We start from the raw sequence: 922,746 nt of genomic DNA on the forward strand, positions 1-922,746 counted from the left end.
TCTCACGCCTATGCTCGGGAACCGGACGCTATCGCGTGCCGGCTGATGAATATTCCGGGCTAGTGCCTTGCGGCTCACTAAGTCAGCAATCTCCGAAGGCGAATCCGGTCAACCCAAAGGCAACGACCGCCGTTTGGTGGTGTCTCCTGCGCCTTCGGCTGCGGGTCAAACAGAAATCTTTTTCTTTTCGGGAAGCATCTCGAGACTCCTGCGTTTTCCTGGCATCGCTGACACACCCGCGTCCACTTTGCCAGGAAAAAATCGCCATGAAACGCCGCCATTTCGCACTGCTTGCCCTGACCCTGTTCGCCCCCCTGACAGCCGCTTCTGTTTCCCATGCGTGTGACGGCGCGGCTCCGGCTGGCAAGTACCAAGCCGCTGCACCGAGTTATCAGCCCAACTATCAGCCCAACTACCGTCCTCGCTACGAGGCACAACACGCACCACGCTGGCAAGCTCCCCAGCCGGCCAGGCAAGCACCGCCTACGATCGACGCAGGTGTCGGTTACCAACTCGGCGGAGGCGGTTTCGGTTTCGAATCTGGTCGCGTCACCATCGACGTGTCAGGGCTGGAACTTGACTGCAACGTCGTGAACTGGAGCAACGATAGCATCGCGTTCGAAGTCCCCTCGATGAAACTTCGTCGTGAAACACATGCCACGTTGGACATCGTCCGCGCCGACGGCAGCATCTATAAATCCATCCCAGTGCAGCTGCGTGGAATCGCCATCGAACCCGAGCCGATTGCGATCCAGCCCACCACATTCGAAACCACGTCGGTTGACACCGGGGCATTGGCCACCGATTCCTTCTTCGCCGAGACCGCTCCCCCGGCCCCTTTGGCCGAGTGAGAATGAACAGTCGCACGTAGGCGATCCACCAGCTAAAATGCGGCCAAATGAGCAAGCAGGATCCTTCACAAACGAGAGAGACATCCGCGTTTCGACGAATGCGCGGATGTCTTTGCTTCATCATTTTCGTTCAATGCATTGGGGTCGGTGGGCGTTATCTGTTTACGAGCCATGAAATCGAAAGCGATGTCTATGGATGGCTCTATTTTGATCATGACTGGCCCGAATCGGTTGCCCAGACAATCGACAACGCTGGTTCCGTCTTGACGTTGACCATGGGATGCTGCCTTTGCATCACTGAAATCCTGCGATGGCGGCGTCCTGACCTAACCAGACGCACACCGCTCCTACGTCTGACTCAGGTTGCCTCACTGTGGATTGCAATCTGGATGCTAGTGACTGCGATGACGCACATGATGCGAGCAGACGTGTACGCGGAACTAACACTCGCCGAACATGCTGTCAGATACACGGCTCCTGTGGCGTTGCTCGTTGGTCTTGAGGGAACGCTTCGATCAAGTCCAACGACAGATCATTGGAAGGCTTCGCGGCTGTGGGGCGACCCGGCATCGATATGGCTTCTAGTGCTCTCCGCCTCGGCAACCTTCGCCGCACATGGCTACAAAGCGATCGAGTGCTACGGTCAATTCACCGACTTGATCCTGCTCTCAGACCTGCAGTGGACGAATTTGGGTTGGGGCCAGAAAACCACCGAACGAATTCTCGTTGCCATTGGTGCCCTCGACATCCTGGTAGCCTTTTTGCTGCTGTCAGTGCGTTCACGATTCGCAGCGTTCTACATGGCTTGCTGGGGACTCGTGACGGCAACCAGCAGAATGACAGCGTTGGGTCTCGACGCTTGGCCGGAAACCCTGATCCGCGCAGCCAATGGAGGCGTACCGGCTGCCATCTTCATCTACTGGGTGACGCTCCGAAAATGCGACGAAACGTATCAAGCGTCCACCTGTCAACCTGAAACCACAGACCCCCTCTCTCAAGGCGCCCCATGAGATCGCTTCAGACCCCAAGGATTCCCTCAGCGACTTTTGCGTTGGGCATGCTATTGCTGTGGGCTTGTGCTGCAAAAGCCGATGCACGATTGGATGGCACGAAGCCTGCTCAATGGCGTGTTACCTGGACAGAAGAGCCGTCCACAAAGGCAACGGTCTCGTGGAGCACAGCGGCGCAAGGCGACTCCCACACACTTCGTTTTCGCGAGAAGGAAGGCGACGACGAATTTTCGGTGCAACTGGCTGAATCGGGACGCTACACCGGAGGAGACTTCGAACTTTATTACCACCATGCGAGATTGACCGATCTGAAACCCGCGACCGCATACGAAATCCAGATGGTCAGCGACACCAATGAGTCACCGATTTTCTATTTCGTGACCGCGCCAGCGACGGACCGCGAATTCAGTATTCTGCACGGTGGAGATTCACGCTCGGATCAAGATGCTCGGCGACGCGTCAACATCATGATTTCAGAAATGGTCGCCCAATCACACGACAACGAAATACTTTCAGATGACATCTTAGCGTTGGCTCACGGTGGAGATTACATCGTTTCGGGCAATCGAATGGATCTCTGGTCCACATGGTTGTCCGATCACGAACTGACCGCAACTCCTGATGGGCGGTTGTTGCCGATCATTCCGGCACGTGGAAACCATGACAAAGGCAAACCTTTCAACGAAGTCTTTGGCTTTCCAGAAGACGACCTGAACTACTACAGCCTTAGCATCGGTTCGCAAGTCAAGTTCATCACCTTGAATTCCGAAACCAGCACGGCGGGCGACCAAGCGAAATGGCTCGCCAACGAATTGTCGCAAACACGAAAAAGTCATCGTTGGCTGTTGGTTCAGTACCATCGCCCTGTCTATCCTGCAGTCAAAACTCCTCACACAGCTCTAAAGAGTTGGGTCCCACTATTCGAAAGGTTCAACGTGGACCTGGTTTGCGAAGCCGACGGGCACGTCATCAAACGCACGCTTCCCATTCGTGACGGCAAACCTGACGAAACGGGAGTCGTGTACATCGGTGAAGGCGGACTCGGAGTTCCCCAGAGATCCCCCAAGACAGATCGCTGGTTTGTGCAGTCCCCAGGCATGGCAGATAAAGGCAACCACGTCTTCGTGCTCACGTTCCGAAAGAACGTTCTTGAGGGAAAATGCGTCTTGGAAGGCGGCAAACTGAGAGACGAGTTTACCCGCAACGCACGCAATGGTCTTTGATCGACTCTCGACAGCCAGTGGTCGAGAAGTCGGATGCTGGAAAGGAAATGCTTTGCCAGCAAAAACAACGTTGACTTTGGTGATCGATTAAGGCTATCGAACAGTCTGATGCTTTCCGCCGCGCCTCCTGTATCGATTCTCACCGCCGCCGATGAACCCCGCCACGGACAATCGCTCGCAAATTCACTGCCTTGCTGTTGGTTGTCTTTGCTGCGTCACGATCGCTTTATCAGGATGCCGAATGGGGGTACCGATTCACGTCTGGCAACCGCCCGCGTTGGAATCGACCGTCGGCAAACGTGTCGTCGTCCCCGAAATCGGCGGTACGGCTCCATCGAGCCGTTCAACCCACGACAGCCAATCGCCTGTCGTTCTCGCCAGTGCTATCGACCCCGCATCCAAACCCAGTCCTGATGTCAGCCAGTCCATCCACGAGCAGTTGCTCGCTCACGCCCCCAAGGACTCCGGTCGGACGACGGAGTTGATTTCAAGCGACGAGCTGCTGGAGATGGGTGCGGAAAATAGCCGGGCATCCGGCAATGTCATCCAGCAAGTTGCCTATGAGCAAATCACGCAACAAGAACATTTGCAAAGTGATCTGACGCTGGCATCGCTGGCCAGACGCCAGGACATCGACTACCTGCTCAGCGGCGAGTTGCTTCCCGACCTACGAGCCCCGTCGATCAAAGAACAAGATCCTCAACTGACGATTTCTTGGCGGTTGATGTCTCTCAATCAGGATGACGACTCTGCCACTGCGGGCCAGGAGTCGCAACCCAATCACGGTGTCCGCGGTCGTCCCGTCCGCGTGGACCTGGAGTCTGCCATCCAGCGATACCCCGACTTGGCCTATGCCAGCGACACAGAGACGGCACTACGCACCGCGTTGGTCCGTGACACGTATCGGCTCATCACGCCTTCGGTCCAACGCCACCGCGTGCAATTGGAGATTCCCTACTTGATGCCCGGCAGCAAATCGACACGCCGTGGAAATGCGTTGGCCTTGGCAGGCCGGTGGCCGGAAGCCAAAGCGATTTGGCAAGAGGTCGCCGATAGCCAACCGCTTGCCGTCGCGGCGTTGCACAATCTGGCCCTTGCTGCGGCCGCCGAACAAGACTTTAGCACCGCAAAACGACTTGCCCGACAAGCGATTCGCCGTCAGCCGACACGGCTGCATCAACAAACGCTTGTCTGGATCGAACAACGACAACGCGACTATCACGCCGCGTTTGATTTGCCCGATCCGCCGGAAGGCTGGTTTGTGACCAGCGACGGTTGAGGCCCCGTCACGTTAGCCCGGATGATTCATCATCCGAGGCGTAAGCGAGGGATACTCGGAAAATCCCTCGCTTACGCGTCGGGTTGTGAAAAACAATCTGCGTTTCCCAACGGTGACACAACTCATTGTCACTGCCGTGCCACCTATCTGCCACTCGATCGTCAAGACTCGACGACTCAGGACTCGATCCCGAGTGACATTCCGTCCAACAGTTTTTCTGCCGCATCACTTTTGTTCAACACGTAGTAGTGAATGCCGGGAACTCCGTTTTCCAACAAGTCGACCGTTTGAGCACGTGCGTGGTCGACACCGATTTGGAACTGGTACTGTTCGTCGTCGCTCTGTTCCATCGCCTGGGCCATCGTGTCAGGAATCCGAGCCTTGCACATCGATGCGATGCGTTGGGCTTGTTTGAAATTCGTCACCGGAAGAATTCCGGGAACGATTGGAATGCTGATCCCGGCCGCGACGCAGTGATCACGAAAGCGATAGAAGTCCGCGTTGTCGTAGAACAACTGCGTCACCACCACATCGGCGCCCGCGTCGACCTTGCGTTTCAGATTGTCCAAATCCGTCTGAGCATCCACCGCTTCCTGGTGAACCTCCGGATACCCGGCGACCAAGATCCCGAACTGTTGCGGGAACGCACTTTGGATCAGCTCGACCAACTCGTTGGCGTAACGCAAACCACCCTCGACGGCTTGAAAGGTATCGGAACCCTTGGGTGGGTCGCCACGCAGGGCAACGATCATGTCGGCGCCCTTTGCCTTTGCTTCGGCGAGGTATTGCTGCAACTGCTCTGTGGTCAGGCCGACACAAGTCAGGTGAGACGCGACGGGCAGCCCGGTCAACTCACGCACCTTGGCCACGACCTCCAACGTTTTGCCTTGTGTCGAGCCGCCCGCGCCGTAGGTGCAGGTGTAGAAAGAGGGCTGAAACTGGTTCAAACGCTGGACGTTTTCCAGCAACCGCTCCATGCCTTCGTCCGTCTTGGGCGGAAACAGCTCGAACGAGATGACGTTCTTGCCGGACTGAAAGAGATCCGAGAGATTCATGAGGACCTTGCGGGTTCACATTGATAGGGGAGATAAATTTCGGTGACGATTTGGATTCGATGATTTTGCCAGCCAATTCGACGTTGCCCCGATAGTTTAGCCACTTCTCAGAATTCTCAATCCGCCTGACGCTCATCTGACCGCTTTTGCACTTGCCCAAACACGCCCATTTTGCGTACTTGCACGTTGCGTGTGCACCGACATTCGACCGTCAAATCAACGGATGCGCCACGAGATTCACGGGGATTTCATTTGAGAACAGACCATCCGGTACGTCCACCGGGTGATGTGACAGGATCGGCAGGGAGGCCGACGTGGGCATTTTTTCCAAGCGACGTCGTCGCAAGCAAAACGATTCCACTCTCGGAAAACTGCCGTTTTTACGCTGGTTGGGCCCCGGCGCGACGTCTGCTGCTGTGATCGCGGTCGCCTACATGGCCGTGACGGGCAAGTGGGATTTTTCGATCCTGGACACCTTTCGTGGCAGCGACGATGTCGTACGCCTGGAGCCGATTTCCCTTGGTAATCGCAGCGAACGCCCCCCCGAATCGATCCGCGTGGCGACTTTCAACATCAAAACCTTTGGCGAATCAAAATCGTCGTCTCAAGAGGTCATGCAGCAGATCGCTCAAATCGTCTATCGATTTGACGTGATTGCCATCCAAGAAGTTCGCAGCAGCGATGGCGAGGGGACCCCGATTCGTCGCCTCGTCGATTTGATCAACGCATCGGGCGGTCAGTACGCGGCCACGCTGAGCGATCCCATCGGGACCGACGGCTACAAGGAATGCTATGCGTTTCTGTGGGATGAGTCCCGGGTACGCATGATCCCCGACAGCGCCTACGTGGTGTTTGATAGCACCAATCGAATCACCCGCGAACCGATGGTCGCGTCGTTCGAAGCTCGCTTGCCACCCGGCGACATGCGGCGACCGTTTCGTTTCACCGCAATCAACGCGCACACGAAACCGGATTTGGTCAATCCGTCCTCGCCCGACGGCGAGATCAATGTGCTGGACGACGTCTTCGTCCGCGTCCGCGACTACGAATCTCAGGTCGCCGGTGAAGACGACATCATTTTGTTGGGCGATCTCAATGTGAACTCCAAGAATCTGGGCGAACTGGCGACCATCCCCAACGTGCATTCGATCGCCGGCGACCTGCCCACCAACACCCGTCGCACCGAAACATACGATCACATTTTGATCGACTACGATGTGACCCGCGAATTCACTCAGGCCTACGGGATCTTGGATCTGCAAAAGGACTTGCAGCTCACGGAGGAACAAGCCCTGTTGATCAGCGACCACATGCCCGTGTTCGCCGATTTCAGCCGCTACGAAGTCCCCCTGACCCGAACCGCCACACGTCCCCTGCCGGTGATTCGCTAGGCCGGATTATTGACGAGCCGCCACGCGATAGCGTCCGGTTCCCGAGTCTAGTGCATCGTCCAGTCTTGATTTTGGGGTTAGCCGTTTTGGCGTTAGCCACGGTTGTGTCATGAAAACCGTGGCTAACGCCAAAACGGCTCATCTACCGAACCCACGTTCTAAGACTGGACGATGCACTAGGTATGGTCTTTTGTCCACGTAGTCGCGTCTCTCCGAGACGCGAAATCCCGAGCCTCGGAGTGGCTCGGCTTCGTGACGGCCGCGAACGTCTCCGCCTCGGAAACAAGCGGGAAGAGCATCGCTGGGTCAATTCGTTTAGACTCTGGAGAACGCCACCGATCGATACATCCGCGGAATGAACCCATGACCGTACCTTCACAATTCTCGAAATGGATTCTGGTCTGTCTCGTGCTGACCGTTTGGCACTCGCCACTCGCTTCAGCCGCGCAGCGCATCGCGTTCATCGTCGGAGTGGAGAATTATCGACCGGACTATTTCCGCAATCTGGACTATGCGGAAGACGACGCGATCGGGTTGGCGGAGCAGCTCAAAGGCTTGGGCTATGACGTCGTCCGCATGACCAGCCGAGAGCAGAATCCGGCACTCAAACCGACGTCGCCGGACAAGATCATCGCTGCCTTCGACGGCGTTCTCAAAGGCTTGCAAGCCGAAGACACCTTGATCGTGGCCTTCACCGGGCACGGCGTGCAGTTCAAAGATGAGCCCGCCCTGAAAACCGGTGGTCGCGAAACCTATTTTGTCCCCGAAGACGGAACGCTGGACGACAAAGCCACGCTGTTACCGATCTTGAAAGAGATCGTTGCCCGCGCCTACCGCTGCCCCGCTCAACGCAAGCTGGTCCTGATCGACGCTTGTCGCAACGAAGTCACCTCCAAAGCCGGCGACAAAGCCCCGCGTCGAATCCTGTTGGGTGACGTTCACGAACACCCGCGGACCCTCCCCAAAGGCATGAGCGTTTTGTTCAGTTGCAGCGATCGAGAAAAGAGCTGGGAGCACGAAGACCTCTCCCACAGTGTCTTCACCTACTACGTCCTGGAATACCTGAGCGGAAAAGCATCCTCAGACTTCTATCCCGATAAGAACGCGGACATCGGTGGCTTGGTTCAATACGTTCGCATCAAGACCAACGCTTTTGTTCGAACCAAGATCAATCCCTCTGGGCAACTGCCTCAACTGGTCGGTGACTACGCTCCCTGGTCGATCGGTCGTGTCGCGATCAATGGCAATCAACCCGTGATTCCTCCAATCCAGAAACCGGTCGTCCCTGAGATGCAACCGGAACCGAAACCAACACGCACGGATCTCGCCAGCGGCGGCCAGGATTGGTCGCAGTGGGGTGGTAGTTCGCTGAGAAACAGTGTGTCACCGTCCAAGGCAACGTTCTTAAAGTGGTCTACAAGCGACAAAACCAACGTGATTTGGTACTCAGCCCTCGGGAAGAACACCTATGCATCTCCGGTGGTTGCCGGCGGACGAGTATTCATCGGCACCGATAATGGAACGGAACTGGTCGCAGGTGGCGACAAGGGGCTGCTGGCCTGCTATTCGGAACAAGACGGACGCCTGCTGTGGACTTACCAAGCCGACAAGCTGCCAACCGGACGGGCCAATGACTGGCCGAACATCGGCATCACGTCAACGCCACTGGTGGAGCAAGACCGCGTATGGTTTGTCAACAATCGCGGTGAACTGGTGTCTTTGGATGCAAACACCGGGAAAGAAGTCTGGTCATTGGACATGATCGATTCGCTGGGTGTCTTTCCGCACAACAAGTCCCATTGCAACGTCACCTCGCTTGGCGAACTGCTATTTGTTTGCACTTCCAACGGCATGGATGAGTCTCAAATCGAAATTCCCTCGCCTCGCGCCCCGTCGTTCTTGGCCGTCGAGAAATCAACGGGCAAGCTGGTTTGGGAAAGTTCGCTACCCTTCGACCAGATCCTCAGCGGCCAATGGGCATCGCCCGCCGCGGCCTACATCGGCGATCAACCGCAAGTCATTTTCCCCGGCGGCGACGGCTGGCTGTATGGTTTCCAAGCGGACAATGGAAACCTGCTGTGGAAATTTGATTGCAACCCCAAGGAAACCAAGTGGGAACTGGACGGACGAGGCACTCGAAACAATATCCTTGCCACACCTGTCATCCATAACGGGCTGGTTTACGTCGCGGTCGGCCAAAATCCTGAGCACGGCGAAGGCCAAGGGCTGCTCTGGTGCATCAATCCGAACCGCCGCGGCGATGTCAGCTCCCAGCTTCCCGGTGGCGGCGTCAATCCCAACTCCGCCGCCGTTTGGTTCTTCGCCCACGCCAATGGAAAGAACGCAGGCAACGCCGAATTCCAAGAGACCATGCACCGCTCTCTATCGAATGTCGTGATCAAAGACGACGTGCTGTATGTCGCTGATTTCTCCGGCATCTTTCATTGCCTCGACGCGAAATCGGGTAAACACCACTGGAGTTATGACCTCTTTGCCGCCTGCTATTCCTCGCCGCTGATCGTGGGAGATCACGTGTACATCGTCGATGGAGACGGGGATGTGACTGTATTTCGTCACTCCGCCAATCCAGGCAAGAATGATGGCGACCCGGTGTCAGAGGAAAATGTCGGTAACACCGTTTACTCCACTCCCCTTGTCGCCAACGACAAGCTCTTCATCGCCACACGCAATCAGTTATTCGCGATTGATCACGACTGATATCGGCAATGTATGCGTCCGGACTGGACTGCTCAAAGATTAGTGTTGACACTGCTATTTTTGTCAATGTTTTTGTTCTACCTGTCTAAATTAAAGTGAGCCTCAGGCGCTAGCCGTGGGCCGGCACCACAATCCGCCTCAGGCCCACGGCTAGCGCCTGAGGCTCACTGGAGTCCACCAGCTTCGTGCGCAAACCCACAGTGACACAACGCCAATTTTGAACAGCCCAGTACTAGCCCGGATTATTCATCAGCCGCTATCGCGTGGCGGCTGATGTGCGCAGACTGTTTTCGTGCCAATCCACGCAAGCCGTTTCACGCAAACGTGTTGCGATGACCGTAGTGAGTCGCGTGAATAATCCCGACTAGCCACAGGCGACTGAGCCGCTAGCACCGCAGGATCAATCGCCGCTGCCCCCCTACGTCTTCGGCTGCGGGTCAAACGCAGTTGGACGTGACAGTGGTCAATCATGGGCACGGGAAAAACGGAATATCGATTCAAGACTGGACGATACACTAGCAACTTTTCTCCGCTTTTGCCCCTTGCCCGCCGCCCACGCCGCGTGAATAGTTACGCAAGACCCACGCACTGCGTAAGCTTTGCGTAAACCAGACACCCACACGATGGAGCACCCATGCCACATTTGATGGTAGATTTAGAAGACCCGATCGATTGCAAGCGGGCGATGCAGATTCTGCGGCGGCGAGTCGAACGCGACGCGGCAGGAGGCGGCGAGGGACGACGTCGGGGACGCGGCGGCCGAGGCGGAACAAGCCGCGAATGTGGTCCGGAGATCGAAACAGAATCAGGCGGCGTACAGTCGCTTTCGTTGCCACAGAAACTGAAGCGTTTGCAGCAACGGGGGATGTGGAAACACTTGGTCAAGATCGCCAAGGAAGCCGAGCAGCCGCTCTCGCTGCCCGAACTGGACACCTTGTTGGAATTACCCAAGAACAAAATGCGATCCCTCAAAGCGATCATGGCCAAACTGGAGAACCGCTTTGACCTGAAATTCCTCAAGGTTGATACCGACGCCGGTGCCGACGAAGCAGGCAATCCACGCTACATCATGCCCCCAAGAATCCGCCGCCAAATCCTCCGCCTCGCCACTGCGTAGCGGATTGCCGGAGAACACGTAGCCGCGTCTCTCCGAACGTGAAAAGAACTGTTGCTGCATGTGACCGTGAAGCGGTCTCAGACGGTAGCCGGCGATAAAGCGCAGCGATCATCGCCGGTTCGTTCTTCACGTTCCCAGCAATCCCCTCAGTCGCGGATGCGACGACAGCATACAGCCTGGGGCGCGAGCCCCAGGTGAACTTATTCCGAGCCCCCGAGAGGCTCGACTACGTGAAAAACCCACCCAAATCCAAACGCATTTTGCTTGACTTTTGGAAATCATTGGAAGGGGAGAAATGCACCGCGTGATTTTGTTCCGTGCTGAATGTCAGGCTGGAAAGCCTGACGTACGCGGTGGGTTCAATTGGTGGGCGTTGCCACGGATGTGCTTGTTTGTGTTTCTTCGACCGCGATTGCCGTTCGTAGCGGCACCAGCAGGTCGCTGCGTTCTTGATGGATCGCACGTTCGGTTTCATTTCTTTGCTGTTGAGCTTGCCGCTCCGCAGCGACCAACGCATCAAACTGCTTGCCGCTGAGGACTCGCTGTGACTCGCTTAACAATTCCGGGTCATAGGTCAGACCCGGATGGTTTTGCGCACTGGCATAGTTTTCGACCGGCACTTTGTCCAACCACAACAACTTCTCCCGCCGCCCGATCTCCTCATCGGCGACCTTGCGTTCGATCCCATCGGGCGATCGTTTTCGGCTGTTTCCGAACGGGTCGTAGTCATCACCAGATCCGGTGATCTTGTCCCACCACGACGGTTCGGTGCCGAACAAGTTCGTGATGATGCGATCCGTCCGCTGGATCATGTGATTACTGACCGCTCGACTGCGTTTGAAGTAGGCGGTGGGAAACACCCCCAAGTCCCACACCGTACGGGACTTGAGCGCCATGTAGCGCAAGTTGGCTACCAATTCGAACAACAGCTTCATGCAGGCTTCATTGTCCAGCATTTGTTGATGCGTCACGCCGTAGTTCAGTGAGCGTTCGGCGAGGTAGTTCAGTTTTGGCATCAGCGCCCTAACGTTCCAACGCCCCCAGATGCGACACTCACGTGCCGTTTTCTGCTCGTTGTACAGATCGTTCAAAATGGTTTCGACCAACTCGCTGCCGATCTGTTGGACTTCCTCGTCCGTCAACGGACGGTCGATGTAGGTTTCGGAAAATCGCGGGAAAGTTCGTTCGCTGACCAAGCGGATGAAGCGATCGACCTTGTCTTGAAATCTCAACGCCAACAGAATGCCGTGTTTGTTCGCCTGGCTGTTGATGAAATCATCATCAATGGCATCAATCTCATCGACTTCGAACAACACGGCCGAACCCTTGCTGGAATCCAGCGTGCGACGTGCCTCCAACGTGCCGACCTGACGGCGACGAAAGAATCCCCAACTGGTATCGGTGTCTCCGGTGTCGTATCGATGGACCACGATCCAACGGTGCAGCGGGTCTTCTTTGGTCAATTTGCGTTGCAGCTTGATCGCTTCCTGTTCCAACCACTTGTGCTTTGGTTGAAACAGCATCGTGCGTTCTTGGATGTCAAACTCGTGGACACTGCCCAAGGAAACATCGGCGATCTCTTGCGCTTTGCCGGTGACACCGCCGACGACTTCTTGAGAGCGGGCGACGTAATCGTTCCATCGGTCGACGGCTCGCAAAAACTCACGACGTGTTTGTTGCGTCTTGGGCGTGTTGTGCTCACCGACCGGGATCAACGAAGCCGCCAAGGCGGCTTCTCCACCGCTGCGAGAATCCCCGACGATGTAGAAATTGATGTCGTGGTCCGCTGCGGCTTTCAAGAACTGAGTCTTTGCCAGTTGCTGCAACGCGAACGTTCGACCGATAGGGGTTTCGTAGTAGTTGTTGGGAATGATGACCGTCATCCCGGCCCACTGTTGCAGCAGCGATTGATCGTTGGCAACTCGGCGCATCAAGTCGAGGAATCCATAGTACGACACGTCCCAAACGTCCAGACTGCTGCCGAAATAGTCTGCCAATTGGGTCCACTTGTCGATGTCGTTCGTCGTTGTCTTTTCGTTGGCGATCAACAGAAACCGCGATTCGACTTGTCGCTGGTACCGTTCCGAGACACGAATCATTTCGCTGCGACAATCCACTCGTCGATACTGATCCGCGGCAGCACTGGACTTGGGACGCTGCAGATCCAAGTCGACACCGAACTCGAATCCTTGATAGGCGATGATGTCGTCGTGATCACGGACTCCGATCCGCGTCTCGATGATCTGCGACTGTCCAGGTCGCAGTTCACCGATGGGCAACCGAAAGTCGGATTGCAACAGATCGTGTTCCTTTTGATTGGTATCAAAAAACACGATGTGAGATCGATCCAGGTCACCGTCCAGCAGCGACAGGTGTGACTGCACGGCGCGGTACAAGTACTTTTGGTCAAACGTTTCTTCGCCGACGTTTTTGACGGACCAGATCACGCGAGTCGTCTCGCCGGGGGCGAGCGAGTTCAAGCACGTCATGGCCTCGATCACGACGGGGAACTGCACCAGCACGCTTTGCGAGTTGGGGAACTGGCGAAAGGGTCGGTTGATGCCACTTTCCAGCCTTGCTTGAGGATTGATGTCGTGGTGCAAGCGGAACCACTGACGACGAGGCCCATCGACCACGTAGTCGGCCAACCGCAAACGAAGTCCATCGTTCTCAAAGATGTAGGATTCGCCGGGCGCGAGCGATTGCTGCAAAAACAGATCGTCGCCTTCACGCAACAGCCAACGGTCGGAATCCAGCAGCACGCGCACGGTGTAGTTGGGCGGCGTTGGCATGCCGCCGCAATTGCGTATCTCGATCCGGTCGATTGACACGAGCGAGTCCGGTTCCAGGATGGAGTACTCGCTCGCGACGTCAAATCCGACCAACTCCAAATCGTAGGGCGAATCGTATTGGGTTTGTCGACCATTGGCCCCGATCACAATGATTCGCAGCGTGCCGATGTTGCCTGGGAAACCGTCTTTGGCGCGATAGAACGACGGTGCCCCGTCGCTGCCGGAACGTCCGTCGCGACCGCCGGGGTTGGAATGAAACACCGTGCGTGTCTGTCGGTTGCCCTGTGAATCGGTGTAGGACTCCGTCTCAGTCCAACTGTAGCTGCTGCCGCCGCGGCCACCGGGACCACCTTGTCCGCCTTGTCCGGGCTCACCGGCAAATCCCACATCGCCAGCGGTAAGGTTGCCCTTGACCAGCATCAGCAAGCCCAGATCCTGGGCTGACAGCGTTAATGCGACATCGCCACCGTCGCCCCCATTTGCTCCATCGGTCGGTTCGCCCGCGTTGCCCCCATGACCCCCGTCACCGCCGTTGGTTCCACTGGAAAATCGCGTGGCGTCGCGACCTCGCTTGCCAACGCTGCCGGGACCGCCATCGCCACCACGTCCCCCATTGCCTCCTTTGCCGCCATGCGCGTCGATGAACAAGTAACCTTGGTCACCGATGCTCGCCGTGTCGCTTAGCGTTTGATGTTGACGACGCGCGGACAACTCGGTCGCAAACACAAATCGCCCGCTTTCGCGATCGTTGTTCGCATATTGCAGCAACACATGGGCCGAGCCCGCAGATTCTCCTGGGACCGCTGGTGTGGCATCCCCTCCCCGGCGACCATCCACTCCGGGGATCGGCGATGGACTGTGAAAACTCTCTCCATCACGACCGTCCGGCCCATCCATCCCGAACAAGTTGATGACGCCCAACAACTCCGTTTCACCAGACGATGCAAAGCAACCTGCATCGCTGATGTCAGGTTCGCCGGTGAGATATCGTCGGTCGGACAAGGAAAAATTCCACGTGGGTCAATGAAGAAACGAACTCATTGCATTTTACGCAAGTTGCCGGCACGACACGGCAACCGATTCGTAATGGGATTCGCCAGAATTCCTCATTGCGCACAGAAACGGGAATTCTGGCGAATACCACCACGATCAGGATGCTTGTTCACACGATGGCGGAGTCGCTTTGTTTTTCGCTGGGGCGATCGATGTTGGCCCAGGCGGCCAGTTGAACGTGGGAACACTGCGTGCAGCGAACACGGCGGCCCAACGTCTCCGGCTGAACACGGATCTTGCGTTGGCACCCACCACAGCAAATCACCAGCCGATGTGTTTCTTTGGCCAAACGATCCAGTTGCCGAGGACTCAGGCCTGGGACGGAAATGTCATCGACGGTCAACGTGGTCAGCAAGTCTTCCGACAGGACCGTGACCGATGCGACACGATCGGCCAGCTTTCGCACCGAGTCCTCAAAGGCATTGCGGACGAGACGGCCGTTGCCGAAATGCCGATCACGTTCGTGGTACAGACGATCCAGTCCCAACAACAATCGATGTCTCGCGTCGGCCGGCAGATCGTATTGATTGGCTTGGCACATCTTTTCAAAAATCAGCCCCATGTCGGAGGGCTGATAGTCGTCGAAATCAATGGTCGTGTTGATCCGCGAAGAAAGCCCCGGATTGCTGCGAATCAAATGATCCATCTCGTCGCAGTATCCGGCCAAAATCACCGCCAAGGAATCTCGATCATCCTCCATCCGCTTGAGCAACGTCTGCACGGCTTCGCGACCGTACGAATCGTCGCCCGACGCGTCGACCAAACTGTAAGCTTCGTCGATGAACAGAACACCGCCGAGCGCTGAGTCGCACAGCTTGTTTGTTTTCGTCGCCGTTTGACCAGCGTATTCGGCGACCAGGCCGCTGCGGTCGGTCTCGACCACGTGGCCGTTTTCCAATGTTCCCATCGCACCGAGGATCTGGCCGACGATGCGTGCGACCGTCGTCTTGCCGGTGCCTGGATTTCCCACGAACGTCATGTGCAGACTGATCGGCATCGTCGCCAATCCTTTGTCACGTCTCGTTTGCTGCAATCGCAAAAAGTTCGCGTAGCTACGGACCCGATCTTTCACGCTTTGCAGCCCGACCAACTCATCCAGTTCCGCCATCGCGGTATCGAGACGTCGCTGGCGTTCTTCCTCGGTCATCGGCGGTTGGTCGTCATCCTCGAACTCCGACTCGTACTGTTGCTGCTGTGCGTTGGCATGACTGCCATAATTGGGTGTCAACAAAGGCGTCTTGGGCGGATGCAACGCCAGGTCGATCTCGCGTTGCAGATTCTGCAACGCGATCGCTTCGTTGGGCATCATCTGCCCGTCGCACTTGGCAACCAAGTTGGCCAGTCGCATGACGATCGTATCCACGTGGGCTTTGTTGTTGGCAAGCGGCTCATAGCGAACAAACGGCGCGACCAACGAGGTCCAGGAAAGCTGATCGGATTGTTGAAACAAACCCGTCGCGGCTTCACGCAGATCGGTCCCATGCAGGTTTTCTCCCCAGAGGTGTTCGATCATCGTGCTGGCAACCCGTTTTTCGGGTCCGGTCCAACGCTCATCGGCTCGAACGATCGTCACGTAGACTTTGATCAACAGTCCACGGTGCAAGTCATCCATCAGTTCCGCGAAACCGTCCACGCCGCCCTCGATCATCGTCGGATAGCGTTTGATCATCGATTTTGCGCTGGACTGATAGAGCCTGCTGCAGTCTCTCAGCACTCGCCTCAGCATTCCATCCAAGCGTGCGTGGTCGTCACTCATCGTTCGGCTTCGCGAGGCTCCGTGTCATGAAAATTGAATGAGGAAGCGATTAAAACCGGCATTTTAACATCCTGCGGCTGATGTGCGGTTCACTGAGTGGCTTATGTTCGCGAGAAGATGGGGTTTGTTGAAAGCCCCCTAATAACCCTACTCCCCAAAATCTATTCGGAGACTCGGCGAATGGTACTGGCACTAAATCTCTTCGGTCGGGGCGCGGGACGCGGCCTTGCTAGGTTTTTTCAGATGGTGATGGATGGAGAACCGATTGCCCTGGCGATCGTAGGGGTGCTCGTCCTTGTGCTGCTGGTTTGGGGGGGCATTACGCTTTATAACCACGCGATCACTCCCGAGTCGAGCATGTCGGACGACGATCTGACCAGTGAGGAAAAGAGGCTACTGGACCGATTCAAGTGATAATGAATCGATTATTCACGCCGATGCCGGGGTTGATTCCAACAGGCTGATGATCAGAGGCAGGAGCTGTTTTTTGCGACTGACGACCTCGTTGAGCTTGTACAACCGGTCTTCCAATTCCGGATAGTTGATGTCCTCCCAGCCGTTGGGCTCGCTGCTCATCAACAACAAACTGCCGTTGCTGGCGATGTCGGTGATCAACAGAGAGGAGAACTCCAAACGATGTTCTTGGGCCAATCGACACAAGGCGTCGGAAAGTTCGTCCTTGCGTTGCCAGAACAGGTCGAATCCGATTTCTTCGATTTGTGAGATCGAGAACCGCCGGCCGCCTTCTTCGAATTCTTTGCAGTCCTCTCGGACGACCTGATCGGGAGTACGTGTTCGCAACGCCGAGCCGACTTCAAAGAATTCGTTGGCAAATTCATCCAGGCGGACCTTGCAATGCGTTTGCAACCACTGCAACAAGTCTCGGTCGGTGTCCGTGGTGGTGGGCGATCGCAGATAGAGTGTATCACTGATCATGCCCGAAGCCATGCACAGTGCGATTTCGGGACCCGGTGCGATGCCCGCTTGTCGAAACATTTTTGCGACCAACGTGCAAGTCGAACCGACGGGCTCCATCGTCAATCGCAGGGGCCGCGACGACCGCAGGGAGCCGCCCAGGCGATGGTGATCCAAGACCTCGACGATGTCCGCTTCGTCCGCTCCGGCGACCGCCTGCCCAATTTCGTTGTGATCAACGAGTACCAGTTCGCGTTGCGGCGGGTTGACCAAATCGCTCTTGCTCAGCACGCCGATCAGCTCGCCGTCTTCGATGACCGGAAAGACGGCTTGGGAGGAGCGAAAGATCGCCTGCCGTGCTTCGGCGACCGGCATCCTGGCCGGCAACGACATGAAATCCGTCGTCACCACACCGGAAATCAATTGTGCCGCCTTCATCCTCATCGTGGTCGTTGCGGTATCGAACGGACTCATGATCACCGAGATCCCGCGTGCTTGAGCGAGCTGGACCAAGCCACTGGACAACTCGTATCCACCGGTGACGACGAGGGCACGGACGCCGAGTTCCAAGGCGGGCAATTGAATGGTCGGACGATCGCCACTGACGACGACCAATTTGTCGGCCGGGAAGCTCTTGATGTGCTCGGTAAATCCACCAGCGCTCATCGCACCCACGCTGAGAATCAAATCATCCACGCGCTCGGGTTCGACCGCGTGTTGAAAACTGCCACCGAGCACCGACACGATCTTGTTCAAGTTCGTCGTCACCAATCGGGCTTGTGTGGGATCGACGCCGCTGTGCAGCACGAGTTCCAACAAGTCCAACAGATTGACCAAACCGATGACGCCTCCATCATCATCCACCACCGGAATACTGCGCAACCCCCGTTCGTCCATTCGACGGTACACGTCAAAGAACACTTCGTCGGACTTGGCCACGGTGACGTCACGCTGACAAACGTCTTCGATCACCGGACGAACATCCATGATGATCCGCGGAGGCGACACGCCGGCTTTCTGCAACGCGAACTCGGTGCGTTCGTTCGGGGCGCCGCAACATGCAGCGACCGCATCGGGCCGCGTCGTACGTCTCAGAAAATCCGCATAGGCGATCGCGCTGCAAATGGCATCGGTGTCGGGATTGCGGTGGCCAAATACCAACAGAGACATCAGGAGGATCCAGTCAAAGGTGTGTGCCGTGTGCAGTTCGTTTGGAACAGTTTTGTGATTGCGTCAAGGATGGTCTCTGGCTCGCTCATCCGCCCGGTTCCCAGAACTCGGCAACTGAGCCACCCCGATTCGGGGCCGACGAAATGGCAACCATCTTCCTGCAAGACTTGGACGTTTCGCTGAACCGCCGGCTTGTTCCACATCGGATCGCTCATTGCCGGTGCCAATAGAACGGGACAGTTGACTTGCAAGTAGAGCGTACTGATCAAATCATCGGCAATCCCGCCGGCAAACTTGGCCAACAGATTCGCGGTGGTGGGAGCGACCACCATCAAGTCGAGATCCTTTGCCAATTCGATATGCGGTCCCAGCGGGTACGCGGGATCAAAACCGCCCATCGCCACTTGTCGGCCGGACAGGGCAGCGAGCGTCGCCGGCCCCAGGAACTCGGTGGCCGATTTGGTCATCGCGGTGCGGACACGATGGCCTTGTTGAACCAGCTTGCTGCACAAGGCGGCGGACTTGAACGCCGCAATGCCGCCGCCAACGGCCAGCAGGATGTTTCGCGAGGGATCTGCTTCGCGCGAGGGGGCGGATTTCGATGGAGCACCGCCGGTTGGCGCATCGGAATCGCCGGCTGGCGGATTGGGTTTCATAACAGTAGTAAATTGGCAGCGGTGGAAATGTGTGTCACGCCGAAGCGATTCTACTCGTCCGGCGGCGAGACGACTAGCGAGCGACTTGTGGGGTCCTAGTGCATCGTCCAGTCTTAGAACGTGGGTTCGGTAGATGAACCGTTTTGGCGTTAGCCATGGTTTTCGTGACACAACCGTGGCTAACGCCAAAACGGCTAACCCCAAAATCAAGACTGGACGATGCACTAGCCTGGATTATTCACAACCCGACGCGTCAGCGAGGGATACTCGGTAAATCCCTCGCTGACGCGTCGGGTTGTGAAAAACAATCTGCATTTCCCAGCGATGCCATCGCTCAATCATCCGCATGAATCATCCGGGCTAGCCCGGATATGCAACGAAAAAACGCCGATGGCTCTCGGGGGCGAGCCATCGGCGTTTTGGGAAGTGTTGCCGGCGTGGAGCGTCAGCAGAAACTGTCTCTGATTGCGGGTGACAATCAGGCGCTCTTCGTGGTGGGCATCTGGAACAGTTTCTGCTTACCTTGGACCACGGTCTCGTCAATGGTGTAAACGCTGCCTTCCTCTTGCTCGGGCAGCTCGTACATGATGTCCAACATCACTTCCTCCAAAATGCCACGCAAACCTCGGGCACCGACGCCTTTTGCGAGGGCTTTGGCGGCAATTTGGCGTAAAGCCCCTTCGGTGAAGTTCAGCTCACACTTTTCCATTTGGAACAGTGCCTGGTACTGCTTCGTCAGAGCGTTCTTTGGCTCTTTCAAAACACGTACCAACGAATCTTCATCCAAGGGCTTGAGGTAGCTGACGACCGGCAGTCGACCGACCAACTCGGGGATCAACCCGAATTGCAGGATGTCTTCGACTTGCACTTCCGTCAGCAGATCAGCGGTTTCCTGTTCGTTCAGCTGACTGGTACCACTGCCAAAGCCGAGGGTCTTTTGCCCCAAGCGATCGCGAATGATGTCTTCGATGCCGACGAACGTTCCGCCGACGATGAACAGGATGTTGCTGGTATCCATTTGGATATACTGTTGCTCGGGATGCTTGCGTCCGCCCTGAGGAGGAACGTTGGCAACGGTGCCTTCGAGCATCTTGAGCAAACTCTGCTGCACGCCTTCACCGGAGACGTCGCGGGTGATCGAAACGTTCCCGCCCGTCTTGCCGATCTTGTCGACTTCGTCGATGTACAAGATCCCACGCTGGGCTGCTTCGACGTCAAAGTCCGCTGCGTGCAACAGCTTGAGCAACAAGTTCTCCACGTCTTCGCCCACATAACCCGCTTCGGTCAACGTGGTCGCATCGCCGATGGCGAAGGGCACGTCCAACATGCGAGCCAGAGAGCGAGCCAGCAAAGTCTTTCCGCTGCCGGTGGGTCCGGCCAACAGAATGTTGCTCTTTTCAATCTCGACGTCTGAATCCGAATCCCACTGACTGGTCAGTCGCTTGTAGTGGTTGTGAACCGCTACGGCCAAAACACGTTTCGCGGCCGATTGACCGATCACGTACTCGTCGAGATGCTCGACAATTTTTCGGGGCGACGGAATGTCGCTGAACAAAGACTTGCTCGGGCCACGACGACGCTGCTCCTGGTCCAAGATCGATTGGCACAGCTCGATGCATTCGCCACAGATGTAGACATCACCAGGTCCTTCAACCAGGGGGCCGACGTCTCGATAGCTCTTGCGACAAAAAGAACAGAAAGCGTTCTTCTTGGTTGACGAGGTGCTTCGACGTGAACTGCTATTTTCCTTCGAGGGCATACAACGACTCCTGTATGTGTCCGGCGGTCGCACGATTCCTATTCGGCCCACGCGATGAAGGAGAGGGAATGAAAGATTTCCAACTCGATCGTCACGCATCCCAGCCGAAAAAAATCGTCCACCCGCCGTCACGCTTCACACGGTTCGGCCCACAGCTGCAGCAAGTCTCGGTGATGGGTTGCTGTGAAGACGATGCGTTGTCGACGAGCGACACGGCATCGGCTTCAGAGCGGGAGGTACCACCAAATCGGTCTTCCGTACCGAATGCTTCAGCCCTGGTAGGGATCAACGGTTTCTATCAAGTTTCCGAAGCCGTAACGCCCTTTGGGAAATTGGGAGGGCTAACTTCGGAAAACGTTTATCGCATCCAGAATCAATGTCGTCCGACAATGAAAAGATCATTCAACAGTCGACTCTCCGTGTTTGGGAGGCGAGTCGACGTCCGAGACGCGGTCTCGAACATGATGCTGGGTTGCTGATTGTATTGTTCGGAATTCTTCTCGCGTGATGTCACCCTGTCGATGCATTTCTTCAAAGTTTGCCAGCATCTCAGAGGGCTCTTCCCGGTCCTGAGTGGTGTAGTCGCGCAACCTTGCCACGAGAAAAAATCCAGCCGCAGCCACGACGCTAATAACAAGTAATCCAGCCCCTGCCCGCACCATCGGATCGCTTAGGAAATCTGTTGCCATCACCCTGATGCATCGCCCTGTTGTATGGGCTGCCGGCTCGTGGAATGCTTGCTCGTGTTCGCTCGACTGACTGCACGTCAATGATAGGGGTGTCGCACAGAGAGGGTCCAGGATTTAAATCTTGATCTGCATCGTTTTTCGTGTTTCACGCATTTTCACGCTTCTCCGTGTTTCACACAAGCTCGATTTCAGGACGCTATTTCTCGCTCGACGGTTCGCCCCGGCTGACCTCGCGAAAGAAAGCCACGATCAGCTCCGGAGCCCGATCGGGATACTTGTGCGTTCCGTCATGCCGCCATACATAGAGTGGTGCCGATCGAGTCGACCGGTAGACCTCGGCGACTCCCTGCCAAGGCTGTGACTGCGAATCACAACCGTTGATCCGGCCGACTTGTGCAATGGTGAGCTGCTGGACCGCGAACAAAACCAAGGGGTCTTTGCGGCCGGCGATATGGAAAACCGGAATCGGTGGCGGCGTGCCCTTTCGCAACGCACCACTACCCGCCGCCGACGGCGCGATCGCTCGTAGCTTTTCACCACGAGCCGTCCATAGCAAATAGCTCATCGCCCCGCCGTTGGAATGACCCGTCGAGAAAACTTGCTCGGGATCGCCACCGTACTGCTTGATCACCGTCGACAACATGGCGTCAAAAAATGCCAGGTCCCGATCGCCCTGGTCTCCCTGCGTTTTCTGCCAACCGGCTCGCACACCCTGGGGATCGGTGATCCCCGGCGTGGGCAATCCGTGTGGATAAACCACGATCGCCTCCGGCCAAACCTGATGCAGATGAAACGAGCGGGCCGCCTGGGCCATCGAGCCGCCGTGACCATGAAATCCAAACACGATCGGTAAACGCCCGGCACCGCCACCGGTTTTCGCCCCTGATTCTGCCTGGGCTCCCGGTTGGGCGGATTTCGGCAGAAAGATCAGGGCCTCTCGTTTGACGCCCGCGATGCTCCATTCCCGGTGAATCGCCCCCTCCGGCACAGGCGTTCCGCTAAGCCCTCCGAGCTTCTCGTTCAAGATCCGCATCTGCTCCGTGCCGAGAATCGACTCCACCTCCTTGCGAAGCTTCTCCAAAGCGGCTTCCCTGGACGGACCGCCCTGCCGCCCTGGCTGCCGACCGTCACGTGCTGCACGCCCAAACTCCAGCAAAGCCTTGCCGATGTCTCGACGCTGTGCCGCGTCCAAATCCAGTTCCGCGATCGCGTCGCGAAAGGATTTGCCCCGAGATGGCTGTCCGGCATTAGCATCCTGCTGCCCCAGCGAGAACTCGCAGTTCCAGCTCGATACAAGCAGCATGATACCCACGAGCAAAAGACGTCCGATGCGAACATAATAAAAACAACGGGGTTCGGTCAGGACTCTCATCGGCGACTCTCCATTGGGCGACTCTCCATTGGGCTTGGGGTGGACTGCTCAAAGTTTGGTGTTGTGTCTTTTTGGGTTTGGGCAAGTCTATGTCCCTACTGCCGGCGCTGCTGGTGGCCCCAGTGAGCCTCAGGCGCTAGCCGTGGGCCTGAGGCGGATTGTGGTGTCGGCCCACGGCTAGCGCCTGAGGCTCACTTTGATTGCGATCATGGGTGGATCAGGGTCAAGTCAAAAATCGGGACAATGTGAAAAGCCCTCCTTTGGTTAAACGTAGCCAGCCAATCGAACGAGACACTTAGCAGCGACGTAAGAGTCTGGTCAGGCCACAGTCTGGTTTCCATTTCCCCTGCTTCCTGTCAAAGCGTCATTGAGCCCCATTTTGTGGTCTCGATACTCCCCGACAGGGAAGCCCGCAGTGAAGATTCGTGGAAGCTTGTGTTTTGCGGTTCGCCGCTCCCGGACACGCGTCCTAAAATCAGCAGGGCTACGGAATCCCGCAGCTCACTCGTTATCCTTTTCAGGCTGTAGACGAATATTCCACTTTCTGGATTCATCCAATCGATTGCCTACAGCTCTCCTGCACCCCCATTCTAGGGAGAAGCATGCTCGTCAAACTATCAACCGAAGAAATCGTTCGCTCGCTTGAGGCTCTCTCGAAAGCATCCGAACCAACTGTCACTCCACCTCGAGACCGCCAAGCGGATTTGAACACGTTGGCCCAAGCCATCCGAGCTGACGCCAGTGAAAATACATTGCACTACCTGCTGCGTAGCAACACGTCCCACGACGGCGAGTGAGTTTTTGAACATAGGAGCGTAGTGGGATTCGCCAGAATTCCTCTCTTGAATCATGTGGGAATTCTGGCGAATACCATTACGAATAGAACGAAGCACCGCGGTCAGATCTCTCTGGTCGCGGTTTTTTCGTGCGCAATCCAGTCAGTCTAGAAAAGCAACTCAGCCCAATAACGCCTCAATCGGTTTGCCGCCGTCGACGATCGGCACGGGGCGGTCGCCGTCAAACAAGTTGATGCTCGGATCGATCCCCATCGCGGCCAAGATCGTTGCGAACATATCGGGCACCGACACCGGATCTTGCTCAGCCGACATGGCCAACTCGTCGGTCACTCCCCAAGCCCCGCAGTGACTCAGACCGCCACCGGCCAGCACCGCCGAAAAACATTTCGAGTGGTGACCGCGTCCGCCACCGGAATCAAACTGCGCTGGCCGCCCAAATTCGCTGTTGATGACGATCAACGTCTTGTCCAACAGCCCCACCGATTGCAAGTCCGTCATCATCGCCGTCAGAGACTGATCGAGCTCCTCGATCAGCAAGTGCTGGTTGAGCTGACCGTCGTTGTGCGTGTCCCAACCGGTGCCGTTGCGAAAATTCATGTTGTGGCTGACTTCCACGAAACGCACACCCGATTGAAACAAGCGTCGAGCCAACAAACAGCGTTGTCCAAAACCGTCGCCATACTCATCACGCAACGTCCCCGGTTCATTCTCCAGCTCAAACGCTTTCATGAAATCCGGTCCGCTCAAACGCAAACTCTCCGAGACGGCTTGATCGTACTGACGATAGACTTCATCGCCACCGAATCGCGTTCGTCCCGTGTCGCGTACAGCAGCCAACAGTTGCTCTCGCCGACTTTGACGTTGCATGTCGATGCCCGCGGGCCGCGCTAAACCTGCCGGTCCGCTTTCCACGTCAGTCAAGTAAACGAATCCTGCCTTCTGACCCAAAAAGCCTGGACCTCGCGTCAGATTCGGGTAACCGATCAGCATGTACGCCGGCACACCCTCGGCGGCCGCGCCACGTTGATCGGCGACGATGGAGCCCAACGACGGATACTGCACGGTGCCCGATGTCGGACGTCCGGTGTGCATGCGGTTGGTCGCCGCGGCGTGTTCGTCCACGACGTCGTGACCAACGGTCCTCAACGCAGTGACGTGTTCCATCATCTTGGCGGTTCGGCTCAAGTGCTGACAGACTTGCACACCCGGCACGGCCGTGTCGATCGCCGGGTAGTAGCTGCCCGCCTTGCGTGCCTTCGCATCGCCGACCTCCTTTGGATCGAACGTATCGATCTGCGCCATCCCGCCGCCCAGCCAAATCATGATGCAATGCTCGGCCTGTCCAAGTTTGGCAGGCGTGGATTGTGCTGCATGCTTAGCGTTACTCTCGGCGGCCAGGACGGAACTGGTCGCCGTCAGGGTCGCCGCGCAAGCCGCAGCGTCTTTCAAAAATCGTCGTCGTTTCATGGCACCATGATGAATTCGGGACTATTGATCAGCGCCCAGACCACGTCTTCGGCTCGCTGTCGCCACTGGCTCTCTAACCGACCGGTCGCAGGCGGACCCTTTCGGACCCGCTCCTGCATCTGAATCTTGATCACGTTGGCTTGAGTGTTCAGGTGGTTGGACCAAGAAACAAAGGGCAGCTGCTCGTCCGCTGCACTTTCCTCTCGTGGCGCCGCAACCACTCTCTCATCAAACCCATCCTGCAACGCCGTCGCAAACTGCTGACGCTCACTCTCGGTCGGCATGCGTGTCAGCAAACGCAAGAACAGTGTGTCGACCAACTGATCCACCGACCCCGCTGAAATCATGTCGTCGGTCAAACCTCTGTCGTCGCTCAATCGAGTCAGCCAGATGCCGACGGCTCCATTGGCCAGAACGCCCGGTTGAATCAAATTGGCGGATTCGTCACGACCACTGATCGGCTCGGGGCGTGAATCACGCCAGCCAAAGGCTTGCAGGACGTCGACGACCGCTGCCGCGGCGGGCAACGCCAAGCTGGGACGGTCTCGCTCATTGGCCAGGGTGGTGAACTCCCACGCGCGTCGAGGGAAGCCAAAATTGAGAAACGTCTCGGGCGGCAAGGTGCCTTCGATGTCCAACGTCAATTGGTCACTCAACAACGGTCGCCCGACCGCGTGAAAGGACGTGTCCACGATCTGTTCGGCCGTCATTCGCCGCCTCGTCGGACCGGCGAAGTACTCTTGCGACGTCGCGTCTGTCGCGGGCTGCCGCTGATACGCATGGCTGCTCATGATCGTCTTGATCAACGCTTTTTGGTCGTATCCGCTGCGGATCAGCTCGTCGGTCAAGTGATCCAGTAACGCAGGGTCGCTGGGCGGGTTGCCTTGCCAATCATCTGGCAATTCCACCAGACCACGCCCCATCAAACGAGTCCAAATGCGATTGGCCATGACAGCGGCGAATCGACGTGTGCCCGTGACGTGTGCCGCCAACGCTTCACGCGAATCAACACTCGCGGAAATCAACTCGTCGGCGATCGATTGTTCGAACTGCGCCAACGGCCACTCGGGTTGAATCTCCGTGCCCGGTTTCAAGGTGACCTTGATCAACGGCTTGCGCTGTTGAGCATCAAAGAAAGCGGCGGGGACACTGCTCGATTCGGGCAATTGAATCGGCTTGCGATCCAACATCGCGGCCATCTGAAACAAATCCGACTGCGTCCACTGGTGATACGGTGCGTCATGACATCGAGCGCACTTCAAATTCACGCCCAGGAACGCGGAACCGATGACGTGGGCCTTGGCAGCCATCGGGACGTCGTTTTGCGATGCGATAGAAAAACCGCCCGCACCGCCGCCCCACTTGCTGCCACGCATCACGATCAATTCGGTCGCGAAACGGTCCAGCGGCTTGTTGTCCCGCAACGCTTCGTGAATCCAAAACCGAAACGGTCCGGTGTTATTGAGCGTGGGTTTGAGCAAGTTGGGATTCTCCGCCAACACGTCTTGCCAATAGCCCACGCCATGATCGGCGAAACGGTCATCGTCCAACAATCGCTCGATCAGTCGCTGACGACGATCGTCCCGGTTGTCTTGCATGAACGTCTGAATCTCGGCAGTCGTGGGTGTCACTCCGACAGTGTCCAAATAGGCTCGACGAAGAAACGCGTAGTCATCCACGAGCGGCTGCACCTGGATGGACTTCTTTGGCAAGGCGGCGGGCATCTCTGCACCCTCTTGGATCCACTGACGTACCACTGCCTGCTCGGCTTGCGTCAATCCAGGACCTTGTGGCGGCATTCGATAGTCATCGGCATCCGCGGACACCAGTTCCATCAATAGGCTGGCATCAGGTTCGCCTGGAACGACCGCAGGGTCACCCGACTCACCGCCTCGCAAAATCGACTCGCGCGAAAGCAAGCTCAATTCGCCTTGCTGTTTGTCGCCATGACAACGCCCGCAATGTGTTTCCAAAATTCCGGCAACCTGATCGGTATAGAGGTGGCCGCCGGAGGCTTGACGCTGTTGGATCTGATCGTTCGTGAAGTCGATTCGTTGTGAGACCAGACTGTCGATGGTCGCGTCGCTTTGTTGACCGTCGATCAAACGCTCACGAGCCAATTGATGACGCGCCCGCCAGGCTTCGCGTTGCCCCGCGTCGGCCGATCGGCGAGCCTGTGTGTCCATGTGATCCAGCATCGCGTTCTCGTGCTTGACAAACCGCTGCCATCCTTCATCGGTCACGGGCACGGGTTGCTCGGACGCAACCAGTTGAAACATCTCGGGCGTTCCATCCGATGCCAACTTAGCCAGGGCAACCATCGTTTCACCAAACTCGACTCGATACTTTGGTCCACCCACCAGAACTTCGTAGGTCACCTGGTGAATGCCGCCGTCGCTGTGAAAGTCTGCGATTTGCTGATGGTCGTTCATGAAGGCCACACGCATTCCCCGCACCGGCACATCCGGCAATGGATCGACCACATGGTGGGCACCGGTTCGATTTCGCATTTTGGCCGTCGATGCAATTTTGACATCATCGACGATCAAGCGTGACAAACCTCGCGAACGAATCATCCACTGATAGTCACCGGCGGGCAGCGTGATATCGGCCATCGCGCGAACCACCATCGTCGGCTTGTCTTTCTCGGTCCAATCCATCCGCACCGCCCAATCGTCGTATCGATGCGGCAGACGTGTGAACGCAAGTTGATCCTGTTGCCACTGCAACTGAACGTCAGGGGCCGTGCGTGGAAACTCGCCATGCGCGGCGACTGGACCGGCTAACTGAACCAACACTTTGCCCGCGGGAACCTCGGGACGTTCAATCGGTTGGGGGACATAGCGGTATCGCTCCCGCAACGTCTCCGCCGGGACGACTTCGCGATACACGGCCAACTCGTCGATTTGTCCGTCGAATGAATTGCCGCGATTTCCGGCCATCGCCGAACCGACCCAAACATCATCCGAATCCACCACCGGTGGCACGGTCGTCTTGCCACCCATGTCCCATTTTCCCATGACCACTTTACCGTCGATCACGGCCTGAATGCTGTCCGGTTTTCCAAAGCAATAGCTAACGGCGACGTGATGCCAACCCGAGTCGGGGTCGAAGCCGTCGTTGCTGGTCCAACGATGCCAGTCGCCTTTGGCATCATCGGTGTCGCGTGAGTGAAACAGAAAGTTCACACAGGCTTGCCCCTTTTGTTTTCGCAGCCGGAACGCCCAGTTTTGGTTTTGGCTTTTGGCACCACTGCTAGCCGTCCGGCCTTTTCCGATGATGTAGGCATTGTCGCCGAGCGTCCGCACGTTCACCCAAGCTTCGACAGTGATCTCGTCGCCGTTGTCAAATCGCAGTTGCTCTTCGAGCGATTCATCGTCCAAACGCAGATAGCTCGGCGCGGCAAATTGGATCGCCGAGTTGGGGCCGCTGAAGACGGGATAGGCCGGCTCGCTCGGACCGTCAGCAGTCGTCTTGACTTCCCCGACCATCGTCGCGGGCAAGTCCGCGTCGTCAAAGGACCACTTCAGGGTCGCTTCGGCAGCGGGCAAGATCATGGCGGCCGCAGCAAGAAAAACACATGCCAAAAAGAGTCGATTCATCATCTACGCACCGGAGCGGGGTCACCGGGAAAGTGAAGGCGGGCCCCCATTGTAGCGTGAACCGTAGGCCCACGTCACGGAAACAATGCCAAAACTTCGGCGGACCATTTTTCCCAATCCTCAGCGGCGGCCTCAAAATCGACCTTCATCCACCGAACCGGATCGCTGGGCAGCACCCTGGGCGTGAATTCGCTTTCCCGACTCAGGGGCAACTGGCTGCTGTCACCCATCGCCAAACGATCTTCCGTTTTGGCTCGGACGAGGTGGTCGGCTAGTAAATTGGCAGCAACGCTGTGGGGAGCATTCTTCAGTACCGCCACGGTGTTGGGGATCCGCAGGGTCCCCGGCTGATCGGGCTGCTGATCAGGAAAAACGATCGCCACCGGACGCCCGAGATCTTTCTCGATGATCGCATCGTCCGTGTCGGTCAAACCCCACGCGACTTGACCGCTGGAGACCGCCAGGGCAACTTGCTTGTTTCCGGACAAGATCAACGCATTGTTTTGGATCTGCTTCAAGAACTCCAGTGTCTCGGAGCGTCCGTCTCTTTCTCTCAAAACGGCAAAGTGCGTTGCGGTGGTGCCGAACAACGGTCTTGCCATCGCACACCGCTCTTTCCAAATCGGATTCACCAAATCCCTGACGCTGGTGGGATAGTCCGTACGTTCGGCGACCAAGTCCGTGTTGATCAACAGCACGCGAGCCCGCGCAGCGAAACCACACCAACTGCCGTCACGAGCGATCATGTCCGTCGGCCATCCCGATTGAACGGCCCACTTTCGTGGCTGCAGAAGTCCGAGTTTTTGCAAACGGATCGTGTGCATGACTTCGTTGTTCCAAAATAGATCACACACCGGCGGGTCTCCTTCGGCGATGATCTGGTTGACCAAGCCGACGGTCTTGGTCGATTCGATGTCGTATTTCGCAATCACGCCCGTTTCCTGATCAGTGGAACGTTCAAACTCGGCCAAGATCGGCGCCGAGAATTCTTCGTCGAGTGCTGCGTAGACCACCACGTCCGATTCCGCCTTCGGTACGCAACCGCCAACGCAAATGCAGACGGCCAAAAGGACAGGAGCGATTATCGTTGTTTTCATGGTCAGGTTCCTGCGGCTACACTATTGGGAATGACGACCCATCGGATTGAAATCGAAACGCGACCACCATTCCAATCACTGTTCCGAGTGTACGTGACGACGTTCGTGTTGTTGGTTGTGTCCAATAACGTAAACGCACAACGCTTGGTTGGCGACGGGTTCGTGACCGCCTCAGGTCAGTATGTGACAATCACGGCTGATTTCGGAACCAAAGACTCGCTCTCAGATCTGGCCGCATCGTTTGATGCCGCAACGGGGCAGTGGCAGGCCTTTTGGCAATTGCCCGCCGGTTCGCTCGACTCTTTCCACGTGACCGCGTACATCATGCGGGACAAAGACGCATTCCGCGCCGCGAGATACTTGCAACCACAGCTACCCGATTTTCCGTTCGGCTATGCGGTCGGAAACACCGTTTGGGTGGTCGAGCAGCCGGGCGAGTACTACACACGGCACTTGCTCTTGCACGAAGGCGTCCACGCTTTGAGCTACGAGATCTTTGGCGGTGTCGGCCCCTCCTGGTTCGCCGAAGGCACCGCGGAACTGTTGTCGGTCCACACGGGAACGGGACCCAAGACCCAAGTCAACCGCGTACCGCTCAATCGCGACACGGTCCCGTATTGGGGACGCTTCAAAAAGATGGCTGAGAGACGCGACGAAAACAAAATCCCGACTCTCAGTACGGTTTTGGATTTCCCTGCGGACCTGAACGCCGATGTGGAAGCCTATTCGTGGAGCTGGGCCGCAGCAATGTTACTGAGCGAGTATCCGCAAACCGCTGACACGCTCCGAGCCGCCGCGTGGCAAGGAAATCAAATTGAGGAAGACTTTCGACACGACCTGATGCGTGAACTGAAACCCATCTGGCCGATCTTGGCAGCGCGATGGAGATTGCTATGCAACACGATTGATTACGGATTCGACTGGCAACGAGAACGCGTGCCATTGTCGATGAAAGATCCACAGTGGAATGGCCAGCCATTGAACGTTCGTGTCGCCGCAGACCAAGGCTGGCAGAGCATCGGCGTGCGATTACCGCCCGGTGCGACTGTGCGTCTGGAACCGACAGGTCAGTGTGAACTGGCACAGCAACCTAAACCATGGATCAGCCAGCCGCCGGGTGTCACCATCCGATACTACCGCGGTCGTCCACTCGGACAATTGTTGGCAACACTGGTACCCAATGTTCCCGAGCAAGGAAAAACGATGGAGCCGTTTGAGGTGATCGCCGTGGAGGAACCCACGACGATCGTTATCAAACGTCACTGCTGGTTGATGCTCCGCATCAACGACGACGTCGGTGAACTGGCGGACAATACCGGTGGGTACGACGTGGTGGTCCGACGAGGCGGTTAGTCGTTGGTTGTTGGTTGTTGGTTGTTGGTTGTTGGTTGTTGGTTGTTGGTTGTTGGTTGTTGGTTGTTGGTTGTTGGTTGTTGGTTGGGGCGGTCGGGGAGTAGATAGGACCAATAGGACAGATGCGACCCATGTGTCCTATCAGTCTCATTGGTCCTATCTCAGGAGTACAGATGGGACCAACAGGACAAATGCGACCCATGTGTCCTATCAGTCTCATTGGTCCTATCTCAGGAGTGCAGATGGGACCAACAGGACAAATGCGACCCATGTGTCCTATTAGTCTCATTGGTCCTATCTCAGGAGTGCAGATGGGACCTATAGGACAGATGCGACCCATGTGTCCTATCAGTCCCATAGGTCCTATCTACCCCACGACGAGCTCAACCGCGCCGGCAAACAACCCCAAACCCAGCCCTATCGGCGATCGCGGCTTTTCAACCTCGCGCGATGCATTCGCTCTCGCATTCCACCCTCGCTCATGAACGCGGTCTCCAATTGTCGGATCTGTTGATCGAGCAAATAGTTCGTCTGGTGCACCAAACAAATCGCGATGTTCGCCACGACCGTGCTTGGCCGTGACTCCACGTATGGCCGATAGGTCGCATATGTCTCCTCGGTCCCATCCGTACGACGTCCCATTCGGCGTACAAACAGTGCCTCCTTGCTATTCTTGTCCCACAGCTCAGCATCTTGCGATCTCAAATGGTCGCGATAATCCTCCAGCAATTCTTCCAAACTTGCGCGGGCGACATTGGTCAGTTTGATTTCCGTTTCTTTGGAGGTTCCCGATGCCATCGACCCCTCGATGATGTTCTGCTTACCACTGCGGGCCGCCTGGATCATCTGATCCACTGTGCGATCGAACTTGCTGAGAAACCGGCGACAGAATTGAACGGTTATGTCGTAGACGATCACCGATTTTTTGTAGGACAGCAAATCCTGATATCCGCCATGCGGTGGAATGAATCCCTCGCTCATGGCACAGCCCCCCAGGCGTCAGAGTAGAAAAGATGAGACCGTGTTTCTAGCACGAGATCGTCCCAGGGGCAAATGGGACCAATGGGACAAATGCGACCCATGGGTCCTATCAGTCCCATTGGTCCCATCTACTCCCCGCCGATCCCCAGTCGCCCCCAAGCGACAGCCCCCAAACAGCTGCCCACCCATCTCAATCCGCGTGCAACGCATTGAACATCCCTACCCGATCCAAATCCTTCAACAACTCTCTCGGTGTTTGATACCGATCATCGGGTCGCTTGGTCAGCAACTGCATCACGATATCTTGGAATCGATCTTCGATCGACAACTGAAACTCCTTCGGAGGCCTCGGTTCTTTGTCACGCACTTGCTGGATCAACACCGGCAGTGATTCGCCCTCAAACGGTGGCCGCCCGGTCAACAAAGCGTACAGAGTCGCGCCCAGTCCATACAAATCGCTTCGATGATCGGCTGACGCACTGTCGCGTGTGCGCTCAGGTGACATGTAGGGAACGTCACCGATCAACTGTCCTGGCTGGGTGACTTGTTTGGCCATCGTTCCTTCCATCGCCTTTGCCAGCACCAGGTCACCCAGCAGACAGACCTTGTCCGATGACCTCTGCAGAATATTTGCGGGGGTCACGTTGCGGTGGACAATATGATTCTCATGAGCTTCGTTCAGGGCGCGGGCGATGTGTACGGCCACTCGCCAAACGGCTCTCCAATCCAGCATGCCTTCGATACCGATTCGGTCGATGACATGGAGCATGCTTTCACCGTCGACATACTCCATCGCCGCCCAACAAAAGGGTCCTTTCTTGCCCGCGTTGTACAAACGCACGATGTTGGGATGTTTGATCGGCAGCATGGTTTTCATGGCCCGAACGAAACGCTCTTTTTGCTCTTCACTGTTGGCAAAATCCGGCGCCAGAACTTTCACGGCGACAGGACGCTCGCGTTTGGTATCGGTTCCCTTGAACACCATGCCGGAGTTCCCCATCGTGATGATGGAATCCAATCGATAGTCTGCAAACGACTCACCGACGAGGTCCTGCAGCCGTTTCGATTTCGGTTGTGGCTTGGGTCTTCCAAAGGCTTGATCCCCAGCAATGGTGGCTTCATCTTGGATACCATCGATCACGAATCGAATCTCAGTCTCGCCCAAACGAAAGACTTCGCCTGATCTCAATTCGTGTTCAGTGATTTGCGTCTGACCGACGTGCGTTCCGCCGGTGCTGCCCGCATCTGTCAAAATGGTCTTGCCGCCGTCCACGGCCACGCGACAGTGCACGCGTGACATCCGTGGGTCGTTGATTTGGGTATTGCTGGCTTGCCCGCGACCGATGGTCAGTGTTTGGCCATCGTCGAGCCGAAAGGTGCGTCCGCTATCGGGACCGCTGAGCACAATCAATTGTCGTTGCATGGTTTTACTCGTTCTCTATTTCTAACAGTTGCAGCCAAGTCTGAAATTCAGCATTTCTTTGATCAAACTCTTCTCTGTGCGCAGACAACAAGCAACCGATGAGGTCGTTTCCACGGGGAATGACCACCCATCGTGCGATCGTTCCTTTTGCCTCGCTGTCGAGCGTTTTGCTCATTGATCTGCCGGTACCGAAACCTTCGACGATCGCATCTGCGGAATCGATTCCCGCGATCTTGGTCAGTCCTTTGCGGTACACACTCACGTTCAAACTTGTCTTCAGCCCGTCAACCAGTCCGTCCGCCATCTTCTCAATGGCCACATCGTTTCCATCTTTGGCAAAGAATACAATGAGGGCAGATCGACGGGTCGGAAACCACCCTCGCAGCGCTTGGCCGGGCACGGCAAAGTCGCGAACGGATGCGTCACGATAAAACGTCGGAGTTTGAACTTTGATTCCATGTCCCAGATCCAATGCTTCGTCAGGCAGATTGTCTTGAACTGCGATTGACCGAAGGTAGGGGGCACTGATCAAGTCCGACTTGATCTGCACTGCTTTTTTCGCGGCACTTTCCATCGTCACTGGGTCACAAATGGAGAACGATTGCAGTGAAAGGTCCGCCCATAGCTCTGGGGCTGCGTTTTCGGCCTGCACCAGTTCCTTTGCCAGATCATAAGCCTCCTGGTGACGCGTGGCATCCACTAGACGCAACATCAACTCCCAGCGGTCATCCTGCTGACGTCCTGCCGCGACCAAACGATCCAACGTTTCCCAATCCGCCGGTTTGGAAACCAATACGTTCCCGTTGGTCTTCAGTCCCGTCAGTCCATTTCGTTCGTGATAGATTTTCCAACTTCCCCCAACACGTCTCAATTTCACCTTGTTTTCAAATCGCCAGGAACCAAACGGGATCGCCCAAACATACTCGCTCGTTTGCACCGCTTCATCTCCATCAATGTCAACATCCGCTCGTCCACGCACAAAGAGTTCTTCGATCGACGGTGCCCCCTGGCTAAAGATTCTCTGAGTCTTCACATAGTCTGCATGTGAAATTTCAATGTCGTATTGGTTGGGAGTCGCTTCGCGACCTTCAACATGCACGGCATCGTCTGTGTAGGTTGCAAAGAAATCGGCTAGATCGAAATGACACCGGGCACGCTGCTGCGGTTCGAATGTCAGCATCTTGATCGCTTCGATATCTTCGGCAAGCGTCTTGTCTTCTGGTTCGGGCAAGCTGATCTCCTGCTCCACCTTGTTTGCCCAGGCAACGGCGTTGGCATCTTTCTGCCAATGTTCACTACGCATCAACTCAGTGAGTCGATCGATAGCCAGTCGTACTCGGGGCTGATCTTCTTTTGCATGGGACACCAGTGCCAGCAACGCCATGTGAATGGGATGCGACATCAACTCCGTCGATTGATGCGCAGCCTCAGCCTGTTTCAGAAAATCCAACGCGGCTGATAAATCACCTGATCGATAGTGCGCTGCCGCCAAGAGTTGTCGGTATTCAAAATCATCGGAATCCTTTAGCTCTTCGTTCAGCAAGTCGATGAACGGTTGATAAGACGTGAGTTCAGATTCTGGATCCAGTAAGAGTTGCTTGACGGCTTTCTTTCGCTCCGCTCCGTCTTCCTTTTGCAAATTGGCGTACTGTAACGCGAGTTTCTTGACCGAATCGGAAACATCCTCACGTTGCTCGATCGATTTGACGACCAGCGACGTCAATTTCAGTTCGTTCCGAAGTTTGAATTCCAGATCCGTCGCAGCGACTTCATCTCGCGTCGACTCGGGCGCCCGAACCACCAGATTGTCGATAAAGAAGACATCGCCGGCTTTTCCAAAGGAGCCCTGTATTTGAATCGACGGCACCCACATCGAGTCCGGGACATCGGCCTGCAACAACGGCTTTCCGTCGACAAACATCTCCCACCTGCCGTGTTGTCGAACGGTCTTGAGTTTGTATTTTCGACCGGGCTCAAACCAGTTTCGGGGACCTGAGCGAGCGGTTTCGGAAAATCCGCCGGCTGCTTGCACGACCACAGAACCACCCTGACGGGTCTGATTAAAATACGGCTGATCCGCTGCGACGAATAGCGAATCCAACGCATTCTCATTCGCAGCGTCTGCGAGCTTGGTTTCGATGACGATGCCACTGGGTGCCCAAGCGTCGAATTCGATTTCGACGACGCTGGGAAACCATGCTTTGGGAATCAGCGTTGTTGCGGAGAAGTTTGGGATGGGAACGGACGGCATGAGCTTCAGCGTTCCTTTGGCCGCGCCGTCGTTGATTTCCCAGTCGCCGTTGACAACGGTCCATCCATCCCCCAGATCGGCTCGATCGAAGTCATCAGAAAAGATCACCGGCCATTGACCGTCGGCCGACTCGTCCGCCAAAAACAGCTCACCGCTACCGAGGTCCCTGACGGTCACGTAGGGAGCTTCGCCGAAGGTCAGGATTGTCTTGCCATTGGGACTGACGGCAACGTCAAACACTTCCATCGAATCGCCTTTGAGTTCGATCAACATGTCGCCCGACTCGGCGTCCCACAAACGAGTCGAACGGTCGACACCAGAGCTGATCACTCGTCGGCCATCGGGTGAGAACGCCACGCCCATCACTGCGCTGGAGTGATCGATTTTTTCCCACAGCCGTTCGCCGCTCTCGACATCCCAAACCCCGACTTCCCAACTGCGTTTTCCAGTTGCCAGTTGTTTGCCATCGGGCGAGAATCCGACCGCGTAAAAGATCTCCTGATCATTGCCGAGCTTTTTGATCAGCTCTCCGGTCGCTGAGTCGATCAAGTGAACCGGATGAATGTAGGACGCGACGGCCAGGACCTTACCGTCTGGGCTGAGTGCCATGTCAGTGACGCCACCGATCTGATCGGACCGGAAAGCGATTTTTTCTTGGCCGAAATCCCAGGCAATCAATTCGCCTCGGTGCGGCACCGCCTGACTGCCTGTCGCCGAGTAGATCAACTTGCTGTCTGGGCTGAAGATCAGCTTGGCGATCGGCCCCTCATGCCCCTGGATCACCTGGCGTTTCTTCATCTGATCGAGATCCCAGATCATCAGCTTGCCGGTGAGACTCTCGTTGACGCCGCCTTCACCCGATGCGAGCCATTTTCCGTCTGGGCTAAACGCCACGGCACCGACATGTTGGTCATGGTCCGTGAATGTGTGAGTGTTTTTTCGAGAGGCCAGATCAAAAAGTCGAACAGTATCGTCCTTGCTAGCGGTAGCGACCCGTTTTCCATCAGGGGAAAACGCGGCGGACTCTACAAAAGAGAGATTTCCCACCAACCAATCCTTTTCCTGACTGGGGTCCGGATAGACGGATGCGGCTTGCACCTGAGCTACGTCGTCCGCATCGGCCAATGCTGCTTCTCGGATGTAACCGTCACCACCATCCGCTGGCCAGATTTTGATCGTCGTGTCGGCACCGCCACTGAGCAACCACTGTCCGTCCGGGGTGTAGGCGACACTCCAAACACCGTAGACGGTTCCTAGCTTGTGACCTCGAAAGCGAAACATTTCGCGTCGCTGGGCGACATCCCAAATGCGGATCGTTCCGTCCAAGCCGGACGAAGCGATCCGCTTGCCGTCGGGACTAAAACACACGCTCAGCACACTATTGCGATGACCATACAACGAAGCAATCTGTTCACTGGAATCGGCATCGTAAAGATGAATCGGGCCGTTGGACGCGACGGCGAGTATCTGGTTGTCTGGTGAGATGGCAACATCAATGGCATCGATTCGGTAGTTCCGATCCTCAATCTCGTCGACTTTCTTTCCGTTGGTTGCATCGTAGATTTGAATCATCCCATCAAAAGTCTTCCAAACCAATCGTTTGCCGTCGGGACTGAAATTGACATCGTGCACCATCCGGCGTGCTTCGTCTGTAATCTCCAAAACCCTCTCGCCGGTCTGCGCGTTCCAGATCCGAATCGATTTGTCAGGCCCCGTGGTGACCAATTGCGTTCCGTCGAAATTGAAATTGGCCCAAGCTGTGCCGCCGTTGTGCGCCGGTATCTGCAACAACTCTTTGCCCGTCGCCACATCCATGATCACCACAGGCCCGTCGCTGACCGTCTCCAAGGCCACCCGTGTCGCATCGGGTGAAATCGCGAACCCTCGGTAGGGATACTTTTGTGTCACCGTTCCCGAAGCGAGGTCCCAGAGATAGACCGCCACATCGATTGAGGGAACACTGTGGACTCGCCCGATCGACACCAGCGTCTTGCCATCGGCAGACATCTGCATTCGGAATGGAATTCCGGCGTGTCCTCGCAGCGTTTGCTTGTCACTATGGCATAGTTTTTTGACATACTCCCATTCCCAATCGCGATACTTGGGTGGCGTGTTGTTCAACAAATCCTCGGAGCGGGTCACGTTGTCATCTTGCCAAGCCTGATAGGCCAAGGAAATGGTCCTCGCGTACAGGGTGCGTTCTGATTTCTCCTTTTCCTGCGTCAATGCGTCATTGGCTCGCTCGGCCACCAATTTCGCAGCCTTCTCTTTTTCCGCAGCTGATTCGGCGGCCAGCTTCGCCTGATTTGCTTGATCCTCGCGGTCTTCCGCCAGCGATCGGAGGCTGGACTGCTGAACGGCAGCCAGTGGTCCACCGATAGAAACCACCACCAACAACATGGCTGCCAGCGCCCCCAACCCCGCGATCAACGGCTTTCGCTTCGCCCAACGCCAGGCTCGTTCGATCGGTGTGATGCTGCGAGCCAGGATGGGTTCTCCGCTGAGAAAACGCTGCAGGTCCTCGGCAAGCTCTCCTGCGGTTTGGTATCGACGGCGAGGGTCTTTCTCCAACGCCTTGAGCGCGATGGTTTCCAGGTCCCGTGGGGTCTTGGGGGCAAGTTGACGCGGGGGCACCGGCTCCTTTTCCAGCACTTGCATCAATGTGTCCAAGTGACTGGCGGCTTGGAACGGCGGTCGGCCCGTGACCAGTGCGTACAGGATGCCGCCGAGAGAGTACACGTCAGCACGATGATCGATCTCATCGATCTTGCCCGCCGCTTGCTCGGGAGGCATGTAGCTGGGCGTTCCGAGAATCTGCCCCGATGCGGTCAGTTGATCGTTGCCTTGAATCTGCTTGGCCAACCCAAAGTCCGTCACACGCGGCGACCACTGCGATAGCGTTGCTTGTGAACCGCTCGTTGTCGACAATGCTGATGAAACACTGGCTCCAGAATGCTCGCCGCGTTTTTGAATCAGCACATTGGCCGGTTTCAAGTCACGGTGAATCACACCTTGCTGGTGCGCATACTGAATCGCTTCGGCAATCTTGAGCGTCAACTGTGCCGCGTCTGCCGGTGCCAACGGATGCTCGGCGATCAACTCCGACAAACTCGATCCGTCGACGTAGCCCATCGAGAAATAGTGTTGGCCGTCGACCTCGCCGACCTCGTAAATGGGAACGATGCCGGGGTGATCCAAGTTCGCTGCGGCTTCTGCTTCGGCGTGAAATCGCTGAACTTCTTGTTCGCCGGCCAACTGTCCGGCGAGAATCATTTTCAATGCGACAATGCGATTCAAGCTGGTCTGTCGCGCCCGATAGACGACGCCCATGCCACCACGAGCGATCTCGCTGACCAGTTCGTAGTCGCCAAAGTAGCGGATCTTGCCACCCACGCGCCAATTGGATTGCGGGCCGGGCAGCGTGCCCAGTTCGTCTTCGCCATCCGAAGATGAGTCCGGCGGCAGCGTCGCTTCGTCAGCGCTCGAACCAAGTGAACTCGCAGGATCGGGGCCATGGGCGGGTAAGGTGAGCTCGTCTGCAGGCCCACTGGTGCTAGGCCCATTGGAGATTGCTCCAGGTGGAATGGTCGGCAGATCCTGATCATCGTTGTCGTTCGTTGAGTCGTTCATCGGAGTGGATTCGCTGCGGAAGAGTCGTTCTCAGAAAAAAGGGGTGCAATGCTGCTCCAGGACTCGCTATGTCCAGGTCGACCAATGACGACGAATCAAGTCGAGTTTTCGCTCGATGGTCCGAACGGCGATGCCCAGGTGGTTGGCGAGTTCCACGTTCGTCGTCCCGTTCATCTTTTCCAACGCAATCGTTCGCAACACGGGGTCCGGCAATCGATTGAGCAGTCGTTGGTACTGTTCCTCCATTTCGAGCAAGATATCCGGGGAGGCGTTGTGACTCAAAAGCGACTCCAAGCGTACACCATCCCTGTCAAAAACCGAGTCGCCGCGAACTTTGCCCGAGCCCCGTTTGATCCGCTGATCTCGGCGTACATGATCAATGATGTCGTGGCGGGTCCAGGCCAGCAACATGTGCCACAAATCGGTGCGATTGTCGATTTCCGGCAGGGTTCCGCGATCCGCACGTGCACACAACGCCGTCATCACGCCCGTCGCAATGTCTTCTTCGTCCGCGACCCGGCGGTTCGCTCCACTCATTTGCTCGCGGGCGAATCGGACCAACGAATCAAAAAAGCGATTCCAAAGTCGCTCGGCGGCGTCGGCGTGACCCTGACGCAGGTTGTCGAACAGGACAGTAATGGATTGAGGTTCTGTCGCCACGGTCATTCAGAACCAAGATCGGCTGGCTGTGTTTCACTTGCTTTCAGCTCTTGCTGAGCTTGTTTCACCGCAACTCCAACGATGATCCAGCAGGTACCCGCAGAGAGAAAATACATTGCAAAGACTTGAAAAATCAATCTCGTGTCGTTGTCATCAAGGTGCGACTGAGGCTGCAACCCTTCTCGAAGCGCACCGGTCAGGGCAAGCCCAAATACAGCCGCGGCCAGCGTCGGAATCCAAAACGTCACTAGCGAAAGGGTGAAGGTCATCGGTCGAGTCAGCTGCTGTTCCGGTGACATTTTCCCCAACAGTTGCTTGGCAAATCCGGGTCCGCCCGTCAGCCCCATCACCACGCCGATCCAGGCGGTGAGGACAATGTAGAACGTCCAAGCTGGCGAGTTCTCGAAAAAGCTCAGAACGGTCGCGAGCACACCCAACCAAAAATTGAGTCCAATTCCGAACGCCATCTTGCGAAGGCTTTCGAGTTTCTTTGCGTCTGGTATGGCTTGATTCATGGATCCAACTTCAGGGTGATTTGCGAACGATTCTATGGTCGCCCAACCACCCCATGGACAAACGGAACTCGGCTGCGACAGTCCGTCACAAAAAGACTGTGAAGGAGTCGGCGCCGACTGCCCCAGTTTAATCGTCTGCTGCCCCCCATACCGGAAGCGGTGCTCCCAGTTCGTCAAAAAGATCCGCGGAAAGCCCCCACTCTGATTTAGCCTGCGTGACCTTCACCACTAGGGTGTGTTGTCCCGGTTCAACCGGGAATCTCACGGTCGTCGTCGAGTTGTAGAGCCCTCGTGCCTGCGGCGACGACAGTAGGGTTCTGCCATCGAGCCAGACCTGCATTCCGTCGTCACTGCAGAGTTTCAAAAGGAGGGTTTGCGCCTCGACGATTTCAAACGTCGTCCAAGCGAGCACTGCGGCATCCTCGCGATCCCAAATAGAGTCTCTTGTGTCCTCAGATTCTGGGCGAAACCAGATCGGAGCGCCGACTTCGACCTCGACCGTTTTGGATGGCACGACGTCACTGGGATTCGACAACAATTCTCTTTGCCCGGGCAACTCGCGCTCCAGAGATTGGATAGACGTGGGATCGGCTAGGTCAAATGGTTCACTGAGTTTCCAAACCTGACTCTGCAGTAACCATTGTCTCAGATTCTGATTCCGAGACAGGATCTCGTCAGCGTCCGACGCCGATTCCGGTTTCGTTGCCGCTGCATCTGTTGCCACCACGACACTGCCGTTGTCAGCCGCTCTCGGCAGAATGCTGTCGACAATGGATTGACGCCACGATCGCATTTCCTGGATCGTCTGACCTCGCTTTCGCCGGACGAATTCCATGGTCCGTTGAATGGCGAGTCCCTTTTGCTGGATGGTTTCTGCGGAATCATCTTTCCCAAACGTCACGGATTTGAGTCGCTGAGTGATTTCGTCATAACGGTTGAGTCTCGCTAGCTGCTCTGCCCGGTATCGAAAAGGAACCGCCTCCACACCTAACCACTGCTCCAATTCGTCGAGCAATTCCAGTCCTTGTTCGTCTTTGCCAGTCAGGAACATGTGGCTGGCTGATGAGAACATCACATCCCTGCGAACGCCCTTGTCTAGATTGGCAACGCTATTGCTATCCATCGCGTCCAATTCTCTAAGATCGCTGAGTGCCTGCGAGCAAACCTCAGCCGATTCCTTTGACCAGCCTACGCTGGCCAAGTAGTTCGCCATCTTCATGCGCTCGTACACGAGCTCTTGCCTGGGTGCGATGTCCTCGGGATTTCGTTGAATTCGTCGCAACTCGTGATTGATTGACGATCGCAATGCCATGATTGCTGGCGGCTGAATGACAAAGAACTGTTGTTGAAAGAACATTACCGTCAAGCACAGGACGCCGATCAATGTGCCACTGAGAATCGCCATGTGCCAGCGACGAATGACCGCCATGATCAGCAACAGCGAGGCGATGAAGCAAACAACGGGTAGCGTCCATCGGATGTAGTAGTGATCACCGGATATCATGAGCGTTGAGACGTCAATCCAAAACAGGATCGACGCGGTCACGAGCGCAAAAGCAAAGCATCCGTAGCTGAAGAGGGCGCGACCAAGCGAGTGGGCTCTCAGCAAAGATCCTGCGACGACGGTTTGGACCACTCCGATGGTTGCGAACATGACCAGCACGATGAAGGTTGCGACCCACATTCCGGTCAGACTTTTGTACTGCAGAGCAATCTTGATCTTTCTCACCAATGCCCACGAGACTTCGTTGCTGGCCAATTTGCTAACCGCCGGATAATCACGAATCAGGCTGCTGCGGCCATCCTTTCCATACGCTGCTAGCGATCCGAGCAGTTCGAGGTCTTCGCCCATCGACTGCGGACCGTTGCCATACATGTACGTCGTTGTGATCACCGGCCCCATCCCGGCGACGAGCCCGATCAAACCCGCCAATAAACCGACCGACAAACCAGAGAGCACGTCGCCGAATCGGCTCTTGGTCTTGACAAATTTTGCCGTCAACAGTCCCGCGACAGATGACGTGGCCATCAGGACACTCATAAAAAAACCGCGGAGTGAACCGAACAGACTGGACATCAATGCCGGAGTGGAATCTGGGTTCAGCGTGTCGATCGCGGAACGATGGTTCTCTGGAGATCCGCCGAATGTACTTGCCCACAACGAGAACCCCACCAGTACCCCCACAGCAGAAGCAATGACGGGAACCCACATGACATTTCCAACATTGTTCTTCATCCATGACTTCGCAACCTCGACAGCAGTGGGAGGACGAACTGACAAGAGTTCCCCCGCGTCGAAAGCCTTCAAGTCGGCGGCAAATGCCGCGGCACTATTGTATCGGTTCGCGGGATCTTTCTCGAGAGATTTGAGAACGATCAATTCCAAGTCCGCCGGAATTTCGGCGTCGCATTGTCTTGGCCGAGTCGGCGGGTCGCTGATGACCGACATCAAGGTGTCCAAAACGGTTTCCGATGCATGCGGTGGTCGGCCACATAGCAACTGATACAGAATTGCACCGAGTGAATAGATGTCGGTGGATGTGGTCACGCCTTTTCCGGACGCTTGCTCGGGAGACATGAAACCAGGTGTCCCCACCACCGCGCCGGTTTGTGTCAGTTGCTCTCCCGACTCCAGCTTTCTCGCCAAACCAAAGTCGGTCACCATCGGCATCCCATCGCCGTCGATCAAGACGTTGCCCGGTTTCAAGTCTCTGTGCAGAATGCCTCGCTGATGCGCGTGATGAATCGCGTCTGCGATTTGCACAACAAGCTGAACGATTTTCCCATGATCCCCGCGTAGTTCGGGCGAAAGCTCCGTCAGTGTCTTTCCCTCAATCAGCTTCATCGAAAAATAGTGCTGACCATTGTGCTCGCCGATGTCGTAGATCGGAACGATCCCAGGATGATCCAAGTTCGCGGCCGATTCGGCCTCCAGTTGAAAACGACGGATTTCGTTTTCGCCGGCGATCTGCCCTGACAGAATCATCTTCAACGCGATCACACGATTGAGACTGATTTGCTTGGCTTTGTAGACCACTCCCATGCCGCCGCGAGCGATCTCACTGAGCAACTCGTAGTCGCCGAAGTAACGGATTCGATCACCCAGGCTCGGTTCGAAGGGGGCCGGACCGTCTGGGGCGATGGTGGCCATCTCAGCGGAATTCGATTCGCGAACCGTTTTGCTCCCTGTTGAAAAGGCCTGTTGGACGGCATCCCGGATCTCCTCCGGCAACTGATATCGGTCGGGTTCGGGCGTCTCACCTCGACTGAGAGAGTAGTCTCGATCCAACGAAATCAACTCCACTGCCAGTCGCCTGCGATCATCCACGGTCGCCGTCAAGCGATCGACGAACTCACCGACCTGAGGTCTTTCATCCGCTTTCAGAGCGGCTTCGAATTCGTCACAGATGGCATCGATCTGTGACGCGATGGAAAGATCGATCGTCGGTTCGTTGTCTGACATTTCTTCGGTCACGCTGATTTCCCTGTGGAGTCCCTCATCAGATAGGGCGCCGACGTGAAATGTAACCCGACACCGATTCTGGGGATTTTAGGACAAATTCTGAACGCGATGCGTGACGATCGGGAGCATCACGATCTCGACGATGCCCTCGATGCGTGATAATCTGTACAGAAATGGTTTTCCCCACGAACTTGATGTGACTGACAACGACGCCACTCCCGATCCAATGGACTTCACGCATCCCGATGCGGCAAAGAAGCTGTGGGAGACGTTTTATCATCGTCTCTGCTTGGCCGTTCGACAGCGGGTTCGGAACATTCGACGACCGGTGGCCAGTGAGAGCGAAGTCGCCTTGAGTGCGATAAACAGTTTCTTCAATCGTGCCCGTGACGGACAGTTCCCCGATCTGGCGGACGAAGAAGAATTATGGCGGTTGCTCAAAACCATTGCGATTCGCAAGACCAACGACCTGCGAAAACATTTGCGGGCGCAGAAACGTGGTGGCAATCACGTCGTCTATAATCAGTCCGATCTAGACGATGAAGACGCACCGCTGGCCGGTGTCGATGCGGCGTCTGGACGAGAAATCACACCTGCTCTGGAAGCAGAACTTTCGGACTTGATGCAAGTCTTGCTGGAAAGACTGCCCGATGATCGACACCGCGACGTCATCTTGCTGAAATTACAGGGTGCTTCCGTCCCTACGATCGCCGAACACCTTTCCACGACCACCCGAACCGTTCAACGGATGATCAAAAAGATCGAAGCGGAATGGCAGTCCGACCTGTTCGACACCCAGTGATGCAGTGACCGACGATAGACAACTCAGCGACGGTGACTTGCTGGACCAACTCGATCAGTCATGGATCGCCGGCGGGCCCGTTGACCTTGCCGAGTTGCTCAGTCGTGTTTCTGCGGACGACTCGACACTCGCTCAAGAACTCTGCGCCGCCGACTTGGAGTGGCGATGGCGGGCCGACTCGCCCAATAAACCGTCGGCGCGAGTGTACGCTTCATTGCTGGGCCGACATTGGGACGATGCGGAGTGCCGGCGAAATCTCATGGAAGCCGAGTGGTGCGTGAGATGCGTTTGGGGTGACGCACCCGATGTCGATGAGTTTGCGAAAGCTCTACCTGAGAGATTGGGTTGGTCATCCGATCTGTCACGGCAATTGCACGCCTTGGTCCCTTGGACGACCACACTTTCTGGCGCGTCCATGAAGCGACCCGTGGTCATCCAAGTCAATCATGATTTTGTGATCGGCAGACAGGGTGCCAAGGAGCCCCAAGCACCGTCGTGGATTGCCTCGAAAAAACGACTGATCGTTGCCAACTCACATTTCCGCATCATGTCACGCGATCAACTGCGTGTGCGTCGCACCAGAACGTCTGAAATTGAAATCACGAACATTTCCAAGACCGCTCCGTTCGACTCCGAACAAGCTCAATTGCAACCCGGTGAATCGATCCGACGGCCCCTGCCAACGGCAATCTCGATCGGTGAAGTCAATCTGGAGATCACTTTGCCAAGCCAAGCAATTGGTAGAAAGAACGGTGCAAATTAAGACTTTTTTGATCACAGTTGTCGCTGATAGCCTTCATTCTCCCATGAGATACCATGGGAACTCGCCGTATCCGTCAGCACCGCTGAGTGCATACCGCCTAGCATTTTCATTCCGGATTCATGCATCGATCAATCAAACCAAGCAAACGTAAACTCTCTATTGAGCGACTGGATGACCGCAGGGTTCTTGCTGCATTGGTCGATGGGATTGGCCCCGGTGATCATTCGACTGCCGCAGGCCCCGGAGCTTCCGATAATTTCGAGTGCGGTTTATTTGGCGCCTTTGGCCTGCAGTGTGAACAGGATCGAACGGAGAATCCGCCCCCAAAGGAAAAGGAATTTGTTGTCTTCGAAGACTTTGACGAAGAAGAAATCGACGAGGAAAAACCCGTTATTAGACCATCGATGGTGACCGGATCCTTCCTGTGGGGCGCCGCAGATGCTCGGGTGTCGAGACAAGCCGCACTGTCATTTGATGACATTCAACAAGGTCGATCGGATACATGCAGCTTTTCGTCGGCTCTTGCCTCGGTCGCCCGGACCAATTTCAACTTGGCCTCAGGGATTCGCCTCGCAGAGATTCTTGGAGACAGCCAATACATTTTTCAGGTTCGGTTGTACCGTGAAGTCAACAATGTCTTTGAGCCGACCTGGATCGACGTTCCGTTTGATGAGACCCTGGAACCGGACGATCTCAAATCAACGGATCGTGGTGAGTTCTGGCCAGCGCTCTACCTGAGAGCGTACTTGACGTTCAGCGACGCCGTCGACGGAAACTATCGATCAATGCACGAATCGATGAGGGCTTTGACGGGACTCGGTCACACTCGCCTGACACCAGATGGTTCCGTCGCGCAGGCTCAACAAATGTTGAACGCGTTGGAAAACGGAAGCCCGATCATGACTGCTACTCGAAACGATTCAGGAGATTTCCTATTAGAGACAACTTACGGACTCGTGAATAACCACGCCTATACCGTCATGGGCGTGGAAATCAATTCGAGTTCTCCGGATGGTATCTTCGTTACCATTCGAAACCCCTGGGCACGCGACACATCGTACTCATTCTATGATGCAGATGGTGACGGAAACGTGAGCTTGGGAGAATCGTACGATGCACAATACGGCATCGATGGACGAAACGACGGTATCATTCGAGTTCCCTGGCCGGTGTTTTCCCAACAGTTCGATGACATCGTCATAAGTGACTTGACCGGCCCGAACATCAACGAAGTGCAAGAGCCAACGCGGCAACTGGTTTTCGATCAGCCGGAGATTGATCCTGTCACCATTGGCACCGGCGAAGAGCTCGCAATATCGTTTCACGCGACGGACCCGCAAGGTGGGTATCCACTCTACGGACTCCATACAGAAAGCCCTGGATACATCCACCCTCAGTCCGGTGAGTTTCGCTGGCGTCCAAAATCGACGGACGCTGGCACTTGGGTGGTCACCGTCGATGCGGAAGTCAATCCCTTCGTTACCGGGGCGGTGACTTTCGTCGTCAACGTGGAATCGCAGACACCCACTGTCGATTCATTGGCCTCGTCGCAGACATCCATCCAGAGCAACGGGCAAGATGAATTGACGCTGACGGCCGCAGGTGTTTCGACGATCGCGGACTTGGCGGTGGACGTCGAGTTCTGGAGAGACGCCGATGGCAACGGGACTTTCAGCAGCCGACACGATGTTTTCTTGGGATCCGATGGTGCGGACGAAGGAAAGTTTGAATGGAACGGCTATGTAAGTGGTTTATCGGCAGGCAATCAAGTCTTCTTTGCCCGACCGAAAGTTTCCACCTTTGACGACACCATCTACGGTGATGGCGTGGCGGTCGATGTGTTGATCACCCAGTCGTTGCAGGAGGATCCGGTAGCCCTTCCGGTCGGCAACCCAATCTTTTATCCAATTCAGCTACCGTCCAACACGGTCAGATATCGCCAACCGCTTCCACAGGGCGGGCAGAGAGCCATTTTTTCTACCAATGATTCTAACGCCGAGTTTGGCTTCTTTGATCTCCAAGGAGCGATCATTCCCGGAACGCAAAAGCGATTGCTTGACCCTGGCGAAGAATTGCTGGATGTCGCGTTTCTCGACGACGGTCAGTTTGCTGTGCTCTACAGCCGTGACAATGGCCCGTATGGTCAGTGGTTCGATGTGCAGGGAAACCCGCTCGGTGACGCAGTGGGCTACGACAACACCTACCACAACCTCAGCACCCCCAGCAACCATAGAAGTAACAGCGACATTGCTGTCGCTTCATTTGACGGCGAGATGCACGCGATTGTCGTTTTTGCGACCGGTGCATTTCTAGAGGAAGACGTTTTCTCCTTCACGTTTTCTCGCGGAGAATCGAACACATCCGATACTCAAATCACGAAGTCATTGTGGCAGGTGAGCGAGGGCACGGCGGCGGGAAATCGACTCCCGAGAGTCACGATGAACGAAGTTGGTTTCGGAGTCGTTGTTTGGCTAGACTCTGCGAGCGGCGATACCTTTGACGCTCGCAGAGCGCGTGGTCTCGAGTTTTCCGACTACGGCAGGCAGTTCATTGACCCCGAATTCGAAATCGGAAACGCAAACAACCCCGAGATCGCTCCGGCCGTTTCGATGAATCGGAATCGAGATTTCGTTGTTTCCTACTCAGAGTTTGAATTTCCCTCTGATGGCACCGGGGACGATGTCCAGGCCCGATTCTTCCGCCATGCTGCTAACCCAGGCGATCGCATCGGTGAAGACGAACCGTTTCAGGTCAATTCTTTCGTGGGGGGCAACCAGTTTTCGGGATCCGTGGCGATGAGCAATTCGGGATGGTCAGCCATCGTGTGGTCCAGTTGGGGACAAGATGCGGGTGACGCAAGCTTTGAAACAGGTGTCTATGCTCAGTTGTACAATCCCCAAGGTCGACCAGCCGGGCCGGAATTCCAAGTTCCCATCGCAACGGAAGGAAACCAACGGCTTGTTTCGGTTGAAATTGATGACGATGCGGATCTTTTCATTTCTTATCACGATTTTGAAACCGAATCGCGTTACTTGCGGCTCTACAGCACGAACGTCGCGCCATCGCTGGACACTCAAAATCCATTCTCCGTTTCAGAAAACAGTCCCGTTGGCACGATGGTGACGACGTTGATGGCCAACGATTTAGATGGTGACAACGTTCGCTTTGCCATCGTCGGCGATAGTCCCTTTGCTGTGGATGAGATAACCGGGGAACTAACAGTCGTCGATCCCACCGCGCTCGATCGAGAGACGAACGCGGAGATTCAAGTGGCCGTTCAACTGACCGATGATGCAGACGACCCAAAATCCGTGGTGGTGACCGCCACGGTCAACGTGACGGAGGTCAACGAAGGGCCCGTTTCCGAAAACGTCACTTTCACGATCAATGAATTGAGTCCGGTCGGTCATGTGGTGGGAACCGTTCCGGCTTTCGATCCCGATGAGCAGGAATCGCTGATCTTTTCCATTCAAGAGGAAACTCCCTTCGGGATCAACGCGCGCAGCGGGCAACTGTTTGTCGTCGATCAAACCGCTCTCGACTTTGAAACGACTCCGTCTTTTCAGTTTGATGTAGTGGTCACCGATGGCAATGACCAGCAAACGACCGCAACTGTCACCGTCGAATTGACCGACGTCGACGAAACCACCATCAATGTTGCACCGAAACTCGTCGAATTGCCCGCGGCCGTTTTCTACATCGATGGTCAAGCTGCATCTCTGGTGTTCCCAAACGTTCTCGTCGAAGATCCCGACGCGAGTGATTACACCGGAGGTCGTTTGCGAGCCGAAAACATCTCATTCCCGTGGGATGATGACCGATTGGTTTTCCAGGAACTCGGCGGTGTGTCGTTGAGCGGTGACAGCGTCCAGGTGGACGGAGTGTTGATCGGCCAAATCACGCGAGATGGATTGGGACGCAATGCCTTGCAAGTTGTCTTCAACAGCGATGCTACTCCCGAGCGGTTGACACGATTGATCCGATCGATCGCCTTCCAGACGCCCAATCAAGATCGACCGTCTGACAGCCGAGTGTTTCGATTGACTTTGGCCGACACAGATGGCAACACGACATCGGTCACGACCTTTGCAGCAGTACGCAACGCGAGCGACCAACCCGGCGGACTCTTTGAGAGCATCGGAACGGACGCAAACGACGTGTTCAACTTGGAATCGTTTGCCGCGGGTCAGAATTCGGTCAACGGAAAATTGGGCGTCGATACATTGCGAATCACCGGCGGTGGACAAAGTCTGGATCTGACATCGATCGCAAACGCCATCTTGACCGATGTGGAAGTGCTGGACATTCGAGGGTCGGGCGGCAATCAACTGACTCTCAATCTGGACGAAGTTCTCAATCTCAGCGCCACCTCCGACACGGTGCAGATTCACCATGATGCCGATGACACCATCACGATTGGTGATGGCTGGAACGTGGAGGCACCGGTTCTGTCCGGCGGAAGCTTCTGGCACGTGCTGACCCAAGACACCGCGACCCTGCGGATCGCAAACGCCAAGCCGTTTTCGAACCCCTTCTTGGCGATGGACGTCAACCATGACGATCGTGTTTCTGCGTTGGACGCTTTGGACATCATCAACCGACTCGCGTTGATCCCACGTGACAGCAGCGAACGACGTGAAAGACTCTCGACGCCGACTGATCAGAGCGAGCTGGCTGGATTTTACTATTTCGATTCCAACGAAGACGATTTCGTCTCGGCGCTGGATGCGTTGTTCGTGATCAACCGATTGGCGGAAACTCGTACCGAAGGCGAGCGTATCGATGTCCCGCTTGGCAACGTTTCTCTACCGATCAGCTCGAAGTCGACGGATCACGCAATTGAGGACAGAAGGGTCACGGAGCAAATGATGCTTGGGGATATCGATCGATTCGCCCCACCGGTGACTCCGGCTGTCCCGTCTTGGCGTACGCAACAAAACCTATCGGCAATCGATCAAATCATGCAGAGTGATGACGACGCAAGCCCAACGGAGGAAGCAATCGCAACGTTGTCCGCCAAACTCGATCCACTCTCGCAGCCCCTCTCGTAATGGGATTCGCCAGAATTCCCCCTCCGCCACATTTCCCCGTACCCTTCGCAAAGGATTGCAGGCGAAATCCCCTATCGATCTCACTCACCCCAACGCGCGGCTGTAGCTGATCATGAACAGCATCAGGTGGATGGCCAAGCAACCGACCGCTCGTAACCGGTAGTGGGAGAACAGGCCAAAGATCGCCAGCACACTGCCAAGTCCAGCGATCAAAGTCCCGCCTCCGGGGAACCACCAGGCTGCGACGCTGGCGAACAGGATCACCATCGCTGAGGCGGCCACCGCGCCCATCGCGGTGTACCGAAGCGGACCGACATCGAAAATCTCTTCCGGTTCAGGTGGCAGCAGCGGCGTCGTGATTTCCGGGTCCACGGCAAAGGGAGATCCGACGCGAATTTCCTCGTTGCCCTCTGGCTGTGGTACCGATGGAGGTGTCCCGCCCGACCCTTGACCCGACCCTTGACCCGACCCTTGGTCCGTCACGCCTCCCGACTGGGCAATCGTCTCATCGATCGATCCCAATGCGGATCGATCCTCATCGGGCGCCGGTTCGGGGGTGTCGGTAAATCCTGAATCTGCCATGAAACCAATCGATTACTTCGTGACGTGAACGTCGTGACGACAATGCGGTCAATCGGGAGACGAAATTTGAATGTACCGTTTTGTGGGCACATTCGGGTCGATCTACCCCAATGGAATGTTGCCCCCGATCGCCCTTGCCAACTATCTTAGCAGTGCGTCGTGACGCATTCTCAGTAGTCTAGCGTGTCTGCCTCAGCGAGTGGTGACTCGTCTCGATCGCCGCCGCAGACTCGCACGCGTTTTCCTGGCCCACTCTCCCGAGCCAGATTCCTCGTGTTTTCGCCGTTTCAGTTACCGCTCACGTTTTCCACCAAGAACCCGATTGATGTCTAAACGTTACGCCTTTTGGCGATTGCTTGCCCCCACCGTCGTGCTCTGCTTGCTGTTATCTCCCCTTGCCTCGAACAGCCGCGGTGCAGACAAGAATGGAACCGCTCCCTTGGAGCCGGAGGTCGCCCAGGCATCGGACGAGCCCGCCGCAGCGATGGCTGCGATCAGCACCGCCGAGGGATGGAAGATCGACTTGTTTGCCGCCGAACCTCTGGTCGCCAACATCGTTACCTTTGATATCGATCATCGGGGCCGATTGTTCGTCTGCGAGTCCTACCGCCAGAACCGGGGCGTGACAGACAATCGTGGTCACGATGAGCAATGGTTGCTGGCCGACCTCGCCGCCCAGACCGTCCAAGACCGAATCGACTACCACAAACGCCTGCTCGGCGAAGCCGCCATCACGTACGCCCAGCACGACGATCGCATCCGCCGCGTATCGGACACCGATGGCGATGGCGTTGCGGATGAAAGCACCGTGTTTGCCAACGGGTTCAATCATTTGGAGGAGGGCACCGGGGCGGGCATCCTGGTTCGCGGCAGTGACGTGCTCTACACGTGCATTCCCAAATTGTGGAAGCTGACCGACGAGAACGATGATGGCGTCAGCGACCAACGCGCCGCCCTCTCGGACGGATACGGCGTCCGCGTCGCGTTCCGCGGACACGACCTTCACGGACTGACGATGGGACCCGATGGGCGAGTCTATTTTTCCATCGGCGACCGTGGGTATCACATCACAACACCCGACGGACGCATCTTGGCGGATCCGGCCAGTGGTGCGGTGTTCCGCTGCGAACTCGACGGCAGCGGCCTGGAAGTTTTCGCCACCGGACTACGCAACCCACAGGAACTCGCGTTCAATGACCTCGGCGATCTCTTCTCCGTCGACAACAACTCCGACAGCGGCGACAAAGCACGTATCGTGCACATCCTGCAAGACGGCGACACGGGCTGGCGAATGTATTACCAGTACCTACCCGACCGCGGACCATTCAACCGCGAACACATTTGGGAACCTCTCAGCGACGAACAACCCGCATACATCGTTCCGCCGATCGAAAACTTTACCGACGGCCCGAGTGGCTTTGCCTATTACCCTGGTACTGGTTTTGGCGATCAACTCAAGAACAAATTCTTGATCTGTGATTTCCGTGGCGGACCGAGCAACAGCGGCATCCGCTCTTTTGAATTGGACCCCAACGGCGCGACCTACAAACTGGGTGCCAATGATCAACCGATCTGGACATGCCTGGCCACCGACCTGGCGTTCGGTCCCGACGGAGCCCTGTACGTCAGCGACTGGGTCGACGGATGGGATGGACTTGGCAAGGGCCGCATTTACCGCGTCACGGATCCCCAACATGCCGACACGGATTTGATCGCGGACGTTCAGTCCAAGCTCGCGTCGGATTGGACACAGCGTGCCATTGCAGACCTGACCTCGGATCTGAAACATGCCGATCGCCGGGTCCGCTCGGAAGCTCAGTGGGAGCTGGCCCGACGGGGTGAACTCGACTCGCTTGCCAAAGTCGCAACCGATACCAAAGCATCATCGACCGCGCGGCTACACGCGACTTGGGGCATCGGGCAAATCGTTCGCACCGATGCAGACAACCTCGCCTCGGCGCTCGACGCCATCCGCCCACTGCTGAAGGACTCCGATTCGAACGTGGCCGCATCGGTCGCGCAGATCGCCGGCGAAGCGGGCGATAAGAAATCGGTAGACTTATTGAAACCGCTGGCCACCGGCAAAGAGACTTCACCACGTCTGCGATATTTTGCCATCCGTGCGTTGGGAAAGCTGGCCGACGCATCGATCTTGGAATCGGTCGTCTCGCTTGCCGCGGCCAACAAGAATGCCGACTACGCGATCCGCCATGCCGCCATCACCTATCTCGCATCGGCAGTCAAAGCCGACCAAATCGCGGCCTTGAGCAAACACTCTGACGCCAACGTTCGTCGCACCGCCGTGGTCGCACTGCGTCGACTACGTAGTCGTCAAATCAGTGCGTTCCTCAACGACACCGATCCGCTCGTGGTGGCCGAAGCCGTCAGGGCGATCCACGACGCATCGATCCAAGGCGCGTTTCCCGAACTGGCCGGGATGATCAAGAAATCCGATTCCCCGGCAATGAAGAATCCCGAGGCGGTTCGTCGAATCCTCAACGCAAACTATCGACTGGGAACCCCATCAGCCGCGGAAGCAATCGCTTCGTTCGCTGCCGGCGGTGACCATGATCCCGCGATGCGTTTGGAAGCCCTGGAGATGCTGAGTTCGTGGGCAACGCCCGATCCTCGCGACCGCGTCCTGGGACGCTACGATCCATTGGATGCGCGTCCCAAAACCGATGCCGCCAAAGCACTTGAGCCTCAAATCGAAGTGCTGATGATCTCCCCCGCAAAGATCCGTGACAAGACAACCGAAGTCGCGGCGGAGCTGGAGATCAAAAAGATCGCCACTGCTCTGGAACAAGAAATCGCATCGGGCAACAAGCCTGTCGAATCCAAAGCCGTCTCACTACGTGCACTGGCTCGTCTGAATCCGGCCGCAGCGGTCAAGTTGGCTCGCAAGATTGAACTTTCGCCGGCAACGCCTCTGTCAACCGCCGCCCTGAGCGTCTTGGCGCAGCATGACAAGGAAGCCTCTTTTGCAAAGATCGCGGAGGCGACCAAGAGCAGCGACACCGCGATCCGCCAACTGGCCTGGGACATCTTGGCCAAGATCAAATCGCCCGAAGCCGACAAGTTGCTCGCCGGCGCCCTCGACGACTACATCACCGCAAAGATGCCCGCTGACACGCGGCTCAATTGGGTGCAAGCAGCCAGCGGGCGATTGGACGCCGAGCTGACCGCAAAGCTTGCCGCCCACCAACAAAACGTCGCGGAGTCCGATCCCTTGGGCAAATGGCTCGACGCATTGGAAGGCGGTGACATCGACAATGGCAATCGACTGTTCTTTGGCAAGACCGAGCTGTCCTGCGTCCGCTGCCACAAAGTCGATCGAGCGGGCGGCGAAGTCGGCCCCAACTTGACCGTCATCGGCAAACAACGCGACCGCCGCTACTTGCTCGAATCCATCTGCCTGCCCAACGCGCAAGTCGCCAAGGGGTTCGAGACCGCGATGGTCGTCGACATCGATGGCAAAGTGACCTCGGGGATCGTCAAGACCGAGACCGACGACTACTTGGAACTGACGCTCGCCGATGGCAGCCAAGTCCGCATCGCGCAGGATGACATCGAAGCTCGCAAAAAAGGCAACTCGTCGATGCCAGCGGACTTGACGAAATACATGACAGAGCGTGAACTGCGCGACATCGTCGCTTACCTCGCCACTCTGAAAGTCGATCCGAGGGCCGCCTCCGACGTCGAATGAGCCTCATGACTCGACCGTTTCCGCCGCCTCCGCTGAAAATCGGTGACCTAGTTATCGATCCACCGATTCTGCAAGCGCCGATGGCAGGATTCACCAATGCCGCGTTCCGGCAAATGGTGCGTGAATTCGGCGGCGCGGGACTGCTGGCCACGGAAATGGTCAACGCCCGCGGATTTGTTTGGTTGGATGAAAACGAAGCCGAACACCCCGATCGGCTCTGGGGCGTCGCCGACGAACCGCGTCCCCTGGCCGTGCAAATCTGGGACAATGACCCCAATACGATGGCCAAAGTCGGCAAGCGTCTGGTGGAGGAATACAGCGTCAGCGTCGTCGACATCAATTTCGGCTGCCCCGTCCGCCAAGTCACCGAAAAAGCGCACAGCGGCAGCTACCTGCTCCGCGAACCCGATCGCATGTTTCGTATCATCGATCAACTGGTCAAAGCCTGTGCGCCGACACCGGTCACCGCCAAGATCCGTCTGGGTTGCTCACGCGAGAGCGTCAACTGCAACGAAGTCGCCCGAGTGGTGGAGGAAGCCGGCGCAGCCGCACTGACCGTCCACGGACGTACCGCCCAAGACATGTTTCGCGGCAACGCAGATTGGGAACGCATCAGCGAAATCAAGTCGCACTTGCGAAACATCCCACTGATCGGCAACGGCGATTTGGACTCGGCGGAAAAAGTCGTCGCGGCGTTTCAAAACTACAACGTCGATGGCGTCATGATTGCGCGAGCCTGCCTCGGTCGGCCTTGGTTGTTCGCCCAAGCCGCAGCGGCATTGCGTGGTGATCCGATCCCGCCCGATCCGACCCTCGACGATCAACGCCAGTGCATGCTGCATCACTACGAACTGGTACGTGATCGATTTGGCGAAGAAAAGGGCACCGTGCTGATGCGCAAATACGCGTGTTGCTACGCCCAAGGCAAGCGAGGCGCGAGGCACTTTCGCACCCACGTCGCCCGTGTCGCGACGGCGGGCGAGTTTTACCAAGTCGTCCAGGAACACTTTCCGACCCAGTGACATCCGCGAGCTACTCGGAGTCAGCGATTGGTTTCCGTTTTGTCGTCTTGCATAACGAAAAAAGCCCATCTGCTATGAAGCAGATGGGCATGAGTCGTTTCGATGTCGCGTTGGCCGTTACAGTGCGGTCGGGACGCCGCCACCGCCACCAGCAGATGCGGGATAGCAAGTCGTCTGAAAGACACTGCCGCAAGGTCGAACCACTTGGAGATGGACGGCAGGACCATTGAAGTTCACCGCAGCCGTCGGCACTCCGCCGCCGCCACCGCCTGCGGTCACGCTGTTCTGCAGAATCGCGACGCCTTGATAGTCGTTGTACGCATTGTGGAACGTCATTCCGTTGGACGACAGGATGACCATTCCGGGCTGTAATCCGGCTTGCTGGGCGGGTGAACCCGGTGCAACCGATCGGATCGAAAGTCCTTTTTGGTTGCCGTTCTGAACCAGCGAGACATTCATTCCGAAGGTCCAAGAGTTGGCAGGATACTGAGCTTCAGCGGTTTGGGTGCTGGTCAACAGGGCGGCGACGGCAACAGCGACGAGGGCGGCGAAACGTTTCATGACTGGGTTTCCTTGTTCTGGGAAGACTTGATTGAGTGGTTTGTTTTTGGCTTCGTTAGCCACCAACACCTGCGTCAAGCCACCCAAAACCCCTTAACCGTTTTCCAAAAAAACATCTCGCGTTCGTTTTCCCCGTAAAACACGGCTTTTCTGTCCCTCAGGAAACTTTCCCAGCCGCTTCACCGCCCTATTGTCGCTCGACGTTCCACGTCGCTAGCGTCTTCCCCAGGCGAAACTTTCCCAGCCGCTTCAACCAACCGGTAAACTGGTCCCCATCGCGGACGGCTGATCGCCGAATTCTCTTCTCCCACCCCTGGATCCCTGACATGAGACACCCCATCGCAACCGCCAGGACGATCAGCTCCTTCATTCTCTTGCCGCTTCTTCTGGCTCTGCCCCACCCGCAACGCGCTGACGCACAGATCATCGACCAACAGCGATCCAAACTGGCCGCACTCGTCCTGGTCCAAGAAGACCTCAAAAACGCGACCAAGACGATGACGATCTTTGACCGCAACGAAGACGGCGTGATCGATGAAACGGAACAGGCCAAGCTCTCCTGGCGAAAGGACATGGCCGACTACGACGTGGACCGTGACGGAAAACTCACCCATCTGGAAGTCGCCCTAGGATTTGCCCAGCGACGCATCAACGCCGGCGTCGAGCAGGAAGACATCAACAATGCCAACATCTATCTACGTCGTCATGACCAGAACAAAAATGGTCAACTGGATCCCGATGAGATCACCGCCAGCGGATGGCCCGACGAACCGCAGGAGTTTGACCAAAATGGTGACGGCATCATCACACTGAGTGAAATGGCCGAACGATTCGCCTTCATGAAGGGACTGCGGCGTGAAATGGGAATCGAGAAAGTCGACCAAGTCACGGCGATCCGAACCGTTCGACAGTTTGATCTAGACGGCGACAAAAAACTCGACGAGACCGAACAAAAAGCCGCCGGACTTCCCAAGCCGGGCGAGCAGTTCGACGAGAATGAAGACGGCAAGTTGGAGATCATTGAGATTGCAACGATGCTGGGCAAACATCGCAAGGAAACCGGCATGAGCAAGTCCGATTTGGCACGCCTGCGATCCCTCTTCGAATCGCTCGACCTCGATAAAGATGGCGTGATCGTGCTGAACCAATTTCCCGACTCGGCACCTTTCGTCACCCAACTCAAAGAGTTCGACGAAAACAAGAACGGTGAAGTCACCCGCGACGAAGTCCAAAACCTGTTGATTCGCCAACGCAAGGAAAAAGGTTACAACGACGACCAGTACGCCGAAGCCAAACGGTTGATGCTCCGTCACGACCAGAATCAAAACACTTGGATCGACGCTTCAGAACTCTTTGCCAAACCCTCCGAAGGACAGCTCGCCGCAGAAACCATGCGTGTCGCCGACACCGACGGCGACAATCGCATCACCCTCGACGAACTGGCCCGCTACTTGGCGACCAAGTCCAAGTGAAACCATCGCGTCCTACACCATTCCTATGAGCCTCAGACGCTAGCCGTGGGTCGACAGCACTCAATTCTTGTGAGCCTCAGGCGCTAGCCGTGGGCAGACAGCACTCCACTGCTGTCACCTCCACCGGCGCAGGAGACTGCTGATTTAGTGAGCCGCAAGGCGCTAGCCGCGGGCCTAATGGTGTTGACGAAACCCTTCGAGGCCCGTGGCTAGCGCCATCGGCTCACAGACACAACGCAACACGACTAAATCAGCAGTCTCCGCAGCTGGGGGAGGTCGGATCGAGCGAAGCAAGATCCGGGAGGGGGCCTACTCGCCGCAAACCGCGTTGGTGAACCGATTCCTTCACCCATGCCCCCTCCCTCGCAATCGCCTGGACGGCTCTGCTCGACCTCCCCCAAGTTCCTTGGTGGAGGTGACATGGGGAATCAAACGATGGCATCCAAACGACGTGTCAGCACCAAACTTTGAGCAGTCCAGCTTCAGCCCCAATGGCTATCCCCGGCCCCAACACTTCTCAAAAGATCTCGCACATCCAAGGCGTCGGCCCCGCAAACATCAGGTCAGCCAGCCGCCCCTGCGCCCCATCCCGAATCTCCAGCAATCCCAACTGCGCCAACTGGGTTGCGGAACGGAACGAACTGAATAACGGTGCCAACGTTTGAACATCCATCTGCAGCGCACCCGTGCCTCCCGGTTCCACACTGGCCACTCCCTGCTCGACCACCAACCGCCATCGTCCCTGATTCGCGGGCAACACCGCATCGAGAATCTCAAAATCCAGCACACCGCTGACACGGGGCGAATAACCACGCCCAGCCAACGCCTTGGCAACATTCACCACCCGCGTCATCCAGTGATACCGATTCAGAACCGATGCGTTCTGTTCCTCGGCGAGGAAAATCATCGGATCATCCGGCCCGCCATGCCATTGCAACATGTTGCACATCGATCGATGATCCCTCGCCAACATCATCAATCGATTCAGAGCGGGCAAAGTGGTCGCGGCCAAATCGGTTGCGATCAACGGTTGCGGCACACCTGCGGATCGGTCTCCGACCTGAAAGATCGCGTAACCCACCGGCTCGGCTTCATCGCCAATCACATACGTCCGCGTGCTCGCTCCGCTATTGGGATGGATCAATCGATCCCACAACCCGGGCGAACGATCCAAGTGCCCGTTGCATTGCTTGGCATTTTCGTTGGCGACTTGAGCAAGCTGATCCTGTGGCGGTGACTCATAACGACGCACCGGCAAGTCTCGTGATGTACTGGCAATGGAAGCCAGCGGCAAAGAATGCAGCACTTGGCTGCCTGCCTGCCGGAAACCGACCTTGCGATAAAGCCGCTGCGTCGATGCATACAGTGACGCCAACGCGGTGCCATCGTGATAAAGCTCCGAGAGCATCTCCCGCAACAGCGTCTCGCAAGTTCCCGAGCCACGATGGGTCGGGCTGATGGCCACTCCCGAAACGGCTGCCGTCGGCAAGACTTTCCCGCCAAACCACTGTCCAATTCGATACATCGTCAAACCACCGACCAACATCGTCCCATCGTAGATGACACGGACATTCTGACGTCCGATCCGGTCCAGATACGTTTCCCACAAATTCAAATCACTGGCAATCAACGACTCTGCGGCCAATGAAACATAAGCGGCTTCGTCGTCGCCAAGTACTCGCACGGTCAGAGAACCAGACATGAAACACGAGACCTGAATCATGAGGGGAAGTTCGTTCACGGCTCAAACAGCCACCCCAGCTCCGGATTTCAACCAATGAAATCAACGTGCCGAGTACCGCTCGGACACCCAAACGGTCGACGGGTTCACAACGCGTCCAAAATTCTAACCCCTGTAGCTCTGAGAGATCGCACCGCACGTTGGTGTACCGGTGTCAGCCGGCCAATCGCACCTTCTGCGATACCCCGCCCCAATTCACCGCCCAGCGTCAATCATCTCGCGAGCAGCCACAGTTTCAAATAGGACCAATGAGACAAAGACGACGAATGCGACCAACAATCTTTCCCCAAGCCTCGCCAACGGAAGGAGCGACGATCCATTACCTGGTAGTGGGATTCGCCAGAATTCCTTCCGAACAGGATTTCTGACAGAATCCACGATGTCGCCTAATGATGAGGCGTCTCTAAAAGCAGTCAAATCCTCCCCGACACTCCATTCTTGATAGAGGTGTCACCTCAAAAAAGCCGGGCAACAACGTGGTTCTCGACAACGCAGACTGATAGCGATGCTGGTTGCCCAACATGGTTTTTCCGCGAGTCCTTCGGCACACCTTACTTGGTTGGTCACGCGGGATGGCCTTGGTACAATTTTCGTAGTTCAGGCATCGTTCGCTTCGTTTAGGGCGGTGTCGCAAAAACCTTCCGTTGCCCGCCGCTGGTTTCCCATGAATGCAACCGCTCGCTTGGTGTTTGACCGCGCGTACTACGAATCACACTACGACGCTTGGCTCCGGCATCGCGCCAAGCTTCGCCCCTACGCGGTTTACCTTTCGTTGGCTTTGCTCGCGTTTGGCGTCATCATGGCTTTTGCGTTTCCCGCAAAATGGGCCTTTGGCGCGTTGTTCGCGTGCTTTGGCGTTTACGAACTTGTCGAGACGCTCACCCATAAATCTCGTTGGGTCAATGCGCGCGTTAATGCAACTCGTGAAAACAAAACCGTCGACATGAAACTCTCCGAATCCGAGCTGACGACAACGTCTTTCGTCGCGCATGGCACGATCCAGATTGTTGCGTTCTCCAAAATCATTCCTGCGACCGATGGCGTCTTCCTGATTCCTGACTCAGGTGTATCCATCTACATTCCCGCTGCAACCGTCGAACCGTCTGGTGCGTTTCGTCCACTTGTGGATGCGTGGATGGCAGCGCGTAGCGGCCGATAACATGGTTTTTACGCTAGGCCGTCGGCACAGCTTTGTCGTTTGTTCAATCCGCCCTCCGTTTGTACAATTTCCGTCGTTCAGGCATCGTTCGCTTCGTTCACGGCGGTGTCGTAAAAACCTTCCGTTTTTGGACACCGGCCGAATGAACACGACGATGAATGCCGACCAAATCGCGCATCTCAAATCATCACTTACGCGCGACGCGTCGCTTCCTTTCAACAACACCGTGACGGCTTCCCAGTTGGATGCACTGGATGAGGCGCGCGAATATGATGCTGCTTCGACCTACAATTTTCTGTTCGCGGAACTCATGATCGTCAAATACGCCGTGGGACGCGGACGATGCATTACTATTGAATCGACGCCATCCGTTACACTGGATTCTGTTGACGACTTCATGGACTGGGCGATCGGTCGCTACCCGGCGTTTGCAGAACCCGCGTATCATGATCTTTACATTGATCCTGTCGCATTGGTCTGGGATGGAGACCGTTAACTCGCTTCAGTGTCCAACAAAATGTTTTTTACGCTGAGGCCTTCCGCCCCCCCCTCCCGCTCGTTTTGCGACGCGGGCTTGCTTTGGTACAGTGACTCGTAATTCATTCGTTGCTCGTCGTGTTCAGCAGCGGTATCGTAAGAACCTTCCGTAGCACAACCTCATCAATTGAATCGCAGTCGCACAATTCTCCTCGTTGCAGCCGTATTGGCACTTGCACTGCTAGGCGGGTTCTTTTTTCGACACCAAATCCGCGTCTCGTACCATTCGTGGCGAATGAACGCTGAATTCAACACGATCTTTGGCAACCCACGGCCCGAATCGCACGGCCTCGCTTCTTACGACGTAACGGGAATCGATGTCGATGCCGTGATGCAGAGGTACGAGTTCCATCGGCAACGACTTGTCGATCTGGAGGTTCTCGCAAAGCTGACCGCAACATTTCCTAGGTTGTCTTTCGACGGTTCCGCTGCGCGTTCTGATGCACGTTTGGATTTCACTCACCGAATGTGGGACGCGTTTCCAGCTCACCGACACTACCATCTTGATTCCGATGGCACCTTCTCGGTATGGGTACCCGTTTCAGATGCGCCGAGCTGGAAGCAATTCCTCGACGCTGAGTTTTCCGTAGCGAAATAAACTGTCCGCGATAGTTTTCACGGTTAGGCATTCGCGCCACCTTGGCTCTGTAGCAACCAGCCTAGGCGTTGGTACAATCGCAAGCAGTTCAGGCATTGCTCGCTACGTTTAGGGCGGTGCCGTAGAAACCTCCCGTTGTAGGTCAACCCCCGCTTTGGTTCCGCTGTACGTTACCCGTGACGAACTCGATAATCGCATCGTTGAAGAACTCCGCGATGTGGCTGGTCCTTTGCGCGAATGGTGGGAATCGAACCGTACCGAGCCATTTATCCTCAGCGACGGAACTGAACCGCGGTTTGTTTTGGCTCGTGACGGTACTGCATGTGTGCACTTCGATGACAATGAGGATGAATTTGCAACCGGCGTAATCCACAACGACCAAATAGCACATGTTGGACTCTGTGGCGAGTTACGGTCGGCCATCTACAACGTGATGCATAACCGCCTGATTTAGGCCGCCGCCCAACATGGCCCCTACGCGAAGGCTTTGGCACACCGCTGTCGTTTGTTCGAGCCGCCCTCTGACGGTAAAATCCATTGTAGCTCAGGCATCACCCGCTTCGTTCGGGGCGGTGTCGTAAGAACCTTCCGTTATGGGACCTCTGTTGATGGCAGTTCCAACCGTAGGTGAATTGACCGATGCGGTTGTCGACGCTGCCGCTCTGGCGTTCCGCGAACTCTTTGCCACCGGCGAAACGTTTTACTATTGCGTGCTTATCACGACCGGTGAAGCTCTTCCTCCTTGCATCGCTGCATGGTCTCACGAATCGCTTGCACGCTCCGACAAACCTGAGCTTGACCGCTGGCACTACGCTGATTCGCCATTTCTTGATTTTGGCGCGCAGCACTTTGCACGCGTTCGCGACTTGTGGCTGGCTCGCCCTGCAATGGGGGAGGACAATTGGACTGCCGAATTCGAATTGCGGCTGTCTGCTCTCGAGTCTGCCATGCGTCGTCTCGACTCGGTGGGTTTCTTCGGTTCCAACGAGCACCGCCGTAACTTGATGATCAACGTCGAGGTTGTGCCACCCGACTACACCAACACAAAGCGTGCAATTCGGCTCAATCCACCCGAATCAATTGCACAATGGATCGCGGACGCGGCCGAACCGTTGGATGATGGCACGGTCGCCTAACATGGTTTTTACGCTGGGCCTTCGGCACATCTCGGCTCTTTGGCAGCGGGGAGTTGGCACTAGTACAATTCCTTGTGATTCAAACTCCACCGCATCGGTAGCGGCGGTGTCTCCAAAACCGCCCGTTAATCGACTCAATCAAATCTGATGGAAGACTTGCTCTCGCAAATCCATGGTGCCATCGACGTTCGCGAAGGTTTACCGCGTCCGAAGTGGGACGTTATCTCCGCATGGGTCGACGCTAACGCTGACACTGCTTCACTCGACGAATCGTGGACGCAGATCGCTCGTGACTGGCTTTCCCGTCTCGCTGATTCCCTGCCGCTCGATTACGTAGTACTGGAGTCACCCGAATTCTTGCTCCTCGCAGCTGACGACGCGCTCGGTCAGAGGATTCTCGCCTCTTCGGAACGTGCTCGAAGAGTCATCCTGAAAACGCTCGACGGTGTTGCCAGTGTGCAAGGCTTTGGCAAACACGTTGTCATGCTGTTTGCTGACATTGACAGCTACTACGATTACGTCAGCGACTTCTACCCTGACGAGGGCGAATTCGCCCGCTCCGGCGGAATGTTTCTCGACGTCGGGTACGGCCACTTTGCAATATGTCCCGCCTATGGTGACAACTACCAGCGCGTTATCGCACACGAGCTCAACCACGCTTTGTTACGCCACTTGCCATTGCCGCTCTGGCTCAACGAGGGTGTTACGCAGTTCATCGAGGATGTTGTGATGGGTTCATCCTACTTCATGGTGAATCATGAAATACTTCGCCGCCATCGCAGCTACTGGAACTCACGGACGATTGACGCGTTCTGGTCGGGAGACTCCTTCTATTCTCCAGACGACGGGCAAGCGCTCAGCTATCACCTCTCTCAGGTTCTGTTCCGCAACTTGATGTCCGACTTCCCCAAGAAGGTCAACGACATACTCAACAATGCAAACTTTATTGACGCTGGCAACTCCGCGTTCCTGAGTTCATGCAACGTATCCCTTGCAGATCGGGCTGCTCAGTTCTTGGGTGACGGCGATTGGGCGCCACGCGATGATTACACTGTCTCTGATGCGTAGGGACGCCTCACATGGTTTTTACGCTGAGACGCTGCGGGCACACCTTCCTGCTTTGTCAACGCGGGCCTGCCTTGATACAAGCTGCGCAGTTCAGACATCGCTCGCTTCGTTCAGGGGCTTGTCGTAAAAACGTTCCGTTGTGTGCCCCTAGATTTTAGGTTCGTCAACATCGCCTCGAATAACTCGGACGATCTCAAGAAATCCTTCGACGCGGCGGAAGAAAATCACGTAGCTGCAGACGTACGTGGATCGAATCCCTTCGCCAAGTTCCGGACGCGTATCGCCGACGTCGGGATGCTTGCCCACCAACCGGCACTTCTCGCGCAGCTTTTGAACTCACTGACGGGCCGCGCCTGGTTTATCGCGGGCAATGAATCGAGCGATCTGTTTGAGGTCTTCTTTCGATTCCGCAGAATACCGGAGTCGCGGCATGTTCATAGCTTCCTTGCTGTTCGGCTTCTAGCTTGTCTATCTCAGCGTTGACCTCGTTGAAAACAGCTTCTTCTTCGTAAAACTCGCCAGCGTCCAATTGCTTTACGCCCTTTTGAATCTCTCCACGTAATTGCTCGCGTCCCATCAAAAGCTTGATGCCTTCAACGATGGCGTCCTCCTCAGAATTGAATCTTCCCTGGGCAACAAGACCTTTCACGAAATCATTGACTTCATTTGGCAGATTCAGATTCATCGTTTCATTCCAATGGGCCGTGGCACATAACATGGTTTTTACGCTAAGGCCCTACGGGCACACCTTCAATGTGGTGCTGGCGTCGACTCCATTATACAATCAAATCCAGTTCAGGACATCTTCGCGTTGGTAGTGGCGGTGTCGTAAAAACCTTCCGTTGAGCGGACGCAGTGGATTCCAACCCCTACACATCCCCTACGTCCAGTGTCGATACCCGTGCGACGACCTCTCCGCCGTCGAATACAATTGCTTGGCTAGGGCGAATTGCTTCCGTCGCGCTGTCTGTCCTAGGCGCTATGCATTTAGCAGTCGTTCTCGTCGCCCCACGCGATTCGATAACACTATCAGGCATGCTCGAAATCACTGACAGCACGACTATCGTTTCGTTCAAGCTCGTCTATACAGGCTTGCTTTTCCTTTCCGTCGTTTCGTACGCCCGAAACTACCGAACTCTTGCTTTCGTTCTGTCCGTATCTCTTGCTTCAGTAACGGCGTGCGCCGTATTGCGTTCGCTTGTTGTTGACTATCGCCCATCATTCTACGAATGGTACGCCGGCGAAACGATCACTGTTATCGCCAGTATATCACTCGCCATTGCAGCGGCTTGGCCTCGATCGCCCAAGATCGCCGCCTAACCTGGTTTTTACGGTAGGCCTGCGGCACATCTTCCTTTGCACTTCAGGCGGGGCTGGCGTATCATTAGCTGTTCGTGATTCAAACTCCACCGCTTCGTTCAGGGCGGTGTGGCAGAAACCTTCCGTTGCACAACACAGACCAAATGGACTGGAATCCAAGAATTGCCTTTTTGATCCGTAGACTCCTGTTTCTTACGGCGATTGTCATAGTACTCGTTTGGGTTGGGTTAGCGTTCTTTCATCGCGAACCCCTTCGTTACCATGACTTGGAATGGTTCACCACAACTTCCGATCTGCGGGGTTGGAACATTGAAGTCGAGCCTGACATTCCCGGTCCCTATCGAACGGTGGGCGATCACTGGTCTGGTGTTGGGGCAACTCAATTCAATCCTGGCCGGCCCGCGACAGGCTGGGTTCAAGCTGGTGGTACCAAACGCTCATTTGATTATCCAGGACGCAGTGGTGTGTCCTATCTTGTGTTCTTCCTCGAAACCAAAGACGACGCTCTTGCCTACCTAATCCTCTCGAAGTTTCACGGCAACGTTCCTTCAAGCGTCCGCTAGAGTGGGTTGTACGCTGGCTCTTGGACACCTCGTGACAACTACACGCAGGCTCGACTCCTTCGCGGCTCACGATTCGAACCACCGTGCTACTTCGGCGAGCCCCGATACAGGATCTCCGATCGGCCAGTATTCCAAGCCGACGAAGCCGTCGTACGATGTCTTTGCGATCGCGTCAAAGATCGCTCGGTAATTCAATTCGCCCACGGTCAGCTCATGCCGTCCCGGATTGCCGGCGGCGTGGAAATGGCCGATCAAGTCGATGTCGCGAGTCAGGTTTGTGATCACGTTTCCTTCGCTGATCTGCTGGTGATAAATGTCGAACACCACCTTGACGCTGGGATGGTCGACCTTGCGAACGATCTCGAACGCTTCGTCGCTGCGAATCAAGTAGTAACCGGCGTGATCCACCAGCTCGTTGAGCGGCTCGATGACCAGCGTGACGCCAGAACCGTCCAACAACGCTGCAGCCTCTTTGAGTCCGTCGACCAGGCACTGGTGCTGCTCCTCTCGGGAGACACCTGGACGTGCGTCGCCGACTTGTGAAATCAGTGTTCGGCACTCCAGTGATTGGGCTGCCGCGATCGACTCGCGGAGGCCGTCGAGGTACTGGGCACGTGTGCTGGGGTCGACCAAGCTGACAAATTTGGTGCAGCACGCAGAGATCTGCATCTGGAAACGGTCGCGAGCAACACGGATTTCTTCCAAATCTTTGTCCCACCAGCCCCAGAATTCAAAGGCACGGATACCGGCGTCAGAGACGAGGTGAACGGCCTCATCAACGGGCAACTCTCCCAGGACAGCGTCGATACACACGGAGGGACGGAAGGAATGAGCCATCTGTTTCTGCTTTCTGTCGCGATCTGATCATCGGAAAACTGGACGCGCCGACCGCGCCCAGCCATCATGGTTATCACGATAGCAACCATTTCCGCATCCATCACCCGTACTGACAACATGAACTGCACTCGAATTCCCCAAATGCTGCTCATCTCTGCGATGCTGATGGCACCCTTTGCCTCCACGGGCTTTGCCCAGGAAAACGAAAAAGACGCCAAGCCAGCCGAGCCAGAGTCGGCCAGCGATATCAAACCCGAAGATGCAAAGCAGGCCGAACCCAAGCTTGTCAAAATCCCCGGTGTGTTTGAAGCGGTCCAGAGTACGGAACTGTCCGTCGACAACGAACACCTCACGACGCTGGAACTGTCCAAGATCGTTCCTCATGGAACGACCGTCAAAAAAGGTCAGCCTGTTGTATGGTTCAAAACAGAGGACCTCGACAAACAACTCGACAAGGCCGAATCGGATCTCAAACTTGCCGAACTGGCAATGCAAAGTGAAGAGTTTTCCTACAAGCAATTCCTCAAAACACAAGAGCTTGACAAACAGGCGGCCAAGCGTGCCCGTGACGAAGCCCGCAATGACTACGATCACTTTGTCAAAACAGAACTTGAACGGGACATCGCTTCGGCGCACCAGAACTTGAAGTCCAATGAGTTCTCCGTCGAAAGCGCCGAAGAAGAGTTGCAGCAACTGCAACAGATGTACGACGAAGATGATTTGACGGAAGAGTCCGAAGAAATCGTCTTGCGACGCGCTAAGTTCACCGCCGAGTCCGCTCTCTTTCGACTCGAGGACGCAAAGATCCGTACACAACGATCGATCGACGTGCTGATCCCAAGAACCGAGATCAGCCGCAAAGACAGCTTGGATCGTGCCATGATGACTTATGATCGTGCGATGCACGATTTGGACAACGCCCGTCGAAAACGCGACATCGAGATCGCCAATAAACGCGATGAGCTTTCCGAACAAAGAAAGAAGTTCACCGAAATGCGAGCTGAACGCGCGGGCGTGGTCATCAAGGCGCCACATGACGGCATCGTGCTACACGGTGAACTCACCCGTGGAGTGTTGCCCGCAAAGCCGGTGTCCTGGGAACCGGATGCCAAAGTCAACGCGGGGCAAACGATCGCAACTCTGGTCACGACCGGAAAACTGGTCATCCGAGTCGATCTGCCCGAGGAACACGTCGCCTTGGTCACGCCGGGGACTCAAGCCAAGGTGGTCGCCAAAGCGTTCCCCGATTGCAAACTCAGCGGCAAAGTCAGGTCGGTCGCTGCGGTCCCCTATGCGCCAGGCAAGTACGATTGCGTGGTCAATGTCAGCGGCAAGCACCTGGACAAGATCGTCCCCACCATGAGCTGCGAGCTGCAGTTCACCGAACCAACGGATGACCAGGGAACGAAAGAATGATCGATTGCAAATTTCCGGCTCGGTACAGAAGCTTCATCCTGTTCGTGGCGTTTTGCTGTCTGACCCTGTGCAGCCTGACAACGGCCAGCTCTCAGGACAAAGAAAACGGAACGCTCGACGCAGCGGCCTTGCCGGAGATCAAGCGTCCCACGGCGGATGAGATCCAAGCCTCGATTCGACGTGGAGTCGATTTCTTGATCGAGGATCAGAATGCCAACGGATCATGGGGCTCAGCGACAAAGACAAAGGACTTGAATATTTACGCCCCCGTGCCGGGCGCCCACCATGCTTTTCGCGCAGGAACCACCTCTTTGTGCCTGAGCGCCCTGTTGGAAGTCGCCGGTGATGATCCTCGTGCGGCCGAAACGATCCAGCGAGCCGAACAATGGCTCTACGACCACATCTCGACGTTGCGGCGTGCCAGCGGCGACGCGATCTACAACGTCTGGGGACATGGCTACTCGATCAGCGCATTGGTTCGATTGCACCGACGGCACGAGGGAGACGCGGGCAAACAAGCGAAAATCGTGGAGCTGCTGCAGGGGCAATTCGACAAGCTACAGCGATATGAATCAGTCGACGGGGGATGGGGGTACTACGATTTTCGTTATCAAAGCAATCAGCCAACCTCCGACTCGATCAGTTTCGTTAACGGTGCGATTTTGGTCGCGTTGTCAGAAGCACGTGACATCGGGGTCGAGCCGCCAAAGAGAATGGTCGATCGTGCCATCGCCGCGTTGCAACGACAGCAGAAACCGGATTTCAGTTATCTCTACGGTGAGTATCTGAAAACGCGGCCCGCTCGGGAAATCAATCGCCCCGGAGGTAGTCTTGGACGCAGCCAATGCTGCAACATTGCCCTTCGCTTGTGGCAAGACCCGTCGATCACGGACGAAGTGCTGCAGACGTGGCTGGTACGCCTGTATTTGCGCAACGGCTGGCTGGACATTGGCCGCAAACGACCCATCCCCCACGAATCCTGGATGCAGGTTGCGGGCTACTTCTACTACTTCGGTCACTTCTATGCCGGTCGCTGTCTTGAACAGTTGCCCGAATCATTGCAAGATGAATACAGTGGGCATTTGGCAAAGTTGATGCTTGATCGCCAAGAGACGAACGGCAGTTGGTGGGACTACCCGCTCTACGACTACCATCGACCCTACGGAACCGCCTTTGCCCTGATGACGCTGCATCGCTGCCAACCATAGCGGGATGTCCGCAAATACGAGCACGAAGCGCAAGCGAGTGAAATCGATCGTATCCCAGCCACTCGCATGCGATTTGTGGTGATACGAGAGCCGACACGATAGAAAAAACTCCAACTCAACAGATCGATAGGCAATTGATGTGAATCAAATGACAAACATCCGGCGAGAGGCCGATGGTTGGGCCGTCCGGATCGTCCGATCAGGCAAAGAGCACTCGAAGTACTTTCGGTTCAGCAATGGCGGGGTTCGCAAGTCACTGGCCATTGCTAAAGAATGGCGAGACGCCAAACTGAGCGAATTAGGACCGCGACGTTGGCGAAGCGGTCCAAAGAAGTCCCGTGCTTCGAACAACTCATCGGGAGTCACTGGAGTTGCCAAAAACAAGTATGGCCGTTGGGTCGCCTTCTGGAACGAAGACGGCAAGCAACGCTTCAAAACATTTCGCACCAAACGCGAAGCCGTCGAGCATCGAAAAAGCATGGCACCAGAGACTTAGCCGTACGGTTGCCGTTCGGCATACTGTCACGTTGAAGCGGACTGACACTCTCACTCGGCGAGCCGACAATGACCGATGCCACTGAGAGTCCCAAATCCTTTCCGATCACCAAGGTCCTGGTCCTGCTGGGCGTTGGCTTGATCGCGACGTACGCCTACCTGCGTTATGGCGATTCACTGACGCTGGAAAACCTCGCCGGTCACGAGACCGCGCTGCGAAACTATCGCATCGACCATCCCATCCTGGTGTACGCAGTCGCCTTTGGCATTTACGTCGGTGTGACCGGACTTTCGCTTCCCGGAGCGGCCGTCTTGACGCTCGTCATGGCCTGGTACTTTGGGTTCGCACGAGCAATGGTCCTGGTCAGCTTTGCTTCCACAACCGGCGCGACCGTCGCATTTCTGCTCAGCCGTTTTCTACTACGCGACACCATCCAATCTCGCTTTGGTGATCGACTTGCGACGTTCAATGAAAATCTGGAGCGTGAAGGCGCGTTTTATCTGTTCACGCTGCGACTGATCCCGGCGGTACCGTTCTTCGTGATCAACGTCGTCATGGGCCTGACTCCGATGAAGACTTGGACGTTTTGGTGGGTCAGCCAACTCGGAATGCTCGCGGGGACCGCAGTCTACGTTTACGCCGGCGCAAGTTTCCCCACGCTCAATGCACTGGCTGAAAATGGTGCGGGAGGCATCCTCTCGTGGAAACTGATCGTCGCCTTTATCGCCTTAGGTTTGTTTCCTCTCGCCGCCAAAAAGATCATTGGATCGGTCAAGCGAAATCGGGGAATCGAAACACGGACGACCGATGACGCGAGAGAGCATGCTGAAAAAGGAATCTCTAGTGAGCAATGAAACCATGTACGCAGCCCATCACGACTCACCCGAGTTGCAGCCTTTTGATCAGTACAACCAAAAACTTGCGGAGAATGTCCATCCGCCTCAGTGGGTCAATCCGACTCCGTCGGGTCGTTACAACCTCGTCGTCATCGGCGCGGGTACCGCCGGACTGGTGACGGCCGCGGGAGCCGCCGGTCTGGGGGCCAAGGTCGCTTTGATCGAACGCAACTTGATGGGAGGCGATTGCTTGAACGTCGGATGCGTCCCCTCCAAAGCCATCATCAGCGCTGCCCGAGTCGCAGCGACCGCGCGCGGCGGAGACGAATTCGGTATCCACGTCGACAATGTGACGGTGGACTTCGGCAAAGTCATGGAACGGATGCGCCGACTTCGCGCCGACATCAGCCCCCACGACTCGGCCGCACGTTTCCGCGATTTGGGCATCGATGTCTTCATCGGTTCGGGCAAGTTCACGTCGTCGGACACGGTTTCCGTCGCAGGACGAGATTTGAAGTTCAAACGAGCCGTGATTGCGACCGGTGCTCGGGCGGCCAAGCTGTCCATACCCGGCTGGGACGAGATCCAACCCCTGACCAACGAAACGATTTTTTCCCTGACCGAGCTGCCGAAACGATTGACCGTGATCGGTGGCGGTCCCATCGGCTGTGAGCTGGCTCAGTCGTTCGCCCGATTCGGCAGCGAAGTCACGCAAATCGAAAAGGCGACGCACATCTTGGCCCGCGAAGATTCAGATGCCGCCGCGATCGTCCAATCATCCATGGCTCGCGACGGAGTGAAATTCGTGCTCAATGCGAACGTCACTGGATTCTTTCAACGTGGTGATGAAAAAGTCACTGTCTATGAGATCGAAGGCATCGAGCACGAAGTCATCAGTGATGAGGTCCTGATCGGTATCGGTCGCACTCCCAACGTCGATGGCATGGGTTTGGAAACCGTGGGCGTGCAATACGACGCTCGCCAAGGCGTGCAAGTCAACGACAGGTTGCAAACCTCCAATCCAAGGATCTGGGCCACCGGTGATGTCGCGTCCCGATTCAAGTTCACCCATGCCGCTGACTTCCTCGCTCGACTGACGATTGGGAACACGCTGTTCATGGGTCGAAGCAAAGCGAGTTCGCTCGTGATCCCCTGGTCGACGTACACCTCACCCGAACTGGCTCACGTCGGATTATTGCCCGATCAAGCGGCACAGCGAGGAATCAAAATCGATACCTACACGCAACCGCTGTCGGGAGTCGACCGAGCCATCTTGGAAGGCAGAACAGAGGGATTCGCACGGGTGCACGTCAAAAAGGGTACCGATAAAATCGTCGGCGCAACCGTCGTGGCCGAAAACGCGGGCGATCTCATCAGCGAGTTCACCATGGCGATGACGCATGGCCTGGGACTGAAAAAAATCGGGTCAACGATCCATCCGTATCCCACGCAAGCCGAATCCATACGAAAGCTGGGTGACCAATACAACAAAACTCGCCTCACCCCGTTTGTCGCTAAACTATTCAACAATTGGCTCCGCTGGACTCGCTAATCCGCCAACTCTCTACATCCCCGTAATGGGATTCGCCAGAATTCCCTCCCCAGACCAACTCACGCACCAACGCTCCCGTCGATCCCCACGAGCAAGGGCACCGCATGATTCGTTTTTCCTGTCCCGCCTGCAAGAAATCCTACAAAGCACCACCCGAGACGGCGGGCAAGCAAACCGTTTGCCAAGGTTGCGGTCAACGATTCCAAATCCCCGCATCACCGCAACCCGTGGAAGAAATTCCTGTGGTTGTTGCGCAGCCGGTCGATGAAATCCCTCAGCAACAGGAGCCGCCCTGGGCACGATGGCTCACCGAGTGTCAGCAGCGGTTCGGCGCTGCGCCACGTGATTTCGATGCCCCGACCAGCGAGTACCTCAAGATGGAGATGAGCTGGGTCTACGGCTGGCTCTTTTTCGTTCCCCTCTGCAAATTGCTCAAGAGCAGTCGCCAACGAAGCATCTTTCGTCAAGGCAGCGTGGTCTGGGCGCACATCATCCAAGCGAACGGTGAACTATGGGGTCCGGCAACGCCCACTCGCGAAGACAACGGTGACGCTCCCGGCGAAATGGTGTTTTCACTGGACACCACCGGCAAGATCACACCTGCCTACCTGGCGTCGGTCGCCGAAAAAATCGCGGCAACGCGTGGCCAACCCAGCAATGACGCCGAGCTAAAACGAATCGGCGATTATCTCGAAGCGGAAACGGTGAGGGCGTTCGGCTGGAACGCTCCCAAGCGTTTCACCCCGAATGTGCCATGTTACATTTCGACCACGATGTTTCTTCGCAAACATCTGCCCGGTGGTTACTTGCACGAAACCTTTCTGCCCGTCGTTGTTTCCCACAAGGCTCCCTATTTCATCATGCCATTGCCCGAGCGATTCTGGTCACCAGAACTGTTGGCCTGGTGGACCAGTCAGTGATTTGCAAGGTGACAAGGAGGGGACTGTTTGTGCAAGTTAATGATCGGGAATGGCAATACGCTTGGCGGGGCACGCTATCGACTGGAAAGTCGAGTGACGATTGTCGTTCGACTTTCCAAGTCGAAAACGAAAACGAACATCCGCCCAAACACAAACCATACGCTGTGTGCCGTGCTGCGCAACTGTGACCTCTCCCGGCGCAGGAGACTGCCGATTGAGTGAGCCGCAAGGCGCTAGCCGCGGGCCCAATGGTGTTGACGAACCCCTTCGAGGCCCGTGGCTAGCCCGGATATTGCATCAGCCGGAGTGCGCTAGCACCCGGTTCTCGCATTTTGCCGTGTGAACCGGACGCTATCGCGTTCCGGCTGATGTATCAAACAGCAACGTCCTACTTTCAACCTAAACCAAGTCTCTACTATCACTTGCGTCGTAGTGACAGACGCCCATGCAATATCCGGGCTAGCGCCATCGGCTCACAGTGATAACGCAACACGATTAAATCAGCAGTCTCGCTCCTTGGGGGAGGTGACAGTGGACAAGAAATGACTCAAAGAATAACGCCGAATGATTGAGTCAAAACCAGCCTCTTGAACAGCCCAGCCTATGCATGGCCAAATGCTGATTCAATCATCCCTACCGCGGCAATACCCCGCTCGCTTGAAACGGCTTGCGACCCAGCGGAGCCGTGCGGCCGTGATCTCTCACCGTCAATTCACTCAGCAACTCTTGCATCTGTCGCCTCTTCTCTGGATCGGTGAAATACAAGTTCTTTGTCTCGCCTGGATCAACCCCGAGATCGTACAACTGGCCGGGAGCATCCGGAGCAGACTCCGGCAATCTGTACTGCTTCAGAAGTCCGTCTTCGTATCCATTGCCACCCGAACCGGAGTGATTGAGGAGTTTCCAGTTGCCCTGACGCAATTGAAATTCTCCGCGAAAACTCTGAGTCAGCATGTGCGGCCGCACCGAAAGCGTTTCATCTTGCATGCCCAACATCACTGGTAACATGTCAAAACTGTCGACCGCGACATCATCCGGCAACGGGTAACCGACCACCGAAGCCAGTGTTGCAAAGATGTCCGTCGTGTTGGTCAATTGCCGGCTGACTTGGCCTGTTGGAATCTTCCCCGGCCAGCGAGCGATGAACGGCACGCGATGTCCGCCTTCCCATCCGTCTCGCTTCATGCCTCGAAAACCGCCCGCTGCGTCATGTTGATGATCCGTTCGCATCCAATGGGTGTGTAACGTCTCAGGACCGTTGTCCGAATGGAACAGGACCAACGTTTCATCGTCGATGCCCAATTTCTGCAGGGAGTCTAACAAACGTCCCGTCAACGCGTCGAGCTCTGCGACAAAATCACCTCGCGCACCGGCTTGGGTCACACCGTTGAACTCATCGGCAGGCAAGACCGGAGCATGGGCGATTTGCGTCGACAGGATGACAAAGAACGGTTGATCCGGCTGCTGGTTTAGGTGTTCGCTGATGAACGCCGTCGTCTTGTCATAGAAAAGCAAGTCCGCATCGACGAAACGATACCCCGGTGACTTCCACCCTTCGTCGTTGTCCCATCGCCATTTCCCGCCCGGATTGGGCAGCGAATCTCGCTTGTGACGCTCACTCGCGGGAACCACGACGTTTCCATTCTCGATGTACAGGTACAGCGGATCCGTGGTCGGGCAATTCGGTGTAACGAATGACTCGTCAAAGCCACGACGGTTGGGACCATCGACCAGTGGCGTGCTCTTTTCGTAATCGATCAACAACGAGTTATCAAAACCGCCGCCGAGTTGTTTGCCGGACTTGTCTAACCACGTGAGCCCCAAATGCCATTTGCCGAACACGCCCGTCCGGTAGCCCTTTTCTTTCAACATCTCTGCGATCGTGAGTTTTCCCGGCGCGAGATAGCTTGGTCCACCAGGCCCTTCGAAGGCGGTCGGGCGCCGACCGGTTCGGCAAACCAGATTCCCCGACAGGAGCCCGTAACGTGACGGAGAGCAGATCGTTGCGGGACTGTGAGCGTCCAAGAATTTAATGCCCTCGGCCGCCATCCGATCCAGGCGAGGCGTTCGGTAGGCCGCCTCTGGGTTGTAGGTCGACAGGTCACCATAGCCCAAATCGTCCGCGTAAATGATGACGATGTTGGGCAGCTGCTCGGACGCAGCTTGGGTTGTAGACACCAGCACTGCGATTGAAACGAACAACAAAACAAGATGTCGAGGCATTGAAAACAACCTAGAAAAATCGAGTTGGCGATGACACAGTGATTAAACGCCTGACGGGCACCTCGAAAGCATCAATGTTGGAGTCCAGGCTTCAGCCGCTCACGCCTGCATCTTACCAGGACTCGATCGCCTAAAGGCTATGCTCCAACGCCGGAGTCCCGGCATTCGCCGCTCACGATGCGTTTTCCTTTCGCGTCGGACTTGCCAGCAGGTAGTAAAACACCGGTGTCAAGAAGATCCCAAAGAATGTGACTCCCAGCATTCCGGAGAAGACCGCGATCCCCAGCGTGGATCGCATCTCTGCCCCGGCACCACTGGCCAACGCCAACGGGACCACGCCCAGAATAAACGCCAGCGATGTCATGATGATCGGCCTCAATCGCAATCGGCATGCTTCGATCGTCGCATCGAATTTGCTCATGCCGCCCTCTTGCTGTTCTTTGGCAAACTCAACGATCAAGATCGCATTCTTGCTGGCCAAACCCACCAGGACCACAAACCCGATTTGAACAAAGATGTTGATATCCATCCCCGCAATCGCGATGCCCACGACGGCACACAGCAGACACATTGGTACCACCAGAACGACCGCCAGCGGTAGCTTCAGACTTTCATACTGAGCCGCCAAAACGAGAAAGACCAACACGACGGCCAATCCGAACACGATCAGTGCCGTGTTGCCTGCTTGGATCTGCAAGAACGTCAACTCCGTCCACTGCGTATCGAATCCAAACGCGAGATTCTCGTCAACTACTCTCTCCACCGTCTCGATGGTATCACCGGAGCTGACACCAGGCATTGCAACGCCATTGATCGCCGCCGCCGTGAATCCGTTGTATCGCATCACCGATGCCGGACCGGTGGTGTCCTCGACACTGGCCAACGCTCCCATTGGAATCATCTTGCCATTCTGATTGCGAACGTACAACGCAGTGACTTGATCGGGGGTCAATCGATAGAGCGGATCGGCCTGCAGATTGACTTGCCATGTTCGCCCAAACGCATTGAAATCGTTGACGTAGTAGCCGCCCAAGTAGGTCTGCAGCGTGGAGAACACTTCACTCAGAGCGACGTTCATGGATTTGCATTTTTCTCGATCAACATCGATAAACATCTGCGGCGTGTTCGCGCGAAAACCACTTTGCATCCCGAGAATCGTCGGTTCGCCGGAGCCTTTGATCGATAACATTTGGCTGGCTTTCTCCAGCTCACTCAAACCAAGTTGCCCGACGTCTCGAACGATGATCTTAAACCCTCCACCGCTGCCCAATCCGTCCACCGGTGGCGGCCCGAAGACTGAAACACGTGCATCGATGATCTCCTTGGCCGCGATCAAACGAATCTTGGTTGCGATCCGCTCCGAGTACAAGGCATCGGAGTCTCGATCGTGAAAAGGATCCAGCAACACAAACAGGGACGCAAAGTTTGACCCCACGGCGTTTTGCACAATCGACTGCCCGACGATCTCAAGGGTGTGATTGATGCCTTCGATTCCCTTCTGCTGATCAGCACCATCGGTCGATTCAACATGTTGATTGCTGTCCTCATGGTGGGCTTGGCTGGCATGCATGTCCGCCTGGACCGCAAGACTCAATTGCTCGCTATCCCCGCTTCGGGAGCCAATCAACAACTCGCTCAGTCGACGAACGACCGCTTCGCTGCGTTCCAGCGAAGCCGAATCGGGGAGCTGGATGTCCACCAACAAATAGCCCTTGTCCTGTGCCGGAACAAAGCCGACCGGAACCGAAGTCATCGTCTTGTAGGTCGCCCACAGCAAGCCCACATACACGACGAGCACCAATACCGATAATCGCACCAGCCAGCCGGCCGACTTTGCGTAGAAGTTCGAGACGAAGCCGAAGAATCGGTTGAACAGTTTAAAGAACCATCCGAACAGGAAGTTGATCAAACGCGACAACGGATCGCGTTGTTCATCCTTGGGACGTAACAGCAATGCGCTCAATGCGGGACTGAGTGTCAACGAGTTCACGGCACTGAAAAAGGTCGACACCGCAATCGTGGCCGCGAACTGTTTGAAGAATTGCCCCGTGATCCCTGAAATGAACAGGCAGGGGATGAACACGCACATCAAAACCAACGAAATGGCAATGATCGGAGTGGTCACCTCACGCATCGCCTGCTCCGACGCCTCAACAGGCGACATGCCGTGTTCCAATTTATGCTCAATCGCCTCGACCACGACGATCGCATCGTCCACGACGATGCCGATCGCCAAGACCAATCCGAACAGGGACAGATTGTTCAAGCTGAAACCGATGGCCGCCATCACGGCAAAGGTACCGATGATTGCCACGGGAACCGCGATCAAAGGAATGATCGCTGCTCGCCACGACTGCAAGAACATCAACACGACAATCGCCACCAAAATGATCGCGTCCCGCAGCGACTTGAACACCTCTGCGATGGACTCCGAAATGAACGGAGTCGTGTCGTAGCTGATCGAATAGGCGACACCCGATGGAAACTTGGCACTGATCTGTTCCATCTTTTCACGAATCGCGTCGGCGGTGTCCAACGCGTTGGACCCTGGTAACTGATAAATCATCAGCCCAGACGCAGGCACTCCGTCCAGTTTGCACATCGTGTCTTCAAAGCCCGCTCCAAAATCGATTCCGCCAAACGATTTGCCGTTCTCGTCGGTGCGTTTCTCTGTAACGACTTCGCTCAGGCGTACCAGTTGCCCTGTTTCGCCGGTCTTGATGACGATCTGGGAAAACTGATCTGGCGAGGAAAGTCGACCGAGCGTTTTCAGTGTGTATTGAAAGTCTTGACCGACAGGCACCGGCTGACGCCCCAACGCCCCGGCGGCAACCTGAACGTTCTGTTCTCGCAGCGCACCGATCACGTCATTTGCGGTCAGGCCCAACGCGGCCATGCGATCGGGATCCAGCCAGACACGCATGCTGTAGTCTCGTTGCCCGATCAACGAGATGTTTCCCACGCCATTGATCCGCGCCAACTCGTCTTTGATTCGGATCGTCGCGTAGTTGCTCAAGTACAACTGGTCACGCGACTGATCGGGCGAAAACAGGCTGACTGCCAGCAGTGCATTGGACGAACTTTTAACGACTGAAACACCGTTGCTCTTGACTTCAGCCGGCAGGATCGGCGTGGCTAGATTCACGCGGTTCTGAACCAAGACCTGAGCCATGTCCAGATTCGTTCCCACCGCGAAGGTAACGGTCAATGAGTAGCCGCCATCGTTGGTGGACTGGCTGGACATGTAGAGCATGTTCTCGACGCCAGTCACCTGCTGCTCGATCGGCGCCGCGACCGTCGCTGCGACGACTTCGCTGCTGGCCCCCGGATACTTCGTCATCACCAGCACAGACGGAGGCGTGATCTCTGGGTACTGGGCGATCGGCAGTGTCCAAACAAAAATGCCGCCGGCCAAGACGATCAATACCGAAATGACGCAGGCAAAGATTGGACGTTTGATGAAGAATTGGGACATCGAGTTTCAGCTTTTCAAAGATGGAGTTCAAAGGATCGCCGCAGGACCGCAGTCACTCTTCCCTCATGACTGGCTCGACCTTCATGCCTGGTTGAATCAACTGCATGCCGGCCACGACCACGGACTCCTCTGCCTGAACACCCGATTTGACAACACGCAGCTTTCCCTTGCGGTCGCCCAATTCCACCGTGCGATGTTCAATTTCGTCTGCACTGTTGATCACATAGACGAACTGGGTGGCTTGATCTGTGCCGATTGCCGTCGCTGGCACCAAGACGGCATCGTAGGCGTCGGATACCGGAACCTTCAAACGCACAAACATCCCGGGCTTTAGCAAACCATCCTTGTTCTCGAACACGCCACGCAATTGTGAGGTGCCGGTTTGCTGATCGACCTTGATTTCCGCGTACTCCAGAATCCCCTCATGGGGAAAGTCCTGTTCGTCTTGCAACTGCAAGTAGCACGGGATCTGTAACTCCACCAGTTTGTCGACCTCCTTGAAATCCTCGCCACCCACCTCCCTTTGTCGACGCATGAATTTTAGTCGGACGTTCTCATCCACGCTGGCTACAGCCTTGATAGGCCGGTCGTTGACCACCGTTGCCAGGAGCGTACCGCCGACCAACCCACCGGTCACGTAGTTGCCGTCGTCCAACAAAGCACGATCAACACGCCCCGAAATGGGTGAGATGATCTTGGTGTAATCAAGATCCAGTTTGACGCGAGCTGCATCCGCCTCGGATGCTTTCAGGTTGGCCTGTGCTTCGGCGACGGCAGCTTGATTCTGCTCAAACTCTTCTCTGGAGACCGCGTTCTTGTCTAGCAATTTCTTGGAACGAGCAAAGGTCTTTTCGGCTAGGTCCAGCTTTGTTTTCGCAACGTCAATCGCTGCGAGAGATTGATTGTAGATCGCTTGATATTCATCCGGTTCGATCGTGAACAGCGGGTCATCCTTGTTCACTTGTTGACCATCAACAAAGTGCGTTGTGAGCAAAAAACCCGAGACACGCGACTGAATGTCGACGGTTTCATTCGCCGCCAGACGTCCCACCAGCTCTACGAAATCAGTCACTTTATCTTGCTTGGCCGGAACGAAAGCGACCTTTTGAATCGGCCGCTCGCGTTGGGACGACGCATCCTTGGCACCACGGCATCCACTCAGGACGAACAACATGCAAATTCCGGGGAGTAGTGTTTGGTAACATTGTTTGATCATGATGAATTTGCCAGAAGGTGTGCCGTCGATGAAATCAGTGCCGGCAGATGGATATCAATCTTGGGGGGGCCTGCAAGTTCTCAAACGCCAAGACTCCCAACAGCGTGCAAAGTCAGGGCGGATTTCATACGGCAGGCATTTTGAAATGTATCCGATCTGCCTCTCTCCGTAACACCGCGTCCCGGCAAATTTCAGTGTTACGCCGCAATGACAGCCCTCGTGTGTGGTCAAATAGCAAAGCCCGACCACGGAGTGATCAAACAGCAGAGCGCGGACCACGGAGCGGTCAAACAGCAAAGCCCGGGGTCGCGTAGCGCACCCCGGGATGGGGCAATCAAGAAACGGGAACCACATCGGGGATCAACAATCCAACCGCGTCGTTCGTGATTGGTTGTGCAACCCCGTTGGGGTTGATGTTGAATTCGCTGTGAGAACCTGGGGTGCGCTTCGCGACCCCAGGCTCTGTTGTTAAACGCCTTCGGCGTGAATCACGTGGCAATTACCCGACCACGAAGTGGTCAAACAGCAAAGCCCGGGTCGCGAAGCGCACCCCGGGATGGGGCAATCCAGAAACGGGAACTCCAACGGGGATCAACAATCCAACCGCGTCGTTCGTGAATGGTTGTGCAACCCCGTTGGGGTTGATGTTGAATTCGCCGTGAGAACCTGGGGTGCGCTTCGCGACCCCAGGCTGTGTTGTTAAACGCCTTCGGCGTGAATCACGTGGCAATTACCCGACCACGAAGTGGTCAAACAGCAAAGCCCGGGGTCGCGAAGCGCACCCCGGGACGGGGCAAGCCAGAAACGGGAACCCCATCGGGGTTCGACAATCCAACCGCGTCGTTCGTGATTGGTTGTGCAACCCTGTTGGGGTTGGTGTTGAATTCGCTGTGAGAACCTGGGGTGCGTTTCGCGACCCCAGGCTGTGTTGTTAAACGCCTTCGGCGTAAATCACGTGGCAATTACCCGACCACGAAGTGGTCAAACAGCAAAGCCCGGGGTCGCGAAGCGCACCCCGGGGATTCGACAAGACGAAAACGGGAACCCCAACGGGGTTCGACATCCCAAATGCATCTAGGGGCACATCCAAGTACAATTCATGGCTCCCACAGACCATTGGATTGGCTGATTGACCCAAAACCGAGAAACCGCATGAGTTGTTTACGCCTCCTCGCCATCGTCACCACAATGCTGGCGACTTTCACTACAAGCAACCTCTGTGCCCAAGGATCCAAACCCAACATCCTGTTCATCATTGCCGACGATCAGTCACCGATGGATTTTGGATTTTACAATCCCGACGCGTCGCTGCAGTCGCCGGTTCTGGATCAACTGGCCAAGGAAGGAATGGTGATCGATGGCGCCTACCACATGGGCTCCTTTTCCGGAGCGGTTTGCACGCCGTCGCGGCACATGGTCATGAGCGGTCGCAGTGTTTGGCACCTGCCGATCGGACCAGGCGCCAAAGAACACTGCCCACCGAAACTCGATGAGAACACAATGGCGGCAGTGTTTAATCGCGCGGGCTACTCAACGATGCGGACTTGCAAGAAAGGCAACAGCTATTCTGCCGCGAACAATCAATTCACCGTCGTGCATGACGCGACCAAACGTGGCGGCACGGACGAGTCTGGCAGCGCATGGCACGCAGAACAGGTCTTGAACTACTTGAGCGATCGAGAATCCACCCAAGACGAAAAACCATTCCTGGTCTACTTCGGATTCTCTCATCCGCACGACACGCGAGACGGAACGCCCGAGTTGCTCGCCAAGTACGGCGCGGTTAATCACCAGGACAAGCAGTCGCTGCCGCCGAGCAATCCAAAGCAGCCCGCATTGCCGCCCAACTATCTGCCCGAGCATCCCTTTCCCCATGGCCATCCTGGACTACGCGATGAAGTCGCCGTCAGTGGTGTCGGGGAAAAACGAGACCCGCAGACCATTCGCAACGAAGTCGGTCGTTACAACGCGTGCAGTGAGAACATCGACATCCAAATCGGACGGGTTTTGCAGAAGCTGGATGCGATGGGGGAACTGGACAACACGTACATCGTTTACACCGCCGATCACGGCATGGCGATCGGTCGACACGGCTTGCAATGTAAACAAAACCTCTACGAACACACTTGGCGGGTTCCCTACGTCGTCAAAGGTCCCGGCATCAAGCCCGGATCACGTTCCCAAGGTAACATCTACTTGATGGACACGCTGGCCACCCTCTGCGATTTGGCCGACATTGATGCACCGGATAGCAATGAAGGAATCAGCTTCAAACCGGTGCTGCAAGGCACTCAATCAACGGTTCGAGACGTTCTCTACGGCGCATACTGCGGCGGCACCAAACCCGGCATGCGTTGCGTGCGAAAGGGCGACTGGAAGCTGATTGTGTACGACGTGTTGGACGGGTCTGTCCGCGAAAAGCAGCTCTTCAATCTTGCCGAGAACCCCAACGAATACCTCACACAACATCATGCCGACGGGGTGACGAAGCTGACCGGAGTCACCCCGAAACCCGGCCAAGTCAATTTGGCGGATGATCCAAAGTACGCGTCGCAGCTCGGTGATATGGAGTCTCTGCTGCTTTCGGAAATGCGTCGCCTGGACGATCCCTACCGACTTTGGTACCAACCCGATGATGGACTCACTCCACCACCGCCGGTTGCGGCTCGACAGAAGGGCAAACGTGCGAAAAAGCAGGCCCAATAGCGTCGGCGATTGTTGACTGTGCACTGCAAACGGTCAGCGGCGAAAATGAATCTCCCTTGCAAACTCCTATCCAAATGTCATCCTCCGACAAGCAAAATCTCAGCCGAGCCACGCAGATGATTCGCCAGGGCTTGCTCGTCGGGTTTCCGACCGAGACCGTGTACGGTTTGGGTGCTAACGCGTTGGATGCCACTGCGGTCGCTGCAGTCTTTGCGCTCAAAGAGCGGCCGAAGTTTGACCCGCTGATCGTTCACATCGCCGACCCCAGCGACTTGAGCGATTTGGTGAAAGATATCCCGGCCGCCGCCAAGACATTGATCGAGCGATTTTGGCCGGGGCCGCTGTCTCTGGTCCTTGTAAAGCAGGACTGTGTTCCGGACATCGTCACCGCCGGCTTACCCAGCGTCGCGGTCCGCTGCCCAGGACATCTCATGGCGAGGACGTTGATCCGCGAGGCGGGAGTCCCCATCGCCGCCCCGAGCGCCAATCGTTTCGGCATGGTCAGCCCGACCACCGCCCAGCACGTGCGGGAACAATTCGGCGACCGACTCTCTATGGTCCTGGACGACGGGCCGTGTCGCGTGGGTGTGGAATCCACCGTGATCTCTTTTGTGGAATCGCCCAATGGAATGGCCACGTTGTTACGCCCGGGTGGTGTGCCACTGGAAGAAATCGAAGCGGTCATCGGCCCCATCGAGAAAAGCACTCATCAACCGTCGCGTCCCAGCTCACCCGGTCAACTAACGAGCCACTACGCGCCTCGAACTCCCTTGGTGATCGCGGATCAAGACACCACGTACAACGATCATCAAAGGCGAGGCTTGCTATGCCTCAAAACGCCGACGAACGCGGCCTCTTTTTCGGCGATTGAAGTCCTCTCGGAATCGGGTTGTCTGCGCACCGCAGCGGTCAACTTGTTCGCAGCGATGCGTCGACTCGATGCGATTGGTCTGGATTGCATCATCGCCGAACCGGTTCCCGAAGTGGACCTTGGCTTGGCGATCATGGATCGGCTACGCCGTGCCGCAGCGAAATAAAGGCCCAGCGAAATAGTGGCCCAGCGAGCAGTCAATCTCTCAACAGCAGTAACGCTGCGAAAACACGGCAAAATCGCTGCCAACGGCGATCGATTCTACTTGACTTTCGTGTTTCGTTGTTTTGAGGCGAGCACTCGTTCAGATGGAACCCGTCTCGCGAATGGGTTAGCGGATAGATGTGAGCTTTGGCTGTTCGGAGGAACTGAGCGCGTCTTGTTTCTTGGGATGAACGGGTGTGAATTCCGTCGGGCCCAAGTTGGAGACCATGCAGTGCAGTGCTCCGCCACGATCGCGTAGTCGCGTGCAATCCACGAATCGAATTTCCCAATCTGGCAACAGCTCTGAGTAAATGGACTTCACCTGTGATTCAACTTCTTGGGGTTGTCCTTGGTAGGACGGGACCAGCAACATTCCATTGGCGAAGACGACATTCGTATAGGTTGGGAATGTATCGTCCTGGCTCTCTGGCATCGGGATTCGCACCACCGTCAACGGTTTCCCGTCGACAATGACTCCTTCGAGTTTCTGTGCGACGCGATCCAAGACGACAGAGTTCGGGTTGTTACGATCTGAGTACTTTCCGACCACCACCGTTGTCGGCGTGACAAAGGTCATGAACATGTCGATGTGTCGGGTCGGCTCTCCCATGAGTGTGTCGATCATGACGAGTTGTTTCGCACCCGTTACCCGTAGGGTTTCCTTGCGAATCACGGCGTCAGAAAAACCGTACAGTTGGTTCAGCGGAATGATGTGGTTTGATGCGACGGTCAAGCCTCGGCCGTTGGAAAGCAGCATGCCGCCCTCCAAATGAACCGGCACATCCGCCACACGAGTCCTCCAGTTTCGACGAAGTGCGTTGGGCAATGCGTCCAGCACGATGCGTCCTTTGCGGTCTTCGCGTGTCAACCGAGAGTCGAACCAAATCGTTTCTCCAGACGACGACACCGACACGATTGGCCCTTGGTCGCGAAACCAAGGCGTCTCACAGTCGATGATCGCAAAGCGAATATTCTCTAGCGGCACTTCGGCAGCCTCCAATGAAGCTTGCGCCTGCTCCATCGACTCTTCGTTGTCCGCAACGACAACCAAGCGGACGCGATCATGTAATTGCCTGGCGATGTCCGTTACCACAGAATTTGTCCAGTCGAACATGCCCCAGGCCAAGGCCAACCCGTTTTGTGGCTCAAACTCAGCCACCATCGTTCCGGACATCGAAAGATGGTTCGATACCAACTCGGTATTCAAATCGACCAGCGGACTCCATTGCCAGCGACTAGCGGTTTTCCCAAGTTCTGACCGGCTCGCCGTCTGCCCAAAATCATTGGCGATCTGCCGGAGCGATTGCAAATTACGTTGGGCGAACATCGTTGCGTTGTTGTAACGATTCAAAGCAATCAAATGCTTGTCCAGGTTCGGCAACTCAGTGTGAACGATCTGCGATGTCAAACTATCGAGCGTTTGTTGCGCGAGAGATGCTGCTTTTTGCAGCTCACCTTGTTCCCAATAAACTTCACAAAGCGTCATGCGAAGATCTTGCAGCATTTCATTCGTCAAACCGTATGTTCGACTGTCAGGGTCTTGCTGCTGAATGAGAATCGCTTTTCGAATCGGCTCTGTAGCGTCCAGACCCAACGCCCGATTCGTCAGCCCGAGGTTGCGCAGTGCAATGGCCAGCACGTTTTGATGGTCGCTACCGTGTTGAGACTGCAGCAGGCGACAGCATTCGTAAAATGATCGCTTGGCTGCGTTGTGATCACCCAGGACTGAGTCCAGGCAACCCAAGGTGTTCAGGGCGTATCCCCAGAGAACCTGATCTTGGTTGGATTTCGACAATTCGATTGACTGATCAATCCAATTTCGGGCCATAGAGTTATTGCCCTGAATACTGCAGATTCGCCCCAAATGCAACTTTGCCAATGCGACCTGATGTGGCAGCCTGCTGTGATGTCGAGGGTCTTCGACAAACTGCTGCAAAGAATGCTTCAACTCCTCGATCAGATAGGTCCACTCCATCCGGGGCTGAGATTGCCTGGCCAGGATCAGCGTCAGGTCATTCCAGCGTGAAAAGACACTGTTGATGCTTGCGAGCGCGAATTGATCCCGGGTGTCCAATGACAGCTCAGCTTCATTGAGCCGCTGTTCCGTTGATATTACCGCGCGAGCACTGGCGACAGCCACAATCAAGCACAGGGCGGCCGCAGAGGCGGAGCCCAAGTAGGCATATTTGGGGGGGATTCTCAAGGGATATCTCTGAATAACGCAAAATCACAACCCTGTGAAACCCTGGTCAGGTGTTCTAGTCTCGTAAGAACGTTGGAAATTGAGGCAAATTGATGTCCGGTAGGCGGCGATCTCAAGCCGTCGATACGGCGACCTGTCCCTTGTCACGCTCATTGGGTTGCGAAAGATTCGCCCACACATTTTTCTCCTGCATCACCGCTGAACCCGTCAGAGTGCAAAAGGCGACGTCCGCTGCGTCCCTGCCAACCCCGATGCGGACCAAACCCAAAGTGGAAGCCAAGCGAGTGGGATCAAAGAGATACCAGTGACCATCCAAGAATGCTTCCATGAACCCGTGGTAGTCCGGCGGTTGCAAATTGGCTGCATACCCAGAGACGTATCGTGCGGGGATGCCAATGCCTCGACAAAGCGTGATCGCCAAGTGAGCGTAGTCGCGGCAAACACCCGTACGCTGCAACAGCACGTCTGATGCAGTTGTCGTCGCATTGGTACTGCCGGAGGTGTAGTCCAAATGTTCGTAGACCCAATTGCAAATGGTCTCCACCCGCTGGAATCCCCCGGGCAGACGTCCGAATTCTTCGAATGCGAATCGGGCCAATAGATCGCTCTCGCAGTATCGACTCGGATTCATGTAGGTCAGCACTTCTGGCGGCATCTGGGACGCTTCGGTCTCAGCGACGTCTTGAGGCTGATCGATCCCAGGCGACAGCTCTGCCGTCGCCTGATAGTTGATGGTCAACTGACATGGTTGCACCATGCATCGCTGCATCCGATTTCCGTCTGGACCAATCTGACACTGTTCCAACTGTACCAGCGGATCGAGCGTAAGATTCTCATCAATGATTGTTTGATGCTCGGTGTAGGCAGCCGCAATCTTTAACAAAAAGACAGTGGGCTGCCGTACGTCATAGCGAAGCGTGCTGCCGATTTGAATTTGTGTCATGACTCAGACCACTGGCCCACGACGTCCCATGACCAGTCCGACGATGAACAGGATCAGGAAGACAACAAACAGAATCTTTGCAATCGATGCAGCGGTACCGGCAACCACGCCGAACCCCAGCACGCCAGCGATCAATGCGACAACAAGAAAGGTTAATGCCCAGCTCAACATGGCTATTCTCCAAAGGTGAAAAGTTATCTCGCGTAGTTGTGAACATCACTTCTGCCGCGTTGGGTTTGGAGTAATGCGATTGTTGTGCCAAAGGATCGCATTGACGAGAATCCTTTGAGTGCAGCGTCGATTAAAACGATTTGGAGTCGCCAACGGACGAAAAAAGACGCCACCGAAGTCGATGGCGTCTTTTTCTGATTGTTCGATTGAGCGTGATTGCCCGTTTAGCGATCAGCTTGTCGGGAAAACGCTCATTTCTCGTCCTGATTCAGCGATTTGACGTGCCAGATCTCGTCGGCGTATTGCTGAATGGTTCGATCGCTGGAGAACCAGCCACTATTGGCGGAATTCAGAATGCTCATCCTCGTCCACGCTTCACGGTCCTGGTAGGTCTGTTCGACCTGACGTTGCGTATCGATAAAACTTCTGAAATCTGCAATCGTCAGCCATTGATCGTGAGGGTTTCTGAGTCCACTGATCAGATGGTGAAAAATTCCTGGCTCGGTGGAGTTGAACAATCCTCCTTCCAGCAGTTCCATGACCCGGGCAATCTCTGGATCCTCACCAATGATGGCGTTGGGGCAGTAGTTCTTCTTCGTTTCCTCGACCTCGGCGGCACTGAGTCCGAACAGAAAGAAGTTTTCCGCACCGGCCTTCTCGCGGATCTCGATGTTTGCACCATCGAGCGTTCCGATCGTCAAGGCACCGTTCATCATGAACTTCATGTTCCCGGTTCCGGAAGCTTCCTTTCCTGCGGTTGAGATTTGCTCTGACAGTTCGGTACCTGGGCAAATCACTTCCATGGAGGAAACGCGATAGTTGGGAAAGAACACCATCTGTAGCAGGCCTTTGCTCCTGGGGTCTGAATTGACCACTTGGGCAACTTCATTGATCAACTTGATGATCAGCTTGGCCATGAAATAGCCCGGGGCTGCTTTTCCACCGATCAACACGCAACGAGGCGTCATGTCGGCGGTATCTCCTTTCATGATTCGGTCATACAAGTGGATCACGTGCAGTACGTTGAGTAGCTGGCGCTTGTACTCGTGAATCCGCTTGACTTGAACATCAAAGATCGCATTGGTATCAAACTCAACGCCCGTATTTTCCAGGACGTACTTGGACAAACGTCGCTTGTTGGTCAGCTTGACCGCATCCCAACGTTCGCGGAAGGAAGCGTCATCGACCAAGGGAGCAAGATCGGAGATCAGGGAGAAATCGCGTTGCCACTGAACTCCGATGGACTCGTTGAGCAACTCCCGCAAGTCGGGATTGCAGTGTGAAAGCCAACGTCGCTGAGTGACGCCATTCGTCTTGTTATTGAACTTGGTCGGCCAGATTTTGCAAAAGTCCGCGAACAAACCGGAACGCAAGAGATCCGTGTGCAACTGGGCAACGCCGTTGACAGAAAAGCTGCCGACGATGCTCAGATAGGCCATGCGGATATGCGGATGGTGGCCGCCCTCGACCAACGAGACTCGATCCCGCAGTCCAGGATCATCCGGAAACTGCGTGGTCACCATCGCCAGGAATCGTTCATTGATCTCATAGATGATTTCCAGAATTCGCGGCAACAGCCGGCTGAACAACTGCACGGACCACCGCTCCAATGCTTCGGGCAACAGCGTGTGATTGGTGTACGCCATGCATCGAGTGACGATCTCCCAGCTTTCATCCCACTCCAACCCGTGTTCATCCATCAACAGACGCATCAACTCGGGGATGGCGCACGCGGGGTGTGTGTCGTTGAGTTGGAAACAATTCTTGCCGCCGAAGTCTTTGAAGTCCTTGCCGTGCTTTTGCACCCACTTGTTCAGCACGTCTTGCAGGCTGGCGGAGACGAGGAAGTACTGCTGCTTGAGTCGAAGCTCTTTGCCGTTCTCACTGGAGTCGTTCGGATAGAGCACCATGGAGATCTGTTCGGCATCATTCTTTTTGGCCACCGACTCCGGGTAACTGCCTGCGTTGAACTCATCGAGATCAAAATCGTCCGTCGTGGTCGATTTCCACAACCGCAGCGTATTGACGATCCCGTTCTTGTAGCCGGGAATCGGCATGTCGAATGGAACCGCCAGTACATCGTGGGTAGCTACCCAACGAATTTTTGGACGTCCGCTCTCGTCCTGATAACGCTCGGTGTGTCCATAAAAGCGGATCGTCTTGGTGTCTTCGGTGCGTTCGATTTCCCACGGGTTACCGTTTCGCAGCCAGCGATCAGGGGCTTCGACCTGATGCCCCCCCTCGATTCGCTGATGAAACATCCCGAACTCGTAGCGGATGCCGTAGCCGGTCACGGGCAAAGCAAGATTGGCACAGCTGTCCAGAAAGCATGCCGCCAGTCGTCCCAGACCACCATTGCCGAGACCGGCGTCGTGCTCTACGTCCGCGACTTCTTCCAGATCAAGTCCGACCCCGTGAAGCGCATTACGCAGGTTCTCGTCAATTCCAATGTTTTGAATGGCGTTGTTGAGCGAACGACCCAACAAGAACTCGAGCGAGAGATAGTGAACACGACGCACATCGCCCTCGGATGCACGGCCTCGCGTCTGACGCCAGTCGCGATGCAGCCGGTCACGAACCGCAATCGCGCAAGCCCGATAGTAGGCGTTGCGGTCCGCGTCTTCTGAATCGAGTGTGAAGTGCAGGTGACGACGGAGTTCCTTTGGCAGCGGCTCCAAAATCGGATCGTGAGCGTGCGAATCAGTGAGGCTTTTCGGTTCGAGCGTGTTTGACATGTTTTCTTGGATCTACCCAATGGTGAACTAAAGCTCCGAAAAGGGAGCAAGGCAAAAGACTGCCGTTGACCGCCTGGGATAAGTGTAAGTGGCAATCATGTGTGTCGAGTGCTAAATCGTTATTCGGCATCTCAGCGGCAATTTCCGCACCACAATTGAGGTGTAGTAACGGCCAGCGGACGCAGGTCGCCGGGGGGAATGCAGCCCGAGGCCAGAAAAATCCTTACATATCACCCGATTTGACTGCAAGACGGGTTTCACCCAGGCATCGCCAATGTGTGGTATATGGACGCTGATTGATGGCAATGCGGCTCCCTGACGCGTCACGTCGCCCCCCCCTCCTATCATTTCCACCAGGACCAGCTCCAGGCGAACAAGAGCAGGCCAATCGCAATGACATCGGCGAGCTGGATTTGTGCGCTGCTCGCTTTTCGACGAAGATGATCCAACAATCGCCCCGTCGGACATCCCAAACGGCAGTACGCCATGGGAACAAACGCGGAAATGACAAGCGTTCCTGCTGCTAGCAACAAGGCCCCCCATGGAGCGATGCGAAACAAGTAGGCGTGAAACGGTTCCCAGGAGGAAACATCCAGCGTCGGATAAAGCACCAGGCCAACGTAAGCAACCACCAGCATCGTTCCCGGCAAAAAACTCAACCAGCGAACCAGACGCCGCGGTGGGCTCCACTTGCGTTTGCTCTTTGCCGAAGGCTTGATCCACTGCTGCAGCGCGCCATGCGGGCAAAGGTGGTTGCAATATGGATTGGACTTGGACAGCGGCGGTGACAGGAATGCCACCAACGCGATCAACGTCAAACCAGGTGCCAAACGCCAAGCCACACCCTCGGCGGACCATCCGGCCACCAAAGACATCGACAACAGGTTGCCCGCCCACAATCCGATCACGATCACAACCGTGGCCAACCAAAATCGTCGCCACCACGGTCGACGAAACCATCCACGCATGCGAAACCAAACGGCGGCGATCAACACGGCAACGGTTGCGATGTCAGGAAGCGACCAACGCGTCGCCGTTACCAAGTCTTGCCACCATGTCGTTGGTTCGGCGATCGGTTGAAATTCCTGCTGTTGATATTTCTTTGCCGAGGCAACCAACGTCTCCGCGACCGCCATGCTGGTCATCGTCGCCCCAGAGACTCCCTCGACCTCGGCGGCAACCAAATCAAACTCGGCCAGTTGCTCCATCGTCTGCTGTTCAAAGATCGGCCAAAATCCGTATTCATCTCGGACATATCCGACATAGGGTTCGTTATCAAATGAGGAGCGGATACGTATCGCTTGGATCGGTCCGTGTGGGTTCTCGCCCAACCGCAACAGCATCTCCGTCGGTCCCTGGTATCCGTCGATCGAGTCCGCCAGTGGGCCGGTGCGAATCACATGACCGATGACTTGCCCCTTGCTGTCGCGGATCACGTGCATCGCAGGCCGACCGCCCATCGCATCCGCTCGCGCGGCGTTCGGAAACCACTGCTGGACTTCGGCAACCGCTACGTTGTCGGGAAACACGAGCGACGGACGATCACCACCGATTCGTTTCAGGACGCCGCCGGCGATCGCCAAGCTCGTCAAGGTTGCTCCGGAAACGGCATCTACCTTTTGACCGGTTGGTGGTCCGCCCCAACTCCAACTGTGGAACTGCTGAAAGAATTGCGAATCGCGTTGAACCGCCTCGACATGCTCACTCGTGTCCGAGCTGTGGATCAAGGCCACCGCGATAACATGCAGTTCGGTGTCCAAGGCGATCAATGATTCACTGGGACCTCGATAGCCGACGATCGACTCGGCGATCGGCAACGTGCGTGTCACCGATCCGATCATGCGTCCCTGTTCGTCGCGGACGCTCCATAATCCGCTGGCATCTGCCTGCGGATCGATTGATTGGGCTGTCGGTATCAAGCCTTGCACCATCGCCAATTCGGGCACCTGCCCGACGTCATCATGGCGTTCTGACGGCGATCGAATCGCCAGCAGCATTCCGATGACGATCAACAGTCGCAAGACGTGAACGACCGAGGCACGATGCTGTTGCACACGTCCGTTTCGCGAATGAGAACGCACTGCAGCACGCACTGCAGAACGCGATGGCTCAGGCAGAGATTCCTGCACCGGCAGTCACACGCCTTTCATTTCGTGGGCATCAACGCGACGGCGTCGGCGTGTACGTTTCCGTCGGCACCGTCCGTGCTGAGTGTGACCACCACGTCACCGGGCTGACCAACGGTCACCGTGCCGACGGGGATCGAAAGCTTACCACTGACCGTACGCTGATCGATTCGATGTGACTGCGTCTCTCCGTTGGCGGCGACCGTGACCAAGGTACGCGTCGAGCGATTTTCATGCGGACCGCTGTAAACGTGCACTTGGTACGTTCCCGGCGTCGTGACCTTGAGCGTGAACTGAGCCGTCGCGTTGGTCTTGGGCCCTGCGTACTGATACGAATAGCCCACGTAATTGGGCAGACCGGTTCCGCTTTGCCAGGGGCCGGACAGTTTCGCATCGACATCATCGACGACGATTCCCTCCAACTTGGCAGGGTCGAGTCCTGTCGGCGGTCCGTTGGGGCCGGCAAGCGGCAATGCATCGGCGGGAATCGAGACCGGCGCGGTCGGCGTACTGCGTCGCGCCTTTCCGGGCAGTTTCAGCATTTCGAGCAAGTCATCGAGATGGCTTTCGTAAACGTCTCGCGGCAGACAGCCTTCTTTGGCGCAAATCGACGCGGCTTTGCCGACGACCTCGCCCATCATGCCGCAGGTTTTCATCACACGAACCGTTCCCAAGGCTTCGTGAGTGACACTGACGCAGCGACCTGCCATGAACAGGTTGTCGACATTGCGACTGTAAAAACATCGATACGGAACAGGGTATCCGTACGATCGATCGACGCCTTTGCCGTGTTCGGCGATGGAGATGAATGGGTTGTCGGGGAATTTTTCCGCGTACTGTTTCTTGGGGTAGTGCAAATCGATGGACCACGTGCTGGGCACACAGCCGTCCGGAAAATCTCTCTTGCTGACGATGTCTTCTTCGGTCAACACCACGTCACCCATCAACCGTCGGCTTTCACGAGGCCCGCCGATGAAGGCGACCCAGGTCAAGAACGCGCCGGCGTGCTTGTCCGCACCGTCCCGGTTCTTCATCGCATTGAACGCGCCGAAAACCGCTCGCAGATTCCAATCTCGGATGGCTTCTGCGTCGCCCAGTGGATCCTTGTCGAAACCGCTCTCCCAAAACCATTGACCGTGGTGGTCACGCGGGTAGGGAAAATCAGCCATGTTCAAGTCCAACGCCCAAGGTGTTTCGGGAAAGTCGACCGACTGGGGTGTTTCGTCCCAGGCCCACATGTTGCTCATGCCCATCCGGCCGGTCGGTGTCTGATCCAAGTCGGCTTTGGCCCATGCGCCGATCCATCCGTGTCCGGTGCAATCAGAGAACAGCTGGCCCAGGATCTCGACTTCGGATCCGGTTCTCGTGTCGAACGCGAGTACAGACTTGATCTTGTTGCCGTCCATTTTGACGGCGTGAGCATGATGGTTCAGCAGCAAGTCGATGTTGTCTTCTGCGCGGACGATTTTTTCTTTGACGTCGTCGCCAAACTCTTCGTACTTGCCGGGCGACTTGGTCGCGTTGTCGGCGAACTCTTCGATGATCTCACCGATGCGTGGAAACTTGCCACGACGGATGTTTCCCATCGCCCACACACGAACTTCGCTGGAACCGTTGCCACCCAGAACACTACGGTCTTGAACCAGTGCAACACGACATCCCATTCGAGCAGCGGAAATCGCTGCCCCCATGCCGGCATACCCGCCGCCGACGACCACCAAGTCATACGGTCCACGAACCTGTGGTTCCTCCGGCAAACCGAGTTGATCGCGCCGCCATGGTCCCAGGACCGAGTCCGCTTGTGGCGGCTGGTTGTCCAGGTCGGTGGTGAAGTAGATACAGTCACAGCGACCGTCGAATCCCGTCAGGTCGTGCAACGCGAGGGCATGTTCGCCGGCGGAGATCTCGACCACACCGCCATCGTGCCATGACCATGTTGCAAACTTTGTCCCAAAAGTTTCCGCGAGCGGTTTTCCATCGATGTGAATTTCAAACTGTCCGGGCGGCGGTGAAGCGTCCCATCGCGCCACCCAGTCTTTTGTACGCACCCACACTCGGTACTTGCCCGCTGTTGCAAATTCAACCTTGGTCGTCGCGTCCTGGACGGGCTTTCCTAAGCCGTGCGCGAGCAAGTATGGCGATCCCATTTCTTGAATGAACTGTGTGTCCAATTTCCAGCCACCGGGATCGGCAAAACTTTCCGATTCGACGAAAACCTCGGCCGCTGAGCCAGAGGTGACCCAGCCGACGATGAGCAGCATCGCCATCATGCTGTTTAGAATCGGGCGGAACAGAATCGGGCGGAACATCGAGCGGTATTTTGATTCAGAGACGTAGGACTTCATCATCGACACGGGTGGGAGGTAGGACCGTTGCGGTAGAAATGGCTGCGAGCCTTTCAGCAGCGACATCTGATGTCACAGCTTGGAAATTCATTGTAGCTGCAATCAGTCGTCCGCGTAGACGCTCATTTTAGCGGAGGACGCCCGTGATGAACGCGAACTCGGTTGACCCACTCGAAAGCGGCAGGGTGCGATTTCAGGAACGAAATGATGCCGCTCGTGCTGATTTTCCAGCGTTTTGCCACCAAGCTGGGCTGACCGCCGGCGGCGTGCAAATCGTTCAGCAGCAACGCCAACACGCCGGGTTTTGCCTCGTTGGTGTCGTTCATCCGCAGGCGTGCTGCGAAATGCCGCTGCCGCACCTGGGCTTCGTCTGGATCGTGAGGCGGATCGATGGCAGATTGTTCGACGGGGCGTTTCCCATCGACGGCATCCAGACTGCTGGGCGTTCGCAGGTCCAACGCAAGGCGAAATCGCAGTCGCTGCAATGCCATGCGATGATTCTCCGCCTGGCTTCTCTTCTCAGTCGCTTCGCCAACAATCCCCGTCGGTAGATGCGTCAAAAACACACCGGTGTCTGTCTTGTTGCGATGCTGTCCTCCTGGGCCGCTGCGACGCTGAGTTCGACGCTGACAATGCTGTACCAGAACATCGGGATCCAAGACCGCCGGGTGCGGGGAGGAAACCATCGTGACAGGCATCCGCTGGGACGCAGGGGCCAAGGAAGCATCCGAGCGCCGGGGATCTTCTGAGCGACTCAATGAATGGATGCCGTTGAACGGGAGGCTATGGAGTGGGAACGCGCCGCATGGTTCCGTTGATAAATCGCATCGGGGTGGGGTCGATCAGTCCCGCTGGTGGTGATGATACCAACTCCGGCAGAGAAAAGATGTGGACATCGTTGTAAAGCGTTACGTCATCACCGATCACCGAGCCGGTGACCCAAATCGGACTGCCGTCGCTGGTGGCATACACGGTGACATCGTCTGAGCTGTAAATCAAACCCCGAAATTGCGTGTCGTACTGATCATCAATTGTCGTGTTGCTGATGCTGCCGCGGAAGGGCGATGACGAGGGGTTAAAGTTCACGCCCAACGTCGACTCGCTGAGCACCGGCTCGATCGCATTGAAATAGATGGGGGCATCAGCGACCAAAATGGCTTCGGGCACCGCAGCGTATTCCCAAACAATGGCTCCGGTCAGTTCAATGGACGACGCATCGTAGATCGCCAAAGTGCAACCGAGCCGTGAGTTCGTGATTCGCACGTGGCTGCCACCCGCATCGATCCAGTACACGCCATTAGCGTCAGTGCTGCCATACGGATTGGTGCCTGCCGTCAGCACGGCGTTGCTGATCGTACGTTTCCCGCTTTGCCAGGGGAGCGAAGAAACAGGGATCTGGGTGCCAGATTGCATGTAGACGTCCACCACGTCGTGGGTCGGCCCGGCGACATTCTCGCCCGCAAACGCGCCGCGTATCGCGGGCATGATCGTACCACTGCACTCCGTGAGCGGGGACACAATGGTGCCACTGGTGGATGTCAGGCAATCATCCGCGACCTGAACGGCGGACTCTGAATTCAATACCGCTCCCCATTCCACACGCAAATCATCCAGCGCGGTCACGCCATAGCCTAGCAGCTCCAGCCCACGGTACGCTGGTTGCAATTGCACCGTGATCGCCGATTGCGAGTCGCCCACTCGCGCGTGTACGGTCAGTTGCACATCGTCGAAATCGTCATCCGACAGATCGCCATCGACGTCACTGAGCTGATAGCGAACCGAGGCTTGATCCGTGCTGGAGACGACCAACCCAGTAGCGTTTAACCAGGACGAGTACGCTCCGTCTGTGTGATTGTTCCGCCAATTCGCGTCTGATGACAATCGCGACGCTTGGCGGTGCATTTCACTCTCGGCAAGCCTCATCGCCGCCATTCGGTTGACACGATCGATCTGAGATCGCAAGCCACTGGTTGATACCGATAGCGAAGCAGCAACGGCCGCCGAAACGATCAACGCCGTGAACAGCACAGCCAAATAGACATATCCGGCGCGACAAAGCCGACCATCGATTGAGTGTTGTCTCATGCGATTCAGTACCCCATCGTCGGATGATTGCGAAGAGGCACGACGACATCCAACACGCGATCGGACGAGAATGTGAATCGGTCGCGGCGAAGTCGTGCGTAGGATGTCGTCTCCGGCAAGTCATCGGGCACATCGGAAACAAGCGTCGATTGAGTTCCCACGTATCCATCGGGTGCCGTGCAGGTCACCGTGATGACACGAAACGGATCCTTTGGATCAGCGGTCAAGGTCACACCGGAGGCGGAATAGACTGCCGGAGTCACAGAGACCGAGACGCTCCAAAGAACGAAACCCACCATCGCAGTTCCGTCGCGATGAGTCGGTGAGGTTGTGGAATAGCCGTGATAGTCGTCCACGTCGTCATAGGCACTGCGCACACCGGCCGTCTCGCCCGTCTCCAAACCAAACGTCCCAGATGATTCCAGATCCTGAAAACTCATTGCGGAGATTTCGTCCAGCCACATGCCGCCGAGTTCTCGCGATTGAACCGCCGTCGATCCGATCGACTGGATACGTAGTAATCGCCCCGATGCTTGGAGGGAGACCAGCAACAGCGATGAAACCAGAATCAACGAGATCACGATCTCCAGCATCGTCAAACCTTGGCGATCTCTGGTGCGACCATCAAGCACTGTGTCACGCATCGGGGCCTCCGATTCTGACGCTCAACATCGCCCAGGGGGCATCCTGCTGAAACCAAACCCTGGGCGCAAAGGTGGTGGAAATCGGGCCATTGCGAGTTGCGGAACCAGAAGAGAATCGTTTGGAGCTATAGGGGGCAACCGTCCGCCGTATCACATCCGTGAACCCAGGCATCCCAAGCGTCGATGATGCGATGGGAGATTCATCTGCGATGATCAATTGCAGATTCAAGTCACCTTCAGCATGCGTGCCGCTTTGTAAAGCCGCTGGATGCGACAGTGAATTGCCCGCATAGGCCTCTCCTGACGAACTCACCGAACCCAAAATCGGTGAGTAAGGATGTGCGTTCTCGATCGCATAAATGCTGATCCCAATTTCTCCGGTATCAAAAAAGAAGAACGCGGTGACGTCCGGTGGCATCGACGAGTTGTAGTAAGTGTATCTCGCATCGATGACCATCCCATCACGATACGCAAAGTTGATGAAGTTCCAGCCGCCGGGTGAAATCAGCACAAAAGGTGCAGATCGATACGTAGTGACCAGCAGTAACAGGTCGCCGTCTTTCACGCCGTTAGGCAACGGACAACTGAGGCTGCCGACGGTGCCGGGACTGGCCACCGAGTTGACCGCACGCACTCGGGGGTAATAAGCTTGCGATGCCGAAGTCGGCGCGCTGTAGCCATCGACATGCGACTGATGCGACGGCGCGGCGATATCCAACGTCACCGAAGCGTCGCCATTGACTCCGCGAGTCAATCCGTCGATATAAGATTCGTAGGAAAGCGATTCGGAGGAACCCGTCGTGACGCTGGCTCGCGTCACATTGAAACCGTAAGACGGAGACGAATCGATCGCCGTCGCGTATCGCAGATCCGATGAGATCCGATCCTCAATGCTCCGGTCACGCGTCTCCTGCTGAGCTGACGTGTTTGGCTGCAACAATGACGTCGCAATCAACACGGTGGCCAACAACGAGACCATCAGCACCGACGCCGCGGCCATCGCGGCGATCAACTCGATGAATGTAAAACCTGCTCGCTCCCGACCCAGTGTTGATCTCATGGAGAGGGACTCCCGCCGCTGGGAGCGGTAAAGGAAACTCCGCCAAGCCCAGGCAGGACATACAACGTCCGAGATTGTGAATCGCTGGTCAGCGTGATCGTTCCCGATTGCATGGCCGTGCTGCCGACGATCGGAGCCCCCTCCAAATCGAACGACAAGGTGTCTTGACCGTCAAAGCTGGCCGTCAATTCGATCGAATCGTCGTACTCGCTCTTAAGATCGATGGAGATCGAACTGCCAGCTTGGGTGACAGCGTCCACATCCGTGCTGGTCACCTTGTCCGTTGAGGCATCGAACACAATGGTTGTCGTACGTCCATCATTGAGCGCGACATGACGCACGTACTCGATGGTCGATGCGATGCGGGATGCCGCAGCGCTCAACTGATTCGCCGTCAGTGTTTGAGTGAATCGGGGCGTAGCGATCGCTGCGAGCAAACCGATCACCAGCAGGCCAATGGTGACCTCCAGCAGAGTCATCCCGCGTCGGGCAGCAGACATGTCGTTGAAATACCTCGGCGTCGCAGTGGTCGGACCGGCTTTCGACTCACCGCTCACACGGAGAGTCGATCACCACAGTCAAACATACGTCGCTCTGTGAGGTCATCACGTCGTCAGAATGGCCAACCTATTGGCATGACCGGCACAACCCAACCGAGATCTGCAACTGAGATCTGGCTGCTCACCATCCCAGAACGTAGGCAAAGATCAGGGGCGCGACGATGGACGCGTCACTCTGAATCATGAACTTGGGTGTTTCCAGTGACAGTTTTTCCCAGGTGATCTTTTCGTTGGGAACGGCTCCGCTGTATCCGCCATAGCTGGTGGTCGCATCGCTGATCTGGCAAAAGTAAGACCACAGCGGAATGTCCTCACGCAAGTCCTGACGCATCAGCGGCACCGCACAAATGGGAAAGTCGCCCGCGATGCCGCCGCCGATTTGAAAGAATCCGATCGGATGATCGGGCGAGGTTGCCTTGTACCACTCAACCAGCCGCTGCATCTGATAGGTTCCGTGAACAATCGCATTGTGATTTGGAACCGTGCCGTCGATCACGCGAGCGGCAAAGATATTGCCCAGCGTGGAGTCTTCGAAACCAGGTGTGAAGACGGGGATGCCGGCGTCCTTGGCTGCGGCCAGCCAACTGTCACTGCGTGGCACCTGATAGTGTTGCGTCAGACTTTCGTCGTCCAAGATCTCGTACATGAAATCGCAAGGCATCTTGGGGGTACCCGATGCTGCCGTCTCCGCCCATCGTCGTGTCAGGTTTCCTTCGATGTGCCGCATCACCGTCTCTGGAATGCACGTGTCGGTCACACGGTTGAAACCTTCGTCCAGCAAAGCCTGTTCATCCGCGGCCGACAAAGCTCGCCAGTCTTCGATGACCCGGTACTCGTTGTGGGCAAACAGATTGAAAATGTCTTCTTCCAGGTTCGCGGCCGTGCATGTGATCGCATGGACCTTGTCCTGACGAATCATTTCCGCCAACGAAAGACCGATTTCACCCGTACTCATGGCACCGGCCAACGTGACCATCATCTTGCCGTTGGACTCGCTCAGCAAAGACCGATAGGCACGAGCCGCTGCCACGGTCTCACGGGCGTTGAAGTGACGATAGTGGTGATCCAAAAAGTCGCTGACGTTCACGGGGAAATCCAAGTGGGTGGGAAAGGGGGCGTTTCAGCTCGGCCACACGCATTTGATAACCATTCTATCGTCCAACGAAAACCTGGCATCGATCGGCGAAGAGGTTTCACCCGCCGCTGGACTCGCCTGCAGGTTGCTCGGTGGATTCACCATCGCCATCGGTTCCTACCTCGGGGCGTGCTTCAGAACTCTGCTCGTCCGAGTCAGGTGTCGCGTCAGGACTTGAGGTAGGCCCCAAGCTATGTCCCGAACTAGGCCCCAAGTCACGTCCCATTGCGGCTGGCCCCTGATTGGAGGATCCGCTGTCGTTGGCCGACGCCGACTGGGCGCCTGCTGTATTGAGTTTATTTTCCCGTGACTGACTGTCTTGCAGGGTTTTCCAAAAGACTCCACCCAGCACGATCGCAGCAATCGCGATCGCACCCACGCCGATGCCGGCGAGTTTCAGCACCGAGCTGCCACCTCCGCCGGACGCCGAAGTAGCCCCCGCAGCCTTGCCATGGGTATCGTTGGTGAGGGAATCTGTGGGGGTGCTAGAATCGTCAGCCATTTGTTCGAGTCCGTCAGTTGGGAGGGGAGAAACGCACATCGTAGCCCATCGACCATGTTGCCGCGCCACCTCGACTCAGAAACCGACGCTGGAAAGTTCACCGGTAGACGTTGTTAGCAACCAACGATGTCAGCGACCAACGAATTGCCGCCAGCCGTTGGCCATTCGCTGCAAGGCGGCATTGTTCGCGGTGGGATCGTAGACCGGCAGCGGCTGACTGCTGCCTCGGTAGAAATATCGCAGTAGGTAATCCGCCATCGCGCGTGACACCACGTCGGGGGCTCGCAAGTCATCCACCAAGCCGCTGATTTGCGCGGCCAACGGGACCTCTCCGTTCTGGGCCATCAATGCAAGCCGTTTCAGGCGATTCAGTCGGGTCGGGTCGTTCACCGACGCACCCACGGTTCGCCAAAGTCCTGCGTAGCGAGGATCTCGTGGAGAGAATGTCAGCACTCTTTCCAATACCATCGCCCGAACCATTGGTACGGGACGATTCAATAGTCGCAATGCGTTGGTGCCCGCCAGCGAAACTTGCCATCTGGCCAGCAACTCCAACGCCGGGACATCCGGGTTGCGTCCATTGGCCAACACCGCAATCTGCTCATTGACGCCACGGGCGACATCTTTGCTTGTCGAGATCTGTCCCAGCACAACCGGTTTGATCGGGATCGAGTGAATCGGTTGGTTCACCCACCTGGGCATTCGCTTGGGTTGGGGCATGTCCTGGATCGTTTGATTGTCAACGACCAGCATCGCTGCGTCGGTTGCTTTGCGATCATTGATCTGCACGGTCCCACCATTCACGGTGATCTCAACGCCGAGGGAGGATTGCTGCAACACCGCCGTTGCTTTGGTCTCAAAGGTCAGACTTGCAACAATTTGATTCGCGTCACGCAAACGAACGACGGTACCGATCGGAATGTCGACCAAAGCCACCGATCCGAATTGCAGCTCCAAATCCGCAGACGCGCCGGACATTCCACCGGCCAATCGCATCGTGGTATCACCATCCATCACCAATTGGCCTCCAGAGTCCAGCTCGGCTTCGGCGCGACACAGGGGCAACGTTTGCAGCGTCTCAGGTCCCGAACGATCGGGAACGATACCGGCCGGCTCGTTTTCCGAATGCAAGGGCAGCGTTGTCGTCGACCCTTCGCTCACTCCGCTCCATGACAGTCCACGTTGGGACGCACTCTCCGCCGGCGACGGGGGGCTCTGCTGTGCCAACAATCCCGTCACGCGTGTCCAACGCAACTCACCGATTGCGGCCAATGCGGGCGGCGCCAACACGTTCTCTGGCGCCATGGGGACGACGCGAAGGGGCGGCTGGGAATCGGCAGGATCGACCACGATCGAAGTACTGGGCACGTCCGCGCCAGGCACGTCCAGGCCACGCACGTCCAGGCTGGGATTCCGCTGCGCTGCATTGCGTGGTCCCACCATAGGATCGTTCTGCTCGGGAGCGAACGGCGGTGTGGTAGACCCATCGTCGGCCAAACGCGTGCTCGGCGAATCGTCGGGAACAACTTCACGATGATCTTGGGGGCTGGGCAGCGCATCCGTGTCGGTCTCGGGCGGAATGATTTCGGGCGAACTACCGGTTCGCGTCAACTCGCTTTCATTGGGCAGCCGAGCGCCGTCACGCTGCCGCCAGACGAAGAACACTGCGACGGCTGCTGCCACTGCCAACAGTGCGACCGCGATCTTTCGCGTCGAGTGGGATGCACGGCGTCGTCGAGCCGGCGATGCTTTCTCCGGAGCTACAGAAATGAACTCAGTTTTCGGTAACGACTCAGGCAACGCGACGCGGTCTTGCCCGGGCGTATCGATCAAGTTTGACTCCGATGCGTTCCCGGCCAACACACTGCACATCGTCATCAGCTGCGCCGACAGCGAATCGCTCAATGAGGGCATCGCATCAACGGACTCTTCAGCGCAGCGAGTGGCCGCAATGATTTCCGACAACACGCGACGATCCGACATCGCCGCCCGATACAATTCTTCGGACTCTCCGAGCGAAAGCTTGCCATCGACAAACGCAGCGACTCTCTCCAATGGCACAATCAGAGATGTAGATTGCCCTGAATGAGCAATACTGGGATCATCCAGCACCCGTTGCACGATCTCTCCCAACGGGCGCACTTCTCCCGTCTCCGCGAGGCTTTCTCGCAGGTGGCGGTTGATGGCGGCTAGGAGTGTTCGTCGATTCACGTATGGTTTTCTGTTGTTGATATTCGGAAAGGGAATTTTGGGCTTGCCACTGTCTTACAGGTTTTCCTCTTCCATCCATTGCCTTAACTTCGCTTCGGCGCGACGCAACGTGGGTCCGATCGATCCGATCGGTATCTGCAGCGATTGGCTGATTTCGGTGTAGCTGGCCGCGTGCAAATGAAACCTCTCCACGATCTCCCGCTGCTTCTCCGGCAATCGTTCCAGGAGCACATGCAGCCGATGATTCTGTTCACGACGGATTGCTCGCTGAGACGGATCGGTGACACCCTGATCGACCGCGAGATCCAAATCCAGCAGTTGACCGGGCGAGCCCACAGCGATCCTTCGTCGCGAAAATCCCCGCGTCGCACTTCGCGTTGCGATCACCGCCACATAGGTTCCCAACGAAGATCGTCCTTGGAATGCCCGCAGCACCGCAGCGTTGTTGCCCAGCAGAGCCGCGAACACCTCCGCTGTCGCATCATCGATCGCGGAATCGTCACCGGCTCGACCGAACGAGTGGGCGACATCGGCCACCCGTGAGCGAACCAAACGGCCGTAGCGATCGACAAAGGTCTGCCAAGCGCCGGCGTCTCCGCGCAATAGATCCTCCACCAGCAGTCGATCTGCGGCGTGGGGCGGTGTCGCGACGGTGGAGGTGACGTCGGTTTCAGGCAAAATCCAGTTCAGTTCCCTTGGTCGGTCGAAACAGTCGACAGATCCATCAGTGGCAGCCCGACGGCAATTTCTTACATCAATCTGAAAAGATTTTCCCAGTTTACCCCGGCAGCACTCCTCTGGGGTCTCCCTGAATTGTCAGCGTCGCTCGTCTGGGCAATGATGTTGCCTGCTCCGAACTGCCTCCTCTCCGCAACGGCCAAGCTCCCATGTCCTCACCCTCGAAACGCATCGAAGAACTTCGCCGGGAAATCCGCAGGCTGGATCACCTGTACTACGTCGAGGCAACGCCCGCGGTCAGCGATCTGCAGTACGATCGGATGCTGGAGGAACTGAAGCGTCTGGAGGAGCAGCATCCCGAGTTGCGATCCGAGGACTCGCCCACCCAACGCGTCGGTGATGCGCCGGTCGAACATCTCAATCAAGTCGAGCATCGTGTCCCGATGTTGTCGATCGACAACACGTACAGCCGAGAGGAGCTGGCGGCCTACTTCACGCGGACGGAAAAACTGCTCGAGGGTGAATCGATCGCTTGGGTGATGGAGTACAAGATCGACGGGGTCGCCGCATCGGTCCGCTACGAAAACGGTGTGATGACCCAGGGCGTCACTCGCGGCAACGGCAGCGTCGGCGATGACATCACGCACAACGTACGCACCATCCGCGACCTGCCGCTCAGAACCACCGGCGAGTCCGCCCCCCCGGTCCTGGAGGTGCGTGGCGAAGTCTACATGACCAACGAAGACCTGGCGGATTTGAACGAGCGTCAAGTCGCGGCGGGACAACCGCCCTACAAGAACACTCGCAACGTCACCGCCGGCACCATTCGTTTGCTCGACCCGGCCATCGCCGCTCAACGTAACTTGAGGTTCTTTTGCCACGGCGTGGGCGAAATCGACGGGCTTCAGTCCAGCGACCACATGTCATTCTTAAACGAAGTCGGTGAGCTGGGCATCCCGCCCACACCCAACGTGCAACTGCTGGCAGATTCCAAGGCGGCACTGGACGCAGTGGCAAAGCTTGAGCTGGAAATGCCCGACCTGCCCTTTGAAGTCGACGGGATCGTATTCAAGGTCAATGACTTTGCTCAACGAGAACGACTGGGCATGCGAAGCAAGAGTCCCCGCTGGTTGATCGCCTACAAATTCGAACGCTACGAAGCCACAACGACCCTGGAACACATCAGCGTCCAAGTCGGCAAGACGGGCACGGTCACTCCCGTCGCGCACCTGACTCCCGTCGACATTGCCGAAACGACTGTCTCTCGCGCATCGCTGCACAACGCCGATGAAATTCAGCGTCTGGACGTCCGTGTCGGAGATGTGGTCGTGGTGGAAAAAGCGGGCAAGATCATCCCCAAAGTCGTGCGTGTCGAAAAGCACCTTCGCAAAACCGAACTGGAGCCCTTTCGCTTCCCCACTCATTGTCCCGAATGCGACACGCCGCTGTCGCGTGACGAAGGAGGCGTTTACATCCGTTGCTCCAACCCAAGTTGCCCGGCGCAATTGCGTCAGCGGTTGATCTATTTCGGCAGTCGACCCGGAATGGATGTCGATGGTCTTGGCGAAGAGTTCGTGGACTTGCTGATCCAGCGAGATTTGGTCAGCAACTATGCCGACCTGTATCGCTTAAGCGTCGATCAAGTCGCCCAGTTGGACTGGCTGAAGCAACGCAAGGGCAAGGACGGTGCAATGGTCGACGTGAAGGTCGGCGAAAAGAATGCAGCCAACTTGATCAACGGGATCGAGGCCAGTCGAAAACGCGGCCTCGCACGTGTGCTTTCATCCATTTCCATCCGCCACGTCGGTCCGCGTGTCGCCCGGATCATCACGGGCAAGTACGAGACGCTGGAAAAGCTTCGCGGTGCATCAGTGGAGGACTTGGCCGGCATCCATGAGATCGGCGATGCGATCGCGAAAAGCCTGCATGAGTTTCTGCACAGCGATTACGGGCGAGAAACGCTCGACCAATTGGCCGAGGTCGGAGTCGAACTGTTTGATCCGGAAACACCTCAAGACGCGACCGGTGGTCCCCTGTCGGGCAAGTCCGTGGTCGTTACCGGAACACTGCAGCACTACAAACGCGACGAGATCAAAGCCCTGATCGAAAAACTCGGCGGACGCGCCTCCGGCAGCATCAGTAAGAATACGGACTTCCTCGTCGCCGGAGAAAAAGCAGGCAGCAAACTGGACAAAGCCAACCAGTTGGGCGTCCAAGTTCTCACTGAAACTGAGTTTCAGCAATTGGTCGACGAAAGTACGTCGGACTTGCAAGGTTAATATGTTGCGGGCGAGTCAGGCTAGAAAGCCTGACGTACGGATCGCATAGGGTTGTTTTTTGCGTAACGCAAGATCGAATGAACTTGGAGCCCGAATGCCGCAGGTCTCGGTAATTGTGGTACCGTTGGTGCTCATCCGTTCGGGTCACCCACGTGGGGCGATGGGCACAATAACATATTCTGAAAATCGTCTCGGCGTTCATCACCAACTCAGCCGCTCCTGACTCATGGCTTCATCGCTCACCAAACCGCTCCTCTTCTTCGCACGTGAATGAATCATGTCTGTACCCATCGTCGCCCTAATTGTCGGCATCGATCATTGGCTCAAAGAAGACCTGCACAAACTCAAAGGCGCCGTCAATGACGCCCGGTTGATGCAGCGTGTCCTGCAAGATCGCTTCGGGGCGACCGATGAAAACGTCCGCATGTTGCTCAATGAAGAGGCAACGCGAGAGGGAATCACGAAAGCCTTTCAAGAACACTTGATCGATCGAGCCAAATCTTGGAGGGACGCCAATTCTGGGGAACCGTCACCCGCGTTCGTTTTCTTTTACGCCGGTCACGGTAGCCGAGCGACCGACCCGACGGGGACGCAACCCGATGGCAAAGACGAAACCATCGTTCCCTACGATAGCCGTGTCGGCGAGGTCTTTGACGTCAAGGACTGGGAGATCGGTGGATGGCTCGATCAACTGACTCAGTACACCGACAACGTCACCGTGATCATGGACTGCTGCAACTCCGGCAGCGGGACTCGTGACATCGATGAACCGGGCACGGCACGGGTTTGCGAAGCCGACGAGCGTCCTCAGCCGACCGGCCGACCGATCAGCGACCAGCCCAAAACCGAATCGGTCTCTGTCGACGTGGATAACGACAACGAAATAGACGACGAGCACGCAACGACTCGTGGTTCATCAGATGATCAGCCCGCCACAGGCAGTGGATCAGGTTCGATCGATCGATACGTCGCCTTTGCCGCCTGCCGCAGCTATGAAGCGGCCAAGGAGTACACGGTCAAGAAAGAGGAGAGCAAATTCGAAGACAAACGTCGCTACAAGCAGGGCGCGTTCACTTGGCTGTTGGCCAAAGAGATGATGAAGCTGCCACCGGACGAAAAGATCACCTATCAAGAACTGTTCGAACGGGTTCGATACCAAGTCCATCGCATGTATCGATCTCAGATGCCGCAGTGCGAAGGCGACCGCAATCGGCTGCTCTTCGGCGGCGTCCGCGTCACCCGTGACCCCATGGTGACCGTCATCGAATCGGGCAAGAACGGTATTTGGATCGACGTGGGTGCCGCCCACGGTTATAGCGTGGGTGCAAAGTTCAACGTCTACCCAGAGAACACGCGAACGGTTGACGCAAATACTCTTCCGATCGCGACCATGACGGTGGCGGCGACCCAAGCCGTTCGCAGTCTGTGCACCAGCGACGATGACCGCCAGATTCCGGAACTCTCTCGCGCAGTCATCATCGGATCGCCATCGTCGCTGTCCCCCAGCAACGTGTTCATCGAGGCCGACGATGAATTCGTGCAATCGGAGATCACCGATCGCTTGGCTCAGCAGGACATCGCGGGTTACATCACGATCACTGACGACAAAGACAACTCGGACTTTCGCATCGGTGTGTCCAAAGACGGCGACAACGTCACCCTGCGTGATCGAGCCGGCAAGCTCTTGGTCACGCCGACCAGTGTCGACGAACTGGATCTGTTGGCCGCTGATCTGTCAGGTCTGTGCCGCTATCACAATGTGTTGCAACTGGAGAACCGTTCCACCGAGACCCATTTGCAAGGCAAGGTCACCGTCGAGATCCATGCGATCGACGACGACCCCACTGCGATCGTGCCCAATGCGACCATGGGCGCGGAGGACGACAAGAACAACGGACGTCGCGTGCTGGGCATCAAGCCCATCGAAAAGACCGTCGACGGGATACCCATCGTTCCGATCGATGCCCCCATCGCGATCGGCATCACCAATCACTCCGATGAACCGCTGTACTGTGAAGTCATCAGTTTTGGCTACGACTATGCCATCGTTCCGTTGATCAGTTTGACCAGCGGCGGATCACTCAAGCGTGTCATGCCCGGCGGAACCATCTGGCTGGGGCGAGACGAAAATGGACTGAAACTCAAGTTCCGCTGGCCCAAGGACCCTGACGCCAAGAAATACTTTGTCGAGGGTCGCGAGTTTCTCAAGGTCATCGCGACCAAGGATGAACCCAACTACCTGATGCTGCAACAAAACGGACTCAGAGTTCCCTACCAGAAGGAAGAAGGCACACGAGCCAGCGGCGGTTCTGATCTTGATCAACTGTTCAATCAAGCCATGGCGGGTTCTCGGGCGCTCGGCCTGGAAGCGGAAAAGACGATCAAGCACGACTGGACCACGAGCGACCTGGAGTATTTGATCGTTCGACCGGATGACCAACGCAGTCAATCCATCCCGGCAGGCAAGAGTACGGACCTGGATCAGTTTGACATCACCGTCACAACACCCAAGAGCCTGTCCTGTGAAATCAAAGTCCTGACCGAGCAGGAGACCACACGATCGACGCAAGCGGAATCGATTAGTCGCCCGACCGCAATGGTGTGGAACACCGACACCCTCATGCCGGTCACCGTGACCACCCGCAGCAGCACCGCTCCCGAGGGCGTCGCCATCGAGATCAACGCGGACGCGTCGGACTTGGACTCGCTGTCACCCGATTCGCCGCTGACGTTGGAACTCAACGGAGAGGAAGACACAGAGGGCACACTGATGGCCGTCGCATGGGATGGCCAAACAGCCATCCCCGTTGCGGTTTCGAAAGATAATCGACTGGAGATCTCGTGGTTGCCACATACCGCGGTGCCCGCGGCAGGCTCTGCCGATCAAGATGAGTCCCAGGAAACCACTCGCAGTTTGCTGCGGACGATCAAATTGTATTTGTTCCGGAGTGTCAAAATCCCGTCGCCTGAACTAGGACTCCATCATGTTCGATTCGTCCCGACCGAGCGAGTTGCAACGGAGCCCTTGAGGACTCAAGAACGCACCGAGTCGATCTCCTCAGGGGAGGTTCGCTATCGCCCCGTCACTGCCCAGCAGCCACAGTCGGGGCAACGCGTTGCTGTTCTGGTTCACGGTTTTGCATCTGACAGCAAGACAATCCTGACAGAGCTATCTATTCTGATTGGTCCCCAGTTGTCTCGGTACGATCACGTGTTGGCATTCGATTACGAAAGCTACAACACGCCAATTTCCGAAAACGGAAAGACGCTGGCGGAGCAATTGACCGAAGCGGGGATGAACGCCGATGACGGGATCGAACTCGATGTCTTTGCGACTTCCATGGGTGCCTTGGTCGCCAGATCGATGGTCGAGCAACATGGCGGTGGTGCCTTTGTCGATCGCTGTTTCTTGGCGGGGCCGCCCTCTGCTGGCAGTCCTGCGATCCGCGCCAAGATGGCGGTGCCGCTGTTGGCCGCCACGATTGTCAACTTGGCCTGCCCTGCGATCGTCAACAGCTTTCTCAACGCAGGCATTCGCAAAATCGAGCGAGACGCGGTCGGGCTGAACGACATGTCACCCGGGTCCGATTTCCTCAAGGCACTGCACAAGGCTGGCAAACCGGATTCCACTCGTTACTGCATTCTGGCCGGCAATTTTGACCCGTCGCGGATGGCCAACCCCTGGACTCGGTTGCTGGCGACCACGGCCGACGTGGCTCTGAACCTATTTTTTGCCGACAATCACGACCTGATGGCGAGCACCAGCAGCATCACGACCGTCAACGGCAAGAATATCGAGATCGCGACGGTGCCCTGTCATCATTTTCAGTATTTTCAGACTCCAGAGTGCGGCAGTAAGCTGGAATCCTGGCTCGGAATGTGAGACACTCTGGGCGATTCGATGCCGGTGGCCAGAAGTCTTCGTACCCTTGCCCGTTGTGATCACTGAAATGTTACGCATCCAGATCCCACTCGCTGTCTTGGTTTTGACCTTGGTATCAGCGATCTCCCCGCCGGCGTACGGCGGAATCGTGCTGGACTACAGCAACGACCAAGCCAATGGGGACTTCTTTGGCAACAACCCAACCGCCAAGAATGCGTTGGAAGCCGCCGTGGCGGACATCAACGCTGTCCTGAATCTCAACCTCGGCGCGATCACCAATGACGTGGCCACTGGCACCAGCGGCGGTGGGTCGACGGAACTCAACTTTGATTTCAGGTATTCGTACACCAACCCGTCCACCGGAGCATCGGTAAACATCGCGGATACCACGTTGCCCGCCAACGAGATTCGCATCTTTGTTGGTGCTCGTAACCTGGGAGGGACGACGTTGGGTCAAGGTGGGCCGACGGGTTCGGGTATCAACATCTCGGGATTTGTTGGTGGCGGCGACGCCGCCGATGCGGTGGCTGACGCGATGACAAACTACCACCACCGAAGAGGCGACGGTCCGGTCATCTCGAATTTCAGTGGTTCGGTTGCCGGTGCCGCCTACTCATTCGACATGGGGCCCACGATCGGAAACCTGTGGTTCGACCAAGACACAGACAACGATGGCAACGCGGATGACTCCGCGTTGCTCAATGCCAACTGGCATTTCGATCACACCACCAGTGTCGCTACCGGCAAGAGCGACTTTTACTCCGTCGCGTTGCACGAGACGATGCACGCAATCGGTGTGGGGGTCTCAGACAGTTGGGATTCGCTCGTTTCGGGAACCGATTGGACGGGTGCCGAAGTCATCGCCCTCAACGGCACAGGCACCGGAATCATCGACGGCGGAGGAGGACACTTTGCCGAAAATCTGATGAGCATTTCCGTCGTGGACGGTTCGGCACAAGAAGTAGCGATGGATCCCAACATCACCGACGGTACCCGCAAGTATCTCACGCTGCTGGACATCGCCGTGCTCCGCGATATCGGCTATTCCAACGCTTCGGCCGTGCCCGAGCCATCAAGTCTTGCCGCGATTTGCCTGCTGGCCGGTTCCCTGTCGTTGCGACGAAGGCGGCGAGCGACCGCCTGATTGGATCGGGTTTTCGACGCGGCAGGCGGGTTCTCTTTCATCGGTCGGTGAAGCCGTGTTCGGCCCAAACTGTCCAATTCCGGCATCGCCGGGTGGAAATATTCCGCTCTTGATCCATTGCGGGGGTCTAATGGTGGCTTGATTGCCTTCGGGCTAGAACGTGTTTTCCACACAGCCGATCTGACTGTCATAATCTGCGTTGACCGTTCGTTCGCTCAGGCTTGCGAGCGTTTTGCTTGACGAAACGGGTCGGCCCCTCGCTAATGGTAATTACGATGACGGGCTCGATTCACCCCGCTCCCCCTTCATCCGAGACAACGTCTTGATCACTCAGGCGGACCGCATGGCACCGACAAACAGCCAAAACCCAAACAACAATCCGCGCCGACGCTCCGCCAAAACGACGTCCGAAAACGCGGACTCACTGGACGTCTTGGAAACCATCACCAGGCAACGATGGCTGCTCGCGTTCTTTGCCATGCTGGGCTTGGTCGTCGGCGTTGCCTACTCGCTCAATGCACAGATTTGGTACAAGTCCAACGCAAAGGTCTTGATCGCGGAGAAGACCGCCGGACTGGGTGAAGGCAGCGCCACCGGTCAAGGCATGGTGGAAGAGGACACGCTGGCCAACCACATGGAACTGATCGCCAGTCGGATGATCGTCGGCGATGCGTTGCAAGAGACTCAAGTTCCTGGCCAAGACTACTCGCTGATGGAACTGCCGTCGATCAAGGCTCAGCTGAGCGACACCGAAGACGCAATCGATTACGTCATCGATCACTTGGAGTTGGTCAAGGGCGGTGAAGGTTCTGCGAAGACCGCACGCAGTCTCAACGTCAGCTTCAAACATACCGAGCCGGATGATGCTCAGTTGGTTCTGACGGCCGTGATGAAACGCTATGAGCAATTCATCATCGACCAAGTCGAGCAGGTGATGGGCCGCGCCAACGAGTTGGTACAGACAGCAAAGTCAGAGGTCGAAGCCGAGCTCAATGCCGCAGAACAGGAACACTTGGCCTCTCGCAAAGCCGCCCCGCTGTTCTTTCAAGGCACCGGCAGCAGCAACGTCTATCAAGATCGTTACCGTCGACTGCAAGAAGAACTGCTGGATCTGGACATCAAGGAGTCAACACTGCGTACCCGCATGGAGCGAGTGCAGGCGACCCTGGAGGATATGGACACCTCCACCGATCCCGTCGATCACTTGGACAAACTCGCGTTGATCGACAGCGAAAGCCTGGAACGGCTGGGATTGTTTGCCGGACTACAAATGAATTCCTCCAACACGGCTGAATTCAAGGCTGCGATGCCGGCCAAGATGGAGGAAGCCCGTACACAGATCACAGGCCTGTTGCGACTGAACAGCGAAAAACAACGCTTGACCGCTGTCTTCGGTCCCGGACACCCAAAAGTCCAAGAGCTCGAAAATGAGATCCAACTCGTCAAACAGTTCTTGCAAGACAACGAAGAACTCACCAACGTCTCGACCGGATTCTCTGACACCATGCTGACTCCGGAAAGCCTGTTGAAGGCTTACATCGGGTTCGTCAATCATGATATCGCAGCTCTGGGTGAACGCCGCAAGGAACTGATCTTCCTCAGCGAAGACGCGGAAACGAAGGCGAAGGAATTGATCGACTATGAACTGCAGGACATGGTGATGCTGAAGAAGATCGATCGCCAAGAAGCTCTTTTCGAAGGCGTCGTGAGCCAACTGCGCGACCTCGATACCGCCAGCGGATTGAGCGGCTATCTGTACGAGTTTTTGGAATTGCCACGTATCGGCCGCAAGGTCTGGCCGAGCCTGCCGATCTGTGGCCTGGGCGGCTTGATGCTCGGGCTGGCCACCGGCGTCTTCCTTGCGTTTGCCAACGAGATTCGCGACGGACGATTCCGGACGGCTGCCGAGTTGGACGAAGCGATCGGACTGCCCAGCTTGGGGCGAGTCGGAAAACTCAACTCGATCGACATGGGAATCCGTGGTCTTGTTTCCGCCGAACTGTCGCCCGATGCGGAAGCGTTCCGGTTGGGGCGTACCGTTCTGTTGCCCGAGATTCGTTCCGGAAAGCTGCAAACGATCGGTTTCACCAGCCCGATGCAGGGAGACGGAAAATCGACCGTCACATCGAACTTTGCCGTGTCATTTGCCCAACTCGGTTTGAAAACCGTCGTGGTCGACGCCGACTTGCGACGCCCCAGCATTCACCGCTACTTCAGCGTCTCCAAGACCGGCGGCCTGTGCGATGTGCTGGAGGGCCGACTGCAACTCGCCGATGTCATCAAAGATACCGATGCGGAAAAAGTGTCGGTTATCACCGCCGGCTCGTCGTCCAAGATGCCCGCAGAACTTCTGCAAATGGAGAAACTGGACGAACTGCTGGAAGAATTGAAGCAACAATTCGATGTCGTCCTGGTCGACTTGCCACCCGTGCTGGCCGTCTCCGATCCGGTGGTCGTCATGCCACGACTCGATGGCGGCGTCTTGGTCATTCGCGTCGCTCGTGTTCGTCGCGATGAGGTCATCAACACCATGCGACGCATCCGCAGCTCCGGTGGCAACTTCGTCGGCTGCATGCTCAATGCTCTGGGTGCCGGTGCCAACTTCGACGGCGCCGGAGGCTACTACGGTTACTACCGCAGCGACTACACCCGCAAAAAGAAAAACGGCCGGGCAGAAGCCGCCCGGCCGATCGGTTCGCTGCCAGCCGCAGCGAAGACGGAGAATGAATCGGACGCGTGAAGCACGCGTCCGTGGTGAAAACCAGCCGACAGATCAGTCGGCCGCGTTGACCAAGAACGCGTTGGGGATCCATTGGCCGCCGATCCAGTTCATCGTGACGTTCAAGAATGAACCGGACGGCTTTTGGTAGACCATGACGACGTCATCGGGCAAGATGCGGATTCGCTCCTTGGGGTCTTTCATGGCACGATCAAGGTCGACGCGGATGGGCAACTGGCGTCCGTCGCAAAGCGTCCGCAGGATCATCACCCGAGTGGCTTCTTTGATGTACCCGGGGTTGCCGTTGGCCAGCACGGCTCCGGAAAGTCCCAATGGGCCGCCTGGTGAACCACTCGACATCGCGATCGCTTCGATCACGTCAATGTCTTCGTCGCGTGGCAGTGCGATGCGAGCACCCGGCAGCAGTCCCCCGGTGACGAAGTACTCGTTGCGACGAGGGACGAACAACACGTCGCCTTGATTGAGCACGATGTCCGCCGGTGTGAAGGTCAACGGATCACAGGCTCGTGCGGCCAATGGAATACGGATGACGTGTGGATTGGCCGACTGGCAACCCTGAGCACATGCCTTGTTCAGTTCTTTGACGTTAAAGGCTTGCGGGCTCATCGACGCTTCACGGCGGATCACGTAAATCTCACGAGCCGCGTCCGTACCCGGCAAGCCGCCGGTGGCTGCCAAAGCGTGCAACACGTCGTTTTCGTACACGGGCAAGTCGATGACTTCACCCGATCCACGATGGATCTCGTCATTGGTTTCTGGAAAGACCAACGAGACGTTTGTCGCGGGCGTGTCCTCACGTAGAACCACCACGCGTTTGACTCGTGGGGTCAGCAGTCCGACGGTGACTCGCTCGGAACCTTCCTTGAGAACCTCTTCCTCACGATAGACCTCGGTGATCTTGTCGACGGCTTGAGGAATCGTCAATCCAGCGATGTTCAACCGACCGATCAATGGCAGGTCGATTGTTCCGTCGGTGTGAACGCGGACGGGTAAACCTGTTGACGGTCCGACCACGGCACCGTGCGGCGGATAATAACGCTGGTTGATCGCCTGGGCCCGTTGCTGAACCGGCGTCGCGTCTTGGTCCGGCGGGAAAACGCCGTAGACGTAGATCGACAGCGTGTCGTCGCCACCGATGACGTGTTCATCCGGCGGTTGCTGGCCCAGTGCGGCGAACGGAATCGGTGACAGGTCCTCTCGCGGACAATCGAACAGCGACGGATCCAGGCGATGAGCCGGAATCGCGTGGTTGGCCGATGAGACCATGTGACAGCCGGTCGAACATGCCAGCAATCCGATCATCATCGTCGCGATGACTGGAGTGGTGACTCTGTTCGCTTGAGCGGCCGTGCTCGTTGACGTTTCGTATTTACGAATCATCGCTGAATCCCTTCGCAATGTTCTGGTTTTAGTTGATGGTGTGAGAGCTTGCAGCCATTTGTGAGCTGCTTTGTCGGATCAATCCCTGATCCGACGTGTTGGATTATTCGGCGAGCCGCCTGCTCCGCCCAATCCGGCGTCAATCTTCTTCCGTTTCGATCAGTCCGAAACCGCCCAAGTCTTCATCGCCAAAGGTGAAGTCAAAATCGGCGACCGTGCCGGTGACCACTCCGCTGCGTGCGTCCGATGGTGACCCCGCTTCACCCTCTCCGGTGAAATCGATCACGATCCCACCGTCATCGCCGAAGTTGTATTGTGCGGCCGACTCGTCGTTGGACGGTTTGGGCAACGTGTCCTTCTCCGCCTTCGGTACGGGCAAGTCCTCGGTCGGCTTCTTCTTGTTGACCTTGGGGGCCGGCATGGGGGCCGAATCTTCCGCGTCGACCTTGGCCTTGGCGGCGGACGTCTTTGCAGGCTTGTCCACAGGCGACTTCTCAACCACAGGTGCGGGCGGCATCGGCATGGATTCCATTTGCATGTCCACTGGCATGTCAACGATGGGCATCTCGGTTTCAACGAAACCCTCGTCCATCATCAGACCGCCCGGAACACAACCGCATGTTCCACCCAAGCAACTTTCCTCGCAACGAGGAAACGGGCACTCGCATGTTTCATAGATTCGCAAGTAATGCGTATCGGGAAACTGACTGGCGCGAGAGGCACCGTCTTGCCAACCGCTGTAATAAGCGTGGCGACGATTGTCGCAGTCGTCCAAGATTTGATCGGGATCCCAATAGCAAGCAGGTGCAATGGCAGGTGGGCATGATGAATCACCCGTCGCCACGGCATAGAATCCATCCTTCCATCCACGCTTGTAGTCGTGTGGATAGTTCGAACAATTCGCTTTGCCGCACTCGCGGAACTGGGCGGACGCACGCATCCGCTGTTTCTGCTCGTAGCTGTAGTCTTGCAGAGATGCACATCCGCTCAGTATGGGCATACCGAGCAGTGTGGTCAGGATGATGGATTGTAGGTTGATACGCACGCTAAGCACTCCGTTGCTATAGATGGTGGCTACCGCTTGAATCGACCAGCCCGCTGTGACCAGCGAAGTTTTGTGAGCAAAAACCATGCACACCAAAAAACAGCTTCGTTAGGATTCGAATCGCTACTACATCCGGCAGAAACCAACCAATTGACACCACCCGAACGAGGGGTGCTCTGATTGGTGCGTTTTGCACCGTTTACCGGGGTGGAATGGTGCGGGATACAGCCTCTGGGCAAAATTGCGCGACGTTGTCTTTTTCCTGAATTGTCGTCGACTAGGATGACGTCCTAAGGAGACTGGGGCCACGAGGGACATCCCTACTGTGTCACCAGCACAAGGAAAATAGGCCTGGGTGATGGAGTTTTTATCCATTCCTCACCAGGGCATCAGTGAGATCAAGGGCATTCGTCCCAACGATGGGATGGTGTGATCACACCAGGGTCAGCGAGCACGGATCGGGAAAGCTCAACACAACGGCAGTACCTGTTCAGCCAGTCGGAAAAGCTCTCCATGTCAATTCATTTCGAAAACCTCAACTTGCCCGTCGGCGTCGTATCTGCCGATGCGATTGAGCAGTTGGATCCGTTCATCCCCAATTCGGCGGTTGAGGATCATCGGGCCAACTCGAACTCCGAAGCAGGACCGGGCCGGCAAGCCACACTGCCCCGCAGCTATTGGCAAGTTATCTTCACCGCAGTGCCTCTGATCGTCGCCGACTTCGCGGTCTTGCTGATTTCGACAGTCGCCATGGCGGCGGTGTTCTGTCTCTGGATGGGAACCAGCCTGCCGCCAACCCTACCCACTCAACTTAGTTGCATCCTGAGCGGCTACTTTCTGTTCGGCGCCATGTTGGGGTTGTTCCCCGCCACTGGCATCAGCCCCGTCATCGAGCTGCGTCAGTGTGTTCGAGCTGTCGCTGCGTCCTCCGTCCTGATGCTGGTCCTCAACGAAATTTTTGCAAACGTGACGGCTCCGGAAATCTTTGTGGGTGTTGTCGGCGGCTTGGTGGCCATGGTGGCCGTACCGCTGAACCGCTTGTTTGTTCGCAAGTACCTTGCCAAGGCGGCTTGGTGGGGTGAACGAGCAGTGATCATCGGAGGAGGCGCCCAGGGTCGCGCGTTGTACCGTTTCTACAATCGTGCCACCGAACGCGGACTACGTCCGATCGGTCTGGTCGACGTGGATTCACGCAGCGACTATGAGGAACGATACGAGGACTTGTCGCACCAGCCCTACCTGGGATCGATCCTGAACCTCAACCGCATCCAAAGAAGACATCGTTTGCGATGGGCCATTGTCGCCCCCGGCGGATGCGAAGCGTTGGACATGAACCAAGTCATGTCACACGCGAGCAATCTGCCCAACCTACTGATCCTGCCCTCGCAGTTTCTGCTGCCCAGCTTGTGGGCCAGTACCCGTGAATGCGGCGGCGTCATGGGCGTCCACTTGCGAGACCATCTGCGCAGCCCGATCGCACGCAGCGTCAAACGTATGATCGATATCGTGATCACGCTGGTCGCCCTGATTTGTTTGCTGCCCGTGTTGCTGGTCATCGTGGCGTGGGTCAAGCTGAAATCACCCGGACCGGTTTTCTACGGTCATCAGCGTATCGGAAAACGCGGCGCGTCGTTTAAGGCATGGAAATTCCGCACCATGGTCCAAAATGCAGACGAGGTGCTCGAAGAGTACTTGGAGAACGACCCTGAGGCTCGACAGCAATGGATCGAAGACCAGAAGCTCAAGGACGACCCTCGCATCATCTCCGGAATCGGACACTTCCTGCGTAAAACCAGCTTGGATGAATTGCCCCAACTGTGGAACGTTCTCAAAGGCGAAATGAGCCTGGTCGGACCACGGCCGATCGTGAAATCCGAAGTCGACCGCTATCGCGAGATGTATCCGCTGTATTTGCGAGTCCCGCCAGGGATCACGGGTCTGTGGCAAGTTTCTGGTCGCAACGATACCAGCTACGAACAACGCGTCCGTTTGGATAGTTACTACGTTTGCAACTGGTCGATTTGGTTGGACCTGTACATCGTCCTTCGCACCGTGCGTACGATCCTGATGCGAGAAGGCGCCTACTAGGCAATGACCACTAGGCAATGACTTTTCTTTCCTTTTCTGTGTGATGATCCGCGTGACTGATCCTGCCATTCCGCAAACCAAGTGCATGATCCTGACCAGTCAACGGTCGGGATCCGTGTTCTTGCAAAAGTACTTGCATTCGCATCCAGAGATCTGTTGTCACGGTGAAGTCCTGTTGGGGCTCGGCGGACCCTGCGGCTGCGAGCCGCCGGCCTTCCTGAATCGGCATCGTCGCGCACGATTGGCATGGGCCTGGGTGTTCAGCGGCGCTGCGATCTCGCCCAATCGCGTCATCGACCGTACGCTAGATTCCGCACCCGACGCCCGTGCCGTCGCGTTCCGTGGCATGTACAACCAGCTGCAGCGGCAAAGCATTGTCGAGCACCTACTGAAAATCCCAAACCTCAAGATCATCCACTTGATGCGTGACGACTTGCTGCGCCAGTATGTTTCTCGCAAACAAATGCATCATCGATACAACTTGCACGGCAAGGGATCAGCCCACACCAGCAAACCGCTGAAACTCAATGCGATCTCAATCTCACCAGCGGCTGCCATCGCCGAGATGACGACGATGGCCCGCAGCCGTGAAACCCTACATAAAGCGTTCGAGAACAACGGCAACGAAATCCTGACGTTGCACTACGAACGTTTGCTGCAGTCGGGCAGCGTGGAGGATTCGGATCGATCACAGCTCTGCGATTTTCTCGGTGTCAGTGACCAAGAGATGACATCTGATTTGGTCAAAATGAGCAAGGCGCCATTGGAGGACTTGGTCGACAACTATGACGAACTCAAATCCGTGCTGCAGGATACTGAGTTCGCCGACTTGCTCGACGCCGAGCAGCCCGTGTTGGCATGATGCACAAGGTACGTCAGCCTTTCCAGACTGACATGCTCCTCACTACGCCGCGTCATTCCCAACCAGCGCAGCAACTCACTTTTTCGCGTCCTTTACTGGCGCATCCAACGGGATCAACGGAAAATCATCCGATGGTGTACGAACCTCGGACATCATCTTGGTCATCTTGGCCACCAAATCCGGATGCTCGCTCGCGACATCCTTGGACTCCGAGATGTCTTCGGCGATGTTGTAGAGTTCCACGGTCAGATTGCCCCGTGTCATGTTTTGACGAACCGCTTTCCAGTCGCCCATTCGCAGCGACTGCTGACCGCCGTAACCGGAAAACTCCCGGTACAAATAAGGTCGCTCCGGCTGTTGTTGTCCCAGCAAGGTCGGCAGCAATGAAATCCCGTCGATTCCCTCAGGCAAGTCGGCCTTCGGATCAACGACCTCCATCAGCGTCGGCATCCAGTCCTCGAATCCACTGACACGATCGCTTGCACTACCAGCGGCGATGCGACCGGGCCACTTGGCCAGCGTGGGGACACGAACGCCGCCCTCGTACAGTGAGCCCTTCAAACCGCGTAGTTCTCCAACGCTCTTAAAGAACAAGTAGTCGACCTCTTTGTCCAAGTGTGTTGTTCCGTTGTCGCTGCTGAACACGACCAAGGTGTTTTCGGTCAGTCCTTGCTTGTCGAGTTCATTCAAAACATTTCCCACATAGCGATCCAAACGCGTGATCATCGCCGCGTAAGCCGCACGCGGCGTGAAGTGCGGTGTGTAGCCGTAACCATCGTCGCGAGTGAAGGGCGGATCGTTCCAACCCAAATCCCGATAGGGCTGCAACTCTTCGTCCGGAACGTGCAAAGCGACGTGTGGAATCACCGTCGGATAGTACAGAAAAAACGGTTCGCTTTTGTGATCACGAATGAACTGCAGCACTTGTGCGTTGATTCGATCCGGCGCGTAATCGGTTCCCTTGAATTCATCATAACTTCGGGGGTCATTCGGGTCGGCGTCTTTGGCCAATGATCCGTGACCGGGGATTTCCGGGTCATTGCTCAATGCGATGCGTTGCTCATTGTCCCAAAGGTACGACGGATAGTAGCTATGAGCGTGACGCTGGCAGTTGTAGCCAAAGAATCGATCGACGCCTTGGTTGAGCGGTCGGCCATCGGTCGCCGGCCCGCCCAAACCCCACTTACCAAAAGCGCCGGTGGCGTAGCCCGCCCGCTTCATCAACTCGGCAAGCGTGATTTCCGAGTCGGGAATGGGATGCTGTCCCTCGGGTTTTGATTCACGATTGTTTCGTACAAATGCGTGCCCAGGATGTTTGCCTGTCATCAGCACACAACGCGACGGAGCGCACACCGCGTTGCCGCTGTAGTGCTGAGTCAACCGCATTCCTTCGGCTGCCAATCGATCCAAGTTCGGCGTCTTGATCAATTCCTGTCCAAACGCCCCCATTTCCCGATACCCCAAATCATCCGCCAGGATAAACACAACATTGGGACGAGCCGCTGATTGGGCATGGAGCGGTTTGGGAGCAGAACCGAGTAATAGGACCGATAGGACCAAGGCGACGTAGAAGCACCTCGTGGAAAATCTCATCGAGCGTCCGCACTCGCGAGCAGATGGGTTCGGAGAAGAAAGGGACGTTGGCAACATGATGTCTCTCTATCGTTAGAAGCAGTGGTTTTCCGGGCTGCGGCGGTATCGCAAAGCTGCTTCCACACGCTTCCCGCCTTAGTTTCCTCGCTTCAGCCATCGGAGTCAAATCCAGAGCAAGCGAGTCAGATGTAGCTGCCCGCTTTGACATCGGGGGTGCCGATTGAGATAGAATCCTTTTGAGAGCGATCGAACGCTCCCATCCAAGTCCTTTGGGCCGCAAACGTCGGACAATGTTCACGATTCTACTGGTCGCTGCGGTTTCCTACACCACATTCTTTGGTCTCGTCGCCGTACCGATCGCGCTGAGCAACCGTCATTGGCTACAGCGACTGGGCCTTTTTGTCGTGGTGTCTATCGTCTTTGCCCTCGTTCCCCCGGTGCTTGCGGTGAGAAGCGAGGCGGCAATCGGGTTGGCCATTTCGATGCTGTTGCTGTGTCTGGCATTTGTTGTCGAATCAATGCCTGCAAGAATTACTGCCATCGCGATTGCGACTGCCGTAGCATTTCTTTCGTTTGGGATGGTCCCTTGGAATCGCTTTGAGTCCACGGACTGTGTTCGGAACCTCACTGCGGTCGGACTTCTCGCACTCCTTTTTGGTACGTTTCGCGTTGTCGGATTTCGTCTCGTTCAGATGACAAAAGTCCGTTGGGAAACGGAGTTTGAGATTGCGACGGGGCGAGAGATGGATGCTTGGTGCGTTTGGTTTCGAACAAATGATTTCCACAACCTACGTCGGAGTTCACAGATTGCCCTTTTGCGACAGCAGGGGATTGACTGCACTTGGGACCAGCAACTGATAGACTTGTGTAACCTTTACTGCGGGCTCACACCGATCGAGCGTTTCAAAGAGAATTCAAAGAAGCTCTTCGCGAAACAGTATCATGAATCTTGGCAAAGATCATTTCGAGAGACGCTGAAAGCGACGCAGTTCAGCATCTTTCAAATGCTGAGTTGGACAACTGTTTTGGGTGCATGGTTTGCATTGCTCGCCTCTCACCTTGGTGCAGACGGCTTTCTAACGGCTGACGACATTCTTTTTGGTCTCGTTTCTCTGCTGATCGTTTTTCCAGTGGTGTCTGGAATGATGTTGGTGGAGTTGTTCGTTCCAACGAAAACCGTCGTTTCTCTGCTTGCCTGGGGAATCCCGATTTTTTGTGCAATTGTAACTTTGTTAGCGACTTGGTCGTGGCTGGGAAGTTTTGAATCGGTGATCGCCGTCACCATTTCAATCGTGATTTGTTGGGTGATTGCGTTTGCGGGGAGTTCCCTGGCAAAGGCGAGAAACTGGCGGATTCTGATGTGCGTCAAGAAAGGGGGGGACGAAACCGCAAACCCGAAGATCGCGAACGGACAGTGACGTGGTGTCAGAGAAAGAGATCGCGACTGAGGGTTGAATCGGAATGCAGTGACTGACGCGGCTAATGACTGAGAGTACAGTATGAGGCTTCGGCTCGTGTTTTCACTGACTCTCATACTGATTTTTCGCGTGGTCCCCATGTCTGTTCGCAGCTTGCTCGCCGGCTTTTGTTGTTTGATCATTTCCTCCGTTGTGTCGGCGCAGACGAGCGACGCTGTCTCGGACCCTGATCTGGTAGCACCTTATCGTGCGGCGGCAGTGGAGCGTTGGGAAGACGATATCCAAGCGTTGGAGGCGTTGGACGCGGAGTTGGAACCCAATCCGGATGCCGTTCTCGTGATCGGCAGTAGTTCTGTTCGCCGCTGGTCCACGATCCAGCGTGATCTGGCTCCCTATCGGCCAATCCGTCGTGGTTACGGGGGTGCCAAGTTCACCGACATGGCCGTCTTTGCGGAGCGTTTGATTTCGCCACACCAGTTTCGCGCGATGCTGATGTTCGTGGGCAACGGCATCACTGGGGCGGACGACGATCATACACCCGAACAGATCGATAGCCTGGCGCGATCCATCGTTGCCGTCGCCCATCGGCATCAGCCTGACGCGGCGGTGTTTCTGATCGAGATCACGCCTTGCGAAAAACGCTTCGCTGCGTGGTCAAAGATCCGTGATGTCAATGCGGTGCTGCGGGAGATCGCGTTGACGACTCCGAACACCTACTTCATCCCGACCGCGGGGCTGTATTTGGACTCCCAAGGAAATCCCCGTGCGGAGCTTTTCGTGGAAGACAAGCTCCACTTGAACGATGCCGGTTACCGTCAATGGGGACGCTTGATCCGCAGCCGTTTGGATGAGACACTGCGGATGATTGCCGAGGAATCACAGCATCTTGCGCGATAGTGGCGTTCCATCCCAAACAGCTCAACCTATCGAAGCGGATGACGCAATCAAACGCCGTGAGCCGCGACGCGTGAGCGGCCGGTTAATGCACCTAGTAAGCATCCATTTCAGTGCGTAACACCCGTGGCCTAACGGGCAGCGGCTCAGGGCGTATGTCACCAAAGAACGTTTAATAGCACAAGCAGGCTAAGCGTGGACTGCTCAACGTTTGGTGTTGACCTTGTTTTTTCAGTCGATGTTTTCGTTCCATGCATCGCAATCAAAGTGAGCCTCAGGCGCTAGCCGTGGGCCGGCACCACAATCCGCCTCGGGCCCACGGCTAGTGGCCTGTTGATTTAATCGAAATTGGGAACGCAAGGGTGAGCCGTGGGCCGTAAGGCACCGGGCAATGCGGTAGGCCCGGCCGCTTACGCGTCGCGGCTCACTAAATCAACAGCCCGCTAGCCGTGGGCCGGCACCACAATCCGCCTCGGGCCCACGGCTAGCGCCTGAGGCTCACAGGGGCCACCAGCTGCGCCGGCAGTAGAGACACAGACTTGCGCGAACCCAAAAAGACACAACCCCATCGTTTTGACAGCCAAGTGTGTTGCGTTGACTATCGTGAGGCGCGTCAATAATCCGGGCTAGGTGGCCACGGGCGTCGAATCGGGGTGCGATTCACCTTTGCGATTTTCTCTCGTGGTTGCGCGGCGGAACAAGTTGATGATTTCGCCCGTCAAGCTGCTTGCGGTCGTCTTGTGATACGGTGACTCCGGCGGCAGACCAGCGGCCAGTCGACGGTGGGCTTCCGGCATGCTGTGGTAAGGAAGCCTGGGGAACAAATGGTGCAGGGCGTGGTAACGCGTGCCGATCGGCCCCCAAAGTTCGGTGATCCAAGCGTGGTTGGGGTAGTTGACCGAGTCGAGCAACTGTTCTTCGAATGACATCTCGCCGCCTTGATTCATCCAGCGGTGGGCACCGAGTGTGCGGATTTCATTCAACGTCAAAATCCCCACTCCTAACGCGTACGCGACGATCCAAAAAGGATTGAAGAAAACGCCTTTCATGATCAGGTGCCCGAAAATCAGCCCCATGCCGACCACGAAGCAACCGATTTCTTGTAGCACGACGATCCGCATCAGCTTGGGCGATCCGTCGGTGCGTTCATAAAAGGGATCCACGACCATGGTTGACGCATGCCGGTGCACGTATTGGCGGGCACCCGGGATCAACCAGCAGATGGGGCTGAGAACGACGAATCGAAAGATGCCGAGAAAGGGAATCACCAAGGCTTGCAGGATAAAACCGACGATGAGCCAAGGGCTGCGATGGCTCAGTTCCAAGTACTCGCCATCGTGATCGGTCCCGTAATGTTTTCGCCGATGATGGTCGACGTGTGGGTAGTAGAGAAATGACGGGATAAAGAACGGGATGCCGCAAAGCAGGTTCCATGCGATGCGGAAACCTTTGAAACCGTCTCGTGGTAAATGAACCAGCTCGTGAATGAACATCACTGCACGCATGCAAGCGATGACCGCCAAGATGTAGGCAACCGGCAACGCGATCCACACCCAGGACTCGCCCCAGCGTTCGTCGACCATTGCTCTCATTGCGAACAGCATGGCGTGGGCGACGACGATCGTGACCAGAAAGTCGGTCCAGTAAATGAGCGGGTTCGGCTTGCTCAGGTCGCCGATCAACGTTCGGGCTTGGGCAAACGAAAATTCAGTGCGCGCGGAGACCTTGGGCGGATGCGGCTGATCGCTGGTTTCGTCGTTCTGCGGTAAATCCGGTGTGGGTGCCTGTGACATGGTTGCAATAACGATGTGGTAAACCGGGAGCTGGTGAACTGAGACCGCTCATTGCCGAGATCGGATGGCTCGAACTCAGATGACCCGACATCAGTTCGTTCGTCATCTGCTGGATTTATCGGCTATCCAATGCAATCGGATGATCATTCATCTCGATCTTGGTCACTTGGTGGTTCATCCACAACCCGAAAAACGAAAATGAACAAGTCTCCTGGATTGTCATACCTTACCAGGGCAGCCCGTAGTGACAAACAAAACTCGGAGTTGTCATAATGTCGCATTCTGGTCGATCTCCGCCCGCTTTTTTCCCATCACCTCCTCTCACGGACCCCCGCCATCGACTCATTGCCCATCCACATCGTGGTGATAGGAGCTGGGGCCGCCGGAATGGTCGCCGCTGCGCAGGCCGCCAAAAACGGAGCGAAGGTGACCTTGCTGGAGAAAAACTCCAAGACCGGGGTCAAGATCCTGATGTCCGGCGGGACACGCTGCAATTTGACCCACCAAACCGACGCCAAAGGGATCGCCGCCGGATTTGGGGCAAATGGGCGTTTCTTGCAGCGCAGCGTGGGAGCATTTGGGCCTCGCGATGTCGTGCAGATGTTCAACGATCTGGGCGTCGCGACCAAGGTGGAGTCCACCGGCAAGATCTTTCCCTCCAGCGACCGGGCGTTGGACGTCCGAAACGCACTGCAGCATGACGTGCTGCGATCGGGAGTGGAGCTACGACTCAACTCGGGGGTCGAGCGAGTACAGCGGGACGGCGACGGTTGGTCGGTGATGACGGGCAGTGAAACCGTGTTCGCCGATCGACTGATCGTGACTGCGGGCGGCCGCAGTTGGCCGAAATGCGGCACCAGCGGCGACGCCTATCAGTGGCTCTCGGATCTGGGACACACCATCGTCCCCACCCGCCCGGCCCTGGTGCCGTTGGTCGGTGGCCTGGCGTGGACCCATGACTTGTCAGGACTGACGCTGGAGGACTGTGAAGCCTTTGTTTATCGCTTGGACAAGCCGGGCGGATCGGCAGTCGGCAAACCGCTTGCCCGTCGTCGCAGCTCTTGGCTGTTCACCCACTTTGGTTTTTCCGGGCCTGTTCCGATGGATGTCAGTGGAACGCTCACCGCTGCTGACTCGTTGGCAGATGTCGGACTGCGCGTGGACTTGTTGCCCGATGTGACGGCAGACGAATTGACGCGGCAATTGAGCGATCGCTCGGGTGGCCGCGGTCGACGCACGGCCTCGTCGATTCTGAGGGAGTGGTTGCCGCAACGATTGGCCGACGCGATCGCCACCCAGGTCGGTTACGACGGCATGCTGTCCGAGCTACCCAAACGCCACATGCAGCAGCTCGTCACCCACATCAAACAACTGCCGTTGCCCGTCAACGGAACACGCGGGTTTGCGAAAGCGGAGGTTACCGCGGGAGGTGTCTCGCTGGGCGAAGTCGATCCCAAGACCATGGCCAGTCGAATCGTTCCGGGACTCTATATCGCCGGCGAAGTCCTGGATCTGGATGGCTGGATCGGCGGATACAATTTCCAAGCCGCTTTCAGCACCGGACGCGCCGCAGGCATTGCGGCAAGCCTGCGGGATGCCAGTTGACACAGCGTTCGCGCGCCACAAACCTTTCGATTCATTCCCCGCTTGTCGACACCGTTGAGACCGATGCGAAAACAACAGCGAGCCGACATCGTTCGAGATCGACTCGGCGAGCTTTATCCCGATCCTCCAATTCCGCTCGACCACGTCGACGATTTCACGTTGCTGGTCGCGGTCCTGCTGAGCGCTCAATGTACTGACAAAAAGGTCAACGAAGTCACACCGGAATTGTTTCGTGTCGCGGGTGACCCGAAACGAATGTACGAACTGGGTGAAGCACAGATCCTGGAGATCATTCGACCGCTGGGGTTGTCCAAGCAAAAGGCAAAGAACTTGGAGGGGTTGTCCAAACGGTTGCTCGATGACTTTGGTGGCCAAGTCCCCCGATCGTTTGAAGAGCTGGAGTCATTGCCCGGTGTCGGCCACAAGACAGCCAGCGTCGTGATGGCCCAAGCCTTTGGAGTGCCCGCGTTTCCCGTCGACACACACATTCATCGATTGGCACAGCGTTGGGGACTGACCAGCGGCAAAAGCGTGACGCAGACCGAAGCCGATTTGAAACGATTGTTTCCCGAGTCGAGCTGGAACGACTTGCATCTGCAGATCATCTACTACGGACGCGAACACTGTACCGCACGAGGATGTGACGGCACGAAATGTGGCATCTGTCGCGAGCTGTACCCCAATCGTCGCAAGCCGCCGACCACTAAGAAAGCGTGAGCGGCGTCTGTTGTTGTGGGGCAAGCGAACGCCTCACCCCGTTTTGACCCGTAGCCGACAGGCGCAGGCGGAAGCGGCTCAGACTCCGCGGTGCAAGCCGTCTGGTAGCGGCTCCTACGCCTTCGGCTACTGCTGACTTTGTCGTGTTGCGTTATCTCTGTGAGCCGATGGCGCTAGCCGCGGGCCTCGAAGGGTTTGGTCAACACCATGAGGCCCGCGGCTAGCGCCTTGCGGCTCACAAAGTTCGCAGTCTCCGATAGGCGAAGCCGGCGTTGGACTCGGCTGCGGCTCAGACGTTCTTCCAGGCTCGTTCGTCGGCGCTGGCCAGGACCGCGTCGCAGACGCGTTGGGTTTCCAATGCGCTTCGGAAACTCGGTTCAATCGGATCGCCGGTCTCCAGCGACTTCAGGAAGTCCGCGACTTGGTGGATGAAGGTGTGTTCGTAGCCGATGTTCAGACCGGGAACCCACCAGTTGCCCATGTAGGGCATGTCGCCATCACTGATGTGAACGCTTCTCCAACCACGGACGATCGAGTCGTCGCTGTAGTCGAAATATTCCAAGCGGTGCAGATCGTGCAGGTCCCAGCGGATGGATGCGTTTTCGCCGTTGATCTCAAATGTGTACAACGCCTTATGTCCACGTGCGTAACGAGTGGACTCGAACAGACCCAACGAGCCGTTGTCGAAGTGGCAGTGGAACAAACAGGCGTCATCGATCTTGACGGGTTTCTTCTCGCCGGTCTCTGCGTGCGTGCGTTCTTTGACGAACGTCTCAGTCATCGCTGAGACATCGGAGATGCTGCCGTTGAGCCAAATGGCGGTGTCGATGCAGTGCGCCAGCAAGTCGCCGGTGACGCCGCTACCGGCTGCCTCAGCATCCAGACGCCACGTCGCCGCACCGCCTTGGGGAACGTCGGCGTTGATCGTCCAGTCTTGCAAGAAGTTCGCGCGGTAGTGAAAGATCCGCCCCAAGCGTCCTTCGTCGATCAACTGCTTGGCCAACGTGACCGCAGGGACTCGGCGATAGTTGTACCAGACCATGTTGGCCACGCCGGCCTTTTCGACCGCTTGGCACATTTCCTCGCCGTCGGCAGTGTTCATCGCCAGCGGTTTTTCGCACAGCACCATCTTGCCTGCTTCGGCAGCCGCGATGGAGATTTCCTTATGCAGGTTGTTTGGTGTGCAGACGTCGATGGCATCGATATCGTCTCGTTTGATCAACTCGCGCCAGTCGGTTTCAACGCTTTCGTAACCCCATTGGTCGGCAAACGATTGAGCCTTGTCCTTGTTTCGCGCGCAAACGGCTTTCAGGACGGGCTTGTACTCCAGGTCAAAGAAATGGTTGGCTTGGCAGTAACCATTGCTGTGGGTACGGCCCATGAATCCGTAGCCGACCATGCCGATGTTGAGAGGTTTCACGAGTGCTTCTGGGGTTGGAGGGAAAGGTATTTGGAAGGTGCGATTGGCCCGGCCGCTGACGCGTCGCTGCTGACAAGTTGAATCGACGGACTAAACGTTTGGATCAAATCGAGTTGTCGCGGACTTTGATCATGGTGTCCAGGATCGTGTTCCACGTGCTTGGGTCCTCGAGTGTTTCGTTGGCAAACATACAGCCGTCCCAGCAGATGTGTTTGATTCCGCGTTCTTGGTAATCCTTGAGCCAATAACTGGCGCAACGAACGATGTCGAGTTTGCCGTTGGGGTCATCCGCTTGGCAGTGCTTGCCCGTCTTGTCGTGATCACCTGCGCCTTTGACATCGCCGTCGTTTTGGGCGACGTGAAAGTCGATCGTCCAGGGACGCAGTTTGTCGGTCATGACTTCGTAGGCCGCATAGAACTCTTCTTCCGTGTAGCCTTCTTTCAACAAGGCGTGTTCGGGAGCGTTGTAGCCCATCAGGTAGAGGTAGGTGTGGGCAAGGTCGGCTTGAAAACCGAGCGACTGTGGCATGCCGACTTCCTCAAGCAAATCCAGCATGTCTTTCCAACTGTGCATCCCGGCCCAGCAGATTTCACCTTCGGCAGCCAAACGTTCGCCGTGATCGGCAGCGATCTTGGCTGCTTCGCGAAACGTGTTGGCGATCTTGGTCGTGTTGCCCTTGGCATCCTCACGCCATTTGTCCAAGCCGAACTCGGCGCTGTCGATGCGGATGCATCCGTATTCGCGGACGCCGTGATCGTTAAAGATTCCTGCGATACGGCAGGCCATCTTGACGGCCGAGAGGAATTTATCGACTTGTTCTTTGTCGCCCATGGCGGAGTCACCGATGGTGCCTGGCCAAACTGGTGCCACCAACGAGCCGACTTTGAATCCTTTTGATTGGATCATGTCGGCGATCTTGCGAAGATCCTCATCGCTGGCTTCCGGGTCGGTGTGCGGCAGGAACAGGAAGTAGTCGATGCCGTCGAACTTCTGCCCGTTGACTTCCGCCGCAGCAGTCAAATCCAGCATCTGTTCCAGCCCGATCGGTGGCTCCTGGTCCGGTCCGTCGCCTTTACCAACCAGGCCGGGCCACATTGCGTTATGAATTTTCATGGGGAGAGTTTCGTCGTTGGGGTGAGGATGATGGGAGGAGATGAACCGGAGCGTCGCCGACACGACGACAGATCGGGCGTTGTCGCCCGATCGTCAATGGGTTACCCGATGGGCGTTTCAGCCAAGATCAGCTGCCGGCGGTCGGCAGGTCACTGTGAACGTTGGGGCCAAAGTATCGCAAGCCGACCAAGGGCTCCGTGCCCAGGTTTTCGATCTCGACACCGCCGGTCGCCGCTACGTGTGAAATGAACACTTCGTCGGTCGTGTTTTCGCCGAAGCGAATCATGGCCGGCGTTTGCAAATCCAGTTTGCCCATTCGCCCGCGTCCTTGGACCGTGATCCAACTACTGGCACCGGGATCTTTCAGCGTGCACTTGGCACCTGGATCGATGGTCAACTCTTTGGCACTGAATAACTGTTCGCCATCGACAGTTCCATAGACGATCCAGCGATCGGTGTATCCGTCGCCGCTGCGGTTTTCGTCGACGACGGGCTCCAGATAGTTGCTTTGTTTGAAGTGCGTATCGACGTTCTTGTCCCAGTCCAATTGTCCGACGATGAAATCGAGATCCTGGTGTTTGTCTTCCGGCATGTCTTTGACCAGCAGTGACCAAGGCACGTAGCGGCCTTCAACGATCGACTGGTACATGCCGAACACGTCGCTGCCCCACTGGGGCTCGTAAGTGCACAGCGATCCGGGGGCGTGCAGCACGCCGGGCGGAATCAGCCAGCCGGTCCCACGTTTGAGGCGGTAAGCACGGCTGAGATCCAGCATGCCGTTGTCACCTTTGTTCCAATCTTCTAGACAGCGTCGGACGTCTTCTTTGGTCGTTCCCGGCTCCAACCCCATGAACGTGTAGGCAAAGTTGTTGTCGACGTTGTTCAGTTGCGGAGGAAAGTAGTAGCTTTCCGGCTTGCCTTCTTGGCCCACCAACGCGGCGTCTTCAAAGGACTGGTGCATGTGGTGTGGGATCGGTCCCATGTTGTCAAAGAATTTGCTGTACACAGGCCATCGATCGTACTTGCTGAAGATCGCTTCGCCGACCAAGTCCTTTCCGCGTTCGGCGACGGCATCGCGGAGCAAGAATTTCTGGCCTTCGAACAGGCAGAACGAGAGCCCCTCGTGCCACACACGGCCTTCGTTGGCTGCTTCGGTCGTGCTGCCGAACCAGCGTTCGTCGATGCCACCTCGGTCGGCACCAAAACGATAGTAGTCGTTGGGGTGCAACTTGATGCGTCGTCCCGGGTGCAGGAAGGAGCGTGGCACCCAGGTGGGAGTCAGCCGCAGCAAACCGTCGCCCGCGTTCATTGCCGATTCCAAGATTCCGGCGACACTATCGCCTTGCACCAATCCGTCGTCCAAGTTCACGTCAGTCATGGTTTGCAAATATTCTGCATCAAATGGGTATTTGTGGGTGGGGAAAGTCCCCGCATGTTTTATTCGCTGGCAACCTGAGGTACAAGAACGGCAGCCCGGAGGTCGCTGAAATCGCGTCATTTCCTCCGCTCTCCATCATCCGTCATCTCCCATCAAACGACCATGTCCGAAATCGTCACCGCTCGATCCCACGAGAATCGCGTCCAGAGCATCCGCTGGAACGATCAGTCCCCACTGACGATGGCCTTGGAGACTCGCCGCGGGATGATCCACTGTGAGCACGGCATTTTCGTGGGCGGCAAGGCCGATGGGGTGGAAGTGGTCCAGATCGACACAGGGGTCGCCAAGGTCATGGTGCTGCCGACACGTGGGATGTCCATTTGGCAAATCGAGTGTGACGGTGTGCGTTTCGGGTGGAATTCACCCGTGGCGGGTCCCGTTCACCCATCGCTCGTCCCGATCAGCGAAAACTCCGGACTGGGATGGCTGGATGGTTTCGACGAACTGGTGGTCCGCTGCGGACTAGAGAGCAATGGAGCCCCCCAGCACGATAGTGCCGGACACCTCGTATACCCTCTGCACGGTCGAATCGGAAATCTGCCCGCCGACTCGCTATCGATCGAGTACGACGAAGCGTCGGGGCGGTTGGAGCTGATCGGCGAAGTCTGCGAGTCTCGACTTTTCTTTACCAACCTGCGTTTGCAAAGCCGACTGCGGGTCAACGCCGGGTCCGCCGATATCGAACTGCTAGACAACGTCACCAACGAGCGCAGCACCGCTGCAACGATGCAGTTGCTCTATCACATCAATGTCGGCAAGCCGGTGTTGGGCGAAAACGCCAAGCTGCTGGCTCCGCTGGAGGAACTTGCCCCCAAAGACGACCGATCGGCTGCAGAGATCGACCAGTGGAATCAGTTCGGGCCGCCGGAATCGGGCTACGCCGAACGAGTCTACTTCGCCAAACTTCGTGGCGACGATTGCAACGACACGTCTGTGATGTTGCACAATGCGGAGGCCAGCAGAGGACTGGCGGTGACGTACAACCTCGCCGGCTTGCCGAACTTTGTCCTTTGGAAGAACACCGCCGATGAAGCCGATGGCTACGTCGCGGGACTCGAGCCGGCAACCAACTTTCCCAACACACGAGCCTTTGAAGAATCACAGTCGCGTGTGGTGAAACTCAAGTCCGGTCAGACAGCAGCATTTCGCGTGACCATCCATCCGATCACGAGCAGCGAAGCGGTGACCGAGATGGAATCAAGAATCAAGAGCTTGGCGGGCGATCATTCACCAGAGATTCACTCGTCCCCCAAGTCGGGCTGGTCCGCCGGTGTGTAGCTGTAGCTCGACGCTCCAAGTCGTTGGCGACAAATCTTGACTTGACGCCTAATAAACGGTCCCGCCAATCGTATTTTCCGATGGTGTGTTGCTGCTGAATTCCCGGCCTGCGGCCATTTTTGCACGCTATCAATGCGAAAATCCGCCGTTTTTGGAAACGTTCGGCGTTGTCGATTCGTCATACTGAAATCGCGATATTGAGTATCGCGGCGTCAACTTGTCTGTTCTCCTCTGTCCCCTGACAGCTCCATGAAACGTCTTTTTGTCCCCTTTCTGATCCTGGCAACTCTGTTGGTCGTCTATCGAACCCATACCGCGGCGGAACCACAGCAACCTCAGGAACAGCAATCTCAGGAACAGTGGACGCGGGTGAAAGACGCGATGAACCAAGGGCTGCCGAAAACGGCGATCGAGGAACTTGCACCGATCATCGAGCGTTCCAAAGCAGAATCAAAATTCGACGAGTGGATCCACGCCGTGACGCTTCAGATCACCCTGGAGTCGAACATCGAAGGCAACCAACCGGTCGAAAGGATCACGCGTTTGGAAAAGGCGATTGAGACCGCTCCGCCGGAAACCAAGGCCGTGATGAACACTCTGTTGGCCAATTGGTACTGGAATCACTTTCGACAAAACCGCTGGCGTTATCAACAACGAACCCAATCCAGTGGCGGCGGCAGTGATGACATCGAGACCTGGGACTTGCCCCGCATCTTGGCCAAAGTCGACGAAGTGTTCACGACGGCACTGAGTGATAAAGCAGCACTGCAGCAGATCCCGATCGAACGTTTCGGCGAAGTCTTTGTCCCCGGCAACGTCAGCGACGCGTATCGGCCGACGCTGTTCGACGTGCTCGCTCACGACGCGTTGGAGTTCTACACAGCGGGAGAACAGGGGGGATCGAAATCACAGGATTACTTTGAGCCCGCCGCGGAAAGTCCGATCTTTTCCGACACCGCCGACTTCATCGCCTGGGAGCCCGAAACGACCGACGCGGACTCACCCACGCTGCGAGCGATTCGGCTGTATCAAGACCTGTTGCGATTTCATGAGTCCGATGAAGACGTCACAGCGTTTGCCGACAACGATCTTTCTCGCATCGTGCTGGCCAGCGCCAAAGCGGTCGGCGCTGAAAAACAAGATCGCTACCTCGCGTCGCTGCGTCGTTTGATCGAGCGATACGACGATCATCCCGTTTCAGCGCTCGCCCGACACTACCTAGCACAACAACATCACAACAATGAAGACTTCGTCCTGGCACACGAGATCGCTTCGGTCGCGGTCGAGCGTTTCGCCGACAGCGTGGGCGGTCGTCGCTGCCACAATCTGATCCAACAGATCGAAGCCAAGCAACTCGAAGTACGAACCGAACGCGTTTGGAACGGCGACCAGCCGGAGCTCCTGGTCGACTATCGCAACATCACCGAAGTCCACTTCAGAATCGTGAGGTTTGATTTTGAAACTCACATTCAAAGCTCACAACGCGAGCCCCATTATGTCTACAACAATGAGTTACAGGAGTTATTGGCCCGCCCATTTCTCAAATCCTGGTCCGTCGAATTGCCTGCGACGGAGGACTACAAGGCACGAATCGAAACGCTGGAACCGCCCGCCGGGTTGCCGCCGGGATCGTACTTGTTGATCGCAAGCGGCAAGCAGGACTTTTCGCTGGACGAGAACCAGATCTCAGTGGTCGAGATCTGGGTCAGCGATTTGGCACTGGTCGTACGAACTTCATTCAACAGCACCGTGGTCAACGGATTTGTTTTGGATGCTCAGTCCGGTGAACCCATCCGGGGTGCTACGGTCGACGCATGGATTCGTCAGCGTGACGGACGTAGCACGCGGAGCATGTCGGTGCGAACCGATCAAAGCGGATTCTATGAGTTTCAACCGACCCCTCGTCAGCAACTGACGATCCATGCACGGCACCGCAATCAATCGCTGTCGTCGGACAACGTGATTTCGGTGCGGGCGCGGCGTGACCAAGAAGAGCTCGTTCGCGCGACGAAATTCTTTACCGATCGCTCCATTTACCGCCCCGGTCAAACCATTCAGTACAAGGGCATCTGCCATTCGTACAACCAAGCCGACGGCGATTACAAGACATCGCCCAACATGCCGGTTACGGTTGCCCTGTTCGATGCCAACAACCAGGAAATCCATCGGCAAGAACATCGCTGCAATGCGTACGGCAGCTTCAGCGGCAGCTTCACCGCCCCGGCAGATCAACTCACCGGTCGCATGTCCATACGCGTCGTCAACGGTCCCAATGGACAAGCTCAGGTTTCCGTCGAACAGTACAAGCGGCCCCAGTTCAAGACAGAACTGGATGCACCGGAGGTCGCTGCAAAACTAAACGAACCTGTCGAGCTGACCGGACACGCCACCGCGTACAGCGGCGCACCGATGAACGGTGCGACCGTTTCCTATCGCGTGGTTCGCGAAGTTCGCTATCCCGGTTGGTGGTATTGGCGTTGCTGGTGGGCTCCACCGCTGGCCAACAGCCAAGAGATCTCGCACGGAACGACGGAAGTAGGCGATGACGGAACGTACAAGATCTCTTTCGTCGCCAAACCCGACGCCTCTGTCCCTTTGGAGAGCGAGCCCACATTCCGATACACGGTGTTTGCCGATGTGACCGATACCACGGGCGAGACGCGATCGGATTCCAAGACCGTTCAAGTCGGCTACACGGCATTGGCGGCGACGCTGTCGACAGACTCATGGCTGGTCAGCGATTCCGGCGTTCCGCTTCGCATCGCCACGAAAACACTGGACGGAGTCGGCCAAGCCGCCAGTGGTGAAATCAAAATCCATGTGGTCCAGCAACCCGAAGAAGTGATTCCGCCGCGATTGTTAGCGAGCAATCAGTACTACCGTGGCAACACGGAACCGGAGAAGCCCGATCCGTCCGTGCCCTCCTCGTGGGAACTCGGTGAACTGGTCGAAGAACTGTCGTTCGAAACCGACGCCGGTGGCAACGCCGAGTTGAAAACCAAGCCACTCGCCCCGGGAATCTACCGAGCGTTGCTGTCCACCGAAGACCGATTTGGAAAGTCGGTTTCCGCCGTCGTTCAGTTCCACGTCTTCGATCCTGATGCGAAACAATTTTCAGCCAAGCTGCCCAGTAAGTTCTTGGTCAAAGACACGACGGTCCAACCGGGCGACACCTTGGTCGCGATCTGGGGCAGTGGGTACACCAAAGCCCGTGCGTACATCGAGATCGAACATGAAGGCAGGATCATGCGAGGATTCTGGACCACGCCTGGCCAGACCCAGATGAAACTGGAGCAGCCGGTGACCGAAGACATGCGTGGCGGCTTTACTGTTCGGATGACGATGGTGCACGACAATCGTATTCACGAACACTCTCAACGCATTCCCGTGGAATGGAACAACAAGAAGCTGTCCGTCAGTTGGGAACACATGGTTTCCAAACTCGAACCGGGCAGCAAGGAGACTTGGACAGCGACCGTCACCGGCCCCGATGCAGAGAATCGATTCGCCGAGATGGTCGCCACCCTCTACGACGCGTCTCTGGATGCGTATCAGTCTCACACATGGTCCAGTACTTTCGGTGTGTTTTACCAAGACCATACGCGGATACGTTTGATGTTCGCCAATTCGTCAAAGAATTTCCATCGTGTGCATCAAACTTGGGGACAGCAGTATCTGGATCCCGCGCTCACCTATCGGCATTTCCTGCCGGAACTGACGTACAACTATCACGGGTTCCAAATGGCGCGCATGCGTCGGGGTGGATTCAGTACAGGCGCGCCCATGCCGATGGCGGCAGCCGAGGGGATGATGGATGGCGAAGCTGCCTCAGCGCCAATGGATGGTGTGGCGTTGTACTCCTCCGTCGCCCCGATGGCCAAAGCGACGGCCGAACAAGCATCGGGCCAGCAAGACGCCTCCCAGCCGGACTTGAACCAAGTCGCTCTGCGAAAGAACCTCAATGAGACCGCGTTCTTCTTTCCCCACTTGCTCTCCGACAAGGATGGCCAGGTGAAGCTCGAGTTCGAGATGCCCGAAGCGTTGACGGAGTGGAAATTCATGGGCTTTGCCCACGACAACGACCTGAGTGCCGGCCTACTGACCGGTTCGACCGTGACGCAAAAAGACATCATGGTCCAACCAAACCCACCTCGATTCTTGCGAGACGGAGATCAGTTGGAATTCACGGTCAAGGTCAGCAACCTTTCGCCGACCCGTCAGACCGGCACGGTCCGCTTGAGTTTTCTCGATGCCCGCACCGAAGAGAGCATCGACGACCAAATCGCGAATCGTGACAGTGATCAAGACTTTGCGATCCCGGCTGGTTCCTCCGAAACATTTTCTTGGAAAATCAGCATCCCCGACGGCACGCCTTGGTTGATCTATCGCGCCGTCGCTTCGACTGGAAAACTCTCCGACGGACAACAAGACTTCCTGCCGGTCCTTTCCCGCCGTGTCTTGGTCACCGAATCGATGCAATTGCCGATTCGTGGCCAACAGACCAAGCAATTCGAGTTTGACAAACTACGAGACTCGGGGAACTCGGATTCGCTGACGCACCAATCCTTGACCGTGCAGATGGCGTCCAATCCATCATGGTACGCCGTGATGGCGCTGCCCTACTTGATGGAATACCCCTACGAGTGCAACGAACAAACATTCAATCGGATGTACGCCAACTCGCTGGCACAACACATCGCCGGTAGCGATGCACGGATAGAAAACGTGTTCGCCCAGTGGCGAGGGACGAAAGCACTGGACAGCCCACTGGAAAAGAACGCGGAGCTGAAGTCTGTCATGCTGCAGGAAACGCCTTGGCTGAGTGACGGCAAAGACGAATCAGCCGCGCGACGCAACGTGGGGATATTGTTCGAAAAGAACCGCTTGGCTTCCGAGCTGAAATCGCAACTCAAGAAACTGACCGAAAACCAGTTGCCCGGCGGCGGATGGTCGTGGTTCCCCGGTGGTCGTGAAAACGAGTTCATCACCTTGTACATCACGACGGGATTCGGGCGTCTGAGGCACTTGGGTACCGACGTCGATGTCTCCGCAGCGGTCAAGGCTCTGGCATTCCTGGATGCGGAGATGACCGAGCGATACACTCGCATTGACGAGGGCAACCGAAAGGACAACCAGCTCAGTCCCCACGTCGCGTTCTATCTCTACGGTCGCACGTTCTTTCTGAAAGATCACCCCATCGACGACAGCAATCGCGTGGCGTTCGACTATTGGAAATCACAAGCTCAGAAATACTGGTTGGATCTGAACAACCGCCAATCGCAAGCCCACATCGCAGTTGCCCTCAAGCGACTGGGCGATGCACCCACGGCCAACGCCATCATGCGATCGATCGATGAGCGTAGCGTGTCCGATGAAGAAATGGGCATGTACTGGCGAGACACCGAGCGTTCTTGGTGGTGGTACCGAGCACCGATCGAAACACAAGCGATGATGATCGAGGCCTTCGATGAAGTCGCCGATGATGCGGAGTCGGTCGAGGCGTGCAAGGTTTGGTTGCTGAAACAAAAGCAAACGCGAGACTGGAAGACCACCAAGGCAACCGCCGACGCCGTCTACGCGCTGCTGTTGCGGGGAACTGATCTGCTGAGAAGCACAGAATTGGTCATGGTCGAACTAGCCGGCGAGGCGGTTCAGCCTGAATCGGTGGAGGCAGGAACCGGCTACTACGAACAGAAATTTTTGGCCGGCGACATCAGCGCAGAGCAGAGCCAAGTCACCGTGATCAAGAAAGACCCCGGCGTGGCCTGGGGCAGCGTCCACTGGCAGTATTTGGAAAACATCGACAAGGTGACCACGCACTCCGATGGACCGCTGAGTTTGACGAAAGAGTATTCGATCAAGCGAAACACAGCGGACGGCCCCAAGTTGATTCCGATCACGGAAAATGAATCACCACAGGTGGGCGACGAACTGGTCGCCCGGATCGTCGTGAAGACGGATCGCGACATGGAGTACGTTCACTTGAGGGATCAACGTGGCAGTGGAACCGAGCCGGTCAATGTGCTTTCCGGGTACCGATTCCAAGACGGGCTAGCGTACTACGAGTCCACTCAAGACACCGCCTCGCATTACTTCATCGATTACCTACCCAAAGGCACCTATGTCTTCGAGTACAGCGTGCGAGTGCAACATCGCGGGCAGTATCAAACCGGTCTGGCCAGCATCCAATGCATGTATGCCCCCGAGTTCAACAGCCACAGCGAAAGTGTCGAGCTGCGGGTACGGTGAGCCACGGGCTCAGCGAGCACCCCGGGTTGGAGTCCAGGCTTCAGCCGCTCAGCACTGCACGCCCGCGTTGGAGTCCAGGCTTCAGCTGCTCAGCACTGCACTCGCCACTTCACGTAGCAGCGTCTCTCGGGACGTGAAGTTTATTGCTGACGTCTTTGATTACCCATCTGTATGGGGACGGATTCGGGAAAGCGAAATTGGATCCCGCGAGGGATCGCAGAAGGTAGCCACGGGTCGCCGAAGGCGCACCCGTGGTATGCGACGCCCCTGTTGAATCGACCCCGCAGGGTGTCGCAGACTTCTCAGAATCTGGGCTGCGACACCCTGCGGGGTCGGTTCGCGTCAGGCCGACTCAACCGGCGATGGTCGCTGCGCTATATCGCCGGCTACCGTCTGCGACCGCTTCACGGTCATATGCAGCAAAAATTCTATTCACGTTCTCCGAGACGCTCACCTCAGCGAGCGAAGCGAGCAGTCCCATGTGCCGCAGCCCAAACAACCAAGCACGACGCGCAAGCAAGTGAATCTAACGAATCACTCACGATCGCTTCGGACACGATCCGAGGGACACAGCACTTTGCTGCGTTGGTCAAACGTGTCGATTGATGTTGGCCATGGAGCATGAAAACTTCCTCTGCGCGTGACCGCTTCCAGGTGCGGAGGCAGCGACAGCATAAAGCGTGGGGCGTCAGCCTCACGTCCAACCGACAATCATCCCATCAAGCTGCGGAGGCAGCGACAGATACTGCTAATTTCGTAAGATGGGACTCCCCTCCAGGTCCGAGCCGAAGTCCTGCGATTGCTTCCCAGCATCTCCAGGCTCACCCTTTTGCTGGGACCGTTGAATTCTCCGCAGAGTCTCACACACTTCTTCCAAACGCGGGCACTCTTCCCATCGTTTCCGCCGGCGAAACTCCAGCAGCGCTTCTGCCACTTTCGTGCGTTTCCAAATGGGCATGCCGTCGGCTTTGACGCTAATCAGGTACGCAACAACATGCTCGCCATCAAACTTCCACCGCTCGCGCTGGGCAATCTGGTGATGCCGTCGCAACTTCGCGTACCAGATTGCTGGCCAGTCCGGTTTTCCTGAAGCGAGAACGATATCAAGAGCCCTACCGTGCCCACTATCCCGCCTGCTCTCAAATCTTGTCATTGCATGCCCCTCGAATCGGAAATCCAAATGCACAAAATGTCAGTGCTGTCAGAATGCAAGCCCTGTCAAGCGGTGTCACCCCCACCCGAGATTGTATTCAAAACTGCAACTGCCTAGAATGCTAGGCGTTCTTATTGGTCAGTTGCTGTGAAGCCTGAGCAAAACCAGTCAACAGCCAATAAGTCCGGGAGAAATCGAGGCGTAACCGCCCATAAAGCGTCAAATAACCAACCGCCAAGTCCTGACTCCCCCTAATTACAAGTTCGTCGAATAGGGCATTTCGCAGAATCTCAGTTTCATGCTTTCACGCCTCCGTCGATCAATTACGCTCATCCGCCAGCGGTTAACTAACTCGGTATTCCTGGAACGTGACGACGTCTCTCGCGCGTTCATGATCCGGAGTCTGGACCGACCTGAGCTCTCAGAGACGCTTCCATATACGTGGAAGGGCGAGTCATTTTTCCGGTTCTGGAACGCGACGCTCGACTTGGAAGTGACAACATCACATGGAACGCTAAACGAAGCGCAGAACCAAGCAGTGTTGGCAGCTACGACGTGCGACGCCCCGATGATCAAGCAAGATTCTCTCGATCAAATTGCCGATTGGTTCAACGCAACCTATGCTAATCACGAAATCCTTGTGGATGACGAGATCCACAATGCCCCGCTTCGGACACATGATGACGTAGTCGCAAAGGTTTCACTGCCGCGTGTAGTCATTGATTTATCGGAGACAGCGGTGCCTGGTCGCTTTGAGCTGCATTTTCCATGGAGAACTCACAACTTTTACGACTTCACTGTGGATGTTAACTTATGGGCAGTCCAGGGTAAGACATGACCGACGAACCATGTGGTGCAACGGAGGACGGGTGGTGCGTTTTTTTGTCTGCTTGCACGTCGTTTGCCCGTCCCCGCTGATCACCGCCGATCAACGCGGCTAGCGTTCGAGTACAGTGTGGAGGCAGAGACGGAGCGGAGTTCTTGATGAACCCACGGTCGAGTTGACCGGGTACAATGGCAACGAGCGACGCTGGTTCCGGCCGTCGCTCCTTGTACCGCGATGATCCATGTCGATGCACCCAAGCCGCGGGTGTTGTCGTTACGCACCACAAGAGACCACCGCCGCGGCTGGGTGATCTCTGCGTTACGTGACGAAAACGATGGACGAAATCGACCGCCAGAATCAGCGTGAAGACAAGCTCTACGAGCAGCTACTAGCATCACCCGTGGTCGAGTTGGCGGGAGTTGTCAGCCCAAGCGGTGTCGGTGCGGGCAAGTCTCGCGGACAACAACTGTGGTCACTGTTGCTTTCGTTTGACGCTTGGCGGATCAACGGTGGACCGATTCGCACGGAATCGCTCACGATTCGCCGCCGCGTCACGGACGATGAACTTCGCGAATTCCAGTCAGCCATTGATGCCGAAACGGTTGTCCGAATTCGTGCCCGCGTCGCAGAAGACAATGTCTTCGGCTTTGTGCAAGCCTATATTGAAGAGCATATAGGGCTCGCGGATGACCGCGAGCTTCAGGCACGATTGGACGAACTCCAAAAACCGAAGACCGTCGAGGACGACCAGTTTGGCACATTCACGTTTGATCGTCGTGTCTCATGGTACTCTGCACAAGTCGAGTGGGTGGGCGAAACGATTGATCTCACGCTCAACGCCGAAGAACCGGATGAGATCAAGTCATGTTTGAAGATCGCTCGCGACCTGTGGTCGCAGCAATCGTCATGGAAAACTCGCGTCGACGATTACGCCGTTCAAGAACTGTTGGCACTCAAGAACGATACGTGGCTTGGTGATGACGAAACCGAATTGTCACCAGAGGAATTCAAGAGCAAGATGACGTTGCAGTCGATCTCCATCTACCCAGATGACGACTTTGACTTCTGGCATGATGACGGCGATTTATTCTGGGGCCACTCGATACAGGTGTCTGGTAGTCTCGCTGGCGGTCCCACCTCCGCCGACATCCCCGGATAGTCACGTAACAACACAATGCACCCGAGCGGGCGAACTAGGTGTTTTTGAAATGGACAGTCAACCGCGCCCGCCGGGTGATTGTGAGCGTTATGTCGCTAACTTCGCCGCAGGCCGATGCGATGACTGACACTGACTACTCTGCGGTGATTGACGAATTCGATCGGCATGTCCGCAACTATTTCGCCTACCTCGAAACCGAATACGGCTTTGCTGCATCGCCGACCCGAACTCGCGACATACACGAACCTCGCGACGCTGGTGTGTCCATACGCTACAAGACCGATGCCGTCGGCATTACGATCGGATTGTCTTTGATTGGTGCCGGGATCGCTGTCACGTTCAAGAATCTGAATTGGATCGACATCCCGAAGAACAAACGTGTGAAATACGTGTCACTTGATTCTGTGATCGCGTATCGAACGACCGGAACTGCCAAGTCCCTACTGCATGAATTGACCTCAGCACGTCGCAAATACTGGCCGGATGGATTCCTGATCAACAACATGGAATTGGCTATTCAATCACTCGCATCTCAACTAAAACAACACGCAGCCGATATTATCAGCGGGGATTTGTCATCCTTGCCGGACATCGCTGCTCTTGATCGCGGACAAATCGCAACATAACCAACGGGTGAACGCGAGCCGGAATCGGCCGGGTGGCTCGCTTCGCTCGGCAACGTTTACTCCCGGCCGCGTTACCCAAAACGTTCGTGGATCAAAGACCTTGGCACCGCTCGAATTACCGTTTGACCCCAAGTCTTTCCCTTGGCCACGTGATTGGCAAGCGATTCCACCAGGCTTCGAAGAGGCTTCCGCCGATGCCTTAGGGCACATGGAAACATTTGGAACCTATGAGGTCCCAGCGATCAATTTCGTTTCGGAACTTCGACGAGAGATATGTGCGGATCACCCATTATTCCACCGATGCTTTATTGCGATTGCATGTATTACGATTGACCCTGACGATGTTCTGTTCTTCACGGACGATCCAAACGAACCATTCGCGTTCGTTCACCTAACGTGGCACATTGAACGAACCGCAAACTTTCCCTGGTGCCGCACGTTCGCGACAATTGACTCATTCCTTGAACATTGCTCTGATGGGAGCTGAGACGTTCGCCAACAGATCCACGAACAATCCGATGAACCCAAGCGGCGGATCGGGCGTTTCCTGACTACAACATTTTTCGCCGCCGCTGGGTTATCGGTAGCGTTCGTCGCATCGACATTTTGGCACGAAAATACAATGAACAAGACATTTGATCGCCGCAAGTTGCTTGCAACCGGTTCCGCCTTAGGGCTTGTAGGCCTCGCGCCGCGATCCAGCGCCGAAGACGGATCCTCGTCTTCAAAGCCAATGGTTTCCCTTCGTGGTCGGATTGAGGCCGAACCGAATTGGTTGATGCCGATTCACTTTGGCCCAATCGAATGGGGTGGCGATCAGCAAGTTGGTGCACCACAGTACGAGGTAACAGCGATTTCGCTGAAGTACGTCACCGACGAAGAGCAGCTAACCAAGTACCTTCCAGTAGGATTTGAGCTCGATGGACCACCGCTGCTAAACATCACCTATTCGCAGAACACCGAGATCAGCTGGCTTGCCGGCGGACAATATAACATTGTGGCAGTCACTGCACATGTCAGGTTCAATGGTGAACAAGACGTGCTGACCGGTGAATACGCCCTTGTCTTGTGGGAAAACCTTGCTGAACCCATCTTGGCTGGAAGAGAAGCACTCGGGATTCCAAAGATCCACGGTGACATAGAGGACCATCGCATATCCAACGGCATATGGAGCACGAGACTATCAAAGAACGGCAGTGCTATTCTTGATTTAGAAGCGTCCAATGCCGAAAAAGTTGAAACGGCACAACTCAAAACGCTTCGGGACTCCGCCATGAATCATCGATTGCTTGGCTGGAAGTATATTCCCAACGAAAACTGCACGGCACCACTTGTGAGCTACGCCACCGTGCTGCCCTCAAAGAGTGTGGTGCACGAGGCTTGGAGTGCTCAGGGGAATCTTGATTGGCATACCCAGGCTTGGAAGACTAACCCAACGCAATCTCACATTGTTAATGCTCTTGCGTCTCTCCCGATTGTCGAGAAAAAGTCTTGCACCATAACGCGTTCGAGCAAGACACTCTTGAGTGGAAAAGCGAGGCGATTAGTGTAGTCAGGAATTTGCGTTTCTTCCCAGCAATTCACATCCGCTGATGCAAGCGACGAACCATCCGATGCAACCGAGTCGCGGTAGCGGGGCGTTTTGAAATGGAAGATCAATTGCCGCGACCGGCTGATCACTACCGTTACCGCATGCAATCGTTGATCTCGACAGGTTTCCACCATTGAACCTTCAACCAGACTGAATTCATTGCGGCCCGACGTTGGTGATCCTCCCGATGTTCAGAAAGCTACATCAACTGGGTGTGGATGTGTAATGCTCGCTCAGGCTGTTGCAGTTGCCATCGCCATTGCGTTCAAGCACAATGGATACGACGGACCGGCATTGATCTTTCTGATTGTGTTTCCGCTTGGGATTTTGTACAGCGTTTGGTCAGAGCATCATGCGGTCTACCGTTTACGGAAGCCGGAGACGCTTCGGAAATCAAAGCGAGAATCAGAGAATTGAATCATCCAGGTTGCTCAATACCTTTCAAGACAAATGTGGCTCTCAAACCCTATGCGTTACTCCAACACCGACCGGCTGTCATTCGCATTCGGTAGATATGGAGTGCGGTAACCAACGGATGCAACGGAGGACCGGTGGTCAGCAATTTGACATGGACACCCAACTCCCGGTCCCCGTTGAACCTAAACGTTCCCCGACAGATGAGTTGCACGTTCAAATCTCAAATGCGATTTCTGATTTTTGCCTTGGCTTTCGCCCACGCTACCGGATGCACTCGTGACGACGACCGCCCACTGATTGAAGACAAAGAAGCTTTTGTCGACCTTTCTGTCGACGAACAGTCGTCCCTCATCGGTAATGATCCGCGTCTCGATCAGCGAATTGCTGAACTGACCGAAGAAATTGAAGCGACACCGAATTCCAGAGCGTATTCGCGGCGTGGCGGCGCATATGTATTGAAGGGGAGCTACGGACTTGCAATGACCGACTTCGATACCGCGATCACACTTGATTCCGGTAACGCGCATGCCCACTACAACCGAGGTGTTCTACAATCTCAGTTGTTCAAGCACAAAATGGCGATCGAGGACTACACATCTGCGATTAACGCAGACACGCAGTATTCACTTGCATACGCAAATCGAGGCATGGCTCACCTTGAGCTAGAGAACTACGCAATGGCAATCGTTGACCTTCGCGAGGCAATAAAATTGGACCCAGATGACCATCTTGCGATGCACGCGCTTGGAATCGCCTTATTTGAGAATCCAGATCGTGCAGAAACTGATAGGAGTACCGCTAAAGATCTCCTAACACGTGCATGCGAACTCACCAATTACGAGTACGACAACTACGTGCGATCGCTTCGCTACGTCGAGGGCCCTCCCGAGGTTCGCCCGGATGACGGCGGGTAACCATCGGATGCACGACGAGTCGCCGAGTCGTGGTTTTTGAAGTGGAGGATCGCTCGCGGCGACCGCGTGATCCGTGTCGTTCGTCTTGCGAATTGAAAGTCAGCTTGATCTAGGGAATCCAATGCATGCAACCAGGTCCAGACTTTCCCCCAGCAAACGAATCGTCTCCTCGCGCGGGACGACACCGAATTGATTGCATCCTTCCCCCCCATTCAATGGCAACTCTGGCCATTTCTGGCTGCCTTATTCGTCCTGTGGACCGCAATTGCTATTCCCTTGGGGACTTTGATTCATTGCGCGTGGTTACGCAAGTATCGTGGTAGCGTTCGGCCAAAGAACTGGGTGCTAAGAACATTTGTGTGGTTTTATCTCCTCACCGCCGGGCCACTTGCGGTAGGAGCAATCATAGCATGGCAGAACAAAACGATCTTCTGATGGTCTGCGAGAACGACGAACCATCGGTTGCAACGGAGGCCGCGAGTTGACATTATTGACGTGGTGAGTCTTTCGCGCGGGCCCGCTGAACCGTACCGTTCTGCGATATGAGGCGAATGTGAAACTATTTGATGAATTCGCCTATATCGTGTTTCCCGCATACGGTGGCGCTTTTCAGGACATGGAGCCGCGCATTGCGGAGTGGGATCAGGTATTCGAGGGCAACTATCATTTTCTGTATGGGTTTCATGGTGGCGGCATTCTCTCCGTGCCTCTCTCAATTCCAGAACAGACTCGATATCGGCTTGCTACGTCCGATTGTAACCCAAAGGGCGTGTATGGGATGGTTCTTGGCAACGCGTCTGGAGAGCGACTGACTGGACTCTTGTCCTGTGCTCAGGAGGATCGCCCGCCAGCCTTTGCCGTGAAAACGGGTTTGGCAGATCGAGTACCGAATCCCACTGTCAAAGTAACGCCTGAGCATTTTGAATCATTAGGCGATGGGCGAATGCTGTTGGTGGTGCCAAAGTCTACAAAAAGGATGCTGGCACAAATCGAACTTCTCCCACAATGGTTTGCCGAATTCGGAGTGACGCTTAGCTCCGATTCTGTTGATACTCGCGAACGTCTGAAGGGCGTCGCAGTCAATTGGTTTGCCGATCCGCATCGTCCGATGTTTAGCTTTGCTATGTCAGGTGGTGTCGCCAACGCTGCATGGCAAACGGCGGTGACCTATTACATTGCCGAATACTGGGACACCCGGGTTCGTGGGTTGGACTCGATGCACATTCTCACAAATATTGATGGCAAACCCTCTTTCCGACGAAACTGGACGTCCAACAAATAGGTTATTTGTCGCAGAACAAAACGCTGAACCCGAGTGGCCGATGACGGGTTCTTGAAATGGACGTTCGCTCGCGGCCACCGGGTTAGCGTAGTCGTTCGTCGACTGAAGACCTATTGGAAACTCGAGCGTAGTGCGAACGTTAGCATTTGGTGACATTCATGGTTGCTACCGCTCGCTCGACGCGTTGGCATCATTCGCTTCGTTTGAATCGGACGACCGAATCATCACGCTTGGCGACTACGTTGACCGTGGTCCTGATTCAAGACGCGTGATCGAATGGCTTATCGATCGGCAGACGAGCGGTGTACTCCTCTCCCTTCGCGGCAATCACGAGCTAATGATGGTCGCGGCACGTCATTCCGAACGACACCGCGACGAATGGCTGGCGTGCGGGGGTGATGCCGTGCTTTCTTCGTATTGCACTGATCGACTCGATGACATTCCCGACAATCACTGGCGATTCCTCACTAGCTCGCTTCGATCGCATTTTACGACCAGAACTCATCTCTTTGTCCATGCGAATGCATACGCTGAGATTCCGATCGACGAACAGCCGGACTTCATGCTTTACTGGGAATCGTTCGGCAATCCAGCACCGCACGAATCTGGACTGACGATGGTTTGTGGTCACACTCCACAACGCGATGGCTTCCCACTGTCGGTTGGCCACGCAATCTGCATCGACACGTGGGTATGCGGATGTGGCTTTGGACAACCGACCGAATCCATACGAGCCGAGTAAAGGCGAATTGGCAAGCGTCACCCCCGCGATGACAATCAAAATGGCACGACTCATAGGGACGCAGCATCAGAGCGTCCCGGCAGCGTGGTGCTGCCGATGAAACCATGCGGCGGTCCATCCGTGGCCTGAGTTCTTGTGGCTTCTCGTGCTTTTTGTGGCAAGCAGTCTTCACTCGCTGGGTCGAGGGCAGCGATGGCAACGAAAAACACAAAGACACACGAAAAAAGCTTCGTAACTGAGCAACTTCCGATGATTGTCTTGTCTCATCGACTGCGATTGTGACACCGCTTGCGGCCACTTCTTTCTGCCGACGCTTGAGCTTTGTTCGTTTCGCAGGAGGTGTTGTGTATCGTGTCCACGGCGATCGCCTTCGGGATCGGTTGGGTATTGGGATGTTGCTGACCGTCGGTGAGCTGTCGCGACCAACGGCTACCATCTTTGACCGGCTTCGCGGTCAGAGAGAGGCCTTTTTGGTGGGACGATGCTTTGGTTGCGTTGATGCTGATGGTGGTGCGACGTGTGATATGTTCGGATGATTACGACTGGTACTTGGAAACGCAGGTAGAAGTGGCAAAGGAAACGGAGCCGGAACCGGCGAAAGCGATCCAGATGGACCTGCCTGGTTTGACACCGGGAGTGTCGTTCGAGATAGAATCTTTTAGAGGCGGGTTGGATACTCGGATCCAAGCTCTACGGGCCAAGTCATTTGGGTTGGCAATTTCGACAAAGCTCAACGCCCGATCTAAGCATGCACGTCCTGTGCTTGCATAGATCGCAATTCGTTCGCCAGTTGAGAACACGCTATGATTTCGCCTAACTTATCCCAACGCTGATGCGGTCGACTCAGTACACCCTCAAACGGGCTTTCTTGTATACGGCGATTTTCGCAGTGTTTTGTGCCTTCGTTTCAGCGCATCCAGAGCTTGCGATGTTTGCCGGGATTCTACCTGTCGCTATCATCGCTTTCTCCTGCTCACGCAGACGAGTTTCAACGTTTTTATTGATCGCCTTTTTCACAACGCTTGCATTGTTCTGGTCATTTTCTTTCCCTGGCACGCACCCTACTCAGGAAGATGGACTCTGCGCGACCGTGGGCGCTGCGGTAGGTGCTGCTGTCGATCATGCCCGTACCCTGCTGCGCGAATGGATTTAGGCAGTCCCGACTTAGCCGTGATACCACGCGATTCGGGCTGCGGAGTGCGTTACAATAATAAATGTCGAACCATGTCATCCACCATAAGGACCGCATGGCGTTTTTACAAATGGAACCCACATTGGCGGTCCACGGTGATGACCGCCGTTATTTGTCATGACAGCACCGCGGACGATACCGACCGAATCGTCTTTTCGGACCGACACGGCAACACTCGCCGTGTTCGACCCAAAGCGGTTGGAACATCGACTTCACGATAGCGCGGACTGGTGGTCGATTCCCGGTGATGAGGTCACTGAAATCAACGCGGGAAACGTGCTGTTCGTTTCAACCGGCACTGACGGTGACTATCTGCTCAATGTGTACTGCGAACCACCGCCAGATAACGTACTGCCGTTAGCCTTGTCGGCCCTAATCCGATGTGACAGCGGTTCTTTGTTCTTTCACGCTGGAGAATACGTTCCAGCTGGCGATATGATGCCGGACACCACGTACGGCGGCCTTCAACTTGAATTTAAACCAGGAACGTATCGCGTAACCGTGCTACACTTGGTGCCGTACTGTTTGGAGGTGTTTGTGGCGCTAGCCAACGAAGACGCGGCCAACGACTTTTGCGACAGCCCGGCTTTACCGTGGCCCAAAGACGACAAGTAACAATGGGTTGGACGCGGAGGACTCGAAAGCGACTTTTTGACATCGTTGATCTTTCGCTCGGCCCCGCTGAACCCTAACGTTCTGGGACTAATCGATGCGTCGGTTCTCGATTCGCAGACTTTTGCTTGCCACGACAGTCGTTGCCGTTTTCTTCGGCCTATACGCGTACACTTGCACTTCACACGCACACAACGTTGCGATTCGTGCCGCCGAACTACGGAGCATCAATTCGATCGTCGGTATGTTCGGTGCTGGGCAAATTGTCGTAACCGAACGCGGCGGGACTTACGCGTTTGACGGCAGCATTTTTCACCTGCACGACGATGAACCACCCTACGCACGCTTCTACGGGTACGACACGTACCGACGGGTTACGAACATTCACTTCAGAGGCGATGTCGATCCACACGTTGTTGATTATTTGCCAGACTTTCGGAACTTGCGATCGGTTTCGTTTTCGTTACTGGTGACGGTGGACGGCGAGTTCCCACCTCGATTCTTAGATCTGCTTTCTGCAACTATTGATTTCCGTACCAGATCGCCGGACGTTTCTGTTTCGGTTACGTGCACTGACACACACGGCAATGTTGTTTTTGACGACTCATAGTTGGTCGTGTACGCTCTTCCGCTGAACGAAAGTGCACAGACCTATGAATTGCACGGGAGGACGGGAATCGTGTTTAATGGTCTGCTTGCAGATTTTCCGCCCGTCCCACGTGAATTCTGCCGATCGCCGGGACAACGAAAGCTCAAAGGCAGATCCAGCTCGCATTGCAAAACTGATGTCTGTTCACCGTTTCATCTTCGCTGTATTTGCGATTGCAACCATCGTCGGATGCAAAGATGCTCCCTCGCTGATGATTCCGGACGGTTTGTGGGTTCAGGACGGTGGAGGTGCCGCTCCAAGAATCGCCTTTGTCCGGGACGACGAGTATGGATACCTTGATGCGGCGGGTCGCGTTGCCATCGAACCTATGTACCGTTGGGCCGATGACTTTCGCGACGGCGTTGCATTGTGCAGTTTGAACGGACAAGGCACGATGATTGACGAATCTGGATCGGTCATCGGTACGGTGCCAGCGCATGCCGCAACGTATTTCCGTGCCGACTCGGATCGTGTCTGGTACCAAGTTGGCGAGAAATGGGGGCTCTGCAACTTTCAAGGAGAAGTGCTCATTCAACCGTTGTATGAAGACGTGGATGCGTTCTCCGATTCTCTCGCCCGCGTGAATATCGGAGCGAAGTTAAGATTCCCAGGATTCATGGAGGGGGGAAAGACTGGCTACATCAACCGCAATGGAGAGTCCGTTATTGCCTGCAGCTTCGACGAGTTGGGCTGGGGCTTTCACAACGGATACGCTACGGTCGGCGACGGCCTGATTGATCGGAATGGAGTGATTCAGTTTTCACGAGTTGGGATAGGCTATATTTTCTCGGACGGGGTGATCAACGTCTGCTCGTTCAAGGATGATCCGACGACCGATTACGTTGATGCAACGGGAATGATCAATTTTACAGTCGAGGGGTACGGCGAAGAGTTTGCGGAGGGTTTGGCAGTAGTCTCGGACAACAAACTCGCTGGGTTCGTCGATCAATCGGGAGCATACGTCATTCAACCCCGATTCGAGGACGCCCACTCGTTCAGCAACGGTCTCGCGGGCGTCTCTGTCGGGATGGGACGCTGGGGTTACATCGATCGCAGTGGCAAACTTGTCACGCCCACACACTTCAACGAAGTTCGTCCCGCCGCGAAAGAGTTCGCTATCGCCCATTACGGAGGCACGCAGCAAACTGCTGACGATGGTCCCGTGTGGTGGGAAGGCGGACGCTGGTTGATGATTGACCGGTCTGGTCGCCCACTTGCTGTAATTCGCGAGGATCGGTCTGATGATTGGTAGCCTGACCGATCAATTGAGCTCGGGCGGACGGATAGAGCGAGTTGCGAGCGCCATCGACAGGGCAATCTGTACCCTCGCACAGCCGACGAACCAAGACATGCACGTGCGGACTGGCAAGGTCTGATTGACGAGCGGGGGGAGATCCCGCCTGGGTAACTGCTAGCCACAGGTCCAGTATTGAGTGTTGCAGCGGCTGTACAAGACCGGTGGTCGAAGTCAGTCGTTGAAGCACTGGACTTTTGGGATCGAGACAGGCAGAGAGGTAGGGAGGATGAATGGACGGTGGGTGGTGTGCGCGGCTGTGAAGGGGAATAGCTCCGAAATTTTGTACCTGTTGGCCCCCATCAAATGGTTGCAGTACCCCTGGTTTGTGCATGCCCCAAGGCAACACTCCGCGACGCGTCATTGGCGAGCTTCGTGGAGAGACCCGGAGTCGGCGCCCCGAAGAACGCTTGCTTTTCGCCTTGGTCGGCTCACGCGCGCTGCGCATCACGTCAATCGGGCAACCAGTGAGGACCCTGAGGTTCTTGATCGATCCGCAGCATCCGGCCGTGCCGATTCGAGTATGTCCTAGAAAACGAGGCAAGACGCCTTGCGTCGACTAGAGACACCTCGGTGCGACATGTTTGGGCAAAAAAATGGAAGGGCAAAAAAATGCTCGTGTTCATTCTGAGTCAGCATCTTTTGCCCCTCGCTGTCGTTCCGGCAGTTGCTGTTGGTCATGGTTTGCATGCCGGCAATCGTCTATCGCAAGTCGGCAACATCGGTCGTCAGCAGGTGTCTTCCCGAATCCGGGCGGCCAAGCGTAGAACGGGGCGTACCGTATTTCGTCATGCACAGCATGACCTACAGTGATTCTGGTCCCGCATTTTTTTGCCCAGACTGTCTGTTCTTTGAATTAGCGGTCATCCAGTAGGGCATGCTGTGCGCGATACCATCCGTTCATCGCAAGCCAGCAACACCGAATATCTCCAGGCTTTTTCCACGAATCTAATCGGTCAAGCGTGAAAGCATGGTGTGCCGTGTTTTGTCATGCGGAGCATGACCTACGGTTGCTTCGTTTAACGGACTTGATCGCGATGTCGGGGCAACAAGTGCGTGCGGGAGCCAAGTGAAATCTGGGAGCCGGATGCTGTAACACGGCACGTCCGGATCTACGAGGGGCCGGAGGTCAATGCGGCGTGGTTACAATATTGTGACACCACCAGAGGAAACGGGTGGTAAACAGGGAAAACAAACCGTAACCTAAACCAAAGAGACGCCGGCCTACTCACCGGCAGGACTCAAGACGCCGTTACCCAATGGTCACCTTTCGGTTCGTCCGCCGTGATCCTGGACGCTATCCACAAGGACGTGCGAATGAGATTTGTATCGCTGCTCTTGGCACCCATGATTGTTCTTGGTTGCGCTTCGGTTGGTTCCCCAAAGTTCAAGGTGAACACTCGTGATGAGATGCATGTATCGATCAATGACGCGATCCCAATTGGAACGCCTCTTGCTCGTGCACGCGAGATTATGGAATCCGCTGGGTTCGAGTGTGAGCTGATCCTATCAGGCAGTTTCACAGAGGACATGGGGTTGATAGGTGACGACGGTGATTATCCTGCCGTGGCAAATGCTCGATACCTTCAATGCAAGCGTGCCAATAGCACTGGACTTCTCACTGCGAACTTTTGGACGATTGCGATCGTGTTGGACGATGGGGACAAGGTATCAGAGGTGCTCGTTCGTGTATGGGGCGAAGGTCCGTAGTTTCATTCGCAAATCGTGGATAACCATCGCGTCCACCGGAGAACGCGAGCCACGGTTTTACGCCATCGCATTCTCAAACGCGCGTTCCCCGTGACGCGTAGCGTTCGTCGAGGTAGGCAATCCTCCAATCCCACACAGCAATCTCATGTCTCGGCCTAAACGGATCCTGCTTGCCGGAATGAGCGACGTCGATGTGGACAATATCCGCGAACATCTTTGCAATTGCGATTACCAAATCCGATCGGTCGATGTTGACGTCGATGTTCTTGACCAACTACCTGCCTATCAGCCGCATTTAATTCTGCTCGACATAACCTTGGAAACATTTGATGCATTTGAGCTTTGCAAACGTATCAAACAGGACTCCATGGCCTTGGTTCTGGCTGTAACACCGTTGTGTGCCATCGAGCATATCCAGCGAGCAATTGATTCTGGATCGGACGATTTCCTCAGCAAGCCAGTGCACAGAGTGGAGCTGCGAAAGCGTGTAGAAAGCCTACTGAAGCTCCAGGATTTTGTATGATGGTTTGTGCTTCCCTGTCGCACCAAAACTCGACGAACCATGCGTTGCAACGGAGCGGGTGAATCGGGAGTCTTGGTCATTGGCGAGTCGCTCGCGTCCGCCCGCTGATGCGTAATGATCATCGCGGCCAGTGATCGAGTCCGGTGTGGATGTTGGAACTGATCCGAGTGCTCGATTTCCCCACGGCGAAGTCCAGCGGGTACCCGTGCATGCAGCGTTCCTGGTTCCGGCCGTCGCTCCTTGTACTGCGAAACTCCAAGGCGTACGCTCGGGACGACGATATCGCGTTTGATACCGCAAAGACCACGTTCGCTACTGTGCGTTCTCTCTGATCGGCACGGCGAGTGATCGAGTGCAGAGTGGACGAGGAGCAGGCTCCAGGGTTCGATTGACCCACTGTCGCCCCCCACCGGGTACAATGGCAACGAGCGATCCTGTTTCCAGCCGTCGCTGCTTGTACCGCGATGATCCATGTCGATGCACCCAAGCCGCGGGTGTTGTCGTTACGTACCACAAGAGACCACCGCCGCGGCTGGGTGATCTCTGCGATCGCCGCACTGAATAACACATGGGAGCCAATAACCCTTACAAAACGCCGACCTCGATCGAATCGGTTGAGCCACCTGTCCGCACGGTTCATCCAGACTGGCACTGGATGGTTTCCATGGTTCACGTGTTTTCAGCATTGTCTCTATGGGCGTTGTTCTATTCGTCGCAGGGTGAAGCGGGCTGGAAACTCACCTGCCATGGTTGCTGCTCAATTCGCTTGTTTGACTCCGGCTCAACAGGACTGCGGTTCATGTTGCCACCTTTACTCGCGGTATTGCCGACTGCCGCAACATCACTTCTGTTCTGGTATTTCTATCACAACTGCAATCCCACACGAAAAGCCACGGGCCGGAACTTCGCCTTCCTGCTTGTAGGCATCATCCTTGCAGGCACGAATGCTTCACTGTACGATCCGATTGAATAGTCGCAATCCATGTCAGTGCACGACGCTGGCGAACCATGGATTGCAACGGAGGCCGCGAGTTGACGTTTTTGAAGTGGAGATTCGTCCACGCGGCTCTGCTGAACCCTGCCGTTCGCCCATCGAAGCGTGTCCGCAGCACTCAGTCATGACGATCCGCAACGACCAAGTGCTTGATATTTTCCGAGAACTGCCGGGCCACCGCGGTTGCTCGGAAGGCGAGCTTGATGTTGCTGAGTCACAATTAGGTGTTGAGCTGCCAATGCGATACCGCGAAATGATGCAACTCGACGCGGGACGCCTGTGTGGCGCTGGAATCGTCGCCCCGATCCGCAGGCTGCAAGAATTGCGACAGGACGCGATTGCACTTCTGATTGAGGACGGTCACTCTTACCGACCAGACGCAGACGACGTCGTGTTCGCGTGGGAGGATATCTACGCATTCTACTTTTTCAAAGCGGACGGTAACAACGATCCTCCCGTCATGATGTTCAACTACGACGACTCAGAGCATGATTGGGCACCCGTCATCGCGTATGATACATTGACCACATATTTCACGGATGCCCTGCGTCGATACTTGGATCTGAACTGAGACCGAAGACGAGGGCGAACCATGCGATGCAACGGAGCCGGGCTTGCTAGGTTTCACGAATGGAAAGTCAACCCTCCCGGCCCGCTGATCGCAATTCGTTGAACTTAATCGAGTCTCTGTTGGTTGAGTTTGTGAAGAGTCTGGCAGTGGGTTGCTGATCGTTCTTTGGGGTAAGTTAGAAGTACGCATCCTTGCGGGGAAGGAGGCGTTGGCATCCTTGCCAACCAACTTCAAGCGTTGATTGTGCTTCTTCTTGCATTCGCACACCGCATCTTCTTTCGCCCGCCGCTTGGCCGCAACCGACGGCTGCCTTCTGTGGCCGACTTTGCGGTCGGGAGAGTCGTGTTGCATGAATGACGTATTTGCTGTGTTGATGCTGATGGTTTGGGCGATGGCTTTCGGTTGTGTCGGCGGATTCGCCTACGCCTGCGGCTGTGCGTTAAACGAGATTGTGGATGGCGGCGTGACTGCTCGCTGTGCTCGTTGGGTTAGCGTCTCGGAGAGACGCTGCTATGGTAGCCAGTCAGTCGATTCACCACCGGCACAAGGCCGGATGGAGTTTGTTCCATCGTTGCCCGAGTGTGGGGACACACCAAGGGACGGGGGTAGTTTTGAGTCCTATCGCATGATCAACTGCCTGCTTTGGAGTTACCATGCCACGACAGAAGCGGGCCGATGAAGCTGGCGTTATTTATCACGCGATCAATCGTGGGAACGCTCGTCAGAAGATCTTCCTGAAGCAGGACGACTATGACGCGTTCATTCGAGTGCTGGCTGAGGGATTGGAGAAGTATCCAGTCGAATTGTTTTCGTTTGCACTGATGCCCAATCACTGGCATTTGGTCCTGCGGCCTCAGCAGAACGGGCAAATGGGGCGTTTGCTTCGTTGGGTGACGGCAACGCATTCTCTGCGTTATCACGGGCACTATCGAACTCGCGGCGAAGGCCATCTTTACCAGTCCCGCTTCAAAAGCTTTCCTGTCCAAGACGACACGCATTTCTATGTTTTATGTCGCTACGTCGAACGCAATCCACTCCGAGCGAACTTGGTCAAGCACGCAGAGGATTGGCAATATGGATCACTTTTTCGTTGGAACCAGTCCGCAGAGCCACTTCCGAAAATACTCTCGCGATGGCCGATTCCACGACTGCCCAACTGGGTTCAGCGAGTCAATGAACCGTTGGGTAAAAAGGAATTGGATGCCATTCGCACCTGCGTCAACCGTGGTCGTCCATTTGGTGATGAGCAGTGGACAGATGAGGTTGCGGAAAAGCACGGACTCTGGTTCACGATGCGTCCGGTGGGACGCCCCCGCAAGAAGCGGACGCCAACAAAATGAGGGATCGTCCTGTCAATATTACCCCCGTCCCTTTTTCGACTACGCGGCCCTTCGGTTGTCCGCTTCGTCTTGCCTACCGAAGTCTTCGGGATGCTTGATCAGCTGCGTCGATGGCGACTCAACATCATCGGTTCGCCGACGAAGTTGACGCAGTTCGTTTTCCAGCTCGGCACAACGTTGTGCTTGAGCTTGTGAATTTTGCAATGCTAGGTCTCGCGAACGTTTCAGTCCGGATGCCTGTTGCAGAAACTGAGTTGCCTGGGCCTGAAGTTGCCGTCCTTGCTCATGACACTGGTAACGGGCTCGCACCAGCTCGGATTCCATTTGATCGAAACGCCGCTGCCATTCGTCACTCAAATCGGAATCCTTGACGCGGATCGCATGCTGCAGTGATGCGATTTGATCGGCCAGTTGTGCGTTCTGACGAACGGCGAGTTGATTCTCGTTGGTCTGATGTCCCATCTCAGCATGGGAATCTTCGAGCTGGACGTTCAAATCATTGATCAACGCATTCTTTCGTTCGATCTCAGCATTCGCATCGAGCAAGTCTGTTTCACACTGACTCAGCCGCTCGGCAAGACGATCCACCGTGGACTGCAAACGATCGCATTCGGCAGATACCGATCGCAGGGCATGTTGAGAGTTCACGTCCACGCGATTGCTTTGATCACGCGACTGCGTCAGTTGCTCGTTCAGATGCTTGATTTGAGACTGAAGCTGTTCACGTGTTTGAGTCAGTGTTTCCACTTCGTCTTGCAGTCGCTGCAACTCGGCTTCGTTGCCGGCTTGCGTTTCACTGAGCATGATCGTCGCTGCGGCTTCGCTCTGTTGCAATGCCGATTGCAGTTGACGGTTGGCGGCTCGTTGTTCGCCGAGCAACTCGTGTGTCTTTTGCAGTTCCGCACGGACTTCGTTCAGTTCTTCGGAGTGGTCCTGCGTTGGTTTCGCGAAGTCGTCCAAACGGCTTTGCATCAAGTCCATCTGCAGCAGATGGTTCTCACGTTCAGTCTCCAGAGAGTTGTTTCGCGTCAGGGCTTCGTCGAGTTCGCCCTGGAGCACCGCGATTTGGTGAGTTTGATGGTGGACTACGCTCTGCAAGTCCGAGTGGACCATGGCCAGTTCATCGCAGCGATGATCCAAATCGGCTGCGATCAATTCGCTGGTTTCGTGATCGACACGTAAGATGCGGACGAGTGCAGTGAGTTGGGCGTTGGTCACCGCGAGCCGATCTGCGGCGGCCGTCTTCTCTCGCGCGGTCGCTTCTGCGGCTTCGCATCGAGGTGTTAATCCTTGCAATTCTGCCTGCAACCGCTGGACTCGCAAATTCAGTTCGCGGTTCTGAACGACCAGTGTTTGGTAGGAGTGTTCAAAGGCGGCAATTGTTGTGTGCAACTGTTCCGTCTCGCGTGCGAAACGATGCTCCGCTTCGGCGAGTCGCACGTTGGCGGCGTGCGCCGCCTGATACGCTTCCTCCAATTGCCACGGAGCGACGGGGCGCTGGTGGTAGGAGTGCGAGGCGTCAACGTAACCGCTTGGTTGATTCCATTGAGGATGCATGACGAGTGCCCGTCCCTAGGTCGATCGCAAAATAACCCTCGCGAATGAGGGTTCTTGGCGATGGAAATAGTGAAAAGCACTCGTCAGCGAAAGACCAAACCGAAAAATCAGTGGACGCGTTGACCCGGCTGGGCACCTTCGTCAACGCCCAACACAAAGACTTCCGCGCCCCCTGGGCCGGCGGCCGTGACCATGCCTTCGCTCAACCCGAACCGCATTTTTCGCGGTTGCAGGTTGGCGACCATGACGACCAAGCGACCGATCAACTGCTCGGGGTCGTAGGCGGCCTTGATGCCAGCAAATACCTGACGGCGTTCTTCACCACCCAGGCTGAGCGTCAATTTCAGCAACTTGTTGGCTTCAGGCACATGTTCGGCGGCAACCACGCGGGCGACTCGCAAGTCGACTTTGGCGAAATCATCGATCGTGATTTCCTCGGACAAGGGTTCGTCCTTGAGCGGTTGATCGCTGTCGTTGAACGTGGGCAGGTTATCGGCCGCAGCTTGGGCGTCGGCTTCCGCTTTGCTTTCATCAATCATCTTTTGCAAGTCCTCAGGTTGGATACGTTCCATCATTCGTTCAAATTTCGCCACCGGGATACCCAGCAGCGGCGTTTGGCTTTGTTGCCAGGAGGTGAATTTTTCGCCCAACAAGGCTTCGCACTTGGCGGCCAACGATGGCAGCACGGGTGCGAGGTAGATCGTCAATTGGCGAAACAGGTTCAGCGCGACGGTGCAAACGTCGCGAAGTTCGTCCTGACGATCGGGATCCTTTTTCATCTCCCACGGTTTGGCGTGTTCGACGTAGGGATTGGCAGCGTCGGCCAATTCCATGATCAACCGCATCGCGCGGCTGTAGTCGCATGCCTCGTATGCCTCCGCGATCGCGTCGCCTGCTGCTGCCGCGGCGGCGAACAAGCCGCCGTCGTCTGGGTAGGTTTCCGCGAGTCCGGTGCCCTGTGCGAATTTGCCGACACGGCTGGCCAAGTTAACGACTTTGCCGACCAAGTCGCTGTTGACCTTGTCGGTGAATTCTTCGATCGCCAAGTCGAGATCCTCAACACGCGGGACCAACTTGGTCGCAAAGAAGTATCGCAGGTATTCCGGTTTGGCGTATTTCAAGAAAGTCTCGGCGGTGATCAGCGTGCCGGTCGACTTGGACATCTTTTCGCCGTTGACGTTCAAGAATCCGTGGATATGGACCTTCGTCGGCAAGCTGAATCCGGCGGTCTTGAGCATGCCTGGCCAGAACAGCGTGTGAAAGTACGTGATGTCCTTGCCAATGAAATGGTGGACTTCGCACTGGTCGCTATTCCACCAGTCGCTGAGCTGTTCACCGTTGGCGTCGCACCACTGTTTCGTGCTGGCGATGTAGCCGATCGGCGCGTCGAACCAGACGTACCAGTAGTTGCCCGGCGAATCGGGGATTTCGAAACCGAAATACGGTCCGGGACGGCTGATGTCCCAATCACGCAGTTTGTCCGCCAGAAAATAGCCCTTGAGGTAGTTGGCGGTTTCTTTTTGCAAGGCACCGCTGGACTCGATCCATTCGTCGAGGAAGGCGTGCAGTTTTTCCAGTTCGACGAACAGGTGGACGGCTTCGCGGATCTCGGGTGTCGCTCCGCTGAGCGTGCTCTTGGGATCGATCAGCTCTGTCGGACTGTACGTTGCGCCGCAGACGCAGTTGTCGCCGGGTTGGTCGGGGCGTCCGCAGGTCGGACAGGTGCCTCGCACGAAACGGTCGGCCAAGAATGTCTTGGCCTCGGGGTCGTACAGTTGCTCGATCGAGCGTTCGGCGATCAAATCGGCCTCCCGCAACGCTTTCCAGAATTGCGTGCACACCTCCCGGTTGGCTTCGCTATTGGTGCTGCCGTAGTGGTCAAACTCGATGCCGAAACCGGCAAAATCCCGCTGGTGCTGCTGGCTCATCGACGCGATCAAGTCTTCTTCGCTGCGGCCTTCTTTGCGGGCTCGGATCATGATCGCCGTGCCGTGCGTGTCGTCGGCACAGACGTAGACGCATCGGTTGCCGATCAGTTTCTGAAATCGCACCCAGATGTCGGTCTGGATGTACTCCACCAAATGGCCGATGTGGATCGGTCCGTTGGCGTAGGGCAAGGCGCTGGTGACCAGGAGGCGTCGATTCATGTTCGTGCTAGGTTCCAAGGAATGTCGTTGCGTTGGGCGGATTGTAGTGCTTTGTCCCGATTGAAACATAGGGTTGAGGGTTTGATGCGAATCAAGATCGACGGGCCGTGAAACGCGAAAAACGCCGTGAAACTCAAAAAGAGGCAGTTTCACGCGATTGCTTTGCCATTCGATCTTGCCACCGAAAAGGTCGTCGTCGAGGATCGTCAGCGAGCCCGTTAGGAAATGGGCTCACCCGAAACGGGCCACTCATTGCGGCGACAAGGGAATGTCGTCCAGAGCGACCCTGCGAACGACGACTCAGTCCACGGAGGGACGCAAATGAACGCGCTCAAGTTCACGCAGGCAGCGGTATCGGGCAGCTCAACCGCCCAAAAAGTGTTCCGCGTCGGCATGGCTCACGTTGCCACCGCCGCGGTCGCCTTGCTGGCAATGTTGACCACTTTGCTGAGTTCGCAGACCGCCGAGGCCCAAATCGCCGGTGCCGTGCTGGTCGAGTTCTCCGCCGATCAGTGTCTCAGTTGCCGCGCGATGGAGCCTGTCATCGCCCAATTGGAGAACAGCGGGGTGCCCGTTCGCCGCATCAACGTGGCTCAGGAGCCCGACGTGGCGCGTCGCTACAGCATCGCTCAAACACCAACCTTCGTCGTGATCTCCGGCGGACGCGAAATCGCTCGCTTGGTCGGTCCGCAATCATTGCCCCAGTTACAGAACGCACTGCGGACCAGCACTCGCGGACCACTGGTTCAGACCAATTCCACGATCGCCCAGCCGCCCCAGACCCGTTTGGTCGCGTCGGGCTCTGCCGCAGCGCCGACTCAACTGGTCAACGAAACCGCAAATACGTCGCTGTCGCCCGCCGGCAATTTCCCCGCCAGTGAACCGATGCCATCGGTGTCGATCGCTCAGGCGGTCCAAGTCGCCCAAGCAGCAACGGTTCGGTTGAAGGTGCACGACGGACGCGGTTACGGCGCTGGAACGGGAACGATCATCGACACCCATGGCGAAGAAGCCTTGGTGATGACATGCGGTCACCTGTTTCGTGAAACAAAGGGGCAGGGAAAGATTGATGTCGAGCTGTTCGTCGGCGGCCAAGTCAAAACGGTCCCTGGAACGGTCGTCGACTATGACTCGGAGAATCGAGACATCGCTTTGGTCGCCATCCGTCCTGGCTTCGCCGTCCAATCGGTGAAGGTCATCGGGGCGGGCGAAGTTCCTCAAACCGGACAGTCCGTATTCAGCTTTGGTTGTGATCACGGCGACGATCCGTCGCGTCGCGACACACGCATCATCGCGGTGGACAAGTACAATCAAGAGGTCGGTGCAAGCAATCTCGAGATCGCGGGCGCTCCGGTCGACGGACGCAGTGGTGGCGGTTTGTTTGATGCGGCAGGTCGTTTGATCGGTGTCTGCAACGCCGCTGACTACAAAAGTGACACCGGGTTCTACACGGGACCGGGCAGCATCCACTGGCAACTCGATCGCATCAATCTGTCCCATCTGTATCAAGGCCAACCGTCCGCCGCCGGAGTGAACCCGGCGATGGTCGCGGCCAATAACGCTCAGCAACCGCCGCCCGCGTTGGCGATGGCACCGACGACACCCATGGCCGGTGCTGTTCAACCGCGGGCGTCAATGGATCCAAGCATCATGCGAGCATCGGCGACCGCACCGATTGGCAGCCGCGAAGTCATCGTGATCGTGCGTGACCCCAATCACCCCGAAGACAGCCAGGTGATGACGATCCGCCAACCAACAGCTGAGTTGATGCACATGCTGCAAAGCCACGCACGATGAATGTCGCCGGCTCTGCCCGATCGATAGCGTGCCCCGACGTCCGTCTGGCAAGTGCCCAACTGTCGCTCATCCATTCTGGCGTGGATAGTGTACCGAAACGGGCACGCGATCAAAGTGGAGCGTCGAACCACCGTGCTTGACGCCTAGCCTCGCGAACGCAGGCGATTCTGCAGTGATGCCAGAAGCGATTTCAACGTCTGCTCGGTCATCGTCGTGAGTTCCTGCGTCGACTGTTCTGATTCATTCAAAATCCCCTGGAGTGTTTGAATCTTTCCAACCAGAACACCACGAGCCTCTCCGCGAGCCTCTCCACGGGCCTCTCCACGGGCCTCACCACGAGCCTCTGCAGCTTCCAGACGTGATTGCTCGTCCCGCTGGAGTTTCAATCTCGCTTCGTAAAGGTCTCGATCATCTGGTGTTCGCGAAATCATCTCAAGGACTCTTGCGGCTTCGGTAAAAACGGGGTCGACCAGACAGGATGTCAATTCCGCGATCGATAGATATGCCGCTCGCCGGAAAAAATGCACCCATTGCTCAAGTGGATCGTGATCTCGGGATGATCTTGGCTACCGTCGGAATCCACGATGACTCCTCGCTTTGCTCGCTGGGGTCAGCGTCTCGGGGACGCACGGTAAACAATTGTCGCTCGACTTTCCAAGTCGATAGCGTTCTCCGCTGTACGTTGTCGACTCGGGGAACGTGAAAAGTATTGTTGCTGCATATGACCGTGAAGCGGTCACAGACGGTAGTCGGCGATAGAGCGCAGCGATCATCGCCGGTTCATTCTTCACGTTCCCAGCAATCCCCTCAGTCGCGGATGCGACGACAGCATACAGCCTGGGGCGCGAGCCCCAGGTGAACACCGCCCGACGCCGCCAACAAGCCGCGGAGCGGCGACAGATTGCATCCGGACCACCGCGTGCTGTGGGCTACGCCAAACGTTTTTTGCTGTCGCTGCTCCGCAGCTTCTGGGCGGACTCGCTTGCAGAAACATGGGGTTGGCACCCCATGCTGTATGCTGTCGCTGCTCCGCAGCTATCGGAGCTAACCCGGCGTGCGCTGGCTTCGCCGCGACCCCAGGCTATGTTGTTGACCACTTCGTGGTCGGTTTGGAGAATAAGTGTCCTCTCCCGTTGCCAAAATCACGCGAAGCGATGATTGCTAAGTGGATTTCGCGACACTTATTTTCCGCACGTCCCGAGAGTCGAACGACAATCCGCAAGCGGTAACTTATTAATCGCACGTCCCGGAGAGACGCTGCTACGTGTGGTTTACTTGCCGATTGAATCGGCGAGTTTTTCGGCGTGGTAGATGCTTCGCAGGGCTTCCAGGATTCCCACTCCAGAGACGCTCACCGAACGGGCTTGCTGGTCCGTGTAGAGATAGTCGCTGGTCAAGCTCTGGATGTTGCCATCGAAAATCAATCCGACCAGCTCACCGGCTCGATTGACCACCGGCGAACCGCTGTTGCCGCCGATGATGTCTGCGGTGCAAACAAAGTTCAATTGGGTCTCCAGATTGAGTGAATCCTTGGCCTTCATGAAGGACTCGGGCAAATCGAAATCGGTTTGACCCTTATGAGCTTCCGCATGAGCAAACGCGCCGGCGAAATCGGTTGCCGGTGGAATGTGCTCTCCGTCTTGCTCGTAGGATTTCACCACACCGAACGCCAGTCGCAGCGTGAACGTCGCGTCGGGATAGCCGCTGGTGCCTTCGATCGCGGTCTTGGCCTGCATGATCTTGGCGTACGCTTGGCGTTCCCGCTCGTCCAACTCTTCGTTGATCGCACGGATCTCGCGATACTCGGGCTCCAGCAATTTGGCCAACGCGATCATCGTGTCGGTCGACTGATCGATCGTGGATTGATCGCCATCAAGATAGGGCTGGCGGTTGGCTGCGACATCCAGGTTGGTGCCTTCGATCAGTTCGGCCGCACGCATTCGCGGGCTCCTGCCGTCGAGGATCTTACGAACCAGTTCGTCGTCTCCGCCTCGCAACTCGGTCAAACGGGCCAGTTCATCAGCCAGCTTGACGCGTTCCAAGTCGCGGTACACGGGGGCTTCGCTGGTCAGCTCTTGCAGCAACGATTCACGACCAGCTTCGTTGAACTCACGCAAACGATCACCGTCCGGCTTGGCGTCTTCTGCAGCTCGCAGCACCAGGGTGAGTGCGAGGTCGAAAAGATGGCTACGCAAGCTGACGGTGCGACGCAGCATCTTGGCCTTTTCCGTTTGAACCGCCGCGATCTCCTGCCAAGCCGCAGCGGCATCTGCTTCGTCGCTCGCTTTGATCTTTGCCAACAACTCGGCTTCGCTCTCGCGCTTCATTGCCAGGGTGGCGGGGTTTTGCAATCCGCCCAGCATGCCCGTGTAGGCTTTGCGCGAGTTTTGCACGCCGAACAATTCGTCACGCGCCCGACGAGTGGCTTCCGCACCATCGAGTCCGAACTGCTGCAACATGATCTCCTTGCGACGCAGGTAATCCAGCACGTAGGGCAAGCGATCGTCACGCAAATACTTCAGGGCGGCGGCGGTGTAAATCCGTTGAGTGCGACCGGGGTTGCCGCTGACGAAAACCAAGTCTCCTTCGGCAACCGGTTTGTCGCTCCAGCGGAGGAAGTTCGTCAGTTGGGCTGGTTTGCCGTTTTCGTAGACTCGCATGATCGTGGCGTCCATGCAGTAACGTGGATATTCAAAATTGTCCGCGTCACCGCCAAAGAATGCAGCGGCGGTTTCGGGAGCCCAGACCAGTCGCACGTCGGTGTATTTCTTGTAACGGTACAGGTGATACTTGGCTCCGCCAAAGAGCGTCACCACATCACTTCGCAAATCGGTTTTCTCAAGCGATTCGGCTTCGATGGACGCGATCACCGCGCGTCGTTGCTTGGCCGCATCGGTCGCGGATGCATCCGCCGCGACCGACGCGTTGACCCGATCCGTGACGTCTTCGATGGAAACAAGTTGATTGAGCTCCAAGTCCGGCGCGGCCAACTCTTCGTCGAGCGATTTGGCCAAATAGCCATCATCGATCAGATTTCGCTCCGGCGTGCTTAATTTGTGCAAGGTGTCACTGGCAACATGGTGATTGGTCAACACGAGGCCGTCGCTAGAAATGAACGATCCCGACCCGCCGCTGTTGAATCGTACGGACGAGAGTCGCAGGTGATCGGCCCACTCGGTGGTGGGCTCGAATCCATGCCGTGACTTGAGCAACTCCGTCGGCAAGTCGTTGAACAGATACATGCCTTCGTCGCCCCGGCAAAGCACGGGGGTGACCAGTAACGCACAGAAAACAATCAGGCGATGGAAGCAATTCATGGTGATGAAAAACGGGGTTTTGGGTGTTTGGAATGTCGTGGAAACCACACCGTTAGCATAACGATTTGCGTTCAAATCGGGTGCAGTGTGAAGGAACGCAATCCCTGGAACGCTAGCATTCAGCATGTGGGGCAGGTTTGTAACCTGCCAATTGGAGGACAGCAGGTTGAAAACCTGCTCCACAGAATGATAGGGGAAGAAAACGGCACCTCTTTTCGACTCGCGGCGAAGCGATCTGGCGATCCGGGACGTGCAGCCGGTAAAGTGAGGCTCTGATTTCACGTCAGCGTGACCCCCACTGCACTGCGAAGGATCGCTGTGATGACCAGCCAAACTCCTCATCGGATACTGATTTCGCGAATGAGCGCCATCGGCGACGCGATTTTGACGCTGCCTGTTGCCTGCGCGCTTCGCCAAGCGTTCCCGGACGCCTACTTGGCCTGGGTGGTTGAAAAGAAGGCGGCACCAATGGTGAGAAATCACCGGGCACTTGATGAAGTCGTCGTGCTGGAACGTGGCTGGTTCACTTCGCCCAAAGCCATCCGTCAAACCCGCAATCAGCTGCGTGCGTTGCAGTGCGACATCGCCATCGATTGCCAAGGCATGACGAAATCTGCGTTGGCGTGCCGTCTGTCGGGAGCAAGCCGGCGGATCGGCTACAAAGGCAAGCACGCGCGTGAGCTGAGTCGGTGGATGAACAACGAGACCGTTAACCCGGTCTTCAGTCATCTGACCGACCGTTCACTGGAGTTGCTGACACGACTGGGGATCAATACGCCTCAAGTACAGTGGGATTTGCCGATTCCGGATACGGCACGAATGTGGGCTCATCGATACCGCCGAACCATCGCCAGCGATCGTTTGGCGATCCTGAATCCTGGTGCGACGTGGCATTCCAAACGATGGGAGCCAGAACGATTCGGACAAACGGCACGCTACTTGGCCGATCGTTATGGGTACGCATCCGTTGCGATCTGGGGCAATGACCTGGACCGCGAGATGGCCGAGACGATCGTCGCGACTTCGGGCGGTGCGACCGTGTTGGCACCCGATACCGACTTGCATCATCTGGCGGCATTGATTTCGACATCGAATCTGTTCATCAGTGGTGACACAGGACCGTTGCACATGGCGGTTGCAGTGGGAGCATCAACCATCGGGTTGTACGGGGCAACGCGTCCCGGTGATTGCGGACCGTACGGGCAAGTCGCTCTGCAAAAGGCGTACGAGTCGGGCTCGGCCAAACAACGACGCCGGGCCGACAACACGGCGATGAAAGCCATCCAGGTCGAGGATGTGTGCGAAGTCGTCGATCAATGGCACGCCAAGACGCTGGGCCAATTTCCTGTCGCCAAAGCGGCGTGAATTTGAAAAACACGTAGCCGCGTCTCTCCGAGACGCGAAATTACGAGTCTCGGAGAGACTCGCCTAGGTGAGTGCCGCGACTTGTTTGAGTACGTGCTCGAACGGGATGTGGGAGCAGACGCCGTAGTAAGGATTGCGAGTCAGCCGAGCGCGGGTCATTTGGGGAGACGAAAGTCCACACAGAAATCTCGCTTGCGCGCGGGCGGAGTCCATGTGCTGTGGATACTTTTGCCTTAAACCTGTCAATGCGGTCAGGACAGCGGTGCCGAGATTGCGAAGGGGCAGTTGCGGGATTTCAAAGGGACCTTCGCCCAAACACGCACTGCATCGACCACAATCTCCCGCGGCGGTTTCGCCGAAATGACTCGCCAATGCTGCCGATTGGCAACTCATCGCTCGGGCGATTTCAAACACTGCGTCCAATCTCTCGATCTCACCCGACTCTCTCTGGGCGAGCTGATCATAAAACTGATCGGCCATCTCGGCGGGTTTATCGATGCGCCTCGTCCATCGGTAGCCGTGGACCAAATCACTGACCTGGACTTCCAGCCAGCCTTGCTCGGCCATGAAGTCGACGGCTTTGACGATTCGCTCTCGCGGTTGATTCAACTGTCGCGACGCTGCGACCATGTTGAGCGTGAACCAAGTGCGTGACTTGGTCAGTTGTCCCAGTACGCCGGCAACAAACTGACGTCGCTCGCCGTCGAAATTTGCCAAGATCGCTTTGGATGTCACCAGCGGCTTGACTTTGTACGAATCGTATCGCGGCGCGATCGCCTCCAGATATCCATCGAGTTCCAAGTACGTCAGCAACGTGCGAACGACAAGGATGCGAATGTCGGTGTCGTAGGAAAGACGATAGTGGGAAACAAAGAACGAGTCGGCTTGGCCGGACAAGATCTCGATGAACCGTCGCACACTCTCTCGCGATGGCGTGTCACCGTACGTAAAGTTTTCCAGCACGATACGATCATCTGGGACGAGTAGGATCTCGCAGATGCTGTCGACTCCGTCGCGACCGGCGCGACCGATCTCCTGGGCGTAGGCCTCAAGCGACTTGGGCGGATTGAAATGGTACACGTAGCGGATGTTGGATTTGTCGATTCCCATCCCGAACGCAATGGTGGCGACGATGATGCCGTTGTCCGATGACAAGAACTCCTGTTGGATCTCGGCGCGTTGCTCTGATTCCAGCCCGGCGTGATAGGCAACCGCGTCGATCCCGTCCTCGGTCAGTCGCTCCGCGATTTCCTCCGCTGTTTTCTGCAACGACACATAGACCACCGTTGCACCGCGTGGTCGCGACTCGATACGGGATTTCAGCGTCGCGTAGTGCTCCGATGAATTCACGACGCAACTGCGCAGTTGCAGGTTGGAGCGGTGAAAGGGAGTCCGGATCGCGTCGTCGTCCTGAATGTCGAACGCTTGCTGGATGTCCGCCAAGACCGCCGGGGTGGCCGTGGCGGTGAGTGCGAGGATGCGACCGACGGAAAGCCGTTTGGCAAGCTCGGCCAGTTTGAGATAGTCGGGGCGAAAGTTGTGTCCCCACTGACTGATGCAGTGTGCTTCATCGATCGCGAACAAATCGATCTTGAGCGAACCCACCGATGCGATGAATCGTTCGTTGAAGAAACGTTCGGGCGCGACATACAGCATTTTGATCTCGCCCTGACGCACACCGCGCATGGCGTCGCGGAACTCGGCGACGGAGAGGCTGGAGTCCAGTCGCGCGGCGCCGATCCCACGTGCTTGCAGGGCGTCGCACTGGTCTTTCATCAATGCGATCAGCGGTGAGACGATGACCGTGGTGCCCTCAAGCAACTGGCTGGGCAGTTGGTAACAAAGACTCTTGCCGCCGCCGGTGGGAAAGACGGCCGCAACGTTTTTTCCCTGCAAGAGTCGGGAGATGACGTCGGACTGTCCATCACGAAACTCATCGAGCCCGAAACGTTGACGAAGGATCTGTCGAGCGTCGTTGATGTCTGACATGGTGTTGCCCCTGGAAAGTACGTCAGCCTTTGTGGACTGAAGGTTCGGATGTACGTCAGCCTTTCTAGGCTGACAGTTTGGGGGTATGTCAGCCTGGAAAGGCTGACGTACGAAAGGCTGACGTACTGGGTGGATGTGCGGCGAGTTTGCGGAGGGCTTCGGGCAGCGCCTCGCATTCTTTCTCGAACACACGGGCGGCCAAGCGATCGGCGGTGTCGTCGGGCAGCACCTCGCAAGATTTTTGCAAGATGATCGGGCCGTTGTCGTAGTGATTGTCGACAAAGTGCACGGTGCAGCCGCTGATGGTGACCCCGCGATCGATGGCGGCTTGATGCACGTGATGTCCGAACATGCCTTGACCGCCGAACGCGGGCAAAAGTGATGGATGGATGTTGATCACGCGATGATCAAAATCATCCGGAATCAAGACGTGTTTTAGGAAACCCGCCATGACCACATAACGGGCACCGGACTGACGAACCGGCTCAAACATGGCTTGGCTGTATTTCGCCTCCTGATCGCCGAACTGTGATTTGCGAACCACCAATGTCGGAATACCCGCGTCTTGCGCGATCGTCAGACCGCGTACGTCGGATCGGCTGCTGATGACCAAACGCACATCGATCGGCAAGTCATGCTGATCGCGATGCAGCAGCAGGTTTTCCAGCGTGCGTCCTCCTCCACTGAGGAAGACAGCTATGGGCAGGGGCGAGCTGTTCATCACGCGCCAGCCTTTGCCGCGTTACAGATCTGGACGTACACGTCACCGTGTTCACAAGCAACACTTTCGACGCCATCCAGAGCGGTGGTCGTCAATTCGTCGGCCAGCGTTTCGCCCATGATCAGCTCACGATGCTCGGACATCGCCAAGGCGACTTCATCGGACTCACTGATCACGGCCACGCGGATGCGATCGGTGTACTGACAATCGATCGCCTTGCGTTGGCTTTGCACCGTGCGGATCAAATCCTTGGCGATGCCTTCGCGTTGCAGTTCCGGGGTGACCTCGGTATTGAGCACGACCACGCACTGGGTGCCTTGCGCTGCGGCCCAGCCCTCTTTGGCTTGCAATCGGATCTCGATGTCTTCGCTGTCAAGCTTCAGTTCACCCTCGGGCAGAGCAAGTGTGACAAAGCCCGTGCTTTGCAATTCGGCCAGCAATTCATTGCCATCCGCGGTGGCGAGCGTCTTTTTCACCAGCGGGATCTGTTTGCCGACCTTTGGTCCCAATCGTTTGAAATTGGGGACGACCGTGTACTGGACGTATTCTTCGCCGGCGGTCGTGTAGTGAACCGCTTTGACGTTGAGTTCCTCGCGGACCAACGCGTCGTGACTTTGCAGCCATGCTTGCTTGGAGTCGTCGGTCAGAATCACCGTGACCTCGGCGAGCGGCAGTCGCACCTTGAGCTTTTCGTTGGCACGTGCGGCGCGACCCAAGGAAGCGATCTCACGCAGCAGGTTCATCGATTCGGAAAGCTCCCGGTCGATGCGATCGGGAATGCTGGTGGGGTAGTCGCAGAGGTGAACGCTGGCCAGTGGCTTGGTTGCCGACTGAGCGAACGGTCGCGTCAATTGTTGCCAAAGGGTCTCGGACAGGAAAGGAACAAACGGTGCGACGAGCTTGGTCAGCTCCAGCAGTGTTTCGTACAGCGTCCAGTACGCGTCATGCTTGTCCGGTGCATCGGCATCGCTGGCCCAGAAACGATCGCGACTGCGGCGGACGTACCAATTGCTCAATCCGTCCAACAAACGTGTGATCGCTTGACAGGCATTGAAGTTGTCCAGTTGATCCATCCGCTCCGTGACGATCTGGATCGTTCGGTTCAATTCCGAAAGGATCCAGCGGTCGATCTCACTGCGCTGCGATGCCGGGCGATACTTGGGCGCCGACGCGAGGCTTGCTGGCGAGAGTTGCTCGTCCGCACCGGTCGCGGCGGTCGGATCAAACCCGTCGATCTCGGCGTAGATGGTAAAGAAACTGAAGGTGTTCCAAAGACGCAGCAGGAACTCGGGGATGGAATCCTTGATCGATTGCTCGGCGTAGATGATCGAGTTCCACGGCGCTTGATTGGCAAAGAAATACCATCGCAGGGCATCGGCACCGTAGCGGTCAAAGATTTCCTCGGGGCTGCGATAGTTTCGCAAGCTCTTGGACATTTTGCCGGTCTGCTTGGTGAAGTTCTTCCCCTTGTGATCCTTCGTTTCCTCTTCGCTCAGAACGATCGTCTTCTTGTCATCGTCGTTGTTCTCCCACCATTGCGAGAGCATCAGTCCCAGCACGATGCAATTGCGGAACGGATGCGGAAACGCTTGATCGGCGATGCCGAGTTGCGATGGATCGATGCCGGTCGAGCCGGGTTCGACGACCGAGGCTCCTTCGCCAAAGAGCATCGTGCTGATCGCCAGTTGGCTGTAAAACCATCCGCGGGTCTGATCGATGGCTTCGCTGATGAAATCGGCGGGGAACTGCGAGCGGAACGCGGCATCGTTTTGGTGTGGCCATCCCCACTGGGCGAAGGGCATCGCGCCGCTGTCGTACCAGCAATCGATGACTTCGCTGACCCGACGCATGCGTGAGCCGTCGGCGAAGGGCGAATCATAGGTGACCGCATCGATGTACGGTTTGTGAACTCGCAAGTCGTCGACCAACTCGGGGTTTTCTTGTTTGGCGGCCAACCAGACTTGGGTGCCGTCGATGCCTGGTTTTTCGAGCAGTTCCTCGTAGCTGCCGACCGCTTCCATCCGTCCGGTTTCGTCACATACCCAGATCGGCAGCGGCGTGCCCCAATAGCGTTCACGCGAGAGCGCCCAGTCGACATTCGACTCCAGGAAATTGCCAAAGCGTCCGTCGCGGATGTGTTCGGGTTGCCAACCGATCTGCGAATTGTTTTTGAGCATCATGTCGCGAAAACGCGTCGTTCGGATGAACCAACTGCGTCGCGGGTACTGGATCAGGGGATCGTTGTCGTCGCGCCAGCAGAACGGATAATCGTGCAAGTATTGTTCTTGCAAGAACATCAAACCGCGTTCCTTGAGGTCACGCGAAATCGGTTTGTCGGCGTCCTTGACCCAAACCCCGATCAAATCCTCCGAGACGGCTTCGGTGAACTTACCGTCGGGTCCGATAGCGCAGAGCAGATCGGGCTGCTGTCCCTCGACGAATCGTTGACGCTGGGTGTCGTAAACTTCATAGTCGACTTCGCCGAACGCGGCGGCTTGGTGAACGATGCCCGAACCGCTGTCGGTGGTGACGAAGTCCGCGGAGACGACTCGCCAGTAGTGGTAGTCTTGCGTTTGATCGCCGTTTGGCTCGACCAGCTCGCCGGTGACTTCACCGAGTGTCTTGTAGTATCCGTCCATCGGTGGGACGTAACGCAGACCGATGAGGTCTTTGCCCGTGCAAGTCTCGATCGTCGTGAGTTCCCGTTTGCTCTTCTTGGCGATCGTTTCCACCAGCGCGGTAGCGATGTACAGCTCTTTGCCCGACTCGGGGTCACTGACCAGTGAGTACTCCAGTTCGGGATGCACGGCAGCGTACATGTTGCTGGGTAGCGTCCACGGAGTGGTGGTCCAGACCAGCAAGCTGCGATCGGGTTGATCGACCAATGGAAAAAGCACGTACACGCTGGGGTCGGCAACGTTGCGGTACCCCTGGCCGACTTCGCCCGCAGACAAGGCGGTACCGCCCTGAGCCCACCACCAAACGATCTTGTGTCCTTGGTAGAGCAGTCCGCGATCGAAGAGGTTTTTGAGGCTCCACCAAACGCTTTCGACGTAGGACTGATGGTAAGTCACGTAGGCCTTTTCCAGGTCGACCCAGAAACCGAGCCGTTTGGTCAGCCGCTCCCACTGTTGCATGTAACGCCAAACACTTTGTTGGCATTTTTGGATGAAAGGCTCGACCCCGTAGGCTTCGATTTCCTCTTTGCTGTGGATGCCCAGTTCCTTGCCCACCTCGACTTCGACGGGCAATCCGTGCGTGTCCCAGCCGGCTTTGCGCTCACAGCGAAATCCCCGCATGGTCTTGTAGCGGGGGAACACGTCCTTGATTGCCCGGGTCAGGCAGTGTCCGGGGTGGGGCATGCCGTTGGCCGTGGGGGGGCCTTCGAAAAAAACGAAGGGCGGCGAGTCGGCGCGGCGACGCAGCGATTGCTGGTAGATGTCGCGTTGCTCCCAGAACTCCAGGATTTGTTCTTCCAGTTCGGAAAACCGGGGGCTGGCGGCAGCGGCTTGAAAGGGAGAACCGGAGTCTGGCATGGGAGGACGCGAATCGAGTGTCGAGAGAGGAAGTCAGATCGGCGAGGCCGAGTCGGCATGTCGGCATGCCGGGCGGATGGCAATTGTACCGTTTGCCCATGACTTGACGACCGCACCGAGCGGGTGACTTGAGAGTGTCCAGTTCGACTTGCCGGGTTCGCTGGGAATTCTTTGCTTTGGGGCAATGCCCTCATTCCAAGGCGAAATGGCCCCTTGGGCAGCCCCATTCGCATGGAACTTAAATGCAATGAATTTGCGTACTCATTCCTTTTGCGATAATCATCACAGACAGTCATGCGGCTGGGTTCGTTTCAAGGGGGGGGGCCTCGGTCGCAGCAGTGGTCTCCCCCTGCTCACCACCAGGAGTTCCATTCATGTTTCATCGGATCTTTCGTCCGTCATCGATCGCTGGGGGCTGGTCCACTATCAGGCGGCGCAGCACCGCGATCGCAATGGCGGGGGTCGCGTTGTCGGCATGCTTGATGCCGCTGGCATCGTCTTCGGCCCAAACGCTCACACCGATTCCGTTGTCAGCGTCATCAGATGCAGCGTCGACCGTTGTAACGGACTCAGGCTCCCTGCAGCGGGTACCCTCCACGATCGCGAATCTCAAGAAGCGATCGGAGGACCTCAAGCAGCACTCGATCGCCAAGTACAAGGAGCCGCTGGAGGCGATCAAGCAGTCGATCAACTCGGGCGTGAATGAGTTGATCCACCTGCGTAGCGAGTTGGCTGCGGACCCGACCAACAAACGCAAGTACGCGGAGTTTGAGGATAAGACGTCACAGGTTCTCAGCGAGTTGCACCAGGGCATGCAAACGTTGCTCGACGGGGAGCCGGTGGTCCAGCAAGCGATCGATGACACGCTCAATGACGTTCGCAGCTACCTCGAAAAGCAACAGCAGAGAGAAGCGACGGCGATTGCGGCGGCACAAAAAAGCGAAGGGGAAGCCAACCGTTTGGACGCCGATCTGCAACAGGCGGCATCCAAGATCGGCCCGTTGTTGGCTGCTGGTCGTGAACTGCCACCGGAGATCGATGTCCAAGTGGCGAAAGTGGACTCCAGTCTGAAGGCCGCGCGTCAATCAGCCGAGATTCAACGTCACACCGCCAAGCGAATGGCGGAGACTCGTGAGCGATTGCTGAACTTGGCCAAGAGCCTCGAGCAAAAGAAGCACAATCTGGATCTCGCCTACAGTCGAGTCGCCGATCAACAGTCGGTGCTGGACCGCTTGGTCCAATACCGCCAAGCGATCTTGGACGGCCGTGTCCAGGAGGAAGAAGTGATCGGGCTGCGAGAAGTCGTTGAAGGAACGATGCAAGGTCTGGAAGACATCGACTTTGATTTCACCGGTGAACTGTACGTCGAGAGTGACGGTTCGCGATCCGATCAGGATGCCTACCAGAACGCTGGCATGCACGAAGGCAAAGACATCTTGCTCAAACGCTACGAAGCGAGCAAGAGCGTCGTTTCGGTGGAGGGTCTGTAAATGAGGATCGTGGGGAAAACCATCCTTCTCGTCTTCGTCGGCTTGGTCGGTGTCGTGGGCTGGTCCCGCCGGAGCCGCATTCAAGACGTCGTCAACGAGAAGCTAAGTGAGTGGCGGTCGGGCGAATCCGTTGTCGTTCCGGCGGCAGACGAATCGTTTGTGAGAGCACCCGCGGTGCTCGATGAACACTCGGCGTTGCCGCTGCCGGCGGACGACCTGACGTTGCAAAAACTGATCCAGTGGCGCGACGCATTGAATCGGACGAAGCCGTCAGACGCCAGCGACCCCGGCTCCATGGACAGCCTGGACTTTGCCGTACGCGTCGACTGACACGTGCTTCGTGGCAACTTTTCAAAAACCAACTCCTTACCTTTGAGGCAAAAATGAACTTGCATCGAAATCGAATTCGCGTGGTCGCTGCGACCACGCTGTTGTTTGCTTGCCTGACGCGATCGGGGATCGCGGTCGAGCCGGATGGCGCATCACCACTGGGAGACGGCATCGCGGTGCCATTGGACGTTCTGACGAGCGACGAAAGCATTTCAACTGAGACGATGTCACAGCCGACGATGTCACAGCCGTCGCCATCGGATATCGATGATGTTTCGGTCAAGGACTTGTTGGACATGGCGACGACGCGTTATGAGAACCTGTCTCGTCAGTCGCCCGAAATTCAGAGCAAGTGGAACGATCGGCGTGAAGACACGTTGACCAAGTTGAAGCGATTGATCCAGGATCCCAAGTTCGTCGCCGAACTGAAGAAGGTGGAGCAGGAGTTGCTGTCGCAGGCGGAAGCAAAACGCCAGAGCCAGTTGAATGAGATCGGGATGAGTGAGCCCATGCAGAGTGAGCCCATGCAGAGTGAGCCCGGGAAGGGCGAGTCGGGAAATCGCAGGCCAAGCGAGTCCTCTGAGACTGAACGGGCGGGCACCCCATCGGAAACACAGCGTCCCACGTCGGACCCAGTGCTGCGACGGATTGAGCCATCGCCCCATGGCGAACCGGATGCCCATGCCCCGTCGTTCGTCCGCAGCGGCCAAGCCTTGCTGCCTTATGTGGCGGCCAAGTCCTCTGTTGATGGCGGTCAAGCACCGATCGACGTTGCACCTGCGGACAGCACTCGTGCCGACAACGACAAGATCGTCGAGCACAGTCAGACTGAATCGGGGAACGCCGGACAACGAACGAGCGTTGACAGTGCAATGCTGAAGCGGTTGATCGAGAAGCTCCGCGAGTTGGACGCGATGGCATCTGAGCTTGATTTCCAACCCAGCCATAGCCAACCCAGCCATTGATGTTCAATACAAACCCGATGGAGTTGATGAGATGAACGAGGTATTGAAACCTCTGCTGTGGACCGCGTTGGGTATCGAGTCGGTTTTTGCACTGGCGATCCTGCTGGCGTCCATCGAAAGCATTCGTGGCTTGGGACGCAAGCGGGCGAGTGGGAATGAGCTGGCCGCCAAGGCGATCGCGTACGCGGAAAGACTTGGCGGCCGGGACTGCCTCAAAGACCCGTTGGATGGTTTCCGTCCTCGGGCACACTGGCTCGCCGATGTGCGACGGTACTGTCCACCGCTGGCCGATTGTTTGTCGGTTTTGCTGGACACCGAATACGGTGAGCATCGAGAAGAAGCGGTGCAGATTACGCTGCAATCGCACCTCGGTGGCGGCAAGAACTTGGCCAGCTTTATCATCCGCACGGCGGCATTGTTCGGCCTCGCGCTGACCTTCGTCGGGATCATTGATGCCTTGCAAGTGTTCGAAGTGGATGCGACGAACATCGCGGGTCTGACGCGTGGGTTTTACACTTCGTTGACGTCGACGATCTTGGGCATCATTGCGACGGTGATCACATTGGTCGGCTTCATGTCGCAACGTCGAACCGACGGACAGATGGCAGAACAAGTCCAACTGGCGATTCTGAAACTGAATCACTGGTTGCATCACCATGTCGCCTGCGAAGACCCGATGGCGGTGGTATGTGAAGCAGTGGAAACCCAGCCGAACGGACACGCAAACGCCACACGTGACGCATCACACCGCCCCGCATCGGTCGTCCATCAGCAGGTCGGACGCCCGCAAGTTGGTCGTCAGTCAGTTCGCAGTCAGTCAGTTCGCAAGCCAGTAGCGGCTCCGCTACTGAACGCGGCCGCAGCCGATTTGACCATGGGGGATTTGTCATGACGAAAAAGGCGATGTTTGGCGGGGTCGCAGAAGAAGACGACGCGCCGATTTGTGACCTTACCAACCTGATCGACTTGATGGTCGTCATGGGAGCGCTGTTCCTTGTCTTGGCAGCGACCAACGCGGCCGTTTCGTCGACCCGATACGCAGAGTTGCCGATCGAGCTGACGGAGACACAAGCCGAGCCGACGTCGGCTGTGGAGCAACAGATTGTGGAGCCGCTGCAAGTCACCATCGATGCCGAGGGTGTGCTGCGGGTCGACGACACCATTGTTTCACTGACGGAGATCCGAGCAAGGTTGGCCCCCGATCGGGCAGACGTTCTCGATCAGACCAGCAATGGTGTCGACAAAGAAAGCTCTGCCGCCAAGAGATCCATCGTGATCGCATCGGACAAGAACGCACCGGTCAAGCATTCCATCGCCTTGATGGCTGAGGCGTCCAAACAGGACGCCGACATTTCATTCGTCACACTCGCGGAGCAGCAACCATGATTCGTCTTCGTCACATGATCATCTCGGTCTTGATCCACGCGGTCGGTTTGGGACTGCTGATGAGTTACTGCCCGAGTCCTGCTGGATCGACAGACCCTGAGAAATCGGAAGCGATTGAAAAAAAGACGCCGATCAAGAAAACATCGCAACCGGCCCCAATCAAGGTCGCGTTGAAACTGCCCAGCGAGACGACACCGCCATCGCAGACACCGCAAAGCACGGAGCCGATCTCAAAGCCATCGCCACCCGAGCCGCTGCCCCAGCAAGAACCGCCTCAGCAAAAAGCGGCCCAACAGAACCCGCCGAAAGACGCGGCAGCGATGGCGGAGAAACTCGTCGCGGCCCCACTGCCGCCAAAAACATCAATGCAACCGGACATGATGCCTCCCAACTTAATGCCACCCGACAGCAGCGAACTCGGGAACATCGAGTACCAAGCACAAATCGGATCCGTGCAGGCAACCTTGGCGGACGCATCGCCCAGCGGTCCCAGATCGCACAGTGTGTCGACACCACCGCAGTACATCGTTTCGCGTCCATCTGATCGCGGCGTTGCCACTTCGTCGACCAACCGCGGCTCCATGCCCAGTTCGTTGGAGGCCAGTTCGTTGGAGGCCAGTTCGTTGGAGGCCAGTTCGTTGGAGGCACTGGCGACGGGAGGGATGCAAGGAAACGCATCGTTTGAGAACAAATCAGGAATGATCGCGCCGGGCTTTCTGGTGGAAGCATTAAACGATCAAGCAATCCAGAGTTTGATCGATCGGGGTGACTTGCTGCTCGTCGCCGGAAACGGGGAAAGGAATTACCGGTTCAGTGGTTCGCTGTATCATCCTACGCGAGTCCGAGTGGACGGCAGTCTGGTAGGATATTCCTCGCGTTCGCTAACGCCCAATGCTCGCGTCGTCGACATTGCTCGCGCGACACTTGCACGCGAGTTCAGCATGACGGATGAGGAAAAGCAGCAGTTTCAGATTTGGTTGCTGCTCAGTCAGCGGCTCGATCGAGTGATCTTGGAGGGGCAACGATCGGCGTCTCGGGAGGCCAAGCTTCCCCTGGCGGACTTGGCCGTGACGTCCGGACGTTTGCAGTCGGACGCTCAAGGACGAATGAGCTACGTGGTGACGGATTGGCGAGCGAGAACAGCAACCCGGCAGTCGAGCCGACAGTGATCTGCGAGTGGAATCGCTGGTGGTGAATCCAGCGTGTCGGCTGCTCACAGATTTTCGAAATCGTCGAAATCGTCGATATCGAGGTCTTCCTCTTCGTCGTCTTTGCCGGTGCTGAGCCCGAATTCGTCGCTGATCTCGTCGTCGATCTCGATCTCGTAGTCGTCCTCGACTTCTTCTTCAAAGTCATCATCAAAATCGTCGTCGAAGTCATCTTCGTCGATGTCGTCGAACTCATCGAGGTCTTCTTCGTCGTCCAACCCGTCATTGAAGCCTTCGTCGATCCCGTCGTCGCCGCCTTCGCTATCGAAATCGTCGTCGTCATCCCCGTCGTCATCATCGTCATCGTCGTCGACCATTGCGCGAGGCGACGGGACCGCCGGAGCGGTCACTGAGCACGAACCTGCAACGCCGACGAGGAACTCGGTCTCGACAACTGGTGTGAGGGGATTCTGAGCAACGACGACTGTCATGGTGCCAATGACCTTGTAGGGAATGCTTGCATTTCACGCCTCAAATTCTGTGACCCAATGGTGGTTCCGCCAAGGGAAAATCAAATCTCTCGGGCGGAATGGTCGATAACGGAATGAGGCGTTCGCAGGAAGTTTAACTGGGGCTGACCCGAGCGGGAGGAGTCGGGTGGATTTTGTTTTCGTGAAAAATGTCGTGAAAAAGACCGGCGAAATCTTCTGGGAATATCGCCGGGAATATCGCCGGGAATATCACTGCCCAGCCGCATCTGACGCTGAGAGCAGTGATCGGACTTGATTGGAAACACAAACCAGACTGGCCCGACGAGCCGACATTTTGATACCTCCGGTGTCCTCGGCAAGCCGTCCAGGACGATTTCCTCGCGGTTTTCGGACGGGATACCGAAGGAATGTTACCGCTGAGTGTGTATCCGTCACGTGTCAGACGCATTTTTTTGCTTGTTCGAACAAGGGATTGGTAGCTCATGAAATTCAGTAAAACAATGCGATCCTCGACAAAGCTGACGGCAACATTGTCCGTGGTCCTGTCGATCGCAGTGCCGGCGGCGACAATACTGCCCTCAGCCGCGTTGTTGATGACCGCCGGATGTGCTGGCAGGCAATACGGACACCTGCTGTCCCATCAGGACAAGGATCTGGTGGGCAGCCATGCCGCCGGAGCGGCGACCTGGAACCCGTTGGTGGACGAATCGGTCGCCAAATTGCTTTCACGCTGCCCCCCTGCGGTGCAGCCGGTCGCGTTTGAAGCCCACGAGGGGATGCCGGTGGATGCCGTCGTCGGTACCGCCCTGGCATCGGGCCCGGCCACCGTTTGCTTCATCGGCATCGAAAACAAGAGCGCCGAGGAGTTGGTGGATTTCAAGGACCAGCTTTACGAGCGAATCGACAGTCAAATCAATTCGCAATCCGAGTTCCGGGGGATCAGTCGCCGGATGGTGGAAGCCGGATTGCGGGAAACACGACTGCGCCCCGACTCGCTCTTCTTGCCCGAAAACCGGATGATGTTCGCCAACGTCTTGGGCAGAAACGGCACTCCCGTCGATTACTTGCTCTATGCGACCATCACGAGCGGGACGACCGAGCGGAACAAGACCAGCCAGCGGGACTACGTGCTGACCCTGGAGATGATCAACATTCACACGGGCGACTTTATGAAAGAGTCTGCCACGATCCGCAAGGGTTACTCCAAAACTCGGGCCGGCAAGTGGTGGAACTATGGAGTGTTTGATCAAGCGGACGGTTGATTCCTTGTTGTCCGTCGTCCATCACATTCGATGCTCGCCAATCTATGCGACCTATTTGTTGGTCGCAGGGAGTGTTGCGCTGTGTGTTGCATTGTGTGGTTGCCGGACGCCGACACGATCGATCGACGTGGCCCGTGAAGCGTTCTTTGCCGGCGACTTGCAGGCCAGCCGAGCGACGTTGGGCGAAGTCATCGAGTCGAATCGACGTTGGTCAGACGCCTCGCAACTGGACTTGGCGATCGTCGATTTGGCGGACGGAAATCCGCGAGCGGCCGAACAGCGTTTGCGTCAGATGCGAGAATCCTTTGACGCGTTGCCAGCGGCCGCACCGCTGCATGAAGCCGCCTCGTTGGTCAGCGACGACACCGCACGTCCGTTTCGACCGGCGGGTTATGAGGAAGTCATGGTCAGGGCTTTGTTGGCCGTGTGCTCCTTGGCCGGAGACGGCGCGGATGCGGAAAGCTACTGTTTGCAAGCAGCGATGAAACAGAGCGAGTTGGCTCGTCAGGCGGGTGAGCGTGGGCTGGAGAACGCCGACGAACTGTACCGTCCGATTGCTTTGGCACCTTACATGCGCGGCGTGCTTCGCGAAGCATCTCACCGCGACTACGACGATGCCGCCGCGGCGTATCAGTTGGTCAGCGCCGCCAGTCCCCAGTTCGCACCGATCGGCGAAGACATCCGCCGCGCCAGCGAAGGCGTTCACAGCGCGCCGGGGCACGGCGTCCTCTATGTCATCGCTTGTGTGGGACGTGGTCCGCGATTGGTCGAAACCGTCGCCCCCACCACAACGGCTTCGCTGCAAATCGCATCCACGATCCTGCAATCCGTTCAGCAGGACGCCGAAGAGGACGAGGGTGGGTTTGTGTTGCCCAACATCGCCAGTGTCAAAGTCCCCGCAGTGGATGTCCCCCAGGACGACTTGACCGCTCTGGGCGTCAGCGTCAACGGGCAACTTTTTGGTGCCACGCAAACGTTGACCGACGTGGCTCAGTTGGCGAGAGAACAAGTGGAGGCCGAGATGCCATGGACGATCGCCCGAGCGGTCGCACGGCGGGTGACCAAAGAAGCCACGGTGGCGGGGGCCGGAAAAGGACTCGGGCTGCAGGGCAACGCAGCCTCCCTGTTTCAATTCGCCGCCGCCAGCGCCTGGAGTGGCACCGAACACGCCGACACACGTTGCTGGGGCTTGCTGCCACGTGAAATCCAAGTCCTACGCGCCGAGTTGCCAGCCGGGCAGCACCAAATCGGCTTGACGCAACTGAATCACTTGGGGCACCCCATGGCTTTGCCTCAGGTGGTCGACGCCGAGATCGTTGACGGACGAAATCGCTATGTGATTGTGATCGCACCAGGCCCGCATCTCTTTGTCGTGTGCGGTGAAGACGAGCGTTAGGCTCCTGTACGTCAGCCTTTCTAGGCTGACACTGCTGTCCGATTCAGGTTTGAGGTGCGCGTGATGTCAGCCTGGAAAGGCTGACGTACAAAAGGCTGACTTACACTGCTTTTGCGAGTTCGGCGGTGAGCCGGTAGACTACTCGCTTCGGATCGATCGCCTTTTTTCTCTCCTCTGGCCTGCTGCACCCGTGCGACGCCCCACACTGCATCAAGACGAAACGCTCGAAGTCAAGATGACGCCGATGATCGATGTCGTTTTCTTGTTGCTGGTGTTCTTTGTCTGGACCAGCACTTTTGAGCTGCCGGAGTTTGATTTGCCCAGCCCGATCGCGCAGACATCGCCTTCGGGTAATCAAGCCAACGCGGACGTCCAGCCTCCCACGGAGGTGTTTGACGAAATCGTCGTCAAGGTTCTGCACCAGGACGGGATCACGATTCTGCAACTCAATGGACAATCCGTTGCGGACTTGGCGACGCTAAGACAACGTTTGACCGACATCATCGCATTGGGAGTCCAGCCACCCGTGATCGTCGACCCAGCACCGCAGATCTCGATGGGCGAAGCCGTCGGTGTGTACGACATCGCAATGCTGGCGGGCGCAGATCGTGTTCTGTTTGCGGCCAAAGCGGAATGAGCGAATCCAGCAGGAGCCAAACGATGACGCGGCGGTGCGAGCGGGTCGGTTGGGTATTGCCGTGCCTGATTGCGATATCTTTTGCACTGTCTTGTGCACTGTCTTTTGCCACGCAAGCAGTTGGACAGCAACCCGCGGCGGTCCGTCCGTTGATGACGGTCTCTCGATCGACCGATGACCGTGACGCGGATTTGATGGCGGCGTTGATCCAGCGGGGACAGTTTGACGTCGCCAACCAGATTTGCCGTTCGATGCTGAGCCGGTTGGACTTGCAGAGCGACGAAGCGGCCAAGTGGGTGATTCACGCAAGTGAGCTTTCCATTGCGATCTTTCAAAGTGGTGGCGAATTCACGCAGGACCAAGTCGTCGCGGCCCAGCGTCCTGTGCTGGGTTTGCTGACTCGCTACGCAGATCACCGCCGTCGTTTTTTTCTGCTCTCACAAGCTCAGCGAGTCCGGATCGCCGCCGTACGTCACGCCATCGTGATGGCATCGGTCGCCGTCGACCGCCAGCAGCGACAAAGCGAAATTTTACGGCAGAGTTCGTCCATTCGTTTGGACGTCGAGGAGTTGTTGCAACAAATTCGAACAAGTGCTTCTGAAACACTCAGCGGACAACCGACTTTGCAGCAGCGTGCGATCGTCGATGACTGGCAGCGCTTGGATCACGAGTTGCAAATCGAGTTGGTCGCGTTGGCGCTAATGCAATCTGAAATTTTTCAACCCGGCAGCCTGGATTTCATTGATGCGGCCAACCAAGCGGCCGCTACAGCGACCGAAACGTTGTCACGACTGCCCAACGACACGCTGGCGAGGCGTGAAGTCCAGCGGTTGAAAGCCGACGCATTGATTCGCGCCGGTCAATTGAGGGAGGCCAAACGGTTGTTGGATGAGATTGCCGGCGACACAGACAGCACCCTGTCCCCCCAGATGGTCGCTTTGCAAGTCCGGCTGGCACTTGCCAATGGCGACGTGAGCGGTGCACGAACTCAATTGGATCGCTTTTACGGTAGCGACCCTGAGTCGGCACCACGGAGCATCGAACTGGACTTGGTTCGATTGGAAGTCTTGTTGCGATCAGTCGGCGGTGAAGAAGTGGATCGGATCGGTCCTTGGCTGAACAGCATTGAGCAACGCGGGGGGGCCTTTGCACGCCGACGCGCCGAGTCGACCGCGGTTTCGTTTTCTGGTCGTGGTGCTCCTGATCGGACGATGCAGGGCAACGCGTCTGTGTTGGCCGCTCAAGGAGAAGACTGGCTGCGTCGCGGTGACGAACTGCGAGCGGCGAAATTGCTCGCTGCGGCGGCCGATGCGGAATCCGATGGCCCGAGCGCCCTGCGGATGGCGACCAAGAGTGCTGCGGCCTACCTTGCGGCAAAGCAATCGGAGGACGCGATCGACGTGCTGCAGTCCATCGCCAAATCCAAGTCACAGTCTGAGGGAGCGGATCAACTGATGCTGCAGGCGGCCGTCTTGCTGTCGCAGCAGTCGGCCAAGGACACACCGAAAAAGATCGAACAGACGCTGCGTGATCTGATCACGATGTGGCCCGAATCCCAATCCTCGGATGCCGCCAAACAGTGGCTGCTGAAACTGTTGGATGGCCAAAGCCGTGAGGCGGAAGCGGCGTTGGCAGCAACCGAGTTTTTGAATGCGAATTCCAAAGCAGGCGTAGTCCAGTCGGCGATGGATCGTTGGGTCAAGCTGCTGGTGAGCAGTGATGCTGCGCAGGCGAGTTCATTGATTCCACAGTTCGCGTCGGCGTGGTCAACCGCGGCAGAACAATCGTCCGTTGCAAAGGAACTGTTTCAGTCGTATTCACCGTTGCTGTTGGACGAAGGGCCGTTTGTGAAACCGGCCGTCGGCGGGCTGCTGTCGGATGCAGATGCAAAACTCATCGGCGAGGTGGCTGCCTTTCGCGATCATCAGCAGGAAATGGTGACACCTGCTGATGCGAGTGAGCAACTGATTGAACTTGCTCGCTGGCGATTGTTACGTGATGGCGAACTGGATTCGTCGGAGAGAAAGCGAGTCGCATCGTTGCTCGTGGCTTGGCCGAGTCGTGATCGTTGGCAGACGTGGACGGCGCTGCTTTGGTCGGGAGATGAAGCAACGGTGGTGAGAGAGATCGAGCAATGGCTCGCCGAGTCGTCGCAACCGGGGGGCGACGGTCGTCGCGCAGCAAAGCTGTTGTCCGAGCAAGCGTCGGTGGCATCCAAAGGGGCGGCGATCAAGATTTGGGATCAGATTGCAAGCGGTGTTCCGCGTGGCAGCGTGGAGTGGCACGTTGCCAAGCTGTCCGCAATCGCTTTGTTGCAGGCGACGGGGAAATCAGCAGAAGCGGTTCGCCGGGCAAAATACGTGCTCTTGACCAGCCCACCCAAGAACTCAAAGCTGCTGGAACAATACCAGAGCATCCGCTAAACGTACGTCAGCCTTTTCAGGCTGATATAGACAAACTGTACGTCAGCCTTTCCAGGCTGACATACTCTACGTGAGTGTCAGGCTAGAAAGCCTGACGTACTTATCAGGCTGGAAAGCCTGACGTACTTGTTTCCTCAAATCTCTCTCCGCTCATGCCTCCAAGATTCTCGTACGTCAGTCCCGAGTCCGCACTCAATGCTTTGGCATGTCGTCTGCAGGTCGTCCAAGCAACGATTCGGACCGACGAGCTGACCGATCGCGTGATCGCACAAGATGTCGTTGCAGATCGCGACAGTCCTGCTGCTGATGTTTCGGCGATGGACGGATACGCGATTTCTCGCGCGGACTTGCACGACTCACCGACGTTGCCTGTCAGCGGAGAAAGTTCGGCAGGGTCGCCGCCACCTCAGTGGCGTCTCGGCACGGCTGTTCGGATCTTTACGGGCGCGATCCTGCCGGTCGGTTGCGACGCGGTGATCAAACGTGAGGAAACCCAAGAGTCGGAAAGCGAAGTCACGATCGTGCGTGACGCGAGTGGCGTCAGTGATGGAGAAAACATCCGTTGCGCCGGCGAGAACGCAGCCGGCGGCAGCGTGGTGATGCAATCGGGAACCAGGATCACGGCTGCGCAGCGGGCAACCCTAGTGAATTTCGGTTGCCTCGAAGCGATCGTCTTCGAGCCCGTTCGGATCGCAATCGTCACGACGGGTGACGAGGTCGGTGAGTTTCGGCAGACGCAGCCTGAACCTTGGCAATTACGCAACAGCAATCAGGCAGCGTTGCAATCGCTGATCCGACCGCACCGCTGGATGACGGTTTCACAATCGGTGCATTGCCTGGATGATCCTGATGCGTTGACGCAGCAGATGCAACAGAGTTTGATCGACAGCGATGTGGTGGTCCTGACCGGCGGAGTTTCGATGGGCGATTACGACCATGTGCCGGACGCGGTCGTGAGTGCTGGTGCGGAGATCGTATTTCATGGGCTGCCGATTCGGCCGGGCAAGCCGATTTTGGGAGCAGTAACGGGCGACGGAAAACTGGTCCTGGGGTTGCCCGGCAATCCCGTCAGCGCAACCGTTTGCGGTCATCGATTTTTGTTGCCATTGGCGGCCAAGATCAGCGGTCAAGTGAAATGGAAGACGCCATCCGCATTGGTGAAGCTAGTCAATCCAAGTGACCGCAGCATCCCGCTTCACTGGATGAAGCTTGTTCGGTTGGTGGACGACGGCTTGGCTGAAGTCGTCGCCAGTCAAGGCAGCGGCGACTTGGTTTCACTCGGCCAGAGCGACGGCTACGTCTGCGTTCCGCCCGATGCGATCGGTCCAGGACCGTGGCCGTACTTTGGTTGGTAGTGGGCGGGTCAGCGAGGTTCGGACGGTGAAACAGCTCTACTTTTTTGATCCAACGAGAGACTTCACCGTGTTTGAACGGCGACTTCCTCACTGGAGTCAGGCAGGCGTTGTCTGCTTCCTCACCTTTCGCCTTGCTGATTCTCTCCCGAAGTCTGTCGTGATGCCTAATCATACTCACCTGCTGGTCGCGTTTCCCAATGATCAAGAAATGCTTCGCCAATGTGAATCCTGGAAGCGATTTTCCGCTCGTCGTATCAATGCGTTGCTTGAGCAAACTGGCCGACTTTGGATGCAAGACGGATTTGATCATCTAGTGCGAAGCCTTGAGCAATTCGAGCATTTTCGCAATTACATTGCCAATAATCCCACGAAAGCGAATCTACAGCCGGGAGAATGGATTCACTATCAAAAGGATCTTGGATCGAAGTGTTAACTGCTCCTTTTGTTCCGAAACGGTTTGGCCTAGCCCGAGCGAAGCGTCGGGATGGCTACGTAGGCATCACGCTCCGCCGTGATGCAGTGCGACCAAGCGGATTGTGATCCAAAAAACGACGTCGGCCCCTGCGGTTCAAACGAAGCCACTACCGGCAGTACCACCGGCCCAATCAACTGTTCGACACGATCGATTGAGATTTCCATGTCAATCGTCGGGCGTCATCCTGCGGAGCAGGATGGCTACTTTTACTTCGCCGCCAATCGCATCACTCGGATCGGGTGCTCGGGGTCATCATCGAGCTGGATCTTGTGCTCTTTGTAGCTCCAAGGTTTGTCCTTGATCCACTCGCGAAACTCATTCGCGATGATTCGAAAGGGATCACTCAACAGGACTTCACCTCCCGGCGCCAAATGCGCGTCCAGGCACTGCAACAGTTCCGGCCAAAGCTGACGAAGGTACGTTACATCGCTGCCGAGGATCAGGGGAAAACGTTCTTCGTCAAGTTGATCCACTCCGAAACGCAATCGTGTCACGCTGCATCGCTCGGCCACCGGACGCACACTCATGCGAACCAGCAACAGTGGATCATCCACGCCGTCGGTCAAGGTCACTTGGGCGCCTCGCAGGGCGGCGGCAATCCCGGCATGTCCTGTTCCGCAACCGAGTTCCAGAACACGGTGACCGGCAAGTTCGACTCGGTCCAGATAACGATCCAGTCCGCTTGCGGCACGCCAGGTCGTGGCCCAAAACGGATCGATGACTCCTTGTTCGCCCGCGTCTTGACGTTCGCACGCATCGATCAACATACCGTCGGGGTCGGCGGCGACCGCAAGCTGGAAGTCGCGTCCGGCGATCGGAGTGGTTTCCCATTTCCAAGCGAAACGCTCACTTGCGGCGGCGGCCAGGGCTTCCATGGATACGGAGTCGGTGGAGGAGTTCATGTGGTCTGTTTGAACCGTTGATTCAAGGGCTGCGAAAAACTTGTATCGGCGGCGACCATGTATTTGAGTAACCCGAGTTGTTGACATAGGGCGAATAGGACTGCAGATAGGGCCAAGCGATCACGTTCTGATTTTGGTCTATCGGAGGAACCGCTTGATGAGTCGGTCGAGGATCCGCCGGCAACGCGGTGCCCAATCGTATGCGTCCACGACGTGTCGCGCCGCCGTTGATCTGTCCGTTGGCATTCATCACCAGCGGTTCCCAATCGATCACGCAGTTGGGCATCGCCTTGGACAACTTCAGGACCTCGGATTTCGTCGTCGGCGTTCGATGAAGCTTAACATAACGAAGGTTGGGCAGCTGCGACAGCAACTGGATGCCTTTGTCGGTGACCGCCGTCCGTTCGAGGTCGATGTGTCTCAGTTGGGTGCATTGGCACAAATCAGCCAACGCCGGATCACTGAATCGTGTGTGCGCCGCGGAAAACCATTTGAGGCGTGCGTTGCGAAGCCATGGCATTGAGCCATAGTCCAACACAGTGCGTGTCAAATCCAGCGACTCCAGTTGATTCAATCGATCCAGCGAGTCCAGTTGAAGCGTCGAGACGGTCAGTCCGGTTAGACGCAATCGTTTGATCGATGGCAAGCCCGCGACGGCTTGGATCACTGCAGCGGGATCGCGAGGCGACGCCGTCGGCGCGTTGGTGGAGACATTGGTGATTTCCGTAAAGAAATCTTGCCCCAGCCATTGGGCCATCGCAGCGGGGGGTGACGCGATGTCGCCCGGTAGCAGGCTCAGCAGCAAACTCTTGCGAGGCTCATACGATATGAACGCGGCTTGAGCGGACAACTGATCCGCGAGTCGACTCTGGTCCAGAGAATTGCGATACAGATGGCTGTAGTAGGCAAACAGCAATCCAAATCCGACGGCGGCGAGCATCAGTCCACGAATCGTGATTCGACGCCGACGTTTCCGGGTGGCCGATTGTTCCGCCAACAACTCTGCCAAGCGAGCCAACTCGACCCTCAGATCACTCAGTTGGCTTGCCAAATGGCCGACAGGACGTGTCGAGCCGTCAGTCTGGGCATTGGCCTGGGCCTTGCTCTGGGCATCATTTTGGTTTGCTGGCATCAAATTGGCCATGAGTTGGTCGCTCGCATGCGGATTTCGCTGACTACCTACCACGCCGATAAAAAAGGGGCGGCAAATCTCTGCATCAGTGTAAGTGGATACGCCGGACCACTTGAGAAGTTCAGGGAAATTCACGACCATTTCCGATTCGTCCTGGGCCGAGTTGGTTCCACTTTCCGCAACAATTTGCCCTCTTAACCAGATCCCTGTTACCACAAAGCCGATTGATTTGTCCGATTCATCCGATCCACAAACCGCTTCCTTTCCTACCGCCGCCGTGGTTTGCGTCGTGTCGCTGGTGGGGTTGCTGGTCAGTTGGGCTTGGACTGCGGCGGTTCCGTCGGCAGCGGCGGTGGTGACGTTCAATGCGTTTCAGGTCGTGATGATTTCGATCGTCATCTGGCAAGCCTGTGACCCCTTTGCTGACGCGGCACAGTATTTCGGTGAACGCTGGCGATTGCCGGGTTCCGTGCGCGGGGCAACGCTGGACGCCATCGCCAGCTCACTGCCTGAGTTGTTCACCGGGCTGTTCTTTGTGCTGTTGGCCGCTGGCGTGGGCGATCAAGCTAGCGCTGATGGCGAAACAGAAGGCTTGGGGGCGACGATCGCGACGTGTGCCGGATCTGCGGTATACAACATGATGCTGATCCCTGCCTTGTGCGGCATCGTGATCGCTCGGACGCGGCACCAAAAACCGGTGATCGAAGTAGAGTCCAAAGTCATCAGTCGAGACGGCTTGTGGTTCTTGGCGTGCGAACTGGTGTTGATCGTGTTTCTCTTTCAACCTGCCATGTCGTGGGGAATGGCCGCGACGTTGTTGCTGATGTACGTCGCGTACGTCTACATGCTGGTGCTGGACTCTCGCAGTTACCGGATTGCACGAGACGCAGTGGTCGATCGATTCACGGACGAGCACGTTCCGTCCACGGACGAATTGGTCGATGCACTCAATGCTGCGGGAATCAAGCCTTCGCTGCAGTTGATCAATCAAGTTCGACGTGAATTGGTAGCGGGCGCGATCGTAGGAGACCCGGTTCATGACGAGGATGGCGATGAAGATGACACGGCTGGCATTCTGTTCGGTCGGTTTGAGGTCAAGCTGACGCCGGTTGTCGGCTACAGCATCTTGGCCGTTTCAACCGTGATCGCAGCGGCTGCGTGCTATTGGTTGGTGGAAGTCACCCAGAGCACGGCGACGACGTTGAATGTGCCGCTGTTCTTTGTGGCCGTCATCGTCGCAGCGGCGGCAAGCAGCGTGCCTGATACGTTTCTGTCGATCGCAGCGGCGCGTCGCGGAGACGACGACGGCGCGGTGTCCAACGCCTTCGGTTCCAATATCTTTGACATCTGCATCTGCTTGTCCGTCCCGCTGTTGGTCAGCGTTTATCTTAACGGTGGCAAACCCGTTCCGCTGACCATCGACGGCCAACCGATGGCGGGACTTTTCGGACTGCAGATCTTGCTGTGCGCGTCAACGATCGTGACGCTGTTGATCATGTGGCAGGACTTGAGGTTGACGTTGACGAAGTCCTGGATCCTGGTCGGCCTCTATGGAATCTTTGTCGCCTACGCTGTCGCCGGATCATTGGGAATCCTAAATCTGTGACAGCGTACGTCAGCCTTTCTAGGCTGACACGCACGGCACTGTACGTCAGCCTTTCTAGGCTGACACGCACGGCACTGTACGTCAGCCTTTCTAGGCTGACATACACGGCACTGTACGTCAGCCTTTCTAGGCTGACATACTCTCCACTGTACGCTCAAGAGTACTGCGAGTCAGGCTAGAAAGCCTGACGTACGAGACTCACGCGGAGAGTCAGGCTAGAAAGCCTGACGTACAGACTCATGCGGCGAGGCGGCGTTTGACGAAACGGGCTCGTCGTGCGGGGCCGCCCAACGGTGTCTTGTCGATCAACTTGTTGAACTTGCTGGACAAACGATCCAGACCGCGCACTTTCGGCTTCCACTGATATTGCATCTGGGTGTCGATCACCGCGTAGATGTAATCGTTCGTACGCCAAACGGATTCATACTGCAGATGCACCAAATGACCACCCAGATCATCGGCAAGCTGCAAGAACTCGCGAGGCCCGATCGTTTCGTCCACGATCTGTAGTCCGCTGGGTTGATGTTCTCGCAAGTAATTCTGATGCAGGTAGCTGGGGCACGTCAGGATCAGACGCGAACGATCGGACATGGACTGTCGCAGGTTGGCATGAAACTGCTTTCGCTCCGCTGCGGGAATGTGTTCATACACGTCCAACAAAGTGACCACATCAAATGGTCCACCGACGACGGGCGAGGTCAAATCGCTAACCGCGAACTGAAACTGCTCTGACGTTGCGAACAGTTGTTGAGCCGTGTGCACATTTTGCGGCGAAATGTCGACGCCGACCGCTTGTAAAGAGGGACGACCGGCACAAAGTCGGCTGGTGGTCTCACCGACGCCGCAGCCGATCTCCAGCAGTTTTTCCGCTTCCTGAGGCACGTGAGCCGTCGCAAAGTCCAAGGCGTGGGTGAGCCTAGGATTGCCCTGGATGAACCCATCAACCAACCGGGTGCTGAAATCATTGTAAAACTCCGCAATTTGCAGCTTTGTTACTTCGGCCGCTGGTGTTGGTTCGTTTTGCTGGCTCATGGATTTCGACGATCTCAAACGGAGGGTTGTATCGATTGACGCGATTGTTTTGTATTGATCGGGCGATCGGACGTCACTTCCGTTGATGGAATAGGAAAAAAACGTCGCATGCGACAAGTGCGAACTATGCAATTGCTTGCATCAGATCGGGCGAGAATTACGATCGATCGGGTTGATTCCCCCCATTGTCTCGCACCATTGATGATCATGTCCCGCAAGTCCGCCCGCCGTCGAGTTTCCGGCCCTCAATGGTCGCTGGCCAAACTGGAGCCCCGCGTCTTGCTGGCCGGCGACGTTGGCGCGGCGGCCGCTCCGCCGGCGGAAGTCACTCCGATGCAGACGAGTGAGCCTGAGTCTGTGGGCGTCGAGGCTGTTGCATCTGCTCAATCCAACGTCGTCGTTTTCGTCGATCCCAGTGCCGGGGACCTATTGTCGGTCGCCACCCCGGTCGCCAAGGGAGCGACGTTGGTGATGCTCGATGGCGAGCGGGATGGCGTGTCCCAGATTCGCGAACAACTTGCCCTCCTGTCCCGTGGCGAGTCGACGATTCAACAGGTCCACCTCGTCACCCATGGCGCATCGGGCCGTCTGCAACTGGGCGCGTCCGAACTGAGTCTCGACACACTTGACCGGTCCGCCGCCGACTTGGCCGGCTGGGCTGACAGCCTGGCGTCTGACGCAGACATCTTGTTGTACGGATGCGATGTCGCTGGTGACGCTGACGGACGAGAATTCGTGCGGCGGATTGCAACGCTGACCGGTGCCGATGTCGCGGCATCGGATGACCGCACCGCGAATGCTGCTCAACAAGGCGACTGGCAATTGGAGTATCACGTCGGCGAGGTGAATGCATTCTTAGCGTTGACCGCCGATGCGATGAGACAGTTCCAGGGCCACTTGGCCATCGAGATTCGCGCCGCAGGAACCGTGGGTGGTGAAGAACTGCAGGTTCACATCGGCGACCAGTTTGTCACGACCCTGACAATGGGCAACACGGGTGCCTTTGAGCGAAATTTTCAAACCTACACCATCAACTATGACAATGCGGACGTCAGCCAAATCCGACTGAACTACAGCAACGACTTCTATGACCCTCAGAGCGGATTGGACCGCAACATTGGCGTGGACTGGATTCGCGTCGACGGGGTCCAGTACGAGACGGAATCGCCCAACGTATTTGCTGCAGGAGTCTATGCCAACGGACAAATTTCTGCGGGCAATTTGCAGACCGAGTACTTGAGCAGCAACGGATTCTTTGACTACGGCGGCAGCAGCGTCATCCCCAATGGCTCCTTCGTTCAGATCTTTGCATCAGGCGACGAGGGTGTCGAGCAAATGAGACTGCTGGTCGATGGTCGTTGGGTCGCGATCTACGACAACGTCCCGACCCAGGGAGGCGTCTTCTCGTATCAAAGCGATCAAGTGCTGACGCCCGATCGAATCCGTGTCGAGTTCACCAACGACTTCTACGATCCCGCCTTCGGTTTCGACGGAAATCTGAATGTCGATCGAATCGAAATCGACGGTGTCGCCTATGAAAGCGAAGCACCCAATGTGTTCAGCACCGGCGGATACCTGCCCGAGTACGGCAATGCACACGGATACTTCTACACCGAAAAGCTGCAAACCAGTGGTTACTTTCAGTATGGCGGCGGAGGTGGTCCTGTTGATCCACCGACGAGTCAGTCCGGTCTGATCAGCCTCGCCGAAACCCAAGTCACGGTCAACGAGAACACCGGCGTTGCGTCGATTCGATTGCGTCGCACCGATGGCGCCAGTGGTGCCGCGGCAGTGTATTTCCAGACTCAAGACGGCTCGGCGGTCAACGGAGTGGATTACTTCGGTACCGATTCCGGCGTCGTTTATTTTGCCGACGGACAAACCGCGGCGACCATCGATATCACGTTGATCGACAACGCCAATGCCGATGGTGAAAAAACGTTCGGTGTGTCGCTATTCCACGTCGACGGAGCCGTCCAGGGTGAACCACGGACGGCGGGCATCACGATCGTCGACAACGAATCCAATGATGGTTTGATCGGTTATTGGAACCTCAACGACGCAAACGCCAATGGGTTCGTTGCCGACTCGTCGGGACTCGGAAACAACGGCATCGCAAGGAACTTTGCGGCCCCCAGCGGTCCGATCAACCTCACTCCCAACACCAACTTTGACAATCCCGGTGCATACCGTTTCGACGGCGTCAATGACTACGTCGAAGTCGCCGAGAACGAATCACTGCGTTTGACCGAAGGCACGTACAGCCAATCCGCGTGGATCAGACCGACCAGCTATGACGACGGATACCACGGCGTGATCGGTTACCAGCAAGGCACATCGGTGGGAACCCGTTACCCGTTCATCTACGTTCGAAACGATGCGATCTACGCCGGCTTTGGCACCGGTGGCAATACTTGGAAAGGTGTCGTGGCGGACAACGTGATCACGATCAACGCATGGAACCATGTCGCGGTTTCGTTTGATGGCACCACCATGCAACTGTTCGTCAACGGCGAAGTCGTCGCGACCAACAGCAACTTCGGAGGCTCGGCTCCACCGACGACGTTTGCTCAGTTGAATATCGGTCGCATCAACAACCAGTTCATCGGCGACATTGACGAAGTGCGAATGTACGACCGGGCGATCAGCGGTGCGGAGGTCAGTGCTTTGATCGGTGGTGCAACGTTGCCGCCACCGCGTGTGGCCGGTTACTTCACCAGGAATGTGATCACGGCAGGCTTGACGCAGCCGACGACCATCGAGCCATTGCCCGATGGCAGATTTCTCGTTGCCGAGCGAGCGGGGATCGTGCGAATCGTCAATGCCGATGGCTCGCTCAGCGGCCAACCGGTGCTGGACATCCAAGACATCGTGAACACCGTGGGCGTGGACCGCGGACTGATGTCGATCGCAGTCGGGCCGGACTTTGCACAAACGCGACAATTGTATGTGGCGTACACCTACGATCCGCCCGAGGTCAATGCTTTCACCGGCAACGGCGGCGCCGATGGCGAAGGCGGTCGCGTCGCGCGTGTGTCCCGGTTCACATTGAACGAGTCCTGGACCGTGGCCGACCGCAATAGCGAAGTCGTCGTGCTGGGCACCAACAGCACATACCAAAACATCGGTCAACCCAATCGACATCCCTTGCTCTCTGATCCCCAGTCGGGCATTGATGCGAATGGAAACTACATCGAGGACTTCATCGCCAGCGATGAATTGAGCCACACCGTCGGCAACTTGGAGTTCGGCCCTGATGGTGCGTTGTATGTCTCCACCGGAGACGGCGGTTCCTACGGCCGCGTCGACCCGGTGAACTTGCGTGCCTTGGACGTCAACAGCCTCAACGGCAAGATCTTGCGAGTCGATCCGCTCACCGGCAAAGGGCTGCCAGACAACCCCTTCTGGAACGGCAATCCCAACAGCAATCAAAGTCGCGTGTACAGCTTGGGGCTGCGTAATCCGTTCCGGTTTGCCATCAATCCCAACAGCGGCGAAGTCTTCATCGCGGATGTGGGATGGTTGAACTACGAGGAGATCAACACCGGTCGTGGCAAGAACTTTGGCTGGCCGGCCTATGAAGGTTACGGTTTGACAGGCGGCGATCGCGGCAGCTACAGCTCTTTGCAAGCAACTCGCGATTTCTTGGCCACCAACCCGGAAATCACTGCACCAATCTGGGTGCGGAGCCACTCGTCCGGTGCCCGCGCCATCATCATGGGCGACTTCATCCAAGGCGGCAACTATCCAGCGAGTCTGCAAGGTGCGTTCCTGTTTCTGGATATCGGAGATCAAGTCATTCGGGCGGGCCGCGTGGATGCCAATGGCCAATTGATCGATGTCGTGCCCGTTTCGTCTGCCATCGGTTTCATCACCGACATCACGCGACTGCCTGACGGCACGCTGGTCTACGCGGATTTGGCGTCCGGTACGATCGGACGTCTCGTCTTCAACGGCTGATCCAAGGTTGACGCGGACCGTGCTTGTTTCTTATGCACGCAATTCCAATCGTGCGAGATACCATCTGAAAACAAGCAACGGACCGCAATGGACGCGACACAATCTTTCCCCAAGCACGCTCTGCCGACACTCGGTGCGATCACCCCATGGGTCGGGCAGACAAGCAACGTGTGGATGTATCGGCAGTTTGAGCAATTGTCGGATCAACTCAGCACGATCGTGACTTGGGAATACCACAACCGCGACCAGTTTCCGATCGACCCGACCAAAATCCAGTTTGTTCCTGAACCGTTTGCCGAACCGCTGCATGGATTCCCACGCACGGTTGATACGTTCTTGGGTGCCAAAACCGGGGGCGAGCGCTACGGCAGCAAGTTTGAACAGTGGTTGGCCAATCACTTCGTCGCCGCGGGCGTGGAAGGTGTCCTGGCCCAATTTGGTCAATACGCGATGGTTGCGGAAGTCGCCTGTCGCCGCGTCGGCATCCCAGTCTTTGCGCACTTTCACGGGCACGACATGAGTGCCCGCTTGCGCAAGAAACGTTACCGCCAAGCGTTCGCGTCGCGATGGCATGACTTCGCCGGCATGATCGTCGTGGCAAGCTATCAGCGAGACTTTCTGCTCAGCCAAGGATTTGATCCGTCGAGTATCGCATTGATCCCCTGTGGCGCACCGACACAGCACATCGCCCGCGTCGCCGATGAGATCCGCAAACATTCCAATCGCGACGACTCGATCGTCCGTTATCTGTTCGTTGGTCGGTTTGTTGAAAAGAAAGATCCCATCGCCGTCTTGCAGGCTTTCCGAATCTGTCATGGCAGCCACCCCAACGCCCGATTGCGGTTGGTGGGCATGGGGCCGCTGGAGGAAAAGCTGCACCATTGGGCTTCGATTCAAAATCCCGAGTTGCGTGACGCGATCGAGTTCCTTGGACCGCTATCGCCTCAAGGGGTGATCGAAGAGATGGCGAGTGCCGATGTCTTTGTCCAACACTCCCGCGTGGCACCGGACGGGGACATGGAAGGCTGGCCGGTTTCGATCGCAGAAGCCATGGCGGCGGGATTGCCGATCGTCGCGACACGGCACGCGGGAATCGTCGATCAAGTCATCGAAGGTGAGAACGGATGGTTGTGCGACGAAGGCGATTGGCAACAGATGAGCGACGACATGGCTCGCTTGGCCGCCGACGCGAACATGAGAACGACAATGGGAACGCGATCACGAGCGCGCGCGGTCGCCTTTGACAGCGATCACCAAGTCCTCCAGCTCCGCGAATTCATCAACGACAAGCTGATGTCACGCTCTCATCGCGCCGCCGCGTGATTCAAGCACGGACGGCATGACCAACTGATATCACGTCAGCTTGGAAAGACGAGGAAGGAGTTTCTGGTATGCCTCTTGTGATGGTAGTCGCCGTGCGTGAATGTGTTCGCAGATAGCGAGGCGAGCGTCGGGAAGTTCTGATCAAGGTGAGTAGACGCCATTGCATCTCTTGAGACACTCTCGCTACGTGATGACACCAGCATTGGTCAACTCTTCGCGGAGTTTTGCCTCTAGCTCGGAAACGTTTTCATGAAACCGATGTGAAACGACACCTTCCAGATCAGATGGAAGCTTGATGTCTCCTTTCGTCAAAATCAAAATATTTGCAAGGGACACACGAGAGATAAAGTAGCCGAGTTCGATGAGAACATTTGGTCTTGGTTGAAAGTATGTTTTTCCTTGATTTGTAACCCAGTCGTCGGTTGTAAACAAAGCAATCGCATACTCACATTCGTCAGCCATCCTGCGAAATCGATCGAGCCAAGATGTTGACCCACCGCCGGTCAACTCGCCTAGAATCTGTGGACTAGCTCCAAGCTTTAGAAGGATGTCTTTGAGTTCACGCCATTTCGCCTCGTCGTGTCCATGGATGATGAACACGTCATTCCTTGATTCTTCGGAGATCTTGAAAAGTGCGTCGTCGAAGTACGGTTGCCATGGCATTTCGCGAAAATTGTCGACATTCCAGGCTGGCAAAGTCACGCTGTCAGTTGATGCCGCGTAAAACACGATGAGCCCCGATGGCTTTTCAGAATCTGGATCAACGATGTAAGTGCGCGCCATTGGGCAGGTTGCAGTACCAATGGCCCTAAACAAGCCCGGATATGCGTCGACAAGTTCTTCGGCCTCTGCCCAAGTGGCCTCAACCTCAGTTCGCAATTGGTCGCCACGCTGCCCAAATTGAGGTGCGATCCGATTGAAATCTGCTTTTTGCGACAGAAAGCAGAACTCAAATCGAATGCGTTTGGCCAACTGTTTCAGGATCAATTTCTTGTGGAGTTTGATCGTTCGGTAGAAAGAGGCCCCCACGCAAACAACTCGATTGTTCGCAGATGAATACAGTTCCCCGACTCGAACTTCCGAGCTCGCTCCGCCGTCAAATACCGGTTGTGCCATCGTGACAATTTTCCAATGCAAAAAGATGAATCCGGGACAACAGGTCCCGTAGTGGTCGATTGAGATAGATAACCAATAGTACTGCTATGGCTTGTTGTGCGTTACGTTCCTGGACGCTAATCAGCTACCGACTGTTCGTACGCAAGGTCATTCCTTTCGCAAACCAAGTCTAAAGATTGTACTTTACCTGAAACCTGAAAACGATAATGGATCTCACTGCACCGGCGTCGCGTTCGGTTGGCCGTGAAAAAGGTGTATCCGAATCGAAATCATGAGTTGGATCGGTGGCGAAAGTGGAGGGACTTTCAGCGTGTCCCGACTCTGGCCGAAACTTCTGACGTGTTGTGCGATCCTAAATCTGAATGAGACAAAGCACTAGGTTACTTTGGGTTTCAGACCGTTTCTTGTGGCGACGGCGGTTGTGGGATCTTCGGGCCAGTGGTGTTTGGGGTATCGACGTTTCAGCTCTTTGCGGACGACGCCGTAGGTGGTTTTCCAGAAACTGGCCAAGTCGTCGGTGATCTGCTGAGGTCGGTGATTCGGTCCCAGCAGGTGCAGTTGCAAGGCAACTCGCCCTGACGCGATTCGTGGCGTTTCCGACCAACCAAAGATCTCCTGAATACGAACCGCCAACAACGGTGCTTTGCCCGGCTCGTATCGGATCTCGTACTGGTTACCGCTGGGGACGGTCAAACGCTCGGGGACGTGCCGGTCCAACTCGCAGAGTTGTTGATAACTGAATCGCCCGCGAAGGTGATCCAGCCAGGGAGCATTCTGTAACTGTGCCATCGTCGTTCGCGTGCTGCAGAGTTCCATCAGGATTCCCCGTAGAGCCTCATCATCGATGATCGGAAAACCTGCCGCCGGGGGATGCTCTGCTGCAAACCGCAATCGCGTGATCAAGCTGCGTGTGGCCGATTTGTCGGATCCCCACAAGGAGTCCATTTTCGACATCGCATGGGATGCCAAGAGCTCAGCCGCCTGCGGCGACGGTTCACAGGCGACTGGTGATTCGCTGAGCATGAGATCGTCAAAGTACTCACGTCGGCGGGCGACGACGGCCTGCAGCGAGGGGTGAAAGAAAAGTTCGTCACGAGTGGCGCGGAGCGATGGCGGCAGCCATGATTCTTGGATCGTGCATGCCATCCGCACCAATGCCTCGCGGCCTTTCCCATCCGCGTCCAAGCACAACAGCAAATCACTGTCTTTGACTCGACTGGATCGAGCGAGCTGAACGCCGCGTCCGCCGACCATCAAGCCGCGATCACTGCCCGGCAGTCGGCGCAGCGCGACGCGGTCTGGAAACGCGACGATCAACGATTTGGCGAACCGTTGGTGCAAGTCTACCGGATCGCTCTGATGGCTGGGAGTGATTGGGGCGGACGGTGTTGGTGCGACGGTGAGTTCAATCTGCTTGCTCAGGTTTTCGGCCACACGCAAGATGTTCTTAGCCGCTGCAGGATGAATGCCAGGGACGAAGCGTCCCGCGGCAAAGTCTCGCAGCATTGCAACTCGCTGCATCAGTTCACAATCAACGCCGTGCGATGCGGTGTCTTGAAACGGTGTGTCGGACTTGTCAAACGGGCTTCGTTCACTCAGCAAAGCGGCGGCAAGGGTGGCCCAGTCGATGACACCATGCTGTTGGGCTTCGATCAACAGTCGCGAGAGACGCGGGTGCAACGGCATCGCCACCATCTGTTTGCCCATCTCGGTGATGCCGCATGAATCATCGATCGCGTCCAACCGACCGAGCAGGCGTTGTGCCGACTCGATCGCTTCGTCACGTGGCGGCGTGACCCAGGGAAACTGAGTCCAGTCTCGCTCGCCCCAAGCCGACAGCATCAGCGCCGCCCCGCTGAAGTCGGTCCGCAGGATTTCGCAGGCGGTCTGTTCAGGGCGAGCGCGATGGGTGTTGGCGGTCCAAAGACGCCAGCAGTGTCCCGGCGCCGTTCGGCCTGCACGTCCCGCACGCTGCTCCGCCGAGGCTTGCGAGATCGGCTCCAATCTCAATTCGGGCAGCCCGACACGGTCGTCGAAACGCAGAACGCGAGCCAAGCCGCTGTCGATCACGCCGGTAACGCCAGGGATGGTCACAGACGTCTCCGCGACATTGGTCGACAGGATGATCTTTCGACGTCCGCTCTCGGAAAGAACGCTGTCCTGTTGCTCGGGAGACATTTCGCCAAAGAGTTTTTGAAGGTCGAAATGATTGTCCAAACCGGCGAGCGACAAACGCTGTGATGTGCGATGAATCTCTCCCACGCCGGGCAAGAAAACCAGCAAGTGTCCTGAAGTCTGATCAACTGCGGAGCGAACGACGGTGGCGATTTGATGATCGATCGGCTCGGTGCTGGGATGCGGCGCGTAGTGAATCTGAACGTCGTGGGCGCGACCTTGGCTTTCAATTGCGACCGCATCGTCGATCAATTCCAACACCGGCTGAGGGTCCATCGTCGCCGACATGACCACCAATTGCAGTTCTGGACGCAGCGTGGTGCGAATCCTGTGCAGCATGCCCAACGCGAGATCAATCTCCAGGCTGCGTTCATGGAACTCGTCCAAGATCACACAGGAGACGTCTTCCAAGAGCGGGTCACTGGTCAATCGTCTCAGCAGGATACCGGTTGTCATCGCGATCAACCGAGTCGTGTTGCCGACTTGGCGATCAAACCGCACGTGGTACCCGACCGATTGGGCGATCCGTTCATTACGCAGGCTTGCCAGACGCAGGGCAGCGGATCGGGCCGCCAGACGCCTGGGCTGGACGAGCAGAATTTGGCCGCTTCCCAACGCCGGCCGATCAAGGATCTCGGGCGGCACACCGGTGGTCTTGCCTGCACCGGGCGGCGCCCTGAGCACCACCGTCCGCCGAGCAGCCAACGCGTCGATCACCTCGGGCAGGATTTCGGTAACGGGCAAGCTCTGCAAGATCGGGTCCTCGGGACGCGAACCCGATCCAGCGGTCGCTGTCCATATGATGCTGTGAATATCGAATCAAATCATTGCAGCCGCTACGTTCCCTGCGACCGGTGTATCCTCGGACGCCGAACAGACCGAGAAACGCTAAGGAGGTCTGCCGACCACCTACCTGCGACCTACGGTTCCCAGATGCTCTTCATTAGACAGCGTCCGTCAAGGCAGTCAATCTAACCCCAAGCATTCGTCGTGTCCGATACCCTCTCGTCGTCGCCGCAGAATTTAGCCGCCAAATTGGGTGTCGGCGGGGTCGCGAATTCAATGGGTGCCGCGACAAAGCAGAAACCGGATCGGATCGCGAACCGATTCGTTGCGGCACCTGACTCCAGCGCGATCGTCGCCAGCTTGTTTGTAGGGCCGAGTCACGCAACGGCAGAAAAGGTCACCTGTCAGATCGCCGATTTGCACCTGGGCGGCTGTGCGTTGCGGTATCAGACCCGTGCCGCCCTGGAGACGGCTTTGGCGCGTTTGCATGTCGCTGATTCGAAAATCGGCTTGAACTTGGAAATGATCGGCCACGTCTGCTGGAGCCGGCAAACCGGTCTGGGCACCTTCACCAGCGGTTTTCAGTTTCACCAACCGTTGTCACCCAAGGTGATCGATTCACTGCTACGTGAAAACCGCATCACACGTCGAGTTCATCATCGCGTCGACGTCGACTTGCCCGTGGCGGTTCGTCAAAACCTGCCTTCGTTATCGCTCAACGGCTCGCGACTGGCTTCGGTTTCCCCGGGCGGCGTGCAACTGACGACCAGCGAACCGTTGGAATTGAAATCCAAGCTGCTGTTGATTCTGCCCAACGGGACGACGGCGGTGGCAACCACGGTATGGTGCGTTTGTGGCGACGACGATTTTTCTTCTGGTGCGAAGTTCGTGTCGCCCGACCAAGGACGCCACTTTCACGATGTGTGCGTGGGGAGATAGAGACGAAATCGCGTCAGGGGTTGCCGGGATTCTGGTTCGCCGCTTGAACCGATTTTTGATACTGAGCGAATCGTTCAAAGTCGGCCTGCCACCGTGCCAACGACTGACCTTGCAATGCGGCGAATCTTTCCGGCAATGTCAGCTCCGTCCACCATCGTTCCTGAGGAACATTCCATGCAGGATCAAGAAACGGCCCCGGCTCGTCGCGCACCCAATCGTTGCTCAACCATCCTCGTTGAACCTTGGTCAAATCGGCATCGGGGTCGATGATGGGAACGGGGCGTCGGCCGTTGAGCGATGTCAGTGCCAGAACATAGACACGGCAGTCGGATTGCCCCATTTCCCAAGCCAACTGTTGGATCTTGAGGGCGGCCTGCTGAATCATCTCTGGGTCACGCACCGCGATTTTTGATTGGTACGGCGTCATCACCAGTGTTGCGGGCGCGTACAAAAATCCGGTGTCGTTTTCGATTTTGAACCACGTCAATGATTCTTTGTGTCGCAACATCATCCGCCAAGCAAATCGGTGTCCGCGACCATTCCAACTCGCGTCACCCGGCATCAACCAGTGTCGAAAGGGCAGCAGCAATTGAACAATGACGTAGATTGCGGCGATGCAAAAACCAATTCGAGACAAGCGTCGGTGGCGAATCTGTTTGTCGGTTTGCAAACGGATGGCACCGGTCGTCCGCAATAGACGTCGTGTCAGTCCGGCAATCAGTTCCGGCGGAAAGAACACGTACAGCGTTGCCAACATGAACCATGGAAACACGCCAATGTTGAACAGCACGGCATTGGTCAGGTGGAACCCCAAAGCCAACCCGATGGCGATCGCGCGTGTCTTGTGGAACATCAACAGCGGAACGATCAGTGCGTCAAAAACAAGTCCACCGTAGGCCATCAACCACTTGGCCATCGGCAGCGTCAAATACGGTCCGATGATCGAAGTGCCGGCACTCGCATGGAGGAAAATTTCGGCCGGTTGGCCCGCCAGCCAATCCGCGTTCAGTTTGGCGATCGCACCATAAACGTAGGGCAATCCGAGTTGAAAACGCAGCAGCCACAGTTGCCATCGCGGGATCCGGCGACGCTGACGTTCTATTCCCAAACGCGAATCCACCGAGAGGCGGCAGGACGCAGGCAGGAATACCAGCAGCGCGGCGCAGCAGATCAGCAAGTAATCATGATTGTTGTAGAGCTGCCTTTCCAGCAACAATATATAGAGCATCGATAGGCTCAATGTCGCGGCAGCCAGACGGGTGAGAAACCCGATGATCAGCGCCAGAGCGGCCAGTTGAGTGATCCGAAAATGCCAGTAGAGTCCGTCACCAGGCCAGAGCTGTACCCAGTGAAAACCCGGATACTTGAACAGCATTCTCGGCTCAATGAACAGCGATCGATAACGATCGTCCGAGAGAAAGTGCTGCGCCCAACTGGCGATGGTGAACGCCAGGATGACACGAAAAACGATCAAGAACGTCGGGTCGACTCCGAGCCACATTTGACGGAAATCGAATCGTGCTCGCGATGTCGTGCCGGGGATCGAATCGCTAGGTTGACTCATTTCCATCGTCGGATTTGTTGCTACGACAGAACCAGCTCTTGATGGTTTGCCAAGCCGATTGCAGGACTTTCTTTGGCAGTCGACCGGTGATGATTTCAGCGGTCCAGGTTTCTCGATCGGCATCAAAGTTGTGCCAGAGAGCATCCAGGTAGGGCTGTGATGCTTCCGAGAGCGACACATAGAGCCCTCGCTCGGCAATGTCGTCCAAGCCATCGCGGTAGTGACGCAGGATATGTTCGTCGAAAAGGCTGCCGGCAACGGTGACTCCGGATAATGCACCACGGCTGGAAAGCGACAGGCGATTGATTGCGAACATCGTCATCGTCGTACCGACAGCCCATAGCCCCGCATTGGATTGCGAAGCGGCGTCTTCCATTTCGTTCCACATCCGTTCAATCTCGGATTGGGGAATCAGTTTCATGGGATCGACGTTGCGGATTTCATCCGAAAGCTTGGTGATCGTTTCCGACACGGCTTGGACGCTGATCGGCGGCGCTTCCATGGCTCCCACTGCGCGATCACTTGTTTTGTGAAGCGCGTCAACCAAATCGGAGACTTGGTCGATGCTCGACTCGGCATCAATGATGCCTTCGCGTTTGAGTTCTTCGCTCAGCTTTTTGAGGTAGTGGCTGGAGCCGTACGCCAAGTCATTGAAAACGGCCAGCACTGTCAACGGAGAAAGATGCAATGTGGCGGCACCCGCAAAATCCACCAAGCCGCTGACAGCTTTCTGCGCCAACTGAGTCTCCTCCTCCGTGGCCGACGCGTTGGGATTGGAGACACCGCCGACATCATGAATCATGATGTCCAATGCTTGCTGGACAAACGAGCGATACGTGCGAGAGGATCGAAACGCGGCAGGGATCACCCAGCCAGCCGTTTCATTGACCAGCCCGCCTACCACCGCCGACGCACTGCGCGCGGTGCGCTCGGGAAGCGAGAGTCCGTAGACCAACGTTCCGATCAAACCAGGGTCGGATTGTGGGGGGCCGTCTTCCTGAAGCGTTGACACGAGGTCCCTGCGGACAGGATTGGCAATATCGACTTGAGATGGGTCAACCTGCAGGGTATCTGATTGCAGGGTGTCTGACTGTGGGGCTGGGGGCGAAACTGTTGTCGATTTCGAATCGGTTTCAACACTCGATGGAGGGTTCGACATGGGTAGCTTCGCGAGGAGTGAAGGGTTACAGGGCCGATTGTGCGGAGATCAATTCAACTCTCTGTTGGCCATTGACATCCACGATGTTGCCCAACGCGATCACTTTGTCGATTGCCGGTAGTGATTTTCCGCCTGGCAACTGGACGTTGATCACCGAGCCGCCGGGCAATGTGATTGTCTGACCGTTGACATTGGAGCCAGGGCGGCCGACCAACAGCACGCCGGACGTTGGACGTTTGGAGTAATTCATCCAGTCTCCGGCGAGGCTGGCGAAGTCATCCAATTCGGGGATCTGAACTAGATCGCTCAGCAACGTACGGATCCTGTTACTGTTTGTCGCACCGGTGAGTTCGCCCACACGACAGATGCGGACAAACACCTTGGCAATGTCTTTCTTGCTGACATCCGTCGACGTCGAGCGGAGGGCGGCCAATTCGTCGATACTTTGCTCGGCGATATCACAGTATTGAATGATCTCGGGTGACTCGACGACCGGCGATGGAACTGCGGGCGGCGTGACTGCTGGGGGCCGTATTTCTGGGGCCGGATTCGTGGCGATCTCGGGCGCTGCTGGCGGATTCTTTTTGGGATCGCTCGACTCAATCACCGGCTTGGCTGCTTCCACCGTCGCCGATGCGGGCTCGACTGCCGGGTCGAGCGATGGCTGGTCGCTGCTGGCCACCTTGGGCGCTTCGGCCAGATCGGGAGTGCTTTCGACCAGCTCCGGCTCGCTAGTGATCTCCAGACTGGGCGGCGTTTGTACCGAACCAATATCCGGTCGTGGATTGGGCATCGTCAACTCAATCACTTCGGCTTCCGGCTCCGCGGGCGGTTCGGGTGTGGTGCCGGGGAACACCAACAACATGTTGTCGACGTTCTCTGCAGGTGGCTCTGCGGCCAACCCCTCGTTGTTATCCGTCGCGTTCTCGGCGGGTTCATTGGATGCGACGGATTCGGCCGCATCCGGCATGTCAGCCGGGGGAGTGTCTTGGGTGGGTGCGCCGAGCGTGTCGTCGATGGAACCGTCTACCAGATTCTCCAAGTCGATGGTCATGACATCCGGATCATCGGTGTTCTTAGGATTCAAGTCCGGTTCTGGCATACCGATATCGTCAGGATCGATCGTGGCATCCGAAGTGGCATCGGACGTACCCGAGGCGACCCCCATTGCGTCTTTTCCGGCAGTGGCAATGTCGCTTTCCGCGGGCACCAGCGTGCGACCTTGCGAAGGCTTTCTGGTGGACGGGCTGCTCGGTTCGTTAGTGTCGGAGTCGTCGGTCAATCGGGGAGGGATCGCTGCGGCGGTCCGCGAGGGGCGACTGGACGATGAGTTATAGGTTCCATCGAGCGGCCAGAATCCCACGTTGGGCAGACGGCCCATTGCAAACAGAATGCCGCCAGCCAGCGGTATAGCGAGCCCTGCTCCCAGCCCATAAGCCAACAATTGGCGCAGTGGCGATTTCTGTTTTCGACTCGATCGGTTTCGCTCGTAGTACGATCGCTGATCGGCGGCGACAGGAACCTTTGCCTGGGGAGTGTCGATTGGGAAATCGGCTTGCTCCATCGGTTCTTCGTCAGCGACGGAATCCATTTCCAATGATTCCAGAGGCTCGGATTCCAGGCCGGCTACAACATCGTCGGTTGGGCTATCGTCGGCTGAGCTATCGCTTGAGTCATCGATCCCAGTGGCTGCGACTTCGGGGTTGGCGACTTCGGGGTTGGTTTCGTCCCAGGTATCCATCAACAGCGTTGCGTCTTGGCCGGCGTCGGCGATGGTGGCATCGATGGATGGAGGCTCGTCGCTTTCCACGGCGATTGGTTCGTCATCGGCCTCAGCAAAGAAGCTTTGCAGTTCTTCGTTTTCCGAAAGTTCGTCGGGGTCACTCGACCACTCGATCGTCTCCTCCGTCACAGGACTCGCGTCATCGACGTCATCCAGAACCGAGAGCGTGTCGGAGTCCGAGCCGGTGTCGAGATCGAGCACGCTGGCGTCAGAAAAATCGGCGTCATCGGTATGTGATTCAGCAGCTTGCGGCGAGTCTTGTTCTGCCCAGTCGTTTTCAGATTGCTCATCACCACGCGTCGCGGCAATTCCGGCAACCATGCCAGCAGCTCCACCGGTGAAAGCAGCCACGGCGGCGTTGGAGAATGCGAACGGATTGTCGGTCGCCGACAGTGGTGGGTCGCTTTGCAGATCTTGTGATGCGGCCTGATCGCCGCCTGGAAAATGACCCAACGGTGTGCCCGGGCCGGTCACGTCGTCGTCCGAGTCGGTGTCATCAAGCGGCTGGCCGAACGCGGGCATCGCCGATGCTGAGGCGAGTTGCGCTGCGGGCGCGTCCCACAGCAACGGCTGCCCGTCCGCGCCGACAACCTTCAACACCGGCGGCAAGGATTTCAGCCAGCCGGCGGCGGACACGGATTCGCCACACCAAGGACAATCGGCGGACGCATCGGACGGCAGATCGGCCGAAGGCAATCGGACGGACTCGCCACATTCAGGGCACTTCGCAGAAAGCATGAATTCACCTGGGAAAAATTATGGAAGTCCCAAAGTTTAACCAGATCGCGACGATTTAGCACGGGAGCGAAAAAGGCGACCCAATCGGGAAAGCCTCGCAGCGGGCGAATTCGCGGTTTTTTACCACGTCGATCAAGTTTTAGCCTTATTTTAACGCCAATCTTGGCACCAATCCTTGGTTTGGACACCGCTGCGAATCCGCCATTCTCTCAGCTCCGCTAGCAAGCGTTCCTTGTGTTCCGACGCTGCCGGATTGTCCCACAGGTTGGTCAGCTCCTCTGGATCGGCGATCAGGTCAAAGAGTTGCCCGTCCGGCTCGTCCAAAAAGTGCACCAGTTTGTGCGTCTTGTCCCGTACCATCGTCATGAACTTGCATCCCGTCAGCACCGCATCCTGGACCTGTTCACAGTACACAAATTCTCGTCCGACAAAGTCGCTGCCGTCCCCATCAAACGCCCCCGCCAGCGAAACGGCTTCCATGTCCTCGGGCACTTCGATCCCTGCCCACTGCAAGATGGTCGGCCCCAGATCCATTTGTTGAACCAACGCGTCAACATGTCGCCCGCCACGAAAACGATCGGGCGCCCAAACGATCATCGGCACGCGAGTGATCTGCTCGTACATCGTCCACTTTTGACTTTGCCCGTGATCACTCAAACAGTCACCGTGGTCGCTGGTGAAGATCACGATGGTGTTCTCGAGATACCCGTTTCGCTCCAGCGACTGCATGATCTGGCCTACTTTTTCATCGATCATCGTGACGTTGGCCAAATAGTACGCGCGCTGTCGGTGCCGCTGCTGCTGCGTCGGATGCAGATTCATCAGCACCGAATCGTGGTCGATCTCTGAATTGTGTACACGTAGCTCTTTCAGTGCTGGCGGCAACGACTCAAGTTCACTGTCGGTCACCGGCAACAGCGGCAAGTCCTTGTCGAGATACGGCTGCGCATAGCGAGGAATCGGATCGTACGGAGGATGCGGTCCGGGAAATCCGATCTGCAAGAACAGGCGGTCTTTCTTGGGTGTCGAGTCCAGCCACCAACATGCCATGTCGCCGACAAAGACATCCGGATGTGTGTCTTCCGGCAGCAGCCAATCGAACGCACCCAATGCGTTCTGATAATCGTCCCGTAACCGATACAGTTCGCGTTGTTGCTTGACCAGTCCACGGAAACGCAACGCCTTGTCCCACTCGTCAAAGAAGTACCGGCCCTCCAGGAAACGGTCTTTGTTCTCGACCACAAAGCGTTCATGAAATCCCAGTTCGGTCAAATAGGGCCAAGTATGCATCTTGCCGATGTTGGTGCAGTAGTAGCCCGCTGCATTGAGCCGCTCGATCCAACTGTGACGCCAGCGATCCGCATTCTTGAGGATCCCCGTGGTGTGCGGATGGTAGCCCTTGAACAGACTCGCCCGCGCCGCGGCACACGAAGCCGCAGTGACATGGCATTGATCAAACGAGACGCCCTCGCGAACCAAGCGGTCCAGATGAGGAGTGTCCATGTGCGGGTAACCCAACGCCGCGATCGTGTCGTAACGCTGCTGGTCCGTGATGATGAAAACGATATTGGGGGGATTCATGGGCGGGCTAAGATTCAATGTCGGGGCGGCTTTCTTGGGGATCATTCACAAACACTCGAATCGCCCTAACCCGGATTACTCATCAGCCGGCACGCATGAGCAGTCCAGTGCCTAAAACCCGTGGCCTGACGGCCAGCGGCTCAGGGCGTATGACACCAAAAAGCGTTTGATAGCACAACCATGCTAAGCGGGACGACCTCGTGTTTCACAATGTGTCTTGCAACGTCGGGTCGGCCGACAGTATAGAAGGCGAGACACCGGACGACTTGCGTATTACTAATGACGGCATTTGCGAGAAGGAATTCGCGCCCATGATTCAGCTTCAGGAACTTGCATGGCTCGTGGGAGGGCAGTTGTTGGGCGACGGTGAAGTCCAATGTGTCGGAGCGAATCCTCCGGACATTGCCGGAGAAAACGAGATCACGATGATCGACGATGTCTCCAAATCGGGCATGCTCCAGAGCACCAAGGCGATCGCGGTGGTCACGCCGGCAGTTCTGTCGGACTGCGAGTTGATTCAAGTCGTGGTTCCGGACGTTCATCAAGCTTTCACGACGATCGTTTCGCAATATCGGCCCCCTGTTCGACGTGGCTTGCCCGGCGTCGGAGTCGATTCATCGGCCCGAATCGCACCCACGGCTCGAATTCATCCCACGGCGACCGTTTGCGCGGGCGCAAAGATCGGGCAACGCACCATCATCATGCCCGGCGTTGTGATCTTGCCCCATTGCAGCATCGGCGACGACTGTACGATCCACGCATCGGTGACGCTCTACGAATACACAGAAATCGGTGATCGCGTGACCGTTCACGCAGGCACCGTTCTGGGTGCCAATGGTTTTGGTTATCGACAAATCAACGGTCGCCATGTTTCGACCGCCCAACTGGGCTTTGTCAGAATCGGAAGTGATGTCGAGATCGGCGCCGCCGTGACGATCGACCGAGGGACATACGGTGCGACGAGCATCGGCGAAGGAACCAAGATCGACAATCAAGTCATGATCGCCCACAACTGTCAGATCGGCCGCCACAACCTGTTGTGCAGCCAAGTGGGAATCGCAGGCAGTTGCCGAACCGGCGACTACGTCATCCTTGCCGGCCAAGTCGGCTTGAAGGACCACATCACTTTGGGCGACCACACCATCGTCGGTGCCCAAGCCGGTGTGATGGACGACTGTAAGGGCAACGAAGTCTACTTGGGGTCACCCGCGACATCGCAACGCGAACAGATGCAGATCATGGCGGTGCAACGCCGCTTGCCCGAGATGCGTCGAGAAATCAAAGCCCTACGTCGCGAACTGGAAATGCTGACGCGACAGCCGAAGGCAACGATCGACATCAACTCCAAGAATCGCAAGGCGGCATGAACACTGGTGGCATCAAAACCGGCGGCATCAAAACTGGCGGCGGTTATCGGAGCTCGCTGTGGTCTCAGTGGTTCGCCCCGCAGTCATCCCAGCCCGACGCATTGCCCCCCATCGGTTTGATCGCCGGTTGGGGCAGTTTTCCCGTCGAGGTCGCGTGCGAAATCATCCAAAGCGGTCGCGGCGTCGTCTGCATCGCGATCCGGGACCACGCCAGCAAGGATCTGGAATCAATTTGCGACCATGTCAAATGGTCAGGCGTCGGCAAGATCGGTGCTCACCTGCACTACTTTCGCCGACGCGGGGTCGAGCAAGTCACGATGGCGGGCAAGCTGTTCAAAGCCGACCTGCTGTTCTCCGGATCCGTCTGGTTGAAACACTGCCCCGATTGGCAAGCCATCCGGACCTTTGCACCCTGCTTGCTCGGTCGCAATCGCGATGCGCGTGACGACAGTCTGCTGCTCGCGGTCACCCAAACCTATCTGCGCAGCGGCATGGAAATATGCCCTGCCACCGATTTCGCTCCGGAGCTACTCGTGAAACCAGGTTCCATCGCTGGTCGCCAGCCCAACGCCAAGCAACAACGTGACATCGAATTTGGTTGGCAAATCGCCAAGCAAATGGGTGGCATGGATATCGGTCAAAGCGTCACCGTCAAGGACGGTGCGGTGCTGGCGGTGGAAGCCGTCGAGGGGACCGACGAGTGCATCCGTCGGACCGGACAACTGTGCCGCAAAGGTGGATGGACGCTCGTGAAAGTGAGCAAGCCGAATCAAGACATGCGATTCGATGTTCCCACCATCGGTCCTCAAACGATCCAAAATGTGTGCGACGCCGGAGGATCGGTCATCGCAATCGAAGCCGACAAGACGATCCTCGTGGAGCGAGAAGAAACTCTACGCCTGGCCGCAGCAGCGGGCATCAGCATCGTCGCACTCTCGGCGGAAAGCCTGTCAGACAAGTTGGCTGCATAGCACGAGATCTGACTCATTCGGTTGGGTTGAGCCATTCAATCTCAGGGTGACCCACAACAGACACCTCCACCAAGGAACTTGGGGGAGGTCGAGCAGAGCCGTCCAGGTGAATGCGAGGGAGGGGGCCTGTCTGCGCAAGTCAATGATTGGGAATGGTAAAACGCTTGGCGGGGCACGCTATCGACTTGGAAAGTCGAGCGACGATTGTCGTTCGACTTTCAAAGTCGAAAACGAACACTAGACTCGGGAACCGGACGCTATCGCGTGGCGGGTCATAAATTATCCACGGCTAACGCCGTCGGCTCACCTGTCTGGGCGCAAAAAAACACGCCGCGATTCAACTCGCGGCGTGTCAGTGGGTCTCAATGAATTCAATCGCTGCACAGATCACTCTGCTGCGGCGGCTTCTTTCTTCTTCTTGCCTTTGCCTTTGGCAGCGGCGGCACCACGTTGCATCGTCTTGGGCAACTTGGCCTTTTGCTCGTCGGTCAGCATCGCAAGGACAGAAGCTTGAAACTTCATTCTCGCTTCATTCAACTTGCCCATCGCTTCGGATTGCTCAGCGGTCAAGCCTGCTTTCTCATGCGCGGCTTTCATCACTTCCTTGCCCTTGATTTGTCCGGCTTCACGGATTTCCTTTTGTGCCGCAGCAAGTTTCTTGCTCAACTCGGGCGTCAGCTTGGCGGCTGCAGTGAGTTCTTTCATTTCAGGAGCAAGCTTCTTGCCCATCTCTTTGATCTTCTCTGTTTGCTCGTCGGTCAAACCGACCACTTCGAGCTTCTTGATCAGTGCAGCGGCAACGTTGCCACCACCCTGTCCTTTGCCCTTGCCCTTTTTCTCGGCGTCGTCCGCGGCGAAAGCCGGAACGACCATCAGGGCAGTCAGCAAAACCAACGCAACGGATTTCAACTTCATCGCTGTTCTCAACGCATGGAGGGGTGAATGGGGAATGACGGGGAGAGGTTCCCGCGGGGCCGCTCATTTTACCTTCCGCCGAGTGTGCAAGGCATCAACCAAAACGCAAAAATTCCAGATATGCTCCCAGTCCGGACCAGCCAAAAAACCAGACAATGTTGAAGGCGACGACGAAAGCCCCTAAAGTCAGCAATTGGCTCTGAGCCCCCCGCCATTTCCTTTCCCTATTTCACTGCTCTGATAGCACTGCGCGTATGAACACTCGACCTTCTCGCCGCCGGTTCCTTGCCGCCTCCACCGCTGCAGTCTTGGCCCCCGCCATCCTGACGTCCAAACGCACTGCAGCCCAAGAGGTGATCGGATCAGGAGACCATGTCTACCACTGCAATCACACGTTCACACAACTGCCGGAGAAATACCGCTGGCAGACCACGCACAACGTTGCCGTGGACCCAGACAACAACCTGTACGTCATCCACGAAGGCTTTGCGACGCAGCCCAACCACCCGTCCATTTTTGTGTTCGACCCCGAAGGCCGATTCGTGCGTGCCTTTGGTGAGCAATTCCAGGGCGGCGGCCACGGGCTGGACATCCGCGTGGAGGAGGGAACGCCGTTCTTGTACGTCACCGGTTATCAACAACTCAAAACCATTTGCAAACTCACCCTCAGCGGTGAGTTGGTCTGGCAACAGTACGCGCCGATGAATAGCCAACGGTACGCGGAGGGCGAAGCCAGTGATCCCCAGCAGAAATGGGGGAGGGATCGGTTCATGCCCACCAACTTTGCCTTTCTACCCGACGGAGACTTTCTCGTCGCCGACGGCTATGGCGCCTACGTGATCCATCGTTACGACATCGATGGAAATTGGAAAAGCCACTTCGGCGGCTCGGGCAAAGGCGAAGGCACGTTCAACTTGCCGCACGGCATCTGGATCGACGACCGACCCAACGGTGAAACCGAAATCGTCGTCGCCGACCGCGCCAACAACACCCTGCAAATGTTTGACTTGGACGGCAACTATCGAAAGACCGTGCAAGGTTTCGGATTGCCCGCCAATATCGACACCCACGGTGACCTGATGTTGGTCCCCGAATTGGTTGCACGTGTTTCTCTGCTGGACCGAAATCACAACACGGTGGCGACGCTTGGCGACGACCGAGAACGCATTCTGGCGGACAAAGCCGAATCCAAGGGTTTCAAGATCCGGACCGATGAGTCACTCTGGCAACAAGGAAAGTTCGTGCACCCACACGACGCGTGTTTTGATAACGACTGCAATATCTATGTCGCCGAATGGGTCGCCACCGGTCGCGTCACCAAACTCACTCGGGCGTGAACCCAGCGTCGGTTCGATCCTGACGCGGATTCAACGGCATCGTGATGATGAGGCCCGCCGTGCGGTCTTCATTGCTGTTGCGACGCTTGACATGGCACTTCAGACATTGCGAACCAAGTCGTATCGGGCCGGCGTAGGAATATTGGTCCCCATCGATGCGCTCGGCATAAGGTTTCCCAGCGGCAAGTGACTGCACAGCTGACTTTTCAAACTCCGTTTTTGCAACATGGTCGATATTGACCACGTCCGTATTGACGACCAACCACTTCATCCGCACGTCATAGCCCTCTGCCATCTCGTGAAAGACGTCTTCGAGGGAAGCAGACGGAATTGCGTGGGCGTTCTCTTCGTCAAAAAAATCACGATGCATGATCTGGAGCGTCCCACGCACCAGCTCGTGCAACATCTTGGCACGCATTCGAGCTTCGGATGCGTCTGGCAGCCCATTCGTCTGATTGGAACTCGGTGCATTGGTCGACGGATCGTCTTGTGCACCAGCGATCGCAAGCGCAACGACGGTCAGGAAAAAGAGGCCGAGTAGGAGTCGTGGTTTCATTCGTGCGTACGATCGATGATAGGTGGATGGTCGCGAGTTTCATCACGGATAGCTTCATCACGGATACAGTACAGATGCTGGCCAGTGCGGATCAGCAGGCTGTTGCCCGCGACCGCTGCAGCGTAGGCGGTGGGATCGCCGTAAGAAAACATCTGATGAAGTTGGTTCTCGGGCATCCCGGCGAACACTTTTTCCGGTCCGGTCTTCGGAGCCGCCAGATCATCGGGAACAACATTCGCACGACGTTGCTTTTCCGCAGCATCTCGAGCGGCCAGCATCTCGTCGACTTCCCACAGCGGATTGCGTGCGACTGGATCAAAACGATCACCGGGACGCAAGACGAGTGTGAAGCCGTTTTTCATGACAAAGTACACCAACGACGCGCCGCGTGAATCGGTCACGCCGATCGCGGAAGCCCAGCAGGGATTGCCGATGCGTTTGGCAAAGACCTGTTCGCCCGTCTGGTCGTTGATGCAGTACAGCACGCCCACTTTGTTGACATAGTAAACGTATCCGGCGAAAGCCAGCGGCGTGGAGTAATACGAGTTCGCTCGCTCGGCACCCCAGAGGACTTCGTAGCCCGGCTTGCCGTCAACCATGGTCAGCTTGATGCAGCAATTCGATGCCGCCGTAGCGGTCTCGTCCGATGCGCCGCCGTACATCGTGGTGGACCCGACAAAGACTCGATCGCCGACGACGCTGGCCGATGGAATATGATTGCCTTGCAAACCACCGAGTTGCCACAGCGACTCCCCGGACTGTGCATCGAAGGCGTCCACGGTATCCGCCGAACTGGTGATGACCAGTTGACGATCCCCGCAACTTGCAATCACGGGTGTCGACCAAGAGGGAACTCGCTCGCCCCGTTCGGCTTTCCATGCCACTTGGCCGCTCTCCTTGTCGATCGCAACCAAGTACGAGGGTCCATGGTGATCGATCAAAACAAACACACTGGTTGCCGTCTGACAAAGTGAGCTGGCAACACCTCGCTCGTTGTCGACTACGCCATAGGTTTTGATGATCGGCGTGCTCCACAACGTCTGCCCGTCATGATTCATCGCCGTCAAATCGCCGCTGGCAAAGAACGAGTAGACCGCGTCGGCATCAACCACACAGGTGGGCGCGGCGCGACTGTTGCGAAAGTAGTTCTCGACCTGTGTCGTCGCTTGCACCCGACGCGTCCAAAGTTTCTCGCCGGTTTGTAAATCAAACGCGTGCACTTGGCACTCTTCTTGAAACGGTCCGTCGCTCGATGTGAGGAAGACCCGATTTTCAAAAACAACCGGCGATGATTGTCCATAACCGGGAATGTCTGCCCTCCACGCTATGCCTTGCTCGGAGGACCACACGGTGGGCAGTTCAGCTACCGTGTTTCCGCTGCCGTCACCACGAAACCCAGTCCAACCGTCGTCGGCCATCAGCGACATCGCCGCGAAATTCAAAACGACAATCCAAACGGAGAACCACCACAACACGCAACAGCGACGCAAGGCAACGAGGTCGGAGGCATTCATGGCAATCGATCAGGTCAAAAAACATCTCGGCGTGTTCCACGCCCGAAGTCACGCTGTACCAAATTGTACACCTGTCGGTGCATATTGTGGGCTGCGTTTTCTCAAACCCTGCAGATTTCCGAATTCGCTTGCCTTGTCTGCGGAGTGTCGGCAAACCAAGCGTCTTGAGATGGGTGTCCCAGTGAGCGACCAATACTCGCTGAGCTTGTACAAATCCTTTGGTGATCTGACGTTGTCGATTTAGGGGCGATCGATCCAAGGATTGTTGAACTCGTCGACTTCGATACTGGTCGTGACGAACTTGACGATTGCGGGAACGACGGTCGAGGATTGCATCACCAGTGCGGGGGCGTCGAGTGATTCCTTTGCGATGACTTCTTCCAAGCCGCTGAGTGTTCCACCGCCGAGTTTTGTCTTGACGACTTTCAAGCGTTTGTGGATACGGTCGGCAGTATCCGAGCTGGGAGAGCTTTGGCCTGAGACGATCAATGTCGGCAATCGCAGCAAGTTTGGATCGCTCAACGGAGGATCGATGGGAATGCCTTTGAGAAGCTTCTCGGGTGAAATCAGCACGAGTGCTTTGACGTCTTGCCCTTGCTTCTTGGAACCCACCGATGGAAAACGCCAATCGCGTTGCGCCCAGTTGGCGGCGAGTACACAGCCTTCGCGAACACCGATCACGCACAGGGCATTGAGGTTCAACTTGCCTTCGTTGTTTTCTTCTTTCAAGAATCGCTTGGCTTCCTCGAGATCGTACATGATGATGTTTTGGATGTCGCGTTTGTTCATCGTCGCCACGTTGAACTCCTGCTCCTTGCCAGATGCGTCGATGTAGGTCTTGCTGTTTCCGTGTCCTCGGTATTGAGGAACCAGCACCGCACAGCCGGCGGCGTTGAGTGCTTTGACGAGATTCACGTACGGACTGGGCTGGCCTTGCCATTCGTGAATCAACAGGACCGGAATCGCTTTCTTTTCCAGATCCGAAGGGAAGTAAAACGCTTGGAGTTCCAGGCCGTCTTTGGTCCTGAGTTTGACGGGACGTGGCTTGGGTTTCTCCTTTTTTGTCTTCGCCGGGGGCGCTTGCGCAGATGCAGGAACCATCAGGCCGCTGGGGGCAACCATGGTCAGTCCGATCGCAGCCACGAACAGGCAGAGCATCACCCGTGGAGACAAACTTCTGACGTGATGGACTTGTTGGGGAACACTGTTGATCTGCTGGACCGCAACCGGCATGTGATGGACTCCTGAAAACAAACATGGGACGACAAGGGACGAGAACCAGTCCCCTCCATTATGCGCTTGGAGGGCTGGCGACGCGAAAAAAAGCGAGAAGGAAGCGATGGTCGATCGGCTCAGTCGCCCAACAATTTCAAAAAGGCTCGCATCCACGCCGGGTGAGCAGGCCACGCCGGTGCGCTGACCAAGTGTCCGTGCACGTGAGCAGAATCCATCGTTCCGGCCGGCGCGATGTACTGGCCCCCCGCCGCTGTGACCTCGTAGGAAACCGCGGGGTAGCAACTGCATTGGCGGTCCGTCAGCACTCCGGCGGCTGCCAAAATCTGGGGTCCGTGGCAGATCGCTGCGATCGGTTTGGTGGCCGCATCAAAGGCTCGAACCAACTCCAAAACCCGCTGATCCATCCTCAAATACTCCGGCGCCCGTCCGCCCGGAATCACCAGGGCGTCATAGTTTGCCGCGTTGCAGGCCTCGAAATCAGCGGTGATTGCAAACCGGTGCCCGGGTTTTTCGCTGTAGGTTTGGTGCCCCTCAAAGTCGTGAATCGCCGTGGCGACGGTATCTCCGGGGGATTTGTTCGGGCAAACGGTGTCCACCTGGTGACCGACGGTTTGTAGGATTTGCAGGGGAACCATGGCCTCGTAATCCTCGACGAAATCGCCCACCAGCATCAAAACCCGCTTCATTCGCTTTTCTCCAGTTGTTTTTCGTTGCTTCCGGATTTCCGAAATACCCGCCCGTCCGCGTTCGGCGAGCGGGCGCAATGCTCCCAATAGACACCATTTCGTTGGTGTTTGCTTAGCAATCGACTAAACTTTGTGCAGCAGACGGTACCCCGATCTCTGCCTCGCTTTTCCGCGTTCTCTTGGCTGATGGATTCCCATGACCCGATTGCCTCGTCCCTCCGTTCTCACCCACTCCAACCACATGATGCAGTCCAACCCCGTGAAGCGGACCCTGTCGACCGTGTGGACCTCCTGCGTGTTTCTGATGATCGCATGCATGCTGCACAGTCAACATGCCGACGGCGGTGAAATGATGTCGCCTGCAATTGCCAGCCAGTTGCAACTGGAGGAAGCGTGGCGTCGTCAAACGTCGGTCCCCGGTGGAGAGCAGTCCATCGTGGATCAGCAGGTGCATGTCCATCAGGCCAGCCCCCGTGTCTACGTTGAAATCGTCAAGACTGCCGATGCGGCTGCAGCGCCAGCCACCGACTCGGCGAAGCCGGATGGCACGGCGAAACCGGATGGCAACGTCTTGTTCCGCATTCCAACCGACCAAGCGGATACCAACGGGTTGCCGATCGGAGAGGAGGAAGCAAAGCGATTAGCGAGAGCCGAGATTCGACGCCTGACTCGTCGTGGAATCACCGCTGAAATCACCACTCGCAGTGTTCCACGCGTCAACCTGTACACCGCCTGCGATGATGGCACGATCGAGTGCCGTAACGCGGAGACAGGCGAACCGATTTGGTTGAGTCACGTGGGCGATCCTCGATTGGTCTATGGAACCATGGGGATCGGTGATGAATTCTTGACGATTACCAATGGTGGTAATCTGATCAAGCTGGACATTTCTGACGGCGTTGAAGTCAACTCGGTACGAACATCGGGGACTCCGCTGTACGGTGCCATCCATTCGGGATCCTACTCGCTGGTGGCAACGATACGCAGCAGCGTCGAAGGTTATCCGCTGGGCGATACGACCCGCGACCCCTTCATGGAAATCGTCACGGGGATTGCTCTTTCGCCGCCCACCAAAGCACCGGATTCGACTCGGGTCGCTTGGGCGACCGATCAGGGATTTGTCTACGTGATGGAACTTTCCGGTGAGCCCTCGGTGCTGTTTCGTTTGGACACCGATGGAATCGTCAGCGGACGCATCGCATCCGCATCAGGGAATCGCTTTTTCTTTGGTAGCGAGTCGGGGCAGGTCTATGGAATTCGAGGGACTCGGCTGGGTGATGTTCTTTGGTCACGCCCCTATGGAGAACCGTTCTACTCGGCACCTATGGTCGTCGACGATCAAGTTCTGTTGCGGAGCGCCTACGGAAATCTTTATTCACTGGGCACGGTCGATGGTATCAGTAAATGGACCAAACCGATCGCCGGGATCGATAGAATGATCGGTGCATTCGATGGAAAACTGTACGTGCGAACCCTCAGCAGTGCGTTTGCCGTGATCGATCTGGAAACGGGCAAAATGGACGCGATCTACTCTTCGTTCCGCCCCAACCGCTTGCTCGTCAATCGGGAAACCAACCGACTGTACTTTGTGAACGAGACCGGTGCCGTTCAATGCATGCGGCCGGTGGGTACCAAGATGCCGACCTTCATGACCAACGAAGACATCGAGGAAACGCCCGAAGGTATCGCTCCCGCGGCAACTCAGCCGCTGAAGATGGATCCTTTGGACAACCCTGCCGATCCCTTCGGTGCTGCGGATCCGTTTGCCACTCCCGCTGCCCCCGCCCCCGCCGGTGGCGATCCCTTTGGCGCAGGTGCTGCCGCTGATCCCTTTGCCGGAGGTGCAGATGCAGCAGGTGGTGGAGAGATGGCCGATCCGTTCGGTGGCGATCCGTTCGGAAATTAGCCGATCTGAATCTCTGCGGACCGATACAATCGCTTCCATCGATTCCACCAGCACACTTCGTTGACGGAATTACGACACGGTGGCTGGGAAGCGATATTGATGGAGGGTTGCGTAGTAGCGTTGTCTGAACGAATCGTCGCAGGAGTATCGACATCGATCCCCTGAGTTTTCCTTTGGACGTCATGATCACAACTTCCTCAACGACCGACCACGCCGGCCGCAACAGCCTGCAGAACTTGGACAGCGCCGTGCCGTTGGGGCCGCCCGAGTTTGGAACGCAAGTCGCAGGGCATCCCGATGAGAAAAACAATTGTCCGGCGCCGTCGCTGCAAGAAGAAGTGGACTGGCTATCCGATGCGTTGGCGTCGCGATTCGAAGAACTTTCGCTCATCCACGGCCTGACCCAGCGACTGACCCAGACACTCACCGCCGTTGAGCAGTCGTCGCAAATCATCCGATCATTGTTGCAAGAGTTGGCACCCTGCATCGATTCCCAATCGTTGGCATTACACCTCACCGCGGATGATGCGATTGGTCGTGACGAAGTCTTTGATCTTGTTGGTGAGTCTGTCTCCAAAGAATGGATGTTGCAATTGGCAACGATTGCCAACAAGCACTCAGTGAGCATGGCCGGTGAGCAACAGAGCGTCGCGATTGTCAACCAACTCTTGCTTAACGACGGTCGATCCATTCGTGTCGGCGTTGTCCCGATTCGTCGGCGGGACGACCAGCTAGGTCAGATGATCGCGATCCGATCCATCGATCGGGATGAGTTCGGGACCATCGAAGCCGACATGATGCAATCCACCTCCATGATGTTGGCCGTCCATCTCATCAACCAGCGTCAGTACTTGCAACTGGAACGCATGTTCCAAGGAACCATCCAGTCACTTGTCTCTGCGCTGGATGCCAAAGACAAATACACCAGTGGACACAGCGATCGTGTATCGCTGCTGGCCGTCGAGCTTGCGAAAGGACTCGGGTACACCGAAACTCAACTCGCCAACATTCGGATGGGCGGTATCCTGCATGACATCGGCAAGATCGGTGTCCAAGACTCGGTGCTTCAAAAGCCCGGCCGCTTGACCGACGAAGAGTTCGATCAGATCAAGCAGCACCCTGCGCTGGGCTACGATATCCTCAAAGGAATCCAACAGTTCCACCAGATCTTGCCCGCCGTTCGCCATCACCATGAGTCCTGGGATGGAAGCGGTTATCCCGATGGTCTGGCGGGTTTGGACATTCCGCGGGACGCTCAAATCATGGCCGTGGCCGATGCCTTCGACGCCATGACGAGCGATCGACCCTACCGTTCGGGGATGCCGCTGGAAAAAGTTCGCGAAATATTTTTGGCCGGTCGGGGCGTCCAGTGGGCTGCCGACGTCGTTGATGTGCTGCTCTCCTCCCCCAGTCTGTTCTCCGTCGACTTCTCTCGTGACGCGGATCCGCCAGTCGGAAATCCGACGGTTTAGCGGTGTCGATTGCCGCTTTGATAAACAGACTCATCGACTAGGTGAATTCCCCCACCCTCTTGGCGGAAAGCACTTTTTTCCCGCCTCTTTCGAGACGCATCACTTCACACTTTTCACTGCTCAAGCGTTCAGCCATCCGCCAATGCATGGAAAACGGGTGGCGAACTACCGTCGCGGGCCACCCTCGTAGAGAGGGGACTGTTGAGCCGATGAGCGTAGTGAATTGGTCATCAATTTGTCCGAAACGGTCTCTGGTGATTCCAAAGAACCTCTCACTTCCCCATAGAATTGGGGGAACCATCGATTGCCGAATCATTCAAAAATCATAGGATTTCGCTGTAGGCACTTAACATCTGTTCCTACAATTACCTACTATGGGGTGAGTCGACCCTACTCACGTGAGACGAGTAGGTCTACCAAGGGTGGGGGATATCGGTCACAGAGTGATCTCTCACTGTTTTGAGACGGCTTCCAGTAGGAAGCTGATTTAGATTTCATAGCGGAGAGGGACGGTCATTTGAGTGGTTTGAAACGCACTCCTGGCGGGGCAGGTTGAGACGAAACACCCCTCCCCCCCTAATGTTCAACGAACAACCAAACAGCATGGCTGCTAGCTTTCAGAATTCCAACCAAACCGAGGAAGAGAGATGAGTAAAAAATTGTTGGTGGTCGACGACCACATGGTGATCCGGCTCGGTCTCCGATCGATGCTCGAAGGCACCGATTTGACCATTACCGAAGAAGCTTCCAACGCAGCAGAAACACTTGCGGCTGTCGAAAAATCTGTTCCCGATGTCATCTTGATGGACATTCGGATGGAAGGCGGTGACGGGCTCAATACGCTCGGTCGCTTGAAGCTCGATCATCCTGATCTGCCCATCGTCCTGTATTCAGCGTACGACAATCCGACCTACATCGCTCGCGCAGTTGCCTTGGGTGCCGCCGGGTATGTCTTGAAATCAGCGCCACGTGACCGCTTGATCGAGGCTTTGCAAACCGCCGCCGCTGGTGAGTCCGCGTGGACCCGTGAAGAACTGCGTCGCGTCACCGGTGCTTTGGCGACTCCACGTCTGAGCCAAGACATCGATGTTCCTTTGACACACCGTGAAAGCGAAGTGCTGCGTCAAATGGCTCAAGGCCTGACGAACAAAGAGATCGCAAAGATGCTCGGCATCAGCTACGAAACCGTCAAAGAACACGTGCAACATATCTTGCGAAAGATCGGCGTGACGGACCGTACACAAGCTGCTGTTTGGGCCGTGCGTCAAAACCTCGTCTAACACGACCGGGTTCCTTAGACGATTGAAACGAGCGGGTGAGTTCCAGCGAACTCTGCCGCTCTTTTTTTTGCGACGTCAGCCGTTGGAATTTGCACGAGATCCCTAACAGCTCAGCGTATCTAGTGCGTCGTCCAGTCTTAGAACGTGGGTTCGATGAATGAGCCGTTTTTGCGATAGCCACGGTTTTCGCGATCCAACCGTGGCTATCGGCCTGTTGATTTAGTCATAACCCGACGCGTCAGCCAGGGATTCTTGGCAGTTGCTGCCGTTTGACGGATCCCTCGCTGACGCTTCGGGTTGCGTTAGCCACTAGATCAACAGTCCGCTATCGCCAAAACGGCTAACCCTGGACTGTTCAAAGTTTGGTGTTGTTTCTTTTGGGTTTGTGCAAGTTTATGTCCCTACTGCCGGCGCAGCTGGTGGCCCCAGTGAGCCTCAGACGCTAGCCGTGGGCCTGAGGCGGATTGTGGTGCCGGCCCACGGCTAGCGCCTGAGGCTCACTTTGATTGCGATGCATGGAACGAAAACATAGACTGAAAAGACAATGTCAACCCCAAACTTTGAGCAGTCCAGCGTTGCTGCGAACGTCGCAGTCCTCAGGAATCCTTGTCGCGATGGATCCAACGATGGCTTTCCGCTCGGTAAACCGCGGAACGCCCGAACTGTTTGGCTAGACGATCGACAACCTCATCCACTTTGCGATCCGCCTGTTCCGAGGGATCTTCGAACAGCGACAATTGCTTTGGCTGTCCAGGTCGCGTGAGATTTCCCGCAGACACACCGAGCAGCCTGACGGGACGAGGATGTTTTTGACGCAGTTGACTCAGCAAATCGGATGCGAGTGCGATGATCTGGGCGGTGCTATCGGTGGGACTGGCAAACGATTGGCTGCGTTGGAAGGTTTGGAAATCCTCTCGGCGATATTTCACGCTCACCGTTTTGCAAGCTCGCTGATTCTGACGCAACCGCATCCCGACTTGCTCTCCCAAAAAGCTGATCACGGCGTTCATGGATTCCAGATCGCTCATATCAGTCCAAAACGTTCGCTCATGGCTGATCTGTTTGGCTTCATGATCCACGACGACTTTGCGTGCGTCGATCCCGTTGGCCAAGTTCCACAAGTGTTCCCCCCACTGTCCAAGCCGGCCACGCATGCTCTCCAGTGACCGGGCTCGGATGTCTGCGATTTTGTGGATGCCCATCTGCTCCAGACGCTTCTGACCAACGCCCCCGACTCCCCACAGACGCTTGATCGGCAACGGATCCAGAAAGGCGATCAACTCGCTTTCCTGCACCGCGACGAATCCATCGGGCTTGCCCAAGTCGCTCGCGATCTTGGCGGCAAACTTTCGCGGTGCAATGCCAACGCTTGCGGTCAGATTCAATTCCGATTGGATGTCGTGCCTGATTCGGCGGCCGATCTCTTCCGCAGAACCGAATAGTCGCTCGCTGCCAGACACATCCAAGAAGGCCTCGTCCAGAGACAGCGGCTGAACCAATGGCGTGTATCGATGAAAGATCTCGCGGACCTCACGACCTACACTCGCGTAGTGATCCAACCGCCCTCGAACAAACGTAATGTGCGGACACAACTCTGCGGCGCGTCGACCGGACATCGCGCTGTGGACTCCATACTCACGGGCTTCATAGCTGGCGGTTTGAACAACGCCCCGACCCGATGCGGAACCTCCGACCGCAATCGGAATCCCTCTGAGTTCCGGATGGTCTCGCTGCTCGACAGCCGCGTAGAAAGCATCCATGTCGACGTGCACGAACATCAGCGATCTCTCTGAGGCTTGCTGTAAGAACGATCCGCAAACTCGTGATCCACAAACTCGCGATCCGACCAGCGAACGGCACCATTCAAGAGCGTGGCTCGCAACCATCGATCATCCCACGAGAACAACAGTCGCGAAAGTGGATCGACCGGGCCGGCGAGCCAATCCAGTTCTGGTCGGATGACCAACAAATCCGCCGTCGCCCCGACAGCGATCCGACCGACGTCGCTCCACCCCAACGCATCCGCATTGCCCGTGGTGATTTGGTACCAAGCCTCCGGCGCGGACGGTGTCTCCGCTGCAGGCTCCGGTGAAACGCCAGATACCTGTTGCCCGCCATGGATCCCTTCCGCTCGCCGCATCGTGATCTGGCTTGCCGCCTCAATCATCCCCTGAGCCACTCGAATCATGCTGCGTTGGTATCCCGCTCCGACATCGCTGCCAAGCGTCATGCGTACGCCAGATTGCATCAGTTGAGCGCGATTCATCACGCCGGATTGCAGAAACGAGTTTGCCGTCGGGCAATGAGCTACGATCGCTCCACTGCTCGCGAGCAACCGGTGGTCCTGCTCGTCCATGAAAATTCCGTGCCCCAGCAACGATCGTTCACTCAACAGCCCGGCGTCGGCATAAACCTCCGTGTAGCGCCGATCGGGGAACAACTCGGACACACGTTCACACTCGGCACGTGTCTCCGCGAGATGCGTCTGGACATAAGCCGACGCTTCCGCCGCAAGCTTTCCAGCAGATGCCATCAATTCAGCGGAACATGCCAAGGCAAACCTGGGAGTCACCGCGGCTTGCACGCGGCTGCCAGGTGGAAACGCATCCAGCGTTTGCTGGGTTTCCTCAATGAGCTGCGTTGGATCGTGACACAACGCGGCGGGCCCGCCACGATCCATCAGAACTTGTCCAACCAAAGCATGCATTCCCGTTTCATGAAAAGCATGCAATGCGTCCATGGTAGACCCATGGCACGATGTCGCGTACGCGGCCACCCCCGTGGTCCCTACCGAAAGACATTGCCCGATCACTCGCTGAGTCATGCGTTTGGCAAAATCAGTGTCGTTCCAAAGGATCTCCGCAGGAAAGATGACTTCGTCCAGCCATCGCAACAAAGGCATTCCGTGGGCGCCAATCACGTCGAACTGCGGCAAGTGGACATGGGTGTCGATCAACCCTGGGCAAATCAGTGTCCGATCATCGCCCAAGCTAGCATTGGCATCGATCTCACCGAGCTGAATCTCTTCAATCACGCCGTCAACAACGTGGAGAGTACCTGGCTGGAGAGACATTCGTCCGGGGGTGTCACTGATCAAGAGCTGCCCGGTCAGGGTTTGGCTTGCTGGAGATGGTTTTCGTTTGACCGGCATCGCGATTGGGCTCGTGCAATGGGAGGGATTTGGACTACGGCGTCACAGTGACGACCCATCTTTGCCATTTCCCCAAGTCGCTGCGTTGGGAACAGCTTAACGACATTCGGCATTACAGGTGTTACTGCCGGTATCAAAGGTGGTTTTTGACTGTAGGGGCTGTGACGGCTGAGACGATAGCTCTGGATGAATGGGCAAAGCGCTCCGGAAGGCCCATTCATTTTCCCGCTGACCCTACACAGAAAAAAGGGTGGTTGCCCGTGCACCGCTTCAAACTCCTTGTCGTATGCATCGGAACCGTCGCCATTGCGATGAGTTCGCCGACACTTGCCCAACAACCGGGTGGGTTGGATCCCGAATCCCTGCCTGGGCTGACTTTGACCGAAAAGTCTCAACTGCGAAAGCTGCCGGTTCCCGCAGCTCATGCCAGTTCGTTGGCAACAGCGTTGAGCCTCCGCTACCAAGACGTGCCCAACGTCAGCATTGCTCCGGACGCCAAGAATCAGCAGCTCGTCGTGATGGCACCGCCAGCGACGCAACAGCAGATCGCCAGTGAGGTCAAGTCGCTCTTGGATCAAGGCGGGGTGCGTCCCGACGCTTCGTTGCCAGCAAGCCCCTTCAGCGTGCAGTTGACGAACATCACTTGGCGTCAATTTGAGCGAGATCTGCAACAGATCGGCGGGCCTCTGACGCCGGTGACGACCAGCGACAACGGAAATCGTGCCGCCTATCAAATGGTCGCCGACGCGATGTCTGGCACGACCGTGGAGGTCGATCGCAAACACAACATCGTCACCGTTCGCGGACCCGATCCGTCGATCCCAGGTTGGCGAAACATGATTCGCTCGCTGGACACCGCGCCCCTGACAGCCAGCGACGTGACGCAGATTCATCGCTTGGTTCACGCAGAGCCAGCGCCCATTCAACGCGCAATTCGCTTGTTGCGTTCTTTGGAGGATCGTCCGGGATCTCGTGCGACGGGCAACAGTTCGATCTTTCGCAACGCGGTCTTTCAAACCCAAGCCGGCGGAGCGGGGGCAGCAGCCGATGGCGGAGCCGCCGGTGGTGAGGGCTCCGAGTCAGCCGAAGTGGTCATCGATGGCGGCACCAGCGAAGGTGGCGGAGTGCTGGGCAACGTCGACATTCAGTTCATTCCCGAGTTGGGGCAGATCATCATCAAAGGGGCCAAACGAGACGTGGATCGCGTCAAAGGTTTGATCCAAGAAATCGAAGACAAGGCTCGTCTGACTCAGCCCGACATCGAGATCGTTCCGCTGCAGCACGCCGACTGCAACGCGGTTTCAGAGTTGTTGTCGCAACTGTATGAAGACGTCTTGTCCTCTCGCTTGGGCGACGTCAGCATCACCTCGTTGGACAGCCCCAACAGCTTGCTGTTGATCGGTCGCACCGAAGCCATTGCTTCCCTCAAGGACTTGATCGCCAAGATCGACTTGCCGGTGGAAGCGTCCAGTCGTCTGCGGGTTTTCCGCTTGCAGAACGCTTCGGCTCGTGACGCGGAGGAAACCATCCAAGGATTCTTTACCAGCCAGCCCGGCTCGGACGAAGACAACCGACCCGGACTCGGCGCTCGCGTTCGCGTCCTGGCCGACTACCGCACCAACTCGCTGATCGTCAGTTGTTCACCACGGGACATGTCCGAGGTGACTCGTTTGATCAACGAATTGGACGTCCAGCAGATTGCCGCAACGAGCGAGCTGAAGGTGTTCACGCTCAACAATGCACTTGCCGAGGATTTGGCTGCGACCTTGCAGGACGCGATCAACGGCACCGACGAGGGTGGCAATGACAACATCACAGCACCGTCGACAGCACTGACGATCGTGGCGGTGGATTCTGATCAACAACGAGTGGTCGATTCGGGAGTCCTGGCCGGAGCCACCATCACGGCCGACGCGGGAGCCAACGCGATCGTTGTACGTGCTCCCTCGGCCAGCATGCCGTTGATCGCTGAGTTGATTCGTCAATTGGACAAGGCACCCGGCATCGATTCGCTGGTCAAGGTCTTTACGATCGAGAACGGTGATGCCGCTCAGTTGACCCAAGCGTTGCAGACGCTCTTTGGTGATGACGCCGGCACTTCAGGAACCAGCGTCGGTGCGGGTAACTTGGCCGGGCTGCCCGGTTCAACGGCATCCTCTGAGAGTTCGCTGGTTCCCCTGCGATTCTCGACCGACGTGCGAACCAACAGCATCGTCGCCAGCGGTTCGTCGGAGGACTTGGAAGTCGTCGAGAGCATCCTGTTGCGATTGGATAGCGAAGGATTCGCGGAACGGATCACGGAAGTCATCTGGTTGCGAAACAACGATGCTCAATTGATCGCCGATGCCATCACCAACTACGTGATCGAGCGTCAAGGCAATCAGAACGCGATTCAACAGTACAACGCCGGGCTGGGGCCGTATGATTTGCCCGACCGTGATATCGTGGCCGTCCCCGAGATCAACAGCAACAGCATTCTGCTGAGTGTTTCGCCAAGGCTGTACGAAGAGGTCCGCAGCTTGATCGACCGACTGGATCGACGACGTCCGATGGTGCTGATCAAGGTGCTGCTTGCCGAGGTCTCTCTCAGCGATACCTTTGAGTTCGGTGCTGAGCTTGGTCTGCAAGACTCCCTCGTGTTCAACCGTGGCCTTGCCGTCGCCGACGTGCCCGGGACCGTTGCGGCGGGAGATCCGGGATTCAATTTCAATAACGCCGGTACCACCAACACCAATACGTTTGCCCGGAACACTTTGGGAGCTGCTGGTGTCTCGACATTCGGTCTGGGGCAAACCAGTCCGGTGACCGGGTACGGAGGATTCGTGCTCAACGCGGCGAGCGACTCGGTCAGCTTGCTGTTGCGTACGTTGCAGGAAGCCAATCGTGCTCAAGTGCTTAGCCGTCCAGAAGTCATGACGATGGACAACACAACCTCGGTCATCAACATCGGACGCCAGATCGCACGATTCCGCGGCACGACGATCACCAACAACGCGACGACACAGGATATTGAAGACATCACTATTGGTTTGACTCTTGGAATCAGACCTCGTGTGGGTGCCGATGGGGTGATCACGGTTGATGTCGACGTCACTCGCTCGGACCGTGATCCCGCAAGCGGTACGACTGTACTTGACGGTAACGGCAATTCATTTGTGATCGATGACATTGTTCAGACGACAGCGCAATCGATCTTGTCGGTCTACGACGGACAGACGGTGATCATGGGCGGTCTGATCCAAAAAAACCGCAGCAACATCAGCCGTCGTGTGCCGTTGCTCGCCGACATCCCGTTGTTGGGCCATCTGTTTCGATTCGATCGAGAGACCGAGCGTCGAAACGAGTTGTTGATCATCTTGACACCGACGCTGATCAGCGGCGGCCAGGATCTGGAGTATGTCAAGCAAGTCGAATCGAGTCGCATGAGCTGGTGTTTGGCCGATGTCGTGGAAGCACACGGGGACGTCGGACTCAGCGGCGGCTACGGTCTGTGGGGACCGGCGGTCGGTGGAGTGATCTACCCTGACGTGAACCCGACCGTTGAGAATGAAGTCATCATCAGCGACGTACCCATGGGATCATCACCGGTCCTGGACAACTCCACGTCGGTGATGCAGCAGCCCGTCGGTGAAATCATCTATGACTCGCCAGCGAGTGGACTGTTGGAATCACAGGAAGGCGTTCCCAGCTACACCGCTCCGCGATCGGCACCTTCGGTTCCCAGCGGACCAGAATCGCTGCCGACGCCGATCACGATTCCTGACGTCCAGGCATTGCCGCCGGACAATGTGTTGCCGCCGCCCAACTCGTCGTCCGGGATGCGAATGCCCGGAAACGGGATCGGGCAAGTCAGCGCGTTGATGATGCCCGAGACAGGCAGCCCCGCCGTGACACCGGCCCCGTGGATGCAATCCAACCCGATGCAGTCCAGCCCTGCAGGTGGCTATCCCAACGTCAGTGGTCCACGTCCCATTCGACTTGGCACCCAAAACTGACAGCACCTGAGATCGAACTGAACGCTGACCAAGATCGGATCGCGATGCGTACACCGCTTGTATCGCGAGCCGCCTCAACGACCCGCATGATGCAAGCACGGATGTGAAAATGAAAATGAACCCATGGACAGTGACTCGTTGGACAGTGACTCGTTGGAAACTGCGCGGTGCGATTGCTGCAAGCATGTTTCTTGCAGTCACAAGCGTCGGTTGCACCAACATGACGCCCAAACGCGACATGAAGCTTTCCGACATGGTTCCCAAGATGCCATGGTCATCGGACAAGGACGAAAAGCCGGAGCCCTATCCCAATCCGGTCAAGCTGGCAGCCACTTGGACGCCGGACACGCTGGTCCAGACCGGGCGGACACCGACACGCGGCTTTGGAGGCCGACTGTTCTTCTTTGATGAAAAATCAAGAGCGGTCCCCGTCGAGGGCACCTTGTCCGTTCACGGGTTCGACGAATCCGAAACGGATCCCAAGAAAAAAGTGCGTCCCTTTGCGTTCACGCCCGATCAGTTCACTCGTCACTTTAGCCAAAGTGACCTGGGAGCCAGCTACAGCATTTGGATTCCCTGGGACGCTGTCGGAGCTGATCAAAAGTCGATTTCATTGGTCGCTACGTTCAAGACCACCGATGGAAAGATTGTGCAAGGTGTGCCGGCGACGATCACTTTGCCCGGCCCGAATGCCAAGAACACCATTGCGATGAAGACCGAACAGTACTCACCGCAGTACCACAATCATCAACGTGCCACCAGCGTTCCAACGATGGACACGTCGGGTTTGGCGACGACGACGATCCGTCGTCGTAATGCCGTGGGTGTGCCCAGTAAGCCGGAGATACGCAGCTATCAGCTTCCGCCGTCGGCCACGGATTCCGCGTTGGCCGCCGACAATGGCAAGACGCCGTATTTGGACATGAGTCCGACCAAACGGACGGGCAAGGTGATCCTGGATTCTCCCACCGCCGTTCTGCCTGCCAGCGCGACACTGCCAATGCACGGCAATTGAACAACTCGTTTAACGCGATGACATGACAAAAGATACGGCCAAGACCGAAGCCCCATCGCGCCGGCGGACCCAGCGGCCCGATGGGCCACCTTGGCGTGTAACGATGCACGACATCATCTTTGAGTCGGACACGTTTGCCGGCTGGGTTTTTGATGTCGCCTTGCTGGTGCTGATCATCATCAGTGTCGTCGTCGTCTCGCTTGAAACCGTGCCCCGATTTGCCGAGAAGCACGCCGATGGACTTTGGATCATCGAGTGTATCCTGACGGCATTATTCACGATCGAGTACGCATTACGACTGATTTCTGCCAGAAACGCGATGAAGTACGCGTTTAGTTTCTGGGGAATCATTGACCTGCTGAGCATCGTGCCGACTTATTTTGGGTTGATCTGGACCGGTGGCACGGTCCAGTCCTTTGTCATTGTCCGCAGCATCCGCCTGCTACGCGTCTTCCGTGTGATGAAGCTGTGGCGAATGATGCGGGATGCCGATGAGCTTTCGCACGCGGTGTGGAGCGCTCGGCACAAGATCGTCGTGTTCTTGGCAGTGATCATGGTCTCCGTCACCATCAGCGGCACCCTGATGTTTTTGGTCGAAACCGAGTTTGCGGATTTCATGACCAACGCTGACGGCGAGTTGTTGCTGGGCGAGAATGACGAGCCGATCAGGCAGCCCAGCCAATTCACCTCGATTCCGCAATCGATGTATTGGGCGATCGTGACGATGACCACCGTGGGCTACGGCGATGTGGTTCCCAAAACGGCTCCCGGCAAAGTCATCTCGGCTGCTTTGATCCTGTTGGGTTACAGCCTGATCATCGTGCCCAGCGGATTTGTCAGCGCTGAACTGACCGGGCGAAGACGTGACGAATCAAAGTCTGAACCTGAGCCCGAGTCTGACGTGGTCGATAAGTCAAATGCGCCCGAGACGTCCTATTGCGAGTGTGATGCCTGTGGCGAACACGAGCACCACGAACACGCAAGCTACTGCCATCGCTGCGGCGCGAAGTTGCCGTAGGTCAGCGTCATGGTCCCGAATCGCGGTGCTTTTTCGCAGCCACCTCCCCCAAGTTCCTTGGGGGAGGTCGAGCAGAGCCGTCCAGGCGAATGCGAGGGAGGGGGGCATTCACGGCGGTTGGTTTCTTGAATGCGGTGTGCCGATCGTAGGCCCCCTCCCGGATCTTGCTTCGCTCGATCCGACCTCCCCCAGCTGCGGAGACTGCTGATTTAGTCGTGTTGCATTGTGTCTGTGAGCCGATGGCGCTAGCCCGGATATTGCATCCATCGGTTATTGACGCGGGGTTGCGAGTTCGATACGTCCGCTTTTGGGAAATGATTTGATTTTGATGGGGGCTTTCGCAGCGCCGCGCAGAAGGCCCCCCCTCCCCCAAGCGAATGATTCGCTTCGTGGTTGCGTTTTCCTCGAGGGTTGCCGCCCTTAGTCGCTTCGGCAAAGACGCGCCATGACTTCGTTAAAGAGACTCGCGCTAGGGCAGTGAGTCGGAAGGTGAAAAATCACTCGCCGACAAGTCACGCGTACTCGCGCGGCAATCTTGAACAGACGCAAGCGGATCGTATCCACACGCATCCGAGCATGTGTAGTGCCCTGAAGTGCCAACCGGCGGATTCCGTCGACCAACACATACGCCAACGACGACAGAATCAAACGAAACTGATTGGCCATGAAGTCTGTGCAGCTGGTTCGATCGGCAAACAAACACATCTGTTGTTCCTTGATCCGATTCTCCATTTCACAACGCTGACAATAACGTTCTCGATAGAAATCCTTCGGGTTCCAAGCAACACTGCAGATCGTTCCAGGATCGAGGATTTGTCGGACCTGTTTGCCGTCCACGCGAGGGCGATGATAAGTCGGCTCGACGATCCCTTGGGCACTGGGCAGGTTTGTCACGACGAAACGCGGGTTGGCTCCCTTGTCGCCGTGCTCCGCCTTGCCGAGAACCCAGCGATGACGGTCCCATGTTTCCTGAGTGCGATAACGGAACCATTTGAAAAGCGTTCGCGTGGATTTAAATTTCAAATGCTCAAGTCGAGCACGGGTCATTTCGCAGGCAATATTGCGGATCAAGACGTTGTTCTTGGGCAATCCGAAGACATAGTAGACGTCGTTTTTATCGCACCAACGCATGAGTCTTTCATCAGAATATCCGCCATCGCCACGTAAAATGATTTTCGTCTCCGGCCATCGCGAACGAATCTTTTGAACCAGCAGTTTGGTCACCGCGCGAGCGTGATGGGCTGCGCCAAAACTGCTGGGACGTAGGTAGGCGACGAGCAACTGATAGCCACAGAACACGTACAGCGGCAGAAAACAGTGGCCGTCGTAGAATCCATTGAAGTAGTTTTTGTCTTGATTGCCGTGCGTCGGATCATCTGTGGCATCATAGTCCAAGGTGATTTCTTCGGGCGGTTTCTCGTAGCTGTCCAGAAAGGTGTTTACGATTTCTTCGTGGATAGCCAGCATCGCTTTGCGATCGACACGATTTTCGAAACGTGAATGCGTTGACGGACTGGCCAAAGGAACGTGTTCGTCGCTGTCATAGTCATTCTGTGCAGGCGTGCGTCCGGCAGCGACTTGAAAGGCTGCATCATGCCGCAAGTGGGCGTGATCGTTGCCGTCCTCGTAGCCTGCCGCAATTCCAAAGATACGACTGGTCAGGATCTCGGCCTGCGGATGTGCGGTGTAGATAGGATCGCGTGGATCGGCAATACAAGCGTCGACTCGGCGGATCAGGCCGAGTCGTTGATCGACTTCGCGAAGCAGTAGCAATCCGGCGTCGGACGTGAGCGTTCCGCCATCAAAATCAAACTCGACAGCTTGGCGACGGAGGCGTTTCAGTGCAGCTCGTTTTCGATTACGCTTTGTCATTGCCGAGAGCCTTGGGCTTGGGATGTGTGAAGTGTTGTAACTCCAATGCATACCAGGACTAAGGCTCTTGCGCTATAGGGGGAAACAAATTTTCGGATGCAATATCCGGGCTAGCCACGGGCCTCGAAGGGTTCCGTCAACACCATTAGGCCCGCGGCTAGCGGGCTGTTGATTTAGTGAGCCGCGACGCGTAAGCGGCCGGGCCTACCGCATTGCCCGGTGCCTTACGGCCCACGGCTCACCCTTGCGTTCCCAATTTCGATTAAATCAACAGCCCACTAGCCTTGCGGCTCACTAAATCAGCAGTCTCCTGCGCTGGTGGAGGTGCCACGCAACAGCCACCTCTCCCATGGAACTTGTCGACTGCCAAACAATACCGATCGCCGAGTCAGCCCACCAAGACCGCAAGGTACTTGAGAAAACTGTCCGGCAGCTTTTCATCGGTTTGCATCTTGGAGATCTCCAGCAACTCTAGTGCTGCCTCCCGTATCGCACGATCGGTCACTGCTTCGTTGCGAACGGCGACGGCGGTGAGTTCTCGATAGACCGCTTGTGATTCTGCCGTCTTAGGATCGCTCAAGTGAACAATGTTACGCAGTGCAGCGGTCACGTCCACGTCGCGTATCGCGTGGTTGCCGGCGGAAGCTTTCAGAATCGCATCGACGAACAACCCGGTGACATCGATGCGTTGTGGGGTCTGTCGTGGTACCGGCGGATTGGGACGCGACGTGACAGCTCGGTTGCGGCGACGCTTGTCTGCCGCTTTGAGTTTCGCTTTGAGGTCGTGCCGTTTCGCCATCTCTAAACGTCGGGGTTGGAATGGGTTTGCAGTCTGCTCGCCACACAGGATTCGTCAGGGCCCCAAGATAGCAGCCTGATTGGAGTGGCAATTCATTCGCAGCTCATTTTACGTGAAAGTATGATGCGGATTCGAGGTACCGACTTGGCTCGAACCCCCTCGCTCAAACGAAACCAGGGGCACCCGGGTATTCGGCAAGTCGAGAGGCAGATGAAATATTTCCTGTCGTGAACGAGGTCAGATTGATCCGCTGCTCAACTCAGAGCACCTCACGGACGGAAAAAACGTTTGAATTGGTACCACCTTTGACGGTTAGACGGCTCCCGATGTGGCGATTGTGATTCGCGTTTCCTTGAAACCTTTCATCAGAGGTTTGCGGCAAGCTACGCTCTCGGTGCAGCTCAACCCAAGGTCCGCCCCGATTCACACCGCCATTGACCGCATCCTCGCATGATTCATGTCCAGCATCTGACGAAAACCTACGAGGATTTGCAGCGTGGTCGATTTGTCGCGGTGGATCACATTTCGTTTTCCGTCCAAAAAGGTGAGATCTTTGGACTGCTCGGCCCCAACGGTGCCGGCAAGACGACCGTCTTGCGAATGTTAAGCACCGTCTTGGAACCCACCAGCGGGATCGCCACCGTGGCGGGCTACGACGTCGTTCGAGACGCGGCGGATGTGCGTCGACACATCGGGTTTGTCAGCAACAACACGGCCATCTACGACCGCATGACGGCTTGGGAACTGGTCGAGTACTTCGGTCGGTTGCACGGCATGCAACGTGACTATCTGAACGAACGTTTGGAGACCCTGTTCGATCAATTGCGAATGAACGACTATCGTGACGTGCCCGGTGCGAAGATGTCGACGGGAATGAAGCAAAAGGTGTCGATCGCGCGGGCGATGGTTCACGATCCACCGGTTTTGGTTTTCGATGAAGCGACCTTGGGACTGGATGTTCTGGTTGCCCGCAACCTGTTGGCCGTCATCCGCTCACTGCGTGAAGCCGGCAAGTGTTTGATCTTTTCCACGCACATCATGAGCGAAGTCGAACGTTTGTGCGATCGAATCGCCGTGATGTACCGGGGCAAGATTCTCGACAGCGGAACGTTGAGCGAATTGAGAGACAGGCATGAAGAAAACGATTTTGAAGAACTCTTCTTTGGGCTCCTGAATCAGCACGAACAAAGAATTCAACAGTCATCAACGGCAGGGCACTCGAAACACGTCGATTTGGATGTCGCCGATTTCGGCAAGGGGAATGGTCAGTACGCATGAGTAAATCCGTCCGACACAAGCGTGTGATCGATCGAGCAGGTGACAAGCCACGTTGGAGCGCCATCTGGCTGATCTACATGCGCGAGATGCGTGACCAACTTCGCGATCGCCGAACACTTTTTACGATCGCGGTGCTGCCGATCATGCTGTACCCGTTGGTCGGCATGTTGCTGTTGCAGATCGCTCAATTCTCGCGTCAGCACCCGACCTCGGTCTGCATCGTGGGGACAGAGCATCTGTCAAATGTTCCCCCGCTGATTGACGGTGAGGAGTTCAGTGGCGATCTGAGCAAACATTCCGAAACGCTACAGATGATCTCGTATCGCTGGGACGAGTGGCCCGACACCTTAGCATTGGATGAGCAGGCGACCGCTTGGGTCCGTAGCGGTCAATTCGATGTCGTCACCATCATTCCACCCGGTTTCGCGGATGAAACAAAACGCAATGAGGATCCCGAGGCAGCGATCGAACTGCTGTACAACGTGGGCTCGGACCAATCGATGGTCGCTCGCGACCGTGTGACTCGTGTCTTGTCGGACTGGCGAGGCGGCTGGGTGCGAGATGATTTATCCGAGGCTGGCGTAAATCTGAAGATGTTGGAACCGTTTCATCTGAACGATCGTGACATTGCACCAGAACGCACTCGCGAAGCCGCTTTTTGGAGCAAGTTACTACCCTTCATCATGCTGGTCTGGGCGATGACCGGTGCGTTCTATCCCGCGATCGATTTGGTCGCAGGTGAAAAGGAACGCGGAACGCTAGAAACGTTGCTGTGCAGCCCCGCGTTGCGATCCGAGATCGTGTGGGGCAAACTCGCCGCCGTGACGACATTCAGCATGCTCACTGCACTGCTCAACGCGGGCAGCATGTTGCTGACCAGTGGTTTTGTGTTCAAACAAATGGGCGTCGGAATGGCTGCCGGGTCGTTCGGTGCGCCTCCGCTGTTGCCCATGCTGTGGTTGTTCGTCGCGTTGGTCCCGCTCTCGGCGTTGTTCAGCGCGTTGGCACTGGCCGTTGCCGCGATGGCACGCAGCAGCAAAGAAGGTCAGTATTACCTGATGCCATTGATGATGGTGACGCTGCCGTTGGTGATGTTGCCGATGTTGCCCGGCACGACATTGAATGTCGGCACCAGTTTGATTCCAGTGACCGGCATGTTTTTGATGGTTCGCAGTCTGGTCGAAGGTCAGTATGCCAACGCATTGTTTTACCTGCCCATGGTCGCAACGGTCACTGCGGTTTGCCTCTCTTTGGCGGCACGTTGGGCTCGACGACAGTTCGAAGACGAGTCGGTGCTGTTCGGCGGCGGGGAACAGTGGGAATTGAGCATGTGGGTTCGCCACCTGTGGCGCGACCGTCAGATGGCCGCCACGCCGGCACAAGCGTATGCGTGTGGAGCGATCATCTTGGTCACACTGTTCTTTGCCCGCTTGGCGGTCACGGAGATGCCGCAGAGTTTTGCCGGCATCGCAAAGATGGTGATGCTGCCCCAAGTGCTGATCGTGTTTCCAGCCCTGTTGATGGCGACCATGTTGACGACATCGATTCGCAAGAGTCTGCGAATTCGGATGCCACACTGGACGACGGTCCCCTTGGCGGTACTGCTGGGATTGACCTTGCATCCAAGCTACGTGATGTTGGCTCAGTGCATCAGCTACCTCTATCCGGTCAGCGAACAAACCGCTGTCGCGATGAAGCCCTTTGCCGAGCAGATCGCCAGTGCTCCTTGGATGTCAGTCGTACTGCTGATGGCAGCGGTTCCGGCAATCTGCGAGGAACTCGCTTTCCGCGGGTTTGTGTTCGGCGGTTTGGTACGCGAAAAAGGTCGTTTGAGAGCCGTCGTCGTCACCGCGGTGATGTTCGGGATTTCACACGGCGTGCTGCAGCAGTCCATCGCCGCGACGATCATGGGATTGATGCTCGGTTGGGTTGCACTGAAGACCGGCAGCGTGCTGCCCGGCATCCTGATTCACTTCACCAACAACGCGTTGTCCGTATCCATGGAACGAATCGCCGAGACCCAGTCGCCGATCTCGACGTTGCTGTTGGTCACGGGTGAAGCCGGTACGACGTATCATCCGATGTGGATCGTGACCAGCATCGGGATTGCCGCCACCTGTCTGCTGTACTTTGGAACTCTGCGAGTTGCGGACGAAGGCAAGGCGGCGGACTTGATCCAAGAGCACGATGAATTGCTCGATCCGAGCAGCCCGCTGACGGCAACGGCGTAGTGACAGAAGTACGTCAGGCCTCGTACGTCAGACTTTCTAGCCTGACATGCGGCGAGAATGTCAGGCTAGAAAGCCTGACGTACGCAGGCTTGGCTTGCCAAACGCAGTGTTGTTGCGTGAATGTCCACGATGTCGTCGACCAGCGGTGCGTAACCGCCCGCCATCGCGATCGCTAAGGCAATTCCCCGCTCGCGGCACCAGCGAATGACGGTTTCGTCACGCTTCCCCAGCCCCGTTTTGGTCAATGACATTCGCCCCAGGCGATCTCCCGAGTAGGGATCAGCGCCGGCGAGATAAATCGCTAGATCGCATCCGCCGGCTTGGCGAATCATTTCGTCCAGCCTTTGCAATCCGTCAGCGAGCATTGCCAGATAGGCCGTGTCGCCGGTTCCATCGGCCAGTGGGATGTCGATGTCACTGGCGACTTTGCGAAGCGGAAAATTCTTTTCTCCGTGCATGGAAAATGTGATCGCGGAGGAGTCCCCGCTCAGAATCGACGCAGTACCGTTGCCCTGATGAACGTCCAAGTCGATCACGCAGGCTTGTCGAACTAGACCTTCGTGTTGCATCACGCGAATCGCGACGGCCGCATCGTTGAACACACAGTAGCCTTCGCCGGCAGCGGCAAAGGCGTGATGCGTGCCACCGGCCAGGTTTGCCGAGACACCGTCCGCGAGCGCCGCCCGGGCCGCGGCGATCGTTGCTCCGGTGCTGCGTCGGGATCGCTCGTTCATCTTCGGCGACCAAGGAAATCCGATCCTGCGTATCTCGGCGATGGACAGGTCCCCGTTCTTGACTCGACCGATGTAGTCTCTGTCATGGCACAGCATCAATTCCTCGTCGTTGGCCGCCGGTGGAACCAGCAGTGTGTCGCTGCTATGTCGATCGTCTTGGGCAACACGTTGTCGCAACAATCGATACTTGGACATCGGAAATCGATGACCTTCGGGCAGTGGTAGCTCAAAGTGATCGGTGTAGTACAATCGCACGGCAGGTCAACAGAAGTGAAAACGGTCCACAGAAAGGAAATCGAGACGATGACAAACGACCCCGCTCAGAATCCGTACACCGCCAGCCAACAGGACGGCGGCGAGTCACTGACGAATCTCAAGCATATCATCCAGGGCAACTCACGCACGGGCATGATCATCACGTTTGCGTTGATTCAAGGCATCGTGATCGTCTCTGCCATCATGGTGTTCATGGTTTTCTCTCGTCGTCAGCCCGGCGATTCACTATTGGGACTGGATAGCGATTCCATGATTTGGATCGTCCTGGGAGGAGGTATCGCATTGGTCTCGATCATCGCAACGGTGGTGCTGCGAGCTGTGTTTCGCAGCATCGCCTATGGAGAATTCCGCGGGGCGAATGTGGACCCTGAGGTGATGCGGGAAACCAACGCCAGCGTTCCCCAGGCGGTCCCCAAGCTCATCGGCGCGTTTCAAACACGGACGATCATCGGCCAAGCAATCCTGGAAGGCGCTGCTATGATCAATGCGGTGCTAATGTTCGTGAACGACAACCTGCTGCATGTGATTCCGATCGTGGTGCTGGTGGTCGGCGTGGGGTTGCAGGTTCCCACGCCGGGAAAGATCCGCGACTGGATTGAAAACGCTTTCTTGCATTCACCTTGAACATCGCGTCTGTGTTCTCAATGGGGTTGCCATGGCAGCCCAGGTTTCTGCTGCACGTCTCGCAACAGACACCTCCCCCAAGTTCCTTGGTGGAGGTGACAGCAGACCCCGCGCAAACCCCATATGCCACAACACCAAACTTTGGGCAGTCAGGCTCACGCGATCTTCAAAGGCATCAACACGGTTTGCACCTCGTGCACCCGGTGACTATTTCGCCACACGGCGGCGGAAGTTGCGGGCGATTTCTTGCATCATCAACGGCAGTTTGCTGCGCAAGAAATTGCTGCCGTTGAACCACTCCTGGGGCTCATGCATCAATACACGTGCTTCCACGAAACAGGTTTCCGCCGGCTCGCTCAGACGTTGGATGCTCAGGTAGCCAGCCAAACCCTTGTAGGGCACCGTCATCTCGTCGGAATCAGCATCGATACGTTTCCAACCGTTGGGAGAAATTCCACTCGGCGAATCAAAGCCCGGGTCCAGGTGAAAGCGGTAGGTCAGTTCGTCTTCGCTCTCGTCGCGAGCGACACGGATGACACCCTGCAGTTCAACTTTGTCCAGTAGCGGCACGGCGAACATCACGAGTGTCTCGTCGTCGCTAAGTGTCGCATTGTTTTTCTCTCGTTCCTCCTCGGTCAACAATCGTCCGGTCCAACGATCCTTTTCGGCGCCACCACCGGTGATCTTAGACGTCACATCTTGGTCGCGTAGCGAGTCAAACGAAGCATGAACGAGGAACGCCATATGGACGGAGTGTCCGATGCGTTGGTCCGCTTCATCGCGTAGATAGTCCAGGTCGATCTCGACGGGAGCGACGGCGGAGTCTCGGGTAAAGGCCTTCCATTTCGCCTTGCCGACGAGCGACTGCATCGCGTCAAGCTGTTCTTTCGCCGACTGCTGCGTGTTGAGCGTCGGTGGAGGCAACGTGAACGATCGCCCGGAAAACTCAATCGTCTTGAAGTCATCGGTCGCGACGTCCTGGGCAACCACGCGTTGGGCATCGGAAATCGTTCCGATGCAACAAACGACCAGCGTGATCAGAACATGACTCGAAAGTGACCACCGCACGTTCACTTGCCATACCCTGGGTAGCGTTGTTCCAGTTCCTGGCGTGCTTCGGCGACCCGTTCAGGTCGTCCGACTTGTGGCCACAGTTCGACCAAGCGTGAGAGTGCTTGGGCGTGGGCGTCGGGTTGGCTGGAGAACAGCAGGTGCGTGTGCAGGTAGGCCATGATGGCACCTTCCTTGTCACCCATCGCGTCGTAGCTGGCACCTTGTGCGTTATAGATTCGCGCAGCCATTTCGACATCGTTGGGGCTGAGTTCTTCGATCAACCCGTTGACGATCTTGAGGGCTTCGTCGCCCTTGCCGTTGTTTGCCAACGCGACGGCGCGGCCGGCTTGCGAAAGTTTTTGTAGTCGCAACACGGCGGCAGAATTCACCTGCAATCCGAGAACTTCGTTGAAGGCTGCGTCGGCGGCTGCCACGTCACCTTTGGCAAGCTGCGCGACACCAGTCAGGTACTTGGACTCGACCTTCATTTCCGTCGTCGGTGCGTTCTTGAGCGACCCGTAGTACAAAATCGCTTGGTCATGATTGTTCAATGCCAGCGCGAGATCGCCGAGCAACCGGGCAACGGAATAGAAGTGGTAAGAATCGCTGTTGGAGCGGGCAAAGGCAAGTGCAGCCTGTGCTGCGGCGGCCTTGTCACCACGACCTGCCAACGCCAGGCGTGCCTTTGCCAGCAGCAGGTAGTACGCCGCATCGGCTTTGATGGCGGCTCGTGGCAACGTTGCGACGTTCAGACCTTCGAGTTCTTCGACGGCGTCCTCGTAGTTACCTCCCAGTGCGGCCTCACGACCTTTGGTCAACTCGCTCGGGTCGCCTTGATAGAGGATCTTGCGAATGTCGCCGGCGAGGAAAGTCTTCTCGTTGGCGCCTGTCTTGAGCTTCACCCCGTTCTTGTCAGCCTGTACGATCTGACCGGACGTCGGTGTCGTGCTGTCGTTTGTGTAAACCCGGTCGGTTTGGGCCATTGCGACTTGGCCGGAAAGGGTCACCAGCAGGACCGCCAGCAACACACGAATATCGGCAAAGAGGTTTTTCATGTTGGGTATCGAGAATTGAGAGGAGCGTGTTTGATTGGAGGCGAGCGAAAGAACGGAACGTGGAGTTCGAGTTGGCGGGTGATCACGCGGGCGGCAAACCGACTGGTTTCTCACCAACGTCGCGTTGGATCTGTTTCAACAATCGGTCGTACTTGTCGCGTTGCTGGGCACCACCCATGTCGGGATACAACGTGTTCATTTGGTTGATGTCCTTGATCGCCTTTTTCATCGTCGCGTCGTTCTTCTTTACTTTGCCCATCAAGTACAAACAAAGGGCAACGTGGTAGCGTGATTCAAAGAATTTGTCACGGAAGGCCGGGTTGCGTTTGGCTTGGGTGCTGATGATCGCCCAACCCCAGATCACATTCTTGTTGTCGGGACCCGGACGCCCTCCCACCAACGCGGACTCGTAGGCCTTGTAGGCGAAATTGGGGTTGCCCAACTCGGCGGCCCAAGATTCATAAGCCTGGGCGGCTTCGATTTGAGCGTCCAGCATGGTCGGTTTGTCTTTCAGGATGCCTTCGAGAACGTCCAGAGAATCCTTGTAGCTACCGACCAGACGCAGTGCACGAGCGTAGAGAAACTTTGTGGTGAGGTCACCATTGTTATCCACCAGTTTTTTGAGAACGGCGATGGAGTCGTTCATCAACTCAGCGGCGGAACCGGTGGCTTTGACATCGGTCGGCTGCATCGATGTTTCACCCATCGACATCAGTGTCTGAGCGACCCAGCGGAGCGTCGGTTCGTCTTGGGTGTTTGCCGCGATTCGATTGAGGAACACCTTGAAGACTTCGATCAGTTTTTCACGTTTGGCCGGTGCGGCTTTCTCGAGTTGTTCACTGACGTCGCGTGCCAAGCGAATGTAAGTCTGCGTCAACTCTTGCTGAGCGTTTGGGCCGTTGAATGATTTGCGCAAGTTGTCCATCGTAGCGCTCATGCGATCCAAGAACGCAGCGGGATCATCGCCTCGCAGCATTTCTTTGACCAGAACTTTCAGCTCGGTGCTGTACAGATCACCGGAAAAGTTTTCGTTGGGGGCGCCCAGCGTGTCGACCAGCTTCAGCGGTCCGTACTTTTCATCGTCCAGCACCTTGAGTGCTTGCTGGCTTTTGTCTTGGCGATCCAAGATCTTGGCGAGCACCAACGCCGCCTGCATGGCTTCGGCATCGACGAGGTTTCCTTCGATCTCGTTCAGGCCGGCGGCCAAAATGGTGTCAGCCTTTGCGGTCAAGGTTTCCGCTTTGGCGTCATCGCCATCGATCCTGGATTGGATCGCAGCGTTCCAGAGCAGCTGGCCGAGCAGACGTTTGAAATAGGCACGCTCGGTACCCTCACCCATCGCATCGATGAGCGCTTCGGCACCGGCGTAGTCGTCTTTTTTCAGCATCAGCCGAATACGCAAGCCTTGTGCGGCGTTGGCCTTGGGGTCATCGGGCCAGTTCTCGGTCAGGAACTTGCCCAATGAATCCAGTTGCGTGATCACACCATCGCTTTCATCGTCGGGGATTTCCTGCAGCAACATTTGCAGAGAAGTCAATGCGACGAGACCGCCATCGAGGCCGACCGGCGTGCCACGAGCTGTCCTGGCGAGAAAGCTGCCCACTACGGCGGCGTCCCGGTGTCGCTCTTGTTGGTAGAGCAAGTATGCCAGGATCTGACGAGCTTGGTTGAGTTGTTGCGTATCGGTCTCGGAAGTGGCCATCCCCAAGCCCGCGCGGATGGTTTGGACGGCGATCGACCGCGTGTCGGCGAGTTGCTTGGTGATTTGCTCGATCTCGGCTTTCAGCTCGGGCGTCTCGGGTTGTTCGGACAGCAACTTGATCGACTCGGAAAGGTTCTCGGTGGCCGAGAGCAATTCGATCGTGACTTCCAAGCCATCGTCAAAACTCTTGGGCGGCTCTGCGCTGGGGCCTTCCGCGGCACCTTCTTCGATACCGAGTTTCGCCAACAGCTCTTTCGATTCTTCATTGTGCGGACCGGGGATCTTGCTGGCGGCCAGCAGCAGTTGGCGGCCATCGGACTCCGCACGTTTGCTGTCCGTCGGCTTTTGTTCTTTGTCCGCCGCTTTGGCGAGGTAGGCTTTGGCGAGGTCGACACGGTACTCCTGGACGGCCTGCGACGTCCGTTCGTCGGGTCGGATTTGTCGGCCGATGTCTTTTGTCTTCGCGATCGCTTCGTCGAATTTCGGTGGTTGCTCCGCAAGCTGCAGTCGGATGTAACCAGCAGCGGCCAGGAACTTGGCATCACGCAGCGGATCGGCCTCGGGTTGGTCCAGCATGTCGAGGAAGTTATCCGTCGCCTCCTTGGTCTTTCCCAACATCTCATTGATCTGGCCCATGCTGGCCAACGCGATGACACCGATGGGATAGCGTGAGTACTTTTTATTCAACTCCGCAAATCGTTCCAGCGCATCCTCCAAAATGGCTTTGGCATCGGTGCCCGGTTTGTCGTAGGTTTTGGCCGCCAGCATGAGCGACTCGGCGGCATTCAATTTGGCTTGCAGGTAGTCGGCTTGATATTGTTCGCGGAGCTTTGCTTTCTTGGGTTCCTTTCTGGCATCGATCGCTTCCTTTCGCATATCTTCGATCTTGGTTTTCAGATCGTCGATGATCTCGTTGAACGTTTTTGACGCGGCCGTGTATGAATTCCTCGCTTCGTCACGTTTTGCGTTGTCGGCGTCTCCCGACAGCAGTTGTGCGGCGCGGATCATTTGCAGCTTGCCCAGCATCAACCGGGCTTCGGACTGTCTTGGATTGGACGGTCCGCTGATGAACTTGCTGAGGGATTTTTCGGCGTCAAGAAAAAAGGTGTCTCGATCAGCCGCCCGACGCGAGGAGACTGCAGCGTCGATGTACGTTTGGGCTTTTTCCAGCTCGGTCGCGGCTTTGAAATCGGGGTCGACGCCGGGATACTTGTCGAGCCGTTCCAGGTAAGCGATCGCGGTGTCAAAGTAGCCCGCGGCGCGGAGCTGTTTGACGAAGTCCGCCGCCGGTTCGCCGTCCGCGACGGCGGGGCGTGCCATTGCGGTGAGCAAAATCGCAACAACGATCGCCGCGACGGTCAGTTTCTGTCTCGATTGCAGCATCGAATCTCAGCCAGTGGGGCGGAAAAGGTTAGGATGAGGGATCGTTCAGCTTGTTTCGCTGTACAACCTTAGGTTAAGGACGCCGATCGCGCGCTTCAAGCGCGACCCAGCCACACAGTGTTACCGAATGCGTATTCCGTCACAATTTAACGATCAAAGCCTTTATCGGAGCAGCGATCGCCGATCCAAGTCCGCCGCCACGTCCAATGTGGACACGTTTCGACGGCTGATGCGCCTCGGTGTTGCCTTGATTTTGGTGCTCGTGGTGATGCAGCAGGCGGCAAAACCGCGGCTGTATCAAGTCTTTTTCGGCACCGGCGGCAACTCCTGGACATCCACGGCCGCTCCCCTTGAGCGAGGGGATTCAGCAGTCGGGGATGCAATCGCCACCGATACTCAGATTGTAGCCGATCCCAATCCTAACGAGGCCATCTCCGCAAAGTCTGCTGGCCCGAATCCTCAAGACTCAGGCTTGGTGTCGCCAGATCCACAGACCCAGCAAATCGCCGACGGCTTGGTGGAAAAGATGTCCGTCGCCGATCAGCGGCGATTGGCAACCTATCTGACCGGAAATGATTCAGCCGACGCACCCGCGCTGGACGCCGAGACCATTGGGCAATGGCGGGACGCATTTGCCCAAGTTATTGAGACGACAAAAATCCCCGACGCAGACTTGTCAGGATTCCCGCAAGTGATCGCCGATGCACTGTTAATCTCTCTGGACAAAGCAGCGATGGATCGCGTGGCCGACGGTACGTTTTGGCGAGCCGACGATGCCGATGCGTTCTATTTGCAGTTGAACCAAAGCGACTCGTTGACCGCCCAGGGAACATCAGTGACCGGTACACGAGCACCCGTGACGGGGACGCTGCCGCTGCTGCAACAACCCGATGCCTATCGCGGACAACGCGTGCAAATTGTCGGCAAGATCGGTTTGGCGGAATCCCTGCCGGCGAAGTCCAACGGACTGGGGATCAAGAGCTATTGGCAGTTGTGGGTCGTTCCCTCGGACGGCGGAAAGAGACCGATCGTTTTGATCACCAAAGACCTCCCCGATTCGATTCGCACCGCGTTGGACGAAGACGGCAAGTGGGATGCGTCGATATCCGATGGCACCGCCACGCCGGAAATCACCGCGGTGGGACGGTTCATCAAACGGTTGCCCTATCGTTCATCCATCGGCGCCGATTTGGCTCCCGTCGTGATCGGCCGAATCATCGCACAGAAAACGCTCGCACCGACGGTTGCCGATTCCACAAATGCAAAACGTCCGCCGCGACAAGTCTCATTGCTGTGGATCGTCTTGGGCGCGATCGTCGCAGGGGTGTCGATCGCCGGCGCGGTGATGTATCGAACCGCGGTCGCGGCAAGAGAGACACGCCGACGCCGCGTCGCGGGACGTCCCGATGCGAACTTGCAGTTTGATCAAATCAAACCGACGAAGCTTGAAGCGGACGATGACGCAGGGAACAATCGGCCATCGAACTTTCCGGGGGTCAACGAATGAACGTTTTCCGCTTGAGTGGAATCGCTGTGTCCTGCGCGGTCTTTTCTGCTGTGCTCTGCGTGTTGGTTTCCGCCAGGTCATCCGCTGCCGAGTCCGCGTTGGAATTACTCAGCGGCTTTGATGTGACTCGTTTGGATGCGGTTTTTCCAATCAATGACGAAGAAACCGCAGGAGAGATGGCCAAGGCACTTTATCGACTTCGTCGCGCCGACGCGGGCAAGATGGCCGCAAAGGCGGAGGCGACCGTGGCTGCCGCAGGTGCTGTTCAAATCGGCGACGCGGTGCGTGTCGACGGAACGATCACCGCCATGCGACGTTTCAAGGTGCCCGAGAAACTCGTTGAATTCCTGGAGTTTGAATCGTACCTCGAACTACAACTCCAACTCTCAGAAAACCCCGCCGTGCCCGGCGAATCGATCTTGGTCTATGCGCCAGAGGCACGCACGGTAATGTCGGTCGGAGATCGTGTCGCAGCAAACGGTGTCGTGGTCGATATCACCCTGTCTGCCGCGTCAGCGCTCGCCGCAGGGACAGTGCAATGGTATCCCAGCACGCCTGCCAGCCCCGGTTGGCAACTGCTGGCGGACGAAGGAGTCGATATCAGTGCGATCGCCGCAGTCAGCGCTCGCAATCGTCAACCACTGACGGCCGAAGACAAGCAGCCTTTCTACGAGGTGCTTTCGGCGGCACAAGCGATCGGGCTTCGCGACGATCTCATCGCACCGACCGCGATCGACCCGGTCCAGTTGTTACGTGATCCGGAAAAACACGTCGGCGATTGGGTGCGTATCAAACTCAACACGGTACGCATCACACGCGTGAGCGTCAGCAACGCTGAGCAACGAACCCAACTGGGACAGGATCACTACTACCAAGTCGACGCGAGTGGCTCGCTGGGTGACGTCATTGTTCGTATGAATAGGCCTGATGATCCTGATGGCCCACCGATCGAATTGGACAACTCGTATCCCGTATCGTTGGTCACGACCCAATTGCCCGAATTCTTGCTCACCGCAGTGCAGTCGTCCGACGGTGCTGGTGGAGCCCCAGTCGATGCACTGGTCACGATGATTAATCATCCCGTGTCGGTCGACGCCTTCTTTTTTCGTTTGTGGAGCTACGACAGTGAGTTCATGACGAAGCGTGGTGGGGGCAAGCAGGTGGGGCCGCTGCTGATGGTCGCCCGTTGGCGATCGACCGCGCCATCGGCACGGTCGGGCGGGGGAATCGATGTCATCGGGTACAGCCTGCTGACCTTGTTGGTCGTGACCGTCTTGGGGACTTTCCTCTGGAATCGGCTCAACGCGAAAGAAGATCGTTTGGTGCGTGAGCGTCAACAGGAGCGGGAATCAAGCGAATTGAGGCTCCCCGGCGAAGGTTGATCTCGCGTCGATTCGATTGCCCGCGAAATTCTTCACAGCCGCCGATTTCCTCTCGTTAACGCAGATTTTGGCGTCGATCAAGCCCCATTGACCGGGGGCGGCGGACGGAGAGGATGGGAGGCCTGTTGGGGTGCATCGGTTTTGCTGATGCACTCCTGCCAACCGCATCAGTCCGACCCGCACCACCCACCCGCGATAAGAGCAAAAAAATCATGCGACGCGCAAAAATCACGATCATCGGAGCCGGAAACGTCGGAGCCACGTGTGCCCACTGGTGCGCCGCGGCTGAATTGGGCGACGTCATTCTGTTGGACATCCCTCAAACCGAAGACATGCCCAAGGGCAAGGCTTTGGACCTGATGCAAGCGTCCCCCATCATGGGATTCGACAGCAACATCGTGGGCACGACCAGCTACGACGACACCGCGGGCAGCGATGTGATCGTGGTCACCGCAGGAATTCCCCGTAAACCCGGGATGAGCCGTGATGATTTGCTAGCCACCAATGCCAAAATCGTCACCAGCGTCGCCGAGCAAATCAAAAAGACCAGCCCCGACGCGGTCGTCATCGTGGTCAGCAACCCGTTGGACGCGATGGTCCAGCAAATGTGGAAAGTCACCGGATTTGATTCCGCCAAAGTCTGCGGCCAAGCCGGCGTTCTGGACACCGCACGCTACCGCACGTTCTTGGCAATGGAATTGGGCGTCAGCGTCGAAGACATCAGCGCCCTGTTGATGGGTGGCCACGGCGACACGATGGTTCCCGTCCCAAGCTGTACCAGCGTCGGCGGAATTCCCGTGACCCAGTTGATCAGCGCCGAGCGACTCGATGAAATCGTCGAACGGACTCGCAAAGGTGGAGCCGAGATCGTGTCGTTGCTCAAGACAGGCAGCGCCTATTACGCGCCCGCAGCGGCCTGTGCACAAATGGTCGAAGCGGTTGTCAAAGATAAAAAACGCGTGATCCCTGTCGCGGCGTTGTGCGACAAAGAATACGGCGTTGGCGGTTACTACGTCGGCGTTCCCGTCGTCATGGGCAGTGGCGGCGTGGAAAAAATCATCCAACTGGAACTCACCGATCAGGAAACCTCGGACTTCAACAACAGCGTGGAAGCCGTCAAGCAGCTCGTCGCGACGATGGACGAATTGCTCGCCGGTTAAGGACCGGTGAAATGCTATCTTTCGTGCACTCCGATCGGGGGTGCAAAACGAAGAATTGGTAGCAGGATGTCAGGCTTCAGCGTTGACATCGATCGCAGGCGGGGCGTACGTTTTCGACAACGTGGCCCCCGCCGAACTCGGAAGGGAGCTGAGTCAAGATTGCAACGAACTGATTTTCATTCTGATGATGGAAATCGAGTGTGGCAGCACGCAACACGCGTGAGCGAATTCATTCCTTCCATTCCTCGATCGATCGGCAAATCTATCCATGAGCCGTTTTCATCCATCCATGTTATGGAACCCCTCATCCAACTCACCATCCAGTTCGTCGCCGGATTCCTCCTCGCCGCAATCGCACACCAATCAATCCACTGGCAGCCCTACTGGCAAATCCCGCTCGGGCTCCGAGTCGGCGAAAAACATTGATCCAATGGAGCCCTCTGACGCCGGCAGCGACCACGACGAACTGCTGAGCAATCTGTCGGCGACTTGGGGCATGGTCGGTGAGACCACTGAGGCCTACGGCGTACCGGATTCGGCAGACGCTGACTCCGATCTCGACGTGGGATCGTTCGGCTGGAACGCGATGCCCTCGTGCAACTCGTTCTTTGTGCCGCTGCATTACGAACCCAAATACAAGTATCCGCTGGTGGTTTGGCTGCACAGCGATGGATACAACGAAAACCAAGTCAACCAAGTGCTGCCGCACATCAGCGCTCGCAATTATCTCGCCGTCGGCGTGCGTGCTACGAGATCGATTGATTCCGCAGGGCATCAATTTCAATGGCACGAGAGTCCCGCGGGGATCGAGCAGGCGTGCTACGCCGTCGAGCAGGCGATTGCCGAAGCCAGCGATCGATTTGCCGTGCATCCCGATCGGATCGTGCTGGCCGGTTACCGCAGCGGCGGTACCATGGCGATGCGGGTGGCCATGCGGATGCCGGAACTTTTTGCCGCAGCGATTTCGATGGGCGGCGCGATGCCCAGCGGGGGGCATTTGTTCGCCAACTTGAACCAGCTGCGACAAATTCGCTTGCCCATGTTGTGGCAATGGGCAATCGAAAACGACCAATTCCAGTCCTCGTTGTTGCAACGCGACATCCGCTCGGCCATGATGATCCGAGCTCGTGTCGACATCCGCCAGTATCGTGACGACGACGAAATGAACACGGTGGCTTTGGCGGACGTCAACCACTGGATCATGGACCACGTCGTCCAAGGCATCCCGGTGGGGCAACACGACAGCGAAACAAGCTCGCAAACAGGATCACAAACAGGCCTCCAAGGACGAAACCCTTGGGAGTCCAGTCCGGTCGGTTTTTCAGACAATTAAGCGAAGGTCGGAAATCAGTGTCAACGGCGAACGACGGCATGTCGCAGAGCGCGAAATCGGCTCCCAAGATCTTGGTCGTTGACGATGACATCGAAATCATCGAATCGGTCCGATATGCATTGGAAGGCGAAGGCTATGAAGTCGTCATCGCCCGTGACGGAAACCAAGGCTTGGCTTTGGCGGAAAAGGAAACTCCCGACCTGATGATCTTAGACATGATGATGCCCAAACGCAGCGGCTTTCTCGTCATGGAAAAATTGCGTCGGAGTTCCGAACGAGATCTGCCGGTCATCATGATCACCGGTAACGAAGGCAGTCGGCACAAAGCCTATGCCGAACTGCTGGGCGTCAGCGAGTACATCCGCAAACCGTTTCCGATGGACCGTCTGCTCAAAGCCGTTCGTTCCCTACTGAATCCTGATGAGTGAACTCTCTGCCAACACGCGTTTGCAAGCCGTCACGCGGTTGCAAGCACGCTTGATCGGCGCAGCCGGTATTACCGGCGCTTTGGGAGTGTTGATCGGAGCATTCGGTGCCCATGGATTGGAGGGTTACCTGGTCGGCATGGGACTCGACGCAGAACTGATCGCCAAGCGGATGGACCAGTTCGACGTCGGCGCCCGCTATCATCTCATTCACGGCGTCGCACTGCTCGGATTGGCCGTGGCCGCACCGATCGTTCCCTCTCTGGCACGCTGGTCCGCTTGGTTGATGTTGATCGGCTTGGTCCTATTCAGCGGCAGCCTGTACATCTTGGTCGCCACCAACACACCCTGGTTGGGCGCGATCACGCCCCTGGGCGGATTGTCTTGGATCGTCGGTTGGGCGATCCTGGCCGCCGCACCGTGGGTTGCCAAACGCGATCACGCCTGAAGGCGATAGCATTGTTGTACAAAAGTCAGCGCACTTACCACGAAGTGGTTCAACAACAAAGCCCGGGGTCGCGGCGAAGCCAGCGCACCCCGGGGTAGGCTCATTTTTTCCTCTGGCACCTCCCCGAGCGTGCGGCGATGCCTTACGGTATGACTCAGTTTCAAAACCAGTCCTGAGCTGCCTGCCATGCCCGACACGCTGCCTGATCTGACTCCTTACAGAGCACGTTGGAATCGACGTCATCTCTTGGATCTCGAGAGTTTGTCAGCCGACGAAATCGTGACCCTGTTGGACGTGGCCCAGGTCATGAAAGAAGCCACCGGCGGCTGCCGACGCAAGATTTCGTTGCTGCAGGGCAAGACGTGTGCGAACCTGTTTTTCGAAAACAGCACGCGGACCCGCAACAGCTTTTCCCTTGCTGCAAAACGCTTGGGAGCCGACACGGTCGAGTTCGGCAGTTCCGGCAGCAGCGTCGCCAAGGGCGAAACCTACGTCGACACCGCAAAGACCATCGAAGCGATGGGGGTCGACTGGGTTGTGACGAGACACTCCACCCCGGGCACGCCGCACTTGTTGGCGCGGGAACTGGATTGCTGTGTGCTCAACGCGGGCGATGGGCCGCACGAACATCCCACTCAAGGTTTGCTGGACCTGCTGACCATTCGTCAGCACCGCGGTTCCTTTGAGGGCCTGACCGTGGCGATGGTCGGCGACATCGCGCACAGCCGAACGGCACGCAGCAACATTTGGGGACTGCATAAACTCGGCGCCCATGTGATCGTGTGCGGCCCGCCCACTTTGGTCAGCGAGCGTTGGCGCGAACTGGGTTTTGAAGTCGCTCACCACCTCGATGAGATCTTGCCTCGCTGCGACGTGCTGAACCTGCTGCGAATCCAATTCGAGCGGCAAAAGGCGAGGCCGTTTCCCAGCGTGCACGAATACGCAGCGCTCTACGCGATGAACGCAGCGCGGATGAAAAAGGCTCGAAAGGACATCTTGATCATGGCGCCTGGCCCGATCAATCGCGGCGTGGAAATCACACCGGAGGTCGCCGATGGTCCCCACTCGGTGATCTTGGAACAAGTCAACAATGGGATCGCGGTTCGCATGGCGGCACTCTGGTTGTTGGCTGCTGCCGATGATGCGCATCGTGGCATCGCCCCCAACTCACAGGAACCCAACACCAACATCAGCGGCTCGACCTCATGACGACTCATCTGATTGAAAACGGTCGCCTGATCGACCCGAGACAAAAACTGGATCGTGTCGGCCGCTTGCTGATCATTGATGGATGCGTCGCCGCCATCGATCCCAGTGACGGCGACTTGCCCGCAGATTGCCCCCGTATTGACGCGGGCGGAATGATCGTCGCGCCGGGGTTGGTGGATTTGGCGGCGGAGTTTCGCGAACCGGGGTTCGACGAAGACGAAACGATTCACTCGGCAAGTCACGCGGCGCTCGCCGGAGGCTTCACATCGGTCTTGGCAACTGCCAGCACCGATCCAGTGGTCGACTCCTATGGCGCGGTTGAATACATTCGTCAAAAAGCGGCGGAAGCCCGAGGGGCTCGAATTCACGTCGTCGGTTGTCTGAGCAAAGGCCGCGAGGGTGAGCAGATGGCCGAACTCGGCTTGCTCGCCGGTGCCGGTGCGGTCGCCTTTAGCGATGCTCCGCGTTCGGTCCCCAACGACGCGTTGCTCAAACGGGCGCTTGAGTATTGTCGCATGTTGGGGCGTCCGATCATCGATCGCCCCGAGGTCCCATCGCTTGCCGACAGCGGCGTCATGCACGACGGCCAAGTCTCTCTCGTACTCGGACTCAAGGGACTGCCGACGGAAGCCGAGGATCTGGCGGTCGCCCGCGATGTGCGTTTGGCGGAAGCCACCGGGGGGCGTTTGCACGTCGGCCCGGTCAGCACGATGGGGGCCGTGGACATGATTCGCCGTGTGAAATCACGAGGAATCAAGGTGACGGCATCGGCTTGCCCTCACAATCTGTCACTCACCGACCACTCGCTGCGTTCCTACGAATCACGCTTCAAAGTCCATCCGCCGCTCCGCAGTCCCCGTCACGTGGAGACACTCTGCGGGGCCGTGGCCGACGGTACCATCGATGCGTTGCAGAGCGGGCACATGCCCCGAAGCCGCGAAAAGATGATGAACGACCTGGATCTCACTCCCTTCGGAATGTCGTCTCTGGAAACATCGCTGGCCACGGCGGTGACCTACTTGATCGAAACAGGCATCCTCGACTGGACGAAACTGATCGATCGTTTCTCCTGCAGACCCGCCAAAATCGCCGGGTTAACGGACGCCGGATCGATCGCCCCTGGCAGTGTCGCCGATGTCGTCCTGATCGATCCCGGTTGCACCTGGCGGGTCGATCCCCAGCAGTTCCGCTCCCGTTGCATCAGCAGCCCCTTTGAGGGGCAAAATCTGACCGGTAAGGTCATGCTGGCAATGGTGGGCGGCGAAATCCGATATCGACAATCCGATTGATGACGCACATGGTAATGGGATTCGCCAGAATTCCTTTCGCACAGGATTTCTGGCGAAATCCACTACGCCGCCGATTGCTGATGCGTTGCTAATGTCTCTCCGAGGAACCAAACATTGACTTTTTGGGCGTCCCGGCTACCTTCATAGTGTGACAGTTCGCTTGCCTGAAACCATGTTTTCAGGTATTTCCGACCGCATCCCGCCTGTTCCGTCCCCTCCAAACCCTGCTGCACCTGCTTTGCCGTGGCCGACCAAGCCTTCTCGGTAATCAGGTTGTCCGTCCGGCAACGTGTCCCGTTGATGGCCCCCCGGCACATCAAATCGGCTCAATCACGCGTTGACCAGACGGGACCACTGCACCAGCCTCTCCACGGCTCGCCCACCGCATGAAAATCTCTCGGCTGATCCCAAAACAGACCCTCGCCGTCGCCCCGCGAGTTCTCGGCATGATCGTGGTGTGCATATTCTTCGGCTTGAACACGCAAGGCGTGTCCGCCCAAGAGCCGCTAGCGACTGAACCGCAATTTGCTCAGCCGCAACCCGCTGAGCCATTCGCTAATGAGCTGCAACCTACTGAGCTGCAACCTGCTCAGCCGCAACCCGATCAGACGCAACCACCAGCGGATCAGCCCGTCCCCACGCCTGCAACCGACACCGCCGAGCGTTCCAACACCCCGGATGCCGAATCCGGCAAGGTTCGATTTTCGTTCAACGGAGCTTCTTGGCGTGACGTGATCACTTGGATGGCCGACGAAGCCGACTTGGCGTTGCATGTCAGTGAAATACCGCCAGGCAGTTTCACCTACACCGACCCCAACGCGTTCACGCATGACGATGCGATCGATCGGATCAACTTGTTCTTGCTGCCGCAAGGATTCACGCTCGTGCGTAATGGCCAGCTGCTAACCGTGATCAACTTGAACGATCCGCGTAGCATGAACCAACTCGATGCGATGGCGGATATGATCCCCGCGCAAGACTTGGACAAACGCAACACGCATGAAGTCGTCAAGTGCATTTTTCGTCTCGGTGAGATCGATGCCGAAGACGCGGTGTTGGAGCTGTCGGCTCTCAACCTGATGACCACACCGGCCGTGTTGTCCCGAACCAATCAATTGATCATCACCGACACCGTCGCAAAATTAAAAACCGCCAAAGCCATCCTCGACGCGTTTGAACCATCGACGCTCGACAACGGCACCGTGGTCAAGAACTTTGCGTTGCAGCACGTCGACGCCGAAGACATCTTGTTGGTCGCACGTCCGCACATGGGCTTGGCGACTGGTGAGATGATCGGGATCGACGTCAGCCTTTCGGCGGACTTGCAAGGCAAGAACATTTTCATCACCGGAGTTGAGGACAAGGTCAAGCTGCTGGAGAACTTGGTGACCGCACTGGACCGCCCCGACAAACAACTCTCCACTCAGAACGGCGAGAACGTTCTGCAAGCACACGCGGTCTCGGGCGGAAACGTCGAAACGGTTTACAATGTTCTGCTCACGATCCTTGCCGGCAAATCCGTACGACTGTCAATGGACAAGGAAGCCGGTACGGTCGTCGCATTGGCCACTCCGGAAACCCAAGCCGAGATCGCCCAAACGGTCCTGGAGCTGCAAGCCACCGATGCCGAGTTCGAAGTCATCCCGCTCAAGACGGTCGATCCGTACTTTGTGATCAGCCTGCTGGAGGAAATGTTGGACTTGCCCGACGCTTTGGATGATCCCGACGACATTGATCCCGATGCGCCAAAGATCGACGCGGATCCCGGCAACATGCGATTGTTTGTCCGAGCCAAACGCGACAAGATCGAGCAGATCCGCAAGATCGTCGAGGGACTCGATTCAGCCGCCGTCACCCCCGCCGGCGACGACACGTTGCTGCTGCCCGTTCGCGGAGAACAAGCGTTGAATCTGCTGGAAACGTCGGCAAGATTCTGGCGTGGTGAAAATCCCGTCTTGCTCTTTCAAACCAACCTGCAAACTGCTCCTCGCATCACAGAGCGTGTGGTCGGCTCGGAAAATCCGACCGACACGATGTCGCGTCTGACCGCAGCTCGCCAACCGGCCGATGCAAAACTGCTGACGACCAAGGTCACCGGCGGTGCGCCGGCCATTCGCTGTCAGTTGACACCGCGTGGTCTGATTTTGCAGTGCGAGGATGCGACCGCGCTGGCAAAATTCGAAGAACACTTCCGTATGCTTTCGGGTCCCGTGGACTCGACGCCATCACCTCCGGTCATCTTTTACTTGACGCACACCAAAGCCGACGATGCGTTGCGAATGTTGGCTGAGTTGCTCGACGGCGGGGAAGCCGCAAGCGAAGTCGAAGGCGGAACCCTCGTCAACGGCTATGTCTCGTCGAGTTCCTACAGCGGGTTTCTCGGCAGCATCATCAGCTCACGTGACGGCACCATGTCGATGATCTTTGACTCGGTGACCGTCGTCTCGGACAGCCGGTTGAATCGATTGATCGCCCAGGGCTCCACCGACGACTTGGCGAAAATCGAAGAGTATCTCAACATCATCGATAAAGACTCCAGCCTCACCAGCATCGAGACCTACGGAACCTCTCACGTCATCGAACTGACCAACACGCGCGCGTCCGAAGTCGCCGCCGTGATCCGCGAAGCCTACGCCGGTCGCGTCACCGCATCCACCACCGGCGCAGCACCCAAAGGAGCGTCGCCAGGCGGCTCAGAGGGAGCTGCAGCCGTAGCGGCGCAACGCGAGGCGGCCGCCGCCAAGGCAGCCGAAGCCGAGAAGCAAGCGGCATCCAAGAAAGGTGACGCCAAGAAATCCGCTGCTCAGCCGGCGCGAGACCTGGAACCCAAGATGACCATCGCGGTTCACGAGCCCAGTAACTCACTCATCATCACCGCCCCCCGACAATTGTTCGCCGAAGTCGAGCAGTTGGCGATGGCGATCGATCGACGCAGTGAGACCGAGGTGCAAGTGCTGACGCCCAGCAGCGGCGCATTGATGGACCCCCTGCTGCAGCAAGCACTCGGCATCGAGCCATCCGCCACATCCCGCTCCAGTTCCGATCGAGATCGTAGCCGCAACAGCAGCAGGAGCGACCGCTGATGCAAAAAGGTGTCAGGATGCAAAAAGGTGTCAGGACTCTTTTTTGGGTTGCTACCCTGCTCGCCGCCAATCTTGCGCACGCGCAGTCCGGCATGCTGGAGTCCCTGCAGCGTCTGGACCGCAACGAAAACGGTCAGATCGAACCCGATGAAATCACGCCGCTTGCACGTCCCTTTATGGAGCGGATCGCGCAAGCCAGACGAATGTCGCTGGATCGCCCCAACTCGATCGATAACTGGCGTGAAGCCGCTCGGATTCACTTTGCCCTGCAAAACGGCATCGATGACGATCGGATTCGCCCCACTCGGATCGATGGCGGTGTCCAGTCCTTTGTGCCGTTGGATGACGATCCATTGATCCCCGAATTCGGTATCGGGGAAGCCAAGTACGCGTACACTCGCGATGACTTGCAGCAGGCCGACGATACGCTACGACGCTACGACCGCGATCGTGACGGACATCTTGATCGCGGCGAAGCGATACGCGCGCGGTGGACCCATCGCGACCCGTTCGAGGCGGACGTCGATGGCGATGATCGCTTGAGCCGACTGGAACTCGCTCAACGCTTCGCACGGCGTCGATTGCTGGATCAACAAAAGAATGAACTGGTCAAGAAAGCTTGGCGAACCGGCAGTGGCGTCCAAGCCTGGGAGAAACCGGAGTCCGATCGGGAAGACAGCTCCAACTCATGGCAAGGCAGAGGCTCAAGTTCTTATCTCACATCCATGGTGATGGGCCGACTGGACGCGAACCGAAACGGACGACTGGAGGATGTCGAAGCGGCGAAGCTGGGCGTGCCGCTGGGCCGGATCGACGAAGATCGTGACGGAGAGCTTTCGCGTCAGGAGGTGAATGCCTACCTGGATAGTCTGCAGCAGATGGCAGGTGAATCGGAAATTGAATTGCCCGCTTGGTTTTATGAGTTGGATGTCGATCGCGACGAGCAGCTCCAGTTGACCGAGTTTGCCACCACGTTGAGTGAGCAGCGCGTCGCAGAGTTCAATGCCTACGACACCAACGGCGACGGCATCTTGACCAAAGCCGAGATCGCTCAATCACGCGCACTGGTCGGCGGCAGTTATCAAAACGAATCCGCCGTCATCCTGCCGCCTCGACGCAGTGTGGTTTCCGAGATCGTGATCAGCGAAGACTACTTGATCGGCGACCTCAATGTCGAACTGTCGATCACACATACCAGCGTCGGCTACCTGGACGCTTTCCTGGTCGGTCCCGCCGGGCAACGTGTCGAGCTGTTTACCGATGTCGGCGGCAGCGGGGATCACTTTGATCAAACGGTTTTCGACGACCGGTCGCGGTACCCGATCACAAAGGCCCGACCGCCCTTCAAAGGTTCTTATCAGCCCGAGGCCCTCGCCAAACGCCAGCCCAGTTTGACGCAGTTCAACGGCACGAACGTCCAGGGCACGTGGCAATTGGTGATCGAGTGCAGTCGCAGTGAACGATTCGGAATGCTGAACACGTGGGGATTGCAAATCCGCCCCAGTGACGAAATGCCCAGTGACGAAATACCCAGTGGTGCGTTGCCCACTGCCGAATCTGCAGCAGCAGCGACTCCCGCCGCCATCTCGCCGCAACCGTCATCCATGGTGGCGAGATTTGGCGAAGACGCACAACCGCGCGGCGACGAAGTCAAGCAAGCAGTACGCGACGAAAAAAGAGCCGCCGTCGATGCCACACGAGCGTACTATGAAAAGCTAAAGGCTGAAACCTTCGAAGCAGCAACACGCGAGAACCGCCCACCAACGGCGGAGGAATTGGCCGCCTGGAGAACCAAGCTGGCCGAGTTGTCCCAGAGCAAGAAACTACTCAAGAAAGCAGAGAAGGTCGAGTCTGGCAAAATCCCTCGACCGCCGCTCGACGCTCTGAGCCCCAATGGTTCATCAGCCGCGACGCGATAAAGTGCGTCCGGCTTAGCATTGTTGTGTTATCAAGCGTTCGGTGGTGCCATACGCCCTGGGCTAATCAAAATTTGGCGTTGACTTGATGTTTCGGCGTTATTCTTTGAGCCGTTTCTTTTCCACTGTCACCTCCCTCAAGATTTGGCGGGCCTATCAAAACCTGATATCCTGGCGACGTCCAAACCCCCAGCAGCGTTCGTCGTGGAACTTGTCGTCCCCTTTCTGGGAAGGATAGACCCCGAGGTGCGTTGTCCCTGGTGATGTTCCCGCGCGACTTTGATGACCGACGGTCTATGAAACACTTGATACTGATCCTGACATTGATCCCAACGTTGCTTTTCTCCTGTCCCGCGTTGGGGCAAGACAAGTACGCAGTGGTCGTCGGGGTGGAAGTGTATGACACCAGTGTTTTTGAGAACCTGCCTTGGTCCGACGAGGATGCGACGCATTTGGGCGATGCGTTAGGCGGCCTGGGGTTTCAAACGACGGTAATGACCAGTGGCTCGGACAGCTTTCGACTCAGGCCGACGTCGGCGTCGAAAATCGAGAAACAGATTCGCTCGGTGGCCGCGAGTTGCGCTGCTGGGGACACTTTGCTGATCAGCCTTTCGGGGCACGGCGTACAGTTCTCTGACGAACCTCTTCTGCCATCCGGTGTTCGCGAGACCTATTTCTGTCCCAGCGAAGCCGATCTGGCGGACAAAGCGTCATTGCTCAAGATCAGCGACGTGTTTCAACTGATGAGCGATGCACCGGCCACACAAAAGTTGCTCTTGGTGGATGCCTGTCAGGAATCGGTGCTTTCAGAGACGGGACGACGCAAGAGTGCAAAGCGAATCGAACTGGGCAGCGTCCATGAGAACCGCCACAGCGTACCGGGAGGAATGTCCGTGCTGTTCAGTTGCAAGAGTGGCCAGTTCAGTTGGCAACACGACCCTCTCCAACACAGCGTGTTTTCGTTCCATGTGATCCGCTATCTCCGCGGGCAAGCGGACTCACGGTTTTATGACAACGAACAAATCGACCTGAGCGGCTTGCAGTTTTACGTCAGCAAACGAACCAACGACTACGTGATCGGCAAAGGCTTGAGCCCAGACGGCCAGTTGCCCGTGATGAGAGGCAGCAGTACGAACTGGACGATCGGTCGACGCGGCCTCACCGGTCCTCGTTCGATCCTGGGGATGACATTCCATCCGGTCGCGACAGGTGTCTGGTTCGCGGAAACAGAGGTGACCCGTCAACAATGGCGGCAACGAACCGGTGCCGACCCCTGGGGTGAAAACGGGCTAAACGGCGACCGATTTCCGGCGACTCGGGTGAGTTGGGAAATGGCGAAGAAGTTCTGCGAGGACCTCACTCGCCAAGCACGGGCAGACGGTAGCATCACGCGAAGCGAGAAGCTGGATCTTCCGACGCTCTCGCAATGGACGTCGGTCGCCCAAAACACGGCTCAAGACAATCTGCCTGATATCGGATGGACCTCAGAAAACTCCGGCAAGACCCTGCGGCAAGCCGCGACAAAGACAGCAGACTCGTTTTCTCTGCACGACCTCTTTGGCAACGTTTGGGAATGGTGTGACTCGCCCGACAGTGACAAACCAGCATGTGGCGGCAGCTACCGCTACCCCGCCTCCATCGCTGTTTCCGATGAGGCCTCTTATTACGAATCAGATCAAGCGTTTTCGGACATTGGATTCCGTGTAGCGCTGATCAATGAATCCCCTTGAACCCAGGTGAGAATCATGCGGCCAAAAATAACATCCAAGATGTCGATTCGTGTGATCATCATGGTCGGACTATTGATTCACGTTTCTCAAATCTCGATCGGCAATGATTTTGAAGTCGCCGTCAAAAGTGCGGCCGATTCCGTCGCTGAGATCTTGGGCAAACGCAATGAGTCTCGCGTTTCGGCAAAGTATCAGGGGTTTGGCAACTTGCCTGGTGGCAACGAAGTCGGTTTCTTGGAACTGTTTCGCAACGCACTGGCCGATCATGGAGTCGTCCTTTCCAACCGCGCCGGACTGAGCTTTGAAGCTAGAGTGGTGCGTACCGACGCTTCTGACTCGGGCAGCAAGGGCATGTCGGCTCAGTTGGTCGGCCAGCTGATCGATGACCGAGGCAGCCCGGTGGGCCAGCGCATCGAATGTTATCCCATGTTGACGGACGGCGCGGACTTGGCACGCCAGAGCGGGATCTCATCGCATTTGATCTCCCGGCGCGGCGGGGACTCCGCGTCGGACAGCTCCGAACGCTTTCGCCGTGATTACGACGCCAAGACGATTTACGTCGGCGACAACGGACGTGATCTCTACAGCAATCCCGAAGTCCTCTACGGTGTGTCGGTGATCGTCGGAAACCAATACCGCCGACTCGGAGAGCCGGCCGGCAGCATGGTCCCCGAAGGACTCGCCTACACCACCCTGAATCTGGGCGAAGAGTATTCGATCGAGTTGATCAACAACTCTGATCACGAATGCGCGGTGCAACTGAAAATCGACGGGCTGTCACCGTTTCATTTCGCTGATCAGTCCGTCCGCAAATCGAACGGAGAGCTGCCGAGATTCTTCGTCATCCCTGCCAAATCTCGTCAACGTGTGAAAGGTTGGGTGAAAGACTCGACGAGACTCTTGCGATTCAAGGTGACGCCGTTGGCCGAGAGTGCCGTGGCGGTCGCTGGCGTACCGATCGAGAACGTCGGGATGGTTTCCCTGACGTTTCATGCCTGCTGGCAGAAAGGGCAACAGCCGCCGGCCGGAGAACCTGAGATCACCAAGAACAGTGAACGCCCAAACGTCATCTACCAGTCCGTTACAAAAACCCGAAGACGTGCCGACGGTACCCTTGAGGAATACACTGTCCAAGTGCCCGTCATGCAGACTCGAATTGAGACCGGCACCGGATTTGGCACCGAGGAGAGCACCGACATTCGGGGCGTCACCCGCAAGATCGGAGTGCCTCGAGCCGTCGTCGCTTTCCGATACAATCGCTAACCCGACGAGCAAAGCGAGGCGACCAACAGTCTTGCGTCACCCAGTTCGAACCAACAGGCAAGAAAATGGGAGCAGGAAAATGGCAGTCAGTCAAAGCACTTGAACAACCACTATCAAAGCATGTCTCTTCAGCCGTCTGTTCCCCCTCGTAATGGGATTCGCCAGAATTCTCTCACAAAATGCTACACCAACACGTCGGAGTTCCGTTCTATTTACGATCGATGAACAAGGCAACGACGTGCTGTCTTCTGCGTCTCAAGCCCTGTTCTTATCCCCGTATCATGCGGTGATAAACAAGTTCGTCGACGCTGAATACCGACGAGCAAGACGAACTGCAAATCAAGATCGACCTTCAATCAAGCAATCGCTCACCAATGTTGATCGATACGACTGCTAGAGCCTCACTTGGACGCTGGTTTCTTGTAGGCGCTGCTGATTCCCGCGTTGGGTTGCCCCCACACGCGGATGACGGTAAACGTGTCGTTGCAATAATGAAAATCGACGATGGTGTATTGTTTCTCGACTGACAGCGAAATTTTTTTTGTGTTTTAGGCGCACCATGAAATGCGACGGAGCGGCGGTGGTGAGGTTTCTGCAAGTGGTCAGTCAACTCCTCCGACTGATCATCGCTCACTTTTTTAAGAATAACGCGCCCACAAACACGCTCAATTCCGCCTCTGGTAAATCGACGCCCGATTACTTTCGGGCATACATGATTTCCACGCTTGGCAGGAGAACCGTCCATGAACACTTGGACAATCGTTCTGGTCTCGATAGGGATTGTGAGTATCGCAGTTTCGCTGGCGAATTTGAGACATTCGCCAACGAATACCGATTTGTTTGCAGTAAGTAAGTCCATGTCCGACGACTCGATCGGCAAACGACTCAACGAACGTCGAACGCGAATTGACGCAAAGTTGGGCGTTCAATTCGGCGCGGCCTTTGTCTTCATGGGTCTTCTATGGCAGGCTTTTCTGTATCTATTCTGGATTTAGAATGCTGTGGTTTGAAGTTCTCTGCGACTGCCCTTTGCGAGGTCTTACTCACCGTCGGTGTGCTATCGCGACTGACGGCTACGTTTTTTGACCTGGTATTTCGTCATGCACAGCATGACCTACGATTAGCTTGTGGCCAATGAATCAATCATCTGGGCTCGCTTACTTGATCAAGTTCAAACGCGAACGCGCCGAGTGCTTCGGCGTTTCGTGAGGCGATCAATGCGGCCAGTTCGCTGCATTGTTTGAGCGATCGTCCACTTGCCAATGCGAACAGGAATGCACCGTGAAATGTGTCGCCGCAGCCCGTGGTGTCACGTTGGTAGCGAGTGGGTACGGCTGCCTGTCGCCATTGATCGCCGTCTCGGGTGACAAACCAACTGCCGCGTTGGCCGTCGGTCACGCCGACGATGTGGCAGGCAAACTCTGACATCAGGCGACTGGCCAACAGGGCGGGCGAATGCACCACAGGGTTGCGTGTTACCGCCTGGCTTTGGACGACATGTGATTCGGCAAAGTGTTTTGAGACGATCAGGATGTCCGTCTCACGCAGCAGGGGAATGATTTCGGATCGATAGCGATGTGCACCGCCGTCGTAGGAGACCAAGACGTTGTGTTGCCGAGCCGTCTGGATCGCGGCGCAGGCGACGTCGAGATGTCGACCGTTGAGATGCAAGATCTGGGCAGTTGAAATGAGCTGTTCGATCTGCGGCGTGTACTGAGGCTGACCATCGGTCCCCGGTGAAAACACAATCGTGCGTTCTCCGTTGTCCTTGCGCACCAGGACGCTCGCGAGAGATGCCTGCGTATCCGGGTTTCGTTGAATCAACGAAGTGTCCACGCCAGCAGCTTGCATCTGATCGATAATGGATTGCGAGATGGTGTCTGTTCCCAGCAGGTCCACCATCGCGGCTTTGCCGCCCAGTTTGGCGGCGGTTGCCATCGCGACTGCCACTCCACCGCCCAAGCTCGCTTTTCGTTCGCTCGCACGCACGACCGCTTCGCCCACGGGTACTTCATCGACCACCATGGTAATGTCCATCACACTGACGCCGATTCCGATCAGGTCAACGGGGTCGGGACGTTGTGTGGGTGCTGTCATGGTGGATAGTTGACCATGTGAGTTTGGATGAGGGGATGTGAGGGCATGCGACACGACCGAACGTCCATTAACACAACCGTGCTATGTCGGACGCTCTCGATTGCGTCCGGTTCCCGATCTCAGGCGTGAGGACCGGACGCTATCGCGTGGCGGCTGATCAGCGCAGACTGTTTTCGCGCCAATCCGCGTAAACCGTTCCGTGCAAACGTATTGCGAAGACTGTAGGGAGTCGAGTGAATAATCCGGGCTAGCCGTGGGCCTATTGCGGATTGTGGTGCCGGCCCACGGCTAGCGCCTGAGGCGGATTGTGGTGCCGGCCCACGGCTAGCGCCTGAGGCTCACTTTGATTGCGATGCATGGAACAAAAACATGGACTGTAGAAACAATGTCAACACCAAACTTTGGGCTGATTGGTCCTGGATGAAGCAACCGTTTGGAAAGCAGACTCATTACGACATGGACTGGATCCAGCGGATGAGCGTTCGCACCATCACTCCGGTGGCCCCTGCGTCGCGTGCGGGCAGCGGGCTGTCTGCGAAAGCCGGGCCGGCGATGTCGGTGTGAACCCAAGGCACGTCGCCGACGAATTGCTGCAGGAACTTGGCTGCCGTGATCGCGCCTCCCCATCTCGCTTCGCCGACATTCTTGATGTCGGCAACCTTGCTCTTGATCTTGTCGTCGTAGAGTTCGAACATGGGCAATTGCCACACCGGTTCACCTTCGATCCGGGCCGCATTCGAAACCGCATCGCAGAGACTTTGATCGTTCGTCATCAACCCGGCAACTTCTTTGCCCAACGCGACCATGCAAGCGCCGGTGAGTGTCGCTAAGTCGAGCATCGCAACGGGCAGGTGACCGATTGCGACGTCCAGCGTGTCGGCCAAGACCACTCGGCCTTCCGCATCGGTGTTGTGGATCTCGATCGTTTTTCCGCTGCGGGTTTCGATCACATCGCCGAGTTTGTAGCTGGAACCGCTGATCATGTTTTCGGCTAGCCCGCAGACGCCGATCACGTTGCGTTTGACGTCCAGTTTTGCCAAAGCGTGCATCACACCGACGACCGTCGCGGCTCCGGCCATGTCCATCTTCATGGTCAGCATTCCTTCGCTCGGTTTGATCGACAGGCCGCCACTGTCAAAGGTGACACCTTTGCCGACGATCGCGACCGGTGGTTCATCACCTCCGCCGTTGTGTTTCAAGATCACGAGGCGTGGTGGACGACTGGATCCGGCACCGACGGCCAAAATCGCCCGGCAGCCTTCGGCCTCCAGCCGTTTTTCGTCCCAAACCTCGATCCCCAAGCCCACTTCGTCGGCGATCACACGGGCGCGCTCGGCAAAGCTTTCCGGAAACAGAATCGATGGCGGTTCGTTGACAAGTCGTTTGGTGTGATTGATGGATTGACCGAGCGACTGTCCTTGCTGGAGTGCTGATTCGACAAGTCCAGAGAATCCGATGGCCTCTGGAGACGTCGCGTCCGAACCGGTCTGATAAATGGCTTGCCCCTCCAATGCCGAAATCGCGCCGGCGACGATCATGTCGTGAACGTCTTCTTCAAAGCATTCGGCCAACGCGACATTGACACCGGACACGGAGCCTTTGGGCAGCCCCCGGAGGGCCGTGGCGGCTGAATCAAAGGCCAGCGAGCGATTGCTGATCGTCGATGACTCGTTGGTGAGACGGTCCCCCAAGCCCAAGATCATCACGAGATGCGGACCGCCGCCGTCGCTCTTCGTGCCAGGTCCTGGGATCAAGAACGTGTCGCCTCGTTTTGCGGACACCTTGCCTTGCTTCACCAGACGCCCGACACTGCCATCGGAAACTTTGTCGATGACCGCTAAGGTGGGACTCAGGGGCTGATCAAGGTAAATTCCTGTGACCAATACATCCGCGTCGGCCTCGTGCGGATTGTCGATCAAGTGAAGCTGCGGCTGAGCGAACGGTCTTGAGACAGGTGTGGAGTGAGAATCAGGGTTCACGGGGCTTTCCGACATGAGATCATGAAGCAGAGAATCAACACGAGGTCATTCATGGTATCCGTTAACGCATTTGTTCACACCAGCCCGCAGGCGGTGATTCGGTGAAACACCGCAGCACTCGAGATGTCGTCGATGACCTTCGCGCCGGTGATCGACTCATTCAGGTGGACGATTCAGTCGACCCGAACTTGGAGATGGCCGAAATCCAGCGACGTGTCTACGCGTCCGGTGGTCCTGGGCTGTTGTTCACACAAGTCTGCGGATGTGCGTTTCCGATGGCTTCCAATCTGTTCGGTTCGTTGGAACAAGCCCGCTACCTGTTTCGTGACACTTTGGAGTCGGTCAGGCGGGTGATCGAAGTCAAGCTGGACCCGTCGGCCTTGCCCAAGCATCCGTTACGGTATGCGGGCGTTCCCCTGACCGCATTGCGAATGCTGCCCAAATTCGCTCGCAGTGGTCCGGTCGCTCAGAACTCCATCACGGTGTCGCAGCTACCACAACTGAAATGCTGGCCCGACGACGGCGGCGGTTTCGTGACGCTGCCTCAGGTGCTGAGCGAAGACCCGTTGGCGATCGGCAATCTGATGCGAGTGAATCTGGGCATGTATCGTGTTCAGTTGTCGGGCAATGAATACACAGACGACGAGGTCGGATTGCACTATCAGATCCACCGCGGGATCGGCGTGCATCACAAAGCCGCGTTGGCCCAGTTTGACCCGCTACGCGTGGCCGTCACCGTGGGCGGTTCCCCCGCGATGACTTTGGCAGCCGTGATGCCGTTGCCGGAGGGCTTGACCGAACTCACCTTTGCCGGCGCCCTGGCTGGTCGACGTATCAAGATGATCCGTGGCGAGCACGCACCTGTCTATGCCGATGCGGACTTTGCCATCGTCGGTCGCATCAATCCCAAGGTCACCAAGCCGGAAGGCCCGTTCGGTGATCACTTGGGTTATTACAGCCTAAAGCATCCGTTCCCTGTGATGCAAGTCGACCGGGTGTGGCACCGAGACGGAGCCATCTGGCCCTTCACCGTCGTGGGCCGACCACCGCAAGAAGACACGACGTTTGGTCAGTTGATCCATGAGCTGACCGATCCGATCATTCCGACGGTGATCCCGGGTGTGAAAGCCGTCCATGCGGTCGATGCCGCCGGCGTGCATCCGTTGTTGTTGGCGATCGGCAGCGAACGTTACATGCCGTACTTGGACGCACCGGCACCGGCGGAGTTGTTGACACAAGCCAACGCGATTTTGGGCAATGGCCAGTTGTCGTTGGCAAAGTACCTGTGGATCACGGACGACCCCAAGAACGAACTGGACATTCACGACATCGAGCGGTTCATCCAATGGGTGTTGATGCGAGTGGACTGGCGACGTGACTTGCATTTCCAGACGCAGACCACGATCGATACGTTGGACTATTCGGGCAGTGGTTTCAATCGCGGCTCTAAACTTGTTACTGCTGCGATCGGAGCACCGATTCGAGACCTGGCCGGTGAACTTCCCTCCGGGATGCAACTGCCCGATGGTTTCACTGATCCCCGCATTGTGATGCCCGGCGTATTGGCGGTCGGTGCACCCAAATACAGTGAACAACGTGGGGCGGACGATGCCCGCAGGTTCTCGGCTGCATTCAACAGTGATTCCTCCATCAATCGGTTTCCGCTGATCACACTAATGGACGATAGTGAGTTTGCTGCCGCATCGATCAAGAATTGGTTGTGGGCGACGTTTACTCGCAGCAATCCGGCGACCGACGTGTCCGGGATCGATGCCGAAACGGTGTCCAAGCATTGGGGGTGCCGTGGATCACTGGTGATCGACGCGAGGTTCAAGCCTTGGCAAGCACCGCCGGTGATCGAAGACAAAGAAACGATTTCGAAAGTCGACGCGCGCGCCGCACGTGGCGGTCCTCTGGCTCGATATCTCTAATCTCAAGTTCAACAGTTGGTATCGACGATGAATGCCCCGGCACCCTCCTTGCAATCGGTTTTTGGTTGTCAGCACCCCGTGGCGTTGATCACGGGCAGCGGTGCGCCGCGGGTCGGCCGCGCGATCGCCATCGAACTGGCAGCGCACGGATGCTACATCGCATTGCATGCCAACAGCAGTGTCGACGAAGCCCATCAGGTTGCACGGTCACTGACCGACGAGTTTGGCGTGGAGGTGATCGTTACCTCTGGTTCGTTGGCGGGTGACTCGACGGCGGAAGACATTGTCGGACAGTCTGCCGATCATTTCGGCCGCATCGATATCGTTGTCAACAGTGCAGCGATCTGGTCGCCGACACCACTGAACGAAGTGACCCCGGATGAGATCCGACGATACGTGGACATCAACACGATCGGATCGTTCATGACCGCGCGCGCGGCGGCAAACCGCATGTCCAACCAACCGACCGGCGGATCGATCGTGAACATCGGCGACTGGGCCACCGTGCGTCCCTACTTGGATCATGCCGCATACTTTCCCAGCAAGGGAGCGGTGGAAGTCATGACGCGGAGTTTAGCGGTGGAGTTTGCGCAGTGGAACTCCAAGATTCGCGTCAACTGTGTCCAGCCGGGGCCGGTTTTGTTGGCCGATGATGTTCCAGCACCACAGCAGCAGAAGCTTGCCAAGAGCACGTTGAGCGGGCGGATCGGTACGGCACAGCATGTCGCGCATGCGGTTCGTTTCTTGTGCGAAAACGATTTTGTCAACGGCGTGTGTTTGCCCGTCGATGGCGGGCGTACGATTTACGCACCCGACGGTCTGCAAGTCGGCATGAATACGGGATAGGCTTGGCTGTTGAGGCGTCGGGGTGACACGTGACAGACACCTCCCCCAAGGAACTTGGGGGAGGTCGAGCAGAGCCGTTTAGGCGAATGCGAGGGAGGGGGCAATGCGCACCGTTTGGGCATTTGAACTCGTTTTTCTCAGCGTAGGCCCCCTCCCGGATCTTGCTTCGCTCGATCCGACCTCCCCCAGTGAGCCTCAGGCGCTAGCCGTGGGCCTGAGGCGGATTGTGGTGCCGGCCCACGGCTAGCGGGCTGTTGATTTAGTGAGCCGCGACGCGTAAGCGGCCGGGCCTACCGCATTGCCCGGTGCCTTACGGCCCACGGCTCACCCTTGCGTTCCCAATTTCGATTAAATCAACGGCCCACGGCTAGCGCCTGAGGCTCACTTTGATTGCGATGCATGGAAAATAAACATGGACTGAAAAAACAGTGCCAGAACCCCAAATTTTGCAACGGCCCAGCATTAGCTTGGTTTCACACACCAACGCGTGATGGCTTTGCTGTACAGCTCGATCCCGCGTTGCAACTGATCCAAACTGATCCATTCGTCGCTCGTGTGTGCTTGCGCGATGTCGCCGGGGCCGCACACGATGCGTCGAGTCAACTCGGTCAACACGCCGCCATCGGTGCCGTAACAAACGGTTTTCGGTTCACCGCCGGCAAGTTCACAGAACGCTTGGACGCAAGGTGCCTCGGGGTCGGTCCACAACGGTCCACTGCCGGGCATCTCGGAGAGCGACAAGCCGAGTTCGTCGCATTGATCACGCAACGTCTGCAGCAGATCCCGGCCATCGATGCCGGGCATCGAACGAAAGCAGACCCAGGCGGTGCTGAGAGCGGGAGTGATGTTGACGGCGGTGGCGTGATCGCTGACACCGAAATTCCAAGAGAGGTCCGGGGGATCAAACCTTTCATGTAGGTACTCTGACTGCTGTCGCGTTTTGTGACACAGTTCCAGCAAGGTGTTCAGGATCGGCACGATCGCTTCGTTGGCATTGGCACCTAAGCGTGTCGAACTGTGTGCGGCGCGTCCCCTGCTGGTGATCTTGGCACCGGCGATTCCTTTGTGCGCGTGGACGACGCCCAGCGAAGTCGGCTCGCCGATGATGGAGACCGGCTGGGCGCTGACCAATTCGCGATAGGCGGCCGAGTGCTGTACGATATGATTCGCTCCGTCAAAGCCGACTTCCTCGTCAGCCGTCACGACGATCCAAAGCGGTGCATGCTGAGCACGGGCGTCAAAGCTGCTTGCTGCGGACAGCATGGTCGCCAGGGAGCCTTTCATGTCGCAGGCACCGCGACCGTAGATTCGGTCATCGTGTTGCATCGGAACAAAGGGATCGCCGCCGGGACCGGTCCAATCGGCTGCGGGAACGACATCGGAATGGGCAAAGTAGGCCAGTCCGCCGGATTCGGATGATGGGCCACGTCGCGCGATCAAGTTGCACTTGGTCTGGCCTTTGCCATCGACGTAGGAGGTTCGTTCGACGTCGAATCCGAGTTGGACCAGATCGTGCTGGATCCAATCCGTGATGTCCGAGTTGCTGACATTGCTGACCGATGGGAATGCAATCATCCGCCGTAGACGTCCGATGCACTCGCTGAGAAGATCCATTTCTTTGCTGACTAGTTTGGGTACAAGACGTCGAGCATCTCGATCAATGCAGGAACGTCCACCGTTTCTAATTGACCGTCCAATTGTGAAAGTATCATGACCGCGTCCTTGCGGTAGTCCGGAGTGGACTTGGGGGCAACACACTGATAGATCGCCTGGGCGGCTTGCGCATCCGGTCGATCAGACGACAGGGCGAACGAAGCCAAGCGGGCGGCAACTGTGAACGGCATGTCGTCCAACGAGTAGGTTTTCTCTTGACGATTGAATCGGATCGTTAGCGATTGGCTCGTGTGTTCGACCACGATCACGGAGAGGTCTTCCGTGAGTTGAAACGTCGAGCCGGTTTCCAAAGTTTCCAATCCTTTGACGATGGCGCCACGATAAAAGCTTGCCAGGTCAGCGATGTGGTACAGCGAGTCTGCTTGCACGCTTTGCGTTTCGCTCAAATCACGCTGAGTCAACTTGTCCGCAGCGTCTTTCATCGTGGACCAATTGCGATCCAAGACCAATTGAGCGACCTTGCCGATCTCGGCTTGATTGGCCGCGATCGCTTCTTGTGTCAACTCGGGCTTGGGCGGCGCAGGCTCTGGTGTTGACTCCGTCGTCATCGGTGGCGTTGGAGTTGCAGCGGGAGGTGTCGGCTCGGGCGTTGGCGATGGCTTGGGCGTCGGTGTCGGCTCGGGCGATGGCTCGGGCGTTGGTGTCGGCTCGGGAGGCGATGGCTCAGGAACCGTCGGTTCAGGAGTCATGCCGTTATCGGCGTCCATGCCTGGCTGACCCATGCTTGGCCCATCCATCGAAGGTCCATCCATCGAAGGTCCATCCAGGCCTGAGCCGGCGGGAGGCTTTCCGTTTTCGTCGAACACCGGCGCGCGACCGCTTGCCGCGGCACCACTGAGAACGCCGTCGGATCGTTCTTTGGGTTTGGCGATCGGTGGATTGACTTGGATGCCAGAGGCGGAAACGCCGTTGTTGGTGTCCTCGCTGCGGAACATTGCAAATTGATCGGGTCCGACGATCAATACGTACAGCAGTCCGCCGACCATTGCGAACAAAGCCACGATGACTCCGGCAAAGACGACCAAGCCGAGTCCTTTCTTTCGTCGTCGCGATCGTTTGCTGCCACGCAAGTTGACTCCCGGGCCGCCGCTGGTGGTCGGCAGGGAGGAGTCTGCGTTGGACGCGTTTGCCGGGGCCGCTGCGTTTGCCGGTGCCGCTGGGGCGGGCGGTAGAGGTGGTCCCGCTGGAGTCGGTGGGACGATGGCTGACGGCGCAGCAGCTTGAGGTGCGATCGGTGCAAACCCGGGCGGCGTGCCTGGAGGTGGCGTTGTTGCCGGTGGCGTCAGCGGGTTGGCGCTTGGCAGCATCGCGGCCAGGGGATCGCTCGCAGGCAACATCGCCGCCAGTGGATCGGACGGCTTGGTCTGGCTCGGCGATGGTTGTCGCTGCGATGGTTGTGGTGGGGGAGCGGGCGTTTGAATGGCTGGGGCGAAGATACCAAAGCGGGCATCCAGCTCGGCACGCGCGGCGGGATCTTGCAAGGTTTGGCGGGCTGATTCGGCGATCTTGGCCGCTCGTTTCCACACCGACGGATCGGTTTCGTCTTTGACCGCTTTGAGATGCTGGTACACGGCTTTCATGGCCGCGCCGATCGTTTCAGGGTCCTGTTCGCCTGCCTCCAGTCCGAACACCTGATACGCGTGAGGATGGTTCACGCCTTCGGGGATCGGCAACAGGTCAAACAGTTCGGAAGCAGGCATGACCGTCGAGATCGCAGGCTGGAGGGCGGGAGCAAGATTCGGCTAGCGAAACAAATCAGAGGGACAGTGGGGCTATCTGTATTGTCGCTCAATCAGTGCGGTTGGCAACGCAAGTCTATTGTAACTTTCCAGCATTGACGACCGCGAGGTTTATTTCTGCGGGTCACAGCGGACGAGAAAAGACCGTCATTTGCCGAGTTTTAATGCCAGCAGTCCTCGGCAAACCAAGCGGCTGACCACTTGATGGGGCACCTGGAGGGCAGCGGAAATCAACCCCGCGTCACCTCCCGTCAGGATGACGGTGGGGGGTGAATCGGTGGGTTCGGCAGCCCCGTAATTCTCTGCCAAGCGATCGATCGCGGCCGCCACGGCGGTGATCACGCCCAAACGGATGGCGGACGACGTGTTCGTCGCCGGTCGCATGGACAGAGGCGTTTGGCAGTCGCCATCGGCCAACAGGTCGATCTGGGGCAATGCATCGGTACCGCGCGCGAGCGCCTGCAGCTGTAGCCCCAAGCCCGGCAGAATCGCGCCGCCGCAGAATCGACCCCGGGCATCGACCCAGTCGACCGTCACTGCCGATCCGGCATCCACCACGACCAACGGAGGCCGGTACAGTTCGGACGCCGCGAACGCACCGACCAAGCGATCGATTCCGAGCCGATCGGGATGATCCACCAACACGGGCATCGGCACGTCGTCTCGCGTGATGGTGCGGACGTCGACGTTCACTTGGTCGGAGTCGGCAAGTTGATTCTCCGCATCACGACGCAGTCGGTCGCACAACTGTCGCGATGCCGATCGTTGCACGCTTGCGATTCGCCACTGGGTACGACAAGGTCGGCAACGCGTGTGGCTTTCCACCCACTGAACCGCTTGTGTGATCCAGTCGACATCGGAGGTCACCGGATCGGTTGAACCCTGCGGCTCGCTTGGCCAGCGGTTGTCGATCGGGATGGAGATTTCGGAGAGGCGGTTTTCCGATGATGATTTCTTTTCGCATGCGGGGTGGTCGTCCGACATCAAACAAAGTTTGGCGGCCGAGTTACCGACGTCCACAGCAACGACACAGCTAGGCTCCTTCACGGCACCGCCTTGTCGGAATCATTGCCGGAATCATTGCCGCTGCCGTGATGTTTTCTTCCTTGTTTGCGTGATACCTGTTCGCCCTCCTTGTCTTTGGCTTGATGCTCGTTGGATAGGTCCGACGTGGGGCCGGCCAAGTGAGGTGGGACTCGTCGCTGACGAGTTGCCGTTGATTCGTCCGAGACGCGAAGCTTAGGAACGACTTCGCCCTCGTTCTCCATTCGTTGACGACGCAACATGACTTGATCCATGATCCGATGCGTCAATTCGGCGAGTCCTTCGCCGGTCGCCGCGCTGATCATAAAGACTTCTTTGCCGGTCGACTCACGAAGTTGATCACGGACTTCCTCGGCACCTTCCATTTCCATCTTGGTGACGACGAGGATTTCATCGCGTTTGCCCAAGTCGGGATCGTACTCGATCAGCTCCGCGCGGATCGCGTTGTAGTTTTGCAGCGGATCGGTTCCGTCGACCGGTTTGGGCTCGACCAAATGCACCAGCAAGCCGGCGCGCTCGACGTGCTTGAGGAACTCGTGTCCCAGCCCGACACCTTCGCTCGCGCCCTCGATCAAACCTGGGATGTCCGCGAGCACGAACGATCGCTCCTCATCGGCTTCGACGATTCCCAAGTTGGGATGTTTGGTCGTGAAGGGATAGTCGGCGATCTCGGGTCGAGCGCTGGAGATGCGTGAGAGCAGCGTGCTCTTGCCCGCGTTGGGTTTGCCCACCAATCCGACGTCGGCGATGCTGCGGAGTTCCAAGATCACCAATCGGGTCTCGCCTTCTTCGCCCGCCGTGGACTCTCGGGGCGCCTGGTTGGCACTGGACTTGAAGTGTGCGTTGCCGCGGCCGCCTTTGCCTCCCCGGGCGATGACGAAGCTCTCTCCGTGGTGGGTCAAGTCCTTGATCACAAAACCTTGATGAGCATCAATCACGGTGGTTCCCGGAGGAACGTAGAGGATTTGGTCGCCGCCCTTACGACCGTGACACATGGAGCCTTGGCCGGGTTGCCCTTTGGGGGCGCGATAGAACTTTCGGTTGGCGTAGGCCGCCAACGAGTTCACGCCGAGCTTGGCTTCTAAGATGATGCTGGCTCCGCGACCACCGTCGCCACCGTCGGGGCCGCCGCGGGGAACGTACTTTTCCCGACGCATACTGGAGCAGCCGTCGCCGCCTTTGCCGGCTTGCAACTCGATTTGGACACGATCAACAAACATCTCGGAGCCACTGGATAGGATTCAGCCTGCCACCTGGGTGCCGGCCGTTTGGCGGGCCGCTGTGGCAATGGGAGTGACCGCCGGTGCGGTCAGAATCCTTGAGAGTAGCCCAGAAACACACGCGGTCCAGAGGGTCGGGACCTGACTTGGTCGCTACGGAACAGCGAATCACTGACCCGCGCACCCGGTAGTGGGATTCGCCAGAATTCCTTACGCATGGGATTTCTGACGAAATCCACCACGCCATTTATCGAGAAAGTGTTCCTAAATAATGCGTGCAAATGGGTCAATTTGCGGTTTGCTTGACGGCCCGGAAGTCCCAGCGATAGTTCAGCGGTTCGTCCAAGTTGTACCGTTTTAGAACGTATTGCATCTCGTTTTCGTCTTGAAAAGAGGGCACGCCGAATCGAATCATGTCGTCGGTCTGTGCCATCGTGTCGCCCGGGCGAAAGAAGTTCAACTGCAGCATCTTGCGGCGATAGGGGGCATCGTCGCCCTCGCCGTCTTGTTGAAACGCATTGGTCAGCCCAGACACGTAAACGGAGAGAAAGTCGATGTTGGGGTCAACGTCGGTCCAGGTCGCCACTCCCCACACGCCGGGAGCGTCGTCGTCGCTGGTGCGTGGAATCTTGACGCGGGTGATTTCAACGCTGTTGTACAACGGAGCAGTGATCTGCTCCCGCATCGCGATGACCTCTTTGGCCGCTGGCAAGATTTGATCCAGAAAGCTGCCGCCGCCGACATGATCTTGGATCGTCAGCAATGGAAAGAATCGACGTGAGTCGTACCCGATCGCTTCGATCCTCTGAAACACCTCGGCCCCACCGACGTTATCCGCCGCCGGACGCAAATCGCCGCCTCGATAGCGAACCCGATAGACCATGTACCAAACCAGTTTTCGCTGCAGCCGGCCGTCGGCCCTTGGCAAATTCACATAGATCTGCCGCAGCGGTTTGAAGGAAAACTCGAGGCAGTAGACTTCGCGACGCAGCACGACTTGTTTGGCCATTTCGACCAAGGTGCGGCTGCGAGGATCAAAGTGCGGTGAATTGTTAGGGAAATTCGGCGCGCCCCACTCCAACTCCGGATGGGCTTCCAAGAAGGACTTCAGGGTTAGCGGCCCGTCAAAGGTCTCTTTCGGCCGCGGCGCCGGAGGTATCACGGTCACGACCCCGGGGGCAAAATCCGTTTGCTGCTCGAAGGACGGTTCCTGATCGGCATCCTGTGCCGTCGCCATGTGGGTCGGTAAGACGTCCGAAACCATCAAGGCCGCAAAAGTGGTGCAGAAAAGGATCGCCGTCGCGATTCGAGTTGCCAACATGATTCTAGATTTCTGGTTCGAGTCGGGTTTGCTTTAGCGCAAGTCACTAGCCGATTGTACTTCAACGTTTCCGGAACCGCTCCGTTTCGTTCGGGGCAAACGGGCAATCGACGGCGTTTCTTGGCCCGGATCGGCCAGAGAATCGGCTCCTCCCCCTTGCAGCGAGCCGGCAGGAGCCTGGGGCGAGCCGCTGGCAGTCGTCGCGACGGCCTTGGCAGACTCCGTTTCCAGCATCCGCAGCGAATCCGCCAACTGGGCATCGGTTCCCGCAAAAGCAGCGACTTGGTTGCCGCTCATGGTAAAGGTGGCCAGGACGCGACGACCCTGATCGTCGGAAAAATGCAGTGAAATCCAGCGGATCGGCACTCCTTCCACCATCCCGTCGGCAACCAAACGCAGCACCCGGAGCCCTTGGGCGCTGAGCCGCTGGTCCGCTTCGACCATCTGAGTAAAGGGCTTCCCGATCGTCCGCTTGGTCTCCGCCTCAAACGCCTCCAGCGTCCATTGCTGGCCAGGTTTCAGTCGGGCCAGAGAGCGAAAATTGCATTGTGCGACGCTCTTGTCGTTTTCGATCAATCGCATCATCGCCGACCCGGTGACGTCGCTCATCATCCGCCAACGTCGGTCCATCAAGGCACCGATGCCCAAGTGCCTGCTTTGCAAATCGACGAACAAGCGGTCCTCAGGGATCGGAGCGTTCCATGCGACCTTGGCGGGCGTCTTGGGCAAGCCCACCGTTTCGTCCATCGGTTGTCGCATCAGCTTGATCGTCGCAGCCACATCAAAACCGGGCTCCGCATTTCCGATCTCGCGCGTCTCATGAATCGCCATGGCAAGCCAGGTACACATCCCCGCTTCGCGATCAAAACGCAACTTGCCCACCAGTCGCAACTTGGTCGGCACGCCTTCCACCGACCCGTCCAGATTACCCTTGATTTCGATCGTGGCGGCGTCCGTGGCGATCTCGGCGATCTCGGCCGTGACTTCGTTGACATCCACACCGCTCAAGTTCAATACGGAGATCAACGCCGCGTCGGTAGGACGATACTTGTCGCCCGGTGCAACCGGTGTCGTCGGCAATAGTTGGTCGATGCCGACGCTGCAAATCGGCGTCCGTAGTAACCCAAGCTCTTCATGCGTGAAGTAGTCGTCGCTGGAATAGATGACTTCCGGGGAGGTCTCGCGACGCACAATCGTTTGGCGAACCGATTCGCGAAGCTGCACCGTGGACTCTTCGCGATTGAGTGTGCTGGTGCTCTGGGCGGTGTGATAAAACCGCTCGGCATATTTGATGTCCGTGGTCGGCGCGGCCCCGTCGGGGCGACGGTAACGCTCCTCATAGTCGAACACGACATCGCTCTTGATCGGAACCGTCACCTGACTGGTTCGCGAGACCAGCGGATTCTCGGGAACCTTGACGTTGCCTTTGACGTCCATCTCAACCCGTACGCGGACCAAGTCGTTCTTGCCGCTGGGCGCCAACGTGGTCTTTGCTTCGGCGGCCAACAGGGGTCGCGAGGCGGTCGCCGAGGTCAGCGAGACGCCGGCCAGCGCTGCCAGAAAGTGACGTCGATCGGGTTTGAATTGCGGTGGGTTGTTGTCGTTCACGGTCATTTTTCGAAATCGGTTCGTGCCGGTTGGTGTCGTTTCGGTCAACTGACCAATTCATCGACCCCGCCGACCCGACGGTTCAATTCAATCTGTGCACGTCCCAACAATTACTCCCGCCACCCAAACGCCACGTCCGGCAAAGTCTTCGCGGGCGGAAAACTCGCCCAGCCTAAGTGCTTTCTCAATTTGAGACAATGACATCAAATGGAGACAAAAAAGATGGCAACTTGTTTGAAATTTTTACATCCAAGCTGGACGTTTGGGATCGCGTGGAAAGCGAGGTGTTACCGATGGCAAATCGTTAAATCGTTTCGCTGAAGGGTTTTACGTCGAATCGGGGAGGATTTTTCCGTTTTGTGTGACCGATTGGCCCCGTTTTTCCTACTGTTCACTTGCGAGACGAGTTGACTGCCATGAAGAATTCAGGCCGTCGGATTCAAATGCTTGCGGAATAGGAACTTTTGTTCGGGCTCTGGCAAGAAAATGAAACGACGGGCGAACTTATTGAACAGCCATTTCGTCTTTAGAGGTACAGGAATTCGCACGTTGCGGGTTCCTAGTGAGACAAGTGCCGGTCGGCAAGGAGTCGGTCGGTGTTGAAAGTCCATCAAATGGCTCGACTGGGTTCAGTTGGGCAAATTTTTGTGGACAAAGTGTTTTGTTTTACGGTTTACCTAATGCATCGGTCGCGATACGCGTTCTCTCATTGAGAATGTCCCATCAAGACCGATGTCCAACCGCACGGAGTCATATTGAAATGACCCGGTGCAGCGTTGGCAGGGAAACGGACAGACGGAACGAGAATGGAATGATCACTCTCAGGATTATGAGTGAACCCGGGCAACCGAGGGAATTGGCCGAGCGACCCGCCGGGGTCGCAGGGAATCAATCAGCCAAGTCCCAAGCGCTGGGAGAAAAGCGATGCACGAAAACTACCGAGACTCAAAAATCAAAGAACTGCGCGAGCAACTTCGCTTTGTCCCCAAGACAAAGAAGATCGAGCAAGCAGCAGCAACGGAGAAGCTGTTGAGCGAGATCGAGGCCGATCGAAGCTATGCATTTGATTATGTCTGTTTCCGCATCACCAACTATCGTCCGGAAAACGCAAGTCGCCACAACATTGCGTCGGTGGATCTGATCCACGATTTGCGTCTGTTGATCGAAGACCTCAGCGATTCCGCCGAGTTGGACGTCGAGGACGTGGGCGAGCAAGTCCATACGGTCAATGAACTGAGCCGCTTGTTCAAGGTTTCCACCAAGACGATCAGCCGCTGGCGTGAAGCCGGGTTGGTCAGCCGTCGGTTGCTGTTCGGCGGACGCAAACGCGTCGGATTTTTGCACAGCAGCGTCGAGCGGTTCGTTTCCAACAACAAAGACAAGATTCGTCGCGGCGAACGCTTTAGCCAATTGTCGGACGATGAAAAGAGCGAGATCATCGAACGCGCCCGTCAACTCGTTGACTCCGGGGCATCGCTTTCGGACGTCACCCGCCAGCTCGCATCGCGAATGGGACGCAGCCCCGAAACGATTCGCTACACGCTCAAGAACTTTGACGCCGAACACCAAGCGGTTGCCGTGTTCCCCAATGTTCGCAGCGTGCTGACCGACGACGACAAGCGAACGATCTTTGGGTTGTACCTCAAGGGTGCCACGGTGCCCCAGTTGTGCAAGCGTTTTAAACGAACCCGCACCAGCATCCAACGCATCCTCGTGGACATGCGTCGTGATCGGATCATGGAGCTGCCCCTGGATTACATCTACAACGAAGACTTTGAGACCGCCGTTCGCGAAAGCGAGTATCTCGGTCCCGAACCGGAACCGGCCACCGCGCCACGCAAAGTCCGCGTGCCGTCCGGGTTGCCAAGCTATCTCGCATCGCTGTACGACGTACCTTTGCTGACCCGAGAACAAGAGTACCACTTGTTCCGTCAGTTCAACTATCTGAAGCACAAAGCGAGCCGTCTGCGTGAAACGCTCGATGGCATCAACGGTGCCAAGAGCGCTGTGATGGACGAGATCGAGAAACTTTACGAAGACGCCGTTCGCGTAAAGAATCGCATCGTGCAATCGAACTTGCGTTTGGTGGTCTCCATTGCCAAGCGTCACGTCGCCAGCACTGATGACTTCTTTGCCTTGATCAGCGACGGCAACATGTCGCTGATCCGTGCCGTTGAAAAATTTGACTACTCACGAGGCAACAAATTCAGCACGTACGCTTCGTGGGCGATCATGAAGAACTTTGCTCGCACGATCCCGAGCGAGTTCAAGCATCGTGACCGTTTCCGCACGACCACGGAGGAACTGTTCTTGTCCCGCCAAGACGAGCGACAGGATCCTTACGCGGAGGAAACCGTCCAGCGTTCACGTCAACGTGAGCTGTCCAAGATCCTCAATCGGTTGGACGAACGCGAGCAGATGATCATCTCCGCGCGATTCGGCCTGCAACGTGGCAGCGAGCCGCTGACATTGAAGCAAGTCGGTGAGGAAATGGGCGTCACGAAAGAACGCGTGCGACAACTGGAGGCCCGTGCCTTGGCAAAGCTTCGCAGCGCCGCAGACGAAGCCAACATCGACGTCGAGTTGGGTTCGTAAGAGTAGCGGGCGATCCACAACAAACGTGGGGCAGGTTTTCAACCTGCCGCGCAAAAGGGAAACTTGGCAGGTTAAAAACCTGCCCCACGGATTACCGTATTTCGTCATGCACAGCATGACCTGCGAATGCTCCGCTGCAATCAGGTAGCTGCGGGGGACGTGCGGAAGATAAGTGTCGCAACATCCATCGTGCATCTCACTGGCTTGTGTTTGGTTGTGTTTTCAGGAACACTAATTGGCACTAATCGAACACTAATCAGCAGAAGTGCAAGCAAGCTAAACGGGGACGATTCTTGATGGGTGACCGTTAAGCTTGGCTATCGCGGACGTTTGTCTCCGATTAGTGTTCGATTAGTGAAGATTCGTGGTTTCCCATCTCATGAAGCCGCATCGCAGATTATAGGGAGAGAGCACCTTGTTGTGGTGGTTGGGCTAGGCCGTTTTGGTACTTGCGAAAACAGACGGTCACGGGTGGCGTCTCTCCAGCGTTGATCGACGTGATGGGCCGCTTTCGCGAATGTTTGAAGCCAATGCTTGAAGCGAGGGCCGTGCACCCGGCGGTGACGTCGGGCGAACCGGATGTCGTCATGCACAGCATGACCTACGATTCCCCCTTCAATAACATCAGTGATGGCAACACGACTCTGATTCGTACCGTACAATTTTCGCTGGCAAAATCGTTACGATTCCGCATCCCGAAAAGGCATTTCCATGAGTCGGTTCCCTTCATTCAGCCGGTCCATCGGCGTCACCCTGCTGTGCTGTCTCTGCGTCTCGGTATCCTTTGCGGATGATTGGAATCAATGGATGGGTCCGACGCGGGATGGGGTCTATCGCGAAGCAGGGATAGCGGACTCGATTCCCGAGGGCGGTCTGCCGATCCGTTGGCGGGTGCCCGTCTTCGGTGGATACGCCGGTCCGGCGGTGGTCGGTGATCGTGTTTACTTGATGGACTACGAACGCACCAAGGGCGAGATGATCGAGACGCCCGACGCGCGACCTGAACAAGAAGGATTTGAGCGGGTGCGATGTTTCGATGCCAACACAGGCAATCAGGTCTGGGAACACAAGTACGCGGTCAACTACAAGATCAGTTACCCTGCCGGCCCGCGGGCGACACCCACGGTGATCGACGGTGTGGTCGTGACGTTGGGCGCCCAAGGTGACTTGATCGCATTGAACGCAAGCAACGGCGAGATGATGTGGCAGGTGAACTTGCCCAAGACATTCAACGCCAAGACGCCAATCTGGGGTTTCGCGGCGCACCCGCTGGTCACGGACTCGATGGTCGTGACGATGGTCGGCGGTGATGATCAAGCCGCCGTGGCGTTTGATCGAGCCACGGGCAAGGTGCTGTGGAAGTCGGTCTCCAGTTCGGATGCCGGTTACTGTCCTCCGTCGTTGATTCAGGCGGGCGGAACTCAGCAACTATTGATCTGGCATCCTGATGCCGTCGCATCATTGGATCCCGCCACCGGCAAGCCGTATTGGACTGAGCCGCTCAAGCCCGATTATGGGATGTCGATCGCTCAGCCGATGCGTGAGGGTGATCATCTGTTTGTCACCGGAATCGAAAACAAGTCGATGATGTTGCAACTGGCATCGGATCGACCCGCGGTGACGAAACTGTGGGACAGCGAACCAAAAACGTCGATCAGTTGCAGCACCATGACGCCGGTGATCCATGACGGCCTGATCTTTGGTTGCGATGAATCGCTCGGCGCCGTCGTGTGCGCGAAAGTCTCTGATGGCCAACGGCTGTGGCACAACTGGCTGCCGGTTCGGCCGGACAATCAGCGACGATTGTCCGCCGGCAACGCGTTCATCACGCGGCACGCCCCCAGCGGCCGATACCTGTTGTTCGGTGAAACGGGTTTGCTGACACTGGCTGAGATGACGGCGGAGGGATTTCGTTCGTTGGGCCAGATGCAAGTCGTCGAGCCTACCCAAACGGCGTTCGGACGAAAGGTGATCTGGAGTCATCCGGCGTACGCACGCCAAACCGCGTTCATCCGCAACGACAAGGAACTGGTCGCGGTCGATCTGAGCAGCAGCAAGTGAGCCGCCGGGCGATAGCCCCCGGTTCTATCCGCACACCCAGGTCATGACGGAACCGGACGCTTTCTCTCTTGCCAATGGAGCCGTTTCCGACCTACTGGGGCTTTGGTGTTGCATTCGGATTCTCGATGAGACAAAGGGCTGATTTCTATTTGTCAATGGACGTGCTGTACATCTAGAGTGATGGGGCTGTTTTCCCGCTGAGTCCGGCAAACCACTCTGAGAGACACATGACGTCATCCAGTTCAGACGACCTGAGAAAAGAAATCGGATTCCTTGGCGCGGTCTTGGGTGACACCATCAGCGAACTGGAAGGCCAAGCGGCGTTGGACACCGTGGAAGAACTTCGTCGTGCCGCATGGGATCGACGCTCGGGCAGAGAAGGAGCCGATAAACGCATCAAGCAATTGATCTCCTCTTTGTCCGATCAAGAGTTACGCGTCGTCATTCGCGCCTTCACCACCTTCCTGGACTTGTTCAATGTCGTCGAAGATCGACGGCGTGTGCAGGTGCTCGAGCAACGATCGGCCGACGCGTTTCCTGAGCCTCGCTCGGAATCGGTCGGATCGGCCATCAATGAGCTGCAATTGCGAGGTAAGTCTGCTCAGGATGTTCAAGCGTTGGTCGACGAGATTCAAGTCGACCTCGTCTTCACTGCTCATCCGACCGAAGCCAAGCGGAGATCGGTGCGTAATAAGTTGCGAACGATTCGTGGGTTGATGAACGAGTATCACCGGCAGCAGCAACCCCATCGACGCGATCAAACAGAACGCAAGATTCGCGCCGAAGTGGCGAAGCTATGGCAGACGGATTTCATCCGGCCGTGGCGGCCATCGGTGATGCAAGAAGTAGCTCGTGGATTGTCGATCAAGTCCGTGTTGTGGGAGACCGTGCCCGAAATCCATCGAGAACTCAACGACGCGCTCAAACGCCAATACGGGGACGCGGTTCAGACGCGTCATCCAGGCATCGTTTTCGGATCGTGGATCGGAGGCGATCGTGACGGCCATCCAGGTGTGACACCCAAGGTGACTCGTCAAACGTTGCAATGGTTGCGTCGTGAAGCGATCGCGTTCCACTTGCGGACGGCTCAAGCTTTATTTGACTCATTGAGTCTCTCGGAGAGGCAAGTCCATCTCGGTGAAGCGTTGACCGAGAGCATTACTCAGGCGATCGGCAAATGGCCCGAGCTGGAAGAACGATTGTCAGGATTGCCACCAGGTGAGATCTGTCGCCGCTGGTTGTCGATCATTCGGTGGCGACTGGAGCAAACGTCAGACGACTTGGACGAAAATGCGTCTGATCAAAAGCCCGTTACCCAAAGTGCCGTCTATCGATCGGCTTGCGAGCTGGCAGGTGACTTGAATGCGTTGATCGACGCGACGAGCGAATTGCCCGTCTACCGGCACATCGCACCGTCACTGCAGTCTTGGAAAACACAGATCGAAACCTTTGGACTGCATTTGGCGAGGCTGGACGTTCGTCAGAACGCCAGCGTCTACTTTTCGGCGATCAACGAGATTTTGCGGAAAACAGGTCTCTGCGATGATCCCGACTCACTCAGCGAAGAAGACCTCTGTGAGTTATTGAGCCAAACGTTGCCACAGCGTCAATCACTCTCTGACGAAGGTTTCTCTGACAGCACTGCGGAAACCTTGTCGTTGTTTCGCACATTGCACGAAGCGGCCGAGCAATACTCCATGGCCGCGATCGGAGCGCACGTGATCAGCATGACCAGTGCACCTAGCGACGCGATGACCGTCCTGTGGTTCTGGGAACAGACTCGTCCGACCGGAGAGGCGACAAGCGATGCAACGCTGCCGATCGTGCCGCTGTTGGAGACCGTCGAGGATTTGCAAAACGGACCGGCGATTCTTTCCGGCATGCTCTCCAACGATGCCTATCGTCAACACCTCCGTCGACTCGGTGATCGCCAGATGATCATGCTGGGTTACTCCGATAGCACCAAAGACGGCGGCTACCTGTCGGCGTGCTGGTCCCTGCACGAGGCCCAAAAGAACTTGGTCGCGGTGTGCGAAGAGTTTGGCGTCAAAGTGACTTTCTTTCACGGCCGAGGCGGCTCGCTGGGGCGCGGCGGCGGTCCGGCAGCTCGCAGTATCCTGTCGCTACCACGTGGCACCTTCGATGGGCATCTGCGGATCACGGAACAGGGTGAGGTCCTGGCCGACCGGTACGACGATCCCGCGATTGCACACCGCCATTTGGAACAGATGATCTGGTCGTCCTTGTTGGCCGCCGGGGAGCCCGTACGTCCCGACTCCGAGCCTTGGCACGTGATGATGGACCAGATGGCTCAAGCATCGTTTGAAAAGTATCGCGAGCTGATTGAACACCCCGGCTTTGTTTCCTACTTTCGCCGCGCCACACCGATCTCCGAAATCGAACAACTCCCCATCGGTTCTCGTCCCTCACGACGCAAACCCGATGGCGGGCTGGCGGACTTGCGTGCGATTCCTTGGGTGTTCTCTTGGACTCAGGCGAGATGCTTGGTTCCGGCTTGGTACGGTTTGGGAGCGGCGATGTCGGATTCGGTCCGGGACAATGCGGAACGTGCACAACTGCTGACGATGTACAACGAGTGGCCATTCTTTCGCGCGATGATCGACAACGCGGAATTGGCATTGGCAAAGTCGGACTTGAAGATCGCGATGGAGTACGCACGGTTGGCGAACAAAAGTGACGCGGCGGACGAAATCGCTTCAATGATCTCATTGGAGTATCGATCGGCGTGCAACGTCGTGCTGGCGCTGACCGGTCAAGATGAATTGTTGGGCGGAACGTCGTGGCTGAAAGAATCCATCCGCATCCGCAACCGCTTCATCGACCCGCTGAACTTGATTCAGGTCGAACTGTTGCGACGAACCGCTGACCCGCCGCCAGAAACGGACCTGGAGGAACTGCGTCACATCACCCGCCTGTCCATCAACGGGATCGCCGCCGGCATGCGAACCAGCGGCTGAGGGGACTGCTGATTGAGTCGTAGGTTGGCCACTCTTGGCCGACATTCGATACTCAGGGGTAAGAACGCAATCCTACTTTTTCACCGCACATTCGTCAAAGATCCAGTAGGGCCAACTCTGGACCGCTCAAAGTTTGGTGTTGTGTCATTAGGGGTTTGCGCAAGTTTTCTGTCACCTCCACCAAGGAACTTGGGGGAGGTCGGATCGAGCGAAGCAAGATCCGGGAGGGGGCCTACGCGCCGCAAACCGCGTTGGTGAGCCTATTCCTTCACCCATACCCCCTCCCTCGCATTCGCCTAAACGGCTAAGCGCGACCTCCCCCAAGTTCCTTGGGGGAGGTGGCACGGGGAATAAAACGGTGGCTTCAACAAGACGTGTCAACAGCAAACTTTGAGCAGTCCAGGCCAACCCTGGACTTTTAGCCGTCACATACCATTAGCGTCCAAACGGCTCACCCTTGCATTCCAGATTTTGACAAAACCGGCACTCTCCTGAATCAGTGGTGCGCCGGTGCGCCCGATTACTTCTTGCCCGCGCTGCCCCACCAGTTGTCGGGGCCTTTGTAATCGGCGTCCAGAAATCCGGCGTGTTGTTTTTCCAAGCGTTGCATGCCGGTTGTTTTGAGGCTTTGAGTCCTCTCCTCTCGCTTGGCAGCATCGAATTGCGGGTCCGCAGTCGGCATGACCGCGCCGCTGGACTGAAGCCATTGATCCAACTCGGCCCTCAGTGATCGTACTCGATCGGGATTTTGTGACGCGACATCGGTGGTTTCGGCTGGATCATCCGACAAGTGATACAGCTCATCGCGTCCGTCTTCATGGTAGTGGATCAACTTCCAATCGTCGTGCGTGATGATCGACGACGGTTCACCGCCTTGATTGCCGTAGTGCGGATAGTGCCAGAACAGTGGCCGATCGGCGATCGTTTTGCCATGGAGAATCGGCGTCAATGAAACACCATCGATGTCTTGATCGGCCGGGACATCCACGCCTACCAGGTCCAACAGGGTTGGGTACCAGTCGATACCGCTGACCGGAATGTCGCTGGTCGAGCCAGGTTTCGTCACTCCGGGGGCTTTGATGTAGAACGGTTCGCGAATGCCGCCTTCCCACTGGCGACCTTTGCCACCACGCAGCGGCAGGTTGCTGGTGCAGAACGCGTCGCCGGAGGAAACGCCACCGTTGTCGGACGTGAAACAAACGATCGTGTTCTTGCTCAAGTTCAGTTCATCGAGTTTGGCCAAGACCATGCCCACTGCGTCATCCATGGATTCGATCATCCCGGCATAGATCGGACAGTCTTGGACTTGGCGGACGGCCAAACGTCGGTCGAAGACAAAACGCTGTTCGGCCAAGCCCATCGCAACGGCTTTGTCTCGATACTTCTGCCACAACTCCGGCGTGGTCTGGATGGGACCGTGCACACTGTAGAACGACAGATAAGCCAAGAAGGGTTGATCGCGATGTGTGTCGATGAAGTCGACCGTTTCCTGAGCCAAGCGGATCGGCAACGATTGTCCGTCTGGACCGGATGGCAGTTCAGGATTCTTCCAGGGCGAGAAGTAACCGCCGCTGGGACTGCCGCTTTCGAATCCACCCTTGTTGATTTCGAATCCATGATATGTCGGTCGCGAGTCCACGCCGCCGAGGTGCCATTTGCCCGCAAAGAAAGTTTGGTAGCCGGCATCTCGCAGCGTTTCAGCCAACGTGATTTCGGACGCGCGAAGGGCGCGATCGTACTCAGGTGGCAACAGGGAATCATGCCGGTTCGCCTTTCGCCATTCCTCGCCCGCGCGGTCGCCGATCCAAGTCGTCACGCCATGCTTGGTCGGGTACTTTCCCGTCAAAATGCTGGCACGCGAAGGACTGCAGACTTGGCAGGTCGCGTAACCACGCGTGAACTTCATCCCATCGGCCGCGATGCGATCGATGTTCGGACTCTCGTAAAACTCAGAGCCTTCGCCGCTGAGATCTCGCCAGCCCAAGTCATCGGCGAGAATGAACACAATGTTGGGACGATCCGCAGCGCTGAGGTGACTGGTCGCGATAGCACAGTACAAAGCGACCGCAACAACGGCGGGGAACAAACGGACTCGTGAACTCACGGTTTTCTCCGGAAACAAAGGTGGGCAGAAAGGCTGGACGCACATGATACTTGACGTCACCTCGCCTGGCCGTGTCGTAAAAGTGCTAATGCCAGCAAAAGTGTTCGGTTGGCAATTTCGTCTCGGACGTTAAATTGGTGAAATGAGCATCACGACAAAACCGCTGCCGACCATCCGTCAATTGCCACCCAATTTGGTCAACCAGATTGCTGCAGGCGAAGTCATTGAGCGACCGGCATCGGTCGTCAAAGAGTTGATGGAGAATAGCATCGACGCGGGGGCATCGCGGATCGAAGTCACAATCCAGGGGGGTGGCAGTGAGCTGATTCGAATCAGCGACAACGGTTGTGGGATGACGGCCGAACAATTGCCGCTGGCGGTCGCAAGTCACGCGACGAGCAAGTTGCCTGAGGATGACGACTTGTTTTCGGTCAAGACGTTGGGGTTTCGCGGCGAAGCCATGGCGTCGATCGGCAGCGTGTCGCACTTGACGATTCGCAGTCGGACCTCCGAAAGCGATGCGGGTTCCGAGTTGCAAGTTCGCGGCGGCGTGATCGAACCGCTCGCGCCCTGTGGATGCCCCGTGGGCACGGTGATGGAAGTTCGCAACTTGTTTTTCAACACTCCGGTGCGTCACCGATTCTTGAAATCGGCGCAAACCGAACGCGGTCACATCGTCGAGTCATTCACACGACTGGCGCTGGCCAATCCCGACATCCACTGTGTCCTGACCAACAACGACAAACCGCTTTACGACTTGCCTCCGGTGGATCAATGGTCCCAACGTATCGAAGCGTTCTTTGGCGGCGAGATTGCCGATTCGTTGATACCGATCGAGAGTGATGATTCCCAGATCTCGATCCACGGATACGTTTGCGATCCATCAGTCAGTCGAGGTAACGCGAGGATGCAGTACTTGTTCCTCAACGGTCGCCACATTCGAGACCGATCGTTACAGCACGCGTTGGGCGAAGCGTACCGGGGGCTGTTGATGGTCGGTCGTCACCCGGTTTGCTTTTTGCGAATGAAGCTGCCTCCGGAAATGATCGACGTGAATGTTCACCCGACGAAACTGGAAGTGCGATTCACCGATGGCGGGCGAGTCTACAGCCGACTGCTGCAAACCTTGCGTCACCAGTTCTTGAAGACCGACATGACACAACGTGTCGGGCCGGCGACCACACCGGCCTCTGGTGACGATGCGATCCTGGCAGACCCGGTTCGCAGTGAGATGGGCATGTCCGTTCGCGTCGAACAGGCACACCGTCAATCGGTGATCGACTGGGCGCGTACGGGGCAATCAACGAGTGAGCATACGATGGCGGGCAGCACGCCCGAGAGCACGGTCGCAATGCCCGGTGCCGCGGGGCGATCACTGGGAATTCCTGCTTCGGGTGTGCCCGAGTTTCAACCGTTCCCCGGGTCCATGGGCAATCGTTCCTTTGGTTCACCCACGGATGATTTTCCGAATGGCAGTGCAGCATCAACTGGTTCATCGGTGCCATCGGCCGACACGAATGCGAGTGCGGCGGGGGAACTTGCTCCCTGGGATATCGATCCTGCCACGGAGTCCTCGTCCAGTGCAGCGCCGGTTGATGGAGCCATCGACTTGCAGCGGCCCGCTGTCTGTTACCTGGGATTCCAAGTTCACAATCGGTACTTGGTCACTCAAGATGAAAAGGGAATGGTAGTGATCGATCAACACGCGTTGCACGAGCGCGTGTTGTACGAGCGAGTCAAAGCCAAAGTGCTTGGCAGCGGCGAAGCTTTGGAGTCGCAGGGACTGTTGGTCCCCGAACCGGTTTCGTTGACACCGGCCGAACGCACCGCAGTGTTGGAACATCAAGAAACGCTTGCCAAGATCGGCATGGTGGTCGAAGAGTTCGGTGGCGAGACGATCGTGATTCGATCTTATCCTGCGATGCTAAAGAACACATCGCCGGCGGACATGTTACGCATTCTGATGGAATCCGTCTTGGGCGCAGGCCGTCCACCGGAACCCATTGAGTTGCTCAACCACATGCTCTCGACCATCGCGTGCAAGGCGGCGGTCAAAGCCGGCGATCCGCTGCGTCCGCAAGAGATCCAAAGTCTGTTGGAGCAGCGGGACTTGTACAACGACACGCACCATTGCCCCCACGGTCGCCCCACCGCATTGTTTTTCAGCCGAGACGAACTGGACCGCATGTTCGGCCGCCTAGGCCCCCGCGCACGCCAGTAAAACCATCGGCGCTGCTGTCCAGGCTTCAGTTGCTCAGCACTGAACTCCGTACCCCATCACACCGACCTCCGGCGTTCTCGTCAGCCCCATAGGCTTCTGGGGCCACAGCTTTCGGGAGCTTCCGGGGACACAGCACTTTATCGAGAGCCCTTCGACCGGGCTGAGGATAGATTGGGCAAAAAAATGTGTGGGCAAAAAGATCAAGTGATTGGAAGACAAGGAGAGGTGAAGGATAAACGGGCTGACAGAAGGAAGTGCTGGTGGATGAAGCCAGATTTGGTGAACCGCTCCTGTGGCTGGAACGACCTTCAAAAAAAGTTGATCAAGGAGGTTCGAATAAAACCCCGTTCTCCTTTTTCTGAATAGAAGCTCCTTCCGTCGAGCTTGTCTCGGCGGAGGAAACATCTGACGGCTAATTGCGCACGCCAACAAAACCTCCCCACCGCCCGCGAATCGCCTTTGGCGTTTCGCGGGCGGTGGGGAAGTGAATGCGATTGTATTGACGGTAGCTGCCAGTTGTTGCTCCGAACCGGGGCAAGCCCGGCGGAAGCAAAGAATCCATCTTATGTAGACCGTGAACAATGAGTCACAGCCTGTGAAGGAAACCATCCGATCTCAGTTCGGCCAAGAATGCGACATCAAAAAGGCCGGTAACACGCCGTCGCTTTGCGACCGCGAGCAAGTTGAATCCCGAAACCCGAGTCTGACCCCACGTCACCCTCCTGCCCCCATTCGGCAAACATACAAAAGAGTCGCGAGCACTAAGATCAGGTATGCCACGCTAGCCATCTGCATTAGCCTTCGACCCTGCCACCAAGCAATAAACGCGATGATGGTGCCAGCTGATGTCCACCCGGAAACAACAGCTCCAATTAAGTCAGCAGTCACCAGCATCAGATCTGACTTCGGAAACGGCCTTGCTCCTGCAAATTTCAGTGCAATAATAACGAAGATTGACAATGAGACAATCGCGATCATTTGACGAATACCTCTATCGATTTTGGAATCGTCAAAACGATATTCAAAGATATTGATATTGTTGCCAGCCCCTTCGTCTCCAGAGCCCTTCACTCTAGCATTACCCAAAACGGACAAGGACGCAAACATACCTATCACATACAAAGTCGAAAACGATTGAGAGTCCATCAGTCTGTCACACTTTCAATTGTTTGTGAAGAAAAGTTGAAATCTAAGGGGTCAGGCCTCTTTGTTGGGATTTTCCGGGAACCGGACCCGCTTTCGGCCCCTCGGTCGCATGGTCGAGTCCAGATGAAGACGGCGGGCAATGCTTTCAACCCATCCCTCATCGCCCAGCGGCTTGCCACGTTGGGCCGACAGGCGGCACGCGGCCAATTCTTCGTCGCTGAGGCATTGATTGACTCGCTCGGTCCAACGGGGAAGCCGCGATTTCGGCCAGCGCGAAAGCAGCTTCGGATCCGGAGCGTGCAGCCAGTGCCATAGCGATCCCCAACGCCAGTCCTCCGCTCGCTCGACCAAACCCGCTCGCAACGCGTTGCGTTGGACGTACCGGCAAACCACGAAAAAATGCTCATCGTCTTGGAAAGGAAAGCTCTTGTATCGTTGTTGATAAACATGTCCCGTGCCGCCGGTGTGGTAGGGCGAATGATACCGCATCGTGTGCGTTCCTCCGACCCACGCCATGAATCGACTCATTTCCCCATCGACCAACGGTCGCAGAACCAGATGGTAGTGGTTGGGCATCAACTGGAAGGAATACAACTCGTTTTGGTGAATTTGCAACGCTTCATGCAGGATCCGCTCGAAAACAGCGTAGTCGGCATCTTTGTGAAAAATCGTCGCTCGCAAATTGCCGCGATTCAGCGCGTGATACAAACCGCCCGCTTCATCGGCACGTGGTGGTCGGGGCATGGAAAGGTTCTCCGAAAAGGGACGTTTGACACAGCGTGACCTGCGAAGAACCCAAAACAAAGAGGCCTGACCCCTTTGATTTTTGACCCCTTTGATTTGTCCAGCCCCAAAGGGCTAAACGTCCAGCCACACTCTCCGCAATCAAAATTCAGTCCTGGAACCTTTTCTTGTTCGCACCACTCGTCCACTCTGGCTCCCTGGTATGCCCCCAAATCATCGAAAAAGTAGATATGGGACCATCCAAATGCTCCATTGGAAGAACTATTAACCCTTCCAACTCATGGAGACATTCAGATGGCCACCAAGACTAAGTCTACATCAAACGGCAAGAAAAAATCTGCAAAACGACGCTACATCGGAAAGCCCACTGGTGTGATCCAGCAACGAGTTCTAGAAGCCACGCCACAGCGGTTTGGCATCGTCTCGGTTGACTGTGCGAAACGTCGATCCAAATGGTTGCTGTGCGACTACTTTGGCCGCGTCATCATCGAGCCATCGACTGTGGAGCACAACGCAGGTTCCCTCGCTGCAATGACACAGCAAATCCAGATCGCTTGCGAGGCAGAAGGGATCGTCGACTGTATCGCAGCGGTTGAAATGACGGGGATTTATCACAAGCCGATCGTTGCGGCATTTCAGAAAGCGGGTGTCGAGACTCGCATCGTCCACCCTTTTGCATCATCCCACTACCGCAAGGCACTGCATCCCGACAGCAAGACCGATGACAATGATCTCGAAGCGATCTTCCATGCTGCAGTCAACGGATACGGTCTTTCGATCCTACCGGTCGATGAAACGTATCTTGCCCTACAGCGTCTTGTTCGTCACCGACGCAATCTGGTAAAGCAGCGATCGAGAATTCAGGTTCAGGTGCGAGCACTGATGCATCAGTCGATGCCCGGTTACGCTGACTTATGGGAGGATGACAAGTTCTTCTACAATGCGATCGGATTTGCGGTTGCAAAACCGTTCTCGTCAGCCGAGGAGATTAAGCAAGCCAAGTCCAGTGGGATGGCTCGTTTCTTGCGAAAGAAGAAGATCCGTTTTCAGGAACGTACTCTCGATAAGATTTATGCGTGGAGCCTACAGGCCGCAGAGCCAGTTGTGTTGCAGTGTCTCTTTACCGAGCAGTGGAAACAGCTTGCAGAGATCCACACGATACTGAGTACGCAGATCACTGGAACAGAGATCGAAATGGCTCATTTCCTTGTGAAAACGCCTTATATCCTCCTCTTGTCGATCACCGGCATCAATGTCGTTTCGGCTGGTGAACTCGCCGGAGAAGCCGGCCCGATCGAACACTATGCCTCTCACTCTGCAATCAATGGTCGTGCAGGATTGTATCCCACACGTTACCAAAGTGATGAAGTGGACCGCACCAATCACGTTGCCAAAAACTGTAACCGTCGGCTGCGAGCCGCTTGCATCCTGATTGCAAAAAATCTAATCAAGTGCCACCCCTTTTACCGTGGCCTAGCTGCAGTCTTGAAGAATCGCGGTGTTGCAACGATGGACCGCCTATGTCGAATGGCCAACCGAGCTAATCGGATGGTATTTCAAATCGTCAGCGGACGACAAGTCTGGCGTGGCAAAGGAATCGACCGCGAAAACCTGCTCTTCAAACTGCGTGAATTCCATCGCGCCCACGGCACGCCTTTGGACGAAGTGGTTGCCGACATGAACGAAGCCTTCAAGTGGCTTCCCAAGGCTACGTATGGCGACGAAGCCAAACCGCTGTTGGAAATGGCTCAAAAAAAACGTCGCGGGGCAGCCTCAATCGGAGATTTACTAATCCCATTATTGATTCGTCTTGGAGTGCTTCAGGAAACTAAAGTAGAATCAAGTTCGTCCGAAGCTTAGGGCCCGCATTGGCTTGTCAACGCTGCGCAGGTGGCACACTGACAACATCAATCGGCTCCCGAGGGCAGGCGTGGCTGTGAGAACAGCTGCGGTCAACAAGCCCGTGGAAGAAGCGTGGTGCTCTGTCAGCGGTTCAAACGCCGGATAAGACAGTGTGAGGCTTCTAAGCTTCGGATATCTACCAGGGTGGCGAGACTGAACCATCCAAGCTGACGGAGACGTGCTCGGCAGCCGACAAGCCATTGGACTTTGAGTCGCAAAAAAGTTACCGTGAGGTAATGCCGCTACCGGTTCGCGCACATCGCGCAATCACAAACGAAACGAAGTTCGGCCATGACAGTGCTTCTCCCCCAGCTTTTCTTGGGGAGAAGGGCTGGGGATGAGGGGGCTCAGCGCTGAAACTTGCTTCACCCAACACGCATCCATCCCAAGCGACTTCGAGCACGAAAAGCCAACTTCAAACTTCCAAATGTGATTCGATCCTACTTCGGTCTCACCCAAGACCCCTTCGCCGTGGGCGACATTGAACTGCTCTCCCACAAGCAAGAAATCCACGACACGCTACCCGTCCACAGCCAACAAGGTGGCTTGTGCTTGGTGGTCGTAAGCACCGGAACGGGCAAGTCCGTGATCAAGGAGGTTCGAATAAAACCCCGTTCTCCTTTTTCTGAATAGAAGCTCCTTCCGTCGAGCTTGTCTCGGCGGAGGAAACATCTGACGGCTAATTGCGCACGCCAACAAAAATTCCCCACCGCCCGCGAATCGCCTTTGGCGATTCGCGGGCGGTGGGGAAGTAAATGCGATTGTATTGACGGTAGCTGCCAGTTGTTGCTCCGAACCGGGGCAAGCCCGGCGGAAGCAAAGAATCCATCTTACGTAGACCGTGAACAATGAGTCACAGCCTGTGAAGGAAACCATCCGATCTCAGTTCGGCCAAGAATGCGACATCAAAAAGGCCGGTAACACGCCGTCGCTTTGCGACCGCGAGCAAGTTGAATCCCGAAACCCGAGTCTGACCCCACGCGAAGCGTCACCCTTATTTGTGAATTCAAGCCAAGAGCAAGGGTTCACCACAGAGGGAGACGGTTCGGCTTTGACCAGTGAATGCGTGCAAGAAGCACATCGCCGCGATAGCCGTCGCGTGGCATCCATTCGCCGACCGTGACCCAAGATTCGTGCGGGCTGACATTCGTCACATCGAAGTTGCCCATCAAAGCGACTTTGTTGGGATCATTCACGCCATCGCCGACCAGTGGCAAAACAACGCGCTCAGTCGATTTGATCAGGCAACGCCGACGCACGTCCACCTGAGCCAACCACAACGGCGATCGCCAACGCATCACGTTTTCGTTGGTGGGGTCTTTTCGAGTGTAAACGAGGAACAATCCGTCGCTGTGAGTCAGCCAGTGTTGCTGAGTTGTGGACATTGATAGAGGCGTACCGTCCTCCCACGACCAGGGCTTTTTTTCCTCCCAGTTCAGCCCGTCGCTGCTAACGCTCACGTAGCCGTGATCGTCTTCGGCTCGGATTGTCATCCAGAAATCATCACCGAATTTCGTGACGCTGGGCTCGAGCAGACCGCGACCTACGGGATTGTGCAGTGCAGGCCCCGCCTCGGTTACCTTCAGTTCGCTGCCGTCGAAACTCGAGCGAACGCCGGCAACCATTCGATCCTCCGCCTTCGGGCCAAACGTGAACGACATTTGCACGTCTCCACTTGGCAGCACAACGCGCTGTCCACAATTGTTGGAATAGATATGAGCGCCGCGCGGATCGTCCCACTTCAGGATCTTGCGTTCCGACCACGTGCCGTCCTTCGCCCGAGTCGCATAAACGGGATACCGAGCCAACTGTTCCTTTCTGGCGAAGTAGTCTCCCTTGTAGAACACCACATGACCGAGTGCGAGTACGGTGTCGGTTTGTGGATGATATTGCGGAGTGACATCACAGACGCCGGCCATCAGCCCGTCGTCTCGGCCAGAAACCGGCTTTCGCCCCAGAGAAGGGATCTGCTGAGGTTTGCTCCAGGTGCGTCCCAAATCGCTTGAGGCTGACCAATGAACGGGCCCAAAGTAATCCGAGCCACCAATTTCCTGTAGGTTCATCATCGCGATGGGGCGTCCGTCCGAGTCAGGCATCATGCAGACTCGAGGGTGAAACCAAGTACGGCTCTTGCCATCACGATTGCTCCATAGGGTTTGCTTTGTGATTGCGGTGATCAATGAGTCATCTATCGGTTTTGCCTGGGCAACCGAATCGCGATCCGCAGCGGCGTACTCTTTGAGCTTGGCAAGGAGAGTTTGAAATCGCTCGGGTTGCTGCTTGGCGAGATCCTGAGTTTCACCTGGATCCTTTGCGATATTGAAGAGTTCTGAGGTGCGTGATTCGCCCTCGCCGTGTGTCACCAGCTTGTGGTCACCCAGTCGCAGTGACGATGCCCGCAGTCGCGGTCCTGCGGTATAGATCGCACGATCAGGAATCTTGGTCCCATTCAGCAATAGTCCCGACAAGTCGGTGCCATCCCATTTCAGATCACTCTCCGGTTTGAAACCGGAGAGCGAACAAAACGTCGGCATCCAGTCGATGATCTGTACCGGCGTCCCGTTCTTTCCTTTCGCGATCTTGTTCGGCCAAGACACAATCGTCGGTACTCGCGTTCCACCTTCGTAGACATCACCTTTCTGGCCTCGCAGCGGTTGATTGTTTCCTGTGAGTCGGCCATTGGGGCAGTTGTCATCGGGATACTTCAGGTCGTTGTTTTCGACCGTGCTACCGCCGTTATCGCTGGTGAAGACGACAAGCGTGTTTTCACGCAACCCTTTCTGGTTCAATGCGTCAAGAATTCGCCCCACCGAATGATCCAGATGCATCACCGAGGCTGCATAGTGCCGCGCCACCTCGCCGGAAATTGACTCTGGAACGCGATCCAACCACTGTTTCGGCTCCTTCAGAGGCAGATGGATCGCAGTGTATGGCAAGTACAAAAAGAATGGCTCTGCACCACGCGACTGGAGCCAGTTCACGGCTTCATCAGTCAATAAATCAGTGACATGTCCTGACTCTTCGATCAACTGCTGATTGCGATGCCAGGCAAAGGTGAATGAGCCTTTCTTGTAGCGATGATTCCACGGGCTGACGCCTCCTGCCAGCGAACCGTATGAATGATCGAATCCGAACTCATTCGGCCCCCACTTTGGCAGCGATCCCAAGTGCCACTTTCCGGCAAGACACGTGTCGTAGCCTTGTGTTTTCAAGGCTCGTGGCATCGTCACCGTATCCATTGGCAGCGCCAGCGAATTGGTTGGCGTCGTGATCCCGAATCGGCTCCAGCATCGTCCAGTTAAAAGCCCCGCTCGTGTTGGGCTGCACACCGGTGCCACGTAATGCTGTGTTAGTTCAAGCGAATCGTTTGCCAGTTGATCCAAACGTGGCGTTGGCGCATTGCCACCATGAAAGGCAACGTCTGCCCAACCCAAATCGTCCGCCATGATGAATACAAAATTAGGTGGCGAACTTGACCATGCAAGTGAGTGTTGGCAAAGCGAAGCGAGCAACAGGCAACAGAAAAGTCGGATGTGAGAATGCATGAGTCACCTATTGGAAGAATCTATTGCACTTGATGTTCAACGGCGTTGGCAAAGGATGGCGGGTGATCAGGGGGAGCACATCGCTGCTTGCACCGAATCGCTAGCCGATGTCGGCGGCGATCCGCACCAATTTACTCCATTTGACGCTACCTATTGCCATTCGTGTCAGTTCTTCGACTAGGGTAATTTAGGAACGCATCATCAAGAGATGGCGTAATGGATTTCGCCAGAAAACCTGTACGAAAGGAATTCGGGCGAATCCCACTACCGTTTGAGATGTTCACACAGAGAGTGAATTCTGACATGTCGAAGTTTGTTATTTGGTTTTGCAGCATCGTGGCGATTACGGTTTGTCCCGTCGCTGCACAGGACACACGTTCGAAATCCGGAGACTGGATTTCGATCTTCAACGGCCAGGATCTCACCGGCTGGCACAAACAGAAACTGCGGGGGCAGCACGGAACTGGCGGAAACTGGGACGTCACCAAACACGGAGTCCTCTTTGGCGAACAGGATCCGCCCGGATCTGGAAACGGCGGACTGTTGCTGACGGATCAAGTCTTTTCAGAGTTTGAACTGGAATTGTCGCTACGTCCCGACTGGGGACCAGATAGTGGCGTCTTCGTACGAACAGGTGAGCGAGGCGGAGGCTGGCAAGTTTATGTCGACCATCACGATAACGGCAACGTTGGTCACATCCGACTAGAAACAAAACCCTACAGCGTGCCGTTTCGCCCCTTCGGTTTCTCTCGAATTGATCCCCAGCGACCGCCTTTGAAAATGATTGACGACGTGCGTACCAGGAACTGGCCGCGTGGTGTTTATGAGCAGACATGTTCCAGAGAAGAATGGCTGGCCGTCTGGAACCCCGACGATTGGAATCAAATGCGCATTCGAGTCACTGGCGGACAGTTGCCCGTCATCGAAGTCTGGGTCAACGACCTCGCTGTCTGCCGCTTCGATGCTGCCAAGACGAAACATCCACAGTTTGACCGTGATCGAGCGAGAGAAGTGGTACTGGAAGCTGGTTCGATCGGTTTCCAGGTCCACGGTGGTAAGAATTGGGAAGCCGGCAAGCGAGTGTTTTGGAAGGACGTGAGAGTAAGAACGTTGCAGCAGGATGACCAGTGAAGTAGCCATGAACATGAAGGTCAAAACGAAGTCGTTTTCGCCGCTGAGAGGAGCCGCGAACTCGTTTCGCACTCTGCTGATTTTTCGAAAGTCGTAGGTTCGATTAGGTCAAACCGTCTAGCGACCCAGTGCTGTCGACAAAACTCTCGGTCTCCATTCCCAACGCTTGCAACATCGTGACGAAGAGATTGGACATGGGGGTTTTCTCGTCGAAGTGCAAGAACTGATTGTGTCGCAGTCCAAGCCCGCCGCCGCCGGCAAGCAACAGCGGGTAGTTATGATTCTGGTGCGTCCGGCTGTTGCTGCTTCCGTATAGCACCAGGGTACGGTCAAGCATATTTCCATCACCCTCAGGGGTTTCCTGCAACCTCGTCAGAAATCTGGCCAGGTTTTCTGCCAAGAACTGGTCGAATCGTCCGATGTTCTCAGGCCCACCTTTCTTTCCCGCCGCGTGCGCCAATCCGTGCCAGTCAGGTTTCAATCCCAGGGCAGCCGGAAACGTTCTTGCACGCGACGGACCGTAGCTTCCAATCTGATAAGTGGAAATTCGCGTTAAATCCGTCTGGAAGGCTAGGAACTGAAGATCGTAGATCGCTTTCAGATACTCACGAGGTGCATCGATGGTGGCGTCCAAGTCGATGGAATCACGGTCGACCTCGGGAAGCGGAATGTTCAACCAGTTGCTCGCTCGTTCGATGCGATGCTCCACCTCGCGCACCGATGTTTCAAACTCGGAAAGCTTGCGTTGGTCGGCGGCCCCCAGCTTTCGCTGAAGCGATTTCGATTGATCCATGACCAAGTCGAGAATGCTCGCGGAATTCTGAAGTTTGCTTTGGTCTTGCTTGCTGGCTCCGTCCTGACCAAACAAACGTTCAAAGATTTGCTTGGGATCCGACAACGCAGGAATCGGTTGGCCTTTATCGGTATAAGAAAGCGTCGTGGTTCTTGTTCGCGGCCCAACACCACCGTCGGTCGAAAGCGTCAGCGAAGCGAGACGCGTTTCTTGGCCGATCTGACTTGCCGCATATTGATCGAGTGAAATCGTGTTTTGATAAGTGACGGGCGCCAGATGGTTTGCCGTCAAGAACGTGTCTCCCGTATCGTGTCCGTTCATCGCGCGGCAGCGAGGATGTGATAGGCCACTAAAAATGGACACGTTGTCCATCAATGGCTGCAACGGCTGCAATACGTTGGTCAGTTGGTAATCCTTTCCCTTTCCGGTTGGAAACCATCCCCACTGGCGATCTTCCGCGTCATCCTTGGGCATTGCAATCCCGAATGGAAACAAGATCGCGCACATCCGTCGAGGGAGTTGCTGCTGCAGAGCAGTACTCGGTGCGCCCATCGCTTCCAACCACGGCAGCGCCATGCTGACCCCGGCGGCTCGGAAAACGCTGCGCCGACTGAGTTGCCATGAATTTTTCATGCGACTTACTACTTCGTTTGAAAGGTATCGCTTAGGACGAAGTCCCTGATCAGCGACTTGAGTTTGAAATCTTTCTCGATGAATTGCTGGGTGAGCGTTTGGGCAGACTGGCGATCCCCGAAATCGAGTGTACGGCCCAGCCCGTAAGCCATCAGCCTGCGCACCAGAGAACGGGCAAACCTCTCGTCACAATCTTCTAGAAGATACCGTTGCAGCTGCCGAGCACCTTCAATTTCTGCACCGTCAGGCAAAACGCTTCTCGCGTCAACGGATACTCGCGGCCGCTTTTTGTGTGCCGGGATCTCCGTTCGCCAGCGACCTACCGCATCAAAGTTTTCAAGCGGAATGCCCCACGGATCAATCCCGTTGTGGCAGCTGGCACAGGACTCCTTCTCTCGATGCACGGCAAGTTGTTCCTTCAATGTTAGCTTTGCCAAGTCCGGGCGTTCCGGATTCAGTTCAGGCACATCAGGTGGCGGCGGCGCCGGAGGTGAGTCGAGCAGACGATCCAGGATCCAAACCGCACGTTTGATCGGATGCGAGTCCTCGCCATTCGAATTTGCCAAATGAAAAGCTGCTTGCCAAAGTAATCCGCCGCGTCGATCGCCCGGCTCCAAAGCGACACGCTCAAACTGACTGGAACGAGGTCCGGTCAGGCCGTAGTGTATTGCCAATGGACGGTTCAACATGGCCCAATCGGAATCGAGCAACTCCAACGCACTGCGGTCACCGCGCAGAATCTCAGAAAAGTAAACTTGCGATTCCTTCCGCATCTGATGCTTCAGGTTGTTATCAAAGTCGGGAAAGAACTCCGGGTTCACCGCGACGCGATTCAAGGCATCCAGGTCAAGCCATTGATCGACAAATCGTTGAACGAATTGCGTGCATCGATCGTCTGACAACATTCGATCGACCTGTTGCCCGAGCACGTCCGGTTGCCGCAGCCTGCCTTCGCCGGCCAAGTCCAAGAGCGTTTGATCCGGCGCTGTACTCCAGAGGAAATACGACAGACGTGACGCCAATTCCCAATCGGTAACGCGGTTGTTTTCGGATTGCCGCGAGGCCTGCTCAACAATGTAGAGAAAGTGCGGAGAGACCAGAACGGAAGCGAAGGTTTCACGAAGCGCCTGTTCAAACGACTCTGACTGCGGGCGAATCGTGTCAAACAGCCCAGCCGTCTGCTCGACTTCGTCTTCCGTGACCGGACGGCGAAAGGCACGCGTCATGAATGAGTGCAACAAGTCGCGAACGTAACGCGACTCGTCGTCCGCATGTTCCGATTCAAACAGCAAACGCTGATGACTCGGTGGCGGCCAACTTGCGTAAACCGGGGCTTTGAATTCGACTGCGGTCACTCGGACCTCCAGCCGCTTTCCAAATGGAACCGGCTGGCGATCTTCCTCGGACTTTGTTTTCTCCTCCTTTTTGGCCTCACCCTTCTTCTTCGGCTGGGGTGCGCGTTGGGCATACTTCCGATCGGGATAACGGAGCTCTTTCCCATCGGCGTCAATAAAGTCGATCATCACGATCATGCCTTTGAAACCCGAGTTCCCAAACGACACGGGACCGGGTTGCGGAAAGTCCTCCATCCGCCCGCGAAGCGTATAAGTCTGCAGCTCTTCTGTAACATCGATCTCGCCGATTTGGCCACGCGGCACATGAATGATGCCCGGCACGTGCCCCAGGGACACTCGCATCCTTGGAAACGCTTCGTTGTTGGGAGTTGCAGCTTGGGCCGTGATACTCAGCTCAAACTCTCCGTGCCGAGGAAACTCCTTTAAGTCCAAGATGAACTCCGGGTTTACCGGTTGGTGGCCGGCGACTTTCTTTGTCGGAAGATTGCCAATCGCCGTCGTCCTCTGGGAGAATTCGTGCAACGTTGGACGTTCGCCTATCACAATCGCTTCGGCCAACGCGCGCCGCGCAACGCCCAAGTACATTTCGATTTGCGTGGGCGACATTTCCAAGGTCGCACCGTCATTCAGGAATCCTGTCGGTGAGACCGGTTCTGGTGGCAGGTTGCGGGCGAAGTCCAAATCGACTCCCAGCAGATCACGCATCGTATTGGCGTATTCGTATCGCGTGAGACGCCGCGTCAACACTCGTCCATCCTTGAAACGCTTCGCCGCAGCTGCTTCACGCAGTGCCGAACCGATCCACTGGGTCAACAGTCGCCGCTCACGGGGCGATGGCTGCGTTGCTTTGGCCGGAGGCATTTCTCCTTGGCTGATTTGATTGAGCACATCATGCCAGGACTCGGCATCATTTCCCTCAACCATATTTGGATTGAGCTGGTCCAGGCGAATGCCGCTCTCGTTGTTGGCCGGCCCATGACACTGGTAACACAGACCTTTCAAGACTGGTCGCACATCACTCTCAAACACCTCGTGCGATGAATCGCTTGCCATTGCAGGCGGCGACACACAAAAACGCACGATGACCAATAGCACGAGGAGGCGTCGGATCGGAAAGTAGCGTTTGCACATACGGACGAAGGCTCAGATCCGCAAGCCGCGGTGGGGCCAGCAGCAGGATTCCAAGCTTGATAAAACGAGTGAGGAAAGAGTCTCAGGCAGGTTCTTCTTAGGCTGGGGCTTCTCAGGCAGGACCTACAGTATAGCAGCCAAACGTCCTTGCTGCCCGCGACCCACAGTCAGGTCTGAGCCCAGTTACAGCAATCGGGTTTGGCCCAGATGCGCGCCCCGTGGCCTCGTCGATTGAGCCCTGTTTGCTGACACCTTTCGGTCCCTCGGATGTCGGAAATGCTTGATCTATTGATTCATACCCGTGGAGCTTTGCTGGCGGCCGGTCTTGCCCTCGTTGGATTGCTCTACATTCTGTTGAGCGTTCGAGACACGTTCGGTGATCTCAAGCTCATCTTTGAGCCATTGCTCCTGCGAAAGACACGTCGGTTCTCACTTGGTGACCTACTCGTGTTTATCTCCATGGCCGCATGCTACTTTGCTCTTCTCCGATGGATGGGGGATGGTTTCACCAATTCGATCCTCGCCCTTGGAGTGATCTTTTGTTTGTGTTCCGCGATTGCGTTGTTTCGGCTTGCGTATCAAGACATCTCGGCAAAGGCCATTCGGCGACAGCACCCTGAAAGATACTCAAGGGGTGATGAAGCGAAGGAGTTGCCATCAGTGAAGATTCATCGCACACCGCGTCAACGATAGAATGCTGACGCGATCGATTGCGTCAGATCGCAATGAAGGGCCGTCTTAACGCGTCCATACTCCAGCCATTGGACGCGCAAAGCCAATACGTGTAAGTGGTGTGGCTCGTGTGTAGCGATTGCGAGTACGAGCGCCGTCTCAGGGGACGTACGACTGAACACGAGCATGAACGCGTGATGAACCCTTGAGCTGCCATACCTGATCTGTGCGGAATGTCAAGCTCGTCGTCTCACTCTCTACACCAGGGATGGACTTGCTATCCAAGATGGCATTTGCAACCCAGGCGTACGTGCCGTTGGTCGTTGGGGAACGAGGACTATAGTTCCTCCATTCCCGTCAGCGTAAAAAAGTGCAGTTGGCCTAGTGAATCACCCACTAGAACTGTGCGGCCATCTGGGCTAATCATACACGTTGTAAGTTGAGATTCGGCGGTGAAAGTCGAAATACGCTCCCCGCGGTCGAGACGCCAAATGATGAGCGTTCGATCGAATGATGCGGAGATGGCATATCGCCCGTCAGGCGTCAGGCTGACACAAGTGACTTCCGCCTGGTGCCCAGTCAACGTCTTAGTATTCAGTCCAGACGCTAGGTCCCAGACCTTGAGCGTGTGATCCGTGGATGCCGAGACCACGTGGGCTCCGTCGGGAGTGACGCAAACCTGAGTTACCTCGGCGACATGTCCTACCATCGTACGAAGTTCGCGTGCTTTCGCCCAATCCCAAATCTTTAGCGTGTGATCGCTAGCGCCAGAGACGACATGCTGACCATCGTGCGTTACGGCCACGCAGGTCACTGCTCCCTCGTGTCCTTGAAGCGAACGTATCGCTTGCCCGTTTTTTAAATCCCACACCTTGAGAGTTTTATCATATGCCGCGGAAACGGCATGCGCGCCGTTCGGCATCGCACACACGCTGCTCACGGCAATGTCGTGTCCCTTGAGGGCAAGCGGTGTACTAGCTGATGCAAGTTGCCAGATCCGAAGCGTCTGGTCGCTCGACGCGGAGATCGCGAAACAAGCGTCCGGAGTTACGCACACGCAATTGACCCAGCCGACGTGTCCCGTAAGCGAAAGGATCTCGACTCCACTTTCGACATCCCAGACTTTGAGAGAACGATCGTGCGACGCCGAGATCGCCTGACGACCGTCCTGCGTCACACATATGCTGGAAATCGTACTGCGGTGCGCCGGTCGAGGAACCACCTCGGGTTCAACCTCCAAGTCCCAGACTCTGAGCGATTGATCGAGGCCGCCGGTGACAGCGTGACGACCATCAGGTGTCATACAAACGCTCAACACACCGCTTCGGTCGTCGATCGTCCGCATCTTTCGCCACTCATCCAGATCCCAGGTGGTCAACAAACCATTTGTCGTAGCCGTTACGAGACATCGACCATTTCGATTGATTGCCAGACTTGTAACCGCCTCGCCGTTATTTGCAAGTGTGTTCACGCAACATCCACGTGACAGATCCCAGACCTTCGAAGTCCGATCCGCCGAGGCGGAGATCGCGCGGAGTCCGTCCGGGGTCACGCATACGGCAAGCACTGGCCCCTCATGTTCCACCAACCTGCGAATTGGCTGACCCCACGGCAAGTCCCAGACGGTGAGCGAACCATCTGCTGATGCAGAAACGACGTGCCTTCCATCTGCGGTCACACAGACACAATTCACGCCGGCCCCATGTCCCTCAAGCGTCTTGATTATCCTTCCTTGCGTCAGATCCCAGACTTTGATCGTTTCGTCGAGTGACCCCGAAACGACATACCTGTCATCAGGTGTGACCAAGACGCTTGTCACCTGGTCGACATGTCCATGAAATGTTTGGGTAACAATACCTGTCTCGAGGTCCCAGACGCGGATGGTTCGATCAAGCGACGCCGACACAGCGCGATCACCGGCGTGAGTCACAACGACACAGCTAACGAAATCGGAGTGACCGCCGAGAGAGCGTACCTGCCGTCCCGTTTCCGATTCCCAGACAATCAACGCGTGATCTTCCGAACCGGAGACGATGTGTCGACCGTTCGGTGTCACGCAGACGCTCGTTACCGCGCCGCGGTGCCCTTGCAAGGTCCGCACGAGTGGGTCACCGACTTGGCTCAGCACTCTTGTTCTGGGCAGCAGTACAGGTTGCCGCCGTGATGTCGAGATTTGTCGAATCAGTCCGCGCAACGCTGGATGACGAGTGGCGGCAATCGTCAAGCGACCAACCAGTTGGCTCATGAACTGCTCAGGCGACTGCGCCGTAAGATGACCAGAGAGGCGAATCGCGTCTCGCACGAGTCCGGCTGTCGCGACGGATTCTTGGGCTACGCCCGGATGTGCCTGCAATCGTTCAGCATCCGTGATGAGCGCATTGGGCCCGGTTATTCGCAGTTTTGCCTCGAGCCAGCTCGGATCAAGGATTAGGTCCTGCATGCGTTGCTCGGCACCGGCTGACAGGAGGTGGTAGCCGTACCATTCCCAGGCGAATCGATCGGGCAGCGTGTGACTTGGCCCCCAATTGGCAACTAGCCGTGCGTGTAACGACGCACGGTCGGAGAGTTTGGTTTCAAAGTACTCGCGAACGACATCATGCAGACGAATCGTTCCGTGTTCGGCTTGCTGACGAACAAGCGAGGCATCCGCTAGGCGTTCAATCCTAAGTTCAGTATCGAAATCATCGACGTTCCATAGAGCTTCCAAGGCCGATTGCGGGATTTCCAGGTCGGCGGCGAAGACAGCGAGTTCCGTTGCCGCCTGTCGATCTGACGCATCGAGGTTCTCCAGACTGATGTCCATGGTCGCACTGATGGACGCCTGGCGAGAGGCGTTGTCCGCGACTTTCAGTCCCTTGATTCCTCGCCGCTCCAACAGCTTATCGACGTGCCGCAAGGCGGTCTCAAATGATTCGTTTTTGGGAGGCCGCATTCGACTCCGCAGCGCCGCTCGGGCTAGTTCGAGCATTAACGGCCATTCGCCTAATCGTTGAGCAAGCTGCTTCAGCGCTGGCGTGACTTCAGATGCCACATCTTGACTCAACATCATGGTGGCTTCGCTGAGTTGCATTTCGTCAACGAGTACCGGTGCTTCACATTCCGCACTGACAGCGATGTTAGCTTTTCGCGTCGTGATTAGCCGACGGCAACTGTTTCCGCCCCGGAGAAACGGCTGGAGATGGGCTAGGTTCCAGACGTCGTCAATGACAAGGAGGCAACGGCGGTGTTCAAGATGATCCGCCACGGCAATGGCAGCTTCATACTCACTCTCAAATCCAGGGTGCCGCCCAGTGAGCGCACCGTACAGACTGGACAGTTCCCGCAGTACGTTCGGAACTTCACCTAGTGTAACCCACAAAATTCCATCGATATATGCCGTCACAACACGGTCGTCATGACAGAGGCGTGCAGCTAGAGTTGTCTTGCCAAACCCGCCCGCGCCGTGCAATGCACTGACGGCGGTAAGCTTTCCTTGATCGGCATGAAGCACTTGGTCTAACAGCCGTTCATATTCAACCGGACGTTCGACAAAACCTTGCGGAATATCGGGTGCCATGAACGGAATGCGGTCAACGGGTGGGGGATTGCGCAATTGCGACTTGAACTTCTCCCAATCCTGATCGCTCTCCAAGTCGAACCAATGAATCGCACTCACCCACGGTGGTACGTCGCCATGATTCAAGGTCACGCCGGGCACACGCACGGGAATGACTTGGATGGCGTTTTGTCGACAATAACGCCATTCACGCGTCGTATAGATGGAATTCAACGAACCGGGTGTCAGCAGCAGAACCATGCATTGCGCAGCCTCCAAAGCTTCTTCAATCTGTGGCCACCAACGCTTTCCCGCCGCCATTGCTTCGTGATCGCGCCAGATCGGGCTGTCGGGCAACTCGCGTTCAAATCGCTCTCGAAGTCGCCGGCTGTAGTCCAGACCGTCCGCCCGAGCATATGAAATGAAAATCCCCACCGGCCGTTGAATCGCCTCTTGAATCGTCATGCCTTCGTATTTGATCTTTACATGGAAGCTAGGTGGCCGCTGATCTGGCGAGACAATGGTCGCCTGTGGATGAACACGTCTACGCTGTTTAACCTTCCGAGGAAATGTCAACCGTGACCGACGACGTCGCCTGAGCGTTTCCGATGAAGACCCCATTCATCGCACATACCTCGTCAAAGTCACGCCCCCAAGCGACAGCAATGTGGTCGAAAGATGTGATGGCATTAATGGTAGGATCAATGTCGACCCAACCATCCGCACCACAGAAGACTGATGCCCACATATGTGTCGAATCCAGGCCAGCAGGTCGAGTCGTGCCAGGGGGCGTGACCGTTCGCAGGTAACCGCTGACGCAACGAGCTGCCAATCCCAATGAACGGAGGCAGCCGATGTAAAGGTGAGCCAGATCCGCAGCTTTGCCGAGACGGTGCGTCAAGACGTCGTCGACGACGTTAACAGCCAGCCCCAAAGAGTCTGGCTGAACACGACGCACGCGGCGATGCGGAAGCAGCTCGGAAGGACCTAAATCCTGTGACACTGTGGACGCAGAAGCATCGTAGCTGAAATCATCGAACAAGCGGCTTGCGAACTCCACGGCAGCCTCCAGAATCGGCTTTCCCGCAGTGAACGATGGCCTCGCATACTCGGCTAATCTCGCATTCGGCTTGATGATCCTAGAGGCGGAGATGAATTGACAAGCATTCAGTACTACGGGCGACAATTCTGACGCTAATCGAGATGTCAGTTGGTCCCAGGGCTCCGTCAGGTGTGGCTCAATCGTGGTAACCTGAGCTACCTGCAACTGGCTCTCAGCACTGATCGACATTGTCTCATGCGGTTTGCTGATTTCAGAATAGCAAAGACGGTTGCCAAAACAGTCCTGATATTGCTGCATTTCGTCAGGTGTTGGATGAATGGTCAACTGGTGATTCTCAACGATTTGCGTATGAGTTTGACGCGGATGCACTCGCAACAGATTGTGGCAAATCGAAACGGGTGCCGAATACATATATTTGATGCAATGAGTGACCTTGTAATTCATTTTTCGCTCACGTCGTGAAAAGAATGCACTCCGCCAATGTAGAGCAAGTATTTCTGAGTGATCGCATCGGAGAGTTGGCGAAGAGCGTCCATCCACTCGGTCGTCAACTTCGCCAGTCGATCCTCATGGTTGGTGTGCTGAGCGACCTCGCGAGCGTCCACGATACGAACCGAATGTAAGAGCGTTGCGGCAAGTTTCCTCTCCAGCGGAAACGTCGCCTGCTCTAAGACACCTGGTAACTGCTCGATGTGGTCGACGATTTGAACAAACTGAAACGCTAGGGAACTCGGATTGGTTTCATCGACCAAAAGTAAGTCCAGTGTAGCGTCAAAATGCATTCGCGCCATGTAACGCGACCGATAGATGGCTAGACTGTCGGTCACCTCCAACATCGTCTCCATAATCGAAGCAGGATCTTCCGGCGATGCCGATATACTTTCGATCAAACTGATGATTTGCTGTGAATGTTCGATGCGATGCCCCAACTCGTAGAATCGCCAGACGAGGGAACGCGGCATACTCGCAGCAAAAATTCCGCTGAGCGCCGCTAACTCGGTCACCAACTCGTCCGTGGTCGCCAACAGATCGGCGACATTGGGGGTGTGCCGGTGGGGCAGACGCAAATGTTCATTGATGCGGTGGATTAACCGCGATGTATCCAGGGAAATGTTTTCATGAATCAGCGACTCGATCTCCAACGCGCCATCTAGGATGCTCCGCAAACTTCTCGGGTTTGCTGGATCAAAGACAACTGTCGGCAGCGTTTGTTCGATCGGCGGTAATTCCGCCGCCATCTCCGCTATCGCATAGGCCGGATCGAGCTGACCAAGCTGTATCAAACACCGTAGCAGCGAGGGCAGTTCAATCTCGCTCGTCTCTCGCAACCCTCCCGTCATCCGGCGGGCAGTACTCCGAAGCAATTTAGAAAGTGCTTCGGCTCGTTCGAGTTGCCGGCCGAGCCAATACACGTTGTCGGCCGTTCGACTGGGGATTTCCGTGCCGCCCCGTTGAAGCAACCCGACTTGGCTGGGGATTATCAGAGTTATCCGTGGCTCGGGAGCCTCTTCGTTGACAATCCATACATCCTTGCTCCTATAACCGATCGCAGTTGACGCATCGTTCGGCCCCAGCACGGTCGCTGTTCGGGCCCAAGCACCAGGCATCACGACATAAGAAGTACCCGAATAGACAAGGTAGGCGCGGTATGAAACGAAGCCGGGATACGGTCTTGCCCCCCAAACCGGCGCGGTCGAACCGTCGATTGTTTCCTGCGCGGCAAAGTCTGCGGGGTTGTCCAGCACCAGCTCGGCCAAGTCGTTCTGTGTGAGTGGTTTGAATCCGTCTGCGTGATGGACTACTCGATGTTGCGAGGATCGCCGAAGTGTCAGTTCGCCCAAGTGCCGCAATGCGTACGCAAGCGCAAGAGGTTGACCGCACCACCAAGTCGCAACAGCAGGTAGCAACAAATCCTCACCCAAGAACGATTGGCACAATTGCGGCATACTCGCCATAAAAGCGGGGGATTCGACAAGACCACTGCCCAACGGATTTGCAATCTCGACGCGACCGGATCTGGCTGCGCGAAACAGCCCAGCCACACCCGCGTTGGCGTTTGATATGAACTCAAGTGGATCAATCGATTCGCTAAAGAGATGCCGCAGAATGACGTCAACATCAACAAGTCCCTTTAGCGTCTTGAGCATCACCCTTCCGTTGCGGACAGAAAGGTCGCCAGGTTCGACAAATTCGTATCCGAGGTACCGCGCCATGTAGGCATCCTCGAAGTAGCTGTGGCTCTTTCGGCCAGCGTTCAACATCACAACTCGAGGATTTCCCGCTCGGGGGTGGTTCTCAGGCAATGTATTCTTCAGCGCTTCTCGAGCTTCTGCAAAAAAACCTGCGAGCCGCTGAACTCCGCACTCCTGAATTACATCGGGCAGCATACTTGAAATGGCGATGCGGTTCTCTAACGCATACCCCATTCCCGTCGGCGCCTCGGTGTGATCGGCCAGCACCCACCACTGTCCGTCAGCCGAACGCGCCAAATCGGCTGCATAGAATTTCAGAAAGTTGCCATTACCACGCTCCGGTAAGTGACCTTGACAGGATGCTAGGAACGATGAATGTCCGAACACCATTTGCGATGGCAACGTCCCAGACTTGATCAGTTGTTGCGGGCCATAAACATCCATCAGAACTTGATTTAGTAGCCTAGCGCGCTGTCGCAACCCATTCGCAACCGCTTGCCACTCGGAAGACGGCAAAATGACGGGTAGCGGATCCAATTCGTTCTCTCGTCTCGTCTCGATGCGCGTTTCATCACCTCGATGAATCTGTGATTGTGTCTGTTTCCATCGTTTCCCAAACTCTTGGGCACCCATTTGACGAATCGATGCCACTAAAGATTTGGCATGAGGCCGCCATTCACCCGAATCCATCTTGTATTCGTCATACACACCGCGCGAAGGAACATAGTCCCGAAACAAATCGCCGGTCTCGGATGAATTCACGTCTGACGCAGTCATATTTTCCCATTTCCACGAAGGTCGCCCGGCAATTCCATCGACGCAAATAGTATACGATTCGCGTCCCACGGTGACCATCAAGGTGCGACGATCGCAGCAAGGTGTCTAGGTCGCGGATCATCAATGCGATGGCGAAACCGTTGCCCCCCAATGCGACAATCAACACGGAGCGACGAACTCATGATGCCGCGTCTCGCCTTGAAGAATACGTTGGCCGTTCGGTCGAACAATCCGTTGCGCCACGCGACTGGCCCGCGTGATGGCTGGCTTGTTGAGAATAGTTATGCAATCTCGCGATCCAATGGTGCAAAGCGTGGAGACGATCTACATGCCGCAGCTGAAGTTCTCTCAGCCGAGCCTTGGGTGCACTCATAAGCGGGGGACGCGGGAGGAGGATGCGGGGACACAGCATGCCACGGGTGCGCCTTGGGCGAGCCGTGGCTGCCGTCTGTGATCCCTGAGGGGATCGGAGTGAGCTTGTGCGATTAGGGAGGTTTTCTTGCGAAGTTCTCCTGGCTGCGTCGAGCATCTCGGCTGCGATTCGCTGGGCGTCGATGTGTGTATCAGTGGTTTGCGTGGCTGTGTTCTTGGGAACACCAATTGGCAGGAGTGCAAGTAAACCAAACGGGGACGGTTCGTGATGGGAGATGGCTAAGCTTTGGCAATCACGGACGCTAATCTCCGAGCAGTGAAGATTGGGTGGTTTTTCTTCTCCCTAGGAACATTCGATTTTGCCTACTCGATGGAGCGTACAGTCTCGCGATTCGCCATGTGGCATGCCCCCTCACCCCCTGCGCCTCTCCCCCAAAATTTTCGCGACGGAGTCATTGGAGATGGTCGGCTTGTCTCGCGAAAATCTTGGGGGAGAGGGGAGCCAGTTCTGAAATTGTGGCAGGTCGCCGCATGGGGCGGCGGAGCGGTCGCGACACCGGCGCATGAAAAAACGACTGACAGCAATTTGCTGTCAGTCGTTTCTCCACATTGAGTACCGAAGGTGGGACTCGAACCCACACGACCTTGCGGCCACTGGATTTTGAATCCAGCGCGTCTGCCAATTCCGCCACTTCGGCTTGTTTTTGCTCCGGGAGGATGACTCTTGTCGTCTGCCAGGAAGAGGAGATTATTCAGTAACCAACGGGTTCGTGCAAGCGGCGGTCTTGTGACTTGTTCTTCGGCGATTTTTTGCCTTGGTTGACACCTGGCCCACGGAGCCGGCCTGGAAGTCTGCCTGGTCAGAAAAGTCGGGCCTGCCCGCAAGGTCACCGTAGGCGGCCGTCTCGCAGGTGATCCATGCGATCGATCGGGCAAAGCGAGAATGAGCTTCTGTGAGAGCTTTTCCCTGCGGCGGGGATCAAGAAAACGCCGATAATTTCGATGACGCCACGAGGCGTCCGACGCGATGAACGCGTCGCTTCACTGCTGGTGCAGGGCCATGGAACGGGCCCCGATGACCCGTTCCCCCATTCTGTAGTGCCCCACCGCCATGACTGCCGATTTTCTACATACCACCCTGGGTTTGCTCTTCACCGCCGTTTGGTTGCTGGTCGGCCAAATTCTTGTCGGCGGTCGATGATCCACTCAGGATGCCCCGATACGTTTGGACAAGCCAATCGATCGGGAAGATGCAAAACGGATGCTCCCGGCTCCGCAAGATCGCTTGCGAGAGCGATCGCTCCCGAGCCGCCTCTAGCTGCCTATTCAACTCAGCTCGCACGTCGGCCAACTGAGCCGACATCGCCGCGTTGACTGCGGTCACCTGTTTGTGCCAAGCAAGCTTGACGCCCCGCTCGGGGATGTCGCTCAGCAACGCTTGCTTGGCCGTCACCAGATCGCTGGATACAGCTCCGGTCTCTGCAAAACATTGGCCTTGAAATCGGGTCTGCCGGATCTGATCACGCAACTGGCGGATCTGATGCTCGACGTCAGGCTGATGTTGCAACGCGGCACCGGGCAGTTGCACGGTCGCCGACATGACCATGAACCGGGGCGGCTGGAGAGCAAAGAACTGGGACATGATTTGATCGCCCAGTTGATCGTACTTTCCGCCGCCGATCCCATGCAGGAATAGATCGCTCAAGATCAAGCGGGCGTACATTGTTGTGACGAGTGCCCGTGAACGCAGTTTGAATTCTTGCGTCATGGCGGCGAAAAGTTGTTCGGCCGCGGCATCCGAATCCGGTCGTTGGATCTTCACCAGCCGTTTGTTGCGGTCACTGACATGCAGTGTGTCAGCGGCTCGGTCGTATCGCACCCAAACGCCGCGACGCTGTGGCGACAGGTTTCCGTAGAGCCAAAACGGTGCTTCCAGCCATTCGTCGTCTTGTTGCAGATTCGGCACCGGGTGAGCGTTGCTACGAATTCCGTGAGCCGCACGGTACAGGTCGGTACAACGATTGTAGATTTCGTGAAACCGCGGCAAGTCGCGCAGAATGCCCAACGCGAACTTGGCAAATGGGATCGATCGACAAAGGACACCGATGGGGATTTCCAGTGTTTGCAACCCGAGGTCGTTCTCGTACGCATGCCTGGCTTGCGCCATCGCGCAGCCTGCGTAACCGCAGCGTCGGACTGCTGCCCGGGCGTGGTGCCAAAGCTCGGTGATGCAGGGATCGGCCACCAGAGGACGCACCACCTTGACGACGGCTTCGTCGAACCGATCGAAGCGGTCACGATCGGTGACCAGTGTTTGCTCATAAGGAACGCCGCCCGATGCTGCATCGAATGCGACGCTGTGGTAATGGATTTGACCATTGGCAGCGCCGCGTGTGGGGACTCGGATGGCACTGGCGGCTGCGACGTCGTTGTCGACGACCAAGTTGATCGCTGTGGAGCCGGTTTGGCGAGCGATGTGGTCCAACGCAAAATTCTTGAACCAGACTCCGGGGTGAAAGATCGCCGGTTGATGTCCTGCCATCACGATCGGTGCATCGATGTTGGCGCCCAAGGTTTCGACGGATCGATAGGTCGACGTGTATCGCCGTGCCGCATCGATCAACTGCGATCGGGCTTCGCGTTGGAGGGCTTTCCAGTCCGATGGTAGCGCCGCTAATAAGGCTTGGTTGTCCGACAACAGCGAAGCGGCTTGATCGAGCCGGGGCACGGTCAGCGCGGTGCCGTGGCGCTGCGGAGCGCGGTACTCCTGATACGCCGGTGGCGCATCAGGGGCGTCGGTCTTGGGATACGGCGGATGGGTCACAGAAAACAAAAACTATTTGCGAGAGGGCATTAGATGCCGATAGGTTGGATGGATTGAAGCGAACTGCAGATCAACCTGTCCCCGCCGTAGTGGACGAGGTCACGAATCCCTGTAGCGAAAAACGAATTGAGGACTCGTTACCTCGTCCACTACCGGTAGATTTCCTCTGCCGCACGCCTAACAGGATTTTGTCAGTGCGGTCTCAGGCAACAGGCTGCGTCCGGACCGGCAGACGCGGGCGACGGCCGCGTCGATCACGTCATTGTAGTGACGCAATCGAGTTTCCGCGTGATCCAGGGACCCACCAAAGGATCGTTGCAAATCCAAATAAATCAACGGCACGGGGATTTCGATCACGCGTAAGCCTGCCGCAGAGGCTTGAACCCACAGTTCCAGAGGCATCGCGTAGCCGTCGTCGGTGATATCGAGTTTCGTGAGGGCTTCGGCGCGATAGGCTTTGAAGCCACAAAACGCGTCGGTCAGTTGATAGCCCAAACGTTGATTGAGCGTCTCGGTGATGCGTCGGTTGATGAATAGCCGTTCCGGCGGAGGTGCATCGTCGCCGGCGTATTGTTTCAGATAACGGCTGCCGGACACGATGTCGGCGGCCGCAGCCATCTCGATGAATCGCGGGATCCGCTTGGGCTGGTGCTGTCCGTCGCAGTCCAAGGTGACCACGCCGTCGAAACCGTTTTGCAGGGTGAATGCGAACGCGGATTGCAGGGCGGCACCGTAGCCGCGGTTTTGCGGGTGGGTCACGACGTGAATGTCATCACGGCGGGCCAAGATCGCTGGCGTCTGGTCAGAAGAACCGTCATCCACGACCAGGATATCGCTGGCGTACCGTGAGACTTCGTCCAGGATCCCGTCGACATATTGTGCTTCGTTAAAAATCGGCAGAGCCGCAAGCCATTTTTCGTTGTTTGCCATGTGCCTTTCCGTTTGTTCTCGCCTGTAACCGGCCAATGATCGTCGGTTTCGGCTGTCTGAAATAGTGCCCCGAGTTGATAAATGTGCAAACAGTGGGCCAAGACCGCCTGCGGGACCGTGATGAATGATACGAACCAATCAACGGTGGAAAACCGCATCCAAAGTCCTGGCGGCGCCTCAGAACCGACAAAAAAGTCGGTCTTGAGGTCAATCTGGATGTCAGGAAACGCTTTACAGCAGGTTTTTGCCGCCTGCGGGCTGTTTGGACACTGTCATCTCGGCGCCAAAGCCGAAAACCGTTCGGGCGACGAGGGCCGCCAAAATGACAATCGATTTCCGTGGATCGATGACCCCGACTGGTTCACCAGCGAGGAATACTGGATCTGTCTGGTGATCTTACAGGGGTTTCTGGCGGATTTCGCCGAGAACACGTTTGGCGTTGGATGAGCGAATGTCGCTCGACTTTCCAAGTCGCTAGCGTGCCCCGACGAACGTTCGGCTCGTTCCAACCGGTGACCTGTGCAGACGGCCCTCTCCCGCGCATTCGCCAAGCCCGGATATTGCATCAGCCGGAGTGCGCTAGCACCCGGTTCCCGATTACAGGCGGAGAACCGGACGCTATCGCGTGGCGGCTGATGTATCAAACTGCAACGTCCTACTTTCAACGTAAACAAAGCCTCTACTAACACCTGCGTCGTAGTGACAGATGCCCATGCAATATCCGGGCTAGCCGCGGGCCTAATGGTGTCGACGAAACCGCTTCGAGGCCCGTGGCTAGCGCCATCGGCTCACAGACACAACGCAACACGACTAAATCAGCAGTCTCGTTCCGCGAGGGAGGTGGCAGTATCGTGTCACGAATACGAACGTCTGGTTTGTGCTGGAGCGTATGATGGCGTTTGTTTGCGACTGGTAACGTCGAGCGACGATCGGCGTCCTACTGCGGGTACTTTCGAAACACGGCGATCGCAATGAACAGCGATGCGAACAGGATCGCCGAACCGGCGATGAACGGGGCACCCGGCATTTGAAACGGTGCCGCGTCACTGGTGAAATACTTGAACAGTCCGCCGGTGAACAACAACGGCGCGACGATGCTGGTCAGGCTCATCAGGGAAGTCAACGCGCCCTGCACTTGTCCTTGCTCCTTTTCGTCCACGGTGGAAGTCACCAGGCTTTGAATCGCGGGACCGGCCAATCCGCCGAGTGCACCGAACATCACGATCACGGGGATCATCCACCCTGCGCTAGCCAACCCGTATGCCAAGAACGCGATGGCCGAAATCAACGTCCCCGCGATCAACGTCTTGCGTTCTCCGAATCGTTTGACGGCGGGGCGCACCATCCCGCCTTGAACGATCAGTGCGGTCAAACCGACCCAGCCGAGCATCAGTCCGTTGGTCTGCTCGCTCCAATCAAACTTTGCCGAAGTGAACAACACCCAAACGTTCTCCAAGCCTCGCTGCGAAAGCGATTTGCAAACAAAAACGATCGCGACCCCGAACGCCAGCGGATACTTGCGTAACGTCGTCATCGCACCAAACGGGTTGGCTTTTCGCAAGGAAAACTCGCTGCGTTTCTCCGGCGGCAATGACTCGGGCAGAATGAAAAATCCGTACAGCCAATTCACGAGCGCCAGTCCGGCTGCGACGAAAAACGGCAACCGCAGAGAGATGCCGCCGAGTACACCGCCCAGTGCGGGGCCGACGATAAACCCAAGTCCGAACATCACGCCGACAAATCCAAAATTGCGTGCGCGTGTGTCGTCCGTCGAAACATCGGCGATGTACGCATTCGCGGTGGTGAAGCTCGCTCCCATCACTCCGGCCAACAGACGACCGACGAACAGCCAAGTCACACTGGGCGCGAAACCTTGGATCACAAAATCGATGCCCAAACCGAACAAAGCCATCAGCAGCACGGGGCGTCGTCCGAATCGATCCGACAAACTACCGACGATCGGTGAAAAAATGAATTGCATGGCGGCGTAGGACGCGGCGATCACGGCGACGTAGCCCGCCGCGTCCGATTCGTCTCCGCCGATCAATTCTTTGACCAATTCGGGCAACACCGGAATCACGATCCCGATGCCGAGAATATCGATGAACAGCGTCAACAAAATGAACGCGATCCCCGCCGTTCGAGGTCCCTGCGGCGGAACAACTGCCGAGCCATCACCCGCGGATTCGTCGCTGGATTGGGATGGCGGATAGGAATTGGACATGGACGAGAATCGCGGGGTGGGGGCTGGAGCCCGACAATCCTAGTCGGTCGACTCCCTTTCGTCGATTCCTCCGAGTTCGCCAAACCAGCTTTGATCTATCGCTGTACATGCGAGCGATCCATCGCCTTTCGACTTGATCACGCTGCAAGGACGCGTTATCCTGCAACCCATGTTGCCGCCATAACTCTCACGCCGATTTCTTCGCCGCGCTTGCCGACGGCATCGTGAGCTGATTCCTCGACCATGGCGGTTCACCTGCGATTTATATCGGTGTCTTCGGCTGCTCCGATCATTCTCGACGAGGTACTCCAACAAGAGCTCAGTCGAGCATCAGACAGCAAGCTGAAGACGGTCGTAGCGACGATCCAACGGGATCAAGAAAGCGATAGTCATTACGAACGCTTGCCTTGCAAGAGGCCTTGAGTTTGACAAAGTGTTCGTGCCTTATTGTGGGTGCGAAGCGTTGCCCAGGGCAGATGGATCGGCACACGCTCTACGTCGCGGTGATACGAGTGATGCCTGAACCGGTGATTACTTACACGGGTACGTTGACCGAGTTTTTCAACGATTGCAAATACGTTAGAGAATGAAGAATCGCAAAGCGACAATCTAGGAATTCGATCCAAGGTCTCGAGAGATTTCACAATAATGACTATCACAAAGAAGCAGCTCGAAAACGCGAGGTTGCATCGAAGAACCTTTGCGATCATTTCGCATCCCGACGCGGGGAAAACCACGCTGACCGAGAAGCTTTTGCTGTTCGGGGGATCGATCGAAGTCGCCGGAGCGGTGCGCGGACGTAAGTCACAACGCACTGCAAGGTCCGACTGGATGGAATTGGAAAAGCAGCGAGGGATTTCCATTAGTTCAACCGTTTTGACATTCACGTTTGAAAGTACTCATATCAATCTACTTGATACACCGGGGCACCATGATTTCAGCGAGGACACCTATCGCACCTTGATGGCCGCTGACTGCGCCGTGATGGTCATTGATGCAGCAAAAGGAATCGAAACTCAAACAGAGAAGTTGTTCCGGGTATGTGCGGCGAGGGGAATACCCGTCATCACGTTTGTGAATAAAATTGATCGCCCTGGGCCATCTTCGCTTGAAATCCTGAGCCAAATTGAGAAAGAGTTTTCGATCGAGGCGGTGCCCGTCAATTGGCCCGTCGGAAACGGTCCTGATTTCTTGGGGATTGTCGACATTGCGACTGATCAGATGCATTTGTACGATGCGGAGTCAAGCGATTCTCGCGATACATCGCGGCAACGAGGTTGGGCAGAAGTCTTGGAATCAAATGATCCTCTGTCGATCGACGATTCCTCCGTCAATCTTCCATCGATCGGGCAGCACCTTCAGGCTGATATTCTATTGCATGCCGCAGAGGAGATCGAACTCGTCAAGCATGCCGGGCTTAGCTATCAGCGCGACAAATTTCTTCGGGGCGATCAAACCGTTGTGTTCTTCGGAAGCGCTTTGACCAATTTTGGGATGGAGTTGTTTCTTCGTGGATTTATCGATATTTGTCCGCCACCGACCTCACCTCAGACGGACGAGATCGGCACTTCCAACGATCTGCCGCAGTTTTCAGGGTTCGTTTTCAAAATACAAGCGAACCTTGATCCCATGCATCGTGACCGCGTTGCATTCATTCGTGTGTGTACCGGACGGTTCGAGCGAGATATGGATGTGACAGTGGCGAGATCGGGAAATCGAATTCGACTCCCCAGGGCATTGAAAGTGTTCGGTCGCGAACGCTTCACGATGGACGAAGCCTTTCCGGGCGATATCATCGGTGTGGTATGTCCCGGAGAACTCCGTCTTGGCGATACGGTTTTTGAAAGGTCACCGGTACTGTATCCGGGCGTGCCCCAGTTTCCACCAGAAGTCTTTGCAAGTATCCGGTGCCCTGAAACTTCTCGTCGAAAGCAGTTTGATCGCGGACTCGATCAGCTGGTGGAAGAAGGTGCCGTGCAGTTGTTTTGGGGAACCGGGCGTCAACGGGATGCGGTTCTTGCAGCCGTTGGTGAACTGCAATTCGATGTCGTGCGTTTTCGCTTGGAATCGGAATACAAAGCGCCCGCGGAGTTGCAGAAGCTGCCGTACACCCATGCGAGATGGTATCGTTGCAATGATCGGAACGTCTCGCTGGCCTGTCCCTACGGCGCGAAGCTGGTGAAGGATTTTTTTGGAAGTCCCGCAATCTTGGTTCAGTCGGAGTGGGACTTAAAGCAACTCTTGCGTAACAATCCTGGATTCTCCTTTGACGCGATCCACGAGACGCGATCCTCCGTAGAGGATCTCCATTCGTCCTCGCAAACTGACAGCTGAAGATGCCTGCCCTGCCAGATATTGCGATCGAGCGGGTCGCTGGCGGGTCGCTGGCGAGCGATTGGCGGTGCTCAGTGTGAGCGACTTGAAGACACTGATTAAAGACACTGGATTCATGAACCCTTTCCAATCCAACTCTGCTTGCGAGCAACCGCAGCGAGAGCGAAGGCGAGGATGATCCACAAGATCGCCAATGTTATTGGTGGATCATCGAATGTGCGGAAGAACAGCGTCGGCAAGTTTGCGCTGATGCTCAATGAACTCGGTTCGAAACCATGACGATTCTCGTAGCCACTGCCACCGCCATCGCTCCGGTTGCGCCGGAGATCATTGCAGATTGGCACGGAGTAAAGCGCAGATCAATGGATTGGTCATTACTGTGAATTCAAGCATTGGCACAGACGATTGAGAAACCTTGGAAAATGCACGGTCGACCGACCCGGTGATTGGAAAACCAAGACAAAGCACTCACAAAACGCTCTTAGTGGGTCCTGACGGCAAAATCTGGCCCTCATTTCTGCGCCGATTTAAGCTTGAAAACCATACGGACCCATTGTATCATTGCATTAATACAAGCGACTTTGTTTTGACGGAACTCTTTCTCGTGGAGTCGAGTGCTATGAACATGCGAATTGGTCTGTTGGTGTGTGTCGTTGGGCTATTGGGATCAACATCGCTTTGGAGCGATGACGTGGATACGGGGCATCGTGTTCCCGAGGATCCACCCACCCTGACGATCGGAGACCCGGCGCCGAAACTGGATATTCAACATTGGCTGGCGGCCACGGACCAACAGGACACCCCAGTCGGGGCGTTCATGGATGGCACGGTTTACATCGTCGAGTTTTGGGGCACATGGTGCCCGCCGTGTATCACCGAGATTCCTCATTTGGCCAAGTTGCAACAACGATACGGTCACGAAAGCTTGCGACTGATTAGTGTAAGTGACGAGCCACTTGAGGCCGTGCAGGCTTTCTTGGATCGCGAGGTGCCTGATGCCGGCGGGCAAACCTATCGCGATCTGACGAGTGTTTTCTCGATCACGACGGACCCCGACCGAAGTGTTCACCGAGACTACGTCGACGCGGCAAAGGGACTCGGTGTGCCCATCGCATTCATGGTGGGCAAGACTCAGCGAATCGAATGGGTCGGACATCCTGGACTGATCGATGCACCGCTGGAGAGTGTGATGCGAGGCGATTGGGATCGAGAAACGTTTGCGGTCGAGTTCAAGCAAAAACAGGATGTCCTGGCTGCGGTCAGGAAACTTTCCATCTTTCGGCAACGAAATGCGGAACGACCAGAGGAAGTTTTGAGAGCCATTGACGAGGAGTTCGCAAAGTTCGAGGGCTCCGATCAACCCGAACTACAAATGTTGCACGCGTTCCGCGTTCAAATGCTCATCAAACTCAAGCGATCGGACGAAGTCGAACGAGTCGTTCGAGAAATGCTTGACTCGCCGAAACAGAGCATTGAGACGATCGGGTTGGCAGTGTCCATTCTGTTCCAAATACCGCCTGACGTGAACATCGATCGCGCTTCACTCGCCCAGCGAGCATTACAGAGACTGCAGGACGCGATGCCGTCGGATCAGTTCGCCGACATGCCAGTTGCAATGCAACGATTAGCAGATACCAGGAAGACCATGATGATGGTTCAGTTGCATCAACTGGCAGGGCAAAACGATCAGGCAGTCACGTTGCTGAAAAAAGAACTGGACAAGGGCCTGGATTCACAGATGCGGGAAGCGGTCAACCAATTGCTACAGCAGATATCGGATCACGAATCAGAAAGGTGAATTTGGCGTCCGCAATGGACGCCCAATTCATGCCTGCATGAAGGATCATTGGGCCGATCGAACGCGAGATCTCGGTGCATCGTTTTGGTCACCGTCTCTTGCTGATGAGGTCAGCCTGATTTGACGACAATTGTCGCGAGCTAATTCGATCCTGTTTCCACTTTCAAACCGTTGGGATCCAAGACGACGTGCTTGACGCGTTGTCGTTTCCAGGTGTACGTCGCGTGGATCAGACCGTCATCGGATTGGACGATTGCCGGGTAACTGAACTCGGCTCCTTGTTCCTGCTCCAACACTCCGACCCTTTGCCACGTCTGGCCGTCATCCTCGGACATTGCCAAGTTCAGCATTCCGCGACGTCCCCACCCTGTCTTTCCGCTGTCCAAGTGGTTGTAGATCAACAGTTGCCGCCCGTCCTGTAACGTGACCGCATCAATTCCGGAGTTCGGATTGGGCAGCTTGGTCGCTTGCAATGCCGACCAGGACTGACCGTTGTCGCGCGAGCTGGTGCTTGCGATGACTCCTTCTTTGGTACGGCACAAGGCGATCAGCGAACCGTCCTTGCCACGCATGATGGTGGGCTGGATCGCATTGAAATCGGTCGCATCGTTGATCGGTCCGATTCGATTCCATGTGCCCTCGGGTTGACCACCCACCAAGGCAACTTTTTCAAAATGCACACGCCATCCGTCGTTCTCGGTCGATGAGCCACACAACAGCGTGCCATCATCCAACAAGATCGGCTTGCAACGCACCGGACCATCGATTCCTGTGGGCAACCGTCGTCGATCGCGAAAGGTCCGACCGCGGTCGTAGCTGACCATCATCTCGCCCCACCAGGATTGCGGATCGGGACCGGTCTTGAAAAACAAAATCAGCGGCGCGTCGCCCGGTGGCTGATACAAGACCGGGTTCCAGCACGGGTAGCGCAGTTCGCTATGTTGGACACCGGTGGCGACCTGTTGAGGTGAAGTCCAACCGGCGCCGTCGTGATAGCTGGTCCAGATGCCGACGTCCTCGTTCTTTTCTTTCGTCCCCGCAAACCAAGCGGCTACCAAACCGCGACTGGTCTGACAGACCGTCGACGCATGACACTCCTTCGTCGGCGGCTTGGTGAACACAAACTCGTCATGCACCAGTCCAGGCATTCGGCTTTCGGGTTGCTCAGTGATCGTTCCATTGAGCTGCTGTTCGTCGAAGGTCTCACAGTCGTCGTGAGCGATGTAGTAGATACGTCCGTTCTCGGCGCCGACCATCAAGTCGGGCTTTCCGTCGCGGTTGAGGTCGCATGCCGATGGGCTGGAGGTGTGTCCCGCCACATTGCGTTTGGCCAAGTTGCCGATCTTTTTGAGCAAGATCTTGCCGTCGAAATCCCCACAGTTGCGGTACCAACTCGCGTTTTCTGAATTGACCAAGACGTCCAAGCGTCCGTCTTGATCCCAATCGACCACGGCGAGTTTGATACGCCCTGAGCCTCCGCAGGATTTTGGATTCAACTGCAAGGGTTGGCCATCGGCGGCGACAAAAATCCGCTCTGCGTTTTGTCCCGATCGCCGCAGGGTGAGGTAGCCCTGTTGATCCAACATCACCAAGTCGAGTTTCTGATCGCCATCAAAGTCGATCGCAAGCGGCGTCGTGCGCCACTGCGTGATCGATTCGGGCGACTCTGTCTGCCACCAGTACCATGCGGGCGGCTCTTCACCGGGTGGGGTCGTCATGTCGGCAATCACGAACACGCCATCATCGTTTCGCAGCCATTCCAGTCGCGAAAGGATGGAGTTGTAAATTATGTCCAGGTCTCCATCGCCATCCCAGTCTGCTACCGACAGCGTTGTGTATCCCCATTTTGCTTCGCAGGGTCCTTGGATCGAACCCGAGGGTCCGGCCATCACACGGAACGGTTGAGTCGACTTGCCGTCAGCCGTCTTGACTTCGATCAACGACGGTGCCGACCATTTGGGCAAACCGTTTTCTCCGTCGCCAAGATTCTCAAAGTATCCGATGTTTCCTGCGGTGTTGCCGCACAAGATGTCTTGGTCCCCGTCGCCGTCAAAGTCGACGGCAAACGGTGTAGCCAGCGCGCCAAATTTCAGCGTGTCGGCTTGCTGTTGAAAGTAGACCGGAGCGTGAAAGACGGGCCGTTGATCGCGGAACTCGCCCGTGTTTTCCACCAAAGCCACCCGGCCGTCTTCGTCACCAACGATCAAATCCAAATCCTTGTCGCCGTCCCAGTCGATCGCCGTCGGGGTGATCATCTGCAAGTGCATCACCAAGGGTTCACCAGAGCTGTTGATGAGCTTTTGTCCTGCGGCGTAGTCGGGCTCGGTTCTGCTGCCGACGTTTTCAAAGTAGGTGAAACCATCCATGAACTCACCGCACAACAAGTCGAGGTCACCATCGCCGTCGAAGTCAGCGAAGTTGGGTGATGGCCAACCGTAGACGTCGATGTCACCGCCGGCGGCTTTGACTCGTTGGGGATTCTTGGAGTACTTGGGTTGCTCGCTGGAGCCCTCGTTGTTGATCCAATAAACATATCCGTGCAACGGACCGTTGTGCCAACGTCCGCTGGAGTCGTACGCGTGGTCCCAACCGTAATCGGTCCAGTCTCCGGCACCTATCACGAGGTCTTGGTCACCGTCGCCGTCGTAGTCCACGTACCGCCACATGTTGCCACGCGTTTTGTTGGCGTGAACGTTATTGGTCGGATAGATCTTGTTGGGTTTGTCAAAGTTGAAAACACCGGTGGTGGCATCACGTGGGTACTCGTAGCCATTTTTCAAGACATGCGGCTGCCCGTTGACGTAGCTGACTTGCATGTTCTGGCTCGCCGGACCCAAGCGCACAGCAGGTTTGAACACGGGCAGCTTTTCAGACGGATCTTGCGTGGGGTTTTCAAAGAAGTAGACGCCATTGGACGGTTTGTCCGGGCATGCGACCAGCAAGTCGAGGTCACCGTCCCCGTCGTAGTCCATCGGCATCGGCCACGCCCACAGCCCGACACCCAAGTCGACCTTGAGTCCAGGATGGTTGTACGGCAGTTCTGTCAACTCAGCCGATTGGCACGCGGAGTTGCCCGACCAAGAGGTGATCAGCATGATCGCGAGCATCGCGGTCGCAGGAAAGTGGAATCGAGGCATGATACGCTCACTCGTTGGGGAAAGGAGGTTTCGTCATGGTGTGGGGGGGAATCATTTTGGGGTCGGTGATGTGGCGTTCTGCTGCGCCATTCTCGCCTTCATTTGTTTCAGTTGGTCGAGCAACGCGAGTTGCATTTGCTGGGCACGTTCAGCCTGACTCGCGGCCAAGTTGTTTTGCTCACCTGGATCGTCGTGCAAGTGATACAGTTCCACGTGTTCATCTTCGGCAAACCAAATCAGTTTGAATCGACCTCGCCTGATCGCGGATTGCGGATGGGTTTTGCTGGTCACAAAGTCATCGATGCCGATGGTATCCGGGGCCACACCGTAACCACGTTCGGGATGGTAGTAGGGAAAGTGCCAAATCAAGTCACGGTCCGGTTCGATAGAGTCTCCTCTGAGCAAACGCTGAATCGAAACCCCGTCCACTCCGACGGCATGACCTCCGGCAAGCTCGACGAATGTTGGCAACAGATCGTAACCGATCACGGGGACGTCGCATCGTGAGTTCGGCTTGATCTCGTTTGCCCAGCTCGCGATCAATGGCACCCGCACACCGCCCTCATACAGATTCCATTTCGAACCTCTCAGTGGCCCATTTCCCGTAAACTCAGGATGGCCGCCGTTGTCCGACATAAAGACGATCAGCGTATTGTCTCGCTGACCTGATCGATCCAGCGCATCGAGAATGCGTCCCACATGATGATCCAGTGTTGTCACGAAGGCAGCGTACTGGATTCGATTCTGGCGGTTTCCGGCACTCAGTGGAATCACGTTCTCGTACCGATCCAGCAACCACTGGCACGGCGTCTTCACGGGCGTGTGCACGTAGAAAGACGACACCATGGCAAAGAACGGTTGGGAATGTTCAGCCGAGAGGTAGTCGCACACACCGTTGATCATCGTGTCGCCGGCAAACTCGTCGACCGTGTGGATTGTTTTCTGCGGACTCTTTTTCCAAGAGTACGGGTGTGCGCCAAAGTCTTCTCTCGCAATCTGAAACCCTTGTTGTGACGGACCGTGCGTGGGGCTCCAGCCCAAATAGCCGCCGTGATGCTGGTTCAGGTGCCACTTGCCAAAGAACGCCGTTTCGTAACCGGCGTCACCCAAATATTCCGCGATGGTCCGTTGCTTCAGCGGCAGGTTCAGTTTGAACGGTGGAGCCGTCAACAACGTTGGCGCATCGATTTGTTGCTGTCCAGGTTTGTATTTGGTGACAAATTCGAATCCCAGTCTGGCCGTGGTTTTTCCGCACAGGATGCTTGCGCGGGAAGCACTGCAGATCGGAGCGGGTGCGTAGCCTTGGGTGAATCGCATCCCTGACTGCGCAAGTCCGTCGATGTTCGGCGTTTGATGCCACGGATGCCCGTAGCAGGCCAAGTCCGACCAGGCCAAGTCGTCGACCAAGAGGAACAGGATGTTGGGCTGCATTGCGAATGCAACACTCGCAGATCCAAGATGCTGCCCAGCTATCAGGGCAAGCAGCACGACGAACATTGATGACTTTTTCATGTTCCATCGCCTCTACGTGAAAAAAGCATCCCCAACAACATCATCATTGTCGGTCCGACAACGATCACCAAGTACGTGTGAAAAGGGCTTGCGATCGGTTCCAAAGCAGCTGGCCAATGGTTGGTGATCGAAAATGTCATCCAGACGATCAGAACCACCGCCAAGCACAAGATCATGACGGCCGACCGCTCTCGAAGTTTTGGTGCTGTGACACCCATCAGAAACAGACCCACGATCGCCGCGCCCAAGACGCCCGAGAGTGTCCACCATATGTCCAACGCACTGTCGGTCAATCGGACCAGCAACAGTGCGACGATGGTGCCAAAAATCCCCCACGCCAACGTCGAGCTTCTCAACACCGACACACGATTTTTGTCGGTGGATTCAGGTCGGAGCAGCCTGACATAGAAGTCGCTCATCACCAGCGTGGCCGACGAATTCAGTGACGTCGAAACGGTACTCATCGCGGCGGCAAAGATCGCGGCGATCAGCAAGCCTCGAATGCCAGTGGGCAAATGTGACGCGATGAAGTGGGGAAAAACACGGTCGCCCAATTGCTTGGGTTCCAGCTTGCCGGCGAGGGTCTGCAGTCTGTCAGCATAGCCGTCGGACTGATCGTCAACGCCTTGCTGCATCAGTTGTTGCCGGGCCACCACCATTCGGACTTCCTGCATGTCCTCGGGGTGACATTCGTAGTACGCATACAGCGAGGTGCCGATGAAGAAGAACATCGCGCTGACGGGGATGTACAGCAACGCGCCCAACCAAACGCTCTTGGCAGCTTCGCGATCACTGCTAGAGGCGATGTATCGTTGGACGTAGCTTTGATCGATTCCGAAATTCTTGAGGTTCTCAAAGAGACCGTAGGCGAACACCACCCAGATCGTCGATTCCGCCACATTGGTGAGACTGCTGCTGCCCAGTGAGAACTTGTCGTCACGATTGGCTACCTCGAATACTTGACCGATCCCCTCGGGCATGTCCAGCAAGATGATCACCAACGCCAAAAGTGCGCCGGCCAGCAGCACAAAGGCTTGGATCGCATCAGCCCAAATCACCGCGACGATCCCGCCGACGAAAGCGTACGCGGTGACGATGACTCCCGTGATCACGATCAACGTTCGGATGTCCCAACCGAACAGCACCGACATCGGCAACGCCATCAGATACATCACCACACCGATGCGGGCGACTTGGAACAGCAGATAAAAACAACTCGCAAAAATCCTCGCCCAGAGGCCGAAGCGTTTTTCTAACAATGAGTACGCAGAAACTTCGCCCGAGGCCCGGTACATCGGCAAAAAGTATCGCACCGCAATCCATGCCGCCGGTGGCAGCGCCAGTGAAAACATGAACGAGTTCCAGTTGTCCACGAACGCTTTGCCGGGCAACGCCAGATAGCTAATGCTGCTGAGGTAGGTTGCAAAAATCGACATGCCGCAAAGCCATCCGGGCAGCGAACGACCGCCGGCGGTGAAATCATCCGACGAGCTGTTGCGTCGCCAAAAGAACACGCCGGTCGCCAAGATGACGACGAAGTAACCCGCCAGCACGCACCAATCGATCGTGGTGAAGAACGTTGAGGCAAGGCACATGCTGTTCACGACAACACTCCCAACTCGCGTAGAATGTCCGCCACTTGTTGACGCTGTGGCTCCAGGAACCGGTTGAAGGGGTCGGCGGGCAAATCGTTACAAACGCCGATCAGCGACAACGCGGACTTGGTCGCTTTGATGTGGCGCGATGCGTACTTGCCGATGTCGTAGATCGCTTGAAAGGCGACGATCACATCATGGGCTGTCTTGGCGGCCACTTCATCGCCCGCGACGATCGCGTTGTAGCAGGCGACAAAAACGTCAGGCATCACGTTGGCACCGCCCGCCACACCGCCGTCGCCCCCGGCGGCCATCGCTGCGGGCAACTTGGCCTCCGGTCCGATCAGGACCGACCAGTCCGGGCGAATGGATTTCAGCTCGCAGAGGCGTTTGAAATAATCCAAATCGCCGCTGCTGTCCTTGACGCCCACGATCGTTTCGATCGACGCGAGCGTTTGAAGCGTTTCGATATCGAACCACACCTTCGTCAAGCCCGGCATGTTGTACAGCATCAAGGGCAAGGGAATCAGCGGCGCGATGTTCTGGACGTATCGCGTCAGTTCCGTCTGGCCGGCGGGAAAGTAGTACGGGGTCGTTAGCACGGCCGCATCGGCACCGCACTGAGCGGCATGCTCGGCCAAGGCGACCGATTCGACGAACGCCGTGTCGGTCACTCCGACCAACACAGGAATGCGACCGTCGACCAAGCGAACCGTTTGTGAAATCATCTCGCGCCGCAATCGGTAGCCCAAGCTAGGTGCTTCACCGGTCGTCCCCAAGATGAAAACGCCCGATACTCCGCCGGCGATCACGTGCTCGATCAACCGCTCCAAGCCGGGCTGATCCAGTTTGTCGCGATCGGCGAGCGGCGTGACCAGAGGAGGAACGATACCGCTGAGCGAAAATGCAGTGGAGGTCATAGGGTTTCCCATCGGTGATTCCGTTGGGAATCAAGGTTGTCAAGTGTAATGGCCAGCCCGGATGCGATGTGTTGTTGCATCGCATCGGAAGCCGCCACAGGATTATTGGAAGCGATCGCGTCAAAGATTTGTTGGTGGTCCCGGCAAGTCGATTTCATCAGCTCGGCATCGTAGGCGTGTCGCTCGGTCGCAAAGACTCGCATCAGGGCATTGGAGCTTTCACCACTGCGGACCATCGTTTGATTCCCCGTCGCTTCGATGATCAACATGTGAAATGCCAAGTCCGCTTTTTCAAAGTCGGCGGTCACTTGCCGACCGGCGACCTTGGTTTTGGAATGGTCGACTCTTGTCGCCAAGGCCTGCATCCGTTTGAGTGTGCGGCCGATCGCATCGAGCTGTGATCGGCCGGCTCGCTGGGCTGCCTTGGCCGCCGCGTAAGGCTCGATGGCCTCACGCATTTCGTACAGTTCGATCAACTCGGTCCGACTGACGCTGCGAACCACCGCGCCGAGTTGCGGGACGAGCTCCACAAATCCTTCGTTGGCTAATAATCCCATGGCCTCTCGGACCGGGGTGGCACTGATCCCGAGTTCCTGGCCGATAGGCCCGTACCGGATGCGGCTGCCGGGCTGAAACTCGCCCGCGATGAGCCTCGACCGCAGGTTTTCGTAGGCAAGTTGTGCGTGAGTGGACGTCACGAGCGCTCCAGGTGCCGGTATCAAGGCATCGGTATCAAGGCATCGGTATCAAGGCATCGGTGTCGAGGCATCGGCACCTAGTTCATAGAAGTCTATAGACTTTAGCCGATCGGTCGGCCGATGCAAGTGTTTCGTGCTGGCGAGTGTGGTTTTGGGCAGCATCTGCCGCTCCGCCGCGATTTCTTTTATGCTTTGCCCTCCCAACTCCCCTCCACGAACGTGGCCTGAACTCGGCGGATGACGTCGCCCGGGTCCATGTTCGAGAAAAACCGCCAACGCAGGAATCTCTTGATGAGCGAAAAATACCGCCCCGGCACTTTGGCATTGCACGCCGGACAAGAAGTCGATCCGACGACCAACAGTCGGGCCGTGCCGATCTACGCGACCACCAGCTACGTGTTCAACGACACCGACCACGCAGCGGCTCTGTTCGGGTTGGCCGAATTCGGCAATATCTATTCGCGTCTGATGAACCCCACGGTCGACGTGCTGGAAAAGCGATTGGCGGCGTTGGACGGCGGCGTGACGGGTTTGTGCTTTGCCTCCGGACAAGCGGCGATCAATGCGGCGATCTTGACGCTCGCACACAGTGGTCAGAACATCGTCAGCAGCACATCGTTGTACGGTGGCACATGGACGCTCTTTACGCAGACCTTCAAACAACTTGGCATCGAAGTCCGTTTCTTTGATCCTGATCATCCGGAGCAGATCCACGGTCTGGTCGACGAGAACACGCGACTGGTTTACATGGAGAGCTTGGGCAACCCCAAAAACGACGTGCCGGATTTCAAAGCGATCGCGGACGCCGCGCATTCGGCGCCCCATGGTGCGATTCCGCTGTTGTGCGATAACACCGTGATGACACCGATGTTGCTCAAGCCGATCGATCACGGGATCGACATTGTCATTTACAGCACGACGAAATTCATCGGTGGTCACGGAGTACACATTGGTGGTGCGATCGTGGACAGCGGCAATTTCAAGTGGGCCGATCAGCCCGAGAAATGGCCGGAGTTCTGCGGCCCAAGTCCTTCGTACCACGGTGCTGTGTTCGAAGAGCACCTGCGTGGCATGGGCAACATCGCGTACAACGTCCACATCCGTACGCACTGGTTGCGTGACACGGGTGCCGCGATGAGCCCGTTTGCCGCTTTCCAATTCTTGCAAGGTTTGGAAACGCTGCACCTGCGGATGCCACGTCACTGCGAGAACGCATTGGCCGTTGCCCAGTTCCTGGAAGGGCACGAGGCTGTCGAGTGGGTCAACTATCCAGGATTGAAATCCCACAAGGATTACGATCGCGGACAAAAATACTTGCCCGACGGTCAAGGTGCGATTCTCGGGTTCGGTATCAAGGGTGGCATGGACGCGGGCAAAAAGTTCATCAACGCCTGCAAACTCTGCTCGCACTTGGCCAACATCGGCGATGCGAAAACATTGGTCATTCACCCGGCCAGTACGACGCACCAACAGTTGACCGCCGACGAGCAGGCCAAGGCCGGCGTCGTACCGGAGTACGTTCGGGTCTCGGTGGGCATCGAAGATGTCCGGGACATCATCGATGATCTGACACAAGCGTTGGCAGCGGCGACGGCATGACGGGATGGTTTCGCCCCTCGATTCGTTTGATCATTGATTGATGATGGACATTGTCAGCACCGACGACATCCGGTCTGCAGGCCCGTTGCCGCACGCTCAGAGCGTGACGTTTGACGGACCGATACCGCTGGAGCTCGGCGCGGAGTTGCCCGGCGTCACGTGCGCCTACGAGACGTGGGGAACTCTCAACGCCGATTCCTCCAACGCGGTGCTGGTGTGTCATGCCATCTCGGGCGATTCCCATGTCGCCCGTCACGATCAGAACGACGATCCGGGTTGGTGGGAGTATTTGATTGGTCCGGGCAAGGCCATCGATACCGATCGACTGTTTGTCGTCTGTCCGAACGTGTTGGGCGGATGTCGCGGCACCACCGGTCCCGGTGAAATCGATCCCAAGTCGGGACGGCCGTACGGGGCGGAGTTCCCCAGGATTACGATCGGCGACATGGTCTCGGTTCAAAAACGGTTGGCCGAGCATCTGGGCATCACGCGTTGGCGGGCGATCGTGGGTGGTTCACTCGGCGGGCACCAAGCGATGACTTGGGTAGCACGCTATCCAAAATCCACTGACTTGTGCGTCATCATCGCCTCCTCGCCTCGCTTGACCAATCAAGCACTTGGGTTCGACGTGATCGCTCGCAACGCGATCCAAACGGATCCGTACTACGCGGGCGGACAGTATTACGACCAGCCACAACGTCCGGACACTGGTTTGGCGATCGCTCGAATGCTCGGTCACATCACTTATCTATCCAGCGAAGTGATGGAAGAAAAGTTTGACCCCGATCGACACGATCCACGTCAGATCGCATCGATCTTTGAGCAGCGATTCAGCATCGGATCGTATCTTGCCCATCAAGGTCAAAAATTCACCACACGTTTCGACGCAAACAGTTACCTGTCAATATCGATGGCGATGGACTTGTTCGATCTCGGCACCAATCGATTGCAACTGATGGAACGTTTCGATGAGGCCGACTGTGAGTTTCTGTTGGTGAGCTTTAGCAGTGATTGGTTGTTTACGCCTGCGCAGTCACGTGAGATCGTCAACGCGTTGACGGCGCTTGACAAACCGGTGACCTATGCCGAAATCACGTCGCCGCGTGGTCACGACTCTTTTTTGATTCCCGATGACATCGAGCAGTATGCGCCGTTGGTTCAAGCTCGTTTGGAAGACCACTGTAATGAACCGGTGAAGCTTTCGGCGGTCGAACAATTGATTTTGGAATTGATCACCCCCGAGGCTTCCGTTTTGGACTTGGGCTGCGGTGACGGCAACCTCTTGTCTGCGTTGCGGTCGCGTGGGAATGAAAAGATCGTGGGTGTCGAAGTCGCTCAAGCCAACATCTTGCACGCAGCGGCGAGGGGGCTGCGTGTTATCGATTATGACCTCAATCACGGGTTGCCAGCGTTCATCGATGGCCAGTTCGATTTTGTGGTGCTCAGTGCGACGCTGCAGGCGGTGGCCAACGTGGAGCAGCTCTTCCATGAAATGCTGCGGGTCGGACGAAAAGTCATCGTCAGTTTTCCCAATTTTGCTTACCGGGCATTGCGAGAAGATTACGTCGCTCGTGGCCGCTCGCCCAAGGCCCCCGGGGAGTTCAGCCACGAATGGTACAACACTCCGAACCGTCGTTTCCCCAGCATCGCCGACGTGCATGATTTGTGTCGCGAAAAGGGGATTGTGATGCAGCGAGAGATCTATTTTGACTCAGAAACTCAAGCCCAGATCTCACCCGATGACGATCCTAACCTGAACGCAGACACTGCGATCTTGGTTCTGGCTCGCAATGGCTGAGCCGTGACGCGCAAGCCGCCGGGCATTACGCCCATTGAGCATCCATTTCAGTGCATTAAACCCGCGACCTGACGGCCAGCGGCTCAGGACGAGATTGCGAGTCCTGATGCACGGGACTCGTGACCTCGTCCACTACGAAATGCGTCACTTATTGATTGGGCTTTGCCTACTTGCCGTCCCAGAAATCCAGGACGCGGACTTTGTCCAGGACCGGTTGGAGGACTTCGACAAATGCCAAGTGGTCCTTGTGGGGCAAGTAGGTTTCACGTCCTTCTTCGCTGTCAAACGTGACCAGGAAACAATGCGTGAATCCTTCGTCGTGCTTCTCGGGGCTGTTGTTTTTGCCCCATTCAAAGGCTTTGATCGTGTCGATCTTGGAGGGCAACGCGGCAAAGGCTTCTTCGACTTTGGCAACAGCCTCCGGATCGGCGTCGTCTTTGAACTTAAAGAACACGGCGTGTTGGAGAGGCTTGTCGATCTTGGGTTGCTCGGTATCTCCCCAATAATCGATCACGAATACTTTGGCCATGTGGGGACGCAACACGTCGCCGAACGCTTTGTGTGCCGGGTGGGGCAAGTACGTCTCACGTCCCGCTTCGTCCGCAAAGGTCAACAAGAAACAGTGAGTGAATCCGTCATCCAAGCCTTCGGGGCTGTTGTTGGTGCCCCATTGAAAATCGATGATCTCCGGCACCTTTTCGGGCAAGGCCTCGAATGCCTGCACGACGCCGTTGATGTCGTCCTCCGTCGCGGTCTCCTTGAATCCAAAGAACACGGCGTGACGCAACAAGCCGGTGCGGGGGGGCTCGGCGGCGGCTTGATCGTCGGTCACAGTGGTTTCGCTGGGGGTTTCGCTGGAGGATTCGTTCACGGGCTCGGTCGTGGTTTGGGTTTCTGTTGTCGCATCCGGCGTCGTGCCGCTCGGTTCGACTTCTGGTTTTTGGCAGCCGGCCAGGACAGCGATCATACACAGCAGGAGCGGCAGCATCGGTTTGGAAAACCACGCTCCGTGGCGGACGTGAAACGACATGAGGTCAAAATCCAATTGGAGGTAAGGGGGGGCAAAACGGTGGGCGGCGTGATGCCTGGTGGTGGAGTGCACTGCCCGGCAGCAGGCCAGATTCTATCAAGATCGTCGCACGTTGTTCAGATGGAGGCGTTGTCGTTCAGCTGGAAGAGTTGTTGCTGGGCGCGGTCATGGCAGAAAAACGGCGTTCCCCTTACCCTTGTGGGCTGACGTTCCCTTCCGCTCGCCCTCACAACCAAGCCCCGTATCCTTTGATGAAAACGATTCGGTCGTTCATATCGGTCCCGCTCGCCCCGCTGATCACCGCGGGTGCGGCCAAGCTGATCAAGAAGCTCAAGCCGTTTGACGAGGGCATCAAATGGGTGCCGCTAGACAACTTTCACCTGACGCTCAAATTCTTGGGTGAAGTCGACAACACCGAGGTTCCCACGATCTGCAATCGCTTGCGAGAGATCGCAGAAGACTACGATCCCTTTGAACTGTCGTTCGCCGGGATGCGGGCCATGCCCAGTGGGCAGCGACCGCGGATTTTGAGCGTCAAGGTCGCCGACGAATCCGGCAGTCTGGTTCAATTGGTCGGCGAATTGGAAACCTCAATGGCCGACCTGGGATTCAAACAAGAGCCGCGGGACTACGTTCCCCACCTGACCCTGGGGCGCACACGCAGCAACACGCGGCGTGTGTCTGAGGCGGTGATCGCGGAAATGGAGCGTCTGGGCGACTATCACTTGGGCGAACAGGTCGTCGATGAAATCCAATTGATGGCGAGTTTTTTGGATAAAGGCGGGCCGACTTACCAAACCATGGACACGATCGAGTTGTGATTCTGAGTCGAAATCTCGACAGCCTGCTAGCCCGGATTATTCACGCGACCCACTACGGTCTTCGCAATACGTTTGCACGAAACGGTTTGCGCGTATTGGTGCGAAAACAGTCTGCGCATATGAGCCGCCACGCGATAGCGTCCGGTTCTCACGCCTATACTCGGGAACCGGACGCTATCGCGTGCCGGCTGATGAATAATCCGGGCTCGGTCGGCCCGCTTGGATATAGAATGGTTCGCATGGATTCCACGATACGTAGCGATCTGATCGATGCACCGGCGACACCCTCGCTCGGGCGTTCGACGCTGCTCGAGGCGGTCAAGCGTGGTCAGCTCGGTCCGTTGTCTCCGGGTGTAGTCGCACTCGTCACGCTGGTCCTGATTGTGGCGACCCTGTACGTCGGTTGGTCGGTCCGTCAAGCGATGCGAAGTCTGATCCGAGATTCGATCTCGACCGTGTTGGCGGCAAACGTCGCGGCACTGGAGCTGTGGCTGGGTGAGCAAGCCGACACGGTAGAGCGGCTGTCACAGGATCGACGATTCGAACCATGGCTGAATCAAGTCATCGCGTCCTCCGGCGACGTGGACAGCAACGATGCACCGCAACTGCTCACTCAAGAAGTCTCTGACTTGGGATACGAGGGCTGGGCATTGCTCAACGCCTCGGGGAGAGTCCTGGCAAGCAATCAAACGGATGCGATCGGCAAGCAATTCGATTTGCCGCGAGAAACGGTTGTCAAGCTGGGCGAAGGTTTGCAGGTAATCTCACAACCGTTCGAGGTCTTGGGGGCAATCACACCTGAACCTACGATCGAAAATAAACCGCAATCGCCGGAAATTGGCTCGCCCGAGGTCATCATGTGCGCCCTGTCACCGCTGCGTCAGGGCATGCAGTTGCAGGGTATCTTGGCATTGATCATCGATCCCTCACAACAGTTTTCTCAAATCTTGAGCGTTGCCCGGATCGGTGGCAGCGGAGAGACCTACGCGTTCGACAGTCGCGCGGTGCTGTTGTCACGCAGCCGATTTGAAATCCAGTTGAGACAAGCTGGATTGCTGAAAGACAACCAATCCAGTCCGCTCAGCGTTCACGTCCGTGATCCTGGTGTCGATATTCGCAATCAGGCACTCGACAACCCCAATCCACAATCGTGGCCAATGACGCTGATGGCTGATCACGCAACACGTGGTGGAACGGGGGACAATGTCGTCGGATACAACGACTACCGCGGCGTACCCGTGATCGGAGTGTGGCGATGGTTGCCCAAGTACGGGATCGGCGTGACGACGGAACTGGACGTGGACGAAGCCTACGCGCCAATGAGCGTGTTTCGCAATTCTTTCCTCGCCTTGCTGGCGTTGGTGCTGATCTCCAGCGGCAGCATGCTGGCCTTGGCATCGGTATTGCGCCGATTGGACAAGTCCAACGATCCTCAATACGGCATCTCACGCCGCCTGGGACAATACGAGTTGGGTCAAAAGATCGGACGCGGCGGCATGGGACTTGTCTACCGTGGTCAACACCGCGTGCTGAAACGAGACGTCGCGATCAAAGTGCTTGAGTACACCGAGGCAACCGAGCGGTCGTTGGCCAGGTTTCAACGCGAAGTTCGCTTGACCGCACAGTTGCAGCATCCCAACACGATCAGCATCTATGATTGCGGGCAAACTCCCGAAGGCACTTTCTTCTACGTCATGGAACTGATCGACGGGATCTCGTTGCAGCAGTTGGTCGACTACTACGGACGACAGCCGGCCGAACGCGTGATCTATTTGTTGATTCAGGTCTGCGATTCGATCGCAGAAGCCCACGCGTCGGGGATGGTTCACCGCGACATCAAACCGGCGAACATCTTGCTCGCCTCTCGCGCGGGTCAACACGATTTGATCAAGGTCTTGGATTTTGGACTGGCCAAGCAGATCGATCACGAGACGATGCAGTTGACGCGAGCCGAATCATTGACCGGCACACCGCTGTACATGTCACCCGAATCGGTACGTGACGCTTCATTGGCCAGTCAACAAAGCGACATCTACTCCATCGGTTCGGTCGGCTACATGTTGCTGACCGCGTTGGCGCCGTTTGCGGGAGACTCGTCGGCGGATATCTGCGCCAAGAAGCTGCACGAGGACCCGATCCCGCCTGCGAAACGGCTTGCCGGCGATTTTCCGGACGATTTGGTTGAGATCCTGATGCAATGCTTACACCGCGATCCAGAGAAGCGGCCACAATCGGCGAGGGAGCTGGCACGTCGGCTCTCTCGATGCAAAAACAGCCCGCATTGGAGACAAGGCGACGCCGCGTTATGGTGGCGTGAAGTCTTCGACGGGCCCACACTGGACGATATGAGTGCGCTCATTGACGACCAAGGCTCCAATGACCAACCCAGGGATGATCGCCTTAGAGGTCATCATGTTGGAGAAACTGCACGACGACCACATGACACGGCGGTCAACGAGCTGGTTCATGCAGTTGCGATCAAACACAATGAACCGACGCCCAGAGTGTGAATGCTCCCTGAGGCTACCCGCAAAACAAATCCCCCCACTGTATCCCCATCCCCGCTGGAATCCCCATGTTTGGTTTCGGTCGCGAATCCAAGAAACCGCCGATCGACTGGCTGAGACTGCTGGCGTTGCTGGAAGACGACGACCAACGGGCAGCGGTTGTGCGTTTGTTTCCGGATGAGGGACGAGAAAGTTATCTGACGGCGCTCAAGCGGATGGATCCGCAACTGGCACAGGACGTGACCGCATTGGGGCGGCAAGTTTTTAACAGTATCAAATTGGCCGAGTATCCCACGCTCGCCGTTGCCGGAATGCTCAACAGCGGCAAGACGAGTTTGGTCGCTTCTTTCCTCAGCCCGGCTGGTCGAGCCAGAACCTTGCGCGGCAGCGGCAACGGCCAAGGTACCCATCGCTTTGTCCTCTGGTTGCCCAGTCAGTGGCGTCAAGATGCGGAGCTGTGGAATCTGCTGCTGGCTGACTTCGGCGACGCCGTCGGTCATCCACCTGAGTTGTTGGCCGAAACGCCTGAAGCGGCTCACGCCCAGTACAACAATCGCATCGGCGATGAATCTGCTATCTCGGTGCCGCTGGTCGCTACTGACGACGCGCTCAATGAGTTGGGCGTTGGTTTGCTGGATTGCCCAGACATCGTTTCCGATGCGGCATTCGGTTTGGGCTCTCCCGAGACTCGTCGCGAATTGCTCGGACGAGCATCGACATTCTGCTCCGCTTTCTTGGTCGTCTCCTCTGCGCAGTCCTGTCGCGACGTCACGCTCGGCGATTTATTGCGCATTGCCGCGGATTTGATGCCCGGCATCCCACGCTTGTTGGCCGTCAACCAAATCCGCCCACCACAAACGCCGGATGAAGTCTTGGAGACGTTTGGTCCGCTGGCTGAGAAGCACGGCATCGACAAGATCTTTGCGGCATACGATTTCGATGTGCCAGCGAGCGCTCCGTTCATTCCCAAACGGGATACCGGACTGACTTGGGAAATGAGCGGCGAGGGAGCAGGCGGCGGGGGATCTGGCGGCGGGGCAGCAGACGGCCAGGCGGAACAGTTGCCGATCTTCTTTTCACTTTCCCAAAACGCAGACGACAATCCGCCCGCCGAGATCTCTGACAACCGTTTGTTGATCCATTTGCCCGCGCAGTTGGATCGCTCCAATGCATCCGAGCGATTTTTAAGTGGTCGTCAACAGGCTTTGCGTCGGGTCATCTGGGAGCAAGGCTACCCGGCAATCACCAAGAACGTCGATGAATCCGTTGAGCGAACTCAGCGGGCTCGGGAATGCTTGCTGAAGGTCGCAACGGAAGTGTTCACGCACACGGCGCCCGGAGGCGAGATCAAAGAGTTGCGGATGCACCAGAGTGAGCGAATCTTGCGACAACTGTCGGAGTCGTTTTGCGAAACCGCGCCGTGGTACGCGCGGTGGGGAGTCCGGGTCAACACGTTCATCAGTGGCAAAGTCAAAGGCGCAAGTGACGTGATCCGACGCTGGGCACCGTCGGCGATCGCGCAAAGGTTCGCCGACGAGATGCGTGAGAAACTGCGTCGCGGCGAAGTCGGCCGGTTGATCAGTGCCGAGCAGTTGTCCGATCGGATTTCGGCCTACGGTGGCCCGATGGTGTTGTCCAATTGGTTTGACGCCAGGGGAAACGAAAAAGATGCAAAGGCATGGCACGCCGCACTGGGCACCGCGATCGAGCGTTTCGAACATGATGACTTCACCGTCCTGGATCCCAAGCGTCTGGACGACGCCGTGCGTCAGATGTGGAAAGAAGTCCCGATGAGCAAGAAAATGGTTGCCGGACTCACTCCGCTGGCTGCCAGCTTGGCCGCCTTTGGCAGCGTCATGATGCTGCCCATCGATGGCGGAGCGACGGTGCTGGCGGCCGCATCGATTCCCGAGCTTTTTGCCGCCGCCGGTTTGACGGCGATGGCCGCGATGTGGTCGGGCGGCCAGAACACGCGTATGATCGGCCGACAAGCCGCTTCCCAGCAACTGGCGGACTTTCACGCGGTATTGTGTGATACCCTGGGTGTCGCACGCAACAAGCAGTCGCCCGACATCCGAGTCGGTGGCGCCAAATTGACGTTGCCCCAGCCCACTGCTCCCGTCAAAACATCTGCCAACGGGACGATTCCCCTGTATCGCGTGGGCGATTCCTTTGTCAAAGAGTTGCAGGCAATGCTACCACGCTGATCGTGGCGACCATTTTGACGCCGACGTCACACCGGTCCTTATTCATCATCATTTCACCAGCATCACGCCAAACTGTCTGGCTCACTCGTGTCCGAATCATTTTCGCCCTCTGATCCCGCCACGCTGGCCACCGACAATCATGTCGGTGCGTCGGCGCCGGGCGACCAGTTCTTGCGACGCGTGCGTCAATCCGCGACGACGGTACTGGGTGACAGCCAGACGGGTCGCGAAGTCCTGGAGTTGTGCGACGAGCACGCCGAGGCGCGGAAGATGATTTTGCAGGATCGCAGTGCCGGCGCAACGGTGATCGCGGTCGTCGGCGCGACCGGCCAAGGAAAATCTTGGTTGATTCAGCAACTCGTTCGCCGATCACCCATCGCCGCGTCCATTCAAAGCGGCAACAACTTGGATCAGGCCACAGAAAAACTGGTTTGGATCGGCCCGCGTGCCCCCGCCGATTTGGACTCGCGGCACGAACGGTTCCTGCACTGCGACAGCGGTTCGATGGAGCCGATCGGCGTACCGTACTTGATCGTGGACGCTCCGGGGGCGACGGACGATCGACGCGGTATCGTCGCTGTTGCCTCTCGCGCGCTGTCGCTGGCGTCGGTTTTATTGCTGGTCGTCCGTCGCGATCAAATCCGTGCCGAGACCGTCAGTGCCATCGCCCATGCCAGCGAAGGCACGATCGTTGTGCCGGTGATCAACGCGATCCGACAACATGATTCGCAACTCTCCGCCGACGTTGATTCGTTGGCGGCTCAGTTGCGGCATGCGGCACCGGCCAGTGTCGTGGTCAACCCGATCTTGGTCGACGACTTTCAGCTCGCGTCGCGTGACGAAGAATCCGTTGGTTCGGACGCCGCGCGACGGATCGCCATCGCGTTACAGATGCAACTGGGGAATTCTTGGGAAGGAGACCGGCGAAAGAGCACTCGACTGGCGGCACTGGACGGACGTTTTCGCGCGGCGCTGAGCAACTTACTGGAAGGCCAATTGCCCGGTTTGACGCATGCGGTGGGGCGACTCAACGCCGAGGCGACCAAGTTGCCCGGCGAAGTCGCTGAAACGTTGATCGGTACCAGCGGCCCCATGCGTGCCGCGATCCGATCACGCCTGCGACTTTCCCTGCTCGGTCAAACCGCCGCCCTCTGGTTCCCCTATCGTACGCAACTCGGGCTGCTGAACCTGACGCACGGCGCGTGGGACCGTGTGCTGCTGTCACTCTCGGGATCATTGCCGTCGCTGGTCAGTACGGTTTGGAGCAGCACCAAACAGTTGACGTCCGATCGAAATGCCAACGATGAAATGAGAGACGGATTGCAGCGACGCGGCAAGGCAGCCGTGACCGATCGTCTTGGACCGCTGGCGGCACGATTTCGCGAAGAACTGTTGATGCTGCAAAATCGCGGCGGCCAGGTTGTACGCTCCAGCGAAGCCCCGGCGGTCTCTCAGTTGGCTTACTTGTCAGGCATCGATGCGTTGCAAGAGGCATCACAAGAGATCTTTGACAGCGAAACCGATCGCGTCGCCATTTCACGAGGCGGAGCGGTATTCGCCGCTCTGTTGGGAACGCTGGTGTTCTGGTCGATCATGGCGGGGCCGATCGTTTCCTTGTACCGAGAATACTTCGAAGCCAGCTATGCCACCCTGACGGGATCGGGCGCGACGTTGGAAACGTTTCCCAAACCCGAGTTCGCGCTCATCCTGACCAGCCTGATCCTGTCGATCTTGCCGACCGCCGTGATCGCCATGTTTGCGATTTCATCGGCGCAGTCCTCTGGACGAGTCCGCAAGGCGGAGGAAAGCATTCGACGACGTCATCACGAATCCATCGAGCATCTGCAACGCAACGGCGTCCTGCAACTGCGTTGGGATGACCCGCTGCTGGCCGATGCCGAGTTTCTGGTTTCCGCCGGGACAGAGAATCAACCATTGCCAGATCAACCGACGGATCAACCGACGGATCAACCGACGGATCAACCGACGGATCAACCGACGGAGCGAACATGAGATTGAAAATCGGATCGGGCATCGCACTGTTCGCCCAAACGAATGCAGCATCACCGACCGGCGGCACACCCAGTGCCCCATCGTCTGGCTTTTTGGACATCATCCTCAGCGGAGGAATCACGGGCGCGACGATCCTGCTGGTGCTGGTGGCGTTGAGCATTGCGGCAGCCTATCTGGTGTTTGATCAAGTCATGACGTTGCGACGCAGTGAGGTCTTGCCCGAAGGAGTCAGTGAAGCGGTTCGGCAGGCCTTGTTGACCGGCCGGATTCCCGAAGCCGATGCGGCGTGCAGACGGTCGCCAAGCGTGTTGAGTGTGGTTGTCCTGGCCGGGCTCAATGAAATGGATTTCGGTTGGCGTGAAGTCGAGAAAGCAGTCGAAGACTGTTTGGCCGACCAAGCCGCACGCTTGATGCGACGCGTGGAGTACCTTTCGGTGATCGGCAACATCGCGCCGATGGTCGGGCTGCTGGGAACCGTGACCGGGATGATCTTTGCCTTTCAACAAGTCGCGACCACGCGGGGCGCCGCCGGCGCGGGCGATTTGGCCGAAGGAATTTATCAAGCGTTGGTGACCACCGTCGGCGGGTTGATCGTCGCCATCCCGTCCTTGGCTGCTTACGCCGTGTGTCGAAACAAAGTCGACGCGTTGATCGCCGACATCGCCTTTCAAACCCAACACGCCTTGATGCCGATCAAACGTCGACCGACCAAGTCACGCGGGACTCATTTGGCGCAAGCGGCCGCCTCCCCAACTCCGGTTGCACAAAAACAACCTCCACAAGCCGTCGCGCCCAAGCCACCCGCAACACCCGCTCCAGCTCCCGTTCGCCGACCACCTCCCACGCAAGGATGAGAGAGATGCAGATGGTTCGCCTGTTCCTGATCAGCTCGGCTTGTTTGGTACTGCTCAATATCGATGCGGTTCACCACTCTCTGGCTGCGGACCCGCCGCCGGTATTGCCGGGCGAGTTGCCGAAGTTTCAACCGCCGCCCCGCCCTCCAGCGTCACAGCAGTTGGACGTGCTGCAACGCGCGTTGGATGGAGACCCCAACGCGGCCTCCGGCGACCCGATGTTCGACGACCTGCTCGAAATGATCCGGCGAGGTGGCGGCAGCGTTCTGAACGGGTCTGCTTTGGAAACCATCCCAGATTCCATCACCGATGGTCACTCAGAGTTTCACGCGGATTCTCACGGGATGACCGAAGACGCTGGAAATGATGCGGACCAGCGAGCACACGCCGCGGAAGCCCTGCTGAGGGCGGCACGTTTGCTGAAAAAAGTACCAGAAAATGACCCGCAAGCCATCAAATCCAGAGACATTTTGGTGAACGATATGCGTCGCCAAGCGGTACGACTATTATCGCAGACACTCGATACACCGCCGCGGTGAGACCACGCATCAACCCCAACCCTCGCTCCAACTTGTCGCGTCCCATCAACTCTCGTCAAAAACTCTGGCTGTCAGTCACCGCGATCGTGGTGATCATCGCTGGTGCAGTGTTTGCAGATTACTGGTCTGCCGAACCCGCCGACATCTCGCTCGGGTTCGTCGGGCGAGACGCCTGCGTTGATTGCCATCAAACCGAGACGCAAACCTTCATCGGGTCGGATCACGACAAAGCCATGGACTTGGCGACCGAGGAAACGGTCCTCGGTGATTTCAACGATGTCACGTTTGAGCACGACGGAATCGTCAGCCGCCTGTATCGAGACGGCGAGCGATTCATGATCAACACCGAAGGTCCCACCGGAGAGATGGAGGACTTTCACGTCAAGTACGTGTTCGGCGTTAGCCCGCTGCAACAATACATGGTGGAATTTGATCGTCCCGACGACATGCCGGAAAACGAAATCAGCCGTGTGCAAGTCTTGCGGATCAGTTGGGACACGCTCAAGGGAGAGTGGTTTTACCTCCGCCCACCAGACGTCACCGACAAACTTGAGCCCGACGACCAATTGCACTGGACCGGCATCGCCCAACGCTGGCAAACGATGTGCGCCGACTGTCACTCGACCAATCTGAAAAGCAATTTTGATCCGGCATCGAATCGGTACCACACAACGTTTTCAGAAATGGATGTCAGTTGTGAGTCTTGTCATGGGCCGGGCAGTCTGCATATCCAACTCGCCAACAAACGATCTCTGTTCTGGGATCGACGTCATGGCTATGGACTGGCGAAACTGAAAGGGGAGGACCCCAAACCACAACTCGATACCTGTGCGCCCTGCCATAGTCGACGCAGTGTGATGGACAACGATTTTCTTGCCGGCAATGAGTACTGCAATTTCTATCAATTGGAACTGCTCAGGCCGGAAACCTATCACGGCGATGGGCAAATCAAAGACGAAGTCTACGTGTATGGCTCGTTCATTCAGAGCAAGATGTATCACAAGGGAATTCGCTGTACCGATTGCCACGATCCACACTCGTTGAAACTAAAACATCCGGGCAATGAGACCTGCACCTCTTGTCATCAACACGCGGCGGGTAAGTACGACGTGCCCTCGCATCATCACCACGCCCCCGGAACCGCCGGAGCGATGTGCGTGAACTGCCACATGCCCCACACCACGTACATGGAAGTCGACGCGAGACGCGACCATAGTTTACGAATCCCACGCCCAGACTTGTCGGTCCAGCTCGGAACTCCTAATGCGTGCAGTCATTGCCACGTCAAAGATCAATTGAAGGATTTGAAACCAGAGGTTCAGGCGGAGTTTGGCAATCAAGAGTATTCCAAATGGCTGTTGGCAGCAGAGCAAGGCAACCAGGCGATCGCGGATGCCATCAAAGCGTCCGATCTTTGGTGCGATCAAGCATGTGATCAGTGGTACGGCGCTGAGCGAAAACGGCCGTACCATTTCGCAGAAGCTCTCGTGCCGTTTCGACGCGGTGATCCCGAGTCCGCCCAAGGAATGCTGGAACTGATCGCGCGAGACGACGGTGTCACGCCAGCGATCGCCCGGGCGACGGCGATCAGTGAATTGGCTGGCTCTCGCAACAATGCGCTTCGAGAACAAGCAGAACGCATCGCTGAAAACGTCAACGAAAGCCCGATCCTCCGTGCCGCCGCAGTTCAGGTGTTCGCTTCGATCTCACCCGCGCTTGCCAAACCGGTCTTGCTGCCGTTGCTGGACGATGAATCTCGATTGGTTCGCTCCGAAGCCGCACGAACCCTGCTGTCCTCGCGTTCGTTTGCCGGATTGACGGAGTTGGAACGCGGACGATTGGAGCGCGCACTGGAGGAAGTCAAAGACGGGCTGATGGTGGCCGACGATCGCAGCGGCGCACACATGAGCTGGGCCATGATTTGCGAACAACTGGGACGGATCCAGGAAGCAGTCGACTCCTACGAAACCGCCATCCGCATCGAACCCACCGTCACCGGCCCGCGAACCAACTACGCCGCATTGCTGGAACGAATCGTCGGGCAAGCCGCACCCAATACGGCGCAGAACTATCTCGCCAAAGCACAATCGCTTCGCAAAGAAGAGTTACCCTTGTTGGCACGCGACGCAGGGCTGGCACCCGACAACGCGGCGTTGCAGTACCGCTACGGACTGGCGTTGTATCTGAACGGTCAGATGCAGGAGGCCAAAGAAAGACTGGAGCGTGCCGTCGAACTGGAACCCGATGTGCCTGATTTTCAATTGGCCCTGAAACTTCTCAACGAGAAACTGCAATCGCAGTGACCTAAATCGCGAAACGTGCCCCGTCGTGGGGCAGGTTTTCAACCTGCCGAGTGAATGTAGGTCATGCTGTGCATGACGAAATCCGGTATGTCAGTCTCTACGCTTGGTCGCTTCAATTCGTAAAACTCCCAGCAACATCCGACGCGGCTAATGGTGTTCACTTTCAAAACAGTACCAACCTCTCAAGAACCTCAAGTCTCGCGGAGCTAATCGCGTCAATTCGTTTGAAATACACCCACTAATTCTGCGGAAGAGCCCTTTTTTGACGCCCCCTGATGAGTTTGATACCATCAGAGTGTCATCCGCTGGGCTCACCTTTTTATTCTCAACCATCGAAGGTAGCTGTCATGAGCCGTCGCTCTCTCTTTGTGATTGCTATCAGCATCCTGCTGAAGGCTTCGTTTGCGTGCAAGCCGAGCAGTTGCGTCGCCGCTGACCCGCCCCAAGCTGCCGACGTGTTGGTTCAGGCGGCGCTCCAGTCGGAGGTCGACCGAAATCCCCATCAGCGTCTGCAGTTGCTTGCCGAATCGATTCGCACGGCGCCAGAACACGCCGCAAGTCGCTGGCATTCCGGCCACGTGATGACCGAAGAAGGGTGGTTGCCCGTCCAACGCTTCATTCAACAAACCAATGGGCGAGGCGCCGTTGCACGGTACAACCAATTACGAGATTCCATCGCCGGTACCGCAGTGGGCGAAATCACCCTTGCTCGCTTTTGCAACACCAATGGCCTGAACGATCGCGAGCGTTTGCATTGGAACAACGTGCTGCGTTTTGACCGATCCAATCAAGAGGCACGAAAGCATCTGGATCTGCACGAATATCGCGGTCAATTGCTCACACCGGAACAAATCCTGCAGTGGAAAGCCACGCACAAGGAATACAGAGACTCGGTCAATCACTGGGACAACCAACTCAGACAATGGCGCGGCCAGATCGACAACACGTCTCCACGTCACCACGCTTCGGCTTGGCGAGCCTTGTCTGAGGTAACGGACTATCACGCGGTCCCGTCCTTAGAGAAAATGTTCTACCGCACTGACGAGGAACTACAAGAAGTCATCTTGTCCGTACTGGGCAACATCCGCGAACCGATTGCAACGGATGCTCTCGTGCGATTAGCGATTTACAACGAGACACCAGAGGTCAGAGAAGCCGCTGCATTGCAACTCCGCGACCGCTCATGGTACGAGTTCGTGCCAGCAATGATGAATCTGCTGGAAACACCGATCGAATATCAATACACGATGCAACGATCATCTAACAGTGTCAGCAGCTTCATTCAGATCGCCAAAGAGACATCTGCGGCGAAGCTAAGATTTTCCGAAGTTAGACTGGCATCCACCCCGATCCGCTTGCCCAGCAACCGCGGACTGAACCCTGGAGTAGGCGTTATCGGAGCCCAATCTCGTTTGCGGAACGCTCAAGCACAACAGCAGCGAGCCTTGGCTCAGGAAACTTGGCGCCGATGCAGAGAGATTCAAAACACAATCGGCACGATTACAAATCTCAACCGACAACGATTCGTAGTCAATCACCGGATTTATGACACCCTGGAACTCACCACGGGACAGGAAATCGACGCCAAGCCACAAGCTTGGTGGGATTGGTGGAACCATTACAACGAGATCACCTATCTCAATGACAAAGAAGAGAAGACTTATCTTGTCAGCATTGATAGTCGTGTCCCGTTGGAGTGCTTTGTCCCCGGCACGCTCACTTGGACCGACACCGGCAAGCAACCCATCGAGACCATCAAGGTGGGAGACCGTGTACTCTCGCAAGATCCCGTTTCGGGTGAATTGGCTTACCGCCTCGTTACCAAAACCACAATCAGGGAGCCGAGTCCAACTCTGCGAATCCAGGTAGCGGATTCTGAGATCGTTTCAACGCTTGGCCACCCAATGTGGGTCGTGGGTTCCGGATGGAAAATGGCCAAAGAACTTGCCGTCGGCGATCGCCTTCACTCCCTCAACGGCGGCACTGAGATCACAGATATCCGGCAGGGTGATGACTCACAAACACATAACCTCGTGGTCGAAAACACCAGCACGTACTTCGTCGGCAACTCCGCAATTCTGGTCCACGACAGCCAGCCACGTACAGTCAGCCTGCTGCCCCTTCCCGGCTGGAAGACCTCGGCTCGTTGATTTGTTCGCGAACCCATTAACAAAACCGCGAGTTCATCGAAATAAGGTCAATCCGTCTTTTCACTTGGTGGCTTCGATTCAGGGAAACTCCTGGTGCCGCCCGAAGCGGTTAGTGGTCTGGGACAAATTATCTTTGGGGTAGTGGATCTTGTTAAAGATCGTGTAGCGGTGGGATCTTTGGCAAGATCCACTCCGGCAAACCCTAACATCTAGCGGTCTCAGACCACTAGGCGCGGATGATTCATCAGCCGGCTCTCGATCGCGTGGCGGCTGATAGGCGCAGCCTGTTTTCGTGCCAATCCGAGTAAGCCGTTTCGTGCAAACGTATTGCGAAGACCGTAGGGAGTCGCGTGAATAATCCGCGCCTACGATCGCCAGGAGTGTGAACAACCGTATACTCCCCGAAGGGCGGCTTTTCCGATTGACTGATGCAAGCGGTACGACTGTCGCTAGCCCAAGTGTTCAAATGGGCTGCTTGCGTTAACCTTAACGATAAGCAAGACTTGTTATTGACTGAATGAATCGACGTTAAAGTCGATGCAAACACCTCCCGCCAAAGGAAAAACAGATGAAATCGCTCCAAGTTTTTGCTGCATGTGCCGCACTGATGCTCGTCGCCTTCGCTTCGGAAACCGCGACTGCTGGTTGCTGTGCCCCCGAGCCCGCACCATGCTGCACCCCGGCCCCGGTCTGCTGCCCAGCCCCCCCGGTCCCCGTCACTTTCTGCGTCGTCGATCCAGTGACGTGCTGCAAGTACCCCGTGACCGTTTGCGTGCCTGCTGAGTGCGCCGGCCAGATCCCCTGCTACGTGGGTTGCGCCAAGGGTTTCTTGGGTCGCAAAATCCTGACCTACAAATTCGAGTGCTGTGGTCACTGTGTTGACATCGTGATCACCAAGCACGGCCGCGTCATCGTGCGTTAATGCCGCTGAGCGACTCCAGCACATTGACAGACAAAACGATCGGGCTGAGCACTTGGTGCTCAGCCCGTCGTTCGTTTGCGGCATCGTGCTCGACAGGTATTGTTCCTCTGTCTTGAGCACGCCCGTCGTCTATCGCACTGGCGTTGGTCCGTGATCAGTCCTCGACAAGCTGGACCAATGCTGCGTCGAGCAGCATCAATGATGTTTCCAACGACTGCGCAGTGTCGACTTCTTCCGCAGGCGCCTCGGCATCGGGGTGCCTGAAGCGTTGGGCCTTGTCACCGATGGATTGCGGCACCGACTCGATCGCGAAAAGAGATGAGCTATCGAAAACGGATTGAGTGTCCGGATCACGCTCCTGAGACTCAGGTGCATCCGTTGACCGCCAATAGGATGCCGAGTTCGCAATGACACGATCCACCACCGACTTGGGATCGAAAATCACTTGCTCGCTTTCACCTCGGCGACGGCGAATCTCATTGATGACTTCCAGGGCATCCAAAGCAGAGACTCTGCCGTCTCCGGAGACATCGTAATACAGATTGGGAAAATCCGTTGTTTGCAACAACGACTGCAACGTGCCGATGTCACTGGTCGAGTAAACCCGCTGTCTCAATTCGTTGACGATCATCAAAGCGTCCAGTGCCGAGACCATGTTGTCAGCGTTGACGTCGGTCGCCTCCGTCGGGTGCTGCCAAGCTTTGTTCTGCGACAAAAAGATCGAATGATTCAGATGCAACTCGACCTCGTTGGGCGGGACGGTGGTCGCGATGTGAATGTCGAATCCTGTCGGCGCGACATTGCCCGAGAAAGTCGAATCGGTGATCGAAACGACGGAGATGGCAGCTGGCTTGGTCACCCACGCCGCAAACCCACCGCCCCCGACGCCCGTGGCGTAGTTGTTGGTGAAGTTCACGTTTTGCAACGCCCCTGACGCGTTCAAAAACGCGATGCCACCGCCACGCGGTGCTGTGTTGGAATCGACATTCGAATTGATGATCGTTGTGTCCGTCTGATTTGCAAAGACTGCACCGCCAAAGTTGGGGCTCTTGTTGCCTCGGAAATCGACGTTCCGAATGATCATCTGGTTCAGCAATGCAAAGATGGCGCCGCCACCGCTGGGCGCGTCTCCGTTAATCAACTTCATGTCTTGCAACTCGAACAGAATCCCCGATTCAACACCAAAAATTCCGTCTTGAAAGACAAAGATCCGGTGCTTGAAATCTGAATCCAGCGTCAGGTTTTCAGCCCCAAGACCATTGACCCTCAGGGAGTCGGTCACGTCCAACGGAGCGTTCACAAGTTTGATGGTTTCGCCAGACAGTTCGGGCGCAAAGGTAATGACGTCTGCACCCTGTCGGATATTTGCGATGTCGATCGCCTCCCGGAGCGACAGGTCGTTTGGATCCACGGGATGCTGTCGATAAAGTTCGTCGATCGAGTTTCTGACGACGAGCGGTTGCTGTGTATCGAAGGTCCGCTGCTGCTCGGAGGCGCCGCTGTCAATAGTGAGGGTGCCACTGCCCCCATCGACGATCCTTGAGAACCCCTCACCTCTTTGATCGTAGATCAGCGAAACGTCATCCTCGGTACCCAACAGCATGTCGGGTCCCGGACCGATGGCCAGCGTGTTGTCACCGGCATCAATTGCTTTGCTGGTTTGAAACAGTTCACGGATGGGTGTCTTGCCTCCCTGGTTGTTCAGTTCGACGAGCCCGATGTCTTCGATGCCAAAATGCTGGTCGTCGACACGTTTCTGAAGCTGTGCTCGGTAATGAAAAACGTTGTGCCCCAGAGACGAACTCAATGCGAGTCCCGTTCCGAACACGTCATCCTGGAGATCTTTGCCATTGGCAGCACTATAAATCACGGAGTTCGCGACGCGAACGGTCGCATCGTAATCAGTGGCTCCGTTTCGAATGTTGGTTCCCGCGGGGGCCATGTTGTGTGCCATGGTCACGTTGATCAAATCCAGCGTCGATCCGGTTTCGATATCGTACGATGCAAAATGGTCGATGCCACCCGACACGACGGTGGCTTCGTTGCCAACGATCGTTGTGTTCGTCATTACGGCCTGCACTGCCTGCAGGCTGAAACCACCGCCGAAATCTGAGAGGTTGTTTGAGACCGTGGAGGAATCGACGTGCACAATGGCACCTTTGATGAACACTCCACCGCCAGTGTTCGCTTGGTTGTCATGAATCCAACTGTCGCGGATCAGAATCTTCGACTGATTCGAGCTATCAAAATAAATGGCGCCGCCAAAACCGTCATTCTGTGGCGTGCGGACTTCACTTCCTTCTAGTGAAATACCTTCGATCACATACTCCTCGGCTCCGTTCTGATCAGACAGATGTAAGATTCCCAACAGACCATTGTTGTTGCTGCGGAGAATCGTGTTGAAGGAACCGTTTCCACGAATGGTCAATGACTCCGTGATCTCCAATCTGCCATTGAGCAACAGGGGGACTTCCGAGAGCTCAGGGGCAAACTCGATGATGTCTTTTCCCGTTTCGCCGCTGACGCCATCGACAACTTGATTGGAATTGGCCGCCATGATGGCTTCACGCAGTGTCAACTGACCATCGTCAGCCAGATCGTCACTCGCACTCGTAACGGTCAGCACGGCCAGCAGCCGACGTGATTCCAGTGATTCCACCCTCAAGGGACGTCTGATAGTCTTCTTGTAGATCATGATGCTGTGGCAGCGATGGCGGCGGCGCACGTGAGTGCTCTAGATCGCATGCTGAGTGCCTTTGCCCCTAACGGAATGAGAGAGATTCGGAAAAGTCGAATCGATTGCCTGTCCAGTGTCCAGAGTTGACCGGCCAACAGTATGATAGATCCGCACCAGCGGTGCAAACTTGACCCTATTCATCAACGATCCACGCGAGCGATGCTTGCCGCCGCTTGGACCGCCGACGGCAAGCAATCCGACAAAACAATCATGATTTCCCGCAATCCACTTCGTTCTGCTTGTCAATGGTTGGCCGTAGGACTTGTTGTCACTTTGACACCGACATTCGCCCATGCACACGCTGGGCACGAGCATGCCAGCGCATTCGGGCATGCCGCCGGCATCACGAGCGGGATCATGCATCCGTTGCTGGGACTGGATCACTTGATCGCCATGTTGGCGGTCGGGCTTTGGGCGGCTCAGTGTGGCGGCCGCGCGCTGTGGATGGTGCCACTGAGTTTCTTGACGGCCATGGTGGCCGGAGGATGGATGGGAGCACAGGGACTGGCGTTGCCCATGGTCGAAACCGGAATCGCCACTTCGGTACTCGTGCTGGGATTGCTGATCACGTTGTCAGCCCGCCTGCCGTTGACGGCCAGCGTCGTGTTGGTCGCAATGTTCGCAATCTTTCACGGACATGCGCATGGCACCGAGATGTCCCCCGAGATGCCCGGCACAGCCACCGGGCTGGCATACGCGGCAGGCTTTGTGATTGCCACGGCCAGTTTGCTCGGTTTGGGCATCATCGCTCAACGCATCGGCAACCGAATCGCCGTGCGAAAGTCCGATTTGGATTTGATTCGCTACGCCGGTGGTGTTGCGGTCGCATTTGGGTTGTATCTGTTCATCGCCTGATCGCAGACATCAGCGTTCATTCGCCTCGATACGCGTGTGACATTTCTTCACCGATGATGGCCAGACCACGTTGCACGATTTCGTCGGGCATCGTGTAGGTCAGACGCAGGCACTGGTCGCGATGCGGCCAGTCGATGTCGTCCAGTCCGTAAAAGAAATAGTTCCCTGGCACCACCAACACGTCGCGTGCTTTGAGCCGTTGATAAAGTTCACGTGACGTGATCGGCAGATCCTCCATCCACAACCACAGAAAGAAGGCCCCCTCGCTGCGATGCAGCCGATACGGCAATGCGTCATCAAACGACTCATGCGCCCATCGGATCGCCTTGCGTGAACGGTCTTCGTAGAAAGGACGGATCACTTCGCGGCTCAGTCGCAGAATCTCGCCGTTTTCCACCAACGGCCTGATGATGGCTTGCCCGACATTGTTGTTGGCCAAGCCGACGATCGATGTCATGGATGAAACGGCGCGTGCGATCGACTCTTTCGCGATCACGATTCCCGTACGAGTTCCGGGCAGTCCGAGTTTGGACAAGCTGAGCGTCAGGATGATGTTTTCATTCCAAACCGGATGCGCCGGTGTGTAGATCGCACCGGGAAAGGGAGCACCATAGGCGTTGTCGATGATCAACGGGATGTCGTGCCGCTGGGCAAGTTCAGCGAGCCGGTGAATCTCCTCATCGGTCAGCACGTTGCCACTCGGATTGGTCGGACGTGAGACACAGATCGCCGCGATGTCGGGGGTGACGACCAGATTGTCAAAGTCCACGCGGTACTTGAACTCGTGCGATCCGATCATTTCGATCTTGGGTTTGACGGCGCGAAACATGTCGCCGCCGACCGATTGATCGGCGTACCCGATGTACTCGGGCACCAACGGCAACAACACCTTGCGTTGTGTTCCGTCGGGCATTCGCCCCGCGAGCGCATTGAACAGCAGAAAGAAAGCGGTCTGACCACCCGATGTGACCGCAACGTTTTCCGGGCCGATTTCCCACCCGAATTCACGTCGCATCAAGTCCGCGATGGCCGTGCGAAAGCGGGTTCCGCCGGCAGGCGGTTCGTAGTTGCCCAGCACGCGAGCCAGGACGCCGGGTTCGTCACAGAGCGACTGAACGCGCTGTTGCCAAATGGCGTCGATCGCATCGATGTGGGCCGGCTGGCCGCCACCGAGCATGCAAATCTGATCGCCACCGCTTGCCAGCGCGTTGCCCAGATCGTCCATTAACTCACCGATGCCGCTGCCTTGGCAAAGACGACTTCCAAATTCGGAGAACGTCGGAGCTGCGTTTTCTGAATCGTCGGGCATGGTCATTTCCTCTCGCACGGATGCATCATCGTCTGGTTCTCTATGTCGACTTCATCATCAGAACAAATCCCATCAGAACAGATACTCGTGTGTTGGACCACAGTGGGCCGCACCGATCAAGCCGAACAGTTGGTGTCGGAATTGATCTCACGCAAGCTAGCCGCCTGCGTGCAAATCGATGCCCCGATCATCAGTCATTATCAATGGCAAGGTCAACTTCATCGGGACGAAGAAATTCGCCTGACGATCAAAACTTCACGTGATGTCGCCACCACGTTGATGCAGACCCTCCGCGAGCTTCATCCCTATGACCAACCGCAGATCGTGATGGTCCAAAGCACTCATGTGGACGCGGGATACGCGGCATGGGTTCGCGAATCGACGGTTTAGCAGCCTGTTAGACCTTGTGGACCAGCACCACGGCTCGCGCTGCGATGGACAGGCCGCTGCCGATCTCACCGACGCCCTCGCCCGATTTGGCTTTGATGCTGATTTGATCGACCTCGATGCCCAACGTTTCCGCGATCACACTCCGCATCACATCAATGTGCGGCGCCATCTTGGGGGCCTCGGCCAAGATCACACAATCGAGGTTGCCGATCGCGTAGTGCTTGCCGTGCAATCGCGATATGGCTTCACGCAGAAAGTCGACACTGTCGCGGTCCCGGTTGTCTGGATCGGTGTTGGGAAACAGCCGCCCGATGTCTTGCTCGCATACCGAACCCAAAATCGCATCCGTGATCGCGTGCAACAAGACGTCCGCGTCGCTGTGACCGATCGCGTGAACGTCGCCCGGGATGTCGACGCCGCCGACTCGGACCGGCCCTCCTCGGCCCAAGCGGTGCGAATCATAGCCGAGCCCGATGCGAATGGGCGGAGACGTCTTGCTGGGTGAATTCATGGTTGATTCCGTGTCAAAATCGTGACTGGGGGACTCGTCGGGGCCGTCATGTACCAAAAAGCCTCGATCGCGCTACAATACACCACGCCGCCCGTTCCTCCGAGCCGACACCGTTCATGCCGATCATCGACGTCCAGCAACTGACCAAGTCCTACCGAGTCTACAAAAAACGCGAAGGTTTGGGAGAAAGTATTCGAGGATTGTTCCACCGCGAATACAGCGAGGTGGACGCCGTTCGAGGAATCGACTTGCAAGTCGAGGCAGGAGAATTCGTCGCTTTCCTCGGCCCCAACGGCGCGGGCAAGACGACCACGCTGAAATTGCTCAGCGGCGTCATCAACCCGACCAGCGGCTCGGCGACCGTGATGGGGTTCGTCCCCTGGCAACGCAAAAACGAGTATCGACGTCGATTCGCCCTCGTGATGGGACAGAAAAACCAACTCTGGTGGGACTTGCCCGCGCAAGAATCCTATCGGTTGCATCAACAGATCTACGGCATCCCCTCACAGCAGTTCAACGCGACGATGGAGGAGCTGACGGAATTGCTCGATGTCAAACGTCTACTCAGCCAACCCGTCCGCGAACTATCGCTGGGCGAGCGGATGAAGATGGAGTTGATCGCGGCGCTGCTGCACAGCCCAGAGGTCTTGTTCTTGGACGAACCGACCATCGGATTGGACGTGATCGCGCAGCACAACATCCAACAGTTCTTGCGTTACTACCAAGAGAAACGCAAGATCACGATCTTGTTGACCAGCCACTACATGAAAGACGTCGCGGCGTTGTGCAAACGTGTCGTCGTGATCGCTCGTGGAAGGATCGAGTACGATGGTTCACTCTCGGGAATCGTCGACAAATTCTCCAGCCACAAGATCATCACGTTGCAATTGGCCGATGGGCATGAACCCTCTCTAGCGCATTTGGGCGAAATCCTCAGCGAGACATGGCCCAAAGTCCGCGTCCGAGTCCCCCGCGCCGAGGTCCCCCGCGCATTGAGCGAAACCCTGGCGGCGCATCCGATCGAAGACGTCGTGGTGGAAGACCCGCCACTGGAAGACGTGATCGCCGACCTATTCCGAGAAACCGCCGCCAACCCATCGAGCTAAAAGAAATCAGCGAGATCAGCGATCCCCCACAATGGCCCGCACGTCCCGAAGGGGCCGAACATGAAAGCCCAGGGCAGAGCGCAGCGCCGCCCTGGGTAACCGAACAACCGATTACAACCACCTCGCCCTGAAAGGGCCAAACACCGTTCTCAATCCAAAACGTACCGGTCGCCAAACTCAATTTCGCGTCGGGAAAAACGCTGTAACGCCCACTTCGGGGCTTGGGGGTGAATGACGCACAACACCCCAGGGCGACGCTGCGCTCTGCCCTGGGCTATTTTGTCATGTCCCTTTGGGACGAAAATAGTACCCACCGCCTCACGTCCCCCAAGGCTCGGCGACGCGAGTCCTGCAACCGCCAGATGACAGCCGCTCTCACAAATCCAACTCGGTGCCTGGGAACAGCGTTCTCGATGCACTATCGACCGGTTCTCCCGTTCGCATGTTCCACCACTGGCCGGCGCGATCGGGATCGTAGTTGGGGTTGGGGATCGGCATGCGGGCGATGACACTTCGTCGCCAAAGGTCCAGTTTGCGTTTCAAGTCCGCGGCGCGGCCCACCTTTTCCATCACCAGGTTTTTCGTTTCACCCAAGTCATCGGCCAAGTGATAAAGCTCAACATCGCCCGTGCCGTCGAGGTACTCGATCAATTTCCACTCTCGCTCGCGGATGCTGCTGGCCGGTCGATCGTGATGGTAGTGGGGATAGTGCCAATGCAACGCCTCACGATCCAGTCGGGCCGTTGGATCCGACAATAGCGGTCGCAAGCTGAGGCCGTCGATCGGTTGATTGACGGGCAACGATCCGCCTGCCAAGTCAACGAACGTGGGATAGAAATCATAGGTGATCGTCGGCTCACTGCACGTCGATCCCGCCGGCACCATCGGCGGGTACTTGATGATCAACGGCACTCGCACGCCGCCTTCGTGCAACGAACCCTTTTCGCCTTTGAGTGGCGTCTGAGTCGAAACGGTGCGGTCGGCCTCCGGGTTGTAGTCGTATCGCTGATACAAACCGCCGTTGTCCGAAGTGAACAAGATCATCGTCTTGTTCGTCAAACCGTTTGCGTCCACAGCGTGTACGATCCGGCCGACCATGTCGTCCACATGTTCAATCATCGCAGCGTAGATCGGATGCGGCAGATGATCCTCGCCACCCGCCTTCTGGCGATACTTTTCGACTTTCTCACTCATCGCGCCCAACGGAATGTGGACGGCAAAGGGTGAGACGATGGCAAAGAATGGTCGCGACGAGTTTTCTTCGATGAACCGCACCATCAAGTCGGCTTCGAAATCCGTTCGGTACTGACCGGGCTTGGGCTGCAACGACTTGTCCCGCGCCCGGTACTTGCCCTCGTAATGCGGCCCATTGATCTCGGCGTCAAAGTCATAGCCTTGCCTGCCCGGCGTCTGGTCCGCTTCGCCGCCCAAGTGCCACTTGCCAATGTAGCCCGTCGCGTATCCGGACGCTTTGAGTGATTCGGCAACCGTCACCGTGTCAGGCGGCAAGGCCATCGTGGTCAACGGCGTGATCACTCGTTCAAAGGGACGCCAATGTCCGGGGATGTGAGCAGTGATTCCGATGCGTGCTTGATTCTGCCCTGACTGCAACGCGCACCGCGTCGGCGAACAGACAGCGCCGGCGGCATAAAAATCAGTGAAGCGCATGCCTTGTTTGGCAAGCTCGTCGATGTGTGGCGTTTCGACAAACTCGTTGCCGTAGCATCCGATGTCTTTCCAGCCGAGGTCGTCGATGAAGATCACGATGACATTGGGCTTGGGAGCATGGTGTTTAGGAGCATTGGGATTGGCGTCCTGAGCGTCAGCCGACATCGACATCAACGTCAGCAGGCCGATCGTCAGACACCCAAGACAAATGGAAGACAGGTAAGATCGCATGGTGAGTATTCCGGCGGCAGAAACGAGTGGGCCGTAGTGTGTTGTATCGAGATCATCAAGCAGTATCTTACTCGGCAATGTCTATCAGTGTGAGCCGACGGCGCTAGGCGCGGATTATTCATCAGCCGGCACGCGATAGCGTCCGGTTCCCGAGTATAGGTGCAAGAACCGGACGCTATCGCGTGGCGGCTGATATGCGCAGACTGTTTTGCACCAATCCGCGCAGGTCGTTTCGTGCAAACGTGCTGCAAGGACTGTAGTCAGTCGCGTGGCTTCACGCTTACCGGCACGAATCGCAAGCGAGTGAATTCGGTCGGTCAGTCACCACCCAAATGATCAGGTCGACGGTTCCAACCGCCGTTGACGTTCAGCGTTTGCCCAGTGCAAAAGGTATTGCCCGGCGCGGCAAGAAAACACACCGCGCGGGCGACGTCCTGCGGTGTGCCCCAACGTGCCATCAACGATTGTGAGCGGGCACGTTGATTCCAGTACTCACTGGTGGATTGCCCCCAAGCCGTTTGGATCCAACCGGGCGCGACCGTGTTGACGCGGACATGTGGCGACAGTGTTTGCGCGAGACTGTTGGCATAAGCCATCACCGCGGCTTTGACCGGCCCGAACATCTGACCCGCGTCGCCTTCCATTCCCGCGGGTGCTTGATCCCAACCGATGAAGGTCATCGACGGCGGCACATTGCTACCCGAGACCGCAGCGGTTTGCTTCAGCATCCGATCGGCGACCAAACGAGACAGTCCAATCGTGTTGACCAAATCGACTTCCAACAGCAAACGCAACTTGGACTGAAAATCGAGCTCCGCCGACTTGCTGGTCAGCACATCAGCTCCGGCGTTGTTGACCCAAGTCGTGACGTGCCCCAGTTGGTTCCACGCCGCATCGACCAACTGTTCCGCTTGATCGGGATCAGACAAGTCGGCCGACGTCAGAAACACTTCGGTTCCCTGCTGACGCAACATCTCTGCGGTCTGCTCTGCGCCCTCTCGGTTCTTGCGGTAGTGAACCAGGACGCTGCTGGCGCCGCTGTTGGCCGTGCGAACTGCAATCGCTTGACCGATGCCGCTGGACGCGCCGGTGACGACCACTCGTGCGCCGCGGAACTCGCTGCTGTCGGGTTTCTTGCTCACAACGTTTTTGCTCACAACGATTCCCTCATTCCGCTCGGGCGATTGATTTGCGCAGAGTGCCTGGTTTCTCAAAATGGACCACGCCCGTCCCAAAAACCGACCAAATCACACCATGAATAGTGTACATTTGTACATATAATGTGGCGGGAGTGACGACAATGGAGGCGAATTGCGGGCGGTATCGCCCCCGCTAGAGGGCTCGCCCTTGCCGCTGAGCACCCCCGGCAGCTAATCTTCGGTGGAAACAGAATAACCGTAAACCCCGCAGACGAACGACGTTCGGTGGTGGGTCAAACGCTTGCAGGGAAAATAACAACATGTCGGATGCCAAATCGGTCGCCCAAGCTGAAGTCGAAAAACAGGTTGGCGAGTTGCTGCAGTTGGATGCGGAGGTCGATGTTGATGCCGCTGAAACACAAGAGTGGCTTTCATCACTTGAGTATGTGTTGCAGAGCAAGGGCGCTGATCGCGTTCGCTTTCTGATCGAGCAACTACGTGACCGAGCCGCCGAAGAAGGCATTCAGTCGGCCGACGATACACGCACGCCGTACGTCAACACGATCGCCCCTCACGATCAACCGCCCTTTCCCGGCAACCGTGAGTTGGAGCGTCGCATCAAGTCCATCGTACGATGGAACGCGATGGCCATGGTGGTTCGTGCGAACAAGCGAGGCGGCGGAGTAGGCGGACACATCAGCACGTTCGCATCCAGTGCCACGCTTTATGAAATCGCGTTCAACCATTTCTTCAAAGGCCGTGGTGAAGATGGCTACTCGGGCGACACGATTTATTTCCAAGGACACGCATCGCCCGGCATGTACAGTCGCGCTTTCCTAGAAGGCCGACTGTCGGAAGAGCACTTGGAGAATTTTCGACGTGAGTTGGCGCCCGGTGGCGGCTTGAGCAGTTATCCGCACCCATGGTTGATGCCCGGATTCTGGGAGTATCCCACGGTCTCAATGGGCTTGGGACCGATCATGGCGATCTATCAAGCACGCTTCAACGAGTACCTGCGTGACCGCGGCATCAAAGACACCTCGGGCCAAAACGTGTGGGCGTTTCTTGGTGACGGCGAATGCGACGAGCCGGAAACACTTGGCGCGATCGGATTGGCCGCGCGTGAGAAGCTCGACAACCTGATCTTTGTCATCAACTGCAACTTGCAACGGCTCGACGGCCCGGTACGTGGCAACGGCAAGATCATCCAAGAGCTGGAGTCGATCTTCCGTGGTGCCGGCTGGAATGTGATCAAGGTTGTGTGGGGCGACGATTGGGACGCCTTGCTGGCCAACGACACGACCGGACTGCTTGCCAAACGCATGAACGAAGTCGTCGACGGTCAGTACCAAAAGTACACCGGGATGCCGGGCAGCTACATCCGCGAACACTTCTTTGGCAAATATCCCGAACTACTGAAGATGGTGGAAACCTTTAGCGACGAAAAACTGGAAAAGATGCGTCGCGGCGGACACGATCCGGAAAAGGTCTACGCGGCGTACGCCCAAGCGACACAAAACAAGAACGGCAAGCCCACCGTCATCTTGGCCAAGACGGTCAAGGGGTACGGACTTGGCGAGGCAGGGGAAGGACGCAACGTCGCCCACAACCAAAAGAAGATGAACGAAGCCGAGTTGCTGGAGTTCCGCACACGGTTCGGCATTCCGATCAGCGACGAAGACGTCGGCAAAGCACCGTTCTATAAGCCGGCCGAAGGCAGTGCCGAGATCAAGTACATGAAGGAACGACGCGCGGCATTGGGCGGTCCGGTACCGTCACGTCCGACCGAGCACCCGACGATGGAAGTGCCCACGTTGGAGGATTTCGGCAAACTGATCAAGCGATTGGAAGACAAGAGCTGCAGCACGACGTTTGCCGTCGTTCAGACCTTGATCGCCATGTGTCGTGACAAAAAAATCGGCAAGTACATGGTGCCGATCGTCCCAGACGAGTCACGAACGTTCGGCATGGAAGGCATGTTCACCCAGTTCGGCATCTACGCTCACTCGGGACAACTCTACGATCCGGTCGATTCGGGGATCATCCAGAAATACAAGGAAGCCCAGGACGGTCAGATCTTGGAGGAAGGCATCACCGAAGCCGGATCGATGAGTTCCTTCAACGCCGCCGGAACGGCCTACAGCGCCCACGGCGTGAACATGATTCCGTTCTTCATCTACTACAGCATGTTCGGTTTCCAACGCATCGGCGACTTGATCTGGGCGGCCGCCGACATGCGTGCCAAAGGTTTCTTGATCGGTGGCACCGCCGGACGCACAACGCTCAACGGCGAAGGCCTTCAGCACCAAGACGGACACAGCTTGCTCAACGCCATCGCGTTCCCCACCGTGCGAGCTTACGACCCGGCTTTCGCCTACGAAGCCGTCGTGATCATCGCCGAGGGACTCAAGAAGATGTACCAAGAGGGCGAAGAGTGCATTTACTACTTGATGGCGGAAAACGAAGAGTACACGCACCCACCGATGCCTGAGGGATGCGAGGAAGGCATCGTCAAGGGCATGTACAAGTTCCGCTCGAAAACCGTCGATCAACCCAAGGCACACGTCCAACTCTTCGGCAGCGGTGCGATCCTCAACTGCGTGCTCAAGGCACAGGAGATGTTGGCTGAGCAGTACAACATCGGCAGCGATGTTTGGAGCGTGACCAGCTACACGCAACTGCGACGCGAAGCGGGCGATTGCGATCGCTGGAACATGCTGCACCCGACCGAGAAGCCGCGACGAAGCTATTTGGAGCAGCAACTGGAGGGCGTCGAAGGTCCGTTCATTTGTGCGACCGATTACGTTCGCGCCTTGTCCGAACAGCTGACACCTTGGATCCCCGGTGATTACTATTGCCTGGGCACCGACGGAATGGGACGCAGCGAAACACGCGAAGCCCTGCGTCGCCACTTTGAGGTCGACGCCGAGTCGATCGTGATCGCTACGCTGAGCCGTTTGGCCAAGTCGGGCGTGTGCACCGCAGAGGATGTCGCCAAAGCGATCAAGGATTTGAACTTCGATGCGGACAAACCCAATCCGTATTTCGCCTGAACCTGACCACTGACTCACCGATTACTGACAAAAATTTTTATACGCATGGCTACCGAAGTAAAACTGCCCGATCTGGGCGACGGGATTGAATCCGGCGACGTTCTGGAAATCTTTGTCTCCGTGGGAGACACGATTTCAGCCGGACAAGACATCGTGGAAATGGAAACCGACAAGGCAACCGTTCCCGTCCCCTCCGACGTGGGCGGCAAGGTCACCAAGATCCTGGTCGGCGAAGGAGACACGGTCCCCGTCGGTGGCGTGCTGTTGGAAGTCGAAGCGGCCGCAGGAGCTGAATCTTCGGCCCCCGCACCTGCTCCCGAAGAACCCAAAGCCGAAGCGTCTGAACCGGCACCTGAGCCCGAGGCAGCCGAGCCCAAGGCACCAGAACCCAAAGCAGCCGAACCGACACCGGCACCCGCTAAACCGGCCGCCGAAGCCCCCGCGCCGCCCGTCGCCCCGCCGCCTGCTCCCGCGGCACCAGCTCAGCCAGCCGCGCCAGCGCAACCAACCGCGCCAGCACAAGCTTCGCCTGCCACCGCAGACACCTCCGCCAGCAGTGGCGGCGTGATCCCAGCCGGTCCGGCCATCCGTCGCTTCGCCCGCGAAGTCGGCGTGGACTTGAGCCGAGTCCCCGGCAGTGGCGAAGGCGGTCGAATCACCCGAGATGATGTCCTGGCAGTTGTCCGCGCCGCAAACCAATCCTCGCGATCCCAGGCCGCTGCCGCCCAGCCGCCAGCGAGTCCGTCCCAACCGGCATCGACGTCCGCAGGCATGCCCGGCACCTCGGACCGTGACGACTACGGCCCGATCCGAGTCGAGCGGATGGATCGCATGCGCAAGACGATCGCCGCGCAGATGAACAACAGTTGGTCCAGCGTTCCCCGCGTGACCAACTTTGACGACGCCGACATCACCGATTTGGAAACCCTTCGTCAGAGCAGCAAGGAAGAGTATGCGGCCAAGGGCATGAAGCTGACGACGATGCCGTTTCTGATCAAAGCCGTCGCGATGGCCTTGAAAAACCATCCGTCCATGAACGCGTCGATCGACACGGAAAACGAGCAGATCATCTACAAGCACTATGTTAACGTCGGGATCGCAGTCGATACCGAACGTGGGCTGATCGTCCCGGTGATGAAGGACGCCGATCGCATGAGCGTGCCGGACACGACCAAGGCGCTCGCCGAGTTGTCCGGCAAAGTCCGCAACAGCCAGTTTGCCGTCAGCGATTTGCGAGGCGGAACGTTCACGATCAGCAATCTGGGTGCCATCGGCGGCCAGTATTCCACTCCGATCGTCAACGTCCCCGAAGTCGCGATCTTGTTGGTCGGACGCAGCCGCAAGCTGCCCGTCGTGATGCCAGACGACTCGATCCGCCCTCGGCTGATGATGCCTCTGAGCCTGTCCTACGACCACCGCTTGGTCGACGGAGGCACTGCGGCGCGTTTCCTGAACGACATCATCGCCTACCTAGAAGCCCCCAGCCGCCTGCTATTGGCCTTCTGAGGCTGGGGGGGGCTATCAAAGGGTTGGTATCGACACTGCTCAATTCAGCCCGTGTTCTTGTTCCACGTGCCCGAGCCAAAGTGAACCTCAGGCGCTAGCCGTGGGCCGGCACCGCAATCCGCCTCAGCCCCACGGCTAGCGCCTGAGGCTCACTGGATGCACCCTGAGTGCCCCTGCCAAAGTGAGCCTCAGGCGCTAGCCGTGGGCCGGCACCGCAATCCGCCTCAGACCCACGGCTAGCGCCTGAGGCTCATTGAAAGCACACTGAGGATGCGGCGATTCTCTCACCTCGTCGACTCTCCCTGCCCAAAGAATCCGCGCAGCCGGGAATTCTGTCACCGTTGATGGATGCCTGAGCACGTCCGATCGATTATTCTGTTCTACTGAACGTCAGGTCTGCTTACTCTCAGGGTTTGCGGCCGTTCCCCCACAGATCCTCAGATCCACTCGTCTAGTCGCTTGGAGAGCTTTGTTGATGACCAACGCCATTGGTTTGTTCCGTTCCGGTGCTCCTTCTCAATGGCTGCTACGTGCCGCCTTTGTTCTGCTTTCCTTTTGCGTGATCGCTTCGATCGGCTCATCGAGCGTCATCGCACAAGACGGTGACGCCGCCGCCGAATTCGGTGGAGCGGACCCTGCGCCGCCGGCTGCCGACGACGGTGGTGCGCCAGACGCCGGCGGTGCCGGAGGAGGAGGAAACGCTGGCGGCGGGAACGATGCACCGGCCGCCGATGAACAAAACTTGCTGAGCTGGATCATCGAGTCGCTCGGCATCACGTACATGATCGTCTTCTTGATCCTATCGATCACCCTGGTCTCCCTGTTCGTGATGAACATGCTGGCCGCCAGACGAGACACACTTTGCCCCCAAGAGTTGGTCGAGAGCTTTGAAGAAAAACTCAACGAGCAGCAGTACCAGGAAGCCTATGATATGGCACGCACGGACGAGTCGGTTCTCGGCCAAGTCCTCTCGGCCGGACTCGCCAAGCTGAATCGTGGCTACAACAAGGCCATCGAAGGCATGCAGGAAGTCGGCGAAGAAGAAAGCATGAAACTCGAGCACCGCCTGAGTTACATGGCATTGATCGGAAACCTCAGCCCCATGATCGGACTGTTCGGTACCGTTCAAGGGATGATTTCATCGTTCCGCACGATCGCCACCAGCTCGTCGGCCCCCGAGCCGTCCAAGTTGGCCGGTGGTATTTCCACCGCGTTGTTCACGACGCTCGTCGGCTTGGCTGTCGCGATTCCCGCGATCGCGGCCTACAACATTCTGCGAAACCGAGTCAGCCGCTTGTTGCTGGAGGTCGGTGTGACGAGCGAAAACCTGATGAGCCGTTTCGAAGACAACCAACACGCCAGCAACCAACAGCAGTGACATGAAAGTCAAATCAAAGAAACCCGATTTGGCGGAAGGCGACCTGACGCCCATGATCGACATGGTGTTTCAGTTGATCGCCTTCTTCATGGTGTTGATCAACTTTGCCCAAACGGAGTCGGACGACCGCGTCGTCTTGCCCGACAGTCAATTGGTCAAACCGCCCGATGCTCCCTTTGATTTCCCAATCATTCTGCACGTCGCGCAGGATGGCGAAGTCATCCTCAATGGTGACACCTACACCGTAGAAACCCTCAACACAGGTCTGCGTCGGGAACTGGCGGTCATCAGGGCCGAGAACAAGAAAGCTGGCGACGCCAACGTGATCATCCGCGCCCACCAGGACACCGCCGCAGGCAACGTTCAAGAAATCATCCGCGTCGCTCAGGAACTGGAGTTCGTTCAGTTCGCCCTGCGTGCCAAAGAGAACAAGCGATCCACGGGGAACCAAATATGAAAATCCGCCGCGATGTCGAGCAGGAAAAAAGCCAGTTGGACATGACCAGCATGATCGATGTGGTCTTCCTGCTGCTGGTGTTCTTTGTGATGACCTTCAAGATCGTCGAACTCGAAGGCGATTTCAGCATCCACATGCCATTGGCAGGGACTAGCAACTCGGTCTCCGACCCAACCGACCTGCCGTTAAAGGTTCGTCTGCGGGCCGACGCCGACGGAAAACTCGCCTCGATGTCATTGGAGGGAATCGATCTGGGAACCGATTTCACCAAGCTGAGAACCAACGTGATCCAATTGGTCGGCACCGACGGACCCGCCGAAGGTGACGAGGGGCCGGAGATCGAGGTCGACACCGATTACAACCTGCGCTACGCACACGTGATCGAAGCCATCACAGCCGTCAGCGGTTACAAGGACGGAGACCAAGTCGTCAAGTTGGTCGAGAAAATCAAGTTCGCCAAGCCCCGCCGATAACTCGCACCGAGTTATTCCAAGCCATGGCTCCCCTCTCCCCCGAATCCTGGCGAGCCTAAGCGAGCCAGGATTCGGGGGAGAGGGGCTGGGGGTGAGGGGGCAATCCATCCTTTTTCTTTCCGTGCGTTCTACTGCCAATCACAACCAGCATCTCACCCATCCGTTCAGCATCCCGACGATTCCACAACTGCTGACATGATCTTGCTGCTGGACAACTACGATTCCTTCGTCCACAACCTGGCTCGCTACCTGCGACGCCTCGGTTGCCAAACGGAGGTGATCCGCAGCGACCAAATCGACTCGCAAGCTGCTTTTGCTCTGCAGCCCGATGGGATCGTCATCTCTCCGGGACCCCACGGCCCAGCTGATGCCGGATGCAGTGTCAGCGTGGTCGTTGATGCTCCGGCCGATCTGCCCATCCTGGGCGTCTGCCTGGGACACCAATCCATTGCCGCCGCGTTCGGCGGACGAATCATCCGATGCGAGCCGATGCACGGATTGGCCAGCACGATCGAACATGACGGTGAGGGCGTATTTGCTCAGTGCCAATCGCCCATGCGTGTCGGACGATATCACTCACTGGCCATCGATCCCAGGGATGTCCCCGGCGAATTGATCGTCACCGCGCGCAGCACGGATGATGACGTGATCATGGGAGTGCGTCACAAGACACGCCCCGTGTTCGGTGTGCAGTTTCACCCGGAAAGCGTTTTGACCGACGACGGACTGGCCGTACTGGATAACTTCGTCGACATCACGCGGCGATCGGCAACACACGAATCGACGCCTAGTCAACTCGGCCGGGGCGTCCCCGCTCCGCACTTCACACCGGCGGACCGCGGCACACGCAAGGATGCGGTTTCGTGATTCTGGAATCCATCGTCACCACCGTCGACTCCGACGGCCGCGTCAACATCGCACCGATGGGTCCGACAGTGCAGGAGATGCATACTGACCGTCCCCAGTTTCTGCTGCGTCCCTTTGCGGGCAGCCGCACTTACGACAATTTGATGGCCACGCATCGGGCGACCATTCACGTCACCGACGATGCTCTGCTATTTGCGCATACCGCAGTCGGTGACGTGCCCGACCCCGAGCAAAGGGTACGCAGCGTTGACGACGGGCGATGGCGGATACTCAAGGACTGTCATCGCTGGTTTTGTGTCCAGACCGAGGTGGTTCAGGAAGACGATCTGCGAATGCATTTAGCATGCCGAGTGATCGATTCCGGCATCCAGCGTCCCTTCTTTGGGTTCAACCGGGCCAAGCACGCGGTGATCGAAGCGGCTATTCTGGCGACTCGGACGCATTTGTTGGCAGCAGCAGAAATTCGCGACACACTGCTCCGGCTACAGCCCCTGATCGACAAAACGGCCGGGCCAGAGGAACATCAGGCCTTTGAGTTCTTGAAACAGACCATCGATGAACGAATCGAAAACCTCCACCAGAACAACCGCTGAAACGCAGTCGTCCGCTGCGGTCGTCTCAGTGTGTTGTGGTGCGCGGTTGCATTTCGGCCTGCTGGACACCGCTGCTCCCTTCGGCGGCGTCGGCGTGATGATCGATCAACCCGCGACGGAAATCACCGTCAGCCAGGCGCCTCGGTTCTCATGCGACGGCCACCAATCCGACCGCGTTCTCGCAATCGCACGTCGGTTGCAACACTCGATGCGATGGAGTGATTTACCCTGCTGCCGTGTCACCATCATCGAGCAACCGTCCGCACACAGCGGTTTCGGCAGCGGCACCCAGCTTTCGTTAGCGGTGGCCGAAACGCTCGCCGCTTTTTGTGATGTCCGCCTGCCTCAGGAGACGCTGGCTCTAGAGATCGCTGATCGTGGCAAACGCTCCGCCGTCGGTGTTCACGGCTACTTTCACGGCGGTTTGATCTACGAAGACGCCTCCAGCGATTCAACCGAGGCACCAGAATTCGGGCAACTCAATCCGATCCACCGTCGCATCGAGTTGCCCGAATCCTGGCGTGTCGTTTTGATGATCCCTCGCTCATCCGCGCCGCCGATGCACGGACAAGACGAACAAACACAGTTTGATCATTTGGCCGCCGGAGACCCGCAACGCCAAGCACGCTTGCGAGAGATGCTGTCCACCGAATTGCTGCCCGCGGCGCACTCACATGATTTCCCAGCCTTTGCCAATGCCGTACAACGCTACAACCACGAAAGCGGTCTGTTGTTCGTCAGCAGCCAAGGCGGTCCTTACAACGGAGCGGAAGTTGCCTCGTTGGTGGCGTCGCTGACTCAATCGGGGGCCGTGGGAGTTGGGCAAAGCAGTTGGGGGCCGGGAATCTTTGCCTGGTGCGATTCACTCGACAGTGCCCAATCCCTTTGTGAATTCGTCGAGACTCACTGGCAAGACCAACTCAGCAATCTGATGATCGCATCGGTGCGCAACACCGCTCGTTCCATTCACCACTCAACATCGACATCGTCATGACCGCACACGAAACGATCACCGCAGAGACAATCGCTTTTGACGATCATGCTCTCATTCTGATCGACCAGACCCGCCTGCCCGGCGAACTGGTCACGCTGCGTTGCACCGACATCCGGCAAACGCATGACGCGATCCGTCGGTTGGTCGTGCGAGGGGCGCCCGCGATCGGGATCGCTGCGGCCTACGGTGTTTGTTTGGCAGGCGATCAGACAGGGCCGCCAACCACCAAACAAATCTACCTGGATGCGATCGAGTACCTTGCGACCAGCCGCCCCACCGCGGTGAACCTGTTCTGGGCCCTGGATCGCATGCGTGACGTGGTCGAATCGACTGACATGGGCGACTTGCCCGCCAAGCTGCTCGATGAAGCCCGATCGATTCATGCGGAAGACCGCGAGATGTGTCACGCGATCGGACGCAACGGCGCGGAATTGCTTGCCGATGCAGCCAACGTGTTGACGCACTGCAACGCGGGCGGCCTCGCCACGTCGACTTGGGGAACCGCTCTGGCGCCGATCTATCATCTGCATCAGGCGGGACACAAGTTGCACGTTTACGCCGACGAGACACGCCCGCTCCTGCAAGGCGCTCGCTTGACCGCTTGGGAATTGTCACAAGCAGGCGTGAACGTCACGGTGTTGACCGATTCGATGTCCGGCAGCCTGATGCGTCAAGGAAAAGTCGACGCGGTGATCGTCGGCGCGGACCGGATCGCCGCCAACGGCGACGTCGCCAACAAGATCGGCACCTATCCGTTGGCCGTTTTGGCGCGTCACCACGCGATCCCATTTTACGTCGCCGCTCCCTCCAGTACGTTCGACTTGGCTTTGGAGAACGGCGATCTGATTCCGATCGAACAACGTGACCGCGCCGAAGTCGCATCGCCTCACGGAGTCACCGTGGTTCCCGAAGCCGCTCAAGTCATCAATCCCGCCTTCGACGTGACACCGTCCGAGTTGGTGACCGCGATCATCACCGAGCGTGGAGTGGTGCATTCACCCGACAAGTCCAAGCTGGCTGATCACCTGTCGTGACCCGTCACACGATCCAACCGACGCCCGGTGATCACTACCATTTTGTCACCGGCAAACTGGCAGAACCCGCCGTTCGCCGAATCGTTCACGAACTGTCGCAACAGTACGGATTTGACTACTCCATCGGCGTGATGCCGATCACCGTCGCTGCGCTGATGACGCCCCGATGGTTGTCGGGACGCTTGCAACCGCCAGCGGAAACCACACATGTGATCGTCCCCGGGTTTTGTGAATCGGGAATCGAAGAACTTTCCGCACGGTTAAAACCATTGCTCGTCGTTGGGCCACGGGATTGCCGCGAGATGTCCGAGTTGTTCGGCGGTCAAACCGAGCCTCCTGCCTTGGATCGTTACAACATCCAGATCATCGCCGAAATCAACCACGCGCCACGATTCTCCTTCGACCAGATTCTTGCCCAGGCTCTGCAACTGCGTGATGACGGGGCTGACATGATCGACATCGGTTGCGACCCGAGTAAACGTTTTGAGGATGTGGGGCAATGGGTCGGCGACTTGGTCGCAGCGGGTCTACAGGTCTCAATCGATACGTTCGATCCTTGGGAAGCCGCCAAGGCAACTGGGGCCGGAGCGTCGCTCGTGCTGAGCGTCAATTCCACCAATCGTCAGCAGGCATGCGACTGGGGGACCGAAGTCGTGGTGATTCCCGACACGCCTCGCGATTTGGACAGCTTGGATCAAACGATCGAGTACCTCGCGCGACGCAACGTACCGATGCGACTGGACCCCATCCTGGAACCCATCGGTGCGGGACTGGCCGACAGTCTGGTTCGATACGCGGATTGTCGGCGACGCTATCCCGAACTGCCGATGATGATGGGCATCGGCAACTTGACCGAACTGACCGACGTCGATTCGGCAGGCATCAATCTGCTGTTGTTGGGCATCTGCGAAGAGCTGCAGATCCATAGCGTGTTGACCACGCAGGTCATCAATTGGGCGCGGACTTCGGTACGTGAGTGTGACATGGCCAGACGGTTGACCGCGCACTCGGTTGCCGAAGGCGTACCGCCCAAGAATCTTTCCGAGGCGCTGGTCATGCTGCGTGACCGTCGATTGCGCCCCTTTCCTCCGGAGTCGCTGACGGAGTTGGCTCAGGCGATCAAAGACAACAACTATCGGATCTTTGCCCAAGACGACCAACTTCACTTGCTCGCCGCAGGGCTGCATCTCAGCGACGAAGACCCGTTTCGACTTTTTGAGCGTCTGATGTCCGAAAATGTCTCGGACAACGTCGATGCCGGTCACGCGTTTTATCTTGGCTACGAGATGGCCAAAGCGAGCATCGCACTGACCTTGGGCAAGCAATACGAGCAGGACCGCGCACTCAACTGGGGCATGCTGACCAGGACAGAAGACCTGCACCGAATCAAACGCACCAGCCGCCATCGCAAAACGTCAACGTAATTGCAAGCAAAGACAATCTACTCGTTGAAAACACGAAGAAAACTTCAGTCCCCTGCTATTGGCTGTCCGATAACCCCCGTGTACCTATTCGGGTTGTAGTGATCGTATCGAATACACAGGGGCAGCTGTTCGCCATGAGACTCACGAAGAAACTTACCTACATGCTGGCTCAGGGCGTTGCATTGGGGGTCATCAGCGGTTCACTTCTGTTTGCACAGGATCGCCCCTCAACGCCGTTTGGAATTTCGTCTTCGCTGAGTCCTGCTTTCGGATCTGGTGCCGGCGGCGAGAACAGCATCAACGACCTGGCACCGAGTTCGCTTGACGGCGGTCTCGATCCGATCATTCGACAGGGCAACGCGAATCCTGTACCCGTTCTAGACGACCTGCCTTCGACGCGTGTGATTCCCAACGCAACCTCGCGATTTTCGCCACGACAACGTGTTGCTCGTTTGTCCCGAGGCAACAAGGTCTTGGAGATTTCAAATGAAGCTTTTCGCGAGTCCGGGATCCTGGAAAAGGCCATTGCGGCAACACCGGAAGTTGCACTTTCGTACCAGGAATTCGAATCACAAACACTGCAACGTCAGCAGGTTGAGTTTCAGCAACAGGTGGCGTCAGCGGCCCAGTTGGACGCATCCCAACAGCAGTCGATCGCCACGGCGGTTCAGCAAGTGCAACAGACACAGCAGTTGGCGGCACAGAACTTTGAAAACGCTCTTTGGAACTACGGTTTCAATGGAGCCAAAGTGGCGTCCGTGACATCCAACAACATGTTCGGTCGTCCCAGTACCAACTACGTCCTGCTCGACGCGATCGGCAGCGACGATGCGAGTAATTTGGGCTATACAATCACGAGCATCGACTCGGTCGGCCAGTTCGGCGCAACCTTCGTGCCGTCAGAGTACCTGCTGCCGATCCCGGTGGATCCGAATGATTTGTTTTTCAGTCCGTTGTTTGCCTCATCTTCTCAACGAGCCCCAGACGGCTTGATGTTGATGATGACGGATGACAAATCAACGAACCCCGTGCTGCAGCTATTAGCGCTTCCACGTTTCGGATTTCGCTATGACACATCGATCCTCGCAGCGGGCGACGCCTCCTTTCCGGAACGCGTATCGCTGTTGAGTCGTCGAGCGTCGGGCGCCGGACAGGTGTCTTTCATCCAAGAAGATGAGTTCATGCTGCCTTTTGACATGGCCGTCAATACACAAGTCTTGGACATGGGCGGAGGTACATCTGGCCAGTTTTTTGTTACCGCAAACAACGATCGTGACCTCGGTGAGTTGGATGTGGCGACGATCGGAGTTCGGGCGTATGTCCGACGTCGAGGGTCGAGATTCGAAGGCTGGTCGCTTGTCGCGGGTAAGAAACAGAGTCTGTTCGGTGCGATCGAACTGAGGCCTCAAGGGCTGGAAGCGAGTCGATCGCTTGTCGGTACAGTCGATAGGACGAACGATGATCGGGCACAACTGGCGATCCACGCCCCGTTATCAGATCTGCTCACCTGGAAAGTGGCCATTGAAGATCCCGATCTGGGAGACTTGCAAATCATGCCCACGATCATGGGCGCGACTCGGCTGCAGAGATGGCCAACTTTGGCAACCAACGTTACCTTCAAGGATCCAGACTCCGACGACCAGATCGTCTTGGGTGGTTTGGTTCGAACCTTGGGATTTGAAATCGATGCGACACGTCGAGAGGAGTTCACGACCGGTTGGGGACTTTCTGCGATCGGCAAGATGACGTCAGGCTCGGATTCCATTTTCGCGGGGGTCGCAGGTGGCAACGGCGTCGGCGACTACATCCGAGGCATCAAGGTCTCAGCGATCGGCCGACCGACTTCGATAGAGTCCGTCTCCAGCGTCGGCGCCTTCGGCGGTTGGCATAGCGTTTTCACCGATCAATGCAACGTTCCCTATGCGGAAATGAATCTGGCCTATGGCTATGGTTGGATGGAAGATGTCCAGGATGTTTCCCGAACCAACAATCGAAAGCTGCATCAATTCTGGGCTAACTACGTCCGGTTCCTCGGCGATCGAGTGGGTGTTGGGGCGGAGTATCAGTATGGCTACCGCCAAGATCTCACCGGCGATCAAGGCGAGAACCATCAGTTGACATTCATGCTGGCTGTTCGATCAGGGCAGGTGGCCAAGTCGACGACCGTGCGAGAGTACGACCTGATTGATGAGGGATACCAGAACTCGCCCAATCCTGGAGTTGGACTTGACTCCGACCTCCAGTCCTCAGGCGTTGCCAATTTCAACGACAGCATTTATCCCAACGCCAGCGTTTTTGGAGCGACTCTGGACCAACGACCTCTTCGCGCTGTTGTCGAGCAAACACAGCTTGGCGGCGACACCTTTCGGCAATCGCTGTGATCTCGCCTGCGTGAATCAGCCCAGTCACATCGATGCCGGCAAGCCTTCGTTCGCTTGCCGGCGTCGAAACAGCGACAGGCTGAGTTACGCATCGAGCACTGTCACGCCGATTACCAAGTCACGGGTTACAAGCTGACAAAACCGTTGCCCATGTCTGCTCGACTGTGTCCGATGTCGCGCGCTCTGGAACGCAACTCGCGGTACAACGGCAAGCCTCGCAATCCGGTTTGCTGAGCGATCAAGGCTGCTATCCCGGCAACGTGCGGCGACGCCATGCTGGTGCCTGGAATGCTGCGATGACGCGTCGGGTTGGTCCATGCCGAAAAAACGTCCACACCGGGAGCCGCGAAATTGATTTCGCCTCCGCTGCTGTTTTGACCTTGGTTCGAAAAACTTGCGATTCGCCCGCAGTTGTCAACTGCGGCGACCGCAACAATCGACGGAGCAGCGGCAGGCCCCACGACCGGACAGACTCGGCCAGGACGGCTGCTGTTGTTACCGGCAGCAGCAATCATCAAGATTCCATTACCCAAAGCGATTCGAGCAGCTCGTTCGTGACTTGCGGAGAACGCGGGCGATGCAACGCATACCCTTGGCCCCAATGACATGTTGATCAGGTCACATCCTTGACCGATCGCCCAATTGATCCCGCCCAAAATCGTGGTGTCATTTCCGCCGGTAGGCCCTAGGACGCGAGCAACCAATATCTCGGCTTCGCTCGCAATTCCGTAGCGTCGCGTACTGAGCCCAGGATCTCGAGGTCCACATGCAGTCCCCGCAACATGAGTTCCATGTCCATGATGATCCTGAGCAGTGCCTCCCACAAACGTCGCGTTGCCAACCACCCGAGACGCAAAATTGGCATCGGGATGTCCAAACTCAAAGCCCGTGTCAAGGATCGCAACTCGTATCCCGTTGCCAGTCAAACTTGATGCCGCGACTCCCGTTGCCTGTAATCCCCACGTGAACGATGCCGTGTCACTGAAACATCCGCCAAAGGAAGTGGGCGAGATCGCTGCGCCGTCATTGGGCGCTGGCTCATCCGGCAGACCGCCCAGCATCTGGCTTGCAAGTGATTGAATCCCGCGCAAGTATCCTTGATGGTACGGTGAGAGCGCTGGTGGCTCAGCACCACGCTGACCCCCTGCACCCCGGGAAGCCGAAGAAAAACCCATCGCAGTTTGTTGCCCACATCCTTCATCCAGACAGCTCATGAAATGTCGCTTCTCATCTTCCACCACAAAGAGGCGACGGACTTCTTCGTCCTGGACACTCGCGGGTTGAGCAGCAAGCGCCGCTTGAACATTGGGTTTATCGTTCAACACCAAAATGGGAAGATGATCAAACACCATCGTGTCACTCGATGAGACGTCGGCCATGTCGAAAACACTCTCGACGTAGTCGGCGGTTTGCAGCATGTCCTTGACGTCTCTTGCTGAGAAATACTCGCACACCTTTTTCTTGTCAGCCGGGTCGTCAGACAAAATCGTCACGATCTTTCGCCCGGTGAATTCACTCAGTGATTCGGCACCCACACCAGTGTCCGAATCAAGACCGTCATATCCTTCCTCAAGCTCTTGAGGACGTGCAGTGGCTGGGGGGGAACTACCGCGGGCTCGTCTACGCTTTGCCATGGAATTGCTCTCTTGTGGGCGGAACGAATGCTGCTCTCCAATGGGGCGTTCGGTGCCCCGCCGTAATTCTACCCCCTGGATGGTGCGTTATGCAAACTTTTTCTCGCCGGATCCGGTCAGGACGCTCCCAAGACAGGTTCAGACGCCGCCCAAGGCCTTGGTTCCGTTGGCAATGCACCAAAGAATCGCTAACAATGACCACGAAAGATGTTTCTCCCCTCACCGACTCCTGGTAGACCGCAAATGACCGATCAATCCAAGCCAATCACCGTGATGGTCAAGCAAGACGTACCAATCGACGATGTCGCGGCGAGACTAAAAACTCTGGGCGTAGACGACATTCAGCCACTCTTGCACATCGCCTGCATCACAGGCAAATGGAAAGGAGCCATTGCTGAAGTAAAGGAGGTTGAAGGGGTGGAGGATGTCGAAGAACAGACGGGGGAGTATTTCCCTTCGTGAGCTCCCAGATCAGGCTGCTGTGAGCTAGATGTCAGCCTGCGATTTGAGTTGACTTGAACGGTCGAGCTAGCAGAGAGCGGATTTCTTTGGCGGTCGCCTGACGTCCCACTGCGGCATCCACCGGGTAGGCGACGCGATCAAAGATGAACCCGAATGTTTCATGTTCCACGGGAACGGCAAAACCCACGCGGACAACCGAGACGCGATGAATCACGGCGATGGCAGCCATCGCCGCGTCGCCCACACTGACCGCCGGACCGTCGCTTTCAAATAATGGTTCCAAGATCGGACGGTGATCATCAATGAAACGTGACAATCGCTGAGCGTCACTTTGATCACCAAATTTGGCAATCGCCTGAAAACAGTGCGCGAGCATCAGCGGATCATCGCTGACCTCGATCGTCTGCAATGCCAGCTTGAGTCCCAAGCTCATGTTCCACTGCATCGTCATTTGCAACACATCTTGCCGATGCGTGGTGCCACTGCGTCGGACCCAAGCCGCCACGAGTGATTTGAATCGATCGCCCAACGCTCGATCGTGAATCAATTCGTCCGAAGAATTCATTCTCAACAGACCGATCAAGCGAGATTCGTAGTTGGCATCGATCGGTACCGCCGGATCGGTCGCGGGCAGCAGCACGGCCAGCATATCAATTTGCGTTGGCATCACTTCCAGACCGATTCGTTTCTCGTCCTGGCGGGACTCCACCGATTTGATGGCGACGGACAATTCTCGCGGTGTCCCAGCCAACGAATCGACCAGCTCCGGATACTCTCTCAGCAGACGGACGTAGATTTCTCGCGTTCGGATGGAATCGCCGAACAGGTGCGCGACGATCGGCCAGTTCGTCATTTCGTCTTGACGACCGGCCAAGAAGGAAGTGATGCGGGACTCGAAACTGGTGACTTCCAGTTGTCCGATCAGTCGCTCCAACCGCTGGCGAACTTCCGCGTCACGGGTGCTGCTCAATCGCTTTCGCATCACTGGCAACCCAATATCACCCAGCGACAGCAACTGTTCGGTCGCCTGCTCGCGGACGGCAAATTGCCCAGCACCCAATTGCTCGATCAAGACCATGATTCGGCTCTCATGCCCCCCTGCTGAGCCAGCAATGTCAAATCCGTTGCCCATGCCTTCGCCAGCCACAGGCGGCGGTTCCGCACTCTGCAGTGGGCCTTCCCAGCCAAGCGTCACAGCCAAAACAACTGGCAGGACCCGTTTCAGTCGACGACGGTTTTGATCGGTGGGTGGCACTAGGGACTCGCTGGAAACTCGCTGGGGAACTCAGACTTGTGAAGATAGAACAATCATAGGGCTGATGGGCGACCCCAGATCGGTGGAACCCCCGTTATCGAGCAAAATCGCTTGCCGATACGTTGCCTTCTGGGTACTCTACTTTTAGTAACGCGGTCAGGTGCGATCTTGGCCGGGTTTTTTTGAGGGATTTAAGGCCACTTGCAGCCATCTGCTAAAGAGCCATGCAAACAAAAACAACTATCAATCAAGGCGGTTCTACGCCTGTGTCCAGTTCGACACCATCTCCCGCGTCGGAGGAGCCCACATCGGTGGATTGCACCTCCAACGTCGCCTCGAAAGCTTCGACGGCGGCTCCAAAAGGGAATTCCGAGTCTTTGGATTTCTCGGTTCGACAAGCCGGTTTATCGACGCGATGCGTCCACGCGGGCGAACGGCGGCAGAAAGCCGAAGGCTCCATCACCGCCCCAGTCTTCAACGCGTCCACGTACACGTTCGAATCGACTGAAGACCTATTGCGGTATGTCAAAGGCGAAGAGCAGCGGGAGGAATACGGACGCTACGGCAATCCGAACGAACGAAGTGTCGAAGCCAAAATCGCGGCACTAGAAAAAGCCGAAGACGCAATCGTTTACGGCAGCGGGATGGCGGCCATCGTCGGACTGCTGATGACCAAACTCAGCGCCGGCGACGAAATCGTTTTCTTCGATCAATGTTACCACCGCAGTCGCGAGTTCTGCGCAAAACACTTGGCCCGATTCGGCGTCATCACCCATCAAGTCACCACGGGTGATTTCGATGCGATGGAAGCCGCCATCAACGACAAGACCAAGATGCTGGTCAGCGAGTCGCCAACGAATCCTCACTTGACGGTCATCGACTTAGAAAAGTTTGCTGCCGTTGGTAAAGCCAACGAAGTCGAAACATTGATCGATGCCACGCTGGCAACGCCCTACAACCTTAGCCCGCTGGAGTACGGCATCGACTACGTGCTGCACTCTGCGACAAAGTACCTGGGCGGACATAACGACTTGATCGCCGGTATCATTTGCGGTCGCAAAGAGTCACTCGATCCGATCCGCTCGATGCGAGGCATCCTGGGAAACATCAGCGCGCCAAACAATCTCTACTTGCTCGAACGTGGCCTAAAAACGTTTTCGTTGAGAATGCAACGACACAACGAAAACGGACAGCGTGTCGCCGAGTTCCTGGAATCACATCCTCGCGTGGGACGTGTTTTCTACCCCGGCCTGCCCAGCCATCCGACCCACGACATTGCCGCGGCGCAGATGAAGGGTTTTGGTGGGCTGATCACCTTTGAAATCCAAGACGCTGATTGGCAGGAAACGGCTCGCATCGTCGACGCAGCGCAGATTCCTCGAATCGCAGCCAGCTTGGGTGGCGTGGAGTCGCTGATCGAACAGCCCTTGGTCATGAGCTACTATCACTGCACGCCAGAGGATCGGAAACGATTCGGCATCAGCGACAACATGATCCGGATGTCGTGCGGCATCGAGGACGCGGATGACTTGATCGTCGATCTGGAACAAGCGTTGACGGCATGAGTGAGTCGTCGTCATCCAAAGAAACTTGCCCAGCACAGGACTCGTTTCGCACGCGTGCCATCCATGTCGGCAACGAGCTCGACCCGGCAACCGGCGCGGTAGTTCCGCCGATTCACCTTGCCAGCACCTTTCGTCAGCCGGGGGCCGGAGTCTGGGGTGAGTTTGATTACTCACGCAGCGGCAACCCCACTCGGACGAACTTGCAGAAAACGCTGGCGTCCCTGGAGGGCGGTTGCGGGGCTTTAGCTTTTTCGTCGGGGATGGCCGCCATCCACTGCGTCACCATGCTGCTCAGTAGTGGCGATCACGTCGTGGCCGGTTGTGACTTGTACGGAGGTGCCTATCGACTGCTGCACAAAATCTGTAACCGCAGCGGAATCGGCGTGACGCTTGTCGATATGACCGATGTCGATCAAGTCCAGGCGGCCATCAACGACAACACCAAACTGATTTGGGCCGAGACGATCGGAAACCCCCGACTGTCGATTCCAGATCTCTCGGCGCTGACCGCGATCGCTCGCCCTAAAAAAATCCTGACGGGCGTGGACAACACCTTCGGAACCCCCGCCTTGTGCCGTCCCCTGGAACAGGGCATGGACATCGTCATGCATTCGGCGACGAAGTACCTTGGAGGTCACAGCGACTGCTTGGGTGGAACGCTCGCGGTTGCCGATCCGAAGCTTTTTGACGAACTGTATTACGTCCAGAACGCGACCGGAGCCGTCTTGGATCCGCTGAGTTGCTTTCTCGTCAGTCGCGGACTCAAAACGTTGGACTTGAGGGTCCGTGCTCAGTCCGAGACGGCGCTGCAGTTGGCGCTGTGGCTACAGGATCATCCGCAAGTCAAATCGGTGTTGTACCCTGGCCTGCCATCACACCCGCAACATGATCGCGCTGGCAAAACCTTGCAGGGCGGTTTCGGCGCAATGCTTACCTTTGAGCTCGACGGCACGCTGCAACAAACCGCCCGTGTATGCGAGTCGACCCGGTTGTTCCATCTTGCCGTCAGCCTCGGAGCGGTCGAGTCGCTGATCGAACAACCCGCAACCATGTCTCACGCCAGCTACGACGCAGCCGACCGCGTCAAATTTGGAATCACCGACGGCCTGATCCGCCTCTCAGTAGGTCTGGAATCATTCGAAGACCTTCGCGACGACCTGGCCAACGCCATCCGCTCAGCGTAGTGGTCGCTGGAACAGACACCAACCGGCCTTGTGCCGGTGGTGAATTGACTGACCGGCTACCACGTAGAAACCTCTCTCCGAGACACTGGCTCCAACGAACGCAGTCGCAGAGAACTCTTGAGCGTGGAACCTCAAACACAGCTACCGGTTGTTGGCGAACCAAACCGCGTAATCGTTGAGTAATTGATAATTCTTTGACTTTTTGTCCACGGCCTCAATTTCCGAAAGGCCAAGGTGGAACTCCTTGCCGTCTGCCTTGCGCCGGACGCGTCCCGCCACATCTTCGTCATGACACATCATCCATTCCGAATAGACACCTCTTTCGATTGCCAAGAGTTCAAAGATGTCCTCGAAGGATGGCCGATTCTTGCGTAGTCTTTCATGTTCTTCTGGATCACCGGGGCCAATCACATAGTATTCCTCCCAGCGGAAGTCTTCAATTCCAGTGACGTCGAACGGGAGTTGCAGTGTACGTTCGAGGTGATCGCAAAACTTGTCACGGCAATCGTCAAATGTTGTTTCAGCGTCGTCACCGACGATATCGCTAATGCGAGTATCTTGCTCATCGTGGTTTGTCATGAGTTCGACTCTTGTCCGTTGTGAACGAGGATTAAAATTCTTGCCGCGGTAACGGCAATGATCACGTGGCCGTCGCGAGCTTTCAACCACATCAAGAAACGTAACTCGGCGACTCAGGTGTATCGTCTGGTTTCGAGGCTTTGCAAGTCGGCTTGCAGATCGGCTTCGTAGTCGTCGACCGTGATGCCATCCACTGCCGGTGCCTTGTCCTACTTGAGTCGTGATTGTGTTTCATGTTCGAATCAAGAACCTTTGGGTCTCACTGGTTGCCTTTAGGATGCACACAAGCTTGTGCAGATTTCAATGGTGCGCGGATTCGTCGACGCCTGCGGTTTGGCGTTAAACGAGACTGCAGTTTAGTCGGGGTGGACGAATCCCAGGTGCAGTTCGAAGTGCCGGCACTGGAGTTGGTCGTGTTGCTGGCGGCTCATCGATCCAAAGAAAGGATGGGTTGGCAGCGGTGACATGTTTTGGAAAACGCGGGCGGCACTGCGCAAATGATCCATGGCTTGATCGGTGGGGACGTCTTCCGTAGGCCAAAAGATGGATTGTGCATTGACGGGTAGCTTGAATCCCGGTCTGGCTTTTTTCAAGACGAATGGTCGCACCAGCCTCGCGAACATCCGCATCGCCAATGAGGAGGTGGGGCCCCGCCGTTGTCCGCTGACGATGTCGAGGGTTCGGGCAAGGTGCTCGATGATCTGACCGAAGGTATAGTTGCCCGTGGTCCGAACTTTCCCTCTCGACAAAGACTCCGCTTCCTCGAATGCTTCGTCGAACGTTTCGAACCGAAGTGATCTCATTTCGGGCATCGTCTGTTTCCGATGGAGAGTGATGGAGGTTATACGCGGACGAACAATAGGTAGGACTCAAACGCAACGGTTGGTGAGTGTGCCGATTCCTTGAACGATCACACTGCAAACATCGCCGGGTTTGAGGAACAGCGGCGGATTACGAGCGGCACCGACGCCCGGTGGCGTTCCTGTGAAGATCAAGTCGCCCGGGGATAACGTGACGACTTTGGAAACGTGCTCGATGATGGCGGGGATGTCAAAGATCAGTTGCGCCGTCGTGCTGTCTTGGACGATCTCGCCGTTGAGCACCATTTGAACACGCAAGTCGTTGGGATCTGGGACTTCAGTTTGCGTGACGATGCAGGGACCGATGGGTGCGAAGGTGTCAAAGGTCTTGCCCAGCAACCACTGACCGCCGGGACGACCCTTTTGCCAATCTCGCGCCGAGACATCGTGGCCGCAGGTGTATCCGAACACGTGTTCCATCGCCCGCTCCGCGGGGATGAGCTTGCCCGATTTGCCAATCACCACGACCAGTTCGGCTTCATAGTCCACTTCCCGAGACACCGATGGCAGCTCGATCGAGTCGCCATGACCGATGATCGTCGATGGAAATTTACTGAACACGACGGGTTCATCCGGAATCGCGGCCCCCGTTTCGATGGCATGATCGCGATAGTTCAGTCCAATGCAAATGACTTTGCCGGGTGAATCTACCGGTGGCAGCAAGTTGTCGCCAGCAGAAACCCATTGGTCGGGTGTCGGATCGGGCAAGCCATCCCACCAGGACATGGGCAGGGAAAACAGTTCCGCCGCATCGGGCACTTCGTCCAACAACTGCGACAACAAACACACTTGCCCGTCTCGATACAGGGCAAATTCAGACTGGCCAGCGGGAGCGGAAATTCGACAAATCGCCATGGTTTTGTTCAGGAGGTCAAGGAAATCGGAGCGTTACGATCGGTTACGAGTAAACAAAGGAAGAAACCACGGTCGCTGTCCCTTGCGAGAGAAGATCATACAATCGATCGAGCCAGGGGGGAAATGACACAAACGGTCGTTGTTCCGCCTGTTTGATCAAACTCTTTCGCCTGAAACACGCATCGACTGGATGTCCTTCATGACCGACTATTTGGACCGACTGCCGGAACCATTGAGAATCCTGGGAAACTCGGACGATGGTGAGATTCAGATCATCGCAACCGATCGTGGTCAGTCCGATGCGACGGACAGCAACCTCAAGACAGGAATTGTGTTCGAAGATCGCTGGTTGATGGTGGTGAGAGATCAAGTCCGGTTCCCGGATCAACACGAGGGGCACTATGTGCGAATCGTGGAAAAGGCACAGTTGAACAAGGTCGGGGGAACGGTGATCGTTCCGGTCGTGGACGGATGCATCGTGTTCGTGGAACTTTATCGTCATGCAACGCGACGATGGGAGTGGGAGCTGCCACGAGGGTACCAGGAGCCCGGTCTGACGCCCGAGCAAAATGCGATGAAGGAAACCCAAGAAGAGATTGGTGTGGCCGCCGTGTCGGTAAGTGAAATCGGCCGAGTCACACCCAACACGGGGCTACTTTCGAGCGAAGTGGTGGTGTTCGCCGCCATGCTGCCGTCCGGGTGCATTGAGCAGATGAGAGGCGAGCATCGTGAAGCCATCCGAAGCGTTTTAGCAGTGCCTTTTGAGGAAGTCGACAGATTCATCCAACAGAATGTCCGTTGCGGTTTTTCACTCAGCGCCATGTATTGGACTCGTGCCAGCGGGATCATGGATTAGGACAACGAGTGAACTTTCGAGCGAAGGTCTCACGCGTACCTTACAATCAGATTTGTCTATCACCACAGGGAGCAGTTATGAGTGTGGACTCTAAGAAGCAAACGCACTTGTCATGTCATTTGGAGTCGGCTGATTCGGTCCGAACTAATCCGGAGCGGCCCCACTTTCAGCGACAGTTCAATCGATTGTTTGCCGAAGCGTTCACGCACTTGTTGTTCGGCGAGCAACTGCGATTTGGTCAAGTTCCACTCTTTGATTCTTTTGGATTGGTTCAGTTCCTTGCGGAGTTGCTGGACGCGAAACGTCAGTTTGAGCGTGAGCGTCTGGGACAGGAGACACATCTGAAAGATTTTCTGCCGTTGGTGATGACGCACTATCCAAAATCTGCAGCGGGGGTTCCCTTTGATGATCCAAAAACGGTTTTGCAGCGTTCATTGGCCGACGCGATCAGCAATGAGAAGTTTGTGAACTCGGCGATGCCGGGCATTGGAGCCGATTCCGTGCTGTCTGCTGGTTTGTCCGAGCATGTGTTCGAGAAAGGGATTCGATTCGATGCGATCGATCAAGGTGTTTTGCGAGACCTGGAAGGCCTGCCACGGGATTTTGAGCATTTGCAACGGATGGAATCCATCGATCGTTATTTTCAAGCCAACCCGTGGACGGTGCTGCCCATCGATTGGAGCCGCAAAGTTGCTTTGGCCGATTGTGTCAGGGAAGCTCTGTCGCCTGACAACATTGTCAAGGGCCATGACGATATCGTCACCGTGTACCAAGACCTCGTGAACAGGTCCGAATCCTTTTCCCGTAGCAATGTTTACGAGGAGATCGAAGGACAAATCGAGAATCCTGATCGACAAGCGGTGGCTAAAGAGCTTGCGGACTCACTGTACATGTGGGACCAAGCACGAATCGCTGGCGCGACCGCGGAAACCACGTCCTCCGGCGTGGAATCCGACGACCCCGAAGTCTGTCGCGCCGGGGAAGAAATCAGTGATTGGGCTGACCGATCAAAAGCCAAATGGAGCACTGAGGCGGGTGGTCTGATGTCGATCAGACCCGTGCTGCAGCGAGGGCCATTGAACAATCAAAACTCGCTCGATGATGCAGGCTACCGACAAGAACTGCTCCGAGCACTGGCGGACTTCATCGTCAGCGACGGTTTTCAACCGATGCTGTTCGACACGGTCGCACGACTGGGAACACGTGAAGGGGATATCCTGGAGCACTGGCAAGCAATGGTGACTCGAATCGAAAGTCATCCGACATTGAGCGGGCTGATCCGGTTGACCATCAACAGCGATGGGATTGTCGTGATCCGATTCGGTCGTCATCGCCTGGGCGCCAAAGCACCTCATCTGAATGTGTCGCCGGAAACGACCGATCAGATTCGTGAATCAATGCGGGATCAAGAGGACGATCCCGAGCGAGTCGGCGCTAATCTTCCCATGGCCATGATCGGTTGAAGGCCGTCGATCAATTCCTCTAGCACTCTTAGGAGTTGATCGGCGGTCTCTCTCCTCAGCGGCCTGGGGAACCGATAGACCCAAATGCACGCCTCGTTTTGTCGACGCGTTGACGACATCTGAATGCTTATTTCTTCGACGAAGACTAGGTACTGCCCGTCGGGCGACCAACCATAGCGCCCTTTGCCGTCAAACGGCCAGACTTTGTCCATCGCATCGTCGCCTGGAAGATGGATTCTGGGAAAGGAATCCAAGTTGCTTGAGCCCATGAAGACCAGTGGGATCGGAATCGTCCAGTCTCCTTCGGATCCGATATGAAGTGCTTCCTGGATTTCCGGTGTTTCATCATCACGCACGGCAAGGCTGGCTTTGACCGCCACCATTCGGTTCACCGACTCGATGCAGACCTCCGTGACGGTGCCTTCGTAGACGGGCGTTCTACAGATCAGAAAGAGTTCCGATAGTCGAATCGTTTGGTAGCGATGAATGGCAAATCGTCGTCGTGACTTTGCAACACACACGACGGACTTTGGGTCCAGAGGCGACCACGACTGTGTCATCGGCAACGAATAGACTCCCTCGTCATTTGTCATGGACAATGGAATGACGCTCAGCGGCAAAGCGGTGCAGGCAGGAGGCAACGATTCAGCGTCACAAGGTGTTGCATTCGGCTTGCTTGCGGAGAACTGAAAAAACTGTTCGCCCCGTCGTACGGTGAACCAAGGGGCTGTCACATCGCCGCCGACGTGATTGAGAACCGTGATCAGTTGATCAGGTCGCCAGTCGGGGTCCGCAAACGCGCGCTCGAATCCCACACAGGTTCGCAACACGTAGCCGCGATGAGGGGTATGCGTCAGAACAATGCGACCGTCGCACGAGGCACCAAGAAAACTCTCGTGCTCGCCATCAAACTCCACAACCTCCGTCGACGGAGGTTGTGCCAAATTGCCAGAGTATCGAAGCGTCTGGATGTGAGTGGTTGATACAGCGACAATCAGATACGAGTGATCCGATGCCACTGCAAAAAGTCGTTGCACACCCTGGATCAGACTGGTGTAATCCGACCGGTCGGCCAAAGTGATCAAGTTGTGTGTCAAACGTGGCCAGACCAGATCTCGATAGAAACTTCTGTAGGCATCGTCCGTCAGACGTGCCCTCAAGTTCAAGTCTTTGAGAACGATAACTCCACGTTGAACCGCCTCACGGGCAGAAACCTGTTGCCCGACGCCAAGCGAAATATCGCGTTGCTGCAGGGCAAATTCGACGGCCAGGGTGACCACATCGGTTTCAGCCGAATCGAGATCACACCAATCGATCAATTGCTCCGATGCTCTCAGGAACTCCAGGTACCGATCTTGCCGGCTTTCGGCTGCCACGGACAGCAGACGCTGTGCCTGAATGATCTCGGGAAACCGTTGTGGGTTTGTGTTGGGGATAGGCAAACAGACCCTGGTACGTGTGTCTTCGGAGAAAACCGAGGCCGCGAGAAAGAATTCCAACTGTGTGTACGTCATGCCAAGATTCAGTTCCCGCCAGGCATGCCACAAACCTCCCAGCAATGCGTCCGACTTTTGGTAACTGAGCGAGAGTCGCTCCTCTGCCAATCGCATGCACTCCAGTCGTTCCTGTGTCGAATGGGGATAGCCTGCATCATGCCCGACCAGACAAATCACCAAACTGCACTGCCGCACGTTCGCAATCAGTTTGTCGACCAACGCGCCACTGGGCGTGCTAGCTTCGGTCAAATCCTCCTGAATGATCGGATCGATACTCAGATTGCGGAACCTGCGCAACAGCGTTGCCAACGATTGGCGACGATCTCGAAATTCAGACGAGACACCGGAGAGAAAGACATGGAGCGACATGGAAATTCTCAGCTTCTCTTGGTGGCGTCCAGCATGTAGCGAAAGGACAGCAGGTGAAAGGGCTTGATCGACGTCAAGCGATTCGCCGCTTTCCAAATCCAGTGTGTCCGCTCGTTGAGGAAACTGATGATCGTGTTGTCGTAGCGGATCGTGCGTTCAAATTGCCTGTGAATCTTCCTGGGCAACGTAAACTGGTTTTGCAGAAAGAGCCGCCATTCGGATCGTCGCCTCATGTGGTACCATGCGATCGATGGATTGATGACGTTGGGTTCGACCGCAAGGAATCGGCCGCCCGGTTTTAAGACGCGCGTGATCTCTGCCAGAGCAGCGGGGATATCCGAGACATGGTGCAAGAAATCCCAACTGTGTACGACGTCGATCGATTCGTCCGCGACATCCAATTCCAATGCCGAACACTCTCGTACACTGCAGTTGGTCAGTTGCTTGTCGGCGATCAAACGTTCGGCTTCGTCCAGCATCTCACGACTGACATCGATCCCCAAGACGCTTTCAGCGTGTCGGCTGAGCAGTGGGTAGTAGAACCCGGTACCGCAACCCAAATCCAATAAACGACCGACGGGGCTGGGAAACATTCGCTGGAAAGCAGAGGTCAGCAGCCCCGCGACGATGGGGTTGTTGTCAAGAATTTGCGTATCAAAACGCTGGAAATAGAGCGGTCGCTTGTCTGACGAGACACGATCGTAGTGGCGTCGGTTTTCGTCAAGATCGTGAAACACGGCGAGCTCGATTCGTCTTGTCGGTGGGGCCTCAGATCTCCTACTGTAGCGGTCGCGATCTATGATCGTGGCTTTCACCATTCATGGCAGGGAGAATCGATAGTTTATTTCCCGGCCTCGTCGGTCGGCAGAAAAATGGCTGAGATTGCTCCGAATGAGAATAGAGCCTCCCCGTCGTGTCCGACCACGCTGACCAATCCATTCGACCGGACGCAGGGTTGCCAATCCACAGCGATATCGAGAGCCGATTTCGCTGGTGGCCTCGACTGGCTGGTATTGCGTTTTTGGTCTTTTTGAATTGCGTCGTTTATGTGCCGTCGCTGCGGTACGAAATGATCTTTGACGATCTGCCGGGCATCGTTGACAACGAGTCGATTCACAATCTGTTTCCCCTGTTCGGCCGCGATGGTCAATACGGACCGCTCAACCCTCAGCCCGAAACACCTTTCACCGCACGCCCGGTGGTCAGTCTCTCGCTCGCGATCAATCATCACTTTGGTGGTGTGAACCCGCTGGGATATCGTCTGACCAATCTGGTGATGCATGTGATCACTGGTGTGATTCTTTGGGGAGTCATTTGGCGCACTCTCCTGCAGCCTTGTCTTGCTGGTCGATTCGCACGGCACAGCGGCGTGTTGTCGTGGGGGGCAGCGTTGCTCTGGACACTGCATCCCGTTCACACGGAAACGGTGATCTATCTGACACAGCGTACCGAACTGATGATGGGGCTGTTTTATCTGCTGACGTTGTACTGCAGCATCCGATTTTGGGGTGCCTGTTGTCAGACCAGTCGTTTTGCGTGGCTTGCTCTGGCAACACTGTCGTGTGCGTCGGGCATGTTGTCCAAGGAAATGATGGCTTCAGCGCCCGCGATGGTGGCGGTCTACGAATGGACCTTTGTAAAGGGCTCCATCGGGCAGATGATCAGACGTTCGTGGAGTCTCTACGTCGGGTTGGCTGCGACTTGGTCATTGATCGTCGTCAACTATGCGTTGGGACGCGTGACTCCATTGGGCGGATTCAACAACACGGTCTCGGCTATCGAATGGTGGATGACGCAGTCCAACGTGTTCTTTGCCTACTGGAAACTGACGCTCTGGCCTTGGCCTTTGGTCCTGAACTACCACGTTCCGACAATGGATGAGTTCTCGGTGGCGTGGCCCGGTGTACTGGGGATGTTTGTTTATGCCGTGCTGACGATTTGGTTGGTGTGGCGTCGTCGTTCTCTCGGGTTTGGGCTGATCTGGTTCTTTGCCGTGTTGTCTCCGACGCTGATTGTCCCTCTGCCGACGGAAGAACTGGTGGAGCGTCGGCTGTACCTGCCGATCGCTGTGGTCGCCGGATTGTTTGTCGCGGGGCTGTATCGGTTCGCGATCCGATGGCGAGAAAAATCGGATCGACCGCAGAGTGATCTGGCATCCGGTTTGACGGGCAAGCCGATTTGGGCTCTCGGCACAGTCGTTGCCCTTGTTGTGGCGGGATACCTGTGGGTCAATGTCACCACCATCGATCGCCTCAAAGATGGTCGGACCATATGGGTGGAGGTCCTGAAGCATGATCCGTTGAATCCGTTCGCCGTGATGAGCCAAGGCTGCGTCGAAGTCGAAAATGGCAACATCGAAAAAGGTCTTGAGATGCTCCAGTGGGCTTATGCCCGTCACGTGCGAGTCCGACAGGGCACACTGAACTATGCCACTGCGTTGGAGAAGAGTAATCGCCTGGGTGAAGCGATCTCGGTCTATCGGGAAGCGATCTCCAGAAACTCCAATGACACCGTTTATCATTACAACTTGGCTCATTTGCTGGAACAAGTCGGCAAGCAGGAGTTGGCGGCGGAACACTATCTGGAAGCGATCCGAGTGGACCCCGAATGCTATCCCGCGCACAACAATCTCGGCTTGATTTATGCCAGCCGAAACCAAATGCAGATGGCGTCCAAGCATTTTGAGGTCGCGGTGGAGATCAAGCCGGATTTTGAGAACTGCATGAATCTGATGAACGTCTACTTACGCCAGGGGCAAACAGACAAAGCGACCCACGCAGCGCGGCGATTGCTCGATGCGGCGCGACGTGAGGGGCGGACCGAAGTCGCTGAGCGGATCGAGCTGGGTCTCCAAGCTCTGGAGAACCAAAGCAATTGAGTCGGCAAACGTCATCAGCGAGATTTTGCCTCAGGAGTCGACCATGCGCGTTGCCGTGATCGGAGCCGGTCCGGCAGGCCTGACCGCTGCGTTGAAGCTACGCCAGGGCGGCGCGGACGTGGATGTGTTCGAGGCCAGTTCCATGATCGGTGGACTATCACGCACCATCGAACTGTGGGGACAGTATGTTGATATCGGACCGCATCGATTTTTCAGCACGGACGGACGCGTCAACCAGTTTTGGCTCGATGTGGTCGGAACGAACTACCGAATGGTGGATCGCCTGACTCGTGTTCACTATCAAGGCGAGTTGATCGACTATCCGATTCGCCCCATCAGCGCGATTCGTCAGCTCGGATGGCGAGATGCTGGAATGTGCTTGGCCAGCTATCTGCGGCAAAAGCTCGTGCCTGGTCGATCCGACTCATCAGAGAACTCTTTCGAAACTTGGGTCACGAAGCGATTCGGTCGGCGATTGTACGAACACTTTTTCAAGGCCTACAGCGAAAAGCTGTGGGGAATTCCTTGCAGCGAACTGAGTTCGGACTTTGCCGCCCAACGGATCCGATCCTTCTCGCTCTGGCAGGCCGTCGTGAGCGCCACGTCGCCTCGACATGCCAACACCCACAAAACCTTGGTCGATCGATTCGCCTATCCGATCGGCGGGACGGGTGCGGTGTACCATTCGATCGCGACACAGTACTGTCAACAAGGCGGTCGGATCACGACCGACTGTCCCGTCAATCGGTTGATCTGCGATGGTGATCGAGTCAAAGCGATTCGCTGGGACAACGGACAGACAGACGAATTTGACCATGTGATCTCCACCATGCCTTTGCCGCATCTGATCGCATCGCTTGCCAGCGAATCGGCCATGGAACACGGACAAGCTCCCGCGTCGGTGCAGACCGCTGCCCAGCAATTGAGTTTTCGCAATACCGTGCTGGTCTATTTGCATATCGATCATGAATCACTTTTTGACGACCAATGGCTGTACATTCAGTCGGACGATGTACGCATCGGTCGCGTCACCAATTTTCGAAACTGGATCCCGGAGGTCTATGGTGAATCATCGACAACCGTGCTGGCAATCGAACAATGGTGCAACGCAGATGACGACCAGTGGCGAGAAAGCGATCGCAAGATCATCGCCAGGTGTGTGGATGAACTGGTTCAATTACGTTTGTTGCGATCAGACGAGGTACTGGACGGCCACGTGATACGCATTCCTCGGAGCTATCCGGTCTATCGGCGAGGTTACCGCAACCACCTTGATTGCGTATCGCAGTATTTGTCCGGCATTGGTGGGCTGTCCGTGATCGGTCGTTACGGGGCGTTCAAGTACAACAACCAGGATCACAGCATCTTGATGGGACTGTTAGCGGCAGAAAACGTGCTGCATGATGCCAGCCACGATCTGTGGAACGTGAACTCCGACTTTGATCAGTATCAGGAAAAGACACTGATCACTGAAAACGGTTTGGTCACGTCAGTGGGCTGAAAACTGCTTCAGCAATTCCAGAATCTGCTTGGGCAACAGCGCAGTTTTGTACTGCACACTGGGCAGATCGACGGGGCCGAGCGTTTCGCTGGTCGATTTCGCGATCGCCAGAATGAAACGGGCCGAGTTGCCGAATTGACGAAGCCGGGCCGCCTTTTCCCGGAGATACTCCGGTGTCCAAAAACCGATGATCTCCAATTGAACGGGTGAGTGTTTTGGATGCCGCAAGGTGAAGTCTGGCATGAACACGGTTTGGCCTTCGTGCAACACGGTGGCTTCGCGATGCAACGTCCAACCGTCTGTATCGGTCTGCTCCCACTTCTGAGCAAAGTGCGATTCGATCTGACTGTCGAACTCCTCCATGCTGACTTCGCCGTTCAATCCATCGTCGGATGTCAGTTGTAGCCGAAATCGGCGTTTGGCAGGTCCCAAGACGGTGGCTTGCATTTTCCAGTCCGCGGTCGAAAGCAATCCGGGCAGAAAGCGAGCGAAGTTCACGCCGTAGCGTCGTGTCTGTCTCAAGACCGATGCGGGGCCATTGAAGTGGAACAGATAATTGTCGCCACGTTGATCGATCGTGTGCATCAGTTGAGCCAGCTTGGCGTATCTCAGGATCATCTTGAAATCCGACTTGGCCCAAACCGTCACCGAGAGTGCGCCGTACATCGCAGCCTGAGTTTGGGCCACGTTGTAACGAGCCAGCAAACGTGCCGCGTCCCAATCCAGGGGAGGTTTCGATAGTGGGTGGAACTCGATCACGTCGGCAAACAGACGTCCCTGAATTTCATCCCATGTCATGCCCAACTCGGCGGCGATCGATGCCCTGACAGACTGCGAGCAGTTCTCAAAGAGCCGATCGGGCTGGTCCACCAGCGGGTGCTTGGATGCGGCGATGCTGAAAACACGTTTTCTCAGTTTGGCGGCCGCTCCGCCGCGATCCTGGTGATACTCACTGGCATCGTCGAGCAGTTTGCAAAACGCCGCAACGCGTCGTGTCGGGCAATCGGCAACATCGGCAAGGACACGTTCGACGCTTCGATGCAAGTCGCGTCGCGGCTTACCGATGCCGGACTGATAGACCTGGATCATTTGTTGTGCGAGCGGAACATAGTGCGAATCTCGCCCGCGTCTCAGCCGATCCGGCGTGACGGATTGTCGGTCGAAATCGTATTGGACGATCGCCTCCTGTTTGGTCAGCATATCGGCCCCGTCACTTCTTTGAAAACGCGTCGTTGCGTCGACGGGCACGAGAGCGTAGTTCGTCGCGAGTGTTGGCGGTGACGATCTCGTAGAAGCAAGCTCGGCCGAAACGGTTCTTGCGTACCACGCGTCCCAAACGTTGCAAGGCTTGGCGGGTCCCGCTGCCACCACCGACGACGATGGCCACGTTGACTTCCGGCAAGTCGACTCCTTCGTCCAGCACACGATTGGCGACCAAGGCCGGGTAGCGTCCCTCACGAAGCCCATCCAAAATGTCTTTGCGTTCGCGTTTGCGGCAATGACTGAGCAAACAGGGAATCAGAAATCGGACCGACACGTCCCGTGCCATCGCGTTGGAACCGCAGAAAACGATCACCGGTTCACCGGCGTGCAATCGAAACAAGTCTTCGATGATGCGAAGCTTCTCCTCCGCGCGGTCTTCGATCGATCGCTTGGCGTGAAAGGCCTTCATGGCCACGCGGGCATCGGGATCGTTGCTGCTTTCCTTGCACAATGTCGGCCAGTCGTACTCGGGTTCGGTTTCGCGGCGAGTGGAGATATGCTCGCGGACGATGCGGCCCAGTGACTCGTACCGTGTGCGTTCGGATTCCGACAGATGAACCGCGATACGGATCACGTCGTAATCGGCTAGCGTGGTTCCTCTGGCGGCTGTGATTTCTTGAGTGTAGACCCGTGGGCCGATGACTTCATCCAACAGGACATGCTGCCCATCACGACGATCAGGAGTCGCCGTCAGACCAAGTCGATATGGCGCGGCAGACATCCTGGCGGCGTCCTGACGCATGGGGCCGGGCAGGTGATGGCATTCGTCAAAGATGATGAAAGGGAATCGATTTCCGATCCTGGGCATGTGGATCGCTGCGCTGTCGTAGGTCGTCACGCTGATCGGACTGACTCGATGAACGCCGTCGCCGATGATTCCTGAATCGATTCCGGTGGCGGCCAAGATACGATCGTGCCACTGATACATCAGGTCGCGTACTGGGGAGACGACCAGGACACCGCAACCGACGCTGCACATCGCGTGCAGGGCGACTTCCGTTTTGCCCGTGCCGGTGGGCATGACGACGACGCCACGTTTGTTCTCCATCCAAGCGTTCAATGCTTTGTTCTGGTCGGCGCGAAGCGAGTGCAGTTTTCGTTTGCTGAGCGTTACCTCGTGCCACTGAGGCACGTCGTCAATGAAGTCCTCCGCCAGCCAGCGCTGCAGGGTCTGAACCACCTCCTGGTAGTGCATCGCATCGGTGCGCCAGCATTTTCCCCGTGAGTCGTTCACCCAGACGAGTTGAGGAAACAGCTTCAGCAACAGCGGTTCCGCCACGCCCCGCAAGGTAAGCGTGCCTTGATCGAATTGGAGGCAAGGAGTGGTATCGGACACGAGACTGCGATGGATCGGTGAGTGGATCAAGCTGGGTGGAACCGCATCACCAAGTATCGTCGGTCAGCATCGCCAGCAGCAACACCAACGTGGACGGATTGCCCGTGGGAATGGCAGGAAAAACGGATGCGTCGACGATTTGCAAGCCCGACACGTTGCGAACAAACAGCCGATCATCACAGACGGCCAGTTCGCGGTTGCCGCCCCCACACGTGCCGACCGGATGATACAGCGTCTGTGAGTATCGCGAGATGGATTTGATCAGTGATTCATCGTCGACACGTTTCGCACCCGGCAGAATCTCGTGGCCCGCCAGTGACATTTCGTCAGCAATCTGTCGAGCCAGCCGCATGCCTCGTAACAAGGTTTCGGTATCCGATGGGTTTGTGAGATAGGGAGGATCGATCATCGGCATCGCCCGTGGGTCGGACGACTGCAGGCGAAGTCGGCCTTGGGAGAGCGGCCGAGTGACGTTGATACCGATCGTCATCGCCGGGGGAGTCTTGGGGTGCGGAAACAGCAAGTAGTGTGTCGGCGTGACGTGTAGTTGAATCGTCTCGTCATAAAACAAGCCACCGCATTCCGCGATGTTGCAGGCAATCGGGCCTCCACCCACGGCTTGCCATTGAGCCAAGTCACGCGGCGTGTCGACACACGCGAATTGGTGCTCTGGCGCGGTGGAAAAAATCATGGGCATGATCAGATGGTCCTGCAAACCGCGACCGACGCCCGGCAAGTCGATGATGGAGTCGATCCCGTGGGCGCGTAAATGTTCTGCGTCGCCGATCCCTGATCGCATCAAGATCGTAGGCGTGGCGATGGATCCGGCCGACAGGATCACGCGTTGGCGAGCATGGATGACTTCGCCATCGACCAGACGTACGCCTGTGGCTTGGTCTCCAGTCAAGACCACTCGGTCGACTTGACCGCGGACGAGGTCGATCCGGCCATCACCCAGTGGTTGGGCATCAAGCAGTTGCGCCGACGTCCAGCGTTTGCCAGAGCGGTTGAAACGCCGGTACAGCATCGGATGGTGGGGACCGGGATCGGCTTGCGTGGCGGCTCGCTGAGCAACATCGAGAAAGCGTTGGCAGACCGCGCTGGTCCAACGGGGTGACTCGGGACCGATCCGTTGGGTCAAGACCTGGAATCGCTGCTTCAGTCCCGACAGGCCTAGCCGATTTCCCGTCAAATCATCGATCATTTGAAAATCATGATCCGTGGGCGGAAACCAGATCATCGCGTTGATACGGGAGCTGCCGCCGAGGCCTTTGCCACGGGGCCACTTCATCCTGCGTCCTGCCAGTTGTGGCGAGGAAGCCGTCTCATGCCCCCAGTCTTCCACGCTGCCTAGCAGCCGAAGCCATCGATTGGGGCGAACCCGATCGATGTCCGGGGCGTCCGATGACTCCGGTTCGACGATTGTGACATGACGTCCACGTTCTGCCGCCGATCTCGCCACCAAGCAACCTGCGGTCCCCCCGCCGACGATGACGATATCTGCAGACCGACCGTGGATTTGTTGGCTGTTTTGCGGCACGATAGGCGAATTGCGGTTTGTGGATTACGATTCTGACCGAGCTGACGAGCCGAAAGGACGTCAAAATTGGTGTTTCAGCCTAACAGCCGTTCTAAAAACCGGCCGAGCCATGCTGAATACCCCGAGACAGCGAGCCGCTCAACAACTTCCCCCTCCCGCAACCCTTTTTAGATAGCCATGGATCATCGATTCTCCGTCGTCCCCACCGCACCTCCCGATGCCATTTTGGGTTTGACCGACGCATTCAATGCGGACACGAATCCTAACAAGATGAACTTAAGCGTCGGTGTCTACAAGGACGCGACCGGACAGACACCCGTTTTGCAGAGCGTCAAGGCTGCCGAACAAAAGCTGCTTTCCAACGAAAAGACCAAAGGCTATCTTTCGATCGGCGGTCTCCAGGACTACTGCGACCACGTTCGCACGCTGGCCTTTGGCGATCAAGTCCCGGCCGAGCGTGTGGCGGTGTTGCAGACGCCCGGTGGCACCGGCGCATTGCGTGTCGCGGCCGACTTTCTCAAGACGCAGTTGCCCGGGGCCAAAGTATGGATTCCCACACCGACGTGGGACAATCACCGGGCCATCTTTGATGCCGCGTTGCTACCCAACGACGGCTATCGATATCTCGCTGCCGATCGCACTTCGTTGGACCTCGACGCGATGGTCGCGGACTTGCGAGAGAAAGCATCGCCCGGTGACACCGTCTTGTTGCACGGTTGTTGCCACAATCCGACCGGCATCGATCCGACCGCCGAGCAGTGGAAAGTGATCGCCGACGTGATCGCTGAAAGACGACTGTTGCCGCTGATCGATTTTGCTTACCAAGGCTTTGGCGACGGACTGGAAGCCGATGCCGTGGGACTACGAACGGTGATGGATCGCGTCGACGAAGCCATGGTGTGTACTTCGTTCTCAAAGAATTTTGGGTTGTACAGTGAACGCGTCGGAGCCGTCTCGTTGGTCGCCGCCCAGGCGAGCGAAGCCGCAGCGGCCAACAGTCAGCTCAAGCGAATGGTTCGCACCAACTACAGCAACCCGCCTCGACACGGCGGCGCGATCGTGGCGACGATCCTGTCCGATCCCGAACTGACCGCCATCTGGAAATCCGAGTTGGACACGATGCGAAATCGGATCACCCAGTTGCGTCAACAGTTTGTCGAAACGATGAAGACCACCGGTGCCGGCCACGACTTTTCATTCCTGTTGCCTCAAAAAGGCATGTTCAGCTACAGCGGCCTGACACCGATGCAAGTCGACGAGCTGAAACAAAAGTATGGGATCTACATCGTCGGCAGCGGACGCATCAACGTCGCCGGAATGAGCGAGTCCAACATGCAGTCCTTGTGTGATGCGGTCGCGTCTGTCCTGGAAGGCTGAGAGGCACACCGCCATGGCATTGCCCGGTCTGCTCATCATCGGCGCGCAAAAATGTGGCACGTCCACCTTGCATGCTTCGTTGGGCAGTCACCGACAAGTTTGCTTTCCGATGAATCCCGCCAACGGGAAAACCATCAAGGAGATGAACTACTTCGGCAACCTGTGGGACCGTGGACATGATTGGTACGCCAGTCACTATCAAGATGATTCGCGAATCGCCCTGGATTCAACGCCCAATTACCTCTGCGATATCGAAGCCCACGAGCGGATGGCCCAGGTCCTGCCCGATGCACGACTGATCGTTTCGCTGCGAGATCCGATCGCCCGCGCCTACAGTCAGTTCAATCACTATTCCCAACACATCGAAGTCACCCGGACTTGGGATTGGCGTCGCCCTGGGGAATCGTTGGCGGCCAACATTCAAGCCGAGTTGGATGAGCCCAAACGACGGTGGTACGGATTGCTTGCACGTGGCTACTACGAACGGCAATTGCAACACCTGTTGAGTTTCTTTCCGCGAGAAAGAATTCACGTGATGATCATGGAGCGATGGATTGCCGACCCTGATCGCTACTTTGACGAACTGCTGGCGTTTGCCGACCTAGAGCCGCAGGAACTTACCAAGAACGCCGTCCACATGCGTGCCTACACCGTCGATCCGCTTGATCGAGATCTCGATCGACAACTGCGTGAGATCTATCGACCGCATAACGAACGCCTGTTTGAGTGGTTGGGCGAGTCGATCGACGAGTGGAACTGATCCGCGGTGACGCTGAGTCAAAACCTCAACGATGCGTTGGGGGCATGTCGATGGACTCACTCGGCGTGGTGCAGCATGCGTTCCAGGCGATCGAGAATCGACACCATTTGGTTCCATTCCGAGACGGCCTCCAGTGTGGGGACGGTGCTGGCGTCGGTACGATCGTAACCACGCTCGCTCACCATGACCTTGGCCGACAAAACCGCGACACCGCGAGAAGCAACGTCTTCGCTTTTTCGCGTCGGAGCAAGATGTGTATCGTCGTCGATCGGCAGGACTTGCTGCATCGCTTGGTGCACGGCCCACAATGCCGCTTTGCGAGGCGATTGGGCTTGGACGATGGTGCGAAGGGTTCCGGATTGAACGTAGTACTTGGTCATGATCGTGGCCTGTGTGTTTGGTGTGAAGTGTTCTCGATGCGAACTGCCTCGGGAACACCTCTCTCATCGCAACGTGCGATGACACCATCGGTCACGGTGTGAATTCAGCTAGCCCGAATTATTCAAGCGACTCACGACAAAATTCGCAACACGTTTGCACGAAACGGTTTACGCGGATTGGCACGAAAACAGGCTGCGCATATCAGCCGCCACGCGATAGCGTCCGGTTCTCACGCCTGTAATCGGGAACCGGACGCTATCGCGTGCCGGCTAATGAATAATCCGGGCTAGTGCATCGTCCAGTCTTAGAACGTGGGTTCAGTAGATGAGCCGTTTTGGCGTTAGCCACGGTTTTCGTGACACAACCGTGGCTAACGCCAAAACGGCTAACCCCTAAATCAAGACCGGATGATGCACTAGTGGCCTGGGACATCTTATCTTTAGGGTAGTGGATCTTGTTAAAGATCCTGTAGCGGTGGGATCTTTAACAAGATCCACTACGACAAACGCTAACTTCTAGCTGTCCCAGACTACTTGGTATCTGCAAGACCCGGCCGCTCACGCGTCACGGCTCACGGCGTTTGACAGCGTCGTCCGTTTGGATACGTTGAGCTGGTTGGCGCTGAACGCCACTGCCCGTGAAACGGGTGTGAAACTCGCTCAATCTTCCTTGGTGGGTCCGTCCACGCGTTCATCCACGGGGGCTTCAGCTTTCGCCTCTGTGGGTTCATCGGGCGCGTCCGGTTCGGGCAATTCGATGACCGGTTCGCCGAAATCGGCAAAGAACGTTTTGCCGCATGCTTCGCATTTCACTTCCGTTCCCAGCAACTGATCATCGATCACTTGCGGGATGCCGTCGCAGTAGACGCGGACTTTTCCGCTTTGCGCCGCCATCGCCTTGAGGTGTGCCTCGGCGACACCGGCGACTTCGATGTCCTCGGGCTCCAGTGTCGTCAGCAACTCTCGCGTGACTTCGCTCATCGATGCCAAGCGGTTGGCCAAATGGCGGACGCTGCGTTCAAAGCTGTTTCGCGATGCACGGCCGTTTCCGAAATGTCGGTCACGCGTTGCGTAGAGATAAGTGAATCCGCGAAGCAAGCGACGACGTGTTTCGGTGGGCAGCGTGTACTTGGCTTTCTTGGCCATCAATTCAAAGATCTTGCAGAGGGCGTCGGGCGAGTAGTCTTCGAACTGCATCGTGGTGCCGACTCGACTGCTCAATCCGGGGTTGCTCCGAATCATGGCTCGCATCTCGTTGGGATAGCCGGCCAGGATCACGACCAATCGATCTCGTTGATCTTCCATGCGTTTGAGCAAGGTTTGAATGGCCTCTCGTCCGTATTGGTCCTGGCCGTTCTCGTCGATCATCGTGTAGGCTTCATCGATAAACAAAACGCCGTCAAGCGCTTCGTCGATCTTGGCGTTGGTCTTGGGACCGGTTTGCCCGGCATACTCCGCGACCAATCCACTGCGATCGGTTTCGACGAGGTGACCTTTGCTCAAGATTCCCAGGGCGCCGTAGATTTCGGCGATGATCCGGGCGACAGTCGTTTTGCCCGTGCCGGGATTCCCGATGAACGCCATGTGCAGACTCGGACGCGTGGTGGGCAAGCCCATCTCCTCACGCTTGCGTTCCATCTTGAGAAAGTTGGTCAGCGTTTCGATTTGGTTCTTGATGTTGTCCAATCCGATCAAGCGATCCAGTTTTGCGCGGGCATCAGCCAAGCGTTCTTCCGGAGTCCGGTTGTCTTCCACCGGTGCGTCCGAATTGGACTCGGGCGTTGTTTCCGGTTTAGGCCGGTTGGCCGATCCACCGGGGCCGGCTATGGGGGTCGGCTTTTCAGCGGCGGTCGGGCCGACGCCCTCGCGTAACCGCTTGGCTTCGTTTCTCAGCCATGCGATCGCGTCGCGCGCATTCTCTGTGTCGGCGTCCGTTTGCAGGGTTTCCGGCGCACGACCACGGGCTTCGTCAAAGTGCCGTTTCATTCGCTGGATATTCTCGTTGTCGGCGGCCGAGACGTTGCCGTCGACCGCCGTCAACAGGTTTGCCATCCGCATCGCCAGGGTTTCCAATTGACCCCAAGATGCGCGCAAGTCGGGCAACTCGACGAAAGGACGGATGAGTTCGTCCCATTGAAAGTCGTTGGACGCGGTGATCAGCCAATCGACGGCTTCGTGCAACTGGCTGCCCATGACCGATTTTCCCCAGATGTGTTCCAACAACACGCGTCCGAGCTGACGCTGTTCCATGTTGCGACTGCTGGCCGAGGGCACCGCCGCGGCGAACACCTTCATCAAGAACCCTTGATGCAAATCGTCCATCTGGTCCGCGATCGAAACGGCTTCGTCGTTGTCACTGCCGGCCAGCCAACCATAAGAGCCGCGGACGAGCTTGCCGCTTTCAATGTACAGTTGGCGCGTCTCCTGCAGTGCTTCGCGATACAGTCGAATCGACTCGATGATTCTGTCGTCAGAATTATTCGTCATGGGGGCTGCCGTGGGTGTGTTCAGGTCGCTGGTCGCCGGAAAAAATGAATTCGGGCTTGTTTGTCAGGTCGGTGCTCAACATGGTTGGGCACCAATAACGCTCGATGTGCTGAGCGACCAGACGATTTCCATCAAAGTGATTAACGTACGGACTCATGGCCGAGTTGTACATCGTATCTGTCATGTCTCGCATCAGAACGACATTGAGGTTTTGATAGACCAGTTGGCGAATGGAGAACGGTCTGCCCAAGACGCACATGTTGGTGTGAACGCCGGTGACGATGACGTTCTTGATTCCGCGGGCGACCATCAAATCGTAGGCTTTGGTGGAGTCCGTGATCGCGTCACCCTCTTTGATGTCGATCGCAGCGATCTGCCGGGTCCAAGCGGTGTAGTTTTTGCACGGCGGATTGCAATCGCAGCCTCCGTCGGAATCATCGATCGGCAAAGGCGGCTCTCGTTTGGAATCAAGATGACACCAGCCTTTCAGCTCCACGACGCTCTTGGCTTGCGGCGCGTCGGTCGCCAAACGAACCATCGGTGTATCGCGATAGAAATCCACACAACTGCTGGGGCAGTGAATGACCAGCACTCCGCGGTCACGGGCGGCGTGCAGGACTTCGTTGAGCCGCGGTGCCATTTCAGCGACCCGCGCCGTCGCGCCCCGGCACCAATGTTTGTCCCACATGTCGCAAACGACAATCGCGGTCTCGGAGGCTTGCCATGCCAACTCACGGATTTGTGAGCGACGGCGTCCCCGATCGATGTCCGCTGGTGCTTGTTCGCCAACGAGTTGCGAGCGGGCATGAATGACCAATGAGGCGTCGTCTCGCGGTTCCTGTGGACTGGCTTGCTGCGCCTTGGCGATGGATGAAATCAAGACGACGACGAGCATCAGAGTGGTCGGTCGAAGCATGTAGGGGGCTCCTCGATGTGGCGATGGATACGGAGATTCAATTTAGCGATGCCGAATTCCTGGCGAGCGTCTGCTGGGTGAAAGTTGCTCCGAAAACAAAAAAACTCCGACCTCAAGAGGCCGGAGTCAGGGTGCTTTCTTGTACGTCAGGCTTTCCAGCCTGACCTGCGGTTCTCATGTCAGCCTGGAAAGGCTGACGTACGGGATCAGGCGAACGGGTTGTACTCGCCGGGCACGGGCACGGGGTACTTGCCATCGGGGCCGGGCATGGCGCTCGGTGGCGGGTCGGAGTCGATGGTGTACTCGTCGATTCCTGGGCACAGGTCCTTGCCCTTTTCCATCAGCTCGTCCCATTTGATGACCTTGCCGCTGTAGCAAGCTTCGCGACCCAGGATCGCGGTGAAGGTCGAGTGCGCGCCGTACTCGCCTTCGTTATAGATCTCGCCACGCATCAGGGCAGCGATCAGGTCGTGCTGTTCCTGTTGGTGTCCTTGTTGACGACCTTTCCTGCCGAACTCGAATGGGTTTTCGCCTTGGATCGATCCCGATGGGTCGGCGGTGCCCTTGGTGCCGTGCGCGAACTCGGCGACATGATTCCAGGCGTTCTTCAGGTGACGTCCTTGGCTGAACATCTTGGTACCGTCGGCAAACGTGTACTCACAGAACGTGTGATCAAAGATCTGTGACTTCGTCGCATCGCCGCCTTCACGAAGTCCACGTCCGCCCATGCCGTTGCACTCGACGGGATACTCGCCTTTGACCCAGCAACCGACGTCCAAGTTGTGAATGTGTTGTTCACAGATTTGGTCGCCCGAGAGCCAGTTGAAGTGGTACCAGTTGTTGGTTTGGAACGCCATTTCGGTTTGGTCTTCGGTGCGATTGCGATACCAAATGCCGCCACCGTTCCAGTAAACACGTTGGCAGATGACATCGCCGATGGCACCATCGTGAATCCGCTGCACGGTTTCCTTGTATTGGGCTTCGTGACGACGTTGCAGGCCGATTCCGACCATCAGGTTCTTTTTCTTGGATTCGGCAACGGCATCGAGCACACGGCGAACACCTGGGGCGTCCGACGCAACGGGTTTTTCCATGAAGATGTGCTTGCCCTTGGCGACCGCGTACTCGAACTGTTGCGGTTTGAACCCGGGTGGTGTTGCGATGATGACCAGATCCAGATCGTCTACGGCATCAATGGCCTGTTTGTAGGCGTCAAAGCCGCTGAAGATTCGGTCGGCGGGCACATCGACCTTGTCCGGGTTGGCTTTGGACAGGTTGCTGACCGCATCGGATGCTTTCTTATGGAAAGCATCGGCCACGGCAACCAGCTTGGTGTTACCCTCGGTCTTGAAGATATTCTGCGAAGCACCTTGACCACGTCCACCACAACCGACCAGAGCGAACTTGATTTGGTCGCTGCCTTGGGCGTGAGCGGTTCTTGCTATGGTGCTCGACAGGGCAGCCACGCCAGCGGCGGCCGTCGTTGATTTGAGAAAATTTCGGCGATTGGAATTGTTTTCCATCGATGATGTCCTGATACAAAGGAGAGACGTTGGAGAGGGAAATCAGATTTGCCGCATTGTACTGTAAAAACCCGCCAACGGGTCGAGGGCTTTCCCTGTAGCGGCGGTGAGGGCGTCTTTTTTACCCGCTTTTCGCCGCCCCGAATCCCGTGCGACCATTTTTCCGCCCGATCAAGTACGAGTGATGCGATGTCCGATGATTCTGAACGCCTCCTGCCAAGCGACCCAGCAGGACGCCCCGACAACAACGCCCCCCGAAAATCGATCCCGCTGGGGGGCGGTCCGGTGCCAGCCGAAGCTGTTCCCGCGTTTGGCTGCGTCGTTTATGTCAGTCGTCGAGACGGTCGGGTCCAAGCCAGGGTTGCCAATCTCGCCGGGATCGCGGTCGATGCGGAGAGCGAGCGGTCCGCCTTGGGGCAGGTTGTCCGGCTCTTCAAAGCCTCGGTCGTGGATCACCTCGCCGACGGTGGCTCGATTCCCTGGGTCGATCCGCCCGCAACGATGCGGCCGGAGGAGCAAAAGCGTTTCTTGCCGGTCCATCTTTAACTGATCTTCATGGTCGTGCGGTAGACTCTGAGATTCGATGAGGCCCTTCACCAAAGTCCGGTCGGTCCTCAAGTTCTGACCGTCCACTCTTGATCTCTCACGTCCACTCACGATCCCTGCATGCTGTCTCGCCCGAATGTCCTCCTGGTTCTGACACTGAGTGTCGTCGGTGTCGTTCACCTCAATGGAATGTTCGGCAAGTTCGTTTTGGACGATTTTGCGCTCGTCCAGAACGCGTTACTGCGAGACCTGTGGAGTTTCGATTGGTTCCGCTTAGCGAAACGTCCCGTCGCCACGGCCACGTTCGCGGCGAACTTTGCATACACGGGCGAAGACCCTCTGGGGTTTCACATCGTCAACTGGCTGGTGCATCTGTCTGCGGTCGCTGCGCTGTTCGCGTTGGTCCATCGAACGATGTTGATGCCGGCGTTCACGTTTGCCTCCAGCAAGACAGCGGATCCAAAGACGGCACCCTCGAACTCTCCCGCAGACTTTGACTCGCAAGTCGCGATTGCCACGGCGACGGCCACGGCCACGGCACTACTCTGGGGTGTCCACCCCCTGACCACTGCGGCGGTGACCTACATCGTCCAGCGGTTCGAATCCTTTGCATCGCTCTGGATTCTGGTTTGTCTTTGGGCATGGTCCCATGCGTTTGGCAGGACCGTCACCGAGTCGGCTGCTGCAACCAGTGACCAGGCGAAGCGATCAAACAACAAAACGATGTGGGCCATTCTGGCGATCGTCGCCGCCTATGCCGCCTACGGCAGCAAAGAAATGGCGGCGGGACTTTCGCTGACCGTACTGCTCTACGACCGATATTTCCTCGCGGATTCATGGCGAGGTTTGCGATCACGTTGGCATTGGTACGCCGTGTTGACAGCGCCCTTGATTGTGGGACTGTTCGTGTTTGTCCCTCGATTGTTGCGGACTCGTCATGCGGAAGGATCGACGATCGGATTCGGCATCGATGGGTTCACGCCGTGGTCGTATTTGACCAGTCAGCCTGTGGTGTTCTTGCGATACCTGAGACTGTCGGTGCTGCCGATCGGACAGTCGCTTGACTACGGATGGATCCCCAGTCGATCGCCGACGAACCAAATGATCGGCGCGATCGCTTGGTTGGGATTGTTGCTACTGGTCGGTTGGCTGTTCATGCGTTTTCGTCGTGCCAGCGTGCTCGTGATCGGAATGCTGGTGATCCTGGCGCCGACGTCTACGCTGCTGCCACTGCAAGACATCATCTTTGAGCACAGATTCTATTTGCCACTCGCGTTCTTGACCGCCTGCATCGTCGGGGTGATCGTCCATCGGTTGGCCATTCGAAATGCCGATCACGATGCACCGAGCATGCAACGGCTGGCCGTCCAAGCATTGACCGTGGCCTTGGTGCTGGCGGTTCCTTTGGGCTGGCTAACCACCGAGCGAAATTTGGACTACACCCTAGCGGCACGACTGTACGCACAGGATTGCCGCGTCAACCCAGACAACCCGCGTGCTTGGTTCTCACTAGCAAACTCGATGGACTTTGATGAGATCGAGCCCAAGCTGGAAATGCTCCGGCGAGCGGTTGAACTTTCTGAGCAGCGTGACTTCTTCTACGGCGGGACGGATTACCTGTACCGGCGAGAGCTTGCGGACAACCTGCTGTTGTCAGATCGCCACCGGGAGGCAGGCGTGTATTTCCAGGAAGCACTTCCTCACTGTCATAACCTGCTGGAAACGACCGAATGTCAGTTTCGTCTCGCGCTGATCGCTTCTCTGGACAATCGACCGGATGACGCGGAGATGTGGTTTCAAAAGGCACTTCAGGGGGACGAAAGCCTGCAAAAGGAGATCAAGGCGACCTACCAGGCCCACCGGGAACGCGTCGAGAAAATGGCGAATGCCTCGGGCGAGTCGTCCGACTCACCTCCGCGATCCTCCCCCGGCTCGTGAACCATTCGGTCGCCCAAACACTTCATCAAATCTTTACCTGACAGACATTTACGCATGAGGGCACTTCGCTAACCTCATGCAATGAAATCTCCGGCCACCAGCGCGACGTCGTCAACATGCCCAACAACCTGGGTGGTGATCGCTGCATTGAACGAGGGCCAAAGGATCGACGCCGTCGTTCGCCAGTTGGTCGGCAAGCGCTTTCAAGTCGTCGTGGTGGACGATGGATCTGTCGATGCGACATCGCAGGTGGCTCGCGATGCCGGCGCAGTCGTGCTGCGTCATGTGATCAATCGTGGCCAAGGTGCGGCGTTGCAAACGGGGATCGATTTTGCTGTCCGGCAGTCCGCTGATATCATCCTGACCTTTGATGCCGATGGACAGCATGATCCAGCGGACATCATCGAAATGATCGCGCCGATTGTCAGTGGAGACGCCGATGTCGTCTTGGGGTCTCGGTTTCTGGGCCGGTCACCAGGCATCCCGTGGCATCGGCGGCTACTGCTGCAGGCTGCAGTGTTGTTCACGCGTTTGACGACGGGCTTGCCACTGACGGACACACACAACGGGCTGCGAGCGTTTTCCGTCGCAGCGGCCCGGCGGATTCGCATCACCGAAGACCGCATGGCACACGCGTCGGAGCTGTTGCACATCATCGCCGATGCTCGTTTGAAGTGTGTCGAGAGGCCGGTCACGATTCGCTACAACACCGAGTGCTTGGCCAAGGGACAGTCCAATCGCGCGGCATTGGGCATCTTTACCCGAGTGATCTTCAATCGCTTGTTTCAGATCTAACGATTGGGAACGAATTGATGTTGATCATCCAGTGGCTCATTATTCCGTTCGCGATCGTCATTGCCGTTCATGAACTGATCGCCTTCATGCGTGTCGCCAGCCGGTTGCGACTGCTGCACGCCGTCCTGTGGGCAGCCGTTGCGGTCCTCGTTTGGCGACCGTCGCTCGTGCAGGCGATGGCGGATTGGGTCAACGTCGGGCGGGGAGCCGATTTTGTTTTGTACGGGTTGGTCGTTTACACCATCCTGTTCACCTTTTACGTTCTGCAAAACCAAGAACGGCAAAGGCAACTGGTGACAGATTTGGTACGCGACATGGCGATTCGCGACGCAGATTTTTCAGGTGCTCAGATTCGAAACTCGCCACCCGAACACGACGACCACTCGTAGAGAGCGCCGCGTCGATAGGCTTGCCACCAACGACGCGACAGTTCGCGATTCGGCGAGAAACCATTTCCCAATAAGAATCGCAGACGTTGAATCAAGATGGCACCTCGCACCCCCATCCGCCCGATCGGCTCGGGCAGCCATCTCGGCAACGTCTTGTCCACAAATCGAGCCAACTCACGGCCGGCACGCTCGCGCCGACTGACGATCCAATCGGGATCGATCTGGCTTGCCGAAACGTGATGTGAAACCGTGGCAGCGGCGACATAGCGCCCGCGAATGCCTCGTGCCATCAAACGACGTTGCGCGTCGGACTCCTGTCCCGTTAACCCGCCCGCCGAACCGGGACCGTGAAACGGATCAAAGCCACCAATTTCCATCAGGTCGTTGTGGTAGGCGGCCCAGTTGAATCCTAAGAAGGCCGTGTACAATCCGAGCCATCGGTCTCTCACGCCTAATGACCAACCTTTGGTCGACGCCGTCATGAAAGGCAACAGGCTCGTCTCCGGTGGTGTCTCGTAGTCCACAGTAATGGGGCCGCCAAAAAACGCGCCTTTGGGATACTCCGTCATCGCATGCAGGTACGCCCGAATCAATCCCGAATCCACCAAGATGTCATCGTCCAGCAGGATCACCAACCCACCGGCGATCAGATCCAGTCCATGATTGAGCGCCATGCTCTTATTCGCATTGGCGATACGGTCGTAACGAACAGGCAACCGGTCCGAAAATCCATCAACAACGGCATCCAGTTGCTGCTGACCGCCATTCTCCACCACCACGACCTGATCCACACGGCTCACCTGATCGGCATCCGCCAACGACGACAGCGTCCGAGCGAGCATCTCCGGTCGCGCATGGGCGGCGATCAAAACGGAAATCGGTGTATCAGATGTCATCTTGTCGTCCATTCGCGGATCACCATCCCGCTCAACTGTATAATCTTTGGCGTCCAAAGATTCATCCACCCACTGTTTTTATCGCCAAATGCCTATCGTCAGCGTTGTGATGCCGGTTCTCGCAACGCCAGAACCTCTTTTGCGGCAAGCGATCCAGTCGATCCTCGATCAAACTCTATCGGACTGGGAGCTGATCATCGTGGAGGATCCCTCCGATTTCGTGTGCACCGAAGTCATCAGATCTTTTTCGGATGATCGCATTCGATATGTGATCAATGATCAACGAACCGGACTAGTACGCCAACGCAATCTCGGCTTGGAAATGGCACAGGGACAGTTCATCGCCAAAGCCGACTCCGATGACATCTCGGAGCCACAGCGGTTGCAGGAACAGTTTGATCATTTGACACAAAACGAACACATCGGTGTGGTCGGTTCCCACCTGACGATCGTGGATTCGGAGGGCCAGCGTATCGGGCGACGGGAGTACCCGACCGACCCACGCGACGTCCGACGATTGATGCGGCGACGTAACGTGATCGCCCAGCCTGCCGCATTCTTTCGAGCGGAGTTGGTTCGACGCTTCGGCGGATACCCTGACGGTTACCCCGTGTGCCAGGATTACGCCTACTGGAGCCATCTGGCCAAGCAAGGCGTGCAACTAGCCAACTTGCAGCAATACCTTGTCCGCTATCGACAGCACGCCGCCAGCATCAAGTCCACTCGCTTGCGCGAGACCCTCGATGCAACCCTACGCGTCAAGGACACTTACTGGCGAGACGAGATGACGCTTGCCGATCACGGTCGAATGCTGGGCGAGCGACTGCTTCGCCACGCTCCCGCGTCGTGGACACAACGTTTGTTCGCGTGGATGACATTTCGCCGCTGAGCGGAATGATAAAGATTTCATCAAGCTTACCGCGTTGCCATTTCGCGATCACATCCGGGCGTTACGCTCTCAGATCACCATCGGTCGACCCCCTTCTGTAAAACTTCGCCAGCATTGAAATCGCCCGCCCCCACTTCATTCCGCGCGCTCCAACCTCGTAATGGGATTCGCCAGAATTACCTCTGGCGACTGCTGACACTCTGCCTCAGCGTTCTGCTCGCCTCTCTCATCGGCTGCTCCGAGAAAAGCTCCTCGGTCGACTTGGAACTGCCGCTCGTAGAACCTACTCTCGCGGACACACCCGACGCCGGGGCGATCGCCGAGTATCAACAGCGAGCCGCGGATGCCTTGCCGTCGGACGCTGCGGCAACCCAAGCATGGACGTCGTTGTTAGGACCAAACCGAAACGGCTGGACCGCACAGTCGATTTCCCCAAGTTGGGGCGACGCTATGCCTGCGTTGCTTTGGGAAACGCCTGTCGGTACCGGATACGGATCGCCCGTTGCCTTCGGTGGCAAAGTCATCTTTAACCATCGCGTCGACGACACCGACATCGTCGAGTGTCACGGCGCCGTCGATGGAGAACTGCTTTGGAAATCCGAGTTCCCGACCACGGCCACGTGTGAGTATGAATACAGCGACGGACCTTACAGCACACCCGTGATCGATCCCGCTTCGGCCCGCGTGTTCAACGTCACTGGCGATGGCTCGATGGTCTGCTTGGAACTCGAATCGGGAAACATTCTCTGGCAACGTGACTTGAACAAAGAATACTCGGTCGCGCCCGAGTTGTTTCCCGTCGGCGGATCACCGTATCTCGACGTCTCGGCGTCACGTCCCGGCGGCCAGTTGATCTTTAACTTGGGCGCGGCCGACCGAGGTGCCGGAGTGATCTCGCTGGACCCGACGACGGGTGAGACGATTTGGGAATCGGGCAGGTGCGGCGTGGGTTATTGCACGCCGTTGGTGACAACGATTCATGACCAACGGTTCTTATTCATTTTTATGGATCAAGGCATCCTGTGCTTGGATCCCGACAGTGGCACGATCGATTGGGAGGAAACCCATTTCAGTCGCGCTCCGATGTCGTACAACGCGGTTTCACCGATGTGTATCGATGACAAGATTCTGGCCGTGACCGGTCCCGGACCGGGTGCGATCTGTTTGCAAATCAAGCCCGACCGCAGCCATGAAGTTGTCTGGAAAAACCGGCGTGTGATCGATTGTCAATACAACGCCTTGATGTTGCGGGACGGTTACGTGTACGCGTTTACGGCGGCCGGTCAAGGCGGCGCGGAACTCCGCTGCGTCGAGTTTGCCACGGGCGACCTGCAATGGCGCTACCACAGCTTGTTGCGTCGAGGCCAAGGCCTGATCGCCAACGACGTGATCGTCTTACTCGGAGAATCGGGGCATCTTGCCGCACTGGAATGCACTCCAGAGCAGCCCAAAGTCCTCGCGTTCACCAAAGAACCCCTGATGGCGGGCTCCTGTTACTGTTCGCCGGCCTTGGACAATGGAATTCTGATCCTCAAAGACGAATCCCGAGTCGCAGCGTTCGACGTCAGCGGCGTCGCCAAATAGCAGATCAGGTGCAAAAAAGTGGTCCCGGGCGTCATCACTTCCGCCGGACTTGCCCCGGTTCGGAGCAACAACTGGCAGCTACCGTCAATACAGCAAATCACCTCCCCACCGCCCGAGAATCGCCTCTGGCGATTCTCGGGCGGTGGGGAATTTCTGTTAGCGTGCGAGGGTAGCCGTGGGCTGTTCAGAATTTGGCGTCGTGGCACTATGGCGCTCCGCAAGTTTCTGTCACCAATCCCGGCGCAGCTGGTGGCCCCCAGTGAGCCTCAGGCGCTAGCCGTGGGCCTGAGGCGGATTGTGGTACTGGCCCACGGCTAGCGCCTGAGGCTCACACTGATTGCGATGCATGGAACAAAAACATGGACTGAAAAAACAGTTTCAACACCAAATTTTGAACAGCCCACGGTAGCCCTCAATTAAAACCTCCGCCGAGACAAGCTCGGCGGAAGGAGCTTCGCGGAACAAGCCTTGCGAACCTGAATCACGCGACGCCCCCAACTTTTTGCTGAGTCCAGCCTGATCCTCACGCGAAGAAAAACAAACGGGGCCTCCGTTTCAATCGAGTCAGTTAACCTTCATTTTGCGATCCAACAAGTACGTCAGGCTTTCTAGCCTGACATACACCGGTGAAGCTTTCAATCGAGTCAGCTGACCCTCATTTTGCGACGGTTATGGAAGCCTTGGGTACGGAACTCAAGCCAAAGTTTCAATCGAGTCAGCTGACCCTCATTTTGCGACTCAAGACGATTCGCGATTTGGGGAAGTCTACAAGATCATCGTTTCAATCGAGTCAGCTGACCCTCATTTTGCGACACCCCGCAGTTGCTCGAACGCAATGCGGAATACGGTAAAAGTTTCAATCGAGTCAGCTGACCCTCATTTTGCGACCGCCGAAGCGGCTTAGATGGACCAAGAATGTGAGGGGTGTTTCAATCGAGTCAGCTGACCCTCATTTTGCGACATATCACTTCAGCCGTGGGCGATACAAAGGGTATGCGAAAGGTTTCAATCGAGTCAGCTGACCCTCATTTTGCGACCCTGTCTCTCGTCGTCTCGGCTGTCAACGCGGAAGAGCCGCAGTTTCAATCGAGTCAGCTGACCCTCATTTTGCGACTCAGCTTTATGCTGTCTCGTAGTCGTCGTCGACGAAGAGTTTCAATCGAGTCAGCTGACCCTCATTTTGCGACCGCGGTTTCTTGGGCCGCTTTCGAATCGTAACGGCTAAGTATCGCGGCGGCAAGCTTTTACGTTGATTCATCTCAAAATCCTAGAAATACGAACATCCGCAGCGCCACCCAGTCTGACACTGCCGGTGGCAAACGGTTTGTCGTTTCCTTACCGCAGTCACACTTTGACCGCTGTCGCAAGTCCGGGACAAGCATCGAACCTCTCACGACGCGCCCACATCCGGGGCTGCTGACGCTCTCAATGATCCTCGCATCCGTAGTGCCGACCTGCCTGGCAACTTCGATTTCCACCGACAGCATGTAGCGCCCTTTCAGGGCTGAGATGAACGACGTAGCTACGAGTTGTTGCTCCGACCCGGGACAAGCCCTGCGGAAGCATCGTGCAATTGCTACGCAATCCGATAATGCAACAACACCAATCTTTTAACAGTTTAGCCTTGCGGTACCATCAATCGGACGCACCCTGTGCATCAACCGCAATGCGATTTGGAGATAGCTTCCGACGCGCCACGACTCCCGGCGTTTCTGCCAACACGAGAAACCCGGGGAAACATTGTTTGCCGCGCGGGTTTGGCCGACGACCACATGATGTCTTGGGCCTCGACCGGTCCGCCATCGGACTCCGTCTGCCAAGGCACCCCGTCGGCATCGTTCTTACCCACAGTGGTCGACCGTGAAAAACGAAACCCGAGGAACTCGAACGGATGATCCATATCGATCATTTTCGTCTTGTCCGCGTTCAACTCCAGCCGCAGTCGCTCGGCTTCGGCCTCCGCACGCCGGAAGATCTCGTCCGCGCGATCATGGCTGCGACACAGAACTAGAAAATCATCGGCATAGCGAACCAGGATCGAATCGTCGGGGCACAGGTGTTCGTCAAACTGATCCAAGAACAAGTTGGCCAACACGGGTGACAACGGTGAACCGGTCGGCAATCCTACCCCCGGCGACGGCGAACCGGCCGACACACAATTCATGATCCAATCGATCGTCGCATCGTCTCGCAAATAAGCGGCCAAACGCTCTCGCAACAGCTGATGATCGACATGATCAAAGAACCCCAGGAAATCTGCTTTGATTGCCCAGGTGTAGCCGTCACGTTTGGCTTGCTTGATCCTCCGGGCGGCCTGAGTGCGTCCCAGACCGCGACGGTACGCCATGGACGACGACTCCAGAAATCCATCGATCCCATCGGCCAGCAAGGGCAACAGCACTTGTTGGATCGCGCGATCGCGACGGGTCGGGATCGCCAGCATGCGTTCGCCGCCGGACGGCTTGGCGATTCGAACCCGATGATGCGGATCACATCGGTAACTTCCCTCACGGACTTGGGTCACGCCCGTCAACAACACACCGCTGCCCAGTTGCAGTCTCGTTGTGATCTTCTCCGCCTCCGCCGGGTCGATCGCGTCGGCAGCCAATTCAACCAACGACTGTCCCCGAGGACATCGATACACCTGATCCCCCAGTTCCGCGATCTCATACTCGCCGAACCCGAAACGGGTACTTTCGCCGACACGACAATACTGTCCCAACACCAGTGCGATCCGATCGATCTCCGTTAATCCCGTCAGCGTGATTTGGCCGACCGCCCCGCCGAGCGTCTTGCGAGACTTTTCGGATCCATAGCCCACGTCCAACCATACCAGGCGATTCTCGGTGACGTTGACTTGCTGGTCGGCATTGTCGGGAGCAGTGTTCATGGCACCAGCATTCACTGGACCGGGCCAACCCAGCTCATGCAATCGTCCCCGCAGTCGAGAGAGAAACGTGTGGGCGGGAAAGATGCTGTCGTCAAAGAACGAATGCCCATCGCGTCGACGGTTTTTGGGCAACGAGCATCGCAGCGGCGTGACGAATCGCAGCGTTAGCGCATCACGGTGGTTGATTTGATCAAGCTGACGGGTGGTGAAGGCGGGATCGACGCGTCGGGCCAACCGAGCGGTTTGAATCTTCTTGCCGGCCACGATGTCATCGATCGGCCCGAGGGAAAATTTCCCTAGCCGCTGCGACTTCGGTGGCCGCCGTCCGATCGCTCGCAGCCCATCTATCAAATCCTGCAGCGTCTGGTGGCCTTGACCGATCGTCGGCGATATCGCGGTCAATCCGATCGTCAGTGGGCAATCAGGACCGAGGTGCCGCACACCTTGATCGGGCGCGTTGAGCAGGATGCCATCGGGCATCGCGGGCTCACAGTGATGTTTGGCGGCATACGCATTGCAGAGTAAAGCATAAACGAGTGCAGCGTGATGCGGCGCCACCCGTCGACTTTGTTGGGGTCGAATTTGGAATCGAATGCGAGTGACGTTGAAGGGCAATCGAATCAGTGATTCATCCAAAGTCGACGACATCGTTCACCCTCAACATCAAACCTGAGTCGCGAAAGCTCACGGCAAGAACGGCGTGAGCTTCCTGAAAAGCGTCTCAAGTTTAACGCAGCAAAAAGCACGCGAGTGACAACGATAGAAAGAAAAAAAATCAGCTGCCCCCACACGTACGTCAGGCTTTCTAGCCTGACATGCACTGCTAAAGCTTTCACTCACGTCAGCTGCCCCTCATTTTGCGACCCAACAAGTACGTCAGGCTTTCTAGCCTGACATGCACCGCTAAAGCTTTCACTCAAGTCAGCTGCCCCTCATTTTGCGACTCGCGCTATCCTGAACTATCAACGGTATGAGTTTGTGGCATTCTCGGTTTACGCAAGATCTATTCACTGCTTCCGCCGGGCTTGCCCCGGTTCGGAGCAACAACTGGCAGCTACCGTCAATACAGCACATCACCTCCCCATCGCCCGAGAATCGCCTTCGGCGATTCTCGGGCGATGGGGAATTTCCGATAGCGTGCGAGGGTAGCCGTCAGTTGTTACCTCCGCCGAGACAAGCTCGACGGAGGGAGCTTCGCGGAACAAGCCTTGCGAACCTCAATCACGTCACGCCCCCAACTTTTTGCAAGCCCAGCCCGATACCTCATGCGAAGAAAAACAAACGGGGCCTCCGTCTCAATCGAGTCAGCTGACCTTATTTTTTGACCCAACAAGTACGTCAGGCTTTCTAGCCTGACACACACCCGGTGAAGCTGTCACTCAAGTCAGCTGACCCTCATTCTGCGACGGTTCAGCCGAGCCGAAATCGTTCAAATGCAACGAGAAGGGTTTCAATCGAGTCAGCTGACCCTCATTTTGCGACCGATGTCATCGTCGATGAAAAGATCGCCGGCATCGTGTGCCAAGGGTTTCAATCGAGTCAGCCGACCCTCATTTTGCGACAACGCTCCTGCGATGAAAGTCAAAGGTGTCATCGGCAAGTTTCAATCGAGTCAGCCAACGCCCATTTTGCGACCCGATACGTACGTCAGGCTTTCTAGCCTGACTTGCATCGGTGAAAGCTTCAATCGAATCAGCTGACCCTCATTTTGTGACTAAAACGGTGACTGAAGAAATCACCGAAGCGGATCAGAGTTTCAATCGAGTCAGCTGACCCTCATTTTGTGACAAAGTAGACAAGGTGAAAACCGCTGTTTCCTTTACCCCCGAGTTTCAATCGAGTCAGCTGACCCTCATTTTGCGACGTAGTATCATGACCGAACGCAATGACATCGTCCGAATGTTTCAATCGAGTCAGCTGACCCTCATTTTGCGACAACACGGGAAGGTTCAAGTCATCAGCATGGATGTGGTTATGTTTCAATCGAGTCAGCTGACCCTCATTTTGCGACAACATGAAGGGCGAAATTATAGATTTTGTCCTAAGCGCAGTTTCAATCGAGTCAGCTGACCCTCATTTTGCGACTATAAGGGGCACCCAAGATATCAGGAGTACTTGACTTTGTTTCAATCGAGTCAGCTGACCCTCATTTTGCGACCGCGGTTTCTTGGGCCACTTTCGAATCGTAACGGCTAAGTATCGCGGCGGCAAGCTTTTACGTTGATTCATCTCAGAAATCTGAAAATACGAACATCCGCAGCGCCGCCCAGCCTGACACTGCCGGTGGCAAACGGCTTGTCGTTTCCTTACCGCGATCAAACTCTGACCGCTGTCGCAAGTCCGGGACAAGCATCGAACCTCTCACGACGCGCCCACATCCGGAGCTGCTGTCTCGCGAGCTATCTGGCTCAGGCACACTCTCAGCCAAAACAGGGCGCGTTCAACTTGCACGGCGCTTTCACCGAGGAATTTGGACGAGAACGAGTAATCCCTTGCGGCATCTCTCGGGTGAGAGCAGCGTTTGCGCACAATTCCGACGCGTATCGCCCCCTCAACCGGACGAAGGCTGAACGCCTCGTCCGACTTCTCCCCCAACAAGTCGAGGAAGAGGTGGCATGCTGAACTTGGGGAACGATCCCAGAGAATGACAACGAAATTCGATTAACCGCCGACACGCAAACCAACAGCACTGAACCGCAACACGCACCCTTCACCTCCCACCAGTGCGCTGGCCTATGAAATCTCTTGACGGACAGGCAGAATCTGGTGTTTGTGTTGGTCAGATTGAAATCAGTTCACCGATTCAGGCTGACCGGCATACTGCTCGCTCGCGCCGTCCCCGCACAGGTTTCCTCCCTTTTGAGTGCTTCGCATATCTCCGTTCGCGGCTGCCGCGTTCATAACCTCAAGAACGTCGATGTCGACGTTCCCCGTGGCAAGCTGGTTGCGATCTGCGGGCTCTCCGGCAGTGGCAAGACTTCGCTCGCCCTGGACACGCTGTACGCCGAAGGTCAACGCTGTTACATCGAGAGTTTCTCGGCCTACACCCGCCAGTTTCTGCAGCGATTGGACAAGCCCGATTGTGAACAGATCACGGGGATTCCGCCGGCGATTGCGGTGACCCGCGCCGGTGGTTCCAAGACCAATCGCAGCACCGTCGGCACCGCCACCGAAATCGCCGATCACGTGCGATTGCTGTTCGCCAAGTGCGCCCAACTATTCTGCCCGAGTTGCGGACTGGCGGTGCGAAGTGATGATCCTGCGTCGGTGGCGTCAGAAATGAGCGGGCAGACTGGTCGTGCGATGATTGGATTTCCCGTATGGCTGCCCGACAAAACCAGCGGCGGTGAAATTCTGCTCGGTTTGCAACAGGAAGGCTACTTGCGATTGATCGCCGATGGACAAACCTTTCACCTCTCCGATTCCGACCGCGGCGCGTTGGCAAAAAAAATCGGCCGCAAAGGAATCGAGTGCATCGTAGTCGTCGATCGCGTCGCCGCCGATGCCGAGTTGACACGATTGACCGAATCCTTGGAAACCGCGATGGGGGAAGGACACGGCCGTGCCGTGGTCGTGACCGAGGTCGCCCCGTCGGACGATGCATCGGCGTTGGGTGGTAAAGTCGTCTCGATCGACGATCGATCTTGGGCGTCTCGCACCATCAGTCGTGAACGGCGATGCGATGCGTGCGACCTGGACTTCCCCGATCCCACGCCTCGGCTGTTCAATTTCAACAACCCGTTGGGTGCTTGCGAAGCCTGTGAGGGATTCGGTGAGACCGTCGAGAACGACATGAATTTGATCGTTCCCGATCCGTCGCTTTCTCTGGCCGAGGGAGCAATCGCGCCGTGGCGGACGCCGGCCTACGAACATGAACTACAGGAGTTGCTGGAACTGGCACCGGACTACGACTTGCCCGTCGATGTGCCCTTCAGCAAACTCACCAAGAAACACCTCAAGTTGATCGAGCAAGGTGTCCCGGAGCGAAAGTTTGGCGGGCTCAATGGATTCTTTGCCTGGCTGGATCGCAAGAAATACAAGATGCACATCCGCGTCTTTGCTTCACGATTCCGCAGCTATCGCACTTGCACCCAATGCAACGGCCAACGGCTCAAGCCCACGGCGCTGGCCTACCGGATCGGTGAACATCACGTCGCAAACGTGCTGTCGATGACGGCGGACAATGCCCAAGCGTTCGTCGCCGACCCGCCGTTGGAAAAACGCGAACGGACGATCGCTGCCGAACCGCTGCGACAACTGGCCGACCGCATCGGCTACTTGCAAGCCGTCGGGCTGGGATACTTGCAACTGGACCGCACACTGCGGACGCTCTCCGGCGGTGAAACACAGCGGGTTTCGTTGACCAGCGCGTTGGGCGGCAGCCTCGTCAACATGCTGTACGTGCTCGACGAACCGACTGCGGGTCTGCATCCCGCCGACGTTCGCGAACTTGCCACCGCGATCCTGTCCCTGCGTGACCGTGGCAATACCGTGATCGTCGTTGAACACAACGAAACCTTGATCGAGATGGCCGACGAGGTCATCGAAGTCGGACCGGGGGCCGGCGTCGGTGGAGGCGAAATCGTCTTCCAAGGCACCGCCAAACAACTTTTGAAATCACCGGACAGCCTCACCGGGCAATACCTTTCCGGACGACGCGGTGAGACACTGCGACACCACACCGCCCGCACGCCTCGCGGAACGATCACGTTGCGAGGTGCCTCCGGACACAACTTGCAAAACGTCGATGTCGAGTTTCCGCTCGGTGTCCTGTGCGTGGTGACCGGCGTCTCGGGCAGCGGCAAAAGCACGCTCGTTCAAGACACGCTGTACGCGGCGATTCGTCAACAGAAACTCGGCGACGCGATCCAGCCACTGGAGATGGAGTCGATTCGCGGCTTGAGTCAGATCGAAGACTGCGTGATGGTCGATCAATCGCCGATCAGCCGCAGCCCGCGCAGTTGTCCGGTGACATACGTCAAAGCGTTTGATCCGATCCGCAAGGTGTTTGCCGAAAGCGTCGACGCACGGTCACGTGGTTTGACAGCGAGCCACTTCACTTTCAACGGTGTCAAAGGTCAGTGCCCGCAGTGCGAAGGTGCCGGGGTACTGGAGATCGACATGCAGTTCTTGGCCGATGTTTCGATGCGTTGCCCTGGATGTCGAGGCACGCGGTTTCGAGACGAGATCCTGCAAGTCCGTTACCGAGACCGAACCATCGCGGACGTGTTGGCGATGTCGGTCCACGAAGCCTACCAATTCTTTCGCGGCAGCGTGAAAGTGCAAGCGAAGTTGAAACGGATGATCGACGTGGGCCTGGGTTACATCGCGTTGGGTCAACCGGCGACGACGTTGTCCAGCGGCGAAGGCCAGCGGCTGAAACTGGCCGCATTCCTCGGTTCATCTCAACGCAAGCGGACGTTGTTCATCATGGACGAGCCAAGCACCGGATTGCACTTCGACGATCTGGTACGACTGGTCGATTGTTTCGACGCGTTGATCGCCGACGGGCATTCGCTGTTGGTGATCGAGCACAATCCATTGCTGATGCTGTCGGCGGATCACTTGATCGATCTGGGCCCGGGGGCAGGAACCTCTGGCGGCCAAGTGGTGGCGACAGGCACGCCGGGGGAAGTTGCCAAGTGCAAACAGAGCGTGACCGGCCGGGTGCTCAAAGCAGAGATGAAACGGAGTTAGCCACGTAGACGCGTCTCTCCGAGACGCGAAATTGCGAGCCTCGGGGGACGTGCGGAAAATATGTGTCGCGAAATCCACGTAGCAATCATCGCTTCGCGTGATTTTGGCAACGGGAGAGGACACTTATTCTCCAAACCGACCACGAAGTGGTTAAACAACATAGCCTGGGGTCGCGGCGAAGCCAGCGCACCCCGGGTTAGCTCCGATAGCTGCGGAGCAGCGACAGCATATAGCATGGGGTGCCAACCCCATGTTTCTGCAAGCGAGTCCGCCCAGAAGCTGCGGAGCAGCGACAGCATAAAACGTTTGGTGTAGCCCACAGCACGCGGTGGCCCGGATGCAATCTGTCGCCGCTCCGCGGCTCGTTGGCGGCGTCGGGCGGTGTTCACCTGGGGCTCTCGCCCCAGGCTGTATGCTGTCGTCGCATCCGCGACTGAGGGGATTGCTATTCTATTCACGTCCCGAGAGGCTCGCCTACGTGTTCAACGCTCACTGCGCCACGTAGTTCGAGTTCTGAACCCGGTATCCTTGGCGGATGTTGAAGTGAACGTTTCCAAAACCGAGAGATCGCAGGAATTCCACCGCGGCAAGCTGTGGCTCTGACTTTTCTTTGGCCAACAGGTGTGGCTCGTCGGTGTCCTTCTCCGGAGCGGTGATGGTCAAACGAAGCGTCACCGCACGGCCGGCTCGCTCTTCGGGGCCGAGCTGAAGCCCAGACAAGGCAGCCTGAATCGCTTCCTTCGCTTCATCATCCAACAGCACCATCGCATCAAGTGGTCGCTCCTTTGTGCCGTCGATCAAAACATCCGTGTCGCTCAACAAGTGTCGTCCCAGCGGTGTAGCCACGGGATAGACTCTCCAGTCACCTTCGTGCGACGGATCTTCCAAGGCAGCTTCGTCGCCCTCCGGCAATCCTTTCCAAGCGGCATCGCCATTGGCGTAACGACTTGAGACACGAACGCTCTCAAATCCACTTTCTTTACACATCTGCTCGACAGGTGCTTTGACGAACATTCCAAATGCATGCTCGGCGCCCACACCACCGAACTCAAACTTCAAATACAGCTTCGCTTGCTCATGTTCTTCAGCGAGTTGCTTCAGTTGCTGTTGGAATGCAGCGAAGTTCAACTTGGCCGGTGTGATCTGCAGCGTGTTGACATCGACATAAGCCGTCACATCAATCTCTGCATACACATCAGCCGTCTTGTCGCCCAGCAGCATACGTTGTAGTTCGGTCGTGATCGGAGTGACGATAAAATTATCGACCGGCTTGATCTTGGCCTGGAATGCTTCGCGGAGTCCGTTGACTCTCAAACCGGGTGGGAACTCAAGCGTTAGCTGCTCCTCTGGGATCTCGACATTGAGTTCCCAGTCAGCACAGACCACATCGCACTTCATGATGATCGGCGCTTGGCCAATACCGTCTGGCGTTAAGCCAAACATTCGTGTCCAAGCGATCTTGGGGGCCCACACGCCGTCGGCGATCTCTTGATGCCCGAAACAATCGACACTGTAAATGGCTTGCCAAGGGTCCTCAGGCAGTCGACGAGTGAGATTCCGGCGGCGGACAACGACATAGTCGCGTTGTGGATCGATCCAATACTGAGATTTATATTCGCCATTGTTCTCTACGGGATTGGACTCGACGACGATGACCCGATGACCGTCCCACGATTCGTTGCCAACCACAACGGCACCATCGGTGAGCAACTCGCTCACATCAAAGCCTTGATGATGTGTCAACAGATCCAAGGGAGGAACACCGGTGCGCATGAGACCTGCTTGCACACTGCCTCGTCGAGAAACGGTTCCGTCTTCGCGAGTTTCTTGGCGAAGCATTGCTCCTTGCCTGCCATCAAACGTCGCGTGAACGTCAAACTGAGTGCTGTTCACGGTTCCGTCCACACGTGTCTCAACGGTTTGTCCTTTGGCACGGTTCCATCCGCGTCCGTCGCGATCCTGTTGCCATTGCTCGGTGAAACTGGAGCGTGTTGATTGATCACGCATCCGCATCGCCTGGATCATTGCCAAACTGTTCTCGGAGATACGTTTGGCTTGCATCGTCACGGAAACGGATTGGACGGCCTCCTCCGTTTTCTGCAGTCCCTTGAGTACCTGCGCGATCGTTAGCTCGGATGCTGAATCTTGCGCGACTGCACAGATAGAAACGAAAGCCAGTGCGATGCTGAGTGTGTAGCGATTGAACATGATGCAATAGCCACTTGGACGCGTCTCTCCGAGACGCGAAATTGCGAGCCTCGGAGAGGCTCGCCTACGTGTTGTGAGTGGGTAATGCATAATTGCCTCACTACTTGGCGATGAACGCCACGTCGTCGGAGCTGATTTTCAGCGTCTCCGGCAAATCGCGGGCGTCGAACCGGATCAGCAGTGTGTGTTCGCCGGGGGCGAGTTTGGTTTCAAAGACGTTGCCGGAATCGGCCGGCGCTATCGGTTCTCCGTCGATCCACCCGTCTGCTTTCTCGACACCGTCGATGGTGAACGTTGCGTCCGTCGCCGATCCGGTTTGGACCGTCGTTCGTACATAGATGTTGACCAGTGAAATGTGAATCGGCTGCTGGGTTGCTTTCTGCAACACTTCGCGAGAGATCTCACCACTAAGTCTTGTTTGGATGGGATTCCAGCTCACGGCGGCTCGACCGGCGGGCAGCGGGCCGCCGGAGATGACCGCTTCGGTGCCTTGTTGCTCCAAGCGGTGAGTGCCTGGCAACACTTCGACCCTACGTGCCACATTTTGACGACTGGCGTCGAACGGACCAGGTTTGCCCAACTGGGTCAGGAAACTGATCAGGTCGACTTGATCCTGTTGACTGATGCGATCTAGCAGACCCGCAGGCATCAACGATTTCCCTGCTTTCTTTGCCGTGATGTCGTCTTGGGAGACACGGACGATCTTGTCCGCGGCGTCACGCAAGACCACTTCGTCGTCGTTGCTTTCGATCTCGATTCCGGTCAGCACTTGTCCCGACTCGGTCAGCAGGATCACGCTGTGGTAGTTTTCTTTGATCTTGGCGTTGGGGTCGTAGAGTGATTCGATCAAGTAATCGATCGGAGCACTGGCGCCGAGGCTGGTCATGTCCGGCCCGACTTTGCCACCAATTCCACCGATCGCATGACAGGTAGCGCACTGCAACTGTTCACGACGATAGATCAATTCTCCGTTATGTGGATTGCCTTTGGTTTGCACCAGCTTGGTGATCTCGCCGATTCGCTCGGGCGACCAATCGGCGGCAGTCATTGACAGTCCCGTCATCGGCATCAACGCGTCGACCAGAGCCTGGGCGTCGCGTCCGCCTTCCTGAGCCGCTCGAACACCGGCTCGTGCGGCCACCGTGGTTAGTTCGGTCGGCAATGCTTTGATCAAAACGTCCTGCGATTTGGGTGCGTTGAGCATGTTCCGCCATAACGAAACAGCCGTGGGTTCATCTGTCACATCGCCCAAAAGTGCATAGAAGGGTCCGACGGCTTGCTGGGCTCCGGTAGCAGCTAACGCGGAGACCGCAGCTTGTCGAATCGCCATGGGAAAGCTTTCGTCGGTCAGAGGCGTCAATTGAGCGATGGCGGCTTCGTTGCCGATGCCACGTAGCGCAGCGATCGCGGCGATCCGCTCGGGCTCGGCCGTATCCGTGGAGCCGGCGAGCTCGCCCAACGATCCGATCGCGCCGCCGACCTTCCACGCGCCGATCAAATCCATGGCCGATTGTCGAACATTGGGATCGCTCGATTGCAGCAAAGTGTTGAGCGCCAGGAAGGGTTTGTCGCCGACAGTGGGTCGCAACTTGCGTTGACGTTGTGCATCGGCCAGCGCCGAAAGCACCCGTGCCACGGCTGCGTTATCAAACTCGCCTTGAACGGCTTGTTGATACAAGGCGGTCAGTTGCTCTTGGTCACCGGCTTTGGCCACCAGCTCGATCCAAGGACCCTCACCGGAGCGTGGGATTTTGTTGTTGCTCAGGTAATCCTTCAGAAAGCGAGCCGAGCGTTCGGCTGGCAACGATGTCAGGACGAATTCCATCGCCGCTTGTGAAACCGGCGTCCGATTGGCATCGGATGCTTGAGCAAGTTGTTCCATCAACGCGTCCGCGTGATCATTGACCAACAGGAACAGCGCGTGCGACAGGAACCGATCCATCGGGTGATCGGTGACTTGCAAGGCCAATCGGCCGGCGGCGGGCGAGCTTTGACGAGCCAGCGCGCACACCGTTTCCAGTCGGACACGAGGATGATCGTCATGGATGCCGGCAGCAAACAGTTCCAATGCGGTCTGCGAATCGATCACCTTCTCCAGCGGCAGTGCTGCATCCGCCCAGTCGGCCAACACTCGCATCGCGGCAACTCGGATGTTTGCGTCTTGGGAACTCAACAACTGACGCAACAACGGCTCGTCGACTTTGGCGATGGCTTGCGAAAGCCAAAGGCCTTGAAGCCGCGACGCATCGCTGGTCTGACTTGCCAACCAAGTCGTCAACGCGGGCGTGATCGCGGCACCGCGCTCGATCAACACACGGCGTGACTGGTCGACCCGAAATCGGTCGCCGGAGTTCAAGTGATCCAGCAGGACGTCGTCGGCAAGTGTCTGCAGATCGGGAGTTGCTGATTTCGCCAAGCCGGCCGGCGCGATCCGCCAGATTCGGCCGTGCCAGCGGTCGCGTCGCGGATCCCTGAAGTCGACTTCGCCGTGATTGATGATCGGGTTGGACCAATCGGCGACGTACAATGCTCCGTCGGGACCTTGTTTGACATCGATCGGTCGAAACGAACTTTGACTGGTGCGAATCAAATCGTCTGCTTGCTCGGTCACGAAACCGGCGTCTTGCTCGCTGATTTTGAATCGCGTCACCCGGTTGGCGCGAAAGTCGCAGGTCACCAGGGTTCCTTGCCAGTCCTCGGGGTAGGCATCGCCGTAAATGATCTCACCGGAGCAGAACTTGGGGTACGAACCGGGGCTGATCAGATCCAGGACTTGACGGGCACCGGGGACCGGGTTGAAGGTCGCGCCGGGAAAGACGTACGCGATGCCGGCGAATCCCGCGCCATCGGTCATGAACGAGTTGCCGTGGCGGTCAAACTGGTGTCCCCACGGATTCCATAGCCCACGAAAGAACGCTTGCATGTGCCCGCTCTGGGTCGCGTAACGGAAACCGCCACCGGCTTTCATTCGCACCACACCGTACGGCGTCTCGGCATCGGTTCGTGTGTAAACCGACTGGTTCATGTAAAGCCTGCCATCGGGACCCCACCGCAGTGTGTGCAAGTTGTGGTGGGTGTCTTCCGTGCCAAACCCGCTGAGAACGCGTTTGCGTTGGTCCGCGCGTCCGTCTCCGTCGGTATCCTGCAAGAACAACAGGTCAGTGCTTTGCGCGACATAAACGCCACCGTCTCCTGGGATCACACCGGTGGGGATCAGCAAACCGTCGGCGAACACCTCAGACTTGTCGGCCGTGCCATCGCCGTTCGTGTCTTCCAGGACCAAGATCTTGTCCGGTGCCGACTGGCCGACTTCAATCATCGGGTAAGCTTCGCTGCTGGCGACCCATAACCGACCTGATGGGTCAAAGTTCATCTGAATCGGCTTGTTCAACATCGGATTCTCTGCCCACAACGTCACCGTCAGGCCATCGGCCACGGTGAAATCCGGATGCGGCTGCGGCGTAAACTCGGCAAATCGCGACGAAGTTCTCCGTGTGGGCGTTGCGAATGCAGACGGGCGCAGGTTTCTCAGTCGGGCGATCCGTTTCTCGTCCGCAGCGATCAGTTTGTCGTACTGGGGTATCTCGACCGCGTTTTGTCCTTGCTCGTGTTTGCGAAATCCGAACACGTACGCCATGTTCGCCGGTCGTGAACGGTGAAACCACCAGCGATTTTTCTCCAGGACGACGTCTCGCAGCGACTCGGTGTAGCGGTTGTCTTGCCAATCGCTTTCAGGCAATCCGAGCGATTCGTGAATCGCTGAGGCCGCTGCGCGGTATCCGTTACTGTTGAGATGGATCGCATCCTTACGCTCGTTCGCGTCGGTGGCCACGGCGGTCAGATCGACGAAGTGTCCCTGATGCTTTTCCGCCAGTTGTTCGATCGCCTCGGCAAAACGACCGACCAGCTCGCCGCTCAACGCCGACGGGCCGACCGGGGAAAGGGGTGACAAGAACACCAGCTTGGAATCGGACGATTGGGCACGGATATGCTGCACCAAGCGTTCGTATTGCAGTCGGAAGGACGCCAATGCGTCATCTGGGTTTCCCGATTGAGCCGCCTGCAGGGCATCGGACATGCCGTAGCCAAACACAACGACATTGGGTCGGGTCAGTTCCAACTGCTGCTGCAATTGTTTCCAGCCTTCATCCGCCGGCTCACGTCCGGCTTGTAGCAAGCTCAGTCCAAACCGCGAGTCGCCCGCGGGCGTGTCTCCGCTCCAGCCGAGGTTTCGAAACGTGACATCGGCCTGCGGAAACGAAGTCGTCAGCATGACTTCGATCCAACCAAAGTATTGCTCTTGCTCGATCAGCCCGTCACCCAACAGGACGACCCGGTCGCCGTCCGCGAGAGTGAACGGAGGCGATTGTGCGGATAGGTGGGAGCTGCAAGCAATGCAAACAAGAAACGCAACGGCGGACAGGATGCGAATGGAAGTCATAAAAGGTAGGCGGGATCGGACGGACTGGAAGGGGGAAAGGCTGAAAGGGCGGATCGAAGACGACGGCGTCGATGAACCGTCCAGCTAGTTTAGCAACAAGCGACGGGCAACGTGACGTTCACAGCCAGATGACGCCTCGCGGACGCTTGCGGGAAAGAAACCGAGAATCCCGAGCGGCTCTTCATCCCCATTCTCTGTTATTTGCAAACCAACTTGGTCGGGAATCTACCGGGAAAAAGGACAGCAAGTCTTCTCGCCGAGATCACGCGAAGGAGAGACCTGGAACACGAATGATGCGGCAATATTCAGTTGCCAAGCTCGCGGCGTGCGGATTCGAAACCCAGCTTGTCTGCGCCGCCGCCGTCACTGGCACACCACTTGCGTCATCTGGTTGGAGTGAAATCTCCGAGGCTGAATCCCATTCAATCACCTCGTGAGGTCGGATAACTTTCCTCCCCAAAGAAAGATGAACAATGAAACTCTCCATCGCCGCCCTGGCTACCGCCACCTTGTGCGCAGCGTCCGTCATGTTTGCTGGTGTTGCTACCGCGCAGGTCGTTCCCAACATCAATCCAGGTAACGCCCTGAACCGGACAACTCAAGCCATCGGCAACACCGTGCGGAATGCCGAAGCCACCGTTCAGAATGGAATTCGCAATACGGTCGGCAATCTCAATCCTCAATTGAATGCAAACACTCAGTCGAGATTTCAGTCGCAATTGAACTACGACCAAAACAATCCACGGTGGAATCGGAGCAATTCGCAATGGTCGCAGCCTGCCTACGGCAATGGAACCGTCTACGGTAACAGGACGATCTACGGCAATGCACCTGTTTACAACAACGGATACAACCCCCAGCAAGGCTACTCCAATCAGGGCTACTCCAATCAGGGCAACTCCTATGCGGGTAACACCTACGCGGGCAATACCTACGGCGGTTCATCGATGCAAGGAACGACCGATCGGGCGTACCGCCTGCAGTACTCACCGGACGGTCGCGAGTTTATCTGTGTGAACGGACAACGGATCTTCTTCGATCAAAATGCGTCCTCGACAACCGGCATGAGTGCAACCGGTCAACAAGACGCTCGCTATCAATCGGGCTACGGCAGCTACGATCAAGAGATGAATCAAAATGCGTCGTCCAATCAGAATGCTGATCGCAGCAACACCACGAATGAAGTGCAAGATGCAACTAACAATACCACGCAGAATCGCAGTGATTCGGCTGACGTTCAAACGAATGCGGATGCCGACGTGAACGTAGGCGACAATAACCGTGCTTCAGGAAACCTGGATGCACGAGCCAATGCTGGCGAGTCCACTGGTGCCTCTATCGACGCCAATACTGAGAGTCGTGCGAATACGCGAGCCGGTTCGGTTCAGGGTTCGTCGGACTTGGATGCCAACATCGACCGCAGCGGTGATGCAGGTATTTCTGGTTCCGCTAATGCCGGCGGTGCGGTCGAAGACGCTGCAGGATCGATCGACGGGGGAACCTCCGGCGCCTTGGACGTGAACTGATTCTGCAATGTGCGTCAGCACCACAGTACGTCAGGCTTTCTAGCCTGACACGAGCACTGTAAGTATGTCAGGCTAGAAAGCCTGACGTACGTGTCATCAGTATGTCAGGCTAGAAAGCCTGACGTACCTCGTGCTAACCGCGGCCGCGTTCGAGGAGGACGAGCATGATCAGTGCCATCAGGCTTCTCAGCTCGTCGTCCTCGGGCATCTCGTTGAGCTTCTCAAGAATGAACTTGCCTTCGAACACGGCAGGTTTCTTGGTCAGCCGCAGCAGCGGTGTTCCATCCGGTCGAGTGACCAGATAGCTCGGGTTGAGCAAATAAATGGCGAAGAACCCCACCACCGGGATCTCGCTCAAGATGCTTTCCAGTATCTTCTTCATCGGGCTTTCTTCTTTGATCACCATGTCAATCTGCCCATCCTGCATGACTTCATAGTGGGCTGACCAAAGCGATTTCATCCCTTTACGTCGAACCGACCCCCAACTGTTGCCCGCAGCGTCGGTGAAGTTGTAATTGGCACTGAAATCGATGATTCGATCCGAACCAATGCGAAAGATCAGGCTGGTCATCTTGTCGTCGTTGTAGATTTCCACCTGCTCCTTGAGCTTGAACATCTTTTGCTTGATGAACATCACCACCTTTCCGGTGGAGTCGGTCGCAACGATCCGTTGGCCCAAGGTCAACAGTTTGAAATTCAAATTCAGTGGGTATTGCATGGTGAAAGCAGTCGAAGAGGCTTGTTGGAATTGGAGACTTGGGCGACGCGATCTACGTGGGGGCAGCCCACCGAGGTCACGCGAGCCAAATGATACCGGATCTGGGGCTTCAAAGTGGATGGGTGCATTGCAAACCCCGGATGCCCTGAGCGAATTTGCCGCAACGCGATAACGTCCGGCTCCTATGTTCCTACTCGGGAACCGGACGTTATCGCGTTGCGGCTGATAGACGCAGACTCCTTTCGCACCAAACCTCGCAAGCCGTTTCGTGCAAAGGTGTTGCGAAGACTGGACGATGCACTAGTGTGCTTCCGTGTTGCTGATAGTCGTCTTCGGTGACACCACGACGGCGGTTCCGGAGCAACAGATCATCATCATGGAATTGCCAAAGGGCGAATAGTCTAGTCGCATGCCGACGATGGCGTTGCCTCCGAGACGGTCAGCTTGTTGGATCATTTCCGCCAGGGCCGTTTGACGTCCACGGTGCAGCAGAGATTCATAGGCATTGGAACGCCCACCAACCATGTCTGCGAATCCCGCTGACAAGCCTTCAAAGAAAGTGGCTCCGTAAATGGACTCTCCGAATACGGGGCCTAGATAACTGTCAATTCGATGCGTTTGAAGCGACCCCGTGGTTGTGACCAGCATTTCGACGCGTACGACGGCAGAATCATTGCGTACAACAGCAGAATGATACGGTGCAGTCTCGGGACGCGGTGTTTTGCAGGTACGGCAAATGTTGTAACCGAGCTCTGTTTCGCCACCACAGGATGGGCATGTCCAGGGCAATGTTCATTCTCCAAAAAGGTTCAGTTGTTGATGGGCGTACTTCGGGCAGCATCGATGCAGAAATGGAGTGCTCGGTCGCCTGAAGGCTGGACACCAGCGGGACGACCATCGATCACTTTGCCGAGGCCTCCTGCATGGTCTCGAGATCCTGGAGTTTGAATCGGGTGCTGACGACGGAGTGTTTCTCTGGGCCGGGGCGGTATTTGATGTAAGTCGTTGCCACGATCGTTCCGTCGGGCAGCAGTTCCATCCCCGGATAGCCGCAGTCGCTCACTCGGCTGGCGTGACTGTGCAACAGTTTGACTCGGTATTGTCCCGGTCGATTGTTTTTGATGTCGTCGTAGGTTCCGACCCAGGCGACGAAGTGACCACGCGTGGGGCTTTCGGGGGCCATGTCGCGAAACGCAACGACGAGGCGTCCATCCGTGGTTTGCACGCCCATGTGACGGTCGCCACTGAGTCCCCAGGGCGTGTCGATTGGGTCGCTCCACGATTCTCCTTCGTCGGTCGAGAACATCATTAGGCTGCGTCCGGTGTGGGTGTTCTCTCTCAACAGACAGCACAACTCCGTGCCGTCGGGCGATCGGAACACGAACGGTTCACACGGATTCTTTCCCTCGACGGCGGCAACCATTTGAGGATCGGTCCAACTCAATCCGCCATCGTCGGTGATCGTTTGGTAAATCTTCAGTGGCGTGCGATCTTTGCCCTCAGGACCTTTGTGATAGAGTCCCAGATAGCGACCGTCTTTCAAACGCACGACGCTGCTGAAGGTCATCACGCAAGGAAAGCCCAATGGCGGCATTTCTTTCCACGTCTTGCCATCGTCTTCGCTCATGATGCTCGGCATGCCAGGGCCCGATCGCGTTCCCAAGGCGGCCGAGAAGACCCACAAGCGTGCTTGGCCATTGGAGTCGACCATGCGATAGATGCTGGGGCAGTTTTGGTGCTTTGAATATCCCTCCGGCAGGGAGTCGTCCATTCGTGTCCAAGTCTTTCCGCCGTCGTCGCTGCGCGCCATCGGACCCGCCGATCCGCCATGATTGACACACCAAACACAAAAGATCGTCTTGCCGTCGGGCATCAGCAGCGTGGTCGGATGACCTTGATAGACGTCCTTGGTGCCAGCAGCGATCACGACATGGCGTTGCGTTTGCTCGGAGAGATCCAGCAGAGGCAGATCGGGTCCATCCGCGTGAGCGAGGGAAACGCAACTCAACAAGAGTGTCAAAACAAGGGCGGGACGTTTCATGGTGGGGATGATCTTTGGGCAGGAAATCATGTGGGTTGGGAAAAGCTCGGTGGGAAACGCGATCGACTCGGATCATCGAGCGACGGTTCAGGGAGTCTCGTTCTGCATCGATTGTAAACCGATGAGACGACATGGGTGTCGCCAAGCCGAGTAAACTGGCGACTCCGCCCACCATTTCGGAGTCCCGCCATGAAATTTCGTCGAATTGTCCTCGCGACTCTTGCCCTGCTGATTGTATGGAGCCCAGGTGATGGTTTCACGGCAGAGCCTGCCGTAGCCGACACGTCCAGTTCGCTCTCGATCGCCACGTTTGACTTGGATGTGACTCCACCGGTCGGCAACGAGATGGCATACGACCCGGTTCGTCGATTGGACGAATTGACGCTGCGGTGTCGCGGCATCGTCGTCTCGGGGGCAGGTCAGCCCATTGTTCTTTGCGCGGTCGATTGGATCGGGATCGCGAACGAAGCTCATGATGCGTTTCGAAATCGGATCGCCAAGGCCGCGGGAACGACGCCGGAACGTGTCTCGGTACACTGCTTGCATCAGCACGACGCGCCTCGTTGCGATTTTTCCGCCGAGCAGATCATTCATCATGCGGGGGCAACCGACCTGGGACCCTTCAACGGCGGCTTTGCACGGCAAGTTCTCGATGAACTGGGGCAAGTCGTCGCGGCCGCAGTAACCAAACCGCGACAGATCACCCATGCGGGATACGGTGTCGCCGACGTGAAAGACGTTGCGTCCAATCGACGACTGCTGGATGCCGATGGCAAAGTCTACGCGACGCGATACACCACCTGCCGCGACCCAGCGTTGCGTGCGGTCCCCGACGGCACGATCGATCCTCAGTTGAGCTGCCTGGTGTTTTACGACAACGCAACTCCGGTCGCTTCGTTGACCTACTATGCCTGCCATCCACAGAGTTACTATCGCACGGGTGTGCCCAGTCCAGACTTTCCAGGCATCGCACGATTCTTTCGCGGCCAAGACACGCCAGAGGTAATGCACGTGCATTTCAACGGAGCCGGTGGAAACATCGGTGCGGGCAAGTACAACGACGGGAACAAAGAGAACCGTTTGATTTTGGCTCGCCGTGTCGCCGAAGCGATGCAGACAGCGTTCGATTCGGCGAAGCGTTTTCCGATCACTGCCAAAGACGTGCAATGGAAAGTTCGCCCGGTGGCTTTACCGCCGGCACCGCATTTGGATCGTGAACAGTTGCAAGCAGGATTGGCCAATGTGTCGCGAGTGGGACCTGACGGTGGAGGCGCGGACGATTTGGCTTGGTTGATGCGATGTCAGTCGGGGCACAAGATCGATATCGGGTGTCTTGCCATCGGCGATGTTCGAGTGCTGCACCTGCCTGGCGAGCTGTTCGTCGAGTACCAACTGGCTGCCAAAGCGATGCGGGATGACTTGAATGTCATGATGGCGGCTTATGGTGACTACGGGCCCGGTTACATCGGGACGGAGATTGCTTACGGACAAGGAGGCTACGAGACGAGCGAGCGTGCCTCGCGGGTGGACAAGAGCAGTGAAGGAGTGTTGATGGGAGCGATCGCTGAGTTGCTGGAAGGCGAGGCGCCGGAGGCGGGATTATGAGCGGGGCGATGAATCGTCGCCGACACATCGGTTTCGTCTCACTGCTGTTGCTGACGATCATTTCAGGATCAGGACTCCTGCGGGCCGAAGATTTCAGTCGTGAACTGCCACGCGTTCCGCCGGTCGAGCCCGCTGATACGCTACGAAATTTTCAAGTCGCCGACGGATTTGAGATCCAGCTAGTTGCGTCGGAACCGTTGGTCAACAGTCCGGTGGCGATCCAGTGGGATGCTCGGGGACGGCTGTTTGTGTGCGAGATGCGGGGATACAGTGAGAATCGGGACGACGCGGTCTCGCGGATTTCACTGCTCGTCGACTCGAATGACGATGGCGTCTATGACACCAGCACCGTGTTCGCCGATCACTTGCTATGGCCCACGGCATTGTTTCCTTTTGACGGTGGCCTGTTCGTCGCCGACGCGCCGGATGTTTGGTATTTTCGCGACGACGATGGTGATGGAGTCTCCGACACGCGGCAGTTGGTGTTGACCGGGTTCAGCACGTCAAATGTGCAGGGGCTGTTGAACAGTTTTCACTGGGGACTCGACAACCGAATTCACTTGGCTTGCGGAACCGCGGGCGGCAAAGTCCGTCGGGTGGCTGGCGACGAAGACGGACGCAACGAAAAAGCCGTTGAGGTGCGAGGATACGATCTGGCATTCGATCCGCGGACCTTTGAATTCGAACGGACAAGTGGCGGTGCTCAGCACGGAATGTGTTTCGACGATTGGGGACGCAAGTTTGTTTCGTCCAACAGCGATCATTTGCAACAAGTGATGTACGAAGACCGTTACATCGGGCGAAATCGTTTCATCGCGGCTCCAGGTGCCCGATTGTCGATTGCCGAAGACGGGCCGCAGGCGGAGGTGTTTCGCATCAGTCCGGTGGAGCCGTGGCGGATCGTTCGCACACGATTGCGAGTGGCGGGCTTGGTCGGCGGACCGGTGGAAGGCGGCGGGCGCGCGGCGGGTTATTTTACCGGTGCGACGGGGGCCACGATTTATCGCGGGGACGTTTGGCCGGACGCTTTTCGTTCGTTGGCGATCGTCGGCGATGTCGGCAGCAATCTGATCCACCGAAAACGTTTGTCGCCCAACGGCGTGCCAATGATCGCTCGCCGAATGGATCATGAATCGGAGTTCGTCGCCTCACGCGACATCTGGTTCCGTCCCTCGCAATTCGAATGTGGACCTGATGGAGCATTGACCGTGGTGGACGTTTGTCGCGAAGTCATCGAGCATCCCAAGAGTTTGCCGCCGGAGATCAAGCAGCACTTGGATTTGACCGCTGGCCGCGATCGTGGGCGATTGTATCGAATCGTCCCGGATGATTTCCAGCATCGTGCGACTGTTGATTTGGCCACACAAAGCACTGGGGAGTTGGTGAAGTCGTTGGCCCATCCCAATGCTTGGCATCGAGAGACGGCTGCCCGATTAATCTTTGAGCGGCAGGGCAAGACGGTTGTCAGTGCCTTGAGGGAAATGGTCAGCCAAAGCGACTCACCGCTGGGTCGCTTGCACGCCATGTACGCACTCGATGGGCTGGCGGCGTTGGACGCGTCTATCTTGATCGTTCGTTTGCATGACCCACACCCGCAAGTCGTCCGGCATGCGATCCGATTGTCGGAACGATTGCCTGAGGACGACGTATTGCTGTCGGCATTGGCTGCCTTGGTGCATCATCCGGACATCGCAGTGCGTTATCAGTTGGCGTTCACGCTGGGAGAATTCAATTCTCCCGAGCGCCACCAGTGGCTTGCGGAGATCGTGAGCCAGAACCCTGATGATCGGTGGATTCAGGCCGCGGTGGGCAGCAGTGTTGGTGACTCGGCCGTCGATTTGTTTGTCCGGCTCGTCGCACAACAATCGACGACGGGGGCTGCGATCGTTGAGTCCCTGGCGTCTCAGATTCGCCGGCAGAATCTTTCTGGAGAATTGCTCACTGCCCTGCGAGCAATCAACGGTGCGAAAGAGCATCCGCGTCTGTTGACCTTGTTGGGGAAACTCGTCGGCGACCGCGATGACATCGAGCGGTTGATCGCGACGGGGGCCTTGCCGTCTGATCTAGTTCAATCGATTCAAACGAGGATCCAAGTCCTGACGCGGGCGGCCATCCAGATCGCCGACGATCCCGGGCGATCGTTGGCCGATCGGCGTGATGCTGTCCAAAGCCTGCAGTACGGAAACGTGAATCGAGTCCTTGAGATTTATGACGACTCACTGGCAACCGCCGATTCGTCAGAGTTACAAATCGCGTGGATTCAACTTGCATCGTCTCTCGATACGCCCGAGGTGATCACGAGCTTGATCGGTCAATGGTCGACCTGGAGTCCTCGCGTGCGTCGTGTTGCCGAGGACGTGCTGTTTGCCAGTGAGTCCAGCACGCGTGCGGTGGTCACCGCGATCGAGGAGAAACAACTTAATGCGGATGATTTTGCCGTGTCGAGATGGCAGACGATTTCCAAGAGCCGCAACCAGTCGATCAGTGCCGTCGCGAAACTCTTTCTCGAATCGCAACAAAGTCGAACCCGTGACGATGTGATTGCACAGTATCGACCGGCTTTGGACATCAAAGGTGACATCCAAAGGGGGCAGAACGTGTTCAAGCAGCAGTGTGCCGGTTGCCATCAAGTGGACGGAGTCGGCCACTCGATCGGCCCGAGTTTGGCGGCGGCCCAAACCCGTGGAGCGGAGTCGATTTTGGTGAACGTGTTGGACCCGAACCGCGAGGTGAATCCGCAGTACGCTGGCTACGTGATCTTGACCCAAGACGGGCGTGCCCATGCGGGGATGATCGTTTCGGAGAATTCCAACAGCGTGACCTTGCGTCGAGCCGAAGCGGAGACCGAAACGATCCTACGCGGCGACATCGAACAGATCCGCGGCACGGGACTATCGTTCATGCCGGAGGGAATGGAGAAAGCGATCGATGTCAACGCAATGGCTGATTTGATTGCGTACTTGCTGAGGAGATAGGTGTACGTCAGGCTTTCTAGCCTGACCTATGGAGGGGTATGTCAGGCTGGAAAGCCTGACGTACTTTAGTTTTCGATGGAATCGATGGTCTTTTGATAGGACTCTTTGTAACGCGTGCTGTCGGCTTCGTCGCGAAGTCGTTTCAGGACCGGCAAGGCCTCTTTGGCTTCTGGGCCGATCTTGCCGAGCAAGAAGATCGCGTAGTACCGCATGCGGCGATTCTCTGACTCCAATCCCTTTACCAACACAGGAACCGCGTCGGGGCCGGCAGCATCGATAGCACGCAGTGCGCCACGAACTGCGTCCTCGTCTTCTTCGTTGTCAAACATCGTGAACAACACCGGCACGGCCGCTTTGGCTTGTTCGTGCAACTCACCCAATGCACGTGCGGCTCCGTGTCGAACCTCTTTGCTCTTGTCCGACAGGGCTGCGATCAAGACGGGCACGCTTGTCGATGCGTCAGGTTGCAATCTCGCGATGCATTGAACGGCTGCGGAGCGAATCGCTTCACTTTCATCGGTGATCCATGGTTCGACCAGTCGAGCGATTTCCGGTGATGGGACTCCGACGGCCAGCAGAGCCTGCAGAGACTGCTGCACCACATCGGCATTGGAACGAGTGAGGCAACCGGCCAGGGCGGAGGTGATCTCGGGCGACTGAACGTCCATGCTGGCGATGCTGGAGATGGAAGCGGCAACCACGCTCATGTCGTCGTCGTCGAGCAAGCGTTGCAGGGGGGGCAAAGCCGGCTCAGCGGACTTGCCGAATCCGCCAAGTGTCATCGCAGCGTAACGGCGAACGTCCGCATCTTGATCGTCCAACGCGGTCATCAGCAACTGAACGGACTGTGTCTTGAGTTCGTCGGAGCCGAAGTCCGCTTCTGCAAATCCTTTGACGGCGTTCTCGCGGACGGCGGGCTCGTTGTCCGTCAATGCCGCACTCAAAAACGGCATCACCGCTTTCGCGTCCGATGTGACTCGTGCGATTGCCAGAACGGCTTGGCCGCGAACGTCGGAGTCTGGATCGCTGGTCAATTGAGCAAGCGTCTCGCGTTGGGCGTCATCCAATCGCCCGGCCATGCCCAGTGCACGAGCGGCGGCGGCGCGAAGGCTCGGATGTTCTGCATGGAGGCATTTTGCCAATGGCTCGATCGCGGTTCTCGGCACAGGCTCCATCTCGGCCAGCGCCCGAGCGGCCGACACGCGGAGCGTTTCATCGGGTTCTTGTAACGCATTGATCAAGTGGGGTACCGCAGTCGGTCCGATGCGAGAGATCGCGATCGCCAGACGTCCGGAGGGTTGGTCAGGATCGGTCGATGCCCGCAGCAGTTTCAGGACAACGGGGCCGCCCATTCGCGAAAGTGCTTCGACGATCTCTGTTTTCCCTTCGCTTTGCCTATCCAGTGCGGCGATCAGTGCGTCGGTCGCGGGCATCGCACGCTGCCCCATGGAGCCGAGTGCAAAAGCCGCCGAGGCGCGGTGTGTTTCGTCATCACTGTTCAACAGCGCGATCAACGACGCAACCGCATCGTCGGCATCGTCACCCAGTTTACGCAGAGCCAGCACGACCGCGCTGCGTACGGCATGATCGTCATCCACCGCGGCGGCAGAAATCAAGTCGATTCGCTTGGCGAGATCCAAGTCTGAGGATGCCAAAGCGATCAAAGCGGCTGCACGTACGGAGGGTGATTCGTCGCTCGTCAATTCGATCAGTCGATCACGAGTGCTCGGTGTGATCTCGTCCAGCCTTGCCAAGCCTTGAGCGAGCGTCGCGCGAACATCGTCGTCTTCGCTTTGCAGTCCCTGGGTCATCGCATCAACGGCTGCATCGCCCAGTCGAACCAGCGACTCGGCAGCCTGACGACGGACGCGTTCATCCGGATCGGTCAATCCATTGGCTAGCAGTGGCAGGGAATCCGATGCGTCCTCAGCCATCCAACCCAAAGCGTCCAGGGCACAAACGCGGACTTGTGACGAATCCGACTGGGTGGCTTGGATCAAGGAATCGTTTCCAGCGGTCGTGATACGAGAAACGGCCCACGCGGCACGGTATCGCTGTTGTTGATCGCGTTGACTGAAGTCCTCCACGAGCGCTTCGGCGGCCCGGGCGGCGTCGGGGCCGATCCGAGCGATGGCCATCGCCGACTGCATCCAAACCTGTTCGTCGCGATCGTCCAGACCAGTGATCAAGGCGTCGAGTGCGGGCAGGGCTTCGTGGCCAAGCTTGACCAGTTCATAAGCCGCATCGCGACGCGTTTTCAGGTCGACATTGCTCAGGTCGGCTGCCAGTTGGGCGACACGGTCCTCGGTGGATGGATCGTCTTGGGCAACGAGGCTTGCCGGAGCAAAGCAGATGGCAAACAGGCAACAAAAAAACGTCGGCATGCGTTCTAGTCGATGACGGCTCATCAGACCCGTAGCTCCGAAAGCCGTCCGGTGCTGTCTCCGATGAAATCGACGGGCGTACCGAATCGATCCAACATCGAAAGAAACAGGTTGCACATCGGCGTCTCGGGACGCACGCGGACATGCCGCCCGCTGTCGATCGTTCCACCACCGCCGCCGGCAAGCAGCACGGGCAAGTTCTCGTTGTTGTGTCGGTCACCGTCGCTCAGCCCGCTACCGTAGCAGATCATACTGTGGTCCAACATCGAACCGTTGCCTTCAGGCGTCGATTTCAGTTTTTGCAAAAAGTAAGCCAGTTGCTCGATGTGGAATCGGTTGATGCGGCTGATCTTTTCATGCTTGGCCGCATCGCCGCGATGGTGCGAAAGCTCGTGGTGTCCGTCGGGCACATCGATCTGACGATAGCTGCGATTGCTGCCCGCGTCGGCAAGCATGAATGTCGCGATCCGAGTGCGGTCGGTCTGGAATGCCAGCACCATCATGTCGCTCATCAGGCGGATGTGTTCGCCATAGTCTTTCGGGACACCGGCAGGCATGGGATAGTCGACGTCTTCGTTGAACGTGAATTCATCGGCGCGCTCGATACGCTGCTCGACTTCACGAACACCGTTGAGGTACTCATCCAGCTTGCGTCGGTCGTTGTTGCCGAGTTTGGAATGCAAGCTGCGAGCATCGTCAGCGACGTAGTCCAAGATGCTCTTGCGAAGCTGCTCCCGTTGCATCGCATGCTTGTCACGCTGCGGTGTCGAACCATCGCCGAACAAACGCTCGAACACGGATCGCGGATTGGTTTCTTTGCCGACGGGACTGCTTTCAGACGACCATGACACGTTGCTGGAGTAGCTGCAACTGTAACCACTGTCGCAATTGCCCGAACCGCGACCGGGTTCGCAGCCGAGTTCCAACGAAGCGAACTTGGTGGCACCGGCCGAGTTTTGTGCGGCGACTTGATCGACTGAGACACCGGAGCGAATGTCCAAGCCATCGGTCTTGCGTGGCTGGGCACCAGTCAAGAAAACCGATGCGCTGCGTGCGTGGTCACCGGGTCCGTCTCCATTCGCGCGACCTTTGTCGTGGGTCAAACCGCTGATCACCATCAAGTCGTCTTGAACGGGCGCCAGAGGCGCCAATGTGGCGGGCAAGTCATAGCCGTACCCCAGACGCGAGGGCGTCCAATTGGGCAGGTGCACGCCATTGGGTACGAACAGAAACGCCATGCGTTTGGGCGGCAGGGCGATGGCTTCCGCGGCCGAGACCCGTGGTGCCAACGATTCCATCCAGGGCAACGCGAGGGAAACCCCGAGACCTTGCAAGATCGTTCGTCGCGAAAAGCGGCTTTGTCGAATGCTCATGGTTGCCTCTATTGTTCCCGCAGGGTGAAGGGATCGCTGGTAACGATGGCCGTTACCAAGGCGCTGAATCGGTAATCATTTTCTTGTAAAGCAGTCGCGGCTGACTTGACCGTGCATCGATCGTAGGAACCGAGTCCGCGACCCAACGCGTAGGTTAGCAGTTTTTCGGTCAGGCAACGGCAAAAAGCGTCCTTCTTGTCTTCGGCCAGAATCTGCATCAGTCCCACGGCACCGTCAAACTTTTTGCCTCCGGGCAATTCTCCCGATGAATCAATCGCGAATCGTCCGTCCTGGTCGCGCCAGCCGCCAATGGCGTCAAAGTTTTCCAGGCCGAAACCCAGAGCGTCCATCGTCCGGTGGCAAACCGCACAGGTTTCGTTGGACCGGTGCTGTTCCATTTGTTCTCTGAGCGAGCCCAGCGTCTCGCCGCCTTCCTCTAACGCCGGCACGTTGGCTGGTGCCGGGGGCGGCGGTTCGGCAAGCATGTTTTCCAAGATCCATTTGCCCCGTTTGACCGGCGAGGTTCGCGTCGGATTGGACGTCAGCATCAAGATGCTCGCGTGAGTCAACACGCCACGGCGTCCAGGTCCGAGCGAGACGCGTTGAAACTGATCGCCGCTGACGTCTGCGATGCCGTAGTGTTGTGCCAAACGCTCGTTGACATAGGTGAAATCAGCGGTCAAGAACTCCAGCACACTTCGGTCTTCGCGGATCATGGTCTCAAAGAAGACTTCCGTTTCCCGACGCATCGCGGTTCGCAGGTCGGTATCAAAACCTGGAAACGTTTCCGGGTCCGGTGTCAGCTTGTCGACTTCACGCAGTTGCAACCATTGTCCGGCAAAGTTGTCCACGAGCGCCCGCGACTTGGGATCGGCGAGCATCCGTTTGGCTTCTTCGGCAAGCACATCCGCTTGAATCAACTTGCCCGACTCGGCCAACTCAAAGAGCCTCGCATCGGGCATGCTGCTCCAGAGAAAGTAGGACAGACGAGACGCGAGTTCATATCCGTCGAGTGCGCGGATGCCTTGATCCTCGGACGTAGGTTCTTGCTCCACCCGAAACAGGAAATGGGGGCTGGAAAGGATCGCGGTCAGGATCGTCTGGATCGTCAATTGCGGATCATGCGTTTGCTCCCAAGCCGACGACATGATCCGGTCCAATCGCTCGCGATCCTGATCGGTCAGTGGCCGACGAAATGCGCGTGCGGCGAACTCTCGCACATTCCTCACCGCGACTTCCACTTGCTCTGCGTCGCTGGCCGGTTCGTGTGGAAACACCAACCGCTTGGCGTCTTCGTTTTCGGTGATCGCCGCCGCGATGGTTGCCGCAGCGTCGATGTACTTCTCCATCAAGATTGGTGGCAACGTGAGGACGTCACCGATGTTATCGAACCCGCTGCCGACGTCGTCGGAGGGAAAGTCGTCGGCGAGATGCAGATCCAATCCGACGAGATCACGTACGGTGTTGTCGTACTCGGGACGATTGAGTCGCCGAATCGTGACGCGACCGGGATGCTTTTCCGTCGAGCAGTCAAACGAAGACAACTCGACTTCGATCGCGGCTGCCACCGCCATGATCTCTTGCGCCGAGGGCTGTTCTGAATCCGCCGGGGGCATCTGATGGGCTTGGATCAATCGATCGATCCGCTCCCACTGCTGATAGTCCGTTTGCACGTTGGCCGAGTCGGTGTAGCGATCCAGGACAATGCCGCCTTCGGCGCTGCCCTCACTGTGACAGTCGACGCAGTACTTGGTCAAAAACGGAGCGATCGTTTTTGCAAAATGAGTCGGGGCCCCGTCGTCGGCACTGACACACGATACGCCTACTGATCCGAGCAGCACCACGAGCGTGGGCAGACCGAAGAAGGCAACAAGCGGGGGGCGGGAAAGGCGGGAGGTGGGCATGTCTGCAGTATAACTGGTTTGGAAGTTCGCCCAAAACAGTCGGATGGAGTGCAAGTCACTGCGATAAGGGCCAATTTTGTTTTAACCCCGGATGCCGTCTAAGGGACCGGTGAATGAAGCGATTAATCCGGGTTGGTTATTGGCGGTGCAATCCGTTTGATCGTGTCTCCTGCGCCTGCGGCTACGGGTCAAACGAAGGTGGGCGGGGGTGCTGTTTGGGCCGTAGCCGCAGGCGTAAGATACCGGCGGTCGATCAGGCGCTGCGGCGGTGTTCGGCACCGCAGAGGCTTTGGTAGAACCGATTTCGCTCGATCAAGTCCTCGTGGGTACCTGAATCGGAGACCTTGCCCGATTCGATCACCACGATGCGGTCGGCGAGCATCAAACTCGTCGGTCGGTGCGTGATCATCACGCCCGTGCGATCGATCAGGAATTTTGCCAACGCCTTGTGGATCAAGTGCTCGCTTTCCAAATCGATCTGACTGGTGGCTTCGTCGAGGATCAAAATATCGGGATCCCGCAAGAATGCTCGGGCCAATGCGATTCTCTGCATTTGGCCGCCGGAGAGCCGCATGCCTCCGGTTCCCAGCACGGTTTGGTAACCCAGGGGCGTCTTGCGGCGAATGAAGTCGTCGGCGAACGCGAGTTTGGCGGCTCGCACCACCGCGTGCGAGTCCGCGCCCGGGCTGCCGTATCGAATGTTGTTTTCGATCGTATCGTCGAATAGAGTGGTCCGCTGGGTGACCAAGGCGATGCGACGACGGATGTCGCGGGTCCGCATTTCACATACCGGCACGTCGTCCATTGCGACTTGGCCAGACTGCGGATCGTCGAATCGACACAGCAGACTGATCAGCGTGCTCTTGCCGCTGCCGTTGGGGCCGACGACCGCGATCGTTTCGCCATGCCGAACGGTCAGATTCAATCCGGCCAGGACTTGGGGACCGCTGGGGTATTGATAGTTCACATCGCGAAACTGAATCTTGCGGTGCGGACGAGGTGTTTCGCGTGGAGACTTGGGCTCTTGAACGCGGATCGGTTGATCGATGATCTCCATCACGCGACACGCCGCTGCGGCACCGCGTTGCAAGCCACTCCAGACGTCCGCCAGTTTGCGGGCCGGGTCGGAGGCGCCGATCAAAAAGCCAAAGAACAATAGGACTTCGCCGCGACTGAGCGGTTCGTACGTCATGCGAATGCCCAACAAGTGCGTCTGCTGATTGAGTACCAGGTATCCGCCGGCGAGAATCGCCAAGCCGACCGTGGCCATTCCCAGGAACTCACTGCTGCCACGAGCCAGCGTGTTGTAAAACGCCATCTTCATGCTCTTGCGATAATACGCTTGAGTGCCCTGGTTAAATCGGGCGCGTTCGAATGACTGTGTGTTGAATGCTTTGACGACGCGGATGCCGGCAAAGGAATCGTTCAGCATGCCGTACAACTGGCTCATCTCTTCCATCGCACGACGGCTTGCGCGGCGAATCGCGCGGCTGAGATGTTGCATCACGATGGCAACGATCGGCGTCAGGATGGTCACCAGCAACAACAATCGCCAACAGACCGTTGCAGCTCCGATGACACAGACCGCCATCTTCAGCGGTTCGCGCACAAGCCGACCCAGTAAGACAGTGACACCGGCCGATGCGAGCGAAATGTCGTTGGTCAAACGCGCGGTCAAGTCAGCCGATCCGTTGTCACCGAACGAGTCCAAGTCCAACCGCAGCGCCTTGCGAAAGAAGATCGTGCGCAGATCCACGGCCGTCTTTTCTGCGATGTACTGAACCAACAACAAGTTGGCCGTCAACGCGATGAGCTTTATCGCCGTCGCACCGACCAAGATCGCAACGATCCCCATCAAGGTTCCGTACGGCGTCACAGGACAGTAGGCGTGAACCCAAGGATGCAGTCGCTGTAGAGATTCCAGCGATGCGGTGGCGAGTTGTTTTTGCGAACGCAGCGCATCCAGTTGCAGGGCCTGACTGACTGCGTCGGGCGTACCAGCCGTGCTCTGGTCAATTCGTTGTTGCTCTGTTTCGATCTGCTCGTCCAGATCCGTGAGCTGCTGGCTGGTCAACTCGATCTGATCGTCAACGTATTGAGGAATGGTGTCGCCGTTGAAGACGATTTCGACCATCGGGTAGAGCGTGCTGATGTTCGCACCCCACAGCACTGCGATCAGCAGCGAGGTTGCGAGAATCCCGGCCAGCGACCAGTAGCGGCGACTGGAGAGTTTCAGAACACGAGCAAAATTTTTCATTGCCGGACCGTCCGTGGTCAGTTGCAAGACATTGACGAGGAAACGTGAGGCAGCTCACGAGCAACGTTTTAGCGAAGTGAGCTGGTGACGACCAGTCGAGTTCAATGCTATCGAATCCGAGACACCGATCCGGCTTTGCTATCGAATCAGGCGGATGGTTTTCGATGTTGAACCGAGGTGGCATCGATCGTTACAGGATTCTTTCTCGGTCGATCGACGGAGGAGGAATCACGCGATCGCATGTCGACGGACGTGAATTTGACTTTCATGCCCTGCAGGTACTTGCCCAGGATGAATTTTCGGACAAAAGCACGTCCGGGCGGAAACAGCAGCATAAAACCGACGGCATCCGTCAGCAGTCCGGGGGTCAAGAGCAGCGCGGCCGCAAAAACGATCATCAAGCCGTCTTGGATTTCTTTGCTCGGAGCCCGGCCTTCGGCGAGCGCCTGCTGAAACTTGTGCCATGCCATGACGCCTTCACGTTTGGCGAGCATCGTACCGATAATGCCCGTAACGATGACCAGCAAGAATGTCGTTCCCGCGTTTGTCAGTGACGCCAATTGGAGCAGCAGGTACAGCTCCACGAGCGGAATCAGGATGAAAGCGGCGAGCAGGCGAAGAAACATGACGATAATCCGGTAAAAACGGTCTTCTGCGATTCCAGATCGACGACGGCCAGATCGACGACGGCCAGATCGACGACGGCCAAATCGACGACGGACAGTCGGCAGACCTGACAAATAGACAGTGTCGAGATCGCATCCATCGCCTACCTATGCAATTGGCGCACCAACGGCCGCGATTTGGCGGATGCGGCGGTGAAAACCGCATGCGACAGGGAAAATGGGGCAGCGAAAATACGGCAGAGAAAACCAAGGATACCTCGTGCAAACCATCCACCTTAAATCGGGCCAATCGCAGTCCTTGAGCGGCACGCTTTGGACCCCCGACACCGCTCCGACGGGAGTGCTGGTGTTGCTGCACGGCCTGGGGGATCACTCCGACCGATTTGCCCAAATGGCATCCGTCTTAGTGAAATCCGGCTGGGCGGTTTTGGGAATGGATTTGCCGGGGCACGGCCGCTCGCCGGGACGTCGCGGGGACGCAAAGTACCGAGATCTGCTCGGGCATGTCGCAGCGGCACGTCATCAGATGGCGGTGCGTTTCCCCGCTGCCGCACAAGTGATCTTGGGGCACAGCATGGGGGGCAACTTGGCGATGAACTACGTGATCCGCTGCGAACAGCTTGACCGCCGTGACACACCACCGCTGGAGGGCATCGTGCTTTGTTCGCCGATGTTGTTGCCACCCGATCCGCCGCCGCGGCCTCATGTTTTCGCCGCTTGGTTGACGGGGCATTTGTTGCCCTGGTGGAAGATTCGTCGGCGTCCCGAGGTGGAGCTTTTGACGAGCGATGCCCGGCACGCGGTGACGATCGAGCAAGATGAAGTGATGCACGGCGAAGTCACCTTGCGGTTGGCCACGCAACTGTTGGCGCAAGGTCGTTTCGCGCTCGACAATGCAAACCAAGTCAACGTACCGACGTTGATCTGTTATGGCGATGACGATCAATTGATCGACAAGGCTGCGTGCCGACACGCGGCGATGCGCATCGGCAGTGGTGTGACGGTGCAATGTTGGCCCGATCAACGTCACGACTTGTTGCATGACACACAAGCCGATCAGGTGATTGAGGAACTGTGCCTTTGGCTACGTGGCTTGGTCAAAAGTGAGAACTCTCAATTACAGCTTTCCCGCGTGACCGTGGCGGCTTAGTGCCAACGAAGTAAACGATGACGCGTTGGTAATGGGATTCTCCAGAATTCCCCTCACACAGAATCTCTGGCGAAATCCATTACGCCAATCATTGACCGATCAGCGATCCGATGTAACTGCGGAATCCCTTCATGTCGGTCGGCAATGGATGGTCGGTCGCAGGGCCGATGATCAAGGGTCCGTCGTTGGGGTCGGAGGGGTGCACGCCATGACTTCCTCGGACCAACGTGGCGTCCAAGGGGATCACGTCCATCTTGTAACGGAAACCGAGTTTCTTTTGCGTCAACCGGGCGATCATTCTCGGCTTGCTGGTCATGAACAATTCGCACGGGTCGTAACCCGGTTTGCGGTGGATGTCGACGGTGCGGGCAAAGTCGGGGGCAACGTCGTCGTCGATCCAGTAGTAGTACGTGAACCACGCATCGGGCTCGGCCAAGGCGATCAACTCACCGCTTCGCGGATGGTCCAAGTGGACTTCGGCGGGATCGACCACGGCCGCAATGCCAGGCGTTTCTGCCAGACACTTTCGAACACTGGGAATCAACGCGGGGTCGTTGACGTAGACGTGAGCGAGTTGATGATCGGCAACCGCGAATGCCGATGATTCTCCGGGCATCAGGATTTCGCCGAACGGTCCGCCTCGCACGCCCAGCCACCCGGCTTGACGCAGCACGCGATTGATGTGAACGGGGCGGCTGACGGGAACCAATCCGTATTCGGAAACGATCACCACTTGTGTGTCCACCGCTTCGGCGGCATCAACGATCGATCCTACACACGCGTCGACTTCGGCAACTCTGGCTGGGGCGTGTTCGGGCAAACGTTGAAAGTCGTAGTCCAGATGCGGCAGGTAGGCCAACGTCAACGTGGGACGTTTTTCTCTCAACACGATCGCGGTGGCGTCGGCGATCCAACGCGAACAGGGCAGTCCCGCGCCGGGACCCCAGAACGTGAAGAAGGGAAATGGGCCGAGCCGCTTTGTCAGATCACATCCGGTGTGATCCAAGATGTCGAACACCTTGTTGCCATCGCAACCGTAGTGCGGTTTGGGTGTCGCGGTGTATCCAGCGGAAGACGATTGATTGAACCACCAAAACATCTTGGCGGTCTCGTATGCGTCGTACAGCTTGTCCGATTGGACCAGCGAGTTGGCTTGTTGCCAAAAGCGAATCTCTTGGGTGTCACGAAAGTACCAGCCGTTGCCCACGATGCCGTGGTCGCGAGGGTCCAAACCGGTCAACATTGTGGCTTGCGAGGTGCACGTCACGGCCGGCAAGGGGCTCTTCCAGGCTTGGGCTTGATGCCCACGTTGCATCCATCGTCCGATGCACGGAGCGTGCGGCAACAAGGCGGGTGTCAGCCCGACGACGTTGATGACACAGACCGGTGACTGACTCACGCGTCCTCCGCCATCGCCAACTCGCCACGCTGGTACTTGCCCCAGTACTCATCCAGTTTTCGCTTCACCACGCCGCTGAGCAAGAACACGCCCAGCAAGTTGGGGAACGACATGCCGAGAATCATCAGGTCACTGAAATCGAGGATGTTGCCGCGAGTGATGATCGAACCGAGCAAGGTGAACACCAGGAACAAGCCTTTGTAGACAAGCGATGTGCGTGCACCGAAGAGCTGAGCCCAACAACGTTCGCCGTAGTAGGACCAACTGATGCACGTGCTGTAGGCGAAGAGCACCACAGCGACATACAAGATGTATCGGAACCAGTCGTAACCGCCGACAACAAACGCTTGCAAGGTCAGCGATGCACCTTGATTGCCCGCGATCTCGGATGCCATCGCCGGATCGGCGTACACACCAGTGACCACGATCACGAGCGCCGTGATCGTGCAAACCACCACGGTGTCGATAAAGGGCTCCAGCAGCGCCACGATGCCTTCGCTGACCGGCTCGTCGGTCTTTGCGGCCGAGTGCGCGATCGCCGCCGATCCCACACCGGCTTCGTTGCTGAACACGGCGCGTTTGATGCCGATGACCATGACGCCCAAAAATGAACCGTAGGCGGCGTCCGGTGTGAAGGCCTGGTCGAAGATGGTGGCGATGGCGGCGGGGATCTTGTCGAGATTAACCACCAAGATGAACAAGGCGGCCAGTACATAGGCGGCGCACATGAAGGGCACCACCCGTCCGGCCACCGCACCAATGCTCTTGATCCCGCCGATGATCACAACGCCGACCGCGACGACCATGATCAAACCGTAAACCCAAGGATACGTGTTCAGGAATCCATCGGGATCGGTGCCTCGAATCGCATCGAGCGACTGGCCGACTTGGAATGCATTGCCGCCGCCGAAACTGGCACCGATGCACAACACGGCGAACACGACCGCCAAGACGCGGCCCAGACCGCCCATGCCGATTTCCGCCAAGCCGTATTTGAGGTATCGCATCGGTCCGCCGATCACGTGTCCGGAATCGTCGTTGGACCGATAAAGTTGTCCCAGGGTGCACTCGCTGAACTTGGCCGTCATCCCCAACAGTCCGATCAGAATGATCCAGACCGTTGCGCCTGGGCCGCCGGTTCCGATCGCGATGGCGACGCCCGCGATGTTGCCCAGCCCGACGGTAGCCGATAGCGCCGCCGCGAGCGCCTGGAAATGCGAGACCTCGCCCGGCTCGCCCGGCGTGTCGTACTTGCCCCGCGTCAACTGGATCGCGTGCCAGAACCCGCGAAAATTGATGAAACGCATTCTCAGGGTCAGAAACATTGCTCCGGCCAACAGCCAGAGCACGACGAAAGGAATGGAAACCCCATCGGGTGCCCCGTCGGTTCTCAACCAGCCCGGATGCACGACTTTTGACTCGTTGCCGTCGGCATCGGTTTGCGTTTCCGTTTTGGGACCGCTGCCGAAATCGTAGAAAATGACTTTCGCCACCGGCGCGACCAGATATTTGCCGAACCAGCCGTCGACGCGATCGAACGCGGTGGGTTCGGGTTCGGGTGTTGAGTCAGCGGGCGGCTCGCTAGAGGGCTCCTCCGGCAGATTTTCTGCTTCGCCGGACTGCGGTTGGGGGGCATTCTCGTCGGGCTGGTTCGCCGAATCGGTGGCAACCGGCTCAGCTTGCGGTGACGCCAGCAGTGCGTTGGAACCGACGCTGACCGAGGTCAGAACGAGGCACAGCGTCAGCATGGCCAGGGAAAACTTCCGCGTCGGGCCAGCATGAAAGGCCAACAGGGGGGCGTGGGTGCGTTTCATGGCGTGTCTGAATGAATGGGAACGAACCAGCAAGCGAGGAGTTTAAGGGGCTCAGCGGTCGGGCTGGAACGGTGTTACGTAAAATCGGCGAGAAGTGTCGAAAATCACGTTTTTTTCGTTCCTCAACGTTTTCTTCGTTCTGCGACCCGGCGTCTGATCGTCAATAAAAGAGGCACGAAGAATGATCCCGTGCTGCACCGATAGATGGGGAAACCTTCCCGATCGGCGAGACTTTCAGAGGAGAAAAGTGGTCAGGGCCGGGCTCGAACCGGCGACACCGGCCTTTTCAGGGCCGTGCTCTACCAACTGAGCTACCTGACCGGTTTCGTTGACTGGCGAGCTTTTCACGGCTTCAGGCCAAACCAACTCGAATGCTCAATTCGATTTGGGGCGATAGTAGGGTATGATGCTGGGACTCGTCAATCGGTTCGCATACTTCGGACAACGTTTTACGATTGAATCGCCGGGCGAGGGGGGGAATGATGATGATTTGGCCTTTGGAAACGACGACGGAACCCACGATGTGTAGGACTCGACAACCCAACCGAACGAGCTTGGCCTTGCCGCTGATGTGGCTGGGCTTGGCTTTGTTGTTACCGTGCTGTGTTTCTTCGAACGCCCAGGCGTACACGCCTGAGGATCCGGTCGTAAAAAAGATGGTGACCGAGGGCATCAAATACCTTGAGGCCAGTACAGGCAAGGTCACCGACCTGGGCGAGCAAACGGTCGTCGCGTACGCCCACTTCAAGGTGGAGCATGACGAGACCAACCCGGTCGTGGTACAAGGCATCGCGGCAGCCATGAAGATCATCGATGCGGCGAGCAGCCATGCCGATCGCCACAAGTTGAATTACGAAGCCGCTGTGGCGACACTGTTGCTCGCGTCGATCAGCGTGGATAAGTATCGCCCTCAATTGACGGCCCTGCAGCACTACTTTGACGAAGTGCAGCTTGCCAATGGACCCTGGACGTACCACGGTGAGCAGCTCGGTGACGTTTCGCAAACCCAGTACGGAATCCTGGCGATTTGGACCCTGGACCGCTACGGATTTCCCCTGAAATATGACCGGGTTGCCGAAACGGCCAAGTGGTTGATGCGGGTCCAAGACTCATCAGGTCCATGGCCGTACATGGGCAAGGATCCCGGTAGCGGTCAACTGCTCCGACAAGAGCGAACCGACATGTCGATGGCACTGGCCGGAGGCAGCAGCCTGCTGATCGCCGGTGACGCGTTGCGGATTTGGGGCGACACGACCAATGACGAAGACCCCGGGATCGTCGGCTTGCCCGAGGCGGTGAAGCTGTTCATCGAAGACGCGAACAAGGATCGTCGCAAGAAAACCAACTTGACCAAAGAACCGATCATGCGTTCGATCGGCTTCATGGAACAGTGGCGGCAAGGCCAAAAGTACCAGCGTACCGGACTGGATTGGTACTACTATCAGATCTATACGATGGAACGCTACGAAAGCTTTGTCGAAATCGCCTTGGGCAAAGAAAAGGACCAGAGTCCTGCTTGGTACAACAAGGGCGTCGATGAGTTGCGTAAGTACCAGGACCCGGCGACCGGCGGTTGGACCGATCGATCCAAGACCACCGGACCGGTCAGCACGGCATTTGCCATCCTGTTTCTAATCCGCAGCACGCAGAAAGCAATCTTCACCGCCGCTGGCGGTGGCGCGTCTGGTGGTAAAGGTGGTTTTGGCACAGACATGAAGAATGTAAAGCTGGTTAACGGCCAAGTCGTCCAGAAGGTCCCAGCACAAGCCGTCAACGACTTGTTGGACATGCTGGACAAGGACGGCTCGGACAAGTTCGACAGCATGGCAATGGCGGAGAACGCAAAATTGCCAACGGACCCGGTCGCCCGCGCCGCTCAACTGGATCGTCTAGAACGTCTGGTTCGCGGCAGCGATAAATGGCAAGCCCGCCGGGTCGCCGCCCGATTACTCGGAACCAGTGACGAACTCCGCGTCGTCCCCGCCCTCATCTTTGCTCTCAGTGATCCTGACCTAAAGGTTCGCCAGTTCGCCCGCGACGGATTACGATTCATCAGTCGCAAATTCGAGGGCTACGGCATGCCCGACAAACCGACCGAACCGCAGTTGCGGGCGGCGCAAAAGAAATGGCGGGATTGGTACCGAACCATGAATCCCGGCTACGTCTTCCTGGATGCGGATTTGTAGCCCAGACTGGTCGCTCAAATGGTGCGAAAAGAATTCCACACTCCACTCGCCAGAAACTAATCATCCCCCATGGCATCTGTTGTCACGCCCGAGAACGAATCTGCGGCTCAGTCACGAGCGGAATCCATCGATGAAGCTGCGCTCAAGCGTCAGTTGGAACGAGAGCAGTTACGGATCAGCAAGTTTGACATCGTCACCTCGCTGTTTCTGTCGTTGATTCTGTTCATCGGTGCTTTCGTGCTGATGATGTTCATCATTTGGTTGCTCAGCGGAAAGCCCAAGCCCCGGCCGTTGGCGCCGCTGATCGAAAACCCCGCCGGTCGAGGAGAGAATCCCGAAGGATTTGAGCGAGACTTTGAACCGCCAGGTGCAGAAGAAGTCGAGGAACTGACCGAGCCGACGTTGGCCGACACGATCGAAGCCGTCACCGACGCGGTCAGCTCCGTCGCGGCGTCGCTGACCACGACCGACACCAACGCCACCGCGTCGACTTCTGGAACCGGAGCCGGTGACAGTCGACCGCCTGGTCCGGAGGGCGAAGGCGACGACATCATTCCACGTTGGGAACGTTGGGAGTTGCAATTCACGGCAAAGAATCCCAACGAGTACGCCAAACAATTGGATTTCCACCGTATCGAGCTGGGCGCGTTCGGCGGCGGTCAAAACACGATCGATACGGCTTCGAATTTGTCGACCAATCCGACGAAGAAAACGAACACGAATCCTCCCAGCGAAGAACGGATTTACTTTTCGTGGAAGACGCAGACTCCGTTGATTCAGTACGACAGGCAACTGCTGGGGCAAGCGGGCGTGCAGTTACAGGGACGCAACATCGTTCGCTTCATCGATGCCGAATTGGAAAACGTCTTGGCTCACGCGGAATTGGAATACGCCAAGAGCAAGAGCTATCAGTCGGTCACTCAAATCGCCAAGACGGTTTTTGAGTGTAAAGCAGGCGGGGACGGCTACGTGTTCGAAGTGGTCAGCCAACGTTACCGAAAGGGCAAGTGATGCGACGGACGACGAAGTCGCGTTGCCACTGCCAGCCTCCTCCTTTTCTGCTCATCTGATTTCCTCCATGATCGCCGCTTTACCATCCGATCACCGATCCAGCCGCCCCACCGCGGCCCATTCGGTCGCGTCCGTCACCAAGACGATGGGCGTCAGCCTCTACGATGCAGTCACGTCGTTGTTGATGGCGATCATCTGGCTGGTCGGAACCCTGGTGGCGGTCTTGCTGTTGCTGTGGTGGTTGAACACCGCGGTGCAGCCGCAGCGAAGCATCCCGCCGGCACGTGCCCAGTGGACCAGTGCGGTGGGTTCGCTCACGAGCAACGATTTTGAACAACCCAGCGAGTCCGAAGTCGCGGCTCTGCTGACACCCGATGGCACCGAACTGATGGCTCAACTGGAGCCCGCCGTTTTGCGAATTGCTGCTACAATGGGCGAAGGTGTGGGAGAGCCGCTGGGGCAAAGAAGTGGTCATCCTGGTTCGACAACGGATGGACCACCTGGTGACGGACTGGACGGCGACGACATTGTTCCCCGTCACGAACGCTGGGTGCTGTTGTTCAACGCGAACAGTCGGGCCGATTATGCGGGCCAGCTCGATGCGCATCGGATCGAACTGGGGGTCTTCGGCGGCGGTGTCAGCGGACTCGATTATGCTGGACGGCTGGCGTCACAGCCTCAGTCGCGACACGAGAGTGATCCGACGCAGGAGCAGCGTCTGTACTTTTCCTGGACCATGCCCACCCCGCTGGCAGCATTCGAATCGGAGCTGCTCAGGCAGGCGGGGATAGAAACAGCAGGGCGCAACGTGGTGAAGTTCCTGCCAAGTGAACTGGAAAACCAGCTCGCCATGTTGGAACTGCAACACGCACAAGAAAACGGTGTGGACTCGGTGACTGAAATCGCCAAAACCGTTTTTGAAACCCGAGGTGGTGCTCCCTTTGCCGTGGTCTCACAACGCTACCGAAAATCAAATCGAACGCACAAGTAACCTTGGTCGTACTGAAATCAACCTGACATCAACTCAACTCACTTTACCCCCAACTGATTAGTGAAGGACTGGAACTTAGATGGTATTTGCTGAACTGTCGCTCTACGACATCATTTCCAATGCGACTTATGGCGCGTTGGCTGCCGTCGCTCTCTGGGGGCTGTACTGCATCGTCGTCGTGTGGACGCGAGTGAACTCCAAGCGATTCAAGAACGAGGATCAACAGGTGGCGTTCATGGATGACGTCGAACAGATGCTCAACGCCGGCGATTTTGAAGGCGTGACCGAGTATTGCGAAGGCGACACGCGGGCGATCCCGCAGATGATCACCCTAGCCGTCAACAACCGTGAACTGGGGTACAAGCGGGCCCGCCAATTCATGCTGGACCGATTCCAACGGGACGTCATGAGCGACTTGGAATATCGCCTCAGTTGGGTCAGCACGGTGATCAAGAGCGCTCCCATGATCGGGCTGTTCGGAACAGTGTTCGGGATGATGGGTGCGTTCCAGACGTTGGCCACCGCCGAGACCGTGGAACCCTCCGCGTTGGCCGGTGACATCAACGTGGCGTTGATCACGACAGCCAGCGGACTGGCGATCGCCATCCCGCTGATGATCATCGTGGCCAACATCAACATCAAGATCGCCAAGATGGAGGACCTCGTCGGTTCCGGTCTGGGGCGATTCTTCGAAGCCTTCAAGACGGGTCTCGCCAGAACCGGTGGAGCATAATCGATGAGCCAAGATCTTGCCGACATGATCGATGATGAACAAGACGACTTCAAAATCGAAAAGAAAAATCGCGACAGCGAAGAGATGGACATCACACCGATGATCGACATCACCTTCCTGCTGCTGATCTTCTTCGTCGTCTGTTCCAAAATGGATCCTTCGCAAACTGGAAAGATCCCGGAAGCCGACAACGGGGAGGCGATTAGCGCCAAGGACTCCGCGGTGATCTTCATCAACCCGACCGCCGGCGACAAAGTTGCATTGTCACGCTACGACGGTTCCGAATTCAGCCCCGACGAGGACACCCAAGCGGCCGAGATCATCGAGTACATCGAAAAGGAGATGGAGAAGTCCACGGGTAAGAACAAAAACCAAGTGATGATCATGGGTGATGAGAACATCAAGGTGGCAGAAGTCACCCGTGTTCAGAAAATCATTGGTGATGCCTTTCCGGATTTGAATTCGACCTACATCGCGGTGAAGGAGCAATGACGATGCAGGTACCTCGATTCGGCAGTCGCGTTGCGACAACCAAGGGACGCCCAGCCAAAAGAAACTCAGCCAAAGGAAATTCAGCCCGGGAGAAGTCAACTCAGTGTGACATGACACCGATGGTGGACGTCACCTTTCTGCTGCTGATTTTCTTTATGGTCACCGCTGCCTTTTCGCTGCAGCGGGCGATCGCGATCGAGAACCCTGAAACAAATCTGCCAAGTCCTAACGTGGTGCTAACCCCACCCGAGCCTCCGCAATCGATGCTGTTGACCGTCGACGAGTTTGGCGGTTTTCATTTGCAGTCGTCCGACGGCGAACGTGACATCGTTGGCAAACAAAACCTGATCTCCGAACTGCGCGGGGCAACCGCAGCGATCCCCGCCGTGTCGCAATTGGATGTCGCCGTGGATCCGGCGGCCAAATTACGGTGGTTAGTCGATGCCGTGGATGCCGGCACGATCGCGGGGTTCGAACGAGTCCGGATGGTCAACGCAGCAAGCGATTCCAACTTCAATAACCCTTCAACCTCGGCTGATTTTTAACGCATGTCTGTTTCGGTCACTTGCCCGCAGTGTGGTTCCACCCACAGCGTCAACGACGCTTTGGCGGGCCGACGTGTGCGCTGTCCCCAATGCGATACCGCAGTCCACGTCCCGGAACTCGATGTCATCACCCCGATGGCCGTTGAGCCGATCGAGGTGGTCGGCGATGCGGATGACGCAGAGGTGATCGAGATCCAGCCTTGGGATGACGACTCGGCGCAGCCAGTCGTTGCGACGCCCGTTGCGATGACCCCACCAGCCTTGCCCACCGGACCGAGCAGCTCCAGAGCCAACACTGCGTCTCCTCCGGCGCTCCCGACCGCTGCTGCGGCGACCGCGGTTGCCGCTACGGCAGCTCCCGCCGGATCTCATGCACACGCAGAACACCACCTTGGTGATGACCCGATCCCACCCAGCCTATTGGACGAGGAAGATGACTCGTTGCCACCTCGCAAGCAGCGGGACGATGGCGAACTTGACATGACGCCGATGGTCGACGTGACTTTCCTGCTCTTGATTTTCTTCATGGTGACCGCCTCGTTCAGCTTGCAAAAATCAATCGAGATGCCCCGTCAGCAGACCGACGCCCCCAGTACCACGGTGGTCGAGGAAGAAGAGGAGAAGCTCGATTCGGTCGAAGTTCAGGTGGATGAGTTCGGAGCCTTTCTCGTGATCGGTCCTGATTGGGAACGAGAGGCCGCCGGCAAGCAAAACCTGTTGACGTTGCTAAGAGAAGCGTTGACCGGGGCCGACGCCATGCGACTGGTTATCAAAATCCAGGAAGACTGCAAACTACGCTTCCTTGTCGACGCGATGGATGCGGGCACGATCGCCGGTTACACCGAGACTCAAGTCACGCAAGTCGAGGAACTGGATTGAGCCGGCCGTCTCTGTGCTGCTCAATTCTGCCTCTGTTTTTTCACTTTCAATTTAACGACAACTCAATTTTCATATGCTTGCCAACGAACTGATTGATCAACTCGAACGCCGGGGTCTGCTTGATCAGGAAATCATCGAGGCACTTCGCGAACAACTCGATCAAGGAGGCGCGAGGGTCACACCCGAAGCGGTTGCGAAGCTGTTGGTCGACAACGGCCAACTGACTCGATTCCAGGCCACCAAGCTGATCGGTGAACTGCGCAGTGGCGAATACGCCGGTGACGCGGAAGTCGTCGAAGTCACTGCGGTGGATGATTTAGGTATCGCCGACGATTCGCTCGATGGAGAAGTCGTCGAGGTGATGGTGGACGACGACGCCATGGATGCCGTCCCCGTGGAAGCGTTCGCAGTGGATGCGATGCCCGTGGAAGCCGTCGCGGTGGAAGCGATGCCTGTGGAAGCCGTACCGGTCAATGGGGGCGGTGGAGACCGACCCGAGCGGCCACGAAGCCGAGTCAAGAAAGCCGACGACGAAAAGTCCCAGTGGGACTCGTTCAAAATTTACGGCTATGTGTTCATCATTGGATTCCTCGTGCTCGTCGGCGGCGGTCTCTGGTTCTTGCTCAGTCGGGGCAGTGCGGATGATCACATCGCACTGGGCGACAAACTCTACACGCAACAGAACTACACGGCGGCTCAAGAACGCTACGAAGAATTCTTGGATCGTTTCGGCCAGAGCAACCAGTACTCCAGTCGTGCCCGCACCAACATCGCCATGTCGGAGCTCTTTCGCGCCAAAGGCATGAGCGACCCGACTCGTGGGCTGGAACTCGCCAAAGAAATCCTGCCAAAAATCGAGAGCGAAGAGGGACTCAATGATCAACGCAATAATCTCGCCGGATTGTTGGTCGACATTGCTGAGAACATTGCCAACGCGGCCGATGAAGCGACCATCACCAGCGAGAAGGAAACGTTGCTTGGCAAACTTGATGAGCAGATGGAACTCACTCAAAACGGCGCTTACGTCACCTCGACCATGCGTACCGCTTTGGCAGGACGTTTGGCTGCGATCGAGGAATCTCAAAAACGAGTGGAACGGGACATTAATCGGAACATCCGATTGGACTCCGCCGTGGACCAAATGACGACGTTGTTGGATGAAAAGAAAACCAAGGACGCCTACGACATCCGATTTGAACTCCTGCGTGACTTCCCCGAACTGGCCGACAATGAACGATTGGTCAAGTTGATCGGGACAGCTAGCGATATTCAAAAAACATTGGTGGAGCCCGCTGGCAGTGTTCCCAAGTCAGAAACCGCCGAGGAAGTCGAACAACCACGCACGATGGTGCTGACCGCTCGCAGTGGTGGACGCGCCTCAGACTTGAGAGACGAAGTCCTGTTCCTGCGCAGCAAGGGATCGGTGCTCGGTTTCAAAGGTGAGGACGGCACGCTGCTGTGGCGTCGCTATGTCGGCAGCGGACGCAACCATTCGCCGGTCCGTCTCGAAGGCGGCGTCGGGGTACTGCTGAGCGAATCGACTCACTACCAAATCGAACGTTGCGACGGATTCGACGGCAAGTTGCAGTGGCGGTCGGTGATCGGAGAACCCTTCAATCAACCCGAGGTCGAACGCGACGACATTTATGTCACGACGCAAAAGGGTCGATTGATTGCGATCGATGCCATCACCGGCGATGCCAAGTGGGCTCAGCAGATTCCTCAGAACACTGACGTGGCGCCCGGCGTCGACGGCAAACTCGGTCGCTGCTATCTGCCCGGCGATCACAGCAACGTGTACGTGCTCAACAGCAAGAACGGTCAGTGTACCGACAGCTATTACTTGGGACACGCTGCGGGAACGATTGCCGTTCCACCGGTGCCGCTGCTGGGACACGTTTTTGTCGTCGAGAACCGGGGAGCTGATTTTTGCCTCGTGCACATCCTGGGCGTGAACGAACAGGGCGACGAGATCCGCAAGGCCCAAGATCCGGTGCGAATGACGGGCAACGTCATTGTGCCGCCGATCATCACCCAACAACGTCGCGTCATCGTGTTGACCGATCGCGGTCAGGTCTCCGTTTTCGACGTCGAACCCACCGCGACCTCGGAGCAAGTCTCTGTCGTCGCCAAGCAAGTGGCCTCCTACGACACCCCCACGCTGACCCAGATGGCGGTCGGACGGAGCCAAATGTGGATCACCGGTACTCGAATCGGTCGCTACGAGTTGCAGATCAATAAAGAACGCGTCGTCGCCGACTGGCTCAAACACGAGGGGGACACGTTCATCGGGCAACCCTTTGCCAGTGACGAAACGCTCGTCCACGCACGCGTCCAACGGGGCACGTCCGGTCTACGAGTGACGGCCGTTGACCCCGTCACCGGCAAAGAAATCTGGCGGAATGACGTGGGAGCATCGATCGTGATGCTCCGCCGTGCACCGGCCGGTGTTCACGCACTGACCAGCCAAGCCGCCTTGTTCGAATTAGATGCCGAAGCATTGAAAACAGGGGCGACACGACCGCCACTGGAAAATCGAGGTGCCGAAGGGATCACGATGCGATTCGAAGATCCGCTGGACATCGACGAAAATCGAGTCGCCCTGGTCAACCAAGAATCTGGTCAACAGGTCATCGTTTATGACCCCAGCCGCCCTCAGGAAAAACTGCGACTGGTGTCGCTGAACCTGCCAGACGGATCACCCAACGGAGGCGGAATGATCGCCGGCGGTGGCTTGTTCCTGCCTCTCGATTCGGGACGTGCCGTGGTCATGAATTTCTTGACCGGCGCGCCCCTGGGCAGTCCGTTTCAACCTGTCAGTGATCCGGTGGGCAAAGTCACTTGGACGAACCCCGTTCGCTTTCCCGAGGACCCCGATCAAGTAGTGATTGCCGATAGCCGCAAGGGAATCTATCGACTGCGAGTCGGCGATCGGATCAATGACTTGGCCAGCGGCGAGATCGAAACACCTTTACTGGGAACCGTCGCCGGTGTCGGTAATGTGTTCATCGGTGCGACCAGCGGACCGGCAGCCGACTTCATGGTCGGTTACGAAATGAATGGCCTGAAAGAAAAATTCCGAGTGCTGTTGGACGGTCGAGTCACCTGGGGGCCGGTCGCCGCCGGTGACATCGCAATGGTGATGACCGCCGACAACATGTTGCGTGGCATCACCGTGGATGGCAAAGTCCGATTCAGTGTCCAGATGCCAAAGGGTAAGCCGGTCGGCGAGCCTGTTGCTCACGGTTCCAATTGGGTGTTGATCGGACAGAACGGTTGGGTGAACCTGATCGACCCGACCGACGGCAAGATCGTTCATCAACAGGACGTTGGACAACCCTTCTTTGCAACACCGCTGATGATCAAGAACAGCTTGCTGGTGCCGGGCGAAGAAGGCGTGGTGTATGTGGTCTCGTTGCCGGAGGCCAACTGATGAGGCTGTTTCCACCAATGAACCGCACGACAGGCCGCCTACTGTCAGGCTGCCTACTATCAGGCTGCCGATTCAATGCCATCGGCTGGACCACCATTTGCTGGGCAACACTGTCGATCATTGTCTGGCTAGCCACACCCGAAACAGTTGCGTCGGCACAGGCGATCACTTATGCGCAAACGGGCTCGCCCCCTGAGATGGGGTTGGAGCTGCTGCAAGAGGAACCGCACGACATCATTTACTTCACGGAGAAAGCCAAAGGCGGCTGGGTCAAGGCTCGCCTGTTGCCGGTTCGCGAGATGCCTGGAACGCCCAACGGCTCCCTGAAGTACAACATCGTCGGAATCGAGACGGAGGACTTTGCGACCAAGTGGAACGAGATCGAACGGATCGATTTTTGGGAAAAACGCTTGGAACGTGAAACCGCAGAAAAGATCGCCGCAGGTGATTTTGCCGGCGCTTATCCTTTCTTGTCGATTCTGATCCGCGATTACCCCACTCGCCCCGGCCTCAGGGAACTGCGTAGCGATTTCCTGTGGAACAATGCGATTCAGCGAGCCAAGAACGGCCAACGCGCCGAATCGTTGGCGATGCTGGAGGAACTGCGGCGTTACGCTCCGGACTACAAACGATCCACCGTCGTGGGTGCCATCGGCGCCACCACCAATTCGTTGATGACAGCCATGGTCCAAGAAGGCAAGTTGGCCGAGGCTCAACAACTGTTGGCGCGACTACGCGGGGAATACTCCAACGTACGATTGGCGTCCGTGGAAACGTGGACCAAAGAATTCCTGCGGATGGCAGAGGAGAAACGAGATGCCGCACTGCTGGCGCTCAAGGAAGAGCGTTTTCGAGACGCACGTCTTTTCGCTCGTGAAAGTGTTTACCTGACGCCGGACATCCCTGGTGGCAAAGAGCTGATCGAGCGAATCGACACGATCTATCCCCTGATCAATGTCGGTGTTCTGCAGTCGGCAACCGTCTTTGATCCGATTCGCCTGGACAACTGGGCTTCACGTCGCGCAGGTCGCCTGCTGTATCGCACCCTGTTCGAAATGCAGAGCGCCGGTCCTGAGGGCGGACAGTACAACTTCATCTTTGGTGACACCGAGATCAGTGCCGACCAACAAACACTCGACTTGAATTTGGAGCTGGCCAAGCTGCCCGATCCTCTGAATAAAATCGAGTCTCACTTCTTGGCCGACCGGCTTGCCAAGCGTGCCACACCGGGCAGCGATGAGTACTTTTCACCGTGGGCGGCGGCTGTTTCGGGCATCGGTATCGACGGCGCTAGTCAAATTCGCTGCGTCCTGCGTCGCCCCAATGTGTTGCCGACTTGCCTGATGCAAATCAATGTCGATGGCAGTTGGTTCGGCGGGAAACCGGGATCGACCACGGGCGATTACCGCCTCGACATCACGGAAGGCAACTTGACCAGGTTTGTGTTGGCCGACAAAGCGCTTGAGAAAGTCGGCAAGGACAATACCAAGCCGCGTGAAATCGTCGAGGTGCGATGTGGATCGGGATCCGAAGCGGTCAGCAAGTTGCTCAGTGGCGAGATCGATATGCTGGACCAACTTTTCCCCGCCGACGCGATTCGGTTGAAGCGAAGCCGCGATATCGCGGTGGCGACGTACCCGCTGCCCACGATTCACATGTTGGTTCCGTGCAGCGACCATCCCTTTGTCGCCGAATCAAACTTTCGACGCGCGTTGGTCTACGCCACCAATCGAGAGGATATCCTCAAGGGCGAGTTGCTCGAGGGCAAGGAGATCCCAGGCTGCCAGGTCGTTTCGGGGCCGTTCCCCGCAGGCATCGACTTTGACGATCCCTTGGGATACGCGTACGACACGTCAATCGTTGCTCGCCGCTACGAGCCCAGCCTGGCGCAGTTGTTGGTGGAGCTCAATCGATCGCTGATGGAAAATGAAGCCAAACGAAAAGGGGACACGGTCCCCAAAATGACGCCGATCCGTTTGGCGTTTCCTGCGGACAACCTTTCACGAGTTGCATGCGAAGCCATTCGTGCACAATGGGAATTGATCGGTTTACCGGTTGAGTTGGTTCAGTTGCCCATCGGCCGTTCCTACCCAGATCCTGACACGGCGGACATCGTGTACGTTTCCGCAGCGGTCTGGGAACCGATTTTGGATGCGCGTCGATTGCTCGGCCCGAGCGGATTGGCACGAAGCGAAAATCAGATGATCGGATTGGGATTGCGTCGCTTGGAGGAAGCAAGGAATTGGAAGGAGGTTCGTGACCGATTGCTTGTTTTGCATGACATCGCCCACCATGAGTTGCCAATCATTCCACTGTGGCAAATGATCGACTCCTACGCCTACCGAAAAGACCTGACGGGTGTCGGTACGGGGATCGTGTCGCTGTATCAAAACGCTGAAAACTGGCGACGAGATTGAGATTGATGATGACCAAACACAAAGATGCTCGAAACTCATTCGGTACTCACTGGACCGCCTTGGCCCTGCTGATGTTCGCGGTGATCTCAATCGCGGCGGCATCGGTTGCAGTTGCCGAGGATGCGGCGGACGCGACCAGCCAGTCGTCAACGCCGGATACTCCATCTGTTTCCACTCAGCCGCCATCAGGTGTCAGCCAATCAGCGACGAGCCAATCAGCGACGCAGTCCACTCCTTCACCTGCTGCCGATCAGGCATCGCCCTCCAGGCCGAACGTATCTGCGGACACCGATGCGGATGAGGAGAGCGATGAAGAGGAGGTCGACGAAGAGCCATGGGACTTTTCTCCGTACAAAGTTTTGGTTTGGATCGCTTCGGACGACCCGGGCATCAGTGCGGAAACTCTCCAAACGCCGTTATCTAACTATCTCGATCGTGACTTTTCCTCCATGTGGAGACTCACCATCGAGAATGCCCCGCCGACGATTCGCGCTGCGGCTACACGCGGCCTTTCGTCATTGACCTATGACACGATTTCCGCGTCCGACCCAGTCGTCGCTGTCAAACGTGACGACAAAGACATCATTCGCATTCGGGTCGCGCGAGACCTGGGCGAATACGTCAAGCGAATCCCAAGCACCTCTGGATTGATCGCCGATACGCTCCGTCGAGGCGACCTTGCCGGACACCCGGACCTGGATGGGATGAAGGGCAATCTTGTTCCACTGGAGACGGACTTGATCGGCATCAGCCAGCGATGGACCGATACGGCCACTCAAGGTTTGTTGTTGCCACGCGGACTCGCTTTGACACTGGATAAACCCAAGGCAAAACTCATCGAGTTGCCGATCGCAGAACTGGTTTCCACGGCAGTGGACAACTACGACAAGATCTACATCGTGCAGATCACCAGCACGACCCCGCGTCCCCACGTTTCGGTAATCGAACTGGAAACCCTGATGCGTTTTTTTGGCATGCCGCTGAGCGTGCCCTTCACGAACAAGCAAGATCTGCCGTTTGCAGTGGGGCACGCGATCACCGAAGTGTTTTCGCCGGTGGTTCGCATCGACGAGGCGGGGCAGGATTCCGTCAAAGGACTGATTCGAGCATCAGGATTGATCTTGGATTCCGATTCGCCCGGTTTGGTGCGTTTGGGCGATGTCTTGGAACCGATGGTGCGCAAGGATGATCGATCTGGAAAACCCTTGATCGTCGGTCGGCTCGATTGGGCCTATCTGTTGCGAGTGGCAGATCCAGTCGCTCACGATGACGAATTCAAGGTCGATGGTAAGCCTTTCATCAAAGGCGAAGTCCTGAGCAACGACACCGATGAGGATACCGGCGATCCCCTCAGCGTCGTTCGCGTCAACGTCGAGCGAGCTGCATTGGGCCGGGTTCACGAGATCACGGTCAGCGAAGAAGATGAGAGTGTGATCGGGACCGTCCTGTTTACGGACCTGGACAAGGGCGAGTTCACTTTCACCCCAGGCGATGCCTTTACGGGACAAACATCGTTCCAATACACCGTCTCCGATGGCTACGGAAACACGGATGTCGGCACCGTTTGGATCGGAGGCAAAAAAGACAGCGGCGAGGAAGATACCAAAGAACCGGCCGAAACCAAGGCCAGCAAACGCGTGGTCAAGATGATGTACTATTCCGGTCGCCCCGGCGGATTGCAAGGACGCCAAAACAAACGCACGTATAAAATGGCACTCAAGGTGAATCCGCGTTTGGATGCAACGATGCTGAGATTGCACGCCAAGGGAGAGCCAGACTTCCCCTTGATCGGATACGAGATCTACGAAAGAGAATTGACCAGCAAGTCGATGACGTTCGTGGGACGAACCGACTGGGACGGTCGCATCTCAATCCAAAAGAACGATGACCCTCTGCGATTGATGTACGTCAAGAACGGGGGCGCGGTTCTGGCCCGATTGCCCATGATCCCGGGGCTGACAACCGTGGAAGTCGCCGACTTGATAGGCGATGACATGCGGTTGCAGGCCGAAGCATATATCCGCGGGGTTCAGAACGCGATCGTCGACTTGGTCGCGATTCGAAAACTGATCGCGGCACGGGTGAAGTTGCGACTGCAGAAAGGCCAAATGACGGAAGCGGAAGAGTTGGTGATCGCGATGCGGGAACAGCCCACCAGCCAAACGCTCGCCGACGACATGGGTTTCAAACTCCCCGCGTTTCTGAAAGTGATCGACAACCCCAATCAACGGGCCAAGGTGGACAATATGTTCTCGGTCACCCGAGAAATGTTGACCAAGCAACTGAGCCCCAAAGATCTTCGTGACGTCGAAGAAATGCTGCTGCGGGCCAAAAAGAACGGCGGCAAGTTGCCGCCCGACGACGAGGAAGAACCCGAGTTCGACAACACCGCCAACTCGGGTGGCGATGCGCCCTAACCGGCAATGCCGGGAATGCCGGGACGCAGTTTATTTGCCGAAGTGCGTGGCATACCAGCACGAAGCGCAAGCGAGTGAGTGAATCGCGAAATCCACTTGCTTGCGCTTCGTGCTCGTATTTTGGATTGTCAAAATGCTTTGCAGCGAACCTAACCGGGACGATCAGTGATCAGTTCGCAGCCTCAGTTCGCAACCGATCGCGCCGGTCTCTCGCATCGTTTGCCAACGTCACTGAGAAGTTGGGATTGATCTTGAGAGCTTGGTCGTAAGCTTGCATCGCTTCCTGATGGTTCCCGAGAGCTTCCCGAATCCTGCCGGCATGATAGTGAACTTCTGCGTCTTGCACGTTTGTGCGGAGTGCCTTTTGAACGCTTATTTCGGCATCAGCGAATTGTTCATTCTTGAACTGTGCCCAAGCGAGCAGATCGTGCGCATAGATATCTTGTCGCAGGTTTAAATCTTCACGAGCCAGTTCCAGTGCTCTATCGAGATGACGATCAGTGTCACAATAGAATCTCGCAACCTCTCGAAAGTGCGCAGCAGCAGCAGTCTCGGCTTCCTCCATCATTGCCTTCTCCGTCTTCAGATACCAATGGGACGCTTGCTCTTCATCGCCCATGGCGGTGTAGACATCGCCAAGTCCCCACATCATCGGTGGCTCGCCATGCTCCCGGATTGCTTCGAGGTATAACTTGATCGACCGATCAAAGTCTCCAGTAGCAGCATGCAAGGATGCTAGGCCGGACATCGCCGGCCCGTAGAGTTCGTGTCGATCCAACGCCAACTCATAGAACTTCTGAGCCTCGCTCCAGTCGCCCGCTTTATGCAACATCACGGCGATTCGCAGGTCATACCATGCGAGATCGGTTTCCATCGCACCCGATGACTTGGCCTCGCTGGCAGCCTCACGCATGAGTCGGAGTGCAGCGTCGGGCTCACCCATGATTTCCTTCAGATGCGCCTGCCGGGCGATGGTGCCACCTGATTTCTCGCGGACGAGGAGAGTTTCATAGGTCTGCTCCGCCTCGGCATATTGACCCAGTTCCAGTTGGCAGTCACCGACGATCGACAACGCGATGGCATTGTCGGGCCGTCGACGGATAACTGTCTGCCCCAGTGCCAAAGCCTTTTGGAATTCATGTCGAGCCATTAGAGCTTTGGCGTAATAGATCTTGGCTGGCAGATGCTCTTGATTGTTGTTCATCGCCTCCGCCAGGACATTCTCCGCTTTGGAGTAGTACGGCAGGTCATCTTCCTCGGACGCTTTCCGAAGATACAGCCTTCCCAACACCACTCGATTCGCAACATCGGATGGCTTCCCCTGAATCCTTTTCTCGAAGAACGCGATCGCCTGATCGATGGGCACCATTTCCCCCAATTTTGGCTTTGATTCCTTGTCGCTCACAGCGGATTGCAGCTCGGCGTCAGCCTGACGCACAGACATCGTGATGGAAAGAAGTACGAGGACAATGGCTACGACGTTTGCTGATGGATGCATGGGATACTTTGTAGATGGGTTGGGGGCACAATCGAGCAACAGATAAGTGGCTCTTCAGCAACGCGTGACCTCGTCCACAACGAAATGCGTTACTTATGATCTGCGTTGCCAATCAGTGGCGTTTCACGACGTAGGATCAATTGGGTGCTGCAAGATAGGGAAAGACATTCAGGAACGTTGCATCGTTTTCGTTCACCATGTCCGTCGTGACCGCACCTTCTGTCAACAGCCCCAGCTCGGCGTCGATCACATCATCGCCAAGCCTTCTGCCATTCAGGAAACCTGCCGCGCTGGAAGTGTCAAAGGTCAGAACATCAGGCAACAAGATTGGTGTCAACGCAGCGGCGTTTGCCGGGCTGCTGAGTGCGGTAATATTGGCCGCGACCTCAGCACCAAAGTTCTGTGGGTCATTCTGCGTCAATGAAGCGTTGAATTGATCTTTCAGAGCGTTTGTCGAAATGAGCGCCGTATTGATCGCAGGACGGCCCATTCGATCGAACTGAGAACCGGCATTCACAGTACGTGCCCATACACCGACGTTGGTCGATGCGCCGTTTAAATCAGTGCTAGGTACTTCCAACACGATTGCGGAGACATTCAGACCTGCAAAGAAGTCATCGCCAGTGAATGCAAAACCGTTGTTGAATCCGTTGAGGTCAAAGAAGAAGGGATCCTCGAAGAGGTTGGCTGTCACCTGCCCTCCTCCCGTCACCGAGATCGTCTGCCCCGTCGAGCCGGATGCAATCAAGGCACCGTTTTCTCGATACACACGAATCGTCTGGCTGCCGTTGCGAACACGGGTAAAGTAGATGTCGTACCGCACGTCGGCGATAGCATCGCCCGTATTATCAACGTTGATCTCATACACGCTGCGGCTGTTGAAGGCCGTGCCGCTAATCATTCCGGCGCCGGGATTCACCGTCACGATCAACACGGTGTTCGCCGGGTTGGCTGGCGACTGAAATGCGTATACATCGTTGATATCCAATGACCCATCAGCAGTCACGGACGGTGAGTCGAGGTGGTCAGCGGCAAAGAGCACATGACCGTTCGTCATCAAGAGAAGCATCAACGTACCCGCGGCAATCGGCGGAATGAAGACAGAGCGAAGATGGTTGTAGAGACTCATGGATCAGATTCGGGATTGTATGGTGAAGGAAATGAATCGGGAGTGTGGATGTTTGACGCTCAGGAAATCCTTTGGGCAGGCAATCCCGTGCGCCGAAGCGAGCTTTCACAAGAGCGTGAAGGCTCATTGATGTCGGCATCTCCACGTTGTGGCAATTACGCACCTCGCGATGCTCTGTGACATTGAAAATCAGGAAATATGCGAGTTGGCCGATGAACTACAAGCAACCAGCGCGGTCGATGAGAAGCCACTGGGAATTGCTAAACAATTCAGGACCCAACATCTGAGACCACGCGATCTGTGGAAACAGTCGTAGGAACGAAGGAATTCCTCAAGAACTGTGTCACAAATCCAATGCGGTCTCGTAGTTGCTAGAGCGTTGCCGCAACACTCGATCGGAACATCGGTTTCCAACACAGTGATTGCTCTGACTCTGATTGCTCTGACTCTCCCTCCCTTCCCAACCCGTTGAACATCCATGACTCCAAAGAATCCTCGGAAAGAATCTCGTGACCAGAAGCACGCAGCCCATCAGGATCGTCAGCAAACGAGGATGAAGAGGAAGCGTCGTCTGATGCTTGAGGGACTGGAAGACCGGAATCTGTTGGCGGCGATTACGGTCGACACACTGCTCGATGTGGTGAATCCAGGTGACGGACTGACGAGTCTGCGAGAAGCCGTGATCCAGTCCAATACAAATGGAGAAGCCGATACGATCACGTTGCCCGTGGGAACGTTGGCCCTGACGCTATCGGGGGCAGGGGAAGACGTCGCCGCCTCGGGTGACCTGGATATCACGGAAGCCAATATGGTGACGTTGACCGGGTCCGGCTCGGGTTCCACCGTGATCGACGCAAGTGGTCTGTCGGACCGTGCATTTGACATTCTCGCCGGTGGCATGGTATCGCTCAACGGATTGTCGATCACCGGTGGTGTGGCGTCTGATACGGGCGGCGCCGCACCAAGTTCCGTGGGTGATGGGGGTGCCATTTTCACTGCGGGTACATTGAGTCTCAATGATGTCACGCTGAGTGGAAATACTGCGGCTGGTGCCGCTGGCAGCGGTGGCGGTATTTTGAATCTCGGCATATTGAATGTGCTGGATTCTTCGATCATCAACAATACCGCCAATCGGGCGGGCGGTGGAATCGAGGACGCGTCCAATCAATCGGTCACGCTAGACAACGTTGCTCTGGATGGTAACAACGCCGGCGTCGGACCTGCTGCGACTGCGGCTCCGGGCAATGGTGGCGGTTTGCATGTTACGGGAAACGCCGACGTGACAATCACTGGCGGTACGGTCAGCAATAACGTCGCGGCGCGTGAGGGTGGAGGACTGTGGAATGGGAATGGACTGATGACCATTGACGGGACCGTCATCGCGGGCAACGTGGCCAGCGGAGCGGCGTCCCACGACGGAGGTGGCGGCATCTTTAATAACGGGGGCGACCTCGATATTGACAACGTGCTCATTGACTCCAATGAGGCAGACGGGGCCGCTGGCAGCGGTGGCGGTATTCTGAGCATCGACGGGACGATCACCATCGATGCATCGATCATTCGCTTCAACAGTGCCAACCGGGCAGGCGGCGGAATCGAAGCCATCGAGGGTGATATCACGCTGCAGAACAGCACCAATCTCATTCAGAACGATGTCAATGGACTCGGCCTCTCGGCCAACACGCCAGCGCCAGGCAACGGCGGGGCAATCCACATCACTGGCTCCGCCGACGTGACGCTGATTGGTGGAACGGTTGACGGAAATGAAGCGCGTAGCGAAGGCGGCGGACTGTGGAACGCCAGCGGCACGATGACGATCGATGGGACGACCATCGTCAACAACTTTGTCGAATCGGCCGGTGCGGCGGGGGACGCCCAAGGTGGCGGTGGCATCTTCAACAACGGTGGTTCACTGATCATCCTCAATGGTGCAACGATCGAAGCGAATGAGGCATTGGACCCGGACGGCGGGGCGACCAATGACGATGGCGGTGGCGGCATTTTCAATAACGGAGGAATCGTTTCGATCACAGACTCCACCGTGACCGGAAACTTCGCCAGCGATGGATTGGGCAATGGCGGCGGCATTCTCTCGCTGGGCGGCAGCTTGACGGTCATGGGAGGCGTGGTCTCCGCGAATGCGGCGGCACGGGCGGGCGGTGGCATCGAGAGTATCGACTCCACTCTCATGCTGACCAACGTCCAAATCGGTGGCGTTGATGCGAGTGATGGCAATACAGCGGGCATCAATGGCGGTGGCGTTCACGTCAGTGGCAACGGTAACTCGACGATCACCGGCGGTACGGTACAGAACAACACGGCACAGCGTGAGGGTGGTGGTCTCTGGAACAACACGGGCGTCATGACGATCAACGGTGCCACGATCGTGGATAACGTCGCAAACGGTCCCGCCGCTGATGATGGCGGTGGTGGTGTCTTTAATAACGGTGGGACTCTAAGGATCAACGCCGGAACAGACATCCAACGAAACGCGGCCACAGGTGCGTCCGGCAGTGGTGGTGGCATCTTCAATAATCTTGGTGGGGTTGTGCAAATTGTTGGTGCCACCCTCGAAGCGAATACAGCGAATCGAGCCGGTGGGGGCATTGAGGATGCATCGGGTCCGAACTTTGGTCTCTTTTTGACAGACGTGATCCTTGACGGGAACAGTGCCGGAGTCGATATCGGACAGGGCGCAGTCGCCAACCCCGGCAACGGTGGTGGACTCCATGTCACTGGTGCGGGTGGCGTATTCATCACGGGCGGGCAAGTCATTAACAACAGTGCTGCACGCGAGGGTGGAGGCCTTTGGAACGGCACCGGACTGATGCGACTGGACGGGACGCTGGTAGAAGGCAACGTGGCCAGCGGTGCTATGGCTGATGATGGTGGTGGAGGAATCTTCAACAACGGAGGGACGCTTCAAGTTCGAAACGCGAGCATCAACAACAACGACGCGGATGGAACCCTGGGGTCCGGCGGCGGGATCTTTTCAACGGACGGCTCGGTCAATGTCTCCAACACCACGATCACCGGCAACAGCGCGACGAGAGCAGGTGGTGGAATTGAAATCGTCGACGGCCAGTTCATTCTCTCGAATGTCACGCTGGGCGCAACTGGATCCGGAAACACAGCAGGGATCAACGGAGGCGGACTGCATGTAACGGGAACGGCAAACACGATCGTCGTGAACTCAGCTGTAGCGGGCAACTCCGCTGCTCGGGAGGGAGGTGGCCTTTGGAACAGCACGGGCAGAATGTCGATCTCCAACACAGACATCCTGGACAATATTGCGAGCGGCGCGGGCAGCGATGATGGGGGCGGCGGGATTTTCAACAATGGGGGAACACTCTCCATCATCGGCGGCAGCCTGATGAATAACGAGGCAGATGGAGACGCTGGCAGTGGAGGCGCGATCTTCAACAACACCGGCGGAACGATCATGGTTCGCGACGCCACTATTTCCAACAATCTGGCGAACCGTGCCGGTGGAGGAATTGAGGATGCGTCGAACGTCAGCGCGACGAAAGCGATTCAATTGATCGGAGTAACACTCAGTCAAAACCGCGTGTTCGGATTGTCTTCGTCACCCACGACCGCTGGAAATGGAGCTGGACTGCATGTTTCGGGAAGCGGATTTGTCACCGTGAGTGACTCCATGATCACCGAAAATGTGGCGTCCGGCGAAGGTGGCGGTCTGTGGAATGGCACGGGACGCATGGACCTTTTCCGAAACATGATCGACGGAAATACCGCCAGCGGCAATGGATCGGACCAAGGCGGTGGCGGTGTGTTCAACTCTGGCGGTGTGATCACTCTTTTCGGTGGCAGCATCTCAGACAACGTGGCGGATGGAACATCGGGCAGCGGGGGCGGAGTTCTGAATGATGTAGGCGGCAGAATGGTCTTCAATGCGGTATCGATCACCGGCAACTCGGCGAATCGTGCCGGCGGCGGTATCGAAGACAACTCTGGTGCCGGCCTTGGAATCGTGGTGCGAGGAGGAGCATTGTCTAGTAATGAGGTCGGATCGTCGCCTGGGAATGGTGGTGGACTTCACATTACGGGTTCCGGAGACGCGACGATTCAATCGGTCGTGATCGAGGGAAACACCGCATCCGCCGAAGGCGGCGGGCTGTGGAATGGAACGGGGACGCTAACCGTCCAAGGATCAACGTTGTCCAATAATGTTGCCAGCGGCAGCATTGCCGCTGACGAGGGCGGCGGCGCCATCTTCAATAACGGTGGGACACTCGTCGTGACGGGGCAGAATAGCTTCTCACAGAATTCGGATGCTGGTTTGGGAGACGATATCTTGAGTGTCGGTGGCTCCGCCAACATTCACGACAATTCGTTTGCCTCGGGAACCAATGCGATCGGCATCGTCGGATCTGAGACTTTCATCCAACGAAATCAATTCAGCGGCTACAGCAACGATGTCATCGTCTATGGAACATCAGGTGCAGATACATTTGATGTGGTCGGAAACAGCATTGCAGTCGGTGGGGTCGTAGTCCGAGCATCTGGCGTTGGTCGATTGGCCATTGATGGTCGCGACGGCGCGGACACCTTCAATGTCCAGCCGAACGTCGATACTGTGTTTGCGATCATGGGCGGAGATCCCAGCACCGAACCCGGTGATACTCTGAATGTCCTTGCCGCAGCGTCCTCTGCTGCGACACTCGATGATAATGGCGACGGTACAGGGAGCTTCACATTTGCTGACCGCGCCGACATTGAGTTCTCTGAGATCGAATCTGCGATGCTGATCTAACTCTGATCTCAGATCTTTTCAGGCACGCCAGCGACATCATCGCTGGCGTGTTCACATTCTCCATTACCAATCTGACCAGAACGAGACGATGCACGGCCAACAACTGAGATGTCTGCGATCGGAAAAGGGAGTCAAGCGATGAGACGCAGACGTGTTGATTCGGTTTCTCGTCGCTCCAAGCGACACCTGTGCATGCAGTCACTTGAAAACCGACGGATGTTGGTGGCTCCGGTTGCAACGGACTTTTTCATCGGCGAGATCCCACTGGGAACGGAGTTGAGCGTTATCGCATCGGATATCATTTCGGGATTCGGCACCGACGCGGATGATGACTTGAGCTCCAGTTCTTTGGAATTCCACAACGCAGCGGTTGACGGCGATCCGGTCGTGTCACTTGCATCTATTGGTTTTTCGTACGCCGCCGCCGCTGGCAAAAGCGGTAGCTTATCTGTCAACACAAGTTCGGCGACAGCACTGGTGGACTTGCTTCCGGGACAATTCGCAACCGTTACGATCGGCTTCACTGTGCGTGATGCAACCGCACAAGATTCAGGTGTATTGCGGTTCACCGTTTCTGGAACCGCCAACCACGTGGTTGCTAACTTTCAAATTGTGGATGAACGGAGCGTTCGCGGTGACATCCTCGCCAGTGCAAACGTGCAAACGGGAGAGTCGCGACTAAGCGTTCTGGCAACCGGTGTCGCGGATGTCTCGCAGTTCCTGCAGTCGGATACGTTGCTCGGAGGTATTGGCGTAGACAATCTGTTTGGAGTGACGGTCGCCCGAGCCTTTGCCTCAGACAATTCCAATGCGATGGCCAGGGCATCGCGAGGGTCCTCGGCCATCGCCGACGCGGTTGAGTCTTCGTCCGCGGAGGCAACCGCATTTGAGGAGTCAAAAGCGAACGCATCAGCACATGATGGTTCGATGGCCGCCGCGTTCAGTTCAGATCGCTCCAACGCATCAGCGACTGCGATGCGAGACTCACAGGCAACGGCTCATGCGTCGATTGACTCCATCGCTTCCGTAAACTCAGAGGACATGTCCATCGCCAAAGCGATTTCCATGGACTCATCCATTTCAGACGCTTCGGCAGCATCTGGATCAAATGTCAATGCCGATGCCCGTTGGGATAGTTTTGCTTTCGCAGGAGGAGCTCTGTCGTCAACCGCAAATGCGACCAGTGTCAGTCACTCGAACGCGTCTGCTGCAGCCGACAGTGGTTCGACAAGTGATGCACAAGCAAGTTCGCGGTCAACGGCAGATGCGAATGCGTTCCAAGATTCCGTCGCAAACTCGGTCGCCAAAGACGATTCTGAAAGCGGTGTGTCGGCGATCAGTGATTCCACGGCAATCGGATTTGCCATGTACGGCTCAAGGGCTCAGGCCTCGTCAACGCTGAATGCTGTTGCCGAATCGGTCAGCAAGGACAGTTCACAATCCGAGGCAACAGCCTCCAACGGACGTCGGCTGATCGCATCAAGTTCCGCCGACGATACAGAAATGATTGACACAGGCCAGATCAACATTGGGGCAACCCAAGATGACTTTCTGAGAATCATAACGCCTGACCAAGTCTTTATTGGAAGATCGGGAGCCGGTATCACTCTTCCCATCACGTCGACGGTCTCAGGTGGTGGCCAAATTGACGAATTGCAAATCACCAATCTTCCCCCAGGTACAATTCTTTCGGCGGGAACGAGCAACGCTTTGGGCACAAGTTGGACGCTAGATTCAGCGGCCCTGCCGATCTCGTTAACACCTCCCACCGATTTTTTGGGAACGATTGAATTTGACGTCGAGGTGATCAATCGCGACGCACCTGACAGTAGCGTGAGTGCTTCGATGACATTGACCGTCGTTTCACCAGAGGCCGTACTTGATTTTGGAGACGCGCCGACTGCGATTCAGTCGGGATTCGTCAACTCATACCCCGTGATCAGCAGTGACGACGGCGCAAGGCACGGTGTGGGAGAATTGAGACTTGGTGGAATCGTTGATGGCGAGAACAATGGATTACCGACATCGGGTGCCAATGGCGACGACAATTTTGCTCAATCCGATGAAGACGGCTTGCTGTTTCTCTCATCCCTGGTTTCCACGAGCGATGTCGATGTCATTTCCAGTCTAGCTCTTTCCGCAAATCAAATTGGAAAGGTCGATGGCTGGATTGATTTCAATCATGACGGAGACTGGAATGACGAGGGCGAACAAGTGCTCTCAAGCGTCAATGTGGAACCCGGTATCAATCAATTGCCCATTCTGATACCTGCAGGTTCTCTAACGGGAAACACTTTTGTTCGGTTACGAATCTCGTCGGCCGGTGGATTGAACCCAACAGGGATTGCAAGCGACGGAGAAGTAGAAGATTACTCAATCACTGTTCTGGACGGAAACACACAGCCATCCATCGAAGTTGAACTGGCCAAGAATCATGCCTTCATCTCCGAGATTTCCGGCGAGTTCGTTCTGAGTGCCGATGGTCAGGATTTGTTTCGTATTCCCATCGACAGTCTCGGTGAAGTCGTCATTGATGGTTCCAATGATGACGACACATTCGCGATCGACTATTCGACGGGGCTCGATCCTGCTCACGAATATCGATTGGACGGAGCGGCCGGCGACAACGAGCTGAATCTGCTGGGCGATCAAGTCTCACTTGACTTCACCAAGGCAATCACCAGAATCTCGAACTTCGAGCAGATTGATGTTTCAGGGCGGGGCGCATTTTCATTGATCCTCGACGCCTCATCAATTGCATCCTTGTCGCCGCAAAGCGGATCGGTCACGATCGTGGCCGATCGTGACGACGTAGTGAGCGTCGGCAATCCAGACAATTGGCGGCTGGTCGAACTCGATTCTGTCGATGGTCGCTTGTCACTGCGGGCCACGAATAGTGTCTCTGGAGGTTCAGAGTCTTTGCTCCTTGACACCCCACTCATGTGGCACAACTTTCTGCGGCCTAGTGACGTGAACAATGACGGGGTCGCGACGGCATTGGATGCACTAAGGATCATCAATGAACTGGCCAGCCGGACGTTTTCGAGTCGGCTCACCAGTATTTTGGATCCGTCGCTCACTGCGGAGGAATTTCCCGTTGTCTTCTTCGATCACAACCGAGATGGGTTGATCACCGCCTTGGATGCGCTGCGAGTGATCAACGATCTGGCGGCAAGAGCAGCAAGTGGTGCGAGCGGAGAGTCTCCGATCAATGAATTTCAGCGAGTTCAAAGTTCTGCATCAGGAAACCGAAAACAACCATTGACGGATCAGCAAGATCGGAAAACCAACGACGACCCTCTATCGTTCCGAAGCGACGGCTTACCCACAGCGATTCGGAACGTCACGACCGATTCCTCGGTGACACGAGAATCTGTGGCCGAACGCTCTTATCAGCAACAAGTTGATCTGGTTTTTGCTGATGAAGGATCTGTTCTGGTTCAGCGAGGATTGGAGTCAAGGGTGGGCTATGCAGTATCTGGGCTAGTGGTGGTTTAACATGAGTCATCCCCACAAACCGAATGAACTCTTTGAGGTCGCATGAAACAAACTGCGGACTGATGTCGGCAATGAGCCGCGGTTTCGCTTCGGGATGCCATTCCCACTACCGGTTGCGAGACTCTTCTTTCAGCAAGCGGAGCAGAGCGATCGCCGCCTCGCTTTCTTCGGTCACAATGTCAGAAGCTCCAGTCTTTCTGAGTTTCTTGACGCTGTCTTGATAGCGACAGCGAACCAACACGCGACAGTCCGCATTGAGGTGGCGAACTGCTTTCACGATTCGAGTCGCCGCGCCATCATCGGGAATGCAAACGACCACCAATGCGGCTTCGGTGACTCCAGCGCTCACCAGAATGGCTTCGTCGGTCGCATCCCCCGCCACTGTTCGAAATCCTTGTTGAGCAAACGAATGCAGGTTGATGGGGCTGAGGTCGACCATGCACACGTCGTTGCCAAGGGTCTCTAGTTGCGAACCGATGCTGCGACCTATCGGGCCGGCGCCGATGACAATCGCTTGGCATCGATCATTTTGCTGCAGTGGGCCATTGCTGCCGCGCTCCTCCTCTCGGTCAGAGTGTTGCAATCTCAGGCCAAACTTGATCAGCGTCGGTGTCAGTACAAGCGTCCCGATGGCAATGGCGACCACACGATGATAGTCGGTCTCACTTAGAACGCCTGAATCCACGCCGAGCAAGACAAGAACGAAAGCAAACTCGCCAACATGGGCGAGTCCGATTCCCATCCCAAATGCTTGTCGCGTCGGCAAACCGGTGAGTTTCAAGGCGATGGCCGCAGTGACGGCTTTTAGCAGGATGATTACCGGCACGATCACAAGGATGAGCTGTGGCTCGCTGAGTAGCAACCTGGGGTCAAAGATCAATCCGAGGCCAACAAAAAAGACAGCCGCGAAAGTTTCGCGAAAGGGAAGTACCAAGGCGTCAATCTGATGCGACCAGCGGTTCCCGTTGAAGATCAAACCGGCGGCAAAAGCTCCTGCGGCAGCGGGAAGCCCGACAGCATAGGCAGCAAGTGTTACGCCACCCAAAGATACGATCGTGAACAACACGACCAGTTCGCTGCTGCGATAGTTGGCGAACATTGGAATGATCCACTCGGCGAGAAGGTATCGAATTCCGATGATGGAAATGATGAATGCCAACGAGATGGCTGCCAAGGAGACAAAGGCAACAGGCCCCGCGGTGTCTTCGCCACCAGTCAAGAGTGGAATCATCAACAGCAGTGGTACGAGCGCAGCATCTTGAAACAGCAGAATCCCGATTGCCCGTCGCCCATGCGACCGCTGCGCATGTCCGAACTCGGTCAAAGCTCGAAACACCAACACGGTCGAACTGAATGCAAACGCCGAAGCCATCAGTACAGCCGATTGCCATGTAAATCCTCGCCAAGTCAATACGGCTGCAACGGGGCCGGCAACCAGCAACATCTGTGTCGCGCCTCCGATCACGAAACTGGTGCCAAGGCGTTTCAAATCGTCAATCGAAAACTCTATTCCAATTGAGAACAACAAGAAAAAGACACCCACTTCTGCAAAGTGGGCCAGTTGATGCCCTTCGTCCTGCACCCAACCCGACACGCCTCGACCGATGATTGCCCCGACCAGCAAGTAACCGATCAAGATCGAGACATTCAAGCGACGACAGATCAGCGCCGCGGTCAACCCGGCCGACAAGATGATCATCAGATCGTGGACAAGTGACAAAGTCATTTGCAAGGAGGGCTAGAACCCGAGTTGATCCAGTAGGTGGGTGAAGAACATGCTTTTGTCACTTTCGTATTGGTCCGGATCGCCTGCCCCCTGTCGCCAACGATCAACCTTCGTTTCCTCGAACCGTAATGCGGCGTCACGATCGGATCTCAAGTGATCTCGGATTGCCAGACATTGCCGCCAGGGGAGACTATTGATCGTCGTCAACCACACCCGATGCGTCGGCTCCGCATGACGTGGCTTGGTCAGAACGGTGACGCTCGACGACCAAAGGACTCTCTGCGAGCGTTGAAAATTGAGGCCTTCGATCAAGTCACTCGACTCGGCAATGGCCCGTTCAGCGTTCTCGTCGTCGGAAACCCCTGCGATCATGTCGATCACCGGCCGAGAAACCAAGCCTTCGATGGCGGTGCTACCGATGTGTTGCACGTCCGTGACCCAGCCTAGGCAACTATGAAGGATTCCGCTGCGAGTCTGCTGAAACTCTTGACGCCAGCGTGGATCGTAGTGCATCAATCGAATCCGATCAGACATGCGATAACCACTCTCCGAGTTGTGATTCAGAATGCCCATCGACAAAGTTCAAACGTACATAAAAAAAGCGAGTCGGATGCAACACATCCGACTCGCTGTTCGATGGTTCAACAGGTTGATCGTAGCGGACAAGCCGCTCGATGACCACTCAAGAACTACTTACTGCTGAGCAAGGTCAACTTGACCAACTCGACTTCCTCGCGAACCGAATCGACGTAGGATTCGTCGGCGGGGCACAATCGATCGTTGGGGACGGTGCAGGTGCGTCCGTTGTCTTTCAACAAGCGAACGTTGTCAGCATTGATTTCAATCAGGCGACCTTCCACGCGATAGCTGCCCGTGTTGTCGATCCAAGTGCGAACCGGGGTTTCGCTAAGTGGATTGACCGACAGGGCAGGCTTCGCCGAGACGACCTGCAACGCGTCGGAGTCCATTTCGACCACAACATCACCTGCAGTCGGTTCGATCGAAAGCGGCTCGGGCAACTCGCCGACATAGTCAGCATCAGCATCTACTGCACCGAACAAGTCATCCAGGTTGGTGTCCGCCGGTTTGGGCTCCTCAGGGGTCGCTGGCGGATCGCCGAAGATGTCGTCTGATGGAGCAGGCTCTGCAGGTGTCTCCGTGGCAGGTACGGGATCACCGAACAAGTCATCCGCTCCACCGGCAGTCACCGCGTCGGGCTCGGAACCACCGAACAGATCATCCATCGCGGCGTCGGCTGCAGGTGCCTCGGCAGCCGGTGCATCAGCAGCAGGCGTGTCCGCCCCGCCGAACAGGTCATCCAAGCCGCTGGGAGCTGGTTCGGCCGGCGCTGGTTCGGTCGGTGCGCCAAACGGATCAGCCGCTGGTGCGGGCGTTTCAGGCTCGACCGGTGCACCGAACGGATCGGCTTCCGGCATCGCGTCTGCGGGAGCTGGGTCTGCGGGCGCTCCAAATGGGTCAGCAGCCGGTGCCGGTTCAGCGGGAGTAGGTTCAGCGGGAGTAGGTTCAGCGGGAGCGCCAAAGGGATCCGGTTCGGCGGGAGCAGGTTCAGCAGGTGCGCCGAATGGGTCCGCAGCAGGTGCGGGCTCAGCAGGTGTAGGTTCTGCGGGCGCGCCGAATGGGTCTGCCGCTGGAGCCGGTTCAGCTGGTGCAGGTTCTGCAGGCGTGGGCTCAGCCGGTGCTGGCTCCGGCTCGACGGGTGCCGGAGGCGCCGGTGGATTGGGGTCGGCTGGCTCGGGCTCAGCGGGAGTAGGCTCAGCGGGCTCTGGCTCCGCTGGCATCGGTGGTGCTTCGTCCGTCGCTGCCTCGTTCACCGCAGGTTCGGCAGGCGTGTCGTTGGTACTTGGCGCGGAGAAAGTCTCGGTCGGCTCCACGACGATTCCACTGTCGATGATCATGCCATCCATCGGTGCCGACTCGATCATGGGAGTGACACTGATGATAGGATCGGAGCTGATGACGACACCGGTGTCGCATCCACAGACCGGCTGTGGGCTGCAAGCCGGTGCGGGCGGGCAAACCGGTACACATGTGGGCTGACAGACCGGCTGGCAGTACTGCACGGTTTCGGTGCAGGTGTCGGCACAGGGGTCATGTTGATGGCAACGCAGACGCTTCAGAAAGTGGCCTGCTGTTGCGGGACTGATGCCCAGCAGGGCCACCAGACTCAGCACAAGTGTCCAACGAAATAAGGGTTTCACCTTGCGGTTCATTTTTTGGCTCCTCCGCAGACATCCCCTGCGGCTCTGTTATTCATCGAAATTCGAGTGGGACTGGTTTCCGGCAGCAGCAACGTCGGTGACGCTGCAAAGCATTATAGAACAGCTACTTGCTCCCCATTTGAAGGAGTGTTTCCAACAGGAATCTCTTTTCAGACCTCGCTGCCGTCCCAAACACTTTTGCCCAAGACATCAATGCTAGTTCGCGAAAAATGCAGCCACAACCAGTTAAACTGGGTAATCCTCTACGTTTAGCTTGACAATCGGACCTTTTTCGTAAGACAGACGAGACAAGGCATGGTTCTACAGAGGGGTGGCGGCTGTTTTTCGCTCCGTCTGATCACCAGCAAGCCTCTGGAGTGTCCGTTGATGTTCTTCAGAATCGCAGTAGGAAAAAACGTCGTGTCGAGCTCTGCAGAGAGTTGATACTGCGTCCAGTCGTTGTTTGCCGTTAGGATTGACGATGGGACGCCCCCGATCTATCGGCTGTCCGGTCTGTCGGCTTTCCGATCTGCCGGCTGTCCGGTCTGTCGGCTGATGGCTCGGCTCGTCGTCTGTTGGGCATGCATGTTGATCCTCCGTCGGGTCGCTGCATGGCTCAACGCACATTTTTTAAATTCGGGAATTTCATGTTTCGGCTGATTCAAGGCCTGTTCTCATCGATGAGCTTGGAACGCAAGTGTTTGCTGTTCTTTGGCTCTGCGCTCTCCGTACTGATGTGCGGTGCGTTCTTTGTCGTGCAAAAGCTTGGCAAGGAATTGGTCAAGAACACGACACGACAGCGGGCGCAGGACTATGGCGCGGCCGAACTGATGCTGATTCACTCCGATGCGATTTGGTCGAGTGACGCATCCGAGGATGCGGTGAACATGAAGTCACAGACATTGGCCAGCTTGCGAGAGGAGTTGCTCAAGAAGGACATCGAGTTTGAAATATTGGGCTTGGGTGATGCGATGCGGTTTGACAACTTGCCGCCCTTGGAGCCGCCCACGGATCCTGCCGAGCGTCAACTGCTTCGCAACCTCGAACCGATGTTTCGAAACCAGTTGGCCCAGCGTATCGCCGAAGTCAGTGATGTGATGGACCCGGTGGACTTGGCGGAGAACGAGCCGATGAGCAGGATCGGTTTGGCGGGCGCGCAGGTCTTTGACGATCTGGGGCCTGTCGACGACCGGTATATCTACTACAAGCCGATCTTTCCCAAGAACACCTGCATCCCCTGTCACGCGCCGCAGGACGGCATCGGAGCACTGACCGCCGGCACGGATCCCTACGAGCAAGCCGAGCGGGCGCCGTTCCGAGTCATACGTGTCAGCATGCCGTACCAGGATACGCAAAAGACGACGACGTGGATTCGCGCGATCGTGATCGCGCTGGCCATGTTGATCGTCGCCGTGACGCTATTCGTTTTGCATCACATCGTTCGCTACCTGGTGTTGCAACCTCTGAGTCACCTTCGCGACGTCAGTGACGCCATCACGCACGGTGACACCAATCAACGCGCGTTGATCGACAGCGAAGACGAGTTCAGGGAACTTGCCGACGCTTTCAATCGGATGCTACGTCACTTGACGGAGTCTCAGGCAAAGATCCAAGAGTACAACGATGAGCTGGACGGACGCGTCGACCAGTTGGCTCAACTGAACTGGCAGTTGTATGAAGCCAACCGGGTCAAGAGCGACTTTTTGGCCAACATGAGTCACGAGCTGCGTACCCCGCTGAACAGCATCATTGGGTTTTCTGATGTCTTGCAGGGCATCGACTCGCTCAATGAAAAGCAGCGACGCTACGCACGGAATATCCAGCAGAGCGGCCGCTTGCTGCTGGAAATGATCAACGACATCCTGGATCTTGCCAAAGTGGAAGCGGGCAAGATGGAAGTGCGTCGCAGCGAATTTGATCTTTCGCGATTGGTCGCGGCACAGTGCGATATGATTCAGTCGTTGTCGGAAGAGAAAAACATTTCGTTGTCGATGGAGATTCCGGACGGCTTGCCGCAGGCGACGCAGGACCCCAACAAGCTTGGTCAGATCATCAACAACTTGCTCAGCAACGCGATCAAGTTCACGCCCGAGGGCGGAATGATCACGGTCAGAGTCGCCGATTTACACGACGGACGATTTCGCTTGCAGATCACGGACACTGGAGTGGGGATCGCCGCGGAAGACCAGCCGATCATCTTTCAGAAGTTTCGTCAGAGTCGCAAAGTGCTTGATGGCGAAGGCCTCACGAGAGAGTTTGCCGGCACCGGGCTTGGTCTCTCGATCGTCAAGGAGTTGGCGAAGTTGTTGGGTGGCGAAGTGGCGTTTGAGAGTGAGTTGGGGCGAGGCAGCACGTTCTGGGTGGATTTGCCATGGAGGTTGAGTCAACAAGCAACGCTCGATTTGAGCATCCCGATGCCTCAGCCTCCTGCCCATTTGTTGCCCAGTCCAAAGTCATCGACGGCCACCCCGATTCCGACCGGGCCGAAAGACACGTCGTCCGACACAGCCGCCAATCCTGACGACGCATCAGAGCCCGATGCTTCCCATCGCGATGCCTCAGAGCCTGAGGATTCAGAGCCCGAGGATTCAGATGTTGACGTGACGCAGGCGTCGGCATCATGACAGAGAACTTGCACGGGGTGATCTCACGCCCAGGCAACCAATTGCAGGCAACCAATTGCAGGCAACCAATTGCAGGCAACCGGTTTTAGACAACCGATTCCGTGATCACCGGGCAGGGGTTAAAACATCGGTCATGAAGAAGGTTCAACTCTTTACCGATGGTGCATGCAGCGGCAATCCCGGTCCGGGCGGCTGGGCGTTCATCTTGCGATGTTGCAAGACGGACAAGGAACTTGAACGCAGTAGTGGGCAAGCCGAAGCGACCAACAATCAGATGGAGCTTCGCGCCGTGATCGAAGGCCTCAAAGCGCTTTCGGAGCCCTGCGAAGTCACCTTGTATGCCGATAGCACCTACGTCTTGCAGGGCATGAAGTCGTGGATGGCAGGCTGGAAAAGCCGCGGGTGGAAGCGCAAGGAAGGCTCCAGACTGGTCCCAGTCAAGAACGTCGAATTGTGGCAAGAATTGGATCGATTGATGCAAACCCACAAGATTCATTTTGAGCATGTCAAGGGTCATGCTGGGCATCTGGAGAACGAACGTTGCGACGAACTGGCGGTCGCCGCGTACCAGAGGTTCCTGCCCCACGGAAAAGCTTGAGTTTTCGCGAGAAAACGCCGGAATTTTCGTGCCCGAACCGTCTCCAAATGGGCCAACCCACGTCGCGGATCAGCCCGTCAATCGCTATACTGATCCCTCAGCATCGCCTGCCGTGGCGATCCCTTGTTTTCGCCTCCATCGTTGGCATCCATGAGCGACGTCCCCTCCTCTGATCCCTCCTCCGTCGGGAATCCTTCATCTGGGCATCCCGTCTCTGAGTCGCAAACAATTCCCCCTGTCTCGGTGGCCAAAGCCAAAAGCGCGAACTCCGAGTACCACTCGGAGGATCTGCAGCACCTTTCCGACCTCGAACACGTCCGCGAGCGACCGGGCATGTACGTCGGCGACACTGACCGCGGTGGTCTGCACCACCTCGTTTCAGAAGTCGTCGACAACTCCATCGACGAGGCCATGGCGGGGTTCGCCACGTTCGTCTCGGTCACCGTGCATAACGACGGCAGCGTCACCGTGGAGGACGACGGCCGAGGCATTCCCGTCGAGCGTCACGAGCAACTCTCCGCGGAACACGAACGTGATTTCAGCACGCTTGAAGGCGTGATGACGGTGCTGAAGTTCGGTGGCAAGTTCCAAAAAGGGGCTTACCAAACTTCCGGCGGTTTGCACGGCGTCGGCGTCACCGTCGTGAACTTCCTCAGCCAATGGGCCGAGGTGGAAGTCAGCCGGGGTGGATTCACCTGGCACCAAGAATACAAGCGAGGCGTGCCGACGGGCGATGTCCGCAAGGGACGTGAAACCAAACGTACCGGTACCAAGACGACGTTCAAGCCGGACGCTGAAATTTTCTCAAGCGTCAAGTTCAGTTTCGACACGCTCAATCGACGACTCCAGGAACTCGCTTTCCTGAACTCCGGTGTGCGCATCAAGTTCCTGGATGAACGCAATGGTGAAGGCGGTGATTTCTGCTACGAGCGTGGTGTGGTCGAATTCGTCGAACACCTCAACCGTACTTCCGACCCGTTGCACCCCGACATCATCTCTTTCGCGGGTAGCCGCGACGACATCGAGTACGAGATCGCACTGCAGTACACGACCGAGTACTCCGAAAGCGTGCAGTCCTACGTCAACAACATTCACACCGAAGACGGCGGAACGCACGTCAGCGGATTTCGTGCCGCGCTGACGCGGACGTTGAATCACTACGGCAAAAAAGAAAACCTCTTTAAAGGCAATCCGCCCACCGGCGATGACTTCAAAGAAGGGCTCACCGCGATCATCAGCGTTCGCGTTCCCGAACCGAGTTTCAAAAGCCAGACGAAGAACAAGCTCACCAATGCCGAAGTCGAAGGCATCATGAACATCGTCGTCGGCGAAGCGCTTGCTGAGTACCTCGAGAAAAACCCCAAGTCGGCCAAGACGATCGTCCGCAAAGCCATGTTGGCCGCCGACGCTCGCGAAGCCGCTCGTAAAGCCAAAGACCTGCTCCGAAAACGCAAGGATGCGTTGGGCGGCGGCGGGTTGCCCGGCAAACTGCGTGACTGTATCAGCAAAAAGATGGAACGCTGTGAACTGTACCTCGTGGAAGGTGACTCGGCAGGTGGATCTGCCGAAGGCGGACGGATGCGAGACTACCAAGCCATCCTGCCGCTCCGCGGTAAGATCATCAATGCCTACAAAAGTCGCGAAGACAAGGTGTTGGCCAACGAGGAAGTCCGCTCGATGATCCAAGCCATCGGGACCGGTATCGGTGCCGATCAGGACATCTCCAAACGGCGTTACAACAAAGTCATCATCATGACTGACGCGGACGTCGACGGCAGTCACATCCGTACTCTGCTGCTGTGCTTCTTTTATCGCCAGATGTATCAGTTGGTCGCCGAAGGACACGTATTCGTCGCTCAACCGCCGCTGTTCCGTGTCTCCCACGGCAAGACACGATACTACGTGCAAACGGAAGAGGAGATGAAGTCACAGTTGCTCGATCGCGGTCTGGCCGACACCGTGTTCGAGGCCGAAGACGGTCGACGGATCGAAGGTGACCAAATGCGACGCCTGTGTATCACGCTGGCGTCCATGGAAGACGCGATCGTGGCACTGGAACGACGCGGAGTCAGCTTGCGTATCCACACCCAGAGGCTCGATCCGGTCGCCAACAAGTTGCCCGCACTGCTGCTCACCCACGGCAACGAGGAGCATTGGTTCCACACAGAGGACGAAGTCGATAAGCACCTGCGCGCTCGAAATCTGATGCTCGACAGCGAGCGGATCATCGAAGAACAGGCCCGTAGAGAAGAGCAGGCCCGCAAAGAGGAGCAGGCCAGTGAAACGGAAGGTGACACACAAGCTGAAGCCGCCGAAGAAACCAAAGCCGAAGCGCCCGCCGAACCCGCCAAGGAAATCGCTCACTTGGCCGAGTTACACGAAGTCCGCACGATCAATAGCGGTATCGAGGATCTCGCAGAAATCGGTTTCAGTGTCGACGACCTGATTCCCGCGGATCGAACCGGGATGACGACGCCGCGATTCGAGTTGATCCGGGGCGAAGACATTCGTCGCTCACTGGTCGACCTGCGTGAGTTGCTGCCGGAAGTCCGCGCGGCGGGCGAAAAAGGATTGTCCGTCACTCGCTTCAAAGGCCTGGGCGAAATGAACGCCGAGGAGCTTCGTGAGACGACCCTCGACCCGGCCAATCGAACGCTCGTCAAAGTCAACCTCAAGGACGCAGGCGCGGCCGACGAAATGTTCCGCCTGCTGATGGGCGACAAAGTAGAACCGCGTCGAGAGTTCATCGAGAAGCACGCCTTGGATGTGCGAAATCTGGACGTCTGAGCGAAATCTGCTCGCAAGCGACATCCGGTATGTCGCTTTCTCCCTCATAACCGTTCGAGTTCAGTCGTCTTTGACGACTTGATCATCCTTTGGTCTGTCCCCGAGTCGCGCTGAATGAGCGCATCTGACTTGGGCGACCTGTTCCTCCGATCGCATGACACGTCTTTGTGAGTGTCAGTCGCCTCCAAACATTTCAGGCGTTTCGTCTCGCCCTGCACTGTTTCGACAGCTCTTCGATCCACCGGTACAGCACCACGATGTCATCACCTAAGAACTCGTCCAAACGTCAACCGACTCAAAAGTCGCCCTGGAGCGTCTCCGCACTCGAAGCCCGAATGATGTTGGCTGGCGACGTGGCCCCGGCCATCGCATCGTCCTGCTCAGGCGAAACCACTCCCGCGTGCGTTTCGACAGACATCGCTGAACAGACTCACTCAGAATTCGGGTCCGGTGATCTGGTCATCATCGATCCGAGCATCTCTGACGTCGAACAACTCACGAGCGGGATTTCTCCCCACGCTGAAATCGTTTTCCTGAATCCCGAACAACCAGGGCTGCAACAGATCACACAGATACTGCAGTCACATCGTGAAATCCGCTCCATTCATCTGTTCGCTCACGGTCGATCAGGAGAGATTCAACTGGGCAACCAGCGAGTCAACGAGTCGACACTCCAGAAAGAACACTCGCAACTGAATCAATGGCGTGACAGCCTGTCATCAGATGCAGACATCCTGATCTATTCCTGCGAGACCGGCAAAGGCACGGCGGGAGCAGACTTCATCCAGCGACTTGCCGCATTGACCGGAGCCGATGTTGCTGCGTCGATTGATCTGACAGGAAACCAACAGCAAGGCGGCGATTGGGAGCTGGAAAGACAAGTTGGCAAGATTGAAACCGCGGTGGCAATCGACGCCACCACTCGCCGCGACTATCGACACGTCCTGCAACTCTCCGTCATCGCGGCGGGAGCCACCGGCGAAGAGATCTTTTCCGTTGAAGTCGCCGGTGAGAAACTCGGGACCTTTCAAGCCACCACGGAGATGCAGACGTATCAACTGGAGATCGACCCAAACGTCTCATTTTCTGACGTGCGAGTCGTGTTCGAGAATGATCTTTACGACGAAGCCGCAGGGTACGATCGAAACCTGATCGTCGACAAGGTCTTGCTCGACGGTGTCTCCATGGAAACGGAAGACGCCCGTGTGTTCTCGACCGGCACCTGGACCGCCGATCTGGGGATCTTGCCCGGGTTTCGGCAGACTCAGCAGTTGCACGCGAATGGATTCTTGCAGTACGGATTCTCCACGATCGGCGAAGTCGCTCGGATGGACGGCAAGGGAAACAATCTGGAAAACCAACAATGGGGAACATCGGGCGACCAGTTTTTGCGACTCGCTGATCCGGCATACGCGGACGGCCTGAACCAACCAGCAAGGCAGGATCAACCAGACGGCCGCTCCATCAGTGATCAACTCTCCAGTCAAACCGAATCGGTCGAGAACGATCGTTTCATCTCGTCGGTGTGGTTTCAATGGGGACAATTCATCGATCACGACATCACTCGTTCGTTCTCACTGGATCGAAGCCTGCCGGTTGAATCGTTCGACATCAACGACCAATTCGCCTTCAATCGATCAGCCTACGATTTGAGCACGGGAGTGGATTCTCCACGGGAGCAAATCAACCACATCACCGCATTCATTGATGGCAGCATGGTGTATGGCGACGAGGAAGGTCGTGCCTCCGTCCTCCGGCAACTTTCCGGTGGGCGGATGTGGTCCATCGAAACAGAGCACGGTGAACTGTTACCACCCAATCATGTCGGCTTACCCAATGCCGCGCCTCCTACGCCAGAGTTCTTCGTCGCCGGTGATGTTCGAGTGAACGAAAACATCGAGTTGACGGCAATGCAAACTTTGTTCCTGCGAGAGCACAACCGCATTGCTGACGAATTGGCGGCAACAGAATTCGCTGATCGTGACTTGGATGACCCTGCGGTCGACGAAGAAATCTTTCAGCGTGCTCGTCAATACGTCTCCGGATTGATCCAGCACATCACCTACAACGAATTCTTGCCGAGCACACTCGGTTTCAGCGCCATCGAGACGTATCAGGGCTATGACTCCACGGTCAATCCCCAGATCAGCAACGAGTTCGCGACCGCAGCGTTCCGCTTGGGGCACTCCACCCTGGCAGATCAACTGATTGTTGATCGCGACGGCAACACGATCACGCTCGCCGAAGCGTTCTCTAACCCGAGGTTCGTGATGGAGAACGGCATCGACGGCATCCTGGAAGGAATCACGCGACAAAAGATGCAAGAGGTGGACTTGCTGGTGGTCGATGGTTTGCGAAATGCACTCAACGACGGACCAGACGGTTTTGACTTGGTAGCCCGCAACATTCAGCGAGGTCGTGATCATGGGCTCGCCGACTACAACACGATTCGCCAAAGCATCGGACTCGGTCGTGTCGAGAGCTTCTATGAAATCATGACCAACGAAGACGTCGCTGCGAAACTGGAGTCGATCTACGGATCTCCCGACAACGCCGATCCGTGGGTTGCGATGATCGCGGAGGACCATGTGCCGGGTTCCAGCGTCGGTGAAACGATTCACGCGATCATGGTGGATCAATTCACACGATTGAGAAACGGTGATCGTTTCTACTTTGAAAACCAGATGTCCGATAGCCAAATCGCAGAGATCAAATCGACTCGACTGTCCGACATCATCACGCGAAATACGAATGCGGAGGTTCAATCGGAAGTTTTCTGGACGCCTGACACCTTGGTGTTTCGGAACGGCTTGGACAATGAATGGTTGATTCGCGATTTCGGTGACAACGGCGGCGCGGAAGTGGTCTTTTTTGGCCAGCAGGGCGTGCGAGATCCGGATGATCGAACCGAAACCATTCCCGTCCAGCGTGACACGCCGGTCAACGCGGTTGTCGTTGCTGGGATCAACGAGAACAGCGACGGATTCTTTATTCCTAACGCACTCGTTCCCGTACCGCAGGCTGAGCTCGGCGTGGATGAGTTCATCGTCACTGCCGATATCGAATTCTTTGAAGGCTATGGGCTCGGCGGAAACGACCGGTGGGTCATCCAAAGTGATGTCGCATCCGTCTTTGCATCCGGCGACGACGGTGACGATACGCTTTCGGTAACCGCCAGTTCCGAGAGTGAAATCCGACTGACTGGCGGCAACGGGATCGATCGAATCACCGTCGATGCACCTGCCGCGAGTTTGGTGGATGTCGATGGAGGATCCTCCGTTGACGACGTGGACATTCACGTGTCCAAGCAGACCGAACTGATCCTCCGTGATGCGGAGGACGCAACGATCACTTATGCCGAGGACAAAGACACCGGTGACGACAACGACGGGGACTCCCAGGATCACAATCGCAAGCATCGCTGGAAGCATCACTTTGCATCACACCATCACGATTCCAATTGGTGGAAGCCTGGCTCCTGGATCGAGTACTTTCGATCCAAGTCAGGATCGCTGTGGTCATGAGGGTGGTTCATCCTTCTGACAGCTCAGTGTGCCCCAACCGGGTCAGCGTTTGCGTTTCTTGCCCGCTGGCGGTTTTGTGAACGCGTCGGTGAAGGGCGCCGATTCGAAAATCGGATCGTCGGTGACACGAGGATCGCCGGTGGATTTCAATTCACCCATCAGACGGTCATGAAGTCGGCTGCGAACATCCTGCGATTTGGGATCGCCTGCGAGGTTTTCTAAACAATGCGGATCGGCTTTGATGTCGTACAGCTCAAACTCGGGCGGACGACCGAAGGCGTAATCGAATGACTTGGGGTCTTCGTCTCGCCGGGTCGCCACCCAAGCCTTCGTCGGACTGGCGTCCATGTCGCCGAATGCTGCGAAGGTATTTTCTCGCAGGTCTTCGTAGGACGGCATCGGTCCCTCCGGTTTCCCGAGTCCAGGGCCGGTCCCCATCGGCCAACGTTCCGGTTCAAAGTTGATCACGTACAGATACTGATCGGTGCGAATGCCACGTTGGGGATAGGGTTTGAAATCCGTGCGAGCGGCGGCAACGTGACGTTCCCGTCCAAAGAACACCGCATCCCTCTCGGCGTCTACGGTTCCGCTTTGGTCGCTTTTCAAGACGTTGATCAACGATCGCGCCGTCATGTTGTCCGTCGGTTTCACACCGGCGGCTTCTAAGAACGTGGGTGCCAAATCAGGCAGCGTGACGAAGTCGTCGACCACGCGTCCCGGCGTCTGAATCCCGGCCGGCCATCGAATCGCGAGCGGAACCTGAGTGCCCAAGTCGTACAGGTTGCATTTTCCCCGCGTGACACCGGGGATGCCGTGGTCACCGCTGACGACCAAGATCGTATTGTCGTACTGGCCGATTCGCTTGAGTTCTTCGATCAGCACACCCAGCCCAGCGTCGAACGCTGCGACTTCGCCCAAGTAGTCGGCAAAGTCCTCGCGGACGACATCAACGTCGGGCAAGAATGGTGGCAACTTGCCTTTGAGAGAATCCGGATCAATGCCCCAAAGTTTCTTGCCGCTGCCCGCGATCCACTTGCGGTGAACATTCGTCGGACCCAACCAGTAGCAGAAGGGTTGGTCGCCGTCGAGTCGCGAGTCATCATCGGCATCCAAGAACGAGCGGATGTTTTGGCGTATCTCGTCCAGCAAAGCCGCCTTGCCCTGCTCGGGGTTCTTCGCTCCCATCGCGTTCTGCGAAAATCCGTTGAAGCGACCGCCGTGTTTGTTGAATGCTCGCTCGGCACCGCCGTGCGGCGCGTTGGCCGGAGTGCCGGGGCTCCAGACCTTGTAGGTGTGCCCGATGCGATAGCCGTCACCCTGCAACATCATCGGATAGGCGGGGATGGAAAAGTCCCAAATCGCGCCCTGCAGGATAGATGCTCGACCGCATCGCCAGAAATGCTGGCCGGATAACAGGGAACTGCGGCAGGGTGTGCACGATGGAGCGCTGACGAACGCTCGCGTGAACAAGACGCCTTCCGCTGCGACTTGGTCGAACACCGGTGTCTTTGCAGCGTCGCTGGGGCCACCGGGTTTCAGCTTCGCATAGACCCCCGCGTATTGGCCCCAGTCATCGGCGAACGCCATCACGATATTGGGCCGCGGATTCGAATCTTCTGCGGTTTGAGCGGCTTGGATGCAAGTATTCCAAGCGAATAGAAGAATCAACGAGGATAGCGCTGGGCTATTCATGGTGCATCCAAAGCATCGAGGATCGAGAACGAAATCCTCCCTATCATACTCAACGTGGTCAGTACCAGGTGATCACATGTGCGAAACGCGAAAGGCGGGTCGAAAGGAATTGACAGGGCTCGTACGATATCCACAACTGATCAACCTCGTCCCGTGGATTCCTTAGCAACATGTTGATTGTCGTTTCACCCGCCAAGACCTTGGATTTCGAATCGCGGGTTTCGGTGCCCGAGTGCACCGTACCGCGGCTGCTGGACGACGCGGCGCAGTTGGCCGATGTGCTCAAGTCCAAGTCGCCTGCACAGTTGAAACGCATGATGTCCATCAGCGACAAGCTGGCCGAGCAAAATCACCAGCGATTCCAAGACTGGGATGCATCGGCTCATCAATCCGCAAACGATGATGGCTCACGTCCCGCCGTGATGGCCTTCAAAGGCGACGTTTATCTTGGGCTCAAAGCCGACGAGATGACCCCAAAACAGTTGCTCCACGCGCAAGACCACCTGCGGATTCTCTCGGGAATGTATGGCATCCTGCGTCCGTTGGACCGGATGCTGCCCTATCGTTTGGAAATGGGAACGACCCTGAAAACGAAACGTGGCAAAGATCTCTATGCGTTTTGGGGATCTCGCATCACGGATGAGCTGAACGCCCAATTGGCCGCGACGAAGACACCGCTGCTACTCAACTTGGCGTCCAACGAATATTTCCGCAGCGTGCGTGCGGGCGAATTGAATGCATCAGTGGTCGCGCCGGTGTTCAAGGATTTCAGCAACGGCAAGTACAAAGTGTTGAGTTTCTTTGCCAAGAAAGCACGGGGAACCATGGCGGCTTGGGTGATCAAACACAAGGTCAAGACGCTTAAGAAACTGGTGAGCTTTGCCGAAGACGGCTACACCTATGACGAAGCGTCATCGACAGAGAACGCGCCGGTTTTCTTGCGTACCGGCTGATCAATAATCCGCATCTCGGCACCAGCGTTTGAATCAGACGGTTTGCGGAAAGATCGACTGAATCGCATCGATCATCTCACGCATCGACTGGAATCGCTTTGCAGGTTGTTTTTCCAACGCCCGCATCACCACAGCGTCTGCCGTTTTAGGAATGCCGATTTCTGGAGCGGCCTCGCTGGGCGGGGTGACATCTTTGTTGAGAATGTTGTCAAAGGTTTCATCGAGATGTGTCCCGCGAAACGGTTCTCGAATCACGAGTGCTTCGTAGAGGCACACGCCGACGTTGAAAACATCGCTTCGTTCGTCCAAGCCGCGATTGCCTCGAACTTGTTCGGGCGACATGTACAGTGGGGTCCCGGGACGCTGGCCGCCACCGGTGAGTGTTTGCAGTTGTTCCCCGGGGTCTCGTGTGGCGATCCTGTCCTGTCGGATCACGGTTTGGTCATCGACGTGCCCCCAGACTTTGGCGACACCCCAGTCCAGCAGGTAGACTTCGCCGAAATTCCCGACCCAGATGTTTTCCGGTTTGACGTCTCGATGGATCACGCCGCGGGCGTGGGCGTACGCGAGTGCTTGGCAGGCGCCCTCGATGATGTCGATTCGTTTGGGGATGGGGAATGCTTTGGCGGTCGCTTCATCTTTGCGTGCGATCCGTTTCAGGACCTGAAACAGGTTTTCGCCGCTGATGCGTTTCATCACAAAGTAAACGCCTTCGAGCAAATCCCGTCCGATGTCGTAGACGGGGACCGTGTTGGGGTGCTGCAACTGAGCCGTCACCCGTGCTTCACGCAGCAGGCGTCTGCGTTCGTTGACATCGTTGGTCAACGGGGGCAAGACGGATTTGATGGCGACAGTGCGTCCTGTCACGGGATCAAAGGCGGATCGTAGCAGCCCGTTGCCGCCGCGAGCGATTTCTCGCAGACCGGTGTACCGGTCGATTCCGCTGGGGATCTTGTTGGGCAGATCCGGGTCGGTGGCGGACAGGATGATTGTCGGTTCGCTCTGCATGGCGTTTCACGCCCCTTTTATCAACAGTTGCCACAGTGCCCCGCTGAGAGCGAGATGCACCACCATAGCGACGAAGAACTTGATTCGATAGGAAAGTTTGGCGGTTTTGTGTCGGATGTACCGACCGCAAATCAGTGCCCCCGGCCAACCGCCCACGGCGCTGGCAATCAGCAGCGTTCGTTCGGCGATGCGTTGTTTTGCACGGCTGGCGGCGCGTTTGTCCCAGGCATACATTGCCGCCGTCACGACGCTGGCAGCAATCGTCCAGAGAGCGTAAGCCCATATCATACTGATTTGTCCGTTTCGTTGCTCGCAGTCGTAAACCAAGCTCATGCCGGCCCCTCCGATCGACACACTTTCGCCCGACCACTACTTTGACCGACTGGAGCGTTGGTTGGAACTGGAGGGGGACGCAGAACGCGAGCGGATGGCTCGCCGACGGCAAATTCAGGCTCAGCGTGATGCCGAAGCGACCGGCGAAACGATCGTGCAGCTGGAAATCCAAGATCACCGCACCGGACTGGCCGGTCGGTTGCTGATCGATTTGGTCAAACTCAGCGGGCAGCCGTTGCCCATGAATCGACTGAAAGTCGGTTCGCCGGTGGTGCTCTCGGACAACGACGACGTCAACGATCCCGGCGTCCCAGGCGTTGTCAGCAAACGCAAGCATAACGTGATCCAAGTCGCCACCGATCGCTGGCCCGAGGCAAGCCGCTTGCGATTGGACTTGTCGCCCGACGAAACCACGCGGCGGCGACAACTGGCGACGATCGCGAGGGCGCGGATGGCCAAGGGACGCAGTGGCATCCTGCGTGACATGATCTTGAACGTTCGCCCGTTTCGAGAGCCCAAAAAAACAGCCGACGTGACCTTTTTGTCGCAACTCAATCCGCCGCAACAGGCCGCCGTCCGGTTCGCGCTCGCATCGCCCGATTTGGCCATTTTGCATGGACCGCCGGGAACCGGCAAAACCACAACGCTCGCCGAAATCATCTATCAGGCCGTCAAGCGTGGCCAACGCGTGCTGGCCTGCGCGCCAAGCAACACCGCCGTGGACAACTTGCTCGAGCGACTCGTGTCGATGTTGCCGGGCGTGTTGCGAGTGGGGCACCCGGCCCGCGTCTTCGAGGCCCTGCGAGGACACACTTTGGACGAACTGGTGGACGCCGACCCGTCGACCGATGTGATCCGTGACATGCGACGCGAAGTCGATCAGTTGATCCGCGCGGCGTCGAAGTTTCAACCCGGACGCGAGGGAGGACGAAAGCGGGCGCAGATGTATGCCGAAGCCGGTCAGTTGCGTGGCCAGATCCGAGCGCTGGAAAAATCGATCGTGCGTCACCTCATCGAGTCCGCCGACGTGATTTGCACGACCACGACCATCGACGAAGACTTGTTGGGCGATTGTCCATTTGATTTGGTGGTGATCGACGAAGCCTGTCAGTGCACCGAGTCGAGCGTCTGGCAGGCTCTCTTGCGGGCCGATCAAGTCGTCATGGCGGGCGACCACTGTCAATTGCCACCCACCGTGCTGAGCGACGTCGCTGCACGCGAAGGCATGCGTGATTCGATGATGCAACGATTGATCCTAAAACACGGCGACACGTTGTTCCGTCGCTTGACGGTGCAGTATCGAATGCACGAGTCGATCATGGAGTTCAGTTCGCGAGAGTTTTATGACGGTGAACTGATCGCCGATGTGTCGGTTCGCAAACATCGCTTGTGTGATTTGCCTGATGTGATTGAAACGCCACTGACCAGCGAGCCGCTGGAGTTGATCGACACGGCGGGCGCGGGTTTCGATGAACAGCTCGAACCGGACGGCGAGAGCAAGTTGAATCGGGGCGAAGCCAAAGTGGTGCTGCACTTGGTTCGCGAGTTGATGGAATCCGGAATCAAACCACGTCAGATTGCGATCATCGCACCGTATGCCGCGCAAGTGCGTCTGTTGCGAAATCGGTTGGACGTCTCCGGCCTGGAAGTCGACACGGTGGACGGATTTCAGGGACGAGAAAAGGAAGTGGTGATCATCACGTTTGTCCGCAGCAACACGATCGGCGAAATCGGTTTCTTGGGCGACACGCGACGCACCAATGTCGCGCTGACACGTGCAAAACGGAAACTGATCGTGATCGGCGACAGTGCCACACTGGGCAACAACGCTTTCTACGCCAGGATGCTCGAGTACTTTGAGAGCCAGGAATCCTACCGCAGCGTCTGGGAGTACGTGGACGTGACGTAGGATGAATCACTTTGTCGTGGGATTCGCCAGAATTCTCATCGCTGAGGATCTCCGGCGAACACCACCTCGCCTAGCCTGGATCATTCATGCGGATGTTTGATTTTAGCGCAAACAGATTCATTGACAATGAGTTGTGACATCGTTGGGAAATGCAGATTGTTTTTCATAACCCGACGTGTAAGCGAGGGATTTAGCGAGTATCCCTCGCTGACGCGTCGGGTAATGAATCATCCGGGCTAGGCATCAAAACTCAATGTCAAAGGCTTCGGTCACCTGGATGCCGGTGGCCAAGTGTTCGTGGGCGGTGCGTTGGACATCGTCACACTCGACTTGGGACTCGTGACGTTTGGCGGACTTTGGATTGGGCAAGCGTCCGAGATGGACGATCGGCTCGCCGGGTTGCACGGCAGGCAAAGTGGACATGCCGATCACGATGCCGGTGAATGGAGCGACCAAACGGTTTTGATCTTCGGAGAGCAAGCTGCTGTTGGTGGCAATGGGTTGGCCTTTAACGACGATGTCACCGGGGGCAACATGCATGGCGACGAAGCCGCCTCGTTCGGCTCGGATCCACTTGGTCTGTTTGATCATCGCTTGGTTCTCGGGGACCTCGGGTTTGCCATCGATCATCTCGAGTTCCTTCAGGACGTTCAGCACGCCACGTGTCATGCATTCCGCGACCGACGGCTCGACTTTCCATACCTCGCCGCCTTCCACAACGATGGTCGGGCACCCCGCGCGGGTGGCCTCCCGTCGAAAGGAACCCTGAGGACCGGAGCCGGCCAAGATGATTCCCGAACCAAACGCTTTGGCAATTCGCATGCATTCCGGTTTGCGAATGTCGGCACGGACGTTCGGAAAATTGGTCCTCCGCACCGCAGCGGTGTGCAAGTCGATGCCATAGTCGCAGCGGCGCACCAACGCGTCAAAGATCACCCGTGCCATCCGCGAAGCCATGCTGCCCGAGTCGGAACCGGGGAAGCAACGATTGAGATCGCGGCGGTCGGGCAAGTACCGCGAGTGTCGCTCAAAGCCGAGCACATTGAGGATGGGGATCAGCAGCAACGTTCCGCGTCGGAGCGTCCAGTTGGCGTCTCCCAAGAGGGTCCGGATTGCGCCGGTGCCGTTGATTTCATCGCCGTGCAGCGCCGCACAAACGAACAGCGTGGGGCCGGGCTCGATCCCGCGGCGGACTTGGATCGGGACGGAGACGCTGCGACTGCTGTAGGTTTCCGTGATCAGCAGTTCGGTGTTGACGAAGCTGCCCGGCTGGACGTGATTTCCAAACCAGGGCTCATCCTCGGGCGTCGAGGCTGTGCCGGGGATGCTTTTATCAACTGTGCTTTCAAAGTTCGCGATTTCGTCAGAATGGTTCTCGTCTAGCATTGCTGACCCTAAAACTAAACTTTGCAGACCATTCGTGCTGCGGGAACGAATTGAGTTTGCTTCACAACCCGAGCTACTGGGATTCGGCCATGTCACGTGCATGGTAACTGCTGCGCACAAACGGGCCACTGGCTACTTTCTTGAATCCCATGCTTCGGGCGATATCGCCCAGTTCATCAAACTCCTCCGGCGGAACATACCGTACAACCGGCAAATATTTCTCACCCGGTTGCAAGTACTGACCGAGCGTCAGGAAGTCGACGCCGTACTCTCGCAGGTCGGCCAACGCGTCGAGCAATTCGCCTCGCTCTTCGCCCAAGCCCAGCATCAATCCGCTTTTGGTTTTCACTCCGGCGTCGTACTGTTTGACGTCGCGCATCATCTGCAGCGTCCATCGGTAATCACTTTTGGGTCCGCGGACACGGCGGTACAAACGTGGGACCGTTTCCATGTTGTGGTTGAATACATCGGGCTTGGCCTCGATCACTCGCGCCAGGGCGTCTTTGCAATGAACAAAGTCCGGCGTCAGGACTTCGGTAGTCGCGCCGGTTCGCTCGCGTACGGCCACGACGCAACGATAGAAATGATCCGCGCCGCCGTCGGGCAGGTCGTCGCGTGTCACGCTGGTGATCACAACATGCTTGAGCCCCAGTCGCGCGGCAGCTTCGGCGACCCGATCCGGTTCATCACCACTGGGTGCTTGCGGTGGTCGGCCGCGATGCACGGCACAGAAACCGCACGGTCGCGTGCAAACATTTCCCAAGATCATGAAGGTCGCGGTTTGTTGACTGTAGCACTCCATTCGGTTGGGGCACTTGGCATTGTCACAAACCGTCTCCAGACCGAGTTCCTCCATCAGGCCGTCGGTCATGTGGTTGGCGTTGCTCTTGGGGATCGGCCGCTTGAGCCATCGCGGCAAACGCCCGCTGCCGCTCAAGTCCGTGCCTTGAGGGATCTCTGGTTCAGCGACGACGGGCAATCGAAAGGCCATGGAGGGGCGTTCTGGGGAGCGAGTGTTCAGGAGCGGGTGGGGACTCAGGACCGCAGGGGAAAATCCCGGGGGGTGAGCAATCGGGCTCACGGGGCGCGAAAACAGCGTCTCCGCAGGACGGAATCCCAGCCGAGGCACAGGTTATTGTAGTGGGTCGCACCGATCAGCAAACCGGAGCGCTGCCGGTTCCCGCCAATGCCGAGGACAACGTGCCGGGGGCGTCCCCAGTTTGTCTGCAGCGGATTCCTTCTGGAAACTATTCCCACCCGCTACAATTCCCCAATGGCAAAGAAAAAGCAACCCAAAGCAAAAAAGACCGCGGCAAAGGGCAAAGAGCCCGCGCTGAAAATGGTCTCCGAAAACCGCAAAGCGAGGCACAAATACGAGATTTTGGACTCGATCGAGTGCGGGATGATGCTGATCGGCAGCGAAGTCAAATCGATGCGTGAGGGCAAATTGTCGCTCGACGAGGCCCACATTCGCATCAAAGACCAGGAATTGTGGCTCATCGGTGCCGACGTCGGCCATTACAACAACGCCGGTTCTTGGAATCATGACCCACGACGGCCACGCAAGCTGTTGGTGCACCAGCGTGAATTCGACAAATTCGCCGGCAGGGCGTTGGAAAGGGGCCTGACGTTGGTCCCGCTGCGTGTTTATTTCAACAATCGCGGGATCGCCAAATGCGTGATGGCACTGGTTCGCGGCAAAAAACTGCACGACAAACGCGAATCGATCAAAAAACGCGAAACCGATCGCGGGTTGCAGCGTGCGATGCGACGCGGATGATGTGAAGCCCCAGTTTTCATCAAACCTCTTGGAGGTGTCGGACGTAGAGACTCTCAAGAGATCGACGCACGCCGCCCTGACCCGGTGTCAAAACAGCGAGTTGAACCTTTTACACTAGTGCATCGTCCAGTCTTGGAACGTGGGTTTGATAAATGAGCCGTTTTGGCGTTAGCCACGGTTTTCGCGACTCAACCGTGGCTAACGCCAAAACGGCTAACCCCAAAATCAAGACTGGACGATGCACTAGTGGTCTGAGACGCCTAAGAGTTAGGGTTTGCCGTAGTGGATCTTGTCAAAGATCCCACCACTGCAGGATCTTTAACAAGATCCACTACCCTTAAGTTAAGGTCCCAGACCACTAGCACGACACGCTAGTGAGTGACTCACGGTGTTTTGTTCACCCGCTAACGCTTCGTGCTGATATTTGCATCCTCATTTCCTGCCTCCCACCGATTGCTCATGACGCTTGCCATCAAAGATTTGGTCAAAACCTTCGCTCAGCCGGGCGGCGGTTCCTTGACCGTACTGGATGTGCCGGAGTATTCGATCGCAAAAGGCGAACAAGCCGTATTGATCGGCCAGAGCGGTGGCGGCAAGACGACCATGCTGCACTTGATCGCCGGACTGATGCTGCCCGATTCGGGCAGCATCGCCGTGGATGGTTTGGAGCTGACGCGATTGAGCGAGCAAGGGCGTGATCGATTTCGCGCCGCCTCCATCGGCTACGTGTTTCAAACATTCAACCTGTTGCCCGCCTTCACCGCGATCGAAAACGTCAAACTCGGCATGACCTTTGGCCGCGGTGTCCTGGACCCGGTTCGCGCGATGAGCTTGTTGGACCGTGTAGGTCTGGCCGATCGTGCTCACTATCGGCCCAAGCAGTTGTCGGTCGGCCAGCAACAGCGAGTTTGCATCGCCCGAGCCCTGGCCAGCAAGCCCAAGCTGTTGCTCGCCGACGAACCGACCGCCAACGTGGATCCCGCCAGCGCAGAAACGGTGCTGGATCTGATTCGCAGCACTTGCCGAGACGAAGACATCGCGTTGCTATTGGTCACACACAGCATGGACATCGCGTCCCGCTTCGATCGCGTCGACGATTTGGCGACGATCAACCGAGTGATGTCGCCCACCCCGTGAGACCGCTCCGACCGCGGCTTTCTCAATCGCTCCCTCACGCCCACCCAAAACGTTCGCTCTTATGTCATTGCTTCGCATCGCTTGGCGAAACTTCTGCTATCGCTCACTGTCCAGCGTTCTGACCACGATTTCATTGGCGTTGGGAGTCGCACTCGTCGTACTGGTGCTGGCGATCTACGGCATCGTCAGCGAGGCGTTCAGTCGTAACGCTCAAGTCGGCTACAACCTGGTCGTCGGCCCCAAGGGCAGCGCGTTGCAATTGACCCTCAACAGCGTCTATTACCTCAGTCAGCCGATCGAGAACTTGCCCTTCACGGAGTACATGGAGTTCTTTCCGGCTGACGAAAGAGCCGCGATGGTCCGTCGCTTTGGTGGCGATCCGTCGCTCGGCGAGCGTGACGGCATCTACTCGAGTTTGATCTATGGCGGCTACGCCATTCCGCTCGCCCTGGGTGACTACTACGGTGAGTTTCGCGTGGTCGGAACCACGCCGGACTTCTTTGAACTGCTGCGACATGGCGAGACGCTGGAGGAACCGTTTACGTTTCGCGAGGGACGTGCGTTGAAATCACACTCCGAGGAACACGGTTACTTCGAAGCCGTATTGGGATCACAAGTCGCCAAGCAAATGGGGATCTCGGTGGGTGACGAGTTCAAACCGACCCACGGCGATCCCGAGGGCACTGGGCATGGTCAAGGTTTCACGGTTGTCGGAATCCTGGACCCGACCGGCACGCCCAACGATCGAGCGACGTTCGTCAACTTGGAAGGCTTTTATCTGCTGGAAAACCACGCCAAACCGCTCACGGGCGAAGAAACCGAAGTCGAGCCAACCGAGAACCCTGTCGACGCCGGTGGCAACATGCCGCTGACGATCGCGCAGCGTGAGGTCACATCCATTCTGGTCCGCAACGGCCAAATCGCGATGGCTCCGATCTTGTTGAACATGGTCAACGAAAGCGTTCGCGCCCAAGCGGCCGCACCGGTGGGCGAGATCAGCAAACTGATGAACGCGGTGGTCGGTCCGTTGATGACCGCCCTGCTGATCATCACGTTGATCACTTGCGTGGTCGCCGCGGTGGGTGTCTTGGTCGCAATCTACAATTCGATGAACGATCGTCGGCGCGACATCGCCGTCATGCGTGCGTTGGGCGCTCGGCGTGAAACCGTGACACTGGTGATCCTGTTCGAAAGTTTCTTGATCGCCGTGATCGGTGGAGTTGCTGGTTGGTTCTTGGCCCACCTCGCGATTTGGGCTTACGGCGGTGAAATCGAAGACCGCACCGGAGTGCAGATCGGTTTGTTCACCACCAGCAGTTATGAAATCTACATTCTGCCGTTGGTACTATTGCTAGGTCAGTTCGCAGGCTTTTTGCCGGCATGGTTCGCCTACCGCACCGACGTCGGTTCCAACCTGTCGGCGTGAGCCAAGGTGTTCGTTTTCGACTTGGAAAGTCGAACGACAATCGTCGCTCGATTTTCCAAATCGATAGCGTGCCCCGCTAAACGTTTTGCCACCTCCAAACGCTGACTTGCGCAGACGCCCCCACCCTCGCGTTCGCCTGAACGGCTAAGTGAGACCTCCCCCAAGCTCCTCGGGCGAGGTGACTATTACGCGTACGGCACAATACGTATGGTTTGTGCCTGAGCGGATGATGGTGTTCGTTTTCGACTCGGAGAGTCGAACGACAATTGTCGCTCGATTTTCCAAATCGATAGTGTGCCCCGCTAAACGTTTTGCCACCTCCAAACGCTGACTTGCGCAGACGACCCCACCCTCGCGTTCGCCTCAACGGCTAAGTGAGACCTCCCCCAAGCTCCTCGGGCGAGGTGACTATAACGCGTACGGCACAATACGTATGGTTTGTGCCTGAGCGGATGATGGTGTTCGTTTTCGACTCGGAGAGTCGAACGACAATCGTCGCTCGATTTTCCAAATCGATAGCGTGCCCCGCTAAACGTTTTGCCACCTCCATCAGGTCCCTGGTGCGGCGACGTCGTGGAGCGTTGCTCCTTTTTCGTCACTGAGCACCAAGATCGCGTAACGCTGGGCGCCTTTGGCATCACCCGCGCTGACACTCGTGTAATCAAAACGTCCCCGCGAATCGGTGTACCCGTCTTTGTAGAACCGGATCTCACCACTGGGATACTTTGCGTACACCTTCACATAAGCCGTTGAAACGGGACGGTGACTGACGGCATCGGTGACTTGCAACTGACCAAATCCTTCGGAGACATAGGTCGTTAGTTCGCCGCCGTAGAACAACGCCACGCTGCGTGAAGCACCTGAGACGACTTCCACCAACAACGTTTGGCGACGCATGCGTTCGTCCATCGGATACGTCGATACGCCCGTCTCCGTATCCAGTTCCAACGTATCGGTGTGCATCGGTCGGACCATCGCGATGCGTTTCAAGTCGCCGCGAACAAACGGTGCTTTGCTGAACAGCAACTCCAAGTCGACTCCGTAGAGATTCAAGGTGACCTGTTTGGTGTTGCGATGATCGATCCGCAACACGTCGCCCGCCACATTGACGATCACGCTGGGTTCGCGGACCGACGCGTCGGCTTGGTTTCGTTCGCGATCCATCACGGCTAGGTCACCCGAATCGACGGGCACGCCCTTGTCGGGTTGCCCAGCTTCAACCGAAACAAGCTTTTCCGTGTTGCCCAAATCCAGACGCTGTTGCAGTTGAGACTGCATTTCGCCGAATCGTTGCCGCCATCTCAGAATCGGATGCTGTGCATGCCGTCGGGCGATCGATTGAGCCGATTCAAAATCACCGCGATGCATCGCCAAGTAACCCGCCGCGTAGTCGAATTGCAGTTTGGTATCGATGGTATCGCGATCCAACTCCGCAAAGACATCGATCGCTTCGGTGATTCGGTTTTGAATCAACAGATAGTAGGTCAACGCCAGTTTTTCAGAATCCGGCACTTTTGCGTGGAATCCGAGATTGCGAACAAAGCTTTGGTATTGCCGCAAGAATGTCGGGTTGAGGATCTCGTCCTCGTCACCCAAACGATGGATGCGTGCTCGAACCAACGGTGAGTACTCCAAGTGCTCGTAGGTGCGTCTTACGATCGGATCGATGCTCAGCAGTGTGCTATCCAGTACCGGACCGACACGGCTGACGAGGTCTTCGCAGATCGACAGGTAGTGACGTATCGCGTCGACATCGCGGTGTTTCAGCGAGTAAGCCCACATTTCATCGATCGGCAGACCTGCTGCGTCGAGAGTCTTGATGATGACTTGATACACCTCGGGTTCCTTCATCCGATGCAGTGCAGCCGACCAGTCGAGTTGGAACAAGTTGGCATCGGCGAGAAATCGCTGGATGTCCTGGGCGGTTCCGTCGCGGGCAACGGACTCCCAAGTGACACCTTCGTCTTCGATTTGCTCGACCACCTGGAATGATTTTTCGCCACCGCGAGCCAGCAGTTCGCCTTCTTCGGAAACGGTTGCCGGGTAATGCTGGAAATCACCGGTGGCTGGGAAGTAGAACTGGTAGGGAATCGACTGAACCGCGTAAGGTTCCAGCGTGATCGTCTGGCTGTCGGTTGATTGAGAGCCAGCCAGAGGGATGCTGCCCGAGGGGATTTGCCAGAACACGTCCACCGTCCGTCTCGCTGCCGTCGGATTAGAAATCACCGTTTGGCCTTGGTAGGCGACTCCGGGCAGGAAAGCGGTTGGCTCTGCCGGCACCTCGTTGGCAGGAGTCGCGACGCCGGCGCGTTGGAATCGTTGACCGACCAAAATGCTTTCACCTTGCTCCGCATCCGCCAGCTTCTTCAGTCGCTTGGTCACAATGGCAACGGCGTGCTCAGGCTTGAAAATGGTCTCCGGTTTGGCAGGCAGGGAGATGTCGCCGGCTTGCAGGGGAAGACCTGACAACGCCAACGCAACCAGAGCAGCATGGCGATTCTCCACTGGACCGAGCAAGTGACTGGAGACGCCGAGTGAACCAAGCTCACTCTTGGCAATGTCCAGCCAGAAGGGATCCACTGTGATCAAGTTGTTGGGGTCGTCTGGGTTGACCGTACGGACCCGATCCCACTGACTCTCGGCCCACTGTTTCGTACTGTCAAGATCTTGATAGAACGACAGTTCGGCAGTTCTGCCCAAGCGACGCCCGAAGGCCAGGGATTGCGGAGCGGCGGGCATGGGCTGGCTCATGGCTTTGAGTTGCTCCCGTTTGCGAGCCACGCCGCTGGACCGGTCCGCGCCGCCTCCAATGCCTCCCAACGCATAGGCTTCATTGCTCATCTCCATCACACCAAAGTTGGAGATAGACTCTTTCTCGAACCCGTACGTATCCGTGGTTTCAGCAAGCATCTGGACTCGCAATGCACTTTCGATGCGGTTGCGATTCTTGGCATGATCGTCGACAATCAACTCGATTCGGTTGGCCAACTCACGTTGCACACGGGCCGATGCCGATGGCAAACGCAGGGCCAAGAGAGCACGTTCGGCAGTATTCAGCTCAAAGTATCGCCACAGTTCTGCATACGCGGTCAGGTCGCTCTCCAGCAACCAGTGATCCATGAACTGTTTTTCTTTTTTGTTGGCCAAGTACGGGCGAATCACTTTGTCAAAGAATTCACGGTCGTGCACCCACAAGAACAAATGTGTTTCGTGACACGCCAGTGCCGCATAGTGTTTGACTTTCTGCTCCTCGTTCCACTGATGCCACTGAGCCAGCGGTTGAAATTCTGCAAAGCGGCTATCGGAGATCAACGTTTGATAGAGTTTCATCAGCGAGGCGACATCGCCGTAGACCTGGAGCTGAGCCGATCCCAGCGATGCCAGATCCAATGGCTGATCGGGCGAGACGATTGATACCGCGCGCTCGAACGACATCGGTTGGTCGATTGTCAAAGTTCGAGGCAATCGCAGATCGACACGAGGTGTCTCCGTTTCGGCTGTGGCAATGGTGTGCATCATGATGTTAGCCGGATCGGCCGCCAGCACTCGCAGCAGCGGCAAATCCTTGAACGCCTCGGCTGGAAATTTCACCATGCCGTTGGCATCAGGCCGCAGGTTCCCCATGATCGTTCCCGCGTCGGCTTGAAAATCAAAGTCGCTGGAGGTGACTTGGCTGCCATCGCGTTTCTCACTCATTTCCCGCATCATCGCATCCGCCATGGGAGCAGCAGCCGATGGTGGCGGTGCGTCGCCCCGGCGAGCAGATTGACTGGCGTTGCTGGTTTCCTCGGTTTCCCACGGATTGAGCAACACACTGACTTGAGGCAGCATCACGCCCGGGTATTTGTCCGCATAGCGTCGACGTAGCACATAGCGGTATTCATCGCCCAAACGTAAATCACTCACGTAGCCGCAGCGTGGCAAGCTCACACCGCGACCCGAAAGCGGAGACTGACGTAGATTCAATTCATCCAGAGGCGAAACGGAGTCAAAGTATCGACTGCCGATGAGATGAACACGCACGTTCGCGAAGTCACCGGAAAGCTGGACGGTGATTTCCTCTGCCCCTCGTTGGATCGACTTGATCGAAAACGGCTGGGCAGGGGAAAGCTCTCGGTGGCGCACTCGGCCGGCAACTACATTTCCATAGGCGATGCCATCAACCACGACCACGCTGACTCGCCGGTTGGTGTCGCGATCCATCAGCAAGTAGTCGCCCGCAGGCAGCTTGTCCGCGGACAACAAACCATCCTCGGCGCGAAGCTGGTCCGAGCGATCGCTGTGGTAGCTTTGTTCACGCAACTCCAGCAAACGGAATCGATCTTGAGGTTGCGTGATCGGCTCAGCCAGCGGTAGGCGGAGAGAGTCGCCGGCGACGAGGTGTATCGTGGACGGCCAGACCACTTGGTTCATTTTCAATTCTTGCTGATGGTTCATTGCACCGACCACGCCGTAGCGGATGGCGGTGACTCCATCGAGCTTGCCCAAGCGAACTTTGCCCTGCTCGTCTGATTGCAACATCGCGTCGACGTTCTGATTACGTGCTTCGGTCGTCAATGCAACGCTGACGGCGGCCCCTGGGATCGGCTCACCGGTGCGTCCCAGTACGTGAATGACGAATTCCTCGCCGTCTCGGGTCAAGAACGTATCGAGCGTGTGACTCGATCGGCGAATCCCGGCGATCTCCCAAGTCTCTTGTGTGGAAAGGTTGACGCGTCGACGATCAGAGATCGAAACCAGTTGGCCTTCCAAAGTGACCTTCAAATCCACCAAACGCGGAGGGATGCGAATGGGCACCAACAGCTCGTTGTTTTGATCGAGTTTCAAATCATCGATTTCTCGCGTGGTCGCAATCCCGTCAAGGTCCACCGCTTCGATGCGTACTTTGATGTCGCTGAGCGTCGAAGGGGCGATGATTTGATCCTGCAGTTTCAACTGCGGGCGAATGACGATGTCGGTCTCGCCGCCCGTTTGGATCATCGTGCGGTCGATCAGCATGCCTGCGGAAAGCTGATACGACTCGACCAAGTGCTGGAATTTGACCTGAGTGGTGATTTTGCCGTCGCTCAACAACGCCGTGCGGGCAACGGACTGGGCGATTGGTGCGATGGAAATCCGTCCCTGATCGTCACCCTCCAGCTCTTGAGAGCCGATGATCAGTTTGGCGTCGGCGATCGGTCGATTGTTTTCGTCCAAGACGGTCATTTGCATCCCGTCGGCCGTCGTTTGGTCGACGTGATGGATCTCGCCACGTCGGATCATGGCGCGGGCACGCAGACCTTTGCCGACGAGATCGACCACCCAAACGCCACGTCCGGTGACTTCGTCCAAACGAATCCGTTCACGGTGACGCTGGACCGCCGGTTGGGTGTATTTCAATGTTTGTTGGTGAGTGGCGACCAGCCCATCCAAGTCGATGTCTGTGTTCAACGCTTTGTCATTGGATCGGTAGTAGGCCAGCGTGTTGATCTCATAGATGCGAATGACGAGTTCATCGATGTTCTTGATGTCGACCAACAGTTCGGTCGGATCCTCGCTGCCAAAACGTTCCTTGATCTGTACCGACAACGTCAGTTGCATCGCATCACGAATCGCTTGCCGCTGCTCGGCCGACAGCGTGTCGTACCACTGGTTGGGATCGCCCACGCCGGCCATCAATTTGGTTTCGGCAAATACGCGTCGCAGGTACGCGGGGTCGATGTATTGATCAAAGACACGTGTGTCCGCCGCGTCCTGGAGGAAATGCTCCAGGTACGCACGAACCAAGTGATGTTCGTCGCCCACCGGTGGCAGCAAAGCCATGCCGGTGAAGTCATCGGTCAAGCTGGCTCGATTCCCCGCTCGCTTGATCCACTCGGGGTGAACGATGGAACTGTTGCGTGGCAGTTGCAAGTAACGCAGAAAGAGGGCTTGATCAAACTGCCCAGATCGCAGATTCGATTCCAACAGCCGATATGTTGCCGATGCTTTCAGAGAGTTGTAGCTGGCCGGCAGCGTGCGGACATAGGCCTCGACTCGCTGCAGGTAGTCATGTCGGACCGCTGGCTGTTGACTGAGATCCGTGTCATCGGATGGACGCAGTCTCGCGAGCTTTGCAGAGACGAAGGCATTGTCGTCTTTGATCGCGGGGATCTTTGCCGCAACGGCATCGAGTTCTGGACCGGTCAATTGGTTGTGCGCGGAGAGATCGCCGAAACGAACGTCTTTGGCTGGCCGCTCGCTCAATTCACGGATGACCAATTGGTCCAAGTCATCGATGTACGGTCCATCGACGCGTTTGAGAAAATCCGTCAGGCCGATCGAAAGGCCTGCCGTCTTGCCGGACAAAAACCGCTTCGCCAAGTTTCGCATGCCCACCGGTTTGAGCTGATCGTTCAAACGCAAGGCGTCGTTGACCAAGGTGTCGATGTTCAACAACGCGTCATCCAGCCGGCTAGGAAAGCGTCGCTCGCCTTTGATGATCGGCGGCGAGTGATCCAGATTGACACCCAGTCGGTTGATCAAGTGGTCGATGGTGCGTTGGGGCGACTGCTGATAAGTCAGCAAACGCTGACGGTCGGTCATCGCGTCGATCAGGTCCGTCGGCCGGCCTTGGTGGGATTTCAACCAATCGGCCAAGACCGCATCCGCTTTCTCCAACTGACCCGACGTCTGATAGTAGAGGCAGTGGTAGAAAAAATAGTCGTCGCTGCCGGGGATCAACTCGGCCAAAACGGCTTCACGATCCTTGGTCAGGGCGTAGCGTTCCATGACGCCAATGGGTTCCGCCATTGCTGGGCTCAACGCGAGAGAGAGTAGGGTGAGGACTAGGACACTCATTCGTTGTAGCAGCATGACAGTTCACCCGGTGGGGAAGGTTTGTGAGCCACGTCATTATCGCAGCTCAAAGCAGCGGTTGGGAAACCGCGAAAAGTTTGACTTCTGGTCCTGAATCCATAGCTGTGAATCAGGCGGTCGCCGAGAAATGAGACGACCGAGAACCGAAATTCTTAGAGGAATTCACCGATAACGATGATTTTAGGGCCGTTTTGACGAAAAAAAACGGCAGTTCTCGCTGATCGCCACCACTGGTTCCCAGGCTCCTGCCTGGGAACCCAATGATTGGCAGGCTCCTGCCTGCCGATCTGCTGACAATTTCCAGACCACGCTGATTTTCGCGAGGCAGAGCCTCCGTGGCAGTGCGTTCCCAGGCGTGAGCCTGGGAACGAGAGTTCTGCGGGGTGGCGATCAGCGAGAAGTGTCCGAAAAACGGCAAAAGACGGTCGTGCCGCCTTGCGCGACAGAGCGGCGGGCTGTTCAACCGCCACTGGTGCGATAGAAAACGTCCCGCTTAAAACGCGATGGCATCACTGTATTTCGCCAACAGTGGCGTTCAATCCCTGGACTGCTCTAAGTGTGGTGTTGACACGTCTTTTGATGCCACCGTTTTATTCCCCGTGTCACCTCCCCCAAATTCTTTGGTGGAGGTGACAGCAGAGTCCGCGCAAACCCAAAATGCCACAACCCCAAACTTTGAGCAGCGCAAGCCGGAAGGAACGCCGCAAAACTTAGAGCGTCGCTCTTTACAGAGACAACGCCATGGCGCCGGAAATGGCGAACGTCTTGGCGTCTTGCACGTAAGCGATCAACTGGGAATCCGCCCGCACCAACTCCTTGGGCAATTTGATCGACACGCTGCCGCTGCCCGATTCGTCCAGTTCCACCACCTGAAAATGCCGAACCACGTTGGCGTGCCCTAGGTACCGCCCCGCGTTTTCACCCCGGGTGACTTCGATCGGACTGACATCCTGAACGATCGCAAGGTTCAGTACGTCACGTTCCCGGTGTCCATTCACCGCATACTGAATATTCATCGACGCGTCGTCCAACTGCTTAGAAAGTTTGATCGTACAGGTTGCCGGACGCTGCAATGCCTCCGCAATCGCGTCGTTCGCTTTCTTGACGTCGGAACCAGCAAACTGCTGCACCCCACCGACAATCATCTGTGGCGTGTACACACGACTTGACTCAAACACTGTGGCGTAGGCACGTTGGCGATCGGACGCCTGAGCGCTGCTGTAGGGATCTCGCCAACCAAGGCGATTCCAATAGTCGACATGGAATGACAGAACCAACACCCGGTCCTTGTCCGCTCTTTCGGAGAGTTGCCGCAACACCGCATCGGCCGGTGGGCAACTGCTGCATCCCTGTGAAGTGAACAGCTCGACCACGGCAATCCCAGGCCCCGCGGCTTGGCTGTGCGTTCGTGTCACACAGAGGACCAGAGCCAAAGCGATCAGAAGGAAACATCTGTACCGAGATGCCATGACACCATTCCCAGGTTTGGTAGAGGTCAAAAGAATCAGTTGATCATGATTCTGGAATGATCGCGATGCTATGGCAATGGACATTCTGTCTTGCTGCCCCACTCGGAAAATTGAACGGTATTGCGGTTAAACGCAATCGCCGCAACCGGCGACTTCACTGAACGGTATTGGGATCAAACAGCACTGCACAGTGTTTCTGTCAAACCTTGGCATCGAGTGGGACGTCTGCTGTGCGCTGCGGCTATTTAGGAAACCTCCTCCTTAAGCTAAGCGACGGTGAAACGAAGAGGGGGAGCCGGCGCGAATGAAAAGGCGGTAAGGGCAGCCGCGCCGTACATCACACGCCAGCTCCCCTTGTTCGCTCCGTCATCAACGGATTTCAGAAGGCAGTTCTTGGCACAACTATCATCGTCGCCGCTTTGTCGCAGGTCCGCCAAAATCGCACAATACACGGTCGTGAGGCCTACATCATTTGACACGGGTTACAAACGATCAGTGTTCTGAGGGAAAACCCTATCGGACGACTCGACCCGATCCCCGGCCGGCGACCAATGCCTCCACTTCGCTACGACTGACGAAGTTGGTGTCGCCGACGATGCTGTGGGCGAGACACGACGCGGCGACGGCAAAATCCAAGGCGTCGCGGTGGGTTGCACCATCGATACTGGTCAATGCAAAGATCAGCGCGGCCGCAAATGCGTCCCCGCCTCCGACTCGATCCACAATGTTACGTATCTCATAAGGCTGGTACTGGCCGTCGACGGTCGGCGCAAAACACACCGTATCGTCATTGACGTCGTACAACATGGCGCCCCAGTCGTTGTGTGACGCACTGACACTATTGCGCAGCGTCGTGGCAACCAAACGCAGCTGGGGAAACTCATCGACCACACGCCGAGCGACATCGGGGTAGCGTTGTTCATTCAGTTGCCCGGAGTGAACGTCCGTCGACTCGGCTCGAATATCCAACACATCGCCGCAGTCTTCCTCGTTGGCGATCAAGACATCCACGTGCGGTAAGATCTGCCGCATCACTTCGCCCGCTAATTCACGCGGAGTCGCATCGGAGCCCCATTGCCACAGCTTGCCGCGAAAGTTGAGGTCGCAGGAGACCGTCAGCCCAAGTTTCTTTGCCGTTCGGACCGCGTCCAGCGTTGCATCGGCCGCCACTTGCGACAACGCCGGCGTGATGCCTGTGACATGAAACCAGTCGGCACCGTCAAAGATCGCCGGCCAATCGTAAACACTCGGCTCGGTCAGGCTGATCGCCGACTGATCACGATCGTAGAGGACGCGGCTGGGACGCTGATTGGCTCCGGTCTCTAAAAAATAGAGTCCCAATCGACCATAGTCGGTGCGGATCACATGCGATGCGATTCCGAGCGATTGCAGTGATGCGATGCACGCGTCGGTCAGATCGTTGTCCGGCAACGCGGTGACAAAGACGGCATCCCCGCCGAACCTCGCCAGCGAAGCCGCCACATTGGCTTCCGCGCCGGCAAAGGTCACGTTGAGTGTTCCCGGCATTGCTTGAGTAAGCCGCAGAAAACCGGGAGGCGTCAGTCGGCCCATGATTTCGCCGAATGTCACGATACGCTTCATTTCGTTTTCTTTTCTCGGTGGGGCGTTTCCAAGACAATCCGTTTTGCTTCGGTCGCCCGATCGATGACCAACGACCAGTCTTTGTCTTGGATCTGTTTTCGCGGCGCGATCCATGAACCGCCGACAGCCAAGACTGCAGGGTCGTGCAAGTACTCGGCAAGACAATGTGCTTTGATTCCGCCCAGCGGAATGTACTGCAAACCCAAGTGCGCGTAGGGCGCCGCCACGCTGCGCAGGTAGTCGATCCCACCGCTTGCTTCGGCGGGAAAGAATTTCAATTCCCGACAACCGAGTTGGACGGCGGATTCGATCTCCGAGGGTGTGACCACACCGGGCGCGAAAGGCAACCCGCAATCTTGAGCCGCCTGGACGACATTGGCATTCAAACCCGGGGCGACGCCAAACGCCGCGCCTGCTTGGCTTACTTCGCGTACCTGGTCGGCCGTCAGGATCGTGCCCACGCCGGCAAGCATCTCGGGCACCTCGTCTTTGACTCGCCGAAGCGCATCGATCGCCTTGGGCGTCCGCAACGTCAACTCGATCACATCGATTTTGCAAGCCAACAGTGCCTTGGACAACGGCACCACATCAGCGGGCTCGTCCACCACGACCACGGCGATCACGCCGCACCGTCGGATGCGGTCGAGTGACTCCTCAGAAAACTGCGACTTCATGATTGTCCCCAAGGGCTGGCAGCAGTTGATACGATACGACAAGCCGCATTGTACGCACTATTGGCCGATGCGGCTAACGGGCAACTAAGGGGCCACGGGGCTTCCCATCGCGTGATCGGCTTCCTGTATACTGACTGCGTCTCAGCCGAACACGAACCTGGATCCCGAGGTGTTAGTGAGCTGATGACTGCACATGAAACATGCTTTGACAACCGGAAAGGAGAGGCATCATGGCAATCGCGATTTGGGCATTGGCGATGGGCGCGTCGGTGACGGCGCTGGTTTGGGCATACCGGTTCTATCAACAAATGTTGCGTGCCGACGAAGGCAACCAGGAGATGCGAGACATCGCCGCGAGCGTCCGCAAGGGTGCCGGTGCCTATCTCAAGCAACAAAACAAATGGGTGGCGATCGTTTTTGTTGCGGTCGCTCTGCTGTTGGCCGGGATGTCATTCGGGCTCAAGGTTCAGAGCGGGTTTGTTCCCGTTGCCTTTTTAGTCGGCGGTTTCTTTAGCGGGCTGTGTGGCTGGTTCGGCATGAAAACAGCCACCATGGCGAGTAATCGTACGGCCGCTGCGGCACAACATAGCTTGAACGATGGACTGCAAGTCGCCTTCCGCAGCGGTGCCGTGATGGGTCTGACCGTGGTGGGAATGGGGCTGAGTTACGTTTGCCTCTGGTTCGGCTTTCTGTACTGGGTGATGCCGCAGTTCGGCGAACAGTACGTCTTCACCTTGCCACAGATCTCAGTCGTGATGCTCTCATTTGGAATGGGGGCCAGCGCGCAAGCCCTGTTCGCCCGCGTCGGTGGCGGGATCTTTACCAAGGCCGCGGACGTCGGTGCGGACCTCGTCGGCAAAGTCGAACAGAGCCTTGCAGAAGACTCCCCAAGAAATCCCGCAACGATCGCGGACAACGTGGGCGACAACGTGGGTGACGTCGCCGGCATGGGCGCCGACCTCTACGAATCCTATTGCGGCTCCATCCTCGCTGCCGCCGCACTCGGCGTGGCTGCCTTTAGCTCGTCGGAACTGCTCCCCGAGGGTGTCGACCAAACGAGCGCTCAACTGGCGGCGTTCATGCTGCCGATCGCGATCTCCGCCGTGGGCATCTTGTTATCCATCGTCGGCATCCACATGGTCAAAACCGGCGAACAACTTTCGCAACTCGCCTTGCTGCACGCATTGGCCAAAGGCATCAACTTGGCTGCATGGATGGTCAGTGTTGCTGCGGTCGGCTTGACGATCCTGTTGATGCCGGCCACGCCGGGCACCATGTTGCTGGGTTTCATTCCGGGAATCGCGATCAGTATCGTGATCGGTTTGGCGGCCGGTTGGGGAATCGGTAAGTGGACCGAGTACGTCACCAGCGATGAGTTTTCACCGACGCAGAGATTGGCCAAGCAAGCCGAGACGGGACCTGCAACGATCATCATCGGCGGAGTCGCCGACGGCATGATGAGTACTTGGGTGCCGGTCTGCATCGTCTGTGCCGCCATGTTGGGGTCGTTCGCCTTTGCCTCCGGCGGCAACTTTGATGACGCCAGTTATTTTGCCCTCGGCCTGTATGGTGTGGGCATCGCCGCAGTGGGAATGTTGAGTACGCTTGGAATCACGTTGGCCACCGACGCGTACGGCCCCATCGCAGACAATGCGGGCGGCAACGCGGAGATGGCGGGATTGCCCGAGGAAGTCCGCAAGCGCACCGATGCCCTGGATAGCTTGGGCAACACCACGGCGGCGACCGGCAAAGGTTTCGCGATCGGCTCCGCGGCGCTGACCGCGTTGGCGTTGTTGGCCGCCTATGTCGAAGGCGTCCGCGACGGGTTTGACCGCTGGGGCAACGAGTTTGCACAAACCGTCAGCGTGGACGGCGACTACAAACTATCCAACAACCTACTGGTGACTTGCACAGGCGACACAGGAAACGTGTTCTTTGTGCAAGACCTATCCGACGAAACCAAAGCCCAATGGCGAGATGCGGTCCAAGGAGACATCGTCCCGGCGGGAATGTTCGATGTGGGTGCAGAGACGTTGTCACCTGGATTGACTTCGGTCGCCAGGGCGGACTTACGAGATTACTTGCGGTACTACGACGTCACGTTGATGAATCCGCGAGTGCTGGTGGGGTTGTTCTTGGGTGCGATGAGCACGTTTCTGTTCTGTGCGATGACGATGAAATCCGTGGGGCGTGCGGCTCAGGGCATGGTGATCGAAGTCCGCCGTCAGTTCCAAGAGAACCCAGGTATTTTGGACGGCAGTGTTACGCCGGACTATGAGACTCCGATTTCAATCAGCACCAAAGCCGCACAGATCGAGATGATCCTGCCCAGTTTGCTGGGGCTGTGCATGCCGATCGCCGTGGGATTGTTGCTCGGCGTCGGTGGTGTACTGGGCTTGCTGACGGGTTGCCTGACCAGCGGTTTTTGCTTGGCCGTGTTCATGGCCAACAGCGGCGGCGCTTGGGACAACGCCAAGAAGTACATCGAAGCGGGAAACTTGGGTGGCAAGGGCAGCGATGCACACAAAGCAGCCGTCGTTGGCGATACCGTGGGTGATCCCTTCAAAGACACCAGCGGGCCGAGTTTGAACATCTTGATCAAACTGATGAGCATGGTCAGCGTCGTCGTCGCCGGCCTGATCGTTCGATATTCCCTGGTCGCATTGGGATTGTTTTGAGCAGCCAAGACATCGGCGAGGACGCAGACAAAGTTTCTTGCCGAGGACGATAGAGACCTCGCACCTGCTTCGAGATACCCAGACAGGTCTCTTCGTCTGAAAGCCGCGGAGGCGGCGGAAGCGTAAAGCCTGGGACGCCAGTCCCAGGTCACATTTGGCAACGGTCCCAGCCAAGCCGCGAAGGCGGCGACAGATTGTGTGGGATGCCGTGCCGTTTCTGTCGCCGCTTCGCGGCTTGTCGGACGCGGTCATGTGGCATCCCGTGGGGCTGACGCCCCATGCTTTATGCTGCCGTCGCATCCGCGACTATGCACTCGTGCCCCAATGAACTTTCACTCGGTTGTGTTTTGTTCTGCTATGTTCCGCGTTGCAGCGAAATAAAATACTTCACAACGTTGCCCTGGGCTTTATGTCATGTCCTTTCGGGACGGAATTCATAACGCCCCTTTGGGACGGAATTTGTCCCGGTTCCCGGCAAGAGGGGGCGGGCACTTACTTTCTACTTAGGGTTTCCAGCGGCGGTAGAACTGTTTGTTTTGGAGTGAGTACTCTTTGCGTTGGCGTTGTCCATTGAGGGCTTGCTCGAGACGTTGCGGTAGTCGTCGCTCGAGGGCTCGTTTGGTGTTGCCCAGCACGCGGCGGATTTTGCCAAACGCTGTCTTGGGACGCTCGGGTATCTGCGTTGTTGTGCCGCTGTTCTCGGGCGAGTCTGTCGATTCGTCCCAGCGTGTTTGGTAGTCACTTTGTTGCGGCATCGATTGAAAGATCGGCACATCGGCAACTCGTTTGGCTAGTGCCATGACCAAGATCGGATGGTGTGATACCAAACCGACCCGTTGCTTGATCGCATCCGGATCGATGACTTCGTAGGCAATTTGCGACGACGACAACTCGGCACCGGGATACGGATGCTCCACCACCAGCATCTTCAAGATTTGGAATCCGTTGGCGGCGTTGAAAACGCGATAAAGCAGTTCAGGCGAAAACTGATAGAAACCATGCCCGCAGTGATTGTTGGCGTTGGTGGATAGAACAACACAGCCGCCCACTCGAACCATCCGCATGTAGTTTGCCAATGCGACCGGGACGTTGAAGAGGTGTTCCAGTGTGCCACCGTCGATCACGGCATCGAAACGTTGGTCCAAGTCCGGCCCGATGGGCTGGTTCATGTCGTGCAGCAGCGTGGCTTGTTCGAAGTCGGAATAGTCGATCGATTCGATGGAGGAACACCCGAGCGATTCTTTGAGGAAGGGCTCGTTGAATTCTCCCCACGGTGGGTCGACACCGCCAGCGGCGAGCGGCGACTGCGGGTACTCGGTCGCCAGTTCTCGCACGTCGTCCGGCCGCAGGTAGATCTGTTGTCGACCGATGGTGGCGACCGACTGGAACGAACACCCCTGTTGTTGAGCGTAGAGTAGCAGTCGAAAGCTGGATTGAATGAGCCCCATGGGTTATGCCGCGCGGCGTGTTTCGCGGCTGGGCTCCGCGACGGCTGGGATGTCCACGGTGTCGGGACTTGCTTCGCTCGGTCGCGACGCCGGTGCAGCATCCGCCGGTGCAGCATCCGCTGGTGCCAGGCCGAGCCAGTGCCCCAGTGCCGAGCGACGAATGAGTCCCTCGTAGGTCACCAGGCATACCGCGCTGACAACGACGAATGCGATCGCGGCTTTGATCATCGGCGAAGCGCCGGGCAACAACCATTTTAGGTCGATGTGGACCAGACCGAGCAGCGGGTGGTGGACCAAGTAGATCCAGAACGAAGCGCCCGCGAGGTATTTGGTTCGTTTGGACACGCGATCACCCATCAACACGGCGATGCTCATCACCGCCATCGTCGCCACCCAGGCGCCTGATGCGGTCAAGATCGCCAGGACGTAATGAGCCGCTTGATAACTCTTGGTTTCACTCGGTGGCAGGCTCAAGTGCCAGCGTCCCAAGATGACGGAGGTGGCCATCAACAGCACGGCGACGGGAATCAGTCGACGCGCATGGTGCGCCAGATCGGAAAGCTCAAAATCGCGAGCGCCCAATCGGACACCGCCGAGAAAGAAACATCCGCTGTAGATCCACTTGCTCGGCACCGGCAGAAATGCGTGCTGAAATCCCCAGACGACTTCTGGGCGAACGATCAGGACGGCGGCGGCCAGTCCGATCAGCAGCAGTGGCACGACGATCGGACGAGCCATCAATGTGTCCAATATGCGTCGAGCCGTTTGATAGTGACCGACCGCCCAATCACCCAAGGCGACCACGACGATATACAGAAACAAATAGGGCAAGAACCACAGGTGGCTGAGTCCCCAAAGATTTCTCCCCAGTTCGCCATCGACCTTGAGGCTCTTGAGTTTCACAGCCGGAACGAGTCCTTCGGAGACGAAGCCGAGGACCCAGATGAAGGGCTCAATGGGCAATATCACGAGCATCGCAAAGGCCAACGGGACCAGCAGTCGTCGAGCACGATTGCGGACCAACAACCCGGGTCCGCCTCGGCGCAAGGATCGCCAAACCAGGAAGCCGGCAACGAACAAGAACACCGGCATCACGATGACTTCGATACCCCAGAACAGGCAGTCGATGCAAAAATCGGTCGCATCGGTGATCGGCCAAACCAATCCGGGCATCGGATTTTGCAAGTACGGCACACACACGTGCAGGAGAACCACTCCCAAGGCCGCCCAAGCGCGGATTGCCTCCAAGCCGGGCAATTTGGCGGGCCTGGGGGGCTGGGAAACCGCATCGCCAAAGATTTGGCCGGCAATGACGGTCCCATTTCCGTGATCGCCGCGTGAGGGCTCACCGGAACCGTGAGGGTTCGGCTGTGGGTGCAGGGGAATCGTGTCCATGATCGCGGATTACCAAATCCGGACTCAGGACGGAAAGACCGATCAATCCAAAGAAAACGCGTCGGATTCGGCCACGTAGAGTGAACGTCCGCTTCGCGCGATCGTGTTGATCACCATTTTTCCGTCTTGCACGATCTCATCATCGACGTGAAACCCAACGATCCGGCCGACCACCATGTTGGCGCCGCCAGGACCGGCGGCCAACTGGATGACTTGATGCAGTCGACATTCCATCGCGGCCACGCACTGGGCAACGCGCGGCGGTTTGACGATCAGGCTATCGGCTTTATCGACCCCGGTCAGTTCAAACTCGTCCACATCCGGCGAGACGTCTGCCGCGGACAAGTGCATCGCGCGGGCGACAGTTTGCGTGACGATGTTGACGACGAATTCACCCGAGCGCTGAATGTTTGCCAACGTGTCTTTGGGGGAACCGTCACCACGATTGGCGGGACAGAACACGAGCGTGGGTGGACGAACGCCGACGCCGGTGAAGAAACTGAAGGGCGCCAAGTTGGCAACACCGTCGGTCGACAGGGTGGATACCCAAGCGATCGGCCGAGGCGTGATCATCGAAACCATGGACTGGTAGATTTCGCTGCCGGACAGGTCGTTCAGATCAAGTTGCATGGCGGGGTTATTTCAGTAGACCGATCAAATCACGGTGCAGCTCGTCACTGGCGGCGACGCAAAAGCGGGGTTGCCAATCATCCAGCGGTGAGCCGTCATAGGCCGTCAATACCGCGCCCGCTTCTCTCGCGATCACGGTCCCACCGGCGGAATCCCACGCCGAAACATTCGTCGCCCAGTAGCCATCCAAGCGACCCGCAGCGACATAGCACATGTTCAATGCACAAGATCCCAGTCGACGGATGGAGCGGCACTTTTCCAACACACGCACAAACCGGTCGACTTCATCGGAATCGGATTTGACACCGGCTGGAAAGCTGCACGCCAGCAGGCTGTCGGACAAGTCACGACACCCACTCACTTGGAGCGTTTCGCCGTTGACATGCGCGCCACCGCCATCGATCGCCGTGAACATTTCGTCGACGACGGGATCGTACACAACGCCCAGTTTCATTCGTCCGGCGACATACAAGCCGATGGAAACGGCAAAGCTTTGCAATCGATGAACGTAGTTGACCGTTCCGTCCAGCGGATCGACGACCCAGCACGGCGGCGCGTCGCTGCGTCCGTCGCGGACTGCGGCGAGTGGTTCGGTCTCGCCTTCTTCTTCGCCCACAAAGGCGTAGTCGGGAAAAGCCTCGATCAGCAGATCACGGATGGCTTTCTGCGACGCCAAGTCCGCGTCGGTGACAAGATCCTTGGGCGCTTTTTCCTGGACGATGCGGGTGCCACGTCGGGCCATCAGCTCCTTGGCTCCCGCGCGGGCGGCTGCGACGGCGATATCCAAATGTTGTTCGTTCAAAACTCGTTCTCAAATCCGCGTAGTTCGTCCAGCCAGAGCCGGACGTCGTTGTCGTACTCAGTGGCCATGTTGTTGATGATCAGGTGTCGGTGAAAGGCAGCCGCGCCGGTGTCCACATGCTCGGCGGCTTCCGCATTGGGGAATCGTCGATTGGGATCGGGGGCGATCAGTCCCGACAGAAAATTCATCAACAACTCGTTGGATGTCAACTGATCCGGCAGGACTTCATCCAGTCGGCCAGGCAACTCGCGTTTGGCATGCAGCAGGTCTCGCAGCTTTTCGTGGCCTTGAAAAACATTTTGACCGCTGAGCATTTCGATCAGGACGTAACCGACGCTGGCCAAGTCGCTGCGTGGAGTGGCCGGTTGGTTTTCCAGGACCTCGGGGGCCGCGTAAACCGGTGTGCATTCCCGTTCTCGTGGCGGGTTTCTGTATTGGATGGCGGAGCCCAAATCGATCAGCTTCACGTGCCCGCTGCGTTTGAGCATGATGTTGGCTGGTTTGACATCGCCGTGCACGATCCCGTCTCGGTGCAGCGACGCTAGCGCCGCCAAGCACTCACGGACGATGGCCACGGCAACGCCGGCCTTGAATCGTGATTGGTCGGGGCCTTCCGTGATGATGACTTCGTTGACGTAATTCCAACGGCGATTGTTCACGTGCTTGCGCAACAACTGCAAGCACTTGGGCGTCATCAGTTTTCGCAAGTCGTATCCGTCGACCCATTCCATCATCATGATACGAATGCGGTGTCGTTCAAAGAAATTCTGAACGGCGACGAGATTGTCGTGCTGGATCAGCGCGACTTGCGATGCGATGGACGCGACCCGCTGCATCGCCTCCTCGTACGCACGGCTGCTGGCGAAGTGTTCCGGGGAAAACACCTTCATCGCCACGGGAACGGTGAAACCATCCGTGCCCCGAAATTCGGTCAAGTAAACTTCGCCCTGACCGCCACGTCCGAGCAGACGCAGCATGTGGTGGTGCCCCGTCCAACTGACTTTCCCCTCGGAGGTCAGCATCTCGTACCAGCGCAGCAGTTCGTTTTCGCCGCGGTTTTCGTGCATGCCGGACTGTGTGGAAGTCAAATGGGGTTCAAAACGGGTGGTCGATTGCATCTGCAAAGTCTACACCGGAATCGGTTCCGGGCAGACCCTATCTTGGAAAGCCATTCTGGGGCCTGACACCACCGCCTGAGCGAATTTCGATATACTCAGTCCGACAGGCGATTTCTCTGCTCCCATCATCCCGCATTTCAGCAAAAACATGCGTCACACGTCCAAAATTGCGGCTGCGTTTGGTCTTTTCATTTCGCTCTGGTGCTCCACCCAAATGGTGGACGCCCAATCACCGAGTAACAAGTCGCCCACGCGGCTCTTGCCCGGCTCCGCCTTCATGGCGTCCACCTGGAACGCTCAAAACACGCTGCAGCAGGAATACGTCAAATGGCTGCCGACCGAAGTCGCCGATGCTTGGCTGAACAAAGCGTTTAAGATCGACCTGAAGGCCATCGACACGATCGTTTCCTGGTCCGCATTGCCAGCAAAGCAAGGTGACGAATTGGTCACCGGTTTCATCGTAGCGTTCAATCAAGACACGGACTTGGGAAATACCGATCCCGAGATGCTGACGGAAGACTCGCCGTTGCAACTCTCTGGCAAAACCGTCTACGCATTCGCGACAGGCAATGGCCATGTGGTTGCTCATCAAGTGGACCCGCGGACGATCCTCTTCACCCAAGAGCAACACTTTGACATGGCGATCGACCAGGCCAACGCGTCGACACAATTGGCCGAGCTGCTCAGCTCTGATGCCGACAGTGCCGATGCCGGCGGCCAACGGGAATCACGAACGGTGATCTTGATGGATCCGCTTCGCCCCATCATCCAGGAGATGCTCGCCGCCGAGGTGGACCAATGGCCCGCCCAGTTTCGTCCCTTACAGGCGTGTCCCGATTTGATCGAAACGATCCGGATGGACACACGCAGTCTGAACAACGAAGTCAGCAGTTTATCGTCGCACTACGAGATTGTTGCCCAATGCAAGAACGACACCGACGCGCAGCGGTTGCAGCAGTTGCTGCAGCAAGGCATCGCGGATGGCCAGGACGCGATCATCCAAAGCATTCAGAAAAACAATGACGCCGACGGTGATCGCGTCAAAGAATCCGTGAATGCATACCTGCAACGCATCGTGCGGCACTATGCCGGTTTGATCAACCTGAAACGCAATGGCAATGAAGTTTCCGTCGATGCAGAGATCAATCTGTCAATCGGTACGACCGGAGTCCTCGTCGGCTTGCTGCTGCCGGCCGTGCAAGCGGCTCGTGAAGCCGCCCGACGAATGACCGCATCCAACAATCTGAAACAGATCGGTTTGGCGATGCACAACTATCATGCAACGTACAACCATCTGCCCGACGCCGCGATTCGCGACGAAAATGGCAAGCCTCTGCTCAGTTGGCGAGTGGCGATCCTGCCCTTCATCGAACAGAACGCTCTGTACGAAGAATTCCACCTCGACGAGCCTTGGGACAGCCCGCACAACATCCAACTGATCGACAAGATGCCCCAGGTGTACACCGACCCCAGTTTGCCTCTTGAAAACGGGTTGACCGTGTTTCAAGCCTTGGTGGGTGAGAGTTTGATGTTCGATCCCGAGGGAGCATCCAAGTTCCGCGACATCACCGATGGCCTGAGCAATACATTGATGGTCGTGGAAACCGATGCATCCCAAGCCGTCCAGTGGACCCAACCGGCCGACGTGGAAATCAACATGGACGACCCGATCTCACAAATGGGTCACATCCACCAAGGCGGATTTCACGGCTTGTTCGGTGACGGTGCTGTTCGATTCATGACACACACCATCGATGTGGACTTGTTCAAAGCCTTGCTGACCAAGAACGGTGGCGAAGTCGTCGGCGGTTTCTAGAGCATCACCGTTTCGAACGTGGGGCAGGTTTGCAACCTGCCGCATAGAGATGTGGGGCAGGTTTGCAACCTGCCTTTTCCAAACCGGCAGGTTACAAACCTGCCCCACCTGTTCTTGGCTGCATCCTTCTCAGGTGGTGACGTCGAGATGGTTCACCACGCGGAGGCCCATCGCGACGGGACGGACCGCTTCTTGCGCCAGTTGCTTGTGATAGAAACTGCGGACCTTGCCGTGAAGCTGCAACTCGTTGGCGTGCTCATCCACGCGAATCTGTCGAAGTTCCGAGACGGAGCTGCGAGCCAGCACGGCGTGGGCGGCTGAGACGACGGTTTCAGTCGGTGTGGTTGGCATGACATGGTTTCCCGTGGAGGAATGTAGCGTCAGGCCTCACTGCCGTGATCGCATTCCCGTTGGATGGAAGGATTCCTCCTGAATCGGAGCCGAGAACGCAATCGACGTTCTCCAGCACTCAAATATCACACATCGCCAGTGACATGACCATGCGAATTTGAATCAATTTTCTTTTCTTGAGTGATCTCCGACGGCGCATCAAGCGTTTGACGACTGACCGCGACCACCAACCAGGCGGCTTGGGAAATCTAGGGAAAGATTTGGATTTGCTTTCATTTATCGTTCACTGATGCCGACAGGTGTCAGGCGAGTGAAAAGATTGTTCATGCGATCGCCGTCGTTGTCCGCGAAAGATTGTCCGATCCCACATGAATTGCGTGTTCCGCGGTTTGTGTTTTGTGTTGCTGGAAAAACAATCGCAACGAATTTGCCGAAGCGATCAAACTCGTATTGACCGCGCGAAAAGGGTGCCTCTATCTTCCGCCCATCGTCGTGACGGGCACACAAGTGTCCGACGCGGCGAAGACACTCATTGGATTCGGCAAAGATCCTGCACTGGTTTTTCGAGACGGCGTTGTTCGTTTTGAAAAGCTGCGGACAAATCATTCACCGCGACACACGGACGTGTTTGTCGGCGGATGAGTCGGAGTCAAAAAACGAGTGTCGCGTTCGCCGGGTCGAGGCAAGGATGCCTTGGCCTGATCGAACACTTACAAGCCACCGGCTCCCGGAAACCGAGCACGACGTCCTCCGCCCCCCTAGGACCCGTTCTCTCCGGGGGCCTTTTTTTATGCGCCGACGTTAGACAGATTTTAGTCCATGCTGGGGATGGAAAGACTGTAGATGGGCACTCTTGCCCGTCTGAGTATTGAATGTCGGCCAAGAGTGGCCAACCTACAGGTTTGCAACCTGCCGCTTTGAAGATGTGGGGCAGGTTTGCAACCTGCCGGTTGAGAAATGGCAGGTACGAGACGTGCGGAAAATAAGTGTCGCGAAATCCACGTAGCAATCATCGCTTCGCGTGATTCTGGCAACGGGAGAGGACACTTATTCTCCAAACCGACCACGAAGTTCACCTGGGGCTCGCGTCCCAGGCTGTATGCTGTCGTCGCATCCGCGACTGAGCTGTGACCGCTTCACGGTCATATGCAGCAACAATACTTTTCACGTTCTCAAACCTGCCCCACGCGGCTAACGAACGCTTTCAGTCGGATTCGTATGTCTGAAAGGGGTCTTCGTCATCTAGCGAATCGTCTTCAGCGTGCTCATCGGGGTCGTCTTCCGCTTCATCGTCTGTTTCATCCTCGTCCGTGGACGTGGCATCGGGATGCAGAATGAATCGGTATCCCGCGTCGCGAACGGTCAGCAAGTGGATCGGCGCGGTGCTGTCGGGCTCGATGATCTTTCTCAGGCGGGCGATGAACTGGTCGACCGAGCGGGTTTGCAGATTTCCGGAGACCTCCCAGACTTGACTCAACAGTTCCGTGCGGTTGATGACTCGGTTGGGGTTCTCCACGAAATACTTCAGCAACCGCAGTTCTTTGGGTGTCATCCGCACGCGTTTGCCGTTGACGTTGACTTCGTGATTGAGAAAGTGGACCTCGATGTTGCCGAATTGGATCTCGACGATCGGCTCGGGATGGGCAACGGTTTCGCGAACGCGAGAACGGGGGGCACCGTTGGCCGAGTGGCCAGCCAATTGCAGCAGATTTTTGACTCGGCTGAGCAGCTCATCCAGTTCGAACGGTTTATTCATGTACTGGTTGGCGCCGACATCGAATCCTCTCGCGCGATCTTCGGCCAAGGTTCTCGCCGAGAGCATCAGCACGGGCATCGTTTGTCCGGCGTCCCGGATGGTTTCACAAACCGTGTACCCACTCATTCCGGGTAGCATCAGGTCCAAAACGATCAGGTCGATATTGTCTGGTGATGCATCGATCAGCTTCAGCGCCGTGGGGCCGTCTTCGACCAGTGTGACGCGATAGTTCTCGGCTTCGAGGTTGTACTTGATTCCGACGCCGAGGTGCTTTTCGTCTTCGACAACAAGTATGTGTGGACGCATGGGAGAATGAAAATCGCGTATGCGGTGTTGCGTTGAACGAGTAAACAGAGGGAGTAAATGGTGGCAGGCATCAATCGCTGGGTGCGACGATGCCTTTGAATTTGACTTCAAACTTGGTTCCCGTCACCCCGTCGGGCTCGGTCTCACCGCGATCGATGACGGCGATCGAAGCCCCCAGGGATTTTGTGATGTTTCTGACCAAGTGTAATCCCAAACCGGTCCCCGGGGTGCTGCGTTCCAATTCGTTGCCCAAGCGAACGAATCGCCGAAACACCTTGCGTCGCTGGTTCGGCGGAATGCCGGCCCCGTTGTCCGTGATCGTCACCAACAGTTGGTCCTCGCCCTTGGATTCCACGTTGACCAGGACCAGTGGAGGAGAGCCGCCGTATTTGACGGCGTTGTCGATCAGGTTGCGGAACAGGATTTCCATTTGAACCAGTTGGCTTTGAACCCACAGGCTGGGAGCCTGAACCGAGACGGTTTCCTCGGGTAATCGATAGCGGACGCAAACGGTCGTTGCGCACTGTCGAAGCAAATCGTCCAACCGAAAGCGTTCTTGGCTCTTGGAATTCCCGCCACGGTCCACACGCGCCACATCCAGCAAGTGATTGATCAGAGAGTCAAGCCTCTCGACGTCCTCCAGCATGATGCGGTGAAAATCGTCGCGTTGCTGCTGGTCGACTTCGCGTCGAGACATCGTCTGCAAATAAAGTTTCAACGACGCGATCGGACTCTTTAGCTCGTGTGTCACCGCGTCGATGAAGTTCGACTGACGCTGGTTCAGCCGCACGGCTTTGATCGTCAGGGTCAGGTACGCGATCACGCCCGCCAAGATGCCCGCGAGCAACACAATGCCGGTCGCCAGGAACGCCCAGAACACGGTCTCGTTGCTCTTGGACTTGTCCGCAAAGAACCCGAGAAAACTGCCGACGATCCACACGACCGCCAAGACGACGACCAAAACGATCAGGACGACGCCGAGCGTCACAGGAGACTTCAGTGAACGCCTGTCCATCATTTCAAATCACTTGTGTTTCGTAATGTGAGGACATTTGATCGGAAATGTTCAACCGCGTGGCGGACTCACGAGAGCGTACCATCGGCAAGCCGGTCGTTGGAGACACACAGTAGGTGATTCCCCCCATGCCTGCCGCCGACGATCTTTGCCGATTCACTATTTTTAAGGCAATGCGCTCGTGACGTGGTCCTGGCAACCGGCAATAATGATTGAAGGTAAATCAAGTTCCCTTAGGCGGATGTTGGAGAACCTCCGGTGGGTGCAGAAACAAGAACACAGCAGTACTCGCAGCAGACGCTGCGTCAAGTTCGGTTGGATAGCAACCGCGCCATGATCCGCGCGCGGTTCTGTCCCGAACGGGCCGAAGTCATGCAACTGCGTTGCATGGACGATCGGATGGAGACGGAGACGTCCTTTGGCAATCAGTTGTGGTATTTCGAGGGCATCGGGGTGGACGAGTACAATCGTCAGCGCACCGTTTATGGTGCCATCGAATACTCGATGCAGTTCGGCCTCAACGAGTTGGTGGAGGACGGCGTGTTCGACAGCGAAGATCAACGCGATCGTTTTCGACACGTGTACGAGCGAGAGATCCGCCCGCCATCGCTACAGCAGCCCGGTCAGCGTTGGCTGGCACTAGGATTGGTCGCGGTGACGGCCATTTGGCTGACGTACCTGTTGGTGCGAACGCTGATGCATTAGCATCGAGGGATCTGCTCGCCGACATCCTCGGCAGATTCTTCAGCAACGCGAATCTCACCAACGCGATATTCACCAACGCGATATTTCTGTGCAGCCCACCATCGTCGACGTTCAGCAACTGCGAAAAACCTATCGCGGTTGGTCTTGGGGACGCCGACGGGATATTGATGCCGTCCGAGGCGTGTCGCTGCAAGCGTACGCGGGCGAAGTCTTTGGGCTGCTGGGACCCAATGGTGCTGGCAAGACCACGTTGATCAAGATGCTGTTGGGCGTGGTCAAACCCAGTGGCGGCTGGGCCCGATTGTTTGATCAGCCGATCGGCAGTTCGGCCGCCCGCATCCGCGTCGGCTACTTGCCCGAGTCCTTGCGTGTGGATCGGCATCACACCGCGCGATCAGCACTGACCTACTACGGTCGGATGAGTCGCATGAGCGAAGCCGACATCCGTCGTCGCAGCGACGAATTGTTGGACTTGGTCGGTTTGTCCGGTCGAGACCGAGAGTCCGTGCGGAGATTCAGCAAAGGAATGTACCAGCGGCTGGGACTTGCCCAAGCCTTGATGCACGATCCGGATTTGTTGGTGATGGACGAGCCCACCGATGGTTTGGATCCGGTGGGACGAAACGAAGTGCGCATGGTGCTGGAGCGACTTCGGGACGCGGGCAAGACGATCTTTTTGAACAGCCACATCCTGCAAGAGGTCGAGTTGGTGTGCAGCCGCGTGGCCGTCATGGCTCGTGGTGAGATCCGGGCGATCGGAACGCTCGATGAATTGGCGAGCCAACATGGTGGCGGTCGATTGGTGATCACGGTGGTCGATTCCGCTGAGCGCGGCGATCCCGCAGAGCGTGTCGAGACGTTGACCGCTGATGCCAAACAGATCTTGCCCGATGAGAGTGAACTGCTGATTGACTCGGCGCCCGACGGTGCCACGCGGATGACGGTCGCGATTCAACAGCAGGATTTGATCGATGCCATGGTGGATCGATTGCGGGCATCCCACTGGTCGATTCGTCGACTGGAGACCACGCGTCCGTCGTTGGAGTCCACTTTCATGCAACTGGTCGGCCAGCAAGCGGTGAGCGACGAATGAAACCTTATCTTGCCGTACTGATCGATTCGTTTCACTCGGCGATGTCATCGCGGATTCTGTGGATCGCCTTTTTCGCAATCTGGGCGTTCCTCGCCCTGCTGGCACCGATCGGGTATCAGGAAGATTACACGACGACGTTCCGCTGGATGGAGTTGCAAAACGGAACGCAGATGAAAGCCATGTTGGCGCGGGGTCTGATCGACCCATCCGAAAAGGAAAAACCGCTGGGACGTCTTGTCGCCAGCTTTCCCGACGAGCTCAAAGATCGATTACGGCAAGTCGGTGTGGATGAAATCCGAATTCGCAAAGATGTCTTGGCCGACGCCCTCAATGATGCGATCGATGACGAGGGTTGGTATGACGCGGAAGCTTGGAAATCGACGCTGCGTCTGCGTGAACTACGCGAGTTGGACGAGTTGCCCGATGCGGAGATCACGGATTCGCAACGGCGGCGGCGAGCGAGGTTGAGGATCGAAGCGGCGTTGCCTGGGATCTTTGCCGCCCGAACTCCGCGTTCGATCACGCTTTCCTATGCCGGGTTTGCGTTGCCGTCAGAATTCGCGATCGGCAAACCTCAGTTCATCACACTGGCCAACCAGTTCATTCTGCCGCTGCTGATGAATTGGCTGCTGGGGCTGGCGTTGATCTTCGTCGGCATCCTGGTCACGTCGTCGATGATCCCCGACATGTTGCAACCCGGTTCGCTGCACCTGTTGCTGAGCAAACCGATTTCGCGAACGATGTTGCTGTTGAGCAAGTTTGTCGGAGGCTGCGCGTTCGTCCTACTGTGTGTGACGCAGCTGGTCGTTGGATTGTGGTTGATCGCTGGCCTGAGACTGGACATTTGGAACGCCAGGATCCTGTGGTGCATTCCCGTGTCGGTGTTCTTGTTCTCGGTCTATTTCAGCGTCTCTCTGTTGGCGGGACTTCGCTGGCGATCGCCCATCTTGTCGATCGGCGTGACCTGCATCTTTGCTGCGGTGGTGATGATCATCGGATTCGTCGGCGGTTTCTTTGACGGCAACGTCACCGGACCCGACACGATTCAAAGTGTCGTCGTCAACGGCGACGCGGTGGTCGTCGCAACGCGTGGCGGCAGCGTCAAACGCTGGGATGATGCGAACGATCGCTGGGATGTGTTGGTGGATGGCAAGGGACGTGACGCAGATGTGATTTTGGCGCCCACCGTACTGGACAATGACCACATCGCGACAGCGCGAATTTCTGGCGGGCGATTCAACCCATTCGGCTCGGGGACATTGAATCTACTGGTGCTCAACCGAGATGACGATTGGAAACCGGAGTCCGCGTTGAGGTTGCCGATCGCAACGCGTCGCCTCTACTCGATCGACGACAAATGGATGATGGCACTCAACACCACGGGGTTGGCCGTGGTCGAGCGGCAGTCCGTCCTGGACTCAGCGGGGCTGCAGGAAAACGATCCGGGCGATCAGAAAGTCACTTCTGACGGTTCAACAACATCGTCGGAGGTGTCAGCGGAAACGCAATCGGAGAGCGTCCCCGACTTGGCGACTCGTTTGGGCAATCTGTTTCGCATGCAAGGTGGCCCGACTGATAAGTTCCGTCCGATCCTGCCGAGCACCGTCGCGCTCGCTTTGCCCGCACGTGTTGTTGTGACCGATGATCAAACGTCGCTCATCGTCTACACGCGTGGACGACTGATGCGGCTGAAACTGCCTGAGTCGATGGAGCAACGCTGCGAGGTGATCGCGGAACGAACCATCGAGGGAGACGAGTCGCTGCCGACCGTTTTGGCCGTCAGCGGCGACAGGATTCTGTTGGCGCGGGATGACGAAGCGGCGCGGGTGCTGGATGCGAACACACTCGATGAGATCCAGACGCTGTCTTGGCAAGACTCATCTGCGGTAGTGATTTCGGTGGCGGGAATGGGCGTGCGGAATCGATTTGTGTTGGTCAACAGTGACGGCCAGGCGGCGATCGCAGCGGAGGAATCGGGGACCTGGCAATGCCGTGACTTGACGATTGATGACGTGACCGCTCTGTCGTATGACGCGAAAACGGATGTCTTGGCCGTCGCGCACGATGTCGACCAAGTTGATTTGCTTGGTGCCGCAGATTTGAAACGGCGAGACCGTTTGCAGCCACAGTTACAGGACTGGCGGTTCACGGAACGCTATTTCATCACACCGCTGAGAACATTGACCCCGCAAACGGTGGAGCTGACGGGCACCGTTGGAGCGTTGATCAGCGGCAAATCGTCTTTTGCTTTGGTTCAGGAGGCGCAGGAGGAGCGGGATGTGATTCAACGCAAGATGGTCCGTCCGCTGGTCAGTTGCAGTGCGTTCATTCTGGTGATGCTGACGATTAGTTGCGTCTATTTCTCCACGCGTGACTTTTAACGATCATTCCGGTTGAAGCGTCGGGAATGGGGCCGGCGTCAACGACTCGAGGGAGTCTTCTCGACCGCTTTGACTCCAGTGACTATCTTGCTGGCGATGCACAACCACCGCACGATTCTGATCAACCTCGCGAAGTTCGCGATTCCTGTGGGGATTATCGCGTACTTGCTGTATCGGATCACACCGGAGCAATGGCAGGCGCTCACCGAGAATCCCAAGAATTATCCATTGCTGATCAGCGCCTTGCTGATCGCGGTCTGTGCGATCTCGATCTCCTTTGTCCGTTGGTGCATGCTGGTCCGCTGTCAGGGCATTGAATTCACGATGCTGGAAGCGTTTCGGCTCGGATCGATTTGTTTTTTGTTGAACTTTGTCTCCGCGGGCAGCGTCGGCGGTGACTTGTTCAAAGCGATTTTTTTGGCGCAGCGTCGACCGGGCAAGCGGATCGCGGCGGTGGCGTCGGTGCTGGTTGATCGTGGCGTCGGACTCTACGGCGTGGTCTTGCTGGCCGCCGGGGCTTTTCTGGTTTACCGGGTCGATCCGAACAGCGACGCTTATGACAACATGAATCGGATCAAGGCGGGCACAGCGGTTGTGGCGTTGACCGGGACCACGGTGCTAATGTTTCTCGTTTTCGGCGGTGCGATGGTGGACCGCTTGATTCGATGGGGCAGTCGCCTGCCGGTGGTCGGCGGTTTGGTTCTCAAGATCGGACCACCGTTGAGAATGTTTCATCATCACCCGATTGCGTTCGGTGCTTCGATCGTGATGAGTCTGATCGTGCATTCGATGTTGGTGCTGAGCATCTATTTGATTGCCCGTGCGTTGTACCCATCGGTGCCGACATTGGGAGAGCATTTCGTCATCGTGCCGATCGGAATGATCGCTTCGGCGCTGCCCATCGCACCGGCCGGTCTGGGCGTTTTTGAGGGCATGATCGAATGGCTATACCATGCGATTCCGGCGGTTCCCACCAATGCATCGGGAACGGTGGTCGCGTTGGTGTTCGAGATCGTCAAGCTCGTGTTGGCAGTCATCGGGATCGTGTTTTACTGGACCGCCGGGGCAGAGGTTCGTCAAAGCCTGGAGAAAGCGGAGCATGTCGGCGAGGGTGTCGAAACGGGCGAGTCTGATGAAGGCTGATGAAGCTGCTGATGTCCTGCAGCGTGACCACGCCCCAGAATGATTGGCTCGTGGTCTGGGACGGCTAAGAGTTAGGGTTAAACGTAGTGGATCTTGTCAAAGATCCCACCGCTTCAGGATCTTTAACAAGATCCACTACCCTCAAGTTGAGTTGTCCCAGACCACTGGTGCCAAAAACGCGAGTTGAGCTTTTGATACCAGCACGACGCGCAAGCGAGTGATTCGTTGCGTTCTGTTCACTCGCTTGCGCTTCGTGCTGGTATTTGCATCGTTTTAAATCAATGTCATTTCACGTATGCAGTACTAGGGGATCACGAACTCTTTAGGCAACTCGTATTTTCCCTCGGCTGCGTCGCGCGTCGTGATCAGGATTTCGGTTTCCGACGCGGGCTTTCCTATCGGATGAACAACCCACACGAGTGACTGCTTGGGATCTTGCGGGCCGGTAGCCGTCTTGTCGGGGTTGGCCCCCAGAACGATATCGGTCAAGACTTGGCGGAGCGCCATGTTCGTCTTTTCAAAGCCGCGGATTTGTTGGTTCTGAGTGATCCCATTCTTCTCCAAGTCGCTACCGATGATCCGTGCTTTGGGCATCGTCGAGCCTGCCGGCAGAGTTTGCCTGAACTCATCCACGACGGCCAGGATGGCAAACTCGAGCGATTCTTGGGTGAACGAAATCGACATCTTGCGGTCGAGCATTTCGTCGACGGTCAAGGGCTTTTCGGTCGTTGTTTCGACGGCAGCCAGCGAGACGCCTTCGGGAGTGTTCATTGCCAACAACGTCGCCAAGGAGACTTGAGCGGCGGCATTGGCCGGCAGGTACGTGTTGGCCACGACGGCTTGATCTGAGATTCCCGATCGAGTGTTGGCCGCGACGAATCGGACCATCAATGGCAAGCGTGCGGCCAGCAAACGCCAAGACGCATCGGGGACGGTATCAGCAACGAAGGAGTCGGCCCACGCGCCCCAGGAATCGATCTCGTTGCGGATCGTGCCGAGCAACTGACCTTGATTGACACCGCCGCTGGGCAGCATTCGCATTTCCAAATAAAGCTGATCGGGGACAGCATGAGCCGACAATGTCATGCCCGCGACATCGGGTATCAAGACACGTTTGAGCGGCTGTACCAGTGAGGGAACTGTCGACCGGAGCATCTCACGCCCGTCGGCAAAAAGGAAGTTCGGCGTGACCAGCACGACCAAATGCGATTGATCACTGGTGCTGTTCCAAAGTGTTTCCGATGTGCGGGGCAACAGGATCGGTGCACCTTGCTCAGCAGCGACTTCGCGAATTCGGTCCAGTGAACCGACGGCAAAGGAACGGACCATCGCATCGGGCGGCAAACTGCCTTTGTCGCTAGGCCCTTGATCGCTTTCGCCGAGGTAGTAGGCATCGGCTTTGGGGTCATCACCGGCATACAACGTGACACCTTCGCCGGTCATCGATGGTTCAGCCGACCACGCGCCCGCCAATGTCGACACGGGAAGGCTTTGTCTCAGTTGTACAGCGAGAGAAATTTCTGGCCATCCGCCGGTGCCGGCGTGAAAGGCCGCTGAGATACGTTCGATTTGATCGTCGGTCACCCCTGTTCGAACGACCGCACTCTCGATCAGAGCCTGCAGGTCCGGCGCGAGCGATTCGATCAGTTCTCGACCGGCATCACTGGCTTGCAATTCACTCAGGCGTGCGCTGAGGATGATCGCGGGTCCCGGTGGCAACAGAGCCAGGGGCGGAGAGGATGGCGGCTGATCACCGCCAGGCAGCGGAGGAACGAACAACAACTGATCACTATCGACGACTTGGAATCCGCCGGGGTTCTGCGCCGGCGGCTTGGGCGGAGGCGGTGGCGCAACATCACGTCGGCTGCTTGCCACCGTGGGAACGTTCTTGATGCTGGGTGGTCGATACGGTTCGGGCTTCGTCGGCGGTCGCGTACGAAGGAACAACGCCAACATCAGCATCAACACGGGCAATACCATCAGGCCGATCAAGACCGGAACACGATTGGTTCGTTTGCGTCGCCGCCGCCGTGCGGCTTCTGCCGCAGATTGACTCGGCTGGGCCTCCGCCGGCGAGTCCACGGAGGATTCGGGGATCGGGGGCGCGGCGGTTGACGTGGCCAGTGGTGCGGCCGGTTCGACCGGTGGCATGCTGGTGGGTGCCAGAACGCTGGGTGCTGGAACGCTGGGTGCTGGAACGCTGGGTGCTGGAACGCTGGGTGCCAGAACGCTGGGTGCCAGAACGCTGGGTGTGTGCGAGTCTACCGGCGGTGCGACGACTGTTGATGGCGAATCGACTGCTGGTGGTGCGACCGATGGCGCACTGGCAACGACCGCGTCACGTCTGCGTTTTTTCTTGGGTGGTTCCGGTGGCAACTCCGAGGCGGGCGATTGGGCTTTGGATACAGGTGGTGGTGTTTCGGCTGTGGTCGGTGCCGGTTCGCCAGTCGCTTGACTTCGTTTGTCGCTGATCAAAGCGTCGGCGGTGGACAGTGCATCGGCAAACTGGGTCGCGGACGCAAAACGGGAGGCTGGGTTTTTGGCCAGGGCAAAGGCGAGCACGCGCAGGACGGGATCGCCCGCTTCGCCTTGCTCGACGGCTTGGACCAATGGTTGGGGTGTGTACTGAACTTGCGCAGCGAGTTCCTCCGCCAATGTGTTGCCATGGAACGGTTTGCTGCCGGAGATCAAGGTCAGCAGGAGGCACCCCAACGAGTAGAGATCGCTTTGCGCCGTCGGTGTTGCCGCGGGGTCGGCCAATTCGGGTGCCGCGTAGCCGCCGGGCGACTCGACACAGTCGATCCAGGCGGCGGAAGCGTCTTGGTGGGGTGACAACGCCGGGCCTGAGGGGTCGCGCAGCAAGATCGCGCGTCCTGATTTGGTCAGCCACACGTGATCCAACCGCACGGCGCCGTGCGGCATGGATCGCTCGTGCAGTGCCGCCAAGGCGTGAGCCAAGTCGCGACCGATCGCGACCACTTGTTGCCGCTTGATGCGTTTGGCGGATTTCTCGACCAATGAGAGAAGGCAGCGGCCGCCGGGCAGCGGTGAAAAGATCTCCAGATTTCCCGCTTCGTCGCCAGACAATCGGATCGGCTGCAGGGATGCGGCATCGATTGCTGCGTGTGCCGCCAACCACTGTCGGCGGCTGTCCCCCAACTGATCCAGGGGCACACGGAGCAGAAACCCGTCTCGGCCGGTTTCGTCATCCGAGGCGTGCGTGGGCGACAGAATCGTTGCAACCGGCAAACTGACCGAGACATCGGACACGGGCAGCCAGTGAGAGAGCGGCTTGGTGCCTTGATCGCCACGCAGGAGAAACTTTCCCAGACGCAGGTTGGGGGCCGATTCACCCAGGATATGCGAGGCTTGAAAACCCGTGAGCACGCGGATTTGCGTTAAAAACGCTGCCAATTGCGATGCGTCGGCGGGCGGACTGCCGTGGCTTTCGCTGAACTTGGAAGCCAGCGTTTTGCAGTCGCTCACCTCAACGATGCCGGCCTGCACCAGACGCGTCCAAAATTCGCTCAGTGCGATCGACATGCAATTCCAGCGAAAAGAGCTCTTAGTGGGGAAAAATCTTACCGACTCAGTTTAACTGAAACGCAAAGATTTCACATCAGCGGTTTCGTTTACTACCCTGTGTGCAGCAATTCCACCCCGGAGAACGTGAAATCTTGAACATCGTCTATTTGACCACGGAAGCGGTCCCGTTTGCCAAAACGGGGGGGCTGGCAGATGTATGTGGCACTCTGCCTTGGAAGGTCGCCGAGCTGGGGCACCGCGCGGCCGTCATCATGCCCGCCTTTCGCAGCATTCATTCCTCGGGGATCGAAGTCGAAACGACCGACGTCAGCTTTGCCGTGCCCATGAGTGATCGCAAACTCGTCGGTGCGCGCTTGCTCAAGAGCACGCTGCCCTACGGCGATGTGCCGGTGTGGTTCATCGACCAGCCGCAGTACTTTGATCGCGACGGGTTGTACGGCGATCGATCGGGCGATTATGCCGACAACGCCGAACGCTTTACTTTTTTCTGCCGCGCCGCGTTGACCGCGATCGCGAGAATCGGCTGGGCTGTCGACGTGCTGCACTGCAATGACTGGCAAACGGGCTTGATCCCCGCGTTGATCAAGTCGGCCCCCAACGTGTTTCCGTGGGTGCGTAACGCCGCCACCGTCATGACGATTCACAACATGGCGTATCAAGGACAGTTTCCCGCGTCGGCATTTTCGTGGACCGGATTGGACTGGAGTTATTTTCGGCACGAGTCGTTCGAGTTCTACGGGAACCTCAACTTTCTCAAAGCCGGATTGGCCACTGCTGACCAAATCACCACCGTCAGCCCTCGCTACGCGCAAGAAATCCAAACGCCCCAGCATGGCTGTGGCCTCGACGGGGTGCTTGGATCGGGACATGATCACGTCACCGGAATCACCAACGGGATCGATCCGACGATCTGGGATCCGGCGAACGACTCAAAGATCGAACATCCCTACGACACCACGGATTGGCAGTCGGGAAAGACGGCCAATAAAGTGTCGATTCAACGTCGTTTTGATCTGAAGCTCAGTCGCGAAGTCCCGCTGATCGGTTTGGTCGGACGGCTTGCCGAGCAAAAGGGCTGGGACTTGATCCTGCCGGTTCTACGCTGGCATCTGGAGCAGGGGCGGCCGACGCAGTGGGTGGTCTTGGGCAGCGGAGATCCGCGTGTCGAGTTCGAGTTGAGCAGCTTGGCAAAGGAATTCGGCGATCAATTCGGCCTGCACGTGGGATTCGACGAAGCTCTGGCGCACCAGATTGAGGCGGCGAGTGATCTGTTCTTGATGCCCAGTCACTATGAGCCTTGCGGACTCAATCAGCTCTACAGTCTCCGCTATGGTGCGGTTCCCGTGGTCACCGAAACCGGCGGACTTGCCGACACCGTGGTCGATTGCAACGAAGAAACCTTGGCCGATCGGACGGCCACCGGTTTCTACTTGCACGAGGTTTCACCCGTCGGATTGGACGATGCCATCGGTCGTGCACTCCAATTGAGATACCATGACCCAAAAAAATGGGAACAAATTGTCCTGACCGGAATGAATCAGGATTGGTCTTGGCGGAAGAGTGCGTGCCAGTACGTGGAGCTTTACGACCGAGCGGTTTCCCTTAAGCAAGGACTGGGAAAAGTTTGACGCTGGCGTGTCGCGCAAAGCCGATAAAATTAGCGTTTTCGCGGTCTGAAAAGTCGGCGAAATGGGGTACGATTCGTGACCCCAAAGTGGCGTTGAGAGAACTTGCGGTCGTCCGGTCAAGTTTCAACGCGCGGTCACTCTATCACCCCAGCGCTGGCAATGCTGCGAAAATCATCCCACGGCGAGCCCCGCTCCAAACCGTCCACTGAGTGTGACGGAAAGAGGGAACCCGATACCGAGGATGATTCGCGTCAGTTGGATCAAGAGTCTCTGGATCAAGCATCTCTGGATCAAGCATCTCTGGATACAGTCAAGCTCCGGGATCTCTTGGAAACCACCAGCCTTTCTTTGCTGGAAGAAACCCGTTCGGATGACCTGCCGCACGAAGTTGCCGAAGTCGGAATGGCAGCCGTCGATCTTGCAGAAATTCAGCAGATACTGAAGCGATCCGTCAGAGAGACCGAAATCCCAAACAGGAGCGGGCAACGTAAAGGTAACGAACACAATTGGGAACAAGTCGAACAAGACGCTCACTCACGTCGAGATCTCATCACCGGTGATTGGACGATCTTTGCACCCCAACGCGATGAACGACCCAACGAGTATCGTCAACTAACTTCACGCGATCAAATCGCCGAAGCCTCTGCTGCGTTCTCGTCCAGCAATAACACACCGACACATCTTGAACATTGTCCATTCTGTGCCGGAGCTGAGCTAAAGACGCCGACGGCCGTGTGGAGTGGAAAAGTCCATGCCGATCCGTCCTCCAGCTCATCGGCTTGGCGGATCGTCAATGGCGAGCAGGATGACTGGGATGTTCGTGTTGTCCCCAACAAGTTCCCCGCCGTCATCTCATGCGACTCTGACGACACGCAGCGAAATGATTTCCAGGGTTCGAAGTGGTTTCCTATCGAGTCCGTCGCGGGCGGACATGAGGTCTTTGTCGAATCACGTGACCACGTCGAAACGCTGACGCAAGTCGATCCAGCCAGCGTCGCTTTGTTGTTGGCCGCGTATCGTGACCGCATGGATCACTATCGAATCTGCGACGGTGTGAAATACATCAGCGTGTTCAAAAACTGCGGCCCCGACGCAGGCGCTTCACTCAGCCACACCCATAGCCAACTGATCGCGACCACCGTTTTGCCCTCGCGAGTCCGCAACATGGTGCGTCGCATGCAAAACCATCGCGCATCGAGCGGTTGCTGCCTGCAGTGCGACTTGCTCAGAGCGGAAATCGCTGACTCACGCCGAGTCGTCGCCGTTCAAGATGGCTTGATCGCCTACTGTCCCTTCGCAAGCCGGCTGCCTGGCTTTGTCCGCGTGACGCAGACAAAGCACAACTCATTCTTTGAGAAACAGAGCGATCGCGAACTTACCAGCCTGGCCGAGTTGCTGGTTCAATTGATTCATGCCCTGACGGTCGTACATCCAGGTGCGGCCTACAATTACGTCATCAATACGTTTCCGCCAGCCGATCATCGTGATTCGTCTTTCCATTGGTCACTGGATCTCTTTCCACGTTTGACCAAGACCGCCGGGTTTGAATGGGGCAGCGACTGCATCATCAACCCGCTCTTGCCCGAGACAGCGGCCGGACAGTATCGACAGCAGATGCACTCCCAGGCATGATCTGCCCGACATTGCGACCCGCCAGCGGCTGATGACGCTCCATTTGCGGCGGGCAACAACGGCGTCAACGTAGCGGTCACGATGGGCCGTTCGGTTTGGATGGTTCCCTCGCACGCTTGAACGGTATCCACGGGCTGTCGCGACTGCTCAATGTCTACTCACATGCATTGGCCGATGGTGACAAACGCCCCCTGTGAATCTCAAGCCGCTTTGAAAGCGATGATGTTGCGAGGGGTTCGATCGAGGGCATCTTTGCCGTAGGTCGACAACATCGCGTCGGCGACTTCGAACCCATGTCGAAATAGCAAGCTGAACTCGCTGTGAGTGATCCGACGCAATGTGGTTTCGATCTGAGAAACCTGACGGACTTCATCGTGCGTCAGTGATGGCTTACCGTCGGAATCACTGCGTGCGTAAATCCTTTGAGTCGACAATCCCAGTCTCAGGTAGGCGCCTGTTCCAGGATTGCTTTTGAAATGCTCCATCAACATCCGTGCTCGGAGGCTTCGCACTTGATCGGTTGCGACATCCACCAAGCGCAGGGACGCCTTCAAATAACCGGGACGCCATCGTGACTGACGGGTTTCGCTGCCCAGCGGGCGAGAAGCATCGCACACGATGAGGTAGTCGGTGCCTTCTCTTAGCCCTTCACCAGGTTTGAAAAGAGACTCCACGCCTAAGTTGTCGTACACGCCACCGTCCCAAAGATGCAGGTACTGATACTTGGGCGGAATCTTGCACCACGCGTCATCGCGAAACTCACTCCACCGATGATGCTTGGACCGAATCAGCAGCGGACCGATCAATCCAGGAACCGCCGCTGACGCTGCCAATGCGTGAGACAAACGAAAGTCCGGGTCGGTGACATACTTCGTTTGATAATCCCCCATCAGGTCCTGCTGAAACCGCCAATTCTTTCCCGTTTGATAGCAAGTCGCATTGATGATCCAGCGAGGTTCCACCGGCAAGTCGGAAAGTGAGCCCGTGATCCCCCAATGGTCAACCAACGCATCCCCCAAAACTGAGGCGCGACCGGACAACAGTCGCCAGGGCCGCAAAAGCGATTTCAGCACGTAGGCACGCTGGACATTTCGCGTCGTTAGCAACGACAGACATCGGGGAACGACTTCGTGCAGATACTGATCGCTATCCGGCCAGCGAAATCCTGCGGAGGTGAAAACCAGTCCAGCCGCCAAGCTGCCGCCGGAAACGCTTGAGACAATTTTGACGTTGCCCAGCAAGTCCTGTCGTGCCAGCCGAGCTAGGACGCCCAGATGAAACACGGTCGCGCGGACTCCACCGCCGGAAAATGCGAGAGCGATCTTCATGTGTCTCTGCCTTCATGCGTCTTTGCCATGTCGGCATGAATCCGCTGTCATCCCAGATAGACGTGCCGCCAGTTGGTTTCATCAAAGAAGCCAAACTAGCGTCCTGGATGCCATCAGATCCATATCAATCCGGAGTCAACTGGCTTCGTGCTCGTGTTGCTGACTGTCAGAATGCTTCCCAGCGTTGCCTGGGGGGGCTCGCCAGGCCTCGATAATGACCCTGAGGCAATCAACTAATCGCCTCAATACCGATCCCGGCCGGAAACATAATCCCCAAGCGGCGATAATCTTGGCAATGCGGCAAACGCATTGCATTTATCCAGGGGATGCATTGGATGAATCGCTGCTTGTCGGCGATGATTGAATCCCCTGACGCTTCGCGACCCGGAACCCAACGCTTCGCCGCTCGGAATGCGAACGTCGCAGATCCTCCTCCTCCAGGAAAGAACATGAACTCAAAAAAACATTTGGCTCGCCTACTCGCGAGCTGCGCTGTGCTGTGTATCTCTACTTCCGTGGTCGCACAGGAGGCGAACACCGCTCAATCGTCCGTTAATGCGAAGGCCGACGCAGCCAGCCAATGCCCGGTAATCGGTGGTACCCATCTGCCTCCGGATGACAGGAACACGGCCGCGGGAGCGTACACCAACGGCGACTGGTGGCCCAACCAATTGAACTTGCAAATCCTGCACCTGAACTCTCCGATGGTGAGTCCGATGGGAGCGGATTTTGATTACGCAACGGAATTCAAAAAGCTGGACTTGGACGCGGTAAAAAAAGACATCACCGAACTGATGACAACTTCCCAGGACTGGTGGCCGGCCGACTACGGCAGCTACGGTCCATTCTTCATTCGCATGGCTTGGCACAGCGCAGGCACGTATCGCGTTTCCGACGGGCGAGGCGGCGCAGGTTATGGCACGCAGCGGTTCGCTCCGCTGAACAGTTGGCCAGACAACGCCAACCTCGACAAAGCTCGTCGCTTGCTCTGGCCGATCAAGCAAAAGTATGGCAAGAGCATTTCGTGGGCCGACCTGATGGTCTTGACCGGCAACTGTGCTTTGGAGTCGATGGGATTTGAGACGTTTGGTTTTGCCGGCGGACGCGAAGACGTTTGGGAACCGCAGTTGGACATCAATTGGGGGCCTGAATCCAAGTGGCTGGCTGACGAGCGATACAGTGGCGACCGCATGCTGCAGAATCCACTTGCTGCCGTGCAAATGGGATTGATCTACGTCAACCCAGAAGGACCCAATGGCAAGCCGGATCCCCTGGCCGCTGCCAAGGACATCCGCGATACCTTTGGCCGCATGGCGATGAACGACGAAGAAACAGTGGCACTGATCGCCGGTGGTCACACTTTCGGTAAAGCACACGGTGCGGCGGACCCGAGCAAGTTTGTCGGCGCGGAACCGGAAGGAGCCTCGATCGAAGAGCAGGGTCTCGGTTGGAAGAACAAGTTTGGAACCGGAAACGCTGGTGACACAATCACCAGCGGACTGGAAGGAGCGTGGACGTCCACACCTGCCCAGTGGTCCAACGGATATTTCGACAACCTCTTTGGCTACGAGTGGGAATTGACCAAGAGCCCCGCGGGTGCCCATCAGTGGACTCCCAAAGACAAGTCCGCCGAAGGCACCGTGCCCGATGCCCATGATCCCAACAAGAGCCATGCTCCGATGATGTTCACGACGGACCTCGCGCTGAAGATGGATCCGATCTACGGTCCGATTTCCAAACGCTTTCACGAGAACCCCAAGGAGTTCGAAGAAGCTTTTGCCAAGGCTTGGTACAAGCTGACGCACCGGGACATGGGACCAGTTTCCCGATGTTTGGGTCCCGAAGTTGCCGAACCGCAGATCTGGCAAGACCCGGTACCGGCTGTCGATCATGAACTGATCAACGATCAAGACATCACGGCGCTCAAGGGCAAACTCCTTGATTCCGGATTGACCACCGGCCAGTTGGTTTCGACCGCCTGGGCATCCGCCTCCACCTTCCGTGGCACGGACAAACGAGGTGGGGCTAATGGAGCACGTCTTCGTTTGGCACCGCAAAAAGATTGGGCAGTCAACCAGCCTGCCGAGCTGGCCAAGGTGCTCGATACTCTGGAGAAAGTGCAGGCGGATTTCAACGGCTCGCTCACCGGCGGAAAGAAGGTCTCGCTTGCGGATGTGATCGTACTGGGTGGCTGTGCTGCGATCGAACAAGCAGCGAAGCTGGCCGGGCATGAAGTACAGGTGCCGTTTTCACCGGGACGCACGGATGCGACACAGGAGATGACCGACGTGGAAGGGGTTGCAGTGCTGGAACCGACCTCGGACGGTTTCCGGAACCACTTTGGCAAAACGCAGGATCGTCCGGCCGAAGAGCTACTGGTCGATCGAGCACAAAAGTTAAAGCTCACCGCACCTGAGATGACGGTGTTGGTCGGCGGCATGCGAGTGCTCAATACAAACTCGGGGTTCCCGCAACTCGGTGTTTTCACCAAGCAACCCGGGACATTGACCAACGACTTCTTTAAGAACCTGTTGGCGATGGACACGGTGTGGCAGAAGTCTCCGGTGTGCGAGCATTTCTACGAAGGAATCGATCGTGAAACGGGTGACGTCAAATGGACGGGGTCGCGGGTCGATCTTGTGTTCGGTTCCAATTCGCAATTGCGAGCCATCGCGGAAGTCTATGCCAGCGAAGATGCCCAGCAGAAGTTCGTCGATGACTTTGTCGCCGTTTGGAACAAGGTCATGAACTTGGATCGTTTTGATCTTGATCCAGATCAGCGAACGGGGCTCACCAGAACGACCGCTCGCCAACGCTAGTGGTCTGTGACAACTTATTTCTAGTGTAGTGGATCTTGTTAAAGAACCTGTAGCGGTGGGATCTTTGGCAAGATCCACTACGTTAAAACCTAACTTTTAGCTGTCCCAGACCACTAGCCCGGATTATTCACGCTGGCTCACTGCGGTCTTCGCAATACGTTTGCACGAAACGGTTTACGCGTATTGGTACGAAAACAGTCTGCGCATATCAGCCGCCACGCGATAGCGTCCGGTTCTCACGCCTGCACTCGGGAACCGGACGCTCTCTATCGCGTGCCGGCTGATGAATCATCCGGGCTAACGCCCTTTCAGGGCTACGATTAACTCTCATTCATCATCCCGGAGCGTCGCTTCGCTATGCCCCGGGCTGTCTTGTTTCGTCTCTCGGGACGCGGGCTCGCTCAGACGCCGACATCGTTTTTTCTCCTCTTGCGGCGGATTATTTCAACCAAGGCCACAGCGATCAGAAGCGACCAAAGTAGGGCTAATGAAAACAGCGTCCCGCCTCGCAACTTTTCTGGAATCTCCACCGTCCAGTACAAGGTCGTGACCGTCAAGAACATGATGGCAACGGTCAGTACTGCGGTCCAGAAAGAATATTTTAGGATCGATGCGGTGGTGATTTGCCCGTCGTGCACATCGCATTGTGCTTCGCTTGTCTGACGAATCGATTCAGAGGCGACGTGTGCTGGTCCCTCCGCGACAACGATTGCCTCCACCGGCGTGTCGACTGCGGTCACTCGACGAACCGTCTCAACCAAAGGGTCGAGCTGGTTTTGAAACTTCGTCGTGTGACTCACCGACAAAGCATTTCGGAATGCGAGAGGTCGAAGGGTTTCAGGCAGGTCCTCTTCCCTGGGCATTGCGACGTTGGCTGGTAAGACCGGGATGATCACGATCTCATTCTTGATCGCCGATTCAATTTCAATGCGAACAAAATCCTTGGGATCATCTAGACGCCTCGCACCGGAGTCGTCGATTACCTGCAGCCACTTGTCGCCGATGACGACAATCATGACCGAGCACCTTGACACTGCATCGTGTAGGTGTTGCCGGAAATCGACTCCCAGAGGGATGTTGTCCACATCCATGAAGACGTCATTGGAACCGAACTCACGTTCCAGGCGTTCACAGATCCGACCGGCAAAGTGGGCTGAATCATCGCGTCGATAGTTGATAAAGATCTTCGTCATCTACTATTTCTCGTAGTCCTGAAGCTGGAACTGCGGCTCCGTTGGCGATCCGGCTGACTTGAAACAAAACATTTTTGCTCAAATCAGATGATAATGCGATAACACCCGACATGGACGGGCACTCATTGTAGATGATGAAAACCGCCTTCCGTTCGCTCAAGACTGATTTCCGCGACGTTCATTTTTTTTATCGTGTTCTGCATTCGTCATCCGCAGCACCGTTTGCCGGCTGCGGCATTGATCGGCTGCATGATGTTTCCTTATGCGTGGATCGTCGGGTATGACGAACTGGACCGATTGCTGCCCACCTTGTTTTGGGCGTTCATTGGTTTGCCCGCGTTTTTCCCCGCCCTCTTTGTCAATCAGTTGCTTGGACAGCATCCTGCAGATTCGTCTTGGCCGCTACTGCTGCTCACCTCGATCGAGCTTTCGATGGGGATGTGGTTGATTCACCTGGGGCCCAAACGCACGATTGTCTTTCTAATGGGTGTCACGTTGACTTCGGCGATGGGGTCGCTGGTTTTCTATCAGCTTTGCATCATGTGAAGATGTGTATCGCGGCGGCGAATTCATTTGCCGATACAGAACCTGCTGAACACACGATCCAGAATATCATCCGTGTAGACTGCGCCGGTAACTTCACCCAAACAATCGGCGGCCAGACGTAATTCTGCTGATACAAATTCGTGCCCGTCGCCCGACTCCACCCATTGCATCGCCCGAGTGATCGCCTCGATCGCGTTATCCAGCGTTCCGCTGCAACGGGCTGCGGTGCCCAAAACGGCACCGGTCTCTTCGCGATCTGTGTTCTCCAGGCTTGATGAAACGAGATTTGCCAATTCATGCAAGCCGCGGCCGGTGAGGCTGCTGGTAGCGATCCAAGGTTCAGGGGGCTGCAGCGATGGCTCATCACACTTCGTGGCCACCCAGAGATCGATTGCACCGAGGCGCCCCGTCTGGGCGATCCGCTGAAGTTTCGCGACTGCTTCATCACGATCTGACCGAGTCCAATCCACACACCAAAGCCTGACGTTGGCCTCTCCGCTGGCTCGCTCGGCTTGATGCTGCGCGGCATCAATGATCTGTGCCTCGAAACCAAGAGAGGTTTCCCTCTTCTGATCGGCGACTTCGATCCCGGCGGTATCTACCAAGCGAACATCTTGTGTTCCCATTCGGCAATTCACGGAAACCGTATCACGTGTCGTGCCCGCAATATCGGCAACGATCGCAGTCTCGTTTCCTGCCAATGCATTGAGCAATCGACTTTTTCCAGCATTGGGATCTCCCCGCAATGCAATCACGGGCTGATGGGAGCCTCCACCGCGATGGTGCATCTGTTGGCGTGTTTCTTCCAAACCGGCTTTGATCACGGACAGTCGATGGAGCAGATCTTGGTCGCTGATGAATTCGATGTCTTCATCCACAAAGTCCAACCCGGCTTCCACGTCGGCCAACAGATCCAGCAATTCACTCCGCATCTGTTCCAGCGGCCGCGAAAGGTTCCCCGAAAGCTGCCGCAAGGCATGATCCAAGGCACCACGTTGCCCGGCATCGATCACCCCCAAAACCGCTTCGGCTTGTGTGAGGTCAATGCGACCGGCGAGAAACGAACGCATGGTGAATTCACCGGGCCGGGCCGGTCTTGCACCGGCCTGAACGACCTGCTGCATCAATGCCTCCAAGATGGGCAAACAGCCGATCGTGTGCACCTCTGCCGATGGCTGTCCCGTATAGCTGCGTTTCCCAGGCCATATCAAAACCCTCACGGGCAAGGCACCCAGGGGTTCGGGCAATACAAATTTCAGCTGTTGGTGATGCGGACGCTTACTGAGTGACTCGCATCCCAACGCCGCCATCACGGAAACGGACTGCGGCCCCGAAATCCGAACAATCCCTCGAGCGGATCCTTGTGGTGGAGACGCGATCGCGACAATGGTGTCTTCGATGTCGGCGACCAAGCTGGCATTCATCTATCAATTAACTTCACAGGGGCGTACAAAAACAAGATCCAAGGTCCCGAGTTGTACAGCAAAGGAGCCACCCCCGGGACGCCGAGCACGCAATGTGACACGCTAACGAAGATCAATCAAGCGAGCTGTGGGGACGTGCCTGTCGATCGTATATTGGTTGAGGTGAAACCATGTCGATACGCTGTCCAGGATCACGCTGTCCGTTGACACAATAGTACCCTCGGTTTGCTTGAGTTCATAATCAGGGTTCTGACACAAATCCACTCGCCAGTTCCAGCCCGAGCTTTCTGCAGTATCCAAAAGTATTTGGCGTAGCAGGCCACTATTGGAAACCGGCTTGTCCAACAGCCAAATCGTTTGATCTACTTTGAGGTCACAGAGGACGTTACCAATCATCATGATTGCCGACTGAGTTTCCTGGACACGTTTGTAGGTTCCATGCACGCTCGCCAGATCGCGATAGCACTGGTCCTGGCCAATGAACAAAAAACCACCGGACAATGCACTCTCGATTGCGATCAGAACATTCAGCCCATCCAAGTAGAGATTTTTTCCTACTACATCGGCGGCGAAACACTGCGTCCGCTGTCGATTCATTCGCTGGATGTCGGTACACGCTGATCGCATTATCATCATGCGTTGACGCTGCTTCAATTGGAATTTGTCGCCGACCAGTTTTAGTGAGGATGGCGCCGCGTATCCTTGCGTTAGCAGCCAGCAGTAATCATGCAACGCTTTCCTAAGGCATGGTAACTGCGATTGGCAAAACAAGGACTCGTCGGACGGATGGGCTCCACGATGACGTTTTTCATGTGTCATTTCTTACCATCCCTCACTTCTTGTTGGTTCGATAGACACTTCGAATCAACATCACATCCGGGGAGCGAGTGTTCGGACCATTGTCACTTCTCAAGTTTCCTTGGAGATGCATTTGAACACTCGGGGACAATCCGCCATCGATGACGCATCTTTGGAGAGTGCGGTTTTCCACCAGTGCATTTTCGATCGCCAAACGCCCACTCCGTTCAACGCTCGTTTTGGAAAGGTTCAACTCTTTGAGTACGAGATTGGTTGTCAGCATCTCGGCTATCGCCTTACCGCCTTCGTCACCCAACGTGTTTGGCTGCGCACCAAGTACGCGAGTCGACGGGCTGTAACCCAAGTCCAAATGAACAAGTGTGGGATGCTCGGCCACGACCGCCATCAACCTTCGTGCGCCTCGTGCCGTGATTCCGTTGCTGGCGAGCCCCAACTCACGTAGCGAATGATTGCTTCGTAACGATTCGGCGATTGCAGTCACGCCCGAATCACAGATGGCTCCCACATTCATGTGCAAACTTTGCAAAGGAGAGTTTCTGCAGAGGACTTCAGCAAACAACTTAGCGGCATCTGCATCAAGACGGTTTCCTCCCACGTAGAGTCGTTCCAGAGCACAGCCATCTCGCATCAGCCATTGGCAAATCGATGCGACACCGTTGCGCCCCATTCCCGTGTTGACCAAGTCAAGAACTCGCAGCGTGCGATCACCAGAGAGAGCCCGTGTGATTTCCACAACACCTAAATCCCCGATCGGATTGCGTTTGAGCCACAATCCCTGTACGCATTGATTGGATCTCAACGATTCCGCCAAGGATCGAGCGCCGACATGCGTGATGCCATTGCAGCCCAAGTAGACAATTTGCAATGCAGCGTCGGACTTGAGGAATCTACTTAAACAGGCAGCACCTTCGTCACCGATGCCATCCGTCCCGAGTAGCAGGCTACGCACGTGATGGTTGTGGTGCAATGCATCGACCACACGCTGACAACCCTCTGGACCCAAGCTCTGTTTGCACAAATCGAGTCGCCCGTCGGGCAAAACGGTTCCACGAGGAAACGTTACTGGCACATCGACAGAGACGTTTGATCGCAAGTGTTCAATGAGCGGATCGACTTCATCTGGCGGACACGCAAAGAACGGTAGCGGGCCACGAACGGGACACTGTATGAATGTCGTCTTGAGAGATTCCGGCGAGTTTGCCATCGTTCACCATGGATGTGGCAAGTAGTCTTTGAGAAATTGACCGAATACCGGTTCAGCCAGATGGCCACACCCCCAGGCGATCGGATCATACACGCGGGACGCTCCATCGATTACATCCAGTGGCGGATAAAAGCCATGCTCCGCACGAACCCGTTGAGCCAACGGGGCTGGCTTTTCGTCGGTAATCCAACCCGTATCAACACTGTTCATGTAGATTCCGTCTTTGGCATAGTCCTGGGCTGAAGTCCGCGTCAGCATGTTCAATGCCGCTTTCGCCATGTTCGTGTGCGGGTGAAACGCCGTCTTGCACTCTCGAGAAAACTGCCCTTCCATCGCAGAGACATTCACTATAAATCGTCGTGCGTGTGGCGACTTGCAAAACAGCGGCTTCAGCTTTCCCGTCAATAGAAACGGAGCAGCAGCGTTGACCAGGTAAACCTCTAACATCTCCAAAGTCGTGACATCTTCCAACTTCAACAACCAGCTTTGCATTGGACGATTGTCAATCTGTTGACCATCGGCATCGAGCCAACCGCGGGGAAAGTATCGCTCGATGTTGGCCATATGGCCATGGTAATTTGGATCGGCCTCCAACAACGGCGTCAAAATTTCAGAGGATCGTATGAGTGCCTGAGCTTGTGAATTGCAGGGGGTATCGAGCAAATGCCGATAGTACTCCATTGGACGCTTGACCGTTTGCGCCGCATTGTTGACCAAGATATCGATCGCGGCTCGTGCGGATAGCAGATGATTCGCGAACGCTTCCACCGTGGGAATGTTTCGAAGATCCAGGGAATGAATCTCTAGACGGTCATGCCACAGATGAAAGTCTGCTTCGGCCTGAAATCGAGTGGCGGCGTCATTCGGAAAACGCGTCGTCATGATCACGTCGGCTCCATCCCGCAACAGCTTCAAAACTATGTGATAGCCGATCTTGATTCGCCCTCCTGTCACCACCGCAACGCGTCCATTCAAGTCGGCTCGTTGGTGACGCTTCCGCCAATTGGCCTCGGCACAATCCAAGCAAAGCTGATGATAGAAGTGATGCAACTGGGTGAAAGCGGCTTTGCACACATAGCAGCGTCGCGCCCGAATCAATTTTCGCGGAGAAACCACAGACGCAGCATCTATAGTTCCAAGCCCACTTGGGCCGAGTTGCTGAACAATTCCAGTGGACTCCATGGCAGAACGGTCGGCAGCGGCGATCTTGCTTTGCACCGCCTGACGTTTCTGACGTTTCGCCGCACGATGGATCTTGGTGACCAACCCTTTGAATCGATCATGATGATCCATGAGTTCGGGACGCTCCGAAACATGCTGTAAGACATTCAGGCAGGCGTCCAATTCGTCCGCCGTGAACGGTAGCTCCGAGAGAATAGGAAGGGTTCGAACCTTCGCCTGCAGTTCTTGGGACTGACGTGCTTCCACTACACCACTACCCTCTCGGATGAACCATTATTACCATGCACTGCAAGGGACTCGAACCCCTATTTCAACCCTGACAAGGCTGAGTCTTTCCAATTAGACCAGCAGTGCGTATGGAAAAACAAAGGCCGGCAGCGAAGAAGAGTCGAACTTCTATCCCTCGATTAGCTATCGAGCGTCTTTCCAGTTAGACGACCGCTGCCGCTATCTAAATCTTACAACATTCAATTCGCCTTCAGGGTGCTTTTGCGACAACCATCGTCGATCTTGGGTTCGCATTGGCGACCAGAATTCCGTGGGCTTCTCATAGCAAATGGGCCCAAGGACGGACTAGAATCGATGAAACCACTTTCGATTTGCTCCTTTGGTCAACGATATGGGTGCTCCCCAGCAATCAGTTTCCGTCACGCGGTGCCCCTCCAGATTTCAATTCGCGATTGCCAATCGCATTGAGTTCCTCAATCCGGTTCATTGGGACGCAGTCACGGCAGGGGCATCGGTGTTTCTCAGTCGCAACTATCTCTCGGCGACCCAAGACGATTTCGGCTCGGAGGTCGTTCGAGACTTTGCCCTCATCTACGACGGGCCACAGCCGGTGGCGGCGATCGCGACGCAATCATTTGACATTACCGGCAAACAACTGGTCGCAGCCAAGTCAGATGGTGAGAACAAGTTTTCCGCCGAATTGAAACGCAAGTCGCTATCGATGCTGAAACGGCGAGTTTGTCTCTGTGGCAATGTGCACACGTGGGGCATGCACGGAGTCGCATTTGCACCGGATTGCGATCCGTCAGCGATTTGGCCGGGAGTTGCCGATTGCTTGTATCGAATTCGTCGCGCGAATCGACTGCACGGACAAACTGATTACGTGATCATCAAAGACCTGTTTGCTGATCAGCATGCCCACGCAGGTTCGCTTGCGTCCTATCGGTATAAGTCCTTTGAGACCGAGCCGAACATGGTGCTGACCATCAATCCGCAATGGAAAACCATCGACGATTACTTCGTCAGCCTGACGAAACGCTATCGAGCAGCGGCTAAGAAAGTTTTCAAGCCCTTTGATGCAGACGGGCTGTCCGTTTCAAGTCTTGTGAACGTTGCCGAGCATTCTGATCGCGTTCACGCACTCTATCACGCGGTGGCATCGAAGGCCGATGTGTGTCTGTTTCCATTGAGTTCAACGACCTTGCCCAGGATTGCCGAGGCGTTGGGCGACGATTTCGCCACGATCGGAATTTTTGAACACGATCACTTGGTCGGTTTTGTCACGGTGGTTCGTGACGGCCCGACTGCGATCGGCTACTACATTGGAATCGACTATGGGGCGAATGCGCGTTTGCCCATCTATCACCGTTTGCTGTTGGCCGTGATTGATCAAGCGATCACGTGGGGCTGCCAGAACGTGTCGTTCGGCCGCACGGCTTTGGACGCGAAATCACGTCTGGGGTGCCAACCGGAGGACACGCACGTTTGGGTCAGGCATCGCGTGCCGTTGGTCAACGTATTTGTGCAGCAGGTGCTCAAGAATGTCAGCCATGCCGAGCCACCCGACCGCAACCCATTCAAAGAAGCACAGTGACTGCTTCCTCAAGCCGCCCGGCGAATGGGCTGAGCGTGCGTCGGGAATTTCAGCACGGCGTTGGTCGCATCGTACGTGACCAAGTTGTCGGTCGAGATTGCTCGCTTGACCGCGGTGACTTGACTGCTGTAGGTCGCTTGGCCGTAGGTCTCGGCGAACTGATTGCGACCGGTTAGTGCCGAGATCGCTGAGGCCACCAACGACACCGGCTTGGTCTCACCTGTGATGGCGTTACAAATCGCGCTGAGCAAACGTCCTCGAACCGCACCGGTGGTTTCGCTCCAGGCGGAATCCAAGACCAGGCGACTGGCGCCGGTAGAGCGAACTCGCCAGTGCCCGACCTGCAAGAGTTGCCCGAGTGCGTAGTTGGCCGCCGTCATCCCGCTGATGGAAGCGCCCAGGCAATCCAGCAATGACCGTAGCACCGCCGTTCGCCAGAAGGATGCCTGCAAGTAACATCCCGTGACGTCGGCAGCCTTCTTTTTCGATTCGTTGCCCCCAGCAATGGGGCAAAAGAGCCTTGCCGAGGTGTCTTCCCAACCCGCCGAGGCAACGCGTCCGGTCACTCCGTCCATCAGCGTGGGGGCGACCGCAGCGACGTCCAAGTCCTCGAATTGGTCCAGCGCACCGTTGACCCAATCGGGGGTCACGCGGCATCCCGGAACGACGACGTGAACGAATCGTGCTCGCGCGACGTCGGACGCTGCTCGGATCATTTCCAGCAGGCTGGTCGACCCCGCATCAATGAAATCGACCTCGTCCCCCAACGCAAACGGATCGCGGTAGTGGCCGTCGTGCGCCACCAGGACTTCGCAGCCGGTGGGACGGTTTTCCAACACGCTAACCAATGTCGATTCAAAGGAATCGTTCTCGGCCGCCTGGGGAACGATGATGGAAACGCGGGGGATCGAAGACATGATTCAGACCGATCGAGTCGGAACAGGGGGCGGGAATAGAATGGTCCGCACGTTCCTTTTAGGTCGGATTCCCGCTACCGACAAATTGAGTCGATCAGCTCCCGGCAATCCAGATTCGCGGCTCAGCTAGCAAAACTTGCAAGCCACGAACCGTTCAACCGTCAAAGTTTGCCGTCAAGATCTGCTTCGTTCCCCCCCGTAGTCACCATCAATTCGCCGCTCTTGCCAGCAAACCGCCTGCAGTCCGTTGATCGCACTTTGGTACATCGAATAAGTTGAGCCCTCACCGCTCGTTCCAAACCAACCGCACCGACCTCCCACCGACGCCAATCGCATGACAAAACGCATCCTGATCGTATGCATGGGCAACATCTGTCGTTCTCCAGCCGGCGAGGCTGTGATGAAGCGATTTGCGGAGGAATTTGGCGTGGATGCCGAAGTCGATTCGGCAGGGACCCATGATTACCACGTCGGCGAACGAGCCGATCAAAGGATGCGAGCGGCTGCCGAAGCGCGTGGCTACGATCTGCAATCGCGGGCACGACAGGTCACCAAAGCAGACCTCGATCCCAAGCGATTCGACTTGGTGTTGGCGATGGACGCTCAAAACTACGCGGCGTTGCAAGAAATGGCCGATCAGCCCAATACTCACATTCGAATGTTCAGCGATTATCTGGATGACGAATGGCCCAATGACGTTCCCGATCCGTATTACGGGGCTGAAGAGGGATTTGACGAAGTCCTCGACATGCTGGAGGAGGGGTGCCCACTCATTCTGCAGACGCTCACGGGCGAAGATCTCTTTGAAGGTGAATTCGAAGACTAGTGGTCCAATTTTCTTCAGCGTTTAGGGATGGGCCGTTCAACCTCCATGACATCGAGCCAGTGGATGACTGATCCGACAATCGAATCTTCGAAATTGCGACGGCAAGCTCTCAACGTCCTGTTTGGAATTGCGTTGACCCTCGCTTTGACGGGGGGATGCAGCAATAACAGTGAAACCGACCCGACGAACACAGCGGCGACGAGCGGAGAGTCAAACGCTGAGATCAGCGCTGAGACCAAGACCACTGGCGACGATACCATTCGCAATGCCACAACTGAAACCAAGACGGCAGCGTCAGAGAAAACACCGCCGCCACTCAGCCGAGAGGAAAGACTCGATGCGGTACTGGAACTGCAAACCCAAAATAAACACGACCAAGCCGCCAAGATCTTGCAAGGTTTGATCATCGAAGACCCGACGGACTACGTCGCAGTGTTTCACTTGGCCAACTCCACGGCCGCTCAAGGCAACTTACGCGATGCGGTTGAGCTACTCGCTGGTATTCCCCCAAGCGATCCCGATTCTGGTTTGCCCGCTTTGGGAGTTTCAGCCGACTGGTGCATGCAACTGGAGCAATTTGACCAAGCGGAAGAAAAGTATCGCAAGATCCTGCAACTGATGCCCGAATTCAACATCGCACGTCGTCGCCTCGCGTACCTGCTGAACCGTCAAGGAAGACGCCATGAAGCAAACGCGTTGATTCGCGAACTCTGCAAGGCGGGCGATGTGACTCAAGAGGAACTCTATTCCTTGATCGTGGAATCTGATGCGATGTACGATCCGCCTGGGGAAGCTCCAGTAGACGGCGCCAATCCGTATTGGCCTATTGGACCTTTGGCAGAGGCCCGGCAGCTTTTCACCTTGCAGCGATATGCTCAAGCCGCCGACCTAATTCAGCCATTGATCGACAGTGGCGGTGCTTCCCAGGCAGCGGTCGCTTTTTGCGGTCTAATGCTCGCCGAAAGCCAACAAGACGATCGCTTCGTACAATGGCTGCGTCAAACCAGCGATGAAACCAAAGAGTTTCCCGAGTATTGGGCCGCTCTGGGAATCCACTTGGCACGTGAAACCCGATACGAAGAATCAATTGGCGCCTTTGCCCAGGCGCTTCGCGGAGACCCCTCGGATCACCGTAGTGTACGTCGGATGATTCTTGGCTTTCGATCCGTGGCCGAACCAACATCCGCCGAAGCGTTCACGAAGCGGTTTCAAACACTCAATCGCGTGATCACCCTGTCCAACCAGATCGCTACGGCGGATGGTTCTCAGGCCAAAGCGATGGCCGAGTTGGCTGACGCCTTGGAACAGATGGGACGACGATTGGAAGCGACGATGTGGCGATCGCTAGTCGCCGTCCAGTCGCCCAATCGCGACAAGGATCTGCAGGCGTTGAACCAGACACTGCGGAGACTGGTTGCCGACGATCTAGCGTTCCCCAGTTTGGAGGAACGACTTTGCGGTGTCGACATGAAAGACTTTCCACTGCCAGAGTTTGAGTTGCCAACGATCGGGCCACCCGACGGCCCTGTCTTGTCACCTCCCTTCCTCGCCAAAGATTTCCCCCAACCCGAGCTGAACACACAAGCAATCTTCCGAAATATCGCTGCAGAGATCGGACTGCAACATCGATATCAGGTCGCCGCAAGCGAGCAAACCAAAGCGTTTGCGATCTACCAGCAACTTGGAGGCGGTGTCGCCGTGCTGGACTTTGATTTGGACGGATGGTGCGACCTGTATTTCGCCCAAGGCGATGCCGATCCGCCCCAGTTCGTCGCCCGCCAATCGGACCAATTGTATCGTCATCTTGCCAATGTACTGGCAAACAAGTCGCAGCATCGCTTGGTCGATGCCACCGATCTTGCCGGATTGCATGACCAGCAGTACACAATCGGCGTCTCCGCGGGCGACTGGAATCAAGACGGCTTTCCCGATCTGGTCACCAGCAACATGGGCGTCAACCGGTTGTACATCAATCAAGGCGACGGAACGTTTGTTTCGCAAGCTTTGGATGCCCAACGCGATCTGCAACGTTGCCCCTCTTCATTGGCAATCGGCGATGTAACGGGCGACCATTTGCCAGACATTGTCGCGGTGAACTACGTTCGTGACAGTGAAGTCACACGAAAACCGAGCCTCAATTCCAATGGCTATGTTGACGTGGGGCTCTCGCCGCTGGAGTTTCAAGCTGGACAGGATCAGCTTTACAAGTCCAGTCCGGATGGTCAGTGGGTTCTGTCGACTCTGGGAGACACGGAGGAAACGGCCAAGCAAGGTTTGGGCGTCGTCGTGACTGGGCTTGATGATCAGCGGGGCAACGAGATCTTGGTCGGCAACGATGCGGTGCAGAATCAGCTTTGGAGCCGTTTACCGACGGGCGATTGGGTCGATCGATCCATTGCCCGAGGCTGTGCGTTTGGTGCTCGCGGACTAGCGACTGCCGCAATGGGCATTGCTGTGGGAGACCTGGATCGATCAGGTACAGTCGATTTTCACATCACGAATTTTTCCGACGAACCGGTCAGTCTGTATTTGCAAGAGGGCGGCACCTTCCGAGATCTCTGCATTCGCTTTGGACTGGTCGATGACAGCGTGCCGCTGGTCGGATTCGGCACACAGCCCTTGGACTTTAACAACGACGGCTGGCTGGATCTGGTGATCGCCAACGGTCACGTCGATGACCTGGGTTCCGCCGACAAGCCGTTTCGCCAACGCTTGCAACTGTTTGCCAACGCCGGCAGTCGATTTGAATTGATCGACGTTGCGGAAGATCCCTATTGGTCGCAACCCCACTCAGGTCGCGCATTGGCCATGCTCGATTTCGATCGAGATGGTCGGCAAGATTTCGTCGTGACGAACTTGCTGGAATCGTCATCACTGCTGCTGAACGAAACCGTGCAAGCCAATCACTGGATTAAGATTGGATTGGTGGGCACGAACAGCGAACGCGATGCAATCGGCGCACGCGTCACGATTACCAGCGGAGCGAGGCAGTGGTCGCATTGGGTGACGTCGGGGGACGGTTACTTGTGCAAGAACGAGAGCGAAATGCACGTCGGCCTGGGCGACACCGCGGCGATCGATCACATCGATGTCCAGTGGCCCGACGGGACAACGCAGACTTTCCAGGACATCCCCATCGATCAAAAAGTGCTGTTGATCCAAGGCCAACCTACATTCCAACTGCAGTGATCGGGAATGGCAAGACGCTTGGCGGGGCACGCTATCGACTTGGAAAGTCGAGCGACGATTGTCGTTCGACTTTCCAAGTCGAGAACGCACAACACGATCCGCCCAAACACAAACCATACGCTTCGTGCTGTGCTGCGTAACTGTTACCTCCCCCGGCTGCTGAGTGAGGTGACAGAAACCTGCGAAGCGCCGCTGTACCGCAACAACTGATTATTGAACAGCACACCGTAGAGCTACATCAACAAAGCTACACTTATTTCCCGCCCGCTGCCGCGCGGAGTTGCTTTTCTCGCTGAGCGAACTGTTGTGACAGCGTCGGGTTGACTGTGCGGTACAGCACCGAGAGTGAATGATAGGGAGGTGTGTAACTGCCATCGATTTCAATCGCTGCACGGAAAGCCCGTTCTGCATCTGGAATTCGTCCCACACGGGCCAAACACAGTCCAAGATTGTATTGATCACTGGCGGTGCGCCGGATCCGCGTCAGTTCCTCCAGCGATTGCACTGCATCGGCAAAGTTACCGTTGTCCATCAGCAACATCGACAACGCCTCCAACGCGGCTTCGCGACTTCTGAGCGGTCGTGGTTCCAGTTGCAAAGTCTGAGGCGCAAACCGAAGGACGCGTTGCCGCTGACGAATGACTTCTGCACGATTGGCGTCCACCGGAGGCAAGTTCTCGGCTTTGATCCATGCCATGCGAGCCAACAAGCTGTAGATTTCGGCGTCACTGCGATCGTTGCGAAGCAACTCCAGCAACTGGTCGCTTTCCTGATACTGAGCAAGCGGACCTAGATTCCCCAGTTGGGCTTGATCCACCGCGTTGTAAGCCTCCGCCAAGCGATCTCGTCGTGCGAGTTGTTGCTCGCTCAATGAGGTCGTCTGTTGCAATCGTCGCAACTGCCGCGGCGTGATGTCGACGTTTTGCGGAACGCCATCGCGATAAATCGCAATCAGGTGACTGGTGGTGCTGGTGTGCGGTACTTCACTGGCGATGGAAGGCATATGACAAGAAACGCAATCGTTGCCGCACTGCGTTTCGCGATCTGCGATCGGCATGGCGCATCCCTGGTCGGCGTGACACTGATTGCATTGGTCACGTCGATAGGAGACTTGGTCGGCAATGGGCTCACTACGATGTGAATCGTGACAGGTGACACAAGTCAAAGTTTCCGATTGCACGTAACACGGACTTTGCCACATCTGATCGAAATGGCCGGTGAATACTTTGCTGAAATCGCCGGGCGGTTCGTTCTTGTAGTGCACGCGGGTCTGAGCCAAGTCTTCGCCCGCGACGAAATCCCAAATGTCTTTCCCTGCCGCGTGGACGACCACGTCGCCTTGCAAGTGGCACTGCCCGCACATTGACTCCACTTGCATCCGATCCAGCTCATTGGGATTCACGATTTTTGAGTCCACGACCTCAGTCGGCTCCGTTTTGTTTGTCGCGACATCGCGATACAACCGGGTGTGTTCTTCACCGGGGCCGTGACAACGCTCGCAACCGATCGCCAGCTCATGAATGATCGGCTTGTGAGGATTGTTGTCGCGACGACTGACCAGTCCTGCGTGACAGAACAGGCAATCGGCATCAATCAAACGCGTCATCGCAAAATGATTCGGTTGGTCGTAGCCGGGTGCCATGCCAAAGTGATCGCTGCCCCGATACCATGTCACCGGTGATTGCAACAGATAGTCCTCGTCCGTCAACAGATAGCCTTGCGCAAACGCGCCGCTGCCCATCGCGTAGCCCACGGGCAATTCATTGACCAAGACACGATCACGCGGGCCGTCTCCGAAGCGTTTCCACTCGCGGTGCCAGAGCGTCCCCTCTTGCTCAACCGTATCGTATTCACGCCCGCTGGCAGGATGCTGCAGCTTGATGTCCCGCGATCGATCCTTCATCGCGTCGACCAGGGAAAGCGATCGGCTGTGATGCGTTTCTAGAAAGCTGGCATGGCGGTTGGGGTGGCACTGAGCACAGGTTGCCGTGCCGACATAACCCTCGGGGAACTCACCTTGCGGTGCCAGTGTGGTCGACCAAGGAGATGCGTTGAGCGGTTCCGACGAATCACCGTCGGATCGTTCGGCGGAGTCCGTCGCGTCGGGCTCTCTGGCGGCTGATTTTGATGCGTTCGCTGCAGACGTGGCTTGAGAGGACTGGTCGGCACCGGTCGGCGTTTGCGGACCGGAATTTTCCACAGGGGAGCCACACCCGCTGGCCACCCAGCAGAGGATGGCGAGGGCGATTGCGGAAACGATTCGCTGGGACAAGTCTCGCACTGGCCGCGTGTACCGTGAAAAAGGATCGATTCGGAGTCCCGAATATACAGAAAAAAACCTCGCCCACGGATGCGGGCGAGGTTTCGAATTGTGATCAAGTAACCAGAGGTGTTACTGGTTCAACTGTTCTTCGATGACTTCTTTGGCAGCCCGTGTGCCCATGGCACCCCAAAGCCCATAGGGGCTCTTCTTGCCGGGCCTGTTGTAGAAGCTGATCGAAGGAGCATTTTGGTCGCCCGCCTCGATGGAGTCGGAGATGAAGATCACAGCACCGTCGCCCATCAGGATGTGGGCACCACCTTGGTGACGGCTACTTGGTGGCAATGAGCCAGCAGCGTCTTGGTGACCACCCATGCACGACTCGGCATTCGGAGGACGAATGGTCCAGACCATGTTGGAGGTCGCTTGGTAGAATGCCCAGTTCATCCCGCGAGACTGACGATCGCTGTGGATCAAGTTCGGGGTTGTGCAAGTACCGCCTTGGCACCAGAAGTTTGGTGCCAAGGGATCCAACTGGTTGTTCTCAACACACCACATCGGATTGAACTGAGGACCGGCCGTTCCGACGGCGTCCCATTGATCACCGTTGGTCACCGAGATGGCACTTCGCTTGTCGAGGTCACCCAAGTCCGAGACGATTTCACCCATGCATACGGTGTTGGACAAACCGTCCAAAATGTCTCGGAACTTGGCTTCGCGACGAACACCAAAGAAACCACGGTCGACGGCTTGAGCGCGTTGTGCACGCCAAGCGTCACCTGGAGTCAAGTTGTTGTTCTTCAGGTTGTCTTGCTGCAGCACGTGGCAAGAGTCGCCCATTGCAGCAGCGTAGTTACAACGAGACAAAGCAGGTTGTCCGCTGCCTGGGTCGCTGGGGCAACGCAGCGTGGGAAGCTCAGTCGCCCACGGCACGTATTCCCACTGGTCACGAGGGCTCGGTCCCATCGCTGGCCAGCGGCCGCCGACTGATGGAATCGTGTAACCTGGAGTCACGGTTGCTTGGCTCGGATTGCTGATCGATTCCCAAAGAGCTTGTTGCTCGAAGAAAGGGGTCAATCCGACGTGAATGCTCAAGCACTCGTTGTTGGAGTTGTCCGAAGGACGCCACCACTCTGGACCGCCAGAGGTGACGCCAGCGATCCCGGTACCGCTACCGACCGTCGGGATCTGCTTGTAAGTGGAGTGGTAATTCTGGATTGCCAAACCGATTTGCTTGAAGTTGTTGCTGCAGCTCATTCGACGCGCGGCTTCCCGAGCGGCTTGAACTGCGGGCAACAAAAGCCCCACAAGAATGCCGATGATGGCGATGACGACCAACAGCTCCACAAGTGTGAAACCGCTAGCCCGATTTCTGAAAGGTTTCATTCGTTACTCCTGAGATGTAGAATGAAAAGAGAACAATAAACAAGTGAACGATTATACCCTGAAAACGCGAATTAGCGTGAGGGTTACCGCCCTAAATTACTCAAATATGCTGACTATGCGACCCCAATTCGGTCAAACCGGGGTCTTGAATCCAGGAATTAAGTCCCTTTCCCAGGCGGTATAAGTTTCTTTGCTCAATTCGATGATCCAACAACTCGGATTCGCTTGTCTGGCCGCACCCTTAATGCTTGCAACCATTTCGGGATGTCGCGAATCAACCCCTGACAGCGGGGTGAATTCCGGCGTTGTCGTCGATTCGGAAGAGCCCCGCGACGCCATGAGTCGGGCCATGCAGCTTAGAGATTGGGCGACAGCGGATCGCTTCGCCAAGCAGGCCCTGATCGCCGAACCGGATGATCCGGAGTTGCTGACCAGCGCAGCCAAGATCGCCGCATTGAGCGGTCAGAAGCGAGAAGCGGCGCGTCTGCTGACACATGCTGCCAAAGCAGCGGGCTACTTGCCGTCCAGTCGAGTCGACTTTGCCGTGCAAGCTTTGATCGATGTCGGTGAGTTGTACGCAGCGATCGACCTGCTCAATGAGTCTTTGGCTGCCAACGGCGACAACACGACCCATCGAAAGATGTTGATCGGGTTTCTCGGGGAAGCCCAACGAACGGAATTGATCCCGCCCCATCTGAAACGGTTGATTCAGAATCGAGCTTTTGACGTTCAGTTGCTGTTGGCGGTCACCGAAACGTCGTCACGGCGGTTTTCCTTCAACACCGCCAAGATTTTGTTGGAACGCAACCCTGATGACCATCGCGTGCGATTGGGAGACGCCTTGGAATTGCTCGACAAGCACGACGCCATCGCATGCGAAACGATGCTGCGTGAGATCCTAGAGCATCACCCAAAGTTTGCCCCCGCCTACGCACTGTTGGGGCAAACACTGATGGAACAACGCAGGATCGACGAGATTCCCGCATGGGCGGATGCGGCGCCGGTCGACTGTCGCGAACACGCCGATTACTGGCTGACGATCGGAGACTGGGCGGCCTCGTTCGACAAACACCAGCAGGCTGCGAGGGCTTACTGGGAGGCAACACGACGTGACCCCAACGACAGCAACGCATGGATTCGTCTTTCCCAAGCCTTGCGAAGTGTTCGATCATCACAAGCCGTCGATGATTCTAACGCCGTATCCGACGCCCAACTGCACGCCATCGAAGCCCGCATCGAACGACTGCTAAAGCTGCGCGCACACTACTATGACTTCACCTGGGAAGGCAAGGACCGCCAAGCCAACGCCGTTGCCATCGCCGACGACCTGTTTGCGTTGGGTCGAACGTGGGAAGCGGAAGCCTGGACCGCCGTGGCCACCACGATGAAAAAGGAACCGACGTCGCGACTTGGGGAACTACGAAAAGAAGTGTTGGCTCGACTGAGCAAGGATCCCAGTTGGATCTCGCCGATCGATCAGCCTTCGCTCGCACTGGATCTCTCACCTTGGCCCGAACCGACGCTTCAATCGCCCAATCAACAACCGTCCAAAAGCACTGGCATCGCTCCCCGACTCGCATCGCACGACCATCTGCTGATGCGTGACGAAAGTGAGACCTGGCAACTGGATGGCGTCGGCGCCAAAAACAATCCAGACAATGCAAAGCTTGCGGCTTTGATCCGATCGACAGGAGTCGGCGGCGGCGCGATCGATTTCGATCTGGACGGCTGGCCCGATGCGTTGGTGATGGGAGCGGGCGGCACGATGCTGAAATCGGACTCGATGGCAAACGAGTTGCTGCGAAACCTCGGCGATCGTTTCATCAAGGTCACTGCAATGACCGGAACGGGAGATCGTGGATACGGGCAAGGCGTGGCCATCGGCGATTTCAACGAAGACGGCTTCGCGGACTTGTTCTTTGCCAACCTCGGTAAGAATAAACTGCTGAGAAACAATGGCGACGGCAGTTTCAGTGACTGCACCGAATTGCTCGACGATGGTCAGTGGCAGGAATGGAGCACCTGCGGCGCTTTTGTTGATATGAATCGAGACGGCATCACCGATTTGTTGACGACGAACTACTGCCGAACGATTGCCAACATGGACAAGGCGTGCCCAGACGCCAACGGCGTACCCGGGCCATGTCACCCGCTGAAGTTTCCCGCTCACCGAGATCAATTCTTCGTGGGCAAGGGCGATGGAAGCCTGCAAGATGTGTCCGACACATGGATCGGCGATGTGACACCCGGTCGAGGACTAGGCATTGTCGCCGGTGCTCTGGACGGTCGACAGATCGGTGCCTTTGTCGCCAACGACATGACACCCAATGCTTTTTATCGCTACCTCGGCAGTGCAGATCAGCGACTCGACGAGAACGCCACCGTCAGCGGATTGGCCGTCGACGGACGGACGATTGCTCAAGCATCGATGGGGATCGCATGCAGTGATTTCGATGGTGACGGAGACTTGGACTTCTACGTCACAGGTTTCGGTCGCGAATACAATATTTTATACGATCAAGTCGCACCGGGGCTGTGGCAGGACATCACGAACAAACTGGACTTGGTGCAATCCACATTACCCATGGTCGGATTCGGCACCGAAGCGATCGACTTGGACGCAGACGGCATTGACGAAATCTTGGTGACCAATGGACACATCGGCGATTTCAATGAGCCGGATAGTTTGCCCTACGAACAGCCGCTCCAGGTATTCCGCCGCGGTGCCTCGGGCAGTTTCCAATGGGTGGATGACGATCGATGGGGCGACTACTTTCGTCAAAGCCACGTCGGTCGCGCGTTGTGGACGATCGATGTCAACCGCGATGGTCACAGCGACGTGATGATCACACACTCCTACGAACAGATGAGGTTGCTGGTCAATCACACCAAAAGTGATGCCGATCGAATCGCATTTCAATTGGTCGGGACCGATGACAGTCGCGGCGCCGTGGGTGCGATCATTCGCTTTGTGTGCAACGGCCGCCAACGAAGTTTGTGGGCGCTGGCCGGAGGCGGATACTTGTGCACCAACGAAAACATCTTGCGTGCCGGGTTGGGTCAGGCTGACGAAGTGACTGACGTGACAGTGACGTGGCCCAACGGCGACACTCAATCACTTGGCACCCTGCCGTCCAATCAGCTTTACTTGATCGTGCAGGGAGATGGCTTGCCGTTTGTGATGGATGAATATGCCGCCGCCGGGAAAGATTGAATGCGTTGTTGCCCGGTGAAGTTCAAGCAAAAACATCGTCTCACGTTGCTCGGCAACGCATTGCCGGTATCTGGTGTAGTGGATTTCGCCAGAAATCCTTTGCGAAAGGAATTCTGGCGAATCCCACGACCAATGGTCTGCTTGACGTTGTCGGCAATTCTCTTGCTGGGCGGGTGCAGCCGGCCTGGCGTCGAAGGAAGCACGCCGGAGAACGACACCAGTACCGCAAGCGGAACATCGGACTCGTCCGATCCGGTCGCCGCATTTCAAACCGCAATTGAACAGCGGGATTGGCAGCGCGCCGAGCAATTGGTTTCTCAAGCGATGATCGCCCGACCAGACGACCCCGACGTTTTGACCAACGCGGCGATCGTGACAGGCAGGGCCGGGCAACAAGAGGAAGCGGCAAACTTGCTGGCCCAAGCCGTCCGAGTTTCGCAGTTCGATATCAGCGGCCAACGTGTCGACCACGCCGTACAGGCTTTCATCCAGATCGGTCATCTGTACGACGCGATCGAGTTGATCGAGCAAGTACTGCAGACGCATCCGGACGCCCATCGTTACCGGAGGATCTTGGTCGGCTTGCTCGGTGAAGCACAGTTGACTTCAGAGCTGCCCCAGCACATGAGCCGCTTGATCCGGGCGCGTCAGTTCGATTTGATGCTGCTGATGGCCACCACCGAAACAAGCTTTCGTCGCTTTTCATCTCAGTCCATCACGACCCTGTTGGCTCGTAATCCGTCCGATTGGCGACCGCGATTGGGGGAAGCTCAGACGTTGCTGGAGTCCCGCAATGCCGCGGCCGCCGAAGATGTCTTGCGACAGATCCTATCACGCCACCCAGACTTTGTCCCCGCGCACGCCTTGCTGGGGTACGCTTTGGTCGCTCAAGGAAAAACACAATCGCTGCCGGAATGGTTTGACGCTCTGCCGGGCGACGCTGACGAACTGGCCGGGTATTGGTTGGCACTGGGTGAAAACGCGTTGAGCCACGGCGAGACCTTGGCGGCGGTCAGAGCGTTCGCCCAAGCGACACGACGAAGCCCCAACGATAGCTTTGCTTGGACTCGTCTGGCAGACGCCATCGCAACGCTGCAAAGCAATACGAAGCCATCTAGCGACAACGTGCCCATCGACCTGAATGGCATCGACCTGGAGGCCGTCGCCTCGGCCATCGCGCGGCGCCGCGAAAGCCTGTTGGAACTGCGAGACCGGTTTTCCGAGTTCAGGGACGGGCACCAAACCAGTCAGACCAGGGCGGTTCAGGTCGCCAAGCCATTGTTCGACCTGGGACGATTCTGGGAAGCAGAAGCGTGGCTGGCCATCGCAACCACTTTGCCCGACGAAAAAACAAACGAAGCAACAGAACTACGTGAAAGCGTCTTGGCCTCTCTGTCCAAGGATCCCGTTTGGCAAAGCACACAAGGACACCCTGAGTTGAGTTTTGACCTCGCAGGCCTTCCTGTCCCATCGATGATCCGTGATACAGCCATCGCGAACAACAAACCATCGGTGCTCGCCGGAGATCAGGAGTTCCGCATGAGCGATGAAGCCAAACGTTGGGGGCTAGACTTCTACGGTGCGGTCGGAAAAGAGGTGATGGGACCGCACGTGCCGATCTATCAAACATTGGGATGCGGTGGTGGCGTGATCGACTTTGACAACGACGGCCGACACGATCTGATACTGCTCGCAGCGGGTGGCGGCATCGGCAAACTCGACAGCGAACCGGGGCAACTATTTCGAAACCTGGGTGATTCATTCTCCCCGATCGGTGGTGTTGCCGGGTTTGGTGACCGAGGTTTTTCACACGGCGTGGCCGTCGGTGATTACAACGACGACGGATTGGCGGACGTTCTGGTGACCAACTTGGGACGCAATCGATTGTTTCGAAACAATGGCGATGGAACGTTTGTCGATGCCACCGATGTGATGGATGCCGAGCGGCGAACCGACTGGAGCACCAGCGGGGCAATCGCGGACATCGATCAAGACGGATACAACGATCTTGTGATCGTCAACTACTGCGACACGAGCGAACCACTTGACCAACCTTGCTTTGACGATCAAGGCCACGAGATCAACTGCTACCCGCTCCGGTTTCGCGCCGCCGCGGATCGCTTCCTGCGTGGTTCCAGTGCAGGGACATTCACAGATGTTACCGATCAATGGAGCAACCCAACGGCGATCGGTCGTGGCCTCGGCTTGCTCGTCGGACGCCTGGATGGACAACGCCAAGGGATCTACGTTGCCAATGATGCTTCCGTCAACCACTACTACCGTTGGAACTCGCTGGTCGCCGATCATCCACTAACGGACTTGGGCATCTCCTGTGGCCTCGCCGTCGACGCTCAGTCGCTGGACCAAGGATCGATGGGGATCGCCAGCGAAGACTTTGACAATGACGGCGACCTCGACGTGTACGTGACAGGTTTTGCCAACGAGTACAACATTCTTTACGAGCAACAATCTCCTGGTCTCTGGACCGATCGAACCGGAGTCCAGCAGTTGATCGCACCGACTCTGCAAACCGTAGGATTTGGCACTCAAGCGGTCGACTTGGACAATAACGGTGTCCATGAAATCATCGTTGCCAACGGGCACATCGGCGACTACGGCGAACAATCACCGCCGTATGCTCAGCCCCTGCAGGTCTTTCGTCGCCACGCGAATCGACAATGGGTCATTGAAACGATCGATCAATGGGGAAACTATTTTTCAAACTCACACGTCGGCCGCAGCCTGTTCACCGTCGATGCGAACCACGATGGTCGCACGGATGTGATCGTGACGCACGCCACCGAACCGGTCGCGATGCTGCTCAATCAAACTCAATCGGCTCATCACCGAATCACGTTTCGCTTAGTTGACACCACGGGCACGCGCGATGCCGTCGGTGCCATGATTCGATTTGAGATGGGCGACGGAACCGGTTCCCTGACGCGAACCTTGTTTCGGCTTGCGGGAAACGGATACTTGTGCACCAATCGCCCGGAGATCTGCGCCGGCACCGGAGTCTTTGCTCAAGTCGAGAACGTGCGTGTGACTTGGCCGGACGGCAGAGAGCAAGTCATTGGCTCGCTCAAGTCAGACAAAGAATATCTCATGGTCCGCGGACAAGTACCTTTCGTCCTGCGGACCTATCGTGATTGATCGCCCAGCCGAAACGTCCAAGACACTGGACGTGTCAACGACGATTGGCGATGAGTTGCGTCTACACGCAGCTCAGTTGCCAGGACCTTGCTTGCCTTGAGCTTTCATCGCATCTTCGTAGCCTTTCTGGCTCGGCAGCTCCGAGGTGGGGACAGCATTTTCTGGCGGCTTGTTCACAACGGGCTTGCTATCACCACAACCAACAGAACTGACTGCCATGAAGCAGAACATGACAACGCTGGCAAATGTCAACTTTTTCATCGGATACCTCAGTCGATTTTGACGACGAGCAACAAGGGAATAAAGGAACCGGCTGACGCCTGCTCCACAGGGAAGACTCCGCATTATAGACACCATTGACACCGACGGCTACGTGTCCATGACTATGTGTCCATGACGGTGACGCTCCCCAGTTTCACGCGGCTAGCCCGGGTTATGAAATGCAAACTGCATTTACCAGCGATGTCACAACTCATTGTCATGAATCTTTTTGCGCAAAAATCAATCATCCGCATGAATAATCCGCGTCTAGCGTGGATAGAGCCGGTCATCGTTCTCAATCGAAAGGTAGCGACGGTCTATTTGGGGGGATGCGAACACCTGCCGCTTTCCCGATGGCCAAACGATCTCAAGCTGCTGAATCGCATTCTCCTGACCAAGACCGACATCGATCACTGATTCATCGTTGCAAAAATAGCCGTCACCGGCGCTGACCCAGTTCGAAAAGCTGCCGCGTTTCGTGGAGACCACCACGCGTGCTCCGATCGCATCCCGTTCACTCTGTACTCCCACCAATTCCAATTGAATCCAGTGCCCAGGTGTTTCAGTGCGGTTTTCCAACAGCGCCAACGGTTGATCCAAGTGACCGATCAGTACGTCGACCGCGCCATCGCGGTTGAAATCGGTGGTCGCCATCGATCGCCCCAAGTACGCCCCGCTCCAGTAACCGGATTCGTCCTCGACCGTGGCCGGATCAAATCGATCGCCACGACCGTGCAGAAACTGCGGCGGCATCTGAAATCCTTCGCCGATGAATCGCATGTCAAAGATATGCCCGTTGGTGACCAACAGATCGAGACAACCATTGCGGTCCACATCAATGGCTTTCGTGCCAAAGCCGACGTAGGGAATGCTCACCAAGTCGATCCCATAGCGAGCCGCCATGTCGGTGAATCCACCGCTGGGACTCTGCATGAACAGGTTGGCGGACTCCTGCGAAAAGTTGGTGATGTGCAAATCGATTCGTCCGTCACGATTGAAATCGCCATGCGTGATGCCCATGCATCCATTCGCCGCACCGCTGTACCCGTTGGAGACTCCTTCCAGATCCGCCACATTATGAAAGGAGCCCTCGTCATTTTGGATCAAGAAATGATTGGGGCGCACATCGTTGCCGACAAACACATCATTGCGTCCATCGCCGTCGAAATCCGTGACCAGCAGCCCCAGTGAAGTTCCCGGTTTGGCAATCTCACGATCGATCTCGTGAACCTGAAACCGTCCCTCCCCCGAACTCTCGTACCAACGATCCGACTGCGCGTAGTGCTTCAACGGCGACGGCTGCTCCTCGCGTCCGTCAGGGCCGACGTCTGGCAACTTGAATGCGCCCTCCATCTCGATGTAAACGCTTTCGAATAAATCTGGCATTCCGTCATGGTTGATGTCGGCGATCGCCAGCGATGACGTGAATCTGTCGTCGACCTGTCCCAACGATTCGGTCGCGTCCCGAAAGGTGCCATCTCCGTTGTTGATCAACAAACGGTTGTGCCCGAGGCTGCCGACGTACAGATCGGCAAAACCATCCTGATTGACATCGCCCGCGGTCACACCAGATCCATAATCAAAACCCGCCGCACCGGCCACCTCGGTGACGTCTCGAAAACGAGCATCCTGATTGCGAAACAAGACGTCCGATCGCGTGCATTGAGAACTTGGCGGCTCGCCTGAACCCTGCGGCAAATGAATGTCAGGCCAGCCGTCTAAATCAAAATCGACGACCGCGATCCCGCCGCCGACGGATTCGTGAATGGGAATGGAGGAAACATCCAGCTCCTTGTCGGGATACCACTGAAAGTCCAAGCCGACTGCATGTGCCACGTTGACCAACCTTGGTTTTGCCAGCGGCTCACGAGCAACCACGGGCGCAGCCGCTTGTAACGCCCCGGATGCGTCGCTCAGCTTGGCTAACGCTCCATCGAGACCGAACTGTTTGGGATCCACTCCGATCAAAGACGACTCGGACGCCATGACGAGCGCTTCAGGATTCTGTGCCAGTGCCGCGCGTTGCTGCAACACTTGGTTCCGCTGCCCAGCGGCCTGACGGGGGATCATGGTCAACGTCCACGCCAGCGTTTCGAATGGCCTGCCAAGCTCCATGACTTCACGCGTCAGTCCTTGACGAACCGCCAAATCCCTCGGCTTCTTTAGCAACGCCTCGCTGCTTCGTTGAGAATTGGAAAGCTGAATGCCACGATAGCGAAACTGCTCGGCATCGTCCGCTCGATCCAGCGCGGCAAACACTTTGTTCAAACGCTGCATGCAAACGCGATCGGTAGGATTGCGAACCGCCGCTTCCAAAAACGCTCGCGCGGAGGCTTCGTATTCCCGAAGATCAAAAAAGTAGGTGCCCAGAGCGACCCAATAATCTCCCAGCTTCTTTGCCTCCTCATCGCAACGAGAGAACCACTGGGGAATCTTTTCGAACTGCTGTGTCTCGGCCAACAATCGTCCGTACAAAGCGCATGCCGATGCCGATTCGAATTCACCCTGCCACTGCAAGTCCAACTCCTCGATCGCGGCCCGATGGTCCAACTGGGTGAAATGCCACCGCGCCATCCCCAGTCCGTCGGCGAAAACCTTTCGTGGATCGGCATCCTTGGCCAACTGAGGCGGAAAAGAATCTGCGCGACTGACCAGCGACAATAGTTCTTGATCGGTGGCCTGACCGTTACGGCACAAGTACTCCGCCTGCCACGAAGCCTCTTCTCGGCGACCGTGTCGATTCAACAACGCCCACGCGAGATGCCGCCAGCGAATTTCACTGGGTTCCTTTTCCAATGCCGCCAATACGGTTTCAATTGCTTCGATCGTTGCGCCGCCCAAGGTAAGTTGTTGCAACCGAAACTCCATCGCTTGTCGGCCAACTCGCGATTCCAGGGGAACCGATGCTGCGACCTCTGCCGCCGTCAGGTGATTGCCGCCCGCGCCTTCGATACGAGCCGCGATCAAGGTCGCTTCCTGATTCTCCGGCTCCGCCAGCATCACTTGCTGGACCTCCCGCATCGCATCATCCAGTTTGCCCGACTCCAGCAGCTCCGACGCCTTTTTCAGCCGATCGGTTGTCGACTGCACTTCCGCAACCCTGTCAGTCTCTTCGCTGCCACCATCGGCCACGACACTCGAATCAGTTCGACCGCATCCAACGGTAATCAGCAGCACCAAGCTGATGCAACACAACCGATGATGCAAATCGCATGCACAGCCCGCCATCGCTCGCAGACGCTGAGAGAAACCGATCGAAACAGCTGGGCCTTTTTGAAACATCACCAATCACATGTGTCTATTGCATCGCGCGAAAACGGTGCGCAGCGAACATTCTACGCCATCGAGCAATATTTGGCGACGCGCAGACGGCTGGTCCTACCGTACTGCGGATATCAGCCGCCACGCGATAGCGTCCGGTTCTTACGCCTCTAATCGGGAACCGGGTGCTATCGAGAGCGTCCCGCTTAGAAAGTTGATCGCACCAGCCATTTTTCTAGTCTTTACTAGCACGACGCGCGAGCGAGTGAATCGTCTTTTTGTGCTTCTATTCACTCGCTTGCGCGTCGTGCTGGTATTTTGCTGGAAATTCAACGTGAAACCATGCGTTCTAAGCGGGACGCTCTCTATCGCACTCCGGCTGATGGAGTATCCGGACTAGCGGGTCACCAGAGTTTCCACCAAGGCTTGGTCTTGATCTCAGGCAGCTTCAGACGCTCGAACCACACCGTGGCTTCCTCCTCACTCAACTCGCCTTGCACGGTCACACTTGGAGGCAGCGCCTGCAAAAAGGGGCCGAAAAAGCCAGCCCCCCATTGCCGTGATGCCAACAGCATCGGCCACAACAGAACGACCTGCTCTGCGTCGATCTCTGGAATCGAGTCCGGCGTGGCTTCCCCCCAGATCGATCCCGCGAAATCCGCCTTTGCGCAGGTTCCGACACCGTAATGCCACCAAGCTTTGTCACTCGCTTCGTCGTGACGCTGCCCCAACGCGACCGATTTGAGATGAGCCGAGACTCGCTTCGATCCTGGCATCCTGATATCCGCCAACGCGGATTGCAGCAGCGTGAACAAATGAAAGCAGTTCGACAGGTTTTGATACGCCACGCGAACAACTCTCTTGCTTTCGACATGGATCACGACGAGATGTCCACTTTGTTTTCTCAGTAGCTCCATCACCCACATCGGCCCGGACGATAAGTGTTCGGTACGTTGGAATTCTGCGATGACATCGGGGCGATTCATCATGTGTTGATGGAGACTCATCGATCGAGCGACATGAGCTACCAGACCTTGGCCAAGCCTCTCCAAACCGAAATCGGTATCTGGATTGATCTCGTCGTCACCCGATTCATCGGAGTCAACTTCGTCGTCGCTCGTGTGGACCGCCCGTGACCACTTCAGCATCGTCTCCAAAATCTGCTGCCCAGCTTCCTCTGGTTCTTCACCATGCTCCGCCCCGGCCCCCAACCAGACGGCGAGGTACCCGGCACCGGCACAACTGCGAACATCGCCAAGTCGACACGCGATCGGTGCCCGGGCTTCCCCGCGATCAGGATGTCCCGCAATCTCATTGAGAGCATCACGGAGATCATCATTCAGCTCCGCAGACGTTTGCGCATCGGCCGCCGCGATGATTCGATCAACAAGTTTTTCCAGTGGCAGATCGGTCGATGTCATGTCACGCCTTCGTTCGGTCTACAGTGGATCGAAGTCATTCTAGCATTCATCAATGTCTCTATTCTTCACGGGTGCATCCCGCCGCCGCTGGTGACCACCGGATCTAGTATCATCGAATCAAGCGGCTGAGAGAAGAGTATGCGAACGATCGATGACAAAACCGGCAGGCATCGTCGTCACTTTCTTGTTACAACCTAACATCATAGACTCGATCGACTGAATCGAACAAGCGACGATCGAATGCCTGCCAGATCGAGACGGCCCAGAATCACATAGCGTTTTCGAAAATGACAAAAGCCATTGAAAAAGCCATTCTGGCGAAAGACCCGCCGGCGATTGTTGCCGCACTCGTCGGACCAACGGAAACGCAGCGAACAGCAACTCTCGAGCAATGGCGATGCAGTCTGGATTGCTCTCATTGCTGGCGATCAAGTGCCGGTCGATATCGCCGTCGCTGGCTTTCGGGATGTAGTTCCCGGTGGCTGGGCAACAATGAACCGTATTGCGGAAGTCTCATCAACTGCAGCAAGACGAAGCTTTTGCTGTTAGATCAAGTTAAAATCCTTGCTAAGGTGCATTTGGTTCCGCAAAACCATGGATGGGGGCTTGCCGCTGCTGTGCTCCAAGCAATGGATCACATCGTTGCGGTTTTTGAGTTGGTCCGCTCCGACAACGAAGTGTTCAAGCTCAGCCAAAAGGAACTGGGGATAGCTGAAGAGAACTTTCCACGTAGCATCCATCGCTAAACCCAGATGACTTGATCCCTTCAAGATTACCCACCACGTCCTCGAGTTCCATTATGTCCGACGTAAGAAGCCAGATTGTGTTCTCGATTCTGCTGACACTTTTGATCTGCGTTCCTGCCGCGGCCCAGTCGGGTAGCGAACCGAATCCGGAGAAGCTGCGGGTCATCTCGCACAATGTGTGGTATGGGTTCACACAGAAAACAGAGCCTCGGTACTCCGACTGGAAACGATGGATGAAGGCTCAATCGCCGGACGTCGTTTCGCTGCAGGAGCTAAACACCTACACGGAGGAAAGACTGCAGGCGGATGCACAGTCGTGGGATCATCCCTACTGCGTCTTGCTCAAGGAAGACGGATTTCCCACGGGGATCACCTCCCGATATCCCATCACGGATGTGAAACGAATTCGCCAGGGATTTCATCATGGCCTCCTGCGATGTCGCATCCAGGGCATTTGGTTCTACGTGATCCATTTTCATCCCTCCGATTTCCAACGAAGGATCGATGAAGCAGCCCTTTTGAAACAGGACGTGGAGTCACTGCCCGACGAAAATCCTAAGGTCGTGCTGGCCGGTGATTTCAATGGCTTCTCACCAGCCGACAAAAAACAGTATGACTCGGATGAACTGTTGGTGCCCTTCTTCCAAGGGCTTGATCAGAAAAGCCGCACTGCCCGCAATCTGAACGATGGAAAACTCGACTACGGCGGGATCCAAGCGATTCTGGATCAAGGATACACAGATTTGATCGATTCCCGTCGATCTCCTCAGCTTCCCTTCGTAGGAACCTTTCCGGCGGCGCTCGTGAGCGATCAGGATCATGGTACTGATCGCCGACTGGACTACCTCTTTGTCTCGCCCTCGTTGCGTGATCAGGTGGATTCGGTCGCGATCTTGCGTGACCCTTGCACGGAAATGCTCTCGGACCATATTCCAGTGACGGCGACCATCCGGCTGCGTGAGCCCGACGCTAAAGAGTCTGTGTTCGCATCAACGCCGGAACTGCTGCAGGAAACGGGTGCCGGTGAAGGCCCCGCGTGGCATCCGAGACTTGGACTGCTGACCAGTGGCGAAGGGAATATCAATCAGCTCGATCTGGCGGGGAGGCAAAGCGTTTGGATGCGCGACGCGGGATCCAACGGCCTGAGATTTGACGAACAGGGTGACTTGGTGATCTGTCAGTCGGCTCAGCGACGTTTGGTGCGGCGACATCAGGATGGTTCGCTGCAAGTTCTGGCAGACCATTTTCAGAACATGAAATTCAATAACCCCAACGACCTGGCCATGGATGCAAAGGGGCGGATTTATTTTACCGACCCTCGCTACGGTGATCGCTCCTCCATGGAGATGCGGGATGATTCCGGAGTCTTGGTCGAAGGCGTTTACCGAGTGGATCCTGATGGCTCGATTGACCGTATCATCACTAATGAAGTCGATCGACCCAATGGGATCGCAATCTCGACCGACAATCGATTTCTGTTTGTAGCAGATAACAACAACAGCCACGGCGGGGCACGCAAGCTGTGGCGATTCGACCTGAACCCCGATGGCGGCATTGACCCAGCGACACAAAGGCTGATTCACGACTGGGGTTCGACGCGGGGACCGGATGGCATGAAGCTGGATACCGCCGGGAGGCTCTATGTTGCCGCTGGCCTCAATCGTCCCAACTTGCCTCACGAAACCGCTGATCCACCGACTGCGGGTATCTACGTCTTTTCACCTGCCGGCGAGTTGTTGGAATTCGTTGCCATCCCTCGTGACGAAACCACCAATTGTGCCTTCGGCGGCGAGGACGGCAAAACGCTGTTCGTAACCGCGGGAGGCTCATTATGGAGCATCCGCACGACCACTCCCGGTCAAGTGTTTTGAAGCGGTGGCTGAGTGAAGCTCGTCTAAGGCTTGTATGTGATCTCCACGTAATCGGAGAACAGGTGGTTTTCGTTGCGGAACAGGGGACATGCCGTTTGAGTTAGCGATTCGACCTTACTTGATGAATGACGGTGTCTGGTTAGATCTGGACGCGGTCAATGAACCAACACAAGTGTTTGTTTTCGTAGCACATCGCTTTCCCTCTTTCCGTGACGCACCTGTTGATTGACCCAAGTGGTTCGCATCGTTCTTTCTCTCAAGACCGATTCAGCCCGCGTTTTCTTGAACGCAAGGGCTGCTGTGTTGTACTATCATGTAGACTTGGAACGCGGAATACACCGCGACGTTCCACCAGCATTCTTGTTGCACTACGCCGTCTTGACGGATCGAACGGCCTTGAGGAATCGTATGTCACTACACATTGCACGGTTTCTGCTTCTTGCCGCTCTCGGTTTGGCTGCCCGGTTCGCTTTCGCTGCTGAGGGCCAACACGTTGCCCAACCGGCCTGGGGCGTCGCGCTGAGTCAGGCGGATTCCTTCTCGAAAATCGAAGTCGCCGAGCCGTTTGAGGTTGAGCTGGCTGCCGCCGAACCTCTGGTCATGGATCCGGTTGATTTTGACTGGGGACCGGACGGTCGTTTGTGGGTCGCGGAGATGGCGGACTATCCACATGGCCTGGACGGGCAGGGGCAACCAGGGGGACGCATTCGTGTGCTGACCGATCGCGATGGGGATGGGCGCTATGAACACGCCTCATTGTTTGCCGACAAGCTCAATACTCCGACGGGCGTGCTGGCGTGGCGCGACGGTGTTCTCGTCACGGCTTGTCCGGATGTTCTTTATCTGGCAGACACGACCGGCGATGGCATTGCCGATCATGTGGAGAAACTTTATTCCGGATTCGGCGTCGGCAACGAACAGCATCGCGTCAACGGGTTGCGTTGGGGACTGGACAATTGGGTTTATCTGGCCAACGGCGATAGCGGCGGAACGGTGATCTCCCATCGCACGGGCAAGGAAGTTGACATCCGTGGACGCGATCTACGCATCCGCCCTGACACCGGTGAGATCGAAACGCAATCTGGACAGACACAATTCGGTCGCAATCGCGACAACTGGGGCAATTGGTTTGGGTGCAACAATCCCAACCCGATCTTTCATTACGTATTGGATGAGAGCTATTTGGCTCGCAATCCGCATTTGGTGCCGCCCAAAGTTCGACGTGACATTCGTATCGGAGATGCAGTGGTCTATCCCATCGGCCCGATCATCAGCCACTGTGATCCCAAGTATCGACCGATCGGTGCCACACCGATATTCACGTCGGCTTGTGGAACCATCGTCTATCGCGACAACTTGTTCGGCGACCAATACACCGATGTCACTTTCACAAGTGAACCGGTTTACAACATCGTTCATGCTCGCAAGCTGATTCCGCGTGGTGTCACGTTTGAAAGCGTGAAATTGCAAGACGACGAACGCGAATTCCTTCGCTCCGCCGATCCTTGGTCACGACCGACGGGGTTGCATGTCGGACCCGACGGTGCGTTGTACGTTGCCGACATGGTTCGCGAAGTCATCGAGCATCCCGAGTGGATTGCGGACGAGTTGGAGCAGACACTTGACTTGCGAGCGGGCGCCGAACTTGGCCGGTTGTATCGAATCGCACCCAAAGACGCGCCCCGACGTCCTTTTCAACGCCTCGACCAATTGACCGCAACGGATTTGGTCGATGCTTTGGATTCTCCCAGCGGTTGGCAACGAGATATGGTGCAGCGGATGCTGCTGTGGAAAGCGGTTGAGTCAACCGAAGCAGACGCGGCAATCCTCTGCAGTCGTTTGCACGGTGTCTTGTCGAGCCACTCCAACCCGCTGGCCCGCCTGCATGCTTTGGCGACCCTCAGCGGGATCGGTCAGGTCTCCGACGAAGACCTCCGGCTGGGCATGAGAGATGCGCACGCGGGGATTCGACGTCACGCGATCCGAATCTTGGGCGAACAAGTCCGTCAGGGCGACGGAACGATCGAGAATCAGTGGCAGACCGATATCGAACGATTGATCGATGATGCTGACCCAATGATACGACTGCAACTCGCCTATTCGCTGGGCGAGTTTCGCAATGCGTGGGCGTTCGAAATGTTGGCATCGATTGCCACGCGAGTGAACGATGATCCGTACTTGAGCGCGGCCGTGCTGAGTAGTGTTCACAAGCAGAACGTGCAGGCCATCACATCGGCAATCTGTCGAGATGGACATTGCCAATCAAGCATGGCGGGCACCATGGCAGCGATGGCAATCAAACTGAATGCGCCCACGGCAGCCTCTCACTGGTTGCAGTCTATCGCATCGAACATCGCATCGAACGTCGATTCGATGCCAGACAGCCAACCGGACATCCCGACATGGCAGTCATTGGATCGATTTTTCCAGTCTCTCGGCGGCTCCGATCGAGAACTGGAGCGGCAGCTTGATACCAACGGAACCGCGAGCCTGAGACGATTGCATCGGTTGGCGTACGAAACGACTGGGTCACCGGACGCGCCACTTGCCAATCGACTTGCCGGGATCAAGCTGCTGGGGCGACTGAAATCCGAGCGGGTCGCCGATACCGAGTTGCTGACGGGTTTTCTGTCACCCCAAACGCCGGTCGAGCTACAGCAGGCGGCGGTGGCCACGCTTGCGGGAATGGAGTCTGCGGATGTTCCCTCCATTTTGACCGCGAGCTGGGACACTCACGGCCCAGCCTTGCGAGATCAAATCCTTGGCACGCTGCTGAGTCGAACGAGTTGGACGAGTGAACTGCTGAGCAAGATCGAGCAAGGCGTGATCTCACAGAACTCTCTCAGTGGTACTCAACGGAGCCAGCTTTCGCAGCACAGAGACACGTCGATCAGGGAACGAGCGGCGAAGGTCTTGCAGGCGGTCGACTCGGATCGCGAGCGTGTGTTGCAAGCTTATTCCCGATCGCTGAGGGTCATCGACGATGGGCGAGCCGACGCGGATCGCGGACGTGTGGTCTTTACGACCAAGTGTACGGCCTGCCATCGGCTCGGTGGGCAAGGCAACGCGATTGCGCCCGACCTGGCAGCGTTGACCAATCGTTCACCCGCGGCAATCTTGACCGCGATCATCGATCCCAGTCGTGCAGTCGAAGCCAAGTATCAGCAGTACCAGTTGCTGCTTCGTGACGGTCGAACGCTGGTCGGGATGCTGACAGAGGAAACCGCGAACAGTCTGACCCTGGCCAGCGCCGACGGAAAAACGCAATCTTTTCTACGCAATGAAATCGAACTGCTACGAGGCAGCCCCATCTCCATGATGCCTGTCGGACTGGAACAAGAGATCAGCGTGGAGCAGATGGCCGATCTGTTACGTTACATTCTGGATCAACCGCCGACGAAGTGACTGAAAGACTTTCATGAATCTACAAGGGAACGCAGCATGATTGGCAATACTAGGAGCGCATCATCAATAAGTGAGGTAGTGGATTTCGCCAGAAGTCCTGTGCGCAAGGAATTCTGGCGAATCCCACTATCGGGTGCGTTTGTAAAAGGAGCGTCGTTCCTTAGCTGGTTTGCGATCACCTCCATAGCATTCATCATCACGCAGAATGCAGTCGCCACGGCGGAGCATAAAATACCGGAGGGATTGTTCATCGAAGGCTACGCCGATCAGCTCAGCTACACCGCCGGCGACGAGATCGCGTTTCACCTTTCCGGCGTCGGTTCCGTGACGATGCAAATCGATCGCATTGGAGCCACCCGCGAGCGAGTCTTTGAGAAAGGATCGATTGCTGTTTCCGCTCAACCGATCCCTGATCGTGCATCGTCACATGGTTGCAACTGGCCAGAGACGTTTCGATTGCCGGTGCCAGCGGACTGGAAATCGGGTTACTACGAAGCGACCTTGACGACTCAAGACAACGGCGGCGCATATGTCGGCAAGAATCGTCGCACTGCGGTGGGCTCGCTGTTCTTTGTGGTTCGCGCCGCCCAGCCCGGCAGCACGTCACCGATTCTGATTCAGTTGGCCACGAACACGTACAACGCCTACACGAACTGGGGCGGGCACAGCCTGTACAGTTTCCATGATCGTGATGGCGTCCAAGGGCACCGGGTTTCGTTCGATCGCCCCATCGCATCACAGTTTGGAAAGTGGGAGTTGCCGTTCATTCAATGGGCTGAGAAATCCGGCTACGTATTGGAATACGCAGTCAACAGTGACCTGGAGTTCCGGCCAGAATTGTTGACCAAGTATCGATTGGTTCTGAGCGTGGGGCACGACGAATACTGGTCGTCGCCGATGCGAAATCATTTGGAGAAATACATCGCCGACGGAGGCAACGTGGCTTTCTTCAGCGGCAACACGTGCTGTTGGCAGGTGCGCAGTGAAGACGCGGGGCGGTCGTTGACGTGTTTCAAGCAGTGGTACAACATCGATCCAGAGTTTCGCACGACGGATCATCAAACGCTCAGCACCTTGTGGGGGCATCATTTGATCGGTCGCCCTGAAAACCAGTTGACCGGAGTGGGGTTTCTGTGGGGCGGCTATCACCGTAGCCACGGCCAATTCATGGAAGGATCGGGCGCCTACGAAGTCCACCGACCGGAACATTGGGTGTTTGCCAAAACCGACGTCCAACGCGGGGAAGGAATTGGCGGTCAAGACACGGTGGTTGGTTACGAGTGCGACGGATGTGAAATGCAGTGGCGTGACGGACTGCCCTTTCCAACGGGAAACGACGGCACGCCCGCTTCGTTTACCATTCTGGGAACGTGCCCGGCACGCTGGCATCCAGGGGATTGTTATTGGTACGAGGAGTTTCCCAAGGATCGAGTCGGCGCGGCCGTGATGGGGGTCTACACGCAGGGCGGAACCGTTTTCACCGCGGGCTCAACCGATTGGTCACACGGCTTGCGTGGCAACTCACCGGTGATCGAGCAAATCACTCGCAATCTACTGGACAGATTGTCCGCTAAGCGTGAGTGAGTGGGGCGTGCTAGCCTTCGCTCTTGCTCTGCAAGATCTTGGGCGTTGGGTGCACGACTTCCTTGGCAAGCCCCAGCTTCTCCAACAGCAAGATTGACCAATAGGTCAAATCCAATTCCCACCATTGATGCCCGTGCGCGGCGCATCGGGGATGAGCGTGATGGTTGTTGTGCCAACCTTCGCCATTGTTGGTCAAACCGATCACCCAATTGTTCTTGCTGTTGTCTTTTGTCTCGTAGTTTCGATATCCCCAGAGATGGGTGACGGAATTGACCGCCCAAGTGATGTGCCATACGTACACCGTTCGGACGATGACCCCCCAGACAAACACGCTGGCACCAAATTGGACGGCGAGAGGCCATTGGCCATGCATCAAATAACCGGCCCCGGTTCCCACCACAAAGAACGCGATCGCGTGGATCAAGTAAACCCAAAACCAATTGAGGTTTCGTTCCAATCGAAAGTAGAACGGATCACGCATCAGATCTCGCGCGTATCGATCGTACATCTTTGCCGTACCGATGAAGGTGTCCTTGTAGACCAACCAGCCCACATGCCCCCATAAAAAATCAACCAGTGGACTGTGCGGATCGGGCTGCTTGTCGGAATGCTGGTGGTGCATGCGATGGATCGCAACCCATCGAGCCGGTGCGTCTTGTAAACAGCATACGCCCAGCAGAGCCAAGCCGTGCTCAAGCCATTTGGGCACGACCATGCCGCGGTGGGTCAACAAGCGATGGTAGCCAAGATTGACTCCGAGTGAGCCAAAGACAAAATTGCCGATGAACACCAGGGCAACTCCCGTCCAGCTGAACAGCCATGGCGCAAACGCGAGCAGCGCTAGCAGATGAAACAGCAGAAACGCGATGGCGTAGGGCCACTGAATGCGGTGGCTGGCGGTTTCTGGGCGAGGGATTCCGTGAACCGCCGAACCCTCATTTGGGTGCTCTGGTGAGGTACCAACCGCCGTTTTTTCTTCGTTTTCAGCAGGCAATGTTTCGGTGCTCTCTGACATCATTCGCTCTCGTGTTTTCCCTGGTCCCGCGCCGATTTATATTCATGACTATAGACAGAATAATCTACTAATCCAGTGAAACCGGGAGCGGCTTTGTGCCACACGGCGTTTGCGTCAGGCGCTGCAAAAACGAAGTCCGATAGCCACCTTGCCTCGTTAGGCAAAGCCGGTCATTTGGGCGACAAAGACTCGGTATTCTTCAGTTTTTTCGCGGGCGGCAGACCGGGGACCAAGTTCGGGTCATAGGTCGCTCCGGCCGACACCTGCACCATGGTGATTCGGACCTTGGTGGGGAAATACTTTTCATGGTCGGCGCGTTTGTGCGCGTGGCCCTTTCCGCCACTGTCATCCTTGATGACCAAGTCCATCTGCTTGATCCCCTCGGACCAGACGATCGAGTCGTTCTCCCAAAACGAAGTCATCGACACATCTTGTTCATACACACCGGTATCTCGATAGATTTTGGTGCCTGTGCATCCGTAGCCATTCTTCTGCCCCTTGTTGGGGATGTAGCACAGTGACCACGTCGTCGGTGCACCGCCCGGTGGCTTTTCAATGACCTCCAATCGAATGTGAACCGTGCCGTTGCGATAGTCGACCGGTGATGTCCAATCCTTGGGACGTTGCTGGTTCAATAGGTCTCCCTTGACGTAAAAGTGCGAGGGGCTCGGTTTGGAGTGATCCGCGTCGTGCTTGCTGTAGTCGAACGTAACATCAAATAGCACAAACTGTTCTGCGTTTGCCGTTGAACAGAACGATCCGGCTCCCCCAATGCAGAACAGCACCGCGTTCAGGCCGGACAGCAGTAATCTTTGAGTGATCGTCATCGGTGAGCTGCTTTTTAAACGAGGGACCGGCTGAATAGATCAAGCATCCTCGCCCAAGCCTTTTCGGCTTGTTCGCGATTATGGACACGTGTGTCCGGCGGGCACCAACCGTGGCCCGCCGGATAGACTTCGATCTCAGCCTTCAAATGTGCTTGTTCAAACGCCTTCCTGAGCACGTTCTTTGACTCGGGATCACGTTGGTCATCGTTCTCGGCGATCGCGATCAGGAACTGAGCTTTCATTTGAGGGATCAGCAGATGCGGGCTGTCGGCAGCATCGGTGACCAATCCGCCTCCATGAAACGTGGCAGCGGCCCCGACGCGGTCGGCTGCGGCAGCGGCCGTTCGCATCACGATCGGGCCGCCCATGCAGTAGCCGATTGTTCCGATCTTCTTGTTCGTGTCCACTTGCGGCTGAGCGTCCAACCATTTGACAAACGCCTTGGCATCGGTCGTCTGAGTCGTCGCGTTGAGTGATCTCGCCAGGGGGATGACGCTTTGAATCGGCGTGTTTGCACCGTCGGGCGCCGTGGGCGCTTTCTTGGTTCGATAAAAAGGATTGACGACCAAAACACTGTAACCCGATTCGGCAAGGCGTTTGCCCATCTGCCGAAACGCCGGACGCAGCCCGAAAATGTCCGGCCATACCAGGACCGCAGCGTGAGACCCTGACGAGGGTGCGACGAAATACGCATCGCACTGCCCATCGGGTGTGGTGATGTTGACGTTATTCTCGCTGACCTCGGCCGCATCGGCGGCACGCGGCAGCAGCATCGCGGCTCCGAGCCCGGCAGCCGCCAGGGCGCCCATGTCTCGTCGAGAATACTTCTTGATGTCTTCCTCAAAATGATCTTGATCGCACATGGTTGACTCGATGATTTGGTTGCTTCGGTGACAGCGGGGAAACCGCCATTGAAAGGTTCAGGCGATAGGCCATCTCCATGATGGGATTCCACGAACGGTATTGTACCCACACGGGAATCGCATTGTTTGGCGTCGGCTCTGAGTCTCGCGCCTTGGGGGATGTGTGGAAAACAAGTGTCGCGAAACCCACGCAGCCGAGCCTCTCCGAGGCTCGGAGTAGCCGCGTCTCGGAGAGACGCGGCTACGTGAAAAGGTCAGAACCTAGGGTTTCGAACGGCAACCGCTCACCACCGAGCTACTTTGACATTCTCGCGCCCAGCGGAACGAGTTCATTGAAGCGATCCACCGGCTGCTTTGCCGTCCACGCGATTCCCCGCAGCAAGAGGGTGCGAAAAATCGGATCGTCGAATGTCCAGTTGTAGTGTCCTGGAATGCTGACGAAGACCCGTCCGGCTGAGCGTTCGTAGGACCACAACTGCGGCTGTGGAGCACCGTCCTCCATGCTGGTTGCAAACAAAGTCACGTCCGACGGTTCACCGGTCAGTCGCCAGTAGCTTTCGTCGTACAATTGCAGCGGTTCGATGTTGCGCATGATCGGGTGATCCGTATTGTGAACGGCCAGTGAAAGGGGGCCGTGTCGATACCCGATGCTGCCGCCCCGCGACGCCATTCCGATGCGATCGGAGAAGTCCGCCACGCGGTCGTCACCGTTGACCGCCCAGTGAATGTAAACCGCTCCGCCGCCGCGATCAAAGAACGAGTCCATCTTTTCTTGTCTCGTGTCATTCCACGTGCCTTTCTGAAAGAAGATCAGCACGTCGGCCTGACCGAGTTGTGTATCACTGGGAAAGTCCCACGCCAGCTCCACGCTGACTTCGGCAGCCGCGGCCAGAAGTTGTCCCCATTGAATTTGCCAAGCCGGATAATCGTGCTCGCCCGGTCCGTGATCCTTTTTGCCCGCTACCAACACGACACGCAAGGGAGTGAGCGTATCGGGCAACGGTTGCGAATCGGCCAGCACGTATGCGACTTCGGCTTGCGTGCGAACCGGCGGAGCGGGCAGCGGTGAATCCAGCGGCATGTGCGGTGCCGGGGTCAACAGGAAAGTCATCAGATCACGCATCTGCGTCTGCGTCAGCTTTTCATGCAGCCCCTTGGGCATCACCGAAACCTCAGCCGGCTTGATCGTATCAATCGCCTCCTTGTCGATGAACGTCAGCTTTCCCGTCGCATCGGCCAGAGACAACTTTCCGTCCTTGGTTTGCAGCACGCCAGTCAACACGCGACCGTCGTTCATCAACACCGTCTGCCCCAAGTAGTCCGGGTTGATCGCGAAACTGGGATTTTGAATGTCACGCAAAACAGATGCGTAGTCTCGGTGCACCAGGTTCGTCAGGTCCGGGCCGATATTTGGTCCCGCTGAGTGAATCGCGTGGCATTTCCAACAACTCGCCGCCTCACTATGAAAGACCCTGCGTCCGGCACCCCAGTTGCCACCATCGAGCTCCGCGACCTTAGTGTTCGATGGGGGAGTCGATTCCTGCTGTGACTTCGTCGACCATGGCAAGAAGAATCGCCGCAGCGGCAATGCACGCAGCCGGTCGTCTTCATTGGTCGAAACGGCAACGGTCAAGTCCGGCTCTGTGCCGCGTTTGACCAAAGTTTCCACGGTCAAAGGAAAACTCTCAGCGTCGGCAGCAGGGACAGCCAGCCGAACTTCATAGCGATCATCGTTCGTCCGAGTGGCAACCGCTGTCTTGCCGGCACTGATCAGCGTCAAGGGCTGAGACGATCTCACTACCAGGGTCACTTGTTCTTCGGGCCACTGGTAGTCGAGCGTCGAGCCCGGTTGTACCTTCGGCCGCAGAATGTCGGACAGATCCAGCTTTGTCTGCATCGATAACACGCCGCCCTGACCGATCATCGATCGCAACTCATCATGCGACACGCTCTGTCGTGTTAGCTCATTGCTGACTTGCCAGTCGAGATGGGGCATCCATCCACTCCACACCGCGTCATCCGCAGCGGACGAACGAAACGCTGTCTCGATGCCATGGAGCGTCAGGTCGATATCGAGTTGCCTGTGCTGTCCGTGCTGACCAAGCGCATCGGTCGGCACGCTCGCCCCGCCGCTATCGTAGGGAATCGAGATCGAGTAGTGCGAACTGACTGGCATCGCATCGGTCTGAATCAAAACGTTGCGTCGATCGGCGGACACCGAGATACCTCGAACCGCCAGCGACTTTCGCGGAGCGAGTAATTGACGCTGCACCACCGCGTACGGCGGAACCAGATTTTCGAACGAATCGCCCGCACGGACATGGTCTCCATACTGGATCACGATTTGGTCCGCGATGCCCTTCAGCATGTTTGCGTCCAGTGGACGATCAAACGCGATTTGAATTTCGCGTTGCGAACTTGGCCACGCCAGCAGCGGACGGGCCGCCTCGGGATCCGACATCTGGATGCGAAATAGTTTTCCGATCCCTGTCGGCCCCGTCCCCCAGTCCGGCGGACCACTGTGGCAGGCAACCACCAAATCACCATCGGGCGCGACGCAGGCATCGACTGTCAGCATTTGCAGACAAGCGATCAATTGTGTCGACGCGACATATCCGTTGGACGATTTGCAGAGCTGTGTCCGCCAGATTTTCCCACGCGACTCGCCACACACAATCGCACTGTCCGCCCACCAGTCGGGGCCAAAAACCGGGCCACCGTTGACGGACTGATTGAAAACCATCCCGCAAGTCGACTGGTGCTGTGGTGAATAATCGAACACCGATGGTTCGTCGATCACGTCGGGGTTGTGGCGGGGATGTCGCGGCGGAAATCCGTAGTGGCGATCAGGCACGATGTGCAGCAATTCATCCAACGGGTTGCCGTTGGCCAGCCAAGTCGCACCCTCCTGTTCACTACAAAACAAATCTCCCTCGCGATTGAATGCGAATGCGATGGGGAATCGGATTCCCGTGCATACCGTTTCGCGTGTTTTGAAATCAGGTGACACGCGTTGTACCGTGCCGCGGTCACTATTGATGTCGTATTGGGCCGTGCCCTGATCGTCGATCAAATAAGCGTTGGCGTAATTCGCCGTGCCGAGACCAAAATAGAGGTAACCTTCGTCGTCCATTGCCACGCCGGTCGCGTCGACATTTTGAGTGATTTCATCCCAGCCGCTCGCCACAACGATTTCGTCATCGGCAACGTCGTCCCCGTCTTTGTCGACGATCAACGACAGCATGCCTTTGCTGGGCGTGAACACCCCTTTTCCGTGAACGTACTCGTCTGGGGTCAGTAACATCCCGATGGGACCTCGCAAGCTGCCAGTGTTGCGCCAGAATGGTTTTGCACTGTCCTCCAGTCCGTCACCGTCAGTGTCACTCAACAGATGGATATCGCCGTTGTATCCGAGCGTGACGAGCTTTCCATCGGATCGAAAGCGTACGTTATTGACGTTGGTCAGTTCGACCGGAATCTCCCGAACGGTAAATCCTGGCAGCAGCATCTGAATCGCAGGCGGGTTCTCCGCCTTCACCAGCGGCGTCGCATCAACGGCCATATCCAGCGTCGCAGGCAAGTCGATCCTCAGTCGCGAATACTTGCTCGTCAGGTACGTCTCGACCTGTTGAATCTCTGCTACCGAAAGCGTCCGGTCGTATATCAACAGCTCTGCGATATCACCATCAAGTCCACAGCGGACTTGTTGTTCACCGGGACCGTTGGTGTAGTATCTGGCACCGAGCGTCAATTCATCAAACGACATCACCTCTCCCTGGCTGGCTCGCTGACCTGCAGCACTGCCGTCAACTCGCAACGAGATCAATCGTTTTTGCGGGTCTGCGATCACCGTGAAAACACGCGGCGCCCCGAACGCAAGACTTTGATTCAACAAATCGCGTGCTCCGCCGAACCCGCGTCCTTCGACATTGATGGTGTCGAGTTTCAGCGATGATGCAGCACCCAAGTCGAGATTGAATCCCGATTGATAGTCGCGTTGCTGCTTGGCATTGGCAGCGACCAGTCCGCTGTAGTCTCCCGGGTTCCGATGAGGAGCGGCAACAACGAACACAGACATCTCAGTGAGTCCGATGCGGTCAGTGCCGACGCTTCGCATGTGGTCACCATCGCCGTCGAAACGCACGACAAAGGACTCGCCTACTTTCAGCAACTCAGGCTGTGCAGCCGCATCGTTTTGCCGAAACCCGCTAATACCTGCTACCAGATTGTCCCACTGATGTACGGGGCCAAGTTTCTGTGAGTCGCTGATTCTGCTCGCGTCCAAGTGAACAACGAGTCCGTCCGCGAAAGGTGTGTCGGCACCTGCCCGTGGTTCGAAGGACAACGCAACAGCGGAGAGGACCAAACAAACAAAGGTAAGTTGAAAGGACGACATGATCGTGATGATCTCGGGAGGGCGATCGAAAATGAGGGTGGATGGCTTCTCGCACTCGGTGTGACGGGGCAGTCCGCAGAACGCCATGATAGATGCTTTGAGGTCTCCCCTGCAGCGGGCGAGCGGTTTCGTTGTCAAAGAAGATAAAAACCTAGTGCTCGCATCCGGCAAATCCAAGTGATAGGCTGTTAACTAATATCACCAAATCCTCATCACTCGGGACGTGTGGAAAATAAGTGTCGCGAAATTCATGTAGCAATCATCGCTCCGCGTGATTTTTGCAAAGAGACAGGACACTTGTTTTCCGCACGTCCCAAGGTGATCGCCTGCGTGCCAACGATTCGCCTTCATCGCCATTGACCCATTATCATGCCAGAACGTTTTCGCGTCGTGATCACAGACCTGATCGTCGAACCCCTCAATCACGAACGAGCTGTCCTTGACGAAGTAGCCGATGTGGTCGCTTTGGGTGCGATGCGTGAATCGGACTTGATCGGACAGGTCGAAAACGCCGATGCGTTGATGGTCTATCACTACTTTCGACTCACCCGTGCGACGATCGATCGGCTGCGGAACTGTCGAGTGATCGTTCGTCCCGGTGTCGGCTACGATGGGATTGATATCGCCGCGGCCAGAGAGCGTGGCATTCCGGTTTGCAACGTTCCCGATTACGGGACCGAGGAAGTCGCTGATTCGGCGGTGGCGATGGCGGTCACGCTTGCACGCGGCAGCCACTTTCTCAACAGCCGTCTGCGTCGAGGCATCGGCCAGTGGAATGTCGATCAAGCCGCACCGATATTCCGCCTTCGCGGTCGTCGCTTTGGGATCATCGGTTGTGGACGCATCGGTACCGCGGCGGCCATGCGAGCCAAAGCGTTCGGGATGCAAGTGTCCTTTTATGATCCCTACCTGCCCGATGGCGTCGATAAAGCGTTGGGGATTCATCGCTCGGAAAGCTTGGCCGAGTTGCTGTCGACATCGCACCTCGTCAGTTTGCATTGCCCATTGACGGCAGAGACACGTGGGATGATCTCGGCGAACGAAATACGGCAAATTCCCCGGGGAGGATTTTTGGTCAACACCGCTCGTGGTGGTGTGGTCGATTCCCAAGCCGTCGTCGACGCGTTGGCCGACGGGCACTTGGCCGGCGCGGCGATCGATGTCCTGGAGCATGAACCACCGCCAGAGGATTCCCCGATCTTGGCGGCTTGGCGCGACCCCAGCCATCCGGCCCACGATCGATTGCTGCTGAACCCCCACACGGCGTTCTATTGCGAAGAAGGCTGCGAGGAGTTTCGCACCAAAGGAGCCCGGGAGGTCCTGCGTGCCCTGCAAGGCCAGCCGCTGAGAAACGTCGTCAATGCATAGCGGTTGCGTCTAGCCCGGATTGGTAGGAAAGCAGTCTGCGCATATCAGCCGCCACGCGATAGCGTCCGGTTCTTCCTCCCGTACACGAGAACCGGACGTTATCGCGCCGCGGCTGATGCGCTATCCGGACTAGGCGAGCGGCAGATGAATCCGTACCCGCCGTAGGGGACAAGGTCACGAGTCCCTGCAGCGAAAAACCGCGTCGAGGACTCGTGACCTCGTCCACTACAGGGAAAATTTTCACCTGCCTCTCGCCTTATGAGCTCTTTCCCAGCCACCGCGTCGATTGGCGGTGTTCTTGCGGACGATTTGGTCCATAATTTGTCGGGTGAGTTTCCCAGGCTCCTCGGAACTTTCTTTCGCCATGTGACACCAATACGTAATGGTTACTTTCTTGATCCAGCAGATCCGCCGCAGATTACTCGACCGAATGGTGCTGCGACCGACGCGGCATCCGATCGAGTTTGCGCCCAAGACGCGTGTGGTGTTTGATGGACCGGTGGGGGATTTGGAATGTTTTTTTCAGCATTCGGTTTCACCGCAACCCGGCTCCCCTGCTGAGAATGACGAGCTGCGATCTCCGGATCTGATCGTTTTGAAATTCCCGGGCACACAAGGTCGCGCGGAGCGAGCGACATCGTTTCCCGCAGATGCATTGCCCGGCGTCCATAGCGAGATCTGGACCTGCAATCCGCCCGGGTACGGACAAAGCCACGGGCGCGCGAGCTTGCGAACCTTGGGTGCGTCCGCGGTCGCGTTCACCAACCATGTGCTGGATCGTCATGCCAGCTTGCACGGCGCCGAAAAGCCGCCCACGATTTGGTTGACCGGCAACAGCCTCGGTTGCGTCTTGGCGATGTATGTTGCTGCTCACAAGCCACAAGTCAACGGGATCATCCTGCGAAATCCGCCGCCGCTGATCGACGTGGTCAAACGAGCCGCTGCGAGATACCCGCTGGGCAAATGGACCGCGCCGATCGCTGAGAGCCTTTGTGACACGATGAACTTGATGGTCACTGCGCCTCAAGTGACTTGCCCGGCGGTCTTGATCCAATCGCTGGCCGACGAGCTTGTTCCCCCGATGATGCAAAACGAAGTCGTCTCGGCGTACTCAGGCGAAATCACGATCGTCCCCTTGGCTGGAGTATCGCACAGCGGGATGCCCAACGCATCACAGACCCAAGCGATCCACACTGCGATCACCGAGCTATGGCAAAAGACTCGAATCGTCGGAGTTCCCTCATCGTGACGGACCACACCACGTCCAATCGAAACTGGATCGTACGCGCAGCCGAAGTCAGCGACGCGGCGGAGATCGCCAGGATCTACAACCACTACGTCGCATCGGGCGGGGCCACCTTTGCAACCAAGCCGACGACACTCGATGAGATGGAATCGTTTCTCAAGCTTTCGCCCGAACCCGGTTGGCCGCGTGATGGTTGGTTCGTGGCTGAATCGCAAGGTGATCGACGATTGCTCGGTTGGGCTTCCGCTCGAACGTTCAGCGATCGATTTGGGTTTCGACACAGTTGCGAAACCGCGATCTACTTGGACTCGACCTCCGTCGGCTCGGGGGCGGCCGACGGACTGCAGCAACGCATCGAGCAGCACTGCGTCGAGCAACGCATTCACCATGCCGTGGCCAAGATCATTGCGGACAACCAACGCAGCATGCGGTTTCATTACCGTTACGGTTACGAGCTGGTGGGGATCCAGAAGGAAATCGGTCGCTTGAACGATCAATGGATCGATCTGGCCATCCTGCAAAAACTGTTTCCATTGGCCCCGTGAGAACCGTCCTCAATGAGAACGCAATTCGCGAGGCGGCGGGACTGAGCTCGGATCAGTCGGCGGAGATGCGGACGAGTGACTTGCCTAGGTTGCTGCCCTCAAACAACCCGATGAATGCATCGGGGGCGTTCTTGAGACCCTCGGTGACGGTTTCTTCCCACAACAGCTTGCCGTCTTGGATCAACGGAGCCATCTCGCTGGCGAACTCGTCCTTTTCGTCCATGTGGTCACGGACGATGAATCCTTGCATGCGGATGCGTTTAGCGATGACTTTGAACAAGTTTCGCGGGGCCGGTTGCGGCTCTGTTGCGTTGTACGTCGAGATCATTCCGCACTCGACGCAGACGCCGAAGTCATTCATCGCGTCGATCGCCGCCTCCAAGTGATCGCCGCCGACATTGTCGAAGTAGACGTCGATGCCATCAGGAGCGAGCGACGCAAGCTCAGACGATAAGTCGTCGACCTCCTTGTAGTTGATGCACTCGTCGATCCCGGCCTTGTCTTTGAGCCACTCCATTTTTTCTGGCTTGCCCGCACTACCGATGACGCGGCAGTCCTTTGCCTTGGCCAGTTGACAAACCACCGATCCAACGGCACCGGAAGCCGCCGATACGAACACGGTGCTGTTTGGTTTCAGCTTGGCGATCTTGTTCAAGCCCACCCAAGCGGTCATCCCCGTCATGCCAAGCACACCCAAGTACGCTTGCAACGGAGCAAGTTCCGGATCGACCACCTGCACGCCTTCACCGTCGGACTTCCAGTATTCACGCCAACCGAGTTGACCGAGCACGAGTTTACCTTCGCTAAATCCAGGGTGCCGCGACTGAACGATCTCCCCCACGCATCCGCCTTCGAGCGGCTCGTCGATCTTAAACGCTTGTACGTAACTGTCGCCGGCCTTCATCCGGCCACGCATGTACGGATCGACCGACATCCAGAGGTTCTTCACCAAAAACTGTCCATCCTCGATCGGTGACAATTCGACGGTGCGAGATCGAAAATTGGATGGCTCTGGTCTGCCGTCGGGTCGCGAGGCGAGCTCGATTTGCTGTGATTTCGTTGCGTTGGTGGTTGTACTCATGGCTGCTTCTTTGCTGGATTGGGAGATTGATTGGAGCAATGATGGTGCAACTTCTGTTCCGGTCTCCGTCTCTCAATGGCACGCAATTTGTGATCCTGTCGGTTCACAAGAATAAATGCACCCCTCCAACCAATCGGAACTGGTCCAGCCTCGGAACTGGTCCAGCCTTGTAGGGCGATCAAGAATGTCGGAGTTGAAGTCGTGCTGGTGTTTGCATCGTTTCCAATCAAGGTCAATTCAAAATCGCAGCACTAAGACAATAACCACAAATCGATAAAAAGCTGCGTCAGCACTACAGGGATGGGCTGGCTGAGCAACGTTGTAAAGTGGTTGTCACTACGCCGGCGATCCCGACTGCACCACATAGCCGGCGTTCTTCCAAGCTTGCATGCTGCCAGGAACGTTGTGAACCCCACGCCGAGAACCATCCCTGGCAACCCGGCATACGCGTCTTCGCAACCTTCACCGCAAGCCGTTTCTTACAGTCAATTTGATATTGACCTATTTCACCTTCGGATTGTTTACGAAGCGTTGGAAGCGGTGTGCATCATCATCATCGCCCCGGCACGCTTACCGCTCTTGCAGTGGGCGAACACCGGTTTGGGAAGCGATTCATATTGCTCTCGAAACTGATCGACTTTCGATTCGTCCATCGCATCCATCGCAACAGGCACATGCAGATAGTTCAGTCCCATGCCCTCAATCTTCTCGCCCTCGACCGTGGGCGACAGCGGTTGCTCGTCTTCCCCATCGGTTCGGAAATTGATAACCGATTGGAACCCTTCACTGGGTAGCGATATCAACTCGTCCTCACTGGGTTGCGGGCCAACAGTCAGTTGATCATTGAATTTCATACGGTTGGGCATGTTGTCTCCTCGGCTGATAAGTTGTTCTGAAGCTAAGTTTCTGGTGGCAGGACTGACCGGCGATTGGACGCTCGTCAGCCGCTTCGCCACCTTAGCGGTGACCGCCGATCGCACGATTGGCCGTGAAGGCACATTTCGCGAGAAACTCATGATGTCACGTTGAATTTACGGTAGCGGGCCATCAGGAACATATGAACGGCATAACACATTAGCCCAAACCCCGTGATCCCGATTAGGAGTTTTCCATACGTTTGAGCGGCGATGGCCGCGAGTGCGTCACTCATGCCTGCGATTTCGCCATCGGAGGTTCCTCGGATCGCGGACATCAGGATGAAGCCGCCGATGATCGCGAACGCAACTCCACGCGTCGATAAACCGATGCGACCAGCGTTGAGCGCTGCCTTGCGAGCCGTTTCGCTCATCTTGTTGATTTGGTACGTCGTCATGAACTTGGCTCTGTAAGCTTTGTAGACAAAATAAACCGCGACGCCGATCGTGATCGCGCCCGCAACTGCAAGTACCAGACGACCCCACGTGGAGTCGAGCAGGCTACTCGTCATGCCTTCATCACCAGATCTGGACGTTCCGGCGATGCCCAATGCCAACGAACCGGCAAAACAACCGAGCATCAGGTAGCCCAATCCGCTGACCGCGTAGCCGATCCGTTTGGCAATGCCTTTTGCATCCTCGCCAACGCCTTCGGTGTCTTTGGCGGCTTGCACCCATCGCCAAGCGGTGTATCCGATCAAGCCGATCGATGTCAGACCAAGCAAGAACTGCCCGAAGGGCTGTTGTCCGATCTCACGAATAGCATCGCGTGATCCCGAGATTTCTCCACCTGCTCCGACCGCCAGCTTGAAAGCGAGAAATCCGATGATGAAATAGACAACCCCTTTGGCCACGTGACCAAAACGACCGAGCGTTTCGACCCAAGGAGGGACTTCCGGCATGGATCGTGTTTCAAAGCCATGCCAAGAACGACTATCGGGATCGCGACCGGTGGCAGGTTGTGTGATGGACATGGACTGAACTCAGGATGGATATGGAGTAGGGATCATTTGCAAATGTGCGTGCCAGTGCCTACCAGGGGGATGCAAACTTCATGCCGGAATCGTGCCGACGGCTTGCAACCCGGCGGTACAGCAGGACGTCAGGCTGTCCCAGGCAACTATGCGAGCTCAACGCGTCAGCCTCGCATGCTTCACCGAAGCGACCACATAGAATGCCGGATAGACAAGCGACAGTAAGACCATCGACATCGGCGAGCTTGGATAATCAGAAAGCAAGATGAACGCCAAGCAGCCAACCCAAACGATGCCTCCAAGAAAAATGGGCCTCTTCCATTTCCGGGGCGCAAGGTTGGGGTATAGCACCCAAACGGGCATCACGGTCAACGCCGTCAGGATCCACAGCATGCTCGCGGTCAACCATGGACTGATTTGAGTGGAGAAGACTCCGGCGTAAATGGCGTACAAATTCCAATACGATGGGAATCCACGAAAGACGCCGCGGGCTTCGTCTTTGGCCTCTCGATGGGCGAACCCAAGCAAGCTAGCCATCATCGCCAGCGTGACGGTCCATCCTAAACCGCTTGGCATCCATTGCATCCGCCAGATCAGCATCAATGGAATGAAGGCGAACGTGAGATAGTCGAGTAAATCGTCAATGACACGCCCGTCCACACTGGCGGCGGTCTCTTTCACGTCAAACCGACGAGCAAGCGGACCGTCGACCGCATCGATCAGTGTCGTTAGCAGCAGTAAGCCGAACACGACCACGACATTACACTCCGGCTGAACCATTTCCCGAACGGCAAACGCCGCGGGAATGACACCCGAGGCGGTTAGCAGATGAACGAGGTAGGGGGCTTTGGTCGACGACATGTTTTCGAGTGGTGGACGAGGCAAAGAGTCCCTTTACAGACGAGTACGAAAGAAGGCTTGTTGCCTCGTCCACTGCAAGTATGTTGCCGTAAACGACCTCGGCGGGTGTACCGGCCAGGATTGACAGGACTGCTCAAAGTTTGGGGTTGACATTGTTTTTTCAGTCCATGTTTTCGTTCCATGCAGCGCAATCAAAGTGAGCCTCAGGCGCTAGCCGTGGGCCGGCACCACAATCCGCCTCAGGCCCACGGCTAGCGCCTGAGGCTCACTGGGGCCACCAGCTGCGATCGTCAATAGCACAATTAAGCTACTGGCGACGAACACAAACCCCGGTAGCAACATCACGGATCAACGCCACGGCAATCGCAATCTTTTAGCGTGAGGTTGGTGTGGTGCGAGCTGGCCGCTGGACGTTTTTGACTCTGCCACATTGATCGTCATGGGAATGCAAAGCGGTTGTGGATGAAGTGAGGTATTGGACGAGCCTACGCATCCAATTGCTGGGACTCGTCACCCAGTGCGATACGCCCAGTGCGATTCACCCAGTGCGATACGCCCAGTGCGATACGCCCAGTGCGATACGGCTCATGCACTACGTTCCCTTTCATAGCAAAGCCTATTCCGGTATGTCGTTCGCACGGGAAGGTTTCCAGTAACCGACCAACCAGACCGCCGAACTCGGGCAACAAATGATCACCATCATCATCGTCGAAGCCGTGCTGATACTCGCGATAGCGAGCTTGCTCATGGGGTCGCTGTTGAACCTCAGCTCGCATCCCATCTGGTTCATCCGTGGCTGGGATTTTCCGCGGGGGCAGATCATCGCCGCTGCTTGGCTGATCGTTGCGGCTCAACTTCTGTTGACGATTCTTGTGCCGTCGTCGGGCGCTGTTTCATCTTGGTGGCTAGTCACGGGAGCGTTGGCGTTAACCCTCTGGCACAGGTTCCGAATCATTCCCTACACGCGGATCTGCCCAAAGCAAGCGAAGCCAACCCGATCACAGCAACCTCGGGTCAAACGAGATTGCGAGAAGCCGCCGCCAGCGTACAGGGCACCCCGAGAACTTGTTCCACAACGCAGATCGTTCTGTTCGTGTTTCGACGGTCCTCAACTGACGCCGCCCGACCAAACGCGCCCTTCAGCCGAATACATCCGTTGTCCGCCAGGACCAATCGAAAGGTAAGCATTGTCGGCGTACGGTGTGAACTCATCTGCCATTGGCGTAGGGTTTTCGCAACGCCTTGGCGACATTTGTCGCGACCAGATCCCTGGGGTGGGGAGAGACCGCTTGGTAGGGCAGCGTCGTCAGAATCACGCAGATTGAATCCGTCGACGGATCGGCCCAACAGATCGTTCCGGTTGATCCAGTGTGCCCAAAGGTTTCTTCACTCAGGTAAGGTGTATTGCCGATTTGCCCGAGATCAAACGCCAGCCCACGTGGTCGAATGTTCGGTGGATTCTGATTGCTGATCATCAGCTTGATGGTTTCTGGTTTGAGGATCCGTCCGGTCGGATGCAGAAACTCGTGCAGGAAACGAGCGACGTCGTCCGCCGAACCGTGAGCAGTACCCCAAGGAGCCCCAAGCTTTCTCCAGTACGGACTGTTCCAGTCCCAAGATTTCGTCGATGGATCGCCCGCGCCCGACTCAGGAGCAGCCCGATCGACCTGATTCATCACGACGTCCGAGATCTTGAACGCCCCGAGACCCATCGCCGAGCGCGTCATCCGCAGTGGTTTAAAGATCCGCTCGTGCGCCAAGTCTGTAATCGAACGACCACTGATCCGCCGGGCGACTTCGGTAGCCAGTAAAATCGCCATGCTTGAATAGCTGTATCGGCTGCCGGGCTCCAGCAACAGCGGCGTCTTGACCGCGGCGGCAACGAACTCGGAAAGCGACGCATGCGACGCGCGTAGTCGGGCGTTCTCGGGAAGTTGATCGGGAAGCCCCGAAACATGCGTCATCAACTGGCGGATCGTGATCTTCTCACGCCCGGCGCCTTGAAACTCGGGAAGGTACCGCTGAACGCGATCATCCAGCTCAAAGCGTCCGTCATCGAAAAGCGTCATCACAGCGGCAATCGAGATCGTTTTTGAAATCGACGCCAGCAAGAACATCGCATCGGTGTCACTCGCTTTGCCATACGTTCGCGAAAAGACATCCGAGCTCTGCTGGACGAAGATAGCACTCGATTGTACCTCCCCTCGCTCGGCAGCATTGGCCAGGATCCTGCCAGCGCTTTCAAGCTGCGATTCATCAATACCAGCTCCCGCGCGAGGGCAAAGCGTCAGAGCTAGACCACTTCCCAGAAAGATTCGTCGTTTCATGTCGCAGTTACTCTTCTCGGTAATGGCTCGGCAGTAGTTGGCATTTGGTACGATCGCCAGAGTCCCGCAGATCCGTTCGCCAACCCAAATGTAGGCAGATTGCTCGTGACGGTTGCGTACTTGTTTTCACGTCCCATCGTAACCGCTTTGATGGCTTGCTGTTTGGGTTGGCTTCAGGTATCCGAATGATTGGCCTAGTCCAGAGATCAAGTGGGCGTCGGCCACCCAGCGACACCGAATGCTCCGCCGAAAGAGAACGGGTGCAACAGGTCTTCGTGACGACTCTTAGCGCGTTTCTCGTTGCATCCGCCAGCGGTTTCGCAGGGCTGCACTTCGGCACGCCAGCGAAGGCACTGGCCGATAGACTCACAACTTTGCCCGATGCAAGCAACCTACGTGGTGGTGGCCAGGCCAAGTCAGTGATCCTTTTCTTTCTATGTGGTGGCGCGTCACACGTCGACACCTGGGACATGAAGCCCGATGCACCCGCCGAGTATCGCGGTCCATTTCAGCCTATCTCGACGCCAGCGCCCGGTGTTCAATGCTGCGAGCATTTGCCGTTGCTTGCCAAGCAAGCTCATGGCTACGGTTTGGCGATCCACTTGCGGACGATCGCGGCGTCGGCGATGTTCCAAATGCAAACTTCTCCGTCGAAAGAACCGCTGGCGATGTAGTGGCCATTGTCGACGCCCGCTGTGGTCCTCTGGTAGCATGCTGAGAGCACCCAATCGCTGTGCCCTTTGTATTCCTGGACAATTTTATTGGTGGCTAGGTCGATTCGCAGGAGTCGGTGATCGGCACAGGGCAAGAAAAGATTGGTTCCGCGGCGGAGTAGTTTGTAACCTTCACCACCAACACCAACTTCGGCAACTTTCATGGCGCCTTCGACATTCCATCGGTGCAGTTTATTGTCAGCTCCAACGGAAACAACCTGCTTGTTGTCGGCAAGAATCGATATGCCTCGCACCGCCGCTGCGTGTCCTAAATAGCTTGAAAGCAATTCACCCGTGGCTCCATCGTACACCTTTGCCGACTTGTCCCGACTGGCCGATACCAGCCGCGTGCCGTCATCGCTCCAAGTAACCGCAGTAACCCAATCCGCGTGACTCGCGATCGTTCGAATTTCCTGCAAGGTTTCAACATTGACGATGCGAATCGTGCTGTCGGCCGAAGCGATAGCAAGTTCATCTGTTCCCGGCCGAAAGGCGATGTCCAGCACGACGTCGTTTGTTCTCGCAACAACGCCTTTGATTTCACCTGAATTGAAATCAACCAGTCGCACTTCTCCACTTCGTCCAGGCTCACCGCAACCGACGGCCAGTGTCTGCCCATCCGATGAAAACGCGAGGCCCAAAACGCGTTGCCCGACGTTCTGGATCCGCCGAACGAGTTTCGCGTCTTCGGTACTCCAGACGACTAATTCGTGGTAGCCGCCGGTGACAATCAGTTTGCCATCGGGAGAAAATATCGTCGCCGTGATTGGAATGACTTGGCTGTAGACTTCCGGCGGGTCAGCGTATCGCACTGGTGGAATAACCAGCGCCAGTGATTGGCCAGAACTCTCACCGTCGAACTTACCGCCAGCAGCGATCCATTTCTTCATCAATTCAATCTGCTTCGGCGCGAGAGGTTCGCTCTCAGCTGGCATTCGTTCCGATTCGTCGTCGCAAGTCATACGTCGCAGCAACTCGCTGACTTGATCCGGCGAAGCAGCGATCGGCAATTCGCCCGAGTCACCCGCCTTACGCAGCTCGTCGTAAGTGTCAACTCGATAGCCACCTTCTGCTTTCTTGGGACCATGACAAGCCAAGCAACTGTCCAGCAGGATCGGAGCAATGTCACTGCAAAAGCTGACCGGGACGGTGTCGTCGCCCCAGGCCATCGACACTTGGGTCAAAAAGTAACATAGCGCAACAGCAGAAATGAAAAATTGTTTCATGGATCGATTTGGGCTTAAAGAAAATTGAACCTCTAATGCTGGAACAAAAACTCGTCGGTATTGAATAACGCCCAACAAACATCCTCAACGCCAACGACGGGGTCTGGATTCTTGCTGCAATGTTCAGCTGCGGCTTTCAACTCGATTTCGGACGGTGGACGACAGACGGCAGCCAAATAGATTTCGCGAATGACTTCTTCGACCGGCTTGCCATCCGCCAAGGCTTTGCGGAAACGATTATTGGCGTCTCGCAACTTTCCGTGGATCATTGGGCCATTGAAGAGTTCGATGGCCATGCCCAGATTCGAATCCTCGGCTCGTTCACATGCACAAACGGTGCTTCGCTCAGGTTGGCCGAAGACTTTTAGAAAATCGACTTTGACCACATCTGGAGCGGGCAATTGGGTGGCGAGCGTGCCTGCCGGTAGGCTGCCAAACTTCTGCTCGAGCGCTAGCGTGCGATTGATTGCGTCAAGCAATTGTTCTGCTCCCAACAAACGAGGTTCTTGATGCGAGAAGAACTTGACGTCCTCTTTGTTGAAATCCGTCGTTTGGTAACTCGCTTGATAGGTCCGGCTGTTCAAGATGACGCGCAGCAAGTGCTTTCGGTCATAGCCGCTTTCGACAAAGTCTTTCGCGAGTGCATCTAGCAGCGCTGCATTCGATGGAGGATTCGAGTCGCGGAAATCGTCGATGGGATCGACGATGCCTCGTGCGAAAAGTTGGCTCCAAATGCGATTGGCTTCGATTCTGGCAAAATACGGATTGTCAGGATTCACTAACCAATCAGCGAACGCGATGCGTCGGTCGGTGTCGCCCGGCGATTCGATGCTGCCGACTTGCGGCAACCATGGGACCATGACTTGTCCGGTTCTGGGTTGGGTCACGTCGCCGGAAAAGTCGGTGTAGACAAACATCTCGCCTGGTCGATCTGTTTTGCGACGCTGGACACGATTGAAGAACGCTCCGAGTCCATAGTAATTGTCTTGCGTCCATCGCTCGAATGGATGGTTGTGGCATTTCGCGCATTGCAGCCTCGCACCGAGGAAGACCTGGGAAATTGTTTCCACGCATTCGTTCATGTCGGTGCACGTGCGATAGAAGTTCGCAGGCGGATTTGCCAGCGTACTGCCGGCACCGGTGAGCAGTTCTTTGGCAAACTGGTCGTATGGCATGTTCTCGTGCAACGACTGTTCGACCCAGCGATGGTATTTGTAGACTCCTTCGTCGCCGACCAGCTTGCTGGTCATCCTCAGCAAGTCGCCCCACTTCAGCGACCAGAATTTTGCGTACTCTTCTCTTTGCAGTAACGCGTCCACCAACTGCTCGCGTTTTCGCTTGTCAGTGCTCGCCGAGAACGCAATTGTTTCTTCAATGGTGGGTAAGATCCCGAGCACGTCCAAACTGACCCGTCGCAGGAACTCGTCGTCGCTGCAAGTTTCTGCAGGCAAGTATTGCAGTTGTTTCAACTTGGCATTCACCAGCTCGTCAATGTAGTTATTTGGTTTGGGAGACTTCCACTCGAATCCCTCCAAGTTCTCGACGAACATCAACTGCACGGATTCGATGTATTCCAGCAACCGCACCAAGATCGCAACTTCACCACGTTCGTGTGGGGTCACAAAGCCATTGACGTCAACGGTCGCAACAGCCGTGTCGGAAGTTTCGTAGGCGACGAGATGCGTGACATCACGTTTGCGGCCATCTGCGAAATGCGCCGTGACGGCCAGTTGCTGGCCACCGTCTTTGACCGCCAATATCTGTTTTTGATTCGGATAGACCTCAAGCTTTGTGACACGTGGAGTGTGTGCGGGGTCTGCGGTCGCACCATTGGCAATCCAATCACGTAAAATCGCGTAAGCTGCATCGTCTCTGCGCAACTGTTTGCCACCGCCGTGGGCTACTTTCATCAACGGCTTGAGCAAGAGCAGGCTTTGTTCGGGATCAAGCGAGTTCGTCCGACGACCGAAGTCTTCGCGGATCAACGTTAACTCATCTAGTTTCATATCAAAGGCGCGTAACGACAAGCGAAACCCGCCTTTGCCGCTCGGCGATCCATGACAGGCGCCCGAGTTACAACCTTGCTTGGACAGTGCGACCAAAACCTCAGACTCGAATTCGATCTTACGCGGCGTGGTGACGTTGGAAACTCGTACCGGGATGACTTGTCGATGCGAACCCACTTCGACGATCACTTCGGCTTCTCCATCTGCGATCGGAAAAACGACTCCATCACGCACGTCGGCAACTTGCGGGTTGGATGAAGTGAGTCGTGCATGGCGAGTCCAATCGCGCGGCAGGTTTTGCACGTCGGTTCCGGTGACCGCCAGTTGCTGTCTGCTACGCGAATCTGCAAACACGATCTCGCTCGGGTACACAATTAGATTCGTGGGACTTTCGTCCAGCTTCGCCAATGTGTGTATTGACTTGACCGTGAAATCTTGCCCCGCGTACTTGCTGGTGGCGTTGATGGTTAGCTCGTGAGCAACGTCGAGCGCCGCATCAGCCGCGATCTGCAAATCAAATCCCGCGTGCGTTTGATCTGCGGCGATAACAGTCGACTCAGGGCCTGTGATGCCGGCTGGTAAACTCGCAAATGCAATCGTTACTGGTTGCGGATCACTTCCCTCTCGCAGTAGATGCACCTCCACGCGAACTCGACCACCGCGCACAATCGGTTCCCGGAATTCTGTCGTGATGCGGACGGGATCAATCCACTGGATCGGCAAGCTGTAGGTTTCGATACGTCCGTGTCCGTTGAAATCGCCAAAGACCAGCAACGGCAGTCGATCAGGTTCACCCGTTGCTTGGTCGCTGCGTGCCAGCGTCAGCGTGTACGTTTCCTTATCCACTTTCGTGCTGACGGTCCAACCGGCAGGCAACGCACCGGGGAGCACGTCGACGCCCGCTTTGAATTCAGCTTGAAGTCGCTTTGGCTTCAGCGATGCCGAGTGCGAAAGAACGGGACGAGCGAACTGTACCGGAGCGGTGGGGTCCATCGTGAACGGCGCATCAGTTGTCGTGGTAGCGGCAAGCACAACTGCACCGTCGGATTGCGTCATAGGGGCAAGCACAAACGGCTCCTTGACGCGTCGCAACGCGTGACTGTGCACCAGGCAGCTTTGTTCTGGGTTGTCGACGGAAGACGCACTGAGTCGAACTACGTCCAGACTGTCCGATTTCCATGCTTCATTCGCAGTCAAGTAGATCTTCGCCTCGACGGCTTTCGCGGGAATCCGAGGATTCACGATTCGTAAACCCGATTCCGCGTCCCTCAGCGCGAGTTCGATCTCACCGTCGTAACCGAACCGTAAGACTTGCAGGTCCAGAGCACATGCACCGTGCTCAGGTTCAATCATGAATTCTTCTCGCGTCTTTGCATCTGCCTTGAGCACAACGCTAAACGATCCAGATGGAACGCACTCAATGTGGTACGCAAACTCATCGCCGCCGCGTTTCAGCAAATCAGTTGCCTCCAAACGATAGTCGCCCTCCTCAGGCAACGTCGCGTCAAAGCTCCATTCGTCAGCATCGGTGACTTTCGTCTCCGCAATCTTCTTTCCGGCAGGATCGAACAACTGCATCTGCAAGAGCGCGGGACTGCCAAGGCTTCGCGTTCTCGCAGCGATGCGAATGACTTGCCCCTTGGCACCGTGGATGAGATAGCTGTCGACTTCTTGCGGCTGCCCTAAACGACCGTTGATGCCGATCGGCAACGTCAGGCTTTCGGCTGAGTCGGATTCATTGAATTGCTCATAAGCGCTGCAATAGAGCGGCAGCCAACTAGAAGACTGCCCATCGTCGAATTTGGTACGAGCCAGCATGGTTTCTTGAGCTTGCGCGGGAACGTCGATCTCACGTGCAGGCAAACGTTCTCCATCGGGTCCAGTGAAGGCAACCGAAGTCTTTTCGCCGCTGCGTACCGCCAGTGGATAACACTGATTGACGATGGGAAAGTCACCGATCCGCAGTTGATAAGCTGCGCCACCGGCGGCATTGTGACTGTCGTGAATCTCAAGCCAGTAGTCGCCTTCCTCCGCAAATCGGTAACTGAACCGGCAATCGGGACCGACCAAACTGTCGTCAGCTTGCATGAGTGTCTCTCCAGCGGCATTGAGCACACGAAGCACTGGATCCATCGCGGAGCGAAGCTGTTGCGTGTGGACTTCGACTGCAACCCGCTCACCAGCAGTTGCGTGGATTCGATAGAAATCGCTAACCGATGCATCGCAAACGCCTTCGACGGTTGATCGCGTGGATAGCTGCTGCGCCGTTTCGCTCGAGTGATTGTTGCCGGTGCCCTGTACCGCATCTAAATCGTCGACGATGACCACATGTGGTTTGACCACGCCCGTCGATGTGGCCAACCAAAGACTCATCGGGCCAAGTTGCGCGTCTTCGGGTAGTGTCAGAGCGACGGTGATTTGAGTAGGCTCAATCTTTTCGACTTGCCACTTCACAGATTCATCGCTAGATGCCATTCGTAGCGAGTCGTTCAGGTCAGTGCCTTGAATCACCAACTGTGTCGTTTGTCCCGGCTTGCAGGTTCGCGGTTGTACCGAGTTGATCGTTTGGGCGATGGCTTGAAGCGTCAAACACAGCCATCCTAGACTCGCTAAGCAAAGCGTGCACGTTCGATTTCGCATGGGCTTCATTCGGTAGGCAGGTGAACTGTTTCCATTACACGAGTTGTCATTAAACGAGGAGTTCATGCAAAACCCTCCCTGAAGTGATTCGGTGAGGTCGGTCTTCACGATCGAGTAGCGCGGTTTCGATTGGCAGACCCATCGCGTGCAAGATCGTCGTTGCGAAATCCTGCGGCGAGACAGGATCGGACGCGGGGTAAGCAGCATGTTTGTCGCTTGAGCCATATACCATGCCGGGCCGAATGCCGCCGCCGGCCAGTAGTCCGCTGTAACAGAACGGCCAGTGTTCGCGGCCAGCATTGTTCGCCGTAATTTGTGGGTTACGGCCGAACTCGCCGACCCACGCCACGATGGTTTCGTCCAGCAAGCCGCGTTCTTCCAAGTCCGTCAAGAGTGCTGCCAGTGCGCGGTCGGCTGGGGGGATCAGATCGCTCTTCAAACGGTTGAAATTGTCACCGTGCGTGTCCCAAAAGTTTTTTCCGTCGTTGTGCCAATTCACAGAAACCAACGGCACGCCGTGTTCGACAAGTCGCCGAGCCATCAAGACGCATTGCCCGTGAATGTTGCGACCGTAGCGTTCACGCGTGGCGTCGCTTTCCTGAGTCAAATCAAACGCTGAGCGAACATTGCCTGAGCCGATCATCTCCATCGCACGCGTTTGATGGTTCCCGTAGGATGACGCGCCCAGTGAGCGTTGCAACGTCGCACGCTGGGCGTCGAGCGTCTTCAGCAATTCCACTCTCGATTCCAACCGTCCGATCCCAATGTCCGCCGGTAGCGACAGTCCTTGCGGGTGCCACTTGGGATCATTCAGATCACCACCGAGCATCATGCCATCGTAGGCGGAGCCCAACCAACCACCGTGTTGCCCAGGTGCTTCGCCGCCGGGGGCAGCAGGGTGAAACGCTTTCCATGGCATGGCAACGAACGATGGCAAACCATTCGCACAGGGGCGAAGCTTCGATACGAGTGCACCCAAGTGCGGCGAGTCCTTGGCACTTGGCGGGTCAGCGTCGCTTTTCAGCACCGGCGCGAGCTGTCCTGTTAGCGTCGCATGTCCGCTGGATAAATGGGCGGGATCGTCATGCGTGAGCGAGCGAATGATCGCCAACTTGTCCGTCATCGAAGCAAGCTGCGTAAAGTGCTCGCAGATTTGAATGCCGGGAACCTTGGTCGAGACCGGGTTGAATGTGCCACGCACCTCCGCCGGCGCAGCGGGCTTCATGTCAAACGTTTCCAGTTGACTTGGCCCGCCCCACATGAACAGAAAGATGCACGCCTTGGCACGCTTGACTGGCGTGCTCAGGCCGTTTTCTTGTGCAAACGCCAGTCGGGATTCCAGATCACCCAAGCCCAGACCGATCGCCGAAATCGCACCGGCGTGCAATACTTGCCGGCGGTTCAAGCGATTGAAACGTCGAAATTCGCTGCAGCCCGTTGGCGTGCTTGTTTCACGAAATGACATGGAGTTCTCGGTGGGGACAAAGTTCTGTGGTGCGGGCTGCCCGTGTGCGATGCAGGCACGCCGCCTAGGCTACGATCCGACTAACTCAAACCGGCGATGGTCTCGCCGTGATAAATGTGGTGGGGTCGATTCTCGGCGTCATGCTAAGCCGCTGTGGCTGGGATTCCCAAGGCGTCGTATATCGTTGCGGCGAAGTTTTCTGGCTTGACCGGTTGTTCGTCGGGATAAGCACCTCGCGCATCGGACTTACCAACCACATTGCCACCGCGAATGCCGCCGCCGGCGAACAATACCGATTGAACAGCGCCCCAGTGATCGCGGCCGTAACGATCTCGTGTCGCATCCGACTCACGACTGATCTCGAACGCATCCGTCAACTTGAATGTTGACCGGGCCATGTCAAAGGGCCTTCGATCAAATAGTTCGGTAGAGAAACACCCGAAGGCATGCCATCGCTGCGCGGACGAATGAAATCCAACGCCGACGCGTAGTTGGGGAATTCGTTGCGAGTCTCCACACGATCCAAATCCGATCCACCACGTGGCACCGGCGTAGGGCGACCGGTCAACGCGACATGCGTCGCCAATAAATGGTTGTGTTCGCGATGCGCGAGCGTTCGCACGATGGCCCAGCGATTGGTTTGCTGAGCAAGTTTTGGCAAGTGTTCGCAAACTTGATCACCAGGAATCGTCGTCGAGATCGGCGTGAACTCCCCGCGAACTTCCGCTGGGGCATCGGGTTTCGGATCGAGCGTATCGAGTTGACTTGGACCGCCGCTAAGCAGCACGATCAACACAGACTTGGCCTTGCAAAATCCAACGCGTTTATTCACCGTCGAATCGCCTGCCAATAAAACGTTCCTCGGCAGTATCGATCCAACGACACCCGCGGCAGCGGCACACAATAAACCTCGACGATCCAATCCATAGAAAGGCTTAGGCATGGGCGAGTACCCAGAAAGGCAGGATTTAAGGTGGGCAGGTAGTTTGAGGCAGGACCTATATTCTACATGAAGTGAGCGACCTGGGTGATTGCGAGTCTCCTCACTCAGGCATTTTGCAGTTGACCAATTTCCTTGGCGCGGGGGTCTGACCGGCCAATCTCAAGGTCGGTTTGAAAAGTTACCCCACTGGGCTGGACCCTGGGGAATTGCTGGCAATCAGCTCAAAATGTTGTGAATCACGTTTCCATGCACGTCTGTCAGCCGAAAGTCTCGACCGCCATAGCGATACGTTAAGCGAGTGTGGTCCAGTCCGAGACAGTGCAGCATCGTCGCGTGGAGATCATGCACACTCGTACGATTCTCCACGGCTTGGAAACCGAATTCGTCGGTCGACCCGTGCACGGTTCCACCCTTGATGCCACCGCCAGCCATCCAAACGCTGAAGCCCCAGTGGTTATGGTCGCGTCCCTGTTTCGGATCCCCTCCAGCCCCCAATTCCACCGTCGGCGTTCGTCCAAACTCGCCTCCCCAAAGCACCAGCGTGTCTTCGAGCATTCCTCGCTGTTTTAAGTCGGTCAGCAAAGCGGCAATCGGCTGATCCAGTTGATCGGCCAGTTTCTGGTGATTGTCTTTGATGTTCTCGTGGTTGTCCCAGGGCTGGCCGGCACCGTGCCAGAGTTGGACGTAACGAACACCTCGTTCCAATAAACGTCGGGCGATTAGCGTTTGTCGACCATGCACGCCCGATCCATAAAGCTCTTGGACATGCCTTGGTTCATCGGAAACATCAAATGCTGCCTGTGCATCGTGTTGCATCCGAAAGGCCAACTCGTAGGACTGAATGCGAGCATCCAATCGGTCGTCCGAACGCGACTGTTGATGTCTGCGGTTCCAGCTTTGCAACAAATCCAATTGGCGGCGTTGATCGCGAGTCGACACCTGCGGGTGCTCGATGTTCTCGATCATCCTGCGAAACTCCTTGTGTTGCGAGTCGATATATGTTCCTTGATACGCACCAGGTAGAAACCCAGATTGCCAGTTCTCATTGTCCTTGATTGGTAAACCACCAGGACACATGGCCACAAAGCCGGGCAGGTTTTGGTTCTCAGTCCCAAGCCCATAGAGCAGCCACGATCCCATGCTTGGTCGGGTTTGTACTGAATCTCCGCAATTCATCAGCATCAACGATGGCTCGTGATTCGGGACCTGAGCGTGCATCGAGCGAATGACCGCAATGTCGTCGATATGTTCCGCCGTCCGCTTGAAAAGGTCGCTGACTTCGATACCCGATTCGCCATAACGACGGAACGTAAACGGCGAAGGGAATGCTGCTCCCGTTTTTCGTTCTGTCGTCAGCGTGTTGGCGAGTGGTTTGCCAGCGTACTTGGCCAATAAAGGTTTCGGGTCAAACGTATCGACATGCGAAGGCCCGCCATTGAGAAAGAAATGAATCACTCGCTTCGCAGTGGCCGGGAAATGAGGCTCGCGAGCTGTGAGTGAGTTGGCTGATTGGTTCGTTTCCGCGGCAGCCAAGCGATCATTGTCGCCCTGAACGCCCGCGAGTGCGATCGCTCCGACACCGAGTGCCGAACGGGCAAGGAGGTCGCGGCGGTGAAACGTGTTTTTCATCATTGATTCAATCCACAAACAAAAACTCATTCGCGCACAAGATGACTTGAGCAAGCTGCTCCCACGCATCTAGCTCGGCAGCTGTGTTGCTTGGAAAATCAGTAATCGAATTCCAAACCACCGGCTGGTTAACGAGCTGCTCATGGACAGTCGCGGTCCAAAGATACTGGTCACTATTGAGCACTTCGTCGATATCGACCACAAAGTCGACAGTCTCGCCTTGCTTTACATCCAACGAATCGACATTCAAGTCTTCGGCCATCTGGTGAATTTTGGTTGACTTCAACACGCCTCGCGACGAGCTCACGATAAACGCTCGAACACCGTCACCCGCCTCAGGCTCATGTGCCAAGTGTGACTGAATCGCGACCGTCATATTGCGAGGAGCGGTCCAGCGACGAATGGCAGCGACATTGCGATTGTTTCCAGGGTGACCACCATTTGCGGTGATTTGTACCCAGCCAAGCTTTGCGTCGGGCCATGCGGGACCGCCTTGCCAAGCGGTTCCAGTGAAATGTGGCAGCGTCATGAATGCATCCACACGCTGATTCGATTCATCCAACTTGCCATAGCCATAGCTCCAGTCCTTTGCCGTACTAGGCGTCTCTGCAAGAATCGTGTTTGGACGATTCTTCAACCAGGAAATCACATCGGCGGATTCCTCTTGGCTCGGGTCACGCTGATATGCTTGGCGGAATAATCGTGACGCGAATGTCGCCGAATCCGCATCACCGCCACGCGACAAGCTTGCTAGGGCTTTGGCTCGTTCCAAGACCAGCGGATGATTCATGAAAAAGAGTGTCTGCTGAGGAGCTGTCGTCTCATTGCGCTCAGGCACATGAAGATCAGGATTGGCGAAGTCAAACACGCGGAGCGTCGGCTCTAGATATTGGCGATCGACCAAGCCATAGAGTGTACGTCGGGTGGGATACGGAGAGTTGAAAAGGCTCGCGGGCTTGCCTCCAAGGGACTCATCAAGCGAACCGCTAACTCGCAGCCAGGAATCTCTCAACTCCTCAAACGTTAACCGTCGTGGATTGGCTCGCCAAAGCAACCGATTGTTCGGATCGATGTGTGCGAGATCTTGCCGTAACGCGGGATCGTCGGAGACAGTCGACGCTTGTTGGTACGTTGACGACAGTAACATCCAGCGATGGAGTTGTTTCAGGCTCCAGCCTTCACGGACAAAAGACGCCGCGAGCCAATCGAGCAACTCAGGATGCGACGGAGGATCGGATCTTAGACCAAAATCGCTCGGTGTCGTCACCAAGCCGGTTCCAAAATGATCTCGCCAGACACGGTTGACGATCACTCTCGCCGTCAGCGGATTTGCCGGATCCACGATCGCTCGTGCTAGCTCCATGCGGCCACTGCCGTTTTGAAACGGTTGGCGGTTCGAGCTACTGAGGACTGAAAGAAATTGTCGTGGTATGTCGTTGCCAAGGTTCAATGGATTGCCTCGACGGAATATGCGAGGCTCAACAGGCTCAGCTTGGTCGATCAGTGCTAACGCGACGGGCACGTTACCAGCACCGTTGAGCCAACGATCTATTTCTCCTTGCAGTTTCCACAACTCCGTCAACGTGCCGGAGTCAAAAAACGTCTCACTGTGCGAGACCGGTCCGTCGGGAACACGACACGGGGAGCCGATACCTTCGAGAAGCTGCCTTAGTGATTCTTTGTCAGGCCCATCGGGATGCTCGTCGAGCTTCGCGAACACTTCGCCATATCGGTCGCAAACATCGCGAAACGAACTCGGAGGCGTAGAGAAAGCGGACTGAACGATTGCGTTCATCGGAGCCCCTTGCTTTCGCAGCTGATCGTGAATCATCGCAGCGTTCGCTTCGAACTCAGGTGATTCAATGGATCTGTAAGCGTGCCAATGCAAAAAGATTGGGTCGTTTTGCAACGCCGCCGTTCGTAGATAACGTTCCCAGTTGCGTACGAAAGCAGGCAGCAAATCACCTTTCTGGAAAATTTGGTCAAAACCATCCGCAGGATATTTGTGCAACTCGGTCTGTGCGAACAAATAGTCAGCAACGCGTTCACGTGCCCGCTGGCTCGATTCATCGCTGTGCTTTCGCAGATTTTCTTGAAGTGTGTTTTGCCGCTTTTTAAGTTCAATGCGAAAAGCATCGTCTGTGGCATCCAAGCTGAGTACGCTCTGCTGTTCGATACAGCTGTCGAACACGCCATACAGCGAATAGTAGTCAGCGGTAGGGATTGGATCGTACTTGTGATCGTGACAGCGAGCACAGTTCACCGTCAGCCCCATCGTGCCGCGACATACCACATCGATACGGTCATCGATCACATCGCGTCGCACGCCCAAGAATCGACGACCCAGGGTAAGAAACCCCATCGCGGCGAGGTCGTCCAGCGTGCCATCGTCGACTTGGTCAGCAGCGATTTGTAGCAACAAGAATCGGTCGTATGGCATGTCGCTATTCAATGCTCGAACGACCCAGTCCCGATACGTCCACGCGTGAGTCCAAAAACGTTCTTCTCTTGCGTAGACATAGCCTTTGGTGTCAGAGTAGCGAGCGACATCAAGCCAGTGGCGTGCCCAATGTTCGCCGTATTGAGCCGATGTGAGCAATCGTTCGACAAGGTTCTGGTAAGCATTTGGATCGGTGTCATTTACGAATCGCTCGACTTCTTTAAACGTCGGCGGCAATCCAGTCAGCGAGTAGGTGACCCGTCGAATCAATGTTCTTCGATCGGCTGCCGGTGATGGCGAGAGTCCATTCGCAGCCAGTTTCTCCGCAATCCATGCGTCCACCGGTGTTTGTACCCAACTGGAGTCTTCAATCTTCGGAACGTCCGGAAGCTTGATGGGCTGAAACGCCCAGTGATCCTTTCCGGTATTCAATGGGGATGCGGAACGATCCGTCTGTTGAAGAGTGGCTGGCCAAAAGGCACCCGACTTTACCCACAGTTCGAGTGACCTGATCTCGCGCGATGACAGCGGCGTGTCAGGAGGCATTTCCAGATCACCTTCGCGTCGAACGGTTTGCAACAAGCGACTGTTGATGTCACCAGGAATGATCCTGGGATTCGAGTCGCCTGGTTCTATCAATGAACGAATGGAGTCGACTCGTAATCCGCCTTCTTGCTTATTCGCTCCATGGCATTCACTGCAACGTTCCACAAGAATGGGGCGTACTTCCTGCTCAAAGAACTGTTCACTCTCAGCCCCGAGAGCTAGCAAAGTATCGTCGGCATGTGTCTCGTTCCCAACGCAATCGACCAGCGCTACCGCCAGCAAGACCAGGAATAGCCATTGTCTCGTCATCGCGGAACCCAAAAGGTAATTGCACTCGGTAGAACGGCGATTGGATTCATGTTTTAGCGGTTTGTTCGCATTTTGGTGGTTTTGGCGTCGTTGCTTTTCCGCAGTTGCATCTGCCAGTGCGGACCACTACACGGCGGGGTCTCGGAATTCCATACAGTATATCACCGCGCTGAAAGAGACGTGTGGATTACCTTGGGTTAGTCTTTGGATAAGGCTTGCCGTGCGTGTTGAGCAATCAACATTGCTTGTGATTTGTGATCACGCATGCCATCATTGCCCTCATCGAGGACGCTGGGCGCCATTTACCCCGCCGCAATACGCACCATGAGCCCACCTTCCTGCTCGCTTCCATCCATCCATTCACTTCGCGTTTGGCGTTGCGATTATCGCTTCTGCTGTTCGGAACTCCTGCGTTATCACAAGATGACTATCCTCTTCGCGACGCTCTTGAAGGCAATCTGCGTGATGGCGTACCCAACTTCTCCGCAAAGCTTGTCGCAAAGAAGCACGTCAAGATCGCGTATCTTGGCGGAAGCATTACTGCAGTTCCCAGTTGGCGAGTTCAGTCACTTCAGTGGTTCCAGCATCCATTCCATGTCCAGAGGCGATCGCAACGGCAGGGGGAGTCTGCACGGCATTTCCCGCAGTCGAGCCATCGGGGAAAGCTGCAATCGGAAATTGCTCGCCAAGAATCCCGAGAGCGGGTAACGTAAAGAACGGATCGTCATTGAGCGAAATCATAGCAACCGCTCCGACGTCACTTCGATCTCCATACTGCCCTGTCAGTGCCAAGTAAAGTCCGCCGTTACCCTTTGACATCGCAGCCAGAGCGGCAACCAGCGAAAGCCCGAACCAGCCATCAAAACGATCTGAGCTGCCGCAATCGCATAACCGCAAGCGATCGCCACGAATAGTTCAGTGGACGTTCTGATCGCGCCTTTCTGGATCGCGTTGCGACCTACGCCAACGTCCATCTGCGCCGAAACACATACCAGGAACATGACGATCAATGTCGTCGCGCCGACGCTGGTTAGCGCTGTTGCGAAGCCGCCGATCTGCAGAAATTCATACTTCTCGACACCATCAACGGATTCAACCGGTGGAACGCCAACCCAGCGGAGAATTTGTTGCACGGGCTCAAAATGCACTCGATCCACTGTTGAAAGGGCGGCACCAATCAATATCGGAATGATCATCAACCCGCCCGGGACGCGTTTGAACCACTTCGGCATCGCATTTCCATTGCCTTAAATCTTTCTCCTGACCTGCGCAGAAAGCGTCGAACGATGCCTCGGGTAGAGCAGGTGCATCGCTCTTACAAGTTCGTTCAGCGAAGATGATTGGCGAAGAATCGCTGCCACTCTTCGAGATGTTCTCGCATCGCTTGACGAGCCTCATCGGGGGAACGTCGTCGCAACGCGTTGAGAATCGCTTCGTGTTCCTCAGCAGCCTGCTGCAGAACACTGGCATCGGTATGCGATCGGTTGAAGACGCGATTCATAAGACGGTATCGAACGATATCGGCCGCCAAGCGAGGGCTTCCTGCGGCCGCGGCAATCGCTGAATGGAACTCATCATCGAGTTTCACCCAGACACTGATCGAACCGCTCGTTGGCTTTCGCTTTCGAAAAGCCTTCAGCCCAGCTTCGAGTTGCTGCAAGGTAGGGCGATCCATTCGGTCGGCCGCCTTCGCAGCCGCTTCGCTTTCGAGAATCCGACGCATCTCATAAACATCGCGGACGTCCTCGGGTCCGAACGAGACAACGACGGGGCGTCGATTCGCAGCCTGAACGATCAAGCCGTCTTTGACCAATTGCTTGACGGCCTCGTGAACGGGTGTGCGGCTGACATTGAGGGTTCGAGCCAATTCGACTTCGCTGACCGATTGGCCTGGGGTGAGTTTGCCTAGAACAATCATCTCAACGAGCGACTCATAAACTTGCTCACTCAGTCGCAAGCTCGCCTCGGGAGTTCTCTGGCCTCTGATTTTGGCAGGTTTGATCGTCGTTGTCCGCTTCACAGGCATTCCCAGTCTCCCATTGCCGCGGTGGGCGTCACCGCAGCTCCATCCAATGATACCAAGCTGCATGCAGGATTGACAGCTCTCAGCCGCCAGGGTAAACTGCATGCAGTTTAGAGTTGTTCGCGTGCAGATGCCCAGGGGTCGCTCGTGTTTCTTTCGCCGATCATCGCTGTCACCATGGGAGACCCCGCCGGGATCGGGCCTGAGGTTTGTTTGAAGGCGTGGCGAGGCCGCGGAAGGTCCGACTGCGGATTCGTCTTTTTCGGCGATGCAGACGTCTTTTTAAAGCTCAGCCAGGCGGCCGAACTGCCCATGCCACCGGTTGCCCATTCGCTTGCGGACGCGGTTTCGACCGCTCACGCGAACGGGGCTGCAATCTTTCACATCGAGTCCCTTCGCAGTTGCTGGGAACCGGGTGTCGTTTCCGCGATGACGGGTGAAGCGTCCTATCGCTACATCACTACAGCGATCGAGGCCGCACTGGGCGGAGAGGTCGACGCCGTCGTCACCGGGCCGATTCACAAAGAAGCGCTGCGACAAAGCGGCGTGCAGTATCCAGGGCACACCGAGATCTTTGAGGCCCTCACCCGGTCCGGCCGAGCTTGCATGATGCTGACCTCCGATGCATTGACTTGTTCATTCGTCACCACGCACGTCGGATTGTGTGACGTGCCGAGTTTAATGTCGGTCCAGCGAATTCTTGATGTGATTGAGCTGACGGACCAGGCGATTGCGAAGATCAAAGGGCATCGTTCGCGATTGGTGGTTTGCGGACTCAATCCACACGCGGGCGAAAGCGGCTTGTTTGGTAATCGCGAGGAAGAGCGTTTCATTGTTCCCGCAATCGAAGCAGCACGACGCAGCGGAGTTGAAATTGAGGGGCCTTTGCCACCTGACACTGCATTTCTGCCAAACCGCCGTCAGAGAACCGATGCGTTCGTTTGCATGTATCACGACCAGGGGCACATTCCGCTGAAGGCGCTGAGCTTTGAAACAGCGGTCAACACCACGCTCGGCTTGCCGATCGTGCGTACCAGTGTGGATCACGGGACCGCATTGGATATCGCATGGAAAAGATTTGACGCGGATCCGACGAGCATGCTCCAGGCTGTTGCGTTGGCGATGAAGCTCTGTGGCGGCGACGTTCAGTCGTCGAATCTGCTTCGTGGTGGAAGCTGTCAGTCGCCAATTTCAGCCAGTCAGTTGGTGACTGAAGCCCGATCGAGCAATGAATCGGCGACTGATAGTCGCCGCCACTTCGATACGGTCGACGAAAGTCGAGACAGCGGTAGGGCGACAATATGAAGATCATTGTCATCGCGGATGATTTCACAGGTGCAGCGGAGGTTGCCGGAGCGGCCATTCGTTTTGGTTTAACGGCCGAGGTCCATGTCGGGCAGGTTTATTCGACGCCCGCCGACATCGTTGTCGTCGACGCTGATAGCCGATCATTGGATGTTCAATCAGCCACCGCAAGGGTGTGCGAGTTGACGAGGCAGGCCCTGGAGCTGCGTCCCGACGTGCTGTTCAAGAAAGTCGATTCGCTTTTGAGGGGGCCAGTGGCGGCTGAAGTCGCAGCGATGCGCAAGGCAGCTGGGCTTAACCATTGTTTGTTGGTTTGTGGGAACCCGCGAAAGCATCGGATGGTTGTTCAAGGGAAAATCCTTGTCAACAACGTCCCGTTGCACAAGACAGAGTTTGCGGCCGATCCCGAGCACCCGTGCCACAGCCATGATGTGATGGAGTTGCTGAGTCAACCAGATGCAATCGAAATTGGCGATGTCACTTGCTCCGCCGATCTGATGCATCACGCGCGTCGCTGGTATGGCCAGCGATCACAGTCTTTAGCGGCCGGCGGGGCGGAGTTCTTCGAAGCTGTATTGGAGCAATGTCTGGAATCAGCAGATCCATCCGCCTTCGCCCTGATGAACATTACATACGATGACACGCCGCTCCGCTGTGATGGCGACATTTTGCTAGTAAGCGGCACAAGCATGACGCGATGCGACGATTGGCCGGTTGTACAGATGGATGCCTCACGGTCGTCGAATGAGCTGGTTGCTCACGTTTGCCACACTTTGTCTGCGCACGGACGTGCGGCGATCCGTGCAGTCGATATCAAAAGCGATTTGCCCGAAGCTCGAATTGAGAAATTAGCCGATGTCGCCTCGGGAGTGCTTGCACATTGTCGACCGGCCCAAGTGTGGGTTGAGGGAGGCCGAACGGCGTCAATGCTCATCCGCGAACTTGGCTACCAGCAATTGGCTGCGATCTCCAATGCGGGAGACGGCATCGTGGCCCTGAGGTCAATCGATGAGGCATCACCACTCTATTTGATCAAGCCGGGAAGTTATTCATGGATCGCGCGGGAACACTCGTCAGTGCCAGTTTCGAATGCCAAAGAATCCGCAACGGCAGTCCCATCCGGGAATTTGATCGATTCGATTGCGAAAACGAAAGGATTGCTTCTCTTTGTACTGGTGAGTTTTTGGTTCCCCGACATCGCCATTTCCTTCGACATCGGATCGCTCAACGATATTTTGACCGAGCAATGCATTGATTGCCATAACGCCGATACCCAAGAAGGTACCGTTGATCTGTCACGATTCAGTTCGCTCGACGACGTCGGCCGAGATCGTCCCCTTTGGAAAACCGTCTTTGATGTCGTTGAAGCGGGGCAGATGCCACTCGCCGATTCGGGGTATGAACTCGATGAGACGCAACGTGAGGCGTTACTTTCATTTGCCAGAAAAGTTTTGTCCCAACCGAATCCAAGGTTGAACGCAATCGATCCGGGAAAGCCGATTCTTCGACGCCTGACACGACTGGAATACAACAACACGGTTCGCGATCTGTTCGGATTGAACTATGACATCTTCATGTTTCCCGAGCGCTTGCCCCGTAATGGCGGCCTTGCATCACTCGTCCAAGACGGCCACGCGATGGTTGTGCAGTCATCTATGCGTGAGTACGGGCAAAAATATGACGTCCTCTTACCCGACTTGGGTCTGCCCGGTGACAGTCGCGCCGAATACGGTTATGCGAACCGCGGCGACGCGATGAACTTCTCGCCGCTGCTGTTTGAAAAGTATTCGGAGATGGCTTCTGCGATTGCTTCGAGCGAACGCTTGCTCAGAGACAGTCGCGTGCTGCAAGAGTTATTCGGCATCGAAGAGGAAACGCTGATGCCGCTTGCTGAGAAGAGCGATTCGGAAACCGTGGCCATGCGTGCCGAATTCGCAGCGCAAGAGCGAATCGGTAACCAAGCCGCAGAAAATGATACATGGCATGACAGCTTTGTTCGCGAGTTGACTGCCTCGTTCGAACGGGGCAGTGGCGGGACATTCGATGTACCTGAGGCTTTGAACAATCAGACGATCGCTGGGAAAGGCGGATTGATCAAGGTGCGTGTCAACGATCAAGTGTTGTTGATCAATCCCAACATTGACTTGTGGCTGGCGTCGTTTGCTACGGTCGATGAGACCTCCGGTAGCCACTCGCTGACCAATCGCAATAAGGGTGAGAAGGTCTTCGAATTAACCTTTGCCGGGCAGGAGTCCTTCGATCCACGGATTCAGCACTTTGGTGTGTGCGTGCTCTCACGCCGAAATCAAAGTGGTCGCGTGCAATTGAGCGCAGTTCTATCCAACGGCCAACGACTCACTCGGCAAGCAGATGTTAGCGAACAGACGGGTAACGTCTTCTTTTCATGGGTCGCGCCGCCGGGAACGTCGATCGAGAAGTTGGCCGTCGATGGTTCGAAGTTCACTGGTGACTACGTTTTGCTCGATGATTTTGGATTCATCTTTGGTGAACGATTGCCTCAGCGTGGTGGCGACTTTCAGTCGCCGAACCAACAAGAAATGCTAAACTCACCGCAGTCAGATCCGTCACAGCCGCGACTGAAAGTCGCCGCCACGGAATCGTTCCTGACGCGAGCGTATCGCCGTGAGGTGACAGAGTCTGAATTGGCCATCGCAAACGCCTTAGTTGCCGATCATATTGCGAAGGGCCATTCGGAGATCGAAGCACTTCGGCGACTGATTCAAACGGTGCTGACGTCACCCGAGTTCTTGTTCCAGGCGGAACCCCTTGTCGAATCGAGCGAGAGAGTGCGTGAAGTCACTGCGTACGAACTCGCCAATCGACTCAGCTATTTTCTTTGGGCATCAATGCCTGATGAGGATCTGATGGCGACGGCTGAGTCGGGAGAACTTAGGAAGCGGGATGTCCTCCACGCCCAAATCAGACGCATGCTGGCGGACCGTTCGCGATCGCGTGAACTATCTGAATCGTTCGCAGTGCAGTGGTTGCGACTGGACCAGCTCTATAGTTCCAAGCCTGATCGCGAGATTTTTAAGACCTTCTACTCCGGTCCGCAGGGGAAATCGACGCTGCATGGACCCATGATGACTGAAGCGTTGTTGCTGTTTGAAACGGTTCTGGTCGAAGATCGCACGATCCTAGATTTGTATGACCCCGACTTCACTTGGCTCAATGGTCAACTCGCCAAACTTTATGGGCTGCAAGACGAATTTCGGAAAGCCAAAGACGAGGCTAGCAAGTGTGGCGATTTGCCCGATCAGATCCCTGACAAAGTGGCCGGATCGTACTGGCTGCGGACACAGCTCCCCGATCGTACGCGCGGCGGTGTGATGACGATGGCCGGCCCACTAACATTGACTTCGCTTCCATTCCGAACCAGTCCCATCAAACGTGGTGCGTGGCTATTAGAAACGGTTTTCAATCGACCGCCCAGTGAACCGAAAGTTGCGTTTGTTTTGGAAGAGGCGGTAAGCGAAGACAGTGACGCACAGCAGACGCAAACCGTTCGGCAGCTCTTTGATAAACATCGCAGTGACCCGAATTGTAACTCCTGTCACAGCCGCATCGACCCGCCCGGCTTTTCACTGGAAGTCTTTGACGCCATGGGAGTCTACCGAACACATGACGGCGAGCAAGCGGTCGACGCGAGCGGGACATGGAACGATCGTGATTTTGATTCGCCCGCAGAGTTCAAAGATGCGATCCGCGCTCGGGAACAGGAGTTGGTACGTGGCTTTGTCGAACACATGCTCAGCTACGCACTCGGTCGTCATCTTGAATACTTTGACATGACAACCGTCGACCAGATCGTGACCGACGCTGCCGGGGAAGGTTATCGAATGTCAGCCATCATCGAAGGCATCGTGCTTTCTTATCCTTTCCAGCACGTGAGGAACCTGCCATGAATCAGCGTCACATGGATCGCAGCGCAGCATTGCCGCGGCGTCATTTTCTGCGATCGGCCGCGGGCGGAATGTTCGCTTTGCCGTGGCTTGAGTCGTTAGCTCGTGGCGTCGACGCAGGCACATCGTTACCACAACGCTTCGCGTTCATCTACACACCCAACGGATACAACCAGGATACTTTTTTGCCGCAAAGCGAGGGGGCATCGTGGGAGCTTTCACCTGCACTGAAGCCGCTTGAGCCCGTCCGTAATCAAGTTTCGTTACTGTCCGGATTGGATCGTGAGTTTGTCCCCGGGACCGGTGTTCATGCTCAGTGTGGATCGTGTTGGTTGACGAGCTCCGCGCCGCAAGAAACGCTCGATGGTGGTTTTCCTACCAACACGACGCTCGACCAGTTGATGGCCCGACAGCTCGGCCGTGACACGCCGCTTCCCTCGCTGGAACTGAGTTGCAATGACTTTACCAACCGCAAGGAGACGAAATACTTTGAGTGCATTTCTTGGTATGGCCCCGGCCACGCGGCGCAAACAGAAAAGAATCCACGAACTGCCTTTGGTCGTCTATTCGGTCGCCTCAACGGTGACGTGCTCAATCAAAGCGTGCTCGATCATGTCCAAAGCTCGGCTACGCAATTAGCAAGTCGTCTCTCTTCTGCGGATCGTTCGAAGCTAGACGAATACCTGGAGAGTGTCCGCCAAACGGAACGTCGAATTCAGGCGGCCGAACGAGCAGCGGCGAGGATTACGGAACCTCCGTTCGCTGAACCTGCCGGGATACCGCAGCGACGCGACGAGTACTTGCGGTTGATGGGCGACTTAATCGTTCATGCGTTTCGGCTCGATTTGACTCGCGTGGCAACTCTACTGGTCGATCCCGAACGTTGGGACAGCCCACGCATGTTCGATGGAGTGTTTGATTCACCGCAAAACCATCATGTTTTGACTCATACAAAAGACGATGAGGCAAAAGCGAAGATCACGGAGATCGATCGTTTTCATGTCGCACTCTATGCGTACGTCGTTCAGCAGTTGGCTGCGATTTCCGAGGGGAACGGTACGTTGCTCGATCGTTGCTGCATCGTGATGGGGAGCGGTATCAGTGACGGCGACAAACATAATTATGCAGATCTGCAAGTCTTGTTAGCAGGTGGTTTGGTGAAGCACACCGGGTTCAAGCAATACGCTGGTCGTCGCCCGCTTGCGGACTTGTGGCTGACTTTGGCACAGCGAGCGAGTGTCAACATCGACCGGTTTGCTGACAGCGCAGGAGCCTTGACCGATGTTTAGCCGACACAGCCTAACCGTCGCGATTTTGCTAAGTCTTTCGACGACCGCCTGTACGGACGATGCAGCTTTCTTTCGCGATTACGTCGAGCCGCTACTGCAGAAAAACTGCTACGACTGCCACAGTCATGTTAGCGGAGAAGCGAGCGGCGGATTGGTGCTCGATTCCAAAGCGGGCTGGTCCGTTGGTGGCGATTCGGGGCCGGCCATCGTTCCCGCTGAGCTCGATAAGAGCCTACTTTGGCGATTGGTAAATTACGAAGTGCCTGGGCTGGAGATGCCGCCTGATGGCAAGTTGCCCGAGAACGATCGGGCGCTGATCAAGAAGTGGATCGAATCGGGCGCCGTCGATCCTCGCGAAGATGGACGTGCTGCGGAACGAAAAAAGATCGACATCGAAGCTGGTCGTCAGTGGTGGGCGTTCAAGCCGCTTTCGTCGAGGCATCCCTCCAATTCAAGCATCGACGATCACATCAACACCGGTCTTGATGATGCCGGTCTGCAACCGTCCGTGCGAGCCGACGCGTCTATTCTCCTTCGTCGCCTTTCGTATGACCTGACCGGACTTCCGCCCGAGCCAAACACGACATCGCGTTTCGACTTATCCAACGAGGACCAGTACGCCCACTGCGTTGACTTACTGCTCGCATCGGATGGGTTCGGTGAAAAGTGGGGACGCCATTGGCTCGACTTAGCACGCTATGCAGACAGCAACGGTTCCAGCTTCAATGTTCCGTTTCATGATGCATGGCGTTATCGCAATTGGGTGATCGATGCACTGAATCGCAACATGCCGATTGATGAATTTATCCGCAAGCAGCTCGCAGGAGATTTGCTTCCGGCGGACTCAGACGCGGAAAGAGACGAGAACTTGATCGCGACGGGTTACCTGTTACTCGGTTCCAAAGTCCTCGGCACGTTCGACAAAGAACAGCTAGCCCTGGACGTGATCGACGAGCAGATCGACACGATCGGCAAATCGTTGCTCGGCCTGACCCTTGGTTGTGCGCGATGTCATGATCACAAATTTGATCCGCTGCCGCATGCCGACTACTACGCGTTGGCTGGCATCTTCGCCAGTACGTCGACTTTGGTGGATCGCATCGGTGGCCCAAAAGACGACGAGTCCGATTGGGAGCGTCGAGGTCTAGGACCGGGCGGGGATGAGAAGTTGTCTGCCTTCTTGAAAGACAACCGCTATCGCTGGGTCAAGGCGGTTGGCAAGCGATTTCAAGCAAAGAAGAAGCTCGATGATTTAAGTGCTGGCGACTTTCCGTTGCCAAAGACCACGTCTACTCATCATGACCAAGACGGCTCTGTGGAGGAGCTGAGGCGACTGAGAGTCGCCGCCACGGAGGAGCTTCGCGAGGCGGAACAGAAGTTGGCAGAGTTGCTTGCCGAGATGCCGCCTCATGCGATGGCGGTACGCGAAGCAAATGTCATCACGGACGAGCAGATCCGAATACGTGGAGTCGCGTCCAGCAAGGGAGAACGGGTTCCGCGTGGCTTCCTGCAAGTCGCTGCCTACGAGGGGCAACCGGAGATTCCAGTTGATCAGAGCGGACGACTCGAACTCGCCCAGTGGATCACTTCGCCTCACAATCCACTTACTGCTCGCGTGTTCGTCAATCGCGTCTGGAAGCATTTGTTTCGAGAAGGCCTCGTTCGCAGCGTCGATAACTTTGGAACGATGGGCGACCAGCCATCGCACCCCGAATTGCTCGATGACCTAGCCGTGAGATTCATCGCCAGCGGATGGGACCTGAAACGGTTGGTGCGTGCGATCGTTCTGTCCGACGCTTACTGTCGATCTGTCGATGTATCTGATCTGAAAGATCCCGAGAATCGACTGCTGGCTCATCAAAACCGTCGGCGTCTCGAAGCAGAAGAGATTCGCGATAGCCTGCTATTCCTACGAGGTGAGCTCAAACGCGGGCCGAACGAAGACATGCTGCGCACGCTGCCGATTGGTGATGCCAGCAACCTCGGTGAGTATCTCAACATTCAAGACAATCGACGGACTGTCTATCAACCAGTGATCCGTACCGTTGAACCCGCGTTGTTGCAGTTGTTTGATGCGGCCAGCAACACAATGGTCACCGGGGCCCGACCGCGAACGATCGTCGCGCCTCAGTCACTCTATTTCCTCAACAGTGATTTCGTGCAGGCATCTGCCGAAACGATCGGTTCACAAGTTCTTGCCCGATACAGTGCGTCGGAAAAGACTTCGCTTGAGCCCAGCGAATATCTCAAAGTGCTTGATGATCTTGTTGTCGATGTGATGAAGACGCTCGTATCGCGAGAACCAACAACGCAAGAAAAGCAACTCTTACAAGATTACATCCAAGCACAAGCCGACGGAGAACCAGGATTAACTTCCCACGACATGTTGAAAGTCTGCCAAGCGATCCTTGGTAGTACTCAGTTTCAGTTTTTAGATTAGCACCGTGTGGTGGCGATTTTCAGTCGCCGTGCTAAAAGTTACAGACCCTTGGAAGTGGCGACTAAAAGTCGCCACCACGATACCATGCAAGTTACCTCTCGACGTGACGTGCTTCGCTCAGCCGCTTGCGGCTTCGGTGGACTGGCACTTGCTGGGCTCACTTCTCAGCAGGTGCTCGCCCAGTCGACGCATTTTCCTGCCAAAGCAAAGCGAGTCATCTTCCTGTTCATGCATGGCGGCGTCAGCCAGATGGATTCGTTCGACCGCAAGCCGGTACTGAATGAACAACACGGCAATTCTTTGCCGTTCAACCTACCTGGATTGATTCGACCGGACCGACTTGGAAAAGTGTTTGGCGTCAAATGGAACTGGCAACAACACGGTGATTGCGGCCAATGGGTGTCGGAACTGTTTCCACATACGGCTCGCGTCGTCGACAAATTATGCTTCATTAAGAGTCTGCATACAGAAGGCGAAGCGCACGGCCAAGCAGTTCTGAGGTTGCATACTGGCGAAGCGGCGTTTGACCGACCGAGTGTCGGTGCATGGGTCAGCTATGGCCTCGGAAACGATAATCAAGACCTCCCCGCGTTCGTCGCGTTGGATCCGCCAACCATGCATGGCGGCGTTCGATTGTACGGCAGTTCGTTTCTGCCCGCCAAACATCAAGCAATGCAGGTTTTGCTGGCGAAAACACCTAGTAAACTGCCTCAGATCGCGAACTTGAACAATGACTTGCTCAGCGAAGTGCGACAGAAAGAACAGGTCGACACAATCACTGCACTCAGCCGAGTTCATGCTCAGCAAGTCGGTCCTGATCCTCAAATTGAAGGTGTAATCGAATCGTTTGAGCTGGCTTATCGGATGCAGTCGATTGCTCCCGAAGTGTTCAACCTTGAGCGTGAAACACAGGAGACAAAAGATCTTTACGGCGTCGATCAAGAACCGACCGACGGTTTCGCTCGGCAGTGCCTTCTGGCCCGTCGCATGGCCGAAGCGGGGGTTCGCTTCATCCAAGTATCGACCGGTTACCACTGGGATCATCACGGCAACATCGAACGCGATTTGCCCGATAGCGCCGCACAAACGGACAAGCCAGCAGCAGCGTTGATCGAAGACCTCGATCGCCACGGATTGCTCGATGATACGCTGGTCGTTTGGGCCGGCGAATTCGGACGCACGCCAGTTGCACAAATCGATCGTGGCGCACCGGGGCGCGATCACAATCCACACGGCTATACGATCTGGATGGCTGGTGGCGGCGTTAAAGCGGGCTACGCCCATGGAGCCACAGACGACTTTGGCTATCTGGCCACCGAGGACAAAGTTCACATGCATGATTTGCATGCCACGATTCTGCATTTGCTCGGGCTCGACCACGAGCGTTTAACCTACCGTTACGCGGGCCGCGATTTCCGGCTCACCGATGTCTATGGACGTGTTGTTGATGAGGTGATCGCATGATTTTTCGCTTATCCTTCTTTATGGCGGCACTAGCTGTCTGCGGCGTAACCAGAGCCGCAGAACCAACGCAACGAGAGATCAATTTCGCGCGTGTTGGCGATCGAATGTTGACTATGGATCTTTATGCACCTTCTGGAGCGACAACGAAGCCTCCGCCCACGATCATCTGGGTTCACGGAGGAGCTTGGCGAGCGGGATCGAAGAGCGACGTTCCAGTGCTGCAATGGCTCAAGCGGGGTTTCGCGATTGCCAGCGTCGATTATCGACTTAGCACCGAAGCCAAATTTCCCGCTCAGGTCCACGATATTAAAGCCGCGATCCGGTACCTGCGCGGGCGGGCTTCACAGCTAAACCTTGATCCAGATCGCTTCGTGATCGCGGGCTCATCGGCGGGCGGGCACTTGGCTGCCTTGGTCGGCGTTACCAACGGCGTTGACGAATTAGAGGGTTCCGTTGGCGAACATCTATCCGAGTCGTCGGATGTTCAGGCGATCGTCTCCTTTTACGGTGCCTCAAACCTGCAATCGATCTTGTCGCAATCCACTCAACACGGGCTGAGTGTTCGCGTTCCGGCTCTCCAGTTGTTGCTGGGCGGTCAACCAGACGAAGTCCCTGAGTTGGCTAAGTTAGCCAGTCCTATAGCACATGTGGATTCCTTTGATCCGCCACTGTGGTTGATCCACGGAGATGCTGATCCCCAAATGCCACCGCGGCAATCCAAGGAGTTGGAAACCGCTTACAACAAAGCGGACCGTCCGGTGAAGTTGGACGTTGTTGCGGGCGGCAAGCATGGCGGTGAGGAGTTTTACGCAGGCGAACGACTGGACAGCATCGCCGCTGAAGTCTTGACCGCCGTTTCGGCAAAAAACGACACTATGCGAATACTGTTCGCCGGCAGCAGTTCAACCTATTGGAACGATATGCCCAACGAAGTCGCCAAGGTCATTTCTGGTAGCGGCGGCTTGGTTCAAAACCGAAAGGTCGATGCGGATTTGGTCGGTCGCAGCGGAAGTGACATTCGGGTGTATCTCGACCCCAAATGTGATTACCAATACGGCGTCAAACGTGGGCAAAGCTTTCTCGACAAGGTCCGCGATGAACCGTTCGACTACGTGGTGCTGATGACGGTTTGTCGCTTCATCATGGGTGATGGCGAAGGCAACGCCGATGGCCAAGCTCACCGAGACGCCATTACTCAGTACTGCCATTCCATTCGCCAGTCTGGATCGGAGCCAGTGTTCTATGAAGTCGGCTGGGGGACAACTGATCGCGAAGCGCAAGGCCGTGAACGAATCCGGAAACTAGCTCGAGATAATAACATCAAGATTTATGTTCCCTGTTCAACCGCTTGGGCGAAAGTTCGAACCGAACGTCCGGAGCTGCAACTTCAGCATCCTAATGACAAATCACACCCGGGCGATGTCGGCCACTTCCTTAACCTCGCCTGCTTTTACGCTGCACTCGTTCAGCAATCGCCAGAGGGACGCTTGCCGCGCGACTATCACGTTTGGCCACATTTGACCAAAGACGAGAATACGAGTCTGAGCGATCAGTTAGAAACGGCATTCGCCAAGTTCCAGCCCGACGCTTATCAAGTCAAACTGCCAGAGTGGATGCGCCGCAATGCGGGAGCCGGCTACATGGGGCATGTGAGTGAAGAGGATGCGAAGTATCTGGAGCAAGTGGCATGGGAGTCCTATCTCGCCGTCAAAGCCGAACTCAGTGCTGATTCCTCAACTGAAGTGCAAAACCTTCAGAAGCCCGAGGTGGCGAAATGATCCCTAGGCTCTTGTTGCTCGCCATCTTTACAGCAATGACGAATTTCAGTCTCAGCGACGACCTCTGGGTCGCTGTGGGTTGCGGTGGCCGAAGAATGGTTTCCGTCGACGGTGTACTTTAGCGACGATGCCGGCGAGACGTGGCAAGCGGGAAACGACTTGACGGCTAACGGGATCAATCGTGTTGTTCTAGGAGGGGAAAAGTGAAATGACGAAATTCAAAAACTCGCTCAGGAGGGTCAGGTCATCGCGAAGGCTGCCGATTTGATCAAGAACACAGTTCTCCGATCTGGATGAGAAAGCCAGTTACAGTGAAAGCGAGTTAGAAACCGCCATCATCGATAAACTGCAGGCCTTCATGTTGGAACTCGGGAAAGGCTTCTTGTTCGAGAGCCGACAGAGGCGTTTCACTTTCGACGATAAGTACTTTCGGGTCGATCTGGTTCTCTACAATCGCCTGCTCCGCTGCTACGTATTGCTTGATCTAAAAATCGGAGAGATCACGCACGGCGATCTCGGACAGATGCAAATGTACGTCAACTACTTCGATCGACAGGTCAAATTGGATGACGAACTACCGACTGTGGGGATCGTCCTTTGTGCGAGAAAGAATGACGCATTGGTTGAGCTCACGTTGCCAAGGGAGGCGAATACATTCGCGTCCAAATACCAATTGTATCTACCCAGCAAAGAGAAACTCAAACGAGAGCTTGAAAGAATCGAGACCGACCTGGAATAACCGTACCGGTGCCTCACCTCGCCTGTTTTGGCGAATCAGTGGGGCTCAATGAAATCCGGCGTCGGCCACCGGAGCACAGCGTCCGATCGCTACAACTTGCAACCCGCGTTCATAGCTCACGCAGCCTTGCGTGAGACTGCCACAAGTGACCCCCGACTTTTGAGTCCTGGAACCTTTTCTTCTTTGTTGGAACCTTTTCTTCTTTGTCGTTTTCCGCATGCCCATGCGGCGACAGCGCGGACAAGATCACGTGCCTTGTTCGACGTCCGCTCCGGATTCTTACCTCCTTGTTCAACCGCATCGCGTAAACCCAATCCAGGAAATCTCGAATGCTTGATCGGGATAGCTGTTCCACAGGAATCTCTTGCCCCCAACTGATCCACTTTCTCACGGTGGCTTTGTATTCGTCGCTTGTGCCTTTCGAGTGTTTTTTGGCTTTGCAATAGCGTTGGACAGCGGATAGAAACTTTGTCGACATATGGAGAATCTCCTGCGTTGCCGTCGACTACCTCCAGTAGGTTCCACTCGACGTGCTACGGGGCTGAATGCTCCTTGCTCGACTTCCGAATCTGGGAATGGAAATGTGACTTTCCGGGATAGTTCGAGCAAACGCGACGGACCCCGGTCGATGAAACCGAAGCGATTTCAGTTGGGCCGTTTCGATGCGTCGGTATTCATCGGCGAGATTCCGTCTGACCAAATTGAGTGGGACCAATAGGACAAATGCGACCGATGAGACCCATCGGTCCTATGAGTCCCATAGGTCCCATCTGTCGGATTTGACAGATATCTTTTCTCTCTGCCGTTGAGGTTGGATAAACCGCTACCTCGGAGACGTTCGGCAAAATTCCGTCGGTGCGTCACAGCGAAGCGACTTTTCACGATTCTGTTCACTGCTCCGGTGGCCGACTTCGGACGCTCTTGTTTCGTCGATCGCAAGTTAATACTGCGTCGGCCGCCGAAGCGCGCTGTCGTAGACAGAAGCTCACTTCTGCGTGAGGAACTCGTCCAGTTTCGTCGGGTCTTTCGTTAGACAAAGGAACACAATTGACTGCTTGTTTTCGAGTTCCGGAACTTTTTTGCTTCTCCAACACGATGTTTGCGGAGCGATTAGCTGTGCCGATCAGATCCGGCGACCGGCCCGCCGGGTTCCGTGCGAAGGTGGGAGCATTCCTCGCAATTCATTCTGCCGAGACTGCGCGCCGCTTTTGTCGTTGACTGCGTCTGCGACTAGTCAAGCAAAGGGTGCCCATAGCGAGCACAGCAAGGCTGGATGGTTCTGGGACGGAAGTGACGGTGATCGGCGCCGATAGGGCGTAGAACGAGTAGGACAAGCTAGGAGAACGAACCAAAGAGACGTTGATCCAGTCAAGGGTTGCAATGGACGAGTGCCCCTGCAAAACATTGAGGGTAGAAAAGTTCGGAGAGATTCCAGGCATCGCAAAGTCGGCGTCTCCGATTCCATTGAATCTTGTGCCCGTCCAAACAAAATCGCTGTGGCGCGTGTCCGTTTCGGTGACAGAAAGAGAGTTCAGGATGGAACCGTCCCACAGGTCTGAATTGCCAGTTGCAAGAAGAGTGTCGTTCAACAGGTAAATGGGAACCGAAGGGTCTGACGTCAACGGGTTCGTGCCAGTGTTGTCTCGTGCATCCACGGTGCTAGTGGAGGCAATGGTATTCCACGACGTCCCCAAGGCTGCAAGCGCAGGGACGGAGTTTGCCACGTTCGAGACGAATGTGTTGTAGTCGGCGATATTTGCGGAACTTGCATCGCGCCCAACGCTTGTCACGAATGCTAGCCGATACTGATCTCCCAGATTCAGACCCGTTGGCCGAGTCACAACTTCAGCGAAACTTGCCGAGGACGCTGATAGTAGTAAACCAAGCGTGAGAACCAATCGTCCAGCTGCAGAGCGATCTATCATGTTGCTGCTTGCTACGAATGCGGTGCGAATCAAAGACTAAACTGACCCGATGCATCGTATTTCTAAGAGCTTGCGATTGCAAGCAACGATTCCGTAACTGGGATTCCGTAACTGGCGGATAGGAGAAGAATGTACACCCTGACGCCTTCGCCCTGGAGACCGGCGTCGGCGCTGTGAGGGAGCCTGCCCGTCGCCATCGTTTACAGCACGCTTCCTAAACTGAAGAGGTCGCTGCTGTGATCCACCCGGAGTCCGGTCGCCTGTTCGGGCCTCATGAACTGCGGCGTTCCTGCAATCATTCCGCTGACGGTCGCGGAAGTGTTGCTGGGAGCAAGAATGCAACAAAGACCCCCAATGCAACAAAGACCCCCATCCCCTTTTCTCGCACACATGGCTGACCATGGGATCGAGGGCGAAGTGATGGTCCGAGACGTCATGACACTCGACATGCTGGAGTACCTGCAAGAGCGGTTGCTCGAAGGTGACGAGTCACGGTATGACCATCGGTCGCCGAACACCGTCAACAGCTCGATGGGTGCCGTGATGGCGTTTGTGCGGTTTTGCGCCAAACGTGATTGGATCGTTAAAGTGCCTGATCTGGATTCGCTGAGCGTTGATGATGTGATGAAGGGTCGTCCGATCACGGGCGAAGAACTGGATCGCATGATCGAAGCGACATCGCGTGTGGTCGGCAAGAACGAAGCTCCGTCCTGGCAGTTTGCCTTGCGCGTGCTGTGGTACAGCGGGTTTCGGGTGGGTGATTTGATGGATTTTCATTGGGAAGACGAACGCCACATTCGGCCCGTCTGGCCGACGCGTAGCGGCGTCCACCCAACGATCACTGTCCCCTCCTCCCAGAAAAACGGCAAGCTTCAGGAGGTCCCGATGCTGCCGGAATTGGAGGCCTTTTTGTTGGAAGTGCCCAAGGTCAAACGCACCGGCTGGATCGTCAATCCATTGGCGATCACGTCGACGGTGAAACCTGGATGCAAGTGGTTCCAACCCTCACCGGATGATTTGGTCGCCCTGGCCAAGCAGTACAGCAATCTGTCGATTGCGGCGGCTTGCGGGGTTTCTGACGCAGCGGTGCGGAAGTGGCTGAAGAAGCAAGGTTTTCGGCGGAGCCGAGAGTTCAAGGTCGACACGGGAACGATCCCGGAGGCGGTTGTCCAGGATGTTGAGAGCCGTGCGAAGCGCCGGACTGGTGCGGTGCAGGTTCCGATTTCTGAGCGACTGACCAAGGAACGTGTCGGCAGGACCATTGCGGCGATCGGAGAAGAAGCTGGGATCGTGGTTCGTCAGGAGGATGAGCGAACGGGCACAAGAACCAAGTTCGCGAGTGCTCACGACATCAGACGAGGATGCGCGCAGCGTCTGATCAATGCCGGCGTCTCTGCGGAGACGTTAAAGGTCGTTATGCGTCACGCAGATTTCGCGACGACGGAGAAGTACTACGGCGCGATGCGTTCGGCTCAGGCCGCTGCATCGGAAGTCCGTCAGAAACTCACCCCCGATGCAACTTCGGATGCATTAGTGGGGGGATTAATGGGGGGACAAGAAAAAACTCCACAGCTATCGGCTTCGGAGTTAATGACGCTAAAGCGTTTACTGGCAAGTATTTAAGTCAGTACACCCGGAGGGATTCGAACCCCCAACCCTCGGTTCCGAAGACCGATGCGCTATCCAATTGTGCCACGGGTGCTTGCGGGTAAGTTTACCGCGCTCGGTGGGCTTGTCCAATAGCCTCTCCGATGGACCGCCAAAGTTCCTGAACTACCGCATCTTTTGATGCCTTTAGTGGGGACTTTGCAGCATTTGAATGGTTTCCGAGGCTAGGTCCAGGCCCCGCTCGCTATGGCCGAAGACTCGGAAAATCGCCGGACCGTCAAAGCCGCTGGCTTCTACGGCGCCCCAGACTCGCATCAGGTCAATGTCGCCGCGGCCGATTCGCTGATCCCTGGCTTGCTCGGATTCCGACTCCGGTTCGCAGAGGTACAGGCACGCCATCCGCCGATGATGCCGTGCCAAACGCTCCCCAACCGGGAACTCGCCTCCGAGTAACATCTCGCCCACGTCCGGTGCCACGCTCAAGCTGCTGTCCGGCGAAAGCCATTGCAGGAATCGCTCATACTGGGCAACCGATCCGATCACGTCCGCCGTGGCCGGACGCACAGCAAGTCGAACTTCATTTGCATCGGCGACGTGCAACAGAGGCTCCAATGCGTGAGCCAATCGCTCCAGTGCTCCACCGGCGTTCTCGGCAACGTCTCCGGTTCGCGGGCCACTGGAGAATGAAATGACTTTGACACTCAAAAGCGGCGAGACGTCGATCCAAGTTTTCAAGGACTGGGCGGCGCGGGAAGATTCGTTTGTATCCGTTGACACCAGTGAAGATCCGCGGGCACGAAAAGGGTCTTCTAAGAATGAGCCGCTCAGGTCCAACACCAGTTCGAGTTGGTGTTTCTCCGCAGCATCGGCAATCCGCTTTGCTTGTTCGTCAAAATCCGGCAGTGACAAATGCAGCCCGCTGAGTCGTGGTCGAATCGCCACGGCTTTGAAGCCAAGCACCGCCAACTGCTCGATCGCAGTGACTTCGTCGTGCAGCAACAAGCTGATGGTATGAAAGCCGGGGATCATCAGGTCACGCGAAGTCGAGCGGCGAGCAGGATGGCTGGAATCACCAACGCAAAAACAGCGAGTCCGTAAAATCGTCCGGCGCCGATCATCGCGTACACAGCCGCAAAGGGAATGATCGAAAGCACGCCGGCTCGGATCGTGTTTTGAATCTTCAACGGATCGCTGTCAAACTGAACTCGTATGGCTCGAATGATCACTGGAAATCCGATCAATCCGATGAGGACCGGAAACAAGCTTCCCGGAAACATTTTAAAGGCGCCCGGATGTCGTGCTAAGCCAGGTGCAAAGGCGAGCAACACGACGCCCATCACGATGGACATCAGACCGGTTCTCAAGTTGATCTTGTTCCCGCCGGTGGCTTCGTCTCTCGCCATCGTGGTGATGCCCATGATGTAGACGCCAAACCCGAACGCAACACCGAGGATGAACTTGGGGATCAGCGGTTGCCCGGGGACGGCGAGCAACATCGGCGACGCTCCGAGCAGGAAACTCAGCACGCGACAGACACCCATGGTCGCCGGAGCAAACGGTGTGGACTTGAGCGGTCCATCGTACAACACAATCGCGATCGCCAACGCGCAGCCGATGGCCGCTGGCAACCACGTATCAGGAGCCGCATCACCGGACGCGTTTTCGTAGGGGATCTTGCCCGAGGCGGCCGCCAGCACGACGCCCAGGATCAGTAGTCCCCACCCCGCGATCCGTGCGGCTTGGGGTGAGATCGCGCCGGAGGCCAATGGACGCTTGGGACGCTGAGCACGGTCTCGCTCCAAATCGAACAGATCATTGAGAATCATTCCGGCCCAATACAGTGAGACGCCGGCCAGTAGGACGCAGGCGAAACGCGTCACCGGTTGATGTGTCCCTGCCACCAGCAAGAATGCCGCCGAGACGTCTGCCAAGACCGTGAAGACGTTAGGCAAGCGAACCAGTTGAGCCCAGTGGAGCAGACGTTGTGACATGGAGCGTTACGCGGCAAGGGGGTGATGGATGCGTTGCACGACACGCCGACCTTGGCATGATTCGCAGAGCCATTCTGATCGTATGAAGTGACGGGCAACACCCCCGTGCAGGGATCGGCGGTTAAAATGCGACGATTCCTGTTGAATCCATCACCCACGAAGGCTTGATCATGAACCGAATCGCCAGCGGCCTGACCCTGTGTCTCATCGTGACATCCCTGGCGTCTGCGAAATCACCCAACGTGGTCTTGGTGATGTGTGACGACTTGGGGATCGGTGACCCGCAGTGTTTCAACCCCAAGTCCCCGATCGCAACGCCGAACATTGATGCGATGGCGGCCGCTGGGCTGAAGTTCACTCGTTTTTATGCCGCCGCACCGGTGTGCAGCCCGACGCGTGGAAGCTGTTTGACCGGACGACATCCGTTTCGTTACGGCGTTTACTTTGCCAACACGGGACATCTCAAGACAGATGAGATCACGTTGCCGGAATTGCTGCGAGAGCAAGGTTACAAGACGGGGCACTTTGGCAAATGGCATCTTGGAACTTTGACGACGACGATCAAGGATGCCAATCGCGGCGGACCGAAAAACAAACAGCATTTTGCCCCGCCGAGAGATCACGGTTACGACGAAAGTTTTGTGACCGAGTCCAAGGTTCCGACTTTTGATCCGATGATTCAGCCTGCCAAGCCGGATGAGAAAGCTTGGGATGCGATCGTGGACCCAAGCAGTGCGCAGCCCTATGGCACGCACTATTGGGATCATGCGGGCAATCCGGTAACGGAAAACCTGGACGGCGATGATTCGCGGATCATCATGGACCGCGCGATACCGTTTATCGAAGATGCCGCGAAGTCGCAGCAACCATTCTTTGCCGCCATTTGGTTTCACGCACCGCACTTACCGGTCGTTGCCGGTGAAAAGCATGTCGCGATGTACCGGGATCACGACGTCTATGAGCGAAATTACTATGGATGCGTTACCGCGATGGATGAGCAAGTCGGCCGGTTGCGCGAGAAACTGCGTGAATTGGGCGTTGCTCAAGACACGATGCTGTGGTTTTGCAGCGACAATGGTCCGGAGGGGCAGCAGGGAAAAGCTCCCGGGTCCGCGGACGATTTTCGTGGTCGAAAGCGATCCCTCTATGAAGGCGGCGTTCGCGTGCCGGGGATTTTGGAATGGCCTTCACGGGTCAAGCCGGGTGTGACGGATGTGGCCGCCGTGACGAGTGACTATTTGCCGACCATGTTGGATGCATTGGAGATAAAGTATCCAGACGATCGCCCGATCGATGGCATGTCTTTGTTGCCGGTGATCGATGGAAAAGTCTCTCAGCGTGAGAAGCCGATCGGGTTTCAGTCCAACAAACAAATCGCTTGGCATGACGGGGTATGGAAGCTGTACAGTGGCGACGACGGTAAGAATTGGGAGCTGTACGACTTGTCGAGCGATCCGTGTGAACAAAGGGAATGTTCCGGTGAGCGGCCTGAGGATGTTGAGCGGATGGCAGCAGCGGTGCAGCAGTGGCGTGAGTCGTGCAAGCGGAGTGATGGCGGGGGAGACTACTGAGAGGAACACCCCCGCCTAGTGCATCGTCCAGTCTTAGAACGTGGGTTCGGTAGATGAGCCGTTTTGGCGTTAGCCACGGTTTTCGTGACACAACCGTGGCTAACGCCAAAACGGCTAACCCCAAAATCAAGACCGGACGATGCACTAGCCTGGATTATTCACGCCACTGACTACAGTCTTCGCAATACGTTTGCACCAAACGGTTTACGCGGATTGGCACGAAAACAGCCTGCGCATATCAGCCGCCACGCGATAGCGTCCGGTTCTCACGCCTGTAATCGGGAACCGGACGCTATCGCGTGCCGGCTGATGAATCATCCGGGCTCGGGCGTTGTGTTACCAGTCGATGTCGCCTACGACGATTGTGTAGCCGACGCCGAGCAAGCCGATAATGGCCATGCCGATGCCCAAGTAAAGCAAGAACGACGAGTCGGTTGATCCACCGACCAAGATGGCCTGCGTGGGATCCTCCGGATCGTACTTGACCTGGGCCGTGCCGCCTAAATCGTGTGAGTCGTAGTACGTGCTGTTGACCTGAAACTCGTCTGTATACGCTGCCCCTGCTTCGGTCTTGTAGGCGACCTCCAGGTAATACGATCGACTTCGTCGACTACGTCTCTCACGGCTATCGAGGACGACGCCATCGACCGTGACGCCACGTGCGTCTAACGCTGCCATTTTGCTTTGCGCGGACCAACCGATGAAGGCGAGGAATGGTCCACCGAGCATCATGATGATCAGGCCCCAGTGGATACGATTGCTGAAATATCCTCCCAAGCTGCGCTCCGTCGGACCGGTGCTGGCGGCGGCCATGTTTCCGATCTTTTCATCCAGCGATGGCGAGTAGGCTCCTGCGGCGGCCAATGCGGCATGATTGACTTGGGGACCACTGGATACAGCAGGCGAGCTGGGGAATCCGCCTGGGAACGAGGCTGCTGGGCTCATCCCGGTTGCGGCTGGCGTATTGAGTTCATTCCAAAAATCGCCGCCACTGGCCGCTGGCGCCGGTGCGCTGGGCATTGGTGTGCCCGGCGCCGGTGCCGCTGGCATTGCCGTGGGCAAGTCCGCGAATGGATCTTGCGTCGTCGTCGGTTGTGATGGAAAGGAAGTCGCAGGCGTGGAAAGTGGTGCTGCGACGGGAATCGCAGTGGGGACACTGCTTTGCGAAAGGGGTTGAGCCGTCTGTGCGGGAGTTGACGTTGCGGACCCCGCCGGAATCTTGAGTTTCTGTGAGCACTTGGGGCACTGGATTTGTTTTCCGCGAGCGCTCGTGGGAACTCGCAACTGTGATCCACAGGGGCACTTGATCGTCAACGTGTCCGACGTCGGTGAAGTCGTCGGCGCGGAGTTAGGATTGGAGCTTGCTGCGGGAGTCGCTGGGCTGCCGGTTGGTGTTTGCGTGGGGACGTTCGTGGCAGACGCTGATTTTGGCTGTCCGATCGAAAGGACTTTTTGGCAACCCGGACACTTGATCTTTTTGCCCATCAGTTCCGGTTTGATCGCAAGTGTCCGGCTGCATCCTGGGCATTTGATTTGGGTTGCCATGGAGATTCCTGAGGGCAAACGTGAAGAGTCGATGCGTCAGCAAGGGTAAGAGTGTAGAACGCAAGAGCGGGCGGCTCAACCTTTCCCGCCAGAGCTACTAGGGCATCATCCGGTCTTGATTTTGGCGTTAGCCACGGTTGTGTCACGAAAACCGTGGCTAACGCCAAAACGGCTCATCTACCGAACCAACTATTGGTCAGCCCACGCTAATCGTCCGTTTGTGAATCACGCAACCATGTCGACCACGCGGTTGTATCGTTGGCGAAGTCTTGTTTGGTGATTTCGCGAAGATGGTCGACCACGATGTTCGCTTGATCTGCGGGGAGCTGGTGCAGCAAATCGATCAGGTAGGCCGGGTCCTGAGTCCAGCCGGCAGCGGAGATCAGTTGGTCGACTTGGTGAAACTGTTCCCGGTACATTTTCAGCACGCCAGCGAGTCGATGTCGCGCTTCGGCTGACAATGCGTTTTCCTGGTCCGCCTGGAGGATCAAGTTTGAATACTTGGAAACATTGGCCAGCAGTTCCTTGGAGGCGGCATCACGCACTGCGAAAGAATTGCCGTCGATCTGTTCCATCAACTCCACAAATCGTTCACGTTCCTGCTTGTCGATTGCCGTGATGTGGCTTAGAAGGCGTTGGACGATTGCGGGATCGTATCGCTTCATCGGCATCAAGAGTCCTGCATGCTGCAAGTGAACGAACAATACGGACTCGATTGCACCTGGATGGTTTGCGTAGAGTTCTGCGAAGGACGGCGCGCTGTAGACCTTTGCTGTGTCCGTGCCCACCTCGACCCAACGCACGCTGCCATCAGCCGTTTGTTGCAAGATCGTGACGCTATCGCCCAGGAGTCGCACGTTCAGTTCTTTTTTATCGCCATTGGATACGAACAACATTCGTTTAGGCGCATTGAGCTCCCGAATGGTCAACTCGAAACGGTCTTCGTTGATGACAAGTTCAGCATCCAGTTCGCCGGTGGAGAACCGGCGGCGATAGTTTTTGCCGCTCGAACTCGTTGACGTGGAAACACGTCCACCGCCGGTGAAGCGATGTTGGAAATTGTGAAACAAGAGCATGGGCAATGGGATCGATGCTTGTCATTGTTTCATGAACTGTAGCGTCCGCGCCTTGGCGTCAGGAATCTCGACACCGTCGCCTTTCAGCAAGGAGATTGAATCGTCGAACGCGGCACTGAGACTTTTGCCTCCAAAGGGTTGCGACCAGTGCTCGTCGTCTAGCATCAATGCGCCGCCGTCCCATTTCAAGTGAACGAGTTGACGAATCCCAAACGCAGCGTCTTGGATGGCACCCACTGGCAGCTTGTTTGCAGTTGGCAGGTCATTCGCATCTGGCGGGTCATTCGCATTTGGCAGGGCGGCAGCGTGCTGCGATACGTCTGCATCCTCAGGTTGGATAAAGTGAAAGTTGTCACCCATTCTGTGTAAGAAGTGGGCGTGGTCGGCCTGTTGGGCGCGGTGGGTGAGGGCTTGGAAACGACGCATCAGTTGCGTGTCTTTCATCGCATCGCGGTGATCTGAAAGCAGGCGATGGAGCTTGGTGCTCATCATGTCTTGGCTGCTTCGGTTGCCGGCCAAGTTGGGGCCGATGCATTTCAGTTGCCAGAGGTACAGCGAAAGATGCTTCTGCCGCTTGGCCAATGGCGAGTCTTGTTGTTGGGTTGCTAGGAGGCTTGCCGCGTTTCGCTGAAACTCTTGTTCCAGTTGATCGGCAAGATGCAAGACTTCCAGCGTCCCGTAACTACCCAAGCGTTCTTGGTCGTTCAGGACGGTTTCGAATTCGTCCATCGCTTTCGCGAATGCTTCGCCAATGGACTGTTTTTCTTGTTCGGTCTCCGCGGGTTCATCGGCGAAGGCAACGTTCGGTACGATCATGAATCCGATCAATGACATGATCATCAGAGCGACGATGGATTGTTTCATGGCGATGCGTTGGAAGTCAGGCGATGGCCTGTTAAATGGTTTGCAGCCGATTCGCGTGGTTTTGACCGAAGCAAAAAAACTCTGGCAATCCGATAAGATAACCGGATGTTCAGCGATAGCGGGAGAAAATCTGTTATCAATTGGAGTGGGTACGCCCCGTTTTTGAGTTACACATTATCTGAGCAAGAGGAGAGTCACCTTGAGAGCGGTGTGTTTTCGGTCGATCCAGCGAGTGGAGGTCGATGAGTTGCCGGATGTATCGATCCAGGACCCTGGTGACGCGTTGGTGGCGGTGGAAATGGCGGGATTGTGCGGCAGTGATCTGCATCCGTTTTTTGGGCGGGAGACAGGATTGGACGTCGGGACCGTGATGGGGCACGAGTTCGTCGGTCGCGTCATTGCGGTGGGAGGCAACGTCCAGCAGATCCGCCTCGGGGATCGTGTTTGCAGTCCATTTACGACCAACTGTGGACACTGTTTTTATTGTCAACGCGGTCTGACATCGCGTTGCACCAGCGGGCAGCTGTTTGGCTGGGTGCAGGACTCCGTCGGATTGCATGGAGGTCAAGCCGAATTGGTACGCGTGCCGCTAGCGGACGCGACGTTGATGAACCTGCCGGAGACGATTTCGGCCGAGGCGGGATTGTTGTTGGGTGACAACTTGAGCACGGCCGTTTTTGGCGTTTCGATGGCGGTCGAGACGGATCGTATCGTTGACGATGTGCACGTTGTGGTGGGGTGCGGTACCGTTGGGTTGTTGGCGATCGCATGGCTGAACAGACTGGGCGCCAAACAGGTGCACGCGGTCGATCCCAATCTGCCGAGGTTGTCACTGGCCGCGCGATTGGGTGCCACAGTACACGCGGATGAGAGGGACGCGATCGAGGCGATCATGAGGGCAACCGGGCGTCGAGGTGCCGACGCGGTGCTGGAGTTTGTTGGCCTGCCCGATGCGCAGCGTCTGGCTTATGAATTGATTCGCCCCGGGGGACGCATGTCGGTGATCGGGTGTCATTGCACGCCGGGCTTTTCGTTCAGCCCGGCCGATGCGTACAACAAGAATTTGACCTATCGAACAGGGCGATGCCCGGCTCGGCATTACATGTCCATGCTTGCGGAGAATCTCAATCGCCAAGCGATGGACTTGGATTGGTGCATCACGCATCGTTTTGGTTTGGAAGATGCGGAGTCAGCCTATGATGTCTTTGCCCATCAGCAGGACGGTTGCGTCAAGGCGGTGTTGACTTTCGGCTAAGAAACGGGATTGTCAACTTCGTAGCATTCTTTAGTTTCGTATCCACACATCACAAGAGGTTTCCATCGATGACGATCATTCATGCCTATGCGGCGCAGAAAGCTGGCGGAGTGTTTGAGCCCTTTGAGTTTGACGCGGGAGATCTGGGGGCCAGCGACGTCGAGATCGCCGTCGAGTCCTGTGGAATTTGCCACAGTGACCTTTCCATGCTGGACAACGAATGGCAGATGACCCAGTATCCGTTTGTAGGCGGGCACGAAGTGGTTGGGCGTGTGGCGGCGGTCGGCGATCAGGTGCCAAATCTTTCGGAAGGTGATTTGGTCGGACTGGGGTGGACGAGTCGCAGTTGCATGCATTGCGATCAGTGCATGGCGGGAGATCACAATCTTTGCATTGAAGCGCAAGGAACGATCACGCATCAACGCGGTGGATTTGCGGACAAGGTACGTTGTCACTGGGGATGGGCGACCAAGATTCCTGAGGGAGTTCAAAGCGAATCTGCGGGACCGTTGTTTTGCGGAGGGCTGACGGTATTCAATCCGCTAATACAGATGAATTTGTCTCCGACATCACGCGTCGGCGTGGTCGGAATTGGTGGACTGGGACACATGGCATTGATGTTTCTCAAAGCCTGGGGGTGCGAAGTCACGGCGATTTCACGAACTCGTTCTAAGGAGTCCGAAGCGAGAGACTTGGGCACGCACGAATTTGTCGCCACGAGCGAATCTGGTGCATTGCAGAGCCAAGCCGGTAAGTTCGACTTGGTACTCAATACGACCGACGCAAATTTGCCTTGGGATGATTACATCGCGACGCTCGCACCACGGGGTGTTTTGCATACTGTGGGTGCTGCGCCCAAAATTGAGGCCACGGTGTTTCCGATGATCATGGGGCAGCGCTCTCTCGCTTCGTCGCCCACGGGCAGCATCGCGACCACGCGACAGATGCTGGATTTTGTTGCCCGTCACCAAATCGCGCCGATGACGGAGGTGTTCCCGATGAATCAGATCAACGAAGCCATGGAAAGGCTGCGCAATGGATCACCTCGATACCGAATCGTACTGACACGATGAATTTGGATGCGACGAGCTTGGGCGTCCCCGTGGCAGACCTGTAATCGTTCGATTCGTTCCAATCGTCACAGCCGCCCGGCGGAACCAGGGAGGAATGCCAATAACAGGCGGGGGGGAACAGTCAAATTCCATTGCTGAGAGGGCGATTTGTAGCGTTCGCACAGATGTCAAATTAGCCTTGTTGGCTATGAACATCTTCGAACCATTCACGAGTGCCGGACGCAGACGTCGACTTGCCGCTTCACACGGCTCCAGTCGCAAGACGTCTGGTCGGCGTTCATCCCGAATACATGCTCTGGGCGATCGTGGTCACATGACGTGGGCATCGCACAGCTTTGCCGGCTCTGTCAGTCGGACACGTGATTTCTTTGCCAAGCGATATTGGCTTTGGCCGGTGATTGCAATCGTGCTCTTGTCTTCCATTGCTTATGCGGTACACCGCAGTATCGCAACGACGATGCAACAGTCATTGCAATCGGAATTGCAAACATTGCTGGACGTCGAGGTTGCGATGTTGGAGACTTGGCTGGAGTCACAAGAGCGAAACACGGAATCTGCAGCGAACGAATCGGAGATCCGTGCTTTGACGGCGGAACTGGTCGATAGCATCGACTTGGCGGAGCGAGGGCTGATGAACCATAGCGGAGCAACAATCGCATCTGCTACGCCCGCTATCGGTGCGGAGAACGCAGGTGATTCGAAATCCCAGACGGCAAGCGGCCCTGATCGGCTGTTTGAGATCCGAACGCAACTTGCCCGTCGGTTGGGGCCGGCAATGTCCACGCAGGACTACATCGGGTTTGCGGTGATCGATCGAAAGCATCGCGTGCTGGCGTCGAATGAGTCTACGTTGATTGGAACAGAGTTACCCGTCTCGATCACGGATGCGTTGACGATCGCAAGCGACGGCGACTCAACGATCACGCGACCCTACCTGAGTGCTGCGCCACTGCAAGACAACGACGGCGTGATCCGGACCGGTGTGCCCACGATGCTGGCTCTGGCACCGATTCGAAACGAGCAGTTTCAGACCATCGCCACATTGGCGTTTCGGATTCGGCCCGGTCGAGACTTCACTCGCATTTTGCAGTTGGGACGGATTGGTCAGTCCGGTGAGACCTATGCGTTTGACAAGGAGGGTGTGATGCTCTCGAACAGCCGATTCGACGATGACTTGGTTTTGCTGGGTTTGCTGCCAGACCAGGAAAGCGTTCGTTCGTTGCTGAAGCTCTTGGTGCGTGACCCCGGCGGCGACATCACACAAGGACATCGACCTTCCCAGCGACGTTCTGAACTGCCATTGACGTTGATGGCGGCCACTGCGGCGTCGGGGAGTTCTGGGGTCAATGTGAGTGGGTACCGTGACTATCGAGGCGTTTCGGTGGTGGGAGCGTGGACATGGTTGAGCAAGTACAACTTTGGAGTGACGACAGAAACCGATTTCGCGGAGGCGTATCGCCCGCTCGTGATTCTGCAGCGAACCTTTTGGGCGCTGATCGCGTTATTGATCCTGACCTCCATTGCGATTCTGGTATTTTCGATCATGGTTGGGCGACTGCATCGAAAAGCCCAAGAAGCTGCGATCGAAGCGAAGCAGCTCGGGCAATACAGGTTGGAGGAAAAAATCGGCGAAGGAGCAATGGGTGTCGTCTATAAAGGTCAGCACGCGATGCTGCGACGACCGACGGCAATCAAACTGCTCAATGTGTCCAAGGTCAGTGACCGTTCGATTGCGAGATTTGAACGGGAGGTTCAGATCACCAGCCGTTTGACGCATCCCAATACCGTCGCGATTTACGACTACGGACGCACGCCCGAGGGGGTGTTCTATTATGCGATGGAGTACTTGGAGGGAATTGAGCTTCAGGAGCTCGTTGACGAACACGGCCCTCAGTCTCCCGGCAGAGTGATTCATGTCTTGAGACAGATTTGCGGATCTCTGTTTGAGGCGCACACCTCTGGATTGGTTCATCGCGACATCAAGCCCGCCAACATCATGTTGAATCGACGGGGCGGCGAGTCCGACGTGGTGAAGGTCTTGGATTTTGGATTGGTCAAAGCGATCGAGGAATCCGATGGCGAGGACGGAGGGTTTGCGGGCACGCCGCTATACGTTTCACCGGAAGGCATTCAGATGCCCAGCTCTGTTGACGCCCAGAGCGATCTATATGCCGTCGGCGCGGTCGGCTATTTCATGCTCACGGGGCGTCCGGTTTTTGATGCGGAATCCTTTGGCGAATTGTGCCAAAAACACATTGCTGAAATGCCGACGCCGCCGTCTCAGATCGATGGGATCGATGTCCCTGAGGATCTGGAAAGTCTGCTCTTGGCTTGCCTTGAGAAATCACGTGGTCGGCGTCCACAGAGTGCTCGGGAATTGGCAATCGCGTTGTCACATTGTCGAGACGCTAATGCGTGGGGAATCGAACAAGCCGATTTGTGGTGGACGCGTCAAGAGCGAGGACTCGTTCCTTCGTCTTTGATGAGTCGCAGCCAAATGAATAGCGATCAGGATTCGTCATCCTTGCAGACGCCATTGTCCAAGAGCAGTGTCTCGGCTACAGGGTCAGCGCAGTCACGTTCTCCCAAGACATCCGAGTCACAATCAGAAAGGCTTTCAGGCGGTGAACGCTTGTCGGACTCCGATGGAGAATCGCTTGGTGCTACCATGGATGTCTGACGTGTCATCGTGGTCGCGAGGCCGTCAAGAAGCCATTTTCATCGATGTGGCTGAGGACATGCTGAGGAAGAAACTCTCCGACAAGGCGACCATCGTCGGTCACCACGGGTACCGGGCGATATCCGGTTGCTGAAAATGCCGAGAGCACGTCTCTTAGCACAGCTGATTCACTGAGAACGACTGGCTCTTGGGTCATCACTTCGCGAACGGGCTGGTCGGCAACCTTTTCAAAAATCTCCGCGACCCGCTCCAATACCTCTGACTCACCAAACACGCCGACCAACTCGTCGTTGTCAACGACATACAGAGATGGGCACCCTGATCTGTACAAAGCTTCTGTCGCAGTGCGAATCGATGTGTCGGCATCGATCGGGTCACTGGAGACAGAGTCAATCAGGCAGGCGCATTGATCGTCCAGCGACGAGGGAGAGTGAAAGTGATCGTCGACAGAACCGATTCTGCCGACGTCGGAGGCGGGACGCGAGGGAACCTTGCTTGCTCGATCCGCTCGATTGTAGGTGCTCATCGATATGACTTTGTTAATTGGTCGACAGCGGGCTTAGACGGGCAAGAGTGCCCAACGTACGGTCATTCAGTTCTAACGCGGATTGAATCCGTGTACCGCGAATGCTTTCGGGCTCACGAAGTCGGGAAGCGACAAGTTGCGATGGATGAACGATTGGTGAAGCACGACTGTGCATAGTGTGCCAGCAGTCCGCGTTGATCGGCAAGCCCAACCAACTTACCGTCATCGTCGGTGAAGCAAACATACTTGGTACCCTCCGACCAGACCGTTCGCCAGACATCGCCGATCGGCTGACTTCGTTTGACGCAAGCGAAATGGGAGTCTTGGAACTCGCACACCGGTTGGCGGTCAAGTGATGCACCTTCGATCAGCAGCTTGACGACTGCGTTCTCCGTAAAGATTCCTCGGGGCGTCAGGCAGCGGTCCGTGATCACCGCACAACCCGCTCCTTGATCACGCATCATGGCGATGGCGGCTCGAATCACGGTGTAGGGGTGGACGACGACGATCTTTGTGAGTGAAAGTGAACCTGCTGAATCCGTCTGAGCATCGTTCATTGTGTTCATTGTTTTCTCCATCGAAAAGTTGTCTCAGGAGTGCAATTATCGGACCCCAGCGGTGTGCTGATTGGCAAGGCACCAGAACGCGACCATTTCCTGCCGCTACGGAAGAACACCGGCCGCTGCAGCTGTCTTGCTCCGGAATGCGGCTGTTGGGTGCTTGCGACGTGCCATGAAATTGTGCGGCGACTGCTTTGCAATGAAGCAACCGCAGGGAGATGAAATTTTGGAGTGTTCTGTCGACTTATGGTCACGCATCCGTCTCAAAGCAATCGGACAGGGCGGCATTTTCACTCTACCGTTTGCCCTGCCTTGCAACGCGATGGGTTCGGTGTGAAATGAAGCCAATAGCATCGTCCAGTGTTCAAATTTTGGTTTTAGGAGTAACGGATTGTCGCCTATCGCGTTTGCCATTCTGATCATTTCACTCGTCGCGGCCATCGGTTTGCTGTTGGGCAGCATTCATGTTCGCGGAATCGGACTTGGTCCAGCGGGAGTCTTGTTCACGGGTTTGCTGTTCGGGCACTTTGGGGCATCGATCGATCACCAGATCGCTGACTTTGCAAAAGAGTTCGGATTGATCCTGTTCGTGTTTTCTATCGGGCTGCATCTCGGGCCAGGTATTGTGCAGCTTTGGCGGCAGCGTGGTTTGGTGCTCAATTGCATGGCTCTTGCCATCATTGCGCAAGGCTTTGCGTTGGCGATCGGATTTCTTTACTTCGTGGGATTGCCATCATTAACCACCGCCGGCTTGTTTTGTGGGGCGACAACGAATACGCCTTCCCTGGGAGCTGCAAGTCAAGCGGCTTTATCGCTCACGGAGGGCGAGGGGGACGGAGCGATGGAGCTATTGACGTCTGCGTACGCGGTCGCCTACCCCGGAGGAATCGTCGGAATCATTGCTTCCATGCTGTTGCTGCGACGAGTGTTCCGTGTTGACGTCGCCGCAGAAACCAGACAGTTGCAGATCGAGTCAAACGGTCACGAACCGATCGAACGACTCTGCGTTCTGGTGGACAATCCACACTTGGGTGAAATGGAGTTCGCGCAGATTCCTGGCATGGAAGAAACGGGAGTGAGGATCTCGCGGATCAAACGAGCGGGAGAAAACGTGGTTCATGGTGCCACCGAGCAAACGGTGCTGCGTCCGAACGATCTGGTTCAAGTGGTGGGGACTCGTAGTGGGCTAGAGCGTTTTACGCCTTTGATCGGGCAGCCGAGCGATTCAGACTTGATGACGGAAACGGGAGACGCTGACTTTCGGCGTATCGCTGTCACTGAATCACGTGCGTTGAATCGCACCTTGCGTGAGCTTTGCTTGGACAAGATCTACAATGCGACAATCACGCGGATTGACCGAATGGGTCTGGAGATGACACCGCGTGGATCAAGCCGACTCTACTTTGGAGACGTGGTTCACGTCGTCGGTGATAAGGACTCGCTGAAACGTGTCACGGAGTTTCTAGGGAATTCGGCCAAGTCGTTGCGAGAAACTCGATTCCCGCCGCTATTCATTGGCATCGCTGTGGGCGTGCTGATCGGGATGGTTCCGTTTTACTTGCCAGGATTGCCGTTCCCCGTGCGTTTAGGGCTTGCCGGGGGGCCTTTGATCGCCGCGATCGCGTTGAGCTTGATCGGCAGTGTCGGGAAAGTGGTTTGGTACGTTCCTTATTCAGCCAATTTAGCACTGCGGGATTTAGGGATCATTCTATTTTTGGCTTGCGCCGGACTTGGTGCCGGCGGAACCTTTTTTCATTCGATCGCGAGTGTGGAGGGGCTGAAGTGGATGAGCTGCGGCTTCTTGATCACGGTCATTCCACTGCTCACGACCGGCGTCGTTGCTCGTGTGTTTTTGAAACAGAACTACCTGACGATCTGTGGTGTGATTGCAGGCAGCATGACGGATCCGCCTGCACTGGCGTTTGCGAATTCGCAATCAGATTCGGACGCGAGCTCAGCTGCCTATGCGGCTGTGTATCCGCTGACGATGATCCTGCGCATCGTTGCAGCACAAGCGATTGTGCTGCTGTTTGCCTGATTTGAAACTGGCTGCTTACGTATCCCAATCAGCCGCCACGCGATAGCGTCCGGTTCTCACGCCCACACTCGGGAACCGGACGCTCTCTATTGCGTTCCGGCTGATAATTAGTCCAAGATAGCCCCGGCTTGGTGAGGTTTTTAGGCTGTCGGGAACCACGGCTAGACATTGAACGGTACTGGGGGCAATGGGAGATCAGCTTTCCTTGGCTTTGACTCCAGCGTGAAATTCCGTGTAGAGGTAAACGGGAACGTCCAGGTCACCCAAGTGTTGTTGAATCAAGGGGAGCACCTCATTCCAATCCAATCCGCCAACGCCGGTGGACAGTTTTGGCAATGCCACACTTTTGTAGCCTTCGCTTTCGATAACTTGCCGAAACTCCTTGAGGCAGTGATTGACATGCTTGGTCTTTGCCTTTCCAGGTTTCGAGCCGGTGTCGTACGCTGGTTCTTGGGTCATTAGGGCAATGATCCGAACATGGTCTGGTCCACCCCAACTCCAAACCGTGCCGGCTTTGGGATGACTATTATGGCAGAAGTGACGAAAATCCCGGAACATGCCCGGCCATCGCTCGCGGAGGGCCAATGCGAGTCCCTGGTCAAAGTGGTCGTTCGGCGCGACACCGTGTGCAATCACCTCTGCGTCGGATAACAAAATGTCCCCTGAAACTTCTTTGATCATGCGAGTTCTGCATCTCTTGCTTGAGTCGGTCGATGCTCCGCAACGTCGTTGTCGCGGAACGTTATCATTCGCAACGCAGGTCATTGGCAAATGGCGTACCGTCTCAAATCGGTATGCGAAATGACGCGATCCAGTTCGGCGGTGTGCGAAATTTGACTTCACGACTCCGGGGGCGTGCCTTGTCGCACACTTGCGCGCTCAGATCCTTTTGAACTCGTCCAATGCTCGCTGGCGGCCCTTGCTGTAGTCGACGACGAAATCGGGATAGTCGATGTCGATGTCTTTCAGGGCTTTGCGAAGCTTTTTCTGGTCATGGAGGGCAGATGCGGGGACGTCTTTCAACTCAGGGCAAAACTCCTTGATGTAGTCGCCGTCGGGGTCAAATCGCTTGCTTTGACTAAAGGGATTGAAGATCCGAAAGTAGGGCACGGAGTCCGTTCCTGTCGAAGCGGACCATTGCCAACCGCCGTTGTTGGCGGCGAGATCACCATCGATCAAGAGGTTCATGAAGTGCCGTTCACCCCATCGCCAGTCGATCAGCAAGTGCTTTGTCAGAAACATCGCGACCACCATTCGCAACCGATTGTGCATCCAGCCGGTTTGATTCAGTTGACGCATTCCCGCATCGACGATTGGATAGCCTGTTTGGCCGGCACACCAAGCATTGAAATCGGATTCGTCATCTCGCCAGCGGATCGCATCCGTTTTCAGTTTGAAGGGACGGTGCTTGGAGACGCGAGGAAAGCCGACCAGGACAGCGGTGTAGAAATCTCGCCACGTGAGTTCGGAAACCCAGGTCTTAGCACCGTCATTTTTTTCCAGGTTACCACCGCAGACGTTGAGAGCGGTCGCCAAGCATTGGCGGGGCGAGATCACGCCGGCCGCCAGATAGGGAGACAGCCTGCTTGTCCCTGCCACCGACGGGATGTCGCGTTGTTCATCATATTGACCCATGTGATCTTCAAACGCCTTGAGACGACGTTTGGCTTCGTCTTCACCTGGCGGCCAAAGGTCGGAGTCGCAGTCTGAAAAATCGAAACCATCGATTTGAGTTGGAACACTGTCAGAGGGAATGTCGGTCTTAGATTGCTTTTTCGGGGAAGCCAACAGTTCCGTCTCACCGGCGACGCGTTCGTCCCACACGCGACGGTAGGGCGTGAAAACGGTGTAGAACTTTCCTTCCTGCGTCTCGATGGAATCGGGCGGCACAATCACGCGATCGTGAAAGCGGTGCGTGGTGATTCCGAGCTTGTCCGCAGCCTTGGCAACCGCGTCATCACGCTCGGATTCGTTGACCTCGTATTCCCGATTGAAGTAAAGGGCGTCGCATTCGTGTTTTGCCGCAAGCGAAGTGATCTCAGAGGGCAATTCATCGAAACGGGGTGTTGGCACGATCAGCAGCGGAATGTTGATCTTGCCAAGCGATTGCGAAAGACACGCCACATTTTGTATCCAGAACTGAACCTTGGCGGGAGCGTCATCGTGTTGGGACCATTGTTCGGGGCAGATGGCAAAAACGCCCACAACACCGTCATCAGCGGATTGGCAGGCGTGAAACAGTGCCGCATTGTCCGCGATCCGCAAATCACGGCGAAACCAAACCATCGCCCTCATTCGATTTCCTTGTTCGTATAGTTTTGCTAAATGAATTCCGACCTGGAGTCCTAGATGATCCTGCTGATCCTACCGCACCAACTTTTTGCCCGACATCCGGGACTTGAGCTTTCTCCTTCACGCGTCCTGCTTTTGGAGGAGTCATTGTTCTTTGCTGACAAGCGGTATCCGGCCAAGTTCCACAAACAGAAACTGTGGCTGCACCGTGCCACGATGAAGCGTTATGAGCAGCGACTGTCGGGGCAGGGATTCGATGTGAACTATGTCGAGTACGACAAGCATCGGCCTGGACTGAAAGAACAATTGGAACGCGTCGTTGTAGAGGCGGAAAAGGAGTCTGAAACGTTGGCGGTCGTGGATCCAACGGATTTTGTGATGGAGCGACGTCTGCGGAACGCTTGCCGCCAGATGGGCATGGGGCTAGAAATTTTGCCGAATCCGGGCTTTTTGAACACGACGACGGAGAATCAAGAGTATCGGGATGATAAGCAGCGTTGGTTCATGGCAGATTTTTACAAATGGCAACGCAAGCGACTGGATTTGTTGATGAACGGGGATGAGCCCGAGGGCGATCGATGGAGCTTTGACGAATCAAATCGAAGGAAAGTCCCGAAGAAGATGCTCGCTTCGATTCCGAAAAATCTGAGCTTGAGCAGGGATGGGATTGATCACGAAGCCATTCGATACGTGGAGGCGAATTTTCCCGATCACCCGGGTTCACTGGATCGGCTCCACTATCCGACGTCAGAGGCGGACGCCAACGAATGGCTACAGCATTTCTTATCGCACCGTTTTGCTAATTTCGGCGACTATGAAGACGCGATCGTGGAGGGCGAGTCTTGGCTATGGCACAGTGTTCTGACGCCAATGTTGAACACAGGGTTGTTGACACCTGATGAAGTGGTGAACTCTGCGGTGAAGCACGCGCGGAGTCATGGCGTCCCGATCAATTCGCTGGAAGGATTCATTCGCCAGATTATCGGCTGGCGAGAATTCATGCGGGCCACCTACGAAGACCTGGGTGTCAAGATGCGAACCACCAATCATTGGCAACATCATCGTTCGATGCCGCAAGCCTTGTACGACGCAGCCACCGGAATCGACCCGGTGGACGACACGATCCGACGGATCTTGGACACGGGCTACTGCCATCACATCGAACGTTTGATGATCCTTGGTGGATTCATGTTTCTCTGCGAGATCGACCCGGATGACATTTACCTTTGGTTCATGGAGATGTTCATCGATAGTTACGATTGGGTCATGGTTCCCAATGTCTACGCGATGAGCCAGCACGCCGATGGCGGCTTGATCACGACGAAACCTTATTTTTCGGGTTCATCATACGTGCGAAAGATGAGCCATTACGGCCAAGGCTCCTGGTGTGAGATCTGGGACGGACTCTATTGGCGGTGGATTTGGAATCACGTCGACGAATTGTCCAAGAACCATCGTTGGGCGATGGCCTGCAGCATGGTAAAAAAAATGGACTCAGCCAAGCGAGATCGCCACATCGCGAACGCCGAATCGTTCTTAGCGAACCATTGGTGAACCATCCGTTGGGTTCCAGCTTGATATGGCATAGGAACCGCAACGTATTCCAGCGAGGACGCGGGTGCGGGTTTCAGCGGGAGAGGCGAAAGATTCCAGAGTCTTTACGTCCCTGAAATGTCGCGTAGAACCTGTTCTGGGTCACCGACGCCGTCATCCGATACTCACCCAGTAATGGTAGTCTCGTCGACGACTGGTAGCAGTTACACGTTCCGGGAACTCGCGTCAGCGTTGCTGGATACACGAACGGAATCACTTTTGCAAAACGACCGGCAAATACGGCACGATACGTGTCGCTATCGACCTGCCGAATGCGAGCCCTGAGTGGACCTTGGTGGCCTGTTGCGGAGCTGCTCCACGAGCCGGTTGGCCAGCGACCGATGGGATCACTTGCCAGCAGCGTGCTACCGCCGAGGGTGGCCACGACAAAGATGCCCAAGGCGATAAATCTGCGAATTCGGTTCATGAGGAATTGCCTCTGTGGTGGTTCATTCTGGTGCAGGCGACGAATTGTACCAAGACGATGCGAGCCATGTGAAATTAGCGAGACGACGCGACGGTTAGCTCGACCAACTCTGGCCCAGTTCGTGAGCAACGCTGCCCATCTCTTCTTCGTCCATCAGTTCGATTTGAATTCTGACGATGTCTTCAGTGCGGGCAAAGAATGCGTCGAGAATTCTTGGGTCGAATTTGGTGCCCCGTTGTGAGTTCAAGATAGACATGCATTTCTCGCGTGGGAACGGATCTTTGTAGGGACGCTTGCTGGACAATGCGTCGAACACGTCCGCGACGGTCGTGATTCGTCCCTCGATGGGGATGTCTTCGCCGGCCAATCCCAGCGGGTATCCGGTCCCGTCCCAGTTTTCGTGGTGTGTTTGTGCGATCCGCGAAGCCATCATCAACATGGGTGAACTGCGGATGTGCAGTATCGACTCACCCAAGCGAGCGTGTGCTTTCAGGGCCTGAAACTCGGAACCTGAGAACGGCTCGATGATTCCGCGTCCCCATGAGCAATGTTTCTTCATGATGTCAAACTCACGCGGTTCGAGTTTGCCGGGTTTGAACAAGATCGAGTCGGGGACACCGATCTTTCCCACATCATGCAACTGCGCTGCTTGCTCAAGCATCGCGGTTTGATCTTCTTTCCATCCCAGCTCTCGAGCAATGATCCCTGCGAACCGACCGACCCGAATGACATGGTTGCCTGTTTCGTTATCGCGGTGCTCTGCGGCACGAGCCAAGCTGAGAATGAGCTGCTGCCGTGAGCTTTCCAGTTCGGATGTCCGACGGTGAACCATTTCCGCTAGAGTTGCCTTTTCCTTGGCGATATGGTCGATGTATTTCTTGGTCACCACGGCATTGCGTAAACGCGGAACCAAGTCGCTGGGATCGAGAGGTTTGGTGAGAAAATCATGGGCACCCAAGTCCAGTGCTTGGCGTTTGACTTCGCGATCAGTGGAAGCTGTGAGAATGATCGCTGGGATCCTCGCGATCTTCGGCACACTGCGTTTGATCCTCAGTAGGTCGATCCCGGACACTTGGGGCATGCAGATATCCAGAAGGATGGCGTCGGGAAGCTCTGATTTGAGCATCTCGATGGCCTTCCGCGAATCGGTGATCGAGACGACGTTGACGAATCCTGCGTCTCGCAAGTGTCGCACTGCGATTCTTACGTTGACTTCTTCGTCATCAATGACCGCAATCTTGGCAGCTCGCAGTTCACGCAGTAGCTTTGCTGCTTCACCGTCTTCGAACGCCGTGTTGCCTACCACGTTTGTCTGCTGTGCGAGCGAGGACGATCCGTCGATCAAGGTTTCGGCATGACGCGGTGTCGCTGCTACGGCATCGTCAGCCTGTACAGTTCGCGTGCCGACGGACGCTCCGTCTTGATCATTGTCCGCGTAAGACTTAACCAAGCTGTCGATGCGGTCTGCGAGCTCGCGCAGCGGGTCCAAAGGAGCGTCGTTCTCGTGCGATTGTTCGAGTGGCTGTGAATGGGTGTTCAAATTCATTGCGCGTCTTTATTGCGCGTCTTTACTACGCGTTGAAAGCGTTTTGCCGATTGGTGTCCTGAATCAGTGGCTCGCAAGCGTCTGCGTACGCCGTAGTTGTTTAGCTTGCGACTTTGGCGAATCAAAAAGAATCTCCTCCGGGAGATGTTGTTAGCCGGTCATATGGGAGGATTCACCCAGCAGACTTTGACGATACTCCGAATCATTTTGGTTTGAGTAGGTGATGATTGGCTGGCTGTCGCGGTTGATCGGTTTGTATCGATTCAAACAATATTTCCCACGCCTACGGGAATTCCTACAACATAGGGAATGGTGAGCGGGGAACTGGTCGATAGTCGACCAAGTTGAGAGAGGACAACGTACATTCCCATCCAATTCAGATGCCCAGCCCCACTGGGGCTACCAATGAGATTGGATCTTGCGCATTGGGCTCGCCAGAGCGACATGAATCGAGGCCGACGGAGACACCGATCCGGTTTGCTGCTGTGCATGTATTCTCTGTCGGCTGGTTTTGTTTTGGGAAATGAGAGGGCATGGGGAGTCACTGATGATGAAGGTGAATGATGGCGTCTAGCATCTCCATGCTCAACGGTCTGACAAATCATCTTGTCACGCTGCTGCGGCCAGCCAGTCATTCAGGTCTGATTCAAGCGACTCGGGAATCCTGGAAAACGCTCCAAAGGCAATCCGAAAGCCAGTTGCGTGAAAGCTGCCAGAGGACACGAGATCGAGTGCGTCGTCTTGGGGTAGATGATTTGACGGCGAAGGTCGATGGATTGGCATTGATGGCGGAAGCGTTGCGACGTGTTCGCGGTGTCTCGATGTACGACGTGCAACTGCACGCCGCATGTGTTCTTGCTCAGGGCGGCATCGCTGAAATGCAAACCGGTGAGGGCAAGACCTTTTCGTGCGCGCCGCCTGCTTTTTTGCATGCCCTGTTGGGGCGCGGTGTTCATGTGGCGACAACAAACGCCTACTTGGCAGAGCGTGATCATGAGTTGCTGTCCCCCGTCTTTAGGTTGCTCGGAGTCAATGCCTCTTTGTTGCCAGAAAAAGCAGGCAATGAAGAAAAACGCAAGGCCTATCAGTGCGATGTCACCTATGGCACTGGCAGCGAGTTTGGTTTTGACTACTTGCGTGACCAACTCAGCCTGCGTGCTCAGACGCAGCAAAAGATGGGACAATCTCTTCTGTCTCGACTCAAGGGGGACATGGAACCTGCGTTGATGCAACGCGGTTTGTACTACAGCATCATCGACGAAGCGGACAACGTGATGTTGGACGATGCCGTCTCGCCGCTTGTTCTCAGTGAGGCCGGACAGGGAGAGGCTGCCGATCGATTGGTGTACCACGCGGCCACGGATGCAGTGAACCATTTGAGAGAAGGTCGCGACTACACGGTGACGGGGACGAAGAAGACGCATCGCTTGACGGAAGAAGGTAACGCTCGGGTACAGGTTCTCGGTTCCGATCTTCCCGTTGAATTGTTTCGACGGACGTGGATGGAGTACATCTCAGTGGCACTGCGAGCAAGTCAGATGAGGCGAGATGTGGATTACATCGTTGACGGACAGAACAAGGTGCAGATTGTTGACGGCAGCACGGGTCGGATCTTTGAAGATCGAACTTGGCGAGACGGACTACATCAGGCCGTGGAGTCCAAGGAGGGTCTTGAGATCAGTAACGAAAAAGGGACGATGGCCCAAATCACGCGGCAGCGTTTTGGCCGTCTCTATCAGCGACTGGCCGGTACAACGGGAACCGCACAGGGTTGCGAGCGTGAGTTTCGCGAGGTGTACCGACTGTCTGTCCACACCATCCCACTCAGGACTCCCTCGCAGCGTGAGATCTGGCCGACAAGGTCTTTTGAGTCTCAGGAGGCGAAATGGGCTGCAATCGCAGCAAGCGTCGCCGATTTGCATGCCACCGGCCGTCCTGTATTGGTGGGCACCAACAGCATTCGAGACAGCAAATGCCTGGCAGCCCTATTTCAAGAACACGGGATCGAATACCAATTGCTCAACGGGATCCAAGACGCCGATGAGGCATCCATTGTCGCAGCGGCCGGACGATACGGCGCGGTAATGATTGCCACGAGCTTGGCAGGACGGGGAACGGACATCAAATTGGAGCCAGAAGTCCGGTCGTTGGGCGGCTTGCATGTTATCGTTGCTCAGTGCAATGAGTCATCCAGGGTCGACCGTCAGTTGGTGGGGCGCTGCGGACGGCAAGGAGACCCAGGCACCGCCCAATCGTTTTTATCGGCACAAGATGAACTGTTGGAGAATCACGCTCCGTGGCTTTCTGAGTTTATCAAGCGGCACACAGACGAAACCGGCGAGTGCACGGTCGACGTAAGTGCTCAGATACGCCGGATTCAACGTTTGGTGGAGCGAAATGCGTTCGCACGGCGGGCAGCCATGTTTCGTCGAGACGTAAAGAACAGCACCGCCAACTAGCAGACACGTTGGACCGCGATCGTCCTGACGCCTTGATCCGGGCAGTAGTGATCTGATCCGGTGAAAACTCGCGAGACGCTGTTCGATCTCTCTGGTCATCGCTAAGCCGTGACCTAGGCTTCCGTGAGCGGGAAATATTTACTCCCGTTTTGCCAGTATCCCAAGTCGAATTTTGCTTGGTGATCATTGCGATCCAATCGCCACACTCCCACCGCGCGACCTTATGTCCGGTTCGATTCAATCCGTAATGAGTAACATTCAGGCGAAACTCATCTTCGTTCTGTTCGCTGGATATTGCACCTCGACATTGGCAGACCAAGTCGATGGTTTCTTGGAACCCTACAAGGAAATCGAGATCGCATCTCCCGAGCCAGGGCTGTTGAGTCGGGTCGAAGTCGTCTTGGGAGAGCGGGTCAAGGCCGAACAGTTGTTGGCGCAACTCGATCGAGCCGAGTATTTCGCACGCGTTGAAATCGCTGCTTCGGAAATGGTTTTCAAGGGAGACCTGGAATTGACACAAGCCGAAGTCGATCTGAACGAATCGATGGTGGAAAAGTTGCAGCAACTACGGACACGCGATCATGCAACTCAGCACGAGTTGGAGCGTGCCGAGAACCAGTTGCGAATCGCGAAAGCCAAGCTGCTCTCAACGCAAGAACAAAAAGAAATCCTAAAGCTGCAACACGCTCTGGCGATCATTCAGCTCAATAAGCGTGACCTCAAATCACCGATCGACGGAATCGTCACTGAAATCATTCGTGATCCAGGTGAATTCATCTCGATGAACGAGCCGACGGTACTCAGAGTTGTACAGCTCGATCCGCTGTTGGTGGTGTTCTCGGTCCCGATTGATCAAGTGAAATCGCTCGCTGAGGGACAAACTGTCGACATCCGTTTGGATCAGCCCAGGCAACTGGTTGACGGAGTCATTGAATACATCTCGCCCACAGCGAATCCTCAAAGTGGCACCACGTCGGTGCGGGTTCGCGTTCCTAATCCCGGTGAAAGATACATGAGTGGGGGAACCTGTCGCTTGCTCTTGAACGACTTGACGCGAAGTGCGGATAAACTCGCTAGTCAAACCGTAGAAAGGTAGGCCGCTGATGAACCAGTTCGGGGGACCAGACATCGCTGCAGAGCGTTCGCGTACCGGGACGGTTCTCTGAAATGAATGCTTTGCCTGATAGCAGTGCTCGTACGTCGGTGGCCGAAGTCACTTTGGGACGTCTCAGAGAGCTTGAACGTCATTTGGATCAAACCGCCGCAATCGCGGAACTGCTGGCGGTCATCGGTTCGGCGGACGAATTGACGATAGGCTGCCGAAACGCGGCTGACCGTCTAAAGAGAGACCACGGTGCTGAAAAGGTTGTCATTGCTCAATGTGATGGTGACGATCTGGATTGTCATATTGCCGCTGTCTCTGAGATGGATCACGTTCAGAGGAAGCAGACGATTGCGGTCGATGCTCAGGCGGTGCTGCACGAGGCCGTCGCTGATGAATCGGTCGTGGTGTGGATCGCCAACCAAGACCAGCCGAGAGGTGGTTTGTTGGCGCACCGTCGGTTTGCCAAACAGTATGATTGTAACGCAGTGATCAGCAGCGTTCTGAAAGATCACAACGGAGCGATACGCGGCGCTTGGATGGTCGCTGGCGATGCCGATCGGATGCATTGCGCCAACGTAGCGACCTTTATGTCCGCTGCGGGTCCGGTGTTGGCGAGCGTTCTGAATTTGGCCACGCGTGCGGAGGCTGGTCGATTAGAGAAAACGATGCAATCGGCGAAGCGATTTGCCAAGTCCAACAAAGGTCGAGTTGTTTGTGCAGCGCTCGCTTTCTTGACATTGCTGCTGTGCGTGCCTGTCACTTATCGGCCCAAGTGCGATTGCACGGTGGAGCCCGTCGTTCGTCGCTTTGTAGCGGCTCCGTTCGCAGGTCCGCTCAAGCAGGCGTTCGTGTCGGCTGGAGATGAAGTTCACCAGGATCAAGTTTTGGCGAGCATGGAAGGACGCGAGGTTCGCTGGGAACTCGCTGGCGCACGGGCTGATTTGCATCGAGCCGAAAAGGAACGCGCCGGACACATGGCGATTCATGATTCAGGGCAAGCAGAAGTCGCCCGCCACGATGCTGATCGATTGAGGATGAGGATCGAGCTGCTGGAGAATCGCAATCGCAGTCTTGAGATCCGATGTCCTATCGATGGCATTGTGGTCAACGGGGACTTGGACGAAGCGATCGGAATGCCGCTTGAGACGGGACAGACTCTGTTTGAGGTCGCGCCGTTGGAGCAAATGGTGGTGGAGATCGCCGTCAGCGAAGATGACTATGCGTATGTGCAGCCGGGGATGGCGGTTACGGTTCGTTTGAACGCTTACCCGCTGAGAACGATCGAGGGGACGATTGCTAGAATTCACCCTCGATCCGAAATACGCGACGAACAGAATGTCTTCGTAGCCGAGGTCGGCATCGACAACAGTGACCAAACCTTGAGACCGGGGATGCAGGGTAGAGCTTCGATACAATCAAGTAAGAAGTCGCTGGGTTGGATTCTGTTTCACCGTCCCTACCATGCCCTGATCACTTGGTTGGGGGAGTGAGGCTATGTCGGTGCGGCTTGACGAACAAACACGAGACTTGGAAAGCTCGCGAATCCGCTTGTCTGAAGATCTGAAGTTCTTGCCTCGAATTCGCGGTCAAGAGTTTGTTTGTGTGATCGAGTCACCCGCCAAGGGAACCTTTTATCGTGTGGGGCACTCCGAATATGTGCTGATCTCTCTCCTCGATGGCCGGCTGACCGTTGCTCAAGCGATCACGTTGGCATCACGACAATTGGGTCCCAAGGCACTGACCCGTGCTCAGGGGTTGCAGGTTGTCCAGTGGCTATTGGACTCGGGGCTGGGGGATCGAATGGGCGAGTCAGCCGGTTCGTCATTTGCGGGTAAGCCAGAGGGCAATGCAGGTGCTGACGCGTTGCAGTACCTCAATCCATTTTGGACCAAGATTCCTTTGGGTTCACCCGACGCATTTTTTCAGTTCGCTACTCGTGGTCTTGGTTGGTTGTTCTCACCGGTAGCGACGCTGCTGGGTGTGCTGATGATTGCTTCGGCGATCATTTGTCTTGGGATCCATTGGGATCGTTTTGTGTCGAGTTCCGCCACGATCTTGTCGCCAATGAATTGGCTGTGGCTCGGTCTGGCTTGGCTGGGACTCAAGATCATCCATGAGATCGGCCACGGGATTGCGTGTCGGTATCACGGCGGTGATGTTCGCGAGACCGGGGTCATATTGATCTTGTTTGCGCCCATGGCGTACGTCGATGTCACCTCCTGCTGGCGTTTTTCGTCCAGGTGGCAACGCATTCATGTTGCTGCGGCGGGCATGTATATTGAGCTTGTGGTTGCTGCCATCAGCGTGTTCTGGTGGAGCAACACCGAATCCGTGGTCGCGAGCCATTTGCTGTACAACGTGATTGTAATGGCCAGCGTGTCGACGTTCTTGTTCAATGCCAATCCGTTGATGCGATTCGATGGCTACTACATCCTTTCGGACTTTCTTCAAATTCCAAACTTGGCGTCCGAGGGAGCCAACTACCTGAAGGGGCAGACGGCTCGAATGTTCTTTGGAACTGCCGCAGCGCCACCGCGGGACGCCGGATTTGGTGGACTTTGCATTCGGCTCTACGGCGTTGCGGCGCTGATCTGGAAGCTTCTGATTTGCGTTTCCCTGACCGCGACGGCATCCGTGTTGTTCTCCGGTGCTGGAATCGTGCTGGCGATGGTTGGTGTGACGCTTTGGTTTGGCAAACCTCTCTTTCAAGGTGTTGCTGCGGTGTGGAGTCGATTCCACGAATCTCGCGTCAGTTGCTTTCGGGCAGTGGGCGTTGCGAATGTGATCGTGGCGTTTTCCGCAATTGTACTGCTGTATGTGCCTTGGCCGGGGAACGTGACGGCCCCTGGAATCGTCGACTACGCCGATCGATGCGTGGTGCGGACACGTTCATCGGGTTTCGTTGAGCAGATTCTTGTCGAGAACGGACAAGCGGTTCAGCAGGGTCAGGTCTTGATGAGATTGCAGAACGATGAACTGCGTCTCAAACAATATGAGTTGGAGTCCGAGTTGGAGCAAGGTCGCGTGCGTTTACGAATTGCCCGAGATGACCAAGATTTTGGAGCTGTGCAGATTGCTCAGTCGAATCTGCAGGCCGTCCAAGAGAGACTCAATGAAGTGCGGCAACAAACCGAATCACTCACGATCCAGTCGCCTGTGGCTGGAACCATTATCAGCCGAGCCCTTGAGGACAGCTTGGGTACCTATTATCAGGAGGGAGCTGAGATTCTCGTGATCGGGAGTGAACAAGACAAAGAGTTGGTCGTGTCGATCGATCAGCAAGACATGCAGTTGTTTTCCGCGACGATCGATGACCAAGCCAATATCCGCTTGGCGGGGAACCGATACACTGGAACGCTTCGGTCTGTGGACCCAAGAGCATCGACGCAAATCCCGCATCCCGCGATGAGCGTTGCGGTCGGTGGGATGCTGGCGGTCACTGTGGGACGCAACGAGGACGACGAATCGCAGATGCTGACTGAGCCGAGATTTCGAGCAACGATTGGTTTGTCCTCTGACGTGTGCACCAACGTGGGGGCGGGTCAGCAGGGCTATGCCATCTTGGGGGCACAACAGATGAGCATTGGCAGTTTCCTTTGGACCAGGGCGATGCGTTGGCTGGAAAGACTCTTGACGCCGACCTTGCGAGGGTGATCCTCGCAAGCCCCTTCACTTATCGGCATAGTCGCTAAATTCGTGGCGATCGACGTAACCCGTGCCGAGGGAGATGCGTCACACTCAACAAAACGTCTCAGTGATTGGGTGGGCAACGTACGGTTTGATGGACCACTGCGCCCAATGGGTGCCAACATCAACCCGACGTTTCAGTATTCGATTCATGACCTTACGAAACTGGCTAACCCAAGCCCGCTTGACTGTCGACGAAATCCGTGACGCCACCGTACGCGCGGTGCAGGATGTCGCCCCTGCTGACACTCGGTTGGACATGCTGCAATTGGAGAGCCGTGTCCTGATGAGCGCATCACCCGTTCCGAGTGAACTGGTCGATCAGCTTGCTGATGGTTCGGGAGCTGAACCGAGCGTTCAGCCGGTCGGTGATGAAAACGGGCCGGACGATGCTGTCTCCACCGGACCGCAATCCGGACAGTCCGAATCAAATGTGTTATCGGGGCGCACCATCCTGGACAAGAACGGGCAGCCCTTGGACGAGACTCGTCCGCTGGCGGTCATCTTTGTTGACGGCGGCGTGGAAGACGCAGATGCCCTGATCAATGATCTTCGAGAAGGCACCGTGAATTCCCAGTGGCTGATCGTCCGGGTGGATGGAGAGCGGGATGGAATCGTTCAGATCACAGAAACGCTCGCCGGCCTTTCAGGTGTTGATGCGGTCCATTTGGTGTCACACGGTGATGGCGAAGGACTGCAAGTTGGCAATACTCGCTTATCTCTTGATTCGCTCGCCGGATATTCAGGTGACATCGCGAGTTGGGCGAACGCTTTGGATGCCGATGCGGACTTGCTGATCTACGGATGCGATTTGGCCAGTTCTGAATCGGGACGCGATCTGATCGAGAGCTTGGCGATTTTGACCAACAGCGATGTCGCGGCCAGCGATGATGCGACGGGCGGTGAGTCTTTGGGCGGCGACTGGGATTTGGAGTATCGCATCGGCGATGTTTCAAGCGAGACATTTGTCGGGGTCTACAGCCAAGCCACCTGGCAGCATCTGCTGGATATCACGGCAAGCGGGGGTGAAACGCTGGTCAACACTTCGACACCGGAGAATCAGTACACGACGTCCTTTGGTGGCGGAAACGTGGCGATGGATTCCAGTGGCAATTACGTCGTTGTGTGGGACGATTATCGCAGCGGCAATGCGGATACGTATGCCAAGGTCTATAACGCAGACGGTTCGGTACGCGTGAGCGAATTCCGTGTCCACGGCGCGAACACATCAGCTCAGGATTGGTCGAACGTCGCTATGGCCGACAACGGTAACTTTGTGGTGACGTGGAGCGATAGCCGTTCGGGCACCTACGAGACTTACATGCGGTTATACAATATCAACGGAACCGCTCTGACCGGCGAAACGATGGTGAGCGTTCTCGCCGGAGTTCAAGATGCGCATGCCGTCGACTTTGCGGCGGACGGATCATTCGTGGTGGCATTTCAGAATGCTAGTGATACTGATATCTATTTCCAACGTTACAACGCCAGTGGTGTGGCCCAAGGAGGTAACACCCGCGTCAATACTTATGCCACCGACACACAGAATCATCCGGATGTCGCGGTCAACGACGATGGCAGCTTTGTCGTCACCTGGATGAGCAATGGGCAGGATGGCAGTCTGAACGGCATGTACTTCCAGCGGTTCAACGCCAGTGGGGTCGCTCAGGGTTCGGAGACACGCATTAGCCAGACGACGGTGGGTGAACAGTTTTACGGCACCGTTGACAACGATGCATCGGGCAGGTTTGTCGTGACGTGGATGAGCGACGATGGCAATCAATTTGGCATTTATGGTCGCCGTTTCGATGCGTCCGGCACGGCGCTGGGCAATGAATTCATGGTCAACACCTGGACGCAAGGGAACCAGGGTTCGCCGAACGTGTCGGTCGATGACGATGGCGACTTTGTAATCGCTTGGCATGATTCGTCAGGTCATGATGGAGCCGGTTTCGGCGTTTATGCTCAGCAGTACAACAGTGCCGGCAGTGCCATAGGTGGCGAAACGCGGATTGCACAGACCACGGGGAACGACCAGAAAGACCCCACGGTGGCCATCACTGGGACTTCGGCTGTCGTCGCATGGAGCGGTAATGGGACTCAGTCTGGCCAGGCCGATTCCAGCGGTGTGTTCCTACGACGCTTTGATCTGACCGGACTTGGTCCGCAGACCTTCACCGTCACCAACACATTGGATGACGGCAGCGTGGGCAGCTTGAGGTGGGCGATCACGCAGGCCAATATGAATGTAGGTACGGACACGATCGACTTCGCAATCGGTACGGGGACTCAGGTCATCACGATCTTGGGCACCGACCTGCCGGGAATCACTGACACGGTCATCGTTGACGCCACGACTCAAACCGGCTTCGCGGGCGAACCTCTCATTTCTCTGGTGGACGGTGGCACACGAACGCACGGGCTGAGGCTGAGTGCAGGCAGTGACGGCAGTATCCTTCGAGGGTTCAATATTCAGGGATTCGATACGGCCGGAATTCACATCGAGTCGTCCGGCAACCTGATCGCGGGCAACTGGATCGGCACAAATGCGGCCGGCACGGCTGCCGCTGCCAACTTCGAGGGCATCACGATCTGGTCGGGCAACAACAACGTCATTGGCGGAACAACGGCGGCGGATCGCAATGTGATTTCCGGCAATACCAATAACGGTATCGTCGGAAGTGGTGCAGCGAACAATACCCAGATCATCGGGAACTATCTGGGTACCGACAAAACCGGAATGAACCTGATCTCTAACTTAGTACATGGTATCTGGTATGGCGACTCGACCGGCGTGATCGTGGGGGGAGATGACGTAGCCGAACGCAACATCGTGGCCAGCGATGGTTTTGGGATATCATTTTTCAACACCGATAACTCATTCATTCAGGGTAACTATGTCGGGCTCGCGGTCGATGGATCGACAGTCTTGGGAAACGACTGGGCAGGCATCATCATCACCGCCGGCAGCAGCGGGAACTTAATTGGTACCAACGCCGACGGAACCAACGATTCGGGCGAACGAAATGTGATCTCAGGAAACGAGAATGGGATCCTGATCGAGGGTGCCGGAAGCTCAAGCAACATGATCTACGGCAACTACATCGGCACCGATGCAACCGGACTGCTTGACCGTGGAAACACCTACGACGGTATTCGCATTTACGATGGTGCGACGAATAATTTCATCGGTGGTGCAGGCTCCGCCCGCCGCAACATCATCGCTGGCAACGATCAGGACGGAATTCATATAAACGGAGAGGCCAGCGACGGCAACTTCATCCAAAACAATTACATCGGTCTGGGTAGCGACGGCACCACAGTTCTTGGCAACGCAGGCGACGGGATCTTCATCTCCGGAGGTGCGGATAGTACTACCATCGGCGGCATCGGTCTGGGGAATGTGATCGTCGGCAGCGGATGGGTTGGCATCGAAGTGGATGGGGCCAGCACCGGAACCGTCATCACCGGCAACTTCATCGGCACCAATGCAGCGGGCACCGTTGTCGCCGGTTCTGGCGAAAGTGGAATCATGCTGGATGCCGGAGCGACAAACACCACAATCGGAGGGGCCGCTGCCGGACTGGGCAATGTGATCACCGCCAGTGGCTGGCGCGACACCGGATCTGGCGCCGGAGTCAATGTGTTGCCTGCCGCCGGTACGGGCAACTTGATTGTAGGCAACAGCATCTACGGCAACGATACCCTGGGCATCGACCTTGGCACCCTTGGCGTGACGTCTAACGACAATCTGGACGGCGATGCAGGTGCCAACAACCTGCAGAATTTTCCAATCATCACGTCGAGCACGGTCAATGGTGCGGGAACCACTGTGACCGTCAGCGGCTCGGTCAATACGTTGGCCAGCCTGGCCGGAGTGGTGATCCACTTCTATGCCACGCCATCTACGGGAGATGTGACCAAACGCGAAGGTAAGAAGTATCTCGGCTCAACCACGGTCAACACAGACGCTTCAGGGAACGCGACGTTCACCAATGTCGCACTGACGGGATACACGGGCACCGTGGTCGCAGGCGACTTGATCATGGCCACGGCAACTTACAACAGCAACACATCCGAGTTTTCCCAGTCCGCGGTCGCCACGCTGGTCAGCAACAGCGCGCCGAGCGACTTGCAAGCCGTTTCGACGACTGACGGAGGAATGGCGATCAATGCGGATGGCGGCAACGACGCTTATTTAGTCGCTGACGGTTCGCCATTTAATGGCGAAAGTGCGACGACGATCGAAGTGGATTTCCAAGTCACCGCGCCCGCAATCGGGATGACCACACTGCTGTCGTATGCCACGGGAACCAATCAGGACGAACTATGGGTCGGAATCGACTCGGGTGGCGAAGTCTTCTTCCGCACAAGTTCCAACGGCGGCCCCGGCTACGGCAGCAGCACGCACGCGCCGAAGTTACTTGACGGCAGTCGCCACACGCTCTCCGTCACTTGGGAGAACACGGGTGGCGTGCTGATGTTCTACGTCGATGGCGAACAACTTGGCTTGGGACGCAACGATTATCAAAAGTTCACCACAATTGATGCGGAGGGAACTGTCGTCATCGGACAGCATCAAGGTTCACCCGAATCGGACTTTGCTAACAACGACACATTTTCCGGGACGATCTACGGGGTGCGGATCTTCAACGAAGTTCGCACTGCCAGTGAAATTGCGGCCAGCTATCGCAGCGAATTGCCCCATGACGAAGCCGGCTTGTTGGCCCAGTGGACGCTTGATGAACTTTCGACGACCGGCGTCGTCACCGATTCCGTCAGCGGCAACAATCTGACGCTGAAACACGCAACCGGTACAGGCTTCACCGCCAGCGAAGCGTCACTGACGTTTGCGGTCGATGAAAATGCACTCAATGGCACGGTCGTTGGGCAGGCCGCCGGAATCGATATCGATCGCGAATCCAGAGTTACTCAATTGCTGGCAGCAAATCCGAATCTTCATTTTAGCGAGGAGACTGGCAAGTTCTATCAGTTCCAGAATGTCGGTGTGCAGTGGTCGACCGCCGACAGTAGCGCTCAGTTGACAACGCTTGATGGAGTGAATGGTCGACTGGTGCAGATCGGGTCGGCGACAGAGAACCAACTGATCGTGGACATTCTGAATCAACACGGAGCCACCCAGGCTTACATCGGCGCGAGCGATTCCGGCGTGGAAGGCGAATGGCGATGGGGTGGCAACTCGGGTGAAGTCTTCTGGCGAGGTGATGGATCGGGGTACAACGTCGATGGTTTGTACACAAACTGGGACTCCTCCAATCCGAACGATTTTGAAGGTCAGGACTACGCCAAGATTTTTGCGGCAACGGGCTTATGGGATGATGTTGATGGGACCGTGAATCAGAGATTCATCGTCGAGTTTGATGCCGATACGGTACTCGACGCGACGAACGCACTGACTTATTCGATCCAATCGCAAACTGTTGCCGGCGCATTTACGATCGATGCTGACACAGGCGAGATCATGGTCGCCGATGGTTCGCTGCTGGACTACGAAACCAACCCGACACACACGGTCACGGTTCGGGTCAGCGATGGCACAGCGACCTACGACGAAGCGTTCGCAATCTCACTGAACAATCTGGTCGAATCCAACAGCGCGCCCTCGGATCTTTCCAGCGGCATTGAGCTGAATACCGATGGAGGGAACGACAGCTATCTTTATTTGACCGACGGTCGACCCGTTCTAGGTGGTCTTGACCAACTGACGCTAGAGGCAACATTTCAAGTCGATTCTGTCACCACGGGTTACATTCCGATTATCGACTATCAGGAATCAGGCATCGCGACCGAGTTTGGAGTCGCCATCAATTTGGACGGATCGCTACGCATTGTGATTGCTGACAGCGTTCCTCAGGCGACCACTGGAACTTACTCTCAGTTACTGGATGGGAACAAGCATCATGTTGCTGTTTCGTGGGACAACACACATGGCGACGTCCATTTCTACATTGACGGTGAATACGCGGAAACCGTCTCGGGCGTCGGGGCTGGGCATGCGTTATATAACGGAACGGTCGCGCAGTTGGTCGTTGGACAGGATCCGGATGACGCGGGTGATTTCTATTCCAACAACATTTTCAGCGGAGCGATCTACGACATCCGCATTTGGAATCAAGTCCGTAGTGAAGCCGAAATCGCGCTGAACTACCAGCACAAGTTTGACAGCGGCAGCTTGCCAACGGGCTTGATCGCTAACTGTCTGATGGATGGTTTCAACGGATCGAACGAAGTCGTCGATGTCGTCTCGGGCAACAACCTGAGCATCGGGCACGCCACCGGAGTCGGCTTCATTGCCAGCATACCAGTCGGCGATCTGCACATCAGCGAACATGCGACAGACGGAGCGACCGTTGGCTATGTCGTGCCGAGCGATCCAGATTCGCCGCAGGACATTGTTCAGGATGGACTGTTTCTTGAAGCACCTGATCCGGGACCCTACACTCGCTACACAACCGGGCAGACATTTGGCAAATGGACTGTTGAAAGCGGCAATGTCGACCTGCTGGGCAGCGCAGCACCGTTGACGGATCTGGGTGGTCGGTCCGTTGAGCTCAATGGAAATACTACCGGTGTGATCACTCAGACGTTCGCTACGGAAGTTGGCCGCGAGTACCAGTTGGTCTTCGTCGCCGCTGGGAATTTTGCCGGTGCCCAGTCGCATGTCGATTTTCAAGTGAGTGTTGGAGGTCATTCGCAAGACGTTACTATCGGTCACCCCACCGGTTGGTCAGCTTCTACGCCGATGGCGAACTCCTATACGCTTAAGTTTACGGCGGATTCCGAAAGCACCGTTCTCCGATTCGCATCACTTGACACCGGCTCTTATGCTGCCGTCATCGCGGACGTCCAGGTCATCGAAATCCCCGCCGCCGTCACGACAATCCTGAACAACGATCCGACGCTGTCCTACGACGCGGCGACGGGCAAGTTTTATAGAGTCGTTACCTCGTCGGAGCAGTTTTCTAGCGCGATCGCGTCCGCGAATACTGCCTCGCTCAACGGTGTCAACGGCCAGCTGATCACCATTCGCTCCGCCTATGAGAACGACTTGGCGAGTAACTTGGCTGCGGGTTCGGACGTCTGGATTGGCGCCACGGACGCAATCACCGAAGGCGAATGGCGTTGGCTGGATGGAACAACCGAAGGAGATCAGTTTTGGTCCGGCGGAACTGGCGGGGCCGCAGTCGATGGAAACTACGCAAATTGGACCTCCGGATCCGAGCCGAACAACTGGACTGGTATTTCGGCCGCTGGCGAAGACGGGGCCGTTCTGGACAGCGATGGCAGCTGGTTCGACCTGACGGATGATCCGTCTCTACAGATCGGTTACATTGTCCAATGGGACGCCAACGAGGTGCTATCCAGCTTCACGTTCAGCCTGACCGACGACGCGGGCGGACGCTTTGCGATCAACAACAGCACTGGTGAGATCACCATCGCCGATGGTTCGCTGATCGACTACGAAACGGCCACTTCGCACAATGTCACGGTCCAGGTCACCGACGCGGCGGGAAATTCGTACAGCGAAGTGATGTCGATCGCGGTGGATAATGGCATCGAGCCGACTCAGTCGGTCCCCGGTTCACAAACCACAAACGAAGACACACCTTTGGTCTTCAGCTCCGTCAATGGCAACGCCGTGACGGTCAGCGATACGGTCGCCGGCACGGATACTCGCCTGCAGGTCTACATCTCCACCAATTTCAATGGCACGTTGACGCTGTCGCAAACCACCGGGCTGTCGATTCTGGGTGGCAGCAACGGGGGCACGTTCATGACGATTCAAGGAACCGAATCGGATATCAACGCCGCCTTCGAAGGCATGACGTTCACGCCAGCCGGCGGCTACAGTGGTCCGGTGACACTGGATATGACCACGTCGTTGGGTGCTGACCTCGAAGGGCATTACACATTTGACGGTGGTATTGCGGTGGATCAAAGCGTTGGGATCTCTCAGGACGGAACGTTCATTGGCAATGCGACGACGGTGAACGATCCCGAGCGTGGTGAAGTGCTGAGCCTGGATGGCGTCGGAGATGGAGTGCAAATCGCTGGGACGTTCAGCAACCCGGCCAACGTCACTCTAGCCGCCTGGGTCAATCTGGCATCGGGAACGAACCAGGAACTGATCTCGTTAGGCGACAGCGTGGTAATTCGGCTGGATGAATCTGTGGGGGGCACAGGTGTCAACGCGTTTTTCTACAATGGCTCCACACACTACAAACTAGGTACCGGAACCTTCATTGCTGGGACCGGCTGGCGTCATATCGCATTTTCATTCGATGACGCGAATAACCAGCAGTCTCTATACATCGACGGTCAGTTGGTGGCTGGTGCGAACCAGACTGAGTCCATCTCCTACGCGATCCACCCGAACACCTTCATTGGAGCTCATGGGGGCGGCTCAGGTTACCATCTAAACGGACTCGTCGACGACGCGCGCATCTACACGCGTGCCCTCTCCGCCGACGAGATCGCGGCGCTGGCCGCGGATCAAGCCGAAGTGTCCGACAGCGTTGCCATCACGGTCGACGCCGTCAATGACGCGCCGGTGTTTAGTAACCTCGATAACAATTCAACCTTCATCGAAGGCGGTTCGGTCGTCGTGCTGGATGCCGACGTTCAGATCTTCGACGCCGAACTTTCAGCGGCTGACAACTTCAACGGTTCATTCGTGTGGCTGCATCGAGCCGGCGGTGGAGTTGGCGAAGACGTGTTTAGTGCCACTGGCAACCTGGCACCGCTTTCCCAAGGCGGAAGCATTTTGCTTTCCGGGGTTGACATCGGAACGGTCTCGTCAACGGCCAGCGGCAACCTGATTCTGACGTTCAACGCGAATGCCACCCAGGCACGCGTCAACGAAACGCTGCGGTCGATTGCATACAGCAACAGCAGCGATACTCCACCGACATCCGTCGACATCACCTGGGAATTCTACGACGGCAACTCCGCCAATTCACAAGGCACCGGCGGACAGCTGACTGCCACCGGCAGCACGACGGTCAATATCATCGATGTCGATGAACCGGCAACGTTGACGGTTCCGATTGCTCAGTCGGTTAATGAAGACACTCCGCTTTCGTTCTCAGTCGGCGGTGGCAATGCGATCGTCGTTGAAAGTGGAAGTCTGAATAATCCGGTCGTCACGGCAACGTTGTCGGTGGTGAATGGTCGGTTGACTCTGTCGTCGACAACCGGAATCACTTTCCTGGATGGAACCAGCAACAACAGTGCGACACTAACGATTTCCGGTACGGAATCAGATATCAACACGGCGCTCGACGGCTTGCAGTTCCTCGGCAACGCCAGCTACAACGGCAGCGATACGTTGACGGTGACGACGGGTTCTTCGCCAGCTGTCGAAGCGAATCTGTATGCTCGCTATGAGTTCCTCAACGGTTCTTTGGAAGACGAAACGGCCAACAACTACCACGGCACGGCTTCCGGCAATCCAACACTAACCAGCGACGCCAAACGTGGCGATGTCTTGACCTTTGACGGAGATGACCGCATCGACGTGGCAAACAGTGTTTCCTCGTTGGGGGACGAAGTCACGATCGCGGCTTGGGTCAATTTGGATGCTGGGCAGCAGGACAACGTCTTTCTGTCGATCGGGGATGAAATTTACGTTACCCTCGACAAGTCGTCTGGCGGCATCATGGGGCTGACGGTCAACAACTTTACGACCAATAGTCTCAACGCAGCTCACAACATTGCCGGCGAAGACTGGAATCATGTGGCGGCAACGATTAATGATGTCACCAAAGAAACAAGACTGTACCTGAATGGCGAATTGATCCGCAGTAGCTCGTTCGCTTTCGCCGACATCGACTGGGGAACCGCTGCTTCACCGAACATTACGATTGGAGCTTTGTCCGACGGCTCCCGGGCTTTCGTGGGCAGCCTCGATGACGTGCGGGTTTACAACAGCGTTCTCAGTCAGACGGAAATCATCGCCGCGATGGGCGACCAAGGCTACGACAGTGAGAGTATTGCGCTCACAGTCAATCCCGTCAACGATGCACCGGTGTTGACCCCGTACGGGCCGACGCTGCCATTGACCGAGAATTCCGCAGCCTACACAAATACTGTCGCGTCGCTACTTGGAACGAGTGTGACAGATGTCGACGGGGATCCAGAAGGAATTGCCGTTACCGATGTCTCGGGTTCAAACGGCGTCCTGGAGTATTCGATCGATGGTGGAGCATGGGCGGCATTCGGTTCTCCAACCGATTCGAATGCTCTCTTGTTGAAAGCCACGGATCAAATTCGCTTCACGCCGAATGGGATTAGCGGCGGAACGATGACGATGACTTATCACGCTTGGGATCAGTCGACGGGTACATCCGGAAGCAACGCGAACGTGACGACCAACGGAGGCTCGACCGCCTTCAGCTCGAACACGGATACTGTCACGATCACGATAACGGAAATCAACGACGCGCCCAGCGGTGCGGACAACACGATCATGATCAATGAGGACGCGACTTATACGTTCGCGGCTACCGATTTCGGTTTCACCGATATCGACAATGACAGTTTCAATCGTGTCTGGATCATGACGCTGCCAGGGCAAGGTCAGTTGCTCTACAACGGCTCAACGTTTGCTGCGAATAACTGGATTGACAAAGGGGATATCGATCTGGGGCTGTTGACCTACGAGCCCGCAGCCAATGGCAACGGCTCAAGCTATGCCAGCTTTGATTTCCAAGTGCAGGACGACGGCGGCACGGTCAACGGCGGGAGCAACCGCGACGCGTCCAGCAATACGATTACATTCGATGTCACTGCCCAGAACGATGCTCCGACCGTCGATCATGGCGGTGCCTACTCGATCAACGAAGGAGATTCGCTCAGCCTGGATGCGAGCGGCTCGGCAGACATCGATGGCGACACGTTGACCTATCGCTGGGATTTGAACAACGACGCGATTTACGACATCACGACGACATCGGCCACGACGACTCCGACATGGAGTGCACTGACCTCCTACGGGATCAATGACGACGGCGTTTATACGATTGGTCTGCAGGTCGATGATGGGAACGGGGGACTCGTGACCTCGTCCACTACGGTGACGGTTAACAATGTGGCTCCGACGCTGACAGCCACGGGTGCTGCGGCGGTCGGCGGTGGAGTGACATACACGTTGACGTTGACCGACGTCGATCCGGGCAACGACACGATTTCGCAGTGGATTGTCAACTGGGGTGACGGCACCATCACAACCTATGCTGGCGACCCGTCAAGCGTGACGCATGTCTATTCGAATGATCTGGCCGGACTCGCACTTGATGTCACGGTCAGTGCGACCGATGAAGACGGCCAATACTTTCAAGCCACCCTGCTGGCCCCAGCCTATGTCGGCGACTACGTCTCCCAATTCAAAGGATTCGATGGAACCACGCTTGGAAACTTCGCGCCGTTTTCCGATGGGGTCGATGGACATGCCAATATCGTGGTCATGCCATCTGGCAACTATCTGGTCAGTGGCGTGGATTCGGGCAACATCGTCGAATTCCAGCCTGATGGAACGCTGGTTGGTGATTTTGTTGCCGCAAGCGATCCCAGCCTGAGCGGCCCCGGCGGCTTAGCTTTTGGTCCCGACGGGAATCTGTATGTCGCCGACTACGGTGCCAGTAAAGTCGTTCGCTTTGACGGAGCCACCGGAACCTTCATCGACGACTTTGTCGCGTCAGGGTTGACCAGTCCACTGGGGCTGGAGTTTGGGCCGGACGGAGACTTGTACGTTGCCAACCGCGGCAGCGCTGGGGTACTGCGTTACGACGGAACAACGGGAGTGTTGGATTCGGGTTTCAACGTAGCCAGCATCAGCGGCGCCGAAGACCTGACGTTTGGTCCCGATGGAAATCTATACGTCGGCAGCACCAGCGGCGTGATTCGAGTCGACGCGACAACTGGGGCGACGTCGACCTTCATCGCCAACGGAACCGGTGGGCTGCTGTTGGCAACCGGCGTCGAGTTTGGCCCAGACGGAAATCTGTACGTCGCTGATCAAAATGCGGACACGATTCGTCGCTATGACGGAACCACTGGAGCTTACATTGATGACTACGCGACTGGAATCGATGGTCCGGCGTACATCGAGTTCACTGCGGATCACCGCGTCACGGTGGTGAGTTCGAACCAGAGTCCAACCATCGCTACGAACACGGGAGCGACGGTACTGGAAGGCTCGTTGGACAATGCCATCACCATTGCGATGTTGAATGAAGGCGATCCAGATGATGATGGCGCCGAACTCACTTACACGGTGACCACGGATGTCAATTATGGAACATTGAAGCTCAACGGCACTACGATCGGCTTGAATGACACGTTCACGCAAGCTGACGTCGACGCGGGATTGGTCACGTACGACCATGCTGGCGGGGAGTTTGCTACGGACAGCTTTGCCTTTAGTCTGGCCGACGGAGGCGAGAACGGTTCAACACCCGCTACAGGGACGTTCAGCTTTACGATCACCAGTGTGAACGATGCACCTGTGGAATCGTCGATCGAAGGTGCCGCGTTGGCATACACCGAGAACGACGGCGAAGTAGTGATCACTTCAACGCTGGTGATCGGCGATGTGGACGACACCCATGTCGAATCAGCGGTGGTTCAGATCAGCGGAAACTACGTCAACGGCGAAGATATCCTTGCGTTCGTGGATCAGAACGGCATTACCGGTTCTTGGAATGCGACCACGGGCGAGCTGAACTTAAGTGGCCCCGCCACATTGGCTCAGTACGAAACCGCTCTTCGTAGCATTACCTACAACAACATCAGCGACGATCCGTCCGCAGCGACTCGAACAGTCAGTTTCATCGTCAACGACGGCGATGAGAACTCCAACACCGTCACCCGCGACATTGCAATCACTGCGGTCAATGATGCTCCTGTCAATGGCACCGTCGGCACCCAGGTAACGAACACCAACACTCCACTAGTCTTCAATGCCGCAAATGCGAATCTGATCAGTATCTCGGACGTTGATGCCGGAGGCAATTCGGTCGAAGTGGCGTTGACCGTGACCAACGGACAATTGTCGCTCAGTGGCATATCGGGCCTGACCTTCAGCACGGGTGATGGCACCTCAGACACGACCATGACGTTCACCGGGACGGTTGCGGATATCAATGCTGCGTTGGACGGGTTGAGTTTCGATCCCGCGGTTGCCTTTGAGGGAGTCGCTTTCATTACCCTCGTGACGGACGACCTTGGAAACACGGGTGGAGGTTCGTTGTCCGATAATGATGTGATTGATATCCAAGTGGGAGCCCTGAGATTCCAACAAGGAGACAACGGATACACCGGAACACAAGACACTCATGTGGATGACGGCAACGCGAACACGTCATATGGCAACAGCACTTCGGTGATTTCGGACGACAATGAGATCCATGCCTTGTTGCGATTCGAAGATTTGCTGGGCGGTGCCGGTCAAATCCCAGCAGGCGCGACGATTACGTCCGCCAAGCTAAACATTTACGTGACGGACGGTGACTCCAATGACGGGATTACCGTTCACACAATGCTGACCAATTGGTCGGAGGCATCGACCTGGAACAGCTTGTCGGCAGGCGTCAGCACCAACAATGTGGAAGCGACTTCGGCTGCCATCGCAAGCCTCGACGCGGGAATTACCGGTTGGGTGGAAGTGAATGTGACCGCCGATATCCAATCCGTCGCCAACGGGGGCTCCAATTTCGGCTGGGTATTCAAATCGGTTTCGGCCGACAACTGGACATTCGCGTCATCCGAAAACGCTAATGTATCGATTAGGCCTTATTTGGTTGTCAGTTACACCGCACCGCAACCTCCTGCAATTGACCTGGACAGCAACAATAGCTCAGGGGCAACCGGGGCCAACTACAACGGAGCGTGGGTTGAGAATGCCGGGCCTGTCTCGATCGCTGATGTGGATTCCGTACTGGCCGACAGCGACAGCAGCCAACTGACTTCGTTAACCGCGACGATCACCAACTTGGGAGATGGAGCGGACGAAGTCCTTATCGCCAATACCAGCGGTACATCCATCACGGCGAGCTACGACAGTGGAACCGGTACCCTGACGCTGAGCGGAAGCGATTCGGTGGCAAACTATCAAACGGTATTGCGATCGCTCGCCTACGACAATCTGTCCGACTTCCCCGACACAACAGCCCGAATCATCACGATTCAGGCTTCGGATGCCTACGTCACGAGTGCCACGGCAACGGCAACGATCTCGATGTCAGCCGTCAACGACGAGGAAGTCCTGGCGACCAATACGGGCACAAATGTTCTTGAAGGATCGACTGGCAATCCGATCACGACGGCCATGTTGGAAACGACCGATGTGGACAACACAACCGGTCAGTTGATCTACACGGTCGATTCCGTTCCAGCCAGCGGCACGCTTCGTTTGAACGGGACTGCCTTGGGACTGAACGACACCTTTTCCCAAGCCGACATCGACGCTGGCAATTTGACTTATGACCATGACGGTTCCCAAACATCAAGTGATTCATTCGACTTCACTGTCGATGATGGGGCCGGCACGACCACATCGGCCACGTTCAACTGGATTGTGACCAACAGCAACGACGCTCCGGTGGTGACGGTCCCGAGCATGCAGAATGTGAACGAGGACACGCCTCTGACGATCAGCGGGCTGAGCGTTACCGATGACGATGGCGATCTGACGTCTGTTCAGTTGTCGGCGGCAAACGGAACGGTCAGTGTGACTCTGCAGGGAACATCTTCGATCAGCGCCGGCACCAACGGCACGGCGACTCTGACGGTGAGCGGAACCCAGGCCGACATCAATGCGACTCTGGCAACGCTCAGCTATCAAGGCAGCAGCAACTTCAACGGCACGGATACCATCAGCGTGCTGGCCACGGACGGCGGCGGGCTGACTCATGCCGACAGCTTTGACGTGTCGGTAGCATCGGTCAACGATGCTCCGGTCCTGACGTTGGCTCCCGGTGGCGGAACTTACAATGAAAATGGGGTGGGGACATTTGTTGATGTGACGGCAACGATCACCGATGCGGATCTGCTGGATTTTGCCGGTGGATTTCTGACGACCAGCATCAGTGCCAATGGTGAGGCCGACGACCGACTGATTGTGCTCCATGAGGGGACGGGGCCTGGCCAAGTCAATGTTGTCGGTAACACGGTTTTGATTGACGGCGTGCAGATCGCGACCTATTCGGGTGGGATTGGTGCGGGTGATGACTTGAGCGTCACCTTTGACTCGGATGCCGATGCCGTTGCCCTTCAGGCCGTCGCTCGTCGGATCGCCTTCATGAGTGTTTCGGAAAACCCTTCGACATTGCAACGAACACTATCAATGCAGGTCAGCGATGGGGATGGAGGCTCCAGTGCGACAGACGCTCGGCTTATGAATGTCATCGCCCACAACGACGCGCCGACTTCCAGTGACCAGACCGTTGTCACCAATGAAGATACTCCCTACACGTTCATCGCCTCGGATTTCAACTTCAGCGATGTCGACGGTGATATGCTCGATAGCATCCAGATTTCAAGCCTGCCTTCTATCGGATTTCTGAAGATCAGCGGGACCAACGTGACGCTCAATCAGACGATTTCAATCGCGGACATTGCTTCTGGCAATTTGACATACTCTCCCGCAGTAGATGGCAACGGCAACGCCTACGACTCATTCGGATTCTCGGTCAATGACGGCACGACGAACGCGGTGGCCAGTTCCGTCATGACCATCGATGTCACAGCCGTCAATGACGCTCCAGTCATCATTCATGCCGGCGGAGGAGCTTCCGCGAATGTGAACGTCGCCGAAAACAGCATCCTGGCGGCACTGTTGAACAGTTCCGATGTCGATGGCGATTCGCTGACCTACTCAATTGTCGGCGGAACGGACGCTGCCAGCCTGAGCATTGACAGCTTCTCTGGGCAGATTTCGTTTCTCACCGCCCCCGATTTCGAATCTCCCGGTGATGCAAACTCCGATAATGTTTACGAAGTGATTGTTCAGGTCAGCGATGGATGGGGCGGCACTGATACCCAAACGATCTACCTGAACGTCGTCGATCAAAACGAGATCGCAACGTTTGTCGATGCAATCGACGACAGTTTTACCGTGAATGAATCCATCGGCACGGTGTTGGACGTCTCCGCAAACGACTTGGACAATGTCGGTGACTCGCCCGCCGTGCTGGATCACAGTGGCCCTGCCAACGGATCGCTTGTCAACAACGGCGACGGTACGCTCACCTACACTCCCGATGGTGGCTTCACTGGCAATGATTCTTTTGAGTACTTGGCTGTCGATTCTGGAATCAGCTTGAGTCACTTTTGGGGGCTCAACGGCGATGCCAACGACGCGGTCGGTACGGCAGATGGAACGATCCACGGAACAACCACCGTGTCCGGTCAGTTCGGCGACTCATTGCATTTCAATGGTTCGAGTGACTACGTCGTCATTCCTGACGTTTCCTATGCAGCAGAATTCACGTTGACTTTTGACTTCCGAATTGCGGACGTTTCTGGTTCGTTCTTTCAATACCTGTACAGCCACGGCGATCCAAATCTGCAGAACTCGGTAAACGTGTTGATCGCTGAATCTGGCAGCGCAACTCCTGGGATCATGCGTTCAGTGGTTCGCGATGGAAATGATAACCTCGATGAATACGCCTTGGATGTCGATGTGACTTCGCTTGTCGGCGATGGGCAGTGGCACAACTACACATTGACCGTCAGTTCAACCACGGGAGTGTCGTTGTATTTAGACGGAGTGCTTGTGGCGACAGACTCCAGCAGGGGACGTGACGGAGTCAACCCGACGGGCGATGTGTACCTCGGCAGCCGATCGGACCTCGACGCTGATCGACACTTTGGCGGTGAACTGGACAACTTGATGCTGATGGATCGAGATTTGACAAGTGGAGAAATCAGCACCTTGGCCAGCCATGAGAACCAGGCCACTGTTGACGTGTTTGTCAATGACGTTCCGGTGATCAACTCCGATGGAGGCGGATCAACGGCAAACGTGAGTGTCGCAGAGAATAGTACTGCTGTGACGACCGTTTTGGCGACGGACAGTGATACGCCAGGGCAAACCTTGACATACGCAATTGTCGGTGGCGCGGATGCCGCACAATTCAGTCTTGACGGTGTAAATGGCACATTGACATTTGACACGGTACCAAACTATGAGTCTCCATCAGATTTCAACTCTGACAATCTGTATGAGGTCATCGTTCAGGTTAGCGATGGAGTTGGTGGTTATGACAACCAAACGGTATACGTGACTGTCAGTAATGTCAATGAAGCTCCCGTTCTGCAGAACGGGTATACAATAACGATCACCGAGGGGGCGGGAGGTGTGGCACCCCTGAGCGGCAGATTCGCCAGCGATGTCGATGGTTTGGACTTCGACGGAGGCGTGCTTACCGCGCAAGTAACCACTGGCGCCGATGGTACAGAACAGATGTCGTTCGCCAGCGGAGTTCATCTCTCCGAATCTGGTGGAAACCTCTTCTATGATGGCCTCAACATCGGAACGGTCACAGGGCTGTGGACCAATGGTCCCATTGTCGTCAACTTCAATGCAAACGCGACGATCACGGAAGTCCAGGAAGTGTATGACAACATCGCGGTCGGTATCCAAGGGGACAACCCAACGGCCTCAGACAGAACCTTGGAAGTCACACTGACGGACGGCGATGGTGGAACCAGCAACACCTCCTATTCAACACTGCACGTCACACCGATCAACGACGATCCATACAACGCCGGTTCTATGCCTGGATCGATAACCGTCACAGAGGATGCCCCAACGACCATCGATCTGTCTGACATTGATTTGGCGGATCCAGACGCCAATTCGGCGTTATTGACCGTCAAGCTCTCCACCGCGGGTGGCAACCTGACAGCAGCCGCGGGAAGCGGGATTACGATCGGGGGCAATGGAACCGCCGCTCTAACGTTGAGCGGGACCTTGGCGGATTTGAACACCTATCTCGACTCGGCGACCCACATCAGCTACCTGCACGCAACACCCAATTCAAATGGGGTTGGTGCCGACTCGATCTCTATCGCGGTCAACGATAACGGTAACACCGGTAATGGTGGTGGGGTTGACGTCAACCTTGGCAGCATCAGTGTCGACATCACCCCTGTCAACGATGCTCCGATGGGCGTGCCCACGATCACGGGAACCGTGATCGAAGATCAGACCCTGACCGCAGATACCAGCAGTATCAGTGACGTTGATGGACTGGGAGCATTCAACTATCAGTGGCTACGAGACGGCATGATCATCAGCGGTGCCAACGCCAACACCTATACCTTGGGTGATGCGGATGTGGGTGCGCAAATCAGCGTGGAAGTGACCTACACCGACGGATACGGAACCGTGGAAGGTCCTCTGACATCGACTCAAACAAGTCCGGTGATCAATGTGAATGATACGCCATTCGGCATTCCCGCCATCGCAGGAACCGCGGTCGAAGATCAAATCCTGACCGCCGACACCAGTGGGATCAGTGACAACGATGGACTGGGAGCGTTCAGCTACCAATGGCTTCGCGACGGCGTGGCTATCAGCGGTGCCACTGCCAGCAGCTACACCGTGGGTGACGCAGACGTTGGCACTCAGATCAGCGTCCAAGTGATCTACACCGATGGCAATGGAACCGCAGAAGGTCCCCTGACGTCGGCTCAAACGAGCCCAGTGGTCAACGTAAACGATTCTCCGGTGGGTGTGCCCACGATCACGGGTACCGTGACCGAAGATCAAACTCTGACCGCCGACGCCAGCGGTATCAGCGACAACGATGGACTGGGAGCGTTCAACTATCAGTGGCTTCGCGACGGTGTTGCCATCAGCGGCGCCAATGCGGGTACCTACACGCTGGGGGATGCCGACGTTGGCACACAGATCAGTGTCGAGATGACCTACACCGATGGTAACGGAACCGCAGAAGGGCCCATTACATCGGCTCAAACAGCAGTCGTGGTGAACGTGAACGATGCTCCGGTGGGCATCCCCACGATCGCGGGTACCGTGACTGAAGATCAAATCCTGACCGCCGACACCAGCGGTATCAGTGACAATGATGGATTGGGAGCGTTCAGCTATCAGTGGCTTCGCGACGGCGTGGCCATCAGCGGCGCCAACGCGGGTACCTACACGCTGGGTGATGCCGACGTTGGCACACAGATCAGTGTCGCGGTGACCTACACCGATGGTAACGGAACCGCAGAAGGTCCGCTGACATCGACTCAAACGAGCTCGGTGGTGAATGTAGACGATGCGCCGGTTGGCGTGCCCGCGATCACCGGGACGGCGACGGAAGATCAAACCCTGACCGCCGACACCAGCGGTATCAGTGACAATGATGGATTGGGAGCGTTTGGCTATCAGTGGCTTCGCGACGGCGTGGCCATCAGTGGTGCCAACGCGGATACCTATACCTTGGGTGATGCCGATGTGGGTGCGCAAATCAGCGTCGAGGTGATCTACACAGATGGTAACGGAACTGTGGAAGGGCCGCTGACATCAGCTCAGACTGCTTCAGTGGCCAATGTGAACGATGTTCCGGTGGGCGTGCCAATGATCCTGGGCACGGTGACGGAAGATCAGACCTTGACCGCAGATACCAGCAGTATCAGTGACGTTGATGGACTGGGAGCATTCAACTATCAGTGGCTACGAGACGGCATAGCGATCAGTGGAGCGACTGGCAGCACTTACACGTTAGGCGACGCCGATGTGGGCACTCAAATCAGCGTGGAAGTGACCTACACCGATGGATACGGAACCGCAGAAGGTCCGCTGACGTCTGCTCAAACCACACCGGTTGCCAATGTGAACGATGCTCCGACGTCGATCAATCTTGTCGGCAACACGGTGGTCGAAAACGCGGCAAACTCAACACTGATTGGTGTTGCCACTGGTACGGATCCTGACCCCGCGGAGACGTTGGCGTATTCGCTCACGAATGACTCCGGCGGGCGATTCGCGATCGATTCCGTGACTGGTCAACTGGCAGTTGCCAATGGCACTTTGATCGATTTTGAAGCAGCGGCGACGCACAACGTCACCATTCGAGTGACAGACGCAAACGGACTTTTCCATGAAACCACGTTTACTATCAACGTCAGCGATGTGGATGAGCGACCGACCGGGAACATGGACGCGTATCTCACGAACAGCATTGATACCTTGACAGTGGTCTTGCCGGGCGTGCTTGCTAATGACTCGGACCCCGAGGGAGCTGCACTGACCGCGATCCTGGAAAGCAACCCCATTGGCGGGCAGCTTGTGTTCAATTCTGACGGGTCGTTCACCTATGTTCCCAATGGATTGTTCACAGGATTTGATATGTTCACCTATCGTGTCAGTGATGGTGTTCATCTTTCCGATCCCATCACGGTCTTTATTCGCGTGATGGTGGCTCCCGGAGGCGGCGGCGACAACGGGGGAGGGGGTCAGACAGGCGGCAGCGATCCTGGAGACAATCCGACTGATGAGGGCACGCCGCTGGCCCCAGTGATAACGACCGAGTCCACGGAAACGACGGCGCCGGCGCCATCCGGCACGCGTGAAAGAGCGACTTCGTCTGTGCCGATTGAGAAGATCGAACAGGTGAGACGAACGGACGTTGTAGAGGAAGACGAACTGCCAAGCATGCCCAGAGATTTGACTCAAATTTCTCGTGTCGCATCGATATCCTTGTCAACGGATCTATCGCTCCCGGAACAGGTGCTTCGGCGTGCGATTGCGGACGATCCACTGAGTTTGGTCGGCAACTCTTCATCTTGGTCCGCCAAATCGCAACAAGACGAGCGTGTGGCGACTCACGAGCTGGTGATAGGAACCACAAAGGTGATTTCATCGGCACTGACGGTTGGCTACATCGTGTGGTTGGTTCGCGGCGGTGCGATGGTGGCGAGTCTTGTAGCGGCTCTCCCCGCGTGGACGTCCTTTGACCCGCTGCCGATTCTAGGCAATAGCGAGATCGATGAGAGCGAATCTGACGAGGAAAGCCTGAGCGATCTGATCGAAAATGAGGCTTGACCCCATAACTGCGCAATAGATTTCAGTGCCGATTCTATCTCGCAGTCCAGAGCGATCGAGTTGTTGACACGATCGATTCAAACGTCATGAAGCTTCCCTTTAAGATACCGGTCGTCGCAAACATCAGCCTCAGCTTGGTGGGGTTGCTGGCGAGCGTGTTGACGGTCGTGACGTTTGTGGGAATCATGCCTGACTCGAACGAGCAGGCATTAAAACGACGCAAAGAACTGTGTGAGTCTTCGGCGATCGGGTTTTCCCTGATGGCGGACCGCATAGACCGGCGGACGATGCAGAAGTATCTGGACGCATTTGCCAGTCGCTGCAGCGACCTCGCATCACTGGGGGTCCGCCGGGATGATGGAACCTTAATCGTCGAAGTCGGCGATCATGCGAGGGAGTGGGCCAAGAGTGCTGAGACGGATTCGCAGATTTGGGTACGGCTGTACTCCCAAGGTGAGCCATGGGGAAATCTTGAGGCTGCGTTTGATCCCGTCGCCGACTCTGGATGGCTGACCAGCGATCCCGAAATGGACCAACTCCTGTTTGTTTCCGGAATCTGTTTTGTCATCTACTTCTTTTATTTGCGAATCGTACTCAAACAGCTCAATCCGGCGAATGTGATTCCGGCTCGTGTGCGCGAAGCCTTGGACACGCTTGCCGAAGGCCTGTTGATCATGGATCGCAGCGATTGCATCGTGCTCGCCAATCGCGCTTTTGAAAACGCGACGGGAACTTGTTCGGATCGATTGATCGGGACCTCCATCTCGACGTTCAAGTTTGTCAGTGCGGACGAGGTGCAGGAGAGTGCGAATCCGTGGAAGGACGCATTGAAGAGTGATGCGTCGGTGACAGGTCGATTGCTCGGATACGAAACTGATGGAAATGAAACCCGCATCTTTTCGGTGAGTTCATCGCCTATCAAGGATGACTCAGGAAAGCCGAGAGGGACGCTGACGACTTTTGAGGACGTCACGCATTTGGAAAAGAAGAAGCGTGAACTGACCACGATGGTTGAATGCCTTCAAGAATCCAGTATCGCCATCAAACAGCAGAACTGTGAGTTGGAGCATCTTGCAACACGGGACCCATTGACGGGTTGCTTGAATCGGCGGTCATTCTTTGAGCGGTTCGACAGCGAGTGGAAAACCGCCAATCGATACGAGAACCCGTTGTGCGCGATGATGGTGGATATCGACTTCTTTAAATCGATCAATGACACCTATGGCCACAGCATGGGAGACGAGGTCCTCCGTCAGGTCGCCGCAACCCTGATGGACACGGCACGAGAGTCGGACATCGTATCCCGTTACGGTGGTGAAGAGTTTTCGGTGCTGTTGCCGATGACAACGATCGATGACGCAGCTGTACTGGCAGAACGCATTCGCAGCAAAGTAGAAGCGTTGCGTTTTCCTGGGTTCTCGATCACCACGAGTGTCGGTGTTTCCACACGCACCGAAGCCACGCTTGAACCGCAGGATCTGCTCGATCAAGCAGACAAGTGCCTGTACGCTGCGAAACGTGGTGGCCGAAATCAAGTTGTCCGCTGGGACGAAGTTCCTGAGGACATGGTGGTTGATGAATCCAAGATCAGTCGAGTCAAAGAAGAGCAAACCGATGCATCTTCGGTGCCTTATCATGCCGTCACGGCGCTGATCTCTGCGCTTGCCTATCGGGATCAAAGCACTGCGACACACGGACGCCGGGTTGCCGATTTATGTGTCGCAACCGCAGAGGGACTGCTGTCGCTCAAGGATTGCTACACATTGGAGGTAGCCGCGCTGCTACACGACATCGGGAAAATCGGTGTTCCCGATCACATCCTCCTCAAGCCGGGTCCGTTGACGCAAGATGAGTGGGATGTCATGCGTCGCAATGACACGATCGGAAAAGAGATCATTCGTGCGTCGTTCGGCCTGCCTTCACTGACAGAGATCGTCGAGCATTATCAGCGACATTACGACGGCGGCCCAAGTCAGGACGGATTGGCCGGGAATTCGATCCCGTTGGGAGCAAGGATTTTGGCGATCGCCGACGCGTACGACGCGATGATCAGCGATCAGGTCTTTCGTAAGGGACGTTCCAAACGCGAAGCCGCGATGGAGTTGCGGCGTTGTGCCGGTACTCAGTTTGATCCGGAGTTGGTCGAGCGATTCATCGCAACGATCAGTGACAAAAACCGTATGCGGCAACTGGACTCCGACCAGGTCTCCACCGACACGGCATTGGTCATCGGCCTGCAGATCGAGCGTTTAGCTGAGGCTCTCGATGACCACGATTATGATTCCCTTGATGCGATGTCTACCCGACTGCAAATGACGGCAGAGAAGTATGGCGCCCAGCGGATCAGCAGCAAAGCGAGCGAGCTGAAGAGAGTGTTGGACAGTGACCGAGATCACCAGTCGATCACTCAAATCGCGAGTGAAATGTTGGATCTGTGTCGATTCACGCAGCACTCTTTCGTCGATGCCGTCTCTCGGGAACGGCAGTCAAGCGACGAGAAGCCTCGGCAAGCATCATCACTTCATGATCGCGGCGTGACAAGCAATCCACTTTGAACTGGCTGCAGTGATTTGATTCAGACCGAATTGATCGATCACCGTAAACTCTTTTGCGAAATCGGATGAATCCAGCTCGTAGACGACGAAACCGTCCGACTCATGGGATGGCTTGACGGATTCATCGTGATGCCACTGGTTAGATGGCACGCAAATGAAGATGGGCTTGCCGACTTTGCGGCTTGATTTCTCTTCGGGAGTGATCAGAGAGACCACCAAATCGACCTGGGGACCCTCCACAACTTCATAGGCCGTGTAGTGATCTAGTCCGGCGGGAATTTCGTCAGGCGTTCCGGTGGTCAGCCATTGTGAGGGAATCAATTGATAGGCTGCCGGACCTAATTTGAGCGTTTGGTTTTCGCTGCCTCGCACCCTGTCTAAAATAGTGACTTCTCGAATGCTTGGCACACGGGGCGGATTGTTTTTTTCGATGGAGTACCAGTTGAGATAGGCGTAAGGCGACCTTGCTATTTTGTTCATGCAGCCAACGCTGCGGGAGAAGTGTGTTGGTCCTGTTAGGTTCGATTCTGTTCTTGACGCGTCCAAACTCGTCTTCACATCCACGGAGTGTTCCACTAGACGACCTGGCTTCACTTGCAGGACCTCCATGAACTCCACCGGCGAATGTGCAAACGCTACGCCGGCACCAATGAGTGCCGCGAGGGGTAAGATACGAATGATCGTCTGGAGTGGATGGAGGCGAACGCTGGAGTAAAACATCTCTGGAATCCTAGTGGTCCGTTGCAGCTAAGTTTTAGAGTTGACCCCGTTTCCGATCAAACGAGCCGCCCGAACATTAAGTTGTAACGGACCACAAGAAGATTCGGACTTCATTAACTATGAATTCAGCAGTCAGAAAAAAACGCCGACCACAGCGTGGCCGGCGTCATACGAGATGTGGCATTCAACGAGAACGCCTCCGTGATCACTCCTTGGGCAGGATGACCGTGTCGATGACATGAATGACGCCGTTGGAAGACTTGATATCGGTCTTGACGACTTTGGCTTTGTCCACCATCACGGTGCCGTCCTTGACTTGGATCTTTACCATCGATCCCTGCAGGGTCTTTGCTTCTTCCAACTTGACCACATCCTTTGCCATCACGGAGCCAGAGACCACGTGATACTTCAGGATTGCGACGAGCTTTTCCTTGTTCTCGGGCTTCAGCAAAGTTTCGACGGTGCCTTCGGGCAGCTTTGCGAACGCTTCATTGGTAGGTGCAAACACGGTGAAGGGACCTTCACCCGAAAGCGCTTCTGCAAGACCGGCTGCTTTGACGGCCGCGACGAGAGTTGAGAAATCCTTGTTTGCTGCTGCGTTTTCAACAACGGTCTTGTCACAAGTTCCGCAGTCGGCACTGACCGATTGGGCGGTGACAGTAACGGCAAAAACAGCAACAGCTAGAGTTAACATAGTCTTCATGTTGGACCTTTCCATCAAATGGAGGGTTGGAGAGAAAGAGGTGACGGAATTGCAGGGAAGCGAATCCGTCTGAGTTGTGTTCGGAACTTGGATCGATCGATCGGTGAGGCACTATTGCGGGCAGCGACATGCTGACAAGTGCCAGAGCAAGTGGAACTCAAAGATTTTTTGAGAATTCAGAATCACACCATTTGGGGAAGTCGTAACACAACCGTTAACGACTGTTACTGATCGCTTTGCCGGCTAGAGAGCCGATTCTGTCGTTTGCCCAGACGGTAGGCTGCGAAGGTCCAGACGAGGACGATGGGCAGCGTCCAGAGATTGATCGTTGTTGAGGCGATGTGGGCGATGTTTCGCAGGGAGCCGAAGATTTGCCCTGCCAGCGCATCGCCACCGCGGAGCACGACGGTGTCGATGAAGCTTTTGGATTTGTACTTGTCTTCGCGGCTGACCACTGTAAAGAGGACTTCACGCGCGGGTACGGTGATGCCATAGCCGATGGAGCGTGCGGCGACCATGGCGATCACAAGAACAGTGAGCGAACTGGTTACGGCAAGTCCGGCAAATGACAAGAAGTAGACAAGTGGCAGGATCATCAGTGAAACACTCACACCGAATCGCCGCAACAGGGTTCCAGAGAGAAGCAACTGGAACACCAGCGTGAGCGACTGAGTTGCAAAGTCGATGTAGGCAAAGAGCTGAGTCTTTTCTTGATCGTCGACCACTGCGTGTTTCACGATCTCGGCTTGTTGGAAATAGAGTTGAGTCCCGGCGGCTTGCACGAAGAACAGAAACAAGCATATCGACGCAAGGTAGGAAGATCCCAGCACTCGTGTGATGCCATCGAGCAGTCCACCGGTGGTTGGGATGTGTTGTTCGTCGGCTCGGTCGAGCTCAACATCGCTTTCGTCTGCTGGCGTTTGATTCCTTGCGTTTCGTTCCAGTCTCCATGCGCACCAAAGTCCTAGTTGGAGTGTGGCAATCGGCAGCAATAGCAACGTCGACGTGGAAACTCGCGTCGCGATTTGACTGGTTAGCAGAGAACCGGTGATGGCACCGGTCGTTCCGCCTGCGGCGATCCGACCGAACAGTCGTTTACCTTGTTCACTGGAGAGCAAGTCTGCCATCACGGACCAGAACACGCTGGTGGCAAAAAGGGCGAAGACATTGACCCAGACAAACAGCGTGCGCGCCGTCCAAACACGAACGGTTTCCGATCCAAAGCTGAGGGTCAGGCTGAAAAGCAACAGGCAAACGCAGAAGAAATGAAAGACGATTCGGACGAGCCAGCGTCTGGGCAAGCGATTGACCAGCATGGAGTAGCTCGGGACCGCCAGCAACATGACCGCAAAGGTGACCAGCATCAGACCCTGGAGTTGCTTGATCCCTCCGATCGCGCCCATGGTTTCGCGGATCGGGCGAATGATGGAATAGCTCAGCAGGACAAAGAAGAACCAGGCAGCGGCCCAGCGAACCATTCGCCCCTCAGAAACCAAAGTCATAGGAACAGGACTTTGTGGAGCGTTGGTGAACGATTCCTCCGGCAAGTCCGTGCTCGGCTGGTAGGGGTTGGTTTTGGCCAAAGCGGCGTGCCCAAATGAACGCGGTCCGACTAGGATCGAGCGGTGACGCGGTGGAAATGGAGCTGAACCTCTCGATCGACCACGCGTCGGACGCCTTCGAGTAGACAAGCCGGTTCGTTCTCACGTTCGCCCTGCACGATAATGTCCTCCAACGGCGTGCCCGGGTCAACGGAGAAGGTGCGTTGGTTGATCGTTTGATTGCCGGCGTCGAGTTCGGGGATGATGAAATGGCAAGTGGCCCCATACGTCAGCATGCGGGCGCGGTGGGCGTCGTGATAGGGGCGGAAGCCAGGGAAGCCGGGCAGCAGTCCGTGATGAAGGTTGATGATCCGACCGCCGGCGAACTGCCAGCATGTGCTGGCCGGCAGGACTCGCATGTAGCGGGCCAAGATGACGTAATCGACGTCGTACTCGTCGAGTACACGAACCATCTCGTCGTCGTCGGTTTGTCCGCTGTCATCTCCCACACGATGAAACGGAACGTCGAACTCCTCGGCAAGCTTGGCGAGTTTCTTGCGGTTGGAAATGATCACCGATGCCGTTGCATTCAATTGGCCGTCCCGAATCGCCTCCAGGATGATGCGTGGCGTGTGCTCGACGAAGGTGCAGCAGATTGCCAGTTTGGGGCGTGGGCGGGCGTCGCTGCTCCACACTCGAATGGCCAGTCCCGTGTGATCGCCGATCTGACGCATCGCCTTGTGTAGGAGGTCGAGTTGGTCGTCGGCGATTTGAATGCGACAGAGCATCGCAAAGATTTGTTCTTCGTCGTGGTCATACATTTGAATCTCGGCGATGCGGGCTCCCTGACCGGTCACGAAGTGAATGATCGGATCGGCCAAACCGACGTTGTCCGGCCCCAGAGCGGTGATGACGACTTCCATTGGGTTTCCTGATGAGTGGTGCGTGCTTGCCGAGCGAGAAAATCAGTCCCCTACGCTGGGATAGCTGAAAAACGTACGCTAATCGATCAACCTGAGCGAGCCTGGGCTGGCTAAATTCTGTTCTCGAAAGGACGAGTTATTGCCCGGGCGCCGTTTTTTGCGTGTCGGGAGACGATCCGTGCCCAGCCAGAACTCCAGTAACATGAACCGGTCCAACATTGCCCCGCCGATTCGACGAAGCCGAGCCCAGTACCCCAAGTCGGCCAACCTGTGTGAACATTGCACCGCGAAGTGCTGTCGCTATTTCGCTTTGCCGATCGACGAACCGTGCAGCCGCAAGGATTATGACTACATGCGGTGGTACCTGCTGCACGAGGGAGCATCGATTTTTGTCGAGGGCGACCAGTGGTATTTATTGGTGCACGCCGTCTGTAAGCATCTGCAGGAGGACCATCGATGTGGAATCTATGAAACCCGACCTGAAATCTGTCGCGAATACACGACCGATGAATGTGAATTCGACGACGACTATTGTTACGAACTCTATTTCGAGACCCCCGAGCAAGTCGACGAGTACGCCGACGCGATCTACGGGCCTCAGTTTCCGGACTTGAAGTCCGACGACCGTGATTCCCTCCGCAGCCGCAAACCGAACTCCCTGCCGATCCTCTGAAACACCCGATGACTCTGATCAAACCACGCACGCTGAGCGGTTTTCGTGATTATTTGCCCGCCGCGATGATTCCTCGTGAGCGGCTGATGCAGACCGCCCGAGAGGTTTTTCGCTCTTTCGGATTTGCTCCGATCGACACGCCGACGTTGGAGTATCTGGAGATCCTGACCGGTAAGGGGAGCGACGAGACGGACCGTCAGATCTATCGGTTTGAGGACAATGGTGGTCGCGAGGTCGCCATGCGGTTTGACCTCACGGTGCCCCTGGCTCGCTTTGCCGCCCAACACATCAGCACCCTGGGGACCCCCTTTAAACGCTATCACATCGCCCCGGTGTGGCGTGGAGAACGCCCACAGGCGGGTCGGTACCGCGAGTTCGTCCAGTGTGATTTCGACACCATCGGAACCACCAACGTGATGGCGGACATTGAAACGGTTGCCGTGATCAATCGGTTGCTGGAGACCATCGGGCTGGACCGCTTCACGATTTGTATCAACAACCGTGCGGTGCTCAGCGAATTGCTGCGGCACCTGCAATTGCAAGACAAGTCCGTCGAGTTGCTACGTTGCCTGGACAAGCTGGCCAAAATCGGTCGCGATCAGGTCGCCGCAGAAATGTGCCAAGTGGCAGCGATCAGTGAGGATCAAGCAAACCAAGTGCTGCAGCTCGCCGAGCTGGACGGCCCGGCCAACGAGATCTTTGAACGTTTGCCTGAGATCACGGGCGGCGGTGACGAGGCGCTCGCCGCAATCCAACGATTGCGAGATGTGTATGACGGTGCCCTGGCGTCAGGTGTCCCAAATCGCAGGATCAAGATCGACGTGTCGATCGCCCGCGGCCTGGATTACTACACGGGGATGATTTTTGAGACGACGCTCAACGATCTGCCGTCGATCGGCAGCATCTGCAGCGGCGGACGCTACGATAACTTGGCTGGCCTGTACACCAAGCAGCATTTGCCCGGCATCGGTGCTTCGTTGGGATTGGATCGACTGCTCGCCGCGATGGAACAATTGGAGATGTTGCCCAAGATCACGACGCCCGCCGTGGCCTTCGTCGCTTACTTTGACGAAGCTCACCGGAGCGACTATTTGCGTTTGGCCGCGAATCTACGCTCCGGTGGAATCGCTACGGAAGTCTATCCGGATCCGAAAAAACTTGGTCTGCAATTGAAGTACGCTGACGCACACGGGTTCCGCTTCGCTTTGATTGCGGGAGAAAGCGAATGGCAGGCCGGCAAGGTGCAGGTGAAAACGCTGGCGACCAAGGAGTCCATCGACGTGGACTACTCGCACGAGGATCCAGGTGCGTTGATCGCGATCTTGACGCAGTAAGTTAGCCGGCTGTTGAGTTAGCGGGCTGTGATTGAGTGAGCTACGGAGTTCTTGTGAGCCGATGGTGCTAGGCGCGGATGATTCATGCGGATGATTGATTTTAGCGCTAACAGATTCTTGACAATGAGTTGTGACATCGTTGGGAAATGCAGATTGTTTTTCATAACCCGACGCGTCAGCGAGGGATTTACCGAGTATCCCTCGCTTACGCGTCGGGTTATGAATAATCCGCGTCTAGCGGGCCGTTGATTTAGTGAGCCGCGACGCGTAAGCGGCCGGGCCTACCGCATTGCCCGGTGCCTTACGGCCCACGGCTCACCCTTGCGTTCCCAATTTCGATTAAATCAACAGGCCACTAGCGCCGTCGGCACACAACGTGAAACAGCAACAAAAAAACCCACCGCCGGATTCCGGCGATGGGTTTTTTTTGATCAATCAAAGTGATTTGGAGATCACTCAGATGTTGGTGTCGCCATCGGCAACTGGAACAGGAGGAGCGTCTTCCGTTGCATCGCTTGCGCTGGAGACAGGCTCAGCAGCGGCAGCAGGAGCTGCTTCGGCTGCAGGTGCAGCTTCGGCGGCAGCAGGAGCAGCGGCTTCTGCAGTACCGACGGTTTGAACGCTACCTGGAACCAAGGTTTCGCCTGGAGCCAAGTTGAAGTCACCACCGGCAGGAGCCGATTCGTAAGCCATTGGAGCCGATTCGTAAGCCATTGGAGCTGCGTCGTAGGAAACAGCTTCGCCACCGCAACCGCAACCAGCGACAGGAGCAGCTTCGCAACCGCAGTCAGCAACAGGAGCAGCTTCACAGCCACAGCCAGCAACAGGAGCAGCTTCGCAGCCACAGCTCACTGGCTCAGGAGCACAGCAAGGTTCTGGAGCGGGAGCACAGCAAGGTTCTGGTGCAGGAGCACAGCACGGTTCTGGTTCAGGTGCACAGCACGGTTCTGGAGCGGGGCAACCGCAGCTCTTACGAGCTTTGATCTTCGCAATCAGGCCGGCGAAAAGCTTCGGACGCGAGTGTCCGCCGCAACCACAAGCCGGAGGAGCTGGTTCGCAGCAAGGCTCTGGCTCAGGAGCACAGCATGAAGCATGCTTTGCCTTCAGCTTGGCCAACAGTCCGCCGCCGCATCCGCTTTGGACAACGCCGCCGCAATGCTTGGCTTTCAATTTTGACAACAGGCCGCCACCGCAGTGACCGGCTTGTGCCGTGTTGTTCGATAGGGCAAGTGCCGCACCCACTACGAGTGCGAACGCGGCAATCCCGCTCACCACAGTCCGATTCATCGTTTTCTCCCAAGTGTTTCGGAGTGTTTGATGTGATCCTGTTTTCACACCGTTCAAAAACTATGGACCCGAAAGGGCCCAGCCGCAGCAAATCGTCGATTGATGAACGTCACCAATCCCCCCACGCTCCCCCGTACTGCTTCGCTCGTGAACAGGCTCACCAGCGACTTAACTTTAGCATTCACACAAGATAGGAGGTTTGCGGAGCTTTTGCGGCTCACGTGATTTCGACGATACAGTAACCCTGGGAAATCCGGTGTCAATCGGCCCACCCCCGGAATCCTGGTGGAATTCCTGGGCTTTTTCCGGTCCTTGGGATCGTAAGAGAGTTGTCGGTGGCGAGGCCCGAGAAGGCCGCGAATCACGCCCAATAGCGTTGGGCAACGCGTTTTGGCTTGATAGCGGCTACTTAATCCCCGTCAGCGACATTCAAGTAGCCGGCGTCGGAGGGGATTTCGGTGCCTTGAGAGCAGGTTCAAGGTCAAAACCCGATTCCTGCAGTTTCCGCCCAATTGGGTAACGCAATGTGATGATTCGGCGGGTGCTGATCCGGCGGGTAGCGCCGGAGGATGCGTGCGATGGAGAGCGGAAGATCGCTGGTTCAGAAGTTGGGGAATTGCATTCCTTGAGAGGGTTCGGTGGCGATCGTTGGAGCTGCATTTTCAGCGGCAGCGGGCTGCGTGGAGTCCGCATTTTCCTGGTCGGCTCCGAACAGGGTGTTGGCCAACTGGGTTCCGTTTTCGAAGTCGATTTCCAGCGGTGCCGTGTTGGGGTCGATTTCCAGCGCCATACCGCTGATTCTCCATCCGTCGGCTTCCCGGCTCAGCTTCCACACGACCTGCGTGCTGGTGACTTCGCCGGCGTTGCCCGGTTCACTCCAAATGCTGTGGACCCAAGCCGCGTTTTCTTCGCCAGGAATGGCAACCGAGCGCGTGACGTCAAACCGGGCGTCCGGAGTGCCCAAGGGCTGGATTTCTTGTCCGATTCGAGCCAATTCTTGTTGTGCTTTTTGTGTCAAAAGCTGTCCAGCCCCCGAGTCGGAGCCGCCGCGGCGTACGCGGTCAAGGAACTGGCTGACGACGTCGCCCGGCGAGGCGGTGGCGGGATTGGTTGACGTGGTTTGGGCGACGTTGCCTCGCTCGGTGGCAGCATCACCACTATTTTGAGCGACATCGCTGGAACCGCAACCGACCGAGAACAAGGCCAAGATCGCGAAACTGGTGACGAAAGAGAATGGTGCAAAACGTGACATGGCGTTCCACTTGCGGACGGTGAGCGAAGAACAAACGGCACTCGGAGTGCAGTGCGGGAAATAGTTCATCGCGGACCGCGCCGTCAAGAGCGATCGATTCACCTATCGCTTTCGACGCGTTTGATTCACAATCTGAGCCTGAGCGGAAAACTCTCTGGTCGCCCCTCTCTCAAGAAACTCAATGGTTGCAAGCAATTCCACTGGATCATCGTGTGAAATCGAAGTCGACGGAGTTCGTGTCGATTTGCGAAACCGCCTCCTCGCGGCCTTTTTGGCCTGGTTGGTTCCCGGTGCCGGGCATATGTATCAACGGCGTTATACAAAGGGCACGCTCTTTTTGGTCTGTATTCTGCTGATCTGGATTCTCGGATTCGCGTTTGGCGGAGGCCACGTCGTATACGCGTCCTGGGAACCGGGCGACAAGAGATGGCATTTTTTCCTGCAGGCCGGTGTGGGCACGGTGGCATTGCCGGCGTTGATCCAGGGCAACCACATGCGAAAGAACACGGTCAACGGCCGAACCGTTCCGGGGTACGAGCCGCTGTGGGGCGGTTTTATGGCTCCTCCTCAGCGACCGGTGATCGAAGGCAACCCGGACGAAGTGGCGGCTTGGTACGCCGTATATGGTGCTGGCTACGAAATGGGGACTCTGTACACCGTGATCGCCGGACTACTGAATATTCTGGTGATCTACGATGCGTTCGCTGGTCCACTGGCCGTACCGATCAGTGGTCGAAAGAAAGAGGGGGGCGATTCTCCTGGCGAGCCATCAGGTGGTGATGAGTCCGTCGCGTCGTCGGACTCTTTTGGTGTCACGGCGAACTCGGATGCCAGAACCACCACGCGGGGGTCTACCGACGTTGGGCTGGCTCAATAAGTTGGCTTAATCAAGGCTGGCTCAATCATACGGATCGCTGCCGGGCAACGAGGCAGCGACCAACACTGACTGCGGAATTCCGCTGACGCTAATTCTCACGATCGATCGAACATGCTTTCCATCTCGCCGACTTACCTGCTGTATTACGTTCCGCTGATCATCGCGATTTCACTGGTATTCGGTGCGACGCGGCACGAGGACATGGGGTTGATCACCAAACATTCGCTGTACACAGCGCGTTGGATCACCGTGTTCATGGGGATCATTGTCGGTGTCCTACTCGTTCTCAGTTGGTTGACGTAGTTTCATGCGAGTTTTGACATTGGGCGCCGGAACGGTAGGCCACTGGATCGCCGACATGTTGTGCCAGCGACGGCACGATGTCACGGTCATCGACATTGACCCCGAGAGGGTCAAGCAGGTCAATCGAGAATTGGACGTTCGAGCGATCGTCGGCAACGCCGCCCAGAGCACGATGCTGTTCCAAGCTGACGTCTGCAGTGCCGATATTTGCTTGGCGGTGACGGGGGTGGATGAAGTCAACGTGGTTGCCGCCAGCATGGCGAAAGCTCTCGGTGCACGACGCAGCATCGCCAGGGTCTATGCACCAGCGTTCCGAGATGCCAACACGTTCGACTACCAAACGCATTTCGGAATCGACAGCCTATTGAGTTTGGAGCAGCTCAGCGCGTTCGAGCTGGCACGTGCGATCCGGAATCCGGACTCGATTCCGCTGGAACACTTCGCCCGGGGGCAATTGGAAGTCTACGAGTTGACGGTCGGTAAAGGTTCCGACGTGGTCGACCAAAAACTAAGCGAACTGAAGTTTCCCCGCGGGATTCGGATCGGTTCGATCGCTCGTGAAGGCCGCATGTGGCTGGCAAGCGGTGCCGATGAGTTGCACGCGGGAGACCGAGTCAGCTTGATCGGGGCTCCGTCGGATGTGAACAAGGCTCGTGGATTGTTCGGGGTTGATGTTCGGAAGTCCAAACGTCAGTCGGTCATGATCGCCGGCGGAGGAGAGACCGGTTACCACGTCGCCAACACATTGGGATCAACCGACTATCGTCTGACGATCCTGGAGCAGGACTCGGATCGATGCGGTCAATTGGCAAAGCTGTTGCCCGATGCCAACATCGTCAATGCCAATGCGAACCGACGCAGCGTACTCGAAGATGAAGGCGGCGGTGCGGTCGACTATTTCGTGGCCTGCACCGGCGTGGACGAAAGTAACATCATGGCGGGCGTGGAAGCCCGTGAGTTGGGTGCCCGCCGCGTGATGGCAGTGGTCGGTCGCCCCGACTATGCCAACGTGGTCGGAAAACTTGGAATCGATCGCGTCGTCAGTGAACGCGATGTCGGTGCTCGTCAAGTCTTGGGATTGCTCAATGAAGGTGCCGTGATCAGCAAACGTCGATTGCCCAACGGAGCGATTGCTGTTTGTGAATTGGAAGTGGTCGAGGGCACAAAAGTGACGAAGGCGACTTTGGCGGAGCTGCCACTCTCGGGACGATGTCTCATCGCGGCAATCCAACGCGACAGCTTCATCCGTGTCCCCACAGCCAACGACCAGCTACGTCCAGGTGACACGGTCGTTGCGCTGATCGATTTGGAGCACCTGGATGACTGTCTCGCTCTGTTTAACGCTTGAATGACGATCCAAATTTGGGCCGATGTCGGCGGTACGTTCACCGATTGCCTGCTCTGCAGGGATGATCATCCGTCCGGCAGCGGTGAGCGGTCAATTACCTCGCTCAAAGTGCTCAGCAGTTCAATGGTCCGCGGTGTGATCACGGCCGTCAACCGATCCGACGGCCGTCCAACCGCGATTCGCATTCCACTGAAATCGCTCGGACTGGGCGAGCTGTCCATTCGTGACGTCGCGGATCGCGGAGCCTCGCCACCCACCTCGCTGCCCCGCGATTTCTTTCACGGCGCTTCGTTGTATCGAATCGAATCCAGCGGTGCGCGCACTCTACTGGGAACCGTTCGCGATTGGGATCCGGCGTCGGGCGAAATCACACTGCTCTCGACGACGACGGGACCGCGAGCAGTGCCGCTTGCGATTGGTGATGCGGTGGAGTTGGACTGCGGCATTGAGTCTCCCGTGTTGGCAACGCGATTGATGCTCGGCGTTGCGTTGAATCGAGAGCTACCGGAGCTGACGGTACGCTTGGGGACGACGCGGGGTACCAATGCGTTGTTGACGCGCGCGGGTGCGAATACAGCGTTGTTGGTCACGGCCGGTTTTGGTGACCTGTTGGAGATCGGTGAACAGGATCGCGAGCAGCTGTTTGACTTCACCATTGAAAAACGTGCCCAGCTGGCCAAGCGAGTGATCGAGATCAATCATCGCATGGACGCGGCGGGTCGAGAACGGAGGCCTTTGGACGAAGTCGACTTGATCAGGCATCTGCGAGATGCCAAGGCCGATGGAATCGAGTCCCTGGCGATTTGCTTGATGCACAGCTACTTGGACGACACCATTGAACGCCGTGTCGAATCGTTGGCCCGTGAGGTGGGCTTCAATGAGATCAGTCGCAGCAGTGAAGTTGCCCCATTGATCAAGATCGTTTCGCGAGCAGAAACGACAGCGCTCGACGCCTACTTGAACCCGATTCTCAGCCTCTACGTGAAAAAGCTGACTGCTCAATTTGGCGGTGACCGCTGCCATCTGAGATTGATGACCAGTTCGGGAAACCTTGTCTCGCCACAATCGTTTCGCGGACGAGACAGCATCTTGTCCGGTCCCGCAGGCGGTGTGGTCGCATTGGCACATTTGGCGGCATCCGCCGATGCCGATCACGCGATCGGTTTGGACATGGGTGGCACCAGCACCGATGTCAGTCGCTACGACGGACAGGTCGGTCGGCGATACGAATCCCGAGTCGCCGGCATTCGTGTGATGACCCCGATGATGGACATTCACACGGTGGCTGCAGGGGGCGGTTCGATCTGTGACTGCGTCGACGGACGACTTTGCGTCGGCCCCGACAGCGCGGGCGCTGACCCCGGCCCGGCGTCCTACGGTCGCGGAGGACCTCTCGCGGTGACCGATGTGAATCTGTTGTTGGGTCGATTGCTGCCTTCACGTTTTCCGTTTCCACTCAGCCGCGATGCGGCGCAGCAGCGGTTGGAAAACGTACGTCAGCGATTGCCCCAGCCGATGAGCGATGAAGCACTTGCTGAGGGATTCCTGGACATCGCTGTGACGCACATGGCGGAGGCTGCGCAGAGCATCACGACCGCGCGAGGTGTGGATGTGCGTCAAGCAACGCTCGTGGGTTTCGGCGGAGCGGCCGCCCAACATCTGTGTCGCATCGCCAACGCGTTGCACATCACTCGTATTCTGGATCATCCCCAGTCCTCCGTTCTGAGCGCGGTCGGCATGGGGCTTGCATCCATCGGGCGAGTGGTCACGCGTGGTGTCTACCGATCACTCACAGAGATTGACGGCGATGAGATCGGCGAAATCTGTAAGGAACTTCGCGACGAAGTTGCCGCCCAATTGGCGACGGAGAAACTTGGCGGTGTTACAATCGAATTTCGTTGGGAATGCGACTGTCGATACGTCGGTACGGATGCCCCGTTGTCATTGCCACTGACCAAAGTGAACGACGGCGGCTGTCATCCCGAGGAGCTCGTCTCTCGATTTCATCAGCAACATGAAGGCGTCTTTGGCTACCGACGCCAGCGTCATGGCGTGCAGCTTGTCGCCATTCGATGTGAAGCCACAGCGGGAAACGATGCGGCTAAGCGGTCCAGTACACCGATACAAGCGACGTCAGGTCAAGCGAACTCTGATGAAGTCACGCAGGTTTGGCATCGTGGACAGTGGAAATCCTTCACCGTGTTGGATCGGGACGCACTGCATCCCGGCATGGAGCTTGCCCCTGCGTCGATGGTTGTCAGCGATCAATCGACTTTGATCATTGAACCCGATTGGTCCGGAAAGGTCTTGGCCGATGGATTGATCGAACTGACTCCGACCGTGGTGCACGGTACGGAGTTCCAGTCGGCCGGCCTGCATTCCGGTAAATCGCCCGCGGATGACCCTGTATTGCTGGAGGTCGTGGCAAGGCGATTGCAAGGCATTGCCGATTCGATGGGCGAAGTTTTGAGACGAACAGCGATGAGCGTCAACGTCAAGGAACGTTTGGACTTTAGCTGTGCGGTTTTTCGAGGAGACGGGGCGTTGGTCGCCAATGCCGCGCATGTCCCGGTTCATTTGGGCGCAATGGGGCACACGGTGCGTCGTATCCTTCGTGTGTTTCCGAGGATGTCGCCTGGTGATTGCTTTCTCTCGAATGATCCGTTTGCCGGTGGATCGCATTTGCCAGATGTGACCTTGGTCACGCCCGTGTTTTGTTCGCGGGAACCAGCGTTGGAGACTGCACCTGATTTCTTTGTCGCGTCACGGGCACATCATGCCGAGATCGGCGGCATCACCCCCGGATCGATGCCGCCCAGTGCGACATGCTTGGCGATGGAGGGTATTCTGATCCAAGACTTTGCGTTGGTTCGATCAGGGCAGTCTTATCAAGACGAGTTGCGAACGCTGTTGAGCAGTGGTCCGTACCCGTCACGAAACCCTGAGGAAAACTTGGCGGACATTTCCGCTCAACAAGCTGCCGGACGTTCCGGCTACGACGCATTGGTGCGATTGGCCGAGGAGTATTCGCCGGACACGATCACTTCGCTGATGTCCCAGTTGATTCATGTCGCCGGTGATTCCGTGGGACGGTTGATTGCCCAGTTTCCATGTCGGCCATTGTGTTTCCAAGATCAACTCGACGACGGCACCGTGGTCGCAGTTCGCTTGCAACGTGACAACGCCAAGCTGACGATCGATTTCGATGGAACCTCCGGTGTCCATCCCGGGTGCTTGAACGCGACGCCGTCGATCGTCACCGCTGCGGTGCTGTATGTCATGCGCTGCCTCTGCGATTCCAACTTGCCGCTCTGTGATGGCGTGCTGCGTGATATCGATTTGCGTATTCCCGTCGGACTGCTCAACCCGCCATCAAATCCCGATCCCAATCAATGCGCGGCCGTTGTGGCGGGCAATGTGGAAACCAGCCAACGTGTCGTCGATGTGTTGCTCGGCGCGATCGGACAGATTTCAAATCACTGGGCGGTCGCTGCCTCGCAAGGCACGATGAACAACCTGCTGTTGGGCGACCAAAGCTTTGGCTACTACGAAACGATTGGTGGGGGCAGCGGTGCGACGGAGTCGGGAAACGGCGCCAGCGGTGTCCACACGCACATGACGAATACCCGAATCACAGATCCGGAAATCTTGGAATCGCGTTTACCCGTTCGCTTGTTGCAGTTCCGCCTACGTCGCAACAGTGGTGGAGAGGGCGTTCATCGGGGTGGCGATGGGTTGATTCGAGAGATCGAATTCCTGAAACCCCTGTCGCTGACCATGATCACCAATCGACGCAAGTTGGCACCCTACGGAGCCGCAGGTGGCGGGGCAGGACAAGCGGGCTGCAATGTGCTGATTCAAAACGCTCATTCGACGGTCATGCCGCCTGCGTTCACCGTTTCAGTCAACCCCGGCGATCGACTGCGAGTCGAGACCCCCGGCGGTGGCGGTTGGGGCCGAGCCGACCAAGAATAACGCAAACACTTCGCCGCATGGTAAACTCCGTAATGGGATTCGCCAGAATTCCTTCTGGGACGGATTTCTGGCGAAATCCACTACGTCAATCAGCGTGTTTCGACCTGCCTATTATCCCACCTGATCAAAAAGACTGCATCCGCATGTTCTCTCGGCTCTACCTGCCCTGTGTCGTTGCCATCCTATGTGCTGTCACCTCCATCCCGGTGAGCGGAGAGGAGTCCAGCGACTCCGCTGTGGATTTCAGCCGCGACATTCGACCGATCTTGTCCGATCATTGCTTTGCCTGTCACGGACCGGATGAACACGAACGTCAAGCCGATCTGCGATTGGACACGGCTGACGGCATTCAGTCGGTGGTGTCGATGGGCAATGCAGTGGACAGCGAACTCATCGAGCGTTTGCTGACGGATGACCCGGACGTCATCATGCCGCCGCCAAAATTCAACAAACCGATCTCCGACGCGCAAAGAAAGCTGCTGGAGGAGTGGGTTCAGTCTGGCGCGACGTTTCAGCAACATTGGTCCTTCGTCAAGCCTGAAAAAGCGCAGTTGCCAGACGAAGCCGTCGCCCCGATCGACTACTTCATCAACCGGTCGATCCGCCGCATGGGACTGACCGCGAATCCGACGGCTGACCGCAACACCTTGATCCGCCGCGCTTGCTTGGACCTGACGGGATTGCCGCCCACGCAGGAACAATTGGCGGAGTTTCTTGCGGACGAGTCTCCGGACGCTTACGAGAAATTGATCGACCGACTGCTCGCCTCCCCCGCCTTTGGCCAGCACATGGGACGCTATTGGTTGGACTTGGTCCGATACGCGGACACACACGGATTGCATTTGGATAACTATCGTGAGATGTGGCCCTATCGAGATTGGGTGATCGACGCGATCAACGACAACATGCCGTTTGATGAATTCATCACCACGCAGTTGGCTGGCGATCTGTTGCCCGACGCCACGCTGGCGCAAAAAATCGCCAGCGGTTACAACCGATTGAACGTGACGACCAGCGAAGGCGGATCGATTTACGAGGAAGTCTTTGCAAGAAACGTGATCGATCGCACCGACGCGTTCGGCACGGTATTCCTAGGACTGACCACCGGTTGCAGTGTCTGCCATGATCACAAGTTTGATCCGATCGCGCAGCGAGACTACTACTCCCTGTTTGCGTTCTTCAACAGCCTGGACGGGCAAGCGTTGGACAAGAACATCAAGGACCCACCGCCGGTCATCCAAGTCCCCAGCGACCAGCAGCTACAACTGCGCGACGAGTATCAAACGCAACTGCAGCAGATTCGCGATGAAATGAAGGGGCCGATCGCCTCGGTCGACGATGCTCAGCGGCGTTGGGAAGAGTCACTCGGCAAATCCGCTGGTGTGGCATCCCGTCCGTTAAAACCTGACACGGTGACTTCCTCAGCCGACATCGAGATGGAGATCTTGGACGACGGATCCTTTCGTGTGAAACAGGACGCAGCGGACAGGGATACGACCACGATCGTCGCATCCATCCCGTCAGGTGCTTGGAGTTGGCTGCGTTTGGACGCCTTGGTGGATGCCCCCGACCAACGTGTCGGCTTGAGTACCAACGGAAACGTGGTCCTTTCCGAAATCACCATCGAAGCTCGTCCAAGCGCGGACGCAGCTTGGCAGCCGCTCAAAATCGAAAAGGCAATCGCCAACATCGAGCAATCCGATGGGCCTTTTGCGGTCACACACGCCATTGACGGAAATCGCGACGAGAAAACCGGATGGGCGGCCGCGGGCCATCAATCCACCGGACCTCGCGACGCGTCGTTCTTTGTGCCCGCGCTCTCTGATGATCCGAAACTGCAGACGGGCGACGCGCAAATCCGCGTGGCTCTCGAGTATCAATCGGTCCACGCCAAGCATCAGTTTCGGCATGTGCTGCTCTCGCTGAGCGACTCCGAACCAGCCATTCCAGATTCGCAACGCATCACCTTTGGGCCGGTGCACAGCGTCGGCCCCTTTCCAGTTGAGGCACCCGAGCCGGCGTACAGTCGCCAGTTCGCCTCACAGGAAAAGGAGTTCAAGGCCGACGAAGTTTTCAGCTACCGCGATCGCGACTACCGCTGGCAGCTTCGTGGGGACCTCGCTCCGGTGAAAATCAACGAGTTGCCAAAGCTCGCCGAGGAAGCTTCCGTGATGATCGTTCACCAGACCATCGATTCTCCGGAGAAACAGAATGTCAAACTGCTTTTCGGTAGCGATGACGGTCATGTTCTGTATCTCAATGGAAAACAGGTCGCAGTGCGTCGAGGGGCGCATAAGATGCAACCGCTGCAACAAGAATACGAATTGGAACTCAATAAAGGTTCCAATCGTTTGTACCTCAAGTTCGTTCAACATGACGGCGAAGCGCGATACTCCTACGCGATTCGTTCCCCCAAAGCCGCGGTGCCGGAGAGTTTGAAGCAATTGGCCGCTCAACCGCCGGCGGAACGAACCGACGTGCAAAACGCGGCTTTGCGTCGCTACTATCGCGAGGCCCTCTGTGCGGAGCCGGACTGGCTGGCCTTGCGTGATCATGAATCCGGTTTGATCAAAGCTCAGGAGAAACTGGAGTCCGAGATCCCGACGACTCTGGTTTGGAAAGAAACGGCGCAACCGCGAGAAGCCAAAATTCTGCTTCGTGGCCAGTACGACCAACCCGGTGACGTTGTGCCACGAGCAACTCCGACGTTCTTGCCACCGATGCCTACAGATGCGCCGACAGATCGACTGGGATTGGCTCGTTGGTTGTGCAGCCCCGAGCATCCGCTGACCGCCCGTGTCGCGGTCAATCGATTCTGGCAAAACATCTTTGGAACCGCACTGGTCAAGACCAGTGAAGATTTCGGCAGCCAAGGTGAAGTCCCCAGTCACCCCGGGCTGCTGGACTTCTTGGCCGTTGACTTTCAAGAGAACGGTTGGGACGTCAAGCGTTTGATCAAATCGATTGTGATGTCCGAGACCTATCGGCGAACGTCGACGGTCAACGAACACGACCTCCGTATCGATCCACGCAACCGCTACTTGGCTCGCGCGGCACGCCGACGTTTGGACGCCGAAGTCCTACGTGATCAGGCGCTGGCGGTCGCTGGCATGCTGAACCTCAAACATGGCGGCCCCAGCGTCAAGCCTCCCCAGCCGAGTGGACTTTGGTATGCGGTCGGCTACACACGCAGCAACACCGCGAATTTCATCGCCGATACCGATCCCGACAAGACGCAACGACGCAGTGTTTACATCTTTTGGAAACGCACCAGCGCGCCGCCGCAGATGTCAACTTTTGACGCGCCGAGCCGTGAGTCGTGCACCGCACGTCGTGAACGAACCAACACGCCCCTGCAAGCGTTGTTGTTGATGAACGAAACACAGTACCTGCAAGCCGCCAAGCACTTGGCCACTCGAACGCTGAACAGCAAGGTGCCGCAGGATGCGTCCAACACTGTGGATTCCAACACTGTGGACACAGCCTCAGTGGACACAGCCTCAGTGGACACAGCCTCAGTGGACACAGACGACGCGCGTTTGCGTTGGATGTTCCAAACCGTCACGATCCGGTCGCCATCGGACGCTGAACGGCACGAGTTGCGATCTCTGTTGGATGAGTTATTGGAACACTACCGCGATGATCCGGGGTCGGCGAAATCCTTGTTGGCGGTGGACGACAGCGAGGTCAGTGGCGACCCGGCGACGCACGCAGCATGGATGATCGTTGCCAGCACGCTGCTAAACATGGATGAGGTCGTTTCGACGCCGTAGCGACCGTCGCTCGATCTTCCAGATCGATAGCGTGCGCACCAATCCGCGTGGGAATTATCCAAGACGCTGCTCGATGCGGAGCGTCGCGTGGCGGTAGTTGCTATACTAGCCGTCCCAACCTCGCGCAAACGGTGGATCTCGATGCGTCTCCTGTTACTCGCCTGCATTGCACTGACGATCGGCCTCTCCCAAGTCCGAGCTGAGGACCTGTCCGCAATCGATGGATTGATCGCACTCTACGAGTTTGACGAAGAACTTGGCGACAGCGAATCATCGATACGCGACACATCCGGCGTCGGGAGGGCGATGGATTTACGCATCGGCCAGCCGAAACACGTTCAACGCGACCGGGGTTCGATCCGTATCAGTGGCGCCGCGTCGATTCTTTCTGACGGTCCGGCTCGCAAGCTCATTGATGCGGTCAAACGATCGGGTAAACTCACGATCGAGACTTGGTTGACAACGTCGGACATCAACCAAAAAGGTCCCGCGCGCATCGTTTCGCTTTCGTCCGACACCTCCAACCGAAACGTCACGCTCGGACAGGAGGGCGATCGCTACGATGTCCGCTTGCGATCGACCAAGACCAGCACCAACGGGTTGCCCTCGTTGTCGACGCCTGCAAAAAACGCCAAGCCAGCGATCACGCATGTTGTGTTCACACGAGCGGCATCGGGTGCGACGCAGTTGTTCGTCGATGGCACGCGAGTCTCACAGGGCAAGGCTCAAGGAGATCTATCCAATTGGTCATACGAGTATCGTTTGGCGTTGGGCGATGAGGTCTCCGGTGGACGACCCTGGCGAGGAACCCTGTATCGTGTCGCGTTGTATCGACGTGCCTTATCCGGCACTGAGATCACGCGTTTACATGCTGCGGGTCACGAAGGCAAACTCGCCGATCCGATTTCACCAGAACAGTTGGCGTTGCAGAGAAGCCAGCAGCACTTTGACACCAAGGTTGCGCCACTGTTGGCCGCACATTGTTTGGAATGTCATGATTCGGCCAATGCCAAGGGCGACGTTGATTTGGCGCGACGCGAATCAGCGTTGGCAAAGATCGTCCCGGGCAAACCCTCTGAGAGTGAACTTTGGGCGTCGGTCAAGTCCGATGAAATGCCTCACAATCGGGCACCGTTGACCGATGAGCAAAAGCAATCGCTTCGGCAATGGATCGACAACGGAGCCGTTTGGACGGTCGATTGGATCGATCCGGCGATTTATGTCAACGAGACGGGCAAGTCCGAGAACTTTGTCCGCCGATTGACCGTCGACGAATACATCCGTTCGGTTCAAGCCGCCGTCGGTGTGGACATCAGTGACGCGGCGAGAACGACGCTGCCGCCGGATTTGAGGGCAGACGGTTTTCGAAACACCGCGTACAACTTGACCGTCGATCTTGGGCACGTCGAAGCCTACGCGGAGCTTGCCAAACAGATTGTTTCGCAAATGGACGTCGCCGCTTTCGCCAAGCGTTTCGGCGTCAAGCCTCGTTTGACCGACGACGACATGCGAGGTTTGATCAGCAAGATGGCGCCTCAGGTTTTGCGAGCGGAATTGACCGATCACGAAATCGTCTTGTACCGCGGCATCTCGACCACCGTCGCTGCATCAGGCGGCAACTACAACGACGCCGTCGCGGCAACCTTGCGAGCCATGTTGATGTCGCCGCGTTTTCTGTACCGGATCGAAAACCAAATCGGTGACGGTTCTCGCCAGCGATTGGACGCCAAGGCCTTGTCGATTCGACTCAGCTATATCCTGTGGGGCGCCCCGCCGGATGACGAGCTGCGTCGTGCCGCAGAATCGGGTGAGCTGTATGACACCGCAGGATTGAAAAGCCAAGTGCAGCGAATGATGGCCGATCCCCGCGCGGAACAGCGGTCACAGGATTTCATCACCCAATGGCTGAACATGGATCATCTGCGGTCACTTCGTCCCAGTCCCAATCACTTTCCCGATTGGAAAGCCGAGCTTGCCGACGACATGCGACGCGAAACATTGGCGTTTTTTGATCACGTCGTGTGGAAAGAAAAGCGACCGTTGACCGATTTGCTCAATGCACAAGTCACGTTCTTGACGCCTCGTTTGGCAAAACATTACGGGTTGGAACCCAAATCCGATCCGTTTGCCGAATACGACCTTGGCGAAATTCCCGCCCGCGGCGGATTGCTGACGCAGGGCAGTGTTCTGACAATCGGTGGCGATGATGCATCGATGGTGACACGAGGATTACTGGTGCTCAATCAACTGTTGCGTGGCGTCGTCAACGATCCACCGCCCTGTGTCGACACAACTCCTGTTCCCACTGCTGCGGGTCTGACTCAGCGTGTGATTGCGGAGCAGCGGATCGCAAACGAGTCCTGTGGCGGATGTCACAAACGATTCGAACCGCTTGCGTTTGGTTTAGAAAAATTCGACGGACTGGGCTCCTTTCACCAACGCGATGAACACGGCAATCCGCTACGAGAAGACGGCCAGATTCTCTTTCCCGGTTCCGCGCACTCCGTCGACTATCCTGATTCGGCCAAACTGATGGCGATGTTGGCTGAAAGTGATCGAGTGGCCGAGACGCTGGTTTGGAAACTCACCCAGTTCGCCGTCGGCCGTCCCCTTGTCGCAGCGGACGCGCAAACCGTCCGACAAATTCACCGCGACTCGCAGAAGTCCGGCGGTCGCTATCAAGACATCCTGACTGAGATCGTGTTGAGCGACTTGGTCACCCACATTCAAACCACTGCGGAGTAAGCGATGACGCGACGATTCCATCCCGATGCTTCGACGCATGCCGCTGGCGCCAATGGCAAACAGCCGACCGTCAGTCGGCGGACGCTGCTGCGTGGCCTTGGCGCGGTCACGATCGGGCTGCCGTTGTTGGAGGAAATGATGGTTTCCTCCGCATTGGCCTCACCCGCTGCCGATGTCCCGACCAGGGCGTTCAATGTCTTCTTTGGTTTGGGTATCCCCGCGCCGCTGCAGGAGGAGGTGCTCGACGGTGTCCTGGAGCCGCTTAAACCGCTGGCCGATAAACTGCTGATCATGCGCGGCGTCGACCAAACCCGGGCCGACGAATCGGGAATCAATGCGCACTTTGACGGTGCCTCCGCTGCGTTCACGGCCGAGCCACCTGACGGCGAAGCCAAAGCGGGCGGTCCGTCGTTGGATCAAGTGATCCGTCGCGAACAACACCCCGACGGAATGCCACCGGGAATGGTACCGACACTTGTAGCGGGAACATTCTTTCGACGCAGTCGTGTCAGTCGCTACGTCCACAGCTACAACCCCGACGGCACCGTCGCGGCGACCATGCAGGAAAAACCACGCGACGTGTTCGAACGTGTGTTCGGCACCGTTGATCAAAGCCAAGGCGCTGACCAGCGGCGGATCGATCGCAGCGTCTTGGACAGCGTCGTCGAACAGTACAAGTTCTACACCGGAGCGAATTCACCGCTGGGAGCTGCATCGCGTGGCCGTGTGGCGGACCACTTGGAACGCATCCGCGAGTATGAGACTCGGGCGTTCGCCAGCCAGTCGCATGATCCCCGCGCGCCGCAACTGCCAGCCCCCAGCGAACTTCGGCATGGCGGAGCCGCTGACCCGGGCGGCGAAGGCATCGACATGCACATCGACGATCTTTCTCGCGAGTGGCGATTGATGGCCGACTTGTATGCTTTGGCTATTCAAATGGACCGCGTCCGATTCGGCTCGCTCACTTTTCTCGCCGCCGGCGAACGATTGCGAATGACCGGCCAGTACAAGTACAACGAGCGCCTCGTGTACGAGTTCAACGACGAAAAGGAACTCGGCAAATCCGGATCCGCCGGATGCTCACACGAATGGTGGCACCAATTCAATCCCGGTAAACAGAACGTGCAGTTACGTGCTCACGCCCACATGAAAATGCGAGAGGTCGCGTATTTCTTGAAACGCCTGGACGAGACCGTCGAAGGCAACGGCAAGACCATCCTTGAAAACAGTTGCCTCACGATCAGCACCGAATCGGGCGATGGACGTCACAATGATGTCAAACGTGAACTTTCCGGTGTTTTTCATGCGATCACGCCCGCCAATGGCCGATTCAAAACCGGAATCGTCGACGTCGGGTGTGAAGGACTCGACGTGTACAACACGATGCTGGCGGCAATGGGCAGCAAGCGACAATTGGGACCAGCTAAACGTCAAGGCAAATCGGTCGACGCAATCCGTGCGTAGAACCAGCAGGCAGCGGGGCCAGAATGAGTATTGAATCGGATTCAAATCGCGAGCAAATCAGCGAACCATTTAGCGAACCATTTAGCGAACGGGCATCCACACTCCAGGACGGCATTGCACTGTGTCTCTCCGGCGGTGGGTACCGCGCGATGCTGTTCCACGTCGGGGCGTTGCTGCGTCTGAATGAACTCGGCATCCTGAAACAGATCGATTTGATCTCCAGTGTTTCAGGCGGATCGATCACTGCCGGCGTGTTGGGAATGAACTGGAGCAAGCTGGCCTTTGATTGTCATGGTCGCGCAACCGGCATGGAGCGGCTGCTTGTCGAGCCGATCATGCGATTGGCAAGTACGACCATTGATCGCCGTGCGATTTTGCTGGGTCTGTCGTTTCGAGCCAGCGTTTCCGTACGTATCGCGCGGTGTTATCGGTCGCTGTTCGGGCAGTCGACCTTGCAAGACCTGCCCGATGAATCCATCGCGCCGCGATTTGTGATCAATGCCACCAGCGTTCAAACCGGCTCCCTGGTGAGAATGTCACGCAGCTACCTGGCCGACTATCGCGTCGGGTTGATACACCATCCCGACGTGCTGTTGTCTCAAGCCGTCGGCGCGTCGTCTGCGTTTCCGCCGTTTCTGTCGCCTGCCACGATCGAGTTGAATCCAGAAGACTTTGATCCCGGCACCGCCGGAGATCTGTTTTGCCCACCGTTCAATCAACGGATGGTGTTGACCGATGGCGGTGTCTACGACAATTTGGGCTTGGAGACCGCGTGGAAGAACTACAGCACCGTGTTGGTCAGTGATGGAGGTGGCAAGATGCAACCTCACGAGCGACCCGCCGCGAACTGGGCGTTCCACTCCAAACGCATCTTGGACGTGATCGACAATCAAGTCCGTAGTTTACGTAAACGACAGTTGCTCGACTCATACCGCTCGTGTCAACGCGAGGGAACGTACTGGGGCATCGGTTCCAACACACACAACGAACGATTGCCCGATGCGTTGCCCGCGCCAGACGATTTGACCGTAGCGATCGCAGCAACACCGACGCGTTTGAAAAAGCTGCCAGAGTCACACCAACAGCGCATCATCAACTGGGGCTACGCGGCGAGCGACGCAGCGATACGATCACGGGTGAGCGAGCGAGTCGCCGACGACTCGCCGCCGCCGCGGTTCCCTTACGCCATCGGGCTGGGATGAGTCATCAACCGCGTCCGCCTTCGCAGCACGTTTCGCAGATGCGATGGCATTGGGTGCACTGCAATTTTCCGCGAATGTCGATCATCGCTCCGCCACAAACCGGGCAACCCGGTCGCGATGGCGACGACGAGGGAGACGACGATCTCGAATCACATTGGTTATTGAGTTCTTTCGTGATGTCCATTGCTGTTCATTGATGACCGCGGCTTCTGCTTAAAACACCAGCTGAGGAACGATGATCCATTTCATGACGCATTTGGTAATGGGATTCGCCAGAATTCCTTTCGCACAAGATTTCTGGCGAAATCCACGACGCCATCTATTGGTAATGCGTTCCTAGGCAAGTTTCGCACCGTTGGGAACGGCGCTGTCCGGCACCGCCAATATGACCGATCCGTCTTTTCGATAGAACCCGACGATCAAGAACTGCGAATGGAAATTCCCGATCTGCTTTGGCGGGATGTTCACGACGCCGATGATTTGTCGTCCGAGCAATTCATCCATTGTATAGTTCTCGGTGATTTGAGCACTCGTGCGTTTGATGCCGAGTTCGCCGCCAAAGTCGACCGTTACCTGGTAGGCCGGTTTGCGTGCCTTTGGGAAGGGATCGACAGCCGTGATGGTGCCCGCACGCATGTCGACGTTTTCAAATGCTTGCCATCCGGTGACACCGGTTTGCATTCCCAACTCTGCCAAGCACAACGCGATCACTTCTTCGACGCGACGCTCTCGCGTTTCGACTTTTTTCACCGCCGAAACCTTTAGGCATTGAGCACGTCGTTTGCCGGCTGTCCACGTTTCCCAAATCGACATCGCTGATTCGTTCGCTTCCAAAGCAAACTGCAACTCCGTCGGCACGGCAACCGATTCGCTGTCCGCGACATCGAAACTGACGCTTGCCATATCGCCCGGCGAGATCCCGCACTGCTTTTGCAGTTTCTTTGACACCATGAAACACCACTTCCCCTTGTCCGGCATCAATCCGCATTCCATCGGGACACCATTGATCTCACCATCGATCCGCAATCGCTTGGACTTGCTAAAGTCCAATTGCGCGGCGATGTCTTTGGGCAAGTAAACCAGCGTGTCGCTGATCTTGACACGGAAGTTGTAGGGATAGTCACTCATGGAAATGCTGTAGCTGGCACCAAGAAGAGGGTCACGAGGGCGGCATTCTCGCACATGCTGTCAACCATTGCGATGCCTTGTTCAGAGCGTGAAATCATTGAATCCGACATCAAATTCGACCTCACACGGGAAATCCCGTTGCTCAATTTCATCCTCGTGGAGAAGTGTTTTCTGTGTAACACCGTACCGAGTTTCTCGCTTCGCCTGACAACGGAAGATCACTCACATTTCAAAGTTGACTCGCCAAGCACAGGGGAAATCAATGTTCACCAAACAGCAACGCAAAGCCCGCCGATCTCGAAAGATCAAACACCGCAATCTTCGTCTGGAAATGCTCAGTCAGCGACAACTGATGGCGGCAGACATCAGTTTCGCCGACGGTATCATCGATATCGAAGGCACCAACAATCGCGATATCATTCAGATTGATGGATCGTCGACCGGACTCGGGTACATCACGATTCGGAATTCCAGCGGAAACATAGTGGACGACGCATATTTCTGGGGTCCAAACTTCAGTGAAATCCATGTGCGTGCGCTCGGTGGACACGATCACGTCGAGAACAACACCGATATCTCGTCCAAGCAATGGGGGGGCACGGGGGACGACACACTTCTCGGCGGAACAGCACGCGACGAATTGCGTGGTGACACCGGCAACGATCGTCTGGAGGGCCACGACGGAAACGACTATTTGTCGGGCTGGGACGACAACGACACCATCCTTGGCGGCAACGGAGACGATGACATCTACGGTGGTGCTGGAGATGATTGGTTGTACGGCGGCGATGGAAACGACTTTCTAGCCGGATGGACGGGCGTTGATCGCATTTACGGCCAGAACGACGACGACACTTTGAAAGGAGGTGATCATGACGATCGGCTCTACGGCGGTAGCGGCAACGACTTGCTGCAAGGTCAGGCGGGAAATGATTACCTGTACGGAAATGGAGATCATGACACGCTCCAAGGTGGCGATGGAGATGACTACCTCAGCGGCAGCAGTGGCAACGACAACCTGTACGGAGGCAAGGGAGAAGACGACCTCAATGGTGGCTCAGGTGACGATGGCCTGTTCGGAGGCGCTGACGACGATGAGTTGAACGGTGGCACAGGTGATGACCGTTTCCTAGTCAATCGCGATGCAAACACGGGATACATCGCAGACATCCTGGAAGACATCGCCTGGAACGATGCGAGAATCAACTTCCAAGATGGCGAAGGGAGGAAGTTTGAATCCTCCGGAGACCGCTGGGCAGAGTTTGCCGATGGCAGTTTCACGGACGCTGAAATTGAACGCGTCGATCTCGCACTGGCCGAACTCCATGGCCTCACCGGCAACACGCGACTGCTGAAACGTGCCAATGGCGGCGAGTTGACTTTCGAACGAATGGGACCTCGACTCAAAGGAAACTTCACGCCCAACGGATACAACAATTCGCTGACCGGCACGGTCGTGTTGCTGGACAACGGATTTGCCCAAACCGATGATCGCTTGTCGCAAACGGTCATCCACGAAGTGGGCCACAACTTTGACAACGAGAATCTCCGCTGGAAGCAATGGAAATCGATCAGCGGCTGGACCAAGACTGTCGGCAAAGACAAGGATGACTATCGGCAATCAGGCGACGGCACATGGTTCTACAAAAACACTGCCTCGTTTGCCCGCAACTATGGCCGCTTTGATCCACTGGAAGACTTCGCGACCTACTTCGCCAAGACTGTCATGTCGATGACCGGCTTGACCTACGACGACGACGGAAGCGGTGGCTCCGATCCATTGAAGGATCAGTTCATGATGGACTTCATCAATGACATGAAGGTCTGAGTCCGCTGTCGGCTCCCCCGACTGCATTTTCCCGAAGTTGCGATTTTCTCGGTATCTTGACGCGTCAGTGAGGAAAAATAGATAGTGAGTCATTCCTCGCTGACGCTTCGGGTTTCCAAAATGCGATGCGTCAGGCAAAATCGCATGCTCCGTCCCGAATCCTCCAGCAACACTGAGATCGTTCCATGTCAGGCATTCTCATTTGGCAAGTCGACGCGTTTGCCGACCGGCCGCTGGCGGGTAATCCGGCTGCCGTTTGCATTCTCGAGCGTTATACGAGCGACGAGTGGATGCAGGGTGTCGCTTCTGAGATGAGTCTGTCCGAGACCGCGTTCCTGGTTCCCATCAGTGAAGTAAATTGTTTTCAACTGCGTTGGTTCACACCAGCAGCCGAAGTCGACCTTTGTGGTCACGCGACACTCGCTGCCGCACACATATTGATTCAGCACCGACTGATCGATAGTCAGTCGCCGATTCGCTTTCGAACTCGTAGCGGTGAGTTGACGTGCACGTCCTTTGGTGCGCGGATCACGCTTGATTTTCCGGCAATGCCGGCGACAAAGGAAGTGGATGCTTCGACCGCCAGAACTCTGCTCGCGGCGCTCGGTATCGCCCAAGCCGTTGTGATGCAGTCCAAGTTTGACCTGTTGGTCGTTGTCAACGAGAGCGATACGGTGACCTCGTTGCGTCCAGACTTCAACGCTCTGCAGCAGGTCGAAACGCGGGGCGTGATGGTAACTGCGCCCAGCCAAACTGCCGACGTTGACTTCATCTCTCGATACTTCGCCCCACGCTTTGGCATCAACGAGGACCCGGTCACCGGATCGGCCCATTGCTGTCTCGCACCCTACTGGGCCAAACAGCTCGGCAAGACTTCGCTCGTCGGCTATCAAGCATCAGCCAGGGGCGGGACCGTCCACTGTGAAGTCAGAGGTGACCGCGTGCGATTGACCGGAAATGCGGTGACCGTTTTGGAAGGTCGATTGATGATGGATGTACCAAGCTAGATACTCAACCCACACTCACGCATGAACTGGTCCAGAAAGGACTGCATGAAGGACTCTCGTTGTTCGGCCATCTGGCGAGCAGCGTCGGTGTTCAGCAAGTCCTTGAGTTTGAACAATTTTTCGTGAAAGTGTCCGATCCCGGTTTTTACGCCGTCGGCGTCAGGTAAATAGAATGGCTGACCAAACGCGGCGCCGTACTCGATCGTACGCACAATCCCGATTGCCCCAAGAGCATCCAGCCGATCTGCGTCCTGAACGATCTTGCCTTCCAGCGACAGTGCACTGGCACGGTCACCTTTCCGGAACGAGATGTTGTCGACGATATGGGCGACATGCTCGATCAATTTTTCACTCGCCCCCAACCCGCTCAAGATCTCACGAGCAAACTCCGCGCTGCGCTCGACGCCATCATGAAACTTGGCGTCACCGACATCGTGCAGCAAAGCCGCCAACTCAATGACTTCCAGGTCACCGCCGGCTTGTGCTTGAATCAACCTCGCCGAACGAAGCACCCGTAGGACGTGGTCCATGCCGTGCCCGGCTGCCTGCCCTTGCATCCGCTCTCGCACGATTGGCTCGGTTTGATCCACGAGTTGTCCGCTCACTGAGTCATCCATTTCGTTCGGTCTTCCCGTGACATTTTTTCGATGGAATAGCGAAGCATGGTTCGAGGCATCGTCTTGGCGTGCTTGTTCAGGAATTTCTCCAGACGGGAAATATCGCGATTGCCCATCTCACGCAACATCCATCCGATCGCTTTGTGCATCAAGTCATGTTCGTCGTCAACAAGCATTTCGGCTAGCCGAAGGATTTCCTTGAATTCATCGTTTCGAATCAACGCGTATGTCGCCAGGACAGCCACTCGTCTTTGCCACAGCACCTCGCTGGTCGCGAGTCGATCGAGAACCTGCCGCTCGTCCGGATTGTCGACCAACCACGGTCCGAGAATCTTGGGAGCCGTTGCGTCTACGAGATCCCAATTGTTCACCGCATCAAGGTTCTTGAGATAAACCTCAACGATCTGGCGACATTCAAAATCACGATGAGGATTGTTGTGCTTGGCGGCACCCTCGAACTGTCCCACCAAAATGAACATTCCCGTCAGTCGACATTCATGCCAGGGTGATGCGAACAGTTTCAGCAATTGGTCCGTCGACAGATCACGAAACTGCCGAGCCACCTTGCGTTGATCCGGTACCACGCATCCGAGGAACCGGTCACCTTCGCCATAACCTCCCGGCACGGCCTGAAAGAAGCCGGGCAGGAACGATGCCTTGTCCTCCCGAGCGACCGCCCGTAGTGCCGACAGTACTTGTTTGGCCGTCATTATTTATTTGCCCTTCCCCTGTTGATCTCATCCTCCAAAGCGTTGCTGAACAATCGTACCAAAATTCCAGCCTCGCCAACAAAAGGAGTGTAAACTGCCGTTCGATTCACTGTTGCTCTCGTTAACCTCCTTTTCCCCTCCGTGCCATGTTACTCCCTCGGTTGATCTTGGTTCTGTGGCTGATTGTCCCGCAGCTCGCAGCTGCCGAACCAGAGCAACCGCAACGAATCCGAATCCTTTCGTACAACATTCACCATGCGGAAGGTGTCGATGGCAAACTGGACCTGGAACGTATCGCCAAGGTGATCCGTGAATCACAAGCCGACGTCGTCGCTCTGCAAGAAGTCGATCATATCGTTCATCGCAGCGGTAGCGAGGACCAACCGAAGCAGTTGGCGCAACAGTTGGGCATGCACCATGTTTTTGGTGGCAACATCGAATTGCAAGGTGGCCGGTATGGAAACGCGTTGCTGTCGCGATTTCCCATCACGTCATCGGTCAACCATTTGCTGCCCAATACAGGTGGTGGAGAACAACGCGGCGTTTTGCAAGTGGAACTGGCATTGCCCCAGTCGCAACGTCTGACCGTTCTCGCGACACACTTTGATCATCGGCCTGATCCAGCGCAGCGACTAGACAGTGCAAAGTTCATCAACACGCTGGCAGAATCCATCTCCGGCCATGCGGTTTGCTTGGCGGGCGATCTCAACGCAGTGCCGACAAGTTCGGTGTTGGAGGAGCTGAGGAATCACTGGTCTCGATCCAGCCGAGAGGAGCATTTCACCATCCCTGTTGCTCAGCCAACGAGGCAGATCGACTTTGTCATGCCAGCGCGTTCGTCATTCAATGGGGATTTTGGCATCCGTGTTCTTGCAACGAAGGTGCTTGATGAAGCGACGGCGTCGGATCATCGCGGGATTTGGGTTGACATGGAACTGTATCGCAAAGTGTCGCTCGATGAACCCGTATCTCGAATTGCGTTCGGCTCCTGCATCAAACAGGATCTCGACTGTCCGATCCTTGAGACCATTTCGGACCAGCACCCCGAATTGGTTCTGTTCCTTGGCGACAACATCTACGGAGACACGAGCGACATCGGGTTACTAAGGCAGAAGTACGCGAAGCTTGGCGACAAGCCCGAGTTTCAACGATTGGTGGCTGCCGCTCGTGTAATGGCCACATGGGATGATCACGACTACGGTCTCAATGATGGTGGCAATGACTTTGAAATTCGCGACGAGTCACAGGCCGCATTCATGGATTTTTGGCAGGTGCCCCAGCAATCGCCTCGCCGCAAGTCGCCGGGTGTCTACGATGCCTCGGTTTTTGGTCCTCCGGACAAACGATTGCAAGTCATCATGTTGGACACACGCTATTTTCGCTCGCCTCTGAAGAAAGGTGAAAAACGCGTTGGAGGTGTTTACGAGCCTGATGATGCTGCCGACAAAACGATGCTTGGTGAAGCCCAGTGGGCTTGGCTGGCTAAGCAGCTGCGGCAGCCGGCTGAAGTACGTCTGGTCGTGACCAGCATTCAGTGCATCGCATCCTCGGCGGGTCAGGAAACCTGGGCGAATCTGCCTCGTGAGCGTCAGCGTTTATTCGACCTGATCAAACAAACGCAGGCGAAGGGCATCGTGCTGTTGAGCGGCGATCGGCATTGGTCAGAGCTTTCACGCTTGGATAAATCCATCGTCGGCTATCCGTTGTACGAGCTGACGTCCAGCAGTTTCAATCAGAACCATCCTCGCGGGACACCGACCGAGAATCATTATCGTGCCGATCCCAAGACGTATCATCGACCCAACTATGGCTTGATTGAAATCGATTGGTCTGGACCATCACCATCGATTCGATTGCAAATTCGCAACCTGCAATCAACGGTGGAAATCGAAAAGAGGTTGCCGTAGCCATTTCTTGTTCGCTGCCTGCGACGCAAAAAAAGACGGTCAGCGGCAAACGCTGGACTGCTCAAAATGTTGTGTTGTGGCATTATTGTTTCTTTTTGGGTTTGCGCAAATTCATGTCCCTACTGCCGCGCAACAGGTGGCCCCCAGTGAGCCTCAGGCGCTAGCCGTGGGCCTGAGGCGGATTGTGGTGCCGGCCCACGGCTAGCGCCTGAGGCTCACTTTGACTGCGATGCATGGAACAAAAACATGGACTGAGAAAACAATGTCAACCCCAAACTTTGAGCCGTTCAGGCTAACGCGTTCAAGTGATCTTTGCGTTTTGGATTTCGTCCAAAGCGAGATAGGCGGCTGCGATACTGCTGCCAGACAACTTTGTCCGCCATTCTTCGGACGACGGATTGCCCGGTCTGAGAGCACGCCAGTACAGCCAGACGGAGACCACGAATCCGATGATCCCGATGGCCAGAGAGAAGATAAACGATTGCGGATACAGCACCACGGCGTCAAGTCCTACGGCAACCGCAAGCGGGATCCACATCAACCACCAGATGAATCCGATCAGAACGCCGGCGCGCAAATACCCGGAACGCACGCTGTCGAGTTTGACGCGAATATCTGAGATGGGTTTGGAGTAGTCCAGTCGTCGGATTCTGGTGCACACCAACAACGCTTGTGACATCACGAGCACACCGTAGACGTGCAAGATGACTCCGCTGATAAGGCGATGCGGAACGTGAGTGTTGGGAGCCCAGCAGTACGCTCCCAACGCGATCAGTACAACTCCGATGAACACCTGCAGCATCTGGCCGTGAAAAAGCGGTTGCAGTGATTTCTCGACGCGATCCAACAACTGACGGCGGGTCAGCAACAGCCTGCCGGCCAGCTCCTGTTGCTCCAAGTCCGGCGACTGGGATTCTCCGGTCGCTTCGGGGGAGCTTGTTTCGCCGACCAGGGTGCTTGCGAACGCGGGGTTTCGGGTCGACGTGATCGATTGCACGTCGGACTTGATTTGACTGGCACGCTGGTAACGGCGTTGCGGTTCCTTTTCCAGCGTTCGCAAAACCACTTCATCCAACCGCACATCAATTTCAACTTTCTTGGATGGTGCCGCAAACCGTCCAATGGGCAGCTCGCCTGTCAGCATCTCGTAGAACACCACCCCGAGGGAATAAATGTCCGCACGGTGATCGACGCCGTGTGAACCTTCCATCTGTTCGGGAGCCATGTACCGTGGTGTCCCCATGACTTGATGCGTTCCCGTCAAGCAATCCTGTTGGCTCTCGCTGCCGAGGATTCGAGAGAGCCCAAAATCGGCGATCTTTACTGCGCCGTCGACGCCGATCAGGATGTTTTCCGGTTTGATATCACGATGAATGATGGCTTTATCGTGTGCATACTGCAATGCGTCGCATAGGTGAGGAACAATCGCCAGGGCATGTTCGGGTGCCAACTGTCCCGCACGCACGACATCCCGGAGTGTGGAGCCATCAATGAACTCCATGAGAAAGTAGTATGTGTCTTGGACGTTTCCGAATTCGTAGACGGAAACGATATTGGGGTGATTCAGCTTTGCCAACGTGCGAGCTTCGCGTGTGAATCGCAACGCGAATTTGACGTCGTGTCCGAATTCCTGCGGCAAAATCTTCAGTGCGACGAAGCGATCGAGTCCAGATTGGCGAGCCTTGTACACCGCGCCCATTCCGCCGGCGCCAACGAGCTGAATGATTTCAAGGCTCGGAAACAGCTCGCTGAGATGGCTGATGCTCGGCGGCTCAAACGATCCGTTCGATTTGTTGTCCCCGTCTCCCGCATCATTCAACGCTTCGTCCAATGCTGCGTTGACGGTCGTGGCATCGTCTGAAAAACGGTCGAGGTAACTTTGTCTTGTCGGTGATTCACCGCGACGTCGTCGATAGTCGATGTCCAGAACGATCAGCTCAGCCAGCAACACTTCTCGCTCGGTGGATGAGAATTCCTCGTTGAGGAATGACTCGATCGAGGGCGGATCGCTTGATTGCCAGTGCCGTTCAAAATCGGCGCACAGATCGTCAATGCGTTCCAGGGCTTGGATCGGTAGTTTTTTCTGTCGGATGCTCATGGGGGTCAACCAATTCCTGCTGACATTTTTCTCGGATCAGGTTCAGACGACGTTCGATCGTCCGTTCAGAGCAGCCAAATCGCTGAGCGAGCTCGGCGTTGGTGTACCCTTCTAACTTGGCTACCGCCAAATCGCGAAGCTGCCCGACACCCAAATGAGAAAAAACCTGTTCCACCGATTCCTGCATCATCAGCACCATTTCCGGTGTCGGTTCGTCTCCGATGGCTTCCATGACGTGTCCATCCTCCCTCTCGTGGTGGAGTGAATGGAGCGTCACGTTTCCACCGCGTCGCTGCCGTAGATCTTGCCGGCGTTTGTCGATTACTTTGCGAGCTGACATGCGTAGCAACAATTTCCAAAGATCGTCTCGGTCGGCCATGTCAGGAAAACGCCCGTTCTCAGCGGCGTCGTAGAAACTGTCGAAAACGCTCAGAACGATGTCCTCCTCATCCGATACGGCCCGGTTCTGGCCACGCAAGCGGGCTCGAACCGAACGCACGAGACGGTCAAAGTAGTGCTGCCAAATGTGATTAGCGGCAGCCGAATCACCTGCTTTCACCAAATCGATCCAGTGGCTGACGTTCGTGCTTTTGGACATGTGAGAAAGCCGACCAGTGACATTCAGCGAGGGGGAACAGGATCAGGACAACGCCCGCCCCAATGGTAGCACAGTCGCAGTCGTCAGATGGACGAAATTGGCGACCGCGTGCGAGTGTGCTTCCATCGAATTGACCATGCACTTCGCAGGCAAGCGTGTCAGCTGTGAGACGCGTTCTATTTACCAATTCATCTCGCCACCATTTACCGTCTCAGCCGTTATCCGCACGGTTTTGTCGGTCCAGTTCGTCTTCCAACGCAAGGTCGATCATGTTCAGTACGGAGTCGACGTCGGCTGCCTCCGTTGAGAAGGTGAATTTTCCTGTCAGTTTTTGGTCGGGGTTCAGTTCACTCTTTTCGTGCAGTTCCCACATTTCCTCGGCGTAGTGAGTCTCCGCCAGCTCCGGAGCAAACTGTGCATAGTACTGCGTGATGTTTCGGACATCACGTTGCAACATGGTCTTTGCATTGTTGTTGCCTGACGCATTGACGACTTGCGGAAAGTCGATGATGACGGGTCCGTTTTCATCTTGCAGTACATTGAACTCGGACAGATCCCCGTGCACCAATCCGGCACACAGCATCCGCAAGACGTAGGTCATGACCGTGGCGTGATCCGTTACGGCTTGTTCGGCCGACAGGGTAATGTCATTCAAACGCGGTGCCACGCCACCGTTTCCATCCGTGATCAGCTCCATCAACAAGACGCCGTCAAAAAGACCATACGGCTTGGGGACCCGGACTCCAGCATCAGCGAGCTTGTATAACGCATCCACTTCGGCCCGCTGCCAAATCACTTCCTGTTGATCTCGGCCATACTTGGAACGACCCTCGATCGCTCGTTGGCGACGACTGTTCCGGATCTTCCTTCCCTCCTGATACTGCACCGCGTTCTTGAAACTGCGTTTGGCGATGTCCTTGTACACCTTGGCGCAGCGAATCTCATCGCCGCAACGAACCAGGAACACCTGTGCTTCTTTGCCGCTCATCAATGAGCCGAGGACTTGGTCGACCAGCCCGTCTTCGATAAGTGGTTCGATACGCCGAGGGACTTTCAAAATGCCGCCGATTCAGAAGCCTGAAAGCTTCCCCAGTGAAGAAATGGTACGCGGCGAGGGCAGATCGTCCCAGATGAAGTACCGTTTCCCGTCCTATAAAGTAGCATGCTGCGGCCAATTTCGCAAAGAGGCATTGACCGCTCAGTCGTAGGGATTCATTCAGATGATCCGTGAAGATGCAACGCCCGTAGCTGAAAGGGAAACATTGACAAGCCAACCGAATCGCCTGAGCGAGGCAGTGTCTCGCCTGTTGTTGCATCGACGACTTTGCCAGCCCGGGGCAATCGAATTTGAACGTTCGACAACGCTGTTTTACTGAGGCTGATGACTGCCAAATAAACACCTTGTCCGTCGGTCTCGATCGCCCGAACCACGACGCCGGGATGAGCCGAGGAATCCGTCAGTCTCGTGCTCGGCAATGCGGGCAATGACAGGAATGCGCTGTTGAATTCACGAACGTACTGCGGAAATCCACGGCTAAAGTTGTTACCGCTGAGATATCCCAGATGCGTGGGATCTCCGTTCGCCATCGCGTAGGCTTCCGCCATCATGCAGAACGGGCCTGCCCGCTCGACATCGGCAACGAAATATCCCAGCAAGGGGGCATCGTTCTTGTCAAACATCATGTCTTCGTTCAGAGTGTAGTGCCGGATCAAAGCCAGCCCGGTTTCACTGCGAAACGCATTGAGAGTTTCTGAGTCGGCGACGGTGTAGAGACGATTGAACGCGTGCGTCATCATGACGCCGTCGACCTCAGAATAGCTCGCGGGGTCTGAGGGCGGATCACGATGATTCAACTCCCATCCACCCCAATTGAGCGGCTCCGCAAGCAGGGCATGCAGATAGCGATGCGACGTTCGGATTTCGTCGACGGTCGTCGGGACGATCGGTTTGTCCGCCACCAAGTTTTGGATCGGCGTCAATCGCTCCGGATCGTCCGCCACAACAAGTTTTTCCCAGCTCGGAAAAGGGACGCCGCTTTCGGCAGGTTCTGCGGTGAAAAGCATTTGGGCGTCCGCGACCCCTTGGCTGCGAAGGTAATCACGCATCGCCATCAGAAATTCACGACGCTTGCCATTCCACCAGAGTTTATAGCGTTTTAGCAATGTGGGATCATCGATCAATTCTTGGCGTGAGACAGCAACTCCTCCATTGGCCTCTTTCGCAAATCGCTCACGCGTGGCGTCAGCAAAACCCATCGGCATCTGGCCACGACTACGCAACCATGCTCCGACGAAGTTTGCCTTGTTTTGGTGACGCACGATCGTCAGATCCAGCATCTTTTGCAGATCCTGATACGTTTTCGGATCCGTGATGTCGGCGTTGCTCGTTTCAATCCACTTGATGTGAGAATAAGCATCATCCCGCGTCAACGGCTTGGCCAATCTTTGATTCCCCAGCCCCTTCGCTCCCTTGCTGCCGGAGTACTCGTAGTACGGCAAGACATTCAAGCCCGCGTCGCCCATCACTGTGACGATCTGAGACCAAAGGTCTTTTTGCTCCGAGTTGAAATAAGCCCAGTCGTTGCCACCGTGAGGTGTCGTGTCCCAATGCTGCACTGCGCCGAACTCAAGCAGGTCCTTTGAGAACGTGTTGAAGCCAAGGAACTTCATTTGATCCCGTTTGAAGCGCCACCACGCCAAACGATCCGTCACGCCGCGACGTGATTCATTGCCGGCCACGACGCCGTCTGACATTTCTTCTCGCCAAAACAAATGGCGGTGTGGCAATCCCTTCGGCAGCCGATACCGAGCCTCTAATCGTTCCGGATCGGGAACCGCCAGAAGCCTGATACGCGATACCGCCGCGCCTTGAGAAAAAGGGATGTTTCGCTTTGAAAATTGCGCAATCGTGACCGTAAAGCCGTCTTCGGGCGTGTCCTCTCGGGGCTTGTTGTCGCCGCGGATGAATTGCCCGCGTGGTGTTCGGTCGTGCAGATGAAAAAAACTTGTCCAGGTCCGGTATTCGCCCGACAGTGGAATGTCCAGCGACTCATTGAGGTTGTTCACATATTTGGGATACAACGCATCGCCGAACGTGCTGCCGGTGTGAAACCCCGAACTCGTTTCATTGCCCGCGTTCATGATGATCCAGCTACGCGGGGCATCCTCGGGAAACTCGATCTCCAGCACATACGTCAAACCTGGTTCCAGCAACTTCAGCTTACCGATTCGATACGTCATGTAGCTCGCCTCGCCCTCCGTCTTTGGCAGGACACGGCACTCCTTTCCCAAAATCGTTTCTACGCGACTGGTCTCAGCGGGGCTCTGCCCGACGGGAGCAATTTTAGAAGTATCGATTTCGTCAATCAGATGCAATTCGCCGAAGGGCTTGGCAACGGCAACTTTGGGCCGTTGCTGCATCTCCTGAGCAGCAAGCTCAATGTTGGATGCCAAATTCAACGAGACGCCCAAGGCAACCAGCGGAACAAGGAAACCAGCAAATCGAAAGCACGAAAGAGCGTTGGGCAGCATGGTGTGAGATCCGTGGAGAGCTGGATTGAAGGGCAGCGTTAGCAGCCTGTAGATTTATTTGGTGTTGCCGAAATACTGATGAGCCGTTGGCCGTAAGGCCTCGGGCAATGCGTATGGCCCGGCCGCTCACGCGTCGCGGCTCACTAAATCAACAGGCTGCTACGCCCCCCTTATTGTGTACCATGAGGTCTCAAAACCAACCCCCGAAACACCACGCCCCCTAACAAGCATCAATGCAGCCCGTAGCGGCTCATTTTGTAGTGCAGCGTACGGACGCTGACCGCGAGAAGTTTTGCGGTTTTCTCGCGATGAAAGTCGCAAGCTTCCAACGCGACCTGGATGGCTTGCTTCTCGGCGTCCTCGGTGGCTTCCACCAGCGTTCGCAGTGGTGCTGTTGCCGCAGCCGACTTCGTCTCCAACTCCGCAGGCAGATGCTGAACATCGATGGTGTCACCGATATGGGTGACGACGAGTCGTTCGATCGCGTTGCGCAATTGTCGAACGTTGCCAGGCCATCGTGCGTTCACCAGTTTTTCGATCGCCGCATCGGTGAACTGTTTGGGTTCGCGATGATGACGATCGCAAAAATGGTTGACGAAATGCTCGATCAACATTGGGATGTCGTCTCTTCGCTTTCGCAGAGGAGGGATGTGCAGGGGCACGATGTTGAGACGATAGTACAAGTCATCGCGAAAGGAGCCGTCTTCGATCAATGCCAACGGATCCTTGTTCGTCGCCGAGACCAATCGCGCGTTGGACTCGATCATCGTTTCGCCGCCGATTCGATTGAAGCGTCCGGTTTCCAGCACACGCAGCAAGTCGACTTGACTCTTGGCAGGAATCTCCGTGATCTCGTCCAAGAACAAGGTGCCCCCGCGAGCTTGTTCGAAACATCCCGGCTTTTGACGGGAGGCCCCGGTAAAGGCGCCTTTCTCGTGGCCGAAAAGCTCGCTTTCTAATAGCGACTCCGGCATCGCGCCCAAGTTAACCGCAATGAACGGTCCCTTGCTGCGGCTGCTGAGATCGTGCAACGCGCGTGCGATCAGTTCCTTTCCCGTTCCGCTCTCCCCTTGGATGAACACCGTTGCGTCGGTGTCGGCGACTTGCCTGAGTTGGCTGAACAGCTCTTGCATGACGGTGCAGTTGCCGATGATCTCGCCGATCGCCCCGGCTTGGGCCAAGCGAGACTTGAGCGCAAAGTTCTCGTGCCGGAGTCGTTGGTGGCCAAGTGCTTTGGCAACCTGTTCACGAATCAAGTTCAAGTCAACCGGTTTGGTAATGAAATCGAATGCACCTCGGCGCATGGCGTCGACCGCCGTTTCAACTGTACCGTGAGCCGTCAACACCAAAACGGTTGTCTCGGGACTGCGTTCGGCAAGCAGCGAGACGAGATCCAAACCGTCGCGATCGCCCGGCAAGCGAATGTCGGCGATGACGACCTGGTACTGATGCTCGTCGATACGATCAAGGGCTTCGTTCACGTCCCCGGCCGTGTCAATCACATCGACGACTTTCTCAAGTCCTTTGGCCAGACCGCTACGGATGTGCGGCTCATCGTCAACGATCAAAATCCTTGTCGTGTCACTCGACTTGGAGTACGAGTTCATCGCAGAGTTCATCGCAGAGGTCATCGCGGCATTCGTTCTTGGCGTGCTCGTTGGGCTCATGCCACCATTCTATTGATCGGCAGGATCATCGTGAACGTGGTTCCGGCGGTCGACGTAGTAAAATCGAGACTGCCGCCATGTTGTCGGACGATTTTATCCGACAATGCCAGCCCCATCCCGGTTCCATCACCCTTGGTCGTGAAATAGGCATCAAAAACACGGGGCCGACTACTTTCGGGGATCCCGTTGCCTGAATCGGAGACATGGATCGCTAACGCTGGTTCCCCCGAGAGCTGCGTCGGTTCACATCGAATCTCCAGCGTGCCGCCCGAGGGCATGGCTTGGATCGCGTTGAGCATCAGATTCAACAACACCTGTTCGATCCGAACACGGTCCAATTGCAGAGCAACGTCGGCTTGCTCATCACACTCCCAACGCAGTCGGACACGATGCTGTTCCGCTTTGGGACGGATGAGATCCAGTTGTCTTTGGATCAGCTCTGGCAGATTGACTTCGGCGAGTTGCAGGTTTTCGATCGATGCAAAATCGCGGAATCCTTCCAACACGCTGCCGACCCGAGCGATCTCCGTCTTGATCACCTGCATGGCTTTCTCGATCTCGTCCCTCGCATCGGGGTCGTCCAGTTGTTCTTCCAAGAGCTGGATGTGCAAAGACAGCGCTGCCAGCGGATTCTTGATTTCATGATGCAGTCCCGCGGCAACGGATCCCAGTCCCATGAAACGTTCCATACGCCGCACTTGGTTTTCAATGTGAATTTGATCGGTGACATCCCGCAGTTGGATGACGGTGCCGATGGTCTGCTTGGCGATGTCACTGAGAGGTTGGCAAAAACCACGCAGGCAGCGTTGGCCTTCGGCAAAGGGAACGTAAAAGTCTTGGACTTTGGACATGCCGGGATGCTGGTTGACATCTTCGCAGAATGCCTGCAGATCGATTTTCTCTGTCAGTCCCGCAAGTGGTGTACCGACAGGATCACCCTGCAACTCAAAGAGTTGCATGGCGCGGGCATTGAAACTCGTGACCCGTCCGTCCATGTCGATCGTGATCACCGCTTGGTCGATGCTGCTGAGGATGTCACCGGCGAGCGCTTTGACGTCCCTCAGGGAGTCCTGCGAGGTCTGGTACGCTCGCCACAACAATACCACCGCAACTCCCGTGGCGACCAGATTGATGACCACCAACATGGTCAAGCGAAATTGCCACTCCAGCTCACCCACCAACGAGCGAGCGGCAGACTTGGACTCCGCTGGCAATTCGTCGATCAACTCCCCCACCGTGGCCTGCTCATTGATGAAGTCCACCATTAGCCAAAGCGTTACCCCCGTGGCCGCTACGCTGAGAAGCAAGAGTCCAATGAAGGCGCCTCGATATCGCCGAACCGGCTCGGGTGATTGAAGGGGAAACATCGGAAGCGATTTACTCACAAATGAAGAACGAAGCCAAACCACCGATTGCACGAAACTGCATGCCTGCAAGATTTTGCACGCATGCTGCAATCCTGTGCATCTATCTCACCGGATACCACCAGATCGTAGCCGCTGTGTCGATTGAGTAGAAACTGGGAACGCAAAGATGAGCCGTGAGGCACCGGGCAATAAGGTCGGCTGGCCTGTCAAAACGTTGGTCCTGACATGCGACATCACTCGAAACAGCGGAAATTCTTGGCCCGCCGCCACTTTGGTACGCGGTGTGCCTATCACGTTTTCTTTCCACCCACCCTGCATCTGCTCAAACTGTCCAAGCTTGGTGAGGACGCACCCGAGCAGCCCAGTTTTTCATCTGCCGCGAACTGAATCGCCGAGCCCAAAATGCGTCCCTCTCACGAGCGGTCTACCACTGAGAGTCTCACGACCGAGAACTCCACCGACCACGACATTGATGATTCTGCGGGGAGTTGTTCACCAAGACATCTGCTGGACATCATCGATCACGCCGCTCACCTGTTGCCCGCACAAGGTCCGATCGAAGTCTTCGTGCACCATAACACGCTGCACGCGTTTGATCATATGCCGTTTGATGATGCCGTGCGAGCGGCGTGGAAGGTTTATGGTGCCGAGCCCTACCTGAGCGAGGTCCGCTATCAGCAGTTGCTGCGAGAGGGCCGAATCACGCGTGATGATCTGCGCAAGATCATGCACAAGGATATCGCCAATGACGAATGCAAACTGGTGGATGGACTGGGCAGCCGTTTCGATCTCCGCATGGCGATGCTGCTGTACCCGCTCAAGGAAGCACCTGAGAACGAATTGCGTTGGGTCATCGCCGAAACCGATGCGTTGACCAAGTTTCGCGGTGATGTCGACCCGGCCATCGTTCAGCGTCTGATCAAGTCGACTCGCAAACACGTCGATCGCAGTGATCCCGATTCCGAATCTTTGAAACGCCTGGATGATTTTGGCCGTGGAAAACCAAGTCGTTGGCGTGATTCGGAATGGGAAACATTCACATTAAAATCACTCTGGGAAACCTGCCAGCGGGGAACAGAGCTTGCCAGGTGCACCACAGAAACACGGGTCAAGCCTGTTCGTGTTCGTGACGTGTTGTTGTTGGCGACCGGCGAAGATGCGGATCGATTTGTTCACGAAACCTTGATTCGTTTTTGTGCCACATTCATCGATCAAGGCTTTGCGAGTTGGGCGCTGCCCGGTCGTGATGACGGTCTCTTCCGTTGCTTTGTCGAAATCTATCGCCCCGAAATGATTCTCGGCGAGTTGTGGATGAAGGGTCTGTCCGAGGAGACGCAGCGAATCACGGATTCTCAGACCACCGCTATTGAGTCGATTCGGCAATCACTCGACATGTTGGGGGTCCCCGCATCGGAGTTAGAATCGTTTATCACCCAGACGCTCCTGGCGCTGCCGGGATGGGCGGGGATGATATCTCAGTTGTGTAACGCTGCCAGTTGGGTTGATCGACCTTTGCCCAAAGATTCGCTGGTGGATTTCCTGGCGGTTCGACTTCTGCTGGATCGATTGGCGGCCAAGTACGTTGCGACGAAACATCTTGGTTTCTCAGGAACGACCGACCAGATCGCCTGCGATGCTTGGTCACGCGTGCCACACAGCGTCGACGTGCAGCTTCGGAATTGTTTTCGCGTCTTTCAACTGGCTCAGTCGCTGGGCTGGGACTGGACCCAACTGGCAGCACTCAACGCAGAACAATGGTCAATGATTTTCTATGAATTGGATGCGTTTGATGCAATCGATCGGCGACGTGTGTTCCATCTGGCGTATGAGCAGAAGTATCGCAATGAAGCGTTGACGTCGGTCGTGTTGACTTCGCGAGAGGTTTTGGCCCGACGAAAACAGGCGGATCAAAATCGCCAGCGACCGTCTTTTCAGATCACTTGTTGTATCGACGATCGCGAAGAATCCTTCCGTCGACACCTGGAGGAAACCGATCCCTGCTGCGAAACCTTTGGTGCCGCCGGTTTCTTTGCCGTGGCGATGAACTACCAGGGAGCCAGTGACGCCAACTACAAACCTCTGTGCCCCGCCATCATCACGCCGACGCACTATGTGCGTGAAAATGTGGGTTACACCTTTGCGGGTGAAGACCGCCGTCGTGCTCAAACCAGACGGCGACTCGGCTTGTTCACCCATGGGATGCACTCACGAAGCCGAGGTTTCATCGGCGGCGCGGTGACATCGATCCTGGGAAACCTGGCTGCGTTTCCGTTGGTTTCCCGAGTACTGTTCCCACGTTTGACGGCACAAATTCGCCGCAAAGCAGGCGAGTTTCTCGGACCGCCGCCGGTGACCCAGTTGCAACTGGAACGCTACAAACCAGAGTCCGGTCCAGAAGGTGGAAACATCGGCTACACCGTTGATGAAATGACAGACATCGTCGAGCGGTTGTTGCGCGATATCGGGCTGATTGATTCCTTTGCACGATTGGTCGTGATCACGGGCCACGGTTCGTCCAGCGTCAACAACCCTCACGAATCGGCTTACAACTGTGGTGCCTGCGCAGGAAAACGCGGCGGGCCGAATGCCCGGGCGTTTGCCCAGATGGCAAACGACTGGCGGGTCAGAAATCGCGTTGCTCAGCGCGGAATCGTCATTCCAGAAGACACTGCTTTCATCGGTGCCTACCACAACACGTGTGACGACAGCGTGGTTTGGTATGACCTGGATCGACTGCCTCCCTCACACTTTGAACTGTTCGAAACGGTCAAGCGTCATTGCGACGAAGCGAGATTGCGGAACGCGCATGAGCGGGCTCGCCGATTCGCGTCGTGTGATCTGAACTGCACACCGATCGAAGCGTTGCGGCACGTCGAACGACGCAGCGAAGATCTCTCCCAAGTCCGCCCAGAGTACAACCATGCCACCGATGCGTTGTGTTTCGTCGGTCGACGCGAGTGGTCACGAGGATTGTTCTTGGATCGTCGAGCCTTTTTGACATCCTACGATCCCACCCAAGACGACGAGGAACATTCGATCTTGCTGAGGATCCTCGGGGCTGCGATTCCCGTTTGCGCGGGGATCAACTTGGAATACTATTTTTCCTCCGTGGACAATACCAAGTACGGTTCCGGTACCAAACTGCCGCACAACATCGTTTCGCTCTTGGGCGTCATGGAAGGCGCAACGAGCGATCTGCGAACGGGGCTCTATCGACAAATGATCGAGATTCACGAACCGATGCGGATCTTGTTCGTGATCGAAACCACACCCGACGCGATGCTGAACATCATGGATCGCCATCAGGACATCGGTCGCCTGTGCCGCGGGAATTGGATTCAACTGGCTGTCCTGAACCATGAAACCTCTGAGATACAGGTTTACGAGGGCGGAACATTTGCTCCATTCATCGCCAACGGTGACACGTTGCCTTCGGTCGATTCATCGACGCAGTGGTTTCGCGGTCACCGCGGCCACCTGCCCTTTGCCTGGGTGACCGCTGCTTGGGCAGACGGGGCAAAGCAAGACGATGGCTCCTCGGCAAGCGGAATGCGTTCCTCAGCAAACGCAGGCCAATCACCCGCAAGCGATTTGGGCACAGGAGCGGCAGTATGAATACGGATTTGATCCTTCAATTCGCGGGCGGCGTGACGGTGGTCAGCCCTGCATTACTGCTGTTGGTCCTCGGCATGATCCCATTGGTCGGAATTCGCATCGGCGAAAGACTGACTGCTTTTATGACCCAGGTCTCCGTGCTGACCGGGCTCGTCGGCTCCGTGACGGTCTTGATCCTGATGCTGGTGACGGACCAACGCAATGTGCCCATCGAGTTGGGTGATTGGGTGGCCATCGAGCCGGATGGTTTTCACTTCCATTTGAAATTCGTGTTCGACCGATTGTCGGTACCATTTACCATCATGACGTTTGTGTTGTGCGGTACCGTGGGCGCATTCACACGAGTCTATTTGCATCGTGATGCGGGCTATCAACGGTTCTTTTTGTTCTACGCGGTATTCTATCTCGGTATGATCGTCTCGACGCTTGCCGGGACGATCGAGACGCTGTTCTTTGGATGGGAGTTGGTGGGGCTGTCATCCGCTCTGCTGATCGCATTCTTTCAAGATCGACCATCACCGGTTCGCAACGGATTGCGAGTGTGGATCGTGTACCGGATCGCCGACGCGGCGTTTCTGATCGCGGCGTTGCTGCTGCACCACTTGACCGGCGCAGGTGATTTCGAAGGCTTGATGGGCTCGGGGCCGTGGCCGGAGGGCGTTGCCAATATCGCTGGCAGCCCTGCTTTGATCATCGGACTGCTGCTGCTGGTGGCGGCGGCGGGCAAATCGGGCATGGTACCGTTTTCGGGTTGGCTGCCCCGTGCGATGGAAGGCCCCACACCCTCGAGCGCCGTTTTCTATGGCGCACTGTCGATCCACCTGGGAACTTATCTCCTGTTGCGGGTCAGCCCGTTGTTGGATGTCTCGCTGCCGTTGCAGATCGCCGTGATCGCGATGGGCGTCGTCACTGCAATCTTTGGTGCCATGACGTCGCGGGTGCAAACCGATGTCAAGACCGCACTGGGATTCGCTTCCTTGACCCAAGTCGGGATCATCACGGTCGAGATCGGGTTGGGACTTCGTTACTTGGCACTGATCCACATCATCGGTCACGCGCTGCTTCGCACTCTGCAACTGCTGCGTGCACCGTCACTGTTGAAGGACTACTTTTCACTAGAAGACGCGATCGGAGGTGGCTTGCCGACCAGTAAGTCGTCCGTCGGCGTGCAAGGAACCTCCTCGGCCGGACGTTGGCTGTATCGGATTTGCAATGAGCGTGGATACCTCGACGCCGCGTTGTACCGCTTGATCGCCAATCCGATCGTTGGGCTGTTTCAGTTCGCCGGTCGAGTGGAAGACCGTTGGACTCAGTTTTTGTCAGGAAACAAGTCGCCTCGTTTGAGTCAAACACAGGTGGAGCCCTCCGCTGCGAGCGAGCTGTCTCGTGGAACAAGCGAAATGGTGGAGGATTTACGATAATGCCAGAGTTGATGTTGCCTTGGCTGGAGCTCTCCATCCTGATTCCATTGATCGGTTCGCTGTTGGTCAGGTTCCCCAGGGACCGCGATTTGGCACGCAAATGGTGCATCGTCATTTGCTCGCTCGCGTTGACTTGCACCGTCGGCGAGTGGATCGATTTTGCTCGAATGGCCACTTTCGAAGCCCACGACCACTGGGACGCGTTGGCGAGTATCTTTCACGCCAACTTGCTGGTGATCGACGAACTTAATGCACCGCTGCTGCCGTTGATCTCGCTGCTGTTCTTGTTGACGGTGATCTCAACGCTGCGAACGAAGCTCAATCGATTCTCGCTCAGTGGGACATTGTTTTATCAAGCGGTGTTGCTCGCCACATTCAGTTGCCGAGCCAGTTGGTTGCTGATCGCGTTGCTGATCATCGGCGCCATCCCGCCGTGGTTTGAGATGAAATACCGCCGTGACGAATCCACACGGGTCTATTCGATCCATATGATCGCATTCGCCATTTGCATGGTATTGGGATACTGGTTGTTGCCCGCGGGCGCGGAGGCTGACCCCGAACAGCCGAGGTCGACCACGCTGATCGCCGGCGCGCTGCTGACGCTGGGTGCGCTGCTGCGTAACGGGATCTTTCCGCTGCATTGTTGGATGACGGATCTCTTTCAGCGAGCGACACTGGGTACCGCATTGCTGCACGTCCTGCCGATGACCGGAGCCTATGCGGTGATGCGACTGGTCTTGCCGATTGCCCCGTCGTGGGCGTTGCAAAGCATTGCCGTGCTGTCGCTGATCACGGCCGTATACGCTGCCGGTCGAGGACTGGTGGAGACCGATGGACGCAAATTCTTTTGCTACCTGCTGCTGAGTAATTCGTCCCTGGTTCTGGTCGGTTTGGAACTGGTCACATCGATCGGATTGACCGGAGCGTTATGTCTATGGCTTTCCGTCGGCCTGTCTTTGGGCGGTTTGGGGCTGACGCTGCGATGTATCGAAGCACGTATCGGTCGCATCAATCTCACGCACTTTCATGGCTTGCACGAACACACGCCCAAACTCGCCGGTTTGTTCTTACTGACCGGTCTCGGTGCAATCGGTTTCCCTGGAACCATCGGGTTCATCGGAACGGAGTTGCTGGTCGAAGGTGCCGTGGGGGTTTACCCGGTGATCGGAATCGCGGTGGTCATTGCAGCTACGATCAACGGGATCGCGATCATGCAAGTTTACTTCCGTGTCTTTGCCGGACGCAGCATCACGACATCGATTCCCTTCACTGCAAAGCCATCCGAACGTTTCGCCGTTGTTGTGCTGGCTCTGTTGATCATCGGCGGCGGACTGTATCCGCAACCTGGCATCAGCTCTCGACATCACGCGGCCGAAGCATTGCTGGAGCACCGAGGTGTCAACAAAACAGAGTCGCATCATGACGGGAAGCATTCGCAGAGTGCAGCAAGCGAAGTTCAATCTGATTCAGGATCCATGAATAACGCCGAGACGACGACGGATCTGAACGAAACGAATCAAAGTCAATCGGCAGACGATCCAACCAGGGCTGATCGTCAGCTCAATGAGTCGGAGTGAGCGGTGGCAGTTATTCAATACAAAAATTTTCCCATCCAATCCTGATCCGAGGAGCCACCACGTTGGCCACCGAACCGAATGAAATCCCACGCGGTAATGCAGCAGGCTTTGTCCGCTATTTCAAGCACGACTTTTTGTCAGGCCTACTGGTATTCCTGATCGCGTTGCCGCTCTGTCTGGGGATCGCGTTGGCGAGCGGATACCCTGCGATCGCCGGTATCTTTACGGCGATCATCGGATCCATATTGACGACGTTCATCAGCAACAGCGAGTTGACGATCAAAGGTCCCGCAGCGGGTCTGATCGTGATTGCGATTGGATGTATCAACGAATTTGGCGGCGCAGGCAACATGGAGGCCTACCGAGCGGCGTTGGCCGTCGGTGTTGCCGCCGCCGTGATGCAAATCCTGTTCGGCGTCTTTCGCGCGGGTGCGTTGGGAGAGTTCTTTCCGAGTTCCGCCGTGCACGGCATGTTGGCTGCGATCGGGGTGATCATCATCGTCAAACAGGTTCCCGTCGCCTTGGGAATCATCGGTGCGAAAGGCAGCCCGCTGGAGATGATGGGCAGTTTTCCTGAGTATCTGTCGGGTGCCAATCCAGAAATCGCATTGATCGGAATCGTCAGTCTACTGGTGATGTTTCTCTGGCCGATGCTCGGCAAACGGATTCCCATTCTCAAAAAGATCCCCGCACCCTTGATCGTCTTGTTGGCAGCAGTCCCGATGGGAATCGGATTCGACTTGCTCAACACGCACACTTACGAGACACTCGGGAAAAAGTACGTGCTGAGCGAGGACTACTTGGTCAGGATGCCTAACAGAGTGTTTGGGATGTTCGACGAGTTCACTTACCCGAACTTTGCGGTCCTGAAACAGTTTGCTGCTTGGAAATGGGCTTTGATGTTCTTTGTCATCGGCAGCTTGGAATCGCTGTTGAGTGCCAAGGCCGTCGACCTGCTGGATCCATGGAAACGCAAAACGAACATGGACCGCGACGTGATCGCGGTGGGCGTGGGCAACCTCTGCTCGGCGCTGGTCGGTGGCTTGCCGATGATTTCCGAAATCGTCCGTTCTAAGGCGAATATCGACAACGGCGCCAGAACACGATTTGCCGACATGTGGCACGGCGTCTTCCTGCTCGCTTGCGTCGCCTTGATTCCTACCGTGTTGCATCGAATCCCTTTGGCGGCACTGGCGGCGATGCTCGTCTACACAGGATTTCGACTGGCCCACCCGACCGAGTTCATTCATGTCTGGCGGATCGGCAAAGAACAACTGGCAATCTTTGTCACCACGCTGGTGGTCGTGCTGGCAACAGACCTGCTGATCGGCGTGGCCGCCGGCATCGTGCTGGAACTGGCGATCCACGTGGCCAACGGAGTGCCATTGGCATCCCTTTTCAAACCAAACATCCAAGTGGAGGATGTCGGCGCCAACACCAGCCGAATCACCGCTCACCAGTCAGCTGTGTTCAGCAACTGGATCCCCTTGCGACGCCAGATCGAACAAATCGGCTTGCTCGAAAAACGCAATTTGATCATCGATGTTTCCAATGCCAAGTTGGTCGACCATACGGTGATGGCGAAGCTGGATGAGATGCAACGAGACTTTGAGCAGGAGGGGCTGACTTTTGACGTCCATGGATTGGATACTTTGCGGCCCTTGGCAAGCGACGTCCATTCGGCACGCAAAGGTGGTTTGGCCTCGGTCCGCAGAATCACGGTCGTGGCAGACGTTTCTTTGGAAGACTGGTTGATCAGAGAGTTTGTCGCTTGTGGTGTGACCGGCTACACGATTTCGGACTCCAAAGGGGCTGGACGCAGACAGATCGCCAATGGTGCAGCCACTGCAGGCCAGATTCGGATCGAGGTGATCGTGGACCGCAGCGTCTGCCATCGAATCCTGGATTTCATGAGGCGAGATTTAACGGCCGATCACCATGTCACCGCGTGCGTGGAAACAGTGGATGTCCTACGCGTCGGAGACTTTACACCCGAGAGCTAGGCGCGGATTTTTCAAACGACTGACTGCTGTCGTCGCAACACATTTGCATGAAACGGCTCGCGCGGATTGGTGCGAAAACAGTCTGCGCTGATCAGCCGCCACGCGATCGCTGCCGGTTCACCCCGGCAACACGCGAGCATAATACTCGTGACTTGGACACCAAAATCGGTTATGGATACGTATTGCTGTCTATCCATCCACAACCGAGACCACGTCCGGATGCTCAATACACAACCGGGAGACGCCGATCGAGATCCAGATGACGTCGCAGCGGACGCCATTGCGCCCGTCCGGTTTCCTTCGCAATGGGATCTGCCGCCGGGAAATCCGCAGCAACTGACCGAGGCGGCGAAAGCTGTCCGCATGGAGTTCCGCGACTGCTCCAAGTGGAAACGGCTGCGTTGCGAAAAAGTCAGTGTCGTGGCCGAACGGGATCGTGGCGTCGTCTACGTGGTCAAGGTCGCCGGCAGCGTCGACTTTGAATGGAGTTGTGAAGGCGCCACCGCATTCTGTCCGGCGTCCCTGGACGATGATGCTCGGTTTTCAGATCTCAGTTATGAGGAAGCCGACTATCAGGATGGTGTGATCTGGTCTGGCGAAATCTTGGAGTTTGACGAGACGCAAGACTGCCTGTTCGTCTGCATGGACGAGCCGACCATGTCACCCCGCGTCGGCTCCTTCTTTGTCAAACCGTTTGAATTTCTCGCCGCACTCGATTCGGTCTACAACGGCAACGAATTTGAACAGGTACGAGAAGTCCTGCCCGCCCGATTGAACGCGACCAAGGGCGAAATCCATCCGCGTCTGCCAAACAACGACGACGTCGGACTGCCGGAGATGGTCTCGTGGTGGCGACACAGTTGGAGCATTCTGTGGGGACCTCCGGGAACAGGGAAAACCTACACAACAGGACAGCAAATCGCTCGCATCGTCTCGGATCCCTCCGAACGCATCCTGATCGTTTCGACCACCAACCGAGCGACCGATGCCGTCGCCCTGTCCATCGGAGTCGCCGCGAAAGCAGTCTGTCCGGAGAGATTGGCCGATGAATCGATGATCCGTATCGGCAAGGGTGCCGCATTGGACGCGTTTGAAAAACAAGGCCTGGGGGCCATGCTGCGAAGCACCGAATCGGAAGCCATGTTGCAGATGGCGATGCTTTCGCAGCGACTGCAGCAGTCGGATTCGCTTGAGGAAAAAGCTTTCACGCGCAAACAGCTCGCTGAATTGCAAGCCGCATCGACCGACCGTAGCAAAATGCTGTTCACCGACGAGAGTAAATGCGTGGTCGTTGCCACCGCGTTCAAAGCGATGAATCAACTGAAACAACCCACGATTCGTGAAATGATCCAAGACGGCGAGGCACCGTTCACGACGATCATGATCGATGAAGCCGGTTTGATTTCCAGGGCAACCGTTGCCGCGTTATCCCTGTTGGCATCACGCAGGGTCGTGCTGGTGGGCGACTCCAAGCAACTCGCGCCGATCAGTCGGATTTCGCGAATTCTGCCCACACGTCACCAAACTTGGCTTGCCAGCAGCGGACTCAGCCATCTGGATCGCATCACGGAGACTCCCTCGGCCGTGCATGTGCTGTCGCAACAACGGCGGATGAACCCCGATGTCTGTCGCGTGGTTTCGGAGTATCAATACGATGGATTCTTGACGACGGCCGATGATCGAGCCCAGCGGCCATCGCGCGCACCCGAGTTCCTAGCGGATTACTCTCGCACCATCTGGTACGTCCTGGACGGTGAGACGGATGACTTGGCAGCGATCCGCGCCAGTCGTGGCCCAGGCAACAAGAGCTGGGTGCGTGAGATCACTCCCTCGATTCTGAAAAAACTGTTCACGGACCCGCAGACGAGGAACGCTGAGGGCATGTTCATCTCGCCCTTCAAGGCACAGGCCGAGCATGTGGCGGACTTATTGAGCCAGTGGGAGATATCGTCTTGGGAATCGTCTACCGTCCACAGCCAACAGGGCAGCGAAGCCGACGTGGTGGTCTTTGATACGGTCAACGCCGGCAGCTACAACTGGCCGTTCGAAGAATGGAAACGATTGGTCAACGTGGCACTCAGTCGGGCCAAGGAAGCCGTGATCGTCATCGCGAGCCGACACGAAATGGATGAGCCTTACCTCAGACCTTTGTTGAACCGATTGCGGCCCGGAATTCTGGTGGACAGCAACGGGACGCTGCAGTGGCAACAACCCGATGCGAGACGACTGCCCGCTCATCAGGTGGCTGAAAGAACGACTGAATACCATCGCGACAGTGATCCTCGAAGTGGTGATCGTCATGGTCGAGGCGAGACGATGGGGCAGCAAATCGCATCACGCCAAGACATGAAACCGGTGTTGTCTCGAGAGCAACAAAAGCTGGTCCAGATGCCGATCGATGGCAAGCCGCGTCTGGTGCGAGGCGTGGCGGGCAGCGGCAAGTCCGTTGTGCTCGCCACCTGGCTTGCCAAGACCGCGTTGCGATTTCAATCGGACCCCGATGCTCATATCTGGGCGGTCTACGCCAACCGCAGCCTGCACAAACTGTTGCGTGAATCCGTCGAGTCCGCTTGGCAACAGATCCGCGAGGGCGAACTATTCTCCCAAGCAGACTTCCCCTGGCAACGCGTTTCGCTGATCCATGTGCGCGACGTCTTGGCCGGCCTGTTGCCTTCGGTCGAATTGTCGATGGATGCGTTCGAGTTTGACTACGACAGCGCCGCGGCCGCTTTCCTGGATCGCGTTGACATGGAGGAACTGCTGCCTCGCTGCACCGCGTTGTTCATCGACGAAGCCCAAGACATGGGGCCCGCAACGCTGAGACTGCTGTTGTCTCTGGTTGAAAAATCCATCCCCAGTGAACCCAGCAGTCGTTCGGCACACATCTTTTACGACAATGCTCAGAATCTGTACGGGACCAAGACGCCCAATTGGTCCGAATTCGGCCTCGACTTGCGAGGCAGATCGACCATCATGCGCGAAAGCTTTCGTTCCACGACCCCGATCATGGAACTGGCCGTCAATCTGTTTCATACCGTCGCGGATCCCGGAGAACAAAAGGACCAACACGAGTTGGTCTCACTCGGCTTGCTTCACCGAGTGACGCGAGACGGTGTGCCATGGATGGAGGTGCGTTTCAGTCAAGTCGATGGACCCTGTCCCGTCTATCACGCGTTTGATCATCGACAGGCTGAGATCAACGCGATCGCTGGGCACTTGCAGTACTTGGTCGAGCAAGAAGAGATTTTGCCACAAGACATCTGTCTGATCTTTAACGGCAAAGGTCAGCAGGCACTGGAAACACAGCTCGCCCCCAAGCTCGCGGAACACGGCATTGAGCTTTCGATCCAAAAACACCGCGCCTTTGAGAGGAGACCCAACACGCTCGTTGCCACGACAGCAAATTCATTCAAAGGATACGAATCGGAAGTCGTTGTGATCCCATGTGTGGACCAATTCATCGCCACCGGAGGCAAGATCTTGGCAAGCAGCCTGTACGTCGCCATGACACGCGCTCGATCACTGCTGGCGATCTACGGAGTCAGCGACGGCAGCACCGCATCGTCCAGGTTGCATCAAGCAATCACCCAATGTGTCCAGATCGTCGCAAACGACAGAGAATAACGCCTCAGTGTCCATCGTAGGTCATGCTATGCATGACAGAATCCTGTTGTCACGCACAGCATGACCGGCGATGACTTGGCTAGCTGCGGAGCAGCGACAGCGCAGGGAATGCGGTTCTCCCGCAAGCGTGGCGGTCCTGTCCCTGTTCTTTCGCGGTTGAGTGGTTGTGTTCCGCCCGCTTTCAGATCCTGTCATTGCACACTCCTCGAATCGGACACCAGATGCACAGAATGCGAGTGCTGTCAAAACGGAAGTTCTTGTAAGCGGTTCCGCTGCCACCCAATATTGCGTCCAAAGTTGCAACTGCCCATAATGCAGCGTGTTCTTATTGGTCAATTGCTGCGAAGTCCGAGCAAAGTCAGTCAACGAGCAACAAGGCCGGTCGAAATCGAGACGCAACCGCCCACAAGGCGGCAAATAACCAACCGCCAAGTCCTGACTCTCTCTAATTACAAGTTCGCCGACCGAAAATCGACATCGTAGTCTGATGGCATCCAATCCATATCAACCATCGAACGCGGAACCATCGCCTACCAAGTCGATGGGTTTCCCACGCCTCAACGGCTTCGCGCTCGGTGTTCGCGACGGACTGGTGTTGTCGATCCCCTTCATGGCAATAGTCGCTTCGGTTGCTTGGACTTACAGCAGTTCAACCTTCTCCATCCTCCGATCCGTGGTTGTGATTCCAATGATCTGGGCTCCCTGCTCTGGGATCGTCGCTGAGATCAAGTATCGCCGTCGCGTACCGAACTCATCGGAACGTCGTTGGATTCACTTGCCTGACAATGGTACGATTGTTGACCCTAACGATTGACATACAAAGCGGCGAACCATGCGATGATACGGAGCGGCGGTGGTCGCCGTTATGGCAGTGGTTGATTCTTTCGCCGCCGCCCGCATATCGCTACCGTTCGTCCGACTATAATTAATTTCAACCCGATTCACCGAGGTAAACGATGTCTGACGCCGCCTCACAACTGCTAGCAACATTTGAATCGCTACCCGCGAACGAACAGCACGAATTGCTGATCGCGATGCTGCGCCGCAGTGGCGAATTGCCCGATACGATTGTTTCAGACGACCAACTTGTAGAGATCGCTGACGAGCTTTTCCAAACGCTGGATGCCGAGGAATCTGATGGCGACGTCTCCATCTCGCGGTGATGTATGGCTGGTTGACCTCGGCATGGCGGCAAAGGTTCGACCTTGCTTGGTGCTGAGCATTCCCGCGGACGATGACAACGACCGCGTATTGACGACAATTATTCCGCACACTACCAGCACGCTGGATTCACGGTTTGAGGTTTCGTCGAATGTACGGTTTCTCAAGCCTGGCGCGTTTGACGCGCAGAACACTGTCACGATTCCGACCGTGAAGTTGATACGGCGCCTTGGACGGTTGCCAGATACTCAAATGACACGCGTTGAGCAGACTGCTAAACTATGGCTTGGATTTGACACCGGTGCCTGACAATGCGGACGAACCAAGAATATCGGGATAGGGGCCCGGTTGCCCGGGACCCCTCCCACAACACCTAGCATGCGGGTCCGCACTAGATCGATGAATACAGTGCGTTTCGCCTCAAGGATGCAAGCGATAGCCAGCACTCTTCAAGAATAAACAAGCCCTCAGCGGCCAGATACTCGTTGGATAAAGCTCACTGGACACCTGACGTCGTGGAAAGACGCTCTGCCTGCCAACCAACACGAGCCCTTGCCGCTCATCGCAAAGCCACGAGCGACACGATAAGACACGCCCAACGACATCAGTTTCTTCAGACGGGTCTTCGATTTCCGCCACTGTTTCCAGTAACAGGCGCGTACCCGACGGCCTGCGTTGATCAGTTTTGGGGCATTTGTCCAAGTTGGTGAACGTTGTCTTCATTTGATCCAACGCGAAGTACCCTAACCAGCCCCGTGCGTAGGATGCGAAAGCCTTGTAACGCAATTCCATCGAGACGCCGCGGTTTCTACGAAAGATCTCCGAGGCACGCTCTTTGACCAGACTCCAACCGGCCTCGTGCCGGTGGTGAATCCGACTGACTGGCTACGACACCGCAGGCCAATAGCAACTCATCTCCCCACTGGCCTCGTGCCAGTGGCAAAGGGACGAACGCGACTTGAGATGGCCAGTGATCGTCCTTGCTTCCACCGGCACGAGGCCGGAGGGGAGCCAAGAGAATCGACCGCTTCTATGTAGCTCATCAGTCTTGCTTCCACCGGGCCAAGCCCGGATGGAGAGCGAGGAAGCATCAGAGTTCATCGGTGGTTCGTTCCTTGTCTTGTGACGTTCAGGCCTTTGTGTCGCCGTTGGACTCGGCGGGTCACTCCTATGCCTTCTGCTGCCGACTTCGATCGTGGGTTCGTGTTACCACGGCCCACCCCGCGTTGGAGCAAGCTCTACTAGCGGGCACAGGATGAAGTCCTCCCCAAATAAGGGACGTCCGTTTGGTCGATGGGGGCCATCGATTTTCACGGACACGTGATCTGTCCCCGTCACTGTATTCATTGCTTGTTGGGCCACATCTACCTGTGCCCTGCTTTTCCGGTTCGGTTTCGCTGTCAGCAGCCAGCTCACCTAGGGTCATCGGCCTCAATGTGATTTCTGTACCACGTTGCTGCAAGCTGCGCGCGAACCTGACGGGGCTTGGCGTGGATGTGGACGGCACGAGTAGCCGTGGGAATTCTGTCCGATTCAGTTCTCGTCGAACCGCACGTTCCTCTGGCCGGAGCCGTCTTTACGAGCACATCCGCAGGCTTCCTCCCCACGGTTTGTCACCTCCCCGCAGTTGCCCTCGCCTCGTACTCTCTTCTTTCGGATTTACATTTGGTATCCTGTCTCCTACTGGAAGTTACCGGAACTAAGTACAGGGGACTTTCACCCCACAAGATCACGCCCATGTTGGGCGTACTGCACACGGAGCACGGCTTGCGAGGTTTCACAAATGGAAAGTCGTCTCTCCGTGCCCGGTGACGGCCGCCGTTCTGCGTCGAATTGAACTTTTGACACGATGTCGCTGAAAGACAAATCAACCGAGATTCAACGACTCATCGACGCATTCGATACCGAAGCGGCGAAGTTCCACGAGCTTGAGTTTCACACATACCATATCACGCAAGGAGGCGGCCCGATCCTCACTCGTAAGTTCCGGCAGCCCAGTCACGCCATAATGCTCTGGCAATACTATGGCGCTCTCGACAGTGATGCGGAGATCGAAAACTTCGTCGCAAATCTGCAATCCACCAATACCCAGTGGGGCGTTCGTGGTGCAGCCGTCACCTTCATGGGGGTACTCGAGGGCGACGCAACACCTCTTTTCGTTCGCATGGCCGCCCGCGCTGGCAGCCTGTTCGACACGGGGGAAGCTGACTACATCAAATCACGCGTCGTCTCCGAACTGCAAAGTAAGGAGACGAAGATACGGCCAACGTCGGCCGTCAACGAAAACCCAATCGCAATCTGGCTCAATTACCTACTGTACCACCTCTCACTTTCCAATCCGGGTCGGGACCGGGCTCATCGTATTGAACCCGACGCATTCTCGCTGTCGTTGTTGGCGCTTGAGCGGCTTGCCACCGAGCAGGCAATCGTGAAATCTGACCGTTCCACGCGAGACATCTCGCAATTGCAGTTCAGGGTTGCCGTCTCCTTTCCGGGAGAAAAACGCCGATACGTTTCACGCGTCGTAGACGTGTTGCGCAACGCATTGGGAGCCGACAGCATCTTCTACGACTTTGACTATCAAGCTCAACTCGCACGTCCCAACCTAGACACACTGCTACAGAATATTTACCGCAAGCAGTCAAATCTGGTTGTGGTATTCTTGTGTGCCGAGTATGCGAAGAAAGATTGGTGTGGCCTTGAGTGGCGTGCGGTACGCGACATTATCAAGTCACGAGACGATGGCAGCGTAATGTTCGTCCGCTTCGATGACGCGGAGATCGACGGCGTTTTCTCGATCGACGGGTACATTGACGGTAATCGAAACACCACCAAGCAAGTTGCTGACTTCGTACTCGAACGCATCCACTGACAATAAGGGACGCAGAACAAAGCCGTAAACCGGAGCACTCATTCACGCGGCAATTGAAATCAAAGTCTTCCGTTCGTGCCCGGTTACGGCAAACGTTCTGCCATGGAGACGCGTTCACTTGGAATTTGACAACATCTACAACGTCACGTCGTCACTGAGGCAGAACGACGGCCACAAGCTGACACTCAAGTATCTCGACCAGGCGCACACTTATGCGGGCATGCTCGAAGGCACGCCCAACCGAAAGGCAAATGATTGGGGGATTGAAACTGATCTGAATTACGCGTCCCAATACCGCTTTTCGATGGGCAAACCATACCTAGTCGAACCGAAGCGACGCGACTATCTACGCGAGCCCGGCGATATGGATCGCGTTCGCGAACGAACATCGAAGTATCCGGCCGAGTGGGGACGTGATCCGGAATGGTTGCCGCTCGTACGATGCATCGGTTGCTTCTTTTCGACGACAACAAGCAGGAACCCCACGAAAGACATGTCCTCATTGACTGTTGTGTGGTACAAAAACGATTTCGCTTACCCAATTGATGATGGTATACTCGCTGATATCCGGTCGCTGGACTGGGATCGCTGGACTGGGATCGCTTGGCGACCGACTTTGAATACTGAGAAGAGGCAGCAATGCCGGAGATTAGCCGCTTTCTCGGAATCGCGATCCGCATGTACTACCGCGATGAACTTGCCGAGAATTGGGAACTTGCTCGGCAGGAACAACCTCTGAATCGAATTGATCCGCTGGAGTAAACTAGTGTTTCTACACGTTACCGCCGCCCGTCACGTCCGCGACCACATTGTGGAGATTGCATTCAACGATGGCACTGCCGCACACATCGATCTGTCAAACTCGCTAGACGGGCCAATCTTCGAGCCATTGAAGGACGTTGAGTACTTCCAGTCGTTTTCGATCGAGGGCCATACAATCGCATGGCCTAACGGAGCGGATTTCGCGCCGGAATACCTTCGATCGCTTGCTCCAGCGGGTGTAAAGTCGTAACCATCCGAGTTGGACATGCGTCGCGTGCCGCTCGCACCATGTTTAGCCGCAACAACCTTCGCCAAGTACGGTCAACCGCTACACAGTTGGCGAACGCTTATCACGCCATACCTTGCCGCTGTCGATCAGCTTTATCAGTGGGATGAACCGTGGGATGGTCCGAAGACGGTATGTTGCAAGGTATTTCTGCGACCGCCTTCGGGGTCGATTGCGGCGAGGTTCTACGCACCGTCGGTGCGCTGTCGCGACCGACGGCTACCTTCTGTGACCGACTTCGCGGTCAACAAAAAAACCGCAAGCTTGTTGGCTTGCGGTTGCTGTTTGCATCGTGATGCCGGTGACTTCGTCAGGGAGAACGAATTCGCCAAGCGTGCTGGTCAGAATCCGATGCCGATCGAAATTCCGCTTCGTCCGTATCCGTAGCCCGAGTAGCCGAACCCTGGATAACCGACGCCGTAACCTCGATTGCTACGGTACGGTACACCGATTCCATACGACGGATAGTAGCTGCGATAGCTGCTGATCGGTGCCCGATAAGAATACGAGGGGTAGTACGCGCTGCGACTGCGAGTCACACCGTACGATGGATAGTAGGCGCTTGTGTGGCCGCCGTAGTATCCGCGTGAGTGACAGTGGTCGGCTTTCGCTTCGGAGCCGGTGTACACGACCGCTGCGACGGCAATCGCGCCGACAATCAATGCCTTCTTGAACATCTGTTTCTGTCCTTGTGTGGGAGGTCTCTGTGTGGGAGGGTCTCAGCCCGGCAGATTCGAGCGTCAAACTGCTTGCCGATCGACTTTGCGCGCTGAGTGACTCCAGATACTCTGCATTCGCTGGACCAAACCAAGCCGGCACGGCCGAAATCACGTCCAGTGCCGTAAATAAGCCTTTTTCCGGCACGAGATCGATCAAAAAGCCAAAGCAAGGCAGAGTCGAAATGACTACAGAGCCTCAGGAGTGTGGTCAAAATGATGGCGCTCCTGTGCCGGGTGGCTTCAGATTGAGATTGTGTCATGCCCGCGGTTTTATGCGCCGGATCACCCGGTCGGTGGAGTACTCGATCGATAGATGATCCGTAGATCATTATCCATCTGCGTGGTCTCGACCAAGCGAAAGCGCGGTGCCTGGGCGAGCATCTTGAATCCGTTTCCGCCGATCGGGCCCAGGGCGGTGGCTCCTCCGAAAAGCGTATTGCCGAGGTAGATGTGACATTCATCGACCAAGTTTTCGGGGCACAGGAAGCTGCCCATCATTGTGCTGCCACATTCCAGCATCACGTTGGTCATCGATTGCTTACCCAGATGCGTCAGGCCGGCATGGATCATTTGCGAGGGATCCGAATTTTGGCAACGAAAGACCGCTGCGCCCGCATGGGTCAAGCTCGCCAAATGGGACTCATCGATCGTGTCCGAAACGATCAGCAGCACGGGCGCTTGATCGATCGTTGACATCAACTTGCTTTTCAAGTCCGGCAAGCGATGTCGGCAGAACACGACACGTGTCGCGACCCTCGATGGCTCGATGGATGTGCCGTCGTTGTCTGTATTTGAGAGTCTGGCGGTGAGTGTCGGGTCATCGGACTCGACGGTCCCCATGCCGGTCAGGATGGCATCGACGCGGGCGCGTAATTGGTGAACGGATCGACGGGCGGTTTCACCGGTGATCCACTGGCTCTGGCCGGAGACGGTGGCGATTCGTCCGTCCATGGTCATCGCCCATTTGGCGATGACCCAGGGAATGCCGGATCGGATCCTTTTCAGATAGGGCGCGTTCAATTCCGCAGCATCAGCACGCAGCAATCCGAGATGCACCTCCACTCCGGCTTGACGCAGTCGTTCCAATCCGCCGCCGCTGACTTTGGGAAAGGGGTCGTCCATTGCGACGACGACACGACGGACACCGGCATTGATCAGGGCATCGACGCAGGGCGGGGTTTTGCCGTGGTGGCAACAGGGTTCCAAGGTGACATACGCTGTGCAGCTGTTGGCTGTCGCTGAATCGGTTAGAGACCGCAGTGCCTGGACTTCGGCATGAGGTCCGCCGAACGATTCGTGGTAGCCTTGACCGATGATTTGACCGTCCCGAGCCAAGACGCATCCGACCATCGGGTTTGGCTCGACGTGTCCTTGTCCTTGTTGGGCAAGTTGCAGAGCCAGCCGCATGCAGTACTCGTCAAAGACCCGCTGGTCAAGGTTGGGCTGATCGGGTTCGGGTTGATCTGGGTTGGGGGGCGTGTCACTCATTCATTGGGCCGCTGCTACGTTGTTGTGGGCACACCTAGACGCGGATGATTCACGCGACTCCATACAGTCTACGCAATACGGTTGCATGAAACGTTTTACGCGGATTGGCACGAAAACAGGCTGCGTCTATCACCGCGTCTAGCGCTGGACTGCTCAAAGTATGGTGTCGTGTCTTTTTGGGTTTGCGCAAGTCTATGTCCCTACTGCCGGCGCAGCTGGTAGCCCCGGTGAGCCTCAGGCGCTAGCCGTGGGCCTGAGGCGGATTGTGGTGCCGGCCCACGGCTAGCGCCTGAGGCTCACTTTGATTGCGATGCATGGAACGAAAACATGGACTGAAAAAACAATGTCAAGCCTAAACTTTGAGCATTCCAGCCTAGCGCTATGATCACATCCAGCCATGGGCATCAGTCCATTCCTGGAACCCACAGTTTGCTGCCACCGTCACCGCTAGCAGGAGAACCTGCGGCGGGTGGGTTTGGCGAGTCGGGAGTCCACAGCCCTGATGAGCTGGACGCCGCGGGCGAGGCTCCCGGCGCGGGCCCCGCTGGGGATCCTTGGCGGAGCGAACCGTCGGGGCGAATCAGTCCTGCCCGCATCAGCAATTGTTGCAGTTGAGCCATGACTTCCGGATTATTTCGGTAGTTGGCATCGATCTCACCGATGGTGGATTTGAATCCTGCTTCGTCGCCCGTGCTCAAGTGCAGCTCGAGCTTCATCATCAACAGCGAGGCGAAGGGCAGTTTCTTTTCTTTTGCGAACGCGATAGCTTCTTCAGCGATCGAGCCGGCTTGGGCAGTATCCGACACGGCCGACAGCCAGTACATGTAGCATTGCAGCTTGAGGACGTTTTGATCTTCGGACATGTCCGTAGCAATCAATTGCTTGGCGACTTTGGCACCCGTGCTGCGGACTCCGATCGACTGACATTGGCTCAAGATATACCAGAGTTCTTCGATTCCGAGTGACGAGGTGTCGACTCGGAACAGATCCTCATTGTGGACGCCTTCCTCGACATCTGCATTGGTGAGTTTGATCTCGGGTAGCGGAGCGACTTTGGCTCCGTCTTGGATCGCGGCGATCACTTGCGGCTTGGACGCGAGCGCTTCGTAGCTCTCAACGATCCGCACAACGGTGGTGCGTTCGAGCAGCAACGAGTCGTCGTCGGCGGTGTCCGCGAGCGAGCGACCGCCCAGGATCGGCAGTTGCTGGGTCAGAACGGATTTGGGCAAATGGATGTTCATGAACCCGAGCACGATCGCTTGGATGTCCTCCATCGATCCCTTGCGGAATTGATACGCGGGGCGGCTTTCGCAGGCATCCAGAAAGGGGATCGAGCCGAACGGTTTGGAGTCCCATGTCACATCGCCGATGACTCCTGTGAGAACGTTCTTGATTTCCTCGACGTCAGACTCGAATACTTCGATGGCCTCCACGCATGCGGCGCGATCGGTTTGTCGACCGTAGACCAAGACGATGGCTTGGGAAACGGGGATGTCTTCCGCGGCGGGCAGTTCACTGTCTTCGCCGACCTTGGGACGATCGGCCAAGCGGAACACGGACCTCGGCGGCACTTCTTCTTCGCTCGTGATGAATTGCCGAGCCGTCTCGGGTGGCAGTTGGATGAGCCGATCGCTGGCGATCAGAGCCAGTTCGACTTCGTCCGCGTTTTCGATCTCTGCGAACAGTTCGACGGCGGGGATTGCGATGTCGTCTGTGGGTTGTGTCAAGGCAGCCAACGCGCGATATCTACAGCGTTCGTCAAAGCTCAACGATTCGCACTGCGACAACTGCTTCAGCATCTCGCATTGCTGTTGCATGTCGGCTCGCCAAACGGCGCACAGGAACAGTCCCGACAGAACGGCGGGTTCACCAACCACGGTACGCCTGAGTGATTCAAACTTTGTCTGAGCCAACAAGACCTTGTTGCTTCGCAGCAAGCTCAACGCTTCGTCGAAACGTTCGCCCCAATCCGCGTCGGCGGGGCGTTCGATCATTGCCGGCACAGCTTTCTGTCGGTGGTTGAGCGAAGGCGCGGAGTCCAATTGTGCCAGGAAGCCTCGGACCTGTTCGTTGTCGTATCCTTGAGCATACGCGGACAACATGGCGTAGACGCGGGCCGACAACACATTGCCTTGTTGGGCAAGCACCATTGCGAGCATCGAGGACACGTCCATGACGAAGGAGTCGACATTGCGACCGCTTTCATTCAACGCTTCCAGTAAACTCTCTGTCGCGGCGGACACGTCAGCGGAAAAGATCTTTGCCGCCGCGCGCTGTGTCAACGCCAGCGGATTGCTCGGTTGCAGGCGGATGAATCGGTCGGCGTTTTCGGCCAAGGAGTCGTATTCCCTCAGGTCCATCAGCAGGCGGCCACGCAGTGCCAGCGCCCAGGCCGCGTCGGGATGCTCCTGCAAAATGTTGCTCAATCGATCCAAGGCGGGCACCAACTGACCGCCTTCGAACATCGTCAGCACTTTTTCCAGTTCGCCGACGGAGTCCTTGCACTTGCAGAATTTGATTTTTTTGCCGCTGCCGCAGGGACAGATCGAATATTGATCGACACTCATGAGGTGTTGCCAGAACGCAGGAGAGGATGGAAGATCGAAGCACGAATGTACCATGTGCAGATGATCCGCCCCATCCCCCGGTCGCCGAAATCACTCGAGTTGAGAATCGTAACGCAAGATCACTGACCGCGATTTCGTTAGAAACTTGCGGGCAAGACGGCCAGTCCGGTCGCTGAGGGATCAGGGTTTGCCGAGACCGTCCAGCGGCTACCGTTGAGCTGGTAGTCGATCCGATAGAGCACGGCGGTGCCGCGAACGGTTTGCGTGTACTGATAAGCTGATGGGCTGGGCGGCTGCCCCGATTCCAGTCGCTCGCACGCGACGGCCATGACGGCCACGGGGCCGGCGATTCGATCTTCGCTCAGCATGCGAGCCTGTTCGATGCGTAGTGCCGAAGCGAGATGACGTTGGTGCACTGCGGCAAACGCTGTCGTTGTCAGGATCAACATCATGACGATCAGCATCACGTAGCCGTCGCGTCTCTTGCTCTGCTTGCGTCGTTTCGTCATTCGTCTCATGGCACGTCCGCGGTCACGAAGAGATACGTGTCGGAAAAATCTCCCAACGCGAAATCGATTTGGATTTCGATCTCGCCCGCCATGGGTTCAAAGTTTACCGACTCGACATGTTGAGCGACGACAAAACTCGTGGCCGTCGTGGAGTCGGTACGAATGAGCTGATCGTCCACCAAGCTGTACGTGATCACGCGATCGGGTCCGAGCCAATCCGGATGAGCATCCCCGTCGCCGTCGAAACAAAGCTGCAACTCATCGGCGGACGCAATGCGACGTCCGACCAACTGTCCAAGTACACGGTCGCCTTGTGAATCGTCCAGCGATGCACCGCCGAAATCACGGCGCAGGGACTCGATCGCCAAGCGGGCTTCTGCTACCACCCTCGTCTGGCGAATACTGCCCGCGATGTGACGAGTCATGTCCACCGCCACACTGCTGGCGGTCACCGTGATCACGGCGACCATCATCGATCCGATCGTGACCTCCAGCAAACTCATGCCGGCGCGGCGGTGGCGAGTTCGTTTTGGTTGTGATGCTCGCGTCATGGTGCCGGTGGCCTTTCGACTTCGTCCAGAATCGCAGTCATGCCGCCGGAGTCACTGAAAGTCGTGGAAATCACGCTGAGGGATTTTCTGGAACGAATGCAGACGGCATCCGCACGTATCCGTTGACGTTCGTTGTATCCGTAGGATTGGAAGATCAACACGTAGACGTATCCGCCGTTGTGCCTGTAGGTTCCCAATCGATCCCAGCCGACTCCGTCGTATTGGACATCGGTCGGGGGTGTCGTTTGATCGATTGTCGGCGTGATTTGGTAGCTGCCATCGGCGTAGACATAGTATCGAACGGCGTTGTGGTTGCTGCTCCGCGCCGGATAGGTCACCAGCACTTCGATTTCGCCTGCCGGAACGTCCGCCACATTGAAAAATGCGTATCCAAATCCATACGTGTCCGGTGGTGGAGTGTACTGATGAATGCTGCCGCGATAACCGGGACCACTTCGCAATCGCCAACCGTCAGCCGACCCGACACTGGGATAAAACGAGACCGCTGAGCTGTCCGAGTTGTCCACGATTCTCACGAAGTCCGTGTGTGGGATCGGTGACTGCTTGGGCGTCACCACATCGCCGATGCTTGCGTAGGCACCAAGTTTTTTTTGCCAAGGCGAACCGGCTTCGTTCAACACAGCGACGTTGGAGCTGGGCAGAACTTCACTGAGTCGCTGCGTCTGCTTGGTCTGGACGATGGCGATCGAGTAGAGTCCGCCGACGCCGATGGCCAGCATGACCATGGCGACTTGGATCTCGAGATACGACGAGCCTCGACGCGACCGCGGATGCTGGGTTCTCTGCAGCAGGGGTTGCCGGAAATCGGTTGATACGACAGCCATCTAGATCCCCGGAGTGAGAACGGGGCTCTGTCCCAGTGCGTTTGCCCCGCCTTGAACCGAACCGGTGATGGCCCCGGTTTCATCCGTGGAAAAGCTGCCCTGCCAAGCACCATTGTAGATGCTTTGGCCGGCCGCACCGATCTGTCGTCGCGTGGCCGTCGCGGTGAAGCCATCGGCATCGCCCGTCGTGGCGAATTCATAGCGACGTGATGCATTGGTGAGGTCGTCGTCGATCAAGCCGGCAGCCTGCAGGGTCTGTAGATCGGGCGCGTAGGTGCGATTCTCCAGCCAGTAAAAACGTTGTGCCGAGTTGATCATCCGCAGTCCGGCTCCGGCCAAATCCGCGTGCGATTGTTCCATGGTCTGGATCACACTCGGGGCGGCAAAGGAAACCAGGATGGCCAGGATCGTCATCGTGACGACGATCTCGATGAGCGAAAACGCCGTTCGGAAAGTATCCTTGCGTCGAAAAAGATGGATCGTCATTTCACGTTCCCCGCCATTTCGAACATCGGGATGTAAATCGCCAGCATGACGACACTGATGACGGCGCCCATGATCATGATGATCAGCGGCTCGGCAAGCTTCGTCACGCGTGCCATGAACGCTTGTGTTTTTTCGTTGTAGTAGGGCGCGATTTCTTCCATGACTCGCCCAAGCTGTGCGGATTCTTCGCCGACGCGAACCGCGTTGACCATCATCCCGGTGAACAGCCCCGATTCCTCCAAGCCATCGGCCAGAGAACGTCCCGCAGCCATCCGGTTGCGTGCATACTCGATCGCATCTCGATACGGCGGTTGTCCGGCAAAGACGTCCGCGACCGTCTGCATCGTCTCCAGCATCGGAACACCGCTGCGTAGCAACAAGGCCAAGTTGGATGCGAAACGGTACATCGATGACTGGATGACCAAGTCACCGACGATCGGAATCGCCACCATGATGCTGATGGCTCGACGACTGCCCGCTTCGGTTTTGAGCCATTTCCTCAACATGAAAACGCCCACGCCGACGATGCCCAAGACATACAGCCCGTACGCGGCGACGTAATCGCTGATGTCCAGGACGAACATGGTGATGCTGGGCAGTTCGGCACCCATTTCTTTGAACATGCCGCCAAAGGTCGGTACGACGAACCACAGCATTGCCAAGACGACCAGGATCGAAACAAAGACGAGGACGCAGGGATAGATCATCGCGCCGATGAATTTGCTACGCGTATCGGCGGCTTCACGGATCTGGCGATTCAAGTCCACCAGCACTTCGTCCAACTTGCCGGTCGCCTCACCGGTGGCAATCATCGCCACCCAATGCTTGGGAAACATGTCCGAGGTGGCGTCCAAGGAACTGTGTAGCGGTGCACCGGAGGCGACCCTCTCTGCGACTTCCTCCAGATTGTCTCTCAGCACGTCGCTCTGGTTCTGTTCGGCAGCCATTCGGATGGCGCGTAGCAGCGGCGTTCCGGACGCCAGCAGCGATCCGAACTGTTGAAAGAAAGTCATCTTGTCGTCCAAGCTCGCGCGTCGGTGTCGTTTCGCGGACACACGGGCACGGGCCAAGAACCAAGAGTTGAGTGACATTGCTGGGTGGGTGGGTCAGGTAGGTGGGGAATCGCGTTGGGCGATGTCGTTGCGGCAGCGGCCTGCTGCCGCTGGTGGTGTTGTCTTTTGGGGGACGACAAATCTCATTGAACAGCTTTCACTGTTCTGATTTCATTGAACAGCTTTCACTGTTCTGAGCACAAGCTGATGGCTTCCTCGATACTGGTCAGTCCTTCGATGACCTTGGCTGCGGCGGCGTGGGACAGCAACTTCATTCCGTCGGCGACGGCGATCCGCTGCATTTCCCCGACCGACGCGTTGGCCTGAATGGCGTCTTTGATGGCCTGATTGATCCGGATGACTTCAAAAACTGCCAAGCGTCCTTTGTATCCCGTATCTCGACAGCGGCTGCATCCACCTGCGCGGAACACGGGCACGTCGCGAGGGATTCCGAAGCGTCGGCAGGATTCGACGTCGAGCTGGTAGGGGACTTTGCACTCGACGCACAGTCGGCGAACCAATCGCTGAGCGATCAGCAACCGCAGGGTGCTGGCCAACAAGAACGGCTCGATCCCCATGTCCTTCAACCGCGTCACGCTGCTCAGCGCGTCGTTGGTGTGCAGCGTCGAGAAGACGAAGTGTCCGGTCAGCGCGGCCCGCATGCAGATTTCTGCGGTCTCTCCATCTCGAACTTCGCCGACCATGATCACGTCAGGGTCTTGCCGCAGGAAAGCACGCAGCGCGCTGGCGAAGGTCAAACCGACTTTGGCTCGCGTTTGCACTTGGTTGATTCCTCCGAACTTGAACTCGACAGGATCCTCGACGGTACACAGGTTTGTCTCACCGTCGTTCAGTTCGTTCAAGCAGGAATACAGCGTCGTGCTTTTCCCGCTACCGGTCGGCCCGGTGACAAGCATCAGACCGTGTGGACTGCGAATCGACTCCGACAGGTCACGAAATTGGCGGGCGTCCATGCCGAGTTGGCTGAGGTCGTGCGGCAGCGCGCTCTTGTCCAGCACCCGCATGACGATTTTCTCGCCGAACACCGTTGGGCAAGTATTGACTCGCATGTCGACACGGCGATCCGTGCTTCGCAGTGCGATCGCGCCGTCCTGGGGAACGCGTCGCTCGGCGATGTCCATTTTGCTGAGCACCTTCAGTCGGCTGACGACCGAATTGAGCAGTGGCAATGGCGGCGGAGTGATTTCCGTCAACATACCGTCGATACGCAAACGCACGCGACATTCGTCTTCGTAGGGTTCGATGTGAATGTCACTGGCGCCCGTCTGCAGGGCTTGCTCAAAGATTCCGTTGACGTAACGAATGATCCGGCCGTCACGTCCCGGTGGTGGTGCTTGGTCCAAGTGGATGACTTCAGTCGCTTCCTGGGCGGTCTCCGAGTCCAGGTCCTCCGACTCGTCGACTTCTTCGAAATTGGTCGTGGTGGTCGAGGCGGTTGTCGTGCTCCATGAGCCTTCCTCATAGAGCAGGTTGAGCAAACGCTCGATGACGTTGAGCGGTGAAAACATCGGTCGCATCTGACGACCGGTCAGCAGCTTGATCTCATCAGCCAACAGCAACGAATCGGGTGAGAATACCGCGACCTCCAGCACATTGCCGTCATCACTCAGGGGGGCGATCAAGTGATCGCGACAGAGTCGATTGGGCAAGACTTTGGCGATTGCGGGATCAACCGGGGGCGGTGCGTCGGCGGGCGGATCAAATAGCGGCACCAAGTAGTGATCCGCGTAAGCCTTTGCGATTTGCGTTTCGTTGGCCAATCCGTATCGGATGATCGATTCCTCGATCGTCACGTCATCTCGACTGGCTGCATTCCACAGTTCCTCCAAACGCTCAGGATCCAACTGATCAATGGAGTTGAGCAAGCGAACAATCAGGGGATGCTGCTGACTCATTCGCGACAGGGTTGCTTTTGCGTTGGCCATAGCGATTCAGCTTCACAGTGGAAGGTTAAAGGGGAGTTTGATCGGGAGATCCGGCGCATCAGCACCGGGTCGTGTAGCACCGGGTCGTGAATCGACACCGTTGTCGAGCGTGGGGTTTGTGTTTTGTGTCGGGCTGCTATCAGAGTCCTCATCGGCTTGCCACGTTTGGTCCTGCCGATGTGCGGAACCCTTGTCGGACGAGGAACGACTGGGTTGGGACATTTCCGCTATGGCACGCCGTGCACGCGGTTGTCGATAGGGACGAAGTTTGATTTCCAGCGGGCCGCTGCCCAGTACCACATGGTCCGCGGCGACCGACTGCACGGTGACGTTCTGGCCGTCGACATCGATCTCATCTCCGACCACACGTGTCTTGCCGTTGATGACCGCCCACCGCCGGCCGCCTATTTGTGCGATTCCCGCAAGCATCAGCTCGGAACGCACGAGAGATTCGCTGGGGTACTCGATCGAATCGACGACCACGAGGTCTGGTCGTGACGAGACTGGTTTGGGTTTCGCGGTGACCAACACGGGTTGGAAGGGATCCTTTTCTTGTGAAGCAATCCCCACCGGAGGCTTCAAGTCATCCGGTTTCCAACGGACCGTTTTTGCACGGACCGCATTGTCTGCAAGGTCCATCGGGCGATCGGCCGGCCAGCCGAGATACAACGCCGCGCAGAGCACCAGCCCGGGAGGTCCCAATTTCTGAACGATCGGGTTCATGAGTCTGACCTCAACACTCGAATGGACAGTTGCATTGTCGGGAGCGAGTTGCTTCGCTCGGAGGGGCTGATCTTCAGCGATTCGATTCGGACCAAGTATTGCTGCGATTCGATTCGGTGGAGCAACTGGTGTAGGGATGCAAAATCACCTGCCACATTGAGATTGACGCCAATGGTGTCCATGGGCCCCAGGCTCTGAGGTGCTTCTGCATTGATTTGGATCAGATCGACCTGTTCGGATTGAACCAAGTCGAGCAGCATGCCAGTTACGATGTCGTTGCTCTCTCCACGCAACACATGCGGCTCCACCGCCTCCATGCGATCTTGCAACAACAGCATCTCTTCCACCGTTTGGACTTTGGCTTTCAACTGAGTCAGTTCTCGCTGTTCCCGCTTGACACGTCCGTGCAGTGGTTCGCTGATGGCAAAGAACATGATCACGACGGTGGCGATCGCAACAGCGGAACGCATACGAAACGGATCTCGCAGCGTCTCGGCAACTTGGGCCAGTTCTTCGCGAATCGATTTCTTTTTCTTTGCCATGATTCCCCCTATCGACCTTTATTTTGTTGGGTCAGCACGACGGCGAACTCGGCACCCGACACACCCGTCGCGGGTGACGTGGTGCGTCGCAGATCGGTCAGTTCTACGGAGTCAAAGTACTTGGCCACACTCTGGATGGACTGCACCGATTCGGCGAGTGATTGCAGCGACTCGGGTAATGCGCCGTCGTCGTTCAACGCGCATTCGGCGTTGAGAATCAGAGTGGTCGGTGCGGTCTTGATGGCCTTCTTTCGCTTTTGCGTCATCGCGTTGGTGCCATGGATGGACGTCAGGCGAGTGCCGTCGGGCAGCGCGGCGGTGACGTCCGAGAGCATTTCGCTCCACAACACACGCTTGTCCAGAAACTGGCTGACCGACGTTGCTCGGGCATTGAGCTGATCGCGTTGGGAGTTGGGGTTTGTTGAGTCATGAACCTGACTTGGTGCGGTGCTCAGCAGAAACACCTGCTCATTCTGGACATCGCCCAGTCGAATCCACAGCACTCCCGCCAAGATGCACGCCGCAGTGATGTAGGCACAGATTTCCTTGTAGGGCAGCACGCGGCTAAATTTTAACGGGTCGCGGTGTTGGCGAATAAAGTCAAACTCGTCGTCTTGACCCGCCAAATAGCTTTCCACCAAACAACGTGCCACGTCGTGTCCGATCATCGATGGCGTATCGACCCAGCGATAGTCCGGTGGCAAGTTGTCATCGAGCCATTGACGGTCGATCAGTTTCTTGAGCTCAGGGCGTCCATGGATCACAACCGTCTCGGGCGGTCGATCTAATCCACACGCTTTGTAGGCGGCCTCGACACTCCGTGCGATGGAGATCACTCCGGTACCTTCGTCGCCCGCAGGCAGTGGCATGCTCTGCCAATGCACCGGACGAGAGCCGCGACTGATCACAGCCAGCAGACTGTTCTCGCCCATGAACACCCGAGTGATCGAGACGCCGCGTCGCTCCCGCCCCTCATGCTCCGATGCGACACCAATCAGGCTTCGCGCAGCAGGTTCCAGTCGTTGCAGCGAATGAATCGTTTGAGCGACCGCGTCACGGATCTCCTCGACGCGTTGCTTGGGAACTGCGACGATACCGACCAACGGTCGTCGGTCGGCTTGCCAGTGGATGACGTCGATCGCCATCTCATCCAAATGCGATGAGCTGCTACGAAGCGATTCGCGTAGCAGGACGCGTGGGGAGGCCGTCGCTGCACCCGAGGCGATGGGACGGGTCGCAAAGTAGCATTCAGCCGTCGGGATCGCTCCCAAAATGGATGTCGGAGTGTCGGCGACACCCAGTTCTGCCAGCAGACGCAGCAGGGCACCGTGCACGTCGTTGTCGATGACATCGACGATGGCGTTGCGATGTCGGACACGACCAAACGCGGTACGGGTGGCGCGACATCCGTGCAGATGCCTGCGGCCAAACAGAACGCCGACCGCGTTGTTCAATGAGCGTTCGCTCTTGGTCGTCATGGTTCAATTTCCCCACCGGCGTGTGCAATGCCGGACTTGCGACGTGCAAATCCCGGCATCGGCCTTTCACAAAAAAAGAGCGATCCGCTGTGCCTTGCTGGATCGCCCCCAAAAACTTGTTATCGATCTCACGCGATAAGCGAGACCGAGCCGTGCACAGGAACTGTCCTCTGCACGACTCCACTCACCCAGTCAGTTGACTAGGTGCTCTGCGGGTTGATGTCGGTGTCGATCGTGCTATTCGCCGCGTCGTAGCCTTCCTCAGTAAATGTCACGGTATAGGCCCCGTAACCACTGCTGCTGCCGCTACGTGTCAGAGTCAGTGTCCAAGAATCTTCCAATGATCCGGTTCCGCCTGCACCAGCCGTGCCGACCGCGAAGTACTTCGGAGGAGCTTGCTCCATGTCCAGTTCAGCCAAGTCGCTCGCGTAGGTGCCCTGACGTGCTTGGTAACGCTCTTGAGCGGCCCGGACACTTGCCAGGTACTTGAACGACTCCGATGCCTTGCTGCGTTCAACACTTTGCAGCAGACGTGGGACGCCGAATGCGGCCAAGACTCCGATGATGATGACCACCACCGAGAGCTCCACCAATGAAAAACCTTTGCGAGAGCGACGTTGTTGTAGGGCGATTGTTTGAGCCACGAGTTGGGTCTCCGTTGAGTGCTACGTAAAAACGTTTGTTGTTTCTGAAATGGCTTGAATCACACACGTTGTTGTGACACGAGGCTCGCGATGTACCGCGGCTCATTGAAGTGATAGGACACCGCGTAGGTCGTGCCGGAGAAGTGAACAGAAATCATGCATCCGTGTTTCATGGCCGCTATCCCGTGCAGGATCTGTAACGATTGCATCAATAGCAGCGACCATAGGCATTCAAACAAAGAAATCCATGTTGCTAGCATTCAACATCGCATGGATTTCGGTAAACCAGGCAGCCTAGGCGAGTGTGTAAGTCTCCGAAAACTGACTTGGTGTTTTTTCGGTAGATTCGTTAAACTCCCGAGGCATTGCTGCCGGAGGGATCCGAACGCCTTGAGTTCAGGTGGTCATTTCACGTTGCATGCTTGGCCATTGAGTCATCTCATTGGTTCATGCACGAAGCTGACGACACGGAAGCATTCGGTGGCAAGAAACGCAGCGCACTCACATGCCTTTGCCGGGCACGCGACACAGTCAAGGATTGGCGGCAGCCGCCGCAGGGAGGGAATCCATGCCAGCCGAGTCATCAAAAAACCTGTCATCGAAGAAACAGTCATCCACTGCCGAATCATTCCGATTCGTTCACGCCAGCGACTTTCATCTGGAACGTCCACTGGGCGATCTGGATGAACTGCCGTCCCATCTCCGCGACGCGATGGCGATGGCGCCGTTCACCGCCGGCGATGCGATTTTCGAAGCGGCTTTGAGCGGCAATGTGGATTTTGTGGTGCTCTCGGGCGATTTGCTGCATCCGCAATCGGCCGGCCCCTACGCGATGTCGTGGCTGCTCAATCACTTTGAAAAGCTCGGCGCGGCGAAGATCCCCGTGTTCTGGGCCGCGGGTGTCGCTGATGATCCGGCCAAGTGGCCCGATGCGGTGCCGTTGCCACCCAACGTGACATTGTTTCCCAAAGACCGCGCGACCAGCACCTACGTCACACGGGCGGGACGCACGATTTGCGAAGTCATCGGGCAGAGCAGCGATGGCAGGTCGTCGTTGCACGTACCCAGTTATGAGATTCCCACCACGGATGATTTCACCGTTGGTGTGGGATATGGAACGTCTCGCGCCGAGGCCTTGGCCGAAGCCCGAATCGACTATTGGGCGTTGGGGGGAAAACACAATCGAACAGAGATCGACGGCGGTGCAACATCTGGCGCTGTTTATTGCGGCACGCCACAGGGCCGTGATTTGAACGAGCATGGTGCCCACGGATACTCGATGGTGGAGGTTGATGCGGATCGCAACGTACGTGTTCATGAAATGCATTGTGACGTTTTTCGCTATTGCCAAATCGCCATCGACCCTGAGGACATTGCCAATGTCGGTAACATCCGCAATGCCATGGGCGAACGCATCGCTCGCTTGCAGCACGACAACGGCGGACGGCATTTGATCTTGGGTTGGGACATCACCCTGCAAAGCGGTGATCAACTCCAATCGATCGGTGATAGTCAAGAGTTGCTTGCGTGGTTACGGCAACAGCATGGCCATGGGACGCCGTCGGCATGGACGGCGAATCTACGGGTCCGACCGCCAAAGCAATATCCAAAGTCTTGGACGGAAGAAGACACGATTCTCGGGGACTACTTGAGGATCGCAGCGGACCATCGTCAGAAAGACGGCAGTGATCTGAATCTGCTGGCGATGACGGAACAGCACGAAGCGTTGCCCGCGACGACTGCGAGCCTGTTGGCGAGCATTCCTGCGGGCGGTCAAACCGAGGTCATGGAGCAAGCGACCCTGCTGGGAGCAGAGTTGCTGCGTGGCGGGAAGCCTTACTGGGTGCAGAAATCATGAAAGTCAAAGACATTCAAATCGACGGTTTTGGAGTTTGGACCGGCCTCTCGGTCGATTCACTCTCGGACGGCATGACGCTGTTCTATGGACCCAACGAAGCCGGCAAGACGACGCTGATGCAGTTCATCCGTGCGATGTTCTATGGCTTTACCCCAGGGCGTCGGGAAAAGTACCTGCCGCCTCTGCACGGTGGAACTCCCGGCGGTGCCCTTCGTGTCACCGGCCCCGGCGGTGGTTATGAGATTCGGCGGCACAGCCAGCTTTCCGGTGAAAGCGTCACCGGGCAATTGACCGTCACCGGCAGTGACGGTCTCTCTCAAGGCCAGCATCGCCTGAACAGCTTGCTCGGCCAAATCGACGAGCCGATCTTTACCAACGTGTTTGCGATCGGCATGCGAGAGCTGCAGGAGCTCAGCACGCTGGACGACACCAAGGCCGCCGATGAACTCTACAAACTCTCCAGCGGACTGGATCGTGTTTCTCTGGTCGATGTCATTCGCTCGCTGCGAGAGGGACGTCAGCAACTGATCGGCGAGTCACGCTTTTCCAGCGACCCCGACATCGCCAAGCTGGCCGGCTTGATTCAAAAACGCGACCGCTTGCGAGACGAGGTCCAGCAACTCAGTAGCCACAGCCGCCGCTGGAACGAACTGGCCAGCCAGCGCCGTACGCAGTTGCAAGAGATCAACGACTTGACCGAGCGGATGGGTAATTGGGAAAAGGAAGCCCGATGTGTGGAGGCGGCGATCAGTGTCTACGAATCATGGACACGTCGCGACGAACTGCGTGAGCAGATCAAGTTGATCGAAGTCGACGCTCGCATGCCCGATGAAGCCCCCGGAAAACTCGTACAGATCGACGCCACGATCGAAGACCGACGGGCAAAGCTGGAGGAAGTCAAACAAAAACGACGAGCACTGCGTGAAAAGTCGGAGCAGTTGCCCGTCAGCAAACGCATGCTGGATTTGCAAGGCCGCATCGAAGCCGCCACCGAACAGGCGACATGGGTGGAAGCCCTCGAGGAGCAAATCGAAAAGGTCGACCAACAGATCCTCAAAGCTCGTAGCCAACTGACGATGGACGCCGATCGCTTGGGACTGGACCAGTCCGATCGAGAATCATTGCTCGAAGGCGAAACATCTCAGTTACCCGATCTCTCGCGTCAAACACTGGCCGCCCTGGCAGGTCCGGCCAAACGTGTCAAAGAGCACGCCTTCGCACTACGGCAAGCACGCAACGAGGGCGCTGAACACAAGAAACGCTGCGAGCAGTACGGCGAGCAACTGACGGAAGTGCTCGAACGTGCGCACGCGTCCGAACTGCAGCAAGCCATTCGACGCGAGACGGATGTCATCAGCGCGCTGAAACATCGCCTGCAATTGGGCGAGCACCTGGAAAAGCTAAAGCGTCACTATCGCAGCTTGGAAAACGAATCGGTCGACTTGACCACCGCCGAAGTCCTGCCGCTGGATCGCTTGCTGCTGCTTGCACTGCCCTTCATCGTCGGCGGCAGTTGCCTTGTCTACGCATTCTCGCACTTGACCGGCCTGAGCTGGTTTCTCAGTGGTGAGCCCGATGCGACGACCGGTGTCCTGTACATGATGTTCGGCACCTGTGCTTTGTTGGTGTATTTCATCAGCCGACAAAATGGTCAACGGTCCACCCTCGGAGACTTGGAGGACTGTGATCGGCAAATCGATACCCTGCGACGCCAAATTCGAGAGATCGAAGCTGAGCGGGATAGTGTCGATTCGAACTTGCCCACCAGCAGCCAATCGATCGAAGTACGGATTCGTGAATCGGAAAGTTTGTTGGCCGAACTGGAGGCATCGCTGCCGGCATACCACGCCCATCAAGCCGCATCGCAGTCCTACGACAATGCCCGTCGTCGCGCGACCAAGGCAGCCGACCAGCTCAAACAGGCCAAACGCGAGTGGGCGTCTACCTTGGAGCAACTGGGCCTGGCCGAAACGATGTCGCCCTCCAGTGTCCGTAAGTTGAGCGAAGGCTACGAGACGTTGCAGGCCAGCCTGCGTCGCCTGGAAGAGTTGCAAGCCGAAAAGGATCAACGGCGTCGCGAACGCAGTAGCATCGCCAAACGAATCGAAATGCTGTACCTGGAAGCGCTGGAGATCAACGAAGAGTCCGCCGCCGCGGAACGAAAGAAATTCGCCGACGACGACCTGGAGGATTCCGTCGCAGATTCTCGCAAAGAAAAACGCCAGGTTGCCATGTCGATCGATGGCCGGAACATCGATAGCCGGAACATTGATAGCAGAAACATTGACGGCAGAAACATCGATGGCAGGGACAAACGTGCCTCGCGTCTGGGGCCGCTGGAGCAACTGCATCACCTGCAAGAGGAACTTTCGCGTCAGAATCATTGGATCAAGCGACGTCGCGACCTTCGTGAACAAGACCAGCAGTACAAACGCCAGCAGTCGGCTTACGCAAGGACGATCGAGCGGAGCGAACAGCAGCGACGTGCCTTGTGGGCCAAGTGCGGCGTGGCGACTCCGGAACAGTTCTATCAACTGCTGGACAACAAAGCCGGCTTGGTGGAACTGAAAAAACAGTTCAAGGACATCGACAAACAAATCCGTTCGATGATCGGCGCCAACGTGGACTACGACGTGGTCCAGCGAGAGATCACTGATACACAGTTGCCGGACTTGGAGAAACGTTGGGAAACGATCACGGGTCGGGTCAGCGAAACGGAGACACGCATCGGAGTGTTGCGGACTCAACAGGGCGAACTGGCCGCCGAGATGAAACACTTGGCCGACGACAAACGTTTGATGACCGCCCAGTTGGAGCTTTCCTGCGTCGGTCGACAAATCGACTCGGTCGCGCGCCGCTGGCAGACACTGGCAACGGCCAGCTTTTTGGTCGAAGAAGTCTGTGGGAAGTTTGAACGTGAGCGTCAGCCCGAGACTCTTCGAGAAGCCTCGTCGTTTCTCTCCCAACTGACCGATGGCAAATACACTCGTGTGTGGACGCCGTTGGGAACCAACCAACTGAATGTCGACGCGCACGACGGATCGTCGCTTTCACTGGATGTTCTGTCACGCGGAACCCGTGAAGCCGTCTTCATTGCACTGCGTCTTTCACTCGCCGCAGCGTACTCGCGTCGCGGTGTGATGCTGCCGTTGGTGCTGGACGATGTCCTGGTCAACTTTGACGGACAACGCGCCCTCCATGCTGCAGAAACGTTGCGTACGTTTGCCGAACTGGGGCACCAAGTGTTGATGTTCACTTGCCACGAACACATCGTCGAGATCTTTCACTCCATCGGTGTGGAAGTCCGCCAGATGCCTCCGCAGGGAACTCCGGGTCGGGCGACGATTTTGGAGCCCACGCTCATTGAATACGAGGAAGAAGAATACGAAGAGGAAGAAGAGTACGTCGAAGAAGAGCCGGTGTACGAGGAAGAAGTCGTCGCCGAGGCACCGGTCGCCGAGTCACCGGTCGTCCAAGAGCCTGTGGTTGAATTGCCCGTCGTCGAGAAACCCGTTCTGCAAACGCCTCCCAAGCCGGCACCACAGCCCGATCCAAGGCCGGCGCCCAAGCCGGAACCGGTGCGTGTCGTCGTGGAGCCTGAGCCGCGTGTGATCTATGTCGAACGGCCTCGCGAAGAACCTAAACGTCCTCGTGCCCAGCCGATTCGAATCGTGGAACCCGAGCCGACCGCTGCAGACGATTACCTGTTGGATGAGCCCGACGAAATCCGCCCCCAACATGCTCCGTCGATCGGCTGGGCTTGGTTCGAACGGGAGTCGATCGCGGACGCCCAACTGCCAGTGGACGAGTTTCTGACGCCGCAGCCCGTCTCATCGAAGTTGCCGATCGACCAGCTGTCTACCGAACAACGAGCCGCTCAAGCCTTGAAGATGGCCCACCACGCCATCAACAGGGAGTGGTTCGGACATGAGATCTCTGCCGATGAGCCAGCCGACGCGGCGGCACCTGAAGAAGTCTGGAACCGCAACGGCTCCTGGTGGGACGGTGCACAAGTCACCAAACCGTCCGCCTGATGGGGCTTGTTGAGATAGTCGTAGGTTGGCCACTCTTGGCCGACGTTCAATACTACACAGACGGGCAAGAGTGACCATCCTACGGTCTTTCAATCCCCGGCACGGACAAATCAGGCTGACATAAAGGCCAGAACCCTCCCGCCGGAGGGTGTCAAGTTTGCTAGCGAAGCCGCTGAATCAAGGTCATTCGCCCAAATCAGGGTGAATTCCGGCAGGTAACCTTGCGAAGATCGGGGCTCGCCGATATTGTTTTCCCTCCACCCATTCCAAAATAACACCCACCCACCCGAGTGAATATCATGACTTTGGACCGCAGCCTCAAAGTGCGCGCTGGGGCGATCAAGTCGCGAAACGTGCTGACCCGTGCTGAGCGAGTCGCTCGCCTGCAGGAACTGGACAAGTTCAACGAAAAAGACAGCATCGTGGGAATGCCCAAAGTGCGAGTCGTCAAGGTTTCGTTGAAGAAAAAGAAGAAGGTCAAGAAGGAAGACGACAAGTAACCGTCGCATTCGCCGTTTCTTGACGGCAATCCAACCACGCACCTACCGATCGAGTTCACAAGAATTCGATCGGTTTTTGTTTGCGACACTTCTTCTATCTCGCTCCCTCTGCGACGAGAGCCCCCGTAATGGGATTCGCTAGAATTCCCTCCCCATGTCATCGGATCGACTTTCGCCAAAGTTGGCCTGTTTTCACTCTGCGCGCCACACCAACTGATCTGGTGCTTGAAAAGGCCAAAACCCTAACATCCTGGTTGCAAAGGTGCCCCGTCGCTCCTAACGCAATCAGCCGTGTACCGCATCCGCCATCGAGCGGCCCGGTATCCATTGCTAAACGAGCAAGTACTCAAGAACACTGAGTTATCCATCATGGACACCACCTCGTATCCAAACGCCAAATCCTCATCAAATCTCGCAGACGAATTTTCCCCGGGCTCGTCGGCAGCGGTAGAGACTGAGTCTGCGGTTGAGCCTACGGCATCAAACGAGCAGGCCACTGACGAGGCCATCGATTTGGCGAAGTCGATCGGTGATCCGCAGCGTTTGCCGCCGCCGGAAGAAACCCGCCCGGTGCGAATCTTGTGGCAATACGCCGGCGTGCTCGGTTTTGTGCACGTGGTCGCTTTGCTGGCGTTTTTGCCGTGGACTGCCGGCTGGTTGTTCACTTGGTCCGGACTCGTCTTTGCCGTCCTGGGACACTTTGTCTTTGGCATGTTGGGCATTACGATCGGCTACCACCGTCTGCTGACTCACCGCGGATTCACCTGCCCTGTTTGGCTTGAGCACACGTTGGCCATTCTGGGAATGTGCAACCTCCAGGATTCACCGGCGCGATGGGTCGCCATCCATCGAATGCACCATCAGCACAGCGACAAACAACCCGACCCGCACTCGCCTCTGGTCAGTTTCTTGTGGGGTCACGTCGGCTGGGTCTTGGTTCGCCACCGCGATTTGGATCGAACCATTCACTACGAGCGTTACGTGCGAGACCTGCTCCGCGATCGCTTTTACTTGCAATTGGAACGCCGTGGCGGTTGGTTCTTTGTGTTTCTGGCACACGTGTCGGTGATCGTCATGGCCGGTGCCATCATCGGGGCCGTCGTCAGCGGCGGGCAGTTCTCCGAAATCCTGCGTTACGCTGCCAGTTACGCCGTTTGGGCCGTCGCCGTGCGTACCGTTTTTGTGCTTCATGGCACCTGGGCGGTCAATTCGATCGGACACGTCTTTGGCTACAAGAACTACAAGACTCGCGATGAAAGTCGCAACAACTGGCTGGTCGCCCTGTGGAGTCACGGCGAAGGCTGGCACAACAATCATCACGCCGAGCCTCGCAGCGCCGCCCACGGGCATCGTTGGTGGGAATTCGACATGTCATGGCGAGTCATCCAGGTGTTGGAATTCCTCGGACTGGCCAAAGATGTCGTACGTCCCAAAGCGTTCTCGAGCGAAAAACAGCCCAGCTGATCGGCTCTGGAGAATCTCCGCGTCGGGATCTCCCAAAAAATCTCTCCGCTTGGGCGAAATCCTTTGAACGCCCAACCCATCTGCGGGCACACACGTACAAACAAGCAGACAATGTGGTCTCAGCCGTTTTTCGTGTCCCCAATGCCCTCCTGACGTGACCGATTCCGCGACGATCCCTATCGCAGCCGACGACGGCGTCTCCGACAAGGTTCACGTGCCGTGGAAACCCATCGGACGGAATCCCAGTGGACGGAATCCCATCGGACGGGCCGTCCCAGGGGCCACCACTTCGGCAGACCCATGCGTCGATCCGGTGGCGATGGACCAGGCTTGGATCGAAGACCATTATCCGATCGTTCATCGCGCAGCCTGGACGATGACCGGTGATGTTTGGGCCGCGGAAGACCTGGCGCAGGAAACCTTCGTCGTTGCACTGGACTGCTGGAACGGTTTCCAAGGTCGATCCTCGCGACTGACTTGGCTCTACGGCATCCTGTTGCGTTTGCGGCAACGCCGATCTCGAACGCTGAGTCGATTGCAGCGTCGGATCGAAACCTATGCCGGCCTGCGTCCGCCTCAGCGCGCACCCGATCCGATCGACGAACAAATGCAAACCGAATGGAACGCTAGCGTTTGGTCGCTCGTCCGCCGATTGCCCAAGCGACAAGCCGACGCGGTCACCCTCCGTTTCGCCCAACAACTGACTTACCAAGAAATTGCCGACGCCGCCGGATGCTCACTCGGCACCGCCAAAAGTCGTGTCCACGAAGGACTCAAAAAACTACGAGCCCATCCCGAATGCCATGACCTGATGCAACAACTCTCACAGCAGCGATAAGGCGAGAAGCAGATAAGAGTTCATCTTCCGCTCGCCCAACGACCGACCAGCAAAATTTACCATGTCCAACTCACCAAACCATTATTCGTTACTAACACCACGGTCAAGCACGCCCTCGTTGTCTCAGTTGCAGACTCAAGTAACGCGTCGGCGTCGACGACGCAACGCGATCAGGATCGCCATCCTGCCACTGGCGATTTTGGCGGTTGCCTGTGTCTCGCTCTCGCTGCGGACGAGTTCCGATACAGCAGAGTTGGCGCAAACCAACCGCATAGATCAGTCAGCTCCACGCACGAATCCGCAAACAGCTCCACCTTCAATTTCTCTGCCCAACAACACCAGCAACGAAGCGCCGGTGCGTGTCTTCGCAACATTGCGGGCGAACGTCCCCGTTTACGATTGGGATCAAGACTCGGGCGATTTGCAATGGATCGGCTGGACGCAATCCAAACGCGTGGTGCCGGTGGACCTCAGCAGCTACACCAGCGAAGAGCTTGATCAGCTCAATGCAATGCTCGTTCCCAAACCCAATCTCGTCAGTCTTTGACGTTGCCCAACATTCTGTCACTCAGCTCCACCTTCCCCCCTCAAGGACCTCAGACATGTCAATCGCAATCAAACGAATGACTCTCAGCTCGGTACTGGGAGTCTTTCTCTCTCTAGCGGCATTCTCTGCCTCGGCGCAGGAAATGGTTGATTTCCGAACGGCAATCGATCTGTCCAGCAACGCAGTCGTCCAAGTGGACTTTGCCGGTGATGATCTCGACGATCGGATCGCGATGCCGCGAATGCGTCGCGCAGACTTGATGCCGCAGGCGATACTGTTCGGCCTAGCAGATCAACCTCGTTTTCCACGTGCCGGTTTTGCGATCAGTGGCACCACCGTTGTCACGCCACTGCCGGCGGCGGTCACGGATGTCTCGGTAACGACCACCGACGGCGCTCAGTACGATGGTAAAGTCATCGTGCGTGACAACGTTACGGGGTTGGCCGTGGTTCAACTCGAGAACGCCTCGTTCATCAGTTTGCCGTTGGATTTCAATGCCGCTCAAGCAGGATTGCCCGTCGTTGCGTCGTGGATCGGCAGCGAGGGCATGATCAGCGATGCGGGGATGGTTGCCAGTGCACCTGGTGCATCAGAGCCCGCACTCGGATTCACGTCGTCGATCGATTTCGGAGAGTCGATGCAAGCCGTCGGCAGTCCCGTCGTCAATGCCAATGGTTCGGTTGTCGGCGTCATGGTGCAAGGCCCGTCGGGTGGACTGCACTGCGTCAGCGCGACACAAGTCAATCGATTGATCGACGCATCGCTGGGCGAGAATCCGATCGACTTGAAACGAGGACTCGTCGGAATCCAGTTCGACAGCAACGAAGTCGTCTCGGTTGCCGGCGTTTCGCCTGGCAGCGCCGCTGACACAGCAGGCTTGAAAGTCGGTGATCAGATCGTTTCGATCAATGAGCGACGCATGGATTCCGTCCAACAAGTCTTGGCTGCGGTCGCGGAAGCAAGATCGGGTGATTCACTGTCACTCGTCGTCCAACGAGGTGACGAAGTCCTGAATAAAACGCTGACACTCACCGAGCATCCCCAGCAGGTCGCTGCGAACCCTCAACCACGTGTCTTGGGGCAACGTGGCGGATTCAAGTTGCAGGATGGTCGCTTGGTGCCGTTGGACGGCGACGATGCGGCGGTGCCCGTTCCACAGTTGCCCGGTGGGCTGCAGCAGTGGATGGCAGACCCCAACGGCCAAGCCATGCCGCCGATCTTTTGGGGCCAGCCCATCGAAGGCCTGCAAGTCGAACGTAGCCACCTGGAAGACACCCTGCAGGACATGAAGAAACGTCTTGACGAGCTGAACGAACGGCTCAAGGACAAAGACGATAAGGGCGGAGAGTAAATCCTGTAGATAGAGGTAGGTCTCAGTCGCGACCGAGGGTCACGATTGGGGTCCGGGCAAGCGAATCGAGGACAACCGGCAACTTTCCACGCAGCCACGCCCGGCGCAATCGTTAGAACCCGTCGGACACACCCGCAGACTGCAGGGGACCGTTCCCGGTTGGCTTGCCAACCCAACCGGGGCGACTAGCGTGAGACTCCGTCGATATCGACGGCCAGTCTCAGCGACTCACTCTGCAACATCACGACCATGTCTCAAAATTCTTCATTTCGCCGCGTCTTGGGCCAGGCCCTCCTGTCCCTGGTCGCGATCGGCGTTGTGTCACTCACGGACACGACCGTCACTTCTGCTCAGCAGGCCCTCGGCACTCCCCTGTCGACCCAGCAACCTGCCGCTGCCGTTCAACCGGCAAGCGAGTCCGAAGATCGCGTGGAAGTGCTGCCAACTCCCGAGCCCGATCCCGCGGCGACGAAAACAGCGACAGAAACAGCAGCGGATACCGAGACCGACGTCGTTCCTGAATCCGCCTTGGTCATTCCCAACGCCCAACTCTCCCTGATTCAGAACGCGTTCATCGCTACACCGTTGCCTGGTGTCGTCTCCGAAGTCAATGTGCGTGAAGGCGACCGTGTCAAAAAAGACGACGTGCTATTGGTGCTCGATTCCGAGCAGGCGATGAGTGAGTTGACCGCCGCCCGAGCCGCATTACGGGCCGCGCGTTTGCGAAGTGAGAACGACGTCGACCGACGCTACGCTCAGCGAACTTTGGCCGTGCGCAAAACTGAACTGCTGCAGAGCCACGAGGCAAACGAAATCTACTCCGGCGCCGTCAGCGATAACGAAGTCCAGCAGTTGACCTTAGAAGTCGATCAGGCGACCCTGGCGATCGAGCAAGCCGATCATGAGTTGGAAGTCGCAATGGCCGATGCCATCGAAAAAGAAGCCGCCGTCAAGATCGCGGAAACCAAAGTCAAACAACACACCCTACGCACCACGGTCGGCGGATTGATCACACAAGTCGACACGGAACCCGGTGAATGGGCGGAGCCGGGCAAACCCGTCGTGCGGATCATTTCACTCGATCCGATCCGCGCCGAATGCTTCATCGACGGACGTGAACAGGGAACGAATTTGGTCGGCCGTAGCGTCCGCTTCACCGTGCCGGCCGGAATGAGATCGTCCAGCGACGAATTGGTCCTCACCGGCAAAGTCGTCTACGTCTCCCCCGAAATTCACCCCGTGACCGGCCAAACGCGACTGTGGGCGACGCTCGATAATCCCGGCGAAAAAGCAAGCGTCGGTATGCTCGGCAGTCTTTCCATCGGGCAAAACTGAGACGCCTGACGAGCCACATTCATCAGTCGTTTCCACCAAATCGTGCCAGTCCAAGCGTTGGATCTGAAACCGAGCCAACTATACTGGAGCGACTATCCATCCGACCACTGCCAACAGAGTCTCTGTCGGACACAAAACAACCTGATTTCCCCAACGGAATGTACAGTCCCATGAAACATCTGCTTCGATTCGCCGTTGCACTTCCCGTTCTGACGCTTGCCAGCCAGTGTGCCGCCGGCGGCAATCCTTTGCTGACACGCTTGTTTTCCTCTCACTCGACATGCAAACCCGTCACGCTCTGCAGCGAACAGGCCCCGGTGATCGCGGAAGCCACCCCGGTGGAGACCATCGTTTCGGAAACGCCCGTCATTGAGCCCGTCGTTGAATCAGCGTGTTGCCAAAGTGGACAAGCCGTTGTCACTGGCACCGGTTCCATCGCTTCATCGAACATCACGCCCGCAGAGTACGCTCAAGATAATCCCAGCGAGCTGAACATCCTGCTGACCACCGAGTTGGTCCAACTGCGTGAGCAGGTCAAGCAACTGCAGGAAACACAAGTCGCTCAAGACGAAGCATTGGCGAAATCAGAGCAACTGATCACGGCGGAGAAAAAGTCGCATGAGGAACACCTCAAGAAACTTGACGCCCAGATGAAACGCATCGAAGCGGCTGAAAAACAAGCCGCCTCAGCCAAGCAGCAACTGGCCGACGCTCAAAAGAAACATGAGCAACTCGTTTCCAAGCTGAATGCCGAAATCAAATCAGCCGAGGAATCTGCCAAGGCAGCGGTCGCCGACGCGAAGCAGCAATCGGACGCACAAAAAGAGCGTGCCGACAAGTTGCAAAAACAGAACCAGAATCTTAAGAAGAATCTGGAGCAACAGAAGAAGCGAGCAGACGACTTGGCTGCCAAAGCCGCTGAGGTGCAACCCGCCAAAGAAGAGGCACCGGTCGAACCTCAAGATGACGCCCCCGCTGACAAGCCTCAAGATGACAAGCAAGCGGTGAAGGACGAAAGCGAACCGGCACCTGTGGCAACCGAGCCCAAAGAAGAATCCGCTGAGTGATCCTCAACAACCATTCCCGATTCTCAACCGAGGTCGACAATCCTGTCAGCCTCGGTTTTTTCATGCGCCCGTCCAAGGACTCGTAATGGGATTCGCCAGAATCCCCAAAACCTCTTTTTAGGGTAGTGGATCTTGTTAAAGATCCTGCAGTGGCGGGATCTTTGACAAGATCCACTACGGCCAACCCTAACTCTTATCCGTCCCAGCCCACTAGCGCAACTCGGTGAAGCGAGTCTGGGCGTGATCCAAGGGGATGAAGGTTAGCTCTCGCTCGGTTGCACTGCTCGTAGCGAATAGCGGGTTCCAAGGAATCGCATAGGCGCACACTCGACCGGATGTTTCCTCGGTGACGTAAATCACACCGTTTGCAATTCGGTCATTGCTCTTGAAACCGCGAAAATCAGCGTGTCCCACGGCCATCAGATAGGCACCTTGATGAGAGGGAAAGTCCTTGGAGACGTTGTAGCGATAGCGAATGAAGAACTGCCCATTGACCCGATTGAGAACGTAGCCAGTCATGTCGCCCGTAACGTGATCCAAGGTGACAACGGCTTCCATGCCAGAATCCAATGGAACAGTAGCTATCGATTTCCGATCCGTCCCATGAGCGGTCATTGCATGAGCGGGCGTCGGGACACGCTCGATCAGCAGTATCAGCAGCACGGCTACGATCAACGCCGCATGGATGCCCAGAATCATTTTCCTAGCCATGACTTTCCTTTCTCTGTTTGAAAACAAAAGGGACTGTGTGAGTGGATAGAAGAGATGTGTTTCGTTGAACGTTGCTTCTGACCTCTTTGAGCGTTGCTTCTGAGTCATCAATGCATCCGATGAATGGATGCGCCAGCGGGTATCATGTCTCGTCACTGAAAAGATCTTCCCTTGCGGACTCGCAGATCGCGACAACGGCAGGGTGCTTCAGGCGTCGTTCCACAGAAATCGCGTAGAAACGTTCAACGACCTCCGCAATCCGTCCTATCGGCTTCAGCGAGTATTGATTGGCTACGTCGTGAGATATTGCAGTGGGGACGACAATCATTCCTTCTCCTGCTTGCCCAAACACCTTCAATACGGCGCTGTCTTCAAACTCATGAGCCACGTCTGGCGTGATGTCTTGATGGTCAAACCATTGCTCCAGCGACCGTCTCAGCAAAGTGTTCTGGGTGGGGAGCAGCATCGGTGCGCCGTCGAGTGACCTGGGAAAGTCACGCGAATATTTTTTCGCCATCGCGGCGGTCCCAAAAACGGTCACATCGCATTGCCCGAGCAAGTGATTGAATGCTTTTACATTCAGTTCCGGTGTCAACTGTGAGTCGGCAAGCACGACATCGAGTCGATGCATTGCAAGATCGGCAAGCAGTTCCTGCATCTTGCCTTCGTAGCAGACCAGCTTCACGCGTTCTCCCATCTCAAGCACCGGCTTAAGAATTCGGTACGTTACGAGTTTGTGCAGCACGTCTGGAACACCAACCAGCAGTCGAAGCGTGTCTTTGCTGGGGCGACCACGGACGGCATCGGTGAGTTCATTTCCGATGCTGAAGATCTCATCAGCGTATCGAAAGACCATCTGCCCCATTTCAGTGAGCACCATCGAACGTCCTCTTCGCTCGAATAGTTTGATTCCCATCGACTTTTCCAGCTTCTGAATCTGGGTGCTCAATGTCGGCTGGGAGAGGTGCAACGCTTCTGCCGCGGGAGTTATTCCACCTTCTTTTGCGACCATCCAAAAGTACATCAAATGGTGGTAGTTGAGCCAGTCGACCATGAATCGCCTCAGATAGCCATTATCAATGAATCGTGCGTTGAATTTCTATTTGTCTAACTGTATGCGCAGGTCGTAACGTTAGACAGTGTTTGATGTGTGGTTTTTATCAACCGAGACCCCAGGAGCATTCGAGTGTCCATTTCCATCACCGATCGCGGCGGGCTTTTGAGTAACCAGTTGCGGCAACTGGCTGAACGAAGACTGTTGTTTGCGTTGTCGAGGTTCGACTCCAGGATCGTTGGAATCGACTTGGTTGTCACAGACGAGAACGGTCCACGTGGAGGGATCGACAAGGCATGCCGTCTATCGGTCTATCTGCGGCACGCGAACGACGTGGTGATTTCGGACAAAGATGCAGACATTGCAGTCTGCATCACGAGAGCAGCCGAGCGTGCCGGTCGTGCCGTTTCTCGAACGATCGAAAGATCCAGGAGCTTTGACCGCTTGCGTCCCGTGCTCGTCGAATCGAACACCGAGAGTTCAATCGCCGATGATTGACTCGGGCAAGGATTCCCCTCCCTTAACACTTTGGAGATTTTCACCATGTCGGTCGGAACCATGTTGAGCAGTAGCCGGAAAGATTCAGCTACACGTGGCGGCTTGCCGTTGAAGGAATCAGCGTCGGAGCCACCGGAAATTTTATTTGACGATGATTTCGGCGATTCATCCGCTGCTGAAGCATTGTCAGCGTCGCTCCCAGTGCCCAATGAATCTCAGGCCCGAGTTCCGCCACGCAACCTGCCGGCCTTTCTCAGGCATTTATGGAGGGTTCCGCTACTGACGGCAGCTCAAGAGCAACACTGCTTTCAATTGATGAACCACGCAAAGCACGCTGCATTGAAAGCACATGAGCTGTCGCGTACGTGCATCGGCTGCGTCGAGTCCCACAACGATGAGACTCGATACAACGAACGCGCTTTGGAGATCAGGAATTTCCTCGTTGAATCGAATCTGCGGTTGGTTGTGTCGATTGCTCGAAAGCAAGCTACGTCCGGCTCCGAGCAATTCGAAGAATTGGTTTGCATCGGCAACGCAGCTCTGATTCGAGCCGTTGAGCTGTTCGATTATCAACTCGGAAATCGATTCAGCACGTACGCATATAAAGCGATTCAGCGAGCGATGTTCAGTGACCATCGGAGAACAATTCGTTTGAAGGAGCGTCGCCATCCGGCCGGTTCAACGGCCATTCACGAGGTGATCGAAGATGCGGGCGCGAGCGATATGGCAGAGCTAGACGCAGCCGAGACGCGTCACCAAGTGCTACGTTTGATGGAGGTCCTCGATGAGCGTGACCGAGCAATTGTGATGGCTCGTTTCGGGATGTCCGAGATCCGGGAGGGTAACTCGTTCAGTGCCATTGCAAAGGAGATCGGATTGAGCACCACCAGGACCGTGCAACTGTTTCATCGCAGCATGCAAAAAATGCGTTCATTGCTCAAGAGCAACGAAAAACAGATGGTTATCTGAGTATCGCCGCGTCCGTGAGTGTCTCTCTCCGTGTATGCTGACGTATCATGAGGACCACAGGGGTCTCCATGCATGGGAATGCGATGAATACTGGGGAGAATGAAGATGCGATTCACCGCAGCGGGTGCCTTTCTATTGTCAGTGGCCTTTGGTTGTTCGCTGCTTGCAGATGACGCACGTCGCTGGGCCGTGCTGTCGATGGACGACCAGGCTCAGGACGTTGCCGATCTGCTGACCGCCGAGCTTTTTCAAACCGAATCGATTCAGTTGGTGGAACGTGCCGACATCGAACTCATCTTGAACGAACTGAAACTGAGCGAGTCGGGCCTTACCAGCTCAGATCAAATGTTGCGAGTTGGTAACATGAGCCAAGCAGACGCTCTGTTGCTGCTGAGCGCTTCCCAAGAGAATGAGTCGAGTGAATCAGACTCGGAGAGTCCCAAGCTTCGTGTGCGGCTGGTCGATTCCCGTACGTCCATAAGGTTGCTGGATCGGCTTTATGTATCCTCGGGCGGCCAATTCGATATCGACCAAGTGACGCGGGACCTGCAGCAGTCGTCAAGCAAACTGTCTCTACCCGCTGACGAACTGCAATTGATCAGTCTGATGTCCATCAAGAGTGGCGAACCGGGAGACACATTGACGGGGTTTTGTCACTCAATGACAACGCTGGTTGAGTCGGGACTTTTTCGCGTGCCCAATGTGATTGTACTGGAGCGGAGCGAACTGACGCGATTGAGACAGGAAAGCAGAACCAGCGGTCTGGATCTGAAATTGCGAGCCTCCACTCGATTGTTGGAAATCAGCATTCGACGAGATGCTTCTCGCGAAGGAACGCGGCCACGAATATTGGCGACGTGTCGCATTCATTCCTTTGACTCCGGTCCGGTGTCGACCTTTGAGGTGGACGTGCCGACGGACGATGCAACAGCGGTTCGTTCAGCCATCATCGAATCGGTGTTGAAGCGAATCAATAGCAGCGAAGTCGTATCGTCAACCGTGACTGCCGAACAGGAGGCCAAGGAATTTGACCGACGCAGAAGGTGGCTTGAGAAGGCATATCGGCCCAAAGAGGCTGCGGAGATGGCGGAGGCAGCTCTAGCACTCGCGCCGACACGAGACCGGATCGTGGCAGCGATCAGGAACTATTCCATTTGGCGTCATCACTACACCAATCGGAGTGAACTGCCCCCTGAAATGCCTCGCTATGACGAACTGCGATTTCAACTTCGTGAACTTGATCAGCAGAAAGATAAAGATACTGTCAAAACGGATCTGTCGGTTGTCAACCAATTGTATTCATACGTCGGCTCCCCTATCGCTGTCGGTTCGGAGAAAGACAAGAGTATTCGCCGCGGACTGCGCGTCGAAGCTCAACGAGGTTTGGCCAATTTGCAAAAGGCCGCTGCAGACGATCCCAGGGAGATGTATCAGGTACTGCTGGACAAGTTGGCTTTGTTGTCTGTGTTGTCTGAATCAGAGCAGCAGTATGTTCAGCAATTGCCTGATGTGATCGCCGAAGTTCTACAGGCGAGGAAGGCGGCGTCCATCGAGCAGGACATGTTGAATCCTCACTACGCGCGGCTGGTCATGGTGTCGCTTTCTGCCATTCGGAAAGGACTGTCCATCGCAAGAGGACCCATCGGTCGTGAAGATCAAAACAGCGAATGGAAAGAGAGGGGGTTTCAGCGGCTCAATTCCATCCTGCAACAGGATGAAGAGCTAGCCTTGCGAGTCGCAAAACTCACTTTGGATCCGCTGGGTATCAACACGCGTGGTGCCAAACGTGTGGAACCAGATGAGTTGGTTATCGCAACAGATGAACTGCTTTGCATGATTCAAAGCTGGGAAGTTCCTCCACCGCCGCAGACACGAGCTTTCAATGACTTGCCAAAAGACGAGCATGTTCGGCGTGCTTGGTTTCGACGAAACAATCCTGACACTTATCGATTTGTGGAATACCTATCGCGTGAAGCGTTGGGAAAGATCCGGACACCGGAGCAAAGAGCCGGGCTCTTGGATCGATTCCTCGTGCGTTCCGAGTTATCGGGCGACCCCGCTGAGTTGATTGCGCATCGACAAACACTCCAAAACGTCTTTGTCTTTTGCGCCCCATCAGAGAAGCTTGCGCTGGCGGAGCGTATTTTTAATCAACTGGATCGAGCAAGCTCAGCGGATGAGATCGAGGCTCGGTCTTTTCGTCGTCAGATCACAAAAAACTTGCAGGGAAGTCAACTCTTGGAACGTGAGTCTTTCTCGCTGCGAGATGCGTCTGGTGTTTGGCAAGAATACCAGACAAAGAAGATTGTGCTGAGCGACATTCCTCCTCAGAACAATCAATTGTTGTGGCTCGACATCGATCAGAATGCGGATTCGGGACCCGGTGGTGAAATCGTGATGGGATGGTCTCGCAAGGGGAACATGTCGATTGAACGAGTCGGATTTGGTGGTGGTCGTCCGGTGAAGTTCGGCCCGGATGTGCCGGGGACGCCGCAACCGTTTCAACCGCCGATGATTGCCTACGGCCCCGAGGCGATGTACATCGCCACCAATTCCGCTGGCTTCACCATTCTGCGAGCCAACTCGATTGAGAGAGTGACTCAGCAGGAAGGGGCGCCGTCGGACTCCGTTCTTCGTTTAGCTTGGTACCGGGACAGACTATTCGTTGCCTTTCGCGACGCCTTTGCCGTCTACCACCCCGAAAAGAAAACGTTCGAGCTGCTTGCGTCATCGCTTTCCATTGAGCCCAAGAATGAGATCGATGGCCGCGGCAGTTTTTTCATCACGTCGCTGATCCCTGATGAGACGAATGGTTCGCTTTGGATGACCATTCAAGACAACGCGGTGCCTCGTGACCGCAATGGTTTTTGGCGTTATCAACCTAAGCAAAATCGATTTGAGAAACTGTCCGGCAGCAATGTCATGCAGGCGCACACCGACGACAGAATTTTCCTTCGTCGATCGAGCCAGCCGATGTGGGCCGTCGTCGTCAAGGCCACCGGTCAGCTTACTGATCTGGAACACTACTACCAGGCCGATCCTGGTCCTTCTCTTGCCTACCATCGATTCGTGGTGGACGGCGACCGCATCATCGGCGACACAGGCAGCTTACTGACCCCGGATGGCAAGCAATCAAAACTGCCTCTCGACAAGAACTTTCGCCACCTGCTGCGTGCCAGCCAAGGAATCATCGCCGATTACGACGAGAGGGAAAAAGTGATCTGGATGCTGCAGCGCCGCTAGCGCAGGTGCTTTCAAGTCGCTGTTTCCACGTAGGCGAGCCTCTCCGAGGCTCGCAAATCCGTCATCCCAAGAGACGTGCGACGTGTTTCCGCGATCGTTCCTGCTACAATGAGGCGGCGGAGCGAGCGTTACCGATTTGTTTTCTTGGAGCTTTTTGGATGCCTGTTGATCGTCGATTTCTGTTTGTTCTGTGCATCCTAGCCTCTCTGCTGGGTTTCACATCACCGCTGGCGTCTGCCGCAGCCGCGGACACACAGGTGGCGGGGGCAAAGCGGCCCAATATCGTGATGGTGTTCATCGACGACATGGGCTGGTCGGATGTGTCGTGCTTTGGCGGGACGGTCCAGACGCAACACATCGACCAATTGGCGGCCGAAGGAATTCGCTTCACCAATTTCTATGTCAATTCGCCGATCTGCTCGCCCTCCCGAGTCGCCTTGACCACCGGTCAGTATCCCCATCGTTGGCGAATCACATCTTATCTCAACAATCGACGTTCCAACAAACAGCGTGGGGTCGCTCAGTGGCTGGACCCGAGTGCCCCGTTACTGGCCAGGGAGCTTCAAAAATCCGGCTATGCAACGGGGCATTTTGGCAAGTGGCACATGGGCGGACAGCGAGACGTTGACGATGCGCCGGCGATCTCGACGTACGGGTTTGACGACAGCCTGACCAATTTCGAAGGCATGGGAGCCAAACTGCTGCCGCTGACTTTGGTACCCGGACAAGACCCAGCCAAGCCGGGGCGGATCTGGGAAGACGCCGAGAGATTGGGTGACCCCGTCACGTGGATGCAACGCAGCGAGATCACGACCGGGTTTGTCGACGGTGCCCTGGAATTCATGGACAAGGCACGCGAGGACAACAAGCCGTTCTTTGTGAACCTTTGGCCGGACGATGTGCACGGTCCCTTGTTTCCTCCGTTGGCCAAATGGGGCGAAGGCAAGCGAAAGCTTTACCAAGGTGTTTTGGATGCCATGGACGAACAACTCGCTCGTCTGTTCGATTACGTTCGCAATGATGAAACGCTACGCAACAATACCTTGATCGTTTTCTGCTCGGACAACGGCCACGAGGACGGGGCCGGCAACAGCGATCCCTTGCGTGGTGCAAAAACGTGGCTCTACGAAGGCGGCATTCGATCGCCCCTGATCGTTTGGGGGCCTGGTCTGCTGAATCCCGACGCGGCAGGGACGACCAACGATGAGTCCATCTTTGCCGCGATCGATATCAATCGCTCCCTGTACACGATCGCGGGTATTGAGCCAACACAGCAACTCGATGGCGAAGATTTATCGGCCACGATGCTGGGAAAAGAAAAGGCGCGACGTGTTGCGCCGATCTTTTGGCGACGACCTCCGGACCGACCGGGCAACGGCCATGGAATGGACGAAGACAATCCGGACTTGGCTGTCCGCGACGGGCAGTGGAAGTACTTGGTCAACTACGACGGCAGTGACCCTCAGCTCTACAATCTCGACACCGACGCACCGGAATCAAACAATGTCGCAGCCCAGCATCCCGACGTGGTCAAGCGGCTTGATCAAGCGATCCAGCAGTGGAACGCCGAGATGCCCTTTGATGCGGGTGATCCACGGTTTGCCGCCGTGGGTGATTTGCCCCCCAATTCGTTCGTCAATCCGATCGGTGAAGGAGCCGATCCGTGGGTGATACGTGATCCGAATCACGATCGATATCTGTGGTGTTTTTCCGAAGGCAACCGAGCGATCGCGATTCACACCAGCGATCGTCTGACGTCGCTTGGCGAGAAGCACATCATCTGGCGCGCTCCGGACACGGGCATGTACTCAAACGAAATCTGGGCACCGGAACTGCATTATTTGAACGATCGATGGGTTGTTTATTTCGCAGCATCCGATGGCAGGAACGAGAACCATCAAGCTTGGGCGCTGCAGTCCAAAACAAGCGACCCGTTGGGTGAGTATGAACTGCATGGCCCGCTGGCCACCGGCGACGAGCCCGACAAAAACATTTGGGCGATCGACATGACACCCTTGCAGCACAACGGCAAGCTGTACACGATTTGGAGCGGCTGGGATGCACCGGGCACTGACCAGCAGTTCTTGTACATCGCCGAGATGAAATCGCCGGTCGAAATGGCGGGCACGCGAGTTCGCATTTGCAGCAATGATCAGTTTCCTTGGGAGTTCACCGAAGAAAACCGCCAGGGACGAGGCTTGAACGAAGGTCCTCAGGTGCTCAAACACGACGGACGAACGTTCGTCACGTTTTCCTGCGCCGCGTCATGGTTGCCGACTTACAAACTGGGGTTGCTGGAATTGACCGGTAATGACCCGCTGGATCCTGCCTCGTGGAAAAAGTTTCCCAAGCCGGCATTCCGCAGCACGCAGTCGACCTATGGTGTGGGGCACTCTTGCTTTGTGAAATCACCCGACGCAAAGGAATGGTGGCACGTCTTTCATGCCAAGCGTGATCGTGATCCGGGATGGCGTCGAGCCATATTCGTTCAGCCGTTCGGTTTTAGACGCAACGGTGTGCCGGACTTTGGGCAACCCGTCTCCGCCGATGAGCCTCTCATCCGACCCTCCGGTGAGAAGCCACCGCTGAGCATGACGGAACCCTTTCACAGTGACCTGCGGTCCGGTGGATTTGACTACTACGGGCACCATCAGTTCTACAGCATCACCGACGATGGCCTCGCGATGGGGCGACCCCCGGAGGCTCCCATCAACGCGTATCGCAGCGGCGAAAAGATCCTGCTGGACTCGCTGGCACCGGATGATTTCACCGCATCGGTGACGCTGGATTTTGGCGGCAGCTCCAAAGGCCGAGGTGCAGGGTTGCTGTTTCGTCTGACGGCACCATCCGTGGGATACGATGCACATCGAGGCTATTTCGTCGGAGTCAAGCCGAGTGAAAACGCGGTCTTGATGGGCAAGATGGACGGAGCCCATTGGCGTGAACTCAAGCGAACGTCGTTGAACATTGACACGACCAAGCCGCAGCGGTTGACGGTCTCGGCAGCCGGCCCCGTGTTCACGATCGGAGTCAATGGTGACGACGTCATGAGTGTGACGGACGAAACCTACAAACACGGTGCGATCGGATTGCGAACGGTGGACATCCCGACCGTGTTTAGCAATCTGACGCTCGAAACGCTCAAAACGCTCGATGGCGTCTCAGTTCGCTGACAATCGCTGCAGCTCTGCGATTTGATCGGCATTGGGAAACTCGCGAACACGATAGCGAGTGGGATAGAACGTTTCGTCGGCTTCGATCAAATCACCGACGACCATCTGCAAATGCTCCCAGCTCACGATCACTTGAGTGCCACCGTCGGCGTCTCCCAAGAACACTTTGTCCGTTCGTGGCAGTAGCGACAAGATGCCTTGGGTCCAAACACAGAACGATGTCAATTCTTTGGTTTCTTCGTTTTGCATCGCACTGAACGTGGCGACGAAGGGAGCCAACGGGTCATCGGCGTACAGTTGTTCCAACAAGTCCTTTTGGTCGGCATACAGACCGCCAAAGAAATTAAGTGACAAGTGCTCATAAACAGAGCGTGTGGGGTGGTCCATGGGCGGCTGCCAATCAAGCCACTCGCCATCAACCAGGATCATCGGCAGGGGGCTCAGCGGCCGCAGGTCACCGTCTTGGATGGTCTTGTTGACGAGATCAAACATGATCTTGAGTCCTTGCTCGTCCTCGCTGCCGGTGACGTACATGGCTTCGCGATTGGGGACGCAAGCGATGTGGTCACCGATGACATCGAAGCCTCGGATTCGATCCATCAACAGGACACGAGACGAATCGTAATTGTCGCCGGTCATGGACGAGTGAAAGTGGTCGCCCATCACCGCGTAGGCCATCGTGGCCTCCTCGAGATTCTGGCATGCGATCTCGTGTCCTTCGTAGTAGGTCACACCCCAATTCGACAGTTCCTCGTTGGAAAGCGATCGCATCGCGTTGGGGGTGTCGTACACAATCGTAGAAACCAAGTGAGACCCGACCGGATAAAGCGGCATGTCGAGTGCTTTGCCGCCTTCGATCTGTCGATGCAGTTCCATGAATTCGAATTGGGCACGACTCCAAATTTTGGGGCGCAAGCTCGCTTTCGCATCGTCAAAGTCCTCCGGCAATTCGTTGGGTAATCCAAAGATCGACGCGAGTTTGGCGAGATGTACCGCGCGGTCAGGCTTGTCCAAAGCACAATGTTCTTTGTAGACGTTGGCCAAGTTGATCCGCTGTTCGTTTTCGGTCCCGATCAGCATGAACTCATGGGCGTCGTACCGGTAAGTTGATCCGTTGAGCTTGACGATCGCCTCGCGAAGCTGCCTCGCGAATTTATTCTTGGAGGGTTTGCCGAATGAAAACATGGCGATCCTGTTGTCAAAGGATGAGCTTGCGGGCGGTATGTGGACTGCTGTCGTTGGTGCCGCGACATTGACGCCGAGCTTTGATGCGAACATACGGAGGGGCGAACGTTGCTCGATCGGCGAACGAACCGGGCGGCATGTCGGGTTTAGCGTGCAGCGGTTCGATCAAGTCTTCGATGACAAAACCGCAACGACACATCCCACCAATCAGTTCTTCCCAACGGTGCAGGAATTCGACCGCACCTTGTTCGCGTAAACGTTTGGCCGCGGCACTGCTGGTGTCCGGAGGCGGCACCGGCGTGTCTCGATAATAGCGATGTCGCAGCGGGTAGTGGCCGCCGTGCAGCGTTTCCATTCCGGCTTGGAGGCTGACGGGCTGTTTGTGCTGGCTGATGTACAGACCGCCTTGCCGCAACACCCGAGCGACTTCGGCGAACACCGGACCAACCGAGGGGACGTAACACGTACTGACAGGTTGGATCACGATATCGAACTCACCGTCGTTCAGACCGGACAGATCGGTCATGGACGTTTGCAGAATCCTCAGTGAAAAGCCACGGGCTGCTGCGACTTGACGATCCAAGTCCAGCATTGCACCACTGAGGTCCACGACCGTCACCTCGGCACCGGCCGCCGCATAGAGAGAGCTTTGGCGACCGCCGCCGGCGGCCAAGCACAGGACGCGTTGGCCGACGATGCTCTCGCCCAACCAGCCGGCTTGATCGATCGCGCGAAGCGGTTGCGCGAATTCTTCGTCGGTCGCGGGGCGACACAGAGGGTCACGGCGGGCCGCCATCGCGTCGTAGACTCGCTGATTCGTCCGTAGGATGGGCTCGTCATTCATGCCGAAAGTTTCGCCTTTAGGGGCTGCCTTTCCTAGTCCTTTGTTCAGGTACGCGGTCCGCTGAGCCGATTTCAGGGGAGTGGTCACTGCGTCCGTCCAGGGGGCGAATGCCCCCAAAACGCGAGTTCATGGCCATTGCACGTCGATTTAGGGCCTTTTGGCGACATTTAGGCCGCATCGGAACTGGAAAAATAGATCTTCCGGGGAACTTTGGTATTCCTGAAGGCATCACATGGCTACGAGCAGCAAGGAAGGCTGCACAGAAAGTTATGATGCTGAGGCTGATTTCCGATGAGATCGTCCACCCCGTCAAATGGATCGGGTCAAACCGCTCTGTTGTGCCCTGGAGCCTATGCGTCGATACCGCCAATTCCGGCGAATGGTTTGAGTGAAATGTCAGTGCCACGTGAAATGATCGATGAGCTGCTGTCGGGCTATCTGGACGATAGCCTCAGCGGCGATGAACGCAAACGCGTCGAGCAATTGCTCGGTGAGCAGCCCGAGTTGGCTGCCGAGCTGACGCAGTTGCGCGAATTGTCTCAGTCCATCAAACAACTCGCCGCAGTGAGCACGCCTGGGTTGAAGCCAGGTTTCGCTGATCGTGTCGTCCGATCCGCGATCGAACAAGCCAAGATAGATGGATTGCCGGAGAGTCACCCGCTGATTCGTGCCGATCAAGACGTCACCGTCACTCCCAATCTGACTCCCGCTACGGTCGAATCCAAACGCTCCTATTGGCGAGTTGCCTTGGGCGGAACCGTTGCGGTTGCCGCATCCATCGGATTTGCGATCGTTATGTTGCGTCCGCCGACGACTCCAGATCAGCAAGGTCGGATGGATCCGCGTTTGGCAGCCAACGTCGATGACTCAGCAACGATGAATGCAGATTCCTTCGTCCCTCCACCGATCGTTCCCGGCACGGTGGACGTAGGCTCAAACGAGCCATCCTTGATCGCCGCTACGACTGGCGATGATTCCAGCGACAATGCCAGCGATGGTGCCAGCGCCAAGCCGGAGATGCCAGTACCCGATCAAGTGACCGATCCGCCGATGATCGCCAGTAACGACACGGGACGAGATGGCGCACAACGTAACGATACAGCGTCGGACACTTCGCCGATTACCGTTCCACCGGCGGTCGAGAAAGTCGAACCGAAAGCACCCGGCGCAAACATCACACTTGCGTTTGTTCCCGTTTTCGAAATCCAACAAACCCGAGTCGGACGAGAGGCGGGCGCATTTGAACAAGCTCTTGCCAAGGCATCGATCCCGATGGGAGGCGGCCGCAAGTTGACGGCTGATCTGGTGGCGTTCGTCAACAAGAATCTTAACGCGGAAAGTGATGCCGCGGACCATCCCCAGATATTGTTGTTAGAGGGTTCGGCAAAGAAGATGGATGTCTTGTTCAATCGGTTGATCAGTGATCGTGAGAACGTCGAATATGTTCGGTTCGGATTAGTCACCGACGCGCCGATCCTGAAAATGGTCAATTCCATTCGCCAGTCTGATCCGACCGTGGTTCGTCACGACGCGATGGGCTGGCCACTGCAGTTGCCATCGAATGCATTGACGGGCGCGTTGGGCGAGCGTCTGAGTAAACAGGCAATTGCTCCATTCGCGGCCGGTGGGCTGCAGATGATGGCCCCGGCAAAAGTGGACGGCCAAGACGTCAAATCGCAACTGCTGATTTTGTTGCGATAACTTTTCGCGTCTGCCGATTTCCTCGTGCAGTCACGCCCCGCCACGACGGTCAATCCACCGTCGTGATTTGGCTTGGAAACGCGGCAGACTTTCCAGGGGCACCGGCGTCACGTCGACTCGCATGGCAAGACGCTTTTGCAGCAACTCCGCCAATTCTCTCGCTTGGCTTTCCGACAACTCGGCCTCCAGTCGCATGGAGTCCATTTCTCCGATGCGATCGATCAAGGCACGATACTCGACGCTGCCATCAATCTCTCGCACGATGGCTTCGATGCTGCTGGGAAAGACATTCACACCGCGGACCACGATCATGTCGTCGGCGCGGCCGTGTACACCGCCGGGCAGAAACAGGAAACGACACTCGCGGTTGTGGTCTCTCACACCGTGAACGATATCGCCGGTGCGATAGCGAATCGCGGGACCGCCCATCCGTCCCAGTCCCGTCAACACCAGCTCTCCCGCGTCGCCATCGGCGACGGGGACGCCGTCGCAACTCGCCTCGTCAAACCGTAGGACTTCGCCGATGAATTCGGTTTCGATCACGTGCAGACCAGCACCATCGTCGGTGCCGAATCCCCATGCGCCCAGCTCGCTGGCGCCCGCATGATCGATCACGGTGGCACCCCAGGCGGTTTCCATTCGCTCTCGAATCGCAGGAATGCTGCCACCAGGTTCTCCGGCAACGATCAGGCATCTGACATCGCTGGCGGGCAGGTCGATACCGCATTGATCCGCCATCGAGGCCAAATGCAATGCGTAGGTCGGCGTGCAGCAGACGATCGTGCAGCGATGATCAATGATCATTCGCAGTCGGGTCTCGCTGCTGATGCCACCTCCGGGAATGACCATCGCACCACGGCGAACCAACGCATCGTTCGCCGTCCAAAATCCGATGAACGGCCCGAATGAAAACGCCATCATTGCGACATCGTGATCGGTGACTTCTGCCGCATCGAGGACGTGTTGCCAGCAGTCGGTCCACCATCGCCAATCCTGAGCCGTATCCAGCACCGGCATCGGATGACCGCTGGTTCCACTGGTTTGGTGCATTCGCGAGTAATGATGTCGAGGCAGCGCGAACAGTCGCCCCGGCTCACCCGGTTTGTCGACGACCAACTCCGACTTGTTCAACGGCCGAATTTGAGAAAGGTCGTCGAGTGACTGCAGCGGCAACGCGACGTCGCTGAATCGTTCTCGGTACAGCGGGTGATTGACGACCGATGCCAACACATTGTTGAGTCGATCAAGTTGTAGCGTTTCGATCTCCGGCCGGGTCAAACGCCAAGTGGATCGCTGTGAAAGGTCCGCGATGGTGTCCTGATGTTTATCCTTGGATGTCAACTTGCCTACTCGTCAATGGGGCTGCTCGTGCATCGAGATCAGGTGACCGAGATGCGATGTCCGATTCGGCGTTGCGGAGTCGTTGCCGTGAACCCACTAGCGTAACACGGACGAGTCGGTTGCAAGAGACAGGATGCACCTCCACGGTCACACAGGGAGCAGAACGCCGCGATTCCCTGACCTTCGATGATCTCCCGCTCGGCTCTCGTGATCGGCATGACCCAGAGAAGTTGCACAGGGTGTTCGCCCAGTCGCAACGTTTGCTGAATCTGGAAATCACTCTCGATCGGCGGAACGAGAAACACGAACGCGTCGAGTTGGGAATCAGCAAAGATGGGGCGAGGCGGGGTTCCGTTGCCGATCACAGATCCGTAGCCGATTGCTCGACCAGATAGACGTGGCACATCCGCTAAAAAACTCAGCATCCGCGAATACAGCCCTCGCGCCGCCAAGGTCTCGTCCGCATCGATATACATCATCAGTTCGACGCGAGGTGAATTCAGTCCCTCCGGCAGGCTCATCAGGTGGTCACTCATGCCATCGGTCACCAATGTGGTGAACGGACGCTGACCACTGATATCGATCCCCGGACGCGGCTCAAACTGGAGGACGGATATCGGTGACGCATCGCTTGCGGGTGTGGGTACCAGGCCATCGTGACGGTGTGCAATAACACCGAATCGAGCGACGAACTCATCTCTTCGTGTCTCGCCACGATCGCGTTCGGAAAGCGTGTCTGTGTCTTCGCCGGTCTCGAGTTGCAGCAACACGTTTTCAATGGCTTGCTCATCGGCATCGTGATAAGCCATTTCAGGTTTGGTGTCTGCTGTCGCAATCGATGGGTCGGTAAACTTCAACGCAAAAATCCGCTTGGCCTTCATCCAGTCTTGGCCAATGGCCTTGACGCGATGCGTGGGCAGTAGGCGTCCGAGTCGGGCCAGTCGTTGCAGTTGACGCAGTGAAAGCGGGGCGTCGACATCTTGCTCGGTGGTTTCGTCGTCCGATTCGACTTGCCAACGACATTCGTCAACGCTGTGGAAGTGCAATTCGGGCAATTCGGATGCCTTGATCCATGTTTTTCCGTCGTGGCTGACTGCCGTTCTGGAAATGATGCGGGCTGTCGCGGCGTAGCGAATCAGGCGGCGGAGAGAGACCGGCCCCACGCGACCGTGATGAGTTCGGATGAACCAATTTCTAGACATGAAGGACAACCACTGGCAATAAAGACGACGAGCGTCGCTGGAGAGTAGTCGCCAGGGGACGCGTAATGGACATCGATTCCCCCCTTACAAAGCCGCAGAGGAGGCCATCCCCCAGGTTCGATCAACTGTGTCGATTTTGACGCCCTGCGAAGGGAGGGGATTGTGAATTTTTGGCGAACCAATGGCAAAGAAAATATTTGCTAAGGAATGGTGAAGGTTGCTTCAGATCCTCGATTTGACGTTGGCAACGGCGGGCGCATCCAGGAAAGTCGTGGTTGAATTATGAAGACGACTGGGCAACCGCTGTGAACTCCAACAGCTGCCTCTCTCGCAAGGATTTCTGGCGGATCTACATTGGCCTGTGGGCCCAATCGGAGTTGAACTTTGTTACCGACACGACGACTGAATGCACAACGCCGGAGTGATCGCAACGCATTCACGCTGGTGGAAATGTTGGTGGTGATCGCCATCATCGGATTGCTGGCGGGAATGTTGATGCCGGCACTGTCCAAGGCGCGAGAGGCGATGCGTGCGGCGCAGTGTTCGCACAATCTCTCTAACTTTGGTGCCATGATGCGGGTTCGCAGTTCACGTGAACCGAGCGGCAAATTTTGCAGCGGTGCCTTTGACTTTCAGCGAGACGGTGTACCGACAGAAATCGGATGGGTCGCCGACTTGGTCGACGATGGTTCGATCATGGGGCAAATGCGTTGCCCCAGTAATGATTCGGCGACCAGCAAAGCAATCGAGTCGCTCTTGACGGCTCCGATTTCCGATTTTGCCACGACCGCCTGCATTGATCGACTGGGAAGAACTCCATACACGTCCGAGACGGGTCAAGTGATCGAAAACGTCGCACGGACGATCGTCACCACGGGTGCCGGGCCGGGAACGCCTCTACGCGCCGAGATCATCTACAGGAAAATGATCGACAAAGGCTACAACACCAACTATGCCGCTAGCTGGTTTTTGATGCGAACCGAGATGTTGCTCGACGGTGCCGGAAACCTTCGTACGCAGCTTCCGGGATGCGCGAATGTGGATATTCGCGGACTCAATGTCACGCGAGGGCCGCTCAAGGCGTCCTACCTGGATAGCTCGCAAGCACCTTCATCGACGATTCCGTTCTTGATGGATGTTTCTCCAACGGGATTTCTTAGCGAGACGCTTGGCGAAGGCGAGTTGAACATGATTGCCGGCGGCAGCATGTATGTGCCATCGATCGTCGGCTCTCCCATCGGCAACGCCCGGTCGATTGATACGGATCTCGATGGATCGCCAGATGCACCCAACCCGTTCTACTTGACCACCCCGGTTTTTCCTCCCTCTCATCCACGAAGCGGTCCGACGGGTTGGCTCAAGACTTGGAGTTATGACACGCGGCAGGATTATCGCTTGATGAATCCGTTGCATTCGGGAGTTGCCAATTGTTTGATGGCAGACAATTCCGTACAGCCACTGTACGATGCCAATGGAGATGGATTCATCAACAACGGTTTCGAAGTGAATACGGCGGCGGGACAGCTTTACTGGCGTGACAGTACCGTGGAAGCTGACTCGATGAGACTGGCGAGCTATTACAGCCTGATGAGCAAGGGTCCCAGTCAGTAGTTTAGCCGGGCGATTTGACGGTCAATCGGGCTGCGGTTGGCAGTTGGTTCTTGCCGATGCATTTGCCGCCCTTTCCCTGGCTTGCTTTGATCCATCCAAGTGGTTTTCCCTGAATGCAAACCACCTGCCAGCCTGTGCCATCACAGGTGATCGGACTGCCGGAGAGGAATTGAGATGCGGTCTCTGCGTCGACGTCGACGAAGGCTTGGGTCAGAGCGTCGTGGCCACGGCGAAGCCCTGCGGCGTGAGAAGGTTTCCAAACCTGGCCGGTTCGATGTGCCAGTTCTGGACCTGCCACCGACAATTGTGCCACCCAGGCGGGGACCTCCGCCGGCCATCCCCAGACGACCGCACCGGTGTTGATGCACTGCATCTTGGATGTGTCACCGTACCACTGCGTCAGCTCATCGATTGGCACACGTTCGACGCGTTGGCGTTTCTCTTTTCGCAGGACCGGGGCATTCTCGGTCAAGTTGATTGCCATCGCGGCAAAGCTGCCGGCACAGTCGTGCAGATGAGGCCACAAGCGATACGCACCCGGCATCCAGGATTCATAGGCCGCCAAGGCATCACGCGAATCGTGCTCGATGGCTCCCAGCGAAACCAACCGTTCCAACTGCGATTCGTTTTCCGCTTCGGCAAACGTGCAAGTGCTATAGACCAGCCTGCCGCCGGGCCGCAAACATGCCAAGGCGGCGTCCAGGATGCGACGTTGCCGCGCGGCACTGTGTTCGATCTGGTGTTCCGACATCGATGCTTGGCTTTGTTTTCCTCGCCCCATCAACGCTTGACCACTGCACGGGGCATCCACCAGTACCAAATCAAACACCCCGCCGAGCCGGACCGCCAAATCATCTGGGTCCATCGAACTGACCGCATAGCGGGGAACGCCGGTGCGGGCCAGGTTGTATGCCAGGGGAGCGACCCGTGATCGAATCGGTTCATTGGCGAGCAAAAAACCGTCTCCGATCGATTCCAACAACGCAGTGGACTTTCCGCCCGGCGCGGCACAGAGATCACAAACCAGCAACGGACGATCGGAGACAACGTCTGCACGGCAGGCGGCCAATGCGAGCAGTGAGCCGGCGTCTTGCAAAAAGAAGTCGGATGTTCCGTACCCCAACGTCGCCGATGGACGGATCGATAGATCGAGACTGCGATGGCCCAATGGATACCACGGGATCGGCTCAGTGGGAACGGGCAAGTCCGCCACGCTCACATCGGCGCGACGTCTCAGGATACTCGGCCACGCAACCGACAGGGCTTCGCAAAACGCGTTGACATCCTGGATCGTCTGGGCCGCCCTCCCCAGTGCCGCGATCGCATCACTTTGGTCAATGCTCACGGCTACTTGGGCCCACGGTTATCTAGCCATCGCAGGGCAGACAAGACCAATGACAGAACACAGGCCAGCAGCAAGGGTGACGTGAACGTGAACATGATAAAGATGCGGTGTGCCACCCGCCCGACGTCTTCGCCCGCCCCGGCTGACTTGCCGTACAGCAGCACACTGATCTCGTCGCGTATCACCGGCACATTGGACGCGTAAAAAAGTCCTGCTGAGATCACGGCAAAAACGATCATCAATAACATCATCAGCGTCAAGCTGATTTGAAAACGAGGACCACGCCGTTTCGGCAATGGTGCATCGGCTGGAGAAGTGTTCTGGGTCACGGTCATATTCTCAAGCAGCGAGCGGAAAGACGTATCGCCCTATCAACGTGGGGCAGGTTTGCAGCCTGCCAACGGAATAACGGCAGGTTACAAACCTGACCCACTTCGATCGTCGCTAGCTGCCGTTTCGGGTAGTCGTGGCAATGGCGTTCTTTTCTTGGCCGGGGGAAACCAGATGTCCTCGATGTCCTGTGATCCGGCGTCACGTCTGAGCAATAAGTATACGCCGCCCACGATGCTCCAGCCCAACGCGATCAGCACCACCATCGGAAAAAAAATCAATATCTCATTCGACGCTCCCATCGCGGACGTCACGCCGGCAAATTCTCCCACCGCCTGCAGCAGTCGTGTCGCGGAACCCGCGACCGCGGAGGCCAACAGATAGGCGATGCCACAGAGAAACCAACTGACCATCGCGTAGAAAAACAGATGCACCGGACGACGATACAAGTATTCGTATCCTCGGCTCAGCGAATCCAACGGGTCGGGATCGGGCTCACTGACGACCGCCGCCCATCCCAGTGGCGATGCGATCATGTGTCCCGCAGCCAAAACACCGCAAGCGATGCCGACCAATGCGATCACGCAACCGATCGGCCACTGCACGACCCCGGACCAGGTTCCCAGCCAAGGAGCCGACGCAGAACTCAGGTAGGCCAAAGGCAACACCAGCATAGCCAACAGTACGATCACACAAACGGTGGGAACCCATGCGATGACCCACGCCATCCAGGTTCGCGTCCAGCTCAAGCGAAGACAGCTTTCCAGCGACTCCAAGTCACGACCCGCCATCAACACGGCACCTTGGCGAAGCAAAATCAAGACCACCGGAATCCATATCAGCAAGGTCACGATCACCTGAACAAACATCATCAGCAACGATTCCGATTGCAGGCTCTCCAACCAATGCTTGGCCCACGCGACAGGAATCGGATCTGCGTTGCTCGAGCGTTCAGCCCCTGTGCCTCCGTAGAGCACCGGCGGTGGCAAGCGAACGGCGATCGAAAGCCGCGCGGCGAGTGACTGAAGCACCATCGCCAATGCGACCATCATCAGCAGCGGCGGGGAGGCGCACACGCGTAGAGAACGCACAAGCTGCAACCAAGGCAACAGATCGTGCCATTGTCGAGCACGCGAAAGCATTCCGGACTCAAAATCGTAGCCACGATGCATCTGCAACGAGTCCTTCGGATCGGAATCGCCTTGGTTTTCGCAGCCGGTGTTGTTGTTGCTGTCACTCATGATTTTCGTCGGCGATCATCGCCTGTAGTCGCCTCGACACCGCGTGAAATCAGTTTCACGCCCAAAAACTCTTGTTTCACGAACTGATTCTGGCATGGGAGCACCCGTTTCACGCTTGTGACCACTTGAAATCAATTCGTACACTCCGGGCGAATCGTTTCCTTTCCAACCCCGATCATCAAGCCGGAGTAGCAGATCACTTGGTCACCACGCGGACCATGTTTGCGAGGATCTTAACCTTTTTCCGAAGTCCTGTTCTTCGGAAAAGGAATTTTGCTGCGCCCATGCTGGCGCTCCTTTGCTGGTTCGTTCAAATTCCGTGTCCATGCATGTCGCAGCAGCTTGCAGCTCCGCAACTGGCAGCTGAACAGCCCCATTCGCCAGCCGACTTGCGTCCAGTGCCCTCTCGCTCGGCCGTTCCCGAGGCAGCAGTGGGGCAACCGATCGCGGCAGGGGCGACGACCGTCCACCGCTGGCAAGTCGGTGACGCTCAGATTTCCTGGCTGGTCGGTGAGTCCTGGTTGATTCACGGAGCGAACCGTTTTTCAGCCGACTCGATCCTGATCGTGACCGATGGACCACGCTCTCGTGTACGCAACCGCGTCGTGCTGGAGCGTGCTCGCCTAGAATCTGGTGACGTGATTCTGGCCGATCCAAAAAACGCCGATCCGACTCACGCCAATCCGACCCCGGTTGCCTACACCTGGTACACGAACGATGAGCCGTCGGTCCAAGCCCCCAATTACCGTGGCAAGCCTGATCAATCGCCGTTCTTGATGCAGTTCTTGCCGCCACAGCCCGCGTCGCGTTCGCAGGTGCCGCAAAACCATCCGGTTGCTCAAGTTCAGTTTACCCAACCGGTGCCCGATCCGAATTTCTCCCCCCCAGAGTTCTCCAACCCGGAGTTCTCTGCCCCCGCGGTGACGATCCCTCAAGACGGCATGATCCTCGATGCCAACGACGGCGCTGCCACCTTCACCGATCCCACGTTTACCGTCCCGCAGCCCTTCGTTGCTCCTCAAAATGGTTTGCCGTTGGCGGTAGAGCCTGAGTTTCCGACGGTGTATCCCGATGGTGCGACCACGGGCGGCATGCCGTTTTTCTTCGGTGGTGGCACCAAGGCGGTCGTTGTGTCCAAACGTGGTTCAACGGAAACACCGGAGATCACCAACACGTTCATCCCGGAGACCGGTGAGAACATCATGGTCGCGCGAGGCGGCGTGACCGTGCGAATCGATGACGTCGCTGCCCAATTGCCGAGCGGCGAAATCATGAACTTTGGCACCGTGACGCTGTCGGCCGATCGCATCGTCGGCTGGTTTCCGCCGATCCGCGAAATGCTCCGCGGCGGCGAAGGCATATCGGGCGGCGAAGGAGAACTGTATCTCGAGGGCGACATCGTTTTCCGTCAAGGAGAACGAATCATCTATGCCGAGTCGATGTACTACAACGTCGTTCGCGAAACCGGCATGGTGCTCAACGCGGAAGCCATCACGACGGTTCCAGAGTTCGAGGGAGTCGTTCGCTTGAAGGCCGACGTGTTGCAGCAAGTCGCCAGTGGCAACTTCGTTGCCTTTGACGCCGCGATCACCACCAGCCGACTCGGTGTCCCACGTTACTGGTTGCAAAGCGAGCAGTTGCGACTGACGCAGCGAATGGAAACGGGCGTCGACGAGCGAACGGGGCGACCCACGATCAGCCGCGAACCGTTCGTGACCAGCGATAACAATTTCGTTTTCATCTCCGGTGTCCCCCTGCTGTACTGGCCGCGTTTCTCTACCAGACTGGAGAGACCCGCGTTTTACTTGACCGACGTCAAAATCAACAACGACAACGCCTTCGGTACACAAGTCATGCTTGAGTGGGACTTGTTCCAACTCTTCGGGTTCAACAATCCACCCAAAGGCGTCGACTGGCGACTCTCCACGGACTACCTCAGCGACCGAGGCCCCGCCGTGGGCACTTCGCTCGACTACACGTTGCCAGGTCTGCTAGGTCTTCCAGGCCCGGTCAGAGGCATGTTCGATGCGTGGGTCATCGATGACGACGGCAACGACCGACTGGGACAAGGACGACTGGACTTGCCGCCGGAGGAAACCGTGCGGGGACGCGCCCTGATGCGTCACCGACACTACTTACCCGCAGACTTTGAACTGATCGGCGAGCTTGGTTGGATCAGCGATCGCAACTTCTTGGAACAGTATCTGGAGCAAGAGTGGGATCAAGACGTTGATCACCGAACGGCACTGCGACTGCGCAAGTATCACCACAACCAGATGATCGATCTGTCCGCCAGCGTTCAGACCAATGACTTCTTTGCGATGACGGAAGACCTGCCGCGGTTGGATCACTACCTGTTGGGTGCTTCGATCCTGGGTGACCGCGTGACATGGTCGATGAACAATCGCGTGGGCTATCAACGGCTCAATCCAGCCGCCGCGCCGACCAACCCGGCCGAAGCCGCAACATATTTCCCGTTGCCGGGTGAAGTCGATCGCCAGGGGATTGTCGCGTCGACCCGTCAGCAGCTTTCGACGACGATTCCGGTCGGGCCGGTCAATGTACGTCCGATCGCATCCTTCGAAGCAGCCCACTACGGCGAAGCAGCCGACGGCGACTCCCTGACTCGATTGCTCGGTCAAGGTGGTGTGACGATGAGCATGCAGATGCAACGCATCGACCCGACGATCCAGAGCAGTTTGCTGAACTTGCGTGGTATCGCGCACCGTCTGGAATGGACGGCGGAATATTGGTATGCCGACAGCGACACCAACCTGGATGAATTGCCGTTATACGATCCATTGGATGACGACTCGCAAGAACAGTTCCGCAGACGTTTTATCGGCGACTTGTTCGGCGGCACATTGCCCGACCAGTTCGATCCGCGACTGCACGCACTGCGGCAAAACACACAACGCTGGGTGACGGGCCCGAGCGATGTGATTGCGGACGATTTGCAGCAGTTTCGCGTGGGGCTGAACCAACGATTCCAAACCAAGCGTGGCTTGCCTGGACGAGAACGCATCGTTGACTTTTTACAACTCGACATGCAGACGACCTTCTTTGCCAACGAAAACGACGTCAACTTCGGCGAGTCCATTGGGCCGACCACGTACGACGCACGCTATCACATCGGCGATCGCTTCTCCCTGCTCAGCGACGGATACTTTGAATGGTTTGACAACGGCCTGCGCAGCGTCAGTGCGGGGATCCGCAGCAGTCGGCCGGGCATCGGTGACTGGTACGTCGGCCTGATGTCGCTGGAAGGCCCCATCAGCAGCACGGTGGCACGCAGCTCGGTGGACTATCGCATGAACGAAAAATGGATCTTCTCCGGCGGCACCACGTACGATTTCGGGGCCACGGGGAACGTCGGTCAATCGTTCGGGCTGACACGAATCGGCGAGTCGGCGCTGATCCGTTTGAGCGTGAATGTGGACTCGGGTCGCGACAACGTGGGATTCAAGTTCCTGATCGAGCCGCGATTCTTTGCCCGCAACCTGGGTCGCATCGGAGGCGGATTGATCCCGCCACCTGGTCTGGAAGGCTTGGAATAGACCACGCCATGAACGATACGCCGCCACGTTCCGCGATCAAGCGTTGGATCAGCAAGTTTGCGGTCGCCATCGCGGGAACGCTCTGGGCATTTCGAACTCAAAACAGCTTCTACGTGCACTTGCTGATCACCATAGCCGTGGTGGGGCTCGGCCTATCGCTGCAGCTCGATAGGGTATCTCTATGTCTCTTGATCTTGTCGATCGCGATCGTGTTGGCCGCTGAGTTGTTCAACACAGCGATCGAGCTACTCATCGCGGCGCTGCATCCCGAGCGAGACGCCAAGATTGGTCGTGCATTGGACACTGCCGCCGGCGCGGTGTTGATCACCGCCATCGGTGCAGCCATCGTCGGAATGATCATCCTGATTCCACCCCTGCTGGCGTTGTTGGATTGAACGGGCAGGACACCTCGCCCCAAATCGGAAAGTGATGAAAGCACCAGCGACGACACTCCCGATGTGCGTTCGATGGTTCGCCATCTTGCTAGCAGCGTTGAGCAAAGCCACTGCGACTGGGCAATCCATCTGCGACGGTCGTGCGTCTCACATCGCGTTGTTATGCGGACTATTCGTGTGCAACTACGGTCATGTCAACGATTGTTCCATCGCCTTTAGGCTTGACAATCGCGGTTACAGTAAAACGCGAGCATGTATAAACAAAAAATGTTCGGCGCGGTTCATCGGTCTTGATGAAGTCGCGAATAAAGTAACGCCCATCTATTGTCTTGCCGTGATCGTAGTGTGCCGTTTCTTCGGCGTATTTCTTGTCGCTGCCGATCTTCTTCGCGTAGAAAGTCCAGACTTCGCCAAAGGTTTTTTTTGTGTCGATGATTGACGTCTGAATTGGTCCATCGCCGATCCCGATTGTTTGGATGCCGCCGCCCGAACCATGAGGGAATGTCCATTCGTCGACGGTTTTGTTGGCGTTCGGTTCATTGCCATCATCGGTAGCGTGGCTGCGCGCGGCGGTAATCGACGCCGCGGCCACGATCGAGAATAAAAGTGCAATAGAGTATTTCATGGCGTTCATCTCCAGGACGGGAGTATCTGCAGAACTTATTGATCACCCCAAGATACAGGGATAAGAACAGGGATGGGGGATATTTGCCAAAAACTCTTGCGCGTCTTTCGGGATTGTCCCCACATGGCCCACCGATGGCAAGCTCCGATGGCAAATGATCCCGGAGATGGCTTTGCCCCATTTCGCGGTAGGCGAGAGCACTCCGAATGAGTCGTGAAGCTGGTTGGAAGAGGGATTGTGATGGGGGCGAGACGCAGCAAAGCGTGAAGGATTCTTGGAGCAGCAGACAGCGGGCTGTGAGAGGATGCGGCGAGATTTACTCGCTTGCGCTTCGTGCTGCTACTTTGTTTCCAACTTCAAGAGTACTGGAAGCAGCGTTGGTTGATCACCAACCGGAAAGTCACCTCCTTTCTGATCGATCGCAACTGGAAGGGTACGCCGGCGTGTTGAGGTAGAACGGTGTGAGGGAATTCTGGCGAATCCCACTACGTGAAGATCAGAACCTTGCGTTATCTGGTTTGTGATGAGATGAGCGACAAGTCCCGGTCGGTCAAACTAATTCGATTTCTGTTGGCTGTCTGTCAAATCCGGAAGATCGAATTGCTCCAACGCGACGCCGTGCGTTGGTGACCGCATCTTTCGAAATTCCACGAGTCCCCGGATTCGTGATTGATCGGCCCCGGCCGACAGATCGCCATCGTTGACGGGTGCGAAAGGCCGGGTGATCGCTGGCTTGAGTTGTTGATGTTTCGGGATCGACTTTCCCGTCAAAAGTGTTCCGCGTTTCGGGCGATAGTATGCGTCAGCCGTCAAGCCGAGCATGGACGGGATCAGCTCGCTCTCACACACGACATGGTATCCATTGAGCTGCGGATCATACTGGAGGTCCGGATGAATCATCGATTCGTAGTACTGCTCTCCCCAGCCGTGTTTCAGAATGTAGTACGAATCCTCGTCGACTTGGAAGTGATGCACGGCGATCGCAAAATGGGAACGCATCCCCAGCACTCGCATTGGGTTGCCCTTGGCATCCGCATCGAAAGCCAACATGACCGGGTTGCCCTTGGCAAGTGCTTCGTTCAAGCGATGCTTCACCGCCCGATAGGCGTTCGCATTCTGTCCATCACTAAATCTATATGTGCTTGTATATGTTGCGTGTGCTTCGTTGAGGATGTCTTGATGAATCACACCATCGAGGTGATGAAACTGACTTGCGATCCTGGCGACATTGGCAAGATCGAATATTTCACCCGTGACCGTCAGTTCCATGTCTTGTGCCCAGCCCAGGCTACGGTCTGCAACGTCCGTGATGGCGCGGGGCGAAACCGTGGAAGCAGGCGCTGACTGCTCGCCGTTGGTCCCTTGGATCGCAAGTCGAATCATCGCCAATGCGGTGTGACCACATTTTCCGTCCAAGTAATCCCAAGGGTCCCTGCTAACGACGGGTGAATGATCGCTGCGTGGGTCGCGAGCCGATTCCAGGACTTGCGGCACGTTCGCGTCCAGCTTTCCGTCTTGGATCAGTTCCGCGGCACGCATCTCCGCCCGCATCATCTGATCCTTTTGCTTTCCCTCAACGGTACGAAAGGGGTCCGCTCGATACTGAGCGGTGTAGTTGGCGAACATGTAAATGTATTCGCGGCCCGTGACCGGATCGGATTCTGCTGCGGCCAAGACGGCTGCAAACTCGTCGTCCGTGATCAAGTTCTCGGAATCGGAGTCAGATTGCAGCGACTTGTGGATGGCGTGCAGCGTCGGATCCTCTCGCTGCAACACTTTGTCACGCAACTTGCTGAGCTTGGCCTGTCCATCACGGAGAGTGTCTTTATTCGACGGAGCAATCGGCGGGACGAGGGAAACGATTCGGTCGAACTCGGCGAGAATAAGAATCCTTTGCAGCGGAGCGGTGTCTTTGAACTCCAGTGCTTGGATTACCGCTTGGATCAGGACGTCGAGCTGATGGGAATCAAGTTGCGGAATTGAGGACTTCGACGAACGATGCCGGCCACGTGAATCGATCTCCGTGTACGCCAAATATTTGGAAAGGAATTGAATGTGGTGAAAGCTCGGTCCTTCGTCGAGCATCCGCTGCGTAAATCGGCTTGGGAAATCGTGCGACTGGTTCGGTGCCGGAAAGTCATCGCTGGGATCGATCTGGATTCGTTCAACACGCACATCCTCGGCCTGGGAGCCGAAGTCTGGAAAAACAATCACTTGCGTCTTCTGGTCACGAATGACGATCTGATTTTGGCCCAGCCCGCTGTAGTCACCGACCCAAACATCCTCGTTTTTCACTGGCCCCTGCACATCCCTGATCCGAATCGTCTTGGCAAAATGGCGTGCTCCATTGAGCCGGATCTGGAGCAGGAGTTCGTGATCCGTTTGGTCATGCACAAGGATCAGTTCATCGATCACTTGGCCGCCCTGAATGGTTGGCGCATTGTCAAAATGGCCAAGAATTTTAAGAGTTGGTTGTTGCATCAATGCCTCGCCAAGCCGCGGTGTCAGCAGGATCGACACCATCCCCAAAAACACCGGAAAACGCAATGGAGAATGTCCGTGAAACTGCCGTAGAAAACGAAACGCGAGCGTTGGGCACAACTTGTGGATTGACGGCGTTTTCATGGCGGGGGCTCCATGGAAGCGTTCAGTGAAGCATAGAGAATCGCCAATGGCCGTTGACTTCTCCGTGATCGGATGATCACCCGTCGTATCGACTGGGTCACACAGTATCAACTGGGTCACACATCGCATTCGACCCATCTATGATATCGATTCTAACGCCAGCAACGCAGCAGCATCTAGATTACGGAAGGCCAGGTCGTGAAAAATCATCGGATTAGAGCTATATTGCTTTTGGAAAATGGATTTGGATAGACCATGACTCGAATCTTTTTGTCGTGCGCATCGGGCGAGTACAAACCGATCCGTGTCATGCTTGCGGACGACCTCCGCTCGGACGCGTACGAAGTACGGTCGCAAGAAGACCTCGCCGCACTCGGTGGAAAACTGCTCTCATTGATCGATGATCAAGTTCGGGAATGTAGCGGTGTGGTCCATCTGGTGGGAGTTTCCTCGGGTGAGACTCCCAAACCAAAAGAGGTCGAACAACTGCAGCGATCGTACCGCGACTTCGGTGGGGTGACGGGTCTTTCAGAGCAGCAGATTCAACGTCTCACGTACACGCAGTGGGAGGCCTGGTTGGCGATCTATCACAAGATTCCCTGCTTTGTATTCGTGGAGGAAGTCGCACTGGAGGCGACCTTGATTGAACCGCAATCCTCGCATTGGTCCGCGTTGCGAGAACACGGCCACCACTGGATTCCCTTCAGTGATCGCGAAGATTTGCGAACAAAAGCGATCACGAAACTGCATCGTTTCTTTGAGCGAACCATCCGGCAAAGTTCTGAAAGCCGTATCGAGAATCTTCCATATCCCTCGATCGATACCCTTTTGAAGGGTCGTCAAGCAGATCTCGGGCAGCTTCAGGATCGGTTGGCACCGCAGCATTCGCGTACGGTCAGCTTGAGTTCGATTCACGGGCTTGGAGGGATCGGCAAGACTCGATTGGCGGTGGAGTATGCTTGGCGAAACGCTCAGCGGTATCGGGCTTTGCTGTTCGTGACCGCAGACACTCCGCAAGACTTCACTCAAAACCTATCGGAGTTGGTGTCGCCGGATGTGCTGGACCTCCCCGACGCGTTTGCATCGGTGGATCAAAAAAAGCGGCTGGCTGCTGTCTTGAAGTGGCTCCGCGAAAATGAACGTTGGCTGCTGATCATCGACAATGTCGATACAGAGTCCGCGGCGCAGTTGGTCGAGAAGACGATCGGATCACTATGCAACGGTCATGTCTTGATCACTTCGCGAATCGCGACATGGAGCCCCGCGGTGCAAACCGTTGAGCTGTCTGTTTTGGACGAATCGGCGGGAACAGATTTCTTGCTCGCTCGAACAAGGCAACGGATCAGAAAGGGCGATGACGAGGAAATCGCGAGACGACTCGCCGGCGATCTCGGGGGACATGCTCTGGCGTTGGAACAAGCGGGGGCCTACATCGACGAGATGCAAATCAGTCTGGCGAGATACCGAGAACTTTGGTCGGACGGACATGACGATGTCCAAAACTGGCAAGATGAACGGGTCACGAACTACCCGCGATCGCTCTCGGCGTGCCTGCGTTTGAATCTCATGCATGTCGAACAAAACCATCCGCCTGCCAGGCAACTGATCGAACACCTTTCCTGGTTCGATGCGGAGCCGATCCCCAGCGGCGTGTTCGACAACTCACGCCAGGAGGCGGTATGGACCGAAGTGCTGTCGGACAAACGACTGTTTAAGGCGTTGGGCAGCTTGCGACGTTATTCACTGATCGGTCGGGACCGCAATGGCGCCGTTACGATGCACCGGCTTGTGCGTCAGTTCGCGCAGGAGCAGCAAAGTGATTCGACGTCGCAGATACGGGGAACGCTGAAAGTCTTGCACCGAGCGGTTGCGTCCGCCGAGCTCGAATCAAGCGAAGAAATGGGTGACTTGATCCCGCACGTTGATGCCACGTTGGAGTACGAAGACAAGATGCCTCTGGAGCCGGCGGTTGCCGCAGATATGTTGCAGATCGCCGGAAACTGGCTCGTTTTCAATGCGAACGAGTATCGGCGGGCTGCAGCAATGCTGGTCGCCTTTCAGCGACTATCCGCCGATCCGATGGTTGATGACCAAATGCGTTGCCGCGGTCTGCCGGCTTTGGCTAGCGTGTATTGGTATGACGCCGACTATGATCTGGCGCTCCGCATTGCACAGCAGGCACGTAAGATCTCGAAGAAGACAGACATCGACCCCAGGGTCTGCATTCGAATAGCCGACATTCTCGGATGCCTTTACACCGACCTGGGCTACTTTCGCGCGAGTGAGTACGTGTTCGATGAGGGACTCGCGTTGTGCGACCAGCATCTCTCGCCGACCGACCCGATTCGAGGTTTTTTGCTCAATGAAAAAGCCTGGTTGTATCGCGAAATGGGGCGGTACCAGGAAGCCGCGGCGATGTTCCAGGAAAGGCTGCAGGCAGATGAGATGATGCAGCAAGAATCCCAGGCCTTTGGAATCACGCACAACAACCTCGCCTATGTGTACGAGTCCTGGGGATGCTTGGACCTCGCCAAAGAACACAACGACATCGCATTGCGTGTGATCTCGGCAACCATCGGAGAGGCCAACAAGTATTTTGCTCATGCGTTGAATGTGTGTGGCGATATTCAACGAAAATCCGGTCAACTCCCGGCAGCAATTGATTCGCTGGAGCGTTCGCTGGAAATTCAGATGACCGAGATCGCTGATGTGCATCCCCACACCGCCATGGTTCACTGGAGCCTTGCAGAGACACATCTTGCACGAGCAGACTTGAGGCAAGCGGAACTGCATGCAAAGAACGCCTTGCGAATACGAGAGAGGATACTCCCTGTCCCTCATCCGCAGATCGCAAGCTGTCTCGAGCAACTTGCACGCGTCGAACACACGTTTGATCGATCGGCCGAAAGTGAAAGACTATCGAAACTTGCCCAAGAAATGCGGCAAAAACATAGGCATTTGGAGAAGACTCGACCCACGCAACGCAGAAAAGTCAAACCCGTTCATTGAGCAGCCGCTCGCTTCACAGGCGTGGTCGTCGTCATTCACTCAGTCATCAGCGGCGCACTGATTCAAGATCGTGTTGATGCGGGCATCAATACGCTGCGAGTCCTCATCAAAGAAATGACCCAAATTCTCGTTGTCCAAAAAACTTTGAAACACCGTTTGATCAGTGATGTCCGGTCCCAGTCCCCGCGATTGCCGAAAACGATCCAGTCGTGCAGCATACTGATGAAGGCATTGTTCCAGAGACACAAACGATGGGGGCATGGTTTTGTCGAGGTAGACTTCTTGTAGCAACAGCAAACGTTCCAATTCCTCGATCGGCCGGACGTGGTCATCGACTCGCAAGTCGACCGCTCGATCATTGCCACCGCCGTAGCCGCCTTTGGATCGCACGACGAGAAGCGAAGCTGATTGCTGGCCACGTTTTTCCCCTCCCGCTGCTTGTCCGGCTGCCAAAGCGTCGACGAGGCAGCGGGCAAACGCTTTTTCCTCCCCGATAGATTGTTTGAATTGGCTGGACATTGCTGCCAAGGTTCCCTCGGCCAACATGTTTCCTTGGACGCTGAAGGATTCCTCGACGAGATGCCCCGCGATGGGAAAACACTTGGGACCGGTGTAGGACGCGGCGCACCCGTGATGATCCACGATGCCCAACTGACGGCTCTCCCTTTGGTCATCATCCTTCAGCAGAGTTTCGATACACTCGCTGGCCGTCAGTCCTTCACTCAAGAGCGAGAGGCCACGTCGTCCCATCCCAGGATCGCCACTCGCTTGTGTCGCGATGACACCCGCACCGGCTTGACCGTGAGGCACAATCGTTCCAACAGCAAAGAACTTTGATTGAACCGCGACCCCCCAAGACTCGCTGGAGGGATCATGGGCAACGATAGAGAAAGTGGTCAGAACACTCATCAATTCAATCACAGGAACAAAAGAGGCGCAAGTTCTCGATATTGCCGGAGTCGTATCGCACGGTCAGGGCGACAGGATAAACCAACAGGCTTCGTGGGGCAGGTTTTTAATCTGCCGAGCAACCGGCAGATCTGGCAGGTTGAAAACCCGCCCCACGTTTCGGACACTCTTGCCACTCGGAACTTTTTGAACGTTTCTGCGACGTTCAACCGCTGACACATCTCTACGAACGCTTCACTTTGGGATTGATCAGGCAGTGAAATCCGACACAGGGCTCCTCGGGCACACGTTCGTCTTCTGCTGCCTGTAAAATCTCCTGGACTTGCTGCATCCTGGCCGGATCAAGCGCCGCAGAGATGACTCGCTGTTGACCATCCGGGCCCATCGCTACCGTCGTGATCACCGCGACCGTGTCGTCGTGCTGAAGCGCAGCGATGATGTGCTCGCCGACTTGCTGCGCCGGGTTCTTGATCGTCGTGATGAACTGCGCGATCTGCTTCTTTTGTTCGCCCGTCGGTGTGACTTGGACTCCTTGACCAGGTGATGTCGATTCGGGTGATGTTGATTCGGGAGGAGACGATTCGGGCGATGGCTCGGACATGCTGTGTTCGTTGTGCTGGAATGAATTGAAAGTGAGAAACCGAATCCTAAATGATTTCAGACTCGGGGAAACCAGATGCCCGCCACGTGTCGCGCAATTGGTCGGGGGTCAAAGTTTGAATCCTGCCAAAACCCGCGACCAAATGGGCTTCGATGACAGGCAGTCGGTAAAACGCGAAATCGCCGAAGTCGGCATACATCGCCGCCGCAGGACGATCGTCGTCGCATCGATCGGTGCCACCGTGACCAGCGAAACATACGGCACGACACGTGGTGGATCGGACGACGAAAGTATCGTCCCCAAACTTGCGCGGCGGGCATCAAGGATCAATTGACGGGCGGTGCTGTTGTCGGCCATCGACGCACTTGTTTGGGGGAATCACGAAACGTTAATGCTATCAAACTTGATGATAGCGTATGCCCACGATCGACGTTGATGCCAGCGAGGTTCCTCCAGTATAGGAGTCACACGGCGGTGCAAAGTTGCGCCTCCGCCGAATACCCAACCAGCGAGACAGCCGCCCGTGTTCAAAAAACTCAAGCAAATCCGACGCCAGCGTCGCGAGCAACGTCGGTACCAAAAAATGGGCCAACCCAGCGGTTATCCGGCAGACATGCAGCGAGACGTGGTGGACACGATCATCGGCGTCCGTGACTTTACGATGACGTCGCCCGAGCGTTTGCACGGTTTGTGCGAAGCCGTTCGCTACATCCATGATGTGGGCATCCAAGGCGACATCGTCGAATGCGGCGTTTGGCGAGGTGGCAGCATGATGGCGGTGGCTAAAATGTTGAGTCAGTTCGGGGACACCGATCGGGAGCTGCATCTCTACGACACCTTCAGCGGCATGAGCGAGCCGACGGAAATGGACGTCGCGATCACGGGTGAACAAGCCGAACACTTGCTGGCAATCGAGTCACGTGAAGACGCCAAGAGCGTTTGGTGCGTTTCGGGATTGGACGAAGTTCGCAGTCATATGCAGACCACGACGTATCCCCAACATCGCATTCACTATCACGTCGGCAAAGTCGAAGAAACGATCCCCGAAGGTGCCCCAGAAAAGATCGCCCTGCTGCGTCTGGACACCGACTGGTACGAGTCGACGCGTCATGAAATGGAGCACTTGTTCCCAAGGCTTGCCGACGGCGGTGTCTTGATCGTCGACGACTACGGCCATTGGGAAGGCGCCCGACGTGCAGTCGACGAGTACTTTGCCGAGCATGGAATCGGCATGATGCTGCACCGCCTGGACTACACCGGCCGCATCGGCATCCATCACGCCAGCGTCCAACGACGCGCACGCAATTCGGCACGCGACGCGGCTTAGCCGCCACCAATTGAAACGAAAGTATGGCTCCCCTCTCCCCCAAAAACTGAGGAGCCTAAGCGAGTCAGTTTTTGGGGGGAGAGGGGCTGGGGGTGAGGGGGCAAAGCCACTTGGTTTAAACAGCTAACCCCCTAAATCAAGACTGGACGATGCACTAGCGGTTTGATGATTGAAGAGAACCGTAAGCTGCGTGGAGCGAACCGTGGGCCGCGAAAAATGGTCCGCGAAAAATGGTCCGCGAAGCATCGGGCATTGCGTATTGCCCGGCCGCTTACGCGTCGCGGCTCACCAAATTCAACTCGCTGCGAAACACAAACACATCACCTAGGAAATCACACCGATGCAACATCATTCGTCACCCAAGCTGCTCAACGTCGGTTGTGGTCGTTGCTACCACGACGAGTGGACCAACATTGATTTGGTGGCGTGTGGACCGGGTGTGCGTCAGTACGATCTACGAAAAGGTCTACCGTACGACGACGACACCTTCGACGGCGTCTATCACTCTCACGTCCTAGAGCATCTTGCCCCCGCCGACGCGCGATCCATGTTGACCGAATGCCGACGCGTCTTGCGCCCAGGCGGCGTCTTGCGGATCGTTGTGCCGGACTTGGAGGGCATCGCTCGAACTTACCTGCAAACGCTGGACGCCGCCGCCTCGCATGACGTGACCGACACCCAATCCACCGCCGCCGAGTTGGACCGAGCCAATCACCATTGGATGACGTTGGAAATGCTCGACCAGCTTTCGCGACAACGTGGCGGCGGCGAGATGGGCAAAGTTCTAGCGTCAGAGAAGCCTATCAACCGCGACTTCTTGCTGCGTCGAATGGGACATCAGGTCACGGGCAACAGTAATCGCAACGACGGTGGTGGTAAACCTCGCAAAACCATCGGGCAACGCTTGCGCCAAGTCCTCAACGGACTGCGAAAACAAACCGCGTTGGCCGCCGTGACTTTGATCGAAGGCCAAATGGGACGGGCGGCGTATCGCGAAGGCCGCTTCCGTCAGTCCGGTGAAATCCATCGTTGGATGTACGACCGAGTTTCTCTGGCTGCCTTGCTCGACGAACTCGGTTTTGACGAACCGACCGTCTGCGCGGCCCACGAAAGTCGCATCGAGTCGTTTGATCACTACCAACTCGATCGCGACGGCGATCAACAACGCAAACCGGACTCGATGTACATGGAAGCTCACAAGCGAGCAGCATCGATAGCGGTGGGCAAGTCACAGACCGAATCGTCGTCGGCGAGCAAAGCCGCGTAAAGCGATCGATACGCGTCGGCTTCGCGTTGTGCGGTGTACTGATCCGCCGCGATCCGTTTGGCGTTTTCTCCTTGCGAGCCTGTCGCCTCACGATCGCTTGCCATTGCGGCAAGTTTTTCGGCGAGATCATCTGCATCGGCCAACTTCGCCAGTCGCCCGGTCTGTCCATCGATGACTAAGTCTGGAATGCCTGAGACATCAAAACCCAGCATGGCGGTTCCGCCCGCCATGGCTTCCATCGCGGTCAACGGCAAGTTGTCTTCCGTCGACGGCACGATGAACACATCGCTGGCGTTGTAGACCTGCATCCTCGCTGCGGTTCCTTGGAGGTATCCGAGGGAACGAATGGGAATGTTCGAATCGGGGAACTGGCCACCGCCGAACACCAGGCCTTGCACCTTGCGTCCTGCACTTTGAGGCCAACCCTGTTGTGACAGTTTCTGAAGCGCCGCGATCAAGAACCGTGCGCCTTTGCGTTGATTGTCCAGGTCGGCTGCGCCGAAACAGAACACAAACGCATCGGGGTCGATGCCGAGTTGTTCTCGGGCCGCTGCGCGATCGGTCGCCGCGGCATGAACTTCGTCGGACAGTCCGTAGGGGATCCGATGAAACGACTTCGCCTGTCGAAAGATCGGACTTTCCGCGGCCTGCCCGATCAGCCATCGGCTAGGCGCAACGACGTGCAGGTTCAATCGTTTCAGCAAGCCGAGCTTGATTTCGAAATACTGTCGACTCCAGTCTTGGGGGCCACGATCCGATTCCGCCAACTGGGGACACTGGCCACAGCCCTCGGTGAACCGTCGGCATCCGGCGCTGAAGTGGCAGCCGCCGGTCAGCGGGTTCATGTCGTGCAGGGTCCAGACGATCGGCATCGCGGGGGGGATCGACGCAAAGAAGCTTTCGTAATCAATCAGCTTGGTCACCCAGTGCAAATGGATGATGTCCTCTCCGGTCAACTTGGCATTGGCGGGCGGCCACGGTGTGCGGGGGGCACCCTGGGGCGAAGAAAAAATTTCAAAGCCGGCGGGCCGACGACGCATCGCTCGTTTGAAACTTTGTCGATGAAGTCGAAACCGAATCGCCGCGGCCCACCGAGTCGGCAGGGGCATACTCCAGCGGGTTGCGACCATTGCGTTTGGGTCTGCGACCAGTGCCTTCGGGTCTGATGAGTCCGCTTCGTCGCCCAGTTTGGCGGGAAAGTAGAGCTGTGCATCGACGTTTTGCTGTCGCAGAGCGTGCGTCAGTTGGCGGGCTCCACTGGCCGCGCCCCCTTGCAGCAGACCGGTCATCAGGTGAATTTTCACGTTAGGTGGCTCCAGGGAGGCTTTCGTCGCCACTGTGACCTTGGCCCAGCGGCCTGAGAGAGGGCACATTGCGCCGGACGGAATAAATCCTTTGGCCTCGACGGAAACCGGCCCCCGTTGATACACTTTGAGGCTTCTTTGCTGCCACCCGAAATTACCCAGCCTGCCCGCTAAAGCGATTTTCTACCGTGATCCTGATCTTGAAAAGCGGTGCGACCGATGAGCAAATCCAGCACGTCCTGGATCGCGTCGACGCATTAGGCCTGCAAGCCCACCTGAGCCGCGGAACGTACCGAACGATTGTCGGCATCATCGGCGACGAACAAAAACTCACCGAAGAACCCTTGAAAGCCATCCCAGGCGTCGCCCAAGTCATCGCTGTGATGCCTCCCTACAAGTTGGCTTCGCTGGACGCGCACCCCGAACCGAGCGTCATCGATGTATCCGGCGTCAAGATCGGCGGTGGTAACTTGGCGATGATCGCCGGCCCCTGCAGCGTCGAAGAAGAAGACCGGATGCATCGGATCGCCGAAGCGGTCAGTGCAGCGGGCGCGAACTTGTTTCGCGGAGGCGCTTTCAAACCACGCACCAGTCCGTACGCTTTCCAGGGCATGGGCGAAGAAGGTCTGAAGCGATTGCGTGATGTCGGTCACGCCCACGGCATGCCGGTCGTCACCGAAGTCACCGATCCACGTTTGGTGGATTTGGTCAGCGAGTATTCCGATATGTTGCAAGTCGGCGCTCGCAACATGCAGAACTTTGCCCTGTTGACGGAAGTCGGCAAGTCGGAGCGTCCTGTGTTGCTCAAGCGAGGCATGTCGGCATCGATCAGCGATTTGTTGATGTGCGCCGAATACATCTTGTCCCAAGGCAACATGAACGTGGTCTTGTGCGAACGTGGCATCAAAAGTTTCGATACCGCGACCCGCAACCTGTTCGACGTGGCCGCCGTTCCGTTGGTGCATCAACTTAGTCACCTGCCGATCATCGTCGATCCGTCCCACGCCACGGGACGCCCGGACTTGATCCCCGCTTGTGCCATGGCCGGCCTTGCCGCCGGCGCTGACGGGGTACACATCGAAGTCCATGACTGCCCCGAAGTCGCCAAGAGCGACGGACCGCAAGCCTTGTTGCCTGAACAATATGCAGAAGTGGCGAGCCAAATGCGTAAGCTCGCCGAGCTGCTTGGAAAAACCATCTCACCGCTGCCGGAGACAATTGCGTGACCCGACGTACCATCATTGCTGGAAACTGGAAAATGAACACCCGCGCCGGCTCGGCGACCGAGTTGGCTCGCGGTGTCATGCAAGCCGTTGGCGAAAATCCGTCGGTCGAAGTCGCAGTTTGCCCGCCATCGGTGTATTTGCACTCGGTGGCTGACGTACTGGCTGGCTCCTCTGTGGGCCTGGGCGCACAAAACCTATACGCCGCCGCCGACGGTGCTTACACCGGCGAAGTCAACGCGGCAATGTTGTGTGACGTCGGTTGCCGTTACGTCATCCTGGGACACAGTGAGCGACGCGCACTGCTCGGCGAAACCGACGCCATGATCAGCGAAAAACTCGCTGCCGCGCTTGCCGGTAATTTGGTCCCGATCGTTTGCGTCGGTGAAACACTGGAGGATCGCCGATCGGATAATACCGAGAAAGTCGTCGAGACACAGTTGCGTGGATCGTTGGCTGGACTGGATGAAACACGTGCCGCTGGTGTCGTCATCGCTTATGAGCCCGTTTGGGCAATCGGAACCGGCGAGACGGCCAGCCCGGAACAAGCAGAAGCGGTTCATGCGTTCATTCGCAAACTGCTGGGCGAACTGTTCGGCAGCGAAGTCGGCGATCAGATGCGGATCCAATACGGCGGCAGTGTCAAACCGGGCAATGCCAAGGAATTACTGTCTCAACCGAATATCGACGGCGCACTGGTCGGCGGAGCAAGCCTCACGGCAGAAGACTTTGTCGGCATCATCAACGCTGCCTAGCTAGCCGCTCAATCCAAATACATTTTCAACGGAGTTTATCATGAGTTTGTTACTGTTCGCATCGTACCAAAGCGCGTTCTTGGGTTGGGCGATGGGCATCCTGTCCCTAATGCTGATCCTGCTGATTCTCGTGCAACGAGGCAAGGGCGGCGGATTGACCGGTGCATTGGGCGGACCCGGCGGTCAAAGCGCATTCGGCAGCAAAGCGGGCGATACCTTCACGCTGATCACCGTCGTCTTTGCGACGGTCTGGGCTTTGGTTTGTGCCGTCGCGATGTGGTCGCTCGGCACCCAAGTAACCGAGATCGCGGAAGTCCCTGCGGTGATCGAAAGCCGGGGCGAGGACACCGGAACCGCTGTGATCCCCAGCATGGGCGGTGACGCTGGCGACCTGAGCGGCCTCAGTGGATTGAGCGGACTGCCGTTGGACTCGGACGATTCGACCGAGACTCCCTCGATGGACCTGACGCCTGCAACGCCCGACAGCACCCCTGCGACGGAAACACCCGAGCCCGGCGATACACCGGCTGAGGAACCAACAACGACAGAGACGCCCGCAAGCGAAACTCCCGCAAGCGAAACCCCCGCTGCTGAGACAACTTCGACAGAAACGCCCGCTGCCGACGCACCTGCATCAGAAACGCCCGCCGCTGAGCCCGCCGCTGAGCCGGCCAGCACAGAGCCGGCCAGTACTGAAACGCCAGCCGAGACGGAACCGGCGCCCGCGGAGTGATTTCGCCCAGCCCGCTTTCCAGTTCTCTTGAACCCGCCTGCACGATCGCAAAGCATACCGTGACCTCAAATTCCGTCCGCAGCATGACCGGCCAGGGGCATGCACAGATCCAGAACGAGCTGGGGACGTTTTCGGTGGAGGTGCGCACGGTCAACAACCGTGGGTTGAAGTGTGTCATACGGACCAGCGACTCGCTTTCGTCTTTGGAATCCAAGATCGAAGCGACCGCGCGGACGCTAATTCATCGTGGCAGCGTGCAATTGAATCTGCAATGGCGACGTCCCGGCGACGAAACGCCTCAGCGGATTAACGAAACCGTTCTGGCTGGCTATTTTCAGCAATGTCGGCGCGTTCTCGACAAACAAAACGGGAATGGTTCGATCGATATCACGGGGCTGCTGGAGCTGCCAGGCGTCCTGATCAATTCGCCCGTTGAGGATCGACAGAATGACGATGTGATTTGGGATGCGGTACACCAAACCCTTGTCGCTGCCATCGTCAACCTCAACCAATTGCGTGACGCCGAAGGCGTAAACATGGCGGCAAGTTTAGAAGCGGATTGCCAAGTCATCCGAACGCAAGTCGATGAAATCACCCTGTTGGCGCCAGAAGCCATCGAGAGTTACCGCGAACGTTTGGAGACGAAGGTCAAGCAGGCCTTGGAGAAACACGACATCAACGTTCAGACCGTCGACCTGCTGCGTGAAGTCCAGGTCTATGCGGACCGGGCCGACATCAGCGAAGAAGTCACCCGGCTGGGCAGCCACCTGCAACTGTTCCTGGCCGTGATGCGTGGCGAACACACCGACCGAAAAACCTCCCCCGGCGACAAGTCGACGGCGGAACCGACCGGGCGTAAACTGGATTTCATCATCCAAGAGATGTTCCGCGAAACCAACACCATCGGCAGCAAAGCCAATCATGCGGGGATCTCGGCCCGGGTCGTCGAAGTCAAATGTGCGATCGAACGGATGCGAGAACTGGTCCAGAACCTGGAATAGGGAACAACGATACAATCACTGGCGCACTTCGTAGTGGGATTCGCCAGAACTCCTTTCGCCTGGGATTTCCGCCGAAATCCACTACACCATTTATTGAGGACGCGTTCCTAAAGCGATGCCAGCAAGCCGACCTGCCGCGAGAAGTGTCGGGCAAAGCGAGACAATCATGAACTCAAGCAATGCTCAATTGATTATCATCTCTGGTCCGAGCGGGGCCGGAAAATCCACCGTCGTCAATCGGTTGCTGGACGAGTGCCCGCTGCCGCTGGCGCTGAGCGTGTCAGCGACCACCCGAGCAGCACGACCGGGGGAAGTCGACGGACGGGAGTATCATTTTCTCTCCCAAGAGAGATTCGATGCCCTCAAAGCCGAAGATGCCTTTCTGGAGTGCAAAGAGGTTTTCGGCCGTGGACATTGGTACGGCACCCTGCGGAGCGAAGTCGCCTCGGGCATCGCGGCAGGAAAATGGATCATTCTGGAAATCGACGTCGAAGGTGCCTTGGACATCCTCGACCACGACGAATTTTCACCTATCACACTTTTCATCCATCCCGGAGGGATGGACGAGCTGGAGCGAAGGCTCCGAGGACGAGGGACCGAGAGTGAAGAAGCGATCAGCCGTCGACTGGAGACTGCGCTCGCTGAGATGAGATACCTGCATCGATATCAGTATGAAATCATCAACGGCTCGGTCGATGCCGCCGTTGCCCAAATCTGTCAGATTTTGAACGACAAAAAGGAAGCACAAGCATGCTCGAAGAACTGAAAGAAGAAGAGATCGTCAACAAGGTCGGTGGACGCTTCAAACTGAGCACCCTGATCCAAAAACGCTTGGTCCAACTCAACCAAGGCAGCCGCGCGTTGGTCAACGCCGACACGCACGATAAGATGTCCATCGTCTTGCAAGAGATCATGCAAGACAAAATTGTCTTGAACATGGAAAACGAAGTCGAAACGCTACAAGAACTTGACTTGGATGCCACGATCGCTGCAGCGGAAGCCCCCGAGCTGGACATGGGCGACCTGTAGGTCATGCTCCGCATGACAAAATACGGTCCCCCCATCATCACGTAGAAGCGTCTCTCCGAGACGCTAACCATTCCCTTCGATGATCGATACACGAACGAACGATCGTGAGCAACTGAAGTGGCTCGCTGCTTTCCATCTCATCATTGCAGGGCTCTGGCTTTTCAGCCTGTGGATTGTCACCAATCAGCTTCGCATTCTGAATGCTTTCGACGAGGCTCAGTCGGCAAGTGGGCCAAACGCTTTCGCCTCTGACACCCGTGGCAATCCCTTGGCTTGGTATGTGAAAGGACTTGCCGCATTGATCTCGATCTTTGTCTGCTTGAACATCGTTTCTGCAGTTTTGCTTTTCAAGCAAAAACTGCGATCGTTCTCGCTTGCTGTCTCAGGAGTCAACTGCTTGCACGCTCCCATCGGTACTGCACTAGGGGTGGTCACATTTCTAGTGCTGTTCAGGCCAAGCGTACGCAGTCTGTATAGCGAGAATCCGTTGCATCCAGCGTCGGCAGAACCCTGAAATGCTCACTGTGCGTATATCAGCAGCCGACGCTCTTTTTGTGGCTTCTTGTGTTTTTCGTGGCTCACCTGGTTCGCTGATCCTTGCCAAAGAGTGTTTGCCACAACAAGCACGAAACAACGCGAGAATGGGTGCTCTCGGAAAAGGAGCCGACGACCGCTGATACCTGGAAACACAGACAGAAGTCGCAAAGGAAGCGGGACTGGAACCAGCAAAAGCAATCCCGACGTACGATCTCGACCTGACACTACGCCCTGTCTGACACCGGGCAGGCGGTTTGAGATAAAATCGTTTTGAGGCCGATTGGACGTTCCGATCCAAGTCCGTTGTACGAATAGCCCTCAAAACCGAAGCGTCAACAAAACATGTGGACATGCCCGCATTGCGACGGCACGACGGATGACGAATTCCGGATCTGTTGGACGTGCAGAATCCCGCGAGGGAAACCTGCCGACTTTCACGAGCGTGCTCCGGTTCGACGGGATTTCCACACCGCTTCACCTGAATCGCCTGACGCGAGCTTGCAGACGATGCTTCCTGCCGCGGAGGTTCAAACGCGAGTCATTTGCGTACTCCAGGGACTTACTTCTGTCGTGATGGCAGCAATATCCATCTGGTGTTTCTCAATCCTAAACACGCAGCCAAGAGCGTTTGCGACATACTTCAGCACAGTCTCGTCAAGCAGGGCCGAATTGCTTACCGCTGTTTGGAACGCAACCGTTTTGCATTTGATCGTCTCGCTTCTTGCCTTGGCAGCAGCCGCATGTATCTGCTGTCGACGTGCTTACTGGTTCTGCATCGTCGTTTTTGCGATGGAGTTCTTGGTCTGGCCATTCGGAGCACTCGTAGCTCTCGTTTCGTTCGCAGTGTTCTTGCAACCTGCTGTGATCGATTCATTGCTGCGTGGCCGAACCGAATACCAGCAAGAGATTTCCTCAGAACTGGCGGAACAAGGATGAAGTTGAAACGCGTCTATTTGCTTCCCTTCTTTGTGTAGGCCAATTGCATGAATTTGGTTTCCTCGCCGCCTTGAAGCGTGATGTACATGGTCATCACACGTTTCCCATCCTTGTAGACGGTCGTCATCCTGTGCTTGGCCGGATTGCCGTCCATGCCGGGCGCCATTCCGACAAGCGTCATGGTCTTTGTTTCTTTGTCATACTCACCTTTCAGGTGCATCATCCCAGGACTGAGAGAATCCACCCAAGTGCCAACGTATTTCTTTGTTTCGGGATCGTAGCCAGTGCTTCCGTGGCCCTTGAAATCCAGTCCCATCATTTTCCCTTCAAAGTCGCTGATCAGCCAAAAGTTGCCCAGCATCTTGTTGGATTCGGTGCCCCGGGTGACTTCAGGAGTTCCACTTGCGTAATTGGTGATTTCGACATCCCAATCCCCAACATCTTCTCCAAGCACGTCGTACTCCTGACCTGCGGCGGGAATCTGAGCAAACGCGTTGGCTCCGATGAGTCCGTATGGAATCATCATGAAGCCGAATAGGAACGTAAGCTGTTTGATTGAGTTTTTCATTTTGCCATTCGGGAAAGTGGAGAAACTGAATGTGGGGCTGTCCGTCGGCATCAGTTGAGAGATCAAACGGACGAACGATGGTGATTATACCGCCAACATCGCTGTGCCAACCCTTCGAAGCTCCGGCCGATGAAACCGGGTGCAGTTGGGAACGGGCCGTTTCGCCGCATCGGTCGGATCACCGAAGTGGTTTTCGGCGGGTTCAAACTGACCTCGGTCGATGCAACCGAGGAGAGTTGCGGCGTATGGCATTTCACATCGGCATTCATCGGCGAGATTCCGTCTGACCAAATTGAATGGGACCAATAGGACAAATGCGACCAATAAGACCCATCGATCCTAGAAGTCCCATAGGTCTCATCGATCGGATTTGCCAGATCTCTTCTCTCTCTGCCACTGAAGTTGGACAAACTTCTTTGTCAAGCGAAAAGCTGGCTGAATTGGCGCGGCCCTCTTGCCAGTCGATAATGCTTGGGAAAGGATCGTCCCAACATGCATGAAACCTCGCTTAGTCTACTCGAACGCCTTCGCCAGTCCTCAGAAAACGAGGCCTGGAATCGGTTAGCAGGTCTCTACACGCCGCTGATTCGGGCGTGGTTGCGACGATACGACGTTCAGGAGTGCGACGCGAACGACCTCGTTCAAGAAGTTTTGCTATCCGTATCCAAAGATCTCGGCAAGTTTGAGCATCGCGGGCATCCGGGCGCATTTCGTGGATGGCTGAAGGCGATTTTGATCAACCGGTTGAGGAAGTTTTGGCGAGCACGGGACCATCGTCCCCTGGCACGGGGCGACTCGGATATCGACGCTAGGCTGGCGCTATTGGACGACCCGGCTAGCGAAATGAGCCTGATCTGGAATCGCGAGCATGACCAATATGTCCTCCGGCAACTCCTGACGCTTGCGGAGCCGCATTTCGAGCCGAATACCTGGACGGCCTTCTGTAAGGTGGCATTGGAAGGAGCGAAACCGGATGTGGTAGCTCAGGAAATGGGAATTTCCTTGAACGCGGTCTGCCTCGCTAAGTCTCGTGTCACCAGGAGGTTACGCCAAGACTCGGCAGGCCTGATCGAATCGTCGTCAAGTTTTTTCACAAAGAGCTGACAAGATTTGTCGCGAGCGGGTCTTGGTCACTAGAAGCGATTCGTTCGGTCCGAACGAAGCCTGCAACGCTGAATCGTTGACCAACATCAAAGCGTTGTGTGTCCACGACAGAGCTGTTATCCGAGAGATGTCCCATGCCGAAACTTACCGACCACCCGAGCCGAGAAGAATTGAGTGCCTACAGCCTTGGGCAATTGCCGGAGGAAAGAGCGGTCACTATCGACAGTCACATCATCGCATGCGAGCCTTGCTGCGAGACGATCGTTGAACTGTCATCCGAAGACACATTCGCAGGCTTGTTGCAAGAAGCTGGCCGATTGCCGACGGATCAGACGGCTGATCACGACAGTGCAACTGCAAACTCGGCTTCATTCGACGATATCCCTCAACCTCTGAGCGAACATCCGCGTTACGAGGTTATGAGTCTGATCGGCAAAGGTGGCATGGGCGACGTGTATCTGGCTCGCCACCGTAAAATGGAACGTACCGTGGCACTGAAGGTAATCAATCGCGGTCTGGTCCGAAAAGTTGAAGCCATCGATCGTTTCCATCGTGAAGTCAAAACGGCCGCGCAACTTTCTCATTCAAACATTGTCACCGCATACGACGCCGATCATGCCGGCGACTTTCACTTCATGGTGATGGAGTTCGTTGACGGAGTTGATTTGTCTCAAATGGTCAAAGACCGGGGCGCATTACCAGTCGCCGAAGCATGCGACTACATCCGCCAGGCGGCAATTGGGCTGCAGCATGCACATGAGCGTGGCATGGTGCATCGCGATATGAAACCGCACAATCTGATGGTGACTGCGGATGGCACCGTCAAGATCCTCGATTTCGGTCTTGCTTCTCTTACGCCCTCAGCGATTGCAGGCGCCGACACGGTTGAAGCTCACAGCGAACTAACTGCAGTTGGCGCGATCATGGGGACTCCAGACTATATTTCGCCAGAACAGGCCAAGGACGCTCGCAACGCTGACATTCGCAGCGACATCTACAGCCTTGGAGCAACGCTTTACTACCTGCTATCTGGTCGAGTGCCGTTTGACGAGGGCAGCGTCATGCACAAACTCAGAAGTCATGCACAGGTCGAACCCGCTCCATTGAATTCGGTGCGCGAGGATGTTCCCGAAGAACTTGTGGCCATCACGTCCCGGATGATGGCGAAAGATCCTATCGAGCGTTTTCAGACGCCAGCCGAAGTCGTTGAAGCACTGGAGACCGTGCTAAAAGAACCGCAACCCGTCAAATCGCAAGAGCGAGTGCTGCAGGTCCAGCCCAGTCGACGGCGGATCGGTTGGATTCCGTTGACGGCCATCGCGACCATTTTCCTCGCGGTGATCTTTGCGGGCATTGTTTACTTCATCGAGACGAATAACGGCATTGTTCGCGTCGAGGTCGTCGACGATTCGCTGACTGTCGAAATCAGTGGTCAGACAATCACCGCGGGGGATGGCAACAAGACGCCGCTGGAAATCCGTGCAGGCGATTGTGTGCTAAAAGTTCGGCAAGGCGATTTCGAGTTCGAGACGGATCGATTTCAAATTCGCCGTGGAGATGAGATCGCCTTCAAAGTCGAAATGCTCAAAGGTGAGATCATGGTCCGCAAGGATGGCGAGCCGTTCCATTCGAAGGTTCTGTCAGATGATATTGAGGTGCGGCAAATCCTCGATCGAATGGCGAAAGCGTACGCCGAGTGCAAGTCATACCGTGATTCCGGCGTCATCAAGTCTTTGTTTTATAGAAGTACTGACTCACCCGAATGGACTGTCGAGCATTCCTTTACCACTGCATTTCTGCGTCCCGATCGGTTTCGATTCGAAATCAAAAACGAGGACAACAGGATGTTGATCTCTGCCAACGAGCAAAACATCCAAACATGGTGGGACGTTGAACCGGGTGTCAAGAAACCAACGTCACTGGAGTTCGCCTTGGCTCAAGCCAATGGTTTCATTGGGGGAGATGCCGGTCGCATTCCCGCCATGCTCATGCCGCAACAACTTGAGCTTTCGGGTGGCTTGGAACTCATCGACCCGAAACAGATCGAAGACGGTAAGCTGCAGAACGTTGAGTGCTTTCGATTGGAATACAACTTCCGCGACGAGCAATTCACACTGTGGATCGATAAGCAGTCCTATCTCGTACGACGGATTGACGAGCGGATCAAAGTGGACAGCATTCGCATCGAGCGGACAACGAACTACGATCCGACGATCGATAGCAAGATCACGGACCAGATGCTCGAATTCGATCCGCCTTCTCCGCAAGCCGCCGATGACGGCGCGAATACGCTTTCATCCAGGTTGCCGGGGACACAATGAGCTGTCCCCACAAAGTGCTCTGTCCCAGCGTGCTTTCCAAGTCGGTATTCATCGGCGAGATTCCGTCTGAGCAAGTTGAGTGGAACCAATGCGACCAATAAGACCCATCGGTCCTATGAGTCCCATAGGTCCGTTTCAGGTGGGCCGCCTTGTCTTGGTGTTCAATCGAGTTTTCTGCGTCGGATTTCCCAGGCTGCGTGTCGGCCTAGTTCGTCATCGGATTGCGACCAACGAGTCAAGACGGCAATCGAGTCTTTCGAATCGATGTGCGAAAGCACTGAGACGATTCGACGGACGGTCGCCAAGGTGACTACTGATTCGCTCTTCTGAGCAGCTTGCCGCAGCATGACTTCGCGACGTGCTCGTTGATCCGGTGCCGAATTCTGGACTTGTGAATCGATGTCATAGACTCGTTTGATCTCTGCAGCACGCTTGCTCAAACGATCCGTCGCGGCGTCGCCATGGTCCACCAAGTACCACCAAGCGGCGTATTGCCGGTCCGGTTCGCCGTCGATCAACGCATCGCACGCCTCATCGACGGAACTGATGTCGCTGGCGCCGGGACGCAGGTTCCACACGTATGCGAGGTTGGCTCCGCCGCTGCACAGCACGCGGTTGTCTTTGCCAAAGCCGACGACATAAACGGAATCTTCGTGCCCGGTCAACTCATGCAGCTTGGTCCCTGTTGCCGGATCCCAAATCAGCACTCTGCCCGACGCATCGCCGCTGGCCAGCCAAAGTCCATCGGGAGAATAACGCATGCTGCCGAATGAAAAACTGGCGCCGGTGTCCCATCGACGGATCAAACTGAAATCGTCCTCGTGCCAAAGCCGAATTTCTGCATTCATTTGCGCCGTTGCGACTTTGCCGCCCAGCGGGTCACAACACACCGTATACATTCGCGTGTCGTCATTCGGCTCGATGTCAGGCATCAGAGTCTCCTCGGTCATTTCGCCATTGCCCAGGTGCCAACGTCGGAGCTTTTTGTCCCAACCGGCTGTGACCAATGACTCACCATCCGCTCCGAAAGAAAGACCATAGATGGAGGGATGCGGCAATGCCGTTCGATTTCCTGTCTCACGGTCGATCAGGTAGCCGGAGCTTTGACGAAACACGGCGAGGGCGATCTTGGAATCATCTTGTGAGAATCGAATCTCCTCCACACCTGTTACGGGATCCTTTCCCAGTGGCCACTCCCACTGGGATTCGATCCTGCGATCAGCGAGGTTCCAAACCAACAAATGGAGGTTCCCGCCCCACGGTCCTCCCGCCGCCAAGTGTGTTCCGCTATGGGAAAACTCGATCGACTCAAAAACACCGCCGTCCACTCGCAACAGATCCGATTCACGGTTTTCCGCAAGAGAAAACAGTCGAATCGCACCCTGTTGATCCACACAGGCTGCATGGATACCGTCGGGTGAAAGAGTGGCAACACTGGTTCCTCGAAACCCAGAGGGCAGTGGGATCGGCTGCAATGTTTCCAAGGACCATTGATGAATGGTGCCTCCCCACCCCGATGAGAACAACGTGTCATTGTCTTTCATGAATTGTAGCGCCCACGGATTCCAGCTGTGGTCGCGAATCGCGCCGATCTCCGTGCCGCTTTCAACTTCCATGACAAACACAGTTTGGTTGCGTTCGCAAATAGCCAAACGCTTACCATCCGGCGTGAATGCCAGTGCCGATGTGTAATTCTCCGATCGTTTGTCGACATCGAATGCGTGATCCCAAACCAGTTCGCCCGTTGTTACATCGTAGAGGCGAATCGACGTATCACGTTCGGTGACGGCGAGTCGTTTCCCATCGGGCGAGAACTCCATCCGCACCGGGTTCTCTTTGCAAGAAATCGTCGCCGATTGTTCACCGGAATCCGCATCAAGGAGCTCGATCGTTTTCCGTTTGTTTGACAGCACGGTCGCCAGCAAATTTCCGACCGGCGAAAAACGTCCGTAGGCAAACGCACCGCCAAACATCAGCCGGTCACCACCCTGAAAATCCGGGGGCTCTGGATCCTGCTTGCGACCATATTGTTCGTTGCCGTCCAGGTCATAGACCGTGAACCCCGAACCGTTGCCGACGAATACTTTCTTTCCTTCGGGTGAGACATCAACCGCGCGGCTGGACGAGTCGCGGCCCAATCGTCCGCCCTGGCGATTGCCAGTCGGGTACGGAATCTTTGTCGTCGTCGACTCACCCGAACGAGCATCCCAACGCGACAACATCGCTTGCCCGTCGGCGAGCAAGAAACCCTTTCCGTCAGGCAAGCCTGTGACGGGGCGATTCCCATAGCATGCGGGCAGATATCCCGTGGGGTTGCTCTTGCGCCAAAGCTCTTTCCCCGTGGCTACTTCCCAGCCAATGATCCATTGCCCGATGGAGACGAGCGTTTTTTCATCATCGGTGAGAAAGAACTCCATCACGCCATCGGGAGACGTGAAACGCTTGCTCCCCATTCGTAACAAAGCGGCTGGTGGAAGCGGATCGCCGGCGAAATCCAAGCGTGGTGCGTTTGCGTCTTGGCAAACACCCGGCACAAATGGGGTAGCGAGACCGAACGTCAGGATTGCGAGACATGAAACCTTGCGCCGCCAGCAAATCATCAGGAAACAACCATCAGGAGTGAAAAGGTAGGACTCACCTCATGATAGTAGATTTGACGGCAGGTCGAGCGAAATCAGATCAACCGATGACGCTCTGCTGAGATTGTTTCACTTCGCAAACGGGTTCGTGCTGATATCACCGGGTGCTTCGACCACCGGGGCTTTGTATCCGCTTTCGGTTTTGCCGCCCGTGCCACTTCCGAAGGTCAACGTCGAGTGCTTGCCCGGCATGTAGTTCGCTTTATTGCGTTTCTTCTTGTTTTTCAGATAGCTGGTGAACTTGTTGCCTTCGTGATACTCGGCGTACTTGCCTTCTCCGCCACCGGGCATGCCGGCTTCGATGCCGCCTAAGATGTATTTGCTGCCGTAGTTGATGCCGACAAAGCCACCAACGAACAGGACAACCACTGCAACGACCAGTTTCATCGAATTTCCCCAACTCAGGTTTCAGACAAACACGTTCCTTGAGAATCTAGGTCGCCGATAGGGCCTGTCAAACGGCGTGATGATGAGAAAGCCGTGACGTGTGAGAGAACAAAGGATTCATTTACTGGCGCACTTGGTAGTGGGATTCGCCAGAATTCCTTTCGCATGGGATTTCTTGCGAAATCCCCTATCGCCATCGATTGATGAAGCGTTCCTAAGAGGCCGGGCCTCGCACACCGCCCGGTGCCTGACGGGCCACGGCTCACTGCTATCGTTCGATCAAATCAACAACTTACTGCTGCGGTGCTGCTCGTTCCCAGCAGGCGCCGGTGTGGGACGGCTTGTTCTCGTCGATCAACGACGAAGTCGCATGCACGGGCCGCTCAACGGTGCATTTTTCCTGTGCCAACCAGCATCGATCGGCAAAGGAGCATCCGGGGTGCTCACGGTCCGGCGTGGGAACTTCGCCCTCCAGCTTGATCCGTTCGCGATGGCTTTCCGCCTGAGGATCTGGGACCGGAACGGCGGACAGGAGAGCTTGCGTGTAAGGATGAATCGGGTGGCCGTAGACATCGGCGGCGTCGCCGATTTCCACCAATCGCCCCAGATACATCACACCGACTCGGGTCGAAATGTGACGAACGACGCTCAAGTCATGCGCGATGAACAAATAAGACAGACCGAATTTCTGTTGCAGATCCATCAACAAGTTGACGATCTGAGCTTGAATCGAAACGTCCAACGCACTGACCGGTTCGTCACACAAAATCAATCGCGGCTGCACCGCCAACGCCCGCGCGATACCGATACGTTGCCGTTGCCCACCGCTAAACTCGTGCGGGTACCGATTCAGAAATCGAGGATTCAACCCGACCGTTTCCATCAACCGCAGCACCTCGAGCTTGCGATCGCGACCGGCGGCGAGTTTGTGAATCGCCAGCGGTTCACCGATGATGCTGCCCACGGTCATCCGCGGATTGAGCGATGCAAAGGGATCTTGAAAGACCATCTGCACCGTTCGACGATGCTCCATCATGTCCGCGTCGCTGAGGCCGGTGATGTCGGTGCCGTTCAGGTAAACGTGTCCCGATGTCGGGTGCACCAAGTTGATGATCGCGCGGGCGGTGGTCGATTTGCCGCAACCGGACTCTCCAACCAAAGCCAGTGTTTCGCCGGCAACGATGTCGAACGACAATCCATCGACCGCGCGAATCACTCCGTGCTGTGGCCGGAACAGCGAACCACGGCTGAACGGAAAGTGAACCCGCAGGTCTTGCACGGATAACAAGGGCTTGGAATCAGTCATCTTTGGTGCGGCATTCATTGGGGCAGTTCCACCCAGCATGCGGCTTGACGGTTTTCGCCCGACTCAGTCAGTTCAGGCGATTGCTGCTCACATTGCTCGATCGCGAAAGGGCAACGTGGGCGGAAGGCACATCCGGGTGGAATGTTTGCCAAATCCGGTGGCTGTCCGGGGATCGCCGCCAGTTGTGTTTGGGCTTGATCGATCCGCGGCAACGACTGCAACAACCCAACTGTATAAGGATGCTTGGGCGAGGCAAATAGCGGGCCGACGTCTGCTTTTTCGACAATTTTGCCCGCGTACATGACCATCACGCGATGGCACGCGCTGGCCACCACGCCCAGATCGTGAGTGATCAAGATGATGCTGGTGCCCTTGCGTTTTTGCAGATCGACCAGCAAGTCCAGGATCTGCGCTTGAATGGTCACATCCAACGCCGTGGTCGGTTCATCGGCGATCAACAGATCGGGTTCACACGACAGTGCGATCGCGATCATCACACGTTGACGCATACCGCCGCTGAATTGATGCGGATAATCTCGCAAACGCTTTTCCGCCCCGCTGATACCGACCAACTCCAGCATCTCGGCCGCGTGCCGGTTGGCTTCCGTGCGTCCGAGCCCCAAGTGCAACCGCGTCATCTCGGTGATCTGCTGCCCGACGGTCATCAACGGATTGAGCGCCGTCATGGGGTCTTGAAAGATCATCGCGATCTTTCGCCCGCGAACGTTTTGCAATTCACGTTCGCTCATCGCCAACAAGTCACGACCTTCGTAGATCGCCGTGCCGCCATCGATTTGCCCTGGTGGTCGCGGAATCAAACCCATCATCGCCAGGTTGGTGACGCTCTTTCCGCTGCCACTCTCGCCGACCAGCCCCAGGGTCTCGCCGGGGCGGACGTCAAAGGAGACGCCGCGGACGGCGCGCACCAATGTGTCGTCGGCGCGAAAGCTGACTTGTAAATCGTTGACCTGCAGAACGGGTGCGTCGTCTTTCATGCGGCTCAATCTCGATTCTTCATCCGTGGATCCAATGCGTCTCGCAATCCGTCGCCCAAGAAGTTCAACGCGAACAGGGTTGCGGCCAAGGCGGCTCCTGGAAACACAACGACCCACCAAAACAACTTGACGATCGAAAGGGCTTCCACACCATCCTTGAGCAACAGTCCCCACGACACATCGGGCGGCGAAACGCCCAAACCCAGGAACGACAGGAATGCTTCGAACAACATCACCGCGGGGATCGTCAACGACAAATACACGATCACCACGCCCAGTACGTTGGGCACGAGATGCCGAAAGATGATCCGTCGCGACGAGGCACCGACGGTTCGCGCCGCCTCCACGAACTGTTCGTGCCGCAAGCCGATGATTTGTCCCCGCACGACGCGTGACATGGTCAGCCAATAGATCGCGCCGATGACCAGATAAAAGATCGTGATCTGATCGATTCCCCACGCATCCAATTTCGCTTTGACGGAATCCTCACCCAGGAACGTCACCAAAAAGATCACCACAAAGATGAATGGAATCGCGTACAGCATGTCCACAATCCGCATCATGATCGCATCGGTGCGTCCGCCCAAGTATCCGGCGATCGCGCCGTAGCTGACACCGATGATCAAACTGACTAGCGTCGCAACGATCCCGACGATCAAAGACACTCGTGCACCCCAGAATACGCGGGCCAGCAAATCGCGGCCAAGCTTATCGGTTCCAAAAAGGCTGGGGATGGCGTAGTCGCCAAAGATTGCGACACGTGTTCTGCACATCCACCACGAAACCGGCCCGAGTTCGTTCCACATCTGATTGAAGGGATGTTCGACACGAATCCGATCAGCGAGTTTGTTCGATAGTTCAACGCGTTTTTCTTCGCTCTCGGCATCGCGAATCTGCTGCTTCAGTGGCTCCAATTCTTCTTCAAAGGCCGCCAATTCGCCCGTCAAGGTTCCCCCGGTGAAGTTGAGATCGGGGCGACTGCCCATCACCACCGCCGCGGTGTTGGGAGGCAGAAAGCGTCGGTTGTTCAAGTCCTTGTCGATCGGACTTTGCAATGGCAGCAGCGGCGTCAAGATCGCGAGCAAGCTGATCAAAATCAGGAAGCCCAGCGAAAGCATTGCCGCCCGATTGCGTCGCAAACGCTTGCCCGCGTCTTGCCAGAGCGACACGCCGCGAATCTCCTTGGACTCGGCGAGCAGCTTTTCCAGCAACTCACGGTCGCGATCATCTGAATGCACGAGGTTCACTTGAGTTTCACCCTCGGATCGATGATCGAATACGAAATATCCACCAGCGTGTTCATCACAAACAACAGGACCGCGTAAGTCAGAATCATGCCCATCGCCAGCGTGTAGTCACGTTGCGTGGCCGCGTTGATGAAATGACTGCCCATGCCGGGCAGGGCAAAGATCATCTCCAGCACCAGCGAACCGGTCAGCACGCGTGCCGTGGCCGGTCCCAAATACGAGATCACGGGCAGCAACGCACCCGGCAAGACATGCTTGCGAATCACGGTGAACTTCGGCAAACCCTTGGCGTATGCCGTTCTGACATGTTCTTTGCTCAATGTTTCCAACATGCCCGTCCGCGTCAGACGAGCGATGTAGGCTGCCACGGGCGCGCCCAAACACAACGCGGGCAACGCGATCTGACGCAGCGTGCCCCAACCGCCCGCCGGGAACAGCTGGATCCCGAAAACGAACAGCAGGATCGCCAGACTCGCCATCACAAAATTGGGGATCGCGATGCCCAGCACTGCGGCTCCCATCAACGCCCTGTCCGCGTAGGACTTGCGGTACACGGCCGAGATGACACCAGCCGTCACGCCCAAGATGATCGCAAAGACGAGGGCAAAGATCGCCAGCGAAGCCGAAACCGGAAAGCCTTCGGCAAGAACTTGATTGACGCTGTAATCCTCCAGTTTCAAACACCACCCCAAGTCAAACCGGGTGACGACACCGACGAGGTAGTCCCAATACTGTTGAATCGGCGGTGCGTCCAAGTTGTACCTCGCCCGCAGTTGCCGTTCGATCGCCGGCGGCACGTTGCGTTCTCCGCTGAACGGATTGCCCGGAACGCTACGCATCAACACGAACGAGACCGTGTAGATGATCCACAAGGTGAGGATCATCCACAGGAATCGTTTCAGCAGGTAGCTCAATAGGTCACGCATGTCGTGGGTGTTCCATCACTTTGATTGGACATCATCCGCAAAATAGATCGCTTGCAGCGGATGCAGTTCTTGCAGTGTCGCACCGAAGCCTCGCACGTTGGGTTTGAGCAAGTGATTGGCGGTATAAAAGTAGATCGGGATCAAGGCCGCATCGTCGATCAGAATCTGTTCGGCCCGTTGCAGGATTTTGAGTCGTGCTTTGGGATTCTGCTCCACACCGGCTTGTCGGATCAAGCTGTCGTACTCAGCGTTGTCCCAGTTCAGGTTGCTCTGCGGGCTGTCGCTGGTCCACAGATCGAGGAATGTATTCGGATCGGGATAGTCGCCCACCCAACCGTAGCGTGCGATCGTGTATTCCTCTTGCTGAACGGTTTCGGTGAAGCTGCCCCACTCCATGTTCTTCAGCTCGATCTTGACGTTCAGGTTGTTTTGCCACTGCTGTTGAATGACTTCGGCGATCGGTCGATGGGTTTCGCTCGTGTTGTACAGCAAAGTGATCTTGGGAAAACCGCGTCCACCTGGGAAGCCTGCCTCGGCGAGCAACTCACGCGCTTTCTCGACGTCTTCGCCGAGTCCCTTGGCGCTTTCGTAACCCGCCATACCGGGCGGAACAACGGAAAATGCCGGTTGTTGGCCTGCTTTGGTGACTTGTTTGACGATCTGAGTGCGGTCGACGGCCATGCTGAGCGCTCTGCGAACGCGAACGTCGTTCAGCGGCGGCTTCGCGTGATTCATTTTATAAAAGTACACCGAGAGCTTGGGGCCACCAATGTAGTCCGGCCGCTTCATCAACTCTTCGATGACCGCTGTTGGCGGATCGTAGATCCATTGCAGTTGCCCGGTCTCGTACATGTTCAACGCGGTGTTTTGGCTTTCCAGCGAGATGAAATCAACAGTTTCCAAAGCGATCGAATCGGCTGCGTGGTGATCCGAGTTTCGCTCGACTCGAACGCGATCACGAAGCCGGCGGAACTTCAACCGAAACGGTCCATTGGTGACGATGTTCTCCGGTCGCGTCCACAACGGTGCGCCGTGCGTTTCGATACAACGCCGGTTGACGGGGAACAGCGGATAATAGGCGACGAGGTTCAGGAAATACGGAACGGCATTGTTCAGCCGAACCACAAACGTCAGATCGTCAACGGCTTGCGCGCCACCGATTTTGCCAAAGGCGACCATCACCGCATGAGTGCGTTCAATGCTTTCGTCACTCGATGCCGCGGCCACGTCCACGCAAAACTTTCGCGACTGGGTCGGGCCGTCCCAGTCGACCGATCCGTCCGCGGATTCGTTGGCCACGTCGACGACATAAACCCACTGCTCCTGCCAGTCCAACTTTGCTTCTTCGCGTTGTTCGTCCGTCGCGTCTTTGGGCAAGGTGGGTTCGGCTGGCTTGATGATCTCCCTCAGCGTTCCGTAGAGCATCGTGCCGCGAGGAAAATGCTGAACGTTGGCTTCGCTGGTCGGTGTTTCCTCCGGTCGATCCCACAATTCAACTTCTACTTGATCACCGATTTCTACGATCGCCTTGTGGTACTGCTGCGCGTACTGGACTTCGTTGATCAAGTAACCGTATTCGCAGGCAGTCGCCGGATGCAGCATTCGTTGCCATGACCAAGCAAAGTCGTGAGCGGTTACCGGAGTACCATCCGTCCAACGGACGTCGTCACGCAAATGAAACGTGTAGGTTTTTCCGTCCTCGGAAATGTCGTAGGACTTCGCGATTGCCGGTTGTGGTGTCAACGGTTGAATGTTGGTTTCGGGATTGATTTCTCCCTCGGGTAACATCCGCAACAGGCCTTCGAAAATCTCGAAGATGATCCGGCTTTCGGGTTGGCCAGACGCTCGGTGAGGATCCAGCGTTTTAGGATCGGTACCGTTTTGCAGCGAAAAATCTGCCGGTGCAATGGCATCCATCCGCGCGGCCCAGATCACGGCCACGACGGCCAACAGACCGGCAAAAACGACAAATCCTCGGCGAATTTCGGGGGGCACGCTGCATCCTCGCGATGAAACATTCAATCGATGTAACGATAGTGTACCCGCCAATCACGTTTTTAGGCGACAGCAACCCTGCGCGGTTTCGTCAGACGGTCGCATCACAGGCGTGATTCGATTCCAATGCCTGTCATGACGGAAAGCCTGTGAACTCTTTTTTCTTGACGCCGTGACGCAAATCGACGAACTGAATTGCCCCTTTCGCCGCGAAATTCGCGGCGAAGGCGACGACGAGTATGCGACCTGCGATTTTCTGCATCGATTGACCGATGCGCCGAGAGAACTCTGCAACGTCCATCGTTCCGCGTGTGAGCTTTGCGTCCAGCACCCGCCGCTAAGTCCATCCGCCCTCAATCCGGTCCTGCCATCGCTGATTTTGGATGTCTGTGCCAACGCCTTTCCCGATGCCAGCCCGGATACAGTCGGAGGCGTGCTGCAGTCTTGGGCAAAATCAGCGGTCGCGACCGACGGAGTCGGCATGCTGGCGACGACCAACCACGGCTGCGATTGTGTGTTGATCTGCGAAGGTCAGCATGCCGAGTCGGACCTACGCATCGCCATCGACTCGGCACTGGCGCAAGAACGTGTGCAGGCCATCGTGCACGTGATCGCCAACGGCGCCGATTCGTTCGCAGTTGCCGATGCCTTTCGCAATCGTCCCAACATCCGTGTTCATCGGCATCCGCAGCGAACGAGTGCTTGGCAATGTTTGCACGCGGTACTGGAACATCTGGAGACACAGTGGGTCGCGTTGCTGGTCCCCGGTCTGCAGAACATGGCGGATCGTCTTTGCCACGCGATCGACCAGATGGAGACCGAGGGCGGGGAAATCTTTGCCGCAGCGATTCGCCGCAGCACCGAAACCGGAATCGAGACCCTGGCGTCCACCGAAGACAATCCCCAATTGGGAACGCTGGTCATCCGTCGCGGAACACTCGCCGACCTCGGCGGCTGGCATCTTACCCGACCGATTCAACTCAGCCCCAAACCCGCCATCGTCGAAAAGGGGGCAGACGCGGGCAGTGCAGAACTTTGGAGCGTGGACACCAAGACGCTTCGAAAGCTCATGCCCCCTCCCTCGACGCAGCAGACTGCTGACTTCGTGAGCCGCAAGGCGCTAGCCGCGGGCAATGCACCTGACTTCGTGAGCCGCAAGGCGCTAGCCGCGGGCAATGCACCTGACTTAGTGAGCCGCAAGGCGCTAGCCGCGGGTAATGCACCGCTACCGGCCGATAGCGCCTTGCTGCTCACTATTGCAGGACATGCACAAGAAAAGAGTCCTGACCCCTTTTTTGCTGATGTGGTGCTGCCGTTTCGAAATGCATTGGATCAAGTCGCACAGTCGCTCGATGCGTTGCTCGCGCAAACCGGTGCGGACGTCGTCATCCACTTGGTGGACGATTGGAGTAGCGATGATGTGAGTGGTTTGTTTGATCGTTATCGAGATCATCCAAACATTCGGTTCTATCGCAATCGCGAAAACCTCGGACCCTTTGCCTCGTTCAACAACATCGCTTTGCGTGCCGAGACGGGTTTCATTGCCGTGCAAGATGCCGACGACATCAGCTTGCCCCACAGGATCGCGAGAAGTGTTCAATTGCTCTTGCAAACCGGAGCGGACATGATTGGTTCTCGGTCAGAGTTGTTCGGCGAAGTCGACTTGGTGCCGTTGGTCGCACATGATTGCGAAACCGACCAGCATGGCGTCACGCGTTACTATCGGAACTCACGCTATCCCAAACGACACCTGAGCGGATACTTTCTCGAAAACCCTACCTTGGTCATGCGTGTGGACACATTTCGATCGCTGGGCGGTTACGGCGATTTTGGCGGCGGACCACGGAACCGCACTGGAGTCGACACCGACTTTCAACTCCGCGCCCACTTCGCCCGCGCAGCGATCACCGTCACTCGCGACGCCTTGGTCCGCTATCGAGTCCACGGTCAGTCGGCGACACAACACAGCGAATCGGGGTTTGGCAGCCAAGCCAATGCGGAGTCGCACGCTGAGGTGCGTCGACGTTTTGAGCGATATTGCACCGGCACCTTTGATCCGCGATGGTTCGGTGCGTTGGGCCAGCACGCCGGTTTGACCGAAAGAATCGATCCATGAAACGAACTTACATCGATTGCCCTTATCGACAAATCCTCACAGAGCAGAATCAGCCAGCGCGATGCGACCTACTGGTGCATCTTTCCGGCATCCAAGACTCCAACTCGGCATTGGCAACCGTCGATATCGACGTCTGCACCGCGTGCTGCGATTCATTTTCGCCGACGCCAGATGATTGGAACCCCGTTATCGCTTCGATGATGCACGCGATCGGGCAACAGATCATGGATGCCGGTGGTGTGGCCGGTTGCCCGGTCGAAAAGGCAACCGAGTTGTGCGAAACCGCGATCAGCCATCTGCCGGTCGTGTTGCCCGACGAAGACGACTGCGTGGACGACGCTCAGCACATCGCACCACCGCGAGAAATCCGACTGGAACAATGGCAGGAAATTCTGCCGATCCCGCCCAGCAAACACGGAAAGCTCACACGCTGGGCTGTCGGAGTCACCACGGCACCGCGACGACAGTGCACACTGACGCCTTGCTTGGAAAGTTTGATCGCCAGTGGCTGGAGCGAGCCGCACTTGTTCGTCGACGGGCCGGTCGAAATCGACGATGCATTCGCATCCTTACAGCGTACCTGTCGACCCGAACCGATGGGTGCATGGCCCGCATGGTGCGCAGCACTACGAACGTTGTTGACGCAGTACACCGATGCCGATGCGCTGATGATCGTTCAAGACGACGCGATGTTTCCGCAAACGGAGTCGACGAAAACGTACGTGGAATCAATGCTTTGGCCGGGCGACCGCGACAGCATCGTCTCGCTGTACACCTCGACCGACGACATGCTGAACGAGAACGCTTGGCGACCATTGCCCCGTGTATGGGTCTACGGTGCGGTGGCGATGATCTTTACGCCCGATCAGGCGAGAGACCTGTTGGAGTGTGAGTCACGAGGGCTTTTGAACATCATCAACGGGACCGCCGGAATCGACACGCGGATCGGGCACTGGGCAGATCAACGCGGGATCGAAGTTTGGCATCCCTCCCCGAGTTTGGTCCAACACATCGGCCAAGTGAGCAGTGTGTGGAAACGCTCACGAGCCGTCGGCTTACGTCGCGCCAGTCGATTCATCGTTGATGAGATTGAGTGAAGTGCGACGCGTAAGGATCGACGATCCATTTGCTGGCGCATCTGGTAGTGGGATTCGCCAGAATTCCTTTCGCACAGGATTTCTTGCGAAATCCACTACGCCACCTGTTGATGACGCGAACGCTCGTTCCCAGGCTCACGCCTGGGAACGCACTGCCATGGAGGCTCTGCCTCGCGAAAATCAGCGTAGTCTGGAAATTGTCATTAGATCGGCAGGCAGGAGCCTGCTAATCATTGGGTTCCCAGGCAGGAGCCTGGGAACCAGTGGTGCCAGTGGTGGCGATCAGCGAGACGCAGTCGTATTTCCGGCGAAATCCGCTACGCCAATCAGCTACTCGTCGGTAGCCATTTGCAGCCGAACCTCGTGACAAGTCAGTACGATGCGTAGTGTTTCAAAGTCGACGTTGCCCTCCAATCGATCAAACAATGGTCTCAAGCGGCCTTCGTCTTCGGCACTTATGTTCTCCTCAACCAACGCCGCCGTCTTGGGATCCACCCACTGCGTCGGATCCGTGATCTTTTCGCTGCGTATGTAATCTTGCAGATAGCCCGCGACGGTTGAAACGGCACGCCCGAGTTTCTGCGCGACCGCTTCGACTGTCTCTCCTTGACGAAACAGCGGGAATGCAGCGACCGCGTTGGGCTTAGGGACCGCTGGCATTGTGCGAACCATCGGTGTCGATGACGGGATCGTGTGCACGTCCATCGCCAAACCGTTTTTCTCGCAATGTTTGGCGATCGCTTCAACAAACGCTTCACCAAAATCAGCCAGCTTGCGTTCCCCGACGCCTTTGATCTGCCCAAATGCGTTCGGCGAAGACGGACGCACACGGGCCAGTTCTCGCAAGGTCGCGTCGCCGAAGACGATGTAGGCCGGCACGTTGGACTTGGCGGCCATCGTGGATCGCAGTTGACGCAAGGCTTCGAACAAGTCTCGATCCACACCGTCCCATGAATCGACTGAGGGTTGCGACCTGCTCCTGCTGCGGGGGGCATCCGCGACAGTCAATTGCGGCTTGACCTGCCCCTTGATCAATTGCCAGCCCGAGTCGGTGAGCGACAGCGTTTGGTACTCGCCGGTTCGCTGCAAGTATCCTTGGCCGATCAATTGCTCGATCCAGGTGCGAACGGCTTGCTGACCGGCGTCGGTCAACAACCCGTAGGTGCTCAAACTGTCGTGCCCCAGTTCCAAGACGCGTTTGTCCCCGGAGCCGACGAGCACCTTGGCCGTGTGCGCGGCGCCGAAGCGTTCTTTCAAGCGAACGACACAGGACAAAATCTTTTGCCCCAACACGATCGGATCGTCGACCAAATCAATCTCATCCAAGCAAACATCGCAGGCACGGCAGTTGTCGGACTCGTATTGCTGGCCAAAGTACTCCACGATCGCTTTGTGTCGACAGGAGGGTGCGGAGCAGAGATCGAACATTGCGTCGAGCGACTTGGCGGCCGCCTCATAGGACTGCGGTTCGCCCGACATGATCTTTTTCCAAGTGACGACGTCGCCACCAGAGTAGATCAACACACACTCGGACTCCAGTCCGTCACGGCCCGCACGACCGCTTTCTTGTTGGTAGTGCTCAATCGACTTTGGCATGCCGGCGTGAATGACGAAGCGTACGTTGGACTTGTCGATCCCCATGCCGAATGCGACCGTGGCAACGATCACGTCACACCGTTCCTGAATGAAGGCTTCCTGATTCGCCTCGCGATCCCCGTCCGACATCCCGGCGTGATACGGCAGCGAGGTGACGCCCAGTTGATTCAAGCACAACGACGTACGTTCGACTTCCTTGCGACTGATGCAATAGACGATCCCTGATTCGTTTCGATGACGTTCGATCACGTCGACGATCTGCTGCATCCGATTGTTGGACCTCAGCATGCGATAGCTGAGATTGGGGCGATCGAAACTGCCGACCAAGAACTCAGGCTGTTGCAAACCCAACTGAGTGGCGATGTCACGGCGAACGGGCTCCGATGCCGTGGCGGTCATGGCGTGGACGGCGATTCCGGGGAACCGCTGCTTCAAAATACGCAGTCCACGGTACTCCGGTCGAAAGTCGTGACCCCAATTGCTGATGCAGTGTGCTTCGTCGATCGCGACAAACGAGACGTTTTGCTCGGCCAAAAAATCCAACGTGCGTGGCGCGAGCAAACGCTCAGGTGCGACATACAGCAGCTTCAGTTCGCCCGAACGAATCTGATCGGCCACCGCTCGCTTTTCGTTGGGGCCTTGCGTGCTGTTGATGAACGCCGCCGCGACGCCACACGATCTCAACGCGTCGACTTGGTCCTTCATCAGCGAAATCAGTGGCGAGACCACTACTGCCAGCCCGTCCATGCACAACGCGGGCACTTGGAAACAAATCGATTTTCCGCCCCCGGTCGGCAAGACGGTCAGGCTGTCGCGTCGGTCCAACACACACTGGACGGATTCTTTCTGGAGCGGGCGAAAGGAGTCGTAGCCCCAAACGCGTTTCAGCACGTCGTGTGCACCGTCGATTCGTTGCATCGTCATCTGAACTTCACACTGCTGGAAAGGATTATTGGAAAAGGTGTCATTCGGTCGGTAATTCGAACAGCGGCGACGCGATGCCCGACGAGTCGACTTGCCATGGAGTCCACAAGATGAAGGGATCTTCGGTTTTTAAGTCGCTTTTTCGTGGCGGGATTTCGGTCGTTTCGAGTTTCACCAAATCAATGTCGAATCGTTTGCCCAAATCATCAATGTCTCGGGCCAACTCCGCCTCCAGTTCTTCGCGGTCCGACTGCAGCATCTCCAAGGCCTCCTCGGCGCGGCGAATGTCATCCTTTTGTTGCGTCGCTCGACCGATCCCACGGGCTGCCGTCGCCACCCCTGATCGCCGCCCGCCCATGAAAGCGCCCAGGATCGATGAGCCGACCGTGACCAACGACGACCACTTTGCCTGTCCGTACTGTGCCTCTTCGCGTTCGATGCGATCTTCTGCGGTTCGCATCTTGCTCTCCAAAGATTTGATTTTGGAGTCGATCTTGTCCCGCAGTTTTTCCATCTCCAGGTCACGCTTCTCACGCAACTGCTGCTGAAAGAACAAACGTGCCTCCGCCTCGCTGCTGCCTCCCGGTGCATAGCCCTTCAGCATCGGACACTCGTAGAGCGTCATGTAACAGTGGCGGTACAAGTAATCCTTGAACTGGGACTTGTAAGATCGAAACTTGGACTTGCTGCGAAGGTCGTCGGGCAGATCGCTGAAGGCAAAGTCCGTCTCCGGTTCGTCCAGTAAGTCTGCGTCCTTGGACATCGGCTCGCTCTGTTCCCAAAGCTCCTCCGGGACTCCTTTGCCGCAGCGAACGATTCGAAACGTATCTGTCCATTCATCCAGATCCGCACTGGCACGGATGAAGTGCATGGAGCCCTCCGCGGCCACGGCGGGGCGATACACCAGTTGGTTTCCGGGCCTCGGTGCCAGGGAAACACCGAGGAATTTTTCATCGACACCCGATGGAACCACCGGCCGAGTGACAGCCGCGGGTTCGCTGGCCATCGAGTCGTTTCCAGCGGCCTGTTTGGCATCCGCGGCCGCCTTGCGATCGGCCATCAACGTCGTGATCTGGCGTCGCGCCAGTGGTCCGGCTAAGAACGACATCGCCCATCGTGTTTGAAAGGTCACCGGGTAGTCGTTGTGAACGTTGTTCATCATGAAGACACGATTGCCCAGCCCAGCCAGGATCCGTTCCATCTCGTTTCGATCGAACGCTTGTCCTGCTTGCCCCGCTGCTCCCTCCAGCCCCTCCAAGACGCGGGCCTTGTCACGTTCGGTTTGCAATCGACCCAAGAACCAAGTTCCGATGTTCGACAATCCCTTGTAATCCAAGTCCACCGGATTTTGAGTCGCCAGTGTGATGCCCAAGCCGAACGCACGAGCCTGCTTGAGCAAGGTCAGCATCGGTGGCTTGGATGGCGGATTGGCTACAGGCGGAAAGTATCCGGCGACTTCGTCCATGTAGAACATCGCACGCAGCGAACTGGTTCCGCTCTGCGTCCGCATCCAGCCGACCAATTCGTTCAACAAGATCGTGACAAAGAACATCCGTTCGCTGTCCGTCAGATGCGCGATCGAGATGATCGATACCCTCGGCTTGCCCTCCGGTGTGTACAGCAACCGACTGATCGACAACGATTCACCCTCAAGCCAGGAGGCAAAGGCGGGCGAAGCGAGCAGGTTGTTCAGTTTCATCGCCAGCTTGGCACGATTGGCCGCCGGCATGAACGTTTCCAAATCGATCACGCCGATGCGAGTGATGGGCGGAGATTGAATCAAGCGAATCAGTTGAGCGATGCCCACATCGTGTCCTTCACGCCACTGGTGCGACAGGATCGATGAAAGCAAGATGTGTTCGGTCGACGTCAGTGGGTCCGCATCCATCCCCATCAAGGTCAACAAGCCGGACACCGCGCCAGTGACGCGTTCGCCGAGCATCTCGGAGTCGTTGATCGTTTCGGCCGACGGAGCGTCAAAGCTTTTCAAGACCGTCAATGGCAATCCGATATTGCTGCCCGGTGTGTAGATGGCGATGTCCACCGATTCCTTGAGCTTACGCACGCGATCGGGCGACTGACCCCACGAAGCCAAACCATCGCGCCAAGCCGTAGCCGTCTTTTCGGCGAACTGCTCCAGCGTCAGCCCTTTGCGTGTCGCTTCGCCTTGTTCCAACCATGGCAGGAAATCCGACGGTTTCATGTCGGGAAACGTCAGCAACAGGTTGGCCAAGTCGCCCTTGGGATCGATGCAGATCGCCGGAATGCCGTCGATCGCGGCTTCCTCCAACAGGGACAGACAGAGTCCCGTCTTGCCGCTGCCGGTCATTCCGACGCACATCGCGTGAGTGCACAGGTCCTTGGCGTCGTACATCAACAAGCTGTCCTGCAGCTCGCCGGATGTCATGTCGAAATGCCGTCCAAGATAAAACGACGCGAGTTTTTCGAATTGATCGGGTGACGGAATGGCCATGGTCAGTCGTGTGATCGTTGAGAAGAGAAACCGAGATTTGCAGGATTTTAGCAGTTTCTCCGGAAATCGGTATCATGCGACGATTCCGCCGCGGTGGCGTTCGCGGGTGGTGTTCGCAATGCGTGCCCAAGCGGTATCCTGTGCATTCCTTTGACGGAACATCGTGAACTGAAAATCCAACCCCGCGAGATGAAACCGTGTTAGATCTGTACGACAAAATCGAAGACGCTTGTGCGGCGATTCGTGAAGTATTCGCCGACAAGCCGACCGTTGCCATCATTTTGGGGACAGGCCTGGGCGGACTGGTGGATCAGATCGATGTCCGCGCGACGATCGACTACGGAGACATTCCCCATTTTCCAAAGTCGACCGCAACCAGCCACGCGGGTCGATTGGTATGCGGTTATCTCAACGGCGTGTGTGTGATGGCGATGGAAGGCCGATTTCACATGTACGAAGGCTACCCGCTGAAGCAAATCACGCTACCGGTGCGTGTCTTCAATGCCCTCGGCGCTGAGTTGCTGATCGTCAGTAACGCGTGTGGCGGATTGAATCCGTATTTCAAGGGCGGCGATATCATGGTGATCGAAGATCAGATCAATCTGATGGGCGACAACCCGTTGATCGGCATCAACGACGATCGCTTGGGACCACGCTTTCCCGACATGTGCGAACCGTACGATCAACAGTGGGTCGATCGCACGATCGAGTTGGCACGCCGGCAGGGAATTGGTGTTCACAAAGGAGTCTTCGTCGCCGTCGCCGGTCCAAACCTGGAAACGCGCGCGGAGTACCGTTTCCTGAGATTGATCGGCGCCGACGTGGTCGGCATGAGCACGGTCCCCGAAACGATCGTCGCCGTCCACTGTGGATTAAAGGTCGTCGGCCTCAGCGTGATCACCGACATGTGCTTGCCCGACATGCTGAAACCGGCCGACGTGGCGGAGATCATCGCCACCGCCAACGAAGCCGCCCCAAGACTACTGACCATCGTCAGCGAAATCGTCACCCAAGCCGGCCAAACCCGATTGGCGTAACACGTAGCCTCGTCTCTCCTAGACGCGAAATGTATCGCTAAGCAATGTTATTCAATCCCATTGGGGTTGGCAGACAAAGGCAATGTGCTCATGGGATGAAACAAGTTTGCGATAATTGTCCGGCGGTTGATTTGGGAACGTACGAAGAGAAATCGAATACCTTTACTCCGACACGGTTTAGATTTCTGGCATCCGTCGATTGGCAAGAGCGAAACGGCCAAATGGTGCCGGTCAAGTACTCGGACAAGGCTTTAATGATCAGGGCTACGGCAGATCCCGCTGCACCAGCGAACGCAAAGGAAGTTCGGGTCTCTGAGAGTGAGGTGACGTTGAAATGGCAGTCCGTCAATGAGGAGGTCGATCCATCCGAATTCGACCACAAGTCATTTGGTTCACCAGCAGAGGCGCGCGAGTTGGAGATCCAGGCAAATCCCACGGTCAAGGAGCTTGAGGATCGGTGATGATGCACCCGCAGTATCAAAGCATGATGCGGGAAGTGGCAATCGTATGACGCTGTAAAACGCTTTGAGCCATGACGCGTGAGAGAACGTCCAGCTGAGGTCGGCGAATCGTCGACCAAATACCAGCTCGACGCGCGAGTGAGCGACTGGATGTGCGTTCAAAACAATCATGGCTCCCCTCTCCCCCAAATCCTGGCGAGCCTAAGCGAGCCAGGATTTGGGGGAGAGGGGCTGGGGGTGAGGGGGCAACGCGTACAGGCAAGTATGCTTGCCGAAGAATAGGTTTGAGACACCTCACAGACAATTTCAAAGTGAATCAGATCATTAGTTTCGATCGGTTTCAGCCCCTCACCCCCAGCCCCTCTCCCCACAAAGTAAGGCAAGCAGCACTTGCCTTACTTTGTGGGGAGAGGGGAGCCATGTTCTGCGACGTTGATCTAAGCCGGACGTTTTCGTGAGCGGCCGGGTCTTGCCCCCATCGAACATCTTTCTCAATGTGTAAAACACGTCGCATGACGGCCCAGCGTTTCAGACGCATGACACCACCCAACGCTCTGTCCGGTGCCGTTACGGCCCACGCAGATAACGGATTCACTTGCCTAGCGTGATGACAACTGCGGCACGATCAGGCGGGCGCGGATTTGGAGTACGGCATCCAAGGCATGCTGACATCGGTCAAGTGCTTCGTCACGAGCGGCTTGCAAGAGTTCCATGGCTGGCTGAGTCAATGCACCATAGCCGACGGTTCCGCCGGCTCCCTTGAGCCAGTGGGCTTCATTGCCCAGAGATTCGAACAGACCCTCATCGAGCAAATCTTGCATCGCGTCGAGTCGTTCATCCAATCGAACGATGAAGTCCGCAACGATCTCTGCGTATTCAGCATCGTCCAGCGGCAAGGAGCAAGGAATCGGTTCGGTGGACAAGTCGTGGCAATCGACCTCGGTGAGATGGCTTGCTTGGTTGAGTTTGGCGACCGCGTGTTGTTCCTCAATCAGCATGTCGGCTGCCGCAGCGGGCGAGACGATGCGAGAGCGAATGTCGCAGATTTCTCGCATGATCGAGAGCGCCTGTCCAAAATCAGATTGCTTTGCCGCACTCTCCAAACGCAATGCGGGTGGGCCTAGTTCGGGCAGCCCAACGGTTCCGCCGCTGCCTTTTAGCCAGTGTGCTTCTTGCTGCAGCTCGTCAAAGGAGTTCGATTCCAACGCGTGCAGCATCGCTTTGAGGCGGCCGTCCAAGCGAGCGATAAAGTCCACCACGACGGATCGATAGTCTTCGTCGTCCATGGGCAGCCGAGAATGGATCGGTCCCGTAGGGTCGGTGGCCGATGTATTGGAATGCCCTGGGTTGGTTGATTGCGGTGCGTGCGTGCGATTCTGGATCAACCCGCCAAAGTCAACCGCGTGTCCGTCTGTGGTTTGGTGCGCTGATTGATCGCTGTCATCTGCGACACCGACATACCCAGCGGCGCAGGCAAGCAACGCATCCAGGTCCACTGGTTTGCTGAGGAAATCGTCACATCCTGCTTCCAGGCATTTTTCTCGGTCGCCCTTCATTGCGTTGCCCGTCAGCGCGACGATCGGTGTCGTGCATCCGGACTGCCGTAATCGTCGCGTGGCAGACATTCCGTCCAAGACCGGCATCTGCATGTCCATGAACACCAAGCGATACTCACGACGCTCCATTTCCTCAATCGCCTCAAGGCCGTTGGTCACACAGGTCACGTCTGCCCCGGCGCGTCCCAGCACGAGTTCGATCAAACGGCGGTTGGCGGCACCGTCGTCGACCACGAGGATGGGATCGTGTGGCAAACGAAGGACTGCATTGCCCTGGCCGGCATCGCGAGCTGAAGCCATGCGTTGGACTTCGTCAGGCGAGATCATGTCCGACAGATCGTTTTCAGCGATCGGCAGAGTCAGCGTAAACGTGCTGCCCTCGCCCGCCACGCTTTGCACCGTCAGACCACCGCCCATTGCTTCGGCAAGACGTCGGCTGATGGACAGTCCCAAGCCCGTTCCGCCAAACTTTCGCGTCGTCGAGCTATCGGCTTGCACGAACGACTCAAAGATCTTGTCTTGTTGCTCCGGCGTCATTCCAATGCCGGTGTCTTGAACATGAATCCTCAAGCAAGGGTCGTCAGCGGATGTTTGACACTCCGCCAAAACGCGGACCTCGCCGTTTTCCGTGAACTTGATTGCGTTTCCGACCAGATTGGTAATGATCTGCCTCAACCGTGTTGGATCGCCTAGGACGGTTCGTGGAATATCGCTCAGCAGCTCGATGGTCAGGTTGATGTTCTTTTCTTTGGCACGCGCCGTCTGCACGCCGGTTGCATCCAAGAGTGCTTGATGGACCGCCGTGGGAATACTTTCCACTTGCATCTTGCCCGCTTCGATCTTGGACAGATCCAAGATGTCATTGATCAAGGACAGCAGATGTGCGCCGCTGCGGTGGATCATGTTCAAGTGATCGACGGCTTCCTCGCTGCTGGTCACCATCCCACGACGCAACACGTCGGTGAATCCGAGAACGGCGTTGAGCGGCGTTCTGATTTCGTGGCTCATGTTGGCCAGGAAACTGCTTTTTGCTTCGCTGGCATCTTTTGCGGCACCCAGGGCAACGGCGAGTTTTGCCTTGTTTTCTTCGATCTCTGTGATGTCGTCCAAAGTCGTCATCACGCCGCGTCCCGGATAGGTGGTGCAGTTCACGGTGAAAGTGAGCGTTCTTGTTTCTCCGTCTTGAGATTGGTGATTCATTTGAATCACACGGTCTCGCACACTTTCGCCGCTACGGTTGGCTTCCACCCACGGCAGTTCTTGTTCGCCATCGGTGACGACCCAGGGCAAATCGTTGATGGATTTGCCGACGAGTTGCTGCGTGGTTTGTCCGGCGGAATCACAAACCTTTCGATTGGCGAACAGGATTCGATTCCGGTTGTCGATCAGGACCAAACCTTCGACAAAGGTATTGAGAACGTCTCGGACCGTTTTGGGGACCGCGCCGTTGGCGTCCATCGCATCGAGCGTCTTTCTGAGAAAGATCGAAAACTGGATGAAACACATGGGCACGATGATCGCCACGAGTGAATAGATTCCGTAGCGGTGCCATCCCAGGCTCTCGCCGACGGAGGCGAAAGCGACCTCCAGGTGCCCCCACGTTGTGCCGTTTCGGTACACGGGGACGCGCATCTGCAATTCGCCGTTGGGCAGCGTTTCATCCCAGCATTGGCTGTGATCTCCGGCGTCAACCAACAGTTCGCCGTCAATGGTTCGAAATCCGGTGGAGCGTATTTGGGCATCCCGCTTGGTGATACCTGCCATGGTGATGCGAAGTCCGTCGAGGTCACCGGTGGACACCATCGCCGTCCCGCTGATGGCCAGGGTTTCGCAGAGCTGGGCGCGTCCCTTGAGGACTTGGCGTTTCTCGCTGGGCCAAAGACCGAACGCATCGGCAAGCAGAATGGTCCCGGCCATCATGCCGACCAACCCCAGTGCGATGCGGAATCGAATTGGAATGCGACGGTAGAGATTCATCGTTTAACTAGCGTGATATCCCATTATGCGAGAGCCTCACCGGTCGTTGTCTCCTGATCATCCAGTGCCTGTTGTTCCTTGTCCATGATTTCCTCCAGTGAGTCCTGATCGTCACTGTGCACTCCTTGCATGATGAGCATCGGATCAAGTGATTTCCAAAGCGGTAGTTGTGTCAGTAGTCCTGAAAGCAGGAAACCGCCTCGCAATGCCCAAGCGACGATGCCGACGGTGAAACCACCTGTGGCAACTCCGACCGATCCCACCATCACCTTTTCGCTGGCCAATAGCAAATCAATCTCTCTCTGTTGTTGATCCAGTTGTTTCCAAATCTCTCCTGTGTCACTCAATGCCGCATACTGCTCGGTCAATCCCGCCGCGTCGAGAACGAAAACCGAGCTTCGAGAATCACTGTCCGTCGAGATCCTTGCTGCTGTGTTTGTCGTACTGGAAACCGGAGCAGACAGTGCACGTCGCGTCAGGGAGGCATCGATTTCGAAATCTAAAACGAACACGCCGTCTTCGCTGTCGGACTCATCGGCTGCCAAGACGACTTCGACACCTGGAGATTCAACAATCACTAACCCGGTTTCCGGTGATTCGGTTGTCGGGATGACAACCAACACTGGTGCTTCCTCGATCACTTCATCGGCGGCATCGGCTTCTCTCAATGAGTCGCCCTCGCCCGGATCGATAGGCTCGGTCGGTGCTGCGGCGATCGCATTGACTGGTGGGGCGATGACGATTGTGACCGTTGCAACATTACTGCTGAGGGCACCGTCAGAGGCTTGCCATTGAAACGTGACGTTTCCAAAAAAGTTGTCTTGCGGCGTGAAGGTAAACGAACCATCCGGACTGAGCTGCAAACTCCCCGTCTCGGGAGCCGTTACCAGTGCGGCGATCAAGTTGGTTGAATCGACATCCGAGCTGGCATTCTGAAACAGCGAGGGTCCGACGACAATCCTGTCTGTGAAGGGCACCGTACGACGGCTGTCTCTGAGCTGAGGCGCGTCATTGACATTGGAAACGGTGATGTCGAATGTCGTCGATGCGAACTGGGGAGGACCGTCGCTGGCGAGGACTTCAATGCTGACGGTCCCCACCGCCGCATTGCCAGGGGTTCCACTAAAGGTTTGCGTGGCAGCATTGAATGTGAGCCAACCAGGCAACCCGCCTCCACCGACGGTGCGTGCGTAGTAGGTGATGGGATCACCATCGGGATCGACGAAGGTTCCAGCCGGTAGAGTGAAGCCAAACGGTTGGTCTTCCACCGCAAACTGATCACTGGGTGCCGTTTGCAGTTGAACGGGTTGATTGGGGGCCGCGATGGTTGGAGTCGGAGCCGATGTCATCTGTTCCGTCGTTCCCTGTCCATCGAGATAGGTGATTTCAACGGTGATCTGCTGACCGCCATCCGCAGTGGTCAGCACGTAAGTTTGATTGGTCGCCCCGCCGATGATCGTACCGCCGCGATACCACTGAAAACTTGGCGGGGATAAACCGTCGACATCCTGGACGGCTGAGATCACCGCAGTCAACGTCTGTCCAATCTCGATGTTTCCAGAGATAGTCACGTTCCCCGTGGGGACATCGTTCACACTGGCCACCGGCGGCGTTGATGCAGATGTGAGCGTTTCGGTGAATCCCTGACCGTCCACAAAGCTGACCGTCACCGCGATCACTTGTGCCACGTCAGGGTCATCAAGCAAATAAGTCGGGGACGTTGACACGACGGTTCCGCCACGCGTCCATTGAAATCCGAAAGTGCCCAGTCCATCAGCATCAGTGACTCCAGACGTATCGACCGAAAGAGTCTGATCCTCCGTCGCGGTACCAATGATTAGCGGAGCACCGGTCGCAGCGTCATTCCCAGCCGTCACATTGCCCGTCGCAGCCGATGTCAGCGATTCGTTGAATCCCTGTCCGTCGGTGAAGTTCAACTCGACACTGATCGGCTGTCCCACATCGTCATCACTCAGCGTGTAGGTCGAAGCGGTTGAAACCACTGTCGCGCCGCGTCTCCACTGATAGGTGAATGCGCCCAATCCGTCCGCGTCGGAGATACCAGACGTATCGACCGAAAGGGTTTGGTTCTCTGCCGCTGAGCCGACAATCACGGGAGCCCCGGTGGCTGGATCATTCACGGCGGTGACGTTACCCGTCGCGGCCGACGTCAGCGATTCGCTGAACCCTTGCCCGTCCACGTAGTTCACCACGGCTTGGATGGACTGCCCGACGTCGATGTCGCTCAGAGTGTAAGTCGATGCGGTGGAGACGACCGTTGTGCCACGCTTCCACAGAAAACTAAAGGTCCCCAATCCGTCCGCGTCAGCGATCGCAGATGTGTTCAGCGAAAGCGTTTCGTTCTCGGCAATCGTGCCGACGATTACCGGTGCACCGGTTGGAGCATCGTTGGTTTTGGAGACCGAAACACTGCGAGACAGAACGTTGCTCGTGTCGGTACCGTCAAAGACAGTCACATTCAACGTTCGCGAAGTCAGATCAGGCGTGTCACTGGTGTTTTGAAAGGTGACGTTTCGTAGGGCCGCTTGGTATGCCGCCACGGTGGCATTGCCGGATAGGGTCAAGATGCCGGAAACCGCATCCCATGACTTTGTGATCTGAGCGGTGTTCGTGAAATCCAAAATGTCTTGACCGGCCACAAAACCGACTAGGCTGATGCTTGCGGATTGCAGATTGGCATCGTCGGAATCGGAAACAGAAAGTGTGGATGAGATCGAAACGGGAATACTGTCTTCCGCAAAACTCAACGTCGTCGACTCGATGCCCGAGAGCACGGGCGGTACATTGGCATTGGCATTGGCAATGGAGACGTTGGCTGCAAATTCGGACGTGTTGCCGTTTTGGTCGGTGACGGTGACGGTGACCGAATCGCCTGACGTGATTCCGGTGCCAGCCAATGTGTGAGAGAAATTCCCCACGCCACCAGGCGTCGTTGTCGTGCTGGTGGATCCGAGCCATCGAGACGCTTCGCCGTGACCCGAGAGATCGTTGGTCGAGAGATAAAAGTCGACCACAAAGGTGCTGCTGCCGGTGCTTTTGAACTGCGCACTGATATCGAGATCGCCGGACGTATTGATTGCTGCTGATTGAATCTCCGGATAGTTCTGCAATGTATTCGCGCCAGTGTCACTGTCACTGCTGCCATTGTCATTATTCGTGATCCCGTCATCACCCAGGTCGATTCCAAGATCGCCATTGTCCCGGATCACGTTGAATCGAATCGTGTTGTTGATTCCGGTGCCTGCAATCGTGACCCCGTCGGCTTGATTGTTGGCAATCAAGTTCGCATCAGCGAGGCTGCCACCGATCGTCGTCCCATTTCCCAGGACATAAATCCCCGATCCTCCGTTGGCTTGATCACCCGAATCCGCTCCGGTGAGGGCGTCCAGTCCACCAATCCAGTTGCCCTGAATCGTGTGATTCGCTGAACTGGACGCCGCGATGGTGATCCCATTGAGTCCAAAGTCACGGATGACCAAGCCTCGAATCGTGCTGCCGCTGGAGCCATCGGCGAGGACGAGTCCGCTGGCAGCGATGTCGTTGCCCCTGAGCACGATGATGGGGCGGTCAACAAAGCTCGGATCGGTGGTGCCGTCGATCATCACCGCACCAGTGATTTCTGGTAGTGCCGCGTTGAGACTGATGATGTGCTGAGGACCACCAGCGATGTCAAAAACGATTCGGTCCACGCCGTCTTCATTGGCGGTGTTGTTCGCAGCGATGATGGCTTCGCGTAGCGAAATCTTTCCATCGGTTCCCTTGTTGGATTCCAACCAGGAAATATCAAAGTCGCTGCGTCCGGTGTCGTTCAGATCGCTGGTCGTATCGACCGTGATGAGTCCTTGAGATCGATCCGTCACGGTGATGGTGAATGTTTCATCGAATTGACCGCCGCTGGCATCGGTGACGCGTACAATCACTTCGTAGGAACTCTTGGACTCAAAATCCAGTACACCAGTCGTCAGAGTCAACTGGTTTCCGTCTGGGCCACCGATTGAAAAGACGGCGGCATCGCCTCCACCAGCGATTTGATAGTTCGCCGTGTCCAATGCATCAGCATCGGTGGAGGATAGTGTTCCCACCGACAGGCCGCCGGAGGAATCGATTCCTTCACTGACCACAGTATTGCTTAATGAGATCGCAGTCGGTGCCGAGTTGTTGATGGTCACAGCGACGCCTGCAGAGAACTCTGAGGTGCTGCCATCGGGATGGGTGGCAGTGGCCACTACGAATTGTCCAGCGGCTACAGAAGCATCGGTCAAAGTCGCATTGAATGCCTCGTAGCCGAGAAGATCAGGGTTCACGACGATGAACCCCAAGTATGTTTTTCCCTGCCTGTTGTCGGAATCGCTCAAGTAGAAATCGATGATGACACCCGGATCCAATTCACCGAAGAACTCTCCCGCCACACTGAGTGTCCCATTGTTGACGGTTGCCGACGTGAGGACAGGAAAGTTCTCTAGTCGGTTGACTCCGTCGTCTGTGTCATGGAGGACACCGTAGTCGTTGTCCGTCACGCCATCAGCACCGAGATCGATTCCGATGCCGCCGTTGTTGTACATCGAGTTTCCGACGATTTCGGCCGCATACAGATCGCCAGACGAAGCGGAGAATCGAATGGCTTCGTTTTGACTGAACGCGATCGTATTTGCTTCGCCGGCGCCGATGCCGCCGATCGTGATGTTGCCCCGTAGAAGCATCACCCCACGTGTGTTGCCTAGATCCACCGTTCCTGACTCGTCGGTGCCGATCCAGTTGCCCTGAACCACCGTTCCGTTCAAAGCGTCTGCCGCATAGCGAATGCCAGTACTGAAACCGCCGATCACATTGCCCGCTCCGGGGGCGGTTCCACCGATGAGCAAGTTTTCCACGTCTTTCCCGACATGGATGCCGGTGATCGAACCTCGTGCGATACTCTGACCTGTCAGGTCGGGGCCGATCCAGTTCCCTTGAATCACTGTGTTATTGGATGTGTCATCGACAACGATCCCGGCGATCGAGTTGCCACTGACGACATTTCGATCGGCGATGTCGGTGCCACCGATTCTCACGTTGTCCGATTTGACGACGTAGATACCGGTTGTGTTCCCACCTGCGTGAACACCGGAAACGTCAATGCCGAGCACGTTGCCTACGATCGTGCTGCGGTCTGAGATGTCCAGTTTGATTGCGTTCAGATCGGCGCCCACCATGGAGAAACCGCGAACGATGCTGTCGCTACCTTTGAGAACCAACAGATCGGTCAAGAATGCGTCGGATACATCGAGCACTATGACGGGGGAGCCAATCGCGTATCCGACCTGTGTCGATGCGTCCAGGATGATTTCGCGAGTGACTGTCAAGGTACTGCCGAGTTCGATGCGATGAAATCCAGATCCTGCGATGTCAAAGTGGACCTCCTGGATCTGGCCAACGTCATGGGCGTTGATCGCCTGGATTGCTTCGCGAAGCGAGACACCACCGTCAGAGCCTTGATTGCTCTTGAGAGCTGCAATCGAGCTGACGTCTCCATCGACCACATCGCTGATGTTGGTCACGACGATGATATGACTGGTGTCACGTTCCAGTTCAAACGCTCCGATGTCTGCTTCGTCGATCGTGTCACCGTCACCATCGCGTGCTCGAGTTTCACCACGGGCATCGACGGTCTCGGAGGAAGTCACCGCTGCGTCAATTGCAAAGCTACGAGCGTTCAACGCATGGGTCTGAACAAATCCACCGTTGTCCGCAAGCGTTTCCAGAAGTGCAGAGTGACCGAGAATGTCGCTGGCTTGAAAACCTGTGACCCCCGCCGTGTCGGCGATCAGGTTGAAACCCAAGGAGTTGTACGTGCTGCCATACACGTCGTTGGATTGAGAAGCGGAGTTGTCAGAAACGATGGTCGACGTCAGCGTGACGCTTGCTCCCTGAACCGAGATACCGCCACCAATCGCCGCTTGATTGAAGGCCAGCGTCGTGTGAGTCAAGGACGCGTTGGCTCGGCTGTGAATGCCGCCACCGGAGCCCTGGGCGGTGTTGCCGCTGATGGTGACGTTGGTGAGGTCCAGGCTTGTGGCCAGTGATCCGTTGGCAATGGCACCGCCATTTGCTTGTGACGCGTTGTCACTGAGTGTGACCGACTGTAGCGTAGCAATGCCTTGGTTTTGAATCGCACCCCCATCGTCGACGGCAGTGTTTTGAGACAAAGTCACGTTTGTCAGTGCCAGTGTTCCGGCATTCGAAATCGCGCCGCCGACACCAGCGGCGTGGTTACCATCGATCACGACTTGGTCGGCAACCACACCTCCCGCCGCAGCAACTCGTACCGCCCCGCCATCGGACGACGCATTGCCGCTGATTAGTTTCAGGTTTTCAATCTCCAATGTGCCCGAGTGCACATCAAAGATTCGATCGATTCCCTGACCAGAGATCGCTGTGTCCAGAGTACCGGTCCCGGCGATGGTCAAGTCGTGAGAGATGTCAAAGTCGCCTGCGAAATCACCTTCACCCCCGATCGCCAATCCATGGGTGCCAGCGCCAAGTTCGATCCTGTCGCCACTGCTGCTCTGCAAGATCGCTTCGCGAAGTGACAACAGGCCGTCACCCGCGTCGACCACGTCCGCTGTGGTTGTCACCGTGATGGTGTTGAGTTTGATCAGCAAGTCGTCTTGCAGAGACTGAGAGACAACAACGGTTGTGGCGACGTTGCCGGTGGCGTACTCGAGCAACCAGTCGGCACCGTAGCTGTCGTGTCCGGTATCGTTGGTGCTGGCGTTGACATCGGCATCGGTCAACGCAGCGATCGAGTCGAGGAACGTTCGTCCCGAATCATTTCCGGCCAAGTCGCAGCCGTAAAAGAGCAAATCCGCGCCACTAGACAACGCGGCGTTCCAGGATGCGATCTCGCCCGCATAGCCGCTTAAGTTAGATTCACCCAGCCACACGTTGCCGAGCTTGACTTGACCACTCTCGCCGTGCGAGATCACGTGCAGCGAATCGATCGAGTTTCGTCCGTCCAAAATGTCGCTGATCTGTTGAACTCCGTCCTGACGGGAGTCCAACACGAATACCTCCAGGTCTCGATCCGAGCCGGCAAAGTCATCGAGCAACTGCTGCAGGTGAGGGACGGACGCGTCAATGATCACGATCTCGCGGAGATGCTGACTCGTCTGCGCATCCGAGAGTAATGAATCCGTCTGAGAAGCAATGGTGCTGTCGATTTCCGCAACCATTGCACCGCAGTCGCTTTCGGCGGAATCCATCAACGCAGGATCAATGGGCGTCGCGCTGAAAAGCACCCGTGGCTCCAACGCATCGAGTCGCGGCGCATTTTGGACGTCCGACAAAGAACGAGGATTCCAAGGTCCGATTGCCCAAAAGAGACGATCAAGGGAAGTCACGCAGCGCTGCATCCAGGGAGCTGGGGTGCGGGTCATGGCGAATATGCGGAGTGGGCTGTTTGAGCGTTCAGGAGTGATCGGAATGCAACGCATCGTTCGGCTGCTGATGCAACAGCTGAATCGTAGGTAATGGCAATGATGCACCCTGGATCGTTCACTTCGCATTTGCCGCTACAGACCACCAACCAATCTGAATCTTCCGGTTGAAGCGTTTTTCTGTGCCCGTCAGTCAACGGACACTCGCTTTGGCTGAAACCGGCTGTACGTAATCCGACACGGAGGTCGATCCTCCGACCATCGGGTCTGTCCATCGGATCGGCTCGTTTTCCCGGTTTTGCTGTGTCAGGATGACCCACTACAGGCCGGCGAACGCTCAATTGTTGTCATTGGATGGAATCTTGACTGGGCCACTGTGCTTGCCTATCGACCAAACCCAGAGGGGACCGGTGCGCCGGAACACCCCCGACGGTGGCGCTGCGTCCCGGCAACCCCGCAATGGGATTCGCCAGAATTCCCTTCCCAAGCTCTCTTGGCCGTTCGCGTTGGCACTCACCCTGTTCCTCAACGCAACAGCGTGCCCTCACGTGACCGGTCAATATTCGCTACCCCAACCACTAGCCGAACCATCTGACCTGATGGTGCAGCATCATGGCACCAGCACGATGCTGCCCAACGTGCCTGTTCCGATCCCCCACGGACCCTACGACGGATACTTGGACTCGTATCGAAGCCGGGCATTCGAGTTGCCAAACGATGCCCCCAATCAAATCGATTGGGGACAAATCATCGGCAGTCAACAGTCGGACGATGTTTCAGGCTTGTCGACCATCGACGCTGTGATTGAATCGTTGCCACTGCAGATGTGGTGGGACGAGCGAATGCAGAATCAGATCGGCTTGTCCGATCAAACCTATCCGGTGGATGTCGGCACCCTGGCTCAAATCGCGTTGCTTTCGTCTCCACGAGTGCAATCACTGTTGGCCACACCACACATTCGACAGTCGGATGTCGTGGTGGCTGATGCTGAGTTTGATCCAACGTTGTTTTTGGAGGGCAAGTACAGCGACGCCAATGACCCTGTCGGTAGCACCCTGACGACCGGAGACGGCTCGACACGTTTTCGTGATGAAACGCTGACTTCTGCGTTGGGTGTCCGCAGCAAGAACCGAGCGGGTGGCGAGCTGGATCTTTCACAGCGCGGTGGGTTTCAAGAAAACAACTCGTTGTTTTTGACGCCCAATCCGCAAGGCACCACACGACTGGAGCTGAACTACACGCACCCGCTGATGCGTGACGGTGGCCAAGCCGTCAACCGAACACGGATCGTTCTGGCTCAATTGGATTGGAAGGTCAGCCGGACGGAAACACGCCAGGAGCTGGAGAATCACCTGCTGGCGGTAACGGAAGCATATTGGAATCTCTACGAAGCACGCGTTCATTGGTTGCAGCAACAGAAGCTGATCGCCAGTGCCAGCCGGCTTTATGAAATATTGTGGGCGCGTCGCGATGTGGATTCTCATCAACGTCAGATCTTGCGTGCACAGTCGGCACTGACGAGCCGCAAGTCCGAGTTGGCACGTGCGGCAACTCGAATCAAGAACGCTCAGGCGCAGATCCGGATGCTGACAGGCAGCGCAGAATTGCTGAATGTTTCGTCATGGGAATGGACGCCGATCGATCGTCCTTTGGCGATTCCGGTCGCGGCCAACGTCCGTCAATCGGTGATCGAAGCGTTGGAGAATCGCGCCGATGTCACGCAAGCGATTCGAAAGATTCAAGCGGTATCGACAAAAGTCGGCGCGGCAAAGAACCAGGTGCTGCCACGTTTGGATTTGATCCTCGGTGCCTACGTGGCCGGACTGGACAGTGATCGAAACACCTTCGGCGCGTTTGGCAACCAATTCAGCGAAGGCCGTCCGGGCTACTCGATGGGGATGCTCTACGAGTTGCCCGCCGGCAGACGTGCTTCGCTGGCCCGCCTGAACCGAACCCGCTGGGAGATGACGCAGGCGATCGCGGACTTTCAACAGACCACTGAAACGGTGTTCACGGAGGTCGAGATTGCGGTTCGCGAAACCGAAACGCTCTACAACGAGATGGTAGCTAAAAAACTCGCGATCGACGCGGCCGAATCAGAAGTCAGCTTTCTGACACAGCGTTGGGAGCAACTGCCCAATCCTAATGAGTCCGCCATCGTCTTGATAGAAAGTCTGTTGACCGCGCAAGAAAGGTTAGCAGACGAAGAATCAGCAATGATTGAGGCGCAGATCGATTACGCCATGGCGTGGGTTCGTTTACGAAAGGTCAGCGGCATCCTGTTGCGTGTCGACACGATGATGCCAGAAACGGGACAAGCCGAAATCGTCGCCCAAGATACTTCCTGCTCAGAGACCGGGGGCCAACCATGAGACGATTCGATGAGCCTTTGGATCGGACAGAAGTCGCCACGCGTGTCGCCCGAAATCTGAGTCGCGACAGATGGTTGGAATCGATCATCTCACTGGCTCGGCAGCGTGCAAAGGTGATCCGAGGCATGTCCGCCGAGCAGCTCAGACAAGAAACCGTTCGGCTCAGAATTCCGGGTACCGTCCTGGACGTTCAACGCGTTGCCATGGCGACTGCTGCGGTGATCGAGGCGGTTCGCCGTGTTCAGGCAGTGGAGCTATTCGACACGCAACTGAGAGCCGGTTTGATCGTCGGGTGCGGCGCGATCGCGGAGATGCAAACCGGCGAAGGAAAGACGTTGGCCGGGGTCATTCCCGCTTACCTCCACTCGCTCTCCGGACGTGGTGTGCATGTTGCCACGACCAACGCCTATCTTGCTCGGCGGGATCATCAGCTACTCAGCCCGATCTTTCAATGTTTGGATGTGTCCGCTGGGTTGGTGGAGGATGAAGCAGACTTTCGAACGACTCAAATGGCTTATCGATGTGATGTGACCTTCGGATCAGGTTATGCATTTGGTTTTGATTACATGCGCGACCAACTTGCCCTGCGAGCGGCTTCCGCGGTGGAGTTGGGCACCACCACGCTCCATCGCATCCACGGCTTTGATACCCACGAACTGCTACGGCAACGTGGATTGAATGTGGCGATCATTGACGAAGCCGATCAGGTGATGATCGACGACGCCGTCTCGCCCCTATTGCTCAGCGGTCCACGTTCGCAGAAGCCCGCCGATGCCGAGGTCCATCTCGCGGCGTTGACGATGGTTGAAAAAATGCGATTCGGAGACGACTTTCGCATCGATCAGTTGGTGCGAGCGATCACCTTGACCGATGAAGGTCACCGAAAGGTGTACAGCAACAGACGAATGACGATGCATCATGCCTTGATGCGTCCTTGGCACGAGTACGTTGCCTTGGCATTGAAGGCCAAGCATCTGGTACACCGAGACGTCCACTACATCGTCAGTGGTCAAGAAATCCAAATCGTCGATGAATCCACCGGCAGGATCTTTAGCGATCGCACTTGGTCTGACGGACTGCATCAGGCAGTCCAAGCCGCAGAGGAGTTGCCGATCACGGCCGAAACACGCGCGTTGGCAAAGATCACCCGCCAACGCTTCTTTCGCCTCTACGGAACACTGGGCGGCATGACCGGGACGGCAGATGGCTGTCAGACGGAGTTCGAATCGATCTATGGAACGCCCGTGGTTCGGGTGCCTACTCGCAACCCCAATCGTCGCGTGGTTTTCCCGACCCGCATCTGTCGCAATGCCAACGAAAAGGCGATCGCAATCGCTGCGGAAACAGAAGAAATGCTGCGTGCAGGTCGGGCGGTGTTGATCGGGACGCACAGCATCGCGCAAAGTGAGTTGATCGTCGCGGCGATGACGCAACGATCCATTCCGGTGCGGTTGCTCAATGGCGTGCAGGATGAAAGCGAAGCGGAGATCATCGCCCGAGCTGGCGTCGAGGGAGCCGTCACGGTGGCCACAAACTTGGCCGGACGCGGTACCGACATTCGGCTCGATGATGCGGTTGCACGACGCGGCGGTTTGCATGTGATTGTTTCTCAACACCACCCGATGGCTCGGGTGGATCGCCAGATGATCGGTCGGGCCGCCAGATGCGGAGACCCCGGCAGCGCCAGCTTCTACATAGCTGCAGATGACGAATGGATCCAACAGCACGCACCTTGGTTGGCTCGGACCGTTCGTCACATCACCGACAGCGGGATGGTGCCTGGTCAGTCGTTGGATCGCCATGTCGCACGTGCACAACGTCGCTGCGAGATCGCTGCTGCACAAGCCCGGCATCAACTGCTCAAACGTGACGAAGAAGCGATCGCGTTGATGCGAGCGCCGACTTTCCTTTCCAGGCTCCTGTCCAAATTCGGTGTCAAAGAGTCAGATCGGAGCGCCCGATGAAATTCCTGAAGGGCAATTCTTTGATTCCCCGGCTCGCGATCGTGTTGGCTGTCGTCTGTGTGACGTACACCGGTTCCCGTACGATAGCCGCCGATCTGGAGGGCTACACCGAACCCTATCGCAACGTTGCCGTCGCCTCACCAGAGATCGGAGTGATCGAGTCGTTGGCGGTAGAGGAAGGCGATCATGTCGGCAAAGGACAATTATTGATTCAGATGGAGGACTCCGTGCTACGGGCCAGTATGGCTGTCGCGCGCGCTGCGATGGACTCCACCGGTCGCGTCAGCGAGGCCGAAGCTGATCTGCAGGCCAAGCGAGATCAACTGGACAGCTACAAGGCCTTGATCGAGCGCGGAAATGCCACTCAGCGAGAGCTCGATCGTGCCAAGGAAGCGGTCTTAGTGAGCGAGTCTCGTTTGCAAAGCATCCGCGAAGAAATGCACGTCCGGAAACTGGAATTTCAACGCGCCGAAGCTCAATGGAAACTCCGGCAGATCACTTCGCCCCTGGACGGCGTGGTCGTATCGATCGCCAAGCGTTCGGGTGAGTTTGTCGCGCCCACGGATCCGGTGATCCTGCAAGTCGCCCAGTTGGATCGGCTGAGCGTCGTTTTCTCCGTTCCCATTTCACAAGCGGATGGATTGGCCGATGATCAAACCGTGTCTCTGCGAGTCGGTCGGGATCTGGTGGTTACCAAAGGAACGATCGAATACGTGTCGCCGCTGACGGACCCGCAAAGCGGGTCACGCAGAGTTCGAATACGCATCGAAAACTCCGACTTGGCGTTGTCAGGCGGCGTGGTCTGTCGATGGGATCTCAATCATGCACCTTCGACAGATCCGAGTATCCGACGTCAAGCAACTCGTGGCCCCGTTCGATCGCTCTGGTAGTCCAGCATGACTCTCGATTCGGACAACACGACTCACGGCGGTTCCGGCGATCACAAGATCGCATCGGAACCGTTGTTCGTTTTGCCGACGGGACACACAACAGGTCGCAAAACGGGTGACGCCAAGTCGACCGGGGCACCCTCACCGATGGCGGACTCGGAGGCTGCCAAGCTGCTCGCAGCGGCACTGGAGTTGATCAGCAGTCTGGATCAACATGACCAGTTCGCATCCGCGGCGTCGACCACCGCTGCATCCATTGCGAATTGGCTCAGTTGTCCTCGCGTCGTGCTTGCTTGGCAGCCCCGTCCCGATTCGCCTCTGCAAATTTGCGGTGACACGGCGACTGCGGACAGTACTACACTGCTGGCCGCGGCGGACGAGATCTCGGCGCGTGGATCGTTAACGGATTCTGGTTCGACCGATCCGAGCCAACGCCATTCGCTGATGGCCGTCAAACAGTTCGCAAAGGCCGCGGCCTGCAAACGCGTCTTGGGTGTCGCGTTGCAGGATCGAGATCAGCGTGGCGGCGCGTTGTTGCTGTGTTATGACCGTGCGATCTCGGAGAGCCAAGCCGCCACGACGCTACGTTGTCTCGACGCGGTGCGAGTGCCGTTGGCGGGAAAGCTGGCGGCGATCGATCGAAATCAGCCCGGTCGATTTCGACAATGGATGCTTGCCTGGTCCGATGCAAAGTATCATGAGAAACACAAGTGGTTGATCGCAGGAATCGTGCTCGTCGGTACCCTGCTGTGCTTTCCAGTCACCTATCACGTCGCGGCAGATTGTCGGCTGCAACCCGTGCTGCGTCGCTACGTAGCGACGCCGATCGACGGACCGTTAGAAAAGGTCTATGTGCGACCTGGTGACGAAGTCCAGTCGGGTGACTTGTTGGCTAAGATCAATTCACGAGAAATCAACTATCAACTGGCGGCCAAGGAAGCAGACCGCGAACGATTGGCGGCCAAGCTGAAGGGACAACGCGCCCGTCAGGAGTTCGCAGAGAGCACGCTGACCGAGCTGGAACTGCAAAGCGTGCAACTGGAGATTGATCTGCTGTTGCATCAACGCTCACATTTGGAGATCAGAAGCCCTCTGTCGGGAATGGTGGTCAGCGGCGATCTGGAACGCAGCGAAGGGATTCCGCTTCGCAAAGGTGACACGTTGATGGAGATCGCTCCGTTGACACAGATGGTCGTCGAAATCTCAGTTCCCGAAAGCGAGTTGACTCACGTCGAGTCGGGAATGCTCGCTCGATTTCAGCTCTACGCGTTGCCCGGTCAATCGTTGGACGCGACCATTGGCACCGTTCATCCGGCGGCGGAGTTGATTGACAACGAAAACGTTTTTGTCGCCGAAGCCGTGGTCGAGGACTCGGATGGCTTGCTCCGTCCTGGGATGAAGGGGCGTGTGTGGGTACGCAGTGATAAGAAAACGATCGCGTGGATCGCCTTCCACAGGGCCTATCATGCGGTCCGCCGCTCAGTGGGGTGGTGACGCCGATGACTCGTTATGCGAAACGCCAAGGCCGGCCGCCTGAACAAGAGATCTACGTCGAGTATCCTCGCCGATCCGATCACGACCAATCCGACGGACTCTTGGATACCGTTGATTTGAATCAAAGTCCCGTGCGAGTGGCCGATGACGTCATCGTGTGGCCGACCCTATCGCAAGGCCGGCGTGTGTATCGGCTGGAGATACCGACACTGCATCGCTACTACGAAATCGGCTCCAGCGAGTATGTCTTTCTGTCGCTCTTGGACGGCAGCAATACGCTGGCGCAGGCTTGTGGGCTCGCCGCCGCACAGCTTGGTAATGAGGCCATCACGTCAGAGCAAGCCGAGTCAATGGTCCGGTGGTTGCTCGATGAACAACTGGCGTACTTGCCCGACAGCGGCACTCCGACTCGCGATGCCAAAACGAGCGGCGATGTGCCCCACACAAAATTGTTGATGGGCAAACAGTCGGCGCTGCTGAAACGCTTCAATCCGTTTTGGATCAAGCTGCCGTTGATGAAACAAGGCGGGCGTGGCGCTGCCGCGTTGCAACGGCTGGGCGGGACCTTTGGTTGGTTGTTTGCAACCATCCCATTGCTGTTCGGATGCGTGTTGATCGTGATCGCTGGCATCAGCTTGTGGATTCACGGATTGAGCGTCCTGCAACCGGCCAAAACGCTGTTCAGTCCTGACAACTGGTTTTGGCTGCTGGTGACATGGGTGTTGCTGAAACTGATTCACGAAACCGCTCACGCAGCAGCATGTCATCGTGTCGGTGGCGTGGTTCGTGAAATGGGTGTCGTGTTGGTCTTGCTGGCGCCGATGGCCTACGTCGATGTCAGCAGTGTTTGGCGAATCGCGTCACGCCGCAAGCGAATGTTGGTCTCCGCCGCGGGCGTGTATGTCGAATGGGTCATCGCGTCGGTTGCCCTGATGCTGTTGCTGAGCATCGACGCACCGCATTGGCAATGGATGCTCAACAACATTGCGTTGACCGCCGGGGTGTCGACTTTTTTATTCAACGCAAACGTCTTGATGAGGTTCGATGGTTACTACGTGCTGTCGGATTGGGTTCAGATCCCCAACTTGTACACGCAATCACAGGGCGAGTTGAAGCGGTTGGTACAGCGTTACGCGTTTGACATGCCGACGCACTCTGGGCGGACCAGTGGCTGGCGATGGTGGTTTTGTGTTTTTTACGGGATTGCCGCGTTGATTTGGAAAGTGTTGGTGTGCACCACGCTGATCATCGCTGCGTCGACGATGTTTGCCGGCGCGGGCGTGGTGCTGGCAGTCTTGGGCGGCGGCATGTGGATTGGGCAACCCGCGTTCCGCTTCATTCGATTCGCGCGAGAACAATGGCGTTTTGATCGAGCCCGGTTGGTGCGAGCAGCGGCGGCTGTGGTGGGGTGCTGTGTCATGACCATGGCGATCTTGCTCTGGATGCCGATCCCGACGTCGGTTCGGTTTCACGGGGTCGTCACGTACGCCAGCCAAACGATCGTCCGCAGCGGCGTGGATGGATTTGTGACCGACGTTCACGTTGCGGATCGACAACGGGTGCGCAGCGGCGACTTGCTGCTTGAGATCGAGAACCAAAGTTTGTTGACCGAGATCTCTCAGTTGAAACTCTTGCTGGAGGAGAACCAGTGGCGACGTCGAGCGGCCAACGATCGACACGATCCCTCGACGTTGGGAGTCTTGGATGCCAAAGCGGATTCCTTGGAAAAGCAAATCGCGGAATTGCAAGCAAAAGCGGCGACCTTGCGTTTGCTGGCACCGCGAGACGGGATCGTGGTTGCACGCAATTTGCGTTCACGATTGGCGACGTTTGTCCGAGAAGGTGACGAGTTGATGGCAATCGTCGGCGAGGGTGAACGCGAAGTCACCGCTTTGATTCATCAGGACGATATCCATTTGGTCAGAGCACAGTTGGGCAAACCGGTTCTGGTGACCGATCCCGGCGACACGCTGTATCAAGGCACTTTGGTGAGGATTGAGCCGCGGGCCTCACACCGGTTGACGCATCCTGCATTGGCGGCGACCCGGAACGGTCCACTGAGCGTGGAGCAAGCCGATCAGGAGCCCGATCAGGAGCCCGATCAGCGGGCCGATCAGCAGGCTGAGTTGCAGTTGAGCGACGCGTACTTTACGGCCCGCGTGACGCTGGATTCCAGACCTGATGGCGTCGCTTCGCGGCTCGATTGGCCAGCAGAGCATTCCATGGATGACGTCATCGGATCACAAAAAGCCTTGGCATCTGGGATGCGAACCGTTATTCATGCGGGATACCGTAGTGATTCTCTGAGTCGACGATTGCAAATCGCGATCGAGCGGCTTTGGTATCAGGCTGCGCAACGGGAGGAAAGATAGAGGGACTCGGAATAGGTTTTGCCAGTCATTTCGGTTGATTGCCCTGGCGACCCGGCAGGGAGGCTGCCGATGACAACGAGGAATCGCTTGATTGCCCCGAACCGATGGTTCTGAACCGATTGCTCTGTACCGACGCATTGATGAATGATCTGGCTGTCGTATTCCTGACCTTCAATCGACCGGATTCGGCTGCGCGAGCATTGCGTCACATTCGGCTGGCCCAGCCGGAGCATCTGTTCTTTGTCAGCGACGGTGCCCGCGATGACCGGCCCGACGAAGAATCACTGGTCCGTGAAACACGTGCCCTGGTGGACACGGTGGATTGGCCATGTCGGGTTCACCGGATCTTTGCACAGCAAAACATGGGATGTGCACAGCGTGTGAGTTCGGCCGTCACCAAGGCCTTGGAAACGGTTGACCGTGTGGTCGTCTTGGAAGATGACTGCGTGCCCGATCCCACGTTTTTCGGCTACTGTCAAACCTTGTTGGATCGTTATGCCGATGACCAGCGGGTAATGTCGATCACGGGCAACAATTTTCAGTTGGGACGCAGCCGGACGGAATGTAGCTACTATTTTTCTAAGTATGCTCATTGCTGGGGCTGGGCGACATGGCGGCGAGCTTGGCAACACTTTGATCTTTCACTCTCGCGTTGGCCTGACATCCGTGACTCAGGGCAACTGGCCGCGATTTGTCCTGATCCGTATGAACTGGAGTATTGGACGGACAATTTCGATCGAGTCTTCGCCGGGCAGATCAATAGCTGGGCGTTCCCGTGGAATCTTGCTTGCTGGCTGAACCATGGGTTGGTCGCGACGCCGAACGTGAACTTGGTATCGAACGTCGGATGTGGTGACGATGCAACGCACACGCGGAAACGCACTTCGGTGATCGGGCTTCCCACGCAAGCGTTGGGTTCGATGCGTCACCCTGAACGCGTGATGCAGAACGTCGCCGCCGACCGCTTCGTCGATCACTGGGTGTTCAGTGGCATCCATCGGCCTGGACCGCTGAAACGACTGCGCCGCCGGTTGGGAATCACCCGGCGTCGAGCAGCGTAGTTGGCTTCACCTGGGTTTTAGATCACAGGATCAGATCTCGGTATCGATCAATTCCCAGGAGGCGGAATCGGTTTCGCGTCGCCACAGGTCTTCGATCGGCTGGCCGTTGAGCAAGCTGGTCACGACGCTGGCCATCGGCTCGGGGATCACGAGGGCGACGATCTCGTCGCGTCCTTTCCGAACGCATTTGTTGAGGGCCTTCAGCACACGTGCTTTGGCCTCCATCAAGCCTTCGCCTCCGGGGGCACAGAACTCTTCCGCGTGATCGATTCCCTGTCGGTAGACGCGGGGGTGATTTCGGCGGACTTCCTCGATCAGTTTGCCATGCCACAGGCCGTGATCGACGTTCTTAAAGGCATCGACCACTTTGACTTTGACGTCATGAGCTTCGGATAAACGATCGGCGGTCGCGCGTGCGGATTCGCTGGGGCAGCAATAAATGGTTTTGAAGGGAATATCCGCCAAGGCCGCTGCTAGGGTTTCGACCTGCTGTTCCCCTCGCTCGCTCAACGGCATGTCAAGCGAACCTTTCATCCGTCCTTGATCATCAAAGTCCGTCGCGCCGGGGCGAATCACCATCACGCGAGTCAGTGTTGCGGTCCGTGACATCAGACGCCTCCCCTCTGGATCTCGGCGTTCAAGCCTCCGATGGCGGCCCCGTAGTCGTCGTGATTGAAAATCGCCGACCCGACCACGAACAGGTCACATCCGGCGGCACGGGCCGATGCGATCGTATCCAAGTTGATCCCGCCATCGATCTGCAGCAGCAGGTCAGGATACTGGTTCCGCAAGATCTGCAACTTGTCCAAAGCGACCGGATCGAACTTCTGCCCGCCAAAGCCGGCTTTCACGCTCATCACCAGCACCATGTCGACGAACTCGATGCATGGCTCCACATCGGTCACTTGCGTGCCTGGGTTCAAGGCAACTCCGACCGCGACGCCCAAGTCCCGGATTCGTTTGGCAGTGTCGATCGGGTTGGGGACCGCCTCGACGTGAAACGTGAGCGAATCCGCACCGGCCTTGACCATCGGCTCGGCGAAGGCCAGCGGGTCTTGGATCATCAAATGAACGTCCAGTGGCATTTCGGTGTGACGCTTCAGGCCTTCGACGATCGGCATGCCGTAGGTCAGGTTGGGAACAAAATTCCCGTCCATGACATCCAGATGCAGTACCTTCGCGCCGGCCTGTTCGAGCCGGGTCACTTCGCTTTTCAGATCACCGAAATCGCACATCAACAGGCTCGGTAAAACACCGGGCGCTGCGTGGCGTATCAATTCTAGCTTGTCTCGCGACATGCAATTTTTTTCTCTTGAAGTCAACAATGGTGCCAACACCGCTCGTACCGTTCTGCCGAAATGAGACTAACCTGCCAGCAGAACTCAGGTGGCATCGCCTCCCGAGCGGGCAAGAATGTCTCAAGTCGGAGTCGGTCGAGCATCCCGCTAGCGTTCGCCTGCGGAGGTGCCAGTCAGACCGTCATCTCGATTGAGCAGGTTGGTCTCAAGGACGGTGGGTTGTCAATCACTTGAGAATCCCTGGCCGGCCAACTAATCTCCGATTCCCCCGCATCAACGAACACAAAACACCGTAAAAACCAATTTTTGGTTCCTTCCAGCGTGCCTTTATCCACCACAAAAAATTGTCGCCAAATCGCAAGAAAGCCACCATTGTTGTGCTTTGCTGAGCAACCCGAATTGGTGGTTGTCAGCCGCTTTGATTCTCGTTCCCAGGGGCAGTGAACGATGCGTGTTTTCGTCACGGGTGCAACGGGTCTGTTGGGCAACACCATCACCCGACAGCTTGATGCCGACGGACATACCGTCGTGGCCTTGGTTCGCAATCCACCCCACAGTGAGATCTTTGACGGGCTGAATGTCGAGTTTGTGCAGGGTGATTTGACCGATCTGGCCGGCGATGTTGCAAATTCATCGCCTGATCGAATCGATCAGGCGATTGCCGGCTGCGACGCGGTGATCCATGCGGCCGGCTTCATTCATCTTGGCTGGACAAAGATGGAGCAGTCGATGGGAGTCAATGTCGGGGGCACACATCGGATCATGCGATCCTGCGTGCGTCATGACAAGAAACTCGTTTATGTCGGCACGTTGAATTCGATTGCCGTTGGCACACGCGAGCAACCCGCGGACGAAACCACTCCGATCGACAACGCGGGCGGCCAAATTCAGTCCGCGTACGTGGTCAGCAAATCAGTAGCCCTGTCGGCCGTCATGGCCGGAGTCAAGCAAGGATTGCGAGCGGTGGTCGTTCATCCAGGCTTCATGCTCGGCCCGTGGGACTGGAAACCCAGCAGCGGGCAGATGATGTTGGAGCTTTCAGTGGGCTGGAAACCGCTCTGCCCGGCGGGCGGTTGCAGCATCTGTGATTCGCGTGATGTTGCCGCCGCGACAATCCGGGCGATCGACTATGACGGACCCTCCGGTCGTCAGTTCATCCTGGCGGGCGAAAACTGGACGTACAAGAAACTTTGGACGGTCATCACACGACACTTCGATCGGTCGCCGCCCATCGTTGCACCGGGACCCATCATTCGGGCCATTGGTGGAGTCTGGGGCGACTTGGTTACCAAGGTCACCGGAAACGAGGGATTTCTGAACACGGCGGCGGTCGCCATGAGTCGCCAATTCCATTGGTACAGCAGCGAGCGTGCAAAGGCCGAATTGGGATACGAGTCCCGGGATGCCCATGAGTCGATCCAAGCGTCGGTGGATTGGATCCGCCAGAGATTCATTGACATCGATCCGCCCACGAGAGCGGAAACCCCTCGATTCGCTGATGCGTCCTGCTTTCCAAGCGGCTACGATCTTCCGGGGACGTGCGGTAAACAAAAGTAGGATGGGAGCTCTTGCCCGTCCGTGATCTCTCGGGCACGAGTGCCCAAGCTACCTTCGTTATTTTCCGAACGTCCCGAGGAGATGTCCATGGGAAAATCGATCTGGCCTGCCGACGATCAAACCGAATCGCTGCTCAGTGCTGCGCGCGGGGGCGATACTGAGGCGATCAATCGATTGCTGGAAAAACATCGTGACGCGATCCGACGGCTGGTCCAATTGCGACTGGATCGCAAAGTCCAACGTCGTGTCGATGTCAGCGACGTCGTGCAAGACGTGATGGTGGAAGCCAGCGGGCGGTTGCAAAAGTATCTCGATGACCCTGCCATGGCATTTCACCTCTGGCTGCGACAGATCGCTTGGGATCGCATCATTGATACCTATCGGCGGCATCGTGTCAGTGCCAAACGGAACATGGATCGTGAGCAGCCGATGGCGGCACCGGCCGGTTCCGACCAGTCCACGATGGAGTTGGCGGTTCAGCTTTGCGATCCCGCCATGACTCCGGCGACCGCAGCGACCCAGCGGGAGATCACCGAGAAAGTCGAGGAGGCCATCGATCGACTTGGCGAGCAGGATCAGGAGATCATCGTGATGCGTCACTACGAGCATCTTTCTAATCAAGAGATTGCCGAAGCACTCGGGCTCAATCCTCCGGCGGCCAGCATGAGATACTTGCGTGCCTTGCGACGTTTGAAAGAGTTGCTCCAAGACGGCGATCATCACGAGGCTTTCAGTGAGATCCAACTGTGACGATCGATGAAGGTCATCCGGTCCATGGTCCCGCCACCGATAACGCCACCGATCATGAACAACGACTGGCCGACATCCTCTCCGAATTGACCGACGCGATTTGCCAAGGTGAACACGTCGACTTTGACGCCGTCTGCGCCGAGCATCCCGATCTGGCCGCTGACCTGAGGCAATTGTGGGGCGCCGTCCTGGTGACCGACACCGCCGGCAGCGGCTCATCTGGACAAGAACCCGGCAGACTCTCCGGTGGCAGCGGTCAATGGCGTGGCATCAGTTTGCCGACACGACTGGGCGACTATGAGTTGATCGAAGAAGTCGGGCGTGGTGGGATGGGCGTCGTGTTCCGATCACGCCAACTCAGTTTGGATCGCGAAGTCGCGGTGAAGATGATTCTGCGTGGTCGGCTGGCCAGCGATGCCGATCTGCAACGTTTCTTGGCCGAAGCCGCTGCGACCGCCCGACTGGAACATCGCAACATCGTGCCGGTTTATGAAGTCGGCAACATTGATGGTCGACCATTCTTTTCGATGCAGTACATCGAGGGCGAAACGTTGGCCGATCGAGTCGCCAATGGTCCGCTGCCGCAGCGGGAAGCCGCGCGGATCATCGCCGCCGTCGCGCGTGCGGTTCACTTTGCCCACCAAGAAGGAGTCCTGCACCGAGATCTCAAACCCAGCAACATCCTGATCGGACACGACAATCAGCCGATGATCACCGATTTCGGACTGGCCAAGCAAGCCAACTCTCAAGCCGATTTGACAAAGAGCGGGATGCTCGTGGGGACTCCCGCCTACATGTCGCCCGAACAAGCCGGCGGGCGCAAGAATTTGGTCGGTCCGGCCAGCGATGTCTACAGCCTGGGCTGCATGCTTTACTTCACGCTGACCGGACGCTCGCCTTTCGTCGCCGAGAATCCTGTTGAGATGGTGATGTTGGTCATCGAACAAGATCCCACGCCGCCGCGTGCTTTGCGTCCGAGCCTGGACCGCGACTTGGAAATGATCGTCGTTCGCTGTTTGCAAAAGCCGATCGATCTACGTTATGCCTCCGCCGCCGCGTTGGCCGACGACCTCGATGCTTTCCTGGCCGACGAAAGAGTTGCGGCGCGCAGCGGCAGATTCGCTCAAGTCCTGGCGAGGCTGTTTCGCGAAACCCATCACGCCGGTGTCCTTGAGAAATGGGGTGTGTTGTGGATGTGGCATTCGCTGGTCCTGCTGCTGGCCAGCCTGTCCACTTGGTACATGGACCAGGTGTTGCACATCGAGGACCGCGCCAGTTATGCCGCCGTGTGGACATTGGGCTTGGGGGCCTGGGCGACCGTGTTCTGGAAACTCCGCCAGCGAATGGGACCGGTCACCTTTATCGAACGACAGATCGCCCACGTTTGGGGTGCCAGTTTGATCGCCATCGGTTTGCTCAGTCCGATGGAATGGTGGCTCGGCCTGACGGTGTTGAAGCTTTCACCGCTGTTGGGAATCATCAGCGCGATGGTGTTCATCATCAAAGCGGGGATGCTGACGGGCGCGTTTTATTTTCAATCGATTGCGCTGCTGGCCGCATCCCTGTTGATGGCGTTGATGCCGCAATGGGCGCACCTCATCTTTGGCTTCGTCTCGGCCGCCTGCTTTTTCATCCCCGGAGTTCAATACTACCGACGTAGCCGTAGTCAGTCCTGAACGGGACAGTCGATGAACTCAAGCGGTTGGTCTTTGTGGACGTCGGCGACCCTCAGTCCGACTTGACCACCAAGGATGCGTTGGAACTGACGGCCGACGATTTCACCTCGCCAACCCTTGAGCAGCGCCGGCAGTGTGGCCGATTTGGAATCGCCCAATTCGTATCCGACCAACTCTTTGACGTCATCCGAATTGCCGACGATCGACGGAGCGATCTTGTTTTGGCGGCTGATGCACGCCATCGAGGTGGACAAGAACTGGCTAAGCATGGGCGAGACGACCGAGCGAGATCCTCGCGGGCGTCGCGGCAGCTCATCGTCGGGAACCGCCAACGCCGTGCGGATGGCTTCGGCCAGCTCGTCGTGATGTTGAGCCAGTCCACGCCAGTCCAAGCCGCGAATGCTGCGGATTTTTTTGGCGTCGGCCGATCCTCGCTTGGCCAACTCGATGATCAAGTCATCTCGCATCACGCGTTTGGCTGGTCGGTCCAAGGCCTGGGCCCGTTGGTCACGCCAACGCCAAAGGTGTCGCACTGTTTCCAGTTGACGCGGAGAAAGTCCGGCGGAGCCACTGACACGACGCCAGTTTTCACTGTTCTCGGCGTCGATCACGGCCATTTGTCGCGTCTCAGTTTCTTCGTCCAGCCACTCTCGGCGATCCAGTTTGCGGACCTTGGCGTCCAGTTTTTGATACAACGTCTCCAGGTCCGTCACGTCCTGCAGGGCGTACTGCAACTGATCGTTGGAAAGCGGACGGTGACGCCAGTTCGTCCGCGTTTCGCCTTTGGCCAACGTCTTGTTGACAATCCGCTGGATCAAGTTCCCCAGGGACGCGGGATACTCCATCCCGACAAAACCTGCGGCCAACTGTGTGTCAAAGAGTCCCGCGATGGGTTTGCCCGAGTACCGGTAACAAAAGCGGGATTCTTCCCTCGCCGCGTGCGCGATGATCGTCTTTCCCGGGGTGGTCAGAATCTCCCAAAAAGCCTCGGTCGAATCCATGTCCATCGGATCAATGATGGCCAGCAAGTCTCCGGCGGCGACCTGGATCAAGCACAATTCCGGCTTGTATCGGTCCTCAGACACAAACTCCGTGTCAAATCCGATCACGTCGTGCTTTCTCAACTCACCGCAAAATTCGCGGAGATGGTCAGTTGTCGTTATCGACTCGTATTGCAACGGAACCGTCCTGGTGCGGGTCGCTAAGATAGAAAAGGGTCTTGATGAGCTTAGAACTTAACCCTCCGTCGGCTTGTCGGCTATCGGAGTGCACCCCACAATTCGGTCTATCTTGCCCATTTCGTCGAGTTTCAGCAAAACCTGATCGCCATGTCCCTGACAAGTCTGTCCGAATCCGCAGCCCATTCACAGCGTGGGCTCTCTCAGGAGTGGTTGGTCAGCGTTTCCAGTGAATCCGAGATGGCGATGGTCTTGGGTTATCCGGTCGATATTCTGGATTTCAAAGACCCGTCGTCCGGGCCGCTCGCTCCTTCTGAACCCTCCCTTTGGGGACTCGCTGTGGAAAGGCTAGCCTCAGGTGGGCCCGCACTCTCGGCCGCGTTGGGCGAAGGCGGCGAAGCCGTTCGCTTGGCAGGCCAAGTGCCACGCGAGTTTGGGTTCGCCAAAGTCGGCCCCAGTGGCTGCCAGACAAGCATGCAGGTGTGCGACCTGTGGCAGTCCGTTCGCAAGCCGCTTGCCGACTCAGTGAAGCTGGTCGGCGTCGCCTACGCAGACAGCGCAGCAGCACACAGTCTGTCACCCGAGGAAGTGTTTTCCAACGCGGCTCGCTTCGGACTACGACACGTATTGGTCGACACATGGAGCAAGTCCGGCCAGTCTTCGCTAGACATCCTCGGCTGGGATCGAATTCGGGAACTCTCATCGCTCGCCCGGCGGCACCGACTGTGGTGGTCCCTGGCGGGTTCACTCACTTTGGACATCGCGATGGCGATCAATGAGCGACGAATCCCAGTGGATTGTCTGGGCGTGCGAGGCGATTTGTGCGAAGGAGGCCGCGCCGGGACGCTCAGCGAAACGCGACTGAATGCTTGGTCGGCGATGCTTCCATCGCGTCAATAGCCATCAAGTCGATAACCGCATCACAGTTCTTCGGAGGCAGAATGACCAACTGACGCCCTCCGATATCGGTGCTCGACCGTTCCCCGTCACGAATGCAATGGCAGCATGGGGATAGAACGCCTGCCCCATGGTGTGCTACCGACGAGACTCGCAACACCTCAAAAACGCCTCCGCGACCGCCACTGCCGACACAAATGCAGGTACGATGAGTGTAGGCACACTTACTGCGTCCTCAAGTGGAGTCTTGCTCCAGAGACCCCATTGGGTTTGAGGATGGGTGGAATCTCTATTCCAGCTATATGGTCTTATCACTTACCGATCCGTCTGGCCACACGATCAGAGGGCATTGCAGTTGTTACCTTCTGGCCCTGAGCTGCCCCGATGTACTTGGGGCATCCCTTTTCATATCCAGGGATAGTATCATAAAAGAACTCATGGAGAGCTATCCAGAAGTTCCAGGCTGGATCAAAAGACCTCCATTCGGATTTGGCGTCGTTGATGGCTCCGACGCAAACGCACTTGTTCACTGTACGGCAGCATGTCGTTTAACAAAGATGATTGGCCCTCGATGCGCCAAACTCGCCTCACAGTGCCGAGAGCGAGCGGGCGGAGAACCCGAGACCTTTGATCTCGGAAACGATGCTACTGGAATTGTATGCGGATTGAGTTGGGATTGCGCTTCGTGCTGCATAGGAAAACTCGGTTTAGACAAATTAGGGGAATGAGTCCATTGAAGCTTTCACGAATCTGCTGGACAGTCTGTGTCCTACTAATCATTGTGGCGATTCTGCAACACGAACGCGCTCATCTTAAGGAGTCACGGTCTCGTGCCGCGATTGCCTCAAGAGCTGCTGAGTGTAAAGTCAGCACAGCAAAAATAACTGACGGCTACGGAATCCTGTGGGGTATTCGATTTGGAAGCGATTCATACACACAGAAGCAGGTCGTTGATTTCCTTAAGTTTTCCAGCTCATCTTCCCAGATCGAATTCATCTCACTATCGAATGTAACACTAACCGAAAGTATTGTTACTTCGCTGGCAGAATTTCCAAACCTAAGGTATCTGGATGTTTCTGAAACAAATATTGGTGATGCAGACCTTGTTGTGCTGGCACGTCTAGATAGGCTAAGGACTCTTGACCTGAGGAACTCAGCTGTGAGCAACGAGTCAATTCCAACTCTGGTCCATTGGCCTTCGTTGGTGCAGGTTGACTTAAGCAATACTCGTATTGATGCAGATGGACTGCAAGACTTGTCCAGAGCACGACCTGATGTGTCCATTCTGAGTCGCAAGGATTCGACGAGGCAAATCAAAGGGGTCAGAGGCAAATCAAAGGGGTCAGGCCTCTTTGATTGGTGGGTCGGAGTGGGTACAATGGTGCCGGAAAGGCTTCGCCGGGGTCAGACTCGGGATTCGGGATTCGGGATTCGGGATTCGGGATTCAACCGAACTTGACTTCTTAATTCCCGAACCCTCCCGCGAGCGCGCGGACGTTGATTGAGGGTTTCTTTCTTTGGGGTGCTACCAGCTAGATTTTGCTGGTTTACCTGGTTGCCGAGATTGCCCAGTGGGAAAGGCTTCGCCGGGGTCAGACTCGGGATTCGGGATTCAACCGCAGTTCACTTCTTAAATCCCGAACCCTCCTGCGAGCGCGCAGACGTTGAGTGAGGGTTTCTTTCTTTGGGACGCTGCCAGCTAGATTTTGCTGGTTTAGCTGATTGCCGAGATTGCCCAGTGTGACTTGGGTAAGCAACGCGGTGTCTTGCTCTTGGTTGGTTCGATTGCTGGTGATGCGATCACTCTTGGCGACGCGAAACGGTCTCGTCTTGGCGGTTGAACTTACTGTTTGGTGCCAATTTCATCGTGATGCGAGTGCATCGACGATTGATGAGCCTGATCGGTTTGTGTTTGAAAACCGATGGGTGCGGGACGACGAGATTGATGATTCGAACTCGATGTCACGGTGGTCTCGCGGTTGCTTCGGGCCACTCCACTCCTTCGCTCACCAATTCGATCGCCTGCTCGATCAAGCTCAACCAATGAGCATCAGGCTGAATCAGTCCAGATCGCATGCCATTGATGAAAGCGTTCTTGCTTGGCATCGATATCCGCTGTCCGATCACCGCAGCCAGTGCCCGTCGCCAATGGGGAACAACCTGAGTCGTTGTGGCTTGCGCTTGCTGCCATGTCACCACCCAGTGCGCGACCGCCAACAGCGAGACCGTCAGCGATCCTTCCAACTGGCCGGCCGGGTCGACCAAGCCGTTGCACTTCTTGCAGCGATAGTCGTGAGGTTCCTTGGTTGTTGATTCTTCCAAAGGCGATTGCGAATCCAACTCCATCGGGTCTTCGGATTCGGGATGCGATTGTTTCCACAACTTGCGGCACAACTCCAGACACTTTTACGCACGTTGGGGGCGAAGCAGCCTGCGTAGCGGGTGCGTGGCATTCCATGCGGCAGAATGTGCCTGGAGAACGCATAACAGAACTCTTTTGGCGACATCGATACTTCCACACGCGACTGGTCGCGATAGTCCTTCGCGTCGAACACCACCTCATCATCGTTTACACGGATCAATCGCCCGTCACCGATCGCCACGCCCGCCACGTACTTGGCCAAGTATCCGAAGACGTGTTGATTCTCACTCTGCCCACGATACTCAGGCGGTGTCCCCTGGATGTCGGCGATCCAGTCTTTGTTTTGCACGATTGCCAAAACGGACTGCAAAGCCGACTCGTCCGCAAGGTTTATCGGCAATCGCAATTCTCCTTTTTCCCATTGCCCTCGCAGCCCCTTCAAGAACAGCGTTTTGAAATCCGCTGCTAACTCTTCGGTGCGAGTCTCCGCGTCGTCCAAGTCGACATCGACCCACTGGGCGGAGGATGCATCGACCTTGCCTTTTTCATTGACGGACAGGCCGCCGCCGGTCAACACGGTGTGGACATGAAAGCGATGATTCAGTCGTTGTCCCCACGTATGGATGACTTGCACCAGACCCGGCATGCAGCGGTAGCGATTACAAAACAGTTTCAAATTGGCTTCGCGGGACGCGCTTGCCAGCAACCGCAACAGTTGATCCGGGTTGGCGGCGATCAGATCGTTGAGTTCATGCGGCACGGTGACGACTTGGTGCAAGTAGTCACAGCCGATCGCCCAGGAGAGCAGTTGCTCGTGCCAGCGATAGCGACTGGTCGCCGAGCAGGTCGGGCAGTGCCGGTCGCCACAGGATTTGAGGACCAATTGACTGGCGTCACAATCACGGCACTGCCACGTGCATCCGCCCAGGGCACCGGTACGGCACCTGGGGATCAAGCTCATCACTTTGGCGGTGCGGTCACCGGCACGTCTCGGCAGACCATCGCGGTAGTCGACGTCGCCACCGTATTCAGCGATGACTTTCGCGATGGACAGCCGTCTTGCGGCAGTCTCACGTTGTCGATTCGCTGCCTTTCGATCAAACACGATCAATTGTCCATCTCGATCCTTTTTCCGTAAAAGGTTCCGTGGGTCATGCTGTTAATTCTGCCAATGTTATTGTTCCAAGAGTCGCAATCAAAGTGAGCCTCAGGCGCTAGCCGTGGGCCGGCACCACAATCCGCTTCAGGCCCACGGCTAGCGCCTGAGGCTCACAGGGGGCACCAGTTCCCGTGGGTCATGCTGTGTATGACGCAATCCTTCTCTTCAGCCAATGTTATTGCTCCACGTATCGCAATCAAAGTGAGCCTCAGGCGCTAGCCGTGGGCCGGCACCACAATCCGCTTCAGGCCCACGGCTAGCGCCTGAGGCTCACAGGGGGGCAACAGTTCCGTAGGTCATGCTGTGCATGGCCGTGATCAGGTAGCTGCGGAGCAGCGATAGCGTAAAGCATGGGGTGTTAACCCCATGCTCGTAAAAAACACTGCCCCGCAAGCTGCGGAGCAGCGACAGCATCACGCATACGGCGTTAACCAATCGAAGCCGGACGGCCCTGCTCGGGTCTGTCGCCGCTTCGCGGCTTGCTGGTCTGTGTTCGCCATAACAACCTGGGGCTTTCGCCCCAGGCTGTATGCTGCCGTCGCATTCGCGACTGAGTTCCCGCATGACCAACTTTTTCCTTAAAAGGTCTCTCGTCGCGCCACTGAAAGTGAAACACGCCGAAGAGCCGGATCGTTCGCTGACGGCCGGCGAGAACCAGTGATGCCCGTTGGATGACAATAACCGTTGACGGTCAACGAAACCATCAACGACCGTCGAAGGCGCGTTGGAGTCCAGGCTTCAGCCGCTCAAGCGCAACTTCCATCTACCATGCACTCCCTGCCGTATTCCGGCTGAAGCCGGTGCACCAACACTCAATCGCGTGAACGCTAGACTCCAACAACGATCGTTGTAGGTTCCCATTCGCCCCATCGGACCTGCATCGCGTGCACCTACGACGATCGCTTACCCGCACAGCTTAACACCACCGCGAAAACTTTTTCAAGAAATCGCCAACGCCCCTCTATCATCAGCACCGCTTGGCGATCCATATTCGGCTGATCGGTCAGTGGACGCTTCCATCACCTCATCGCTCGACGCCCGGTCAAAGGGGTCAGCCCGGTCAAAGGGGTCAGGCCTCTTTGATGATCTAAACGAGGCGGCCAAACCTAGCCATCGACTTGCGAATCGCACACTGCGTCCACCAATTGACGACTCGAAAATGTGAAGCGTACAGGTGGAACGGGTCATTTTCGAGTCCACTCACGATTGAGTCCCTACGCATTTTTTCCGTCGACTGGAACCTGAAAAGGTGCGAAACCGTCGCAACGATCGCCGGGCAGGCACTGGCAAAAGTACCCCAGAAGTACCCATCTGGTTTGACACCGGGAGTGTCGATTGAGATAGAATCATTTTGAGGCGGATTGGGTGCTCCGATTCAAGCCCTACGGGATCGTCAACCTCCGACAAAGCTCAACGCACGATCTATGCATGCACGTTCGGTGCCTCCACAGATCGCATTTCGATATTTGCTATCTGGAAGAATGGAGTCACTCATGCGTATCGTTTTGCTCGCGAGCATATCTCTGCTGTTCGCGGTCAACGGTTGCAAGCGTCAAGGTGTAGTGTCACCGCACGCAGAAATCGTCGCTCATCCCGTCTCACCAGCTTTTGAGCTTGCAGGTACTTGGGAAACCCTTCCTGATCCAAATTTGCCAACGGAATCAAAAACCCGAATGTCGGTGCGAAAGCTACGCGATGGCGTATACGCAATCGACATCGAATCACACGGTAAGATTTCCATTGAATGCCGGACAACCCCGCTGGTCAAATCAGATGATTGTGTTATCGCCGACATCGTTGCTTCGTCGGCAAATGAACCGCCGCTTCGATTGATTGGTGTCGTCAAAAGACAGGGAGAATCGCTCAGTGTGTGGTGGATCGAGTCCACGAACCTCGCCAAGTTGTTGCATGAGGACAGTTACTCAGCGGTTATCGAGCATGGACTACTCTACAGCAAGGTGTATGCGGACGCCGAGGACCTTCTCAAGTGTATACAGAAACACTCTCGCGAGTTGGTGGGTGACCCAGCATATTCGCTGAGACGTCGAATTAACTAAGCGTTGGTTGTTGATCCGCCTATGTGCCGTTTTGAAGGTGATTTTATCGATTCGTCAGTTCCATGGCTCGTGTAGAACTTCTGGGGACAGAACTTCTGGGGACAGAGCACTTTGTCACTCGTCCTAGCTTGCCTCAACTCAACCGTACGATGCGCAACCATGCCTGCTCATGCCCATCCACCGGATTGTGTCTACGACAGTGAGACAACCATCGGATACGCGTTTGACGCTGCATCCCGTGTGGTCAGGGGCCAGTCCCTGAAACCCCGGTATTCTTTCAGGCATGGCTCGGGTGTTCAAAGTGCTTGTTACTGTTACGCCGATGATGCTCGCCGCCTCGACATAAGTGACGGTGATTTTCTCTTCTTGCAGGAACTCATTTGACGAAGCGCTCCGCCCGAGCATCGGCTACAATCCGAGCCGGGCGAAGTCACCACTCACCCAACACATCAACAACCCTCGCCACCTTCATAAACGGCTCCCCTCTCCTCCAGGATTTCCGGGAGACGAGCCAACCATCTCCAACGACGACGTCGCGAAAATCTTGGGGCAGGAGTGAGGGGGCATGCCACACTGCGATTCATGCGTCTGAACACTCCATCGGTGAGACTGCAGCATGACCTACAGGATTTCGTCATGCACGGCATGACCTACGGTTACTGACCGGGAATCGTCGGACAACAAGCGTTCTCTACGACCGCCTTCGGGGTCGGCTTGGGCGAGGCTCTGCTCACCGTCGGTGCGCTGTCGCGACCGACGGCTACCTTCTGTGACCGGCTTCGCGGTCGGAGGGCAAGCATTTCAATTTGGCGTTGTCGTTGCGGCGTCGATGCGTCGCACGGCTGTGCTGTCAATGACGTCGGCTTCTTGATCATCGTCCATGTCGTCGTCCCACTCCGGACCTTCGAAATCGCCAGGCAGCAAAATCGACGCCTGTCCTTCAGCCATGAAGAGGGAAAACTTGTACGCGCCAGGCTCACAGTTTGCTCGCAGCAGTGACATGACCTTCCGCACAAACTCCGGAGAATCATGCGGGCCTTGGATGAAATGCGGCTGACCATCGATCCCAAAGCGATATTGCTGTTGGCTGGCCGAACCATCGATGTCGGCAAAGATGGGGTAGATCCTCGCAAAGTCTCCTTTCGGAATCATCCCAAAACCACTCGCCCAATCAACGAGTTGATCAAGGTAGTTCTTGGCCACCGAAGGTTCACAGCGAACAAGCTTGGAGGGGCCACGAGCGCGGTCCAGATAATCGCCGAAATCACTGGGCGAGCAAAGACGAACAAAAGAATCCTTGACACCCAAGCAATCTCCGTCCAACAGCACCACAACGAGAGCCCATTGTGCGGCCGAGATTTCCCTGGCAAACAACATGCTTCCCATTCCACTGCCGTCACCGCGAATCAAATCCGAAGAGATCCAACAATGCTTGATCGCTCCTCCCTGTGCCTTTCGGATCAGGCCCGGAACCGATTTGAGTGAGTTCTTTTCGGCGACCATCTGCTTTCGCTTCGATCGTTCCTTGGTCTTCTTTTTTGCTAGTTTTTTCTGGCGTTGATTTTCTTTGATTGACACGGGGAACTCCTTTTTGACGGTGCTACGATCGGGAAAACCTAACAAGACCCATTCTGGTCACCGATCGGTATCATGTGGAAGGGGACTTTGTCAGACGAATCCCTGAATCACTTTCAGGCCTGGGCTGCTCACGCGACTCACTACAGTCTTCACAAAACGCTTGCATGAAACGGTTTGCGCGGATTGGCACGTCGTTACTGGCACGTAGCGCAAGCGAGTGAATCGTCATTTGTGTTTCTGTTCACTCGCTTGCGCGTCGTGCTGGTATTTTGCGTGCAATTCAACGTGAAACCATGCATCCCGGTTAGCATGTTGCGTTACCAAATGTTCGGTGGTGTCATACGCCCTGAGCCGCTGGCCGTCAGGCCACGGGTTTTACGCACTGAAATGGATGCTTGACACGTGCAAGCCCTGGCCGCTCACGCGTCACGTCGGTTGGTAGCGTCATCCGGGGAAAAAAAGTGGCGGAAAAGTAAGCGAATTCGCGAAAAAATCTGCAAGCATTGTTTCGGTGGTGCGTTTGATGAGAAGTGAACCGATTTGCGAGTGCGGAAGGTCGATCGAGACAGGCTAAACTGGTCCGGCGGGTGAGCTACTTTCCGCAAGCAATCTCGCCCATCGAGACGACTTTTTGCGAACCGTCGACGCCCCGAGTCTCGCTACCCGTCGCGAGCGTCCCCAATGAATCATTGACTTGCACCATGAAGCTCACATCGAAACCAATCGTTCTTTGGGCGACGGCGATGTTCCTTTTTTGCCCTGGATCGCTTGCGATCGCCCAATGGATTGACTTGCGTAGTGAAGCATCGCGATTGGTTAACCAGGAGAACATCCATTCAGGTGATGCGTTCGCCTTCGAGCGGATCGCTTTCGAAAACTCCCAACGTGTGGCCGTCCAAGCCGAGATGGACGTGAATTACACTCAGCCGTTTACCGGCGAGACGACTGCGTACAGTGCGTCAGGAACATTTGGGGCTTGGTTTCTGAAACACAGTCCGCCGATTTTGCACGATGGTAGCGTTGCCATCAGAACCATGTACGGCATATGCCTGTGGAACTTTCGCAGTGGCGAAGAGTATCTCAGGCTGCCAATCAGCGTTTCCAACCCGGGAGGCGGAGCCACGGTCAATCATTCACCTGTCTTCGTCAGCCTGCACACGGCCAAGTCATCCAGTTCACAAAGTGGCGATTGTGTCTTGGCTCAATGGGATCTTCGGACAGGTGAATTGGTCGGCAAGACAACTGTGAAGGAGGTCCGCTCGTTTCCAATCTTCGCAACCTGCAACGAGGCGAGCTATGTCGCGTTGACCGTCCATCCTCAAGACGCAGACCGCAACACAGAGCATTTGGTCATGGTCGACATCGCGACCGGAGAAACGGTGCAGCTCGGCGAGTGTCGAGACGATCCGGATGTGATTGCAATTAACTCGCAACAACACGTCGCAGCCTCGATGGGTGGAGAAACTTGGGTCTATCAAAAAGTTGACGGAACGGTCCGCTCCACACAACTGAACCATCCAACGGCAGCGCGAGCGATGCGATTCAGTCGCGATGGTTCTCGCTTTGCGACCGCTCACCGCGGGGGTCAAATCGTTCTTTGGGACACCGCCGACTACACACCACTGAGAACATGGACGCTGCGCGATGTCGAAGCCGGCGCGTTTGACTTTTCAGAGAACAACAGGCAACTGCTCATTTCGATCGACGCCGATGTGAATAGCCATGTGTATTCTCTCATCTTGGATTGCGAGACAGGTGACTCGGGCTTTGGTTTTCCGCTTGAGTACGCACACTATGTGCCCGGAACTTCATTGGTGGTGGGCAACGGCGGCTACCAAGCAACCGATGGTGTGCAGCTCTGGTCAGCGGTGAAAGGCAAACCGGTTGCCCAGCCGATCCTTTTCTCGGCCCAACGACACTTCGCCATCAAGACAACTGTGGGGCAATACAAAGCGTCTCCGGAGATGTTCCAGTTTCTCAAGTCGCACGCTCAACACGTATCGACCGATGGCAAGCTTGAGACGTTGGAAGCATTGCATCAACCGAAAACCGTCCAATTCATCTTGGCCGGTGTTTCGCCAGAAATCGCGACTCAACTGCCGGAGGACTATTCCGCTCCGACCGCGTCGCTCCGTTTGGTCAGTAGCGACAAACGTTCGGCCAAGGTAGAAGTTTCAGCGAACGTCGGCGGATCCGGGATTTCATTGTCACAGGTTTCTCTCTCACGCTTGGAACGTCCGTTGCCAGAGTCGGTGGCACCAGCGCTCTCCGCGAAGCGTCCTGATCCCCAAATCGTTGACGTTCCATTTCCACCCGGCAAGAACAGCATGACGTTGCAAGCGACAGCCACCGACAGCCTGGGAGTCCACAGCGCGGCAGCGACTCTGGAAATCCAACGTCCGGAAAAGGTGACAGAGCTCAGTGGCCGTTTGTTCGTACTGGCCGCTGGAGTTTCTGACCATCAGTTTTCCGAGTACAACCTGGATTTCCCAGCAAAGGATGCGCAGGCGGTTGCCGAGAGGTTCAGTAAAGAAGAAGGGTTGACGTTCGGTGAAGTGCACACGCAGGTGTATACCGATGGAGAAGCCAGCTTACAGAACCTAAAGAATGGACTGACTTGGCTTCGGCAGGTTTGCACACCGGATGACACCGCTGTGCTTTTCTTTTCTGGGCATGGGATCAAGGGGCGGAGAGGGCTGTACTATGTGACTCACGAGGGCGATGCCGAGGCCATGCAGTACACCTGTCTCAATTGGGAAGACGTTGCCCAGACTTTATCGGGTGTCAAAGCAAGGCAAGTGGTATTTCTGTGTGACGCGTGCTATGCCGGTGGTTTTGCAGAATCACAACTCGCCACTCAAAAAGAATTGGCTGAAGGGCTCAGTCGAGTCAATGACCTGCTCATTTTTGCATCATCGGGTCCTGAAGAATTGTCACGGGAAGATCCGCAATGGAAACATGGAGCGTTCACAAAAAGCCTGCTGGAGGCACTCGATGGCCAAGCCGATGAAGATGCAGATCAGCGACTCTCCCTTGCGGAGATCGTTCAATACACCACCTCAAGAACGCGTGATCTGACTGATGGATCACAGAATCCCTTCATCGCTTCGAAAGGTACCTATGATGAAGAGCTTTGCTTCGCGACTTCGATGCAGCGGAGTGCAGAAAACACGACGAACAAACCTGGAGTCTCAATTTCTCCCCTCACGGACGGAAAATAGACACTTCACGGACGGCAATATGCTCGTCAGGGACGGCAAATCGATCACGACCAATCTGCAGTTGCGTCTGCACCCCTTGGTGAAACCGACTTCCAAAAACTCCCTAAAGATGGCGTTTACGCTACCAGTTCCTCCCTCGGCTTTTGGAGCAATGGTAAAATCGTCTCTGAACTTTTCTAGTGGCCGGAGACGGCGCTCACCCTACCAATCATCGTTAGGCTAACAGCCTGTTGAAAAAGGGGGCTGACCCTCTCCGACCTCTCGATTTCTCCGTGTTTCAGCGAGGTCTCCAAAGGGTCAGACCCCTTTTTCAACACTCAACCCGGCTGCAGGATCCATCGCATCATGAGCGATCGCAAGAAGAACAAAGAGAGTCGAACGGACCCTCACGAACACTGGTCGTATCGCATGATTTCCGCTTTGTGCGGATGTCTTCTCGGTGCTTGTTTTGGATCGACATGCTTGTTCTTGATCGGCATCGCTGCGATTCCGCTGGTTTTGACCGTGATAGGAGTCTCTGCCATAACGGGCGCCATCATTGCCTATCGATTCCCGTACGCGCCCAATCTTCTGCACATGATCGCAGACTGGCTCAAATAGCGGGAAAAATGGTCAGACACGTGCCAGGAAATCCGGCCAGACTTCGTCGGCCATTTTGTTTTGGCCCAGCAAGAGTGTTTCATTGACGTTGAGGTTGCCTTCCAGAATGTGGGCCGAATTCAACGCGTAGAATCCAGGCACACTTGTCACGATCGGTGGCAACTTGGTGCTGTAGTTCAGCGTGGAGAGCGCCGCAACGTACTTCGCCCGGGCCACCTTGAAATCCAAGACGTTGTCTCTGGAAAAGTGACCATACATTTTTTCCAACGTGGACAGACAACGCTCTTTGTAGTCCTCGTCAGGCTCACGCAGCCCCTCGTGGTCGTCGGTCATGTACTTGGGTAAGTACACCAAATGGTTGCCGCCGAGCTGGGTTTCCGAATTGACGATGGTCGACATTTCAATCACAGCCGTCAATGGAACCCAAGTGTCCGTGATGTTGGTGACGTAATACGGGCTGATCGGCTTGCGCAATAGCATGGACGCACACACCACGCCCAAATACTTGATCGCACGCAGTTTGGCTTTCTCATCATCGGTCAGTTCATCGCACTGGCCGGCGATCAACGGCGACGCGATGGTATTGACGACATTGTCAAAGGATTCGACACGGTCACTGCCAAAGTCCACGAGCAGACGTCCCGACGAGGTGCTTGTTGACGCGGGATCTTGTGGGCTGATTTTGATGACCGGGTGATCGGTCAACATACGAGCACCGGCCTCTTTGAGCTTGGTCACCCAGGTGTCCAAGATTCGGGCGTAGCCACCGGGAACGTATCCGAACATTTCTTTCTTGGCACCGCTACGGCGAGCTTTGTACATCCGCTGGGTATGCGCCCAGATGAATGCCGCAGACGTTTCCTTGTACGCGTCGCCCAATTTGGCTTTTAGCAGGGGCAGCCAGACTTTTTCGAACGCCCCATTACCTGACCAGCGACGCAACCATTTTTCGACGGTCAACTTTTCCATGCCGCGAAAGTCGCGGATTTTGGAGGCGAGAAAAATGGTGCCACCCAGCCGCAAACGCTCGATCATGGAGAGCGGAGGGAACCGCAGGAATTCCATCGTGTTGCTCATCGAGAGCAGTTTGCCATCGGAATAGAAACCGGTCTTGGTTTCGACCCACTCGATTTCTTGTTCGAGGTTCAACTCGGTGAGCAAGTCACGCAGAACAGAGTCGCTCAACAGTGTGACGTGATAAAAGCGATCCCAAACGGTATCGCCCAGTTGCCATGCGCTGGTCAAACCGCCGAACGTGGGCGCGGATTCGGCGACGGTGACATCTTGGCCTCGGGCGATCAGATCCCGTGCGATCTGCAGCCCCATGACGCCGCCGCCGACGACAAGCCATTTCCTGCGAGGAGTCTCTGGCACGCTTAGTTTTTCCCGACGCGGTGTCGACCGAGCAGTTTGAGGGTCAACCAGATTGTCTTGAAGACTTGCATCTTGCTCGCGCCGCCCTTTTGGTCGTATCGCAGTCGCAGCGGAGCTTCGCCGAACAGCACGCCTTGCTTTCGCAATTTCAGCAGGATGTCCGCCATGCAAGAGAAACCGGTTTCGCCGACCAATGCGTCGCCATGATCGGCAAAGCCTTGTCGAATGACGGATGCGCGATACGCTCGGAATCCGGAGGTGTAATCACGCACGCCACGGGTTGGAAAGAGGACCGTGAAGAGGACGCGTGCTCCGATGCTCAAGAAGTGTCGTTCGATGGGAACGCCGATCGCGCAGCCGCCGCGTTCAAAACGCGACGCGATCACAACATCGCATCCTTCGTGTATCATTCGGACCATGCGGTCGATCAAGCCCGGTGGGTGAGTGTTGTCGGCGTCCATCGTGACGATGATGTCCCGTTCGCCGGCACGATCGATCGCTTCACGCAACCCATCGCGGATCGTTGTCCCCAGGCCTTGATTGACTTTGTGTTGAACCAGATGAATGGGCATTTGGAATGACATCTGAGCAGCGATCTTGGCAGTGTCATCGCTGCTGCCGTCATCGACAATGATGACTTCATAGGGCAAACCATTATCCGCAAACGCTTCACCGACTCGCTCCAGCAATTCGGGAAGCGATTCTTGTTCGTTGTAGGCGGGCAGCGTCAAGATGACTCGGGAGGGGCGAAACCGCATCGATTCGCGGCTATCGTTTCCGGCGGGAGAGGTTTCAGCAGATCGCTGCATCAGGTCTGCCGGGGAGCCTGTCAAATCGCTCGCGGGGAGGTCGCTCATGGATATATTTGTCTGGGGGGCTGGGTGCGTTTCACGATGACAGCGTCAGTCTAACCGCCGCTGCACGTTGGGCAACCTACGCAGCGTTTATGTTTATGGTGGCTCTCGCGAATAACTCTGGTTGTGGGGATTAAGCACAATTTGCGGCAACCTTGAGTCCCTTAGGCGAGAGGCAGATTCATCTGTAGTGGACGAGGTCACGAGTCCTGGAAACGGTTTTCGCTACAGGGGACTCGTGACCTCGTCCACTACGGTGGATTGCCGCGAAGGATTTCTGGCGAAATCCACTACGACTCGTGTCGCTGGGGGCGGCAATGCATTCTCAGCAAAGACTTTCCGGCTATCTCTCCGACTCCTCGATGTGTTTCTCCTCGTCCCGCTGCATGGCTTCGAGACACAATTTCAATTGTCGTCTGGCCCGGCTCAGACGACTTCGAACGGTCCCGATCGAAATCGATAGCAGGTCTGCAATGGACTCATAGGAGTGTTCCTCCATTTCCCTCAGCACCAGGATGTCGCGATGCTCGTCCGTCAATCGGGTCATGGCTTCGCGAACCATCCGGACTCGCTCGATACGTAGCATCGGCTCGTCGACGGCTTCGTTGTCCGATGCGATTTCGACGCCACTGTTCTCCCGCATGTCGTCGAGTGACACACGAGCCTTTTTACGTCGTCGCCGAGTCAGCGCACTGTTGAACGCAATTCTATACAGCCAGGTAAAGAATTGGCTATTCCGCTGAAAGGAATCCAGTTTCACGAACGCGCGAATGAACGCATCCTGGACGACTTCCTCGGCTTCCTCGGGCGAGCCGGTCACCTGCATCATGGAGGCGAACAAGCGATCTTGGTTGCGAACCACCAGGACAGCGAAGGCACCGCGATCTCCGGCCAACGCATCCTGGATCAACGCGTTTTCGTCACGACTATCCTTGTCGTAGTCTGTATCGAATTGGCCCAAGCCTTGGTTGTTCACAGACGAATCCGCTTCCGCTTTCAGACGATCGACGAGGGCTGAGTGACAAAGAAAAACCGCAGCCTCGATTTTACGTCACGAGGCTGCGGTTGTTGTCACTGGTGTGTAAAACGTGCCGGATTTTTCGGCAATCCGGACGAATCGACGGAGTCAGTTCGCGTTCTGGCGGATGACTTCCACGCGTCGTGCGGTGTTCTTTTCGACCAACTTGGGCAAGGTCACGCTCAGCACGCCGTCGACGTACGTAGCCGTCACGGCGTCTTGGTCGACCGGGGCGGGCAATTGGAACACTCGGCGATACTCGCCGAATCGTCGTTCGGACCTCAGGCGGGTATACATCTTGCTTGGCTCGTTGCCTAGCTGACCCTCGGTGGGCTGACCCTCGGTGGGCTCACCCTCGGCTGGTTCACCCTCGGCGGGCTCGACCGGTACCACTGCGTTTGGTCGGTTCGCAACCAACGTCACCTGCTCGTCTTGGACTTCCAGTTCGATCGCGGCGGCGTCAACGCCGGGCAGATCGGCGAGAATTTGAAAATCCGTTTCGGTTTCGATGACGTCCACGGGGACTGGCCATCGGGGCTGGGGCTTGGAGTCTTCGCTGGTGGCTCCCGTCCTTCGTGAAGCCCCGCCATTGCGTGCGTCCCCGAGGAGTGTTTCGACCAAGTTGCTCATATCGGAAGCCAACTCATCCATGAAACGACCGGATACCGAGTGAGGAAATACCATTCGCATCGCATCAATCTCCACAAACAGGTTGGTTTGAATTACTGGTTCAAACCATTCCACCGTACTGACAGCATGGCAGTTTGGTTTGATGGAGACAGTGAAATGCAAACGCGATGCCAAATGGTCAATTCAGCGAGCTGCTGCCATTTCCGGTGATCAGATGTCGCTGCAGGTAGGAGGCTCGTTCGGCATGGCGATCGGAGGAGCTGAGGATGCGTCCGTAGAGTTTTTGCAGGTGAGCCGGCTGGGTTTGCAGGAACAGCTTGTTGACCGTGCCGACCTCGACGTCGTCGATCAAGCCCAAGCTGATCCCCATGCGGACTTTGGAGAGGTAGTGCATCGTCTCATCGCTACTGATCTTGCGCGCGGTGCTCAGAATCCCCAGGGCGCGGGAGACTTCGTCGTGCAGATCCTCATGACTCTTGTCGACCAGGAACGCTCGGGCCTTGCGTTCGTATTCGATGATTCGCGGCACGACATCTTCGCCGACCAGGGTGACCAATTCCTTTTCGCTGTGTCCCAAAGTGATCTGGTTGCTGACTTGATAGAAGTCACCTGTGTACTGCGAGCCTTCACCGTAAAGTCCACGGACAGTGACATTGATCTTTTGCATGCTGCGAAAGACCTTTTCGATCTGGTCGGTGATCACCAGGGCCGGCAGGTGCAGCATCACGCTGACTCGCAAGCCCGTGCCGACGTTGGTTGGGCACGCCGTGAGGTATCCGTACTTGGGATGAAACGCGTACAAGATCACGCCTTCGAGCGTGTCATCCAGTTCGTTGATCGACTCCCACGCAGACTGCAGATCGAGACCGCTGTTCATCACTTGGATGCGCAAGTGGTCTTCTTCGTTGATCATCACGCTGTAGCGTTCGCTGGGATGCACGGCGACGGCGCGTGCACCATCGGAGTCAGCGATTTCGCGACTGATCAGTTGGCGTTCGACGAGGAACAAGCGATCGATGTCAGACAACTGTTCCAGATCGACGTACTGAATGTCGTCCCAACCAGCGATGGATTCCATTCGCGCGCGGACGGTGCGTTCGATGCTCAAACGGTCTTCGTCGGTGCAACGTCGAATGAAAGGAAAATCGGCCAGATTTCGCGCCAAGCGGATGCGGCTGCTGATCACGATGTCGGATTCGGACCCTGTCCCTCGCAACCATTCGCCCGGTGCTTTGGCCATAGCGTCAAAGTCGGTGTCACGTTTCACGAAAGGGTTCCTCGTTGTTCTTGCTGGTCGTCCGTGTCACCATCATCTGAGCCTGCCCCCGGCGTTTGCACCGATTCCATGCTTCGCAACTCATCGCGGATTTTCGAGGCTCGCTCGTAGTCTTCTCGCTCGATCGCCTCTTCCATCTCTCGCCGCAACTGGATCATCTTTGCCTGAGAGTCGGCCGAGGCCGCGGCACGCTTGGGGCGTTTGCCCACATGCTCCAATTTGTCATGGACGTTCCGCAACAGGGGCTGCAAATCCGTTTCAAAGTGCGTGTAGTCGTAGGGGCAGCCCAAACGCCCTGAATTACGGAACTCGAAAAAGCTGATCCCACACACCGGACACTCCTTTTGGTCCAACTCCTCCAGTTCTTCCTTGGATTGTCCGAGCTGATTGGCCAGGACACCGGCGATCGAAGCGACGCCGCTGCTGGGGTCCTTGTTCAGGAAAGTCTTGGCGTGCTCCTCGCACAAATGCATCACTTGAGGACCGGTGGGCTCGGTCAGCTCCGTGATGTGGAACGTTGCCGGCTTTTCGCAATACTGGCACTTCATAGACAACGCCAAGGACTATCGGGAGAGGGGGGGACACCGAACGGTGGTGCCGACGGGAAGTTGTGCCGTCGGGGATGTGCACACATCGGCATGCTGGCAGGAGATACTGGTTAAGGGGACACTGGGTAGCCGATCGTGCCGTAAATCTTTACAAAGCAACAACTAAACGACCTGCAAGGCGATTCTATCGATGCCCATCAGGGTGTCAACGTGAACCCCTCCGGGTATTCAAGTCTCCTTCGCATTCGGCGGCACATTCCGTTGTGCTCTGGTGTGGCAATCCCGTCCATTTCAACGATCCCCGCGACCAAAGATCGATGCACTCACCGTCCCTCAGCGACTTCACCCGCCTGGCAATCGAAAATGATTTTGTGCCCGTCTATCGTCGACTCTTGAGTGATCGGCTAACACCAGTCACCGCGTTTCGACTACTCGATCAGGGGGCCGCAGAACGTTCCGGGGCATGCTTGTTCGAAAGCGTCATCGGCGGTGAAAAGGTCGGTCGCTACAGTTTCTTGGCCGCCAGCCCCTTTCAGCGTTTCAGCGCCACTCGCGAAGAAGTCTCGGTGACCCACTTTGATGACCAGGGCAATCCGATTCCAGTTGAGTCGTTTTCAGACCCGGATCCGCTCAACGCGTTTCGCAAGTACTTTTGTTATCAAGTCGCTCAACTGCCCGGTTTGCCGCCTTTCGTGGGCGGTGCGATTGGCTACGCCGGGTACGACGTCGTGCGTTACGTCGAGCATCTGCCCAACGCTCCTGAGGACGACCGAAGTCTGCCCGATCTGGATTTTGCCTTTTATCACACGCTCTGCGTCTTTGATCACGTCGCCAAGACGATTTGCGTGATCGCATTGGCAGATTGCCGCGATGTGACGACGCAAGGGCAAGCCACAGAGGCCTACAACAAAGCGATGGAGAACGTCGACGCCACGGTCGCCAAGCTTGCCGAGCCATCCGAATCCGGGCATCCGATCAGCGGCGCCGACGAATGGAACCCCGAGGTCTGGCAAGCACAGTCCGCGGCGTCTCCGCTGACCGTTCAGTCCAACTTCACTCGCGAATCGTTTTGCAAGGCCGTCGAGGACTGCGTTCAATACATTCGCGCCGGTGACATCTTTCAGGTCGTCCCCAGTCAACGCATGTCGGTTCACACGGATGTCGATCCGCTGGAGATCTATCGCTCACTCCGCGTGGTCAATCCCAGTCCCTTCATGTTCTTTGTCCGTACGCCTGATTGCGTCCTGGTGGGATGTTCACCGGAAATCATGTGCCGAGTCTCCGACCGCATCGTGACGGTGCGACCCTTGGCCGGCACACGCAAACGTGGCAAAACGGAAAAGGAAGACAAGGCACTGGAGAAAGAACTGCTGGCCGACCCCAAGGAACGCGCCGAGCATGTCATGCTGGTCGACCTGGGACGAAACGACGTCGGACGCGTTGCGAAATTCGGCACCGTGGAACTGACCGAGGTGATGGTGATCGAACGCTACAGTCACGTCATGCACATCAGCAGCGAAGTCCAGGGTGAACTCCGCGATGACTTGGACGCGTTCGATGCTCTCAAAGCATGCCTGCCCGCGGGAACCGTATCCGGCGCTCCCAAGGTCCGGGCGATGGAAGTCATCGACTCGATCGAACCGCATCGACGCGGTCCCTACGGCGGTGCCGTCGGCTACATCGACTATCGTGGCAACATGGATACCTGCATCGCCCTCCGCACGATGGTAGTCAAAGACGGCATTGTTCACGTCCAAGCCGGTTGCGGCGTCGTCGCCGATAGCGACCCCAATTCCGAATACGAGGAAACACTCAACAAAGCCAAAGCATTGATCTCCGCCATCGAAATGACGGCACAAAGATTGTCGTAGTCGATGCCTCAGCAACGGTCGGTGCAGTGGATTTCGCCAGAAATTCGCTCCAAGAGGAACCCTGGCGAACCCACCACCTAGTGAGCAACGCTGGCATATGGGGCGTTGCCGACGTCGCTGCACCCGGTTGAAAACGCAAATGCGAAGAGCGAGGAAATACTGCGTCCGCAACCCAAATAAGGGGCACAAGTCGCAAAATAAAGACTGCGCCCTTCGCGAATGTCTACAATTACGTTCCGTTCGTCCCGTTGTGACACTCGATCGAGAAAAAAATTCTGGCCGCAGCCGATTCGATGCCACATCGAGATCGAATACCGATCACTGCAGGTGACCGCCATCCAGAGCGATTGGGACAGCGAACCCTTTCACGCTCGTTCCTCCAATCCGAACCTCACCGGGCATGCCAAGCCTTCCGCACCAAGAACCTGATCGCCTCAGTCAGATCCAAACGAATTGGGCAGAGGTGTTTCGTGCCAACGATGATCAGTCCAGCGGATTCTCCAACGCCCAGCACGAAATGCTGCTGCGCTACGCAGGTGCCGTCTATCGCTATCTGCTGTCGGCTGTTCGCGACCCGAATATCGCCGATGAATTGGCTCAAGAATTCGCATTGAAGGTCGTCCGCGGCGACTTCCGCAATGCCGACCCCCAACGCGGACGCTTTCGCGATTTCGTGAAACGGTCTTTGTTCAATTTGGTCACCGATTTTCACCGCAAACGCCAAAAACAATCGATCTCGCTCGGGACCGAGGTGGAAACGTTGGCCTGGCAGCCCACGGAACCATTCTCGCGGACCTTTGACGAAAACTGGCGCATCGAGATCCTGAACCGGACATGGAAGGCACTCGATGAAGCCGACGTGGCAAGCAAGAGTTGTTATTCCGCCGTGCTGAAGCAGAGAGCGCAAAACCCAGACCTAGACTCAAACGCTCTCGCGGAAAGAGTCTCAACAGAGCTCGGCTGCGAGAGAAACGCAGCTTGGGTACGACAGACATTGCACCGAGCCCGGAGCCGCTTTTGCCAATTGCTGCGAATCGAGGTCGGCAAGACGCTTGGGTCCCACAACGATGACGAAATCGATGAAGAACTGGCGAGTCTCAGATTGTTGAAATACAGCCGATGAGACCTGCAAACGTCGCCGCGACCGTGCACCAGCGTGTCGGCCCTTCATGACAAGTCCGGCTCCATCGACTCCAACACTCGGACTTCCCCCGCGGGAACGCTCCTACAGAAATCTAGGGCTCGGTCCAGTGTTTCGCCAAAGTACTCCAGACGCTCGGCAACGGTTGCCAGCACGGCGGATCCACTGTGAATGGCAATCCTGAGTTGTAGCGAGTCTTGAGTATCGGCCAACAAGCAATCGCCTGCAGCCAAAGCCGACGGTTGGTCATGAAATACGCAAACGATTGTACGGCCTAAGGATTTCACACAGACGCCTCCCAGAGCCGAAACGGATCCAGGCAATCGATTGAGATACTGGTGGACTGATGCATAAGTCCGAGCAATTGAATCGTCCACCGCTGAATGATCCAACAAGATCTCGCAGACCATGAAAGTGATTTGATCGATCAACGCCGGCACATCGACGGACAAAATTTCACGGGGAAAAAGTTCTCGGAACAATGCCAGTGACGTGACATAGGCAGCCGTCAGAACCGTCTTTGACTCTGAGTTGCGTTCGATCCTGACGAGGAGTTCTCGAGAAAACCGGTTGACAATTGTCACTCGCTGACCTTCGTCACTCAACTCGATCCACTCGCCTCCGAATCGTTCGCTCAATTCGACCCGGCATCGGTGCTGCTTCGCATCTGACCTCACCCTTAACGATACCGACTTGGGCAACATCGGACTGCTGATACGATAATCGCCTTCACACAGCGACATCGTGATTTCATCTTGCTGCAACGATTCCAAACGACGCTGGGCAACGACGTGCGGCAAATGAAAGGGACCACCGACGCAGTAGGTTTTCGTTTCAACGTCTCGAATCGAGTGGTTGACGCAAAACACGAGTTCCACGTCGTGCGCCGCGTCGCAACGAAACTCGGCGTCGCAGACGTCACAGCGACCGTGGGATTGCACATCCCTGAGCGTGTCGACTTGCGATGTGGGAACTCGGCAGTGGGGACAATGGATGTCCCAACGCAGAATCAACAATCCGACGTGAGCGGCGTGCAGACAAGCGTCGATCACTTTGGTGCGACTAACGCCCCAGCGCTCGGCAAGTTCAAACGGACGGATGCGAGCGACTTCCTGCGGCGCCGCATGACTTAGAAAATCAGAAAACAGCAACATGATATTGGCGTCCACACCACGTGCGCCCAGTTGCGAAATGCTCTCATCCAGTTGCCTGCTCTTTTCATTTCCCAGATTTTTGCTGGGCTCGAAAGCGTCGTAGCGATAGGCCTGTTGCTGCGATGCACCGACGATGGTGTCGATGCGACGATACACTCGCTCAAACTCTTTGACCGATCGCCTACCGACTTGGAAGTCCGCGAAAGCGATCCCGAGCAGCCCCCTGGGTTTCACCTCAATGCGGTGCACGAGTGTGGTGCCACCGTCGCTGCGAGGCGTCAAGTCGACCGTACTGAGCACCCATTGCAACGGTCCCTTGGACAGCTTTCTCAAGACCGACATGCGTTTCGCTTCGATCCACTCATAGGGATGCTCCGTCCAACAAAGCCGCATGCCCAAGAAACGAAGGCTTGCGTGGAGCCGAAGCTCGCCGTCAACGCCACGCTGAAACTCGAAATTGGCCGGCGGCAAATGAGTTGCCCGATTGATTCGATCGGTGTTGGACACGAACGGCCACAATGCCTCCGCCGACGAATTCAACTCGCATCGAATTTCATACTCCCGAACATCGGCATATTCTCGACTTTCGATCGTCGTCAGCTCATTGGTTCCTGTGGGCTGACCGTCAAGGATCCGTTGGATTTCGGCCAACAATTCCGCAGCATCGGCAAATCGATCCAGCGGATTTTTTTCCAGAGTCCGCGTGACCAAGCGGCTGACCGGTTCACTGATGCTTGGGCAAACCGAAGAGAGCGATGCCGGTTTCTCATGGCGATGCTTTTCAATCAGTTCGATGAAACTGTTTGACTGCAGAGGAGAGTGTCCTGAAAGCATCTCGTAGAGCGTCGCCCCCATGGAGTAAATGTCTGCCGACGCATCGATTCGATCACCGTGCAAGCATTGCTCCGGCGCCATGTACTGAGGTGTTCCCAGCAACGCATGAGTACGTGTCAAATCCTGTGACTCCGACTGGTCGATCTCTCGAGCCAGTCCAAAATCAGTCAGCTTGACATCGCCGATCACCACGTCGGGCCAGTCACGAGGATCGGCGTCGCATTGTCGGTCCAGCAATGTTGAGGCGATCATGATGTTCGCCGGTTTGATGTCACGGTGCACGATCCCCAGTTGGTGCAACTCATCCAGCCCCATCAAGAGCAACGAAACCAATTGCAACGACAATCGTTCGGGCAACGGGGCATGAATCTCAAGCATCTGCTTGAGGCTCAGTCCATCGACAAAGTCAGTGACGATGAATCGAACACCGGATTCATCGCCGACCTCGTGCAATCGAGCAATCGACGCGTGCGTCGAGCGAGCGAGAATCCGAGCCTCTTTAGCGAACCTCTCCGATGCGTCGGCACGCTGGGCAACATCAGCCCGCAATACCTTGACGGCGACGACTTGACCGGCATCGTCCGTGCCGCGATAGACCGTGCCCATTCCGCCGGACCCGACACACTGACCGATGGTGTATTTCCCCAATCGCACGGGCCTTACTACGGGCCTTACTACGGGGCTTGCCGAGGAATCTCCGAGCGACTCTTGAAACTTCTGAACGCCATTGCTGCCCTGTGTCTCGGCATCCCCGTACCAACTCGGTGCCTCAGCAAGCAGTTCATGCTCGGCTACATCTTGCTCGGACGGGTTGGCTTCGAAGTTCAAACGAAACGACTCTCAAATGGACAAGATTCGATACACAGCTCAGCGGACGCAACTCAGAGCTCCCTGCGTCAGTCTACCTACTATGGCGAGCCGATCTCCTTATCACTCATTTATCCCGCTCAAAAAAACGCTTGGCACGCTCCGTTGCGGCGTCCATCAGTTGATCCGTTTTCTCGGTTGCGGTTTCTGAGAGCCGCTGCGAGTCCATCCCTTTGATCGCGTCGATCGCCTTGTCGGCACTGGCAGAGAGGACAGGTTGGACTTCGTCGGCAAAGCTTTGGAATCGAGTCTCCACTCGCTCGGTTGCTTGGATCGCTCGCTCCATTTTGGGCAGCAAGCCGAACAACAGCCCTCCGGCCCCAGCGGTCAGTACCACCAAGTTTCCCGCCAGCAGCCAAGTGATGGTCGTCAGTTTTTTTGTACTATCGGAATCGTTCATGTTGATCCTGTTGAGTGGGGATGGATGACGCCAGTGACATTGTAGAACGCCCGCCAGAGGGGTGCACGGCCACCAAACACGCGTCCCACTACGGTTTCGTGTAGGATTAAAGCCATCGGATCGTGGAAAAATCGGGACAAACCCGGCAGACGAGGCATGAAATGAAGAGCGGCGACTATCACGGCTGGGACGCTGAAGGCGACAACTGGCGTTTTGCCAACGTGATCGGACATCCTCAAGGAGAACGCGTTTTCTTGATCGAAGACTTTGGTCGCGACACGACGCCACGCGAAGCCCTGTCGGCCATCATGTCCGCGACCGCTCAGTTCCAAGGACGAGTTCAAGTCGTTTGCACGGAAACCAATCGCCGATTGATCGAAAAACTCAAGGCGGCGTCGCTGCTGAAGGTGGCCCCGATGACCGTCGGAGGTCAAGAACAATGGGGGATCTTGGGTGTCCGCAGCAAGTCTCCGCCCAAGAAAACATCCTGGTGGAAGTTTTGGTGAAATCGAGCGGACATCGCTTTGTGACTGTTTTAGAGATCTTAGGGAGAATGACCGCCCCAGGAACTTCGCTTGCGCAAGGTTGCCTTCGTGACGATACGCTAAAGAATTAGACTGACGCGTCGGAGGTTTGGCGGGACTTCATTTGGGCGCGAGACTCCGTTGAGGCAAGCGTATCGGAGTCTCTGATCGGGCAACAATCGAGACACCCAAATTGATTCGTGTGACCTTGGACGAGTGATGAGCGACGTTTCCGATCAAGCCGAGCTGCATCGCGACCTGCGCGGAGAGTCCAAGTTCCAGCGCGCGCCGCTGAAGACATCCGCGATCGCGGCGACAGCAGTCGCATTGATCACATTGGGCATCGCCCTTTCCGATCAAGGGGAGCCCGTCGTGGTTCCGGCGAAAGAAAACTCTTCCGCGTCTGCTGCACCTGCCGAGACAATCCAAGATACCGACACCCCTTTGGCGGCGCGTGTCTATCGAGCCGGATTCTTTGATGAATATGTCCAGCCGGAGATCGCAAGAGCGGATCAACTCAACCGTGAGTCGGCTGAACGTTGCTTGAAACGCATCGACACGCTGATCGATCAATACCACCGCGGCGTCGATCCCTTCGTTCGCGACCTGACGAGCTTGTCGACTCGTTTCGGGATCGTTCGTCGCATGCCGGGCGGATGGTGGAATCAAGACGATCGGGTGCAAACGTACGTACGTGACAAGTTTGAACAACACTTGTTTTCGCAAGAAACGCTACTGGCCGATGTCTCCGCCGTCTTGAACGAATTCAAACAAGAGATCGACACCAACCAGCGACGCATGCTGGTCAGCATCAAGGCAGCCCTGTCCGAATCCGACCTGCCCAGTGTTTTGACCCAGGAGTATCCGGAATTCTTTGACGGTGTCTCCAAAAGTCTGCAAGGCTATGCAGCCGACCAAGGAACCAGTAGCGTGCACAACATGGTCGGTGCCTTCGTGCTCGGCGAAGCGGGAGCCTTTGCCGCCCGCTCTCTGCTGGGCGGATTGCTGGCTCGATTCGCACCATCGGCTGCCGTTGCGGCCGCGTCGGGTGCGACGGCAGCGGCTGGCTCATCCGCCGCCGGTGCGGGGAGTGGTTCTCTGGGCGGTCCGGTGGGCGCGGTGGTCGGGTTTGGCGTCGGCCTGGCCGTCGGGTTAGTGATCGATTGGTGGATGACTGAACGATTCGAAGCCGAATTGAGCAGCCAAATGCACGGATACTTGGACGATCTGAACCGGGCTTTGATCTCCGGCCCTGACGCGTCCATGGCCGGATCGGTTAAAACGGATACTCCGTCGGTCGGACTTGCCGTCGCATTGCCTCAGCTCTGTGATGGGTTGGCCGATGCCTATCGCGAACGTTTCTTTGAACAGATTGTCTCCGGAGCCCCCACGCCGTGACCCAAACAACCAGCCGCAGATCAATCAACCGAACTATGCCTCAAGCCTCACGCCAAGCCTCTGGTCTCGGGGTGAATACAAAGCTGATCGCGATCCTACTGACAACGTTGACGCTGCTGGCACCGGGCAATCTTCCGTCTGCCAATGCAGCGCCCGTGCCCGCCGTCAGCACTTCGGTCGCCAAGGCAGTGGCCAAGTTCTTTGGCAAGGAAGGCGTCGAGGAAGCCTCTGAGTTTCTAGCAAAGAAAGGTGGCCGCGAACTGGTCGAACGCGTCAGCAGCGCCGCGGCTCGCGAAGGTGGCGAAGAAGCAGTGGAACAGGTCGCCTTGCTGACATCAAAGTACGGTCCCGAAGCACTTGCCGCACTGGACAACGCACCCTCGATTGCTCCTCTCTTGTCAGCCGTTTCGGAACTTTCGGAGACGCAGGCCAAGTCCGCGTTGGCGCGTTTGGCCGCCGGGACGACCGGCAAGGAACTGGCAGAGACCGTTGTCAAACATGGCTCATCCGCTTTGCGAAGCGAACTGCTGCATCCCGGCGTCGGCGGCATGCTGGTCCGCGTCTTTGGCGAGGAAGGTGCCGAATTGGCGACCAGCCTGACCAGCAAGCAAGCAATTGCGATGGGACGTCATGCCGATGAACTCGCGCAACTGCCGATCACTCAACGCAACGGAATCTTGTCGCTGATGCGAAACGACGCCGAACGGATGGTCGGTTTCATGGGCCGATTCGTCGAAGCCAATCCGGGCAAGACGTTGTTCACCGCCGCGACCACCACTGTGATCTTGGCCGAACCGGATCGAATCCTAGGCGGCGAAGAAATCGTGTTCGATGCCGATGGCAATCCGATCGTTGTCAGCAAGTCCGGAATCGCCGGTCGTACACTGCAGGCAGGTGGAGAAGCCGTTGCACATGCTTCGACGAATTACCTCCGCCCGCTTTTCCTGACCGTATTGGCGTTCATCAGTGTCTTCGCAACTCTTTGGATCGCGTTAAAACTGATGCACATCAATCGACGCGAAAAACTCAAGACGGCCATGCTGCAGGAAAAAACCACCAAGCATTTGGAGTGATTCAGTTCGGCCGTTCACCGATTCGCCAAACACCTTCCCGCAACCGCTGGCCGGGGATACTGGTTGCGGTCAACAACGACTCAAAGTAGTCGTCGGCGCCACCGCGAAAATCGACCAATAGCGTCACCTGTTTCTCGGCAAGCCATTCCGATAGATCGATCGACTGCTTTGAACTCTCCTGTAAAGCAACACGATCCAGAATCGCATAGAAATGTTCGCGATCTCTCAAGAACGCATCACCACGATGGTGCAACGCGAAAGCTTCGGCGTACGAATCACTCCAAAAGATTCCTTGCTTGATCCACCAATACGATTCGTTTTCTTTGGCGTCGACGTAGAGAACCACGTCATCATGTTTCAAATACTCCGGCCTTGTCTTGGCCAAAGTGTCGTCCAGTGATTTCGTTGATGCGTCTTCTGCACGCTGTTTCAAGTAAGGCAGGTCAAAATCCAGCAAACTGTTGACGCCGCGCAGACCTGTCAGCGGGCTGCGTCGTCTCATCGAATAGAAAACGCAACTCACCAAGATCAGCACGAGCACGGCCGACATCGCAAATCGATGAACAAACGGGCGATGATGCTCGGCGAGCCATCCGTTGACGATCCACGACAGGCTGCACGAGACAGCGACCAAGCCTGGCAAAAAGGCGAACCAATGCAATCGCTCGACACCTCCTGAGAGATGGGGCGCAGCGGTCAAGACGAAACGTGAAGCGAACCAGAGCAACCACAGGGCTGCAATCGTGTAACTGGCGGCAAGCCACTGCCTGATGGCGTTGGATGATCGATTCTTGCTGATGAGTCTGAACGTCAACAATAGCCAAGCACCATGAAGCGTCAGCAGCAGAGCGTCACCTGATATCACGGATGCCTTGAGCGAAAATGTTTCCCCGACCCATTGCGTGGTGTCCAACTCCAACCCATTGTCCTGCAGCCCCGCATACAGACCGGTCCAGTAATGCAGGGGGCGTCCTGATTGATGGTCGACAAAATCGATATCGACGATTTCCCGAATTTGGTCGTGATGGCTTTGCGCATCACCCAACAACAGGACCACGACAAACAAAAGGACGGACGCGACAGAAATTGCCGCAACCCGGCGCAGGCAACCGAAGGTGGCTTTCGCACTCAACAGGGCAACCCAAGGACATAGCATCACCAGATAGACCGCCGTCATCGGATGAAATTTGACGATCGCTGGAGCGAGGAACAACAGCGGCCACAGCGAATGACGGGAACCGCGTATCCAACGATAGGCAAGCAGTGCCACTGCCGGAATCAAAACGAACAGACAAACGTCTTTGTCGAGCAGAAAGGTGTTGGTCAAACGAAACGAGTAATTGAAAGCGGTGTAGTTTCGATACCAGAGCAGCACGGGGCCGAACATCGCCAACATCGTGATCCACGGTGCCCGGCGTGTTCTGGAGAGTTGGCTGACCACGTACCAAAACACTAGAAGTGCCGTTGCCGCCAACGGGATGGGAGCGTAGATCCGCAATGTTTGATCGACCGGCACGCCGGCGGCGTCGGCCATCAGACAGGGCAGCATGTGCCAAAGATGCGCGTTCCATCTTGGCATCGCTTCGTCAACGCCCATCCCCTTCATCCCGATCGCGCTGACAGACAAACTGTCCTCCGCGACCATGTCCTGCTGCTGCAGAACAAACTGTCCGATGTCGTTTGATCTCGACACCCGATAAACGGACACTGAGAAAACGATGATTCCCGCAATGATACCCATCGTGGGCAGCGACCATGATTGAGTCACGGGCATTCGTCCTGAATCTTTCCTAAGCCGACGCGCGCGATCGATGATGACAAACAGCAGAAACAACAAGAAGACGATCTGGTAGGTCGCAAGTCTCCAACCCAACGACGATGCGATCACTCCTAGTGTCGAATGAATCCCAAGACTACTGACCGCTGCGGCAAAATAGCGTGACAGAAATGAGCATCGCCGTCCGGTCCAACGCGCAGAGACCAGCCAACCTGGCACCAGAAAGATGGCCCAAACGGCCTGCACCCTCAGGTCACCGGCGATCCCATCGGTCACACCATTCCAAAACACCCAGGTGAGGACGACAGTGGCAACCGCCAGCAAGGTCTGCATCACCAAGAGGGGACGCAGGTCACGAAAGAGCATACGAGCAAGATTCATAACGGAAGATTCTAACGACCAAGAACACGCTGAACGATCGGGGAATCGGTTACGATAATGATTGAAGTCCAACTCATCGGGATTTTGCTCGCGATCTCTCCTCTCCCTTCTCTTCTTCGCTCGTCTCTGGAGGCACTCTGATGGATTTGATCATTGCATGCATCGTGGTGGCGACCATTTGCGTTCTGGCCTATTGGCGTGTTCCCATTTGGATCGGGAAGCCCAAGCCTTTGGCCAGTTGGATCGTTGTGGTCACGGCGCTTTCCGCTTTGGCATTTGTCTTTTTGGTAAAAGACCGTTTGTTCTTGGCAAATGGGTTTCCCTTTTCAACAGCCATCATCGCAACCAACCTGACGCCTGTCTTGCTCAGCATTGCGGCTGCCGGCGCGTTGAAGATGGCCGGTCGTCCGTTCTATCGACGCGTGGGGCTTTCCATCATCCTGCTGTTGTTTGCGGCCGTCTCGTTGGCTCAGCCCATCATGCAACCGATCATTCGCCCGGTGCAGTCCAGCGAACATACCATTTGGTATCGCGGCGGCGTTTGCCAACAATCCAGCACCGTCACCTGCAGCCCGGCTGCGGCCGTCACGTTGATGAAAGCTCATGAAATCGATTCCAACGAACGTGAGATGATCGACCTTTGCTTGACGGACCGAAATGGCACGGCGACCCTTGGCCTGTGGCGGGGAATCTGTTTGGCGACCAAGGAAACGCCGCACCGCCCGGTGATCTTGGACGCGGAACTAGCGGACTTGCTCGGGCAAACAGACCGAAAAGAAGTTTTCCCCTGCTTGATCCTAGTTGGCTTTCCCCAATTTGCCCCGCCGGATCCGGTTTATACAAAACAATATGGCTGGCCACCGGGGTTCAGGCACAGCGTGGTTCTCTTTGGGCCACATCCCGATGGCGGCCTCGATATCGGTGACCCATCGATTGGTCGCGAACGATGGAGCGAGCAGGACTTGAGCGTGTTATGGCGAGGCGAAGGAATACGATTGGTCAATCGATGACGCTCACTCCGTTTCAATGAGATGTTTGCCTTGCACGAGCACGTCCAGATCTTTCTCAAGTTGCTCGGCGAGATTTTTCGGTTCCCACAGCCCTGGATACGCTGCTTCGACCACGCCGTCGTTGCCGATCACGATCACCATGGGGATTGTCAGTAATCCGAAACCCGATGCGATCTTGGACTCGGTATCCAGCAGCGGTTGGATTTCCCAACCCTTTTGCTTGACAAAGTCGTTGATCAAGTCGGCGGGCTCGCCCACGTCAACCGGCACGTGCACCACGCCTTTGGCCGCATACTTCTTTGTCATCTCGATCACCGGTGACATGTTGTCAATGCAGCCGTCGCAATTGGTCGCCCAAAAATTGATCACTTGGATTTTTCCTTTCAGGTCTGCACTGTCAAAATCCTTGTCGTCAGCGGTTTTGGTGCGGAACTGGGGGGCGACTTTGCCGAGCAACGGATAGCGACTGGCCTCCTCGGCCAGCTTGGTGTAATACGCCTCCACCGTTTCATACTTTGTGGCGTCCTTTTCAGGTGAAAACTGAAACATTTTCGTGTCGATGCTGCCTGTCACTCGCCAGGAAAGAAAGTCGAATCTCAGTTGGTACTGATACCCGGCAGGCATTTCCAGCTCGCCGTTGGCGCGCAGCATTTCGGTCAAGTCGACGATCAATCGCAGCGGCTTGGGGTCATCGCCTTGCGTGATCCAAAAGTCCCAAGCAACGTTGTCGTCCTGGACGCCTCGAAAGTGGATCGCGTCGGTCCGTCCGCGAAATTGATCGCGATCGACGATCTCCATCGATTTCATCCCGGTCGCCAACGTCAAGGACGGATCGACTCCGGCCAGGGTCAATGCCAGGACGGCTTCTGGATACGGGCCCATGGTAACGGGCAATTGGAACACAGCAGCCTGATTCTCTTGCGTCTCCGACAGATGGACATACGCATCGGGCGCGAGCGCGACACTCATCTGTTTGCCGTCGTTGTAGATCCGCGTCCTTCGCTCGGTCTCTTTCAAATAGATCGTGTACTCGGCGGGTGCCTTGGATGCGATTTGGTAAGTCGATGTCTGCGTATCAACCACTGCTCCGTCCACGATTGTCTCGGCCGCCAGTTCGACCGTCGCGCGAGACACACTCGCCTTTCGGATCGACTCAAAGAATGGATTGAGCAGCGCCGCGACTTCGCGACTCATCTCAAACGGTTTCTCCGCTTTCGCCGTTTTCTCCGCTTCGCCGTTGGTTTTGTCTTCTTGCCCAAAGCAAATCGATGACGCTGTCATCACAGCGAGAACAAGGCAAAAAACAGCACGTGAATTCCAAGTTCGCGACATCAAACCAAGTCTTGGAGAGAGAGGAAAAAGCCCACGGGTGCTGAAGCGGATGAACGCACCCCATTAGCTCGATGATAGTTCGGCGGCTCTGGCCGTGACAGGTCCCAGCGGGTTGAGAACGATGGCGAGCAACTCTCGGGCAATTGCTGGGCGAAACGGTTCCGCTCGCCATCGACGTGGAACGTCGAGCGACAATTACTCCTTTTGGTCACGATGCGTTCGCTCAACCCTTTTCTGACTTGCGAAAGAACTCGCGGGGAAACGGGGCCTGCGGCGCCGCGTCTGGGTTTCGCCATGGAAAATTCGGGCCACGATCTTCCAGAAGTGGCATTTCCTTGCCATCGGTCTCATGCAGCATTTTCCAGAGCGACTGATTCATTTCGATGACACGCTGCGAATGCTCTGGTCGGTCGATCAAGTTGTTCAGCTCATCGGGATCGGATTGCAGATCATAGAGTTCATCGCGGTCCCACAATCCGTGGCATCGAATGTATTTCCAACGCCCTCCGATGATCGCGTGCAACGTCGGCGTATGCGGATAGTTGCGTTCCCAGTAGTACTCGTACAACAGTCGCTCTCTGCCAGTCGCGTTCTCTTCGCCACACAACGCTGGCCAAAGACTTATTCCGTCAGACTCGGGCAACGCGGGAGCCTCGGCAGCGTCGAGCAAAGTCGCGGCGATATCGATATTCCCGAACAAGCCTTCGTATTTCTTTCCGGCGGGGATCTTTCCCGGAGCCGTCATCAACAGAGGCACACGCGCGCTGGCTTCGTACGCAGTACGCTTATCGATCAACCCATGGTCGCCGAACTGAAAACCGTTGTCACCCATGTAGACGAACAACGTATTCTGCTGCAAACCGTTCTGCCGCAAATACTCCGCCAGTCGCCCCACACTGTCGTCGACGGAGAGCAACGATTCGCAGTAACGCCGATAGTAGACTTCTGCGGAGAAGTTCTCGATGTTGTATCCAAAGTCTGCCCCGTGCCGGCTGTTTCGCTGATTGCGAACCCACATCGGTAATTTGCCTTGGTCCAAGTCCTCGACCGTGGGTGTCTTGATCGGCAAAGGCTGACCGTCGTATCGACCACGGTGGCGATCGGCGGGAACAAAATCTGCATGAACCCCTTTGTGACTGACGTAGACAAAGAACGGCTTGCTCGCGTCACGTTGTTCCAACCACCGAATCGCATAGTCCGTCAATTCGTCGGTGATGTATCCCTTTTGTTCGACACGTTGGCCGTTGATGTTGAATCCATCATAGGTCGTCTGAGGCACCTCGCGAGTCGTTCCGTGTCCGTCGGGCCAGTACGTCCCCTGACCCTTGAACGCCAACCAGTGATCGAAACCGCGTTGTGGGTCATCGATGTCGCCTCCCATGTGCCACTTTCCAAAGAAAGCGGTTTGGTAGCCGGCTGCCTGCAACTGCTGAGGGAAAAACACCAGCTTGGGATCGACGGGATGGTAGTTGTCGACGACGCGATGATTGTGGGCGTATTGCCCAGTCAAGATCGATGCACGACTGGGCGAACACAGCGATGTGGTGACGTAGGCGTTGGTCATCATTGCACCGCCAGCGGCCATCGCGTCCAGGTTCGGTGTTTCCAGGAACGGATGCCCGGCGGCTCCCAAACAGTCGAACCGATGATCATCACACAGAACAAAAACGATGTTCAATCGATCGGCGTGAACGGTTTGATTCAGTGACGACAAAGCGAGGGCGATGCACATCAGCATCGCCGTCAGTGGTCTGGCAAACATCGGTCTGGCAAACATCGGTCTGGCAAACACCACGACTCGATGGCTCACTTGCCAGCCGGCTCACCCGTCGGCTCGCCCAAGATCAGCATCATCGACGACCGAGAAGCTTGGGTTTCGAACGTGTATCCGGCACGCAGAGCTTGATCAATGCGATCGCCGACTTCGGTCAGGTGAGCTTTGGTGTAGGAGTCCATCTTGTCACCACATTTCTTCAATCGGTTTGCGATCTTGTCCTTCAGCTCACGCAGTTCCATACCGGCCAAGTTGCTGATCGGCTTGTTGGCCGCCGTCCGCGTGCTGGGCTGCAATACCAGGTCCATCAGTCGTTGAACGTGTTCCCGTTGCAGATCACGACGCAATGAAGAGATCATTGGCTTGCGTTCGTTGCGATCGGCAGGGCACTCTTGATCCAGTTCAGACCACGCGGCTTGGCTGAGCGTCGAGAGCAGCTCGGGGAGCGTCAGCGTGTCGACATCCGGGTCCAAACGCATTTCGTTGTCGAACACGCGACGCAGGGTGGTCGGGTTCATCAACCACGTCAGGGCGGAAGACTGTAACCCTAGGACTCGATCATGAATCGGCCAAGTTGCTTCGCCGGAAACGCTGAAGGAGCTGCTGTTGTCCAGCCACTGATCGGCGCTCATTCGCTCGAGCAGCTTGGGGGTCAGACCGTAGGCTTTGTCGTAGAACGTATTCTCGATCACGAACTGCAGGGCGGCACGCTGTTGTTTTGCCGGCACGACTTCGACAGGAGCGCGGTCACCGGGGTCACCTTTTTTGTCACGATTAACGAACGCACCGCCGACCCAGTTGGCCATCATGCTGGCGGATCGGGTTTGCAGCGAAAGCGTCAATTCGTATCCGCGTCGCGCCTTGTCCCAACTGTCGCCGTCTTTGACAAACTTGTCCAAGATCCGTTCCCGGTAGAGTTTGACCAAACGCATTTGCTCGTTGGCGTAGTCCAGCGGGTCCTTGGAGAAATCGTATCGGCGTGCCAGTGGGTCCGGCCCGCTGGTGTCTTCGTCAGTGGCGTATTGCAATTCAGGTTCGACGCAACGTTTCAGGATTTCCGGCAGTGTTTTGTCGTCAAAGGTGTATCCGTATTCGATCGCCCAGTAGTCGTAGGGGCCGATGTCGATCATGGCGTAGTCGCCTTGCACCTCACCGGCTTCGTAACGGAAGTTGATGGGCGAGTAATCCATGACGGATGCCGTGATGGTCTTCTTGCCTTTGACGTCGTTGCTGTTGATTTCATCGAGAGTCAGCAGCGAGGATGCTTTGAAGTTGTGTCGCAGACCGAGTGTGTGTCCGACTTCGTGTGCGACCAAGTCGGCCAACAGAGGTCCGACAAACCATTCCGGCATGTCGTCCAGCATGTCCGATTTGTCGACAGACTTCGCTTGGTCGTCTTTGTCGTCGTCCTTCTTTGCGTCGTCATCTTCCTTGGCTTCGTCCTTTTCAGGTGCCGCGTCGGCTTTGGCATCGGACTTCTTTTCGCCGTCGGCGTCACCTTCAACGGTTTCGGCAGCGACCTCGGCTTCTTTCTCTTCCTTCTTTTTCTTCTTCTCGGCTTCTTCGTCGGCCATCAGTGTCAGCGCCCAGTCCATGCGGGCAAGCGCCAAGTCCAATGTTCGGGCGTTGGAAGCCATGCAGAGACCGTTCTTTTGACTGACATGCCCGAGCAATCCGTCGTACTCGTCGTCACCGATCAACGACGGATCGGCTTGTGCCATTTGGAAACCCGCCAGCGGTTTTTGGGCTTCTCTTGCCAACGCGTTTTGAATCATGTTTGCGTGGGACGGGGAAGCCATTCGGACGCGTGGGTCCCATGTCGGATTGTCACCGAGCCAAGCAAGCGTTTCGGCGCTGACGCCTTCCATCGCCAGTTTGGGCATCAGGTCTTCGTAATTGAAATTGAAGTGGCGAATCCAACCGTCGGTCAGAATGATGTCTGCGTCCAAGATCTCGCCGGTCATCGGATGGACGCGACTTGGGCCGATCGCGGTACCGATGTCATTGTTGAGCCACCGGATGAAGTTGTACCGCACGTCTTCGGGGTCCAGATCCATGAAAGCCGGGTTGGCCGGATCGGCATCTTGATACTCGACCTTGATCGCATCGACGATGCCGACCTTTTCAAATGCCTTGTTCCAATAGTCCACGCCGGCCTTGATCCATCGACGGTATCGCACCGGGGTGGTGTGTTCGACGTAGAACCGAATCGGCTCCGTCGGCGGACTGAGCTTCAGCTTGGGGTCTCGCTTTTGCAGGTTCCAACGATTGATGTATCGAACCAGCGTCTCGTCTTCTTTGTACTTGCCGAGGTCCGAATAAGACGTCGTGAAGTATCCGACCCGTTGGTCGGCTTCGCGCGGCTTGTATGTCGACGTGCTGGGGACTTCGCTAAATGAATAGTGCAGCGTTTGAAAACGACTGGTGCTCCCCACCACCTCAACGGCCACCTCGACATTCTCTGGAAAAACCTTTGCCGACGCGATGCTCGTGATGCGAGAGTTCGTGATGCGGACGCTACGACCAAAGAAAGTCGTCGCATTGCCGACCAACAGCGAATCCAGATCGATCACCGGACCGCCCGCTGGTCCCATCGCCAGGATCGGAACGTCCAGCAGGACTTCGTCTGTGAACAAGCGTTTGACGGATGCCTTGGATTCGGGCTCTCCGGTGGAGCGAATCGAAAAGTTGGGAGCGATCAATGCGAGGCGATCATCGTACCGCCGCCACTTCACCACCCAATCCCCTGACTGCAAACCGGCGTATCGGTCGCCACTGCTGACCGTCAACGCGATGAAATAAGTCTTGGTCTCGACGTTCTTGGGAAGCTCGCACAGGAGCTGTGCGTCTTTTTCGCGTTTCCACAGTCCCAAGAGTCCTTTCCGATTCTGTTGATCCGATACGGGGACCGCGTCAAAGCCCTCCGAGACTTTGTCGAAAGTTGGCAGGTCAGCGTACGCCGGCGTTGCCAGCGATATTGCTGCCAGCAAAATTGCAGCCAGCGAAAAAGGGAACAGTGCGGCGGTCAAGACAGTTGGGTATTTCATTCCGAACGCTCAGTGGGTGGGATAGGGAGTTCGACTGAAGGGTAGGTTACCGACTTTGCGAAACAGGCGAATTGACGCACTGCAGGCTCGAAACTCGGTTTTCTGGCAGAGTTTGGCGGGTACTCGGTGCGTTTTTGACAACGAAAACGCCCCTGTCAGCTCTGCTAAACCTCGCAATCGGCACGATCGACGCCAGCCGGTCATACGGCCAGAGTCCCCGTCCTGCGTATTCTACCCGGCAATCACGTATTCGTGCACGAGAATTCGCGGTAAGAGACGGCTTGTTTTTGACGACATTGACGGCGTTTCGTTCCCCGTCAACAATCGGTTCTTCAAGGTACGAGTGCCACTCTCGCCATTTCTCTCCGCCAATTCGCAACGTTGAACGATGAATCCGCTGCAACAGCAAGACCCTCAGATCTGGGACGCCATTCAAGCCGAAGCCACCCGTCAACGTGATGGCCTCGAGATGATCGCAAGCGAGAACTATACGAGTTTTGCGGTCATGCAAGCGGCCGGCAGCGTGCTGACGAACAAATACGCCGAAGGATACCCGGGTCGACGCTACTACGGCGGGTGCGAACACGTCGACGTCGTGGAAACCCTGGCGATCGATCGCGCCAAGGAACTTTTTGGTGCCGAGCACGCAAACGTCCAGCCCCACAGTGGTTCGCAAGCCAACACGGCGGTCTACCTGAGCTGCCTGCAACCTGGCGATTCGGTTCTCGGACTCGACCTAGCCCAAGGTGGACACCTGACACACGGAATGAAGCTGAACATCAGCGGTCAGCTCTATCAGTTCCACAGCTATGGCGTGGACCCCAAGGATCACCGCTTGGATTTTGACCAAGTGGCGGCCTTGGCCAAGGAGCACAAGCCGAAGCTGATCGTCGCGGGTGCGAGCGCCTATCCGCGTGAGATTCCACACGAGCGGTTCGCGGAAATCGCTGCCGATGTCGGCGCAAAACTACTGGTGGACATGGCCCACTACGCCGGGCTGGTCGCCGCGAAACTGCACAACAGCCCTGTTCCATACGCCGACTATGTCACCACCACGACGCACAAGACGCTGCGAGGACCGCGTGGCGGCCTGATCATGTGCCGTGAGCAATTCGCCAAGGACATCAACCGCAGCGTGTTCCCGGGAACCCAAGGCGGTCCCTTGATGCACGTCATTGCGGGCAAGGCGGTGTGCTTTGCCGAAGCCCAGTCGGACGCCTTTGCACGTTACGGACAAGCTGTCATTGACAACGCCCAAGCCTTGGCCGAAACCCTCATGTCCAATGGCCTTTCCCTGGTCAGCGGCGGGACGGACAACCACTTGATGCTCGTCGATGTGACGTCCCTGGGACTGGGCGGCAAGAAAGCTGAAGCCGTTCTGGACGAATGCGGCATCACGGTCAACATGAACATGATCCCGTTCGACCAACGCAAACCGATGGACCCCTCGGGTATCCGAATCGGAACCCCGGCACTGACCACCCGCGGCATGGGCGTGGACGAAATGCGTCGCATCGGAAATTGGATCTATCAATCGCTGGCCAGCAGCGATGACGGTTCGCTGCACAAGAGCATCCGTGAAGAGATCCGGCAGATGTGCGAATCATTCCCTGTTCCTGCGGCCAGCGAAGCAATCGCGATGGCTTGATCCGACGGGCTCGACGAAGACTGTTCGTTTCGCCCGAAACCTTAGCCACCTGAATCCTTCCCGAGTACCTGATGCCCAACGCCCCGCACAAGATTTTGATCGCCGACGACAACGCGGCCAACCGCGAGCTCTTGGAGGCTTACTTGGTCACCGTCGACTGCGACATCGAAACATCGGTCGATGGACAGGACACTTTAGACAAAGTGGCTTCGTTTCAGCCCGATCTGGTGCTGCTGGACGTGATGATGCCGAAACTCAGCGGCTTTGAAGTCTGCAAGCAGATCAAGGAGACCCCGGCCACCAGTCGCGTCATGGTCCTGATGGTCACCGCGCTCAACGAACTGGGCGACATCGAACGAGCAGTGACCGCCGGAACGGACGACTTTCTCAGCAAGCCGGTCAACAAAGTCGAACTGCTCAAGCGTGTCGAGAACATGCTGAAGTTCAAGAATGTCGAAGACGAACTGGTCCGACTGCAGAGATACATCCAAGAAATGGAAGACGGCCAAGCAGCGGGTTAACGCTGTGACGTCGACGCGTCGGCTGTCTCGGGAGACTGATTGCCACCGGCCGCTGCGGAATTCTTTTGCTGCTCGATAACGACCTTGACGACATCGACCAATTGGTCCAAGCGAAACGGTTTGAACAACAACGCCTTGGGGTGCAATCCGTTCTGGCGAGCCTTGACGATCGAGTGACCAGGGTCGTACCCAAAACCCTTCATCAGCACCATGGGGACGTGTTGCATCAGTTGTCGCAATCGCATCATCAACTGAAAACCGCTGTAGTCGGGTAGCTTGATGTCACTGATGATCACATCGTACCGATCATCGTCTCGACTGCATTCCCGCACCATCAAGACGGCTTCGTCACCGCTGTGTGCGGTTTCCACGACGCAGCCGTATCGCTCCAGCAAATGATGGGCGTCCTCACGCACCTTTTCATCTTCGTCGACGACCAAGATACGTCGCCCTCGAAGTGTTTCATGCTCGTGTGAATCCACGCCAGGTGGGACGGCCTCCAACGGAGTCAACCGCTGGCCGATTTGCTGAATGGTGCGTTTGATGTCGCGGGCGTTTTGCAGGATGCGGCGGACGCGATCGGCCATGTCGGGACTGTGGCCGATGTAGTCCTCCATCACGTTGACGGCGTCGTTAAGGATTTCATCGACAGGCATTGCAACGGCGCTGTGGATCGCGTTGCAACTCTGCTGCGCCGTGTTCGCTTTCTGCGCCACAAGCAACTCAAGCGTATTCAACGCGTAGCTGATATCGCGTGCAAAGATCTCCAAAAATTGCAGATCGCTCTCATTGAACGCTGCGACTTCTGGGCTCTCGACGTTGATCGTACCAAGCACCTGGTCGTTCAGGATCAATGGCACCGTCAATGAGCTTCTCGTATCCGCCACGCCGGGGATGAACAACGAGTCGTTGACGACGTCGTAACAGATGTAGCTTGTGCCGCTGGATGCGGCGTATCCGGTGATGCCGTTTCCTTGCGGATGAGCGAAGAGCTGTCGGTCTGCAGCCTCTTGGTCAATCCCGACGCTCAACAAGGGAACCAGATTGCCCGTCGCGTGCTCAAGCAGGCGAATCTCGATGACTTCAAAATCCAGCAAGTCCTGCAAGTAGTGACGGATGTTTTCCTTGAGCAACTCGATCCGCTCATCGACCTCCATCATGAAGATCTCAGAAGGTCGCAAGTCCGCCAGCTCACGTCCCGCACGATGGATCGCGACGAGCTTCTGCTGCTGCAGGATCTCGTCCGTGATGTCGTTGACCGTGACCACCAACTGAGGCGACTGCTCGGTCCCGACGATCGGAGCGGCGCGAAATTGAAAAAATCGATTGTCGTTTGTCTGCAGCGTGCTGCTGCTCTCTTCGCCCGTTGCGAACGCTGTATGAAACGGGCACGCGTCGGAGCCCACCACATCGGGATCGCCGAACCACTCGTACAAGCTGACACCCACGACGGGATCATCGTCCGACTTACCCACCCACCGCTTCAGACGGCGATTGGCCCACAGCACACGGTTTTCTTGGTCGATCAACGCGACTCCCTCGGGCATGTCACGCAGCATCACGCCGCTCTGACAGACCCCACGAAGCTCGCTCAATTGCGGCAGTTGCTCGCGGCTGATCCAAACGCCTTCGATGGCAGGCTCGGCGAGCTGGTCAAGTATGACATCGGCTCCAACAAGCTCCATCACGTCGCCGGGCGTCAAATCGCGAGGCAACGTCTCCGAGGCCCCCACGCAAATAACGCGTTTTGGACTTGCGCTCGGCAAGTTGGCTTCTGCGGAACGATTCATCAAATCTGCTCCAGACACGCTGTAAACGCCGCCTTGGACGTCCGGATTCACGGGTTGCACCACGCGAAAAAAATCTTCCCCGTGATACCTTAATCTAATCTTACGCTGCGCGTAATGTCTGATCCATGAAGTCTGCTGAGTCGACCACCGTCTGTGGATCCCAGATGAGGCCCCAGAGGGTCTCCATGCCTTGACTTCCGCTCAGCACAATCCATCGCACCAGTGATTTGATGAAGGCACACCATGCTCACAACTCAAACGAGCCCACATCTCCACAGAGCCCAGTTCCGGCTCAATCTTGGCACATTCACTAGAAGTATCGGCTCTTGCCAATCCCTTCATCAGCTCTGGACATCCAATCCTGACGCATTGAATCACATTGATACCTGCGTATCGAAATGATGAAACCCGCACACCTATTCTTCTGCGCCGAAGGACTCCGCCGCCATATTGACGCTGCAAATTAGGCAGCGGAAATCCAGTCGCCTTTAACGGCTCCCTGAGGTCGATCGATCGTCCTTGCCGTCGGTTCCGCTGGCACCCATCGCCCTAACCCAAGAAATCAAACTCGGTCAGTGGAGGGCCAGTTGAGGATTGACACCGTCGCCAAAAACATTTCTCGGAAATACCCTGAGTTACCGTCCCCTGGATGATTGACAGCCCCTCGCCAGCGGCTAGATTTTAGCGTTCGGGCGCTAGCCCAATTTACGCAGCCGTTAAACTTCCTCGTATTTCTACTGTTGCCTCACTGGCTGTGAGACGTTTTGGAGGGTTTCCTTTGATGAAAGCACAAGTGCTTAAGTGTTTGCTTGGAATCGCGACGGCAATGCTGTTTGCGGTTAATGTACAGGCCCAGTGTGCCTGCGGCGGCTGTGAAGCCGGATCCGCATGTGTCGCTGACAGCGGCTGTGGCGCCGCTGACGGATGTGGCGGCGGAGCCGTCGTGAGTGGTGGAGCTGCTGCATGCGGCCCAACCGTAACCTATGAGACCCGCACCGTGATGCAGTCTCAAGCCGTGTTGGAGACCCGCATGGTCCCCAGCACATCGTACCAGACGGAAACTCGCACCCGTATGCGTAACGTGACTCGTCAAGTTGCCAAGGTGCAGACCCGTCAACAGACCTACACGGTCAACGTTCCTCAGGTTCAAACGCGAACCGAGAACTACACCGTCCAGGTCCCAGTCTCGTACACCGAAGAAGTCCCGTACACCGTTCAGGTGCCAGTGACGACTCAGGTCGAGCAAAGCTACCAAGTTTCGGTTCCTTACACGGAAAACGTGACTCAGTCGTACACCGTGTGCGTTCCCAAGACCGAGCAAGTCGAGCAATCGTACTCGGTTCAAGTTCCTTACACGGAAACTCAACAGTACACCGTGACGGTTCCTTACACCGAGCAAGTTGAACAGTCCTACACGGTTCAAGTTCCGGTTCAAAAGACCCGTACCGAAGAGTACCAAGTTTCGGTTCCTTACACCGAAGAAGTTCAGCAAGAGTACACCGTCCAAGTCCCCGTAACTTCGACCCGTACGGAATCGTACCAAGTGTGCGTTCCTTATACCGAGGAAATCACGCAAACGTACACCGTTCAGGTTCCTGTGACCTCGACGCGTACCGAAGAGTACCAAGTCTCGGTTCCTTATACCGAAACCGTTACTCAGAGCTACAGCGTTCAAGTTCCTTACGAAGAAGCTGAAACCTACAGCGTCTCGGTTCCTTACACCGAAACGGTTCAACAACCTTACACGGTCACCGTTCCTTACACGGAGCAAGTCGCGCAAAACTACACCGTTTGCGTTCCTTACACCGAAGAAGTTGCTCAGACCTACACGGTTCAAATTCCTGTTCAGCAAACCCAAACCGCTTACCGCTCGGTCACCAAGTGCGTTCCCGTCACCACGACGAAGACCGTCACCGAAGATCACGGTAGCTACCAGTGCCAAGCTGTCGTCGCTGACGGTGGCGTGAGCTACGGCTCAGGTGCAGGTTACGCTGCTGGCAGTGGATGCGGCGATTGTGGCTGTGCAGCTCCAGTTGCTAGCAGCTGCGGTTGTGCAAGTGCTTGCTCGTCATGCGGAAGCTGCGACAACGGTTGCGGTGGATCGACGATGGTCGGTGGTGCTGGTGTTGTCGGTGCCGGCTCGGCTTGTGCCCCTGCTGTTACCTATCGCCAAGTGTACGTCCCCAACGTGGTGACGAAGGAAGTTCCTGTGACGACGTACCAACGTCAAACCACTCAGGAGCCTTACACCTACACGACGACCAGCTACACGACCGAGACCAAGACCCGTATGGTTCCTGTGACCCGTACTCGTCAAGAAACTCGTACTCGTATGGTCAACGTGACCAAGCAACGTACCGAGCAGCGTATGCGTGACGTGCAGATCCAAAAGAGCCGCACCGAAGAGCGTACCCGCATGGTCACCAAGTACCGCACCGAAACTCGCACCCGCGAAGTTCCTGTGACGCGTACTCGCATGGAAACCCGCACCCGCGAAGTTCCCGTGACGACCATGAACACCGAAACCCGTACTCGCACCGTTCCTGTGACTCGCACTCGTATGGAAACTCGCACCCGCGAAATTCCAGTGACGACCATGAGCACCGAAACCCGTACCCGTACGGTCACCGTTCAGAAGTGCCGCACCGAAACTCGCACCCGCGAGGTTCCTTACACCGAGATGAGCACCGAAACCCGCACTCGCATGGTTTCTGTTCAACGTACTCGTCAAGAGCAACGCTCACAGGACGTCACCAAGTACCGCACCGAGACTCGTAGCCGCATGGTGCCCGTCACCACGATGGTCAACGAAACTCGTACCCGTGAGGTTCCCGTCACACGGACCCGCATGGAAACGCGTACCCGCATGGTGCCGCAAACGACCTACACCACGGAAACCCGCACTCGTACGGTCCAAAAGACCCGTATGCAATCGGAAACCCGTAGCCGTGAGGTCAGCTACACGGTGAACGTTCCTGAAACCCGTACCCGTACTTACAACGTCACCGTTTGCGAAAACGTGACCGAGCAAGTGCCGGAAACTTACAACGTCACGGTTCCTGTTCAAACGATGAAGGCTGTTCAAGTCCGAGTCTGCAAGCAAGTTCCTACGACCGTTCAAGTTCCCGTTTACAGCTACGGCGTTTCGGCTCCCGCTTGCAGCAGCTGCGGTGGCGAAACCGTCGTCGACGGTGGCGTCAGCTACGGCGAAGTCAGCTACGGCGAAGGTGCTGTTATCGAAGCAGCTCCGATGGCGACCGGTGCCGGCTGCACGAACTGCAACTAGTAAGTAACGACTGAGTTCGTTGACTAAATACCCTCCGATTGTTTAACAACATGTCGGAACATGAGCGGCCTCGGAGAATTCCATTCTCCGAGGCTTTTTTTTGCGCAATAGGCCAGCTCCCACAGGAGACACGTCAGCGTACGGTTCGTGTTGGGGCGGATGATGGCGTTCGTTATCGACTTGGAAAGTCGAACGACAATCGTCGCTCGACTTTCCAAGTCGATAGCGTGCCCCGCCAAGCGTTTTGCCGTTCCCGATCATTGACTTGTGCAGACTGGCCCCCTCCCGGATCTTGCTTCGCTCGATCCGACCTCCCCCAGCTGCGGAGACTGCTGATTTAATCGTGTTGCATTGTGTCTGTGAGCCGATGGCGCTAGCCACGGGCTTCGAAGGGTTCCGTCAACACCATTAGGCCCAGGCTAGCGCCTTGCGGCTCACTAAATCAGCAGTCTCCTGCGCCGAGAGAGGTGACAGAAGCGTACGCAAACATCGCTCACTGCGGTAACTCGCGTACCGATTCAACAACCTTCGAATCGTCCTCGTGGGGCAAAACCACGATCCCCATCGAGCCATAGATCTGATTGAAAGACTCGATAAAGACAGCCGGCGCTGACCGCGGAAGGCGGATGGGGCCTACCACGCGTTGCTCGCGATGTAGGGAGGCATTGCAGGGATGCGACTCGCGGTTACTGCTCATGATCGTCGCACCGTTCGGTCGCTCTGCTTGGTAGGTGTTGACGGAGTCACTGCGATTCTCCACGGTAAACGACCGACGGATGCGGGAACCCGAGGGTCTTATCGACTCGGTTGAAAACAGACTGCCCCGCCAAGTAACGTTTCAGATTGATGCAAGCCAAATTCGTTGTGTCATCCACACGCCGAGCAGACTGAGCGCCGACGTGCGGCGTGATGATCACCTTGGGATCATCCCACAGCAGGCTCGCGGGCGACAATGGCTCCACCTCCGTGACATCCAAGCCGGCACCGGACAAATGCCCCGACTGCAAGGCGTCCACCAGAGCGGATTCGATCACCACACTGCCCCTGGCCACATTGATCAGATAGGCGCCCTTTCGCATCTTGCTGAATCGGTCCGGGTCGAACATGCCCAGCGTGCTGGCGTTGAGCGGCAATGCCAAGATCACGATATCGCATTGCCCGAGCATCTCATCCAAGAGATCCGCGGGCATCAAACGCTGAACGCTTTGGGGACAATCCACATCGGCAAAGTAATCCGTTGCCAAAATCTCCACCTCCCACGGTGAAAGCATCTCGGCGATGGCGCGGCCGTTTCCTCCCAGCCCGACGATCCCGACAGTTTTTCCACGCAGATCATCGGTCGGCAAACGCACAAACTCCCGCTTTGCTTCCGCCCGAAAGAAGAGCGGCAACTGCCTCAGCAACCCAAACAGTAATGCAAAGGTCTGCTCGGCTACCTGGGGCGCGAAGAGCCCCGATGCACTGCTGACGATGATGTCGGAGTCGATCACGCCAGGCACTAGGCAGTGATCCAGCCCTGCGGCGGAAGATTGGATCCATTTCAATCGACCTGCCTGCAACACACGCTGCCAATCGACCGGCACCTTTGCGTGACCGATGAAAATATCCGCAGTGGGCAGCAATTCGTCGATCCGCTCCTGACCCGCGTCGACGATTTCTGCCTCCGGTGCTGCTGCCTGAATTTGAGCGATGTGGCCGGAATGGACGGGGTAGCAAAGTACGATGCGCATATCAGCAGTGCTTGTAAATGGAGCGGATCATCCGAAGAGCCGAGAATTCGAAGAGTCAATCATCCGAAGAGTTAGGGGAGTCGTTTGCACGATTTTGTCCGCCGTGTGTAAGCTGAGATCGGCACAGACCCATCCCAATGTTAGCGGATTCAATGATTCAAGCGAAGACATCACGGCTGATCGGCATTTCGGCAGGAATCCTGATTCTGGTCGTCTTGTTCCTGACGCCGGTTTGGGCAGATGCGGACTCGCCCGACTTCGACTCACCCGACTTCGAACCGTCGCCTCAACAAGTCCTGGCTGCGTTCGAGCAGTCCCACAACGGATTCAGCGTCGACGAGCTGATCCTGCAAGACTCATTGCGTGAGTCGTATTTGGATCGCTTGATGAACAAAACAACGTCGACCGACCGTGACCGATTCGAGCGAGTTGCCCTGGCCACTTTGTTGCAGTTGCGGAAATCGGGCAAGCTGACGATTCGGGCGACCCGGCGTGGTACCGCGGTGACATCCGATGTCATCCCCGTCGCCGAGATCGCCACCCGCGTGGTCATGGATCGACACCGCGTTTCCGTGGATGCGATTCTCATCGACCCCGAGTTGAGAGCGGAGTTGCATGTCGAAGCCCAGAAGCTGCAGCAGGACATCGACCTCTACCAAGTTCGAAAGGCGGCACTGCAACTACGAAAGCGTCGTGCCCTGCGTCCCGAGCTCGTTTTGCGAGTGGCCGACTGGCAACGAGAGGTCCGCACGTATTCTCTGGCCGAACTATCCAGCTTGCTCGAAAAAGACGACGTACCACATTCTCCTGGCGTGTATCTGTTCCGACATCCGACCGAGGGGTATTTGTACATCGGCGAAGCAGCAGACTTGTCGACAAGGTTGGCACAGCATCTGGAGAACAGCGATCGCAAGTCGTTGGCTGAATTCCTGATCGGATCAACACCCAAACAGGTGACGATAGAACTGCACGTCTTTCCCGCCGATTCACCGGCCAGCCGACTGACCGTTCGCCGCGCTTACGAAAGCGAGTTGATTCGATCACGGTCGCCGAAATTCAATGTTCGACCGTGATCCAATAGTTTGCTTCGCTCTGCACCTGTGAAAGATCAAACCGCCCAAGCGATCATCTGTTTGCCCCGCAGCCTGGACTGTTCAAAATTTGGTGTTGGCATTGTTTTTTCAGTCCATGTTTTGTCCCATGCATCGCAATCAGAGTGAGCCTCAGACGCTAGCCGTGGGCCGGCACAACAATCCGCATCAGGCCCACGGCTAGCGTCTGAGGCTCACTGGGGGCCACCAGCTGCGCCGGGAGAGGTGACAGAAACTTGCAGAGCGCCGCAGCGTCACAATCCCAAATTTTGAACAGCCCACCCGTAGCCAAAGGCGTAGGCGGATGCCCCATTTGACCCTGCGGTGCAATCCGGTTGGTAGTGTCTCCTACGCCTTCGGCTGCGGGTCAAACGATGTCGCGCACTTCGGCTGATTGCAATTCGGTTAGATTATTGGTCGCTATTGAGCGACGCCTTGGCGACGCGTGGTCACCGAGGCCCGCAAGCCGGGAACGCAAGACGGATGAGATATTTTCGCTACATTACGCTTAGGACCTTGAAAGATCATGACCGCTTACTCATTGCGTCTCCACATCGCTGCTTTTGTCCTGTCTGGGTTGTTCTTGTCTGCGTCGTCACATGCGGCCGACTCGCAAGCGGTATTGCGTGCCGGCGCGGCGGCCATCGACATCTCGCCGCAAGAATTTCCGCTGAACATGCCGGGCGGATTCAATGCCAACATGGCCGAGTCGGTGCATGACCCGTTCTATGCGCGGGCAATGGTGCTGGATGATGGCTCGACATCAGTGGCGATGGTCGTGGTGGACAATCTCGGGGCGTCGCCTGAGGTATTGAACGAAGCAAAAGCGATCGCGGCGGAGAAAACCGGTATGTCCACCGCCAACATGTTGATCTGCTCGACCCACACGCATTCGGGGCCGCCATTGAGCGTGTCCTCCGATTCGGCACCGGTGATTGCCTATCGAAATCTGTTTGTCAGCGGTGTCGCCGATTCGATCATCAAAGCACATGCCGCTCTGCAGCCGGCATCGGTTGGTGCGGCCGCCCATCCCTTGCCCGATGAAGTGTTCAATCGACGTTGGTACCTCAAGCCGGGCAAGATGCCATTGAATCCGTTTGGGGAGCTAGACGAAGTGAAGATGAACCCGGGAACCAATCCCGACGTGCTCGATCGTCCGGCCGGTCCTGTCGATCCCGATATCACAATCATCTCGGTCCAGGATCAGCGTCGGCGGCCTCTCGCTTTGTTCGCCAACTATTCCCTGCACTACGTCGGCGCGACGCCAAGGGGTCAACTTTCGGCGGACTACTTTGGCGAGTTTGCCCGCCTGATGCCGTCGCGAATGCGTGGAGGAGACTCGTTCGTTGCGATGATGTCCAACGGCACTTCCGGCGACATCAACAACATTCCGTTCTTGGTCACACGTCCGCCTCGTGAACCGTTCGAACAGATTCGTATTGTCGCGCAAAAGGCTGCCGATACCGCCTGGATGGCTCATCGCAAGATTGACAAGCACGATTCGAACGTGCCGCTGGGCATGCTGCAGCGGGAGATCACATTGCATTATCGTCGGCCAACGGATCAGCAATTGGCCGACGCACGTGCCATCGTCGCCTTGAAGGACGAAGCGAAAATCGCGAACTTGCCACGGCTAGCCACCAACTATGCCAGACGCGTCATCAACGCTGCGGAACGCAAAGAGGACACGGTGACGGTTCAATTGCAAGCCATCCGGATCGGCGAGCTAGCCGTTTGCGGAATCCCCTTCGAGACAATCGCCGAGATCGGCTTGGAGCTTAAGGATCGCAGCCCATTCCCGCAGACCATGGTGATCGGGTTGGCCAACGGCAGGCACGGCTATTTGCCCACGCCGTATCAACATCGACTGGGCGGTTATGAAACGTGGCTCGGCACCAACCATGTGCAAAAGGACGCATCAGTGATCATTGTTGACAACTTGCTCGAGATGCTGGCAGCGCTCCACGAACCTCAGTAACTAGCGTATCGTCCAGTCTTGATCGATGAACACGTCTCGCTGGGGTATAATCATGGCTGAACGAATCCGCCTCATGCACTCCACGGGACAGCACTCATGGTTCCACAGTTCGACCGGCGTCAATTCACGATTGGCGTTTCAACGCTTTTGAGCAGTTTGCTGCTGCAAGGTGACTCTGATTGCTACGCTGAGCAGCAAAGTCTGACAGAGAAACGGCTTGTATCGTTGGGGCTCAACGCGTTGGCCAGGGCACCCGAGATGAACTATTTTGCCGACGGGCATCGTGGCGCATCGATGATCTCGGCACATTTGATGTGTGTCGAGAACGCGTTGGATGATCAAGCGGCCGCGAGGATCGTTGAGCTGTTTGACTTGAACTGGGCACCGACGAAACTTTGCAAAGAGTTCCCTGAGGGCGACCCTGTTCCTAACGCGACTGAGCGAGTGGGCCAAGCGTTGGCGTCCGGTACAGGCGTGTTACGTGAAGTAGGGCATGATGCGATCTTTGCCATGCACGCGATCAAAGCGTTTCGCATGATGCCCGAGGTGGCGACCAAAGAACGTGTCGATGGGGTTTGCCAACTGATCAAATCGTTCAAGCCTTGGCGTGACATTGATCCCGCCGAAGACGTGGACCCGCCGCCGTTTACCGATGACGTGGCCGCGTCCAAATTCATCTTGAGAGAAGCAAGCGATTCGATCGATCGCTTTCAAGGATTTGGTCAAGGATTTGCCGGCCACATGCTGACCTTTGGACAATCGCTGGTTGAGATGGCTGCAATGGGCGACGTCGAGTGGGCCGAAAGTTGCCGAACGGCGTTTCGCAAATACGTCACCGTGACGAGGAAAGGGCCGCAACCTGATGACCGAAAGATCGCCGATCACAAACCCAGCACGCTGCGGCCAAAGGATTCAGCGTATTGGGAGAAGCGAGGAAACAAGACGCTTGGAATCGGTCACGTGTTCAAGTACCCGTACGCTTACTACGACCTGCTGAGGCGAGCGAACGATCCGGATTTGGCCCGAGAGTGGGACGCCAAGGCATACCACTTGTTCTAAAGCTCGTGAGTGTGATCTCGCTGATCAGGAGAACAGCATTCTGAGGTCGTCGCTGGAGAGGTCGCTGATGACGCTCTTTTCTTGGGAGATGATTGCGTCTGCGAGTTTGCGTTTGGAACTCTGCAACTGGACGATTTTTTCCTCCACCGTTTCTCGACAGATCATTCGATACGCCATCACGGATTTGGTTTGTCCCATGCGGTGGGCGCGGTCGATCGCTTGCGCCTCCACCGCCGGGTTCCACCAGGGGTCCAGGATGAAAACGTAATCGGCAGCGGTAAGGTTCAGCCCGCTGCCGCCGGCTTTGAGGCTGATCAGGAACAGTGAACAATTCGGGTCCGTTTGAAAACGCTCGACGTGCTGCGACCGCTTGGTCGTTTTGCCATCGAGGTATTCGTAGTCCCAGCCCCGTTCGTCCAACTCGGTGCGTACCAGCGAGAGCAGCGAAGTGAATTGCGAAAACACCAGAGCCTTGTGTCCTTCGCTGATCACTTCCTCGAGTTGTTCGACCAGTCGAAGAATCTTGGCGCCTTTGACGCCCGATTTGGGTGCGACCAATCGCGGATCGCACGCCGCCTGACGCAGACGCAGCAAGGCCTCCAGGACTTGGATCTTGCTCTTGGCCAAGCCGTCCTTTTCAATCTTCTGGGTCAATTGAGCGCGATAGTGGTCACGCAATTCGTTGTACAGTTTGCGTTGCTTGGGCTCCATGTCGCAGTGCAGTGTCTGCTCAGTTTTCTCGGGCAACTCGGTCAGCACTTGTTCTTTGGTGCGTCGCAAGATGAATGGTCGCAGAGCCTTGGAGATGTGTGTGATCCGCTGCTCGTTGTTGCCATCGGCGGCGGTGTTGGCGGTTCCGAGAGTTTGGCCGAGCATGCCAGGGTTGAGGAAGTCGAACAGGGACCAGAGGTCACCCAGGTGATTTTCAACGGGTGTGCCGGTCATCGCCAAGCGGTGCTCGCCGTTGACGACGCGGGAGGCTTTCGCGGCGAGCGATTTGGGATTCTTGATCGCTTGGGCTTCATCCAAAATCACATAGTCGAACTCCTGTTCCCGCAACAGCAGGATGTCGTTTCGCAGCGTGCCGTAGGTGGTCACGATCGCATCGTACTCGTGGAAGCGATCCCGCAATTCCTTGCGTGTCGTGCCGGTGTAGTTGGCCAGTTGCAACGTCGGCGCGAACCGGCTGGCTTCATCGATCCAGTTGAATACCAGGCTCTTGGGCACGACGATCAGTGACGGCTTGCGGGTTTCGCCCTTCGTAGTACGTCTCTTTTGGCGTTCCAACAGCATCGCCAGGACTTGGATTGTTTTGCCCAGTCCCATGTCGTCGGCCAAGCAACCGCCCAAGCGAAATTCTTGCAAGAACCGGAACCAGCCGAGTCCGAGCTGTTGGTATTCACGCAGCTCGCCTTCGAAATCCTTGGGCGCATCGGCTGGCTGGATGCCTGTAAACGAATTGAGCTTTTCACACCATGCTTTGAACTGACGGTCCAGGGAGACGTTTTCTTGTTCGGCCAGCATCGTGTCCAGCAACAGAGCCTGCGTCCGTGTGAATCGGATGGAATCATCCGTCACGGTGCCGGTTTTGTGCAGATCGGAAAACTTCGCCAACCATTCTTGCGGCAGCAGCCCGTGCGATCCGTCGTCCAACACGACGTAGCTCTCGCCTTTCTTGAGCGCAGCCAACAAATGGGGCAACATCACCGTGACACCGTCGTAATCCGCCGAAGCGTTGAGGTCGAACCAGTCCTGCCCTGAGGAGACTTGGATGTCAAAGCTCGAGGCACGACGGATCGCGTTGCCGTCGGCGATCACTTCCCAACCAAGTTCACTGAGTTGGGGGACGACGTCGGGCAGTCGGGTTCTAGGCATGTGCAGTTGCCCGAACTGGTCCATGCTGAAGTCTTCTTGTCGCAGCGGCTGCATCAACTCGCTTTCGAGCGTCAAGTCGCGAGCCAACAACTGCTTTTCAGTTTGATCCCATACGTATCGCTGTCCGGATTGAACAGGGATGGGGGCATCGCCATAGATCATCAAGATGTTTGCGGAGAGCAGTCTTTCAACCTGCTTTGTTTGTTGTCCGGAACCATTAAGTGGACCATTGCGAGGACCGGGGTTTGAGTCCTGTCCGGCATTTGATTCGGGGCTGACGAGATGCAAACGTGGGATCGGTTGGGGCGTTATGCATTGCACGTCCAGATCGGGATGCAAATCCAAGTCGACCGACGGCCATGTTGCGACCTCCGCCATCAACGTCGCAAGACTTCGTCGTGGCACATCAATGAACGGATTGGCTTGCCAGCCACGAATTGCGGCGGCCTGATCTCGCATGACAGAATGGGCACAGTCCTGGGTGATCAGGACTCCATCGTCAGTCGCGATCAGCACGTCGGCAATCGAAATGAATTCACCCTCGCGGACCAATCGCGGCTGAACGCGGATCCGCTCGGCTCCTTTCTCGGGCTGAAAGGGGACGATGGAAAGCTGCAACTGATAGGGAGCCCCCTCGTCCCAGCGAATCGGGCGAGGGTCCGATGCACTGCGACCGGTTTCCATCGACCAAGCCAGTCGCCCCGTTGCCGCGAGCGTCTTCATCGTCGGTTGCACGAGGTCATCGCGGAGGAGGAAGCATCGATTAGATGTGTAGCGTGATTGGAAATGGAATTCGCTTTCTGCTACTTTCGGCACTAATAGCGTCAACGCCGCTCGTTCCAGCGGATCGGGCATGTTGGTGATGTCGTGATCGGTCAGCCCAGCGACCGTCGGCTTGCCCCATTGGCGATCCATTTTTCGGGTGGAGCGGTAAGTGTTGATCTCCAACTTCGGAGTCGTGATTTGATCGGCGAGCGAAATGATGAACCAGTGTTGTGTGTTCTTGCGCACCGCCAAATGCAGATCGGAGATCGGCGTTTCGACTTGAGCCACTGATAGCCCTCGTGCGATCGAGGTCAGTTGCTTTTTCCACGCGGGCGTCTTGGCATTCGTTCGCTGGGTGGCCTTATTGGTCCTCAAGGGCATCGGCGTACCGATCATGATGCAATCGATATCGCAGTCTTCGATAGCCAGGCCACCGCGATTGGGAAACTGATACCCTTGGTTGGCCGCCTCTCGAAATAAAGCGTAGACGTGCTCGCACACGTAGCCATCGCAGAAAATATCGCAACTGCAATCCGCTCCCAAATCACCCTCGTCGAGATAATCGAAATCGAGGCCGACGATGAAAAACTCGCCGTCTTGCTTGACCACCCCCGTAGCGCCACGATCACCCAATCTGTCGATTCCGACACCGCCCTCTCGCAAAATTTGTTCACCGATGCGGATGGTTTCGGGATGAAAAGTGTTGGAGCAGATTCGCTGCAGTGTCGCGTCCATGACTAGACTTGTTGTGTCGGGTTGGCTGAAAGGCGGTGACGAAGGAACTGTTAATCGAAATGGATTCGCCAGAATTCCCCTCACGCTGGAATTCTAGAATTCTCATTCTGGCGAATCCCACGACGCGATGCTGGATCGTTTGTTCCTACAGCCGACCATTCTAGACTTTGCGATCGATTTTGCAGAGGCCAATCAGTCGACGCGTTGAACGGGATTGCGATTCGATTTTTGGGCGTGATTTCGTCTCGCCGGCGGGCTCGGTATAACGACATGTTGATGGACTTTTAACGAACGACACCGAGGAAAATGAGCCGGACCCCGCTTTGATGATTCGCTTTTCATTTGCCTCGCTACCGATCTGCTCATTGATTTTCGGATTCGTCCTGCTCGTTTCCGCCTTGGCCAGCTATTTGGGCGTTTGGACTGCCCCGGCAATTGCCTGGATTGCCCTATCGGCATTGTCGCTGTTGGCGGCGGGGATCGACTCGCTACGGCTGACTCGGCGTTGTAGTCGGCCGGGTCCCGGCAGCGAATCGGCCCCAGAACAGTTTGCTCGCTGGATCCAGCAACAGAGCGACGACTTGCTCGCACGCGAACGGACGATCAATGCCAAAGCCCTGGCGTTGCAGCAGTTGATGCAATTTCCTGATGCATTGGATTTGGGACGTGGAACTGCCGATGTGTTGGCTCATGAAAAGACACCGGGTCCAGGATCGATCGACCCGATGGCGCGTCATGATCGTGAATTGCTGGATTTGATCGAGTCCAAGACGCATGACGTTTTTGACAAAATCAAACGTGATCACTATCGAAAGGCAGATGGCGAAGGCAAATCGATCGACACGAATGCTATTCGCCAGGACGCCCATTCACTGGTCATGGACGTCGCCAAGATCTACCGTCCCGACCAAGAGGATCCGTTTCTGCAGACCAACATGGAATTGCTCGCTCGAGCCAGCGGGCGGGGAGCACTGCGATTGTTGGTGGCATTGGAGCGATTGCCGGGCGGCGTGGCGCAGTACGATTTTCAAACGATCTATCGGTTCGTCGGAAATGCAGTGCGTACGTACGGAGCCTACCAAAAGGCGAAACCGTATCTGGATGTCGCCTCGGGACTGTTTCTTGCCGGCCGCGTGGTTGCCAGTACCAATCCGGTGACCTTGGCCGCTTGGTGGGCAGCCAGTCGGGCGACGACTTATGGAGCCTCACGACTGGGCTTGCATGTCGTCGACCAACAAGCGGTCGGCTTGATTCGCCAATTGGTCGAGATCATCGCCATCGAAGTCGCGTCGCTGTACAGCCCGATGATTCGATACCGAGACATCCATTGGATCTACGGGGTCGAACTGGTTCATTTGGTCAGCGAATTGCAGTTGAGCGACAAAGCCAGAATGTCAGCGATGCGAGAAATCGCAGCCTTGCAATTGCCCGACGAATACGCGCGAGTTTCCCTGCTACGTCATCTCGCAGCAGGAACAACATCGCGACCTGATCGGTACCGACCTGCCGACGTGCTTTCTGCAGCGGATCGTTCTCGTGTTGCACAGTTTCTGGAGACGTTTGTGCTGACGCACGGGTTGGCCGCTGGTGGCAGCGGTGTAAGTCGTGCGGCGATCGATCAATGGCAAACCGCCGCATCACAGCGTTTGGACGTTCAGTTTCAAGCCACGGAGATCGACGCGACACCGGAGCAGCAACTGCAGTCGTGCGTTTGGTCGCTAGCCGCTTTTTTGCTAGAGCATGGCGAGCTGGAACCCGAGGCGATGCTCAATCATCTGCAAGACACCAAGACCTGGAAATCCTCCGATACGTCCGACCAGTCTCGCTGGCAAGATTCACTCCTATCCGATCCGCCGTTCATCTACCAATGGCCGGCAGTTAAACCCAAGACGCCACTCTGTAATGATTTCCTCGCCGACTTGGCAAAGTTGTCCGCACACTGCTGTTCTCCACAGTGGGAACCCATCCAAAACAATGAGTCGCCCGAATCCATCCGTGTGATGCGATCGCCTGGTGTCGATGCCGTCTCAGTCACGGCCTATCACTTGCGCGGCGATGGACGGGAATGGATGCAGGAGTACCAGCGCGAGACCGAGCGTGTTCTGGTTGCCGAAATGAAACAGAATCCAACGCCGCCCATTCCTCCGGCGACTCAGACGGCACTGCAATGTCTTTCAGGCGGAAAACCACTGCGATTTTTATACAGCGATGTGACGTTTCATTCGTCAGCCAAACATGTCATCAAAGACGCGCTGGTGACTTGCATTGACAGTGAACTGATAGTTTTCTCACATCATCAAATCGCCGGAGCAGAGGACGAGCTGATTCACGTGCATTGCCGTTGGCCGCTCGGCGAAGTCCGGGCAGAGAAAATCAGTGGCTACGTGCGATCGGACTGCCGGCTTTTCCGCTCGGGGAGCAGTGATGAAAGTGCAAAGACGGTCGTCATCACAGGCAGCATGCTTCGGTCCTACGACACTTATTTTCAAGCGCTGTTGGATTCAGTCACGCGTTGAGCGCTTTATCGCTGATGTCTTTGCGACACCATGCGCCCTGCCAACGGATCTTTTGGACTGCCTTGTAGGCTTGCAGCTTTGCGGCGCTGACGCTGCTGCCGATCGCGGTAACTCCGAGCACACGACCGCCGTTGTTGACGACCTTGCCGTCGACGAGGGTCGTCCCTGCATGGAACACCTTCACATCGGCAATGGCATCCGCTTCAGCCAGTCCGGTGATCTCACGGCCCTTCTCATAGTCGCCTGGATAGCCTTCGCTGGCCATCACGACACACAGACTGGGGCGTTCGTCCCATTCTAGCGGCGGCAGTTCGCTGAGCTTACCGTCCGCTGCGGCTTCCAAAATGTCGACCAGATCGGACTTCAAACGCATCAGCAGCGGCTGGCACTCCGGATCACCGAATCGGACGTTGAACTCCAACACTTTGGGACCGGCTGCGGTCAGCATCAGCCCTGCGTACAAAACACCTTTGAATGGTTTGCGTGCTCGCTTCATGGCGTGGACGATCGGCACCAAGACATCCGACTCGATCTTTTCATACATCGCTTCATCCACGATCGGCGTCGGACAGTAGGCTCCCATCCCTCCAGTGTTCGGGCCCAGGTCACCGTCGTAGGCAGGCTTGTGGTCTTGGGCGGCTGGCAAAGTGATGATGGTTTCGCCGTCGGTGATGGCCAGCACACTGGCTTCTTGACCAACGAGTCTTTCTTCGATGATCAATTCGTTCCCAGCGGCACCGAATTCCTTTTGTCCAGCAATACGGTCGATCGCATCCAACGCGTCGGCGCGTGTTTCGCAAACGATCACGCCCTTGCCCGCCGCCAGCCCGTCGGCCTTGACCACCACGGGCACCGGATCGCTGGGGTCCGTGTAACGATCATTGATGTACCGAGACGCGTCGGCAGCCGACCGAAAGGTTTGGTAGCTGGCGGTGGGAATGTCAGCGGTGTGCAACAGGTTTTTGCAAAACACCTTGCTCCCCTCCAATTCGGCTGCAGCTGCAGAAGGCCCGAATGCTTTCAGGCCCGCCTCGTCCAGGGCATCGACAAGACCGATGACCAAGGGCGCCTCCGGGCCCACGACCGTCAAATCGATTTGATTGTCTTTAGCGAACTGAACAATTGCTGGAACGTCGGTGGCGGAAATATCCACATTGGTCGCTTCCAACGCGGTGCCTGCGTTGCCGGGCGCTACGAACACTTGGGTGACCCGCGGAGACTGTTTGATTTTCCAGGCCAAAGCGTGTTCACGTCCGCCACTGCCAACGACCAATACTTTCATAGCACAACCTGAACCATGTTTGAGCAAGAACAACTGAGTGGGCACCTCGCGACCGGGAGCCTGAATTCGTTGCGGAGGGCCTTCGTGTCTGACGGTCCCCACCCTCCTTCTTGTCGGGAGGGCTGCATTGCCGCAGCCGCAGCGAGTCGCTGGCAATGTAAACGACAAGGCGAGAATCGGGCAGGGAACGTAGGAGTGGAAAGTAGTGCCCAAACCGGGCAAGTAAGCTCCGGCAGTCTTTCACCGAAACACCGCAGGTCGGTCGTCGATTGAATCCGAGATGGAATGGAATGTCTGTGGAATGGGACTCTCTTGCCCGCCTGACAGCGAGATGCCTGCCAACATTGACCGACTTACGTCGAGGTCCACACGCCACTGCCCGCACGCGGGAAAGCGACCCGCCCCCCCGGCGGCCAGCTGTGAGCTGTGCCGAAGTGTCCCACTTCGGCATTGACCACGACTTTGCAGCGATTTAGCGGTAGACAGAATGCCGGTAAGAGGTAAACTACCGTGATCCCACCTGGGAATCGCTTTCTGTCATCAAGAACATCCCACCCGAAGATGACGCGATTTTCGCAACTGACTTGTTAGAATAAGAAGGCAGCGGCCACGCGAGATTTCCCCACTCGTCCCCGGCCGCTGCCTTTCTTTTTTCTCGGTCACGCTTGATTTTTCAGGGATTTTGCAAAAGCTAGTGGTTGTGCGACGCGTTCCGCTGTGAGCACCGTTGCGAGGGAAACCTCCCTGTCACGCTTTCAAGTTCCCCAATACCTGCCAATCCCAAACAACTGGAGATTTCGTTTTGAAACCCACTCAAATGCTCAGTCGCATCGTTCTGTCCGCCGCGGCTGCTTTGCTGGTTCTGCCTTCTGCCAACGCTGATGAAACAGCGACGCTGAAGATGACGTTCAAATACAAAGGCGACGCACCTGCACCGAAGTTCTTGGACCCCAACAAGGACAAAGCGTTTTGCGGACTGCACAAGATTCCTGACGAGTCTTTGGTGGTCAATCAAGAAAACAACGGCATCAAGAATGTCATCGTTTATCTGAAGGCTGGTCGTCGTGATCGCAAGAATCTGCCAGACACCAAACCGGAACCCAAGACGCACATTCTGGCGAATGAGAATTGCCGCTTCGAGCCGCACGTGATCATCGCCCACGCCGGCGACACGATCAAAGTCACCAATCCAGACACCGTCGGCCACAACGCGAACTTTGCATTCTTTGCCAACAACCAACAAAACTTGACCGTGCCATCCGGCGGAGCTGTTGAAGTCAAAGTGGATGAGGCAGAGCCCGCCGCGATTCCGGTTGCCTGCAACATTCACGAGTGGATGCTGTCGCACCTGATCGTCCTGGATCACCCCTTCGCCGCAGTGAGCGATGAAAACGGAGTCTTGGAAATCAAAGGCATTCCGGCTGGCGTCGAGTTCGAGTTCCGAGCCAGTCACGACACAGGTTCATTCGACGACATCTCCGTCGGTGGAAAAGCGGAGAAGTGGGAAAACAATCGCTTCAAGATGGAACTCAAGCCCGGCATGAACGACCTGGGTGTCGTGGAACTCGATGCCGCTGACTTTCAATCCAAGTAGTCACGGGATTCAAGCCGGGCGTTGAAACGCCCAGCAGAAACGCCAGAAGAAATACCTCGTCTCTGCGACCCCAACGCAAGCCTTTCGGCCATGAGCAATCGCTCGTGGCCGATTTTTTTTTTGGAGATGTTCGTATCGGCATAGATGGTGAAAGCTCCTTCCACCGAGCTTGTCTCGGCGGAGGAAACAATTGACGGCTTCCTTCGTTGATGCTCCGAACCGGGGCAACCCCGGCGGAGCAAGGAACCAATCTTACGTAGACCGAGAATGCCACACCCCCCAACCATGACGCCGTCATGCCACGGGTTTTACGCCCTGTAATGGATGCTCGATTCGCGCAAGACCCGGCCGCTCACGCGTCGCGGCTCACGGCGTTTGGTAGCGTCATACGCTTTGCTACGGTGAGTGTATTGCCCGCAATTCACTCAATCGACAAGCTGATTGTACCGGCGATGTTCAACCCGCGTGGTGCGCCGGCGATTCGCAGGAGACCGGCAGTTGGCTGACGGGCAACGAGGCACCCGGCATGTCTGCAACGCTGCGTGGGTACTCGGCGTGGTGCTTTGCAAAATCGATCGAAGCGTCCAACGTTTCCAGGATCTTTTGCGTTTGCAAATCGAAGTGCAGAAAGCTGCCCATGATCGTGTGGGCGTACTCGAACTTCGTCGGACCCATCATCGCGGCGCGAAAGAAGTTTCGCAGGTACAACCAACGCGTCCGACGATCACCCAACATGCGACGTTGAATGGTAAAGAAGCCGCGAGTCATCCGTTTCAGTTCCCAGCGGTTGGGGATGTGCTTGTTACGGATGTTCAATCGGCTGGCGGTATCGATCACGCGGTCCATGAACGCGCGGGGCGAGTAGACTTCCGCAATGATGGTCTTGAGTTCCTGATAGATCTCGACGCGATCACGCATGGTGACGAAGTTCAATCCGCTGGCGGTTTGGTCTTTTGATTCGTTGCTGCGAAGTTCATAAGGTGCCGTCGAATCGTTGAGCCAGCGGTGCTGTGAGTCGATCAACCGCCGTTCACGTGTCAGACGCCGAGTGAGTTGTGTGTTGGGCAGGGCGCTCAGTAGCCCGACCATGGCCAGTGAAATGCCGCTTTCCTGGATGAACTGGATCATCGGCTTGTCGGTTCCCGGTTTGTCGGTATCAAAACCGATGATCAGACCGGCGGCGATGGAGATGCCATGGTCATAGATGGTTCGCACACGCTGGATGATCGGAAGAACGGTGTTGATTCGTTTCTGAGTGTGAATCAATGTTTCTTCGTCGGGTGATTCGATGCCCAAGAACACGTAGCGAAACTGAGTCTCCTGCATCAGCTCAAGTAGTTCTTTGTCGTCGGCCAAGTTGAGGCTGGCTTCGGTGGAGAACACGAACGGGTACTTGTGTTCTTCGTTCCAAGTTTTAAGTGCGACCAACAGCGGCTTGATCAATTTGCGATTGCCGATGAAGTTGTCGTCGGTGAAATCGACCCAGCCTCGATAGCCGTGATTGTACAGATGGTCCAGTTCGCCGATGAACTGCTGGACCGTCTTGACGCGTGGTCGTCGGCCGAACAATTCAATGATGTCACAGAATTCACAGTTGTAGGGACAGCCGCGTGAGGTCTGCAGGCCGACATGGAGGTAGTCGTCGAACCGGATGAGGTCAAAGCGTGGAGGTGGTGTCTTGGTTACATCGGGTTTGTGGGGCGACTCGAACTTGCCGCGAGGATTCCCCTCCCGCCAAGCTTGCAACCACATCGGGATCGTTTCTTCGCCTTCGCCCATCACCACCGCGTCGGCTGCGGTGTAGATCTGCGGTTGGCTGGTAGGATCGGGGCCGCCTACGGCGACAAATTTTTCGTCCGCGTTGGCGCGACGAACGAGTTCCAGGATGCCCGGTTGCTGAGGCAGCATTCCGCCGGTGCAAATGATCTGGGCCCAATTCCAATCGTCGTCGCTCAGTGGGCCGACATTCAAATCCGCCAGTCGAAACTCCCACGAGTTGGGCAGCAACGCGGCAACGGTCATCAGTCCCAGGGGAGGCGCGGTGGCCTTGGCACCGATCGCTCGGGCGCTTTCGACAAAATTCCAGTAGTTGGTTTGCTCAAAGCGTGGCTGGATCAACAGACAACGGATGGGCTGATCGGGCGATTCGGGCAGCATTTGCATTTCAGCTCTTCACACGGACGGAAATTCGGGCACCCTGGAGCGTCCGATCGTACTATTTTGGTGACAGATGTCTCGGTTATGTGGAATTCACTGTCAGAGGGTCAAATTTGTCCCCCCCACATCCACTTTCGTCGATCGCCTGAGCGGAAGACCAACCAGCATTAGAGGTTCGGTAGCGGTTGCCAGCCTCGCGTAGGGCGTGTTCAGTCCGTTTGCCCACCGAAATGGGGCGATTTTTACATCGCCAGCGGGCAAAATAGACTGAATGCATCCTAGGTAGGGATTCGCTCAAACACACGCAGAGATCCACATTTTTTTCACACAAAGTTGACCGACCACGGTTCGTCAACGTTTGATATTCAAAGTATGCCCCTCCCAAATTCTTCTCACGCGATCCTGGTCACCGGTGCCACCGGAATGGTGGGCGCTCGAGTCCTGGCGGAGTTTTCGCGAGCAGGAATTCCGTGCGCGGTCATCGCTCGCGACAAGGCCAGCCAATCGGCGACGCAGCGAATCGACGAGCTGATGCAGCGTTTCGAGCTGGCTTGGTCATGCGATTTGCCGCGTCCGCGGGTCTTTGTGGGCGATGTCACGCAGCCGCGTTTGGGGCTGGACTCACGGGCGATGGACTGGGTTTCGCGAAACTGTGATCAGATCTTGCACAGTGCGGCGAGCTTGAACTTCGCTCCGGCAAGTGAAAACCCAGACAACGAGCCTTTTCGAACCAACATCCTGGGCACGCAAAATGTATTGGACCTGTTTCGGGAAACGGGACTGAAGCACCTGCACCACATCTCCACGGCTTACGTGTGTGGGCTGCGAAGTGGACACGTGGCGGAATCCGAGAACGCGGTCGGTCAGTCGTTCGCCAATGATTACGAGCAGAGCAAGTCACAGGCGGAATCGATTCTGTCGACACGACTGTCTCGAGAAAGTCACACCACCTATCGTCCATCGATCGTGATCGATCCGATCGGACTGACACCCGTCTCCGGCGATCGAACGATCTACGGCGCGTACTCGATGTACAAAATGCTGGCCTCCCGGTTTGGATTGCCCGCCGACGGACAATGGTTTCGCAATCTTGGTTTCGGCGGAGACGAACGCAAGAACCTGATCGATGTGAATTGGATCGCCCAGGCCATTCGAACGATCGTGATGCATCCCGAGCACCACGGTCGAAACTACCATTTGACGGCGACCAGCGGGACTCGCATCGAGTTGTTGGACCGCACGTTTTACGAAAGCACACGACAATGGCTGGCCGGCCGCAAAGTGCAGACGCGCCCGAAGTCCATGACCGGTGCGGATTCAGCCGGCGCGGATGCAGCCAAGGCCGCCGCAGAAATCGATCAACTGGCTCAACCCTTCGTCAAAACATTCTTGCCTTATTTCCGTGACGATCCTGTGTTCGGTCGTAGCAACATCGATCACGTCATCGAGACGACTCCGCTCTCACCTCCTCCGGAAATCGGCCGCGCTGAATTGATGGCGATGGTGGAAAATTGGTCTGCGCCGACACCCAAAGCTGGCAGCAAGTTGATTTCAAAATCCGCCAGCAGCATTGCCCCGCAGAAACAATCGCCCCAACCATCTTCGCTGGATCCAGCTTCGACCTCCCCCTCACCGGCCGACGACCCCATCGTGATTTGCGGTTACGCGGTTCGCTTGCCAGGTGGCATTGACGACGCGGATGATTTTGAAGCGTTGTTGTACCGCGGTGGCAGTGCGATCGCCCGCATGCCAGATGATCGTTTGGACAGATCGTTGTACATGGATCTCAAGCGTGGTGTGCCGGGCAAGACTTACACCGAGATCGGTGGCTGCGTCGATCCGACGCCGATCGATCGCGAAGTGGAGTCAAAGATCAATCGCATCGGCGATTTTGATTTGACGCATCGTCAGTTCGCTCAAGTTGCGTATCGAGCGATGCAGTCCACCGGCGCGACCATGGCCGACATCGACTGCGAGCGCACGGGCGTTTTTGTCGGGCACAGCGGGGGCACAGAGGACGGTGGTTCGTTGGCCCTGAGCACACTTGCCCAGGCAGCCGCCGACTTGGCAAACCAGTCCACCTCGGGCACGGTCCCGGCCGGAACGGCATCGGCGGTCAGCCACGAAATCGTTCAGGCTGTACGCCAAGATCGCCCCCGTCGCGGAGCCGATCATCATCCCGAACTCAACGCTTATGCGGCCGCGTCGTTGGCCGCTCGATTGCTCGGTTTCCAAGGACGCCGCGAAGTCATCGACGCGGCATGCTCGTCCTCTTTGTTGGCGTTGCATCATGCGGCTTCGGCGATCATCGCCGGTCGCATGGATGTCGCACTGGTCGGTGGGGCGACTTACAACAACGTCGACAATTTGGCCTTGTTCTCACGCACCCACGCGTGCAGCGATCAAGGTTCGTTTCCGTTTGATCAACGCGCCAGCGGTTTGGTCAGCAGCGAAGGCTATGTGGCGATCATTCTGTCGCGACGCAGTGTTGCCGAAGCGGCGGGGATGAAGATTCACGCGACATTGGAAGGCGTCGGGATCTCATCGGATGGCAAAGGCAAGGGACTGTGGGCGCCGCGTAGCGAAGGCCAACAGCTTGCGATGCGACGCGGTGCAGGTTGCGACACGAATGCGTTCAACCATGCCCCTCCGTTAGACATCGATTATCTGGAATGCCACGCGACCAGCACCCAAGTCGGTGACGCGACCGAACTGGAAAGCCTGACGGCGTTGTTGAGCGATCATCCTCAGCAACACCAGTCCCCGTTGCCGATCGGCAGCGTCAAGAGCAATCTGGGACACTTGCTCGAAGCCGCCGGCTTGGTCGGAATGGTCAAGTGTTTGATTGCGATGCGACGCGGCGAGATCCCCGCCTCGATCAACTTCAGCCAACCGACGAAATCCTTCGACTGGTCCAAGGGCGTCGTGCGAGTGGTCGACCGCACCGAGCCGTGGCAAGTTCGCGGCGAGCATTCGACCCGTCGTGCCGCCGTCAATGCGTTTGGCATCGGTGGCCTCAACGCACACGCCGCGTTTCGCCAGTATCAACCCAACGGCAGCGTGGGCGCGTTGAAATTGGGCGGCATGCCGAAACAGACGGTCGAACCGATCGCGATCGTCGGTCGCGGTTTGGTGCTGCCCGGCGCGGCATCGGTGGGTGAGTTTGAGTCATTGTTGCAGAGCGGTCGATCCGTCTTGGGGCCTCCGCCGCCGGGTCGCTGGCCGACGTTCCAGGGTCGACCGATCGGATTGGCTTTAGACAGCGATGCAGATTTTACGATTCCCCATCATCACGGCGGATACATCCAAGATTTTCAGTTTGATGCGCAAGCGTATCGCATTCCGCCCAAGCTGGTGGCCAACGCGAACCCGGCTCAACTGATGCTGATCGACGCCGTCAGCCAAGCGATGAAAGAATTTGATGGCGGTCAATGGAACGTCGACCGGCAACGCGTCGGCGTGATCGTCGGATCGATGTTCGGCGGTCAGTTCAGCAACGAATTGCAAATCGGACTACGGCTGCCGGAGCTTTGTCAGCATTTGATCCGTGCAGCGATGCGTCGTGGCGTCGATTTGATAACGGCGCAGCAGTGGGCCGCGGCTTATCACGAGGCGGTGATGGAGCGGTACCCCGCGTTGCTGGATGAAACGGGCGGTTTCACCGCCAGCACGCTCGCGTCGCGAATCGCCCGAACATTCGATCTGATGGGCGGAGCTTGCGCGGTGGATGCCGACGAAGCTTCCGGCGGATTGGCGATTTTGACCGCCATCGAGCAACTACAATCGGGTAGCATCGACACCGTGCTCTGTGGGACCACGCAACGATCGATGGATCTGGTCGCGTTGGAGCAGTTGTATCGGAACCATCGGCTCTGTTGTTCCGTCTCACCGGAAGATCTGCCGCTGGACGGAACCAAGATCTTTCCGGCCGAAGGCGTTGCAATCATAGTGCTGCAGCGATTGAGCGACGCAAAGGCTCAAGGGCGAAAAATTTACGGCGTGATCGAAAACGCCCGCGAATCATTCACACCTGATCCCAACGTCGGTCGTGCCCGCGACGCGAGTCGAAGCCAAGAAAACGACGTCTACTCCACTCACCAATTGGTCCGTCAGATCGGACATTTGGGCGGCGGTCACGGGGTCGTGCGAACCATTGCGGCGACCATCGCGGCAAATACAGCGGGAGAATCCTCCGGATCAGCCCCAGCGTCCAGAGTCGTCTGTGTCGCCGAAACAGCTTCGGACGGCTACCAAATCGAATACCAAGTTTCCACTGCCTCGGAATCGTCCATGAGTCGCTCGCAACAAGAGCCCATCGAAATGACCGTCGACAGTACGACACAACCTGCGTCGGATAACTTGTCCTCATCACCTGCGCGAGTCTCCGTGAATTCAGTCGTGACACCCTTGTCGGTTCGTTTAGAAGTCTCTTCAGCGTCGGCGATGCAACAGGCCCTCGAAGCTTTGAGCGCGGGCGACGCCGCAATGCGAACCCCTGCGGCCCTGAACAATGGAACCGGCCGCAAAATCGGAATCGTCAGTCGATTCTCCGATCCATCGCACATTCAAGCAGCGATCGTAGCTCGTGACGAAAACGAACTTCAAGCCTCCGCTCGTGCGTTGTTGGACGGCCCGGTCTCACGCGGGGAAAGCGCCTCGCTGCAGCGACACTGCGGCTGGGTTCGTTTTCCCTCATCGATCAGCGGTCAACGCATCGCATGGCTGTTTCCCGGTCAAGGATCCCAGTACGCCGGCATCCCCGCGTCATTGACCGCCGCAGCTTCTTCGGCGAACTCCGGCCAACCCGACGAATTGCTCTCGCGGTCTCTGGCGGTTTTTGATGCGGAGCTAACCCGACTGGGGCTACAGCCGATCGCCGATCGAATCACCGATCCGCAGCGTCAGCTGGGCAAAGAAGTTTGGTGGACACAAGCCTGGTTGCTGGCCGTGGGAACGGCGTTGGCGCAATCACAACTCAGTCGCGGCCACCGGCCCGACGTCGTCATCGGTCACAGCTTCGGTGAATGCACTGCGGCGTGGTGTGCCGGTGCGATGACGACTCGTCAAGCGATCGAGTTTGCCAAGTCACGCGCCGATGCCGTGGTCATGTCGGGCGGTCCTCGCGGGCAACTGCTGTCGGTACGCGGCGGTCCATCTCAAGTCGACGCGGTGCTGCGAAGCGTCAATAGCGAGTGTGTGATCACCCATCATAACTCACCACAACAAACAGTCATCGCCGGTACGCCCGAACAAATCGCTGCGGCACAAAAAGCGTTGTCTAAAGACGGTGCCGCATCGGTCGTCATTCCGGTCCCCGCTGCCTTCCATACACCCGGGATGAAACCTGCACGAGACATGCTTGCCGCGCGACAAGCCGGCGCCTCGTTGCTGCCTCCTCGCTTTGGTTTCCTGTCCTCGATCGAAAACCGATACCTAGCCGAACCGGGCGATGTCTTGAACAATCTGATCGATCAATTGGTTCGACCGGTATGTTTCAGTTCGTCGATCGAGCGTGCGTCACACGACGGTTGCGGATTGATGGTGGAGATTGGACCCAATAATATCTTGACCCGTTTGGCATCGGCCACCGTGGGCGGCAAGTCCATCTGTTTGTCGGCGGACGATCCGAATCTCGACAATACTTGTCAGACGCAAGTGATCGAATTGGCATACGAGGCGTTCGGTGCAGCCACCATCGGTGCGTCTCAGATCACAGTGCCTAGCAATCACGCATCTGGCCATCCCTCGACGGCATCGCAAGCTGTTTCAGTTGCCCAGACGCAAACACCGGATGCCACGCAAACCACGCCGGCGAAGCGGTTTGATGTGGTCGATGTGACGCGACGCGGTCGCACCCGAACGTCAGCCGATGACCAAGACGACGTGAATCGGGATTCCGGTTCATTGCGTTCCACTTCGTCATCTGCGACAGCCGTACAACCGACCAGCCATGTCTCGTATTCGACGAACACAGCAGTGGCACAGCCTGAGGTCGCTCCTGTTGTCACCCACAGCGTTGCCACGATGGCAAGAGAGAACGTGGGGGGCGAAAACGCGGCAGCCAAGAAGTTCTTGTTCGATCTGATCGTCGACTTGACCGGGTACGAACCGGAGATCATCGATTTCGAAGCTGATTTGGAAGCCGAATTGGGCGTAGACAGCATCAAGAAAGCACAACTGATCGGCGAACTGGTGCAGTGGGCCGATTTGAGTTTGACCACGCAAGATTTGAAGTTGGCTGATTTCCAATCGCTCGCCGACATCTTGGCTTTGGCCGGTCCCGCCACCGAGTCGGTCCCCGCACCAACGTCGAGTCAAGCCGTTGTCGTCGCCAGTCCGGTGTCGGCGGAACCCGATCAGTCGGTCGATCCAGAATCCTTGCGTCGCCTGATGATCGACTTGCTCGTCGATCAAACCGGGTACGACGAAGACATTATCGATATGGAGGCGGATCTGGAATCCGAACTCGGCGTCGACAGCATCAAACGCGCACAGTTACTCGGTGAGTTAGAACAACAGTTCGAGTTGCCACCCATCCAAGGTTCCGATTTGCGTTTGTCGGATTTCCCCACGCTGGCATCGATTCATCAGTTTGTGATGGATCAAGTCGGCGGCGAAAAAAAAAAGTCTTCAGCGCTGAATGACTCCGCGGTCTCGGCTACCGAGGTCGTTGACGAGCACGTCACGCTTACCAAGCCCGTCACGCCGCGCAAGACCGTTAAGCCTGACAGCGAAATCCAGAACGCTCCGGTCAAGGTGCCCGTGTTGCCGATTCCCGCGACAGGCACGCACCGATTCACGCTGACGGTTCGCGATGCAGATCGACGTGATGGCATGCCGACAGCGCCGAAGTTTCATGGACCGGCATTGGTCATCGGTAACAACCCGATCGCCGATGCGATCATTCGGCGTTGGGCAGGTGAGCCGTATGCGATCGAGCAGATCAAGTCCGTTTCGCTAGCGGAAATCGATGGTGTGTTGGATCAGGTTTGGTCCAAGGGATTCAGTCATCATGTGTTCCTGACCACGCCGCATGATGCCATCGCACTTACCGATCCGGACGACTTTGACCACTGGCAACGTCGGCGGGAAGACGCATTGATGGTGCCGTATCGAATCTGCCAACGCTGGATGCAGCGTGCGATCGACGAAGACCGAATAAGTGAGTCTTCCTTGGTCACGTTTCTCAACGCCGGTGGGGCGTTCGGATTTGATCTGGTGCCTGATATCGTCACGGCGGGTACGCCGGAGTCTGGTGGTTTGTCCGGTTTGACCAAGGCGATGCTGATCGAGTGCTGGATGCGTGGCTATCGCGACACACCGATGCTGATCGTCGACGCGATATTGCACAACGGCGACTCGGTCGACCGTAGCGACTTGGTGGTAGATGGCGTGTGGCGTGAGCTGGCGGTTCCCTCGTATGATGAGGAAGTCGCCGTGTCGGGACCAACGCGACGAACCATTCAAGCGATCTATCAGCCGATCCCGCAAGCCGGCGAGTTGTCGCCGATCCGTCAGATCTCCACACGTTACCCTCTGACCCGTGGGGGCACTTGGGTGGTCGCCGGTGGCGGGCGTGGGATCACGGCGATGACGGCGATGGAACTGGCTCAACGCCATGACCTGACGTTGCATCTGCTGGGCATGGCACCGATCCCTGAGATCGATGCGGCCACGCGGGCACACGCCCAAGCCGACCGGGCTGATTTGCGTCGCTGCACGATGAAACGTATTCAGGCGGCTGGCGGCAATCCGGTCAAGACTTGGCGGCAACTGGAGAAGGCCATCGAGATCGATTTGACGCTCGACGAGTGTCGGCGACGAGGGATCCGGGCCACCTATCACAGTGTCGATGTTTGTGATGCCGGTGCGGTTGCTGCCGCACTCGATGAGATTCGTAAGATCGATGGACCGATTCATGGCGTGATCCAAGGTGCCGGATCGGGACAAGACGCGCGTTTCGATCGTAAACGTCCCGACAAAGTGGACCAGTGTTTGAAAGCCAAGATTGACGGTACGATCGCGCTGGCGGCGGCGACCAAGCAAGACCCGCTGGAATGGTTTGTCGGATTCGGTTCCATCAGCGGACGCTTCGGCGCCAACGGGCACACCGACTATTCCGCCGCGAACGAGATGCTGTCCAAGTTGATCGGGCAGCTTGGACGCAAGCGACCTGATACTCGCTGCGTCACCTTTCACTGGCACGCGTGGGGCGACATCGGCATGGCGACCAAGCCGGAGGCCAAACTGGCGTTGGACATGATCGGAATGGAGTTCATGCCCGCCGCGGAAGGGCTGAGCCATTTCCTCTCCGAATTGGAAAATGGCGGTGATGACTCCGAAGTCTTGATCACCGATCGACGCTACGTCCGCAAGTTCTTTCCCAACGAACCAGCCACGGGACCGAAGTGCGCACCGATGATCGCACCCCAGTCCATCACGCCGTCGCAGTCCGGAGCGAATTCCTTTGCCGTCACGCTGTCCCCCGGTGATGACTTGTTCCTCAAAGAACACCTGGTGAATTCGCGACCGACGTTGCCGATGGTGATGGCAGCAGAAATGTTGGCGGAAGCCGCCCAGGTCAGCACCTCCCTGTCGGTCATCCGACTGGAAAACCTGCGGGCAATCGCGCCACTGAAATCCAGCAGCGATGATTCCTTTGCCGTCGAACTGGTCCGAGACGATGCCTTCAACGCCAAGTCCGCCGACGGCCTGCTGCAACGTTGGTCATTGCAATGCGATCTCAGACGCAAGGACGGACGGTTGGTCCAAGCCGGACGTCCCCACTTCACCGCCGACCTGTTGCTTGCCGTGCAGCGACCTGCGGTGCCGACGGTTTCCGCCAAGGAGCGTTTGGCCGGTCTCCCGATCGCGATGAACCCCGTGCCGTATCTGCCCGCCGACGCACCGATCTATCATGGCCCGTCCCTGCAAAACCTGCGCTCGATTGGGTTCACCGATGATGCGGCCGTGGGTGTGATCGTGACACCCAGTCCATCGCATCTGGCCGGCGAATCACGACCGGTTCATTCATGGGTGATTTCACCGGCGACCGTTGATGCCATGCTCTACGCATCGGGAATGATGGCCGGACACGTTGCCGGTCGCCCCAGTTTGCCGATTTCCATCGACGCCATGGACTTGGGCAGGTTGCCCGATCCTGGTGAGCCGTTGCGAGTGGTCGTGCGTTGGCTGGAACAGTCCGAAACGGGCGCCAAGCTGCAGGTCGTTCTCTCTGGTCAGAATCATGATTTGATCGTGCGGATTCGCGGCTATCAAATCGGCTGGTTGGGTTAGCAGGATACTGACGAACAACGATCCATCCAAAGATTCCCCACCGGTCCATGTTTCATAGCGACAAGTCTCTCCCTGCTCCGTTGGATGCAAGCTGCTACAGCGGTGAGGCTGCGTATGTCAACGATGTGACGAGATTGAGGGCCCGCGGATGGCAGCTCGTTGCGACCACAGGAATGCTGGCCAAGCCAGGTGACTACTTTGCCACCGAACGTCTCGGTGTTCCCCTGGTGATTCGAAACCATGACGGACAGTACGTTGCCTTTCGCAATGTGTGCGCGCACCGTAGTTGTCGCATCGCAAAACCGGGCAAAGGTCACACCGAGCAGATCAAGTGTCCGTTTCATGGTTGGCACTACGGTGCCGATGGCCGAACACGCAAGATTCCGGCGGCGAAGAATTTCCCTCATCACGATCGTGAGTCGTACCGCCTGGCAACCTTTCGCGTCGCTCAAGTCGGTCAACTGTTGTTCGTCCACTTGGCTCATTCGCCCACCGCCGCTGAAGATTCCGAAACAGCGAACGATGTTCCCGAGCCGATGGCGCAATGGACCCAACAGTTCGCCCAGCGAACGGCAGCCCAGCACTGGCGTTTCGTCTTGCACCGCGAGCTGGAGTTCGATTGCGACTGGAAGATCCCGATCGAAGGTGCCTTGGAGAGTTATCACTTGGCGGAAGTCCACCCGGGGACATTTGGCGAAGGCCCCGACGAAGAATCGACCGAGCATCTGTTGTCAGTAAGCGGCACCAGCTTTGAAACACTGCAGCGAGATGACTCCAAGATGGCTCGCTTTGAGGAGAACGTGATCAGCATGTTGACCGGGTCATTCGATCCTCGTTATCGCCACGTTCACGTCTTTCCGAATCTGATGGCCACGCTGACGGACACCCTCAGCTTGGTCTACCAAACCTGCCCCATCGCTCCTCAACGTTGCCGAATGACGGTGTTCGGATTCACTCCTGCGGCCAGACAGTGGGGGATTTTGGGACGCGGCGTCGCTCGCTGGGTCGGTTGGGCGACGTCCTACATGGCGATGAAGGTGCTGGCGGAAGACGCGGCGATCTTTCCAGAGGTCCAAAGTGGACTCAATGCATTGGCGACGGCTGGCGGTTGTCAAACACCGAGGATACTGGGACGTTGTGAAGAACGCGTTCATGCTTTCCAATCACACTGGTCGGCTCACATTGCTCAGCAGCGATAGATCGCCAAGGATGCGATTCACTCAACCCATGCAACCGGAAATAGTTCAAACATGAGTTCAAGCGAAATCGACGGACAATGTCTCAGCGGCCGATGTGCTTTGGTGACAGGAGCCAGTCGTGGCATTGGTCGCGCCACGGCGATCGAATTGGCAAGACAGGGTGCTCACGTCGCGGTCAATTTTCTCAACTCTCAAGCGAGCGCTGTTTCGGTCGCCGAAGAGATCGATGCATTGGGCGGCCAAGTCATGCTCGTTCGCGCCGATGTGTCATCACGCGACGATACCATTGCGATGATCCAGCAAGTCACGCAGCAATTTGGTGCCCTGGACATCGTGGTCAGCAACGCAGCAGCCGGCGGTTTTCGTAGCTTGATGGATCTGACGCCGGTGAATCTGGAGGCAACCCTAAGGACGAATTCAGCCGCGGCGCTATGGCTGGCCCAAGCCGCCGCGGAGCCTTTGTCCGCCAGCAGCGGTCACGGCAAACTGGTGGCGATTAGCAGCCACGGCTCCCAGTGGGCCGTTCCGCACTATGGGGCGATCGGAGCCTCCAAGGCGGCATTGGAAAGCATGATCCGACACCTCGCACTGGAACTGGGCGAGCGAGGAATCAATTTCAACTGCGTGTTGCCCGGCATCATCGCGACCGAAGCGATCGCGACGATGCCCGGTGCCGAATCGATGGTGCAAGCGGCCAAAGATCGTATGATGGTCGGCCAACGAGATCTCACCGCACAAGATGTCGCCAAAGTCGTTGCCTTTCTCTGCAGCCCGGCAAGCGATTTGATTCAAGGGCAAACGATAGTCGTCGATGGTGGGGTCAGTATTCGTGTCTGACGGGGCGGGAACACTGCTGACGAAAGTACTGCCGACGACGGTGGTCGAGCGATACTTCGCGCGCCCATCACACCGAAATCAGATGGTGTTCACACTGGATCTGATTTGGGATCGCCTGATCGATGCAACGCGATTGCGTGATGCTTGGCAGTCCGTCGTTCAACAGAACGTGCGACTGTACAGCGTGATGTCGGGACGGGGGCACGAACAAGTTTGGACTCCGTCTGAAATCATGATGGACAAGGTGTTTTTCTTTGATGATCAATCCATCGGCGATCAACCGACAAGAGAACCGATCGCAGTTCCCTGTGTTCGTCGCGGAGTCGGTGCAACGCTGACATCGTGGCGTGTCAATGAATCTCAATCGGCGATCCGAATTCAGTTTCATCACGCGAGTTGTGACGGGTTGGGTGCGGGGCGTATCGTCGCCGATCTGATTCGCAGAATGAGGGACGTCGAGCCTCGCTCGGCCGCTGACGTTGACGGTGGGGCTGCAGCGATGGCCGCATCGACGGGGGATTCGTCCTCTGACATTTCGCACGGAGACGACGAGCAGCCAACTGCCGCCTTTGTGATGCCTGACTGGCGAAACACGTATGCCACCATTCGCGGTTCCAACCTGCGACTAAGCCGACATGGACGGCCCGTCGAGTCGGATCGTGACTTGACCGAAAAGACGAACATCATCAAACGTGACGATGTGACCTTTGAACTCTGGTTTGACTTGGAATTTTCCAACGATCTGCGACGGATGCTCAAACGTAACCGATTGCCTCTCAATGACTTGGCCGTCGCAGCGACGGTCCAAGCGATGGCGGACGTGACGTCGACCGCCGCGTCGCCCCGTCGCTATGTCATGGTCATGAACCCCGTTCAGAATCGAACCTGGGCTCAGCGACGCTGCACGGCCAACCATGTCGGTTTCGCCTACATTCGTCGGCGGCACCAAGATTATGACGGTTTCTTGGATTTGGTGCAGTCCGTGCATTCGCAAATGGACGACATCCGCAGGTACGGCACCGCCAACGAACTCGCCTGGGGCATGGAAAAGATGGAACGCCTGCCCGGTGGTCTGTGGGGGATTGAAAAACTGGGCTGGTTCATACCGACCGCCAGCGTGACTTGTCTATCAAGTTTTCGTCTGATCAAGAATTTCGGGTTTGATTCGGCCGCCGGTCGCGACAGGCGGGCGGCACACGATTTGCGGACATCCGAATTCACGAAAATGGAATCCGACGTATCGGATTCGCGTCCGGCGGCAAGTCAAATGCAACTCAGTGCGGTCCGCGGCAGCCCTCCGCTGCAGGCCGGCGGAGAGCTTGCCCTGGCCGTCATGGACCTGGGCGGGGCAATCAGCGTTTCCTTTCGTGGTGCGACCAACAAATCCGGTTCAAACCGGCCACTTTTGCCAGACAATGTCATGATCGCGATTTGCCGCCGTTGGGCAAATGCGGCTTTGAGCTACCATGACGGCTTCTAACAGTCCCATAAAAAGATCAAGGCGATGGAACAGAATTTACTCAAAGTCGGCACCTTCCTGCTCGGTCTCGCATTGGTCGGCATGCTGGGGTACCGCTACCTCAAGAATGCGGAGTTTCAATTCAGCCCCGCTGCCTCGAACACCACCACCAATGTTGAATTGACTGCCGTGGATGACGGTGAGTTGGGTGACTCGTTCGCCAAAGCCGGCGCCGGGGGCACATCGGTATCGCCGGATGTCGAGACCCCCGAAGTAGAAGACGAAGGCCCGATGCTACGTGTCGGCGTGATCGGGGCAACGCCCGCGCGGGACGAAGTCACTCTGTTGCGTGAAGTTCCCTACGCCGAGCGTTTGGTCAAGCAGTTGTACAACGAGTCACGTGGCCGCGCGTGCCGCATGCTGGTCCCCGGCGCAACCGTCGAGCCACCGATCTCGCGAGTGCCCGCGCGTCGTGCCGGTACGTTGGGACGGACCAGTGTCTTGACCATCGGCTTGGAATTGGATCCCCGAGCACGCGCTAAGCTGCCCGCGGTCACGCGTGGACAAGTCGAACAGTATTTCAATAAACACCGCTTGGCGATTCAGCCGGTGATTTATCACGATGACGAAGGTCGTCCTTACTTCGGGACCGATTGCCAAGCCGCTTTCTTTGACATCGCCGAACCCACCGTCACGGTTCCCGCAGAACCGATGATCGAGTCGGCCGTCGCACGATTCCGCGCTCTCGGTGTCGTGGCCAATGGCGATATCGCAAAATCAAGCGATGCATTCTTTCTGGGCCGAACTCTGGCCATGGCCTTTGTGTTTGAACGCAGCGATCTGTCGACTGAGAGCAGCGGAACATCGGCCAAGAAATCAACCGAGTTGCTGTTTCTGCATTTGCCCGAGCAAGCCACGCTGAGCGATCTGCAAATCGAAGCGTACATCACCAGTGATGACCGAACGACGTTGCATCGTTTGGACATCGGCGATGATCGATTGGGCGCTCCCGCACCGACCATCTCCGCCGACATCCGGTTCGACAAGATGGTCTTGCTGGGCATGTACCCCTCCAGCCCCGTCGTCACCGACATGCGTTACCGCACGATGGGCGTTCTCTCGATGGCGACGATCCAGCAGCTGTGTGAACCGTCCGAGGACGGCGACATCATGAGCCTGAGCGAAGTCCTCGACCAATTCGGCAAACTCGCCGGCCGCAGCTAAACCGTTTAGGATCGCGGGCTTCCAACATCAGTGTTGCGTTGTGTCTGTGAGCCGATGGCGCTAGCCCGGATTATTCATCAGCCGGCACGCGATAGCGTCCGGTTCCCGTGTACGTGCGGAAGAACCGGACGCTATCGCGTGGCGGCTGATATGCGCAGACTGCTTTCGTGCCATTCCGCGCAAGCCGTTTCACGTAAACGTGTTGCGATGACCGTTTTGAGTCGCGTGAATAATCCGGGCTAGCCACGGGGCTCGATGGGTTTCGTCAACACCATTAGGACCGCGGCTAGCGCTGGACTGCTCCAAGTTTGGGGTTGGCATTGTTTTTTCAGTCCAAGTTTTTGTTCCATGCATCGCAATCAAAGTGAGCCTCAGGCGCTAGCCGTGGGCCGGCACCACAATCCGCCTCAGGCCCACGGCTAGCGCCTGAGGCTCACGCAATCAGCAGTCTCCTGCGCCGGGAGAGGTGACAGAAACTTGCGTAGCGCCACAATGCCACAACCCCAAATTTGAACAACCCAGCATTACGCTAAACCGGTCCACGCTTTCCCGCTCCGTCACCCGCCATTTTCTCCACTTGACTCAAGCCGAGTGCATTACTACAGTAATGCACTATGAGTATTTCATCGGGTGATTTCAACGTTTCGCCGTCTTCTGGTGTGCCGATCTTTCGGCAGATCATCGATCAAGTCGTAGCGATGATCGCCTCCGGGGCTCTCGTCGGTGGCGACATGTTGCCCAGCACGCGTGAGATGGCTCGCTCTCTGGAGGTCAACATGATGACCGTCTCCAAGGCTTATTCACGGCTGGAGTCCGACGGCATCGCGCAGCGGGTTCGTGGCCGAGGGATGCAGATTTGTGCGTCAACCAGTAAGGGCTCACTTGGCGAGCGGAAAACGGAGTTCTCCTCTCATTTGGAGCCAGCGATTCATCGGGGGCGTCAGTTGGGGCTGACCGACGCGCAGATTCTTTCCATTGTCAAAACCATGCTCGGGGATCAGTGACTATGAGTGGACCAGTGATCACATGCCAAAACGTGACAAAATGTTTTGGAAAGACGGAGGTTCTCAGGGGTGTCGACCTGGAGGTTCCGCGGGGCGCCATCGTCGGCTTAGTGGGCACCAACGGCTCGGGCAAGTCCACGTTGATCAAGTGTCTACTTGGTTTACTGAAGGTTTCCTCCGGGACCGCTCGGATTCTCGGCGAAGACTCCTGGGACTTGTCGGCGAGCGTCAAGAACACGTTGGGATACGTGCCTCAGGAAATCAAGCTTTATCCATGGATGCGTGTCAGCCAAGTCATCGACTACACCGGTGCGTTCTATGAAAAATGGGATTCCTATCGATGCAACGAACTGCTGGAACAGTGGGAACTGGATGGTTCCAAATGGATCAAGACTCTCTCGGGCGGGCAGCTTCAGCGACTCGCTTTGGTGCTGGCGCTGGGGCACCATCCTTCGCTACTGATCTTGGATGAACCTGCCGCGAGCCTGGATCCTGTCGGGCGTCGGTCGTTCTTGAAATCGCTGCTGGAGATGAACGAGGATGGCGGGCAAAGCGTGCTGTTCTCCACGCACATTACGTCTGACTTGGAGCGTGTCGCATCTCACGTTGCATTCCTGCACGACGGTCGCGTGCAATTCTTTGGTGAGTTGGAGGAGTTGAAAGATCACGTCGGCGGCAACCTGGAGGACATCTTCCTGCAGATGAATCGCACGCCGGAGTTTGCAGGATTGAACCACGTGTCGGGAG

Annotated in this window: 606 protein-coding genes, 6 tRNA genes, 1 pseudogene and 1 CRISPR repeat array (1 of these 614 only partly in view); of the genes and pseudogenes, 322 read left to right on the forward strand and 291 right to left on the reverse strand. The window is 56.6% G+C overall.

Translation table 11 applies throughout. From position 1 onward, the window contains the following. Window positions 1-266 precede the first annotated feature (266 nt). The 4 genes from Pla52nx_RS00940 (at window position 267) to Pla52nx_RS00955 (ending at window position 4,363) form a co-directional block, all read left to right on the forward strand. On the forward strand, window positions 267-851 hold the full coding sequence (locus tag Pla52nx_RS00940) for a hypothetical protein (RefSeq protein WP_146517690.1): 585 nt from the start codon (window positions 267-269) through the stop codon (window positions 849-851). 47 nt (window positions 852-898) lie between these two features. Continuing rightward, window positions 899-1,861 carry a hypothetical protein gene (locus tag Pla52nx_RS00945; protein ID WP_197454146.1) on the forward strand — a complete coding sequence of 321 codons (963 nt, stop codon included), beginning with the start codon at window positions 899-901 and terminating at the stop codon, window positions 1,859-1,861. After that, window positions 1,858-3,084, forward strand: coding sequence for a purple acid phosphatase family protein (locus tag Pla52nx_RS00950; protein WP_146517691.1), 1,227 nt, complete (start codon window positions 1,858-1,860; stop codon window positions 3,082-3,084). Before Pla52nx_RS00945 ends, Pla52nx_RS00950 begins: the two co-directional genes overlap by 4 nt. 241 nt (window positions 3,085-3,325) lie before the next feature. Next, window positions 3,326-4,363: a hypothetical protein gene (locus tag Pla52nx_RS00955; protein WP_146517692.1), complete on the forward strand. Its 1,038-nt coding sequence runs from the start codon at window positions 3,326-3,328 to the stop codon at window positions 4,361-4,363. Between the two features lie 176 nt (window positions 4,364-4,539). On the opposite strand, the gene metF is transcribed toward Pla52nx_RS00955, so the two are convergent. Further along, on the reverse strand, window positions 4,540-5,418 hold the full coding sequence (metF, locus tag Pla52nx_RS00960) for a methylenetetrahydrofolate reductase [NAD(P)H] (protein WP_146517693.1): 879 nt from the start codon (window positions 5,416-5,418) through the stop codon (window positions 4,540-4,542). Window positions 5,419-5,732: 314 nt separating this feature from the next. Between metF and Pla52nx_RS00965 the strand changes: the two genes are divergently transcribed. The 3 genes from Pla52nx_RS00965 to Pla52nx_RS00975 all read left to right on the forward strand — a co-directional run bounded on the left by Pla52nx_RS00965 (window position 5,733) and on the right by Pla52nx_RS00975 (window position 10,644). Next, window positions 5,733-6,809: an endonuclease/exonuclease/phosphatase family protein gene (locus tag Pla52nx_RS00965; protein WP_231741551.1), complete on the forward strand. Its 1,077-nt coding sequence runs from the start codon at window positions 5,733-5,735 to the stop codon at window positions 6,807-6,809. A 363-nt stretch (window positions 6,810-7,172) separates the two neighbouring features. Then, window positions 7,173-9,527 carry a PQQ-binding-like beta-propeller repeat protein gene (locus tag Pla52nx_RS00970; protein WP_146517694.1) on the forward strand — a complete coding sequence of 785 codons (2,355 nt, stop codon included), beginning with the start codon at window positions 7,173-7,175 and terminating at the stop codon, window positions 9,525-9,527. 634 nt (window positions 9,528-10,161) lie between these two features. Beyond that, on the forward strand, window positions 10,162-10,644 hold the full coding sequence (locus tag Pla52nx_RS00975; protein WP_146517695.1) for a hypothetical protein: 483 nt from the start codon (window positions 10,162-10,164) through the stop codon (window positions 10,642-10,644). A gap of 359 nt (window positions 10,645-11,003) precedes the next feature. Here the strand turns inward: Pla52nx_RS00975 and Pla52nx_RS00980 are convergent, their stop codons facing one another. Together Pla52nx_RS00980 and Pla52nx_RS00985 are read right to left on the reverse strand one after the other, a co-directional pair. Beyond that, on the reverse strand, window positions 11,004-14,438 hold the full coding sequence (locus Pla52nx_RS00980; protein ID WP_146517696.1) for a hypothetical protein: 3,435 nt from the start codon (window positions 14,436-14,438) through the stop codon (window positions 11,004-11,006). Window positions 14,439-14,598: 160 nt separating this feature from the next. Next, window positions 14,599-16,245, reverse strand: a complete 1,647-nt coding sequence (locus tag Pla52nx_RS00985; RefSeq protein WP_146517697.1) for an AAA family ATPase — start codon at window positions 16,243-16,245, stop codon at window positions 14,599-14,601. 180 nt (window positions 16,246-16,425) lie between these two features. Here Pla52nx_RS00985 and Pla52nx_RS00990 point away from each other — a divergent pair, with 180 nt between their 5' ends. After that, window positions 16,426-16,659 carry a hypothetical protein gene (locus Pla52nx_RS00990; RefSeq protein WP_146517698.1) on the forward strand — a complete coding sequence of 78 codons (234 nt, stop codon included), beginning with the start codon at window positions 16,426-16,428 and terminating at the stop codon, window positions 16,657-16,659. A gap of 15 nt (window positions 16,660-16,674) precedes the next feature. On the opposite strand, the gene Pla52nx_RS00995 is transcribed toward Pla52nx_RS00990, so the two are convergent. The 5 genes from Pla52nx_RS00995 to Pla52nx_RS01015 all read right to left on the reverse strand — a co-directional run bounded on the left by Pla52nx_RS00995 (window position 16,675) and on the right by Pla52nx_RS01015 (window position 22,806). Continuing rightward, a complete protein-coding gene (locus Pla52nx_RS00995) occupies window positions 16,675-18,330 on the reverse strand; it encodes a putative manganese-dependent inorganic diphosphatase (RefSeq protein WP_146517699.1) in 1,656 nt (551 codons plus the stop codon). Next, window positions 18,330-18,986, reverse strand: a complete 657-nt coding sequence (locus Pla52nx_RS01000) for a flavoprotein (protein WP_146517700.1) — start codon at window positions 18,984-18,986, stop codon at window positions 18,330-18,332. Before Pla52nx_RS01000 ends, Pla52nx_RS00995 begins: the two co-directional genes overlap by 1 nt. A gap of 478 nt (window positions 18,987-19,464) precedes the next feature. Further along, a complete protein-coding gene (clpX, locus tag Pla52nx_RS01005) occupies window positions 19,465-20,745 on the reverse strand; it encodes an ATP-dependent Clp protease ATP-binding subunit ClpX (protein WP_146517701.1) in 1,281 nt (426 codons plus the stop codon). Window positions 20,746-21,143: 398 nt separating this feature from the next. Beyond that, window positions 21,144-21,344, reverse strand: a complete 201-nt coding sequence (locus Pla52nx_RS01010; RefSeq protein ID WP_146517702.1) for a hypothetical protein — start codon at window positions 21,342-21,344, stop codon at window positions 21,144-21,146. Window positions 21,345-21,630: 286 nt separating this feature from the next. Next, the gene (locus Pla52nx_RS01015; protein ID WP_146517703.1) at window positions 21,631-22,806 is read right to left on the reverse strand and encodes an alpha/beta hydrolase family esterase; all 1,176 of its coding nucleotides are present in this window, start codon (window positions 22,804-22,806) and stop codon (window positions 21,631-21,633) included. Between the two features lie 602 nt (window positions 22,807-23,408). On the opposite strand from Pla52nx_RS01015, the gene Pla52nx_RS01020 reads away from it, so the two are divergent. After that, the gene (locus Pla52nx_RS01020) at window positions 23,409-23,603 is read left to right on the forward strand and encodes a hypothetical protein (protein WP_146517704.1); all 195 of its coding nucleotides are present in this window, start codon (window positions 23,409-23,411) and stop codon (window positions 23,601-23,603) included. A 159-nt stretch (window positions 23,604-23,762) separates the two neighbouring features. Here Pla52nx_RS01020 and Pla52nx_RS01025 read toward each other — a convergent pair whose 3' ends face one another. The 3 genes from Pla52nx_RS01025 to Pla52nx_RS01035 form a co-directional block, all read right to left on the reverse strand. Then, window positions 23,763-25,070, reverse strand: coding sequence for a DUF1501 domain-containing protein (locus Pla52nx_RS01025; RefSeq protein ID WP_146517705.1), 1,308 nt, complete (start codon window positions 25,068-25,070; stop codon window positions 23,763-23,765). Then, entirely contained in the window at window positions 25,067-28,672 is a 3,606-nt protein-coding gene (locus tag Pla52nx_RS01030; protein WP_231741556.1) for a DUF1553 domain-containing protein, read from the reverse strand. The genes Pla52nx_RS01025 and Pla52nx_RS01030 overlap by 4 nt, the downstream gene beginning before the upstream one ends. Window positions 28,673-28,746: 74 nt before the next feature. Beyond that, the gene (locus Pla52nx_RS01035; protein WP_146517707.1) at window positions 28,747-29,769 is read right to left on the reverse strand and encodes an extracellular solute-binding protein; all 1,023 of its coding nucleotides are present in this window, start codon (window positions 29,767-29,769) and stop codon (window positions 28,747-28,749) included. Between the two features lie 30 nt (window positions 29,770-29,799). Between Pla52nx_RS01035 and Pla52nx_RS01040 the strand changes: the two genes are divergently transcribed. Further along, the gene (locus tag Pla52nx_RS01040) at window positions 29,800-31,122 is read left to right on the forward strand and encodes a hypothetical protein (RefSeq protein WP_146517708.1); all 1,323 of its coding nucleotides are present in this window, start codon (window positions 29,800-29,802) and stop codon (window positions 31,120-31,122) included. A 417-nt stretch (window positions 31,123-31,539) separates the two neighbouring features. Here the strand turns inward: Pla52nx_RS01040 and Pla52nx_RS01045 are convergent, their stop codons facing one another. From Pla52nx_RS01045 to Pla52nx_RS01070, 6 genes are all read right to left on the reverse strand, one after another. Further along, entirely contained in the window at window positions 31,540-32,103 is a 564-nt protein-coding gene (locus tag Pla52nx_RS01045; RefSeq protein WP_146517709.1) for a four helix bundle suffix domain-containing protein, read from the reverse strand. Between the two features lie 190 nt (window positions 32,104-32,293). Further along, window positions 32,294-33,526: an FHA domain-containing serine/threonine-protein kinase gene (locus Pla52nx_RS01050; RefSeq protein WP_146517710.1), complete on the reverse strand. Its 1,233-nt coding sequence runs from the start codon at window positions 33,524-33,526 to the stop codon at window positions 32,294-32,296. 4 nt (window positions 33,527-33,530) lie between these two features. Then, the gene (locus Pla52nx_RS01055; protein WP_146517711.1) at window positions 33,531-39,407 is read right to left on the reverse strand and encodes a protein kinase domain-containing protein; all 5,877 of its coding nucleotides are present in this window, start codon (window positions 39,405-39,407) and stop codon (window positions 33,531-33,533) included. 66 nt (window positions 39,408-39,473) lie between these two features. Then, window positions 39,474-40,067: an ECF-type sigma factor gene (locus tag Pla52nx_RS01060; protein ID WP_197454147.1), complete on the reverse strand. Its 594-nt coding sequence runs from the start codon at window positions 40,065-40,067 to the stop codon at window positions 39,474-39,476. A gap of 2 nt (window positions 40,068-40,069) precedes the next feature. Continuing rightward, window positions 40,070-40,582, reverse strand: coding sequence for a hypothetical protein (locus tag Pla52nx_RS01065; RefSeq protein ID WP_146517713.1), 513 nt, complete (start codon window positions 40,580-40,582; stop codon window positions 40,070-40,072). Window positions 40,583-40,709: 127 nt separating this feature from the next. Next, window positions 40,710-44,057 carry a serine/threonine-protein kinase gene (locus Pla52nx_RS01070; protein ID WP_146517714.1) on the reverse strand — a complete coding sequence of 1,116 codons (3,348 nt, stop codon included), beginning with the start codon at window positions 44,055-44,057 and terminating at the stop codon, window positions 40,710-40,712. Between the two features lie 139 nt (window positions 44,058-44,196). On the opposite strand from Pla52nx_RS01070, the gene Pla52nx_RS01075 reads away from it, so the two are divergent. The 3 genes from Pla52nx_RS01075 (at window position 44,197) to Pla52nx_RS01085 (ending at window position 50,661) form a co-directional block, all read left to right on the forward strand. Beyond that, window positions 44,197-44,847, forward strand: coding sequence for an ECF-type sigma factor (locus Pla52nx_RS01075; protein ID WP_197454149.1), 651 nt, complete (start codon window positions 44,197-44,199; stop codon window positions 44,845-44,847). A gap of 4 nt (window positions 44,848-44,851) precedes the next feature. Continuing rightward, window positions 44,852-45,610, forward strand: a complete 759-nt coding sequence (locus Pla52nx_RS01080; RefSeq protein WP_146517716.1) for a hypothetical protein — start codon at window positions 44,852-44,854, stop codon at window positions 45,608-45,610. Between the two features lie 119 nt (window positions 45,611-45,729). After that, window positions 45,730-50,661, forward strand: coding sequence for a cadherin domain-containing protein (locus Pla52nx_RS01085; RefSeq protein ID WP_146517717.1), 4,932 nt, complete (start codon window positions 45,730-45,732; stop codon window positions 50,659-50,661). 84 nt (window positions 50,662-50,745) lie between these two features. Here the strand turns inward: Pla52nx_RS01085 and Pla52nx_RS01090 are convergent, their stop codons facing one another. Continuing rightward, window positions 50,746-51,243, reverse strand: a complete 498-nt coding sequence (locus tag Pla52nx_RS01090) for a hypothetical protein (RefSeq protein ID WP_146517718.1) — start codon at window positions 51,241-51,243, stop codon at window positions 50,746-50,748. A gap of 325 nt (window positions 51,244-51,568) precedes the next feature. On the opposite strand from Pla52nx_RS01090, the gene Pla52nx_RS01095 reads away from it, so the two are divergent. Together Pla52nx_RS01095 and dusB are read left to right on the forward strand one after the other, a co-directional pair. Further along, window positions 51,569-54,949: a PVC-type heme-binding CxxCH protein gene (locus Pla52nx_RS01095; protein WP_146517719.1), complete on the forward strand. Its 3,381-nt coding sequence runs from the start codon at window positions 51,569-51,571 to the stop codon at window positions 54,947-54,949. Window positions 54,950-54,954: 5 nt separating this feature from the next. Continuing rightward, entirely contained in the window at window positions 54,955-55,971 is a 1,017-nt protein-coding gene (gene dusB, locus Pla52nx_RS01100; protein WP_231741560.1) for a tRNA dihydrouridine synthase DusB, read from the forward strand. A 117-nt stretch (window positions 55,972-56,088) separates the two neighbouring features. Here the strand turns inward: dusB and Pla52nx_RS01105 are convergent, their stop codons facing one another. Continuing rightward, entirely contained in the window at window positions 56,089-56,532 is a 444-nt protein-coding gene (locus Pla52nx_RS01105) for a PDZ domain-containing protein (protein WP_146517721.1), read from the reverse strand. 326 nt (window positions 56,533-56,858) lie between these two features. Here Pla52nx_RS01105 and Pla52nx_RS01110 point away from each other — a divergent pair, with 326 nt between their 5' ends. After that, complete coding sequence (locus tag Pla52nx_RS01110) at window positions 56,859-58,004, forward strand: hypothetical protein (protein WP_146517722.1); 1,146 nt, start codon at window positions 56,859-56,861, stop codon at window positions 58,002-58,004. A 517-nt stretch (window positions 58,005-58,521) separates the two neighbouring features. On the opposite strand, the gene Pla52nx_RS01115 is transcribed toward Pla52nx_RS01110, so the two are convergent. Continuing rightward, window positions 58,522-59,706, reverse strand: coding sequence for a GNAT family N-acetyltransferase (locus tag Pla52nx_RS01115; protein ID WP_231741562.1), 1,185 nt, complete (start codon window positions 59,704-59,706; stop codon window positions 58,522-58,524). Window positions 59,707-60,409: 703 nt separating this feature from the next. Here Pla52nx_RS01115 and Pla52nx_RS01120 point away from each other — a divergent pair. From Pla52nx_RS01120 to Pla52nx_RS01145, 6 genes are all read left to right on the forward strand, one after another. Further along, window positions 60,410-60,904 carry a hypothetical protein gene (locus Pla52nx_RS01120; RefSeq protein ID WP_146517724.1) on the forward strand — a complete coding sequence of 165 codons (495 nt, stop codon included), beginning with the start codon at window positions 60,410-60,412 and terminating at the stop codon, window positions 60,902-60,904. A 142-nt stretch (window positions 60,905-61,046) separates the two neighbouring features. Further along, window positions 61,047-61,400, forward strand: coding sequence for a hypothetical protein (locus Pla52nx_RS01125; RefSeq protein ID WP_342190322.1), 354 nt, complete (start codon window positions 61,047-61,049; stop codon window positions 61,398-61,400). Between the two features lie 276 nt (window positions 61,401-61,676). Next, window positions 61,677-62,039 carry a hypothetical protein gene (locus Pla52nx_RS01130; RefSeq protein WP_146517726.1) on the forward strand — a complete coding sequence of 121 codons (363 nt, stop codon included), beginning with the start codon at window positions 61,677-61,679 and terminating at the stop codon, window positions 62,037-62,039. Window positions 62,040-62,193: 154 nt separating this feature from the next. Next, window positions 62,194-62,493, forward strand: coding sequence for a hypothetical protein (locus tag Pla52nx_RS01135; RefSeq protein WP_146517727.1), 300 nt, complete (start codon window positions 62,194-62,196; stop codon window positions 62,491-62,493). Between the two features lie 154 nt (window positions 62,494-62,647). Then, the gene (locus Pla52nx_RS01140; protein WP_146517728.1) at window positions 62,648-63,175 is read left to right on the forward strand and encodes a DUF4303 domain-containing protein; all 528 of its coding nucleotides are present in this window, start codon (window positions 62,648-62,650) and stop codon (window positions 63,173-63,175) included. 147 nt (window positions 63,176-63,322) lie between these two features. After that, window positions 63,323-64,243 (forward strand): hypothetical protein, encoded by a 921-nt coding sequence (locus Pla52nx_RS01145; RefSeq protein ID WP_146517729.1) that lies wholly within the window; start codon window positions 63,323-63,325, stop codon window positions 64,241-64,243. Window positions 64,244-64,390: 147 nt separating this feature from the next. Here Pla52nx_RS01145 and Pla52nx_RS01150 read toward each other — a convergent pair whose 3' ends face one another. Both Pla52nx_RS01150 and Pla52nx_RS01155 read right to left on the reverse strand, forming a co-directional pair. After that, on the reverse strand, window positions 64,391-64,570 hold the full coding sequence (locus Pla52nx_RS01150; RefSeq protein ID WP_261344228.1) for a type II toxin-antitoxin system RelE/ParE family toxin: 180 nt from the start codon (window positions 64,568-64,570) through the stop codon (window positions 64,391-64,393). A gap of 31 nt (window positions 64,571-64,601) precedes the next feature. Then, window positions 64,602-64,928, reverse strand: coding sequence for a ribbon-helix-helix domain-containing protein (locus Pla52nx_RS01155; protein ID WP_231741564.1), 327 nt, complete (start codon window positions 64,926-64,928; stop codon window positions 64,602-64,604). A gap of 778 nt (window positions 64,929-65,706) precedes the next feature. Between Pla52nx_RS01155 and Pla52nx_RS01160 the strand changes: the two genes are divergently transcribed. Then, window positions 65,707-66,126 carry a hypothetical protein gene (locus tag Pla52nx_RS01160; RefSeq protein ID WP_146517730.1) on the forward strand — a complete coding sequence of 140 codons (420 nt, stop codon included), beginning with the start codon at window positions 65,707-65,709 and terminating at the stop codon, window positions 66,124-66,126. A 66-nt stretch (window positions 66,127-66,192) separates the two neighbouring features. On the opposite strand, the gene Pla52nx_RS01165 is transcribed toward Pla52nx_RS01160, so the two are convergent. After that, window positions 66,193-66,963 carry a hydroxypyruvate isomerase family protein gene (locus Pla52nx_RS01165; protein WP_146517731.1) on the reverse strand — a complete coding sequence of 257 codons (771 nt, stop codon included), beginning with the start codon at window positions 66,961-66,963 and terminating at the stop codon, window positions 66,193-66,195. Between the two features lie 117 nt (window positions 66,964-67,080). On the opposite strand from Pla52nx_RS01165, the gene Pla52nx_RS01170 reads away from it, so the two are divergent. The 6 genes from Pla52nx_RS01170 to Pla52nx_RS01195 all read left to right on the forward strand — a co-directional run bounded on the left by Pla52nx_RS01170 (window position 67,081) and on the right by Pla52nx_RS01195 (window position 73,391). Continuing rightward, on the forward strand, window positions 67,081-68,379 hold the full coding sequence (locus Pla52nx_RS01170) for an HlyD family secretion protein (RefSeq protein ID WP_342190323.1): 1,299 nt from the start codon (window positions 67,081-67,083) through the stop codon (window positions 68,377-68,379). Next, the gene (locus Pla52nx_RS01175) at window positions 68,376-69,587 is read left to right on the forward strand and encodes a prenyltransferase/squalene oxidase repeat-containing protein (RefSeq protein WP_146517733.1); all 1,212 of its coding nucleotides are present in this window, start codon (window positions 68,376-68,378) and stop codon (window positions 69,585-69,587) included. The genes Pla52nx_RS01170 and Pla52nx_RS01175 overlap by 4 nt, the downstream gene beginning before the upstream one ends. A 148-nt stretch (window positions 69,588-69,735) precedes the next feature. Then, on the forward strand, window positions 69,736-70,083 hold the full coding sequence (locus tag Pla52nx_RS01180; RefSeq protein WP_146518611.1) for a hypothetical protein: 348 nt from the start codon (window positions 69,736-69,738) through the stop codon (window positions 70,081-70,083). A 68-nt stretch (window positions 70,084-70,151) separates the two neighbouring features. Beyond that, entirely contained in the window at window positions 70,152-70,937 is a 786-nt protein-coding gene (locus Pla52nx_RS01185; RefSeq protein ID WP_146517734.1) for a TVP38/TMEM64 family protein, read from the forward strand. Further along, on the forward strand, window positions 70,927-72,471 hold the full coding sequence (locus tag Pla52nx_RS01190) for a mercuric reductase (RefSeq protein ID WP_408022646.1): 1,545 nt from the start codon (window positions 70,927-70,929) through the stop codon (window positions 72,469-72,471). The genes Pla52nx_RS01185 and Pla52nx_RS01190 overlap by 11 nt, the downstream gene beginning before the upstream one ends. Window positions 72,472-72,575: 104 nt before the next feature. Beyond that, window positions 72,576-73,391, forward strand: coding sequence for a hypothetical protein (locus Pla52nx_RS01195; protein ID WP_146517735.1), 816 nt, complete (start codon window positions 72,576-72,578; stop codon window positions 73,389-73,391). Between the two features lie 633 nt (window positions 73,392-74,024). On the opposite strand, the gene Pla52nx_RS01200 is transcribed toward Pla52nx_RS01195, so the two are convergent. The 3 genes from Pla52nx_RS01200 to Pla52nx_RS01210 form a co-directional block, all read right to left on the reverse strand. Continuing rightward, a complete protein-coding gene (locus Pla52nx_RS01200) occupies window positions 74,025-75,614 on the reverse strand; it encodes a sulfatase family protein (RefSeq protein ID WP_146517736.1) in 1,590 nt (529 codons plus the stop codon). A gap of 172 nt (window positions 75,615-75,786) precedes the next feature. Then, entirely contained in the window at window positions 75,787-79,089 is a 3,303-nt protein-coding gene (locus Pla52nx_RS01205) for an efflux RND transporter permease subunit (protein ID WP_146517737.1), read from the reverse strand. 52 nt (window positions 79,090-79,141) lie between these two features. Continuing rightward, window positions 79,142-80,263, reverse strand: coding sequence for an efflux RND transporter periplasmic adaptor subunit (locus Pla52nx_RS01210; protein ID WP_197454151.1), 1,122 nt, complete (start codon window positions 80,261-80,263; stop codon window positions 79,142-79,144). Between the two features lie 1,194 nt (window positions 80,264-81,457). Here Pla52nx_RS01210 and Pla52nx_RS01215 point away from each other — a divergent pair. Both Pla52nx_RS01215 and Pla52nx_RS01220 read left to right on the forward strand, forming a co-directional pair. Beyond that, window positions 81,458-83,011, forward strand: coding sequence for a sulfatase-like hydrolase/transferase (locus tag Pla52nx_RS01215; protein WP_146517739.1), 1,554 nt, complete (start codon window positions 81,458-81,460; stop codon window positions 83,009-83,011). A 74-nt stretch (window positions 83,012-83,085) separates the two neighbouring features. Then, window positions 83,086-84,048 (forward strand): L-threonylcarbamoyladenylate synthase, encoded by a 963-nt coding sequence (locus Pla52nx_RS01220; protein WP_146517740.1) that lies wholly within the window; start codon window positions 83,086-83,088, stop codon window positions 84,046-84,048. A gap of 165 nt (window positions 84,049-84,213) precedes the next feature. On the opposite strand, the gene Pla52nx_RS01225 is transcribed toward Pla52nx_RS01220, so the two are convergent. The 15 genes from Pla52nx_RS01225 to Pla52nx_RS01295 all read right to left on the reverse strand — a co-directional run bounded on the left by Pla52nx_RS01225 (window position 84,214) and on the right by Pla52nx_RS01295 (window position 103,484). Then, window positions 84,214-86,289: an agmatine deiminase family protein gene (locus tag Pla52nx_RS01225; RefSeq protein ID WP_146517741.1), complete on the reverse strand. Its 2,076-nt coding sequence runs from the start codon at window positions 86,287-86,289 to the stop codon at window positions 84,214-84,216. A 112-nt stretch (window positions 86,290-86,401) separates the two neighbouring features. After that, complete coding sequence (locus Pla52nx_RS01230) at window positions 86,402-87,232, reverse strand: transglutaminase-like domain-containing protein (protein ID WP_146517742.1); 831 nt, start codon at window positions 87,230-87,232, stop codon at window positions 86,402-86,404. A 3-nt stretch (window positions 87,233-87,235) separates the two neighbouring features. Further along, window positions 87,236-87,403: a DUF1328 domain-containing protein gene (locus Pla52nx_RS01235; protein WP_146517743.1), complete on the reverse strand. Its 168-nt coding sequence runs from the start codon at window positions 87,401-87,403 to the stop codon at window positions 87,236-87,238. Window positions 87,404-87,654: 251 nt separating this feature from the next. Continuing rightward, entirely contained in the window at window positions 87,655-90,138 is a 2,484-nt protein-coding gene (locus tag Pla52nx_RS01240; protein WP_146517744.1) for a glycogen/starch/alpha-glucan phosphorylase, read from the reverse strand. Window positions 90,139-90,482: 344 nt separating this feature from the next. Then, entirely contained in the window at window positions 90,483-92,219 is a 1,737-nt protein-coding gene (locus Pla52nx_RS01245; protein ID WP_146517745.1) for an FMN-binding protein, read from the reverse strand. A 65-nt stretch (window positions 92,220-92,284) separates the two neighbouring features. Further along, complete coding sequence (locus Pla52nx_RS01250; RefSeq protein WP_231741736.1) at window positions 92,285-94,534, reverse strand: FAD-dependent oxidoreductase; 2,250 nt, start codon at window positions 94,532-94,534, stop codon at window positions 92,285-92,287. A 197-nt stretch (window positions 94,535-94,731) separates the two neighbouring features. Further along, window positions 94,732-95,295: a peptide chain release factor family protein gene (locus tag Pla52nx_RS01255; protein ID WP_231741565.1), complete on the reverse strand. Its 564-nt coding sequence runs from the start codon at window positions 95,293-95,295 to the stop codon at window positions 94,732-94,734. A gap of 97 nt (window positions 95,296-95,392) precedes the next feature. Further along, window positions 95,393-96,694 carry a hypothetical protein gene (locus tag Pla52nx_RS01260; protein WP_146517748.1) on the reverse strand — a complete coding sequence of 434 codons (1,302 nt, stop codon included), beginning with the start codon at window positions 96,692-96,694 and terminating at the stop codon, window positions 95,393-95,395. Window positions 96,695-96,699: 5 nt separating this feature from the next. Then, window positions 96,700-97,338: a hypothetical protein gene (locus tag Pla52nx_RS01265; RefSeq protein WP_146517749.1), complete on the reverse strand. Its 639-nt coding sequence runs from the start codon at window positions 97,336-97,338 to the stop codon at window positions 96,700-96,702. Next, the gene (locus Pla52nx_RS01270; RefSeq protein WP_146517750.1) at window positions 97,331-98,398 is read right to left on the reverse strand and encodes a prepilin-type N-terminal cleavage/methylation domain-containing protein; all 1,068 of its coding nucleotides are present in this window, start codon (window positions 98,396-98,398) and stop codon (window positions 97,331-97,333) included. The genes Pla52nx_RS01265 and Pla52nx_RS01270 overlap by 8 nt, the downstream gene beginning before the upstream one ends. Further along, complete coding sequence (locus Pla52nx_RS01275; RefSeq protein ID WP_146517751.1) at window positions 98,395-98,898, reverse strand: GspH/FimT family pseudopilin; 504 nt, start codon at window positions 98,896-98,898, stop codon at window positions 98,395-98,397. Before Pla52nx_RS01275 ends, Pla52nx_RS01270 begins: the two co-directional genes overlap by 4 nt. Before the next feature lie 181 nt (window positions 98,899-99,079). Further along, on the reverse strand, window positions 99,080-100,045 hold the full coding sequence (locus tag Pla52nx_RS01280; RefSeq protein ID WP_146517752.1) for a deoxyhypusine synthase family protein: 966 nt from the start codon (window positions 100,043-100,045) through the stop codon (window positions 99,080-99,082). Between the two features lie 106 nt (window positions 100,046-100,151). After that, a complete protein-coding gene (locus Pla52nx_RS01285; protein WP_146517753.1) occupies window positions 100,152-100,595 on the reverse strand; it encodes a hypothetical protein in 444 nt (147 codons plus the stop codon). A 129-nt stretch (window positions 100,596-100,724) separates the two neighbouring features. Further along, window positions 100,725-102,806 (reverse strand): hypothetical protein, encoded by a 2,082-nt coding sequence (locus Pla52nx_RS01290; protein ID WP_146517754.1) that lies wholly within the window; start codon window positions 102,804-102,806, stop codon window positions 100,725-100,727. 54 nt (window positions 102,807-102,860) lie between these two features. Beyond that, the gene (locus Pla52nx_RS01295; protein WP_197454154.1) at window positions 102,861-103,484 is read right to left on the reverse strand and encodes an RNA polymerase sigma factor; all 624 of its coding nucleotides are present in this window, start codon (window positions 103,482-103,484) and stop codon (window positions 102,861-102,863) included. 209 nt (window positions 103,485-103,693) lie between these two features. On the opposite strand from Pla52nx_RS01295, the gene ligA reads away from it, so the two are divergent. From ligA to Pla52nx_RS01315, 4 genes are all read left to right on the forward strand, one after another. Further along, a complete protein-coding gene (ligA, locus tag Pla52nx_RS01300; protein WP_146517756.1) occupies window positions 103,694-105,763 on the forward strand; it encodes an NAD-dependent DNA ligase LigA in 2,070 nt (689 codons plus the stop codon). Between the two features lie 277 nt (window positions 105,764-106,040). Then, window positions 106,041-109,646 carry a caspase family protein gene (locus tag Pla52nx_RS01305; RefSeq protein WP_146517757.1) on the forward strand — a complete coding sequence of 1,202 codons (3,606 nt, stop codon included), beginning with the start codon at window positions 106,041-106,043 and terminating at the stop codon, window positions 109,644-109,646. 67 nt (window positions 109,647-109,713) lie between these two features. After that, entirely contained in the window at window positions 109,714-110,790 is a 1,077-nt protein-coding gene (locus tag Pla52nx_RS01310; RefSeq protein ID WP_146517758.1) for a PEP-CTERM sorting domain-containing protein, read from the forward strand. A 343-nt stretch (window positions 110,791-111,133) separates the two neighbouring features. Next, a complete protein-coding gene (locus tag Pla52nx_RS01315) occupies window positions 111,134-113,530 on the forward strand; it encodes a polysaccharide biosynthesis tyrosine autokinase (protein ID WP_146517759.1) in 2,397 nt (798 codons plus the stop codon). Between the two features lie 33 nt (window positions 113,531-113,563). Here the strand turns inward: Pla52nx_RS01315 and Pla52nx_RS01320 are convergent, their stop codons facing one another. Both Pla52nx_RS01320 and Pla52nx_RS01325 read right to left on the reverse strand, forming a co-directional pair. After that, window positions 113,564-114,910: a polysaccharide biosynthesis/export family protein gene (locus Pla52nx_RS01320; RefSeq protein WP_146517760.1), complete on the reverse strand. Its 1,347-nt coding sequence runs from the start codon at window positions 114,908-114,910 to the stop codon at window positions 113,564-113,566. A 139-nt stretch (window positions 114,911-115,049) separates the two neighbouring features. Then, a complete protein-coding gene (locus Pla52nx_RS01325; RefSeq protein WP_146517761.1) occupies window positions 115,050-115,955 on the reverse strand; it encodes a hypothetical protein in 906 nt (301 codons plus the stop codon). 513 nt (window positions 115,956-116,468) lie between these two features. Here Pla52nx_RS01325 and wbaP point away from each other — a divergent pair. Next, window positions 116,469-118,043, forward strand: coding sequence for an undecaprenyl-phosphate galactose phosphotransferase WbaP (wbaP, locus tag Pla52nx_RS01330; protein ID WP_146517762.1), 1,575 nt, complete (start codon window positions 116,469-116,471; stop codon window positions 118,041-118,043). A 43-nt stretch (window positions 118,044-118,086) separates the two neighbouring features. Then, window positions 118,087-118,905 (forward strand): sulfotransferase, encoded by an 819-nt coding sequence (locus tag Pla52nx_RS01335; RefSeq protein ID WP_146517763.1) that lies wholly within the window; start codon window positions 118,087-118,089, stop codon window positions 118,903-118,905. A 75-nt stretch (window positions 118,906-118,980) separates the two neighbouring features. On the opposite strand, the gene Pla52nx_RS01340 is transcribed toward Pla52nx_RS01335, so the two are convergent. Continuing rightward, entirely contained in the window at window positions 118,981-120,498 is a 1,518-nt protein-coding gene (locus tag Pla52nx_RS01340) for an arylsulfatase (RefSeq protein ID WP_146517764.1), read from the reverse strand. Between the two features lie 290 nt (window positions 120,499-120,788). On the opposite strand from Pla52nx_RS01340, the gene Pla52nx_RS01345 reads away from it, so the two are divergent. Both Pla52nx_RS01345 and Pla52nx_RS01350 read left to right on the forward strand, forming a co-directional pair. Further along, window positions 120,789-121,916, forward strand: a complete 1,128-nt coding sequence (locus tag Pla52nx_RS01345; RefSeq protein ID WP_146517765.1) for a hypothetical protein — start codon at window positions 120,789-120,791, stop codon at window positions 121,914-121,916. A 138-nt stretch (window positions 121,917-122,054) separates the two neighbouring features. After that, window positions 122,055-122,813, forward strand: coding sequence for a GDSL-type esterase/lipase family protein (locus Pla52nx_RS01350; RefSeq protein ID WP_197454156.1), 759 nt, complete (start codon window positions 122,055-122,057; stop codon window positions 122,811-122,813). Window positions 122,814-123,436: 623 nt separating this feature from the next. On the opposite strand, the gene Pla52nx_RS01355 is transcribed toward Pla52nx_RS01350, so the two are convergent. Continuing rightward, window positions 123,437-124,603 carry a fatty acid desaturase family protein gene (locus tag Pla52nx_RS01355; RefSeq protein ID WP_146517767.1) on the reverse strand — a complete coding sequence of 389 codons (1,167 nt, stop codon included), beginning with the start codon at window positions 124,601-124,603 and terminating at the stop codon, window positions 123,437-123,439. A gap of 345 nt (window positions 124,604-124,948) precedes the next feature. On the opposite strand from Pla52nx_RS01355, the gene Pla52nx_RS01360 reads away from it, so the two are divergent. Then, window positions 124,949-126,208 carry an NAD(P)/FAD-dependent oxidoreductase gene (locus tag Pla52nx_RS01360; RefSeq protein ID WP_315854988.1) on the forward strand — a complete coding sequence of 420 codons (1,260 nt, stop codon included), beginning with the start codon at window positions 124,949-124,951 and terminating at the stop codon, window positions 126,206-126,208. Window positions 126,209-126,271: 63 nt separating this feature from the next. Next, window positions 126,272-126,925, forward strand: a complete 654-nt coding sequence (nth, locus tag Pla52nx_RS01365) for an endonuclease III (RefSeq protein ID WP_146517768.1) — start codon at window positions 126,272-126,274, stop codon at window positions 126,923-126,925. Window positions 126,926-127,214: 289 nt separating this feature from the next. Here nth and Pla52nx_RS01370 read toward each other — a convergent pair whose 3' ends face one another. The 3 genes from Pla52nx_RS01370 to Pla52nx_RS01380 form a co-directional block, all read right to left on the reverse strand. Further along, window positions 127,215-128,345 (reverse strand): Gfo/Idh/MocA family protein, encoded by a 1,131-nt coding sequence (locus Pla52nx_RS01370; RefSeq protein ID WP_146517769.1) that lies wholly within the window; start codon window positions 128,343-128,345, stop codon window positions 127,215-127,217. A 103-nt stretch (window positions 128,346-128,448) separates the two neighbouring features. Then, complete coding sequence (locus Pla52nx_RS01375) at window positions 128,449-129,459, reverse strand: sugar phosphate isomerase/epimerase family protein (protein WP_197454157.1); 1,011 nt, start codon at window positions 129,457-129,459, stop codon at window positions 128,449-128,451. Between the two features lie 127 nt (window positions 129,460-129,586). Beyond that, window positions 129,587-130,837, reverse strand: coding sequence for a hypothetical protein (locus tag Pla52nx_RS01380; protein WP_146517770.1), 1,251 nt, complete (start codon window positions 130,835-130,837; stop codon window positions 129,587-129,589). Between the two features lie 162 nt (window positions 130,838-130,999). Between Pla52nx_RS01380 and Pla52nx_RS01385 the strand changes: the two genes are divergently transcribed. The 20 genes from Pla52nx_RS01385 to Pla52nx_RS01480 all read left to right on the forward strand — a co-directional run bounded on the left by Pla52nx_RS01385 (window position 131,000) and on the right by Pla52nx_RS01480 (window position 156,019). After that, window positions 131,000-132,175 carry an aldose 1-epimerase family protein gene (locus Pla52nx_RS01385; RefSeq protein WP_146517771.1) on the forward strand — a complete coding sequence of 392 codons (1,176 nt, stop codon included), beginning with the start codon at window positions 131,000-131,002 and terminating at the stop codon, window positions 132,173-132,175. 249 nt (window positions 132,176-132,424) lie between these two features. Continuing rightward, window positions 132,425-138,424, forward strand: a complete 6,000-nt coding sequence (locus Pla52nx_RS01390) for an alpha-2-macroglobulin family protein (protein ID WP_146517772.1) — start codon at window positions 132,425-132,427, stop codon at window positions 138,422-138,424. Between the two features lie 1,451 nt (window positions 138,425-139,875). After that, entirely contained in the window at window positions 139,876-140,415 is a 540-nt protein-coding gene (locus tag Pla52nx_RS01395; RefSeq protein ID WP_146517773.1) for a hypothetical protein, read from the forward strand. 322 nt (window positions 140,416-140,737) lie between these two features. After that, window positions 140,738-141,562: a DUF2262 domain-containing protein gene (locus tag Pla52nx_RS01400; protein ID WP_146517774.1), complete on the forward strand. Its 825-nt coding sequence runs from the start codon at window positions 140,738-140,740 to the stop codon at window positions 141,560-141,562. A gap of 119 nt (window positions 141,563-141,681) precedes the next feature. Further along, entirely contained in the window at window positions 141,682-142,188 is a 507-nt protein-coding gene (locus Pla52nx_RS01405) for a hypothetical protein (protein WP_146517775.1), read from the forward strand. Between the two features lie 622 nt (window positions 142,189-142,810). After that, complete coding sequence (locus Pla52nx_RS01410) at window positions 142,811-143,740, forward strand: acetoacetate decarboxylase family protein (RefSeq protein ID WP_146517776.1); 930 nt, start codon at window positions 142,811-142,813, stop codon at window positions 143,738-143,740. 264 nt (window positions 143,741-144,004) lie between these two features. Further along, window positions 144,005-144,196: a hypothetical protein gene (locus Pla52nx_RS01415; RefSeq protein WP_146517777.1), complete on the forward strand. Its 192-nt coding sequence runs from the start codon at window positions 144,005-144,007 to the stop codon at window positions 144,194-144,196. Window positions 144,197-144,420: 224 nt separating this feature from the next. Beyond that, window positions 144,421-145,110 carry a tetratricopeptide repeat protein gene (locus Pla52nx_RS01420; RefSeq protein ID WP_197454158.1) on the forward strand — a complete coding sequence of 230 codons (690 nt, stop codon included), beginning with the start codon at window positions 144,421-144,423 and terminating at the stop codon, window positions 145,108-145,110. Between the two features lie 553 nt (window positions 145,111-145,663). Further along, a complete protein-coding gene (locus Pla52nx_RS01425; protein WP_146517779.1) occupies window positions 145,664-146,392 on the forward strand; it encodes a hypothetical protein in 729 nt (242 codons plus the stop codon). A 130-nt stretch (window positions 146,393-146,522) separates the two neighbouring features. After that, entirely contained in the window at window positions 146,523-147,134 is a 612-nt protein-coding gene (locus Pla52nx_RS01430) for a metallophosphoesterase family protein (protein ID WP_146517780.1), read from the forward strand. Between the two features lie 889 nt (window positions 147,135-148,023). After that, complete coding sequence (locus Pla52nx_RS01435; protein WP_197454159.1) at window positions 148,024-148,287, forward strand: hypothetical protein; 264 nt, start codon at window positions 148,024-148,026, stop codon at window positions 148,285-148,287. Between the two features lie 156 nt (window positions 148,288-148,443). Beyond that, the gene (locus Pla52nx_RS01440; RefSeq protein ID WP_146517782.1) at window positions 148,444-148,941 is read left to right on the forward strand and encodes a DUF6386 family protein; all 498 of its coding nucleotides are present in this window, start codon (window positions 148,444-148,446) and stop codon (window positions 148,939-148,941) included. Window positions 148,942-149,035: 94 nt separating this feature from the next. Continuing rightward, the gene (locus Pla52nx_RS01445; protein ID WP_146517783.1) at window positions 149,036-149,548 is read left to right on the forward strand and encodes a hypothetical protein; all 513 of its coding nucleotides are present in this window, start codon (window positions 149,036-149,038) and stop codon (window positions 149,546-149,548) included. A 175-nt stretch (window positions 149,549-149,723) separates the two neighbouring features. After that, entirely contained in the window at window positions 149,724-150,839 is a 1,116-nt protein-coding gene (locus Pla52nx_RS01450; protein ID WP_197454160.1) for a WG repeat-containing protein, read from the forward strand. 1,359 nt (window positions 150,840-152,198) lie between these two features. Beyond that, window positions 152,199-152,591: a hypothetical protein gene (locus Pla52nx_RS01455; protein ID WP_146517785.1), complete on the forward strand. Its 393-nt coding sequence runs from the start codon at window positions 152,199-152,201 to the stop codon at window positions 152,589-152,591. 178 nt (window positions 152,592-152,769) lie between these two features. Beyond that, window positions 152,770-153,114: a response regulator gene (locus tag Pla52nx_RS01460; protein ID WP_197454161.1), complete on the forward strand. Its 345-nt coding sequence runs from the start codon at window positions 152,770-152,772 to the stop codon at window positions 153,112-153,114. 568 nt (window positions 153,115-153,682) lie between these two features. Next, window positions 153,683-154,087, forward strand: a complete 405-nt coding sequence (locus Pla52nx_RS01465) for a hypothetical protein (RefSeq protein ID WP_146517787.1) — start codon at window positions 153,683-153,685, stop codon at window positions 154,085-154,087. Window positions 154,088-154,232: 145 nt separating this feature from the next. Next, window positions 154,233-154,679, forward strand: coding sequence for an SMI1/KNR4 family protein (locus tag Pla52nx_RS01470; protein ID WP_146517788.1), 447 nt, complete (start codon window positions 154,233-154,235; stop codon window positions 154,677-154,679). Between the two features lie 349 nt (window positions 154,680-155,028). Continuing rightward, window positions 155,029-155,358, forward strand: a complete 330-nt coding sequence (locus Pla52nx_RS01475; RefSeq protein ID WP_146517789.1) for a hypothetical protein — start codon at window positions 155,029-155,031, stop codon at window positions 155,356-155,358. Then, window positions 155,333-156,019, forward strand: a complete 687-nt coding sequence (locus tag Pla52nx_RS01480; RefSeq protein WP_146517790.1) for a transposase — start codon at window positions 155,333-155,335, stop codon at window positions 156,017-156,019. The genes Pla52nx_RS01475 and Pla52nx_RS01480 overlap by 26 nt, the downstream gene beginning before the upstream one ends. A gap of 39 nt (window positions 156,020-156,058) precedes the next feature. On the opposite strand, the gene Pla52nx_RS01485 is transcribed toward Pla52nx_RS01480, so the two are convergent. Further along, the gene (locus Pla52nx_RS01485; protein ID WP_146517791.1) at window positions 156,059-157,576 is read right to left on the reverse strand and encodes a hypothetical protein; all 1,518 of its coding nucleotides are present in this window, start codon (window positions 157,574-157,576) and stop codon (window positions 156,059-156,061) included. A 107-nt stretch (window positions 157,577-157,683) separates the two neighbouring features. Next, complete coding sequence (gene metG / locus Pla52nx_RS01490; protein ID WP_146517792.1) at window positions 157,684-159,723, reverse strand: methionine--tRNA ligase; 2,040 nt, start codon at window positions 159,721-159,723, stop codon at window positions 157,684-157,686. A 321-nt stretch (window positions 159,724-160,044) separates the two neighbouring features. On the opposite strand from metG, the gene Pla52nx_RS01495 reads away from it, so the two are divergent. Continuing rightward, on the forward strand, window positions 160,045-161,520 hold the full coding sequence (locus Pla52nx_RS01495; protein WP_231741566.1) for a trypsin-like peptidase domain-containing protein: 1,476 nt from the start codon (window positions 160,045-160,047) through the stop codon (window positions 161,518-161,520). A gap of 143 nt (window positions 161,521-161,663) precedes the next feature. On the opposite strand, the pseudogene Pla52nx_RS01500 reads toward Pla52nx_RS01495, so the two are convergent. Then, window positions 161,664-162,056, reverse strand: a pseudogene (locus Pla52nx_RS01500) (hypothetical protein); the annotation flags it as partial. Between the two features lie 735 nt (window positions 162,057-162,791). Continuing rightward, window positions 162,792-164,762 (reverse strand): S46 family peptidase, encoded by a 1,971-nt coding sequence (locus tag Pla52nx_RS01505; RefSeq protein WP_390620367.1) that lies wholly within the window; start codon window positions 164,760-164,762, stop codon window positions 162,792-162,794. A 396-nt stretch (window positions 164,763-165,158) separates the two neighbouring features. Between Pla52nx_RS01505 and Pla52nx_RS01510 the strand changes: the two genes are divergently transcribed. Beyond that, window positions 165,159-166,202 (forward strand): glycosyltransferase family 9 protein, encoded by a 1,044-nt coding sequence (locus Pla52nx_RS01510; protein ID WP_231741568.1) that lies wholly within the window; start codon window positions 165,159-165,161, stop codon window positions 166,200-166,202. A 63-nt stretch (window positions 166,203-166,265) separates the two neighbouring features. Here the strand turns inward: Pla52nx_RS01510 and Pla52nx_RS01515 are convergent, their stop codons facing one another. From Pla52nx_RS01515 to ileS, 3 genes are all read right to left on the reverse strand, one after another. Continuing rightward, window positions 166,266-168,191, reverse strand: a complete 1,926-nt coding sequence (locus Pla52nx_RS01515) for a RecQ family ATP-dependent DNA helicase (RefSeq protein ID WP_146517795.1) — start codon at window positions 168,189-168,191, stop codon at window positions 166,266-166,268. A gap of 88 nt (window positions 168,192-168,279) precedes the next feature. After that, window positions 168,280-168,912, reverse strand: coding sequence for a phosphoribosylglycinamide formyltransferase (gene purN, locus Pla52nx_RS01520; RefSeq protein ID WP_390620362.1), 633 nt, complete (start codon window positions 168,910-168,912; stop codon window positions 168,280-168,282). Next, entirely contained in the window at window positions 168,912-172,448 is a 3,537-nt protein-coding gene (gene ileS, locus Pla52nx_RS01525; protein WP_342190324.1) for an isoleucine--tRNA ligase, read from the reverse strand. Before ileS ends, purN begins: the two co-directional genes overlap by 1 nt. Before the next feature lie 374 nt (window positions 172,449-172,822). Here ileS and Pla52nx_RS01530 point away from each other — a divergent pair, with 374 nt between their 5' ends. The 6 genes from Pla52nx_RS01530 to Pla52nx_RS01555 are packed head-to-tail and all read left to right on the forward strand — an operon-like array spanning window position 172,823 to window position 177,788. Beyond that, on the forward strand, window positions 172,823-173,938 hold the full coding sequence (locus Pla52nx_RS01530) for a hypothetical protein (protein ID WP_146517798.1): 1,116 nt from the start codon (window positions 172,823-172,825) through the stop codon (window positions 173,936-173,938). A gap of 9 nt (window positions 173,939-173,947) precedes the next feature. After that, on the forward strand, window positions 173,948-174,268 hold the full coding sequence (locus tag Pla52nx_RS01535; RefSeq protein WP_146517799.1) for a hypothetical protein: 321 nt from the start codon (window positions 173,948-173,950) through the stop codon (window positions 174,266-174,268). 53 nt (window positions 174,269-174,321) lie between these two features. Continuing rightward, window positions 174,322-175,233: a hypothetical protein gene (locus Pla52nx_RS01540; RefSeq protein ID WP_146517800.1), complete on the forward strand. Its 912-nt coding sequence runs from the start codon at window positions 174,322-174,324 to the stop codon at window positions 175,231-175,233. Between the two features lie 31 nt (window positions 175,234-175,264). Then, window positions 175,265-176,125, forward strand: coding sequence for a MotA/TolQ/ExbB proton channel family protein (locus Pla52nx_RS01545; RefSeq protein ID WP_146517801.1), 861 nt, complete (start codon window positions 175,265-175,267; stop codon window positions 176,123-176,125). After that, window positions 176,122-176,619: an ExbD/TolR family protein gene (locus tag Pla52nx_RS01550; RefSeq protein WP_146517802.1), complete on the forward strand. Its 498-nt coding sequence runs from the start codon at window positions 176,122-176,124 to the stop codon at window positions 176,617-176,619. Before Pla52nx_RS01545 ends, Pla52nx_RS01550 begins: the two co-directional genes overlap by 4 nt. Beyond that, a complete protein-coding gene (locus tag Pla52nx_RS01555) occupies window positions 176,616-177,788 on the forward strand; it encodes a hypothetical protein (RefSeq protein ID WP_146517803.1) in 1,173 nt (390 codons plus the stop codon). Before Pla52nx_RS01550 ends, Pla52nx_RS01555 begins: the two co-directional genes overlap by 4 nt. A gap of 44 nt (window positions 177,789-177,832) precedes the next feature. On the opposite strand, the gene Pla52nx_RS01560 is transcribed toward Pla52nx_RS01555, so the two are convergent. Further along, the gene (locus Pla52nx_RS01560) at window positions 177,833-178,258 is read right to left on the reverse strand and encodes a hypothetical protein (protein ID WP_231741569.1); all 426 of its coding nucleotides are present in this window, start codon (window positions 178,256-178,258) and stop codon (window positions 177,833-177,835) included. 482 nt (window positions 178,259-178,740) lie between these two features. On the opposite strand from Pla52nx_RS01560, the gene Pla52nx_RS01565 reads away from it, so the two are divergent. The 6 genes from Pla52nx_RS01565 to Pla52nx_RS01590 all read left to right on the forward strand — a co-directional run bounded on the left by Pla52nx_RS01565 (window position 178,741) and on the right by Pla52nx_RS01590 (window position 185,764). After that, window positions 178,741-179,520, forward strand: coding sequence for a penicillin-binding protein activator LpoB (locus Pla52nx_RS01565; protein WP_146517804.1), 780 nt, complete (start codon window positions 178,741-178,743; stop codon window positions 179,518-179,520). Next, the gene (locus Pla52nx_RS01570) at window positions 179,492-180,916 is read left to right on the forward strand and encodes a hypothetical protein (protein ID WP_231741571.1); all 1,425 of its coding nucleotides are present in this window, start codon (window positions 179,492-179,494) and stop codon (window positions 180,914-180,916) included. The genes Pla52nx_RS01565 and Pla52nx_RS01570 overlap by 29 nt, the downstream gene beginning before the upstream one ends. Before the next feature lie 190 nt (window positions 180,917-181,106). After that, on the forward strand, window positions 181,107-181,553 hold the full coding sequence (locus tag Pla52nx_RS01575; RefSeq protein ID WP_146517805.1) for a biopolymer transporter ExbD: 447 nt from the start codon (window positions 181,107-181,109) through the stop codon (window positions 181,551-181,553). A gap of 152 nt (window positions 181,554-181,705) precedes the next feature. Next, on the forward strand, window positions 181,706-183,976 hold the full coding sequence (locus Pla52nx_RS01580) for a tetratricopeptide repeat protein (protein WP_146517806.1): 2,271 nt from the start codon (window positions 181,706-181,708) through the stop codon (window positions 183,974-183,976). A 152-nt stretch (window positions 183,977-184,128) separates the two neighbouring features. Continuing rightward, a complete protein-coding gene (locus tag Pla52nx_RS01585; RefSeq protein WP_146517807.1) occupies window positions 184,129-185,331 on the forward strand; it encodes a molybdopterin molybdotransferase MoeA in 1,203 nt (400 codons plus the stop codon). A 160-nt stretch (window positions 185,332-185,491) separates the two neighbouring features. Beyond that, window positions 185,492-185,764: a transposase gene (locus tag Pla52nx_RS01590; protein WP_231741572.1), complete on the forward strand. Its 273-nt coding sequence runs from the start codon at window positions 185,492-185,494 to the stop codon at window positions 185,762-185,764. A 29-nt stretch (window positions 185,765-185,793) separates the two neighbouring features. Here Pla52nx_RS01590 and Pla52nx_RS01595 read toward each other — a convergent pair whose 3' ends face one another. From Pla52nx_RS01595 to Pla52nx_RS01605, 3 genes are read right to left on the reverse strand one after another with little or no spacing between them, the layout of a single operon-like run. Continuing rightward, the gene (locus Pla52nx_RS01595; RefSeq protein ID WP_197454163.1) at window positions 185,794-185,970 is read right to left on the reverse strand and encodes a hypothetical protein; all 177 of its coding nucleotides are present in this window, start codon (window positions 185,968-185,970) and stop codon (window positions 185,794-185,796) included. A 42-nt stretch (window positions 185,971-186,012) separates the two neighbouring features. After that, window positions 186,013-186,708: a class I SAM-dependent methyltransferase gene (locus tag Pla52nx_RS01600; RefSeq protein ID WP_146517809.1), complete on the reverse strand. Its 696-nt coding sequence runs from the start codon at window positions 186,706-186,708 to the stop codon at window positions 186,013-186,015. Window positions 186,709-186,730: 22 nt separating this feature from the next. Further along, window positions 186,731-187,840 (reverse strand): hypothetical protein, encoded by a 1,110-nt coding sequence (locus tag Pla52nx_RS01605; RefSeq protein ID WP_146517810.1) that lies wholly within the window; start codon window positions 187,838-187,840, stop codon window positions 186,731-186,733. 229 nt (window positions 187,841-188,069) lie between these two features. On the opposite strand from Pla52nx_RS01605, the gene Pla52nx_RS01610 reads away from it, so the two are divergent. Further along, window positions 188,070-189,446 (forward strand): hypothetical protein, encoded by a 1,377-nt coding sequence (locus tag Pla52nx_RS01610; protein ID WP_146517811.1) that lies wholly within the window; start codon window positions 188,070-188,072, stop codon window positions 189,444-189,446. A 237-nt stretch (window positions 189,447-189,683) separates the two neighbouring features. On the opposite strand, the gene Pla52nx_RS01615 is transcribed toward Pla52nx_RS01610, so the two are convergent. Continuing rightward, complete coding sequence (locus Pla52nx_RS01615) at window positions 189,684-190,478, reverse strand: class I SAM-dependent methyltransferase (protein ID WP_146517812.1); 795 nt, start codon at window positions 190,476-190,478, stop codon at window positions 189,684-189,686. Between the two features lie 207 nt (window positions 190,479-190,685). On the opposite strand from Pla52nx_RS01615, the gene Pla52nx_RS01620 reads away from it, so the two are divergent. Both Pla52nx_RS01620 and Pla52nx_RS01625 read left to right on the forward strand, forming a co-directional pair. Further along, a complete protein-coding gene (locus Pla52nx_RS01620; RefSeq protein ID WP_197454166.1) occupies window positions 190,686-194,438 on the forward strand; it encodes a DUF4347 domain-containing protein in 3,753 nt (1,250 codons plus the stop codon). An 87-nt stretch (window positions 194,439-194,525) separates the two neighbouring features. Further along, on the forward strand, window positions 194,526-195,761 hold the full coding sequence (locus Pla52nx_RS01625; RefSeq protein WP_146517814.1) for a glycosyltransferase family 4 protein: 1,236 nt from the start codon (window positions 194,526-194,528) through the stop codon (window positions 195,759-195,761). Between the two features lie 183 nt (window positions 195,762-195,944). Here the strand turns inward: Pla52nx_RS01625 and Pla52nx_RS01630 are convergent, their stop codons facing one another. Both Pla52nx_RS01630 and hrpB read right to left on the reverse strand, forming a co-directional pair. Beyond that, entirely contained in the window at window positions 195,945-196,877 is a 933-nt protein-coding gene (locus Pla52nx_RS01630; protein WP_146517815.1) for a TIR domain-containing protein, read from the reverse strand. A gap of 375 nt (window positions 196,878-197,252) precedes the next feature. Beyond that, entirely contained in the window at window positions 197,253-199,805 is a 2,553-nt protein-coding gene (gene hrpB, locus Pla52nx_RS01635) for an ATP-dependent helicase HrpB (RefSeq protein ID WP_197454167.1), read from the reverse strand. A 237-nt stretch (window positions 199,806-200,042) separates the two neighbouring features. Here hrpB and Pla52nx_RS01640 point away from each other — a divergent pair, with 237 nt between their 5' ends. Continuing rightward, window positions 200,043-200,777, forward strand: coding sequence for a PilZ domain-containing protein (locus tag Pla52nx_RS01640; protein WP_146517817.1), 735 nt, complete (start codon window positions 200,043-200,045; stop codon window positions 200,775-200,777). 13 nt (window positions 200,778-200,790) lie between these two features. On the opposite strand, the gene Pla52nx_RS01645 is transcribed toward Pla52nx_RS01640, so the two are convergent. The 4 genes from Pla52nx_RS01645 to Pla52nx_RS01660 form a co-directional block, all read right to left on the reverse strand. Further along, window positions 200,791-202,341: an HTTM domain-containing protein gene (locus tag Pla52nx_RS01645; RefSeq protein ID WP_197454168.1), complete on the reverse strand. Its 1,551-nt coding sequence runs from the start codon at window positions 202,339-202,341 to the stop codon at window positions 200,791-200,793. Continuing rightward, on the reverse strand, window positions 202,328-203,353 hold the full coding sequence (locus tag Pla52nx_RS01650; protein WP_231741573.1) for a hypothetical protein: 1,026 nt from the start codon (window positions 203,351-203,353) through the stop codon (window positions 202,328-202,330). Before Pla52nx_RS01650 ends, Pla52nx_RS01645 begins: the two co-directional genes overlap by 14 nt. A gap of 172 nt (window positions 203,354-203,525) precedes the next feature. Further along, window positions 203,526-206,021: a hypothetical protein gene (locus Pla52nx_RS01655; RefSeq protein WP_146517819.1), complete on the reverse strand. Its 2,496-nt coding sequence runs from the start codon at window positions 206,019-206,021 to the stop codon at window positions 203,526-203,528. A gap of 150 nt (window positions 206,022-206,171) precedes the next feature. Beyond that, a complete protein-coding gene (locus Pla52nx_RS01660) occupies window positions 206,172-207,602 on the reverse strand; it encodes a sulfatase family protein (RefSeq protein ID WP_146517820.1) in 1,431 nt (476 codons plus the stop codon). Window positions 207,603-207,913: 311 nt separating this feature from the next. On the opposite strand from Pla52nx_RS01660, the gene lpxD reads away from it, so the two are divergent. After that, window positions 207,914-208,969: a UDP-3-O-(3-hydroxymyristoyl)glucosamine N-acyltransferase gene (gene lpxD, locus Pla52nx_RS01665; protein ID WP_146517821.1), complete on the forward strand. Its 1,056-nt coding sequence runs from the start codon at window positions 207,914-207,916 to the stop codon at window positions 208,967-208,969. Continuing rightward, window positions 208,966-209,940 (forward strand): LpxI family protein, encoded by a 975-nt coding sequence (locus Pla52nx_RS01670; protein ID WP_146517822.1) that lies wholly within the window; start codon window positions 208,966-208,968, stop codon window positions 209,938-209,940. The genes lpxD and Pla52nx_RS01670 overlap by 4 nt, the downstream gene beginning before the upstream one ends. Before the next feature lie 387 nt (window positions 209,941-210,327). Here Pla52nx_RS01670 and Pla52nx_RS01675 read toward each other — a convergent pair whose 3' ends face one another. Further along, the gene (locus Pla52nx_RS01675; RefSeq protein WP_146517823.1) at window positions 210,328-210,855 is read right to left on the reverse strand and encodes a hypothetical protein; all 528 of its coding nucleotides are present in this window, start codon (window positions 210,853-210,855) and stop codon (window positions 210,328-210,330) included. A gap of 254 nt (window positions 210,856-211,109) precedes the next feature. Between Pla52nx_RS01675 and Pla52nx_RS01680 the strand changes: the two genes are divergently transcribed. After that, window positions 211,110-212,192: a hypothetical protein gene (locus Pla52nx_RS01680; RefSeq protein ID WP_146517824.1), complete on the forward strand. Its 1,083-nt coding sequence runs from the start codon at window positions 211,110-211,112 to the stop codon at window positions 212,190-212,192. Here Pla52nx_RS01680 and Pla52nx_RS01685 read toward each other — a convergent pair. The 4 genes from Pla52nx_RS01685 to Pla52nx_RS01700 all read right to left on the reverse strand — a co-directional run bounded on the left by Pla52nx_RS01685 (window position 212,179) and on the right by Pla52nx_RS01700 (window position 216,184). Beyond that, window positions 212,179-212,748, reverse strand: coding sequence for a c-type heme family protein (locus tag Pla52nx_RS01685; protein ID WP_146517825.1), 570 nt, complete (start codon window positions 212,746-212,748; stop codon window positions 212,179-212,181). The genes Pla52nx_RS01680 and Pla52nx_RS01685 overlap by 14 nt on opposite strands. Next, on the reverse strand, window positions 212,745-214,262 hold the full coding sequence (locus tag Pla52nx_RS01690) for a PQQ-binding-like beta-propeller repeat protein (protein ID WP_231741574.1): 1,518 nt from the start codon (window positions 214,260-214,262) through the stop codon (window positions 212,745-212,747). The genes Pla52nx_RS01685 and Pla52nx_RS01690 overlap by 4 nt, the downstream gene beginning before the upstream one ends. 240 nt (window positions 214,263-214,502) lie before the next feature. Then, window positions 214,503-215,495 carry an alpha/beta hydrolase gene (locus Pla52nx_RS01695; RefSeq protein ID WP_231741576.1) on the reverse strand — a complete coding sequence of 331 codons (993 nt, stop codon included), beginning with the start codon at window positions 215,493-215,495 and terminating at the stop codon, window positions 214,503-214,505. A 119-nt stretch (window positions 215,496-215,614) separates the two neighbouring features. Further along, a complete protein-coding gene (locus Pla52nx_RS01700; RefSeq protein WP_146517826.1) occupies window positions 215,615-216,184 on the reverse strand; it encodes a DJ-1/PfpI family protein in 570 nt (189 codons plus the stop codon). Window positions 216,185-216,380: 196 nt separating this feature from the next. Between Pla52nx_RS01700 and Pla52nx_RS01705 the strand changes: the two genes are divergently transcribed. The 3 genes from Pla52nx_RS01705 to Pla52nx_RS01715 all read left to right on the forward strand — a co-directional run bounded on the left by Pla52nx_RS01705 (window position 216,381) and on the right by Pla52nx_RS01715 (window position 220,842). After that, a complete protein-coding gene (locus Pla52nx_RS01705) occupies window positions 216,381-218,090 on the forward strand; it encodes a PQQ-binding-like beta-propeller repeat protein (protein WP_146517827.1) in 1,710 nt (569 codons plus the stop codon). A 182-nt stretch (window positions 218,091-218,272) separates the two neighbouring features. Further along, window positions 218,273-219,562 carry an HD-GYP domain-containing protein gene (locus Pla52nx_RS01710; protein ID WP_146517828.1) on the forward strand — a complete coding sequence of 430 codons (1,290 nt, stop codon included), beginning with the start codon at window positions 218,273-218,275 and terminating at the stop codon, window positions 219,560-219,562. Between the two features lie 647 nt (window positions 219,563-220,209). Further along, window positions 220,210-220,842: a response regulator gene (locus Pla52nx_RS01715; protein ID WP_146517829.1), complete on the forward strand. Its 633-nt coding sequence runs from the start codon at window positions 220,210-220,212 to the stop codon at window positions 220,840-220,842. Window positions 220,843-221,438: 596 nt separating this feature from the next. Here Pla52nx_RS01715 and dinB read toward each other — a convergent pair. Together dinB and Pla52nx_RS01725 are read right to left on the reverse strand one after the other, a co-directional pair. Next, window positions 221,439-222,620 carry a DNA polymerase IV gene (gene dinB / locus Pla52nx_RS01720; protein ID WP_146517830.1) on the reverse strand — a complete coding sequence of 394 codons (1,182 nt, stop codon included), beginning with the start codon at window positions 222,618-222,620 and terminating at the stop codon, window positions 221,439-221,441. Next, complete coding sequence (locus Pla52nx_RS01725; protein WP_146517831.1) at window positions 222,620-223,993, reverse strand: amidohydrolase family protein; 1,374 nt, start codon at window positions 223,991-223,993, stop codon at window positions 222,620-222,622. The genes dinB and Pla52nx_RS01725 overlap by 1 nt, the downstream gene beginning before the upstream one ends. Window positions 223,994-224,253: 260 nt before the next feature. Between Pla52nx_RS01725 and Pla52nx_RS01730 the strand changes: the two genes are divergently transcribed. The 3 genes from Pla52nx_RS01730 to Pla52nx_RS01740 all read left to right on the forward strand — a co-directional run bounded on the left by Pla52nx_RS01730 (window position 224,254) and on the right by Pla52nx_RS01740 (window position 230,021). Then, window positions 224,254-227,988 carry a secretin N-terminal domain-containing protein gene (locus Pla52nx_RS01730; protein WP_231741577.1) on the forward strand — a complete coding sequence of 1,245 codons (3,735 nt, stop codon included), beginning with the start codon at window positions 224,254-224,256 and terminating at the stop codon, window positions 227,986-227,988. A 109-nt stretch (window positions 227,989-228,097) separates the two neighbouring features. Next, on the forward strand, window positions 228,098-229,003 hold the full coding sequence (locus Pla52nx_RS01735) for a hypothetical protein (RefSeq protein WP_146517832.1): 906 nt from the start codon (window positions 228,098-228,100) through the stop codon (window positions 229,001-229,003). 22 nt (window positions 229,004-229,025) lie between these two features. Further along, on the forward strand, window positions 229,026-230,021 hold the full coding sequence (locus tag Pla52nx_RS01740) for an ion transporter (protein WP_146517833.1): 996 nt from the start codon (window positions 229,026-229,028) through the stop codon (window positions 230,019-230,021). 420 nt (window positions 230,022-230,441) lie between these two features. Here Pla52nx_RS01740 and Pla52nx_RS01745 read toward each other — a convergent pair whose 3' ends face one another. Then, window positions 230,442-231,893, reverse strand: a complete 1,452-nt coding sequence (locus Pla52nx_RS01745) for an IS1380 family transposase (RefSeq protein WP_342190172.1) — start codon at window positions 231,891-231,893, stop codon at window positions 230,442-230,444. Between the two features lie 388 nt (window positions 231,894-232,281). Continuing rightward, window positions 232,282-232,692: a hypothetical protein gene (locus Pla52nx_RS01750; RefSeq protein ID WP_146517996.1), complete on the reverse strand. Its 411-nt coding sequence runs from the start codon at window positions 232,690-232,692 to the stop codon at window positions 232,282-232,284. A 450-nt stretch (window positions 232,693-233,142) separates the two neighbouring features. Here Pla52nx_RS01750 and Pla52nx_RS01755 point away from each other — a divergent pair, with 450 nt between their 5' ends. Next, complete coding sequence (locus Pla52nx_RS01755) at window positions 233,143-233,970, forward strand: ATP-binding cassette domain-containing protein (protein ID WP_146517997.1); 828 nt, start codon at window positions 233,143-233,145, stop codon at window positions 233,968-233,970. After that, window positions 233,967-236,201: an ABC transporter permease subunit/CPBP intramembrane protease gene (locus Pla52nx_RS01760; RefSeq protein ID WP_146517998.1), complete on the forward strand. Its 2,235-nt coding sequence runs from the start codon at window positions 233,967-233,969 to the stop codon at window positions 236,199-236,201. Before Pla52nx_RS01755 ends, Pla52nx_RS01760 begins: the two co-directional genes overlap by 4 nt. Before the next feature lie 65 nt (window positions 236,202-236,266). Here Pla52nx_RS01760 and Pla52nx_RS01765 read toward each other — a convergent pair whose 3' ends face one another. Continuing rightward, window positions 236,267-237,190: a histone deacetylase family protein gene (locus Pla52nx_RS01765; RefSeq protein ID WP_146517999.1), complete on the reverse strand. Its 924-nt coding sequence runs from the start codon at window positions 237,188-237,190 to the stop codon at window positions 236,267-236,269. Between the two features lie 48 nt (window positions 237,191-237,238). Between Pla52nx_RS01765 and Pla52nx_RS01770 the strand changes: the two genes are divergently transcribed. Further along, entirely contained in the window at window positions 237,239-237,835 is a 597-nt protein-coding gene (locus tag Pla52nx_RS01770) for a hypothetical protein (RefSeq protein ID WP_146518000.1), read from the forward strand. Window positions 237,836-238,042: 207 nt separating this feature from the next. Here the strand turns inward: Pla52nx_RS01770 and Pla52nx_RS01775 are convergent, their stop codons facing one another. The 3 genes from Pla52nx_RS01775 to Pla52nx_RS01785 all read right to left on the reverse strand — a co-directional run bounded on the left by Pla52nx_RS01775 (window position 238,043) and on the right by Pla52nx_RS01785 (window position 243,028). After that, window positions 238,043-238,909, reverse strand: coding sequence for a hypothetical protein (locus tag Pla52nx_RS01775; protein ID WP_231741629.1), 867 nt, complete (start codon window positions 238,907-238,909; stop codon window positions 238,043-238,045). Continuing rightward, window positions 238,906-239,943 carry a tetratricopeptide repeat protein gene (locus Pla52nx_RS01780; RefSeq protein ID WP_146518002.1) on the reverse strand — a complete coding sequence of 346 codons (1,038 nt, stop codon included), beginning with the start codon at window positions 239,941-239,943 and terminating at the stop codon, window positions 238,906-238,908. The genes Pla52nx_RS01775 and Pla52nx_RS01780 overlap by 4 nt, the downstream gene beginning before the upstream one ends. Window positions 239,944-240,025: 82 nt before the next feature. Next, window positions 240,026-243,028, reverse strand: a complete 3,003-nt coding sequence (locus Pla52nx_RS01785) for a hypothetical protein (protein WP_146518003.1) — start codon at window positions 243,026-243,028, stop codon at window positions 240,026-240,028. Between the two features lie 127 nt (window positions 243,029-243,155). Here Pla52nx_RS01785 and Pla52nx_RS01790 point away from each other — a divergent pair, with 127 nt between their 5' ends. From Pla52nx_RS01790 to Pla52nx_RS01850, 13 genes are all read left to right on the forward strand, one after another. After that, window positions 243,156-244,535, forward strand: coding sequence for a hypothetical protein (locus Pla52nx_RS01790; RefSeq protein ID WP_146518004.1), 1,380 nt, complete (start codon window positions 243,156-243,158; stop codon window positions 244,533-244,535). Then, window positions 244,532-245,917 (forward strand): hypothetical protein, encoded by a 1,386-nt coding sequence (locus tag Pla52nx_RS01795; protein ID WP_146518005.1) that lies wholly within the window; start codon window positions 244,532-244,534, stop codon window positions 245,915-245,917. Before Pla52nx_RS01790 ends, Pla52nx_RS01795 begins: the two co-directional genes overlap by 4 nt. A gap of 212 nt (window positions 245,918-246,129) precedes the next feature. Next, window positions 246,130-247,077, forward strand: coding sequence for a malate dehydrogenase (mdh, locus tag Pla52nx_RS01800; protein ID WP_197454203.1), 948 nt, complete (start codon window positions 246,130-246,132; stop codon window positions 247,075-247,077). Window positions 247,078-247,507: 430 nt separating this feature from the next. Next, a complete protein-coding gene (locus tag Pla52nx_RS01805) occupies window positions 247,508-248,410 on the forward strand; it encodes an alpha/beta hydrolase-fold protein (RefSeq protein ID WP_197454204.1) in 903 nt (300 codons plus the stop codon). Between the two features lie 38 nt (window positions 248,411-248,448). Then, window positions 248,449-248,838: a response regulator transcription factor gene (locus Pla52nx_RS01810; RefSeq protein ID WP_146518007.1), complete on the forward strand. Its 390-nt coding sequence runs from the start codon at window positions 248,449-248,451 to the stop codon at window positions 248,836-248,838. After that, on the forward strand, window positions 248,831-249,283 hold the full coding sequence (locus Pla52nx_RS01815; protein ID WP_146518008.1) for a DUF423 domain-containing protein: 453 nt from the start codon (window positions 248,831-248,833) through the stop codon (window positions 249,281-249,283). The genes Pla52nx_RS01810 and Pla52nx_RS01815 overlap by 8 nt, the downstream gene beginning before the upstream one ends. 186 nt (window positions 249,284-249,469) lie before the next feature. Then, window positions 249,470-250,492, forward strand: coding sequence for an aspartate carbamoyltransferase catalytic subunit (locus Pla52nx_RS01820; protein WP_146518009.1), 1,023 nt, complete (start codon window positions 249,470-249,472; stop codon window positions 250,490-250,492). After that, window positions 250,489-251,781, forward strand: a complete 1,293-nt coding sequence (locus tag Pla52nx_RS01825; protein ID WP_146518010.1) for a dihydroorotase — start codon at window positions 250,489-250,491, stop codon at window positions 251,779-251,781. The genes Pla52nx_RS01820 and Pla52nx_RS01825 overlap by 4 nt, the downstream gene beginning before the upstream one ends. Window positions 251,782-252,167: 386 nt before the next feature. Further along, window positions 252,168-254,864: a secretin N-terminal domain-containing protein gene (locus Pla52nx_RS01830; protein ID WP_231741632.1), complete on the forward strand. Its 2,697-nt coding sequence runs from the start codon at window positions 252,168-252,170 to the stop codon at window positions 254,862-254,864. Then, window positions 254,864-256,783 (forward strand): proprotein convertase P-domain-containing protein, encoded by a 1,920-nt coding sequence (locus Pla52nx_RS01835; RefSeq protein WP_231741633.1) that lies wholly within the window; start codon window positions 254,864-254,866, stop codon window positions 256,781-256,783. Before Pla52nx_RS01830 ends, Pla52nx_RS01835 begins: the two co-directional genes overlap by 1 nt. A 293-nt stretch (window positions 256,784-257,076) precedes the next feature. Next, a complete protein-coding gene (locus Pla52nx_RS01840; RefSeq protein ID WP_197454205.1) occupies window positions 257,077-258,510 on the forward strand; it encodes a caspase family protein in 1,434 nt (477 codons plus the stop codon). A gap of 15 nt (window positions 258,511-258,525) precedes the next feature. Then, on the forward strand, window positions 258,526-259,773 hold the full coding sequence (locus Pla52nx_RS01845; RefSeq protein WP_146518012.1) for a hypothetical protein: 1,248 nt from the start codon (window positions 258,526-258,528) through the stop codon (window positions 259,771-259,773). A 743-nt stretch (window positions 259,774-260,516) separates the two neighbouring features. Beyond that, a complete protein-coding gene (locus tag Pla52nx_RS01850; RefSeq protein WP_146518013.1) occupies window positions 260,517-260,768 on the forward strand; it encodes a hypothetical protein in 252 nt (83 codons plus the stop codon). A 148-nt stretch (window positions 260,769-260,916) separates the two neighbouring features. Here the strand turns inward: Pla52nx_RS01850 and Pla52nx_RS01855 are convergent, their stop codons facing one another. After that, complete coding sequence (locus Pla52nx_RS01855) at window positions 260,917-261,870, reverse strand: carbohydrate kinase family protein (RefSeq protein ID WP_146518014.1); 954 nt, start codon at window positions 261,868-261,870, stop codon at window positions 260,917-260,919. Window positions 261,871-262,319: 449 nt separating this feature from the next. Continuing rightward, window positions 262,320-263,849, reverse strand: coding sequence for a leucyl aminopeptidase (locus Pla52nx_RS01860; RefSeq protein ID WP_342190325.1), 1,530 nt, complete (start codon window positions 263,847-263,849; stop codon window positions 262,320-262,322). Window positions 263,850-263,950: 101 nt separating this feature from the next. Here Pla52nx_RS01860 and Pla52nx_RS01865 point away from each other — a divergent pair, with 101 nt between their 5' ends. Together Pla52nx_RS01865 and Pla52nx_RS01870 are read left to right on the forward strand one after the other, a co-directional pair. Continuing rightward, window positions 263,951-265,780: a UbiD family decarboxylase gene (locus tag Pla52nx_RS01865; RefSeq protein WP_146518016.1), complete on the forward strand. Its 1,830-nt coding sequence runs from the start codon at window positions 263,951-263,953 to the stop codon at window positions 265,778-265,780. Between the two features lie 27 nt (window positions 265,781-265,807). Continuing rightward, the gene (locus tag Pla52nx_RS01870) at window positions 265,808-266,626 is read left to right on the forward strand and encodes an SDR family NAD(P)-dependent oxidoreductase (RefSeq protein ID WP_146518017.1); all 819 of its coding nucleotides are present in this window, start codon (window positions 265,808-265,810) and stop codon (window positions 266,624-266,626) included. A 462-nt stretch (window positions 266,627-267,088) separates the two neighbouring features. On the opposite strand, the gene Pla52nx_RS01875 is transcribed toward Pla52nx_RS01870, so the two are convergent. The 6 genes from Pla52nx_RS01875 to Pla52nx_RS01900 form a co-directional block, all read right to left on the reverse strand. Then, window positions 267,089-268,240 (reverse strand): M20 family metallopeptidase, encoded by a 1,152-nt coding sequence (locus Pla52nx_RS01875; protein ID WP_231741634.1) that lies wholly within the window; start codon window positions 268,238-268,240, stop codon window positions 267,089-267,091. An 11-nt stretch (window positions 268,241-268,251) separates the two neighbouring features. Next, complete coding sequence (locus tag Pla52nx_RS01880) at window positions 268,252-270,000, reverse strand: hypothetical protein (RefSeq protein ID WP_197454207.1); 1,749 nt, start codon at window positions 269,998-270,000, stop codon at window positions 268,252-268,254. Window positions 270,001-270,186: 186 nt separating this feature from the next. Continuing rightward, on the reverse strand, window positions 270,187-271,086 hold the full coding sequence (locus tag Pla52nx_RS01885; RefSeq protein ID WP_146518018.1) for a type III pantothenate kinase: 900 nt from the start codon (window positions 271,084-271,086) through the stop codon (window positions 270,187-270,189). Next, entirely contained in the window at window positions 271,083-272,303 is a 1,221-nt protein-coding gene (gene obgE / locus Pla52nx_RS01890; protein ID WP_146518019.1) for a GTPase ObgE, read from the reverse strand. Before obgE ends, Pla52nx_RS01885 begins: the two co-directional genes overlap by 4 nt. A gap of 286 nt (window positions 272,304-272,589) precedes the next feature. Then, complete coding sequence (locus tag Pla52nx_RS01895) at window positions 272,590-273,624, reverse strand: hypothetical protein (protein WP_146518020.1); 1,035 nt, start codon at window positions 273,622-273,624, stop codon at window positions 272,590-272,592. Window positions 273,625-273,657: 33 nt separating this feature from the next. Beyond that, window positions 273,658-275,232: a hypothetical protein gene (locus Pla52nx_RS01900; RefSeq protein ID WP_197454208.1), complete on the reverse strand. Its 1,575-nt coding sequence runs from the start codon at window positions 275,230-275,232 to the stop codon at window positions 273,658-273,660. Between the two features lie 924 nt (window positions 275,233-276,156). Here Pla52nx_RS01900 and Pla52nx_RS01905 point away from each other — a divergent pair. From Pla52nx_RS01905 to ppc, 3 genes are all read left to right on the forward strand, one after another. Beyond that, entirely contained in the window at window positions 276,157-277,827 is a 1,671-nt protein-coding gene (locus Pla52nx_RS01905; protein WP_146518022.1) for a sigma-70 family RNA polymerase sigma factor, read from the forward strand. A gap of 711 nt (window positions 277,828-278,538) precedes the next feature. Then, window positions 278,539-279,888: a PQQ-binding-like beta-propeller repeat protein gene (locus tag Pla52nx_RS01910; RefSeq protein ID WP_146518023.1), complete on the forward strand. Its 1,350-nt coding sequence runs from the start codon at window positions 278,539-278,541 to the stop codon at window positions 279,886-279,888. Window positions 279,889-280,115: 227 nt separating this feature from the next. Continuing rightward, window positions 280,116-282,866, forward strand: coding sequence for a phosphoenolpyruvate carboxylase (gene ppc / locus Pla52nx_RS01915; RefSeq protein ID WP_146518024.1), 2,751 nt, complete (start codon window positions 280,116-280,118; stop codon window positions 282,864-282,866). 520 nt (window positions 282,867-283,386) lie between these two features. Here ppc and Pla52nx_RS01920 read toward each other — a convergent pair. Continuing rightward, entirely contained in the window at window positions 283,387-284,970 is a 1,584-nt protein-coding gene (locus Pla52nx_RS01920; protein ID WP_231741638.1) for a sulfatase, read from the reverse strand. 142 nt (window positions 284,971-285,112) lie between these two features. Between Pla52nx_RS01920 and mutL the strand changes: the two genes are divergently transcribed. Continuing rightward, entirely contained in the window at window positions 285,113-287,191 is a 2,079-nt protein-coding gene (mutL, locus tag Pla52nx_RS01925) for a DNA mismatch repair endonuclease MutL (RefSeq protein ID WP_146518026.1), read from the forward strand. 714 nt (window positions 287,192-287,905) lie between these two features. Here the strand turns inward: mutL and Pla52nx_RS01930 are convergent. Together Pla52nx_RS01930 and Pla52nx_RS01935 are read right to left on the reverse strand one after the other, a co-directional pair. Continuing rightward, window positions 287,906-288,337, reverse strand: a complete 432-nt coding sequence (locus tag Pla52nx_RS01930; RefSeq protein ID WP_146518027.1) for a hypothetical protein — start codon at window positions 288,335-288,337, stop codon at window positions 287,906-287,908. Between the two features lie 51 nt (window positions 288,338-288,388). Then, on the reverse strand, window positions 288,389-289,081 hold the full coding sequence (locus Pla52nx_RS01935; RefSeq protein ID WP_342190326.1) for a transposase: 693 nt from the start codon (window positions 289,079-289,081) through the stop codon (window positions 288,389-288,391). Window positions 289,082-289,375: 294 nt separating this feature from the next. Between Pla52nx_RS01935 and Pla52nx_RS01940 the strand changes: the two genes are divergently transcribed. Continuing rightward, a complete protein-coding gene (locus Pla52nx_RS01940) occupies window positions 289,376-290,941 on the forward strand; it encodes an IS110 family transposase (RefSeq protein WP_146518029.1) in 1,566 nt (521 codons plus the stop codon). Window positions 290,942-292,008: 1,067 nt separating this feature from the next. Here the strand turns inward: Pla52nx_RS01940 and Pla52nx_RS01945 are convergent. Further along, complete coding sequence (locus Pla52nx_RS01945) at window positions 292,009-294,528, reverse strand: sulfatase-like hydrolase/transferase (RefSeq protein ID WP_146518030.1); 2,520 nt, start codon at window positions 294,526-294,528, stop codon at window positions 292,009-292,011. A gap of 303 nt (window positions 294,529-294,831) precedes the next feature. On the opposite strand from Pla52nx_RS01945, the gene Pla52nx_RS01950 reads away from it, so the two are divergent. Continuing rightward, window positions 294,832-295,659, forward strand: coding sequence for a 3-keto-disaccharide hydrolase (locus Pla52nx_RS01950; protein WP_197454210.1), 828 nt, complete (start codon window positions 294,832-294,834; stop codon window positions 295,657-295,659). Window positions 295,660-295,762: 103 nt separating this feature from the next. Here the strand turns inward: Pla52nx_RS01950 and Pla52nx_RS01955 are convergent, their stop codons facing one another. Next, window positions 295,763-297,085, reverse strand: a complete 1,323-nt coding sequence (locus tag Pla52nx_RS01955) for a DUF1552 domain-containing protein (protein ID WP_146518032.1) — start codon at window positions 297,083-297,085, stop codon at window positions 295,763-295,765. A gap of 8 nt (window positions 297,086-297,093) precedes the next feature. Further along, window positions 297,094-299,571: a DUF1592 domain-containing protein gene (locus Pla52nx_RS01960; RefSeq protein WP_146518033.1), complete on the reverse strand. Its 2,478-nt coding sequence runs from the start codon at window positions 299,569-299,571 to the stop codon at window positions 297,094-297,096. Between the two features lie 267 nt (window positions 299,572-299,838). On the opposite strand from Pla52nx_RS01960, the gene Pla52nx_RS01965 reads away from it, so the two are divergent. Beyond that, window positions 299,839-300,264 (forward strand): hypothetical protein, encoded by a 426-nt coding sequence (locus Pla52nx_RS01965; protein ID WP_146518034.1) that lies wholly within the window; start codon window positions 299,839-299,841, stop codon window positions 300,262-300,264. 316 nt (window positions 300,265-300,580) lie between these two features. Here the strand turns inward: Pla52nx_RS01965 and Pla52nx_RS01970 are convergent, their stop codons facing one another. The 6 genes from Pla52nx_RS01970 to Pla52nx_RS01995 all read right to left on the reverse strand — a co-directional run bounded on the left by Pla52nx_RS01970 (window position 300,581) and on the right by Pla52nx_RS01995 (window position 311,936). Further along, the gene (locus Pla52nx_RS01970) at window positions 300,581-304,243 is read right to left on the reverse strand and encodes a beta-propeller domain-containing protein (RefSeq protein ID WP_197454212.1); all 3,663 of its coding nucleotides are present in this window, start codon (window positions 304,241-304,243) and stop codon (window positions 300,581-300,583) included. Window positions 304,244-304,331: 88 nt separating this feature from the next. Further along, window positions 304,332-305,285, reverse strand: coding sequence for a transglutaminase family protein (locus Pla52nx_RS01975; protein ID WP_146518036.1), 954 nt, complete (start codon window positions 305,283-305,285; stop codon window positions 304,332-304,334). Then, entirely contained in the window at window positions 305,282-307,810 is a 2,529-nt protein-coding gene (locus Pla52nx_RS01980; RefSeq protein ID WP_197454213.1) for a circularly permuted type 2 ATP-grasp protein, read from the reverse strand. The genes Pla52nx_RS01975 and Pla52nx_RS01980 overlap by 4 nt, the downstream gene beginning before the upstream one ends. Before the next feature lie 986 nt (window positions 307,811-308,796). Next, a tRNA-Leu gene (locus Pla52nx_RS01985) sits at window positions 308,797-308,880 on the reverse strand. 428 nt (window positions 308,881-309,308) lie between these two features. Continuing rightward, complete coding sequence (locus Pla52nx_RS01990) at window positions 309,309-311,006, reverse strand: hypothetical protein (RefSeq protein ID WP_146518038.1); 1,698 nt, start codon at window positions 311,004-311,006, stop codon at window positions 309,309-309,311. A gap of 177 nt (window positions 311,007-311,183) precedes the next feature. Beyond that, entirely contained in the window at window positions 311,184-311,936 is a 753-nt protein-coding gene (locus Pla52nx_RS01995) for a glycosyltransferase family 2 protein (RefSeq protein ID WP_146518039.1), read from the reverse strand. Between the two features lie 120 nt (window positions 311,937-312,056). Between Pla52nx_RS01995 and Pla52nx_RS02000 the strand changes: the two genes are divergently transcribed. Then, the gene (locus tag Pla52nx_RS02000; RefSeq protein ID WP_146518040.1) at window positions 312,057-312,383 is read left to right on the forward strand and encodes a hypothetical protein; all 327 of its coding nucleotides are present in this window, start codon (window positions 312,057-312,059) and stop codon (window positions 312,381-312,383) included. Between the two features lie 490 nt (window positions 312,384-312,873). On the opposite strand, the gene Pla52nx_RS02005 is transcribed toward Pla52nx_RS02000, so the two are convergent. After that, complete coding sequence (locus Pla52nx_RS02005) at window positions 312,874-314,160, reverse strand: TCR/Tet family MFS transporter (protein ID WP_146518041.1); 1,287 nt, start codon at window positions 314,158-314,160, stop codon at window positions 312,874-312,876. Between the two features lie 648 nt (window positions 314,161-314,808). Between Pla52nx_RS02005 and Pla52nx_RS02010 the strand changes: the two genes are divergently transcribed. Together Pla52nx_RS02010 and Pla52nx_RS02015 are read left to right on the forward strand one after the other, a co-directional pair. Further along, window positions 314,809-316,494: a peptide chain release factor 3 gene (locus tag Pla52nx_RS02010; RefSeq protein WP_146518042.1), complete on the forward strand. Its 1,686-nt coding sequence runs from the start codon at window positions 314,809-314,811 to the stop codon at window positions 316,492-316,494. A 619-nt stretch (window positions 316,495-317,113) separates the two neighbouring features. Beyond that, the gene (locus tag Pla52nx_RS02015) at window positions 317,114-318,292 is read left to right on the forward strand and encodes a redoxin domain-containing protein (protein WP_146518043.1); all 1,179 of its coding nucleotides are present in this window, start codon (window positions 317,114-317,116) and stop codon (window positions 318,290-318,292) included. Window positions 318,293-318,432: 140 nt separating this feature from the next. Here the strand turns inward: Pla52nx_RS02015 and Pla52nx_RS02020 are convergent, their stop codons facing one another. From Pla52nx_RS02020 to Pla52nx_RS02040, 5 genes are read right to left on the reverse strand one after another with little or no spacing between them, the layout of a single operon-like run. Continuing rightward, window positions 318,433-321,429, reverse strand: coding sequence for an exo-alpha-sialidase (locus Pla52nx_RS02020; protein WP_231741640.1), 2,997 nt, complete (start codon window positions 321,427-321,429; stop codon window positions 318,433-318,435). Between the two features lie 51 nt (window positions 321,430-321,480). Continuing rightward, the gene (locus Pla52nx_RS02025; RefSeq protein ID WP_146518044.1) at window positions 321,481-322,941 is read right to left on the reverse strand and encodes a sulfatase; all 1,461 of its coding nucleotides are present in this window, start codon (window positions 322,939-322,941) and stop codon (window positions 321,481-321,483) included. After that, window positions 322,938-324,536 carry a sodium:solute symporter gene (locus Pla52nx_RS02030; protein WP_146518645.1) on the reverse strand — a complete coding sequence of 533 codons (1,599 nt, stop codon included), beginning with the start codon at window positions 324,534-324,536 and terminating at the stop codon, window positions 322,938-322,940. The genes Pla52nx_RS02025 and Pla52nx_RS02030 overlap by 4 nt, the downstream gene beginning before the upstream one ends. A 5-nt stretch (window positions 324,537-324,541) precedes the next feature. Next, window positions 324,542-325,456, reverse strand: coding sequence for a dihydrodipicolinate synthase family protein (locus Pla52nx_RS02035; RefSeq protein ID WP_146518045.1), 915 nt, complete (start codon window positions 325,454-325,456; stop codon window positions 324,542-324,544). Next, the gene (locus Pla52nx_RS02040; RefSeq protein ID WP_231741643.1) at window positions 325,453-326,154 is read right to left on the reverse strand and encodes a GntR family transcriptional regulator; all 702 of its coding nucleotides are present in this window, start codon (window positions 326,152-326,154) and stop codon (window positions 325,453-325,455) included. Before Pla52nx_RS02040 ends, Pla52nx_RS02035 begins: the two co-directional genes overlap by 4 nt. A gap of 291 nt (window positions 326,155-326,445) precedes the next feature. Here Pla52nx_RS02040 and Pla52nx_RS02045 point away from each other — a divergent pair, with 291 nt between their 5' ends. Both Pla52nx_RS02045 and metX read left to right on the forward strand, forming a co-directional pair. Further along, entirely contained in the window at window positions 326,446-327,753 is a 1,308-nt protein-coding gene (locus Pla52nx_RS02045; protein ID WP_146518046.1) for an O-acetylhomoserine aminocarboxypropyltransferase/cysteine synthase family protein, read from the forward strand. A 40-nt stretch (window positions 327,754-327,793) separates the two neighbouring features. Next, the gene (metX, locus tag Pla52nx_RS02050; protein WP_146518047.1) at window positions 327,794-329,551 is read left to right on the forward strand and encodes a homoserine O-acetyltransferase MetX; all 1,758 of its coding nucleotides are present in this window, start codon (window positions 327,794-327,796) and stop codon (window positions 329,549-329,551) included. 166 nt (window positions 329,552-329,717) lie between these two features. On the opposite strand, the gene Pla52nx_RS02055 is transcribed toward metX, so the two are convergent. Further along, on the reverse strand, window positions 329,718-330,581 hold the full coding sequence (locus Pla52nx_RS02055; protein ID WP_231741645.1) for a Dabb family protein: 864 nt from the start codon (window positions 330,579-330,581) through the stop codon (window positions 329,718-329,720). Window positions 330,582-330,832: 251 nt separating this feature from the next. Here Pla52nx_RS02055 and thpR point away from each other — a divergent pair, with 251 nt between their 5' ends. From thpR to Pla52nx_RS02100, 9 genes are all read left to right on the forward strand, one after another. Further along, a complete protein-coding gene (gene thpR, locus Pla52nx_RS02060) occupies window positions 330,833-331,402 on the forward strand; it encodes an RNA 2',3'-cyclic phosphodiesterase (protein WP_146518048.1) in 570 nt (189 codons plus the stop codon). 239 nt (window positions 331,403-331,641) lie between these two features. After that, window positions 331,642-333,912: a serine/threonine-protein kinase gene (locus Pla52nx_RS02065; protein ID WP_197454215.1), complete on the forward strand. Its 2,271-nt coding sequence runs from the start codon at window positions 331,642-331,644 to the stop codon at window positions 333,910-333,912. 65 nt (window positions 333,913-333,977) lie between these two features. Next, on the forward strand, window positions 333,978-336,116 hold the full coding sequence (locus Pla52nx_RS02070; protein ID WP_146518050.1) for a hypothetical protein: 2,139 nt from the start codon (window positions 333,978-333,980) through the stop codon (window positions 336,114-336,116). 87 nt (window positions 336,117-336,203) lie between these two features. Beyond that, a complete protein-coding gene (locus Pla52nx_RS02075; RefSeq protein ID WP_231741646.1) occupies window positions 336,204-338,129 on the forward strand; it encodes a PT domain-containing protein in 1,926 nt (641 codons plus the stop codon). Continuing rightward, window positions 338,126-338,983, forward strand: coding sequence for a MotA/TolQ/ExbB proton channel family protein (locus Pla52nx_RS02080; RefSeq protein ID WP_146518051.1), 858 nt, complete (start codon window positions 338,126-338,128; stop codon window positions 338,981-338,983). Before Pla52nx_RS02075 ends, Pla52nx_RS02080 begins: the two co-directional genes overlap by 4 nt. A gap of 5 nt (window positions 338,984-338,988) precedes the next feature. Next, window positions 338,989-339,522 (forward strand): hypothetical protein, encoded by a 534-nt coding sequence (locus Pla52nx_RS02085; RefSeq protein ID WP_146518052.1) that lies wholly within the window; start codon window positions 338,989-338,991, stop codon window positions 339,520-339,522. Then, on the forward strand, window positions 339,519-341,825 hold the full coding sequence (locus tag Pla52nx_RS02090) for a multiheme c-type cytochrome (RefSeq protein WP_315854990.1): 2,307 nt from the start codon (window positions 339,519-339,521) through the stop codon (window positions 341,823-341,825). Before Pla52nx_RS02085 ends, Pla52nx_RS02090 begins: the two co-directional genes overlap by 4 nt. A gap of 347 nt (window positions 341,826-342,172) precedes the next feature. Beyond that, a complete protein-coding gene (locus Pla52nx_RS02095) occupies window positions 342,173-343,975 on the forward strand; it encodes a polymorphic toxin-type HINT domain-containing protein (RefSeq protein WP_197454216.1) in 1,803 nt (600 codons plus the stop codon). Window positions 343,976-344,543: 568 nt separating this feature from the next. Further along, window positions 344,544-344,897, forward strand: coding sequence for a hypothetical protein (locus Pla52nx_RS02100; protein WP_146518054.1), 354 nt, complete (start codon window positions 344,544-344,546; stop codon window positions 344,895-344,897). Window positions 344,898-345,051: 154 nt separating this feature from the next. Here the strand turns inward: Pla52nx_RS02100 and Pla52nx_RS02105 are convergent, their stop codons facing one another. Then, window positions 345,052-347,592 carry a dockerin type I domain-containing protein gene (locus Pla52nx_RS02105; RefSeq protein WP_146518055.1) on the reverse strand — a complete coding sequence of 847 codons (2,541 nt, stop codon included), beginning with the start codon at window positions 347,590-347,592 and terminating at the stop codon, window positions 345,052-345,054. Window positions 347,593-347,793: 201 nt separating this feature from the next. Here Pla52nx_RS02105 and Pla52nx_RS02110 point away from each other — a divergent pair, with 201 nt between their 5' ends. After that, the gene (locus tag Pla52nx_RS02110) at window positions 347,794-348,489 is read left to right on the forward strand and encodes a HupE/UreJ family protein (RefSeq protein WP_197454217.1); all 696 of its coding nucleotides are present in this window, start codon (window positions 347,794-347,796) and stop codon (window positions 348,487-348,489) included. Window positions 348,490-348,505: 16 nt separating this feature from the next. Here Pla52nx_RS02110 and Pla52nx_RS02115 read toward each other — a convergent pair whose 3' ends face one another. Next, complete coding sequence (locus Pla52nx_RS02115) at window positions 348,506-349,798, reverse strand: valine--pyruvate transaminase (protein WP_146518056.1); 1,293 nt, start codon at window positions 349,796-349,798, stop codon at window positions 348,506-348,508. A gap of 87 nt (window positions 349,799-349,885) precedes the next feature. Here Pla52nx_RS02115 and cutA point away from each other — a divergent pair, with 87 nt between their 5' ends. Next, window positions 349,886-350,188, forward strand: coding sequence for a divalent-cation tolerance protein CutA (cutA, locus tag Pla52nx_RS02120; RefSeq protein WP_231741647.1), 303 nt, complete (start codon window positions 349,886-349,888; stop codon window positions 350,186-350,188). Between the two features lie 7 nt (window positions 350,189-350,195). Here cutA and ispF read toward each other — a convergent pair whose 3' ends face one another. Further along, window positions 350,196-350,699, reverse strand: coding sequence for a 2-C-methyl-D-erythritol 2,4-cyclodiphosphate synthase (gene ispF, locus Pla52nx_RS02125; protein WP_146518058.1), 504 nt, complete (start codon window positions 350,697-350,699; stop codon window positions 350,196-350,198). A 116-nt stretch (window positions 350,700-350,815) separates the two neighbouring features. Here ispF and Pla52nx_RS02130 point away from each other — a divergent pair, with 116 nt between their 5' ends. Then, window positions 350,816-351,805: an ABC transporter ATP-binding protein gene (locus Pla52nx_RS02130; RefSeq protein WP_146518059.1), complete on the forward strand. Its 990-nt coding sequence runs from the start codon at window positions 350,816-350,818 to the stop codon at window positions 351,803-351,805. Window positions 351,806-352,180: 375 nt separating this feature from the next. On the opposite strand, the gene Pla52nx_RS02135 is transcribed toward Pla52nx_RS02130, so the two are convergent. Next, window positions 352,181-353,704 (reverse strand): sulfatase, encoded by a 1,524-nt coding sequence (locus Pla52nx_RS02135; RefSeq protein ID WP_231741648.1) that lies wholly within the window; start codon window positions 353,702-353,704, stop codon window positions 352,181-352,183. 317 nt (window positions 353,705-354,021) lie between these two features. After that, entirely contained in the window at window positions 354,022-354,861 is an 840-nt protein-coding gene (locus Pla52nx_RS02140) for an SDR family NAD(P)-dependent oxidoreductase (RefSeq protein WP_231741649.1), read from the reverse strand. Between the two features lie 302 nt (window positions 354,862-355,163). On the opposite strand from Pla52nx_RS02140, the gene aceE reads away from it, so the two are divergent. From aceE to Pla52nx_RS02195, 11 genes are all read left to right on the forward strand, one after another. Continuing rightward, the gene (gene aceE / locus Pla52nx_RS02145) at window positions 355,164-357,896 is read left to right on the forward strand and encodes a pyruvate dehydrogenase (acetyl-transferring), homodimeric type (protein ID WP_146518060.1); all 2,733 of its coding nucleotides are present in this window, start codon (window positions 355,164-355,166) and stop codon (window positions 357,894-357,896) included. Between the two features lie 45 nt (window positions 357,897-357,941). Beyond that, window positions 357,942-359,402, forward strand: coding sequence for a 2-oxo acid dehydrogenase subunit E2 (locus Pla52nx_RS02150; protein ID WP_146518061.1), 1,461 nt, complete (start codon window positions 357,942-357,944; stop codon window positions 359,400-359,402). Window positions 359,403-359,877: 475 nt separating this feature from the next. Further along, on the forward strand, window positions 359,878-360,780 hold the full coding sequence (locus Pla52nx_RS02155; protein WP_146518062.1) for a MotA/TolQ/ExbB proton channel family protein: 903 nt from the start codon (window positions 359,878-359,880) through the stop codon (window positions 360,778-360,780). A gap of 1 nt (window position 360,781) precedes the next feature. Continuing rightward, window positions 360,782-361,237, forward strand: a complete 456-nt coding sequence (locus tag Pla52nx_RS02160) for an ExbD/TolR family protein (protein WP_146518063.1) — start codon at window positions 360,782-360,784, stop codon at window positions 361,235-361,237. Next, a complete protein-coding gene (locus Pla52nx_RS02165) occupies window positions 361,234-361,710 on the forward strand; it encodes a biopolymer transporter ExbD (protein WP_146518064.1) in 477 nt (158 codons plus the stop codon). The genes Pla52nx_RS02160 and Pla52nx_RS02165 overlap by 4 nt, the downstream gene beginning before the upstream one ends. A gap of 195 nt (window positions 361,711-361,905) precedes the next feature. Continuing rightward, on the forward strand, window positions 361,906-362,577 hold the full coding sequence (locus Pla52nx_RS02170) for an anthranilate synthase component II (protein ID WP_146518065.1): 672 nt from the start codon (window positions 361,906-361,908) through the stop codon (window positions 362,575-362,577). Further along, entirely contained in the window at window positions 362,574-363,170 is a 597-nt protein-coding gene (locus tag Pla52nx_RS02175; RefSeq protein WP_146518066.1) for a DUF447 domain-containing protein, read from the forward strand. The genes Pla52nx_RS02170 and Pla52nx_RS02175 overlap by 4 nt, the downstream gene beginning before the upstream one ends. Then, window positions 363,133-364,164, forward strand: coding sequence for a beta-ribofuranosylaminobenzene 5'-phosphate synthase (locus Pla52nx_RS02180; protein ID WP_146518067.1), 1,032 nt, complete (start codon window positions 363,133-363,135; stop codon window positions 364,162-364,164). The genes Pla52nx_RS02175 and Pla52nx_RS02180 overlap by 38 nt, the downstream gene beginning before the upstream one ends. Then, entirely contained in the window at window positions 364,161-365,198 is a 1,038-nt protein-coding gene (gene mtnA / locus Pla52nx_RS02185) for an S-methyl-5-thioribose-1-phosphate isomerase (RefSeq protein WP_146518068.1), read from the forward strand. The genes Pla52nx_RS02180 and mtnA overlap by 4 nt, the downstream gene beginning before the upstream one ends. Continuing rightward, a complete protein-coding gene (locus tag Pla52nx_RS02190; RefSeq protein ID WP_146518069.1) occupies window positions 365,195-366,622 on the forward strand; it encodes a DUF6513 domain-containing protein in 1,428 nt (475 codons plus the stop codon). Before mtnA ends, Pla52nx_RS02190 begins: the two co-directional genes overlap by 4 nt. Before the next feature lie 134 nt (window positions 366,623-366,756). After that, entirely contained in the window at window positions 366,757-369,003 is a 2,247-nt protein-coding gene (locus Pla52nx_RS02195; protein WP_146518070.1) for a hypothetical protein, read from the forward strand. 125 nt (window positions 369,004-369,128) lie between these two features. On the opposite strand, the gene Pla52nx_RS02200 is transcribed toward Pla52nx_RS02195, so the two are convergent. Further along, window positions 369,129-370,637 (reverse strand): S8 family serine peptidase, encoded by a 1,509-nt coding sequence (locus tag Pla52nx_RS02200; protein ID WP_146518071.1) that lies wholly within the window; start codon window positions 370,635-370,637, stop codon window positions 369,129-369,131. Window positions 370,638-370,880: 243 nt separating this feature from the next. Between Pla52nx_RS02200 and Pla52nx_RS02205 the strand changes: the two genes are divergently transcribed. Beyond that, a complete protein-coding gene (locus tag Pla52nx_RS02205) occupies window positions 370,881-371,099 on the forward strand; it encodes a hypothetical protein (protein WP_146518072.1) in 219 nt (72 codons plus the stop codon). A 31-nt stretch (window positions 371,100-371,130) separates the two neighbouring features. On the opposite strand, the gene Pla52nx_RS02210 is transcribed toward Pla52nx_RS02205, so the two are convergent. Then, window positions 371,131-372,354 (reverse strand): hypothetical protein, encoded by a 1,224-nt coding sequence (locus Pla52nx_RS02210; RefSeq protein WP_146518073.1) that lies wholly within the window; start codon window positions 372,352-372,354, stop codon window positions 371,131-371,133. Window positions 372,355-372,731: 377 nt separating this feature from the next. Here Pla52nx_RS02210 and Pla52nx_RS02215 point away from each other — a divergent pair, with 377 nt between their 5' ends. Continuing rightward, window positions 372,732-373,919, forward strand: a complete 1,188-nt coding sequence (locus Pla52nx_RS02215; protein WP_146518652.1) for a trans-sulfuration enzyme family protein — start codon at window positions 372,732-372,734, stop codon at window positions 373,917-373,919. Continuing rightward, on the forward strand, window positions 373,916-375,103 hold the full coding sequence (locus Pla52nx_RS02220) for a trans-sulfuration enzyme family protein (RefSeq protein WP_146518074.1): 1,188 nt from the start codon (window positions 373,916-373,918) through the stop codon (window positions 375,101-375,103). Before Pla52nx_RS02215 ends, Pla52nx_RS02220 begins: the two co-directional genes overlap by 4 nt. A gap of 141 nt (window positions 375,104-375,244) precedes the next feature. On the opposite strand, the gene Pla52nx_RS02225 is transcribed toward Pla52nx_RS02220, so the two are convergent. The 3 genes from Pla52nx_RS02225 to Pla52nx_RS02235 form a co-directional block, all read right to left on the reverse strand. Beyond that, entirely contained in the window at window positions 375,245-375,682 is a 438-nt protein-coding gene (locus Pla52nx_RS02225) for a hypothetical protein (RefSeq protein ID WP_146518075.1), read from the reverse strand. A gap of 356 nt (window positions 375,683-376,038) precedes the next feature. Continuing rightward, window positions 376,039-376,494: a DUF1569 domain-containing protein gene (locus Pla52nx_RS02230; protein WP_231741652.1), complete on the reverse strand. Its 456-nt coding sequence runs from the start codon at window positions 376,492-376,494 to the stop codon at window positions 376,039-376,041. A 57-nt stretch (window positions 376,495-376,551) separates the two neighbouring features. After that, window positions 376,552-377,397: a fumarylacetoacetate hydrolase family protein gene (locus Pla52nx_RS02235; RefSeq protein ID WP_146518076.1), complete on the reverse strand. Its 846-nt coding sequence runs from the start codon at window positions 377,395-377,397 to the stop codon at window positions 376,552-376,554. A gap of 199 nt (window positions 377,398-377,596) precedes the next feature. Between Pla52nx_RS02235 and Pla52nx_RS02240 the strand changes: the two genes are divergently transcribed. Together Pla52nx_RS02240 and Pla52nx_RS02245 are read left to right on the forward strand one after the other, a co-directional pair. Further along, entirely contained in the window at window positions 377,597-378,253 is a 657-nt protein-coding gene (locus Pla52nx_RS02240) for an NUDIX hydrolase (RefSeq protein ID WP_197454218.1), read from the forward strand. A 77-nt stretch (window positions 378,254-378,330) separates the two neighbouring features. Then, entirely contained in the window at window positions 378,331-379,716 is a 1,386-nt protein-coding gene (locus Pla52nx_RS02245) for a hypothetical protein (RefSeq protein WP_146518078.1), read from the forward strand. Here Pla52nx_RS02245 and Pla52nx_RS02250 read toward each other — a convergent pair. Together Pla52nx_RS02250 and Pla52nx_RS02255 are read right to left on the reverse strand one after the other, a co-directional pair. Then, the gene (locus Pla52nx_RS02250) at window positions 379,659-381,581 is read right to left on the reverse strand and encodes a DUF4062 domain-containing protein (protein WP_146518079.1); all 1,923 of its coding nucleotides are present in this window, start codon (window positions 381,579-381,581) and stop codon (window positions 379,659-379,661) included. The two genes, Pla52nx_RS02245 and Pla52nx_RS02250, sit on opposite strands and share 58 nt — an antisense overlap. 8 nt (window positions 381,582-381,589) lie before the next feature. Next, window positions 381,590-382,318, reverse strand: a complete 729-nt coding sequence (locus Pla52nx_RS02255) for a class I SAM-dependent methyltransferase (protein ID WP_197454219.1) — start codon at window positions 382,316-382,318, stop codon at window positions 381,590-381,592. Window positions 382,319-382,494: 176 nt separating this feature from the next. On the opposite strand from Pla52nx_RS02255, the gene Pla52nx_RS02260 reads away from it, so the two are divergent. Together Pla52nx_RS02260 and Pla52nx_RS02265 are read left to right on the forward strand one after the other, a co-directional pair. After that, window positions 382,495-384,459 carry a tetratricopeptide repeat protein gene (locus Pla52nx_RS02260; RefSeq protein ID WP_146518081.1) on the forward strand — a complete coding sequence of 655 codons (1,965 nt, stop codon included), beginning with the start codon at window positions 382,495-382,497 and terminating at the stop codon, window positions 384,457-384,459. A 43-nt stretch (window positions 384,460-384,502) separates the two neighbouring features. Continuing rightward, on the forward strand, window positions 384,503-385,960 hold the full coding sequence (locus tag Pla52nx_RS02265; RefSeq protein WP_197454220.1) for an FAD-dependent oxidoreductase: 1,458 nt from the start codon (window positions 384,503-384,505) through the stop codon (window positions 385,958-385,960). On the opposite strand, the gene Pla52nx_RS02270 is transcribed toward Pla52nx_RS02265, so the two are convergent. From Pla52nx_RS02270 to Pla52nx_RS02280, 3 genes are read right to left on the reverse strand one after another with little or no spacing between them, the layout of a single operon-like run. Then, entirely contained in the window at window positions 385,949-387,160 is a 1,212-nt protein-coding gene (locus Pla52nx_RS02270; RefSeq protein WP_146518083.1) for a DUF790 family protein, read from the reverse strand. The genes Pla52nx_RS02265 and Pla52nx_RS02270 overlap by 12 nt on opposite strands. Before the next feature lie 10 nt (window positions 387,161-387,170). Then, window positions 387,171-388,559, reverse strand: a complete 1,389-nt coding sequence (locus Pla52nx_RS02275) for a DEAD/DEAH box helicase family protein (protein WP_146518084.1) — start codon at window positions 388,557-388,559, stop codon at window positions 387,171-387,173. Window positions 388,560-388,605: 46 nt separating this feature from the next. Beyond that, complete coding sequence (locus Pla52nx_RS02280) at window positions 388,606-390,099, reverse strand: GMC family oxidoreductase (RefSeq protein ID WP_146518085.1); 1,494 nt, start codon at window positions 390,097-390,099, stop codon at window positions 388,606-388,608. 177 nt (window positions 390,100-390,276) lie between these two features. On the opposite strand from Pla52nx_RS02280, the gene Pla52nx_RS02285 reads away from it, so the two are divergent. Next, a complete protein-coding gene (locus Pla52nx_RS02285) occupies window positions 390,277-391,476 on the forward strand; it encodes an amino acid aminotransferase (RefSeq protein WP_146518086.1) in 1,200 nt (399 codons plus the stop codon). A gap of 13 nt (window positions 391,477-391,489) precedes the next feature. After that, window positions 391,490-392,236, forward strand: coding sequence for a sulfotransferase family protein (locus Pla52nx_RS02290; RefSeq protein ID WP_197454221.1), 747 nt, complete (start codon window positions 391,490-391,492; stop codon window positions 392,234-392,236). A 56-nt stretch (window positions 392,237-392,292) separates the two neighbouring features. Here the strand turns inward: Pla52nx_RS02290 and Pla52nx_RS02295 are convergent, their stop codons facing one another. The 4 genes from Pla52nx_RS02295 to Pla52nx_RS02310 all read right to left on the reverse strand — a co-directional run bounded on the left by Pla52nx_RS02295 (window position 392,293) and on the right by Pla52nx_RS02310 (window position 397,542). After that, the gene (locus tag Pla52nx_RS02295; RefSeq protein ID WP_146518088.1) at window positions 392,293-392,616 is read right to left on the reverse strand and encodes a hypothetical protein; all 324 of its coding nucleotides are present in this window, start codon (window positions 392,614-392,616) and stop codon (window positions 392,293-392,295) included. Between the two features lie 660 nt (window positions 392,617-393,276). After that, window positions 393,277-395,103, reverse strand: coding sequence for an AAA family ATPase (locus tag Pla52nx_RS02300; RefSeq protein ID WP_146518089.1), 1,827 nt, complete (start codon window positions 395,101-395,103; stop codon window positions 393,277-393,279). Next, on the reverse strand, window positions 395,093-396,019 hold the full coding sequence (locus tag Pla52nx_RS02305; RefSeq protein WP_197454222.1) for an isochorismatase family protein: 927 nt from the start codon (window positions 396,017-396,019) through the stop codon (window positions 395,093-395,095). The genes Pla52nx_RS02300 and Pla52nx_RS02305 overlap by 11 nt, the downstream gene beginning before the upstream one ends. Window positions 396,020-396,225: 206 nt before the next feature. Further along, a complete protein-coding gene (locus Pla52nx_RS02310) occupies window positions 396,226-397,542 on the reverse strand; it encodes a Gfo/Idh/MocA family oxidoreductase (protein ID WP_146518090.1) in 1,317 nt (438 codons plus the stop codon). Between the two features lie 189 nt (window positions 397,543-397,731). Here Pla52nx_RS02310 and Pla52nx_RS02315 point away from each other — a divergent pair, with 189 nt between their 5' ends. The 4 genes from Pla52nx_RS02315 (at window position 397,732) to Pla52nx_RS02330 (ending at window position 401,210) form a co-directional block, all read left to right on the forward strand. Then, window positions 397,732-398,088: a hypothetical protein gene (locus Pla52nx_RS02315; protein ID WP_231741653.1), complete on the forward strand. Its 357-nt coding sequence runs from the start codon at window positions 397,732-397,734 to the stop codon at window positions 398,086-398,088. A gap of 120 nt (window positions 398,089-398,208) precedes the next feature. After that, window positions 398,209-400,026 (forward strand): tetratricopeptide repeat protein, encoded by a 1,818-nt coding sequence (locus Pla52nx_RS02320; protein ID WP_146518091.1) that lies wholly within the window; start codon window positions 398,209-398,211, stop codon window positions 400,024-400,026. Window positions 400,027-400,107: 81 nt separating this feature from the next. Further along, window positions 400,108-400,821 (forward strand): glycosyltransferase family 2 protein, encoded by a 714-nt coding sequence (locus Pla52nx_RS02325; protein ID WP_146518092.1) that lies wholly within the window; start codon window positions 400,108-400,110, stop codon window positions 400,819-400,821. A 17-nt stretch (window positions 400,822-400,838) separates the two neighbouring features. After that, window positions 400,839-401,210, forward strand: a complete 372-nt coding sequence (locus Pla52nx_RS02330) for a DUF2304 domain-containing protein (RefSeq protein ID WP_146518093.1) — start codon at window positions 400,839-400,841, stop codon at window positions 401,208-401,210. Here the strand turns inward: Pla52nx_RS02330 and Pla52nx_RS02335 are convergent. Beyond that, window positions 401,168-402,106: a glycosyltransferase gene (locus Pla52nx_RS02335; protein ID WP_197454223.1), complete on the reverse strand. Its 939-nt coding sequence runs from the start codon at window positions 402,104-402,106 to the stop codon at window positions 401,168-401,170. The two genes, Pla52nx_RS02330 and Pla52nx_RS02335, sit on opposite strands and share 43 nt — an antisense overlap. 88 nt (window positions 402,107-402,194) lie before the next feature. Between Pla52nx_RS02335 and Pla52nx_RS02340 the strand changes: the two genes are divergently transcribed. Next, a complete protein-coding gene (locus tag Pla52nx_RS02340; protein WP_146518095.1) occupies window positions 402,195-402,995 on the forward strand; it encodes a glycosyltransferase in 801 nt (266 codons plus the stop codon). A 114-nt stretch (window positions 402,996-403,109) separates the two neighbouring features. Next, window positions 403,110-404,579, forward strand: coding sequence for a PQQ-binding-like beta-propeller repeat protein (locus tag Pla52nx_RS02345; RefSeq protein ID WP_231741655.1), 1,470 nt, complete (start codon window positions 403,110-403,112; stop codon window positions 404,577-404,579). Between the two features lie 552 nt (window positions 404,580-405,131). Further along, a CRISPR array of direct repeats spans window positions 405,132-405,766; the repeat unit is 35 nt; unit sequence GTTTCAATCGAGTCAGCTGACCCTCATTTTGCGAC. Between the two features lie 470 nt (window positions 405,767-406,236). Here the strand turns inward: Pla52nx_RS02345 and Pla52nx_RS02350 are convergent. After that, complete coding sequence (locus Pla52nx_RS02350) at window positions 406,237-408,117, reverse strand: reverse transcriptase/maturase family protein (protein ID WP_146518096.1); 1,881 nt, start codon at window positions 408,115-408,117, stop codon at window positions 406,237-406,239. An 811-nt stretch (window positions 408,118-408,928) separates the two neighbouring features. Beyond that, entirely contained in the window at window positions 408,929-409,063 is a 135-nt protein-coding gene (locus Pla52nx_RS32845; protein WP_408022647.1) for a hypothetical protein, read from the reverse strand. A 1,265-nt stretch (window positions 409,064-410,328) separates the two neighbouring features. Here Pla52nx_RS32845 and uvrA point away from each other — a divergent pair. After that, complete coding sequence (uvrA, locus tag Pla52nx_RS02355) at window positions 410,329-413,166, forward strand: excinuclease ABC subunit UvrA (RefSeq protein WP_146518097.1); 2,838 nt, start codon at window positions 410,329-410,331, stop codon at window positions 413,164-413,166. Window positions 413,167-413,655: 489 nt separating this feature from the next. Here the strand turns inward: uvrA and Pla52nx_RS02360 are convergent, their stop codons facing one another. Further along, window positions 413,656-415,374: a hypothetical protein gene (locus tag Pla52nx_RS02360; protein ID WP_146518098.1), complete on the reverse strand. Its 1,719-nt coding sequence runs from the start codon at window positions 415,372-415,374 to the stop codon at window positions 413,656-413,658. Between the two features lie 100 nt (window positions 415,375-415,474). Next, entirely contained in the window at window positions 415,475-419,815 is a 4,341-nt protein-coding gene (locus Pla52nx_RS02365; RefSeq protein ID WP_146518099.1) for a PVC-type heme-binding CxxCH protein, read from the reverse strand. Window positions 419,816-420,288: 473 nt separating this feature from the next. Between Pla52nx_RS02365 and Pla52nx_RS02370 the strand changes: the two genes are divergently transcribed. Then, the gene (locus tag Pla52nx_RS02370) at window positions 420,289-421,341 is read left to right on the forward strand and encodes a hypothetical protein (RefSeq protein ID WP_146518100.1); all 1,053 of its coding nucleotides are present in this window, start codon (window positions 420,289-420,291) and stop codon (window positions 421,339-421,341) included. 133 nt (window positions 421,342-421,474) lie between these two features. On the opposite strand, the gene Pla52nx_RS02375 is transcribed toward Pla52nx_RS02370, so the two are convergent. From Pla52nx_RS02375 to Pla52nx_RS02385, 3 genes are all read right to left on the reverse strand, one after another. Beyond that, on the reverse strand, window positions 421,475-422,059 hold the full coding sequence (locus Pla52nx_RS02375; RefSeq protein ID WP_146518101.1) for a hypothetical protein: 585 nt from the start codon (window positions 422,057-422,059) through the stop codon (window positions 421,475-421,477). 300 nt (window positions 422,060-422,359) lie between these two features. Then, the gene (locus tag Pla52nx_RS02380; protein ID WP_146518102.1) at window positions 422,360-422,848 is read right to left on the reverse strand and encodes a YbjQ family protein; all 489 of its coding nucleotides are present in this window, start codon (window positions 422,846-422,848) and stop codon (window positions 422,360-422,362) included. A 112-nt stretch (window positions 422,849-422,960) separates the two neighbouring features. After that, window positions 422,961-424,100, reverse strand: a complete 1,140-nt coding sequence (locus Pla52nx_RS02385; protein ID WP_146518103.1) for a sialidase family protein — start codon at window positions 424,098-424,100, stop codon at window positions 422,961-422,963. Between the two features lie 189 nt (window positions 424,101-424,289). On the opposite strand from Pla52nx_RS02385, the gene Pla52nx_RS02390 reads away from it, so the two are divergent. Continuing rightward, a complete protein-coding gene (locus tag Pla52nx_RS02390; RefSeq protein ID WP_231741656.1) occupies window positions 424,290-425,705 on the forward strand; it encodes a hypothetical protein in 1,416 nt (471 codons plus the stop codon). Between the two features lie 8 nt (window positions 425,706-425,713). Beyond that, entirely contained in the window at window positions 425,714-428,680 is a 2,967-nt protein-coding gene (locus Pla52nx_RS02395; RefSeq protein WP_146518104.1) for a PVC-type heme-binding CxxCH protein, read from the forward strand. 65 nt (window positions 428,681-428,745) lie between these two features. Here the strand turns inward: Pla52nx_RS02395 and Pla52nx_RS02400 are convergent, their stop codons facing one another. From Pla52nx_RS02400 to Pla52nx_RS02425, 6 genes are all read right to left on the reverse strand, one after another. Continuing rightward, window positions 428,746-431,064 (reverse strand): HEAT repeat domain-containing protein, encoded by a 2,319-nt coding sequence (locus tag Pla52nx_RS02400; RefSeq protein ID WP_197454225.1) that lies wholly within the window; start codon window positions 431,062-431,064, stop codon window positions 428,746-428,748. Window positions 431,065-431,087: 23 nt separating this feature from the next. Next, window positions 431,088-432,437, reverse strand: a complete 1,350-nt coding sequence (locus tag Pla52nx_RS02405; RefSeq protein WP_146518106.1) for a DUF1552 domain-containing protein — start codon at window positions 432,435-432,437, stop codon at window positions 431,088-431,090. A gap of 8 nt (window positions 432,438-432,445) precedes the next feature. Continuing rightward, window positions 432,446-434,341: a DUF1592 domain-containing protein gene (locus Pla52nx_RS02410; RefSeq protein ID WP_146518107.1), complete on the reverse strand. Its 1,896-nt coding sequence runs from the start codon at window positions 434,339-434,341 to the stop codon at window positions 432,446-432,448. A gap of 253 nt (window positions 434,342-434,594) precedes the next feature. After that, window positions 434,595-436,598: an ABC transporter ATP-binding protein gene (locus tag Pla52nx_RS02415; RefSeq protein WP_342190327.1), complete on the reverse strand. Its 2,004-nt coding sequence runs from the start codon at window positions 436,596-436,598 to the stop codon at window positions 434,595-434,597. Between the two features lie 146 nt (window positions 436,599-436,744). Then, on the reverse strand, window positions 436,745-437,224 hold the full coding sequence (locus Pla52nx_RS02420; protein WP_146518109.1) for an FxsA family protein: 480 nt from the start codon (window positions 437,222-437,224) through the stop codon (window positions 436,745-436,747). Then, on the reverse strand, window positions 437,191-437,364 hold the full coding sequence (locus Pla52nx_RS02425) for a hypothetical protein (RefSeq protein WP_197454226.1): 174 nt from the start codon (window positions 437,362-437,364) through the stop codon (window positions 437,191-437,193). Before Pla52nx_RS02425 ends, Pla52nx_RS02420 begins: the two co-directional genes overlap by 34 nt. 77 nt (window positions 437,365-437,441) lie before the next feature. Between Pla52nx_RS02425 and Pla52nx_RS02430 the strand changes: the two genes are divergently transcribed. After that, window positions 437,442-438,374 carry an alpha/beta fold hydrolase gene (locus Pla52nx_RS02430; protein ID WP_146518110.1) on the forward strand — a complete coding sequence of 311 codons (933 nt, stop codon included), beginning with the start codon at window positions 437,442-437,444 and terminating at the stop codon, window positions 438,372-438,374. Between the two features lie 88 nt (window positions 438,375-438,462). Here the strand turns inward: Pla52nx_RS02430 and Pla52nx_RS02435 are convergent, their stop codons facing one another. From Pla52nx_RS02435 to Pla52nx_RS02445, 3 genes are all read right to left on the reverse strand, one after another. Continuing rightward, the gene (locus Pla52nx_RS02435; RefSeq protein ID WP_146518111.1) at window positions 438,463-439,773 is read right to left on the reverse strand and encodes an alkaline phosphatase family protein; all 1,311 of its coding nucleotides are present in this window, start codon (window positions 439,771-439,773) and stop codon (window positions 438,463-438,465) included. After that, window positions 439,770-441,587, reverse strand: coding sequence for an alanine/glycine:cation symporter family protein (locus tag Pla52nx_RS02440; RefSeq protein ID WP_231741658.1), 1,818 nt, complete (start codon window positions 441,585-441,587; stop codon window positions 439,770-439,772). Before Pla52nx_RS02440 ends, Pla52nx_RS02435 begins: the two co-directional genes overlap by 4 nt. 248 nt (window positions 441,588-441,835) lie before the next feature. Continuing rightward, window positions 441,836-441,908, reverse strand: a tRNA-Phe gene (locus Pla52nx_RS02445). A gap of 200 nt (window positions 441,909-442,108) precedes the next feature. Here Pla52nx_RS02445 and Pla52nx_RS02450 point away from each other — a divergent pair. The 10 genes from Pla52nx_RS02450 (at window position 442,109) to Pla52nx_RS02495 (ending at window position 456,691) form a co-directional block, all read left to right on the forward strand. Continuing rightward, window positions 442,109-443,773 (forward strand): hypothetical protein, encoded by a 1,665-nt coding sequence (locus Pla52nx_RS02450; protein WP_231741660.1) that lies wholly within the window; start codon window positions 442,109-442,111, stop codon window positions 443,771-443,773. A 69-nt stretch (window positions 443,774-443,842) separates the two neighbouring features. Further along, window positions 443,843-444,784: an ABC transporter ATP-binding protein gene (locus Pla52nx_RS02455; RefSeq protein ID WP_146518112.1), complete on the forward strand. Its 942-nt coding sequence runs from the start codon at window positions 443,843-443,845 to the stop codon at window positions 444,782-444,784. A 67-nt stretch (window positions 444,785-444,851) separates the two neighbouring features. After that, window positions 444,852-445,775 carry a hypothetical protein gene (locus tag Pla52nx_RS02460; protein ID WP_146518113.1) on the forward strand — a complete coding sequence of 308 codons (924 nt, stop codon included), beginning with the start codon at window positions 444,852-444,854 and terminating at the stop codon, window positions 445,773-445,775. A gap of 79 nt (window positions 445,776-445,854) precedes the next feature. Beyond that, window positions 445,855-446,508 carry a MotA/TolQ/ExbB proton channel family protein gene (locus tag Pla52nx_RS02465; protein WP_146518114.1) on the forward strand — a complete coding sequence of 218 codons (654 nt, stop codon included), beginning with the start codon at window positions 445,855-445,857 and terminating at the stop codon, window positions 446,506-446,508. Between the two features lie 3 nt (window positions 446,509-446,511). After that, entirely contained in the window at window positions 446,512-447,000 is a 489-nt protein-coding gene (locus Pla52nx_RS02470; RefSeq protein WP_146518115.1) for an ExbD/TolR family protein, read from the forward strand. A gap of 2 nt (window positions 447,001-447,002) precedes the next feature. Next, on the forward strand, window positions 447,003-447,545 hold the full coding sequence (locus Pla52nx_RS02475) for an ExbD/TolR family protein (RefSeq protein ID WP_197454227.1): 543 nt from the start codon (window positions 447,003-447,005) through the stop codon (window positions 447,543-447,545). A 3-nt stretch (window positions 447,546-447,548) separates the two neighbouring features. Beyond that, window positions 447,549-448,424 (forward strand): biopolymer transporter ExbD, encoded by an 876-nt coding sequence (locus Pla52nx_RS02480; protein WP_146518117.1) that lies wholly within the window; start codon window positions 447,549-447,551, stop codon window positions 448,422-448,424. Window positions 448,425-448,497: 73 nt separating this feature from the next. Then, window positions 448,498-451,857, forward strand: a complete 3,360-nt coding sequence (locus Pla52nx_RS02485; RefSeq protein WP_146518118.1) for a PQQ-binding-like beta-propeller repeat protein — start codon at window positions 448,498-448,500, stop codon at window positions 451,855-451,857. A 17-nt stretch (window positions 451,858-451,874) separates the two neighbouring features. Then, window positions 451,875-454,274 (forward strand): ABC transporter substrate-binding protein, encoded by a 2,400-nt coding sequence (locus Pla52nx_RS02490; RefSeq protein ID WP_146518119.1) that lies wholly within the window; start codon window positions 451,875-451,877, stop codon window positions 454,272-454,274. 8 nt (window positions 454,275-454,282) lie between these two features. After that, on the forward strand, window positions 454,283-456,691 hold the full coding sequence (locus Pla52nx_RS02495; protein ID WP_146518120.1) for an Ig-like domain-containing protein: 2,409 nt from the start codon (window positions 454,283-454,285) through the stop codon (window positions 456,689-456,691). 169 nt (window positions 456,692-456,860) lie between these two features. Here Pla52nx_RS02495 and Pla52nx_RS02500 read toward each other — a convergent pair whose 3' ends face one another. Then, window positions 456,861-458,135 (reverse strand): tetratricopeptide repeat protein, encoded by a 1,275-nt coding sequence (locus tag Pla52nx_RS02500; RefSeq protein WP_342190328.1) that lies wholly within the window; start codon window positions 458,133-458,135, stop codon window positions 456,861-456,863. A 190-nt stretch (window positions 458,136-458,325) separates the two neighbouring features. Further along, window positions 458,326-459,318, reverse strand: coding sequence for a DUF4331 family protein (locus Pla52nx_RS02505; RefSeq protein WP_146518122.1), 993 nt, complete (start codon window positions 459,316-459,318; stop codon window positions 458,326-458,328). 574 nt (window positions 459,319-459,892) lie between these two features. Between Pla52nx_RS02505 and Pla52nx_RS02510 the strand changes: the two genes are divergently transcribed. Beyond that, entirely contained in the window at window positions 459,893-464,092 is a 4,200-nt protein-coding gene (locus Pla52nx_RS02510) for a beta strand repeat-containing protein (RefSeq protein WP_146518123.1), read from the forward strand. A 138-nt stretch (window positions 464,093-464,230) separates the two neighbouring features. Then, the gene (locus Pla52nx_RS02515) at window positions 464,231-467,590 is read left to right on the forward strand and encodes a GEVED domain-containing protein (RefSeq protein WP_197454230.1); all 3,360 of its coding nucleotides are present in this window, start codon (window positions 464,231-464,233) and stop codon (window positions 467,588-467,590) included. A gap of 106 nt (window positions 467,591-467,696) precedes the next feature. Here the strand turns inward: Pla52nx_RS02515 and Pla52nx_RS02520 are convergent, their stop codons facing one another. From Pla52nx_RS02520 to Pla52nx_RS02530, 3 genes are all read right to left on the reverse strand, one after another. Next, a complete protein-coding gene (locus Pla52nx_RS02520) occupies window positions 467,697-469,316 on the reverse strand; it encodes a cation:proton antiporter (RefSeq protein ID WP_146518125.1) in 1,620 nt (539 codons plus the stop codon). Window positions 469,317-469,328: 12 nt separating this feature from the next. Next, a complete protein-coding gene (locus Pla52nx_RS02525) occupies window positions 469,329-469,850 on the reverse strand; it encodes a GrpB family protein (protein ID WP_231741663.1) in 522 nt (173 codons plus the stop codon). A gap of 155 nt (window positions 469,851-470,005) precedes the next feature. Beyond that, window positions 470,006-471,535 carry an SHD1 domain-containing protein gene (locus tag Pla52nx_RS02530; protein WP_146518127.1) on the reverse strand — a complete coding sequence of 510 codons (1,530 nt, stop codon included), beginning with the start codon at window positions 471,533-471,535 and terminating at the stop codon, window positions 470,006-470,008. Window positions 471,536-472,182: 647 nt separating this feature from the next. On the opposite strand from Pla52nx_RS02530, the gene Pla52nx_RS02535 reads away from it, so the two are divergent. From Pla52nx_RS02535 to Pla52nx_RS02550, 4 genes are all read left to right on the forward strand, one after another. After that, window positions 472,183-474,159, forward strand: a complete 1,977-nt coding sequence (locus tag Pla52nx_RS02535) for a sensor histidine kinase (protein WP_146518128.1) — start codon at window positions 472,183-472,185, stop codon at window positions 474,157-474,159. A 133-nt stretch (window positions 474,160-474,292) separates the two neighbouring features. Continuing rightward, window positions 474,293-474,757 (forward strand): ribonuclease HI, encoded by a 465-nt coding sequence (gene rnhA / locus Pla52nx_RS02540; RefSeq protein WP_146518129.1) that lies wholly within the window; start codon window positions 474,293-474,295, stop codon window positions 474,755-474,757. Window positions 474,758-474,907: 150 nt separating this feature from the next. Next, window positions 474,908-477,544, forward strand: coding sequence for a DNA gyrase subunit B (locus Pla52nx_RS02545; RefSeq protein WP_146518130.1), 2,637 nt, complete (start codon window positions 474,908-474,910; stop codon window positions 477,542-477,544). 257 nt (window positions 477,545-477,801) lie between these two features. Beyond that, window positions 477,802-481,068 (forward strand): peroxidase family protein, encoded by a 3,267-nt coding sequence (locus Pla52nx_RS02550; RefSeq protein WP_146518131.1) that lies wholly within the window; start codon window positions 477,802-477,804, stop codon window positions 481,066-481,068. Between the two features lie 42 nt (window positions 481,069-481,110). On the opposite strand, the gene Pla52nx_RS02555 is transcribed toward Pla52nx_RS02550, so the two are convergent. Further along, a complete protein-coding gene (locus Pla52nx_RS02555) occupies window positions 481,111-482,760 on the reverse strand; it encodes a sulfatase family protein (protein ID WP_146518132.1) in 1,650 nt (549 codons plus the stop codon). A 170-nt stretch (window positions 482,761-482,930) separates the two neighbouring features. Here Pla52nx_RS02555 and yaaA point away from each other — a divergent pair, with 170 nt between their 5' ends. Further along, on the forward strand, window positions 482,931-483,713 hold the full coding sequence (gene yaaA / locus Pla52nx_RS02560; protein ID WP_146518133.1) for a peroxide stress protein YaaA: 783 nt from the start codon (window positions 482,931-482,933) through the stop codon (window positions 483,711-483,713). Between the two features lie 33 nt (window positions 483,714-483,746). On the opposite strand, the gene Pla52nx_RS02565 is transcribed toward yaaA, so the two are convergent. Together Pla52nx_RS02565 and Pla52nx_RS02570 are read right to left on the reverse strand one after the other, a co-directional pair. Then, window positions 483,747-484,721: a serine/threonine protein kinase gene (locus Pla52nx_RS02565; RefSeq protein WP_146518134.1), complete on the reverse strand. Its 975-nt coding sequence runs from the start codon at window positions 484,719-484,721 to the stop codon at window positions 483,747-483,749. 6 nt (window positions 484,722-484,727) lie between these two features. Next, window positions 484,728-485,054, reverse strand: a complete 327-nt coding sequence (locus Pla52nx_RS02570) for a DUF1294 domain-containing protein (protein ID WP_146518135.1) — start codon at window positions 485,052-485,054, stop codon at window positions 484,728-484,730. On the opposite strand from Pla52nx_RS02570, the gene Pla52nx_RS02575 reads away from it, so the two are divergent. Next, a complete protein-coding gene (locus Pla52nx_RS02575; protein ID WP_146518136.1) occupies window positions 485,053-486,963 on the forward strand; it encodes an AAA domain-containing protein in 1,911 nt (636 codons plus the stop codon). The two genes, Pla52nx_RS02570 and Pla52nx_RS02575, sit on opposite strands and share 2 nt — an antisense overlap. Window positions 486,964-487,206: 243 nt before the next feature. Here the strand turns inward: Pla52nx_RS02575 and Pla52nx_RS02580 are convergent, their stop codons facing one another. Beyond that, window positions 487,207-488,349: a succinylglutamate desuccinylase/aspartoacylase family protein gene (locus Pla52nx_RS02580; protein WP_146518137.1), complete on the reverse strand. Its 1,143-nt coding sequence runs from the start codon at window positions 488,347-488,349 to the stop codon at window positions 487,207-487,209. Between the two features lie 73 nt (window positions 488,350-488,422). Then, window positions 488,423-489,340 carry a lipoyl synthase gene (gene lipA / locus Pla52nx_RS02585; RefSeq protein WP_146518138.1) on the reverse strand — a complete coding sequence of 306 codons (918 nt, stop codon included), beginning with the start codon at window positions 489,338-489,340 and terminating at the stop codon, window positions 488,423-488,425. A 282-nt stretch (window positions 489,341-489,622) separates the two neighbouring features. Here lipA and smpB point away from each other — a divergent pair, with 282 nt between their 5' ends. The 3 genes from smpB to Pla52nx_RS02600 all read left to right on the forward strand — a co-directional run bounded on the left by smpB (window position 489,623) and on the right by Pla52nx_RS02600 (window position 492,692). Then, a complete protein-coding gene (gene smpB, locus Pla52nx_RS02590; protein WP_146518139.1) occupies window positions 489,623-490,129 on the forward strand; it encodes an SsrA-binding protein SmpB in 507 nt (168 codons plus the stop codon). 459 nt (window positions 490,130-490,588) lie between these two features. Further along, entirely contained in the window at window positions 490,589-491,266 is a 678-nt protein-coding gene (locus Pla52nx_RS02595) for an ABC transporter ATP-binding protein (protein WP_146518140.1), read from the forward strand. A gap of 61 nt (window positions 491,267-491,327) precedes the next feature. Next, the gene (locus Pla52nx_RS02600; RefSeq protein ID WP_146518141.1) at window positions 491,328-492,692 is read left to right on the forward strand and encodes an ABC transporter permease; all 1,365 of its coding nucleotides are present in this window, start codon (window positions 491,328-491,330) and stop codon (window positions 492,690-492,692) included. Window positions 492,693-493,241: 549 nt separating this feature from the next. Here the strand turns inward: Pla52nx_RS02600 and Pla52nx_RS02605 are convergent. From Pla52nx_RS02605 to Pla52nx_RS02620, 4 genes are all read right to left on the reverse strand, one after another. Continuing rightward, window positions 493,242-499,463, reverse strand: coding sequence for a hypothetical protein (locus tag Pla52nx_RS02605; protein WP_146518142.1), 6,222 nt, complete (start codon window positions 499,461-499,463; stop codon window positions 493,242-493,244). A gap of 791 nt (window positions 499,464-500,254) precedes the next feature. Further along, a complete protein-coding gene (locus Pla52nx_RS02610; protein WP_197454231.1) occupies window positions 500,255-500,998 on the reverse strand; it encodes a DUF1223 domain-containing protein in 744 nt (247 codons plus the stop codon). A 513-nt stretch (window positions 500,999-501,511) separates the two neighbouring features. Next, on the reverse strand, window positions 501,512-502,600 hold the full coding sequence (locus Pla52nx_RS02615) for a sugar kinase (RefSeq protein WP_146518144.1): 1,089 nt from the start codon (window positions 502,598-502,600) through the stop codon (window positions 501,512-501,514). Then, window positions 502,597-503,274, reverse strand: a complete 678-nt coding sequence (locus tag Pla52nx_RS02620) for a bifunctional 4-hydroxy-2-oxoglutarate aldolase/2-dehydro-3-deoxy-phosphogluconate aldolase (RefSeq protein WP_146518145.1) — start codon at window positions 503,272-503,274, stop codon at window positions 502,597-502,599. The genes Pla52nx_RS02615 and Pla52nx_RS02620 overlap by 4 nt, the downstream gene beginning before the upstream one ends. A 230-nt stretch (window positions 503,275-503,504) precedes the next feature. Here Pla52nx_RS02620 and Pla52nx_RS02625 point away from each other — a divergent pair, with 230 nt between their 5' ends. Beyond that, complete coding sequence (locus Pla52nx_RS02625; RefSeq protein ID WP_146518146.1) at window positions 503,505-505,952, forward strand: sodium-translocating pyrophosphatase; 2,448 nt, start codon at window positions 503,505-503,507, stop codon at window positions 505,950-505,952. A 503-nt stretch (window positions 505,953-506,455) separates the two neighbouring features. Here the strand turns inward: Pla52nx_RS02625 and Pla52nx_RS02630 are convergent. From Pla52nx_RS02630 to Pla52nx_RS02650, 5 genes are read right to left on the reverse strand one after another with little or no spacing between them, the layout of a single operon-like run. Continuing rightward, entirely contained in the window at window positions 506,456-507,400 is a 945-nt protein-coding gene (locus Pla52nx_RS02630; RefSeq protein ID WP_146518147.1) for a hypothetical protein, read from the reverse strand. Window positions 507,401-507,403: 3 nt separating this feature from the next. Further along, window positions 507,404-508,795, reverse strand: coding sequence for an acyltransferase family protein (locus Pla52nx_RS02635; protein ID WP_146518148.1), 1,392 nt, complete (start codon window positions 508,793-508,795; stop codon window positions 507,404-507,406). 42 nt (window positions 508,796-508,837) lie between these two features. Beyond that, a complete protein-coding gene (locus Pla52nx_RS02640; RefSeq protein WP_146518149.1) occupies window positions 508,838-509,425 on the reverse strand; it encodes a flavin reductase family protein in 588 nt (195 codons plus the stop codon). Between the two features lie 7 nt (window positions 509,426-509,432). Next, complete coding sequence (locus Pla52nx_RS02645) at window positions 509,433-510,227, reverse strand: inositol monophosphatase family protein (RefSeq protein ID WP_146518150.1); 795 nt, start codon at window positions 510,225-510,227, stop codon at window positions 509,433-509,435. After that, the gene (locus tag Pla52nx_RS02650) at window positions 510,224-511,345 is read right to left on the reverse strand and encodes a serine/threonine protein kinase (RefSeq protein WP_146518151.1); all 1,122 of its coding nucleotides are present in this window, start codon (window positions 511,343-511,345) and stop codon (window positions 510,224-510,226) included. The genes Pla52nx_RS02645 and Pla52nx_RS02650 overlap by 4 nt, the downstream gene beginning before the upstream one ends. Before the next feature lie 148 nt (window positions 511,346-511,493). Between Pla52nx_RS02650 and Pla52nx_RS02655 the strand changes: the two genes are divergently transcribed. Further along, a complete protein-coding gene (locus Pla52nx_RS02655) occupies window positions 511,494-513,161 on the forward strand; it encodes a DUF1559 domain-containing protein (RefSeq protein ID WP_146518152.1) in 1,668 nt (555 codons plus the stop codon). Between the two features lie 129 nt (window positions 513,162-513,290). On the opposite strand, the gene Pla52nx_RS02660 is transcribed toward Pla52nx_RS02655, so the two are convergent. The 3 genes from Pla52nx_RS02660 to Pla52nx_RS02670 form a co-directional block, all read right to left on the reverse strand. Beyond that, window positions 513,291-513,512 carry a BON domain-containing protein gene (locus tag Pla52nx_RS02660; protein WP_146518153.1) on the reverse strand — a complete coding sequence of 74 codons (222 nt, stop codon included), beginning with the start codon at window positions 513,510-513,512 and terminating at the stop codon, window positions 513,291-513,293. A gap of 1,204 nt (window positions 513,513-514,716) precedes the next feature. Further along, the gene (locus Pla52nx_RS02665) at window positions 514,717-515,574 is read right to left on the reverse strand and encodes a response regulator transcription factor (RefSeq protein ID WP_146518155.1); all 858 of its coding nucleotides are present in this window, start codon (window positions 515,572-515,574) and stop codon (window positions 514,717-514,719) included. Between the two features lie 70 nt (window positions 515,575-515,644). Then, on the reverse strand, window positions 515,645-516,592 hold the full coding sequence (locus Pla52nx_RS02670) for a sensor histidine kinase (RefSeq protein WP_146518156.1): 948 nt from the start codon (window positions 516,590-516,592) through the stop codon (window positions 515,645-515,647). A 255-nt stretch (window positions 516,593-516,847) separates the two neighbouring features. Here Pla52nx_RS02670 and Pla52nx_RS02675 point away from each other — a divergent pair, with 255 nt between their 5' ends. The 4 genes from Pla52nx_RS02675 to Pla52nx_RS02690 all read left to right on the forward strand — a co-directional run bounded on the left by Pla52nx_RS02675 (window position 516,848) and on the right by Pla52nx_RS02690 (window position 521,911). Further along, a complete protein-coding gene (locus Pla52nx_RS02675; protein ID WP_146518157.1) occupies window positions 516,848-517,294 on the forward strand; it encodes a hypothetical protein in 447 nt (148 codons plus the stop codon). A gap of 88 nt (window positions 517,295-517,382) precedes the next feature. Then, window positions 517,383-518,387, forward strand: a complete 1,005-nt coding sequence (locus Pla52nx_RS02680; protein ID WP_231741665.1) for an ABC transporter ATP-binding protein — start codon at window positions 517,383-517,385, stop codon at window positions 518,385-518,387. Continuing rightward, complete coding sequence (locus Pla52nx_RS02685) at window positions 518,384-520,768, forward strand: ABC transporter permease (protein ID WP_146518159.1); 2,385 nt, start codon at window positions 518,384-518,386, stop codon at window positions 520,766-520,768. The genes Pla52nx_RS02680 and Pla52nx_RS02685 overlap by 4 nt, the downstream gene beginning before the upstream one ends. A 78-nt stretch (window positions 520,769-520,846) precedes the next feature. After that, window positions 520,847-521,911, forward strand: coding sequence for a lysylphosphatidylglycerol synthase transmembrane domain-containing protein (locus Pla52nx_RS02690; RefSeq protein WP_231741666.1), 1,065 nt, complete (start codon window positions 520,847-520,849; stop codon window positions 521,909-521,911). Window positions 521,912-522,214: 303 nt separating this feature from the next. On the opposite strand, the gene Pla52nx_RS02695 is transcribed toward Pla52nx_RS02690, so the two are convergent. Continuing rightward, the gene (locus Pla52nx_RS02695) at window positions 522,215-525,454 is read right to left on the reverse strand and encodes a serine/threonine protein kinase (RefSeq protein WP_146518160.1); all 3,240 of its coding nucleotides are present in this window, start codon (window positions 525,452-525,454) and stop codon (window positions 522,215-522,217) included. A 134-nt stretch (window positions 525,455-525,588) separates the two neighbouring features. On the opposite strand from Pla52nx_RS02695, the gene glgA reads away from it, so the two are divergent. Beyond that, window positions 525,589-527,085: a glycogen synthase GlgA gene (gene glgA / locus Pla52nx_RS02700; RefSeq protein WP_146518161.1), complete on the forward strand. Its 1,497-nt coding sequence runs from the start codon at window positions 525,589-525,591 to the stop codon at window positions 527,083-527,085. A 159-nt stretch (window positions 527,086-527,244) separates the two neighbouring features. Further along, entirely contained in the window at window positions 527,245-528,717 is a 1,473-nt protein-coding gene (locus tag Pla52nx_RS02705; protein WP_146518162.1) for a galactose-1-phosphate uridylyltransferase, read from the forward strand. A 200-nt stretch (window positions 528,718-528,917) separates the two neighbouring features. Here the strand turns inward: Pla52nx_RS02705 and Pla52nx_RS02710 are convergent, their stop codons facing one another. Continuing rightward, window positions 528,918-530,045 carry a patatin-like phospholipase family protein gene (locus Pla52nx_RS02710; protein WP_146518163.1) on the reverse strand — a complete coding sequence of 376 codons (1,128 nt, stop codon included), beginning with the start codon at window positions 530,043-530,045 and terminating at the stop codon, window positions 528,918-528,920. Window positions 530,046-530,494: 449 nt separating this feature from the next. On the opposite strand from Pla52nx_RS02710, the gene katG reads away from it, so the two are divergent. Then, window positions 530,495-532,864, forward strand: coding sequence for a catalase/peroxidase HPI (gene katG, locus Pla52nx_RS02715; protein WP_231741667.1), 2,370 nt, complete (start codon window positions 530,495-530,497; stop codon window positions 532,862-532,864). A 401-nt stretch (window positions 532,865-533,265) separates the two neighbouring features. On the opposite strand, the gene Pla52nx_RS02720 is transcribed toward katG, so the two are convergent. Then, on the reverse strand, window positions 533,266-534,057 hold the full coding sequence (locus tag Pla52nx_RS02720; protein WP_146518164.1) for a toll/interleukin-1 receptor domain-containing protein: 792 nt from the start codon (window positions 534,055-534,057) through the stop codon (window positions 533,266-533,268). Between the two features lie 192 nt (window positions 534,058-534,249). Between Pla52nx_RS02720 and Pla52nx_RS02725 the strand changes: the two genes are divergently transcribed. After that, on the forward strand, window positions 534,250-534,603 hold the full coding sequence (locus Pla52nx_RS02725; protein WP_342190329.1) for a hypothetical protein: 354 nt from the start codon (window positions 534,250-534,252) through the stop codon (window positions 534,601-534,603). Between the two features lie 23 nt (window positions 534,604-534,626). Here Pla52nx_RS02725 and Pla52nx_RS02730 read toward each other — a convergent pair whose 3' ends face one another. The 7 genes from Pla52nx_RS02730 to Pla52nx_RS02760 all read right to left on the reverse strand — a co-directional run bounded on the left by Pla52nx_RS02730 (window position 534,627) and on the right by Pla52nx_RS02760 (window position 539,677). After that, complete coding sequence (locus tag Pla52nx_RS02730) at window positions 534,627-536,027, reverse strand: tRNA modification GTPase (RefSeq protein ID WP_231741668.1); 1,401 nt, start codon at window positions 536,025-536,027, stop codon at window positions 534,627-534,629. 102 nt (window positions 536,028-536,129) lie between these two features. Further along, complete coding sequence (locus Pla52nx_RS02735; RefSeq protein WP_146518166.1) at window positions 536,130-536,846, reverse strand: DUF434 domain-containing protein; 717 nt, start codon at window positions 536,844-536,846, stop codon at window positions 536,130-536,132. A 13-nt stretch (window positions 536,847-536,859) separates the two neighbouring features. Then, a complete protein-coding gene (locus Pla52nx_RS02740; protein ID WP_146518167.1) occupies window positions 536,860-538,050 on the reverse strand; it encodes a ribonuclease inhibitor in 1,191 nt (396 codons plus the stop codon). Window positions 538,051-538,053: 3 nt separating this feature from the next. Then, on the reverse strand, window positions 538,054-539,343 hold the full coding sequence (locus Pla52nx_RS02745) for an SDR family NAD(P)-dependent oxidoreductase (protein WP_146518168.1): 1,290 nt from the start codon (window positions 539,341-539,343) through the stop codon (window positions 538,054-538,056). Window positions 539,344-539,421: 78 nt separating this feature from the next. Next, a tRNA-Leu gene (locus Pla52nx_RS02750) sits at window positions 539,422-539,492 on the reverse strand. 22 nt (window positions 539,493-539,514) lie between these two features. Next, window positions 539,515-539,586 (reverse strand) — tRNA-Asp (locus tag Pla52nx_RS02755). Between the two features lie 19 nt (window positions 539,587-539,605). After that, a tRNA-Ser gene (locus Pla52nx_RS02760) sits at window positions 539,606-539,677 on the reverse strand. Between the two features lie 162 nt (window positions 539,678-539,839). On the opposite strand from Pla52nx_RS02760, the gene Pla52nx_RS02765 reads away from it, so the two are divergent. Continuing rightward, entirely contained in the window at window positions 539,840-541,054 is a 1,215-nt protein-coding gene (locus Pla52nx_RS02765) for a GNAT family N-acetyltransferase (RefSeq protein WP_146518169.1), read from the forward strand. An 8-nt stretch (window positions 541,055-541,062) separates the two neighbouring features. Here Pla52nx_RS02765 and Pla52nx_RS02770 read toward each other — a convergent pair whose 3' ends face one another. Further along, complete coding sequence (locus Pla52nx_RS02770; protein WP_146518170.1) at window positions 541,063-541,971, reverse strand: hypothetical protein; 909 nt, start codon at window positions 541,969-541,971, stop codon at window positions 541,063-541,065. Window positions 541,972-542,305: 334 nt separating this feature from the next. On the opposite strand from Pla52nx_RS02770, the gene Pla52nx_RS02775 reads away from it, so the two are divergent. Together Pla52nx_RS02775 and Pla52nx_RS02780 are read left to right on the forward strand one after the other, a co-directional pair. Then, window positions 542,306-542,797, forward strand: a complete 492-nt coding sequence (locus tag Pla52nx_RS02775) for a low molecular weight protein-tyrosine-phosphatase (RefSeq protein WP_146518171.1) — start codon at window positions 542,306-542,308, stop codon at window positions 542,795-542,797. Window positions 542,798-542,860: 63 nt separating this feature from the next. After that, on the forward strand, window positions 542,861-545,986 hold the full coding sequence (locus tag Pla52nx_RS02780) for an FG-GAP-like repeat-containing protein (protein WP_197454233.1): 3,126 nt from the start codon (window positions 542,861-542,863) through the stop codon (window positions 545,984-545,986). 253 nt (window positions 545,987-546,239) lie between these two features. On the opposite strand, the gene Pla52nx_RS02785 is transcribed toward Pla52nx_RS02780, so the two are convergent. Together Pla52nx_RS02785 and Pla52nx_RS02790 are read right to left on the reverse strand one after the other, a co-directional pair. Continuing rightward, on the reverse strand, window positions 546,240-548,267 hold the full coding sequence (locus Pla52nx_RS02785; protein ID WP_146518173.1) for a tetratricopeptide repeat protein: 2,028 nt from the start codon (window positions 548,265-548,267) through the stop codon (window positions 546,240-546,242). Between the two features lie 111 nt (window positions 548,268-548,378). After that, window positions 548,379-549,632: a DUF1559 domain-containing protein gene (locus Pla52nx_RS02790; protein ID WP_146518174.1), complete on the reverse strand. Its 1,254-nt coding sequence runs from the start codon at window positions 549,630-549,632 to the stop codon at window positions 548,379-548,381. Window positions 549,633-549,981: 349 nt separating this feature from the next. Here Pla52nx_RS02790 and Pla52nx_RS02795 point away from each other — a divergent pair, with 349 nt between their 5' ends. Together Pla52nx_RS02795 and Pla52nx_RS02800 are read left to right on the forward strand one after the other, a co-directional pair. Continuing rightward, on the forward strand, window positions 549,982-552,846 hold the full coding sequence (locus Pla52nx_RS02795) for an FG-GAP-like repeat-containing protein (RefSeq protein ID WP_197454234.1): 2,865 nt from the start codon (window positions 549,982-549,984) through the stop codon (window positions 552,844-552,846). Beyond that, the gene (locus tag Pla52nx_RS02800) at window positions 552,847-555,999 is read left to right on the forward strand and encodes an FG-GAP-like repeat-containing protein (protein ID WP_146518176.1); all 3,153 of its coding nucleotides are present in this window, start codon (window positions 552,847-552,849) and stop codon (window positions 555,997-555,999) included. It begins immediately after the preceding gene. Window positions 556,000-556,071: 72 nt separating this feature from the next. On the opposite strand, the gene Pla52nx_RS02805 is transcribed toward Pla52nx_RS02800, so the two are convergent. From Pla52nx_RS02805 to Pla52nx_RS02815, 3 genes are all read right to left on the reverse strand, one after another. After that, window positions 556,072-556,260 (reverse strand): hypothetical protein, encoded by a 189-nt coding sequence (locus Pla52nx_RS02805; protein ID WP_146518177.1) that lies wholly within the window; start codon window positions 556,258-556,260, stop codon window positions 556,072-556,074. A 267-nt stretch (window positions 556,261-556,527) separates the two neighbouring features. Further along, a complete protein-coding gene (locus Pla52nx_RS02810; RefSeq protein WP_146518178.1) occupies window positions 556,528-559,542 on the reverse strand; it encodes an FG-GAP-like repeat-containing protein in 3,015 nt (1,004 codons plus the stop codon). A 383-nt stretch (window positions 559,543-559,925) separates the two neighbouring features. Beyond that, window positions 559,926-560,942 carry a hypothetical protein gene (locus Pla52nx_RS02815; RefSeq protein WP_146518179.1) on the reverse strand — a complete coding sequence of 339 codons (1,017 nt, stop codon included), beginning with the start codon at window positions 560,940-560,942 and terminating at the stop codon, window positions 559,926-559,928. Window positions 560,943-561,229: 287 nt separating this feature from the next. On the opposite strand from Pla52nx_RS02815, the gene Pla52nx_RS02820 reads away from it, so the two are divergent. The 4 genes from Pla52nx_RS02820 to Pla52nx_RS02835 all read left to right on the forward strand — a co-directional run bounded on the left by Pla52nx_RS02820 (window position 561,230) and on the right by Pla52nx_RS02835 (window position 568,548). Beyond that, complete coding sequence (locus Pla52nx_RS02820) at window positions 561,230-561,688, forward strand: hypothetical protein (RefSeq protein WP_146518180.1); 459 nt, start codon at window positions 561,230-561,232, stop codon at window positions 561,686-561,688. A gap of 53 nt (window positions 561,689-561,741) precedes the next feature. Then, entirely contained in the window at window positions 561,742-563,559 is a 1,818-nt protein-coding gene (locus Pla52nx_RS02825; RefSeq protein WP_146518181.1) for an SMP-30/gluconolactonase/LRE family protein, read from the forward strand. A 408-nt stretch (window positions 563,560-563,967) separates the two neighbouring features. After that, window positions 563,968-566,964 carry a PVC-type heme-binding CxxCH protein gene (locus tag Pla52nx_RS02830; RefSeq protein WP_146518182.1) on the forward strand — a complete coding sequence of 999 codons (2,997 nt, stop codon included), beginning with the start codon at window positions 563,968-563,970 and terminating at the stop codon, window positions 566,962-566,964. A 99-nt stretch (window positions 566,965-567,063) separates the two neighbouring features. Then, window positions 567,064-568,548, forward strand: a complete 1,485-nt coding sequence (locus Pla52nx_RS02835; RefSeq protein WP_231741670.1) for a N,N-dimethylformamidase beta subunit family domain-containing protein — start codon at window positions 567,064-567,066, stop codon at window positions 568,546-568,548. A 10-nt stretch (window positions 568,549-568,558) separates the two neighbouring features. Here the strand turns inward: Pla52nx_RS02835 and Pla52nx_RS02840 are convergent, their stop codons facing one another. The 4 genes from Pla52nx_RS02840 to Pla52nx_RS02855 form a co-directional block, all read right to left on the reverse strand. Continuing rightward, a complete protein-coding gene (locus Pla52nx_RS02840) occupies window positions 568,559-569,563 on the reverse strand; it encodes an acyl-CoA desaturase (RefSeq protein WP_146518183.1) in 1,005 nt (334 codons plus the stop codon). Between the two features lie 170 nt (window positions 569,564-569,733). Further along, on the reverse strand, window positions 569,734-570,390 hold the full coding sequence (locus Pla52nx_RS02845) for a hypothetical protein (RefSeq protein WP_146518184.1): 657 nt from the start codon (window positions 570,388-570,390) through the stop codon (window positions 569,734-569,736). A 14-nt stretch (window positions 570,391-570,404) separates the two neighbouring features. Further along, window positions 570,405-571,253 carry a dienelactone hydrolase family protein gene (locus Pla52nx_RS02850; RefSeq protein WP_146518185.1) on the reverse strand — a complete coding sequence of 283 codons (849 nt, stop codon included), beginning with the start codon at window positions 571,251-571,253 and terminating at the stop codon, window positions 570,405-570,407. A 295-nt stretch (window positions 571,254-571,548) separates the two neighbouring features. Next, window positions 571,549-575,649, reverse strand: a complete 4,101-nt coding sequence (locus Pla52nx_RS02855; protein ID WP_197454236.1) for a ThuA domain-containing protein — start codon at window positions 575,647-575,649, stop codon at window positions 571,549-571,551. 369 nt (window positions 575,650-576,018) lie between these two features. Here Pla52nx_RS02855 and Pla52nx_RS02860 point away from each other — a divergent pair, with 369 nt between their 5' ends. From Pla52nx_RS02860 to Pla52nx_RS02870, 3 genes are all read left to right on the forward strand, one after another. Next, complete coding sequence (locus tag Pla52nx_RS02860; protein WP_146518187.1) at window positions 576,019-577,017, forward strand: C-terminal binding protein; 999 nt, start codon at window positions 576,019-576,021, stop codon at window positions 577,015-577,017. Window positions 577,018-577,399: 382 nt separating this feature from the next. Next, a complete protein-coding gene (locus tag Pla52nx_RS02865) occupies window positions 577,400-578,266 on the forward strand; it encodes an alpha/beta fold hydrolase (RefSeq protein ID WP_146518188.1) in 867 nt (288 codons plus the stop codon). After that, window positions 578,263-578,808 carry a GNAT family N-acetyltransferase gene (locus Pla52nx_RS02870; RefSeq protein WP_197454237.1) on the forward strand — a complete coding sequence of 182 codons (546 nt, stop codon included), beginning with the start codon at window positions 578,263-578,265 and terminating at the stop codon, window positions 578,806-578,808. Before Pla52nx_RS02865 ends, Pla52nx_RS02870 begins: the two co-directional genes overlap by 4 nt. Before the next feature lie 52 nt (window positions 578,809-578,860). On the opposite strand, the gene Pla52nx_RS02875 is transcribed toward Pla52nx_RS02870, so the two are convergent. From Pla52nx_RS02875 to Pla52nx_RS02900, 6 genes are all read right to left on the reverse strand, one after another. Next, on the reverse strand, window positions 578,861-579,889 hold the full coding sequence (locus Pla52nx_RS02875; protein ID WP_146518190.1) for an NADP-dependent oxidoreductase: 1,029 nt from the start codon (window positions 579,887-579,889) through the stop codon (window positions 578,861-578,863). 521 nt (window positions 579,890-580,410) lie between these two features. Continuing rightward, a complete protein-coding gene (locus tag Pla52nx_RS02880) occupies window positions 580,411-580,755 on the reverse strand; it encodes a beta-lactamase hydrolase domain-containing protein (protein ID WP_146518191.1) in 345 nt (114 codons plus the stop codon). A gap of 146 nt (window positions 580,756-580,901) precedes the next feature. Beyond that, window positions 580,902-581,777, reverse strand: a complete 876-nt coding sequence (locus Pla52nx_RS02885) for a DUF1206 domain-containing protein (RefSeq protein WP_146518192.1) — start codon at window positions 581,775-581,777, stop codon at window positions 580,902-580,904. Between the two features lie 156 nt (window positions 581,778-581,933). Beyond that, window positions 581,934-582,638 (reverse strand): CDP-alcohol phosphatidyltransferase family protein, encoded by a 705-nt coding sequence (locus Pla52nx_RS02890; RefSeq protein ID WP_146518193.1) that lies wholly within the window; start codon window positions 582,636-582,638, stop codon window positions 581,934-581,936. Window positions 582,639-583,123: 485 nt separating this feature from the next. Next, window positions 583,124-583,492: a hypothetical protein gene (locus Pla52nx_RS02895; RefSeq protein ID WP_146518194.1), complete on the reverse strand. Its 369-nt coding sequence runs from the start codon at window positions 583,490-583,492 to the stop codon at window positions 583,124-583,126. 354 nt (window positions 583,493-583,846) lie between these two features. Beyond that, the gene (locus Pla52nx_RS02900) at window positions 583,847-584,965 is read right to left on the reverse strand and encodes a serine hydrolase domain-containing protein (RefSeq protein ID WP_146518195.1); all 1,119 of its coding nucleotides are present in this window, start codon (window positions 584,963-584,965) and stop codon (window positions 583,847-583,849) included. Window positions 584,966-585,225: 260 nt separating this feature from the next. Between Pla52nx_RS02900 and Pla52nx_RS32850 the strand changes: the two genes are divergently transcribed. Then, window positions 585,226-585,639: a DUF1501 domain-containing protein gene (locus tag Pla52nx_RS32850; RefSeq protein ID WP_390620364.1), complete on the forward strand. Its 414-nt coding sequence runs from the start codon at window positions 585,226-585,228 to the stop codon at window positions 585,637-585,639. Here the strand turns inward: Pla52nx_RS32850 and Pla52nx_RS02910 are convergent. The 10 genes from Pla52nx_RS02910 to Pla52nx_RS02955 all read right to left on the reverse strand — a co-directional run bounded on the left by Pla52nx_RS02910 (window position 585,549) and on the right by Pla52nx_RS02955 (window position 600,908). Next, window positions 585,549-586,904, reverse strand: coding sequence for a c-type cytochrome domain-containing protein (locus Pla52nx_RS02910; RefSeq protein WP_146518197.1), 1,356 nt, complete (start codon window positions 586,902-586,904; stop codon window positions 585,549-585,551). The genes Pla52nx_RS32850 and Pla52nx_RS02910 overlap by 91 nt on opposite strands. A 32-nt stretch (window positions 586,905-586,936) precedes the next feature. After that, the gene (locus tag Pla52nx_RS02915) at window positions 586,937-591,550 is read right to left on the reverse strand and encodes a DUF1549 domain-containing protein (protein WP_197454239.1); all 4,614 of its coding nucleotides are present in this window, start codon (window positions 591,548-591,550) and stop codon (window positions 586,937-586,939) included. A gap of 49 nt (window positions 591,551-591,599) precedes the next feature. Next, window positions 591,600-593,015: a DUF1501 domain-containing protein gene (locus tag Pla52nx_RS02920; RefSeq protein ID WP_146518199.1), complete on the reverse strand. Its 1,416-nt coding sequence runs from the start codon at window positions 593,013-593,015 to the stop codon at window positions 591,600-591,602. A 143-nt stretch (window positions 593,016-593,158) separates the two neighbouring features. Continuing rightward, window positions 593,159-593,413: a DUF1501 domain-containing protein gene (locus tag Pla52nx_RS02925; RefSeq protein ID WP_146518200.1), complete on the reverse strand. Its 255-nt coding sequence runs from the start codon at window positions 593,411-593,413 to the stop codon at window positions 593,159-593,161. Beyond that, window positions 593,389-593,958 carry a DUF1501 domain-containing protein gene (locus tag Pla52nx_RS02930; protein ID WP_146518201.1) on the reverse strand — a complete coding sequence of 190 codons (570 nt, stop codon included), beginning with the start codon at window positions 593,956-593,958 and terminating at the stop codon, window positions 593,389-593,391. The genes Pla52nx_RS02925 and Pla52nx_RS02930 overlap by 25 nt, the downstream gene beginning before the upstream one ends. Window positions 593,959-594,174: 216 nt before the next feature. Further along, a complete protein-coding gene (locus Pla52nx_RS02935; RefSeq protein WP_146518202.1) occupies window positions 594,175-595,590 on the reverse strand; it encodes a DUF1501 domain-containing protein in 1,416 nt (471 codons plus the stop codon). Between the two features lie 4 nt (window positions 595,591-595,594). After that, window positions 595,595-598,882: a PSD1 and planctomycete cytochrome C domain-containing protein gene (locus Pla52nx_RS02940; RefSeq protein ID WP_146518203.1), complete on the reverse strand. Its 3,288-nt coding sequence runs from the start codon at window positions 598,880-598,882 to the stop codon at window positions 595,595-595,597. 537 nt (window positions 598,883-599,419) lie between these two features. Beyond that, a complete protein-coding gene (locus Pla52nx_RS02945) occupies window positions 599,420-599,701 on the reverse strand; it encodes a 2-keto-3-deoxygluconate permease (RefSeq protein ID WP_146518204.1) in 282 nt (93 codons plus the stop codon). Beyond that, window positions 599,665-600,114: a 2-keto-3-deoxygluconate permease gene (locus Pla52nx_RS02950; protein ID WP_146518205.1), complete on the reverse strand. Its 450-nt coding sequence runs from the start codon at window positions 600,112-600,114 to the stop codon at window positions 599,665-599,667. The genes Pla52nx_RS02945 and Pla52nx_RS02950 overlap by 37 nt, the downstream gene beginning before the upstream one ends. A gap of 95 nt (window positions 600,115-600,209) precedes the next feature. Beyond that, complete coding sequence (locus Pla52nx_RS02955; protein WP_197454241.1) at window positions 600,210-600,908, reverse strand: GntR family transcriptional regulator; 699 nt, start codon at window positions 600,906-600,908, stop codon at window positions 600,210-600,212. A gap of 144 nt (window positions 600,909-601,052) precedes the next feature. On the opposite strand from Pla52nx_RS02955, the gene pdxA reads away from it, so the two are divergent. The 7 genes from pdxA to Pla52nx_RS02990 all read left to right on the forward strand — a co-directional run bounded on the left by pdxA (window position 601,053) and on the right by Pla52nx_RS02990 (window position 613,843). Then, window positions 601,053-602,210, forward strand: coding sequence for a 4-hydroxythreonine-4-phosphate dehydrogenase PdxA (gene pdxA / locus Pla52nx_RS02960; protein ID WP_231741673.1), 1,158 nt, complete (start codon window positions 601,053-601,055; stop codon window positions 602,208-602,210). Continuing rightward, a complete protein-coding gene (locus tag Pla52nx_RS02965) occupies window positions 602,207-606,136 on the forward strand; it encodes a DUF1592 domain-containing protein (protein ID WP_146518207.1) in 3,930 nt (1,309 codons plus the stop codon). Before pdxA ends, Pla52nx_RS02965 begins: the two co-directional genes overlap by 4 nt. Continuing rightward, the gene (locus Pla52nx_RS02970; protein WP_146518208.1) at window positions 606,133-607,422 is read left to right on the forward strand and encodes a DUF1552 domain-containing protein; all 1,290 of its coding nucleotides are present in this window, start codon (window positions 606,133-606,135) and stop codon (window positions 607,420-607,422) included. Before Pla52nx_RS02965 ends, Pla52nx_RS02970 begins: the two co-directional genes overlap by 4 nt. After that, window positions 607,415-609,862: a PSD1 and planctomycete cytochrome C domain-containing protein gene (locus Pla52nx_RS02975; RefSeq protein WP_146518209.1), complete on the forward strand. Its 2,448-nt coding sequence runs from the start codon at window positions 607,415-607,417 to the stop codon at window positions 609,860-609,862. The genes Pla52nx_RS02970 and Pla52nx_RS02975 overlap by 8 nt, the downstream gene beginning before the upstream one ends. An 84-nt stretch (window positions 609,863-609,946) precedes the next feature. Continuing rightward, on the forward strand, window positions 609,947-611,326 hold the full coding sequence (locus Pla52nx_RS02980; protein ID WP_146518210.1) for a DUF1501 domain-containing protein: 1,380 nt from the start codon (window positions 609,947-609,949) through the stop codon (window positions 611,324-611,326). Window positions 611,327-611,439: 113 nt separating this feature from the next. Next, the gene (locus Pla52nx_RS02985) at window positions 611,440-613,104 is read left to right on the forward strand and encodes an alpha/beta hydrolase (protein ID WP_197454242.1); all 1,665 of its coding nucleotides are present in this window, start codon (window positions 611,440-611,442) and stop codon (window positions 613,102-613,104) included. Window positions 613,105-613,393: 289 nt separating this feature from the next. Further along, window positions 613,394-613,843, forward strand: a complete 450-nt coding sequence (locus Pla52nx_RS02990; protein WP_197454321.1) for a PDDEXK nuclease domain-containing protein — start codon at window positions 613,394-613,396, stop codon at window positions 613,841-613,843. Between the two features lie 1,181 nt (window positions 613,844-615,024). Here Pla52nx_RS02990 and Pla52nx_RS32855 read toward each other — a convergent pair. Next, window positions 615,025-615,768: a PEP-CTERM sorting domain-containing protein gene (locus Pla52nx_RS32855; RefSeq protein WP_146518213.1), complete on the reverse strand. Its 744-nt coding sequence runs from the start codon at window positions 615,766-615,768 to the stop codon at window positions 615,025-615,027. 354 nt (window positions 615,769-616,122) lie between these two features. Here Pla52nx_RS32855 and Pla52nx_RS02995 point away from each other — a divergent pair, with 354 nt between their 5' ends. Next, window positions 616,123-617,391 (forward strand): tyrosine-type recombinase/integrase, encoded by a 1,269-nt coding sequence (locus tag Pla52nx_RS02995; RefSeq protein WP_197454244.1) that lies wholly within the window; start codon window positions 616,123-616,125, stop codon window positions 617,389-617,391. A gap of 5 nt (window positions 617,392-617,396) precedes the next feature. Here Pla52nx_RS02995 and Pla52nx_RS03000 read toward each other — a convergent pair. The 3 genes from Pla52nx_RS03000 to Pla52nx_RS03010 all read right to left on the reverse strand — a co-directional run bounded on the left by Pla52nx_RS03000 (window position 617,397) and on the right by Pla52nx_RS03010 (window position 619,367). Next, window positions 617,397-617,470, reverse strand: a tRNA-Arg gene (locus Pla52nx_RS03000). Between the two features lie 92 nt (window positions 617,471-617,562). Next, entirely contained in the window at window positions 617,563-618,405 is an 843-nt protein-coding gene (locus Pla52nx_RS03005; protein ID WP_146518215.1) for a sugar phosphate isomerase/epimerase family protein, read from the reverse strand. Further along, on the reverse strand, window positions 618,405-619,367 hold the full coding sequence (locus Pla52nx_RS03010) for a UbiA family prenyltransferase (RefSeq protein WP_146518216.1): 963 nt from the start codon (window positions 619,365-619,367) through the stop codon (window positions 618,405-618,407). The genes Pla52nx_RS03005 and Pla52nx_RS03010 overlap by 1 nt, the downstream gene beginning before the upstream one ends. A 170-nt stretch (window positions 619,368-619,537) precedes the next feature. Here Pla52nx_RS03010 and Pla52nx_RS03015 point away from each other — a divergent pair, with 170 nt between their 5' ends. Then, the gene (locus Pla52nx_RS03015; RefSeq protein WP_146518217.1) at window positions 619,538-620,938 is read left to right on the forward strand and encodes a sulfatase family protein; all 1,401 of its coding nucleotides are present in this window, start codon (window positions 619,538-619,540) and stop codon (window positions 620,936-620,938) included. A 336-nt stretch (window positions 620,939-621,274) separates the two neighbouring features. On the opposite strand, the gene Pla52nx_RS03020 is transcribed toward Pla52nx_RS03015, so the two are convergent. Beyond that, window positions 621,275-622,222, reverse strand: a complete 948-nt coding sequence (locus Pla52nx_RS03020) for a DUF3592 domain-containing protein (protein ID WP_197454245.1) — start codon at window positions 622,220-622,222, stop codon at window positions 621,275-621,277. Here Pla52nx_RS03020 and Pla52nx_RS03025 point away from each other — a divergent pair. Continuing rightward, on the forward strand, window positions 622,209-622,532 hold the full coding sequence (locus Pla52nx_RS03025) for a hypothetical protein (RefSeq protein WP_197454246.1): 324 nt from the start codon (window positions 622,209-622,211) through the stop codon (window positions 622,530-622,532). The two genes, Pla52nx_RS03020 and Pla52nx_RS03025, sit on opposite strands and share 14 nt — an antisense overlap. 157 nt (window positions 622,533-622,689) lie before the next feature. Here Pla52nx_RS03025 and Pla52nx_RS03030 read toward each other — a convergent pair whose 3' ends face one another. Both Pla52nx_RS03030 and Pla52nx_RS03035 read right to left on the reverse strand, forming a co-directional pair. Next, window positions 622,690-623,559 (reverse strand): hypothetical protein, encoded by an 870-nt coding sequence (locus tag Pla52nx_RS03030; protein ID WP_146518219.1) that lies wholly within the window; start codon window positions 623,557-623,559, stop codon window positions 622,690-622,692. A 21-nt stretch (window positions 623,560-623,580) separates the two neighbouring features. Beyond that, window positions 623,581-624,423 (reverse strand): hypothetical protein, encoded by an 843-nt coding sequence (locus tag Pla52nx_RS03035; protein ID WP_146518220.1) that lies wholly within the window; start codon window positions 624,421-624,423, stop codon window positions 623,581-623,583. A 208-nt stretch (window positions 624,424-624,631) separates the two neighbouring features. Here Pla52nx_RS03035 and Pla52nx_RS03040 point away from each other — a divergent pair, with 208 nt between their 5' ends. The 3 genes from Pla52nx_RS03040 to Pla52nx_RS03050 all read left to right on the forward strand — a co-directional run bounded on the left by Pla52nx_RS03040 (window position 624,632) and on the right by Pla52nx_RS03050 (window position 629,431). After that, window positions 624,632-625,678: an alcohol dehydrogenase catalytic domain-containing protein gene (locus Pla52nx_RS03040; RefSeq protein ID WP_197454247.1), complete on the forward strand. Its 1,047-nt coding sequence runs from the start codon at window positions 624,632-624,634 to the stop codon at window positions 625,676-625,678. A gap of 68 nt (window positions 625,679-625,746) precedes the next feature. Next, window positions 625,747-626,751, forward strand: coding sequence for an NADPH-dependent aldehyde reductase Ahr (gene ahr, locus Pla52nx_RS03045; RefSeq protein WP_197454248.1), 1,005 nt, complete (start codon window positions 625,747-625,749; stop codon window positions 626,749-626,751). Between the two features lie 187 nt (window positions 626,752-626,938). Next, window positions 626,939-629,431 (forward strand): serine/threonine-protein kinase, encoded by a 2,493-nt coding sequence (locus Pla52nx_RS03050; protein ID WP_342190330.1) that lies wholly within the window; start codon window positions 626,939-626,941, stop codon window positions 629,429-629,431. Between the two features lie 4 nt (window positions 629,432-629,435). Here the strand turns inward: Pla52nx_RS03050 and Pla52nx_RS03055 are convergent, their stop codons facing one another. Then, window positions 629,436-629,957, reverse strand: a complete 522-nt coding sequence (locus Pla52nx_RS03055) for a CBS domain-containing protein (RefSeq protein ID WP_146518223.1) — start codon at window positions 629,955-629,957, stop codon at window positions 629,436-629,438. 113 nt (window positions 629,958-630,070) lie between these two features. Then, complete coding sequence (locus tag Pla52nx_RS03060) at window positions 630,071-630,523, reverse strand: CBS domain-containing protein (protein WP_146518224.1); 453 nt, start codon at window positions 630,521-630,523, stop codon at window positions 630,071-630,073. Between the two features lie 385 nt (window positions 630,524-630,908). On the opposite strand from Pla52nx_RS03060, the gene Pla52nx_RS03065 reads away from it, so the two are divergent. Then, on the forward strand, window positions 630,909-632,555 hold the full coding sequence (locus Pla52nx_RS03065; RefSeq protein WP_146518225.1) for a putative transporter: 1,647 nt from the start codon (window positions 630,909-630,911) through the stop codon (window positions 632,553-632,555). Between the two features lie 195 nt (window positions 632,556-632,750). On the opposite strand, the gene Pla52nx_RS03070 is transcribed toward Pla52nx_RS03065, so the two are convergent. Together Pla52nx_RS03070 and phrB are read right to left on the reverse strand one after the other, a co-directional pair. After that, window positions 632,751-633,236, reverse strand: a complete 486-nt coding sequence (locus Pla52nx_RS03070) for a macro domain-containing protein (RefSeq protein ID WP_146518226.1) — start codon at window positions 633,234-633,236, stop codon at window positions 632,751-632,753. Between the two features lie 198 nt (window positions 633,237-633,434). After that, complete coding sequence (gene phrB, locus Pla52nx_RS03075) at window positions 633,435-634,841, reverse strand: deoxyribodipyrimidine photo-lyase (RefSeq protein WP_197454249.1); 1,407 nt, start codon at window positions 634,839-634,841, stop codon at window positions 633,435-633,437. A 63-nt stretch (window positions 634,842-634,904) separates the two neighbouring features. On the opposite strand from phrB, the gene Pla52nx_RS03080 reads away from it, so the two are divergent. After that, window positions 634,905-636,401: a cryptochrome/photolyase family protein gene (locus Pla52nx_RS03080; RefSeq protein WP_146518228.1), complete on the forward strand. Its 1,497-nt coding sequence runs from the start codon at window positions 634,905-634,907 to the stop codon at window positions 636,399-636,401. 73 nt (window positions 636,402-636,474) lie between these two features. Here Pla52nx_RS03080 and Pla52nx_RS03085 read toward each other — a convergent pair whose 3' ends face one another. Together Pla52nx_RS03085 and Pla52nx_RS03090 are read right to left on the reverse strand one after the other, a co-directional pair. Beyond that, window positions 636,475-636,867, reverse strand: a complete 393-nt coding sequence (locus tag Pla52nx_RS03085) for a hypothetical protein (protein WP_146518229.1) — start codon at window positions 636,865-636,867, stop codon at window positions 636,475-636,477. A 94-nt stretch (window positions 636,868-636,961) separates the two neighbouring features. Then, complete coding sequence (locus tag Pla52nx_RS03090) at window positions 636,962-638,413, reverse strand: HD domain-containing phosphohydrolase (protein ID WP_146518230.1); 1,452 nt, start codon at window positions 638,411-638,413, stop codon at window positions 636,962-636,964. A 560-nt stretch (window positions 638,414-638,973) separates the two neighbouring features. Between Pla52nx_RS03090 and Pla52nx_RS03095 the strand changes: the two genes are divergently transcribed. The 6 genes from Pla52nx_RS03095 (at window position 638,974) to Pla52nx_RS03120 (ending at window position 669,298) form a co-directional block, all read left to right on the forward strand. Beyond that, window positions 638,974-640,872, forward strand: coding sequence for a preprotein translocase subunit SecA (locus Pla52nx_RS03095; protein WP_146518231.1), 1,899 nt, complete (start codon window positions 638,974-638,976; stop codon window positions 640,870-640,872). Between the two features lie 247 nt (window positions 640,873-641,119). Then, on the forward strand, window positions 641,120-641,968 hold the full coding sequence (locus Pla52nx_RS03100; RefSeq protein ID WP_197454250.1) for an efflux RND transporter periplasmic adaptor subunit: 849 nt from the start codon (window positions 641,120-641,122) through the stop codon (window positions 641,966-641,968). Between the two features lie 71 nt (window positions 641,969-642,039). Further along, on the forward strand, window positions 642,040-643,467 hold the full coding sequence (locus Pla52nx_RS03105) for an efflux RND transporter periplasmic adaptor subunit (RefSeq protein ID WP_146518233.1): 1,428 nt from the start codon (window positions 642,040-642,042) through the stop codon (window positions 643,465-643,467). Between the two features lie 4 nt (window positions 643,468-643,471). Beyond that, complete coding sequence (locus tag Pla52nx_RS03110) at window positions 643,472-645,631, forward strand: efflux RND transporter periplasmic adaptor subunit (protein ID WP_146518234.1); 2,160 nt, start codon at window positions 643,472-643,474, stop codon at window positions 645,629-645,631. 184 nt (window positions 645,632-645,815) lie between these two features. Beyond that, a complete protein-coding gene (locus Pla52nx_RS03115; RefSeq protein WP_197454251.1) occupies window positions 645,816-666,743 on the forward strand; it encodes a LamG-like jellyroll fold domain-containing protein in 20,928 nt (6,975 codons plus the stop codon). An 86-nt stretch (window positions 666,744-666,829) separates the two neighbouring features. Further along, window positions 666,830-669,298 (forward strand): sensor domain-containing diguanylate cyclase/phosphohydrolase, encoded by a 2,469-nt coding sequence (locus Pla52nx_RS03120; RefSeq protein ID WP_146518236.1) that lies wholly within the window; start codon window positions 666,830-666,832, stop codon window positions 669,296-669,298. Here the strand turns inward: Pla52nx_RS03120 and Pla52nx_RS03125 are convergent. The 4 genes from Pla52nx_RS03125 to Pla52nx_RS03140 form a co-directional block, all read right to left on the reverse strand. Beyond that, entirely contained in the window at window positions 669,260-670,018 is a 759-nt protein-coding gene (locus Pla52nx_RS03125; RefSeq protein ID WP_146518237.1) for a DUF7450 family protein, read from the reverse strand. The two genes, Pla52nx_RS03120 and Pla52nx_RS03125, sit on opposite strands and share 39 nt — an antisense overlap. A 205-nt stretch (window positions 670,019-670,223) precedes the next feature. Next, window positions 670,224-670,721 carry a fasciclin domain-containing protein gene (locus Pla52nx_RS03130; RefSeq protein WP_146518238.1) on the reverse strand — a complete coding sequence of 166 codons (498 nt, stop codon included), beginning with the start codon at window positions 670,719-670,721 and terminating at the stop codon, window positions 670,224-670,226. Between the two features lie 224 nt (window positions 670,722-670,945). Next, window positions 670,946-672,223, reverse strand: coding sequence for an NTP/NDP exchange transporter (locus tag Pla52nx_RS03135; protein ID WP_146518239.1), 1,278 nt, complete (start codon window positions 672,221-672,223; stop codon window positions 670,946-670,948). Window positions 672,224-672,333: 110 nt separating this feature from the next. Beyond that, a complete protein-coding gene (locus Pla52nx_RS03140) occupies window positions 672,334-673,185 on the reverse strand; it encodes a formyltetrahydrofolate deformylase (RefSeq protein WP_146518240.1) in 852 nt (283 codons plus the stop codon). A gap of 202 nt (window positions 673,186-673,387) precedes the next feature. Between Pla52nx_RS03140 and Pla52nx_RS03145 the strand changes: the two genes are divergently transcribed. Both Pla52nx_RS03145 and hisS read left to right on the forward strand, forming a co-directional pair. After that, complete coding sequence (locus Pla52nx_RS03145; RefSeq protein WP_146518241.1) at window positions 673,388-673,858, forward strand: YkgJ family cysteine cluster protein; 471 nt, start codon at window positions 673,388-673,390, stop codon at window positions 673,856-673,858. Between the two features lie 14 nt (window positions 673,859-673,872). Beyond that, window positions 673,873-675,192 (forward strand): histidine--tRNA ligase, encoded by a 1,320-nt coding sequence (gene hisS / locus Pla52nx_RS03150; RefSeq protein ID WP_146518666.1) that lies wholly within the window; start codon window positions 673,873-673,875, stop codon window positions 675,190-675,192. 456 nt (window positions 675,193-675,648) lie between these two features. Here the strand turns inward: hisS and Pla52nx_RS03155 are convergent, their stop codons facing one another. Further along, window positions 675,649-675,885, reverse strand: coding sequence for a hypothetical protein (locus tag Pla52nx_RS03155; RefSeq protein ID WP_231741675.1), 237 nt, complete (start codon window positions 675,883-675,885; stop codon window positions 675,649-675,651). On the opposite strand from Pla52nx_RS03155, the gene Pla52nx_RS03160 reads away from it, so the two are divergent. After that, entirely contained in the window at window positions 675,885-676,175 is a 291-nt protein-coding gene (locus Pla52nx_RS03160; protein WP_231741676.1) for a hypothetical protein, read from the forward strand. The genes Pla52nx_RS03155 and Pla52nx_RS03160 overlap by 1 nt on opposite strands. Before the next feature lie 905 nt (window positions 676,176-677,080). Here Pla52nx_RS03160 and Pla52nx_RS03165 read toward each other — a convergent pair. Continuing rightward, a complete protein-coding gene (locus tag Pla52nx_RS03165) occupies window positions 677,081-677,731 on the reverse strand; it encodes a hypothetical protein (protein WP_146518243.1) in 651 nt (216 codons plus the stop codon). Between the two features lie 181 nt (window positions 677,732-677,912). Between Pla52nx_RS03165 and Pla52nx_RS03170 the strand changes: the two genes are divergently transcribed. From Pla52nx_RS03170 to Pla52nx_RS03210, 9 genes are all read left to right on the forward strand, one after another. Beyond that, window positions 677,913-678,608, forward strand: a complete 696-nt coding sequence (locus tag Pla52nx_RS03170) for a DUF6677 family protein (RefSeq protein ID WP_231741677.1) — start codon at window positions 677,913-677,915, stop codon at window positions 678,606-678,608. A gap of 111 nt (window positions 678,609-678,719) precedes the next feature. Further along, entirely contained in the window at window positions 678,720-678,911 is a 192-nt protein-coding gene (locus tag Pla52nx_RS03175; protein ID WP_146518244.1) for a hypothetical protein, read from the forward strand. Window positions 678,912-678,915: 4 nt separating this feature from the next. After that, window positions 678,916-680,259, forward strand: coding sequence for a Trk system potassium transporter TrkA (gene trkA, locus Pla52nx_RS03180; RefSeq protein ID WP_146518245.1), 1,344 nt, complete (start codon window positions 678,916-678,918; stop codon window positions 680,257-680,259). Continuing rightward, window positions 680,260-684,234 carry a hydantoinase B/oxoprolinase family protein gene (locus tag Pla52nx_RS03185; protein WP_146518246.1) on the forward strand — a complete coding sequence of 1,325 codons (3,975 nt, stop codon included), beginning with the start codon at window positions 680,260-680,262 and terminating at the stop codon, window positions 684,232-684,234. A 143-nt stretch (window positions 684,235-684,377) separates the two neighbouring features. Next, a complete protein-coding gene (locus tag Pla52nx_RS03190) occupies window positions 684,378-688,007 on the forward strand; it encodes a PSD1 and planctomycete cytochrome C domain-containing protein (RefSeq protein WP_197454254.1) in 3,630 nt (1,209 codons plus the stop codon). 141 nt (window positions 688,008-688,148) lie between these two features. Next, window positions 688,149-690,752, forward strand: a complete 2,604-nt coding sequence (locus Pla52nx_RS03195) for a DUF1592 domain-containing protein (RefSeq protein ID WP_197454255.1) — start codon at window positions 688,149-688,151, stop codon at window positions 690,750-690,752. Between the two features lie 3 nt (window positions 690,753-690,755). Beyond that, window positions 690,756-692,216: a DUF1552 domain-containing protein gene (locus Pla52nx_RS03200; RefSeq protein WP_146518248.1), complete on the forward strand. Its 1,461-nt coding sequence runs from the start codon at window positions 690,756-690,758 to the stop codon at window positions 692,214-692,216. A gap of 23 nt (window positions 692,217-692,239) precedes the next feature. Further along, window positions 692,240-693,418, forward strand: coding sequence for a patatin-like phospholipase family protein (locus tag Pla52nx_RS03205; RefSeq protein WP_146518249.1), 1,179 nt, complete (start codon window positions 692,240-692,242; stop codon window positions 693,416-693,418). A gap of 74 nt (window positions 693,419-693,492) precedes the next feature. Continuing rightward, window positions 693,493-693,615: a hypothetical protein gene (locus Pla52nx_RS03210; protein ID WP_342190331.1), complete on the forward strand. Its 123-nt coding sequence runs from the start codon at window positions 693,493-693,495 to the stop codon at window positions 693,613-693,615. Window positions 693,616-693,754: 139 nt separating this feature from the next. On the opposite strand, the gene Pla52nx_RS03215 is transcribed toward Pla52nx_RS03210, so the two are convergent. Further along, on the reverse strand, window positions 693,755-694,546 hold the full coding sequence (locus tag Pla52nx_RS03215) for a tRNA-binding protein (RefSeq protein ID WP_146518251.1): 792 nt from the start codon (window positions 694,544-694,546) through the stop codon (window positions 693,755-693,757). Between the two features lie 262 nt (window positions 694,547-694,808). Here Pla52nx_RS03215 and Pla52nx_RS03220 point away from each other — a divergent pair, with 262 nt between their 5' ends. After that, window positions 694,809-696,374: a calcium-binding protein gene (locus tag Pla52nx_RS03220; protein WP_146518252.1), complete on the forward strand. Its 1,566-nt coding sequence runs from the start codon at window positions 694,809-694,811 to the stop codon at window positions 696,372-696,374. A gap of 185 nt (window positions 696,375-696,559) precedes the next feature. Next, window positions 696,560-697,381 (forward strand): PhzF family phenazine biosynthesis protein, encoded by an 822-nt coding sequence (locus Pla52nx_RS03225; protein ID WP_146518253.1) that lies wholly within the window; start codon window positions 696,560-696,562, stop codon window positions 697,379-697,381. Here the strand turns inward: Pla52nx_RS03225 and Pla52nx_RS03230 are convergent. Together Pla52nx_RS03230 and Pla52nx_RS03235 are read right to left on the reverse strand one after the other, a co-directional pair. After that, window positions 697,378-697,938, reverse strand: a complete 561-nt coding sequence (locus Pla52nx_RS03230; protein ID WP_425289851.1) for an HD domain-containing protein — start codon at window positions 697,936-697,938, stop codon at window positions 697,378-697,380. The two genes, Pla52nx_RS03225 and Pla52nx_RS03230, sit on opposite strands and share 4 nt — an antisense overlap. Window positions 697,939-697,982: 44 nt before the next feature. Next, window positions 697,983-698,708, reverse strand: coding sequence for a DNA alkylation repair protein (locus Pla52nx_RS03235; protein ID WP_146518255.1), 726 nt, complete (start codon window positions 698,706-698,708; stop codon window positions 697,983-697,985). 146 nt (window positions 698,709-698,854) lie between these two features. On the opposite strand from Pla52nx_RS03235, the gene Pla52nx_RS03240 reads away from it, so the two are divergent. Continuing rightward, the gene (locus Pla52nx_RS03240; protein WP_197454256.1) at window positions 698,855-700,615 is read left to right on the forward strand and encodes an endonuclease/exonuclease/phosphatase family protein; all 1,761 of its coding nucleotides are present in this window, start codon (window positions 698,855-698,857) and stop codon (window positions 700,613-700,615) included. 301 nt (window positions 700,616-700,916) lie between these two features. Here Pla52nx_RS03240 and Pla52nx_RS03245 read toward each other — a convergent pair whose 3' ends face one another. The 6 genes from Pla52nx_RS03245 to Pla52nx_RS03270 form a co-directional block, all read right to left on the reverse strand. Next, window positions 700,917-702,713, reverse strand: coding sequence for a serine/threonine-protein kinase (locus tag Pla52nx_RS03245; RefSeq protein WP_231741679.1), 1,797 nt, complete (start codon window positions 702,711-702,713; stop codon window positions 700,917-700,919). Continuing rightward, window positions 702,664-703,311, reverse strand: coding sequence for an ECF-type sigma factor (locus tag Pla52nx_RS03250; RefSeq protein ID WP_146518256.1), 648 nt, complete (start codon window positions 703,309-703,311; stop codon window positions 702,664-702,666). The genes Pla52nx_RS03245 and Pla52nx_RS03250 overlap by 50 nt, the downstream gene beginning before the upstream one ends. Before the next feature lie 211 nt (window positions 703,312-703,522). Then, window positions 703,523-704,368, reverse strand: coding sequence for a PA4780 family RIO1-like protein kinase (locus Pla52nx_RS03255; protein ID WP_146518257.1), 846 nt, complete (start codon window positions 704,366-704,368; stop codon window positions 703,523-703,525). A gap of 155 nt (window positions 704,369-704,523) precedes the next feature. Beyond that, window positions 704,524-706,842, reverse strand: coding sequence for a hypothetical protein (locus Pla52nx_RS03260; protein WP_146518258.1), 2,319 nt, complete (start codon window positions 706,840-706,842; stop codon window positions 704,524-704,526). Between the two features lie 230 nt (window positions 706,843-707,072). Then, window positions 707,073-708,449 (reverse strand): sigma 54-interacting transcriptional regulator, encoded by a 1,377-nt coding sequence (locus Pla52nx_RS03265; protein WP_146518669.1) that lies wholly within the window; start codon window positions 708,447-708,449, stop codon window positions 707,073-707,075. 56 nt (window positions 708,450-708,505) lie between these two features. Next, window positions 708,506-709,876: a two-component system sensor histidine kinase NtrB gene (locus tag Pla52nx_RS03270; protein ID WP_146518259.1), complete on the reverse strand. Its 1,371-nt coding sequence runs from the start codon at window positions 709,874-709,876 to the stop codon at window positions 708,506-708,508. A 402-nt stretch (window positions 709,877-710,278) separates the two neighbouring features. Here Pla52nx_RS03270 and Pla52nx_RS03275 point away from each other — a divergent pair, with 402 nt between their 5' ends. The 8 genes from Pla52nx_RS03275 to Pla52nx_RS03310 all read left to right on the forward strand — a co-directional run bounded on the left by Pla52nx_RS03275 (window position 710,279) and on the right by Pla52nx_RS03310 (window position 723,586). Then, on the forward strand, window positions 710,279-713,491 hold the full coding sequence (locus Pla52nx_RS03275; protein ID WP_146518260.1) for a DUF2309 domain-containing protein: 3,213 nt from the start codon (window positions 710,279-710,281) through the stop codon (window positions 713,489-713,491). Continuing rightward, window positions 713,488-714,912: a proton-conducting transporter membrane subunit gene (locus Pla52nx_RS03280; RefSeq protein ID WP_146518261.1), complete on the forward strand. Its 1,425-nt coding sequence runs from the start codon at window positions 713,488-713,490 to the stop codon at window positions 714,910-714,912. The genes Pla52nx_RS03275 and Pla52nx_RS03280 overlap by 4 nt, the downstream gene beginning before the upstream one ends. Beyond that, window positions 714,912-716,489 carry a proton-conducting transporter membrane subunit gene (locus Pla52nx_RS03285; RefSeq protein WP_146518262.1) on the forward strand — a complete coding sequence of 526 codons (1,578 nt, stop codon included), beginning with the start codon at window positions 714,912-714,914 and terminating at the stop codon, window positions 716,487-716,489. Before Pla52nx_RS03280 ends, Pla52nx_RS03285 begins: the two co-directional genes overlap by 1 nt. Window positions 716,490-716,551: 62 nt before the next feature. Next, complete coding sequence (locus tag Pla52nx_RS03290) at window positions 716,552-718,492, forward strand: SulP family inorganic anion transporter (protein WP_231741681.1); 1,941 nt, start codon at window positions 716,552-716,554, stop codon at window positions 718,490-718,492. Window positions 718,493-718,711: 219 nt separating this feature from the next. Next, window positions 718,712-722,116, forward strand: a complete 3,405-nt coding sequence (locus Pla52nx_RS03295) for an AAA domain-containing protein (RefSeq protein ID WP_146518263.1) — start codon at window positions 718,712-718,714, stop codon at window positions 722,114-722,116. A 487-nt stretch (window positions 722,117-722,603) separates the two neighbouring features. Then, on the forward strand, window positions 722,604-722,930 hold the full coding sequence (locus tag Pla52nx_RS03300) for a hypothetical protein (protein ID WP_146518264.1): 327 nt from the start codon (window positions 722,604-722,606) through the stop codon (window positions 722,928-722,930). 142 nt (window positions 722,931-723,072) lie between these two features. Further along, window positions 723,073-723,279: a hypothetical protein gene (locus tag Pla52nx_RS03305; protein WP_146518265.1), complete on the forward strand. Its 207-nt coding sequence runs from the start codon at window positions 723,073-723,075 to the stop codon at window positions 723,277-723,279. Continuing rightward, window positions 723,254-723,586, forward strand: a complete 333-nt coding sequence (locus tag Pla52nx_RS03310; RefSeq protein WP_146518266.1) for a type II toxin-antitoxin system PemK/MazF family toxin — start codon at window positions 723,254-723,256, stop codon at window positions 723,584-723,586. Before Pla52nx_RS03305 ends, Pla52nx_RS03310 begins: the two co-directional genes overlap by 26 nt. Before the next feature lie 111 nt (window positions 723,587-723,697). Here Pla52nx_RS03310 and Pla52nx_RS03315 read toward each other — a convergent pair whose 3' ends face one another. Then, window positions 723,698-724,069: a hypothetical protein gene (locus Pla52nx_RS03315; RefSeq protein WP_231741683.1), complete on the reverse strand. Its 372-nt coding sequence runs from the start codon at window positions 724,067-724,069 to the stop codon at window positions 723,698-723,700. Between the two features lie 1,057 nt (window positions 724,070-725,126). Here Pla52nx_RS03315 and Pla52nx_RS03320 point away from each other — a divergent pair. The 3 genes from Pla52nx_RS03320 (at window position 725,127) to Pla52nx_RS32860 (ending at window position 727,161) form a co-directional block, all read left to right on the forward strand. After that, entirely contained in the window at window positions 725,127-726,149 is a 1,023-nt protein-coding gene (locus Pla52nx_RS03320; RefSeq protein ID WP_146518267.1) for a TIR domain-containing protein, read from the forward strand. 639 nt (window positions 726,150-726,788) lie between these two features. Beyond that, a complete protein-coding gene (locus tag Pla52nx_RS03325; RefSeq protein ID WP_261344224.1) occupies window positions 726,789-726,911 on the forward strand; it encodes a hypothetical protein in 123 nt (40 codons plus the stop codon). Between the two features lie 4 nt (window positions 726,912-726,915). After that, window positions 726,916-727,161, forward strand: a complete 246-nt coding sequence (locus tag Pla52nx_RS32860) for a DUF2442 domain-containing protein (protein ID WP_146518268.1) — start codon at window positions 726,916-726,918, stop codon at window positions 727,159-727,161. A gap of 377 nt (window positions 727,162-727,538) precedes the next feature. Here Pla52nx_RS32860 and Pla52nx_RS03330 read toward each other — a convergent pair whose 3' ends face one another. The 13 genes from Pla52nx_RS03330 to Pla52nx_RS03390 form a co-directional block, all read right to left on the reverse strand. Beyond that, a complete protein-coding gene (locus tag Pla52nx_RS03330) occupies window positions 727,539-727,874 on the reverse strand; it encodes a hypothetical protein (protein WP_146518269.1) in 336 nt (111 codons plus the stop codon). Between the two features lie 324 nt (window positions 727,875-728,198). Further along, the gene (ribD, locus tag Pla52nx_RS03335; RefSeq protein WP_146518270.1) at window positions 728,199-729,404 is read right to left on the reverse strand and encodes a bifunctional diaminohydroxyphosphoribosylaminopyrimidine deaminase/5-amino-6-(5-phosphoribosylamino)uracil reductase RibD; all 1,206 of its coding nucleotides are present in this window, start codon (window positions 729,402-729,404) and stop codon (window positions 728,199-728,201) included. Window positions 729,405-729,808: 404 nt separating this feature from the next. Then, window positions 729,809-731,971, reverse strand: a complete 2,163-nt coding sequence (locus tag Pla52nx_RS03340; protein WP_146518271.1) for a tetratricopeptide repeat protein — start codon at window positions 731,969-731,971, stop codon at window positions 729,809-729,811. Between the two features lie 137 nt (window positions 731,972-732,108). After that, window positions 732,109-732,489, reverse strand: a complete 381-nt coding sequence (locus Pla52nx_RS03345; protein ID WP_146518272.1) for a hypothetical protein — start codon at window positions 732,487-732,489, stop codon at window positions 732,109-732,111. Next, the gene (locus Pla52nx_RS03350) at window positions 732,486-733,031 is read right to left on the reverse strand and encodes a hypothetical protein (RefSeq protein WP_146518273.1); all 546 of its coding nucleotides are present in this window, start codon (window positions 733,029-733,031) and stop codon (window positions 732,486-732,488) included. Before Pla52nx_RS03350 ends, Pla52nx_RS03345 begins: the two co-directional genes overlap by 4 nt. Beyond that, on the reverse strand, window positions 733,028-733,876 hold the full coding sequence (locus Pla52nx_RS03355) for a hypothetical protein (protein WP_146518274.1): 849 nt from the start codon (window positions 733,874-733,876) through the stop codon (window positions 733,028-733,030). Before Pla52nx_RS03355 ends, Pla52nx_RS03350 begins: the two co-directional genes overlap by 4 nt. Then, entirely contained in the window at window positions 733,877-734,362 is a 486-nt protein-coding gene (locus Pla52nx_RS03360) for a type IV pilin protein (protein WP_146518275.1), read from the reverse strand. Continuing rightward, window positions 734,359-735,453, reverse strand: a complete 1,095-nt coding sequence (locus tag Pla52nx_RS03365) for a type II secretion system F family protein (RefSeq protein WP_146518276.1) — start codon at window positions 735,451-735,453, stop codon at window positions 734,359-734,361. Before Pla52nx_RS03365 ends, Pla52nx_RS03360 begins: the two co-directional genes overlap by 4 nt. Before the next feature lie 146 nt (window positions 735,454-735,599). Next, window positions 735,600-737,360, reverse strand: coding sequence for a GspE/PulE family protein (locus Pla52nx_RS03370; protein ID WP_197454258.1), 1,761 nt, complete (start codon window positions 737,358-737,360; stop codon window positions 735,600-735,602). A gap of 12 nt (window positions 737,361-737,372) precedes the next feature. Then, the gene (locus Pla52nx_RS03375) at window positions 737,373-738,083 is read right to left on the reverse strand and encodes a hypothetical protein (protein ID WP_146518277.1); all 711 of its coding nucleotides are present in this window, start codon (window positions 738,081-738,083) and stop codon (window positions 737,373-737,375) included. After that, window positions 738,080-738,625 (reverse strand): GspMb/PilO family protein, encoded by a 546-nt coding sequence (locus Pla52nx_RS03380; protein ID WP_146518278.1) that lies wholly within the window; start codon window positions 738,623-738,625, stop codon window positions 738,080-738,082. Before Pla52nx_RS03380 ends, Pla52nx_RS03375 begins: the two co-directional genes overlap by 4 nt. Before the next feature lie 8 nt (window positions 738,626-738,633). Then, window positions 738,634-740,103, reverse strand: a complete 1,470-nt coding sequence (locus Pla52nx_RS03385; RefSeq protein ID WP_146518279.1) for a hypothetical protein — start codon at window positions 740,101-740,103, stop codon at window positions 738,634-738,636. 200 nt (window positions 740,104-740,303) lie between these two features. Next, window positions 740,304-740,747 carry a type IV pilin protein gene (locus tag Pla52nx_RS03390; RefSeq protein WP_197454259.1) on the reverse strand — a complete coding sequence of 148 codons (444 nt, stop codon included), beginning with the start codon at window positions 740,745-740,747 and terminating at the stop codon, window positions 740,304-740,306. A gap of 568 nt (window positions 740,748-741,315) precedes the next feature. Here Pla52nx_RS03390 and Pla52nx_RS03395 point away from each other — a divergent pair. The 9 genes from Pla52nx_RS03395 to Pla52nx_RS03435 all read left to right on the forward strand — a co-directional run bounded on the left by Pla52nx_RS03395 (window position 741,316) and on the right by Pla52nx_RS03435 (window position 753,741). Next, window positions 741,316-742,605, forward strand: coding sequence for a metallophosphoesterase family protein (locus tag Pla52nx_RS03395; RefSeq protein ID WP_146518280.1), 1,290 nt, complete (start codon window positions 741,316-741,318; stop codon window positions 742,603-742,605). Beyond that, entirely contained in the window at window positions 742,602-746,639 is a 4,038-nt protein-coding gene (locus Pla52nx_RS03400; protein WP_146518281.1) for an AAA family ATPase, read from the forward strand. The genes Pla52nx_RS03395 and Pla52nx_RS03400 overlap by 4 nt, the downstream gene beginning before the upstream one ends. Window positions 746,640-746,938: 299 nt before the next feature. Beyond that, window positions 746,939-747,139, forward strand: a complete 201-nt coding sequence (locus tag Pla52nx_RS03405; protein WP_146518282.1) for a small basic protein — start codon at window positions 746,939-746,941, stop codon at window positions 747,137-747,139. A gap of 369 nt (window positions 747,140-747,508) precedes the next feature. Next, a complete protein-coding gene (locus tag Pla52nx_RS03410; RefSeq protein ID WP_146518283.1) occupies window positions 747,509-748,603 on the forward strand; it encodes an acyl-CoA desaturase in 1,095 nt (364 codons plus the stop codon). Between the two features lie 154 nt (window positions 748,604-748,757). After that, window positions 748,758-749,441: an RNA polymerase sigma factor gene (locus Pla52nx_RS03415; protein WP_146518284.1), complete on the forward strand. Its 684-nt coding sequence runs from the start codon at window positions 748,758-748,760 to the stop codon at window positions 749,439-749,441. 61 nt (window positions 749,442-749,502) lie between these two features. After that, a complete protein-coding gene (locus Pla52nx_RS03420; RefSeq protein ID WP_146518285.1) occupies window positions 749,503-749,988 on the forward strand; it encodes a hypothetical protein in 486 nt (161 codons plus the stop codon). 55 nt (window positions 749,989-750,043) lie between these two features. Continuing rightward, window positions 750,044-751,339, forward strand: a complete 1,296-nt coding sequence (locus Pla52nx_RS03425; RefSeq protein ID WP_197454260.1) for a S1C family serine protease — start codon at window positions 750,044-750,046, stop codon at window positions 751,337-751,339. A gap of 249 nt (window positions 751,340-751,588) precedes the next feature. Beyond that, complete coding sequence (locus Pla52nx_RS03430; protein ID WP_146518287.1) at window positions 751,589-752,674, forward strand: HlyD family efflux transporter periplasmic adaptor subunit; 1,086 nt, start codon at window positions 751,589-751,591, stop codon at window positions 752,672-752,674. A 170-nt stretch (window positions 752,675-752,844) separates the two neighbouring features. Beyond that, entirely contained in the window at window positions 752,845-753,741 is an 897-nt protein-coding gene (locus tag Pla52nx_RS03435) for a hypothetical protein (RefSeq protein WP_146518288.1), read from the forward strand. A gap of 210 nt (window positions 753,742-753,951) precedes the next feature. Here the strand turns inward: Pla52nx_RS03435 and Pla52nx_RS03440 are convergent, their stop codons facing one another. Continuing rightward, the gene (locus Pla52nx_RS03440; protein WP_146518289.1) at window positions 753,952-754,452 is read right to left on the reverse strand and encodes a hypothetical protein; all 501 of its coding nucleotides are present in this window, start codon (window positions 754,450-754,452) and stop codon (window positions 753,952-753,954) included. 142 nt (window positions 754,453-754,594) lie between these two features. Further along, window positions 754,595-755,506 (reverse strand): transcriptional activator NhaR, encoded by a 912-nt coding sequence (nhaR, locus tag Pla52nx_RS03445; protein WP_146518290.1) that lies wholly within the window; start codon window positions 755,504-755,506, stop codon window positions 754,595-754,597. Between the two features lie 132 nt (window positions 755,507-755,638). On the opposite strand from nhaR, the gene Pla52nx_RS03450 reads away from it, so the two are divergent. The 4 genes from Pla52nx_RS03450 to Pla52nx_RS03465 all read left to right on the forward strand — a co-directional run bounded on the left by Pla52nx_RS03450 (window position 755,639) and on the right by Pla52nx_RS03465 (window position 763,389). Continuing rightward, window positions 755,639-756,004: an HPF/RaiA family ribosome-associated protein gene (locus Pla52nx_RS03450; protein WP_146518291.1), complete on the forward strand. Its 366-nt coding sequence runs from the start codon at window positions 755,639-755,641 to the stop codon at window positions 756,002-756,004. Window positions 756,005-756,049: 45 nt separating this feature from the next. Beyond that, window positions 756,050-756,973: a sigma-70 family RNA polymerase sigma factor gene (locus tag Pla52nx_RS03455; protein WP_146518292.1), complete on the forward strand. Its 924-nt coding sequence runs from the start codon at window positions 756,050-756,052 to the stop codon at window positions 756,971-756,973. 105 nt (window positions 756,974-757,078) lie between these two features. Then, complete coding sequence (locus Pla52nx_RS03460) at window positions 757,079-760,216, forward strand: CsgG/HfaB family protein (RefSeq protein ID WP_231741685.1); 3,138 nt, start codon at window positions 757,079-757,081, stop codon at window positions 760,214-760,216. Window positions 760,217-760,374: 158 nt separating this feature from the next. Further along, window positions 760,375-763,389 (forward strand): family 43 glycosylhydrolase, encoded by a 3,015-nt coding sequence (locus Pla52nx_RS03465; RefSeq protein ID WP_231741686.1) that lies wholly within the window; start codon window positions 760,375-760,377, stop codon window positions 763,387-763,389. On the opposite strand, the gene Pla52nx_RS03470 is transcribed toward Pla52nx_RS03465, so the two are convergent. After that, window positions 763,378-764,574, reverse strand: coding sequence for a hypothetical protein (locus Pla52nx_RS03470; RefSeq protein WP_146518294.1), 1,197 nt, complete (start codon window positions 764,572-764,574; stop codon window positions 763,378-763,380). The genes Pla52nx_RS03465 and Pla52nx_RS03470 overlap by 12 nt on opposite strands. Window positions 764,575-764,587: 13 nt before the next feature. Next, window positions 764,588-765,370 (reverse strand): class I SAM-dependent methyltransferase, encoded by a 783-nt coding sequence (locus tag Pla52nx_RS03475; protein WP_231741746.1) that lies wholly within the window; start codon window positions 765,368-765,370, stop codon window positions 764,588-764,590. Between the two features lie 441 nt (window positions 765,371-765,811). On the opposite strand from Pla52nx_RS03475, the gene Pla52nx_RS03480 reads away from it, so the two are divergent. Further along, window positions 765,812-767,119, forward strand: a complete 1,308-nt coding sequence (locus Pla52nx_RS03480) for a hypothetical protein (RefSeq protein WP_146518296.1) — start codon at window positions 765,812-765,814, stop codon at window positions 767,117-767,119. A 30-nt stretch (window positions 767,120-767,149) separates the two neighbouring features. Here the strand turns inward: Pla52nx_RS03480 and Pla52nx_RS03485 are convergent, their stop codons facing one another. Further along, window positions 767,150-768,460, reverse strand: a complete 1,311-nt coding sequence (locus Pla52nx_RS03485) for a phenylacetate--CoA ligase family protein (protein ID WP_231741687.1) — start codon at window positions 768,458-768,460, stop codon at window positions 767,150-767,152. Window positions 768,461-768,498: 38 nt separating this feature from the next. Continuing rightward, a complete protein-coding gene (locus Pla52nx_RS03490) occupies window positions 768,499-769,662 on the reverse strand; it encodes a suppressor of fused domain protein (protein ID WP_146518297.1) in 1,164 nt (387 codons plus the stop codon). Between the two features lie 384 nt (window positions 769,663-770,046). On the opposite strand from Pla52nx_RS03490, the gene Pla52nx_RS03495 reads away from it, so the two are divergent. Next, window positions 770,047-771,273, forward strand: coding sequence for a DUF1559 domain-containing protein (locus Pla52nx_RS03495; protein WP_261344225.1), 1,227 nt, complete (start codon window positions 770,047-770,049; stop codon window positions 771,271-771,273). A gap of 1 nt (window position 771,274) precedes the next feature. Here the strand turns inward: Pla52nx_RS03495 and Pla52nx_RS03500 are convergent, their stop codons facing one another. From Pla52nx_RS03500 to Pla52nx_RS03510, 3 genes are all read right to left on the reverse strand, one after another. Beyond that, a complete protein-coding gene (locus tag Pla52nx_RS03500; RefSeq protein WP_146518298.1) occupies window positions 771,275-772,618 on the reverse strand; it encodes a methyltransferase RsmF C-terminal domain-like protein in 1,344 nt (447 codons plus the stop codon). 2 nt (window positions 772,619-772,620) lie between these two features. Next, window positions 772,621-772,947 (reverse strand): hypothetical protein, encoded by a 327-nt coding sequence (locus tag Pla52nx_RS03505; protein WP_146518299.1) that lies wholly within the window; start codon window positions 772,945-772,947, stop codon window positions 772,621-772,623. Window positions 772,948-773,034: 87 nt separating this feature from the next. Then, window positions 773,035-774,189, reverse strand: a complete 1,155-nt coding sequence (locus tag Pla52nx_RS03510) for a hypothetical protein (protein WP_146518300.1) — start codon at window positions 774,187-774,189, stop codon at window positions 773,035-773,037. Window positions 774,190-774,518: 329 nt separating this feature from the next. Here Pla52nx_RS03510 and Pla52nx_RS03515 point away from each other — a divergent pair, with 329 nt between their 5' ends. After that, a complete protein-coding gene (locus Pla52nx_RS03515; RefSeq protein WP_146518301.1) occupies window positions 774,519-777,746 on the forward strand; it encodes an organic solvent tolerance protein OstA in 3,228 nt (1,075 codons plus the stop codon). A gap of 8 nt (window positions 777,747-777,754) precedes the next feature. After that, window positions 777,755-778,141 (forward strand): diacylglycerol kinase family protein, encoded by a 387-nt coding sequence (locus Pla52nx_RS03520; RefSeq protein WP_146518302.1) that lies wholly within the window; start codon window positions 777,755-777,757, stop codon window positions 778,139-778,141. A 169-nt stretch (window positions 778,142-778,310) separates the two neighbouring features. On the opposite strand, the gene Pla52nx_RS03525 is transcribed toward Pla52nx_RS03520, so the two are convergent. Together Pla52nx_RS03525 and Pla52nx_RS03530 are read right to left on the reverse strand one after the other, a co-directional pair. After that, entirely contained in the window at window positions 778,311-778,766 is a 456-nt protein-coding gene (locus Pla52nx_RS03525; protein WP_146518303.1) for a hypothetical protein, read from the reverse strand. 555 nt (window positions 778,767-779,321) lie between these two features. Next, the gene (locus tag Pla52nx_RS03530; protein WP_146518304.1) at window positions 779,322-781,391 is read right to left on the reverse strand and encodes a hypothetical protein; all 2,070 of its coding nucleotides are present in this window, start codon (window positions 781,389-781,391) and stop codon (window positions 779,322-779,324) included. Between the two features lie 255 nt (window positions 781,392-781,646). On the opposite strand from Pla52nx_RS03530, the gene Pla52nx_RS03535 reads away from it, so the two are divergent. Continuing rightward, window positions 781,647-784,400 carry a tetratricopeptide repeat protein gene (locus tag Pla52nx_RS03535; RefSeq protein ID WP_146518305.1) on the forward strand — a complete coding sequence of 918 codons (2,754 nt, stop codon included), beginning with the start codon at window positions 781,647-781,649 and terminating at the stop codon, window positions 784,398-784,400. A gap of 39 nt (window positions 784,401-784,439) precedes the next feature. Here the strand turns inward: Pla52nx_RS03535 and Pla52nx_RS03540 are convergent, their stop codons facing one another. After that, window positions 784,440-785,309: a DUF1028 domain-containing protein gene (locus Pla52nx_RS03540; protein ID WP_146518306.1), complete on the reverse strand. Its 870-nt coding sequence runs from the start codon at window positions 785,307-785,309 to the stop codon at window positions 784,440-784,442. A gap of 223 nt (window positions 785,310-785,532) precedes the next feature. After that, the gene (locus Pla52nx_RS03545) at window positions 785,533-785,910 is read right to left on the reverse strand and encodes a hypothetical protein (RefSeq protein ID WP_231741688.1); all 378 of its coding nucleotides are present in this window, start codon (window positions 785,908-785,910) and stop codon (window positions 785,533-785,535) included. Window positions 785,911-786,025: 115 nt separating this feature from the next. Here Pla52nx_RS03545 and Pla52nx_RS03550 point away from each other — a divergent pair, with 115 nt between their 5' ends. The 3 genes from Pla52nx_RS03550 to Pla52nx_RS03560 all read left to right on the forward strand — a co-directional run bounded on the left by Pla52nx_RS03550 (window position 786,026) and on the right by Pla52nx_RS03560 (window position 788,504). Then, entirely contained in the window at window positions 786,026-786,244 is a 219-nt protein-coding gene (locus Pla52nx_RS03550; protein WP_146518307.1) for a hypothetical protein, read from the forward strand. 189 nt (window positions 786,245-786,433) lie between these two features. Further along, window positions 786,434-787,237 carry a TylF/MycF/NovP-related O-methyltransferase gene (locus Pla52nx_RS03555; protein WP_197454261.1) on the forward strand — a complete coding sequence of 268 codons (804 nt, stop codon included), beginning with the start codon at window positions 786,434-786,436 and terminating at the stop codon, window positions 787,235-787,237. A gap of 340 nt (window positions 787,238-787,577) precedes the next feature. Next, complete coding sequence (locus Pla52nx_RS03560) at window positions 787,578-788,504, forward strand: class I SAM-dependent methyltransferase (RefSeq protein ID WP_146518308.1); 927 nt, start codon at window positions 787,578-787,580, stop codon at window positions 788,502-788,504. Here Pla52nx_RS03560 and Pla52nx_RS03565 read toward each other — a convergent pair. Further along, entirely contained in the window at window positions 788,432-789,808 is a 1,377-nt protein-coding gene (locus Pla52nx_RS03565) for a glycosyltransferase (protein ID WP_197454262.1), read from the reverse strand. The genes Pla52nx_RS03560 and Pla52nx_RS03565 overlap by 73 nt on opposite strands. A 188-nt stretch (window positions 789,809-789,996) precedes the next feature. Here Pla52nx_RS03565 and aroF point away from each other — a divergent pair, with 188 nt between their 5' ends. The 8 genes from aroF to Pla52nx_RS03605 all read left to right on the forward strand — a co-directional run bounded on the left by aroF (window position 789,997) and on the right by Pla52nx_RS03605 (window position 796,022). Beyond that, the gene (aroF, locus tag Pla52nx_RS03570) at window positions 789,997-791,034 is read left to right on the forward strand and encodes a 3-deoxy-7-phosphoheptulonate synthase (RefSeq protein WP_146518310.1); all 1,038 of its coding nucleotides are present in this window, start codon (window positions 789,997-789,999) and stop codon (window positions 791,032-791,034) included. Further along, a complete protein-coding gene (gene tpiA, locus Pla52nx_RS03575) occupies window positions 791,031-791,786 on the forward strand; it encodes a triose-phosphate isomerase (RefSeq protein WP_146518311.1) in 756 nt (251 codons plus the stop codon). Before aroF ends, tpiA begins: the two co-directional genes overlap by 4 nt. 40 nt (window positions 791,787-791,826) lie before the next feature. Then, the gene (secG, locus tag Pla52nx_RS03580; RefSeq protein ID WP_197454263.1) at window positions 791,827-792,519 is read left to right on the forward strand and encodes a preprotein translocase subunit SecG; all 693 of its coding nucleotides are present in this window, start codon (window positions 791,827-791,829) and stop codon (window positions 792,517-792,519) included. 59 nt (window positions 792,520-792,578) lie between these two features. Beyond that, entirely contained in the window at window positions 792,579-793,520 is a 942-nt protein-coding gene (locus tag Pla52nx_RS03585) for a YicC/YloC family endoribonuclease (RefSeq protein ID WP_146518312.1), read from the forward strand. A gap of 166 nt (window positions 793,521-793,686) precedes the next feature. Further along, window positions 793,687-794,286 carry a guanylate kinase gene (gene gmk / locus Pla52nx_RS03590; RefSeq protein ID WP_146518313.1) on the forward strand — a complete coding sequence of 200 codons (600 nt, stop codon included), beginning with the start codon at window positions 793,687-793,689 and terminating at the stop codon, window positions 794,284-794,286. After that, a complete protein-coding gene (locus Pla52nx_RS03595) occupies window positions 794,271-794,549 on the forward strand; it encodes a DNA-directed RNA polymerase subunit omega (protein WP_146518314.1) in 279 nt (92 codons plus the stop codon). The genes gmk and Pla52nx_RS03595 overlap by 16 nt, the downstream gene beginning before the upstream one ends. Window positions 794,550-794,628: 79 nt before the next feature. After that, a complete protein-coding gene (locus Pla52nx_RS03600) occupies window positions 794,629-795,063 on the forward strand; it encodes a hypothetical protein (protein ID WP_146518315.1) in 435 nt (144 codons plus the stop codon). 692 nt (window positions 795,064-795,755) lie between these two features. Then, on the forward strand, window positions 795,756-796,022 hold the full coding sequence (locus Pla52nx_RS03605; protein ID WP_146518316.1) for a hypothetical protein: 267 nt from the start codon (window positions 795,756-795,758) through the stop codon (window positions 796,020-796,022). A 13-nt stretch (window positions 796,023-796,035) separates the two neighbouring features. On the opposite strand, the gene Pla52nx_RS03610 is transcribed toward Pla52nx_RS03605, so the two are convergent. Beyond that, window positions 796,036-796,590: a DUF1579 domain-containing protein gene (locus Pla52nx_RS03610; protein ID WP_197454264.1), complete on the reverse strand. Its 555-nt coding sequence runs from the start codon at window positions 796,588-796,590 to the stop codon at window positions 796,036-796,038. A gap of 129 nt (window positions 796,591-796,719) precedes the next feature. Here Pla52nx_RS03610 and Pla52nx_RS03615 point away from each other — a divergent pair, with 129 nt between their 5' ends. The 3 genes from Pla52nx_RS03615 (at window position 796,720) to Pla52nx_RS03625 (ending at window position 800,015) form a co-directional block, all read left to right on the forward strand. Next, complete coding sequence (locus Pla52nx_RS03615) at window positions 796,720-796,899, forward strand: hypothetical protein (RefSeq protein ID WP_146518318.1); 180 nt, start codon at window positions 796,720-796,722, stop codon at window positions 796,897-796,899. A gap of 183 nt (window positions 796,900-797,082) precedes the next feature. Then, complete coding sequence (locus tag Pla52nx_RS03620; RefSeq protein WP_146518319.1) at window positions 797,083-797,694, forward strand: RNA polymerase sigma factor; 612 nt, start codon at window positions 797,083-797,085, stop codon at window positions 797,692-797,694. A 134-nt stretch (window positions 797,695-797,828) separates the two neighbouring features. After that, on the forward strand, window positions 797,829-800,015 hold the full coding sequence (locus Pla52nx_RS03625; protein ID WP_146518320.1) for a serine/threonine protein kinase: 2,187 nt from the start codon (window positions 797,829-797,831) through the stop codon (window positions 800,013-800,015). Between the two features lie 161 nt (window positions 800,016-800,176). Here Pla52nx_RS03625 and Pla52nx_RS03630 read toward each other — a convergent pair whose 3' ends face one another. The 7 genes from Pla52nx_RS03630 to Pla52nx_RS03660 all read right to left on the reverse strand — a co-directional run bounded on the left by Pla52nx_RS03630 (window position 800,177) and on the right by Pla52nx_RS03660 (window position 809,510). Beyond that, the gene (locus Pla52nx_RS03630) at window positions 800,177-802,615 is read right to left on the reverse strand and encodes a WD40 repeat domain-containing protein (protein WP_146518321.1); all 2,439 of its coding nucleotides are present in this window, start codon (window positions 802,613-802,615) and stop codon (window positions 800,177-800,179) included. A gap of 108 nt (window positions 802,616-802,723) precedes the next feature. Further along, on the reverse strand, window positions 802,724-803,041 hold the full coding sequence (locus tag Pla52nx_RS03635) for a hypothetical protein (RefSeq protein WP_146518322.1): 318 nt from the start codon (window positions 803,039-803,041) through the stop codon (window positions 802,724-802,726). A 292-nt stretch (window positions 803,042-803,333) separates the two neighbouring features. Further along, window positions 803,334-804,365: an ABC transporter ATP-binding protein gene (locus Pla52nx_RS03640; protein ID WP_146518323.1), complete on the reverse strand. Its 1,032-nt coding sequence runs from the start codon at window positions 804,363-804,365 to the stop codon at window positions 803,334-803,336. Continuing rightward, window positions 804,362-805,342 (reverse strand): ABC transporter ATP-binding protein, encoded by a 981-nt coding sequence (locus Pla52nx_RS03645; RefSeq protein WP_146518324.1) that lies wholly within the window; start codon window positions 805,340-805,342, stop codon window positions 804,362-804,364. Before Pla52nx_RS03645 ends, Pla52nx_RS03640 begins: the two co-directional genes overlap by 4 nt. A 5-nt stretch (window positions 805,343-805,347) precedes the next feature. Continuing rightward, window positions 805,348-806,589, reverse strand: coding sequence for an ABC transporter permease (locus tag Pla52nx_RS03650; RefSeq protein WP_146518325.1), 1,242 nt, complete (start codon window positions 806,587-806,589; stop codon window positions 805,348-805,350). Then, window positions 806,586-807,515: an ABC transporter permease gene (locus Pla52nx_RS03655; protein WP_146518326.1), complete on the reverse strand. Its 930-nt coding sequence runs from the start codon at window positions 807,513-807,515 to the stop codon at window positions 806,586-806,588. Before Pla52nx_RS03655 ends, Pla52nx_RS03650 begins: the two co-directional genes overlap by 4 nt. A gap of 15 nt (window positions 807,516-807,530) precedes the next feature. Then, window positions 807,531-809,510 (reverse strand): peptide ABC transporter substrate-binding protein, encoded by a 1,980-nt coding sequence (locus tag Pla52nx_RS03660; protein ID WP_197454265.1) that lies wholly within the window; start codon window positions 809,508-809,510, stop codon window positions 807,531-807,533. Window positions 809,511-809,682: 172 nt separating this feature from the next. Between Pla52nx_RS03660 and Pla52nx_RS03665 the strand changes: the two genes are divergently transcribed. Both Pla52nx_RS03665 and Pla52nx_RS03670 read left to right on the forward strand, forming a co-directional pair. Further along, the gene (locus Pla52nx_RS03665; RefSeq protein ID WP_146518327.1) at window positions 809,683-811,626 is read left to right on the forward strand and encodes a glycosyltransferase family 2 protein; all 1,944 of its coding nucleotides are present in this window, start codon (window positions 809,683-809,685) and stop codon (window positions 811,624-811,626) included. Then, window positions 811,623-812,723 (forward strand): hypothetical protein, encoded by a 1,101-nt coding sequence (locus tag Pla52nx_RS03670; RefSeq protein ID WP_146518328.1) that lies wholly within the window; start codon window positions 811,623-811,625, stop codon window positions 812,721-812,723. The genes Pla52nx_RS03665 and Pla52nx_RS03670 overlap by 4 nt, the downstream gene beginning before the upstream one ends. Before the next feature lie 330 nt (window positions 812,724-813,053). On the opposite strand, the gene recQ is transcribed toward Pla52nx_RS03670, so the two are convergent. Then, window positions 813,054-815,243, reverse strand: coding sequence for a DNA helicase RecQ (gene recQ, locus Pla52nx_RS03675; protein ID WP_146518329.1), 2,190 nt, complete (start codon window positions 815,241-815,243; stop codon window positions 813,054-813,056). Window positions 815,244-815,283: 40 nt separating this feature from the next. Then, a complete protein-coding gene (locus Pla52nx_RS03680; RefSeq protein WP_146518330.1) occupies window positions 815,284-817,716 on the reverse strand; it encodes an ATP-binding protein in 2,433 nt (810 codons plus the stop codon). Between the two features lie 197 nt (window positions 817,717-817,913). Between Pla52nx_RS03680 and Pla52nx_RS03685 the strand changes: the two genes are divergently transcribed. Together Pla52nx_RS03685 and Pla52nx_RS03690 are read left to right on the forward strand one after the other, a co-directional pair. Beyond that, a complete protein-coding gene (locus Pla52nx_RS03685) occupies window positions 817,914-818,753 on the forward strand; it encodes a purine-nucleoside phosphorylase (RefSeq protein ID WP_146518331.1) in 840 nt (279 codons plus the stop codon). 95 nt (window positions 818,754-818,848) lie between these two features. Continuing rightward, on the forward strand, window positions 818,849-819,214 hold the full coding sequence (locus Pla52nx_RS03690; RefSeq protein ID WP_146518332.1) for a hypothetical protein: 366 nt from the start codon (window positions 818,849-818,851) through the stop codon (window positions 819,212-819,214). A gap of 599 nt (window positions 819,215-819,813) precedes the next feature. Here Pla52nx_RS03690 and Pla52nx_RS03695 read toward each other — a convergent pair. Beyond that, window positions 819,814-822,747: a hybrid sensor histidine kinase/response regulator gene (locus Pla52nx_RS03695; protein ID WP_146518333.1), complete on the reverse strand. Its 2,934-nt coding sequence runs from the start codon at window positions 822,745-822,747 to the stop codon at window positions 819,814-819,816. A 23-nt stretch (window positions 822,748-822,770) separates the two neighbouring features. Then, window positions 822,771-830,183: a DUF4347 domain-containing protein gene (locus Pla52nx_RS03700; RefSeq protein WP_231741690.1), complete on the reverse strand. Its 7,413-nt coding sequence runs from the start codon at window positions 830,181-830,183 to the stop codon at window positions 822,771-822,773. Window positions 830,184-830,593: 410 nt separating this feature from the next. Here Pla52nx_RS03700 and Pla52nx_RS03705 point away from each other — a divergent pair, with 410 nt between their 5' ends. From Pla52nx_RS03705 to Pla52nx_RS03730, 6 genes are all read left to right on the forward strand, one after another. Further along, window positions 830,594-832,555, forward strand: a complete 1,962-nt coding sequence (locus tag Pla52nx_RS03705) for a TolC family protein (RefSeq protein ID WP_231741691.1) — start codon at window positions 830,594-830,596, stop codon at window positions 832,553-832,555. Next, entirely contained in the window at window positions 832,552-834,519 is a 1,968-nt protein-coding gene (locus Pla52nx_RS03710) for a preprotein translocase subunit SecA (protein ID WP_146518336.1), read from the forward strand. Before Pla52nx_RS03705 ends, Pla52nx_RS03710 begins: the two co-directional genes overlap by 4 nt. Beyond that, window positions 834,516-835,409, forward strand: a complete 894-nt coding sequence (locus tag Pla52nx_RS03715; RefSeq protein WP_146518337.1) for an efflux RND transporter periplasmic adaptor subunit — start codon at window positions 834,516-834,518, stop codon at window positions 835,407-835,409. Before Pla52nx_RS03710 ends, Pla52nx_RS03715 begins: the two co-directional genes overlap by 4 nt. 6 nt (window positions 835,410-835,415) lie before the next feature. Continuing rightward, on the forward strand, window positions 835,416-836,903 hold the full coding sequence (locus Pla52nx_RS03720) for an efflux RND transporter periplasmic adaptor subunit (protein ID WP_146518338.1): 1,488 nt from the start codon (window positions 835,416-835,418) through the stop codon (window positions 836,901-836,903). Window positions 836,904-836,908: 5 nt separating this feature from the next. Next, on the forward strand, window positions 836,909-839,275 hold the full coding sequence (locus Pla52nx_RS03725; protein WP_146518339.1) for an HlyD family efflux transporter periplasmic adaptor subunit: 2,367 nt from the start codon (window positions 836,909-836,911) through the stop codon (window positions 839,273-839,275). 104 nt (window positions 839,276-839,379) lie between these two features. Continuing rightward, window positions 839,380-840,336 carry a glycosyltransferase family 2 protein gene (locus Pla52nx_RS03730; RefSeq protein WP_146518340.1) on the forward strand — a complete coding sequence of 319 codons (957 nt, stop codon included), beginning with the start codon at window positions 839,380-839,382 and terminating at the stop codon, window positions 840,334-840,336. 30 nt (window positions 840,337-840,366) lie between these two features. Here the strand turns inward: Pla52nx_RS03730 and Pla52nx_RS03735 are convergent, their stop codons facing one another. Both Pla52nx_RS03735 and rpe read right to left on the reverse strand, forming a co-directional pair. Then, window positions 840,367-840,945, reverse strand: coding sequence for a histidine phosphatase family protein (locus tag Pla52nx_RS03735; RefSeq protein ID WP_146518341.1), 579 nt, complete (start codon window positions 840,943-840,945; stop codon window positions 840,367-840,369). Beyond that, a complete protein-coding gene (gene rpe / locus Pla52nx_RS03740) occupies window positions 840,945-841,634 on the reverse strand; it encodes a ribulose-phosphate 3-epimerase (protein ID WP_146518342.1) in 690 nt (229 codons plus the stop codon). The genes Pla52nx_RS03735 and rpe overlap by 1 nt, the downstream gene beginning before the upstream one ends. 447 nt (window positions 841,635-842,081) lie before the next feature. Between rpe and Pla52nx_RS03745 the strand changes: the two genes are divergently transcribed. From Pla52nx_RS03745 to Pla52nx_RS03755, 3 genes are all read left to right on the forward strand, one after another. Beyond that, window positions 842,082-843,191 (forward strand): NAD-dependent epimerase/dehydratase family protein, encoded by a 1,110-nt coding sequence (locus tag Pla52nx_RS03745; protein WP_146518343.1) that lies wholly within the window; start codon window positions 842,082-842,084, stop codon window positions 843,189-843,191. 81 nt (window positions 843,192-843,272) lie between these two features. Then, complete coding sequence (locus Pla52nx_RS03750; RefSeq protein ID WP_146518344.1) at window positions 843,273-843,941, forward strand: sigma-70 family RNA polymerase sigma factor; 669 nt, start codon at window positions 843,273-843,275, stop codon at window positions 843,939-843,941. Beyond that, entirely contained in the window at window positions 843,938-845,617 is a 1,680-nt protein-coding gene (locus Pla52nx_RS03755; protein ID WP_390620365.1) for a serine/threonine-protein kinase, read from the forward strand. The genes Pla52nx_RS03750 and Pla52nx_RS03755 overlap by 4 nt, the downstream gene beginning before the upstream one ends. On the opposite strand, the gene Pla52nx_RS03760 is transcribed toward Pla52nx_RS03755, so the two are convergent. Further along, window positions 845,608-846,795, reverse strand: coding sequence for a ribonuclease D (locus tag Pla52nx_RS03760; RefSeq protein ID WP_146518345.1), 1,188 nt, complete (start codon window positions 846,793-846,795; stop codon window positions 845,608-845,610). The genes Pla52nx_RS03755 and Pla52nx_RS03760 overlap by 10 nt on opposite strands. 150 nt (window positions 846,796-846,945) lie before the next feature. Between Pla52nx_RS03760 and Pla52nx_RS03765 the strand changes: the two genes are divergently transcribed. Continuing rightward, window positions 846,946-847,695, forward strand: coding sequence for a (5-formylfuran-3-yl)methyl phosphate synthase (locus Pla52nx_RS03765; protein WP_146518346.1), 750 nt, complete (start codon window positions 846,946-846,948; stop codon window positions 847,693-847,695). A 1,959-nt stretch (window positions 847,696-849,654) separates the two neighbouring features. Here Pla52nx_RS03765 and Pla52nx_RS03770 read toward each other — a convergent pair. Together Pla52nx_RS03770 and Pla52nx_RS03775 are read right to left on the reverse strand one after the other, a co-directional pair. Continuing rightward, complete coding sequence (locus tag Pla52nx_RS03770; protein WP_146518348.1) at window positions 849,655-849,957, reverse strand: hypothetical protein; 303 nt, start codon at window positions 849,955-849,957, stop codon at window positions 849,655-849,657. After that, the gene (locus Pla52nx_RS03775) at window positions 849,921-851,159 is read right to left on the reverse strand and encodes an IS91 family transposase (protein WP_146518349.1); all 1,239 of its coding nucleotides are present in this window, start codon (window positions 851,157-851,159) and stop codon (window positions 849,921-849,923) included. Before Pla52nx_RS03775 ends, Pla52nx_RS03770 begins: the two co-directional genes overlap by 37 nt. A 1,547-nt stretch (window positions 851,160-852,706) precedes the next feature. On the opposite strand from Pla52nx_RS03775, the gene Pla52nx_RS03780 reads away from it, so the two are divergent. Continuing rightward, the gene (locus tag Pla52nx_RS03780; protein WP_146518350.1) at window positions 852,707-853,270 is read left to right on the forward strand and encodes a hypothetical protein; all 564 of its coding nucleotides are present in this window, start codon (window positions 852,707-852,709) and stop codon (window positions 853,268-853,270) included. 801 nt (window positions 853,271-854,071) lie between these two features. On the opposite strand, the gene Pla52nx_RS03785 is transcribed toward Pla52nx_RS03780, so the two are convergent. Next, window positions 854,072-854,848: a hypothetical protein gene (locus tag Pla52nx_RS03785; protein WP_146518351.1), complete on the reverse strand. Its 777-nt coding sequence runs from the start codon at window positions 854,846-854,848 to the stop codon at window positions 854,072-854,074. Between the two features lie 701 nt (window positions 854,849-855,549). Here Pla52nx_RS03785 and Pla52nx_RS03790 point away from each other — a divergent pair. Both Pla52nx_RS03790 and Pla52nx_RS03795 read left to right on the forward strand, forming a co-directional pair. Further along, the gene (locus Pla52nx_RS03790) at window positions 855,550-858,069 is read left to right on the forward strand and encodes a caspase family protein (protein ID WP_146518352.1); all 2,520 of its coding nucleotides are present in this window, start codon (window positions 855,550-855,552) and stop codon (window positions 858,067-858,069) included. Window positions 858,070-858,414: 345 nt separating this feature from the next. Beyond that, entirely contained in the window at window positions 858,415-858,669 is a 255-nt protein-coding gene (locus Pla52nx_RS03795; protein WP_146518353.1) for a hypothetical protein, read from the forward strand. Between the two features lie 12 nt (window positions 858,670-858,681). Here Pla52nx_RS03795 and Pla52nx_RS03800 read toward each other — a convergent pair whose 3' ends face one another. From Pla52nx_RS03800 to Pla52nx_RS03825, 6 genes are all read right to left on the reverse strand, one after another. Continuing rightward, the gene (locus tag Pla52nx_RS03800; RefSeq protein WP_261344226.1) at window positions 858,682-860,043 is read right to left on the reverse strand and encodes an NAD(P)/FAD-dependent oxidoreductase; all 1,362 of its coding nucleotides are present in this window, start codon (window positions 860,041-860,043) and stop codon (window positions 858,682-858,684) included. A gap of 2 nt (window positions 860,044-860,045) precedes the next feature. Continuing rightward, complete coding sequence (locus Pla52nx_RS03805) at window positions 860,046-860,852, reverse strand: glycosyltransferase (protein ID WP_146518680.1); 807 nt, start codon at window positions 860,850-860,852, stop codon at window positions 860,046-860,048. A gap of 388 nt (window positions 860,853-861,240) precedes the next feature. Then, window positions 861,241-861,873, reverse strand: coding sequence for an RNA polymerase sigma factor (locus Pla52nx_RS03810; RefSeq protein ID WP_146518354.1), 633 nt, complete (start codon window positions 861,871-861,873; stop codon window positions 861,241-861,243). 150 nt (window positions 861,874-862,023) lie between these two features. Beyond that, a complete protein-coding gene (locus Pla52nx_RS03815; RefSeq protein WP_146518355.1) occupies window positions 862,024-862,605 on the reverse strand; it encodes an Hsp20/alpha crystallin family protein in 582 nt (193 codons plus the stop codon). A 118-nt stretch (window positions 862,606-862,723) separates the two neighbouring features. Further along, complete coding sequence (locus Pla52nx_RS03820; RefSeq protein ID WP_390620366.1) at window positions 862,724-863,812, reverse strand: protein arginine kinase; 1,089 nt, start codon at window positions 863,810-863,812, stop codon at window positions 862,724-862,726. Beyond that, window positions 863,809-864,369, reverse strand: a complete 561-nt coding sequence (locus Pla52nx_RS03825) for a UvrB/UvrC motif-containing protein (protein ID WP_146518356.1) — start codon at window positions 864,367-864,369, stop codon at window positions 863,809-863,811. Before Pla52nx_RS03825 ends, Pla52nx_RS03820 begins: the two co-directional genes overlap by 4 nt. 317 nt (window positions 864,370-864,686) lie before the next feature. Here Pla52nx_RS03825 and trpE point away from each other — a divergent pair, with 317 nt between their 5' ends. Next, window positions 864,687-866,240 (forward strand): anthranilate synthase component I, encoded by a 1,554-nt coding sequence (trpE, locus tag Pla52nx_RS03830; protein WP_146518357.1) that lies wholly within the window; start codon window positions 864,687-864,689, stop codon window positions 866,238-866,240. A 400-nt stretch (window positions 866,241-866,640) separates the two neighbouring features. Further along, window positions 866,641-867,363, forward strand: coding sequence for an RNA polymerase sigma factor (locus Pla52nx_RS03835; RefSeq protein ID WP_146518358.1), 723 nt, complete (start codon window positions 866,641-866,643; stop codon window positions 867,361-867,363). A 44-nt stretch (window positions 867,364-867,407) separates the two neighbouring features. Here the strand turns inward: Pla52nx_RS03835 and Pla52nx_RS03840 are convergent, their stop codons facing one another. After that, the gene (locus tag Pla52nx_RS03840; RefSeq protein ID WP_146518359.1) at window positions 867,408-870,197 is read right to left on the reverse strand and encodes a protein kinase domain-containing protein; all 2,790 of its coding nucleotides are present in this window, start codon (window positions 870,195-870,197) and stop codon (window positions 867,408-867,410) included. A gap of 106 nt (window positions 870,198-870,303) precedes the next feature. Continuing rightward, window positions 870,304-870,636, reverse strand: coding sequence for a hypothetical protein (locus tag Pla52nx_RS03845; protein ID WP_231741696.1), 333 nt, complete (start codon window positions 870,634-870,636; stop codon window positions 870,304-870,306). A gap of 161 nt (window positions 870,637-870,797) precedes the next feature. Here Pla52nx_RS03845 and Pla52nx_RS03850 point away from each other — a divergent pair, with 161 nt between their 5' ends. From Pla52nx_RS03850 to Pla52nx_RS03860, 3 genes are all read left to right on the forward strand, one after another. After that, window positions 870,798-871,142, forward strand: coding sequence for a hypothetical protein (locus tag Pla52nx_RS03850; protein WP_146518360.1), 345 nt, complete (start codon window positions 870,798-870,800; stop codon window positions 871,140-871,142). A 237-nt stretch (window positions 871,143-871,379) separates the two neighbouring features. Next, entirely contained in the window at window positions 871,380-872,558 is a 1,179-nt protein-coding gene (locus Pla52nx_RS03855; RefSeq protein ID WP_146518361.1) for a hypothetical protein, read from the forward strand. Window positions 872,559-872,593: 35 nt separating this feature from the next. After that, window positions 872,594-873,631, forward strand: coding sequence for a hypothetical protein (locus Pla52nx_RS03860; protein WP_146518362.1), 1,038 nt, complete (start codon window positions 872,594-872,596; stop codon window positions 873,629-873,631). Between the two features lies 1 nt (window position 873,632). On the opposite strand, the gene Pla52nx_RS03865 is transcribed toward Pla52nx_RS03860, so the two are convergent. Then, entirely contained in the window at window positions 873,633-875,789 is a 2,157-nt protein-coding gene (locus Pla52nx_RS03865; protein ID WP_146518363.1) for a hypothetical protein, read from the reverse strand. A gap of 140 nt (window positions 875,790-875,929) precedes the next feature. Between Pla52nx_RS03865 and Pla52nx_RS03870 the strand changes: the two genes are divergently transcribed. Beyond that, window positions 875,930-876,799: a peptidase C39 gene (locus Pla52nx_RS03870; RefSeq protein ID WP_146518364.1), complete on the forward strand. Its 870-nt coding sequence runs from the start codon at window positions 875,930-875,932 to the stop codon at window positions 876,797-876,799. 3 nt (window positions 876,800-876,802) lie between these two features. Here Pla52nx_RS03870 and Pla52nx_RS03875 read toward each other — a convergent pair whose 3' ends face one another. The 3 genes from Pla52nx_RS03875 to Pla52nx_RS03885 all read right to left on the reverse strand — a co-directional run bounded on the left by Pla52nx_RS03875 (window position 876,803) and on the right by Pla52nx_RS03885 (window position 882,952). Continuing rightward, window positions 876,803-878,131 (reverse strand): redoxin domain-containing protein, encoded by a 1,329-nt coding sequence (locus tag Pla52nx_RS03875; RefSeq protein ID WP_146518365.1) that lies wholly within the window; start codon window positions 878,129-878,131, stop codon window positions 876,803-876,805. 223 nt (window positions 878,132-878,354) lie between these two features. Beyond that, window positions 878,355-879,863: a sulfatase family protein gene (locus Pla52nx_RS03880; protein WP_390620368.1), complete on the reverse strand. Its 1,509-nt coding sequence runs from the start codon at window positions 879,861-879,863 to the stop codon at window positions 878,355-878,357. Window positions 879,864-879,937: 74 nt separating this feature from the next. Beyond that, the gene (locus tag Pla52nx_RS03885; protein ID WP_146518366.1) at window positions 879,938-882,952 is read right to left on the reverse strand and encodes a zinc-dependent metalloprotease; all 3,015 of its coding nucleotides are present in this window, start codon (window positions 882,950-882,952) and stop codon (window positions 879,938-879,940) included. 388 nt (window positions 882,953-883,340) lie between these two features. Between Pla52nx_RS03885 and glyA the strand changes: the two genes are divergently transcribed. Next, window positions 883,341-884,600, forward strand: a complete 1,260-nt coding sequence (gene glyA / locus Pla52nx_RS03890) for a serine hydroxymethyltransferase (protein ID WP_146518367.1) — start codon at window positions 883,341-883,343, stop codon at window positions 884,598-884,600. A gap of 71 nt (window positions 884,601-884,671) precedes the next feature. Then, on the forward strand, window positions 884,672-885,121 hold the full coding sequence (locus Pla52nx_RS03895; RefSeq protein ID WP_146518368.1) for a response regulator: 450 nt from the start codon (window positions 884,672-884,674) through the stop codon (window positions 885,119-885,121). Here the strand turns inward: Pla52nx_RS03895 and Pla52nx_RS03900 are convergent. Then, the gene (locus Pla52nx_RS03900) at window positions 885,118-886,911 is read right to left on the reverse strand and encodes a hybrid sensor histidine kinase/response regulator (RefSeq protein WP_146518369.1); all 1,794 of its coding nucleotides are present in this window, start codon (window positions 886,909-886,911) and stop codon (window positions 885,118-885,120) included. The genes Pla52nx_RS03895 and Pla52nx_RS03900 overlap by 4 nt on opposite strands. Before the next feature lie 781 nt (window positions 886,912-887,692). On the opposite strand from Pla52nx_RS03900, the gene Pla52nx_RS03905 reads away from it, so the two are divergent. Beyond that, the gene (locus tag Pla52nx_RS03905) at window positions 887,693-890,197 is read left to right on the forward strand and encodes a hypothetical protein (RefSeq protein ID WP_146518370.1); all 2,505 of its coding nucleotides are present in this window, start codon (window positions 887,693-887,695) and stop codon (window positions 890,195-890,197) included. A gap of 743 nt (window positions 890,198-890,940) precedes the next feature. Here the strand turns inward: Pla52nx_RS03905 and Pla52nx_RS03910 are convergent. Then, window positions 890,941-891,927: a D-2-hydroxyacid dehydrogenase gene (locus Pla52nx_RS03910; protein WP_146518371.1), complete on the reverse strand. Its 987-nt coding sequence runs from the start codon at window positions 891,925-891,927 to the stop codon at window positions 890,941-890,943. 137 nt (window positions 891,928-892,064) lie between these two features. On the opposite strand from Pla52nx_RS03910, the gene Pla52nx_RS03915 reads away from it, so the two are divergent. The 3 genes from Pla52nx_RS03915 (at window position 892,065) to Pla52nx_RS03925 (ending at window position 896,055) form a co-directional block, all read left to right on the forward strand. Next, complete coding sequence (locus tag Pla52nx_RS03915) at window positions 892,065-893,000, forward strand: GIY-YIG nuclease family protein (protein WP_231741703.1); 936 nt, start codon at window positions 892,065-892,067, stop codon at window positions 892,998-893,000. 544 nt (window positions 893,001-893,544) lie between these two features. Further along, window positions 893,545-894,996: a neutral/alkaline non-lysosomal ceramidase N-terminal domain-containing protein gene (locus Pla52nx_RS03920; protein WP_146518373.1), complete on the forward strand. Its 1,452-nt coding sequence runs from the start codon at window positions 893,545-893,547 to the stop codon at window positions 894,994-894,996. 96 nt (window positions 894,997-895,092) lie between these two features. Continuing rightward, complete coding sequence (locus tag Pla52nx_RS03925) at window positions 895,093-896,055, forward strand: hypothetical protein (protein ID WP_146518374.1); 963 nt, start codon at window positions 895,093-895,095, stop codon at window positions 896,053-896,055. Between the two features lie 24 nt (window positions 896,056-896,079). Here Pla52nx_RS03925 and Pla52nx_RS03930 read toward each other — a convergent pair whose 3' ends face one another. Beyond that, the gene (locus Pla52nx_RS03930) at window positions 896,080-899,430 is read right to left on the reverse strand and encodes a DEAD/DEAH box helicase (protein WP_146518375.1); all 3,351 of its coding nucleotides are present in this window, start codon (window positions 899,428-899,430) and stop codon (window positions 896,080-896,082) included. A 326-nt stretch (window positions 899,431-899,756) separates the two neighbouring features. Here Pla52nx_RS03930 and Pla52nx_RS03935 point away from each other — a divergent pair, with 326 nt between their 5' ends. Next, entirely contained in the window at window positions 899,757-901,946 is a 2,190-nt protein-coding gene (locus tag Pla52nx_RS03935; protein WP_146518376.1) for a hypothetical protein, read from the forward strand. Here the strand turns inward: Pla52nx_RS03935 and purD are convergent. Beyond that, a complete protein-coding gene (purD, locus tag Pla52nx_RS03940; protein ID WP_146518377.1) occupies window positions 901,936-903,228 on the reverse strand; it encodes a phosphoribosylamine--glycine ligase in 1,293 nt (430 codons plus the stop codon). The two genes, Pla52nx_RS03935 and purD, sit on opposite strands and share 11 nt — an antisense overlap. A gap of 802 nt (window positions 903,229-904,030) precedes the next feature. On the opposite strand from purD, the gene Pla52nx_RS03945 reads away from it, so the two are divergent. Beyond that, window positions 904,031-904,822, forward strand: a complete 792-nt coding sequence (locus tag Pla52nx_RS03945) for a methylamine utilization protein (protein WP_231741705.1) — start codon at window positions 904,031-904,033, stop codon at window positions 904,820-904,822. Window positions 904,823-905,278: 456 nt separating this feature from the next. On the opposite strand, the gene Pla52nx_RS03950 is transcribed toward Pla52nx_RS03945, so the two are convergent. After that, entirely contained in the window at window positions 905,279-906,985 is a 1,707-nt protein-coding gene (locus Pla52nx_RS03950) for a DUF4070 domain-containing protein (protein WP_197454273.1), read from the reverse strand. Between the two features lie 366 nt (window positions 906,986-907,351). Here Pla52nx_RS03950 and Pla52nx_RS03955 point away from each other — a divergent pair, with 366 nt between their 5' ends. From Pla52nx_RS03955 to Pla52nx_RS03985, 7 genes are all read left to right on the forward strand, one after another. Then, on the forward strand, window positions 907,352-916,276 hold the full coding sequence (locus Pla52nx_RS03955) for a type I polyketide synthase (protein ID WP_146518378.1): 8,925 nt from the start codon (window positions 907,352-907,354) through the stop codon (window positions 916,274-916,276). A 47-nt stretch (window positions 916,277-916,323) separates the two neighbouring features. Next, window positions 916,324-917,475 carry an aromatic ring-hydroxylating oxygenase subunit alpha gene (locus Pla52nx_RS03960; protein WP_146518379.1) on the forward strand — a complete coding sequence of 384 codons (1,152 nt, stop codon included), beginning with the start codon at window positions 916,324-916,326 and terminating at the stop codon, window positions 917,473-917,475. Window positions 917,476-917,526: 51 nt separating this feature from the next. Next, window positions 917,527-918,312, forward strand: coding sequence for an SDR family oxidoreductase (locus tag Pla52nx_RS03965; RefSeq protein WP_146518380.1), 786 nt, complete (start codon window positions 917,527-917,529; stop codon window positions 918,310-918,312). Beyond that, a complete protein-coding gene (locus Pla52nx_RS03970) occupies window positions 918,287-919,792 on the forward strand; it encodes a hypothetical protein (protein WP_146518381.1) in 1,506 nt (501 codons plus the stop codon). The genes Pla52nx_RS03965 and Pla52nx_RS03970 overlap by 26 nt, the downstream gene beginning before the upstream one ends. Window positions 919,793-919,816: 24 nt before the next feature. After that, window positions 919,817-920,995 carry a hypothetical protein gene (locus tag Pla52nx_RS03975; protein WP_146518382.1) on the forward strand — a complete coding sequence of 393 codons (1,179 nt, stop codon included), beginning with the start codon at window positions 919,817-919,819 and terminating at the stop codon, window positions 920,993-920,995. 614 nt (window positions 920,996-921,609) lie between these two features. Beyond that, on the forward strand, window positions 921,610-921,999 hold the full coding sequence (locus tag Pla52nx_RS03980) for a GntR family transcriptional regulator (protein ID WP_146518383.1): 390 nt from the start codon (window positions 921,610-921,612) through the stop codon (window positions 921,997-921,999). A gap of 2 nt (window positions 922,000-922,001) precedes the next feature. Then, window positions 922,002-922,746, forward strand: the 5' portion of a protein-coding gene (locus Pla52nx_RS03985) for an ABC transporter ATP-binding protein (RefSeq protein ID WP_146518384.1). It continues 17 nt past the right edge of the window; only the first 745 of its 762 coding nucleotides appear in the window; the start codon lies at window positions 922,002-922,004; its stop codon lies beyond the right edge, outside the window.

Source organism: Stieleria varia (assembly GCF_038443385.1).
GTDB lineage: Bacteria > Planctomycetota > Planctomycetia > Pirellulales > Pirellulaceae > Stieleria > Stieleria varia.

Excerpts from the sequence above, each read along its gene's own strand:
- Pla52nx_RS00940 (WP_146517690.1), top strand. The coding sequence starts at position 267 with ATGAAACGCCGCCATTTCGCACTGCTTGCCCTGACCCTGTTCGCCCCC.
- Pla52nx_RS00945 (WP_197454146.1), top strand. The coding sequence starts at position 899 with ATGAGCAAGCAGGATCCTTCACAAACGAGAGAGACATCCGCGTTTCGA.
- Pla52nx_RS00950 (WP_146517691.1), top strand. The coding sequence starts at position 1,858 with ATGAGATCGCTTCAGACCCCAAGGATTCCCTCAGCGACTTTTGCGTTG.
- Pla52nx_RS00955 (WP_146517692.1), top strand. The coding sequence starts at position 3,326 with ATGGGGGTACCGATTCACGTCTGGCAACCGCCCGCGTTGGAATCGACC.
- metF (WP_146517693.1), bottom strand. The coding sequence starts at position 5,418 with ATGAATCTCTCGGATCTCTTTCAGTCCGGCAAGAACGTCATCTCGTTC.
- Pla52nx_RS00970 (WP_146517694.1), top strand. The coding sequence starts at position 7,173 with ATGACCGTACCTTCACAATTCTCGAAATGGATTCTGGTCTGTCTCGTG.
- Pla52nx_RS00975 (WP_146517695.1), top strand. The coding sequence starts at position 10,162 with ATGCCACATTTGATGGTAGATTTAGAAGACCCGATCGATTGCAAGCGG.
- Pla52nx_RS00985 (WP_146517697.1), bottom strand. The coding sequence starts at position 16,245 with ATGAGTGACGACCACGCACGCTTGGATGGAATGCTGAGGCGAGTGCTG.
- Pla52nx_RS00990 (WP_146517698.1), top strand. The coding sequence starts at position 16,426 with ATGGTACTGGCACTAAATCTCTTCGGTCGGGGCGCGGGACGCGGCCTT.
- Pla52nx_RS00995 (WP_146517699.1), bottom strand. The coding sequence starts at position 18,330 with ATGTCTCTGTTGGTATTTGGCCACCGCAATCCCGACACCGATGCCATT.
- Pla52nx_RS01000 (WP_146517700.1), bottom strand. The coding sequence starts at position 18,986 with ATGAAACCCAATCCGCCAGCCGGCGATTCCGATGCGCCAACCGGCGGT.
- clpX (WP_146517701.1), bottom strand. The coding sequence starts at position 20,745 with ATGCCCTCGAAGGAAAATAGCAGTTCACGTCGAAGCACCTCGTCAACC.
- Pla52nx_RS01015 (WP_146517703.1), bottom strand. The coding sequence starts at position 22,806 with ATGAGAGTCCTGACCGAACCCCGTTGTTTTTATTATGTTCGCATCGGA.
- Pla52nx_RS01020 (WP_146517704.1), top strand. The coding sequence starts at position 23,409 with ATGCTCGTCAAACTATCAACCGAAGAAATCGTTCGCTCGCTTGAGGCT.
- Pla52nx_RS01025 (WP_146517705.1), bottom strand. The coding sequence starts at position 25,070 with ATGAAACGACGACGATTTTTGAAAGACGCTGCGGCTTGCGCGGCGACC.
- Pla52nx_RS01030 (WP_231741556.1), bottom strand. The coding sequence starts at position 28,672 with ATGAATCGACTCTTTTTGGCATGTGTTTTTCTTGCTGCGGCCGCCATG.
- Pla52nx_RS01035 (WP_146517707.1), bottom strand. The coding sequence starts at position 29,769 with ATGAAAACAACGATAATCGCTCCTGTCCTTTTGGCCGTCTGCATTTGC.
- Pla52nx_RS01040 (WP_146517708.1), top strand. The coding sequence starts at position 29,800 with ATGACGACCCATCGGATTGAAATCGAAACGCGACCACCATTCCAATCA.
- Pla52nx_RS01045 (WP_146517709.1), bottom strand. The coding sequence starts at position 32,103 with ATGAGCGAGGGATTCATTCCACCGCATGGCGGATATCAGGATTTGCTG.
- Pla52nx_RS01050 (WP_146517710.1), bottom strand. The coding sequence starts at position 33,526 with ATGCAACGACAATTGATTGTGCTCAGCGGTCCCGATAGCGGACGCACC.
- Pla52nx_RS01055 (WP_146517711.1), bottom strand. The coding sequence starts at position 39,407 with ATGAACGACTCAACGAACGACAACGATGATCAGGATCTGCCGACCATT.
- Pla52nx_RS01065 (WP_146517713.1), bottom strand. The coding sequence starts at position 40,582 with ATGAATCAAGCCATACCAGACGCAAAGAAACTCGAAAGCCTTCGCAAG.
- Pla52nx_RS01075 (WP_197454149.1), top strand. The coding sequence starts at position 44,197 with ATGCGTGATAATCTGTACAGAAATGGTTTTCCCCACGAACTTGATGTG.
- Pla52nx_RS01085 (WP_146517717.1), top strand. The coding sequence starts at position 45,730 with ATGCATCGATCAATCAAACCAAGCAAACGTAAACTCTCTATTGAGCGA.
- Pla52nx_RS01090 (WP_146517718.1), bottom strand. The coding sequence starts at position 51,243 with ATGGCAGATTCAGGATTTACCGACACCCCCGAACCGGCGCCCGATGAG.
- Pla52nx_RS01095 (WP_146517719.1), top strand. The coding sequence starts at position 51,569 with ATGTCTAAACGTTACGCCTTTTGGCGATTGCTTGCCCCCACCGTCGTG.
- dusB (WP_231741560.1), top strand. The coding sequence starts at position 54,955 with ATGACTCGACCGTTTCCGCCGCCTCCGCTGAAAATCGGTGACCTAGTT.
- Pla52nx_RS01105 (WP_146517721.1), bottom strand. The coding sequence starts at position 56,532 with ATGAAACGTTTCGCCGCCCTCGTCGCTGTTGCCGTCGCCGCCCTGTTG.
- Pla52nx_RS01110 (WP_146517722.1), top strand. The coding sequence starts at position 56,859 with ATGAGACACCCCATCGCAACCGCCAGGACGATCAGCTCCTTCATTCTC.
- Pla52nx_RS01115 (WP_231741562.1), bottom strand. The coding sequence starts at position 59,706 with ATGTCTGGTTCTCTGACCGTGCGAGTACTTGGCGACGACGAAGCCGCT.
- Pla52nx_RS01120 (WP_146517724.1), top strand. The coding sequence starts at position 60,410 with ATGAATGCAACCGCTCGCTTGGTGTTTGACCGCGCGTACTACGAATCA.
- Pla52nx_RS01125 (WP_342190322.1), top strand. The coding sequence starts at position 61,047 with ATGAACACGACGATGAATGCCGACCAAATCGCGCATCTCAAATCATCA.
- Pla52nx_RS01130 (WP_146517726.1), top strand. The coding sequence starts at position 61,677 with ATGAACGCTGAATTCAACACGATCTTTGGCAACCCACGGCCCGAATCG.
- Pla52nx_RS01140 (WP_146517728.1), top strand. The coding sequence starts at position 62,648 with ATGGCAGTTCCAACCGTAGGTGAATTGACCGATGCGGTTGTCGACGCT.
- Pla52nx_RS01145 (WP_146517729.1), top strand. The coding sequence starts at position 63,323 with ATGGAAGACTTGCTCTCGCAAATCCATGGTGCCATCGACGTTCGCGAA.
- Pla52nx_RS01155 (WP_231741564.1), bottom strand. The coding sequence starts at position 64,928 with ATGAATCTGAATCTGCCAAATGAAGTCAATGATTTCGTGAAAGGTCTT.
- Pla52nx_RS01160 (WP_146517730.1), top strand. The coding sequence starts at position 65,707 with ATGGACTGGAATCCAAGAATTGCCTTTTTGATCCGTAGACTCCTGTTT.
- Pla52nx_RS01165 (WP_146517731.1), bottom strand. The coding sequence starts at position 66,963 with ATGGCTCATTCCTTCCGTCCCTCCGTGTGTATCGACGCTGTCCTGGGA.
- Pla52nx_RS01170 (WP_342190323.1), top strand. The coding sequence starts at position 67,081 with ATGAACTGCACTCGAATTCCCCAAATGCTGCTCATCTCTGCGATGCTG.
- Pla52nx_RS01175 (WP_146517733.1), top strand. The coding sequence starts at position 68,376 with ATGATCGATTGCAAATTTCCGGCTCGGTACAGAAGCTTCATCCTGTTC.
- Pla52nx_RS01180 (WP_146518611.1), top strand. The coding sequence starts at position 69,736 with ATGACAAACATCCGGCGAGAGGCCGATGGTTGGGCCGTCCGGATCGTC.
- Pla52nx_RS01185 (WP_146517734.1), top strand. The coding sequence starts at position 70,152 with ATGACCGATGCCACTGAGAGTCCCAAATCCTTTCCGATCACCAAGGTC.
- Pla52nx_RS01195 (WP_146517735.1), top strand. The coding sequence starts at position 72,576 with ATGATTCGTTTTTCCTGTCCCGCCTGCAAGAAATCCTACAAAGCACCA.
- Pla52nx_RS01200 (WP_146517736.1), bottom strand. The coding sequence starts at position 75,614 with ATGCCTCGACATCTTGTTTTGTTGTTCGTTTCAATCGCAGTGCTGGTG.
- Pla52nx_RS01205 (WP_146517737.1), bottom strand. The coding sequence starts at position 79,089 with ATGTCCCAATTCTTCATCAAACGTCCAATCTTTGCCTGCGTCATTTCG.
- Pla52nx_RS01210 (WP_197454151.1), bottom strand. The coding sequence starts at position 80,263 with ATGTTGTTCGTCCTGAGTGGATGCCGTGGTGCCAAGGATGCGTCGTCC.
- Pla52nx_RS01215 (WP_146517739.1), top strand. The coding sequence starts at position 81,458 with ATGAGTTGTTTACGCCTCCTCGCCATCGTCACCACAATGCTGGCGACT.
- Pla52nx_RS01220 (WP_146517740.1), top strand. The coding sequence starts at position 83,086 with ATGTCATCCTCCGACAAGCAAAATCTCAGCCGAGCCACGCAGATGATT.
- Pla52nx_RS01230 (WP_146517742.1), bottom strand. The coding sequence starts at position 87,232 with ATGACACAAATTCAAATCGGCAGCACGCTTCGCTATGACGTACGGCAG.
- Pla52nx_RS01235 (WP_146517743.1), bottom strand. The coding sequence starts at position 87,403 with ATGTTGAGCTGGGCATTAACCTTTCTTGTTGTCGCATTGATCGCTGGC.
- Pla52nx_RS01240 (WP_146517744.1), bottom strand. The coding sequence starts at position 90,138 with ATGTCAAACACGCTCGAACCGAAAAGCCTCACTGATTCGCACGCTCAC.
- Pla52nx_RS01250 (WP_231741736.1), bottom strand. The coding sequence starts at position 94,534 with ATGATGGCGATGCTGCTCATCGTCGGCTGGGTCACCTCTGGCTCAGCG.
- Pla52nx_RS01255 (WP_231741565.1), bottom strand. The coding sequence starts at position 95,295 with ATGGTTTCCTCCCCGCACCCGGCGGTCTTGGATCCCGATGTTCTGGTA.
- Pla52nx_RS01260 (WP_146517748.1), bottom strand. The coding sequence starts at position 96,694 with ATGAGACAACACTCAATCGATGGTCGGCTTTGTCGCGCCGGATATGTC.
- Pla52nx_RS01265 (WP_146517749.1), bottom strand. The coding sequence starts at position 97,338 with ATGCGTGACACAGTGCTTGATGGTCGCACCAGAGATCGCCAAGGTTTG.
- Pla52nx_RS01270 (WP_146517750.1), bottom strand. The coding sequence starts at position 98,398 with ATGAGATCAACACTGGGTCGGGAGCGAGCAGGTTTTACATTCATCGAG.
- Pla52nx_RS01275 (WP_146517751.1), bottom strand. The coding sequence starts at position 98,898 with ATGTCTGCTGCCCGACGCGGGATGACTCTGCTGGAGGTCACCATTGGC.
- Pla52nx_RS01285 (WP_146517753.1), bottom strand. The coding sequence starts at position 100,595 with ATGGCTGACGATTCTAGCACCCCCACAGATTCCCTCACCAACGATACC.
- ligA (WP_146517756.1), top strand. The coding sequence starts at position 103,694 with ATGTCCTCACCCTCGAAACGCATCGAAGAACTTCGCCGGGAAATCCGC.
- Pla52nx_RS01305 (WP_146517757.1), top strand. The coding sequence starts at position 106,041 with ATGTCTGTACCCATCGTCGCCCTAATTGTCGGCATCGATCATTGGCTC.
- Pla52nx_RS01310 (WP_146517758.1), top strand. The coding sequence starts at position 109,714 with ATGTTACGCATCCAGATCCCACTCGCTGTCTTGGTTTTGACCTTGGTA.
- Pla52nx_RS01315 (WP_146517759.1), top strand. The coding sequence starts at position 111,134 with ATGGCACCGACAAACAGCCAAAACCCAAACAACAATCCGCGCCGACGC.
- Pla52nx_RS01320 (WP_146517760.1), bottom strand. The coding sequence starts at position 114,910 with ATGATTCGTAAATACGAAACGTCAACGAGCACGGCCGCTCAAGCGAAC.
- wbaP (WP_146517762.1), top strand. The coding sequence starts at position 116,469 with ATGTCAATTCATTTCGAAAACCTCAACTTGCCCGTCGGCGTCGTATCT.
- Pla52nx_RS01335 (WP_146517763.1), top strand. The coding sequence starts at position 118,087 with ATGATCCGCGTGACTGATCCTGCCATTCCGCAAACCAAGTGCATGATC.
- Pla52nx_RS01340 (WP_146517764.1), bottom strand. The coding sequence starts at position 120,498 with ATGAGATTTTCCACGAGGTGCTTCTACGTCGCCTTGGTCCTATCGGTC.
- Pla52nx_RS01345 (WP_146517765.1), top strand. The coding sequence starts at position 120,789 with ATGTTCACGATTCTACTGGTCGCTGCGGTTTCCTACACCACATTCTTT.
- Pla52nx_RS01350 (WP_197454156.1), top strand. The coding sequence starts at position 122,055 with ATGTCTGTTCGCAGCTTGCTCGCCGGCTTTTGTTGTTTGATCATTTCC.
- Pla52nx_RS01355 (WP_146517767.1), bottom strand. The coding sequence starts at position 124,603 with ATGTCACAGGCACCCACACCGGATTTACCGCAGAACGACGAAACCAGC.
- nth (WP_146517768.1), top strand. The coding sequence starts at position 126,272 with ATGCGAAAACAACAGCGAGCCGACATCGTTCGAGATCGACTCGGCGAG.
- Pla52nx_RS01375 (WP_197454157.1), bottom strand. The coding sequence starts at position 129,459 with ATGAAAATTCATAACGCAATGTGGCCCGGCCTGGTTGGTAAAGGCGAC.
- Pla52nx_RS01380 (WP_146517770.1), bottom strand. The coding sequence starts at position 130,837 with ATGACTGACGTGAACTTGGACGACGGATTGGTGCAAGGCGATAGTGTC.
- Pla52nx_RS01385 (WP_146517771.1), top strand. The coding sequence starts at position 131,000 with ATGTCCGAAATCGTCACCGCTCGATCCCACGAGAATCGCGTCCAGAGC.
- Pla52nx_RS01390 (WP_146517772.1), top strand. The coding sequence starts at position 132,425 with ATGAAACGTCTTTTTGTCCCCTTTCTGATCCTGGCAACTCTGTTGGTC.
- Pla52nx_RS01395 (WP_146517773.1), top strand. The coding sequence starts at position 139,876 with ATGCTTTCACGCCTCCGTCGATCAATTACGCTCATCCGCCAGCGGTTA.
- Pla52nx_RS01400 (WP_146517774.1), top strand. The coding sequence starts at position 140,738 with ATGGACGAAATCGACCGCCAGAATCAGCGTGAAGACAAGCTCTACGAG.
- Pla52nx_RS01405 (WP_146517775.1), top strand. The coding sequence starts at position 141,682 with ATGACTGACACTGACTACTCTGCGGTGATTGACGAATTCGATCGGCAT.
- Pla52nx_RS01410 (WP_146517776.1), top strand. The coding sequence starts at position 142,811 with ATGAACAAGACATTTGATCGCCGCAAGTTGCTTGCAACCGGTTCCGCC.
- Pla52nx_RS01415 (WP_146517777.1), top strand. The coding sequence starts at position 144,005 with ATGCTCGCTCAGGCTGTTGCAGTTGCCATCGCCATTGCGTTCAAGCAC.
- Pla52nx_RS01420 (WP_197454158.1), top strand. The coding sequence starts at position 144,421 with ATGCGATTTCTGATTTTTGCCTTGGCTTTCGCCCACGCTACCGGATGC.
- Pla52nx_RS01440 (WP_146517782.1), top strand. The coding sequence starts at position 148,444 with ATGACAGCACCGCGGACGATACCGACCGAATCGTCTTTTCGGACCGAC.
- Pla52nx_RS01445 (WP_146517783.1), top strand. The coding sequence starts at position 149,036 with ATGCGTCGGTTCTCGATTCGCAGACTTTTGCTTGCCACGACAGTCGTT.
- Pla52nx_RS01450 (WP_197454160.1), top strand. The coding sequence starts at position 149,724 with ATGTCTGTTCACCGTTTCATCTTCGCTGTATTTGCGATTGCAACCATC.
- Pla52nx_RS01455 (WP_146517785.1), top strand. The coding sequence starts at position 152,199 with ATGAGATTTGTATCGCTGCTCTTGGCACCCATGATTGTTCTTGGTTGC.
- Pla52nx_RS01460 (WP_197454161.1), top strand. The coding sequence starts at position 152,770 with ATGAGCGACGTCGATGTGGACAATATCCGCGAACATCTTTGCAATTGC.
- Pla52nx_RS01465 (WP_146517787.1), top strand. The coding sequence starts at position 153,683 with ATGGGAGCCAATAACCCTTACAAAACGCCGACCTCGATCGAATCGGTT.
- Pla52nx_RS01470 (WP_146517788.1), top strand. The coding sequence starts at position 154,233 with ATGACGATCCGCAACGACCAAGTGCTTGATATTTTCCGAGAACTGCCG.
- Pla52nx_RS01475 (WP_146517789.1), top strand. The coding sequence starts at position 155,029 with ATGAATGACGTATTTGCTGTGTTGATGCTGATGGTTTGGGCGATGGCT.
- Pla52nx_RS01480 (WP_146517790.1), top strand. The coding sequence starts at position 155,333 with ATGCCACGACAGAAGCGGGCCGATGAAGCTGGCGTTATTTATCACGCG.
- Pla52nx_RS01485 (WP_146517791.1), bottom strand. The coding sequence starts at position 157,576 with ATGCATCCTCAATGGAATCAACCAAGCGGTTACGTTGACGCCTCGCAC.
- metG (WP_146517792.1), bottom strand. The coding sequence starts at position 159,723 with ATGAATCGACGCCTCCTGGTCACCAGCGCCTTGCCCTACGCCAACGGA.
- Pla52nx_RS01495 (WP_231741566.1), top strand. The coding sequence starts at position 160,045 with ATGAACGCGCTCAAGTTCACGCAGGCAGCGGTATCGGGCAGCTCAACC.
- Pla52nx_RS01505 (WP_390620367.1), bottom strand. The coding sequence starts at position 164,762 with ATGTATCTGTTCAACGACTTGCCGACGGAGTTGCTCAAGTCACGGCAT.
- Pla52nx_RS01510 (WP_231741568.1), top strand. The coding sequence starts at position 165,159 with ATGACCAGCCAAACTCCTCATCGGATACTGATTTCGCGAATGAGCGCC.
- Pla52nx_RS01515 (WP_146517795.1), bottom strand. The coding sequence starts at position 168,191 with ATGTCAGACATCAACGACGCTCGACAGATCCTTCGTCAACGTTTCGGG.
- purN (WP_390620362.1), bottom strand. The coding sequence starts at position 168,912 with ATGAACAGCTCGCCCCTGCCCATAGCTGTCTTCCTCAGTGGAGGAGGA.
- ileS (WP_342190324.1), bottom strand. The coding sequence starts at position 172,448 with ATGCCAGACTCCGGTTCTCCCTTTCAAGCCGCTGCCGCCAGCCCCCGG.
- Pla52nx_RS01530 (WP_146517798.1), top strand. The coding sequence starts at position 172,823 with ATGTTTCATCGGATCTTTCGTCCGTCATCGATCGCTGGGGGCTGGTCC.
- Pla52nx_RS01540 (WP_146517800.1), top strand. The coding sequence starts at position 174,322 with ATGAACTTGCATCGAAATCGAATTCGCGTGGTCGCTGCGACCACGCTG.
- Pla52nx_RS01545 (WP_146517801.1), top strand. The coding sequence starts at position 175,265 with ATGAACGAGGTATTGAAACCTCTGCTGTGGACCGCGTTGGGTATCGAG.
- Pla52nx_RS01550 (WP_146517802.1), top strand. The coding sequence starts at position 176,122 with ATGACGAAAAAGGCGATGTTTGGCGGGGTCGCAGAAGAAGACGACGCG.
- Pla52nx_RS01555 (WP_146517803.1), top strand. The coding sequence starts at position 176,616 with ATGATTCGTCTTCGTCACATGATCATCTCGGTCTTGATCCACGCGGTC.
- Pla52nx_RS01560 (WP_231741569.1), bottom strand. The coding sequence starts at position 178,258 with ATGACAGTCGTCGTTGCTCAGAATCCCCTCACACCAGTTGTCGAGACC.
- Pla52nx_RS01565 (WP_146517804.1), top strand. The coding sequence starts at position 178,741 with ATGAAATTCAGTAAAACAATGCGATCCTCGACAAAGCTGACGGCAACA.
- Pla52nx_RS01570 (WP_231741571.1), top strand. The coding sequence starts at position 179,492 with ATGGAGTGTTTGATCAAGCGGACGGTTGATTCCTTGTTGTCCGTCGTC.
- Pla52nx_RS01580 (WP_146517806.1), top strand. The coding sequence starts at position 181,706 with ATGACGGTCTCTCGATCGACCGATGACCGTGACGCGGATTTGATGGCG.
- Pla52nx_RS01585 (WP_146517807.1), top strand. The coding sequence starts at position 184,129 with ATGCCTCCAAGATTCTCGTACGTCAGTCCCGAGTCCGCACTCAATGCT.
- Pla52nx_RS01590 (WP_231741572.1), top strand. The coding sequence starts at position 185,492 with ATGCCTAATCATACTCACCTGCTGGTCGCGTTTCCCAATGATCAAGAA.
- Pla52nx_RS01595 (WP_197454163.1), bottom strand. The coding sequence starts at position 185,970 with ATGGAAATCTCAATCGATCGTGTCGAACAGTTGATTGGGCCGGTGGTA.
- Pla52nx_RS01600 (WP_146517809.1), bottom strand. The coding sequence starts at position 186,708 with ATGAACTCCTCCACCGACTCCGTATCCATGGAAGCCCTGGCCGCCGCC.
- Pla52nx_RS01605 (WP_146517810.1), bottom strand. The coding sequence starts at position 187,840 with ATGCCAGCAAACCAAAATGATGCCCAGAGCAAGGCCCAGGCCAATGCC.
- Pla52nx_RS01615 (WP_146517812.1), bottom strand. The coding sequence starts at position 190,478 with ATGAGCCAGCAAAACGAACCAACACCAGCGGCCGAAGTAACAAAGCTG.
- Pla52nx_RS01620 (WP_197454166.1), top strand. The coding sequence starts at position 190,686 with ATGTCCCGCAAGTCCGCCCGCCGTCGAGTTTCCGGCCCTCAATGGTCG.
- Pla52nx_RS01625 (WP_146517814.1), top strand. The coding sequence starts at position 194,526 with ATGGACGCGACACAATCTTTCCCCAAGCACGCTCTGCCGACACTCGGT.
- Pla52nx_RS01630 (WP_146517815.1), bottom strand. The coding sequence starts at position 196,877 with ATGGCACAACCGGTATTTGACGGCGGAGCGAGCTCGGAAGTTCGAGTC.
- Pla52nx_RS01645 (WP_197454168.1), bottom strand. The coding sequence starts at position 202,341 with ATGAGTCAACCTAGCGATTCGATCCCCGGCACGACATCGCGAGCACGA.
- Pla52nx_RS01655 (WP_146517819.1), bottom strand. The coding sequence starts at position 206,021 with ATGCTTTCTGCGAAGTGCCCTGAATGTGGCGAGTCCGTCCGATTGCCT.
- Pla52nx_RS01660 (WP_146517820.1), bottom strand. The coding sequence starts at position 207,602 with ATGAATCCCCCCAATATCGTTTTCATCATCACGGACCAGCAGCGTTAC.
- lpxD (WP_146517821.1), top strand. The coding sequence starts at position 207,914 with ATGATTCAGCTTCAGGAACTTGCATGGCTCGTGGGAGGGCAGTTGTTG.
- Pla52nx_RS01670 (WP_146517822.1), top strand. The coding sequence starts at position 208,966 with ATGAACACTGGTGGCATCAAAACCGGCGGCATCAAAACTGGCGGCGGT.
- Pla52nx_RS01675 (WP_146517823.1), bottom strand. The coding sequence starts at position 210,855 with ATGAAGTTGAAATCCGTTGCGTTGGTTTTGCTGACTGCCCTGATGGTC.
- Pla52nx_RS01680 (WP_146517824.1), top strand. The coding sequence starts at position 211,110 with ATGAACACTCGACCTTCTCGCCGCCGGTTCCTTGCCGCCTCCACCGCT.
- Pla52nx_RS01685 (WP_146517825.1), bottom strand. The coding sequence starts at position 212,748 with ATGAAACCACGACTCCTACTCGGCCTCTTTTTCCTGACCGTCGTTGCG.
- Pla52nx_RS01690 (WP_231741574.1), bottom strand. The coding sequence starts at position 214,262 with ATGAATGCCTCCGACCTCGTTGCCTTGCGTCGCTGTTGCGTGTTGTGG.
- Pla52nx_RS01695 (WP_231741576.1), bottom strand. The coding sequence starts at position 215,495 with ATGCCGGTTGCGGTCCAGCAGATCAACAGTGTTCCCCAACAAGTCCAT.
- Pla52nx_RS01700 (WP_146517826.1), bottom strand. The coding sequence starts at position 216,184 with ATGAAGCGGGTTTTGATGCTGGTGGGCGATTTCGTCGAGGATTACGAG.
- Pla52nx_RS01705 (WP_146517827.1), top strand. The coding sequence starts at position 216,381 with ATGACCCGATTGCCTCGTCCCTCCGTTCTCACCCACTCCAACCACATG.
- Pla52nx_RS01710 (WP_146517828.1), top strand. The coding sequence starts at position 218,273 with ATGATCACAACTTCCTCAACGACCGACCACGCCGGCCGCAACAGCCTG.
- Pla52nx_RS01715 (WP_146517829.1), top strand. The coding sequence starts at position 220,210 with ATGAGTAAAAAATTGTTGGTGGTCGACGACCACATGGTGATCCGGCTC.
- dinB (WP_146517830.1), bottom strand. The coding sequence starts at position 222,620 with ATGTTCGTGCACGTCGACATGGATGCTTTCTACGCGGCTGTCGAGCAG.
- Pla52nx_RS01725 (WP_146517831.1), bottom strand. The coding sequence starts at position 223,993 with ATGCCGGTCAAACGAAAACCATCTCCAGCAAGCCAAACCCTGACCGGG.
- Pla52nx_RS01735 (WP_146517832.1), top strand. The coding sequence starts at position 228,098 with ATGAAAATGAACCCATGGACAGTGACTCGTTGGACAGTGACTCGTTGG.
- Pla52nx_RS01740 (WP_146517833.1), top strand. The coding sequence starts at position 229,026 with ATGACAAAAGATACGGCCAAGACCGAAGCCCCATCGCGCCGGCGGACC.
- Pla52nx_RS01745 (WP_342190172.1), bottom strand. The coding sequence starts at position 231,893 with ATGACAAAGCGTAATCGAAAACGAGCTGCACTGAAACGCCTCCGTCGC.
- Pla52nx_RS01750 (WP_146517996.1), bottom strand. The coding sequence starts at position 232,692 with ATGGCGAAACGGCACGACCTCAAAGCGAAACTCAAAGCGGCAGACAAG.
- Pla52nx_RS01755 (WP_146517997.1), top strand. The coding sequence starts at position 233,143 with ATGATTCATGTCCAGCATCTGACGAAAACCTACGAGGATTTGCAGCGT.
- Pla52nx_RS01760 (WP_146517998.1), top strand. The coding sequence starts at position 233,967 with ATGAGTAAATCCGTCCGACACAAGCGTGTGATCGATCGAGCAGGTGAC.
- Pla52nx_RS01770 (WP_146518000.1), top strand. The coding sequence starts at position 237,239 with ATGACAAACGACCCCGCTCAGAATCCGTACACCGCCAGCCAACAGGAC.
- Pla52nx_RS01780 (WP_146518002.1), bottom strand. The coding sequence starts at position 239,943 with ATGAAAAACCTCTTTGCCGATATTCGTGTGTTGCTGGCGGTCCTGCTG.
- Pla52nx_RS01785 (WP_146518003.1), bottom strand. The coding sequence starts at position 243,028 with ATGCTGCAATCGAGACAGAAACTGACCGTCGCGGCGATCGTTGTTGCG.
- Pla52nx_RS01790 (WP_146518004.1), top strand. The coding sequence starts at position 243,156 with ATGCGTATTCCGTCACAATTTAACGATCAAAGCCTTTATCGGAGCAGC.
- Pla52nx_RS01795 (WP_146518005.1), top strand. The coding sequence starts at position 244,532 with ATGAACGTTTTCCGCTTGAGTGGAATCGCTGTGTCCTGCGCGGTCTTT.
- mdh (WP_197454203.1), top strand. The coding sequence starts at position 246,130 with ATGCGACGCGCAAAAATCACGATCATCGGAGCCGGAAACGTCGGAGCC.
- Pla52nx_RS01805 (WP_197454204.1), top strand. The coding sequence starts at position 247,508 with ATGGAGCCCTCTGACGCCGGCAGCGACCACGACGAACTGCTGAGCAAT.
- Pla52nx_RS01810 (WP_146518007.1), top strand. The coding sequence starts at position 248,449 with ATGTCGCAGAGCGCGAAATCGGCTCCCAAGATCTTGGTCGTTGACGAT.
- Pla52nx_RS01815 (WP_146518008.1), top strand. The coding sequence starts at position 248,831 with ATGAGTGAACTCTCTGCCAACACGCGTTTGCAAGCCGTCACGCGGTTG.
- Pla52nx_RS01820 (WP_146518009.1), top strand. The coding sequence starts at position 249,470 with ATGCCCGACACGCTGCCTGATCTGACTCCTTACAGAGCACGTTGGAAT.
- Pla52nx_RS01825 (WP_146518010.1), top strand. The coding sequence starts at position 250,489 with ATGACGACTCATCTGATTGAAAACGGTCGCCTGATCGACCCGAGACAA.
- Pla52nx_RS01830 (WP_231741632.1), top strand. The coding sequence starts at position 252,168 with ATGAAAATCTCTCGGCTGATCCCAAAACAGACCCTCGCCGTCGCCCCG.
- Pla52nx_RS01835 (WP_231741633.1), top strand. The coding sequence starts at position 254,864 with ATGCAAAAAGGTGTCAGGATGCAAAAAGGTGTCAGGACTCTTTTTTGG.
- Pla52nx_RS01840 (WP_197454205.1), top strand. The coding sequence starts at position 257,077 with ATGAAACACTTGATACTGATCCTGACATTGATCCCAACGTTGCTTTTC.
- Pla52nx_RS01845 (WP_146518012.1), top strand. The coding sequence starts at position 258,526 with ATGCGGCCAAAAATAACATCCAAGATGTCGATTCGTGTGATCATCATG.
- Pla52nx_RS01850 (WP_146518013.1), top strand. The coding sequence starts at position 260,517 with ATGAACACTTGGACAATCGTTCTGGTCTCGATAGGGATTGTGAGTATC.
- Pla52nx_RS01855 (WP_146518014.1), bottom strand. The coding sequence starts at position 261,870 with ATGACAGCACCCACACAACGTCCCGACCCCGTTGACCTGATCGGAATC.
- Pla52nx_RS01870 (WP_146518017.1), top strand. The coding sequence starts at position 265,808 with ATGAATGCCCCGGCACCCTCCTTGCAATCGGTTTTTGGTTGTCAGCAC.
- Pla52nx_RS01875 (WP_231741634.1), bottom strand. The coding sequence starts at position 268,240 with ATGGATCTTCTCAGCGAGTGCATCGGACGTCTACGGCGGATGATTGCA.
- Pla52nx_RS01880 (WP_197454207.1), bottom strand. The coding sequence starts at position 270,000 with ATGCCTGCTTCCGAACTGTTTGACCTGTTGCCGATCCCCGAAGGCGTG.
- obgE (WP_146518019.1), bottom strand. The coding sequence starts at position 272,303 with ATGTTTGTTGATCGTGTCCAAATCGAGTTGCAAGCCGGCAAAGGCGGC.
- Pla52nx_RS01895 (WP_146518020.1), bottom strand. The coding sequence starts at position 273,624 with ATGTTGGCAACTCGAATCGCGACGGCGATCCTTTTCTGCACCACTTTT.
- Pla52nx_RS01905 (WP_146518022.1), top strand. The coding sequence starts at position 276,157 with ATGCACGAAAACTACCGAGACTCAAAAATCAAAGAACTGCGCGAGCAA.
- Pla52nx_RS01910 (WP_146518023.1), top strand. The coding sequence starts at position 278,539 with ATGAGTCGGTTCCCTTCATTCAGCCGGTCCATCGGCGTCACCCTGCTG.
- ppc (WP_146518024.1), top strand. The coding sequence starts at position 280,116 with ATGACGTCATCCAGTTCAGACGACCTGAGAAAAGAAATCGGATTCCTT.
- mutL (WP_146518026.1), top strand. The coding sequence starts at position 285,113 with ATGAGCATCACGACAAAACCGCTGCCGACCATCCGTCAATTGCCACCC.
- Pla52nx_RS01930 (WP_146518027.1), bottom strand. The coding sequence starts at position 288,337 with ATGGACTCTCAATCGTTTTCGACTTTGTATGTGATAGGTATGTTTGCG.
- Pla52nx_RS01935 (WP_342190326.1), bottom strand. The coding sequence starts at position 289,081 with ATGCCCCGACCACCACGTGCCGATGAAGCGGGCGGTTTGTATCACGCG.
- Pla52nx_RS01940 (WP_146518029.1), top strand. The coding sequence starts at position 289,376 with ATGGCCACCAAGACTAAGTCTACATCAAACGGCAAGAAAAAATCTGCA.
- Pla52nx_RS01945 (WP_146518030.1), bottom strand. The coding sequence starts at position 294,528 with ATGCATTCTCACATCCGACTTTTCTGTTGCCTGTTGCTCGCTTCGCTT.
- Pla52nx_RS01950 (WP_197454210.1), top strand. The coding sequence starts at position 294,832 with ATGTCGAAGTTTGTTATTTGGTTTTGCAGCATCGTGGCGATTACGGTT.
- Pla52nx_RS01955 (WP_146518032.1), bottom strand. The coding sequence starts at position 297,085 with ATGAAAAATTCATGGCAACTCAGTCGGCGCAGCGTTTTCCGAGCCGCC.
- Pla52nx_RS01960 (WP_146518033.1), bottom strand. The coding sequence starts at position 299,571 with ATGTGCAAACGCTACTTTCCGATCCGACGCCTCCTCGTGCTATTGGTC.
- Pla52nx_RS01965 (WP_146518034.1), top strand. The coding sequence starts at position 299,839 with ATGTCGGAAATGCTTGATCTATTGATTCATACCCGTGGAGCTTTGCTG.
- Pla52nx_RS01970 (WP_197454212.1), bottom strand. The coding sequence starts at position 304,243 with ATGACGATTCAAGAGGCGATTCAACGGCCGGTGGGGATTTTCATTTCA.
- Pla52nx_RS01975 (WP_146518036.1), bottom strand. The coding sequence starts at position 305,285 with ATGAATTACAAGGTCACTCATTGCATCAAATATATGTATTCGGCACCC.
- Pla52nx_RS01980 (WP_197454213.1), bottom strand. The coding sequence starts at position 307,810 with ATGACTGCGTCAGACGTGAATTCATCCGAGACCGGCGATTTGTTTCGG.
- Pla52nx_RS01995 (WP_146518039.1), bottom strand. The coding sequence starts at position 311,936 with ATGGCAAACAACGAAAAATGGCTTGCGGCTCTGCCGATTTTTAACGAA.
- Pla52nx_RS02000 (WP_146518040.1), top strand. The coding sequence starts at position 312,057 with ATGAATGATACGAACCAATCAACGGTGGAAAACCGCATCCAAAGTCCT.
- Pla52nx_RS02005 (WP_146518041.1), bottom strand. The coding sequence starts at position 314,160 with ATGTCCAATTCCTATCCGCCATCCCAATCCAGCGACGAATCCGCGGGT.
- Pla52nx_RS02010 (WP_146518042.1), top strand. The coding sequence starts at position 314,809 with ATGACTATCACAAAGAAGCAGCTCGAAAACGCGAGGTTGCATCGAAGA.
- Pla52nx_RS02015 (WP_146518043.1), top strand. The coding sequence starts at position 317,114 with ATGAACATGCGAATTGGTCTGTTGGTGTGTGTCGTTGGGCTATTGGGA.
- Pla52nx_RS02020 (WP_231741640.1), bottom strand. The coding sequence starts at position 321,429 with ATGCCTCGATTCCACTTTCCTGCGACCGCGATGCTCGCGATCATGCTG.
- Pla52nx_RS02025 (WP_146518044.1), bottom strand. The coding sequence starts at position 322,941 with ATGAAAAAGTCATCAATGTTCGTCGTGCTGCTTGCCCTGATAGCTGGG.
- Pla52nx_RS02030 (WP_146518645.1), bottom strand. The coding sequence starts at position 324,536 with ATGTGCCTTGCCTCAACGTTCTTCACCACGATCGATTGGTGCGTGCTG.
- Pla52nx_RS02035 (WP_146518045.1), bottom strand. The coding sequence starts at position 325,456 with ATGACCTCCACTGCATTTTCGCTCAGCGGTATCGTTCCTCCTCTGGTC.
- Pla52nx_RS02045 (WP_146518046.1), top strand. The coding sequence starts at position 326,446 with ATGAGCGAAAAATACCGCCCCGGCACTTTGGCATTGCACGCCGGACAA.
- metX (WP_146518047.1), top strand. The coding sequence starts at position 327,794 with ATGATGGACATTGTCAGCACCGACGACATCCGGTCTGCAGGCCCGTTG.
- Pla52nx_RS02055 (WP_231741645.1), bottom strand. The coding sequence starts at position 330,581 with ATGTCGTTTCACGTCCGCCACGGAGCGTGGTTTTCCAAACCGATGCTG.
- thpR (WP_146518048.1), top strand. The coding sequence starts at position 330,833 with ATGAAAACGATTCGGTCGTTCATATCGGTCCCGCTCGCCCCGCTGATC.
- Pla52nx_RS02065 (WP_197454215.1), top strand. The coding sequence starts at position 331,642 with ATGGATTCCACGATACGTAGCGATCTGATCGATGCACCGGCGACACCC.
- Pla52nx_RS02070 (WP_146518050.1), top strand. The coding sequence starts at position 333,978 with ATGTTTGGTTTCGGTCGCGAATCCAAGAAACCGCCGATCGACTGGCTG.
- Pla52nx_RS02080 (WP_146518051.1), top strand. The coding sequence starts at position 338,126 with ATGAGATTGAAAATCGGATCGGGCATCGCACTGTTCGCCCAAACGAAT.
- Pla52nx_RS02085 (WP_146518052.1), top strand. The coding sequence starts at position 338,989 with ATGCAGATGGTTCGCCTGTTCCTGATCAGCTCGGCTTGTTTGGTACTG.
- Pla52nx_RS02095 (WP_197454216.1), top strand. The coding sequence starts at position 342,173 with ATGAGCCGTCGCTCTCTCTTTGTGATTGCTATCAGCATCCTGCTGAAG.
- Pla52nx_RS02100 (WP_146518054.1), top strand. The coding sequence starts at position 344,544 with ATGAAATCGCTCCAAGTTTTTGCTGCATGTGCCGCACTGATGCTCGTC.
- Pla52nx_RS02105 (WP_146518055.1), bottom strand. The coding sequence starts at position 347,592 with ATGATCTACAAGAAGACTATCAGACGTCCCTTGAGGGTGGAATCACTG.
- Pla52nx_RS02110 (WP_197454217.1), top strand. The coding sequence starts at position 347,794 with ATGCTTGCCGCCGCTTGGACCGCCGACGGCAAGCAATCCGACAAAACA.
- Pla52nx_RS02115 (WP_146518056.1), bottom strand. The coding sequence starts at position 349,798 with ATGCCCGACGATTCAGAAAACGCAGCTCCGACGTTCTCCGAATTTGGA.
- ispF (WP_146518058.1), bottom strand. The coding sequence starts at position 350,699 with ATGAATTCACCCAGCAAGACGTCTCCGCCCATTCGCATCGGGCTCGGC.
- Pla52nx_RS02130 (WP_146518059.1), top strand. The coding sequence starts at position 350,816 with ATGCCGATCATCGACGTCCAGCAACTGACCAAGTCCTACCGAGTCTAC.
- Pla52nx_RS02135 (WP_231741648.1), bottom strand. The coding sequence starts at position 353,704 with ATGCGATCTTACCTGTCTTCCATTTGTCTTGGGTGTCTGACGATCGGC.
- aceE (WP_146518060.1), top strand. The coding sequence starts at position 355,164 with ATGTCGGATGCCAAATCGGTCGCCCAAGCTGAAGTCGAAAAACAGGTT.
- Pla52nx_RS02150 (WP_146518061.1), top strand. The coding sequence starts at position 357,942 with ATGGCTACCGAAGTAAAACTGCCCGATCTGGGCGACGGGATTGAATCC.
- Pla52nx_RS02155 (WP_146518062.1), top strand. The coding sequence starts at position 359,878 with ATGACCAACGCCATTGGTTTGTTCCGTTCCGGTGCTCCTTCTCAATGG.
- Pla52nx_RS02160 (WP_146518063.1), top strand. The coding sequence starts at position 360,782 with ATGAAAGTCAAATCAAAGAAACCCGATTTGGCGGAAGGCGACCTGACG.
- Pla52nx_RS02165 (WP_146518064.1), top strand. The coding sequence starts at position 361,234 with ATGAAAATCCGCCGCGATGTCGAGCAGGAAAAAAGCCAGTTGGACATG.
- Pla52nx_RS02170 (WP_146518065.1), top strand. The coding sequence starts at position 361,906 with ATGATCTTGCTGCTGGACAACTACGATTCCTTCGTCCACAACCTGGCT.
- Pla52nx_RS02180 (WP_146518067.1), top strand. The coding sequence starts at position 363,133 with ATGAACGAATCGAAAACCTCCACCAGAACAACCGCTGAAACGCAGTCG.
- mtnA (WP_146518068.1), top strand. The coding sequence starts at position 364,161 with ATGACCGCACACGAAACGATCACCGCAGAGACAATCGCTTTTGACGAT.
- Pla52nx_RS02195 (WP_146518070.1), top strand. The coding sequence starts at position 366,757 with ATGAGACTCACGAAGAAACTTACCTACATGCTGGCTCAGGGCGTTGCA.
- Pla52nx_RS02200 (WP_146518071.1), bottom strand. The coding sequence starts at position 370,637 with ATGGCAAAGCGTAGACGAGCCCGCGGTAGTTCCCCCCCAGCCACTGCA.
- Pla52nx_RS02205 (WP_146518072.1), top strand. The coding sequence starts at position 370,881 with ATGACCGATCAATCCAAGCCAATCACCGTGATGGTCAAGCAAGACGTA.
- Pla52nx_RS02220 (WP_146518074.1), top strand. The coding sequence starts at position 373,916 with ATGAGTGAGTCGTCGTCATCCAAAGAAACTTGCCCAGCACAGGACTCG.
- Pla52nx_RS02225 (WP_146518075.1), bottom strand. The coding sequence starts at position 375,682 with ATGACAAACCACGATGAGCAAGATACTCGCATTAGCGATATCGTCGGT.
- Pla52nx_RS02230 (WP_231741652.1), bottom strand. The coding sequence starts at position 376,494 with ATGCCCGAAATGAGATCACTTCGGTTCGAAACGTTCGACGAAGCATTC.
- Pla52nx_RS02235 (WP_146518076.1), bottom strand. The coding sequence starts at position 377,397 with ATGGCGATTTGTCGAATTTCCGCTCCCGCTGGCCAGTCTGAATTTGCC.
- Pla52nx_RS02240 (WP_197454218.1), top strand. The coding sequence starts at position 377,597 with ATGACCGACTATTTGGACCGACTGCCGGAACCATTGAGAATCCTGGGA.
- Pla52nx_RS02245 (WP_146518078.1), top strand. The coding sequence starts at position 378,331 with ATGAGTGTGGACTCTAAGAAGCAAACGCACTTGTCATGTCATTTGGAG.
- Pla52nx_RS02250 (WP_146518079.1), bottom strand. The coding sequence starts at position 381,581 with ATGTCGCTCCATGTCTTTCTCTCCGGTGTCTCGTCTGAATTTCGAGAT.
- Pla52nx_RS02265 (WP_197454220.1), top strand. The coding sequence starts at position 384,503 with ATGCGCGTTGCCGTGATCGGAGCCGGTCCGGCAGGCCTGACCGCTGCG.
- Pla52nx_RS02270 (WP_146518083.1), bottom strand. The coding sequence starts at position 387,160 with ATGCTGACCAAACAGGAGGCGATCGTCCAATACGATTTCGACCGACAA.
- Pla52nx_RS02285 (WP_146518086.1), top strand. The coding sequence starts at position 390,277 with ATGGATCATCGATTCTCCGTCGTCCCCACCGCACCTCCCGATGCCATT.
- Pla52nx_RS02290 (WP_197454221.1), top strand. The coding sequence starts at position 391,490 with ATGGCATTGCCCGGTCTGCTCATCATCGGCGCGCAAAAATGTGGCACG.
- Pla52nx_RS02295 (WP_146518088.1), bottom strand. The coding sequence starts at position 392,616 with ATGACCAAGTACTACGTTCAATCCGGAACCCTTCGCACCATCGTCCAA.
- Pla52nx_RS02300 (WP_146518089.1), bottom strand. The coding sequence starts at position 395,103 with ATGACGAATAATTCTGACGACAGAATCATCGAGTCGATTCGACTGTAT.
- Pla52nx_RS02305 (WP_197454222.1), bottom strand. The coding sequence starts at position 396,019 with ATGCTTCGACCGACCACTCTGATGCTCGTCGTCGTCTTGATTTCATCC.
- Pla52nx_RS02310 (WP_146518090.1), bottom strand. The coding sequence starts at position 397,542 with ATGGAAAACAATTCCAATCGCCGAAATTTTCTCAAATCAACGACGGCC.
- Pla52nx_RS02315 (WP_231741653.1), top strand. The coding sequence starts at position 397,732 with ATGTCCGATGATTCTGAACGCCTCCTGCCAAGCGACCCAGCAGGACGC.
- Pla52nx_RS02320 (WP_146518091.1), top strand. The coding sequence starts at position 398,209 with ATGCTGTCTCGCCCGAATGTCCTCCTGGTTCTGACACTGAGTGTCGTC.
- Pla52nx_RS02325 (WP_146518092.1), top strand. The coding sequence starts at position 400,108 with ATGAAATCTCCGGCCACCAGCGCGACGTCGTCAACATGCCCAACAACC.
- Pla52nx_RS02330 (WP_146518093.1), top strand. The coding sequence starts at position 400,839 with ATGTTGATCATCCAGTGGCTCATTATTCCGTTCGCGATCGTCATTGCC.
- Pla52nx_RS02335 (WP_197454223.1), bottom strand. The coding sequence starts at position 402,106 with ATGACATCTGATACACCGATTTCCGTTTTGATCGCCGCCCATGCGCGA.
- Pla52nx_RS02340 (WP_146518095.1), top strand. The coding sequence starts at position 402,195 with ATGCCTATCGTCAGCGTTGTGATGCCGGTTCTCGCAACGCCAGAACCT.
- Pla52nx_RS02350 (WP_146518096.1), bottom strand. The coding sequence starts at position 408,117 with ATGTCGTCGACTTTGGATGAATCACTGATTCGATTGCCCTTCAACGTC.
- Pla52nx_RS32845 (WP_408022647.1), bottom strand. The coding sequence starts at position 409,063 with ATGACACCTTTGACTTTCATCGCAGGAGCGTTGTCGCAAAATGAGGGT.
- Pla52nx_RS02360 (WP_146518098.1), bottom strand. The coding sequence starts at position 415,374 with ATGTTCAATCGCTACACACTCAGCATCGCACTGGCTTTCGTTTCTATC.
- Pla52nx_RS02365 (WP_146518099.1), bottom strand. The coding sequence starts at position 419,815 with ATGACTTCCATTCGCATCCTGTCCGCCGTTGCGTTTCTTGTTTGCATT.
- Pla52nx_RS02370 (WP_146518100.1), top strand. The coding sequence starts at position 420,289 with ATGAAACTCTCCATCGCCGCCCTGGCTACCGCCACCTTGTGCGCAGCG.
- Pla52nx_RS02375 (WP_146518101.1), bottom strand. The coding sequence starts at position 422,059 with ATGCAATACCCACTGAATTTGAATTTCAAACTGTTGACCTTGGGCCAA.
- Pla52nx_RS02385 (WP_146518103.1), bottom strand. The coding sequence starts at position 424,100 with ATGAAACGTCCCGCCCTTGTTTTGACACTCTTGTTGAGTTGCGTTTCC.
- Pla52nx_RS02390 (WP_231741656.1), top strand. The coding sequence starts at position 424,290 with ATGAAATTTCGTCGAATTGTCCTCGCGACTCTTGCCCTGCTGATTGTA.
- Pla52nx_RS02395 (WP_146518104.1), top strand. The coding sequence starts at position 425,714 with ATGAATCGTCGCCGACACATCGGTTTCGTCTCACTGCTGTTGCTGACG.
- Pla52nx_RS02400 (WP_197454225.1), bottom strand. The coding sequence starts at position 431,064 with ATGCCGACGTTTTTTTGTTGCCTGTTTGCCATCTGCTTTGCTCCGGCA.
- Pla52nx_RS02405 (WP_146518106.1), bottom strand. The coding sequence starts at position 432,437 with ATGAGCATTCGACAAAGCCGCTTTTCGCGACGAACGATCTTGCAAGGT.
- Pla52nx_RS02410 (WP_146518107.1), bottom strand. The coding sequence starts at position 434,341 with ATGCCCACCTCCCGCCTTTCCCGCCCCCCGCTTGTTGCCTTCTTCGGT.
- Pla52nx_RS02415 (WP_342190327.1), bottom strand. The coding sequence starts at position 436,598 with ATGAAAAATTTTGCTCGTGTTCTGAAACTCTCCAGTCGCCGCTACTGG.
- Pla52nx_RS02420 (WP_146518109.1), bottom strand. The coding sequence starts at position 437,224 with ATGTTTCTTCGCCTGCTCGCCGCTTTCATCCTGATTCCGCTCGTGGAG.
- Pla52nx_RS02425 (WP_197454226.1), bottom strand. The coding sequence starts at position 437,364 with ATGGATGCGATCTCGACACTGTCTATTTGTCAGGTCTGCCGACTGTCC.
- Pla52nx_RS02430 (WP_146518110.1), top strand. The coding sequence starts at position 437,442 with ATGGGGCAGCGAAAATACGGCAGAGAAAACCAAGGATACCTCGTGCAA.
- Pla52nx_RS02440 (WP_231741658.1), bottom strand. The coding sequence starts at position 441,587 with ATGAAACGCACCCACGCCCCCCTGTTGGCCTTTCATGCTGGCCCGACG.
- Pla52nx_RS02450 (WP_231741660.1), top strand. The coding sequence starts at position 442,109 with ATGTGTAGGACTCGACAACCCAACCGAACGAGCTTGGCCTTGCCGCTG.
- Pla52nx_RS02455 (WP_146518112.1), top strand. The coding sequence starts at position 443,843 with ATGGCATCTGTTGTCACGCCCGAGAACGAATCTGCGGCTCAGTCACGA.
- Pla52nx_RS02460 (WP_146518113.1), top strand. The coding sequence starts at position 444,852 with ATGATCGCCGCTTTACCATCCGATCACCGATCCAGCCGCCCCACCGCG.
- Pla52nx_RS02465 (WP_146518114.1), top strand. The coding sequence starts at position 445,855 with ATGGTATTTGCTGAACTGTCGCTCTACGACATCATTTCCAATGCGACT.
- Pla52nx_RS02470 (WP_146518115.1), top strand. The coding sequence starts at position 446,512 with ATGAGCCAAGATCTTGCCGACATGATCGATGATGAACAAGACGACTTC.
- Pla52nx_RS02475 (WP_197454227.1), top strand. The coding sequence starts at position 447,003 with ATGCAGGTACCTCGATTCGGCAGTCGCGTTGCGACAACCAAGGGACGC.
- Pla52nx_RS02480 (WP_146518117.1), top strand. The coding sequence starts at position 447,549 with ATGTCTGTTTCGGTCACTTGCCCGCAGTGTGGTTCCACCCACAGCGTC.
- Pla52nx_RS02485 (WP_146518118.1), top strand. The coding sequence starts at position 448,498 with ATGCTTGCCAACGAACTGATTGATCAACTCGAACGCCGGGGTCTGCTT.
- Pla52nx_RS02490 (WP_146518119.1), top strand. The coding sequence starts at position 451,875 with ATGAACCGCACGACAGGCCGCCTACTGTCAGGCTGCCTACTATCAGGC.
- Pla52nx_RS02495 (WP_146518120.1), top strand. The coding sequence starts at position 454,283 with ATGACCAAACACAAAGATGCTCGAAACTCATTCGGTACTCACTGGACC.
- Pla52nx_RS02500 (WP_342190328.1), bottom strand. The coding sequence starts at position 458,135 with ATGTCTGTGCGTCAGGCTGACGCCGAGCTGCAATCCGCTGTGAGCGAC.
- Pla52nx_RS02505 (WP_146518122.1), bottom strand. The coding sequence starts at position 459,318 with ATGAGTCTCTACAACCATCTTCGCTCTGTCTTCATTCCGCCGATTGCC.
- Pla52nx_RS02510 (WP_146518123.1), top strand. The coding sequence starts at position 459,893 with ATGCTTGAGGGACTGGAAGACCGGAATCTGTTGGCGGCGATTACGGTC.
- Pla52nx_RS02515 (WP_197454230.1), top strand. The coding sequence starts at position 464,231 with ATGAGACGCAGACGTGTTGATTCGGTTTCTCGTCGCTCCAAGCGACAC.
- Pla52nx_RS02520 (WP_146518125.1), bottom strand. The coding sequence starts at position 469,316 with ATGACTTTGTCACTTGTCCACGATCTGATGATCATCTTGTCGGCCGGG.
- Pla52nx_RS02525 (WP_231741663.1), bottom strand. The coding sequence starts at position 469,850 with ATGTCTGATCGGATTCGATTGATGCACTACGATCCACGCTGGCGTCAA.
- Pla52nx_RS02535 (WP_146518128.1), top strand. The coding sequence starts at position 472,183 with ATGTTTCGGCTGATTCAAGGCCTGTTCTCATCGATGAGCTTGGAACGC.
- rnhA (WP_146518129.1), top strand. The coding sequence starts at position 474,293 with ATGAAGAAGGTTCAACTCTTTACCGATGGTGCATGCAGCGGCAATCCC.
- Pla52nx_RS02545 (WP_146518130.1), top strand. The coding sequence starts at position 474,908 with ATGAGCGACGTCCCCTCCTCTGATCCCTCCTCCGTCGGGAATCCTTCA.
- Pla52nx_RS02550 (WP_146518131.1), top strand. The coding sequence starts at position 477,802 with ATGTCATCACCTAAGAACTCGTCCAAACGTCAACCGACTCAAAAGTCG.
- Pla52nx_RS02555 (WP_146518132.1), bottom strand. The coding sequence starts at position 482,760 with ATGAATAGCCCAGCGCTATCCTCGTTGATTCTTCTATTCGCTTGGAAT.
- yaaA (WP_146518133.1), top strand. The coding sequence starts at position 482,931 with ATGTTGATTGTCGTTTCACCCGCCAAGACCTTGGATTTCGAATCGCGG.
- Pla52nx_RS02565 (WP_146518134.1), bottom strand. The coding sequence starts at position 484,721 with ATGCAGAGCGAACCGACAATCATCCTGTCCGCCACCGACCCGGATCTG.
- Pla52nx_RS02575 (WP_146518136.1), top strand. The coding sequence starts at position 485,053 with ATGCCGGCCCCTCCGATCGACACACTTTCGCCCGACCACTACTTTGAC.
- Pla52nx_RS02570 (WP_146518135.1), bottom strand. The coding sequence starts at position 485,054 with ATGAGCTTGGTTTACGACTGCGAGCAACGAAACGGACAAATCAGTATG.
- Pla52nx_RS02580 (WP_146518137.1), bottom strand. The coding sequence starts at position 488,349 with ATGCTAGACGAGAACCATTCTGACGAAATCGCGAACTTTGAAAGCACA.
- lipA (WP_146518138.1), bottom strand. The coding sequence starts at position 489,340 with ATGGCCTTTCGATTGCCCGTCGTCGCTGAACCAGAGATCCCTCAAGGC.
- smpB (WP_146518139.1), top strand. The coding sequence starts at position 489,623 with ATGGCAAAGAAAAAGCAACCCAAAGCAAAAAAGACCGCGGCAAAGGGC.
- Pla52nx_RS02595 (WP_146518140.1), top strand. The coding sequence starts at position 490,589 with ATGACGCTTGCCATCAAAGATTTGGTCAAAACCTTCGCTCAGCCGGGC.
- Pla52nx_RS02600 (WP_146518141.1), top strand. The coding sequence starts at position 491,328 with ATGTCATTGCTTCGCATCGCTTGGCGAAACTTCTGCTATCGCTCACTG.
- Pla52nx_RS02605 (WP_146518142.1), bottom strand. The coding sequence starts at position 499,463 with ATGGCGGAACCCATTGGCGTCATGGAACGCTACGCCCTGACCAAGGAT.
- Pla52nx_RS02610 (WP_197454231.1), bottom strand. The coding sequence starts at position 500,998 with ATGGCATCTCGGTACAGATGTTTCCTTCTGATCGCTTTGGCTCTGGTC.
- Pla52nx_RS02615 (WP_146518144.1), bottom strand. The coding sequence starts at position 502,600 with ATGAAGCGTATCGTGACATTCGGCGAAATCATGGGCCGACTGACGCCT.
- Pla52nx_RS02620 (WP_146518145.1), bottom strand. The coding sequence starts at position 503,274 with ATGAAGTCGCAGTTTTCTGAGGAGTCACTCGACCGCATCCGACGGTGC.
- Pla52nx_RS02625 (WP_146518146.1), top strand. The coding sequence starts at position 503,505 with ATGGCAATCGCGATTTGGGCATTGGCGATGGGCGCGTCGGTGACGGCG.
- Pla52nx_RS02630 (WP_146518147.1), bottom strand. The coding sequence starts at position 507,400 with ATGGGGCTCATTCAATCCAGCTTTCGACTGCTACTCTACGCTCAACAA.
- Pla52nx_RS02635 (WP_146518148.1), bottom strand. The coding sequence starts at position 508,795 with ATGGACACGATTCCCCTGCACCCACAGCCGAACCCTCACGGTTCCGGT.
- Pla52nx_RS02640 (WP_146518149.1), bottom strand. The coding sequence starts at position 509,425 with ATGCAACTTGATCTGAACGACCTGTCCGGCAGCGAAATCTACCAGTCC.
- Pla52nx_RS02650 (WP_146518151.1), bottom strand. The coding sequence starts at position 511,345 with ATGCAATCGACCACCCGTTTTGAACCCCATTTGACTTCCACACAGTCC.
- Pla52nx_RS02655 (WP_146518152.1), top strand. The coding sequence starts at position 511,494 with ATGCGTCACACGTCCAAAATTGCGGCTGCGTTTGGTCTTTTCATTTCG.
- Pla52nx_RS02660 (WP_146518153.1), bottom strand. The coding sequence starts at position 513,512 with ATGCCAACCACACCGACTGAAACCGTCGTCTCAGCCGCCCACGCCGTG.
- Pla52nx_RS02665 (WP_146518155.1), bottom strand. The coding sequence starts at position 515,574 with ATGCGTCCACACATACTTGTTGTCGAAGACGAAAAGCACCTCGGCGTC.
- Pla52nx_RS02670 (WP_146518156.1), bottom strand. The coding sequence starts at position 516,592 with ATGATGGACAGGCGTTCACTGAAGTCTCCTGTGACGCTCGGCGTCGTC.
- Pla52nx_RS02685 (WP_146518159.1), top strand. The coding sequence starts at position 518,384 with ATGAAACCTTATCTTGCCGTACTGATCGATTCGTTTCACTCGGCGATG.
- Pla52nx_RS02695 (WP_146518160.1), bottom strand. The coding sequence starts at position 525,454 with ATGTCGATCGCACTGAGCGAATTTTGGACGCGTCTGGTGCAGGCCGGC.
- Pla52nx_RS02705 (WP_146518162.1), top strand. The coding sequence starts at position 527,245 with ATGCTGCGAAAATCATCCCACGGCGAGCCCCGCTCCAAACCGTCCACT.
- Pla52nx_RS02710 (WP_146518163.1), bottom strand. The coding sequence starts at position 530,045 with ATGAAGATCGCTCTCGCATTTTCCGGCGGTGGAGTCCGCGCGACCGTG.
- katG (WP_231741667.1), top strand. The coding sequence starts at position 530,495 with ATGAACTCAAAAAAACATTTGGCTCGCCTACTCGCGAGCTGCGCTGTG.
- Pla52nx_RS02720 (WP_146518164.1), bottom strand. The coding sequence starts at position 534,057 with ATGACGAAGATCTTTATCAACTATCGACGCGATGATTCAGCCCACTTT.
- Pla52nx_RS02730 (WP_231741668.1), bottom strand. The coding sequence starts at position 536,027 with ATGAATGCCAGCTTGGTCGCCGACATCGAAGACACCATTGTCGCGATC.
- Pla52nx_RS02735 (WP_146518166.1), bottom strand. The coding sequence starts at position 536,846 with ATGACACATGAAAAACGTCATCGTGGAGCCCATCCGTCCGACGAGTCC.
- Pla52nx_RS02740 (WP_146518167.1), bottom strand. The coding sequence starts at position 538,050 with ATGGCAAACTCGCCGGAATCTCTCAAGACGACATTCATACAGTGTCCC.
- Pla52nx_RS02745 (WP_146518168.1), bottom strand. The coding sequence starts at position 539,343 with ATGGATCATCATGATCGATTCAAAGGGTTGGTCACCAAGATCCATCGT.
- Pla52nx_RS02770 (WP_146518170.1), bottom strand. The coding sequence starts at position 541,971 with ATGTCTTCGATCCCCCGCGTTTCCATCATCGTTCCCCAGGCGGCCGAG.
- Pla52nx_RS02775 (WP_146518171.1), top strand. The coding sequence starts at position 542,306 with ATGACAAAACGCATCCTGATCGTATGCATGGGCAACATCTGTCGTTCT.
- Pla52nx_RS02780 (WP_197454233.1), top strand. The coding sequence starts at position 542,861 with ATGACTGATCCGACAATCGAATCTTCGAAATTGCGACGGCAAGCTCTC.
- Pla52nx_RS02790 (WP_146518174.1), bottom strand. The coding sequence starts at position 549,632 with ATGAAACCTTTCAGAAATCGGGCTAGCGGTTTCACACTTGTGGAGCTG.
- Pla52nx_RS02795 (WP_197454234.1), top strand. The coding sequence starts at position 549,982 with ATGCAGCTTAGAGATTGGGCGACAGCGGATCGCTTCGCCAAGCAGGCC.
- Pla52nx_RS02800 (WP_146518176.1), top strand. The coding sequence starts at position 552,847 with ATGCGTTGTTGCCCGGTGAAGTTCAAGCAAAAACATCGTCTCACGTTG.
- Pla52nx_RS02805 (WP_146518177.1), bottom strand. The coding sequence starts at position 556,260 with ATGAAAAAGTTGACATTTGCCAGCGTTGTCATGTTCTGCTTCATGGCA.
- Pla52nx_RS02810 (WP_146518178.1), bottom strand. The coding sequence starts at position 559,542 with ATGTTTCAAAAAGGCCCAGCTGTTTCGATCGGTTTCTCTCAGCGTCTG.
- Pla52nx_RS02815 (WP_146518179.1), bottom strand. The coding sequence starts at position 560,942 with ATGACATCGACCGATCTGCCACTGGAAAAACTTGTTGATCGAATCATC.
- Pla52nx_RS02820 (WP_146518180.1), top strand. The coding sequence starts at position 561,230 with ATGACAAAAGCCATTGAAAAAGCCATTCTGGCGAAAGACCCGCCGGCG.
- Pla52nx_RS02825 (WP_146518181.1), top strand. The coding sequence starts at position 561,742 with ATGTCCGACGTAAGAAGCCAGATTGTGTTCTCGATTCTGCTGACACTT.
- Pla52nx_RS02830 (WP_146518182.1), top strand. The coding sequence starts at position 563,968 with ATGTCACTACACATTGCACGGTTTCTGCTTCTTGCCGCTCTCGGTTTG.
- Pla52nx_RS02840 (WP_146518183.1), bottom strand. The coding sequence starts at position 569,563 with ATGTCAGAGAGCACCGAAACATTGCCTGCTGAAAACGAAGAAAAAACG.
- Pla52nx_RS02845 (WP_146518184.1), bottom strand. The coding sequence starts at position 570,390 with ATGACGATCACTCAAAGATTACTGCTGTCCGGCCTGAACGCGGTGCTG.
- Pla52nx_RS02850 (WP_146518185.1), bottom strand. The coding sequence starts at position 571,253 with ATGTGCGATCAAGATCATTTTGAGGAAGACATCAAGAAGTATTCTCGA.
- Pla52nx_RS02855 (WP_197454236.1), bottom strand. The coding sequence starts at position 575,649 with ATGTCGTCCTTTCAACTTACCTTTGTTTGTTTGGTCCTCTCCGCTGTT.
- Pla52nx_RS02860 (WP_146518187.1), top strand. The coding sequence starts at position 576,019 with ATGCCAGAACGTTTTCGCGTCGTGATCACAGACCTGATCGTCGAACCC.
- Pla52nx_RS02865 (WP_146518188.1), top strand. The coding sequence starts at position 577,400 with ATGGTTACTTTCTTGATCCAGCAGATCCGCCGCAGATTACTCGACCGA.
- Pla52nx_RS02875 (WP_146518190.1), bottom strand. The coding sequence starts at position 579,889 with ATGAGTACAACCACCAACGCAACGAAATCACAGCAAATCGAGCTCGCC.
- Pla52nx_RS02880 (WP_146518191.1), bottom strand. The coding sequence starts at position 580,755 with ATGCCCAACCGTATGAAATTCAATGATCAACTGACTGTTGGCCCGCAA.
- Pla52nx_RS02885 (WP_146518192.1), bottom strand. The coding sequence starts at position 581,777 with ATGTCCATCACACAACCTGCCACCGGTCGCGATCCCGATAGTCGTTCT.
- Pla52nx_RS02890 (WP_146518193.1), bottom strand. The coding sequence starts at position 582,638 with ATGTCGTCGACCAAAGCCCCCTACCTCGTTCATCTGCTAACCGCCTCG.
- Pla52nx_RS02900 (WP_146518195.1), bottom strand. The coding sequence starts at position 584,965 with ATGAAACGACGAATCTTTCTGGGAAGTGGTCTAGCTCTGACGCTTTGC.
- Pla52nx_RS02910 (WP_146518197.1), bottom strand. The coding sequence starts at position 586,904 with ATGAAACAATTTTTCATTTCTGCTGTTGCGCTATGTTACTTTTTGACC.
- Pla52nx_RS02915 (WP_197454239.1), bottom strand. The coding sequence starts at position 591,550 with ATGCGAAATCGAACGTGCACGCTTTGCTTAGCGAGTCTAGGATGGCTG.
- Pla52nx_RS02920 (WP_146518199.1), bottom strand. The coding sequence starts at position 593,015 with ATGTCATTTCGTGAAACAAGCACGCCAACGGGCTGCAGCGAATTTCGA.
- Pla52nx_RS02925 (WP_146518200.1), bottom strand. The coding sequence starts at position 593,413 with ATGGCCCGGTCAACATTCAAGTTGACGGATGCGTTCGAGATCAGTCGT.
- Pla52nx_RS02930 (WP_146518201.1), bottom strand. The coding sequence starts at position 593,958 with ATGCCTAAGCCTTTCTATGGATTGGATCGTCGAGGTTTATTGTGTGCC.
- Pla52nx_RS02935 (WP_146518202.1), bottom strand. The coding sequence starts at position 595,590 with ATGATGAAAAACACGTTTCACCGCCGCGACCTCCTTGCCCGTTCGGCA.
- Pla52nx_RS02940 (WP_146518203.1), bottom strand. The coding sequence starts at position 598,882 with ATGACGAGACAATGGCTATTCCTGGTCTTGCTGGCGGTAGCGCTGGTC.
- Pla52nx_RS02945 (WP_146518204.1), bottom strand. The coding sequence starts at position 599,701 with ATGTCAAAGGGTAACGGCGGACTTTACTTGGCACTGACAGGGCAGTAT.
- Pla52nx_RS02950 (WP_146518205.1), bottom strand. The coding sequence starts at position 600,114 with ATGCCGAAGTGGTTCAAACGCGTCCCGGGCGGGTTGATGATCATTCCG.
- Pla52nx_RS02955 (WP_197454241.1), bottom strand. The coding sequence starts at position 600,908 with ATGCCTGTGAAGCGGACAACGACGATCAAACCTGCCAAAATCAGAGGC.
- Pla52nx_RS02965 (WP_146518207.1), top strand. The coding sequence starts at position 602,207 with ATGAAGATCATTGTCATCGCGGATGATTTCACAGGTGCAGCGGAGGTT.
- Pla52nx_RS02970 (WP_146518208.1), top strand. The coding sequence starts at position 606,133 with ATGAATCAGCGTCACATGGATCGCAGCGCAGCATTGCCGCGGCGTCAT.
- Pla52nx_RS02975 (WP_146518209.1), top strand. The coding sequence starts at position 607,415 with ATGTTTAGCCGACACAGCCTAACCGTCGCGATTTTGCTAAGTCTTTCG.
- Pla52nx_RS02980 (WP_146518210.1), top strand. The coding sequence starts at position 609,947 with ATGCAAGTTACCTCTCGACGTGACGTGCTTCGCTCAGCCGCTTGCGGC.
- Pla52nx_RS02985 (WP_197454242.1), top strand. The coding sequence starts at position 611,440 with ATGGATCTTTATGCACCTTCTGGAGCGACAACGAAGCCTCCGCCCACG.
- Pla52nx_RS32855 (WP_146518213.1), bottom strand. The coding sequence starts at position 615,768 with ATGATAGATCGCTCTGCAGCTGGACGATTGGTTCTCACGCTTGGTTTA.
- Pla52nx_RS02995 (WP_197454244.1), top strand. The coding sequence starts at position 616,123 with ATGCAACAAAGACCCCCATCCCCTTTTCTCGCACACATGGCTGACCAT.
- Pla52nx_RS03005 (WP_146518215.1), bottom strand. The coding sequence starts at position 618,405 with ATGATCCCCGGCTTTCATACCATCAGCTTGTTGCTGCACGACGAAGTC.
- Pla52nx_RS03010 (WP_146518216.1), bottom strand. The coding sequence starts at position 619,367 with ATGTCACAACGTCTGCTCCACTGGGCTCAACTGGTTCGCTTGCCTAAC.
- Pla52nx_RS03015 (WP_146518217.1), top strand. The coding sequence starts at position 619,538 with ATGAACCGAATCGCCAGCGGCCTGACCCTGTGTCTCATCGTGACATCC.
- Pla52nx_RS03030 (WP_146518219.1), bottom strand. The coding sequence starts at position 623,559 with ATGCTCTTGTTTCACAATTTCCAACATCGCTTCACCGGCGGTGGACGT.
- Pla52nx_RS03035 (WP_146518220.1), bottom strand. The coding sequence starts at position 624,423 with ATGAAACAATCCATCGTCGCTCTGATGATCATGTCATTGATCGGATTC.
- ahr (WP_197454248.1), top strand. The coding sequence starts at position 625,747 with ATGACGATCATTCATGCCTATGCGGCGCAGAAAGCTGGCGGAGTGTTT.
- Pla52nx_RS03050 (WP_342190330.1), top strand. The coding sequence starts at position 626,939 with ATGAACATCTTCGAACCATTCACGAGTGCCGGACGCAGACGTCGACTT.
- Pla52nx_RS03055 (WP_146518223.1), bottom strand. The coding sequence starts at position 629,957 with ATGAGCACCTACAATCGAGCGGATCGAGCAAGCAAGGTTCCCTCGCGT.
- Pla52nx_RS03060 (WP_146518224.1), bottom strand. The coding sequence starts at position 630,523 with ATGAACACAATGAACGATGCTCAGACGGATTCAGCAGGTTCACTTTCA.
- Pla52nx_RS03070 (WP_146518226.1), bottom strand. The coding sequence starts at position 633,236 with ATGATCAAAGAAGTTTCAGGGGACATTTTGTTATCCGACGCAGAGGTG.
- phrB (WP_197454249.1), bottom strand. The coding sequence starts at position 634,841 with ATGGTTTGGTTTCGCCGTGATTTGCGGATCGCGGACAATGCGGCACTG.
- Pla52nx_RS03080 (WP_146518228.1), top strand. The coding sequence starts at position 634,905 with ATGATCCTGCTGATCCTACCGCACCAACTTTTTGCCCGACATCCGGGA.
- Pla52nx_RS03085 (WP_146518229.1), bottom strand. The coding sequence starts at position 636,867 with ATGAACCGAATTCGCAGATTTATCGCCTTGGGCATCTTTGTCGTGGCC.
- Pla52nx_RS03090 (WP_146518230.1), bottom strand. The coding sequence starts at position 638,413 with ATGAATTTGAACACCCATTCACAGCCACTCGAACAATCGCACGAGAAC.
- Pla52nx_RS03095 (WP_146518231.1), top strand. The coding sequence starts at position 638,974 with ATGATGGCGTCTAGCATCTCCATGCTCAACGGTCTGACAAATCATCTT.
- Pla52nx_RS03100 (WP_197454250.1), top strand. The coding sequence starts at position 641,120 with ATGAGTAACATTCAGGCGAAACTCATCTTCGTTCTGTTCGCTGGATAT.
- Pla52nx_RS03105 (WP_146518233.1), top strand. The coding sequence starts at position 642,040 with ATGAATGCTTTGCCTGATAGCAGTGCTCGTACGTCGGTGGCCGAAGTC.
- Pla52nx_RS03110 (WP_146518234.1), top strand. The coding sequence starts at position 643,472 with ATGTCGGTGCGGCTTGACGAACAAACACGAGACTTGGAAAGCTCGCGA.
- Pla52nx_RS03115 (WP_197454251.1), top strand. The coding sequence starts at position 645,816 with ATGACCTTACGAAACTGGCTAACCCAAGCCCGCTTGACTGTCGACGAA.
- Pla52nx_RS03120 (WP_146518236.1), top strand. The coding sequence starts at position 666,830 with ATGAAGCTTCCCTTTAAGATACCGGTCGTCGCAAACATCAGCCTCAGC.
- Pla52nx_RS03125 (WP_146518237.1), bottom strand. The coding sequence starts at position 670,018 with ATGTTTTACTCCAGCGTTCGCCTCCATCCACTCCAGACGATCATTCGT.
- Pla52nx_RS03130 (WP_146518238.1), bottom strand. The coding sequence starts at position 670,721 with ATGAAGACTATGTTAACTCTAGCTGTTGCTGTTTTTGCCGTTACTGTC.
- Pla52nx_RS03135 (WP_146518239.1), bottom strand. The coding sequence starts at position 672,223 with ATGACTTTGGTTTCTGAGGGGCGAATGGTTCGCTGGGCCGCTGCCTGG.
- Pla52nx_RS03140 (WP_146518240.1), bottom strand. The coding sequence starts at position 673,185 with ATGGAAGTCGTCATCACCGCTCTGGGGCCGGACAACGTCGGTTTGGCC.
- Pla52nx_RS03145 (WP_146518241.1), top strand. The coding sequence starts at position 673,388 with ATGAACCGGTCCAACATTGCCCCGCCGATTCGACGAAGCCGAGCCCAG.
- Pla52nx_RS03155 (WP_231741675.1), bottom strand. The coding sequence starts at position 675,885 with ATGGCTTACGAATCGGCTCCTGCCGGTGGTGACTTCAACTTGGCTCCA.
- Pla52nx_RS03165 (WP_146518243.1), bottom strand. The coding sequence starts at position 677,731 with ATGTCACGTTTTGCACCATTCTCTTTCGTCACCAGTTTCGCGATCTTG.
- Pla52nx_RS03170 (WP_231741677.1), top strand. The coding sequence starts at position 677,913 with ATGGTTGCAAGCAATTCCACTGGATCATCGTGTGAAATCGAAGTCGAC.
- Pla52nx_RS03175 (WP_146518244.1), top strand. The coding sequence starts at position 678,720 with ATGCTTTCCATCTCGCCGACTTACCTGCTGTATTACGTTCCGCTGATC.
- trkA (WP_146518245.1), top strand. The coding sequence starts at position 678,916 with ATGCGAGTTTTGACATTGGGCGCCGGAACGGTAGGCCACTGGATCGCC.
- Pla52nx_RS03185 (WP_146518246.1), top strand. The coding sequence starts at position 680,260 with ATGACGATCCAAATTTGGGCCGATGTCGGCGGTACGTTCACCGATTGC.
- Pla52nx_RS03190 (WP_197454254.1), top strand. The coding sequence starts at position 684,378 with ATGTTCTCTCGGCTCTACCTGCCCTGTGTCGTTGCCATCCTATGTGCT.
- Pla52nx_RS03195 (WP_197454255.1), top strand. The coding sequence starts at position 688,149 with ATGCGTCTCCTGTTACTCGCCTGCATTGCACTGACGATCGGCCTCTCC.
- Pla52nx_RS03200 (WP_146518248.1), top strand. The coding sequence starts at position 690,756 with ATGACGCGACGATTCCATCCCGATGCTTCGACGCATGCCGCTGGCGCC.
- Pla52nx_RS03205 (WP_146518249.1), top strand. The coding sequence starts at position 692,240 with ATGAGTATTGAATCGGATTCAAATCGCGAGCAAATCAGCGAACCATTT.
- Pla52nx_RS03210 (WP_342190331.1), top strand. The coding sequence starts at position 693,493 with ATGTCGATCATCGCTCCGCCACAAACCGGGCAACCCGGTCGCGATGGC.
- Pla52nx_RS03215 (WP_146518251.1), bottom strand. The coding sequence starts at position 694,546 with ATGAGTGACTATCCCTACAACTTCCGTGTCAAGATCAGCGACACGCTG.
- Pla52nx_RS03220 (WP_146518252.1), top strand. The coding sequence starts at position 694,809 with ATGTTCACCAAACAGCAACGCAAAGCCCGCCGATCTCGAAAGATCAAA.
- Pla52nx_RS03225 (WP_146518253.1), top strand. The coding sequence starts at position 696,560 with ATGTCAGGCATTCTCATTTGGCAAGTCGACGCGTTTGCCGACCGGCCG.
- Pla52nx_RS03230 (WP_425289851.1), bottom strand. The coding sequence starts at position 697,938 with ATGCAAGGGCAGGCAGCCGGGCACGGCATGGACCACGTCCTACGGGTG.
- Pla52nx_RS03235 (WP_146518255.1), bottom strand. The coding sequence starts at position 698,708 with ATGACGGCCAAACAAGTACTGTCGGCACTACGGGCGGTCGCTCGGGAG.
- Pla52nx_RS03240 (WP_197454256.1), top strand. The coding sequence starts at position 698,855 with ATGTTACTCCCTCGGTTGATCTTGGTTCTGTGGCTGATTGTCCCGCAG.
- Pla52nx_RS03245 (WP_231741679.1), bottom strand. The coding sequence starts at position 702,713 with ATGAGCATCCGACAGAAAAAACTACCGATCCAAGCCCTGGAACGCATT.
- Pla52nx_RS03250 (WP_146518256.1), bottom strand. The coding sequence starts at position 703,311 with ATGTCCAAAAGCACGAACGTCAGCCACTGGATCGATTTGGTGAAAGCA.
- Pla52nx_RS03260 (WP_146518258.1), bottom strand. The coding sequence starts at position 706,842 with ATGCTGCCCAACGCTCTTTCGTGCTTTCGATTTGCTGGTTTCCTTGTT.
- Pla52nx_RS03265 (WP_146518669.1), bottom strand. The coding sequence starts at position 708,449 with ATGAACTCGTACTCCAAGTCGAGTGACACGACAAGGATTTTGATCGTT.
- Pla52nx_RS03270 (WP_146518259.1), bottom strand. The coding sequence starts at position 709,876 with ATGTTTCCCCTTCAATCACCCGAGCCGGTTCGGCGATATCGAGGCGCC.
- Pla52nx_RS03275 (WP_146518260.1), top strand. The coding sequence starts at position 710,279 with ATGCGTCCCTCTCACGAGCGGTCTACCACTGAGAGTCTCACGACCGAG.
- Pla52nx_RS03280 (WP_146518261.1), top strand. The coding sequence starts at position 713,488 with ATGAATACGGATTTGATCCTTCAATTCGCGGGCGGCGTGACGGTGGTC.
- Pla52nx_RS03285 (WP_146518262.1), top strand. The coding sequence starts at position 714,912 with ATGCCAGAGTTGATGTTGCCTTGGCTGGAGCTCTCCATCCTGATTCCA.
- Pla52nx_RS03295 (WP_146518263.1), top strand. The coding sequence starts at position 718,712 with ATGCTCAATACACAACCGGGAGACGCCGATCGAGATCCAGATGACGTC.
- Pla52nx_RS03300 (WP_146518264.1), top strand. The coding sequence starts at position 722,604 with ATGGCATCCAATCCATATCAACCATCGAACGCGGAACCATCGCCTACC.
- Pla52nx_RS03305 (WP_146518265.1), top strand. The coding sequence starts at position 723,073 with ATGTCTGACGCCGCCTCACAACTGCTAGCAACATTTGAATCGCTACCC.
- Pla52nx_RS03310 (WP_146518266.1), top strand. The coding sequence starts at position 723,254 with ATGGCGACGTCTCCATCTCGCGGTGATGTATGGCTGGTTGACCTCGGC.
- Pla52nx_RS03315 (WP_231741683.1), bottom strand. The coding sequence starts at position 724,069 with ATGGAATTGCGTTACAAGGCTTTCGCATCCTACGCACGGGGCTGGTTA.
- Pla52nx_RS03320 (WP_146518267.1), top strand. The coding sequence starts at position 725,127 with ATGTCGCTGAAAGACAAATCAACCGAGATTCAACGACTCATCGACGCA.
- Pla52nx_RS03325 (WP_261344224.1), top strand. The coding sequence starts at position 726,789 with ATGCCGGAGATTAGCCGCTTTCTCGGAATCGCGATCCGCATGTACTAC.
- Pla52nx_RS03330 (WP_146518269.1), bottom strand. The coding sequence starts at position 727,874 with ATGTTCAAGAAGGCATTGATTGTCGGCGCGATTGCCGTCGCAGCGGTC.
- ribD (WP_146518270.1), bottom strand. The coding sequence starts at position 729,404 with ATGAGTGACACGCCCCCCAACCCAGATCAACCCGAACCCGATCAGCCC.
- Pla52nx_RS03340 (WP_146518271.1), bottom strand. The coding sequence starts at position 731,971 with ATGAGTGTCGATCAATATTCGATCTGTCCCTGCGGCAGCGGCAAAAAA.
- Pla52nx_RS03345 (WP_146518272.1), bottom strand. The coding sequence starts at position 732,489 with ATGAGACGAATGACGAAACGACGCAAGCAGAGCAAGAGACGCGACGGC.
- Pla52nx_RS03350 (WP_146518273.1), bottom strand. The coding sequence starts at position 733,031 with ATGACGCGAGCATCACAACCAAAACGAACTCGCCACCGCCGCGCCGGC.
- Pla52nx_RS03355 (WP_146518274.1), bottom strand. The coding sequence starts at position 733,876 with ATGGCTGTCGTATCAACCGATTTCCGGCAACCCCTGCTGCAGAGAACC.
- Pla52nx_RS03360 (WP_146518275.1), bottom strand. The coding sequence starts at position 734,362 with ATGACGATCCATCTTTTTCGACGCAAGGATACTTTCCGAACGGCGTTT.
- Pla52nx_RS03365 (WP_146518276.1), bottom strand. The coding sequence starts at position 735,453 with ATGTCACTCAACTCTTGGTTCTTGGCCCGTGCCCGTGTGTCCGCGAAA.
- Pla52nx_RS03370 (WP_197454258.1), bottom strand. The coding sequence starts at position 737,360 with ATGGCCAACGCAAAAGCAACCCTGTCGCGAATGAGTCAGCAGCATCCC.
- Pla52nx_RS03375 (WP_146518277.1), bottom strand. The coding sequence starts at position 738,083 with ATGAACCCGATCGTTCAGAAATTGGGACCTCCCGGGCTGGTGCTCTGC.
- Pla52nx_RS03380 (WP_146518278.1), bottom strand. The coding sequence starts at position 738,625 with ATGGCAAAGAAAAAGAAATCGATTCGCGAAGAACTGGCCCAAGTTGCC.
- Pla52nx_RS03385 (WP_146518279.1), bottom strand. The coding sequence starts at position 740,103 with ATGACGACCAAGAGCGAACGCTCATTGAACAACGCGGTCGGCGTTCTG.
- Pla52nx_RS03395 (WP_146518280.1), top strand. The coding sequence starts at position 741,316 with ATGCCAGCCGAGTCATCAAAAAACCTGTCATCGAAGAAACAGTCATCC.
- Pla52nx_RS03400 (WP_146518281.1), top strand. The coding sequence starts at position 742,602 with ATGAAAGTCAAAGACATTCAAATCGACGGTTTTGGAGTTTGGACCGGC.
- Pla52nx_RS03405 (WP_146518282.1), top strand. The coding sequence starts at position 746,939 with ATGACTTTGGACCGCAGCCTCAAAGTGCGCGCTGGGGCGATCAAGTCG.
- Pla52nx_RS03410 (WP_146518283.1), top strand. The coding sequence starts at position 747,509 with ATGGACACCACCTCGTATCCAAACGCCAAATCCTCATCAAATCTCGCA.
- Pla52nx_RS03420 (WP_146518285.1), top strand. The coding sequence starts at position 749,503 with ATGTCCAACTCACCAAACCATTATTCGTTACTAACACCACGGTCAAGC.
- Pla52nx_RS03425 (WP_197454260.1), top strand. The coding sequence starts at position 750,044 with ATGTCAATCGCAATCAAACGAATGACTCTCAGCTCGGTACTGGGAGTC.
- Pla52nx_RS03430 (WP_146518287.1), top strand. The coding sequence starts at position 751,589 with ATGTCTCAAAATTCTTCATTTCGCCGCGTCTTGGGCCAGGCCCTCCTG.
- Pla52nx_RS03435 (WP_146518288.1), top strand. The coding sequence starts at position 752,845 with ATGAAACATCTGCTTCGATTCGCCGTTGCACTTCCCGTTCTGACGCTT.
- Pla52nx_RS03440 (WP_146518289.1), bottom strand. The coding sequence starts at position 754,452 with ATGGCTAGGAAAATGATTCTGGGCATCCATGCGGCGTTGATCGTAGCC.
- nhaR (WP_146518290.1), bottom strand. The coding sequence starts at position 755,506 with ATGGTCGACTGGCTCAACTACCACCATTTGATGTACTTTTGGATGGTC.
- Pla52nx_RS03455 (WP_146518292.1), top strand. The coding sequence starts at position 756,050 with ATGTCGGTCGGAACCATGTTGAGCAGTAGCCGGAAAGATTCAGCTACA.
- Pla52nx_RS03460 (WP_231741685.1), top strand. The coding sequence starts at position 757,079 with ATGCGATTCACCGCAGCGGGTGCCTTTCTATTGTCAGTGGCCTTTGGT.
- Pla52nx_RS03465 (WP_231741686.1), top strand. The coding sequence starts at position 760,375 with ATGCCTGTTGATCGTCGATTTCTGTTTGTTCTGTGCATCCTAGCCTCT.
- Pla52nx_RS03470 (WP_146518294.1), bottom strand. The coding sequence starts at position 764,574 with ATGTTTTCATTCGGCAAACCCTCCAAGAATAAATTCGCGAGGCAGCTT.
- Pla52nx_RS03475 (WP_231741746.1), bottom strand. The coding sequence starts at position 765,370 with ATGGCGGCCCGCCGTGACCCTCTGTGTCGCCCCGCGACCGACGAAGAA.
- Pla52nx_RS03480 (WP_146518296.1), top strand. The coding sequence starts at position 765,812 with ATGTCAGTGCCACGTGAAATGATCGATGAGCTGCTGTCGGGCTATCTG.
- Pla52nx_RS03490 (WP_146518297.1), bottom strand. The coding sequence starts at position 769,662 with ATGTCTAGAAATTGGTTCATCCGAACTCATCACGGTCGCGTGGGGCCG.
- Pla52nx_RS03510 (WP_146518300.1), bottom strand. The coding sequence starts at position 774,189 with ATGAGTGACAGCAACAACAACACCGGCTGCGAAAACCAAGGCGATTCC.
- Pla52nx_RS03515 (WP_146518301.1), top strand. The coding sequence starts at position 774,519 with ATGTCGCAGCAGCTTGCAGCTCCGCAACTGGCAGCTGAACAGCCCCAT.
- Pla52nx_RS03520 (WP_146518302.1), top strand. The coding sequence starts at position 777,755 with ATGAACGATACGCCGCCACGTTCCGCGATCAAGCGTTGGATCAGCAAG.
- Pla52nx_RS03525 (WP_146518303.1), bottom strand. The coding sequence starts at position 778,766 with ATGAAATACTCTATTGCACTTTTATTCTCGATCGTGGCCGCGGCGTCG.
- Pla52nx_RS03530 (WP_146518304.1), bottom strand. The coding sequence starts at position 781,391 with ATGAAAACGCCGTCAATCCACAAGTTGTGCCCAACGCTCGCGTTTCGT.
- Pla52nx_RS03535 (WP_146518305.1), top strand. The coding sequence starts at position 781,647 with ATGACTCGAATCTTTTTGTCGTGCGCATCGGGCGAGTACAAACCGATC.
- Pla52nx_RS03540 (WP_146518306.1), bottom strand. The coding sequence starts at position 785,309 with ATGAGTGTTCTGACCACTTTCTCTATCGTTGCCCATGATCCCTCCAGC.
- Pla52nx_RS03545 (WP_231741688.1), bottom strand. The coding sequence starts at position 785,910 with ATGTCCGAGCCATCGCCCGAATCGTCTCCTCCCGAATCAACATCACCC.
- Pla52nx_RS03560 (WP_146518308.1), top strand. The coding sequence starts at position 787,578 with ATGCAACATCATTCGTCACCCAAGCTGCTCAACGTCGGTTGTGGTCGT.
- secG (WP_197454263.1), top strand. The coding sequence starts at position 791,827 with ATGAGTTTGTTACTGTTCGCATCGTACCAAAGCGCGTTCTTGGGTTGG.
- gmk (WP_146518313.1), top strand. The coding sequence starts at position 793,687 with ATGAACTCAAGCAATGCTCAATTGATTATCATCTCTGGTCCGAGCGGG.
- Pla52nx_RS03595 (WP_146518314.1), top strand. The coding sequence starts at position 794,271 with ATGCTCGAAGAACTGAAAGAAGAAGAGATCGTCAACAAGGTCGGTGGA.
- Pla52nx_RS03600 (WP_146518315.1), top strand. The coding sequence starts at position 794,629 with ATGATCGATACACGAACGAACGATCGTGAGCAACTGAAGTGGCTCGCT.
- Pla52nx_RS03610 (WP_197454264.1), bottom strand. The coding sequence starts at position 796,590 with ATGAAAAACTCAATCAAACAGCTTACGTTCCTATTCGGCTTCATGATG.
- Pla52nx_RS03615 (WP_146518318.1), top strand. The coding sequence starts at position 796,720 with ATGAAACCGGGTGCAGTTGGGAACGGGCCGTTTCGCCGCATCGGTCGG.
- Pla52nx_RS03620 (WP_146518319.1), top strand. The coding sequence starts at position 797,083 with ATGCATGAAACCTCGCTTAGTCTACTCGAACGCCTTCGCCAGTCCTCA.
- Pla52nx_RS03625 (WP_146518320.1), top strand. The coding sequence starts at position 797,829 with ATGCCGAAACTTACCGACCACCCGAGCCGAGAAGAATTGAGTGCCTAC.
- Pla52nx_RS03630 (WP_146518321.1), bottom strand. The coding sequence starts at position 802,615 with ATGATTTGCTGGCGGCGCAAGGTTTCATGTCTCGCAATCCTGACGTTC.
- Pla52nx_RS03635 (WP_146518322.1), bottom strand. The coding sequence starts at position 803,041 with ATGAAACTGGTCGTTGCAGTGGTTGTCCTGTTCGTTGGTGGCTTTGTC.
- Pla52nx_RS03640 (WP_146518323.1), bottom strand. The coding sequence starts at position 804,365 with ATGAATGCCGCACCAAAGATGACTGATTCCAAGCCCTTGTTATCCGTG.
- Pla52nx_RS03645 (WP_146518324.1), bottom strand. The coding sequence starts at position 805,342 with ATGAAAGACGACGCACCCGTTCTGCAGGTCAACGATTTACAAGTCAGC.
- Pla52nx_RS03655 (WP_146518326.1), bottom strand. The coding sequence starts at position 807,515 with ATGCGTGACCTATTGAGCTACCTGCTGAAACGATTCCTGTGGATGATC.
- Pla52nx_RS03670 (WP_146518328.1), top strand. The coding sequence starts at position 811,623 with ATGAAACGAACTTACATCGATTGCCCTTATCGACAAATCCTCACAGAG.
- recQ (WP_146518329.1), bottom strand. The coding sequence starts at position 815,243 with ATGACGATGCAACGAATCGACGGTGCACACGACGTGCTGAAACGCGTT.
- Pla52nx_RS03680 (WP_146518330.1), bottom strand. The coding sequence starts at position 817,716 with ATGGCCATTCCGTCACCCGATCAATTCGAAAAACTCGCGTCGTTTTAT.
- Pla52nx_RS03690 (WP_146518332.1), top strand. The coding sequence starts at position 818,849 with ATGAAACAAGTTTGCGATAATTGTCCGGCGGTTGATTTGGGAACGTAC.
- Pla52nx_RS03695 (WP_146518333.1), bottom strand. The coding sequence starts at position 822,747 with ATGAATCTCTACCGTCGCATTCCAATTCGATTCCGCATCGCACTGGGG.
- Pla52nx_RS03700 (WP_231741690.1), bottom strand. The coding sequence starts at position 830,183 with ATGACCCGCACCCCAGCTCCCTGGATGCAGCGCTGCGTGACTTCCCTT.
- Pla52nx_RS03710 (WP_146518336.1), top strand. The coding sequence starts at position 832,552 with ATGAGACGATTCGATGAGCCTTTGGATCGGACAGAAGTCGCCACGCGT.
- Pla52nx_RS03715 (WP_146518337.1), top strand. The coding sequence starts at position 834,516 with ATGAAATTCCTGAAGGGCAATTCTTTGATTCCCCGGCTCGCGATCGTG.
- Pla52nx_RS03720 (WP_146518338.1), top strand. The coding sequence starts at position 835,416 with ATGACTCTCGATTCGGACAACACGACTCACGGCGGTTCCGGCGATCAC.
- Pla52nx_RS03725 (WP_146518339.1), top strand. The coding sequence starts at position 836,909 with ATGACTCGTTATGCGAAACGCCAAGGCCGGCCGCCTGAACAAGAGATC.
- Pla52nx_RS03730 (WP_146518340.1), top strand. The coding sequence starts at position 839,380 with ATGGTTCTGAACCGATTGCTCTGTACCGACGCATTGATGAATGATCTG.
- Pla52nx_RS03735 (WP_146518341.1), bottom strand. The coding sequence starts at position 840,945 with ATGTCACGGACCGCAACACTGACTCGCGTGATGGTGATTCGCCCCGGC.
- rpe (WP_146518342.1), bottom strand. The coding sequence starts at position 841,634 with ATGTCGCGAGACAAGCTAGAATTGATACGCCACGCAGCGCCCGGTGTT.
- Pla52nx_RS03745 (WP_146518343.1), top strand. The coding sequence starts at position 842,082 with ATGCGTGTTTTCGTCACGGGTGCAACGGGTCTGTTGGGCAACACCATC.
- Pla52nx_RS03750 (WP_146518344.1), top strand. The coding sequence starts at position 843,273 with ATGTCCATGGGAAAATCGATCTGGCCTGCCGACGATCAAACCGAATCG.
- Pla52nx_RS03765 (WP_146518346.1), top strand. The coding sequence starts at position 846,946 with ATGTCCCTGACAAGTCTGTCCGAATCCGCAGCCCATTCACAGCGTGGG.
- Pla52nx_RS03780 (WP_146518350.1), top strand. The coding sequence starts at position 852,707 with ATGCGTATCGTTTTGCTCGCGAGCATATCTCTGCTGTTCGCGGTCAAC.
- Pla52nx_RS03790 (WP_146518352.1), top strand. The coding sequence starts at position 855,550 with ATGAAGCTCACATCGAAACCAATCGTTCTTTGGGCGACGGCGATGTTC.
- Pla52nx_RS03795 (WP_146518353.1), top strand. The coding sequence starts at position 858,415 with ATGAGCGATCGCAAGAAGAACAAAGAGAGTCGAACGGACCCTCACGAA.
- Pla52nx_RS03805 (WP_146518680.1), bottom strand. The coding sequence starts at position 860,852 with ATGCAGCGATCTGCTGAAACCTCTCCCGCCGGAAACGATAGCCGCGAA.
- Pla52nx_RS03815 (WP_146518355.1), bottom strand. The coding sequence starts at position 862,605 with ATGCGAATGGTATTTCCTCACTCGGTATCCGGTCGTTTCATGGATGAG.
- Pla52nx_RS03825 (WP_146518356.1), bottom strand. The coding sequence starts at position 864,369 with ATGAAGTGCCAGTATTGCGAAAAGCCGGCAACGTTCCACATCACGGAG.
- trpE (WP_146518357.1), top strand. The coding sequence starts at position 864,687 with ATGCACTCACCGTCCCTCAGCGACTTCACCCGCCTGGCAATCGAAAAT.
- Pla52nx_RS03835 (WP_146518358.1), top strand. The coding sequence starts at position 866,641 with ATGCCAAGCCTTCCGCACCAAGAACCTGATCGCCTCAGTCAGATCCAA.
- Pla52nx_RS03845 (WP_231741696.1), bottom strand. The coding sequence starts at position 870,636 with ATGAACGATTCCGATAGTACAAAAAAACTGACGACCATCACTTGGCTG.
- Pla52nx_RS03850 (WP_146518360.1), top strand. The coding sequence starts at position 870,798 with ATGAAGAGCGGCGACTATCACGGCTGGGACGCTGAAGGCGACAACTGG.
- Pla52nx_RS03855 (WP_146518361.1), top strand. The coding sequence starts at position 871,380 with ATGAGCGACGTTTCCGATCAAGCCGAGCTGCATCGCGACCTGCGCGGA.
- Pla52nx_RS03860 (WP_146518362.1), top strand. The coding sequence starts at position 872,594 with ATGCCTCAAGCCTCACGCCAAGCCTCTGGTCTCGGGGTGAATACAAAG.
- Pla52nx_RS03865 (WP_146518363.1), bottom strand. The coding sequence starts at position 875,789 with ATGAATCTTGCTCGTATGCTCTTTCGTGACCTGCGTCCCCTCTTGGTG.
- Pla52nx_RS03870 (WP_146518364.1), top strand. The coding sequence starts at position 875,930 with ATGGATTTGATCATTGCATGCATCGTGGTGGCGACCATTTGCGTTCTG.
- Pla52nx_RS03875 (WP_146518365.1), bottom strand. The coding sequence starts at position 878,131 with ATGTCGCGAACTTGGAATTCACGTGCTGTTTTTTGCCTTGTTCTCGCT.
- Pla52nx_RS03880 (WP_390620368.1), bottom strand. The coding sequence starts at position 879,863 with ATGTGCATCGCCCTCGCTTTGTCGTCACTGAATCAAACCGTTCACGCC.
- Pla52nx_RS03885 (WP_146518366.1), bottom strand. The coding sequence starts at position 882,952 with ATGAAATACCCAACTGTCTTGACCGCCGCACTGTTCCCTTTTTCGCTG.
- glyA (WP_146518367.1), top strand. The coding sequence starts at position 883,341 with ATGAATCCGCTGCAACAGCAAGACCCTCAGATCTGGGACGCCATTCAA.
- Pla52nx_RS03895 (WP_146518368.1), top strand. The coding sequence starts at position 884,672 with ATGCCCAACGCCCCGCACAAGATTTTGATCGCCGACGACAACGCGGCC.
- Pla52nx_RS03900 (WP_146518369.1), bottom strand. The coding sequence starts at position 886,911 with ATGAATCGTTCCGCAGAAGCCAACTTGCCGAGCGCAAGTCCAAAACGC.
- Pla52nx_RS03905 (WP_146518370.1), top strand. The coding sequence starts at position 887,693 with ATGAAAGCACAAGTGCTTAAGTGTTTGCTTGGAATCGCGACGGCAATG.
- Pla52nx_RS03910 (WP_146518371.1), bottom strand. The coding sequence starts at position 891,927 with ATGCGCATCGTACTTTGCTACCCCGTCCATTCCGGCCACATCGCTCAA.
- Pla52nx_RS03915 (WP_231741703.1), top strand. The coding sequence starts at position 892,065 with ATGTTAGCGGATTCAATGATTCAAGCGAAGACATCACGGCTGATCGGC.
- Pla52nx_RS03920 (WP_146518373.1), top strand. The coding sequence starts at position 893,545 with ATGACCGCTTACTCATTGCGTCTCCACATCGCTGCTTTTGTCCTGTCT.
- Pla52nx_RS03925 (WP_146518374.1), top strand. The coding sequence starts at position 895,093 with ATGGTTCCACAGTTCGACCGGCGTCAATTCACGATTGGCGTTTCAACG.
- Pla52nx_RS03930 (WP_146518375.1), bottom strand. The coding sequence starts at position 899,430 with ATGGACGCGACACTGCAGCGAATCTGCTCCAACACTTTTCATCCCGAA.
- Pla52nx_RS03935 (WP_146518376.1), top strand. The coding sequence starts at position 899,757 with ATGATTCGCTTTTCATTTGCCTCGCTACCGATCTGCTCATTGATTTTC.
- purD (WP_146518377.1), bottom strand. The coding sequence starts at position 903,228 with ATGAAAGTATTGGTCGTTGGCAGTGGCGGACGTGAACACGCTTTGGCC.
- Pla52nx_RS03950 (WP_197454273.1), bottom strand. The coding sequence starts at position 906,985 with ATGCAAATGCTGCCCGAATCGCCCGATCAGCCCATCCGTTGTCTGTTG.
- Pla52nx_RS03955 (WP_146518378.1), top strand. The coding sequence starts at position 907,352 with ATGCCCCTCCCAAATTCTTCTCACGCGATCCTGGTCACCGGTGCCACC.
- Pla52nx_RS03960 (WP_146518379.1), top strand. The coding sequence starts at position 916,324 with ATGTTTCATAGCGACAAGTCTCTCCCTGCTCCGTTGGATGCAAGCTGC.
- Pla52nx_RS03965 (WP_146518380.1), top strand. The coding sequence starts at position 917,527 with ATGAGTTCAAGCGAAATCGACGGACAATGTCTCAGCGGCCGATGTGCT.
- Pla52nx_RS03970 (WP_146518381.1), top strand. The coding sequence starts at position 918,287 with ATGGTGGGGTCAGTATTCGTGTCTGACGGGGCGGGAACACTGCTGACG.
- Pla52nx_RS03975 (WP_146518382.1), top strand. The coding sequence starts at position 919,817 with ATGGAACAGAATTTACTCAAAGTCGGCACCTTCCTGCTCGGTCTCGCA.
- Pla52nx_RS03980 (WP_146518383.1), top strand. The coding sequence starts at position 921,610 with ATGAGTATTTCATCGGGTGATTTCAACGTTTCGCCGTCTTCTGGTGTG.